Below are 922,746 nucleotides of genomic sequence, written 5' to 3'. Positions count from 1 at the left end.
GCGTTTAGCTCGATGTACTGTTCCTGACCCGCAGGCACTTCATCTTCGGAATAAATGGCTTCAGCAGGGCACTCTGGCTCACACAGAGCGCAGTCAATGCACTCGTCTGGGTGAATTACCAGAAAGTTTGGGCCTTCGTAGAAACAATCTACCGGGCAGACTTCAACACAATCAGTATATTTGCATTTAACACAGTTATCGGTAACCACAAACGCCATGCGTTTAGTCTCCTAATCAGCGGTTCAGGACGCCCGGTGCTGACGTCGCATTATTGTACTTAACCCAATCGGTCAGTTTGGCGCAATTCTAGGTAGCTGCCCACCGTTCGGCAAGTCATGTGCTAGACACTTGGGTTATAGATTTATTACCCCAAGTACCTAAGCTTTCATTTTTTATAACAAAGACTTTAACTTATACAGGGTCTCTAACGCCTGTCTGGGAGTGAGTTCATCGGGATCACACCGCTGTAACGCTTCTTCCGCTGCTGATGGTAAGTGAGCAAACAGATCGCTTTGCAGCGGTGAGTTGTTTGCTGCTGCGGGCAGCGGTGACGCGCTGGTGTCGCTTTGCTCCAGCAGTTTTAGTTTATTGCGGGCTTGGGCAATAACATCCACTGGTACACCGGCCAGCTGCGCGACTTGCAGGCCATAGCTTTGCGATGCTGGGCCCGCTTCAACCGCATGCAGAAAAATAATGCGGTCGTCGTGCTCAGTGGCCTTTAAGTGCAAGTTGATGGTGTTGTCATAATGATCGGGCAAGGCCGTCATTTCAAAATAGTGGGTAGCAAACAGGGTGTAGGCTTTCACCTTCTCCGCTAGATACGCGGCACTGGCCCAGGCCAGCGACAGGCCATCAAAGGTGCTGGTACCGCGGCCCACTTCGTCCATTAATACCAGACTGTGTTCGGTGGCGTTATGCAAAATGTTGGCGGTTTCCGTCATTTCGACCATAAAGGTTGAGCGCCCGCCGGCAACATCATCCGCTGAACCCATACGGGTGAAAATACGATCAACGGGGCCGATACGACATTGATCCGCTGGCACGAAGCTGCCGATATGAGCCAGCAGAGTGATCAGAGCCACTTGGCGCATATAAGTCGACTTACCGCCCATGTTGGGGCCGGTGATAATTTGGATGCAGGCTTGATCGTTGAGTTGAGTGTCGTTGGCAACAAACGGATCGGTGAGCAGAGCCTCCACCACCGGATGGCGACCGCCTTGAATGTCGATCACTTTATCGGTTACCAGCTTTGGTGCTTGAAAACGCAGGGTTTCGGCGCGCTCTGCCAAATTGCTGAGTACATCCAATTCGGCCAAAGCGGCCGCACTGGTTTGTAGTTCAACCAAGTCTTCGGCCAGCTGGCCAATCAAGGTTTCGTATAACGCTTTTTCGCGACTTAACGAACGGCTTTTGGCGCTTAAGGCTTTATCTTCGAAGGTTTTCAGCTCCGGAGTGATAAAGCGCTCGGCATTTTTTAGCGTTTGCCGGCGAATGTATTCTGTGGGCGCTTGCTCTGCTTGGGATTTACTGATTTCGATGTAGTAACCATGTACGCGGTTATAGCCGACTTTTAGCGTGCTCAAGCCAGTGCGTTCGCGCTCGGATTGCTCCAGCTTGACCAGATAATCGCCAGCATTCTCGCTGAGACTGCGTAACTCATCCAGTTCAGCATCAAAGCCGGGTGCAATGACACCACCATCACGAATCACTACCGGTGGGTTGTCGATAATGGCCGCCGTCAGTGTTTCTACCCAATGGGGGAACTCTTGCACGCGCTGATGCAGTTGTGCTGCCAGTCCGCTATCCAGTGCATTCAGTTCCGTGCGAATGGCGGGCAATTGTGTCAGTGCATCACGCAGCCGTGCCAAATCCCGTGGCCGTGCTGAGCCCAGCGCAACACGCGATAAAATACGTTCGATGTCTCCAACTTGACGCAACAGATCGTGCACCGGCTGCCAGACGTACTGGCTAATAAGCTGAGCAATCAGCCCCTGGCGTTGTAACAGGGTTTGCTGCTGGCGTAGCGGTCGGTTAAGCCAGCGGCGTAACAATCGACTGCCCATCGCCGTAGCGGTTTTATCCATCACCCAGGCCAAGGTATGCTGGCCATCACCCTGCTGGTTGATATCGATTTCTAGATTTCGGCGCGATGCCGGGTCGATGACAATGGCATCATCTGGCTGCTCTACCATCAGCGAGCGAATATGGGGCAGCTGATTACGCTGAGTTTCGCGGGCATAGTGCAACAAAGCCCCTGCAGCGCAGATGGCTTGGGTCATAGCCTGACAACCAAAGCCACGCAAATCACGGGTCTTTAGCTGCTCGGTTAACAATCTTAGTGCCGTGTCGCTATCAAAATGCCAAGGCGCCAGGCTGCGACTGCCTGGTCGTTCGCTAATGGCGTCAGGGTAACTCTGGTCTTCTGGGTACAGTAACTCAGCCGGGCGCAATCGCTCGATTTCGGCCAGCAGCGCTGCTTCTCCGCTCACTTCTACCACACTAAAGCGCCCAGAGCTGAGCTCTAACACCGCCAGGCCATGATGTTGCTGAGCACTGCACACAGCGACCAGTAAATTGTCGCTACGCTCATCCAGGAAAGCTTCGTCTGTCAGGGTACCGGGCGTGACGACACGAACCACTTTGCGCTCAACAGGGCCCTTGCTGGCGGCGGGATCACCAATCTGTTCAGCAATGGCGACGGACACCCCGGCCTTAACCAGTCGTGCGATATAGTTATCGGCCGAGTGGTAAGGTATGCCGGCCATGGGAATCGGTTCGCCATTGCTTTGCCCACGCGCAGTGAGAGTAATGTCGAGCAACTGCGCCGATCGCTTGGCATCGTCATAGAAGAGTTCGTAAAAATCGCCCATGCGATAGAACAATAAAGTATCGGGAAAATCGGCCTTGATACGCAGGTATTGCTGCATCATGGGAGTATGCTGAGCTTTTGGCATCGCACGCGGATCCTTTCGTGGTAATCTGGCGCAAACAACGGGCGACGACTGCCAGTGATCAGGCGGTGCTATCGTCGCAAACGGCGGATTGTAAGTGGGATCGCTGGAGGATACAAAATGACGACTCGCACCGACAGCATTCTGGCCTTGGCGGAAATGCTAAAAAGCCGGGAATTACGTATGGTGACGGCAGAATCCTGCACCGGTGGTGGTGTTGCGACGGCGCTCACTGATGTACCTGGCAGCTCAAGCTGGTTTGAGTGTGGTTTTGTCACTTATTCCAATGAAGCCAAGGTGCGTTATCTGGATGTGCCCGTTAGCACACTGGAGCAATTTGGTGCGGTTAGCGAAGAGACGGTCAGGGCCATGGTGCGTGGTGCCGTCAACAACAGTTTGGGCGATATCGCGGTGGCTATTAGTGGCATAGCCGGTCCAAGCGGTGGCAGCCCGGACAAGCCAGTGGGTACGGTTTGGTTTGCCTGGGGCTCTGAATACGCTCAGATAACCGAGTGTCGGCAGTTCCGTGGCGACCGCGCAGAGGTGCGTGAGCAGGCGGTCACCGAGGCCATTCAAGGTCTTTGTCGCTGGCTGTCATCTTAGTAACTGTCTTTTTATACAGTATTTTGGGTTGGCCTCTTGGCGACCAGCAAACGCTGTGCTTAAATACTGGTTAAATTTACAGTGATGCCCATGGGCTTATCTATCTCAGTCAAAGGACTCCATCATGGATGCAAACAAGCAAAAGGCGCTTGATGCGGCGCTTGGCCAAATAGAGCGTCAGTTCGGCAAAGGCGCGATCATGAAAATGGGTGAGCAGCCGCGGGAAGCAATTCCAGCGATTTCTACCGGCTCGCTGGGATTGGATATTGCCTTGGGTATAGGCGGCTTGCCAGTTGGTCGAATTGTTGAAATTTACGGCCCGGAAAGCTCAGGTAAAACCACCATGTGTTTGTCGGTGATGGCACAAGCACAGAAAATGGGTAAAACCGTTGCCATTATCGATGCCGAGCATGCCCTCGACCCGCTGTACGCTGAAAAACTGGGCATTGATCTCGATAGCTTGCTGGTGTCTCAGCCTGATACCGGTGAGCAGGCACTGGAGATCTGTGACAGTCTGGTGCGCTCAAATGCTGTTGATGTCATCGTGGTTGACTCGGTGGCTGCGCTTACGCCAAAGGCCGAAATCGAAGGTGAAATGGGTGACAGTCATGTCGGTTTGCAAGCCCGTTTGATGTCACAAGCCCTGCGTAAAATTACCGGCAATGTCAAAAACGCTAACTGCCTGGTGATCTTTATTAACCAGATTCGCATGAAAATTGGTGTGATGTTTGGCAGCCCTGAAACCACAACGGGCGGTAATGCACTGAAGTTTTATTCTTCCGTGCGTTTGGATATTCGTAGAACAGGCTCGGTAAAACAGGGCGATGAAGTCATTGGCAATGAAACCCGGGTTAAGGTGGTGAAAAATAAAGTGTCACCGCCGTTTACTCAGGCTGAGTTCCAAATTATGTACGGGCGCGGCATTTATCATATGGGCGAAGTGATCGACCTGGGTGTTAAATGCGGTTTTGTCGATAAATCTGGCGCTTGGTATAGCTACAAGGGCGATAAAATCGGTCAAGGTAAAGCCAACGCTGCGGCCTTCTTGGAAGAGCATCCAGAGATGGCACAAGAGATCGAAAACTCCATTCGTGCCCAGTTGTTGAAAGTTCCTACCACCACAGCAGAAAGCACTCAGTCGGAAGATGCTGAAGCCGAAGCCTGAGCTGGCTGATCAGGCTAGCGTTTATAGCGCCGCTGTAGACTTGCTCTCGCGGCGCGATTATTCCCGCTGTGAATTGGAGCGCAAGCTCCTAAGCCGTTGTCCAGAACCTATACTGCTGCACCAGGTTCTGGATGATTTGGCTGATAAAGGCTGGCAGTCTGACGAGCGCTTTGCGCAGGTTTTTGCCCGCAGTCGCTGTCAGCGTGGCCATGGCCCGTTGCGTATTCGCCAGGATATGCGCCAAAAAGGCCTGTCTGACTCCGTGATTGAACATTGCTTATCTGCCTTGGATATTGACTGGTATGAGCTGGCGCTGGCCGCTGCGCAGAAAAAATACCAGTCGCTGTATAAAGATCCTCGCTGGCGAGAAAAACTGTATCGATTCCTCGGTTATCGAGGCTTTTGGGGCGATCAAATTCAGTATGCCCTTGAACAAGTCCAGGCGGAATCCTTGGGCTGAAATAACTGTCATAGCTGTCATTTATGACAAATCCTCCCATTGAAAGAGACTGTCGTCTCAATCCATTGACTCTCTGAGTTGCGCTATAGATGATCCTTGGTCAACTGAAGTCAGGCCTTAGATATGACGATATATGTCTTTGGCTTGTAGTGGCTAACAGAAGTATTAGGAAGACTCTGGGATTGCTATGGAACCATCGCAGTATGTGGATGCACAGCTCCTCAAGCATTTGCGGAAGTATTGTCTGCAAATTAACACCGATTTTTCTTTTAAGGACATCAACAGTGATCCCTCACCATCGCGCTGGGTTTATCGCGGAGAATTAAATGATCTCATTGTGTCTATTGGACAAAATCACGGCGCAGAGGCCTTAGTTAAAGGCGCAAGTTACCTGGCGAAGTGTCCGTTGCCCATGCAACGTTGCCTGCAGTTAGCTGAGCAGGCGCAATTAGGTCTAGAACAAGGGCTCGCTTTGCCAATATGGCTACCGTTGGAGACGGATTTTTGTTGGCAACAGTGTGACGATGGTGCTCAGCTCATGCTCGAGGCATCGCTTGCTGATGAGATAGCGGCTTTTTTTGTTGTCTGGCTTATTGAGTGTTATCACCACGCGATAACAGCAAACTCGCCAATCGAAGTATATTGCCCCGTATCCTGGCATAAAGCCTTGGGCAATTTGGCCATCGTATTGCGACCGAGTGAGCGATGGCAAATGAATTGGAGTAAAGAGCTACTCAGAGTGCGACCATCGAGTGGTAAAGAGTTACAGTATCAGGCCGCTGTGCGAAGCTGGCAACGTGAAACGGCAAAGTTGCGCCAGCATGTTGAGCTCTATCTGGATTTATCTGCCGCAGTCGCTGATAACCTGCAGATCAGGCCATTAAACCAGGAGCATTTAGCGCAGCAATTTGGTTTTACTGTACGGAATTTGCAGCGTCGGCTGCAGGCCTTGGGGACCAGTTATCAGTCGTTGGTAGATGACTGTCGCCGACGCTTAGCGCTGCGCTTAATTACCGAGCACCAACTTTCACTGCATGAGCTGGCATTTCGTATTGGCTATACCGAGCCCAGCGCGTTTTTTAAAGCATTTCGGCGTTGGACCGGGATGACACCAGGACGCTACCGACAGCAACAGCAGGCCAGCAAAGAAGCGCTGGCCTGCCAAACCGATGACGATTAGTGCAGTTTCAGGCGTGGACGTATGACCTTGTTAATATGTCCGACCAATGACAGCAGTAACGTATGCCAATACCCATGCAGTGCAATCTGATGCAGTCGATATAAGGACACATACACCAACCTGGCAATGCGTCCTTCGATCATCATGGAGCCCTGAGTCAAATTGCCCATTAAGCTGCCGACGGTGCTGTAGCGACTCAGGGATACCAGCGAGCCTTTATCCCGATACACAAATGACGGCAGCGGTTTACCTTGCTGGCGAGCTTTTAACACCTTAATCAAGTGTGAGGCTTGTTGATGGGCTGCCTGAGCGCGAGGTGGGACGGCGCTGCCATCCGCTTGGATTAAACAGGCGCAATCACCTAATGCAAAGATATTCTCATCGTCTGTTTGTAGATTAGCATTCACGATCAATTGATTGGCCCGGTTGGTTTCAAGGCCCAGCCCAGCCATAAATGAAGGCGCACGAACGCCTGCTGCCCATACTTTTAAGCGTGCCGGTATGCGTTCACCCGCTTTGGTGGCAAAGCCTTGCTCATCTGCTGCGGTGATTAAGGTATTGGTTTGTACTCGTACTCCTAGCTTTTCCAGCTCACGCTTGGCTGAATTAGATATACGCGGTGGCAAAGCGGGCAGAATACGCTCACCTGCTTCGATCAGCGTTACTTTAAGGTGATCGGGGGTGGCATGTTTGAGTCCGTAGCTGGCGAGTACTTCTGCTGTGTTGTAAAGCTCGGCAGACAGCTCCACGCCGGTCGCTCCGGCGCCAACAATGGCAATTTCTAAGTCACGCTGTTGGCCATCGTTTTCTATTGCAGCATTGATGCGCAGAAACTCATTTAGCAAGGTGCGATGAAAGCGCTCAGCTTGCTGGCGGCTGTCGAGAAATACACAATGTTCTTTCGCCCCCGGCGTGCCAAAATCATTGGTAATGCTACCGATAGCCAGCACCAGGGTGTCATAGCTCACGCAGCGTTCAGACAACACCTCATGGCCGTCGTCATCCAGCATGGGGGCGAGAACAATTTGCTTACTGTCTCTATTGAGACCGCTCATTCGCCCCAGTTGAAACTGAAAACCATGACGCTTTCCGTGGGCTCGATAGTTCAGCTCATCAATGCCTGAGTCCAGCGCACCAGTAGCGACTTCGTGCAGCAGTGGCTTCCACAGATGAGTAGGATTAGTGTCGATGAGCTCGATATCGGCCTTGCCCTTCTTGCCTAGACTGCGTCCCAGTTGTGTTGCCAGCTCCAGTCCCCCGGCGCCACCTCCAACAATAATAATACGGTGCATGATTAGTACTCTTAAAAAGGAATTTCAGGGCAGCCACTTGTTTAGCAAATCAAGCTGGCCTGAAACACCTTATCAGCTCGCATTATAGGCCCTATGAGACGAAAGAAGCGACCGGGAGATAGCTTGTTCCAAAGTGCTATGAAATACGGCTGTGTGATAGATAACCAATGTGACTGGTGTTAGACCGAGGGAGGTGATGGGCTTAACTAAGCGCAGAGCTTGTGTGAAGAACGGGGGCATAACATCACGTCCTGGAAGTACAGTTATGGCCAAGCGGAGTGCTTAATCGATGTTCAATACCGAAAATCAACCAAACAGGAGAGTGACGCACACAAAGAGGTTGTGATTTGAAAGTATTTGGTAACTGGACAAAGGAATAGTTCATGAATCGGTGCTGAACCGGGGAGGTCATTGCACATGCTTAATTGAAAAGCATTAGAACTATAGCGCCATATGATTGTAGTGTCACAAAATGATCTTTTTGTCATTAAATATTAATTTGTGACACAGTTAACAAAACCTTAGCCTACTTCCCGTAGTTTCGTATGGTGTTTGTTTTTTTTGCGCCAATTTAATTAATTGGCATGATTTCAATGGGTGGCGAGCAGGATAGTAATCAGGTACCGTCTGAGTGGTCAGTTTTTGTATAGATTCAACCTGAAAACAGGGACGTAGATTTGAGTGCCAGCGCGTTTATTCGTTATTTTTTAGTCACGCTTACATTGTCTGTGGCATCCCAGTGTAATGCTGAAGCTATCCTGGTTGATATGGTTGAACAGCATCTCGAGGATGCAAGACTGTATGCAGACTTTGATTCAACCAAGCCATTAGAGTATCAAGTTTCATATAAGTTTCCTGCCATCGAAGTGGTCAAAAAATACAGCTGGCTATCAAGGTCTAATACCAGTACATCTGAACAATTATCCCTGGCTCTAGAGCACTATGGGCTCGAGAATACAGGCAAAGAACTAATAAACTGCAACCCCGAACGGTGCGGAGTTAATGCCGGGCGACTCTTAATAGGTGGCCAGGGCTCTCGGATGTTGCAGCACAGCGACGACATCGATTACATGAGGGACTACCAGCTATCAACTTGGAGGAAGGTTGAAAATCAAATCGAAACATTCATCACCTTTCTGTCATACACCAGCAATGGTCACTTCTTCCTTATCCAGAGAGAATTAGTCGCGCCACAATATGCTTCCGTAGATTCTGTCGCTTATAAGCCGCTATGTGGTGAAGGTGCCATTGGGTTGAGCTATTCATTATTAGCAGTTGAGCCTAACTTTTCGACTGAATCTACCTTGTATTGCCTTGTGCAGAAAATAAAGAGACACCCAGAGAAGAGTTACGTTCTCGCTGTGCATTCTGATACATCTGGTAGTCATCAGTTGAATCAACAACTAACAGAAAAGAGAGCTCAATACCTTGGTTCTATTTTACGTCGGGATTTCTCATTACATGATGTTAAGTTGACTCTGTTACCTAAAGGTGAGAGCCAGCCAATGGCTGACTTAAATGGACAATCATCGCGACAACGTCGGATAGAGCTACTTACTGCTTCCGGAGATGTAGTATGGAACTGAAATCCGGACAGTTATTGTCAAGCTTTATAAAAACTTCGACAGCAAATCGGTTCAGTCAGAGAATAACGACATTGGGCATAAGGCTACTTTGTCTTATGGCTCCATTAACCGCATATCAAGCTTCGGCGGGCGATATTGTTCCGCCAAAAACCTCATTTTCCGCAGAAATGGTGGCTGAAGATCAGAGTGTTTTTAGAGTCATGAGAATTGACTATTCTCCGTGGGGAGTTCGTCTGACAGATGAACAGTTATTCCCCAGTAGTGCTGGTTATTATACTAGCAATTTTGACTTAAATATCCACCTTCTAGTAAGACCCGATTCTAAAGCATATGCCGAGTTGATAGATGATCAGCAAGGTTTTGATGGCACTATTGGCGGTGTTTTGTCGTCTAGCCCATGCTCTGGATCAGACGTCGTCGGCCGACTTTATATTGGCGATGAAGAATTAACTGGGCGTAATGTTCAGAAATGGCGCTGTCAGTATAACGGCGCTATCAGCTATGAACTGTATTCTGAGGATCTTCAGGTCGTTGTAAGAGAAGATTTCTTGGGTGGTGGCACCACCTATTTAAAAAGAATAAAAACACGCCAATATGAACCAGAGTTCTTCGAGCCGCCAGAGCATTATAATTTGGTGAGCTTGGAAGAAGTGTTTACCGGATCGGCACCATTAAAACCTTATATGTGACGATTCTTAACCACCCCAAAAGTAATAGAGAGGAAATCCTCATGAAAATGAAGATGTTAAATCGTAGCCGCGGTCAGGGTATGACTGAGTACATCATTATTGTTGGTGTTATCGCCATTGCAGCAATTGGTGTATTTGGCTTCTTTGGTGACGTAGTGAAAAATCAAACAGCAGGTATGGCAAGTGAGCTGGCTGGTGGTAGCGGTGCAGCTGCTCAAGGCACGGCTGCAACTCAGGCTGGCTCGGCTGTTACTCAGGCTGGTCAACATAATGGCCTGAATAACTATCAGAACAATGGTCAATCTGGTACGGCAAAAGGCGAATAAGTCTGGCGTAAACCCTAGGAAGGAGCGATGGTGTGAAGCAGATCAAAGCATATCGTGGTCAAGCACTGCCCCTGGGCATTGTTTTAATACTGGCCGGGATGTTGTTGTCGTATGTTATGTACGACAGTCGCGTCTTAACTAGTGATAAAACCCGCTTGGCTAATGCTGCCGATAGTGCAGCCTATAGTGGTTTGGTCTGGCAATCACGTGCATTGAACTTCCAGGCATATACAAACAGAGCGATGGTGGCTAATCAGGTCTCTATCGCTCAGTTTGTAACACTAAAATCATGGACAGACTACGGTCATCAGACAGCCTACAACGTAAATAATACCATCGGCTGGATACCTCCATTTAGACCATTTACCCAAGCAGCCGAAAGTGCGATGCAAACCGTTGACAATACGCTGGGTAAGCTCGCCGGTGGTGCTGTAAGCGTAATAGACGGATTCATAAGCGTATTAACTTTCGTGCAAGACGTAATGTACTACTCGGCTTTTTATGCAACGCCTGATATCGCTGCAAGCATTGTGAAAAAAGACGACGCACAGTTCGAAGTGGTGAGTAATTTTGCGGTTGCATCGATGGCCCAGAATATCTACCAATGGCGGGGGCTTCTGCACAAGGATAAGAAGTTAGACAGTTTGTACAGAAAACGCCAAGTGATTGATGATTCACGAGATAATTTTCTTAAAAAAAGAGACTGGAAGCTAGGCTATATCTACACATCCCCAGTTTCAAAACATAAGCTGGATAGGGAAGGTCGCACCAAGCTAGAGTATGATGTTCAAGATGATAAGTGGAATTGGACGGCTAAAGATACTTTCTCGCTGCATAACAAGTTTTTCCGCTGCTCATGGAGGGGATGTGGATGGAAACACCATGAAATACCAATAGGCTGGGGAAAGGCTGCTGCAGGGCAGGATTATGATTGCTCTAGAGATGGTGGTGGACGTTGCTATATGCCAGATAACCGCAGCGGCGAGAGAATGGCGAATAAGTTCATGGACGATGTAATTGATGGTTATAGTGGTCCTAGAGCATTTTATGAGCTAAAAGACTTATCCGCTAATAACAAAGATCCGAGGCTACTGCTTAGAGTTGAAGTCAGCAAAAAATCCGAGAAGATAAGAACCACCAATAATATGGATGGTTATGGGTCTGATGAAAAAAATGGTAGCCAAGTTGGCAGGAACGGAATCAATGGTAACGAGTTAGCAGTAAAAAATAAGGCCGCGGCTCACAACTTGTCATCGTTAAGTACCGCAGAGGTGTTCTTTCAGCATCCCAAAACCAGCAGTACTGCCAAGTCAATTAAAAAAGAATATGCCAATTTATTTAATCCCTACTGGCAAGTACGCTTGAAGAACACTTCTGAAATAGCAAATTTTGCCGCATGGGTGGCAAAGGATACATCGCTAGCAAATTTCGACGCATCAGCCATAAAAGAAGCTACTAAGCGCCAGTATGAACGCTCTAAAGATGAGCTAGATAGGCTCCAGAATTGGGATCTCTATCGAACGATATACTCCGAACAGTTAGCACAATATCTTGCCCAAATTAATATGGTTGAAGATGAAATATCCATATTGGATGACCAGATAAAAGCTGCTGAGAAGTATCTTGAAAATGCAAGTTCACATGGTGTTTCCCAAGCAGATATTGCAGCGAAGCAACAGGAGCTCAATGAGCTGAAAGATAAGCGCAACCAATCTACCGTTCGTTTATCTGAATTGCGTAATAAATACAACCAATTACAGTCGGCAGAAGGAAATTTAGTTGCTATTAGAGATGCACTAATACAGCAAGGGTTAGTTGATGCCGGCGTTGACGCAAGCGAAGTAGATGCATACTTAGATCGAATAAATACAGCAAAAGAATATTACGATTCGGTTGCAAACTTAGATAAAGCGCTTGCAAATCAGCTGAAAAGTATAGGTAAAAATATACTTAATGAGCAGAAGGATCGACTTGTTGAAGAATTTAAAGAAGAGATAAAAGATGCGGCCGTCAATATACTCAAAAATACTGCAATGTCTTATGTGCCGTCTGAGTACCGAGATGGTCTTAAAACAGTAGGAAACCAGGCAAAAGGATACTTAGAGACTACGCGGGATGAGCTGATTTCGATGCGCGGGCAAATCGAGGCGGAGATGGCCAATCTAAAGAATCGCCTGGGTGAGATTGAGCAAGAAGTTCAAAAGGCAGTGGATTCAGTTGATCAGCAGATCGAAGATATTAATGAAAAGATGCTGCAAGGCCCAGCAGAGCTTAAAGAAACACTAGAAGCGAACTTGGAAGACGCAAAACAAGATCTAGATAGTCTAATTGATAATAAATCAGAATATTCAGAGTTTGAATTCAATGAGCTAAAAGCGGAAATGGAAGAAGCAATAGCAGAAATTGAAGATAATATAACAACTGCCCCGCAAGAGCTAATGGAAAAATATGAAAGCAAGCTTGCTGAATTGAATGAAAACAAGCAGAAGATGCTCGATGGGGTTGAAGCTGAAAAACAAAACTTATTGAATCAGATTGATGAGCATCAGAAGGAGTTGGATAAAATTATTGATGCGCTTAACAAGGGGTTGGAATCAATATGAATAGGGTTGTTATGCTCCGTGGCTCTGCCATGACGGAAATGATTGTGTTATCTATGGTAATGATTCCTTTGTTTGCGGGAATTTCAAAAATTGGAAGCCAACAAGCCGAAACGAACAGCCATGACCAGCTAGCAAGGTATGCAGCCTGGGAGAGAACTGTATCGAATAACTACGATCTATCATCTGGCCTAGGGAAAACCATGAATCGTAGGTTTCTTTCTGATGATAATGGACTTATTTATAGTGGGCTCAATTCGACTTCTAATGCCGGTGAAAAATATAGCGCTAAGCTGGTGTGTGCAGGAGAACAGGATATTCCGTCTTTAAGTAGTGCTAAAGTAACGGACAAGGTAGCAAAAGGTCTAAAGAAATTCGGTGAGTTTGCTGACGATGCTTTCAGTCTATTTAATAGTAGTGCGAATATCGACTGGGTTACTAAGGGGCGTGGTGTATATCTCAATCAAGTAGCCATCACTGAAGAGCAGACTCAAGTAGGGTGTGGTGAATTCTATGGTAATGCCATCATGGTTGATGGTTGGGTAGTGAAGGACTCGAGGCAAGCAGAAGCTAGAGCTGCGACATTTGTACCGGCTGTCGTTTTTGCACCAGCTGCAGACTTGGTAGCAAATACGGTAGGTAGAGTTCCCATATTCAAAGAGCTTAGCGAAATGGATGGGGTCTTTGGAAATGTGGAAGGTGAAGTTATACCAACGGATAGGAAACCACAGTGAATAATCGAGTAAATATTTCCATATTTATAATGATGTTGTGTATGTCATCGGCTATCTACGCATATGAGGAGGAATCGATACTCTACCCTCTGCCCTATGACTTAAGTCTTTCAGTTGTTGCGGAGTCAATGATTCAGAATGGGATGCCTGTGAGTATCTATAGCATCGGATACATGGGGCAGCCTAAAGAAATTATTGAATACTATAAGTCCAAATGGGCTGGAGATATGGTCGATGACATTCCTCCATTTGTAGTGAATGAGGTGGCTGACTGGAAAATAATAAGCAAGATAGTTAATGGCAAAAACATTGTTGTTCAGGTGCGGGATAAAAGGCCATACGGGGTTGAAGGATACGTATCAATAGCCGACCTTGATAAAACCCGTGTACCAGATCTTAATGCACTGGCTCCGAAGGGAAGTCAGGTACAGTCGAGATCTCAATCAGTAGATGGACCTCTGCGCGCTGATACCATCATATTAACGAATAGAAGTAATGTGCAGTCTAATAGAGATTTCTATATTCGAGAGCTGAATAGGAATGGCTGGCAAGTACTGCATGAAGAAATACGTCAAGGGGCTCAGGTGATTGTTTTGTCAGGAACTCAAGGACGTTTAGAGGTAGCCATTGCTCCAGCGAATGGTGAGACCATGGTCGTTATGAATCAGTCATGGGGGGTATATGAAGATAATTAAGGGAAATACATTGACAGAATATGTTGTTGTAACCTTGATTGTTACGCTGGCTTTGTTCGCGCCTGTATTGCCCGGTAGTCAGTCGTTAGCTGGATACTTAATTGAGTCTATTAAAGATTACTCTAATAGCACTGCTTACTTGATTTCACTTCCATAAGGGTAGATGTATGAAACTGGTTCAAAAAAATGGGCCATCCCTGAAATATTTCTTTGTTCTTGTTATTTCTATTGCGCTCGGGGTTTTGGGCGTTTATATGAGTAAGAGGATAATTGATCAAGAGATAAACAGCTTTAAGGCTTCGATGGAAAAAACGGAGGTGATGTCTTCTGTTGTAGTACCATCAAGAAATCTGATGAAGGGAGAGATTATTTCTGCAACTGATTTGGCGGTGAGAGAGTTTCCTGCTGACTACGTGGATTCTAATTCTGTAAGCCCTAATAATTATAAGACTGCTTTAGGGCAAAAGGTTACTTTTAATGTCGATCAAGGCAAGCCATTGTTGTGGGCACACCTGGATGGTGGTGCTTCAAAAACGTTTTCAGGGCGAATTGATGACGGCAAGCGTGCTATGACCATGAGGGTCGATGAAATAAACTCAATATCAGGTTTTCTGCGTCCAAAAGATAATGTTGATCTACTCCTGACTTACAGTGATTCAGATGGAACAAAAACTTATCCATTTATGCAGAATCTCCACGTATTGGCTACTGGATCACAGACAGTTGTTGATAGTAACAACCCAGAAGCTGTATCAAGATTTAGCACCATTACTGTTCATGTAAATCCAGCGGATGCTAAGCGAATAACCCTGGCGCAGGAGCGAGGAAAGTTAACAGCGGTCCTGAGAAATCCAGAGGATGAAATTGAAATGTCATCTGCACCATTGGATTTTTCTGAGTTACTTCCAGTTCAGGAGGAAGTGGTGGTTGATCAAGGCCCAGGTATTGAATTTATTGTTGGTGGTATTTGACTGTGTTGTATCGTTTATTATCGTTTGCTGTATTTTTTCTTGTTTCAACCCAAGCGGTTGCGCAGCCTAATACCACAGAATATCTTGATATGTTCGTTGGTGAAGTCCGAGTATTTAATGCAATCAACGTTGAGCGGATTGCCTTAGGTCGAGGGAAACTCTTAAAAGTTGAGCCAAAGGACTCAGGCGAGTTGATATTGATTGCTCAAGATGTTGGCAGTACATCCTTAAGGGTTTGGTCAAAGGATGGGCAGCAGAGAAACTTTAATATTCGTATTTCTGAAAACGACCCAAAGAGACGTCTGAAGCTTGAAGATATTGTTCGAATAAAAGTTCGTATGATCGAGGTTAGGAAGAGCTCAACGGATAAGCTAGGAATTGATTGGTCAGAGTCAATAAACGGCCCTGCTTATAGTGCTGTTGGAGACTTTGCCAGTAATGGTATCTTTCGATCTCCGGGAGATAGTGGCATTACTGAAGTTTTACCGTTAAATACCGGACCTTTTGCTACGCACTTCGGTTTAGCTACTTCAATACAGTCAAAAATCAATATTCTAGCATCAAGTGGTGATGCAACTACGTTGGCAGAACCAACATTGAGTTGTGTGAATGGTGGTCAAGCCAGCTTTCTTGCTGGTGGTGAAATACCTTATCCAGTGACGGGAAGTAATGGCCAGACTTCAGTGGAATTTAAGGACTATGGAATAAAGCTCGATGTGTCGCCTATTGCCGATGATAGTGGCAAAATTTATACCAAGATAGCCACAGAAATCAGCCAGATAGATGCGTCTGTTACTGTTCTTGGTGCTCCAGGAATTCTAACCAGAAGGGCGGCAACAGAAATGAACGTACTATCTGGTCAAACAATTGTAATTGCGGGCCTGCTAAGTGCTGAGAGTAGTAATGATCAGGAGGGTATCCCATTTCTTAAGGATATTCCTGTTATCGGTTACCTATTTAGGTCGGATAGTTACATTAACAAGAAATCCGAGCTTATCGTTTTTGTTACTCCGGAGCTGGTAAATACTCGAGACGCGAAATTCAGCGAAAATGATAAGAGATTATATGAGCGAGGGAACTCCCATATTGAGTACGTAAATTCAGAACTTGGAATCATGGAGTAACTATGTTTAACGTGATTTACCAAGAGAAGGATGGGCGTAAAAAAAGTCTTGATTTTTATGGCAGGGTTCTAGAAATCGGGCGCGATAAAAAATCTGACTTCTATATTAAATCTATGCGTGTTTCTAAAAATCACGCAACAATTAGTTTTGAACCTGAAGTCGGTTGCGTAGTTAAAGACAATGGAAGTCGCACAGGAACCTGGGTAAACAGCAGTAAGATATCGGCACCTGTTACGATTACGGATGATGATGAAGTCATTGTTGGCGACATCCGCATCTGGATTCGTGCTGATAGCACAGCTAATTCCTCGGTATCAACTAGCTCTTATTATTCTCGTGAAGAAACTGTTGAAGCCAAAGAGTCGTCGGGGTCTAAGGCTACAGGTTTTGAGCCTGCGAATGAGGATTCTCGTGTACAGGACGAAGTGCGACCGGCTCAGGCCGAAACTGAGAAGAATGAAGAAATTATTTCCGAAGAATCAGAGCAGGACGACGATATCCATCGCTGGGGGGCGTTAGTTCACGAAAGACTGCTAAAGCAGATGGATCTTCGTAGAAAAGAAGTCCATAAAATGACAGATGTCGAGCTGCGAACCGAAACGGATGCGCTCGTCAGTGACATCATTGAGAAAATACGGAAAACATTACCTGACGAATTAGATATTGAGCAGTTAAAGCAGACGGTACTAAATGAAGCAGTAGGATTAGGTCCGTTAGAGAAGTTTCTTGCAGATGATTCGATTTCCGAGATCATGGTTAATAGTCATGATGAAGTATTTATCGAGAAAAGTGGTCGTTTAACTAAGAGTAAATATAGCTTCAGTAGCCCTGGTGCTGTTCTCTCGGTGATCGAACGAATTATTACTCCTATTGGTAGACGTATCGATGAGTCTAGCCCAATGGTTGATGCGAGGTTAAAAGATGGTTCGCGCGTCAATGCCGTAATACCTCCGTTGGCTCTTAAAGGACCATCGTTAACCATTCGTAAATTCTCCAAGAAAAGGCTCACATTTAGAGACTTGTATAAATTCGGTTCAGTCAGTGAAGATATGGTCAAGTTCCTTGAGCTTTGCGTCCATTATAAGAAGAATATCATTGTGTCCGGTGGTACAGGATCGGGTAAAACAACATTATTGAACGTTTTGTCAAATAATATCCCTGATAATGAACGAATTGTAACCATTGAGGATGCAGCTGAGCTTAAGCTTAATCAGCCAAACTTGGTTGCGCTTGAGGCAAAGCCACCAAACCTTGAAGGCAAGGGAGCAATTCCTATTCGAGATCTGGTTAAAAACTCGCTCCGCATGCGCCCTGATAGAATCGTGGTGGGAGAATGCCGTGGTGGTGAGGCATTGGATATGCTTCAGGCGATGAACACCGGCCATGATGGATCTCTCACTACCGCTCACGCTAACTCTCCAAGGGATATGTTGTCTCGGTTAGAAGTGATGGTTCTGATGTCTGGTATGAATCTTCCAACCAGTGCTATTCGAGAGCAGATTGCTTCTGCGGTTGATTTAATTGTTCAGCAGACCAGGTATCCCTGCGGTACTCGAAAGATAAGTCGAGTTAGTGAGGTGGTGGGTGTCGAAAGTGGAACCATACAGCTACAAGACATATTCATTTATAACCGTAAAGGTTATGGTGACGATGGAAGAGTCAGAGGTGATTTCGAACCGACTGGCTTTATACCGAGTTTTTATGAAGAGCTTGGAAGTTCAGGGGTAAAACTGGACTTATCAATATTTAAGAAAGCGGAAGTGCAGTATGACTGATATATATCTTGCGCTAGTTGCGGTATTCTTTGCGATATTTATCGCTGTATGGTTCTCTTCCCGTTACGTTCTTATTGGCTGGAAGAATTATCAAGATAAGTTCACTGATCAGGCTCAAAGTCGGCTCGACTCAATGTTCCTGTTTTTGGATACACAAAAAGTCTTTGTATCTAATGTGATCTTCATCGTTATTGCTCCGCTAGTGGTAGGATTGGCAACGGAGTCAGCATTCTATGTCACTGTAACGTTTGTTTCTGCATTAGTTGCCCCCAAGATTCTTGTTAAACTAATGGAAAAAAAGCGAAGGAAATCAATTGCTCTTGGGCTTCCTGATAGCCTTGCCCAAATAGCAGGCAGCATGCGTTCTGGGTCGACCTTCACTAATGCAATAGAAATTATGGTATCAGAAACTAAGGGCCCCATTGCTCAAGAGTTTAGTCTTCTTCTAAAAGAGCAAAAGATGGGGATCTCTCAGCAGGATGCTCTTCACAACCTCGCCGAAAGAATTGATAGTGAGGATGTGGATTTAGTAGTTACAGCTGCCCTTATTGCTAAGGATGTAGGGGGGAATCTAGCTGAAAGCCTTGAAAGGCTTTCGATGATGCTTCGCCAAAAGATCGAGATGGAATTAAAGATTGATGCGCTGACATCTCAAGGAAAGTTACAAGGTGTGGTTGTTGGACTTCTTCCATTTGCCATCATGTTGGCTCTTATGGAAATGGAGCCTGAAGCAATGGAACCATTATTTTCCAGTATTCTTGGTTGGGGGTTCTTATCGGCGATTATCGTTCTTGAGCTGATAGGAGCAGTTATGATTAAAAAAATTGTATCGATAGATGTTTGATATGGTCAGCCTAGTAGCGATTGTTATCGGCGTATTCGTATTTGGCGTTAGTTGGTCTATCTACAAGATAGTATCTGGACTTCCCGATGAAGACAGATCTTTTCTCGATCGGCCGCCAAGCGGTTTTCGGTTAGTATGGCCACTGGTTAACGTCATTGCACATTACTTTGGTGGTTTTTTAAGTCAAAACTACTTAATGAAGACGGTATTGAGGCTCCGTAGAGCTGGGGTTGAGTTCTCAGTTGGTCCTGAGCAGTTCTTTGCCGGAAAATTCATTTCTGCGACATTCTTTTCGTTGGCAGCCTTGCTCCTTCAGTCGATGTTAGAGAAAGACGGTTATTTATTTTTCTGTTTAGGGTTTCTTTTAGGCTTTATGTACCCAGAAATCTGGCTGAAAGAGACTATGGATAAGAGAAACAAAGAAATCTTTAAGGAGTTGCCTTTCTTTCTTGACGTTATCACTCTTGCAGTTGAATCAGGTACAAATCTTACTAATGGTATTCATCAGGCTGTACAGAAAGCACCTGATGGTCCTTTAAGGAACGAATTAGGTAGAGTCTTACGTGATATGAGGGCTGGTAAACGTCGTTCTGATGCGCTTCGTGATCTCGCTGATCGCGTTTCGACTGAAGGATTGAGTCAAGTTGTATCAAGCATGATTCAGGCAGAAAAAACTGGTGCTAGTTTAGGATCTGTTCTTCGGGCTCAGTCAGATCAGTTAAGGACTAGTCGATTTATGAAGGCTGAAAAAATGGCAATGGAAGCACCGGTTAAATTGCTTGGTCCATTGATAAGCTGCATTTTTCCAACAACATTTATAGTCATTGGTTTTGTTATTCTTAGCAAGGCAATATCTGAAGGCATTATAACATTTGAGCCACTGTTATGGGCGTACACGAATCCATGAAGGAGTTGATCATGCGTGATGGGATTTTATACATTTTTTTTATTGGCGTACTACTGAGTGGCTGCGGTGCTGACGATAATCAAGTTCCACCTGGTGCAGAAATTAGTATCAGTCCGGAATCTCGGGAATGGGAGATAATACCAAATGATGTAACCATTCCGGATACAGGCGAAGAGAAATGCGTCGTGTTGCCAGAACAGTATGTCGACTTTCCTGTGAAAATTTCTCTAACGGACTCCCAAGATCGGGCCGTCGATAAAGCAAATGTAGTGATAAGTTTGAGTGGGACGGAAGCTCTATCACCTAATTATATGCGGGTTATGGAGCTTTATGATGATGCTAATGGCGACTTTCATGCAGATCCTGAAGAGCTCGTATCTGGAGTTGGTGCAGGTTTCTATCGAACCCGGACTGATAAGTATTCTGGGACAATATCGTTAATTGTACGTGCATTTCTAAGCTGTCCATTTAAAGTTCAGCTGGAAGCAACTGCAGGTGCTGCATCAGCTATGTCTACATTTGAGGCAATTGATGTGAGTGAGGATGACGAGGAAGAAGAATAGTGACGTCACATTTCATCGATGTTGGAGGACGAAAGCTAGCTGTTGTGGTTTCAGACAGCTTCTTCTTAAGATTGCGAGGATTACTATTTCGGCCGGTTTTAGCTGCCGATCATGGGATGCTTATTAGTCCATGCAATCAGGTCCATACAATTGGAATGAAGTATTCAATCGATGTTGTTTTCTTGAGTAAAGAAGGCTGCGTTGTGAAGGTGTTTTATTCCGTTCCTCCTAATCGGGTAAGGAGATATCGCAGTTCAAGCAAAGTTCTTGAGCTGCTTGCTGGTTCCGCTGATTTATTTGGTATCAAAGTTGGTGATGTATTGAAAGAGGAGGTTAGAGTTGCGTAGTCAGTACCTAAAAATCCAATTGATTATAATGATTGCTACTTTTTTAAGTGCATGCAGTACTATTGGTGCATCTTCCTCTGAGACATTTGAGTGGATGGATAATGCTGATCAGGCCTATTCCCATGGGAGGTGGTTGGAAGCGGAGAAATGGTATCAAAGAATTGTCACTCAGGTTCCACGTGACCACTATACCTGGTTTCGTCTTGGTAATACGCAACTTCGGCAGGGGAACTTGGATGGTGCAATATATAGCTATGAAGAGTCAATAAAGTGGAATTCGAGGCATTCCAAAACTCATTATAACCTTGCTCTTGCGCATATGATGAAAGCTGAGAGAAGTTTAAATATGGCTAAAAAATCAATGCGTAAAAGTGATGATGCATACGGGACTGTTCTTCTAAAGCTTAAAGAAGTGACTCAGTATATTTCTTCACCGGTTAAAGAAACTGCTACGGATTGACTGTTATGAATTGTTCTGGGGGCAAGAAATGGTCGTCTGGTGTTGCAATGACCGAATTCGTCATCATTGCTCCGTTTCTTTTGTTGCTTGGCCTTGGTGCGATGCAGTTAGCATTGCTTTATCAAGCAAACAATATTGTATCATATGCAACGTTTGAAGCTGCAAGAAAAGGAGCGGTAAATCATGCAAATTTGGGCCCCATGCGTAGGGAGCTTGGTAAACGTATAGCACCTTTGTTTGGCGGTGATGGTTCCGCGAATAAAGCGCATGTATCTATTCTAAGAGGCATGGCAGAGGCCTTCGACCCTAGATACACTAGAATCACGGTTTTGAATCCAACTAAGGAAGCTTTTGCGACTTATGGTGTCGATAATGGAGAAGGAATTGTGGAGATTCCGAATACCTATTTGCAGTTTAAGCCACGAACTGTTGATTCTATAAGTAAGGTTTCTATACACGACGCTAACCTATTACGTATCCAAGTTACTTATGCATATCGATTAGATGTGCCGCTCGTTGGGCATATTATAACGGCTACTTTAGCCGCCTTAGATCCAAGTCAGGCTCGATATTATCTACTTGGGCGAGTTCCGCTGAAATCTATAGCAACGGTTCGTATGCAAACCCCTGCACGTGAAAATGGCAATAATGTTTCTTTGTCTGATTTTCAATAAATTAAAGGTAACTATATGAAACATATAAAGAAGTCAGGAAGATGATTATGTTTAAATACATTATATTAGCCTCGGTTGCTTCTGTTCTTGTGGGTTGCAATGACTCAAGTAGTAACTCAGGTGATGTTGAAAGTATTACGATGGAACTGCAAGCCCCCGATGTAGTAGAGGAAGGCAGTATTGTAACTATGAAGGCAACTACGAGTGAACAAAGTACTGATGGTGAAGTGAGCTATCAATGGCGAGTGTCAAACAGTGACTCGATTGTTTCTATCTCTGGAGATACGTCTTCAACTTTGACTCTTGAGCTTGGCCAGATTTTGGCGGATGAGATAGTTGATGTTAGCGTTACGGCTAGAAGCTATAAAGACAAAAAAGTAATATCTCACTCTGTTCTGGTTAAAAATGCAAGTAGCTATTCACTTCCACCTGATCCAGGCGTGCAAGCAAATGCAACGGTACTGGGAGTAGATAGTAATGCTAATAATGTGAGAGATGATGTTGAGCGTAAACTCCATAGTTACTTTGGTGATGATGCTCGAAAGTTCTCTGTGATGTTGCTTGGTGCTTCTGCATATCAAGCCAGTTTGATGGCTAGTACTTCTAGTAGCGTTGATGGGCAGAAATCGCTACAGCAAAGCAGTCGATTTGTTTCATGCTACGAGTCGATGCGAGAGAACTTTTCTGACAGCTTTAGCTTTAACAATAGCCTTGTTGAAATGTTAACCTTAAATACACCGGAGAGAATAGAAAGCCGAGAGAGTTTTCTTGCTTCTATAAACGGATTTACCATTGAATTAATGTCGGTTAGCGAATCAGATTGCATCATGGAGGGCTTTTAGATGAATAGGTACGTTTTATGTGTTTTGGCAATCTACTCTTCTGTCGCCTTTTCTGACGACCAGACTGGTTCAAACTTTTTCTGTTCAGTTGATAAGGGACCGTCTGTTGATAATATATCAAAGCTTTACTTCGCTAACGGTTTGCGCACCTCTCCGGAACAAGCTTTATCATACCTAAATAATGTTCGTTCAGAATTGAATACAAGCCTTACAGAGTTATCGACGAGTCATGTAGTAGAATATCACGTTGCTTATAACCATAATGCTTCGGTTATGGGGTTTTCAGATACCGCAGAAGCAGTGCTACAGAAGATTATTGAGCAAGGAGGAGTAGATACTGATGCGGATGCTAGCGTCCTTGCGCAACAGCTTACCTCCACTATAGAGAACAATCTAAGTAATGAAGAGATAAGGCGGTTGATTGAGATAACTCAGCCGGTTGACGCTAGTTTTGATGTTAATTCTCTAACCAATACAGCTCTTGATTCCTTTAGGCGTACCTATGTTGCTCATGCTAGTCAAGCTGTATCAGAGTTCAATAATAGTCGCAATGAGTATGTTGAGCAGTTTGAAGCTGATCTTATCTCAGGTAGTCGAGTAGTGGTTCTCGCTCATGGTCAGGCGGCTCTTTTCTCCAATCAAGCGATAGAAGATATAAAAGTCAGAAATCCATCTATGGTTGGCTCTATTAGTGCCGTGGCGGTTGGGAGCCTTGCTTCTAGTAACCCTCCAAAGGGAAAGCACATCACGGCAAATGATGACAGGGTCGTTTCAGCTTTTTCGTCCTATTCTTCAGTCCTACCCGGAAACGTTGAAAATGATCTTGGTTTATTGAATGACGATCGTACATCATCATTTCATCACTTTATTACTGACTATTATCGAACAGGTCTCAAGAGCAAAGAGATGATTAACGGTGCAGTCATTGATGTGATGTCTTCGCTTGAGTTTCCTGAAGCCATTGCCGGTACAGGGTCGTTACGCTTTGCTTTGTCTTGGGGGGATCAACCAGATGTTGACCTTCACGTGAGAGAGCCAAGTGGAAATAATGTTTATTACCTATTTCCGAATGGTGATGTCGGTAATCTTGATGTTGACGACGTAAACCAGTACGGACCTGAGAATTACTTTGTTGATGCTGATAATCTGCGTATTGGGCCCTATATCGCAGGTGTTAACTACTTTGAAGGGGATCAGCCCGAGGAAGTGACTCTTAAGGTTTTCACTCAGTTTGGCTCGGATCGTCAAATGTACAGTAGAAGAGTGACATTGACGGAGTCGCGTGGAGATTCCGGCTCTAGTGACCCTATTAACCTCTTTGTTGCTACCGTTTATCAGGATACCCATGGGCGCTGTCTGGTATCTGTCCAAGAAATGAACCAATAAGCTGAGATGGAATATTTTGAGGTTTGTATGGATAATTTAATAGTTAGATCAACTCGTCGATGCTTATCAGGGTTGCTTGTATTTTCTTTTGCTCTGTTAGCTGGGTGTGGTAGCTCCGATAGCGGCAATAACGATCAGTCTTCGGTAGATAAAGCTAATGAAGTTAAGCCGGATAAGGTAATGCTGTCTATTAGTCGGTTCGGTAAAGGGCTTATTTCCAATTCAGATAGTTCAATATCATGTGATCAAGCACTTTGCCAGCATGTGGTTTTAAATCAGCAAAAAATTTCTCTCACCGCCGAGCCGGAAGCAGGCTGGGAACTGTATGATTGGAAGGGATGCGATAAAGTAGTTGGGAATGTTTGTACTGTGACGGCATCTGAAGACACTTTGGTTGAACCAAGTTTTAAAACGATTGAGCCTGCTCAACTACGCTCAGACGTTTTTGTTATGCCAAAGCAAACCGTGGATAAGATGTTAGTTAAAGAAGATGATTATTTAATATTTTCTCCGACGGCTACTGAGATTTCTTCGCTTCCTATCGGCACAGTACTTCTTTCTCAATATGACGAAGGTTTCGCTGGGAGAATCACTAATATAGAAACTCAACCTGGATCCGCTATTGTAGTGTCTTATCGGATTGCAAGAATTTTTGAGGTTTATGGCGCGGGAACCTTGTTTAGCGAGTCTAAACAGTCGGTCACGATTCCCGTTAGATATCGTGCCAGAAGTTCCGATACCGATACAGACTCGGGATCGAGTGGCTTAGGGCTCACCACTGTTATTCTCGATGATGCATTTTTTGAATATCCAAAAGATAAAGATGACGATGTAAAGAGCGAGCCTGGGTTTAAGTTTAAGGTGGTAACTAAACTTGAGGTTACCCCTGATTATGCTATCAACATCGGTTGGGGTTCAGTTGAAGAGTTTAAGGTGGCTTACACATATGCCGCAAAAATTGACCCTGAGATTGGCCTAGAAATCCCAGCGCGTCCTGACGACCCTCAAAAGCTCGAACCATTTAAGTCACGAATGCCTACTCTTCGCCGACCTTTTATGGTTGGTTTGGTTCCCTTCCTAATGGAAGCAAAACCAGTTATTGAACTTACCTATAAATCAGGTGCTAAGCTGATGGCTGCCGTTAATACCCAGCTTAACTTTAGGATGGGTGTTCACTATTTGGAGACAACAGGGTTTAACGGCATAGGATCTTTTGATGGTATTTCTCTCACTCCCCATATAACCGCTGACTACGGGGGTGAAGCGCAAGCACTATTAGGCGGAACGATAGACCTAAAAGTCCTGGGTTTGGCTGGCCCCGAGGTGAAGGCGGGCTTGTACGTTAAAGGAACGGCGTCTGCCGGTTTGGTGCTTTCTCCAAATGACGGAACACCCGAGTGTTTTAATGTTTTAGGAACTTACGGTGGGAAAGTCACCAGTAAACTTGAGGCAGATCTACACATGTTTGGCGAATTTAGCTCAAAAGAACTAACCCTTGTTAATAAGTATAAAGTTTTCTATAAGAAGGTGATTGGGCAGGGTTGTCTTCCATCGATCCCCAAACAACCTAGTGACCTGATTGTCGAGGGCAAGACTTATAATAGTGTTCGCCTTTCATGGAAGGCTCCGGTTACTCATGAAACCATCAAACACTATGAAGTATATCGTGATGGCGTGCTTATCCCTACAAGCGTGGCCAATGGTAATAGCTTGGTATTCACCGATACAGGCTTACAAGGGAGTACCCGTTACTGTTACTACGTTAAAGCACGTACTACCGACGATTTTGTTACTAAAGAGAGTCAAGCTAAGTGTACTACCACTGGGAAAGCACCAGATGATGTAGCACCCTCTAAGCCTGGGCCAGTGAAGTTTGATCTAGTTACCAGTACCGCCGTGAAAGTTTCATGGGGGGCCTCTTCTGATAACCTAGGCAGCAAAATTAGTTACTTCTTGTATTTAGATACCGATAAAGATGTAAACGATCTTCAATCAGATCAACTATTGGCGGTTACACCAAAGTTAGATGCGGTTGTCGATAAGCTGCAGGCGGCGACAGAGTACTGTGTTTACGTCATTGCAGCCGACTCCGATGGTAACTTATCCGAGTTCAGTGACACCGTTTGTGAAAATACCAATGAACAAGGTGTATACCGATTGCAGATGAAGTGTGCCGTTCAGGATGAATATGCTGTTGACACTGCTCTTGATTTGAATACGGAACTGACTAATGAAGTCAACGCGATTGGTTCTTCACAGGACTATAACGGTTCGGATATTCAATTCGCATTGAATGGTTATTATTCAGATATCCACAATATGTTAGACGCAGAGGTCAGTTGGACCTTTAAAGGCGATGATTGCGTTCGCAAAGACAGCTTCACGTTGAATATGGGTACCAGGCTAGGACAAGATTTATTAATGGATCAGATCAATGTTTGTGGCTGTCGGGCTGAAGTGAACATTTCGAAGAATCCTGACCCAACGCCTCCAAATAATGTGAATCGTCGTACACATCGATCCCATATTAATGGTGGTAGTACCTTGTCTGGGCAGTAGCAATAGCAGTGCCAGTGTTAGCTGGCATTGTTTTTAAAAGGCGCTTAGCGCCTTTTTTATTACTGGTTGTGTTCAAACCATTGCAGCAACTTTTCTGTGATTTCATCTGGTTTATCATGTGCCAACCAGTGAGTAGCATCTGGGTAGGTGATCAGTTGACCTTGTTCACAGCGTTTGTGGCTTTCTGTCGCCATAACCAATGTTAATGCCAGGTCTTTTTCCCCCCACAGTATTTGCGTAGGCGCTGTTACCATAGCTTTGCCGGAGATTTTTGGGCGATGGCGCAGCATAGCGCGATAATAATTTAAGCAAGCGGTTAGGGCGCCGGGAATACGCCAATGTTCGTTCAACTGCTGCCAGTCTTGCGGTTGATAAGCACCAGGGGTGGAGGTATTTTTTATCGCATTGGCCAGCATGCGATAGTTACCCGCGCGAATAATCCATTCGGGCAGCCAGGGCAGTTGGAAAAAAAAGATATACCAGCTTTTTAACAGCTGACGAGGTGAGCGGCGCAGTTGTGATAAAAACGCCCGTGGATGCGGTGCGTTTAAAATGCTTAAGCTGAGTAATTCATCGCTGTAATGAATGCCAAACCACCAAGCTATGGCTCCGCCCCAATCATGACCGACCAAATGGCACTGACTATGGCCGGCATCACGCATTACAGCGCGAATATCGTCGCAGATAAGATCCATACGGTAATCGGCAATGCGTTTGGGTTTATCTGAGTGGCCATAGCCAATCATATTGGGTACCAGCACTCGATAGCCAGCGGCGACCAAGGGTTCTATTTGCTGACGCCAGGTCGCCCAGCATTCAGGAAAACCGTGCAATAAAATCACTAAAGGCGCATCCGTGTTGCCATAACAGCGAGTTTCTAACCGTCGCCCTGGGCGGCCCATTGGCTGAATGCTTGCAGGCTCAACTGCTGGCTGTTTGAGCGGCGTGGCCGTTTGCTCTGCGCTGGTCATGGCAAATCCTTATGGTGGTTAGCGAAATTGCACCAGCCCCAATAGTGTGGCCAGCGCTAGCAGCATAATGACCAAGGCTAAGCCTTGTAAGGTCAATCGCAGCCAGTGCGGCCAGCCAAGATAGCTTTGGTGCATAAATAGCCACTTCACATGGCCAAAGGGTCCTACCGCCAGGCGTACCATCCACACAATGGCAGCCAATACCAATGCGATTAATATCGCTGGTATGGCGACGCTACCGTCAAACCCGAGTGTAAACACGATTAATTCTCCACAGTGTTAAAGCTCTGGGCCATAGTCTGACAGTTTTGCTGATTTAGTGCTTCTTCAGCGCTGAATACTTCCAGCTGCAGGCACTGCTCGAGCAGCTGCTGCATGCGCGGGACTAAATCGCTGTCGTCCAAGCGCTGTAAGCCGCGGACAAATTCGTAATAAATAACCGGCAATGACGATTCTAACGTGAGCGCCTGCTCAAATGCCTCGATTGCACGACGGTCGGTTGAACCATAGGTAATGCGTCCTACAAAGGAGCCCACCCGCTCAACAATTCCGGCATGCAAGCCGCCTAATGTGGCCGGGTAAAGTGGCGAGGTGGGCGCTTCTTTTTGCAGTTGCAACAAGCGCTCGCGGCTGTCATCCAATAACCCGGATGAAGCAGCCTCGCTGGTGCTGAGCAGTTCTAGTGTTCGCGCCTGGGCGTAGGCTAAGCCAAAGCGGGCGAACCTGTGCTCAGGGGCCAGCGGCAGTAGCTGGCGTGAATGCTCACTTACCTGGCGAAACCCAGCCAGCTTGGCATCGGTATTGCTCTCGAGCAGCGTTAAGTACATTAAGCGTGAATACAGCGCCGGTATCGTACCGACCGGCCCAAGTTGTATGCCCAGCTCATACGCTGCCTGGAATTGGCCAGCAAAGTGCAAGCGCCACACCTGTTGCATGGCCTCCGCTAACGGCTTTGTATGTTGCCGGCTTAGGGCAGCCAGAGCGGGATGGGCCCCCGGTTCACTGGCCAAAGCCAGCATGCGCTGATTGAGTTTGGGGTAGGTCTGCAATAAGGCATCTATCGCTGTTGCTGACGGAAAGGCAATCGCACTGGCTTTGGTGAGCTGTGGCCAATAGTGCTGCAGGCGCTGGCCGGAGTAATCGAATGTGGCTAGAGAATCTGGATAGGGCTGCCAGCCCTGAGTTGGCTCGGCTTGTGCGCTGAATGCCATGCTTATAAACCACGTGGCTAGCGTGTTACGTCGCCATAACCGTGAGCGGTTTACGTGAGCCTGGCCGTTTCGACTCACGGTTCTGTGGTAGCAGGGTGCTACTCGCCAGTAAAGACAGCTAAGCATCATGTGTCTCGGTGTCATTGCGTGGCTGGCAGTATACCCAGAGCGCTGCTGACGCCGAGGTGAAATCTGGCCAGCTGCGCTATTGAAAGGCGTTGCCTAAAGGGATGCCCAGTTTCTTTAATACTATGGCTAACGGACAAAACCGAGTGATTGAAGCTTGCACTAGGTTAGCGCCAACAAACCCAGTGAATAAAAGCCAATAGGGGCTATGCAGTTGCGATAGCGCCAAGCTGAGCAAAATAAAGCTGCCAGCGATGGCCAGTACCCAGCGATCAATATTCATAAGACCCACCTCAATGATTGATAAAACCCGCAATACATTCTTAAATTCCAATGTAGTTATATTTCGGCCCTGTGTCTAGATCTAGCTGTTGTTATTTAACGGTTAAAGTGGTTATGCGGATGGCGGTAACAGGCATCGGCGACAGGAACCGGTTGAGAATCTTGATAGTCATCGGCTAAGCGATGGCTTGGCGCTTACCTTATGCCCAGCGAGCCTTGCGAAAGGGTCGGACTTCGCGTCACAAACCGCTATACTGCGCCCTTTGTTTTAATCAGTGATAGTGCAACCGCTATGAAAAGCTCAGAGATACGTCAGAAGTTTCTCGACTTCTTTGCCTCCAAAGGGCATGAAGTCGTGGCCTCCAGTCCCCTGGTTCCAGGAAATGACCCGACTTTGCTGTTCACCAATGCTGGCATGGTGCAGTTTAAAGACGTATTTCTCGGCGCCGACCAGCGCAGCTACACTCGCGCCACCAGCTCACAGCGCTGTGTGCGTGCCGGTGGTAAGCACAACGATTTGGAAAACGTCGGTTACACCGCACGCCACCATACCTTCTTTGAAATGCTGGGTAACTTCAGCTTTGGTGACTACTTCAAAGAAGACGCCATTAAGTTCGCCTGGGAGTGCTTAACCTCAGAGCAGTGGCTCAATCTGCCAGTCGAAAAGCTGCTGGTGACCGTCTACGCCGCCGACGACGAAGCCTACAACCTGTGGCACGACAAGATTGGTCTGCCAGCCGAAAAAATTATTCGCATCGGCGATAACAAGGGTAGTCGTTACGCGTCGGATAACTTCTGGCAAATGGGCGATACCGGCCCGTGTGGCCCGTGCAGCGAAATTTTCTACGACCACGGCGAGCACATCTGGGGCGGCCCTCCGGGTTCTGCCGAAGAAGACGGCGATCGCTTTATTGAAATCTGGAATATCGTTTTCATGCAGTTCGACCGCCAAGCCGACGGCGAAATGAAACTGCTGCCTAAGCCTTCGGTTGATACCGGTATGGGTCTAGAGCGTATTGCCGCCATTATGCAAGGCGTGCACAGCAACTATGAAATCGATATGTTTCAAGCGCTGTTGGCTGCCGCTGGCGAGCTGACCGGCTGCAAAGACAGCGAAAATAAATCGCTGCGAGTCATTGCCGACCATATTCGCTCCACCGGTTTTTTGATCATTGATGGCGTATTACCATCCAATGAAGGCCGTGGTTATGTTCTGCGTCGTATTATTCGCCGCGCTATTCGCCATGGTCATATGCTGGGCGCGCCATTGGGCTTTTTCCATAAGCTGGTGCCGGCGCTGGTTGCGCAAATGGGTGACGCCTACCCAGAGCTGGCCAATTTGCAGGAGCATGTGCAAAAAGTCCTGCGCCTGGAAGAAGAGCAATTTGCAAAAACCCTCGACCGTGGCATGGCCATCTTGAACGAAGCCATTGCTGAGCTGGATGGCGATACCATTCCTGGTGAAACCGCCTTTAAGTTGTACGATACCTATGGCTTCCCACTCGATTTGACCGCCGACGTAGCGCGTGAAAAAGAGCTAAAAGTCGACGAAGACGGCTTTAACGCCGCCATGGAAAAACAGCGCGAAACCGCTCGTGGTGCCAGTAACTTTGGCGCAGCGGCGAGCAAGGGTCTGACCATCGATGGCGAAACCCAGTTCCTGGGCTACAGCCAGCTGGAAAACCAGGGCCAGGTCAAAGCGCTGTTTAAAGATGGCGCTGCCGTTGACGATTTGAGCGCAGGCGACGAAGCCCTCTTGGTGTTGGACGAAACCGCCTTTTACGCCGAAAGCGGTGGTCAGGCGGGCGATAGCGGCTTCCTAAAAGCCGACGGTGTGGTATTCCAAGTTAAAGACACCCGCAAAGATGGCAAAAACCATTTGCACCAAGGTGTACTGGTCGAAGGCAGCGTAGCTTTGGGCGACACCTTAACGGCCTGTGTCGATGCCGATAAACGCCAATCGACCGCCTTGCATCATTCCGCCACCCATTTATTGCACGCTGCTTTACGCAAGGTATTGGGTGAGCATGTGGCGCAAAAAGGCTCGCTGGTGACCTACGACAAACTGCGTTTCGACTTTTCTCACCTTGAGGCTGTTAGCAGCGATGAGCTGCGCCAGATCGAAGACTTGGTTAACGCCCAGATTCGTGCCAATACTGAGGTGAGCACTCGTCTCATGAACATCGACGATGCTATGGCGTCCGGTGCTATGGCCCTGTTTGGTGAAAAGTACGATGACGAAGTGCGCGTCTTGTCGATGGGTAAGGATAACTTCTCCGTTGAGCTGTGTGGTGGTACCCATGCACAGCGTACCGGCGATATAGGTGTGCTAAAAATCAGTGCAGAAAGCGGTATTGCGGCAGGTATTCGTCGTATCGAAGCCGTGGTGGGCCAACACGCACTCGACTTTATTGCGACTGAAGAAGCCGCTTTGTCGAGTATTGCTGGCCAGCTGAAAGGCAGCCGCGACAATGCCGCTGAAAAAGTGAGTCAATTGCTCGGCCGTACGCGCCAGCTGGAAAAAGAGCTAGAAACCCTGAAAGCCAAGCTGGCTTCCAGCGCGGGTTCTGATTTGGCCGGCCAAGCCAAAGATGTGAACGGCGTGAAGGTGCTGGCAGCAGAGCTGGACGGTGCCGACGTACCGGCATTACGTAACACCATGGATCAGTTGAAAAACAAACTGGGCAGTGCAGCGATTATGTTGGCCGCCAATAGCGACGGCAAAGTGACCTTGCTGGCGGGCGTGACCAAAGACCTGATTGGCAAAGGCAAAGCCGGTGATGCGGTGAAAGCCTGTGCTCCACTGGTGGATGGCCGTGGTGGCGGTAAGCCAGAAATGGCCCAGGCGGGTGGTCAAAAACCAGAAGGCATTGCCGATGCCCTGGCAGCCTTTGAGCAATGGGCTAACGAGACCTTTTAAGCAAAGGTTCTCGGCTAAAAAAGGCGGTGTCAGCTTTGCTGGCCCGCCTTTTTCTTTTTAATATTGTTATCAACTCGATGCCAATGTGCCAACAGCCTGCCTTTAACGCCAACAAGTCAGGCCACGACTGGGCGCCCATCCTTCCTTGCTAGCGCCATTTGTTGTTTAATTAGCGACCTTTTTTCACCGTCGAATGGCATGGCAGCAGTATGGCGCTTTATGTACAGAAGTTTGGCGGCACATCAGTGGGCAGTATTGAGCGCATTGAGCACGTTGCCGACAAGGTAAAATCTTTTCACGATCAGGGTCATCAAATCGTGGTGGCGGTTTCAGCCATGAGTGGCGAGACCAATCGTCTGATCGGTCTAGCGCATGATATTTCCGAGCATCCAACACCGCGCGAAATGGATGTATTAGTGTCTACCGGCGAGCAGGTGACCATTGCACTGCTGGCCATGGCACTGCAAAAACGTGGCATTAACGCCCGTTCGTTTACCGGCTGGCAGGTGGGTATTAAAACCGACAGCTCGCATATGAAAGCCCGTATTGAAGATATTGATACCCGCTCCATGCGCGCCCAATTAGACGCCGGTGGCGTAGTGGTGGTGGCTGGCTTCCAGGGCATTGATGACGGCAATAACATCACCACCTTGGGCCGTGGCGGCTCTGACACCACAGGTGTGGCGCTGGCGGCGGCGTTAGGTGCGGATGAATGTCAGATCTATACCGACGTTGATGGTGTTTATACCACCGATCCTCGTGTGGTACCGGCCGCCCGCCGTATGGAAAAAGTGACCTTTGAAGAAATGCTGGAAATGGCCAGCCTAGGGTCAAAAGTGCTGCAAATTCGCTCGGTGGAATTTGCTGGCAAATACAAAGTACCGCTCCGTGTGCTGTCCAGCTTTAAGGACGGTGACGGCACCTTGATTACGATGGAGGAGAACAGCTCCGTGGAAAACCCTGTTATCTCTGGTATTGCGTTTAACCGCGACGAAGCCAAAGTCACCATTAAAGGCGTGCCTGATATTCCGGGCGTGGCGTCGAAAATTCTGGTTCCGGTAAGCGATGCCAATATCGAAGTGGATATGATCATTCAGAACGTATCGGCAGATGGCACGACGGACTTCACCTTTACCGTACACCGCAACGACTATCAAAAAGCGTTGGATATTCTGCGTGATACCGCCACAGAGCTGGAAGCGCGTGAAGTCACCGGAACCGACGACATCTGTAAGGTGTCTATGGTGGGCGTGGGCATGCGTTCCCATGCAGGTGTTGCCAGCAAAATGTTCAAAAGCCTGGCCGACGAGAACATCAACATCCTTGCGATTACCACCTCCGAGATCAAAATCTCAGTGGTCATCGAAGAGAAGTATCTGGAGCTGGCCGTTCGTGCTCTGCACACCGCATTTGGTTTGGATGCAGAAGAAGAAACGGCCTGATATCCGAAGTCTTATTAAAGCCTGGCCAGCGAAGGCCGGGTTTTAATAACCAAACGTTCTCAGAGTGCACAGGACATCGCTTTAAAACTGGCCGCACTGGTCAATACTGAAGCTGATACTCTGGGAACGGCACTAGCCAACAGCACCCTAGAAACACATCTAAATGTCAGGAGTAGACATATGCTTATTTTAACCCGTCGCGTCGGCGAAACCCTGATGGTCGGCGACGAAGTGACCGTCACCGTACTGGGCGTAAAAGGAAACCAGGTTCGCATTGGTGTCAATGCACCAAAAGAAGTGGCGGTTCACCGTGAAGAGATCTATCAGCGCATACAGCGCGAAAAAGAGGGTGATGAGCCAAGCGGCAACTACTGATCCTCATCTCTTATCGCCCGCAGCACCTCCCTGGCTGCGGGCCAATTCCTGCCAATCTCAGCTAACCACTTAATTTCTTTAAAATTTTCTCTTGGCAAATCCTAAAAACATGGTACTATGCGCGCCGTGTCTTGGAGAGATGGCCGAGTGGCTGAAGGCGCGCCCCTGCTAAGGGCGTATAGGTTTATACCCTATCGAGGGTTCGAATCCCTCTCTCTCCGCCACTTTTCTTTGCTGTGTTTCACAGCGAGAAGCGTAAAAATAGAATGTTGACAGCCTTGTTAATGTCTCTATAATACGCGCCCCACGATGATGCGCGCTCGTAGCTCAGCTGGATAGAGTACCTGGCTACGAACCAGGCGGTCGGAGGTTCGAATCCTCCCGAGCGCGCCATTTTCCTCTAGGAATTTACATCGTGACAATCTGATGCGCGCTCGTAGCTCAGCTGGATAGAGTACCTGGCTACGAACCAGGCGGTCGGAGGTTCGAATCCTCCCGAGCGCGCCATCTTTTCTATGCTTCTTCCGAAGCGATTGATTTCCAAATCTAAAGTTATTTTTCGTGAGCTGCCGTTGGCGCGACGGAGATTCGCATCTTCTTAGGCTCGATCAATGGCCGGGAGCCATTGAGTCCGCGTGAGCGCCCGCAGGGCTGACGGCAGGACTCATCGCTATGTACGAGCGCAGAGAGCGTCGGAGCATGCGACGACGGCCCGCAGGGCAAACCACCCTCCCGAGTTTTTCAGTGTTTTTAATCTAGCAGTGCAGGTTTCCTCTGAGAGCGTCTAGGCCTGTACGCCACCTTTTCCCTGATTGCTTCGAACCTTTTCGATACTCTACGTACGTTTATAAATCTGGCTACTCCCTATGCCCTCCTTGAGGGACCTTATCCCTCACGCCGGGCGGGCGAACTCCCTGCTTTGCGCTGCGCAGGCCGTTCATCCTTCGTTATCAATGCTGTGATCGCCGCAACGCCAACAGCCTGCATCCCGGCAGGATGTTGGCTGGTGCTGCCGTCCTGGCAGCCCCTGCAGGCACAGTCATTGTCAACGCAGGCGGCCTGCTAGGCGCGTGCGATTGATATCGCGAAACCGAGAGTTTATGAAGTGCTACTGCTCTTTTGGAGGGATCTTATTTCTTGAATTAGCCGGCAAACTCACTGTTGTCATTTCAGCCTTGCAGGCGCAGACATTGCTGATACTGGCGGCTTGCGAAGGTAAAGCCCAATTCTCCCAGTGGCTGGCCGAGAAGCTTGTTGTCCAAAAAAAGGCGAGAAAATTGAGTGCGACGCGCTGTGTGTTGGCAGAAAGATTACGCTGATTCTCCAGGTAGCTAGGAAACTGCATAACATGCGGTGCGCTAAGCTCTGGTGGATGCTGCAAGCGCTGAAAGCGGATATAGAATTGAATCCAGTACAGGTAGGTAAGCTCCGTGCGAATGCTGTAGTCTCGAAGCCGAATGTAGTGACGAATGTTTTGGATGAACTAGCTCTTGACCATCGCGCTCACCTGAATGCAAAGATATGCTGGCTAAATACGGCTCTTCACTGTACCTAGTGGGCCATAGACATATCGAGCTGTCCGTATCTGAACATAATCAGCGACTTGTACCTGTCTCGATTTCTGAAGCCATGGGCCAGTCTCGCAAGGTTCTTAACATTTTTGTTGACAGCTTCAGCACGAGCATTGGATGACTGATGCTTCATTGCAGTAAGAATACCTTTCAGGTGAGCTTTTATGGTCTCTGCGGCTAATTCCAGCGCTTTAATACCGCTGCTTTTGGCTAAGTAGAGCCATTGTGTCCAGCTGCGACGGTTTGAAGGCTCAATGCCCGTCCAAATATCACGAGCCTTTTCTTTTAGCATCCATACGTAAGCTGTTTTCGTCATAGAAGTCTGTTGTAGATTAAGCTCATTGCTTTGTTGCACTTTGAGGTTGTGCCGACTCCTTAGCCACAGGTAGCGTGTTTTGTGAGAGTGAAGTTTATCTAGAGACGGTTGCTCTTTAAGCTCAGAAAGTCGGGTGCTTGAAACGGCAGTGGTGAGTACTTTGGATACATGAAAGTGATCGATTGAAATCATTTTATTGGCTTTACTTCCAAAAAATCGCTTGGTGGCTTCGATGTATGCTGAGCTCATATCCATCGAGATCGTCCGCGTCTTTTGCAAGCATTGAATTGGAATTGTGCTCAGGCAGTTCAATAAACTGCTTCCACTACGACCGTCAGATATAGCGATCACTTGACCATTACGATTTGAAAGAATGGTAATAAAATCGCGTCCTTTTCCAATACAGGTCTCGTCGACAGACAGATGGGTGCAATCCACTTCCCAGCGCCGACTTAAACCTCTTTTTATTGCTTTTTGTATGATTCGATCGACTACCGACCAGCTTGTCTTGAATCGCCGGGTAATAGCTAGAATCGATACTTCCTGCGCCCACTTTAACACTTCATTCTCGAACTTGATTGAGTGGTGTGAGCTGCCATCAGCCCAGGGTACCTGAATCGTTAACACACCATGTTCAGGGCAGTTCACGCGAGGGACTGAAGCTTCGATGATGGTTTTATATTGACATGTGTCGAGATGTCGCCAACGACGTGATCGCTGGTCATACAGTGTGCATTGATTGCCACATACAGGACAGGCCACCCCCTGTGTTTGATCAAATGCAACCGTTACAACAACTTCCGATTCATCGTCTTTCAGATCAACAGAGGTTGCGTGCCAAGGTGGAGATAACTCCAAAATTCGATTGTACAGAGTGAGCTGATCCATCCATAGATACCCTTCCAGTGAAGGATCAGTGTATCTGGACCACCAAAGATGGTGAAGAGCCCTAAATACACAATATATCTGGATATTGGAGAGTATGTTGGCACACATTCTTGGCTAACTTGCCTGTATTTCCCTGGGGTGGTAGCTTAAACGCCCGAGAAATCAGTGAGTTAGTCTTAGAGCGCCAGAACTTTGAGGCGTGGATAGTAGGCGAGCACGTTTTCTCCGGAGGAAATGTGAGAAAAAACTGGATATCCAGCGTTAAATCAGTGAGTTGGAAGAGATACCTCGAATGGTTCTAGCTGGAAAAACAGGCGCGTACACTATTAAACTGTTATGTGTCCAAATAGAGTTTGAGAATGGAAATACCTTTCGACAATAATTCAGGTGAAAAGTACGTTTTAGATGTCGTGCCTTGTGATATTGAAACGGGAGACGGCGTAGTTCTCACCGTAAACAAAAAAGCGTGTGAGGCATTCGCTCAATTGTTTACCCAGCTTGCAAAGGAGCCAGACGGCACTCATATTCATTTGGGTTACGATGAATCGGAGCCCCAGGGCCCTGGGTTTAAGTTGGTGCGAAATGAAAACACATAACAAAACGCTCAACTATACTCCGGCCGCAAGCGGCCTCCGCCGGACAGCCAAAAGCGTGCTTCGCACTGGCTGCCGGTTAGCTCAGCGTTATAACTAGTAAGAGATTATGGAAGATAGGTATCACGAAGGGGAAATCACAGAAGAGGTCATACGAGAGTGGGCGTATGATGAATATATGTGGCTTAGCGAGCAAGACGAAGATTTAGTTTTCTACGATGAAAATCTATTACCAATTATTGTAGAGTTAGGCTCAGACCCGAATTGCCTAAAGGGTTCTGATATGCTCCTTTGGTTCACAGACTTCGTGCGTGAACAAAACAAGGAAAGAAGAGATCAGATTATAGAAGCTGCAATTGGTGAAGTTAAAAGATACAAATCTTCCAGATTGAGCAGATGGTTAAATGATCTTAAGATAATCAAAAGGTTATAACAATGCCATCAAAAATCGCGCTTCCAGCGCTGGACTCGCAACAAGTTGCTCGCCTTTTATGGTGGCGTTAGGCTTTAATTGAGGATGTATATGCAACGTTTCATCTGTTTGTTTTTTTTATTACTATTATAGGTGGTTGTGCAAGTACTGCTAATACACAGATATCACATGAAAATAAATATGATAAAAACTCTATAGAGAAAAGATTATTGATTTTAGTTAAGCATACTGACCAAGTAGGAAAATCTTCTAATCTAATTGTTAGTGAGATCATGAATGATCCAAAATTCGATTTAAGAACAAAAAGTAAGTTATGTAAGGCTACTGGTTCATTAATCTCGAAAAATATTATTGAGAATTTGCAGGCAATTGTTGCTTCCCTAGAAAAGGATCAACAATTAATGATTGAAGAGCAGAAGAGCAAGTACTTAATATATAAGTCTAAAGTTGATGAGATGCAGTTCGGGAAACCTTTGTGCCATTTTAAAACCTAACAATCAGTTGGTGTACGCACCTGCGGTGCTGGGACGGTTTTACTTCACTCGTTCCTCGCTACGTTTCACCGCCCCACAACAAAGCGTTATGTGTAAATCACGATGATCACGTTTCAAATAGAAGACGAAATACACGCAGAGCCTCAAGGCAATTACGATTCCTTCGGAGAGGCCGTTACGGAATTGACCCGTCGTGCAAAAATTGATTGGGACAAAGAGCCCAACAGATGTCCTTGCACGAGTTGGAAAACGTGCGGGAGAGATTATCAAATTCTTGAGTATGATTGCTCTACAAAGCCCTACTGGACACTCATTAAAGCTACTCCAGTGCTATCTATATCGGCCAAGGGGGTAATTTGGGAGAAGGGTTTTGGTGCGTAGAGCTACATCACATAACAAGTCAATAAACTTCGCGCCTACGGAGCCGGACGCGCTACCGCGCGCCGGTTATTGAGGCGTTATGCACCACGAGATATCGAATGCTTCAAGACATAAATAGCCCTGAATCAAAGATGCTTATAGAGGCGTGTGGATTAATCTCTGAAATACGAGGTTCCTTTACAGCGCTTACATCTATGAGCGATGAGCAACTAAAATCGCAGTATGGAGCTTATAGGGTAAAGCTTGGCCAGCTTGCTCTTATTGCAGAGAAGCTTCTTAGGCCAACCCAGAGAGAAAAAGCTGATAGGGCTATTCAGCTATTATACAAACCGTTGACCGGCCAGGTTAAGATTGCTGAATCTGATTTTGCAAAGATAAAAAGCTTTATAAATACATTGGAGTCTTCAGAGTGCTTCTTTTGTGGTTGCATATAAGGCATAACAAGCGCAAGCGCGCGGAACAATTTTCCGCTCCTTCGTCGCTCCAAATTGTCCGGTGTTGCGGACGTTAGCTTTCAAATAAACCTCTAGGATGGGTCGTGAAACTACTCAAATCAACCTTATTAATTACCAGCTTTCTTTTTGGCACTGTGAATGCCGAAGACCGTTATGAGTTTGTGGATAAGGAAGTTGCATTGTTTATGAAAAGCAATAATATACCTGCTGTCACTGTAGGAGTAATAGAAAACGGGGAGATACAAATTGAAAAATCTTATGGGACATACAGCAGAGAAAATATAAATCCGGTAACGACAGATAGTTTATTTCAGATAGGTTCTCAAACGAAGGTAATCACCAGTTTAATTGCATTAGCCGCAGTGGAAGACGGAATACTAAGGCTGGATGACAATTTAGATACTTTACTTCCGGATATGTTCTCATCTATAGAAAAAAATACCCTACAGAAAATAACAATTGATACGTTGCTAAGTCATCGCTCAGGCCTTCCTAACTATCCTAAAAATGTCACACGTATAGATGGCGACCCTATGGAGGGGGGTACAACGAATCTCAATTTCAGACGGCGCTTAAATCAACCATTTTAGATTTTGAACCCGGCAGCAAGTTTTCCTATTCGAATTTTAATTATGCAGTTATTGGGTATATTCTCAGTAAGAAAACAGGGAAAACATATGAAGCCCTAATTAATGAATATTTACGTAAACGACTTGGTGTCACCGAAGTTTATAGTCAGTTACCAACTGAAAAGTCTTCCCTTGTTGTTACGCCCTACAGGAAAGATAACCGGTTAATAAAAACTAAACCTTGGGAAATGGGACTTCTTACGCCTCATGGCGGTTTGTATGCCTCTAATAACGCTCTTTCGAAATTAATGGAGCAGCAAATTTCAGCGTACCAAGTTTTCTTTAAAAACAGAAAGGCTTCTCCTTTAGTTTCAACACAAACCAGTTATGAAACGGGACTTTATCCAGGGTTAAGCTATGGCTATGGCATGTTCGAAGCATCGGCTGAGTTAGGTTTATATCCTGAAACCGTTCTGTGGCACGGCGGCGATCTTGATGGCTTTGGAAGTGAGTATGTTTTTTCACCTAGCTCAAAAGTTGGTATTGTGCTTTTGACATCTAGCGGTGGTAGAGAGTTTGTGCTCCTTGGAAGGAAATTGATGAATAGCCTGCTGACTGAGAAAGCTAAAAAATAATCACGACACCAAATAATCAAGACATATATAGACGCTCACCCGGTGTCAAGGTAGAACCTGGCCTTGGCGCCTGAACACCCCTGATTAACTTCTTTTTTACTCATCCCCGGTCGTTATGATGAGCGGTGGTTCATGCGAGTTGGCGGTAGCGCTGACATATATTCGGCTTCTGATCAGGCCGTGACCTGGAGCCCTGATGAGATCCGCACCTTCCCACCTAAAAACACCCACTCGATCTGTTACGATCGTGTCCAGCCCAGGTTCTGGGAAGGGCGGATAACCCCGTTTATTTCATCACGCTAACGACTACCGGATGAGATAAATACATTTACGCCACACTTAGATTGGGTGTCTTATTAATTGCGCTGCTGTGTTGGTAGTTGAATCGGACGAGGATCTGTTGAAGGTGTTTGCCGACGTTTGTAACTCTAATTCTGAGATTCTTGGTGATCCGGTATATTCAGGTACCGGTAAACGAAAGTGCGAAACGTCACCGTCACCTAAAAATTATTTTGACGCCACCGATTCTGCACTCGACATTGCATGGTGGGATGCGTTTGGTGGTGAGGTAGCGTTGTTCCGTACGGGGCATGATGCGGATACACTTCAGTTCGTTGTTTTAGCGGTTTCTGATAATTGTGTCCGATAGTACTTTTAGGTTGGGTGTCTATTTAATTATACTAGCATGTCGACGTGCCGTGGAAATAACGGCTAGCCACTGTGCAAAAAGACGACTAAAATGATTATATCCTTGGATTTCTATCATTCATTCGCAGTGCTAGTATTTATTGTAAGGTTTCAATATTTTTGGCTGTTGATATTGGGAATGAGGTTTTTGAATATTTATGGGAAATTTAAAGGCAATGCTCATCGAATTAGAAGAGCATTTGTTTAAGGCTGAAACCAGGGCTTCATACAAAGAATTGGATCAACTAATTGCGGATGATTTCACTGAAATTGCTGGTTCTGGAGTTCGGTTTGGGAAAAGAGAAGCTCTAGAGCGTTTGCCAATAGAGGTTCCTCCGAAGATCTGTGCATCTGGATATGAGTTTAGACATTTGGCGCCAAATTGTGCCCAGTTACTTTACAAAGTTATAATGGTGAAAAGTGGTCATGCCACCCCGATTTATTCACTGCGATGTTCAATTTGGTCTCTGATAGATGGGAGGTGGCAAATGATCTTCCATCAAGGCACCTTATGTAATGAATTTTAGCACTAGCACTAGCCCTAACGGAGACATTATATTAATGGACGCAGGCGCTTTGGGAATAGATCTGGATGAAATGTTCAGTTTTTGCAAAGTAGGATTTTGGCGGTCTGCAGAAGTAAGGAAGATAATAGAACTCTGGTTCGGGATGGCTTTCATTGGTGCTCCAGGATAGCCTAAGAACGCGGAATGACTTTCAGTAAACATAAACTTTAGGATTATAATGAATAAGTTATTTGAAGAACTTCCACTTTCGATTCAAGAGTGTCTTGAAGAGATGGATGATTATGACGATCCTTGCTTTGTGCTGGTTTACTCTGATCAGGATATATCACCATTCGTTAAGACGATCGATTCGGTTGTTGACTCTGAGGAAGTGTATTCAAAGCTTAGCATTCAAGCTTCAGATAACGTAATTTTCATATCTATTGATTGCGATCATGAGGTTATAGCCAACATAGTTCGAAAGGTTCAAGAAGTCTTCTGTGAGTTAAGTATCAAATGTTATCTGTCAGCTTTTCGTCATAACTGTTTAGGTGAACCGGAGGAGACGTTTCTCTGGTGTTGTCAGCTTTTGGATGAGGTGCGTGACGAGTTTTCCGGTAGTGGTGGTTTTAAGATAAATGATTTTAAAGATCGTAAAAGTTGGCCGGGTATTAAAAAGTATATGAAATTGAAGTCATAATAAAGATTTTGGTTTTACTCGGAGTTATTAAGTTTCTTGAATTCTGGTCTGGTCGTAGTGATGCGGTGTTCAAATATGCCGTTTTGGTAATGCGCATAACACCACGATTGAGGGTCGTATTTAATGAGGTGTTTTGAAAGCTTTGTCAGTAGTTGCCCCTTGGGGAACAATGATCGCCAATGGAACAAAGTCGCTGGAAATTAGGTCTTGGAGTCCGGAGCTAATCCCAATGCTGAGTGTTGCTTTGGTCCAAAATAACACGCGGTTAACGAAAGAGGGTGACGAAGATCTCGAGGGCCAAGTTTTAGCTGTTGTTGATATTGTCTCATGTGATCCATGGAAAAAAGAGGACTGCAAACAGTCAGGCTGTCATGAATCAGAGTTTGAAGAGGGATGGCTGGCATGGAAGCTGACTAATATCAGGAAGCTTAATACTCCAGTGAATGCAATAGCAAAACGTAAATTCTACGACTTAACAGATGTTGAGGCTATTGCAGTCAAGCGTGGAATAGAAGCACAAAATAGCCCTTAAGAAGGATTTGGAAAGTTAATGGATCTAATAGGATATCGATCCAAAATTTTCGGATGTTGAAGAAACCAAGCACGCCTTCTTGTCTAGATTGCCAGTTTTTTCCATTGATGGTGATCACCAGTGATGAAATAGCATCTGAGCAGATAAATAATTCATTAGCGCTGTAAGTATTTACGGTGTTGGTGTTGGTGTTGGTGTTGAGAGTGCCCATGTATCATCTTAGTTGTAGAGCTAGTCTCATTTAGGCGGCACTGCGGTAGCAGTGCCGTGGTTGTACTTTCAAAGAAAACGTTGCTTTTTCAAGTATACCTAGCGATCGGTGATAAAGGTAAGGTTGAGTACATATCGTAGCATGTCGCCTAGGGAGCAAATGCCAGAGTTTCAACAGTCTTGATCACCACACAAATATCACTCGACTGGAAAGTTTGAAACAACGTACGTCACACCAAAATAATCAGCGAGTCGATTCATATTGGTAATACAGATCGATTTGCCATTAAAGAACTTCCAGATGTAACTACGGCTAACTCCAGATCCCTGTGCCAGTAAGGTATAGGTGCCTTTCATCGGCTTTGGTCCACCCATATGGATTTCTGTGTTCAAGTATCTGTCAATTCGGTCGCGAAGAATGTGCTCCAAATCCTTGATGCCAACGGCATCCGGCCGATAGCAGGCAGGAAGCTCCTGGAAATACTGTTTAAATTTCTCTGTTGAGTCCATGTTAAATCCGTTTACTGTTTAAACCATAAGTATGGCCAAGCTCGGCCTTTATCCTTAAACCCCAGATCCTGAACACTCTGTGCGGGAAAAGCAACAGTCCCAAAGAGTGTATCCCATAACGTAATGGGACTGTAGTTTTTGGCATGCAATCCACGCTGATGGTGTAAAAGATGCTGTTCAGGAGTCTGTATTAGGTATCCTAATGGCCGTATTCTTTTTTGTAAACGTATATTTGAATGATGAAAAGTCTCAAGACTACCTTCAATGGTCAGTGCCAAAGCGATGGCTTCAGGTGATACATTAAATAAGAGTTTTCCCGTCAAAATTAATACCAAAGAATTAGCTATTAGTTCCACCGGGTGCCGATAAAAGGCCACTCGACTTTCCATATGACTGGGTGAGTGGTGCATATAGTGCAAATACTTCCAAGCGAGATGCCAGGAATGCTTTAGTCTATGCGCCCAATAATTAACACATGAGTAGATCAGATAGTAAATAAAACCTTCCGCCACCCAATGGCCGGCCAGCATGGGTTGATCTGTTGTCCAGATAGACCAGCCGAACAGCAGTACCTGAGCCCACAGCCAAGCAAAGGCCAGTACTGTTGCCCAAGTTCGGTTAAAACCCCGATGTTTTGGCCGTGCTTGATGGGGCCAGCGACGCTCTGCCCACATAAAAAACAGTAATACTGACAATTGAGTGAAAAACAGGATAAGGAATTCCATTACTTTCTCCTTTTGTGAATGGAGACAGTAGATTAAGTCGAACTCATTAGTCTGATAAATGATGCAGGCCAGAGATTTTTTCTCCATAGCATGTTGAGAGATCTCTCCAGGGTGTTGGCTGCATATATATGGGCTTTAGACGGTTGCTGGTTGATTTGCGCACGGGATTAATGCAGTCTACTTAAATCCGTCCTTCATCCTAGTGGAGTCGAAGTATGATCAGCTAGGGATGTGGATGACATTCCAACATTACTTTGGATTTATATGAAAGTTGTCCAGGATCAGAAGCTATTTGACGAGAAGCAGGAGAAGTTTGCTATCGAGTTTGTTCGCACAATAAAGCAAACGCTTGCAGAATACGGGCTGGATGAGCAAATGATGTATGACCTCACGAGTGAGCTGAGCTTTAACCTTGCTGCTTTGTTGGATGGTACAGCCGTTAATGGGACAGTGTCTGATCCGGCTGTACTGTCTCTCGCCTTTCGAGAAAAAGAGCATTGTCTGGAATCTATTGTGGTCTCTCCAGCTGGTTCGTATTTGCATGAGCTGTCTGAAGGTTTGGTGGAAGAAGCGTTCGACTAATACCCCAGCAGGGGCAATCACTCGCTGTTGCAGGCGCTGTCATGTCCTATGGGCTGTCTATGGGGACTAGGCGTGTGACCGCCAGTTTTTTACAAGACAAACCTGGTCGGCCAGGTTAGCCTGCCATCATCCTGTGCGATGATACCTGTATGGAACAGATTCGTTATTACCGGCCGCAGCCTGATATCAGCCTAATCGATGCCAGCTATCAGGCGTTTGCCTTTCAGCGCCATTACCATCTCGACTTTCATATCGGCCTGATCACCGAGGGTGTGCAGCGCTTTCGCTATCGTGGCCAAAGCTATACCGCAGGCCCAGGAGAGCTGGTGCTGATGCCGCCCGATGAGCTACATGACGGCGAAGCCCAGCAAGAGCAGGGCTATCAGGTCAATGTGTTTGCCATGGAGCCGCACAGGTTTGCCCAGTTGGCAGACTTGCAGGGGCATGCGGAGTTGATTCACTTTGATCAACTGGTGGTAAAAGACCCTGTGGTGTTTGCTTTTTTGCGCCAGTTGCATCAGCTGTTGCGGCAAGCTCAGCTCAGTCAGCTGGCCCAGGATTGTTTGCCGTTAGAGGGTTTTAACTTACTGTTTGAGCGCTACGGGGCTCAGGCTCCACAGTCGGCCAAAACATTGGGCAAACAGACCATGTCCGAGCTTAAAGATTATTTGCTCGATCATATTGATCAGCCGGTAAGGTTGCAGTCGCTGGCAGAGTTGTGCGGTTTAACCCCGACTCAATTGCAGCGGCATTTTAAGTCCACTACTGGCCTGACTCCCTATGCTTGGTTTAGCCAGTTGCGTTTGGAGCAGGGCATGAAGCAACTGCAAGCGGGTGTTAGCCCGGTAATGGTTGCCCATGCGGTGGGCTATTACGATCAGGCGCATTTTTGCAAAGCCTTTAAACGTCAATACGGTGTTCCACCGTCGATGGTCTATAGCGCAAGGTAACTGCACTAGTGGTTGCTAATGAGCATCACAAGGTGCCTGGCTGCTAGGCTATGCTTGTAGGTCGATGAGGGCGTTATGGCATGAGTGCTCAGGAGTAAGGAAGGTTATATGAAGATTGCGCTAGCCATCGTTATCTTGCTGAGCTGTTGGGCGGTACTATTCACTAAACCGGCAGGCGCTGAAGAAACAATACGCCTCACCATTGGTGAATGGATGCCTTACCATTCAAAGAAGGCTGAGTATTACGGCGTGGGTTCGCGTATTGTCACCGAGGCCTTCGCGTTGCAGGGGGTCACGGTTGAATATGGCTGGTTTCCATGGTCTCGCGCTAAACATTTGGCGTCTGCTGGCGAGTGGGATGGCTGTGTGAGTTGGGCCCTAGTGCCAGAGTGGAAGAACATCTTTTATTTTAGCGATGAGCCTATCTACGAAGGTGCGGGTGTATTTTTTCACCTTAAAAGCTACCAATTTGATTGGCAAAATATCAGTGATCTATTTGGCATTCCTATGGGAGGAATACTGACCTATGCCTACCCTGGTATTCCAAAAGAGTATATGGAGTCTGGCCAAATTGAAATGGGAAGAGCACCGACCGAGCTGCAAAATTTTAAAATGTTGTTGAGTGGTCGAATAAAGCTCTTTCCTGAAAATATTGATGTTGGTTACCATATCTTGAAGCAGAACTTCCCTCCTGAGACAGTGGAGCGCTTTACTCACCACCCTAAACCACTTCAGCACTATACCTATCATATGATTTTGTCGAAAAAGGTCGAAGGAAATCAACGCATGATGGCCTTATTTAATAAAGGTCTGAAGCAATTAAAACAAAGTGGACGGTATGACGAGATTTTTAAAGAATCGGGAGTGAGGTGAAGCCCTTAAATCGTGATAATAATATCACCTTCTGTTTAGTGTCAGTTACCAGTGACGCTCTTCAACTAACTTACTGCCATGCTTGTCTTAATGTATGATGTATTTCCTATTGAGCTTATGCATACGGTATGAGGATTATAATGGTTGAGCCGGATATGGAAGTAACATTGCGCCCCGCAACAGAAGAAGATATTCCATTTTTATTGGAACTGCGGGTGATGACCATGAGCTCATATCTCAATGATAATGGTGTGCCATCTACTGAAGAAGAAAATCTATATCGCATTCGATATAACTTCGAAGATGCCCAAATAGTTGAAGTAAGAGGGCAGAGGGCAGGCTTATTTAAAGTAAGTCATTTGGCCGACTTGAATTGCTGGTATGTATTTCAAATACAGATACATCCAGAGTATCAAAATTTTAAAATAGGCAGCTATTTGCTCAAGTCGCTGATCAACAAAGCCAAAAGTGAGGCTAAAGGGGTACGGCTGGGAGTATTAAAAGGCAGTCCTGCTCTGAATCTTTATATTAAGCTCGGATTTACGGTCATTGAAGAAAATGAGCAAGAATATGAGCTGCTGCTACAGGGCTAGCCTGCTGGTGGTTTTTAACTTTGTTATGTCTTAGCGTTGCATCGCTAGGTTGAAGTTGACTGTAATGACAGGCCCTAGCACGGCAAGCACAGTTAGTTGAGTGCCAGGATTCTTTTGAACTGCGGATATTCTACAAGCCACTAGCCGTCCTGCTTTGCATACTGTTGATCCAATTATCGAGCAAAGCAGAACGAGATGTTATGAACGAACTCACCCTTTTATTGACCCTGGCAGTGGTGCATGTGGTGGCATTGATGAGCCCTGGGCCTGATTTTGCCTTAGTGGTGCAGAATGTCGCGCGCCATGGCCGTTATAGCGGGCTATGCATTGCATTGGGCCTGTCGCTCGGTATTTTGCTGCACACTGTGTTTAGCCTAACCGGTGTGAGTTACTTGATTCAGCAGCATGAGTCGGTGTTTGTTGTGTTGCAGCTGCTGGGCGGTAGTTATCTGCTGTATTTGGGGGTGAGCGCTCTGTGTGCCAGTTATCGCAGTTGGCGACAGCCGATCGCGGCATTTGAGTTGGTGCCGGCCGAGTCCCGACAATCGCCATTACAGGCGCTGCTGAAAGGGCTGGCGACTAACTTATTAAACCCCAAAGCGCTGGTGTTTTTTGTCAGCCTGATGTCGACCCTAGTTCCCCCAACCGTCAGCCTTGCGGTGAAAGGCTTAGCTGCGGCTATGTTGTTTGTGCTGTCGCTGCTGTGGTTCTCACTGCTGGCTTGGTGGCTGTCGTCGGCTGCAGTAGCACAGCGACTGGCACGTGCTGGCCGCTATATCGATGCCCTATGCGGTGCGCTATTCAGCCTGCTGGGTGGTGGCATAGTCATCGGAAATTTATAACCGGTGTGTGTACAAGCCGGTTCAGCCTGCTGGGTGGTGGCATAGTCATCGGAAATTTATAACCGGTATGCGTACAAGCCGGTTTAGCCTGCTGGGTGGTGGCATCGTCATCGGGAATCTATAGCCGTGCGTACGTACGGCCGAGTTAGCCAGCCGTACTAACACTATTTTAATTCATCATTCAGCAAGTCCAGCGGCAGCTCTGTAGTGTATTTCAGCTGGGTTATAGCGACACTGCTGTGCACTTCGCGTACCGCGGGCATTTGCGATAAATGATCACGAAAGAAGCGCTCATAACCCTGAATATCTTTCACCACGATGCGCAAGTGAAAGTCCATGCTGCCGGTCATGGTGTAACACTCGGTTACTTCGGGGAAAGCGCAAATGGCTTCTTCAAACTCCCTCAAAGACTGATCGGCATGGCCACTTAAGCGAACGTTAACAAACACCACCACTCCCAGGCCCAACTTGGGTGCGTCCAATAGCGCCACTCGCCTGCGTATCAGGCCGGCTTGCTCTAAGCGGTTTATCCGACGCCAGCAGGGCGACTGTGACAACCCAACCTGATTGGCCACTTCGGCGACCGAAAGGGTGGCGTCCTGTTGCAATATTTTGAGAATTTTCTTGTCAATTTTGGTCCATTTTTCCTGGGATAAATCTTCCATGTTGCTGCTCATGCTGGGATAAATATTTCTATAAAGTATCCATAAGGGCATGTTTTAGCAAATTTTATGTTATTTGTTGGAAGCTCTAGCTCAACTCATCCAGCCGTGATAACTCTGTAATAACACTGACCGCAACGCAGGCTGGTTTCGAACGCCTGTTTGAAATGTCAGGGAATTGACCAACAAAAATAACAATGCGCAGGAGCTCAACCATGAGACTGCAATCCGTAACGCTGGATGATAAGTACACCCGCACCGATGGCCCGGTTTACATGACGGGCATTCAAGCCCTGGTGCGCCTGCCGATGATTCAGGCACAGCGAGATCAGGCGGCCGGTTTGAATACCGCAGGTTATATCTCGGGTTACCGTGGTTCGCCCCTAGGTGGGTTGGACGCTGCTTTGTGGAGCGCGCAGAAATACCTTAAGCCCCATAACATCAAGTTTCAGCCAGCCATCAACGAAGACATGGGCGCGACTGCCGTGTGGGGCAGTCAGCAAGCCAATATGTACCCGGATGCCAAATACGACGGTGTATTTGCCATGTGGTATGGCAAGGGGCCGGGTGTCGATCGCTCCATGGATGTGCTGAAACATGCCAACGCCGCAGGCACCTCCAAACACGGCGGTGTGCTATTGGTGGCAGGGGATGATCACGCTTCCAAATCGTCGACCTTGCCGCACCAAAGCGAGCACATGATGATCGGCGCCAGCATTCCGGTATTAAATCCCGCTGGTGTGCAAGAAGTATTGGATTACGGAATTTATGGTTGGGAATTGTCCCGTTACAGCGGCTTATGGGTGTGCCTGAAGGCCATTACCGAAGTCATGGACAGCTCTCAGGTGGTTGATATCAATCACCACAGCATTGCAATAAATACCCCTACGGATTTTGAGCTGCCAGCCGATGGCATGCACATTCGCTGGCCGGACTCTCCCCAGGCACAAGAAGAGCGCTTAAACCGTTACAAAATCTACAGCGCCATTGCTTTTGCTCGCGCCAATGGTCTGAATAAAATTGTGGTCGATAGCAAAGAGCCGAAACTGGGCATTATTACCACGGGTAAGTCTTACCTGGATGTACGCCAAGCGTTGTCCGATCTGGGCATTGATGATCAGCTGGCCTGCGATATAGGCATTCGGGTATTTAAAGTGGGCATGAGCTGGCCACTAGATCCGGTATTGACCCACGAATTTGCCAAGGGTCTAGAAGAAGTGCTGGTGGTGGAGGAAAAACGCTCCATCTTGGAAGATCAGCTCACCGGCCAGCTGTATAACTGGCCAGTGGAAGAACGGCCACGCGTAGTGGGTGAATTTGACGAGCAGCGCAATGTACTGCTGCCCAACACCACCGAATTAACGCCGGCCATGATCGCCCGCGTGATTGCCGATCGCATTAAACAGTTTTACACCAGTGAGGTGGTGCAAGAGCGGCTGGAATTCTTAAATAAAAAAGAAGAGGCGTTGGCCAAGCCGCGTACTGGCATTGATCGGGTGCCGCATTATTGCTCTGGCTGTCCGCATAACAGCTCGACCAAGGTGCCTGAGGGCAGCCGTGCATTAGGGGGTATTGGCTGTCACTACATGGTGAACTGGATGGATCGCTCCACCTCGACCTTTACCCAAATGGGTGGCGAGGGGGTCACCTGGGTTGGTCAGGCGCCCTTTGTTGGCGATAAACACGTATTTCAAAACCTAGGTGACGGCACCTATTTCCACTCCGGCAGCTTGGCCATTCGTCAGGCAATCGCTTCCGGTGCCAATATTACTTATAAGATTTTGTATAACGATGCCGTTGCCATGACTGGCGGTCAGCCGATCGATGGCACCATGAGTGTTATGCAATTAACTCATCAACTGTATGGTGAAGGGGTTAAGCATATTTATTTGGTGAGTGACGATTTATCGAAGTTTACCAATAAATACGAGTTTGCCGACGGCACTAAGTTTTTTGATCGCAGCGAACTTGAGTTTGTGCAAAAAACCATGCGCGAATTGCCGGGTGTCTCTGTGCTGATCTACGAGCAAACCTGTGCTGCGGAAAAACGTCGCCGTCGTAAGCGCGGTAAAATGCCAGATCCACAAAAACGTGTGGTGATTAACCAGGAAGTGTGCGAAGGCTGTGGTGATTGCGGCGTGCAGTCTAATTGCTTATCGGTGGTGCCGAAAGAAACGGAACTGGGCCGTAAACGCAGCATTGATCAAGATGCCTGTAATAAAGACTTTAGCTGTTTAGATGGCTTTTGCCCAAGCTTTGTTACGGTCGAAGGGGGCAGCCTTAAAAAACACATTCCCGATGCCAATGTGGTGAATCAGGCGCCGTCACTGCTTAATTTGCCGGAGCCTAAACTGGCCGATGCCAGCGAGACCTGGAATATGGTGCTGACCGGCGTTGGCGGTACCGGTGTGGTTACCACCGCGGCGGTGATTGGTATGGCGGCTCATATTCAGGGGCTGGGTGTGTCGGTGCTGGATATGACAGGGCTAGCGCAAAAGTTTGGTGCGGTCATCAGTCATGTGCGTTTCGCCAATACACCAAACGATATTAACGCGGTGCGTATTCCGGCCGGTGAGGCCAATTTGCTACTGGGCTGTGATCTGGTGGTAAGCGCCAGTGACGAAGCCATGGCCAAGGTCAACGATAAACTCAGCTACGGCATTATTAATGATCATCAGGCCATTACTGCTGAATTTACTCGTAATGCCGATGCACAATTCCCTGCTGATGCAATGAAAGACACCATTCGTGATGGCGTTGGGGCTGATAAAACTCGTTTTGTTAATGCCACCCGTTTGGCCAAAGCCCTGTTGGGCGATGCCATGGCCACCAATATGTTTATGGTGGGCTATGCCATGCAACAGGGTTTATTGCCAATTTCGCCAGCGGCACTGGATCAAGCCATTGAACTCAATGGTGCAGCGGTCGAGGCTAATAAACAGGCAGTATTGTGGGGCCGTCGTGCGGCTCACGATCAGCTGGCGGTAGAAACCATCGTTAACCAGTTGCCAGGCACACCTAAACCATTCCAGCCACTAGAAAAGCTGGAAGATATCATTGCCGATCGTATTCAGCGCCTGACGGAATATCAGGATGCGGCGTATGCCCGTCAATATGAGCAATTGCTACAACAGGTACAGCAGGCGGAGCAGGAAAAATGTTCCGGCAGCACGCGCCTTACTAAGTTAGTGGCGCGTAACCTGTACAAGGTCATGGCCTATAAAGACGAATACGAAGTGGCACGCATGATGGCCGATGACAAATTTATGCACAGTGTACAGCAGCAATTCGAAGGTGATTTTAAGCTCAACTTCCACCTAGCGCCGCCATTGCTCGCAAAAATTAATCCAGGCACAGGCCGGCCCATTAAGCGCCAATTTGGTCCTTGGATGATGAAAGCCTTTGCGCTGTTGCGCCACATGAAATCATTGCGTGGCACTCAGCTGGATGTGTTTGGTTATACCGAAGAGCGCCGCGAAGAGCGTGCTCTGGTGCAGCGCTATCAGCAAACGCTGCGCGATATGTTGAAGCAACTGTCAGCCAGCAATATCACAGTGGCCATGCAGTACGCTCAGCTGCCTAACGAGATACGAGGATTTGGGCCGGTCAAAATGGCTAGCCTGGAAAAAGCAAAACAACAAGAACAGGCATTACTGGAGCAGTTTTTTGGTAGTCCAGTAAAGACCTTCCAACCGGCCAGTCAGAGGTAAGTTATGTCCGTTTTTTCTCATAAAGATTTTGATCACCATGAAGATGTGCACTTTCACCACGATCCGAAAACCGGGTTAAAAGCGATTGTGGCGGTACACAATACCAGTCGTGGACCGGCCTTAGGTGGTTGTCGCATGTTTGCTTATGCATCTGATGAAGAGGCATTAAGTGACGTACTGCGCTTGTCGCGTGGTATGAGCTATAAATCGGCCATGGCAAATCTGCCATTAGGCGGTGGTAAGTCGGTTATTATCGGCAACCCGGCTACACAAAAAACACCGGCGTTATTGCAGGCCATGGGTAAATTTGTGCACTCGCTGGGCGGTCAATATATTGCTGCCGAAGACTCAGGTACCAGTGTGCCCGATATCGAGCAGATGGGCAGTATGACCCCCCATGTCGCCGGTATTCAGAGCAAGATGGACGTCGATGGCAATCCTGTATCGGGCGATCCGTCACCATCTACCGCCTATGGTGTGTTTGTCGGTATTAAAGCGGCGGTTAAACATAAACTTGGCGGTGATTTACAGGGTGTACGTGTTGCTATTCAAGGCTTGGGTAATGTTGGCATGTATCTGGCGCAATATCTGGTGGATGCCGGTGCGGTATTAACCGTGTGTGATATTCATGAAGAAAAACTCAATATGGCCAAGCTGCGCTGGAATGCCACCATTGTGAGTGTCGATGATATCTTTAGCGCCGATGTTGATGTGTTTGCTCCATGCGCTATGGGCGGTGCCATTAACGACACTACCCTGCCGCAGATCAAAGCCAAAGTGATTGCCGGTGCTGCCAATAACCAGCTGGCCGAAAAACATCACGATAAAGCAGTGATGGAATGTGGCATCTTGTATGCGCCAGACTATGTCATTAATGCTGGCGGCATTATCGATGTTTCGTATGAAGGCCCGCAGTATTCGGCGCAGAAAGCCCGTGCCCATATCGATGGCATTGGCGCCACCTTAATGGAAATTTTTGAACGCTCAGACCTAACGGGTCAGCCAACTGAGCTGTTGGCAAACCAGATAGCCGAAGAGCGACTCCAGCTTAGAACCGCAGAGCATAGCCTCTGATCTCCCTTTGGCAGCCCTTTGGGCTGCCTTTTTTATTCAAAGGCAGTGCATGTTGCACTGCCTTGCTAGGTCCTGTTAACGTGATTTTGATCACGCTGTTATGAGCTGAAAACCCCTCAATCAAGGCGCGAAGATGGATGTTTAACCCGTTAAGCCACGTTCCTCATGCCTGACTCAAGAAAATCTAACTTCCAGCAGCAAAGAGCCAAATAGTGTTAATAGCCCCCAAATATTTATTGAAGCACTGGCTTGGCTGTTAAATAGATTCTTGCTGATAATACTGCTTAGGATATATATTTATTAACTATATCTAATCTTTCTTCCACCGATAGATCACCTTCAAGTCTGACAAGCTGGCAGTCTCGTTTTGATAGCCATTGGTTGTGCTGGAACAGGAGGCGCCAGTAATCAGCACTCTCATTGTTAACTTGATATGATGCTTGAATACTACCTCGCTTTTGAGCTGCTTTCACACAGAGTTATAACGGCGTGATACCATCGGTAAATCTAAAAACGCAAGAGGTAAAGGAATGACCACTATATATACCAAGCTGGCCGAGCAGTTTTCAATGGCTGAGTTGCAGGCTATTCCAGAAGTGACCTTGCTTAACCAACAACGTTTGCCCAGCTGGTTTAATGTCAGTGACTTAGTCAGTTCAACTATGTCTTTGGCCTGGGGAACCTTGCATCGTTATGCTCAGGTTGTTAATACCGGTGTTTTAGATATGCGTCTGGCTAATTTATGGTTTGGCTTTACTCTAAAACCACAGGGCTGGGAGATCGAAAGTGCCTGGGATAATATCGCCGGAGACTATCAAGCCCAAGACGGCTGGATTCGTTTGCACACCAATGCGCCACATCATAAAGCTGTAGTTCTGCAGGTGCTGGGTTGTGACTCCAATAAAGAGGCGGTACAACGAGCGGTCAGTCAGTACAGTGCCCGTGAGCTTGAAACACAGGTGGTTAAGCAGGGTGGCTGTGCAGCCGCTATGAACTCGATGGAGCAGTGGCGTAGTCACCCGGTAGGAAATTCGCTACAGAATGAACCTCAATTGCATTGGACCATTCAGCAGCATAGCAGTCAGGTGCCGTCGTCTATTTGTGCTAAAGGTCGAGAAGCTAATAGTGCAAAAGATCCAGCCAAACCCTTGGCTGGTATCAAGGTGCTGGATTTAACTCGAGTATTAGCAGGGCCAGTGGCTACGCGTTTTTTGGCGGCATTTGGTGCCGACGTATTGCGTATTGATCCTATGGGGTGGCAAGAGCCTAGTATTGAGCAAGAAGTCACTTTAGGTAAGCGCTGTGCGCGGCTTGATTTGACCAGTCAGCATGGCAGAGAGATATTTGATTCCTTGTTAAGCCAAGCCGATATTTTGGTGCATGGCTATCGCAGTGATGCATTACCGGGCTTGGGCTATTCATTAGAAAAACTGCAGAGACTTAATCCTGGGCTGATTAACGTCTGTCTAAATGCTTACGGTTGGAATAACGATTGGGTTGAACGTAGAGGTTTTGACAGTTTAGTGCAAATGAGCAGCGGTATTGCTCACTACGGTATGGAGCAATCTGGTAATAGTCGCCCTGTGCCTTTACCCGTGCAGGCGCTGGATCATGCAACGGGATACATTATGGCGGCTGCGGCCATACAGGCGCTGGAATTAAAGCGTGATCATGGCGTTATTAGTCAGGTTAAAACCTCACTAGCCTCGGTTGCTGAGCTATTGCTTTGCGACCCTTTACGCTCCCTGACTGGCACTATGGAAGATAAACAAGATGCTGACTTTAGCGACCAGGTTGAAGCAACCAGTTGGGGCGATGCCAATAGAATTAAATTCCCGTTTTCGGGCTCAGTGATTCAGCCAAGCTGGCCAAATGGTGCGGTTAAGTTGGGCACATCTCAGCCGCTATGGCAGTAGCACTATTTAGTGGCGTTAAAGCTTTGCTGAAAGTGCAGAAGCCCTAAACACAATTTCAGTTTTGTCTTTAAAGGCGCTTAATTGTTGAGTGAGGCGCCTTACATGCCTGACGTCGTGAGAAGTCACAGTGCCTATAGGTTCCGCCAGGACGGCAGAACCAGAAAACGGCCCACATGGTTGAAACCGGTGCGGCGACCACAGTACGGTGAACTTAGGAGGTTAGGCATGTATCGCGCAAAGTGGGGAGGTCGCCGTATAGATAAACGGATCTGAATTGAGCAATGCTTGCCTAAAGGTAAGTTATAGGTCAGCTTAGAATATTCCCTGTTTTTTGAGAGATCAGCATGATGACGATAGTATGCCGAAGAGTCTCGCCCAGCCATGTTGATTTCCCACTTTTGGTGAATGAGTTAAACGCTGTGTTGGCGAGTATTACTGACGATTCAGGTGAAAGCTCTTTTGCGGCTGATGACTTCGATCTTAGTCGAGATGGCTGTGTGCTGGTGTATGCCACATCCATCCCTGTAGCTTGTGGTGTGTTTCGCTATCATGCAGATCAAGCATGTGAGTTAAAGCGTATGTATTCAAAGCAGGCGGGTATGGGCTCGGTTTTGCTGGACGAGTTAGAGCGCTATGCCAAAGAAAGGCATTACAGTAAAGCTGTACTGTCGACCCGTGGTATAAATCATGTGGCAATCAACTTTTATCAGCGACATGGTTATCAGCAAATTGAAGCCTATGGTAAGTTCCGGGCATCATCGAAGTCGATCTGTATGGGCAAGTCACTGGTTTAAATTGTGCAATTGCCCACATAGGACAATCATCGTAAAAAAGTGTTTGCCCGGTACATGGTCCCAGCAGTTAATTTGTTTTATTGTTGACAAGCTGCTAATGGAGCACAGAGATGAACCTTTGTTTATTGATCGCAGGCGGTTTGAGTTCCCTAGCAGTTATTATGCACTTGGGCTGTATCTACTTTGGGGCGCCTTGGTATCGCTTTTTGGGCGCTGGCGAACAGATGGCTCAACTTGCTGAACAAGGCAGTATTCGACCTACCTTGATTACCGGTGGTATCTCTCTAGTACTGAGTATTTGGGCCCTTTATGCTTTCTCTGCTGCAGGATGGCTTCCTAAACTTCCTATGATGCGTCTACTTTTGATTGCCATCACCTTAGTGTATTTAGGACGTGGTTTACTGGGCTTTTTCTTTATCAGTCAGCCGATGGGGAGAAGCCCTGAATTCTGGATATGGAGCTCAACCATCTGCCTGGTCATTGGTCTAGTGCATATGCTGGGGGTAGTTCAGCAGTGGGAATACCTGTGACACTATTGGCAAGGCAATCATATGGAACAAAGATAAATAATCATGCGATTTAAGTCTTTCACTAATCCTATGTTGGTCTAGCAGGCATTCTGGCCTGAGATTTTCAGCAGGCGGTTGAGGGGCTGCGGCCATATTTCCTGCTACTGCCCAGTTAGAGCATATTGGCCGCACTGTGGTACCTGGTTCAGTCGCCCAGTACTAAGTTGATCTGTTGTGTATCTTTCCAGCGACAGGGCTACATGATTTTTTACCGCGGCGAAATAAAGAGCTGGGGCGTTAGACGCTTTGGAGTCTTTGCGCTACTCCTGCAACAGCGAGCGTATTAAAACGCCCACTGCAGTGCCAGGCTGTGTTGCTGCACACCCGGTTGCCACTGCCAGCGCCACTCTAGATGATGCAACAACACTATGCCGGCGTGTAAGGCATTACCCGATCGGTGATTTATTGGTGTGCCAATAAAGGCGGTGGAATAACTACCCGGTATAGGGATGACCCAGTCCAGCTGCAGCTGCCAGCGCTGGCCGTTAAAGTCAGCTTGGCTGCGCCAGAAAAAATCCGGGTCTTCGTTATGGTAGCCAAATCGCACACCACCGGGGCTATCATCATCAAGGCCGTGATAGCCCTGTAGCAACCACTGGGCGTGTGTGCTGGTGCTCAGCAGACATATCAGCAGCAGCCAATAACGCATCGTTATTCCCCTAAATACTCCAACAGCTCATTGAAGCTATTAGGTCCAAAGCAGGCAATGCCGTTGTCGCTTAACAAGGCGGCGGTTAACCCCTGGCCCTGAATTAATTGGCCGGAAAATTCACCGTTGTATATTTCACGACTGCCACAAGAAGGCGAACGGTCGGCCAGTAGCGCAGCAGATACTTGATGTTGCTGCGCCAGTGTTAATGCTTTGCGTGCCCCGGATTCAAATGCGCTGGTAAAATCCTCTCCACTTTGGGCAATAACACGCTGCTTGGATATTTCAGCCGCGGGCCTGGGAGTGGGCAAGCCTCCGGCGACCTCGGGACAAATGATCACTAACCGTTCTTGTGCCTGCCAGCGGTCAATATGGCGCTGCCAGCTTGTGAGTTTGTCTTGATTGCCACGGCCGTCGTAGCGTACCGGTTGGCCTAACAGACAAGCGCTGATGAGTATTTTATTGCTCATACTTAGCCTTGCTTTTTACATAAAAAATGCACGTAGCGCCCCAGGCGTCGATAAGGTTCTTGCAAGCCGAATTCTAGATCCGCTTGGTTTACCTTATCTTGGCCGATACGTTGGCGAATTTTCTGATGCATATGATCATGAATGCAGCGAATGCCGCGCCAGCGCTCGATACTAAAACCCAAGTCTTGCAAAGCCTGGGCAATGGCATCGGCATCCAGAGGATGTTGCGGTGCATTGCCTTGATGGCGCAAGCGTTCGGTGGCGGCGCTGGGTGCATGGGTGCGGCCATTCATCAGTTGACGCCACTGATGGCCATGTAAGTTATAAAACATCAACGATAGCCAGCCGCCTGGTTGCACCTTGGAGGCCAGCAGCGGTAACGCCTGCAGCGGCTGTTCCAGCCATTCCAATACCGCGTGGTTGAGTACCAGTGGATAACTGTGCGGGAAAAAATCATTCACTTGTTGCAGGCTGCCGAGCTGAGCGGTGAGCGGCAGCTGGGCCGCAGCAAACTGATCACGCGCCAGTGCTAACATTTCCTCAGACACATCTAATAACGACACTTGGGCGCCTTGTTGTGCCAGCTGCAAGCTGAACTGGCCTTGGCCGCCGCCAATATCGAGCAGCGGCTGGGCACTGTCTATGTTGCAATCGCTAAAATCCTGCGCCAGTGCCAGCAACCTTAGCTGCCCTCTAGGAGTCGCGTAAATGGTGCGACTGAAACGTTGGGCCAGGTCGTCAAAGTTGCGATCTGGGTGGCTAAGACGGGTGTCTGCGGTGGTCGGACGCGTGGTCATTGAGTATCGCTGTGGTTAAGGCCGTTAGGGCTATTGTACGTCAGTTGTTGAGGCAGCGGTGCCATGTCGATATGTCTATACTAAGCACTTGTCTGATGTATGGATGAAGTATTATGCCAGAGGGCAATGCCCTGCCGTGTAGTCATGGGGGAAATGGAGGAAGCAAAGCAGAAGGAACGACACCTTGCTGCCCGCTAGGTGAAGCCAGCTGTGACATCATTACCGAGCTGATGCAGCTGCGCCAGCAGGTGCTTACTGATCCACTCACGGGTTTATACAATGTGCGCCATTTTGTGGTGGCGTTAGAGCAAGAGTTGGAGCGTACTCAGCGTACCGGTATATCCACCGCTTTGATGATGATCGACCTGGATCATTTTAAGCGCATCAATGACCAATGGGGCCATGAGGTTGGCAACCGGGTATTGCGTGGCACCGCCAACTGTATTCGCGAGAATACTCGCAAACTTGATATTCAATGTCGTTATGGCGGAGAAGAATTTGCGGTGATTCTGCCCTCCACAGAACGTCGTTTAGCGCTGCAGGTCGCCGAGCGAGTTAGGGCAGCGCTGCAAGATACGCTGTTTTATATTGCCGACGATAGCGATCAAACCATCGCGGTAACGGCTTCTATTGGTTTGGCTTGGCATGGCACCGGGCAATGGCACAGCCAGCAATCTCTGGTGGAAGAAGCCGATCGCTACCTCTATCAAGCCAAGCAGCAAGGGCGAAATCAAGTCTGTTATGGCACGGAAGAGGCCACCGATGTCAGCGTCAGCAGTGGTGAAAAAGAGCTGCTGCACGATCTGTTTGCTAGCAGCAGCAATGACGATGATGACGAAGATTTCAGCGCTGCCGATGGCTGGGATGAAGACGATTAATGCGTCGCTTGTACCCAGTTCAGTAGTTCTTCAGCCGTTAAGCCAGCGGCGCGCTGACCACGTTCCACCTGCCACATTAATTGCGTCAGTGCCTGGTTAACCGGGGCATTGATGCCTTCTCGCTGGCCTTCGCTGACAACGGCACCGTTTAAAAACAAAACCTCTGTGGGGCGTTGATGCTGCAGGTCTTCCCACATGGATGAGCGTGCCAGTGGGTCAATGGCCAGCATGCGTTTGGCTAGGCGTTTAAATAACCAGTCTGGCAAGGTCATTAAGGCGGGCAGCCAAGTTGCGGGTAGTGGCGTTAAGCGAGCCAAGTGAACGTTTTTAGCTGCAGCGACTTCTAGTAGCTCTTGCATGGCCATGGCCAGCACTCGGCGGTAGCCACGTTGCTCTAATTGGGTTTTTAACGGCAGATCCGATAAGGCATTAATCACATTGTTTAAATTGAGCTGCAACTTGGCCCAACTGATAGCATCAAAATTCTGATCTAACTGGCAGTTCAGTCCTTGCTGTTGCCAGGCGGTTTGCAGTTGCACTAGGGCAGCGTCGTATTCGATGTGTATGTCGCCTTCGGTGCCGCGATGGAAATGCGCGCCTTGAGTGACAACATTAAAGCCAATAATGCCGCGCAGAATTTTGGCATCTGGACATTGCTGGCGTACAACGGCATCGCTGCCTAAGCCATTTTGCAAGCAAACGATACGACAGCCTGGGCGACAAAACCGGGCCAATTGCTCGGCGGCTTGTTCCATGGCTAAACATTTGAGTGTTACTAAAACGGTATCGGCTTTGGCGAGCACGCCAGGGTCTGTGCTGTAGGGTACATCTGTTAGCGTTTGCTGCTGACCCAGGTAGTCGCTGATTTTAATGCCGCCGGCGCTGCGAATTTGCTCGCTCAAACGTTCCCGCCCCAACAAGGTCACTGTTTGGCCAGCGGCGTGTAGGCTGGCTCCCAGGTAGCAGCCAATGGACCCTGCGCCGTAAATAACGGTATTCATAAAGGCTCCCGCATACATAGAAAGCGCAGTGTTGCGGATTTTTTCAGCCGCGACAAGCATGGCCCGAGTGACAAAAAGTTACAGTCGAGTCTATTGTGTTGCTCAGACCTAATTCGTACTGTGACCCTATAACAATAACTATCGAGGCAGAAAAATGATGTTAGGCCAAATGATGGACCGCCCGCTGTTGATCTCCAGTTTATTGGAACATGCCGAGTCGACCCATCCCAACACAGAGATCGTCAGTCGCCGCTGCGAAGGTGATATTCATCGCTATCAAATGCGTGACGCCGCACAACGTGCGCGCCAGTTAGCCAATGCATTGCAAAGTTTGGGGGTGCAGCAGGGCGATCGCATCGCCACACTGGCCTGGAATAGCTATCGACATTTTGAATTGTATTATGGCGTGTCGGGATACGGTGCCGTTTTACATACCATTAATCCGCGTCTGTTTTCTGAGCAGCTGGTTTATATTATTAACCACGCCGAAGACAGCTATATTTTTGTCGATTTAACCTTTGTGCCACTGTTAGAGGCCATTCAATCGCAGTTGAACTCAGTAAAAGGCTACGTGATTCTCGCAGATAAAGAGCATATGCCAGAGACTTCATTGGCCAATGTTCTGTGTTATGAAACCTTGTTAGCTGAGCAATCCAGTGAGTTTCAATGGCCGGAATTTGATGAACGCAGCGCTGCGAGTATGTGTTACACCTCTGGCACCACAGGACACCCAAAAGGCGTGTTGTACAGTCACCGATCAACGGTTATTCACGCCATGGCTTCTATTGGCGAAGAGGCATTGGGCTTAGCATCTACCTCTTGCTTTTTGCCTGTGGTGCCCATGTTTCATGTCAATGCCTGGGGCACACCTTATTCTGCTGCTATCACCGGCGCTAAACAGGTATTTCCAGGCCCCGGTATGGATGGTGAATCCTTATGGCAATTAATTGATGCAGAAAAGCCCGATTTATTATTGGGTGTGCCAACGGTCTGGTTAATGCTGCTTAACCATATGGATGCCATTGGTAAAAAACTGCAGTCGGTTAACAACGTAGTGGTTGGCGGTGCCGCAGCTCCTTTATCCATGATTAAAGCCTTTCAGGAAAAGCACGATGCCTTCTTGATTCACGCCTGGGGCATGACCGAAATGAGCCCTATCGGTACCGTTAATGCCCACAATATCCATATGGAATCCATGCCATTAGAGCAACGCTATCAACTGCAACTAAAGCAGGGGCGGCCTATTTATGGTGTGGAAATGAAGATTGTTGATGATGCTGGTCAAACCCTAACCAATGATGGCGTGGCTTATGGTCGGTTATTGGTCCGTGGCCCATGGATTGTTAGTGGGTATTATAAACATGATGATCAAAGCAGCTTTATTGATGGCTGGTTTGATACCGGTGATGTCGCTACCATCGATGAAAACAACTATCTACATATTGTTGATCGCAGTAAAGACGTTATTAAATCGGGTGGCGAATGGATCAGCTCAATAGATCTTGAAAATGCTGCGGTAGGCCATCCGGAGCTGGTAGAGTGCTGCGTGATCGGGGTGCGCCATGAAAAATGGGATGAAAGACCTTTGCTGTTGGCGGTACGCAAGCCGGGCAGTCAGGTCTGTGCCGATGACATTAAAGAGTTCTTGCAGGATAAAATTGCCAAGTGGTGGTTGCCTGATGCCGTGGTGTTTGTTGATGAGCTACCTCATACCGCAACCGGCAAGTTGTTAAAAATCAATCTTAGACAGCAGTACCAGGATTATCTGCTGGAACCGGCTTGATTCGTTTTCAATCTGATCTTTGCGGCCCTCCAAACCGAGGGCCGATTACTGGCTCTGCCAGTCCTTTATGAAAAATACCACGTTGACAGCCAGTGCTTAACAGGCCCTAGTTTTGTGCATCACAATGCATGCCACCGCCAAACTCCAGGGCTCCTTGTTGAAACTCACTGTGCTCAACCAACTTACCAAAACGATACAGCTGCACATCAATTTGGGCATTCATGGTTTTAGCCGAAGGGAACTCGGCATTAAATACCTGCATGGATGGCAAGGTTGAATCCTCAAAGTCTTCAGGGTTGGCGCTGGCATGAATACGCAATTCTTTGCCTAAACCTTTTAGCGAAATATCTAACACTCCTTCACAGGGTGATAAGGTTCTTTCTACCGTAAGACCTGCAATGGAGGGCATAAAGGTCATGCTATTGGAGTCGGAGCGATAGCGGCCGGCCCACATTTCTATGGCAAACCCTTCATCTGAGCCACCTGCTAACATCAGTTGGCGATCTGCTCGGGTCGCCATCACAAAAGCATAATTGGTGGCTTGGCTGGTACTCCAGCCTTTGTCGATATAGGTCGAGGCGATGCCTTGGTGTTGTGCGTAGTCTGCACTAAAAGCATATTGGGCTGGTGTTGCTAGGCTGAATACAAACCAACGGTTGGCCACATTGGGCAAGGATGTGAGCAAACTATAGGGGCTGGCGCCTTTATTTAACCGCCAGTAATGCTGGTGTGGCCCGCTCAGGTCTGATGAAAAGGAAAACTCAGCGGTATTAATGCGAATGTGGCTTTCGCTCATCTCGGCCACGCCAGGGATAACAAACGAAAATCCGTATTGGCTGTCTTCTTTGCTCACCACGTCAACCTGATCATATAAATAGTCGTAGCTGCGGATCTTGCCATTCACTGGGGTGTAGACCAGATGTAAATATCCTCGTAACTTGGATTCTGGATCATCGGCATAAATAAAGGTTTGAAGGCTGATTTTAAAATAGCCCACACCCGGATCGTTAAAATAATAGAACCATTGCTCGTTCCAGGGTTGGTCAGATGGACTATGAGGCTTGAGATCTGCCAGCTTGGTGGCTAATACTGGAAGACTGATAAGCAGTATCAATAAGGCTAAAAAACGGGCGGATAGTGTCATCTTTAATACTCTATGCAGTGGTGATGGATATAAAAAAGGGCCGTATTAACGGCCCTGACTGCCTATCAAATTGCTATTTGCACACCCTGGCATCGGTGAAAAAACCACCACTTTGACAACTAGTGCCTTCTTCACAGTGACTGTCATCGGTGCAGTAGCATTCACCGCGAAGATTACAGCCGGGAGTGAGGTAGTTGCTTAATGGGTCTTCTCCAGTCGCACGCTGCCAGAAGGGGTTGGTAAAGACATTGTATGGATCAACCTCTTGTTTAAATGCCAGGAAGTCATTCCATTTCGGGAATCTGGATGGCATATCTTCAAAGATGGCGACGGAATTTTTGCCCCAGTGTGGTCGAGCACCATACTTGCGCAACGACATTTGCTCGATTTCTAGGTTAACAAAGTAGTTTTTCGGCACCGCAGCACCTTCTTGACGTAAGGTATATTCGATGCCGGCAAAAGCGCTATCACGGCCGGCACTCATACCCAGGTAGCTATCTGATGCTTTACCAAAACGGAAATAGATACCGTTGAGTGGGAAGCAGGTACGAGGGTTGTTATCGAGAATCTTACGCACGTCAGCAATCCAGTTGGGTAACTGTTCAAATGGAATCGCCACTTCCTGCAGGGCAATGGGCAGTTTGTCCCACACACATTTGTCAGGGTCTTTGCACTGGAAGTACTGCATACGGTCGGAATAGCCGACAGGCTTATAGCTCTTAAACCCGGTGTCTAGATTACGGAAGTAGGAGCCATCACGGGCACCGTAACGTACCGCCGCAGCAAAACACTGCAAGCTTGAGTTTTTGGTCTCATGCAATGCATCAAACAGCAAGCCAAAAAAGTATTCTTGAATATCAGAAACATCGGCCTGGGCATTGTAATCATTGCCTTTGGTGCTGAGTGGAACCTCATTGTACAAGGTGGTGGTATAGCGGCCTAAACCAGGGAACCAAGCTACATTGGCCGAGTAGTTATTGCGAGCAATGTCGAGAATAACATCTTCTAAATCGCTGTCATTGCGATAGCCTTTGACATCGGCTTTCACTTTAAAGGCTGGCTCTAATTGCACGGTGGCTTCGACCACAACACCCAGTACACCCAGGTTAACGCGGGCTGCATTAAGGTCTTCACCGGTTAATACTCTGACATCACCTAAGCCATCTACAATTTTCATAGAGGTAACATAGTCGGCGATCATGTTGCTTTTTTTCTGGAAGGTCGAGCCATGGGTGCCACTGCCCAACATGCCACCAATGGTAAAGGTACCCAACTCAGTGACCATATTTACGGCTAGGCCTTTATCACGCAGAAAATCATTAAATTGATTAAAACGCATGCCTGCTTCTACGGTGATGGTCATGGCATCAGGATCAAAGTCGACCACATCTGTCATATTTTCCAAGGTGATCTGTACCTGACCATCCTGGGTACAGGCGGCATCAATCTGGCTGGCAAACTTACGATTGCCGGTCATGATGGTATTACCATTGACCAGTGCATCTCGCACTATGTCTTGCACTTGTTCGATGCTACTGGGGCTATGAATAATGCTGGGTGAGCATTCATAGGTGCCCTGGTAGTTTTTTAACTTTTCATTTTCGTCGGAATACAAAGAATACGACGTGCCGAGAATGGTGCTGGCGGCCAGTAGCGGCAGCCATAGTTTTTTTAGTTGCATTGAGCGTCTCCTTGCGACGTGGTTTATCCAAACTGGGGCAATAGGTGGCTATCAATGAGGTCGCGCACTTTGCGACTGTGCTGGGGCTGCTTGGCGCGTAAAAAGTCGCCGTAATTGGCCTTGTAAATGCCAGTGGGTCTTGGGCCAATGGCGTCGACCCAAAGAGCATGATTAGTGGTGGCAAAATTCAACTGCTGGCTGGCGAGCTTGCAAATCGGGCCTGCGGCCAGATCTTTCGCATCGAAGAACCAGTATTCTTTGCCATTTGATTGTGCCGTGGACGGTTGATTACGCACCACGGCGGTGAATAAATAGCCATCGTCTTGGGCACTGGAACCTTTTCGTGCCATAAATTGCGGTGTGCGCACGACACAGTCTTGCGGGAAGGTATAGGAGTCGGTGATGCGCATTTGTTGACAGTCCATGTGCACGATGGACGATGGAATGGCTTGCCTAGGCAGGCTGTCGTTGTCGTACAGTCTGCCAGGATAATCTTCATAGGCCCGGGCGACTCGACGAGGTAAATGCTCAGGGCGATAACCAATGGCGGACCAGTAGATATGCTCAAATTTTTCCGGGAACTGGAAATGGCCACGATAGGCAGGATCGTTCATGTCCCATAACAGGTTTTCATCACGTATCACACGAAAGTCTTGTTTAATTTCTTCAGCGTGATGATCACTGACCCACAAGCGTGCCCGCACTAAGCCACCCACATCGACCGGCGCTACGGGGTAGCCAGATAGCTCTCGATCTACCCGGCCGCCGAAGTACAGTCGCTCCCAATTAAACAATTGTTCAGACTTATCCATGGCACCCAAGTACTGGCCATATAGCGTGATTTCTCCCCCGGTATCGTCAAAGTCACACATAATGTCTGAGGTATCAAAATCTAGCTCAACATAATCAGCAACTACCTGCTGCTGATTATTGATCAGATCGCGCTTGCGAATTATCCACACAGGGGTTTTATGTTGTTGCGGTGTAACGATTGTGGTTCCCAGGATGCGCGTCGCTTCAACACGTGCTGCCGTCTGAAATATCAAAATATGATGGCGTGTGACACCTAAGGAATGTGATGTGGTTTCCAACCAAGCGTTATTACCGTCACGATCAACGACGGTCCAACGTTGTAGTGGCCCGTTGAGGTCCCAATGAATCAAGTGTAAAAAGGCATCGTTCCGCCCCATAGTACCTACATTGCCACCATAATTGATGGTGAAACATTCTTGGCTTTCTAGGTCAAAAAACGGATGGCCTGTAGTTCTGATTTGTGGGAATAGGTGCTTTTGGGGTGTTAACGCATCAATAAAGGGTGGCAGGCTGGATTTCCACTCCGTTGGCAATCCGATTGGGGTAATCAAATCTAGCGTGGTAGCATCGAACTCAAACGGCATGCCACCTTCGTAGCTAAATGCAAAACGGTTGTTGCCCATATAGTTGGGTGCCGTATTGCAGTAATTCATATAACCCAAAGTTAAACTTTGATAAATGGTGCCACCCATCAGATTAAACTTGTCCAGCCCATGGGTGATATGGGTTTGTAAAATGGCAGACGGGGTATCGATCATTTTGCGAGTGAACTGGATATCGTTATCACCGATATCCAGTCGTGTCACGGCGCCGCGACCATTGGGGCTTAAGTGATTTTTCTCTAGCGGAATGCCTTCGGCTATAAATACATGGCCATACATATCATTGGGAATATAGCCTTCCAGTAGGTCTAGTGTACCGCTGCTGGCTTCTAAGCTGCCGTGCATGATGGAAATAGGAAAACTCGAATCTTCTAGTGCCGATTGAGCCATTGCGGTGGAAGGGAGTAGCGGGGTTGCTGCCGCTACTTTAAGAAATTCACGTCGTTTCATCGCCAGATCCGGTTATTATTAATGAGTTTTCATAGACAAAAGTCAGCCTGTATCACTAGCATGGTGAAAAAACGGCACCTACGTAGCGCCGATAAAAACTAGACTTAAGTATGATGAGGCGACGTGTTCGGACGTATGCTGGCGTTCAATACCTGCCCGCTACATTTAGGGAGTTTCTGAATTATTCAGGGGTTCCTTGCCTGTGATTCGGAAAGTTACGTTCGATGAGCTGACCAGCATGGCCCGTTTATGCATCTCATTCGGTTAGGCAATAGGGGCGACTTCACGTGGGTAAAAAGTTGCGACCCACAGCCTGAGCTGGTAACGTCGCCAAGCTTTACTTCTGTTTTATTACTATGGAGCAAGCTGTCAGGTTTAGCGTTTCTCTTTAGCGCTGCCAGGGCAGGCCAAATATTTATGTCATCTGTTGTGTTTCAGGTTGTAGTTGCTGGCGTTCAGCCACCTGCAGCCGTTGTGGCTTAACACTAAGCCGTTTTCATCCCGCTGCTCTCGCTTGAGTGTGAACTGTAACTAAGGTTGCAGCGGGCTCGCTCGTTTCAACAGATGAGATATGTATGCATAGTTTATTTCTGCGTGCGCCTTGGGCGCCCATGGCACTGTTTGTTCTTTTGTGGGGCAGTGCTGCCATCTTTATTCGTGTCGGATTAGACCACAGCTCTCCACTGGCTTTGCTGGTTATGCGATTTGCCTTGGCGTTGCTGGCTTTGCTGGTATTAACGACCTCATGGCGTCGTTTCTGGCCAGATAAACACCAGCGTGGGCGGGTGGCGCTGGCCGGTTTATTAATGATTGGCCTGTATTCCATTTGCTACTTCCAAGCCATGTTTCATGGCGTGACACCTGGGTTGCTCGCAACCGTGTTGGGGGTGCAGCCGATCCTTACGTTACTGCTTACGGAGCGGCGTTATTCCTGGCTTAGATTATGTGGCTTAACACTGTCTTTGTTTGGCCTGACGCTGGTGGTCTGGCAAAGCCTAGTGCAAACACAGCTATCGCTACTTGGGATAGGTTATGCCCTGGCGGCACTGGTATGTATTACCACAGGCGCCATCGTGCAAAAGGGCATCCAGCAGTCACCGCTGCAAACGTTACCGCTGCAATATGTCATTACCTTGTTGGTATTGGCACTGTGGGCACCGAGTCAGCCATTTGAATGGCAGCCGGATTGGGGCTTTTGGATACCACTGCTGTGGATGGGGCTGGTGATTTCTGTCGCCGCTCAATTGCTGTTTTATCAGCTCATTCAAGGTGGCAATCTGGTCAATGTCACCAGCCTGTTTTATTTGGTCCCCATTGTGACTGTGGTGCTGGATTTTCTGGTGCTGGGTAATCGTATGCCGATTCTAGCATTATTGGGCATGCTTACCATTTTATCCGGGCTGGCGCTGGCGTTCAGGCAATCGTAAATTTTCAAACCAGCGTAAATCCTCTGGCTGATCGATGTCGGCAATAATGCCGACGTCGTCAGTTAGCAGTAAAAACGGTTGCTGTTGTTTTATTATTTGCCGTGCACCCTGGTCGCCCTGGCACTGCAATAGCTGCTGGCGAAAGCCGGCGCTGAATCCCACCGGATGACCACGGCGTCCATCGGCTAGTTGCGGTACCACTATGTCATGTTGCTGTAACTGGCTGGCTACAGCATTAAAAGTGTTGGCACGAATAAAAGGCATATCAGCCAAAGCAATCAGCCAGCCCGATGCTTTAATGGTGGATTCAATACCGAAAGCCAAGCTATGGCCCATGCCGAGGTGCGCATTGGGGCAGTAAGCCCAATCAATGCCAGCAGCCGAGAGTTCATCAGCAATGTCTTCATCACCTGAAGCTAACACCACAAATAAGGGTAAGGATGTGGTTTGAATTGTGTCGATACTGGCTTGTAATAGGGTTTTATGATGGTCCAGTTTGGCTTTGCGTTTATCGCTGCCAAAACGGCGGGCACTGCCAGCGGCTAATAATACGACGGTAGGGCTCATAACAGCTCAGCAAAAGTGCCAGTGTATCAGCAAAGCGAATAAATGCCTGGATAAGATAAAAGAAGGCCTGTGAATCACACAGGCCAAGATATTTATAGATAGCGTTCGGTAATGGTTTGCATGGTCGCACTGTCGGCTTTTACCGCATCAATGGCTTGTTGCAATTGTTTCACCATGGCGCGATCGACATCTTTACTGAGACTAAAATACAGTTGACCTTCTTTTAGCACCCCGGCCACTTCAAAATCGTCATTATTTAAACTGGCTTGTCGAATAAACCAGCGGCCAACGTTTTCTTCATAGGCCCAAGCATCAATGCGGCCTTTATCCAACATGCGAGCTAACGACTCAGCATTGGGCACATAGCGAATATTGGCATCCACTGCACCTCGTTCGCGCGCCATCTGTTCACCGATGTCATCGCGAATGACGCCAATCACGAGACCTTTTAAGCTGCCATCGGCGGGAATGGTGACGTTCTTGTCCTTCCGTGCCAGCAGTACAATGCGAGTGTCGGCAATGGGGCCGACCCACTGAAACATGGATTCACGTTCTTCGGTGCGAGTGGTAGAAAACAGCACCACATTAGGCCCGTCTTGAGCTTGGCGGTAAGCCCGTGGCCAAGGTTGCAATTTAATATTTCCGCGGGTTACCGGACTGCCTAAGCGCTCGGTAGCGGTGACTAATAGATCCACGGCTAAGCCACGTATTTCGCCCCCTTCATGCATGTTGTAGGGCGGGTAGGATTCCGTTAAATAAGTAAGCTTGCTCAGATCAGCCTGGGCCAGGCTGGCCACACCGGCGATTAAGGTGGTGATTAATAGGCGTAACATCGCGAATCTCCATGGCGGTCGTTAACACCTAGAGCGTAGGCCAGCGGTGAGCAGGATGTGTAGAAAAAACGTCAGTGCCACACGTGACAGTCTGTTACCCCCTAAATGCCCGGTTTGCTCGCTGTTATTGTGTTGTCGCGGTCAGCGCCGCAGCGGCCTTTGCTGCAATAAGTGGGCAATGATGGAAATGGCAATCTGGTAGGGCGTGGTACTGGCAATGGGCAGGCCGATTGGGGCATGCAGCCGTTGCAATTGCTGCTCGCTGACGCCCAATTCAAACAAGCGCTGGCGTCGCGCTTGGGAAGTGCGCATCGAGCCCATGGCTCCAACGTAAAATGCACGACTGTTAAGTGCTTCCCAAACCGCCAAATCATCAACCTTAGGGTCGTGTGCCAGGGCAACTACGGCGCTGTACTCGTCATCAAAATACTGTGTTACTAATTGATCTGGCATAGCACGGCGCACGCTGGCGTAAGGACTGTCAAAGCCGTGCAAAAACTCATCGCGAAAATCGCAAATGTGTACGTCAAAACCGGCAGGTCTGGCCAGTTTGGCAAGCTCTAACGCCACGTCGGTGGCACCGCTAATCAAGAGTTGATAATCGGGCTTAAATAGCTGTTGCCAGGTTGCGCCTTGAAAGCCGGTTTGCTGGCCTTGATCGTTTGTTAAGGCAAGGCTGCCATCGGGCTTAACCTGGCGCACACAAGGTTGGCGCTCTTGCAGCTTTGATACCAGCTCGGTTAGGTGCGGCAAAGCACTGTGATCGAGGGCTTCGAGCAGGATATCCAAATGACCACCACAGGGCAGGCGATAGCGTTGGCGCTCATCTTGATCGACCCCATAGCGTTGACGCACAACCGCAGGGGTGCGAGGCATATTCGCCAGCTGAGCCAATAAGCTTTGCTCAACACAGCCCCCTGATAAAGAACCGATACGACCATGCTGTGGGCACCAGGCCATTAGCGAGCCGACCGGACGCGGACTACTGCCATAGGTGGCAGTGACGCTGGCCAACCACACGGGTTGCTGTTGTTTGAGCCAGCCAAGCAGGGTTTGCAGTATCTCGAGTTGTGCGTCAATCATGTTGCTAAGCGCAGCGGCAGCGAGCGTAAACGCTGGCCGCTGGCACGGAACACAGCATTGCTGACGGCGGCTGCCAGAGGTGGTACCCCAGGCTCACCGACCCCAGTCGGCGACTCCTCTGATGGCATTATTAGCACATCGATTTCAGGCTGCTCGTTGATCCGACAGAGTCCATAGTCGTGAAAGTTACTTTGCTGCACTTCGCCATTTTGCAGAGTAATATCGCCGTACAGGGCGGCGGTTAGGGCAAAGATAATGCCGCCTTCCATTTGTGCTTTGACGGTATCTGGATTCACCGCCAAGCCACAGTGCACGCCACAGACCACTCGTTCGACCCGAATTTGGCCGCCTTCTAACAGCCGCACATCGGCGATTTGCGCTACCCAGCTGCCAAAGCTTTTATGGATCGCCACGCCTTGCTGACAGCCGGCCAAGGGCTGGCCCCATTGCGCTCGTGCGGCAACAGCCTTCAGCAGGGCAATGGCATGGGGATGCTGCTTTAGGTAATGCAAACGAAAATCGAGTGGATCTTGTTTAGCCAAGTGGGCCAGTTCATCCACAAAGCTTTCAGTCACAAAGCCATTGTGAGAATGACCCACGCTGCGCCAATAACCCACCGGCACGCCGGGATCTGAATGCACAAAGTCGACCTTGATGGCGTTAAAATCATAAGGCAGATCACTGGCGCCTTCATAAGCGGAGGTATCGCTCGGTGCTATGATGCCTTCGCCGGCTTTGCCGGCGGCGATCAAGGCTGGAAACATAAACTTGGGTAAAAATGGATATTGCGCTGGAGCTGCGTCGTCGGCAAACCAGTCAAACACCTTAGGGTGAGCCATTCTATGCTGCCAGGCGCTGACGTTGCCTGAATCGTCGATCGCCGCTTGTAATTGATGCACGCTGGCGGGTCGATAGAAATCGTGGCGGGTATCTTCTTCACGACTCCAAATGAGCTTTACCGGCCGCTGCAATCGATCGGCAATAGCGGCACATTCAGCAACATAATCCTGCATAATGCGCCGGCCAAATCCCCCGCCGATCCAGCTGCTGTGGACCTGGATATCATCCAGGCTGTAACGACTGTGACGCGCTGCTGCCACGCGCGCCATGCTAGGAGATTGGGTCGGGGCCCAGATTTCCATGCCGGCCTCATGGGCATTGACTACACAATTTTGCGGCTCCAGCGTGGCGTGGGCCAAATGGGGCAACTGATATTCGACCTGCAATGATTGCGACGCGGCTTCTAGGGCTTGATCTACGTGGCCGTGCTCACGCACGGTATCGCCTTGCTGTTGCTCTAGCGCTTGTTGATGCAGAGCGATAATGTCGTCGCTGGACGGCGCATTGGCAGGTGTCTGCCAAGTCAGTACCAGCTTTTGCTGGGCTTTGCGTGCTTGCCAATACTGCTGAGCAACCACAGCCACGCCTTGGCGGCCAGCGGCATTGATGGTGAAGACGTCAATGACGCCGTTGGATTGTTGCGCAGCGCTAATATCAGACGCTTTAAGCTCCGCTCCCCAGGCTGGTGCTCGGGTGACCACGGCATACAGCATATTGGACAGCTCAATATCAATGCCGTAATTGGCTTGGCCGGTGACTTTAGCACGGGCATCTAAGCGCTGTTCGCCGTGGCCGATGCGTTTGAATTCACTGGCGGATTTAAGCCGCACTTCTGGCACGGGCTGTATAGCGGCTAGGCTGGCCAGCTCGCCATAGCTCAGTGAGCTGTCGTTATCTTGCGCACGGATTCTGCCGTCGCTGGCACTGAGCTGATTAACGGGTAACTGCCAGACCAGGGCAGCGGCCAGTAACAGCATTTCGCGAGCACTGGCACCGGCCGTGCGGATGCGCTCAAAGCTGCTGGCCATGCTGGTCGAGCCACCGGTAATTTGCAGTTTATAAATCGGATTATCATAGGCGCTGTCGACCCCTGCAAAGCTCACTTCAACCTGAGCGGGGTCAACTTCTAGCTCTTCAGCCAGCAAGGTCAGCAGTCCTGTGTAAGTGCCTTGGCCCATTTCAACCCGATCCAATACAAACTCGATACGGTTATCGCTGTGAATATGCAACCAGGCATTAGCCTGCCAAGCTTGTTTTGAATCGTTAGACGTTTGTGTGCTAGCGCAACCAGGCAGAGCAATGGACATTAACAGGCCGCCCGATGTGCTGGCCGATACCTGTAAAAACTGGCGGCGATTTAACTCAGTCATGGGCTTTATCCTGCTGGCGTAGCTCAACATACAGCGGGTGCTGGGCCGCTTGGTGAATGGCGGCTCGAATGCGTGGATAAGTGCCGCAGCGACACAGGTTGCCACTCATGGCTTGATCAATATCGGCATCGGATGGGCTGGGGTTATTGGCCAATAACGCACTCGCCGACATCAGTTGGCCAGACTGGCAATAACCGCACTGCGGCACATTTAAATCCACCCAGGCTTGTTGCAGCGGGTTAAGGCCGTCGCTGGGGGTAATACCTTCAATGGTGGTGACTTCTTTTCCTGCGGCCATGCTGACCGGCGTAATACAGCTGCGAATTGGCGAGCCATCAAGGTGCATAGTACAAGCACCGCATAATCCGGCTCCGCAACCAAATTTACTGCCTTTTAAACCAATCGCATCACGCACCGCCCAGAGCAGTGGCGTATCGTCGTCGATATCAAGCGGATAGTGCTGTCCATTCACCGTTAGAGTGATCATGCAGGTGCCTTATTTTCTAAGTGACCCAAGGTTACCAACGCCTCAGCGGTGCGCCAAGTGGTTTTTAAGCAATAGCCGTCTATTCGCGCCACAGCATTGCAGGCAATCACGGATGTCGCTAAAACCAACGTACCGAAATGGCAATGGTGAAGATTAAATTCACTATTAAGGTAGACAAGGATGGCCGCTAGGGCCTGTTAACACGATTTAGATCTTTGCTGCTGGAGGCCGTTTTTTCTTGAGCGAGGTAGAGGAGCGCCGTTTAACTCGTTAAACATCTCTCTCGCTACTTAGTTTAGAAATTTTCGCTCATAACAGCATGGTCGACATAGTGTTAACAGGCCCAAGCACACTGATATAACAACAATTAAGGTGTAATTATGAAATCCGCAATCTCCCTGCGTGGCCAATGGGGCCGTCAATGTTTTAACGCCAGCGTTGCTCTGATGGTGAGTTTATCGGCGACTCAGGCATTGGCCATGAGTTCAACGCCAGATACTGACCCATTAGAGGAGTTTAATAGCAGCTGGGCCGGAACAGCCCTAGCGTTACAACGTGGCTTGGACGACGATGCGCCGTTGGCAAACAATAATATTATCGGCACCCACAACAGCTATAACTCCGAAGCCTATCGCAACGCCACGCGTTACCTGGACCCACAGCAAAAACATAGCATTGAAGAGCAGTTGCGATTAGGTGCACGTTTTATTGAGTTAGATGTGCACTGGACGGCCCATACCCATGGCTGGCCATGGCAGTGGGGAACCGATTTATTATTGTGTCATTCTGGCATTGGTCAGGAGTGGGGAGATTTGCATGTTGGTTGCAGTCTGACAGACCGACGAGTCAGTGAAGGCTTGGCGGAAGTGAAAAACTGGCTGAATGATAATCCCCAAGAAGTCATTATTTTATATTTTGAAGATCACTCCGATGGCCATCACCAGCAGTTGATGGATCTTTTAAATAATAGCCTTGGCGATAAAATTTATGCCAGCGGCGGTTGCCGCAACATCCCTAATACATTGACTGAAAATCAGGTGCGCCAAGCTGGAAAACAGGTCATATTTTGGAAAGACGGCGGCTGTTCTGATAACAGTGCGATGAAGCAGTTGGCATTTACCGGCTTAGGCGAGATTGATCGTGCCTGGGAAGACAGAACGGGTGTCGGCGCTATTGGTGCGATTTTTACCGGTGGTAAGGTCAAGCGTATTGAGGCGGCTGATGTTCGCCAGTTGTTTAAAAATGGTGGCAATATCGTCAACTTGGATGACATGGATCATAACGACGATCGTTTAACCGCGGCGATTTGGTCCTGGGATGTGAATGAGCCCAATAATGCCAATGGCAACCAAGACTGTGCTGTGCAATGGCAGAATGGTCGTTGGGACGATAGCGAATGTAGCCAACAACACTTTTTTGCTTGTGTCGATGGCAATAATCAATGGCAAGTGAGTAGTTGGCAGGGCAGTTGGAATCAAGGCCAGCAGGCTTGTCAGCAACTCGGACAAGGCTACCGCTTTGCTGCACCGACCAACAGTAAAGATAACCAGGCGCTGATCGAAGCACGTGGTGGTATTACCCATGTGTGGCTGAATGCTCATGATCAAAGCAGCGAAGGGAGCTGGCAGGTCAATCAGTAATAAACGCGAGGGAGCATCTGAGTAATTCGCTGCCTACTTTGGATCGTGCAGGGCTGTGTAGAATTATTCAGAGGTTCACTATTGGCATTAGGGCATGCTGATAACGCCAGCTTGCCCTGATTCCATCTTTAGGTAACTCATCACAGCGATGCATTTTAAGTATTGTCCTTTCACTAGGTCACATTGCCCAAGCTCATAGACTCTGGTTTATACTCAGATATTGTGCGGTATCAATATGAGTGGGGCTATGCCTACGGTATCAGAGCGTTTATTGCTGGCGGCGTGTGAACTGTTTCTTGAACAAGATTTTCATCACGTCAGTATTCGTGCCATTGCCGACCGGGCGCAAACGACCAGCGCCATGATCAAATACTACTTTAATAATAAACAGGGCCTATTTGAGGCTATGATACGGCAGGAATACAGTCGTATTTTGGATATCCTGCACGACATTATTGCCCAGCAGGGCTTATTAAATTTCACTGACGTGATCAACCGGGTTATGGCTGTTTATGAAGAAAACCCGAATATGCCAAAGTTCATCATTCGAACCTATATGCTCAGGCAAGGCCCTGGAAGTCGTTTTATGGAAAGTACTTTTGAGTACGAGCGGAAAATGGTGCAGCAATGGGTTGATAAAGTTATTCAACAAGGCAAGGTGGACGCAGCCACCGATGCCGAAGTGGTGCGTATTGCCTTTATGTCGTTAACCTTATTGCCTTGCCTGATGCAGCCGCTATTGCTAGATAGCTATGGTCATGATGAGTATCAAAGGTTTCGCCAACAATATGCCGAATTTAGCGGTGCTATGCTGCTGGCGGCGGTTAAGCCACCAAAATAGATCGAGTACTCAAGATAATTAATTCCTTCGCTTGCTGTAAGTGCTGTTTTAGCACCAACCGACTGCAATAGCGTAAATCGATAGCGAGTGAGGTCAGGCAGGCCCTCTATGAGGCTGTTAATCAAATTATTGAATTTGATTAACAGCATTGCTTGGTGATGGGCATCGAAGTGGGCGACCATGGTCATATCAGGCTTCAGCCAATATGAGTGACGTTATGCAGGCCATTGTTCAAACACGCTGTGGAAAACCCGAAGTACTAACGCTGACAGAATGTCCGGCGCCGACCATTAGAGCACATGAAGTGCTGGTACAAAATCTGGCAACCAGTGTAAATCCAAGAGATTGCCTTATTCGTGCGGGGCGCTATCAACTGCAATTTCTGCTGCCCAAAACTCCCTTTATTCCCGGCAGTGACTGTTATGGTCGAGTTCTTGAATGCGGCCCTGCAGTATCGGGGTTATGTCCTGGAGACTTGGTGTTTGGGTTAAAAAATCCTAGTCATGGTCTGGGGTGTTATGCCCAGCAAGTGGCCATTTCGGCGAACCAATTGGTCAAAGCACCGAGCAATTTATCAGCCGAGCAGGTGGCCGGTGTGCCCTTATGTGCGCTAACTGCCTGGCAGGCATTGGTGGAACTTAGCAACATTCAGGCTGGCCAGCGTATCTTGATTATTGGTGCCAGCGGTGGTGTTGGTCATCTTGCGGTACAAATTGCCCGTCATAAAGGCGCTGTGGTTGAAGCCACGTGCAGTGAAAAAAACGCTACAGTGGTACAATCGTTGGGAGCACAAACCGTCTATGACTACCACCATCAGACGCTGTCTTCATTGCAACCTCAATACGATGTGATATTCGATACCATAGGCCAAAGCCAGCCTCAGCAGGCGATCAGAAAGCTAACGCCTCAGGGCACTTTTGTCACCACTGTGCCATCGATGCAGGCGTTGGTGAAAACCGTGTTAAGTCGTGTGTTAACCGTGATGAAGATTCCACACCGCCGCTGTCGCGTGGTTATGGTAAAGCCATCGAAGTCGCAACTGGCTGAGATCAGTCGGCTGTTAACAATAGGTGCTATTACGCCTGTGGTGGATTCTGTGTATGCCATGGCCGATATAGCCCAGGCGCATCTGCGCAGTCAGAGTCGGCGTGCGGTTGGCAAAATCATTATTCGCACCGAATAAGCCCATGCAAGAATCTTTCGAATCTAAGTTGTGGCGTTGGGGCGGGAATTTATTCCCTGCTTACCGTCGCAGTGGCGCTCGTATCACCTTTGTTTCAGCCTGCTTTCATCGGGTCGATATTGCGTTGCCCTGTAACTGGCGAACCAAAAATCATATGCGGATTACCTGGGGAGGCAGTCTATATGCTGCCGTTGATCCAATATACGCGGTTATGTTGTACCGGATACTCGGCAGACGATATCGTGTTATCGACCGTCAGGCAGATATTCAGTTTATTAAACCCAGCCGCGAAACCTTGTTTGGCTACTTTCGTTTATCACATCAACAAGTGCAAAATATCCAACAACAGCTGAATGATTCTAAGCGCGCCCGCATTGGCCTTGTTATTGAATTGGTAAATCAACAAGGCCTGGTTCATATGCGTTGCATAAAAGAGCTACAGGTTGATTCTGGTGAAAACCATCAGCAGTCGGGAATAGTGAAGCCATTAACATAGTCACCCCGGCCAGATTATTCTGGCCGGGTGCGTATCGCTGAGCTATTGCTGCAGGCGGTTTTCCAGGGTTAAGCGCACGTTGCTGACACGGTCTTCCCAGTCGTAGTTTTGCTCATCCACTTTTTTCAGCACAGTGCCACCGACATTCCTAACGAGGCTACGTTTTTGCCGTAGGTTAGACGACTGACTAAGCTCATCATCTGTCAGCGGAATCGCAGGCCCTGCGGTGATGTGATACTGGCTAGCATCGACTGTGGTGAATTTTCCGGTCATGGGGACTACGTGGCGACGTTTAGTGCTGCTGCCTAGGGCCCAGCGTAATGAATCGGCACCATGCTCCTGGATCATCCAATCCCAGTCCCAGGGACCATAGCCATTAATGTGTTTATGCAGGTATTGGTCGAGCATGTCTTCTGCTGCGTTGAGTTGGTTGCGACCACCAAAGGTATACTTTTCCCAGGGACGATCTGTGGGGTGATCGGTTCTGGCATTGCCGCCCCAGCGCAAAAAGTTTTCAAACGTGAGGTGGTAGTCCATATACATATTGGCTTGATACGGAATATCGGCTTTTTGTTTAAAGAAGGTAATGGTGATTTCCCGCTGACTGCGGGCAGGGACAATGGCGCGATATTGAGCACTTTGAGAGACGGTATCGCTGTTGCCATTGGTTTCGCTCCAGCCTTGGCTGGCACTGAACTCTGCTTTTATTTCAGTTTTTCCGCCGAAGAGTTTGAGGCCAAATTCGTAGCTGTTGGTAATGCCGATGGTTTCAGTAAAAGAAAAGTTATCCTGTTTTGACCAGCTTTCCGTTTCGTTATAGGTTAAGGTAGCAACCTTGGTATCGTCGGTATTTCCCTCATTTCTTACAATATAGGTGACGGTTTTAATCGGCTCTCTGTCGTAAACCTGAGCCTCACCTAACTGCAGCTCGCCTGGGTTAGTGATAAACCGAATATTTGAAACTTCCATCTTCAGTCGCTCACTGGCGCGGTAGCCACTGGCATTGGCATCGTTGGCGTTGTATCTGGCTTGTAAGGTGTATAAATCGGAGTTGTTTTGCGTGATGCTGAAGTCTTCTCCAACATACTGAGAACCGGTGCCTCCACACCAGGCAAAGCCCATAAAATGCGCCATATAAGCCAATGGCCGATGGAATTCTGGATCGGAAATAATGCTGTATTTTAGATTGGCGGCGTCCTGTTGTGCATAGAGTTTATCGCCATAATTTGGGATATCGTCTGAAGTTGCGGCCAAAGAAATAGAGGAAAGAGTGATGGCCGACACGGCGACGGCCAGTTTGCAGTGATTAATAAACATGCTGAGTACCTTAATTATTATTGGAGCATGCATTCACTAACTTGGGTACTTCCTGATCACCAAAGTCTGAGAAAGCACAGGCATGGTGGAACAGTCGATGCTGTAAGCGCAATTAGTAATGGCGCAAGTGGTGTACGACTATGATCTAGCTTAGCTTTGGTACTTTGTCATGATTGCTGGGTTGCAATGCCTGAACTGACGTTCTTCTGATAAAAAAGTCAATATTTATGGGTATTTTTGTTGGCTCGTAAAACTGTGAACAGATCGATGTCGTTATATGTTTTTTATCAATTATTTATGGGCAAATTGATTGGTCTTAACCACTAAATAAATGTGGGTATTTGGGGCGGTTTAAGGAAAATGGAAAGCCAGGCCCAGTTGATTCTGGGCCAAGATGTCACCTCGATAGAGCCGGTTAATATTATTTGATAATATTGTTACTAACTGGCTGGGCTGACTCCAACCACTAAAAAGTATAACAAGCTCTAGGCTATTGCTTTTCGCCCATTTGGCGTTGAAGGCGGGCCATAAACACGGGTTGCAGTACCGCCAACACCGCGGCTAATACTGAAAGGGCCGCAATATTTTGCAAAGCGCCGTGCTCATCTTGGCTAAGAATCCAAGTTGACACTATGCCACCCATGGCCGTTGCCGCATGTTGTACCGCTGTTTTTAACGACATAAAGGCGGCTCTTTGCTCAGGAGGCGGCACCCAACTTAACTGCGTATTGACGGCGACGCTTAAACTGGTACGAATGAGCATAAAACTAACAAACATCACCATCACTGGCAGCCACCATTGGGTATGGATAAAAGTGACCCATAACACGATTAAATAACCGACCGTGACGACCCAAGACACTTTAACCGGGCCGAAATAATCGCTACAGCGTCCGGCCAAACGCATACTGAAAAAGCTCAAAATGCCGCCGACTAAATACAGCATGCCAATATCTTCACGCGGATAACTCATATTGATCTGATAAAAGGTCGACAGATGCGGAATGAGTAAAAAGCCGGACATCACAGAAATTGCCAACATCACTAGTCCCAGACGCGCTGGGCCTGGCCGATACAGTAATGGCCAAGACGGCGGTGGATTAACACTGTGCTGTGCCTGCTGCTTGGGCAACATCATGGCGGCTACCAGGGTTAACAGCAGTGTCAGCCCGCCTATTACCCAAAACGGTGTATGCCAAGTGCCAAGGCGTGCGAGTTCTAATCCCACTGGTACACCTAACACTGATGCTAAGGAAAAGGCTCCGGCTACTTGTCCCATGGCCCGGCCCCTGCGTTCGGCGGGAATGGCATCAATTAAAATCGCCATGGCCAATGCCATGGCAGGGCCACCAAAAGCTCCGGCTGCGGCGCGTGCCAGTAATAGGGAAAGGGTATCAAAAGACAGGGCAGCCGCTGTGGTGCTGATCGCTAAGCCAAATAAGCAAAACACCATGGCACTTCGTCTGGCAAAGCGATCAAGCCAGGTTGAGGCGATTAATGAACTGATGGTGCCGCCGACGGCATAGACGCCGGTGACAATGCCCATCTGTGACGTGGCTATTCCCAGCCCAGCAGACAGGTCTGGCCCAAGGGGCGCGACCATCATGAAATCGACGATGTTAATAAACTGGACGGCCGCAATCAGCACAACCAGCCAGCGTTCACTAAAGGCAGGAGAGGGTGACATACACATACAATGGCGGTAGTTGGGCACATACCTTAGGGGTTGCCAGCCCGTTGTGGCAAGCGCCTGCGGCAGAATGCACTGTTGCAAATCCTAAAGTGCAGTTGCAACTGTACTGGTCAGTATTTGCACCACTGATTCTGTTGCCTTATCGCCGACAAGCTACTCTGTAGCGCTGTTCTACTTGTTGGTGAAATGCTTTATGAAAACCATTGGCCTGATCGGCGGAATGAGCTGGGAATCCACGTTGACCTATTACCAGATGATCAATCGCGGCGTGCAGCAACGCCTGGGTGGTCTGCACTCGGCCTCACTGCTGATGTCCAGCTTGGACTTTGCTATGGTCGCTCAATGGCAGGCCGATGGCCATTGGGATCGGTTAACACAACTGTTATGCGACCATGCGCAAAAGCTGCAGCAAGCCGGTGCTGATGCGGTCATGATTTGTACCAATACCATGCACAAGCTGGCTGGGCAGGTTGAAGAGGCGGTTAATATTCCATTACTGCATATTGCTGATGCCACCGCTGCTGCGTTACAGCAGCAAGGCATCACTGAGGCTGGCTTGTTGGGCACACGCTTTACCATGGAGCAGGGGTTTTATGCGGATCGTCTTAGCCGCTTTGCTATCGATACATTAATCCCAACGCCAGAGCAGCGTGACATCGTACACAAGGTGATTTACGAAGAGCTGTGCCGTGGCCAGATAAGGGATGAATCCCGGCAGCAGTACTGCGCCATTATCAACGACTTACAGCAGCGCGGTGCGGGTGCAGTGATTTTGGGTTGTACCGAGATTGGTTTGCTGGTGCAGCCCGAACACAGCCAAACCTTGTTGGTCGATACCTGTCAGGTACATGCTGAAGCTGCGGTAGAGTGGATGTTAACCGACCATTAAGTTTTTGCGTCGTTGCAATATGGCCAAGAGCTTGCCCAGGTTCTGCCTGGGCCGGTTTTACCACGGTTTATTGGCAGATTTAGTTTCGTTTAAAAGCACCAAGCTCAAACCGATAAGGGTTAGGTTGGTCGTCACTGGATTGAAAGCTTCCATCAACAGCTGGGGTTGCAAGGCAGCGACAAAGCCTAACAAGCCCATGAGTGCCATGATATTGAGTACTACAACCGCCGTTGATCGGTAGAATATAAAAAACACCACGGCAAACAGTAATTCCGAGATTCCCGCCACCTTAGTAATCACATAAGAGATATCATCGGCAAAACCAAAACTTGCCGTCATCAGCTTTTCTAATGGAGCGACGTGCAGCAGTTTTGGAACTAGGCCATGGTAGAGCCAGCTAAAGCTGATCAGATAACGGGCGATCTGTGCAGACGACATTGAGTGTTCCTCATTCAGCGATTGAAAAGCAGATATGTTTAAACAAGGATGTTAAAAAATCAGCCAGATTGTACACCTTTAACATACGATCAGGGCTCACTTAAATGGTGAGCCTGTTTGGGGTGGTTATCGGCACCGTTTAATGGCCCAATAGGAACAGGAGTCATGATTCCTTTAATTCCTTTGCCGACATTCTGAATCGGCCAACTTCAATAAGGTAGGTATCCTGTGCTGGCCATGCATGGTTTGAATGCACTGCTTGGCATCGACAAGCTCAATCCCTAAGCAAGTAATAAACAGTGGTTTTTTACTCGCTCCACGCAACAGCGCGCACTGATCAGGTGTGTTGGTAAAACGATTTTTAGCAACACCTATAATGGGGATTTTCCCTTTTAAATGTTTAAATAGATGTGCGCCTAAGCCTGGTTTTTCCTCTTCACCGAGGGTGACGTAGCCATCAATAATGATCATCTCTACGTCTTCTGATATCTGCTGCAGTAAAGCAAGAATGCAAGGCAGTTCGCGCTTGTAAAAGCTTCCTGGTTCATAGGGTTCAATATCGCTCACCTGAATGCAGACTTTTTTATGGAAGTCAGGGCTGTGCCAGTCATTGAATAATATGCCTGCTACCCAGGCGCTGTCGTCTTGGTAATGAACGTCAATAGCAAGTTTCATGTGAGAGGATAAGGCCATGCTAAGGGGAGTGATAGTTGGAGCGCTAAGGGTTTAACGCAGCTAATTGTATAGCTTGCTGTATTAAACACAAGCAAAGTGGTTTTGGGGTTGCTTTGATTCCTTCACTGAAACCTTGACAGCAAATGCAGCATATAAAACTTAGCAATGAGATCAATATGGCCCTTGGCGGGGAACCTATAAAGGGCTTAACGGCGAGTCAATTTAGGACTCACCTAAGATAGATACTGCGATTACCCAAGGACCACTTCCACGGAAAACCGACCCCAAATCAGCACAAATGTGAATTTACAGTGGCATAATAGGAATGCAAATATCGCACTCAAACTGTCCGCTGTTTTTATCGTAATCTGCACCGGGCCGGTAATACTCGAAGCAAGGGCGGTTGTCGAGCTGATAACCGCTACTGGGAAGCCAGGTTTTAAGCAGCTCAGCCCAGCTGCTAGCAAGCTTATCAACCTGGTCATAGAAGGTATGAACGGCATATAAACCACCGGGTAAAGTCGTTTTTATCGCATCGCCCTGGATAACAAAGTCGTCAGCTACTTCTGCGCAGGCATCATAACGACAATGCTCTGGGGCAGTGATACTCGGGTCGTCATGGCCTATGCCGTATCTGGCATGGTCGTCAGGTAGTTGATTGAGTTGTGCCCAGGGCATATAGACCTCGCTCCAGAAGCGTGATACTGACTGGCCATACGGCCCTTGGTGTCGCAGATAAGCAATGGTCACAGGCGCACGTTCGATCAATGATACTTTCATGCTGCATTCTCCTGGCTGTAGGTTTGAAATAGCAGCATAAGACTTAGTTGATACCAAAACCTGATCGATATTGCTGTCTGTGTTATTGGGTTGTTTTTTTCGCCAGCGGCTGGGAGAGCATAAGAAGTGGCGAGCAAAGGCACGACTAAACGCCTCTCCCGAGGTAAAGCCAACGGCTAACGCAATATCCAATACCCGACTTTTAGGTTGAGATAACAGTCGAACGGCAGCGATCTCTAACCGACGTCGGCTGAGATAGTCACCGAGTGTATAGCCCGTTAGGGCAGCGAACAGTCTATGAAAGTGATACGGAGAAAAATGCGCCACCTGTGCCAGGGTTACCAGCGTTAGTGGCTGGTCGATATGCTGATCAATATAGGCCAGTACTCGATGCATACGAACCCTATACTGCTGTGTTGATTTCTCTGTATCGGGCGCTAGGGTGGGTTTCATCTTGCCTATTTCTTCAATACCGACGCTTAGCTATATATTGGGAGTATCATATATCTATCATTGATTAGAGTGAATGCTGACTTCCATACGGCTTAGATGTCTACTTTTTCGTCATAAAACATTATCAAGTATAGATATCGATTTTTACTTAATACGAAAGTATTATTTGACAGTTCTTGACCTTGGGATGGTTAAAAAATAGATTGCGCCTCCCCTTAACTCGTCAACAAGGAAAGGCGATGAATCTAGCAAGAAGCTTGTATTCAAAAATAAAAGTATCAAGTCTGATAGTTAAATTGACACTTTTGTCAGTTTTTTCATCTCAGGCCGTAGAAATGACTGACTGGCAGACTATAACAGGCCTATCGGATTTTAAAAAACAGACAGGTACAAAACAAGTTCAGGTCTGTATCGTTGACTCTGGTGTGGACAGCAACCACCCAGATTTATCTGGCAGTGTAATTAGTGGCGACAATATATCCGGATTGCCATATTGGTATGATGATAAGTTTGGTCATGGTAGTCATATTGCTGGTATTGTTGCCAATCTGTCGAATGGATATGACCTTAATATTCATTCGCAGAATGTTGCTGCCATCAACATAGATGGTGTCCCTATTGTGAAAGATGCGGATCTTGTTCGGGCTATCGAGAATTGCATTACAGCGCAAGCTAATATAATAAATTTATCACTTACTGGCCTAACCCCTTCAGCTGAAGTTAGGAATGTAATCGATCGTGCTGTGTACGAAAACTCAGCTATTGTCGTAGCTGCAGCTGGGAATCATCATGGCAGTTCATCATATGATCAAGACTATATTACTTTTCCCGCAGGCTATTTTAACGTTATCTCCGTCGGTGCAGTAGAAGCAGATCAAAGTCTTGCGAGCTTTAGTGCTCGCAACCAGGGGGTCGACTTAGTTGCTCCTGGCGTCAACGTTTATTCATCTTTTACCACTCAGCGTTTTATTGTTGATGAAATTGTCGACCCAAGCGGCTTGTCTTTGAAGGCAGTCCAGTTAGATTATGGCCAGTGGCAGTATCCTCATCAACTATCAAGTAACGCTGACTGTTATACCCAGCTAAATAACGATATTGTTGCACAGCAATTTTTAACAGGTTCTTTAACTCAGGCCCAGCATGACTTTTTGCAGAGTGCTTCACAGCAGTGCAAAGGCTCTGGGGGGCAGTTGCAAGTTTTATATTACGATCCAGTAAAGCTGGATATGGTCATAGACCGTCTTAATTATCCGATCGATCAGCCCACCTTATTGGTATCGACATCGCTCAGTAGTGATGAATTGGCAGCAAGGCAGTGGCAGATTAACCAGCAGCAGTCCCCTAGCTTAATGTTATCAGGAACGTCACAGGCTGCCGCAATTGTATCGGCTGGTATAGCCAAGCTCTGGTCATTGAACCCTGACGCCAGTCGTAACGACTTGCTACAAGCTGTACGAATGACATTGGCTAAAGAAAGCCAAGAACTGGGATACGGTGATGGTTTAGTGCAGTTTGATAAAGCGCATCGTGTTTTGAACAGTGAGAGTGTCGATTCAGATCTGGCATCTCAGTGTGATCAAGGCTGGTATATCAATGCACCTTATTATGCTGGTGATCGGGTGACTTATGATGGCGAGCAGTATTTGGCATTGACAGATAACCACGGGATATTGCCGTCTGAATCATCCAGTTGGCGTTGGTTAGCAAGTTGCAATGAGTCAGCACGACCACGCTTGGGTTACATTGCGGTGGGCGACAATGGCTATCAATTAGAGGGCGAAAAGAGAAAGTATAACTCACTGTGCAGTAGTTATCTGGCTAGTTGTGGTGGTTTGGGTCACTCTGGGTTTGGTAACCTGCCGGTTGTTTATGCTGAGGTGCCCAGTAGTATGGGCGGGAACTGGTCTTCTTTGCAGCCGGTCGACTTTGTGAATATCAATCCATTCTATAACGAGGGGGGAGGTAGAGTCGGTGGCGGAGCTTTTCGTGGTAGTATAACTGGAGGAGGCGGGCCAACTGCTTCGCAAGGGCTTGCAGGGTTATCGTTCAGTCAAATGAAGATAGCTCTTAAATCTGCCCAGATTGCAAAAAAAGGTTCTACAGTTATAGGCCATGCTCTCTCAAAACATGCCGGTCGTAAACCTGAAATTTGGGGCAAGATGACAGGGTCAATGAAAACTTGGAATGATCAGGCTTTGAAACATTTTAGAGCAGTTGTTAATGGGCCAGGTGAATTTAAAACGGTCCTGAGTAATGGTAGAAACTTCCTTGAGAAGAGACTGGATGACGGTAGAGGTGTCCGATTAAATATGGATTTTACTTTTAAGACTTTCGTAGATTGAGGCTTGTTGTGGGCGAAGTTTGTGAAGTTGTTTTTGAGTGTGATGAAAGTACTGATATCTTTCAGCTGATATGTTCTTTGAAAGATAGATCAAAAGGGATGTCAAATTTTCAGTGTAGTGAAAATTTTGACTTTATGGCTGGCCTAGAGTTCTCGGAAGCGACCATTGGGCAGATCGTTGACTTCGACGGTAGTCTGACAATGCTATTTCATTTGAAAGAACTCAACTTTGATGGGGCCTTGGTTGATTTCGTCCAATTTCGATTGGTCAAGTATGATACTAGGTTTGATGTGGAGTTGAGCTTTGACATCTGTGACCTTGATCTGTCCTTTGATAAACAATTTGTTGATTGTCTACACAACTTTTCAGAGAATTTGGCTTTGACGTTTGGTATCTCATGCTTTTACGCTGGTATGGAACCGGCCTGTGATTCGGATACCAGATTGTTTACTAACGATAGGTTGGGGCCTATATGTCTAAATTAAATTTTAAAGGCTTTATGGAATTTCTAGGTTTTTCAATTGTTGATGTCCTTTTTATGAATTAATTTGGTTCTTGATATTTTGGAATTTATTCTTTAAATCCTCATGAGCGGTTAGGGGAGTATCCCTGGCCGCTAGTATAAGTTTCTTGAATGAACTGCTCTTGGATATGGGTCATGTTGCAAATATGAAAGTCTAAGAATGCTTAGTATTTGGATGATGATAGTCTAAGGTTAAGTGCTAGAACTGTTTGGTATATGCTCTATTTATACGGCTATTGATATCGCTAAAGCCGCCGGGATCCGATGTTGGACCCCAGTGGTTGGTTGTTGAGGTGATTTTATGTGTTTGGCTCTACGGTTTTTAGGAGACTGAGATAATGATCAATCAGGTCTGGCGAGTTAATGGCCTCGTCGTGGCCTGCAATGATGGTTTTGATATCGAGGTTCAGGTCTTTTAGTTTTTGTAATGTCTTAGGGTACTCTTCAACATTAGCGTCAGAAAGATTGCCTAACTTTGTTTTAAGAATGCAACTGGCGTACAGAACTTTCTCTTCTGGCATGTATACCATAATGCCATCGGATGTGTGTGATTCGCCAAGATATAGGGTCTGAATAGCTCCTGCTAAGAGTTCATCATTGTCTTTGATGATTTTGTTCGGCAGAGCTAAAGGTATATCCGGGTAGCCATCTAACATGGTTTTCATCTTGTCTGCCATAGAGGCAAATGACCGCTTCATCAGGTCGTAGGTCTTTTGGGTGGCGTATATGTCGATGCCTTGTTGGCGCCAATAAGCGTTGCCGCCCGCTCTATCTGGGTGGTAATTGGTGTTAATAACCGCTGTGACTGGCTTGTCAAAGCGCGATTGCAACTCTTGGTGCAGTAAACTCGCTGTTTTGGGGCTCCAGGTGGCGCCAAGTAGGATGATTTCTTCTTCTCCAATATAGGCGGCCGAGTTCTCCAAGTAATAGAAGCTGTCTTTGATAACGAATACTCGTTCATTGTCTGCAAGTGCCTCTATAGAAATACTCTCTTTGGCTATTGATGTTATTGATAATATTAGTAGTGTTAGTGCAATAAGTGGCTTAAAGGTCATTGTCTTGGTCATTTTGCTGGTGTTTGATTCGGGTTTGTTAAGTGTTTTGCTTGCTAGTCGGTTGTGATTGCTAATGCTTGCTCTGTAGTGATATAGCGATTGATTGGGTTAGCATACAGAGGGTTAACAGATCTGGTAACTAGACAATGGTAAAGGTTTGCTAGCTGTCTTTGGCTATGTCTGATTGGCTGAGTGTCGCGGAGCAGAATCCGTGTTTATCAACGATTTAAAAAGCTTTGGATTATGCATGAAACTTTTAAATCTAAACTGGTTTGACTAATGTAATGCCTAAGCCGGTACCAATAAAGGTCATGCCCGATCCAGTATTGAAGACTTTAACAGTACCTGGTTTGTGCTTTAACCAGCTTGATAGCTTAGTCGCCGAAATACCCATTAAGCCAAATCCAATGCTGGTGAGCAGCGCAAACCATATTCCATACATCAGCATTTGTGTTGTCACTGATGCTGCTTGAGGGTCGATAAACTGTGGGATAAAGGCCAGCACAAATAAACCAGGCTTGGGGTTAAGGGCGGCAGACAAAAAGCTGGTCATAAATAGCCTGGCGAATGTCTTACTGGGCTGGGTTTCTAGCGAAAACAGAGCGTCGGACTTTAGTGCTTTTATACCGAGCCAGATTAAATAGCTGGCTCCAACTATCTTCACCAGCAAAAACACCTGCTCTGAGCTGTGAATCAGCAGGGTGAGGCCTAAGGTGGCGGTTAATACATGAAATAAAATTCCCGCTCCCGATGCTAACGCCGATAGGCAAGCAGCCCGTTTTCCCTGGCTGAGTCCACGCGCCATGGCTAATAAATTATCTGGGCCCGGGGTAAATACCAGTAACAGGCAGGCCAGTGTATAGGGAAAAAATACCTCAGCAGCGAACATGGTGGCTCCGGTGTTAGTAGCCCGCTGATAGAAAATTTAGCGGGCTAGAGCAAACTATAGCGCTGAGGTTTTATCAGGTTTAGAACAAAATTGCTGAGTTGCTCGAAGCGTCCAGCAATGGGCGCTTCGAGCAGGCTGGGGGCGAGGATTAGCTTGCGGTGTAGAGGCGGAATACCCGGGTAACTTCGGTAAACTGCTCGCGGAAACGTCCACGTACCGTGGCTGTTAGGGTGACGGTTTGGCGACCAAACTGGCTACTGACTGCGCCGGTTTTGGCATCTATCGCAGCCGAGTTACTGTGCCAGCTGACACTGGCATTACCCAGTTGGCTGGGCAAATACAAATCCTGGCTAACCTCGTTAGGGTCGCTGTTGGCGCCTAGTATGCGCTCTAACGTCAGCGCTTGCAGGGCGTTGGCCATGGCATTGCCAAAGCGCTGGCCATAGCTGAGGCTGCGAATAACTCGGCCATTTTCTCCCAGCATTAACAGTTGATCCTGTTGCAACGCCAGTTTTTTAGTCGACGCCAGCGGCTGTAACCGTTCAATCAGCTCCACGTCAGGCAAGCGGTATAAAAACAGCTGGTGATCCTGGGTCAGTACCGCTAAATGATCACGTTGTGGACTGATATCCATATCCAGAACTTGGGCATTTAACCGAATGCGTTGCTCGGTTGTTGGTTGCGCTAAATTGCCGGCGTATAAAATCACCAGCTCGTGGCCAGTTTCTTCCACCAACGCGATGCGTTGTTGCTGGTCAAATAAAAATGCTTTTTTGACCGCCGCTAGGTTGCTCTCTTGTGACCAACCGATCTGCTGCAAACTATTGACCGACACTATGCTCAGCCCTTGAGGCTCATTGGTGCTGACCAGGGCTAGGCTGCCATCGGCGCTAGCGCTGATATGGTTAATACTGGCAGCGCGGTTATAGGGGGCGTAATAGCCGCCGATCTGGCTAAGATCATCAAGATCGAGGCGGAATAGGCGTTGATCGGTGGCTGCCAATAACACCTGCTCGTTATCCGATATGGCCAGCTGTTTAAAGGCGGTATTGGCGCAAAAGGCATCGCTGTTATTGCTTACACCACCATTGTCGGGCTGACTTGGCTCACTCGGCTGGCTGGGCTCGGTTGTTATTGTGGTGGCAGAGGCCATCACATCATATTGCGGCTCTGGCATGCGCTTTTCGCCTGCAGCCACGCTGACCTGGGCGCTACCAGCGGTATTGCCATTATCTGTTGTATTGCCACTGTTGTCGGAGCCGGACCCGGTGCCTGTGTTGTTGCCAGTATTGGTGCCGCTGTTATTGCCGTTGTTCGTGGTGCCGCCGTTTTGATTGCTTGTGCTCGCGTCCGTGGCATTGAGGGAGATCTTGTGCACACCGGCGTTACTGCCACTGTCGTCCGGGCAGGCAATATTGCGACTGCTGCCAGCGCTTAGCGATCCGCCATTAATCAAATAAATGGATTCATTGCTGCTGGCCGGTTGGATGACTTGGATATTACTTAAGGCACGATCGCCAATATCCAGGTCATCAACGGGTAGGGTGACGCCACCATCCACCACGGTAGCGCCACTGTGGCCATCGTGATCGTCATCATCATCGTCGTCATCCAGAATCTGATGCATCGATTGGCTGCTTACCGTTTGGCTGCCAATCGTGTTGTTGCTGTTATTGCTCTGGCTGGTTTCACTTTGCTGACCATTATTCCAAATAACCAGGCGCTCGTCGGCACTGGCAGCAACCACAAAATCGCCAATAGGGGCACGACCCAAGGTGCTGTATTGATCACCCATCTGGCTGTTAAGTCGGCCGAGTACTAGCTGCGGTTGCTGGCACTGGGAGATGACGCTGTCTAATTCAACACTGACATCAAAGCGGCGTTGTAACACCATTTCATCCACCACGGCTGCGACAACACAATAAGGGTTGTGCTCGCTATAGCTCGCCACGGCTTGATTGATGCTGTCTTGGATCTGCAGGCTTTCTGCTTCAGGGCCAGGCTGATACAGGGCATTGCTAAACGACAGTTGTGGAAATAATCCTTCTAAATAGCGCGCCGCCTGTAATGCACGCACTTCCGAGGTGGTATCGGAAGCGCTGCTCAGGGTCGGGTTAAACAGCATTTCATTGTTAATTAAAGTGGTGAAGGCGGTAATGACCTGGGCGCCGTCCGGGGCGCTAAGAAATTCTTTGCCGTGGGCGCGGCGAATATAGGGCCCACCTAACGAACCATCGAGCTTTAACTCTGCCTCGCCTTCGCTGTCATTGCATTGGCCATCCAGGTTCCAGTCAGCGCATTCTCGCTGGCTGCTCGTTTGGGTTAGCTTGTCATCATCGTCGTGCTGCTTATCACTGACCTGACAGGCGCTCAAACTCAGGCCCAAAGTCACAGAAATGACAGATTTACTTATCAATAAATGCCGGTCAGACCGGAAGCGCAGTAACGGGCTGAAACACCCCATGGTGGCGTCCTTGTAGCAGTAAGGCTGAGTTACATTAGATAAATCAATAACTTACCTAGGTAATTCAGGATCGGGAGGAATGGTTATGGGCGCCGATATTAGTAAAGTAATGTAGCAATTGCAAACCACTATCATTTGCACTACCATCCGCGCCCATTACCTGATAGTGCTGAATGCCTCGTCTGACACAGCGCTTTTGAATCACTTTAAAGCCCACAGGAAGCACCCATGCGCAGCGGATTTTGGCTTTCGACACTGCTACTACTCGGTCTAACTGGCTGTGGGGAAGATCAGTCCCAGCCAAGCAGTGCCACCAGTCAACCCGATCCCAATCCTGGTCATGGCGATAATGGCTCTGTTCAGCCCAATAACGGTTACGACGGCAGTGATCAGCGCCGCTTAGTTGGCGTGGCGATGGACGGCTATTTGTACCGCGCACGGGTATGTCTTGATAGCAATGACAATGCGCTCTGTGACGGCGACGAATACCGCACAGAAACCGACCGTCAGGGACGCTATGTACTGTTGGTGCCAGCCGATAGCGATGCTAGCCAAGTGCTGGTGGAAGTACAGCCAGGTATTACCGTCGATATGGACGAGCCACAGCAGCCACTGAGTCAGTCGGTTTGGCTGCGTCCGCTGGTATCGGCCAGCGGCGAGCAGCTGGTCACGCCTCTGACTACCTTGATTCGACAGCGTGCCCAGCAGCTGGGTATCGACGAGCAGCAAGCTCAGCAGCAGTTGGCGAGTGAATGGTTGGTGCCAGCAGGCAGTTTGTCGGGCAACTATTTGCAAGACGTCGATGGCGCTATGGATGGCGTGATCCATGATATTGCCCAAGTCGTGTTTGACGATTGGCAGCATCAGTTGCAAGTCAGCCAGGACAATAACCCAGGGGCTTCCTGGAGCCATGTGTCGGCGCAGGCTATGGAACAGTGGCACAGCAGCAGCGGTCAAAAACAACTGCTGAAAAAAGTGCAAGCACGCGATATGGCGGCTGCGCCTGAACTGGTGGTCAATGACGATCAGGACTGGCTGAGCTGGCATTGGGTGGACGACTTTAGCACCGCTGAGGCCTATGAATACTCCATCGATGGCGGTCAGAATTGGGTCGTTGCAACGCAAAAACCGATAGTGATTGGCAATCGCAACCTGGCCGCCGGTCAAGTGCAGCTGCGTGTGCGTGCCGGCAAGGATGGAGGTGCAGGGCGCATTGGCCGCAGCCCTCAAGCTTTTAGCGCTCGGTTAAGTGATATTGCCGCACCAACCGAGCTGCAGTTAAACGACATCGATGACGAGTTTTCTTGGAGCTGGGTGGCGGGTTTTGAGCGTGCCGAGGACTATGAAATTTCCCTCGATGGCGGTGCCAGCTGGACCCCAGCAACGGTCAATCCAAGCCCCTATCATGATCTCGACTTAGCCCCTGGCCAGCTACAAGTGCGGGTCAGTGCCAGTGCTGAGCGTTTGGCCGGTGCGGCGGTCGTTAGTAGTCGCGCTTTTACCCAGCTAAAAACCAATATCGCAGCGCCCACTCAGTTAAGCGTCGATGATGTTAACAATACCCTGGGCTGGCGTGCTGTGTCTGGCTATCGCCGCGCCAACCTATACGAGCTGAGTGTCGATGGCGGTTATAGCTGGCAAGCCGTAAGCGCCAATCCGGCCGACGTCGGCGATATCGATGTGGCGGTCGGTCAGGCGCAGTTGCGGGTGGCGGCCAAAGCCGGCGTTTATGCCGCCGGTGCCGTAGCGACTAATAGCGAGGCGTTTCATGCGTTGCTGAGCAATATTGCCGCCCCCTCTCAGCTGCTCGTGGATGACAGAGCCAATTTATTGGATTGGACTCTCGTGTCTGGTTTTACCAACCTGGACGATTATCAGGTCAGCCTGGATGGTGGCCTAAGCTGGCAGCGTCCCAGTCGTAAGCCTCTGCCGGTGGGTGATCGTTACCTGCCCGCAGGCCAAGTGCAAGTGCGAGTCGCGGCTATCGAAGGGCAGCGCTTGCCAGGCCAGGCAGCCTATAACCAAAGTGATTTTCAGGCCTCTTTGAGCAGTATTGAGGCACCAACCCAGTTAAGCGTTGATGACGATAACGACACTCTGAATTGGCAGCCGGTGGCTGGTTACCCCAGCGCTAGCCATTACGAGTGGCGCATTCAAGGCGAGCAAGGCTGGCGCCGGGTCGGCAGCCGCCCTTTGCTGGTGGGTGACATTGCCATTGCAAAAGGCCAATTACAGTTGCGTGTGGCTGCCAATAACAGCCATCGCAGTGGTGAACTGGCGCTTTCCCCTGCGGCCTTTACCGCATTGCCGAGCAATATTGCCGCACCGAGTATGCTCAGCGTTGATGATGTGCAAAACCGTTTGAGCTGGCGTTGGGTCAGTGGTTTTGAGCAAGCCAATTTTTACGAATACCACTTAGGCGATGGCCAATGGCAGACCGCCTTTAGTAATCCGTTAGAGGTGGGCGATATTGATCTGCCGATGGGCGCTTTACATTTGCGCGTGGCAGCACAAAGTGGTCAGCATCGTGCTGGCGCATCGGCCAGCTCACCGGCGGCCTTTACTCAGTTGCAGCGCTTAATCCCAGCGCCAACCGGATTGCTGGCCGATGATGTGGCAGACAGTCTCAACTGGCAATGGGTCGACGATTACCAGCAGGCCAGCGACTATGAGTGGAGTCTGGATGGCGGTCAAAGTTGGTCAGTGGTTACCAGCAAGCCGCTGTTGGTGGGGGATCGTGACATTGCCGCCAATCAGCTACAGCTGCGAGTAAAAGCCATACTCGGTCTGCGTGAAAGCGGCGCCATTGCCACCAGCCCTGATGATTTCAATGCTCAGCAAAGCAATATTGCTGCACCAACCCAGATTAAAGCCGACGATAACGCCAATCAGCTGAGCTGGCACTGGGTCGAAGGTTACGATCAGGAAACAGATTATCAATACAGCATCAATGGCGGCATTAGCTGGCTGCCTATCACCCACATGCCACAGCCGGTAGGGGATATTGAGGCCACGGCACAACAGGTCAGGTTGCGAGTCAAAGCTTTGGCCGGTATTCGCGCTGCCGGCCGCAGTGGTTCACCGGAGCAAGGTTTCAGTCGCCAAGCTGGCACCCCGGCGGCACCGACGGCATTACAGGTGAACGACAGCGCCGACACCCTGGATTGGGCTTGGGTCAACGGCTACAGCGATGCCAGCGACTATGAATATCAGTGGCCTGGCAGTCAGGGCTGGCAGCCAGTGCAACAAAAACCGTTATCCCTTGGCAATGTCAGCATTGCATCTGGACAGTTACTACTGAGGGTAGCGGCCAAAGGGGCTCAAGCTCCGGGTGCCATCAGCGTCAACGGTGAGCCATTCACGATTGCAGCGGCCAGCTTGCCGGCGCCGGCTAACTTGGTGGTCGATGACGATAACGACACCCTCAATTGGGACTTTGTCGCTGGCTACGATCAAGCCCAAGATTATCAGCTGCGCTTAGCCACCGATGGCGAGTGGCAGATGGTGACTAGTAAGCCTGTGCAATTAAGCGACACCTTTGATGGTGTGGTCAGTGTGCGCATTGCCATTGATGGTGCTCCACTGGCCACAACTGCGGCTGGCGCTTACAGCATTAGCGCTTTTGCCAAGTTCGATCAGCAAGGTCAGCGTCTGGCCAATGATGCCTCCGACTGGGTGTGTGTAAAAGACAATCGCTACAGCGGTGGCTTGTATTGGCTGCAAAGCACCAGTGACTCACTGTACTGGCAAGGCGGCAGTGACAACGTATTAACACGATTGGAGAGTGCCAAGCAGCAAGCACTGTGCGGTTTTTCAGACTGGCAGGTGGCTGGCATTGAGCAACTCTTGCATCTGAAAGATGAGCAGGTATGGGGCCAGGCGCCGTTTTTTGCTCAGCTGTCGTCGAATCGTTACCAGTATTACTGGAGCTCGGATGAGGGCGATAATGCGGAGGAAAGGAGAGTCCTGTCGGGTGGCGATAGTCGCCAAACCTACAGCCAATCTACCCGTCCGCAATACGATCGTGCTTATGTGCAGCTCAATCGACTGCGGGTTGATCCGCTATTTTATTTGGCGCAAATCAAACAGCAGCTGGCCACGGCAGTGACATTAACGCAACAGGTCACCACCTGGAATAACGATGCTCAAAGCAGTGGAACACAGCGCCAGCAAGAATTTGAAAGCGCCAGTAGCATTGACGATATTCAACTGCTGCAGGCAAAACTGCTCGACTCCATTAAAAAGCAGCAGGATCGTTATGGGCTATTACCGGATTTATTGCAGCAACAACAGCAAGCATTAGCCTTGGCCCAAGGCCGTGGTCAGCGCCTAATCGATGACCCGGATCATACTGTCAGCGACGCTCAGCGTTTGGATTACCAACAAGAGCTGCAAAGCTTGGCATTACAAGTTGAGCAGTTACAGCAAGCGGTCTCGGCCGTGGATGGTATCGCTGCGGTGTTGGCGGATATGCAAACCTTGCTGGCCAGCTTAAAAATGCTTACCGATGAGCTCGATCGTTGGCAGCAAATAAAAACCTTGCAGCAACAAGCCACTAGTCAGCTGGAAGATGCTCAGTCTCAGGCCGATCACATGGCGCAGGCACTGCAGGCTTTGCAACAAGCCGGAATGGACAGCGAAAAAGCCATGGCGTTGTATTTAGCGGCGCGTCAGTCGATGGCCGATATGGCCAGCAGCGTCGATTATCAAACCCAGCTGCAGCAGCAACATGATTGGCTCAGCGAGTGGCACGCCCAGCTCAGCAACGCTGCTTTGCCGAGTGCGGTACTGAACGATCTGCAACAGCAAATTCTTGCCATTAAACAGCTCATGAGCGAGCAGCAAGGTTTCCGCCAAAGCCAACAGCCAGCCAGCGATGCCGCGTTAGACGCAGCGTATGCCGGTGGTCTGGTGATCAGCGCCGAGCAAGCCAGTATCGACAGTGCCGGTTTTAGCTTTATTAAGCTCGATCACAAAGGCCGCTACATGCTCAGCACCGAGACCTTGGCTCAGGGCTGGCGCTGCGTGCAGGATCAACGTTTTGCCGACCGTGTCTGGTTGTTATTGCAAGACGGCCAAGCCGGTAGCTTGGATGATATGAATTATCCACAAGCGCAGGCTCAAACTGAGCAGGCCAATCAACAGCAGCTGTGCGGTCGAAATGACTGGCAAATACCCAGCATTCAACAGCTAAAAACGTTAAAACTGGTGGATATTGGTGCTTATCAGCCTGCGATCGATGTCAGTGTTTTTCCGCGTCACCGCGGCGCAGATGAAGGTTATCAATCGTCTGATTTACTGCAGCGCTATTTTTATTGGAGTCGCGATAACGCCGACCCCGGACAACGTTATGGTTACAGTTTTTCCAGCTTTTACGACTATCAGCGCGTCAGTGAATTACAGCAAGGTCTGGACGCCAGTGAGGCCTTAGATAGCAGTTATCAAACCATGCTGCGGTTGGTGGCCGATGACGGCAGCCAAGATAGCTTCGACAAGCTGGCGGTTGATGGTCAAGTGACTAGTGATGACAGCGAGTGGGTATGTTCACAACAAAAAAGCAGCGGTTTAATTTGGCTTCGCACTGGCTTTGTTCCTCAGCCTGGTGAAGCTCGTGATTTAAATCAACAGCAAATGGAAGTGGCTCGGGTGACGGTATGTGGCAGCCAGGATTGGCGTTTGCCGACGTTGGCCGAACTGCAAACTCTGCTGCCATACCAGAGCGGTGAGCTAGGTCAGATTGAATTGGCCAATAATCGTTATTACGCCACCAGCTCCACCATCGCCAATCAATACGGCAGCTTATACCCAGCTGGATTCACCTTTGAAGCCGGGTTGGCACAGCGTTTAAGTAGCTCGGCCGATACCTATTCTTTATGGGTCAGCGATCAGCAAGACGGTGCTGCCAAGGCACTGGATGACGGTTTCACTGGCTTGGATAACAATGGCGAGCCGACCCTGTCGGGTGTGCATTATTGTGTGCGCGACGATAATAGCGGTGCTCGCTGGACCACACATCTCGCCAGTGGCGACAGCCAAAATGATTATCGATCGCCATCCTCCTATTGTGGCGTAGCGCGCGCTCAATGGCGCTACCCCAGCTTTCAAGAATTAAAACAAGCGCTATTGCCTGGCAATAAAAATAACCTGCTGTCTGATTGGATTAATGGCGGTGATTATTGGTTGGCTCGCCCAGGTGCCAGTTGTCAGGACACGCAATGGGCAGTGATGGATAGTAATGGCATTGAGCGCTGTATCGACGGCACCAGCTGGTCCAATTCGCCGAAAGAATCCAATTATTCTCGATTTATTTCTACCCCCTGAGGACTTAATCATGAAACAAGCTATTGGTCGTGCAGGTTTGCATCGTCAACGTGGTGTAACCGCCATTGAATACGCCATTTTAGCGGCGGCACTGGCTGCGACGTTGTTTTTTGTTGCTGGTGATGAAGGGCCGTTGCGCAAAGCCATCGATTCGGCCTTTGGTCGGGTAGAAACCACCATCGCTGAAGGCGGTGAATAAACCGTGGCCATGCAACGCAACTGGTTAATTTATGCAGGTCTAGCGTCGTCTGTGTTGGGGTTGGCATTAACCTTTGGTAGCGCACCCACTGCGGCGACGTTGCAGCCCACACGTCAGATACTAACCTCCAATTCTGCGCTGGCGGCGGGGGATTTGCTGAATACTCGACATTTGCAGTGGCAAAACGTCAATGACGAGCAATGGCGCCAGCTTAAATTGTCTGGGAGCATTATCAGTGCCAGCAATGAGCAGGAACGCCAGCAATGGCTGCAGAAAATTGCCGGTGCCGCGTTACGACAGCCATTAGATGGTCAGCAGCCGTTATACCAGTCGCAGCTAGTCAGTGCTGGTGAAAGTGGCTTTTTAGCGCTAGCTGTGGCACCGGGTAAACGTGCGGTATCGGTGCGGATGAAACCTTCGGCCATCAGCGATGGGCTTATTTCACCAGGTGATCATGTCGATTTAATTGTCACCACTCAGGCCCAGCAGTGGCGCCAGTCGGTGGATTCTAACCCCAGTAAACGCGATTTTCGTACTTGGCGCTCATCCGTGGTCGCCAGCGATATTCGGGTATTGGCCATTAATCAATTTGCTTTGTCAGATCATTACAGCAGCGCGCAATTAACCGAAGGCAAACGGCCTCGTCATGTCACCGTGACCTTCGAAACGACGGCTGAGCAAGCCGTGCGTATTCCATTGGCCGAGCAAATGTCAGGCAGTGCCGGGGTATTGAGCGTTAGTTTGCGTCATCCTGAGGATCGTACTCAGGGCATGGCGGCTAGCAAGGCCAGTGATTTATTCCCGGAAACCAAGCAAGACGGGCTGGAACACAATACCTATTTATTGCGTGGCGAGCAGCGCGAAGTATCGGGCGGCCTGTAACGGTCGTGATTCCCAGTAAATTTAATGATTCAGGCGATGTCGTCTGTTGTTCACCCAGGTGAGAGTCATAGTGTTGTTGCGAAATAAAATAATTGCGGCGCTGGTGCTGTTGGTAACCTGCGCTCAGAGCTGGGCTAACGCATTAGAGTTGGCGGTCGGTAAAGGTCAGCTCGTGCACTTACCGGCAGATGCCAAAACCGTTTTTGTGGCTAACCCGGAAACCGCCAATTACCAGTTGCCGGCCAGTCGCTCGTTATTTGTTTATGGCAAATCCCACGGTGATACCGATATTTATGTGCTCGATGGCCAGCAGGGCACCATTTATCGTGCTGCCATTCAGGTGCGCAGTAATCTAAAACAGCTGCAGCAAGATATTCAGCAGCAATTTCCCGATGCCACAGTTGAAGTGATTGCGCAGGGGAAAAAAATTGTTTTACGCGGCCAATGCCCATCAGCCACCGATATTGAATCTATGATCGCCATGGCCCAAGGCTATGTTGCCGAGACGGAAGATGTGGTCAACGATGTGCGCTTGGATATTCCTCACCAGGTCAATATCCGCTTGCGTATCGCCGAGGTAAAACGAGAAGTCAGCAATCAGCTGGGGATTAAATGGGGTACCTTGGCTAATGGCCAGATCGACTTTTTTAAACGCCCGGTGGAGCTGGATTTGTTTGGCATTACTGCTTTCGATAATCCATTAACGGGGGTTCTCGATGCGCTGGCGGAAGAGGGGCTGGCCAAGGTATTGGCGGAACCTAATCTCACCGCACTGAGTGGTGAAGACGCAACCTTTCACGCCGGTGGTAGCTTTCCCTATACCATTCCGGATCCGGATTTAAACACCTACACGGTTGATTTTCGTGATTACGGTGTGCGCTTGGATATGCGTCCTACGGTATTAGAGGGCAACCGTATTCGCTTAAAGGTACGGCCGGAAGTCTCGAATTTGAGCACCGAAGTGAATCTTGGCAGTACTGGCCTGTTGGCGCCGTCATTGCAGGTGCGTAGCGCTGAAACCACCATAGAACTGGCGTCGGGCGAGAGTTTTGCGTTGGCCGGTTTAATTCAGGCCAACGATGTCAGCAATATCAGCAAACTGCCATTTTTAGGCGACATTCCTATTTTAGGCGCTTTGTTTCGCAGTGAAGATTTTCGTCGTGAAGAAACTGAGCTGGTGATTATCGTTACGGCTTATGCCGTTGAGCCTAGTCAACAAGATAACTTCCAATGGCCGGGGCAGGATTTACAGTTGAATTCTCAATTTGAACGCTTGCTGTGGGGCGAAACCTATCATCAGCAGCCCAGCAAGCCCGACACTATTTCTGGTCGCCCGGACTTTATTTATTAGGATATGTTTATGCGATTTATCAGCCTGATCTGTTTGGCATGGATATCCCTTGTCCAAGCGCAGCCACAGTTAAAGGTGCAGCAGCAGCGTCTGGTATTAGCCGATGACCACGCTCCATTGCGCGAATTTCTACTCAGCCAGCAACAGTTGCAGGATTTTAGCATTGCTCTTATTGGTCAACACGACAGCCATTTGCAGCGTGTCGTTCACACCTTGCAAGGACTGGGTGTCAGTGATGAGCGTATACAAATACGTCACGATTTGCGTAAACGCATAAAAGCGGATGAGCAAGACAAGGTCATTGCCATTGTCGAATGGTTTCAACCGCAGCAGTTGAATTGTGCAGAAGAGTTTGGCTGCGCTAATCGCAGTAATTTATTACAAATGTTGGCCCAGCCTCGTCATGGCTATCGTGGCGAGCGCTCGGCCAGCGGTATACATGGTCGTGATGCCGTCGAGGCGGCGCAGTATCAGCGCAATAATCGCGATTTACCCGGTGACAGACGCACCTCGTTGACCATGGAGGGCAGTTAAATGCAGAGCTGTCATGCTTATGTTGCCAGCGCAGAAAGCCAGGCTCTGTTAGAGCAGGTGTTGGTCGCCCAGCCGCAACTCAGTTATCAGGTGCAGCAGCAGGGATTAGCCCAGGCTCGCCAGCGCTATCAACATGAGACCTCTCCGGATCTGTTGATTCTGGATTTATCTGCTGCCAAGGATGCCGATGAGGCATTGCAACAGTTGTTGGCGTTAGCCGATGTGTGTGCTGCCGGTACCCAGGTATTGGCCTTAGGGCTGATACAGCACGTGGCGTTTTTTAAACAATTATTGGCCATGGGCGTGCGCGATTATGTGCCTTTGCCGGTGAGCGTCACGGAATTACAGGCCCATATTGTCCCCTTATTAAAAGGCGATGCGGTTGCTCAAACGAGCAGTTTGCATACCCGCCAGATGGTAGTGGCGGGTTTAACTGGTGGAGTGGGTAGCAGCACGGTGGCGGCGCAGCTGGCAAGGCTATTAAGTGAGGAGCTGGGCATGCATTTAGGGCTGGTGGATTTAAATCCACTGGCCGGTGCGCTGGATTTGTATCTTGGCCAACAGGCCAATAGCGGCTTTGCCCAGCTGCTATCGGCCAACCAAGCGGTGGATCAATTATTGATTGAACGCGCTGGGCAAAAACTGTCTGAGCGACTGACGCTGTTTAAAACCGTCAGCCATGATGGCTGGCTTGATCAGGCTGCCATAGAGCGGGCGTTGCAGCGGTTATCTCCTTGGTTTAGTGCGCTGTTATGGGATTTGCCCAGTCATCAATGTTATGAGCCCGCCGGGCAGACATTGTTGCGACAGGCCGATGATGTACTGTGGGTAGGCAGCGCCAGTGTCGCTGGGGTGCGCGATATCCAGCGCAGTCTGAGCTTGCTGGGCGAGGGAGCCGGTAACTGTCATTGGCTGATTAATGCCGCGCGTGGCCCTGGCAGTGTGTTGCCAGAAGAGCTATTGCGCCATACCGGCTTGAGTGTTGAGCAGGTCAGTTGGCTGGCCTTTGATAAGGGCTTACATCAGGCCCAAGAGTTGGGCAAGGTGCCGCCCGCTGGGCGCTTTATGCGTAGTTTGCGCCAGGCGGTGCAAGCTTGGTCAGGGCAGCCGTTAAAAGGGCGGTTTGATTTTCTGCGTCGCGCTAAGGTAGCACGCTAATGTTTGGTCGCCGCCCTTCTGATAATTCAGCTGTGCCTGCCGTTGACGCTGCGGTTAACACTGCGCCGTCAGTTCAGCTCTCAACCCAGATTCCAAATCAGATCAGGCCGGATGCTGCTTCCGTTGGCTCACCAGCTACCGCTGCCGGAACAGCTCAAGTATCGAGCCCATTAAACGAGGCCATGCGACGGGTACGTCATACCTTGCTGGAGCGGCTCGATGCCAGTGCCGCGTTGCAGCTGGGACGCACGGCGTTACGGGCGCAATTGCTGGCTGAGGCTACCAAGCTGGCGAGTGAGTTAAAACTGCCATTAAGCGGCCAGGATCAGCAGCGGCTGGCAGATATTCTGCTCGACGATATGTTGGGCTTTGGCCCGCTACAGCCGCTATTAGACGACGATCAAATCAGTGATGTGTTGGTGAATGGCGCAGGCCAGGTGTATGTCGAGCGTTTTGGTCGACTGACGTTGACCGAGGTGCAGTTCTTTGATGAAACTCATGTCCGCCAGGTTGCCCGACGCATTGCTGCGGCGGTGGGGCGGCGCATTGATGACAGCCAGCCGATGGTCGATGCTCGGCTGGAAGACGGTAGCCGGGTCAATATTGTTATTCCACCACTGGCCCTCGATGGCACCACCATTTCTATTCGTAAATTTAACCGTCATGGCTTTAACCTTGAGCGTTTAGTACAGCTGCAAGCGTTAACTGCGCCAATGGCAGAGCTGCTGCGCATTGCCACCCGCTGTCGTGCCAATATCTTGATATCTGGTGGTACCGGCGCCGGTAAAACCTCGCTGCTCAATGCCATGTCACAAAATATTGATGCCGGCGAGCGCATTGTCACCATTGAGGATGCGGCCGAATTATCACTGCAACAGCCCCACGTGGTGCGTTTGGAAACCCGCCCAGCCAGTGCCGAAGGCACCCCCGCCATTAGCCAGCAAGAGTTGCTGGTTAATGCCCTGCGGATGCGACCAGATCGAATCGTTTTAGGTGAGGTTCGCTCCTTAGAAGCGTTTGACATGATGCAGGCGATGAATACCGGCCATGATGGTTCGATGTCGACCCTGCACGCCAACAGCCCCAGCGATGCTCTGACGCGTTTGGAAAACCTGCTGTTGATGAGCCAAAGCACGATTCCTTTGGTGGCCATTCGTCGGCAAATGGTCAGTGCCTTGGACATGGTGGTACAGGTCAATCGCGGTCGTGATGGTCAGCGCCGTATTACTTCTATCAGTGAAGTGTGTGGCATGGAAGGCGATACCATTCAGCTGCAGCCGTTATTCAGTTACCAACTGCTGGACGATGGTTTGGCAGGTGAGTTTGTTGCTCATCCTGTACGTCCACAACTGCTGGAACGAGCCCGTGGTTGGGGCCTGTCGGCACAGCTGTTGAGCTGCACCAGCGGAGGCCAGCAATGAGCCAAACTTTGCTGATCGTCGGGGCTGTGTTGTTGGCTTTAGGGCTGATACAGCAGCTGCGTCGAGCCCCTTGGCAGCGGCGCTTACAGTCACTGCAGCCTGAGAGTGCCGCCTCGGCTCAGCCACTATTTCGCGCTGATTATGGTTGGCAAGGGTGGTTGCAGCAGCGGGGCGTATGGCCTAGTGAGACGCTGTGGCCACGTTGTCGCCGGTTGCTGTTATGGCTGAATGGCGGCTTGTTTTTGGCATTGTTGCTAGTCGGTGCTGTGCATGGATATTCCCTGTGGGTATGGATGGCTTGGCCGTTACTGGCGCTGTTGTTGAGCGCTTTTTTGCTGTGGTGGCAGCAAACGCAGTGGTTGGCACAATGTCAGCAACAGTTGCCGCAAGCACTCGAGCAGCTGGCGCGAGCGACGGCAGCAGGTTTAGGTTTGCAGCAGGCGTTGGCGCAAATATGTGAGCAGTTACCGCCACCACTGCAGGCTCAGTTCGCGTGGATTCAAGAGCGCATGCGCATTGGTGACCCCATTGACCAGGTCATGGAACAGGCGGCGCAGCGCTTACCAATACCTGCGTTTCGTTTTTTTTGCTTAGCCGTGGTGCTTAATCAGGAAACCGGCGGTCGCCTAAGTCAGGTATTGGACAGTCAAAGTAAGCAACTCAAAGCGCAGCAGCATGCCCAGCAAAAGCTGCGTACCTTAACCAGTGAACCGCGCATGGCGGCCAATGTGGTGGCTTTAATTCCGGTATTAATGTTTGTTGCTTTGTTCTGGCTTAGTCCGCGTCATGTTGAGTTTTTATTGCACGACAGCACTGGCCAAAGCCTATTGGGCTACGCCGTAGCCAGTGTTATTGCCGGGTTAATCAGCATTCGCTGGCTATTGATCAGGGCAGCAGGATGAATCTGGCCATCACGTTATCTTGTACCGGCTTGGCGCTACTGCTTCTGGCGCTTTGGCAGCAATGGCGACGAAAGCCAATCGTTCAGCGTCTGGCGACGTCAGTCGAGGCGCCGACTCGTCGCCAGTGGTGGCATTGGCCGCTGCCGCATGCCATGCAACAGCATGCCCGCATTGCAGCGTTGCAAAGCCCATGGCTAGGCACTGTGTTTTGGCTCAGTAAAGGGGCGCTGGCAGTTGGCGCACTAGTGTTGGCTTGGCCTGCTGATGGCGATCCGGCGGGAAAACTATTGAGCCTGGTGGCTGCCATGCTGATGCAAATGCTGCCCGATGCTTGGCTGCGCCAGCAAGCACAGCGCACTTTACGTCGCAGTCGTGAGCAATTGCCCGAACTGTTGCAGCTGCTGGCGCTGTGTTTAGAAGCCGGACTGACACTGGATAGAGCACTGCCACGTTTGGGAAGCGATTTGCAGGGTTTAAATCCAGCACTGAGTAATCATTTACAACGCCTAAGCGATGATTTGCGTGTGGTCAGTGAACGTCGCCAGGCCTTTGCCCGTTTGGCCGATCGTATTCCACTCGATGATTTTCGCCAGCTGTGCTGGTTAATCACCCAGGCCGATGATTATGGCACGCCGCTGGCGGCGGGACTTAGAGACCTAGCTCAGCACAGTCGCAGCGTGTATTTGCTCGAGGTAGAAGAACGTATGGCACGAGTGCCAGGGCAAATGGCCATGCCGCTGATGATCTTCATCATTATGCCTTTGGTGGTGCTGTTGGCAGGCCCGGCGCTGGTGATGCTGTTGCGCCAGCTTGGAGGTGAAGCATGAAATACTATGGCGGTTGGCTAGTTTGTTTGCTGTGGCTGCTACTGAGTGGCTGTGCCGTGAGCCCTGCTAGCTCCCAGCATGACGCTGTGGTTGAGCAGGACCATTTGCAACGCTTGGCCCGGCGCGCCGAGCAGCAAGGCAATAGTGGTTTGGCGATTCGTTTGTATCGTCAGTCATTGGCTGCTGAGGGCGATGCCAACAGTCGCCAGGCACTGTTTTGGCTCTATCGTCGTGCTGGCCATCACAGCCAAGCGGAAGAGTTGCTGCAGCAACAGCCATGGCCACGCCAAGGGCTGGTTTGTGCTCAGGCTGCTGTTGCTATGGATGAGCAGCAGTGGCAGCAGGCTGAGCAGTTGCTGCAAGGCATTGCTGTTGATCAGCACTGGCCTGAATGTCTAGCGATGCAAGCCAGGCTGGCACTGCAACAGCATAACTACAGCCAAGCGACAGCAGCATTTGAGCAGTTGCGCCAATGGCAGCCGCAGCATTGGCGTCATAGTTATAACCTGGCGTTGGTGGCGCATTTACAGCACCAGCCCGAATTAGCCATACGCCAATTGCGCAGCGTTTGCAGTCAGGCGAATGCTTGTCCGGCGGCGGTCACTGAGTTAATGGCCATGAGTTTGGTCTTTGCCGGGCAGTCGCAGCAAGCCAGGCAGTGGTTATTGCAAGCTGGCCTGAGCCAAAGCGATTGCGACGCTCAGCTGCAGTATTTTCAGGCCCTGAGTGCTACGCCGGAGTCGCTATCTTGAAAGCCCGGCAAACAGGCTCTGGTGCCATAGGTTTTATGGTATTGCTGCCAGTGATGCTAATCGTCGTCATGCTGACGTTGGAAGTCGGCCGGGTGGTGTTGATTCGTGCGTTATTACTGGAGGGGGTGTCCGACAGTGCGCGCATGGTGCAACTGGCTGATGAGCCGGTGCAGCTGCCAGAGTTACAGCAACGCTGGCAGCAATGGGCAGACAGCATGCCGCTGTTGCAGAGCGTGGTACTGAGCAGTGTTGAGCGCCAAGCTTTTAGCAGCTCAGCTCAGTTATTTGCCGGTGTGGATGCTGAGGCCGATGATTATGGTATTTCTCTGACTTGGCACTTTGATTTACCGCTACTCACACGCCAAAGCCTAGCATTTTCATTTACTCGCCATGTGTTGTGGGAGCGGCGGGAATGAAGCCAATCAAAATAAACGCAGTGAATTCGCGCAGCAACAGGCGTTTCAACAAACAAGCCGGTGTTGCCGAAATTGAATTTGCCATTTTGCTACCGCTGGCCTTGCTGCTGTGGTGGTTGATCAGTGATTTATCGCTGTGGTTGCAACAGCAGCAAAGGCTACAACAGCTGAGCCATGATTGGGTGATGTTATTGGCATCTTTGCCGGAACAACCGCCGGAGCAGAATATCGATGCATCATGGCAGGCTTGGCTGAGTGAACAGTGGCAGGCAAACGAGCAGGGGGCACCTGATTACACCGTATTGCGCTGGTCATTAGAGCAACAACAACGTTGGCGTAGCGGCGACTGTGCCGATCAGCGTCAACAGGCGCAGCTGCAATCTCTGTTGCAAACCACCGTCGATGATGAAGAGCAGGCAGCCTTTTGGCTGGTAAGTTTATGTGCCCCATTGCCTGGATACCTTATTCGGCACTTTATTCCCAGTCGTGAGCCCACTGTGTTGCGCGCAAACAGTATTTCGGTGGCACGATGAAATACCAGCAAGGGCAGGCAGCGATTTTATTATGCTTGTGCACGGCTTTGGTCTGCACCCTAGGATTAGGCGCATCGGATGTCAGTCTGTGGCTGCAGCAACGACAAAAATTAGCTGAGCTAACACGCCAGGGCAGTATACTGCTGGCGGCGCGGGTCCAGCGTGACGGTGATTTATTGCAGGGGCAAGAGAGTTTAGACGCACTGGCGAGTTTTTATTTTGCTCAAGCCGAGTTGCCCCCCAATATGCATTTTGCCCATGACCAGCAAAATGGCAGGGTGGAAGTACAGGCTGATATGGCACTGGAGGCGTTTTTTCTTGATGATTTAATTCGCCGCTTTCAACCCATCGACATTTCCTATCGGGCGACAGCGGAATATCAACACCAAGGCGGCAATATGGATGTGTCTTTGGTGGTGGATGTTTCCAGCTCTATGGGCCAATCATTAGCCGGTGGTGGCAGTGACTCCAGTTTGGCTCAGCTACAAAGCACGGTATTAGATTTACTGCAGCAGTTACCAGCCAGTGCCTCGGTCGGTTTAGTGCCCTACCACGAAGGGGTATCTCTTAATGGTGCCTTATGGCTGCCGCGCTCGTACGGACAAAAACTCTGTATTGATGCCTTTTCTGACTTGGACCCGGTCATTGATGCCGCCGATGTGGTCGAGCAAACCTTTTACAATGATCGCTTATTAAATGTCACGACCACCCCGCAACATGGCAATGACTCGCTGGCAGAAAACTGCCCCTCAGCGCCACTATTCCCGCCAACGCTAGACCGGCTATTAATTGAACAAACCATTCGCCAGCTGCCCAATGCTGAAGGTGGTGGTACCCGCAGCGCTCCTGGAGTTATCTGGGGAATACGTACCCTTTTGCCCAATTGGCAGGGACGCTGGACATTGGAAAATCTGCCGCGTGAAAACAGCGAAAAAACCCTAGTATTGCTCACCGATGGCAGTGATACCCAAGCCTCTGAAATGTCGGCGCTGGTGGACGCAGGGCTGTGCGATCGGGCACGAGACGCGGGTATTAATTTGTGGTTTGTTGGCTTTGATATCGATAACAGCGTGATGGCCGACGATCATTATTTTCGCCGCTGCTTTGGCGAGCAAATGCGCAGTGCCAGAAATGCAGGCGATCTGGCTGATATTTTAAATGACATTATCGCCGCATCCGGTCAGCGCCGGGTACGGCTTATTCGCAACGACACTTTATAAGGAAGCATTATGAAGTCTATCTGGATTGCCTTGTTGGCAGTGTTTATATCATGTCCACAAGCTTCGGCATTGACGGTGGGAGATTCGCTACCGACAGAACTCACCGAAGAAATATTCCCCCAGCAAGATGTGGTGTATGTGGTGGATTTTTTTGCTCAGTGGTGTGTGTCTTGTCGCATTGAACTGCCTGAGGTCAACGCTCTGTATCACGAGCTAAAAAACAATGCTCAGGTGCAGTTTGTTGGCGTTGATGTCGACGAAGATGTTGAAGTGGCGAAAGCTTTTCAACAGTCTTTGGGGTTGAACTTTCCTATTGTCAATGATCCTTCTGGTCGAGTTATTGGCAGCTTTGAACCGATGGGCATGCCGGCTTTGTATTATGTCATTAATGGTGAGGTAAAAGGCCAGCGTTTGGGGGCTTTGCCGCATATTGATGATGTTATTCGCCAGGATTTACAGCAACTGGGAGTGGCGCTGTGAAACCTGTGTTAGCTGCCACGATATTGCTATTGCTGGCATCGACAGCACAAGCGGAGATTAAAGTGGTGTATATGACGCCAGTAGATAATCAGGCATTCGAGCAGGCTGTGCCAGCGAAACTGCAGCCATCGTCGATGGGGCTTAAGCAAGCTGCGCAACTGCCCGGGCCTTCGAGTTGGTCTGAGTATGAATTATTGCTTGGCATAGAGCCGGTTAAACCCTGGCAAAAAGCAGTTTTTGCTGAGCCAGAAATGAAACCAGCGGGACGTTTGCCTGCGGTGGCGAAATTCAACCAGAAAGTCTTTTCATCAAAAGAGAATACTCGCGGTGGCACCGGTATAGGTGGAGGTGGCTGTGGCTGCAATTAGGTCGAAGAGTATCGTTTTAACGGCACGTTTGCTGTTGTTGAGTTTGTTGTTACAAACTTTGACGGTAGGGGCTGGCGAATGGTCATATCATGCTTTGTATTATGCAGAAAGCGATGATCGTGTAACGGTTGAAGATCATGTCGCCAGCCTAAAGCATTCTTTTGGTGTGGATTATGATTTAAAAGTCGATTTAGGCTACGACGCTATTTCTGGTGCGTCGCCCACACTGCGTTCAAATACCCAGGTATTGACCCAGCAAGATGCTCAAGCTCGGGCTGAAGTCGTGGCGTTAGCGGATGAAAAGTCTGACAAGCTGATATTAGGCTATGACCCTAATGGTGATTACCAACGCCAGAACGTTGAGCTGGAAGATATTCGCCGCTCGGTTAACGCTTCACTGCTGATGCGTGATGAATTACGCAACGAAACCACCATAGGGGTTAGCTACTCCAAAGAAGAAGATTACACCAGCTCCAGTGCCAGTGTGTCGGGTTTATGGTGGGCAGACCGGCGCAAAAATCGCTCCTACAGTGCCGGGTTGTCGGTGATTTATAACGAGTCCTATGTGTTTACTGATGGTTATGCCGATCAATATATTGACGATAATCTCATGTGGGATGTTGAAGTGGGGGTGAACCAGGTGCTATCGGATAAGGCCCATATCTCACTGTCAGCTTATATGAATCATGACCTTGGCTATTTAAGCAATCACTATCAAACTATCGTACGTGGTATTGATCTCAATAATGATCAGAAAATTACTCGCAGCGAGTGGCTTCTAGCGGCAGAAGAAAGGCCGGACAGCCGTACTGGTGGTGGCATTGGTGCTTTGCACGTTTGGCAATGGGACAGTGGCATTACGAGCCAGCTGAACTACCGCTACTTTGATGATGATTGGGGCATTGCCAGCCATACCCTTAACTGGGCGCTGGATATACCCATTAATGAAGAGCTAACACTGCTACCCGTTGTGCGTTTGTATCAGCAACAAGCGGCATTCTTTTATCGTGATGCAGACAGCAACGACAAGGTCTTTAACGGCAAAGAATATGGCAGCAGTGATCAGCGTTTAGGTGACTATACGGCATGGCACGCTCAAATTGGTGCTCAGTGGCGGCCGGTGGATAAATGGCGCTTTGATGGCAGCGCGGCCTTTTACCAACAGAGCAGTGACTTCGATGCTTATTGGTTGATGCTGGGAGTGAGCCGGGAATACTAGTTATCGGTGTTGCTAGCGTATGAAGGCGGTTTGCGATGCATCTGTGGCATTTGCACGGATGTGTCAGACTGAGGTGGGCAATCCAATAGTGTGTGCCTAACAAATGGAAGAACCTCTCTCCAAGTCAGTCAATATGGCGATCAAGTACAAAAGTTGGTGTGATCAAGTCGCCAGTTGCTGTTTTTTTACGCCAAATGACTTGAATTTGGCCGGCTAAGAGCTTACTTTCCTTGACACTGACGCAGGGATGCATAGCACTAGCGTCATTAACTGACCTTTTTAATTTATGGAGATCATTATGAGCTGGTATATCAAGGCTTTAAAAAACTACTTTACATTTTCCGGTCGAGCGCGTCGCAAAGAGTACTGGATGTTTGTTCTGTTCTATATAATCTTTGCTATTGTTGCAGGGGTTGTTGATGCCTTACTGGGAACTCAGGGTATCGTTAGCGCCATCTATATTTTAGCAATGGTGATTCCTTCCATCTCCGCTGCTGTTCGTCGGCTGCACGATACCAATCGTAGTGGTTGGTGGTTCTTGATCAGCTTTGTGCCTGTGATCGGCATTATCTTGCTGGTATTTCTGGTGCAAGATAGCCGTGATGAAGACAACCGCTTTGGTGATTCGCCTAAGTTGGAAGCAGCCTAATAACCGTTTTGTACTAACGCAGAGTAGTTCCTGAAAGCGGCCAGTCGGCCGCTTTTTCTATATAAGGACGAGTGATGTCAGAGCCTCAAGTCGTTTATAAACGCAATTCGGTATGGTGGATTGCTACTTGCTATTTATTGGGCACGTTATTTTTATTGTTGGCCGCTATTGGCGGCCTAGTTAATGCTGGTATTGGCGGCGTGAAAGCACTAAAAGAGATGTCGGATGAACAAGAAGCACAGCGCTACCTAGCAGGCACACTGAGTGATCAGGTTAAGATCAGTGGTTTTCGTGTAACTTCCGGTCAGCAGGTGCCTGTATTGTCAGCGGCTATTGATAATAACAGTCGGCATACGATCAGCAAGATTCATCTGGAGATTTCATTGCTTGATGATACCGGTATCGCTATCGTCAGTGAAACCAAGTGGTTATCAGATTTGAACAGTATTTTTCCCGGAGATCGTGCTCAAGTACAGTTACCTTTGCCGCAAAGCATGGCAGGTCTGTTAGGAGAGTATCAGGTGCGTATTGCGTCCTTTACCGTGCTTGATAACGCCAGCTTGAAGGTGATGTGCGATAACATTCCAAACTCCTAGATAAGAGATACGCACGTGAATTGGTATATCAACGCTTTAAAAAACTACTTTAATTTTTCTGGGCGCGCGCGGCGGAAAGAGTTTTGGATGTTCATGCTGTTCTACACGATATTTGCCCTTTTTGTAGCTTTTCTGGATACGGTTTTGGGGTATGCTCAGTCAATGGAAGAAGCAATTGATTTGAAGAGCTTTTTAAGCATTCTCTATGCTTTGTTTATGCTCATTCCTTCTATTTCGGTGACAGTCAGGCGTTTGCACGACACCGACCGTAGTGGTTGGTGGATACTGATTAGCCTAGTTCCTGTTGTTGGTATCTTTATTCTGCTGTTTATCATGGTGTTGAACAGTGATGAGGGTGTTAATCGATTTGGTGGAACTCCTAAGTTTGAGCCTGTGCTTGAGTAAGGGTTGCTTCGCGCTAGATGGGCAGAGTCGTTTAAAGAGTAAGTTGTGCATAAAAGTATAGCGAATGAAATGATCGTTTTATGGCTGTCTCTGCTGGTGGTAGCAATCCTGGTAGTAGCAGTAGGTTATTTAGCCATGTGGTTACTATCTTTAGTCGGAATAGTAAAGAATGATCAGCCTGACGGTGTAGTCGAGCGTTATTATCATTTTAAGCGGCGCTTTTTATTTAGAGCCTTGCTGGGCACTGTACTATGCTGGCCTGGGCTGCAATGGGCTTATGACCAGCTTGAACGAATGTAAACTCAGTTCATCACGCCTCTAGCTGGCGTCGTTGCCAAAAATCATAATCAGGCCAGCGCCGCTCTTTTTGGTACTGCTGCCACCACTCAGACATATAGCGCTTTATTGAGCGATTCATGCGCTCAGCGTAAGTTTGGGCGGGGGCCAAATCCCCTTTTGTCAACCAGGCTAAAATAGCCTCTCGAGCGGCCAGAGCATCACCTAATGCATTGGATATTCCCGATGATGTTAACGGATCAAACGAAGCTAGGGCATCACCAACGGCAATCCAGCCGGGGCCGGCTGCCTGTTTGATAAAGCCAGCATGGGCGGCAAAAGCAATAGGCTGAATGTTTGTATCTTCTCTGAATGGCAGCCAGTGCGAAAGTTGAGAGCTTTGTCGCCACCACTTGCGCAAGCATTGTGGCTCTTTCAAAGACTGCATTAAATCAGCGTCGGACATTAAGCTCACCAGTGCTTTGCCATCGGGCAAACAAGTGGCGTACCACCAACCATGCGGCATGGATTCAACTAAAGTTCTACCGCGCAGTGCACTTCCGTCCGGCAGTGTCCAGGCCAGTGCCATTAAATTATCAAGACGTTCTCGTTTGACGTGCAAATGTTTGGTGACGGCATTGCTGCGGCCACTGGCATCGACGAGGTAACGGCAGTTAAGCATTGAAGTCTGGTCACCTTGCTTGAGCTGTAGCTGCCAGCTGCCGGAACAGTTGTTGATTGAATGAACCTTAGCAGGCTGAATTAATTCAGCGCCGTGTTCCACGGCTTGCTGCATTAATTGCTGATCAAAGCGCTGTCGATCCAGGTGCCAGCCTTGGCCAGCTAAGCGATGTAAAAAGTCATCGGTTTGATGAATACCTCCCCAACAAGAGACATTGGCATGATAAGGGCTGTGTCCTTGTTGACTAAGCTGCGCATTAAAGCCGAGTTGCTGCAACTTGGACACCACATCGGGCGCGCAGGATTCACCAATGCTAAAAGGTCTGTTTTTCGGCTGATCAATCAACGCAACACGACCAACGCCGGCACGCACTAGCGCCAGCGCAGTAGCAGACCCCGCGGGGCCTGCTCCTATAACCGCTACATCAATCATCGGCTGAAAATGGCCGCGGTAGTGTACGAGCTACTTCGACAAAGCGTTCTTCGCCATCGATGTCTTTGCCCATAATAAAGCCGAGTCTTGACCAGTACTTCACCATCTGGGTATCGTCGGCAAATGCAATAAAGTCATCGCGAGTCTGATCAAAGCCTGTGCCTACCCAAGGGTATTGGTTAGGCGTTTGCTGATCAGGCACGGGAATGTCTGATGGGTTGCCACTCGCCAAAGCCATAAAGGCGGCACTGCTGGCCTTAGGTTCGTGCTCTAGATACACAAACTCTGGCCGCTGGGCTGGCCACCACCACAACACCCGATCGCCGATCGGTTGTGATGAGCACTCATTAAAGTCTGCCTGCCAGGGAATGGCCATATAGCGAGTCATGTCTCCTGGCTGCATGGCGCTGGGGGTAAACTCCAAGCTGAGTGGGCCATTAGTTGGCTCACAGGCGTTAATGCGCAGAGGATCATCAGACTGATAAATTGCACGATCACGTGAAATCCAGGTCAGTTCAATACCGGGCGAAAAAGCACCACCGACGCAGTTATCTAAGACATTGCGGGTTAAGGCGAGAGGGCCAGATGTTTGTTCAGGTTCGTTAATAAAAAAGCCATCTGCCCACTGCTGCATAAAGAAATATTGCGTATCGGTTAAGCGCAAATAATTCGATGTTAAGGTGCCGTCAATTAGACAGTTGTCACCGGCCAGATAGGGCATCATGGTAGAGCCACGTTCCGATATCAAAGTGTTTTCATTATTAGGCGGCCGCAGAACATCGAGAATCCAACGACGAAGGCCCAAGTACTCGTCATGATGTCCATCTGGCACTGTGCCTAATGCCTCCATATCAAAACTATGTGCTTTCGGTGGAATGGCAGCGACCCAGGTATAAGTGGCGGCTCGTTCGATTAATGGCTTAATTTCGCTTTGGAAATTAGGTTTATAGCCATCTTTACCGCCTTGCCAGATACTACCGTTGCAGATGTGTGGGTAGTGCCCTTGTCGAACGGCACCATCAAAGATGGTATCCCACAGAGTGACCAGGTTGGCGATTTCTGGTGCATACGATGGTGGTGCTACTGATGCCCAGGCTGCTTCCACCTGATCAACTCGGCCATCTTCCCACTGAATTTCAGCCCAAACCGGTCCATCGCTGGTGTCATCCCACCAACCATCATTATTGGCGTATTGTTGAATCGTCGCTTTAGGGTCATGGGTACCAGATATTCCTAGACCACCCAGCACCAATAAGCGTCCTTCGCCATCGGTGCGTAGCTCGCCTAGCGTCGTTATATAGTCCTGATTTGGATACAGCATGTCTTCAGGAAAATGAGCACCTTGATAACCGGATGGCACCGAGTTTTTGTCCATTGCTACCGGACCAGCTGCAGCGCCGCTGATGCTACGTGGGCCTGGGTCGATCATGAGTTTCAAACGATCGTGGCCGCAAACCGATGCATTTCTAAGTGGATGATTACTGCTATAGCCGCGTTCGCCTTCGTTGGTCGCAAACTCGTACCAGCTGGCCTTTTTATTGGCCATATGTACTGTCCAATTAATGGACTTTACGCCTTTGGTATTTAGGGTGATTTCTTGATCATTGTCGTCATAAATACGAAAGCGTGCTGCCTGGCGGCACATACGCCCCTCGCTATCACGAAACCCGTCTTCAGTAATAGCTTTGCCATCCAGTGTGGTAGGTAGTCCACGATACTCTTCTGGGCCGATATAGAAGTCGTCCGGTGCATTGCCAACACGTGCGATATTAATGGGCGGATAAATTTTGTAATTGGCCATAATGAATTCCCTTTAAAAATGGTCCAGTCCGAGTTCGACTATGGTGCTCTTCATTTCAAGTGTTTTTTCCAACGCATATTGAAGCAAAGATTTCACCGTTATTAGATCTCTAGAGTTGGGAATATTTTTTAATATCCATGTCAGCTCGTCTATTAACTGCTGCGGTGTGAGGTCATCTCCTTCTATGCAGATCCAAGACGGAGCTGCGTTTGGTCCTACGGAAGGATCTCCATCCTTTAGGGCAGGTGTTTGCATCAATGCTCTGGCCAAGTTTGGCAGCACATCGTGCATCAGATTCAATACAATACTGAAATATGGGTCAGCCGCCTTTGCCTGAAAGGACTGCTCGAACGCATGCAGCATTAGGGTGTAGCTCATATCAAAAGCAATCGACAAATGTTTTGCAACTTCGTTGGTATAATCGTCTGCAATTGGATTTGAGATGATGGGGTAGGTGGCTGGAAACTCTTCAGGTTTCATGGCGACACTGCGGAACTTCATAAAATGACTGAGTTCGTATGGTGTGCCAATGATAGGGCCATAGGTGCCATCAGTACGCTTGCCATAGTGGTTGTAGCTGCCGTACTGCTCAATTGGCTTCAATGGTGCTTGTGGGGGTACCGTTCCTTCGCCTTGTTCAACGATTTCCTGAACGGCTTGTTTGAAGCTGGCCATGTTTTTTACCGGCTCAACATTACCACCAAATTTCCCTAGATAAATATTGGTGCGCTGACGTCCAGGACCATCATTGTTAAATGGGTTACCTCCTGCAATATCGGCTCTTTCCACGGCATCTACTAAAGCAGCATACAGTTGGGCGATACTGTCGTAATTATCGCCTTGTGGCGGCGTTCCAAAGGCAGCAGGTGTTTCTATTGCTTCGTAAACATTACTGAATACATCTGGGCTGGCGCGATATAGGCCAAGATAGGGTGTGGTTTCTGGGTTGGCTTGAGGCAAATAGCCAGGGTATTTTGGCGTGGCATCGCCGGTAAACTTAGGCAGCCCACCGAGTGCGACCAGGATATTCGCCGCCTGATTAACATGGAACATTTCTTCCATAACCACACTACGCAGCGTTTGGTAGGCGTAGCTGCTGGTATCACTGATCGAATACAGGCCATTTAAGTACGTTGGAATGGTCGTAAATTCGACCTGTAGGGCCAATTGTGCGGCAGCTTGTAGGTCTTGTTGGTCTGGTGTGCTGCTGTATTGCAGCCGGCTAAATAATCCGGTGCGGACGTCAGTGTTTGTGCAGGTTTCCATGATGGCATCTCCTTGTGCATCAATAGATGGAATCAGGCTTTTTTTCTGAGGGTATTGACCTGAATATGGGGCCAACGAGTGGTGCCACCGTCGGTGCCAAATTGAAATTCAAAAAACTGAATTTGCTCGTATTGCAATTGCAGAATGTCTTCACCATTTTCTTCAATGGTTTCTATCCACAGACGAAACTGCATTTCATGGATAGGGGTAAAACGTTGCACAAAGGGGGTATTGAGTACACCACCTTGTGGGCCTCCTGTTTCGCGAGTTTGCATATCGAGCAAGGTATAACTTTTCACCTTTTGCTCGCGCAAAACGTCACGAAGCTTCAAATCGGGGCGTACTGAATATGGGTATAGTTCGTGGGCCAGTATGCGCTGGGTATAGGTACGATTACCGCTGGGGTCACGATCTGGCAAACTTTGGTCATGTACCCAATCGGGTGCAGGCTGGTCCAGGTTGATAGGATTTGCCAACGATGCGCCAGCACCGCCCATACTGGGTGAAATAGCTAGGTGATCGGGCTGCCAGGTAGCGTCGCCATTGGGAAACGGCGGTGCGCCAGTATGGCTTGAATCTTTGCCAAATAGCATAATGGTACTGCCGTGGGGAATAACGCCGCTGCGTGAGACCTGATAGGCAGGCACGTACTGGGGGCCATTTGAACCGTCACCAGACGACAGCTCTGGATAGCCAATATCCGTCATAATGGATTGGTCATCAGCAGGATGGTTATAGACATCATTCATCCATAAATACATTCCATTTTCGGCGTGCAGTAAATTACCCTTCAAATCATGTATATGCTGAGAGTATTCGACTGCGCCGTTAAACTGCTCGTTGGCACCACCGCGATTACGAACACCGCCCGGAACTAGAGTAAAGGTCAGCTCTTCGGTGTAGTTCTCGCACAAAAAATGGAACTTTCCTGGAATTGTTTCTGAGTTGGACCCAGGCGAGGGCATACAGGTGGTATGAATTCCCCAGCCTTGTATAGTATTACCTGGATTGTAATTCACCCAGGTGCCATGCAGCTGTTCTAGCACGCCATAATCGGCGGGCTTTTCCAGCACCTCTGGTGTATATCTTGGATAGTTGTCGGGCATGACGTCTCTCCTTGTCGCTAATGGTTGCCGACAGCCTGTGTCGGCTGGTTGCAATACATCATTGTTGTTGTTTTAGGGCTTGTTCACACTAATGAAACAAGCCTGTTATTGGCCCAAGAGCTCTCAAGCAAGACGCTGAGAGTGTGGCCTAATGGGTTAAGCGAATGAACAGCAACACATTTGAGTTTTATTGGGCCATAACCCTTCGGGCTGAGGACCGTTTCCCTCAGGAGCTATGTCACTCGTCACTCATTTAACCCACTAATACCAATCCTCCTTCCTTGCTCTGAGCAAAACGGGTTCTCAGCAGAAATAATTTACTTAGTGTGAACCGGCCCTAGCGACATTCAGTCTTTGCGCACAAAACCAGCAGATTGAAGGAGAGAACGGCATTTCTAATGCGTTGGAATTAGATAACCGTGTGACATCAATGTAACAGGTGGGAAGCAGCCAGTAGATTGGCTGCAGTGCCGACGGTATTTTTCGAAAATGAACGGGATAAGTAATATTGATTCTTATTTGTAATATCCGCTTAGGCCACTTTCCAAGGTGGGTTTAAGCGATTTTCACCAGCCCAGTAGAGCTTGATCTTATTGCCAGAGGGGTCTTTTAAAATAGCTTCTCTCCATAAGTAGCGCTGGTCTGTCGGTAGCTGGTCAAAATGAATGCCTTGCGCTATCAAAGAGTCAACCAGGCTATCTAACTGCTCGCACTCGAAGTAGATAACACTATCGTTTTGGATGGGGCTATCTTGCTTTAATAGAGAAAATGTAGCCTCACCCTGGGGGCAGGAAAAGCGAAGGTAGTGCGGGGTATCGACAATCAGAGTGAACCCTAGAATCTGGTAAAATTTTTTTGATTCTTCTATATCCTGTGTTGCCAGGGTTACTTGGTTTAAGTTCATATTAAGCTCCATGCCAAGTGGTCTTTGTCGGCCTAAATTCGCTCGAGGTGGAATTCTCGATACCTTACGACTGAGGGAAGAAGGCCTATGTAGTAGCGATGCTGTGTCTACTATGTTACTCCAATCCGTCCGTCGCTTGTCTCTGTGCTATGAGTCCTAAACTAACGCGTTTTTCATTAAACTTTCCACACTAATGGTGGGTAAGTGACTATTTTGTCATCAAAAATATGCCAGTCATGCAACATATCCTCACCATGGAACGATGAGTCCTTGCTGCTAGGCGAAATCCGACCGTATGATGATGCCGTGTTGATATCAAAGGAAAGCATTACGATGAAGCGTCTTTTAAAATGGACGGGTACGGTCAGCCTGTCGGCACTGGTATTGGCCGTAGGGTTTGCAAGCCATGAATGGTATGCAGAAAAGCCGGTTTACTTGAATAACTATCTTAACCGAGAGTTACTGAAAGAAGCCCTCAAAGAGCCTCAGCAGCTAACCTCGCTGGGCTTTCTCGAAACCGTCGGTATTGATGGCCATAATGCCAAACTGAACGACTTGAGCCCTGAACGCTACGAAGAGCTTCACCAGCGCTTGTTGAAGGGACGAGAGGTGTTGCTGCAGTACGATGACGCGCAGTTGACTGAACAGGAAAAGTTGTCAAAAGCAGTGGCACTGTACTTGGTTGATCAAGAAATCGACGGCTATCGTTTCCGTTTTCATAATTATCCTGTGAACCAGCTGTTTGGCGTGCAAAGTTGGTTTCCTAGTTTTATGGACTCGCAGCATCAGATTACTGACTATGAGTCTGTAGAGCACTATTTATCACGTCTTGCTGCGGTTGATAGCCAGTTCCAGCAGTTATTATTGGGCTTAAAGGAGCGAGAAAAGCGTGGAGTACTTCCACCGCGTTTTGTCGTTGATCGGGTGCTGGATGAAATGTCTGGGTTTGTCGATACTCAACCAAAAGACAATATTTTATACACCTCTTTAGCTAAACGCTTATCCGAATCTGAGGTGGATACGAAAAAACATCAGGCTCTTCTGGCAGCGACCGAGCAAGCTATTCAGTCTCAGGTATATCCTGCTTATCAACGTCTAATTGATTATTTCAGCTCAGTACGCCCTCAAACCACCACCGACGATGGCGTGTGGAAATTGCCTGATGGTGATGAGTACTATCGTTATCAACTAAAAAGTCAAACAACAACAGAGCTGTCACCAGAGCGCATTCATGATATCGGATTGACAGAGGTTGCACGAATTCAGTCGCAAATCATCACTATATTGCAGCAACAAGGCATCAGTGATAGCAATGATTTTTCAACCGCAATCAAAGCATTAGCTGCTCAAGAAGATCAGTACTATCCGGATACTGATGAAGGGCGTGCCAAAATATTGCAGGAATACCGCGATATCATCACTGAAGTTGAATCTAATATGACGGGTGTATTTGGTCGCTTACCTGAAGCCGGGGTTGAGGTCCGTCGGATCCCTGAATTTAAGGAAAAAACGGCTCCAGGTGCTTATTATATGCATCCTTCTATTGATGGTAGTCGTCCGGGACGCTTTTTCGCAAACTTATATGATATTAAAGCAACGCCTAAATATGGCATGCGTACTTTGGCATATCATGAAGCCGTACCGGGCCATCATTTTCAAATAGCTTTGGCAATGGAGGCAGAAGGTATTCCTTTTATTCGCCGTGCGTCACCTTTTACGGCCTTTACTGAAGGTTGGGCTCTATATGCTGAGTATTTGGCTTGGGAAATGGGGATGCAGGAGCAGCCGCTGGATAACGTTGGTCGCTTACAAGCAGAGCTTTTCCGCGCTGTGCGTTTAGTCGTGGATACTGGACTGCATGAGAAGCGTTGGACACGCGAACAGGCCATCGACTATATGGCCGCTAATACAGGCACAGCAATGTCGGATGTGGTGTCTGAAATCGAGCGTTATATTGTTAACCCTGGCCAGGCGACGGCTTATAAAGTCGGTATGATGAAGATTCTAGAACTCAGAGAACGTAGCCGTAAGGCGCTGGGTGATCGGTTTGACTTGGCAGATTTTCACGATGAAATGCTACGCAATGGTGCATTGCCGATGGCGTTGTTAGAAAAAAGTGTAGATCGCTATATAGCTCAGAATTTGCCTGAAAGTCAGCAGCATATCGCTAGCCAAGAGTAAGGAGTAGGGCTCCTTTTCCTACAAAGGAGCCCTTTTATTCGGTCTGAAAATCTATTCTTCTCTAACAGGAGGGTCGTACTTCCCTGCAGAAAAGTCGTCGAAATACTGTTGATACTTACCTGAAGATCGAAATTCAGCTAAGCCTTGGTTGAACTCTTTTAGCAACACTTGACTATTCACAGTACCACGAGGAAAAAGTACATAGCTTTGATTGATTGATACAGGCTTAGGGTGGTGTCTGATAATTCCCTGTAAATGTGAAAGTTGGCGCAGGTTGAAATACCCTACACTTCGCTCCTCTGCAAAGGCGTCAATGTAACCTGCTGCTAGACGCTTTATATTTTGTTCGGTGGTTGAAACGCGTTGCAGAAAAATCGTGCCCTGAGCAATGGCTTTATCCATTTCTTCGCCATAACTGTAAGACAATCCACCGCCCAATTTTTTTTGTGACAGATCTGAATAGGATTGCCAATCGAACGTATCACGTGAGCGATGGAAAAATACAAACACCTCATCCATGACAGCGTCGCTATAGAGGAAATCGAGTTTACGTTCTTGTTTCTCCATCCATACTGCAGTGGCGTCGTGTTTTCCCGCAGCGGCTTCGCGGTAGGCTCTCTCCCAGGGCATAAATTGAAAGCTGACAATGTAGCCACGGGATTGAAAGACATCTTTGATGAGGTGCGCAACATGCCCGTTGTGCTGTTGAGTTTGGGCCAGAAAGGGCGGCCAAGACCCTACTGCAATGCTTAGCTGTTTATCTTCAGCGTGGCTGGGGGCGGCGAGGGCCAGGCTCAGCCATAGCGAGCCAAGGATGGCCCGCCAGGAAAGACATCTGGCGTTAAGCCAGTAACAAATCTTTGGCAATACGACGTGCAGTATCATCATCAGTCACCGCGGCTACAACCCGTAGGGCGAACACCATAGCGGTAGCTGGTCCACGGCTGGTAATGAAGTGGCCGTCTACAATGATGGGCTCGCTGACACACATAGTAGCAGACTCCAGTAGCTGCTCTTCAAAACCAGGATAGCAGGTGGCACGGCGGCCTTGTAACAACCGTTGTGATGCCAACACCACAGCAGGGGACGCGCAAATAGCGGCAATCCACTTTTGCTCGCTGTGCTGTTGGGCCAATATGGCTGCAACCGCCGAATCGTCGGCCAAGTTTTGGGCGCCTGGCATGCCCCCCGGCAGCACCACGGCGTCCCAGGATTGATCGCGACAGTCTTTACTCAGGGCGTCGGCTCTGATGCTGACCCCATGGGCTGCAGTTATTTCGAGATTGTCTCCTACCGCAGCCACCGTGGTATCGACCCCAGCACGACGCAGTACATCAATGCAGCTTAACGCTTCAATTTCTTCACTACCATTGGCGACAAAAACCACCACCTTGGCCATTAAATTCTCCTATTTATTTGCGTGATTGAATTGGCTGTACTCTAGCATTTGCATGCAAGATAGGGAATGAACCGGCGGCGAGTGCCGCCGGCGAGTCGATCAGTTGTGAGTCATGACCAAACTTAGACCAGAGACATTGCGATAGGCATTGATGCCAACATAATAAACTCGGCTAGCAGGTGCTGCTTCGCTGCATTGTTCATTGTTGCCACTGGTATAAGGACGACAGTCGAAATTATCATTATCAGGCTGCTCATCTGCTCGTAAATACAAGTCAGCGTCGCCATAGCCACCGTAGATTTTTACGCTCAGATCCGTTGCACCGCGTGGCAGTTCAACCTTATACATCAGCCATTCACCGCGGCTCATAGACAGGCCTGAGATGGTCTTGCCCGGAACCAGCACAGGAATACCATCACCATCAAGCACCTCGATATTTTTGCGAATGCTATCGGTTAAACCATCATTATCGGTAACCGTTAATGTGACGCTGTAAGTGCCTGCCTTAGCGTAGGTATGGCTAGGGTTGGCATTTTTTGCACTATTACCATCACCAAAGTCCCACTGATAGCTTTCAATAGTACCATCGCGATCGGTACTTAAGTTATTGAAGGTAACACTCAGGGCAGAGATGCTGGTTGAGAAGTCAGCCGTCGGTGCTTTTTGGCCACCATCGCCGCCGTCATTGTCAGGAATGCCATCGAAATAGCTGCTGATTTTGGGCCAGATTTTATCAATTAAAACGCCCTGATTAGGACAGCCGCCAAAGTGGTGCAAGGCAATAACTTTATTGCTGGAGTCAGCTAAAACGGGTGAACCAGAGCTGCCACCAATGGTGTCACACATATAGCCAGTGTCTGTATCTGTTCCACGGCCACCGGTGACGGCAACATCAATTTCACATTGGCCAGAGCTGTTTTGATCAGACTCAATTGATAACTCTTTAGGGTTGCCAGCGCCGTGCTGCGGAATAAAGATACCTTCACCGACCACAGGTTCACGCACGTCTAATCCGTAGTGACCAAATGACTGGATTTGATCAAAGTTATTGACGGTAAACAGGGTAAAATCCAGATCGTAGTCCGTTGCCAGAAGTTCTGCGCCGGTTACTTTGGTGACGGTAGCTACGGTTGTACCATCACAGCTGGTATTTTGATAATTAAACCAAACCTCAGCATTGGCAACTTCAGCAGCAGTGGCAATACAGTGGTTGTTAGTCATAACACGGTTGTCAGCACCAACACGCCAGGCTGTACAGGCACCGCCGCCAAACAATAACTTAGCTGTCGGACGAGTGCGTTCGAACTCGGTTGGATTGGTGTCAGCCCAGCACATCACGTCTCGACGTTCCATTTCACCGCAGGTTGACATTATCGACATGTCGGGGCCACTGGCTAATTCTGCTTCAGAAAATCCCTGCTGAATTTTATCAATGCTGATTTTTACATTGGCATTCCCGACCGGTGTTCCTTCAACTTTAACCAGTACTCGATCGGCACTGATGGACATGGCTGAAAAAGATTGCTCAGTGATGTGAGTAGCCATACTCATCGAGGACGGTTGACTGCCGGAGTAGCGATATAGCTCAGTACCATTACTGTTGCTTATTACCAGAGTCATTCCCTGTGGTAATTGAAACTGATCGAAATGCAGTTTTACAAAGCTGGCACCAGGACGTGTTATTTCCAGCGTGTGCGAACCGTCATTATTCCACCCCGATTGCCAATCATACTGTGCGCTGAATTGGTGATCTTCAGCGACCTTTACCCATTGGGTGTGCAACTCATTGAGTGATTCTGCTTGTACGTTGTTGCCAAGACCTAAAGCCAATACTACTGCGCTTATCCAGGTTGTTTTTTTCATCATTATTCCCTGTATGGTTATACCCCACTTCGATATCCAACAGCTGTATCAGAGGCGTTACGGTTTAAGCTGCCTCACCGGGTAGGTGAGGCAAAAGTCGGTACGGGTGATGTACCTATTGGCCTACCAGTAGCCAAGCATCTTGCCAGGCTCGACCAACTCCGGGGGCATAAGCTGGGTCAGATTTATTGTAAATCCGGCACCACCCAGCGTATGGATAAGGTTTGCATTGATAGATGCGACCGTCTTGCGCTAATACCCGCATACCGGCCGTATAGTCAGAGACCTGATTCGGGTAGACAGAGTCATAGCCGCTACTGTCTGATGTCAGAGTAAATCGATAACTGAATTGTTTGCTGATATTTTCTCTACGCGCGACGACAATTAATTCGTAATCGCCAGGAAGCGGTGAATCTAGCGCGATAGGCAGCTGTAATTGCTGCATTAGACTGCCGCTGCTGCGTGCTACCAGTTGTTGCTGCTGATACAGGCTGATATCCAGATTCAGAGTTTGCTGACTGGTGAAGTCCAGATCCAATGTGAACTGGTTGCCATCAACGCGATAGCTGTCTTGCAAGTTGTTCAGCGTAAGCTCGATCGGAATGGGCTGCTGAGTCTCAAAGCTGATTTCGGCGCGCTTAAAAGTGCTATCAGATGTCACTAAAATATCGTTGTGGCCATCAATCGGAACAATACTGCCAGCAGTGTTTAGGACGCCAGCTTGGACACCGATAGTGCGCTGATTGATCCACTCCGCAAAGCTTTTATTCCAGTTCCCTTGGCCGTTGTATTGCCAGGTAATAGCGTTAACCTGTTGTTGCTGGTCAAACAGGTGCAGCGTTGCTTTGTCTCCGGCCATTAACTGGCGCGCTGGTGAAATATCGCCAATGTCTAGCCACTTAGGTTGATTGTCTTGGATAATATTTACATCAACCACTTGATAAAATGAGTTGACCGTATCACCGACATCCCATACACCTAATAACACATGGTAGCCATGGAGGTTGGCCGGTAAATAACAGTTATGCTGCAGCGGGTTAGCTGGTTTTTGCTGGCGGCCATCATGAGTACAGAATGGGTCGCTGCTAAAACTGGAACGTGTTAGTGGCTCATTCGGGTTCCAGTCTGGCTTAGTAATGAAATAACGAAAGTCCCGGCTCACATGGGGTGCAGTAAATGTCCACTCGATGTTTATTGGACCGCCAGTAATGGCGGTTTTGCTCCAACGGCTGCTGGTCTGAACATCGAGTGGAGAGAATGCAGCGTTTCCGGCACTAGCAATCTTACCATCGTCTGGCCCTGACAAAGGATATCTGTCCGGCCCTTCGACACTTTGAGGTTCCCATTGAATAGCACCACAGTTGTTATTAACACCCGTAGCACACATCTTGCTGCGAGAGGCGGGTTCGGAAATATACCCGTGAGCCTGGGCCAGCGCAGGACTTAAGGTAGAAAAAATGACAGCGCTCACGGCTGCAGTTGATGATAGCCAATGGCGGGATCTAGCCGACATATGTGGCCTCCTTTCCTTGAAGCAAGTTGCTTTGAATTAACCAGCATTGTGTGCTGGGACTGCTTCAGCATATTCAGGTGTTTTTCCTGAACCTAAACAATGAAGGTAAACATTGTTAAAACTGAGAACAGTATCTACAACCAGTGTGTCAGATGCATCCCTCTGACAGGGTATGACCGAACATAGCAGACAATTTCAGACGTTTTTGATTTTTTATGCGTATTTTTTGTAATGGCCTATGTCGCCGCTAGGATTTTTATTTGTCATTTTTTCTGTTAGTTAATATTTCCTAATTTTCAGCCTGTAGTTGATTTCTCTCTTCCATTTATTAATAAATTTTGGCAGCTCAATCGAACTAATGATAATGACGTATGATTCATGTCTGTCAGGAGTGGTCCATGTAGTACTGAGAGATACGAACGTCAGTTATGCCGGTCACTGCGTTGGAGATGATTTGATTAGACCGGACTCTGAAGATTGTTCAGCTGGGTAGGGTTGGGTTGAGTATTGTTCTTCGTAGGCTGGAGACGATCTTTACTACGAACTTTGTTATTAATGATTTTTTGCGTGAACTAGCTCTCGCTCTCATTACGAAGCTTTACACTTGGTTGAATCCCGTCACAGTTTGAAACATTGGCACTACCCATTGAAAGCTAACTGAAAATAATGAGCCTCCCCTTAATTATTCGACGTTAGCCGGAGATGTAGATGTCCAGATTACTCGCGTTGGCGGTCAGCGCCGCCATGCTCAGTGCATGTGGTGGTAGTAGTGATGGCGGTGGCCGTGGTGGTGACAATCCTGGCATCGATACACCTACTCCTGAAACGGGAGATGGTGGCGGTAACCGTCCACCCAAGATGTTGAACAATGACTGGTCTGTTGCTTTGGATGAAAACCTGAGCGTGCAGTTGCCAGCCCAAGACCCAGATGGCGATAAGCTTAAGTTTCGTATTGTTCAGGGCCCTAGTCGTGGCACAGCATCATTAACCGAAGATGGCCAATTGCAGTATCAGCCAAGTGCGACATCTGCTGGTACAGATATCATTATTATCGCCATTTCGGATGGTCAGCTGGAAATCGAAACCAGTATTACTTTTGAATTACAACCCGCGATTGTAGCTCCGCCAATGCCGGAGCCAGAGCCTATTCCAACACCAGAACCAACGCCTGAGCCAAAGCCTGAGCCAAAGCCTGAGCCAAAGCCTGAGCCAAAGCCTGAGCCAAAGCCTGAGCCAAAGCCTGAGCCAAAGCCTGAGCCAAAGCCAGAACCAAAGCCAGAACCAAAGCCTGAGCCAAAGCCAGAACCAAAGCCTGAGCCAAAGCCAGAACCAAAGCCTGAGCCAAAGCCAGAACCTCGCTTTACTGCGATTAATGCCGAAGCGAATGAAGACAATGCCATTCGTCTTAATCTGAACAGTACGGGTCTGACGGCACGTTCTTTTGTAGTGGCCACTGCGCCCAAGAATGGCCAAGCGAATCTGGAAGGCGAGCAATGGCAATACACGCCGGAAGAGAACTTCTTCGGCAGCGATAGCTTCGTATTGGCTGCGCGGGTTGATGGCTCCATCGTACAGCAGCGTATTAACGTCAATATTAAACCGGTTAACGATGTTCCACGCTTGATCAGTCCAAAGAAATCATTGGAAGTGGAATCCAAACGCGTCGTTCGATTGACATTAACAGCGGTTGATGTCGAGAGAAGTGAGCTGACATACAGCCTCAAAACGCCAGCACGTCTTGGTAAAGCGGTGATGGAGCGCAATCAACTGCTATACACAGCGGGCGATAAGGCGGGTAGTGAAGGCCTTACCATTATTGTTAGCGATGGTACTGATCAAGTCGAGCACACACTGACTATTACCGTTAGTGAGCCGGATACAAAAGCTCTGCCACTGCAATTAGTGACGGTTAAGGCGAATACCCGCGAAGATGAAAGCCTGCAGCAACAGCTGCAGACCAGTGGTGGGCTAGAAGAAAAACTGCGCTTTAAGCTACTGACTCAAGGTGCTCATGGTAAAACTGTTTCATTATCTCCAGCGGGTCTACTGCAGTATCAGCCAGAGCAGGATTTTAACGGCGAAGATCAATTGCAGGTTGAAGTGTCCGATGGCGATCAGACGGTACGTGAATGGGTCAGCATTAACGTAAGCTCGGTAAATGATGCGCCTAAACTGGCAGTTGAACGTTTGCAGCTAAACTTAGAAGCAGGTAGCCAAGTTGAACGTACCGTTCAAGTGACGGACGTCGATGGCGACGCTCTGACTCTAGCGCAAGGACAAGCACCGCAAAAAGGTAGCTTAACGATTCAGCCTAACAGTCTCGACTGGAGTTATAAGGCCAATCAAGATGCCAGCGGTGAAGATCGATTTACCTTGCGAGTCAGTGATGGCGTTGCTGTAACCGAAATGCAGGTGAGCCTGTCAATCGAAACGGCGACCTTGCCGGATATTCGCTTCCAGACCTTGAGTGTGAATGAAGATGGCCTGTTAGATGCCATCTTGCAGCCGCAAGGCTCTGGCCTGCCAACTTTAAGCTATGAGATGTTAAGCAATGCCAGTCATGGTGTGGCGCAGTTAACAGCTAATGGTCAGTTGCGCTATCGGCCTGAAGCTAATTTCAACGGTACTGACTCCATCAATGTCACCGTGTCGGCAGTAGGTTACGCCGATAAGGTTGTGGCTGTGCCTGTGCAGGTGGTCGCAGTTAACGACGCTCCGGTATTTAATCTGGCAACTCGCAGTTATGAGGTGAATGCCGGTGAGACGGTACGAGTGAACTTAGTCGCAGCAGATGCCGATGGTGATGCGTTGCAATTTAGCACCCGCAGTCGTGCCAGTTTTGGTCAGATCCGAATTAATAATGATGTCTTGCTCTATACCGCTAATGCAAATGCTGTAGGCGAAGATGTGATTCAGGTTACTGTCAATGATGGTCAAGCCAGCGACCAAGTTGAACTGCGCTTTGATGTTCAGCCAGTATCTGGTTTGCCAGCAGGTGACGACCCGCTATATTCGCAGCAATGGCATATTAACAACACAGGGCAAAATGCCTATGCCTGGACATCCGGTACTGCAGGGCACGACGTGCGCGCTGAACCTGTGCATCGGTTAGGTTTACTGGGTGAAGGTATCAAGGTTGCTGTGGTCGATAGCGGCATGGAAATCAACCATCCGGACCTGCGTGACAACGTTGTCGCCGGACGTTCTTACGACTTTGTGAATAATGACTCCGACCCAACCCCACCTCTGAACGCGGCAAACCCATCGGGGGGAGATCACGGCACTTCGGTCGCGGGCCTGATTGCTGCGCGCGGCTTTAATGGTATTGGTGGTCGTGGTGTGGCTCCTTACGCAGAGCTGCTGGGCTTCAATTACCTGAAACATCAAGGCTGGGACTCTTGGAAAGAAGTTCATGGTGGTATTAGAACCGACGATGTGCTGGTCATTAATATGAGCTACGGCTCCGATGATATCCGTGCAGGCCAGGGTCCTTACTTTGGCTATGAGGCTCGGCGCAGACAGGTTACCACCAACAACAATGGTGGCCGTGGTGTAGCCTTTATTAAATCCGCTGGTAACTCCTTTAAAGATATTCGAGTAAGCGGATATAACTTTAATGGGCGTGAGGCTGTTTCGATAACGGGTACTAACCCTAACTTGACCGACCATGTGGCGAATACCAGTGGTGATAACTCAAGTTTTTATTACACCGTCGTGTCGGCGCTGGCGGCTGATGCTGATACACCGTTATCGTCTTACTCGTCCGTTGGTTCATCTATTTGGGTATCCTCACCGGGCGGTGAATATGGTTTCCGTGCTCCGGCAATGATCACCACGGATATCTCTGGATGTACTCATGGTTACTCGCGTAATCAAGGTTTTAACGGCCAAGCCTCCGCAGATAACTCAAACTGTGACTACACCTCAACCTTCAATGGTACTTCGTCTGCTGCGCCGGTAACGTCGGGAGTAGCAGCGTTGATTTTCGAAGCTAATGATCAGCTGACCTGGCGTGATGTAAAACATATCATGGCCGTGACTGCACGTAAGATCGACGATGACTTTGTTCCAGTCGAAGTGGATCTGGGCAATGGCAGTCGCTTTGTGGCTGAGCCTGGTTGGGTGCAAAACGCTGCTGGCCATTGGTTCCATAACTGGTATGGCTTTGGCATGGTAAATGCGCAAGCCGCGGTTAACCTTGCACGTTCGGTAGACTATGAGCTGCTGCCGGATTACCAAATTATTGACTTTGTTGATAGCGCGAATACAACGTCCGAAGACATTCCAGACGGAAGTGCCGTTGGCAGAGAAAAGACCATTGTGATCAATGACGATATTACGGTAGAAGCCATTCAAGTGCGTTTTTCGGCAACTTATGGGCGGGATGCTGACTTGGCCGTCATTGTACGTTCGCCAAGTGGCACAGAGTCCATGGTGTTGCAGCCACGCAGTATGCTGGTGGCAGATCAGAGCAGCAATGTGGCAGCGGACTTCAACAACACGGTATTACTGAGCAATGCATTTTATGGTGAATCGGCACAAGGGCAATGGACAGTGCGACTGGTAGACACCAATAGTGGTGACTTCCGCTTCCAGGCTGAACTGCTGAATAACACAGGTACAGATACTGACAGTGTGGTGCTGACTGCTAGTAATCCAACCAAGTTGGCTACGTTTGATAAAGCAGCCATCAAAATATACGGCCATTAAGGAGTGAGTATGAAAGCGATCATCGCTGGGTTTATTGGCTTGACTTTATTTGGCCAAGCAACAGCCACTGAAATTGAAAATCAGGGCTGGGTATTTGAGTTACCCAAAGAAGACGTGCAGCAATCAGACAAGCCCGCTGCGCGCAGTCATCAATCCGGCAAGCGCAGTGCGCCGGTATTGTTACCGGGTACCAAGGTGGTTGAAAAGCAGCGTGGCCAAACTGGTACCATAGGTAATAGCCTGATGCTGAAAGTAAACGGTGATATCAGTGCTCACTTGGGTCGGGATGTTGAGGTTTCTGACTTTGGTGAAGGTGTGATGATGCTGACTTACCCGGATGACACGGATATGTGGGCGGAAAAGCAACGACTAGAGCGTTTGGAAAATGTTTTAATCGTGGAAATCGATGTGATTACCGAGCGCTACAAAGCTCAATAATCCATCCAAGGGGCCATATTGGCCCCTTTTTTGTTGTGCCTCAGTCTGTAATTTCAGTGTCACTGCTGGACAAGTCTTGTTGTTTTATCACTTTATGCTCATCTTCGCTGCGGCCTTGCTTCCAATAACTGCTGAGGTAGGTTTGATGGCGTGGCAACTGCAATTGCTGGCGTACAAACTGACGTATGGCGCGCATCTGATCAAACTCACAAGCGACCCAAACCGCTAGATCCTGTGTCAATTCAAGGCTTTGAATCTTAGTGAGCAAATCTGCCTTATCGTGCAACCAATGCAGCGTGATACTCGCTGGGTGGCGCAGTGGCAGCTGGTCTGCTGTCTCGGGTACTGCAATCACCGCATGCCCTTGAGCATCATCGGGTAAGTTCTCTAGATGTGCACTGATGGCGGGTAAGGCGGTCATGTCTCCGGCCAGTAAATAGCCGCTCGCGGCTGCAGGAGATTTAGCAGGCCCAGGGCCTGCAATCATGATGTGGCTACCAACTTCAGCCTGGGCTGCCCAGCGGCTGGCGGGTCCACTGTGTTGTTGATCGCCATGCAGCATAACATCAACGTCGAGTTGCTGTTGTTGCGGTCGCAGTCGGCGAATAGTGTAGGTGCGCATTAGTGGACGTATACCATCCTCTGGTAACTGCTGTAACGCCTGCCCATCAGCACTAAAACACAACTTAAAATAGCCGCCGTCGCTATTGTTGGGCCAATGCTGCAGTACCTCTCCCGCCAGTGTCAGGCGTCGCATGCTGGGGCTTAGTAAGCGGTTCTCCACCACACTTAGTAAATGGAATTTTGGGGCTTTACTCATTATGGTTCCTGCTGCTAATGCAATCGAGAATCATTATCGTATCTGGGTTGCTGTTTGTGAACCCGTGCGGTTGGAACACTATGTTGTCAGTTATCAGCAGCCTGGCACCGAGCTATGGTTCAATAAGAAATCGGCAAAGGTGCGGTTGGCTCGCGACAGGTAGCCTTCTTTGCGCCAGGCCAGCGATAAATGCAGCCATACCGGTTCGGCAAAGGGACGAGTAATCAGCCCATCGTTGTCAGCGATTACCATAGGCAGCAAGGTGGAAACACCAAAACCTTGTCGAACCATGGTTTTGATCAAGGTGATCAAGTTGGTTTCAACACTGATCTTGGGCTGAAAGCCACCGTCCTTGGCCATACGCTCAACCACTTTGCGATGAAAGAACCCTTCTTTAAACAGCAGCAAATCCTGAGCAAAAAAGTCTTCAGAAGCGATACTTTGCTGACGTGAAAACGGGTGATCCTGAGCACAAGTCACCAGCATCTGTTCACTGAGGAATCGCTCTGCGTGTAAAGCCGGTGGGCAGTGTTCATCGACAATCACTGCCAAATCTAGCTCGCCCTGAATTAACAGCTGGCGTAAGCGATCAGTACCGGCATCGATGACCGATAGGCTGAGTTGGGGGTAACGATGGCGAAATGCCATAAATATCGGCGGGAAATAATAGGAGCCCAGCATGCTGGACACGCCAACCCGCACCTGCCCCTGCTGCAGCCCCTTCAGTTCTGCCATCTCTAGCAGCGCATCTTCACTGGCCTGAAGGATGCGCTCAGCATGGGCGTAGAGGTGTCTGCCTTCGTCGGTCAGGGTAACGCGACGCTCTCGGCGATGTAGCAAGATGAGTTCAAGTTCATCTTCTAACTTGCGTATTGCCATGCTTAAGGCCGGCTGAGCCAGATGTAATTGCTGTGCGGCCCGGGTAAAGCTACCGGCATCGGCCACGGCTTTAAAATAGCGCAGACTGCGTACATCCATAAGAAATCTTTATGGTTATTGTAATTAGTATATATTTAACTGATTTTACCTGAATTGCTACTATTACCGCTCTCAGGAGTATGTGATATGAGCAGTTCACCCGCTTGCCATCGACACAGCCCTAACGTGGGCATGTCTAGCCAAAGTTTCTGGCCAGCCACTCTGGCGCTAGGACTGGGTTCATTTGTTGTATTTGCCAATCTATATCTGACACAGCCAATGTTGCCGTATTTAGTGCAGCATTTTGGCATATCGCCGCTACTGGCCGGGCAGACGTTCACGATCACAACCGCGACACTGGCACTGTCACTGTTATTCTTTGGTCCATTATCGGACGCCGTTGGTCGGCGTTGGCTGATGTTATCGACCGCTGCGCTGGCTATCGTATGTACGCTGGCGTTGAGCTGGGTCGAATCACTGTCGTCAATGTTGGCTTGGCGTGCGTTACAAGGGATTTGTCTGGCAGGGTTGCCGGCGATTGCCTTAGCGTATATGCGCGAGGAGTTGGATCCCAGTGCTTTTCGCATTGCCGTTGGAGTTTATATCAGTGCCAACTCATTGGGCGGTATTGGCGGGCGTTTAATGGGTGGTTTTTTTATTGAACATTTTTCGCTGCATGAATCTTTTGCACTGATGGCCAGTGTTAGTGTCATTTTATTGTTGCCCGTTGTGTACTTTTTGCCTTCTTCTGAGCATTTTAAACGCCAGCCTTTTCGCCCAAAGAAAATGCTTGTGGATATCGCTGGCCATTTACGTAATCGTCAGTTACTGCTGGCTTATCTGGTAGGTGGACTGAATTTCTTTATTTTTGTTAATCAATTCAGTTACGCCACGTTTCGCTTGTCAGAAGAACCTTACTCTCTTCCACCTTCGGCGTTGGGTATGCTGTTTCTGACCTATCTGTCTGGCACGGTTGCAGCCGCGTTCAGCGGGCGTTTGTTCCGACGTATGTCTCCACCTCAAGTAATGGTTATGGGTATCGTTCTGTTAATGTTGGGCTCGCTGATAACTCTTAGCCATTCTCTATGGTGGATTGTCGCTGGTTTTTTGATCAATGCTCTGGGGTTTTTCATTGCTCACACCAATGCTAGCGCTTGGGTCAGTCGGCAAGCTGAAAGGGCGCCAGCGACAGCTTCTTCCGTCTATTTGGTTTGTTATTATCTCGGAGCCAGTAGCGGGGGTTATTATTTGGATCCTTTCTGGCACTGGGCTGGCTGGTCTGGAGTCGTGATGGCGTCGCTACTTATTTTGTTTGTCAGTCTTTTTCTGGCCCTGCGTTTAGGGCATAACAGTGCTGAGCCTGTCAGTTGAGTCATTGCATGTACGTCGATTGAAGTTAAAAAAGGATGTTGTTGAACATCGGATTAGGATAGTGTGCTGATCTTGAATACTAATTAGATGATCAGCATGAGTTTGCCTGACCTTTCTCGCCTACAAACTAGCTTACTAGAGGCTGCTTACATTCCATCTGCTTGGCAGCAATTTGCTGAATTGATGGTAGAAGAATTTCAATTACATGTATGCCATTTATTCATTATCAATAAGCGTAGTTTTGCTATTCGTTTCCACGTCGATGGCGGTAATCGCATTCCTACTGCGTTGGCAGAACAATATGTACAGCAAAATATTCACAATGATTACTTGCTGAGCCGACTGATGCATGGTGAGCGAGATCGCTTTCATAGTATTAGTCAGGCACCAGATCGTGATCTGTTTTTTTCTAGTCAGCACTATCAGCAATGGGTTGCACCCCAGGGGCTACGTGATTCTGCGGGGGCGTGTATTTATCAATCGGAGGACTGGCTAGGAATAATCATGTGTAATAGGCATGAGCGCCATGGGGATTTTACTGTTTCTCAATTGGCAGCATTTAATCAGCTACTTCCCCAGTTGAAAAAATCGGCTGAGCGCGCCTTTGGAGAGCAGGAAAACGCAGACATTCGCTTAGCAGCTTTGGTACATACATTTAGAATCCCCGTCTGTATATTGACCGAAACGGGTAAAATCTGTGCGAAAAATCGGCCGATGCAAGACTTTATTGAGCAGCAGTCAGCATTGCACTGTGAGCAGGGGTGTTTAAGGGTGGCCGATCGTCGCCAGGAGCATTTGCTGTATATAGGGTTGATGCAGGCGGCAAAACGCTGTGAAGGATACCATTTAAATATTGAAGCCGCAGAACAAATTGAACTGATACCAGGGATCACTGCAGCTTATCAGCCTTTATTGCTGCCAAATAGTGATCAAGCTGTGGGGATCATGCTATACCTGCTTGGGCCTACGCTAATTCGTCCACTGCCAACAGGGCGCCTCATGGCACTGTTTTCGTTAAGTGCTAAAGAAGCCTCGATTAGTCAACGCTTGGCTATGGGGGTCAGTGTCAAAGAAGTTGCTGACAATGATTGCATATCGATCAATACGGTGAAGTTTCACATTAAAAATATATTTAGAAAAACAGGCTGCAGCAGTCAGATGGCTCTGGTTAACTTACTTAATAGTGTGCCTTATAGCGAATCTTGGTTTGAATGATGTCGTGGGTTGGCTCGTTATGAAAATTTCAACTGTGCTCTAATTAATTTGTCGAACTGTTCTGGCTCGCAACGTGATATATGAGTATATTTGCAGGCTATTTTATACAGAAGAAAGTTTGATAGTAGCAGCATAGTCCTATGCATTCTGACTACTTGATTCGCTGGAGTTATTGTGAATTACCAAGATCAAAGCCTTTGCCGTGTACGCACTGTGACCACTTTTATTAATTTGACCCGGGACAAAACCTTGTGGCTCGATGAAATAATGAAAGCGGCACGATTTTGCGCGCAAGCGACTCAAGCACTACAGCAAAGTGGTTATGACGTGCAATCGGTTCGTGTTGTCACCAATGCCTTTGGTGAATATCTCGATACCAGTAGTTTGCTGTCTGCGCAGCAGGATATGGCCCAGCTACAGCAGCTGTTAACCCGCTTAGATACGGGTGGGGTGCGTTTGCGCTTTGCCATCGGTGAAGCGAAAACCGCTAGCGAGATCGCTATGTTACCAGAGCTGATCCAACAGTTCGGCGATTTGTGCAATGTCTGCGTTAACGTTGCGGCTGATGAGCTGGGCCTACTCGACGATGAGTGCATTCAGCAGTGTGCGGAATCTGTTATTCGGATCAGTGAGTTAACGGAGCAGGGTGAAGGTAATTTTAACTTCACCGTTAACTTTAATTGCAAGCCCCTGATCCCTTACTTTCCTGCCAGTTATCATCAGTCATCATTGGGGCGACAATACGTTATCGGACTGGAAACCCCGGACCTTTTGCTGGCGGTACTTGAGCAGTACAACCAACAGCCACAAGGTAGCTATCAGCAGCAGATGCAAGGACGCTTTGACGTTATGCGACAGGCACTGCAGTACCATGTGGATGCGATTCATGGTTGCTTGCTTGATGCTCAGCTGGATAGCGATTTCCATTGTGCTGGTTTCGACAGCTCTGCAGCGCCGTCGAAAAATTGTGCCAGCATGGCCAGTTTGTATGAGCAGCTGGGGGTGGAGTATTTTGGCGCAGCTGGCAGTGTTGAGGCATCGGCGCTATTGACGCGTGTGTTTAAGTCGATATCGGGTGTTGATCTGGTTGGTTTTTCCGGTTTAATGCTGGCGCTGACAGAAGACTTGGGGCTGGCGCAAGGTTCCATCGCCGATCATTTTGATATTCGTGCCTTGCTGTCTTATAGCGCTGTGTGCGGGATTGGTCTTGATACTGTGCCCATTCCGGGCGATACCCCGGCGGGTAAAATAGCCGCGTTAATGCGTGATACCGGTACCTTGGCATTTAGGCTGAATAAGCCATTAACCGTCAGAGTATTCCCCGTTCCCGGATTAACAGCAGGTGATATGACGCAATTTAGTAGTGATGATCTGTGTAACTGCGCGGTGTTGGCGGTACCTTGAGTGCTTAAAAGCTCTAAGACAGCAGCCGTAACACATCCGAGGCATTGGCGTTAGCTTGGGATTGGCTGCTGATTTGAGCCTGTTGCAGTATTTGCTCACGTACCCGTTGTGATGCAGCATTGGCCAAGTCGGCATCCTCAATACGGCTGCGTGCCGCCTGTGCACTCTCATTTTGCTGGCGAAGGTTTTCAAGGCTTGAATCAATGCGGTTGCTGACAGCACCCAGTTCGCTTCGACGATCGTTGATGGTTTGCTGCAGGGCGCTCAGGTTGGTGAGGTTGTTACTGCTATCTGAGCTACTAAAGTCCAATTCAGCCAGCTGCTGTTCGATGGCCTCTGCGTCATTGTTGGCCTTCAGGTAGATCGCATCACCCGCTTGGTCACCGAGTTGAAAGCTTAATTCGCTGCTTTCCTGCTGGCGCTGAAACAGCGGCCGACCGTTAAACTGGCTTTGCTGCAAGGTATCTTGAATTTGTGCACTGACTTGCTCTGCTTCACGCGCCAGCGCTTGGCGATCAGAGTCGTTTAATATGCCGTTGCCTTGTTGTAAGGCCAGTTCTTGTAAGCGCTGAATATTGTCACTGATGCCACTTAGTGCGCCATCTTCGGTTTGTATAAACGACTGTGCATCTAAGCCGTTTCTTAGCGCCTGTTGAGTGGCGTTGATATCGCTGCTAAACCGGGTAGCGATGGCTAAACCGGCAGCGTCATCTGCAGCACTGTTGATACGTTTGCCGGAAGCGATTTGCTGTAGGCTGCGACTGTTGCGGTTGTCGGCCGTCACCAGTGATGATGTGGAAGATCCAGGCAAGATAGAGGTCATGATCTGCTCCCATGCAGGCTACTCGTATAGGTTAACGACAGCTGAGCTTGGCTGTCACGAGTTGTGGAAAAAAGGCAGGTATCACTCTGTAAAGCAGCGCTATGGGTGGCGCTACGATCACAGGCTGTCATACCAAGGGCGTTACCTAGTTTTGATAAGGCAGTTGAAAGATGTTGGATGCACAAATACTCGCTACTTGCTTGCAGGACGAAACGATCGAGCTGTTACCACCGTCAAAGGCCTGGCTGGAGCCATTGTGGCAAGCAGTGGAAGAGAGTCGCAGCGAACTGGGTGAGTTTCTCGACTGGGTGCCTTTAATGCGTGATCCTGCGCAGTTGGCCCAAAACATGACGCGAGCGGAACAGAATTTTGCCGAGCAAAAAGAAGAACTTCGTTATTTGATTATCAGCAAGTCCAGTCAGGAATTTCTCGGTTTAATCGGGCTGCATATTCGGGATATTCAGGTACCCTATTACGAGATGGGATATTGGCTTAGAGCCTCGGCAACTGGGCAGGGGATCATGACAAGGGCGGTATCGTTACTCAGTGAATTTGCCCTGCAAAGGTTGAAAGCGAGCCGGTTGGAAATTCGCACAGCAGCCAGCAATCGTCGCAGTGCTGATGTTGCATTGCGCTGCGGATATAAATTAGAGGCCAGATTAAGCCAGCATAGACGGCTGCCGAATGGTCAGTTAGACGACACCTTGATTTTTATTAAGTCATTCGGCCAAGGCTGAAGAAAATGCGCTCGAGAGCACTTAAATCTGTATGATTTACCCAGCGAGAAAATGTTGATGTGAGTGTATGAATTTAGTGTCGTTTGACGCTGCATTGATATTGGTATGGGGTTAAACCATAAACCAGTTTAAAACGCCGGTTTAGGTGGCTTTGATCACTAAAGCCAAATAAGCTGGCAGTTTCATCAATTGGCATGCCCAAGGCTAATGCGTGACGTGCACGATTAACTCGAGTATTAATAATGTATTGATGGGGCGTCATGCCCATTTGGCGACGAAATAAACGGATAAAATGATATTTAGAAACATGGACCTGGTTGGCTATATCATCAAGTGACAACGATGCTGTTAGGTTGTCATGAATATAATCTTGGGCAATGGTTAAAATGTGATCGACCCGGCGGGTACGGGTGTCTGGCTGATAAACCCCGTAGCGTTGCGCAATGCCGGCAGCTAAGCGATACAGGCTGTGCTCTATGTGCAAGGTTTGCTGCATTGGCTGCATCAACTGCTGGGATAAATCCATGACCAGTCTTTGCATCATGTTGTCGTGGATCAGGGTTTCTGTCATACGAAAATGTTGTGCATGCTCAACACCCGCTGCAGCTAACATAGGTCTGAACTGCTCAGGGTGAATATACAGCATGTTATACAGGAGCGCCTGGTCGACTGGGGCTTCACCATCGTGCACCTGCTCAGGGTTGAAGAGCATAATATTTCCTGGCTGGCTGCGATTAAATGTGCCAGCAGAAAAGTACTCTTGCTGCCCTGCCAAAGTAACGCCAATGGCAAACTCTTCATGAGCATGGCGGCCATAGCTAAAACCATGCATCTCCACTTGCATCACAGTGACATTGGGTAGCTCTTTAGAGCTGTGAAACTGAAAGCGGTTTTCCTGTTGGCTTGAAGACGTCATGACGTCCCCCTGAGCATAAGTCACTGGGTCAGCTTAACGTAACATGCCGTTTCTTGCTTGAACAAAGTTGCGCTATTGCATCCGTACAGCCGGTAAACTCATCCATCGAGTGTAATCCTATGGTAGGTAACGCACTGTCTTGCCATCAGGTGATGGCTATTCAGTCATATTTCCCTGCAGTACGGCTATTCTGGTTGAATCGACACTTGGGAAATCAGGGTCGACATAAATATACATTCTACTAATTAACTCATCTTTAAATTCGAAAACGCTGCAAAACCTGCCTTGTGACACTTTATTATCAGGCCATACCGTACCATCCGCCATAGTGCCGCCTTCCTGACCTTCAACTACTAAGGTTTGCCCTGACACTATGATATTGAAGTTGTCGATATCGTGCCAAATGCTGGTGAGTGAGGAGCCAATTCGTTCACCAAATCTAACCAGTGCGTCTTTGCCTGTTGCTGTACCAAACTTAGGAAAGAAGAAATCAATGCTGTCGTCAAACAGCTCCAGGTAACTGCCATCACCTGAGTCCACTTTGCGAAAATATGAAAGAACCGTGTTGACCTTATGATCGCGAGTGTCTGCTGTCTGCATAGGGCTATCCTTAAAAGTGTTTAGTCGATGTCGCTGTTAGTAGCTTGGCAGCCGAACGTGCTGGCTTGCGGTATGATGGCTGCTTGACTCTAGGTTGTCGCATTATGCAGCCACAATCGTCGGTTGGAAGTTCTGCTGTTAGAACAGTCTATTTTTATTCTTGTTAATAGAGGCGAGTGGCTGTGACTATGCTGGCTGACGGTTTGTTGTACTCTAGAGAAAATTTCGACAAGGGAAGTAACCATGTCTTGGCGTGACTGGTTGGATGAATTTGGGCGTATTGGACAGCGTTTGAAAGACAATGCTGCATTCTTTATGTCCATGATGGCAGGAACTGCAATAGCGGGCTTTTGGGATAACTATCCTGATCGCGGTTATTCTTTAATGCAGGGGTTAGTCATGGCTTGGCTGTTAACTGCCATTATTGGTCTTAGTTTGAGGCGAGAACGGGATGAAAATCGGCCAGATCAGTGAAATGACGGGCTTAAGTACCCATACCATTCGCTACTATGAAAAGCAGGGGCTGATTAAGGCCGCAGCCAAAGACAGCAGTGGCCATCGAGATTATCGGCAGCAGGATATTGAGCTGCTTAATTGGGTCGATTGCTTAAAGAACTCTGGCATGAGTTTAACGCTGATTCGACGTTACTCAGAGGCGGTAAACAATGGCGATCAGCCCACCCAGCAACAGATACTCAGCCTGCACTTGCAACAGCTACGGGTCAAGCAACAAAACATTGCTCATTACATCGAAGTGACGGAAAAAAAACTGCGCCGATTCGACCCTTGACTTAGAGCATACTCTAACTTGTTAGGCTCCTGATCGATGTTATTAAACGATTTGGAGTAACGGTTATGAATGTTGACGTGGCAGTGCTGCAGGCGTTGGTTGATCCGGCAAGTTTGCAAGGGGGCGGCAATCCAGCTGGAGTGGTAGTGGATGCCGATGTTTTATCGATCGAGCAAAAGCAGGCCATTGCGGCTCAGGTGGGGTTATCGGAAACGGCCTTTGTATCGCGCTCTGAGCAAGCCGATTTCACCTTAGAGTTTTTTACCCCAACGCAGCAAATCGCTCATTGTGGCCATGCTACGGTGGCCGCGTTTTCCTGGCTGCAGCAGCAAGGGCGACTGTCCTCGTCTCGCAGCAGTAAAGAAACCATTGATGGCGTGCGCGATATCTGGCTCGATCATGACCGTGTGTATATGCAGCAGCAAGCCCCTGTGTATCAATCCTTACAGTCGTACCAACCGCAACTGGCTGCCATTCTGCAAGGGACAAGCTGGTGTAGTGAGCCGCAGCTGGTTAATACCGGCAATGGGTTTGCTTTGCTTGAGTTGGAAAACTTGCAACAGCTGCAGGCATTGACGGTGGATCAGTCACTGCTGCTACAGCTATCCGAGCAGCTGGATTTAGTCGGCTTGTATGTTTATGTGCTGGACGCCAGTCGCCCAGGCCGCGACGCCAGTAGTCGTATGTTTGCGCCACGTTATGGCATCAGTGAAGAAGCCGCGACAGGGATGGCGGCAGGGCCTTTGGCGTGTTTGTTACAGCAGCGCAGCGATCGGCCGAAGGCCCGTTGGTGGATTGAACAAGGACATGCCATGGCTCAGCCTTCGCCCAGTTTGATTGAGGTTAAGTTGCAACTGGCAAGCAATGAAATCGAGTCTTTGATGGCGGGTGGTGTTGCCAGCTTTGCTCGCACTTTGGTTGTTTCTGTGTAGTTGCCAGGGATTCAACTCCAGGCACGGCCAAGCGGCCAAGCACGCGCAGAAAACGCTACTGTGACTGTGCTTGGTGAGGGCCAAACTTGCTCGGGTTTATATTCCACTTGCGATAAATGTCGTAAATCTCGCCTGAGGTCACCAGCTTATTCATGCCGGCATCAAATTGCTGCGCCCATAACCTGGCTTGCTCAGATTTGTGAAATGCCAAGTACAGTTTTTTGCCGGGAGCCAAAATGTGGATCTGATAGCCAGTATCGAGCTTAATCGATTGCTCGGCGGCGGCTTGGCGAATAAAGGTTTCGTAATCGATCATAAAATCCGCTCGTCCGCTGGCGACCAAACGCACGGCTTGGGTTCGCTGTGATACTTCAACGGGCTCTACGGCAATGTTTTGCAGCAGCGTGCGGTCGAAGTCGTATCCTCGAATCCAACTGATGCGCCGTCCGGCCAGCTGTTCCAAGCTGAGCGGTAAGGTGAGTTGTGCAGTGGGCGCGGCTAATAAGGCCACCGGGTCTTCAATGCTGATATGCCAGTGAGGAATGGTGTAACGGCTGGGCTCGTAATAGACCCCGGCAATGGCATCGACATCGCCATTAATGACCAACATCTCGGCCCTTTTCCACGGCATGGTTAAAAACTGAGGGCGAAACTCACTGTCGGCCAATGCTGAGCGGATAATGTCCCAATACAAGCCACTGCCGTCTTCATTGGTGTAGCCGTTCCACTCCTCCGACACAATTTTTAGACTATCGGCCAGAAGCGGCGAGCAAAGGCAAAAGCTCAGCAAGCAGCAGACAAGCATTCGCACCGTGATTTCTCCACAAGCATCCCTTAGGGCCTGTTAATACTATTTCGATCACGCTGTTATGAGCGGAACTTCCTCAATCAAGGCGCAAAGATGAATGTTTAACGAGTTAAATGAAGGATGAGCAACACGGATTGAGGGATTTTCAGCCATAGCCTGTAGGGCTGGAGTGCGTTTTCCCTGAGTAGCGTTATTCGTTGCTTATTTAACCCGTTAAACCACGCTCCTCATGCCTCAAAAAGCTGACTGTCAGCAGAAAAGAGCCAATTAGTGTTAACAGGCCTTAGCCAGTATTGGTAAGCAATCTTGCTCTGTAAAGTGAGCGGAGCATGTTTTTTGGCTCAGCCAGCTGCGAATACAGCTGACTGGCAGTCGATGATTAGAACTGATAACCAATGGCCAAATAGCTGTGCTGTTTGCCGTCCTCTTTGTCGAAGCCCACAGCATGACCAAGGCGAACCGGGAACTGGAAACCATACATCAGCAGTACTTCGGTCATCACCTCAATGCCGGCGCCGGTGAGATAGTCGGGTGATTGCTGCTCTGACCAGGCTGCACCTGAATCGACAAATACGGTGCCATGAATACCACCCAGACCGATGGGCCAAATGCCGATACCACGCTCGACATTGGTGATGGGGAAACGGTATTCGACGCTGTTGACCTGCAAGCGGTTGCCCCTTTGCACGCTGCTGTCGTAGCCACGCAGAAACCAGCGATCGCGGCCAAACAAGGACTGCAGTGCAGGCGATTCTTGACCACCCAAGCGAAAGGCTGTGGCATCACGATCACCTCGGGCAGCAGCGCTGTGCAGGGCGAGGATGTGGTTACCTGGCAAGTCAACATAATGACTGGCCGAAGCCGTTAAGCGTTTGCCTTGGAAATCATTGTCAAAGACATCATGACTTTCCCACACTAGGCTGAATTCGGTGCCGTAGCTGATGCCAATGGATTGGCTAAAGCTGTCCAGATCATTCACATCCAGACGTAATCCCGCCACAGCGTTCTGACGTCGACTGTGTTCTAGTTGCAGGCCTTCTTGTTCTAGGTCGTATTCCAATGAGCGATTGATGCCGGCGGTCACTTGCCACTGTGCAAAACTTATTCGTCTGGCCAGTTCGACCGTATCGATGCGGCCAATGCTTTCCAATGAAGAGTCTTTATTCTCATTGTTGTCAAAACGATAATCGTGCTCACGATTTAGCAGTAAGTGCCAGCGTGAATCGAATTGGTACAGTAATCCGCCTTGCAGCAAATCATGTTCGCTGTCGTAGGCGAGTTGAACGTCGTAGTTGTGGCGATTGAGTGCATCGGCACCACTAGTGCCAAGACCAAGCAGCGTAACATCGTCACTAAGTAGCGCTTGTGGATACCAATGACGCGGACGCAGGCTACTCCAGGGCGAGTAATCGCTCACTTCGATGTGCTCATCAGCCAGTAAATAGTCGGCTGGGTAGTCGTATTGGCCAGTTAATGGGGCTGTCTCAATGGCTTGCGGCTCTGTACTAATCAGTACGTGGTCATAGCCGCTTGCGCTGTAGTGCTGGGCGATCAGTTGTCCACCGACCTTTACCGGTTTAAATAAACCACTGTCGGTGTTGGCTAAGCGCTGAATTGCACCGTTGTGCAGGCTTAGCTGATAGACGTTGATGGTTTGACCGTCATAGTTAGCGCTAAATACTAGGGTATCGTTATCGATAAAACTCGGCGCCGATTCGCGCGCCAAGGTGTTGGTCAATGGCTGCCAGGAAGAGTTCTGCTGTTGTAACGACAATCGTTCTAGATTCCAGCCTTGTTGCTTGCGTTTAATGCTTGCTACCAGAGTGTGGCCATCGCCAGAGACGCTGAAGTCCCCCAGAACATCGTCGATGCTGCCTTGCCACAGGGTGCGGATAGTTTGGCCGTGGCGGTCAAGTAAATCGAGCTGGCTGATGCCGGCCACGATTTTCTTGGCCAGTATTTGCAAACCATTCTCTGAGTTCAGCCAGCGTACCTGACGATAGCGGCTCTGCTGGGTCAGTCGTTGCAGCTCGCCGTCGTGCAAGCGGTATAGATCAGCCCAGTAACGACCGGAGTAGCCTCTGGGGATCTTGCTAACGATAATGTCGCCATCCTTGGATACATCAAAATCCAGTAGATTGTCGCTTGATACTAGCGTTGTGCTTTGCAGGTTTTCAGGGTCCAGTCGTAGCAACTGGCGTCTGTCTTCGCCATTGTCAGAGAAAAAGTAGTAATAACGGCCGTCACTGGCACTGCTTTCTAAGCTTTGACCATCCTGGCTGAGAGCATGCAGTGGGCTCAAGGGCAACGCATCAATGGCTTGTATTTGGCTATCAAAGCGTTGTTGTAACCAGTACTGAAAATCTGGCCACAACTGCTCATGACTCTTGCCGAAGATACGTCTGGCATCGTGATTGAGCCAGAAAAACGGCACAATGTTTCTGGCGTAGTAGCTTAGGTAATCACGTATGGCTTGTTCGCCATAGGTGTCGGCAATAAATTGCCAATAGTAATAACCATATAAATAGTGCTTGCCAAATGGCCAGTCGCGCTGAGCTGCGGTCAGCTCACCCAGGCTATCGCTGCCGCGGCGTACTTCGCTGCGCATCATCATCTCGTACAGTACGTCCTGGCCACGACCATACCCGGCTTGGGCATTGGTTTCTTCGTATACCGCCAAGCCTTCGAGCAAAAATCCTGGCGTGTAGGCATGGGGGAAGGTCCAGCTGTTTCTTCCTAGCACTGCACGTACTTTGGCAGGAAAGCCATGCACCATATCGACATGCAGAATGTGTGTCAGCTCATGGGTAATCAGCAGATGCAGCCAATCGTCCGCCACTTCAAGTGTGGTGTGGCCATCGGGTGGACTCAGAAATAAGCGAATTTGATTAAAGGGCTCCACATGGGCCCAGCCGTTGGGGCCATCGTGATCATCGGTTAACACCATTTCAATACGTTCCGCCGGTGTCCAGTTCAGGCGCTGGGTCAGGCGCTGCCAAGCATGTTCGGCAATGGTGGCGGCCCGCTGCGCTGCTAACTCATGCGGCTGCAAATAATGGATATTAAAGTGCTCAGTTTGCAGGCTTTGCCAGTGTTCACCGTTTTGCTCCCAGGCAACAGCCATGGACGGATCTGCATGCCCTTGGGCGGGCCATAGCAGCCAGGGCAGGCTGGCAATGATTAAAGTACTGAGTGTTTTTACAATCATAGGGCTCTCCTGTGAGGGCGCGATTGTAAGGTCAGTAACTGAACAGGCACTGAATTGAGCAGTGTTCGTCACTGTTTTAAAGCAACTCGGCTCTTTTTCTAATATGTGAATTGTCAGTATTGACCTGTGCTGCCAATGCCGTATAAAGCCCATGTTTTCCAGCCCTGCGTTAGGGCGAAGTAATGGCGAGTTGGATGTTTAGTTCAGAAATACCCGAGTTTTCCCCTGGCGATCTGGTTGTGTTGGTGCATGGTGCTTTGGCCGATGCGCGTATGTGGCAGCCGCACCTGTCTTTGCTTAAGCAACCCGCTTATGCCTTAACGCAGCGTCATTTTGGACGCCAGGGGGAGAGTCACAGTGGGGAATTTGGCATCAATCGCCATAGTCAGGACTTATTGGAATGGTTGCGGGCCTTGCCAAGTGATGTTCATGCTCACTTAGTAGGGTGGTCTTACGGTGCAGATGTGGTGCTGGCAGCGCTGACCCACAACCCCCATCAGGTGCGATCGGCATGGCTGTATGACCCGGGCTATCCCGGCTATTTGAATAAAGAGGCCATGGCGGACTTTATGCAAGACGCCAGCGACATGTTTGATCCAGTGCTGCCTTGCCTCGAACGTGGTGATTTGCACTCAGCTGTTGCTGCCCTAATCGACGGCTCTGGCCAGTCCGCTGGCTACTTCCAATGCCAGTCTGAGTCGCTGAAACAGCAGCAGCTGGATAACGCTCATACCCTAGTGCAACAAATGCAGCAGGCACCGGCCAGTGACCTGACTGCCGCTCAGGTAGCTGCCATCGAGATCCCGGTGTCTGTGGTGACAGGGCATCACAGCCGTATCTTGTTTCAACAGGTGGCGGCAGCAGCTGCGGAGTTATTGGGGGGTCGACCATTGCAGCGAGTCGAAGGCAATCATATGTGGCCGCTGGAGCAACCTGGTGAGATGGCGATGTGTCTTCAACGCCACCTCAATGAGTTTTCAGTAGCGGTACAACAGTCCCAACGACATGAGTTGGTAGTTGACGAGTGACGGCGCCTCTTTGGCGTCCTGGCCAGCAGGCCCCCACTGTTCACGACTTTCGTACTGTGCCCAGTCAATCGAGAGGGTGAAGGATTGCAGTAATAAATCCAGCCCCAGTCCCAGTGTCAGCGCACCATAGGCCGATAGACGGCTGTCGCTACTTTGAAAGCTGCCCTCGCGGCTGGCGGCCAGCGAATAAAACTCGGCTTCACTTTGCTGATAGGCGCGCAGTGATCCGCGCCAACGCACATGTTGAGTCAGGTCTTGTAGCCAGCGTGCTTCAAGGGTATGGGACGCCACTTGCCAATCGTCTTTGTAATAGCGGTAATCCCAATGCATGGCTGCGTCGAGGGGCGACAGGTACCAGCGATACAGCACACTTATGCTGCTGCCAAGGCGTTCATCTGGACGAACATCCAAACTGCGATAAGGGTCGGACAAATATCCTTGCTGGTAACGCTGTGCTAGGGTCAGTTGAATCACTTCATAGCGATTTATTATTTGGCTGACGCCAAAATACAAATCGCGGCTTTTCTTGCTTTTACCGTCTGCAGCTTCACGCTGGCTAATACCGGTGGCATCGCTGGGATTTAAACGATCGTTGGACAGACTGTAACCAACACTTAATACCGTATGGGCTTGATTCAGTTCAAGCTCACCACTGACATTCAGTGCTCGGGCTCGGTAATCATTTTCCTGGCTGTGATATATGCCAGCCTTAATCGTGCCCTCGGAAAAATAGCGGCCAAGGCCTAATCGAACATCGCGGCGACTTTCATCAATGCTCGCGCCGCTCATTATTACTTCACTTTGTCCGGCATCATTGGCGTAGGTTTGCAGCGCCGAGGCGCCCGTCATCGATTCCAGGCTGGCATCAGCCTGAAGTTGCCAGCTGTCGGCTAGGGTTTGCCGCCAGTGCAACTGTTGAATGCTGATGTCGTAGCGTTTGCTACTGCCACTGGCTACTCGGTTGGCAGGGGCATCGGCTTCTTGATATTGACTAAAACGATAACCCAGTTGATTGTCGCCGGGCACCGCTGCCATCGTCGGGCAGGCAGACGCCAGGGCCAGTAGACTGGACAGCGATGCTCGCTGATGGGCCATATAACGCTCCGTTACTCTGAAGTAGATTGAGATCCTGATGACGCCTTGAGTTGCTGCAGCAATTCTTGTTCCGCAACTGGTTTACTGAACAGGAAACCTTGCAAAATTTCGCATTTGGCCGCCGTTAAAAACTGACTTTGCTCCTCGGTTTCAACTCCTTCAGCGATTACCCGCATGCCTAGGTTATGAGCCATGGCAATGATGGTACGGGTTATCTGCGCGTCGTTTTTATTGTCGGGTAAATTCTGAATAAAACTGCGGTCGATTTTTAAACTATCTACTGGGAACTGTTTTAAATAATTGAGCGATGAGTAGCCTGTGCCGAAGTCATCGATCGCCGTGTTGACACCTAAGTCTTTTAAACCTCGCAATACCGTTAGAGTGTGTTCGAGGTCGTCAATCAATACACTTTCGGTCAGCTCTAGCTCTAGCTGCTGTGGTTGTATGCCGCTGTTGGAGAGGATCTCCTTGACCATGTCAACAAAGTCGGTTTGTCTAAATTGGCGGGCGGATACGTTAACGGCCATATGTTGCAATTGAGCTTGGTTTTGCGATTGCCAGCGTGCAAAGGCATTACAGGCTTGGCTCATGACCCAGCGGCCGATGGGAATGATCATGCCAGTATCTTCCATAATTGGAATAAACAGCCCAGGAGATACCGTGCCTTTGACTGGGTGGTGCCAGCGTAACAAGGCTTCCACACCGATGACCTGGCTATTGTTACTGCTTAATTGTGGTTGAAAATATAGCTCTAGTTCATCCCTCTCCATGGCCTGGCGTAAGTCATTTTCCAGTTCCAATAACTCCACCGCCTTATGGTTCATTTGCTCGTCATAAAACTGCACGTTGTCGCGGCCCAAGTCCTTAGCGTGGTACATGGCCAAGTCTGCATTTTTTAACAGCTCGATCACGCTATTGCCGTCGTGTGGATAAATTGAAATACCTATACTAGCGCTGATAAATACTTCCCTTTGATCTAAGCGATAAGGTTGGTTGAGTGCGTGTAGAATCCTTTCTCCTACTTTGATGGCTGTGTCGGCAGCACGATTGCTATCGCTTTGCTGGCCAAGTGCTACCGTAAACTCGTCGCCACCCATACGAGCGATTAAATCGTGTTTTTTAACGCAATTCTTGAGTCGTTCGGCCACTTGTTTTAAAACTCGGTCGCCGGCGGGGTGACCCATGGAGTCATTGATGGGTTTAAAGCGATCGAGGTCGATAAACAACAACGCAGCAGACTGTTGCTGCTGGTGGCAGAGAGCGAGCAGCTGTTCAAGAAATTCATGCATTTGGCTTCTATTAGGCAGACCTGTTAAAGGGTCGTAGTAAGCCAGTCGATGAATGCGCTCTTCCGCAACCTTGCGCTCGGTAACATCAGACATAATAATAATCAGACTTTGTACCTGATGGTCTTGATCGCGAATCGCACTAACTCCGGCCCAACCAATACGTTGTTCATCATTGCTTCGCTGGTAAGTGATTTCTCCTTGCCAGTAGCCATCAATGATCAGTGCATCACCAATTTGCTCATAAAATGTTTCGCTGTGATGATCGGAAGACATCAAGAAATCAGGTTTTTTACCTATCACTTGTTTAGGTTGGTAGCCAGTGATATCAGTGAAGGCCTGATTGATGTTGGCGATTTTCATTTTTTGGTCGGTAATTAAAATCGCCTCGTTGCTATTTTTAAAGACTTCTGCGGCCAGCTGCAGTTCCTGTTCTATTTTTCGGGCCTCGGTGACATCGCGACACAACCCCATAAATCCTTGAACGTCGCCGTGATCATTCCATAGCAAGCTAATGTTGAGTTCTAGTAGCAGCTCATTACCTTGTTTGCTGGTGGCGGTTAAGTCTCGACTAATACGAATATTGCGTTGACGACAGGCAGCAGGGTCGGTCAGGGCAATGTTGAGGTGGTTTTTTAACGTTTGTAGTAAGTCGCGTAATTCGCGTTTGGTGAATACGGCGCCAACACCTTCGCGCATCAGTTCATCTGGCTGATAGCCTAATGTTTTTTCAACGGAAGAACTGATAAAACTCATGTTTAAGTCGGCATCGGTTGCCCAGATAATGTCGCTCATATTTTCAGCTAGCAGGCGATAGCGTCGCTCGCTGTCAACAATGTGCTCTTGCTTTTCTACCTCTTCAGTGACATCGCGCGCTGTGCCGATATAGCGAGTGACACAACCGTCTTGATTAATTAAAAACGGTGTGTCGGTAAATTGCAGCACCCGGATGCGGCCATCGAAATGACGAAAACGTGCACTGCGAGAGCGGGTTTCTCCCATCGGCAATTGACGCAATGTAGCTAAGTCATCCAACAAATGACTAAGGTCTGCTTGATAAGCATAAGCTTGCCAATGAGTTACTTCATGATTGGCTGGGTAGCCTAACAGCTCTCCCATGGTACGATTTTTAAATACAATGTGCTGCTCTAAAGTATCGCTTAAATCTATCACATAGACTAGATCTGGTAGGGCTGCCATCACTTTCGCCCAGAACGCCTCACGTTCTTTTATTTCTTCGTGCGCGCGCCGACGTTCGGTGACATCAATAAAGGTCAGCAGTGCTTGGCCGTCAGCACCAGAGCGGAAGCTGAGGTTAGCCCATAAATCGAGCCGCTGACCGGCGAAGTCGAACATTTGCATTTCAAATTCAGTGGTCGCCAAGTTAAGGGCTTGTGCTCGCGTTAATGAGTGCTCTAACTCTTTAACGTTTTGATGCAATAGTTGTTCATAATATTGCAGTAACTGCGACTTATCCTGTGCCGAAAACAACTGCACCGCAGCCTCATTGACACCGACTAGGCGGACACTGCTGAGTTCGCCATTAAAGCGGCTGATGTCGAGTAGGCAATGTGCAACTCCAGCTTCTTCGAATAGGGTTTTGTAACGGCTGCGGCTGTCTTCCAGCGCTTTTCTCGCTTCCACCTGAGAGGATATATCTCTAAGCAACCACACCGCGCCACTAATGTTGTTACCGTCGTATAACAAACTGATGTTTTGATCGTAGATGCGCCACTCACTGCCGCTGCGCACTTTCAATGTTGGTTGCTGTGCTTCGATGGTTTCCAGCTGCTCTAGGCTATGGCCTTGATTCCATAGTGCCTCTGGATCTGGCCACAACTGCGTTAACGTTGCTCCCATGCTGTCGTGTTGGCCAAGGCTAATTAACAGACGTTCTGCTTTGGGGTTGAGATAATCGATTTGACCTTGTTGATTGGTGGATATCAGTGCTTCATCAATCGCCATTAACGCGCGTTCTGCGCGTATTTCAGATTCTCGGTGTTTTAGTTCTTGCTGTTGTACGTGTTGTTGCTGATGGCGTAAATAGCGCCATAAAAAATAAGAAAGCAGCGCAAATAACAGCAATAGCACCAGTGCTCCTTGCATGCGTTGCCACAGTTGTTGACGCAGCTGACTGGGCACCGGTAAAGCTGCAATATCCCAAGGTGTATAAGGTAACGATACCTGGCTAATCAGTTGTTGTTGCTCTCGATTCGTGAGCACAGGTTGCTGGTTGCTGCTGGCATAATAGTGCTCGCGAATAGCAATGCTGTTATGACGACGATCTATTAACAGCAGCTCGTATCCGTCAAAGCCGCCGTCGTAGATGATTTCTGATAGCTTGCTGTAGGTGCGGCGAACAACAAAATGATATTGCTGCTGCTGATAAGTGAAGGGGGTGTAAATGTAATAGCCACCACTTTGGCCGTAACGCAGCAGGAATATGCCTGCTTTTTGATTGAGATGCAGCAGCTCAGAGGTGATGTCAGCTAACTCTTGCTGATGTAACGGATTGCCAAGCCTGGCCATAAGGTTGAGTTGGCGATCCAGCAGTAAAAATCCGGTGTAATTGAACATGGCTTGCTGTAACCGTTGTTCCAATGCCAACGCGTTGTCAGGGTTCGGCTGGTTGGTATAGGCCAGCATCAACTCCATATAGCTGCCAATAAACAGGTCATTGGTGTGCAAGCTGGCTTTAGCGAGTAGCCCGGCTTGCTGTGAATAGTTAGTTAATGTGCGCTCAACGTCATGCTCAAAGTGCAGCTGATCGGCCTGCCATTGTTGATAGCCGTTAATCATCAGCACCGCCGCTAAGAAGAAAAAACTCAGCAGAAAAACGGGGGCGCTGGAAAAGGGTTTGCCGCGGCTGTGCCGACCGGCACTGGTGGCTTTTGGATGGCGCATCATGATCAGCTGTTGTCACTATTCTGTCAGTATAGTCAGCCTCAACAGGGACAGCGAATGACCCAGCCCATCCCTATAGATGACACAGGGATGCACTGAGTTTGCTTCTTACTGCGCTTTTCAGTAGCTTTGCCGCCATCGACACAGAGGTAACTGAGTATGGCTCAATACGTATTCACAATGAACCGCCTGGGCAAAGTAGTCCCACCCAAGCGACAAATCCTGCGCGACATTTCGTTGTCCTTCTTTCCTGGCGCCAAAATTGGTGTGTTGGGCTTGAACGGTGCAGGTAAATCGACCCTTTTGCGCATCATGGCTGGAGTAGACACCGAGTTTGTTGGTGAAGCGCGTCCGCAGCCAGATTTGAACATTGGCTATTTGCCACAAGAACCAGAGCTAGATCCGAACAAAGACGTCAAAGGTAACGTGGAAGACGGCCTGGCGGAGCTGATGAACGCTAAAGCCGAATTGGATCAGGTGTACGCAGCTTACGCCGAGCCAGATGCCGATTTTGATGCCCTGGCAAAAAAACAGGGTCAGTTGGAAGTACTTATCGAAACGGCGGGTGGCCACGACGTTGAACGGCAAATGGAAATCGCCGCCGACGCGCTGCGTCTACCGCCGTGGGATGCCGACGTGACCAAATTGTCGGGTGGTGAGCGTCGTCGTGTGGCCTTGTGCCGGCTGTTGATGTCCAAGCCAGATATGCTGTTGCTGGATGAGCCTACCAACCATTTGGATGCTGAATCTGTTGGCTGGCTGGAGAAATTCCTAGAAGAGTACCCAGGCACTGTAGTGGCTATCACTCACGACCGTTATTTCCTTGATAACTGTGCCGAGTGGATTCTGGAGTTGGACCGTGGCCATGGTATTCCGTACCAAGGTAACTACACCAATTGGCTGGAACAGAAAGAAAAGCGCTTAGAGCAAGAAAAGAAAGAACAGGAAGCACATACCAAGGCCATTAAGCATGAGCTGGAGTGGGTGCGTCAGGGGGCTAAAGGTCGCCAAAGTAAGAGCAAGGCGCGTTTGGCCCGCTTTGAAGAAATGAATTCACGCGAGTTCCAAAGCCGTAACGAAACCAACGAGATCTATATTCCACCTGGTCCACGCTTAGGCGATAAAGTCATCGAATTCCATAACGTCAGTAAGTCGTTCGGCGATCGGGTACTGATTGATGACCTCAGCTTTAATGTGCCAGCGGGCGCTATTGTCGGCATTATCGGTGGTAACGGCGCAGGTAAATCGACCTTATTCCGTATGATTGCTGGTACTGAGCAACCGGATTCCGGTGAAGTGGTGCTGGGCGAAACCGTCAAAATGGCCTTTGTCGAGCAGCTGCGCGAAGAGTTGGACGACAGCAAAACTGTTTGGGAAGCGATTTCCGATGGCCTCGATATGCTGAATATCAATGGCAAAGAATACCCGAGCCGCGCTTATATCGGCCGCTTCAACTTCAAAGGTGGCGATCAGCAGAAGCGCGTCGGTGAGTTGTCTGGTGGTGAGCGTGGCCGTTTGCAGTTGGCTTACACCTTAAAGCAAGGTGCTAACGTATTGTTGCTGGACGAACCGTCCAACGACCTGGATGTTGAAACCTTACGGGCGTTGGAAGAAGCTGTTGATGCCTTCCCGGGTACTGTCATGGTGGTGTCCCACGATCGCTGGTTCCTGGATCGTATTGCGACGCATATTCTGGCGTACGAAGGTGAATCGAAAGTGACCTTCTTTGAAGGTAACTACACCGAATACGAAGCCGATCGTAAAAAACGTTTGGGTGCTGATGCAGCGCCAAAACGTATGAAATACAAACGACTGGCCTAAGTCGTGTTGCCAACCCACTGTTCTGGTGGGTTGGTTGTTTATTTTCTGCTTTTAATGATGTTGGCTTAGTCGTTACTTGCCAGTTGTTATCCGCTCCTCTCTCAGTCGTAGTTAACCCCAATGAAACGGCACGAATTCAGTGCTGAGCACCGCAGTGTTTGCAGTTTCAGCTATGCTGTGTCAAAGCTTGCACGGCGGAGTAACTATGGAAAAGCGGCATTTTCAGCGGGTAAACTTTCTGCAGCCAGTTCAAGTACGGCACGGAGAAAGTGTTACCGAAACTCATTGCCTGGATATCAGCTTAAAGGGCATTTTGTTGGCGTGTCCGGACGGTTGTGATTGGCACAAGGGCGATGAGCTGTGCATTACTTTGGTATTGTCAGAGCTGGAGAGTATCGACATGCATTGTACCTTAGTGCACAGCCATGATGGCGTTATCGGCTGCGAATGCACCACGCTGGATCTCGACAGCATGACGGCTCTGCGGCGCCTGCTGGAGCTGAATCTGCAAGATCCAGAAGAGGTACACCGTGAGCTGGCTGAGCTGGTCAAAGCCGATTGAACGGATCGTGCACCGATCACCAACGGTTTTAAACCTGTAGATGCTGTTTCTTCAAAAAAAAGATATAACCAATACCGGCAAGTGACATATCGATGTTCCTTGATATATCTGGCACCTGATTAAGCAGGAGAAGGCCGGCGTTTTAACAGTGACCGCACAAGCGGCGTTAAGGAGAAGTTGATGCATTATGCGCAGCTGGATGGACAGCCGTTCGCGCATCCAGTCGGTAAAATAGTCTGTGTTGGACGCAACTATGCGGACCACGCAGCTGAACTAAATAACCCCATTCCAACGACCCCATTATTGTTTATTAAACCCGCCAGCTGTATTGCACCGATTGAGCCGACAATATCGATACCGGCAGGCCAGGGGGCGGTTCATCATGAGCTGGAAATAGCGCTGCTTGTGGGTCAACCTTTGGTGCGCGCATCTAGCGATCAAGCTTTGCAAGCCATTGCCGGGGTTGGCTTGGCCATAGATTTGACTTTGCGTGACGTGCAGGATGAACTAAAGGCTAAAGGCCACCCTTGGGAGAGAGCCAAGTCTTTTTCCGGTGCCTGCCCGTTAAGCGAATTTATTGGCTGTGATCGCGTCGATCATTGGCAAGAGTTGCAGCTCACGCTGTGGCGTAATCAGCAGATGCAACAGCAAGGCAGCAGTTCCGACATGCTGTTTTCTCTGGCTGAGCTGTTGAGTAGCGCCAGCCATGCCTTTGGCTTGGAGCCTGGAGATGTGGTGCTAACGGGCACTCCGGCAGGCGTAGGCCCTCTACAATCAGGAGATGAGTTAAACATGCAATTAAATGATTGGCTGACTCTAAACGCCCAGGTTGAGGCTGAGCATGGGGCTGTGTGACCAACCTGGGTTGGTGCCATTACATGAGGCGCTGGCCTATTTGCAGCAGCGTATTCAACCCATTCGCGAGCTAGAAGCCGTAGCACTGGCCGAGCTGGATGGTCGAGTGCTGGCTGCAGCCGTGGCCAGTCCTCAAGATCTGCCAGCATGCGATAACTCGGCTATGGATGGCTATGCCTTGTGCGGTGATGGTGAGCGCTGGCAAGTCTGTGGCAGTGCGATGGCGGGGCATCCTTATCAGGGAACTGAGCTGCAGCCAGGTCAGTGCATTCGCATTATGACCGGCGCCGATGTGCCTGCAGGGGCCGATCGTGTAGTGATGCAAGAGCAGTGTCAGCTTGATGGCGATACGTTGACCGTGACCACCACCGTGGCAGCGGGTGACAATATTCGCCGCCAGGGCAGTGATGTACGTTGCGGTGATGAAATCCTCTTGCCAGGTACTCGTTTAGGGCCAGCCCAGCTAGGGCAGTTGGCAAGCTTGGGCATTGATCGCATTGCTGTTCGTCGTCGCCCTGTGGTGGCGGTATTTGCGACCGGTGATGAACTGGTGCTGCCCGGCCAGCCACGTTCAAGTGGGCAAATATACGATGCTAACAGCACCTTGATGGTGGCAATGTTGCAGCGGTTGGGCTGCGAGGTGTTGTATATGGGCTGTGTCGCCGACGATGAATCCCATTTGCAGCATGCACTGGCAGAAGCGGATCTGAAGGCCGATCTTGTCGTGACCTCAGGCGGAGTGTCTGTCGGTGAAGCGGACTACAGTCGCCAGGTAGTCGAGTCGATGGGAGAGTTGGAAGTATGGCGCTTGGCGATAAAACCTGGAAAACCGTTCGCTTTTGGGCGTTTGCCTAACAGTTGGTATATGGGCTTGCCGGGCAATCCGGTATCGGCTTTGGTGACTTTGCATCAACTCGGCGCAGCCATTGTACGTTTGTTGAATGGCGAACCGTTACGGTCCAGGCACCGCTGTTTGGCCACGGCCAGTAACTCAATGAAAAAGGACCCTGGTCGGCTTGATTTTCAACGTGGAGTTTATGAACTCGGTGATAAAGGCATCGAGGTGCGTGCCCTGGCAAAGCAAAACTCGGCCCAGTTGAGCGCAGTGAGTGATGCTAACTGCTTTATCGTGTTAGAGCAGCAGCGGGGTGATGTCTCGCAAGGTGAGCAGGTGTGGATAGAGCCATTTGATGGCTTATTAATGAGTTGAGCGGCAGTTTGTGAGGTTAAGAGGAGCAAATGCTCCTCTTACGGATTAGCCTGGCTCAGTGACGGCTATCAAAACGGTAAGTGATACCTTGTTGGTTCCTTGTCTGATAGCTCTAATCATAACTCGATGATAAACAATAGGTTGTGGTGAGGATTTCAGGAAGCTCACTTTAAATGTAAACTATTTTGTAAGATTTAATGCTGTGGGCGCTGAAAAATTTACAAAATGCCTTTTGGGCGGACTCAATAGCAAGCCCCGTTGTGAGGCCTATGTCGTCACAATGGGCTTTTGTTGATATGGCTGGAAACCCTCTCCAGTCATAACCTCTTATGCCGTCCAGCTATTCGACAGTGCTTCAGCCTGTTTTAACACCAGCTCAACGGCCTCTGCTGCCTGGTCTGGTGGGTAGCGGTAACGTTGCAGAGTACGGCGTACCAGAATCCTTAGCCGTGAACGAACGCTCTCGCGTACTTGCCAGTCGATCGTGGTGGACTTGCGCAGCTTGTCGGTAATCTCGACGGCAATTTTCTTCAGGATTTCATCGCCCAGTTCTCTCACTGCGCTCTCGTTATTGGCGAGTGCATCGTAGAAGGCGACTTCATCCGGGTTTAATCCGAGTGCTGCTTCCCGAGCCAGTTCTTCCTGAAACTGCTTGGCCATGGCAATCAGCTCTTCGATTACCTGAGCGGTCTCGATGGCTCGGTTGTTGTACTTGCGCAGGGTCTCCTGCAAGCGATCAGAGTACTTTTTCTCTTGCACAACGTTGTTGCTGGTCTTTGCTTTAATATCGTCTTTAAGCAGTTTTTCCAGCAACTCGACCGCGAGGTTACGATAGGGCATCTGCCGCACATCTTCGAGAAACTCATCAGACAGCAAGCCAATGTTGGGCTTGTCGAGGCCACACAGCGCAAACACGTCATCGACGCCTTCAGCGACGATGGCGTTATCCAGAATCTGTTTTAACGCTGAGTTCTTTTCCTGCTGCGTCAGCTTGCGGTCGACACTGGTGCTTTTGGTGATTGCGGTTTTCACAGCCGAAAGGAAGGCGATCTCTTTTTGCAGTTCTCTTGCTTCGTCCAAAGTGCTGCACAGGGTGTAGGCCTTGGTCATCGCCAACACAGTATCGAGGAATCGTTTCTTGCCATCAGGCAGACCGAGAATATGGTTCGCGGCTCCAATTAGCAGCTGCTGGGGCTTGGTTTCGAATTCGCTGTAATCAAACTCATCAGACTGCGGACCTTTGGCGAATAAGCCGTGAATGATATCCAGCTTCTCCAGCAAAATAGCGAAGGCTTCTTCGGCGCTGTGAGTGGGTTCGCCTTTGCCCTTGGAGTCGGTATAGGTCTTCAGAGCCTGTTTAAGCTCATTGGCGATACCGATGTAGTCCACAACCAGGCCGCCCGGCTTATCCTTGAACACCCGGTTTACACGGGCGATCGCCTGCATCAGGTTGTGGCCCTTCATCGGTTTATCGACGTACATGGTGTGGCAGCAGGGGGCATCAAAGCCGGTCAGCCACATGTCGCGCACGATCACCAGCTTGAGCGGATCGTTTACGTCCTTGAAACGCTTTTCCAGCCGTTTCTTGGTTTGCTTGTTGTAGATATGCGGTTGCAACAGCGGTTTGTCCGACGCTGAGCCTGTCATCACGATTTTGATGGCGCCCTTCTCTGGATCGGGGTCGTGCCATTCAGGGCGGAGTTTTACTATCTCGTTATACAACTGAGCGCAGATGTCGCGGCTCATCGCGACAATCATTCCCTTACCGTCGATGGTGGCGGTACGTGCTTCGAAGTGAGCGACCAGATCTGTTGCAACCTGTTCCAGCCGTGGCTCTGCTCCAACCAGCTTCTCCAGGCGGCTCCATTCGCCCTTGGTGCGCTCACGGGCGCTGACATCCTCTTCGTCCTCGACAACTTCTTCGACCTGATCTGACAAATCCTCAATCAAGTCACGATTGATATCGAGTTTAGCCAGTCGGGATTCGTAGTAAATCGGAACGGTCGAGCCATCTTCTACCGCATCCTGAATGTCATAGATCGATACATAGTCGCCAAAGACGGCGCGAGTGTCCTTGTCTTCACTGCTGATTGGCGTGCCGGTGAAGCCAATAAAAGAGGCGTTCGGCAATGCATCGCGCAAGTGCTTGGCATAACCAAATTTATAGCTTCCGTCCTGTTTCAGTGTTGCCTTCAAGCCGTATTGGCTGCGATGCGCCTCATCAGAAATCACCACGATATTGTGGCGATCGTTAAGGATCGGGTGACTGGATTCGTCGTCGAGCAGCGCGAACTTCTGCACTGTGGTGAAGATAATGCCGCCGGACTCCCGTTCTGCCAGTAACTGGCGCAAGGTATCGCGGTCTTCCGCCTGTACCGGGGTTTGTTTCAGCAGCTCCTTCGCCACGCTGAAGGTGGTGAATAGCTGGCCATCCAGATCATTACGGTCGGTGACGACGATCAACGTCGGGTTATTCATCTGTGGTTGTTGTAGCAACTTGCCAGCGTAGCAGCACATGGAAATGCTTTTGCCTGACCCTTGCGTATGCCAAACAACCCCGGCCTTTTTACTGCCTGGTACAACACGCTCGGCATAATTTGCCCGGTATTCGCCAACACCTTCCACATGCTCGGCAGCGATGACTGTTGCCTTGACAGCTTCTCGTACTGCATGGAACTGGTGATAACCGGCGATCTTCTTGATCAGGCGCTCTGAATCGGTCTCGAACAATACGAAGAAACGAATGTAGTCCAGCAGCAGCTCACGGTCGAAGAACCCCCGAACCAGAGTTTCCAGATGCAGCTCCAGTAGCGGTTTATCATCTTCGTTCTTGAGGGTGCGCCACGGCAGAAAGCGTTCTGGATCAGCCGTAAGGGAGCCAACTCGTGCCGTCCAGCCATCGCTAATGACCAAGGCCTCGTTGAAGATAAACAGATCCGGGATCTCATCCTTGTAGGTCTGGATCTGATTAAAAGCATCCCATACATCGGCGTTTTCACTGCTGGGGCTTTTCAGCTCTAATACCGCAATGGGCAGACCATTGATAAAGCAGATAACGTCCGGACGGCGCAGCTGTTTACTGCCCTGAATCGTAAACTGGTTAATACAGCGAAAGCGGTTTTGTTGGAGTGACTCGAAGTCAATCAACAGGGCGTGGTCATGCACAACACGGTCGTCCTGCTTGTACTCCACCGGAACGCCTTCCAGCAGTAAGCGGTGAAAATCGCGGTTGCTGACGACCAGGTCCAGGCTATCGGGCTTACTGACCTGTGCGATGGCTTGTTCAATCGCCGATTCAGGCAGGTGTGGGTTGATGCGGCGTAGAGCTGCTTCCAGATCTGCCAGAAGTAGGACCTGACGGTAGTCCGAGCGCTCAGGATTTGGGCCATCATGGGATATATCTGGCCCATAGGCGACCTCCCAGCCGTTATCGGCAAACCATTCCAGGCAGAGCTGTTCCAGCTGGTCTTCGTTCATTTGTAATCCTTTAACAATGTTCTTATCGGTCTGAGCTTGATATCGGTTTGTTGCCCTTAAGGCTGCTGCTCTGTCTCTGACTGCTCATGTAACAGCTCAATCACTGCATTGATAGCAAGGTCTCTGTGTTCTTCTGGGTAGCCGAGCTTGCGAAGGGTGATGCGCGTCGATGAACGCATTTGCTCCAATACGGACTCTCGGGTTGACCAATCCACGACCATTAATTTACTCAACTGCCTCGCGATGGCTGTAGCCATGTACTCGACTTTTTCTTTTTCAATTGAGTGGTTGCAAAAGCGGCCAAGCTGGACGGCAATCGCTCCGGCATCAAGGGCATCCTGGTGCGGAACATCGTATATCGGCTCTGAGAGGGCTGCTTGGGCAGCGGATTCTAAGGTCGCGACTTCTGACGTTGAGGCTGGCTGCTCTGCTGGTGAGGTTGGTTTTAAAGCGCCAATCTCGTGCATTCGTTGCTGCTCAGCGATGACCAGATTGCAATATTCAGATGCGCCGATAAGGTCTGGAAACAGGCTGGCATGATGTACATTCATGCGCCTCAGATGCCTTACACAGCCGTCCCGATCTTCATTCTTGATGTAAATTTTGCAGATGTAGCTTGCCAGGATTCCCGGCTGATCCTCTTCAGAGGCCGTCCGCAGTTTGTCATCGTCAAAGTCTTCACTGGAAAGCGTATCGCTTAGCGTATTCTCGATGGTTGAACCGAACGAAGAAAACGTAAACAGCCCGGCCTGATTCACCAAACGGCCGTGATCATCTTTGCGTGGCTCAAACACCCGTATGTCGGGGCACAGTTCTTCATCGGCCACAAAACTCTTGTTCAGCACGTAAATAGTGCGATACGGATTATCGGTTTCTTCGGTGGAGTCTTCGCGATGAAATGCGAAGAACAGAGCGACATAGGGGGAGTAAGTCCAATCCAGCAGCGGTGTCATTAAGCCATAGTGCTGGCCTACGGCCCAAAGTTCGTCATCGTCTTCTACGAGACTGCGGTCGGATACCCGTCCTCTCACCGCACGCCTGAAATAGTCCAGCTGCTCATTAGCCAATGATGCTTCGATGATGCCGTTCTGGGTGACCCGCGCCAGCGTTGGCATCAGCCCCCAGTCATAACGACGGTGCCCACGAAAAATGTATTGGGTTTGAGGCTGGTTGAAAAAAGGGCTTTCCAGCAAATCACTCAGATCCTGCCAGCGTTCAATGCGAGTAACAGGAATACGTCCATTGGCGCTGTCCGACATTATTTCAAAACTTTGCTCAGGTGTTTCTGAATTCCAAACAGGAATTTTTTCAAAACTGACGATGTCTCCCATCGTTACTGCTCATCCTTTAAAAATACAGCTGAATTATCCTTAATTGGATTACTGGCGGTCTTTATAACTCGCCCGGTTTCTGACGCTAACTCAGACATGGGGGTGATCCTGAATACTATCGGTTTCAGGTAGAGTCAGTTCGCCGGATAGGAGTTTGGGGAGGAGGCTATCTCGCAGACTGCAAAGAGATTGGTTCTGCTGCTCATTACGATAAGTGAGCGTCATCATGTTGAATACGTGCTGGCCAAACCGATCTGTAAGAGAGCCGTTGGGGATCACGATCTCTTTAATAACAAAGTCTGGCCAGTGCCCTTTGTACTCGACAAACTTCTGTTTCCCAAGAGTGGCGAAGTAAAGCCAATGCACGTTAACGTCTAAGCCCTTGAATGGGAGTACGTTCTGAATCGTGCTGAAGTCGTGAGTGATTATACGCATGTAACAGGTATGGTTTGCGAATACGATGACTGGGTCGTCAGTGCTGGCTTTTACACCAGGTTTATCATTGTGGTAACCGATGATACCCGACTTCCCTTGATCTAAAACTGGAACACTACCTGAATCAGAGACTGTCTTCTGGGAGTACTTTTTCCCGACGCTCAGTCGCTGAATGACATCATCAATTCGCCGGACTTCCCACCCCTCGGGTATTTCCCCGAGTTCACACTCTTGCATGCCAGATGGAAACAGCTCTGCTGTGGCACGCAGTTCGGCGTACTTTTCCGGCTGCTCGCTGGCCATTTGTTGTAACTGATCTGAGTCTTTGCCGCTAATAGCCTGCATAGCGGCCAGCTCGGCATCGGCGGCGCTTCCGCTTGCTTCCAGTGCGGCGATCTTGGCTTTGACCGGTTCGAAGTCGACAAACCAGCTCTTGAAGATCGCCTGCGCCATCTGTTCGAGGGTTTGGTTGATCTGTTGGTTGATCTGGATTTTGTCGTTTAGGTCACCGGCCTGTTCTGCAATAGAGTTCTGAAAATCTATAGGAGGAACAATAATGGGGAGTTTCAGTTGCCCTGTGATTCCAAGGTAAGCTCGGGTGGAACCAGAACCAGCCCATTGACCTAAGACGGTTTGAAACAATGTGGAGTCAAAGTAAGCCTTAAGATAAACAGCATTCAACTGACTGATATCAGATACACGGTAATACGTCACCTGAGGTGTCAACACTATAAACGGGTGATCTGAGTCCTGAACAATGGCAGTACGGCCTATAGTCGCCTTGTGCGAAAGCAGTACATCCCCAGCCTTGGCAAAGCCTTTTCGCAAACCTCTAGCTTGCTCCTCTGTAATGAACTTGCAGCCGGTTAGATCAACTCTTCCACCATCAAGGTCAGATGCCATGACGAAAGGCACGCCACTTTCCACGTAGTCATCAGCTTTTGGATGGATGCCTCCATGATTGCCATCGAGTGGTTTTTCTATCACTCCGTCGGCTACCAGTTGAGCAACTGTTAGTTGGCGCCAGCCTGTTGGGAGTGTGTTCAACTCATCAAAGCTCATACCCCAGCCCCCTCAGATTGCGCTTAATTGCCGCTTCCAGTCGATCGCTCTCTTCAAACTGTGCCTTCAGCTGCTCAGTCAGTCGTGCCATTTTCTCGGCAAAAGGTTCTCCGTCGTCTTCCTGGTCTGGTACGCCGACGTAGCGGCCCGGAGTCAGTACAAACTCGTGTTTCTTGATCTTCTCGAAATCGACGGTAGCGCAGTACCCGGCATCATCTTCGTAATTTTTACCGCTCTGCCACGCGTGGAAGGTGTCGGCGACCTTGCTGATATCGTCAGCGGTAAAGTCGCGCAAGACGCGATCCTTCATATAGCCAAGGTTGCGGGCGTCGATAAACAACACTTCATTGCGACGGTCACGTTTTTTGCCGTCTTTGCCACTTTTATCTTTGGTCAGCAGCCAGATACAGGCCGGGATCTGGGTGTTGGTGAACAGTTGGCCCGGCAGGGCGACCATGCATTCGACTAGATCTTCTTCGATCAGGCGCTTGCGGATTTCACCTTCGTTATTGGTGTTGGAACTCATGGAGCCATTGGCCAGCAGCAGCGCCATGCTGCCTGTCGGCGCCAGGTGATGAAGCATATGCTGCATCCAGGCAAAGTTGGCGTTGCCGTTGGGTGGGGTGCCGTATTTCCAGCGGGCATCGTCGGCCAGGGTCTCGCTCCACCAGTCCTTCATATTGAATGGCGGGTTGGCCATGACAAAGTCGGCGCGCAGATCCGGGTGCTGGTCATCAAGGAAGGTATCAGCGTTCTTTTTGCCAAAGTTAAAGTCAATACCTCGGATCGCCATATTCATGGCCGCTAGCTTCCAGGTAGTGGGGTTGGACTCCTGTCCATAGACGGATATGTGTTTTCTTTGCTCAGCAGCGTTGTAGTGCTGCTCGCGGGCGTGCCCCTCAATGAACTTGTCACTGGAAACGAAGAAGCCACCGGAGCCCATGGCCGGGTCGTAGACGCGACCGGAGTATGGCTCCAGCATTTCGATGATCAGGGTCACGATGCTTTTTGGGGTGTAATACTGGCCGCCTTGTTTGCCCTCTGACAGTGCGAACTGGCCGAGGAAGTATTCGTAGACATGACCGAGTATGTCTTTGCTGTGCAGGTTGAGCTTCTCGCCGTTGTACAGCGGTTTGGTGAAGGAGCTGTCGGAGAAGGTGTTGATCAGGCCCAGCAGCTTGTCGTTGTCGAGCTGGTACTGGCCGATGCGGTTCAGGATGCCTTTGAGCTTGGCGTTGCTCCTCTCGATCTCGTCCAGCGCGTTGTCGACCAGCCAGGAAACGGAGCGAAGTTTTACATCAGTACCTGCGTCGTCTTGCCAAAGCACAGAGCCGATGGGCAGCACGGCTTTCTCTTGCAATGTTTTCCAACGGGCGGCTTTGGGGACCCAGAACACATTGTCTTCGCGGTAGTAGTCGAGTATCTCCAGCTCGTCTTTGAGGGCTTGCTGGTAGTCAGCGTCGCTGTCGAAATCGTCACGAGGCAGGTAGTAGATATTGTCGTCGTTATCGGTCTGGAATAGCTCCAGCAAGGCATCCTGACGCTCTTCGAACGCATCAGAGACGTACTTGAGGAAGATCAGGCCTAACACCACGTGTTTGTAATTGGCGGCGTCGAGATTAGAGCGCAGTTTGTCGGCGGCTTTCCAGAGCTTGTTGTCGAGATCGTTAAGAAATTGCTGTTCGGTGTTATTCATCCGTTCCTCTGGGATTTTCCTTATTCAGGGGAGGCCTGTCTTTGGCTCGGTATCAGTTAACTGACCTCATCCCTATTCAAAATTTGATGGTTACTTTCGCTCTGACGAATCGCGGTCAATGGCCGGTAGATCGGCATCGAGCTTTTCTTTGGATAAACCATGTTTGTATGCGTTGTACTGCCATTTCAGGAATTGCTCAAGCAGGTTGGCATTCTCGGCTTTCAAACGGCTGTTTTCACTCTCAAGGCGTCGGATTCTTTGTTCCGCAATGCTCAGGCTTTGCGGTCTTTTGGTCGAGACAAAACCATTCTTCAGCTGTTCTTTTTTATGGCTGAAGGCGGATTTGATTCGCTCATGCGCATTGAGTGTCTGGCGTGTTGGCCGGGTTCCGGTCAGGGGCTCAGAGGCATCACATATAGCCTCCCATGATAACTTGCCATCCCAACCATCGATAAGGCTTATAATTGAATCAATGTCTTTTGGGGTCAGATGTTTGGCCATGGTTAACCTCCGAGCAACGAGCGCAGCTCGTCCATATCTTGATCTGGCGAGGGAATGGATGGTGTGGTCTGAGCAGTGTGTGAAGCCAGTGCCCGATTCAGCGGACTGAACTCCTGATCATTACTCAGTTTGATGATTGCTCCGTCTTCCAGGTCCGGAGATTCCAGCAGCTGAATGAGCTTTTCAGCCCGCTCCAGTGTCTGCAGCTGATGTTGGCTCCAGCGGTCTGCACCGTAGACTCCGTCTTTAGACGCTTGCTGCGCCTTGTTGAGCTGCAAGCGGATGCCATCGCGTTGTTTCTTAAGGCGACCCAGTTTTTCATCATCCCCCTTGATACAAACCTGTTCCGTGCAATTCAGGCAGTCACGATGTTTTTGGCATGGCAGCATGGAAAAGTCATGCACACAAAAGCCATATTCCGTGACGTGAGCAATGCCTTCGCCTATGGCTTCAAGATCCGAGAAGGTGACGGGGGTATGAGTCCTTATTTTCTCAAGGACGCCACCAAAGCCAGCTTGTCGGGCCAAAGCAACGTAATCGTCGTCGGTCATGTGGTTGTAGGTGGCGTTCTGGTGAATATTGGCGCGGCCAGACCATTTTGCGATATCGAGCTGACCGAGATCGCCCTTCTGGGCAATGGTATTCAAGAAATGCCTTAGTTGATGGGACGTCATGGATATTTCGGTCCCGTCGGTATTGCTGTAACCGTGGCGTCGCCAAATATTGCTTTCCTGGCCTGATATGTAATTGAGGTCGTTGGTGAACGTGGTTTTGCCAGGAGTCCAAAGCAGGACAGGGCTTGGTTTTCTGCTTTGATGAAATTCGTGGTTTCGAAAGCAACAGAGCGACTGTGAATAGGTAATGTGCCGTTCCTTGTTTTTCCATGGCCAGCCAGCAGGCAGTACAGTGCGAACAAATTCATTCAGGAAGGCGAGGGTGAGAGGGGCGTCTTTGGCCTTGAGTTCTTTGTATGGGGCGTAGTCTTTAAAATACTGCGAGATAGTTTGACGGCCTTCCAACAGCCCAAGCGCCCTGCATACCTGCTGGTTAGTCAGTGGATCATGCTCCCCAACATCCGGACAGTTGTCATGGCGATAGAAGTTGTCGGGATGATTCTCGTACCAGATCGCCAGTTTACGGCCTTCTTCGGACAGCTCGGTCAGACGACGAACCGCTTCGATAGCAATATCCTTGAGAGCGGTTGGAATCCACTTGATGTCGGACCCATAACCCTTTCCGGCATAGAAACGCAGACCAAGGCGTTCGATCCCCTTGCTGTCGGTTTCTCTGTGCAGGCAGTTCACCGGGAGATCCTGAACTTCGCTGATTCTGGACGGTGCGCACATCAATAGCGCAAATATCGATGTGGTGAATCTATCCCGTGAGCCTTGTGGGTTATTGGCAAACAGCTCGGCCATAAATCCGAGGTGACGCTGGTCAGGCATTTTTTCGGATCGTTTCTTTTTCCCTTCAGCGTCTGTTCGGTTGATCTCTTTAGGCTTGGAGATCGGGTTCTTCCAGGTGAGCGGGGCTGGAATGATTTTGCTTTCGTTGAGGAATTCAACGAGGGTTACCAGGCTGTTACCCGCCTGGTAGGCAGAGGCTTTGTATTCTCTTGCTACCTGTGCAGCGACATCCATCACCTGTACGTCTGTTTGGGTGATGTCAGCTTTGCCTTTTACCAACAGAAGCGCTTTTTCAATGCAGCGGATGGCCTTGAACTCATTCTTGAGCTTTGTGGGTTTGTGGCCCTGTTGGTAACGCACATAGGCTTTTGCGAAAGGAATAATGCCGGGGTTGAGTCGTTGTTCGTTCGAAAACCCTCTGGACGGAGCTCCAATGACGGTAAAGTTGCCAACACCAGTCCAGGTATCGCTATCCCAATCCAGATCAGCTCCAAACACAGTCAGGCGATGACGACACATTGCGACGAAGTCGCGCAGGTTGGCCTCGGCATTCAGCTGATGCTTTGGAGTGAATAGAAGAATATCAGCCATCAATCACTCCGTTTTTCATCGCATTACAACGGTTAACGACATCACCTACGGCCAGGATCAAGCGGTCATTCACCGCAGCAATTTTGTTATCGCTGGTATGCTCTAACACGCTATCTCGCTCACTGATCAACCTTTCCAGAACGGCTTCGTGTGGCCCGTCGAGCCAGGGCTGGAAATGATTGCAGGTGTAACAAGCCACTGGAGCTAAGGCGCTGCAGAAACCGCAACTGCCGCAGGTGCCAAGGTTAGCGGTGCCGTTGGAAATCCTGCTGCTCCTATCGTCGCCACGTTTGGCGTCATTTTCGGATACAACCAATACGCCCTGAAATGCTTGTGCTATCGGAGCCAATTGCAGAGCTACGGCTTTGTCTATGCGTTCGACGATTTCTGGAATGTTTCGTACATAGACGCCAGCGTTTTGGGTGTCGGAGTGGTCGAGCGCCTCGGCAATAACGTATTCGCCTTTGCCTTCACGGGCGAGATTGGTTCCCAGTGTGTATCGAAAACGAGTCGGGTTGAGACGCACCGGCTCACCGGTTCTTTCGCTGATAACCTTTATCGTTTTTTCAACTCGAAACATGGCTCTTCTTACCGAGTCACTTGGAGCATGCAGGCGGTCGCTTATGAGTTGTTCTTTTAAATCTGATATAGAGTTGGCTGTTTCGAGGGCGGGAAATAACGGCAGCTCGGGAATGAGATTCGGGGCGATGTCTGCGCCTAAGACGGTGCTGAACTGTTGGCGAACGGCCTCAGCTTGCTGCTGCAAAACGATCCATAGGTCTTCGACTACTGCAAATTGATTAAACGATTGGCGCCATGCCTGGCTGCGCTGTTTGGCGCGAGGAAACCTGATGAAGTACTTATCGGACTGCTGAACCAAATCCATCAGTTTCAACGCTGTAATTTGTGTCGGGCGACGCCCTGTCATCGCAAGAATCAGCGCATAACAGGTATCGGCAAGTGTTAAACGTTTTTCTCCGAATGCTGTGATGACTGCACCGATAACGGCTTCCATTTCGATATCCGATAACGGACCACTGTCAGGACACATGGACTGAACGGCAAAGCCTTTCTCGTTGCCTTTGATCGTCCATTTATTCAAAAGCTTGATGGTCTCATGAGGTACACCGCTGTATCCCAGTTCAGACCACTTTCTGATGAATCCGCGAAGAGCCCCTAGGTACCATTCAGTATGTTTATCGAGCATTGAGCGATACGAAATTAGCGATTCAACACTGAAGAGCGGCTGGCCAGTTGTTGATTCCAGGTATAACTTGAAGCGATAAAACAAATTATGTACGTGTGCCGGAGAGTTGGATATCGAGTAAAAGGCCAGCACATGCAGTGCAGACAGGTACATATCCTGACTTAACAGCCTTTTAAGTGCGTTAACTGGAATTTCGACGTCCTTGCTAAGTTGCCAGCGTTCGCTGGAGAATTTGACTTGATATTCAGCTCTGGAATAAAAGTCGCGGCTATCAATCTTATGTGACGCAGGAATGCTCATTCTTCACATCCCTCCGACTTTTTACTTATGTGCTTATTTTGAATTTCAAGAGCAGCACTGTTCGCTTGCTCCTTGATATGCCTGCGATTGTAAGTCGCGGCTGTTCCTGAGGTTTCACTCCAGCCCATCAGATATGAACGAATTTTCTCCTCTCGTTCTGGTGTTACGCCTTTGCTTTCACAGGCTTTTGAAAAAGAATAGTTCCAATGATGGCGTAGGGCGTGAGCATGAATTCCATCGTGGTTGTCTGCGATCCGTTTCAAGTCAGCCATGAACTTTCCGAACGCAGCATTTGATATTGGCTGACCCAGTGACGTCCCCTCTTTGTGAGTTACGAACAGATAACCATGCTTCTTTGCACCCGAAGTTTTATTTCGGTGTTCGAGCACGTATTCATAGATGCGATTGATGAGTTCGGGAATCAGTGGAATGGTGCGCTCTCGTGTTTTTGCAACAGGCTGGAATGCACGTACGTCATCCTTGGAGTCCGGTCGCCTGACAACTTTCAGAGTGTTTTTGGCAAAGTCGATGTCTTCAACCTTCAGGTTAAGCAATTCACCACGTCGAAGACCCGTGACCCGCAGTATCGAGAACATCAAAGCATTACGAACCTGGACTGCATATTCCTTGGCTGGATTGTTCTCAGCTCCCGGTTTTAATGCCTTTTCAAGGGAATCCAGAACCGCATCATCCAAATGCTTTTCATCTCTATTTGGACTGGATTTTGTTGGCTTCTTGGGACGGTTGGCTTTTATCTGCGAAACCATTCGCTCTACATGATCATGATCGCGTTTCGAAGATGGTTGCAGCTGTTTTGCAAGGAAGCCCAGGTAATCAGCAAGTACAGACAAACGAGCATACTGATTGCTCGTACTAACAAGGTTACGACGTTCTGAAATAGAGACAACCTTAGCTTGTCCTTTCCGGACCAATGGCTTCTGCATGAAATCGCGTAAAGCATGTATCTCATTTGGGCGAAGAAAGTCGCCTTGAGAAAATCGTGATTCGAGATCCAAATCGTAATAGGTCTGCCATGCGTACAAAGCCTTAATCGCGTTGAGTGAGTTCTCAACCGTATTTACAGCGAGTGAACGTCCACGCATGTAAACAGTGACGTACAGTGATGGATAGAAAAGTGGAACACCACTTTCATCGACGAGCATGGCTGATCGCTCACCATCTGAGAGTTTCAACCTGCGCACTGATAACTTCATGACAGTCTCTGTTTTTTACATTTTTTCAATGTATCAAACTGCAAATATAGGCTCAACAGAAAATTTACATCAATAAAAACTAAAAACCCCCAATTTACGGGGGTTGTAGGACAAAACTTTACTTTTTTATCTATGGTATTTCCTAGAACGGGATATCATCGTCGAAATCGTCAAAGCTGTTGCTCGGCTGAGGTGCCTGTTGTTGCGGTGCTTGCTGATAACCACCCGGTTGCTGCTGTGGCGCAGCTTGTTGGTGTTGTGGCTGCGGTGGCTGTTGCTGTTGCATAGGAGCCGCTTGTTGGTAGCCGTGTTGCGGTGCCTGTGTCATCGGTTGCTGGGCCGGCTGAGGTGCAGGTTGAGCCGCATAGCCAGCTGGATTATTCATTGGCTGGGCCATGCTCTGGTTGTTCATACCCGCATTGTTCATGCCGCCCATCGGTGCATTCATTGATGGGTTAGAGAAGCCACCGGCATTGTCACCACGGCTATCCAGCATCATCATGTCATTGGCAATGATTTCAGTGGTGTAGCGTTTTACGCCATCTTTTTCCCACTCGCGAGTGCGCAATTTGCCCTCAAAATAAGCACGTGAGCCCTTTTTCAGATACTGCTGAACGATTTCAGCCAGTTTTCCGTAAATGGTGATGCGATGCCACTCTGTTTGCTCAACCTTCTGACCGGTTTGCTTGTCGTTATAGCTTTCGTCTGTTGCCAGGCTGAGGTTGGCAACAGCGTTGCCATTCGGCATGTAACGAACCTCTGGGTCACGCCCCAGGGTTCCAATTAATGTCACTTTATTTACGCTGCGACCCATGATTGGCTCCTGTTAATTCGCTAGGCCGTTGCCTGAGCGGGATTGATAATGGATTGTGCCTTTGAACGATCAAATTCATCGGCACTGATTTTTAAATAAATGGCTTGCTCGTCGACCAGCCAGGTGACGTCAGCAACACCTGCCAAAGCTTGTAGTTGCTGCAGCACAGAATCATTGAGCGGCTGCTGGCAGGTTAAGCGCAAACTGGTCAAATGTTTCGGCGCCTGAGTGCGCGCTATGATTAGAGTCCAGACTAACACTGCCAGTCCTAGCAGTGCGAACAAATGGCCATAGCCATATTGAGCCATGACCATACCGCCCAAGCTACCACCGATAAACGCCCCGAGAAATTGCATGCTGGAATAGATACCCATGGCGCTGCCTTTGGCGCCAGCAGGGGCGACCTTGCTTAGCCAAGATGGCAAGCTGGCTTCCATCAGGTTAAAACCCCAAAAGTACAGCAGCAACAATACCGACCAGTGCCACAGCTCAGTGGCCATGGTCATCAGCCATAAACTGGCGGTCAGCACCAGCGCACCTGTGATAACCACGCTTTTCATTTGCCGACGTTTTTCGGCCACAATGATGAAGGGCACCATCAGCACAAAGGCCAGCACCAGTACAGGGAGGTAAAGCCAAGAGTGCTGAGCACTGCTAAGCCCGGCCTCTACCAACTGCAGCGGAATGGCGACAAAGATCGCCACCATCAGGGCATGCAAGATGAAAATACCAATGTTAAGGGGCCACAATTGGCGGTTTTTTAGCTGCTTTACCACCTCGGGCAGTACTGCGGTGGCATCGCGGTGAATTTTGGCAGGTGGCGATGGCACCAGCCATAAGGTGACCAATATGCCTACGATGGCCAGCGCTGCCGTCAGAGCAAAGATGGCAGCCAACCCACCGAGCGAGGCTAGCCACGGGCCGGCCACTAACGCCAGTGAAAATGACAGTCCAATGCTGGCACCGATAGAGGCCATGGCCTTCATGCGATGCTCTTCGCGGGTTAGATCCGTTACCAGCGCCATAATAGCGCTGGCAATGGCTCCCGCTCCCTGCAGTGCACGGCCAGCAATAACGCCGTAGACAGAGTCAGCGCTAGCAGCGATTAAACTGCCAATGGCAAACAGCACAAGACCGCCGATGATGATGGGTTTGCGCCCCCAATGATCCGACAGAGCACCGGCGGGAATCTGCAGCAATGCTTGGGTGAGGCCATAGACCCCCATGGCGAGGCCAAGCAAAGCAGGGGTAGCGCCGTCCAGTCGTTGCCCTTCAACCATCATGACGGGCAGAACCATAAACAAACCGAGCATACGCGTAGCGTACAAAGACGCCAAAGAGGCGACGGCTCGTCGTTCGTTGTGCGGTAGTCTGTTGGATGGTGACACGTGCGTTGGTCCGGCGCTCAGAAAAAGGCGGCAAGTGTACCAGTAATCCGTGCTCCGGATGAACCATAGGTGAGTATTCCTAGGTCCTGACAGGAAGGCGTTAAATGTCATCAATGGTCGGTTGTGTCTCTGGTACGTAAGGATTAATACTAGCTAGACTCGTTTTCTCGGTCGCTGGCGCAAGGTGCGTTTGTGCCAATATCGGGGCTGTCCTGATAAGACCATAGTATTTTCGCTACCGTGACATAGACTCAGATTTCCGGCGGATTGACCGCTACTGGTTTACGCTTTTTCCGGCGCATTGAGGAATGGACACAGGCTTTCGGGCTGTCGAGCACAAAGGAGCAACGAATGGACATGTCAACGCGTCTTCCCGGTCGCAGAATCATTCTGTTTGGCCAGCAAAATCTTCAAAATTCCATCCTGATTGGGTTTATCCACCAGAGGACAAACATTGACTGCCAATTGGTCAATCGTTTGCACTGGGATCAGCAATGGAACGAGTACCCCTGCAAGACTCTGGCATTGATTGATGGTGATGCCGGGCGTCTTGAGCGCATCCAGGATTTGCTTGAGCAAATCCACGAACAGCCCATGGATATGCAGGTGGCACTGTTTAACGTGCCACATGACGATCCACTGGAGCGCATGATTGCATGGCCAAATATTAATGGTCTGTTTTATCGTGATACCTCTCAGCAGCAGTTGTCGAAAGGCATTGTTGGGGTATTCAGTGGTGAATGCTGGTTGCCTCGTCAGTTGATGGCGAGTTATCTGGCACGGCACAGACACAAGCCTAAGCGCATGAGTCCTTGTGCCAGTAAACTGACTAAACGCGAAAAGCAGATTCTGCAATTGACGGCTACCGGTGCGACCAATACCGAGATTGCTGATCAGCTGAATGTCAGTATGCATACAGTGAAAACCCATATCTACAATCTGTTTAAGAAGATTGGCGCCAGCAACCGCATTCAGGCGGTGAACTGGGCGCAGGAAAATATGGACGAACTGTTGCGAGATCGGGCTTGATAGAAGACTTGTAGATGCGGGGCACTGCCCTACAATGGTCAGCCTTATCTTTAAGGCTGATCAGCATCTATGAAAAGCATTCAGGTACGTGGTGCCCGTACACATAATCTTAAAAATATCGACATCGATATTCCCCGCGACCAGTTGGTCGTGATCACCGGACTCAGTGGTTCAGGAAAATCGTCGCTGGCATTTGATACCCTGTACGCCGAAGGGCAACGCCGCTACGTAGAATCGCTATCGACCTATGCCCGTCAGTTTTTATCCATGATGGAAAAGCCCGATGTGGATTTGATCGAAGGCTTATCGCCGGCGATTTCCATCGAGCAAAAATCTACCTCGCATAATCCTCGCTCTACCGTCGGAACTGTCACTGAAATTTACGACTACCTGAGGTTATTGTTCGCCCGTGTTGGTACACCACGCTGTCCTGATCATGATGTTGCGTTGGAAGCGCAAACCGTCAGTCAGATGGTTGATACCATCATGGATTTGCCGCTCGATGGCCGTTATATGATTCTGGCGCCTGTGGTCCGTGATCGTAAAGGTGAGCATTTGCACGTGTTCGATAGCTTGCGCTCACAGGGCTTTATCCGCGTTCGAATCGATGGCTTGGTGTGTGACCTGGATGATATCCCAGAGCTGGATAAGCGCCGCAAGCACAGCGTCGAAGTGGTGGTTGATCGCTTCCGGTTAAAAGAAGGCATTGAACAACGTTTGTCAGAGTCGCTAGAAACGTGCCTTGATTTAAGTTCGGGCTTGGCGTTGGTGGCTTCCATGGATGACGAAAAAGCTGAGCCGCTGCTGTTTTCATCTCAGTTCAGTTGTCCGCATTGTGGCTACAGTCTGTCTGAGCTGGAGCCCCGATTGTTTTCCTTTAACAATCCGGCGGGGGCTTGTCAGAGTTGTGACGGCCTTGGTGTTAAGCAGTTTTTTGACCCTGATCGTGTGGTCCAGGACTCGTCACTGACTCTGGCCGAAGGTGCCGTGCGTGGCTGGGATCGCCGCAGTGTGTATTATTTTCAGATGCTGACCTCTGTAGCTGAACATTATGGTTTCTCCATTGATAAGCCGTTTGGCAAGTTAACGAAAAAGCAACAGCAACGCTTGCTACAGGGCAGTGGGGATGATGTCGTCACCTTTAGCTATGTGAATTCTCGCGGCGACACCATCCATAAAAAACATCCATTTGAAGGCGTGTTACCGAATCTGGAACGTCGCTACCGAGAAACTGACTCGCAAGCCGTACGTGAGGAGCTGTCGAAGTATTTGAGTGTGCAGCCATGTCCATCCTGTGAAGGCTCTCGCTTGCGCACGGAAGCTAGGAATGTGTTTGTTGGTGATAAAACCATTCATGCTTGTACTGCCATGCCAGTTGAAGAAGCGTTTGCTTATTTTGGTGATCTACATTTGAGCGGTCACCGCGGTGAAATTGCTGAAAAAATCCTTAAGGAAATTCGTGATCGGCTGCGTTTTTTAGTTAATGTGGGCCTTGAATATCTAACACTTAATCGCAGCTCGGATACTTTATCGGGTGGTGAGGCGCAGCGTATTCGTCTTGCCTCGCAAATTGGTGCGGGGTTGGTGGGAGTGATGTACATCCTCGATGAACCCTCCATTGGTTTGCACCAAAGAGATAATGATAGGCTGCTAAAAACCCTGTTTGATTTGCGTGATTTAGGCAATACCGTGCTGGTGGTTGAGCACGATGAAGACGCCATTCGCCACGCTGATTATCTGATTGATATTGGCCCAGGTGCGGGTGTTCATGGCGGTGAAATTGTTGCCCACGGTACGCCAAAGCAAGTGATGAAAAACAAGCAGTCGGTCACCGGGCAATATTTGTCGGGTAAAAAAGCCATTGCCGTGCCAAAGCAGCGCACACCCATTGATCCTGAGCGTATGCTCAAGGTGAGTGGCGCCAGTGGCAATAACCTCAATGATGTGAATTTGGATATTCCCCTTGGTTTGATGACGTGCGTTACAGGGGTGTCTGGTTCGGGTAAATCGACCTTGATTAACCGAACCTTGTATCCACTGGCAGCGACGGCATTGAATGGAGCAACGACGTTAAAAGCCTCTCCGCATCAACACTGTGATGGCTTGCAGCACTTAGATAAAGTTGTCGATATTGATCAAAGTCCGATTGGACGCACACCTCGCTCAAACCCAGCAACTTATACCGGCATTTTCACCCCGATTCGTGAGTTGTTTGCTGGTACACAAGAGTCTCGATCGCGTGGTTACAAAGCCGGACGTTTTTCTTTTAACGTCAAAGGTGGACGCTGCGAGGCCTGTCAGGGTGATGGTGTTATTAAAGTGGAAATGCACTTTCTAGCGGATATTTATGTGCCTTGTGACGTTTGCAAAGGCAAACGCTATAACCGGGAAACACTGGATATTCGCTACAAGGGTCGCAATATCCACGAAGTGCTGGACATGACGGTGGAAGATGCGCGGCAGTTTTTTGATGCCATTCCCGCTGTTGCCCGTAAGCTGCAAACTCTGATGGATGTTGGCTTAAGCTATATCAAGTTGGGCCAGGCAGCGACTACCTTATCGGGAGGCGAAGCGCAGCGCGTGAAGCTAGCCAAAGAGCTGTCTAAGCGTGATACCGGTAATACCCTGTATATTCTTGATGAGCCGACCACGGGTCTACATTTTCAAGACATTGAGCTGCTGTTGTCTGTATTGCATCGCTTGCGTGATCACGGCAATACCGTAGTGGTAATTGAGCATAATCTGGACGTCGTTAAAACCGCCGATTGGATCGTCGATTTAGGTCCGGAGGGTGGCTCCAAGGGCGGTGATATTATCGCAACGGGGACGCCAGAGGAGATCGCAGCCTTGGCTCACAGTCATACCGGACGTTTCTTAAAACCTATGTTGTCATGAGTGTAAGGCAACGCTGCAATAACTGTTTGCGGCCGATGACGGTGTGCTTATGCAGCGCTATACATCGCTGTCAGTCGTCACGGCCGTTAACGATATTGCAGGACCCGACTGAGGCTAAGCATCCGCTGTCGACGGCACCGTTATTGAAGCTGAGCATTGAACCCAGTCGCTTGCTAGTGGGTGAGGTGTTTTCTGCTGAAGATCTGTTCCCTTATGGACTGCAGCAGGTGGCCTTGCTTTATCCATTGCCAGAGGCCGAACCGCTAACCTTGCCACAAGCACAGGCGATGGAGCAGTTAATTATATTGGATGGCACTTGGCGAAAAGTACGGCGTTTGCTGCATTTAAACCCCTGGTTGCGGACTTTACCGTGTATTGCCTTGCAACCTCAGCAAGCCAGTCAGTATCGAGTGCGTAAATCGCCGCGTGATGATGGCTTATCAACCTTGGAGGCGAGTGCACAGTGTTTGTCCTGGATTGATCAAGACCCTGGTTATCTCGATATATTGTCGGTGCAGGATCGCATGGTGACGTTGCAAGAAGCGTATCAGGTTAAAGGGCATAAATAACGGGCTTCTGGTTAGAAGCCCGGACGGTGTAGCGGTGATTAAGTACAGAGTTAAGGGAAACGAAATACCACTTTGACAGAGCTGTCTAGCTGGCTGCTGTCGATATAACCCACCAAGTTTGGGTTGTTGGCAATCAGCTTTTTGACATCGGTATCGCTGCCTGATTCCTGTGGTGGTGTGCCTTTGCCGGTAAATATCAAACGAGACCAATAGGCTTTTAGTTGGCTGGCACTTTTTTCTAGCACATGGCTATTGAATGCTTCACGGCTAGCAGAGCCTTCGCTTTGGTCGACGGGAATGGCTTTGCTGCCATCTGGAAAGCTGCTGGCCTTACCGAGAAAAATACGTGTAATGGCTGTTTTATCGAGACTGGCATTGGCATTGCCGGTGCTCACTATCACTGCGTATTCGGCCTGGGCTGTGGTCGCTAACAGGCTCAGTAACAGTATCCATGGATGAATAAAGTGTCTTATTTTCATTGCCTTACTCCTTAGAACACCAGACTCATACCAAGGTTATACAGTATGCCTGAGTCGCCGTCCTGGCCATTGACCAGCTCCTCATCGTTGTACTGAACATCCACTTTAAATGCGGCACTGCTGTCGTAGTCATAGCGGACGCCAACGATGATGCTCGACTGCTTATACTCAGCTAACGATTGCAGTGCGCCAACGGTGCCTGACTCAGGGTCGTCTTCTGCTTGGGTATAGGTCAGGTGTACCGTGGTTTCTCCCAGCCGTTGTGCGGCACTGATCAAATAGGCGCTGTCGTCGAGCAGTGAGGCTGTATCTTGGTCGAGGGCCGTCCATTCGGCAATCAACGAGGTGCTGCCATTGTCGTAATTGATAGAGGCTTGGTAAAACTTGGCCTTGGCATCGTCGGCCAAGAATTCTTCACCCACACCCATTAGCGCCGCTTGTCCTGCCAAGTTATCCAAAACGCGGCCATTCACTCCGGCTTGCGTGGGGTCTATGTCCAAGCTCACATCGGCTTGGTGGTAGCTGGCTCGAGCGCCAAAGTCTCCTTGGGTAAAACTGGCCACGATACCAAAAGCCCTCCTTAGCTCTATGGTGTAGGAGGAGTCGCTTACTCCGATGTCATCTTTGTAGCGCCCGCTGTAGATTTGAATAACACCATCCGTTTGGCCGAAGGCAAAACGGTGGCTGATATCAATGCCGTTAATGGACGAGAAGGCATCTAGGCGATACACCAGTGAGGGCGGACGTACCCAGTTATAGGCGTAACCCACTTCGAGAAAATCAGAATAATGAAAATAAGGTGTACGCAGTCTGCCAAGGCGAATATCGGTGTCGTCATTGACAGCGTAGGTCACATAGACCCAGGCAGCTTCGGTATTGAAGTCCTCTCGGCCACGGGAAATTAGCTGAGCCGTGGCCGAGGTGGAATCGTTGACTTGCTGTGCTAGTTGCACGCCAACCAAGGTATCCTGATCAAACATAACGCCGTCATCGTAGCCATCCTGGCTAATGTCTTCAGTGGATAAATGACCGGCGGTAACGTTCATAAAGCCATTGATACGAAGATCGTTGGCATTGGCAGATAAGCTGATTAAAAGCGCAGCCATCATGGCTGGGGTGAATCGAGCACTCATCGAGTTTCCCTCCTGGATCGCTATGTTTAAAAACTAGCCCAGTCGTCAGGAAGCTCAAATTGGCCGGTAAGTCAGCCGTTAAGTTGATAACAATTCATTAGATATCATTAGGCGTTAGTGGTCAGCGCTGTTATGTGTTTGATTTGCCGCTGGATCAATGAGCGGGTTTTTTCTGGCAATTGCTGCAACCAATAGCTGCATTGCTCGCGGCCATGCAAATCGGAAATCATCGGTCCTTCACGCCAATCAATATCATCATCCAAATGCTTCACCAGCTCACAGCTGGCTAACACGCCACGTTCTTCTGCGCTTGAGGCAAGTTGGGCGGCCCAGTGTAGGGTGTCGCCGATCAGATTGCCGTGTAGTTGGCCTTCGCCCTGAAGTGGGGTCATCAGCACTGGCCCCCAGTGCACTGCAATGCGAAATTCTAATGGATAGATGCTGTGATCGTGTTCATGCACCTGGCTCACTAAACCCTGAAACAGCTGTGCTGCACAAAGACTGTGCATCGCCGATTGTTGATCGGCACTAGGCACGCCAAAAATCATCACCACACCATCACCAAGAAAACGATCGAGGCGGCCGTTGTAAAGTTTGGCGGCATGGGACAGCAGTCGGTAATAGTGGCTGAGAGTCAGGCTCAGTTCCTCAGCACTGAGTCGACTTTGCAGCACATCGAGTTCCTGAATTTCTAAATACATCAGCGCACAGTCAAAATACTGCAGGCTTTTGTGTTCTGTTTTTGGAGCGATAAAACGTCCCAGCGCCTGCTCCAGCGCATGCTGCTGCTGCTGGCGCTGGGCAATATGCTGCAGCTCTTGTTGCATCTCTCTAAATTCAGGCAAGGTCGCTGTGGGTGGCGTTAGTTCGATGTCCTGGCCCTGGCGAAAGCGTCTGAGGGCATGGATGATGGAGCGGAACTGCCCAAAGCTGCGTTCGGTGAGTTGATAGGTGACAAAAGCCGCTAGCATGGCCATCAGCCCAGTCGCCATCAGTGCCAGTGCCAAATACCGGCGAGCAATGCGCTGAGTCGCGACATCACTGATTGAGGCTCGCACGGCACCTAAGGCACGACTGTCTTGGGTGATCGGCCGAGTGACGACCTGTCTTGAATGACTGGTACCGCTGCTGGCCAGTAGCTGCTGATCCGTGGTGAGGATTTCTAGCCCCTGAATTACAGGCCCCCGTTGCCAATCGTCTAACAGCACATTAAGAGTGACGCGGTCCTGTTGTAACAGCGCAGGAGCGGCGGCCACGGCTAAGCGCTGCAACTGGCGTTCAACATCGTCTTGCTGCTGTGCCAACAGCTGTTGCTGCAGGTGGGTGTAGGTGAGTAGGCTCAGCAACAATCCGGTGAGCAACATCAGTACCGCCACCAACAGGCTGTTTAATTGACTTGTATTCAGTTTATGGCGAATACGGTGGGGTAACGACATGGCGAGACTCAATCGAACACAGATTTCCTGATTAGTAGTGGTATTATATGCGCCGCTTGGGTGAACGCCAGCGAATAGCCAGCGACTCAAGCAGATTGTGACCATAAACCCATGATGGTCAAAAGAACGGACCGACATTGAATACTGAAGTGGCGCTGGCGGTGTTGCTTCAGTCACTGACAACTTGAGGTAAGAGCATGAGCGACGTGAAGCAGTCACTGCAAGACAAGTTAGAGCAACTGGAAAAGGGCCTGTTTCTGATGAGCCTGGATCGTAAGCGGGCCTTGTCTGTGCATGAAACCGTTGAGCTGATCGAAGAGCTGCGCGGCGTCGTGGCTGGTGCCAAGGCCGACGCCAACAAACTTTAAGCAGGACTGCCTACTGTGACTGAATTGGTACTGATCCGTGTGAGTGGTACGGACAAACCTGGGCTGACGTCCAACATCAGTGCCATTCTGGCACAGTATGACGTCGCTATTCTGGACATTGGTCAGGCTGAGATCCATGACACCTTGTCGTTGGGGATCTTAGCTGCCATCCCATCCACGGCAGAGTCTGCGCCGGTATTGAAGGACGTGCTGTTTAAGGCTCATGAGCTGGGCCTGTCGGTAAGTTTTACTCCGGTCACTGCTGAAAGCTACCAGCATTGGGTTGAAGGGCAGGGCAAAGATCGTCACATCGTTACCCTGTTGGCTCGGTGTATAGAGGCTGAAGCCATCGCACAAGTGACCTCCATCGTTGCCCAGCACGATCTCAATATTGATCAAATCAATCGTTTGTCAGGCCGGGTGCCATTAGAGCATCATGACCAGCAGACTCGTGCCTGCGTTGAGTTTTCCGTGCGCGGTGTGGCTGATCAGGCCGCCTTGCGGGCTGATTTTTTGCAGGTGGCCAACAACCTAGGGGTGGACATCGCGTTTCAACGCGACGACGTGTTTCGTCGCAATCGCCGTTTAGTCGCCTTTGATATGGACTCAACACTGATTGAGACAGAAGTAATTGATGAACTGGCTCATGCCGCTGGTGTGGGTGAGCAGGTGTCTGAAATTACCGAGCGGGCGATGCAAGGTGAGCTCGATTTTAGCGAGTCCTTTGCCCAGCGTGTTGCTTTGTTAAAAGGTCTGGATGGCCAAGTGCTGGAAGAGATCGCGGCCCGTCTGCCGATCACGGAAGGAGCCGAGCGGCTGATCTCTAACTTAAAGGCCTTTGGTTATAAAACAGCGATTTTGTCCGGTGGTTTCACTTACTTCGGTCGTTATTTGCAACAAAAACTGGGCATTGATTACGTCTATGCCAATGAGTTGGAAATGGAAAACGGCGTGGTTACTGGTCGTGTAACCGGCACAGTAGTCGACGGTCAACGTAAGGCGGAACTGCTGCGAGAGCTGGCTGCGCGTGAGCATATTCGCCTTGAGCAAACCATTGCTGTTGGTGACGGTGCTAATGACCTACCGATGTTGAGCATTGCTGGTTTAGGCATTGCTTTTCGTGCAAAGCCTTTGGTGCGCGAGAACGCCGAACATGCCATTTCAACCTTGGGGCTGGATGGTATTCTTTATCTGTTGGGTTATCGCGATCGAGACATCTTGTAGCAATAAAAAAAGCGGCTTAGGCCGCTTTTTTTATTCGTCGGTAAAGGTGTATAGCATGCCGGCCTGGGGCGCTTGCACATAATAACCCTGGATAAAGTGCACACCCATTTGCCACAAGCTGGCAACGGCGTTGGCGCTCTCTACCAAAGGCACAATGGTGCGCTTTTCTTCTTCGTGCAGTTGTCCGAGTAACTCCTGCAGATGCTTTTGTGCATCCGGACTTTGCCCCAATTCTTGGGTAAATGAACCATCCACTTTAACGTAGGTGGTCTCCAGGTGTTTTAAGTTCTGGAACGGATTCAGTGCACAGCCGAAGCGGCTAATAGACGTTGGAATACCCCGTTCCAGCAGCGCATGGGTAAAGTCATGGCATTGTTTCAGCATCTTGCTGGCGTCTTCTTCATTAAACTGGAAGATCACGCAGCCCTTTGGCAGCTTGGCGGCATTAATCGCTACACCGATCCAATTGGCCAGTGATTCGTCCGCCAAAGATGCCGCCGATAAGTTGACGAACATGCGGGTGTTATGACCCTTGGTACGATGTTCACTGAGCAGCTTGGTGGTGTGTAATATTACCCAGCGATCGATCTTACGTTTGATGTCATCGCTAATGGCGGTGTTTTCGAAAAACTCAGCAGCCGATAATTCATCACCGCCATCAACGGGCAGGCGCAGCAGGGCTTCATAGTGTTCTACTTCTTCACCGCGAAGGTTAATGAGAGGCTGGAATAATAAACGGAAGCCATTGCCCTTGATGGCATTCACCAGGGTTTGCTCTAGATCTTGCTGTTCGTCATCTTTGGCTTGCTCTGGCGGCTGGAACAGATTAACGCCATTACCGTGCTCATGATTTTCTAACTTGCGCACGCCATCGGCGGCCTGATGCGCTTGTTGTAAAATATCGAGCGGCTTAGAGCTATTCTCATTGATCAGAGCCACGCCAATGCTACTGGTTACTGTAACCGTCCTGTTGGCCACTTCGATCAGCAGATGTTCGATGGTGTCGCGTAGCTTTTCGGCTGCAGCCAGAGCTTGCTCGGCGTCGCGTCCCATCATAATGCAGGCGAAAATGTCCTCGCCGATGCGCGAGGTGACTTGTCGCTCGGACAGCTGCTCTTTTAGCGTGGCTGCAATCTGCGACAGCACGGTATCTGTGTGGGCGATGCCAATATCACTTTTCAGTCGACCAAAATTGTCCAGGTTGACGTAGACCACGGCGCCTTTGGCGCTGTTCATCACGGCTTGGTCTACGGCTTCTTCTAACCGGCTGAGGAAATAAGGCTTGTTGTACAGCCCTGTTAGCAAGTCACGGCTGCGCACTTCTTCCAGTTTGGCTTCCAGTTCGGCGCTGTCTTCGCGCATGCGGATCACGACTTGGGTGCAGCGTTCATCAGAGTAGGTAGCAGGCGCAAAGTCCATAGTCATAGGAAAGGCTTTACCTTCGCCATCCATGCCGACAGTAGCTAACTTACTGGTCTGACCTGGCTGTTGCCCGTAGCTTTTAAGGAAGGCTTTAAACTCCTTTTGCGCACCGGCATCGATCATATCCATGATCGGCATGCCTTCTAGTTCATCTGGCGATGAATAGCCAAACAAATCGAGATACGCATTGTTGGCGAAAATATGCATGCCATCGTGCACATACGCGACCGCATCTTTGGAGCTTTGCAACAGCCCTTGGCAGCGTTTTTCCGATTCTCTCAGGCTGACTTCCAGCTTGCGATTCGCACGGCGACTGCGTAAATGCCCCAGCTCGCGCTGGATGACAAGAAGCATCAAATTACTTTCGTCGAGGGGTACTAGGCTAACAGCACCATCACGCAGGGCGGCTTCCATTTGCATGGGCTCGACGTCGTCATGGGTGATCAGTATCAGCGGTAGGTCTTTATTTAGGCGGCGAATCTGGCGCAGCAGATCATTGTATTCAACGCCATGGCAGGACGGCTCTGCTAACAGTAGGTCCCAGGTTTTTTCCTGCAGCTGTTCACTGAAGTCATCCAGGGACGTTACTAAATGTACCCGGGTGGCGCTGCCAGAGTTGCGCAAAAGACTGACAATTCCTTCAGCCTCATTTTCAGTTCGGCACAACAACAACAGATGCAAGGTTTCGCGGGATGCCAAAATGTCAGCCTCTGATTGATAAAATCGTGATTATAGAGAGGATCATTTAAAAATAAATCGCTGCTTTGGACATAGATGGGCGGAATGTGCAAAAAACTGTCATATGCAAAACCATGTCTAGACGCTTTACGTCAGTTAGAGCTTATTCCAGATAGAATCAAAGTCGTCATCCGGCAGCAGGGTCGGACTGGGCTCTGCACTGGTGTGACGTTTTGCTGGTCCGGCACTGCGGAACTGAAACTGACTGAAACTACTGGTGGATGTCAGGCGCTTGGTCAACTGGTAGCGGCCTTGCTCTTCTTCAAATAACAATTCCACCTTGTTACCCGTGCGAAATGGCATGCGTGGCAATAGTAAGGTAGCAGGTTGAGCAATGGCCTTAATCGCGGGCAGCAGCAAGGCTCGCATCATCGGCCCGTTGTCGCCGGTTTTTTGTAATAAGCGAGCTGCGCCCACCTGCGCCTTAGGCGCTAATAACTCGATACCGAGCTGGGTACCTTGGTCGCGCATATGGCGAATCCAGCGAATCACTCCGATCGACCAGTGGCGAATGCCATGCTCTTGAATGCCTATTAGCTCACCTGCTTGGATGGATGGTGGCAGGTTGCCACTCCAGTGCAAACAGTAGCCGCCAGGGCTTGAGTTAATCATTTTGACTTCGTGCGACGGGTACTTGAGCTCCTGATCTGGCGTTTCGTGTTCGGCCTTGTGCTTGTTAATAAACTCAATAGCATCAAGATCAATCTGGGTGTTTTCAGCTAATGCCGGTCGGTTGGCATCAAAAGCGTCACCCCAAACGTCTTCAGTCGATTGCTTGCCGATATCGACTTTGGGGCTACGGTCGGGACCGTCTACTGCTTTGGGTCTTAGCTCGCCAAGTAAGCGCTCAAATTCTCGATTACCGCCACTGAAGTAATGGGTAGCAGAAAGCCCTATGCATAAAGCCAGCTGTCCTTCGGATGGCGTGCGGCGGAAGGAGCGTTGCCAATGAATGCCCCAAGATTGAATGGCGTGGGACAAAATGTTGTCGCTTAACTTGCCTGGCACTGTAATGTCGTGGTGGCCAGCGGGGTTGGCGGCCCATTGCCTTAGGGCATGCACCAGCCTTTGGGTGTTGAGGCTGCGAAACTCAGGCTGCTGCGCCTCTCGTAAGTGCTGTCTGTATTGGCCTGGGCGATCACGGTGCAGGTTAATAATAAACAAACCGTCTTCGTCATCAGCGGCAGTGATGTCCGTGAAACTAGCCCACAGTTCACTGGCGTCAAACAGCTGGGTCAGGTCTTGTTGGCGCAGATTGTTGGGCTTGGCGGTACCTAGCAAGTGCAAGCGGGCAAAGATGTCTTTGACGGTTGAACTCGACAAAAATCGTGTTTGCCGATCGTTGACCTCAATATCATGCAAGCCGTGCATTTCAGCGAGCAGGTACAGTTGGTTGCTTTCAAGCCAAGAAAATTCAGGAGGCTGACAATAAAGTTGAAACGCTCTGAGTATGGTTTGCGCGGTATCGGTAATGGCCCGATGAATGGCGATGGTGACGATCTTTGAGGCTTTATCATGCTTGCCCAGCTGGCTCATGCTATGGCCGACGACCATTTTGTAACCCGTGGCCAGGTGGCTTTGCAAGGCCTGACTGAGATTGGCAACTTTTAGCTGTTTTTCGTTGAGTGAAATTGAAGATTGCAGAAAGTGTTTGTTGAGCAAGGTGCAGATGGAGTAGATATACGGCCGCACGACTTCCAGGACTTTGAAGCGCAATACGGGGTCGGCGTCCCACTGATTAAATTCACGAATGGCCGTGTACAACTGACGTGCAGACTCGCCAGTGTTGGCCATTGGTAACGACTTAGCCCACTCAGTCACTCCTTCAACGGTATCAGGACAGACGCTGAGAGAAGTGAGCGGCGTTGCCGGTATATGTAGTTTGATCGCGACTCGTTGGCTGTCCATGCATTCCTGCTGCATATTCATTGATGGATACCCCATGCCTTGCAAATGGCAGGGCTGTACTGATTATAGATCAGTGACTTAAGCACGCTTGCCAACGGCACGGTTTACCCATCTGCCAGCCGCTTCGGTACGTACTTCTCCCTACCCGTTATAGTCGCCAGCCCTGCGGCTGTCGAGGTTGATCAGTGTTTTACTGGGCTCTCCTGGGATCTCTCGAACCAGCTTGGGTACTAGGTATCCAGGCAACAAAGCTTGCATTTGCTGATGCAATTGACCAGCTATCTGATCATCTATGTCAAAGTGCGCAGCGCCGCTGACCGGGTCCAATGTATGAAGGTAATAGGGTAAAACCCCAGCTGTAAACAACTGCTCACTTAGGTCTAATAAAGCTGGTAGGTTGTCATTAACACCACGTAGCAAAACACTTTGATTGAGTAACGTAATTCCCTGCGATCGCCAGTAATTCAATGCGTCGGCATGTTGCGCTGCCAATTCGTTAGCATGATTGATGTGCAACACCAAGGTGCACTGCAAGCGACTGTGGGCCAGGCGTTGGGCCAGCAGCTGAGTCAGGCGCTGAGGTATGACCACCGGTAGGCGTGAATGAATACGCAGTCGTTTTACATGGCTTATAGCTTCCAGTTCATCAACTAGCGAGCCTAGATGAGCATCGTCCAGCATTAAAGGGTCGCCGCCGCTCAGTATCACTTCGCTGATGCTGGAGCGTTGTTTAATGTACTCGAGGGTGCTGCGCCATTGCCGCCTGGCAATACGATTGTCGGCATAGGGAAAATGGCGTCTAAAGCAATAACGGCAATTAACCGCGCAGCCTGAAGCTAGCATCAGCAGTACACGGCCATGGTATTTGTGAATGATGCCAGGCTCGGTATTGCTGCTGCTCTCTGCCAGCGGGTCGCTCACAAAACCACTGACTTCTACTCGTTCCTGCTGAATCGGCAGGACCTGTCGAAGCAAGGGATCATTGATGTCGCCTGGCTGCATCTGTGCAGCAAAGGGCCGCGGCACCAATAATGGAAAGGCAGGCTGCAGATCTATGTCGAAGTCAGAGGCACTGAGCTTTAGATAGTCGAGCAGTTCATCTGCACGGCGAAAAGCGCCTGCCAACTCGTTCTGCCACGTGCTTGGCTCTACACCAGCGTCAGTTCGCGTTATGATACGCACCTTTATTTCTCGCGATTGATTGGATTGTAAAATGGCCAACTATTCTACCAACGAATTTAAATCGGGTCTTAAGGTGATGCTGGACAACGAACCTTGCTCGATTATGGAGAACGAATACGTTAAGCCGGGCAAGGGCCAGGCGTTTAACCGGGTGAAACTGCGCAACCTGCGCAACGGTCGAGTCATTGAAAAGACCTTCAAGTCAGGTGAAAGTCTGGAAGGTGCAGACGTGATCGAGCTGGACATGGAATACCTCTACACCGACGGTGAGTTCTGGCACTTTATGGCCACTGACGGCTCCTTTGAGCAGCACGGTGCGTCTCAGGAAGCCGTGGGTGAAACCATTAAGTGGTTAAAAGAGCAGGACGTTTATACCGTAACCTTATTCAATGGGGCAGTGCTGACGATTGCACCTCCTAACTTTGTTGAGTTGGAAGTGACCGAAACTGACCCTGGCCTGAAAGGCGATACTGCTCAGGGCGGCTCTAAGCCTGCAACCCTCACCACGGGTGCTGTGGTGAAGGTACCACTGTTTATCAACATCGGTGATGTACTGAAAATTGATACTCGCACCGGTGATTATGTCAGCCGCGCCTGATCATTTTCTTGTTTGATGAAAGGAGCCATCAGGCTCCTTTTTTTGTGGAACCGTTATGACTTGGCAACCGTCAGCATCTTTATCGCTGTTACAGCAACGGGCGCAGTTGAATCAGCGCATTCGTCAGCATTTTGAGCGTTATCCTGCCCTTGAGGTTGAGACCCCGATACTGTCTCAAGCGGCAGTCAGTGACCCCAATATTGAACCCATGCAGAGCAGCGATCAGCGCTGGCTGCAAACCTCGCCTGAATATCCGATGAAACGACTGCTGTGCGCCGGGGTTGGAGACATTTATCAAATAGCGCGGGTGTTCCGTCGTGGTGAGGCGGGACGTCGACATAACCCTGAGTTCAGCATGTTGGAGTGGTATCGCTTAGACGTTAGTCTGCAGCAGCTGATGGATGAAGTCGCTTTGCTGAGCCAAACCTTGCTTCAATCGCGTTGGCCACAGCTGCCGGTTGTTCATCTTAGCTACGCCGAGGCATTTGAACGTTTTGCTGGCTTGGCGGTGCATCAGGCGTCGGATGCGGATTTAGCTAGCCATGGCATGGCCTTAGCGGGACAAGATTTGCATCTGTCGCGCGATGGTTGGCTGGATATCATTATGAGTCATCAGATAGAACCGGCCTTGCCAGCCGAGACTCTGGTGTTTATCCGAGATTTCCCGGCCTCACAAGCTGCTCTGGCTCGGGTGGAGCTGCAGGGAGAGCAGCCTGTCGCCAGACGTTTTGAACTGTTCTTCGATGGTAATGAGCTGGCCAATGGTTACCATGAGCTGAATGATGCGACAGAGCAGCGTCAGCGCTTTATTCAGGAAGCCGACGGGCGTCCCATCGATGAAGCGTTATTGGCGGCATTAGAACATGGCTTGCCGGATTGTTGCGGCGTTGCTATGGGATTGGATCGATTGCTGATGTTAGCGAGTGACAGTCACAGTATCGCCGAGGTGCTGGCGTTTGATTGGCAGCGCGCATAACGCGCTGCCAGGGTTGCATGCAGTAAGCTTATGATGCCGCCGTGGCGATGGCTTCGCCCATGCGCAGTGGCGAATCGGCCTGCAGTTGATCCAGCCATTGAGTTTGCCCTTTGCCAAAGCACAAAACGACGGTGGAGCCCAACAGGAAGCGGCCCATCTCTTCGCCTTTTTTCAGGCTGACCTCTTGTGCCAGTGGGTATTGAGTGACCTGGCGCTGACGCAAAGGCGGGGTGATGCGTCCGGCCCAAACGGTCTCGATGGCTGCCACTATCATGGCGCCGACCAGCACCATGGCCATGGGGCCACATTCGGTATCAAAAATAGCGACTAAGCGCTCATTGCGGGCGAACAGGCGCGGCACATTTTCTGCTGTGGTTTTATTGACGGAAAACAAATCGCCCGGCACATACACCATTTCGCGTAAGGTGCCATCAACCGGCATATGCACTCTATGGTAATCTCGTGGTGATAGATAAATGGTGGCGAACTGGCCATCGATAAAAGGCTCGGCCCGTTCACGCTCACCACCTAATAACTCAGTAAGGGAAAAATCTTGCCCTTTGGCCTGGAAAATACGGCCGTGTTCTATCTTGCCTAACTGCGAAATTGCGCCGTCAGCAGGTGATACCAGTTGTTTTGGATTAGCGGCTATGGGCCTGGCATCTGGCTCTAGCTCACGGGTGAAAAAGTCATTAAAACTGCGAAATTCATCGGCTGTTTTGCGTTGCGCGTCGCTCATGTCGATATTGAACTGACGCTGAAACCCTTTAATCAGCGGGTTTTTAATCCACTCCGCTTCGCTCGCGGCTAGGCGACCAATCAGGCGTGATAAGGCGTGATGGGGAACCAGATGCTGACTGGCAATAAATAACTGATCTTTAACGCTCATAGTGTCTCTCAGGATGGTTGTACGGTGCTGATGGGGGTATTTGGATCATTGCCCCATTGTGACCAGGAGCCTGGGTACGCTTGCACCGATAGCCCCAGTAATTTGGCAACTAAATAAGTCAGGCCTGATCTGTGATGAGATTGGCAGTGGGTCACCACTTGCTTGCTGTCGTCGATGCCCAGCTGTTGCAACCGCGAGCGCAAGGTAGCCAATGGTAATAAGCGCAGGCCACGGTCACGATCCATGGTCTGCGTCCATTCCAGATTGACTGCGCCTGGTATATGGCCACCACGCTTCGAAAACGCCTTTTCGCCGCTGTACTCGGCCGCAGATCGGGCATCCCAAATGGCCAGGTCTGGGCTGTCCAGGCGCTCGAGTAGTTGCTGTTGGCTAATGCTGACGCTCTGCTGATGGCTTGTGTCTGCCTGGTATTGGCTTGGTTGTGGCCTAGCGATGCCGCTCTCAACGGCCAGCCCGGCTTGCAGCCAAGCCGTGAGGCCGCCGTTGAGGTAGGAATAATGTTGGTGGCCAAGACAATCGAGTATCCATATCAGCCGACCGGCCCAGCCACCACCTTCGTGATCAGAGCAAATAACATGGGTTTCGGGGGTCAATCCTAGAGCACCAAGTACTTGACTGAGTTGCTGTGCACTCGGCAGTTCACCTGGAGCTGCCGGCGCAGTCGCCTGCAACTGCTTGAAGTCGAGGTGCACTGAACCAGGGATATGGTGCTGCAAAAACGTATCAAGGGGGGCTTGCTCAATGATCAGTAACGCTGGCCCATCTGACGCAGGCAAAGCCGCCGCCAGTGCTTCGGGTTCGAGTAACAGCGGAAACTCTGCCATGGTGAACATCCGGTAAAAGGCTGAGTGTACCCCAGTCCTATGAGCTCTGTCAGGAGCGCTGCTGGCGGGTATTGTGGCGCAGCATTGCCAGACTTTGACTGGTCGTTTGGCAGAGCTGCTTAAACAGGCGGTACTCTTCGGCGCTGATGGCCAGAGTGCCACTGTCATCAAATGCCATGATGATGCCGATGGCATTATGGCCAGCATCGATGGCCATCAATAATAAATGGTCGGGCAATACCTGGGTGACCTTATCAGGCAGGCCTTTCAAAAATGTGTCGCGGTTGGCCGGGGTTAATAGCAGGCTGGCCTTCTTTTCCAATATCTTGCCGAATAGATTGGCAGTGCGTAGATCAACCTGCAGTTTGGCCATGTCCATGGTTGGAGTCATGCCATCGGTGTATGCCACTTTTAGCGTCGTGTGCTGTTTGTTTAGTAACGCAGCGCAAGCATGAGGCACACCAAGGCCGTGGGTCACGCCTTTTAACGTGCTACGCAACAGAAAATGCCAATCACCAAAGCGATCTGGCTCTTGCTGCAGTTGACGTAATAGTTTCTTCAAATAGCTGGCATCCGTTGCACGTTGCGCTTCTTGTTGTTGGGCAGGCTGTAGTGAGCTGGCGGCCTGTGTTGTTTCTGGCGCTGCTGGCTCGGCGACAGGTGCATGCTTATTTGATGTTGTTTGATCGTTGGCGAGCTCGTTGTTGATAGGCTCACTGACGCTATCTTCGCTTTCAGGAACAGGGTAATAAGGCTCATAAGGATGATAAGTGGCGCTGGGACTGGCCAACCATTGCAAGCCGCACGCAAGTCCATCCTGTTGCTGATGACTGACCCGCACCTGTAACTGCCTGGCATCGTGCCAAACCATAGATTCGTGTTTGCCTAACCAATGGCTTGCCAGTATCAACCAGCGCCGGCTGCGCTTGCTAAGCGGTGCAATATGCCAATGCCAAGCTAGGCCATTGGCTAACAGGCAGCTAAAGGCTGGTTTTTGGCCGTGATGTAGCAAGGCTCGCTGACCGTCAACGTCTCTCGGGTCGTGATGGCGCAGTAAGCGCCATAGCTCAGGCTTTGGCCAGATATCTTGTTGATACAGCTCATGGGCCGCAGAAGGCAAATGCAATTGGCGCGCGAGTTGATCCCACTGCCGATTGGATGTTGATTTAAAGGTCGATGCCACCGCCTGCAACAAATCTTGCCCTTGGCTTAAGTAATACAGCCAGTTGGCGCTGCGTGGCTCATGTAACAGCCAGGCCCACAGTGGAGCATTGGCCAGCATGGCACTCCAGCGTACGTATTCAGGGCTGCCGCTGCCTTTCTGGCTGCACCAGTAGGCCGCCAATTCGCCAGCAAAGTGGGCGGTATGGAGGCAGCGCCGATACAGGCGCATTTGAGGGTCTTCATCGTCGGCACTGACAATGGGTAGGTGTTTTACGATTCGTACCAGCTCCTGCATGCCCAGCAGCGACAAACAGCTGGCGGCACCGGCAATTTGTTGCTCACAGTCAGCATTCTGTTCGATGGTGGTATGCAGCAAATGCAAACAAAGGGCAGGGTCGGCTTCAACGACAACGGCCAAGTCCTGGTAGGTCGCACGACTGCTCTGCATTTGCTGACGGATGCGCCGACGGCTTTCGGCAAGAATGGGAAACTCGCCACCGTTGGGCAAACCCTGCCATTGTTGCTTCGATATCGGCTCTGGTGGCTGTTGTGTCATGTCTCAGTTTGTGTGGCGCCGTTTTGTGACCTTTAATTACTATAGTCATTAACGGTCTGTATCACAGTTCAACTTGCCTTTTATCGCTGTTGGATCGGGCCGGATGTGCCAGCCAACTTCCATGGAGCGTACCAGGACCCGTATTCATGCTGTTTTTTATCGGCTTATTTATTGTTTTCGGCAGCGTTCTTTACGGCTACGTAATGTCCCATGGCGAGTTATTGGCGCTGTGGCAACCTTTTGAGATTCTGATTATTGTCGGCTCGGCCTTTGGCGCCTTTCTGCTGTCCAACCCCTGGCATACAGTGACCCAATGTTTCAAATTGATGCCCCAGGTGATGTTTGGCGGCAAGGTGAATACTGCCATGTATATGGATGTGCTGGGCCTGATCTATGACATTCTCAACAAAGCCCGGCGTGAGGGCATCATGTCGATTGAGGGCGATGTCGACAGTCCACAGTCCAGTGCCTTATTTGCCCGTTATCCAGGCATTCAGGCCAACATGGAATTGGCCGAGTTTATTGCCGATTACTTCCGCATCATTGCCGCAGGCAATCTTACCTCGTTTGAATTAGAAGCCCTGATGGATCAGGAAATTGAAGCACGCTTGCACGAGCTAGAGGCACCCAGTGAAGCCGTCGGTAAGGTCGCTGATGCCTTACCTGGCTTTGGTATCGTAGCGGCGGTACTGGGAATTGTGATTACCATGGGCGCCATTGACGGTGAGATATCGGAAATTGGCCAACATGTGGCGGCGGCTTTAGTGGGAACCTTTAGCGGTGTGTTTTTGGCCTATGGCATGGTGGGGCCGGTCAGTTCAAAAATGCATCATTTAGCCAGCGACGAAATCAAATTGTATGAGTCGGTCAAAGCCTGTGTGATTGCCTCGCTGAATGGCTTGCCGCCGCAGTTGGCGGTGGAGTTTGGGCGCAAATCTCTGTTTACCCATGGCCGTCCAAGCTTTAACGAGCTTGAAAGTAAGGTGCGTGGCCGCTAATGGAAAATCTTGGCCAAAATCAGAACATCATTGTTCGACGTTATAAAAAAGGCCGTCATGGACGACACGGTGGTGCCTGGAAAGTCGCCATGGCGGATTTTGCCTTAGCCATGATGGCGTTATTTTTGGTGCTGTGGGTTATTAACTCGTCCAATGAAGAACAGCGAGAAGCCATTTCTGGTTACTTTCAGGACCCTCAGGCGTGGGAAGAAGGCAATAAAGTGCCATCGCGTTATGTCATTGATTTGGGCGGCTCGCCTTCCCAAGCCGACAATATTGCCGAATCCGAGCAGCTCGACCCAGAAAAAATACTGCAGGCTGAAGAGATTGAAAGTTTATCTGAAGCCATTGAGCGCGAGCGTATGGAGCAGGAAAAGGCGCAAATAGAAGCCAGTATCGATGCCAGTCCTACGCTCAGTCCGTTTAAAAATCAACTGTTGCTGGATATCACCACGGAAGGTTTGCGCTTGCAGATCGTTGATCAAGTAAAACGGCCGATGTTTGCACCGGGCAGTGCAGAATTAAAATACTATACCGAAGACATCTTGTGGGAGCTGGCCCCTGTTCTGGCGACCATTGATCATCGTTTATCGATTGTTGGTCATACCGATGCTTCGCGCACACAAAGCCGAGATTCCGATGAAGTGAATTGGCGCTTATCGGCGCTGCGGGCCGATGCGGCTCGTCGCGCGTTAATGGAAGCCGGGGTGCCCAAAGAGCAAATAGGCCAAGTGATAGGTATGGGAGATACCGCTCCTTTGAAACAGGACGATCCCTATGATCCGGTCAACCGTCGCATCTCTGTAACTTTATTGAATAAACGAGCGGCACAAGGGGTGGCCGATCGTACCGGTCAGCCTGGGGACGAAGAAGACCAGAGCGCTGAGGACGCGCAGCCGGATGATGCCCGCAAACCCGTGATCAATCAGGCCGGTTCTCTGCTGCAAGAACTGCGTGATGAGCGTGAAGCGGAAGATAATTCCTACGATAACCCGCCCAATAAGGAAGAGATTTTCTGGTAGCCACCGTAAGCGGGGATACTGTGGGCACATCGTATCTTGCTGCCCACAGATGATTTATCCGCAGCGCTACAGTTCTGTCAGAGTATCAACAATACGTTGATAGCTAGAGAAACGTTGCTCCGACACTTCGCCTTGCTCAACCGCCTCTATAATGGCGCAGCCCGGTTCTTGCTCATGATGGCAATCACGAAAACGACATTGGCCAGCCAGCGGGCGCAGTTCACAAAAACCATACAGCACTTCGTCGGCGCTCATATGCCATAAACCAAACTCACGAATTCCAGGTGAGTCGATCAAATCGCCGCCAGCAGGAAAGTGGTAGAGACGTGCGGTCGTGGTGGTGTGGCGACCTTTGCGGGTGTTTTCTGACAGAGCTCCGACTTTCAGCTCTTCGTCGGGTAACAAGGTGCTGATCAGCGAAGACTTACCTACGCCAGACTGTCCAACAAACACGCTGACCTTGCCGTTAAGAAACTCTTTCAGTTCGCCTAGGCTACTTTCATCATGACTGCAGACGGTCAGTATGTGATAACCAAGCTCCTGGTACTGAGCTAGCAAGTACAAATAATGATCGCGATTGTCATCGTTAATCAGGTCGGTTTTGTTAAACAGTATGACCGGCTCAATATGGCAATTTTCAGCGGCTACTAGGTAGCGGTCAATCAAGTTACGATGTGCCTCTGGCTCGGGGGCAATCACCAATACGATGACATCAATATTGGCGGCAACGGGTTTGATTTCATTGTAGGGGTTGGGCCTGGATAGCTCGTTGTCGCGCTCTAAAACCGTTTCCACCACGCCGGTCAATACGCCATTTTCTTCCGGCCCTGGACGGAACACGACTTTATCGCCGGTCACCAGTGAGCCTAAGTTGGCGCGCAAAAAACAGCGGTAACGACGGCCAAAGCGTTCTGCTTCGACTTCTACCTGGCTGCCAAAGTGCGCCATGATTTGGCCAGTACTTTCGCCGCCAAGCTCGCCAGCATTTAACTGCTGGTGAATGTGCTGCTCTTTGTGGCGCGCACGTTTAGCTTTTTCCTGCTGGATCTTTTCAATGCGCCAGGTTTGGCGTTTATTCAGTTTGCGTTTGCTCATAATGCTGTGCTGGCTGTCGGGGTGGTCATTGTCCGGTGGTGCGGCTGAAGGTGCAAGGCGCATGTTGGACCGTTACACTATTGCCTTGCTGCTATATGAACTAGAGAGACAAACATGAGCCGAAGTGATGCCCTGGTATGGATGGATCTGGAAATGACAGGGTTGCTGCCTGAGCGCGACGTTATCATTGAGATTGCCACCATAGTGACCGATGGTGATCTCAATATTATTGCCGAAGGGCCGGTGTTGGCCATTCATCAGCCTGATGTTCTGCTGGACGCCATGGATGAGTGGAATACCAAGACCCACGGCAACTCAGGGCTGACCGAGCGTGTGCGCCAGAGCCAGATCGATATGCGCGAAGCGGAGCGCCAAACGTTGGCCTTTTTGCAGCAGCATGTTAAGCCGGGCACGTCGCCTCTGTGCGGTAACAGCATTCATCAAGACCGTCGGTTTTTGGTGAAATATATGCCTGAGTTGGAAGCCCATATGCATTACCGCAATCTTGATGTCAGTACGGTTAAGGAGCTAGCCAAGCGTTGGAAGCCATCCAGCCTGGACGGCTTTGACAAAAAAGGCGCGCATTTGGCACTGGACGATATTCGTGAGTCCATCGCCGAACTACGCCATTTACGCCAGCATTTCATTCAAGCTTAACGGCCGCTTTTGCCTGTCAGCTGCTGCAGCGCCCAGTCGATGTGCTCTTGCACTAGGGCGTTGCTGATGCTTCTGCGCTCAAGTAGGGCTTGCTCCACTTCCAAGCTGTAAGGCCCATTTCCCAGTGCTACGGCAATGTTGCGTTGCCAATTGATATAGCCAGTGCGGCGGATGGGCATGCCTTCGGTATTGCTCAAGAAGGTCTTTTCATCCCACTGAAACAGCTGTAGCAGGGTCGCTTTATCGAGCTGATGTCGGGGTGTGAAGTCGACTTCCTGGCTGGCATTGCTGAAGCGGTTCCAAGGGCAGCCAATTTGGCAGTCGTCACAGCCAAAAATACGATTGCCCATCCCAGGTCTTAACTCCTCTGGAATCGGGCCATCCAGCTCAATGGTCAGGTAGGAAATGCAGCGCCTGGCGTCGAGCAAATAAGGGCCGACAAAAGCCTGGGTTGGGCATATATCCAGGCATGACTGACAACGGCCGCAATGTTCTTTGTCGTAGGCGGGATCGATGGGCATTGGCAGATCAGTAAGAATCTCGCCTAAGAAAAAATAGGAGCCGGCGCTGCGATTGATCAGCATGGTGTTTTTGCCGATCCAGCCAAGACCAGCCTTATTGGCCAGCGCGCGTTCCATCACTGGGGCACTGTCGACAAAGGCTCGAAAGCCCATTTCTCCGGCGGCTTGCTGCAGCTGTTTGCCCAAGGTGGTAAGGCGCTTGCGAATCAATTTGTGATAATCACGCCCTAGGGCATAGCGTGATACATAGGCCAGACGTTTATCTTGTAGCTGTTCGCTAATGCTGATATCGGGCGCCAGGTAGTCCATACGAGCCGAGATGACTCGCACTGTGCCCGGCTGCAATTCATTCGGCCGCGAGCGCATATTGCCGTGATCCGCCATAAAGCCCATTTCGCCGTGATAGCCCTGCTCTAGCCAGGTCTTCAGATGCTGCTCATGTTGTGCAAGGTCGGTGTCTGTCACGCCGATTTGTTGAAAGCCCAGTTCGCGCCCCCAAACATCTAACTGTTGGCGCAGTGATGCCAGTGCCTCTTGAGTGGCGGATGGCGGCGGAGAATTCGAACAAGAGTCAGACATAGCAAGTAAAGCTCGCGGCGGTTGGCGGTGTTGCAGAAACAAACGAACCATTATACTGGCGCCAAACTCACGACGACAGCAAGGTAGCTGGCATGACTCGCCCTTACACCGCCAGGGATCATTTGCCCACCACGTTATTGACGGCAGCCCAGGTACGACAATTGGATCAACTGGCCATCGAGCAGCTCGGCGGCAATGGCTTTGAGCTAATGTGTCGCGCCGCAGAAGCCGCCTTTGCCAGTTTGCTGCAACACTGGCCGCAGTGCGACAGTGTGGTGGTATTGGCCGGACCAGGTAATAACGGCGGGGATGGTTACGTGTTGGCCGCACTGGCGGCTTATCACGGCATGCGAGTGCAAGTGTTAACTTTGGGTGACCATCAAAGGCTCAGCGACAGCGCCACGCGTGCACGTGAAATGGCTCAACAAGCAGGGGTGGATATCGCGCCGTGGCAAGCATTGCCGCCAGGCTGCGACTTGTTAGTCGACGCAATTTTTGGCATTGGCCTTAATAGCGTTGTGGACGGTGACTATGCCGCAGCCATTGAGGCGATTAATCAACATCCAGCTGACGTCATGGCATTGGATATCGCGTCAGGCCTGCATGCCGATAGTGGCGCGGTATTGGGATGTGCGGTGCAGGCCGACGTTACCGTCACCTTTATTGGTGTAAAACGCGGTTTACTGACCTGTGATGGCCCGGATGTCAGCGGTGATCTGGCCTATGCATCGCTGTCGGTCAGCGGCGAGTTGCTGGACAATGCACCAGCCGAATGTCAGCGCATTAGCTGGTATTTATTGCAGCAGCAGCAAGTCTTGCCCGGTGCAAGACGTGGCAATAGCCATAAGGGCGAGCATGGCCACGCTTTGCTGGTGGGTGGCAATGAGGGGATGGCCGGTGCCATTAGCTTGGCTGCTGAAGCGGGCTATCGCACGGGGGCTGGTTTGGTGAGTGTTGCCACTGTCGCTGGCCATGGTCAGCTGTTGCTGATGCGTCGGCCGGAAGTGATGGTCAGTGAGGTTCACTCCGGCTTGTGCTTGCCGCCAATGATTGCGCGGGCCACGGCGCTGGGCTGTGGCCCTGGTTTGGGGCAAGACAGCTGGGCGCAACTGATGTTGCAGGTGGTGCTGGAATCCGATGTGCCGCTGGTGCTCGATGCCGATGCCTTAAACCTCTTGGCGCAGCCTCAATGGCAGCAGGACTTTTGTGGTCGTGAAGTGGTTCTGACGCCACACCCAGGTGAAGCCGCACGTTTACTGGGGCAGTCCATCGAGAGCATTCAAGCGGATCGCTTTGGTAGCGCTTTGGCGTTGGCGAAAAAATATCAGGCGGTGGTGGTGCTAAAAGGCCAAGGCACAGTGATTGCCCATGCTGATGGGCGTTCGCGTTTATGTACCGATGGCAATCCGGGCATGGCCTGTGGCGGCATGGGGGATGTACTGACGGGGGTTATCAGTGCGTTTTTGGCACAAGGACACGATGCTTGGCTGGCGGCCCAACTGGGCGTTTGTGTGCACAGCGCCGCCGCTGATTTAGAAGCTCAGGCCAATGGCAGTCGCGGACTGTTGGCGTCTGATCTGATGCAATCCATTCGATCTTTGGTAAATGTATGACTTGGCAATTGGCCGATGAACAAGCCACTCTGGCAGCGGCTCGGGTGTTCGCCGACGTTATTGATGGCGGCGGACTGATTTTTTTGCAAGGCACCTTGGGGGCGGGTAAAACCACCTTTTGTCGAGGCTTTATTCAAGCGCTGGGGCATCAGGGCGCGGTACGCAGTCCGACCTACACCTTGGTGGAGGAATATGCCCTGACGCAGCGGCGTATCTGCCATTTTGATTTGTATCGCTTAGGTGATCCAGAAGAACTGGAATTTATGGGTATTCGCGACTATCTCAATGATGACAGCCTGTGTTTGATCGAGTGGCCGCAGCGTGGTCTGGGCTTATTGCCCGAAGCTGACTTAACCATTCTGCTGGCCGATAGTGGTGCTGGTCGTGAGCTGCAGCTGGAGGCAGGCACAGCACGTGGACTTGAGTGGCTGCAGCAGCTGCGGCAACATCCACAGTTATTGCCTTTGATGAATTGAGATTGAAACTGGCGAGTATGATAACCACAAAGCCTGTTTGGGCCGTGATCAAATCCCTATTGTTGTGTGGCAGCGCTCTGCTGAGCTCACTGGCAATGGCGGATGTCAAAGATATTCGGGTGTGGCAGTCGCCAGACAATACACGCCTGGTATTCGATTTATCAGGCCCGCACGAGCATAAAATATTTCAGCTCAGCAACCCTGAGCGGGTGGTCATCGATCTGCCCAATGCTCGCTTGTTAACGCCTGCCACCGATATTGATGTAGCGTCGACCTGGGTGGATAGCATTCGCAGTGGCCAACGCGGCAGCTCGGATTTGCGCATTGTTTTAGACATGAAGCAGCGCTTAACACCGCGCAGCTTTCCGCTGCCGCCAAATAAAAAATACCCTTATCACCGGCTAGTGGTGGACTTAGAGCGCGCCAAGGTCAGTAAAGCGGTGGTTGAGCCGATAAAACGCAGCGATACGGTATCGAATAAGGCGCGTGACATTATTGTTGCTATTGATGCTGGCCACGGTGGTGAAGATCCAGGTGCCATTGGCCCGCGGCGCACTTATGAAAAGCATGTGGTGCTGAAAATCGCCAAAGAGCTGGAACAGCTGCTGAAGCAGGCTCCTGGTTTTACCCCCTTTATGGTGCGCACGGGTGACTATTACATTGCCCACCGGGAGCGTACGCAAAAAGCACGTGAGGCCAATGCCGACTTTTTTGTCTCCATTCATGCCGATGCCTTTAAACACCCCAGTGCCAGTGGCAGCTCAGTGTTTGTGTTGTCGGAGCGAGGAGCAACCAGTGAAACGGCTCGCTGGTTGGCCGATAAAGAAAATGACTCGGATCTAATTGGTGGCGTTAGCCTGGATGGACGGGAAGATCATTTAGCCATGACCTTGTTAGATTTATCCATGACCGCGCAGCGTGAATCCAGTGTGCAAATTGGCAGTAAAATTCTTTCTCATATGAAACAGATATCCAAGTTGCACAAGCGCCGGGTAGAAGAAGCCAACTTTCTGGTATTGAAAGCCCCCGATATGCCGGCTTTGTTGGTAGAAACCGGATTTATCTCCAATCCGGGTGAGGAGAAAAAACTCAACTCATCGTCGTATCGTAAAAAAATGGCGCACGCTATTTTTAGTGGCCTGAAAGACTATTTTCAGCTTCATCCACCGCGCGGCACTACGCTGGCGGCGCGCCAGGTGGATAACAGCATTTATCATACTTACACCATTCGCCGCGGTGATACTTTGTCTGCCATTGCTCTGCGTAACGGGGTGGCATTGGCCGAGTTGCGCCGCGCTAATAATTTAGAAAATGACCAGATTCATATTGGTCAAACCCTCAAAATTCCCAAAAGCTGATTTATGAAACGCATACAGCGCCTGTCCCCCCGGCTTGCGAACCAAATCGCCGCCGGCGAAGTAGTTGAACGACCTGCCAATATTGTTAAAGAGCTGGTGGAAAATGCCCTCGATGCAGGCTCCACTCGCATCGATATTGATGCCGAGCAGGGTGGGGTAAAACTGCTGCGTATTCGTGACGATGGTCATGGCATCGACAAAGACGATCTCGCGTTGGCATTAAGTCGTCACGCCACCAGTAAAATCATTACGCTGGACGATTTAGAAGCTGTCGCTTCGCTCGGTTTTCGCGGTGAAGCCTTGGCCAGTATCAGTTCTGTGTCGCGCTTGGCGCTGACATCACGCACGCCAGAGGCGGAGCAGGCCTGGCAGGTAACGGCAGAAGGTCGGGATATGGAGGCGCAGCTGGCGCCTGCTGCGCACCCGGCTGGCACCACAGTCGAAGTGCGGGATTTGTTTTTTAATACGCCCGCTCGGCGTAAGTTTTTGCGCACCGAAAAAACAGAATTTTCTCATTTAGAAGAAGCCTTTAAGCGCTTAGCGCTCAGTCGCTATGACATAGGGTTTAGCCTGCGCCATAACGGTCGAGTGGTGCATCAGTTGCGTCCGGCGCAGCGCACGGTTGATCGTGAAAAACGCGTCGCTAGCTTGCTCAATCCGCAGTTCATTGACAGTGCGGTGCACCTGGATACCGAAGCGGCTGGCTTGAGTTTGCAGGGTTGGGTTGGGCTGCCAACCTTCTCTCGCTCGCAGGCGGATATGCAGTATTTTTTCGTGAATGGCCGGGTCGTGCGAGATAAGCTGGTGGCTCACGCTATTAAGCAAGCCTATCGCGACGTGTTGTACCACGGTCGCCATCCGGCCTTTGTGCTGTATTTGTGGCTCGATGCCAAGCTGGTCGATGTGAATGTTCATCCCACCAAGCATGAAGTGCGTTTTCGAGATGGTCGCTTGGTGCATGATTTTTTATTCCGCTCTTTACACCGGGCGCTGGCCGATGTGCGCCCAGATGATCAACTGCCGTCTGCCTCGACAGAAAGTTTGCAGGCGCCGCCAGCAGTTGTTAGTGGCGTGCAGGCTGGAGAATTTCGTGAACAAACGCGACTTGATTGGCGCGCTGATACGAATAAACCCAGCGTGCAGCAGGTTAATGAGCAAATGGCAGCCTATCAAACGATGGCGCAGCCACTGCAAGTACCGGCATCGGCGCCAAGCAATCAAATGGCGTTGGCATCTGCTGCAGTGGCAAGCTTGCAGGATATTGATCACGACCCAGATATGCCGCCTTTGGGCTATGCCGTGGCACAGTTGCATGGCATTTATATTCTGGCGCAAAACCAGCAGGGCATGGTGGTGGTCGATATGCACGCGGCCCACGAACGCATCACTTATGAGCGGTTAAAAACCGCCATTGATGCAGAGCAGGTGGCCAGTCAGCCCTTGTTGGTGCCAGAAACCTTGGCATTAAGTGAGCGTGAGGCCGACGTTGCCGAACAGTATGCGCAAGAATTTCGAGCTTTGGGAGTGGAGCTGGCACGTGTTGGCCCTGAGGCCATTATGGTGCGACAAATCCCGGTGTTGCTGCAGCAGGCGAATGTGGCTCAATTGGTCACAGATATGCTCTCTGAGCTGATGGAGCATGGGCATTCCGATCGCATTACCGCCAAGCGCAATGAAATCTTGTCGACCATGGCTTGCCATGGCTCGGTGCGTGCCAATCGCAAGCTGACCATTGCTGAAATGAATGCCCTGCTGCGCGATATGGAGGCCACCGAACGCAGTGGTCAATGTAACCATGGGCGTCCAACTTGGACCCAGCTCACCTTACACGAGCTGGATAAACTGTTTTTGCGGGGACGCTAATGACTGAACTTCCTCCAGCCATATTTTTAATGGGGCCGACGGCGGCTGGTAAAACAGCGCTGGCGATGACCCTGGCTGAACAGCATCAATGTGAAATTATCAGTGTCGATTCGGCGCTGGTGTATCGTGATATGAACATAGGCACGGCTAAGCCCGACGCCGATATGCTGGCGCGTGCGCCGCACCGACTGATTGATATGCTCGACCCGTCAGAGCCATATTCTGCGGCGCGCTTTCGAGAAGATGCACTGGCTGAAATGGCAGAGATCACAGCTGCTGGTAAGGTGCCCTTATTGGTGGGCGGGACCATGATGTACTTCAAGTTTTTGCGTGACGGAGCAGCGGATCTGCCGCAAGCGGATGACGCGGTTAGGGCGGCTTTGCTAGAGCAAGCGCAGCAACAAGGTTGGCCAGCCATGCATCAGCGTCTTGCAGAAATTGACCCAGAATCGGCCCGCCGCTTAAAGCCTATGGATTCTCAGCGTATTCAGCGCGCGTTGGAAGTGTACCAGGTGAGTGGTAAAACCCTGACCCAGCATTGGCAGGAGCAGCAGAGTGAACCCTTGCCCTATCATGTGGTGAATTTGGCCGTCTGTCCGCAAGAACGAAAGCAGTTGCATCAACGGATTGCCGAGCGCTTTCGGATAATGCTGAACGAAGGTTTTATTGACGAAGTGCAGCAGTTATACCAGCGCGGTGATCTTGATACCTCGATGCCGTCGGTGCGTGCGGTGGGTTATCGCCAAGCATGGGACTATTTAGCAGGTGAATGTGATTACGACGAAATGGTCGAGCGCGGCATTATTGCCACCCGTCAATTAGCCAAACGTCAAATCACGTGGCTGCGCAGTTGGCCAGATTTGCACTGGTTGGATACCAATGATCCGAATCTTGTTAATAGTGCCTTGAAAATCCTTGAGGCCAACGCCATATTTAGCCCATCGTCCTGACTCCCCTGCTTGAACGCGAAAGTTTGCGGCTCCGGACGACCTGGGGCTTAGAGCGCTCAACGACTGAGTGCTCAACATTTTATTTTTTTACCGTCCCCACATTGGACGGCCACCTTATTTAAGGAGATAACCATGTCAAAAGGGCACTCGCTACAAGACCCTTATTTGAACCAATTACGAAAAGAGCGTATTCCGGTTTCTATATTTCTGGTCAATGGCATTAAGTTGCAGGGGCAGATTGAGTCATTCGATCAGTTTGTCATTTTGTTAAAAAATACCGTCAGCCAAATGGTGTATAAGCACGCCATTTCTACGGTGGTTCCGTCGCGCAATGTGCGTTTAGCTCCTCCTGCCGAAGCCGGTGAAGGTGCTGAAGAGCAGGCTTGAGCGATATCCTGAAGTAATACTAAAACCCGGTTTGCATTCTCAGGCCGGGTTTTTGGAGTGTGTCTTTGTTCTTTGAACGTCCTGAAGGCGCTCAGCGCCAAGGTGCTGGCGGTGGCGAACGTGCCGTGCTGGTACACGTCGATTTTCCCGAAGGGGCCAATCGTGAAGATGTGACCGAGTTCTACGAGCTGGTCACTTCGGCTGGAGCCGATCCAGTAGAGTTGGTCACCACCAAGCGCGATGCGCCTGATCCGAAATCCTTTATTGGTCGCGGTAAGGTGGAAGAAATTTCTGACCTGCTGCATTTGCACGATACCCAGCTGGTGATTTTTAACCATGCCCTGTCGCCGAGCCAGGAACGTAACCTGGAACGGGCACTGCAGTGTCGGGTATTAGATCGCACTGGGCTGATTCTCGATATCTTTGCCCAACGTGCCCGTACTCATGAGGGTAAGCTGCAGGTAGAGCTGGCTCAGTTACAGTATCAGTCAACCCGGTTGGTCCGAGGCTGGACCCACCTAGAACGGCAAAAAGGTGGTATTGGCCTGCGTGGTCCGGGTGAAACACAGCTCGAAACTGACCGGCGCTTATTGCGTGAGCGGGTGAAAAATATTCACGCGCGGTTAGAAAAGGTGCGCTCCCAACGCGAGCAAGGGCGGCGTTCGCGTAAGCGCTCTTCTGTACCGACGGTGGCGCTGGTGGGATATACCAATGCCGGTAAATCAACACTGTTTAATGCCTTAACGGAAGCCGACGTCTACGCCGCAGATCAGTTATTTGCCACCCTGGACCCTACCTTGCGCCGTTATGGTGTGGACGATATTGGTGAAGTGGTGCTGGCGGATACCGTTGGCTTTATTCGCCACCTGCCGCACAAATTGGTGGAGGCGTTTCAGGCCACCTTGCAAGAAGCAGCAGAGGCCGATTTGCTGTTGCACGTCATTGATTGTGCCACCAGTGAGCGCGATGCCAATGTCGCTGCCGTGGAAGGGGTGTTGGAAGAAATTCATGCCGATGAAGTGCTCACTTTGCGGGTGTACAACAAAATAGATTTGCTTGAGCATGGCGAAGCGCGTATCGATCGTGACGACAGTGGTAAAGCCGTTGCCGTGTGGTTATCGGCGCAGCAAAACATCGGTTTTGAGTTGCTGAATCAAGCCATGGCTGAGTTGCTGGGCAATGAGTTGTTTGAGCAGGAAATCTGCTTAGCCCCGACGGATGCCAGGTTGCGGGCGATTCTTTACGAATTGGGCGGTGTGCGCAGCGAGCGCTTCGGCGACAATGGCGAAATTTTGCTGCAAATTCGTATGCAGCAAGATGATTTTCGTATGGCATTGGCGCGAGCCAATGTCGATGAGCAACGCTTTTTTCAGCGCGAACGGGAACACTGGGAGCGCTGATTAGGGTGACACTGACTAAGCTGACTGGCTATCATTGGCAACCATTCGATCTGTCTTCCTGACTGGAGAAAACTATGGCCTGGAATGAGCCCGGCGGAAAGGGCAATCCCAACGATCCATGGGGTAACAACAACCGCGGCAATAATAATCGCGGCGGCAACCAACCGCCGGACCTGGACGAAGCGCTGAAGCAGCTGATGGACAAGCTTAATGGCTTGTTTGGTGGCGGTGGCAATCGCGGTAATAACAATCGCTCCAGTGGTGGCGGTGGCTTATTTGGCATCGCCATTGTTGCGCTGCTGGTGATGCTGGGCTTTCAATCGGTGTATACCTTGGACGAGACGCAACAGGGCGTTGTTATGCGTTTGGGTAAATACCTGAAAACCGAGAATGCTGGTTTGCGCTTTAAAATCCCGCTGGTGGATGAAGTGATTCCGGTTAATACCACCCAGGTTCGTAACGCTGAAATTAAAGAGCGCATGCTGACCGAAGACGAAAACATCGTCGAAGTTGAATTGAACGTTCAGTATCGGGTAACCGACCCAGTGGCTTATGCCTTGCGTGTTGAGCAGCCTGAACGCACCTTGCTGTCGGCAGCGGAAAGTGCGCTGCGCCACGAGGTTGGTTCTACAGCAATGGACCCAATCTTAACGGTTGGTCGTGCAGTATTGGCCGATCAAGTACAGGTACGCTTGCAGAATTATCTGGAACGTTATCAAACCGGTATGGTGATCAGTCAAATCAACATTAAAGATGCACGCCCACCTGGTGAGGTGAAAGCGGCCTTTGATGATGTGCAAAAAGCCAAGCAGGACAAAGAACGTTTGATTAACGAGTCCGAAGCTTACGCGAATTCGATTGTGCCGGAAGCGCGTGGTCGTGCCCAGCGTCAGTTGGAAGAAGCGGCGGCATATAAAGCTCGCATCGTGGCGCGCGCCGAAGGTGAGGCCGAGCGTTTTGAAAACCTGTATAGCGAATACCGCAAAGCGCCTAAGGTGACACGCGAGCGTTTGTACATTGAAGCCGTGACCAATGTGTATAACAACGCCAGCAAAGTCCTGGTTGATGTTGATGGGGGCAATAACATGATGTATTTGCCGCTGGATCAACTCGTTAAAAACATGCCAAAGCCGACGGCAATGCAGGACATTATGTCTAATGCCGATATTTCACGTTTGACCGATCAGGTATTGCGTGAAGTGCGAGCGCGTCAAGGAAACTCAACCAGCAGTCGTCGGGAGGGTCGTTAATGTCTCCTAAAGCCATGATCGGCATTATCGTTGCCGGTGTTCTGTTGCTGATTGCCAGCCAGGGCTTGTATGTCGTCAATGAAAAAGAGCGTGCCATCAAGCTGCAATTTGGTGAGGTGGTGGGTGATGATATTCAGCCTGGCCTGCATTGGAAAACGCCATTCGTACAGAATGTGAAGAAGTTTGATGCGCGTGTGTTGACGTTAGATACCAATCCATCTCGCTATCTGACATCGGGCAAAAAATACGTCATCGTCGACTCGTTCGCCAAGTGGCGGATTAAAGACGTTAAAGCTTATTACCGTGCGACATCGGGTAATCGTTTTGAAGCGTCTAACTTGCTGTCTAACCTGCTGAATAAAGGTTTGCGTGATGAGTTTGCTTCTCGGACCTTGCACGAAGTGGTGTCAGGTGAGCGTGACGAGCTGATGACCAAGATGACTCAGCTGCTGAACCAAAACACTCAAGATGAATTGGGTGTGGAGGTATTAGATGTGCGTGTTAAGGCTATCGACTTGCCAGATGATCTGAGTAATTCGGTATATAACCGTATGTCTGCAGAGCGTGAGCGTGAAGCACGTGAGCAGCGTTCGCAAGGTAAAGAGCTGGCCGAAGGTATTCAGGCCGATGCCGATCGTCAGAAGACGGTGATCGAAGCGGAAGCGTATCGTGACGCCGAGCGCACTCGTGGTGAAGGCGATGCTGAGGCGGCACGTATTTATGCCGCTGCTTACAGCAAAGATCCAGAGTTTTATTCCTTTACCCGTAGCCTGAAAGCTTATCAGGAGACGTTTAAAGAGAATGATGTGATTCTGCTCAAGCCTGATAGCGATTTCTTCCGCTACCTTAAAGACAGCAAGGGTCAGTAAGATGAAGAGCCTGCTCGCAGGCTCAGGTATCTTAACCCCAGAGCTTCTGTTAGAATCCTGCAACCGGGCCCCATGGCCCGGTTTTTTGTGCGTTCAAGAAAGAGACAGGCGGTATTCAGCATGGATATGTGGCAACAGTTGATGTTGGCTCTGGGCTTGTTTCTGGTGTTTGAAGGTCTGTTACCTTTTGCCAATCCTGGCCAGTGGCGTCGGTTGGTAATGCAGGTAGCGCAAAGTGATGATCGCACCATTCGACTGACTGGCCTGATCAGTATGTTGCTGGGTCTGGCTGTGCTCTATATCACCAACCATTAAGGCCGATCCATGACAAGTGCAGATCGTTGGCTGTTACCTGATGGTATCGAAGAAATCCTGCCGCCGCAGGCGCGCCAGATTGAAAGTCTGCGGCGCCAGCTGTTGGATGTATTGGATGGCTGGGGCTATGACGTGGTCATGCCGCCAGCGCTGGAATATTTAGACTCATTGCTGACCGGTGTTGGCAAAGACCTCGACCTGCGTACCTTTAAGGTTACTGATCAGTTGTCAGGCCGATTGATGGGGTTATCGGCAGATACCACGCCGCAAGTGGCACGTATTGATGCCCATAGTTTTGCCCCGGAAGGTGTCGGGCGTTTTTGTTATTGCCGCACGGTATTTCATGCCAAAGCCAGTTCCTTACTGGCCAGTCGTACCCCGACCCAAATCGGTGCTGAGTTGTACGGCGAAGCAGGCATGGCAGCGGATGTAGAAATCATCAGCTTGATGATCGACCTGCTCCGTCAGGCCGGAGTTCAGCAGCTGCACCTGGATTTGGGCAACGTAGCGGTGTTTAGGGCGTTGGCCGATGCGGCGCAACTAAGCACAGAGCAGCAGCAAGCACTGTTTGCCCTGCTGCGTTTCAAATGCGTCACCGACCTAGATCAGTGGGCGCGCGATAATCTCAGTGATGCCACCTTGGTCGCAGCGTTTGCTCAGGCATTTCGTCTGCAGGGTGATGTTGATGCGCTGGCGCCGGTTATTGCTGAGTTGTCAGCATCAGTGCCGGCGGCGGCTTCTGCTTTGCAGCATACGCTCGATGTCGCGCGCCAGCTGAGCATGCGCTTCCCTGAGTTACCGTTGTATTTTGATTTTACTGAACTGCGCGGCTATGACTATCACACCGGTTTGGTGTTTGCGGCTTACGTGCCGGGTTATGGCGACGCCGTGATGCAAGGCGGGCGCTATGATGAGACTGGAGCCGTGTTTGGCCGTGCGCGTCCGGCGACCGGTTTTAGTGGCGATTTAAAAGTGTTGGCACGATTTGGCTCAGTAGCGGTAACGCGGCGTGAGACGGTGCTGGCACCCAAGGATACGGATGCACAATTGTGGCAGCAGATACAGCTGCTACGAGAGCAGGGTAAGCGAGTAGTGACACAGCTGAATGGTGAGGCGGTGGTGGCTGATTACCAGCTGCAACAGCAGGATGGCCAATGGCAGCTGGTAAAGATTAACTGATTGAGTGAAGACATTGGCAATGGGTAAAAGTGTTGTTGTTTTAGGCACCCAGTGGGGTGACGAAGGTAAAGGCAAGATTGTTGATTTGCTGACTGAAAAAGCCGCCGCTGTGGTGCGTTTTCAGGGCGGACACAATGCCGGTCATACCTTGGTGATCAATGGCGAAAAAACCGCCTTGCATTTGATTCCATCTGGCATCTTGCGCGATGGCGTACAGTGCATCATCGGCAATGGCGTGGTGTTAGCGCCAGATGCCTTGCTGCGTGAAATGAATGCCTTGATTGAGCGCGGTGTTCCGGTTAAAGAGCGGTTGCGCATCTCCCATGCGTGTCCGCTGATTTTGCCGTATCACGTCGCACTGGATCAGGCGCGTGAAATCAAGCGTGGCAACGCCAAAATTGGTACTACTGGGCGTGGTATTGGTCCAGCGTATGAAGATAAAGTGTCGCGTCGTGGTTTGCGCGTCGATGACATGTACCAGCCAGAGTTTGCCGACAAGCTGAAAGAAGTGATGGAATTCCATAACTTCTCGTTGCGCGAATACTACGGTGTTGATGAAGTTAGCTACGAAGACACGCTGGCTGCCTGCATGGAGTGGGCTGCTGCAATCAAAGACATCGTTGTTGACGCGGTAGATTTGGTGCACACGGTACGTGAGCAGGGTGGCGACATAATGTTTGAAGGTGCCCAAGGCACACTGCTGGATATCGACCATGGTACGTATCCGTTTGTGACCTCGTCTAATACCACGGCTGGCGGTGTGGCGACGGGCTCTGGTGTGGGACCTTTGTACCTGGATCAGATTCTGGGCATTACCAAGGCTTACACCACTCGTGTTGGTTCAGGTCCTTTCCCAACGGAATTGTTTGATGACGTTGGCAAGCACCTAGCAGATGTGGGTAAAGAAAAAGGCACCACCACGGGTCGTGATCGTCGTTGTGGTTGGTTTGATGCCATGCTGGTTAAGCATGCCATTCGCGTTAACTCGATTAACACCATCTGTTTGACCAAGCTGGATGTGCTGGATGGTCTGGATACCATCAAGGTCTGTATCGGTTATCAGGACGAAAATGGCAATGCGTTAAAAGTACCGGCATCGGCTGATCAATTCGAGAAAGTCACGCCTGTGTACAAGGAGTTGCCAGGCTGGACCGAGTCGACCTTTGGTGCCAAGAGCATTGATGATTTACCGGAAAATGCCCGCGCTTATATTCGCTTTGTTGAAGAAGCGATTGGTGCGCCGATTGATATTATTTCAACCGGCCCAGACCGGGTTGAGACCATTGTGCTCAGACACAGCTTCGAGCTGTAACTGGCGCCAATAAAAAAAGCCCCTCATTGAGGGGCTTTTTTTATGCTTGTTTTAGCATAGTGTAGAGGTCGTCTTTTAAATGTAGGCGCTTTAGCTTGAGCTCTTCTAAGCGCTCGTCTGAGGCCGCTTCCACCTGCTCTTCAATCTTGCGCACTTCGCGATCCACATCGTGGTACTCGTCAAACAAACGCGCGAAATGACGATCATTCATTTTTAAGTCGCGGATCTGTGCAGTCATGTCCGGGAACTCGTGGTGCAGATCGTGGTGTTCAATGCTCATAGTTATTCTCCCTTGTTGGTTTAGGGTCAGAATAAGCTGATGGGCGGCAAAGATATTGATGTGTATCAGGCTGTCGTGGTGGGCCATTAAATTAACTGGCAATGCTTGAGCTAGCGCAATTAATGACGGCTTGTAGGCGGTGGGTAAGCTATGTGTTGCCCGAATGGTTGGTCAGGCTGCCGACCCATGTGCGCAATCGGCAGTCGCTTATGCTGTGGAGAGATAGTCTGGCTTTGGCTGCGGGGCCCTGAGCTTGGGTGCAGGGCCTTATTTGGCAACGACTTAACTTACATCGCTGCCAGGTTTTGCTGTACCCACTGCTGCAGCTGGGCTGCTGGTAACGCACCGGCCAGTCGCTGCACTTCTTGACCTTTATGAAACAAAATCAATGTCGGAATGCTGCGAATCGCGTACTGCTGGCTGACGGCTGCAGCGTGTTCCGTGTTGACCTTGGCGAAGCGTAATTGGCTTTGCATCTGTTGGCACAAGCGCTCAAATACCGGTGCCATCATTTTGCAGGGGCCGCACCAGCTGGCCCAAAAATCCACCAATACGGGTAGATCATTTTTGTTGATAAAGCGCTGGAAGCTCTGATCGTTAAGCTCGACTGGCTGGCCGTTAAAGAGCGTTTGTTGGCAGCGGCCGCAACGTGATTGCAGGTGCTGTTCGTGGCTTTTATCGACAGGGATGCGATTGATACCACCGCAGTGGCCGCAGGTGTAGTGCATGTTGAGATCTCTTGGGCTTTACCTTAGATATAAGGTTTGGCGCGAGAAAAACAAGCCCGGCATAGCCGGGCGATTGTTTATAGGGCTGGGCGTAAACGCTGTTCAATATGCTGGATAAAACCGGCTTTATCGGCTTCGCCAGGCAGTCGAGCAGAGGCTAATTCTTGCCCTTGGTTAAAAAACAGCACAGTCGGTGGACCAAAGACTCCGTAGCGCTGCATAAATTCGATGTGCTCGTCAGTATTGTCGGTCACATCCAGTTGCAGCCACAGGGTGTCGCTGAGCAGCTGTTGCACGTCAGCTTGTTCAAAAACTTCCTTTTCCATCACTTTACAGCTGATGCACCAGTCAGCGTACAAATCGACCATCACTGGGCCGCTACTGCTGGCAATCAGCTGGTCAATCTCGGCTACCGATGCGGTGCGTTGAAAAGGTGATGAGTGCTGGCTGTCTGTTGTGCTGACATTGCTGTGGCTTGAGCTCAGCGGCTGTAGCGGGTTGTTATTGCCTTGCAGTGCGCCTATCCAGGCGCTGGCGCCGTAAAGGGTGAAAATCAAGGCGATGCCTCTCACGACCCGGCTGCCGCCGTTGTTGGCAGGTTCCAGGGCGCCCAAATAGATGCCGTACATCAGGGCCAATGTGCCCCACAATGCCAGTTCAATGGCGGCTGGCAGAATGCGCGATAGCAACCAGATGGCGACGCCCAGCAGCAGTACACCAAATACCGCCTTGATTTGGTTCATCCACATGCCGGCTTTAGGCAGGATGGAGGCGCCTGTGGTGCCTAAAACAATCAGTGGTGCGCCCATGCCCATGCCCAGGGCCAATAAAGCGCTGCCGCCCAGCCAAGCGTCACCGGTGGCGCCCAGGTAAACCAAGGCGCCGGCTAGCGGTGCTGATACGCATGGCGATACCACCAGAGCCGATAACACGCCCATGATAAAGACGCTGACCAGCTGACCACCTTGCTGGCGCTGATTGATATCGTTGAGGCGGTTGCGCAGTCCTGCGGGCAATTGCAGTTCGTACAGGCCGAACATGGCCAGGGCTAAGGCGGCGAATAAGGCGGCAAATACCATAAGCACCCAGGGCGTTTGCATCCAGGCTTGGATATTGGCTCCCGCGCCCAGTAGGCCAACGGTCAAGCCGGCGGCAGCGTAGGTAAGGGCCATGCCCAACACATAAAGGCTAGATAACACAAAGCCACGAGAGGGGGAGTGATTGCCTTGTCCCAATACCACGCTGGTTAGAATGGGCACCATGGGCAGTACGCAGGGCGTAAAGGTCAGTCCTAGCCCTAATAGGAAAAACAAGCCCACTACGGCGCCCCAGGAGCGACCGCTAAACCAGTCGTCGCTGTTGGGCTCGGTGGTTGGTGAGGTTTTGTCGATGCTGCTTTGTGGTTGTGGCGACGATGCATTGGCTGCGACGCTACCGTCCCAGCTCAGTTGCAGCTTTTGCGGTGGGTAGCACAAACCAGCATCGGCACAGCCTTGGTGGTGCAGCGCGTAGGTGCCCGGTTGTAGTGTGGATAAATCAAAGCTGGCCGTGAGTGGGCCATAAAATGCCGTCACCTGGCCAAAGGCTTCATCTTGCTTTTGCTTGCCGCTTTGTGACCAAGCGTTGGCCTCAATGCGCTGTCCGTTCTGCGAAACGTAGATACGGCTTTTGTACAGGTAGTAGCCGTCGCTGGAGTTCCAGTGTGCGCTTAGGGTGGCACCTTCTTGCTCAGTGGTGAGCGGGAAGGCCAGCTCTACCGGCAAAAACTCTGGTTCATTGTTCAGCGAGTCGAGCAGGCTGGCGTGACTGATCGAGGTGGTCAGGCTGATCAGCAGTAACATCCACTTGATCACAAGGGTTCCTTTCATGGTGCGGACAGCCTGGGGCTGTCGGATTAATGGGTGCGCATCACGGCTATATCGGCTAGTGCTGCCAGTGCAAGTTTGGCCTCGCTGGCTGGCAAAAGTTCTAATTGTTGTTTGGCGGTCGCGGCGCAAGCTTGAGCTTGTTGACGCGTATATTCTAATGAGCCCAGTTTTTGTACGATGCGAACCACGTCATCCATTTGCTCGAGGCCGCCACGGCGAATTGCTTGGCGCAGTAGTTGGCGCTCATCGTCACTGCCATGGGCCATGGCGTGAATCAGTGGCAAGGTGGTTTTGCCTTCAGCCAAATCATCGCCAACGTTTTTACCCAGCTCACTGGCGTCGCCGCTGTAATCAAGTACATCGTCAATCAATTGAAACGCCATGCCCAGCTCGGTGCCATAGCGTTTCAGGGCCATTGCAACGTTTTCTGGTGTCTGGTGCAAGACGGCAGCGGCATGAGTTGAAGCCTCAAATAGCATGGCGGTTTTGCCGTGGATGACGTCGCGATACTGAGATTCGGTCAGATCTGGATTTTTGACGTTGGTCAGTTGCAGTACTTCACCTTCGGCAATGACACAGGTGGCATTCGATAAAATGCTCATGACCGGCAATGAGCCCAGCTCAACCATCATTTGAAAGGCGCGGCTGTAGAGAAAGTCGCCCACCAGTACGCTGGGGGCATTGCCCCATTTAGCGTTGGCGGTTGGGTTGCCACGGCGCATATCCGAGGTGTCGACCACGTCGTCATGCAGCAGGGTGGCAGTATGCAGAAACTCAATCACGGTTGCTAAAGTGACGGCTTTGTCGCTTTGTTGCTGCAGTGCCTGGCTGGTGAGCAGTACCAGCAATGGACGAATGCGCTTGCCGCCACTTGAGACGATGTAGTCGGCGATTTTCTCCACCAGCGGTACGCGTGATGACAGTTGTTGATGGATAAGGCGATCGACAGCCTGAAACTCGGATTGAACGACGGAAAGAATGTCTGAAATCTGCATGGCCGTAGCGCGATCGCCTGAAAGAATGCTAAGAAAGCGCAAATGCTAGGGAGGCACCGTCTGAGTGTCAAGAAACACCTGGGCCCAACTTGCGCCTTGGCCGTAGCTGCGGTATAGTCTCGCGCCCCGAATTTCTGCTCCCTGCCATATGGAAACCAGAGTGTTGCCAATAGAAGCAGGACGTAGCTGGCAGACAGCTCGAGTAAGTAGCAGTGGTTATGCCGGGTTCATTATGTGTAACGCGGAGAACGTACTATGTACGCAGTAGTGGTAACTGGCGGTAAGCAATACCGTGTCGAAGAAGGCCAGACGCTGAAAGTTGAAAAGCTGGAAGTTGAAACCGGTGCAGCGGTTGAGCTGGAAAAAGTTCTGCTGATCGGCAATGGCGACGACGTTAAAATCGGTGCGCCTGTTGTTGATGGTGCCAAAGTGACTGCTGAAGTGGTTGGCCACGGTCGTCACAAGAAGGTTAAGATCCTGAAGTTCAAGCGTCGTAAGCACCACATGAAGCAAATGGGCCACCGTCAGTGGTTCACCGAGCTGAAAATCACCAGCATTGCTGGCTAATAATCTGAACTGAATTCCTGGGTCCGTGTCAGGTAGCCAAACCGGCCGCATCCGCAGCGTTGCAGCGACCCAATAACGAGGAGCAAGATCATGGCACACAAGAAGGCTGGTGGTAGCACCAAGAACGGTCGCGATTCCGAAAGTAAACGCTTAGGCGTCAAAATGTTCGGTGGTCAAGCGGCCAAAGCAGGTAACATCATCGTTCGTCAGCGCGGCACTCGCTTCCACGCTGGTGACAACGTACGTGTTGGTCGTGACCACACTTTGTTCGCAACTGCTGACGGCGAAGTGAAATTCGAAGTCAAAGGTAAGAACAACCGTAAGACTGTTAGCATCGTTCCAGCGGCGTAAGTTCGCTTGACATGATGGCTCGACGCCCTGCAGCTATGAGCTGGCGGGGCGTTTTTGTATCTAATCATCCTTGAGGGTCCAGTATGAAGTTCGTTGATGAAGCGACCGTATCCGTTGAAGCCGGCAAAGGGGGCAATGGCTGTCTGAGCTTTCGTCGCGAAAAGTTTATCCCCAAGGGTGGTCCTGACGGTGGCGACGGCGGTGATGGTGGCTCGGTGTTCTTAGAAGCCGATGAGTCCATCAATACCCTGATCGACTACCGCTACACCCGCCGCTTTAAGGCGCAAAATGGTGAGCCGGGTGCCTCACGCAACTGTACCGGTGCTAAAGGCAGTGACTTGGTGATGAAGGTGCCGGTCGGTACCACGGCTATTGACGCTGATACCGGCGAAACCCTGGGTGATTTGACCTATGTGGGTGAGCGTCTGATGGTCGCTCGCGGTGGTTATCATGGTCTTGGTAATACTCGTTATAAGTCGAGCACCAATCAGGCTCCGAGACAAACCAAGCCAGGCCAGGAAGGTGAGTCTCGCAACCTGAAGCTGGAGCTGAAGGTACTGGCCGATGTTGGCTTGCTGGGTATGCCGAATGCTGGCAAGTCGACCTTTATCCGTGCGGTGTCCGCCGCCAAGCCTAAAGTTGCTGATTATCCCTTTACCACCTTGGTACCGAACCTGGGTGTGGTCTCGCTGGAGCAGCATCGCAGCTTTGTGATTGCCGATATCCCAGGTTTGATCGAAGGTGCTTCAGAAGGCGCTGGTTTAGGTACGCGTTTCCTTAAGCATCTGGTGCGCACTCATATTCTGCTGCATATCGTTGATATGGCGCCGTTTGATGAATCTGATCCGGCCGACAAGGTTGAGGCGATTTCGCGCGAGTTGGAACAGTTCTCGCCGGGTTTGGCGGCGCGTGAGCGCTGGCTGGTGATGAATAAGCTCGACTTGATTCCAGAAGACGAGCGTGAGCAGCGTTGCCAGGAACTGCTCGACAAGCTCAACTGGGAAGGTCCGGTATATCGCATTGCTGCCATTAGTCAGCAGGGCACCCGGGAGCTGGTTGGCGATATCATGAGCTTTATTGAAGAGCGCCAGCAGCGAGCCCAGGAAGATGAAGATTTTGCTGATGCCTTGATTGCCGAGCGTGAGCAGGTGGAAGAAGAGGCGCGTGAACACATGGAGATGTTGGCAGAGCGTCGTCGCCAGGAGCGTGCTGCTCGCAAAGCCGCTAAGCAGGATGATGACGACGATGATGATTACGATGTCGAAGTGGTGTTTACCAACGAATAACGCCTAAGGAAAAGACATGAGCGAAGCGGTGCAAGATTATCAAGCGGGTCGGGCGCAGTTATCGCAGCGCAAGCGCTGGGTTATTAAAATCGGCAGCGCTTTGCTGACCAATGACGGTCGAGGCCTTGACCGGGAGCGCATTGGTGAATGGGTCAAGCAGATGGCCGCATTGAAGCAGGCCGGCCATGAAGTGGTGTTGGTGTCTTCGGGCTCAGTGGCCGAGGGCATGAAACGTCTGGGCTGGCAGCGCCGCCCGGAGCAGTTACATCAACTGCAAGCCGCTGCGGCTGTCGGGCAAATGGGCCTGATTCAGGCCTATGAAAGCGCGTTTGCCCAGCATCAATTCCATACCGCGCAAATCCTACTGACCCACGATGATCTCAGTGATCGTCGCCGCTATTTGAATGCCCGCACGACACTACGCACCTTGCTGGATATGGGTGTCGTTCCCATTGTTAATGAAAACGACACTGTGGTGACAGACGAAATCTGCTTTGGCGATAACGACACCTTAGGTGCTTTGGTCGCCAATTTGATTGAAGCGGATTTGCTGGTGCTGCTGACCGACCAGGATGGTCTGTATACCGCTGATCCGCGTACCCATGCCGAGGCTTCACTGATTTATGAGGGCTGTGCTTCAGACCCCGCCTTTAAGGCCATGGCCGGTGGCGGCGGTGCATTGGGGCGCGGCGGTATGGCGACTAAGGTGCGTGCTGCCACCTTGGCTGCGCGTTCTGGTGCCGATACGGTTATTGTCGGTGGTCGCTTGCCTATGGTGCTTGAGCGCCTGCAGCAAGGTGAAGTGATTGGCACGTTGCTGCGTGCGGATGCCGAGAAGCTGGTGGCACGCAAGCAGTGGATTGCTGGTCATTTACAGACCTGCGGTGAGCTGGTGCTGGATGTCGGAGCCGTTGATGCGGTGCAGAGCCAGGGCCGCAGTTTGCTGCCCATAGGTGTGGCTGCGGTGCAGGGACAATTTGAACGTGGGCAGGTGGTTGCCTGTCTGAATGAGCAGGGTCAGCTGGTGGCCAAAGGTTTGGTCAATTTCAGCTCTGATGAAGCGCGGCTTATTGTGCGCACACCAACACGTGAGTTGGTGAATGTGTTAGGCGTGGTCAGTGACCCGGAAATGATACACAGAGACAACCTAGTTGTTTTGTAACCGAAACAGGAAACAATCATCATGATTCAGTCGGTTGATGTCGCCGGTTTGCAAGTGCGCAATGATGCGCCTTTCACCTTGTTTGGTGGTATGAATGTGCTAGAAAGCCGTGATTTGGCACTGCGCATTTGTGAGCACTATGTGCAAGTCACAGAAAAACTCGGCATTCCTTATGTCTTTAAGGCGTCGTTTGATAAGGCCAATCGCTCGTCGATTAACTCCTATCGTGGCCCTGGCATGGAAGAAGGGCTGAAGATCTTTGCTGATATCAAGGCACAGTTTAATGTGCCCATCATCACCGATGTGCATGAGCCCTATCAGGCTGCGCCGGTGGCTGAAGTGGTTGATGTTATTCAGTTGCCTGCGTTTTTGGCGCGCCAGACCGATTTGGTGGTGGCCATGGCCAAAACGGGTTCGGCGATTAATGTTAAAAAACCACAGTTTCTGGCACCCCATGAAATGCGCCACATCATCAGCAAGTTTGCCGAAGCTGGTAACGAGCGGGTGATGCTGTGTGAGCGTGGCTCAAGCTTTGGTTACAACAACCTGGTGGTCGACATGCTGGGTATGGACGATATGAAGCAGCAAGCGCCGGTGGTGTTTGATGCGACCCATGCGCTGCAGCGCCCAGGTGGCCGTGCTGATTCGGCCGATGGTCGTCGTGCCCAGGCATTTGAGTTGGCTCGCTCGGGCATGGCTTTGGGTTTAGCTGGGTTGTTTATTGAAGCGCATCCTAATCCTGCAGAAGCTAAATGTGATGGCCCGTGTGCGCTGCCATTGGACAAACTGGAACCTTATCTGGCGCAAATGAAGGCCGTTGATGAGCTGGTTAAGTCGTTTGACGCGATCGTTATCGACTGACTGTTGACAGTGGCCGGGTGAGTCTGGATAATTCCGGCCCTCTATTATGGAGCCTGAGCCTTGGCTTAGCTCCGAATTAACCGAAATAACCAATTTTGAGGAGCCGACTGTGGCAAATTCTGCTGGTTCTCGTAAACGCGCCCGTCAGGCTATCAAGCGTCGTGCTCGTACCGTAGCCCTGCGTTCAATGGTTCGTACTTACATCAAGAAAGTAAATGCTGCTGTTGCAACGGGTGACTATGAGCAAGCTCAAGCTGCGTTTACTAAGTCTCAACCTTACATCGACAAGATGGTAAACAAAGGTATCATGCACAAGAACACTGCTGCACGTACCAAGAGCCGTCTGAATGCTAAGGTATTCGCACTGAAAGGCTAATCGCCGCTCAGTTCGAAAAACCCGCTTTAGGCGGGTTTTTTTATGTCTGGCGTAAGCCCAAAGGTGGGAACAGGATGTCGGATCAAGCGGCGCAGTCATCCAGTCTGCTGCGCTCCTCAACCATTGTTAGTTTGATGACCTTGCTCAGCCGAGTGCTGGGGCTGGTACGTGATGTGGTGGTGGCGCAGTACTTTGGTGCCCGTGCCGATGCTTTTTTTGTCGCCTTTAAAATTCCTAATTTCTTCCGACGCTTGTTTGCCGAAGGCGCATTTTCCGTTGCCTTTGTACCGGTTCTGAGTCAATACCGTACTCAGCGCAGCCTCGATGAGGTGCGCTTGTTTGTGGCGCGCATGTCAGGTTCACTCGGCTTAGTACTGCTGCTGGTCACAGTGCTGGCGCTGTTGTTTGCTGACTATTTGCCCTGGCTATTTGCCCCCGGCTTTCGCTCTGACCCGGAGAAATTTGCGTTAACAGGCGACTTGCTGCGGCTAACCTTTCCTTATTTGCTGTTTATTTCACTGGCGGCCTTTACCAGCAGTATCTTGAACGCTTATGGCCGTTTTGCCATTCCGGCCTTTACCCCGGTGATTTTGAATCTGACCTTGATTGCCTCGGTGTGGTTGCTGACACCCTACCTTGAAGAGCCCTTGTACGCCTTGGCGCTAGGCGTATTGATGGCTGGCGCGCTGCAGTGGCTGTTTCAACTTCCCTTTTTGCTTCAGCAGCGCCTGCTGGTGCTGCCCAAACCTAACTTTCGTGATGAGGGGGTGAAGCGCGTGGGGGGCTTGATGGTGCCGGCGCTGTTCGGTGTTTCCGTCAGTCAGATCAATATGCTGCTCGACACCTTGTTGGCGTCTTTTCTGGAAAGTGGCAGCGTCAGCTGGCTGTATTATGCCGATCGGCTTAATAACTTGCCGTTAGGGGTATTCGCCATTGCCATTGGAGTGGTAGTGCTGCCGAGTTTGTCGGCTAATCATGCCAATGATGATCGGCAAAAATTCTCCGCCACCCTGGACTGGGCGCTGCGAATGGTGTTGATGCTGGCGCTGCCAGCGGCGCTGGCGCTGGTGTTGTTGGCGACGCCGCTAATGGCGACCATTTTTTACCACGGTGAAATGACCGCTTACGACATTGGCAAAATGGCCTTGGCGCTGCAGGCATACGGCAGCGGCTTGCTGGCGTTTATGCTGATTAAGGTATTGGCGCCAGGCTATTACGCTCGCCAAGATACCAAAACGCCAGTGCGCATTGGCATTCAAGCTATGGTGCTGAATATGGTGCTCAATCTGGTATTGGTGATCCCGCTGCAACACGTTGGCCTTGCCTTGGCGACGGCTTTGTCGTCTTACTTTAACGCCTTAATGCTGTATTTGGGGCTGCGCCGCAGCGGCATGCTGGTTGTGAGCTCGGGCTGGTGGCGTTTTCTATTTAAGCTGTCGTTAGCGCTATTGGCGTTGGCAGCCCTGGTGCTGTGGTTAATGGGCCCGGTGCAGCCTTGGTTGCAGTGGGGTGCCAGTATGCGAGCCTGGCAAATGGGCATCATTGTGGTTGCCGGTGTACTGCTGTATTTCTTGGTGTTGTTGGCCTTAGGGCTGCGCCCTCGTCATTTGCGTGGTGCCCGCTTTGAGTGAGCCAGATGCCAGCTGTTCTGAGGCGTCTCAGTTGGCTATAATCCGGGCTTCGTTTTTTTAGGGTGATCTGCATGCAATTGGTGCGTGGGCTGTACAATTTGCCATCCGGTTTTGCCGGTTGTGTTGCCACGATTGGCAACTTTGATGGCGTGCACCTGGGGCATCAAGAGTTGCTTCGCTCCCTTGAACTGCAGGCCCAGCAGTATCAGCTACCCACGCTGGTGTTGTTGTTTGAGCCGCAACCCAAAGAGTTTTTTGCCCCTGAGCACGCACCGGCTCGATTGGCAAGTCTGCGCGACAAATTGCGGGATTTATCAGGCAATCGCCAGTATCCGGGCGTTGATTACGTCTTGTGCTTGCCGTTTAACCAATCTTTACGCTCTATGTCGGCACAGCAATTTATTCAGCAAGTATTGGTTGATGGCTTAAAAGTCCGTCACCTGATTGTCGGCGACGATTTTCGTTTTGGCTGTGATCGCAGTGGCGATTACCAAGCCCTGCAGCAGGCTGGAGATAAATTTGGCTTTGCCGTGCAAGATACCCCAACGCTGGAGCTCGATGACGAACGTATCTCCAGTACCCGTGTCAGAACCGAGCTGATGAGCAATAATCTGGTGGCGGTAGCAAGGCTGCTGGGGCGCCCCTATTGCATGTCAGGACGAGTGGGTTATGGTCGTCAGCTTGGGCGCACCATAGGTGCTCCCACGGCCAATGTGCTGATACAACGTCAAAAGTTGCCTATGACCGGCGTCTTTGCTGTGCAGGTTCGTGACCAAGAGTCTGGTGAAGAGTATTTGGGTGTGGCCAATCTGGGCGTTAAGCCAACCGTGGCAGGCCAGCCAGAGCCATCGCTGGAAGTGCATTTATTTGCCTGCAATCAAAACCTCTATGGACACCATTTAACGGTGGCTTTTTTACACAAGGTTCGGGATGAAAAGAAATTTCCGGATCTCGATGCATTAAAGCAGGCTATCGCCTGCGACTTTGATGCCGCTAAACTTTATTTCGCTGCCATGCCAGGCGCATTTCGTGGTCATCTGACCACTGAATTTAGCTTTTAAAACTAAGTGACCAAACTATGAACGATAAAGTGGAAAGCCAGTACAAGTCGACCCTGAACCTGCCGGATACCGAATTCCCTATGCGCGGTAACCTGGCCAAGCGTGAGCCTGAATTATTGGCGCGTTGGGAGCAAATCGGACTGTACCAGCAGATTCGTGAGGCGCGTGCCGGTCGCGACCGCTTTATTTTGCATGATGGCCCTCCGTACGCAAACGGCACGATTCACGCAGGTCACGCCGTGAATAAAGTGCTGAAAGACATCATTATCAAGTCACAAACCTTGAGCGGTAAGGATGCGCCTTATGTTCCAGGTTGGGACTGTCATGGTTTGCCGATCGAATTAAAAGTGGAAGAAAAAGTTGGCAAGGTGGGTGAAAAGCTCAGTGCCAGCGAATTTCGTAAACATTGTCGCGAATATGCGGCCGAGCAGGTTGACGGACAGCGTACTGACTTTAAGCGTTTAATGGTGCTGGGCGATTGGGATAATCCTTATCTGACCATGGACTTCAAATTCGAAGCCGACATCATTCGCACCTTAGGTCGTATCATCGACAATGGCCATTTGCACAAAGGATTTAAGCCCGTTAACTGGTGTAGTGATTGTGGCTCTGCTTTGGCCGAAGCCGAGGTGGAATATCAGGATAAAAAATCTCTCGCCATCGACGTGAAATTTGCCTTTGCTGAGCCAGCCAAGTTAGCACAAGCGTTTGGTGTTGAGAGCACGTTGCCAGCCAGCTTAGTGATCTGGACCACCACACCTTGGACCTTGCCGTCCAACGAAGCGGTATCGGTGCATCCGCACATTGAATATTCTTTGGTGCAATTAAACGAGCAGCAGGAATTACTGGTATTGGCCTCGGACTTGGTCGAATCAGCGCTGCAGCGTTATGGCATCAGCGATTATCAGGTATTAGCAACGGCTGATGGTCAGGCTTTTGGTCAGCTGCCAGAGCAAAGCGACGCCCCCTTTATGCTGCTGCATCCATTTATTCCCGCTGCTGATGGCCAAGCAAAAGCAGTACCTGTGATTACCGGTGGCCACGTGACCGCTGACTCAGGTACCGGTGCGGTGCACACTGCCCCCATGCACGGTGCCGACGACTATGTAGTGTGCAATCAATTTGGTATTAGCTCTGAGCGTATGCTGGTTGATGATGCGGGTAATTTTGTTGTCACCCCGGTACTGGAAGCGTTGGAGTTGGCCGGCTTAAGCACGGCTGATAAAGGTAATTTTCGTGTACTAGGCTTGTTGGCAGAAAAAAATGCGCTGCTGAAGAAAGAAAAAATCGAGCACAGCTACCCGCATTGCTGGCGTCATAAAAGCCCGATCATTTTCCGTGCGACACCGCAGTGGTTTATCAGCATGAACCAAGCAGGTTTGCTGGATAAAGCCATGCATGAAGCCGACGAGAACGTTAGCTGGCGTCCGAGCTGGGGTAAAGCGCGCATTGAAAGTATGATGGGCAATCGTCCGGATTGGTGTATTTCTCGCCAGCGTACTTGGGGTGTGCCGATTGCTTTGTTCACCCATAAGCAAACCAGTGAATTACATCCAAATACTGCAGCACTGATCGAGCAGGTAGCTGCTTTGGTGGAGCACCAAGGTATTGATGCTTGGTTTGAACTGGATGCGAAAGAGTTACTGGGCGAAGAGGCCGAACACTACAACAAAGTAACCGATACGCTCGACGTTTGGTTTGATTCAGGCGTTACCCATACCGCTGTATGTTTACAGCGTGAAGAATTACAACTGCCAGCCGACTTGTATTTGGAAGGCTCGGATCAACATCGTGGTTGGTTCCAGAGCTCATTATTAACGAGTGTTGCGGCATACGGTCATGCGCCTTATAAAACTGCGTTGACGCACGGCTTTGTGGTTGATGGTCAAGGTCGAAAAATGTCTAAGTCACTGGGCAATATTGTTGAGCCAAAAGCGGTGATGAATAAGCTGGGCGGTGATATTTTGCGCTGGTGGGTGGCAGATGCTGACTACAGTGGTGAAATGAACTTATCGGATGAAATTCTCAAGCGTACTGCTGATGCTTATCGCCGTGTTCGCAATACCAGTCGTTTTATGTTGGCCAATATCAATGGCTTTAACCCAGCGACGGACATGGTGGAGGGTGATGAACTGCTGCCATTAGATGCCTGGATTATTGCTTACAGTCGTGAACTGCAAGACACCTTGATCGCTTATTACAACGATTATGACTTTAAAGCCCTCACCAAAGCGTTGATGAATTTCTGCGTAAGTGAGTTAGGTGCTTTTTACCTGGATGTAATTAAGGATCGTCAGTACACCTGTAAAGCCGATAGCCTACCGCGCCGCAGTGCACAAACGGCGCTGTATCATATTCTCGAGGCCATGAGTCGCTGGATTGCTCCAGTGTTGTCCTTTACGGCGGAAGAAATTTGGGAAAATCTGCCAGGTGATCGCTCTGCGTCTGTGATGCTGACCGAGTGGTATCAGGACTTCCCTACGGTGAGCGATGACACCTTGGGTGACGCTTACTGGCGCCGTATCCTGGAAGTAAAACAAGCGGTTAACGGCGTATTGGAAAAAGCTCGCACCGATAAAACCATTGGCGCCAGCTTAAGTGCAGAGCTCGATTTGTACGTGAGTGACGAGTTAAAAGCCGAACTGGAAAAACTCGGAGATGAGCTTCGTTTTGTACTGCTGACCTCTGCGGTACGTGTGCATGCTTTGGCTGAACAGGGCGACGAGACCGAACTGAAAGGTTTGCGCGTTTCTGTACAGGCGTCTGATAAAGAAAAATGTGATCGCTGCTGGCATCACAGTGATTCGGTAGGCAGTCATGCTGAGCACCCACTATTGTGTGGCCGCTGTGTTGAAAATGTGGAGGGCGATGGTGAACACCGTCGCTATGCTTAATGTCGGTATTTAAATGTACAGCACTGTGGTGGTGGTGGCTGGCAGCACTTGTATTTGTGTTGGATATTGTCACCAAACAGGTGGCTGAACAGGTATTGGTGTTTGCTCAGCCTGTGTATGTTTTGCCGGTACTGGATTTTACCTTGCTGTACAACAAGGGGGCGGCGTTTAGCTTTTTGGCTAACGAAGAAGGCTGGCAGCGTTGGTTTTTTACCGGCATTGCCGTGGCGGTGAGTGTCATGTTGATTAGCTGGCTTAAAAAGTTGCCGCGCGAACACACTTGGTTGCCGGTGGCGCTAACGCTGATTTTAGGCGGAGCGCTGGGCAATTTATTTGATCGGCTGATGTTTGGTCATGTAATCGATTTTATTTCAGTGCATTGGCAGGATTCCTATTTTCCTGCCTTTAATCTGGCTGATTCGGCGATCACCATTGGTGCCATTATGATGGCGCTGGATGTAATGCGGGAAATGAAAGAAGAGCGGCGTAATAAAGCGGAGAACAATGAATGACTAATATTATTGGCTCCGACAGCCGCGTCACACTGCACTTTGCGTTGAAAATGGCCGATGGCCAGCTGGTGGACTCAACCTTTGATCGTTCTCCTGCACAGCTGACCATAGGTGATGGCAATCTCTTGCCTGGTTTTGAGCAATGCTTGCATGGTTTAACAGCAGGTGATCATCAGACCTTTGATATAGCGCCTGAAAATGGTTTTGGCCAGCCTAATCCACAAAATGTGCAACGCATGAAACGTAGCGATTTTGCCGTTGATATGCCGATCTCTGCTGGCCTAATGGTGTCTTTTGCTGATGCGCAGGGCGCCGAGTTGCCTGGTGTAATTAAAGAAATCCAAGGTGATACGGTTTGGGTTGATTTTAATCATCCTCTGGCAGGTAAAGCGTTGCAGTTTGAAGTGCAAATCATCGAGGTAAGCGATGCAGATTAAACTGGCCAACCCACGCGGCTTTTGTGCTGGAGTGGATCGTGCCATCGATATCGTTAATCGGGCCTTAGAGCTGTTTGAGCCGCCTATTTATGTGCGCCATGAAGTGGTGCACAACAAATTTGTGGTGAATGATTTACGCAACCGTGGTGCTATTTTTGTCGACGAGCTGCATGAAGTGCCCGACGATGCTATCGTCATTTTTTCTGCCCATGGGGTGTCTCAGGCCGTGCGTCAAGAAGCCCAGGCGCGTGGCTTAAAAGTATTTGATGCCACGTGTCCGTTGGTTACCAAGGTCCATTTAGAAGTAAGCCGCTATAGTGCCGAAGGCAGTGAGTGCGTACTGATCGGCCATAAGGGGCACCCAGAGGTTGAGGGCACCATGGGTCAGTACGATCACGCTGCGGGTGGAGATATTTATCTGGTCGAAGATGAAAAAGATGTCGCAGCACTAACTGTACGTCATCCAGAAAAACTCTCTTATGTGACCCAAACCACCTTGTCTATGGATGATACGGCACGGGTTATCGATGCGCTGCGCGCCAAGTTTCCTCATATCCAAGGACCGCGTAAGGACGATATTTGTTACGCCACACAAAACCGTCAGGATGCCGTGAAAAAACTGGCTGCCGAATGTGATCTGTTGTTGGTGGTGGGATCGGTTAATAGCTCAAATTCAAATCGTTTACGTGAATTGGGTGAGCGCATGGGTGCCAAAGCCTTTTTGATCGATAACGCTAATGAGGTCGTGGCTGACTGGTTTGATGATGTAAAAAAAGTGGGTATTACCGCAGGGGCTTCTGCGCCAGAAGTGCTGGTGCGAGCCGTGATTGAGCGGTTAAAGCAGCTGGGTGGGGAAGAGCCGGAAGAACTCCAAGGGCAACCAGAAAACGTGGTGTTTTCGCTGCCCAAAGAGTTAAGGATGAAAGCGCTCTAAAGGGACTTTAGAGCGGCTGGCCATTCACGGTTCGTGTGCCCGTGGTGTCGAACACTAGGTTGCCGTCTGGTACTTGCTCACCTCGTGCGGTTGCTGTTACCTGCACGCACTGTGCCAAAGTGCCTGCTGCGCAACTTTGGGCGGCGACTGAATACAGTCCTGTTCTCGTGATGAGTGGGTTACTAGAAAAGCCAAGTTGTGTGATGTTAGTCGTGTACTGAGAATTGGCTGCATAAAAACGTTCTTGTGCGTCGAGAATATCCGATATAGCAGATATTCCTTCGCTGCGATTAGCAACCAGTACATACTCTCTGTATGCAGGAAGAGCCGTAGTAAACAGTATTCCAATAATGACGACTACTACCAAAAGCTCGATTATAGTCATGCCTTGGTATGTTTTTAACCCTTTACGCATTGGAAGGCTCCTAGGTATTTTATTGCTCGGTATTTGGAAACCAAACGGTGCTGATTTGTACAAAACGCGAAAATGAATCGTTATATTGTACTGGATTGGAATCTAACAGTAAGTATGCTCTTGCAGCATCGTCAAATGTTCCATCTTCGAATGATCTAGCCAGTAAACCTATTCGCACGGCCGTGACTCGCTCAAAGTCTAATGGGGACAAATCGTCTAGCGAAACGAAGCGCGTCATTTGGTCAGTGCCGCTGGATAAACCATACAGTACCTGTAAAGACTCGACCCCATTGGCGATGGTTTGTGCGCTGTCGATGACATTGCCTGCATTATCATAGGTTACGCAGCGGAAGCTATAGTCATTGATAGGATCGGCGTCTCCAGTATTGGGTTCAATCCAAAAGACGTCGGTTACAATGGGGTTTGCACTGCCTATAACAGCGGCAGGAATGGCAGCTCCTGCGCAGGTTTGTGAATCACGCGCTGGTGATCCAGCATCGTTGTAGACTTTTCGTTGAATGGCTAAGCGATCCCCACCAGTACCGTTATTATCCGTCTCGAAGCTGCAGTTAGCACCCACCGCTGGTGGCGCTACGCCGCCTGCGCAAGCCGCTGCGATGGGAGCAAAAACATCCATTTCGTATTGAAACCCACCGCGCCGGACTTCTTCCTGAAGCCAGGCTGAAACCAGTCTGGCCGTTTCTTGCGATTGGGAAATGCCTTCTGATGTAGTCGACGTGCTGGCACTGGTGATCATAATGTTCATGATAAACAATGATACGACTATACCGAGAGCAGAGGCGATTAAGAGCTCAACGAGACTCAGCCCTTGTTGCTTAAAATTCATAATTGAACCTCACGGCTAAGGCTGGACGTAAGCGTAACACCTGAATTCGACGCAGTGTATACATCTGCCCCCCCACTTTGCCCGGAACTACGAGTGCTCCAAGTTACTGTCACCGTGGCACGTTCATTCGCTGCGTTTACTTGAATAGCCATGGTCGGATTGGCGAGATAATCTGCTGGGCGAGCCCAGGTGGTCGCACCAGCTACGGTATAGTTGGAAGGGCAACCGACACTCCATAAGTCATATGCAGCGACCTGAGCCGCAGTGCAGTTGGCCGCATTGACCGTTCCATTGCCTTGGTTAGCGGCCTCGCATATAGTTGGAGGGTTGGCACAATTTACCGCGGCTGTTGAGTAGCTAGCTAGACTCGATTTATTCAACGCCATGCGATTTTCAATATCTTCTATCATCGATAGTGCTAAAGACTTAGAACCAGAGTCCTGAGTGGCTCGACTAGATTGAAGCTGAAGTGTACTGATTCCCAATAGTCCAATCGTGGTAATAGCCACTGTGATCATGACCTCAAACAAAGTGAACGCTTGGTTGTGCTTCAATTGCATGTGAGACCTCCTCTGTTGATGACCTGACCAATTCGATTCACAACCAACTGTTGTGTGCAGTTAGCAATGGTCAACGTGATGTTGGCCGTACCATTCATCATACCATTAGCATTAAATGTGTATGGTCCCGCTGCAGTGGTAATCTTTGATCCGTCATTGTTGAAGGCCTTACGTCGTAGGGTTGTGCCTCCTTGCACAACCGTCCAACCTAGTCCACCTGCGGTGATGCTCAGTGTTGTTGGGGTTTGCTCAGTAACAGCAGAGCTTCTCGCAAAACGAAAGTCTGTTGCTAGCTCGCCAACCATTTGCTCACCCGATCTGCCGCTTATTAACGACTGCAAGCTTGGTACTCCAACAGCAGCCAATATTCCAATAATGAAAACCGTAATCATTAATTCGATGATAGTTAGGCCTTTGGAAAACGACATTGCCTACAACTCCCGCCAAAAGAGATGTTTGAATTGTTCTTCTTCATTCAGCGTATCAACAATCTGCTTATTCACGATGACACGTCCAGGTTCGCCACTGTCCAATGCAGGGATATAGGTAGTAGGCTCTGGAGGAATACCGCCTTGATCAAGATCCGTTTCTTCGACTGTAGGTTTACCTTCGTCATCTAATTCTGGCCTTAAAATAATCACACGGGCTTGTCCGACGTCGGGTTCGCAGCCAATTTTAGTTCCCCCCTCAGATGGTCTGAAGCTGGTGACATAAATGGTGTCTGCAACAGTCAAACTTGATGACAGCACTTTTTCACCGCTTGACCTTAAGTCATAGTAAAAACCATTTCTGCGCTTAGATGCATCTTCTTTGCCGTAGTTTTGATAGTCGGCCAATGAAGACTTAGACAACGTGGTGTAGCTGCTTGGCTCATCGGTCACGTTGAAATCATTAATAACGAAGATATGGTCCTCGGTTCCTGTGTCTAAAGGTCCTGGGCGGAAACCAGAGCCAATAGCTATCTGGTAGCGGCCTTCTTTTTTCTTGATGACTTTAGTCGCATCTGTAGGATCTGGGTATTCCACTTCTCCATGATTGGTATACACCACGTCTGGCTGAGTAAAGAAGCGAATATTGTCACTTGCACTACCGCCGTTAAAGTCAGCAATCATGCCTCCTTTAGCGTTCTTGGCACTGTCAGATACAAAGTCAATTCGCCAGATTCTGCCACCTACGTCACTGGCATAGATTAGGTCTGTGTTTCCATCGCCTGTCTTATCAACAGGTGTTACATCACTGGCAATACTTGAGGTCATTCCAGAAAGACTTAAATTACCACTACCTGCAGATGGAGACGCTTTCCAGAGAAGATCGAATGCTTTGCCTGTGGCCTGAGTATCGGCCGCAACCATGTAAATGGCGTTACCTTTACTGCTGGATGAGCGAGTTGTTTTATTATCCTCACCAGTGTCGTAACCGCCTCCAAAGAAAAAGACAGGCACAGATTTTCCATTCCATTTTGCGTAGGCGAGCTCCATTTTTGACCAGGTCTGCCCCAACTCTGAAAAACCAGATGTAGTGTCGTCAATGGATGCTACAAGCTTAGGTGCACTTTTATTACTGATATCAATGAGGTAATAAGCGCTGCCTCCGCGGCGCATGCCAACAGCGATGTAGGCTTTTTCGCCATTATCAATAGAATTGTTTTGGTTTTTATCTTGATGGAACAGTGTGATCGGGCCATCTAAACCATAAGTTTTTTCTGCATCGGAAACGCCAGTTTTGTAGGCAGTCAAATTCGGTAAAAGGCGTTTAGGGATAAATGCCCATAATTCTTTTGGTGCACTCTGGCTGGTATCAAAGGCATGTAAATACCCAGCATTGGTGCCCATATAGAGTACATCGGTGACACTGCTGCCTGAGCCATACGAAACCAGTGTTGGATTGGTATGCAGAGGGTCTCCTATAAATTGGGTTTCGTTACCACTATCATCAATACCGCGTGCCCAACGTAAAACACTTTCCCTTGCATCTGAGCTACTCACGCCAAGCATGCTGGCAGTGATGCTTGTATTGGTTTCAGTGACAAGGTTATTTGAGCTAATAATGACTGCGTTAGTGCTGCCACTTAAATTTGAATAGACTTTACGCGTTTCTAACCGTTTTGCCATGCCGCCAGCTGAGACCGATGCTCCATCGGGTGCAGTTGACGTGGTCCAGAAGCTTTTAGCAGTATCTTTGAACGCACCGGTATCAGGATCAACGGCTACAGAGCCATTAGCATCAATTATCTGCCCTTGAGCATTAATCTTGTAGCGTTTGAGATTTCCAATCCAACCAGGGTTAGCGCTAGGCTCAAACAGTGAGTAGTAAACTTGATCTCTGTGTTCGAGGTTATTAAAGGTGCTGACAGCCAGAGTTGGGCTGGTAAAGCTGGATGCCTTGTTAGCAATGCTCGTAGAAATATCAACCAGAGCCTGTGCCAGGGTATCACTAGAGTCAACAAAATATGGGTCAGTACCGCTAGCCCTGGCCATATTGCCCATCAAGTTTTTTGCATAGCCCGCTAGATTGAAGCCAACGGTATGGAGAACAATTGGCTGCTTCTTCTCGCGAGTGTTACTGCTGTCTAAATCTGGATCAACTTCCTTATCCACAAAGTGGTCGGTGTTGTTTAGCCAGTAGGCTAACTCTTCGCCGCAACTGTTTTTACCACTTTCATATTTGCAATTGCTGGTGACACCGGCAACGCCACTGGGAACTCCAATACCAGACAGTAACGATCTGACAGCGGAGTCGGAATCTGAGTCAACACTTGGTTGGCCATCAGAAAACAGCACGATATGGTTTTCTTGGCAAGTGTCTGTCATTGGTGACTTGTACGTGTAAGAGCCCGAGCTACCTTCGATGGTGTCTAGGTGTGCTCCGCCATAACCCCATGCTTCTCTTCGAGAGTATCTAAGGTTCAAGTCCGAGTCGATATAAACATGATAAGGATATCGGTCACGCCCCGACTTTTTGGTGCCGTGATAGAAAGGATTCCCATAATTAACGGCATCACCGCGAATAAAACGAGCACCTTCGTGCAAGCTTTCCACTAATGGAGTACCGCCGCCCGCTTGCAGATTATTGATGGCACCTTCTAGGGCAGTTATATTGGCGGCTTCACGGGTATTCATGAAAGGTGATACCGGGTAACCACCTTTGGCAGTTGTGCTAGTACTCGAACCACTGGGTTCATTGGTAAAGCGCATGATGGAGATGTTAGCGTGTTTATCTTCAGTCGTTGCTGCTATCTGCTTGATGGCTTTTTTGGCAGCATCTTTTACCGCCTGAATTCGGGTGTCTGCAAAGCTTGATGTTTTATAATTACCTTGAGCGGAATACACCATACTGCCCGAAGTGTCGAAGATGAAAAGAATATTGGGGTCTATTCGTTCACCTTGCGCTTTATATATTTCGACGTCGTCGGCGTACGCAATTTGGTTTGTTAATAAACCAAAAGCAGTGATGGATAGCCAATAGAGTTTCATAATTTTTTGTCTCCAATAATTATCGGCCGATCGGGCTGATTTTAATCAGGCCGACTTCTTGTGAGGCAGTAGCATTACCATTACGCCCAGTCACCAGCGTCGAGGCAGCAATCTTCATCACGCTGCATGACGAATTACAGCCTGGCTTGCCGCGTAAAAAACGTTCACTTCCGGGAGGAGATGGAATAAGGCGTGCTTGATTTACCGGTGCTGTAGATGAGCTCAACGATTTGTATGAAAAGCTTGGCGCGGTTAAATTGGCATGGGCATCGAATGGGTTTACGCGTGCGCTACCTTCGGCTGCACCGCCAGAAATCGCCGCGGTTTCTGCAGTTTGGACTTGGTTTAGGACAGAATAACGAATGGCCCGATCACCACGCATGCCATACCACAAAACCTCTAACGTGCCTTGGGCAACACTGTCCAATTCTTGTTGATGCTGCAAATTAGACACCATTCGTATTTGCACGGTTGATCGTTGCATGCCGACTAACGCACTTAAGGTGATGGCGGTCAGAATGACAAGGCCCACCAACAGTGCTGATCCTTGTTGATTTGCTCTCATTAAGGTACTCCTACGGAATTCTGAGGCTATATTACTTAAGCTCAGTTGCACGCAGGAGAATGATTGATAAACGGTTCAACTAGCAGAGTAAGTGGTTCTTGGGTGCCTCAGGGGCAAGGAACATCCTTGCCTGAAGCATTTTCGACAATACCGTTGCCATTCGTATCAATACCTGCGCGGATTCGGCCCACTCGCGAAACGACCCATGCGGAAGAGGTTGGTGGAGAGGTATCGGCACAGTAGGTGAGTGATCCAGTAGTTCCTTGGGCGAACCCCCTTGGGTTAAAGATGATTCGCTTTCTTGGGTAGCTGATACGTTGCCAATCTGTTTGTTGGTTTAGAAACTTCGACACAACAATGTCTTGGCTATCTCCCTTACTGTTTGAATTGCTGTCAAACAGAACTTTCAGCCCTTTATTCCAGTCTGAACCACAAGGTTGTTGAGCCGAGTATGGGCAGATGATAACTGGTCGTTTGGATGTCACTGCTAGGGACTTGGCTGACCTGACAAGCATTTGTATTTCAGAACTGTTGTTCATTGCTTTGGAAGCGTGAATAACGCTTTCTAGGCTGGGGACTGCAACCCCCAGTAATAGTGACATGATGGTTAGAGTTGATAGCAGCTCAACCAGACTGAAGCCTTGACGTGTCATGTTGCGCGCCTCCGTGCGTCGCTTTGCATACAGTCTGGTGGTGACAGGGAGCTTCTAACTATACGTAGACTGGCTGAAATATGAGCGGTTTGTACTCGTTCTAATCAATACCAAGCTTTTTACATCGATACCTCAATGCCCTGAAACTAATGCCTAGCTTCTCGGCTGCTGCTGTTTTATTCCAGCGGGTTTCTTCAAGTGCCTGGGTTATGGCTCTTCGCTCGATGTTCTCTAGATATTGCTCGAGGTTGTTGGTAATGATGGTGCTTTCATCTGATAGGCTGGCTTCCGCCGTTGAAGTTTTAGAAGCGGGTGAGGAGGGGAGATTGAGGTCATCCAGGCAAATGCTGTCATTTTCAGCCATGGTAAACGCACGCTGTAGTATGTTCTCCAGCTCTCGTACGTTACCCGGAAAGTGATACTGGCATAGGGCTGCCATCGCTTTATCGCTAAGTTCGGCATTAGGCATACCCCACTCCCGAGCGTATTTACTGACAAAGTGCTGTGCCAATTCAGGCACATCTTCTGCACGCTCAGCAAGGCGCGGAACTTCCAGGTGAATGACGTTTAGACGGAAAAATAGATCCTGCCTGAACTTCTGCTGCTCGACACGCTGGCTGAGATCATGATGGCTGGCGCTGACGATGCGCACATCGATGGGTTGTTCATGTTCTTCACCTACTTTGCGTACAGCCTTCTCTTGGATGACTCGCAGTAGCTTTGCCTGCATTTCTAATGGTAGGTCTGCGACTTCATCAAGAAACAGTGTGCCACCATCGGCCGCCTTAAAAAGACCTGGTTTATCATGGCTAGCGCCGGTAAAACTGCCTTTAACATGGCCAAAAAACTCACTTTCCATTAAGTCTGCAGGAATGGCGCCGCAGTTCACTGCGATAAAAGGCCCCTGTGAACGTGGGCTGAGGTGATGGATTAGCCTAGCGACCAGCTCCTTGCCGGTTCCTGATTCTCCATGAATAAATACCGGTGCCTGGGTACGAGCAACCTTGCGAATGGAGTCCTTTAGTTCGGCCATTCTCTGTGAGCTGCCTAGCAGAGAATCGTCCGGGGTGTTCTGGTGAATGACGACCTGGGTCAGCTTTAACGCCGCTTTGACCAATTCACGCAAGCGCTGCGTGTCGATGGGTTTGGCAACGAAGTCAAAGGCACCGGCTTTTAGTGCATCAATGGCCAGTTCCATATTGCCGTGAGCTGTAATCATGGCCACTGGCATATCTGGGTAACGGGAGTTGCAAAGTTGGATCAGTTCCATGCCATTGCCATCGGGCAGTTTCATATCGGTGATGCAGAAATGATAAGGCCGTTGCTGTAAAGCTTCGACCGCTTCACTGACGCTGCCAGCTTGAAAACAGTCCAGTTCCATGCGCTCCAGAGTTAAGGCAATCAGCTCGCGAATATCTGGTTCGTCATCAATGATCAAGGCGGAGTATTGGTTCATAAGTAGCTCGGTTTGGTAACTTGCAGGCTGAGACGGAAGCAGCTGCCGTCCGCCAGTGGCAAATATTGGATAGTAGCGTGGTTGGTTTCACACAACTCGCGGCATAAATACAGGCCTAACCCCGTTCCATTGTGCTCAGTCGTATAGAAGGGTTCAAACAAATGCTGTCGTTGCTCATCGGCGACGCCGCCGCCATTGTCGATAACGTCTAGCTCTACCCGATCGCCCACACGGCAGGCGTTAAGTTGCAGTTGTGGCTCGCTTTGGTATTGCTCTGCCCTTTGTATTGCATAGCGTATGCCGTTGGCGCATAGATTATGCAGTATTTGCTGTAAATGATTAGGGTCGAAGGCTATCAGTAAGTCCTTATCGCAGCTTAGACGCAAGTCACAGCGTTGTGTGTCAGGGACTTCGGAAAACTGCTGCTTAAAGTGCTCAAGCCAAGGCCTTAAACGTAATTCTTCAACCGCCGGAGCGCGTCTGCGCGACAGCTCTAAAATATCCTCTACGGTACGATTTATACGCATGCAGTGCTGCTCAATGATGTCTGTCAGCTTGACTTCCGTCGGCTTCAAATAGGGGGTTTCTGCTAATAGTTGGGCGGCCTGACGCATTGCGCTTAGCGGGTTGCGAACCTCATGGGCGATACTGGCTGTGAGGCGGCCTAATGAGGCCAGCTTGACCTGCTGTGCTTCGGCGATAATGCGCCGTGAATCTTCCAAAATAAGTAAGCTATCGCCGGTATCTTGAATCGGAAATCTGCGCACCCGAAGAGTTTGCTCATCTCTCAGTAGCTCGCTGCCATCGGGAGCTTGCTGTAGCTGTTCTGGTAATCGATCATCTCGGCGTAGTGGCCACCAGCGACTGGCTGCGTCATTAAAGAACAGTACTTGTTGCTGGCTATCACAAGCAATCACTCCATCGGGAAGGCTGAGCAAAGCTTGCTGACTGAGCTTTTGTAATCGTCTTATGCGTTGTGCCTGATTGGTGGCTAAATCCAATGCGCTGTTTAGGCGAGACGATAGGGCTTGGGTAATGGTTGCCAGCAAGAAGCACATAAAGCCGTATATGCCTGATTCAACCAGCAATGAGGCGCTGTAGTTTTGCGGCCACACATGTTGAAAAAAAAGAATCGCTAGGGTTGTCCAGGCAGCCACGGCGTAACCAAATATGCCAGGCACCAGTAGGTTTGCAATCACCACCGCGATGAGTATCAGGCTGGAGAAACCACCACTTAAAGTACCGCTACTGTGCATCAATAGGGCTAGTATGGCGGTTTCGATAAAGACATAGGCCGTAGCTATTTGAATATCTGGGCCGCGGTTAGCAATCACTACAAAAATACTGGCAACCATGACATAGGCAGAGACGGTGATCAGAAACACGTCTGGCATCAAGCGGCCGACAATAGCATTTTCGACATCTAGGCTGCTTGCAATGGTCAGTAATAGGGCCAGAAATAACGAATAGTAACTGTACAGGCGCAGCAGCCGGTTTCCCCGGACCACCATTTCCGGAGACAGTGACAAGCGTTGCAGTACGGAGGTCAGCATGCAGGTTTCCTTGACAATCGTTTGCGCCGGCCGGCGAATTTCCAGACAATACGCGTTTATTTTCTGCTAGATCAGAGGTTAACTCGTCGACATGCCACAGTCACTTTCCATTCAGATGGCGCAAATAAACTTTCACGTTGGCGATATTGATGGCAACACCGATCGCATCTTGGCTGAGGTCCACACGGCAAGCAAGCAGGGGGCGGATGTGTTGGTATGCAGTGAACTTGCATTAACTGGCTATCCACCTGAAGATCTGCTGCTTCGCCCCAGTCTGCAAAGGCGGATTGAGCAGGCGTTGCAGCGTATTGCTGAAGCCAGCCATAACATTGCGGTTGTGATTGGTTATCCGTGGCGCGAAGAGCAGCAGCTTTACAATGCCGCAGGAGTATTTTGGCAAGGTCAATGTGTTGCACGTTATTACAAGCAGCAGTTGCCAAATTATCAGGTGTTTGATGAAAAGCGCTATTTTGCTACTGGTTGCGAGCCTTGTGTTGTCGAATTGAAAGGCCACCGCTTAGGTTTAACGGTGTGTGAAGATATCTGGCATGAAGGCCCGATTGACGACTGCGTCGCGGCTGGAGCAGAGTTGATTTTGAATCTTAATGCGTCGCCGTTCCATCAAAACAAGCGTGGTCAAAGACAGTCTTTGGTGGCCGATCACTGTCGCCGTCATAAGGTGCCTGTGCTGTATGTGAACCAGGTTGGTGGCCAGGATGAATTGGTATTCGATGGGCACTCGTTTGCAATGGATGGAACTGGCGAGCGAATTGTTCAGATGCCTGGCTGGAAAGAAGCCACCGCTCAGGTGTGTTGGGATGGTGGTCAGCTAAAGGCCGACGGAACTGCGCTGGTAGCCGATGACACCGAACTCAGTGAGCTTTACAGCGCGCTAGTCTTAGGGGTGCGTGATTATGTCAATAAGAATCGCTTTCCAGGAGTGGTGTTGGGTTTGTCTGGTGGTATTGATTCCGCTCTAACCTTAGCCATCGCCGTCGATGCCCTGGGGCCGGAGCGGGTAAAAGCGGTGATGATGCCTTTTACTTATACCTCCGATATGAGTAAAAACGACGCTGAACAGCAAGCCATTGCCATGGGGGTAGAGTACGACTCTATCTCTATTGAGCCCATGTACCGCGAGTTTATGCATGCTCTGGTACCGTCGTTTACAGGTCGCTCTATTGATACTACGGAAGAGAATTTGCAGTCGCGTTGTCGTGGCGTACTGCTGATGGCGCTGTCGAATAAGACGGGTGCCATGGTGCTAACCACTGGCAATAAAAGTGAGATGGCTGTCGGTTACGCGACTTTGTACGGTGACATGGCAGGGGGATACGGTGCGCTAAAAGATGTTTACAAAACTAAAGTGTTTGAGCTGGCCCATTACCGCAACCAATTGAGTCCTGTCATTCCTGAGCGGGTGATTACTAGGCCGCCATCAGCAGAATTAGCGCCCGATCAAAAGGATGAAGACAGCTTGCCACCTTATCCGGTGTTAGACGATATCTTGCACCGCTACATCGAGTTGGATCGCAGCGCAGACGACATCATAGCCGCAGGCTTTGAACCTGCCGTGGTACAGCGAATTGTGCGTTTGGTCGATGTCAATGAATACAAGCGTCGCCAAGCACCGATAGGTGTACGTGTTTCTCAACGAGGCTTCGGTCGGGATCGACGTTATCCGGTCACTAATGGTTGGCGCGCTGGAATTTGATGCGCTAATGCTTGTTGTTTGTCAGGTAAATGGCCAGTCGCATGACGTGCTGTCGTAATAGTAGCAATACGACAAATGCCACTGGCCAGGCGACAACATAGCTGCCTATCCAGCGGCCCAGATAACCGTTGCTCATACCTGAGGTAACGGCAGTAACGATGGCCGAGACCAGTCCTGCCATGAGCATCGACATCAGGGCAGAAAACACCACCGCTGTTTGATATTTCTCTTTCACGGTTGCATGCCAACACTGTGGATAAGGCCACAGTGTAGCAAGTGCGATGGGTCTTATTAAGGCAGGGAACGGTCGCTGCGCTGCTTACTTGCCAGATTGACAGGGTTAATCCAGCAAGCCAAAAGACAGTACATTCAGTACCGACCCGCGATCGGCCTTGGCCAGTCCGCTACTAACAAACTTGCCCTGTTGCAGTTGCGGGTGGTCGGGATGATTTAGCTTTAACAATGCCAGTGCATCTTGTTGCTCTTGTCTCATATTCAGTGAGTCGTAAGCTTCCACCATAATGGCGAGAGCGTCTGCCACTGCTGGTGTGTTGGGGTAGCCCAGTAACACTTCCTGGCAACGGTTAGCGGCTGCAACAAAGGCATGTCGCTTCATATAATAGCGAGCGACTTCAACCTGGTAGGAGGCCAGGCGCTGGCGCAGAAACTCCATGCGTGCTCTGGCATCGGCGGTGTAAGGGCTGTCCGGAAAGCGAATCAGCAGTTCAGAAAACTGGCCAAAAGCGTCGCGTAGCGGTGTTGGATCTCGTCGTGAAATGTCGTCAGACAGGTAGCGCTCAACATAAGTAAAACCCAGCTCGTAAGTGGCTAGTCCTCGCATATAGTAGGCGTAGTCGGCCTGCGGGTGTAGCGGATGCAGACGAATAAAGCGCTCGCTGGCAGTCAGTACCGACTCCATGTTGGAGGTCATAAAATGCGCGTACATCATGTCCAGCTGACCTTGCTCGGCATATCGGCCAAAGGGGTAGCGCGAATCTAGCTGTTTTAAACGTTCCATCGCGATCAGGAAGTTGTCGTTGTCCAACGCTTCGCGCGCCTCTTCATAATATTGGCGCTCGGTTTTGTCGTCTTGCTTGGAAGGGGCATTGGAGCAGGCGCTAACAACAAGGGCCAGGGCAATAATGAGCCAACGGGCATTCATGGAGTGATTTCCTGATAGTCGGTATACTAGACAGTTGCGTATTTAACCACAGTCACTGGGTCCTCCCCAACTACAGCAAGCCTTTTGCGGCAGAGTCGAACAATCAATATGTCCCAACACGTTTCAGAACAAATCGAAGTGCCCAGCGAATGGGGAAACAAGCGCTTGGACCAGGCCGCTGCGGCACTGTTCCCTGAATACTCACGTTCCAGATTACAGCAATGGATCAAAAGTGGAGCGTTAACGGTAGACGGGCAGCAGTGGCGAGGCCGTGACAAGTTGATCGGTGGTGAAATCCTGGCGTTGCAAGCAGAGTTGGAAGCTGAAGGCGATTGGCAACCGGAAGCTATGGAGCTAGACATTGTCTTTGAGGACGATGACATCCTGGTTCTTAACAAGCCGGTTGGGCTGGTGGTGCACCCGGCAGCTGGCAATCATACCGGCACTTTGCTCAACGGTTTATTACATCACTGTCCATCGTTGATTAACATTCCGCGAGCTGGAATTGTTCATCGCCTAGATAAAGATACCAGTGGCTTGATGGTGGTAGCGAAAACTCTCAATGCGCAAAATCAACTGGTGGCACAGCTGCAGGATCGCAGTATGGGGCGTGAATATGAGGCCGTGGTGCAAGGCCAGATGACTGGTGGTGGTACCGTTGATGAGCCTATTGGTCGTCATGGTAATCAGCGCACCAAAATGACCGTCAGCCCGACTGGTAAAGAAGCGGTGACTCATTATCGGGTGCTGCACAAGTTTCCTTCTCATACCTATATTCGTTGCAAACTGGAAACGGGGCGCACCCACCAAATCCGCGTGCATATGGCTTATATCGGACATGCGCTGGTAGGCGATGCCACCTATGCCGCACGAACGCGTTTAGCCAAAGGGGTGGGGCCTGAGTTGAGGGAGCTGTTAGCAACCTTCCCGCGTCAGGCGCTTCATGCTAAGCAGCTGGGACTGATTCATCCGGTCAGTGGAGATTACATGGAGTGGCAAACTGAACTGCCAGACGATTTTGAACATCTGCTGACGGTTTTGGATGACGATGCTCAGACCCGTTGATGGGCTGATTTGGCCGGATTGGCAAGCACCAGCTGGAGTCATGGCTTGTGTGACGACACGAGACGCCAGCTGGGGCGTGTCTCAGGGAAGTTACGGGCGCTTAAACCTAGCTTCTCATGTGGGCGACGATATCAATGCGGTTAACAACAATCGGCGTGCGCTGTTGCAACGTATGCCCGGTGCAACTGGCATTCAATGGTTGCAGCAAACTCACAGCAGTGAGGTTAGAAAAGCCTGTGGTGGCCAAGTGATATTGCCAGGTGATGCTGTCGTGAGTAGCACGCCGGGTTTAGCCTGTGCGGTATTAACGGCGGATTGTCTACCGGTGTTGATGACGGATGGCGAGCAAGTGGCGGCAGTTCATGCTGGTTGGCGTGGATTGGTCGCAGGCATACTGGAGAAAACACTGCAACATTTTGCATCTCCACATCAGGTGTGCGTCTATCTCGGCCCGGCAATTGGCCCGCAAGCGTTTGAGGTTGGCCCTGACGTAGTCGATCAGCTCGGAGAGAAGGCTCAGCGGTTTATTAAACCAGGTCAGGGTGATCGTAGTTTTGCGGACCTTTATGGCCTGGCGCGCCAGCGTTTGCAGGGTGTTGCATCAATAAGTGGTGGGCAGCACTGCAGTGTCGAAGAAGCACGATTCTATTCCTATCGTCGCCAAGCCGTGACTGGTCGGATGGCGAGCTTGATTTGGCTTACTGGCAGTACTCTTTGATACGCTTGTCGGCTTCGGCCATTTTACTGGCTCGTTCATCGTCAGTCAGTGGGCGGTAGCTGCCGTCGTCTTGTTTAAAGCGTCGACTGAAGTTGGTTGATAGTACTTCCTTTACTTCTTTGGCATTGTCGCAGAGTTCTTTTGCTCGCGTTTCCCGTTGTTGAGCAATGTCTGAGCTTTCTTGCTCAGCTGGCTGCTCATTTTTTTCTATTACGGGTTTAGGTGGTGGTGGCGCGACCCGATCCAACTGAACGCGATATTTGTCTTCATCCACACCACGACGGGGTTGCGAGCTGAAATGTACCCGGCCGTTTTCATCAACCCAGCGATAGACTTTATCCGCCAGAGCGTTGCTCGCGGCGAAAGAGCCGGCCAATAACAAGACTGTGCTGAAGAATGTGGTGGATAACTTGGTCATGTTGCGTCCTTGGATGTGAGTGGCACATACCGTGGCTAACAAAAGGGCTTAAGCCCACTGTCGCTGGCTACTTTCGCTCGCCAGAGTCGTATTTTCTGGTGATCTTCGAGATTCCGCAAAACCTCATGTGTTGTCAAGGTGTTACGCCCGATTGAAGGTAGACACAGCATAGCGTAATGATAAACTTGTGTGGCCTTTGTTTACTGGTTCACATCTCGACACCCTGAGATAACAGTAACGCAATGACGGCCTCTGGTGCGGTTATCCTCCGACCCAGTTCAGTCCCGGTGTCTAGACCAGAGCCGGGGTCTGATGAGCAACTAAAAGTTAATCATCCAGCCCTGAGCTTCGTTGTACATGGCTCAAATCGTTTAGTTATTAATTGAGTGCTCCCAGGCGGAGCATGTTAAAGAGGATAGTACGGTGGAATTACTTTCCGGCGGAGAAATGTTGGTTCGCGCTCTGCACGACTCGGGCGTTGAGTACATCTATGGATACCCAGGCGGCTCATTGCTGCATGTGTACGATGCCGTCTACAAACAAAGTGCCGTCAAACACGTACTGGTCCGTCACGAGCAAGCCGCTGCTCATATGGCTGATGGTTATGCCCGTGCGACGGGAAAACCAGGCGTGGTGATGGTGACGTCTGGGCCTGGTGCCACCAATACCGTAACAGGTATTGCTACCGCATTTACGGATTCTATTCCTATGGTGGTTATCTCCGGTCAGGTGATGAGCCATCTGGTAGGGGATGATGCGTTTCAGGAAACTGACATGCTGGGAGTATCACGACCGATCGTAAAGCACAGCTTCTCGGTTAGACGCCCAGAAGACATCCCAGAGCTGGTTGCCAAGGCATTTTATATTGCCAGTACTGGCCGTCCGGGCCCCGTGGTCATTGATATTCCAAAAGACATGACCATGCCCAACGAACGCTTTGAATATAAATTTCCTAAGAAAATCAAACTGCGTTCCTACACCCCGCCACAGCGTGGCCACTCAGGTCAGATTAAAAAGGCCGTGGATCTGTTGTTGGCCGCTAAGCGCCCGATTATTTATGGTGGTGGTGGTGTCATTATCGATGGCAGTTCCGATAAGTTACGCGCGCTGGTTGATCGCCTAAATGCCCCTTGTACCAATACCTTGATGGGCTTGGGCGCTTATCCAGGTACGGCCGATCGTTTTGTTGGCATGCTGGGGATGCATGGCACCTATGAGGCCAACATGGCAATGCACCATGCCGACGTTATTCTAGCAGTGGGCGCGCGCTTTGATGATAGGGTGACCAACGCTACTGACAAGTTCTGCCCGGATGCCAAGATTATTCATATTGATGTAGATCCATCCTCTATCTCAAAAACCATTGTCGTTGACGTACCTATCGTCGGCCCGGTTGGCAGCGTGTTGGATGAGATGATGAGCTTGCTCGACGAAGCGGCCAACGGTCCGGATGACGCTGCGATGGAGTCTTGGTGGAAGCAAATCAATGAGTGGCGCCAGCGCCATGGCATGCGTTACCAGATCAACGAAAATGGCAAAATGAAGCCGCAGGAAGTGGTTGAGGCCATGTGGCAGGCGACCAAAGGCGATGCTTATGTCACTTCAGACGTTGGTCAGCATCAGATGTTTGCTGCCCAATACTACAAGTTTGACAAGCCCAATCGTTGGATCAACTCGGGTGGCCTTGGCACCATGGGTTTCGGTTTTCCAGCGGCCATGGGCGTTAAGCTCAACTTCCCCAATGATATGGTGGTGTGCGTTACCGGTGAAGGCTCCATTCAGATGAATATTCAGGAGCTATCGACCTGCTTGCAGTACGGCATTCCGGTGAAGATTTTGTGCCTGAATAATGGCTCATTGGGCATGGTACGCCAATGGCAAGACATGAACTACGAAGGCCGCCACTCGCATTCCTATATGGAATCCTTGCCTGACTTCGTTAAATTGGTCGAAGCCTATGGCCATGTTGGTATTCAGGTAAAAGATCGCAGCGAATTGCCGCAAGCGCTGGCCGACACATTTGGCAAATACAACGACCGTCTGGTGTTCCTCGATGTCGCCGTCGATGAAGAAGAACACGTATACCCAATGCAGGTGCCCATGGGCTCCATGCGTGACATGTGGTTGAGCAAGACGGAGCGTACCTGATCATGAGACATATCATTTCTATTTTGATGGAAAACGAGCCCGGTGCTTTGTCGCGGGTTGTGGGCTTATTTGCCCAGCGCGGCTACAACATTGAAACCTTAACGGTGGCGCCAACCGAAGATGAGTCTTTGTCGCGCTTGACCATGACCACCACAGGTGATGATCGTAAGATCGAGCAGATTACCAAGCAGCTGAACAAGTTGATTGAAGTGGTGAAGTTGGTGGACTTGTCGGAAGGGGCTCACATTGAACGTGAGCTAATGCTGATTAAAGTGAAAGCCGTAGGTGCTCAGCGTGCTGAAATTAAGCGTACTGTTGATATCTTCCGTGGTCAGATTGTTGATGTGACTGCCAGCGTTTATACCATTCAGCTGACGGGCGCTACCGATAAGATCGAAGCCTTTATCGACTCTATCGGTGAAGGCTGTGTACTGGAAACAGTCCGGTCCGGTGTATCCGGTATCGCGCGCGGTGAAAAAGTGCTTAGTCTCTAACGCCTGTTTGATGCTATTTAAAAGCCGGCCTTTGAGCCGGCTTTTTTGTATCAATAGCTAGCGGTCATATTCTAAAAATGCCAATGACATAAAAGCAGCAAAAGCAGAGATAATGATCACCGCTGCCAGATTACCTGTCAGTAACATGGTTAGGCCGGCAATAATCCATCCGGTTTTGACCTGTTCAACCCGGCGCCGGTAAGTGCGACTGCGAAGCCACTGATACTCTGGCTGGTGTTCAGGGATACGATAAAAGCGACGTACCCTGTCGATCCAATTACGTTGACGCTGAGACATGGGCTACACCCCGGCACACTATGCGCTTTTTAGCCTAACGCGAATTAGATCATCCTGCTGTGTACAGCAGAAATCTATCTAGCCTTAAGGTGGAATATGCAGGACGGTTCTGAGCCACATTGGTGCAGATTACTGCACCAATGTGGATTATCTTACAGGCGATAGGTGGCCTTGGTCATGATTTTGGATAATCCCGTCATGGCCACTTTTACTGGCAAAGGAAAACGGGCACCGCCGGCATCCAGCGCCGTGGTGGCATGCTTGGCTTCGTCTTCCAGCATCTGCAGCAACACGGCTTTGCTCTTTTCATCCTGCACCGGAAGAGAAGTCATGTGCGAGGTCAGGTGTTTGCATACCTGCTCTTCGGTGGCGGCGACAAACCCTAGACTCACTTTGTCGCTAATCTTGCCAGCCAAAGCGCCGATGCCAAATGACAGTCCATAAAACAATGGGTTCAGTCGGCTGGTGTGGCTGCCCAGCTCATTGATACGTTGCTCACACCAGACCAAGTGATCAACTTCTTCTTTGGCTGCCTCTTCCATGGCTTCACGGACTTGTGGCAATTGTGCCGTCAATGCTTGGCCCTGATAGAGCGCCTGAGCACAGACTTCTCCGGTGTGGTTAATGCGCATAAGGCCGGCAGCATGTTGCTTTTCTTGCTCCGACAGCTCGCTAGCTGGGCGCTGCTGTGCCGGTGATGGACGATAGGCAGTCGCAGCGCCAGGTACTAAGGTGCGCAGTGCCTGGTCGGCGTTGCTGATCAGTTTATCCAGCATCGTCAGGCGACGCGGTGATGCACTGTGGCTCATGATGGGCCTCCACAAAAGTTTTATGCCCGCTATTTTACGGCATCAGTCGTCACTCTGCATGATATGTATCAGGTATAGTGGGGGCTCGATAACCGGCCAAGCGAGTGACCCTATGCAGGAAATTCGGGATTTAGGACTGATGTTGGATCGCCAGCTGCCGCTGTTGGTGATTGAAACCTATGAAGAATCACGGGCGCTGGAAATACTTACCCGACTGGCTATTCAACGAGGCCTTGGCCTACAGCAGTGGACGCTCACAGATGGTTTGAGACGTCTTGGCTTTGGTGAAGATATGAGCGCAGGGGATGATACCGAACAGCCCGATGCGGCGTTAAAAGCCATCAAAGAGCGTGAGCAAGGTGGTCTGTATGTGATGTGCGATTTACATCCTTACTTGCACGAAGCGCTAGTGGTGCGGCTATTGAAAGATATCGCTTTACAACATAAGCGCTTTGGCAAAACCCTGGTGTTACTCAGCCATCAAGTCAGTCTGCCCGATGAGCTAAAACGCATGGCGGCTTTCTTTTCGTTACAGCTGCCGGATGAGGAACAACTGTTAGCCTTGATTCGTGAAGAAGCGCGGCTATATGCCCGACAACACGGACGTAAGGTGAAAGCCGATCCAGAAATTCTCAACTTACTGGTGGCCAACTTACGTGGTTTGACACTATCGGATGCTCGTCATCTGGTGCGCGGTGCCATCATTGATGACGGAGCTTTGTCAGAGGAAGATGTGCCCGCCATCAGTAAGGCTAAGCTGGAGTTGATGGATATGGACGGTGTCATGCAGTTTGAGTTTGATACTGCTCGTTTTGCTGAAGTGGCAGGTTTAAGTCGCTTGAAGCAGTGGCTGGAGCAGCGGCAGAAAGCATTTTTCGAAGCCAACGATGACCTCAGACCGAAAGGCATGATGCTGTTTGGTATCCAGGGGGGAGGAAAAAGCTTGGCTGCCAAGGCTGTAGCGGGCAGCTGGGGAGTGCCACTGCTAAGACTGGACTTTGGCACCCTGTACAATAAATTTATTGGTGAAACTGAGCGCCAGCTGCGGGCCTCGCTGCAGCTGGCGGAGGCCATGTCACCCAGCGTGGTGTGGGTGGATGAAATAGAAAAGGGCCTTGGCCAAGACGGCAACGACGGTGGTGTTAGTCAGCGGGTGTTGGGTACCTTACTGACCTGGCTGTCGGAGCATAAGTCGCGGGTGTTTGTTGTCGCCACCGCCAACAATATTCATTCTTTACCGCCCGAGCTGGTGCGCAAAGGCCGCTTAGATGAGTTGTTTTTTGTCGATTTGCCCAGTCTGGCTGTGCGCGAACATATATTGTCGATTCATTTAGCCAAGCGCGGCTTGGATAGCCAGCAATTCGACCTGAGCGCCTTGGCCACCATGAGTGAGGGCTTCTCCGGCGCGGAATTGGAACAGGCAGTAGTGTCAGCATGGCATGCTAATGAAGGTCAGCGCATCAGCACCGACACTTTAATGGGAGAGATTATGCGTACTCAGCCTCTCTCGGTGACCATGGCCGAGCCATTGCACCAGCTGCGTTCCTGGGCCAAAGATCGTGCGGTTATGGCGGACTGAGCGGTGACATGAGTTCTGCCAGGCTGCGACGCAGTTTGTCGGCAGTAATGGGTTTGGCTATGACGTGGCGTATGCCCAAATTTAGAGCTTGGCGGCGTAGTTCTGCGTTAGCCATGCCGGTCAGCATCATCAGTTTGGGTTTAGGCTCAATCTCACTATCCGATTGAATGCGCTGTGCCAGTTGTAGTCCGGTCATGGCTGGCATGTCTTGGTCGGTAATAACTGTGTCGATAGGCTCATTTTGAGAGGCCTGGCTGCGCAGCTGAGCCAAGGCTTCTGAGCCGCTATGACTGATCCACACCTGTGCATCCCAGCGCTGCAAATGTTTTTCCAGTACCGTGCGTAAGGTGGCATTGTCATCAACAATGAGTACTCGCTGTCCTTGGATAAAGGATCTATTGATGCCTTGGCGGGGCTCGGCGTGATGCTCACTCGCCATTGGCAAATACAGGTCTACACCGGCGCCTTGCTGATCAATGCTCTCAACCGTCAAGCGGGCATTCATGTGCAGTAACAGGTGACGACTCACCAACAAATCCCAGTGTCGTCCGGCAAGCTCAGCGTCTGAGCCACGTTGCGGTTGCAGCAGACGTAGTACTCGGCGAAATTCTTCGTGTTTGATTAAATGCCCGCTGAGCAGCAGCTGCAGATGTAGACCCGACTGTTGGCCATACTGATAAGTGCTTGCTCGCAAGGTGATGTCACCAAACTCGGCGTAATCGAGGGTGTGTTTCAGCAGAGAATAGAGCACTGCCGCGATACGTTGCTGATCACCAATGTAACGTGCGGGCAGGTCGGTATGAATATCCAGCATTAATTCAACTTGTTTTTGCAGCGACTGCTGCTGGAAGTAGCCCATGCTCTGCTCTAGCAATGGCTGAACATCAAATGCTTTGCTATCCAGTTCAATGCGATGCTGGTAGATGCGTGCCAGATCGCTGAGCTGGTGAGCGATATGAATAAGATCCTGCCCTGCCATTAAAATGGTATCTAAGTTGGCCCGTTGACTGGTGCTGAGTGGTGAATCACTCAATAGCTCGCTCATGCCCGTGACGCCGTTAATCGGGCTGCGCAGCTCATGGCTAAGCTGGCTTAACAGTGCCGGTGGAATGTCGGCTAATGGAATTTGTGGGTCGTCTTGGCGTGGTTCATTAAGACGCATGCTGGCGATCACAAAGCTGACCACCACCACCATAGGTAGGAGTAGGGTGGCCCAATCGGTAAACATATCGAGCTGTAGCAGGTTCATATCGCTCAGCATGGACACCAACAAACCTAGACCTGCTATGCCAGCACCCCATTGCAGTGGTTGTTGTGCTTTGCGTTTATTGCAATGGCGGAATAACAGCCAGACCGCCAACCATAGATAATTAGCCGTGACCGCCAGTGTTACCACCAGATCGCCATAACCACTGCTGAACAGTGCCAGTAGCATGGCGCTGAGTTGGATCAAGGATAATGCATGCAACCAGCGGCGACGGCGGCCGGGTGACCATGGCAGACTGGCCAGTGCCTGGTTAAATGCGATGGCTGCCATGGGTAGGCACAGCAGTGTCAGCGCTTCGCGTAGTTGCGGTGATATCGGGTGCAAAGACGCCCCCAGACTGCTCCAGGCGAGAAGGTAGCCAGCCATTGCTAAGCAGTACAACAGGCCCCACCAGGCCATGGCTTGGCGCTGAGCAATGCCTACATGAGCAAAATAGGCTAGGGTCGCAAGTATCCAGCCAAGTACCAGACCTAGGGTCCAAAACTGTGCCTGTTCATTAATCAAAAAGTGATCGAGGCTGCTGAGGTGGATGCTGGAGTTGAATAATGAGTCGGAGCTTAGCCGTATCAAATAGCTGTGGGTGGTTTGCGGTTTGAGCTCCAGTCGGAAGGGATAGGCTTGGTGGAAGCCACCGCGCAGTTGTCCGGCCTGTTGCTGTTGCAACACGGTGCGCAGATCGCTGTCGCTGATATCAAACAAACGCACCTGATCTAAACGGCTGTTAGACAGGCTAAGTACGGCTTGTTTACTGCTGCTGTAGGGATTGGTAATGCTAAGGCGGAGCCAGAATACCGACTCAGAAATGCCAAATTTCAAAGTCTGACTATGGCTCGGAGAAAAGCGCAGCTGTTGCTCGCGAGTCAGCATGCGCTCGATGCCTAATGTCGCTGTTTTGTCTTCATAGACAGAGACATACTGCGTGATAGGCAAGTCGTAGGAGCCATCTGGCAGCAGTACCGGGCTAAACGCCCGGCAAGTCAGAGAGAGCAGTGGCAGCAGGCACAACAATAGGCATCTGATCCACTTCATCCCTGACGGCTCCTTCATTTACCTCATTGTGATGAGGTTATTATGACTGCTCACGAGCAACAGCGCGATAGCCAATATCACGGCGATAAAAGGCATCCTGCCAATCGATTTGCTGGGCCAATTGGTAGGCTTGTTGCTGTGCATCAGCGACGCTGTTTCCCAGCGCTGTGGCGCACAATACGCGTCCACCTGCCGTGACAACCTCGTCGTTGGCATTCAGTGCCGTGCCGGCATGGAAGGTCTTGCGGTCTTGGCCGTCTTGTTCTGGCAAACGAATTACATCGCCTTTGCGATAGCTGTTGGGATAGCCGCCAGCCGCCAATACCACGCCTAAGGCGGCACGACTGTCCCATTGGGTTTGCTCGCTATCGAGTTTGCCTTCTAAAGCCGCTAGGCAATGGGCTACCAGATCTGACTGCATGCGCAGCATGATGGGCTGAGTTTCAGGATCGCCAAAGCGACAGTTGTATTCGATGACCTTAGGTGCGCCGCTGGCATCAATCATCAAGCCGGCATAGAGAAAACCAGTGTAGTCGTTGCCCTCGGCAGCCATGCCTTGAACTGTCGGTTCGATCACTTCACGCATGATGCGATCATGAATATCGCTGGTGACTACCGGTGCTGGGGAGTAAGCGCCCATGCCGCCGGTGTTAGGGCCACTATCGCCATCGCCGACGCGCTTGTGATCTTGGCTGGTCGCCATCGGTAAAATGTTTTTGCCATCGACCATAACGATGAAGGAGGCTTCTTCGCCGCTAAGAAACTCTTCGATGACCACCCGACAACCCGCGTCACCAAAGGCATTGCCAGACAGCATATCTTTGACGGCATCTTCAGCTTGTTGCAGGGTTTCGGCAACGATCACGCCTTTACCGGCAGCCAGGCCGTCGGCTTTAACGACAATCGGTGCGCCTTTTTGCTGCAAGTAGGCCAGTGCTGGCTCGACTTCGGTAAAGTTCTGATATTCAGCGGTAGGAATGTTATGACGTGCTAGGAAGTCTTTGGTAAAGGCCTTGGAACCTTCTAGCTGTGCGGCACCTTGGGATGGGCCAAAGATCTTCAGGCCGGCTTGCTGGAAACGATCGACCAGACCTTCGACCAACGGTGCTTCTGGGCCGACTATGGTCAGGCCAATGTTGTTAGTCTCAGCAAACTGTTGCAGTGCAGCAAAGTCCATGACATCAATAGCCACGTTTTGCATGCCCGCTTCTCGTGCTGTGCCAGCGTTACCCGGTGCAACGAATACTTGCTCAACCAAGGGTGACTGCAGAGATTTCCAGGCTAGCGCATGCTCACGACCGCCAGAACCAATAATCAATACATTCATATCAAACTCCTGTGGTGGGTCTAAAAGCCCTGTCACGGCCTAAACAACCATCATTCGGGTTGGCCGCAATATCCAGGTCTTTGTACTCACTTTTTATCGAATAGCTGTTAGGGAAAATCGCTCCGTAGAGCGATTTTGCTCTTGGCTCAGTGGCGGAAATGACGCATACCGGTGAAGACCATGGCAATGCCAGCCTCATCGGCGGCGGCAATCACTTCGTCGTCACGGATCGAGCCACCCGGCTGAATAATGGCCTTGATGCCCGCTTGGGCGGCATTGTCGATGCCATCGCGGAATGGGAAAAACGCATCGGATGCCATGACTGCTCCCTCTACCGCCAGACCAGCATGCTCCGCTTTAATGGCTGCGATGCGTGCCGAGTTGACGCGGCTCATTTGACCCGCCCCAACACCTATGGTCTGTCGCTGTTTGGCATAGACGATGGCGTTCGATTTAACGAACTTGGCTACTTTCCAGGCAAACACTAAATCGTTGATTTCATCTTCCGAAGGAGCACGCTGGGTCACTACTTTCAGATCGCTGACATCGATCATGCCATTGTCACGATCTTGTACCAGCAGGCCACCATTGACGCGCTTGTAGTCCAGACCGGCAGGGCGGTTGAGGTCCCATTGACCGGACGCCAGCAAGCGAACATTCTTCTTCGCTTCGACAATGGCCGCCGCTTCGCTGCTTACCTTGGGCGCAATAATCACTTCAACAAACTGGCGATCAACGATGGCTTTAGCCGTTGCTGCATCTAATTCGCGGTTAAAGGCAATAATGCCACCAAACGCCGATTCGCTGTCGGTGGCAAAGGCCATTTCATAAGCTTTGAGAATGCCACCGTCTTCCTCTGGCACTACAGCCACTCCGCAAGGGTTGGCGTGTTTAACGATGACACAAGCCGGTTTGCTAAAGGACTTAACACATTCCAGTGCGGCATCGGTATCGGCGACATTGTTGTACGACAGCTCTTTGCCCTGCAATTGTACCGCTGTGGCGATGGAGGCTTCTTGCGGGTTGGCTTCAACGTAAAAGGCCGCCTGCTGATGCGGATTCTCACCGTAGCGCATGTCCTGAGCCTTGATGAATTGGCTGTTGAAAGTGCGAGGGAAGGCCAAGCGTTGCTCGACGCTGAGCTGTTCAGCGTTTTGGTCGATGGTGCCGAGGTAATTAGCAATCATGCCGTCGTAAGCCGCGGTGTGCTCAAATGCTTTTAAGGCCAAATCAAAGCGTGTTTTAGTGCTTAAGCCTTGCTGTTCACGCAGCTCATCTAGAACCAACGAATAGTCGGCTGAGTTAACAACAATGCCGACGTGGGCATGGTTTTTCGCCGCTGAGCGCACCATGGTTGGGCCGCCGATGTCAATGTTTTCGATCGCCATGGCCAGGTCACAGTCGTCACGGGCAACGGTAGCGGCAAAGGGGTAGAGGTTGACCACCACCAAGTCGATGGGCTGGATGCCATGTTCGTTCATGATGGCATCGTCTTGTCCACGTCGACCCAAAACGCCGCCATGGATTTTTGGATGCAAGGTTTTTACCCGGCCATCCATCATTTCCGGAAAGCCGGTGTAATCGGAAACTTCGATAGCTGGCACCTGATTATCCAGCAGCAGCTGGTAGGTGCCACCGGTGGATAGAATTTCTACGCCCAATTGTTGCAGGGCCTGGGCAAATTCAACGATGCCGGTTTTATCAGAAACGCTGATCAATGCGCGACGAACGGGAGTCTGTGTGGTCATCTTGGTCATTCAGTCAGTTTTTTGAAGGCTAAAAAACGAAAAAGCGGCCATCGGCCGCTGAGTGGGATCTTAGGATTACAGCATTCCGTACTGCTTTAACTTCTTGCGCAGGGTGCCGCGGTTCAGCCCCAGCACCACAGAGGCCTTGGTCTGATTATCGCGGGTATACTTCATCACCGTCTCCAACAGGGGAGCCTCCACCTCAGATAAAACCATGTCGTACAGATCAACAACAGGTTGCCCATCTAGGTGGTCAAAGTAGTTCTGCAAAGCTTTTTCTACGCTATCGCGCAGAGTGTGTGTGGGCTCCAGAGGAGCACGCAGATGATTTTTCATATCTGCTGAGTCGGTCACGGTGTCAACCTTCCTTTCAATAGATTCGGTGTTCATGCTGCCATCCCCTTTCGTCTTACTGTGTCCCTGAAAAAAGACGCGACTGCAGCCAGCTGCTGTTCGCTACTTTCCAGCTGATTGAAGGCTTTGCGAAAGGCATTGCCATCGTCGTGTTGCTGCAAGTACCAACCAACATGCTTGCGCGCGATGCGTACGCCCAGATAGTCGCCATAAAACTCATACAAATCGACCATATGAGCGAGCAGAATACGTTCAATTTCGGCCAGCTCAGGTGTCGGCAGTAACTCACCTGTTGCCAGAAAATGGGCTACTTCACGGAAGATCCATGGCCGTCCCTGAGCTGCACGACCAATCAGTACACCATCCGCTTGGGTGTAAGCCATTACCTCTGCCGCTTTGCGAGCATCCGTAATGTCGCCATTGGCAAACACCGGAATGTCTACCGCCTGCTTTACCGTGCGAATGGTGTCGTACTCTACCGTGTTCTTATAGCCACAAGCCCGCGTACGTCCGTGCACCGCCAAGGAAACGATACCAGCTGCTTGTGCCAGCTCTGCAATGCGTGGTGCATTGCGATGTTCTGGCGACCAGCCGGTACGAATCTTCAGCGACACTGGTACATCTACCGCTTCCACCACGGCCTGTAAGATATCCTTAACCAGGACTTCATCTTTCAGTAACGCCGAACCAGCAGCCTTATTGCAGACCTTTTTGGCCGGGCAGCCCATATTGATATCGATAATCTGGGCACCGTTGCTGGCGTTAAAGCGTGCACTGTTGGCCAGCATTTGCGGGTCTCCGCCAACGATCTGAACCGCAATAGGCTCAGGCTCGCCGGTGTGGTCCAGTCGCAACTGGGACTTGCGGGTATTGCGCAAGCTGGGGTCGGCGGACACCATTTCGCCCACCACCAGACCTGCTCCTAGACGGCGGCAGAGCTGGCGAAACGGGCGATCCGTGACACCTGCCATGGGGGCCAGAATCACGGGATTGGGCAACGTGTACGGGCCAATACTGGGCATACGTGCAGACTACGCTTGATCAAAAAATGTGCGACGAAAAAGTCGCGACATGATACTCACAACCCCTCGGTGAATAAAGGGGTAATTGCTGGTTTTTTGTCCAAAAAAAGCTTGACTCAGCGACCTTGATTCGGCAGCAACTCAATCGCATAGCTGACCGCTTTGGAGCCTGGATCCACAATCTCTAGCGAAATATGAATAGGGGTCCGTACCGGCATGTCGTGCCGACCTGCCAGTTCACCTGAAAGGTATTCCTGTGGTGTGAAAGAGCGACTGGCAACCAAGTTGTCGTTTAGATCACGGAATACCAATGCGAGGTCCGGAAAGGGCTGGGAATAGTCTGCCAGATTGTTAATCAGGGTATCCACCACCAAGGCGTTTTGCAGTGTTGGGTGAGCGCGCACCACTAAATGTTGGGTGGCGACTTTGGCAACATTTTGAATGGCCGGCAGTGTGCAGCCAATGGCTTCGCAGGCTTTGGCATACCAAGGGCGCCACTGAGATTGGCGTGACCAATCATCGAAGCGGAAGTAGGCGACTTGTCCCAATGCTAATATCACCATGGCGCAACTGGCGAGTAGCCAGCCCCAGGCAATGTTACGGCGTTTGGGTTGAACGAAACGCAATGGCTCGTCATTTATGCGAAGCTGCCTGGCTGGCGGGACTAGCTCCAGCGTTTCAGTTGCTAAGTCGTCGCGGCCTAGCGTTAGCCCTTCGTTACGATCTGCGCGCAGTGTGCTGTCATCGCTGTCGCCGGCATCGCTGAACATCGGTTTACTGAATTCATCGCCGCGACTCAGGTCCTCGAGGGTTATTTCTTCTTCTTCGATTAATAGCTCACTGGTCCAGGACTCTTCTTCCTTGATGGCGAGCTGGTCTTCATCGACGGGTGCATCAAAGTTCATAAAATGATCATCGACAATGAGTGCACTGCGTTGAACCGTCTTTTTCTTTTTACTGCTGTCCTCTCGGATGCCAAGGTCGGACATGGGGTCATCTTCGATCTGGTCCGGAATTGAGTCGTCTTCTTCCTCTTCCAGATCCATATCGTCGTGAATCAGGCCAAAGTCATCGTCTCCATCGTCATTGGATGACCCTTTATTGTCCATATCGTCATGGATCAAGCCAAAGTCGTCATCCTTGGTCTGGTCGACCTTAGCGGGTGCCGTTGGCGCTGGCCGGGTCGCCAATGGTGTGTCATCGGCGACAAAATAATCGGGTGCTTTAAATACTTGCAAGCACGAACCACAGCGCACGGCGCCATTGGCAATCTTCAGGTGCTCATCCCGCACCCGAAACGTAGTATGACAATGGGGGCAGCGTGTTACGTGCACAGCCATTCTCAGCTCTCCTGACGTTTGCGACCACTGAGCAAAGCCCAGTCATCTAAAAACTGTGGTTCATCCATATCGAACCAGACTTGGTAACATTGACGCACCTGCTCCGCCTGCTCTGCCAGAATGCCTGATAAGGCTAACTGTCCACCTGTTTTGGTCAGTGCTGCGATATTCGGTGCCAACTGTTGTAGCGGTCCTGCCAAGATATTGGCAACGGTAATGTCGGCTTGAATCTCAGGCGTATGTTCAGGCAAAAACACCTCATAGCAGTGTTTATCGATGCCATTGCGTTTGGCGTTTTCAGTTGTGGCTTCCAGCGCTTGCGGGTCGATATCGGTGCCGGTCATATGGGATGCCCCCAGTAATAGGGCTGCCATGCCGAGAATGCCACTACCACAACCGAAGTCGAGCACATGCTCACCTCCCGTTACGGTGGCATCCAAGTAGCGCAAGCATAGTGCGGTGGTAGGGTGCGTGCCGGTGCCAAACGCCAGGCCCGGATCTAACATCAGGTTAACTGCATCGGGCTCAGGAGGTTGTTGCCAACTGGGGCAAACCCACAGTCGTTCGCCAAATGGCATGGCTTGATACTCGTCCATCCAGGCTCGAACCCAGTCTTTGTCTTCCAATATTTCAATCTTGCACGCAGGCAACTGCTCGCCGCCTTCAGCCTGGTAAGCTTGCTGCAACAGTACTGGCAGTTGCTCTGCATCAGTATTGGCGTCGTACAAGCCCAGCAGCAAGGTCTGATCCCATAACGGAGTGGTGCCCAGTTCAGGCTCCAAAATAGGCTGATCGGCGTCGTCCATTAGCGTGACCGACAGGGCACCGGTGGCTAATAGGGCGTTTTCTAGGGCATCGACTTGCTCTTTACGGGCATGCAGTCGGGCTTGGATCCAGGGCATATTAACGATTACTCAATTGCTGTAGGGCGGCAGACAGGGCCAGTTCATATCCTTGCACACCCAGACCACATATCACGCCGACCGCGATGTCGGACAAATAAGAATGCTGCCGAAACGGCTCACGTGCGTGTACGTTTGAAATATGGACTTCAATAAACGGAATGCCAACGCCGGCCAAGGCATCGCGTAGCGCCACACTGGTGTGGGTGAAGGCTGCAGGGTTTATGATGATAAAGTCGGTTCCGTCAGCTTGAGCAGAATGAATTCGATCAATCAGTACATGCTCGGCATTGCTTTGCAGATGCTCAAGCTGATGGCCTTGTGTCTGAGCCTGCTGCTTTAATTGACGCTCTATATCCGTCAAAGTAGTGGTGCCGTATATACCGGGCTCACGGCTGCCGAGCAGGTTTAGATTGGGACCCTGCAGTACCAGAATGTTGGCCATGCCATCGTCCATTGTTGAAGAAGTGCGCAAAAACGGCGAGTTTGCCGTAAAGCCTGCTCAGCGTCCAGCCAGCGCACAGGAATTGGGATCTTCTTAACAGATCGTCCTCAATCCTGCGTTTCTTCAGGTGACCAGATGCTGACTTGATTTCGTCCACCACGCTTGGCGACATAGAGTGCCTGATCGGCACGTTCCACTAAGGTCGCTGCGCAGTCGTCGCGCCATTGAGCGACGCCGCAAGAAAAAGTCACTTTCAAGTCCTTGAGCCCGGCATGGATGAGATTGGCGAAGTTCATCCGAACCTTATCCATCACGGTAAACGCTTGTTTTTCGTTAGCATCCAGCAGCAATACAGCAAACTCTTCACCGCCGTAGCGCCCAATAGGATCGCTTTTACGCAGATTTTGCCGCAAAAATAGCGCTAGATTCTTAATGACCACGTCACCAATCGGATGGCCATGGGTGTCATTGATGTTTTTAAAGTGATCAATATCCACCATAACAAAGCAAATAGGCTGACTGGGCTTGCGGTTAATCTGATCTTGCAGGGTTTCTAGCATATGGGTGTGATTGAGTAGCCCGGTTAGGCTATCGCGCGAGATGAGGCGGTAGAGTTGCCTAGCTCGTTCAACGCGAGTGCGTATGGTGGTTAGCAGATGCCCGGGCTCGACCGGCTTGGTCAGGAAATCATCGCCCCCTTCGGCCATGGCCTCCAGTTGCCGCTCACGATCGTCTTCGCCGGACAAATAGATAATTGGCAGGTTCAGATGTTCCTTTTGCTGACGGATGACCCGCGCCAGTTCCATGCCATTACATTCCGGCATATACATATCCATCAGCACTAAATCTGGGTTGAAGCTGGCCAGTGCGTCCAGCACTTGCAAAGGATCGTTACTGATCTGACTGAGCATGCCGGCTTTGTTCAGAATATTGGCGGCATGCATCGATTGAGCCTTGGAGTCATCGACGATAAGAATCTTGTAGGGTGGTTGCGGTGCATGGTCGAGCAAGGCTTCCAGGTGGCCGATGACGGATTGCACTTCGGTGTCTGGATACATGCCCACGCCACCGTGGCGCATGGCGTTGAGGCGCTCGACTATGGTGGGCGCGCTCTGGCGATAGGTGAATAAGATGGGGAGCGTGATGTCACGGCTTTGCTGAACCTTGTCGGCTAAGTCTATGCCTGCTCCGGCACCGCCAAAATCGATGTCGATCACAATGGCTGCCGGATGGCGTAACTGCAGCGAATCGACAAAGTCTTGGGTGGTGCTCTTAAGCTCAGGCAGTAAACCAAAATACTGCATTTGCTCTGCCATGGTGAGCGCATTATCGGTATCTGCCAGGGCAATATAAACCGGCTTTTTGCTAGGAATCAGGCTTTCTGGATTGTCATCATCGTTGTGACGCAGAGCAGTTTGGCTGAGCAGTAATACGTGATGGTTCAGCTGCTCTAGCTGGGTGGTGTTAGGAGAGCGGCCGGGTTTGATCTGTTGCAATATGATTAACATATCGCGGGCGATGCTCTCATGGCGTTCGGCTTCAAAACGCTGGGCAAAGCGAGCCAGTTTTTCAGTGGCGAGAATAAAATCATTCATCGCCTCTTTTGACCACTGTCTCTCCGGCAGGCGCCGCCAGATATCGAGCAATTGCCGAACCTGATTAATAACCCGGCTGGAAAAGTGCTGTCGCAGGCGAGCGGCAGGAGTGAGCGTAGTGGTCATGTTGTGTACAGCTATCTCGCCGAATCGCTAATTGAACTCTAAGAATAGCAGGGTCTGCCGAGCTCAGCTTAGCGCCGCTGCGCTTTTCTTTGCTGGCATAGCCTCGGCCACGGCTAGCCACTAAGATGAAGATATCTGCACCAGGATCTACTGAATTCTTCATGTCCTCTGTTGTTCTGAAGTTACACAAGGCGTGTTCTTGGCGTGTCCTGATAGTGTTGGGGCTATCGGCTGTTGTTGCTGTGCTACTGGCTGACGCCAGTCGTTGGGTCCCCGATAAAACCATTGAGCTTGCGCGTGAGCAGTTTGACCCGTCGGCCGCAGATCGGCTCGTTCGTTGGCGACAGCAGTTGCAACTGCTGAGTGGATCACCGCTGTTGGAGCAGTTGCAGGGTGTCAATCGCTTTATCAATACCGAGTTACCCTTCGTCAGTGATCTGCAGCATTGGCAGCAAGAAGACTTCTGGGCCACGCCGTATGAGTCTTTGGCCAGTGCTGGCGGTGATTGCGAAGACTATGTGATTGCCAAGTATTATTCACTGGTGAAACTCGGTGTACCTAGCGACAAGCTCCGTATTACCTATGTGCAAGCGCTGAAACTCAATCAGGCCCATATGGTATTGGCGTATTTTCCCTCACCAGACAGCGTGCCATTGGTGTTAGATAACCTTGTTGATGCCATCCTTCCTGCTGGCCAGCGTCCTGACCTGGAGCCTGTTTACAGCTTTAACGCTGAGGGCTTATGGCTGGAGAAAATGAAAGGGCGTGGCATCTTGATGGGCAACCCCAATAAGCTGGACCGTTGGACTGGTCTGCGCATTCGCCTGAATCAACAGGGCATGGATTTATAAGGACACACCGTGACGCTCAGACAACAGTTTTCCTTACTGACCACTTTGCTGGTGTTGGTGTTATTGCTCGGCAGTCTTTGGCTTACCTGGCATAACGGGCGGATGTTTTTTCAGCAGCAACTGGATGCCAGGGCTTACGATGCCGCCTCAGCACTGGCGCTAGGCATGTCAGCGAATGGCGATGATGCAGTGCGACAGCGGCAAATGGATGCCATGTTCGATCGAGGCTTTTTTTCTCGTATCACTCTGACGCTCGTGTCGGGTGATCGTTATGAGCGCCAAGCAGACGAGGCGTTGCTAAAACCGGTACCGGATTGGTTTCGCCGGTTAATGCCATTGCACAGCGATGCTGCCAAGGCAGAGGTTATTCAGGGCTGGCAGCAACTAGGAACGGTCACTGTGCAGAGTCATACTGACTTTGCCTATCGCGATTTATGGCATATGGCCAAGCAAGAAACTGCCTGGTTTGCTGGAGTTGCGGCTTTGGCATTGTTGTTGTTACAAGGAGTCTTGAACTGGCTGCTAAAGCCTTTGCAGCAGGTAGAGCAGCAAGCTGTGGCGCTCAGTGAACGACGCTGGCAGGTACAGCATACTTTGCCTCGTAGCCGTGAGCTACGTCGGGTGGTGGACGCCATGAATACCTCGGTAACGACATTAAAAGGGATTTTTTCGGATCAATCGGCCCAGGCCCAGCGTTGGCATCGTCAAGCCTTTGAAGATGAACTGACTGGACTGTTAAACCGTCGTGGCTTTGATCAGCAGTTGCAGCACAGTCTCAGTCAGGAGGGGGGCTACAGTGGCTTGTTGATACTGCTGCAGCTGCAAAGCTTTGCTGAGCATAACCAGCGACTGGGACGTCAATGGGGCGATGATCTGTTGGTATCCGTCGGCCAACGTTTGTTGCAGATTTTGCCGGCCGATAGTTTGTGTGGACGGCGCAGCGGTGCTGACTTTGCCATGTTTTTGCCCTGCGGTGATGACGCTGATGCGAGGTACTGGCTGCAATATTGCTTTGATCAGTTGGTTGCTAGTACCTTGAGCCCGCGGCAGGTTCTGAACTTTCATTTAGGTGGGTTGTGGCTACAGGGTCAGCAAGGCACCGTGAGCCCGGTACTAAGTGGCGCCGATGAGGCGCTGCGACAAGCCCAGCGCCAGCCCCTTTCGGCGTGTTGCTTGTTGAGCAATGTCTCCGCGCCATCGCGTTGGACGGCCAGTCAATGGCGCCAGTTGTTACAGCAAGCGCTGCAAGCACAAGCGATTGAGTTACATTATCTACCCGTGGTCGCGGCTAAGGATGTTAATCATCGGCTGCAATTTGAGGTGGTGAGCCGCTTACAATGTGGTGATCAGTGGCTAGCGGGCGCACGTTTTTGGCCGATGTTAGAGCAGCATCAGTTGGCGTCTCAGTGCGATCTGCTTATTGTTGAGCAGGTGTTGCTCGCGCTGACAGAGCTGCAGCAGAGTGTTCAGATGTGTGTGAATATTTCACCCGCCACCTTGGCCGAAGATCGCAGCCGGCTACAACTGTTGGCGTTGTTTAAGCGTTATCCCGAGCAGGCAGCAAAGCTTGCTATCGAGCTGCCCGAATTCTCCCTGCATGCTATTGAGCCCGCTGTTCAAACAATGCTAGTTGAGCTTAAAAGCAGTGGTGTTGCTTTGGCCGTTGATCAGGTCGGCAGAGGTCATCTGACGTTGGCCTATTTGCAGCGCTTACCACTGGATTATTTACGCATTGCTGGGCATATCAACCGAGGCATTCATCAGGCGGATGATCAGCGTTTTTATCTTGAAGCTATGGTGCAGGCGGCGCATAGCCGAGGTGTGTCGGTCATGGCTGAAGGCATCGAGACAGAACAGGATGCCAATGTCTTGATTGAAGCCGGGGTCGACGGCGTGAGTGGTTATTACTTTTCTGCCCCACTATCGACTCCAGGCTGATGTGACCAAAGGTCGCACTGGCTGGGGCAATCGGTGAACTTCAGGTATGGTGCCCATTTTTGTAGGGAAAAATTATGCGCACTTATTTGCTGGCAACCGTGTTTATGAGTCAGGCGCTGTTAGCGTGTGAGGTGGAAGTGTCAGATGCCGTGGTGCGTGAGCCGATTGCTGGTAGAACCATGACCGCGGGTTTTATGACGTTAAATAATCACAGCGATAAAGACGCTGCTTTAGTGTCGGCCAAAGCACCTTGGGCGGGTGCTATCGAGTTGCATGCCCACCTACATGAAGACGGTGTGATGCGCATGCGCGAGGTGGATTCGGTGCCTGTAGCAGCAGGTGCTAGTCAGCGCTTGCAGTCGGGTGGTTATCATCTGATGCTGATGGATCTGACTCTGCCTTTGCCTGCTAACCCGAGTATGACCCTGTGCTTTGATAACGGTCACTGTGTCGAGCAAACCTTTGTCGTTGAAGCGATGCGTTAACGTAACACAGTGCGACCATGGGCTGGCGGTCAGCGTTGACCGCCCAATAGTTTGCCCATCAAGGCAGGTGATCTCAGTGAGGCTTATTGAGTTGCTCTGCCAGCTGCTCTGACATCATCTCTTGCTCCAGAGAAGGGCCTGGTATGGCATGGCCTTCGCTAGCCCACTCGCCTAAATCAATCAGTTTACAGCGCTCGCTGCAAAAGGGCCTGAACTTGCTGTCTGGGCTCCAAACGACTTCTTTTTGGCAAGTAGGGCAGTTAACTTTGCTGGGCACGATTGAGCTCCAAATAATGACGGTGGCACTGATCCAGTTGTTGATACAGTTGCTGTAGAGAACCTTGGTTGCTAACGACGCGGTCAGCGAGTCGACAACGTTCTGCTCTGGGTAATTGTGCCGCTATGATACGACGGATTTGCTCTTCATTGGCATGATCTCGCTGGCAGGCACGTTCTAGTTGGGTGGCTTCCTCGACGTCAATGACCAAAGTTTGCTGCACTAAGGTGTGCTGATCGGTTTCAAACAGTAAGGGTGTTTCTAGGATGACGTAAGGTGAGGTCGCCTGGTGCAAGCGTTCGATGGTGAGCGTCCGAATGCGCGGATGAGTTTGCTGCTCTAGCCACTGGCGTTCGTTGTCGTCGCTAAATACCCGCTGTCTTAACCAAGCGCGATTGAGTGTTTGGTCATCCAACAACACGTCATGTCCGTAGCGTTGCTGAATGGCTTGCCAGGCGGAAGTGTGTGGCTCGACGACTTCTCGGGCTAGCTGGTCGGCGTCGATTACCGTGATGCCTTGCTGGCGAAAGTAGTTTGCAGCGGCACTTTTACCGCTGCCGATACCGCCGGTTAGGCCAATCACAAGGGGGGAGGTCATAGTCTTTACATGCAAGATCAAAAACTTGCAGTGTAAAGACCAATAACAACCTTGGCTAGGTTACAGAGCTAGAGCGACGACAGATACCATTGGGTGATATCAGTGCCCCAGATGGCCGCTATCCACCCGGCTGCTGCTAAGTAGGGGCCAAACGGAATGGGCAAGTTTTTATCTCTACCTATAATCATAATGCCTGCCAAACCGACAACAGCGCCTACCATAGAAGACAGCAAAATAATCAAAGGAATTGCCCCCAGGCCAAGCCAGGCGCCGAGTGCAGCCAGCAGCTTGAAGTCACCGTATCCCATGCCTTCTTTGCCGGTGACCAGCTTAAACAGCCAATAAACCGACCAGAGGGACAGATAACCTGCTGCTGCTCCCATAACGGCGGATTCAAGAGGTACAAACATGGCCTGTGTATTTAGCAGTAGCCCGAGCCACATCAAGCCTAGCGTCATGTCATCGGGCAAAATCTGATGATCGATATCAATCACCGACATGGCGACCAGTAGCCAAGTGAACACTAACATTGCTGCTAGTGGCCAGCCCCAAGGAAAGTAAACAGCGACGGCTACGCTAAATAAGGCCGTAGCTATCTCAACGGCAGGGTAGCGCCAGCCAATCTTGGTGCCGCAATTGGCGCATTGTCCGCGTAACAGCAAAAAACTGACGACGGGAATATTCTGCCAGGGCTTGATTGGCACATGGCAGTTGCGGCAGTGGGAATCTGGCTTAACCAAGTTGTAAGGCTTGTCCAAATCATCCAAAGCAGGGTGTTGCGGTAAGTTGTCGTCAAGCTCGCTGCATTCTCGTTTCCAGTCACGGAACAGCATAATCGGGAAACGCAAGATAACGACGTTTAGAAAGCTGCCAATCAGCAAGCTAAATAACAAAATCAGCCCAATTAGGGCTGATGGTGACGTTTGGATATAGTCAATAAGTTGCATTACATGGCGCTTCCCATTTGGAAAATGGGCATGTACATAGCCACCAAGAAGCCGCCAACGACAACACCGAGAAAAGCCATGATGAGTGGTTCAATCAGTGCTGTCATATTGTCAACTGCATCGTCGACTTCACTTTCGTAATAGTGAGCGGCTTTATCTAGCATGGCATCTAGCGCACCAGATTCTTCGCCAATACTGGTCATCTGGATCACCATGTTGGGGAACACTTCTGTTTGCTTCATGGCAAAATGCATTTGCTGCCCTTGGGCAACTTCGGTACGAATTTCGAGAACGGCATCACGGTACACTGCGTTACCTACAGCCCCGGCAACAGAGTTTAAAGCGTCGACCAAAGGCACACCGGCGGCAAAGGTGGTTGAAAGTACACGGGCATAGCGAGCGATGGCTGCCTTTTTTATTAACTCGCCAAATAGGGGGAGCTTCAAAGTCAATCGTTCCCACTTGTCTCGAACGGCAGGAGAGCGCTTAAGGGCTTGGGAAAACACAATCCCCAATACAAACATGCCAATAAGAGCTTGCACGTAGTAAGCAATAACGAAATCTGAGACCGTCACAACTATTTGTGTGGGTGCCGGCAAATCTGCTCCAAATGACTGAAACATTTCTTCAAATACAGGCACTACTTTGATGAGTAAGATTGCACAGACAATGACCGCTACGACCATAACGGCTATGGGATAGGTTAAGGCTTTTTTAATTTTTGCTTTTAAGGCTTCAGTCTTTTCTTTATAAACAGCAACTTTATCCAGCATGGCCTCTAATGCACCGGCTTGTTCACCTGACTCAATCAGATTGCAGGTGAGCTCATCAAAATACATAGGATGCTGCTTTAGGGCTGAGGCGAAATCATTACCTGCTGCCACGCTGTCACGTAAATCAGTAATTAGCGCTTTCATAGCTTTATTATCAATACCGTCACCAACGATATCGAAAGACTGTACCAAAGGCACGCCTGCTTTAATCATGGTGGCCAGCTGACGAATAAAGAAGGTGACATCACTGGATGTCACCTTTGCCTTGCCACCAAGGCCACCAAGGCCAAATGGAGCCTCCGATGCGCGTTTGATCTTGCCAGGTGTAATGCCTTGCTTGCGCAATTGGGCTTTAACGATAGCCGGGTTCTGACCTTTGAGTTCGCCTTTAACCTTTTGTCCGCGTCTATTGGTTCCTTCCCATGTAAACGAAACATCTTTCTTTTGCGTTGCCATAACTTATCCGAGTCTGCTTGCTGAAGCCGTTATACCTGATTGTAGCGGCAAATCAACGTAAGCATTAGTCGGTTGTGACACGGTTCGCCTCCTCCAGGCTAGTAACCCCTTGGGCAACCTTTTGCAAAGCAGAGGTTCTTAGATCGTTAAAGCCTTCTTTGCGTGCAGTGTCGGATATCTGAATGGAGTTGCCGTTTTCCATAATGATGCGTGAAATTGCATCGGTGATCTTCACCACTTCATATATACCCACACGGCCTTTGTAGCCGTCGCTGCATTCGCTGCAGCCCACTGGTTGGTGAATCTCGGCCTCTTTTAATAGTTCATCCGTAAAGCCTGCTTCTGTCAGCGCCTCTTTGGGGATGTCAGCTGGTTTTTTGCAACTGCTACATAAACGTCTGGCTAGACGTTGGGCAATAATCAAGCTAACGGATGTTGCGATGTTGAAGGCCGGTACGCCCATATTGGCTAAGCGAGTCAAGGTCTCTGCTGCACTGTTAGTGTGCAAGGTAGACAGCACTAAGTGCCCTGTTTGTGCTGCCTTGATGGCGATCGAGGCTGTTTCCAGGTCTCGAATCTCACCCACCATAACGATATCTGGGTCTTGGCGTAGAAAAGAGCGTAGGGCTGCGGCAAAGTCTAAGCCCACTTTGGCGTTGACATTGACCTGGTTAATGCCTTCCAGGTTGATTTCGACCGGGTCTTCGGCGGTGGAGATATTGGTGCCTTCGACGTTTAGAATATTAAGGCCGGTATACAGAGATACAGTTTTGCCTGAGCCAGTGGGCCCTGTGACCAGAATCATGCCTTGAGGTTTCTTAAGGGTCTCTAGGTAGAGCTGTTTTTGATCTTCTTCGTAGCCAAGCGCGTCAATGCCCAGTTTGGCTGAGGAGGGGTCAAGTATCCGTAAGACAATCTTCTCACCGAACAGAGTTGGCAGAGTATTGACCCGAAAATCAATGGCACGATTTTTGGATATTTTCATCTTGATACGGCCATCTTGCGGAATGCGCCGCTCAGATATGTCCATTTGCGACATTACTTTAAGTCTTGCAGCGATTTTACCGGCTAGGTTGACAGGCGGGCTAGACACTTCGTGCAAGACGCCATCTGTGCGGTAACGTACTCGATAGCGTTTTTCATAGGGCTCAAAATGTAAATCTGAGGAGCCCATCTTTACTGCATCTAACAGCATCTTGTTGATGAACTTAACAATAGGAGCATCTTCGTCACCAGAGCTTTCTTGCTTATCGTCTTTTCCTGCTTCACCTTCTTCCAGTTCTAGGTCGCCCATATCGTCTGACAAGTCGCCAAAACCAGAGTCGTTGTCTGATAAAAATTGGTCAACGGCTTTTGTGAGCTTGTCTTGCTCTACTAACACTGCCTCAACACTCATGCCGGTGTTGAACTTGATATCGTCAATGGCAGCAATGCCAGATGGGTCGCTTTGGGCGACAAATAAGCGGTTGCCACGTTTGAATAGCGGCAGAACACGATGTTTATCGATCAGATCTTTGCTAACTAACTCGGCTTCGATCAGTTCTCTGTCAAGCGCTGCCAAATCGAGTAGCGGAAGGCCAAACTCTTCCGAAGCGATCTGCGCGATATCGCTGCTATTGGCGGCTTTGCTGTTTACCACGAGTTCAATAAAATTCTTGCCCGGCTGTTTCTGTGCCTCGCTCAAAAATTGCTGAGCAATGTTGTCGTCGATCAGTCCTTGGTCGACTAAACGTTTGGGTAGGCCGGTGAGTGTCATTACGAAATCCTATAAATGCGAACAACAAGAATATAGATTATAAGCAAAAAAAAGCCCTGCCAAGGCAGGGCTTCTGAAGCGGAGGGGCAGCCTCCACTAGGTGCTGTTCAGATTAGTCTAAGTTAGCGCCTTTTTTGCACTGGGCATCAGTTGCTTTGGCTGAGGAGCCTGTCGCTGCTGCAACTGCTTTAATTTCATATTTTACAGCGCCATTTGCAGAAATGGTTGCTGTCAGCTCACAGCCATCATTCTTCCAAACCAGCTTGCCTTCAGTTGCTTCTTTGAACGTGGTAGGATCGAGTGTCAAGTCAGGAGCATCACCTGCGTCAGTTGTTAAAGTATCACAGCCGATACCTGTGCCGATACATGCTTGCCCCTTGCTTAAGAAGCTCCCAACACCTTTCATCGCGGCACCGCCGTAAGAGGTCGCTACGTATTCACGGTAAGCCGGGATACCAGTCGCTGCCAGAATACCGATGATCGCAACCACGATCATCAATTCAATCAAGGTAAAACCTTTTTGCATTTGTGCTTTCATTGTCTTCTCCACTCATGAGAAAGGTCAGACTGGCTGTGTTGGCACGAATACCATAGCGGTTGTCTGACGTTGCTTTTAAAACCGCCCCGCAGTGGAGCGTGTCATACATCATATGACTAGCGATAAGTGTGCCAACTCTGAAGCTGCCCCACAAGGCCATTTTTCGTGCACTGGTTGGCAGATTTGCCAGCCCTTGACCAAGCTCAGTTTTTGTCGCTGTTTAACCTCGGCACATAGTGACAAACTTTGTCACTTGAGCCTTGATGGTCCGCCGCTTTGTTACGGTTTGTTGCCAGGTGTCTGGGTGGCGAGTCGCATCGACAAATCCACTGCCTGGCAGTCTTTGGTCAATGCACCGATAGAAATATAGTCCACGCCGGTGAGGGCGTAGCTGCGTAGCGTGGATCGGGTAATGCCGCCCGACGCTTCTAGCATAGGGCGGGTGCCGCCGGCCTGGTGTACCTGGGCGACAGCCTGTTGCATCTGTGCTGGGCTGAAGTTATCCAACATGATGATGTCGGCGCCAGCGGCTAGCGCTTCTGTCAGCTGAGCAAAGGTCTCAACTTCGACTTCAACGGGCTTGTTCGGTTCCAGTTGTCTAGCTGCGGTAACGGCTTGGCAGATGCCGCCACACGCGGCGATGTGGTTCTCTTTGATTAAAAACGCATCAAATAAACCGATGCGATGGTTATAGCAGCCGCCCACGCTGACAGCGTATTTTTGTGCGATGCGAAGGCCAGGCAGAGTTTTACGGGTATCGAGTAGCTTCACGCCGGTGCCTTGCACGCTGTTGGCGTAGTGGCGGCATAAGGTTGCAGTGCCTGCCAGACTTTGCACAAAGTTCAGAGCGCTTCGCTCGCCGGTGAGTAATGAGCGCGCACTGCCCGATAGTTCAAATAGCACCTGATCTGGGCGCACCCAGTCGCCATCATGTACCCGCCAAATGATCTGTACGCTGGGGTCCAGCTGGCGAAACACTTCATCCACCCAGGCGCGACCGGCCATGACAGCGCGCTCGCGCGAGATAACCCTGGCATGGGCTTGCTGGTGGACAGGAATCAATTGAGCAGTGATATCGCCACTGGCGACGTCTTCGGCCAGAGCGGCACGAACGTTGTCGACAATGGTGTGCTGGTAACGAGTCAGATCCATGGGCTATTCACAGTGTGCGTATTGCTAATAAAGGAGGCGCATTCTAGCGCTGTGGGGCTTTGCTCGAAAGGGCAGGCTGTTGGCCCGCAATAAAAAAGAGCCGCTAAGCGGCTCTTAACTGACATTAGCTGTTATTTATTTTGCTCGGGCTGTGCTAAAAACTCCCGCGTTAGGCGGAACACTACTGGCGATAGCAGCAGCAGAGCGATCAGGTTAGGCAGAGCCATTAACGCGTTCAATGTATCGGCCACCAACCAAGCCAAATCCAGCTCGCGGGTCGCACCGATCGGAATGGCGATAATCCAGATAACCCGATACACAGGCACAGATTTGGCACCAAACAGATACTCAGTGCATTTTTCACCATAAAACGACCAGCCCATAATAGTAGTAAAGGCAAATACAGCTAAGCCAATGGTCACTATGTACTGGCCAATATCAGGCAGTCCGGCATTAAAGGCTGCAGCTGTGAGATTGGCACCCGATTCACCCGACTGCCAGGCACCGGAAGCAACGATCACTAAACCTGTGATGGTACAAATGATTAGGGTGTCGATAAAGGTGCCCAGCATGGCGATGCTGCCTTGCTGCACTGGACTATTGGTTTGAGCTGCAGCATGGGCAATAGGAGCACTACCCAAGCCTGCTTCGTTAGAGAAAACACCACGAGCGACACCAAAACGAATAGCAGCCCACACGGTTGCACCGGCAAAGCCGCCAACGGCAGAGACTGGGGTAAAGGCGTGGGTCAGAATCAGGCTAATGGCATCGGGAATACGATCGGCATAGATAACCAGCAACACCAGACCTGCCAATACGTAAGCAATGGCCATAAAGGGTACTAACTTACCTGCAACCTCGGCAATACGACGAATGCCGCCCAGCAATACCAGAGCAACGAGCACCATGAGTACCGCACCGGTAGCCCATTCTGGCACACCAAAACCCGAGTGCATGGCGTCTGCCACTGAGTTGGATTGCACGCCATTGCCGATACCAAAGCCTGCAATCATGCCAAAGAAGGCAAAGGCGGCTGCCAGCCACTTAAAGTTAGCGCCAAGGCCGTTGCGAATGTAGTACATAGGGCCACCAACGTAGTTGCCCTCGTCGTTCTTTTCGCGAAACTGCACGGCCAGTACCGCTTCGGCAAACTTAGTGGCCATGCCGACTAGGGCAATCAGCCACATCCAAAACAATGCTCCAGGGCCACCGGCAGCAATGGCGGTGGCTACGCCGGCGATATTACCTGTACCTATGGTGGCTGACAGGGAGGTCATCAGGGCGTTAAAACCAGAAATATCGCCGCTGCCTTCACCGTGGCGCCCCTGCCAGAGATTGCGAAAACCGCGGCCAATATTGCGTAGAGGAAAGGCCTTCAGGCCAATAGTCAGAAAAAGGCCGGTTAAGGCAATCAACAGCAGCATGGGCGGCCCCCAAGCCCAGCCATTGATGGTTTTGATCAGTGTCACGATCGAAAATTCTTGTTCTGGTGTCATCCATCTTCTCCTTGTGGCCGGCTCACAGGATGTTCGGCGCGGCCTGTTATTGGCATTCGGGCAGGCCTGTGGCCATGGGATGTCTTGGCTCGATCGCCGTAACTCGGTTGGCACAACAGGGGTATTTGGCTGCCTTGTGGGAGCATTGCCCGGCTGCGACTATATCCATGATGGCGATGTATGCCAAACTTCGAGCTGTGATTGAGTTGAGAAATCAGAGGCTTAGGCGTGAAAATTGTTGACCATAGGTTACAGGATGCGACCTGGTGCTCATCGCCAAACTTCGGGCCGAGGCCGGACCCAGAGGATATTTCTTTATTGGTGCTGCACAACATCAGCTTGCCGCCTGGCCAGTTTGGCGGTGGATATGTACAGAAGTTCTTTCAGAATGGCTTGTCGCCTAGTGAGCACCCATATTTTGCCACCATCAGTTCGCTTCAGGTGTCGGCTCATGTGCTGATTGAGCGTGATGGCCAGATCACTCAGTTTGTCGCCTTCGATCAGCGTGCCTGGCATGCCGGTGTGTCAGAGTTTGCCGGGCGTAGTGATTGCAATGACTTTTCTATAGGTATCGAGCTGGAGGGTTGTGATCATCTGCCTTACAGTGATGCTCAGTATCAGCAGTTGGTAGAGCTGGCGACGGTACTGCAGCAAAGGTACCCCATCGCTCATCGAATAACAGGCCATGAGCACATTGCGCCCGGGCGTAAGACCGATCCGGGCCGCGCATTTGACTGGCGACGTCTAGCTGATGAATTGTCAGTTGCAGCGTTGCCGGCCACGGACTGGGAGGTTGTGTGAAGTTCTTAATTATTTTTCTGGCGTTGCTGGCGAAGAACCAGCTGCCACTGGCGACTCGCTCAACTCGTAGTCGCAGTTTTCGCTGGTGGCTGCAGCAGTGGCAGCGAACTGGCTGGTTTTCGCGCAGCTCGAGGCACCTTAAATATGCCTTGGTGGTGCTGTTGCCGGGCGCTATATTGGCCGGTGCTTTTTATTACAGTCAGTCCTGGGTTTGGGGCTTGCCTACGGCGCTGGCGGAGGTGGTATTGTTGGTGTATGTGCTGTCCCACATTGGTATTCGACAGCATCTCGATGAATATTGCCACGACTTGGCCCATGGTGATATTCAAGGCGCCTATCACTGCGCTGAGCGGCATTTGGCAGTGCCAGAAGTGGCCTTGAGTGATGATGCCGACAGTATGAATGAGCAGGTCATTCGCAGTTTGTTGCAGCGTTGGTTTGAATACTTCTTTTTAATGGTGTTCTGGTACCTGATAGCTGACGTCGCCGGTATTTTGTTAGCTTGGTTCAGTGTTCAATATGCCAGGGTGAGTGATTGTGACGAGCGCAGCTGGCGCTATTTACACTGGTTGGAATGGGTGCCGGTACGCCTTTTGGGGCTGACTTATGGCCTGGCGGGTAACTTTGTGCATGCCTTGCCGGTGTGGCAGCAGCACGTCTGGAAGCTCAATAATCACAGCGCCGATGTGCTATTTGATGTGGCCCATAGTGCCTTGCAGCACCATCGAACTGAAGAGCCTCAACCACTGGCCAGAGAAGGGCAGGAAGCGGTAGAGCAGTTAGAAGATTGGCACCAGTTGCATGTGCGCTGTTTGTCGATCTGGATGGTGGTGATTGCTCTAGCCACTATTGCCGGCGTGTTATTGTGAAGTGAAAGGCTGACCACCCAGCCAGGCAGCGCCACGGACGCCACTGGAGTCACCATGTTGGGCTTGCAGCAGTGGCGTCACCACCTGATCTGAGAAAACATAGTCTGACCACTGAGTGGGTATAGTGTCGTACAGAGACGCTATGTTTGATAGCCCACCACCTAAAACGATGGCGGCCGGGTCCATTATATTGACGATGCTCGCCAACGCTCTGGCTAGGCAACGTTGATAATAAGTCATTACCTTGAGCGCTTCGGCATCGCCCGTCAGCGCGAGTTGGTGCCAGTGTTCGGCACTGTGTTTTTGTCCGCTTATGCGCTCAGCGTGCTGGCTCATGCCTGGGCCTGAAACATAGGTTTCGATACAGCCCAATTTGCCACAGTAGCAGGGCAGCGGCTGATCGTTGGCATCGCTCCAAGGTAAAGGATTGTGCCCCCATTCTCCGGCAATGGCATTGGGGCCGCTGTGCAATTTTTGTTGGATGGCCCAGCCCCCACCGCAGCCGGTGCCAATAATCACGGCGAATACGCTGTTATAGCCCTCGCCTGCGCCGTCGCAGGCTTCGGACAGTGCCAAGCAATCGGCGTCGTTGGCGATACGCACCGGGGTTTTTGGCTTCAGCTTGTTATCCAAGTCTGACTGCAAACTCTGCCCGATTAAGCAAGTGGTATTAGCATTTTTGACTAAGCCGGTTTGTGGGCTAATGGCGCCTGGAATACCTAACCCCAACGAATAGCTTTCAGCACCTAGCAGCTCGCAAACCTGGTTTACCAATGAGGTAATGGCATCGACTATGGCGTCATAGTCATTATTTGGAGTGGCGATACGCTGTCTAAGGCGTTGTTGTCCGTGGCTATCGAGAGCGATGATTTCAGTTTTTGTGCCGCCTAGGTCGATGCCTAGGCGAATATGGTCGTGCATAGCTTGGCATTCAGCTCCGATAACTGTCGATCATGGTGTGTAGCATGTCATCGGGCTGGTGGATTTTGCAACCAGTGCCATACAGGCTGGGCGATATCTTGTCGCTCCAGACGACTTCGACTTCGCAATGGCCAGTGCGTCGACTGTCGACTTGTGGAGGGATATCGATGAGGTCCAGCTGAATACGTGTACCAGCAGGAAGTGCATCGTAGGTTGAGATCATCATGCCATCACTGGAACAGTCGACCATCAGGCCCAGGTATTCTTTGCTGTGATGTTCAAACACACTGACATTACTGTGCGGTACCCATCTGGGCTGCATGCGTTTATCGGCTGCTGCTGGTTTCATGGTGTACTCTCCGGCTGGGCTGAAGGCTAACTGCGGTTGTGATTATCAGAATAGCGCGAAGGTACTAGGGTGGGCGTAAAGCGACAGGATAGCCAGTTGGCGCTTCCTTGCGCCAAAGCATTGTGTTTTAAGCCTGGCCGTCAATACATGCTCTTGATCATATCGATACTGGGAGTCAGTGTGGAGCGCCAGACTTGTTCCAATTGAGCATCAAACTGCGGGTCATATTTGTGCAAGGTTTCAATCAGTGCATCCAGCCAGAAGCCATAATAGGACGGATGAATATTAAGCTTCTCGCGGCTGTGGCTTTCACCCAATGCACGAATCTTACTGTCGGACATGCCGCGAGAGTGCATCACCAGCCACATGATGCCGCCACGCAGTAAGCTGCGCTGGGAGGCCATGTCGGTATTGACGAACATTTCTCGGATGGCGTCGGACTTGCCCATAAAAGTGGCATAAAAGTCTTCAAAGAAGGCTGGGTTATTACAGCTACGGCCATAGCTTTGAAACACCTGATCTGGATCGACCATATTGGAATTCCTGCTGAGTTGATAAGGACGAGACTCGGAGGTCTTGTTATGGCCGAGGGCGCTCCGCCTCCTGAGCGGCGCGCAGGTTAATGTGGCTATCAGAAAAATGCAATGCCGACGGCGATAGAGGGCTGCGTCGGCCGCCTGTATCATTAAACAGTCCGAAACTGTCTCATGCTGTGGCGGTATTTGAATCTTTGCTGCGATACACTAACACCCGTTCGTCGAATTTTGGTGTGTGTACTGCAACGTTGAATTGTATGAGTTGATATGTATTACGAGTGCTTTGTGTCATGGAGGATGTTTATGCCCTGGAGAGTAATACTGCTGTGGTGCTTGAGTACTCAATGTGTGCTTTCTCTATCTATGATCGATGATCAAGGACAAGTGTTTGAGTTTGGCCGTCCAGCACAACGAATCGTCAGTTTGATGCCGCACGGCACTGAGTTGCTGTTTGAGTTGGGGGCAGGAGATCGCTTAGTGGGGGTGGTTGAATACTCAGACTTTCCTGAAGCGGCAAGGCAAATCCCTCGTGTTGGTAGTGCCTCTGGGCTAAATGTTGAGCGTATCGTGGCACTGCAGCCAGATGTTGTCTTGGCATGGCCGCAAGACAATAGTCATCGAGATCTGTTACGCCTGCAGCAATTGGAACTGCCCGTGTTTCAACTGCAGTCCAATAGCTATGAGGATATAGCACGCAACCTGCAAATGCTGGGCGAGTTGGTTGGGAAGGCAAGTGCGGGGCAGGCTATGGCGCAGCAGTTTCGCCAACAAGTGGCAGAGTTACGCCAGCACTATCAGTCACGCCCGGCTGTTAGCGTGTTCTATCAAGTATGGAATGCCCCTTTGATGACTCAAAATGGTGACACCTTTATATCACGCGCGATCGAACTATGTGGGGGGCGCAATGTATTTGCCAAGCTGCCATTGCAGGCGCCTCAGATAAGCATTGAAGCGGTGTTGGAGGTCGACCCTGAGGCGATAGTTGCTTCCGCGACAGTCGCTGGAAGGCCTCAATGGTTGGATGAATGGCAGCGCTTTTCCTCTCTGGCAGCGGTACAATCTCAAAGTCTGTACCATATTCCCCCAGATTTGTTTAACCGCCCGACACTACGGTTTCTGCAGGGGACACGACAATTGTGTCAGCAGCTGGAGAAAACTCGGCAGTGGCGGGCAACCCGTCTGCGCTGAGCGTAGACTCAGCAGTTGCAGTGCTGGTTATGTATGGTCGAAGAAAGCGAGTTGGTATGAAGTGGATGGTAGCGACTCTGGTGATATTACTGTTAGCGGGCTGTGGTAGTGGCTCCCGCTCGGATAGCAGCAGAGATGATAACGACAAAGGACAGCAGCCTGGTCAGCATGACAACGGTTCTGGCACTGGTGGTGATGGGCAATCAGGTGACGGCGACTCTGTTGTGGAAACTCCGGATGATCGTCAAATTAGCCCAGTTTATGCTGGTATTGAAAGTGAGCAGCAGACCTTGCTGGAGCAGTCGTTGGATAGCGGGGTGTTAGTCGAAGGCGTTGAGTTTAAGCAGCTGCTACAAGTCGCTTTGAATCAACTCGAACTTGATCAGCACAAGTTTGAAGCCATGCAAAAAGCTCTGCAGATTGATGGAATTAGTTGGCAGCTTCCTACCACCGCTGCGCGTCTAGGTACGCGCTTTGGCCACAGTGCACCTGTGCTGGTGAGTAACCGAAGCCAAAGTAGCGAAGAGGCTGGTAATAATCAGCATTCCGTTTTTGCTGCTGTGAGTGGTCGGGACACTCATCGACAGTTGGTGTTGGGTGCCAATCCGTTGGCATCGGTAGGACAAGACTTTAATGCTGCATTAAACAAGTGGTTGCGTAGTAGCTTGGTCTGGCTGGCTAAGCGCGATCCTGCCGACAGAGCCCCTTTAAATATTGTGCTGGCCCATCTTGATGAGAACGAAGACTTCGCGACTCGTACCTGGTTATCGAGCTACTTCGATGGCAGTACTTACAACGTAGCCAAGCAATGTGACGGTGAGCAGCTTGCTGCCTGCATAACTCCCGGTGTTGACGTGCTGGTACTGTCCCAGCATGGCGGGGCCAGGGAGGCAGCGCATGTGTTGGCCGCGATTAAGCAAGCGCAGCAGCAAGGAACTGGCGTCCTATATCTGCAGCAAGGTGTGCCGAACGTCATCGGTGCTGCTGTTCTGGATGTATTGCAGGTGGACTACGCCGGTAACAATGAGGATGGTAGCTATCGCATCGAAGATCTGGATATGACTCCCTTGATAGGTGCCTTGCCAGTTGCTGAAGCGAGTATTCAGCAGATGGTGCAAACCCTGCTTAACGATAGTGCTGAGTTTGATTTCAGCCGTTGTAAAGAAGGCGATTGTATCGGTGTGCCAGGTTTCTACGATCAGTTCTGGAGAGGTGCTCAGACTTTGCGCGCTCAGTTGAATCAAAGTGATGCCGACAATCATTTTATATTTGAAAATGACGTTAGTGGCTGGCTCCCTTGGTTGGTATTGGCTGGGGATGCAGCCCGGCAAGCCGTTAGATATCCGATGGACAGAGTCGATACAGCAGCGCAAGACTTCTTGCGTGCCATGTTTGCTGATGTCAGTGTGTACTACTCACGAATGCAAGCAGCTGCCGCACCAGATCTTGGCGTGTTTAGTCGCAGCGATTTTTCTCACATTACACCAACCAGTCTGTCACTAGAATTCGCCAGCAGACAGCCGTTCAGAGCCGCAGGCGTGTATGTTTTACCGGGACAGCGTGTGTCCATAACGCGTGTTGATCAAAGTCCAACAGTGGTAACGGCATTCGTTAACAGTGTGAATGACGCAGCCACGCGTTGGTGGTACGGACGAAACCAATATAATCGCCCGCGTTTCTTACAGTCGGCGGAGATACGCCTTGAACCTCGTAAAACAGTACAGTTGATTTCACCCTACGGTGGTCCATTGCAGCTGGGGTTTAGTGACAATGGTAGTCAGGTGAAGGTACTGGTAGAAAATATAGGTCAGCACCCATTTTGGAGTAGCAAAGAAGACAGCTCGACTTTTTTCGGTGCTTTATTAGATGATAATTACGATTGGGCAGAGCTATCGACCCCTTACTTTGAAATACATTCAAGACGAAGCAATATGCAATCGTCTGTCAAAGACTGGTCTTTTGTTCCCCATGATCTGGCAGAAGCTGCTAGTCGTTACAGTGATCGTATGCCATATCTGTTGGCGGGGTATCAGGGTGAGGGTATTGAGGAGCGCGAGGAGGTCCTTAGCTTTGCGTTACAACTTGGCATTGATCTGCCCACTCGGCGGTATGTTCAACACATGAATGCTGACCAGGCTAGTTGTGGCTGGGGCTGTCCTGGTAACCCTTATGATGCTAATTGGCACTTTTCGCCCATTGGCCATGGCGATTTGCATCAACTTGGTCGTGCTTTAACGTCACCCCGTTTTCGTTTTGATGGCTGGGGAGAGCATATGGCGACCAACTTATACTCTTACTACAGCAAATATCGTTACTTCCTGGATAGCGGTAAAGAGCCAGAATGTCAGGCATTGCCTTTTCGAGATTTTTTTAATGCCATCGTTGCTGCTCAGCGGACGGACGATCCAATAGCTGCTATTCAACAACAGCAGCTTACTCGTTGGACGCATGGTGCGGCAGTATACTTACAGCTAATGATGGCTGCTCAATCACAAGGTGCCATGCTAGATGGCTGGATGTTGTTGCCACGATTACATTTGTTAGAGCAGCAATATGCTCATGCGATTAGTAGCAATCGTCGTTGGTTGGAGCAGCGTGCAGCCTTGGGTTTTGGTTCTGTTCCGTGGTCCATCGTGCAGAGCATCAGTGCGACCGATTGGTTGATCGTGTCCATGTCATTGGCACTGGAGCGAGACGTTCGTTCTTTTTTGGCAATGTATGGTATTTCATCAACAAACGAACTAGTGCAACGCAGTATCAGTGCTATGACGTTACCGCCTTTGCAGTTGCGCGTTTATGCATCAGGGTCTCAAGACTACTGTAAAGGCTTACAGCACGAAGCATTGGCGGTTGATGGTAGTGCTAATTGGCCAACCGACTGACAGTATGCTTTAACGAGACCACTGTATTGATGTAAGTGGTGTTTTTTCGCCAATCTACTGATGCACAGTGGTTTGCTACAGGCGCTTATATTTCACCGTTCAATGGTGCAGCGTAAAAAGCCAGTGATAAAACTGGCTTTTTACTGGCTACTGTCCTAACCAAGTTGTAGCGTCGACAGTGTTCTCTGGCGGGTTGATTTCAGCAGCTCAGCATCGTCTACCAGTGAATGACCATAGGATGGGATCATTTGCTGCAAGCGCTCAGTCCAACCATTTTGCAGTTGCTCAGCAAAACAGCGCTCTAATACTTCTAGCATGGCTTTCACGGCCACCGAAGCACCTGGCGATGCACCTAACAATGCAGCGATGCTGCCATCTTTGGAAGCCACCAGCTCGGTGCCAAATTCGAGTTTGCCGCGCCCTTGAGTGTCGCGCTTAATGATTTGCACCCGTTGACCGGCATCCGCCAGGGTCCAATCGCTGTCTTTGCACTCCGGGAAGTAGTTTCTCAGCGAGGCACAACGTTCGTCGTGGGATTGCATCACTTCACTGATCAGATATTTGGTCAGGTCCATGTTGTTCATGCCCACCGACATCATCGGAATCATGTTGCTAATGGATACCGACTTTAACAGATCCAGCTTGGAGCCTTTTTTCAGGAACTTGGTGGTAAAACCAGCAAAGGGGCCAAACAGCAGCGCAGGTTCACCGTTGATGATGCGGGTATCGAGATGGGGAACCGACATAGGCGGCGCGCCAATCGCAGCCTTGCCATACACCTTGGCATGATGGCGTTTGACTATGTCCTGGTCTTTACACACTAGCCATTGGCCAGACACGGGAAAGCCGCCATAGCCATTCGCTTCTTCAACGCCAGAGGCTTGCAGTAGAGGCAGGGCGCCACCGCCAGCACCAAGGAACACAAAGCGCGCGTTGACCATTTTGTTTTTACCGCTGACTCTGTCTTCCAGCTCAACATTCCAACTGCCGTCGGTTTGTTTACTGAAGTCTTCAACCTGATGGCTTAACAGCAGCTCAAATTGTTCGCTGTTTTGCAGTTGCGCCACCATGTTACGTGTCAGGGAGCCAAAGTCGACATCGGCACCGTAGGCAACGCGGGTGGCAGCAACCGGCTCAGAGGTATTACGGCCAGCCATGACCAGTGGCATCCACTCGGCTAAAACTGCAGGGTCTTCACTGTATTCCATATCGGCAAACAGGTGATGGGCAGACAGCAAACGATGGCGCTCACGCAGGAAGGCAACGTTGTCTTCACCCCAAACAAAGCTCAGATGTGGAGTCGTATTAATGAAATTTTTAGGCTCAGGCAGGCCACCGTTTTCAACCAGATGACTCCACAGCTGCAGTGAAACCTCAAAGTTCGCATTGATGGTCAATGCCCGATCAATAGCAACGCTGCCGTCGTCATTTTGTGGTGTGTAGTTGAGCTCACAGTAACCGGCGTGGCCTGTACCGGCATTGTTCCAGCCATCGGTGCTTTCATGAGCAACATGATCCAGTCGCTCCACCATGGCCAATTTTAACGTTGGGTCCAGACGGCTTAGCAGGGTACCTAACGTGGCGCTCATTACGCCGCCGCCGACCAGGAGCACATCGACTGATTGTGTAGTCATCGCGATTTCGCCTTTGTTAAATCAAAATCTGGTGCGTTTCGTTACGTAGTTTCGCTAGCAACTTGTGGTTGCCAGCAAGATGGTTGCGCAAGACCATGCATCTAACTCGACAAGCCACTTAAAAGCGGTAGCCTCGGTGTTGTTACTGTGAGGCAGTTACCATCAACGCAGTGTAGCTGGCTGAGATCGGGTCTGATGCTTGTCCGTCATCGCCCTATGGCGGGCTTTGATTGACAAAACGCGAATTCAGTTCGCACCTGAAACTGCTGCTTGGGTGGCCGTCCGTCGGCCAGGGAATGTGCGGGTAGGTGATTCTATGCACCGACCCAAGCATTCATCAGGATGCGATAAATGCCGGGAAATTAACGGAAAAGTGCTAGAGGGTCAATTGCCGATCAGGCAATGTCCTGACTGTTGGCGGTGATTGCTGAGTGGCAGCTACCTAGTGGTGAGGGCTTGTAAAAAGGCCACCGCGCTGCGTGCACTCATACGATAGGGGTTAAAGTCATCATTATCGGAGAAACGAAACGACAATGTCTGGATCAGCTTGGAGTCCGGTATGTACTTCATCGCCCACTGATCAAACAGGCGCATATCTACCTCGGTGTATTCCACCAGCGTACAGTGGCGATGACGTGTATCGGCAGCGATGGTGTTGTACATCATATTCACTTGCTCGCGCGGCCCTTCCAGGCATTGCAAAAAAAACTTGCGGTTAAAACACAGAACACCACTAAGCCCTAATTTAGGGTTGTTGTGGTGAGCGGCAGCCATCATGGCTTCAATGTCGCTATCCGAGCACTCGTCTGTTTTACTGCTGGCATAAATCAATCGCGTCAGGTACATAGCACACCTCCCTTGTTTTCCTGACGATAGCCCAATCCTGTGGCGACTCAAGTCAAAGCCATAATTCGCCTACGGGTGTGTGGTCGCGATATTGATACGCCAGTTGCGCCAGCAATAGCTCGGCAGTGGCTATGGCGTCACTTAAGGCGCGATGGGGTGGATAATACGGCAGCGAATAGCGTTGGCGGCAGTCTCCCAGACGCACTGAACCCAGTGGCCGGCGTAGTACTCGTCCGAGCAAACCCTGGCGGGCCCTTAGAGCGCGAAGCTCAAGCTCCATGGTGTCGATCACCGGGAACTGTATGTCCTCTTGCAGCCGGGTTAACAGTGCGTGGCTGAAAAAACTGCGCTCGATATGGCGGTGATGCACCACCACCACTTTACCGGCCAAGGCATCGAGCACGGGCTCAAGAATACGCTCCAGATCCGGTGCCGAACGCACTTTGCTATGGGTAATGCCGTGAATAATAACCGACTCTTCTTCCAGCGGTTGATCAGGCTTTACCAGCCACTCGTGGGCATCGCGTAAAAAAATACGCTGCACGGAAAAGGGCACTAAGCCGATGCTAACAATGGCGTCGTGCTGGGCATCTAAGCCGGTGGTTTCAAAATCCAACGCCACCAGAGGCACTTCGTCAATAGCGGTATCGGCACTAACGCAGCCATGGCTGTAATAACGCTGCAAGCGAATATCACGAGCTTGCGCTTCCAGTTGCTGAAAGTGCTCACACCAGTTGAGGCTCATCGAATGGCGCCTTTATTGCTGGCGTGATAACGAAACTTCAAAAATGCCTGGGCCCGATCCAATACTTGAAAGGCTTCTTTTAAATTGCGTCGCTCAAAGGCTGACAGTGACTCTGGCTCGATATTGTTATCCGGACTTTGATCGTTCTCAATGTCTTGAGCCTGATAGCGAATGCGCACCATGGCAATGTATTCCAGTGCGTCACTTAAATCCTGGCCTTTTTCCGGTGGCAAGATTTTAGCGCGAATAATATCTTCTAAGCGTTCAAACGAATTCTGTGCACGCGAACCAATGGCCAGGGCGTGTACTCGGATAACATCCGATAGTGGAGCTGTACCGCGACGTTTTAAATTAATAGACGGCCGATGCTGGCCATCTTGCTCCATCACAAAACCTTTAAAAAAGCCGAGCGGTGGAGTGCGACTTAACGCATTGCGCGCCAAGTAATTAAGAAATCGTGTATTATTTTTTGCAGTTTTTGCAATAAAGCCTTGTAGATCACGCGCCCATTTGGTTTTTCCCCAAACACCGTCTAAGTCGAAGAAAATCGAACTGTGTAGCAGCGCCTGCGGAGATGGATTTTCGATCCAATCAGCAAACCGTTGCTGCCACTGTGAGCGCGTGAGACGCCACTCAGCGTTAGTCGCCATAATGTCGCCATCACAATAGCTATAACCGCAGGCATTAAGGCCATCACAGACATAATGAGCAAGTTGCGTAAAATAATCGCTGTGCAGACTGTCGTCATAACGATCATCTAAAATAATGGCGTTGTCTTGGTCGGTAACGATGAGCTGTTCGTCGCGGGCCATGGAACCGAGTGCCAAAAAGCAATAAGGCACAGGCGGAGGGCCAAGCTCACTCTCTGCCATTTCTAGCAACTTTTGTTTAAAAGAACGGCCGATCACGGCCATGGCGGAGCCAATCATGTGTGAGTTGGCATCTTCCTTCACCATACGCACGAATACCGCAGGCAGCTGTTTGGCCAGCTGAGTCAGCTCATCGAGACTCTGCTGGGCAAAAATACTGCGTACCAGCAGCAAACTGCTTTGCGATTCGTGCTGCACCAGATCAGACATAGCAATAACACCGATCGGACGCCGCCGGTGCACCACTGGCAAGTGATGCAGATTATGGCGCAGCATAGTAAGCATGGCTTCAAACACATAGGCATTGTCGTCGATCAGCACCATATCAGTGGACATGACTTCACCCACCACGGTTGAGGGCGGTCGTTGTTCAGCCAGTACTCGCATGCGTAAATCGCGGTCCGTGAGTATGCCGACTACTTGACCATCATCGTCGTCTGGATCGCTACTGATGGGCTGGTCAGGATCGGTTACTAATACCGACGACACCTGGTGCTCGGTCATTAATTGCGCTGCTTCAGTCACGCTGGCATGACGTTCTAGAGTGACGGCTTCACGTTGAATTAAGGCACTGATTTTAACCGTGGTCAGATCATTATTATCAGCCTGGCTAGACAAGGTATTTCTGAGTATTGAGCTACCTTCGGCCTCAAAAAACTCGGAAAAATCTTCAAAACGATCACAAAAGCTGGCGAATAACTCGGCTGGTATGCAATACAGCAAGGTGTCTTCTAACGTTCGAGCAGGAAAACGCACCCGTCGGTTCATCATCAAGCCCATTTGGCCAAAGACATCGCCTTCTGACAGTCGGTTGTATAGCTCACCATTACGACGATAGGTTTCAACCGCACCGCTGCGAATCACATAGAGATCCTGAATGGGGTCGCCGTATTTGAGAATGTCTTGCTGGCTGCGGAAATAGGAAATTTCCGTCTCCTGGGCCAGTTCGGCCAGTGCCTCTTCTGGCAGATCGTCAAACGGGGAAAAGCGCTGGAAAAAGTGGACAATGTCCTGAAGTTCGGCCTGCATAACAATGGCTGCGTATCGCGTAGGTTACCGGCAGGCTAGCATGGCCAGCGATGAATTTCACGGCTGGCCGTTGTGCTTATTGCGGTTGTGGTGTGGTTAATGCCTTTTTGTCGACAGGTTGGCTGTATTCTAAGTTGGGGTCATCTAAGTTGGCTAACTTGAGCAGCAGCATATCGAGAAAGTAGTTTTGATACAGTTTCCAAGGGCGCACTGATCCTTGTTTCGGCAGCTGCTCTTTTACTCGGGCAATATAGCCTGATTGCATATCGATAAACGGCCTACGTGTGACGGATGACAATCGATTGCGTGGTACCACTAGGCGCATGCCCTTGGCATCCATATGCCGAATAAGGCGGCAGACATAGTTAGAAATCAGGTCGGCTTTTAATGTCCAGGAGGCATTGGTGTAACCAAAGACCATGGCCATATTGGGTAGGTTTTCGAACATGACGCCGCGATAGCTCATGCTGTCGCTGGGAATAAATGCTTCACCATCAATGCTCACATCCATATTGCCGAGCATCTGAATATTGAGTCCGGTGGCGGTAATAATAATATCGGCAGCTATTTCTTGGCCCGATACTAGACGAATACCGGTTTCGGTAAAGCAATCAATGCTATCGGTGACGACCGAGGCTTTTTGCTGTTCAATGGCTTTAAATAAATCGCCATCGGGCACGGCGCACAGTCGTTCATCCCAAGGCGCATATTTAGGCGTGAAATTATGCATGTCGTAGTCGTTGGGCAGCTGTTTGCGTACCGTCCATTGTAAAAAGCGCCTGGCTGCCTGAGGAAAACGTTTGCAGAAGCGATAAATGGCTAAGGTGATCGAGATATTGCGGCCGCGAATCAGTTTATACGCCCAAGTATCAGGCAGACATTTCCGCAGCAGTGTCACCATGGCGTCTTGCTGCGGCACTGTGATGACATATGACGGTGAACGTTGCAGCATAGTGACGTGCGCGGCGTGCTGCGCCATGGCCGGTACTAAAGTGACCGCCGTTGCTCCACTGCCGATCACCACGACTTTTTTACCGTTATAGTCGTAATTTTCTGGCCAATGCTGCGGATGGATAATGTCGCCTTTAAATGCATGTTGGCCATTAAACTTGGGAGTAAAGCCCTGTTGGTAATTGTAATAACCGGTACAACCGAGTAAAAATTGGCAGCGCAAGGTGCGAACGGAGCCATTGGCTTGGGATACTTCAAGGGTCCAACAAGCGCTATTGCTACAGAAATTGGCCGCTGTTACCCGCTGTTGATACTGAATGTGTGGCTCTATATCGTGCTCAGATGCGGCTTCTTTGATGTATTCACGAATATCTTCGCCATCGGCGATGCCTTTTTTATTTTTCCAAGGTTTAAAGCTATAACCCAGAGTGAACATGTCGGAATCTGAGCGAATACCTGGGTAGCGAAACAAGTCCCAGGTGCCGCCGATGGCTTGTCTACTTTCCAAAATGGTGAAGGTTTTGTTGGCGCACTGCTGTTTTAGGTGGCAGGCAGCCCCAATGCCAGACAAGCCGGCGCCAATAATAATAATGTCGAAGTATTCAGAAGCCATAACCAGCCGCTCCATAGGTGGAATGCTCGCACTGTGACGTAATTTAGCACCGTACAACAGGTGCGAGTCTGACAGTTTGTGAACCTATCACGTTTGGTTTATCAGCCGGATAACATCATCTTGCTCATCGCGTGGACTGCCATCGACAGTAATAACACCGAGTAGCCTTGAGGTGTTCAGGCATAGGGCTATTGGCTACTAACACGGCGATTCGCTCGGTCTATTTAACATTGATCGCTTTTCAGCGGGTGATTCAGCGCCAAGTGTGCGTCAATTTGGCCATTGGTAGCGTGCTAAGCGAATTCGCAGCTGCCGTACTTCAACGCCATCTAAACGCAATCGCTCGGCTTGCTCACGAGCTTTGTCCGAATGCTCTGGAAAGCTGATGCGACCGCTGGCGTTGATCACTCTATGCCATGGCAGGCGTGTATCAGCCGGTAATTGCTTGAGCATTTGCCCTACCCAACGTGCCTGGCGCGGCCAACCACACAGTCGGGCCAGCTGGCCGTAGGTCACGACGTAGCCTGCTGGAATACTGGCCAGAGCTGTATATAGGCGCTGTTGAGGAGAGATGTCGTCCATTGTGCGTTGCTATCACTGAGTTGGTACGAAAGCTGCGTTAATCGCTAAATAAGTCGAACAAGGTTACCAGCTTCACAGTCACAGGACGACGCTTATGCAGCTTAAAGATACCTCACAGTTAATGGTTTCAGCGCTTAAGCCATTGGTGCAAGCGCAGCAGCCTAATAAAACAGCTAGCTCTAGCGGTGATTCTTTGCCTGCTAGTGGCGATTCAGTGTCTGTGCAGCGGCCATCCGTTGCCACCGATATAGAGCGCACGGCCAAACTGGCCTTGCCTGAACTCAAGTTGCCAAGCCAAGCTGATGTCGACACCTTCCAGCAGGATTTTCAGCGTGCTATGACCAAAGCCAATATCGACTGGTCTGGAAAAATTGAGCTGACCATGAATGCTGAGGGCAAAGTGACGGTTAAAGGCGACCATCCGGATAAGGCTCGTATTGAGGCCCTGTTTGAGCAGAATTCTGATTTGCAGCAAGGGTTTGTTAAAGCCGACATGGTGCAAAGCTTTCGCAAGATTCAACAGATTCATGATCAGCGTCAGCAAATGCTTAACAATGGTGCTAGTGAAGAGGCCGCCAATCAATGGTTGGTTGATCAAGTGATGCGCATTACCTCCAAACCGGCCTCGCTCACCATGGTGGATGGCAAGGTACGTCATTCGGACTCTCAGCAACAGGATGGGTTGGCAGCCATGGAGCGTTTGCAGATTAAATACGGCAGCGCCTGAACGGGTGTTAACCACCAGGCGTACGACATGAAAGGCAGAGGCAAGGCATCCAGGTCAAAGCTTATAGGCGCCTCAATTGAGCCAAAGAATGTTGTTTTAATGGCGTCGTTATTATTGGATTGATCAGACGCATACAGTGCATCGCAGCTATCGGGTCGTTAATAAATACCAGGGCTTTGCATCAACAAAGCCCTGCATGCCAGCACTACAAACGCAGGCCGCCATCAACTTCGATCACCCGACCAGAGACATAGTCATTTTCCAGCAAATAAGCCACTGTGTGGGCAATTTCATCAGGTTGGCCCATACGTTTTGCAGGAATGCCTGCGGTCATTTTCTCCAACGCTTCAGGTTTCATGCCGGCGGTCATATCTGTGGCGATAAACCCTGGAGCAATGGCGTTGGCTCGAATACCGTAACGTGATAGTTCCTTCGACCAAACAACCGCTAAGCTAGCAACGCCCGCTTTGGCCGCAGAATAATTGCTCTGGCCCATATTGCCGGCGCGTGAGATCGACGAAATATTAATAATGCAGCCACCTTGCTGACCTTCGATCATGCGAATGGCAGCTTCACGCCCGCATAAAAATACCCCAGTTAGGTTTACATCAATGACCGCTTGCCACTGCGCCAAGCTTAATTTGGTAATGTCACCATCTTTGGCTTTAACCATTAAACCATCACGCAAAATACCGGCGTTATTGATTAACCCATGCAGGCCACCTAATTGCTGGCTAATGGCACTGAAGGTTTCTTCAACTTGAGCTTCATCGGTGACGTTGCAAACGAAACTGGCCGCTTCTGAGCCGGCTTCGGCAGTCAGACGGCAGGTTTCATTGAGCTGATCTTGGTCGAGGTCGATCAGTGCCAGCTTGGCTCCTTGAGCGGCTAAATAAACCGCCATGGCCCGGCCAAGCCCCTGGCCACCGCCGGTAATTGCGATGACTTTGCCTGGTATTTTCATAGTGATCTCCTTTGGAGGTTAAGCAATCGATAACTCTGCTGGGCCTCAAACAGCGCGGGCGCACAGCAGGATAGGGCAGACGATGTTGCTGGGGCCAAAACCACGAAACACTATTGGCCTTGTCTGCGGTGCTCCTTGCGACGCTCTGATTATAGGGCAATTCGAGACAGGCTGGTTGAGTCACGACGTCGGTTCAGGAATGACAGGATTAATCTTTTTGTCATCTGCCGGTTTGCTTGCCGTAGCAATGTGCACATGATTGAGCAAATTGGCCAATGAAAATGCGCATTTCCCACCTTGTTAGCGGCGAGGGTGAGCGGTAGCGTCAGTCTCTTTTAATGATCAAGAGGTGTGGCATGTTACCGCTTACTGGAGTCACCGTGGTGGACCTGTCGCGACTGTTGCCCGGGCCGCTGTGCACCATGTTTTTAAGAGATATGGGAGCACGGGTTATTAAAGTAGAAGACACAGCGGGTGGTGATTATCTGCGCCATTTAGGCATGCCCAGCGGCCAAGTGAACCCAGTGTTCGATATTCTTAATGCCAATAAAGAATCCATTAGCTTGGATTTAGCTCAATCACAGGGGAGGCAATTGCTGAAGCAGTTGCTGCAGCAAGCCGATGTCTTACTAGAGAGTTTTCGCCCCGGTGTTATGCAGCGTTTGGGGTTGGATTATTCATCATTAACGAACATCAACCCGCAGTTAGTGATGTGCTCGCTGAGTGGTTATGGCCAAACAGGCCCTTGGGCCCAGCTGGCAGGTCACGATATGAATTATTGTGCCACGGCCGGTGTGTTAGATCAGTGTGGCCGTAAAGACTCTGAGCCGGCGTTGGCAAATTTTCAAATGGCCGACATTGCAGGAGGTGCTCAAAGCGCTGCCATGGCTATTTTGGCGGCTTTGTTTGCCCGCTTGCAGCGCCAGCATAACGGCCAGCCAGCAACAGGAGAGTATTTGGATATCTCCATGACCGACTGCCTGTTTAATGCTCATGTTATACCGTTATCCATGTGCAATCTTACTGGCGACAGCGCCGCTCGCGGTGATGACATGTTGACCGGCCAGTGCCCCAACTACGATGTGTATGCCACCCGCGATGGCCGCTACATGGCCATGGCAGCGTTAGAGAAGAAATTCTGGCAACGCTTTTGCCAAGCTATTGACCAGCCCAGCTGGGTAGAGCGTTATGGCCAAACAGGGCAAGCCGCGCAAATACTGCGTGATGATCTAAGGCAATTATTTGCCAGCGAAACCCAGCAATACTGGGCGCAAAAGTTATTGTCGGCAGATTGTTGCGTCACCCCAATTCTCAGCGTCAGTGACGCATTTGAGCAGCCGCAGCTGATGGCACGAGACATGTTGCACACTCTGACCAATGCCCAAGGTCAAACATGGCGATGCGCAGCGCCGGCCTGGTCTTTTTCTGGCCAGCGCTTTTGTCCCTCTGGTGGCGGTCCTGCCCAAGGGCAGCATAGCCAATCGATTTTGGAGCAACTGGGGCATGGAGCAGACGTTGTTAATCAATGGGCAGAACAGAAAATTATTCGAATCACACAATAACAAGGACAAAATATGATTCCTCGTCAGGTTTTTAGTGAAGAACATCAGCTATTTCGCGACTCGGTGAAAAAATTTATGCAGCGCGAAATCGAGCCATTTCATCACCAGTGGGAAAAGCAAGGGCACATATCCCGCGACGCTTGGAAAAAAGCCGGTGATGCCGGTCTGCTATGTACTCATTTGCCGGAGCAATATGGCGGCTGTGCGGTGGACTTTCGTTATTCGGCCATCGTTATTGAAGAGCAGAGCTATGCCTTCGCCTCGGGTCCTGGGTTCTCGCTGCATTCAGATATCGTGGCTCCTTATATTTTGCATTACGGTAGTGAACAGCAAAAACAGCGCTGGTTGCCGAAAATGGCCAGTGGAGAGACAGTGACCGCGATTGCCATGACCGAACCTGGCGCCGGATCAGATCTGGCCGGAGTGCGTACCAGCGCCATCAGGGACGGTGATCATTATCTGCTTAATGGCTCGAAAACCTTTATTACCAATGGTCAGCTGGCGGATTTAATCATTGTGGTTGCCAAAACCGACAGCACGGCGGGTGCCAAGGGCGTCAGTTTATTTTTGCTGGAGGCTGACCGTGCAGGCTTTCAGCGCGGTCAGAATCTCGAAAAGGTCGGTATGAAGGCCCAAGATACCTCAGAGCTATTTTTCGATAATGTGCGTTTGCCCACAGAGAATCTGCTCGGTGAAGAAAATAGCGGCTTTAAGTATTTAATGCAGGAGCTGCCACAAGAGCGGTTAACCGTCGCCATCACGGCAGCAGCGGCAGCACGTGCTTGTTATAACGCCACCGTTGAATATGTTAAGGAGCGCAAAGCATTTGGCCAGCCCATCGCCGCCCTACAGCATACTCGTTTTAAACTGGCGGAGATGTTGACCGAGCTGGAAGTCACGCAAACCTACGTGGATCGCTGTCTTGAGTTACATTGTCAGGGACAACTGTCAGTCGAAGCCGCAGCGTCCGTTAAATTGTGGGCCACGGAGGCTCAGTGTCGGATTATTGATGATTGTGTCCAGCTGCACGGTGGCTATGGCTATATGTGGGAATATCCGGTGGCTCGCGCCTATGCCGATGCACGGGTTCAGCGTATTTATGCTGGCACCTCAGAAATCATGAAAGAAATTATTTCGCGCAGTATTTAAGGAAAAATAATGACGGATGCATATATTTTTGATGCCGTACGTAGTGTGCGTGGTCGTGGCAAAAGTACAGGCAGTTTACATCAGCTAACCCCCGTTAACCTGATGGCTGGCTTGTTGCAGCAACTGCAGCAGCGTCACCAGCTAGATACCTCGCAACTGGACGATGTGGTGCTGGGCTGTGTAGAGCCAGTGATGGAACAAGGCGCTGATATTGCCCGTACTGCAGTGTTAATGGCGGGCTATCATCAGCAAGTCGCCGGAACCGTAGTGAGTCGCTTCTGCGCCTCGGGCTTGGAAGCGGTAAACATGGCGGCAGCAAAAGTAAAGGCAGGCGAAGCCATGCTGACCATTGGCGGAGGTGTTGAGTGCATGTCGCGGGTGCCGATGGGCGCCAGTGGTGGTGCTTATTACAGCGATCCCAGTGTGACCCATCAATTGTCTTTTGTGCCACAGGGTATCTCGGCAGATCTTATTGCCAGTTTATATGGTTTTAGTCGTGAAGATGTTGATCGCTATGCATTGGAATCACAGCGGCGTGCCCATCATGCCTGGCAGCAAGGGTATTTCTCTCACTCCGTGATGCCTGTGTATGATCGCCTTGGCCAGTTAGTGCTCGATCACGATGAACATATGCGCCCCAATGCCACCCTGGAGCAGCTGGCTCAGTTAGCACCGTCATTTACCGCGCCGGGGGATCTAGGCTTTGATGCTATTGCTCTGCAATGTTACCCCCAATTAGAGAAAATTCACCATGTCCATCACGCCGGTAATTCATCGGGCATCGTCGATGGCGCTGCAGCGGTGCTAATAGGCAATAAAGAAGCCGGCCAGGCGCTGGGATTAACGCCAAGGGCGCGTATTCGCAGTGCTGCCTCCGTTGGCTCAGAGCCAACCATTATGTTAACGGGCCCTGCGCCCAGTGCACAAAAAGCACTTAAAAATGCTGCTATGGATAAATCTGATATTGATCTTTGGGAATTAAACGAAGCCTTTGCATCCGTGGTGTTGTTATTTATGCAGCAGATGAATATCGATCACAGTGACATTAATGTTAACGGCGGTGCTATTGCGATGGGCCACCCACTCGGTGCCACCGGAGCCATGATTTTAGGTACGGTGCTGGATGAGTTGGAACGTCGCGATCAGCAAACGGCGCTGGTTACCCTATGTGTTGGTGGTGGTATGGGAACGGCCACCATTATTGAGCGGGTTTAGGAGGTGGTTATGACGGCGAATATTATGCAGTATCACATCGATAGTGACGGCATTGCCACACTCACTTGGGATGATAACAGTGCTCCGGTCAACACTATGTCACAACAGGCCATAAACGCCTTAACGGAGGCCGTTGAAGCATTGGTGAATGACCCTCAGGTGACCGGCGTGATAGTAACGTCTGGAAAATCTGAGTTTGTGGTCGGAGCCAACTTAAAAGAAATTCTTACTTTAAAAACTGGCGATAGACAGCAAGATATCCAACAGATATCGGCTTTTATTGGCGATGTTCATCGTTTAATGCGGTTGATGGAAATCAGCGGAAAACCATTTGTGGCAGCGCTTAATGGCAGTGCTTTAGGCGGTGGTTTGGAGCTGGCGCTGGCCTGTCACCATCGTATTGCTGCTCGCCAAACCAGTGCTCGATTTGGTTTTCCTGAAGTGAATCTAGGGTTGTTGCCCGGTGCAGGAGGGACACAGCGACTGGCGCGCCTGTTAGGCATTGAAAAGGCATTACCTTGGCTGATGCAGGGGTTGCAGCTTGATCCGGATAAAGCCCATGCTGCTGGTGTGATTGATGAGGTTATTGAGGCGGAGCAATTATTACCGGCTGCGCGCCAATGGTTATTGGATAATCCTCAGCCGTTGCAGCCTTGGGATATGGCCTTAAAAAATAAAAGACATCAATTTCGCTTGCCAGGTGGTGAGGTGCAGTCGGCCAAGGTCGCACAGACCTTTATGGCGGCAGAGGCCATGTTGCGAAAGAAGACCTATGGCAATTTCATGGCACCACAGGAAATTCTGCAAGTGGTGTATGAAGGCTGTCAGTTGCCAATAGAGCAGGCGTTAACGGTAGAAATGCGCGCGTTTGTCGAGCTACTGTTGTCAGATCAGGCTACGGCCATGATTCGAACCTATTTTACCGGATTGCAGCAGCTAAATAAGCTGTCACATCGCCCTAGAGATTGTGCGAAACGGCAGTTTAAGAAAGTCGGCATTTTAGGTGCGGGTATGATGGGGGCCGGCATTGCTTATAGTACTTCATTAAAGGGTTTAGACGTTGTGTTGCTCGATAGTGAGCAGCAACGTGCGCAGCAGGGTAAAGCGTACAGCGAGCAGCTACTGAAGAAACGTGTTGAGGCTGGGAAAATCAGCCAAAAAAATGCGGATAAACAACTGGCACGCATTTTACCCACTACGGATTACGAGAATTTAAGCGACTGTGATCTCGTTATTGAAGCGGTGTTTGAAGATCGCAGCATTAAGGCTGATGTAATAGCCCAGGCTGAGGCGGTGGTGGGCAAAGATACCTTGCTGGCATCAAATACATCGACCTTGCCTATTAGTGGACTGGCCACGGCTTGCCAGCGTGAGCAGCAATTTATTGGTCTGCACTTTTTTTCGCCGGTCGATAAAATGCCCTTGGTTGAAATCATTGTCGGTGAAAAAACGTCTGAGCAAAGTCTGGCCTGGGCACTGGATTTTGTGCAACAGCTGGGCAAAACCGCCATCGTCGTCAATGACAGTCGCGGCTTTTACACCTCGCGTGTGTTTAAAACCTATGTGCTGGAAGGTATGGCACTGTTAAACGAAGGCGTGGCCCCGGCTTTGATTGAAAATGCCGGCAAAATGGCCGGTATGCCGCTAGGTCCTCTGGCATTGAGTGATGAAGTGTCGTTGCAGCTGATGGACCGCATTGCTCGCCAAACCCAGGCCGATCTGGGCGATGCGTATACCCCTCACCCAGCCGATGTCGTGGTGGATTACATGGTGCACCATGTCGATCGCATTGGTAAAAAAGTCGGCCGTGGATTTTATGATTATCTTGATGGTGCTAAGCAGCTGTGGTCAGGGCTGGACGATGAGTTTCCAGTAGCGGCAGAGCAGCCCGATGTGGATATGGTCAAGCAACGCTTACTCTATGCTCAGGCCGTTGAGGCCTTGCATTGCTTATCTGAGGGAGTGATCAGTGACCCACACCAGGTTGATATTGGCTCTATTTTCGGTTGGGGCTTTGCACCTTATACCGGTGGTGTGTTGGCTTTTGTTGAGACCATTGAAGGCTTTGAGCGGTTTATTGCCAATGCTGATGCCTTGGTTGAACGCTGCGGCGATCGTTTTCGTATACCGCATCAATTACGCGAGCTGGCGCAAACCGGGGGCAGTTATTACTCATTGGTATAAACAGTATCTGCTTGTGATTTAGTTCCCTGCGAGTCGGCCATTAGCTGGCGCCAAAGTCAGCTATGGTCTGCTTGTCTACACCGGCAGGCCATTTGCAGGCTGCTAGACTGAGCACAGTTCGATCGTCATCGGGCTTATTCAGTCAGACCCTGCGCAGCTAGCTTGTAGGTAGCCAATGAGTTCAGACAACCACGAAAGCCAGCGCCTTGCGGCCTTGCACCGCTTGCACATACTGGACACAGCGCCAGATCCAGACTTTGATAATTTGACCAAGCTGGCCCGAGATTGTCTGCAAGTGCCGATTGCATTGGTATCTCTTATTGACTTAGAACGTCAGTGGTTTAAATCCAAAGTTGGCTTAGATGTTGATCAAACGCCGCGCTGTATCTCCTTTTGCACCCATGCTGTTAGTGCCAGACAGCCTTTAATTATTGAAGATGCTAAAGCCGACTCTCGTTTCGCCGACAATCCTTTGGTGGTTGGTGATCCCCATATCCGCTTCTACGCTGGTATTCCTGTGCACGATGAAGACGGCTTTGTGCTCGGTACCTTTTGCGTCATTGACCGACAACCCCGCATGCTGGACGACTCACAGCTAAAGATTCTTAAACGCTTGGCCGGGCAGGCCCAGCAGCTAATTCAGCTCAAATTCAACAGTCGGTTATTGCAGCGTGAACGGGCACGTTACCAAGCCATTGTTCAGGGGGCAGCAGCGGGGATCTTACGCATTGATCAGTCTGGCAAAATGCTCGAAGCCAATGACTACACCTTAAGTCTATTAGGTTACCGTGCTGAGGATGTGATCGGCAACAATGTCAGCATGTTAATGCCCGAGCGCTGGGCGCAGCATCATGACAGTTATGTGCAAAGTTATCTGAGCAGTGGCGAAGGAAAGGTGATTGGAATTGGCCGTGAAGTGGAGGCCTTACACCACGATGGCCACGCGATTCCAGTTCATTTGGCGGTCAGTGCTGTCAAAGTGAGCGGCCAGCAAGAGCAGGAATTTATTGGAATTTTGTCGGATTTATCGCAGGTGCATCAAGCTAGGCATAGAGAGCGCCAAGAAAAGCTGTTGTTAAAGGTGTTACATCGTGGCCTGACGGATTACCACGCTTTGATTTCAGAAAATCAGCTGTGGGTCTTTTTGCAAGAAGCGCTGTGTGAGTTAACGGGTAGCGAATACAGCTTGATCGGTGAAGTTTGTGAGGGTAGTGGTTCTCCTGCCCTTAAAGTTCATGCCATGACCGATCTCTCCTGGAGTGCTGAGTCGCAAGCTCTAATGCAGCAATTTATTGCCGGTAACATGACCATTACTGACCCAGATACCATGTTGGGTCGGGTATTTGCTGGTGGTGAAGTGGTGCTGAGTAATCATATGAGTATCGATGAGCGCGCCGGGCATTTGCCCACCGGTCACCCCGAGCTGCATCGCTATCTTGGTGTGCCCATTTTTGATCGTGGTGAAGTGATAGGTATGTTTGCGATTGCCAATGCCGAGCAAGATTACAGCGAAGAGATCATTCGTTGGCTGCAGCCATTTAATTCTACCTGTGCGCTATTAATTAATCTTTATCGACAGTTAAATCATCAGCAACGGCTGGCCCAGCAGTTACAAGATGCAAGAGATCAAGCAGAGCGAGCGAATCGGGCAAAAACCGAATTTTTATCGTCCATGAGTCATGAGCTGAGAACGCCGTTGAACTCCATTTTAGGCTTTGCTCAGTTACTGCATAACAGTGATCCAGATCTAACTGAGCGACAGCAGAGGCAGGCGGGTCAGATTATCAGCAGTGGTCGGCATTTGCTTAATCTTATTAATGAAGTGTTGGATTTGGCCCGTATCGAATCGGGCAATATGCAGGTGTCGTTAGAGGCAATTTCGTTGACTGAGGTGATGGATGATGTGATTGAGGTTATGCGCCCAATTGCTGCTCAGTATCATATTCATCTGGAGTCGGTTGATAACATTGATCACTGGTCCGTAATCGCTGATTTTACCCGGCTAAAGCAAGTGCTACTGAACTTGTTAAATAACGCCGTTAAATACAATCGTGAAAACGGCAAGGTATGGATGAGTTTTGAAACTCTACCTGAGCAACGGCTGAGAATAAAAGTGCATGATACCGGCTGTGGCATCAGTGCCTATAAAAAGTCTCAGTTGTTTCAACCATTTAACCGGTTAGGCGCTGAGTCATCAGCCATTGAAGGGACTGGCGTGGGGCTAGCGCTGACTAAAAAATTAGTGGAGCTGATGAATGGCGAAATAGGCGTAGACTCTGAGCAAGATGAAGGCAGTTGCTTTTGGTTTGAGTTGCCCATGTCGGTGCAGTCCCATAACTTATCGCGCTGGAATCCTACTTGTTACATTGCTGACGAGGCCCCGGGAGCCGAGTTCAACGTATTGTATATCGAAGATAATCCCGCCAATCAAAGATTGATGCAAGAAGTGTTTGACGGTATCAAGAATTGTCATTTGGCGATGGAGAGCAGTGCAGAAACAGGTTTGGAACATGCGTTTTCCCATCCACCAGATTTGATTTTAATGGATATTGATTTATCTGGCATGAATGGCTTTGAGGCCCAAGAGAGATTGCAAGATCACCCGGCGACCCGAGATATTCCCGTGTTTGCTATTACCGCCGGGGCATCGAGCAGTCAACGGTTGAGGGCCTTTGAACAAGGGTTTCGTATGTTTATCACTAAACCATTTGATGTCAACGAACTGGTTAAAAATATCTTGCAGTTGCGTAATGAGCTAAAGGGGTAACACGGAATGTCTCAGATTTATAAAGAGGCACATGTTGTTATTGTGGACGATAATCCCATCAACGTGGCCATGTTGCAGATGCTGTTGGAGGACAACGGCTACCGCAATACGGTGGGTGTGACAGATCCAAGACAACTGTTAGGTCTAATTCAGCAGCAGCCTGCCGACTTGTTATTGCTTGATTTTCGCATGCCATATTTAAATGGTCAGCAAGTGGTGGAGCTATTGCAGAAGGAAATGGAAAATCTACCAGGAATCATTGTTCTGACTGCAGAAACGGATCGAGACACTCGCCAGGCATTATTGTCATTAGGTGTTGATGATTTTCTGGTGAAGCCTTTTGATCATGATGAAGTGCTGCAGCGTATTCATAATACCCTGGAGCTACACACGCAGCTGCAAACTGAGCGCCATCAAAGTCACTCGTTGGCAGCGTTGGTGGACGATCGTACCGCACAGTTAGAGCGACTTTCCCGTCAGGACCCGGTAACTGAGCTACCCAATCGACGCGCATTATTGGAGGAGCTGGAATATCGCTCTTTGTCGTCTGGACAAATGACGGTATTTTATTTGGCATTGGATGGCATTGCTGAGTTCTCTGCGTTGCATGGTTATCAGGCTGCTGATCAATTACTGCGGCAAGTAGCCGAGCGTTTATTAAAACTGATTCCGCGTTCTAACAAGCTAGCGGTGTGGAACAGCACCGAATGGATCGTCACCTATCCCAGGCGCAGTGAGCCCCAACAGTTGGCAGCGTTCGCTCAGCGCCTAGTGGAAACGGTGGAAGAGCCGCTGGATTATGACGGCGGTAAATATAATGTGCAGTTACGTGTTGGTGCATGCAGCAGCGATCAATCATTGCCGTCAGAGCAATTAATTCGCAGAGCCGCTTTGGCCACGCCTTTGTCTGCCAGCTGTTTTCGCGTGTTTGATCAATCGTTGGAGGATGAACTGGCACGCCAGCAACGGCTGCGTCATGCCCTTCGCCATGCCGTCACCAATCAAGAGCTAGAGCTTTATTATCAGCCTAAGTTATGTCTACAAAGCGGTCGCATGATTGGTGCAGAAGCGTTACTGCGCTGGAACAGTGCTGAATTTGGTCCAGTTTCACCGGCTGAGTTTATTCCCATCGCTGAAGCCAGCGGTGACATTGTTGCCATCGGCGAGTGGGTGTTGGAGCAAGGCCTTGAACGCAGGTTAAAATGGCAACAGCAGCAGCATATTGGTGAAGATTGGGTTTTGGCCATTAATGTCGCCGCAGCACAGCTAAGCGACAGTGAATTTGGTAAACGTCTAATCCAGCGTGTGAAGGAGCAAGGGCTCTCTCCGCGGGTGCTGGAAATAGAAGTAACCGAGTCCGGTTTGATGCAAGATATGGGACTGGCTATGGCTCAGCTGCGTATGCTTAATCGTGCCGGTATTCGTGTCGCTATCGATGATTTTGGCACCGGTTATTCATCATTAGCCTATTTAAAACAGTTGCCTGTGTCGGTGTTAAAAATTGATATCGCCTTTATTCGAGAATTACATACCAGCGAACAAGACCGGCGCATGACCCAAGCGGTGATTGATATGGCTAAGAACTTTCGCTGCGCCACCGTGGCGGAAGGCATAGAAGAGCCCGCTCAACTGGCCTTGCTTCAATCGATGGGCTGTGATCGTGGCCAGGGCTATCTCTTTGCGCCACCGTTGAACGAAGCCGGGTTATTAGATTTGTGCTCAATCGATACCCCGTTCGACCATCTGTTTAAACCCGTCTAATCGCGTTTTTATTCGATTCCTGGCCTGCCTCGACTGACAGCCATGCTGGCGTTCACTGCTTGCCCTGATTTACCATACCGGCTCTAGTTAATGAGAAGCCTTGTGTCCCATCCTCTGACTCAACACCAGCAAGCCGTGGTTGCCCATTGCTCAGGCCATGCCAAAGTGATGGCAGTCGCCGGTTCCGGTAAAACCACCACGCTGACGCACTTTATTGCTGCCCGCTTAGCTGAAGGTGCAGACCCCAGACGTCTGTTGGTGTTGATGTATAACAAGGCCGCTCAAAAAGAGTTTGCCGAGAGATTGCAACAGCTGTTGCCAGGGCAGCCGGTGCCGGAAGTACGTACCTTTCATGCCTTGGGGTTGCGTTTGTATCAGCGCTTGATTGCTCTGGGGGCTTTGCCGGCTTATGTCGGCAAGCCATTATCAGCGTCTGAGTGTGAAGCTGTGGTGTGGCGCCTGCTACAGCAGCTGGCCGATGAAGACACCCGCCAGGATATTCTGTCGCAGCGAAAAAAGTGGGTAGAACCAGCGCTGGCGTTTATCGATCGAGTGAAGGCTGGCTTGGATCAGCCCGAGCTGGTATTTGAACAGCTTGAGCTGCCGAGCCAATGCCGGCTGTTTATTGAGCTGTTTTCTGAGTTTGAACGCTGGCGTAAGCAACAGCAGCGTATTTCATTTGCCGATATGCTGTATGACCCTGTGCTGGCATTGCAGCACTCACCCGAGCTGCAAGCGCATTTTGGTGGCCATATGCATTGGATCTTGGTAGATGAATATCAAGATATCAATGCCATACAGCAGCGTTTATTGGAAATCCTGCACGGTGGTCGTGGCTGGCTAATGGTGATCGGTGACCCGGATCAAACCATTTATGAATTTCGTGGCTCCAGGCCAGAGTTTATTGTCAGTGAATTTGATCAACGTCTGCAGGGTGAAGTGCATCATTATCAACTGCCCGATACCTTTCGTTATGGCCATCAGTTGGCATTAATGGCCAATCATTTAATTCGCCATAATCAACAGCGTGAGGATGTATTGTGCTTGGCTCACAGCAGTACCCCTCGAACCCAAGCACGCTTGCATTTGGCGCGATCAGAGCCGGCGCTGTTGTTAGCCTTAATTAAGGAAGAAGCCAAGCAGCGCCGGCTAAGTGATATGGCCATTATTCATAGAGTGTGGGCACTGTGTGCACCGATTGAATTGGCCCTGTTGCAAGCAGAGATTCCTTATCAGTTACAGCACTCCCAATCCGTTTTAGATCGTTGGGAGCTGCAGATATTTTGGCAGCTATTTGAACTGGCAGATGGACGTTTTTTTCAACGCAGTCAACAGCAACGCCAGCAAGCAATATTGGCTTGGTTGACCACGCCTTTTCCAAAAGTTAAACGCCTGCATTTAGAAACATTAGCCAAGCAATTATCTCTGTGCGACGGCGATCTTGGAGAAGCGTTGCAGCACGCTATGCCAAAAGAGCTCAATAAATGGCAAGCCCAGCAACTGCAGCGACGAGCCGAGGTATTGAGCAGCGCCGAGCATGTTCAGGTCAAGGCGCATCAGCTGGTGCAGCAATATATTGATGCCAGTGATTTGTATCAGGGCCTAGCAGACAGCGCATTCTCGGCGCAGCAAATTGAAGATCGAACCTATACCATTCGCGCCTTTGTGCGCTTTTTACGCGATGCCAATATTCAAGCCGATGAAGCATTTGATTATTTACAGCAACTTCGCCAGCAGCGCTTGCAGCAATCAAATGAAGATGCCATTCAGCTGACATCGGCACATAAAAGTAAAGGGCTGGAATGGGATGTGGTGTTTATTCCTGGATTAAATGCCCATTATTTTCCGTATCAGCCCGATGGTGAATTTATGACACCGGCCAGCGTGGAAAGCGAGCGGCGTTTGTTTTACGTGGCCATGACCCGGGCGCGTCACTGTTTGCATTTATTGGCTCCAGCATTGCAAAGTGGCAGTGAGCAAGACAAACGCCCCAGTCGTTTTCAGCAGGAAATGCGCTTTTGTCACAGCCGTGCCCTGGCGCAAGCCGTATATTCAGCTGGCAGTGCCAAGCTGGTGGTGCACGAGGGGCCTCCTGCCAATTGGTGGCCGCGTTATTTTGCGGCAGCGGGCCATACGCCAGAATTGCAACTAGACACTGACACTGTGCCTGAATTTGCCGCAGATACTATAGTGGCGCAAAAAGCTCGGCCACAGCCGCAGGGCAAGCGTGTACAACATGCCCAACTAGGGTCTGGCAACTTGGTGAGTGAAGATGACAGCTATTTGCGTATCCGCTTTGATGGCGAAAATAAAGATCGCTTATTTAAAAAGCCCCAAGCGTTGGCACAGCTGGAGGTGGAAACATGAAAAAGCTGTTATTGAGCATTATCAACGGCTTGTTGTTAAGCGCTGTCTGTCTGCTGGCGTTGGAGCTTTTTTGGTTTACCAGTAGCGTTGAGCAGCGCAGTAGTTATGTGCAAAGGCTGCAGCTTAGAGTGGATGCTGAGCAGGTGCCGCTGATACCGCAATTGTTATGGCCCGGCTTAAACCCCGCGTCAGCGCCATCCAGTTCTCAGCCGGGCGAGCCGGTTATGACCATTACCGAGCGCTTACGCCAAGTGGTGCGAGCGCCAACCGATTTAGCGCAAGACCGCGATGTGTGCATTAAACCAGCCACTCAGCCGTTGCAGGCCGCTGAGAAACCTGCTGTGTATCGCTGGGTGGATACCGACGGTAAGGTTCATTTTGGTGATCAGCCAGCAGGTCAAAGCAATGCGCAAGACCTGAGTGATCGTTATCAGCAGCAGGGCAAAGGCGTTAAGGTCAGCTTCGATTATCCAGGCTGGCAAGGCGATGCCGAGCTAACCCACCAGCTGCGCAAACAAGCGGAACTCTTGTATCGGGTATTAACGCGTTACATCGACGAGACTTATTGGCGCCAGATCAATTTGAATCTGGTGGTGTTTCAAAGTCAGCAGGCGTTTGAACAGTATCGCAATCAGCAGGGGCACAATGCTGGTTGGGCAGCGTATTACGATGGTCGGGAGAATCGAGCCTTTCTGGCGCTACAGTCGGGCCCTGAAGGCATGCACAATACCCTGCAAATTGCCCGTCATGAAATGACCCATGCCATGATGATGGGCATGTTAGGTACCACGCCAATTTGGTTGTCAGAAGGCATGGCGCAGTATTTGGAAGGCTTGCAATGGCAGCTCAGCTCGGCGCGCATAGAGCCGCCGCAGGCATCGCTGCAACAGCAGCGTCAGGCTGATGCCGATTTCTCTGCTTTGTTAGACGTCAGTCACCATGCCTTTAATGGCGAAGGTCAGGACGAGAACTACCAGCAAAGCGCCGCCATGACCTTCTTTTTGTTAGATCATGACAACGGTCGTCAGTGGCTCAAGCAGACACTAACGGCATTTGCCCAGCAACCCTGTCGGTCTTTGCCAGCAGATCAGGCGTTTGCTCAATACCCAGGTGGCCTGGAGGCTATCCGACAGAATTATCGCAATTGGTTGCAAACTGCACGCTTTACCAGCCATTACTACTGAGCGGTTTAACTCGTGGTTTTTCCATTGTTATACTGGCCACTCGTAGAGTCAGGCCGCTGTACCTTCATGTCGTCTTTGCGTGTAAATCCACCTGTCCCATGATGGGATAACGAACGAATGGACCAAACGATATGACCATTGCCCAGCACAAAGTTGTAACTATTCACTACAAGGTAGTGGACGTTGATAGCGGCGAGACCATTGACTCTTCTGAAGGCGGCGAGCCGATGACGTACCTGCACGGTGCGCAGAATATTATTCCTGGCCTGGAAAACGCTCTGGAAGGCAAAAACATCGGTGATGAATTTGAAGTGACCGTTGAAGCGGCTGACGCTTATGGCGAGCGTAGTGATGATCGTATCCAGCAAGTGCCACTGGAAGCGTTTGAAGGCGTTGAGCAAGTTGAGCCAGGCATGGCCTTTACTGCTCAAACTGAGCAAGGTCCGGTGAATCTGGTAGTGACTGAAGTTGACGAAAGCACAGTGACCGTTGACGCGAACCACCCTCTGGCTGGTAAGGCTCTGTCTTTCAGCGTTAAAGTCGAAGCGATCCGCGACGCCAGCGACGAAGAAAAAGATCACGGCCACGTACATTAATGGCTGTTCCCGGCGCGCAGGCGCCGGGATTTTTTCACATGTCTGCCCACCTTCCTGAGCTGCCCAGCACTTATTATCACCGCAATTTCCAGCAGCTGATCGATCAGGCCCAATGCCTCTATATCGATTTGCTCGACCGACAACAGCAGCAGTGGTTGCACCGTTACCAAACCTTGCCCGGGTCGGCCCAATGTTTGTATGTGCGCTTGTTGTCGCGAAAAGGTGAATGGTTTCGCAGTGAAAAGCTGCACTATGCAGAAATTCCGGATATTAAAAACGCAGCACAAGCGCTGCATCAGGCCCGGCTTATTGATATCTATTCAGCTGATCAATTGAGCGATCAGCACAGCGATGCTTTGGCCTGTTTTACCAAAGCCGAACTGGGGCCTTGCCTACAGTTAAAAGGCTGGCGCTCATTAACGCGTGAGCAGCTGCTGCTAAATGTCTGTGAGACGCTGCCAGAAGCTTGGTCGACTTTGTTATCTGCTGATCTATATCGGGTGAACAGCCAAGACTTTCTGGAGCTTCTGCAGCTGTTATTTTTTGGCGATTTACAACACAGTCTGACGGACTTTGTGCTGTCAGATTTGGGTATTTATCGTTATGAGAGTTATTCACTCGACAGTGAGCAACGATTTTTTCAAACCACGGCACAGCTGTATGCACACTGGCATTTCGAACGCTGGCGCCTTCAGCTGCCTGAATTAAAAACACTGGCCAGTGCAGATTTGATCCGTTTGTTGCAGCAACTGCCTGAGCCTATTGATGCCGTTATGGCCAGACGAGTAGAGCGCCTGCGATTAGCCATGGCCAGGCAACTGGAGCGGCTGGGCGAACTGGACTTAGCATTAAATCATTATCAAATGTGCCAGCAACCGCCAGCACGTGAGCGGCGGTTAAGAATTTTACATAAGCAGGCTGATCAGCAGCGAATAACGCTGGCAACCGAAATACTGCAAGACCCAAGATCTGAAGAAGAGCGGCAATTTATCCAGCGCTTTGCTGCCCGTATGAAAGTGCCAGAATTAGCGCCTTGGTTAGTCGCCGAGCAGGTCATTGAGCAGCAATGCTGGCAGGTTGATGAGCAAGGTCTGCAGGTATGGCAACAGCACGGGGTCGAGCAAGCCGCTTTGTATAGCTGGCAGCAACGGCACTCGGGCGAGGGCTTTTACGTCGAAAATACCTTGTTATGCTCGGTCTTTGCGTTGACCTTCTGGCCGGTCTTGTATGCGCCGCTGGCGGGTGCTTTTTTCCATCCTTTTCAGCCTCGCCCTGCAGACTTGTACGAGGCTGATTTTTTAGCAAAGCGCCAGCAGGTTTGGCGTCAGTGCCAGCACGATTGGCAACAAGCCGATTGGCTGCAGCAGTTGCAGCAACGCGGCGAAGAAAAATGGGGAATCGTGAATGTATTGCTGCATTGGCCAGCCATGGAAAGCTGGTGGCAAGCAGGGCTGCCATTGGCGTTAGAACGTATTCCTAAAGCTCATTGGCAGCTAATGTTTGATTATTTATGGCAAGATTTACGCCGCCATCGCAGTGGTATGCCAGATTTAATTGTCTTTCCTGAGCAAGGCGGCTATCAGTGGCTGGAGGTCAAAGGTCCGGGCGATACCTTACAGGCTAACCAGCGGGCTTGGTTTGACTATTTTGGCCGTCACCAGATGCCCGCCCAAGTGATTCAGTTACGCTCATCCTGATCGTGATCGACGTGCACTTGTGTGCCTGCCGCAATGCTTGCTAACAAGCCGACATCATCCAGTGCATCTCCCCAAATATTACATTGGCTGGCCAGGCGAATTTCCCCATAGCGAGAAATCGGTGTTGGGCCGTAGCCAATGGCTATACAGCTGCCATCGGCCCAAAACGCCATATCGCCGGGTTTTACCACATTGACGGCGTTATCCTCCTGATTGGCTCGAATGGGGCAATCAAACATGACTTCCTGTCCCCAGGTTTGCACCGTAGCAGAGAACGGCAGTGCTCGTAAGATGGCATCAGCGGTGGGGGTTCGACGCAGGGCAACGCGAATTTGATGGGGCTGATTCTGGCCTTGCGGATCGCGGCTATGAAACTTCAGGCGGATCATGGTCATGGGCGGGGCTCCGACAGGAAGGTGGCCGATATAAATTAGCAGTCCTAGCGCCGGCAAAAAGCACCTTTGCACTGCCCTGAAACTGTCAATGAGTACCCGCTAAATAGTGCTTCAGTCAGGCCGCTGGCTGGCGGCGAAGTGGGGCCTTTAATGGTCGATATGATTTTTTTCACTAAGGTAATGGGCAAACAGAAAAGCCGGCCATAACGGCCGGCTGATCATTATCTATTGACCGCCTGATTAACGGCGCGCAATATCGCTTGCAGTGACGCTGCTAGGGTGTCTTGATCCTTGGCCACGCCGCACGCTCGGGTGCCGCGCACACTGACTTGCACCATGGCGATGGCGGCGGCATCTGAGCCTGTTTCAGTGGCTTGCTCATCAAACTGAAGCACCTGAATATCAATGCCTGTAGCCTTGTGGATGGCATCGGCAAAGGCACTGATGGCGCCACTGCCCTGACCATGCACCAGCAACATGTCGTTATGATCGCTAACCGACGCCTGAATATGGTGCTGACTGCCTTGGCGATCGACTTGATAACCTGCCAAGTGGAAGCGACCATCGCGTGGCATAAAGTGCTCGCGGAACAAGTTCAGCACCTGGTTGGCCTCTAACTCGCCTTGTTGACGCTCGGCCAGCTGTTGTACCGGTGCTGCCAGTTCCACTTGCAGCCAGCGCGGCAATTCGATGCCCAGCTGTTGCTCCAATAAGTAGGCAGCGCCGCCTTTGCCCGACTGGCTGTTAACACGAATCACAGATTGGTAAGTGCGGCCTAAATCCTGTGGGTCGATGGGCAAATAGGCAACATCCCAAGGTTCGTCGTCTTCTTGTTGGGCCAAGCACTTGCGAATGGCGTCCTGGTGGCTGCCAGAGAATGCGGTATACACCAGCTCGCCCACCCAAGGATGGCGCGGATGGGTTTTTATGCGAGTACAAGCTTCTACCGTGGCGATAATGTCGTCCGGGGCATGCAGGTCGAGCTGTGGATCTATGCCTTGGCTGTACAGGTTCATGGCCATGGTGACTATGTCCATATTGCCGGTACGCTCGCCGTTGCCTAATAAGGTACCTTCTATGCGGTCTGCCCCAGCCAATAACGCCATTTCAGCTGCCGCCACGGCACAGCCTCGATCATTATGGGTGTGAATGCTGATGGTCAGGCTGTCGCGTTGAATCACGCGCTCACAAAACCATTCCACCATATCGGCAAAGGCATTGGGCAAGCAGGCTTCGACGGTGGCGGGCAGGTTAATAATGACTTTGTTATCGGGTTTGGGTTGCCAGATGTCGATCACTTGGTTGCAGACGTCAACGGCAAACTCCACCTCAGTGGTTGAAAAGCTTTCCGGCGAGTACTGAAACACCCATTCCGTCGTTGGATAGCGTTGCGCCTCGGCTTTTACCTTGCGCGCACCTTTGGTGGCGATATCGATAATACCGTCTTTATCAAGACCAAATACGCGCTGACGCTGCACCGGTGAGGTGGAGTTGTATAAGTGCACGATGGCGCGACGGGCACCTTGCAAGGATTCAAAGGTGCGCTCAATCAGTTCATCACGCGCTTGCACCAATACTTGAATGGTGACGTCTTCGGGAATCTGATTAGCCTCAATCAGCCAGCGGACAAAATCGTAGTCGGGCTGAGAGGCGGCCGGAAATCCAACTTCAATCTGTTTAAACCCCAGGTCCAGTAGCAAGTGCCACAGCTGCTGCTTTTGCTCAACCGTCATCGGCTCGATCAGAGCCTGGTTGCCATCTCGCAGATCCACCGAGCACCACTGAGGTGCGATTTCAATCTGCTGGTTGGGCCAGCGGCGGTCAGTTTTTTCAATCGCGGCGAAGCGCTGATAGCGGCGATGATCAAAACGCGCGGCACTGGATTGTGGCCGGGTCACCTGGGTGTTCATGTCTATGTCCTTGATGGTGGCAGTTTCATGGTGTTAATGACCGGATAAGTCATGGCTGCGATGAGCTCGGGTAGAGCGTTTCACCCGGCAGCGGCGGGTAGGGCGACCTTGTGAGTCAGTATGGATACTGTAGCGAAACGGCTGCGCTATTAGTTTGCCAATTCACCAGCAATGTGGTGTCGATGTGGTGATCTGTGCTCAATATTCTATTAATGTTGAAATTATTGACCTTCGTCGTGTTCTGCTGTGCAACCTTTGCTATGGTTGCTGCCCAGATCACTCAGGATGTTAACGTTATGGCCAAGCTGGCTGAGTTGCCCAAATTGGATCGTACCGATCGCCGCATTCTCGACTGTCTACAACAGGACGGCAGTCTGACCAACTTACAGCTGGCGGATCGCATTGGTTTGTCACCGTCGCCCTGTTCTCGGCGGGTTAAAGCGCTGCAAGACTGTGGCCTGATTGAGGGCTATCGTGCGCATTTAAATGCCCGGTTATTGGGCCTGGATCTCATGGCGCTGGTGCATATCAGCATGGACCGCCACACCCCGGAGCGGTTTGAGCAGTTTGAGCAAACCGTGACGCGCTGCGCCAATGTGCTGGAGTGTTACCTGATTACCGGGCAATCGGCCGACTATGTGCTCAAGGTATTGGTGGCAGATATGGACGCCTATCAAGAGCTATTGTTGGGCACTTTGACGCGCATCGAGGGCGTGAGCGGCGTGCATTCGAGTTTTGTTATGCGCCGCATCCTTGATCGCTCAGCATTACCGCTTTAAGGAGGTGCTATGTCGGTGGTATTCAATCTGCGGTTATTGCGGCTGGCACTTTGATCGCTCTGCATTGCCGCTTTGAGGAGGTGCTATGTCGGTATTGTTTGGACAGTGTGGTTATTGCCGTCGTCTCTTCCTTGATCGCTCTGGACTGCCGCTATAGAAGGAGAAACTATGTCGGTGATATTCAATCTGCGGTTACTGCGGCTGGTGGGACCGTCTTGCATTGGCCCTATTAAGGATAAGTTATGTCGGTGTTGTTTAGTCTGCGGTTATTTCGGCTTGCTGGATCGTCCTGCATTGCTGCTATAAGGAGAAGCTATGTCGGTGTTGTTTAGTCAGTGGCTGTTGCCGCTGGCACTGGCCAGCATGATGTTGATTATGGGCTTGTCGCTGACACCTAAGCATTTTGTCCAGCTGATGCATCGCCCTTTGCAAGTGGTGTTGGGGCTGGCATTGCAATGGCTGTTATTGCCGTTGTTGGCCGTAGCCTGGATTAGCTGGCTAGCGTTGCCGCCCAGCCTGGCTTTGGGGTTAATCTTGTTGGCGGCCTGCCCGGGTGGGGCGACCTCGAACATTATCAGTCACCTAAGCGGCGGAGATGGAGCTTTGTCCGTCACCCTCACCGGCATTGTAAGCCTGTTGGCGCCCATCACTATTCCACTGTCTGTGGCAGCACAGTTAGCGCTACTCGATCAGTCAGGTGTAGTTCTACAGCTGTCGTGGTGGCACACCGCTGGCCAGTTATTATTAATCACCGCCTTGCCGCTGGTGCTAGGAATGTGGATGGCGCATCGCTCGCCGATGAGAGTAAGTCGCCATCTCGCGGCTCTCAATCGCGGCGCATTGCTACTGTTTATGTTGCTGGTGCTTGCCATGACTTTGGCCAACCTATCGCGTTTACCCGAGCTGTGGTCGCAAATAACCTTGGCCTGTTTGGGCTTGTGTATCTCGGCCATGCTGCTGACCCGCATCTTATGTCAGCCTTGCTCTGCCAGCACCCGCACAACCCTGATGATCGAGGTGGGCATCCAAAATGCTGGAACGGCTATGGTACTGGCGCTGACATTATTACAGCGTCCCGAGCTGGCGTTAGTGGCCTTGTTTTATGGAATCCTAATGAATGCCCCGGCGCTGCTGATGATTGCGCGTCAGCAGTGGCAGCAGGCTAGCTATACTCATGTATCAACCGGCACGGAGAAAGGCTTTTGAGTACGCGTGTACGCTCCATTGAGAAACGTCTGACTCTCTATGTGATTCTGTTCAGCGTCTCTTTTGGCCTGATTTTCAGCGCTGTGCAAATCAGCTACGACTATCTATCTGAAAGTGAGCGTTTTGAGCAGGCCACCAATGAGGTACTCAAACGCCAAAGCGGGCCTTCGGCGTTGGGGCTCTACAACTACGACAGTGGTGCCCTGCAAAGCCTGATTTCGGCCTTGCTGCTTAACCAGGGCATAGTGGCCGCGTCTGTGGTTGAGGCTGATACCCAGTTTCAGGTTCGTGCTGGATTGGCCGCCGATGAGCTGGTCGCACAAAAGCAGCATATGCAATCTTATATTCTGGAGTTGCATGCACCGGAAGTCTTTTCCTCATCTGAACAAGTGATTGGCTATCTTACTGTGTGGGTCGACCAGCGTTTGATGCATCAGGGCTTTAACGCGCGGGCATCTCTAACCTTGTTGCTCGATTTGCTGCGCAATATTGTTTTGGCGGCGGTGCTGATTTTGGTGTTCCGTCAGCGTTTGACCGGGCCCATTCGGCGGTTGGCAGCGCGTATCATCGATATTGACCCTCAGGCACCGGTCACCGTGCCGCTGGCGGTAGAAGAACCACTGGAGCACAGTGAACTGGATGACCTGGTCGGCAAAATGAATCATCTGCTGGCGGCCATGGATGAAGAAATTCACCAGCGGCTGCAGGCAGAAACTCGGGTCCGCCAGTTAAACGAACAGTTGGAAGAAAAGGTTCGCGCCCGCACTCAGGCGCTGCACGATTCCAACAGCCAGCTGCGAACCAGCCTGGATGAACTGCAGCGCACTCAAGATTTATTGTTGCAGGCCCAGCGCATGGCATCTCTCGGTCATTTGGCGGCCGGTATGGCCCATGAAATTAACAACCCCGTCGCTGTGGTGTACAGCAATATCGCCACCCTAAGTGAATATCTGACTGAATTAATTAGCTTGGCTGATCAATATCAAAAAGCAGAGGGTGATATCACCAATCAGGTGATACGTGGTGCGTTACAAACCCTGCGCGACAATATTGATTTGGATTTTGTTCGCGAAGATGCACCCGATTTAATTCGTACCTCAAAACACAGCCTTGATCGGGTGCGCAATATTGTTAGCGAATTGAAGACCTTTGCTGCCAACGACAGCGGTGATAAGCACACCGAAGTGCTGGCCACCTTGGTGGATAATGCCCTCGATGATGTGCAGGTCGAGCATAAGGAGCTGGTACGTGTTATTCATCAACAGCACGGTGCTCCGGCGGTGCAGTGTTATCCCGATCAGTTGCGCATGGCCATCGCCAAAGTACTAATGAACGCCTATGAGGCTATGCCCGCTGGCGGTACCTTGGAAGTTGCTTATGATGTCGACGATCGATTTGCTAGCATAGTGGTGCACGACTCGGGTGTCGGCATGAGCAGTGAAGACATTAGCTGTGCAGTGAATCCATTTTTTACTCGTAAAGAGGTCGGCCAGGGTACAGGTATGGGCTTAACCGTGGCGTTTAATGTAATGAATAACCACGGTGGTGAGCTGGAAATTGATAGTACCCCAGGCAAGGGCACCAGTGTAACTTTAAGGTTGCCTAGGGCGGGGTAGTGTTGTTCCCTGGTGAGAATTTGGCCAGTCCGTAGTCATCGTCGGTTAGCTCATAGTGATAAAAATCCAGTTTAACAGGCGGTTTTTATTGTCACTATCCTGTCGGTAGATGCTTGATTTTAGAAGCATTGAGTCATTGCCAGTATTTGCTGGCATGTATCTCGGTTGTATTATCTGTATAAATGGTTTCTACGAGAAAAAATGATGGATTCTATAAAACTGACCAGAGAAGAAGCCTTTTGGGCTATGTATTCGTTCCTGGAAAGCTATTATTCTCAAACAAAATCTGACGATATTGGGGCTTTGTTAGGCAGTCTTTCTATGCTTGCTGATGGTGTCTGTGCCGATTCTGCTATGCAGGGCGATTGGAATAAGGCTGTCGAAAAAGCAATATCTGGTGGTGTTGATGCCAATTTTTTGGTGGTAAAGAGATAAAAAATGTATATGAGTTTCCAGCTAATATTGGTGTGATAGTGTTGTTGAAAGAGGTCTTTTGTGGGTGTTGTTAGCTGATGAAACTTATTTTTTTGCCGGGTATGGATGGTACCGGACTACTGTTTCAAGGACTCTTGCAACATATCCCAAAAACAATTGAAACTGACGTTATCTGCCTTAATGACACCCCTGGCATTAGCTACCGCGAGCAGGCCGAGCATATTGCAAGTGCTCTTGGGGACTCCAGCGTAGTGTTGGTGGCAGAGTCCTATTCTGGCAGGCTGGCTTATGAAGTTTGCCATATTCTTGGTTGTCAGATTCTGAAGGTGATTTATATCGCTAGCTTTGTATCCTGTCCTAGTCGACTGGCAAAGGGAGGTTCTATCTTGCCGGAAGTTCTTCTGAATCCGACGATGCTTCCGAATTGGTTGATACAGTTGTTATGTTTCTCGGGCGGCGCGACGGATGTTCAGCTGAAAAAGGTCCGTGATATTGTTGCAGGAGTGAACCCTGGTATTTTAAAGCAGCGGTTGAAAAACATTGCAGGCCTCCGCGAACCACAGTGTTGTCAGAATACAACGGCGGTATATATCCGACCTGCAGATGATCGTTTAGTCGGCATAGAAGCTGTTCATGTGCTGGAGAGAGTTTATCAGGACTTTACTGTTGAGCAGATTGAAGGTGGACACTTTATTGCCCAGACTGATCCCAAATCCTGTGCCAAAGTCATACTCAAAACCATTAGTACTAACCATTAGTACTTAGCGGGCCATCATTTGAGAAGACATTAACTATTACTCCTTGATGGCCCTTGTTCGGTTAGAATCCAATCGCTAAGCCCTTGGCGCTGTCAAATTTTAGGTGGATTATGGATGAAAATGAACTGGTTCTGCAGGTCGTTGTTGCTTTTGTTTCGATCCCATATTTATTGAAACACTGGTTTTCTATTGAGAAGGTCGCGACGGCAATGTTTGCTGTAGTCTTTTTTGTATTGCTATTACTCTTGTTTGTTGGCGCTGCTTTGGGAAGTGGAGGGGCGATTCCCGTTTCGTATCGAGAAGAACTTCCCGTTCTTTTCTATGTGGTGTTAAAATCAACAGCAGTGTGTTTTTGTATATTGCTCTTGGTTCGTGCTCGTGCCGATGAGCAGCAATTTGATCAGGAGGAAAACGCAGATTAATCCGTAAACTGGTGTGGGTTCTAACTTATGATGGATACCGTACTTTCGAGTATTCGCTTTAGAATATGTCTTGCCGTTTGATTGTATGAGATTTCCGATATCTTCTCCGATTCTAGAGCGATGTAACCCTCTGGGCAGTTTGAGTAGCATGCTTAAAGAGGGAAGTTTGAGAGCATTAGCGCCCTTTTCCGACATAATCGCCAGTCAACAAGCAAACCGCGAAAGCTAGATACTGGCAAGCTGTGCGATTACCGATGCTGAATGTGGTGACAGCTCATGGTAGTAAGCGGCTAACGCAAAGCGGCTTAGGTTCCGTGTACAAGGTATTGGTCGCCGATATACTGGCACTAGCAGCCTGTGCTGCGGTACTCATATCACCGAATATTGCGCATTTATCCTGAATCCAGTAGTTTTGCCGCGAATCACAGATAAGGCTTAAACCATGGCAAAAAAATCTTTATCGGGCGGACTGGTATACTCCACCGAATTTGGTCGAGCCTGCCCTGGCTGCCAGCAGCCCGTTGATCAATGCCAGTGTCAGGAGGACAGTGCGCCTGAAGGGGATGGCATCGTGCGTTTGCATCGTGAAAGCAAGGGTCGCGGTGGCAAGGTCATGACCTTGGTGACTGGTGTGCCTTTGGTAGGGGCAGAACTTAAAACCCTGGCCAAAGAGCTGAAAAAGAAGTGCGGCGTAGGCGGTGCCCTGAAAGACGGGGTGATCGAAATTCAGGGCGATCAACGCGATTTGTTACTGGCAGAGCTGAGCAAGCGTGGCTTTACCGTAAAAAAAGCGGGCGGCTAAGCAGTGCTTATGCCGGGCGTAGATGCTCGCTGAGCTGCTGGCGAATGGTATCGGACAGCGCCTTAGAAGCTTTTTTGTCGTGGTCATAATGCACCATAACAGCATGGCCACGTGCGCCTAACTTGTTATTCTGCCAAGCCTCTTGATAGATCACGAAGGACGTATTGCCGATCTTTTCAATCCAGGTACGAACTTCAATTTCGCTGCCGTAAAACAACTCTCCAACAAACTCGACATCAATCTTGGCAATAATGAGATGCCAGTTGTTGGGGTTAAGATCAGGGGTGAAGAAGCGAAAGATCGGGGTTCTAGCTTGCTCAAACCATACCGGCAGCACGGTATTGTTGATGTGTCCCAGAGCGTCGGTTTCGGCAAATCTGGGTTCTATGGTCTGGCTCCACATGGAATCTTCTCTCATGATTTAGTCTGAGTGCATAATGGCATACTGTCGCGATCTGGCAAACCTGGGCACAGCCCGCATGATGGTTAGACTATTTGCTAGCGGCAATGCACTGGGGCTGACATCATGTCTAGTGCAGGTTGCAGCGCTCGAGCTCAATAGATGGATGATGGTGGGGTTGAAGCCGCCTGATGTTAGGAGAAATACGTGAACGACCCGCAAATCAAGGCCACAGCTACTTATGAAACCTATATGCAGGCCGCCTTGGCACAGGCGCAACTGGCCTTTGATGCTGGTGAAGTGCCCGTCGGCGCCGTGGTGGTGATAGATGGCCAGATTGTTGGCCGTGGTTACAATCAGCCGATTACTAGCCTTGATCCCAGTGCTCATGCCGAAATGCAGGCGTTAAGAGACGCTGCTGGCAATATTGGCAATTATCGTCTGCCTGGCGCCACTTTATACGTCACGGTTGAACCTTGCACCATGTGCACTGGGCTTCTGATTCATAGCCGTATTAATCGTTTAGTGTACGGCGCCCGCGAGCCCAAGGCCGGCGCTATCGACAGTGCCCTGCAGTTACTTCAGCAGCCTTGTTACAACCATCAAATCGAAGTAGTGGGTGGTGTCTTGGCCGATGATTGCTCGACCATTATGAGCGAGTTTTTTCAGTTGCGTCGCGAAGCGAAGAAGCGGCTTAAAAAGAGTTGAATCTGAATCCCGCAGGATACTTGTAGATAACTTTGTCCTGTCAGTTGCCTTTCGTTTTATTCCGACAATTCCTTGTCTTTATCCCTTTGAGTGCCGTCGTTCAGGGCTAGTCTTTTGTGCTTTTGAGAGAAAGATTGTTTCCGCACGATCAAGCTCGTATCGAGACGATTAATAAGCGTTAGTACCTTGTTACCAGTACCCTTGGGTTAGTGCATGGCGCTCAATGACTAATTCGATATTATTATTTTATTAACGGCATCATTGATGTTATTAAGCTTTCTATTAATATGCTCGACCATTCTTGCAGGAAGCGGGATTCAAAGATGAAATGAATAAAACCATCAAGGATGAACAGTGGTTAATATGAGAATTCTGTTGCTGATGCAGCAAGGCATCAATTGATCTTTCTTCTCCATTATCGTTTGCAAAATGCCATCTTTCCAATATGGACGTTGCCAAGGATGTAGAGCTTTTACACGGCGTTGTGGAATGTTCTTTTAATATTCCAGAGTCCCTCCAGTGGACTCACGGTCAAAGCAACGAAGCCAGTTATTTACTCTATTTACTGGTTAAAGAAGTAACTATAAACCAATCGACTTTCCGATCAAGAACAGATTTTCGGTTTTATAGCCGACATTAATTTTTTCGATCTTCTAATATAAGGACAAGGAGAAGTTATGCGCGCGCCTTATAGATCTAAACTCAGTGGTATTTCGCTGTTTTTAGCTCTAACCCAATTTTTTACGACACAGCAAGCGATGGCAGCTTGTGATTTTAGCAACCTCACAGCATCGCCTGATGAGGGCTATGCCCTTTGCTGGCTTAATTGCCGAGCACAAATTCCAGCGTCGATGAGCTGTCACTCGACCTATACCGATAACGTGTTTTGTCCAACTCACTGCGCAGATGCCAAGCAACCGTCATGCGATGATGACGGCAACACCGACTCGGCGGTAGGCAACCCCATCGACCTATCGACTGGTGCCAAAATCCACTCGGAAATGGACTATCAAGGACCAGGCGAATACCCGCTTGAAATTAAGCGCTATTACAGCAGTCACCGAAATATGCCATCCAGCAATATGGGTGAAAAATGGCAAGGGCTGTCGTCCTATAATATCAAGAGCATTAATAACAAGCTATCCGGTGACGTTTACACCGTAATCCGACCGAGTGGTGAACGACTACAGTATACCTGGACGCCCAATGGTGGCGGAAAAACCACACCGCTTAAGTCCTCAACAACCGCAACCTTAACTCTGTATACCTACAATGTTGATGGCATACCACATATCTGGTCGTTGGCGTTCAAGGATGGCTCGGAAGAGGTCTATGAGTTTGATTTAAACAAGTTTGCGTCTGACAAAAACTACAGTTCAAAAATACTGTGGCGCAGATCATCCATCGGGCTTCGTCACTTCTATTCATATGACGATCAGGGTCGATTGAATACCATCAAAGACGACGCAAACCGTATGCTTACTTACACATACTATGAGGATGGTTCTGATCGAATTCGATCTATTGAAGTACCGGGCAATAGACTCTACCAATATGGATACGACGCAGCTGGCAATCTCAGTTCGGTCACTTTCCCTGATAAAACAGTTAAAACCTACCATTATGAAGATGTTAACTACCCGAATCATTTAACAGGAATCAGTGACGAAAACAGCGAACGTTATGCTATCTATGCCTACGATAGTGAAGGTCGTGCTGTATCCACCGAACATGCTGGTGGAGTGGGTAAGGTAGAGGTGGTTAGTTACGGCAACGATGTACGCGTCAAAAATGCTGCTGGCAAAGAATCCGTGTACCACTTCAAAAACGTCGGCAAAAAAGACAGCCTTATGCGCTTGCTGACCGGTGTTGACGGCGAGTCTAGCAGCAACTGCGTTGCCTCAAATACCACTGTAAGCTATGAAAATGGTCGTAAGGATATCGTCAAAGACGGACGAGATCTGTATACCGACTACGACCGTGATGCTAAAGGTCGGGTCGTTAAAAAGACTGAAGCTTTAAAAATGTTCAATGGCTCTTTGGTGGCTACGGAAGATACCCGTGTTACAGAGATCAAGTGGACATCGGTTGGCCGAGTGAAAGAAATCAAGGTGCCTGGAAAAACGACCATCTTTACTTATGAAAATAAACGAATAAAAACGAAAACCGATGTAGATACCAGTACGTTCACAGAGCCTTATAGCACACAAGGAACTTCCCGAACCTGGACGTTTGATTATACTTTCCATGGTACCGGTAATAAGCTGTTGAAGACCTTAACCATCGACGGACCGCGTTCCGTAAACGACATCACACAACAGCATTTTGATACCAACGGGTATCTGGTGAAAACGACCAGCTGGGTAAATGAAACCGACAAGCTGGAAACTAGCTACAGCAATCATACGGCGGATGGACTGCCACAAACCATCGTTGACCCCAATGGTGTTGTGACTAAGTTAACCTACACCGTTAGAGGTTGGCTTGATACTAAAACAGTTCAAACAGCCCAAGGCGATGCACGTACCGACTATGATTACGATGATGTTGGTCAAGTAACTAAGATTACCTTGCCAAATGGCGTTGAAATTAACTACGACTATGACTCTGCACATCGTTTAACAGACATTTTCACCAGTACGGGCGAGCGGACAACCTATGAGCTAGATGCCTTCGGCAACCAGACCGTAGTGCGTGTTATTAACAGCTCCAATGAAGTACGCCGCTTACAGAACCAACAGTTTGATGATTTGGGCCGCTTATGGAAAGTCATTGGCCTAGACGCGCAAGAGCTCCAGGTAAACGGTTACGATGAAAACGGCAATTTAACCACCATAACCAATCAAAAACTCAAGAATGTGGTTCAGGCATTTGATGGCTTAAACCGACTAGAAAAAATCACCGACCGTGAACAAGGGATTGTTGAGTTCACTTATGACGGTCAGGACAATTTGATATCCGTCAAAGACCAAAAAAATCTGATCACAAACTATGTGGTCGATGGTTTTGGTCGACGAATTCAAACGAACAGCCCTGATACTGGAATTACGCAATATCGTTATGATTTAGCCGATAACTTGGAGCAGGAAGTCGATGCGCGCAATGTCGTCATTGGCTACAGCTACGATGCGCTGAGTCGCGTTAAGACGGTATCCTACCCAGCCAACCCCGAACTGAATGTGACCTATCACTATGACGAACAAAATTCTGATGGTATTGCCAGTTATGGTAAGGGACAGCTCACCAGCATTATAGAGGCTAGCGGCACTCGTTTAACATTCGTGTATAACGAATTGGGCTTAGTGGTGCGCGATACTCGGACTATCAGCGGTCAAACCTACACCACCGCTTATCAGCATGATCTGGCAGGGGCCTTGACGGGCATGACCTATCCCAGTGGTCGAGAAGTGAGTTACCTGCTTAATGAACAGGGCTTGATCGAAACGCTACGTACAAGAAAATCAAATAGCGAATCTTGGACCAATTTGGTCAGTAATGTCGTCTATGAACCCTTTGGACCAATTAAATCGTTTACCTATGGTAACGGCTTGACCCAAACCAACGAGTACAATTTGCATTACCGTCCAGATACCCTGCTGGCAAAAGATGGTACAACACCCATCCACGGCATTGACCTTGGATTTGGTCTAAATGGCGATATTGAATCTCTGAATAATCTGGTCAATCCATCCTTAAATCAAACGTTCGTGTATGACGATAACCAACGTTTGGACTTGGCAAGCGGAGGTTATGGTCAATTGGACTATGAATACGATGGCGTGGGCAATCGAACGGATCGTATGGTCAGTGGTGCTGGTGACCATTTCAGCGAAACCTATGCTTACCCAAGTACAAGCCATCGTTTGCAGAGTGTCAATGCTAGTGGCCACAGTGGCCAGAACAGGGCATTTAGCTACAGTGATGCGGGCAATATGACCAGCGATGGAAAACACACCTTTATCTATAACGAACAGAATCGTCTTGTTCGTATTGAGCAAGGTTCTGAAAGGATTGCCTCGTTTGTTTATAACCCGCTAGGCCAGCGCATTCAGAAATCAACGGCAAACAATATTACTCACTTTCATTATGACAAAGATAATCTGCTGTTAGCTGAGAGCAAGGGCGATGGAAGCCCAATTAGAGATTACATTTATCTCAACAATCAACTGATTGCCATGATCGATGTTGAACCAGCGACCACAGAGTCTCAAGACCAGCCACCCAGAGTGAATAGCCGGCGTATTGGCAGCAATCTCGACGATAAAGCGGTCGTTAATTGATCAAGGGAGTTTAAAGGCAATGAGATTGAAGAATATATTTAAAAAGCTAGCGGCTACTAGTGCATTGTTAGTGGCCGTTGTATCAGGCAGTGCAATCGCGGAAGAGGTGTATTACGTTCATTCCGATCACCTAAATGCACCTATGGTGGTCACAGACCAAGCCAAGCGGGTTGTTTGGCAGGGAAATCGCCAACCTTTTGGCAAAACTGAAGTCGTAGTTAATACTGTATCGCAGCCCATCCGTTTCCCGGGGCAATACGAAGATGTTGAAACAGGCTTGCATTATAATTTGATGCGAGACTATGACCCCAATACCGGACGGTATCTGCAGAGTGATCCGCTAGGTGTGTACGATGGACCAAATACGTACACTTACGTGTACGGTAACCCGCTGTCCTACACAGACCCGACTGGTGAATTTGGTGTTCCTGGTGCAGTTGGCGGTGGTGCGTTCAACTTTTTATTACAGCTATCAACGAATCTTTATTTGACTAATGGTGATATAGGTAGGTCGTTTCGGTGTATAAATTTAACAGATGTTTTGGTGTCAGCTGCAGTGGGGGCTGTTGCACCGTCGCTATTCTCTAATGTGATTTTAGGTAAGGCAGGGCCAGCTGGTTTGACGCGAGGTCAAAATGCATACATATATCTAACCAAAGCTGTTCCAGTCGGGTTTTCCTTGAAAAAAGGGGCACCTGATGTTCGACCTTCTGATTTTGTCGGTGATGGTTGTGGAGATGGCGATAACGATGACTGTAGCAATTTAAAACTTACGAATACACTAAGTAAGATTATTCAGTGATGAGTGTTGTGCTGATATGAGAAGTCTAATAGTGTTGTGCATAGCATTGAATATCTTAGGTGTTTTTTTCAGCGCATTTTATTGGAAAAGGAATCCAAGATTACGTCCATTGCCTATTATCTTTACTACTGTTTCTGGTTTTATCTATGCTGTATCAAATCCTGCAGTAGTTGGTTTTCTGGAGATTGTAAAAATTATTGGAATTTCTATACTAATTGGAATTGGCTTTTATTTTTCCGTCTGGATTCAATGCAAAGACTAGGTGTATAGTAGGCTATACGGTAGGTCTGGTGTTATTTGTATTGCCTGTAGGGGCGTGGATTACCGAACACGTAGGTGTAAGTGTTCGGTCCACCTTAAATCTCATTGGGACCACTTTGAATATACCTTCCTGTACTCGGGTCGGTATGTTCAACCCATTACGATCCCCACCGTTCTTTTTAAAAATCAGACATTCATCGAACCTAAGCTGTCACGCTTGTGGCAGCCCGCTTCGCAGCGGCTAGGCTGATATCAATCGCTGCAGTGCAGGAGTACCGTTCTGCCCAAGCCCAGAAAAAAGACTAATACAGACAGGTCATAAGAAGAAAGTTTTTTAAATTATGGTTTTGGTGGAATTGGTATCTTTGATAAGGTGGGTATTGCTGGGAGTTCAGTCAGATGAGCCTATCTCTAGTGTTGCCGCTACAGGTATTGTGGCTGACGGAAACTTTGGTAAGGACCTTGCGGGTGGGGTGTCAGCAGCTACTAAGGGTGCAAATGTCTTGAAGATAGAAGACTGGCCGAAGCCTATGCAAGTATGGACGAAACCATAGTGCTCAGAGTAGGACCTGGTTTTGGGTTACCCTGAAATTGATAAATCCAACAAATTCCCATGTTTTAGAGTTTTGAAATCTAATGCTAATATCAAGAACTCCATGACTGGGAAAGTCCATTTTTTGAAAATCAAACACCAAAGTGGTTGCCCCTGATGATATGGTTAAGGAATTTATGGGGTAAAAGGAACTTAAAGAGTAGTGCTTAATGGTAATTGTTGAATTTGTCTATTGGGTTCTGTTGGTGGTTTTGTTATTTAAGTTGGTATCTAATTTATTGATACCGGTGGCTCTATGGAATAAGAAAGTTATTGATCCTATTACGGGAGAAACAGGAGGGGTTTCCTTCTCTCCTATCATCGAAATTTTCATAACTCTGCTTGCATTGTTGGTGGTTTATTTTATAGATGGTGAAGGTACTTTTTATTCTATAGAGGTTACTTTATATATCTTTGTTGGTGGCACTTTACTTTCTTATATGGTGGCTCTTATTGGCGTCATGTTGGTAGGTTGGCTGCGCTCGAATAAGATTGATTAATAGTGCCGGTAAATCCATAAAACGGAAACCCGACCATGGTTGTCACACTCGTGGCAGCCTGCTTCGCAGCGGCTAGGCTGATAACAGTCGCTGCAGAGCAGGAGTGTCATTCTGCCCAAGCCAAGATCTAGCTTCGATCGATGCTACATCGCATTATCACTGCGTAGTACGCTGTGTACGGTGCGCTTTCTGTGTCGCACTGATTATATGAACGGCCAATGGCATGAACACCGTTGTGTCTGGATAGAAGGCAATTTGCTATCTTTGCCGTAAGTGTTTGCCGGTGACGTAGTAGTCATACCACTGGTGATCTCGATTCCAGCCAATATCGAGATTAGGCCGTCAGTTTATTTATTAATTGGCGGTACGCAACCATTGTGAGTCCTATGTTCGTTCACTTGCCTACATCCCTGCGGTATAGCCTGGTTGCCAACCCAGGAAGCCTGTTAAGGCGCGGAAAACCTAGGCGCAAGACCGCGCTTAGAGCAGAAGGTGGATGGCTCGTTTGTGTTCGTTTGTGTTCGTTTGATCGGGTCCGTGTTCGAGAGGCTTTTAAAGGCATACCTGCATTTTGCCTGACAAACCCTATATCCTAAAAATCTTCAGAAATGCAGGCTTTGGAAAAAATAAGGTCCAAATAGAGCCTAGAGCATGGAGGTTGACGATTTTTCGACTTTCTAGTTGGATACGGCGAGTTCAGGTAAAAGTCAGAGGTGCCCTAACACCTAAAGCATGGGCGGAAAAACCAGAGCGAAGCGGCGGTTTTTGAGTCCAATGCCTTTACTTGTTAGCAGTGGGATACAGGAAGTGCTTTGCATCTCGCGCTACACACTCCAGTTGCCCTGCCTCTATTATCATTGCCACTTCTGAACTCCAGAATGGCTCCCAGTTACCCGACCTCACTTTTATTGTGAGAGTGACATGGCCAGTGCTGTCAGATTTTGCCGACATCATGTATTCACCTTCGAGGGCAATCCATTCCTTTTCACCCTCCCAGCCTTTCCAATAACTAGCTAGCAATGAGAAAAATTCGGATGGGCTTTCACCATAGGGTGAATTGCAGACACGGATGGTTGCTTTCATAGCCCTGCCAGATAGAGACAGAGAGTAATACTCAAGCCAGCCCTCAAAATTTAGCTCTGGTGAATGAAACTCTACTGATATTTCTTTATCGCTACTGATCTTCATCTCTAGTGTCTTCTGGTGCAGCTTGTTATGTGAATTATGCATTAAATTTAAAATCTTCTGCTTCAATTGCAATTTCATCGCCAGATTGTATTTCAATGCTGTATCTTTTTGGAGTCGTGAGTTTTGTCCCGTTTATGCTGGATGAAGTACCCCATTTTTCTTGGTGTGGAATAGAAACACAAGTTACAGCATTAAAGCTTAGGGTGAAATCAACAAGCCCATCTATTTTTTCACTGTAACATTTGCCATTTATGGTCAGTGTTTTATCTTCCCATAAATAAGAAATTGCTTTTATTGTGGCATCGTGCAGGCCTAAATCTTCAAATTTCATATGGTGCTAATTTCTTCATATAACGGTTTAATAGTGTGCGTGCTTGTTTTTCTAGCTGGGATCATTAGAGGTGTCTATGCCAATCCATTGATTTACAACTGGATAGTTTCCTTTCTTCCACAATTCCTCCCGAAAGAATGTGCTTGCCTACTATCCAGGTGGCTTCAAAGCTCAGACGCGCAAATACTAACCGATTGATTTGTCATTTAAGCTATCACCCTGCGGAAATACAGACAAGCCGACTGGTAATGTGCGTCACTGTTTGTCGCCAATAAACACGACTACGAGCACAAGCAAGACATCATCTGTATGTTTTGAGCACGGTCTCGCGCCTAGGTCTTCCGCGCCTTGGCAGGCAGCCTGAGTTGACAATGGCTGTGCCCGCAGGGGCTGCCTGGGCGGCAGCACCAGCCAACATCCTGCCGGGATGCAGGCTGTTGGCGTTGCGGCGACCACAACATTGGTAACGAAGGAAATACGGCCTGCGCAGCGCAAAGCAGGGAGTTCGCCGGCTTTGCGTGAGGGATAACCTCAAGGAGGGCATAGGGCTTGGCGGAAAAGAAAATATAACCACGAGGACAGAGCTTCAGCTCTGACCACAGTTCAAACCGGTACCAACTAAATGCCAGCGCCGCATTCTTTGACGACACTCTCGCACTTACACCTTGGCAGGCTACCACCTTTACTACCATTCCCGCCCCCCAGTAAAGTAAGCCCCCACACTTTGGGGAAATAACAATAATGACATCTCCTAGCATGACCACGCTGGCGTTAAAAACGCTACTGGCTTTCAGTCTGTTGCTCATCGCAGGCTGTATGCCAATAAAAGAGCAATTGTTTGATTGGGGTCTAGCAGGCGAGCGGGCGCTATCGAATTTAACGCTGAAACATGTTCAAGTTGGTGAGCAGCGCTGGGCCTATTTAGATTCTGGCCAAACTGGTGATAGCCGACCGGTTGTACTTTTGCTGCACGGTTTTGCCGTCGATAAAGATAACTGGCTGCGTTTTGCGCGCCATTTGCCAGAGTATCGAGTGATTGCGCCGGATTTGCCTGGCCATGGCAGCAGCAGTTTTGATCCCAATGCCATCTACAGTTTTAGTCAGCAAAGTGCCTGGCTGGCACAGTTTATTGAGCGACTGGCGTTACCACCGCTGCATTTGGTGGGCAACTCGATGGGTGGTGGCATTGCATTGCTATTGGCCGAGCAGCGGCCAGAGGGGTTGCTGAGTCTGACATTAATGGATGCCGCTGGCGTTTTTCCACCTGAGCGCAGTGAGTTTCAGCGTTTATTAGAAGATGACGGTGACAATCCACTGGTGATTCGCTCAGCGCAAGACTTTGCCCAATTACAGGCGCTGGCGCTAGAAAAGCCACCATTTTTGCCCTGGCCGGCAGCTGAGGTATTAGCCAGTCGGGCGATGGCACGTAGCGATATCAATCATAAAATATTCGTCGATATTCACACCGAGGCTGAAGGTTTGCGTGGCACGGATGAAAATCTTAAGCGCTTACAGCGAATTAATCTGCCAGTATTGATTATTTGGGGGCAGCAGGATCGCATATTGGACGTCAGTAGCGTAGCCGTGTTTCGCCAGTATCTGAGTGATAGTGAAGCGCATATTCTCCCCGGTGTAGGGCACGCGCCCATGTTAGAAGTGCCTCAGCTGAGTGCGACGTTATTAAAACGGTTTATTGAACGTAGCTGAATTACAGTAGGGGCGGCACTTCTTTGGTTAGCGCGGTGAGCATTTGCTCGTCGGTGGTGATGGTTTGCGGCTGCTGGTCGTTCCATACCAGCACGTCGTAATAGCGGCGAATATTTTGCACGTACTCGACCGGTTCATTACCACGGGCATAACCATGACGGGTATTGCGGTAGTAGCGTTTTTGACTGAGCAAGGGCAGGGCGTCTTTAACGTCCATCCAGCTATTGGGATTGCCACCCATTTCGCGGGCGATTTTACGTGCATCGCTTAAATGACCATAGCCAACGTTATAGGCAGCCAGTGCCATCCAAGTACGGTCCGGCTCGTTAACGCCATTTAAGCGCTTGCGCAATTGCGCCAAATAACGACTGCCGCCTTCAATACTTTGCTTTGGGTCGAGGCGGTTTTTTACACCCAGCTCTTTGGCGGTGGTGCGGGTCAGCATCATCAGGCCGCGTACACCTGTATAGCTGCGGGCATTGGCGCGCCAATGACTTTCTTGATACCCCACGGCTGCCAATAAACGCCAGTCAAACTCATGTTGCTGGGCGGCCGTTTCAAAGTGCGGTTTGTATTTGTTCAGCTTTTTATCGGCTTGATTCAAAAAGTGAATGGCGCCGACATAGTCTAACGATTCTAGGTGGCCATAATAGCGCTCTGCCAGTCGCGCCAAGCGAACTTGGGTGGTGTGTTGGCGAAAGAACTCATCGGCAGCTTTATGTAGGCTGTCATCGCGGCTATGGGGAAATGCCCAAGCAATGGGCTGCGGCGAAATCAGCTCAAAACCTACAGCCAAATTAGGAAAATACGCCTGCAACAATTCAAATTCGTTGGAATCGACCACGGTATAGTCGACCTGTCCCGACTCGACCAGGTGCAATAAATCGGTCACGCCAAGCTCATCGGTTTCGCGCCAGCTGAGCGAGGGTGCTTGCTCACGCTGCAGTTGGCGCAGGCGCAGCGCATGGCTGGAACCAGCATTGACTACTAGGGTGCCCGTTGATAGGGCGTCTAGATTTTTTGGTTTGCCACTGCCACGGCGATAAATCACCTGCTCAGAGACATACATATAAGGCTCTGCAAAACGTACCCAGCGCTGGCGCTCGGCAGTAATGGTGAGTCCGGCTGCAGCCAGCGAAGCCTGGCCCGATTCTAATGTGGCGAACACATCGTGAAGATTGTCAGCCACCACCATACGCAGGTTAACCCCCAGATGGTCGGCAAAGGCTTTGGCCAGTTCGTACTCGTAGCCCACCTCACCACTGCGATCTTGAAAATAGGTGGTAGGGCTGTTGCGTGTCACCACCACCAGCTCACCACGCGCCTGGATGCTATCCAGTTGCGAGGGGCGAATGCTACCGGTCAGTGCCATCAGGCACAGGATTGCTAGCATTGATCTGATGATTAGACCGAAAGAGCCAAATCGCATAAAAAGCCTTAAATTCTGCACCAAAATGGTGCATAAGTGCAGTTGGGCGACCATTCTAGCGTGTGATTTGCTTACAGAACAACCACAAACGCTGTAAATATGACCAGCGGTAGCTGTCAGTCTTTCAACTCTGTGCGCTAAGTCATTGAAATGCTTTGAATTTTGTATTGACAAATTTTATGTTGCTAGATTAACAACAATACACGCGGTTCTGCTCTAAAAGTGATCGTTTTTTGATCAAATTGGCGCTGCAATTCATGCTTAAGTTGACCAAATGGTTGGCTTTTTTTGGCGTTGAGGCCAGTACTGGTGCTTGCTAGCGGGTGTTGCATGGCTGGAGAAAACAGGGTCAATCCAGTATGATTCGCGTCTTTCCGAACCACTGCTCCCAACCCTCTGGAGTTCACACCATGCTGACACTGCGTGGCGCACCGGCGCTTTCCGACTTTCGTCAAAACAAGATTCTGAGCAAGTTGCAGCAGGCCGATGCCGCTGTTACCTCGGTTTATGCTGAGTTTGTTCATTTTGCCGATCTCTCTGCTGCGCTGGCAGATAATGAGCTGCAGGTATTGGAGCGTATTTTGCGCTATGGCCCCAAAGCCGAGGTGCAGCAGGGGCAAGGTGAAGCCTTTTTGGTGGTGCCGCGTTTTGGCACCATTTCTCCTTGGTCATCCAAAGCCACCGACATCGCTCATAACTGTGGCCTGGAAAAAGTCCTGCGCTTGGAGCGCGGTATCCTTTATTACGTTGACGGTGTGACTGCTGGCAACCGCGACGCCATTGCCAGTGCCCTGCATGATCGCATGGTGGAAGTGGTGTTGGCCGAAGCCAGTCAGGCCGAAGCGCTGTTTTCTCACGCTGAGCCTGCGCCGCTGGAAAGCATCGACATTTTGGCCGGTGGCCGTGATGCCTTAGTAGCCGCCGATCAGCATTTGGGCTTGGCACTGGCCGATGATGAAATCGACTATTTAGTTGAGAGCTTTATCAAGCTTGATCGCAACCCTACCGATGTTGAGCTGATGATGTTTGCCCAGGCAAACTCAGAGCACTGTCGCCACAAAATCTTTAATGCCAGCTGGACCATCGATGGCGAACAGCAAGATAAATCGCTGTTCCAGATGATTAAAAACACCTACGAGTGTTACAGCGACAATATTTTATCGGCCTATAAAGATAATGCCTCTGTGATCAGCGGCCATAAAGCCGGGCGCTTTTTCCCAAATCCAGATAATAGAGGCTATGCGTATCACCAAGAAGATATGCATATTTTAATGAAGGTCGAAACCCACAACCACCCGACCGCCATTGCCCCGCACTCGGGTGCCGCCACTGGCAGCGGGGGTGAAATTCGCGACGAAGGTGCCACTGGCCGTGGCTCTAAACCCAAAGCAGGTTTGACTGGCTTTACCGTCTCCGACCTTAAAATTCCAGGTTTTGAACAGCCGTGGGAAAGCCAGTACGGCAAACCAGAGCGCATTGTCTCGGCCCTCGATATTATGCTGGAAGGCCCGATTGGTGGTGCTGCCTTTAATAACGAATTTGGCCGCCCGAATTTGAACGGCTATTTCCGTACCTTTGAACTGCAGCACGACGGCGAGGTTCGTGGTTATCACAAGCCCATTATGATTGCGGGTGGCTACGGCAATATTCGCGGCGAGCATGTGCAAAAAGGTGAGATTCCCGTTGGCGCACGCCTGATTGCCCTTGGTGGCCCAGCCATGCAAATCGGCCTCGGTGGTGGTGCGGCATCCAGTATGTCGTCGGGTCAGTCTAATGCGGATTTGGACTTTGCTTCGGTACAGCGCGAAAACCCAGAAATGGAGCGCCGCTGCCAGGAAGTGATCGACCGCTGCTGGCAGTTGGGCGATGACAACCCCATTGCCTTTATTCACGACGTCGGTGCCGGTGGTTTGTCCAATGCCTTTCCTGAGCTGGTCTCCGACGGCGGTCGCGGTGGTCAGTTTGAGCTGCGCAATGTGCCTAACGACGAGCCTGGCATGAGCCCGCTGGCGATCTGGTGTAACGAATCCCAGGAACGCTATGTGATGGCCGTGGCCGAAGCCGATATGGAGCGCTTCGATGCTATCTGCGCACGCGAGCGTTGCCCGTATGCGGTGGTTGGTATTGCTACTGAAGAAGAGCATTTAACCGTTAGCGACAGCCACTTCGATAACAAGCCCGTTGATATGCCGCTGCAGGTATTGCTGGGTAAACCGCCACGTATGCACCGTGATGCCACTTCACGTGAGGTAAAAGCCGAGGCCTTCAATAGCAGCAGTATTGATTTGGCCGAAGCGGCTAAGCGCGTACTGACGTTGCCCACGGTGGCGTCGAAAAGCTTCCTGATTACCATTGGCGACCGTTCTATTACTGGTACTGTGGCGCGCGATCAATTTGTTGGCCCTTGGCAGGTGCCAGTGGCCGATGTGGCGGTGACGACCTCCTCTTATGACACCTATGCCGGTGAAGCCATGGCGATGGGTGAACGTACCCCGGTGGCACTGCTGGATTCGCCGGCGTCGGGTCGTTTGGCGGTGGCCGAAGCCATTACCAACTTGGCGGCAGCGCCGATTGCCAAATTAGCGGACATTAAAATGTCAGCTAACTGGATGTGCGCCGCTGGTCACGACGGTGAAGACCAAAAACTGTACGACACGGTCAAGGCTGTGGGCATGGAGCTGTGTCCTGAATTGCAGGTGACCATTCCCGTGGGTAAAGACTCGATGTCGATGAAAACTCGCTGGCAAGAAGCTGGTGAAAAAGGTGAGATCGAAAAAGCGGTAACGGCGCCAATGTCGCTGATTATTACCGGTTTTGCGCCCGTCACTGATGCACGCAAAGTGCTGACGCCACAATTGCGCGCTGACCAAGGCGAAACTGACCTGTTGTTAATTGACTTGGGCCGTGGCCAAAATCGTTTGGGCGCTTCTTGTTTGGCTCAGGTATATGGCCAGGTGGGCAGTGTACCGGCCGACTTAGATGATGCTGAAGATTTAAAAGCCTTTTTTGCCGTTATGCAGGGGCTCAACCTGGATGGCAAACTGTTAGCCTATCACGACCGCTCCGATGGTGGTTTATTCGCCACCCTAACGGAAATGGCCTTTGCCGGTCACTTAGGGTTGGATATTAAGATGGACCTGCTGGCCGACAGCGAAGACGAGCTGGCAGCAGCGTTATTTGCTGAAGAGCTGGGCGGCGTCATTCAAGTACGCCGCGACGATCTAGAAGAAGTGTTAGCGCAATTTGAAGCGGCCGGTCTCGGTGATTGCACTCAGGTGATTGGTAGCATTAACGATGACGACCAAATTACCTTTAGCTTCCAGGACGAAGAATTCCTTAGTGAATCGCGCGTTAACTGGCAGCGTTTATGGTCACAAACCAGCTATGAAATGCAGGCCCTGCGTGATAATGCTGATTGTGCCAAGCAAGAGTTTGATGCGTTGTTAGATGCTGATGATCCAGGTTTAACGGCGGAATTATCTTTCGATATTAACGAAGACCCGGTGAAAGAATTATTAGCCTCTAATTCTTCTGCTTCCGAGGCGCCAAAAGTAGCGATTCTGCGAGAGCAGGGTGTGAACGGCCAAATCGAAATGGCTGCTGCTTTTGATCGCGCCGGCTTTACCGCCATCGACGTGCATATGAGCGATATTCTCTCCGGTAGCGTTACCTTGGATCAGTTCCGTGGCTTAGTGGCCTGTGGCGGCTTCTCTTACGGTGACGTATTAGGCGCGGGCGAAGGCTGGGCCAAGTCGATTCTGTTTAACGAACAGGCGCGTGAGCAATTTAAAGCCTTTTTTGAGCGTGGCGATACCTTTGCACTCGGTGTGTGCAACGGCTGTCAGATGCTGTCGAACTTGCATGAGCTGATTCCAGGTGCCGAGCACTGGCCGCACTTTGTTCGCAATATGAGCGAGCAATTTGAAGCCCGTGTGGCCATGGTGGAAGTGCAAGAATCCGACTCTGTCTTCCTGGCAGGCATGGCCGGTTCACATATCCCGATTGCCATCGCTCATGGCGAAGGACGAGCTGAATTTGCAAACGAGTCAGACATTGACGAGCTGGCCGGTCAAATCGCTCTTCGCTACGTCAATAATTATGGCGAGGTAACCGAGCAATACCCAGCCAACCCGAATGGCTCACCTCAAGGCATTACCGGCCTGACCGCTAACGACGGTCGCGTTACTATTATGATGCCGCACCCAGAGCGGGTATTCCGCACCATTCAAAATAGCTGGGCACCGGATCATTGGGATGAAGATGGCGCTTGGATGCGTATGTTCCGTAACGCCCGAGTATGGTGTGAGGAAAACTAACGGAGTGTTTCTGTAGGTGTAAAAACGGCCGCTATCGCGGCCGTTTTTGTTGTTGCGGGTTCATTGCACTTTATAACTAAAATGTAGCTTAAATATGATTGCTGCAGAACAGCAGGCCCAAGTGAAAATATGCCGGCTTCAACTTGTTTTAAGTGCGCCATGATATGGTTGCCCGAGTAATGTGGTCTGGGTCGCGCGTTTTATTCATGCAGGGCCTTCTGCGCTTAGGTTGCGAGAAGACTTTTTTGGTTGCTGTTATTTTTGGGGAGATTACCGTTTCAGATACCTGATCTGACGGCATCAGGTCTCTATGGTTGAACAGAGGGTTCTATAAATCTAGTCACCCAAATGGATGCGTTAGTGTAAGATCTCGGTACAAATGGAGTTGATATTTGCCAATGTTTTGGAGGAATCCTGCCAAATGAGATTTACACTGCTAGCACTTTCGGCTGCTGCGTCCATTATATCGGGCTGCGGTGGCTCAGGCTCGTCATCTGATCCGGTAGCTGTTGATCCCGATCCAGTCACTGTTGAACCTGATCCTATTCCGCCTGCTGACAACACGCCAACCGAGAATAGCTCTATTTATAGAGAGCTAATAGGCGGCGGTGCCCATATGTGCGGCATAACAACAGACGATGCACTCTATTGTTGGGGCGAGGATGCGGTTGGTGAAACAGGCATCGCACAAAACGTAGAAAAGCGTTCACTCAGCCCCACTAAAGTTCCTGACTTGCCACCGGTAAAGCAAGCCGTCGGCGACTACGGACGTACCTGCGCCCTTGATGAGGCGAACCTGGTTTGGTGCATGGGGATCGGGCGAAATGGGTGGGGTAATGAAGCCGGTGAACGCGATATCCCACTGCAGCCATATCAAATGTTCGAATTGGCACAAATCGACAGATTAGCAATAAGTCAGGATGCCGTTTGTGCACAACAACTGGGTGCAAATATGTATTGTTGGGGAAAAAATGCCAACAACAGCCTTAATGTTGCCAGTGATTCAACCTATGTCATATTCCCGAGTGAGTTTGTATGGGGTAATTTAGACAAAAGTAGCTCAGTGGCCATGGCGTCGGGAAGTACTTGTCTATTGCCTGAAAGCGGAATCCCATACTGCTTTGGATACAACCCAGATGGAAGCTTAGGAATCGGTAGCAATAGTAATAATGTTGTCACCCCTGAGCCCGTGGTTATGCCAGATAATGTTCGATTTTCAGATATTGTTGCAGGCTTTGGTTATTTTTGTGGTGTGAGTCAAGATAAAGAGGTTTATTGTTGGGGCTATTATGGTGAATCCAGCGATAACGAAGTTGAACGTATCAAGACGCCAAAAAAAGTTGATGCTGTTAATAATGTTGAGTCACTGACTGCTGGGTATAATGGAGGCTGTGCATTGACATTAAGCGGTCAGGTAAAATGTTTTGGTGGCAATGAAACTGGCCAATTGCTGCATGGGAACTCATCGTCAGGCTGGATAAATGAGGCTGTAACGATTTCATTACCCGGAAAAGCAGTGGCAGTGGCATCTTCTGAATACTTTAATTGTGCGATTGGTGATGAAGCATTTGATGGCGATGTTATTTGCTGGGGTGATATTGCTTCTGAAAACTATCTAAACCAAGATCCTGCTGTTGATAGAATGAGCTTTGGCACAATTCGATTAGAGAAGGAAGTCCAGCCTTAGTTTGATTGGATTTGTGGTGGCCGGTTAACGCCGATCGCCACAAAATTAGCCATCGATTTTATTGCTGCTAGTATCGTGTTTATTTTATATATTTATGGCTGATTTAGCATTACTTCCCGTGTTGGAAGATATGCTAACTAAGTCTGTGTGAGCTGTTCTCGATTTGTCAATATGGCAGCAATATTCCAGGGTGCCAAGATGCTTGGCCTTCGACCAATAGAAGGTCTCAGTGGTAGGCATCTCGGGAGAGGCGTTTTAGTTTTATACGCCTGTGTCGAATTTAATTTTTTGGTGCGTCACACCGAAAGCTTCTTTACTGAAATTATCAGCATTAGAAAACAATCCTTCATAACCAAATGGCTTGTTATTCTTGTAATGGATACACAAACAAGCCATCAGTTTTTTCAGTGAAAAACGCCTGTCTTAACTGACCAAACTGCCATCACCTCTCGCTCTTTTTTCTGATAGCCGCTTTGGTAAGTCCAAAGGTGCCGCAAGGTAGACAATACCTATCATAAGCGTTTAAATCATAACCATGTGATCTAAGTCGCCACAAAATGATGACCCGGACGGAATGACCCTTCCGACCTCACAATTGTTGATGATCGCCACAAGCGAACGTCGCCGACTTTACAAAAAATGCCTGTAACTTCTATTGGGTAACAGGCGCATAATATAGTCATGGACGCATAGGGTTTACCCATCCTGAGCGTTGAGGGTGTTAACTATGGGCAGTACTGCACACAATATCGTTATAGAAGCCGTCCCCGGCTCCAAATACACGGCCAAAGAGCCTGATGAAAACGGCCTGATCCGCTATTCCGCCGACGAGGATGCGGTCTGGAAAGACCTAATTGAACGCCAGCAAACTGCCGTTCAGGGCGTTGCCTGCCAGGAATTTGTCCATGGCATGGAGCTTCTTGAATTACCGCAAGATCGTATTCCTCAGCTGGCTGAAGTGTCTGAGCCACTTGCTCATGCCACGGGTTGGAGCGCAGCGGCGGTCCCCGCGCTGATTCCTTTTACCACCTTTTGTAATTTACTCGCCAATAAGCGTTTTCCGTGCGCTACCTTTATTCGCACCCGGGACGAGTTAAATTATCTCGAAGAGCCGGATATTTTTCATGAAGTGTTTGGTCATTGCACCATGCTGACCAATCCTAGCTTTGCTGCCTTTACCGAAGCCTACGGCCAGCTTGGATTGGGAGCTAATGACGCACAAAGAACATTCCTGGAACGACTGTATTGGTTTACCGTCGAGTTTGGGCTGCTAAAGACCCCTGAGGGCATTCGCGTTTATGGCGGAGGCATTTTGTCATCCATCGGCGAAACTCAGTACGCCTGCAGTAATACACCGGATCTGCGTCCGTTCAATGTGTTGGATGTGTTAAGAACGCCTTATCGCATTGATATTATGCAGCCCATTTATTATGTGTTGGAAAGTATCGAAGACCTGTTCAAAATTGCGCATATGGACCTGTTTTCTGAGATGAAGAAGGCCGAGCAGTTGGGTATGTTCGAACCAGAGTTTCCTCCCAAAGCCTAATCGTTATAGGCTGCTCCAGTTAGCTTCTACAGCCAATAAATGCCAAGCAAGCCTTGGCATTTATTGTGCGAAATCGCGTTGCATTTACAGTGCCTGTAGAGGCGCTGGTTGCATACTGCGGGCGCTTGACCTAGCTCAGGCCCGTCACTGGTATCAGAGCGCCATGTAGCGCCTTGGCCGCATCAGACGCCAGAAAGCCAATCACATTGGCCAAATCGTCCGGTGCTACCCAGCTGTTATGGTCTGCATCTGGCATGGCGCTGCGGTTATCGGGCGTGTCGATGATGGTCGGCAAGAGCGCATTCACGTTGACCCCTTTGCTGCGCACTTCCATGGCCAGAGCCTCTGTAAAACGCATCAGGGCGGATTTACTGGCGCAATAGCTGCCCATCTGCGCTATGCCTTGGTGGGCCGCAGTGGCACCCACTGTGATCACTTTGCCAGTTTTCTGCTCCAGCATGATCGGCACGACCTGTCGGACCACGTTAAGGACGGTCTTCACGTTCAGGTCATTCATCTGCTCCCATTGCTCCATGGGGGTGTCGTATACGCTATTGCCCATGGCAAAACCACCGGCGACGCAGACCAGAATATCAATTCGACCTTTTTCCGCGATGATATTTTGAATGCATTGTTTAACGTCTTCTGCATTCACTAGGTCACAGGTTTTTTGGCTTATGTTGTGGTCAGAAAAGCGGGTGGTTAACGACTCTTTTGATCGGCCTAATGCCACCACCTGTGCGCCCTGATGATGAAAGTGATGTACGACCGCAGGGCCTAAACCTCCGGTTGCACCGGTTACCAAAACAACTTTTTCAGCAAAACTCATCGTGCTTCCTTTAGGGTTCTATTGTTGAGATATGTTATCCATGGCAACAGCCAGATTAATATCATTTTCAGTAAGGCCGCCGGTATCGTGGGTGGTCAGCGTGGTTTCTACTCGGTTATACACGTTGAGCCATTCTGGATGATGGTTGGCGGCTTCTGCCTCAAAAGACACACGCAGCATAAAGCTCATGGCATCGCGGAAATCGGCAAATTTAAAGACTTTGTGAATGGATTTTTTGTCTTCGGCTAGCTGCCAGCCGCTGGTTAATAGTGCTTCGGGAATGTCGGTAAGATTCGTCATTTAAATCTTCCTGTTCATTATTTTTGATGTGCTTATTGATCCGTCTGTGAACCAGTTGAGCTGGTCACTCGTGTTTTTACTATGGAGTAATTCACGGTGAAATGTCTATGGCAGAATCATCGTCGCCAACTAGCCAGCGCCTCTGCCTAGAAGCAGACACAATGTCTGCGCTGGCACTCGACTGGGTATTTTCAATGCTGTCAGCATGCCTTTGTATAGTGGCTGTTGCAGCTATGCATCAGCCTTCAAATTGCTGAAATGCTTTGCCGACCAGTTCAGCAATAATTCCGCCGGCTTTTCCCAGTCGTGGCTCATTGCGATAAACCAGCATGGGCGTAAATGAAACCCGTGATCCAGCCCGGTAATTAAGCTCGATCAGGCTGCCTTCGGCCAGTTCCTTTGATACCTGGAACACCGGCATCCAGCCAAATCCGAGGCCCATCTCAATTGCCGTTTTCTTGGCCGAAAAGCTGTGCATATAAAACACCCGATCGCCACCAAACTGCATGGAATCCGACCGTGAAGATGCGTGCTCGCTGGTATCGTTGATGGTCAGTTCAACATGGTCGTGCAGCTGATCCAGCGCTATGTTTTTCTTCCCGGCTAGAGGGTGATGGCTGGCTGCTACCAATACCAAGCTAACGGGCGTTAGCGGGACAGCGGTGAGGGAGGGATGTGGGGAATAGTCCTTGGCCAGCATGATGTCGGCGTTGTCCTTTTCAAAGCGCATCTGCACGCCGCCCAATGCCTCCACTTTGACTTGAATGCGTGTCGGAATATCCCGATCAGCCAGGGACTTAAGCGCGCCCATAATAGGCACCATGGGTAGTGCGCCGTCGATCACCAGCTCGAGTCGGGGTTCCCAGCCTTCGGTATAGCGCTCGGCAAGGTTTTCAATGCGCTCGGCCAGCTGCAGCATGCGTTGAGCTTCCGCCCAAAGAGCCTGGCCCTTGGGTGTGAGGGTGGCGCGGTAGTGACTGCGATCAAAAATCTCAATATTCAGTTGCTGCTCCAGTTTACGAATTTGGTAGCTCACCGCTGACTGGGCCTTATGCAGTTTGTTGGCGGCTTTGGCGAAACTGCCTTGTTGAATGATGGTGTCTAAGACCCTGAGGGCTTCCATATCCACTTTCATTGGCGTACCTGTCAATTTCCATGAGAATCAATCTATATCTAACTAATAGATCAAGATGATGCAAATATTATTCTTTTTTTAGTTCGTCAACGACACACAATGGAGACATCGATCAGATTTCGGACGAGGCTGTACGCATGCCGTTTTATGTCAAACAAGGCGAGTTGCCTGCTAAGCACCACGTAACCTTTTATAAGGATGCCCAGCACCCAGGTGTTCAGGCTGGACAGCAAGACGAACTGTACCGCGAAGAGTTGGTGTCGACTCATGGCTTTGCCAGCCTGTACAGCACCAAGTATCACCACAATATGCCCACCAAAAGCCCGGCGGTTGAGCGGCTGCATATTGAGCACGGTGCGCTGTGGCAAGACAGTTTGGTACAAAATTATAAACTGGATAGCCGAAAAACGGATCGTCAGGGCAATTTCTATAACGCTCGTAATCGTCTGTTTTTCAATCAAGATCTTTCAATTCACACGGCGCGTGTGACAGAGCCCACCGATCAGTTTTATCGCAACGCCTACGCTGATGAGATTATTTTTGTACATGAGGGCGAAGGTGAATTGCTGTCGGAATACGGTCGCCTGGAAGTACGCCAGTGGGACTATCTGGTGATTCCGCGTGGCACCATCTATCAGCTTCACTTTAATAATTACGATAATGTCCGTTTGTTTATTGTCGAGGCGAACTCCATGGTGGAGATTCCCAAACATTATCGCAATGAATATGGCCAGTTGCTGGAAACGGCGCCCTACTGTGAACGGGATGTTCGAGCGCCACAGCTGACCGACCCGATCGTGCAGCAAGGCAACTTCCAAGTGATTAGCAAATATCGCGATCAATACCAAGCGCATCAGTTGCAGTGGCATCCATTTGATCTGGTGGGCTGGGACGGTTATCTCTACCCTTGGGCATTTAATATCAAGGATTTCCAGCCCATCGTTGGCAAAATCCATCTGCCGCCTAGCATTCATCAGGTATTTGGCGGTCGGGGATTCGTACTCTGTAATTTTGTTCCTCGTCTGTACGACTTCCATCCTGAGGCCATCCCCGCGCCTTATTATCACTCCAATGTTGATAGCGACGAGGTGCTGTATTACGTCGATGGCGACTTTATGAGCCGCACCGGTATCGATGCTGGATACATCACTTTGCACCAAGGCGGCGTTCCTCACGGGCCTCAGCCTGGTAAAACAGAAGCGTCCATCGGCGCCAAGGAAACTCAAGAATATGCCGTAATGGTGGATACCTTTGCACCATTACAGCTCACAGAAAACGTCAAAAATACCATGGCCGGTGATTATCACCAGTCATGGCTCGAATCTGAATAGACAACTGAAGCTAAAAAATAACAAAGATAGCAAGCGAGGTAGCACCATGAATACTCAGTTCACTACAGAGCACCAAGCAGACGATACACAGAGCAACCCTTTAGGGCTTCGCGGTATCGAATTTACCGAATTTGCCACACCAGACAGTGACTTTATGGAAAAGGTGTTTTTGGACTTTGGTTTGTCAAAGCTAAAAACCTTCAAAGGCAAGGATATTCTGTATTTTAATCAGAACGATATTCACTTTCTGATGAACAACGAACGCAAAGGCTTTTCTAAAGGCTTTGCTGAACGTCACGGGCCTGCGATTTGTTCTATGGGCTGGCGCGTTGATGATGCTGACTTTGCTTATGAGCAGGCAGTAGAGCGTGGTGCAAAACCGGCTAACGATATCGATAAAGATCTTCCTTATCCGGCTATCTATGGTATTGGTGACAGTCTGATCTATTTTATCGATCTGTTTGGCGATAAAGGTTCCATCTATGAGGTGGATTTTGAAGACCTTGAGAAGCCGGTCAAGGTGCCTGAAAAAGGCTTTATGAATGTCGATCACCTGACCAATAATGTGTACAAAGGCACCATGGATAAATGGGCCAGTTTTTATAAAGACATTTTTGGTTTTACTGATGTTCGTTACTTTGATATTCGTGGCAAAAAAACCGCATTGATCTCTAATGCACTGAAATCGCCCGATGGCAGTTTCTGTATTCCGATTAATGAAGGCAAAGACGACAAAAATAACCAGATCGATGAATATCTGGACGAATACCATGGCCCTGGTGTTCAGCATCTGGCCTTTGCTTCTAGAGATTTGCTGTCGTCGCTGGATGCTATGGAAGGAACCAGTATCCAGACGCTAGATATCAATGATGATTATTATGACGAGGTGTTCGACCGAGTGCCCAATGTAACCGAAGACCCAGCGCGCATTCAAAAACACCAAGTGTTGGTGGATGGCGATGAAAAAGGTTATTTGCTGCAGATCTTTACTAAAAACCTGTTTGGCCCAATTTTTATTGAGCTAATTCAGCGCAAAGAACATCATGGCTTTGGTGAAGGTAATTTCCAGGCGCTGTTTGAGTCTATTGAGCGGGATCAGCAAGCCCGCGGTGTCATCTAAGGGGTTTGTAATGAAACTTGCCAGTCTTAAACAAGGGCGTGACGGTCGATTGATCGTTGTCTCTCGTGATCTCAATTCTGCTGTTGAAGTGCCGCATATTGCTGGCACTATGCAGGATGCTTTGGATCGCTGGGCGGAAGTCGAGCCTGAGCTGCAAAGCGTTTATCAACAGCTGAACCATCAATCATCTGACTTAGCGGGCGTATTTGAATTTCGTCCGCAGGATTGTGCCTCGCCGCTACCACGTGCTTATCAGTGGGCCGATGGCAGTGCATACGTCAATCACGTAGAGCTGGTACGCAAAGCGCGTAACAGCGAAATGCCCGACAGCTTCTGGACTGATCCGCTTATGTATCAAGGTGGATCAGACAGTTTTATAGGCCCTTGTGATGATATTCCTTTGGGCTCAGAAGAGTGGGGTATCGATTTTGAAGCAGAAATTGCTGTTGTGACCGATGATGTGCCGATGGGCGTGTCTGAAGCGCAAGCAGCAAGCCATATTCAGTTATTGATGCTGGTGAATGACGTTTCTCTGCGAGGTTTGATTCCTGCAGAGCTGGCTAAAGGCTTTGGCTTTTTTCAGTCTAAACCTTCCAGCAGCTTTTCTCCGGTTGCCGTCACGCCTGATGAGTTAGGGCCTGCGTGGGAAAACAGCAAAGTGCATTTGCCACTCAATGTAGACTATAACCGTCAAGCGTTTGGTCGTGCTAATGCCGGTCAAGATATGACCTTTAGTTTTGCTCGTTTAATTTCTCATGCAGCGAGCACCCGCCCGCTGTCTGCTGGTGCCATTATAGGTTCGGGCACTGTCTCTAATAAGCAAGACACTGAACATGGGTCGGCCATTAGTGATGGTGGTGTTGGTTATTCCTGTATTGCCGAAGTACGGATGATTGAAACCATCAACACAGGATCTGCGAAAACCAGCTTTATGCACTTTGGTGACCAGGTTCGTATTGAAATGCTAGACAGTGATGGTCAGTCTATTTTTGGTGCCATCGATCAAACCGTCGTTGAGTACCAAGGCCATAAGCCATGATGATTCTGTATGACTATTGGCGCTCATCTGCAGCCTACCGGGTGCGGATAGCGCTGAATCTGAAAGGCGTGACCTACGGACAAATACCAGTTGATCTGCGACTGGGTGAGCAAAGTCAGCAGGCTCACCTCAGTCGACAGCCTCAAGGGCTGGTTCCCGCGCTGCAGATTAATGACGATGATTGCTTGACTCAATCCCTTGCGATTATGGAATGGTTGGAGGAAGAGTATCCTGAGCCAGCCCTGTTGCCTGGCGATGCGATCATGCGCGCCAAAACACGCAGTCTGATGAATCAGATCGCGGCGGATATTCATCCTTTAAATAACTTGAGGGTGCTGAAATATCTGGTGAATGAGTTGGGGCTATCCGAAGAGAAGAAAACCCAGTGGTACCATCATTGGATCAGTGTTGGTTTTTCAGCTCTGGAAAAGCAGCTGGACGATGGGCCTTACTGCATGGGTGATATGCTGACCTATGCCGACGTCTGTTTGGTTCCTCAGGTGTATAATGCCTATCGCTTTGAGGTTCCCATGGATGAGTTCCCCAAAATCCGGGTGGTATATGAGCATTGCATAGCTTTGTCAGCATTTGCTGATGCAGCTCCCGAACAGCAGGCTGGTGGCTGAACTAGGGTTGTCGTTAGATGTGGTGCTTAATGGCGCGCTAGTGCCTTCTTAGTCGAGGAGGTACTTCTTTTATTAGTGCTCGTTCTTAGTCGCTGCGGTTCCAGCTTATAGCTGTAAACTGGATTACTTCACTGACTGGTTTTTACAATGACTACGAGACTTGCAACCCGAGTATTTTAACTCGGGTTGCGATTAGGTCTTTTTATAGTATCTCTGGTGGCTGTTTTATGATGTAAAGGCTGGTCTTTTACTTGCATTCACTGTCTTTTTTCACATTAATCAGCGATGAAAATAAACGCTGTTTATCATTTTCTGATAGGTGCTTAATATCTAGTTGTGAGTGAAATTTCTGAAAGAACTCATGCCCCAATTGGCCGTGATTGCTGAGGTGTAAGGATAAGCTTTCTAGTATCTTTGTCCCGAGGCTGTTTAATGATTGACGCAACGAAGTTAAGTCAGTGCTCTGCTTTGGAGTGCCTTCAGATAGCCACTGAGCTCTATATCGATATTGAATCGCCTTGGCAGCATCCATTTGTGCCTGAAAAAACTCGGAGACACTGGTTGCATCCAGGCATTGCTGTTTGGCTGAATCCAGTGATTTCTTAAGTACCAGCTTTTCTCTTTCAAGATCTTCTACAGCACGATGTTGTTGAGCTTTGAATAGTGCGACGGCTTTCATATGGCTTAAGCGATCATTTATCAGAGAAAAGAGCTCAGTGGCCGACTGTCGTCTGGTTTGAATCAGCGCATTTGCTTTATCTACAAGGTCTGTAAGTTCTGCTCTGGCCTGTTCAGTGCTGATTCGTTGTTTGCGTTTAGCCATATGCATTAAAGCAAATAATGTTCGATTGTCGGCATTGTTCTGTATGCCTTTATCAACGAGCTCTAGTTGAGGGTAAACCTTCTTAAGAGCGCAGCTTCCAACCGCCACTGCGCCGGGTTTTAGCTGATCAGTTGCCAATAATCGTGCGGCTTCATTGGTGCCTTTTGGCTCAGGAATTGGTGTAATGTTATTGGCTTTCAGCCAATTTCTGATCTGTTTAAGTGCTGCTGGGTGAGAGGCGGCCTGCGTTATTTTCTGGTCTTTTTCTTTAGCAAATACACACATTTCGATGGGCATGCGGACTGCGGTCTTGAGGTCTGTGATTTGGTAGTCACGCATGGCTTCGACAATAGCAGGTACCAAGTGACCTTCAATGGTTGAGTTTTCTATTGCGCTGAACGCCCATGTGCCATGTTGGACTGCTTGTGCATATGTATTGCTTGGCGTGCCTGAATAATGGCGTTGATAGCTTTCTTGCCCTGCGAGCAGGTCAAACGCCGCATGATTGAAGCTACCTTGTCCGGCCTGAATGTACACTTCATTGGCGTGGCTAGGCAGTGATGCAAAAATTGTAGCTAAAGTGAAAGTAAAAGATCGAGTTAAGGATTTCAAAAGGGTTCCAAAGGTTCATTAGCGCAGGTTGATTACACTATCAAAGTTGGAGCATTCTGTCTTGCCGAGGACTGTTATGCAGGCAGTTGAGACCATATGAATATCCACCCAAACGTGACAGCCTAGTGTAACAACTTAGGAGTAAGTACTTATTGTGGTCTATTCATTCAGATCAGAAATTAAATGACATACTTGATATGAATAGATTGGCCAATAAAGTATCCGTGCATCTTTGCTGCTAGTACTATCGCTATCCCGTCAGACAGAGTGGTGATGGAAAATGATCAAACGTTTGGAGCCATATTGAAGGGTATGATGCGGCTTATATTACAGGGCAATGATATGATTGTTTTTTGGTGGTGAAAAAAGCTTGCTCTCGAAGTACTCAGTGGAATAGGACTGGCCATCGATATTGAGTTGATGTTCGTTCGACTTGGGCGTAGTGCTCAGCAGGCTTTCGGCGACGGGTAAGCTGGAGGCTAGGAACAGATAAGTATCTACTCCTATCTCTTACCACCAATGCGTTAAGGCGTTAAGGCGTTAAGGCGTTAAGGCGTTAAGGCGTTAAGGCGTTAAGGCGTTAAGGCGTTAAGGCGTTAAGGTAAAGTAACCTGGTACTTATCTTTCAATGCTTTTACAGTGAACTCGTTGTTTGTTAACCAGTCGTTAAATTGCTTAATCACTTCTGGATGTTTAATGCTAGACAATAAAAAATGATCTCTTGAGTGTGGTAGGTCATTCTTAAACTCTAATAAATCTGGATTCTTAAGCGTATTATTTAGATAGTATCTAGACACAATGACATTAAAGTAAGCGCCTTGAATACGCCCTGATTCCACCATGGATACTAACGCTTTCATATCTGTCGACTCTGAAAGCTTCATAGTACCTTTGCTGATGTCATCCATATAGGTCCAGGGAGTAAAGCCGCGTAAGGTGCCTATATTCTTAAAATTATCGATATTCAAATTGTTATTGCTTTTGAGGGCCATAATGCCGTCAATAAACTCGACTGTACTATCACTGTAAGTGATGTTTTGCCCTTGCTTCATATTAGAAGCCCACTTGGGGTTGTCAGGGTACTTAAAATCCAGATTACCAGTGAGGAACTCACTAAATAGGCGTTTAATGGGTAAAGCCTTGTAGGTAAAGGTATGGCCTGCAGAGGCAGCGAAGGAGTCTAACAACTCTCGTGCATAACCTTCGTAGCTGGATCCTTTGCCTTGGTACAGTGGGTAGTACTCCAACGCCTCTACACCGATTACATAGTTGTCTGCTTGGGTATTACTGCCAAAACTGATTAGCGCCACTAGTATGCCGATGGTGAAAATTTTCATGATTGGCGTCTCCGGTTCAGGTGTGCTTATCGAAAAACAGAGATTCTTATTTCGTTGCAGTCCCTGTTGTCAGCTTGAGTCTAGGAAAGCTTGTGGTTAAAGCAATGGACTCATGAAGCCAACATCAGAAGTTCGGCTGATGTTTGTTGTCGGTGTGATCTGCTAGGCTCGCCGCGAAAATTTTGGGAGGTGACACTGCGGCTTGGGCGTGAACTCGTCGATGCAATAATACCGATTTTTGCTGTGGCAGAATTTGGACAGCAAGTCGAATTTTGTCTACAGCGAGCACCGGGCTATTCAACGATATCTTAGCCTTAATGGTGTGGCATTGGGTGATTATATTTTGATTGTTCAAATAATGGATTGTCTCAGGCCGGTGTTGGGTTGACTCCCAGTGATGCAGATAATTAATCCGAGCTATCGGTTTTTAAAGGAGTTAATATGCCATTATCTTTTGAAGACTCTCAAAGATTGAAAGAGTTGTACAATGTTTGCCAAGAGAATCAGCATCAGATGCTGGGTTATCCGGTATCATCAGATTTTGATTATCAGGAGTTATGGCCATTTTTGCAGTTTTCTATTAATAACGTTGGTGATTGGGCCGAGGTGTCGAATTACCCGTTAAATAGCTGCGCGTTTGAACGAGATGTGATTGAGTACTTTTGCCAGCTATTTCACACTACTATGGATCGCTGTTGGGGGTATGTTACCAATGGTGGTACCGAAGGCAATATGTACGGCTGTTATCTGGCCCGTGAACGTTTTCCCGATGGTGTGGTGTATTTTTCCAGAGATACTCATTATTCAGTGATGAAGATCGTACGTTTCCTGAATATTGAGTATTGTGAGATAGCATCGCAAGGGAACGGCGAGCTAGATTATGATGCTTTAGAAGATGCTCTGAACGCTAATCCTAACAAATCCCCCATTATTTTTGCCAATCTTGGCACCACTATGTTAGGTGCGATAGACGACTTGGAACAGATTCAGCAGCGTTTGCATCGGGCTGGCTTTGGGCGTGATGACTATTACCTGCACGCCGATGCGGCGTTTCATGGTTTGATTATTCCTTATGTCAATAATCCTCCTAAGTATTCTTTTGCCGATGGCATTGATTCTATTTCTGTCTCCGGGCATAAGATGCTGGGTTCTCCTATTCCTTGCGGTATTGTACTGGCATTGAAGCAGCATGTTGATCGAGTTAGTCACGTCATTGAATATATTGCTACCGCCGATAAAACTCTGACCGGTTCACGCAATGGTTTGACGCCACTATTTTTATGGCATTTTATTCGCAGTAGCAACGAACAAGAGAAGAAGCAGCGCATACAAGACTGTTTAGCCTTGGCCGAGAAGACGGTCCAAGTGTTGAATAGACATAATGTTCCGGCTTGGCGCAATCTTAATTCTAATATCGTTGTTGTGCCTAAACCGTCTGAGGATATCTGGCGTAAGCATCATCTTGCCGTGGAAAACGAGGTCGCCCATATCATTATTGCTCCGCAGACCGTCAGTGATGAAACTAGGCTACATCAAGTGATGGATGATTTGATTAGTGATAATGCCAGCGAAGAAATAGCCAGTTAAAGCAAGCAGAGTGAGTTGTCGCTTTAGTGCCGTTAAACCTGTGGCATACAGGTTTAACGGTGTTGTTACAGGCTGGTAATGTTATGGAACATCGACTCTCAGCCAATTACTCGCTTCGCCATTGCCACATGAGTTGCTGGCATAAACGCGGTAATAATGTGTTGAGCGTGCGGCGCTGAGGTTGATAGACGTTGATCGACTTTGCTGATGATCTTGCCATTGCCAACCGCTCCATTTTTGCACGGTATACGAGCTGGCGTCTTTGGCGGCGCTCCAGCTGAGAGTAAAGCTACCGTTCGATGGCGTTGTGGCCGTTGGTGTGCCCGGTACCCCAGGAGCTTGCGTACAATCACCGTCACCACTCAACTCTATGGTGATGTAATCTGATGGCTCTGAATCCCCACAGCTGTTTTGTGCGGCGACTCGTACCCATTGTGAACTGCCGGCCGTCAGATCCGTTGCGCTAGCGCTGGTGTCTGGGGTGGTTGTTAAGGTATCCCAGCGCGAGGCTGATTCGTTCCAAAGTTCAACGCGATAGCTATTGGCGCTATTGGCGCTGTTCCAGGCAATCGCAAAGAAGGTATCACCCACGTCGGTGCTGCGCAGCCCGGTAGGCGTAGATGGAGCCTTGTCGCAGTCTGAGCCGGAGTCACCGAGTTTGACCGTCCAGCTGTGCTGGGCTTGCAGTAATTGATTTGGATCTTTTTTTACCCGTGTGGTTTTATCAGCAGCCATGGCCTTAACGCGGTAAACCCCTTGCTGATATTGACTGCCGTCAAAGGTAAATCGACTACTATCACTGACTTTTTGATCGTTCACGTACCATTGATTGTTCACGCTAGACGATAGTGTATTCACCAGGGTGACATTAAATGCTTGCGATTCTTTAGGATTCAAATTGATGGTTGTTTGGCTAGGCATAACGGCATCAATAACATCGACATAACCATACAGGCGGCGAATAATTTCACTTTCGTTGACGGCAAAAAACGGCTGCCCCAGCTCCTTCATCATGGAATTACTGCTGGGACGATACATGCCTTGTGCACAGTACATGGCGCCCTCATAGACGCCAATATTGGCATCGACGTCCGACCAATGGCGCCATTTGGCACCGGATGAATCTGCTGTCGCATTGGCATGGTCGGGTTCATACACATTGCAATTACCATAAGTGTATTCGTCCGCCAATTTGGCAAAGCTATGTGCTAGCTCATGCAGTGCTAAATCTATAGTTTGCGACGCTAACGACATGGTGGCGACCTGACCGCCTGCACCGCCATATTTTTCTGTGTTGACCACCACCAAGACTTTATCCATGGCATTGGCAGGCATAACCGATCTTAGATAGCTAAGTACTTTATCTTCATTGACGCAGAGTAAGCGTTCAATGTTGTAGCAATTAAAGTAGGCTCCAAATTTTGTATCGATGGGAGAACCATTGCCTGCTCCACTTTGATTGCTAGCGACTTCTACTCGCCAGACGTTAAAGTGGTTTTTATATTCTTTATAAATGTCTTCTTCAAAATAGCCATCGACGATGCCTTGTACATCGCTCTCAAACTTCTTGAGATCACTGCTGGTATAGCCCTCAGACAGTACCACCAGATCAGCTCGGTTGGCAGAATCGCCGGTTTTGAACACGCTGAAAACACCATTGGCCGCAAGCGCTGACTGGGGTGCAGTGGTGTTCGTGGCATCCAGTTGACTGGTTTTTAGCTCAATATTGTGCCATGGCTGAAAATGGTAACCATCGGATTTTTTACTGATGGTATTGATTTCGAGTGTGTGAATCGCACTTTTCGATGGGATATTAATACGTAGGGTTGCTGATTTTTTGTGTATTGTTTTCGCTGTTTCTATTTTTCCACTTTCTGGATCAAACGACTCAGCATGCAGCAGCAGAGGGTTGTCCGCTACCTGTCGGTATACCTGGTTACCATCGACATCTTTACCAATAATCATCAGTTGGTCGCTAGAAGTGACGGTATCGTCTTGGAAGTACTTCGCCTGTTTCTCCACGACATTGACAATGCTAGCAGGCGTAATAGCCATCGTTTCTGTGGGATTAATGCCATGAGCATCTTGGTGTTGCAGTTTGATGTGGACTTCGGTTATCGGTTCGGCTGTGGTAGCCGCTGCTCCGCACAGCAGTAATGCTAGTAATACGCTGTTAAATGACTTCATTCTCTGCCTCCTATCAGGCAAAAAAGCATGGACGTCATTGGCATCAGTGCTTACTGATGGCTGGGGCTTACTCTCACTAGGGCCTGTTACCACTGTTTCGATCATGCTGCTATGAACTGAAAATCCCTCAATTAAGGCGCGAAGAGTGATGTTTAACGAGTTAAACCACGCTCCTCATGCCTCACCCAAGAAGAAGCTGACGTCCAGCAGCAACGCGCTAAATAGTGTTCACAGGCCCTAACAGCCCTTAGTACAACATCCATGTCTGGTTTGGATGAGCCCGGGCGAAACACCTCCACTGCATCGGGTGAACATCAGTTAAGCAGAATGAGAAGCGGTTTTAATACGAAGGGTGGCGGATTGATGATAGTGTTGTGATGCAAGGTCTTTTTATAACCTGAGGGTGTGTTGTGAGTATGGGGAATTGCCTTGCTGAGAAGTGGCTCAACAACACATCAAAACAACACAGCACAACACGCCGTCGCGGATGACGGTGGGCTTTTGATTAGTCAGCGCAGCCTAAAATTGTGAGCGGCAATAAAAAACCGGGCACTGCCCGGTTTTTTATTGACTGCGCTTAAGAGAACTTAAGCCCTTTAATTTTTAGCCAAGGCAGCTGATAGGAACCATAATCGGTGACCTCGCGGCTGATGGCGACTATGTCTTGCAACATTTGCGCAACGTTGCCTGTGATCATAGTTTCCGACAATGCTGTGGTACGTTCGCCGTTTTCCAGCAAAAAGCTGTTTTTGATCACACCAGAAAAATCACCATTTGCCGCCGGGCTACCCATCGACAAGCGGCCAACTAAGGCGCCTTTGCTGGTATTGGTAACCATGTCTGTGCGGCTGCTATCGCCACCTTCAATGGCCCAGCCTGAGCTGGTTGGCGTATGTGGCAAATCCAGTTTACGGCTGCCGTAGAAGCTTGGCAGCAGGCAATTTAACTGACCCTTATCGACTAAGGTCAGTGGCTCTGCTACGAAACCTTCGCCATTAAACGGCTCGACGCCAGCGCCTTGTAATTGTTGCCGCACGGTGAGCAGTGGGCTGGCAATCGAGCTGCCAACGGCGTTCTGATAAACAGAGGTGCCGCTAATCAAGGCATAGTCCCCCACCTGCTGCAGCAACCAGCCGATTAAGTCCATTACCGCCATCGGCATTAATACAACATCGCCGACAAATTTCTCGCCCAGCAAGCGGCTTTGTGTTTCTTGCACGCTGTTGGCCATTAAATTGTCGAGCTCAAAATGCTGCAGCAGCTGCTCAGGCAAGGCATCGATGGCACCACCGCTGTAGTTAAACGAGCTGGTGCCATGTTGGTCTTTGCTGGAACCCATCAGGGATACGTCATAACTGCCAATACTGGATTGCAGCTCAGTACCTTTGGAGGTAAGCAAAAGGGTGTGGTCGAGGGTGTGTTTGACCGCCGCTTCTTCAATTTGGAAGGTGGGGTAGTGTTGTTCACGTTCGGCCAATAATTGCTGTGCCGTGCTCGCCAGTGCCTCGCGGTCTACTTGCTGTGGACCTTTTTGGAACTGGCCACTTTGATGCTCGGAGACGGCATTGGCGCTGTCTTGCGGCGCAGTTTTTACGTCGCGCACCATATCCTCAACGACCTGGGCAATGGCGTCATCGTTCAGGCTGGAGACGCTGGCCGTCACCTTGCGCTGATCTTTGATGCCCAATAGCGCCATGGTTTGATTGCTAGTGCTACGCATTAAGCTGGCATGGTTATGCGCCATATTCAGCTCATGGGCCTGGCTCTCATTGATGGTCACACGGGCGTCATCAAAGCCAGCTTGCAGCAACTTAGCGAGTGTTTCTTTAGCCAGAGTGTGCATTATTCACCTCCCAGTTGTGCTTTGGCGCGAATGGCAGGTCCACCCAGTGATACCACCATGGGCTGTTTTTTGCCGCAGTAGCCATTGCACTCCCAATGCATATCGTCGGATACCGCATCCACGGTTTGTAGCATCTTGATGGCAGAGCCAGACATGGTGGTGTCTTTAATGGCTCGGCCCAGTTGGCCATTTTTAATTTCATAGCCGAGGGTGACACCAAACATGAACTCGGTAGTGGTATCGGCTTGGCCATTGCCTGTTTTCATCAGGTAATAGCCGTCTTCGACGTCGGCCAGCATATCTTCAAGCTTACTGTTGCCGGGCAGAATAGCGGTATTGCGCATACGAATCAGCGGCTCGTCGTCCGGTGCATAAGCGCGAGCGTTGCCCGTAGCACGGTTGTTAAACTGAGCGGCGGTTTCTCGGTTGTGCATAAAGTCTTGCAGTATGCCCTGGTTAATTAGGGTGACGTCTTCGGCCGGGGTGCCTTCATCGTCTGCATATACCGGTACCAGCAGCTCCTGGCCGTTATAGCTGTGAGCAAAGTCGACCATGGTAATCAGATCGCTGGCTATGCGCTCACCACGTAAGTCGCCGGTGACTGAGCCGCCCAGCACCAGGTCTGCTTCACACGGATGGCCCATGGCTTCGTGGGCCAGCATACCGGCCAGATCTGCTGCCAATACGATGGTCTGTAAGCCGCCTTTGGCGTGCACAGCTTCACGTTTGGCCATCAAGTGCTCATAAAGCGCGTCCAGGCGCTGCTCAACGGTGGCCAAAGACAGATCCATGTCGGCAAAGCTGCCTTTACCGCTAAAGGCTTCCATTAGCTCCACCGGCTTATCGTCTTTGTCTTTGACGGTCAGTGATACATAACACTGGCCACGGACAATTTCATTAAAAGCACGGGCGCCCTGGCTGTTTTGCACAAACTTGTCGTGACGTTCGTCCATCGAGGCGATGGTGACGGAGGCGACTTCTGAGTAGCGGCGTTTAATCAGCTCGTTAACGGCTTGCTGCCATTCGATAACTTGCTCGCTACTCCAGCGTGGCTGGCAATGAAAGCGATGTTCGCCTTGGTATGCCGCTGTAGGTAACAAGCGATGCTGTCCACCAAAGACCTGCATGGCTTTGGCATTGGCCAACGCGATATTGCTGAGCTCTGCACCAGCCGTGGGTTGGCTGGATGAGGCAAAGCCCCAGTATCCCTGTTGAAAGACACGGGCTGATTGGCCGACGCTATGAGTGCTGTCATTGGCGACCAGATTGCCGTCAACCATGACCAACCGGCGCTTACGCAGCTCGTGGGAGCGGGTTTCGTTGTAGTCGCCCGCTTGGGAGAAATCAGTGAAAGACATACGGTGTTCCTTGCACTAATGCATGAAAGCACAGGGGCTTGCCCGGGCAATTGGCCTGGCATCCGCTGCGCCCTGTTCGTTACCCGGCTATTAAACCAGAGAACTGGGTCACAATGTCAGGGTTCTGAGACGGGTTTTATAGACATAGGCCTGACTACCGTGTCTAGCGTAAGCCCGGGCCTTGTTTTGGTTGCCCTAAAGACCTTGCGCTACAGGCGCACTGTGACTGGCGATGACCCGTGGGGATTGTCTGACAAGGCAATGACCTGTGTTGTTTGCTTATTTCGGTTAACGATCGAGGTCGTGTCATATTGGTCTAGGGAAAAGGAATGAATCGCTTCCATGGGTAGCCATGTCCTTGTCTGCGCACATTTCTGACGCACTTGGCTGACGCGCTTGTCTGATAGCTACCGAGATGCTTATTAGAGTCCAAAGATAAGCCATATATCGGGCTATGCCTGCCGATGCTTGCTGGCTACACTCAGGCGGCCAAATTCCCATGGACTTATGCAAAGGAACTGACCCATGAAAACAGTGTTATTAACGGCGGCAGTGCTGGCCAGTAGCCAAGCGATGGCAGCACCTTATTCCATTACCTATATCGCAAACTCAGCAAAAGTTTCTGCCAATGGCGATAACCCCGACGGCTTACGCGATCAGGTAACGCTCAGTGGCGACACGGCGGGGCAAGACTTTAGCAGCGGGCTCTACACCCATGCAGCAGACGCCGGTGCAGCTGCTCGGGTGGAAGCTTCACTGATCAGTGACTTTGATGGTCGTTATACCGGCACCGTTAGCGCGACGTGCCAGCGCAAATATGATCGCCCCCTTGATGGCCGTCATAACGGTCAGTTGTCGTGTTATGGACGCTGGGAGCACAAGATAAGAAACACAGGACCAGGTAGCATTTCTGTGGCTATGGATGGCAGCTCGGATAAATCATCAGCGGCTAATGACGCCTGGCGAGTGGCTTATCTTGGCGCCAATCTTTCCGTCAATGGGGCTGAGGATGATGTCGTACGTCATGTTAAGGGGGAGTTTGAAGAGGGTAGGAGCTCGATTTTTGTACCGGCGCACCCTGATTACAACTCCATTATTTTCACTTATGGCAACAGCACCAGTGGCGGTATACCCGCGCAAACTCAGGATGCACAGTTTTCATTTCGTTGGACAGTTGATGCAGGCAGCTATCGACTGAACGCTGAATCGGATTCCGACCGTTTACCCGGTGTCGAGCACGTGATTGATGGCAGTAATACGGTGTACCAAATTGAAGGCCGTAAAAAAGTAACATCGGATTTTCTACCGGTAGACATCACTAAAAACTATCAGTTATCGGGTCGGTTTAAGTCGCTAGATGATGACCTGTCGTTTGTTTATTTTGGCATCGAGAGTTACGACGAAAATCTGCAGTTAATCGAATCTTATATGGTCAATCGCTATGGTCGTGATCATCGGGTCTCTTCAGTGAGTGCTGGGGAGATTATCGTGGCTGGCAACATTGATGATTGGGCTGCCAGTGATGCTCCCGCTCATCAGCGGGCGATTGGTATTTACCTTGATGGTGATACCAGCAAGCGCCCTGATCATTATGTAATGTACGATCTCGATCAAACCTACAGTACGGACCCCAGTGCCGGTGCCTATGGTCATGTTGATGGCGGAACAATTAGCCTAAATCATGCGTTGCCCGCAGAGGTTATGGCTGCCATTGTGCCTGGTGTCAGTGTGGTGAAAAATCACCGCCAAAGCAGTACGCATATTTATTTGCATGGCGCTGATGTCGCTCAGCAGTGGACAGCAGTCGAAGGTCAGTTAAGTGGTACAGCATGGACTAATCGTCACGATGCATTTCGTCCACAAACGCGTTATGTGAAAATTTATGTGGCGGGTAACTGGCAGGGCGGCGCTACAGAAGCCTTATTGTTTGATGATTTGCTGCTTGAACAAAGCCAGTGATTAAGGTGTTGCCGGGCAATATGCCTTGCCCGGCAGCTGCTGTAGTGCCACTGAATAAGCCAAGTTACTGGCGCCTGCCCGTTGCTTCACAGGGGCTGCCAGCGGGTAAACGATATTCGTTATCCAAGATCAGAGTTTGCTCTAATGACTGGTTGTCATAACCGGCTGCTTGCCATTGGCTCAGTGACATTTTTGCACCTTTATTGCCAAAGGTATCGGAGCTGAAATAATCGATCAGAAAATCTGCATTAGAGTTGTCGAAGCAATTGTCATATGACGTTAGGTGAATGCCTTCATCATATTGCTGGTTACTGCCGTATACCCATATATGGTAAGCGCTGTTTTTAATCAAGTTGTTGTGTACTTTGGCATATTTTGCCCCCAGGCCGAAGGCATCAAAATAACTGCCGTCGTTGGAACCCTGGTTTAATACAATGGCGCTATTGACCAGGGTATTGTGGTGAATATGCACGTCCTGGGTAAAGGGTGGGCGAGTACCGTCTTCTTGATGCACCGCAATGCCACCGTTATTGGTGAACAAATTGTCGTATATTTCGCTGCGGTTTTGATTGGTGTAAACCCCTTGTTTACTGAGCTGGTCAAAGTGGTTGTTATAAATACGAGTGTAGCCACCACGCCCGGTTTGCGATTCGCCATGTTTATAATACATACCGCCGCCTTCACCATAAAAATGATTGTGGCGTACGGTTGTATCAATGGCTTGGAACATTTTCAGGTAATAACCTGTTTGGCCGTTGCTTTTAGGCAAATAGTCGTGAAAAGTGGAGTTCTCGATAATCACATTTTTGTAACTTTGAATATAAACAAAGCCAGAGTTGTCATGATAGTGAATCTGGCGAAAGGTCATTCCATCTAGGGTGATGTTTTCTTCTGGTACATCCCAGCCGATACGCATACCCTCGTTAAAGCAGTTTTCGACGGTTAAATCTCGAAATTCCAAATGTGATTGACCATCAACCAAGATACAACGGCGCTCATCATCACCGCGAATAATGGCGTTATGCCCCGGATAGCCTTGAATGCGGATGGGTTTTTCTACACTGGGCTCAGAAGCAAAACGGAAATATTTATTCAAGCTGAGAATAAAGGCATCGGCATCGCTGGATGGGTACTGCTGATAGACGCCCTCGGTCAAATACAGCGTATCACCGGCGTGCAATTGCGGCAGCAGTGCGGTCAGTGAGCCTGGGTTGTTTGCGCTTCCATCACCAGTGCCCTGGGGTGCGGCATAAAAACAGCGAGAGCCGCTGCTGGCATTGCAAGTGTTGGCACTAATGGCGGGTGTTTCGACATCACAGCTGGAGTCATCAGAACTGGAATCGTCAGAGCTGGAGTCGTCAGAACTGGAGTCGTCAGAGCTGGAATCGTCAGAGCTGGAATCATCAGAGCCAGGATTGTCTGAAACAGAGCTGTCCGAGTCACTGCCTGTATCATCATTGACTGGGTTGGTAACGCTATCGCTGTTGCCACCTTCGTCACCATTGCTGCCTTGACTGCCGCAAGCGGCCAATGCCAGTGAGATTGAGAAGGCGAGGAGCGATCGATTTAGTATTGATGGAGAGATCGAGCGAAAGGCGTCCATGTCTGACTCCTGCTAGGCCGGCGGGTGAATGTGATCTGGCCATTTAAACCTTAGGTGCTGGTTGTTTTCTGAGCGCTTGCTCACACAATAGTCATTGCCTGTCTCTTCTTGAAGCGAGACGTGGCCGGTAAAAACTGGATAATAGCGCTCCAATGGGCTGGCTGTGTCAGCAAAGTGTTCTGCAAATCCGGGTGTTAGCATGCAAATCAAGGTCAACTTTCTCGACAATCTTCGACTGGAAGCCAAGTTTGACGACTTTACCGTTGTCACCGACCAGCCGATTCGATACAAGGGAGACGGCACGGCGCCCAGTCCGTTTGACTACTTTCTGGCATCGTCAGCCTTGTGTGCTGCTTACTTTGTGAAGGTATATTGCGTCGCCCGTGATATTCCCACCGAAAATATTCGGTTATCGCAAAACAATATTGTTGATCCGGAAGACCGCTACAACCAGATTTTTAAAATCCAGGTCGAACTGCCCGATGATATCTCCGATAAAGACCGTCAGGGCATCTTGCGCTCAATTGAGCGTTGCACGGTTAAAAAAGTAGTGCAAACCGGCCCTGAGTTTGTCATCGAAGTGGTCGAGAACTTAGATGAAGATGCGCAGGCTTTGTTGATGGGGGCGCCAGATGCGCAGCAGCAAACCTTTATTGCCGGTAAAGATAAACCGCTAGAGCAGACCATTGCCCAAATGACCTCCTTGCTGGCGGGCCTTGGCATGAAAATCGAGATCGGCTCCTGGCGCAATATTGTGCCGAATGTGTGGTCGTTGCATATTCGTGATGCCGATTCGCAAATGTGCTTTACCAATGGTAAAGGTGCCAGCAAAGAAAGTGCGTTGGCGTCGGCTTTGGGCGAATTTATGGAGCGCCTTAGCTGTAACTTCTTTTATAACGATCAGTATTTTGGTGAAGAAATCGCCAATGCTGAGTTTGTGCATTACCCCAATGAGCGATGGTTTAAGCTTCCAGAAGACGACTCTCTGCCTTCGGGGTTATTAGATGAACACTGCCTAGCAATTTATAACCCAGACGGTGAGTTGCAAGCGTCTCATTTAATCGATACTAACTCAGGTAATGTTGAGCGTGGCATTTGTGCGCTGCCTTATCAGCGCCAGTCCGATGGCGAAACGGTCTATATTCCGTCCAACCTGATTGAAAACCTGTTTTTAAGCAACGGTATGAGTGCCGGTAATACTTTGGCAGAAGCTCAGGTGCAGTGCTTGTCAGAGATTTTCGAACGCGCCGTTAAGCGCCAGATTCTGGAGCAGGAACTGGCGTTGCCGGATGTGCCTGAGTCTGTGCTTGAGCGTTATCCTCATATCGTTGAAGGCATTCAAGGGCTGGAGCAGCAGGGCTTTCCGGTATTGGTAAAAGATGCATCGCTGGGCGGTCAGTTCCCGGTGATGTGTGTGACCTTGATGAATCCGCGCACCGGTGGCGTATTTGCTTCCTTTGGTGCTCATCCCAATTTTGAAGTCGCACTAGAGCGCAGTTTGACGGAATTATTGCAAGGTCGCAGCTTTGAAGGCTTAAACGATATTCCGGCGCCGACCTTTGAAAGTCTGGCGGTGACCGAGCCCAATAATTTTGTCGAGCATTTTATCGATTCTACCGGTGTGGTGTCGTGGCGATTTTTCAGCAGTCAGGCTGATGTCGACTTTGTTGATTGGGATTTCACCAATGGCGGTACGGCCACTAATGAGCAAGAGGCTAGCGCGTTGTTCGCTATTTTGGCGGACATGGGCAAGGAAGTGTATATGGCCACTTACCATGAGTTAGGTGTGCCGGCGTGTCGAATCTTGGTGCCTGATTATTCTGAAGTATATCCGGTGGATGATTTGATTTGGGATAACACCAACAAGGCACTGTACTTTCGCGACGATATTTTAAACTTACATCAGCTTGATAATGATCAGCTTCAAGCCTTGGTGGAGCGCTTAGAAGACAGCGAGCTGGATGATTACACCGATATTATCACCCTGATCGGCGTTGAATTTGATGACAACACGGTATGGGGAGACTTGACGGTATTAGAGCTGAAATTGCTGATTTATCTGGCGCTGGGTCAGCTCGATTTGGCGCAGGAATGCGTCGAAGCCTATTTGCAGTACAACGACAATACCGTCGAGCGCAAATTGTTTTATCAAGCGATGCAGGCGGCGCTCATGGTAGAGCTGGATGACGAGCTAGAGCGCGAGCACTACCAGCACAACTTTATTCGCATGTACGGTGAGTCGCGCATGCAAGCGGTGTTCGGCAGTATTGATGGCGACGTGCGTTTCCATGGCTTAACGCCCACTAACAATAAGCTCGAAGGCATCGATAAACATCAGCGTTTATTGGCTAGTTATAAAAAGCTGCATGCCGCCAGGGCCGCTGCTTACTTTGCAAAGAACTAAGCGGTCTAAGTGAACCTCTGAATTTTTCAGAGGTTCGCAGTGTTGATTACGCTTTTTTTAACGCTGATACCTAAACGGCTCGCCAGTCTGCATAAGTTGGCTCGATCGACTTGCAGGCTGCGTGCTGTTGCAGCCCAATTGCCCTGGTGCTGCTGTAAGGCTTGTAAAATCATTTGTCGCTGAAAGTCTTCGGTAGATTTTTTTAACCCCAGGTCTGCAACGGTGACCTCGGTTGTGTTGGCTGGCGGTGTGGATATTGTTGGCTGGCTTTGCTCAGGTAGCAAGGCGTCCAAGTCCTTTGGCTGAATAATGGTCATGGCGCCGTGCGCACGGCCGCGAGCGCGTAGGGCGGCGCGGCTGATGCAATGTTCCAATTCTCTGACATTGCCTGGCCAGTGGTAATGATTGAGTTGTTGCTGTGCTGTTGCGGCCAGCTTGAGTTGCTGTAATCCTAACTTTCGGCGCATACGCTCAATAAAATAACCGCTTAATAAGGTGATATCGTTTTCCCTTTGACGTAACGGCGGTACCGCAATCGGGTAGACGCTCAGTCGATGATATAAGTCGGCGCGAAAATTTCCTTGCTGTACTTCGTGCTGCAAATCCCGGTTGGTGGCGGCAATAATGCGTACATCAACCTGTATGGTGGCATCTTCGCCCAGCGGTTGAATTTCATGATTTTGCAGCGCACGCAATAAGGTACTTTGCACACTTAATGGCAGCTCGCCGACTTCATCTAAAAATAACGTACCACCACTGGCCATGGCGAACTTGCCCGCGCGTGATTGATGGGCGCCGGTAAAGGCTCCTTTACGATGACCAAACAATTCACTTTCTATTAGGTTTTCTGGCAACGCGGCGCAGTTGACATGCACCAAAGGACCATCGGCACGGGACGACTGTTGGTGCAGCGTGCGCGCAACCAGCTCTTTGCCAGTGCCGGTCTCGCCGATAATCAAGGTGGTCATATCGGTATTGGCAACCAGGGTGATTTCTTGTTGCAGTTGCTGCATCGCTGGGCTGTCGCCAATTAATTCGCCGCCGTCCTTGGTCAGCGCCTCTTGGGTGAGTTCGCCGACCACGGCATGAGCATGGTGGGCGCGCTGCTGCCAGTGTTGCAGTAACAGGGTGTTATGTACGAATGCACTGATCATGGTGCTGATCAGCTCCAGCGTGCGCTGACTCAAATGTTCAAATTGGCCAGGTGTCAGGCTATCTAGAGTTAATAGGCCGATCAGCCCGTCATCGGTCAGCAACGGCAGTCCCATGCAAGAGTGCACAGGAAGATCGTCTTCGGTTGCGATTAACAGGCCATCGTATGGGTCTGGCAGTGGGCTATCTTGAGCAAAACGCACAGGTTTACCTGCTTGGCAGATGGCGTCAAATCTAGGCTGCTCAGCGATGACAAAGCGCCTTCCCAAGGTATCTTGACTCAGTCCTTGCATGGCGACAGGTTTGAGCTCGTCCCCTTGGCGTAACAGCAGCACAATGGCATCGCACTGAATCAGCGCGCGGATATGGCTGACAAGGGAGTTAAATCCGTCTTCCAGTGGCTGCTGGCGGCTTAACGTCAGAGCCAGATCCAGTAAGGCTGTGGTGCTTGGCATGGCGAGTCTCGGCTGCGTGCTGGGTATTGGGTTGGATAAAGTGAGTGTATCTCGACACTGGGTTGGATAGAAATCATTGAGTCAAAGCGACTTTTTAAGGGAAGAGTCAAAATGACATCATTGATGTTGCTATTTCCTGCTAAGCTATTGAAATATATTTTCTATGTAACTCTGGCCAAACACTGTAGACGCTTTTGCTTTCAATTAGCTGGCGGGTTTTGTTCAAAGGTCAATACGATGAGTAAAAGGGCTGTGCCAGTGCTGTTGTCAGAGGGGATATTGTCAACAATACTCTCAAAGAGCCTGGCCAGAAAACGATCTGTGATGAAGTTAGCTGCCGTAATGACATCTGCCGATGAGGAAGGCAGCGATCGCTTGTTTCGAACCCTGATGAAGCAGGTGGCTGTGGTGGCTGGCCTTACCCACGTGGCCTTTGGCTGTTTGTTTTACTGGCACAATGTTCCTTGGTTGGCCCTGGTCAACGTCTTTAGCGTAGCCCTCTATGGGCTGGTATTTGCGTTAATGCGAAGTGATCGCAATACCTTTTTTGCCTGGAGCTTAGTGGTGGTTGAAATCATTGCCCATGCTCTGCTGGCAGTATTTGGGGTGGGCTGGAACAGTGGTTTTCACTTCTATTTAATGCTGATCCCTCCCGTTATGATGGTGAGTCCGTTAAATGATGCCCGCACCAAGATGCCAGCTGTGGTGGCGATGGTGGCGTGTTATGTATTGATGGACTATTTCCTGCGCCAAGCGGACGCCACTTTTTATATGCCCGCCGCAGTACTGGATAGCTTGTATTATTTTAATCTGGTCGCTGTGCTGGTGATTATGGCGTTTCTGGCTTGGCTGTATTATCGCCTGGTGGTTCACAATGAACGACAGTTGAAACACTTAGCCACGACGGATCCGCTAACGGGTTTGCATAACCGGCGCAGCTTAAGTGCTCTGGCGCACACGGAAATAGAGCACATGCAGAACCTGCAAAAACCTATGGCTGCTTTATTGTGTGATTTGGATCATTTCAAACAGATCAACGACAGTTATGGCCACCAGGCCGGAGATGATGTACTGAAAGCCTTTGCGCAGTTGCTGTTGCAATCGAGTCGCCACGCAGATCTGGTGTCGCGCTGGGGCGGGGAAGAATTTTTGCTGTTATTGCCGGGCACGGCAGCGAGTGAAGCCAAAGTGGTGGCGGAACGTATTCGTCAACGCCTGCTAGAGATGGAGGTGGATACCAATGGGCAGCCACTGAAGGTCAGTACAACCATAGGAATTGCTGAACTCAGAGCCGGCGACAGTTTGGAAAAACTGCTGGCTCGGGCAGATGAAGCCTTGTATCGAGGCAAGGCTGGCGGTCGCAATCAGGTCGCTACGGCGTCCGCCGAGGCTCCTTAGCGGAGCCTTATAAAAGTCGGTCGTTAATCCTTAACGGGGGCGGCCGAAATTCTGCACCCAATAGGTCGGATAATCAGCCGTGCTGGTCTTTACCAAGGCTGCGCCTATTTCGGTGTAGGTGGCGCTCATGATATTGCGACAGTGGCCGGGGCTATTCATCCAACCGTCCATCACGCTGCTGACATTTGCATAACCGGCGGCGATATTTTCTCCTATGCCTGACCACTGATAGCCCGCAGCATCGATACGGTCTCGCATGCTCAGGCCATTGCTGCCGGTATGGGAAAAGAAGTTATTGTCGGCCATATCATCAGCATGGGCTTGTGAACTCGTGGTCAGTTGGCACTGCCAGCTGAGTGGGCCGACGGCAGGCATAGTGTCATCTCCACACTGGCGAGTCTGACTGCGGTACTGGTTGAGACTGTCGAGCATTTCCTGCCCCCATTCTGGCAGGCAGGCTATCGAAGGATTGTTAGTATTGCTGTCGTCAGATCCACCAGAGTTCGAATCGCCGGAGTCGGTATTGTCGCCTGAGCCTGAGTTGTCGCTTGAACCTGAGTTGTCGTCAGTGCCATCAGAGTTAGAGTCAGTATCACCGGAGTCTGGGGTGTCGTTAGAGCCACCGGAGTTTGTATCGCCGGAATCGGTATTGTCGCTTGAACCTGAGTTGTCGTCAGAGCCATCAGAGTTAGAGTCAGCATCTCCAGATCCTGAGCTATCGCCGCTATTGGAGTCATTGCCCGTACTGTCTTCAGCAGGCGGTGTCTGGCTGTCGTCGTGCCCACCGCTGCCACCACTGGATGATCCACCGCAAGCGGATAGGGCCAGACTTAATAGGACGATTTGAGGTATATATAAAATCTTCATACTCACAAGAGTACTGCAGTTAGCCGTGCTCGACTGGTAAAACGCTCACATTTTATTCAAGGAATGGTATGACAAGCGTTACTTCCTCCCTTTCTGTATCACAGCGCTATGGCTTGATGTTGCTTGCCCTGTTTCAAGGTGTTTTGTTATATGGGTTGCAACAGTCTCTCGAAGCCAAGGCTTGGCCTGCAACGCACCATCCTGTTTTATATGCCGCTTACGCGATCTGTGTGGTCGCTCCACTCTTTATCACTTTATTGTTTGGCACTATTCACAAACGAGCCTTATTGAGCTGGAGTACGGCCTTACTATTGCTAGTGACTGCCATCAGTGCCTACACCGGCTCTCAATTACAGCCAGTGGAGCAAGTACGAGATGGCGGTGCCACGGCGCAACTGGTGTTGAGCGTAATGCTGCTTTCTTTTATCGCCCTTGTCTTGGCTCAGACGGGCTGGCGAACCGACTTGTCTGTTAATCGGCAGCGTGTTAGCAGCAGTTGGCACTATGCTTTATTGCTCGGCTGTGCCGGTCTATTTGTACTGGCGGTGGTGGCGCTGTTGTTACTGTGGGCGGCATTGTTTGAAGCAATTGGTATCGATTTTTTTGAAAATCTATTTAGTGAAAGCTGGTTTCTTTATCCGGCTTTGGCATTAGCCAATACAGTGGCTATTTTACTGCTGCGCGAGCGTGAATCGGTATTTACGGCGTTAGGGCACTTGCACACCTCGTTAATGCGTTTGTTGCTGATATTAGTGTCGGTTATCACCATTTTATTCGCCGTTTCGCTGCCTTTTACCGGTCTGGAGGCTTTATGGAATAAAGGTGGAAGTACGTTAATTTTGTGCTTGCAGGCATTGGTGTTGTTTTTGCTCAATAGTGTGTATTTAAGTCACATATCTCAGCCCTATAGTCGCCGTATACAGGCTGTGGTTGTGGTGGCGTTGTTAATTATGCCGGTGTACAGCCTGATTAGTGTGTATGGCTTGTCTGAGCGCATTAGTCAGTACGGATTAACGGTGACTCGGCAATGGGGGCTCATCATTTGGGCTATGTTGGCGTTATTGGCGGTGGGCTATGCATTGAGCTGGCTGCGTTGGCGCCAGCACTGGGTAGAGCACATTGGCCGTATTAATTTGTTGGTCGCGCTGTTGCTTATGTTGATCCTGGTATTGGCTAACAGCCCTTTGCTGGATCTACGCCAGCAGGCTGTTAACAGTCAACTGGCCCGCTGGCAGAGCGGCAGTATAGAGGCAGTTGAATTGGATCTCGATTATTTGGAATACGATCTAGCACGGCCCGGATTTTTGGCACTGCAGCAATTGCAACAGGAGCTAAAACAAAGGCATCCAGCCATGGCGTTAAGCATTTATCAGCGACTACACCGAACTGAGGATAAAGCCAGCCCCGAGCTGGTACAGCAAGCCATCAATGGCTCTGAGCAGGCACCGGCTGAACTGCTTGACAAACTTCAGCAAGATTTGTCGGGCGACCAGTGGCGCCAACAGGCAACCGCCTGGCGATTACAGCCATTGGATGCCAATGCAGACGGTCAGCAGGAATTCTTATTGCTCGGGCATCATGCTCATGGTCAGCAGTTAACCCTGTATTATTCTGACAATGGGCAGTGGCACAGTCATGATGTGCAGGTGCATAACTACGAGCCGCAAGCGAAGCCGGTGCGACCAGAAGACGAAATTCAGGTGATCAAACCAGACTGGATGGACATTCAAATGGGCGGCCAGCGCTTTAGGGTGATGGACTAATTGATAAGCGGGTGCCTCGTGCTGAGGCACCTTGTTAGACCGCTTTAACACCCTATGATTAAGGCGCTTTGGCTGGTGTGAATATATCCAGAGAGGTGATGAGCAATATAAGGCTTTTGTTCGAGCATTACTTTTAGCTCAATAAATGTTGCTCAAGTTCAGAGCTGATATCGAAGCAACGCTCTGTTGGCAGTAAACGCTCGGCTTTTATTCGCTCACCCTTAAGTACATGCTGGTGGATTGTCATTGATAACTCGGTGACATCTTCTATGTGTTGGGTCCAATCATGCACATAACGCTCAACGGCATCGCCGCTAAGGCCAATTTGAATGGCTCGATAGGGCAGTGGTTGTAACTCAAGGTCACGTTCTGGATCCCACTGAATGCGCACTGGCGTATTTTGCTTGAGCTGTTGCCAAGTGTGCTGGCACTGGAAATGTTTTGCTTGGTGGCTCAGCAAGCTGTGTTTCAGTGCCCAAAGAAATCCCTCAATTGAAATGTCTATTGCTAAAATTCGGCACTGATTGTCGTCTTTTTTTGCCCAGCCTGAACGGTACATGGTCCATAAGAACGATGGTTTAATCCAGGTCATGCGCTCCATTTTAAATGGCGGCGATTGAAATTTCCCATGTTCAAGTGCTGAGTCGGCTATGGCTTGGTTAAATGCCTGATACACTCGAATTGTCTTGCTGTTGTAATGGGCTCGTATTTGTTTTTCGGGGATAAGATTGTTGTTAATCATAGGGTGGTGATGATAAGTCATCGCCTTATTGTTAACAGACAGGAATGTGTAAATATTATTTGATTGCCCGATAACTGCTGTTGCTCAGTTTACGACGCTTGCGAGCAGGCAACTCAATCTTGATCCCAGCTGCGGGGGCGTTTTCGCTTACGACTTGTTATTGCCAGTGGGCTTTGATGGCAGAGCCAAAAATGGGCTCCCGTAGGAGCCTTGCCTTTATGCCGCTTTTTTCAGCTTTTTCTTCAGTTTCTTCAGCTTGCCTTCGTGTTTGGCAATTTTTTCTTTACGCGCCTTGATGGCTTTTTTCAGGGTTACCACTTTCTTATCGGCTTTCTTCTTCTTCGACATGACTGTCTCCTTGCTGTCATTGAAATGGTGGGCCTTCGATCCTGCTCAACAAGGGCAGGCAAGCCATCACCCGGGATCTCGGCAAAGGGGGCGCTAAGCGTCTCACGCCTTCGCCGCGGCGCGAACAGCAGCTCATGTTGATTGCTGAGCTGCTGTAGCCCGATAGTACAAGCTATCTTGCTGTTGGCGTTTATACAAGGTATTGGCAGCATTCTCCGCAATGTCATGGCCCTAGTGTGTGGGGCGTGGGTTTGGCGATGGGGTTTGGCGATGGTAGGTGCTGGGCCTATCCAAACGAGCGGACAGCTTTCCTGTCATATGCGACATTTATGCGAATCAGGCGGCTCAGAACAGCCATCCAGTCGCGCCAAGATGGCGTAAACATTTACTCGGCGGCCGTTTACGCATACAATTCGCCACCCTTTTTAGGCCTTTTCTCAGTGTTTATGGGCGTAAGCCGCATGAATACTGGGGAGAGATGTTGAACGGTGGGCGATATTAAAACCCGCCACCGGGATGTTCGGACACCTTCATTGCTGGCAATGTCGGTCTGATGTTCCCGCTTGATAAAACGATCGGAGTAGATCTTTTTTATGGTAGTTATTCGTTTGGCCCGTGGTGGCTCTAAAAAACGTCCTTTTTACAGCATCAATGTAGCGGACTCTCGTAACCCTCGTGACGGTCGCTTTATCGAGCGTGTGGGTTTCTTCAACCCGGTTGCTCGTGGCCAAGAAGAGCGTCTGCGTGTTGATTTGGAACGTGTTGAGTACTGGATGGGCAAAGGTGCTCAGCCAACTGATCGCGTCGCTAAGCTGCTTAAAGACGCTAAGAAAGCACAGGCGTAAGTCGGGCTTTCTGTTTAAGAGGTAAATCATGTCGACAGCGCATGCGGCGGCACAGGACCTGACCGTTCTGGGAAAAATTACCACCGCATTTGGGGTGAAAGGCTGGGTTAAGGTGTATTCCTACACTGACCCCATGGCCAGTATTTTTGATTACCCCAGTTGGTTTGTGAACATTGATGGCCAGTGGCACACGATAAAAGTGCGTGAAGGCAAACCTCAGGGCAAAGGCTTGGTAGCGGCACTGGAAGGTGTCAACGATCGGGATGCAGCGCTGGCGCTGTCCCAGGTCGAGATTGCCGTTCCTACCGCAGATCTGCCTGAGCTCGATGAAGATGAACATTATTGGTTCCAGTTGCAGGGCCTTAAGGTGTTTCACACCGATGGTCAGTTGCTGGGGCAGGTGAAAGAACTGTTTGATTCCGGCGGTGGTAACCAGGTCATGGTTATCAGCAGCACCACTGACAGCATTGATAGTCGTCAGCGTATGGTGCCTTTTGTCGGAGCGATTGTTCTTGAGGTCGATCTGGAGCAAGGTCAAATCCAGGTGGACTGGGATCCGGATTTTTAAACGGTGTGGTTTGGTGTTGTTAGCCTGTTTCCCGACATGTTCCGTGCTCTGACTGAGCATGGTGTCAGTGGTCGGGCAGTGAAGCAGGGCAAGGTCAGTGTGACCTGCTGGAATCCCAGAGATTACGCTTACGACAACTATCAAACCGTTGATGATCGACCCTATGGTGGTGGGCCAGGCATGTTGATGAAAATTCAGCCCCTGGAAGAAGCCATAGTGGCAGCCCGACAAGCGGCAGATCAGCAACCAGGAAAACCCGCTAAGGTGATTTATCTATCACCACAGGGGCGCAAGCTGGATCAGCAAGGCGCTTTGGAGCTGGTGCAACAGGATAAGCTGATTTTGGTCGCTGGGCGCTATGAAGGCATTGATGAACGCCTCATTGAGAGCGAGATCGATGAAGAGTGGTCGATTGGAGACTTTGTATTAAGTGGCGGTGAAATGGCAGCCATGACCTTGATGGATACTGTCATTCGCCTGGTGCCTGATGTGTTAGGTCACCATCAATCCGCTGAGCAGGACTCCTTTATGGATGGGCTGCTGGATTGTCCACATTACACCCGCCCTGAGCAGTATCAGGGACGTGTGGTGCCAGAGGTGTTACTCAGTGGCAACCACGAAAAAATCCGGCGCTGGCGATTAAAGCAATCGCTGGGACGCACCTGGGAGCGGCGACCAGATTTACTCGACGCACTGGAACTGAACAACGAGCAACAAACGTTATTGACAGAGTATCTGAGCGAGCGCGAGCAAGCCTCTTCAGACTGTTAAGGAGCATACAAATGAGCAACAAGAACTCAATCATTCAGCAGATTGAAAACGCACAGCTGAAAAGCGACGTGCCAGCGTTCGGCCCGGGTGACACCGTTGTCGTACAGGTTAAAGTAAAAGAAGGTAACCGTGAGCGTCTGCAGGCGTTCGAAGGCGTGGTGATCGGTAAGCGTAACCGTGGCCTGAACTCAGCATTCACTGTGCGTAAGATCTCTCACGGTGTTGGCGTTGAGCGTACTTTCCAAACTCACAGCCCGTTGGTTGACAGCATCGCTGTTAAGCGTCGTGGTGACGTACGTCAGGCGAAACTGTACTACCTGCGTGAGCGTAGCGGTAAATCTGCACGTATCAAAGAAAAGGTATAAGCCTTTTTGCTTTGATGTTTGCTGTGAAAAAGCGGGCCCTTGGGTCCGCTTTTTTTATGTCTGACGATTTCTATAGGTCTCGCTTGTGCGGAACTTCTCTGTTTGGTGCTGCTCTAACTGTTTGGCTCGTGATTGTCGCTATAGATGTGCATAATGACGGTGAACTCTATGCCTGTCTTTTAAGGTTAAAAGGTACTTCATGAAAAAAACAATTCTGGCTGCCGTAATGGGTTTAACGCTCAGCACCGCGGCATGGGCAGCAGAAACTAAGGTTTCTACGCAGGAGCAACAAAAGTCTCAGATAGAGCAGCGCCTAGTCAATGCATTTGGTCCTAGGTTACAAGTCAAGGAAGTCGCCCCGGTCGCCGTTGGCCAGATGCTGGAAGTAATCCTGGTCGATGGTTCAACCATACATATGACCCCGGATATGAGCTTCTTTATTTATCGTGATGAGCTCTATCAATTGGCCGAGTCTGGCCCGGTGAACATCACCCAAAGTCGCTTAAACCCTCGTCGTGCTGAGCAATTGGCGGCTGTGAGTAATGATAAAACTGTGTTCTTTGCTGCTGAAGGTGAGCAAAAGGGTCTGATTAACGTCTTTACCGACATCGACTGTGGCTATTGTCAAAAGCTGCATCAGGAAATACCGCGTTTGAACGAGCTGGGTATCAGTGTGCGCTACTTGGCTTATCCACGTGCCGGCGTTAAAAACCCGCAAACGGGCGCATTGACGGATTCTTATCGTAAGATCAACTATGTCTGGTGCCAGGATGACCGTAAAGAAGCCATGACGGTTATGAAGAGCACGCAGCGTGAGCTGGGAATGCTGGCTCAACGTATGCGTAGCGGTGATGCTAAGCCGCAGCAGAAATTTGATGATATGCGCCAGCAAATGGAATCTATGTTGGCGTCTAGCAAAGATTGCGGTGCTCCGGTAGCAGCGCAGTATGAACTGGGGCAAGGGCTTGGTGTAAATGGTACGCCTGCCATTATTACCGAAGATGGGCGTTTATTCCCGGGTTATATGCCTGCTGATCAGTTAGCACAGCGATTGTTTAACTGATTCTCTTCGCGCTGGTTTTACGGTTGTAGGTCGGTTAGCTCAATGATTGTTTAATCGATTTCCTCTGGGCTGGTGGTTTACCAGCCCGCTTCCCTTTCCTTGTATCACCGCTGTAAAGGCTCCTTGTTGATTTGGTGGTGGTGTCAGTCATGGTGCGAAGGCAAACGCACAGCGTGTTATAGCGTCGTATGAAATAGCTGATCAATAATCAACCTATTGATTTTTAAGGATTTTTTGTCTGAAAAACAGACAAACTGAGTCTAGGCCAGTGTTTATGCGGGCTAGATCAGGTTTTAAAGAAAACTTGCACAGTTTTATCCACAGAATCGGTGGATTAGTTGCACAACAATGGCGCGCAAGGTGCCGAAAAAAGCCCGCTTTTGAGGCGTAAAAGACTTGACCTTGGCCTCTTTATGCACAAATGGCCTGACGCTATTCAGTTTCCAGCTGTTCTTCTATAAAACCTCTTAATGCTTCTTTGGTGTCTGCTATCTCTTTGAAAAATATAGATTTTCTCAATTGGTTAAAAAACAACCAATCTGTGAAGGGGCCTTGATTCATGGGCATTCGATCCATCTTCCGACAGAATATCCAAAGAATTATCCACAGAATCTGTGGGAAACTGTCAGTTTATTTACACGGGACGTGGAACAGCAGGTAAGTCAAGTTTCAATCTAGGCGTTTTGCGCCTTTTAGAGCGTAAATTTGGCGTTATTCACATGCAATCTATTGTTTAGGCTTGTTATAGAGGGTTAGTACGACACTCCTGATGTACTGCAGAAGCATCTCTAACCCTTTGAATTGGCGAATGATTTAGCCTTCAGTTAAGGCGGTGACAGAATTGTGTGGAAAAACGATGACGAACAATTGGCGTTGGCTGGAAAAGCATGCACCGTGTTATTCACAACTCTCCATAGTTGCAGCCATTAATGTCGCTGCTGGCAGGCTTTGCTGCCAGTTAAAACGGCGAATCAACCCTTGCCAGCACTCATCTAGGGGCGCTTCTAGGACTATGTTCTGCTGGCTGATTGGATGTTGAAAACTTAGCTGCCAGGCATGCAGTAGCAACCTGCCGGCATCGAAATGGTCGCGGAAGTAGCGGCTATGGCGACCTTTACCGTATCTGGCATCACCAATAATTGGGTGGCTTAAGTGCTTTAAATGCCGGCGTATCTGATGTTTGCGTCCGGTGTGGGGCAGAGCTTCAACCAGGGAGTAGCGTGATTGTGGATATTTATCGATAGCAATGGGCAGTTCGATGGTATCCAAGCAGTAAAAGTCGGTGCGGGCTTCTTGTGCCGGTTTAATGCGTTCATGGCGGGCGTACTTGTCCACCGGCGGTACCAAGGCTTTATCCAGCTCAGTCACGGCAGGCATATAGCCACGAACAATGGCTAGATAGTGCTTATTGACGCTCTGTTGGCGCCATTGCTCAACCATAAGGCTGGCAATATCTGACGAGCGGGCAAAGAGCAATACACCTGATGTGGGTTTATCCAGACGATGCACCGGGTATACGCGCTGCCCGAGGTGATTACGTACCAACTGCAGCGCAAACTGAGTTTCGTGGCGATCAATCTCACTACGGTGAACGAGCAAGCCACTGGGCTTGTTGATGGCGATCAGATGATCGTCCTGATAGATAACCTCGACGGACATAGTCATACCGCTAGACAAAAAAGAGGCGACATCATAGCCAAAGTTATGCGCTGGACAAGCCGATGACAAAGGCCTGTGTCCAGAGTGACTGTCAGGCATCAAATAACAGGTAGGTATCTCCGCCGGTTGGGCAGTCTAACATAGACAGTGCGGCAGCGATTTGTCCGCGACAATGGCTATGGTGGTCAAACAGAAACTGCAATACACGATCCAATCCCAGGCTGTTCTCGAGTTCTTTGCCGTAACTGACAATAGCTTTGGCGTCATCCAGGCGTAATAAATCACACCAGCGAATCAGCAGATCATCGAGCTGTTGTCTGGCTGGCTGCAACCTTGCCAGCTCACTGTATGGGTGTTGCTTGGGTAGCAGGTCGACGCCACTATCGCCATTGTCTGCTAGTGTTGGCCAGTCGTGCAGTTCTTCCAATATCGGGTAAACAGGCATCAATCGTCTCAACCAGAGTAAATCGATACAGATAAGGTGGTTCCAGCTGCCAAGTAGAGAGTCAAACGGCAGTTGCAGTGATTTGCTGTGCAGCGGCTGTTCTAATGTCAGACACTGCGCGAGAAATTGTTGATTAATTTGCAGGTTGTGCCGTGCATAGCGACGATGATGATCCGACCAGGGCATGGCAACCTCCAACTTCAGATAGCTACCTATACTCTAGCAGCAACTTAACCTGACCTTGAATCGTTTAGACAAGGGATGGTGTAGCAGACAAATGTGGCGCTTGATCGTATGATCGAGAGCACCTTTATCTTGATTCAGGGATGTCATGCGCCTCTTTCTTTGTTTCTGTTTAGTGCTTATTAGCTGCCATAGCCACGCTCAGTCGGTGGCATGGGATACGGATGGTGAGCAGTGGTTGAGCAGCGGCTCTGAACATTTTGAGGTGCATTATTTATCACGTCATCAAGGTCTGGCTCAGCGGGCATTGACCATTGCAGAACAAGTGCATAGCGAGTTGTTGCCTTTTTTTAATGCCGCTCCAGAGCAACGCACACATATGGTCATTGTTGATGACTATGACTTTTCCAATGGCTGGGCAACACCACTGCCGTTTGCCCAAATACGCCTATTTGCTTCCCCTCCGCAGCAGGTGACGTCGCTCGAGCATAATGACGATTGGCTGCAAAGCCTGATTCGCCACGAATATGTGCATGTATTGCATATGGAGTTAGAGGCAGGCGTGGTCGCCAAAGGACGCGATCTATTTGGTCGTGTGGGTCTTTGGCCTATACCTCCTTTGTCATTCTTTCCCCATGCATTTACGCCATCCATGCTGCTAGAAGGCTTGGCTGTGTATTTGGAAACCCATGAGGAACAGGGCTTTGGTCGGCTGCAAGGCAGTTACTACAGCATGCAGATGCGTGCTGAGGTTATGTCAGGCGAACTGGATGATATGAACTCAGTGATCGTCGCCCAACGTCAGCGGCCAAGTAATCGCGCCTATTTATACGGCGCGTATTTTATTGAGTATCTGGTGGAAACATATGGTGAGCAAGCGGTGCAAAATTATTTGCATGGCTATTCTCGCCAGCTGTTGCAATATTTTTTATTAGATCGAACGTTACGCACCTACTTTGGGCAGCCGTTGCAGGGCATATGGGACGACTTTAAGCCTTGGCTGCAACAGCGCTTTGCCGACGAAATTGAGCAGCTGAAGTCACAGCAAAGCCCGTCTAAACAGTGGCCATTTGCCAGCGATCGTCGCCAGCCTATGGCCAGTGCCGGTGATCGTTTGTGGTATGTCGAAGATAATGGTGAAGATCGACCGGCGGTTATGCTGAGGGAGAATGAGCAAACGCCAAAGTTTATTGCATGGGCAAAAGGCATTCGCCAACTTGCACTGACGGACCAGCAGCAGCTGGCAGCCATTCGTATGCTCAGTTACGCCGACGGTCGTAGCTGGAATGATTTATTTGTACTGCGCGATGGCCAGTGGCAAAGGCTGACCTGGCGCCAGCGTTTGCGTTCTTTGCAATGGCATCGCCAGCAGCAGCGTTGGCTGGCGACGCGAGCGGTGGAGGGTCGCAGTGAGTTGGTGGCTATCGACGTGGACGGTGAGGTTAGTTTGCTATGGCGCGGCAAAGATGGTGATGTGCTAGGTGAGCTGGCCGTCAGTGGGGCAGGCGAGATAGTGGCCGCTTACAAACCTCGTGGCCAGGGTTGGGACTTGGCGAAGTTTATTGGCCATTGGCAACCGCTGACTCACAGTCTGGCAGTAGAAAATAGCCCATCCTTTTTGGCCGATGGACGACTCGTCTTTAGCGCTGATTATGACGGTGTGTTTGACATCTGGGCGTTAAACTTAGCTGAGGATGCGCTGCCACTGGAGCGACTAAGCCAAGTATCGACTGGTGCGTTTGCACCGTTGCAGTGGCGCAAACAAGTGCTGTGGCAACAGTATTCGGCGCAAGGATTTGAGCTGCACTCAGCGCCAATAGAATCCTTGGAAGCCTATTCATTGCAGCAATGGCAGGGCCAGTATGACTACCATTGGATCGAGCCAAAACAGTACGCCAGTGAGCCTTACCAGCCCTGGAGTACCTTACGACCTAGGTATTGGCTGCCATTTTGGTTTATCAATGACGAGCACAGCTATGTTGGTATCACCACCAGTGGCCAGGATGCCCTGGCGCGCCATCGTTACAACGCCCGAATGGCCTTCGATACCAAGCAGCAGCAAGTAGACTGGAGTGCCAGTTATGGGCTGGATAATCGCTGGTTATTGAGCTGGCAGCGTCAGCATCAGCTAGATGACGTTGGCATTGCAGAGCTGACTCGGCGTGAAGATCAGTTGGTATTGGCTCGGCAAAACTTGTTTGCACAAAACGAAGACCAGTGGCGTTGGCATCTGGCGTTAACCCATGAATATGAGCGTTATATCAGTGCAGAGGGACCAGTGCGCATTTTTCGCGGTGGCATTCGTGAAAGTCTGCTAGGGCTGGCGACGACATTTGATAACCGCCAATATTATTTGAATGTTCCCGGCACGGGTTGGGGCAGTTATGGTGCTGCTGTGGTGGAAAGCAATGATGTGATACGCAGTGATTACGACGGTCATCGCTATCAGTTAGAGGGGCGCCATACGTTTGATTTGCCGGGGCGGCAAACGTTAACGGTCGCTGCGCTGGCGGGCTATGCCGATGATGGTGCGCAACCCTTCCGTCTGGGAGGCAGCAGTTTAGTTGCCGAGCAAGCATTGTTCGGCCGAGATGATTTTAGTTTGCGCGGATACGATAGCAACGCCGCCGTTGGGTACAATATTTATCGAACTCAGCTCACTTATGCGCGCTGGTTAGGGCGGCTGGAGCGTAACTGGGATACATGGCCGTTAGGTCTGGCAGACTGGTATGGCAATGTGTTTGTTGAGCAAGGCAGCGCCTGGAATGATGGACAGTCACAGCCGCAACTGACGTCGGTAGGCGCTGAGCTAAGTGCTGAGTTGATTCTGGGTTATCGCTTATTATTGCCGCTAACAACGGGTGCAGCCTACGGGTTTAATGACAACCGAAGTGGTGATCTGCACTGGTATTTGCGTACCTCTTTAGCATTTTAAACTGCCGGCTATATATCGTGTCAGGTGCATTAGGCCTGCGTCTTTCTTCTCTGAGTTTGAGGTGAATCTTGATTTACACGGAGCTTCCTGCAGCCGTAACCCTTTATTGAGGCTTCCCTGGTAATTGAGAGCTTCCCACTCTGCGCCTTCTATTGGGCGAAGTATTGATGCAGAAGCTCTCTTCAGTTCTATCTTTTGAGGTGAGCGGATGAAAGGAGGCTGAGATTTAGGAGCACCATTCGGTTTCAGCCTTTATCTTGAACTCTTGTGATGTCGTTATATGTCGGATAATAGAGGGTTTTCTCCAACCATAACCGTCGTCCATTTGTTCTATGTAATAAACAAATACGCTTTTCTCTGGATTTTTCTGAAACGCACCTCGGTATAGTCTCATGACGAGCTCATCCTCATAGGCGCTTCTTCCTTGTATTAGGGATATCATTGACATCTGATAGTTGAACTCATCTGAATTGGCGAAGCCTGAAACTACTTTTCGAAGTGTTTCTGCACTACATCCATGTGCATCTATGTAGTTAACCCAGTCATTCCAGCCCTGTTCGTCGGGCGATCTTTTTAAGAATTCCTTGTAATAACTTTTAACGAGCGTTCTTTTGTCGGAATAGTCAGTTGCTAGTTTCTTGATGGCTTTGTCATACTTTCTTTCAATCTCAGCTCTCCGTTCTATGGTTTCATTTGAAAAGGCATTGGCTGTGAAAAAAAGTGCAGATAACGCTGTTATTAGTATGGGAGTTTTAATTAATAGTTTCACTGTGATTCCTTGTGATTGTTGCTTATTTCGTTTGGTTTTGGTTTGTTGCCAGTTTTTATGGTGATCTAAGTGGTGCTTGTCTCTTATTGGCTTTATCAGGCATGCGCTATGGCTGTGTTGGGGGCGAGGTTAGGAAGGGGGCGCTGCGTTAAAACAGCTGTTATACCAGTTGCTTCGACAAAGGGGTGATGGGAAAGAAGTTCCTGCCAAAACGCCCTTACTTAAAAGGGCGGTTAAGCAGGAACCAAATCGCCAGCAGGGTAACTTTCTGTGGTATTTGAATTTACTCTGCTGGCTGGTTATGTCTTAAGAACACCACTCGGTTTGAACCTTGGCATTAAATTCATCGGAGTGAATGACACTTTTGATGAACTTGGCTCTGCTCCAGTTGTGTGGGTAGTCAAGTTTCTTCATGTAATAAATAAAGGTGCTTTTGCTAGGTTCTCTATGTAGAGCGCCTTTAAATACTCTCATTACGAGTTCAGAATCATGCGCTTTGATGCCCTTGATGACCTCAATCTCGTCCATTTTTTCTTCGAATTCTGCTGAACGTGTAAATCCTTTCACGACTTTTCTGAAGGTGTCGATATTGCAACCATTGACATGAATGTAGTTGACCCAAGTGTTCCAGCCATCGCCATCAGGTGTGCGTTGCAAGAATTCCTTATAGAATTTCTCGACCAGTACTTTCTTGTCAGAATAATTTGGCTGCGATTGGCTTAAGACCATTTCGTATTGCTTTTCTAGTTCTGCGTTGATTGCAGTATCATCGTTGGCAAAAGAGCTGGTTGCGTGTAAAGCAGCAGAAGAAGCTAGCGCTACAACGGCTAGTTTTTTGAAAAACGTCACTATAAATCCTTATATTTCCTTGTGTTGACAAGGTTATTAAAACACTTTGGGTTTATATATTTCAATTAAAAATCAATAACTTAGACTGATTTTTCGTTAGACGATGGTCTTATTCTTAGTCCTTAATGACTAGATGTGATCACTATTTATTCTTTATTGATCGGGGGATAGCTCAACTTTTAGTCGATGATTGGATGGCAGTCAGGTGTTTCTGTTATTCGACGAGTTCACTAGAGGGTGAGGGAGGATCGGAGGCATTACTGAGCTGGGTAAATTAAAGACTCTGCTGGCAATATGTCCATATCATCTAAGGCGTGTACTTCTGCTGCTGTTAGCTGGCGGGTCAAAGACAGGGCAACATCAAAAACCAGAACCGGGTTGCTGCAAAAAAGCCAATTCTTCGACGCTGGATGGGCGATTCAGCAGGTCGTTGCGGTGTGGGAAACGGCCAAAGCGGTCGATAATATCTTTATGGCGCTGACCAAAGTCGAGAAAGCCCTCTGCCGTGGCGCGAAAGCTGGCGGGTGCATCGTCACACAATTGTTGCAACTTATTCATGCACAGTTGCTGCATAGCATCGCTTTCGGCATGCTCCAGCGGCAAATAATAAAATAGCCGCTGAATGGGGCGTACGGCCTTGTCGTCGCCCTGGCGAATACCTTGCAGCGCCCATTCCAATGACAAGGCATCCTGGGTAAAGGCCATGGCGGTATCACGATACATGTTACGACTGAACTGATCTAACACCAGGATCGCAGCCAAGCGTCCATCAGCACTATCCAGCCATTGACGGTATTCACCGCGCAGCAGTGCTTTGAGTGTGGGCTCAAAGCGCTCGCGAATCAGTTGGTCGGTGGCCGGATTTTTTTGCCACCACAGAGCGGCCTGGCGTTGACTTATCTCATGGTCCGATGCATCAGAGCCAAACCAGAATTCAATTACGTCGTTTTTGTCCATGTTATGTCTGCCGTCGCTGCCAGTGCTGAGATACCATAGCGAGCGTTTAGGCAGTCTGCAATTGGCAAGAGTGGAGTAGCGATGGATTTTTTGTGGATAGTGGTGGCTTTCGGTGGTGGCTTTGCGATGAAGCAAATTGGCATGCCGCCGTTAGTGGGCTTTTTGTTGGCAGGCTTTGGTCTACATGCTTTTGGAGTTGAGCCCGCTGCTAATCTGCAAACCTTGGCTGACTTAGGCATTACCCTAATGCTGTTTACCATCGGCTTAAAACTGGATGTTCGTGCATTGATTCGTCCTGAAGTGTGGGCCACCACGAGCATCAATACCGCGGTATGGACCGTGCTCCTTATTGCCGCGCTGATGTTGGCGGCCTGGCTCGGCGTTAGTCACTATTACGACGTGGCGCTGGGTACCCAAGCGTTAATTGGCTTTGCTCTGAGTTTTTCCTCGACCGTCTGTGTCGTCAAAATGCTGGAAGAATCATCGGAATTAAAGGCCAAGCATGGTCGGTTAGCGCTGGGTATTTTGATTATTCAGGATATCTTAGCGGTGCTGTTTCTGGTGGCATCGACCGGCAAACTTCCATCAGTTTGGGCCCTGGCGTTGCTGCTACTGTGGCTCGCCAGACCTTTATTGAATCGTTTAGTAGCCTCTGCAGGGCATGGTGAGTTGCTGCCGCTGCTCGGTTTTTTCCTGGCATTGGGCGGCTCTGAGCTATTTTATGCCGTCGAGTTAAAAGGCGATTTAGGCGCTTTGGTCATTGGTATGATGTTGGCCCGCCACCCCAAAGGCTCAGAACTGTACAAAGCGCTGATGGGATTTAAAGACCTGTTCCTGATTGGCTTCTTTTTGTCGATAGGATTTACCGCGCTGCCAAGCTTAGATATGGCCATTAGTGCGGCCATGTTGTTATTGGCGCTGGTGGGCAAGTTTGCTTTGTTCTTTTATTTGCTGACACGCTTTTCGGTTTCTGGTCGGGCGTCTTATTTAACCGCGCTGGCCCTCACCAACTACAGCGAGTTTGGCTTAATCGTCGCTCACTTAAGTGTTAAAAACGGCTGGATGTCGGAAGATTGGCTGGTGATCATTGCTTTGGTGATGTCGGTATCTTTTATCCTTAGCAGCTTTTTGTATCGTCGCGCCCACTACATTTATGCCCGTAATAAGAGCGTTATTAATCGTTTTGAACGCCGTGGTGTGCATCCTACCTTTGAGCGGCCGGCGAATGCTGAGATTTTGATTTTAGGTATGGGCCGGGTCGGTAAGGGTGCTTATCAGGCCATTACCCCCGACTATCCTGAACAGGTATGGGGTATTGAGTCGGACAGTGATCGGGTCAATAAGCTCAAAAACGAAGGTATTTGTGTGGCGCTTGGAGATTCTGACGATCTGGAATTTTGGCAGCAGGCATTAAAGCCCAATACCAGTGGTCGACGGGTGAAGCTGGTTATGCTGGCGCTGCCATCTCAAGTCGAAATGCTAAGCACGTTAGAGATGTTAAAACTGGCAGGCTTTGATGGCCGTGTTGCTGCGGTAGCGCGCTATGAAGATGAACGTCAGCAGCTGCTGGCCTTGGGTGTTGATGTTGTCTTTAACTACTACGCAGAAGTTGGTGCAGGCTTTGCCGCTGAAACCCGACCACTGTTGGCGAATGGCCCTCAAGCCTGAGCATCCTAAGCGTTAGCAGCTGTTTACATTAGTGGGCCAATAACCGGCGTAGTTGACTTGCGTGAATAGGCTCGGTGTTGGCTAGCCATGCCAGCACTGGGCGACATCTTTGTTGCTATTGGCTGATTGCCAGTCTAGTCATTTTTGTCTATTTCCAGTGTGATGCCACTTATACCACAGTGCTCTGTCAGCCTTGGAGCATTAGCGGAAGTGGCAATATGGTGGCAAAAGCACTCGCTCTAGTCAGCACGCCTAGGCTACGCTGCGAAAAATACCTGACTGAAGGTCGGAGGTGTACCATGGCTAAAATGGCCTTTCGTTTTACCACTGAGGTAGAAGTTGAGCTTCGTGGCGACAGCTATGAAGAAATATACCTGCAGCTCAAAGACATGATGCGTGGACTGCGGCCGATCAGCAGTCAGTCAAATGTGATGGTCTATCCACCAGAACAGGCAGGCATGTTCTTTCGCATGGAAGGCGAGCGAGAGCTGCATGAAATCCCTATGTTTAAAGGGGATTTTAAGCAGGATATTCTCGAACACTGATTGATATTGGTTGTGACTGTCCAGTTGGGGCTTGCCATGGCCCCAATTGGTAGTAATGTTTTAAAACAGATTTAGCACTAAGGCAGCCGGTTCACAGTGGTTGCGTTCTTTTAAGTCATTTTTCTGCCGAGATTGCTCTGATTTGATCCAGGTATAACTGGATGCAGAGCCTTTGCAGATAGTCAGGCCCAAGACATTATTTTTTGAGCGGACAAACAGGTTCATATTGATCTGGCCACGTGTGCGGGCGCGCAAATGAATCTTTTTGGGTGAAATAGTATAAGAGCGCAGACCATCTTTGGCAGACACGTTCATGGTTTCGCCGGCCGGTGCATTGACGAACTCAGCGTCGTCGCGAATTTCAATGCTGGTCCAGTTAGAGTCGGTCTCGAACTCCAGCTGGTAGATTTTGTCCTCGGCCTGGGCGGTGCCAGCCAGCAGTAACAGAACAGCCAGTGCTCTCATAATCGGCCTTCCCTGCGCGGTTGCAATGGGTGGATGGATGGGTTGAAAAAATGAGCAATGCGGCGTTGCCGCATTGCTCGCTACCAGTTATATAGTCCAGGATTTTTATATCGTCAAAGATGGGTTTCAGCATATTCGGCCAGCGCCGAGCGTGGTGAGCCCTGCAAATGGACCGTGCCACCCTGAGGAAAATGCTTAAACCGTTCGATTAAGTAGGTCAGACCAGAGCTGACCGGATTGAGGTAGGGTGTATCGATTTGCGCCAAATTGCCTAGGCAAACTACCTTACTGCCTTCACCGGCACGGGTGATGATGGTTTTCATCTGGTGTGGCGTTAGATTCTGGCATTCGTCAATAAGAATGAGGCTGTGCTGAAAGCTGCGGCCACGAATATAGTTCAGCGATTTAAACTGCAGTGGCACTTTTTGCAGTATGTAGTCGACACTGCTGTGAGCGTGCTCATCATCCTTGTGCAGTGCTTCCAGGTTGTCGGTGATGGCGCCCAGCCAGGGTTCCATTTTTTCAGCTTCAGTGCCTGGTAAATAGCCAATGTCTTCATCTAAGCCCCGGGTGCTGCGCGTAGCAATAATGCGTCTGAATTGATTAGTGGCGACGGTCATCTCAATGGCGGCGGCCAGGGCCAAGATAGTTTTGCCCGAGCCCGCCTGACCACTTAAGGTCACCAGGTGCACATCGGGGTCGAGCAGCAGATGCAGAGCGATGGCTTGCGCTGTATCACGCGGCTGAAGCCCCCAAGCCGATTGCTGTAGTAATTGCTCCGAGGGCAAGTCCTGCAGCGTGACTTCTTCTTCGCTAATGGCGCTGACACGGCCAATAAAGCCCTTGTCATCGAGAATAAAGCGATTAACGTACAAGTCGTCAGGCAGGTCATCACGCGGAATGCGGTGATAAGTGCCGGTTTCATCGTGAAAGCTTTGTACTTGCTGCTGGCTGTCCCAGAATGAGCCTTCGTAGCTGTGATAGCCGGTTTCCAGCAGGGAGACGTCTGATACCAGCTGATCGTTTTGATAATCCTGAGCACCGAGGCCGCAACCACGGGCTTTAAGCCGCATATTGATGTCTTTGGTAATCAAGATAACGTCACGTCGTGGATACTTCTCTTGCAACGTCACCAAGCTATTGATGATCTTGTTGTCGTTCAGATCGTGGGGTAATGCCCGTTTAGGGTGATCGAAGTTATCCAATAAAATAGAGAAATGGCCATGCAGGCTGTCGTCGGCGCGGCGAATCGGCACGCCTTTGGCGATTTCAGTGGGGCTAGCATCGCCAATAATACGATCAATCTGGCGAATGGCTTCGCGGCAATCCGTGGCAATAGATGCTTTACCCATTTTCAGCTTATCCAGTTCCTCCAGCACCGTCATCGGAATCACCACTTGGTGTTCCTCGAAGTTCAGTATTGCCACCGGATCGTGGATCAATACGTTGGTGTCCAGAACATACAGCTTGGTGTCGGACTTGCGTGCTGCCATAGTTGCAGTCTCCTGTGCATCCAGAGCGAGGGTATGGGGAATAGAGGCAAGGTCTGTGCCTGTGCCAGAGGGCAGTCATATGTGCAGGCGTTAGTGCGAGGTTGGGCAGAGAGCGAAAGCGCCACCCAAGGAAGTGAGCATGAAACCGGGCAGGATGGTTTCGGATCGTCAATGACCTCTCCTGTTATCTTGGCACCGGTTGGTCGGTACCCAATTATGCCTCTGAACCCATCATGCAGACTTGTTTGGCACTTGCCAAGCGTTAGGTTTCATGAACATAAGTTCATTATCGGGTGCTGTCTTTGGCGCTTGTTAACCTGTTGTGGGCTAAGCATTGGCCGTAACGTCAGTGGGTTAGGTTAGCCAGGCCAATGTGACTGGCATTGTCAGCACTAGACTGGCAAGGTAGCAACAGCGCCGCTGCTTATTACCTGCTAGCTAGATGAGCGCGGCCATCACAATAACAATAATCACGCTCACCTCTGGAGGCTCTATGTCTTCTTATGTTGCATCGTTGGCTCGGCTCAGTGCCGCAGCCTTAACGGCTATGTTGATGTCAGGCTGCAGTACTGTGTATCAAACCACGGGTTGGTTTGCCTACGATTACACCGAAAGTTATGCCATTCCCTTTACCATGCGCAGCGACGATCCAAACATGGTGTGCGATCAGTCACAGGCTCTGGCTGAGACCTTGTTATCTTTCTCCGACGTCACTTACGAAGCCCACTTACCGGCCATTTCTTTGTACATGATGTCGGGTAATTGCGCTGAGGCCGATGCCCATGAACACGCTTTGGCTTATCAGCGGGCATTTAATGCTCAGCAGAGCGCGCTGGCCAAAGATGCCCGAATTCTGGAAAAACGTGGTTATGCTCTGGCAGCCAAACGCCAGTTTAAAGCCTACCAGCATATGGTGGCCGAGTTTGGTGCGCCGGGCGCAGACTGCCCTGAACTGAGCGACGACGAAGAGCTGTATTGGGTGCTGGGATTATTGGCTGGCGTGCAAGCGGTGATGAGCGACCTGCGTGCCGAAGGCAGCGTTATGGTGCCAAAAGATATTGCTATGAAGTCGGTGCGCGGTATGCAGTGTGTCGATAATCAGCGCTGGTGGGGTTTGCCGCAGGCCGTGCAAGCCTCGGTGTGGGTGATGTTGCCGGATAATGCCCCGGATGGCGTAGATCCTTGGCAGCAATTAAAGCAGGCCAGCGTTCTGGCGGCTGACGCTGGAGTACGTATGGCGCACGCGGTTGAGGTCACCATTGCCGACAGTCGCGGTGAGCAAACACGCTTGCGCGAAGCGATTCAGCGTCATGCTCAATCGCTTAAACAACAGCCGGCTAACCCGCAATACCAGCTTATGGATATCATGGCGCAACGGCAGATCTTGGCAGTATCGGACCGGCTTTGGACCGAGGCTACCGGTTCTCGCACGCCTTTTGCGCAGCTCGGCACTTTTTGGGATGAACAACCTAGCATCTCTACCGACTTCGATATTGACGAGCTGTTGGGGGCGGAATAATGCGAGGATTATTACTGTGGTTGTGCATCTGCTGCAGCCCGGCGTTGGCTGAACTGCCGCAACGGGTATTGTGTGTATTTGATCCTTTGGGAGCACAAGGTGGTTTGTTTGGCCTGGCCAAAGACTATCGCACCCAGGCCCTCGACTGGGGTGTAGATTTACAGCTGCGCGCTTACAGCGACGAAAAAATTGCCTCAGATGATTTTAAAGCAGGTCAGTGTGATGCGGTGGTCTTAACCGGCGCTCGGGCGCGCCCATTTAATCGTTTTACCGCCAGCGTCGAAGCGATTGGTGCGGTACCGTCAGAGCAGGTGATGCAGCAGCTGGTGCAATTGGTGTCTAGCCCAAAAGCGGCAAAATATATGGTCGAAGGTCGTTATGAAGTAATGGGTATTCTGCCCGCCGGGCCTATTTATCTATTTGTTCGTGATCGTCAGCTGGATTCCGTCGAAGCGCTGTCAGGCAAACGTATCGCCACCATTGATTATGATCAGCCATCTAAGCGTCTGGTCAATCATGTGGGGGCCTCAGTGGTGCCAGCCAACTCGGCTAATTTCTCCGGTATGTTTAATAACGGCAATGTCGATGCCGCCTACGCACCGGCTTTAGCGTATAAACCGTTGGAGCTGTACAAGGGTTTAGGGGATAAAGGCGGTATTATTCGCTTTAATTTGGCCTATCTGGATTTTCAGCTAGTGGCCCACAAAGAGCGTTTTCCTGCAGGCTTCGGTGATCAGTCTAGGCGCTCCCTTGCTGCCCAATTTGACCGAGTCGCACGTACCATTGCTGCTGATACCGCAGCCATTGATGAACATTATTGGATCGATTTAAGTGCTGAGGCAGAGCAAGAATATCAAACCATGTTACGCCAGATACGCATGCAGCTTCGTGATGAAGGGGTGTACCACGCTAGCATGCTAACGCTGATGAGGAAACTGCGTTGTAGGCAACAGCCTGCTGCCGCTGAGTGTGTCGATAAGCTCGAATAAGCGCACAGAAAATAACAATAACAAGGCGCACTGTTAGCGTCAGAGGTAGTTCAGATGGAACAGGCAGCACGTTTTGCTAATCGCAGTGCCTATGAGTGGCTGGCGGCCTTGCCGGCATTTTTGGTACTGGTATTGGTTGTGGTTATTAACACCAGTCATACCTTTCATGCTCAGCTATTAACACTGGGAGAAAATACCTGGGATGGCTATTTTAAACTGCGCCACGATCCACAGCAGCCGTCCTGCAATGGCAATATAGATATTGACGCTAGGCTGCAGCAGTTAATTGCAGAAAGCCAGCAGTCGGACGACGAGTGGGATTTGCTCGCCGCCGACCCCGTGGATCCTCAGGTTATGCGCCAATCGCTGTTGGCGGCACAAAGTCAGTGCCAAGCTCGGCATCAAGAGTATGAGCACATACAGCAGCGCATCACTCCAGCGGTGCAGGCATTTCGCACATTAGAGCTAGCCGTTGCCAGCTTTGGCGAGTTAGGCATGCAAGCTCAGAGAATTATGCTGGCGGTGTTGGTATTGATATGCGGTTTAACGGCGGTGTTTCGGCGTCATCATATTGCGCTGCGGCCAATGGAAACCGTGATGGATTATCGTGTTGCCGCAGCAGCACAGTTAGTGTCCAGCAGTATTTTGTTTTATTCCGTTTATAGTTTTCGCGACGTGGCGTTAGGGGCGGGTGTCGCCGTTAGCCAAGAGCATTTGATATTGCATCATCTTTGGATATACGGCTTTGCTTTTATTTTGCTACTCAGTCTGTATCAATTTCTATTTATCCCTAGCGATGCCAAACAAGGCGGTAGTTTTTTAAAAGCGCAGCTATCGATACCTTTGTATTCCACTATGTGCATGATTTCGGGCGGCTACTTCATTGTTAGTGGGCACAGTGCCGGTATTGGTATTTATTTAAACCAGATGATGGAGCTGTCGCAGCTGTTTTTAAATGTCGGTTTGTACGTTTGGATTGGTATGTTATTCAAACGTACCAGGCTGGCACAGCGCGTATTTGACGTTTTTAAAGTATTTAATCTGCCAGCAGAGATGTTGGCTGTGGCCGTGGTGGCCTTGGCGGCTATTCCAACGGCTTACACCGGGGCGTCAGGCATCTTTGTCATTGCCGTGGGTGGTTTGATTTATTCTGAGTTACGTCGTGCTGGCGCTCGCCGTCAGTTGGCATTGGCGGCAACTGCCATGTCGGGCTCTATGGGAGTGGTATTACGCCCGTGTTTGTTGGTGGTGATTATTGCTGCTCTTAATAATGAAGTGACCACAGACCAGCTGTTTGGTTGGGGCGTAAAGGTCTTTTTTCTCACCGCCACGCTATTTGCCGCGCTAGCCATGCTGACACGGCAGGATAAAACGCCGTTGCAGCTGCCAGATGATGTTGGGCAACGGCTGCAAAGCGCACTTAAGCCGTTAATTCCTTACGCCATCTTGATAGCCGTAGTATTGCTGGCGTACGCCATATTATTGGATGCCTATTTGGATGAATTTTCAGCACCCATTATTTTACCGGTGCTATTGCTGTCGATACTGGCGTTTGAGCGCATCAGTGAAGAGCGTGCTGTGCTTAGGCGAGAAAATCTCAATATTCAGTTTATCGAGCAAAGAGCCGAAGCATCTTGGCAGGGCTTATGTGAGGGGCGCGATTCGTTAGAGAAAAAACTGCGTGAGGCGACGACGGAAACCACTGGCCATATTGGTGCCTTGTTAATGCTGATGGGGTTATCTGTCAGTATTGGTGGTGTCGTTGAGCGCGCCGAGCTGATGGCTTTAGTGCCTGCCAGTTTCGATTCAGTGTGGCTGGCAATGGCGTTAATGGTCGCGCTGTTGGTGTTTATTGGCATGGTTATCGACCCTTATGGCGCGGTGATTCTGGTCAGCGCAACCATTGCCAGCATTGCTTACGACAGTGGCATTCATCCGGTGCATTTTTGGATGGTCACTTTAGTTGCATTTGAGCTGGGCTATTTAACCCCGCCGGTGGCGCTCAACCATTTGTTAACTAGGCAAGTGGTGGGTGAAGAAGAAGTGCGACTGGCCAGTCTTGAAGGGCATAACTTCTGGTATCGACATGAAAAGATTTTATTGCCACTGACGACGATGGCCATTGCTTTAGCCTTGGTGGCGTTTGTTCCCCTGGCCTTAGGATATGGCTAATAAACACCATGGCAGCGGCCCGCTGATATCAGTGCGCCTTAAGGTGGTCGCAACTGTCGCTGCGTGGGTCGATTGCCAGACCAGTAAGGGCCGTGGGCCTTAAGGACGAACGCTGATATTGACTGTGGTACCGGCACCAAAGGATATATTGCGAATGGTCACATCGCCCATATGGGCCTGGCTCATACCTTGTACCCGCACATTTCTAAAAGCGATTTGATCGATCTGAGTGGGCAGTTTGACCTGCAATGAACCATCGCTATTGATCACAGTGCGAGGGCCGTCGTCATAATGCACACCGCTGATTTCCATCTCGGCATCAAGCAGATTGGATATCGGCAGTGACGTATTGAGCAGCGTTTCTAACGTGGTGCTGGCAATATCTTCATCACTGGCATTGGGATCTGCGGCTAGGTCTTGCAAGTGATCTAGGTTGGCAAGAATGTCGGTGGCAGCTTGTGCCGACACGGCACCCATCTCGGCATCGGACAACGCTTGCATACTGGCACCCGATTTCAGTGCCGGCGGCTCTACCTGCTGCTCAGCGATACTGCTGCCATCTTCAATGGCGGCATTGGCGCTGCTGATAAAGGGCTGGAAGGGGCCTAACAGCATGGCCGAGATGGCGGCGACCAAACGATAGTTCGACTGTTTACGCAGTGCCCGCTGCAGTTGACGCTCAGTTAACACACCTTGTGCTACTAGAATTTCGCCCAGACGAGTGCCACTGCTGGCTTGTTGCTGCAGCGCCTGGTCCAGCTGCGGCCTGCTGATCAAGCCTTTGTGCAGCAGCAGAGTACCTAATCGTGACTTCTGCTCAATCTGTTGACGCTTGTGCATGTGCTTACCCTTTGTCGTGGCTTATTGTTATGGGTGTCTGGATCAGACTGTTGCCAAGAACGGACACGGAACAAAGATGGTGCCGTATCTGACCAGTAGCGACAATGTCGATCTTCTGTCGCTATTGCTTGGCTTCTTGCCTATGACTTCTAAGTCGTTGTTTCATATAAAGAAATTGGATGAATTTCGACTGCTGTTGGAGACTCTGAAGCTGTTTGAGTTTAGCAGTAGGTGTTCAATTAGCTGCACTGACTGGCGTGATAGGTAACCTTGATAGACAGATAAGTAATATTCATTTAACACTCCCGAGCATTTGGCGATAAGCTAGCGCCTTTATCTGAAAACGCCGACAACGACATGGTGTCATTGTCAGGCCGAGATTGTGGAGATACTCATGAGCGAACCTCGTCACGTTAAACTTTTGATTCTGGGCTCTGGCCCAGCGGGCTACACCGCGGCAGTGTATGCGGCGCGTGCCAACCTCAATCCAGTCATGGTGACAGGCTTGCAGATGGGTGGTCAGCTGACCACCACCACCGACGTTGATAACTGGCCAGGTGACGCCGATGGCGTGCAGGGTCCCGAGCTGATGGAGCGTATGAAAGCGCATGCTGAACGCTTTGATACCGAAGTGATTATTGACCACATCAATAGTGTGAATCTGCAGCAGCGTCCCTTCCATCTGAAAGGTGACAGTGCCGAATACACTTGTGATGCATTGATTATTGCCACTGGTGCCAGCGCCAAATATTTGGGTCTGGACAGTGAAGAAGCCTTTAAAGGCAAGGGTGTTTCGGCCTGTGCGACGTGTGATGGTTTCTTCTATCGCAACAAGCGTGTGGCAGTTATTGGTGGCGGTAACACCGCCGTTGAAGAAGCGCTGTATCTGGCCAACATCGCCAAAGAAGTGGTGGTGGTGCACCGTCGCGATAGCTTCCGCAGCGAAAAAATCCTGGCGGATAAGCTGCTCGACAAAGCAGCTAACGGCAACGTGACCATTAAGTGGAACAACGAGCTGGACGAAGTGCTGGGTGACGACATGGGTGTGACCGGCATGCGCATCAAAAACCGCGAGACGGGCGAGACCGAAGAGATCGAGCTGGAAGGTATCTTTGTTGCCATTGGTCACCACCCCAATACCAGCATCTTTGAAGGTCAGCTGGAGATGGAAAATGGCTACATCAAGGTACAAAGCGGCTTGGAAGGCAATGCCACGCAAACCAGTGTGCCAGGCGTTTATGCCGCTGGCGATGTGATGGACCACATTTATCGCCAAGCCATTACGTCGGCTGGTACTGGCTGTATGGCGGCGCTGGATGCCGAGCGTTTCTTAGACGATGTAAAACCTGCCTAAGGTGATTGGCAGAGCCGTTTACGGCTCTGCCTTAGGGCCTGTTAACAGGCCCTCGCAATCTGGCTGTTGTTTTTCCACTGCTGCCATCCTAGCCAAGCTACCCAAACTGCGATCAGCAGTGAGACTGAAATCCCTGCTGCGGTACTGATCCAAAAACCAGTGATGATCAGAGCCAGCGTCATCAGTACCCAAGCTAAATCCCCCAAACTAAAAAATACCACCAAGGCCTTTGGCACAGTGGCCAGCATTGACGCCGATATCAGCAAAGCTCCGTTGGCGAGCAACAGCCCCCCAAGCAGACTGAGCAGCCATGTTGGTGCACCGTCGTTAGCCAAAAACTGCGCCACAGCAGCCGGTATGGTGACCAGCAGTGCCCCAAACAGAATGCAGCTAGCAGCATTGAGTCGCAATGCAAGTTTTAGGTTCAGCATAAAACCTCCGCTATGTATACTTGGTTGACATACAATGGGTTGAAAGTGCTTTTATGTCAACAAGGTTTACACGATCTGGCGTAGCCATGGTGGATTCCCAGCTACTATTGCTGGCGCAAGCCAGTCAGCGCTTGCAGGAGGCAGTCGCACACTACCTTAGCGAACAGTTATCGCTGTTGGGTTATAGCGATATCAGTCCGGTGTTGCTGGGGTTTTTAGGGCAATTGGATTGCGGTATTAATCATGCGTCGGACATTGCCAGGCAGATGCGAGTATCGCGACAGATGGTGGCAAAATATGTGCGTGAGCTGTGCCAGCTGGGCTACCTACGTCAGGAGCAGGGCCATGGTAAGCAAAAAAATATTCTCTTCACTATCCGTGGTGAGCAACTGATGGCCGAGGCACGCCAGTTACTGGCTACCGCAGATAGCCAGCTGCTGCAAAGCAGAGATGCATCGCAACTCGCCCAAATCACACAGCAGTTAACCAACTTGGCAGAGGCGATGGCCCCGCACGGCAAGACCGAATGAGAGTGTTTGCCGCGTTAGGGCTGAGCGATCTGTGTGAGTGCAGGAGGCAGGGGCGTCAGCTTGCCAGACTCAATGCTCGCCTGAATGTTGCTGATCCGCTCACTGGTGAGTGGGTGGGTCTGCAGGAACTGCTGCCAGTGGCTTTCATCTTGCTCTAACACATGCTGAAAGAACTCATCAGCGCCCTGACTATGACCATAAGTGGCCTGCAGTCGTTGCAGGGCATAGGCATCAGCGCTGCGTTCCATATCGCGGCTAAAAGCCAATAGGGTCAGCATTGACGAGTGCTGGCCGACCAAACCACCGACATCTGCGCCACCAGCGAGTCCAAACAGCACGCTAAACGACAGTTGCTCGAGCAACAGAATCATCGGATGACGTTGCTGCACGTGGGCATATTCATGGGCCAGCACCATGGCCAGGCCATTTTCCGACTGTACTGCCTCGATCAGCCCGCGGGTAACAAAGATATGGCCGCCTAAGGTGGCAAAGGCATTGGGCGTGCTTTCATCGGCCAAATAATGCACTTGCACCGGCAAACTCGTCTCTGGACCGAGCAGTTTATCCAGCAGCTGCTGCAGTTGAACTTCTACCCTGTGTTGCTCGCTGGAGGATTGCACCAAGGCTTGCGGTGCAAACCAGCCGCTTTCCCAGGAAAAGGGAACCTTGGGAGCCAGCCAGGAAGCGCTGGAGGCCAACATCCAGGTCAGCATGACCATGACGAATGCAACGCCCAGCAGCAGGATCATAAAATCCTTCAGCGGGTGTTCATGGGCGTTGTTGATGTGATCCGGCAGTTGCGGATTTTCTTTCGGTTGCTGCGACATCAGACGCTCTGGCTGGCCTTGGCAATGCGTTGCTCGCGCATCTCTGCTGTTGGAATCAGCGCGGTTCCATATGCCAGTACTTCTACGGAACCGAGGGATTTGCCAGCATTTTGGCCGATGCGTGAGGTTTCAAACTTTAAATTGTAAATGGCATCTGCGCCTATGTTTTTGGCATCTTCTTGCATGCGCAATATTGCTTCTCGCCGGGCTCTATCTAACAAGCTTTCGTAGGCACCGACTCGACCACCAAATAAACTTCTTAACGCGGCTGCAACGGTTTTGAAATAGTCCACCGAAATCACCACGCTGCCAGTGACTAAGGTGCTTTTATGGCGGGCATATTCGATGGGTGGCATGCGCTCTGGCATCACTAATAAGCGCCGGTAAGCCTGTTCGCGACGGCGAATGCTTTTATAGTGGCGTGACTCTGCCATGCGACCAAAAAAGAACCCCAGCGCCAGTAGCACCAGGAAGATGATGAGATCCATTAGCGATCCTCCACCACCACCGCTGTGCCGTAAACAAAAATCTCAGATGCGCCAGCGGCGATCGATGAGGTGGAAAAGCGCACGTTGATCACAGCATTGGCGCCCAGCACTTTGGCCTGCTGACACAAGCGTTCGACCGCTTCGTCACGCGATTCACTCAGCAGCTCGGTGTAGCCTTTTAGCTCGCCGCCAAAGATGTTTTTTAGTCCAGCCATAATATCTCGGCCGGCATGTTTAGCGCGTACGGTACTGCCTTGCACCAGCCCTAGGTGTTGAACGATTTTTTTGCCGGGTACCACTTCCATATTGCTGATCAACATGGGTTTTTCTCCATAATTCTTAGGACTTCAACATACCAGCGCAGGATGCTCTGGCCAATAGTCCAGGTCACAAAACAGACCATCTGAGCAGGCATAAAAAAGCCCCCTCAGGCATGGCCAGAGAGGGCTTTTGCAGGGCACCGATTAGTCTTCGGTTACTGCTTCGCCAGCATCGGCTTTAGGCTTGCGCCGGCTGGTCTTTTTGGCGGGGGCGTCGTGTTTGACGGCAACTGGGCCAAAATGCTCGAGCGGGAAGTCGTCGACATTGATCATATCGAGCACATCCTTTTCAAACGCCAGCATAAAGTCGGCTTCTTCCTGGCTCAATACGCCCAAGGCAACGCCGTCGTGAATGCGGCCTTCAATGGTGAGGTTGGATTCGTCGTATTTACCGGCTTTTAAAGCATCACCAATCTTTTTGTAGATAGGTTCTGCCTGATCGGCACGAGCCAATAGCGAATCGTATTTGGCCAATGGGTTTTTGCCGTTATCACCACGGTAAATGCCTTCGATCAGGCGCTCACGGGTGTCCGTTGCGGCAATGGTCAGGTCAACCACTTTGCCAATTACGCGATCCGATGGCTGCTGCGCACGACGGCCTAACGGCAAGGTCAGCAACTTCAGTGCCCAGCCAACCGGGCGCATCGGCAGGTTCTTGGCAACGCCATCTTGCGCCGCTTCGAATTCCGAGAACAGCTTGGCCATGGCGTATTCCACCAGTACCAGATCATCACGATTACGGCCTTGGTCTTCCCAATGCTTCAGCGTCAATGAGGCGAGATACAGCTTCGACAGCATGTCGGCCAAACGCGCTGAAATCAGCTCGCGGAACTTAAGCTCACCACCGAGTGAGAACATGCACAGATCGACGGTCAGGGCAAAGTTGGCCGCATAGCGGTTGATTTGCTGATAGTACTTTCTGGTTGGGCCAGACGCCGGCACCGAAGTAAAGGCAGCATTGCTCAGACTCAGCAGCAGTGAACGCGACAGGTTAGTGAAGATAAAGCCAAAGTGAGAGAACAGCGCTTTGTCAAAGGCTTGCAGGTCGTTGTCGGCCGCGGCTTCCATTTCTGGCAATACATACGGATGACAGCGAATAGCGCCCTGACCAAAGGTGATCATAGAGCGGGTTAGGATATTGGCGCCTTCCACGGTAATGGCCACGGGTACCGACGAATAACCACTTTCGATGTAGTTACCTGGGCCTCGAATAACGGCCTTGCCGCCATGGATGTCCATGCTGTCGAGGGCCATTTCACGCGCCGCTTCGGTCAGGTTGTATTTCAAAATGGCCGATGGCACCGACGGCTTTTCACCCTGGTCGATGGCAATGGCAGTAATGCGCGATGCCGCCGCTGAAATATAGGCGTTACCGGCGATGCGGGCGAGGGAGTCTTGCACGCCTTCAAGCTTGGCAATAGGCACACCAAATTGACGACGCACGCGGGCGTATGCACCAGCTGCAGCAATGCCGTATTTGCCGCCACCAGCACCCGACGATGGCAAGGTAATACAGCGACCGACCGACAAGCACTCAACCAGCATACGCCAGCCTTTACCAGCGCTGTCAGCACCACCAATAATAAAGTCGAGAGGAATAAAGACATCTTTACCGATAATCGGGCCGTTCATAAACGGAGAGCCAATGGGCAGATGACGGTTGCCGATCTCCATGCCTTTCAGCTGGCGTGGCAATAAGGCAACGGTAATGCCGATGTCATAGTCATCACCGATCAACTTGTCTGGGTCAAACATGCGAAAGGCCAGGCCTACCACAGTCGCCACGGGAGCCAAGGTGATGTAACGCTTGGAGAAGTTGAGCTTAATGCCCACCACTTCTTTGCCTTCCCACTCACCTTTGCAGACCACACCGGTATCTGGCAGAGAAGTGGCATCTGAGCCCGCGCGTGGGCCGGTCAGACCAAAACATGGAATTTCGCGGCCATCGGCCAAGCGCGGCAGGTAATGGTCTTTTTGCTCTTGAGTACCGTACTTCAGCAATAACTCGCCTGGGCCTAACGAATTTGGCACGCCAACGGTTGAAAACACGGCGCTGGATAGGCCGGAGATTTTCTGCAACACCGCTGCTTGTGCTTGGGCGGAGAAGCCCAAACCGCCATATTCTTTCGGAATGATCATGGCAAAGAAGCGTTCATTTCTAATGTAATCCCACACTTCTTTTGACATATCGCCGTTGTTGCTGATTTCCCACTCATCCACCATGGAGCACAGGGTCTCAACCTGATTGTCGAGGAAAGCCTGCTCCTCAGGTGCCAGGGTTGGGTTGGGGTGGTTAATCAGCTTTTGCCAATCGGGCTTGCCAGAAAACAGCTCGCCATCCCACCAAACCGTGCCTGCTTCCAGCGCAGTTTTTTCGGTGTCCGACATTTGCGGCAGCAATTTTTTATAAATCGCAAAAATAGGACGGGTAATGGTATTGGCGCGAAATGCCTCCAGGCTCAGTACTGCAAAGCCCGCTGCCAGCACCACACTCAGCAGTTTAATCAGGCCAGCGGCGCCGCCAATAAAGCTCAGCACAGTAAAGACGGCCATCCCTATGGCCGCAGTTTTTAACCCACTGCGTTTGTAGGCCAGCCCCAGTAGGGTGCCTAGCAACAGCAGAATCCAGATACCGGTCGACATAGGTGAGTACCTCAATTGCGTATGAATGTTATTAGTCCGGTCAGTGAGGTCGATGTTCACTCACGGACATCACTGAGTGTGAATTGTAAACGGGCGTTTGAAATTGGCGCAAATGCCATCTTCGTGGGTCATTCCATGCATTGAATCGCTTTGGGAAAGGGCGGGGCTATCAAGCGGTGGATTGCTGAGAAACTTTCACTGCTATTGAGGATTGATTCGCACCGCCAAGGCTACGTATGCTGACTGTCAGGCCATTGCTGCAGGCTTATAGCTAAACCTGCGAATAGCTCAAGATGCACTAGAATTGTTAGGAATAAATGCGGTGGGAATACAGATATGACAGCCCAATTCTCGGCTTGGACCCTTGGCTTGATGGCGCTGATTACTGTTTTAACGGTCTACTTTCATACCTTTCGCTACTCCAGTCGCACCGCCGAGGTGGCGCCTAATATTCTTACCAGCATCGGTATATTTGGTACTTTTTTAGGGGTTGCACTGGGCCTTTGGCATTTCGACAGCGCCGATATTCAAGGCAGTGTGCCAAAACTGATGGACGGCTTAAAGACGGCGTTTTGGTCGTCCATCGTCGGGTTATTGGGGGCGTTGACACTCAAGATTCGCCACGTACTCAGCCAAACCAGCCGAGGTAAACAAGAAGCCAAACGTCTGGCCAGCATCGATGACCTGGATGCATCGCTTAAATACCTGGCGCAGCAGTTTGATGGTGATGATGCCTTGCCACAGCAATTGCATCGTCAGCACTCGGCCTTACTCTCACAGCTCGATCGCATTGCCACTAGCCTAGAAAGCTATCAAGAGCGCATGGCCGAAGCCAACGCCAAAGCGCTGATAAACGCCATCGAAACCGTGATGCGCGAGTTCAATACCAAAATTAACGAGCAATACGGCGATAACTTTAAGCGTTTGAACGAATCCGTGTTGTCGATGCTGAATTGGCAAAAGCAATACAAGCAACAACTGAATGAGCTGATTGGTGAGCAGGAGCGCACCGCCGCCAGCATGCGCGAAGCCAGCGAAGCGTTTGAATACATGGTGCGCCACGCCAATGCCTTTAATGGCATTTCTGAATCACTACAGGATCTGCTTAACGGCCTAGAAGCGCAGCGCGAAAACTTGCAGTCGCAGCTGGGCTCATTGGCAGATCTGGTCAACAGCGCTACTGACGGCTTGCCGAAACTGGAAGAGCGAGTACTGGCGCTTACTAAAGGCATGGCCGATGCCTTGCAAGCACAGCAGCGCTGGGCAGTAGAAGAGTTAAGTAAAATGCAGCGCCATGTTGAAACTCAACTGCAGCAACAGCTCAGCGGCAGTCAGGAGCAATTACAACTGCAACAGCAGCAAAGTCTGCAGCATTTGCAAAGGCTGGGAGAGCGCGTTGAGCGGCAAATGACCACCCTTGATGAAGGCATGGAAGAAGAGCTGAATCGTGCGCTGAAGTCCTTTGGAATGCAGCTCACTGCTTTATCGGAGAAGTTTGTGAGTGACTACACACCGCTCACCAAACGCTTACAGCAACTGGTGAAACTGGCAGAGCAGGTGGATGAATAACAGCGAGCTGGAGCGAGCACCGGAGCAAGAAGGGCATTGGGTTGCGGTATCCGACCTGATGGCCGGGCTGATGATGGTGTTTATGCTGATTTCGATCGTCTTTATGATCAATGTTGAAGTTGAGCGTAATAAAGTGCGTGATGTGGCGATCTTGTACGATCGTTTGCGTACCCAGTTGTATCAAGACTTGGAGCGTGAATTTGCCCCCGATATGGCCCGTTGGGGGGCCGAGCTAGATGAGGACCTAGCGTTTCGCTTTAACAACAGCGATGTGTTATTTGATCGCGGTGAGGCGGAGTTAAAGCCCGAGTTTCGAGATATTTTGGCCGATTTTTTCCCTCGTTACGTGCGTATCATCACCCAGGCTCAATATCGCGATGACATTCTTGAGGTGCGTATAGAAGGCCACACCTCCAGTGCTTGGTTTGGTGCCAGCACGGATGACGAGGCTTATATCCGCAATATGAATCTATCGCAGCAGCGCACTCGCTCGACGCTGGCGTTTCTGCTGGGGTTAGCCCCCGTTGCCGATGATAAGCCATGGCTGATTCAGCATCTTACCGCCAATGGCTTATCGTCAGCCAAAGTGATTCGTGATGCTGAAGGCCATGAAAATGAACAGCGCTCAAGGCGGGTGGAGTTTAGAGTGCGCACCGATGCCGAAGGTCGCATTGCCACCATTTTGGATGAGGTGTTGTAAATGAAGTTGCTGGATTTCTTCTCAGATCCACAGCTGAACGCCTTGCGCCGCCAGATGGGTACCGACGACTACGGTGACTTTCAGCTGTTTGATCCGCAGAGGCAGCTGACCTATGCCGAGCGAGAAGCACTCGAGCAAGGTGGGCTGGAGGTGGCGGCCAGTGTCACCCGGGCACTGCGAGATAAAACTCTGGCGTTTAAAAACTCGCGGGTGTGGATGCTCGCCGAGCAGCGTTTGCACCTGGCGCATTGTGAAAAGGTGCAGCACGTTCGCCACCTTGGACAAGCAGTACAGTGTGGCACTCATCATTGGCACGCCTCAACCGAGCTTTGCCTCGATTGTTTAGCGTTGCTGAATTACCAAGGGTTGGATGCTCGACGAGCACGGCGGCCGGAATTTTTTGAACCGATTCTAGAGCAATTTGATTTGCAGGAATTTCAACGTTTGTATCCGTTTTATCCATTGTTATAAGGCGTTCATTCGCTTGACTAGGTAGCACTCGTTGCAATGTGTACCGGCGTTTCAATTGTTATCGGCACGAGATCTTTTCCTGTATTTTTTTACCTGGCATTGGCTGTTGGCCGCTCTTTGTCGTAGTATTTCACGCCTTTGCGAAAATTACGTCTGTAAAACGATCAGTTTGCTGTGGATGCTCGTCACTTTGATGCGGGTTCTTTGGCATTAAATATTGCGATTGTTGCAGGTTTCCCGCTGATATAACTGCGCAATTCTGCTTTGCTGGCAGGATGCTTATGTCGGTTGTTGGTATTTTCTCGGTATTTTCGCAAAGGTGTTAGGTATTTTTCGGTTGGTTTGTTGCGTATAACCAGCAGAGATTAACAACGACTAATAATAATTAGGAGAAGCTATGCCGCTTACGCATCGCATATTAATTGCCATGATACTGGCCGTGGTATTGGGAAGTCTGGCGCAGTGGATGAACACCATGGCACTGCCTGAAACCATTGACTGGGTATTAAATACCTTACTGGTCGGTGGTGTATTTGCTTGGATGGGCAAGGTTTTTGTTGCTGGCCTTAAATTGCTGGTCGTGCCTCTGGTATTTGTTTCTCTGGTCTGCGGTGTTGGTGCATTGCGCGATCAGAACAGCCTTGGCCGTTTAAGCTTTAAAACCATTGTGCTGTATCTGGTCACCACAGGTATCGCTATTTCTATCGCCTTAACCATGGCGACCTTGATCGGCCCAGGTAAAGGCATCGATCTGCAGAGCATCGACACCTTTACGCCACCCGCAGCATCGTCCTTGCTGGATGTGTTTGTTGGCCTGGTACCAACCAATGGTATCGCCGCCATGGCCAACGCCAATATGTTGCAGGTGATTGTCTTTGCCATCCTGGTGGGTACTGCCATTGGCCGCGCTGGTGAGCCAGGCAAACGTTTGGCTGCGCAGTTCGAAGATTGGAATGAAGCCATGATGAAGCTGGTAGAAATCATCATGCACTTCGCACCTTATGGTGTGTTTGCCTTGCTGTTTAACCTGTTTGCTAACGAAGGTTTGGGCACGGTTGGCCAGCTGCTGCTGTACATGTTCACCGTGATCCTGGTGCTGGCAATGCACATGACCATCGTTTACCCATTGATGCTGCGTGGTTTAACTGGCTTATCGCCAATGCGCTTTTTATCAAAAATGCGCGGTGTGCAGATGTTTGCTTTCAGTACCGCATCCAGTGGCGCCACCATTCCGGTTACCTTGCGTACCGTTGAAGAGCGCTTGGGCGTAGACAATAAAGTAGCGTCCTTTGCCGTACCTATGGGGGCCACCATCAATATGGACGGCACCGCCATTATGCAAGGTGTTGCGACTGTGTTTATTGCCCAGGCGTTTGCCCAAGATCTGACCATGATGGATTATTTGCTGGTGGTATTGACCGCTATGCTGGCCTCTATCGGTACCGCTGGTGTACCGGGCGTGGGTCTGGTCACTCTGGCCATGGTACTCGGCCAGGTTGGCTTGCCAGCCGAGGGTATCGCTTTGATCATTGGCGTTGACCGTTTGCTCGATATGTTGCGTACAGCGGTGAACGTAACGGGGGATGCGGCGGTGTCGACCATCGTTGCCCACAGCGAAGGCGCATTGGACGAGCGTTGCTTTAACGATCCTAAAGCCGGTGAAGTGCGCGATTAGCGCGACTGGCTGAATAAAAAAACCGCCTGATGGCGGTTTTTTTATGTCGTCACTTTTTCAGTTTGAAGCTTTAAAGCGAGATATCTTTTTGTTTGTGAATACTGAAAGGCTGTGGCTTCCAGGCCGGTAAATCTGGTTGAATATCCATATTGCCCAGCAGTTCAAAGGTGACTGGCCCCTTACTGCGCAAGGCTTTCAGCAAGCTGCTGCCCAGCTCTGATAATTTTAGTGAAAAGGGCACAGTCACAGTCTTGCTGCTGCTGGCTTTTAGCGACACGGCATCCAGCTGGCTTGTGCCAATGGTCTTGCCGGCAGCGTTCATTTGGTAATTAAACTGATTTAAATCCAGATCAAAGCTGTTGGGGTTTTTTAACTGCAGCTGTGCTTCCAACTCGACACCACTGAAACTGAACTGCTTAATGCGTACGTCTTGAATATCGACCTGTGGCCACTTTGGGATGGGCAGTTCACCTTGGTATTTTAGCGGTAAGGTCAGTACGCCAAGTACTGGCAGCTTAAAGCCCAGCTCACCATTAATACCGTATTGCAGGTTGTCTTGATCGGCCAAACTGCCGGCCAGTTGGCGCAGTTCGTCAAAGGTTAAGGTGAGTGGCAAGGTTAACTGACTATTGCCTTTAGCCGCGATGCTTTGGCGATACTGCGAGCGTTGCAAGCTGGCTAATGAATGCTGGTTAACGGTTAAGTCGAGCAATAGCGATTCGGTATTGAGTGCCACAGGGTTGGGGTTGTAGACGTCCAGTTGCACGTCCAGGGTCACCTGTTTAACCGAGACATCAGCGATTTTGACGCCACTGACGCTGGCTTTGGGTTTTTGCACCACCTCGTTCAAGGTGGCGCATGAAGCCAGCATCAAACTGGCGATAACAGCGGCAGCGAAGCGTGCCAACAAGCGGCTAGTGGGCATGATCAACTCCTTGAAAAGCCATGATCATAGCAGCCTGTTGGCAGCGAGTCTGCGTTCGCTGTCGGCCACAGTTATCCGCCGTTGGACGGACTGGCAAAACGCAATGACCAGCGCTGCACCATCGGCCCAAATACAAATGAAATGGTCGCTGCTGCTGGCCAGGCGCAGATAAAGGCGTGCCCCCAGCGTTGCAGAAAATCAGGCACCAGACCTAGGTTGAGGTAAGTGACCCAGCACGACATCAATACCGACAAGGTCAGCGACATGGCAAAGGTAAAGGCAAGGCGTTGTTTCATAAGGCTCACATGCAGCAAAGGAATGGATTATTGAGATAGTTTATGAGACGGTTCTTTTGAGATTAATAGCCAAATAAGAGAGCTATATTTTCATTTATGGAATCATCAATGGATGACCTGCTGCTGTTTGTGCAGCTGGTAAGAGCCGGTAGTCTGGTGTCTTTGTCGGAGCGTCAGGGCGTGCCGGTAGCCACCATCAGTCGGCGGCTAAAACGACTGGAGCAGTCTTTGGGGGTAACCTTGTTGTATCGTTCGGCACGGCGCTTTCAGCTCAGTCAGGCAGGAGAGGCGTACTTTCAGGCCTTTGCCGAGCGCGCTGACGACTGGCTATATGCGCTCGAGCAACTGCAGCAACAAAGCCACGACCTAAGCGGACCGTTAACCTTAAGTGCGTCCAGTACCTTGTCGATTGGGCCATTGCGGCCGGTATTAAGGGATTTTGTTAAGGCTTATCCCGATATTGAACTCAATATGGTACTCACTAATGAAATTGTCGATCTGCAAGCCAAGCGGGTAGATTTAGCAATACGCATCGGCCCTCAGCCGGACTCCGAGCTGATGCAGCAACGCTTGGGCCAGGTGGCCACCGGCTTGTTTATTGGCACCGGATTGGCTCAGCAACTGCGTTGGCAAGCGCAATTGCCTTGTCATCCACGCCAGCTGCACCAGCAACGACTGATTGTGTTTGAACATATTTCTACTTGGCGCCTCAGTGATGGCCAGCAACGTTTGGAGCTGCGTCCCAAAGCCGCGACCCGGGTTAGCAATATTGTGATGGCCAGTGAACTGGTGGCCAGCGATATGGGCATAGCGCTGCTGCCTTTTAGCGAAATGGGGCCGGCATTGGCTGCAGGTAAAGTAGAGTTATTGTTGCCGAGCTGGCGTGGCCCCATGCGCGATATTTTTGCGGTATGGCCGGATGGCAAGCTGCTATCGGCTAGGGCGCGTTGTTTACGGGATTTTTTGCGTGAGCGTATGGCGGTAATGCCTGAGCTGCAGGGGGAAATGCCGGTGGTGGAAGGTAATTAAATAGCGCACAGTGCTTTTTAATGCCAAACCCTAAGCCCTCCTTGAGGGATCTTATCCCTCACGCCGGGCGTGCGAACTCCCTGCTTTGCGCTACGCAGGCCGTTTATCCTTCGTTGCCAATGCTGTGGTCGCCGCAACGCCAACAGCCTGCATCCCGGCAGGATGTTGGCTGGTGCTGCCATCCGGGCAGCCCCTGCGGACACAGCCATTAACAACTCAGGCGGCCTGCTAAGGCGCGGAAAACCAATACGCGAGAGCGAGCAATCAGCTAAGAAATGGCTAGAGACTCAATGTAAAGGGATGCTGTCTATGCAAGGCTCTTCACTGTACCTAGTGGGTCATTGACATATCGAGCTGTCCGTACCTGAACATAATCAGCGACTTGTACCTGTCTCGATTTCTAAAGCCATGGGCCAGCCTCGCAAGGTTCTTAACATTTTTGTTGACGGCTTCAGCACGAGCATTGTATGACTGATGCTTCATTGCAGTAAGAATACCTTTCAGGTGAGCTCTTATGGTCTCTGCGGCTAATTCCAGCGCTTTAATACCGCTGCTTTTGGCTAAGTAGAGCCATTGTGTCCAGCTGCGACGGCTTGAAGGCTCAATGCCCGTCCAAATATCACGAGCCTTTTCTTTTAGCATCCATACGTAAGCTGTTTTCGTCATAGAAGTCTGTTGTAGATTAAGCTCATTGCTTTGTTGCACTTTGAGGTTGTGCCGGTTCCTTAGCCACAGGTAGCGTGTTTTATGAGAGTGAAGTTTATCTAGAGACGGCTGCTCTTTAAGCTCTGAAAGTCGGGTGCTTGAAACGGCAGTGGTGAGTACTTTGGATACATGAAAGTGATCTATTGAAATCATTTTATTGGCTTTATTACCAAAAAATCGTTTGGTCGCTTCGATGTATGCTGAGCTCATATCCATCGAGATCGTCCGCGTTTTTTGCAAGCACTGAATTGGAATTGTGCTCAGGCAGTTCAATAAACTGCTTCCACTACGACCGTCAGATATTGCGATTACTTGACCATTACGATTTGAAAGAATGGTAATAAAATCGCGTCCTTTTCCAATGCAGGTCTCGTCGACAGACAGATGGGTACAATCCACTTCCCAGCGCCGACTCAAGCCTCGTTTTATTGCTTTTTGTATGATTCGATCGACTACCGACCAGCTTGTCTTGAGTCGCCGGGTAATAGCTAGAATCGATACTTCCTGTACCCACTTTAACACCTCATTCTCGAACTTGATTGAGTGGTGTGAGCTGCCATCAGCCCAGGGAACCTGAACCGTTAACACACCATGTTCAGGGCAGTTCACGCGAGGGACTGAAGCTTCGATGATGGTTTTATATTGGCATGTGTCGAGATGTCGCCAACGACGTGATCGCCGGTCATACAGTGTGCATTGATTGCCACATACAGGACAGGCCACCCCCTGTGTTTGATCAAATGCAACCGTTACAACAACTTCCGATTCATCGTCTTTCAGATCAACAGAGGTTGCGTGCCAAGGTGGAGATAACTCTAAAATTCGATTGTACAGAGTGAGCTGATCCATCCATAGATACCCTTTCAGTGAAGGATCAGTGTATCTGGACCACCAAAAATGGTGAAGAGCCCTATGCAACCAGTATATTTCTTGGAATAACAAAAAGCTGGCACGCTTTTCAGGTCGGCTTGCCTGTATTTTCCCAGAGTGGTAGCTTAAACATTAAAAAAATCAGTGCGTTAGCCTTTGAGCAACAGAACTTTGAGGCGTGGATAGTAGGCAAGCACGTTTTTCCAGGAGGGAATGTGAAAGAAAGGAAGATATCCAGTTGTAAATCAATAGGTTGGCAGAGATAGATCGAATGGTTCTAGCTGGAAAAACAGGCACGCACACTATTAAGCTGTTACATTTCACGGTGAAGAATGGCAGTACTAGTACACATCACAAGTATTGATAATGAGAATAGCATCAAGAGGGCTGGTATTAAACCTGGTCCAAGCGATGTTGTTTTCTTTATGCCGCACATGAAGGAATTTTTAATATCGCACCAGTGGGCTAGAGAGCTTAAACGAGCTGGTATCAAAAACTTTGCAGCTGTAGATTTTAAAATTCCAAACGATGAATTGGTGTGGTTTGGGAAATATAACTTCCAACATGAGCAGGTAGAACTAGGCACTGCTATTTCAAAGCTCATGGAAACTGAGGATAAGCTAGGGTACGAGTTTTTCATCGAGAGAAAGATTGAACCTAAAGAGATCCTAAAATTCAGAAAAATAGCTAAGCCAATGGGGTGGAGGTATGAACCAGATGCTCATGGTAAAAAACCATGCCCTTGCCCAATGTGCCTTCAACCGGGTGGTTATAAGACTAGTAACCTCAAGGAAGTATATAGCGAGCAAATGAGCCGATCTGAAGCAAAGGAAATCATTGGCTCCAGCGATGATGAAGATGAGCTGTGGGAGGCTGTTCGACGCCTTCAAGGCAAATGGAAAAAGGATTCACCCCAATATCTCGCTAGGCTACTCAGTTTTAAAGATGAGTTCCTGCTTTGTGACATAGTTGAGTTGTTGTCTGAATATAGGCATCCTTTAGCAAAAGAATATCTTGAGGTATTAGCTAAATCTGAAAGTGAGGATGTGTCCGAACTTGCTAGTGAATACCTCGCAAAAAATGTAACAAGTGGTTCAAAGTGACGCCTGGCGGCGCACTTTACCCAGGCGTTAATTGTCAAAGGAGATATCGTGGAAATATTTGGAATAAAAGTAGAAGCTATAACAAAGGTTCTGCGAGAGCTGGCAATTGCGGCAATAGCAGTCATTGTTGCTTATAAGTTATTAAATGCTAACCCGTCGTTTGACTTTACCAAGCTAAGCGCGACAGATCTTGTCGCGCTTATTTTAGCTGTCTTTGCCGTCGGGCTTTCGGCTGCATTTTATTTTGCCGCTTCCAATAGTAGCTCTAAGTTCTATGGCAATATGCACAAATTTACAAAGGATACATCAGTTATCCTTGGCCAACTTACAGAGCAATTAAAGGGGTTGGATAGAAGACAGCAAGAAGTTAAAGAAACTTTTGAAAGGCAATATGCTAATACCAGTAGTGCAGACAAAGAGTCAGAGGTAAAGGTTCAGGCCAAAGAGCTGAAAGTAAACGAAGTCAGGGAAGACCTGAAAAATAGCGTAGAAGGGTGGCTTGAAAAGTTCCAAATAAATGCTGATGAAAAGGAAAAAATTAAGAAAGAACTGGCTGAAAAAGAGGAGCTTTTAAGTGATGCGGTTGCGCAGCTTTCAAACTTCAAGGCAGAGGTTCGCGAAGAAACTGCCAGAAAAGTGAGGATGCATATTCATTACAAAATGAGAAAAGCTAGAGATAGAAATTTGGAGGGCTTTGATGATGTAGTTGAATTTGTTCTTCGAGGCGGCCCGGAGGGCAAGTTTAAGATTGATTTAGAACGAGCTGGCTTTATCAGCTCTCCTGATGCTGAAAATGTGGAAGGCCTTACAGAAGAGGGGATTTCCATGTTTGCCAAGATGTATGATCGAGTGTTTGACAATTAACAATCGCGTCAATTAGGACGCTCACAAGCTCGCGCCTATTACGCTGGCGTTACGACAACAAACCAGATCCCCACCCCAACTGCTAGACCAACTCACTAAACTCTCGGTTTCGCGTACAGATTTTATGCGCCTTAGCAGACCGCCTGAGTTGGCAATGGCTGTGCCCGCAGGGGCTGCCCGGATGGCAGCACCAGCCAACATCCTGCCGGGATGCAGGCTGTTGGCGTTGCGGCGACCACAGCATTGGCAACGAAGGATAAACGGCCTGTGCAGCGCAAAGCAGGGAGTTCGCCTGCCCGGCGTGAGGGATAAGATCCCTCAAGGAGGGCATAGGGTTTTGCGCTAAAAGCACCTTGTACGCAAGTCCGATCAAAATGCTCACTTCCTGCAAGTAAGCTGCGCTTTTTTATTACTTTTCGCCTGGCAGAAACTGCCTCGATGTGCTCTTTCTATTGCTAGCCCGCCTGGCGTGAGGGATAACCTCAGGGAGGGCATAGGAACCAAAGTTTGCTCAATCGGGTCAAAATCAACCCACCACGCTCTCTGTATTGTCAGCTGTTTGCTTGATGTTTCGTGGCACTTAGATTGCTTGGTTAATAGCCTGTATCCATCACAGTGAGCGGGAAAACGGTATGTCGCAACACAACAAGAGACAATGGTTTAGTGTTCAAGGCAAGGTGCATAAAAACCCCTATGACAAAACCACAGAAAGTAACAAGTATCATGCTTATGAAGTTCACTACAATGCGACCAAAACGGTAGGCAATAGATTCCAGAGCTTTTTCTCATCGACCAAGCAGCAGGAGAGAGAGCAGTCGGTATTTGAAGCCGTTGAAAAAAACTATAGCCAAAAGACCGCCAACTTTGGCCGCAAAGAGCAGGGTTTGTATCAAGATCAAAATATGATCGGTTTTACTGGCACGGTGAAGCCCTCGTCTACCGAAAGGCGCAAGCTATCAATCGACTTTGGTGTGCAACCACCCAGTGTGTATTTCGAGTCTCAGTCCGACTTGCAAAAACGTACCAATACCAAAACTGTTGGTCATCTTACCCAAACCCACGGCATGGTTGGCAATATTGGTTATGAGGCTGCTTTGGATAAACGCGGATACAAGATGGAGAATGTTCGCATCGGAGATAAGGTCCAGCTACAAGAAAGCTATCAGCGAATTAACAGTCGGGGAAAGCTCGTTAAGCAGGTTTTTCATACCTCCAGAAACCAGTTTCGAAGCCTTTCTCAGCTAAGCCAGCGCAGTCGTGATCAGCTCAGTCAGCAGGTTCGTTCCAATCAGCGGGTGGTTAAACCGGTCGCTACCGGGCGTATGTCGAATGATTGATCGATGACTAATGGATACAGGCAAATAGCGCTGTCAGCGAGTGTTGAGCTTGTTATTGCCATGACTCATACTGGGCCATGGTCGCCGATAGCTTTATCAAGTGAGGCCTTATTATGGGTCTCATGCTAGGCTAGTTAGCGGTATATTTTATACACATCTTTAATAGACCCATGAATCGGTAGATTCCTTCGGCATTGGTGTATTGCCTTTACTCAACAGTGCTGAATGCATGCGACGCACTCGGTATGTAAACATTCGACGAGGATGCTCATCACTGAATGTTAGTGGTGAGCTAGCAAACTAGAAGGAGAGTTATTTAAAGGCCGTCAAGGGCCACACTTACCTTTTCTTCAAGCTCTTCAATTAGCTCTGGGTCCATATATTGATACTCGTCTGGAATGTCTAATATATAAATTGTTTTATGCTCTAGAAGCCGTGTAAATTGGGCGATAAGTCTGTTTTTGTGCTTCTTTTCCATAACAAAAATGATGTCAGCCCAGCGGATGTCCGCTGAACTGATGGTTCGTTTGGCTTTTGGGCTGGTGCCTGCCGATTTCACCTGAAAGCCAGGCGCCTTTCTCCAGATTTGTTCCGCTGTTGGGCTACGCCATTGGTTGCGACTACAAATAAACAGAAGATTTTTTGGCCTAGTCATATAGTTGAAACTCTTTATCAAATAACGGTCGAGCGCGATTTTAGCGTATATACGCTCCTTAAAGCATCGGCACCACAGACAGCAGCAATAACCCGCCCATGGCACCATTAAACCAGCGCACATAACTCGGATGATTGATCCAATCGCTGAGTTGCTTGCCTGCGGCAGTCCAAACACTGACCGAGGGTACATTCACTAAAGCAAATACCAGTGCAATTAAACCTAGTTGCAGCCAGCTGGCTTCAGGGTTAAACACACTGACGGCGGTTAATGCCATTGACCAAGCTTTTGGATTGAGCCACTGGAACAGCGCCGCTGCCATAAATGACATCGGCTGATATTCTTGGCTGTTTTGCGATGGTCGGCTAAGTGCGATCTTGATCGCCAGATACACCAAATACAAGCAGCAGAGAATTTGCAGACCTTGCTGGATGATGGGGTAGTGCAGAAACAGCTCCGTTAAGCCCATGCCAACCAGTAGCACCATCACGCTGAAGCCAAAGGTAATACCGAGCATGTGCGGAATCGTGCGCAGAAAGCCGACATTGGCGCCTGATGTCATCAGCATGATGTTGTTGGGGCCCGGTGAAAAGGTAGAAACAAAGGCAAATGCCAGAAGCGACCCGAATACAGTGAAATCCATGGGGTTTTCTCGATAGGTAGTGAATGCAGAAATATTAATCGTAATCGGGCACAATTTTGTGTTTATATGGATTGGATCTGACTCGATGGCACAATAATATGTAGTTATGGATAAATTTAGCGGAAGAATATTGCAAGAGCTTCAAGCCGATGGTCGTATCTCCAATGTGGAGCTGGCCGAGCGTGTAGGGTTGTCACCTTCGGCAACCTTGCGCCGGGTGCAGGACTTAGAGCACAAGAAGATCATCAAAGGCTATCGCGCTGTGCTGGATAAAACCCAGCTAGACGTGGGCTTTATAGCTTATGTGGCCATTGGCTTAAACAGCCATACCAAGCAGTCGCAGCTCAGTTTTGAACAGCATGTGCAGTTTGCCAATGAGGTGGTGGAGTGCCACAACATCACAGGTATGAATGAATACTTGCTGCGTGTGGAAACCAAAGATCTGGTGGCCTACAAGCGCTTTCATGCAGATGTGCTGGGCGAATGTGCGGTGGTGCAGTCCATTACCACTATGGTGGTGATGGGTTCGCCCAAAGATGAGCGGCCGTAAAGCAGCCTTGGAATCAATGGCCTGGCTGCTATGCCAGGCCTTCATCGTATTTGTTGCAATAGGTCGTCGGTTAGAGTGAATCTGCTAAGGTGCAGTGGGCTGCGCACGGGCTTGATTGCCAAGGCTGCTCGCCTCGGGGAGAGGTTGTCCCCGAGGCGATCCTGCCCCAGGCCAAGCTGGCGTAGCGAGACTGGTAACTCGTTTGACGACCGGCGGCGCGCAAGCAGGGCGATTCCCGCGTTCGGTTTGCTTGGCCAGCATCCCTGCTGTCCAGCCTGATCGCATGCACCGGTGGCGGTGCTATCTCATGCCGATATAGGGTAGTGGGAGTGGTTTTGATTGCTAGAGGCTCGACGTCCAGAGTGAGGGGTGGTTTTCTCGATAGGGCTGTCCGGGGTGTTCCTCTTGTCGATCGATATTAATGGTAATAAATGTTTAATGGTGTTTGCCTGTATTGACCATGATCTCATGGTATTAATAATGCCAACGAGATGGCAGCGATGACTAGGGTCGATATTTATATGTTGGTTACAATCTAGTCTTTAGAATACACATGTCTTATGCCTGAGCAGTTAAAGCCTACTGATTTGCAATTTTTACTGCTGGTGCTATTTGGCATTACATCAGTTAATAACACCTGAACACCTAAGGAAATGGCATCTTCTATTCGGGCTCGAAGTAACGCCGTCTGGCATCCCTTGTAGCGATGGCTCTCTTGGGTATATGCATTGGCTAAAATTGCATGATCATTATGCAGGTAGCTGGTAGCCCAGGCACAAGGCTTTCCGTCTATTGATGCAATATAGCCGCGGAATGTGTCGGTACAATACAATGATCGTTTATCGTTCCAGATATCGTCTGTACATTCTAAGCCTGATGTTTTGAGCAACGCTAAAAATTCATCAGCCTTGCTATGATCCCAGCACTCAATTGAGACTGACTCTGAAATGCTCGCTGAGGGCTGATAGTTTGAGGTCTGCAGTTCCAAAAATTCATGGTCATAAGCTGGTGAAAAACCACGGTTTGACAGCCAGGTTTGTATCTCAGGGGTGTTGGCTTGAGGCTCAATGGCGATTTCTGGCCAGCAGCTACTATGAAATAATCCCAAATGCTCTTCTAGCTTTTCAGGTATGCAGGCGTTATGGATCACTATCTGATTGTCGTACTTACGTGTTTTGTCGACAAAGATAGAGCACTCTTCGGTTTCAGTGATTGAGAGTTCGCTGGGTGATCTAGTTGATAAGGTTCTCTGATTGTTAAAGATAAAATATGATTTATATGCTTCTTTTGCTGATTCTTTTTGCATTGATAACTCGATGGTGGCAGATGTTTTGCGCCGCTCTAGGGCATCTAGGTCTTTCGGTGCTATACATTCTGATAGGGTTATTAGCATTGAGATTATACTAGTAGTCGCTTATATTCCACCGAAAATTGATCAGTCGTATAAGCACTTTAACGCAGGTGTCGAGCTTTTAATCCATTGAGTAATACGTTCGACCATAAGTGAGCGGTCGTTAAGCAGCCAGGGATTCAATGCTTAGGCTTCTATGAATGTATACAGAAAACTTATTGAATTGGTTTTCGGTTTGAATGTAACCATAAGGTTTAACACCATGACCACAGGCATTGAACTGGTGGATGTCTCCAGTTTGGAGCACTCTTTAGGTATAAGCTTTAAGTCGATCCGTTAAATCCAATAGCTCTGTATCTGAGATATTCCCTTTAAACGCTTTGACTCTAATTGGATGGCCAGGTTGGTGTTGAACCTTTGCAGGGTTGTCGTCAATGATCAGTATTTGTTAGGCCAGATAATATAAAATCGATCAAAAATCAAATCTCAGACGTCAATAAGTATGGATGGCAGCTGTTCTTGGGATACTGCTTTCGTCTTATTAACGTTGGTTTCGTAGTAATGCTAAAGATTGATTTCTAACGATAAAAATCAACTAAATTGGCGCTGATATTTACATTGTTGCGCGCCAGAGCTACCACTTGAACGCGTAGAGAGACAAGACAAATAGTCCGTCACTCTGATCGAATGATAATGCAGTAAAAAACCACTGGCTCAACACTGTCAATCTTCGTTGATTTACAACAAATGGAAGAATAGATGAATAAGATGCTGATCGCTTCAACACTACTTTTTGTGAATGCTTTTGCTTTGGCGGAGGTTGATAATATCGTTAAATATTACTTTGAAGACGATACCTGGTACAACCGTGGTTCACAGTACGGAAAAACAGGCAAAGGTAGTGATTTTGATCTCTGTGATAGCTATTTCAACACCAAACAGCCGGGCGATAAAATCACCGCGATCACCGCTTACTCTAGCAATGTTGAGTATATCAAAGGCTTGAAAATCGAATACTTGTATGCACCAACAGAAGAGATTGGAAATACCAATGGCAGCGGTAAGCGCCTAACGCTGGAAGGTGACGAGTTTATTAACAAGTATCGCTTTTACAAAAAAAATGAAGGTTCAATATCACGTATTCGGTTGTGGACCAACACCGGATCCGAGCTGTACTTTGGCTCATCAAATGGCTGGGACAAGTGGCAAGAAGTGACCATCGCCAATCGCCATGCGGTCACCGGACTGTTTGGTACTTATTCAACCTCTTCAGGCAAGGTATGGAGTTTAGGTGCTTGCGGCGCGCGCCCGTCCAAACTGGATTTTGTCGATCTGACCTTTGACACCTCACAAGCGACGGTGAAAAACAGCGATCAGTTTTTCTATGCCGAAGCGCTGGCCAAGAACTATACGCCAACCACCCAAAGCGCTTCGGTGAATGTTGGCTACTGGCGCGGTGAGTCAAACACAGATACCTGGAGTGAAACACGCGGCGTTTCTGCCACCATGGGCGTTAAAATCACCCAGGGCATTAAAGTAGGCGAGGCGGTGCAAGCCTCCAGCTCAGTGGAATGGAGTTTGTCAGAAACCATCAGTTTTTCCGAAACCGTTGGCGGCAGTGCCTCTGAAAACACCACCCAAAGAGTGGACTATAACGCCGCGGTTAATGTGCCTGGTTATACGGTTTATGCATTGAGGGCTAAGGTTAATCACGGTGAAGCGGACTTCCCCTATACCGCAACCTTTAATAACCCTTATGACAGCAAAACTTTTACTTTCAAAGGCATACTCAAAGACAGCAATTACTCTGGGGCTGAACTGGAGTGGTTGTATGTGGGTGACATCGTCAATGGCAATATCGTGATCAAAGATGAATATTTAGATTTGGTTGATGATCAGTACCCGAGTACAAACTTGTCGCTGGCCAGCACGCACAAGGCAGACTTTACCGTTGTCACCAGTGGTGAGTTAGGTCTGGATGAAGCTGAGCCAGATGAAGAATTAACCTTTAGTGATTTAAACATCGCCGATGATGATAGCCGCTGGCAGTCTGCTCAGCAGTAAGATTATGCTCTGTGTTAGCCTGCCTGGCATTCTAGGTGGGCTAGCCGCTAAGTCTCCCGGCCAAGATGGCGTAGTGAGGCCATCAACCGGTTTGATGGCTGACTAGCTCAGATGGTTGTCTTGCTTACTCACTTTCGGCTTATTCCAACCGAAGTGGCTTTTAACGCTAAATCCTATGCCCTCCTTGAGGGATCTTATCCCTCACGCCGGGCGGGCGAGCTCCCTGCTTTGCGCTACGCAGGCCGTGATTCCTGAGTTGCCAATGCTGTGGTCGCCGCAACGCCAACAGCCTGCATCCCGGCAGGATGTTGGCTGGTGCTGCCGTCCGGGCAGCCCCTGCGGGCACAGTCATTGCCCACTCAGGCGGCCTGCTAAGGCGCGAAAACCTAGCTGCGAAACCGAGAGCTGAGCGACTTGCCCTAGGAGCTGGGAGGGTGGCTGGTTTGTTGTACCCTTTTGTTTGTTAACTGTTTGGCTTTGGCCAGCAAAACATACCCTCTGGTGAAGAAGCTGCCTCAATGGCCAGTTCAGCATCATACAGTTTTTTATCTAAAACCAGTTCCCAGAGTTCGCTACCACCCTTGGCCTCGGTTGGTATAATGTAACTCTCTGGCCTCTCCGTAGTGAAAAAATAAATGTCATCGGAGTATATATAGTCAGTTGCTTCAAAACAGATTCGTTCGATATCCGCCCACTTGAACTTGTCATTCCAAGCTTCCTTTCCGGGAGGAGACACACTTCTATAGATATACTCTGCATCCCAAGTGACGGAAAACCAGTTCTCTAATTTTTTGCTTTCTTCTCTGGCCTTGAACCAGTTTGCGATTCTCTTAAACATGACGACAGTTAACGCCTGCCAGCAGGGGCGCACAGAGTGCATCCAAACTGGCTGGCTTTGTTAGTGGTATTTCTTATAGAGCTTTGAAATTTCATCATGCTCAAGTAGCTGACTATTAGGGTTAACCAAGGACAGTGGGTAATACAACATATTAAAGAGGTCACCATTTTCTTTATACATGAAAAGTTGGCCTGTAAGCCTTCCAGATCCCGAAGGCAAAACCCATGCAGATAAGACCATCTTCTCAGACTCAGAAGCTTGGATTTCAATGTATCCATCTCGAAATACAACATTCTCTTTCTGGAACGATCTCGTGATAGGGTCATGGCCGAGGGAGCGGGTTAGCTCTCCAGACCAGTCTTCATTGATCTGGAGAAAATAGTAATAATCATCCGATGCCAGATTCTCGTGATAAACAGCCCAGCTTCCTTGTACAACTTTAGGTTCAAAGGAAAAACTGAATACACTATATGCCAGAAGAATTGTTCCGATAATAATCTTCATTTTATATGCCACTAACATCTATGGACACCCCTCATTATTCAAGCAAAAAATCAGTCTTTGGTGTAGTGCGGCCATCTATTCGGATTCTGTTTTGGCCCGATGGTCACATCCTTGATGAACTCCGCCAATCTGGTTCTTATCAGTTTACCGTTCTCGAAGAACGTAGTTAGGCACAGAGCGCTCAGATTGTGGTTTTACCTTTTTGACATCATTTATTAATAACGCAATTACCGTAGTGCCGTCAGATATCATATACTTTTGTTCTCCGCAGAGCGCAGCCCAAGCAGTTCTTGCCGGCTTGTTTGCCAATTCCATGATCACTACATTACGGCGCGGACGTGTCATCAAGATTACTAGTCATTCTACCAGGGGCTAGCAGGACATCCACTCCAAGCCTCTTTTTAGCTCCAACTCCTATGCCCTCCTTGAGGTTATCCCTCACGCCGGGCGGGCGAGCGGCTGAAAGCGTACATTGAGGCAGTTTCTGCTAGGCAAAAAGCAAGCGGAAGTGTCCTCGACAAGCGCAGCTTACTCGCAGTAAGTGAGCATGGCGAGGTGCTTTTTAACGCAGCAGAAACAACGTAGATAGCTTTCAGCCTACTTTGTGTTGCGCAGGCCGTTTTCCCTCGGCACCAATGCTGTGGTCACCGCATCACCAACAGCCTGCATCCCGGCAGGATGTTGTCTGGTGCTGCCGTCCGGGCAGCCCCTGCGGGCACAGTCATTGCCCACTCAGGCGGCCTGCTAAGGCGCGAAAACCTAGCTGCGAAACCGAGAGCTGAGCGACTTGCCCTAGGAGCTGGAATGGGTGTCTGGCTTGTTCCTGTTTGTTATTCATTTTAGTGGTTTACCCACTGGGCCTTGGCAAGTCTAACTAGGTTTTCAGGCTCTAATACAAAGCCAAATTCAACAGAATGATCGAAGCACACTTGGCTGATTACTCTGTGTCCGATTTTGCCTTCCAAAGCAATGTGCCCAACTCCATCATATGAATAAACCCTTAGATAAAGCTCATTAGGTGACATAGACGTTAGAACCGCCTCACCCTTTCGGGTTTTCTCAAGCTCTTGAATCGACTCTGCAAACGAATCGAGTTCCTGTTTAGCAACCCAAACTTGGCTCTTTCCTGAGTAACCATTACTTGACACCTCTACTTCAATAAGGGCATCACAATAATTCGGTAGAGTACTATCGTTCTCTAAATGAATTTCAAGTTCAATATAGTTTTCGTTGCTTTCGATTCTCATATTATAACTGCGTATAACACCCACCAATGCGGCCCAGAATTAACGCCAATCAGTTTTTAGTCCAAAGCCCGGTGAGGACTGTTCGCTGGCAATTGTTATCGGTCAATGTTGACTTCTGTTAGGATCAGTTTACCTTCTTTGAATTGATATTTAAGAATTGTTTGATAAACATTGTCATCTGAGCAATTACCGATCGGAGTAAAGCTCGCAGGTGCTTTACAAGTGAACCTGTAGCTCACATATAAGGCTCCACCCTTTGCTTCAGTCTCAGGTTTATGAAGGCTGTATACATTACCTTCGTGTTTGATCTCTTGAGGAATTGGCAGGTTTTCTTGCGAAAGTTCGAATTCGTCATTGCTTTTTTGAATCAGAACTGAGCCGTAGTGAGTGTTTGAAATATTGAAGGTTATATAGTTTACGAGTAATAGCTCTGTCCCATTTGAGTTACCAAGGGTAAAGATACCGTTATTTGGCATTTCCAAGTTTACTAGAGAATAATCTCCCTTGATATTATTCCTATTTAATATTTTGGTGATCTCTGGATACTCACTCATACTGTACTCAAAGCTGCCTTCAATATCTGAAAGCGCTATTTTCGAAAGTGACGAGAGTATACAAAGGGTTAAAATCTTATTCATTAATAATCCTGCGTAATTTTTTAAAATATTAATCTGCGTCAGGGTCAAAGGTATGCTCCGGGTAGTAGCGCAGGACCTTATACATTTTAGGAGTTCCTCTCACCGTCTCAACCTCAACATCAACCACATAAGCGAGTTCATGCCAGGGCTTACCAAGCTTTGGTTCAGCATGCAGAATCTCGTCCTTTACGGCATTATTTTCGAAAATAACTTTTAAAGCAGATTTCGAAAGGTCGTCGATGACTGCTCGATTACCTGTGTCTGAGTTCGGGTCAAATTTTGTCTGGTACCAATACATCACCTTTCGTGTATGTATGTTGCCTTCGGGTGTGTCCATATCGGTTATCAAGTTTTCGATTCGGTTCTGCATGGCATTTGCTTCGGTAGAATTTATGATGAATTGCTGGATTACTTTGCCATTATCAGAAACGTTTATGTTCATTTGGGAGCCATTATCCTTCGCCACAGGCTCAACAAACTTGTTCCATTGTTGAAGATCCTGCTTTGTTAGCTCTTTGGGAGGTCTTTCTACTTTACCCAATAGCCAGTCACAAACCTCCTCTGCGACTTTGGACCACTGCGCCAATGAACCACCTTCCCACAGTAAAGGAACTATTGGTACAGTATGGGAAATTAACTCGACAATGATTGACCCACTACGAACCTCTTTAATCAGCAATTCGGAGCCTATATCCGTTTCCCGATTGGTCTCGGACTCGACAAACTTCTGAAATTGATGGTTAAAAGCCAGCAAAGAGAGCGATAGATCTTCTAGACCGACAGGATTCTTGTTCTTGATTTTTATCTCAAGTCGTTTGCTGAGATCAATCTCCATTATGTTGTTCATATATCTTCCTGATATTTAATCGGCATATCGAATTCACTCCCTGAGGCTGCTAGCTTGATAATTGCTTCCAAAATGGTTTTAAAATCAGCGGCTTAGACTGCTTGATGAAACGGACGCTCTCCTATTTGTTCCTGCGTCAAAAGCGCTAAAGATTAGTCAACAAAAGCTTAACAAATGAGGGGCGTTCGCTTGGGCAAGGGTAATACAGTTGTGGTTGATTTGGCAAAGTCTGTCTTTCAGGTATGCATCCTGTCGTAGCACAATCAGGACATCATAGCCTGCGTCTCAGTCGGCGAAGCCCAAAAACAAGCTAGACACCCATGCCAACTCTTAGAGCAAGTCGCTCAGCTCTCGGGCTTGGGCCTAGGCTCTCCGCGCCTTAGCAGGCCGCTGGAGTTGCTAATGGCTGTGCCCGCAGGGGCTGCCCGGACGGCAGCACCAACAAAAGGCCTATAAGGACGTAGGCTTTTTGTGATGCGGTGATCACAGCATTGGCAACGAGGGAGAAACGGCCTGCGCAGCGCAAAGCAGGCTGAAAGCTATCTGTGTTGTTTCTGCTGCGTTGAAAAGCGCCAAAAAGTGCTCACTTACTGCAAGTAAGCTGCGCTTCTTCGTTTACTTTTCGCCTGGCAGAAACTGCCTCGATGTACACTTTCAGTCGCTCGCGCGCCCGGCGTGAGGGATAAGATCCCCCAACGAGGGCATAGGGTTTGGCGGCAAAAAATGCTTCTAGGAAGAGATGGTGGTTGTAGCGAAGGGAATCTTAATAAACACGTCTGACGACATATCGCACAACGACCAAGGCTAATGCAGTCAGCGCTTATCTTCTGGAAGATCTAAAAAACTAGGGGTCTAAATCTTTAAGAAAGATGTCGGACGACTGGGCGGCATCCCGCGGACTCGTCGTGATTTCAAAATAAGAAAGAGTAGGGGGGCTAAATCTTTAAAAAAAGATGGCGGACGACTGGGCGGCATTCCGCGGACTCGTCGTGATTTCAAAATAAGAAAAAGTAGGGGTCTAAATCTTTAAGAAAGATGGCGGACGACTGGGCGGCATTCCGCGGACTCGTCGTGATTTCAAAATAAGAAGGAGTAGGGGTCTAAATCTTTAAGAAAAGATGGCGGACTGGACGGGACTCGAACCCGCGACCCCCGGCGTGACAGGCCGGTATTCTAACCAACTGAACTACCAGTCCGCATTGTGTGATGCTTTGCCAGAAAACATCAAAGTTTTGGTGGGTGGTGACGGGATCGAACCGCCGACCCTCTGCTTGTAAGGCAGATGCTCTCCCAGCTGAGCTAACCACCCATTTTCGATTCAGTAAACGATGCTTTACAAACTGTATCGCATGCGTTTATCGAGTCGACAAACGGTGTCTTGCATTGATTAAGACTTGTCTTAATCAAGATCAAGGCTAACAGTATTAGCTCAAGATCTAGTGTTGCGGACTTAATGGGACCCGACTGGGCCGACATTTCGGACCGCGATCAAGGCTAATAGCATCAGCGCAAGATCAAAAAATGGCGGACTGGACGGGACTCGAACCCGCGACCCCCGGCGTGACAGGCCGGTATTCTAACCAACTGAACTACCAGTCCACATTGTCTTGATGAGTTGCTGTCACACAAAACATCAACAAGTTTTGGTGGGTGGTGACGGGATCGAACCGCCGACCCTCTGCTTGTAAGGCAGATGCTCTCCCAGCTGAGCTAACCACCCATTTTCGATTCAGTAAACGACGTGTTACCACATTCGTTTAACGAGTCGATAAACGGTTTTGGAATTGGCGGACTGGACGGGACTCGAACCCGCGACCCCCGGCGTGACAGGCCGGTATTCTAACCAACTGAACTACCAGTCCAATTCCAAATTTTCTGCTTCGGTGGTGGGTGGTGACGGGATCGAACCGCCGACCCTCTGCTTGTAAGGCAGATGCTCTCCCAGCTGAGCTAACCACCCTCTCCGAAAGCAGGTGGGCATTCTACTCACAGCAGCGCCGATGTCAAACGAATTTCTAAAAAAAATTTAAATTAATTCAGTTACTTGCAAATTTTGGGCGGAACCGGTCAGGGTTTAACCAGTTCCGCTCAAATATCATGCAGCGGCCATTTTTAACTGTCGTGACTTTTTACGATCGCCCAACACCAACAGGCAAGGCGTCAGGATCAAGGTCAGTAGGGTGGCAAAGGCCAAACCACCGGCGATGGCGGTCGAAAGCTGTGTCCACCACTGCGAGCTGGGTGCGCCGACGGTAAAGTGCTGATTCAGCAAGTCGATGTTCCATTGCATCACCATCGGCATCAAACCCAAGATGGTGGTGATGGCGGTCAGCAATACTGGCCGCATACGCTGTGCTCCGGTACGCAGTGCCGCTTCCATCGGATCAAGACCGCCATCGACCAGACGTTTATAGGTGTCGATCAAGACGATGTTGTTGTTGACCACAATGCCGGCCAGGGCAATCACACCCACGCCACTCATAACGATGCCAAACGGCTCACCCCGTATCAGCAGCCCCATCAGTACACCAACAATGGACAATATGATGGCACTCATAATCAGCCCAGATTGATAGAAGCTGTTGAACTGAGTCACCAGAATGGTAGCCATCACAAACAGTGCGATGCCAAACGCCGACATTAAGAAGCTGCCGGTTTCTTCCATTTGCTCAGCATTACCCCGAAAACGTGGCTCAACACCGGCATCGAGCCAGTCGAACTGCTGCAGTTGCTCGGCTAACTGGCGGGTCTTCTGGTCGGCATTGATGCCATCTTTGACATTGGCAGTCAGGCGATAGCGGCGTTTGCCGTCGATACGCACCAGATCACCGGACAGCGGTACTGCTTGACGCTGCATAAAGTTGCTTAACGGCACCAATCCCATTGGCGTTGAGATATTGACCTGTTCAAACTGGTCGATGCTGCGCGTCGCTGCGGGGTAGCGCAGCATAATTTCGACTTCGTCATCGCTGTAGTCAGGCTGGAACTCTCCTACCTGTTGGCCGCCGGTGATCATACGAATCAAGGCGCCAGTGCTGGCAATGTCGGTGCCGTAGCGGGTGGCTTCTTCACGGTTGATATTAAATTGCCACTCGATGCCATCTAACGGTCTGTCATCGCGCACGTCTTTGAGTTCAGGGTCCTGTTCAAACAGTGCTCTGACTTTATCCAGCATGGTGGAAATGGCTTCGGCGTCGTTACCTGTCAGCTGCAGCTGAATATCCATGCCTGACGGTGGCCCACCTTCTTTTTTGCGTGTTTCAATAATCAAGCCGGGTAGGTCGGCGGTGCGGGCTTCGATATCGGCCAGAATGTCGTTGGCGCTGCGTCTGTGTTCCCAGTTGACCAATTCAATTTGAATACGGCCAATCACGTCCTTAGCACTTTCATTGGGCGCGGTTACAAAACTGGCGGTGTAGATGGACTGAATTTCAGCCATATCGAAGATACGTGATTCCACCTGTTGCACCAGCTGCTCACGCTCTTTTAGCGACAAGTTGCCACGGGCGCGGATATCGACCAATCCGACATCGGCATCGACATCGGGGAAAAACTCGACCCCATGGCCAAGCTGGCCATAAATCACAAAGGAGCCAAACAGCGCTGCGATGGCCATGCCCAATACTAATAGAGGGCGCTGCAAGGCTTTACGCAACAGGCGAATATACCCCCCGGTAAAGCCTTTGATGTCGTCAAAGCGTCCTTGTTCGGCCGCCTGAATGGATTTCAGTGCTTCGATTTTATGGTGTGAGGTACCGCCCACTAAAGCACCGACCGTGGGTACCACGATCAATGCCATCACCAAGGATGCCGATAGGGTAAACAGCAAGGTGAGCGGCAAAAAGCCCATAAACTCACCGGTCACGCCGGGCCAGAACAACAACGGGAAGAACACCGCTAAGGTGGTGGCGGTTGAGGCGATAATCGGCCAGGCCATGCGTTTGGCGGCTTCGGCATAGGCTTGGCGTGAGCTGGTGCCTTCTGCAAGGCGGCGATCGGCGTATTCGGTCACCACGATGGCGCCATCGACCAGCATGCCGACCGACAAAATCAGTGAAAACAGCACCACCATATTGAGGGTGTAGCCCATGATGCTAAGGACAATCAGCGCCATCAAAAAGGCGCCAGGAATGGCCATGCCAACCATAAAAGAACTGCGCACGCCTAAGCTGCCAAGCACCAGAATCATCACCAATAAGGTGGCTACCAGGACGTTGTTGAACAGGTCGTTGAGCATTTCGCGAATGTAGCGCGATTCGTCTTGGGTAATGCCAACTTCAATACCCGCCGGCCACAGTGGTTTCAGCTGCTCTATGGTGGCTTTGGTCTGTTCGATGGTCTCAATAATATTGCTACCAATGCGCTTTTTGATTTCCAGCGTCACTGCCTGACGGCCGTTAACACGAGCGGCGTTTTTGCGATCTTTATAAGACAGCCGGCCAACGGCAATATCGCGAAACAGCACCACGTCATCGCCATGGGCTTTGACCGGCAAATCGAGAATATCGGGAATGCTTTCGACGCGTCCTGGCACCTTGATGCCGAAGCGGCCGGCACCGGTATCTAGGTCTTCACTGGCGACCAGCTGGGTATTGCCACTGAGCAGCTTGCCAAGATCGTTCAGAGATAGGCCATAGTTATCCATGCGCGCCGGATCGACGATGATTTCGGCAATTTCTTCGCGTTTGCCACGAATGGTGGCTTCCAGTACACCGGGCAGGGCTTCCAGTCGTTCCTGTAAATCTTCCGCCACCAGATACAAGGTACTTTCGCTGATATCTCCGGCCAGGGTCACCACCATTACTGGGAACAGCGCGACGTTAATTTCCATCACCCGTGGTTCTTTACTGTCCGTAGGCAGCTCGCCCTTGGCGTCGTCGACCTTCTGGCGCACATCGAGCAGTGCTTGGTCAATGTCGACATCTGTCAAAAATTCGATCTGAATCGATAAATGGCCGCGGGTGGCAGTAGAAGTCATTTCCTTAACGCCATCCAAACCGCGCAGCTCTTTTTCTAGCGGCTTATAGATCAGTGCATCGGCATCTTCGGGCGAAATGCCATCGTGGGTGACCGACACATAAACAATGGGCACGGTAATATCTGGGTTACTTTCTTTGGGAATGGTCACTAGGGTGATCAGCCCCACCAGCATTACCAGACTGAACAGCATCAGTACGGTACGAGTGCGTGCCAACGAGGCGTCTATCAGGCTGTGCATGATATTACCCCGCCGTCAGTGCGGTTTGTGAATTGTCTTGCTCGGGCGCTTGCTCGCCGATCTGGCCTGCCGGCGTGCCCTGGTAAAATACCGGCTCCACTTGCTCGCCGTAATCTACAAAGCCTTGGCCTACGGTGATAATGTCGGCACGCTCGCCTAAGCCATAGACCCAGATGCCGTTGTTATCGGCTTTTAATAACTGGATGGGCTGAAAAATGACCTCATGCTGCTGGTTAATGCCTTTCAGTCCTAAGCGACCATCGTCATCCAAAATCAGCAGTGCCGGAGACACGTAATAGGCGTGGGTTTGTGGCTGAGGGACGTGCAACTTGGCGGTTAGACCACTGGTCATCTGGCCCGATGGATTATCGACTTGCATTTCGATGGCAAAAGTCCGGGTGTTCGGATCAGCTTCGGCAGCAATAAACCGAATATGGCCTTCTACTCGATCACCATTGACCAGCTCGGCATGGGCAGGATCACCAATCTTGATGTAGCCCGCTTCTGTTTCTGCTACTTGGCCTTTGATCAAATAAGGTGAAAAATCGAGCACAGTAACCAGGGCGTTGCCGTCTTGCACAAAGTCACCGACTTCGACCATGCGCTGATCGACAATGCCGTCAAAGGGGGCGCGAATCTGACTGGCTTGCAGCTGCAGTTTGGCATTGGTCAGCTCAGCTTCGGCGTTGGCCAGTTGGGTTTGCGCTTTGGCCAGTTCGGCGGCATTGGCCAAGCCTTGTTTATTCAGTTTGCGCGCACTTTGTGCTTCCAGTTGGCGCTGTTTTAGCGCCGCTTCCGCTTGTTTAACCCGGGCCGGCCAATCACGTGCATCGAGCTCCAAAATTAACTCGCCTTGGGCCACACGCTCACCCTTATGGCGGTGAATGGCAATCACCTTAGCGCGCACTTCGCTGCGAATATCGACCCGTCGATTGGCCGCGGTACGGGCTGATACGCTAATGCTGCGCCCCATCTCCTGGCCTTGCATGCGCTCCACCTGGACTCGGGTCAGGCCCTGATCCAGCACCAGTGGTCGTGGATTATGAAACTCGGGCTGTGGTTTTAAAGCCCCCAACAGCATCCACACGATCATGGCAAGCAACAATGCCAGCGCTGCGAGGTGACCTTTGTTCAGTCTTATCGTCATTATTAGTGTCCATTCAGCGGTCAAAAGAGGAGAGGTGGCCTGCCATGATAGCGGCTATCAGATGCTATATCAGACCGAATCGGCGCCTCAGTAAACAACAGACCGTTGCATTTTCCAATGTTAAATGCTGCCGTTCGCGCACCCGATCTCACTGGCGTATACTGCCGCGCTTCTCATATGTAAAACAGATGTCAAAAGTCATGATGTTGCTGCAGCTTAAGGACGTTGAACTGGCCTTTGGGGACCATGTTCTATTGGACCGAGTCACCCTTGAAATTCACAGCGGTGAGCGGGTCTGTGTGGTGGGCCGTAACGGTGCCGGTAAATCGACCTTATTAAAGATGCTGCAAGGCGAGGTATTGCCCGACGACGGTGTGGTGCAGCGCCGTGATCTGCTGCGCATCGCCACCCTACAACAAGAGCTGCCACAAGCCCATGACACCCCTGTGTACGATGTGGTGGCCCAGGGCTTGGGCGATGTTGGTGAGCTGATTGCCGCCTATCACGATGAAACGGCGCTGGGCGATCAGGCCGATCTGGGCAAGTTAGAAAAGCTCCAGGGCCAGATTGAAGCCGCTGACGGTTGGAGCTGGCAGCAGAAAGTTGATGCCATTATTGACCGCTTGAAGTTGCCGGCCGATACCTCCTTTGCGCAGTTGTCAGGCGGCTGGCAGCGTCGAGTGATGTTAGCTCGAGCGTTGGTGGTCGAGCCCGAACTACTGATTCTCGATGAGCCGACCAACCATATGGATGTTGCCACCATCGAGTGGTTGGAAGAGCAGCTCAAGCAATTTAATGGCACCTTGGTATTTATCAGTCACGACCGGGCGTTTGTGCAGCACTTGGCGACTCGTATTATCGATTTGGATCGCGGCCACATTTATAGCTGGGATGGTGATTACCAGAGCTTTCTCGACTATCGCGAAAAACGCCTGGAAGACGAGGCCATGCAAAATGCCTTGTTTGATAAGCGTTTGGCGGAAGAAGAAAAATGGATTCGTCAGGGCATTAAAGCACGTCGCACCCGTAACGAAGGCCGCGTTGCACGGTTGAAGGAATTACGCGTTGAGCGCAAAGCGCGCCGTGAGGTGCAAGGCAGTGCCAATCTTAGCCTCAACAGTGCCGATGCCTCAGGCAAACTGGTATTTGAGCTCGAGGATGTGAGCTTTGCATGGGATGAAGCGCAACCGCAGGTGGCCGGCTTTACCACCAATGTCATACGTGGTGATCGTATTGGCCTGGTTGGCCCCAATGGCGTAGGTAAGAGTACCTTGCTCAAGCTGCTGCTGGGCAATCTACAAGCCCAGTCTGGGCGCTTGAAAGTGGGTACGCGCTTGGAAGTGGCGTATTTTGATCAAGCCAGGCACCAACTGGATGAAGATAAATCCATCGCCGATAACGTTGCCGATGGCAAAGACCACGTTATCGTCAATGGCAACAGCCGCCATATTATTGGTTATCTGGGAGACTTCCTGTTCTCTGGTGAGCGTGCACGTACCCCCGTGCGGGCATTGTCTGGCGGTGAACGTAACCGGGTATTACTGGCCAAGCTGTTTTTAAAACCCTGCAACCTGTTGGTGATGGACGAGCCGACCAACGATCTGGACGTAGAAACGCTGGAGCTGTTGGAAGAAAAACTGGCTGAATACGACGGCACCTTGTTGCTGGTCAGTCACGACCGTGCCTTTATCGACAATGTGGTGACTCACCTATGGGTGTTTAGTGAAGGCGGCCATATTGACGAACATGTGGGCGGTTATAGCGACTGGTTTGAACGTACCCGCGAGCAGCGAGCGCAACTGCAAAAGCAAACACAGAAAAAGGCTGCACCAGCAAAAACGGCCGAGCCCGCTGCGCCTGCCAAGGGTAAAAAGCTATCGTATAAATTGCAGCGCGAACTGGATGGCTTGCCGGATCAAATTGCTGCGGCAGAAGAGCAGCGCGATGCGCTAGTGGCCGTTACCTCAGCGCCGGATTTTTACAGCCAGGACGGCAGTTATGTGCAGCAACAACTGGCACAGCTGGCGCAAGCTGAAGAATTGGTTAACCAGCTGGAGGAGCGTTGGCTGGAGCTGGAGGAGATGAGCTCGTGACGGTTTGGCTGATTCCGTTAATTATTTTGGTGGTGGTCGGCTCCTTTATGTGGATACGGCCCAGTCCTCGCGATCGTCGCCTGGCTGCACTGCGGCTCGATGCTATTAAGTTGGGCTTGCAGGTACGCCAGCACACCCACAAACCTCAGTCGGAAAAAAACGGCGTGCGCGATAACATCACCGCCACCTCCTATACCTTGCTGAGTCGCGAAACGCCAAAGGACAACGCTCTGCAATATCGTTTGGTAAACCAAGCAGCCTGGGATAATGATGGTTTGCCCGAGGGTTATTGGTGGGATAGCGCGCCCAATGAGGCCAATAAGGCTGCTCTGCTTGAGGCCTTGCAGCAGCACTTGCCGACCTTGCAGGATGAGCTTTTGCTGTTGGAGGCGGATCAGCGCCGTGTAACCATGATGGTGGCTGAGCGACCTTCGGCATCGGCGCAAAATTACCACAGCTTTTTGCAGGCGTTATTGCCAGGCAAAAGCGGAAACGGTTAACAAAGCCGGGCTTTTTTCGCCGTTAGCGCCTCCGCCTCAGTTCCTCCTGCCTATACTGTAAATCGGCCGCAAAGGCCGACACGGTATCAATGGGCAGGTAAGCAGGGGGAAACATGGCAAATCCACTCGACCCGAAAGGTGCTGGCGATAACGACAACGGCTACAGCTCGGGCGTGACTAACTACAGTACTGGCTTATCCGGAACCAGTGCTCCTACCCCAACAGCGCCGACCTCAACCGCGCCTACTAATAACAGTCAAGCCAGCGATGCTGATAGCAAAGCCAATCGCGCTGATGTGTCTGTGGTCGGTAAAAAAATCAGTATTCGTGGTGAGCTGGTGGGCAGCGAAGACTTGCACATAGAAGGCTCAGTGGAAGGCACCATTCGCATGAGCGGGCAAAACCTGTCTATCGGTCGTGAAGGCAAGGTCAACGCCAATGTCCATGTGCAGAATATTGTGATTGATGGCGCCCTGACCGGTGACGTGTTGGCCGAAGAGCTGATCAATATCTGCAGCACCGCGGTGGTAAAAGGCAATTTAATTGCTCCGCGCATTCAACTGGATGACGGTGGTAAGTTCCGTGGCTCGATGGATATGGTGGACAGCAATGAAGAGCTGAAAGAACGTCGTGGCAGCTTTCAAGATAAGTTGGTACATCCGCACTTGCCGCCAACGGATCAAAAAATGTCTGAGCCTAAGTCGCAGCCTAAGGTTGAAAAGCATCACGCTAAAAGTCACGATAAACCCGCCGACAAGCCACCTGAAAATAACCCATCAAATGCCGGTAAGCTGCCGCCAGGCAAAGGTTAAATCGGCGCGTAACAGGGTTTGTTATGCAACATTATTCACCAGAGCTGGCTGCTCTGGTGCAACATCATTTACAGCCCGGTGCCCGGGTCTTGGATCTGGGGCCCTCAACCACCGGGACGACACAGGCGTTACTGACACACCAAGGCCGCTGTTTTGTTGAAGATCTGCTGGATTTTGTGCAGCAAGGTGTGCCCTTGGAGCAAAGCCTGCAGGCTTTAGATCAGCATTTAATCAATAAACCCGCCGATATGAGTTTTGACCTGGTATTGTGCTGGGATTTGCTGAGTTACTTGCCCGCTGAACTGATCAGTCATTTATTTCAGCGCTTACAGCCCCATTGCCACGCTGGCACTCGCCTGCACATTATTCAGCCCAAGGGCCAGCCATCGCCACAGCCGTTGTCATTTCGCTGGTGTCAGGACTTTCATTTTGATTGCATCGAGCAGGGCAGTGAGCCATTGCCCTGCTGGCGTCACACCACGTTGACGCTGCAACGCTGTTTGCATCCTTTTACCCTAGTGGAGTCGGCGTTGCAGGCCCAGGGCATGAGCCAGCAACTGGCGGAATACGTGCTGGAGTTTGATGCCAATGCCTGCGATAAGCGCTTACGCTCGGTGGCTTCTCAGCATACGTCGCTGCGCCGGTCTGAGCAGCAACAGGACATTGCTTTGCCACTGTTACAAGAGTTGCTGCAAGCGCTGCCACAGCAGGCTGGCATACTTGATGGCGGGCGTAAAACCGGTCGTCAACTACAAGGACTGCACGAATACGCCGGCAATGTATTTGTTGAGGATATATTGGCCTCTATTGCCTGGCAGCATCATTTGCATCCGCAATCGCAACAGCTGGATTTCAGTCAGGCGCTGCTGCAATATCGCGCCGGTGTGCAAGTGCATGGCGCGTTGTTATGGGATATTCCTAACTATTTGCCAGCCGCGCAAATGACTCAGCTACAAACCCTATTGCAAAAAATACTCGCTCCGGGCGCAGCTATTTATTGTCTGTCGTTTAATCGCACGGGTTTGCCGAAAACGCCCATTGCCATCGATGTGTTGGAGCATGGTGTCTGCCGTTTAAGCGGCGAGGTGGTGGGGGATACACCAGCACAGCCGGTGTCGACCATCGCTCTGCTCAAGCAATGGTCGGACTTTACCCTGCGCCGCCACCAGCTAGGGCGGCTAGAAAACGGGCAGAGCTTTCAAGAATACTGGTTTGTATGGCTTGGTTAGTTCGCCGCGACTGGGCCCAGTTCCACCATTAAATCGTCAGATAACGCCTCCACCGTGGTTTGCACATCATCCAGCTCCATGCCGTTTGGAATACGCAGCAGTGCCTGGGCATGGAACAGTGGCACGGCCGACATCTCGGCGCTGTCACGGTTGGAGGTAAATTCCAACACGTTGACATGAATGCCCGCCAGTGCCTTGGAGACTTCACGCACTATGCCAGCACGGTCGTTGCCAACTAAGGTCAGTTGCAGATCTTGCGTGGTACGCTCGTGGCTGTTGTCGTCGCCCTCGTGGCTGGACTCGGCGTTGACCTGAATGCCGCGCTCACGCAGCTCGGCCAGGGCCGAAATCAGTGCCACGCTATCGTTTTCGCTGACACCTACCCGAACAATACCGGCGAACTTGCCCGCCATATGGGCCATGCGGCTTTCTAGCCAGTTGCCTTGATGGTCACTGATGACGGCAGCTACCTGTTCAACAATGCCTGGCTGATCATCGGCAATAACGGTCAGAACCAACGAAATGGTCATAGTGTTTTCCTTCTCCATAATTGTGCTTAGCGCGCTTCGCTGAAGGTAACATATTTCCGTGGCAAAGAAATTCCAACGGCCGTCATTGCCGCTGGGCGTTGTCATGGCCACGGGAATCTGTGGTACATTGCGGCTCCGACAGCCTGTCAATATTGGCTGTGGAAGAACAATTATTATTGAGGAGACGCGACGTTGAAACCGGTAAAAGTAGGTATCTGTGGTCTTGGTACTGTGGGTGGTGGAACCTTTGATGTTCTGACCCGGAACGCACAAAACATTACCCGCCGGGCAGGTCGCGACATTATTGTTGAGCAAATTGCAGCCCGTCGTCCCAATCCTGAACACGATACCAGTGGCTATGCCGTCACCGACGATGTGTTTGCGGTAGCGAAAAACCCAGACATCGATATTCTGGTGGAGCTGATTGGCGGTTACGATGTGGCGAAAAAGCTGGTATTGACCGCGATTGAGCATGGCAAGCATGTGGTGACGGCCAATAAGGCCTTGATCGCCGAGCACGGCAGTGAAATCTTTGCCGCCGCTGAGGCCAAGGGCGTATCTGTGATGTACGAAGCCGCCATCGCGGGTGGTATTCCCATTGTCAAAGCGATTCGTGAAGGGCTGGCGGCCAACCGTATTAACTGGCTGGCGGGCATCATTAATGGCACCGGTAACTTTATTCTGACGGAAATGCGCGATAAAGGTCGCGACTTTGCCGACGTGCTGCAAGAAGCGCAGCAGTTAGGCTACGCCGAAGCCGATCCGACCTTTGACGTTGAAGGCATCGATGCGGCTCACAAGCTCACCATATTAGCGTCCATCGCTTATGGTATTCCGTTGCAATTTGATCGTTGTTACACCGAAGGCATCAGCACCATTACTACCGAAGACGTGCAGTACGCCGAAGAGCTGGGCTATCGCATCAAGCACCTGGGCATCAGTTGTCAGACCGAGCAAGGCATTGATCTGCGTGTGCACCCAACCATGGTGCCGGCGTCTCGTCCCATCGCCAATGTGGATGGGGTACTCAATGCGGTGATGGTCAATGGCAATGCCGTTGGCGATACCATGTACGTCGGCGCAGGCGCGGGTGCTGGACCGACGGCTTCTGCCGTAGTCGCAGACGTGATTGATCTGGCGCGGGCGATGGATGCTGGCAGCGATGCCCGTGTCAGTCATTTGGCCTTTAATAGCATCGACGATCAAAGCGTATTGCCGATCGAAGACATTGAAACGGCCTATTATTTGCGCATTCAGGCCGTCGACAAAGCCGGTGTATTGGCCAGCGTAGCGACCTTGCTGTCTGAGCGTGGCATCAGCATTGAAGCCATTATTCAGCGCGAACCCGCGCCGGGTGAAGAGCTGGCACAGATTATTCTGCTGACCCACAAGGTGCAGGAGAAGATTATGAACGATGCCATGATCGCCATTGAAGGCCTGAGCAGTGTGGTCGGGCAGTTAACCCGCATCCGGGTAGAACACCTGTAACCTTAAAGGCTCATATAAGCGGGCTATGCCCGCTTTTTTTATGTCTGGAGAACAGTATGGATGCCTTGCCATTGTCCTGGGCACAGATCGTATTGGCCAATATCGCGATCGCAGCGGGGGCGTTATTACAGGGAGTCGCGGGCTATGGCATCGGTACCTTGTCGGCGCCATTGCTGTTTTTGATCAGTCCCTTATTACTGCCAGCGCCTTTGACCATGAATGCCATGGTGTTAACGGTCTTGATGCTGTTGCGCAGCCGTACCAGCTTGGCTTTTGCTCCGGTGCGCCATGCCATGATGGGAGCAGCGCTGGGCACCTTATTGGCGGTGGTCGCCATGAAGCTGATGTCATCCGCGGGCTTTGGGCTGGTGTTTGGAGTGCTGATTTTATTCGCAGTCGTGTTGAGTGTGTCTGGTTTACAGCCGGCATTGAATCGGCGTAACAGTCTTTGTGCCGGCGGTTTATCGGGTTTTATGGGCACCATCACCGCAGTGGGTGGGCCGCCAATAGCGCTGTTATATCAGCGCCAGCCGCCGGAGCAGATTCGGGCTAATCTGTCGGCGTTTTTCTTGTTTGGCAGCCTGTCGGCCTTTGCTGGTTTAGCTTTTTCCGGTTTTGTTCACACGTTAGAGATCAGCTTGTTTGCCTTGACCTTGCCTGGTGTGTTGGCTGGATTCTGGCTGTCTGGGCACTGTATGCACAAGGTGCCAGCGGCGGCGCTGCGACCACTGATTTTATCGATCGCCGCGCTGTCAGGCAGTGCGGCGATTATTCGAGAGGTCATTTAAACGATCGCCACCTAGGTCTGACATCCTGCATTAGCGCACGGCTATGCGGGATGTTGGTGCTAGCGCTTTATTTGCTCTGGACGCAGTAAGTCGGCAACAAAGGGTTTGTGCTGCTGGATTTCTTCCAGGCTCAAGCCCTGAAGCTCATAAGGAAACACCAGCCAGTCATTGGTGTCGTGCAGGCAAAAGTCCGGGCTGATATCTGTGCGATTATGACTGGAACGCTGATATAACGTGGCGACCTTGACCTGCTTTGGCATATTACGCTTGAGCTTGCCTTGCAGGCGGTTTATCACGGCGCGGATGTTATAGCCGGTGCTGAAAACGTCATCAACGATTAACAGGCCGTCGTCCTGATTGAGATTTTCCACCAGATATTGAGTGCCGTGCACACGGATTTCTTGTGGTTGCTCAACCATGCTCTGATAGGCGGGCAAGCCGCGGTAGGAGGTGCGCAGCGAAATATGGTCGGTTTTGACGCCCAGCGTTTGCAAGCACTCTTGCACATAAATACCAACCGAGCTGCCGCCGCGCCACAAGCCGACGATAAAGGTTGGCCTGAAACCACTTTCGAAAATCGAAACGGCAAGGCGGAAGGAGTCCTGAATCAGGGTTTCTTCATCCAGAAAGCGTTTTTGCATGTGCGCTACCAGTGGGATCAAAGTTGTGAACCGGTTATCATACACCACTGACCAAGCGGTCAGCTAATCGCAATGCCGGAGATTGTATATGAGCGAAAAACTCTACCTGACGGCCCAGGGCCTGTTAGAGGATTCCTACCGTTTGGCGGCCAAGGTGCTGGACAGTGGTTTTAAGCCGACCTTTATTATTGCTGTATGGCGGGGCGGCGCGCCGATTGGCATTGCAGTACAAGAGTATCTTGACTATCACGGCATTGAAACCGACAACATTGCCATTCGTACCTCGTCCTATTACCCAGATATCGACAAGCAGGCCAAAGAAGTGCAGGTGTTTGGCCTCAACTACCTGGTCAAAAATGTAACCCATGAAGATCGCTTATTGATTGTTGATGATGTGTTTGACAGTGGCCGCTCCATCGAGGCCATCGTCAATGAGTTGCAGCGCCGCGCACGCTTGAACACGCCGCACGACATTCGTGTCGCTGTGCCTTATTACAAGCCCGAACGCAACAAGACCGAGCGTGTGCCGGATTATTACCTGCATGAGACCAAGGCTTGGTTGAAGTATCCGCACTCGTTAGAGGGCTTGAGCGCGGCAGAAATTGAAGCCGGTCGTCCTGAGCTGTATGACATCATCAAAGATCATCTGCCTGCATAAATTTAGGTGATAGTCACTATCGCCTTGGTGAATGGCGCCTGATCAGGGATAATGGCGCCCCGATCGGAGGCGCTGTATGAATATTGATCGTATTGACTTAAATTTGCTGGTGTACCTGGACGTGCTGCTGCGCGAGCGCAGTGTGACCAAGGCGGCTCAGCTACTGGGCATTACCCAGCCGGCCATGAGCAATGGTTTGCGACGTTTGCGTGAGCTGTTTGGTGACCCAATTTTGGTCCGTACCTCTGAAGGCATGACGCCCACCGAGCGCGCACAAGAGCTACAGCCAGTGATACGCAAAGCACTGGGTGAACTGGAAGCTGCTTTGCAGCCGTTAGAAGAGTTTGATGCCAGCTCCAGCCACCGGGTGTTTCGCATCATGGTCAGCGATTATGCCGAGTCGACACTGGTGCCTGAGTTGGTTAAACGACTGCGCATCGAAGCACCAGACATTATTCTCGATGTGCTGACTCCCTCGGATGTGACCTTTAAAGACGTCGAAGCGGGCCGGGTTGATATGGCGATTAACCGCTTTGATGAAATGCCGCAGTCGTTTCATCAGATGACCTTATGGGAAGACGGCTTTGTGTGTCTGGTCAATCCAGATCACCCGTCAGTTGATCACTTTGATCTGCAGGCCTATGTTGCTAGCAAGCATATCTGGGTGAGCAAAACCGGCATGGGCGCTGGCGTCGGTATCGATCCAGAAAAAGTCATTCGTCTTGGTTGGGTCGATAATGCCTTATCTCAGTTAGGCTACAAGCGCAAAATATCCGTCTTTACCCGGCATTATCAAATGCCAGCGCTATTGGCGCTGAACAATGATCTGGTGGCGACCTTGCCGCGTAAAGTGGCAGAGATGCAGGCCCGCTCAACCTCGCTGCTGGTTAAAGAGCCGCCGTTTCAGATTCCACCATTTGAACTGAAGATGGCGTGGTCACCCTTGTTACAGCATCATCACGCCCATCGTTGGCTGCGCCGAACCATTGTTGATGTGGCTCGCGCCTGCTAATACGCCATCCTAGCTGTGCTCTGTGGCGTTATGCGGCAGAGCGGCGATGGCGCTTCAGCCAGTTCACCGCGTGACGATCAAAATGATCAATGTGCTGGACGATGGCGTTGGGCAGCTGATCACTCAAGATATCGAGCACTTGCGCCAAATCTGTGCTGCAACAGGCCTGCTGAATCAGCGCCAATAAATCCTCATGATCTTGCTGATGGGCGTGCAGCTGCGGCATGGCATAGCGCTGCATAAGGGTTTCCTCGTCGGAAAAATGCTGCAGCATAAAGCGCTGCAGTTGGCTCAGCTCAGTCATGGCGGGCCGGCCCATCATGACCTCAAGCTCGGCCTGATTAATTAAATCCACTAATGCATCGTGCTCACGGTTGATGCTGTCAGATGCCAGCACCGGACACTCGTTGTATTCCATCGCCGCGACTCACTGTGAATGTCAGTGGCGGCAGTATAGTGCTTTATGTTGAGGTTTAAATTGCCTGAGATCAGCTTATCGTGAGCTGCAGGCAATGCTGCTGACCTGGCGCTAATACCAGATGATCAAAGGCTGCATTGGCGCTTTCTATGCATACCATGCGTTGCCAGGCTTGCGGGTCAAACTGGCTAAGACGACGGCTTTTATTGATCCAAGGGTTCCATACTACTGCACTGCAGCTATTGCTGTGCAGGTGCCGTGTTTGTCCTGAATGGTGCAGCACCAGCTGCGATGGTGAGCGATAGATACGATCGGTTTCTGCGCTGAAGGTCACCGGCCCTTGCTGTGTTTTACTGCTCCAGTTATCCACTGCGTCGATATAATCACAACCGTGCAAGCCGCTAATCGAGGCGTTTTGAATCGCGTCGACGGGCAGGTAGGTGTGCAATGCTTGACTGATATGCACGCTGTGCTGGCCAAGATTGCGATTGATCAGGGCGATGGTGAAAGACTGGGCTCGCAACGTCAGCTGCAGCTCCAGCGAGATATCTAACGCCAGTGTTTGAATCACCTTTGTCGGTAACTTGAGGGTTAGCTGAACCTGATCGACAGCCTCATATAGATGGCTCAGCTGCCAGTCGGCGCTGCGAGCAATACCGTGTGCCTGGTTGCTCAGTGCTTGGTTACGTTGTGCAAACGGCAGACTGTCCTGAACCTGTGTGGGGTTGCGTTTCAGATCACCAAACCAAGGCCAGCAAATGGGAATGCCGCCACGCACCGATTGTCCTCTAAGGTACTCTGCTCGATCACTGAGCCACAGCCAGTTGCGCTGCTGCCGAGGTTGAAATAGCAGCAACTGTGCCCCTTGTAAGGCAATTTCAGCACTAAACAGCGGATGCTGAATGCGCACCAGTTCTAATTGCTGGCGGATCAGGCGCTGGCAAAACGCACTGCGCTGAAGATTCATAGCGGGACTCCATAGTGGGCGCGATATAATGCCAGCGTCGAGCATCAGTATCGAGCTGCCAAGGCGTGGGACAAAGCGTGAACAAAGACAGTTTAAAACAACTATTAATAACCAGCCTGGATGACGAGTTGAATGCAGCCATCGCGGCTGCTCAACAGGCTCAGCAAGCCGCCGCCCATGAAGATAATAAGCCGGAAAACCAGTATGACACCCTCAGCCTGGAAGCGGCTTATTTAGCCCATGGTCAGTCAGAGCGCATTCTAGAGCTGCAACAGCAACGCATCCGCTTGAGCAAATGGAGTGTGCCCGTGTTTGCTGAAGACGATGACATCGCTACCGGCGCCTTGCTGTGTTTGCACCATGCTCAGTTTGATCCTCAGTGGTTGTGGCTGACCATTTGGGGAGGCGGGCGCACTTTAGATTGGCAGCAGCGCTCGGTGTTGCTGTTGAGTCCGCAAGCCCCCTTAGCTCAGCAGCTGAGTGGCAAAGGTGTTGATGACGAAGTCAGCTGGCAGGGGCACGCAGGCTGGCACATCACCGCAGTTTATTAACCATATAAATATTGTGGTTAAGAGCGCAGTTCGGCTAGACTGAGTATCGTAATGACAGTCCTGTTATTTTCATGGAAGGTGACTATGACGCTTTTGGATGTTCGCCAACTCAGTGCTCAGGGCCAGAATGTGATGGCTGTTTTAGAGCAGTGTTGCCAGCAACACGCCTGTCGTTTGCCACAGGCCATCAACCAGTTAGCTTGTCAGGTAGCGCAACAGCTAATGTCGCAATCGCTGAGCTACGCCGAAGGGCTGCAAACCATGCAAGGATTGCTGGCGGTGATGATCAGCAGCGCTGCCGCTGAGCAGCTACAGGGCAAGATGCCAGAACCCGCGGCGTCGATTTATCTCGCCTTTGAAGCAGGTAGTTTTCAGCATGTCGGTGATGACAGTCACATGGATTCAGCACAGCAACATACTTTGCCGCTATTGCAGGATGTATTGGCAGCCCATGCGGCGGTATAAGCAAAAGAGTCAGCAACCTCAGCCAGGGTAAGTCGACAAAGGGCTAACACAGGTCGGCGACTTCCGTTACATTACGCACTTTTGGTTAAGCAAAAAGGCGTAATTATGCTGTTTACCCAAGCCCGTGTTGGGCTGTTGCTGTTGTCATCGGCGCTACCTTCGGTGGCTCTGGCCATGTCTCAAGTGCCCTCTGAGCCTTTGCAAACTCGCATTGTGGTGACCAACAGCACTCTGTTGCCAATGACCGTCAGCTCGGTTACCGATCAGACCGTCGAGATGCAAATTCCACCCCTGGCTACCCGGGATGTGTTGTTGTTAGAGCGCGATGGCAGCGAGCAAAGTCACCACAGTCTGACACTGAGCACCGATAACTACCGTGTGCAGCTCACGCAGCAAATTGACGGCACCGAGCTGAGCTATTCAGCGGCCGGTAACGATTGGCAGTGGCCACAGCTGAGCGGCGAAAATATTTACCGTCAGCAGGTATCATTGGCCCAGCGTAGCGTTGAAATGGCGGTCAAAGCCGACGACCTGGAGCAGGGCGGGCAGCTGCATTACGTGATTCAACCGCAAGATAACAAACCTGCACTGGCCGATGCTGGCTCATTTAATGTGCTGAGCTATAACATTTGGGCCACCACGGTATACGGTTCTAAAAAAGTCGGCACGCGGCTGGCGTTAATGCCAGAGGTTATGGCGGGTTACGACGCTTTGGTGCTGACCGAGGTGTTTGATCCTATCGCCACGTCAACCTTATTAAATGCTCTGCGAGCAGAATATCCTTATCAGAGTGGCGAAATATTTAAGCTTGGCAAGGTAATGGGATCCGGTGTGCGAATTGTTTCGCGCTGGCCTTTTGAGTTAGAAGACGCGCATAAATATGCCGCTTGTGATGGTCTGCAGTGTGCCGCCACACGTGGCGTGATTTACGCCAAGATCAACAAACAAGGCAAAGCCTATCACCTGTTTGCCACCCATACCCAGTCGTCCGACGATGATGCCAATCGTAATGCACGTAAGGCTCAGTTGCAGGAGATGGGAGAATATATTCAAGGCTTGAATATTCCAGCCTCAGAGCCTGTGATTATGGCCGGCGACTTTAACGTCAATAAAGGTGGTTTGCCCCAGGACCGTGACTATATGGAAGCGGTATTAAATGCCTACGAGCCAGAAAACACTGGGCATAACGTCACTTACGATGCCAATACCAACCACTGGGCTGAGCAGCCTTATGTGGAATATCTGGATTACACCTTGGTCAGTGGTAACCATCAGCCAGCACTATCTGCCCAGCAACAGGCTTTTGCACCACGCAGCACTCATAATGACTTGTGGGGCCAGTGGGATTTATCCGATCATTACCCGGTACGTGGCTTGTTCCAGTTTGATGCCAGTCAGGTACAGCGCCAGCCATTCCCGTATTTAGGTGAGCCAGTGCACTTGCGCACTCATAACGGTCATTATGTTCGGGCTATGAGCGGCGGTGATAGTTTTATTTCCGCAGGCTCTGATCAAATGGGCACTTGGGAAACCTTTGTGATCGAACAGCAAGCTGACAATAAAGTTGCGATTCGTGCGCGTGGCGGCCAATACATAGGGTTAGACTCGTACCTGTTTGGCACTTTAAAAGCGTCTTATCAGCAGCCGGAAGCTGCAGCGCAGTTTGAGCTGGAAAGACTATCGGACCACGTTATTGCGCTGAAAGCCGACAATGGTAAATATGTGCGCGCTGATTTTGGTGGTGGTGTTGGACTGAGTGCAAATGGCAAATCAGCTCGTTCTTATGAGCAGTTTATTTTGATTCGGCCATAAACATCACTCTTCGCGCTTAATTGAGAGGTTTTCAGCTCATAACAGCGTGTTAACAGGCCCCAGCTATAAAAAAGGCGCAAACTCTGCGCCTTTTTTATTGGATTATTGTTCGAGAAAATCCCGCCACTCGATCAATAAATCTTTAAAGTCATCCAGGCCACAACTGGCCCTGGATTCGGCATCATAAAAATCCATATCGTCTTCGTTAAGCTCGTCCAATGAGTGTTGTTGCAATAATTCATGGGCGATGACGTCGGCTTCATCGCCGGTTAAGCGCAGCATAAAATCGTGTCCGCGCCATTCGTATTCTTGCAAGCTGCCATCTAGCAGGGCGTCGACGGTTTCTAGCAAGCTGGCCAACACCGTCTGGTTGTCGCCTAAATCATCGCTGAGCCAAAAGCCAAAGGCTTCGTGGTCCATTGATAGGCGGGCACAGGGCAGCTGACGCTCATTATAAAAAAAACGAAAATCCATGGTGTTTAGTCGCAGTCTTCAGTGGTTGTCAGTGGCCAGCCACCCAGATCTTGGTAGCGGTTGACGATGTAACAGAACAATTCCGCTGTTTTTTGCGTGTCGTATGCGGCGCTGTGAGCTTCACTGTTGTCAAACTCGATGCCTGCCATTTTACAGCTCTTTGCCAGTACCGTATGGCCTAAGGCGATGGCTGCAATGGAAGCGGTATCAAAGGACGAAAACGGATGAAACGGGTCGCGCTTAATGTCGTTACGAGCAACGGCTTCGCGTAAGAATCCGTGATCAAAATGAGCGTTATGGCCCACTAACACGGCGCGGTTACAGCCATAGTGTTTGACTTCGCGGCGCACGGTTTGAAACATGCGACTTAACACGTCTATTTCAAACTCGGCATCGCGCTCAGGGTCAAAGGGGTCAATGCCGGTGAAATCTAATGCTTCCTGTTCCAGGTTGGCGCCATCAAATGGATGCACCAACGCTGACAGGGTTTCTTTCGGGAATAAATAGCCATCGTCGTCCATGCCCAACGTGACCATGGCGATTTCCAGCAGTGCGTCGGTACGGGCATTAAAACCGCCGGTTTCGACATCGACGACAACGGGCAGAAAACCACGAAAGCGTTGCGCCATCATTGATTTGTCTTGCGAATCACTCATGCCTAGCCTTAATAAAAAATTGAATGGCAGTCAGATGGCTCTGACTTAGTAGTCCAGCTTCCAGCGCAGGGTCTCACCCGCTCTTAGCGGTACAATCACATCGTCACCAAAGGTCATCTCCTGCGGTACCTGCCAGCTTTCACGAACCAGGGTGATGCTGTCCTGGTTACGCGGTAGGCGGTAGAAATCAGGGCCATAGAAACTGGCAAACCCTTCGAGCTTATCCAATGCGCCTAAGTCTTCAAAGATTTCAGCGTACAGCTCGATGGCGGCGTAGGCGGTGTAACAACCGGCACAACCACAAGCGCTTTCTTTTGCCCCTTTGGCGTGGGGTGCACTGTCGGTACCTAAAAAGAACTGTTGACTGCCGCTAATCGCCGCTTCTTGCAGTACTTGCTGATGGCGTCCGCGCTTTAAAATCGGCAAGCAATAGTAGTGAGGTTTGATGCCGCCGACCAGCATGTGATTGCGGTTATAAGCGAGATGTTGAACGGTAATGGTGGCACCGACATGTTCACCTTGAGAGCGCACAAAGTCGACCGCATCGGCGGTGGTGATGTGCTCTACGACTAAGCGCAAGGTTGGATGACGGCTGACTAACGGCGCCAGAATCTCGTCGAGGAAGCGTTTTTCTCGATCAAAAATATCGATCTCAGAGTGCGTCACCTCTCCATGCACCAGCAACGGCATATCATGTTCAGCTAAGGCGGCGGCAATGTCGTCGAGCTTACTGAGATCCGTGACGCCTGAGTCTGAGTTGGTGGTAGCGCCGGCGGGATACAGTTTGACCGCCACCACATGACCAGACTCCTTGGCCTCGCGAATCATATCTGGAGTCGTGTTATCAGTGAGATACAACACCATTAACGGATTGAAACTGAGTCCTTGCGGAACTTTTGACACAATACGGTTGCGGTAGTCGAGTGCTTGCTCAGCATTCATCACCGGCGGTTGCAGATTGGGCATCACAATAGCCCGGCCCATGACCCGTGCCGTGGCGGGAACCGTGTGCTGCAACACATGGCCATCACGCAGGTGCAGATGCCAGTCATCAGGGCGGGTGAGAGTAATGCGATCAATCATGAGCCAACCTCGAGCAGGGTAAATAGGACGCAGGCGCGCATTGTACCGGAAGCTAGGGCATTGCCACAAAAAAGCTCAACTTTGTTTTGTGTTGGCCGATAACCTAGAGCAGACCGGGAAACCGCTGTGCTTCACCGATGTGACTGACTGCTGTAGTTCTCAGCTAGTGCACAGACCTAGTTCAGCAAATGGGCGAAACATGACGACGACAGATTGATATGAATGGGCAGATTGTGAGCAAAGCCGGCCTGATTTGGCTGCTGAGCCTGTGCTTGCCATCAGCAACACTGGCGCTCGACTATGGCGGCTCAGTCGAAACCACGGAATGGTCGCTGAGTGGCTCCATCTTCGAATGTGTGTTTGAACAACGCATTCCTGGCTACGGTCGTGCTCAGTTTTACCATCAAGCGGGTGAAGACGTGGAGTTTCGCTTGCTGACTCACCGCAACTTGATGGCGTATAGCAATGCCCAGGTGAGTATCTTGCCACCGCCCTGGCGTCCCAGCGACCGCAGCGAAGCCTTAGGCACCAGTAAAATCATCAATGATGAACCTAACTTGGTATTGGATAACCGCCGTACCAATCAGTTTTTGCATGCCTTGTTGGAAGGTAAATGGCCGACCATTGCTCATCGTACCTATTACGATGGTGGTCGGGCGGTGAAGGTCCATATCTCCGCAGTAATGTTTAAAGAGTACTATCAGGATTATCTGAAATGTGTTGATCAGCTGCTGCCGCTGAACTTTAACCAGGTGGCACGCTCGAAAATTCACTTTAAATCCGGCGAGAAGGGGCTAGATCAGGAAGACATGCAGCTGCTGGATCGGATTATTTATTACGCACAGCGCGACCCACGAGTATTTGCCATTTACCTTGATGGTCATTCTGATCGCCAGGGGCGGCGCTATGACAACCGCCAGGTGTCTAAAGCCAGGGTAGAGGCGGTGGAGCGTTACTTTATTCTCAAAGGCGTGGACCCTGAAAAGATCACCACGCGTTTCCACGGTGGTCGCTATCCGGTCGCCAGTAACTCCACTGCCGCAGGCCGGGCAGAGAACCGTCGAGTCACGGTGCGCTTGGAACAGCGTCAGGATATGGAGATACCTGCCGAGTTGCTGTTTCAGCTTCCTGCTAGGCAGGGGTTTACCAGCGCCAGCAGGTGAATAATATTCGGCAATTAACTGCTATAGCCAAATATAATTTCAAGCAGTACAATGCATCCCCTACATTAGCCCGCTGACCGCGCAGCTGCGCATGGCTACAATAGCGGGCATCCTTAAGCTGGAGATGCAATACATGTCGGACATCAAGAAAGTGGTGTTGGCCTACTCCGGCGGTCTCGATACCTCTGTGATCGCTAAGTGGCTAAAAGAAGAATATCAATGTGAAGTGGTTACCTTTACCGCTGATCTGGGGCAGGGCGAAGAGGTTGAACCCGCTCGCGCCAAAGCTGAAGCATTGGGTATTAAAGAAATCTATATTGATGACCTGCGTGAAGAGTTTGCACGTGATTTCGTTTTCCCTATGTTTCGCGCTAATACCGTCTATGAAGGCGAGTATCTGTTAGGCACTTCGATTGCTCGTCCTCTGATTGCCAAGCGTTTGATTGAAATTGCCAATGAAACGGGTGCTGATGCCATCGCCCATGGCGCCACTGGTAAAGGCAATGACCAAGTGCGCTTTGAGCTGGGTGCTTATGCCTTGAAGCCAGGTGTTAAAGTCATTGCACCTTGGCGTGAGTGGGATCTGAACTCGCGTGAAAAACTGATGGCTTATTGTGATGAGCACGATATCCATGTCGAGAAAAAGCCGGGCAAAAAGTCACCCTATTCGATGGATGCCAACCTGCTGCATATTTCCTATGAAGGCGATTTGATCGAAGACCCTTGGGCCGAGCCAGAAGAAGATATGTGGCTGTGGTCGGTGTCGCCAGAGAAAGCGCCGGATGAAGCGACTTATCTGACCATCAGCTTCCGCCAGGGAGATCCAGTGGCAATAGATGGGGTGGAGAAATCACCCGCCACTATTATGGAAGAGCTGAATAAGATTGCTGGGGCCAACGGTATCGGTCGTCTGGATATTGTAGAAAACCGTTATGTCGGCATGAAGGCCCGCGGTTGTTATGAAACGCCGGCCGGCACTGTGTTGCTGAAAGCGCATCGCGCCATTGAGTCCATCACATTAGATCGCGAAGCCATGCATTTAAAAGATGAGCTGATGCCACGTTACGCCAAGCTTATTTATAACGGCTACTGGTGGAGTCCTGAGCGGCAAATGCTGCAGGCCGCCATCGACGATACACAAAAAATGGTCAATGGTGAGGTTCGGTTAAAGCTGTATAAGGGCAATGTGATTGTCGTAGGACGTCAATCCGAGCAATCACTGTTCTGTGAAATGACCGCGACCTTTGAAGACGACGAAGGTGCATACGACCAAAAAGATGCTGAAGGTTTCATTAAGCTAAATGCCTTGCGTTTGCGCACGGCGGCAAAAAAAGGCCGTTCACCGCTGTAACGGAAAACCTTCTAAGAAACCCGCTTAGGCGGGTTTTTTTATGGGGTGTCACTGTCGACTTTGGCGACAGGTTTGGGGTTTTTGACCACTCCTTTTTGTAGCATCAGTGAGTTAGGGTAGGTAATCAGCTCGCCATCGCGGCGAATCAGCACATGAAATAAGGTGATCTCTTCAATCACTCCTGAGATGTCATCGTCTTTGTCCATCACTTTGATACGATCACCAACCCGGTAAGGAAAACCAAAAAAGATAATTAGGCTGGCGGTGATGTTGCTAAGAATTGACCACTGGGCGAACAAGGCCACACCGATCACAGCAAACACCGATGATAAGAAAATCGCAATCTGCGAGTACTCGATGCCCAGCAGTGATACCAGAGCAATGCCAAAAAACACCAGAAGGGCTAGGTTGATGGTCTTGGTAATATATTTGATGCGATATACGCTGACCGCTTTCTTTTCGCCGAGGCGCGAAATAGACGCTTGCGCGAGACGGCTACTGACGTACAGGCCAATCAGTAAAATGATGATCAAAAACAAAATCATAGCGCTGAGATCTTAGCTAATTAATAGGACGGCTAATATCGCACAAGCGCTGCAGTGGATTAAGTGTTTGCTGCTAAAAAGCAACAAAGTGTTGCTGTATTCGAAACTTTTCAGTGCCTCATCTGATCTATACTCTACGTGAAACCCAACGACGGGAGCGGCCGATGATGCAGTGGCTGTTCACATTCTGTTTGATGATGAGTGCTGCCCTGCTGACTGAAGCCAGCAGTGGGCCAGATATTCATCCGTTATTGGCGTCGTTGGAAACTCAAGACCTGAGCAGTGACGATGGCAACTGTGACAGCAGTGATGGCGACCTTGGACTGGTGTCGTCCGCCGCTTGTATTGTTGATTGTCCGCTGGTCTCCCTTGTTTCACCGCACCCTAAAAGTCTGTTATCCACGCGTTTGGGTTCGTCCGAGTCCATTCGCGCCCCGCCTTTCTCTTCCAGCACAGTAATGTCGTGATTGCACCTAGCGTGCTGTGTTAAATCGGCTGAAGTATCAGCCAGAGGAGAACTACAATGAATAAACTGACTTTGTACCCAGTGCAGACCTGCGATGAATTGGTTCAGCCTGAACAGTGGGTGGCTTTGAGCCTTGATAGCAGTGCCATGGCCTTTTTCACCGACTTTCTTCACAACGAACCTTTAGTCATCAGTGCTGATGTATCTGCGGCCACTGCCAGGGAGATGATGTTATCTACCCATGTTCGATTGAAGTTAGTCGTTGATGCCGACGGGCATTTTGTTGGCGTGATTAGCGCTCAAGATTTGTCTGAACAAGCGATTGTTCGCCATATCGGAGAACGACGGGTGAAGCGTCAGGATATCTCTGTGACGGAACTGATGACTCGGAAAAAAGATCTGTTGGCATTGGATATCAGCGAAGTGGAAGGTGCCAGTATTGGCGATGTTGTCAGCTTTTTGAAAGACAATCATCAGCAGCATTGTCTGGTTGTGGACGAAACTCAGCACCAGATTCGAGGCATCTTCTCTGCCAGCGATATTTCTAGACGTTTGCGATTACCGGTCAATATTCAGGATCAATCGAGTTTCTATCGAGTGTTTGCCCAGGTAGAGCGAAAACGTCCAGTGTTGCAGGCGTAGCCGCTAAACAGCGGGTCATGCCCGCTGTTTTTTAGCTAACTTAGTCGTTAATGGTGACCACCAGTGCGGGATTCATTCCCATGCGCTTTAGTAGTTCAGCCAGGCTACCGTCAGTAGTGACTTGTTTTAACAGTGCGTTGAGAAAGTCGATGCTCAGTGGGCTGTCTGGTCGCAGCAAGGCGGTATGATGATATTCTTGATCGGCTATCTGACTGATAAGAAACAGCCGGGCACGCTCAGGGTGCAGGTGTAAATAGCGGTCCAAGTAGGATTGATTAACGATCAAAACGTCACCGTGACGCTCAAGTAACAGATCGAAATTGCGTCTATGATCCCAGCTCAAAATGATGTTGTAGTGCTGCCTTAGTTCGTGCTCATTGCTGTTAAAGCCAGCAAAGCCATAGTGATAGCCGAGAATTCCAATCAGACGCTTGTGTTTTAATTCAGAGAAAAATGTTTGGTCGCGACCCGCATCGGCCAGGGCGACATAAAGTTCGCGGCCACGTTGATAAACCTGTGATGACTGCACTTCAATATTTTGCCAGCCCCATTTTTTGTTTTCATACAGCAGCATATCGTAGTCACCGGCTTCAAAGGCCTGATAACGACGCTTAGGAGAGATAGCAACGGCGCTAAAGTGAAACTGCTGCTGTTTTTGATTTAACAGTTTTATCAGTTCTAGCGTGACGCCTTGATAGTCATCGCCCACGGACTCAACAAAGGGTGCAAACGGATAAACGCCAACACGCACTGTGTGCCGTTCAGCAAAGCTACTCACGGGCAGGCAGCCGAGCAACATGGTTAACCATAGGGTCGCGCGGATCATAATTATTCCGGCAGTCGATAGTATTCCAGCATAGCGCTATTCACTCGCTCTGGCTGTCGCATGTTGACGACACAGTTGCAGCCAAGCCTGAATACCAGCCGTTTGGAACTTCTGGCGATGAATAGCCAAATAAAGAGTGCGTTCTAGGTTTAACTGCGGCAACTGCAGTTGTACCAGCCGCCCTCTATCAAAAGCATCTTGCAGCGTGATGCGTGACAAACAGCCAATGCCCATTTGTGCTTCCACCGCGCGCTTAATGGCTTCAGTGTGTTGCAGCTCCAGCAAAATATGTAAATCGGGTAAATGACCGTGAAACACTCGCTCAAACGCCTGGCGGGTGCCAGAGCCCTGTTCGCGGACAATCCAAGGCTGAGCAATGACATCATCCAGGCTGATGCCGTGTGCTTGAGCTTGCAGTTGCGCCAATGGATGGCTGGGATGACAAAACACCGCCAGCTCATCGGCCATCCAGGTTTCGACTTGCAGCTGTGGGTGGTTAATCTCGCCTTCAATTAAGCCAATATCGAGCTGAAAATCGAGCAGCTCAGACACGATTTGGCGTGTGTTGGCGACATCCAGTGATACCTGAGTGCCTGGATGTTGAGTCATAAACTCCGCCATGAGTGGCACCGCCAGATAGTTGCCAATCGACAGTGTTGCGCCAACCTTAATGCTGCCGATCGCGCTGTGCAGGCTAAGTTGCTGCTGCAGTTCTTGCGCTTGGGCGAGTAGCGATTCGGCTTTTGGCAACAATAGCCGGCCTTGGTCATTGAGCTGCAAGCGCTTACCGTTGCGATCGAACAGGGTGACATCAAATTGCTGCTCCAGGTCTTTCAGTGCGCTACTGGCCGCACTTTGCGACATGGCTAAGGCCTGGGCCGCACGGGTTAGGTGGTTGTGCTGGGCGATGGCGATAAACACTTCAAGCTGACGTAGGGTAAAGCGCATTATTAGTAAAACCGAATAACTTTATTAGATTTTATTGTTTTACCGATAATAGCCCAGTCACTACTATGTCGCCATCTGCTATCTGACTTGAGAGCCATCATGAGCAACCTGATCCGTGAAACGGTCACCAGTGTGCACCACTGGAACGAAACCTTGTTCAGTTTTACCACCACCCGTAATCAGGGGCTGAGGTTTAAAAACGGTCACTTCACTATGATCGGGTTGGAGATCGAGAATAAGCCGTTGTTGCGTGCCTACAGCATTGCCAGCGCTAACTATGAAGAAGAGATGGAGTTTTTCTCTATCAAGGTGCCCGATGGCCCATTGACGTCGCATTTGCAAAAGCTGTCCGTGGGGGATGAAATCCTGGTGGGTACTAAGCCGGTGGGCACCTTAGTGGCCGATAACCTGTTGCCGGGTAAAAACCTGTACCTGCTCAGCACCGGAACAGGTCTGGCGCCATTTTTAAGCATTATCAAAGATTTTGAAATCTACGAGCAATTTGACAAGGTCGTGTTAACACACGGGGTGCGTTACGTTTCCGAGCTGGCATATCAGGAGCGCATTCAAAGCGAATTGCCTAACAACGAATACTTCGGTGATATGGTCAGTCAGCAGTTGATTTATTACCCCACGGTGACCCGCGAAGCGTTTCGCAATCAGGGCCGGCTGACGGACTTGATCACCTCTGGTAAGCTGACCAAAGACATTGGTTTGGCCGATTTAAACCCAGAGCATGATCGTTTCATGCTGTGTGGCAGCCCGGCGATGCTGTCAGATTTGACCACGATATTGGATGACATGGGCTTTAAAGAAGCGCGCGGTGGTCAGCCTGGCCACTATGTGATTGAACGGGCTTTTGTCGAGAAATAAACTATTTACAGCCGTCTAAAACGACCGGTCGAAGCACAGTGATGCGCTTCGGCCGGTTTTTTGTTTGGTCTTCTGGCAGCGTTTTAGAGAGCGGCGTTAGAAGACAACCGCCAACCGCGTTAGTCGGTAAATTGCCAAGCTGCCGCTCTAGGAGCTTGGTTTAGGGCCATAGTTTAGGATCCTTGGTTTTCTAACTGAATCAGCCACTGGCGCAATAGTTCGTCCAGCTGCGCCAGCTGCTCCGGCGGCAGCTGTGCAATTATTTGACGCTCGTTATCGACGTGGGCTTCGAATGCCTTGTTAATCAATGCCAACCCTTCTTCTGTCAGTTCGACCATCAGGCTGCGACGATCTTGCGGATCCGGCAAGCGGCGAATATGGCCAGCTTGCTCTAAGCGATTCAGACGATTGGTCATGGCTCCCGACGATAGCATAGCCGACTGAAACAACGCTGTTGGTGTTAATCGATAGGGGGCGCCACTGCGGCGAAGGGTTGCTAGCACGTCGAATTCACCGCTGTTTAGGCCCAAGCTTTTGTGATGGGCGGTGATGTTTTGCGATACATACTGATGCACGCGTGACAGCCGTCCCAGAGGGCCAACGGGTGAGCAGTCAATATCTGGCCGCTCTCGCTGCCACTGCGCCAATATGCCGTCTACATGATCAGGCATGCATTTCTCTCCTTGCTGATTGGGTTGGATCATATCTTCACATAAAGATAGTTGCGTGTCGCTAGCTTTTGATTTATCTTCACGTCAAGAATCAATAGATAAAGGTAACTGGAGGCCTCTATGTCATCTGGCTCGTATGTTTACAGCGCTTTACTGGCACCATTAATGTGGGGAACCACGTACGCCGTGACTCAGCGCTGGCTGCCTGATGTCGAGCCAATGTGGTTGGCGGCGCTACGGATTCTGATCCCGGGTTTGCTACTGCTGCCCTTGGTGCCTGTCTGGGTTTGGCGGCGGCGTTGGTTCGATGTGTCGATTCTGAGTGTATTGAACTTAGGCCTGTTTACCTTTTTGCTGTTTACCGCCATTCAGCGTTTGCCAGGTGGCATGGCCGCCACTCTGGTATCGACGGTGCCGTTGCAGGTATTGTTGCTAAAGTGGCTGCGTGGGCACTTTCCGGGCGCCGCACGTTTATTGGCGGCGATGGTGGGCACCTTGGGTGTGGCTCTTTTGGTTTGGCAGGCGCCCCAGCAACTCGATTGGCTGGGGGTGATGGCAGCCCTTTTGGCCGCGCACAGCATGGCCTGGGGAATATTGCTGGTGCCAGTGCTTGGCCGTGATATTGCTGCTTTACCTTTGACGGCTGCTCAGCTGGTTATCTCTGGCGTGCTGTTGCTGATATTGGCCTTGGTTGTGGGCTTGCCTGTGCCACAGCTGAGTTGGCAAGGTAGCTTGGCGCTGCTGTGGTTGGGTCCCATTAGCGTGGGTGTCGGCTATTTTGTTTGGTTTCGGGCGATGGGCCATATTGCGGTGGAAAAGCTGGCATTTCTTGGTCTGGTCAATCCACTGATTGCCGTCGCTGCCGGCGTGGGTTTAATGGGCGAACAGCTGGCCCTCATTCAATGGCTGGGGATGGCGTTGGTGTTGATCAGTGTGCTGCTCGCCCAAAAGCTACCAGCGACGAGCACAGCACCGGCGGCATTAAAGCCTGCTTAAAATCTCTCATTAGCGCTAGCTCTGAGCCTGGCTAGCGTTTTCTCCTTAACAGAATGTCTTTTAAATGCTGAGGCCAAACACTAGCTGGCTGGCCTCTTTTTTGCTGACATCTTCTGTGTGATGCAATCGTCGGAGCATTGATAGGTTTTTCCGTCATTAACATGACGAAAACTATGTCAGTGCCAAGTTTTGACTTTCTTGTCGTCAGATTATTGTCAGAGGGGAAATTTATGGCATCCATTGGCAGTGTAGCTGCGGTATTGCGCAGCCTTCAAAGTGCGCAAGACGTGGGTAAGACCATCCGCGAAGCGGGGTATGTTCTCAATAAAGAAGACATGCGGCGCCAGCTAGCAGATTTGTCTGGCTCAGTGTCGGAAGCCAAATTACAGCTGACTTTGCTGAAAGAAGCGCTGGATAGCAAGGACGAAGAACTGCGCAAGTTGCAGCGCACGTTGAGTTTTAAACAAATATTGCGCCGTCGTGGTGACGGCTATTACAAGACCTTGGATGGTCGTCCATATGGTCAGCCTTATTGCTCTTATTGCTGGGAATCGGAGCATCAGGCAATTCACTTGCACAGTAAGATTTTTAGCAAAGACGTGCGCCAGTGTCCGCACTGTAAAAATGAATACCAGGCCGGTCGCACGCCCTATCTGGAGGCTGATCCGCTGGCGGTTTAAGGGCCCCGATATTGTCTAATGAGCCAGTTAATGGCGGTAAGAATGTTGAGGTGTGCTGAGGTTTTGGTGGCTGTCGATGTTGGTGTGCGGATACAGTACAAACAATGTCATTGCGTCAGGCTTTGTCTGCCAGAGTGGACATGGCCAGGCAGGGCATTAGTATGAAGAGCGATTCCCTCATTTATGAGATAGCTAATGAAGTTTTGTGCTCCGCTGCTGTTGCTGGCAGCCGTGAATGTCTGCGCCAATCCTAGCGATAATGACAGCTTGTTGCCGACAGAACCCGTTAAAACCCGACCAGAAGTGGTGGAAGTTATTGATGAGGAAGAGCTGGCAGACAGCGTTAGACAGCTGCCAACTTTGGTGCGAAAGATTCAGGTAGAACGCGCCGCTGCCGATAATCCTTACGTACTGTTGCCCCATCGTCCTAATTATGTGATGCCGTTTACCTACCAACGGCGGCCCAACAATCGTGAAGTAAAACGTTTATTGGATAATGCCGGCGGCGAAAGCCCGCTGAAGGAAGAAAGGTTTGATCATGTTGAAGCGGTATTTCAACTCAGTATTAAATACATGTTGGCAGAAGGGCTACTGGGCAAGCTGAGTACGATTGAAGTTGGCTACACCAATCGTTCTTTCTGGCAAGCATATAATGCAGGCATATCTAGACCCTTTCGTGAAACTAACCACGAACCTGAACTGATGTTCACCTGGCAGCTGCAAGATGCTTGGCTGGAACATATTGGCGTGTCTTTTAATCATCAATCTAATGGCCAAACCAGCTCACTGTCACGTAGCTGGAATCGTGTTATTTTTGATGCCGCATCTATTTCGGGTCGCAATATCTGGTATGCACGGGCTTGGTGGCGGGTGCCAGAAGAAAGCTCAGGAGACCCGTTTGACCCCACTGATAACGATAATCCCGATATAGACGACTACATGGGCAATGGTGAACTGTATTTTTTAAGACCCATGAAAAACCATATGTTTAGTGTGATGCTAAGAAACAATTTTAACTGGGATGAAAATCGTGGTGCTGTTGAAATTAATTACAGCTTTCCATTAACGCCAAGAATTAAAGGATTTGTTCAGTATTTTAACGGCTATGGCGAAAGCCTAATTGATTATAATGTTTACCAAGAACGCATTGGTTTTGGGATTAAATTGAGCGACTGGTTGTAATGCTGACGATAGGATTAATTATAAATCCCTTGGCTGGGATTGGTGGTGCTGTTGCACTCAAGGGCAGTGATGGCGCTGCAATTGTTGCCGAAGCTTTGGCTCGGGGAGCAAATAAAAAAGCGGTCGACCGGACCCGCTTGGCATTAGAGCCCTTATTGCCGTTTGTTAATGATTGCCACTGGTTAGCGGCACAGGGTGAAATGGGGGGCGAATTACTGACGGAATTAGGTTTTCACACCACCTTGCTGGATGACTATCAGCCTTCTGCACCGAGTTGTGCTGAAGACAGTAAAGCGCTGGCGTCACTTATGTTAGAGCGAGGAGTGGACTTACTTGTCTTTGCTGGCGGTGATGGTACGGCGCGGGATATTTGCAGCGTGGTGGAAGAGCGTATTCCCGTGTTGGGCATACCGGCTGGCGTTAAAATTCACTCGGGAGTGTACGGCATTACGCCCAGGGCCTGCAGCGAAGTACTGATTCGCTTTCTTAGCGGAAAACTGGTCGATATTCGTGCTGCCGAAGTGCGTGATCTGGATGAAGATGGCTATCGTGCGCAACAGGTAAAAGCCAAGCATTTTGGCGATATGCGTGTGCTGCAAGTCGGTCATTTTGTACAAGCGGTTAAGCAAGGTGGCATTGAAAGCGAAGAATTAGTGCTGGCGGATATGGCAGCCTATTACGTTCAATCCATGGAAGACGATGTACTGTATCTATTAGGCTCAGGAAAAACTACCAAGGCAGTCAAGCAAGAGCTGGGTTTTGACGGCACCTTGCTCGGTGTTGATGCTGTGTTTAATGGCTGCGTAATTCAGCAAGATTTAACCGAACAGCAAATACTTGAGCTGCTGCAACAGTATCCCAGGCGGCGAGCTTTAATTAGCGCCATGGGAGGGCAGGGCCATATTTTTGGACGTGGTAACCAACAGTTCAGTGCTCAGGTAATCGATCAAATCGGCAAAGCGCAGTTTGATATTATGGCGACCAAAACCAAACTCACCAGTTTGCAAGGTCGCCCTTTGATTGTTGATAGCAGCGATCCGCATCTGGATCGAGCTTGGAATGGCAGTATTGAGGTTATCACCGGCTATCAGGATCGGGTTATTTACCCGGTAGGCTGATTACACTCTAAACTTATCCACCGCATGGCCCAGTTGGCGCGCCAGATCGGATAATTCATCACCGGCTTGGGAAGCTTGCTGGGCTTCCTGAGTCAGTGTGCTAGCCAACTCATCGACGCGCTGAACATTGCGGCTAATCTCTTCTGTGGCGTAGCTTTGCTGCTCTGCGGCGGTGGCTACCTGAGCATTTAAGTCGCTGATATTGCTCATGTTGGTGTAAATTGTATCGAGAATTTGACTGGATTGCTGTGCTTTTTCAATAACGGTTTGGCTACGTTCGCGTGAGGTCTCAACGGTGCTGACCACTTGCTCCGTGCCGGAGCGGAACTCTGATAAAGTGCCGCGAATGCTTTCGGTCGATTCTTGTGTTCTTCCTGCCAGACTGCGTACCTCATCGGCCACCACGGCAAAGCCACGCCCTTGCTCTCCCGCTCGCGCAGCTTCGATGGCGGCATTGAGTGCCAGCAGATTGGTTTGCTCGGCAATGGCACTGATCTCAGCCAAAATGCTGCCGATCGATTCACTGTCGGTGCGTAATTTATGAATGGCCTCGGTGGCAGCACCAATATCCTCGCTCAGCTGTTGAATCTCGCCACTGGTTAAGCTGGCGATGGATTTGCCCTCGGAGATGTCAGAATGCACTTCGGTAACGGCGCGCGACGCTTCGTTGGCATTGCTGGCAATATTTTGAATGGTACTGGTCATTTCGCTCATGGCCGTGACGGCTTGGCCAATCTCATTTTGCTGCTGCTGAGTTGCACTGCCCACCGATGAGGTGACCGAAGCCATATGTTCCGATGCTTGGTTCATGGTAACGGCGCTGTCTTTTACTTGTTGCACTGTGTCTCTAAGTGAATGAATAAGGGCATCGAATGACTCCGACAATACGCCAATTTCATCGCCAGATTGGTGGTTAATTAATTGTGTAAGATCGAGATCTTTGGCTATGTGCTGCACCCGACTGGTGAGATACGAAATAGGCCGGTGAATCGCTCTCGATACAATTAATGTTAGGCCACTTATTAGCACTATGATAACGATCACTGCGATCAGCAAACGTTGGTGAATCTGGTTTTCTTGCTGCTCGGCAATCTCACTTAAGCGCTCGCCAAGGCTGTCGAACAGCTGTTCCGTTTTTTGTACTTCGGTACGCATTTTACCTCTAAGGCCGTCATTTTCCGTTAAGCCAATGGCGACCTCTTCTTGTACCAGTTGGGAAAATTGTTGCTGATAGCGTTTTAGGCCAGTGCGAATCTGATCTTCTTGTAGGCTAAAACTTTGTGCCAGTGCTTGATCAAATGACGCGACTTGCTTGTCAAAGCGATCCATATATTTTGAATCGCGGCGCAACATAAAGTCTTTTTCGTGACGGCGCAGCATCAGCATGTGATACAGCAGTTCGTACTGACCTTCGTCTTTCGCCAATGTTTCTACACCATGCACCGCTTGGCGCAGGCTGCCATACAAACCATCCTCGGAATGCAGACCTATGGTTTGCTGCTTTTTATGCAAAGCGGAAAATGCCTCGCTATAGCGTTTGAGCTGTTGCTGCAGCTGCGCGACTTCAGGAAGCGAGAAGCTCGATTGTTTGAGTTGCTGTTGCAGTTCAGTAAGCGCTTCGCTCGCCGTACCGGCAGCTTGTTCAAAGCGTTGCACGTACTGCATATCTTTGCGGCTGAGAAAATCCTTTTCGTGTCGGCGCAGCGCCATCATATCAGTGGCAATGCTTTGCTGTTGTTCAAGCAGCTGACTGAGATAGGCGACTTGGCGCAGACCGCTGGCGGCTAGGGCAGCAATCAGAACCAGACCGCCGGTGACCAAAATGGCGATCAGGGTATGTTTGGTACGAATACTGTAACGATTGAGCAGCTGAGACATGATCAGGCCTTTCATTGGTGCTTCTGCTAACAGAGTAGCAGTGATCTGTCGTTCAGCGAGGTGGCTGGATGCGCGGCGTTAACTGAGCGGCGTGATCAGTCAAATGGCAGTTGTGTCTGGTGCGGTTACAAAACGCTGTAAAAGGTGAGCTGAATTTACACTGAGACGAGCGTACCATTCTCGCGATTTTTTAGGAGGCGTGACTTTGAACTGCTGTTTTTGCTCGCAGCCAGTATTGCTGCAACAACCCATTACGGTATCTGGATTAGGGCCGGCGCATCGGCCATGTTATCAGCAATACTTGATCGATCAGCGTCAGTTTATGGGAATCAACCTGCGTATTCTCAATGATGATCAATTAGGCGAACTGCGCGAGCTGGTGATGATGGAGCACAATGAACGGCAGCGCAGCAATGCCGATGTAGAGCTCTGGTAACACAGCTCAATCGCTGGTTTTGTCTTTAAACTCGCACAGATCTTCAATTAAGCAGGCGGAGCACTTGGGTTTGCGTGCGACACAGACATAGCGGCCGTGCAAGATCAGCCAATGATGGGCGTCCATTAAGAACTCTTTAGGCACCAGTCGCATGAGCTTTTGCTCAACTTCATCCACATTTTTGCCAGGTGCGATCTTGGTGCGGTTAGAGACTCTGAATATATGAGTGTCGACGGCCATGGCCGGCTGTCGAAAGGCAGTATTTAACACCACGTTGGCGGTCTTGCGTCCAACCCCCGGTAAGGCCACTAACTCTTCACGGGTTTGCGGGACTTCTCCCTGGTGGCGCTCCAGTAATAACTGGCACATCTTGATGACGTTGCTGGCCTTACTGTTAAACAAGCCGATGGTTTTGATGTAGTTCTTTAGCCCATCTTCACCCAGAGCCAAAATAGCCGCAGGTGTATTGGCAACCGGGAATAACTTGCGTGTCGCTTTGTTGACACTGACGTCCGTGGCTTGTGCCGACAGTGCGACCGCCACCAGCAGTTCAAACGGCGTGCTGTATTCAAGCTCGGTTTTCGGCTCTGGATTGTCGGCGCGTAGGCGGCTAAAGATTTCAGTACGTTTGGTTTTGTTCATAGTGGCACTAGCAAATCAGGAGTTCGAGGTTATACGGATTTACCATCCCATCATCAAGTTTACTTAGCGCTCAGCCACTTGTTTTGCCCCTGGCATCATCGGCCGCCACCAAGCGGCAAAGCGCTGTGGCTGATTTAAATACACAGGTTCACCAATCTGCGGTGTTAACAGTTCTACCTTGTGTTGCTCAGCTGCTTGGCTGACTTGCTCTAGCGGTTCAAACCAGGGATGCATGGCCAAATCAAAGGTGCTGTTATGAATAGGCAGCATGCGCTTTCCACGTAAATCTAAGTGAGCCTGTACGCTTTGCTTGGGGAACATATGCACGTAGCGCCAGCGCTCGTTATAGGCACCGTTTTCCAACATGGTCAAATCAAAAGGCCCATAGCGCTCCCCAATCTCCTTAAAACCGTCAAAGTAGCCGCCATCACCACTGAAAAAATAGCGTTGCTGGCCATGAATCAATACCCAGGATGCCCACAAGGTTTGGTCGCGATCTCCCAAACCACGTCCCGAAAAATGTTGTGCTGGTGTGGCCACCAAAGTGACGTCGCCGCTCTGACTTTGCTGCCACCAGTCGTATTCGCTGTATTGGCCATTGCTTGCCCCCCAATCTTTAAGGTATTGGCCCAGTCCTAACGGCACATAAAAGTGCTCGGTTTTGGCCACTAGCTGCTCAACGCTGCCTTGATCGAGATGGTCATAATGATTGTGAGAAATAATGACGCCCTTAATGTTGGGCAAGTCGGCGATAGTCAGTGGCGTATCATGAAAGCGTTCCGGCCCGGCCCATTGCACCGGTGACGCACGGCGAGAAAACATCGGATCAAATAGCCAGATGTCTCCGCCCAGCGACATTAAGATGCTGGAATGCCCGAGCCTTACCACCACATCTTCGTCGTCTGGCAGCTGCTCAAACCACTCACGGCTAAGAGGCTGGAGGGGGATCGGGGAGTCGGGCACCGGCATCACTTCATCGGCCGTTAATACGTGCCAAAAAATACTCACTACATCGCTGATTGAGCGCTGGGTTTCTTGAATGGCATTTTGGAACTGGCCGTCTCGATAGTGTGGTGACTGAGTCACGTCCTGCTGCGCTGGCAGGCTGGTACAGCTATACAGCGTTACCAATCCAGCCAGCAATGCCAGTGCGGCGAACCAGCGATATTTGCGAACAACCTTACCCATAGAACAACCCATACAATATCTATGACGACAGCAAAGCATGTGTTCACTGCCCGGTGCTTAAGTGTACAGGGTCGAGGTCGCCAAAGGTCAGCTTAATTGCCTTGGCTGGCCAGCAACACAGCAAACTTGTGTGGCAACAATCTTTTTTGTGGTGTTGGCGGCCATGCAGTGCCGCTACCACACAGGTCAGGACCAGCCTCGCTGGGGCAATACAGCCGTGCCAGAATGCCGGCCAGTGCGGTGCGAAAGGCACCAATACGGTTGGCGCTGACGTCGGCTAAAGCTTTTTCGGTAGCGGCCACACTCAAGTAGATGAACATCACGGCGACTAACGCCTGTAAGGTCATGGCGGAAGAAAATGGCGTCGACATTGCAGCTCCTGCAGTAATGAATGCCCCATAGCATGGCTTTTGGTTGGCCTTGGCATCAGAATCAGGCATCGCACAAGTGATCAATACAGTCTCTGTATCGTGTAAACTGTATTGCTGGTTTGTACTGTGACTGTATTGGGTCTGATGTCGTCGTTGGCAGTACTATGACGTGCGCTGGAGGGAGAAAAATATGCTGAATCGTCAATTAGATACGCCATTATACGAACAAATCGCTGAGCAGCTGATAGAGGATATTGGCTCCGGTGTGTACGACGTCGGCCAAAAGGTGCCCAGTGTTCGTCATATGAGCCGATTGATGGGGGTCAGCATATCGACGGTGACCCAGGCCTATGCCTGGCTGGAAGATCAGGGCTGGCTTCGAGCGCGGCCGCAATCTGGCTATTACGTGCGTGCCCGGTCACTGGCATCACCAGAAAAGCCGCAACACAGTTTACCGCTGTCGCGTGGTGATGAGCCGAGGGCGTTCAGTAAATCTGAGCGCATCAATAATATGCTGCAACGCTTAAGTGAGCCGCGCCAGATTAACCTGGGTGCTGCCATCCCTGATCCGGCTATTTTGCCGTTGCGTCAGCTGCAGACCCATATTAATAAAGTTAGCCGCTTTAATACCCGCCAGATTGTCGCCTATCAGTTTGCTCCAGGGCTGGAAGGCCTGCGCCAGCAAATAGCCATCCGTATGCGCGACGTCGGCGTGCGCTGCCACCAGGATGACGTCGTCATTACCAACGGCTGCGCCGAAGCCGTTACCCTGTGTCTGCGTGCGGTAACCAAACCTGGCGATGTGATGGCGGTGGAATCGCCGTGTTATTACGGTTTTTTGCAAATCGCAGGCATGTTGGGATTAAAAATTATCGAAATTCCTACCGATCCATCGACGGGCATCAGCCTGGATGCCTTGCAACTGGCATTGCAGCAGTGGCCCATCAAGCTGATTGCATTAACGGCGCGCTATGCCAACCCAACCGGGTCAACCATTCCGGTCGACAAGCAGCAGCGATTAGTTGAGTTAGCCAAACAGCACGATGTGCCGATTGTTGAAGACGATATTTATGGTGAGCTGGGTTTTCCGGTGCATCGCGATGAAGCGCCGTTGATGTCGGTGCTGAAATCCTTTGATGATGACGGTCGGATTTTGTATTGCTCGTCGTTTTCTAAAACCTTGGCGGCGGGTTTGCGGGTTGGCTGGTGCTTGCCTGGACGCTGGTATCAAACCGTAATTGAAAGTCAGACCTTTACCACATTCTCTGCCAGCAGCTTGTCGCAACATGCGCTGTATTCGTATTTGCAAAATGGCCAATACGATCGACATTTACGCCAGCTGAGAGTGCGACTGGCGGACAACAGTCAGCGTTTTATCGATGCTATTCATCGCTATTTTCCACCACATACTCATGTGTCTCAGCCCCAGGGTGGATTTATCTTATGGGTGAGTTTGCCCGCAGGAGTGCGTGCCATTGAGCTGTATCAGCGTGCCAGTGAGCACTCTATCAGCATTGTGCCCGGTGATCTGTTTTCCAACACCGATCATTTTGATCACTGCATGCGGCTCAATTGCGCCGTTAACTGGAGTGCTCAGGTCGAGCAGGCGCTGGCGACGGTGGGGCGATTGGCGGCGGAGCTGAGCACGGGAAGATAATTCGAAAACGGCTGCCTTTGCCGGGTTGGGACATGACCGCAATACGCCCGTTATGTCGCTCAACCAGTTCGCGACATTCACTGAGCCCAAGAGCTGGGGTTTTTCCGCTGGCTTTGGTGCTGAAGTCGGCTTCAAATAACCTCGGTAAATCATGGCTGTCGATGCCACTGCCGGTATCGATAACGTCAATAAATACCCAGTCGTCTTCACGCTGGGTGACTAGCCGTAAAATTCCCTCACGGGTCATGGCATCCGTGGCATTGCTGATCAGGCCGATTAGAATCTGGCTTAGCTGCCCCAGGTTGGCATTGACCCACAGTGGCACGGCGCTGAGCTCTTGGGTGACATGGACGTGGGCAGGGATCAGTGAGCGTGTGAGAGCCAAAGCCTGGTCTACGGCGTTATGAACATCAAAGCAGGCGTCTTCTGTGCTGGCCACTTGGGGCTGAACAGATACATAGGGAGCCACCCGGCGCAACTGTTGAATTTCTTGCTGTGAGTCTTCAATGATGGCATGCAGGTCATCACTGAGCTTGTGCTGGCTTTGTTGTTGTAGCAGTTGCTCTATCTCTATCAATATTTGAGCTGCACGCCGCGGTTGTTGTTGGGCATCGACAAAGGCGCGAATTTTTTCTGCCATAAGGGCTAAGGCGTCATCTGGCTTCTCCATCGTGTCTATCTTACTGGCCAGCTGGCCGAGGGGCTGCTCGCTTTCCTCATTATCAGTCGTTGCAGTTTGTTCGCTACTGGTCTCGAATACCGTGTCGCTATCTTGGCTTTGATGTTGCAAATCTAACACCTGATCGATTAGCTCTGCTGCGATGCCGTGGCGATGTTGATCGAGGCCATCTAATTCCTGTTGCTGGTCTACCCTTAGCGGCATGCGCTTATTAACCAAGTAGAGCAAACACCAGGCAGATGCCAAAGCCCAGCCACAAATAATCATGGCGCCCATCACTTGAATAGCAATCTGTTGCGAGCGACTGAGAGCAGTGCCCAAAAGCTCAAGGTCGGCAAACAGACCAACCGCCAGAGTGCCCCAAAAACCGGCCACTAGGTGTGTGGGAACCGCTCCAATAACATCGTCCACGCCTTTGTTTTCTAGCCATTGGGCGGCGTAGATCGCCAGCACAGTACCGGCGGTGGCAATGAGCAAGGATTGTGGCACGGTCACGGCATGAGCTGACGCCGTGATGGCCACCAAGCCCGCAATAATGCCATTACAGGCCCAGCCCATATGAACATAACCCTGCTTTAACTGACTGATGAGTGATGCGGTCAAAAAGCCTGCCGCTCCCGCCATCAGTGTATTGAGCACTACTGCATAAGTGGCGACACTTTTATCCAGTACAGCGCTGGTGTTAAACCCCAACCATCCAACCCAAAGCAGCACGGTGCCAGCCACCGACATCAGCGGATGGCTGGGCAATGGCGCCGTTTGAGAATCAAAACGACCCAGTCTGGGGCCAATAATGATCACGGCAGCCAGGGCAATCGCGCCGCCAACACTATGCACCACGCTGGCGCCAGCTAGATCGCGAAAGCCCAATTGATACAACCAGCCGGCGCCAGGCACATCGCTGCGCCCCCACACCAGTAACGCCGCCAGTGGATAGATCAGCAGGCCACTGAGCAGCACAATGGTGACATAGCCGCGCAAGGAGCCACGTTCGGCGATGGCACCTGATACGATGGTGGCAGCGGTGGCACAAAAAAGCGCTTGCAGCAGTAAGTGCAGTGACTCTGCCCCGGAAAGCTGGGTAGCGATCAGCTGTCCCCAAAGCGGTTCACCGAGTTGCCAGCCAAATACCAAGCCATAGCCAACAAACCAAAACAGCGGCACGCTGATGGCCAGATCAAACAGATTCTTGTAGGCAACGTTAAGACTGTTTTTGGCTCGAACCTGCCCTGCCTCTAGCGATAAAAACCCTAGTTGCATTAGCAATATGGCGAGGCAGCAGATAAACAGTAAGGTGGAATCCATACGAGCGCGGCACCTGTGGCGGTAATGTCCTGAAACCTTTCCTGTTACAGGTGTAGCTGTTGCGCGCTTGGGCTGCCAGTGAGAAGACGGCAGGCCCTTTGGGGGACCTGCCGTTGAGAAGTGAGCTAGCTGTTTAGGCTAGACGCAACGAGGGTACCCTTAATTGTTGGCGTGCAGCTCGTTATTGAGCTCAATGGCGGTTTTGTTGGTCACGCACTGTACCGCGCCAGTGATTGAGTCGCGGCGGAACAACAAATCGGATTTACCAGCCAGTTCACGCGCTTTAACGGTTTCTACCACATCGCGGTGATCGTCCAGTACTTGCACCTTAGTGCCGGCGGTAATATATAAGCCCGCTTCGACGGTGCAACGATCGCCCAGCGGAATACCGATACCGGCATTGGCGCCCAGCAAGCATTTTTCGCCTACCGAAATGATTATGTTGCCGCCACCAGACAGCGTCCCCATAGTGGAACAGCCACCGCCCAGGTCTGAGCCGTCACCGACGATAACGCCAGCAGAAATACGCCCTTCGACCATAGACGTCCCCAAGGTGCCAGCATTGAAGTTAACAAAACCTTCATGCATGACGGTGGTGCCTTCGCCAATATATGCGCCCAAACGTACACGAGCAGTGTGGGCGATGCGCACGCCGCTGGGTACCACGTAGTCGGTCATGCGCGGGAATTTGTCGACGCTATTAACGCTGAGCAGTTCGCCATTTAAGCGTGCTTGCAACTGTGCCTGTGGCAAGTCGTCCAGATCAATGGCGCCTTGGTTGGTCCAGGCGACGTTAGGCAATAGGCCAAAAATACCGCTCAGGTTAACACCGTGTGGCTTCACTAGACGGTGTGACAGCAAGTGCAGCTTGAGGTAAACCTCTGGTGTTGAGCTGGCTTGCTCATCGCTGGCCAAGATGCAAATCACCACTGGCTTTTGACTTTCGGTGCAGGCGCGTGCCAGGGCTGCTTGCTCTGGGTAGGCCGCTTCAATGGCATCGGCAAAGGCCAACAGCTCGCCGCCGTCGGCTTCTAGCGCTTCATTGCCCCCTTGATACTCCAACGCACTTTTGGCTGCAGTGATTAAATCGTCCGCTGGGTGCAGTAACGGCTGCTGATAAAAGACCTCCAGCCAGTCGCCGTTAGAGTTTTTGCTGCCGACGCCAATGGCCAGGGCAAATGCAGTCATAGTGGTGTCCCTTACAGGTTAAACAAGTTAAAGGTTAAAAATTTGCTGATAATGCTCGGCTTTAAAGCCCAAGTATTTGCCATCGCCCGTGTCTAACAAGGGGCGTTTAATAATGGAGGGATTTTCCAACATCACGGCGCGGGCTTGGCTTTCATCCATGCTGTCACGCAACGGTTCTGGTAGTTTGCGCCAGGTCGTGCCACGACGGTTGATCAAATCCTGCCAAGGCAGCTGTTGCAGCCATTGATCGAGTAAGGCTTCGGGCAGGCCGTCTTTTTTATAGTCGTGAAACGCAAATTCGATATTGTGCGTTTCCAACCAGGTACGCGCTTTTTTCATGGTATCGCAGCTTTTAATGCCATACAGAGTAACCATGAGTGTCTCCTGTGTGCGTTGAAAACGGCGAGCAAGAATAGCAGAAAGGTGCTTAGGCGTCAGGGCGTGGCCCGGAGCTTACGCCAGTCGCTGTGCCAGCCATTCGCTCAAATCTTTTATTTGTCGCAGACTAATTTCGTGCCCTTGTTGATAGCTCTGATAGCACATCTCAATACCTTGTTGCTGACACCAGTCGGCGCTATTGCGACCCAGATGTTCGGGCACGACTTCATCGATGGTGCCATGCATCGCCAATAGCGGCGTATCGAGGCGAATAGCATCGGGTTTCTGGGCCAAGTAGGTCGACAGACAAACCAGTCCAGCCAGCCCAGTGGCGTGAGTCAGCGCTGCTTGATAGGCCACTGCACCGCCTTGAGAAAACCCGGCGACAATAACGCGCTCGGGCGGCAGGCCAGTGTTTTTGATCAGGGCTTGAATCTGTTGCGCGGTATGCCGCAGGTGCTCTGGGTTAATGACTCGCTCGGGGTTGGCAGCGACAATGTCGTACCAAGCGGGCATAGCCATACCGCCATTAATAGTCACTTGGCGCGTGGGTGCCTGGGGCAAAATACCGCGCAGCCCTTCAAGGCCGGGCTGGCGCCTCAGTATTGGCAGCAAGGGTTGCAAATCGTATGGACTGGCCCCTAAGCCGTGCAGCCAGATAATGGCACTGTCACAGCTGTGTTGCGGCTCATCTTCAAGATAGGCTAACGACATTAGGTGCCTCGCAAAAAAGACACCCATGGTAAAGCCTGCAGCGCTGCAGGCAAAGTCGTGATACTGCTATGGCATCAATGCCGATGCTTATAGTAAAGCGCGGGTCGCGTAGGCCACAGCAATGCCGAGATAGTTGCCAATGGCATAACCTAGAATGGCGGCGGCAAAGCCTGGCAAGATGATGTCACGATTTTTCAGTGCACCGGCAATCACTGGAATAAACGGCACCGACATAATGGCCGCCGATGAGGTGATCAAAAACGTGTCGGTATCAATATTTAGCCAGCGGCACATCAAGGCCTGCAGCAGCATGGAGCCAATCAGGATAAAGGCGATGTAGCCAAACAGGTCTACATTCAGCTGAGTAATGATGCTGGTATCCGTCATGCTGCCCATGGTGAAGCAAAACACCAAAATCAAAAACATCCCTAGTTGAAAGCTATTGGCCAGTGCTCGCACATAAGGGATAAAAGACGCGGCTATTCCTAGCGAAGTAATGCTAATAATGGTGGCAGTGGATTGCATCGATGTAGGCAATAAGCTCGCTAGCCCGACCGCCAGACCCACAATCACTGCCGCCAGTAATAAGGCTTGCACTGTTTGTCCAAGTGTTTTGATGTTCACTAGCGATCGATAGGCGTTGGCGGTCTCGTCGGCCATATGAGAAAAGGCGCTGTCGTCCTGATAAGCATGTTGACCATGGCTGTCGAACGGGCGCAAAAATTTAGAAAAAATCGGCTTGGCTAATGTCATCACGAATAATAAAAACAGCGATGACATCAAAATGTCGTAGGTGGTCATGGTCACAAAAATGCGTTCATCGGCCTCAATGGCAGTTTTGATTGCCGCCATATTAGGGCCGCCGCCGGTGTAGGCTCCCACCGACATGCCGGCTACTTGCCAAATCTGCTCTAAATGGCCAGCAAACAGTAAGGCGCCAATGGCACTGGTAAGCATGACTGCCACTAACGCAATGGCCATGCTTTTGCCCGTGTCTCCGGCCATGGTCAGTGAGGCTTTGACATCAATGGAAAACAGTAACAGTGGCAGCGCTAGGGCGATGGCAATTTCAGATACCTGGGACTGCAGCGCCAGCAGTTCGCCAGCAGCCAACCATTGGGCTGGCTGCAATAAGGCGGCCGCGGCAATGCCACCAGCAAACGACAACACCACCACACCGGCTTTGTCGAGTAAAGGGAAACGCTGGCATAACAAAATGAGCACGGCAGGAACAATAATTAACGCAGCAGCAATAACAAAACTCACGGCATTATCCTTTTTCTGTGGCCGGTTGGGCGTAACGGGGGGCAGGAGCAGGGTGCTCGGCTTTGGGGTAATCCAGTACCGGCCACCATTGGCAAATACTGTGGCCATCAAAGACCGCCAATTCGCCAAATTGCAGCAGTACAGCCTCACTTTGGCTGGGGCGGAAATAGAAAAAATCGTCCACATCTAAGGTGCAATCGTGGCTTAGCTCGTACATTTCCTGGTTGCTGGAGTGGCCCAGGACAAACGAGCGTTTAGCATCAGCCGGATAACACGGGCTGGCCAGCCAGTTGCCGCCATAAATAAAACAGGCTTGGCGTTTAATCAGCCCCACAGCCCGTAATAGCGACGACAGCTTGCCGGCCATGGGTATTTCTGGCTGGGAAAAACGTTTCAGTACCGGCGTGGCAATAAAGGCCGCTGGCAGATGCTGTTCCAACGTGGTGAGATCAAAATCGGTAGGTTTAAGCAGGGCCGACGCCACCGATAATTCATTTTGAGGTCCGGCTTGGTCATACAAACTATAGGTCGTGCTACCGCCGGTATTGAGGCACAAATCGTCCAGCGCTTGAGGGCCGAACTCAGCGATGAGTTGCTCACAAAAATCTTGGTAGCTGCCTTGAGTGGCTGCCAGCGCTTTTTCCATACCGCCAAGCCAACCAGGGATTTTACTGATATGCGCTTCATAGCCCATCAGCCCGGCCAGAATCAGTTGCTCACTGTGATGAATCTGTTGCAGCGTCTGTTGAAACGCTTGGTCACATTGAAAGCCGCCTCGATGCAGGCCGACGTCTATTTCCAGGCTGACGCGTAGGCGAATATTGAGCCGCTGTGCCAGCGCTTGGTATTGCTGTAGCCGCTCTGGTGTATCGATAAGCCATTGCAGTTGCAGCTCAGGATCAAAACACAGAAACTCGGCGTGGTCCTGATACCAGCGATAAAAGCGCTCGGTGGCTGCCACTGGCATGGGCTTGCCCAATAAAATATCGGCTGCCGGGAAATGCTCAACCAGTTGCATCATAAAAGGCAGGTGAAAGCACATTAACCGGTTGCTGCCGGTGCGACGCATCAGATAATCGAGCAAAGGGACCGACGGCAGCGACTTCGCCACGATGCGATAGGCAAAACCGCGATTCAAAATATCTAACATCTGATCGATATTGTGATCCAGGCGCTGCTTATCGATCACCAGCGTTGGCCGAGCGACGTCGGCTTGCTGTAGCGCAGCACTTAGGGCAGAGAAATAGGCTTGTTCGGACATAAGAGTATCCAGCAAGGCGTTATTATTCTTAAGTTGTACTTTTGTACCACAAATACCGACGGCAAACACCTGTATTAGGGCCTGTTAACCCTATTTCGCTCTTTGCGCTGTAAGTCAGTTGTTTCTTGAGTGGGGCATGAATCGTGTGGTTTAACGGGTTAAATAAGCAACGAATAACGCGACTCAGGGGAACGGGGCAGTTTAAAGGCGGGTTAGTCCGTTTCCGGCCAGCCGTACTGCCTTTGTAGCTGGCGCAACTTGCCATTGGCCTTTAGTACCTGCATTCCTCGATCAAAGGCGTCACGTAGTTGTCTACCACGAGGGCTGAACTGAAATCCAAGGTGCAATGGCAAAGTCGCCAGAGGCTTTATTTCCAGCCCTTGCAGCTGGATATCACCTTGCTGTTGCAGCGGCACAACGATGGCTTCAACATCAATATGGCCGGTTAAACCGTGGCCGCGCAGCAGCATATCAATCGCCTGCTGGCGATCGTTTACCAGGTAACCTGGTTTGGCAATGGGCAGGTAGCGATCAAACTGATATCCGCGCATCCAACTGAATTGGCCGTGCTTGAGATCAATCACAGTTGCTGGCGCAGCAATCACCACCACCTGATCCTGATCGATGGCTTGCTGAGAATATTCAATATTTTCCACTTCGTTTAAATAGGCACCGACCCAGGCATCTGCCTGCCAGTTTTGTACCTGATACACACCGCGCTGATACGGCATGCTGTCGGTAACCAGTTGAACATTTTGGCTGGCGAAGGCTTGGCGGATTAGGTCCCAATAAAAACCCCGGCCATTTTCTTCGGTGGCATCTGGCCACACTTCGCTCACCACCACGGCCACTTCTTGCCCATGGGACTGGGGCAGCCACAACATTATTGCAAGGGCCCAAGCTCGAAACTTCATAGTATGATCTGCTGCGATGATGCAAGTAACTATAGCGCCGGAGCGCCAGATGTCGTGTTACCTGGTGTTGGACGGTCAAGGAAAATAGGCAATGAATAAATGGATAGCCTTATTGGGGTTATATCTGGCGCAGGGGCTGCCGCACGGTTTTTTTGGTCAGGCGATGCCGGCTCTAATGCGTGAGCAAGGCATGGATCTGACGCTGATCGGTCTGCTGTCGTTGGTAGCAATACCCTGGGCATTAAAGTTTTTATGGGCGCCATGGTTGGATCGCTACAGTCTGTGGCGCAGTGAGTACCGGCGTAGCTGGATTCTGGCCATGAACTACGGCGCGGTGGCGTTGTTATTGGTTGTTGCCAGTCAGCCGCTGTCGTTTTGGATAGGCGATGGCCTGCTGTGGATGGTCGTTATCCTGTTACTGGTGAACGCCTGTATTGCCAGTCAGGATATTGCCACGGATGCGCTGGCGGTAGAAAACATCAACTATAACCAGCGTGGTCTGGGTAACTCGGTGCAGGTAGCTGGCTATCGCATTGGCATGGTGATCGCCGGAGGCGGATTGGTGCTGGCATTAAGCCATTGGGGCTGGCAAGCGACGGTGTTGCTGTTGGCCCTGCTGTTGGCTGCCGCGACCCTTCCATTATGGCGATTTCAGCCGGCGGCACATCAGCCGGCCACGGAACCCGTCATTAAACAGTGGCAACAGCTGTTAACGCGGCCAGGTATTGCACTGTGGCTGTTGATGGTGTTGGCGTACAAGTTTGGCGATGCCTTTGGTACTCAGATGGTGCGACCCTTGTTGGTCGATAGCGGACTGAGTTTGCAGGATCTTGGTTGGCTGATGGGCACTTATGGTTTTAGTGCTGGCCTTGTGGGAGCGGTATTAGGTGGTTGGTCGGTGCGCTATCTGGGGCGACAGACAGCGCTGTTGGCATTTTTGGCGTTAGAGGCCGTCGCGCTGCTGAGTTATCTCGGTATTAGCGGCCATGCTGAGCCACCCTGGCCTCAGATCCTGCTGGCTGTTGGCCTTGAACATGTCGCTGGCGGCATGGCAACGGCGGCGTTATTTACCGTGATGATGGATTATTGCCGCGCCTCACATGAAGCATCCGACTATGCCTTGCAAAGCTGTTTGGTGATCGTGGCCAGTTTGGTGGCGTCGGCGTTGTCGGGGTTTAGCGCCAATCATCTCGGTTACGATGGTCATTTTGCCCTGGCAGCGGTGTTATCCGTGCTGGCCTTGGTGCCGGTGTGGGGTGTGATTCGCCAAGGGCAGATTGCTGCCCGAGTGATGCCCTAAATGCTGAGTTTTATGCGCCGGCCACTGAGCACAGGCCAAGCATGATGGTGGGCGGTATAATCAGCTCAAACCCAGTGTAAGAAGGAGGTGTTATGAGCGATGTGGAAATGCACCAGGCAGATGTTCAACTCGACAGTCGTGGGCTGTTTTGCCCTGAGCCTGTGATGATGCTGCACAATCAGATCAATGATTTGCAGATTGGCCAGCTGGTGGCCATGGTGGCCACGGATCCATCGACATTAAGAGATGTGGTGAAGTTCTGCTCGTTTCTGGGACACGAATTGTTGCTCAGCGAAGAAGTAGACGGCGAATACCATTTTCTTATTCGCAAAGGTGAAGAGGAAGACTGAGCTATCAGTCTTCTCCAAATAGCGCGCAGTCGATCAAGTCACATAAGCAATGAATGACTAGCAAATGCACTTCTTGAATGCGGGCCGTGACATCAGCTGGCACCCGAATTTCAACATCGGCACCGGTCAACAAAGACGACATATGGCCGCCATCTTTGCCGCTTAAGGCCACCACGATCATTTCGCGCTCGTGGGCAGCCTGAATGGCTTGTACCACATTGGCTGAGTTACCACTGGTACTGATCGCCAGCAAAATATCGCCCGGGTTGCCAAGGGCGCGGATTTGCTTGGAGAACACCTCGTTATAACTGTAATCGTTAGCGATCGAGGTCAGGGTCGAGGTATCTGTGGTGAGTGCTATGGCTGGCAGTGATGGCCGCTCGCGTTCGAAGCGGTTAAGCAGCTCAGAAGAGAAATGCTGGCTGTCACCTGCAGAGCCACCGTTGCCGCAGCTTAATATCTTGCCACCGCTGAGCAGGGCATCCACCATCAGTTGAGCAGCCTGTTCTATATACGGCGGCAGCTCCTCTGCAGACAGAGTTTTGGTTTCGATGCTGGCGCCAAAATGGCCAATGATGCGATCTTGCAAGAGAGGCTCCTGAAGTCTGCCCGGATAAAGAAAAGCGCTATGTTAAATAAAAAGCTGCTGCGCAGAAAGCTCTGCAGCGTTTGCCAGTATACGTTGCTAATGCAGGAATGGACGTGATCGGGTTTTAAAAAGCGTTTTGCAGCCAGTCAAATACCACCGGATCGCCGCTGGCGGAGATGACATCAAAACGACAATCAGGCACCTGACTGCCGTAATGGTGCTGCAGAAAATGCTCGGCCGTGCGGCGCAAGCGCTGCATTTTGGCGACCGTGATGCTGTCGGCGCCTGAGCCATGGCTCGATTGTTTACGATAACGGACTTCGACAAACACCAGCACCTTGCCATCTTGCATGATCAAATCCAACTCGCCACCACGAATCTGGTAGTTGCGTTGCAGCGCTTTTAAGCCTTGCTGACACAAATATTGCTCGGCCAGCTGCTCCACTCGTTGACCTTTGGCATGCATAGAGAACAGGCCTTTGTTAGGCCAGGACCACATAATGACCTCCTTGTCTTATGTGCACAGTATTGCCGAATCAGCGGGCTTTGCTGACTATTTTGAGGCCGAGGTCAGGGCGACGTGGCCAGTCTATCGGGTCGCCCGCTTCGAAAGCGTGTGCACAGGGTCTGGCGATGCACACGCCGTTGCTGATCCAAACTCAGAGCCCCGGTACTGGCAAATAATTGGCTGGCAGGGAAGGCCTCTAGCTGGCGCAGTCTTGGCACTAGGCGAAAGGCATCAACACCGAGGGCATACAGCCTAGCGTAGGCACCTTGACCGCCGCGAACGCCATTTTCAACGCTTTGATACAGGCTGGAGTCTTCTAGCAACCAGGGAATGTCACAAAAGCGAATGCCATTTAAATCACGGTCCTTGCTCGGCTGTTGCTGGCCTGAATAGACATGGGAGGTGGCATAAATGGGCAAATCGCCGGCAAAGTTAAACGCCAGGGTCGGTTTGATTTGTCTGGCTTGCTGCGGCAGTGCCACCATAAAGACCCAATCAACATCTTGGCGTCGGCGAGGCTCAAATTCAGCCGGTCGACGTAACAGTCGGCGCATGGTCTTAAATCGCTCTTGGCTATCATCGACGTTTAACAAGGCGCGGATTTCTGGATTGTAATCCTTAAGCCGTGGATAAAAGCGCTTTTCACCGATGCTGCCGCCCAGCGATAACCAGTGTTGTTCAAACGCATCAAGGATGCGCTGGCCCCAATTGCCTTCTGGCACCAACACCAGCGCTCGACGACGGCCGTCTTGCCAGGCCAGTTCGGCGATTTGGCGCGCTTCATCTTCAGGGGCCAGACCAAACTGATACAAACCCGCGGGCTGATTGCCAGCTTCTCGTTCGCCGTAGTTCAATGCCAATGTTGGCAGCGGCAGTTGCGGCCGTTGCTGCAGGTCTTGCACCGTGGCTTTGTTAAATGGGCCGACCAGCAACTGCGACCCTTGCAATAAGGCGTGCTGATAGGCCTGATCCATAGTGCCGACGGTTTCACTGTCGAGCAGCTCCACAATGGGGGTAGTGAAGCCTTTATTGAGCGACTGATAATAGGAGGCCATAAAGCCATCGCGTATCGCCTCACCGGATTTTGCCAGTGGCCCACTCAGCGGCAGCAGTAACGTGACTTTTTTTGGACGGTTGGCGGCCAGATCGGCCAGCACTGCCAGGCTGCCGGGCAATAGCGTGGCGGCAGGATGGCCAGGATAGCGAAGCTGCCACTGCTCCACTTGATAGAGGTGTTCATCGAGGGTGAGCTGCGAGTTTTTACTAATGGCAGCTAATTGCAGCCATTGGCCAAAGCGACTATCGGGAAACTTCTCTGCCCAGGCCAGTAACTCTAGCTCGCTCAGTTGCAGTAGGTTTTGCCACAAAGCTTGATGATTGTCCGACCAGTAGCGCTCGCTGAGAGTGCCACTGATAAAATCACGTTCACGGGCGGCAGCAAAATATTGACCTTGCAGCTCATACCACTGGGCCTTTAATAGCCCCATGCGGTGCATCTGATCGTCATCGAGTTCAAGGCTATGGCTAGTTAAAAAACTCAGATGCTGCTCAGCTTTGGCGCTGTCTTGGCGCTTGAGAGCGTATTCGGCAGACAGCAAATGCCAGCGCAGCCATTGCGACGGCGACAGTTCGGCGCTGTGCAACAGTTGCAATTGCACGGCGGCATTGCCAAACTCGCCGCTGCTGAGTGCCTCAGCGACCATATCGAGTTGCTGTTCTGGCGTAGGTTCGCTGTCGAGTACAGGCTGGCTGGGTGTCATGTCAGGTGCGGTTGCACAGCCAGGCAGCAGCAGAGCCGCTGGCAGTAACGCCAATAGCAGCACACGGCGCATCGTTGACCAACCGATCCACACCGGGTTAGACCCGATTAAAAGAGAGTTTCCTCGCATGTCTTCCGCTCAAGTAATTTCTGCTGGCACCTTGTACGTGGTGGCCACTCCGATTGGCAATTTAGCCGACCTCAGCGAGCGCGCGCAAAGTGTGCTGGCGGGGGTCGATATCATTGCTTGCGAGGATACCAGACACACTCAGAAATTACTGCAGCACCTCGGCCTTCGAAAAGTGCTGCTGTCGGTGCACGATCACAATGAAAGTGAACGCATTGCGCAGATCAGTGAGCATCTGCAACAGGGACGCTCGATGGCGTTGGTGTCTGATGCGGGTACACCATTGATTTCAGATCCAGGCTTTCGACTGGTGCAGGCACTGACTGAGCAGGGCTTTCAAGTTGCACCGATACCGGGTGCGTGCGCCATTATCGCGGCCTTGAGTGCAGCAGGCTTGCCTACCGATCGTTTTACCTTTGAGGGTTTTTTGCCGCACAAACGAGGTGCCCGCGAGGAAAAAATTCGGGCGCTGCTGCATGAGCCGCGCACCTTGGTGTTTTACGAATCCAAACATCGCATCCTTGAGACACTCGAGGTCATGACGGCGGAATTTGGCGGTGATCGTCCCGCCGTTGTGGCGCGTGAGCTAACCAAAACCTTTGAAAGCTTTTACCGTGGCACCCTAGCCAGTGTTGCCGAGGCGATTCAGCAAGATGCGGATCAGCAAAAAGGCGAATTTGTGGTTATGGTGGCTGGCCACGACAATCCGCCCAAGGCGGGTGACATAGATACCGAGACACTGTTTCGCTTGCTGCTGGCCGAGCTGCCGCCCAAAAAAGCCGCTGCCATCGTTGCTCAGCTCAGTGGTGAGAACAAAAAAGCTTTGTACCAAAAAGCACTGGAACTGCAAGGCAAGGCCTGATACAAGTCCGGCGTTTTCTTCAGCTCGGCAGCTGTCGCCGGGCTTTCTTTGTTGAGGTTGTTATGAATCATCATCCGCTGCGCTTTCATCTGGTGCTGTTGTTTGCCATGGCTATTTGGGGCAGCAGCTTTGTTGCTATGAAAGTAGTGGTGACAGAACTGTCGCCCATGGTGGCGGTGTTTTTACGCATGTGTATTGGTTTGCTGGCCTTTACCTTGATGGCTCGCTGGGTAATGCGTGGTTTTAAGTATCAAGCTGGCGATTGGAAGTACCTGGGGGCGATGGCATTGATGGAACCCTGCTTGTACTTCATTTGTGAATCGTTAGCGCTGCAATATACCAGTGCCAGTCAGGCTGGAATGGTCACGGCGTTGCTGCCATTAATGGTGGCGTTGTCGGCATGGGCGTTATTTGCAGAAACTGTCGTGCCGCGGCAGTGGGCAGGGTTTATCTTGGCCTTGATGGGTGTGATTTGGATGACGGTGGGTGGCGAGCAAAACGAGCAGGCACCCAATCCATTGCTGGGCAATTTCCTCGAGCTGTTGGCCATGCTGACTGCCACGGCGTACACCTTGTTGATTAAACATCTGGTGAGCCGTTACTCGGCGCTGTTTTTAACGGCCATGCAATCGGCCATTGGCTGCGTGTTTTTTCTGCCGTTGGCGCTACTGTCGCCTTGGCCAGAGAGCATCAGTATGCCGGTATGGTCAACGCTATTGTATCTGGGAGTGATCGTCACCTTAGGTGGCTACGGCCTTTATAACTACTCCTTGAGCCATGTTAAGACCACAATAGCAGCTGGCTACGTCAACTTGATTCCGGCCTTTGGCGTTATCTTTGCGGTGTTATTGCTCGGTGATCAGCTCAATGCTGGCCAGTGGGCGGGTGTGGCGTTGATCTTTGTCGGTGTTTATCTCAGCCGTGAGCAACGGGTTGCTCCTGAGCCAACGGCCGATCTTGACCCGCCTGCGGTGACACCAGGCTGATCGTGCATGGACTCTGGCCATCAATGCCGGTATAGTCCGCCGCCGGAGTCGGCCAGACAATCGCTGCCTGCTTAGCAGGGGGAGGAAAGTCCGGGCTTCATAGGGTAAGGTGCCAGGTAACGCCTGGGGGGCGCGAGCCTACGGAAAGTGCAGCAGAGAGTAGACCGCCGATGGCCTCGCATTGTTTCAATGCGTGGCACAGGTAAGGGTGAAAGGGTGCGGTAAGAGCGCACCGCGCGACTGGTAACAGTTCGTGGCACGGTAAACCCCACCCGAAGCAAGACCAAATAGGTTCCCTATAGGCGTGGCCCGCGCTGGGAACGGGTAGGTTGCTTGAGCCTGTGAGTGATTGCAGGCCTAGACGAATGATTGTCCACGACAGAACCCGGCTTATCGGCCGACTCCACCACTTACCTGATAGCGCTGCAGTATCTGCTGATATTGCGGCGTTTGTTTAAAGGCCTTTAGCGCCTGATCAAAGGCCATTGCCAGTTGCTCTGCCTGGGGGTGTTGGCGAGAAAACGCCATATGGTCATGGCCAATATCGACCGCCGGTTCAATAAAGCGAAAGCGATCGGTTAGGTTCATGGCTTTGGCATGAAACAGCAAGGTGGCTTTATTGCCCAGGCCAACAAATGGCCGCACATCTAATAGCCGCTGCAGCAACGCCTGCTCATTATTTACTTCCACTTTGCGCAGATAGTCGGCATCGGCGTACGCTTGGCCATGAAAGTAGCCACGCACGCTAACAAACACCGACGACGACCAATCGTTAAAGTTGCCGCTGAAGGTCGTTGGAAAGTCGGGCTGCTCTTTATTAACCAGAAGATAACTGGCTTCAATTAGGTGGGGTTCTTGCACATACACGGCGTATTTTTCACGCTCGGGGGTGCGAAAGAACAACACCACCATATCCAGCGCCCCAGACGCAAGCTCGTGTTGTACCCGAGCAAATGGCATGCGCTGATACTCCAATGTGTGGCCCAGCTGCTGCGCCAATGCTTCCGCAATATCGATGGCAGCACCGGTGATTTGTTGATCCTGATAATAAAAGGGCGGGTAGTCGAGATTGCCTAAGCCCACTTTTAACGTCTCGCCATGGGCGATATGGCTGATGATGAGCAGTAGCAGGCAGCGAATAAGCATAGCGACTCCAATCGTCCACGACTCTGTGAGTATAGTGCTCAGCTTAGTTGTTAATGGCAGAGTTATTGTTGATCCGCGCGCTGATAGGCTTTGGTTTGTTATGCCTTTAAGTTCTCAAGAGGTTTGGCAGCGCTGTGATGGGTGATCTGGTGATAGGTTGTAGAAGCAGGGGGGGGGCTAGGGTTTGACTGACTCGTGGCTATTCTTCAGTCAATGGTGGCTCGCCATTGAGTTGACGAAAATAATTAATTAAATGTTTCACATCACGTGGTGTGTCTACGATGCCAATGCCTGTTAGAACAATATCAAGGCCCTACTCGGTGAGTTCCTCATTGAGTGCTGGCCATGACACTGTTACCCCATCGACAGATGACGTCTGTTCGGAATCGCTCTCAGTCAACAGCAATAGTAGCTTTGCAAGCGTACGATATGACTCTTTGGTACCAACTAGAAAGGCTTCACTTGGATCTGTGTGCCAACAAACGGCTGTTTTTGGCCAATGTTTTTCCATGTTCTGTCCTCCGTTGACGACTAAAGCTCGATGGTATTACCCATGCTAGGCTAACCTCCCTTCGATGGCTGTTAGCTGAGAAACTGCGGAACTCTGTTTTTAAATATAGCGATAAGTTCTGGCTGCATATATTCGTAGTTATCTGGAATACCCAGACAGATCAGTCGCTGCTGTTTTAAGCTAGCTTTGAATTTCTTGCGCAGTTTGCTTTTGTGAACTGTCTACATCACAAAAATAATGTCTGCCCAGTCGATGTCTTCTTTGCTTACCGGAACTTCGGCATCGTGATTCAATCCAGCAGATCTTGCATCAATCCCAGGTTCGTGGAAAAAAAAACGGCTTCCGCGGTTGGAGAGCGCAGTTTATTCTGACTGCAGATGAACAGAATCTTCTTCATGGTTTTTAGTGGTCTTTTTCTTCGGGAGTAAAGGTTAGTATCCTGTGGGTCTGGATCATATCTATATTTGCCTGCTTATTCTGCTTAGTTGATAGGGGTTTTTCTCGAATTTAACAAGCAGCTGGAATATTGCGGATATCTGTTAGTGAGTCGGGTGTTGGATAACCTTTTGTTGGGGTAAAATCGACCTTCCACAGATCCAGTTCATACAGTCTATCCTCGTCGTCGAAATTCAAGCTAATCGAAATCTCGATCGCTTCGTAGCTATCGATAGCCATGGCTTCAATGCGCGAACCGAGGGTGCGTTTGCTTTCAGGCGTTGGTGAGGTGAATTTTATACTCCCCATGCCACCATCCTTCATGTCTTGTACCCAGTACTCATGCAGAGGTTTGCTGCCTTCCCCTTTGTTGGCCGCATTGAGAATTGATTCTATGAGTAGTTGTTCGTGAGCTTTTAACTTTCGGGTCACAGTTGCCTCCTAGTTATTTTGAGTATGGATGAAGCTGGCCGACTGCAATCCTGCTGGCAAAGCTGGATAATTATCGCCAGACTATTTGGCCAACGTGCTGTGAGCTGAATCCCTTGTCAGGATGGGCCTTGAACCAGTGTCCTTCAGCATCTTTTTGAACGGTAAGCTGCGCTTATTGTTTTCAAAATAAGCTGCCATTTCACTTTCATTTAAGATCTTTGCTAGATCAGCGGGAGTATCTCCATTGTCATTTTTCAGGTCGGCGTTGGCCCCTTTCTCTAGCAGTACTTTAAGTATATGAAGGTGCCCTTGCTCTACTGCATTGTGCAGCGGACGATAGCCATGTTCACCTTGCGAGTTTATGTCCGCCCCGTGGGTAATTAGCATGTTCAACTCTGCTTCACTCCCCCTGGTTGCTGCAATGTTAATGGGATAATCGTTAAAGTGACTTTGGGTATTGACATCAATATCCCCCATGCCTAAGTACTCAAGTAGTTGAGAATACTCTTCTAATAGCTTTGTTAGCGTTTGATTGAACTGATTGCTCACGCTATGCATCATTAACTATCCGATTGAGTCGCTTTGATATGGGGAAAGTAGTTTAGAAATTTCTGCTTTTTTTTCTTCGCTCGCGAAACTGGCGACTGTGTCTTCGTAGTCGTTGACGATACTGGGGTCTGCACCGTTCTCAAGAAGAAGTCGAAGCACGCTAACGTGCCCCTGCATGGAAGCATAATGGAGTGGTGTATTACCAATATCACCACGTACATTAATATCGACACCTGTTTGCAGCATGATTTTTAGCTTTTCAACTTCGCCACTGTAAGCAGCTATATGGAGTGGCGTATCCTCATCATAGCAGCTGCTTTGGTCAAAACGCTCTGGCGTGACTTCAAAAAAACCGTTCATTTCCCCGTACTCAGCTAGCAGATCCTGCTCTTTGATTTTTAGCAAGTCGCTCTCATTTACACTCGTCATTGCACATCTCCTTTAGCTTCTTTTCTCAGTTCTGGATGCTGCCTCTAATATTACTGGTTTCTGCAGTATGCCTTTCATTTCGAAATTTTGAATGAGGCCAGTTTTTGTCACAAGGCTCTTTCATGTTTGCGCGCAATTCACGATGCTTTTGTATGTCTTGGTTTTTCATCATGAATGGGGGAGACATCCTCACCTTGCAACGGATCTTGGGTCATAGCGATCTGAAACTGACCATGCGCTATAGCCACTTGTCACCAGATCATTTGGCCAAAGTACTGGAGCTGAATCCCTTGTCAGGACTGGCGTTGCGGGGAAGGTAGGGCTGCAAACACGGCTGCAAACGAAAAAAGGGTTAGCAGATACTCACCTGCCAACCCTTTTTAGAATCTGGTAGCTATGACTGGACTTGAACCAGTGACCCCAGCATTATGAATGCTGTGCTCTAACCAACTGAGCTACATAGCCAAATTGTGACTTGCTAGGCTGTGCCTCTCAAGTGGCGCGTATTATGCGTACGACGGTTTTGGCTGTCAATACCTTTTTTGATGTTTTTCAACGGTTTAGCAGAGCAGAGCAGATCAGCAGCCTAGGGCTGCTGATCACGTTGCGCGGTCAGTTTGCTTTGGTTAATGCGAATGTAGTCCACCAGAATGCGTCCGGCTTCATCCAGTAGCGCATCTTCAACAGCGTGTTCTTTCGCCGCTGGAGTTGTGTTGTCATCCGCTTTGTCGCTGTCTTTTACTGTGGCCTGAGCTTCAGGGGGGGCACCGCTGGCTTCAACACTGGCTGTGGGCTCTTCTTCATCCAGTTCGTCTAAGCTGGCCAAAAGCTTCATGCCTTTGGCTTTGCGGCGTTCGTTCTCCAAATCAAGTTGGCGCTGTTCAATGTCGTCTTGTTCCTGCTTGCGTTTCTTTTCATTCAACACCAGCAAAGTTTGCTCAGCCAGCTCTTCACGCAGCGCCTTTTGCTGGCGCAGATAGCGGAAATCAGGGTTGTCCTGGATACGCTGCTGGTGTTGTTTGCGCAGGGCTGGCAGAGCATCCGTGAAATTACCGGCACGAGCATGATCGGCAGGGCGAATGGCATCCCACGGTAAAGCCTCTTCCAGGGCGCTTTCACCTATTTTTTCTTTATCAAACAAAGATGGGAACAAGATGTCAGGGATAACGCCTTGATGTTGAGTGCTATCACCAGATATGCGGTAGAACTTAGCTTGGGTGATTTTTAGTTGGCCATGGCCCAATGAGCGCAGCGACTGTACGGTGCCCTTGCCAAAGGTTTGGCCGCCTACGACTAATCCTCGACCATAATCCTGAATGGCCCCAGCAAAGATCTCTGATGCCGAGGCACTCAGGCGGTTGACTAAGACGGTGAGTGGACCTGAGTAAAAGAGTTCCGGATCGGAATCGGGCAGCACTTCAATACGCCCGCTGTTGCTGCGAACCTGCACCACAGGGCCTTGCTCGATGAACAGTCCGGTAAGACTGACGGCTTCTTCTAGCGATCCGCCACCGTTGTTGCGCAAGTCAATAATAAGACCGTCCACGCCTTCTTTTTGCAGTTCACTGATCAGTCTGCGTACGTCTCGAGTGGTGCTGCGATAGTCTGGCTTATTTTCCATCCGGCCTTTGAAGTCGATATAAAAGGTTGGGATATCTATGACACCCAATTTAACTAGATTGCCATTGGCGTCCGGTACTTCAATGATATCTTTTTGAGCTGACTGCTCTTCCAGTTTGACCTCGTCACGGACAATGGAGATGACTTTAGGGTGTTGGCTACCGTCGGCGGGAATGATTTGAAGGCGCACGGTGGTGCCTTTGGGGCCACGAATCAGATCAACCACTTCATCTAAACGCCAGCCAATGACATCAACGATAGAGCCTTTGTCGCTCTGCCCGACGCCGATAATTCTGTCGGTTGGCTTGAGGTTGCCGGTTTTGTCGGCAGGGCCTGCGGGCACCAATTTAACCACCTTGGTGTATTCATCTTCGCTTTGCAGTACCGCACCAATGCCCTGCAATGACAGCGACATATTGATATTGAAGTTTTCAGTGTTGCGTGGCGAAAAATACTGAGTATGTGGGTCGTATGCGTGGGTGACGGCATTCATAAACAGCTGGTAGCCATCTTCGGCGGTGTTTTGGTGAATGCGATTCAATTGATTCTGATAACGCTTTTGCAGCAGCTCCAATATTTCTTTTTTCTCCTTGCCAGCTAGCTTCAGGTTTAGCATGGAGTTTTGCAGGCGTTTTCGCCATAGGGCATCCAACTCTTCCTTGCTGGTTGCCCAGGGGGCGTTTTCACGATCCCGCTCGAGGGTTTCGTCGCCGTCAAAACGATATTGATCGGCGTTTTGCTGTAGCTCTAGCAATAAAAAGGAGAGGCGCTCTGATACCCGCTGTTGCAAACGGTTATACATAAAGAAGGCCGGTCTTAAGTCGCTGCGCTCGAGAGCGTCATCCAAACTGTGCTGGTAGCGTCGAAACGAAGTGACATCCGAGGCCAGCAGATAACTTCTAGCTGGGTCCATTTGGTCCAGCAATATGTTCATAACGCGTTCAGACAAACGATCATCTAGTCGTTGGTGGTCGTAATGACTGCGCAGCAGGTGAGTCATGATGGTTTGGGTCACTCGGGAATGCTGGCGCGTTGGCTCAACTGGCTCAAACTCAGTGCCAGGAGCGACATCGGGAATCAGTGCCTGGGCGCAGAAACCAACGCCCAATAGCAAGGTGGTAACAATCGATCTAAATACAAAATGCATAATGGTCGCCAGGTCCTTATTGTTTGTGCTGACTGCGGTGCATCGTTATTATGCCAGCCCCTGATGCTACGGGATCTGCCTTGGCCTGTCATCCTGGCTACTGGCTGTGGCACAGCCGGTCTGGCTTTTGTTCATATTACCGCCATCCTTCTATGACACCATAGCTGGTTAACAATTCCGTTGCCGCACAATGACCATCTTTGCTACCGAACAGACAGGAGCTTGTTTTGCCTCGAGTCGACCTCCAATTGCCCGATGAAGCCTTTATCTACACCACCGAGCTGGACGTACGCGTCTCGGACATCAACTATGGCAATCATGTCGGTAACGATCGAATGGTGTCGCTGCTGCACGAAGCCAGGTTGCGTTTTTTACGTCAGCACGACTTCGGTGAGTTCAACATTGCTGGCTTGGGGCTCATCGTCACTGACCTGGTGGTGTCTTTTAAAGCGGAATCATTTGTCGGTGAGTTGCTGACTTTTCACCTGGGGCTCAGTGACTTTAACAAGTACGGCTGTGACTTCATCTACCGGGTAGAGAATCAGGCGGACGAACGTGTGGTGGCGCTGGCCAAAATAGGCGTGGTCTTTTTTGACTATGACGAACGCAAGATTGCGCGCATTCCGCCGGTGTTTATGGAGCGCTGCGCGCCCCATATCCGCTTGCCGGACGATCAATAACAGGCGCTTTAGTCTGCTTGCTGAGCGTCAAAGTAAGCGGTAATAAAGTCGAGAAAGGCTCGGCTTTTATTGGCCAGATAGCGGTTTTGCGGAAACACCACCTTGATAGTACGCACCGGAATCTCTACTTCATCAAACAGGGAGACCAGCTCGCCGTTTTGCAGATGCTTCTCGGCGATATAGGTCGGCAGTGCGGTAATGCCCATGCCGGCTAAGCAGGCTTCGTAGACCAGATCGATATCATTGACAGTGAGTTTGCGCTCGATGGTCGATAATGAAAAACCATGATCCTTTTCGAACTGACGTAACCAGTTAATGCGAGCGTATTCTGCGTTGGCCACCACCAAGATGCGGTGCTGCTGCAGATCTTCTAGGTTAGCCGGCTTGCCCCATTGCTCCAAATAGCCAGGCGATGCGCAAACGGCGATCTTTTGCTCGGCAACGGGCTTGGCGATCAGTCGCGAATCTTCCAAACTGCCAATGCGCAGTGCAAAGTCATAACCTTCTTTGACTATGTCGACCGGACGATCGGAAATGTGCAGTTCAAAACTGATGTCTGGGTAGCGTTCAGAAAAGTCACCAAAGATGCGCGCTAGCTCGCGGCGGCCAAAGTTGGACATGGCCGTGATGCGCAGCCGTCCACGTGGTGTGACATCAAAGTCAGTGACCAGCTTTTCCGCTTCCGTGATCGACTCAAGAATATTTTCACAGTGCTGATAAAACAGCTGTCCGGCTTCGGTGGGGCTGACGGAGCGGGTGGTACGGTTGAGCAAACGCACGCCCAAGCGCTCTTCTAAGCCGCTGATTTGTTTGCTGACCGCCGATGGGGTGACCCCCAATGCATCGGCAGCGTTAGTGAAGTTGCGAGAACGCACTACGGCGACAAAGGTCTGCAGAGAGTCAATGCGGGACATTTGTGAATAGAACCTGATGAAACAAAAAGAAGTATCAGTATATTTAAGTTTTAGGAAATAATAACCCGAAACCTGCTCATCTTAGACTTTGGTCTCACGCGTTTTGCGCTGCATCGTGACCTGTGTCTCAACGGGCAGTGGCCGCTTTGCCAGGCTGCAGGTTAATGATACCAGCACTAATAATGAGTGCTGCGCCGGCCCAAGTTGTCCAGAATGGAATCTCCCCCCAGATCAGCCATCCCATCAAGGCACCGTAAATAACCGCGCTGTAGGCATAAACGCCGACTTTGCCAGTGGGAGCGAGGCGGTAGGCTTTGGTCAGTGCCAGTTGCCCTGCGCTGGCCACCAAGCCGAGCAGGGCAATCAGTCCCCATTGAGCCGCTGTGACAGGCTGCCAGTTCAATATTGCACCGGGAGTTGATACCAGTGAGGCAATGACCGCGAAGTAAAACACAATTCGTGCGCTGGGCTCGGTTGAGGACATGCGGCGGATGGTGACCTTGGCCAAAGCAGCCAACAACGCGCCCAGCAGGCCAATCAGAGCGATGGCGGTAAATTCGGTGTCAGCGCCAGGGCGTAGAATCAGGGCGACGCCAGAGAAGCCGACGATCAGGGCTAACACGCTGCGGCGTCCTGCCGGTTCAGACAGCCACAGCCAAGCGAGCAGGGGCATAAACAAGGGACTCGACAGTTTGACCAAAAAGGCTTCGGTCAGAGGCATATGGGCCAATGCCCAGAAGTAACAGTACATCGCACTGACACCCACCAGGCCGCGCATTAGATGCCAGTGCCAGCAATCGGTGCGCAGTAGCTGCCCGCCTTGACGCAACATCAGCGGAATCATCACCAAAAGGCCAGCAGCATTGCGAAAGAACAACAATTGCTCTGTGCTTAAATCCTGTGACAGATATTTGATCAGTGCCGCCATCAGTGCCAGCAGGGCTTCGCCGCCGAGCAAATAAAGGGCTCCAAGGCGGAGTGATTGCTGCAGCATGGGTTGTGTCACGAAGCTTCCTTACGATAAACGGCGATTGTTTGGTGGTGCTACTTGCGACAATGTCAGTCTGTCCCCATAACCGCTACAGGTCTTGATGTGAATCAGTGTGAGCCTGAACGGAGCGCGATTGTATGTCAGTGTGAACTTGGTTAGCCAGGGTACTGCTATTAAATTTTCGGTATTTCTATCTTCTTTGGTTGAAATAAATTCATACGGACGCATATCTCAGGTAATGAGCAAATTTGACAGGAGACATCCTTATGCGAATGGATCGACTGACCACCAGCTTGCAAAATGCATTGGCAGAAAGCCAAAGCTTGGCATTGGGTCATGACCACAATCAGATAGATACCGTGCATGTACTGCTGGCGTTATTGGAGCAGCCGAGCAGCTCTGTCAAAGATGTACTGCGTCGTGCCGGAGCCCAGGTACCTGCACTGGAGCGCTCACTGCGCCAGGCACTCAGTGATTTACCGCGTGTTACATCGCCCGATGGCAATATTCAATTGGCACAAGAGCTGGGCCGTATACTGAATTTGGCCGATAAAGAGTCACAAAAACTGGGCGACCAATACGTATCCAGCGAAGTGTTTTTGTTGGTCGCACTGCAAGACAAAGGCGCGGCGGGCAAAGCGTTAAAAGATGTGGGGCTGGACCCTGACAAACTGGGTGCGGCGATAAAAGACATGCGTGGCGGCGAAAGCGTTAGCGATGCTAATGCTGAAGATAATCGGCAGTCATTGGATAAATATTGCATCGATTTAACCGAGCGGGCCGAAGCCGGCAAGCTTGATCCGGTGATTGGTCGTGATGATGAAATCCGTCGTACGGTGCAGGTATTGCAACGGCGTACCAAAAATAATCCGGTATTAATCGGACCTCCTGGTGTCGGTAAAACCGCCGTGGTGGAAGGCTTAGCGCAGCGTATCGTCGACGGCGAAGTGCCGGAGAATCTGAAGAATAAACGCATTCTTGCACTTGATATGGGCGCGTTGGTGGCGGGCGCTAAATATCGAGGTGAGTTTGAAGAGCGGCTGAAGGCGGTATTAAAAGACGTCTCTAAAGAAGAAGGCCGTATCGTTTTATTTATCGATGAAATGCATACCATGGTCGGTGCTGGTAAGTCCGATGGCGCTATGGACGCGGGCAATATGTTAAAGCCAGCGTTGGCTCGTGGAGAACTGCATTGTGTCGGCGCCACCACCTTGGATGAATATCGCGAGTTTGTTGAAAAAGATGCCGCATTGGAGCGTCGTTTTCAAAAAGTGCTGGTGGATGAACCCAGTGTCGAAGACACCATCGCTATTTTACGCGGTTTAAAAGAGCGTTATGAAGTGCACCACGGTGTGCAGATTACCGACAGTGCGATTATTGCCGCCTCTAAATTATCGCAGCGTTACATCAGTGATCGTCGCTTGCCAGACAAGGCCATTGACTTGGTTGATGAAGCAGCGTCTGTTATTCGTATGGAAATCGATTCCAAACCGCAAGACATGGATAAACTCGAGCGACGTTTGATTCAACTTAAAATCGAACGTGAAGCCTTGCGTAAAGAAAAAGACGATGCGGCTAAAAAACGCCTCAGCGATTTAAATGAAGAGATTAATAAAGCTGGCACCGCTTATGTTGAGCTGGAAGAGGTGTGGAAAAAAGAAAAAGCTTTGCTAGAAGGGGCTTCTCAAGCCAAAGAACAGTTAGAGCAAGCAAAATTAGAATTAGAAGCGGCGCGTCGTGCGGGTGATCTGCAAAAAATGTCAGAGCTTCAGTATGGCCGTATTCCAGAACTGGAAAAGCAGCTCGCATCAGCCAATGAAGCAGAAACCGCAGGCACCCAGGAGTTTACCTTATTACGCAACAAGGTGACGGAAGATGAAATTGCCGAAGTGGTGTCCAAGTGGACCGGTGTTCCCGTCAGTAAAATGCTCGAAGGTGAGCGGGAAAAACTGTTAAAAATGGAAGATTCGCTGCACCGGGCGGTGGTGGGCCAGCAGCAGGCTATCAGTGCGGTATCCAATGCCGTGAGGCGCTCGCGTGCTGGGCTGAGTGATCCTAATCGGCCCAACGGTTCATTTTTATTTTTAGGCCCGACTGGCGTCGGCAAAACCGAACTATGTAAGGCGTTGGCTGCTTTCTTGTTTGATAGCAAAGATGCCATGGTGCGCATCGATATGTCGGAATATATGGAGAAACACTCCGTCGCTCGTCTGATTGGTGCGCCTCCGGGTTATGTGGGCTATGAAGAGGGGGGCTATCTGACCGAAGCGGTACGACGTAAGCCTTATTCTGTTATTTTGCTCGATGAGGTCGAAAAAGCTCACCCAGATGTGTTTAATATTTTGCTGCAGGTGCTGGATGACGGTCAGCTGACTGACGGCCAGGGCCGGCGAGTAGATTTTAAAAACACGGTTTTGGTGATGACGTCGAATCTAGGCTCGGATGTAATCCAAACCATGTTCACCGATAAGCCTTACGAAGAAATGCGTGATGCGGTGATGGAGATCGTCGGCAGTCATTTCCGTCCTGAGTTTATTAACCGGGTAGATGAAGCGGTGGTATTCCATCCATTGCAAAAAGAGCAAATTCGCGGCATTGCCGACATTCAGCTGCAGTTATTGCGGGGACGTTTGGCAGAACGCGAACTGACCTTGGAGTTGAGCGATGCAGCCCTGAGTCAATTGGTGGAAGTGGGTTACGATCCCGTATTTGGTGCTAGGCCGCTCAAACGTGCTATTCAACGCAGCATAGAAAACCCCTTGGCCCAGGCCATATTGTCGGGTGAGTTTGCGCCGGGCAGTCATATTGAGGCGGATATGCGCGACGGTGAGCTGGTATTCACTGCAGGCTAAGCCTTAGCGACAGCGGCGTGGCCGCTGTCGCTGCTCTAGTTGTTGGCTGTGATTTAGATTTGCTGACTAAGCGCTGGTCGCTTGTGATCAGCGAGGCCCAATGATTCATGAACTATCTCAGTTTCGCGGTTTGCACGAATTGGTGTGAACCCGTGCTGCTGTTATTCTTAGCCCTAGTGTCCTGAGTCAGAAGTTCGTATATTTTCAGAGCGAATGGAAAACGCGAGTACAAGGCGCTGTTCGCAGGAAATATCGGGATATTTTCAAGAGTAGCAACGTCGTAATGGGGCTTTCCATTCGTTCCCCTAGGGCGTGCCCTTCAAGCCCTCTGGCTTCGTTCTGCCTCTTGCCAATGGAACCACCATTGCCGGCGAAACACGCCTAGTCAGAGAACTTGGATGGCCCGCTGAAAGCATGCGAACTTCTGACTCAGGACACTACTTATCGCTTTGTTATTAACGACAGCGATGACAGTGTGTCTTATCAGACTTGGGGTGTTGAATGCTGGAAGCCTATTGGGGGGCCTTACTGGCCGTTATTTCGATTTCCATCGTTATGGTGGTTAGTCCGGGCCAAGATTTTGCGATGATTACCCGCAATTCCATTTTATATTCTCGCCGTGCGGGCTTGCTCGGGGCTGTGGGGATTAGCTTGGCCATCTGGCTGCATGTCATGTACTCGTTGGCGGGTATTGCGGTGATTATTTCGCAAAGTGAATGGCTATTTTCTTTGATTAAATACGTCGGGGCGTCTTATTTGGCCTATTTGGGTATTCGCGCCTTAATGTATCGTCGTAGCTCAGATACGAGCGCTGCTATTGGCGGTAGTGACAAGCGCATCTCTGACTTTGATGCCTTCAAGGCTGGCTTTATTTCCAATGCTCTTAATCCTAAAACGACGCTGTTTTTTCTTAGTATCTTTACCCAGGTCGTGACACCAGAAACCCCAGTACTGATTCAGTTGCTGTATGGCGCCATTATCAGCGTTGCTCATTTAATCTGGTTTGTGCTGGTGGCCATGGTGTTGTCATCTCGTGCCATTATTTCCAAGGTTGATCAGTTTAAACTCTGGATCGAGCGGGTGATGGGAACTGTGCTGTGCTTGCTGGCAGGCAAGTTGTTACTGTCGGAATAAGGCCAGTCGACTCTGACTGTCGGCTTTGCTTCTCGTATACTGCATGGCATCGATGAAAAGACAGGAGTCTGCATGTTTCGCATTTTTTTGCCGCTGTTAGCCGCTGCTCTGACCGCTTGTGCCACGGCCCCTGTGGATGCCGTTCGTTTGCCCATGAGCCAGACTAATCACTGCGCCGCACCGGCAGGGGTGACGGTAAAGCAGCGGGCATTAACGATTTCACTGGGCCAGCGGCCCACGTCTGGTTATGCCATTGACGTGGTTGCCCAAGAAGGCAGTGAGCATTCACTAACGCTGACCTTTCGTGAAACGACGCCGGCAGCTGGCATGATGGTGGCTCAGGTGATGACGTCGCCGTGTTTGGAGGTCATGCTGCCCCAGGGTTGGCAAGAGGTTACGGTGAAGCGCTCGGGAACCGTGCAGCAATGGCATTTTAACGCCGCTGAGCAGGCTAAGCGGATGGCCAACTAGGTGATCATCTTGGGCATTGATCCGGGCTCTCGCGTGACCGGCTTTGGAGTTATTAACGCCGTCGGCCATCAGTTGGACTATATCGGCAGTGGCTGTGTCAGGCTGGGCGAAGGGCCTATGCCGGAGCGGTTAGATAAGCTGTTTAGCAGCATTACTGAATTGATCGAGCAGTATTGTCCGCAGCAGTTTGCTATTGAGCAGGCCTTTATGGGGCGCAATGCCGACTCAGCCCTCAAGCTGGGACAGGCACGCGGTGTGGCGATTGTGGCAGCAGTACGGCAACAGTTAGAAATTGCTGAATATGCTCCGCGTACAGTAAAGCAAGCGGTGGTGGGTAAGGGCAGTGCTGCCAAGGAGCAGGTGCAAATCATGGTGCGACAACTATTAAAGTTGCCAGGCACGCCGCAAGCCGATGCCGCTGATGCTTTGGCCATTGCGATTTGTCATGCCCACAGTCGCAATAGTTTGGTGCATCAGGCGGGGATGCGCAGTTTTGCCCGCGGTCGGCTGCGTTAGATCACAACTCACAATCCGCGTGTCGATGCACGCAAACCTGGCAAGCCACGGCTTATCCAGGCGAAGAGGGGATGCTCTGTTGATTATCAGGATACTCGTTCGAATGTTACGTTTGGCTGCTTGTTTACGTGCGATGGCGCTGTTCAGTGTCATGCTGAGCTTGCCTGCTTGGGCGGATTTGGCGGCCTTTCCTGAGGCGCGCTTAAGTGATGAAAAGAAAACCCAGGAAAGCCACTATCGTTTGATTTTATCGGAACTTAAGCGCTCCCAAGCCACGACGTTTGGCGAGCGCGAGGTACGTATTTCTGGCCAGTTGCAACGCCGTGTGTGGACATTACCGTCCGGCATTGAATTGGCAGAGGTGGTGAGTCATTACCAGCATCAGTTGGACGGCATGCAAGTGCTGTATCAATGCCAAGGGTTAGATTGTGGCAGCAGCCATTTTTGGGCCAATGAGGTGTTTGCTAATGGCCGACTGGTGGGGCGTGAAAAAGACCAATCAATACTGGTCGCCGTTGCTGAGCGGGACGATGGTCGGCGTGATGTTTGGGTGGTGTATATGGTGCAGCGGGCGACCCGCCAGGTCATGGTCAATGTCGACTATCTGCTTACCGCCGATGCCGTCGCTGGCGACGATTTACAACGCAGTCGCATTGAACAGGTATTGGCTGACAGTCAAGGCTGGCTGCCGGGTTTTGTGATTAGCGATAAACGCCTGGATGAACAGCGCAGTCAGGTATTGATAAGCACGCTAAAGGCCCTGGCTCCGGGGGTGAAACAGAGGCTGCATTTAGTGGTGCATTGTTATCAGCACACGGACATGAGCAAAAACATGCAGTGTTCAGAACGTTTGGCACAGCAGCTGCGAGCGGCGGTGTTTGATGGTGAATACGACTTCAGTGTGACCGGTTTGGGCGCATTGACGCTGCCCCCGAGCGCCAGTTTACAGCCGGCGCTGCGCTTTGTGTTTTGGCCGGAGAGGCGTTGATGGCAAATAAAACGGTGGCCTTAGCGTTAGGCAGTGGCGGTGCTAGAGGGTATGCCCATATTGGTCTGATCGATGAGCTGGAGCATCGCGGCTATAACATAGTGGCGGTATCGGGTTCTTCGATGGGGGCCATTGTTGGCGGTTTTTATTGTGCTGGCAAGCTGGAGCAATTTCGTCAATGGGTCTGTGATTTAAGCTACTTAGATGTTCTGCGGCTGGTGGATTTATCACTGCTGTCGATGGGGGCGGTGCGCGGTGATCGGGTGTTTAAGCGTTTGGGCGAAATGCTCGACGGTGTGCGTATTGAAGACATGGCGTTGCCTTTTACCGCTGTGGCTACGGATATTACTCGCAAAAAAGAAGTCTGGTTTCAGCGGGGGGATCTGACCCAGGCGATTAGAGCCTCGGCGGCTATCCCGAGCATCATCGCTCCAGTGCCGTTTGACAGCGGCAATGGCAAAACCAGCTTGCTGGTTGATGGTGGTGTACTTAACCCCTTGCCGATTATTCCTTGTGTCTCGGCTCACGCTGATCTAATTATCGGCGTTGATCTCAATGCCACGACACCGATTCCAGCTGAGTTTCATGCCAGTCAGCAACCCAGCGCGGAGCAAAAACAAGACTGGCTGGAAAGCGTGGTGAATAAGGCCAGCCAGTGGTTCGACAGTCGCAGTGATGAGCGTGCCAGTGAAAACCTCAGTAAGCTGGAGATCATCAACCAGATGTTCGAGATGATGCAGTCATCCCTTAGCCAATTTAAAATTGCTGGTTATCCACCGGACTTGCTGGTCTCTATGCCGTCAGAAGCCTGCGAAATGTATGAGTTTTACCGCGGTGAAGAGATGATCCGCATGGGCCGGATTGTCGCTTCCGATGCACTCGATGCGTTGGAGGCAGGCACGACCAGTTTGTATGGCAAGCGCCCGGGGTGAAGCCTGGCGCTGAAAGGTTTACACTAGGCGACCTTTTATTAGCCGTTACTTTTCATGATTACCGACAGTCAGCTTCAGTCTGCCGTTGCCGAGCTGCGCACCATGCAGGACTTTATTCGCTGGGGCGCCAGCCGCTTGGCCGACAGCCATTCCTATTTTGGCCATGGCACCGATAATCCATGGGACGAAGCCTTGCTGCTGGTCGCCCATGGGCTGCATTTGCCTTGGGATATGCCGACCGATTGGCGCACTGCACGCCTGACCACAGAAGAGCGGACCCAGGTGGTAAGCTTGCTGCAGCGTCGCATCAACGACAGTATTCCGACTCCCTATTTAACCGGCGAAGCCTGGTTCTGTGGCCAGCCTTATTGGGTCGATGAGCGGGTGCTGATTCCGCGCTCGCCAATTGGCGAAATGATCGAGCAGCGTTTTTCTCCTTATTGGCCAAGCAGTCATGAACCTGAGCGTATTCTGGATTTATGCACCGGCAGCGGCTGCATCGGCATTGCTTGCGCTTATGCCTTCCCTGAGGCGCAGGTTGAACTGCTGGATTTGTCTTTAGATGCATTGCAGGTAGCGGAAAGTAATATTGAGCGCCACCAAATGCAGGACCGAGTGTTGGCATTACAGTCCGATTTATTCACCGCTGCCGATGGGCGCTATGACCTGATTGTGTCCAACCCGCCGTATGTTGATGCCGATGATATGGCGTGCTTGCCGCGTGAGTATCAACACGAGCCGGAGCTGGCATTGGCAGCCGGTGACGATGGCCTCGATCTGGTGCGCATCATGCTGCGTCAGGCGCGCCAGTATTTGACCGACGACGGTGTGTTGGTGGTGGAGGTCGGCAATAGCTGGCCAGCATTAGCGGCGGCCTATCCCGATGTTGAATTTGACTGGGTTAACTTTACACGTGGCGGCCATGGCGTTTTTGTCCTGCACGCCCGACAGCTGGATGCTTTGTGCGCCGGCGCTAACTGAATGAACTAACGAGCGACCTTATGTCCGGAAATACCTTTGGCAAAAGTTTTACTGTGACCACCTTTGGTGAAAGTCACGGTCTGGCACTCGGCGCCATCGTAGATGGCTGCCCGCCCGGCATTGAGTTAACGGAAGCTGATCTGCAGGCCGACCTAGATCGTCGCAAGCCTGGCACGTCGCGCTACACCACCCAGCGACGTGAGCCGGATCAGGTGAAGATTCTGTCGGGCGTATTTGAGGGCAAAACCACCGGCACGCCGATTGGTTTGCTGATTGAAAACACTGATCAGCGTTCCAAGGATTATTCCAATATTGCCGATACTTTTAGGCCTGCCCACGCCGACTATGCCTATAACCATAAATACGGTTTTCGCGATTATCGTGGCGGTGGTCGCTCATCGGCACGGGAAACGGCGATGCGTGTCGCGGCAGGTGCCATTGCCAAGAAAGTGCTGGCGGCGAAAGGCATCCAGGTACGCGGTTATTTATCACAATTAGGGCCGATTAAAATCGAGCAGTTTGATTGGCAAGAAGTGCACAATAATCCGTTTTTCTGCCCTGATGCCAGCAAGGTTGAGGCGATGGAAAACTATATGACCGACTTGCGTAAAGAAGGCAATTCGGTCGGTGCGCGCATCTCTGTGGTGGCCTCGGGCATGTTCCCGGGGCTTGGAGAGCCTATTTTTGATCGTCTTGATGCTGATCTGGCCCATGCGTTGATGAGCATTAACGCGGTTAAAGGGGTCGAAATTGGCGATGGTTTTGATGTGGTCGAGCAAAAAGGCACGGAACATCGCGATGAAATGACCCCGGAAGGTTTTTTGAGTAATCACGCCGGTGGTGTGCTGGGTGGCATCAGCACGGGTCAGGATTTGATTGCGCACATTGCCCTTAAGCCGACCTCGAGTCTGGTGATTCCTGGACGCTCAATTGATGCCTCGGGTCAGCCTATCGAGGTGGTCACCAAAGGCCGTCACGATCCTTGTGTGGGCATTCGCGCCACACCGATTGCAGAAGCCATGATGGCCATCGTATTGGCTGATCATTGGCTGCGTCATCGTGGACAAAATGCAGATGTTCACTGCGCGACACCGGTGCTGGCGGCCACAGCCCCTGTTGCAGAGTGACCCCGTCTGCTTCCACTACGGCAGTGTCAGCGCTGCCGTTTAAACGTTTATCGCTGTTCTACGCCTTGTATTTTGCCCTGTTGGGCTGCATTGCTCCTTATTGGGGGCTGTTTCTCGCACACCGCGGTTTTGATGCCAATGATATTGGCTCATTGATGGCGTTGTTTGGTTTGGTACGTATCTTGGCGCCTAACGCTTGGGCTTATTTAGGCCGTCGCCATCACTCGCCATTGCCGATGATACGCTGGGCCGGAATGCTCACCTTGGTATGTTTCAGCGCCGTCGCCTGGGCTGATAGCTTTGCTGTGATGGCTGCCGTAATGCTGGGCTATGGCTTCTTCTGGGCGGCGATGTTGCCGCAATACGAAGCGCTGACCTTGCAAGCCGTGGCCAGTCGCATGGAGTTATATGGCCAGATCCGAGTGTGGGGATCGGTCGGTTTTATTGTTGCGGTCGTGGCTTTGGGCGCCTTATTGCAGCATTTGTCGATGGACTGGCTGCCGTTGATGATGTGGCTGTTTATGCTGATTATTTGGCTGAATGCCTGGTGCTTGCCTGCCAGCGCATCGGCGCCCTCTGAGCAGCGAGAAGTGCAGGGCGTGCGCGCGATTTTATCGCAGCGACCAGTCTGGTTATTTTTGCTGATGACGGTGTTGCTGCAAATCAGCTTTGGGCCTTATTACACCTTTTTCTCCATTTATCTCGAGCAAGCCGGTTATCAACGTATTCCGGTGGGCTTGCTGTGGGGGTTGGGCGTGTTGGCGGAAGTGGTCTTTTTTTGGCAGTTCCATCGCTTTATGAATCGCTTTAGCTGGCGCAGCTGGTTTGCTCTGGCATTGACATTGACGGCCCTGCGTTGGCTGGGCATTGCTTTGCAGGTACAGTCATTGCCGTGGATGATACTGATGCAACTGCTGCATGCGTTTAGTTTTGCTGCTATGCACGCGGTATCTATGCGCTATTTGCAGCATTATTTTCCGCCGTCGTTGCTGGCTTCTGGCCAGGCGCTGTATTCCAGTATTGGTTTTGGTTTAGGTGGTGCCATTGGTGCTTGGTGCAGTGGCTTATGGTGGGACGAGCTGGGGGGTGTTTGGGTATTCACTGGCGCCGCACTGGTGTGTTTTGCTGCCGCAGCTGTTGCTTGGGTTACTTTGCCTAAGCAGATAGAACCTAAGCCTTAGACCCACTTCATTCGACGATGGAACTCGTCAGGACAAATCGATTGTTGTTGACGGGCATCGGCTGGCGCTGATGTCCGTCATTGCTTTTGGTAAAAAAATCCCTGTATCTTGGCAGCAGCACAAAACAGTGAATGGATCTGGCCGCGAGCTTTTGTTTGCAATGCACCTTATATAGAAGCAATACTGCCTTTATTCTAATGAGGGATTAATATGAAAATTAATATAACTTTTGATATGACGCCGGAAGAATTACGTCGTGCAATGGGTTTGCCCGATGTTGCAGAGTTTCAGCGCGAGCTGTTTGAGCAAATGCTTAAACGTATGCATTCCGGGGAGGACGGTTATGACCCCATGTCTTTATATCAACCGATGATGAAAGAAGGCATGAATACCATGAATCAATTTCAAAATATGATGTTCAATATGATGTCAGGTTCTAACGGAAGTAAAACAGAAGAATAAAGTTGTCTATAAAATACGGCAATTGAGGACATATCCAGCTGACATTGTTACGTATCTTCCCGGTTGATTTTTAACGGTAGTAAGAAAGCATGATTTTGGTCAAGCTGTCGTTACTTTCGGTGGCGGGCGTCATCGAACTGTAAGATATACTCAGCTACCATCGGTTCACCGATTTCGGCAATACAACCTTTGAAGGAGCGAGACCATGCAAGAGAACATCTTGAACGCATTCGCGGAGCAGGCAAAAACCATGTATGCCCCTATGAGCAAGTTCAATACTTTGTTTGTTGATAACATGGAGAAGATGACGGATTTTCAATTGGGTGCCATTAAAGCCTACGCTGAAATGGGCCTTGATCAGATGAAAAAAGCAGCCGATATCAAAGATACGGACAGCCTGCGTGCTTACACTGCTTCTCAAGCAGAAGCGGCTACTGCACTGAACAAAAAAATTATGGAAGATGCCAAAGCTATGTCTGACATGGCAATGGATTTCAAAACTCAAGTAGAAAGCATTATGGAAGAAGCGCGCAGCACTGCGTCTGCCACTGCGACTTCTGCTACTAAGGCTTCAGCGGCGAAGTCAAAGTCTGCTGCCTAATTGCAGGTGGTAGGTGCTAAGCGAGTAAAGCGGTTTCCCCAAATGCCAATTTCTCGCTGCACGAAAGGCCACCTTTGGGTGGCCTTTTTTATTGCTGACTAAATCAGGGTGATGTATGAACGCAGTGCAAAAGGAAAAAGTAGATACCGCGATTAAAGATTTTTATGACATGGCGCTTCGTGCAACGGAGCAGTACACCAATGTCATGGGAAAAGTTATTAATCAACCAACCTCGGCCGATGATCCAGCCGCCTCGGTGATGACCGACTTTAATGAAGCTTTTAGAGAGCTCAGTGAAGCCATGATGGCCAATCCGCAAAAGATCATGGCGGATCAGTTGGACCTGATGAAGCAGCAGCAGCAGCTTTTTCAAACAACATTGTTGCGTTTTATGGGAAAAGATCCCGAGCCTGTGGTGGTGCCTGAGCGTGGTGATCGTCGCTTTAATGACGAGCAATGGCAGGAAAATCCGGTTTTTGATTTTCTTAAGCAGCTGTATTTGCTGCAATCAAAAACCATTATGAAAATGGTGCATGAGGCTGATGGGCTGAGTGATCATGCGCGCCAGAAGGTTGAGTATTTCACCCGTCAGTACGTTAATGCCGTATCTCCCACCAATTTTGCTGCGCTGAACCCTGAAGTTATTCGTAAGGCGATTGAGACCGGTGGCGGTAGTTTGCTGCAAGGCATGGAGCAGTTGCACGAAGATATGGAAGCCAGTGTCAAAGGCGCATTAAATGTTGCCATGACTGACACCAGTGCTTTCCAGGTCGGTCGAAACCTTGCGACGACGCCAGGCAAGGTGGTTTACCAAAATGACCTGATGCAGCTGATACAGTACACACCCTCAACCAGTAAGGTGTATCAGCGGCCATTGTTGATTGTTCCGCCTTTCATTAATAAGTTTTACATTCTTGATCTGCGTGAGAAAAATTCCTTTATCAAATGGTTGGTCGATCAGGGGCATACGGTATTTGTTATTTCCTGGATAAATCCTGGTCCTGCCTTACGTGATAAAGACTTCACGGCCTATATGCAAGAAGGACCTCTGGATGCCATTAAGGCTATTGAAAAGGCAACGGGTGAAAAAGAGGTCAATGCCGTTGGTTATTGCTTAGGTGGTACCTTGCTGGCTGCTACGCTGGCTTATCTTAAGAAGAAAAAGCTGGAGCCGATTAAAGCCGCCACTTTTATGGCGACGCTGACCGATTTCTCTCGGCCGGGCGAGATTGGTGTGTTTATTAACGAAACCGCCATCGCGTCACTAGAAAAACAGATGAATGCCCTAGGCTATTATGACGGTCGGCAAATGGCCTTTAGCTTTAATACGCTGAGGGAAAACGATCTATTCTGGTCATTCTTTATCAATAATTACTTAAAAGGCGAGCGACCAGCAGCCTTCGATTTGCTGTATTGGAATACGGACAGTACAAATTTGCCGGCAGCGATGCATTCGTTTTATCTGCGCAACATGTATCTGAATAATTTATTGGTCGAAAAAGATGCCATTGAATTAGATGGAGTCAAGTTGGATTTGCGTCAGATTAAGGTGCCTACCTACTTTATCTCGACAGCTCAAGATCATATTGCCTTATGGCAAGCGACTTATACCGGTGCTCAGTTAATGGGTGGTAAAAATCGCTTTGTGCTGGGTGGTTCTGGTCATATAGCGGGTATTGTGAATCCGCCGGAAGCAAATAAATACGGTTACTGGACCAATGAGGATATTGCGGCAACGCCGGATGAGTGGTACCAAGGTGCTAGCAGTCATGAAGGTTCTTGGTGGCTCGATTGGCAGCAATGGATATTGCAGCAAGGCGGCATGGAGCAAGTCGCTGCTCGCGTGCCAGGTGACGGTGAATTAAAGCCGATCGAAGATGCGCCTGGGCGTTATGTCAAACAGCGTATTTTTGATGTGCTGGCCAAATAAAATTAGCCCCGCCTAGCGGGGCTTTTTTTGCAGTGTTTTTTCTGTTTGTGTTATTAACAACGCTGTACAGCAGTTTGCCGGTTGTCGGTATTCCGTTATGATGCGGCCATCTGCATGGTCGATGGCATGGTTATTCCATGTTGGTAGTAACGCGACAAGCGGGTGCTGGTTTGGCCCGAATAAGGAAAACATGTGTCGAAATTTGATCAGGAATCCGTGGTCTACGGCGTGATCCGTAATATTCCGAGCGGTGACGACTTTACTGCTCGCCTTCAGCGACGCATCAACTGGCGGGCAGTTCAATCTCTGCCGTTGGGTGTGGATGATGAATGGACCTTATTGTGCCGGGAAATGTTCTCTATGCCCGGTGATGACTTGTTCAGTGGCACTTACCACTCTCAACTGATCCACTTTGCGGCGTCGTATAAAGCGGTTGAATACGAATGGGAACACTGGCTGGGCCAGTTTGAAAGCCTGTTAAAAGGTATGTACTGGTATTCAGCGACGGTGCATCTGGAGACCGAGTTGGCTGGTAAACACACTTTTAGCTGGGCGGTAGACAGTGGCCATGAGCCATCCGATGCTGAACTTCGCATGAGCTGTGAATGGGAAAGGGAGGCAGGTTTTGCCGTTTGATGACAGTCCTGATCATGGTGTGATTGAAGTGCCGTATCAGCGCCTTAGCAGTGACGCGCTGGATGCCATTTTGGCGGAATTTGTTGGCCGCGAAGGCACGGATTATGGCGATTATGAGGTGTCTTTTGAGCAAAAGAAGGAACAAGTACTGCAACAGCTGAAGACAGGTCAGGCGTTGTTATTATTTGACCCCATCGCCGAGAGCTGTCACATTGAAATGACCGAAGTCGTGCGCCAGCACGGTTTACGGCCAGACTGAACTCGCCATTGGCGATGGAGGGCGTATGAGGCCAATCAGTGAGATTGAACAGCGACGGCTCAGAAATCGCGTGCATGAGGCCATTGCTGACATTGATGCCATGAAGGCTCAGTTGGCTGAGATTCGTCAATGTTGTCAGGAGTTGTCGCAAGTAATGCGTGAAATCCGTGAGCAAGGACAGCAAGCGCGCGAAGAAATGCGCCGTCGCCAGCGCATCAAGCGAGTTATCTAACCTGTCCTAGGCGCTGATCATATCTAAGCTTTTGCGCGCGGCTTTACGTTTAATCATGTTCCGCCTCACAAAGCGACTGGAAGACAGCGTATCAAGCGAGTTACTGACCCTTCTTAAACCTTAGGCGTGACCTTGCGCCTGATCATGTCGCGCAGCAGAAAGCGGTTAGGTGACAGCGCATCGGCCACTCGGGTCGATGTTGGTAAGCCATCGCCGTCCATCTGCGCAGCAATCAGCTCACCACACAAGGCCGCTGAGGCCAGTCCCCGAGAGCCATGACCTATGTTTAGCCACAAGCCTGGCAAATAAGGCATGTCGACTTGCGGTACCTGCTTGGCATTTTTCACCATGGGCGCAAAGTCTTGCAAGAAGGCTTGTTGGTCGACCACCGGGCCTGCCATGGGCAGGTAGTCAGGCGTGGTACAACGAAAGCCAACCCGGCCATCCAGGATTTGATTGTCATCGGCTTGCAAGCCAAAGTCTTGCAGATGAGCCAAATTCTGCAGGTGATCGCCGCTGCGAACCTCAGACTCTGGATCGTTCAAATGATAGGTCGCGCCTAAGCACACTTGCTGCTGATGAGCAGGTGGCATATAGCTGCGCGCGCACAGCACCACCCGTGGGCTTTGCAGGCCCTTGCTGTCGAGCAGGCTCAACTGGCCGCGAATCGATTTGACCGGCAGGTAGGCGTCTGGCAGCAAGTGTTTAGCGTCATGGGCGGTGGCAATGACGACTTGCTCTGCTTGCCAGCTATGGCCGCTTGCATGGATGGTCCAGCCTTGATCGTAACTGATCTGCGATACCTGAACCTGCTTGAACTCGATATTGGGGAGAGAAGCCAGAGCACGGCAATAGTCACCAGGGCTAACCCAGCCTGCCTGAGGGTAAAACAGCCCGCCAGTTGGTAGATTGAGGCCGGCCAGCTCGCTCGCCTGGTTCTGATCAAGCGCGTATACCAGCTCCTTGCTGGGCTGCTGGCGTTCGATAAAGCGCTGTTGGCGTTGTTGCTCACTATCGTTGTAGGCCAATTGCAAAACACCGCATTGGCGCCAGTGAGGATTGTTGCATGAGGGGCCTAACTGTTGTTTAACGCTGCTTAGCGCCAACAGATAGGCTGAGCGATAAAATTCACTGTGCACGGCATTGTCGTCCGCCGCCAGCTTGATATAGAGCCCGCCCTGTGGATTTCCTGATGCGCCACTGGCGATGCCTTTGCCGTCGATCAAGGTTACTTGATAGCCGCGCTCGGCTAACGCGTGGGCACTGGCGCAGCCGGCTAGGCCTGCACCGATCACCGTCACGCAGCGGTTTGACGTTGGAGTGGGACGGCGTTGCCAGGGTTTTAACCACCAGCCCGAGCGACGTTCTGGCCCGCAGCTGAGATTAAAGCTGGCGGCGAGCATGTCGCGCTTGCGGCCAAAGCCGGGTACCTTGCGCACGCTGAAACCGGCGCCACGCAGTGCTCGTTTGACGAAACCAGCGGCGGTAAAGGTCGCCAGGCTGCTACCGGGTTGGCTTAGACGGCGTAGCTGCTGGAATAGGGCATCATTCCACATTTGCGGATTTTTTGCTGGGGCAAAGCCATCCAGATACCAGGCGTGCACCGGTCCTTGCAGCTCCGGCAGGGCATCGGCGATGTCAGCAAAGATCAGCGTCAGGCGAACATTGTGCTCGGGCCAATGCAAATGATGCACCCCTTCCACCAAGGGTGGATATTTCTCTAATAGCTGCTCGGCGAAGGGGGCCAGTTCAGGCCACAATGCCAATGCTTGCTGCAGCTGTTGGCGATCCAGGGGGAATTTTTCCACGCTGGTGAAGTGCAAATAGCCCTGGCCGTGCTCGGCAAACGCTTGCCAGCTGGCAAGAAAGTTAAGGCCGGTACCAAAGCCGGTTTCAACGATGCGAAAGTTGGCTGGACAGTCGGCCGCGGCAAAGCGTTCAGGTAAACCGTTGTGCTGTAAAAACACATGGCGAGTTTCACTCAGGCCGTCATCGACGGAAAAGTAGGTGTCGTCAAACTGGCTGGCGACGGGTTGGCCGTCTTCGCGCCAATCGAGTTTGGCACGTTGAATTATGGGAGTGGTTTGTTCGATGCTCACAGCGGGATCTATTGGTTGTCATTCGCCATTAGTTTACACCGAGCACAATTGAGCAGACAGAGGCGCCGTGGCACTTTAGAATGCCGCCATGCTGTACGACATCTTTTCTATTATGGCGCCGGTGTTAGCCTGCGCGGCTATCGGCTTTTTCTGGGCGCGCAGTGGCCATGGCTTTGATCCGGATTTTATTTCCCGTCTGGTGCTGAATATTGGCGCCCCCTGTTTGATGTTATCGGTCATGTCATCGGTACAGCTGGATAAAGAAGCCTTCCAGCGCACGGCGCTGGCCTGTGTGCTGGTAACCGCGCTCATGGCTTTGGCTGGCAGTCAGATTCCTAAGCTGTTAGGGCATGATAGGCGAGCCTTTTTACCTTCTTTTATGTTTCCTAATGTCGGCAATATGGGCTTGCCAGTGTGTTTTCTTGCATTTGGTGAAGAAGGCCTGGCGTTGGCGCTGGCATTTTTTATGGTGCTGTCACTGGCGCACTTTCCGGTCGGTATTTTATTGGCGGGAGGGCGCCAGGCGGGTGGGCTCAAAGGCCTGTTGCGAATGCCCATCCTGTATGCCGTACTGCTGGCTTTGAGTCTGCTGTGGTTTGACTGGCAGTTGCCTGCACCGATCTTTAATTCGGTGCAGTTAATTGGCGGTATGGCCATTCCATTAATGCTGATTACCCTAGGCGTGTCGCTACAGCGATTGCATGTGCGCCAGTGGCGCCAAGCGCTGCTGTACAGTGTGCTGCGAATCGGTGGTGGCTTATGTGTTGGATTGGCGGTGGTGGCGCTGCTGGGGCTGCAAGGCAGTGAGCGAGGCGTGGTATTACTACAGGCTTCAATGCCGGTGGCGGTGTTTAATTATTTGTTTGCTGAGCGCTTCCAGCGTGAGCCGCAAGCCGTGGCTGGTATGGTGGTGATGTCGACCCTACTGTCGTTTATTACTGTGCCCTTGCTATTGTTGTGGCTGCTATAACAGCTGCGCGGCGGTAAACCGAATGGCGGCCTGATGGTCTAGGCCGCCTTATTGCCGAACTATTTTTCTTCAACGACGACCACGTCGTTGATCACAATATTGTCGACGGGTTTATCGCCTGGTCCAGTTTCAGTGGCGGCAATGGCATCGACGACCTCCATGCCAGATACGACTTTACCGAATACGGCATAACCAAAGTCGCGCACGCCATGATCTAAAAACTGGTTGTTTTTAACGTTAATGAAAAATTGGCTAGTAGCGCTGTCGACCACTGCCGTACGCGCCATGGATATGGTGCCGCGCTGATTTAATAGGCCGTTATCAGCCTCATTTTTGATACTCGGTAAGGTGGCTTTTTGAGTCATGCTCTGGTCGTAGCCGCCGCCTTGAATCATAAAGTCGCTGATAACACGATGAAATATGGTGCCATCATAGTGATCGGCATCGATGTAGGTCAGGAAATTATCAACCGTAATAGGGGCTTTAGTACGGTCCAGCTCTAGCGTGATGTTTCCTGCTGAAGTCTGCATTTCGACAATGACGGTATCTTGCTCAGCAGCGTTAGCGCTAGCGAAAGTGCTGGCGGCTAATAAAAAGCTTGCTGCGATATACTGACGCATAAGTTTCCTCCGGAGAGTTTGAATGAAGCAAACGGTTACTATCGTATTTTGTGAAGGCTGTCGCTGGGCATTGCGCTCTGGCTGGTACGCTCAGGAATTGTTCAGCACCTTCCATGGTCAACTGGCTGGCGTGCATTTGCAACCAGGCGAACAGGGTCAATTTCAGGTATTTTTGGGCGAGCAGCTCATTTGGTGTAGAAAACGCGATGGCGGTTTTCCCGAGGCTGCTGATCTAAAGCGCCGCATTCGTGATGCTGGCGCAATAAATCAGTCGCTGGGCCACTGTGAGCTGCCGGACAAATAACCTTATACCCAGCCGCTGCTGCGTTTATTGCGCAGTGCCGGCAAAATAAGACCTGCCAATATGCCAATGATGACTAAGCCGCCGCCATAGATTAAATAACTGTAGCGATTGTCGGCTTTGAGTTGATCATTTTCTGCTGTTAGAGCTTCTACTTGAATCTCCAACTCCTGATTGCGCAGAGTTAGGCGCTTGGCTTTCTCATCTAATGCCAGGGCGTTGTCGGAGATGGCGGTGATGCGCGTCAGCTCTTGCTGTAGTTGTTCATTTTTTTGTTGCAAACTGTCGCTGCTATCGCTGGCGCTGCTGACTTGCTGCTGCAGGGCATCACGTTGCTGTTGGGCTTCGGTTAACTGAGTTTTTAGCTGTTGTAACTCGCGCTGGGCCAGTATCAACTTTTCTTTGGCCACAGGTTCGCTATCCAGAAAGCGTGTTAATACATAACCTTCATCGCCTTTGTCTGTTTTTACTTTGGTAAATTCAGAGTCTGGTAGATCTTCGATAAAGATGAGATGTTCACCACTTTGCAGTGATTTTATAATGCGGTATTCCTGTCCTGGGCCGGTTCTCAGTGGCAGCCACAGCTCGTCTTTTACATAACGCTTCTCAACTGCCCAGATGGCAGTGCTGAGTAACGATAACAGCGTAAAACTGATCAGGTATTTCACGATACGCTCCTTTGTTCGGGCTTATGGCAGTACTTTTTTAAAGGGCTTAACCACGACGTTGTGGTACACGCCGGCAGCGACATACGGATCTTCATCGGCCCATTGTTGCGCACTATTGAGGTTGTCGAATTCGGCCACCACCAAGCTGCCGCTAAAACCTGCCTCACCTGGGTCATCGCTGTCAATGGCGGGATGTGGCCCGGCCAGCAGCAGTCGTCCTTGCTGTTTTAATTGCTCCAAGCGCTGAAGGTGCGCAGGGCGGGCGCTCTGGCGTTTGGAAAGACTATCGCTGACGTCTTCGCTGATGATGGCGTACCACATACTGTTGTTCCTTTATTTAAGCCTTAGCATGGCGCGGTGAGTCGAGCGTCGCCATAGCAATAACGAAGCAATATTCACGCTCGCCTGAGTGGCGCTCAGGATATACTATGGATTTCTATATTGCTAAATCAGGAAGTGTCAGTATTGGCTTCTGTAGTTGATCTTCATTGTCACTCGACGGCATCGGATGGCAAATTGCCACCGGCGCAACTGGTCGAACGAGCGGCGGCTCAGGGCGTAGAAATTCTCGCCTTGACCGACCACGACACGTTAGCGGGCCAGCTAGAAGCGAGTCAGGCGGCTGCGCAACATGGTATCTGCTTTATTCCTGGCATCGAGCTGTCGTGTGTCTGGTGCGGCACCACGATTCATATTGTTGGCTTAGATATGCAACTTGATAGTGTGGCAATGCAAGCGGCTGAACAGGCCCAATTGCAGGCACGTAAGCAGCGAGCGCATGTAATTGCCGAGCGGTTAAGCAAACGTTTGCAGGTTGAGATTCCATTGGCCGAGATTCAGCGCCTAGCCGGTGGTGAACTGGTCGGGCGTCCGCATTTTGCCCAATATCTGCTGGATCAAGGTTTAGTGCCGTCGATGGCGGTGGCGTTTAAAAAATTTTTAGGTGCAGGCAAGCCCGGTGATGTTAAAGCCAATTGGCCAGCGTTGTCGCAGGTAGTGCAATGGATTGTCGATGGTGGCGGTATTGCGGTATTAGCTCATGCCCATCTATATAAAATGACGCGCACCAAATTGCGCGCCTGCGTTAACGATTTTATTGATGCCGGTGGTCGCGCGCTCGAAGTCAGTTACGGCAATATGGACGCTGATCAGCAACGGCGTATGGTGTCACTGGCGATGGAGCATGAACTGCTCGGTTCCTGTGGCAGTGATTTTCATGGGCCAAATCGATTTGGCTTGGATTTGGGTGTGATGCCCGATTTTCCATCAGAAATAGAACCTGTCTGGCAACATTTTCGTGCTGTCAGGCAGCACAGGAGTAACCCTTGAGTCAGTTTTTTCAAATCCATCCGGATAACCCCCAGCCGCGTCTGATTAAACAGGCGGCTGAAATTTTACGCCAGGGAGGGCTGGCGGTGATTCCTACGGATTGTGCTTATGCGCTGGCGTGTCGTATCGGTGACAAGCAAGCTACTGAGCGAGTGCAGCGCTTGCGACAGCTCGGCGCCAAGCATAATTTTACCCTGCTGTGCCGTGATTTGTCTGAATTGTCGTACTTCGCCAAAGTCGATAACAGTCAGTACCGTTTATTGAAGGCGCATACCCCAGGTGCTTTTACTTTTATCCTGCCGGCTACTCGTGAAGTACCGCGTTTGCTGATGCATCCAAAAAAACGCACCATTGGTATCCGGGTGCCGGACAATGCCATCGCTATGGAGCTTCTGGCAGAAATGAACGAACCTTTGATGACCACTTCGTTGATCATGCCAGGTGACGAATTGCCCTTGTCTGACCCTTATGACATTCGCCAAACCTTAGAACACCAGCTGGAGTTGGTGGTCGATGGTGGCTACTGCGGTTTTGAGGCCACTACTGTGGTTGATATGACAGAAGAAGCAGCGGTTGTCATACGTCAGGGCGCAGGCGACGCTTCAGCATTTCTCTAAACCCTGCCATCCGGTATCATGCCCTGCTTTATCCACAGCAAGGCATGCTACCACCATGACTAAGAAACGGGTTCTTACCGGTATCACCACCACAGGGACACCCCACCTGGGTAATTACGTCGGTGCTATTCGTCCGGCAATCGCGTCCAGTAAAAGCGGTGAGACAGAATCCTTCTTCTTCCTGGCCGACTTTCACGCGCTGATTAAGTGCCAGGATCCGAAGGCAGTGCATCAATCGACCAGCGAAATTGCCGCTACCTGGCTGGCATTGGGTCTGGATCCTGAACAGGCTACTTTTTACCGCCAATCGGATATTCATGAAATCCCAGAGTTAAACTGGATTCTTAGCTGTGTCTGCGCCAAGGGTCTGATGAACCGTGCCCATGCCTACAAAGCCGCCGTGGATGCCAACATCGCCGAAGGTGAAGACGCCGATAAAGCCATTACCATGGGCTTGTTTAACTACCCGGTGTTAATGGCGGCGGATATTCTGATGTTCAATGCTGATCAGGTGCCAGTGGGCAAAGACCAGATCCAGCATATCGAAATGGCGCGCGATATGGCGCAGCGTTTCAACCATTTGTTTGCCAGTAAAAAACAGCCGCTGTTGACCTTGCCCAACTATCTGGTGGACGAGCATGTGGCGGTATTGCAAGGCCTAGATGGCCGCAAGATGAGTAAGAGCTACGGCAATACCATCCCGCTGTTTTTGACAGAAAAACAACTGCGCAAACACATCAATAAGATCAAAACCAACCTGCTTGAGCCGGGTGAAGCCAAAGATCCGAATGATTCCACCGTGTTTCAAATTTGGCAGGCCTTTGCCAATGCTGAGCAAACGGCTGAGATGCGCCAGGCCTTTGCGGATGGTATTGGTTGGGGGGATGCTAAGGCCAAGTTGTTTGAGCTGGTTAATGCCGAATTGGCTGAAGCGCGTGAGCGCTATAACGACCTGATGTCGCGTCCACAAGAAGTTGAAGCCATTTTGCAGATGGGTGCCACTAAGGCTCGCGCTATCAGCCAGCCTTTGCTGCAACAGCTACGTGAAGCGGTGGGCATTCACCCTTTGGGTCGCAGCTAAAGTCTTGACGCTCTAGAGCGGTTTGCGGGAGGGATGAGCATGACAGTAAAAACACCAGGCCAGACAGCGGCGCAGCAGGAAATGCCGTTTGCCTTGGTGCAAGGGCAGCCGATGACGCAGTTGCCTTTAGACCTGTACATTCCGCCTGACGCGCTAGAGGTCATTCTCGAGCAGTTCGAGGGGCCGCTGGATTTATTGCTGTATCTGATCCGCAAGCAAAACCTCGATATTTTGGAGATTCATGTTGCCGATATTGTTGATCAATATCTGACCTATATCGACATGATGAAGGCGCTACAACTGGAGTTGGCGGCCGAATACTTGGTGATGGCGGCCATGCTGGCGGAAATTAAAAGCCGAGTGCTATTGCCACGCCAGCAAAGCGCCGATGGCGAAGAAGAAGAGGACCCAAGGGCCGAGCTGATTCGTCGTTTGCAAGATTATGAACGCTTTAAAACCGCCGCCGAAGATCTGGATGCGTTGCCCCGGTTGGAGCGCGATACCTATCTTGCCCAAGTCGACGGCCCTGATCGAATTCAAGAGCGTTTGCATCCGGAAGTGGATATGCGCGAAATGATGCTGGCTTTTGCCTCTGTGTTGCGTCGAGCTGAGCGCTCTGAGCACCACGAAGTACAGCGCGAACAATTATCGACCCGGGAGCGTATGTCTCAGGTGCTAGAGCAACTGCAAGGCGGCCATTTTGTTGCCTTTCGCAGCCTGTTTGCGGTGGAAGAAGGGAAATTGGGCGTGGTGGTCACGTTTCTGGCATTACTGGAGCTGGTGAAGGAATCGCTGGTGGAGCTGGTGCAGCAGGAAACCTTAGGGCCCATCTATGTTCGTGCCCGCATGGTGGCAGCGGAAAACGATGAGGAGTACAGCCAATATGAGTTATGATCAGCCGCCGCTGGCCAGTATTCTCGAAGCCATGCTGGCTGCCGCTGGTGGTCCGGTGTCGTTGGAGCGCATGCAGTCGGTATTTGAAGAGCACGAGATGCCCTCCGCCGCGGATTTGCGTGAAGCACTGTCGGCGCTGCGTCAGCAGCTACAAGTGCGCGGTCTTGAGTTGGTCGAAGTGGCTTCTGGCTATCGTTTGCAGGTGCGCGCCAGTGTGGCTCCTTGGGTGGCGCGTTTGTGGGAAGAAAGACCGCAGCGCTATTCCAGAGCCTTGTTGGAAACCCTGGCCTTGATTGCCTATCGTCAACCCATCACTCGCGGAGACATCGAAGATGTGCGTGGTGTGGTGGTGAGTTCCAGTATTATGAAAACCTTGCTGGAGCGTGAATGGGTGCGGGTGGTCGGTCATCGTGATGTACCCGGTCGCCCTGCCATGTATGCCACCACGCGGCAGTTTCTCGACTATTTTGGCCTTAAGAGCTTGGATGATATGCCGAGCTTGCAGGAAATCCGTGAACTGGATGACGCTAATCGTAAGTTGCAGCTGGGCGATGATGCCGATGTACGGCAGGAGACACCGGGGGCCTATGACTTTTCTTCCTCCGAGGATGTTGAGCAGCGCGGTGCCGACGTATTGGCCGATACTGAACATGACCTCAACCAAGCGGCAGCGCTGGTGGCCAAAGTAGAAGCAGGGGTGTTTCAGCGTGATGAGCAAGATGAGGTAGCTGATCAGCGTATCGATGGCCCGCGAGATTCAGAGGCTCAGCCTGTTTCAGAAGGTCAACAGAAGCTCGATGGCCCGCACGAACAAGACGGCCATCAGGATCAAGAAGCTCAGCAAGATCAAGACGGCCAGCAGGATCAAGAAGCTCAGCAGGATCAAAACGGTCTGCATGATGAAGAAGCTCAGCAGGATCAAGACGGTCAGCAGGATCAAGACGGTCAGCAGGATCAAGAAGCTCAGCAAGATCAAGAAGCTCAGCAAGATCAAGAAGCTCAGCAAGATCAAGACGGTTTGTATGATCAAGACGGCCAGCAGGATCACGACGGTCTGCATGATCAAGTAGATCAACACGGCCAGGATAACGAGTCTTTAGAACAACCCGCGCCAACCTCGGAGCAGCAGGTGCTGCAGCAGGCATTAGCGCGCTTGCAGGCACTGGATGAGTCGCCTGCGGCAGATAACAGCGTGGATGGGGATGACCACGGTGGCAGCCCATCCGCCACTAACCACGATGAGTAATACATGAACGAACGTATACAGAAGCTACTGGCGGATGCTGGTGTGGCTTCCCGCCGGGAGGCGGAACGCTGGATAGCCGAAGGCCGGGTCACGGTCAATGGTGTGAAAGCACAGCTGGGCGATCGCGCCGGCAGAGAAGATGTGGTGCGGGTAGATGGTCGCACCATCAAGCTGGCTGATGCTGGCCGCACGCGGCGAGTGTTGGCGTATAACAAGCCGGTGGGTGAGGTGTGTACTCGCACTGACCCAGACGGTCGGCCAACGGTATTCGACCATTTGCCAGCCACGCGCGGTGAGCGTTGGATCAATGTTGGTCGTCTGGATATCAATACTTCAGGTTTGTTGCTGTTCACCACTGATGGTGAACTGGCCAATAAACTGATGCACCCTTCGACAGGCGTTGACCGTGAGTATGCCGTTAGGGTGCGCGGTGATGTCGACGAGGCCATGATCGCGCGGCTGAAGGAAGGGGTATTGCTGGACGATGGACTGGCACGTTTTACCGATGTGCGGTTCTTTGATGGCGAAGGGCAGAATAAGTGGTTTCACGTGGTGCTGATGGAAGGCAAAAATCGTGAAGTTAGGCGCTTATGGGAAAGCCAGGGTGTTGAGGTCAGCCGCCTGAAGCGGGTGCGTTATGGCTGTATCTTTATGCCTGCCAACGTGCCGGTGGGTACCTGGGTTGAGCTGCAGCAGCGCGAAGTGAATGATCTGGCTGATCTAGTGGGTCTGGAGCGCAAGGCTCGTCGCCGTTTGGTGGGCAAAGAGAAAGAGCGCTTCCAGCGCGTGGCAAAGCGTCAGAAAGTTCGTCAAACAGCCACCAAGCGCCGGCGCACAAACAAAAACTAATCGGCGCTGATGGTGTTTTGAGTGTGTGCTGTTTGTGCAGCACACACGACACGATTACGGCCACTGCTCTTGGCCTCGTAGAGGGCTTCGTCGGTACGGTGCAGCAAGCCGTCTTTATCATCATCTGAATGCAAGGTCGCACAGCCGATGCTGGCGGTTAGTCGAATCTCTCCCTGACTGCCTTGCACTCGGATGTCGGCAATACTGCTGCGAATGCGCTCAGCAATGCGTTTGGCGTCACTCTGCGCAGCGCCAGACAGCAAAATAATAAATTCCTCGCCGCCGTAGCGAAAACACATGTCGGTTCGACGCACGCAGTCAGCGATGCAGTTGACGGTTTGCTTGAGTACTTTGTCGCCACAGCTATGGCCATGTCTGTCGTTGATTTGCTTAAACCAATCAAGGTCCAGCATTAACAATGACACCGGCTGTTGATGGCGTTTGGCCAGCTCAATTTCTCGTTGTAAGGTACGGTCGAGGGCAGCACGATTGCCGGCGCCCGTTAGTGGGTCTTTGAAAGCCGCGGCAATGGCGGCGTGATAGCGCAGAGCGTTGCGTACCGGATAGACCAAGGTGGTAATCAGGCCTTCGATATTGGCCAGTTCATGTTCGCGAAAGCGGGTGCTGCGATGAAAGCTCAGCTCACCCATATAATCGCCTTGGGTTTGCAGTCGGTAACTGACGCTGTGCTGGCTTTGTTTGCCCTGTTTTAGCCGTAAGTCTTGGCTATCGTGTTGAAACTGCAGGCCGTCGACCAGTAGAGCATCTTGTATTTCGGTAAAAAAGATCTCCAGCAACTGCTCAATCTCCAGCGTGGTTTGCAGTTTACCGGTCAGGCGCAGTAGCAGCTCTGGATGTAGGTCTGGTCGCGGGGCCAGTTCGCCGAAACTGGTAACTATCTTGTCGTCGCGCAGTTCCGCTTGGCCGTTGCTGTGTAATGGACTCACCATGAGCCACCTCATACTGATCGGGGTCTGATCAGTGCTAAGCGATAACTGTGCCATGTTTTTCGCCGAAAGAAATGCCTTTTAAATCAATAGGATGTGATTTCATACGAGCCCTTGCGGCAAAAACTCGTCTTTTTTTGACGCGGCCTTGCATTGTGCTTGTGTCAAAATGGCGGCGAATAAAACTAAGGTTTTTCGGCAATAGAATGGCGCTGTCTGTCATAGTAAGGCGGCGTAGGAGGGAGCCTTCGTGGCGAGAGCTAGCCTTTGCCGCCGGCGGCAAAGAATACCCGCTGCGTACGCTAATGCCGGCGCAGCTGTGCAGCATGCGCCGGATTTTATGGCAGGGTTCAGCCCTTGCTGGGTGCCCGTTTGGGCTGTGCATCCAGACTCTGGCCGTGGGTGCCGATGGAGTCCGGTGACATGAGATGCAAATAAAGTGGCATTATTTCGTCGGCCGTCACGAGGGTGGACGGATCCTCTGCAGGAAATGCCGCAGCGCGCATGCTGGTGCGGGTGGCACCTGGGTTGATGCAGTTAACACGAATCTGGCTGGTGTTCTCCAGCTCTTGTGCCAATACCTGCATTAAGCCTTCGGTAGCAAATTTAGAAACGCTGTAGGCGCCCCAATAAGCGCGGCCTTCACGTCCGACTGAGCTGGTGGTAAGAATAATCGAAGCATCCGCTGGTGCTTGGCGCAGTAGCGGCAGTAAGTGTTTCAATAGTGCAAACTGACCACTGACATTGACCTGCATAACCCGTTGAAAGGTATTCCAGTCGTAGTTTTCTAAAGGTGCCCGCTGACCCAGCACGCCAGCGTTCATCAACACGCCATCGAGATGATTAAAATGCTGCTCGATCAAGTTGGCCAATTCACGAAAGGCCTCTTCGTCGGTAGTTTCTAAATCAAATGGCAACACCGCTGCTTGTGGCAGTCCCTGTTGCTCAATTAAATCATAGGTGTCATTGAGTGCGTCTTGGGTGCGTCCCAGCAGCAGAACCGTGGCACCCGCGCGAGCATACGTCAGGGCGGCTTCGCGGCCGATACCGTAGCCAGCACCGGTAACTAAGATGGTTCGTCCCTGTAAAGATTGAGTTGCAGTCATGGTGATTTCTTAGTGGTCGTTAAATAGCAAGCGGGAAAGGTCGAGGGCAGTATCCAGCACCGCATCGGCCCCCCATTGATCGGCTTCGGCGGGCTCGGCTAGATAGCCAAATCGACAGCCGAGGGTAAACATGCCGGCAGCTTGTCCTGCGTCTATATCGCGTTGGTGATCGCCGACGTACCAGCACTGGCTGGCACTCACCTCGAGCTGTGATGCAGCCAATAGCAGCGGCTCTGGGTCGGGCTTAGCGCGGCTAACATCATCCGGGCAGACTACGATAGGGCAGTCTAGGGGCAAGCGTTCAAGCAGCAGTTCGGTATAGCGTCTGGGTTTGTTGGTGACTATGCCCCAGTGAATGCCCGCTGCTTGTAGGTCATTCAATACCTGCTCAAAACCAGGGAACAGTGCACTGGCGCTGCCAATATGCTGCTCGTAACGTGTCAGTAGCTGCTGGCGGTAATGATCGAATTCAGGGTGGTCGAGTTCGATCTGCCAAGTGAGACGGGTCAGGGCGCTGCCGCCGTTACTGACCTGCTGTCGAATACTCGAGTTGGCGATGTGGGGCAAATCGCTTTCCTGGCGCAGATCGTTGACCACGGCAAAAAAATCTGGGGCGGTATCCACTAAGGTGCCGTCGAGGTCAAACAGCACCGCGCTGGGCATGGCTCGTTTCATGTATTCGGCCGCTGTGTCGCCATCAGATAGTTCACACTGACGTCACTGTCATCAAGCTTGTAGTGTTTGCTGATGGGGTTGTAGGTCATGCCGGTCATGTGCATCACATCCAATTGCGCCGCCCGACACCAGCCAGCCAGTTCGCTGGGTTTGATGAACTTGTCATAGTCGTGGGTGCCAGCGGGCAGCATTCGCAACACATATTCAGCGCCGATAATGGCAAACAAATAGGATTTTGGATTGCGGTTGATGGTGGAGAAAAACACCATGCCGCCCGGTTTGACCAGGGTAAAACAAGCACGCACCACAGATGCTGGATCGGGAACGTGCTCAAGCATTTCCAGGCAAGTGACAACATCGAAACTGGCCGGTTGTTGCTGGGCCAGGGTTTCGACGGCGATACGCTGATAATCGACGCTAACACCCGACTCTAAGGCGTGCAGTTTAGCGACATTTAAGGGCGCTTCGCCTAAATCAATGCCGGTCACAGTCGCGCCGCGTTGGGCCATGCTTTCCGATAAGATGCCGCCGCCACAGCCCACATCCAATACGGTTTTGCCGGCTAGGTTGGCGTGCTCATCGATGTAATTGGCGCGCAACGGGTTGATGTCGTGCAGCGGTTTAAATTCGCTTTCGGTATCCCACCAGCGGCTCGCCAAGGCCTCAAATTTGGCGATTTCGCCGGCATCGACGTTGGTGTTGCTGTTATTCATGCGGTTCTCCACAAATCACTGACCTGTTTGTGTGCTGGTTATTGACGTTGAATGCGCTGTTGCCAGCTGCTGGCGAGGGTACACAGCTGCTGCTCATCGGTGTAACTCAGCTGGCCATCACGGACTTTACTGCGGCCCTGTACCCAAACATGGCTGAGGTAGCGGCTGGCATCTGTGTACACCAGCTGCGAAATAGGATCAAACAGCGGCTGTTGTGGTAAGGCTGACAGCGATACGGCTTGAATATCGGCGCGCTTGCCGACGCTCAATGAGCCGGTGATCTGTTCGATCCCCAGCGCCTTAGCACTGCCCAAAGTTGCATTGTATACCGCTCGCCAAGCTGGCAAGGCCGCAGCGTCTTGGGCCACGGCTTTGGCCAGCATGGCAGCGGTTTTCATCTCGCCCTGCAGGTTCAAGTCGTTGTTACTGGCAGCGCCGTCAGTGCCTAGGCCTACGTTTATTCCAGCGTCTAGTAAACGCTGCACTGGACAAAAGCCGCTGGCCAGCTTGAGGTTCGACTCAGGGCAATGCACCACCGACGCACCACTGTGGCGTAACAGCTCTATATCACTGTCGTCGATTTGCGTCATATGCACACAGCTCACGCGCTCGGTTAAAAAGCCCAAATCCGCCAAGCGTTGGCTGGGTCTGCAGCCATGCAGTTCAAGACCTTGCTGAACTTCAACGGCGGTTTCATGCAAATGAATCTGCACAGGTAAATCCAGCTGATCGGCCACTGTGGTGATTTGCTGCAATGGTTCATTTGAGACTGTGTAGGGTGCGTGTGGACCCAAACCAAAGGTCAATAGCGGCTGATGGCGATACCTATCATGGGCCGCCAGGGCTTTGCGAATGTACTCATCGGCGTTTTGAGCAAAGTTGGTCGGAAAGTCGATGATGGGGGTAAATATCACCGCGCCTATACCCGCTTCCAGCGCGGCTTCGGCACTGGCTTCTGGATAAAAATACATATCGGCATAGGTGGTGGTGCCAGATAGCAGCATTTCTGCAATCGCCAAGCGGGTGCCATCGCGTACAAATTCATGATCGACCCAGCGCGCTTCGGCAGGCCAAATATGATCCTGTAACCAAGTCATTAATGGCTGATCGTCGGCCATGCCACGAAACAGGCTCATGGCCGCATGGCCGTGGGCATTAATAAATCCTGGCAGTAGCAGGTGTTCATCGAGTTGCTCAACCTGTGTCGCTTGCCACTGGCACTGTTGGCTGTCTTCGATGGCGACAATAATCCCATCTTTAATAACGATGGCTTGTTGCTGAGCCAGTTGGCCGTCCGCGCTTTCCATGCTGGCAAGCCAGCGTGCATGGATGATCAAATCTGCCTGCATGTGTCTTTTCGCTGTCATTGACTGAGCGCACAGTATACCCATCAGCCAGGGCTAACGCAGCGCCTTTGCTGTGATTTGCGTGGGCCGAGTTTGGTTTATATCGCTGCTTGTATGAGATCAAAACCCGGCTTAGGCCATTGCCTTAGTTGCAATCGAGGCCTGGTTTGCAATGCTGTCGTTAGTCGCCGTTGTGGCTAGGGCCAGCTCCGCAGTATTTGTCTGCTCTTTGTGGGTTCCTTGCTTCCCTAGGTATCTCATTGATTTGTGGTATGATTCCGGGCTTCATTTGCACAAGCCTTAGGCCCGCATATGCGCGCCCAAGGCATCAACATGGACCGTATCACCACCGCATCGACAGCCCGGTGATTCGCACAGACAGGCCGAAAACGTATGGGTGACATAGCCAAAGAAGTTCTGCCAATTAATATTGAGGACGAGCTGCAACAGTCGTACCTCGATTACGCCATGAGCGTAATCGTTGGGCGAGCTTTACCAGACGTTCGGGATGGTCTGAAACCGGTTCACCGCCGGGTTCTGCATGCCATGAACGTCCTCGGCAACGATTGGAATAAACCGTACAAGAAATCTGCCCGTGTGGTGGGTGATGTTATTGGTAAATACCACCCTCACGGCGACTCAGCGGTGTACGACACCATAGTGCGGATGGCGCAGGACTTTTCCATGCGTTATCGCATGGTCGATGGTCAGGGTAACTTTGGCTCGATCGACGGCGATTCTGCGGCGGCGATGCGTTATACCGAAGTGCGCATGGCAAAAATCAGCCATGAAATGTTGGCCGATATCGACAAAGAAACCGTCGATTGGGTGCCCAACTATGATGGCACTGAGCAAATTCCTGAAGTATTGCCGACCCGAGTACCGAACCTGCTGGTGAATGGCTCTTCTGGTATTGCCGTGGGTATGGCGACCAATATTCCGCCACATAACCTTAATGAGGTGATGTCGGGCTGTTTGGCGCTGATAGATAATCCGGAGCTGGATATTGACCAGCTGATGGAATATATCCCTGGCCCTGATTTTCCAACCGGTGCCTTTATTAATGGTCGCGACGGCATTGTTGAAGCCTATCGCACCGGCCGTGGCCGTATTTATATGCGTGCCCGTCACCAGTTTGAAGAAAACGAAAACAGCGGCAAAGTCAGCATCGTTTTCACTGAAATTCCATACATGGTGAATAAGGCACGGTTGATTGAAAAAATTGCCGAGCTGGTAAAAGACAAAAAACTGGAAGGCATTACCGAACTGCGTGATGAGTCGGATAAAGACGGCATGCGTGTGGTGGTAGAGCTGCGTCGCGGCGAAATGCCAGAAGTGGTGCTGAATAACCTTTTTGCCCAGACCCAGCTGCAAACGGTATTTGGTATCAACACTGTGGCCCTGGTCGACGGTCAGCCGAAAACGTTGAACCTGAAGCAGTTGCTGGAAGCCTTCGTTAAGCACCGCCGTGAGGTGGTCACTCGCCGTACCATTTATGAACTGCGCAAAGCGCGCGAGCGCGGCCATATTCTTGAAGGTCTGGCATTGGCGCTGGCCAATATCGATCCGGTGATTGAACTGATTAAACGCTCACCGACGGCGGCAGAAGCGAAAGAAGCGCTGATCAATACCCCATGGGCGCCAGGTGATGTGCTCGATATGCTGGAGCGTGCCGGCGAAGATGCATGCCGCCCCGATGATCTGCCGGAGCAATATGGCTTCCGCAATGGTCAGTATCATTTATCACCGGTTCAGGCCCAGGCCATTCTTGATCTGCGCTTGCAAAAACTGACCGGCCTCGAGCATGAAAAGCTGATCGAAGAGTATCAGGTGAAGCTGGCAGAGATTGCCGAGTACCTGGAAATTCTTGCCAGCTCTGAACGTTTGATGCAGGTCATTCGCGAGGAATTAGAAGCGGTACGTGCTGAGTACGGCGATGAGCGTCGCACCGAAATTATTGCGGTGAAACGTGATTTGACCATGGCCGACCTGATTCCAGAGGAAGATCTGGTATTGACTCTGTCGCACAGCGGTTACGCCAAAACTCAGCCATTGTCGGCTTACCAGGCCCAGCGTCGTGGTGGTAAAGGCCGCTCTGCTACCTCGGTGAAAGAAGAAGACTTTGTTGAGCACCTGTTAGTGGTGAACAGCCATGAAACCGTCTTGTGTTTCTCCGATGCCGGTAAGGTCTATTGGTTGACTGTGTACGACATTCCTCAAGCCAGTCGTGCGGCCAAAGGTCGGCCGATTGTGAACTTGCTGAATCTGTCTGAAGGCGAGCGCATCACTGCTATTTTGCCGGTACCTGAATACAGCGCCGATCGTTATGTGTTTATGGCCACGGCCAAAGGTACGGTGAAGAAAACCACCCTGGATCAATTCTCGCGTCGTCGTTCTAGCGGCCTGATTGCTTGTGAATTGGACGAAGGTGATCACTTGGTTGGTGTGGCCATTACCGATGGTAGCCAGGACGTGCTGATTCTCAGTGATGCTGGCAAAGCTGTGCGCTTTAAAGAATCTGATGTGCGCGCCATGGGCCGTACCGCTCGTGGTGTGCGCGGTATTCGTATGGGCGATGGTCACAGTGTGATCTCGCTGATCATTCCACAGCCGGGCGGTTCAGTACTGACAGCTTCCGAGCGTGGCTTTGGTAAACGCACCGATGTTGAAGAGTTCCCGACCAAAGGCCGTGGCACTCAAGGTGTGATCGCCATGTCGTGCAGTGAGCGCAATGGTGCCTTGGTCGGTGCCGTACAGGTGTTCAGTGGCGATGAAGTTATGCTGGTGAGCGATCAGGGCACGTTAGTGCGTACCAGCACCGACGGTGTGTCGCAATTGGGTCGTAATACCCAAGGCGTGACTCTGATTCGCATCGCCGATGGCGAGAAGCTGATCGGAGTTGAACGTATTTGTGAAGCCGATGACGGTGACGACGACATCGACCAGGAGTTGATCGACGGCGCTGAGGCTCAGGCTCAGGCTGAGCAGCCGATTGAACAGCCAGATGACTCTGACGGCGAATAATTAAGCGGAGCAGTCGCATTATGACGCGTGCATACAATTTTTGTGCTGGCCCTGCGGCGTTGCCGGGCGAAGTATTAGAGCAAGCTCGAGAGGAAATGGCCGACTGGCACGAAAAAGGCCTGTCGATCATGGAAATGAGCCATCGCAGCAAAGAATTTGTTGCCGTGGCCGAGCAAGCTGAGCAGGATCTGCGTGATTTAATGCAGATCCCGAAGCAATATAAAGTGCTCTTTATGCAAGGCGGTGCCAGTAGCCAGTTCAGTATGGTGCCGATGAACTTGCTGCGTGGTCGTGCCTGTGCTGATTACATAGTGACGGGGCAGTGGTCGAAAAAGGCCACCGCTGAAGCTAAGCGTTACTGTGACGTTAATGTCGCGGCCAGTTCTGACTTTGCCTCGGCGCCTGCTCAGGCTGAGCTACAACTCAGTGACAAGGCGGCTTATGTGCATTACTGCCCCAATGAAACCATTGGTGGCGTGCGCTTTGACTACATTCCAGCCACCGGCGACGTGCCCTTGGTGGCCGACTATTCGTCTGCCATCTTGTCGGAGACGCTGGATGTGAGCCGCTTTGGCATGATCTACGCCGGTGCGCAGAAAAACATTGGTCCGGCGGGTTTGTGTGTGGTGATAGTACGTGACGACCTGCTGGGCGAGGCGTTGGCTGATACGCCGGCCATGTTCGATTACCAAACCGCAGCCGATAATGGCTCTATGTACAACACGCCACCCACCTATAGCTGGTATCTGGCTGGGCTGGTGTTTCAGTGGTTAAAACGCCAGGGCGGTGTTGAAGCCATTGGCGAGATTAATCGGCGCAAAGCCGCCAAGTTGTATGCCTTTATTGATGGCAATGATTTTTATGCAAACCCAGTCGCCCTGGCCAATCGTTCCATTATGAATGTGCCGTTCACCTTGGCCGATGACAGCTTGGATGCGGCCTTTTTGCAGCAAAGCGAGCAAGCGGGTCTGTTGAATCTGGCTGGCCATCGCAGCGTCGGTGGTATGCGCGCCAGCATCTATAACGCGGTGCCCGAGGCGGCAGTGGATGCATTGATCGACTTTATGGGCGATTTTGCTCGCCGTCATGGGTAATTCAGTATGAGCGAAGCAGAAGAGTTAGGCGCACTGCGTGACCAGATTGATGCCATTGATCAGCAAATCCAGCAGCTGATCAATGAACGTGCGCGCTGTGCGCAGCAAGTGGCCGAAGTAAAGCAAAAGTACTGCTCCCCTGGCGACAGTGTGATGTTTTATCGTCCTGAACGTGAAGCGCAAGTGCTGCGTAAAATCATGGCACGCAATCAGGGGCCGCTGGGCGATGAGTCCATGGCCCGGTTGTTTCGTGAAGTGATGTCACAATGCTTGGCGTTGGAAGAGCCGCTAACCGTGGCTTATCTGGGGCCTGAAGGTACTTTTACGCAGCAAGCAGCGGTAAAGCACTTTGGTCACGCGGTCAGTTGTGTCGGCCAAATTTCTATCGCCGATGTATTTCGCGAAGTGGAAAGTGGCGCAGCTCATTTTGGTGTAGTGCCAGTGGAAAACTCGACCGAAGGTGTGGTGACCCATACCCTCGATAGTTTTGTGGCGTCCAACCTGCTGATTTGCGGTGAAGTCACATTGCGCATTCACCATCATTTGCTGACCTTAGACCCGCAAGCAACGATCACGCGTATCTACTCCCATGCTCAGTCGTTAGCGCAATGTCGTTTGTGGCTGGATCAGAATTACCCCAATGTTGAGCGCATTGCGGTGGCCTCTAATGCTGAAGCAGCACGCCGTGCCAGTCAGGAACAAGGTGCTGCTGCCATTGCCAGTGAGGCCGCCGCTGAGCTGTACGCCCTTAAGCCTGTGCATGCCAATATTGAAGATCAGCCGGATAACACCACGCGCTTTCTGATTGTTGGCCAGCAGGCGACTCAGTCCAGTGGTGACGATATCACCTCCATCCTGGTGGCCAGTCGCAACGAGCCCGGTGCGCTCTATCATGTGTTAGAGCCTTTCCATCGTGATGGCATCAGTCTGACTCGGATCGAGACCCGGCCGTCACGCAGTGGTACCTGGAGCTACGTATTCTTTATCGACTTTGAGGGCCATCGCGACGATGAGCGCATTGTTCCTCTTATGACTGAAATTCAGAGCAAGGCCATCGATTTTAAATGGCTGGGCTCCTATCCAAAGGCGGTATTGTGACGACTCTGACTGATCTGCTGACCCCAGGGGCGACCGCCCTGCATCCTTACCAGCCGGGCAAGCCCGTGTCTGAGTTGGCACGTGAAATGGGCTTAGAGCCGGCCTCTATCGTTAAATTGGCCAGCAATGAAAACCCCCTCGGCCCAAGTCCTATGGCGATGGCTGCTGTGCATCAGCTGGATGCATTGAGCCGCTATCCTGATGGCGCTGGTTTTGAGTTGCGCCAGACCTTAGCTGAGCATTTGCAAGTTGATGCCGCGCAAGTGACTTTGGGCAATGGCTCGAGTGATTTGCTCGATTTTGTCACCCGTATTTTTGTTCAGCCGGGCGACAATATTGTTGTCTCTGAGCACGCCTTTTCGCTGTATGGCTTAAACGCCACTGCGGTGTCTGCCGAGGTGCGTGAAGCACCAGCGAAAGACTTTGGCCATGACCTAGATGCCATGGCTGCCCTGGTGGATGAGCGTACACGCTTGGTATTTATCACCAATCCCAATAACCCCACCGGTACCTGGTTGACGGAGCAGCAAATACGCCGCTTTTTAGCCGCCTTGCCTGAGCATGTGATGGCTGTGTTGGATGAGGCGTACTTTGAGTATGTCGATGAAGCTGGTTATGCAAATGGCATTGATTTGCTGGCTGATTTTCCTCGCTTGTTGGTCACACGGACCTTCTCGAAAGCTTACGGTTTAGCGGCGCTGCGTGTCGGTTATGGCGTTAGCAGTGTCGAGTTGGCTGAGCTGTTAAACCGAGTGCGACCTCCTTTTAACGTCAATGCGGCAGCCCAAGCGGCGGCGGTGGCGGCGGTCAAAGATCAGGCTCATGTACAGCGCAGCATCACCGCCAATCGTCTTGGCATGAAACAACTGATAGGCGCGTTCGAGCAGCTTGGCTTGGATTATTTGCCGTCGGTTGGCAATTTCATTTGCGTGCAGCTAGATGATGCCAGTGACGTCAATAAAGCCTTGCTGCAGCGCGGCGTTATTGTACGGGCGTTAGCGGGTTACGGTATGCCAGAGTACTTGCGCATCTCGATTGGCACTGAGGCGGAAAACAAGCGCTTTATTGATGTGCTGACCCAAGTATTGCAGCAAGGTGTGGCGGCGTGACAATACAGTTAGGGCAGGTGGCTGTTATTGGTCTGGGGCTGATTGGCTGCTCTTGGGTTAAAGCGTTACGTCAGGCAGGCTGCGTCAGTACCGTAAGCGGATTTGATCGCAATCTGGATTCCATGCAGCAGGCGCGGAATCTGGGCATGATTGATCACTTTAGCGAGCAGCTGAGTGACGTGGTCGCGGACGCCGATTTTATTATCGTATCTGTGCCCATCAAGGCGGTTCGATCGGTACTCGAAGAAATCGCGCCAGTGCTTAAAAGCAGCGCTATTTTAACCGATGTCGGCTCTGTTAAAGGCTCCGTTGCTGAAGATGTAGCAGCCGTATTAGGAGCTGATTTTTCGCGTTTTGTGTTAGGGCATCCAATCGCTGGCTCCGAGCGCAGTGGTGTGGCCGCTGCCGATGCTGAGTTGTATCGCCGCCATAAAGTGATTATTACGCCACAGCCGCATACCGACCCTTATGCGTTGCAGCAGGTGGTTGCAGCCTGGCAGCTGGCGGGTGCCGATATTGAACAAATGGACGTTGAGCATCACGATGAAGTGCTGGCAGCGACCAGTCATTTGCCGCACTTATTGTCCTACACCCTGGTCGATACTCTGGCCAGTCGGCACGAAAATAAAGAAATCTTTCATTATGCGGCGGGTGGATTTCGTGATTTTACCCGCATCGCAGCCAGCAGTCCGGTGATGTGGCGCGACATTTTTTCCGCTAACCGTGAGCAAATACTGGCGGTGCTGAATATGTTTCAGCAGGACCTGTCGCAGTTGCAGCGCAGCATTGAAGCCGACGACGTGACTCAGGTGATGGGGGTATTGACCCGCGCCAAAGCCGCACGCGATCACTTTTCTAAAATACTGGCCCGCAGGGCCTATGTTGAGCCTATGAAAACAGCCACTATTTCTTATCTTGCTGGTCCCGGTCGGGCATTAAGCGGGCAGTTCCGTGTGCCTGGTGACAAATCCATTTCTCATCGCTCCATTATGCTGGGCTCACTGGCCAAGGGTGTCACTGAGGTCAGTGGCTTTCTGGAAGGTGAAGACAGTCTGGCGACCTTGCAGGCGTTTCGCGATATGGGTGTCGTCATTGAAGGTCCGCACCGTGGCCGAGTCACTATTCATGGCGTAGGTATGCATGGTTTGCAGCCACCTCCAGGGCCTTTGTATCTGGGCAACTCAGGAACCTCGATGCGTCTGCTGGCAGGTTTAATGGCAGGCCAACAATTTAGTGTCGAGATGACTGGCGATGAGTCATTGAGCAAACGTCCTATGGGGCGTGTGGCCGATCCTTTAGCCTTAATGGGGGCAACGGTGGATACTGCTGATGGCGGTCGGCCGCCCATGCGTATTCGGGCCGGTGGGGCATTGCGTGGGATTCACTATGATTTGCCAATGGCCAGTGCTCAGGTGAAAAGCTGTTTATTACTGGCAGGCCTGTATGCCGACGGCGACACCTCAGTAACCGAACCTGCGCCGACCCGCGATCATACTGAGCGCATGCTGAAAGGCTTTGGCTATGACGTGCAGGTAGACGGTGCGACTGCCACAGTCACCGGTGGCGGGGAACTGACGGCCTGTGATATCGACGTGCCGGCGGATATCTCCTCTGCGGCCTTCTTTATGGTGGCGGCAAGCATTATGCCTGGGTCTGATATTACCCTCGAGCATGTTGGCATTAACCCAACCCGTATCGGCGTAATCAATATCCTTAAAGCCATGGGCGGCAATATTGAGCTGCTGAACGAACGCGAAGTAGGTGGTGAGCCAGTGGCGGATATCCGCGTTCGCAGCGCCCAGTTAAAAGGTATTCATATTCCTGAAGATCAGGTGCCGCTGGCGATTGATGAGTTCCCAGCGCTGTTCGTGGCTGCGTCATGTGCCGAGGGTGAGACTATTTTGACTGGCGCAGAAGAGTTACGGGTCAAAGAAAGTGACCGTATTCAGGCCATGGTGGATGGTCTAGTAACTCTGGGTGTTGATGCTAAAGGCACAGACGACGGTGCTGTTATTCAGGGCATGGGCAGTGACGGGCAGTTTGGTGGTGGCGATATCGTGACCTACCACGACCATCGTATTGCCATGAGCTTTGCGGTGGCATCGCTGCGTACAGGTGGATCGATTCGAATCCTGGATTGTGCCAACGTAGCCACCTCTTTCCCCAATTTTGTTGAGCTGGCTAACCACTGCGGAATGAATATCGAAGTGGTCGAAGAAGGTGCTACCGCATGAGTGTCATCACTATCGATGGCCCCTCTGGTGCTGGTAAGGGCACGGTGTGCGCGCGCCTAGCGGCACAGCTGGGCTGGCATTTGCTCGATAGCGGCGCTTTGTACCGTATTACTGGATTGGCAGCACAGCGCAAAGGCATCGCCATGGATGATGAGCCGCAATTGGCAATGGTCGCTGCTACCCTTGAAGTAACCTTTGAGCCGTGCAGTGATGGTGTGGCCGTGGTGTTGGAAGGTGAAGACGTCACCACCACCATTCGTACCGAAGAGGTGGGCAGTTTGGCATCACAAGTGGCCGCATTACCCGCGGTTCGTGAGGCGTTATTGCAACGTCAGCGTGACTTTGCCAAGGCGCCAGGTTTGATTGCCGATGGCCGTGATATGGGCACTGTGGTGTTTCCGCAAGCTGACATTAAAGTCTTTTTAACTGCCAGTGCCGAAGAACGAGCGCAACGGCGTTTTCGCCAATTGACTGAGAAGGGAATAAATGCTAGTTTGCCCGCCCTTATCGAAGACATCCGAGCTCGCGATGAGCGTGACAGCAGTCGTGCTGTAGCGCCATTGAAACCTGCCCAAGATGCCATCGTCATCGACAGTACCTCTCTTAGCATTGACGAGGTCTGCGATCAGGTAATGGCGTTGGTGCACCAGGCCCGACTGATCTGAGGTAAATGGCTGTGCTAGTCAGCACCGTGAGTACAGTCAGTTTAATTATTAACTAACTCCAAATGACTGACCATTTGGACAGCGCGCAGGGCACTGACCTGTGCACGCAATGAGACAGGAATTATCCATGAGCGAAAGCTTTGCTGAACTATTTGAAGAATCCTTAAAAGAACTGGACATGCAGCCAGGTTCTATCGTTACTGGTACCGTTGTTGACATCGACAGCGACTGGGTAACGGTGAACTCAGGCCTGAAATCGGAAGCAGTGATTCCGCGCAGCCAGTTCCTGAACGAAAATGGTGAACTGGAAGTAGCCATTGGCGATGAAACTCAGGTATCTCTGGAAGCTGTTGAAGATGGCTTCGGTGAAACCAAACTGTCTCGTGAAAAAGCCAAGCGCGCAGAAAGCTGGAAAGAGCTGGAAAAAGCCTTCGAAGCTGATGAAATGGTTACCGGTATCATCAACGGTAAAGTTAAAGGCGGCTTCACGGTTGATCTGAAAAACATCCGTGCCTTCCTGCCAGGTTCTCTGGTTGACGTACGTCCAGTGCGCGACACTGCACACCTGGAAGGTAAAGAGCTGGAATTCAAAGTTATCAAGCTGGACGCTAAGCGTAACAACGTTGTTGTTTCTCGTCGTGCAGTTCTGGAAGCAGCTAACTCACAAGAGCGTGAAGAGTTGCTGGCTAGCTTGCAAGAAGGTCAGTCTATCAAGGGTATCGTTAAGAACCTGACTGACTACGGTGCCTTCGTTGATCTGGGCGGCGTTGATGGCCTGCTGCACATCACCGACATGGCGTGGAAGCGTATCAAGCACCCAAGCGAAATCGTTGCTGTTGGTGACGAAATCGACGTTAAAGTGCTGAAGTTCGACCGTGAGCGCAACCGCGTATCTCTGGGTCTGAAGCAACTGGGTGATGATCCATGGGTCAACATCACTGAGCGTTACCCAGAAAACGCACGTGTTAAAGCTCGTGTCACTAACCTGACTGACTACGGCTGCTTCGCTGAGCTGGAAGAAGGTGTTGAAGGTCTGGTTCACGTGTCTGAAATGGACTGGACCAACAAGAACATTCACCCAAGCAAAGTCGTTCAAGTAGGCGACGAAGTGGAAGTGATGATCCTGGACATCGACGAAGAGCGTCGTCGTATTTCTCTGGGTATCAAGCAGTGCACCACTAACCCTTGGGAAGACTTCGGTACCAAGTTCAACAAAGGCGACAAGATCAGCGGTAAGATCAAGTCGATCACTGACTTCGGTATCTTTATCGGTCTGGACGGTGGCATCGACGGTCTGGTTCACCTGTCTGACATCAGCTGGAACGACAACGGTGAAGAAGCGGTTCGCAACTTCAAGAAAGGCGATGAGCTGGAAACCGTTATCCTGTCTATCGACCCAGAGCGTGAGCGTATCTCACTGGGCGTGAAGCAGCTGGAAAGCGATCCGTTCTCTGAGTACGTAGCAGAAAACGACAAGGGCGCTCTGGTAACTGGTAAAGTGATCGCAGTTGACGCGAAAGCAGCTACCATTGAACTGATCGCCGGTGTTGAAGCCACTCTGCGTGCTTCTGACATCAGCCGTGACAAGGTTGAAGACGCTCGCAACGTGCTGAACGAAGGCGAAGAAGTCGAAGCTCTGATCACTGCTGTTGATCGTAAGAACCGCACTATCAGCCTGTCTGTGAAAGCGAAAGACAGCGCTGAAGACCGTGCCGCTCTGAAAGAGCAGCGCGCTAAAGCAGAGCAAGAAGTGACTGGTCCTACCACCATTGGTGACCTGATCAAAGAACAGCTGAATCAGCAATAAGTTCTTGATGCTCTGAAAAACCCGCTTCGGCGGGTTTTTTTGTGCCTGTCGTTTGCTCTTGGCGTTACAGTCAGGTCGACCAATCGACGTTTTTGCGTTAGAAAATGGTGTGAAAACCGCATGAAATCGGCCCTGGAGGCGATTTGTTGATTTTTTAGACACTGTTTACTTGCAAAACTCAAAAGCTAACTGCATGATTTAGTTGGATTTATTCTTAAACTATGGCCACTTGGAGGGATATCCAGTGACTAAATCGGAATTAATCGAACGAATTGTGTCCAGACAGCCGCAGCTGTCCAGCAAAGATGTTGAGCTGGCAGTGAAGGCCATGTTGGACCATATGTCGCAGACTTTGTCCTCCGGCGACCGCATTGAAATCCGTGGTTTTGGCAGCTTTTCGCTGCACTATCGAGCGCCGCGTATTGGTCGAAATCCGAAGACGGGTGAAACGGTGGAGTTGAAGGGCAAGTTTGTACCGCACTTCAAACCGGGCAAAGAGTTGCGAGATCAGGTCAATCACACCATGGAAATGGAAGCCTGAAGAGAGAGTTATGAAACAACTGAAAGTGCTCATCAGCCTAGTGCTGTTTGTACTCGTGCTGGCATATGCCGTGGCCTTTTCGGCCAATAACAGTGCGCCGGTGACGGTTGATCTGCTAACCGGAACTCAGTTGCAGGGGCCTTTGTCTCTGTGGTTAGGCGCCATGTTGTTCGCGGGTGGCATTGCTGGTTACATGCTGTCGTCACTGGGGAAAGCACGTCGCTTGTTTGAATTGCGCCGTTTGCGACGGGAACTGAAACTTCAGCAAGAGCGAGCCAGCAAGCCTGGACTATGATGGACTCCGCATTGGTGTACCTGTTGCTGCTGGCAGGCGTTGCCATCGGCTGGGGCTTCGGCTTTCGTTTTGCTCGCCAGAGCAGGGCTGCTGAGCCCGATTGGATTCCAAATGTAGAACTGTTGTTGGCAGAGGCCAATGACGTCGCGTTAGAGCGCTTTCTCAGCGTTCCTCATATTGATGATGATGCGCTCGATTTGCTGTTAAAGCTGGGTCGCAGCTTGCGTGAAAAAGGCGAAGCCGATCGCGCTATTCATTTGCACCAATCTTTATTTGCCCGCACTGATTTACCTAAGCACTCCATGCAGGCGTTGGAGCTTGAGCTAGCGGTAGATTACGCCCACGCTGGCCTATTGGATCGAGCTGAGCGATTGTTTGTCGAGTTATTGGATAGCAAGGGGCGAATACAAGAGAAAGCCGCTTTTGCTCTGGTTGAGCTGTATGAAGAAGAGGGTGACTGGCCGCAGATTTTGCAGCTGTATCAACGCAAACAACTGCCCAATGATGAAGGTTTGGCACGCCGGGTGGCCCATGCCGCGTGTGAAATGGCGGAGCGAGCACGTCATCAGGGCGACTTCTTAGAGCTTTCTAAGCTGTGCAAGCAAGCGCTTAAAGTGGACCCCAGTTGTGCTCGGGCGTTTGTGGTGCAAGGTGACCTTGCCCACAGTCAGGGCGAGTTGCGTGAGGCCATTCGTTGTTATCTGCGCGCCGTTGAGGTTGATGGTCAGGCTATTATTCATATCCTTGAGCCTATGATCGATAGCTTTAAACAGTTAGGCGATGTCGATGGGCTTAGTCGCTATCTAGGGCAACACTGGCGTGCGAGTCAGTATGTGCCAGCCCTCATTGCTCAATTGGAATGCGATGCTGAGCAAGGCGATGCCAGCGAATCGATCAGCCACTTGCTGCGAGAACTCACTACCCAGCCGTCGAATCAGGGCTTTTTTGCGTTAGTGGAGCTGGTGATGCGCCATCGTCAGCAGTTGGACAAATCGCAGCTGATGGTGGTCTATGGTATCCTGCGCCGCATTGTAGAGAGCGAACCTAGGTTCGTATGTAATCACTGCGGCTTCAAAGCGACAGAAGCCTATTGGCGCTGCCCTAGCTGCAAAAGCTGGTCGACGCTGGGGGCTTTTGTACCGCAGCCGCCTGTTGCTAGGTTAAAACTATGACAGCACCTTCCTGCGATTCCCCAGTCGTAGTCGCCCTTGATTTCTCCACCGCCGATCAGGCTTTGTCCCTTGCTAAACAGCTGAATCCTCAGTACTGCCGCGTTAAGGTCGGCAAAGAGCTGTTTACCAGTGCTGGCCCCTCGGTGGTTGAAGCGCTGCAAACATTGGGCTTTGACGTATTTTTGGATTTGAAGTTTCACGATATACCCAACACGTGTGCCAAGGCCGTCGCAGCAGCGGCCGATTTAGGTGTGTGGATGGTGAATGTGCATGCATCGGGTGGTCTTCGCATGATGACGGCAGCACGTGAGGCGTTGGAAAAAAAATCACATCAGCCGCTACTGATTGGCGTCACTGTGCTGACGTCCATGGAGCAATCTGATTTAGCCGATATTGGCTTGGACATTGAGCCGTTAACCCAGGTTGAGCGTCTGGCGCGCTTAACACAAACCGCGGGCCTGGATGGCGTGGTGTGCTCGGCACAAGAAGTGGGCTTGATTGGTGACGCTTGTGGTGCTGATTTCTTAACGGTAACCCCCGGCATTCGCCCGGCTGGTAGTGAGCAAGGTGATCAGCGTCGGGTACTGACGCCGCGGCAGGCGATACAGCAAGGCGTCAGCTATATGGTCATCGGACGTCCTATTACTCAGGCCCAAGACCCAGCAACCGCCTGTGCGGATATCGTCAGCTCATTAGTGTAAGACTGTTTCAGCACCTGCTTAGTAACAGCAGGTGCTTTGTTAATAGCAGCAGGTGCTGATCGCATCGGCCTACACTAGCTGATCGATGACATTGGCCAGGCTGTCGACACTGCGCTCAATATTGTGCAGTTTATCTAAGCCAAATAAACCAATGCGGAACGAACGATAATCGTCTCCTTCATCGCACATCAAAGGCACGCCGGCCGCGGCTTGCATGCCAAGTGCTGCAAACTTGCTGCCGTTTTGCATGGCAGGGTCGTCGGTGTAACTCACCACCACGCCCGGTGCTTTAAAGCCCTCGGCAGCAACGCTGCTAAAACCTTTGCTTTCCAGCATGTCACGTACCGCTTTACCCAGTGCCAGTTGCTCTTCGCGCACTTTATCAAAGCCGTATTGTTTGGTTTCCAGCATGGTGTCGCGGAACTTCAGTAAGGCGTCCGTGGGCATAGTGGCATGGTAAGCATGGCCGCCATTTTCATACGCTTGCATGATCATATGCCACTGTTTGAGGTTGCAGGCAAAGCTGCTGCTTTGGCGCTCTTCCATCACCGCCAGAGCATCTTCGCTCAGCATCACCAATGCAGAGCAAGGAGAGGCGCTCCAGCCTTTTTGCGGCGCACTGATCAGTACATCCACGCCGATGGCTTTCATATCGATCCACAGCGTGCCTGAAGCCACGCAGTCGAGCACAAATAGACCACCAACCTTGTGCACGGCGTCGGCTACGGCTTTGAGGTAATCGTCCGGCAGGATAATGCCAGACGCGGTTTCTACATGAGGAGCAAATACCAGCTGTGGCCGCTGGCTTTCAATGGCTGCCACGACCTCCTCAATCGGAGCGGGTGCGAAGGCAGCATTGGGCTGGTCATCGATACGTCGTGCTTTCATTACCTCGCAAGACGCCGGAATGTCGCCCATTTCAAAGATCTGGCTCCAGCGATAGCTAAACCAGCCGTTGCGTATCACCATGCAGTCTTGCTGATGGGCAAATTGCCTGGCCACCGCTTCCATGCCATAGGTACCACCGCCAGGTACGACCACCACAGCATCAGCCTGGTACACCTCTTTTAAGGTGGCAGAGATATCGCGCATAACTTGCTGAAATTGCTGCGACATATGGTTTAACGAGCGGTCAGTAAAGACCACGGAATATTCCAGTAAGCCGTTGGGGTCGAGGTCGGGTAGCAGGCCAGCCATGGGCACTCCTATTCAATGATGAAATTAAGTTAATAAACAAACCATCATTAGATAAGAAAAGTTTGGTACGGTAAAGCGTAGCGGAGTTGGCAGTAGTGAGGGGGCGTCAGCTAGAGAGCCTCAAAATGGTCCTGAATCGCTCTATCGGAGCTCAGAACAAAGCGTGACAGCCTTTTTATGCTGTCTGATGCACGTATTCTGTGGGAATAGCCCTGTGACTCAGGTTCGGTGTGGGCGATATTTGCCGCCGCAGACTAAAGCGGCAAATCATGATGGTGATTAGCTGGCTTGGAATGATTCAAAACTCGAACTGGCGAATTTGCTGTCGGATATCTGTAACAACCAAATCCAGCTGATCAGCCGAGTTTTGCACCGCTGTCGTGGCATCGATAATGTTGTCAGACAGGTCCTTAACCAGCGTCATGTTGCGATCAATCTCACTGGTCACGCTGCTTTGTTGCTCTGCCGCGGTGGCAATTTGTGTGCTCATTTCTTCAACCTGATCAACCAGAGTTGATATTTCAGACATCTGCTCGGCTGTCTTAGTGACTTTTTGCAAGCTTTGGTCTGTGCCTTGTTGCGAGCGTTCGATCGCTCCATGAACCGATGTCACCTGGCTTTGTAGTGCTTGTATTTTTTCTCGTATCTCTTCCGTGCTGTCCCCAGTGCGTGCCGCCAATGAACGTACTTCATCGGCAACCACTGCAAATCCACGCCCCTGCTCACCAGCCCTGGCTGCCTCGATGGCGGCATTCAGGGCCAACAAATTGGTTTGCTCGGCAATGTTTTGAATAACATCCAATACGGCGCCGATACTGGCACTTTCTTTTTGTAGCAGCGTCATTTCGTCGGTTGCCTTGACCATGTCTTGATGTAAAGACTGGATCGTTTGGCGGGTGTCTTGTGACAGCGTCATACTGTCGCTGACGTAGTCGCGAGTTTTGCGCATGGCGTCGGCGGTTTGCTCGGCATGACCGGCTACCTCTGAAATTGAAGCAGTTACCTCAGTCGTCGCTGTGGCAGCCGAACCAATTTCTTCGTTCTGTTTGTTCACTTGGATACGGTTATCTTTGGTCACATTTCTTAGTAGCTCGGATTGCTCATTGAGCAGATTTGAAGCTCGTTCAACCTGTGAGAAAAACTGCCGCAATTGATCAAACAGTTCAGTTAATGCTATGCCTAGCTGGCCAAACTCATTATTGCTACGGGTATCAAACTGAGGATTTAGTGAACGCTGCTGTGCTGTCGTACGAATCAAGTGAATAAAGCGCTCAATCGGGGCCACCACTTTACGCCCTAACAGCCAGCCGGCAATCAGTAACAGAAAAAGTATGCTAACGGCGCTTACGCTTGCAATGGTTAATAATCGGTCGTTCATAGCGGCAATGGTGGCATAGGCTTCGGCTTCATCCTGCTCGCTAATGATCGCCCAACGTACCCCTTGAAAGTCTAAATAACTGTACGCAGCAAGGGCTTGAGTATTGCGATAGCTGCTGACACTAGCAATACCACTATTACCCTGTAAGGCCTGCTGGATTGCGGAATTATTGAGAGGGTGAAAGCCAATGGCTGTTTGCTTAGCTTCGATCGTGTCACGAATTTTGCGATCCACCTCGGCAGCTTGTAACTGCTGCATGTAGTCGTCTGGCTTTTGCAGCAGTAAACGAGGCTGGGATCTAAATAGACCATCAGAGCCGATCAAATAGCTTTCACCCGTGTTGCCAAAGCCAATGTTGCTCCAGTCTGCTTGGCTGGTCATGATGTCGTTAACGCCATCGACGGGCATCTGAAAGGCAAGCACAGCAATGGTGCTGCCATCTTTTATTACCGGCGTTGCAATAAATGATGCCGCTGCGTGATAAGACGGTAAATAAGGCTTAAAGTCGGAAAACGCGACCTCACCTTGCCCCATATTTTTTGCTTGTCTGAATACATCGGCCAAACCGCTGCTTTTATAGGGGCCGGTTGACAGCGACGTGGCAAAATCTAGTTCCTTAAAGACTGAATATACGATATGCCCTTGGTTCGGTTCGATAACAAAAATATCGTAATAACCAAAGCGTTGCTGAAACTCTCGTAAATACGGATGTACTTGTTTGTGCAGCTGGTCATAAGCGTTATCGCTGTTTGCCGTGAGCAAACCGTCTTTTTGCCCTAAAGGATGTGAGTTGTTGCTTATGTATGCACTTTGCAGTTGTTTCGACGTTGGGCTGAGCTGGCCCAGTAAGGTGTTGGTTGATACGCTCTCGCCAGCATTAAGTGATCGGTATTGGTCGGAGAAGGTAGCATTATAGAAACGGTTTAGTGACCCGGTATCAGAGTATTGGTAGCTAAAGAAAAACTCTGCCAATGGCTGTGCATTATTGAGCAATAATGGATTTTTGGCTTGGGTGATAATCTGATGCTCTATGGTCAGTAGATATTGTTCTATACGTTGGCGAGTTTGCTCTCGTTGGCTGGTCAGTGTTTGCTGCACCAACTTGTGTGCATTGTCAGTAGCAATATCAACCGCCGATATCAGTTGAATACTACTTATGATGACGACAGTAAAAATCGCCGTTGCGGCGATGGCTGCCGTGATCTGGGTTCTGATTTTCATGTAGTGACTCGAAATCCGCCTACGAAAATATTAGTACAAATAGCGTTATTCGCCAGTTTGGGTCGTTACTGGCAGCAAGCAGGACAGCAGCTGGCCATCAGAGTACAATCGGCGGCGTGAATAGACTGAGAGCCCTAAAGATGGAAAAAACCGAACGCGATTTTTATGCCCGTGAAGCCGAAGACCAGCAAGCCTTCTTAAGTCAAACTTGGTGTAACCAGTGCATGCAAGCCGACTTGGGCATGAAAGAACCGCATGAGTACGAAGTCGATGGTGTGGTGTATATCGAAGGCAAGTGCGTTAAATGCGGCGAAGCTGTGGTGACGGAAATCGCCGATGATGATACCGATGGTGATTGGGACGACGAAGCAGAATAACGGGTTGTCCTATATCAAGTGGGCAGCAGTGAGCTGCCCACTTTGCCTTACGAGCGTATATCAACGCTTTTAGCCTTAGGCAAAACCTACTTTTTACTGATCGCGGTGAATGTATTTCAGTATTTCCACCACCTGTGCTGGGGTTTCGCATACTGCATGGGCAGCGGCGTCCACTTCTTTGAGGGGGGGGGTCAGCGATGCGTCGTGTTGAATGATCAAGGACTTGCCCAATGCCGCGGCGTAACCGGCATCAAAGGCCGCGTTCCATTGCTTGTATTGCTCACCAAATCGAACCACCACAATGTCGGCATCAGCGATTAGCTTGCGAGTGCGCAGGGCATTGATCTTGGCGGCCTTATGGTCTTTCCAAAAGTTGGATGCCTCTGCACTGAGAATCACCTCGCCACAATCATCGCTGGCGCCATGATTAGTATTAGGGCCAGTGATAATAACGTTCAATCCCGCTTCTTTGACACCGGCGGCAATTTCGTCGCGCCAGTTCGAGTGGATCTCACCAGATAAATACACAGTTAGCTGCATGGTATATCTCTTATTCGTTGCTGATCGGAGGAATGTTTGCTTCGGCTTTGGCCCAACGGGTAAATAGCATGCTGCTCAAAAACAGTGCCAGTGACGCAATCACCATGACAGGGTTCGCGCCTAAGCCAACAATGATGGCAAACGCCAATATCGCCACATACGACAACCAGGCGCTGGCTTTATGGGAGCGCAGCCACAGGCCAGGAATAAACAACAGCAGGGGTGAAATCTTGATCAGCCACCAGAGTACGCCGATGGCATAGTCTGCCGGTTGATTGCTCATGGCGGGTGGGTGGCTTAACGTGCTGTACAGTGGATACAGCAGCATGATGGCAAAAGAAACAATCATGGCCCGATAAGCCCAGCGGCTGTGCTCGCTCATGACTGCTCTCCCAGCCTTAATGCTAAGCCCGCGATGCGTTTGCCCAGAGCCTGACACAGGCGGATTTCTGCCTCGGTCAGTGGCCGTTCACCATCAGCGCCAGACCAGTGGCTAGCGCCATAGGGTGTGCCTCCGGCGTCGGTCGTGAGTAACTCCGCTTCGCTGTATGGCAGGCCGGCGAACACCATGCCGTGATGCAGCAGCGGCATGGCCATGGTGAGCAAGGTGCTCTCCTGGCCGCCATGTAAGGACGAGGTGGAGGTAAACACAGCAGCGGGTTTATCGATCAATGCGCCGGTTAGCCATAAGCTACTGGTGCTATCGAGAAAGTACTTCAGTGGCGCTGCCATATTGCCAAAGCGTGTTGGGCTGCCCATCACCAAACCATGACAATGTTTGAGATCGTCCAAGCTGCAGTAAACGGCACCGCTGTCGGGCACCGGCGCTTCACTGGCTTCGCAGTTGCTGGACACCTCTGGTACTGAGCGTATGCGCGCTTCAAAGCCACTGGCTTGTTCAATGCCGCGAGCAATGTGCTGGGCCATGGTCGCTGTTTTGCCGTGCCGGCTATAGTAGAGCACCAGCACATAAGGGCTGCTCATTCAGAGGATCTCCAACACATCTTCAGGAGGACGGCCGATACGTGCCGCGTTGCCCTTGATCACAATCGGTCGCTCAATCAGCTTGGGATATTGCACCATAGCGGCAATGATGGCGTCGTCGCTGAGGCTGTCATCGTCCAGGCCAGCTTGTTCATATTCGGCTTCTTTGCTGCGCAGTAGCTGTCTGGGGGTGATGCCCAGTTTTTTGATGACGCTAGCCAGTTCGCTGGCCGATGGCGGGGTTTTCAGATATTCCACCACCTCAGGTTCGATGCCTTGTTGTTGCAGTAACGTCAGAGTCTGACGAGACTTGCTGCAACGAGGATTGTGATACATCTGGATTTCGCTCATGCTTCTTCCTGCTGTTGGCAAATGGGTGCCCTAGTTTAACAAGGAATGACATGAAAGACGTGTCTCGCTGGCTGGCTCAGTTCCGCCATATTGTGTTGTCTACTATTCAGCGCTTCGAAGCCATGGAACGCCGCCGTGATGCCGGTGCTCTGACCTACACCACCTTGTTTGCGTTGGTGCCGGTCATTACCGTGAGCTATTCCATTTTGAGCGCCATTCCTGCGCTGCAAACCTGGGGAGAGCAGGCCAATCAGCAGCTGCTGGCCTATGTGATGCCGGAGGGCAGTGATGTTATTTCGGGTTATTTGCAGCAGTTCAGCAGCCAGGCGCGCAAACTGACCTGGGTGGGGGCGTTGTTTTTGTTTGTCACCGCCTTGATGCTGCTGCGCACCATAGAGCTGCAATTTAATCGCATCTGGCAGGTAGAACGGCCGCGCACTGGTATGAATACCTTCTTTCGCTATTGGGCGGTTTTAACTCTAGGGCCGCTGCTCTTTGGTGCCGCCTTTGCTGCCAGTTCGTTTCTTGCATCGCTGCCGCTGTGGGCCGATGAGGTGGGTGGCTGGTTAAGCTTGGCGTCGTATTTGCCTTGGTTATTGAGCAGCGCAGCCATCGCCAGTTTGTACGTACTGGTGCCAAATTGTCGTGTGCCATTAGGTGCGGCCAGTATATCGGCATTGCTGGTCGCATCAGTGTTTGAGCTGGGCAAATATTTATTTGCCCAAATTATGGGGCAGTTCCCGTCATACCAACTTATTTATGGGGCATTTGCCGCCGTACCTTTATTTCTTTTGTGGATGTATTTGTCCTGGAGCTTAATTTTATTTGGCGCAGAGCTAACTTACGCCCTGGCTAATAATGCTGCTAAGCCGGTTAAAAAAGTGCGCGGTGGGCGTTTGGCGATTCGTATTCAGGTGCTGCAGCAGCTGGCACAGGCACAAAACCAGCACAAGATTGCCGCCGAAGACGATGTGCGCTTTGCCCAACCTGAGTTAAAGCGATTGCAGCAGTTTGCTCTGGTCGGGCGGCAACAGGATCAGGGCTGGGTACTGTTGCCCGATTTATCCCATGTGCCGATGCAACTGTTGTGTCAGGATTTATCGTTAACCGAGTTACAGCAGCCAGTGGCAGAGCTGGCTGGCTGGCAACAGCAGTTGTGGCAGCAGGGAGAAGACGCGCTGGCGATGTCGCTACAGGAGGCATTAGCGTTGTCATCGGACGATACGCCATCAACTTAACGTCAGGTTGCAGCAGGAGGCATTATGCGGGCTTTAAAACATTTGCTGTTGTTGCTGTTAGTGGCGGTGCTGACAGCAGGTCCGCTGCTGTATCTGAGTCTCGGTCGTACCGTGGTGGCGGGTTATGCTGCCAAAGCCTTGTGCTCTGGTCTTTGGGTGTCACGTTTGCCGGCATCTTGGCTGCAACAGCAGGCCATTGCACCCGCGTTAGAGCCGTTATCGGATTGGATTGATTACCACATTGATGAATCTGCCCATCGCGTCCGTGCCGAGGTGCTTGGTTATCAGCAACAGGCGCAGTATATGGCAGGGCGCGGCTGTACTCTGCTAGTGGCCGATAGCGGCACTAAGGCGTTGGCTCAGCAGCCGGCTGCAACGCTATTAACACCGACACCTTTAGTACCATTGTGGCGCCATGAACCTCAGCCAGCGCCAGACTGGTTGCAAAATTTATTAGACGATGCTTTTGCCGAGCACGGCGATGACAAACGCCATACCCTGGCCTTGGCGATTGCCTATCAGGGGCAACTATTGGCTGAAGGTTATCGTGCGCCGGTAACGGCAGCGACGCCTTTGCTCGGCTGGTCGATCAACAAAAGCCTGTTAACCAGCTGGGTTGGGGTGCAGGTAAAGCGTGGCGAGCTGCATCCGGATATGCCTGCTCATCATGCTTTTGCTCAGTTATCGCCAGAGCTGACCTTGCGTCACTTACTGCAAATGACCAGTGGGCTTGATTTTCGCGAGTGGTATCAGCCCGGGGATGACGTTACCAATATGCTTTATCACCAGGCTGATATGGCAGCCTTTGTTGCCAGTCGGCCACAAGCGCACCGGCCTGGTTTTCATTGGTCTTATTCCAGTGGTGATAGCAACCTGGCGATGGCCATGTTGCAACAGTCATTGCGTCAGCCATTAGACAGTTGGTTGCAACAGCAGATTTGGCAACCGTTGGGTATTGACGGTGCCGTGATGGAGCGCGATAGCCATGGCACGCTGGTGGCATCGTCTTACGGTTATATGACGGCTAGGCAATGGCTGCGAGTCGGGCAATGGTGGCTAGATGGCTGGCATGATAGGGCCAACAACTTGCCAGTCGCCTGGATGCGTCAGGCCACCACGCCGGTCGCCAGTAATCCCGATCAGCACTATGGCATGGGCTTTTGGCTCAATAGCATTCAGGCGGACGGCAATCGGCGCTTTAACCAGCTACCAGCCGAGGCGTTTTGGGCGCGCGGGCATGATGGCCAGTATCTGTTAATTCTGCCTGAACAGGAGCTCGTCATCGCGCGCTTTGGTTTAACACCGGGCGACAACGACGGTCTGGAAGTATTAGCCGCTGGACTTATTCGTCAGCTGGAGGCAGAAACGCTGCCTTAAATTCGGCTGGCATGCGTGCTGGTTTCTGGCTTTTTAAGTTGATGCATATCCAGCGCGTCAGGCCGCTGGCCAGCAGTTTGCCGTCGCTGGCGCGTCGAATCTCATAATGACGGGTCATGCTTAAACGGCCATCGCTGTCACCAATCCAAGTCGCTACCAGCAAGTGCTCATGCTCCATCGCCGGTGATAAATAATCCACCTCTGTATGGCGTGCTACCCAGGCGTAACCCAGTTGCTGCCAGCGCTCAAATGGCAGACCAAGTTCATGGCAATGACCCCAGGCTGCGGCTTCCATCCATTTCGGATATTCACAATTATTGGCATGGCCAAGCACGTCGATGTGCTCGGCGCTGACGGTTAACGAATGCACATGGGCGGGTGGCTGTGACCAGGGCAGTGGCATGGTTTTCGGGCTCTTAAATTCGACCCTGCTATTGCGCCAGTTTGTTTGCCGCCGCTCAAGGGTTTGCATGTATATGCTGTTGTGCCGCGGTCGCAACAACTTGGCGTCGCCGCGCTGTGCTGGATAGAATGCCTGCTCACCCGAATAGGATGCCAGCATGAACGAAGCGTTACTGGAAAAGTCCCCTGACATTGCCGCACCAGCGGTGTCGTTAAAGGTTCACCCTTGGCGTTCGTCGTTGTACGAAGAGCTGCACAATCGGCCCTCGCCGATTATCGAGCAAAACTGCCAGGTCGCTCACTTTACTGTGCTGCTGGAAGATAATCGTGATGCCTTGCATGCCCATGTGGTCGATCTGTGTCGGCGCTTCAGCGTGCCCGTCCCTGGACCCGAATCGTCCTGTTTGTATCAGGACTTTGGTGGCTTTGAGCTGCGTTGGGAAAGGCACTTGGAGTTCGCTAACTTCACCTTTATCTGTCATAAAGTTGAGCCCTTTGCTCAGGATGCGCTGAGTTTTATTCCCAAAGACTGGCTGGCGGCGATGCCGGGTGAACTGTTGGTGGCGGTCAACCTGGCGGTGATTGACGAGGTGCCAAATGAGCAGCAGTTGCATCATTGGTTTGAAGGTCAGCGGGTGTCGGGTGCCTATGTGGCCGATGGTCTGGCCCAGGTGTGGACGGCGTTTCGTTTACACAGTGATGGTTTTGGCCGTATGGTGGCGCACCGTGGTCAGCTGACGGCGTATCAGTCTGGGCGTTTGCTGCAGCGTCTGTTTGAGCTGGAGACCTATCGTTTGATGTCGCTGGTAGCCTTGCCTATTGCTCGGCGTATGGGTCATGAATTGAGCCCGATTGAAGCCCAGCTGGCGGAACTGAATCAGCAAATATCCGATATCGATGCCCACCGTGATGAGCGAGAGCTGTTGCAGGAACTGTCACTGTTGGCCGCAAAAGTTGAGCAGCATCGCAGCGATACCAACTTTCGTTTTGCTGCTGCTTTGGCCTATCACGATCTGGTACTGGATCGGCTAACCCAGCTGAAAGAGCTGCCGATTGACGGCATGCAAGGCCTGCGAGAATTTCTTGAGCGACGTTTAACGCCGGGCATTAAAACCTGTACCTCGGTGCGTGATCGGCTGGAAGATCTGTCGCGGCGCATTAACCGTACCACCAGCTTGCTGCGAACCCGTGTTGACCTATCGATTCAGCAGCAAAACCAGCACTTGTTGTCTTCGATGAACCGTCGCAGCCAGCTGCAATTACGGCTGCAGCAAACGGTGGAAGGTTTGTCTGTGGTGGCGATTGGCTATTACATGCTGTCGCTGCTGGGCATTGGCTATGACGGCCTCAAGGCCTATGGTTTGGACGTTAACACCACCTTGTTGAAAGGGTTATCGTTGCCTGTGGTGTTGGCATTGGTTTATTGGGGCGTGCGCAGCGTGCGCCGTCATATCCATCGAGATGAGGGCCGCGAGCGGTAACGCCTTACCGCTGTTTGCCAGCCATTGCCGCCAAATGAGTGCTGCTGATCAGAACCCGTCGCAAAATCAGGGCAGATCAAGACCGAGCGGTAAGGCTGGCTCATCTTTTGCTGGGCTTTGTTTGATTGAGCAAACGAGGTCATCTCATGGACGTGAATAACAGCCTGGCTAGCACTGCCGTTACCAACCCCGCTACGACGTCAACACAGTCGGTAAACGCTAGTAATAGTGACTCGGACTCTTCTGCTACCGAAGCAATCGAGCAGGCAAAGGCAGCCTGGTCGAACGAACGTTATGTTGATCGTTTGCCACGCAGTTATGCCGATCAGGTGTCCCTGTCTTATAAGAGCCAGCAATTGAGCGACATCAGCGCTGAGTTTTTTACTGGCACCATTACTAGTGATCAGATCCCGGCACTGACCCAGCGGTTGTATGAAGGTGGCCTGATCAACGCCGCCGAGTATCAATCATTGGGCGGTGTGGAGCAGAAGATTTCCGCCGTTAGTGAAGCCCAGAGTTTTTTAAATCAGCAGCTGATGAGTGTTGTCGTGCAAAGCGATGCTGAGCTGCAAGCTGGCTTTACCAATGTGGTGCAGGTGCTGCGCAATATGGATAGCACAGCCACGCCACAGCAAAGAGAAGCCGAGCAGCAAGCGCTGAGTTTTATTAGTGAATACCGTGAGCAGCAGCAATTGGCCGGTGCAGATTCGTCCATATTGGACGGATTGGATCAGGTGATGGATGTCCTGACGGCGCTAGAAAAGGTACGGAACAATGAGCAAGCAACGGGAGCGCTGGCCAGTTATAACAGCGTCCAGGAAGCCTATGATGAAGCTAATCAGTAGTCTAGTTAGTGTTAAATCTCTCTTTCTTGTGCTGTTGAGTGTGCTGCCAGGCTTAGCCTGGGGGCAGGGACTGCACTGGTTAAATGAATCCGATGGTAAGCCCAGCAGCGGCAGTGGTACCGGCTTTGGTAGCAGTACCATCAGTTTGACCTTGCCGATTGAATTTGGAGAGCAGGGCCAAGAGCAGGTGACAACGGCCTTTCATCTGGATCGTACTGAGTTTCGCTGGGATGGCGTAAGTGCCGCCGATAAAGAGTACTACTGGATCTCTGTGCCGATTCGTTATCAGCAAAAGCGCGGCGGCGGCACTTCATTTGTGGTGCGATTTGAGCCGGGCGTGATGACGGACCTAGATGGCATTGACTCCGATCACTTAGGCGCCAATCTGGACTTGTTGGGGCGGATTGAACATCGCTTGGGGTTTTGGCAGTTAGGTCTGACGGTAGATCGCGCTTTTGGCAATGTGAATCCGCGCCCTGTGGTAGGGGTGGCGATAAAGGCCAGTCGTAGCACAGAGATGTTGCTCGGGTTTCCGCAGACGCGCATTCATACTCGCTGGGGAAAGGACTTTTCGACCTACTTTCACGCTCGTCCTGGTGGCGGTGTTTGGCGTGAGCAGCACGATGCGCTACCAGATGAAAGCTTTGATGTGCAGTACACCAATTGGCGCTTGGGGGTGGGGGCAGAGTTTCACTGGCGTGATCGTTTGTGGTTAAACGCCGAGCTAGGAACCCTGCGCAATCGGCGCATTGAGGCCACTGACAGTAGTGGTGGCACCGCCGTTGAAATCACGGCGACACCGGGTGATGACACCTACTGGATGGTGGGTGTCAATATTCGGCTGTAAGCCGTTGCTGCAAAACATCCAGCGGCTGCAGCCCTTGGCTCAGCAGCTGCGGTAACCAACTCGATGAATTGGCTTTTTGTGCCAGTCGTTGCCAGCCTTGCAATCCCGCCAAGGCGGCAATTGCCCGTCCTGGTTGATCTTGAATCGCCAATATCCATTGCTGCTGTTGTTGCTCAGACAAGTTGCATTGCTGTGCTAACAACTGCTGCGCTTGCTGTGGGCTCCACCCCAATGCATGCAGACCGGTATCGACTGCGGCCAGGCAGGCATCGTTCAGCTCAGCCAATACGACCCCACGTCGCCAGCTTGGGTCGCGATACAGCAGTAAACGTGCGACATAGGCTTGCCAGCCTTGCTGACTGGCCGGTGACGCGAGCAGAGTGCTGTCAGCGGCTGACGTGGCGGCGAAGGTCAGCCAGTGTTGGGCCAGGCCTTGGCGCACTGTTAACGCACTGAGTTGAGCTTCAGTTAGCTGCTGCAGCTGCGCTGGGTTAATGCTGAGCTGACCAGGCTGGTAGCTGAGCAGATCGCTCCACGGCTGTGCTGTGGTGGATAAGGCGGTCACCGCCAATGGAGGTAGTGGGCGGTCGATACGCAGCGCCAGCTGCTGGGCGGCCCGTTGCAGTTGCTGACGTTGTTGATCGATGGCGTCATCGGTTAATGTCAGCCTGGGCTGTGCCGGCAATATGCTGCTAAAGGATTGGCCTTCCACCAGGCTGGCACCGGCTAACCATTCCTGCTGACGCAGCTGTATCACTTGCTGTGCCTTATTGTGCCAGTACTGAGCGTCGCGGTGGCCATCGCTGTAGTGGCTGAGCAGTAGCTGATAGTAATGCAGCCCTTGCGGGTGTTGGCTCAGGGCTGGGGCGTCTTTGGCGTGCTCGGCAGTTTGCTGCAGCTGGCTGGCTAACGCGCTGAAGGCAGTGTAGAAATCTCCCGTGAGGGCTTGCTGGGTTCGTTGCAATAAGACGCGCTGCGAGCTGGGGTAAAGTTCTAGGGCGATAATTTTGCCGCGAATATCCGCCCACAATGGCGAAAGCTGTTGGCTGTTGGCATCAAACGGAAAGCCTGTCAGTAACTCGTTAATATCCTTGATGGCCTGATCAAACTGAGCTCGTGGCGGTAAGAATCCGTTGTCGGCCTGTTGCCACTGCTCGCGCCAACGATTAAGCAACTCGGCTGCGCCTTGCAAACGATCGATGTAATCATACACATCGCTGATGCTCTGTATTGGATGCTGTGTCATCAGCGTTTGGGCGATGCGGCGTTGCCATGCGTCGGCGCCGCTGAGGTCGAGCGCCAGCGGCGCAAAAGGGGCTAGCACCAGTCGCTGTTCTAGGTCGCTGAGCAGAGTGTCGTAGCGCCACTGCTGTTGTGGGGTGAGGGCTGCTTGCTCGATGGCGCTGAGTTGTTGGCGCAACGTTTGCCAGTCTTGTAGCTGCTGTTGTTGTGCTTCGGCTGAGATATCAGGCCAGTCGACGGCGTCGGTTGTATTGCTTAGCTGGCGTTGTTGAGGGTCTTGTTGCCATCTCAGGGTCTGATACTGCTGCCAGATCAGAGAAAACTCTTGTTCGGCTTGTTGCTGCTCAGCGGAGGAAAATTGTGGCTGTTCCAAACCGGACGGCTGGGTGTTAGTAATGGCGCAGCTGCTGACAGCAAATGCAGCAAGGACAAAAATAGGAAATCTGAGCACAAACAACTCCTGCAAATTACACCGGCGGCAGTGTAGCAGGGCTGAGGCTACAAACAATAACTAACAGATTGAAATATAAGAAGAAAAAAGAAGTGGCTCCCCGAGCTGGACTTGAACCAGCGACCAATAGATTAACAGTCTACTGCTCTACCAACTGAGCTATCGGGGAACTTCGTTGGAACGGGGCGCATTATGTTTATTGGCCCCGATGCTGTCAACACTTTTTGCTAAAAAAAATTTCTAACTTGTTGATGTTGTTGGAATTTTATACAAGTTGCTGGTTTATTGATCAATCTTTGGCGATACGGCTAAAGACGGCGCCTTGCTGGCCACGGTATTTGGCATCAACACGCTTGTTGTAGGGGCGCACAGCCGGGCTGGTGAGGGTTTCAAACGACATGGCACAAATCACCATGCCAGGGCGCAACGCCAGCGGCAGCTTACCATTGTTGTAAAATTCCAATACGATTTGTCCTTCCCAGCCTGGATCAATACGTCCGGCAGTGACGTGGACCATCAGGCCGAGGCGGGCCAATGAACTGCGACCGTCGAGCCAGCCGACCAGATCATCCGGGATTTGCACCGATTCCAGCGTTGCCCCCAACACCAGCTCACCGGGGTGGATAAACAGCGCGTCTTGCTCGGCTATTTCAATTTCCTTGCTCATGATGCGATCGATATCGCGCTCCAGCTGATCACGATCACCGGACAAATCTAGGTGAGTCACTGAGTTGTTGCTGAATACTCGAAAACGATGGTCGAGGCGTAAATCAACACTGATGCCAGCAATGGCCTGTGGTTCTGGCTGCGGGCTGATGGCAATGCTGCCGTCGATCAGTCGCTGTTCTATATCGCGGTCGCTGAGTCGCATGCGTGGGTCCTATGGCAAGTCTGTGCGGTGGCGCAGTGTACCCGAGGGCTGTGATTACGTCAGCTGGACTGTGTGGCTTTTTGCCCAGCTGGGACAAATATCTTAGCGCGTGTTAACCGGCCCTAATTCTTTTACAACCATCTTTGCGCCTGAACTGCGCCATGGACACAGCGTAAAAATAGAGCTAACAAGCCTTAGGGAGTATTGGCAGTAGATGGGGTTGTCGGCGTTTCAGGCTCAGGCATCTGCATCTCAATATCTTGCAGATCAATTTGATAGCGCTTTTTGCCGTCTTTTTTATCCACCAAGCGCACCAGGGTGTAATTGTGCTGTTTAGAGAACCAGGCATATATCTGGCGTTTATTGCTGCGCCTTAACTGCTGCACCTTGATGGTGTCGACCGGACCGATGGCGGTTTGCAGGGTTTCTTCGCCAACCACGGCAAAGCGAAACGGCTTGCTTTTGTTCTTTTCAAACACCGCATAGCCAAACTGCTGGTTACCGGCAGCCAAATCGATGGCCGCTTGCTGCATATAGGTGAGATTGTCATGGGGGGCGAGAATCGGGCCTTCGTCATCGAGGCTTATCCAGCCGCTGTCGTACACCTGATCCTCTTGTTCTAAGTCAGTGACACGCTGTTGCTCTCGGTCAAAATCGAGTGAGCGGTCGTTTTCGTTAAATAAGCCGCTGGCCCGATAACGATACTCTAATGGCCATAAACGATCGTCCTGCCAACGAGCGACGGAGGTTTCCGTCAGAGCTGCAGCACCAGTCTCAGCGCGGAAGGTGAGCTGCCAATCGCCATTGTCGAGCTGTTTTAGCGAGCGTTGAGCATCGATGTCGATGGTAAACCAGCCGACCGTCCACTCGGTGCTGTAGTCTGCTTGATAGGGAATAAGCGGTTGAGCGCACAGTGTAGTGCTCGATGTGATTGCCAACATAGCAAGCCAGAAACGGGTCATGGTGGGCACCTCCTTGGATGTGCCCACTATAGCCGCGTCATTGGCCGTTGGCGATGGCCTCAGTGGTTGAGTACTAGGCCAGTTGAGGGAAGCTGAGTTCCATCTAACAGCGCTGCTTTGCCATCTGTGGTGAGCCGGCCTTGGACAAACCATTTGACGGCAATGGGGTAAATAACGTGCTCTTGCTTTTGCACTCGCGATCGCAAGCTGTCGACGTCATCGCCGTCGTATATGGCCACCTCGGCCTGAATGGCGTTGGGGCCGCCATCCAACTCTTCGGTGACAAAATGTACGGTTACACCATGTTTGGCGTCACCTGCCTCAAGGGCTCGCTGGTGGGTATTTAAGCCCTGATATTTAGGCAACAGCGACGGGTGGATATTGAGCATGCGGCCTTGGTAGCGACGCACAAAGTCGGCGGTCAAAATGCGCATAAAGCCCGCCAATACCACCAGATCCGGTTGGTATTCGTCGATCATGCGCATCAATGCGGCATCAAACTCGTCACGGCTGGCAAACTGGGTATGATCCACCACCTGTGTTTCCAGATCGCGGTCTTTGGCTTTTTGTAAACCGGCCACTTCCGGGCGATTGCTGATCACTGCGGCAATGTCGGCGTCAATGTCGCCTTTCAGTACCTGATCGGCAATGGCTTCCATATTGCTGCCGCTGCCGGAGATCAGAATCACGATGCGAGGCTTTTCTTCCTGTTCGGCGCTGCGTTCTTCCATCATGCACGTTGACCTGTGAATTCAACGGGGTCATCACCTTCCGCGCGGGATGCCAGTTCGCCAATGATCCAGGATTGTTCACCTTCAGCGTTGAGCAGGGCGACGGCGGCATCGGCTTTGTCTTCTGGAACGGCGATGATCATGCCAACGCCACAGTTAAAGGTGCGGAACATCTCCATGGTGTCGACATTGCCTTGCTGTTGCAGCCAATTGAACACGGCCGGCCACTGCCAGCTGTTGGTATCAATGATGGCTTTGCAACCGTCTGGCAGAACACGGGGAATGTTTTCCTGGAAGCCACCGCCGGTGATGTGTGACAGCGCATGCACATCGCTGGCATTAATCAGTTTCAGCACGGAGCGCACGTAAATGCGAGTCGGAGCCATCAAGGCATCAGCGATGCTATGGCCATCGAGGTCGGCGCTGAGATCAGCATCAGCCACGTCGATGATTTTACGAATCAGCGAATAGCCGTTGGAGTGGGGCCCGCTTGAGGCCAGGGCGATCAGTTTGTCGCCAGCCTGTACCTTGCTGCCATCAATCAGCTGATCTTTTTCTGCGATGCCAACACAGAAACCGGCCAAATCGTAGTCTTCGCCTTCGTACATGCCAGGCATTTCTGCGGTTTCACCGCCGACCAGAGAGGCTCCAGCCTGTTCACAGCCAACACCGATGCCGTCGACTACCGCAGCGGCAACGTCAACATTGAGCTGGCCGGTAGCGTAATAATCGAGGAAAAACAGTGGCTCAGCACCCGCGACCACTAGGTCGTTAACGCACATGGCCACCAGATCGATACCAATGGTGTCGTGCTTGTTTAGATCCATAGCCAGGCGCAGCTTAGTGCCGACGCCATCGGTGCCCGATACCAGCACAGGTTGGCGATAGCCCTGCGGTAACTCGAACAGGGCGCCAAAGCCGCCCAGGCCTGCCAGTACTTCTGGCCGGCGGGTGCGTTTGGCAACACCTTTAATACGCTCAACCAGCGCATTGCCAGCATCGATATCAACGCCAGCGTCTTTGTAACTGAGGGACGGTTTTTCGCTCATGTAGAAGTACTCGTAGTTCGGCCTGGTTAGGGGCCCGATTAACCGGAGCAGCGCCATTGCAGCCATGCAACAGGGCCAAAATTGGCGCGTATTCTAACGATTTGTCCTCGTCGCTGCACCCCAGCTGGCAGGATTCGTCGCTGAGAATGGTGCATTAGGCGATCTAGATCCGAATTGGTGATCAAAAAGCCAACAAAGCTGATTTGCTGGTCAACAAATGTGCGGGTGGAACGGAAGGGATGTGAGAAAGATACTGGTTAAATTTACACGGCGTGGCAAAATAGCCGCTCAAATTTTTGAGCAGCTGGGAGCAGATGCGTGCGAATCGCAGCGCTACTCACATTTTGGGTCACTCTGTGCTGGGCTTGGATTGCGCCGGTCCAGGCGGTGACGGTGACGGATCTGTATCAGGTCAGTGTCATGGTCGACGACCAAACGGAAGGCAGTCGTCAGCAGGGCCTGGCGCAAGCATTGCAGCAGGTTCTGATTAAGGTCTCTGGTAGCACTAATGTGGCTGCCCAGCCTGCATTGCAGTCAACTTTGGCACAGCCGCAACGGTTGTTAGAGAGCTTTAGCTATCGCCGCGACCCCGTTGATAATGCACTGTTACTGCAGGTTCGCTTTGCCAGTCATCTCATAGATCAGCTTTTAGTCGACGCACAACTGCCCGTGTGGGGCCGTAGCCGGCCGTTATTATTGGTGTGGCAGGCGGTAGAAGAAGGTCCGCTACGCTTATTGTTGGGTCAGGACGCTAATCTATGGAGGGTGCAGACAGATCGAGCCATGTCTGATCGTGGCCTTCCAGTGCTGTGGCCAACGCTGGATTTGCAAGACGAAATGGCACTGCCGGTGGAATCTGTGTGGGGACAGTTTAATGATCGCATACTGGCTGCCAGTGAACGCTACCAAAGTGATGCTATCTTAGCCGGGCGTTTGGCGCAGACCGGTAATGGGCAGTGGCGCTACAGTGGCCAAGTTTGGCATCAGCAACGTTGGCAAGGTGTAAATGCCGTGGCCTCTGATCCGGTGGTGGTGATGGAGCAGGTGGCGGATACCATTGCCAGGCGCTTTGCTCAACAGTACGCCGTAGTAAGGCAAGGCAGTGGCGACAGTGGATTTACTTTGCATGTGACCGGTGTGCAGCGTTTTGCCGATTACCAACAGCTGCTGTCGTATTTGCAGGCCAATGTTGCCATCGATAGCGCCCAGGTCAGTGCGGTCGAGGGTGAACGTATACGCTTGCAGTTGCAGCTGGCGGCACCTTGGCAACAAGTCTGGGCAGTATTGTCGTTGGATAATCGCTTACAACAAACCGACCAGCCAGGGGTAGTGAAATGGCTAAGTCAGTAACTCATCATCAGCAGCTGACGTTGTCTGTTTCGTTACGAGACGATGCCCGCTTCGCCAACTTTTATGACGGCCCAAATGCTCAAGTGGTGCAATCGCTACAACAGCAATGGACCATGCAAGGCGAGCCCTACTTATATTTGTGGGGCAGTCAGGGCAGTGGCTGCAGTCATTTGCTGCAAGCCTCTTGTCATTATGCCGAGGGCCTTGGCCATCAAAGTGTGTATTTGCCTCTTGATGAGCTGGTGGAATACAGCCCTGAAGTTCTCGATGGCCTAGATCAGTTACCGCTAGTCGCGTTGGATAATGTGCAGGCGATTGCGGGTCGCAGTGATTGGGAAGAAGCGCTGTTTCATTTGTTTAATCGTATTCGTGACCGCCAAAGCCATTTGTTAATTGCTGCCGATGCTGCTCCTACCTGGGTGGGCGTGGTGCTGCCCGATCTGTCGTCGCGATTAAGCTGGGGCATGGTGTATCAGGTAGAGCCGTTGGAGCAAAATGATTTGGTGCAGGCGGTATTGCTGCGTGCCCATCGTCGTGGTTTGAATGTCACCGAAGAAGTGGCGCGTTTTCTGGTGACCCGTGGTCCGCAAGATACCCAGGGTCTGTTTGATGCTCTGGATAAATTGGACCAGGCGTCGCTGTCGGCTCAGCGCCGGTTAACCATTCCCTTTATTAAAGAAACCCTCGATTGGTGAGGGTGTTTAACGCAGAGGAATAAAAAAGCCGATGTATGCATCGGCTTTTTTGTTGCGCTTATGCCAGGCTGGCTAGCTAAGTGCTTTGCTCAGGCGAGCAATAGCTTTTTCTAGCACCTCCATTGAGGTGGCATAGGAGAGGCGCATATGGCCTGGCGTGCCAAATGCAGAGCCTGGCACCAAGGCGACTTCAGCTTCATTTAGCAGTTTTTCAGCAAAATCAACATCGCTGTCGATACCTGCCGCTTGCATGGCGCCTTTAAAGCTTGGGAAAGCGTAAAAGGTGCCATCGCTATTGATGCATTCGACGCCGGGCAGCTCATTCAGCGCCGCCACCACATAGTCATGGCGTTGCTTAAAGGCCTTCAGCATATCGGCGACACATTGTTGATCACCGTTCAAGGCGGCAGTGGCAGCTACCTGGGCGATGGACGTTGGGTTTGAAGTGCTTTGCGATTGAATTTTCTTCATCGCGCCGACCAGCTTGGCAGGTCCTCCAACGTAGCCAATGCGCCAACCGGTCATGCTGTACGCTTTGGAAACACCGTTCATCACCAGGGTACGATCGTACAGCTCAGGGCAGACCGTTAAAATATTATGAAAGCCACCTTCGGCCCATAAAATATGCTCGTACATATCATCGGTTGCGACGATCACGTGCGGGTGGCGCAACAAAACCTCGGCCAATTGCTTCAGTTCTTGCTCGGTATACGCCACACCAGACGGGTTTGATGGGCTGTTTAATACTACCAGGCGGGTTTTGCTGGTAATGGCGGCATCCAGCTGTTGTGCGGTAATTTTAAAGCGGTTTTCCTGGCTGGTCTCTATCACCACAGGCACGCCTTCGGCGATTTTGACCATGTCAGGGTATGACACCCAGTAAGGAGCTGGAATAACCACTTCGTCGCCGGGATTTAGCAGCGCCAATGCCAAGTTAAAAAAGCTTTGCTTACCGCCACAAGACACCAGAATCTGGTTGGCTTGGTAGTCTAGGCCCTGATCGCGCTTAAATTTTGCAATAATGGCGTCTTTCAGTGCCGGTGTACCGTCCACCGCTGTGTATTTGGTGAAGCCATTATTAATTGCGTCAATTGCCGCCTGCTTGATGTGCTCGGGGGTATCGAAATCAGGCTCGCCGGCCCCCAGGCCAATAATGTCTTTGCCCGCCGCACGCAGTTCGGCAGCCCGGTTGGTAACCGCCAGGGTGGGGGAAGGCTTGATCTGTTGAACGCGATCAGACAATTGCAGGTCCAAAGTATTATCCTCAGTGACGCAGTGAGTGAGACAGCCACAGCCTTGGCAAACAATGAGCGTCTAATCAATTGTCTGCAGCGGCCGCAGTTAGGGTCAATATGACCTCTCGGCTGCCAGCAAAAAAACCGTATAATCTTAAACCAAATTCTGTACTACTGGAATCCTGATGAGCAAAGCATTTGAGCTGTCTTCCAAGTATGCGCCAGCCGGTGATCAACCGACTGCCATCGAGCAACTGGTCAAGGGTGTGGAAGCCGGGCTGTTGAAGCAGACCTTGCTGGGGGTAACGGGCTCTGGCAAAACGTACACTATGGCCAATGTCATTCAACGTTGCGGCCGGCCTGCTATTGTCATGGCGCACAATAAAACCCTGGCAGCACAATTGTATGGTGAATTTAAGGAGTTCTTTCCCAACAATTCCGTTGAGTACTTTGTTTCTTACTACGACTATTACCAGCCAGAAGCCTATGTGCCCTCATCTGATACCTTTATCGATAAAGATGCTTCGGTGAATGAGCATATTGAGCAAATGCGTTTGTCTGCCACCAAGGCACTGATGGAACGTCGTGACGCCATTATCGTAGCGACGGTGTCGGCCATTTATGGTTTGGGGGATCCGGATTCCTATTTAAAAATGATGCTGCACCTGGTACGTGGTGATCAGGTAGATCAGCGCAGTATCTTACGCCGCTTGGCAGAGCTGCAATACACTCGCAACGATATGGACTTTCATCGTGGCACTTACCGGGTACGCGGTGAAGTCATTGATGTGTTTCCAGCGGAATCCGACGACGAAGCCATTCGCATCGAATTATTTGATGATGAAGTTGAGCAGCTGTCTAGTTTTGATCCGCTTACTGGTGAGATCAGAAATCGCCTAGCCAGAGTTACTATTTACCCCAAAACTCACTATGTCACACCGCGTCAGCGTATTTTAGATGCGATTGATGGCATTAAAGTTGAGCTCGATGAACGGCTGCAGTATTACCGCGATAATAATTTATTGGTTGAGGCGCAGCGGCTGGAGCAGCGCACCAAATACGATATAGAAATGATGCAGGAGCTGGGCTATTGCTCGGGCATCGAAAACTACTCGCGCTATTTGTCTGGTCGTGAACAGGGTGAAGCGCCGCCTACCTTATTTGATTATATTCCTGATGATGCGCTGGTTTTTGTTGATGAGTCCCATGTTACTGTGCCGCAAATCGGTGCCATGTATCGTGGTGACCGCTCGCGCAAAGAAACTTTGGTGCAATTTGGTTTTCGATTGCCGTCAGCGTTAGATAACCGCCCCATGCGTTTTGAGGAATGGGAGTCCATCGTTCCGCAATGCATTTTCGTTTCAGCCACGCCAGGCCAGTATGAACAGGATCATCAGGATCAAGTAGTGGAGCAAGTAGTAAGGCCAACTGGGCTAATTGATCCACAAATTGATGTGCGACCAGCGACCGGGCAAGTGGACGATGTGTTGCACGAAGTGCACGAGCGTGTGGCCAAAGGTGAGCGGATTTTAATCACCGTATTGACCAAGCGTATGGCCGAGGATTTAACCGAATTCCTGCATGAGCAAAATGTGCGTGTGCGTTACTTGCACTCGGATATCGATACTGTTGAGCGGGTCGAAATTATTCGCGACTTACGCTTGGGCGAGTTTGATGTGCTGGTGGGTATTAACTTGCTAAGAGAAGGCCTGGATATTCCTGAAGTGTCGTTAGTTGCTATTTTTGATGCCGATAAAGAAGGTTTTTTGCGTTCTGAACGTTCTTTGATCCAAACCATTGGTCGGGCGGCTCGGAATCTAAACGGTAAGGCGATTTTGTATGCCGACCGCATGACGGATGCCATGAAAAAAGCCATGGATGAAACGGATCGTCGTCGCGAGAAACAGCAGCGCTTTAATGAAGAGCACGGTATCACTCCACAAGGTGTCAAGAAATCCGTCGAGGATATTCTCGAAGCGGCGCCACCACCTGGCAAAAAAGGCAAGGGTCGTGGTAAAGGTAAGGGGCGTAAAGTCGCCGAAGAGCAAGCAGCTTATGGTCAGGATGATTGGCGCAGTCTGAATGCAGCCGCCTTAGTGAAACGTATCAGTGAAGTAGAAGACAAAATGTTTGCCGCTGCCAAAGAGTTGGACTTTGAAGAAGCTGCGCGTTTGCGAGACTTGCTGCACGATATGAAACAAGGGGTTATCGCCAATAGTTAAGCTTTGATAGTTTGCTGCCCGCTGTGGATTGCCAGCGGGCCTCGAATGCCTCGTTCGTTTATTACTTTTGCCTATTTGTCGCTCTGATTCATTTGTTGTTCGAGTCCGTATTGATTGCAGTGTCTTTACGAAGGTGTTTTGACTTGATTCAGGGTGTACGCTGCTGGCGCCTCCAGGCGGCTGGTGTGCTGCCATGCTGTTTCTTAAATTGACGAATAAAATGCGTAACGTCTTTCCAGCCCAGTTCAGCGGCGATGGTTTCGACATTTTTATCGGTATTGCGTAACCGCTCACAAGCCAAGGTCAGGCGTTGTTTATTAATCCAGTCGCCGACGCTATAGCCGGTGGTCGTTTTCATTTTGGTGGCTAAATGTGCAGGGCTTAAATGAACGGCCTGAGCAACATCCTTTAGAGAAATCCCTTCATGGCTGTGCAGCTCGATATAGCGCAGCGCTTTGCCGATACGAGTTTCTAGCCCTAGGTGTTTATCATTCAACACGCTGGCACCACGGGCTTCATGTAAGATCAAAATAATCAGACTTTTTATAATTTCGCTAGGGCTATGGTTTTCAATGGCTGCTTGTAACTGCTCAAAGAGTTGTGTCAGCCATGGTAGCCGCTGGTCTTGCAGTTTAACAATGGGCAGTGCCCCTTGGCGCACGCTGGCAAAGGGTTGCATCACGGCTTGTTGTTCATCCAGACCAAAGCTGGCGCCATGAAAACTGAGAAAGTAGACCTGCATGTCTTTTCCCTGCAGCAGCGCATGTGGCGTACCAGGAGGTACTAGGGTCAGCATGCCAGGTGTGATTTGCACAGGCTGAGGGCCATCAAAGGTCACATAGCCTGCCAGCATTAAGGTCAGTACATAGTCTTCGTGAGCGTGGTGTTGCTCATTGTGCAATTGCTCGATACGGGCAAAACCGCAATGGATGGCTGGGTGCATGGTGGATTCTTAAGCGAAAAATAAGCCGATTTAACCATAAGCTTAGCACTATTGGGTGGTTAGAGGCTGTTGCATACTGGCCCCATCACTATCGCATGAGGTAAGCAGCGTGACACATTGGACCGATCAACACGCCCATGACTACGACGATCGTTGGGGTGCGCTTGATTTTCACCGCCAAATCCCAGTGCTTGCTGGTATACAGCCAGGCTTTCAGGTAGCTGAGTTGGGCTGTGGCGGCGGCTTTTTGAGTGTTTGTTTGGCACTCAGTCATGAGGGGGTACAAGTACAGGCACTGGATCCCAGTGACGTTATGATACAACGTGCCAATGAGCGAAAACAAAAAGCCGATTTGTCAGATGAACGGTTGACCCTGTTATGTGCCGGAGCCGAGCAATGGACGCCCCAAGCGTCTTCACTGGATGTGGTTGTGGCGGCTTTTTCATTGCACCACTGGCAGCAGCCAGAAACGGTTATGGAGACCATTAGCAAGGCACTTAAACCAGGCGGGAAATTCTGGTTGTGTGAAGATCTAAATACCCCCAGCTTTGGTGACTTGGATGTACATAATGATTTAAAAGCGTTGGCCGGGATTAAAAAACTATTAGAGACGTTTGGATTTTCAGCGATTCAGCACCAGCGTCAATGTACGGATGAAGGTGATTTTCTAATGGTTGAAGGCATTAATGCAAGGCAGGCCGTGTAATGAGTATCCAAGTGGTATTACTGGTGTGGTCGTGCCATATGTTGTTATGGGAAAAGCTGCCCGAATGGGGTAGCTGGTTTAATAATATCATCGCCAGGTTACCCGCATCATTGGCGTACCTGTATCAAGCCTGGCACTGTCCTTATTGTTTTGGTTTTTGGGCGGCCTTATCGGTGCATTTGATTACCGGAGAGTCAACCTTCAGCTGGGCCATGGCAGAGCAGAACAGTGTCTTACTGTTAATACTGGCATGGGTATGTGATGCGCTAGTCACTGCTGTGCTAGTGATGCTGATCAGTGTGGTTTACAGTGCACTGTCCGGGCCTGCAGTTCGTGGATTTCAATTGACCCAGGAATTTAAGGCATCTATGAAGCATCAGGAGTAATCGCTTTGGCAGGCAGCAGTCGGAAGGCTTGCCTGCCTAGCGCTATTCACATGACTGAATTTTTTTTGACTACGACACGTTTAACCTTACGTGATATGCGTGTCAGTGATGAAGACGATTTTGTTGCACTATCGCAACAGCCCGGCTATCAGACCTATTATGACGAGGCTGATGGTCAACCAGAGCACTATCGTTATTTAACTCGGTTATTTATTGAGCAAGCGGCGCAATGCCCTCGTTTAGCTTATCAATTGGCCGTGATCGACAATGAGTCTGGCAATTTTATCGGCATTGCCTGTTTGCGCATGGAGCAGCGGTGGCGTGCTGCCATTGGTTTTGGTTTGCATCCACATTGGCAAGGTCAAGGACTGATGCGAGAAGCCATGCAGGCGTTGATCAATTTTGCTGTAAAAGAATACGGCCTTGATTATATTTATGCCGAAACGTTGCAAGAAAATAGTGCTGCCGTGGCGTTGTGCCGAGCATTAGGACTCTCTCCTTGTGCTGGTCTTGCCGGGCAGCGATATTTTAAAGGCCGCAGTTGGCAGACGCTGACGCTGGAAAAGAGAATGGCTGATGATGCTTAACCGCGTGTTGCAGCGGCTTTTTTGTGTGCTATTGCTGCTGATTAATCAGAGCAGTTATGGCGATACACCCGATCAACTGCAACAGCAGGCAGAAAATATTTATCAAGCTGATCAAGCCTTGCGCCAAAAAATACAACGAGCCCTGTTGCAACAGCCCAGAAACCAACAGCTATTGGCAGAGCTGGTTGCTCAACAGCAGAAGCTGGATAACAAAAATAGAGACTGGGCTATCAAAGTGCTAGACGAATATGGCTGGCCCAGTGAACCCGAATTCACCAGCAATAAAGTCGCCAATACCCTTTTTCTAGTGATTCAACACGGTGGTTTAGCGCTGCAACAGCGCTATTATCCGCTATTGCAACAAGCTGTGGCGAATGCTGAGTTGGAGGCAGCGGCATTAGCCTATTTGACGGATAGGATGTTAGTCAGTCAGGACAAGCCGCAGCGCTACGGCACTCAGATCAACATTGAAGGCAATCAGCCGGCGCGGTTATACCCTATTGAAGAGCCTGAAAGCGTTAATAAGCGCCGGGCGCAAGTAGGGCTTTCACCGTTGGAGGAGTATGTCGCCACTTTTGGAATAATCTGGCCGACGGCTGCTGATCTTGTCGATGAATAATGCGCTGTGTGGCAATACTGAGCGCTATCCGCCAGTGATCGCGGCTGATCGATGATAATGCTGAGCGTGGCATAGCGCTTGGCATAACATCTGGTATAGACAGTTGCACCCAATAGCAAAGTGTTACGTTGACTCCAACCCCTGGAGCGAGGTTTAGTATTTGCTGCGCTACCCAACCAGGAGTCACCATGAGTCGAGTATTGATTATCAACGGTAACCCCAAGAGCCACAGCTTGTGTCACTCATTGGCCGAGCGCTACTGTCAGGTTGCAGAAACGCAGCATGAGGTACAAGTGTTACACGTGGGTGAGCTAAATTTTGAGTTGGACCTAAAACAAGGGTTTGATGAAGTTCAGCCTCTAGAGCCGGACCTTAAAATGGCTCAGCAACAGCTGACCTGGGCCGAGCATATAGTGCTGGTCACTCCAGTGTGGTGGGGCAGCATGCCTGCGCGGTTAAAGGGATTATTCGACCGTATTCTATTGCCTGGTTATGCCTTTAAGTACATCGAAGGAAAAACCTGGCCAGAACAGTTATTGATCGGTCGTACTTCAGAGTTAGTGGTGACACTGGATACGCCGGTATGGTGGCACAAATGGTTCCAGGGTAACCCCATGGTCAAGCAGCTTAAGCACACCATATTGGAGTTTGTCGGCATTAAAGTGCGGTCTGTTCGTTTCTTTGGGCCCACCATGAGCGCAAATACTGAGCAAATACAGAAGTGGATCAACAGTGTTGATCGACTGGCAGTGAAGTTGCCTGCCAGTTCCGTATCGACCGCCAGTGGTGCATCGGGCTCAAGCTCTTAATCACTGGTCGGACAGAGAGGAGGGGAGCCAGTGAGGCCTATGCCTAGCGAGCGTTTGCTAACTTGCTGATTTAAAAAGAGATTCGAGTACCAGCTGAAATGAGGTCGTAGTAAAAAAACTGCCACAAAGGGGTTGCATGGGGCCAGCAGGATAGCTAATATACGCGCCATCTTCAGGACTATAGCTCAGTTGGTTAGAGCGCTACCTTGACATGGTAGAGGTCCCCAGTTCGAATCTGGGTAGTCCTACCAAGAATTCCTTACAAAACAGGCACTTACAGGTGCCTGTTTTTGTATCTGAAATCCTGTAAGAAAAAAATACGAAAATCGTAAGAATCTACAGTAGCTTCACAAGCCCAGTTCAGCAGCACATTCTGTCCACTGTTGATGCTGATCTGTGTACGCTTCGGTCATCTTCTGGGTCGTGTGTCCCATCAATAGATTCACGTATTCTTTGCTGTAACCCTGCTGCAAATACAGAGCTCCACCCAATCCTCGTATCTCATGAAACGTCGGTCGTTTTTCAATTGGCATTGATTGAAATTCAGGCAGCTGGTCACGCACTTTTTGAAATTTCTTTTGCAGCAAATCACCCCATACATGGCCGCGATGTTTATGGTCTTTGGCAAGTTAACTATGAGGTGCTTAAGTGGCCATTAGAAAGTGACTGCAATGCATTTCTTCAGAGGTAATTATTCTATCTGACTAGGTAGCAGTTTCTCGTTAAATTAATGTTGTATACGACTGTTGGAGAAAAGAACGGGCTATGCAGGCGCTATTATTGAATAGGTTTGATATCTTGGTGCAATTCGGTAGCCTGATCTAAATCTATTTATAACGTATATGTTGCTTGTTACGCTCAGAAAGGCAAAGCTATTAGGCTTATTGGGTTGAGTGTGTGTATTTGGAAAATGATAAGAGATTGATTTTTCGTCTGAAATTATTTTGGAGGATATTTTTCGGTAGTAGAGGCTGTTTTTTGTATTGTTATTGGCTTGGGTTGTCAGTGCGGTGTTTTCGGTCAGTAGGTTTTAAAAGTGAAGGTATTGATTTTTCATAAGTGATGATGGGTTTTGCGTTGCAAGTGTGGAATTTGTGTTTTTAGTCAGCGAGCAATAGATATGGCTGCTCGCTGTGTGAGTTATGCGAAATTAAAGTGATTGCTTATTTTTCGCAGTAAACTCTGCTTTGATGTGTCTGAGATACAGCGGCGGGAAAAAAGAAAGATCTCGATACATTGTATGTCAGCTTTGGCGTTTAGCCTGAATTCATCGGTTATTTGCTGTAGAAATGCGATCATTTCATGTCCGCAGTGTTTGTTTATTTTATCGGCGTCAGCTTCTGTGGGGTTGTCTTCTTTATTCTTTCGAATTTCATCCCAGCGATAGTGCTCGGCATAGAGCAATTGTGGTGTGATTTGCATCGCCTGTACTCTTTCCTTGTTGTAGATGGCGGTCTGGCCAATTGAGACTATAGTCGGTATCAATCTTCGTTGGCAGTCGGCGGGCTAATTCAAACATCGCGACTGATTAACGCGGGGTTGTTTTTTAACATAGGTATGTCGCTGGAGTCGAATATGTTGCTATGAAATACTGTGTTCACGTCACAATTTTAATGTTAGTTATATTTTAAATGAGCTATTAGTCGCAATATCTTCGCTATACAACATGATTAATGATTATTATTATCACTCTTTTCGTTTGCTTGCTGATTCATCAATTTTACTGATAGGTGTCCAACTATTGTCTTAAATGTACCTGTAACTAACTCGTTGCGCTAGGTACGGGAAGGTGGATGCCAAGGGGATGATGTTTGCTGGCGTCGGCGTTGAAGTGTTTGTCCGTAAATGGACACTGTGCTATCCGCTAGGGTGGGAGATGTCTCTATTCTGGCGCTGCCAAGAAATTGATAGTTAGGATCTGATCGGAAAAGAAAGCCGACTTCGCATTCAATGCTATGACGAATAGGAGAGTAGAGGATGTCCAGTGCCATTACGGTATTGGGTTTGAGTTCATTTAGTATGTTGTACTGAATGCTAGCGCGAACCACTTTGTTGGATTTCTCATCTAGGGAGCTAACATTGACTTGAACCTGGATTACAAGTCGGTCGGCTTTTTTCAGCATCTTTGGAAAGGGGGCGGGTTCAGTCTCTGCGTTGACCAATGTTATTAACTTTCCGCTATGGCAGCTGGAAAGGCGCCAGTCGTAGCTGGTGTAGTTGTTCAAAATGACGGTTGCCGAAAGCTCGGTCATACTTTACTCCAACTGCTGCAGGTCAATGGCCCAAGGTTGTTTGCATAAACATCTTGTTGCCTAAATCAAGGGCCGTAGGTATGACAGTAGTCAATTGCCGCTATGGCATTGATCTTTAACGTCGTACATAGGCCTTCTGCGCAGTGTGCCAACCGTGGTTCATCGATTGCGCGTCCTGTCGTAATATGCCATAAAATCTTCAGGATTGTTATGGATAGGTAGGTCAATAGCGTTACTGCTAGATCTAACTAGGTAATTCTGTTGGTTTAGTGCTTGGACAGGTGAATAAAATGCTGCCGGAGGCTCCGTGTGGCATGGTCCAACATGTATCAGATATTGGTATGGCCATTGGTTTTCGTTGCTGTTTAGAGAGAAGTCATCAACCTGAACGCTCAGGTTGATGACAAAATGGGTTTAGAAAAGACCAGCATTCATGACTTTGTTCCAGGCTCGAACAAAGTCATGCACAAATTTCTCCTTATTATCATCTTGAGCATACACCTCGGCATAGGCTCTGAGGATTGAATTAGACCCAAATACCAGATCTACCCGTGTGGCTGTCCAGCGGGTGGCGCCACTTTGGCGATCTATGATGTCATATTCATTATTGCCCGTAGGTTTCCACTGGTAGCGCATATCAGTGAGATTGACGAAAAAGTCCGTAGTTAATGTGCCAACCTTGTCGGTAAATACGCCATGTGAACTGTTGCCATAATTGGCCCCCAAGACGCGCATACCTCCCACCAGCGCTGTCATCTCTGGAGCGGTTAAACCCAGTAGCTGAGTTTGATCCAGCATCAGCTCTTCGGGTTGGGCACTGAACTCTTGTTTTAGCCAGTTGCGATAGCCATCGTGTACGGGTTCCAGCGGTGCAAATGACTCAGCATCAGTCATATCGTCGCTGGCGTCGCCGCGCCCTGAGGTGACGGGCACTGTTACTGTCACTCCGGCATCGTCGGCAGCTTTTTCCACGGCAGCTGCGCCTGCCAATACAATTAAGTCGGCCATGCTGACATTGCCAGAAAATTGTTGCTGAACACCCTGCAATGCCTGCAGCACTGTGTTCAATCGGTCAGGTTCATTTCCGGCCCAGTCTTTTTGTGGTGCCAGTCGAATACGTGCGCCATTGGCACCGCCACGATAGTCAGATTGCCTAAAGGTACGGGCGCTGTCCCAAGCAGTGGCTACCAGGTCGGATACGCTAATGCCAGTAGCGAGTATATCGGCTTTTAATTTGGATACCTCTGCGTCACTGAGCTGATGGCCGGCACTGGGGACTGGATCTTGCCAAATTAAATCTTCAGCAGGGACTTCAGGGCCAAGATAACGGTTTTTAGGGCCTAAATCCCGGTGTGTTAGTTTGAACCAGGCGCGTGCAAATACATCAGAAAAATAATCTGGGTCGTTATAAAAACGCTCTGATATTTTGCGATAGTCGGGGTCCATTTTCATCGCCATGTCGGCGTCTGTCATGATGGGGTTGTGGCGTACACTGGGGTTTTCTGGGTCGACTGGTTTGTCTTCCTCTTTAATATTGACAGGTTCCCACTGCCAGGCACCGGCAGGGCTCTTTTTCAATTCCCAGTCGTAATTTAACAGCAATTGGAAATAGCCGTTGTCCCACTGTGTTGGGTGAGTGGTCCAGGCACCTTCAATGCCGCTGGTCACTGCCTGATTGCCAATGCCACGTTGTTGATGATTGTTCCAGCCCAGGCCTTGCTCAAAAATATCCGCCGCTTCCGGCTCAGGTCCTAACTGTGAAGCATCACCATTACCGTGGGCTTTGCCCACGGTGTGACCGCCAGCGGTTAAGGCAACGGTTTCTTCATCATTCATGGCCATGCGGGCAAAGGTCTCGCGTACATCTTTTGCGGTTTTTAATGGATCAGGCTGGCCATCAACTCCCTCAGGGTTAACGTAAATGAGGCCCATCATCACAGCGGCCAGTGGGTTGCTTAAGTCTCGCTCGCCAGAGTAGCGGCTATGTTCGTTATCACTGGTGGCAAGCCATTCTTTTTCTGCACCCCAATAAATATCTTTTTCGGGGTGCCAAATGTCTTCCCGTCCGCCGCCAAAGCCAAAGGTTTTTAACCCCATAGACTCATAAGCGACATTGCCGGCCAGGATCATGAGATCAGCCCAAGAAATGCCATTGCCATATTTCTTTTTAATGGGCCAGAGTAAACGCCTGGCTTTATCGAGATTGGTATTGTCGGGCCAGCTGTTTAACGGTGCAAAACGCTGATTGCCGGTATTGGCGCCACCTCGGCCATCGGCGATACGATAGGAGCCCGCTGCGTGCCATGCCATGCGAATCATTAAGCCACCATAGTGCCCCCAATCGGCGGGCCACCAGTCCTGACTTTGGGTCATGAGGTCGGTGAGGTCTTTCTTTAAAGCTTGGTAATCGATGCGGTTAAAGGCGTCGGCGTAGTTAAAGTCCTCACCATATGGACTGGTTTTGCTGTCATGCTGGTGAAGAATGTCGAGGTTTAATGAATTTGGCCACCATTCGGTGGGCGTTTGCTGAGCTGCGGTATTTGCGCCGTGGGCAAAAGGGCACTGACCGCCGGCAGAAGATGAAGTGTCCATCGCGAATTCTCCCATCACTTAGGTGTTGTTCCAGCATAGATGGCAGTAGAAAAAGTGACAGTTAATTGCACTGATCAGCATGATTGCCGCAGGCTATTGAATCTAAGGCTTATAGCGTAGCGACAACAGTGGGGAAGCTTTTGCTTTGCAGTTCCATGGCAGGCAGTCTGTGTTAGTCGTTACAATAACGGCCGTGTCTTGTTTTACTGGAGTGCTTGCCATTATGGCTAACACAATTGTGATTACGGGTGCCGGTCGGCGCATGGGTAAGCAGTTGGCGCAGCATTGGCTGGCCAAAGGTTGGCATGTCGTGGCGCATTATAATAGTCGGTGTGAGTTAGATGCCCATGAGCGACTAACTAGGCTGCAGGCTGATTTATCTGACCCCGATGCTATTCAGGCGTTGGCTCACGAGTTGGCGCAAATAGGGCCGGTACGAGCCTTTATCCATAATGCTAGCTGCTTTCAACCCGATACTGATCAGGCCGATGTAGAGCATTTTCAGCGCCATTTTAATGTGCATGTATTGGCGCCAGAGCTGCTGACGCATTCGTTGTCCTGGACCGATGATGCTGCCATGGTGAGCATTAGCGACATTTATGCCGAGATCCCTAATCAGCGTTTTGCCGTTTATTGTGCGTCAAAGGCGGCATTGCAAAACTGGTCGCTGAGTATGGCGCAGCGCTGGGCCGGGCAAGTGCGGGTTAATGTGATTCAGCCCGGCCCTATTCAGTTTTTACCTGAACACGATGAGGCTTATCGGCAGAAGGTGTTGTCTCAATCGCTCATTAAAAAGGAGCTGGGTTATCAGGCCGTTATCGACGGCTGTGATTTTTTAATCAGTAATTCAGCCATGAGTGGCACCGTCATGCGCATTGACGGTGGCCGTTTTATTACCAACCGTTATGAGCAGACGTTTTCTAACCACTGATGTTGGACCTGTTGATAATAGCCGTCAGTTAACGGCAGCTGGCGGCATTGCTCTACGCTGTTAGCCTTGCCGAGAATATCAAGGTCAATGGTCCGATCTTTGTGTTTTCTTGCTGGCGACTTCGGCTCTCGCCCTAATGCCACTTCGATACGCTGCAGCTTTTGCTTCAATAACGTTGGTGGTAGCGAACACTCAAGCACCAGCAGTTGATTGCAAAACGTGCCGCTAAAACTATCGCCCTCGGCTTGGGTTTGTATGATGGCTGAGTGCTCGACAATACTGCCCAGTTCAGCCAGCGCCGGCCTTGCCTGTTGCAAGTAACGATACGGATCAATGTTGCTTCCCAGTCCTAATAAGTAATACGACATGACGGCTTTCATTCCTATGGCTGAAATCGGGACAACTCAGTGGCATCAATGCTCGTCCATTGTTTGAGTAAATAGGTAGGCAGGTCAAGGAGGACGATACATGGACGTTATCATCATGATCATGCTGTTGCTCGCACTGGGCGGCCTCAGCATGCCGGTTTGGGCCAACCATGCACCGCCACTTATGCTGGCCAAGTTGTACCAGCAGGGGGTGGATTTATCTCAGTATTTAGTCAGCGAAAAGCTGGATGGCGTTCGAGCCTACTGGGATGGCAAACAGTTGCTAACCCGCAGCGGGCGGGTGATTAAAGCGCCATTGTGGTTTACCGCAGCGCTCCCTATGCAGGCTTTAGACGGTGAGCTGTGGTTAGGGCGTGGCCGCTTTGCCGAGATTAGCGGCTTGGTTCGCCGCCATCAGCCAGACGATCAAGCCTGGCAGCACGTACGTTTTATGCTGTTTGATATGCCAGATATGCAAGCTGGGTTTGAGCAGCGTCTGTGGGTGCTGAATACCTGGGTGGAGCAAGCCAGCCGGGCCTGGCTAGAAGTGGTCGCCCATCAGCAAGTCAGTAGCGAGGCAGCGTTGCAGCAGCGTTTGCAGCAACTGGTCGCTGACGGAGGCGAAGGTTTAATACTGCGCCGTAAAGATGCTCTGTATCAAGCTCAGCGCTCCGATGACATGTTGAAGATGAAATTAGATCAGGATGGCGAAGCGCACGTCGTTGCTTATCTGCCTGGTAACGGCAAATTCGACGGCATGTTGGGCGCTTTGGTGGTGGAAACCCAAGACGGCCGGCGTTTTAATATAGGCACTGGCTTTAGCGATGAGCAGCGTCGCAATCCTCCGCCTCTGGGGTCGCGTATCACTTTTGAATACAATGGTGAGACCGTGACTGGCCTGCCGCGTTTTGCTCGTTTCTTACGCGTGCGGCCCCCAGAATAAGTTTTATCAAGATGCAAATAGTTCAGCGACCGGCTCGCGCGCCCGCGTTACAGGGCTTACACCCAGTGTTTGCCCGAGTATTGGCGGCACGAAATATTCAACATGCCGATGAGCTTGAAAACCGGCTAGCGCAATTACTGCCGCCCGATCAGCTAAAAGGGCTTGAAGCGGCTGTGACTTGTTTGCTGCCGGTCGTGACCGCGCAGAAAACCTTATTGGTGGTGGGCGATTTTGATGTTGATGGCGCCACCAGTACTGCGCTGGTATTGCGAGCTTTGCGAGCCTTGGGAGCCAATAATGTTCACTATTTAGTGCCCAACCGCTTTGAGCATGGCTATGGCTTATCCCCTGAGTTAGTGACCCTAGCGCAAGCCTATCAGCCCGATGTCATTCTCACCGTCGACAATGGCATTGCTGCCGTGGAAGGCGTTGCCGCCGCCAAGGCAGCTGGCATAGCTGTGGTAGTGACAGATCATCACTTGCCTGGGGCACAGTTGCCAGCGGCGGATGCCATCGTTAATCCGAATCAGCCTGGCTGTACTTTTGCTAGCAAAGCGGCTTGTGGCTGTACCGTGGTGTTTTATGTATTGATGGCGCTGAGGCAGCGGCTGCAGCAACTTGGCTGGCAGCGAGACGTCAAGCTCGCTCAGTGGCTGGACTTAGTGGCGTTGGCAACGGTGGCGGATGTGGTGCCGCTGGATCGCAATAATCGCATTTTGGTGGAGCAAGGACTCAGGCGTATTCGCAGTGGCCATGTACAGCCGGGAATAGCTGCCTTGTTGGCGGTGGCGGGGCGAGAACCTCAAAGGCTGGCGTCTGCCGATCTAGGATTTGTATTGGGCCCGAGAATCAACGCTGCTGGTCGTTTGGACGATATTTCCATCGGCATTGAATGTCTGCTCACCGATGATCCAGCCCGTGCTTTGCAATTAGCGCGTCAGTTGGATGAAATGAATCGCAGCCGCCGCGATATCGAACAAGGCATGCAACGTGAGGCGGAACATTATTTGCGAAAGCTAGATGCTGAATTAGAGACCTTGCCTGCGGGCTTGTGTTTATATCAGCCCGACTGGCACCAGGGTGTGATTGGTATTCTGGCTTCACGTATTAAAGAGAAAACTCATCGCCCCGTGATTGCTCTGGCCGATGACGGTGACGGCCGACTAAAAGGCTCAGCTCGCTCGTTACCGGGTTTGCATATGCGCGATGTATTGGATGAATTAGACAAACGTTGGCCAGGCATCTTGATAAAGTTTGGCGGCCACGCCATGGCGGCGGGCATGACCTTGCATGCGGATCAACTGCCCAGGTTTCGCCAAGCCTTCACCACGTTGTGTGAGCAGCACCTTAGCCAGGAGGCGTTAGAGCGGGTATGGGAGTCCGATGGTCAGCTAGACAATGCGGACTTTACTCTGGAGCTGGCCCAGCAATTACGTTGGGGCATGCCTTGGGGACAATGTTTTCCTGAACCACTGTTTGATGGCGAATTTACCTTGCTGCAGCAGCGCGTTGTGGGTGAAAAGCATTTAAAGATGGTGCTGTGTCCAATGGGTTCTGATCTGGCGATGGACGCAATCTGGTTTAACTTTGACGCCAATAATCGACCTAAGGATGGTCGGGTAAGGCTGGTGTTTTCATTGGATATTAATGAATGGCGGGGGCAGCGACAATTACAGTTGTTGGTGCGAGAGCTGCAAAGCTTACCTTAAAGACTGACTAATATCGGCACGGAGGCTGATATGAACAAAATACTGTTGGGGTCTGTGCTGTTGGCAACAAGCGCCAGCGCCGAGCTATACCGTTGGGTTGATGACGAGGGTCGGGTGCAGTTTTCTGATCGAGCGCCGCCATCACAAAACGCAGAGCCTGTTACCTTACGTCAAGGTAATCATTATCAGCCGCGAGAGATCGACTCAACGCTGCTGGCACCGACTGAGAGACAATCGACGTCACGCAGTAAAAAGAGAAGCAAATCCAAGACTAAGGTCGTGGCCTGGTCGGACAACCAATGTCGCACGGCGAAACTCAGAGCCAGAAAAATGGCCCTTAAAAAGAGCCAAGGTGACATGCAGACGGTGCTAGAGCGGCGCGAAAAGCTGCGTCAGTTGCGCCAGAAAATTCGCCAGCGTTGTTAGGATTGTGTTGCGTGGCAACAAGGTCTTGGCTGGCCAGATCAATATCCGGCCAGGCTGGTATCTAAAATATCTTCGCGAAAAGCATCGCTCACGGGTTTGTCACCGATCCAGATTGCCAGCAATGCATCGTTCAAGTCTTTACCTGGGACTGTGCCTTTGACCTCGTCATTAATAACGATGCGCGTTGCCTGCTGCTGCGGTAACCATTCAATATAACCGACCGTGCCCTGGGTGAATTTATGATCAAACAGTGCTACCAGCTGTTGCACCCGTGACTTCAATTGCACGTTTTGCTGTTCGGTTAAATTCAATGCCAAACCTTCTTCAATCGCGCTGGTAAAGCGTCTGGCGCTAACCCGCGAGCTAATCACGTGAAACATCATACGCCTGGCCTGATCGACAGCCAGAATGTCATCGGCGTTTTTCATGGTGTTCTCTAGGTAGAGAGCGCCGACATAGGTATCAACAAAACCATACACCTGTCGGATGGCGATGCCCTGCAGTTGCATAGCGGGGATATCATTGTGTGCTGGCAGAGATGTTTCGATATTAAATCCTTCCACATCTAAAGCCTGAAGGCTGGTTGCGTGAAGTGTCAGTAGTGCTATAGCGCATAGGTACTTGAACATGGTGAGGCTCGCTTTGTTGTTGCGCTTCAGCATGGCTGAAGTGCGTTATTATCATGAGTGCGATGCTTAATAGTGATCGCTGCTGTGCTTCCGCCCGGCAGGATTCTGTACTATGGTGGCTACGCCACCCAGTCTGGATAGATTTATCATGCTCAATCTCCTGGCACAATTGCTGAAAGCGCTAAATTCTGAGTCGGCACCGGGCCAAATTGGCTTGGCGGTCGCATTTGCCCTATGGGTGGCCATTACCCCCATGTGGACACTGAACAATTTACTGATTTTTACTCTGGTCTTAGTGCTGCGAGTCAATCTCAGCGCCTTTTTTTCGGCATTAGCCGCATTTTCCATCTTGGCGTTAGCATTGGATCCGATATCCGAACGTTTGGGTGCGTCTTTATTACAGATGTCATCCTTGCAGCCGTTATGGACATCCTTATATCAGCAGGGGATTTGGCGGGTATTGCAGTTTAATAACACCTTAATGCTGGGTGGCACTGTGTTGGCTTTATTGGCCTTTTTACCCGTATCTCTGCTGACGCGAATGTTGGTGGTGCAATATCGGGCTCGACTGTTGGTTTGGATTCAAAAGTTCAAAGTAGTACAGGCGTTGAAGGCCAGTAAGTTTTATCAGTGGTATCGGGCAGCAGCGGAGTAAAACAAGATGCGATGGATTCGTTGGTGGGGGTTGGGGGCTGTTGTCGCTGTTATCGCGGCGCTGGCGGCATTTTTTGTTTTGTTGGCAGGCCCGTTAAGCAAACGTGCTATTGAAAGCGTCGCTACGCGCATCAATGGTGCTGTGGTTGAAGTGCAGTCGGTGGATTTTAATTTTAGCCCGTTGGGTGTTGATCTCCGCGGAATTGCCGTCACCGATGCACGGCACCCAATGGAAAACTCGGTAGAAATTGGTCTTGCTCGTGCACATCTCGAATGGCTGCCGTTATTGGCTGGCCATATCATTATTTCCGATTTAAGGCTCACTGATGTGGCTTTTGATACCGAACGTTCAGTGTCGGGTGCCATTGAAAGGCCCGCTGCTGATAGCAGTGACAAGGATGAAAAAGATGCACAGGCATCCGTAGGCGAGCAGATGATTGCTTCAGTGCCTTCGTTGGACGAGGTGTTACAGCGACAACCGTTGGCCACGGACAGTGCTGGCCGCCAGTTGCAACAGGTCATTGAACAGCGAAAGCCAGAGGTTAAACAGAGCTTGGCTGCATTGCCGGATGAACAGCAGCTGCAATCGTATGAGCAACAAATAAATGCCTTGGTCAACGAGGAGCTCAAGTCCGTTGAAGATTTTCAGCGTAAAAAGCGCCAGTTGGATGAGCTAAAACAGCAACTAAAAGCCGATAAAAAAGCCGTATTGGCGGCACGTGATGTTATTCGTATCAGTCGTGATGAATTGACCCAGTCTCTGCAGGCGTTGCAAAAAGCACCTGCCGCTGATTTAGCCATGCTGAAAGAGCAGTACTCACTTGATGGTCAGGGTGCGGTTAACATCAGCCGTCTATTATGGGGTGACGAGATCGCCCATTGGGCTAATGAAGCCCTGTACTGGTATAACAAAGCCAGACCTTATTTAGGCGATGCTGGGCGTCTTTTGGCATCCAACACGGATGACAAAGAGCCATCAGAGCCATCGGCCGATGAGCCACCAGCACGATTATTAGGCAAAAAGGTGCATTTCCCGACTGCTGACCCCTGGCCGGATTTTCTCATCCGATCGTTGTCACTAAGTGCAGCGCTAGAGCCAGGGATGTTAATTGGCGCAGCACAAAATTTGACCCATCAGCCGCAATTGATGCCAGTGCCTGCCCAGATTACGTTGGAAACCCAAGAGCTACCCGGAGTCAAGCAACTGACAGCGGCATTAGTATTGGATCACAGACGTACGCCTGCCAAAGACCGATTAACGTTAACGGCACGACAAGTTCAGCTGCAGCCTTGGCCGTTGGGATCGCAGCTAGCGTTGCAATCGGCATTGGTGGACGTAGATGCCTTGGTGATGGTTGAAAATAATGCTCTCAGTGCCCAAGCGGATGCACAGTTTAAACAGTCACAGTTTAGCGGTGAGTTTGACAACCGAGCCGGACGCGAGCTGATGGCGGTGCTGGCAAGTGTTAATGAATTTAATATGAACGCCGGAGTCGGCGGCTCTTTGTCAAAACCCTCGGTCTCTTTGGGGTCTGATCTCGATCGGCGTCTGCAACAAGCCTTGGGCCAGCGCTTAAAACAGCAGCAACAGAAATTGCAGCAGCGCTTTAATACCTATCTAAACGAGCGGCTGAGCCAATATACCCAAGGTATGGCAGAGGAAATTGATTTCTTTAATCAGCAAGATGGTCAGCTGGCTAAGCTGAGTGATCAGCTGCAGGAATTAGCGCAGCAACAGCTCACTAGTTACACCGAGCAAAAGAAACAACAGGCAAAAGAGAAAAGCAAAGAAAAGCGGGATGAGTTGAAAGATAAAGCTAAAGACAAACTAAAGTCACTGTTCAACTAATTGATAGCTGGCCTATCCCTTGCCCTAACGAGGTCTGCTTTCTAATTAGGAGGCTGCTGACGGGCAGTAGGGCAAGGGCAAATTAACTCGCCATCAAATGGCCTGAGACGGAGCGCCATCAGGCCATTTGATAGTCGTTAAGTCAAAATGCCGCTTGATGGTTGCGATCTACATCGGACAACAATGACCAGCCTTCGACTTTGCCACCTTGGGCAAACAACAACCTGTTGTGCGCTTTATTGGGGCTAAAGTGTTGCTGATAAAGTGCCAGCATATCTTGCTTGCTGATGTTCTCGACTTGCTTAGCAATGGCGCTATTCGTATCGAATGTACGGCGATCGATCAGTAATTCAGACCAGTAGCGGCCAGCCTTTTCAGCCATGTTTTTTGGCTGTTGCAGCAGCTGGCTAATCAGACCTTGCTTGTGGTTGTTGAACTCCTCATCGGACATGTCTGCCAGTGTTTTATCAAACTGGGCAAAAAATATCTGACTGTGATCAACCAGTTGCTGTGGCGGCGTTTCCGGTGATTGAACAACAAAGATCAAACCAGGAACGGTTTGCTGCGGATAAGGTGCCGCTGCGACGATATAACCCAGTTGTTGCTCGGTGCGCATATATTGGTAATAGGGCGCGCGGATTATCTGACCTAACAGCGCATAACGGGCGCGGCTGGTATCACTGCTGTCTGGGCCTTGCACATACATAGTAATGGCATTGTCCGGATGCTCGAGTGCTAAGCTTTGCTGCCATTGGCCTTCAGGCACTCGCACAACTTGGCGCAGACCGATACTGTGATGGTTTGCTGGCAGGTACTGCTCAATAACGGCGGCAAGAGTTTCCGCACGTGCTTGATTAATGCCACCGTGTACCAGTAAACGGCTGTACAGTTGCTGTGGGAATTGCTGCATAAATTCGCGCAAATCATCGGCAGTTATCGCTGGTAAAGCAGTTAACAGCTGTTCTTCACTGAATGAAGGACGATATAGCCACTGTTTCAGCTCAGCCAGGGTTCGCTCATAGGGCTTGTTTTTCAGCTGATTTTGCAGTGATCGCTGTAATGACGCCTTGTAGCGCTCAAAGGCTTCATCATTAATATCCAGCTGTGTCATGGTTTGCAGTACTTGCTCTAGCAGCACAGGCTGCTTATCGCTGTAGCCACCAATCATTAACCGCAGGCCCTGGTCGTTGGCGCTCAGGTCGTAGCTTAGGCCGGCCAAATGGGCGGGATAACTGTAGGTGTTTAATGCTTCATTGACGCTGCGCGCGTAAAGATGAGCCAGTAAGCGCTGCTCAGCCGACTGGCGAGCATTGGCCAGTTCAAGCTGCAGAAAAACTCGAGACTTGGGCTGCTTAAATTCCTGCTCGGGATAGAACCATACTTCGCGCTGCGGCGATGCCAGAATCTGCGCAGGCACATCCAGAGTCTGCTCAGCGGATGACGTCAAGTCATCGGCAATAAAAGGGTTGGCTTCAGGTAAATGCAAACCGCTGAGGTCTTGCTGTACCAATGGCTGCTGACCAAAGTCACTGGGGCGAATGCGCATGGCCGTGCCGTACAGTGGATCGGTCATGTCAGTGTCGACATTAGGCGCAATCAAAGTGCGCAGCATATTGGTAGCATCGAGGGCATCGATAAAGGGCTGCAATTTTTCCTGGCTAATGGCATCCCAGCGGTAGTTGCCATAAATGCTGTCTTCCGGTGCGTAGCGCAATAGATTGCCGCTTAGCTGTACGGCGTAATCTGACAAGCGACTTTGCTCCTGGAAACGAAAGGCCATTTCGCCTAATTGATGCTGCTCTTGCAGTAAATATTCGGGTAACGGCCCGGCCTTCATCAGCTCAATATAATGCAGCAAAGCCGCCGTGACTTCTTCGCTATGGGCCAGGCCTAAGCGAGTCAGTTGAATCTGCACCACTAAAGTCGAGTCGTATTCCGTGCTGAGGGATTGCCCGGCGCTTAGGCCTTCTGCCCAGCCTTGCTGTTTTAAGTAAGCTAATAGTGAGCCTTCGCCTTCGTGACCAATCAGATTCGATAGCACTTGAATGGGCTTGTATTGGTAAAGAGGGAGGGCCGCAGGCATTGGGAAAGTAAACTGTAGCCGGCGTATTTCTTTCACCGGTTGAATGTTCATGTCCAGCGGTAACTGTTCTTTCACAAATAAAGATGGTGTCGGCTCACTGGGCTGAGTTGCCCGCTTGGGCACTGCACTGAATTTTTCCACGGCCCAGGCTTGCAGCTGATCGAGAGAATAATGCCCCGCCAGTACTAGGGTCATGCGATCGGCGGAATAGTGACGTTGATAAAATTCAATCAGCTCGTCACGAATTTTACTATCAGCCCGGTCAGCTAAGGTGTCGAGGTTGCCAGTTGAAAACGATGAATAAGGATGATCTGGATTCATCGCTTGTTTTTCAGCAGAAAAAATACGGCGGAAGTCGTCCTTTAATTTGGACTTAAACTCGGCGTGCACGGCATTCTTTTCCCGATCGACATACTGCTCGTCAAAGCGCGGCGAGATAAAAAACGGTGCAAATCGGTCTAACGCGTCTGCAAGGGCGCTGTTATCCAATTCAAAAAAGTAGGTCGTTTGGGTATGAGCAGTAAAGGCATTGTGGCTACCGCCGTTACGGCTTATAAACGCCTGGTATTCACCCGACTCCGGGTAGGGGTCGGTGCCGAGAAATAGCATGTGCTCAAGAAAGTGCGCCAGTCCAGCACGATCGGCAGGGTCATCGCCGCTACCTACGTTGACCGATACCGCTGCCGCAGCTTTATCTTCGGCTGCTGTGGCAACCAACAATACCTTCATACCGTTGTCGAGCTGTAAATAACGGTATTGATTGGGGTCTGATGGACTGGTGATCAAAGTGTCATGGTCAACTTGTCGGTACATAGAAAAGGCGATAGCAGCTAATACAATGAGCAAAAATGTCCAGTAGCGGGGCGATAACATGCCAACTCCTTACTGACGGTCAATGAGCGGTTTCGTTGGGTTTGGCAATGGCCTGAGCATCAGCCAGGGTGTGCTGTTTGGGGTCGAGCTGTGAGATCAGCTGCAGGCGCTGGCGATGCTGCTCCAACTCTTCGGCCAACAGCCCCAGTTGCGACTGAAAGGCTTCATCGATGGCCTGATACAGGGAGCTGATACGATCGTCAGATTCTCCCGCCGGGGTTTCTCGTAGGGTTTTCAGGCACGCCAGAGCGATCTGGTGATAGGCTTGGTCTTTATTCACAGGCAAACTCCAAACAGAATGCGCCCATCATACCTGCCTGAATGCGGATGTTAATCCCCGTTTGCAAACCATTGCAGTTGGCCGACATCCACCTCTTGCGATAACAGCTGGCCGCTGAGCCAGTCGGCGTGGTGGTGGTGTGCTGCAGCAAGGGCTTCGGGCTCATCAATACCGGGTGCATATAACAACAAGTCGTTTTCTTGCAGTCGTTGTAATAAGCGCCTGCTTTGACTCATGGATTTGTGGGTGCGCATATGGGCCAAGTACTCAGGGGCCAGACATAAGCCACTGACTGGCAGTGATAACAATTGGCGCGAATTTAAGAAGTGGCGGCCGAAGTCAGCCACCAGTAGCTGACATTTTTGAGAAATCAGCAGTTGTCGCAGTTGCACATGCTGCGGCTCATCACTGAGCAACTGCTCTTCGTTGACAATGGCATAGCAGTTGAGGTTCTTCTTAGCAAAACACGGTGCTTGCTCAGCCGACATGCCAGGTTTCTCGGCCAAGTTAATCAGTACTGGAATCGGCTTAGCAAACAATTGCTGGCATAACTCTGCCACCGTTTCCAGCCAAGGCTGCCAGTGTTCTACGCGTCTTGGCGCTTGCAATGCTACTAATTCGCCTTGTTGGTTAAATACCGGAATCACTTGCTGGCCTTGCAACTGTGAAGGCGCAGACGGTGCATCTGAAGTTGACGGAGATGATTGGATGCCGAGCCGTTCGCGCAGCCATATGCGCCAATCATGCTGTTCGGCTGGGCATTGTTCGATGCGCATTAAGCGCCGTAAGCGAACCGACTTGTCATCAATTGGCAGAGGATTGCGTAAATCAGCGCTGAGGTCCTCCTGCAGTTGTTCAATTTCTCCTTGGCTGACGTCGGCTGGAATCAATATGCGCAATAAATGTTCCTCTGGGGCGTACAGTTCATATAGATCACCAATGCTTTGCTGAACCCGGTCAAAACAATGTTGCGCTAGCTGTTGTTCGCGAATTTGATCGGCATCAAAGTCAATCAAGAGCAATGATGGAGCAGCTTGGGGTTGCTCTAGTTCCAGTGTTGTTCCAGGGTCACTCACTGGCGGAGCTGGCATCGGCATATGTTCCGACATGCGCTGGGCAATGCATAAACGAAATGGGCCTAAAGTACTGATGGTCATCCAACTGGGAATGGCTTGCTGAATGTGGTTAATAAAGGAAAACAGTCCCAGCCACACTTGCTGTGCTTCGGTTTGGCGAGTGATTTCGGTTTCTAGGGTGACGGGAGCATCGCATAGAGTTGGTGCAAACAAGTTGGTACCTTGCAGCCTGTCTTGTGGTAATTGCAGCAACTCGCACATGGCCTCATTGGCGAGGCGAATAATCCAGTTGGCGTCGGTGAGCAATAAAGGTTGTGAAGCGTTGATAGCTTGCTGAATGGCTTCGGTCTGTTGCAGCAAATCGTGCTGTCGCAGCCCCTCGCGAATATCCATGGTCAGCAGCAGATTGTCCCAGGGCTTGGCAACAAATCTATGGATATCACCACTGCGCCAAGCTGCGCGTAGAGAGTTGTAATCGACCTGGCCTGATAACAGCAATCGGTAGGTGGTTGGTGAGTGCTGGCGGGCAAACTGACAAACCTCGATACCGCTCATGCCCGGCATATTGAAATCTGTAATGAGCATGTCGACCGGCTGTTGCAGCAATAATTCACACGCTTGCTGACCGCTGTGGGCTTCCAGTATTTGCCAGGGTTCTGAGCGCAGCATGCGACGCAAAGCCTGCAAAATGCCCGATTCGTCATCCACGATCAGCAACTGATACGCCATGGTCCATCTCCCTTAATGACTGCTGTCACTGTAGCATTGAGCCGCTTCTACTGCTGCTCATACGGCAGGGGAACAATTCCCTTGCATTCTGCCAATGCTATCTATACTGAAGCGAAGGCAACAACTATTGAGTGGATGCAGTGAGGGAAAAACAAGCTCTGACAACAGGCGAAGTCGCCAAATTCTGTGGGGTGAACTTTCGTACCGTGATCCGCTGGATTGAACGCGGCCATTTGCAGGCATATAAATTGCCAGGTCGTGGCGACAATCGCATACCGGTCAGTGGTTTCGTTGAGTTCCTTAAAGACAATCACATGCCGGTACCCGATGAGTTGTTGCTGGGCGGTAAAACGCTGGTGATGCTATCGGATGACAGTCCTGTATGCGCTGAAATCGCCTCTTTAGTGCGACGCAGTGGCTGGGAAGTACTGATGACCAGCGATGAAATCCAGTTTGGTTTCTTGATCAGCGATCGCCAGCCCGCGGCGGTAGCTGTTAGTCGAGCGGACGCTCAGCATTCAGTAGAACGCTTGCTGCGTGATCAAGATGGGCGTGAAACCTTATTGGTATTCGTTGATAAAGGCCAAAGCAATGAGGGTTTATCTGATAACCCTGCCTGGGCACATATTGCTTGGCCAAGACAGTCCAGTACGTTATCTGCGTTACTGACAGGTGAGGCCAGCGGCGAGCGCCAATAATAGGCGCTGAAGCGTTTGGCGAGTGAGGTCACGGATGGCTGCAATGACGTTGGTAGTACTACTCGCCGCCATAGCCCTGATCGTTGCCGGCCTGGTGGTGTTAATGTTGTATTGCGTTTATCAGCAGCAACGCGCTTTGCTTCGACATGAGCAACAGATTGCTCAACTACTCCCACAAGTAGAATTCAGTCCGGGCTGGTCTTTGTTGTTAGATCACCACGGGCGTACCGTTGGGCAAAATAAGCCCTGTCCTGAAAGCTGGTCGCAGATTTCACTGTTTTTGGGGGCACCGTTTGAGCCCTCTTGCCTAGCGCGTTGGCTGGCGGAAATGAAGGCGAAAAAATATTGTGTTTTCTGGATTTGCGACGCGACGGGCAAAGGACAGCGTTGGCGTTGTACGTTGACGCCGATTGAGGCATCACCCTATTGGCTAATGCAGGTTGAAGAAGTCAGTGCGCGACTTGCTTTGCAAGCGTCAGCAAAACAGCGGTATCAAGCCTTGCAGCAGCAGTCGGAAGCCAGAAGTCGTTTCTTAGCATCCATGAGTCATGAAATACGTACCCCCATGACCGGGTTATTGGGCACCGTCTCGTTATTAGAGCAAACGTCGCTCGATTCTGAGCAACAGCAGTTGCTAGTGACCTTGCAACACAGCGCTGAGCATTTGTTAACCATCATTAACGACATTCTAGATTTATCAAAAATTGAAGCCGGTAAGCTGCCCATTAGCCAGCACCCCTTTGACCCGCGTGAAATGCTGCAGGAACTGATGACGTCGCTTCAAGGGTACGGATCTGGTTCGGTGACCATGAGCATGTCGGTTGCCCCTAGCATCGCGCAGCGGTTAACCGGAGATGCCGTTCGAATTCGTCAAATCATCATGAATTTTTTGACCAATGCCATCAAGTTCACCCGTGATGGCAGTATTGAAATAGAGCTTAAACCGATTGCCGAAAACAGTAATACCCTGGTATTCAGCGTAAAAGATACGGGGGATGGCATTGATGCCACCCAAGCGATGCAGCTGTTTGAAGAATACTCTCAGGGCCAGCAGTTGGCTAATTTAACGTCCGGCACCGGCTTAGGCCTGCATATCTGTAAGCGATTGGCGACCTTGATGGGTGGACGTGTGGGTGTGATTAGCATGCCGGGCGAAGGCGCTTGCTTCTGGCTGGAGTTAACCCTGCTACCTGCGCAAGAGGTGCCGGTAAATAAAATTGAAAAGGATGCTAGTACACAGGCCAGCGACAGTGAGTTAGAGGGGTTAAGAGTGCTGTTAGCGGAGGACAACTTAGTCAATCAAAAGGTCGCCATTCAAATGCTGGAGCGACTGGGTTGTCATGTAGTACTGGCTGCCAATGGCGAAGAGGCGGTGAATTACTGGCAGCAGCAGCCGGTGGATTTGGTATTGATGGACTGCCATATGCCGGTGATGGATGGCATTGAAGCAACACGTCGTATACGTGCGTTAGAACAGGATGGCCACACACCTATAGTGGCGTTGTCGGCGGATGTGATGGGTGAACAAAGGCGTGCTTGTGAAGAGGCTGGCATGGATGGCTATTTATCCAAGCCGGTACGTCTACAGGAGTTACGCAAACAATTACCGGCTTTTATTCGCTGTGCTGCCAAGGCATCGTAACCCTGTTAAAGCACCTTACCATTAGGAATGTAGCGATTGCGGGTGAGCGCCTTAATCGCTCGAATCGTCTCTTTGTCGGGCCGGCGCTGCAGTTGCTTCAACCGACGAAACACCCAGATAGCAGGATTTTTCGCACCGGATTCCCAGCCACTCAGCTCCTCTTCAGCACGTACATACCAGTACGCAATGGCCATTAGCTGAGGGTCGCTTAGCTCGGCCAGGGCCGTCTGCCACTGTGCTTCTGGCACTTGGATCCACTGTTTGAGCTGACTGTACTCTGTCGCTGTGAGCAGATCTTGCTTCAGCTCACCCGACGCATGGGGCTCACTAGCTAGTTTCTTAAGCAGTTGTGTATCAATAGAAACGCTGTTGCCTGGTTGCCACTGCTCGATCATGGCAGCTCCTAAGTAATGACCTTGGGCAGGCATTGTAAGGCATGCCACACCATTGACGAAATACACTGAACTCTGTGGCAAATGTGCATTCCCTCGCCATCATAGGTGAAGGCAAATGCTATCATCGCAGCAAGATACTCATCTGTGGCTGTAATCGAATGGAGAACTGCCGATCAATGCCTGATTTGAACGACCCTTTTGCTGACATCCGCCCCTATCACGATGAGGAAGTCAGCGACGTATTAAGGCGTTTAATGCGTTCACCACGACTGACCGATGCGGTTGTTAACTACCATTTGCGCGCCAGCAATGCTTGGCCTTTGTTCTTATGGAGGCCTCTGGTGCGTAGGCGTTTGCAGCAGCAAATGCAGTCTATTAACACGATTTCGCAGTTTCAGCAGTGGTTGGAGCCACAAATTGAACGTTTGCTGTTAACCACCACCCAAGAGGTTGAGGTTCGTGGTCTGGAGCAATTGCAGCCTGGTCGCCCTTATTGCTGGATATCTAACCATCGTGACATTGCGATGGATCCGACAGTCGTGAATTTTTGTTTGCACCGTGCGGGTTGGCCAACCAGTCGGATCGCCATTGGCGACAACCTGCTGGCTGATCAAGAGATCGCCGATGTGATGCGCTTGAATAAAAGCTTTGTTGTTAAACGCAGCATCAGTGGACGACGTGAAAAGTTGCAAGAGCTAACACGCTTGTCGCAATTTATTGCCGAGTCACAGCAGCAAGGCCACAGCATATGGATTGCCCAGCGTGAGGGGCGGGCGAAGGATAACCGCGATATCACCGATACCGCTGTGTTAAAGATGCTGTCGTTATACGGGCGTGCCGATAAACTGCCGTTTACTGATGCCGTAGCGGCACTGAACCCTGTGCCTGTGTGCATTCATTACGAATGGGACCCGTGTGATGTATTAAAGGCGCGTGAGCTGGTGGCCTTGTCTGAGCACGGCGAATATCAGAAAAGCGATCAAGAAGACATCGATAGTATTATTCGTGGTTTAACCGGTTTTAAAGGCCGCGTGTGCGTGACCTTTGGTCAGCCTTTAACCAGTCAGGACATGGCCTCCGCGGATTATATGGCCGAAGCCATTGATCGCCAGATGCTCGATATGATGCCAGTGACAGAGGTGCAAAAAGCGGCAGCGGCACTGCTCGATAGAAATCCAGGAACGCCGGCCAGTACCGAAGGTCAGATGTTATTGGCTCGGGTGGAGCAAGAGCCCGAGGCTGTGCAGCGGCGGGTATGGCAAAGCTACGCAGCACCATTGCTGAACGTGTAAATCGCCGGGTATAGTGCGCGGCAAAAATCATTGGGAGGATGCCACTGTGTGGTCAAAACTGGGCGTATTGGCGCTGTTGGCGTTAATACTGCAAGGATGTCAGCTAGGGCGTCAATGGAGCGACAAAGAAGAAACATTGTATGTCGACTTTTATAAAAGTATTTGTGATGAAGACGAATCACGTTTGTGCTTTCGAAGCCGGGAGCTGGAAAAAAATGATTGGCGAGATGATGCGCCAGAACTGATCGATTTTGATAGCTATGAATGGGGTTATCGCTATCAGTTAAAAGTAGAAACTTCGTTCGACAGTAGTGGCGATGCAAAACGTTACCGTTTTCTAAGTGTGGTGGAAAAAGAGGCAGTAAATAGCGCAGACAGCGCATTTGCGTTAAAGGTTGATACTAGCACAGGAATTATTTCTCAATCCGGGGTGCAATGGTATCTGGACGATAAAGCATTTGATTGCACCAGCGACTGCAGTGCATTAACCGGCATTATCAACAATAGTCATCAGACCAACCTTGAGTTTAAAGCCGCCGACAACGTACTCACCTTAAATACCATTAAATGCAGCTCAGGTGATGACAATTACGATGAGCAATGTGGTGGAAAATCCGAAGCCGACTGGGAAATTGCTCATTTTAAAAGCGACTGTGGCAATGCCGATGGTGAGCTGTGCTTGTTATATCGTCTGAACAGCTCAGATGATTGGGAGCTATTGCCGGTCGAAATTGAGGGTTTTGAGCACAGTTGGGGCAAAGAATATGAAATTGAAGTGGAAATTACCCGCTCATCAGCAGATGTCATAACCGCAGCTAAACTAAAACAAAACGATGCCGCTCCGCGTGATCGTACGGGCTCTGCCAATGACTTTCACTTAGTGCTACAGGGTCGGCTACTGAAAGAAAGCAGCGGTGGTTTGGTATCACTGTACGATGGCAATACCATCAAACTGAATTGTGGCAACGACTGTAATCAACTGGACGATTACATTGATGATGATGACTGGCTATTGCTGAAAGCGCATATTAACAATGAGCAGTTGGTGTTGGATGACCTGGCGTGTCATGCCGAAACACTGAACTTGTTGCGCCAGTGTGACGAAAAAGTAGATTGGGATTTTTGACGGCGATCAGCCGCGTTAAGCCGCCGCGATAGCGGCCGAACGCGGTTGTCATTATTGCCCGCTATGCAGCAGCAAATACAATTCGATCACGGCAGCAGGAATGTTGCCGCACATGCGATCTGACAGCTCAACATCTTCGTCGATATCTGCCATCTCCGGCTCATCCATAAATAAACCCGAAGCGTACATAATAGGGAACAGCCCCTGAGCAACAGCATCTTCATGCTGGGCATACCAGCTGTGCTCTTGTAGCAATACTGCTGTCATAAAGCCCATGGCCCAGCTTTCCAGAGGTGGTTCGTCCTCTTCATCGAGCAAGGTCAGCTCAGCCGGAACTGGAAAGTCCAGGCCTGAATCGAGCCAGGCCTGAATCTCGGCGGCCATCAGTTTGAGCAGACCTTTTAACGTCTCCTGCTCTTGCTGATCAAGGCTGAGGGCTTGGTCAAAGGCACTGCTCCAGACCTCGTCAATAGACAAAGGTTCAGGGCTGACGGCAAAGGCGGTCAGCAAGCCGTGCATGGCAAAAAAGTCAAAGCTATCTTGGCGTTCGGCTTCTTGCTCCAGCAACAGGCCTAAGGTTTCCAGCTGCTCTTCAGACAAAGCTGGGATGCTGTTTAAGTCGGTCATACAATACTCCTGCAATTGCCGCCAATGCTAACACAGCCACTGGGAAGACCGTCATAAAATGGCCCGTCGCTATCAACAAACTCTGTCGATACAGTTACAACACGAAACCGTTGCCGTACAGGTGCAGGCCTCACAACGCAAAAGCATGCGCCTGAGTGTGACAGAAACTGGCGACATCGATTTGCGCATTCCACTGCGAGCCAGTCGGCGGGAGGTGTTGGCCTTTTTACAGCAGCATCAGCCTTGGTTGGAGCAGCGACGCCAGCAACAAGTGATGCAGCTGGATCGCTGGCAACAGGAGATTCCGGTGCTGGGGCGACTGATGCCTGTGGTAGTGAGCTCAGCCGATGAATTTCTGATGGGCCATGATCGAATTTGGGTGCCTGCTAGCTGGCAGGCGGGCGATGTCGCCAAAGCGATGGATGGCTGGTATCGGCAGCAGGCTAAATGGGAATATCAGCGCTTGATTGAACAGTGGTGGCCTAACTTTAGCCACTATGGTGAAAAGCCAGTATTGCGAGTTAAAAAGATGCGAACTCGCTGGGGCAGTTTATCCAAGCGGGGTTATATCAATCTTAACTTGGCCTTGATGCAATGCCCGCCAGAGCTGATTGAGCTGGTGGTAGTGCATGAGTTATGTCATCTGGCCCATTTTGATCACGGCATAGGTTTTCAGCGGCTGATGGATGCACAGCTGCCTGATTGGCGTGAGCGTGAAAAGGCATTGCAGCAGCAACAATCGCTATTGTTATAGCAGGCTGTTGCCACCGCGTTGTCAGCAGCCCTTTGGCATTATGTTTTGGCCCGTTGAGGCAATGAGCAAATATCAAAGGAGAGAAGCGATGGCGGTGTTAGAAATAGTCCAGTTTAAAAGTCAGGCGGCGTTGCAGGATATATTGCATTATCAACGTCAGATCCAAAGCTTTGCCCAACGCCAGCCAGGTTTTGTTCGTCGTGAAGTAGCCAGCGATGGTGAACACTGGACCGACCTGGTGGTATGGAAAGACCAAGCCAGTGCAGACGCGGCAGGTGAGCAGTTTATGCAGCAAGCATTCGCCAAGCCCTTTATTGCACTAACAGAAGAAGGCAGCGTGGTGATGCGTAAACAGCAGTTACACAGCGTATCGTCGGCAGCAGGAATCGAGGTGACCTTGTGCGCAAGGCTGAGCGACTGTTTCAGTTATTAACGTTATTCCAGGGCCGGCGACGGCCCGTTACCGGCGAATTTATCAGCCAGCAGCTGGAAGTCAGTAAACGGACTGTGTATCGCGATATTGCCGCGCTGCAGCAGTCTGGCATTCCGATTGAGGGCGAAGCGGGGGTGGGCTATGTGTTGGATCGACACTTTTTGATGGCGCCGCTGATGTTTAATACCGATGAGCTGGTGGCCATTCGTTTGGGTATGAGCTTGATTCGTGCCAGTGGTGATGATGCCCTACGCATGGCTGCAGAGCAGGTATTGCATAAGGTGGCGGCTATTTTGCCGGATACCGAGAAAGATCCTTTTTCGCGTTCGGCGTTGGTGGTACCGAATCTGAACCTTAGCGCCGAAAACAGTGCCAGACTGACCCAGCTGCGCCAGGCAATACGGCAGCAGTGCTGCGTGCAATTGCATTATTGTGATGAGCAAGGACGTTTGTCGGAGAGACTGATTGAACCTTTGGGCATCATGTGTTTTGTCCGTCATTGGACCTTAATTGCCTATTGTCAGCTGCGCCAAGACTACCGTTCGTTTCGTCTTGATCGTATGCAATCGTTAACCTGTCTGGAACAGCACTTCACCACAGATGAACACAAATCTCTGCCGCATTATTTAGAAAGTATGCAGCAGCAATACAATATTTCTTGGTTTTTCTGATGCCCGAAGCCTTTAAAGAAAAGTTTAACTCCAATGCCGTTAATTATCTGGCAGCACAGCTTAAGCGCGCCTGGCCAAAATTTGACGCAGATGCTTTTACAAAGCAGATTATTGCGGTGTTACCAGAATTAGAACTTAAGCAGCGCAGTGATGCGATTAAGCAGGCCTTACGTCAGTATTTGCCCGACAATTTTGTGCACAGCGCGGATATTATTGCCAACAGCTTGGCGGGCAAAGCACAGCTTGGTTGGCAACAAAGCGATAGCGAGGGTGTGAGTGGTTGGATGATCATGCCACTGGCGGACTACGTTGCCGATTACGGTCATGAGCATTTTGAACGTTCGATGGTGTTATTAAAGCAAATGACCTCACGTTTTAGCAGCGAATTTGCCATTCGGCCATTTATTCAGCATCAGCCAACACGCACGTTTGCAGTACTGGCCAGCTGGGTCAATGATGACGACGAGCATGTGCGCCGATTAGTCAGTGAAGGCACGCGGCCGCGTTTGCCATGGGGCATACGATTGCAGGCATTGGTGCGCGACCCCAGTGCAAGTTTGCCGTTATTGCAGCAGCTGAAAGACGATCCTAGTGAATATGTACGCCGCTCGGTGGCCAATCATTTAAACGACATTGCCAAAGACCATCCTGACCTGGTGGCCGATATCGCCATGAATTGGATGAAAGATGCAGATGTACAGCGCCGACGATTATTGCGCCATGCGTGTCGAACGCTGATCAAACAAGGCCATAAACCAACCTTGGCTGTGTTTGGTTATGGCCCTGTGAAGGTCCAGTCACTAAACTTTGCTGTTAGCCAAGATGAAATCAGCTTAGGCCAGTCGCTGCAGTTACAGGCCAGTTTTAAGGTGGCTAGTGAGCAGTCATTAATCATCGATTATGCAGTGCATCATCAGCGTGCTAATGGCTCTGTCAGTGCCAAGGTTTTTAAAGGCCGAACATTGACAGCAGCGGCCGGAGAACAGGTGCAGTTTTCTAAATCCCATGCGATAAAAGCCATTACCACTCGACGTTATTACCCAGGGTGGCACCAGGTAGATTTGTTAATTAATGGCGAATGTGTGGCCAGCAGTGGATTTGAACTATTGGCCAATGATGAGAGTTATCTAGGGTGAATAGCCGGGTTTATCCACACCTGTGAATGCCAATAAAACCAGCCTGGTTTTTGTTGGCTGGGCGCCGTGCAATTGTAGCGAAAACGGCCACGGTTAATGGCCGAGGCTGCTGTCGCTTCGACCTGCCAAAGATCCGCCTTACGATCATTGTGGGTAGATATGGCACCTTGGCCGCTGGCGAAGCATTGGAACTCAGAAGCATCGACAGCATCTTTATCAATGGCTAAACGAATGGTCGGTGGGTTGTCTGTTAATAACGGTGATGGCAATGCAGCTTGCTTAAGTGTAACGGGCAAGGTGCGTAATTTATTGGCCAGTGTTTCTGGGTTTGCATAAATCCCTGAAGCGGGAAAACGCGGCAGCAGCTGTGGCTGAGAAAAACGTCCGATAGGACCTGATTGTTGACCAAAAGATTTATACCCTTGCTGCTGCAACCAATCGCTAATGGCTACATCAAATTCTCCATAAGGGTAAGCAAATAGCTTTGACGTCGCCCCGGTTTCTTGCTCTAAGCGCTGCTGCGCCTGGGTAATTTGCTGCTCCAGCCACTGCGTTAAAGAGGTATTGCTAGGGCGTTCAATTAAATAGGGGTGATCGACGCTGTGATTTGCCAAGGTGGCACCACGACGCTTTAAATCTCGCAGCTGCTGCCAGCTCATTACTCCTTGATGTTGCTGGTCGACGGCACCGGTATTCACAAATACCACAAAGGGCCAGCGGCGTTTTTCTAAGGCCGGTAGCGCATGCTGATAAATCGATAAATAAGCATCATCAAAGCTGATGGCGACAGCCCCCTCTGGCAGTGTTTGGCCCTTGTCCAGTTGTTGCAAAGCGCTGACTAAATCCACTACGGGCAGTTGTAGCTGTTCAATCAGTTGCAGGTGCTGTTCAAATTGCGCTGGCGTCACACTGGTCACGGGGGGTGTATCTGCACTGACATGATGATATTGCAACACCACCAATTGTGCCTGAACCGGCAAACTAAGGAGCAAGCAGACCGTTAATAACCACAGCGATTTTATTCGGGACATAGGTCATCCAAACCGGATTTTTAGTCGTTCAAAAGCCTGAGTAATGGCCCTGAATTGTACAGGGTCACCACCGCGGTCGGGATGATAACGCATCGCTAAACGCTTGTATTGCAAACGAACTTGTTGCTGGCTGGCATTGTCTGGCAGTTCTAATAACGCCAAGTCAGCCTGGACTTGCGGCGCGGCGACAAAACGTTGCCAAAAGCCATTAAGCATTTGCTCAATGTCGGCACGCTCGGTCTGTAAATTGTTTAAATCTAAGTAATACTCAGCCAGAGGGTCGTGGCTGTGCAGCGCTTGGCTGGTGTGTGCTGCTGCTTGCCAGGGCTGTTTTTGGATCTGTAGTGGGCTGATGTGCAAATCGGCCTGTTGCTGGCTGCGCCAATGCTGTTGCAGCTGATACAGACAGTGCATCACGACAAAATGACAGCGAAACAAACCCAGCGAATCTCGCAGTGATCCTGGTGCCAGTACCTCTTGTTGTTGCAGCTGGCGGATTAGTTCATGCTCACTGTAGGCTTGGCCATCGTCGAGCTGTTGCTCAATGCATTGTCGCAGCGCTGTCAGGCTGGAGTGAAGATCAAAGTCCATGTGCAGACCATAGCAGTTGTTATGGTGTAGGTCAGTGATTGTTAGTGCTTTTGCTCGGGGTCGGTTTCATCCAACAGTGGGCGAGCGAACTGAGGTAGATAGCGCCGCGTGCGTTGTACCTGATCTGAGCATTTGGGATATCGTTGGCGCAAGCTGCGTAACTGATGTTTTAGCTGTGGCAATACGCTGATCAAAACGGATAAGCCTATGATGATGAGTATCAATCCAAATGGAATTGGCATGGGCATAATGATCAGGCCGGAGACCACCAGAATGAATCCCAGCATCAATCGCACACTGCGTTGAATCATAAAAGGCTAACCACTGGCTGCTGACAGACTTGCTCTCTATTGAGCTAAGTCGTTAAATCTTGATTATCAACCCAATTGATTGCGAATACATGACTCGATTATGAGCACCAAGCCACTGCCCAAGCGGGCACATCTGATCACACCGGAAGGTGAGCAAGCGTTAAAAGATGAACATGACTTTCTTTGGCGGGTGGAACGGCCGCGGGTGACGCAGCAAGTATCCGATGCTGCCAAGCTTGGAGATCGCTCTGAAAATGCCGAATACATCTATGGTAAAAAACGTTTGCGCCAGATCGATAGCCGAGTGCGCTTCTTGCGCAAACGGCTTGAACAAGTGAGCGTGGTCGAACGTCAGCCCAGTGACGTCAGTAAGGTGTATTTTGGCGCCTGGATTGAGCTAGAAGATGATGACGGAGAGCTATTGCGTTATCGCATTGTCGGCGAAGATGAGCTAGATCTGGCTCGTGGCTATATCAGTGTTGATGCTCCATTGGCGCGTGGCTTGCTTGGCAAACAACAAGGTGATGACGTTGAGCTGACCTTGCCCAAGGGACGGATGGAGTATTACATCAAAACCGTGCTCTACAGCATGCCTGAGTGGGACCCTGGCAGACAAAGCCAGAGTCGCTGGGTCGAAGATTAGGGAGAGACTATGAGGTTGCGCACTGTATTGCTTAGCATGTTATTGAGCGTGAACGCGATGGCGCAGCCGCAGCCTGGAGATGAGCAACTAAAAGCTCTGTATAAGTTGCCGGTATGGATTGCCGAAAGTCAGCGCGTTTGCCCTTGGAAAACCGAAGCGGCAGAGGGCTATGTGCGCATTATTCGTACCGAGCAATTAGGGCAGCACAGGTTATTTTTGCAATGGATTCGCAAAGGCATCGCAGGCGGCCCGACAGAAGCTGTATCTACCGTGGCCGTCAGCCAATTGGAAAGTCAGTTTCAGGTGCGTACTCAGCTGCCAAAGCCGAACAAGCCGGGCAGCTGTGAGTTGTATGCGCTAGCAGAAGACATTCATAGCGAGCGACGCTACGAAATGTTTTACCAGCTGAGCCAGAGTCAACCGGGCCACTATCAGTTAGATGTGGTTCATAAGCTGCGCACTGGCAGCTGATCAGTCCAGATTCACCACGTCTAAGCGAGTAAACAGGTGGGTTTTATCCTGCTTTTGTTGCAGCTGCTCAAAATCAAACAGTTGTCTATCGCCCAGTTGTGACGGGGCAACGTTACAAACAGCGGCAAAAATATTTTCGCTGCGCCCCGGTTGCTGACGCTCCCAATCCTGCAGCATTTGTTTGATGTTTTGACGCTGTAAATTCTCTTGTGAGCCACACAGGTTGCAAGGAATGATGGGAAATTCTTTGGCTTGGGCAAAGGCTTCGATGTCTTTTTCTTTGCAGTAGGCCAACGGGCGAATCAGCACATGCTTTTGATCGTCGCTTAACAGCTTAGGAGGCATGGCTTTCAGTTTGCCGCCGTGGAACATATTCAAAAACAGGGTTTCGATAATGTCGTCTCTGTGATGGCCAAGGGCGATCTTATTGGCACCAATGCTTTCTGCAAAGCCATAGAGGGTACCACGGCGTAGGCGTGAGCACAGACCGCAGGTGGTTTTGCCCTCTGGCACCACTTCTTTAACGATGCTGTAGGTGTCTTTTTCGACGATGTAATAAGGCACACCTAGCTGTTCTAAGTACTCGGGCAGAATGTGCTCAGGAAAACCAGGCTGCTTTTGGTCCATATTGACCGCGACCAGTTCAAACGACACCGGTGCACTTTTTTGCAGACTCAGCAAAATATCCAGCATGGTGTACGAATCTTTGCCGCCGGAGAGGCAAACCATCACCTTATCGCCTTCTTCGATCATGCAATAATCGTCGATGGCTTTGCCAACGTTACGGCGCAGGCGTTTTTGCAGTTTGTTGAATTCGGTGCGGGCTTTGCGTTCAGCGGCGTCAATAGTCATGGAGCACTTGGATTAGAAAGTGAACAGGGCGCGCATTCTATCTAAGTTCGCTGCAGTCGTCAGCAGCGCCGTGATTAAGCGGCGTGCTGACCGGCTTGCAATACCGATAGATATTGATGGGCAAAGGCGTCAAGACTGACTTGGCTGCCACGATGATAAAAGCGCTTCCAAGCCCGTGCTAGGGCAGTAGGGGAAGGGCTGTCTTCCAATTGAAATCTATGATTTCGCAAGTAGATCAGCGCAGCTATCGCCGTTGCATACGACAAGTTGGTGGTTAGCTCAGCATGGGGATGACGCAGAAAATCATGCTGACTGGCCAAACCACGCACTGTGCTGGCCAGTTCCGGATGGTGAACCAGATAGCGATCCCATACGTTACGATGGGTGCGACTACTGATTTGATAGATGCCGAGACCGCGTTGATGTGTCGCGTGAATATGTTGTCCCATATCAGATTCTTGCGCTGCTGTTGCTAATAACAGTTGCTCCAGCGGTGCAGACCAACAATCCATTGTCTTTAACGTTGGCTCAATCACCCAACGTCTCAGCTCGTTGGCACAAATACCCATTGTTTACCTCCCGGCCACTACAATGTCGCCGCACACCAAACATAGATCAGGTAAGCGTGTCTTTCCTGCGAACTGACGCAAATAATGCGTCAAAACAGGAAACACTTAGCCAAGAAACAGCAGGTTTTGTGCCACAGTGCACACAATGGTTAGTACTTTAGGGCCTGTTAACGCTATTTAGCTCTTTGCTAAAGCAAGTCAGTTTTTTGAGGCATGAGAGGCATGGTTTAACGGGTTAAATAAGCAACGAATAACGCGAGTCAGGGAAAAACGAACGCCAGCCCTTCGGGGTATGGCTGAAAATCCCTCAATCTGTGTTGCTCATCCTTCATTTAACTCGTTAAACATCAGTCTTCGCGCCTTGATTGAGGGCTTTTCAGTTCATAACAGCGTGATCGCCATAGTGTTAAACCGGCCCTAGTTGTGCTCGCAGGGTTCGCTGTCGTCGATTCCCGCCAGTTCGTTCAAGGTGGTCTGATCTTGCAGGATCACTTCTTTGCCCTGGGTTTCGATCAGGCCATTTTTCTGGAAGCGGGTAAATACCCGGCTGATGGTTTCCACCGCCAAGCCTAGATAGTTACTGATATCCACCCGTGACATGGGCAGACGGAAGTGGGTCGCGGAAAAACCACGGCGGGCATAGCGCTGAGAGATATCGAGCAAAAATGACGCAACACGCTCTTCAGCATTTTTCTTACTGAGCAGCAGCATCATGTTTTGATCGTGGCGAATTTCTGTGCCCATGGTGCGCATCAGCTGACGGCGTAAGTCGGGCAGTTCATCGGCCAACGATTCCAGCTGCGTCAGTGGAATTTCACAGACGGTTGTGGTTTCTAGCGCTTTGGCCGTTAGTGGGTACTCACCATTGTCGTAGCCCGCCAAGCCAATCAGCTCAGAAGCCAGATGGAAACCGGTAATTTGCTCTTCACCATTGCTGGCCAGCGAGTAGGTTTTTAATGCGCCGGTGCGAACGGCAAAAACGGATTGAAACGGCTCACCTTGTTGAAACAACAGCTGCCCTTTTTGAATCGGGCGTCCGCGGCGAATAATGTCGTCCAAGCGTTCCATGTCGGTATCACTGAGTGACAGCGGCAAGCACAGTGCATTCAACGAACAAGTTTGACAATGGGGCTGACTGCCGCGCAGCGGCGTGTTGGAGATCGCGGATGGTTTCATCGGTGAGGCCTCGGAAAAGCGCTCAATCCCATGGGATTGACTAATGATAATGCTGCCAATGGTCGGCCTGAGCACTGCATCTGTCAAGTCATGGCATGGATAATTTCTGCCATGCCCATGGCTGCTAAAGGTTTTCCAACAGGCTCAATTATCTGGTGCCTAGTGATGGCCAAGCCAGACAGACACCAGGGTCCAGCCGCCGTACAGTATTAACAGGGAGCCCGAAGCACGCCGCAGCCAGGTTTGTTGAATTAGTTGCATCAACGCGGATGCAGCTAGGGTGCCGGTCAGCATGGCTGGCAGGGTGCCGATGCCAAAGGCCAACATCGCCAGGGCGCCATTCAGTGGATCGGCATTGGCTGCAACCCAGCTTAAGGTGCTGTAAATCAGTCCGCAGGGCAGCCAGCCCCACAACATGCCTAATAACCAGCGGTCGATCAGTTCGTGGCTGCCGATTAACGAGCGAGTGAGTGGTTGCAGATGTCGCCACAGTCCTTGTCCGAGCTGCTCTAGTCGCTTTAGCCATAAAGCCCAGCGAGCGATATAGAGCCCCATCAGAATAAGCAATACCCCCGCCAGGCTGCGCAGCGCGATCATGAGCCACTGGTGCTGACTTTGCAGCCACAGACCGGCAGCACTGACTAACGCACCCGCCACAGCATAACTGCAGATTCGCCCGGCATTAAACACCAGCGCGCCGCTGAAACGCTGTTGTTGCATACGGCTTCCCATGGAGGCAGCGATGCCACCACACATGACTAAACAATGGCTGGCACCAAACAGCCCCAGCAACAGGGCAGTGATCAGCGATAATGGCTCAATCACTGTCCTTTTCCTGCTTTATTGGCTGGCCTGGCTTACGCTCTGGCTCGTCATCGTCAAACAGGATCTTGTGTGCGGGGGATTCCATATCATCGAACTGACCGCTGCGGACCGCCCAGAAGAAAATGGCGATAGCACCGCCCAGTAACACCAGCGACAAGGGCACCAGTACGTAAATGATGTCCATAGTTATCCTCTGTTGTGGCGCACCAGCCGCAATGCATTGGTAACGACCAGTAGCGAGCTAAATGACATGCCGATGGCCGCCGCCCAGGGAGGCACCAATCCAGCAGCGGCCACGGGCAGGGCAATCAGGTTATAGCCCAAGGCCCAGCCAATGTTTTGGCGAATGATGCGACGAGTCAGATGGGCTCGGTTCAGTGCTTGTAGAATAATGTTCAGGTTGCCATTGGTCAGCATGCAGTCGGCATTGGTTTTCGCCAAATCACTGGCATCATTGACGGCTAACGATAAATCCGCGCCAGCCAGCACGGGCACGTCATTGATGCCATCACCGACCATGAGCACATGCTCACCTTGCTGCTGCCAGCGGCGAACCGCCTGCAACTTATCGTCCGGTGACTGGCCAATGGCAACATCGTCGATGCCCAGGCTGCTTGCCAGTTGCAAGCCGCTGGGGCTCGGATCACCCGTTAATAAGGCTACGTTCAGCCCTTGTTGCTGTAGGCCTTGAATTAATGGTTGGGCTGATTTTCTGACGCTGTCATTTAATAACACCCAGGCTTGAGGCACCCAGTCACAGCTTAATAACAGCCACTGGCCGTCATCTTCACTGGGCGTGGGTAATGCCTGCCGGCTGGCAAACTGGCTGTGACCAAAGCGCCAGCAGTGACCGTTCAATGATCCTTGAATGCCTTCGCCAGCAGTTTGCTCAACATCTTTGACCTCGGTTGCCTTGAGGTGCTTAAAGGCGTGGGCAATGGGATGGGTGGAGTGGCGCTCTAAGCCGGCAATAATGGCTAAGCAGGTATCAGCGTCTCGCTCGGTTAGCGGCTGGCACTGTGCTAAGGTCAAACGCCCCAGTGTCAGGGTGCCGGTTTTATCAAATACCAAGCGCGTAATGTGGGTCATGCTCTCTAATGCATGGCCCTTACTGATTAATAAGCCTGATTCGCGTAGTGCTGCCGTCGCGGCAGTCAGTGCTGTCGGTGTCGCCAGCGACAGTGCACAAGGGCAGGTGACGACCAATACCGACAAGGCAATAAAGAAGGCGTGTGGATTGCCTTGCCACCACCAGTAGCCCGCCACACTGGCCGAGATCAGCAATACGGCCACCACAAAGTAGCTGGCGACACGATCGGCCAACAACGCAATGGCGGGTTTTTCTTGTTGCGCTCGATCCATCAAGCGCATGATGGTGGATAGCTGAGCTTCTGCCCCCGTAGCCCGAACGCGCATAGTGAGTGGACTTTCGACGTTAAACGTACCGCCGATAACCGCATCACCGGGTTGTTTTTTTACCGGCAGATATTCGCCGGTCAGTGCCGCTTCGTCGACTGAGCTGCGACCGTCCAGCACCACGCCATCGGCGGGAATCGCCTGGCCGGGTTTTAGTAGTAGCTCATCGCCGAGTTGAATATCCTGCGTAGCAACCACCTCTTCTTGGCCATCACGTAGACGAATGGCGACGGTCGGTAACAGCGTCATCAGATTGTTGCCGGCTTGCCCCATGCGATGACGGGCACGCATTTCCAAAAAGCGCCCCAACAGCAAGAAAAAAGTGAACATGCAAACCGAATCAAAGTACACCTCGACGCCTTGATTCAGGGTGCTCCAAATACTGGCGCTAAAGGCCAGGATTATGGCCAGCGATACCGGCACATCCATGGTCAAGTGGCGGCTGCGAAGGTCTCGCAGGGCGGCGTCAAAAAAGGGCCTGGCGCTAAACAGTACCACTGGCAGGGTGAGCAGCAGTGCAGCAATGCGCATAAAGTTTTCGTATTGCAGCTCCATGCCGACATACATAGGCACTGAGATCATCATAACCTGCATCATGCCAATACCAGCCACGGCGAGACGACGAATGGCCTGACGGCTTTCTCGTTTGCGCTGGGCTTCTTGTTCGGTGGCCGAGAAAGGGGCTGGCTGATAGCCAAGACGAGCAATGGCTTCCATCAGTTGTGACAGCTGTTGCTGCTGCGATTGCCAGCGCAGGTTTAATCTATGGTTGGACAGATTTAAGCTGACGGCATCAACGCCATCGAGCTGTTTTAATCTGTGTTCAATCAGCCAGCCACAGGCGGCGCAGCTGATGCCTTCAATGATCAGTGTGGCTTCGAGTTGCTCTCCGTGTTGCACCACAAATTGCTGCTGCATGGCACTGGAGTCATAAATTTGCAGCGCTTCGCGGGCGGCAAGGTCACCGTTGTCCTGTTGAGAAGGCGACAACTCGGGCAAGTCGGTGCGGTGTTTGTAATAGTCTTTCAGGCCGCTGGCAACAATGGTCTCGGCCACGGCTTTGCAGCCAGGACAGCACATCGGCTGCAGCTGGCCGTCGATCACTGTGGCCCAGCGCTGGCCATCGTCGGTGTGCTCGCCGCAATGGTAGCAGCATAGCTGTGTGTCAGCTTGGCTCATTGGTAGCTTAGCGAGATGACCTGTTTAGGCTCAATTAAGGCCGTATGGCGAATCTGCCAGCCTTGCTCTGGGCTACTGAGCCACATACGTCGGCGCTCAGCTACAGCCAGTTCGTTAACACCGGCGTAGTTGCCGTCTGGCATGCGCTGCAGAAACACAGTCAGATCGCGCTCTTCCAGCGTGGGATGGATCAGTTGCAGCTGCAACGTATTGGGGTATTCATCGAAGTAGCCATGCAGTTCGAGGCGAACTTCATCTTTGTCAAAACGCACCTCGGCAGTGACCTGTAAGCGTTTGGCTGCCTCAAAGGCATGTTGGTTTTCGGTGTAGCTCACGCCATCTTTGTAGTAGCTATCGCTGACCAGCGAGTCCTTGCTTTTTAACGCCAAGGTCAACATGACGCCGCCCCAGGCAACGGCCACCAGTGGGATGCCAACGATCAGCAGCATCATGGGTTCTTTGTACCAACGGCTGGGTGAGGACTGTGATTCGGGTTTCATACTGAACTCAGCAACATCTGACGGGAATTTGGGCTTTAAAAAGCCGCACAAGTGTAATCATTTGCACGGCCAGGCTCCAGCAACAATATGTCAGCGAGGGTGGATCACTGACGGGGGGCAATAAAGCGGCTTTTTTCGCGTGCGACTTCCTCGCCCGTGGCTTTGTCGACCACCACAAACTCGATCAAGGTTTTGCTGCCATCGAGCTGGGCGGCTTTCGGGTCTACTTCCAGCGTTAATGACAACTCTTGCACCCGGTTAACCGGAATCAAGTATTCAGTGTCGACATCCATATGGATGCCCTCAATGCCCTCCACCGACAGCAAATACGTCTGCGGTTGCTGGGTCATGTTCATCAGTTTCACGGTGTAATAATTTTCCACCGTGTCATTTGGGGTGACTTGATACAGGCTGCCGCGGTCTCGTTCAATGTCGAGTTCAAATGGCGTGCGAGTCAGCATGGCATAGAAAAATCCGCCAATCATCAACGCCAATAAAGAGGCATAGCCAATCAAACGCGGACGAATAAAGTGAGTGGTTTGTCCTTCAAGCTCATTTTCAGTGGTATAGCGAATCAAGCCTTTGGGCTGATTGAGCTTTTCCATAATGGAGTCGCAGGCATCGATACATAACGCACAGCCAATGCATTGGTATTGCAAACCATCGCGAATATCAATGCCGGTTGGGCATACCTGCACGCACAAGGAGCAATCAACACAGGAACCTAGCGTTGCTTGCTGTTCTGCATCGCTGGCTTTTTTGCTGCGCTTACCTCGTGGCTCACCGCGGTTGAAGTCGTATGATACGGCCAGGGTGTCGCGGTCATACATCACTGATTGAAAGCGCGCATACGGGCACATATAAATGCACACTTGCTCGCGCATCCAGCCAGCATTGATGTAGGTAGCGGCGGTGAAAAAGAAGATCCAGAATGCAGCCCAGCCACTGATGTTGAGGGCAAAAATATCGGGCACCAGTTCACGAATGGGGGCGAAGTAACCAACAAAGGTGACACCAGTCCATACAGCCACCACCAGCCAAGCCAGATGTTTAATGGCTTTTTTGCGAAACTTGCTGGCACTCATGGGCTCTTTATCCAGCTTTATGCGCTGGTTACGTGAGCCTTCGGCACGCTCTTCGATCCACATAAATAAAAATGACCAGGCCGACTGTGGGCAGGTATAACCACACCAGACCCGGCCAGCCATATTGGTAATGGTGAACAGTCCGTAGGCACAAATGATGAGTAGGGTCGACAACAAGATAAAGTCTTGTGGCCAGAAGGTGGCGCCAAAAATGTGAAACTGCCGTGCTGGCAGATCAAAGAGCACCGCTTGGCGACCGCCCCAGCTGATCCAAGCGGTGCCGTAATAAGCCAACATCAATGCCCACAAGGAATAGGTGCGGATTTTCTGAAACAGCCCGTGTACCTCGCGTACATATATCTTTTCGCGCTTCTGGTACATGGACTGGGGTTCAGGAGTCACGTTTTTGACCGGGATGTGATCACTCATAGCTGCAAACCACCTTGTGTCGGCTGTGATGCGTGTACGGCGTTTCTGAAGGTCGAAAGGACGGCTAACGCTGTGAATATAACGCGTTGATTATATAGTCTTATCTGGTGCGAAATAATGAAAAAAGCGGCTAAAAAGCCGCTTTTTTCATCTTTGTTGTCATAGCTCAACAGATAACTCAGTTGAGCTGAGGCCGTTTATTTCTTTTGTGACAAAGAATAAACGTAGGCCGAAACAACATGGATTTTCTGCTCGGTATTGGTATCCCAAATGTCACCGAATGCTGGCATGCGACCATTACGACCGTTTTTCAGCGTGAAGGTGATGTCTTTGGTCGAACCACCATACAGCCAAACGTCATCGGTCAAGTTCGGTGCACCAACCATCTGGTTGCCTTTACCGTCAGCGCCGTGGCAAGCCATGCACAGCATTTGATACTTAGGCGCTGCACGATCAGCTGCGGCATTGTCATGATCCAAACCAGACAAGCTGCGTACGTATTGGGTCATGTCGGCCACGCCGTCATCTCCCAGGGCGCTATGCCAAGCGGGCATGGCTGCTTGGCGACCATGGGTAATGGTTTGCACAATGTTTTCCGGTGCGCCGCCGTACAACCAGTCGCCGTCGGTCAAGTTCGGGAAGCCACGTGCGCCTTTGGCCGTGGTACCGTGGCAGACAGAACAATTGCTCTTGAACAGACGCTGACCCGTTTGCATGGCTTCTTCGTTATGAATCAGCTCGGCAATGGGAGTTTCTGCGTACTCGTTATACAGTGGTGCGATTTTCTCTTCGAGGCTTTGTACTTCGGCCTTCCACTGGTTTTGAGAACTCCAGGCGACTTCCTGACCATCAACTTTTACTGTCAGCACGCCTTTGATATTACCAAAGCCATACACCACCAAGTAGGCGAGGGCAAACACGATGGTGGCCCAGAACATCATCACCCACCAACGTGGCAGTGGATTGTCCAGTTCTTGAATGCCATCGTAGGCGTGACCAGTGGTCTCATCGGTTTCTTCTTTGCGTTGGCCGCGGCTGGTGTACTGAATCAGTAACCCGCAGCCAGCGATGGAACCCAGTGTGATCACCATGATCCATATTTGCCAGAATGAATCTAACATAACTTATTTACTCCGATCGTTATCGTCGTGCGCTGGCATTTCGTCGTTGTCGAGAAATGGAATTTCAGCATCGTCTTCAAAGCGCTTTCTGCGGCTTGAGCCATACGCCCACCAGAAAATTCCGGCAAAAGCGATCAGAGCAAAGATGGAGCCGAGGCCGCGCACGTCGTTAATGTCCATAGGGTTACCGTTTAGTAATCACTGTGCCCAGCTGCTGTAGGTAAGCAACCAGAGCCTCGATTTCAGGCTTGCCGTCAACGGCTTCCTTCGCACCTTCGATGTCCTCTTCGGTGTAAGGAACGCCGACCATGCGCAGTGCCTTCATCTTCTTCGGTGTATCACGACCATCGACTGTGTTCTCAAACAGCCACGGATACGATGGCATGATGGACTCAGGTACTACGTCGCGCGGGTTGTACATGTGAGCACGATGCCATTCATCTGAATAGCGACCACCCAAGCGCGCCAGGTCAGGACCGGTACGCTTTGAGCCCCACAGGAATGGGTGCTCATAAACAGATTCGCCCGATACGGAGTAAGGACCGTAGCGTTCTGTTTCTGCGCGGAAAGGACGCACCATTTGTGTGTGACACACGTGGCAGCCTTCACGAATATAGATGTCACGGCCTTCCAGCTGCAGCGCATTTAAAGGCTTCAGGCCTTCAGCGGGCTCAGTGGTGTCGTCGTGGAAAAACAGTGGAACAATTTCCACCATACCGCCCCAGCTCAGTGCGATGACAATCATCACCACCATCAGCGGCAAACTGCGTTCAATATCGTCGTGCTTAATCATTGTCTGCTACTCCTTACGCCTGAGCCGGTACCGCGTGCGCGGCTTCTTTATTGGCGGTACGTACAGTCATGTAGACGTTATAGGCCATGATCAACATGCCCAGTAGGAACAGAGCCCCGCCGATAACACGCACGACATAACCACCGTGAGAAGCTTCTACTGATTCAACAAAGCTGTAAGTCAAGGTGCCGTCGGCATTGACTGCGCGCCACATCAGACCTTGCATTATGCCGTTTACCCACATCGCAGCGATGTACAGTACGGTACCAATGGTAGATAACCAGAAGTGCACGTTAATCAGAGAGTTGGAGTACATTTCACCGGCTTTGCGGCCAAACATAACTGGGATTAGGTGATACAGAGCACCAATAGAAACCATGGCAACCCAGCCCAATGCGCCTGAGTGAACGTGACCAATGGTCCAGTCGGTGTTGTGCGACAAGGCATTGACCGTCTTGATTGACATCATCGGACCTTCAAAGGTCGACATGCCATAGAACGACAGAGAAACCACCAGGAAGCGCAAGATAGGATCGTTGCGCAGTTTATGCCAAGCACCCGACAGCGTCATCATACCGTTGATCATGCCACCCCAGCTGGGTGCTAACAGGATCAAAGACATTACCATACCCGCAGTTTGTGCCCAGTCTGGTAGTGCGGAATAGTGCAAGTGGTGACCACCCGCCCATACATAGATAGAAATCAGTGCCCAGAAGTGCACGATCGACAGACGGTAAGAATACACCGGACGACCCGCTTGCTTGGGTACAAAATAATACATGATGCCGAGGAAGCCTGCGGTCAGGAAGAAACCAACGGCGTTATGGCCCCACCACCACTGCACCATGGCGTCGACGGTACCGGCGTAAACCGAATACGCTTTAAACATGGATACCGGTACAGCCAGGTTGTTACCAATGTACAAAATGGCAACCATGATCATGAAGGCAGCAAAGAACCAGTTAGCAACATAGATGTGGGCTTCTTTGCGTTTGGCGACGGTGCCGAGGAAGTTGATCACATAAGACACCCAGACCAGCGCTACAGCAATATCGATGGGCCATTCCAGCTCAGCGTATTCTTTGGCCGAGGTGAAGCCCATCGGCAAAGTGATCGCTGCTGCGACAATGATGGCGTTCCACCCCCAGAAGGTAAATGAAGCCAGCGTGTCCGAGAACAGGCGAGTACGGCAGGTTCGCTGCACAATATAGTAGGAGGTGGCGAACAAGGCGCTACCGCCAAATGCGAAAATAACCGCGTTGGTGTGCAGCGGACGTAAACGTCCAAAAGACAACCAAGGGGTATCAAAGTTCAGTGCAGGCCAGGCCAGCTGAGCGGCGATTAAAACACCAACCGCCATACCGACTATGCCCCAAACTACAGTCATGACGGCAAATTGTCTTACCACCTTGTAGTTGTACTCGGGATGGTCAAATGCTGTGCTCATGATCAGATTCCATTTAACAGCGAGGATTGAGGGTTAAAAAACGGTGCGACATTATCCCGGCAGGGCCCGCTATTTGCAACGCCATGCCAGCCAAACACCTTAAATAACATGGGGTTAACCTATGTTATTGAAGGCACTACAGGTTCTTTTTCAGAGTCTCTGGGGTTTTCAGGGATTCTTTGCTCGCCTTTGGCACCTTCTACCCATTGCCGGCGGCTGCAAATGCTGGCAATGGATAGATGCATCATAGTAGCCGCGTCATGCAAGATATTGATGCAGAGCAAGAACACGGTGCTTGGGTCTTTCTGAGACATTGGAATGAGCTCTGAGTGTATGATGTGCGGCGACATCGCCACTCAAACATCGCGCTTGCACATCAACTCAACGGACAGCTATGACAGACTCTCGTATTATTCTTGGCCCAGACAATGGCCCTTTGCTTATCCTGGCCCATGGCGCCGGGGCCGACAGTCGTAGCGATTTTATGCAGTATATGGCTGAGCACCTTGCTGGCCAGGGCATACAAGTATGGCGCTTTGACTTTCCTTACATGCAAAAGCGCCAACTAGATGGCAAAAAGCGCCCACCGGATCGTGCCGACAAGTTGCTGCAGGCTATGTCTCGGCAAATAGAACAAGCCGGCAGGCCTTGCATCATTGCTGGCAAATCTATGGGAGGGCGTATTGCTTCCATGCTGGCGCATACTCCGCCTTTACAGCCCGCTGTTAAAGGTTGTGTCTGTCTGGGATATCCGTTTCACCCGCTGGGTAAACCCGAGCGTTTGCGCATAGACCATCTGCAATCGTTGCAGGTGCCACAATTCATTATCCAGGGTGAGCGCGACCCGATGGGTAATCAAACGGAAGTGGCTGGTTATTCGCTCGCCTCAGGAGTGCAGTGGTTGTGGCTGGCCGATGGGGATCACGATTTTAAACCACGTAAAGCCAGTGGTCTAACTCAGCAACAACACTGGATAACTGCGGCCGAGGCAGTAGGTGCTTTTGTTAAGCAGCAATTGGATGGATAAGAATCGGTTGGCTTAACGCCAACCATGAAAAAAAACGTTGAGCCAGTGCTCTGCGGGTGTGAGTTCGTCGTCTTCGCTGTCGTGCTTGTCCTTTTGACGCTGACGCAATTCCTCGCTGCGCTCATGACTAAGCTGTTGCGAAGCTAATAACGAGTGCATGGCGTCGACAGGCGGTTGACGGGTTGGAGACAGTTTCATAAATACCTCCCACTGATACAGTCATTTATGCCAACTCAGGGAGAATTGACCGGGTGCGTACTCTTTATCTTAGACGCTTTTTGTCCACCATTGCTGTCTGTTTTTGGAAAAGACCGCTTTGTCGACATTACCAGGGCAGTGTGCTGCCATCCCAAAATAGCAATTTGCCATGCTGTTGAGCGCTTAACTGCTCCATTAACGCAGTTAATCGCTGTGCGGTTTGCTTTGAACTGTACAGCTTTTGCGCAGGAATATTGCGCTGAAATGGCCTTGATAGCTGAGTGTCGGTTGTGCCCGGGTGAACGGCGGTAACAATGCTTTCGGGGCTTTTTCGGCTCCATTCGATGGCCAGGTTTTTGATTAGCATATTGAGCGCCGCTTTGCTCATGCGATAGCTATACCAGCCGCCTAAACCATTATCTCCAATGCTGCCGACTTTGGCTGATAACGACATCCATCGCAACGGTCGACTGGCCGATACCTTGGCATCCAGGGCCTGGGCCAGGTGAACGTGTGTGAGAACATTAATATCGATGCTGTGTAGCAACCAATCGCGATGTAATGAGCGCAACGACTTTTCGGGTTGCTGCTGTTCACTGTGCAATACGCCTGTACAAGCGAACACCTGTGCTATGCGGTAGGGCGCCAGTGCTTGTTCCAGCGTGCTGACACAACTCGGCTCGCTCAGGTCGATTTGAATATGCTGCCAGGGGTGCTCTGGTTGGTAATCGAGGCTTGGCCGCGGTTGTCGAGACAAACTGATTACCGGGCCACATTGTAGTTGCTGGTGCAGCAACGCCTGACCAATGCCGCCTGCTGTCGCACTGATAAGGGTGTAAGCCGATGGGCTATTCATGGCCAAAGACTCCTTCTCTTATTCCATTTGTTCATCAACATTGGTTATGCTCAGTGCATAAGGTATCAATCGTGCACAGCTAAAGGACTCACTATGATCAAGGTGATTATTGAACGTCAAATCGCTACCGGTATGGAAAGCACCTATGACGCGGCCATTAAAGATACTCTGCGTGCCATGCTCGAGGCCCAAGGTTATGTGTCAGGCGCGACGTATAAAGACGCTATGGATTCTAACCATCGAATCATTATCACCAATTGGAAAAACCAAGAAGCTTGGAATCTGTGGTTTAAGTCGGAAGACCGACGCAATGCTCTGGCCTCGATTCAGCCCATTTTGCAGCAGGAAGAAAAAGTCACCATGCTGACGGCCTGAGCCTTGATGTAACTCGACTATCGGGTTGTCTGTCCAACGGTTTAGGGATTGGCTTGGGTGTTTAGGCCATTGGTGTGCGATGTTATGATCGCTTTTTTAATTTGCTGGTTTGGGACGTTGCATGTCTAAAAGTTTTGAAGCACAAGGAATCATTCACTCCATCGATCAGACGCGAGAGTATGGTCAAAACGGCTTTACCAAACGCGAGTTTGTGATCAAGTTGTCAGGGGAGGGTGAGAATCCAGACTACCCCAATTACGTGGCGCTGGAGCTGATTAAAGATAAATGTGCACTGATGGACAGCTATCAGGTTGGTGACGAAGTTCAAGTGACGTTTAACTTGTCGGGTCGTCTTTGGAATGCACCGGGCAAACCTGAAAAGTGCTTCACTAGCTTGCAGGCTTGGAAAGTGGAGCGTGCCGGTGATGCTCAGCCGGCTGGCGGGTTTGCTGCCGACTTTGCTCCTCCTGCCTTCGACGACGACGTGCCGTTTTAACACCCCAGTTCTTTATTAGCCGAGCGTGCGCAGCCTCGCTCGGTGGCTGTATGCCTGTTGGCACCCGCTTGTTCAGATTGATGGCATCTTTGGTTACTTTCTTCGCTGTCTTCCAAGGCAAACTGGTCTAGGGTTGTGGAGAGCGAAGGAAGCATCAGGACGCGCCATGTTGACCTTGGATCAAGACTATCTAGAAGGACTTAAACACTCATTTTTTGTCCCTTCTCCGCCCGAATTATTAACGCGTGCCCAGGCAGAGTGTCGCGCAGATGAGCCGGACTTGTCTGTATTGGCGGAGCTGATCAGCAAGGATTTGGGACTTTCATCTGCGGTACTGAAAACCATTAATTCGCCCATGTTTGGCATGGGACGGGTTGTCAGTGATACGCGCCAGGCGGTTATGATGCTGGGATTGGATGCGACCACTACCTTGTTGGCTGCGGTGATGCTGCGACAAGCGTTTCATGGTAAGTCAGCCATCAGTTTTGAGCGATTGTGGGATGAGGCCACGGAAGTGGCGGAAGCCATGGTTTATATAGGCGGGCGTATTAAGGACAAGATCCCACAGGAAAACCTGTATACCACTGGGTTGTTTCATGACTGCGGTATTGCAGCGATGGCGATGAAGTTTCACGACACCTATTTAGACTGCATTAAGGCGGCTAATAGTGATGAAAATGAATCACTGGCTGTGTATGAAGATCAGTTTTATAACACCAGCCATCCCATTGTAGGATTTATCATTGCCAATACCTGGAATTTGCCGACGGATATCTGTCACGTAATACTGAACCATCACAATGTTGACTACCTCGGCTACAACGATGATTACAACGAAAATATGCTGCTAGCGGTGCTGAAAATTGCTGACAACATTCAAATGCAAATCAAGCAAGCCAAAAATGATCATCAATGGGAGCAATATCAACAGCAATACTTTGAGCAAATCGGCATCGATGATCATGAATATCTGGATATTCTGGAAGAAATCACAGATATGCGTTCTCAAGTGTAGCGGTCAGCTCCCTTAGGGCTTGGCTGGGATATTGTTGCTGATAGTCTGTTAGATAAAGATAGGTTTGCTCGCGTACCTTGATAAAGTGGTAATGCAGGTATCGCTCTAGCGGCAGCGGAACCGAATACGGTGCCAGGCGAAGCAGCAAACGATAACAGGCTGGCGTTAAAACTCCCTGAAATAATATTTTTTGCCACCAGGTTAGTGGTTGTAACTGAGGTAACAATTGCGACTGAGCACAAGCGAGTTGCTTGAGCAGATGCGGCTGCTGGCGCAAAATGTTGAATTGCCAGTGTGCTTGCTCCAGTGCAGCCAGAAAGGTCATTAAAAATGCCGATGGCAGCTTTGATGCGGCAACAGCAGAAGGGCTGGCCGTTGCGGCAATTCCGCTGTGTTTAAACAGCTGAATAACATTGTCTCGCAGATCTTTTTTGCCCGAAACCGGCATTGCGATGGGCGGCAAATAATATTCTATGTGATCCATGCAGGGCGTCTGTAGCGGCGCTTGATAAGCGATGAGGCTAATCAGCCCTTGCACGATTTGCTGGGGATTAAAGTGCTGCTCAAGTAACGACAAGTCGGCGCTGCTGGGTTGTAGCATGAGAATAGGCGTGTTCCCGAGTTGCCGTGTTACCTCAGGCCAATCCAGTTGTCTTAGTGCTGGAGATGAAATGGCCAAAACCACAAGCTCATAGTCACCCTGCCAGTCATAACGCAGTGCAACTGGCTCTACCTGAGAACGTGGCTGGCGAAATGGCTGTAGGCGGGTGAGGCGAACACCTGAGTGAAAGCTCGCGGCATATTTCTTTTTAGTCAGGTACTGCACCTGATGGCCAGCACGGGCAAAGTGCTGCCCATACACTAGCCCAACGGCACCGGCACCGACGATTAATATCTTCATAGTCTCTCTTCGATGGGTTTCGAATTGATTGTAATCACGCCAGATATTTCGATACTTGTCAAATTATTAACCTATTGCTTCGGATGACTGAATGACAGATCAACAGCTCAGCCAGATATTTAAGGCGTTGGCCAATCCCAATCGGCTGCAAATTTACCGTGCTGTAATCGCCAGTGCCGAGCAAGGCATCAGTGCGCCAGAGGCCGGTTGCGGAGTGGCGGATTTGATACACAAGTTAAAAGTGGGGGCGCCGACGGTGTCACATCATGTCCATGCGTTGCAGGATGCCGGGCTGATTCGTGTTGAGCGCCGTGGTAAATACGTTCATTGTTATCCGAATATGGATTTAGCTACCGATGTGGGCCGTTTTTGGCAGCAGTTGCTGCCTTGATTGTTTTTATAGGTGCGGCATAGGGACCATGACCTAAGCGGTGACGACATCGGCAAGGTATATGTGCGACACAGCGGATAGCGTGTGTGCTGTGAGTTGGTATTCTTCAGCACTTTGCCCTACACCTATAAAGCAGATATCGCACTCTGTTATCTGCTACTTAGCTGTTTGGCCACTAAGGGCTTAGGGTGTGCGTCGAAACTTTCCGGTGACTCAAGTCGATCATCCGATGGGCGATCGTCAAAGCATTGTCTCTGCAACTGATGCACGCGGTGTCATTAAAACCGTGAATCAGGATTTTCTCGATATTTCAGGTTATGGAGAATCTGAGCTGATCGGTCAGGCACACAATATAATCCGCCATCCCGATATGCCACAGGCGGCGTTTGAGCTGATGTGGAAGCACTTAAAAGATGGCAATCACTGGGTTGGCATTGTCAAAAACCGCTGTAAAAACGGCGATCACTATTGGGTCAATGCCCATGTCACACCTATTTATGACCATGGCAAAATCTGCGGCTATGAGTCCGTTCGTGTAAAGCCCAGTGCCAGCCAGGTAGCGCGGGCAGAATCAGTATATGCCCGGCTTAATGCGGGCAAGGCGCCTTTTGCTTGGTGGCAGAGGGTGATTCCACGAGTGCGAAGAATGATGCCGATGTGGTTGTTGTTAGCACTGCCGGGAGCGATATTCGCCGCTTGGTCAGCGCATATCACATTGGCGCTGGGCTTATTGCTGGCCACTGCGGCGCTGGCGGTGTTACTTGATCGCTGGCTGCAAACCTGGTTAATGCCGGTGGATCAGTGCCGCACGCCGATCAGCCATGATGCATTAACTCAATATATTTTCAGTGGCGAGGTGAGCAATCTGGCTTGTTACCGGCTGCAGCAAATTATCGATCAATCCGCGGTACGCACCATCACCGGCATGGTTAAACACAGCAGCCAGTCGGTGGTGGATAAGTCACGCCAGGTAGCCGACAACGCACGCCACAGCAGTCATGCGATGCAGCAGTTAACCTCCGAAACCGATCAGATCGCCGTCGCAACGGAAGAAATGAGCGCCAGTATCGATGAAATCAGTCAATCGGTGACTAAGGTCTCAGGCGATGCCGATGCGTCTCGCAGGCTGGGGGAGCAAGGTCGCAATGTGCTGGCCGATGTGGTGAAACTGATAAGCGAACAGCACGATCACTTGGTAAAAGACGCCGAGCAAGCGCAGCAGCTCGATCAATTAGTGGCGGAAATTGGCACCATCGCCAGCTCCATTGATGCCATTGCCGAAAAAACCAACCTGCTGGCCCTCAATGCGGCCATTGAAGCGGCACGTGCGGGTGAGGCTGGGCGTGGTTTTGCTGTGGTAGCGGATGAAGTTCGCAGTCTGGCTGGTGACACCCAGCGTTCGACTGAGCGTATTCAACAAGCGCTGACGCAAATCCAGCAGCAGGTTGCAGGTTTGGTATTGCGAATGAAAGAAGGGAGAGACGGCGCCGGCGAAACTCAGCAGCGCATGCAAGATGTAGCCACGCAATTAGCCGAGCTGCTGCAAGCCGTTGATGCTATCGCTATCAGTGCTCAGGAAATGGCGGCCGGGGCTGAGCAGCAATCAAAAGTGTCGACCGATATTGCTAGGCGAATATCTCAAATCCGTGACAGCAGTGCGGAAACGGCTGAATTAATCGATGCTGACGCTAAGTTGAGTCAACAAATGGACGAAGCGGCAGCAGCACAGCTTGAACTGGTGAGTCGCTTTAATCGCTAGTCTGGCTTCACGCTTTAGCACTTCAAGGGTCGTTTGATCTTGTTGTTATTCTGCTCTAAGGGCCTCTATGGGGTGCAGCTGTGCCGCTTGCCAAGCAGGAACGATACCGGCCAGTAAGCCAATCAGAGCAGAAAATAACAGTGACATAATCAGATAAAACGGACTTAAAAAAACAGGAAAATCGGGCAGTAAGATCACACCGAAAGCAATCAAACTGACCGTTACCAGAATACCAGCCACGCCTCCCAGCAGCGATAACATCATGGCTTCGGCCAGAAACAGCAACAACAGGTCGCGCTTTGCCATGCCAATGGCGCGTAATAAACCGATTTCAGCGGTGCGTTCGCGAACATTGGTGGTCATGATGGTAAAGATGCCAATGCCTCCCACCAGCAGGGATATGGACCCTAATGCAGCAACTCCCAGCGTTAATACATGCAATATGCTGTTCAGACTGGACAGCATTTCATCCTGAGTGATGATGGTAAAGTCTTCTTGGCCGTGGCGGCGAATGAGCAGATCGGTCACCCGCTGACTCACCGTAGCGGCTGTGGTAGAGGCTGAAAAAACCACATCGATTTCCATTAATCCGGCGCGGTTAAACAGCGTCAAGGCACGATCGTCGGGGATATACACCATATCATCGAGATCAAACCCCAGCATGCTGCCTTTGGGTTGCATCACACCAATAACACGAAAGCGTTGACCGCCGATGCGAATAAATTGGCCCAAGGCACTGTGCTGGCGGAACAGTTCGGTTTTAACTTTATGCCCAAGTACGGCGAATGGCGGACTGTTGCTGTCGGACTTGGGCAAGAAGCGGCCGCTGGCTAAAGAGAATGACCAAGCAGCGGCGAAGTCGGCGTTAGTGCCCAATATCTCAGTGTGTCGTTGGCGCTGCTGAAAGCGCACCGCACCACTGCCTTGTACATTGCTCACCACGTAGTCGACGCCGCTGAGCTGTTGTAATGCTCGGGCATCGCTGACCGTTAGCAATCGGACAGAACTGAGCAGCCCTCCCATGCCAGCAGTTTCACTCTTGCCGGGTGATATCGCCAGAATACGGGTGCCGAACTGGGTGAAATTGCTCATCGCATAGTGGCGTACGCCTTCACCGAGGGACGTCAACAAGGTAACCGCGGTAATACCGATGGCAATGCCCAGAGCCGTTAATGCGCTTTTTTTCGGGGTAAAACGCAGTGACGATAACACCAGCTTAAAACCATCGGCGGCACGCATGTTATTTCCCCATCTGCTGTTGCAGCGCTTGCACGGGCGCCATGCCAGCGGCGCGACTGGCCGGTGACCAGGAAAACACCAGGCTGCTGCCCAGAGCAACGAGTAGAGCCAGGGCACTGGCCCACCAGGGCGCAATAAAACTGATGCCTAGGCGTTGGCTAGCGGCCCACAGCAAAGCTTCGGCGCTGGCAATGCCAAGGCTGGCCCCAGCTAAGGTAAGTAACAGCGCTTCACCAATAAACAGCCGGCGAATTTCTACAGCTGAGCTGCCAAGTGCCTTCAATAAACCAATTTCTGCGGTCCGCTGACTGACGCTAATCAGAGTCATGTTCATGATTAATACCCCGGCAACACATAAGCTGATGCCGCCAATGGCAGCGACAGCCATGGTGATAACCGCCAAAATGCTGTCAAACGCAGCCAGTAGTGAATCAGGTGTGATCAAGGTGACGTCGAGCTGTCCATCGTGCTGCTGTTGCATTCGCTGCTCCAGTGACCGCACGGTGACTGGTAAGTTGTGCAGGGTGCGCAACTGGATCATTAACCGAAACAGGCCATGGGCATTAAATATTTGCTGTGTGCTGGCGACTGGCATCAGCACAGCATGGCTCATATCCATCCCCAAGCCCGTGCCAGTGTCGGCCAATACGCCAATGACACGGCAACGATGGCCAGCCACGCCTAGCCACTGCCCCAGCACGGGTCGATGAGCAAACAAAGCTTGTTTGAGTTTTGCACCAATAACGCAGACTGGCTGAGCAATGTGTAATTCGATGGCTGGCAGTGCTTGACCCTGTTGCAGTGATAACTGACGCATGGCAAAAAAATCACGGTTGGTGCCAATCACCAGGGATTCTCGCGAGCGCCCATAAGCACTGATGTCACCACTGGCGGCAATAATGGGAGCCACGGCACTCACCTGTCTGTGCCGTAAAACGGCCTGAGCGTCTTGCAGGGTAATGTCGCGTGTGCCCTCTCCGGTCAAAGGTGGCAGTCCGCCAGTCGTTTCTTTGCGGCCTGGCAACATAATCAGAACGTCTTTGCCGAGCAGGGAAAACTCGTTAATAACATAGCGTCGACCGCCTTCGCCCAGACCCGTTAACAGCACCACAGCGAACACACCAATGGCCATCGCCAATAATTGCATCAGGGTGCGAAAGCGCTGGCGCAGCAGAGCTTTAAGGTTAAAGCGCAGCTGATCGTGCCAACGAATCACAGCGCCTCCGCTGGACCATCGTAGGTAATATGGCCATCAACCAAGGTCAAAGTGCGCTGCGCGCGGCGGCCGAGGTCGTGATCATGGGTCACCATGATCAAGGTGATACCACCGCTGTTGAGTTCTTCTAATGTGGCCATCACATCTTGACCAGTGCGACTGTCTAAATTACCGGTCGGTTCATCGGCCAGCAGCAGAGCGGGTTTCATAATAATGGCGCGAGCGATAGCGACACGCTGGCGTTGGCCACCTGACAATTGATGGGGCAGATGGCCGGCACGTTTGCTTAGCCCCAAGCGCTCAATCACGGGTATCAACCGACGTTGGCGCTCGGCAGGAGTGATGCCTGCCAGAATCATCGGTAGTTCAATATTTTCACTGGCGCTGAGTCTAGGAATTAAATGGTAAGACTGAAACACAAAACCAATGTGCTGGCGTCGATAACGAGCCCTTTGTTCCTCGCTCATCTGCACGGTATTGCTGCCGTTGAGCCAATACTCTCCCTGGCCCTGATCTGCAGTGTCTAACAGCCCGAGTAGGTTTAACAGAGTCGATTTTCCTGAGCCAGATGGGCCCATGATGGACAGGTATTCTCCCGCTGCCACCTCCAGTTTGATATCTGTGAGGGCATGCACGGGCTGATCGCCAAGGACAAAGGTTTTGTCGATGTGCTGCAGTTTAATCATCGGCATTGTTGATCTCGACCAGGCTTCCTTCGCTGATATCAGCATGATCGAGGGTCATCAGGATATGATCGCCACTGTCCAGCCCTTGCTGTACTTCGGTCCAAGTCCAGTTGCTGAGACCTATATCGATGGCTTGTGAGACTAGCCGTCCATCGCGAATCACAAAGACCTTTTGACCATCGAGCAGTGCTTCCGTTGGAATGCGCAGGTGATTGTCGTGCTGATCTGTGATGATCTCCAGATCGGCCGAATAGCCGATCAGCAGGTGCACATCGTCCGCCAATGGATCCAGCTGTACGTCGATATCAACGGTCCGTGCCTGGGCTTCGTAGTCTTGCACATAAGGTGCTATACGGCTGACCTGGCCGGTAAAGGTTCTGTCTCGAAAGGCATCCAGGCTGATGCGTGCAGCCATGCCGATGGTGATGGCAGCGGCTTCGGCTTCATCGATGGGGGCTCTGACATAAATGCAGTGGGTGTTGATCAGATCAATGGCCGGTGGTGTGGCGACCCCGGGTGGGGAGGGGGTTGCATATTCACCAATCTCGCCATTAACCTCGGCTACGACGCCATCAAATGGAGCAAATAGTTGTGTTTGAGCCAAGCGAGCTTGCTGTAGCTTTAAGCTTGCCTGGGCGCGGTTAACTTGAGCTTGCTGTTGCTGACAAGCAAAGCGGCTGATCTGGGCTTTGGTTGTGGCTCTATCAGCAGCTTCTTCTGAAGCCAGATTACGGGTGCGTAAATCCATAATGCGCTGGCTTTCGCGTTGATCAAGCTTGGCTTGCTGACAGCTAGCTTGTAACTGCAATTTCGCCAGTTGCAGTTCCGCTTGCGCTTGTTGTTGGGCCGCTTGGAGATCATCGTTCCACAGTTCTAATAATGGCTGGCCGGCGCTAACTAGGTCACCTTGCTGAACATACAGTTTGGCTACCTGACCACCTTGAGACAGGGATAACTTGGAGCGTTGACAAGCTTCTACGGTGCCAGAACGGGTATTGGCCACCAGCTGTTCTACCCGTCCAGCGCTGACCTGATGACTTTGCACTGGGATGGCGGGCGCGGGCTTAAACCACCAAGCGGTGGCCAGCGTCGCGATAACGGCAGTGCTGAACAGTATCTTTTTCAATGGCATCTCCCTTCCGTTTATTGAGCTTGCCAGTACGTTGCTATCAGGTCATTGACCCGGATCATGGCGGTGTGCCCAGACGCTAGCGATACAGCAAGGAGAGATAAGCTGGAGAGAGGGTATAGCTAGTGAGGGTATAGCTTGAGAGAGGTATAGCAGGCGGCGATTATCGAACAATCTTGAAAGGATCAGCCCACCAGTATTGGCTCGATGGGCTGAATGGCGTTACCACATCAGATCGTCAGGAATCTGGTAGGCAGCGTAAGGATCGTCTTCATCTAACTGATCAGCACTGGAATCGGCGATATAGATAAAGATGTCGCTATCACGCTGGCGGATCTTGTCTGTAACCGGAACTGGAATCACCGCAAAGCTGCTATCAAGCTCCATGATGGCCAACTGACCGCGACTTAAACGGTCAAAAATAGCCTGGTCAACGTGGATCGGTTTTACTTTGTTATCCGGGCCAACAAATTGATAACGCACGTCAGCTTTGTCACTGCTGATGGCATTGCTGGCAATCAGCTGACGGATTTGCGCGGCAATGGCTTTTTTCTGTGCCTGTTCGTCGCGCTGGCGGTTGAGTTCGCGGTCGCGTTCAGCCTTGGCTTTACGGGCTTGCTCGGCGCCTACTTTGGCTTCGTCAACCACGTCTTCTTTACCGGTGCGCTGCAAATGCTGCTGGCGCTTTTTTTCCCGTTGGTTTTGCTTGGCTTTTTTATTGTTTACCAAGCCAGCAGCTAATAGTTGCTCCTGTAACGACTTAGCCATGGTTTACCTCTGTGGCCAGGTGGGCGCCGGCAATACGGCGTGCAGTTGATCGATAATGGCATCGCGCTCGGCATTGCTGTCAGCCGTGATGGTGATGTGGCCAAGTTTGCGTTGCGGACGTGCTTGTTTGCCATAACTGTGGCGATGGGCATTGCTGAGGGAGTCGGCCAGCAAGGCAGGCTGTTCATCACCGATCACATTGAGCATGGCCACGCTGTTGTGTTTGGCGTTGGGTTGTCCCAGTGCTTTGCCGCTGATGGCCAGCATATGATTACGAAACTGGCTGGTGGCAGCGCCTTCAATGGACCAGTGTCCGGAGTTGTGGACACGAGGCGCCACCTCATTGGCTACCAGGCCATCGGCAGTATCAAACAGTTCCAGTGTCAGCGTGCCGACATAGTCGAGACTGTCGGCGAGTTGGCGAACGTATTGCTCTGCTTGGGCTTGCTTATCACTGGTCAACGCTGGAGCCGGATATAGGGAGTAGCGCAAAATGCCGTCATGGTGCACATTTTCTGTCATTGGCCAGACCACCATATTGCCATCTTGGTCGCGACTGGCGATGACCGAAGTTTCACGCTCAAAGGTTACAAACGCCTCGGCAATCAACTCTCGCTGACCAATGCTGTCCCAGGCTTGCTGTGCCTGGTCTGCTTGTTTAATGACAAATTGCCCCTTGCCATCGTAGCCTTCGGTGGTGGTTTTTAGTACCAACGGCAGGCCCAGTTGGTCGATAGCCTGATGTAGATCCGCCAGGCTGTTAACGGCCCAAAACTCAGCGGTGTCGATACCAGCAGCACGCAAAGCACGTTTTTCTAGCAGGCGATTTTGAAACGTTTTTAGCGCCTCAAGGCTAGGAAATAGCTTGTCGGCATATTCTTCGAGCTGATTAACAACGTCGGCACTGATGTTTTCTGTTTCGTAGCTGATGCGATCTGCTGCTTGCAGGAAAGCGTTCAGTGCTTCTGCGCTGTGCGCCCGTAGGTCGTACAGGCTGACTTCAATATCGGCAAGGTCGTGGATGCTGTCTGCCAGCATTTGACCGAGCTGACCATTGCCAAGAATACCAATCTTCATAACCAATAAAACGTCCGTATGACTTAGTCGGCGTTGCGTGGATCGGGCAGTTCGAGCACATCTTCAGTTTGCTCCTGACGGAACTGCTCAACTCTGTGTTGCAGGTCGATATCGTGTGTACCCAGAATTTGCGCTGCCAACAAGCCAGCATTTTTGGCACCGGCATCGCCAATGGCTAGGGTACCGACTGCTACGCCGCCAGGCATTTGCACAATCGAAAGCAACGAATCGAGGCCGTTCAGTGCGCGTGACTTAACGGGCACACCTAATACTGGCAATGCCGTTTGTGACGCCACCATGCCTGGTAAGTGGGCAGCGCCACCAGCGCCAGCAATGATGACTTTGAGGCCGCGGGTGTGCGCATTTTTGGCGTAGTCGAACAACAGATCTGGGGTTCTGTGGGCAGATACGACTTTTACTTCGTACTCCACTTGCAGTTTATCGAGCATCTCCGCAGCGAACTGCATGGTGGGCCAGTCGCTCTTGGAGCCCATGATAATGCCAACGGTGGCTGCCATGGTGTGCACCTCAATTTGTTGAGAAAGCGGCGCATTCTAGCACAGGCAGAATTGCACAACAGTCTGTCGTTGCGCACTGTTCCTGGCTTGGCGCTGACTGAGTGGTCAAGATTAGTGAGAAATAGACTCAGCCTATCCGGTCAGTGTCTAGCTTAGTACAGGTAACGAAGCTTCCCGGGTGAGGTGCGTTAGGCTGCCGCTTGCTGGCGTCGTTGGATCAGCATGACTTCGGTCTGGCTTTGCCGAGCGGCTTGTTCGAGTTGCTGGCGCTGCAGGGCGCTTAGTTTGCCTTGCCACTCGATCATCAGATGGCTGTTACCGGCCGCAATCACTTGTAAGCACAGCTGCAGCTGATTGTCTGGGCGGCAATCTAGCTGGATGACGGCTGCATGGTGTAAGCCTAAACTTTGCAGCCATTGTTTATTCATTTTTGGATGTGGGCTGAGCCACATTAACCAGCGCTGTCCCTGGTTGCATTGGGATAATAATGGCAACAGCTGCATCGGATTGATAGCGCTGCCATCACTGATAATCATTTCAGTCAAACTACCGACCTGGGTGGTTTTTAACCACACGGGCGCATCAGACATGGCAAGGGACAGCTGTTGCATAGTGCCTCCGTATATTACTGACGGCGAATCACACCGACATACAATCCTTCGATTGCAAACTCGCTGGTTTTTAAATCCACTTCAATGGGCTGGTACGCTGCGTTTTCGGCATGCAAAAAGATTTTGCTGCGTTTTTTCTCATAGCGTTTGACGGTTACTTCGTTATCGACCCGCGCCACGATGATTTCGCCGTTACGAGCAGTTTCTCGTTTATTCACAGCGATATAGTCGCCATCCATAATGCCAATGTCCTGCATACTGTCGCCGTGCACTTCCAGCAAAAAATCGGCTGCTGGTTTAAAAAAGCTGGCAGGAATATCGCAGTAATCTTCAACGTGTTCTTCTGCCAGTATTGGGTTACCGGCGGCAACGCGACCTATGATAGGCAGGCCAGGCTGTTCTTCCTCAACAATGCGAATGCCGCGTGATGCGCCTGGCATAATTTCAATGGCTCCTTTGCGCGCCAGCGCTTTTAAGTGTTCTTCGGCGGCATTGGCTGAGCGGAAGCCGAGCTGACGGGCGATTTCTGCCCGGGTGGGTGGGAAGCCAGTCGCTTCCAGTGCTGAGCGAACAAAGTCCAGCACTTGTTGTTGCCTTTGGGTCAGCTTGGTCATGCGTGCGTCCATCTGGTGATTTATACAGTGTCTGTAAATATATACAGTATGTTGGGGGCTGTAAACCTGAGTCACAAATTGTGCATTTTCTTGTTCTCAGCGATGCTTGGAACGTGCAGGAGACTTGCGTCAAGGATGTTTTAAACGTATGTTTGAAACAATCGTTTACAGAGATGCTGGTATGGCTCAGAAAGACACTGCCAAAGCTATTTTGAATGCTGCTGAAGAATTGTTCTCCGAGCGTGGTTTTGCCGAAACCTCGCTGCGTAACATCACCACCAAGGCGGGGGTGAATTTGGCGGCGGTGAATTATCACTTTGGCTCCAAGAAATCTCTGATTCAGGCGGTGTTTGCGCGCTTTTTAGCGCCCTTTAGTGAAGGGCTAGAACAAGATCTGAACGACTATCGACAGCGCTTGCAAGGCGAGCCACCCAAGCTCGGTGAGTTGCTGCGGCTGTTGTCGTCGGCATCCATGCGCAGTGGCGGCAGCAATCCCCATCGATTGGGCATTTTTATGCGTTTGTTAGGGCTGGCTTACACTCAAGGCCAGGGCCATTTACGCAAGTTTTTGCGGGCAGAATACGGCACCTTGTTTCGCGACTATATGGAGTTAATTACCGCAGCGACGCCGGATTTGTCGAACGAAGAACGCTTTTGGCGCATTCACTTTATGCTGGGTGCCACGGTATTTACCTTGTCGGGTGCCGATGCACTGACGGCTATGGCGGAGCATGACCTTGGTAGCCGTGCTGATATTGCGCAAGTTGTCGATAAGCTGGTACCTTTCCTCGCGGCAGGAATGACAGCGTAGCTGTTGTGACAAAATCGCCATCGGGGCGGTTTTCCTGTTTGACCAGGGACTTCTAGATGTTGGAATCCAGTGATCTTCCTCTGATTGAGATCTCTATTGCCGATCAGGCGTTGCGTTTGTCGACGTCCGAGTCTTGTCATTTATACCCAGTATCAACCGCCGCCAATGGCGTCGGAGAGCGCGATGGCAGCGGGCAAACCCCTCGAGGCTGGCACCGCGTTCGCGCCTGTATCGGCAGTGGTGCGGAAAAAGGCAGTGTGTTTGTCGGGCGCCGCGCAACTGGGGAAATTTATAATCATCGGCTGGCACAGCAGCACCCGCAACGCGATTGGATTTTGTCGCGCATCCTCTGGCTTCAAGGCTTAGAAGTGGGATTTAACCGCGGTAATGGTGTTGATAGCATGCGTCGTTACATTTATATCCACGGTACTCCAGATTCTGAGCCTATGGGCGAGCCACGTTCCCATGGCTGTATTCGCATGCGCTGCGCCGACGTTATCGATTTATATGAACGCGTCACTGCAGGCACCTTGGTGTGGATTCAGCCCCACAGTTTTCGCATTATCCCTTGTCGGAATATCGCTTAATGAATCATCAAACCGTTGGCGTTATTGCCGATGTCAGTGGGCCTGAGCTTGGCCCCTCTGACGATGAACTGTTGCAGCATGACGCTTTGGTGGGTGTCATTCTATTCGCTCGTCATTACCAAAGCCCGCAGCAGTTATTGGCACTGACCGACAGCATCCGTAGCGTTAGGCCGGAGCTGTTAATTTGCATTGATCAAGAAGGTGGTCGGGTACAGCGTTGTCGGCAGGGGTTTACTCGTTTGCCGGCGATGCTGAGCTTTGAAGCCCTATGGCAGCAAGATGCTGATGCGACCTTGTCATTGGTCAAAGATGCAGGCTGGCTGATGGCCACGGAGCTGATTGCGTGTGGCGTTGATCTCAGCTTTGCGCCAGTGTTGGACATTGAATATGGCTGTTCACAGGTAATTGGTGATCGTGCGTTTGGACACAGCGCTGAGCCGGTAGTGGCTTTGGCGGGTGCCTGGATCGACGGGATGCAACAGGCTGGTATGGCAGCAACCGCAAAGCATTTTCCTGGCCATGGCGCAGTGGTGGCGGATTCCCATGTAGAGCTGCCTATTGATTCGCGCCCCATTGCGCAGCTGCAACAGGATATGACTCCCTTTGTAGAGTTAATCAGGGCTCAAAAACTGGCGGCAGTGATGCCTGCTCATGTGATTTATAGTGCCGTTGACCCTGATTACACTGCGGGTTTTTCACGTCAGTGGTTGCAGGATATATTGCGTGCTGAATTGGGTTTCGATGGCATTATTTTTAGTGACGACTTGTCTATGCAAGGCGCGGCCGAAGTGGGGGGGTATGCCAGCCGGACCCAGCTCGCTGTGCAGGCTGGTGCTCAGGCACTGCTGGCCTGCAATAATCGAGACGGAGCCTTACAGGTACTGCATGCTGTGCAATCGCTGGCGCTGCCGCGCTTGAATCTACAGCCACTGCAAGCAACGGCACTCAGGCGCCAACAAGCGAGTGCTGACTGCGACAGTGAACGCGCTCAGCACACTCGTGCTCGACTTCAGCCGCTGACTGCTTAAACTCTGCATCCTTTGTGTTGGATTCTCAGGACGTTTCATGTCTCAGCAAATAACGGCCATTATTGGCGGCACTGGCTTAACCGAAATTGACGGGCCAGAACAGTGGCAGGCAGCTCCCATTACTACTGAACTGGGAGCTCCTTCGTCGGTACCGCAACGCGGAGAATGGCAGCAACAGCCAGTTATTTTTCTGTCGCGCCACGGTCAGCCACACTCGATCGCGCCGCATTTGATTAACTATCGGGCCAATTTGTTGGCGTTAAAAGAGCTGGGTGCCGAACGTATTATTGCCGTTAATGCCGTGGGGGGGATTCATCCGGATATGGGCAGTGGCGCCATCGTCATACCGCACCAGTTGGTGGATTACACTTGGGGCCGTGAAGCCACCTTTTTTGATGGCACTTACCGTCCGCTCGATCATATCGACTTCAGTCACCCTTACGATGAGCCACTACGCCAAAGCCTATTGGTGGCAGCAAAGGCCGCTAATATTACTGTGTTAGACCGCGGAGTTTATGCTGCGACGCAGGGCCCTCGGCTAGAAACCATCGCAGAAGTACAACGGTTAGAGAATGACGGCTGTGATCTTGTCGGTATGACCGGCATGCCTGAGGCTGCCTTGGCTCGTGAACTTGGCATTCCTTACGCCAGCGTGTGTCTAGTGGTGAACCCTGCTGCCGGTAAGTCGGATGATCTCATTACCATGGAGCATATTCGTCAGACACTGAAAGACGGCATGCATCAGGTGGTAACCATCATCGATACCTGGTTGGCGAGTCACTAAGACTGAATCTATGTTGAGAGTGGCAGTAAGTCACGATTGGGAGTAAACACAAGGCTTACAATCGTGACAGGCTGTCACCTTGCCTGAGAAGCCGATCACAACCCGCTACATTGAACAGTGGCACACTTCGCCCCTGATGTTCACTGACGAATAGAGGTTGTGATATGCGGATATGGTGGATGGCGTTATGGTTCGTGGCAGCCTTTTCCCATGCTGAGTGCAAGTCGGTCAGTTTTGGCTTGGTCGATTGGAGTGATTTACGAGCCACCACGGCGGTGACCAGTGAGCTGTTAAAGGAGCTGGGTTATCAACCCAAGCAACTTGAGCTGGATGAGAACGATATCTATGCCAAGCTGGCTTCTGGCGAGCTAGACGCCTTTTTAGGTCTTTGGCTGCCATCGAGCCAAGAGCAAATAGATCCGTATTTGTCGCGCCGGCAGGTAGAAATCATTGGTAAGAATATCCCCCAAGCACGCTATGCATTGGCGGTTCCAGATTATGTGTATGAAGCGGGTGTTCGCTCCATTGCTGATATTGGCAAACACCGGCAACAGTTTGCTGGTCGAGTACACGGTTTAGAGCAGGGCAACAGCGCTAATCAATACCTGCGCGGCTTGATTGATAAAAACACCCACCAGCTAGGCGGCTTTAGCCTAATTGAACTGCCCGAGCGGTTGATGTTACGCCAAGTGAAGCGCTATCACAAAGACAAGCAGTGGGTGGCGTTTTTAGCCTGGGAGCCGCATCCCATGAATGAGGCCTATAACGTGCGTTACCTGCAAGGAGGCGATGATCATTTTGGTCCAGATATGGGGCTGTCGTCGGTCAATACCCTAACGCGAGCAAAGTTCAGCCAAGATTGCGCTAATGCCACAAAACTGCTGGCACAGTTACAGCTGCCCGCTGATCAGGTCGCCGGCATTATGGATATGATAGTGAACCAGTTTGTGCCAGCCGATCGTGCAGCGCGTCATTGGATGTATACTCATCCTCATCTGGTTACCGATTGGCTGCAGGGCATCACCATGCAAAATGGCAAGGCGGTCAATGTTGATGCGGTGTTAGCCAGTATGAAGTTGCGTATCAGTAATTAGTGAAGCATGTCCCTGACAGCATTAGATACACAGTGTGTCTATTGCTGTTTAACCTTATGAGTTGCGCTGCTTCAATCATCCTCTTCTGTTACGGTTTAGCTGCCTGTCGCTCGCTGCTAGGCGGCTAAATTGACTGGTAAATCAATAGTTGACTTTTTACTCATTGTCTTAAATTGGTCCTTTTTCTATAGCCATAATCTGGTTACGATCGCCGCCGAACCATGGGGGACTTTATGAAAATATTGATCGTCGCTTTATCCTTGTTACTACCAGTATTTAGTTGGGCGCAGTGCCAGCAGGTTCGGTTTGCGCAGGTAAATTGGACCGATGTACAGGCAACGACCAGCGTGGCATCTGAGCTGCTTAAGCGTTTAGGTTATCAGGTCAAGGTCGATGAAATGTCGGTGCCGGAAGTGTATCAAGCCCTAGCCAATGCTGAGGCGGATGTGTTCCTTGGCAATTGGATGCCTAGTATGGAGCCAGTGGTGGCACCTTATGTGCAAAAAGGCCAGGTGCATACTCTGACAACCAATCTCGATGGTGCGAAATACACTCTGGCTGTGCCTAGTTATGTTTATAAAGCCGGTGTGCGTAGCTTTGCTGATTTGGCTAAGTTTAAACAGCGTTTTAATGGTCGTTTATACGGGCTAGAAAAGGGCAATGACGGCAATGCTCTACTGCTGGATATGATGGCCAAAAATGAATTTGGTTTGTCAGGTTTTTCATTGATGGAATTACCTGAGAGCTTAATGCTGCGCCAGGTCGAGCGTCATATTCGCGACCAGCAGTGGATCGCTTTTTTAGCTTGGGCGCCGCACCCGATGAATAATCAATTTGATATTCAGTATTTATCAGGCGGAGATGATTATTTCGGGCCTAATTATGGTGGTGCCAGTGTGCATACGAACGTACGTAGCGGTTTTGCTGCGGATTGCCCAAATGTTGCTCGCTTCCTCAATAACCTGACCTTTGACCTCGCCATGGAAGGGCAAATGATGGATATGATCTTAAATCAGTTTGTGCCCGCCGATCGTGCGGTGCGCGATTGGATGCACAACAATCCACAGGCCGTTGCGCATTGGTTAAAAGGCGTTACCACTCGGTCTGGTCAGCCCGCCGACGCCAAGCAATTATCGGCGGCGATGAAATTAACCCTCGATCACTGACGGTTAATCAGTGTGGTAATGCGTTTGCTGGCTTGTGACGCAAGCTCGGTATTGGGGAATTCCTGAGTGATTTTGCGGAAATAAGCCAGCGCTTTATCATTGTTGCCGTGGCGGTTGTAAGGGCTCATATAAATTAGCCCGAGCTGATACAGCGCCTTTGCTCTCATGGTTTCAGACGACGCTTTATTGTCGTATAAAATCAGATAGACACTTTCGGCGTCGGCCACGCGCTCTTGGGTAATGGCGCGTTCACTCATGGGGGTGAGCTGAGCGTCGAAGGGAATATCTTCATGTTTTAGCAGCTGCGCACGGTCCACACGTTTTAGTAATTGTTTAGCGCTTAAATCGACAGGGTCGTTGCTGCGTTTGTCGAGAATGGCTAAGCGTTTTTCAATTCGCGGCTGCAATCTGGACTGTGGAAATTCGATACGGTGCTGTTGCAGATAAGCCCGCGCTTTATCATCATCGCGTTGATCATTAAAACGGTTCATATACAGCAGGGCGACTTGATACAAGGCCAGTGACTTCATGTTTTGGCTGTAATCAGGTGCGCTATAACCTTTCATATAAGTCGCAACGGCATTTTCTGTTTTGCCACGAACAATGGCATCGACGGAATAGGTCAGTAAATCCGGTTCTTCCTTTAATGCCGCCGCTGCTCGCACTTTGCGGTCTTCATCTTTGCGTGCGATTTGGTGGCCGCCAGCTTCAGCGACCAGCAGCGGTGTGGTCGCCGCACAGCCAGACAAAACAATGGCTGCAGCAATAATAACAACTCTGATCATGCGGTATCCCTGATCTGATGATGGTCGTAGTGAGATGTATGGCCAGATAATTGGCTTCTTGTATGCTGGCCTGAGTGAGCACTCAGGCCAGTGAGCCAGTCTACTGAGACACGCTGGCTAAAGGAAGGTATAGACAGGCCATCCTGGTGGCTAGTGGGCACCAGTCGACTCTGTCTTGATACTGATCAAGCTAATAAATGCAGAGCAACAGCGACCAGGCTGCCAATGGTTGCGCCGCCAATGAGGGCAATAATGGTTGCACGCTTGATCGCTTGTTGATGTTGCTGATCAAGTTGCTGCAATGCTTTTTGTTGCTTGTCTTGCAGTTGCTTGAGTTGTAACAGCAAGCGCTCTGACTGCTTGTCGTCGAGCTGTTTGGCAACGCCAACGGCCAAACGTTGCTGCAGTGGCTTAATGGTGTCAAACAGTGCTTTGGCGTTGAGCGCGTCTTTCAGCTGGGCTGTCAGTTGCTGCTGCATATCACTTTGCAACTGTTTTAACTGATGACTTTGTGCTTGTTGCAGCTGTTGGGTAGTACTGTCGAGACCGGCGGCAATTTCGCTTTTAGCCTCGGTCAAAGCGCGTTTAAGGTGGCGTTGTACCAGACGGTCTACCTCAGCCAAAGCAATGTTGCTGGCAGCAGGTTTTTCATCGTTAGCGGCTGGAGCATCGAGGCTTTCCATTACTGCCATAATGGCTTCTTGGTTGGCCGGCTTGGGCAGCACACCATGGGCGCCGTGTGAACGTGCTTGGGCTATGTAGTCATCACCTTCTTTTGAGGTGTACATAATGGTTGGGATGGCCGCCGTTTTGGGATTGGACTTGATCAGCTGAGTAGCTTCTAGACCGTCCATGCCGGGCATCATATGATCCATAAAAATAACGTCTGGCGAGCGCGTTTCGAGAAACTCCAGCGCCGCTTCGGCACTGTCAACGAGATCGACCTGAACGTCCATACGGCTTAAAAGACGTTGTAACATCAGACGGGCCGACTTCGAATCATCGACAACCAGAGCATTTTTAACCGGCATAATAACCTTCCTTTTTATCCGGGCGCTAATATGGGCAGTCCGTGTCATCAGGTCAATAGTCAAGGGGCGGTGAATTCCGCATAATGACCTGTCTCAACTACAAGGAGCCAGTGTGGACCGACGTGAACGCCTGATTAAGAGTGCTGCAACCGCGTCATTGCTGGTGGCGATGGTATTACTGCTGAGTAAACTACTGGCTTGGTGGGTCAGTGATTCCGTCAGTGTGTTGTCATCATTGTTGGACTCCTTGATGGACATCGTCGCTTCTTTGGTTAACTTTCTGGCCATTCGCTATGCGCTGACACCGGCCGATGACGATCATCCCTTTGGTCATAGCAAAGCGGAAGGCTTAGCGGCATTAGTGCAGTCAGCCTTTGTGCTGGGTTCCGCTTGTGTGCTGCTGCTACAGGTGGTGGACCGGCTGATCAGTCCGCAACCGGTGCATGCGGTAACTCTGAGTATGGTAGTGATGGTGATGTCACTGCTGCTGACGCTGTCTTTGGTGGCTTATCAGCGCTGGGTGGTGGCGCAGACACAATCTCTGGCGGTGCGGGCAGATTCCACCCACTATGTCAGTGACATTCTCGCCAATGTGGCAGTGATCGTTGCCTTGATCGCGACCCAGTTTGGCAATTTTTGGCTCGATCCTGTTGTCGCTTTGGTGATTGTTGTGCTGTTACTTTATAGCGTCTACGGCATTGTTCGGGCAGCGCTGACGGTATTAATGGATAAAGCACTGCCGGAGCAAGATGAGCAACGGCTGCACGATATTATTGTCGCTGTCGACGGTGTGCATGGGTACCATCAGCTCAGAACACGCCAAGCGGGCACGGTGCAGTTTATTCAGTTACATCTGGATCTTGACGGCCGCCAGCCATTGTTTCAGGCACACGCAATTGGAGATGAAGTGGAGCGTCAAATTCGTATCGCATTTCCCACGGCTGAGGTGTTAATTCACCACGATCCGGTATGACGAGATTTGCCTTTGCGGCGATACTCTTGTGTATGCAGCTGCCAGCGCTAGCGCTGTTGCCACAGCCGTATTATTACAATCCGGTCGATGCTGAATTGCCAGCTAAAAACGACACTGACGATCCTCAGCAAACTCCGATTACGCCGGATATGGTGTCGCGTTCACGTGATTGGTTAGCGGATTATTTGGATTCTTTATCCGGCAATATTGACGGTTTTTTTGTCGATACCTTTTTCAGTGACACGGTCACTGACGATGATGTTGAAGGCAGTCGGGCGAGGTTATCTTGGTTTACCCGGCGTGAGCTGGGTGATCCCGTTGATTATCGGTTTGGCTTGAGCGTCAAGTTGGTATTACCCAATACCAATGAACGCTTAAACCTGCTACTGGAATCCGATGAAGACGAGGATAACCGTGAAGCTGATCCGATTGAGTCATTAGAAAACCCAGAATATACCGCTGCCTTGCGTTTTATCTTGGATGAAACGGAAGAATGGAAAACCAATATTGATGCCGGTGTACGCTGGGGCATTCCCCCGGATCCTTTTATTCGCTTGCGGGCAAGGCGTTACGTCTATTTGCCCGAGTGGGAAATGCGTTTTACCCAGCAGTTTTACTATCGCACTCAAGATGGCTGGGGAGAAGAAACTCAGGTCCGTTTTGATCATCCTATTAATGTTGAAAAACTGTTTCGCATTGAGGCAAAGGCTGAGTACCAGCTGAATCAGGATTATCTGGATTTAAGTTACAGTGCTGGATTATTTCATCAGTTCAGTCGCCACTCGGCTTTGGCTTATACCTTTGGGGCTAGCGGCGACACTCAGCAACACGCCACCTTTTATCAATACAGTGCTCGTGTGCGCTACCGGCAAAGCTTGTATCAAGACTGGGTGTTTGGTGAAGTGGCGCAGGAGTTGGTGTGGGAGCGCGATAAAGACTATGAGACCACCCCCGTCATCATGTTTCGTATTGAAGCCTTGATTGGTCAGTGATTAGAAGCATGAACCTGGCGAAAGGTCAGGTTGATACGTGGCTCGTTGATGCCGGTACGCCTTGGCAAACTGTGCTGCCACTGGCATTGAAACTCTGGCTGCATAATTAATACGCTGCCGTGCTGCAACGCCAATTTGCTGTGCATACGCTGGTTGCCTCTGTGGCGAATAGCGAAGTCGCGTTGGGCGCCCAAACTGATGGATACAATGGGCATGGCAGCCAGTTCTGGCTCATCATCGCTGTGCCAGCCCATGCAGTCCTGGCCATGGCGATACAGATTGCAGAGCACGCTGTTGCAGTTTGATAAGCCAAATTCAGCCACTTGCTCACGCAGCTGCAGTAGTTCAGGCGTCCAAGGCTCAGGCGTCAGCAGCTGACCTGAGTATCGATAGTGTGTCAGCGGGTCACCATGCCAGGATTGCAGCCGTGGAATGGCATGCTGCTTGCCGTATACCTGAACGTGCGGCTGTTGCCATGGTAGAGATTGCAATAACCGATCAAACAGCTCATCAGCCTCTGTAATGGCTTGTGGTATGTATACCAGCAAGCCGTCACAGAAGCTTTCGCGATGGCTGAACAGCACTTTATTGATCTTCGAACATACCGGCAAATAACGGTGAGGTCAGATAGCGCTCACCTGAGTCCGGTAAGATCACAACAATGACTTTATCTTGATTGTCGGGCTCTGCTGCTAGCCTGAGTGCCGCTTGCATGGCGGCACCGCAAGAAATACCGGCCAATATGCCTTCTTTAGACATCAGCTGGTGGGCCATGCCCATGGCTTCTTCGTTGCTGACGGTCTCGACCCGGTCAATGATATCCAAATCGAGGTTGTCAGGAATAAAGTTGGCACCAATGCCCTGAATCTTGTGAGGGGCTGGTGTAATGGTCTCGCCGCGCAAACGCTGTCCAATAATGGCTGAATCGGCGGGTTCAACGGCGACTGAGGTAATGGCTTTGTGCTGCTTCAAGTAGCGCGACACACCACTGATGGTGCCGCCGGTTCCTACGCCTGCAACAAAAATATCGACCTTGCCGTCGGTATCTTGCCAAATCTCTGGGCCGGTGGTTTTCTCGTGAATGGCAGGGTTAGCAGGATTGCTGAACTGTTGCAGCATGATGCGCTGCTCCGGTGCTTCGGCCAGCAGTTGCTCGGCTTTTTCAACGGCTCCCTTCATGCCTTTGGGGCCTTCGGTCAATACCAGCTTGGCGCCTAGGGCTTGCATCACTTTACGGCGTTCCATGCTCATGGTTTCTGGCATGGTCAGGGTCACTTGGTAACCGCGTGCGGCGCCCACAAATGCCAAAGCAATGCCGGTATTGCCGCTGGTCGGCTCGACGATTTCCATGCCCGGTTTCAGCAGTCCATCTTGCTCGGCTTGCCAGATCATATTGGCGCCGATGCGACACTTAACCGAGTGCGCTGGATTGCGATTTTCCAGCTTAGCGTACACATGGGGGTGACCTGTCAGATGGCGAATACGAACCAGGGGCGTGTTGCCAATGGACTGACTGATGTCGTCATATACCTTCATGGAATCCTCGGTGATAATCTATTCAATGAACAACTGATAAATGCACAGCACTTGCTGTGTGACCGCCGCCACCGCCGAATACTGATATTCAGGAGCTGTCTTTGTTAGCACCAGTGGCTGTTACAGGCCAGGATACCTTACGGTCAGTCGAACAACAGATCAACCAGCTGCATGCATTGAAGTTAAGTCAGCGTGGTTGGCGGCCATTTCCTATGGACTGGGAGCAGTCCTATCTGCAGCATCGACAGCAGCGCTTTATGCAGCTGGATCTGGCCATGCTGGCAGTAGGGCTGGTGTTGTATCTGGCTTTTGCTTGGGCAGACGGGTTGTTTGGTGGTCAGCAGGCCTTGTTAATGGTGTGTGTGCGCATGCTGCTGGGGCTGAGTATGGCCGTGGTGCTGTGGTACAGGGCGAAGCGCTGCCCAGATAAGCCGCTACTAAGTGTGGTGGCGCTGGGCATTGCCCTGGTGGGTATATCGATTGTGGCTTTTACCACCCTGCTCGAGAGCAGCATTCGCTTTGCTTACCATGTTGGGCTGATTCCGGTACAGGTGTTTGCCATGGTGGTGCTGCGCTCCAGTATCAGAGCCTTTTTGGCGTGCTCGTTGAGCATGCTGATAAGCTACTTGCTGGCTTCTCTTTGGTCTGCCGAAGCGGCGAATAGTCAGGTTGAGTCGGCCTTATTGGCACTGCGTCCGCTGTTTTTATTGTTTTGGTGTCTGATGATTTTGCTGGGGGCCTATCTCGCGCTGACCATGGAGCGAATCTCGCGCCATGAATTTATTCAGCAACGTTTGCTGGAACTGGAAGCCCAACGACAACAGCAATTAGTACAGCAGTTACACCAGTTATCGATTACCGATGGCCTGACCGGTTTGTACAATCGTCGTTATTTTGAGCAAGTTTTGCAGGATGAGTGGCAGCGAGCTCGGCGCTACCAGCAACCAATAGCGCTGTTGATGATTGATGTCGATGACTTTAAAGCTTTTAACGATTGCCTTGGCCACCCTGCCGGTGATGCTGCTTTGCAACGCGTGGCAAGCCAGATGACGGCCGTGTGTCGGCGTAGCGCCGACTTGTGTGCACGTTACGGTGGCGAAGAGTTTATTATGCTGCTGGCCGATACCGATCAGCAGGCAGCGCAGTGTTTAGCGGAAAAGCTACGCCAGCATGTTTATGACTTGGCGCTGGCCCATCCAGCATCGTCGCAGCGACGATTGACTGTCAGTATTGGCGTTGCCAGCACTCTAGTGACAACAGAATCGGGCGCTGAAGCCTTGCTACAGCGCGCCGATCAAGCCTTATATCAGGCCAAACACCTGGGCCGTAATCAGGTCTGTTGTGATAGGGTGCTGAGCAGCTGATCTTTTTCTTGCCAGAGCTGTTGCACCCATTGCTGAAAACGTTGACGGTAGTCATCGTCATTTTCATAGTCGCCCTGGCGTAGATCTTGAGGAATCTGCTTCTCCTCGACATGCACCACACAGCGCTTCATTTTACCCTGTAGAAACTCCCAAAACGTCGGAGCCCCATCGGGGTAATGAATGGTGACATCGACAATAGAACGAAACTGATCACCCATGGCATTCATAGCGAACGCCATACCGCCGGCTTTAGGCTTTAATAGATGCGAAAATGGCGATTGCTGACGGGCGTATTTTTCTGGCGATATACGGGTGCCTTCCAGAAAATTCATCACCGAGGTCGGCATGTCTTTGAATTTTTCACAGGCGCGGCGGGTGGTCTCGATATCCTGACCACGTTTTTCCGGGTGCTTCTCCAAATACGCTTTGCTGTAGCGTTTCATAAAGGGAAAATCCAGTGCCCACCAGGCTGCGCCCATCACCGGGACCTTAATCAGCTCTTGCTTTAGGAAGAACTTTAAAAACGGTACCTGGCCATTCAGGCTGTGTTGCAGCACCAGAATATCGACCCAAGACTGGTGATTGCAGATGACAAAATACCAGCCGTCCTGGCTGAGGCTCGCGGGCAGTTGAATATCCCAATCCATGCGCTGAGTCAGTCGCATCCACAGCGAGTTGCCTGATACCCAAAGGCTGGCAATGGCGACCAGCAAAGGGTTCAGGGCTTTGCGTGCGGCATTAAATGGCAGTAATAATTTTATCAATGTTAGAGCGAACAGAATTCCACTGCAGAACAACGTGTTCACGACCAGCAGCAGGCTGGCCACGACACCGGTAAGCAATGCCATGATAAGACCTTTCCTTATTTATTGGTGTTGTTGGGCCTGTATCGCGGTGAGAGCGATGGTGTAAATAATGTCCTCAACCAGGGCGCCACGCGACAAATCGTTGACCGGCTTGGCCAGGCCTTGCAGCATAGGACCAATGCTGATGACGTTGGCACTGCGCTGCACCGCCTTGTAGGTGGTGTTGCCTGTATTAAGGTCGGGGAAGACTAGCACAGTGGCTTGTCCGGCTACAGCACTGTCCGGTGCTTTGCTTTGAGCAACGCTGGCGGTGGTGGCGGCATCGTACTGCAGTGGACCGTCGACGATCAAATCGGGTCGCCGCTGGCGCACTAATGCGGTAGCAGCGCGAACTTTTTCGACATCAGAGCCTGAGCCCGAAGCGCCGGTGCTGTAACTGATCATGGCGATTTTGGGCTCTATGCCCATGGCTTTGGCGGATTCGGCGCTCTGAATGGCAATATCCGCCAGCTCTTCACTGTTAGGATCTGGGTTAACGGCGCAGTCGCCGTACACCAGCACTTGATCTGGCAGGCCCATGAAAAACACCGACGATACCAAGCGCGCATCGGGCGCGGTTTTTATTAATTGCAGCGCCGGACGTATGGTGTTGGCAGTGGTGTGCACGGCACCGCTGACCAAGCCGTCGACTTCATTTTCGGCCAGCATCATAGTGCCCAACACGACGTTATCCTCGAGTAGAGCCAACGCCATATCGGCTGTCAGTTGCTTATGTTTGCGGCGTTCAACTAGAGGTTCGACGTAGCGCTGGCGGATGTCTTCTGGCTGTAAAATTTGCAATTCTTCAGGGAGTTCGATTTCCTGTGCTTCGGCCACTTGGCGAATGCGATGACGATTGCCCAACAATACACAGTGGGCAATGCCGCGTTGTTGGCAGGCCACGGCGGCCTGGATGGTGCGGGGCTCATCACCTTCTGGCAGTACAATGCGTTTGGCGGCGATGCGAGCACGGCTGACGATTTGATGGCGAAAGGCGGCTGGTGACATGCGTGATGCATGAGGAGCGCCGAGGCGCTGCTTCAGCAGCTCGATATTCAGATGCTCAGCGACAACGGACATGATGTCGTTAACGCGATCGACATCGTCGATGGGCACGCGGGTATTCATATTGGCCAGTACTCGCGCGGTCGCGAAGGTATCGCGGCGAGTTTGTAACACGGGCACGCCGGTATCTAAGGCGCTGCGGCACAAATGGATTAAGTTCTGCGACGGCGTAAAGCCACCTGTGAGCAGCAAGCCAGCCAAAGGGGTGCCGTTATTGGCCGCCATGGCGGCTGCTAATACGATGTCGTCACGATCGCCGGGGGTGACCACTAGGGTGCCCGGCCGTAAGGTATCGAGCATATTGTTGAGGGTACGGGCACACAGGCTGATGCGCAGTACCCGACGTCTGGCCAGTTCACCAGCGTGCAATATGTCGGCATTTAGGGCGCGTGCGACATCCAAGGTACGTGGACTGATCAACTCGGCATTCCAGGGAATGACTCCCAGCACCGGACACTGATCGAGCTGTAAATCCCAGGCTTGTTGTTGCGTGCATTGGCCAGCTAAATAGCGCTCACTGGCAATTTCATCGGCAGGCAGCCCCGCCTCGCTGGCTGGGCCGCCGACTTTATTGATCAAACAGCCCATCAAATTCAGACGCTGGCTGCTAAACAGGCCCGTTTGCAGGCGCAAATCCGATTGAATGCGCTCTACGGTACGTGCTTGACCATCCGCCACGAGCAGCACGTCGGCATTTAGGGCTTTGGCCATTTCGGCGTTTAGCTTGGCGGTGTAGGGTTCGCTTCGATCCGGCACTAAGCCTTCAATCAACACCACATCGCAATCGGCGGCGACCATATCGTGCAGCGCCACCACTTCTTCTAACACATGATCGAGTTTGCCTTGGCTGATGCGTTGCTGAATGGCACCCAGGCGCAGTGGGTCAGGCATGCTTAAGCCCAGTACCTGGCGCACCAAATGGGTCGAGCGTTCGCTATCGGCGTAGTTGGGAGCAATGGGTTTGACGAAGCCGACCTTGAGGCCTTGGGCATCCAGTGCACGTATTAATCCAAGGCTAATGGTCGTCAGGCCGGTATTGAGGCTGGTGGGGGCAATCAATAAATTAATCATGCTTAATACACTCGTAAGTATCCGCGGCGATCATGCGTTCTTCATCGGTGGCAATGACGAATACAGTGTGGCTGTGAGGGCGGCTGATGCAGCTATCTAGTAGATTAATCACGCTTAATACACTCGTAAGTATCCGCGGCGATCATGCGTTCTTCATCGGTGGCAATGACGAACACGGCGGGGCTGCCAGGGCGGCTGATGCGGCCATCTTGGCCGCCATGGCGCTGGTTTAATTCGTCATCCAGCTCAACTGGCAGGCTTTTCCAGGCATCGATGATACGCTGGCGAATGGCTGCAGCATGTTCACCAATGCCGCCGGTAAATACTAAGGCATCGATATGGCTAAGGGAGGCACTTAGGGCGGCCAGCTGGCGTGCGACACGAAAGCAAAACACCTCGATGGCTCTGTGGGCGCGCTCATCGCCTTGCTGCTCTGCTTGCAGCAAGCTGCGCATATCGTTGCTCAATCCTTCAGACAATCCCATTAAACCGCTGTGTTTATTCAGCGCCTCTACCATGTCCGTTGATCGGTAGCCACGCCGGCGTGCCATATGGTCAAACACACCGGCATCAAGGTCGCCACTGCGGGTGCCCATGACCAAACCTTCCAGCGGCGTCAGCCCCATGGTGGTATCGACGGACTGGCCATCGGCAATGGCACAGGCGCTGCAACCATTGCCCAGGTGGGCAATCAGTAATTGGCATTGTGTGAGGGGGCGAGCCAAACGCTGCGCCGCCACCTGGCTAACATAGCGATAACTGGTGCCATGAAAACCATAACGTCGTACGCCATCTTGCTGGTACCAGTCATAAGGCACGGCATAGAGGTAAGCTTGCTCGGGTAAGGTTTGGTGAAAGGCGGTATCAAACACCGCTACCTGATCGACGTCTGGTAACAGCTGCGCCAGGGTCTCTATGCCTAGCAGGTTGACCGGGTTGTGCAGTGGGGCTAGATCGGACAGTTGCTTTAATTGCTGCAACACGGCCTCGGTTATGCGTGTGCTGGTATTGAACTGTTCGCCACCGTGTACCACTCGATGACCGATACCGAGCAAGTGCGGCAGCTGTGGCTGTAACTGAGATAACAGCAAGCGCAGGGCTGCTTGGTGATCATAGGGGGCGGGAATGGCTAGCTCTGTCTTAGATACAGTGTTGCTTTCTATACCGTCGTGAACAATTAATCTGGCACTGCTATCGCCTAAGCGCTCGGCTAACGCCGTGAGCTCGGGCTGGGCCGCAAGTCCTGAGGCGTACAGGGCTGATTTGATGGAAGAACTTCCACAGTTGATCACCAGAACTTTCTGGCGCGGGCTTTGATCCGTCACAGGATACTCCAAACACAATTCAGGCGGTGCTCTTAAGGCTCATTTGTAAGTGCAGCAGCACGGTGTCGACGGCCTGGCGAGCAGGATGAGATAAATGATCAAACTGAAAGCGCACGGCGCATAAATAATTGTCACCCGCCGGCTCGCAGCGCAGCAGTTCGGCAGGCAGCCGCTGCAATCTGTGATCGGCGCTTTCTAGTGTTAACAGTAAAACGGTGCCCGGCCTAAAGCGCTTCGGGCTGAGCATGGCCATGCCGCTGTGACTAAAATCTCGGCTACGGGCGCTATAGTTACGGCCATTGACACCAAACCAATATTTGCGGCACAACGTGAGTTTTAATGGTGCAGCTTGCTGGCGCTGCTTGGCTCGACGCTCGTTCACGGTTATCCCTGCGGTGACGACGTCTGTACGTCGGGCTGATCAAACTGACTTAAGCGGTTGTAGCTGATCATATTGCGAATTTCCTGCACATACTCTTCCCGTCTTTCCGAATAGCCCAGCAATCCAGCTGCTAAGGTGGTGCCATAGGCATAGCCTTGCTGTTGCCACTGCTCAGCTCGCAGCTTTCTCAGCAGTTGATACTGTGGATGCGAATTAAGGTTGCGCACATAACTGCGTACAGAATCGAGCGGTGAATCAAACACTGCCACTTCGTGCTGATCCCCTTCGGGTCTGTCTTGCGGCACTAAGCCGCAGCCACTACGAAAGCACCACTGGCCAAACAGATTATTGCCTTCAATGGCAAAGCGCGAGGTACCCCAGGCCGATTCATTGGCTGCCTGTGCCAGCACCAGTGATGGTGGAATAGGCAGCAGCCGTGTTAACAGCTTTTGCTGTTGAACGTGTGGATCACTTGAGCGAACCCGATAGCGCTTCGCCAGTTGCGCTAACTGTTGCTGTTGTTGTTGGTTAAATGGGGCTTGCATGGCCTCTACACTGTGCCGCTCCACCAAAACTTCATCATTGACCTGATCAATCATCGGCATCAGGTAATCAAAGAAGGCTTGCTTCTTGTCATCTACGTTGTGGTGCAAGGAAAAATCCGGTATCGGCTCTATCTTGGCGTCGGGCGCTTGGCTGATAGGAGTACTGGTTCTTTGTTCACAACCGGTCAACAGACTCAGGCACAAGGTCAGGCTGGCAACTGTTCGCATGCAATATCCGAGTAACGAAAGGTTGTCGCGATTGTACCGTGAAATCGGCAGGTAGCCAGAGCTACCCACCGAGCTATTGATCGGCGGGTGTCACCATAGAGCTGAACTGGCTGAGGAAACGACGCAGCCGCTGCTGGGTCCGTAAGCGGTGAGGGTAGTCGCTGGTGAAACGCTGATATTCAGCCAGCGCTTGAATCATGGCGTCCTGACTGGTCGAAATGACCTCGTACTCATAGTGATGATCCTGCACACTGACTTTCAGCAGTTCCATATACTCAGCGTTTAACACCCGCAGCATGTTGAAGGTGCTGTCTTTATCGCGGCAGGAGGATGCTTCCCAATAAGCATCCTCCAGAGCCTCCAGCAGCTCCCAGATCAATTCACTGGCCTGGCTAATGGTCACGCTGCTCATAGTCACCTCGCTTTGATATCTGCTTTAAGCCTAGCAGAGTTAGCATCATCTAGGCTGATGCACGTCAGCCTTTGCGGCGGATATAAAGGGTCTTTTGCACTTTTGCTACTAACTCGCCGTCGGCATCAACAATGGCAACATCGTAACTGGGCAAATACTTGTTGCCAGAGGCGGTGTGCTGATGAATATCAGCCAGCATCTCATCGCTGACGATGAAGTGTGCTGTAACTTTTCCGCGGCCAGGTTTTACAAACACAATCTCGGCACTGGCATCCCAAACGATGTAGTCGCGACCAAGCACGTTCATCAGCATTAACATGTAAAAAGGGTCGACCATGCTAAACAAGCTGCCGCCAAAGTGGGTGCCGACGTAGTTGCGGTTAAACCAGCGCAGCTTCATGCTCACCTGGGCCTCTCTGTAGTCGTGGGCAAGGTAGTCAACCCGCACGCCAGCGCCTAGGTAGGGACCATAAATATTCAAAATACGACGCAGTCCAGAGGAGGAGTTGATCCAGCTCTGCAGTCGCTGTTTGATGCTCATAGGCTGCTCTTTGTTAGAGATGAGAGGTACAGCGTCGTCCGTGTCGCCAAGGGCGTCAATGTTTGTAGTGGTGTGGCCGGCGGGCGGCCACGATATGAGGTGGCGTTAGCCTTCGGTGCGAGCAAAGTGGCGCAGGTAGCGCTGATTAATGTCGTCCTTGCCGAGCAGAATCAACACATCGGCGACATTAAAGTCTTTGTCGTGGAAGGGCTCACCGCAGGCTTTAACCCCAATGCGCAGGTAGGCTTTTAACAGCGGTGGTAGCAGTTTGCGGCCATCCAGATCGACTTCAGTGCGCGGCAAATGCACGCGCGGTTCGGCGCGCATAGAGGCCGGGGTAAAGTGCTTTTCACGCAGATGGTCGACGATGGCGATGGCTTTAGAGACTCCATCGGCCAGGGAAATACTGGCGCAACCCATCAGGTAATCGATATCGTGCGCCGCCATAAACTGAGCAATGCCTGACCACAGCATGCCGATGACAGCACCACTGCGATAATCCGGATCAACGCAGGTGCGACCGATTTCCATATAGCATTTGCCTGGCTGGACAATTTGCGACAAATCAAACTCGCTGGCGGAATAAAAACCACCTGCGGCAATAGCGCTGTCATTGGTTAGGATTCGGCTGTAACCAACCACCTGATCATTATCGACATCTTTTACAATTAAATGCAGGCAGTGTTGATCGTAGTCATCCTGGTCAATGCCTTGAGCGGCAGAGGGAACCCGTGCTCCCATGCCCTCAACAAAGACCTTGTAGCGTAGCTGCAGAGCCTGTTGTATCTCGGTGGCATCCTGAGTGATGCGGGCCACCAGAGGTGACTCGCTACCGGCAAGGCTGTGACTGGCGGTCGCTTGCTGCATGATGAAACCTATCGTTATGTTTGTCGTGACACTAATGCCGTCATATGACAGTTGGGTGACAAGTCCGACATTCGTCGAAACGCGTATCCTAAGGGACGATGTAAAAAGATGAAACCAACGATTGTTACACTTTTATTACTGATGTTCACACAAAGCAACCTGGTTCAGGCCCAACCGGCTTTGTCTGAGCAACAAGCTGCGACCGTCATTGACCAAGCGTTAAAGAATGAGCCACTGATATGGCTGCCGTTTCCATTGCCCTATGATGTGGATCGAGCCAGTCGTGACAAAGACGCCCTGTTGCTGGCGGCTTTGTTTGACCACGACTTGGTGGTGCGTGAGAAAACCATGGACATGGTCACCGTTGATGGCCCCAATGGCAGTCGGCGTCAGGTGAGGGTGGGTTGGCGCTATAACTACAACGAGCAGTCGCAGCAATCTGCCACGGCGGAAGGTTTTTATTACGGTCGCGGACGGTTAAAGAACATATTGGAGCTGTCTCCCCCTTATTTGATCGACCAGTACTATTACGCTGAGGCGTATGTGCAATGGTATGTCGAGGATTTACAGGCCTGGGTGAGTGATCCTGTTTTTCAGCGGGCGCGCACCCTGAGACGCAGTTTGGAATCATTCGAAAAGCCGTTCGAAAAGCGCGTCTTTTTGATGCATGACGGCACTAGTTGGGGATTCTGGCAGGGCCAGCCTGGAGCCTTGTAATAAGCCACACCTATAACTGAGTGCGTAACCACAACCCGGGCGGTGTACTCAGGCCGCGATCACGGTGACGTATCTGGCCGTCGGCGCCGATCACGTAATAACTGGGATAAGCACTGAGTTTAAGCTGTGAGAACAGCTTATCTGTGCCTAAGAAAACATCGCCCGAATAGTTAATGTCACGCAAAAACTGGCTTACTTGCTGAGGATGATCGTAATCAAAGGCGATGGCCAGCACGCGCACTTGTTGCTGATCCAATAACGATAAGCTTGGCATGCTGATGCGACAGACGCCGCACCAAGGCGCAAAGGCATACAGCAGCGTCGTTTGCTGTTGCCAATCTATGAGTGTTTGCTCGCCCGTCAGACTTTGCAGCTGAAGCGTTGGTAGCTGTTCGCCTGTGCTGACCATAGAGCGGGTTTGCCAATGGCTGATGCCGGCAAACAACAGCGCCGCTGTTAACAGCGACAGGCAGGCATGGGCTAAGCGTTTAAATCGCCTTAGAAAAACGCTGCTGGGCATGTTGTGGTAGATATCGATCAAAAGCCATGCAGGCGTTACGCACTAATAAACGTCCTCGTTCGGTAATGCTTACGCCGTGCTTGTCGCACTCCACTAGCCCATCGGCTTGCATCGGCGCCAAGGCAGCGACACTGTCGGCTAACTGCTGGCGGCTGTCGATCTGAAAACGTTGGTCGAGTTCGGCGTAACTCACCTTTAAATGGCACAGCAACTCAGCAATAACATAGCGGCGCATATGATCATCGGCATCGGTATGTCGATATTTCATGGTGGGCAGTTGCTGTTGTTGCACGGCTTTTTCATAGTCTGCTAAAGATACCTGGTTTTGCAGGTAGTAGTCGCCAATCTGACTAATAGACGATACGCCAAAGCCAATCAGGTCGCAGTCGCCGTGGGTGGTGTAGCCCTGGAAGTTGCGGTGCAGCTGTCCTTGGGCCTGGGCTTTGGCCAACTCATCGTCAGGCAGTGCGAAATGGTCCATGCCGACATAGTGGTAGCCCGCGGCGGTTAGGGTCTGAATGCAATGACCGAGGATATTGAGTTTTTCATCGGCAGCTGGCAGATCTTCATTGTTGATGCGGCGCTGCGGTTTAAAGCGCTCGGGTAAGTGAGCGTAATTAAATACCGATAAGCGTTGTGGCCGCAGCTCGATAATGGTGCTTAACGTCTCGGCAAACGACTCCAGCGTCTGGTGCGGCAAGCCATAAATCAGATCCAGGTTAATCGAACGAAAGCCCAGCTCTCGTGCTTCGCTCATTACGGCACGAATCATCGCCTCTGGCTGTACCCGGTTGACGGCGATCTGTACCTGCTTATTTAAATCCTGCACGCCAAAGCTAATGCGATTGAAACCTTGCTGGCGCAGCAGCTTAAGAGTGTCGGGCCTTAGCTCGCGCGGGTCAATTTCTATCGAATAGTCGGCGCTGTCCGCATCGCTAAAGGTGAACTGCTGTTTTAAAAACTGCATCAGCTCGAGCAGCTGTTGATCGGATAAAAACGTCGGTGTGCCGCCGCCAAAATGCAGCTGTTCAACTACGCCTGGCCCGAGCAAGGCACGCTTTTGAGCAATCTCTTGCTTGAGTAATTGCAGGTACGGTTCTGCCTGCTCGCGACGCTTGGTGACTATCTTATTGCAGCCGCAGTAGTAACACACATGAGCACAAAACGGGATATGGATGTATAGCGACAGCGCTTTGCTGTTGTCGCGTTGGGCAAAGGCGGCGCGTTCCTGGCCATCGTCAGCACAGGGCAGAAACTCTACCGCCGTAGGGTAGGAGGTGTAGCGTGGGCCCGGGCGATTGTAGCGCTGGATCAGGAGTGGATCCCATTGCAATGAAGCGTGCATAACGAAAGCCGATCTCATTCAAAAGCAGCAGTGTAGCGACATCAGCAAACAGTCGTATTGCCTTGCGTCAAGGCGGTGCGGCCTTGCTGCGACAGTTTTTTGGCTGAAGTGTGTCATACAGCATGAGAAAGTTCCGAATGTCTTGATTTTGCAAAGAAACAATCGTTCTATAACTTTTAGCCTGGTGAACTACCTTGGCGCTGTTGCTCAAGTCATAACGGTTTTGGCCGTTGATACATAACAATAAAGACAAGCTCAGACCATATCAGAGGTGAGGGGATGCCCAAGAAGCCATTTACGCAGGAAGAGGTGAACGCTCAACGCGAGCGAATTATGGACAGTGCTTCACAGGTGATGGCCGACGTCGGCTTTCACCATTTGTCGATGCGCAAGCTAGCGGCACAGCTGGGCATGACGGCCAGCAATATCTATAACTACTTCCCCAATAAAGAAGTGCTGTTTTTGCAAACCCGCAAACGCGGTTTTGATTTGATCTTTGGTGCCATTCAGCAGCAAATGGCCGATACCCATACCGCTACACAAGCCCTCTATGCCTTTACAGGTCAATGGATTGAGTTCGCTCAGCGCTACCCTGGTTACTACCAGTTGATGTTTCAGCCGCCATTATTGCGCTTAACCGACGGTGATTTGAGTGATCAGCAGCTGCAACTGCAGGTACAAAGCCAAGTGGATGAGTGGCAGCGGCATGTCTTATCGCTGCTGCAGGACGCCATTCCGGCTTATACCCGCCAGTCTCAGGTGCAGCAAAAGCGGTTAGCGCTGTTTTTTGTCGCATCAGTGCATGGTTTGGTTGATACCTATCGCTATCAGGCTTTTGGTGAGCTATTGGCGGGGGTTGAGCTGATTCCTCATGATGTTATTTTCCAGCACATCAGCTGGTTGCTGTCGTTGGTGGAAAGCCAAACGGCGGTCAAGGCCTGATCAGTCAGTCCCGGCATGGGTGTCGGGACGCTTTCCCTCCAGGGCGTAAACAAACGCTAATATCTCCGCCATCACCTGGTACAGCACTTCGGGTATTTCTTCGTGCAGTTCTAGCTGAGATAGCCAACGTACCAGGCTGGCGTTTTCATAAATGGGCACTTCATGCTGCAGCGCTAGCTGAATAATGGCTTGCGCCAACTCATCGTCGCCCTGGGCACTAACGAAGGGTGCCTTGCCGGACTCTGGCTGATAGGTCACGGCAACGGCTTGATTGGCCTGCAACAGTGAATTTGGAATGGCATCTTTAATAGTGCCCATGATGCAGTCCTCTTATGTGTGTCAGCCCATCAGGCGGATGTGCTCCGATTGCACCCTGGGTGGGCTTTGGGGCCATGGTCAACGTGGCTATCATGTGTGTAAGTCCACTAGCCGAGTGCGTATCTGGTTGTGCTCTTTGGCTGGCTTTTGGCCATGACGAGCGTGCAATACATCTACCTCAACACCCAGTGCTTCGAGCGTGTGACGCAGGGGCGGCAGTTGTTGCTGCAACTGTTGCAGGGTATTCGCCTGTTGTGACCAAAAGGTCGCTGATACTGTGTCTTGGCTAAGCTCAATTTCTACATCCAACGGCCCTAATTGCTGCAGTTCAAAATGCAACACTATATGCCAGCCGGTTTTTCCATCTAGACCGTCAGCTGCATTGGCTGACTCTAACTCCATCTCAATGGCACGCAGTTGCTCGCCTTGGCGCAAAAACAGTGGCAGCGACATAGGCTGCTGACCATCTTGATCGCTGCGTAAGTGTTGAAACTGCTCAACCTCTAGACTGGCAAGGGTGGATTGCAGTAACCGAAAACCATCTGGTCCATCGCTATTCATGGTGTACGACAGCGGCAGCGGTGCCGGGCGGCTGCTGTCGTTCTTAGGCGAGTTGCTGGAGTGAATCAGCTGGTGCCATACCTGATAGGCTCGAGCTAATGAGCCTTTTAAATCCACCGTGCTGAGCTGGACTGGGGTGAGCAGTGCAGCCAATCGCTGTTCTGCTGGCGCTGGATCATCGGCAGAGGCGTCATCTGTCGTTTTTTGCAATTGGCTCAGGGCTTGTTGCGCTTGCTGATTGATTCTTTGTGCCAGCTGCGCCAGTTTTTCACCAATGCTGGTGTTGTCTGGCTTGGCTTCTGCAGCACCGAGAGCGGTGTTATTGGTTGCCGGCCGGTTGGCTGACAATAGTGACGATAATAATGATTGTGTTGACGAGGTAGGGGCGCCAGCGGCCGGTGCTGGAGTGGCGCTGTCCGATGATGGTGCGGCATTCACCTGAGTGCTGGCATTGGCTGACCCTGGTACTAAGGCGGTTGAAGCAAGAGGTGCTGCTGATGTGCCCGGGTGCGTTGAACTGTTTGCCGTTGAGCTGGCATTGGGCGTTTGCATGGTGGCTGAAAGCCGTTGCCACAAGGTTTGAGTGAGTTGCGAGGACAGCTTGTCATGTTGACCGCCAAGCAGTGATACCAGTCTCGCTTCATAAAATACCCCAGCGTCTGCAACGGCTTGGCGCATCGATAAGCTGTTCCCTGTGGCTGGGCTACTAGTGCTTTGGCTGTTGTTGAGGCTGTTAGTCCCCTGGATAGGTGACATGGGCGCCGCTGTTTGTGGCTGCTGCGGAGGCGTTGCAGAACTGAGTGTGAAGGCGCTGCCTGGCTTTAGGTTAACCGTCGCCTGTATCACTGCCGACGACAGCGGTGGCAAAGGCCCCGTAATACTTGGGCGTTGCAATACCGAAACAGCCGTTAGAGCGTTTGCCGTAGGCGGCAACTGAGCTGCTGTTGGGTTAATGGCTGGATGGCCACGGTTGGGCATCGCGGGCCTGAGTTGTAAAAACTGTTGCAGCACCTGTTTGACATCAGTCGGTGTACTGGCTTGTTGAGTCAGCTGTAGCAGGGTATCCAGTATTTGTGCCGGGCGGCTGTTTTGCGTGAGCGGTAAGCGACTGGCGAGCCATTGACTGAGCAGCTTATCCAGAGCTTGCTGTTCTTCTGGTGGTTGAACCGCGACAATGCTGACCGTCGGTGGCTGACTGTTGCTGGCGGTCAGTATCAGCTTGCTGCCGGTTGCCAATAGCTGATCGCTGTGCAGCTCGAGTTGTTGTTGGCCGGCTTGCACGGTAACGACATAACGCCCTGGCGTTTCTGTGTTGCTGACAGCCACCACTTCCGCCCTAAATGCGTTAGTCGCAGGGCTTAGGCCAGCTTGCTGTAAGCTGCGTTCACTGATGAGAGGAGCGGATGGAATGCGCATACTATTGATGTCGGCCAAGGTTTACTCATCTTTACCCATGATAATTCCCACGCCAAACTCGCAGAAGTTCCTTTTTGTATATAATGCGCCGGCTTTATTCACTTTGGCAGCAAATACTGCCGTTACCAAGGTCGATGCATGGTCAGTAATGCTGCGTTTGAGCTGCAAGCCAGAAATCTTTCCTGCGAGCGCGATGACAGAGTGCTGTTTCAGCAGTTTGATCTGACGCTCAGCTCAGGCTCCATGGTGCAGTTAGCGGGCCCCAATGGTGCCGGCAAGACCACCTTACTGCGAATTCTGGCCGGCTTGAACCACGACTTTGACGGTGACGTCTGCTTTGCCGGGCAGCCCTTGGCGCAGGTATATAGCGAGTACGCAGCACAGCGCTTGTATATGGGGCACTTGGCGGCGGTAAAAAAAAGTCTGACAGCGTTAGAGAACCTACGCTGGCTAACAGCACAATGGCAGCTGGACGACGATCAGCTACTCTACGCCCTCGATGCCGTCGAACTGGCGGGCTATGAAGACACACCCGCGATGCAACTGTCTGCAGGTCAGCAGCGGCGCATTAGCTTAGCGCGGTTAGTGGTGGTGCCTGCTCCCTTATGGATTTTGGATGAGCCTTTTACCGCACTCGATAAACAAGGTGTTAGTTGGCTGGAGCAGCGTTTATGCCAGCATGTGGCCAACGCAGGTTCCGTGGTGATCACCAGTCATCATGCCCTAACGGCCGTGCCGGATTTACGCGTATTGGATGTCTCGCACTGGGCGGGGGCATCGTTATGAGCCTGGTGATGGCAACGTTGAAGCGCGATTTATTGTTAGCGGCGCGCAACCCGGGTGAATGGCTCAATCCGCTGATGTTCTTCTTGATGGTGGCGGCCTTGTTTCCTATGGCCGTTGATCCCGATCCTAAGTTTTTAAGCAAAATCGCTGGCGGTGTCATCTGGGTGGCGGCATTGCTGTCGACCTTATTATCACTGGATGCACTCTACAAAGCCGACGTTGACGACGGTACCTTGGAGCAATGGCTGGCATCTGGAGAATCTCTTTATGCTTTGGCCTTGGTAAAAGCCTTGGTGCATTGGTGCATCAGCGGCTTACCACTGACGCTGATGGCACCTGTGTTGGGCTTGATGTTGGCTCTGCCCGACGATGCTTACGGGGCATTGCTGCTGAGTCTAGCGGTGGGCACGCCGGTGTTGAGCTTATTAGGCGCGGTAGGGGCAGCACTGACGGCGGGCGTGCGTAGCGGTGGCTTGTTGCTGAGCCTGCTGATTTTGCCTTTGTACGTGCCGGTACTGATCTTTGCTGCCAGTGCGGTGTATCACGCCGGTATTGGTATGGCTTATAACGGTCAGATTGGCTTTCTGGGTGCGCTGCTGGCGCTGTCGGCTTGTCTGACGCCGTTTGCTTCTGCAGCGGCTCTTAAAATTAATTTATCGCGGTAATGTACGTATGTGGCAATGGCTAAAAACCTTGTATCACCGTTTGGGCTCACCCAAATGGTTTTATGATATCACCAACCGCTGGATACCCTGGATGGTGGCGCTGGCGGCGTTGGGCTGTGTGGTTGGCCTGGTGTTGGGCTTGGCGTTTGCTCCAGCGGATTATCAGCAAGGCAATAGCTTTCGCATTATTTATATTCACGTGCCTGCGGCCATTGTCAGCCAGAGTGCTTACGTAATGATGGCCGTTGCTGGTGCGGTGTTTTTAATCTGGCGTATGAAAATGGCGGCCTGGGTGGCCAAAGTCATCGCGCCTATCGGTGCCAGTTTTTGCTTGATCGCGCTGCTTACAGGTGCCATCTGGGGTAAGCCTACTTGGGGAACCTGGTGGGTGTGGGATGCTCGCTTGACCTCCATGCTGTTGTTGTTGTTTTTGTTTTTTGGGGTAATGGCGCTGCAGCAGGCGATGGAAACGGATGAGGGTGGCTATAAAGCCAGCGCGATTTTGGCGCTTGTTGGTTTGGTGAATATACCGATTATTAAATACTCCGTTGAGTGGTGGAATACCCTGCATCAGCCTGCCACCTTAACACTGACAGAAAAGCCCAGCATGCATCCTGATATGTTGGTGCCATTGTTAATTATGATCGCCACCGCTTATGTCTTTTTTGCTCTGCTGGTGATTTTACGCACCCGCAATGAAATTCTTTGGCATGAACGCAAGCGTAGTTGGGTTAAACAACTTCTGGAGAACTAATGGAATTCAGTAGTGTGAGTGAATTTTTAGCCATGGGGCGGCACGGTTTTTATGTGTGGCTGTCCTATGGTCTGACGGCAGTTATCGTCGTTATTAATATTGTTCAACCCATTGTACGTAAGCGACAGTTGATCAAGCAGCATATTCAACGTTTACGACGGGAGAAAAAACATGCGCCCACAACGTAAAAAGCGCCTGACTCTGATTTTGTTTTTAGTAGCGGGCGTTAGCGTGGCCGTTGGCTTGTTGATGTATTCACTGTCACAAAATATTAATTTGTTTCAAACACCGAGCCAAATTGCCAATGGCGAGGTACCAGTGGGGCGAACTATTCGCGCTGGCGGATTAGTCGTGGCAGGCAGTGTTGAACGTGATGATGAAGGCTTGGGTGTGATATTTAAAGTCACGGACGGCGCCGCCGAAGTCAGCATTCAATACGAGGGTATCCTGCCGGATTTATTCCGTGAAGGGCAGGGCATAGTGGCCCTTGGCCAACTGGATGAGCAAGGGGTACTGCAGGCGTCGGAAGTGCTGGCTAAGCACGATGAAAATTATATGCCGCCTGAAGTGCAAGAGGCACTGGATCAAGCCCATAAAGATGGCAAAGCGAAACTAGAAGCGGCGGACTATTAAGCATGAGCACAGAGCTGGCGGTGATGATTCCTGAGTTTGGTCAGCTGGCGCTGATACTCGCTTTAATTTTGGCTGGGTTGCAAGTGTTGGTTCCCTTGGTGGGGGTGCAAACCCGGCGTGATTGGCTGATGGCCTATGCCAGGCCACTGGCGGCTGCCCAGGCTCTGTTCTTGTTGGTCTCGCTGTTAGTGCTGACTTATTCATTTGTGGTTGATGATTTTTCCGTTGCCTATGTGGCCGCCAACAGTAATAGCCAATTGCCGACACCCTATAAAATCAGCGCGGTATGGGGTGCCCACGAAGGATCGCTGTTGTTATGGGTCACTATGCTGGGCGGCTGGGGATTAGCGGTCGCACTGTTTAGTCGCTCGCTGCCATTGGATATGGTGGCTCGAGTGCTGGCTATTATGGGCATGGTATCCGTAGGCTTTATTTTATTTACCCTGCAAACATCGAACCCGTTTGAACGCCATCTGCCATCTGCACCGATGGATGGCGCTGACTTAAATCCGTTGCTGCAAGATTTTGGTTTGATCGTGCACCCACCGACCTTGTATATGGGCTACGTCGGTTTGTCTGTGGCCTTTGCTTTTGCTTTGGCGGCGCTTATGGGCGGGCGCTTAGACGCTGCTTGGGCACGTTGGTCGCGCCCTTGGACCACCGCCGCGTGGATCTTTTTGACCCTGGGCATTGCATTGGGCAGCTGGTGGGCATATTACGAATTAGGCTGGGGCGGCTGGTGGTTTTGGGACCCCGTAGAAAATGCCTCGTTAATGCCCTGGCTGGTGGCAACGGCGTTAATACACTCGTTAGCGGTGACAGAAAAACGCGGCTTGTTTAAAAGTTGGACCGTACTGCTGGCTATTTTTGCCTTTTCCTTAAGCTTGCTCGGTACCTTCCTGGTGCGCTCCGGCGTATTGACGTCGGTGCATGCCTTTGCATCAGACCCGTCTCGGGGTGTGTTTATTTTGGCCTTGCTGGGGATTTGTGTTGGTGGCTCGCTGTTGTTATATGCCATCAAGGCACCGACGGTGGCCTCTGTAGGGCGTTATGAGTGGGTGTCGCGCGAGAGCATGTTGCTGGTTAATAATTTGATGTTATTGGTCGCCGCTTTTGCCATTTTGCTGGGTACGTTATACCCGCTGATTATCGATTTTATGGGACTTGGCAAGCTGTCCGTTGGCGCCGCTTGGTTTAATACCATGTTTGTGCCGCTGTCCGTCATGTTGGCTATGGTCATCGGTATAGGCTCGTTATCACGTTGGAAAGCCGATGCAGTTAGCCGTTTATCCGCCGAATTAAAGTGGGCGTTATTAGCAGCCTTGCTACTGGCGGCTGCGGCGCCTTTATTGGCTTCAGGTGAGTGGAAGTGGCAGGTGATGATGGGCTTAGGCGTGAGTTTCTGGTTGGTGGCTGCCACCTGGGTTGATGTTTGGAAAAAATCACGTCGTCAGCTGAGTCGTATTCCGTCTTTAGGTTGGAGTTATCTGGGCATGGTTATCGCTCACATCGGGGTAGCCGTCACTATTATTGGTGTCACCATGGTATCCAATTACAGCCAGGAAACGGCGGTAAAAATGGCGCCGGGAGAGTCGGCGGTATTGGGCGACTATCGTTTTGAATTTGCCGATGCTGGTCATATTGAAGGGCCTAACTTTGTGTCTGATGCGGTGCGCTTTAATGTTTGGCGCGGCGATCAGCGCGTTGAAGTTTTAACCACAGAAAAACGTCGTTACAACGTTAGCCGTCAGGTGATGACGGAAGCAGCCATTGATGTAAGCCTGTGGCGAGATTTGTATGTCTCAATGGGCGAGCCATTAGATGGCGGCGCCTGGGGCATGCGTTTGCAGATTAAACCCTTTATGCGCTGGGTTTGGCTGGGCGCCATCTTTATGTGCTTGGGCGGCGTGATGGCGGCGATGGATAAACGTTATCGTGCTCGGCAAACCGCTAAGCAAAGCATCGCTCAGGAGGCCATGGCATGAAGCGCTGGTTGCTGTTTATTCCGCTGATCATTGCCGTGGCTATGGGAGTATTGTTCTGGATTGGCCTTGGCAAAGAAAATAAAGATGCATTGCCATCCCCTTTAGTAGGGCAGGCTTTTCCTGAGTTTTCTGCCACGCGCTTGCTGGATGAAGAAAATATCGATCGATCGGCTTTGCCAGCACAGCCAGTGCTGGTCAATGTGTGGGCGACCTGGTGTCCGACCTGCAAAGCCGAACATGAATTTCTTAATCAGCTGGCAACGCTTGGCATCACCATCGTCGGTATTAATTACAAGGACGATGATGCCAAAGCCCGCACCTGGCTTGATGCTTACGGCAATCCTTATGCGTTTAATATTACTGACCCAGACGGCAAGTTAGGGCTAGAACTGGGTGTGTATGGCGCACCTGAAACCTTCTTGGTCGATAGTCAGGGCATTATTCGCGGCAAACATGTAGGCGATTTAAATGCCCGTGTATGGCAACAGCTGCAAGTTCAGTTTGAGGCGATGAAATGATTAAACGTGCATGCTTGCTGATACTCTTGTGTCTGCCTTTTGCTGCGGTGGCCATTATCGATGGCCATAAATACCAGTTTGAAGATGAGCAAAAGGCGCAGCGCTTTCGCCAGCTGGCAGAAGATCTGCGCTGCCCCAAATGTCAAAATCAAAATCTGGCCGATTCTAATGCACCGGTAGCCGTTGATCTGCGTGATAAGGTCTATGAATTACTGCAGCAAGACAAAACAGACGAGCAAATCGTTGACTATTTAGTGGCTCGTTACGGCGATTTTGTGCGTTATAACCCGCCGTTCCGATTAGATACTTTGCTGCTGTGGTTGGGACCACTACTGGCCATGGGTTTTGGTGTTGTTTTACTGGTGGTGATTCGTCGCGGCCAGAATCGTGCTCCCGCGCCGTTAACGGATGCTGAAAAAGCCCGCCTCGAACAATTGAAAAAGGCAAATCGCTCATGATATTAGCGCTGTTGTTATTGGCCATTCCCTTGACCATGTTGCTGCTAAAACCGATTTGGTATCGCGCGTCGCAACAGGTGGTCAGTCAGAGTGAAGAAAATCTGCGCCTTTATAAAGAACGCAGTGACGAAGTGGCTGGCAGTGATGTGAGCGATGACGAAAAAGCACTGTTGCAATTAGAGTTGGATCGTGAATTTTTGGCCTCTGCCGACGACGCACCAGCGCTGTCGTCTGGCTCGTCGGTGCGTGATCGCATTCCGCTGGCAATTGCCTTAATCGTGCTGACCTTAACCGGCACTGTATTGCTGTATCAGCAATGGGGTGCGAACAATGAGCTGCGGGCGACGCAATTGTTAGAGTTGGCTGCCAATAGCCGACTGAGTGAGCTAGAGCGTCAAGAGCTAATGCAACGTCTGGCCAAAGCCGAGCAGCGCCAGCCAGATAATATTGAATGGTCGTATTTGCGCGGCCGGATTTTATCGGCCGAACAGCGCTACGACGAGGCCGCTACGGCATTTGCTGCCATGTTGCAGCGTTTGCCTGAGCAAGCCCATGGTGATCGTGCAGAGGCCATGAGCATGTTGGCTCAAGCGCGCTTTTTTGCCGCCGAGCAAAAAGCGGATCCGGCCATTTATTCCTTGCTGCAACAGGCCTTGCAGTTGGCGCCAGAGCATCGCCAGGCATTGGGCATGGCGGGTATTTTAGCGTTTGAATTAGAGCAATACGCTGATGCTATCAACCACTGGCGCGCGTTATGGCAGCGTATGCCCAATGGCCCTGAAGCCGCTCAATTAGAGCAAGGCATTCGCCGCGCCGCAGAGCACTTACAGCAACAAGGTGACGCCATAGACCTTGATTGGCTGCAGCGGGCCGAATTAAAAGTGTTGGTGTCGTTATCGCCGCAAGCCAAGCAGCAAGCCAACCCGGATGATACCGTCTTTGTTCTGGCCAAAGCATTTGATGGCCCGGCGATGCCGCTGGCGGTGCAAAAATTAACGGTGGCGCAATTGCCTCAGGTGATTACCTTAAGCGATGCCCAGGCCATGGCTCCGGGCATGACGCTCAGTTCATTTAAACAGGTGACCTTAGTAGCGCGTATTTCTCGCTCTGGTCAGCCCACTGCCCAAGCGGGTGACTGGCAAGGACTGATAGAGCCCGTCGCCAATCGTGCTGAGCAGGTATTGCAGCTGACCATAGACCAACAAGTCGCAGCGGGCGGTTAATCTGTCCGTGTCGCGCTGCTTGTCAGCCAGTACCGTGCTTGATCAAAACGGTCAGGCACGGCCTGTTACCATTTGGCGTAATGGTCTTCCGTAAAGCCCCAATCACCATTTAAGCTAAGCGTTTCATCGGCTAAACGAATTTCACCGTAATAGCGGCCAAAATGCTGGGTAAAATTCGACGCTGCAATAATGGCATTGAGCTTTTCTCGGCGTTGCCCTTGGGGCTCAAAATGCAGTCGAATTTTGCCGTCATTGGAATGCAGCTCCCAGGCGTGGCTTTTCTGATAGCGGTCAAAACGAAAGTCGACCATATCAACTTTAATGCGCTTGCCATCCAGCCACAGTGCATTTTCGGTAAAGCCGGTTTCATTGACTCCTGCCGCCAGGTTAAATCCTAAGCGGCGGCCGTCGGCTAAACGACAGGATAAACTGCCCCAATTCCAGAAGGTTTCACGGCGCATATAGCCGCCGGTCCAGTCAACGCTGGCCAATGCTCCTAGCTCGTGCAGGTCCATCTCGCGACCACGCCAATGCACGCTGCCATTGCACACCAGGGCGGTGCTTTTTTGGGTAAATACCCAGCCTTGATATCCGGCGCGGGTACAAACCGACAATGGCTGATAGGCGGTAGACTCATCTATGGTGGTATCAATACTGAGCTTGCCCGGCAATTCAACCTGCACACGTCGTACCCCGGGCACTCGGGTAGCGCGCATGGAGAAACTGGCTTTATTACAGCGAAAAACGGCTTCGCCATCATTGGGGCGTGGATCGATATGGGTATGACGGGCCAGCGGTTGAATAAAACTAAATTCGTCAAAATCACCGGTTTCTGGGTCGTAAAGATAAACGAAGGCATTGCTGGCTATTTTTAAATCGACAATGGCAATGCCAACAATCAGCCTGGGGCAAAGCAGTCCAACAAACTGAAACTGATTGAACTTAAAGCGTTTGGCCCATTGGCTCAGGCGGCGATCCATGGGTGAGCGTAGATCGTAGTCGAGATAATTGATGTGTTGCACACCATCATTGAATAAGCCGAATGCGGGCTGTCCATGACGGTCGATGAGTTGTTGTTTTATCGACATGGGAAGCTATCTATGGTGAATGATGAAAGCTTGCGGCTGTGCACATGTTGCGGCAATGTTGTTACACAGGGCGAACCTTCATTGTTACCAGCGAAAGTAGCTGGGTCAATGTTGTTATTTGATCAAACGATTCATCAATGCCCTGAGAGCCGCTGGTCGCATGGGTTTGCGTAAAAAATAAAAGCCCAATTGTTTAGCTTGCTGTTCTACTTCAGGCCTGGGGTCTGCCGTAATCAGGACACCAGGGATGCTATCGTCATTAAACTGCTGGCGTAGCATCTGCATCACTTCAAGACCAGTCTCGTCATTGTCGAGCTGATAATCTGCTAGCATAATTTGCGGTTTAGTCGGGAGTGATTGGGCTTGCAGTTGATTGCTACAGCTGAATACCTGGCATTGCCAGCTCTGCAATAGGGCAGTCATGGCAGTGAGCACTTCTTGGTCGTTATCAATGCAAAACGTTTCTAGTCCGGCTAACGAGCCACTGCTGCGCCGCTTGAGTACCGGTGCGGGTGGTTCTGGTAAGGCGTCACATAAGCTCATGCTGACGGCAAAGCGTGTGCCTTGACCCACCCAGGAGTCGACACTGACACTATGGCCTAAACGGCCGGCCATGCGATCAACGATGGCCAAGCCAAGGCCCAGTCCTTTATCGTTACCACCGGCCTGCAAACGTTTAAATTCACCAAAAATTTCTGACAGTTTGGAACTTGGTATACCAGGCCCTGTGTCCCATACCTGCACCACTAATGATTCACCACGGCGCCGACAGCCGACCAGCACACCGCCGGACTGGGTGTAGTGCACCGCGTTACTGATAAGGTTTTGAATGATACGCCTGAGCCAATGAGCGTCGCTGATGACCCAATCGGGACAATCGCGCACAGTGAGGCTAACGCCTTTTTGTTGGGCGATGGCGGTAAATTCATCGCGCAGAGGGCGTAAAATATCGCTGACCTTGACAGGCCTGAGATCAGGCTCCAGTGCGCCAGCATCAATTTTGGAAATTTCGACCAGCACCGACAATACGTCTTCAGCCGATTGCAGCGCGCCTTCTACATGGCTGACAAGCTGCTGTTGCTGATCATTCAGGGATTGCTGTGCCAGGGTGGAAGCAAATAGCTTTGCGGCATTGAGCGGCTGCATTAAATCGTGACCGGTGGCCGCCAGAAAGCGCGTTTTACTGGCATTGGCTTCGATCAGCTTAGATGTTAGGTGCTCCAGCTCCTGAGTTCTTTTTTCGACCCTTTGCTCCAAGGTAATGTTGGCTTGTTGCAGTGCCTGTTCGGCCCGCCGATGAGCGGTAATGTCGGTAAAACTGGTGACAAAACCGCCATCCGGCATAGGGTGCCCTTGCATTGATAATACCGTGCCGCTAGGCAGTTCGCGCTCAAAGTGATGGGCAGACCCATGGCGCAGGAAATTCATTCTTCGTGTCACCATAGTTTCGATGTCACCTTGGCCGCAGTAACCGCGAGCGACATTGTAGCGAATGATTTCCTCCACCGATTTACCCACGTGAATGAACCCAGCGGGGTAGTCAAACAGCTCTAAGTAACGATGGTTCCAGGCTACCAGGTTCAGCTGACGGTCAATCACACTGACACCTTGATGCAGATTTTCCAGCGCTGCTTGCAATTGTTCACGACTTAAGGCGAAGGCTTGGCTTGCTTCACTGGCAATAAAGGCCAGGTCACGAATCTGGACCTGCTCTCCCCCTAGCAAGGTAGAAAAAATAACCCTTGCCGATGAGGAGCCAACCACTGAGGCCAGTAGTTTTTCCGCTTCGTGCAGTAAGGTACTGGACGCCATGGCATGGTCAAACTGCACGCCGTGACGGGATTGGTAGTCGCTGAAAAATACCTCACATTTACGTGAGCCTAAGATTCGCTCCAGTACCACTCGTACATCGTCGACTTTGCAGTCAAAACTGGGTGCTACCTTGTTATTGCTGAGTGGCGATTTAGTGCTGGTGTAATCTGAGGCTAACATGCGCTCGCGTACAGAGGCATGGGTGGCCAGGGAAAAGGCGATAAAAAAGCCAATATTCACACTTAAGCTGGCGATTACCCCAACACTGAAGTCATCCAGCCCCACACCAATAAAACGATCTGATGCACCACCTTGTCCGCTGACGGTTTGTGTTAACAGCGGCAGTAATAAGGTGTAAAACCAAATAAAGGTACCACTGAGCAATCCCGCCATGGCACCTTGGCGGTTAGCCCGCTGCCAGATCAGGCCGCCAATTAACGCTGGAGCAAATTGGGCTACGGCGGCAAAGGATAACAGGCCAATGGCGGCCAAGGATTCAAATTCACCAACGCTGCGGTAAAACAAATACGACAGCAGCATCATGGCGATGATAACCAGCCGCCTAACCGTTAATACCAGAGATCGCACGCTGCGCGACTGTTGCAGCTCTGCTTGATGTTGTGCGCGGCGAAAAAATACCGGCAGTACCAACTCGTTTGACACCATGGTACTGATGGCCACGGTGGCGACGATAATCATGCCGGTGGCGGCGCTGCCACCGCCAATAAAGGCCATGACCGCCAGTACATCATTGCCAAAGGTCACCGGCAGGCTGAGCACATAGGTATCGGCAACAAACCCAAGTGGTTTTAGAAACAGGTCGCCACTTAAAGCAATGGGCATGACAAACAGCATTAATAACATCAGATACAGAGGGAATAGCCACCGGGCGGTACGTAAGTGGCGGCTGGACTCGTTTTCAATAATGCCGACTTGAAACTGGCGTGGAAGGCACAGCATGGCAAAGCCCGCAAGCAGTGTTTGCAGCAAAAAACTTAAAGAAATAATGTCGCTATTAAATAATATGTGTTCAGCAGCCAGCTGCTCACTCAAGGTGATAATATCCAGAGGGTTATCGTAGAGGCTGAGCATGACCCAGATGCCAACGGCAACAAAAGCCAGCAGCTTAACCATAGACTCAAACGCGACGGCGGTAATCATGCCTGGGTGCTGTTCACTGGCATCAATGTCGCGGGTACCAAAGATAATGACAAACACCGCCATGGCGCAGCTAATATAAAACGCCGTATCCGACCACATACTGACTTGGGTCTGATGGGAGCCCAAAGGTTGAGTGACTAACTCAAAACCAGTCGCGATCGCCTTGAGTTGCAGAGCAATGTAAGGAATAACACCTAATACCGCCACCAAAGTCACCAAAATAGCCAACGCATGATCGCGGCCGTAACGGGTTGCAATGAAGTCGGCGATGGAGGTCAAACGCTTTTCTTTTGCAATGCGAATGATTTTTCCCATCATGCGCCAGAACAACAAGATAAAGAGCGTTGGCCCTAAATAGACGGATAGAAAGGTCCAGCCACTGGTCGACGCTTGACCGACAGCGCCATAAAAGGTCCATGAGGTACAGTAAACGGCGAGTGATAAGCTGTAGATGATGCCGCTGCGATGTATCGGTTTGCCTTCATGGGCACGTTTATCGCCATACCAGGCGATGGCGAATAACGTGCCAATGTATACAACAGAAATAGCAATCAGCTGCCAGGAAGGAACCATATCACTCGCCACTTGTTATTATTTGCTAAAAGCCCAGATTACAGCGGGTCCATCATTGTGACAGAGCGGCATGGGCTTTTGCTTGAATCCTTGCCGGCACTATAGCATGGCCCTTGATCTATCGGCAGATAAGCGCTGCGACCAAGGTCGACTGTGCAGCATGACGGCGCCAATTAGACTGTTATGGCGTAGCTGCTTTACTGTGGTTTTATCATCAAACGGTAAGAGTCATAGTGATTTATGCTGTTAGTGGTAGTGCGTTGCCGATGGAGAACGCCGTATGACGGTACAAATTGATCTGAATCAGCCTCCTTTTAGTTTTCTATCGCCTCAACAACGTGATTGGTTGGTGCAGCGTCTTGATCTGGTGTTTTTCGCGGCGGGGCAAGTCATTGTCGATTATGGTCAGGTTGCAGCTGGTTTATACATAATTTTTAAAGGCGTGGTGGAAGAAAGCGATGATCAGCAGCAACTGGTTTCGCATTACGGCCACGAAGACATTTTTGATGTGCGTGCGCTACTGTCCGCAAAGGGTAAGCACCGATTTACTGCGCGTGAAGAAACCCTGTGTTATCTACTGCCTGCGGCTGATTTTATTCAGCTCATAAAAGAGTCGGACGACTTCTCGGTATTCTTTCATACGGATTTGGGAACTCAGGCATCGTTAGTGGAGCAGCGAGATACCGGGGTGTCCGAATTTATTATGGCTCGGGTGGATGAGCAGGCCATACGCCCTGCTGTGTACGTAAATGGGCAAACGTCACTGGCCAGGGTGGCCGCGTTAATGCGTGAGCAAAAAAGTGATTCTGTCTTGGTGCGCTCGGCCAAAGGCGTGGGTATTGTTACTGGCACGGATTTATTACATGCCACCTTGTTGGGTGATCATGGCAAGCAGAGCAAAGTACTGGAAATTGCTCAATATCAGTTGATACGCGTGGAATATGGCGACTTTCTATTTTCTGCGTTATTAAAGATGACCCAGTATCAGATCGAACGTGTGGTGGTCGAAAAGGACGGGGATATCGTTGGGGTGTTAGAGCTGATGGACATGCTCAGCCTGTTTTCCACTCACTCCCACGTTATTGCTATGCGTATTGAACAATCGCGTAGCCTCAATGAGTTGACGGTGGCCGCCCAGCGGTTGGATGTATTGATTCGGTCTTTATCTGGTCAAGGTGTTAATACCGTTGCCATCATGGAGTTGATCACTACGCTCAATCGACGTCTGTTGCAGCGCGCCTTTGATATTATTTTCCCTGAACGATTACGCCATCGCGTGTGTATCTTGGTGCTTGGTAGTGAAGGGCGCGGTGAGCAAATACTGAAAACAGATCAGGATAATGCCGTTATCCTTAACGCTGAGCACGAGCGCGAAGCCGTCATGCCGTTATTAAATCAACTGCATCAGGCACTCTTGGGGTTTGGTTACCCGCCCTGTCCAGGTGGTGTGATGTTTATAAACGATGGCTGGATTCACACCGTTGATGGTTGGCAGGGCAGGGTCAATCGCTGGTTAAGATCAGGTTCACCCGAAGCCATGATGAATATGGCCATATTGATGGATGGCGAGGCCATTTGCGGCGACACAACACTATTTGCCCAAGTACGCTCGCGCTGGCAACAAGCGGATTTGCGTTCCAGCATGATTTCTGCTTGGTTTGCAAAACCTGCTCTGCAGTTTGAAACACCACTGACCTTGTTGGGCAATATTCGTGAGGATCATGGCAAAATTGATATTAAAAAAGGCGGAATTTTTCCTTTGGTGCATGGCGTACGAGCGCTGGCATTTGAGTTTGCGCTAGAAGAGACCAACACACTAAAACGCCTTGACTGGCTGCAGCAGCATCAGATTCTTGATGAAGAGGTGGTGCAAGGGCTAAAAGATGCCTTGTTATTGTTTATTCGTATTCGTTTGCGCCAGCAATTACAGAGTGCCAGTGATAACCCAGGGTTAAGCCAGCAGTTAAACCTAAAAGCGTTACGCAGCGTCGATCGCAGTTTACTGCGCCATGCCTTGCGGCGAGTAAAAAAGTTTAAGCAATTGCTGGTGAATCACTTTCACCTAGAGAGCTTTTAGTGCGCTATTGGTTGCGGCGGCAGCTGCCGGGTTTTTTACCGCCACAAGGGCGCTGGCGTCATTTGGCAGATCTGTATGATGGCGATGAAGTGGTGGTGTTGGATTGCGAAACGAGTGTGTTTGATAAACATAAGGGGGAATTGCTGAGTGTGGCCGCTGTTGTGGTTAAGGGCCAAGAAATCCTGCTGTCACACGCGCTAGACTTGACCATTCGCTCAGATGCCAAAACTGATAAGAATGCTGTGCGGGTGCATCATTTAACAAAAGAAGACCGTAGCACTGGCGTCAGTGTGGCAGAAGCTATCGAAAGGCTGCTCGACTTTATTGGCAACCGACCAATATGCGGTTTTTATATTGAATACGATAGAGCCATTCTGAATCGCTATATTAAGCAGTTGTACAACTTTAAGTTGCCCAATCGCTTTATTGAAGTATCTGAAATATACGTCAGTCAAAAACGTCGCTATATACCAGAAGTTCAGCTCGACCTTACCTTTGAAGGCCTAGCTAATGATTTAAACGTCCCTGTTATTGAGCGTCACACCGCCATTGGTGATGTGATCTCTACTGCACTGATGTATATAAAACTCACTCAGTTTCAGCGTTAGTCTTAGTGGCTCGGTGTCTTGTGTGCTTACTAAGGATCGATCATAATCCGCGCTTTTATAGTGCTTTGGTGCTGGTTTTTGTGTGGATTCGACAGGATTGAAAGTGATGTATAAAACCCTTATTTGCCCACTATTGATAGGTGCATCGAGTGTCTCGATGGCAGCTGATTTCTATACTGGAGTCGGCGGTGCTATTGGATTCGGCCAGGAAACCTATGAGATCGAACAGAACTCTTATTATTATTCAGTCGACGCTGGTAAAACCGACGCGAATCTGTACAGCCTAAATCAACGTTTAATGTTTGGCACCGCCCATTCTGGTGGGCATCGTATGGAATACAGCCTAAATCGTATTGGTATCAATTACACGTCTAATGCGTTAGACGGCTATGAGCACGAAGAGTTTGATACCGCCACCTATTATGGCTTCGATATTGACTGGAAGAAATCGTTTGAAGGTGGAGAGGTGCAGCCTTATATCGGCTTAGGGGTGGGGCTGTATAGTTGGAACGACAATGAACACATCACTGTTGATGGACAGGAACGGGAAACTGGTTGGATGTTGGCAGTGGGTGCAGGTAGGACTCAGAAATTGTCAGAGGAGATTACTTTAGATTTAGGGTTAAAGTACCGACGTTTCATCTGGTATGACTTCAGTGCTTACAATGAAGACTACTCTGGATGGGGAGGAATCACAATCAAGCCCCGTACCAATTTGCTAACCCTCGATCTCACCTTCTTATTTGGTTTGGAATAACAGAAGGCGGATGCTGGGCATCCGCTTATCTCTGCTCGCTTCCTGCCGATACTGCAATACTGAAGGTCGGCAGCTGCCAATGCCAGCGTAAAGCACACATGCGCAGCAACAGGCCAAGACTAAAGGCCGATAATAACGTGCTGTCTTCGTTCACTCCAAAATGGCGTAGCTGCAAATACACCAGGGCAACAATAAAGGATACGCTGGCATATAGCTCACGATGCAGCACTTCGGGTTCGCGCTGGCACAATAGATCGCGCAAAATGCCACCAAAAATACCGGTGATAATACCCGCCATCACAACCACTGGCAGAGAATAGCCCAGCTCTAGCCCTACGTTGCAACCAATCAAGGTAAAGGCAACCAAGCCAATAGCATCCAGCACCAAAAACAGCTGATGCAGTTTGTGCACCCAGCGAACAATAAACAGGGTGGATAAGCCTGCGCCAATGGTGAGGTAAATATATTCCGGGTGGCGGGTCCAGTTAACGGGAAAGTTACCTAATAGTATATCTCGAACCGTGCCACCACCTAAGGCGGTTAAAAAGGCGATCATAGACACACCAAACAAATCCATTTGGCGACGGCCAGCGGCCAGGGCGCCGGTCATGGCTTCGGCGGTAATAGCGAACAAATAGGCGAGCGTAAGCATGCAGTCGTCCTGCAGTATAACTGTGCCTCTCCCCCTGTCCGGTTACCTGAGAGTTTAGCAATGACTACCCAGACATTGCTTGCCCCGTCGGTGGGTTGCTGCTGCAACCTCTCTCCAGTTGGCGTTTTAGATACCGCAGTCCGTGTGCCTGAGCGTTTATGGGAGTTTGCGCCTTCGGCGAGGCCTGTGCCTGCTCTCCTGCGGGCTGCGCATGGTAAAGATATGACGGTCAATTGGCAACGATGGATGTTTTGGAGTGCGTGTCATTTGTTACGTTACGCCTTTTAGATGTCTCTGACCGTCATTGCGCAGGTTTGTGAGTATTTACTTTCTCTAATGGCTGAAGGTGTGATTGATCTTGGCGAGGCAGGCTCTAGAATGGCGCCGGTTATTATTCTGTGAGTACATCTTATGCAATCTTCGCCGTGGGTTTTAATCGCACTAGTTTTGTTCAGTCTAGGTTGCTTGGCCAATCCAACCGAGCCAGTTGAAACTCAGCAGGGTGGGGTGAACAAGGCAGAGCTAACCCGTCAGATACAGTCGCTGGAAAATCAATTAAAGGCTCGTATGGGGGCTGTGGTGCTGTCGGCTGAGGGCGACACTGTGTGGCAGCATCAAGCAGATCAACGCTTTGCCTTGACTAGTACCTTTAAAACCCTGCTGTGTGCTCAATTATTAAATACTCCAGGGGCGGCAGACAAAACCGTGACCATGGCGAACGACGATCTAGTGTCGTATGCGCCGGTGATGGAAAAGCGCATAGGGGATACGGTAACGGGTGCAGAGCTGTGTGCTATTACCTTGGCTAGCAGTGACAATAGTGCAGCCAATCTGCTGCTGAAACTGCTTGGTGGGCCCGATCAGTTAACGGCTTTTTTGCGCCAGCAAGGCGATAACATCACACGTTTAGACCGTATGGAAACTGAGCTAAATTCGGCCATTCCAGGCGATCGGCGTGATACCACCACCCCGTATGCCATGGCTCGCACCCTACAGCATTTATTACTGGGTCAAGGATTATCAAAACCAGCGCAACAACAGCTGCGTCAGTGGATGATAAATAACCAGGTGGCTGATGGATTATTGCGCTCCGTATTGCCTGATGGCTGGGGCATTGCCGATCGCAGTGGTGCAGGCGGTAACGGTGCACGTGCTATTACAGCGCTGGTATGGCCCAAAGAACAAGCGGCCAGACCTTGGATTATTGCTATTTTTATCGCAGAAACGGATGCTGAGTTTGCTGAGCGCAATCAGGCCATTGCCGATTTGGGGCAACATATCTTTAAACAGTTGCAGGGAAAATAAAAAAGCCGGCTTAGCCGGCTTTTTTAAGAGGATTAATCCTCGTAGTTATCGATGGCTGGGCAGGAGCAAATCAAATTGCGATCGCCGTAGACATCGTCAATGCGACCCACACTTGGCCAGAATTTATGTGCACCAAGATTACGGGTCGGATAGGCCGCCAGTTCACGGCTGTATTTGTGTGACCAGTTTCCAGCGACGGCTTCTGCCGTGTGAGGAGCGTGTTTCAGCGGGTTATCTTCGCTGTCCAACTCGCCACTGGCGACGGCGTCTATTTCACCTTTAATGGCGATCATGGCGTCGGCAAAGCGATCAATTTCAGCCAAGCTTTCCGATTCCGTTGGCTCGATCATAAAGGTACCTGCCACTGGGAATGACATGGTTGGCGCATGGAAGCCGTAGTCCATCAGGCGTTTGGCAATATCCACTTCTGTGATGCCGGTTTCTGCCTTAATTGGGCGTAAATCAACAATACATTCGTGGGCAACGCGGCCATTTTCACCGGTGTACAGAATGGGGTAATGGGCACTTAAGCGCTTGGCCAGATAGTTGGCTTTTAGCAAAGCGGTTTGTGTTGCTTTGCGCAGGCCGTTGCCGCCCATCAGGGTAATGTACATCCAGCTAATGGGTAAGATGCTGGATGAGCCATAAGGTGCGGATGACACCGGGCCATTGCCTTTGGCAGCATTTTCAATGGGGCGCTGCAAGTGGTTAGCCACAAATGGCGCTAAGTGATCGGCCACGCCAATCGGGCCCATGCCCGGACCACCGCCGCCATGTGGAATGGCGAAGGTTTTATGTAGATTCATATGGGTCACGTCGGCACCAATAAACCCTGGCTGAGTCAGACCGACTTGAGCGTTTAAGTTGGCGCCATCCATATAGACCTGGCCGCCGTGTTGATGAATCAGGTCGCAAATTTCTTTAACGCCTTTTTCATACACGCCATGGGTTGATGGATAAGTCAGCATCAAACAAGACAGTTGCTCACTTAATTCTTCCGCTTTGGCCTTAAGGTCATTGAAATCAACGTTGCCATTTTCATCGCATTCGGTCACCACAACACGCATGGACGCCATTTGTGCCGATGCGGGGTTGGTGCCATGGGCCGAGCGCGGAATCAGGCAGACATTGCGATGACCTTCGCCGCGACTTTCGTGATATTTTTTAATCGCCAGAAGACCTGCGTATTCGCCTTGAGCGCCTGAATTAGGCTGCATGCAAATGGTGTTGAAGCCGGTAATGGTCTTTAAATAATCATCCAGTTCGCCAATCATTTTTTCATAGCCCACGGTTTGCTCGCGAGGAGCAAAGGGATGAATATTGGCAAATTCTGGCCAGGTGACTGGAATCATTTCGGTGGTGGCGTTTAGCTTCATGGTGCACGAACCCAGCGTAATCATACTGTGGTTCATGGCCAGATCTTTAGCTTCCAGGCGCTTCATATAGCGCAGCATGTCATGCTCGGTGTGGTAGCTGTTAAAGGTGGCATGTTGCAAAAACGGTGTGGTACGAATCACGGCTTGCGGCAAGCTGTTTTGTGCCATCACGTCAGCGTCTAAGGCGTAAACATCGAGCCCGTGACCAGCGCCGAGAATAATATCAAACAGCTGTGCAACATCGCCGGCAGTGACTTTTTCATGCAAGCTAATACCGAGGGTATCGCCATCATCCAGGCGCAAGTTAACCCCTTGCTGTTGTGCCCGGGCAATAATGGCATCTTTATCAGCCGGTTGAATGGTCAGGGTATCAAACCAATGCTGATTCAGCGGCACGACGCCTTTGCTGGTTAACCCGAGAGCTAAGATGTCGGTTAGGCGATGTATGCGCTGAGCAATGGTTTTAAGGCCGTTAGGACCATGGTAAACAGCATAAAATGACGACAAATTCGCCAGCAGTACCTGAGCGGTACAAATATTAGAATTGGCTTTTTCGCGGCGGATATGTTGCTCGCGTGTTTGCAACGCCATGCGCAGTGCAGGTTGTCCGTTGGCATCGATAGAAACGCCAATAATGCGGCCAGGGATTGAGCGCTTGAAAGCATCGCGCGTAGCAAAGAAGGCGGCATGAGGGCCACCAAAGCCCATCGGCACACCAAAGTGCTGGGCGTTACCCAGTACAATATCAGCGCCCATCTCGCCCGGTGCTTTCAGCATCACCAGTGCCATTAAATCGGTGGCCACGGCTGCCAGTGCGTGTTTTTCGTGCAGAGCTGCAATCACATCGGTAAAGTCTTGCACCGCACCGTCTTTGCCTGGGTATTGGAACAGCGCACCAAATACGTCGTGCTCAGCAGCGCAGTCTGCCGGTCCGACTAAAATATCCCAGCCAAAGGCTTCTGCTCGGGTTTTGACTACGTCGATGGTTTGCGGCAGGCAGTTTTCATCGATATAAAAGGTGTTCGACTTGTTTTTCTTTACAGAGCGCTTGGCCATAGCCATCGCTTCAGCCGCTGCCGTGCCTTCATCCAGCAAGGAGGCATTCGCCAATTCCATGCCGGTAAAATCTATCACCATTTGCTGGAAATTCAGCAAGGCTTCCAATCGACCTTGGGCGATTTCTGGCTGGTAAGGCGTGTAAGCCGTGTACCAGCCTGGATTTTCCAATACGTTGCGCAGAATAACGTTAGGAATAATGGTGTCGTGATAGCCCATGCCAATATAGCTTTTACACACCTGATTTTGTGCTGCCAGTTGGCGTAAATAATTCAGGGCTTCGGCTTCGCTGCGGCTGTCGGCGATGTCAAGGAAGGCTTCACGCAAAATATCGGATGGCACAATTTCTGCGGTCAGGCTGTCGAGGGAATCGGCCTGAATGGCTGCCAGCATCTGATTTTGTTCGCGATCATCGGGACCGGCGCCGTTGCTACCAATATGACGGCCGACAAAGCTGTCGTGCTGTTCCAGTTGTTTCAAAGACAGTGTGGTCATGGGCTTGCTCGTACAAAAAAAACGGGGAGGGGCCGGGCTAGTGCGCCCGGCGGGGAAGGGCGGTGATTATTCGCACTCAGCGGCGTAGTCGTCAGCGCTCAACAGTTCGTTCAGGTCGTCGGCATTGGCCAGTTCCATACGGAAGAACCAGGCTTCACCATAGGGGTCTTCGTTTACTTTCTCTGGCGCATCGACCAGAGCGTCGTTGACGGCAACAATTTTGCCTGGCAGCGGCGCATAAATATCAGAGGCTGCTTTGACGGATTCCACCACGGCGATGTCGTCGCCTTCACCTACTTCGGTGTCAACTTCTGGCAATTCCACAAAGACAACGTCACCCAATTGTTGCTGGGCGTAGTCAGTTACGCCGACAGTGACACTGCCATCGTCTTCTACGCGGATCCATTCATGGGATTTAACGTACTTCAGTTCAGCAGGAATATTGCTCATCGTTTTTCTCCTTTGATTGCGGTGTCACCGCATCGTGCAACGACACCCTGAGGTGTCGCTGTGTCATTATTTGCAGATAATTTCGCCGTTACGAACAAACGGCAATTTAACCACTTGAGCGGGCACCAATTTACCACGCACTTCGACCTGGCAGCTATCGCCCGTGGCACGAGGAACACGAGCCATGGCGATAGATTGCTGCATGGTCGGTGAGAAAGTACCAGAGGTGATTTCGCCTTCGCCAATGCCTTCGACCACCACTTTCTGGTGGGCACGCATAATGCCGCGACCTTCCAATATCAGGCCGACCAGTTTAGGGCTATCACCGGCTTCTTTTTCTGCAGCCAGAGGTGCGCGGCCATTAAAATCACGCTCGGCAGGTTCCCAGGCGATGGTCCAGCCCATGCCCGCTTGCAGTGGACTGATGCTGTCGTCCATGTCGTTGCCATACAGATTCATACCGGCTTCCAGGCGCAGGGTGTCACGTGCTCCTAAGCCTGCAGGCTGAACACCCTGTTGCAGCAGGGCTTGCCAGAAATCAGCCGCTTGTTCAGCAGGAATCATGATTTCCAGGCCATCTTCACCTGTGTAACCGGTACGGGCAATAAACCAGCCATCAACTGGTAGACCCTGAAATACATTCAGTGATTGCACCAGCTCAGCCATATGAGCGCGTTGTGAGGAGGCAAAAATATCACTCACCAGGGCAATGGCTTTAGGGCCTTGCACGGCCAGCATGGCCAGTTCTGGACGCTCGGTCAGAGTGACATCGAACCCTGCGCGCTGCTGTTCCATCCACGCTAGGTCTTTTTCGCGGGTGGCGCAGTTGACCACAGTGCGATAACCATCGTCGGTTAAATACACGATTAAATCGTCGATAACGCCGCCTTGTTCATTCAGCATGCCGCTGTATAAGGCTTTACCAGGGGTTTTGAGTTTATCGACGTTATTGGCCAGTAAGCGCTGCAGGTAAGCTTTGGCGTCACTGCCGTGAATATCGACGATGGTCATGTGTGAGACATCGAATACGCCGGCGGCTTCGCGCACGGCATTATGTTCCTGAATTTGCGAGCCGTAATGGATGGGCATATCCCAGCCACCAAAGTCCACCATCTTGCCACCTGCTGCCAGGTGTTGTTCGTACAGTGCGGTCTGTTTACCCATATTGCGCTGCCTTACTGCAATGTGTGAAAGGGCGGCAGTATAGCGCTTTGGCTGGCGGCGAACACCCCTACAAAAGCCAAAAGCGGTACCATGGTTTTGTTTTGTCTCTTAGGTTGATTTGTCTGTTTGGTCAGGATTGTCCATGGGTGCCCGGATTTCGCAGGATAGCGCGGGTTGCCAGGCTCAGCATATTGTTGATCAATTGGTCATTGTCAATTTGCAGGCACTGGCGTTGGTAGAAGCCATCAATGGCTAGTGAGGCAAATCCGTGAATGGTCGACCAGCTGGTATTGGCCAATAAACGCGCATCCTGATCAATTAATGAGCCATCAGCAATGCCTTGCTCAATTAATTGCAACAATACGGCAAAGGAATTCATACCGGCTTCAAGTAAATCGGGGTAGTCATCACGCTGCTCAATGCTTTGGCCAAAGGTCAGCTTGTAGCGCTCAGGATTATCGATCGCAAAGTGCAAGTAAGCCATGGCGCAGCGATGAATATTATCCGCAGTACTGACATTTGGGTTCAGTGCTAGGCGGCAATGTTCAGACAGCTCGTGGAAGGTTTGCTTGGCGATTTCCACCAGTAGCTGGTTTTTATCAGCAAAATGCCGATATGGCGCCGTTTGCGAGACGCCAACATCACGGGCAATGGCACGCAGGCTCAGCTGTTCTATGCCTTGGCTGCGAATCAGGTTGAGAGCGGCATCCAACAATGCTTGGCGAAGGTTGCCATGGTGATAGGAGTTTGCGGACATAACAAGCTGCATAAAAACGTGTGGTGCTATTAAAGCAAGGGTGTAATCGCTGTCAACATGTGGCGTGAGTTGGCCTTATTCGCTGAGGTTCCGAGAACGTGCAGAAAGGAGGCCATTGACAACAGTGTGAAAGGACTTAGTGGAGGTTTAGGGGGATGAAGATAGGTTCCGTTGATGCGGAATAATTGCCGTGACGGGCCACGGAAGTATAAAAAGCCGAATGCAATGCGCCCTGCCACTAAGGTGGCAGGGCAAGCTATTTATTGCGCGTTTTCTAACGGCGAACGCGGTGCTGCGGCCAGCAACTGCTGGGTATAAGGATGCTGAGGGGATTGCATCACTTGCTCGGTCGGCCCTTGCTCAACGATTTGGCCATTTTTCATCACTGCAACGCGGTGGGCGAGGTGAGGAATAATGGACAGATCGTGGGTAATAAACAAATAAGACACGCCAAGTTCGTCTTGCAGTTCGCGCAGCAAATCGAGTACCTGGCCACGAATCGACACGTCCAGTGCCGACGTCGGCTCATCACAAATAATCAGCTTCGGATTTACTGCCAGCGCGCGGGCAATGGCGATGCGCTGGCGTTGGCCGCCTGAGAATTCATGTGGGTAGCGATTTAGATGCTCTGGTGCCATACCAACGCGATCGAGTAGTCGGCACATGGTGGCTTCGCGTTCTTCTTCGTTTTGGCCCACGCCTAGGCTGAGCATGCCTTCTTCGATAATTTCGCGAATGCTCATCCGCGGGTTCATCGAGGAAAACGGGTCCTGGAAAATAATCTGGATATCGCGTCGTAATGGCATAAATTCGCCGCGATTGAGGTCGGTAATTTCCTGATTGTTAAAGCGAATGGAGCCGCCATAAATCTCATTCAGGCGCAAAATGGCTTTGCCTGTGGTGGTTTTACCTGAACCAGATTCACCCACCAATGCCAGGGTTTCTTGCTTACCCACCGAGAAAGAAACGTCGTCAACGGCTTTGGTGTGGCCGACGGTACGTTGCAGTAAACCCTGTTTTTTCGGGAACCAGATTTTTAGGCCATCGACGGTCAGTAGGTTTTCCTGACTTTGTGCCGCCAAGTAGTGACTCATGCTAGGCAGTGAGTTAATCAGTCGGCGGCTGTATTCGTGCTGTGGATTGCCAAAGAAGGTATCACGATCGGCTTGTTCTAGAATTTCACCAAATTGCATCACTGCTACGCGGTCAGCCATTTCGGCCACGACACCCATATCATGGGTAATCAACAACACGCTCAGATTGCGATCGCGACGTAGCTTGTCAAGCAGCTCCAGAATTTGGCGCTGAATGGTCACATCCAGCGCCGTGGTGGGCTCATCGGCAATCAATAATTCTGGCTCGCAAGCCAGTGCCATGGCGATCATAATGCGCTGCTTTTGGCCACCTGACAGCTGGTGGGGGTACCACTTTAACCGTGCCGCAGGATCTGGAATGCCGACCTCTTCCAGCAGCGATACCATTTTGGCATTCATATCACTGGCAGCAACATTTTGATGCAGCTGAATGACTTCACGCAGCTGCTCACCAATGGTTTGTACCGGATTTAATGAACTTTGCGGCTCTTGGAAAATCATCGCAATACGCTTGCCGCGCACGTCGTTCATCTGTGCTTCGGTCATGCGGAATAAATGGGTATCACCTAAGACGATGCTACCGCCCGACACCTGTAAGGCGCCGGGCAATAAACGCATGATCGACAGCGAGGTAAGGGATTTGCCCGAACCCGATTCACCCACCAGGGCAAATATTTCACCACGATCAATATGAAAGCTGATGCCTTTGACCAGTTCGTTGCCGCGCTGGCCAATGCGTACTTTGAGGTCTTTGACCTGCAATACGGTATCGTTAGTCATCAGTTACCCTCCTTAACAGTCCGCGGGTCAAAGGCGTTACGTACTTCGTCTGAGAACAGGTTGGCGGCTAGCACCAAGGTAAACATCAGTATGAAGGCTGAAATTACCGGCCACCAGACAAAAGGATCGCGGGACAGTTCAGAGCGGGCAGTGTTAATCATATTGCCCCAGCTGTGCATGGTGGGATCTACACCAACGCCAATATAGGACAATATCGCTTCAGCCAAAACAAATGTGCTGAAGTCGAGAACCAGGGCAATCAAAATAATATGCGTGACGTTAGGGAGAATATGGCGCGAGATAATGTTGCTATGGCTAACACCAAAGGCATGGGCTGCCTGCACATATTCTAATTGACTAACCTTCAAGGTTTCTGCACGCAGCAAGCGGCACAAGGTAGTCCAGCTGGTCAGACCCAAAATGGCACATAAAGCTAAAAACTTAAAATCCGAGCGTAAAATGGTGAGGTTAAAGTCTGCAGCGTGTGTCTCGATATAGACATCGATTAACAGCACAGATGCAGCAATTAATAGGATGCTGGGGATAGAGCTCAACGTGGTGTAAACGTACTGAACAACATCGTCTACTAAGCCTTTAAAGTAACCAGCGCTGATGCCAAGAATAATGGCAAATGGCAGGGTTACCATGGTCGCTAGGGTACCAATTAATACACCGGTACGAATGGCTTTAATACTGCTGTACATCACATCGGCACCCACTTTGCTTGTGCCCATTACGTGGTAGACGTCACTCAGCTGTATGATCCAGCAAGACATTATGCTCAACACCGTTAAGGTAATATAAGCAGCCTTCCAGGGCATATCATTATCCTGGCTGTTGCGGATCATCCACTTATGCAGGGCAATCAAGATACCGGCAATGGCCAAGCCAGTTAGTATGGCAACTAACGAGCGCCAGAATATATCGAAGCCACGCTCGGAAATATCGTCAAGATGTTGGCCGGCATGCTCCAGGCGTGGATAGTCGCGGTAAATGCTGCCGTCTTCTTTTTCCAAATTTTCTTTGGCAAAAGAATAAAGAGCAAATGGCGCTGAATAAGTTTTTTCGTTGCTCTCATGCAGGTTATGCAGCACTAGGTCGAGTACTGATTGAACCTCGTTGCTGTACGCCGTGGCCTGCTCGCCATGGTCGCCATTTTCAGGCAGGGCCTCACGGAAATGGATCGAATCCAATAAGGCCACCAACACATAAAAAACAATCACCACAAAGCTGACCATGCCAACTTTACTGGTGAATACCGAGCGCCAACGCTCACGGATTTGTGGGCGCTTACGCAGTTGAAAAATAAAGACAATGACGCTAATGACCAATAGGTAAATCAGCACGTCACTCCAGAGAATAAGAGGCTTCATGACAACTTCACCCTCGGGTCAACCAGTGTATAAGAAATGTCGGTTAGCAACAGACCAATGATGTATAGGACGGAACCGAGGAAAACCATAGAGCGCACAATGGCAAAATCTTGCGCCTTAATAGCGTCCAAGGTGTAGCTGCCAAGGCCTGGAATACCAAAGAAGGATTCCACTAGCAGGCTGCCCATAAACAAGGTTGGAATAATGATGACCACACTGGTTAAAACCGGGATCATGCCGTTTCTCAGTAAGTGGCGGAACAAAACCGTCAATTCAGGTACACCTTTGGCGCGAGCGGTACGAATATAGTCTTTATTGGCCTCTTCAATAAACACGGTGCGGTATAAGCGGGTACTTGAACCGATGCCATAAGCCACGCCAACAATGACGGGCAAAATCACAAAGCGCCAGGGCTCTTCGGCCAGGTAGCCAGAAATAGGCACTAAAGACCAGAGCTTGGCAAAGAAGAACTGACCGCCGATGACGTAAAATACCGGTGATATCGACAGTAGCATCACACATAAAGCCATGGCGGCGACTTCAAAGCTGGTGGCTCGGAACATCACCACCAGCAGAGCAATACTGATATTCACCAGAATACCGATAATAAAGGTCGGAATCGACACCGCCAATGATGGCCACATGCGCTCGACGATATCGCCACTGATAGAGCGGCCTTCGTCAGATTTGCCAAACTCAAAGGCCAGTAGTTTGATTGATTTATCAAAAAAGATCGTATCAGTAACCACGTCAATGCCATTAGCATCGCTATTAACAAACAGTGGCTTGTTATAGCCGCGTTCGGCTTTCCATTGCTCAATGTCGGCTTCGGTAACGTGTTTTTCACCTAGCTGTACTCGCGCCATTTGGTCTGGGGTGTTGACCATAAAAAACAGCGCAAAGGTGAGCAGGTTTACGCCAATCAAAATTGGAATGGCGTAGATCAAACGCCGAATAATATAAGTAAGCATGATTTCTACTCTCCAATCGTCTGTTTCTGGCGACGCTGGTACACCAGGATGGCTGGAACAACAAGGGCGGCCAGAATCAGTAGCACCAGAATAAGCGGTAGCAAGTTAGGCTTATTCCATTCACTTTGTTTTTGGCGGCGCAGTTCTGGATCGATGCGAATGTATTTCAGTGTTGCTTTAGAAATACCGTGCAGCTTGCTGTTGCTGACCCAAGCGTTGTTAAGCATGTAATCATGGCTGTGGTACATGGAGGTCCATGGGGCTTCGGTTCGTATAATGGTGATCATTTCACGAATAACGTCCATGCGTTCAGGGCCGTTGGGCAGTATTTTCATCTGCTCAAATAGCTCATCGTAACGGGCATTTTTAAAGTTGGTGGCGTTTACACCAGACTTCGAATCCACCTGGGCGTTTGGTCCATAGTGCAGGAATAGGAAGTTCTCAGGATCTGGGTAGTCGGCTAGCCAGCCAAAGAAGAAGACCTGGGCGTTACCGGTTTCCAGTTTTTCTTTAAAGCGGTTGTAATCAGTGGCGCGAATATTTAGCTGCAAATCCAGCTTTTTAAACTGCTTTTGCATCCACGCTAGACGAGCTTTGGTGCTTGATGTTGATGGTATATCTAGGTTAAGTACCAAGGGTTCGCCGGTTTTTGCATCGCGGCCGTCTGGGTAACCGGCTTCCGCTAACAGCTTCTTGGCTTCCTCTATTGACTTGCGCTTTGGTTTGCCGTCAACCCAGTCATATACCAGCGGGTTAATGCCTTCTTCACCAACTTGATGGCCATAGATGCCCGGAGGCACAGAGCTCATGCCCGGCTCACCGCGACCGTTAGCAAAAATCTGAATAAACTCTTCGGTGTCGTAAGCAATGGCAATAGCCTGGCGCAGTTTGCGTGCGCGCTCTGAATCACCACCGACAATAGGGTCGAGCATATTCATGCCCAAATAGAAGGTTGAGGGGCGTGTGGCCTTATCCAGGTGTACGCCTTTCTCCAGCATTTCATCGCTTAGATTAATGCCGTCTGAACTCATATTAACGGCCTGGTCAAAGCTATCGTTACTGATGCCAGCACGGTCGTAGTAGCCCTGCATAAACTTGGTCCAGATCGGAATAGCTTCTTTTTCCAAGCGATACACGGCGCGATCGATAAAGGGTACGGGCTTGCCCGCATCGGCTAACAGACCGTTATGCTGATCTTCTGGCATACCTTCTGATGGGTACAATTCTTTGCGGAAGTTCGGGTTACGTTGCAAAACAATCTGCGAGTTTGGATTGTTTTCTACCATCATAAAGGCGCCGGTGCCAACCGGGTGCCAGTCCAGAGTAATGTTTCGCTCTGGCAATCCAGGCATATGATAAAAACGATCCACTTCCCAGGGCACAGGAGCAAAAAAGTGAAATGCTAACCAGTATTGGAACTGCGGATAAACCCCTTTCAGCTTGATCCGAAAACGGTAGTCGTCGATCTTTTCCAGGCCTTCCATTTCCATGTTGCGAAGATCCAGCCAGTCATTACTGCCCATGCTTTCACGACGTTTGGCGGCTTCTTCGCTAAACTCTTTCATACCTACAATGTATTGGCTAAGAAGGCCGCGTAACGGTGCCAAACGTTTAGGATCTGCCAAGCGTTTAATTTGGTAAATGTAGTCATCAGCGGTCAGCTCATGACTGCCCATTTCGGTAAAATCATGCAGACTTTGATAAGGAGCACTTTCTTCAGTATTGGCAAAATCGTAATAAAAACTGCCGTCATCCTTCATGGCGAAAGCTGGATGGGGTTGGTATTTAATACCGGGGATCAGCGTTAAATCGTAAACGCTGTAAGCAGGGTTTTCTGCGTCATCGGGTAAGCGTTGTCCCTGTTCATCCAGATAATAAAGCTCAGGCATTTTGGTTAATGTTGCCGGCTCTAATTCATAGGGGCGTTTCAGGTAATGATACTGCAGCGGTGGCTCATAGACTTGATCGATGAAATTGGATTCATCTGAGCTGTAAGAGCGTGCGGGGTCTAAATGTTTAGGCCGCTCACTGAAGTTAGAGTACAGCACCACTTGGTCTTTATCGGTGCTGGGGTGAGGATCATTCCATATGGCATCACTACAGCCGCTGGCCGCAAGGGCGAGGGCAAATAATGCACTAAGTCGTTGAACAGGGTTCATGATGGTTACTCGGACTCGGTTACTGTGACAGCTTGTGGCCGAAACACAGCCAGTTCGGTTGATTTATCAAGTGCCTAATGGGCAGCGTTGCATCCCTAAGCATAAAACAAGCCAGCAGTGCTCCACTGCTGACAAAGTCGGCAAATGTACGGCTTTGATGGGTCGCTGGCAAGTCATGCAGGCAGATTGGCGAGCACCAAGCTAGTGCTAATACTGCCGTTATAGTACGCACTATGTCTCTCTGTAACCCATGGCTGCTGGCATCGTGGCGGGTTGCTAGTCGTTACCCGTCTAGGTAGTCAAAAACATTAAGAATCAATGGCTTGCTGTGGCAGCTTCGGCTTTGGGGAGAGGCTGCTGGATCGCTCGATACAGTGATTGTACGAACAAAGGGCTACGAAACGTTACAAATGCACCAAACTGTTACGTTTGGGATCGTCACTGCCTCACTCTGGTGCAGTTTTACCAATAGCGGTCGGTAACTATCACTAGGCAAATATGTGGCCAGTTAGGCCAGAGTTAATAATTAAGCCCTAGCCGATCTAGCTTTGAGCCGCATGAATTCGGCGCTATTTATTTGCTGAATGGCGATAGTGTTTAGAATTTATGGAACTGAATGCCAAATGTTTATGAACTATCTGTTACATTGGCCCGTGTTCTGCTAATGCTAGCGGCGAACCCTCGAATAAGAGCGGTCTGTTAGAACAGACGATTATTTGAACTGGAGAGAGACGAATGAGAAAAAACCTCCTTGCTCGTGCAGTGGCAGGTGCTTTTGGCACTGCCGCACTGGCAGCAACACCTTTAATGGTAGTTGCCGAAGAACAGGCTGCACAGGAAGTTGTTGAAGAAGTGCTGGTAACGGGCTCCAGCATTCAACGTAAAGACTTGGAAGGATCGCTTCCAATTCAACAATTTGATGCAGCGCAATTAGAAGCAACTGGCGCAGTGGATGCAGCGGATTTGATGGCAAAATTGCCATCCATGCAAAACTTCGTGACCGCATCTGATAGTGTTGGTGGATCTGGTGGTGGTTTGGCCACAGCCAACGTGCACGGTTTGGGTCCACAATATACGCTGGTACTGGTTAATGGTCGCCGTGTTGCGCCATCAACCTCTGACGGTCAGGTTGATATTAGCCACATTCCAACAGCCATGATTGAACGCGTGGAAATCCTAACGGATGGTGCTAGTGCATTATATGGCTCAGATGCGATTGCGGGTGTTGTAAACTTTATTCTGAAAAAGAATGTTGATCGCACCACTATATCGGCGCGAACCAGCCGCCCAACCAATGGTGGCGGTGAAACGCAGCGTTACGATTTGACCACAGGTTTTGGTGACTTGTTCGAAAATGGCTACGAAGTGGTCTTTGGCGCCAGTCGCGTAGAGCAAGAACAGCTTGCCGGTGTGGATCGTGATTTTGCAGACACAGGTTTTATTACTTTCCAACCTCAGGGCTCTGATCGTAAAGCATTTTTCTTTAACGGTTCACCTAATGCCATCCCTGGTAATGCCAAGTTGCTGGACAGCTCTGGCCGTACGGTACGTACGTTAAACCCTTACCGGTTGTCTAATAATGGTGAGTGTGCTGAAAACAACACACCATCGGGCGATGCCTGTCAGTTCGACTACACCTCGACTCTGGAAATCATGCCAGAAAAGACTACTGACTCTGTATTTGCCGGCATTAATGTTCAGGTTACAGATACCATTACCGCCTTCGGTGATGTCAACTGGTCGAGCCGTGAACTGGTGTCTCGTATTGCTCCGTACCCAACAGGCGATGTACCTATTGCGCTGGACTCCGCAGCTTATACTGAGAGTTTGGCCCCTCACTTGACCGATGACGAGCGTGCCAAGGTTGAGTCTGGAGAGCTAACTGCAGTGGGCAACTGGCGTGCTCTGCCAGCGGGCAATCGCACCACAGAATATAAGTCTGAATCACTCAACTTTACTCTGGGTGCTGAAGGTTACGTTGGCGACGTAGATTTCAGTACGGCGTTTGTTTACTCCAAAATTCAGCAAGACGAATATTACCCAGAGGGTTGGTTGTTGCGGGAGGAGTTTGTTGAAGCCGTTTCTCGTGGTGATTTCAACATTTTTGTCCCTGGGTCAGAGTTGACCGCAGAGGAGCAGTCAGCGCTAGATAGCACTATCTATAAAGGTACTTGGACAGAAACCGATACCCAAATGACGGGCTTTAATGCCAATGCATCTATGCCTATCTTTGCCATGGCAGGTGGCGATGTACAGTTAGCGGTCGGTATTGATTATTACAACAACAAGTACGAAGACAAGCCGTCGCAAGATAACTTAGATCGTAAGATCTTGTTCTTGTCATCTGAAAGTCCGTTCGATTTGGAACGCTCTCAGTACGGTGCCTTTACTGAAATGTTGGTGCCGTTTGCAGAGGGTGGTGAGGTGTCTCTGTCGGCTCGCTACGACTCCATTGGTGGCGTCAAGAGCGAAGGTGATAAAATCAGTGATAGCCTGAGCGATACCACGTACAAGCTGAGCGCCAAATACGACCTGTTGGATAGTGTGACTGTCCGAGGTGCTTATGGTACTGGCTTTAAAGCGCCAAGCTTGTTAGCGATTGGTATTCCTGTGCGTGAATTCGGTGTGACTTCGGGTACTTTTGACTGCCCATTTGATGCATCTGATGATCGTTCAGCCTGGTGTATCCAGCAGTCTGCAGGGCCAAGCCAGGCACACGTATTCCAAGGCGGTAACACTGAGCTGAAGCCAGAACAGTCAACCCAGTGGACAGCAGGCTTTGTATTGCGTCCAGGTGACGACACCAACGTTACTGTTGACTACTGGAACGTAAAAATTGAAGACCAAATCGATGTACTGACCGAGCAGCAGATTTTTGGTAATCCTGATGCGTACAGTGCTAACTTCATGACCAAAACCAATGCCGCTACTGGCTTTGAAGAACTGGCAATTTTGCAAGAGTACTTCAATATCGCAGAGTCGCAGAGCGCTGGTATTGACTATCGTTTTGAGCAGAATCTGTACCCAGAATTTGGCTTTGTCAGCCTAGCGCTGAGCGGTACTCATATGATTAAGTCTTGGAGTTCTTCTTACGGTTCGAACATCGATCAGTTTGGCTCTAACGATGAAGTCACCTTCAGTAACAAGTTGAAGTTAGAAACTACCGTTACTGTGGGGCAGTTTAATCATCATGTAACCGTCAACTATCAAGGCGGCTATCGCGATCAAACTCAAGAAATTGAGTTCTTGAATGCAGATGGCAGCTTGAGTGGTGAGTTTGTGGACTACACAGGACGTGTTCCAGCCTATCACACAGTTGATTACCAAGGTCAGTTCCTTGCATATGACGATGCGCTGAAGTTGACGTTGGGCATCAGCAATATTGCTGACAAAGAGCCGCCACTATCTCTGAGAACAAGTGGAGCAGGTCACCAAGTTGGTTTCGACCCACGTTACTTTGATGTAGCTGGTCGTACTTGGTACGCCGGTGTTGCCTACAGCTTTTAAGCTATAGCTGGCACTAAATAAAAAAGCCGGGGGCGTTTGCTCCCGGCTTTTTTATGGCTGCGGTTTGCAATCTTATTACATGAAAGAGAATGCGCTGGATATTGAGCTTTGTTCCAGTGGTGGCCATTCCGACTCATTATCGGTTGTTGTCTCTTTTCCCCAATGGCTTGGTGCGCAACCAGCCCATTTTTTAAATGCTTTAGAAAAATTGGCCACATTGGCATAGCCAAGTCGGTTAGCTATATCGCTGATATTGTCAGGGCCGTGCTGTAGCCATAAACACGCTTGTCGAAGCTTTAATTCTACCAGTATGGATTGATAAGACTGTCCACATGCTTGCAGTCGGCGCTTAAAGGTGCGTTCAGATTGCAGCAGTTGCTCAGCAATATGTTGCTGTGACGGTGGGCTGCTTAGGTTTGCATAGAGGAAATTGCAGGTTTTTTCGCGAATAATCCGTTCCTGGCTGGTGTTGTTGGACTCGTGTATTTGCTGCCAGTTTAGTAAATGTTGCCATTGGCGCTGACTGCAAACAACTCCTCCACAGTCGGCATTAAACTTCATGTTAATGGGCACATAGTAAGGATACAGGCCGGCATGTTCGGGTTTGGGAAAAGGCAGCTCAATGTGCATAGCATCAATTTGGCCTATGTGGGTTAGCGGTAAGCGAGCATGGGTATAGGCCAGTAACATTTCCCACAACCCTGCTGAAACATGGGTGCGTTGATTGAACTCAATGCGCACGCCACTGCCGCTGCGTTTTACCCTTGGTGTTAATTGCAATGCAGTTAGCAGTGACGCGTCGCCTAGCACTTGTGGCTGCGAGTGGCCATGTTGCATTCCTAGCACCAAACCAAATTCTAGGAATAGAGACTTTTGGCCACTAAAACTGGCGGCACTGTCGAGTAATCTTAGTAATGCCGGCAGGGAGGGCATCGATGTCTGTAGCGGTGATGAGATAAAGGGCGGTAATTGCTGAAATGGTTGGCGCAGGCCATGGCGGGCCAGCACGGTAAGGGCGACGTGTAAGGCTTCGCGTGGACAAAAATCTGGCAGCATAAAACACCTCCTTGAGCCTTCACTCTAACCTATTCGTATGTTGGTACCCTGTGATAAGCGGCGAAATTTCACCCAATAACGGCGTAATTGAACCGGCCTCTCAAAGGAACGCATTGTTGTTGTCAGCGATTTTTTATTTTTATTGACCATACTCTGCAAATGATTAGTATGTTTTCGCTGTAAACATTGATCTTGAACGCCTTTCGACTGAGGATCGCCATCATGAACTGGCCGACGTTTTTACTGAGCTTTCTGGGTCTTGTGCCTCTATTGTCCCAGGCTCAGCCTGCGGTGGTGGTAGAGGTGCAAGGTTTTACTGAGCAAACCTATGTGCAACCGGTTGCCATTAGCGGTGTGCTGGAAAATAAATCCGAACAAACCCTGGCGTTTAAGGTAGGTGGTCTGGTTAGCCGGGTAGAAATTGATGAAGGCAGTCAAGTATCGCAGGGGCAGGTGCTGGCAGCGTTAAATCTAGAAGAAATCGATGCTCAGGTAGCCAAAGCCGAATCGGTGTTGGCCAATGCTGAACGACAGCTGCAGCGTTTTCGCTCGCTGCAAGGCAGCAATGCCTTGTCGATAGACAGGCTGCAGCAAGCAGAAACGGAGGTGGCGGTAGCACGCTCTGATTTAACGGTTGCTCGTTTTAATCAAAGGCATGCGGTTATTCGTGCACCTGCGGATGGCAGGGTGCTAAAACGCTATATCGAACCGAACGAAATGGCTGCGGTGGGCAGTCCAATGTTTGCCTTTGCCGCGGATACTGATGGCTGGGTGCTATCGGCAGGGGTGACGGATCGTGATGTAGTGCGTTTACGGCTAGGTGATGAAGCGGAGGTGAAGTTTGACGCTTTTCCGGGCCAGACTCTCAAGGCAGAAATCAGTGAAATGGCCGGTCGGACTGATGCTTCTCACACATTTCGTGTCGAATTGCGCTTAATCGATGCACCCACTGCTTTACTGGCCGGTTTAGTCGGTCATGCGGAAATTCAACCCGCGCAGCAGCAGCAAGCAACGGCGTTACCATTAACCGCCATGGTGCGTGGGCACCACGGTGAAGTCGATGTTTTTGTGGTTGATGGTGAACAGGCCAAGCGTCTGACTCTGGCGCTGTTAAGCCTGGCCGACGAGCAGATGTGGGTTGCGGGTTTGCCTGCCGATGCCCAGGTCATTATTCGCGGTGCTCAATACCTCTCCGATGGCGCAGCCATTCGCTTTTCGCATTAAGGTGGCATGATGCAGTTACCAGAGCTTGCCGTTCGTAATCACCAGTTCACCTGGGTGATGTTTATTCTTCTGTTATTGCTTGGCGTGGTGTCATTTTTCACTATGCCCCGGTCTGAAGACCCTCAGTTTGATTTTTCCGCCGCGGTGATCAAGGTGGTTAATCCGGGGACCACACCATTAGATATGGAAAAACTGGTTGCCGATCCTATTGAGCAGGCGATTAATGAGCTGGATGATCTGCGGGTCATGAAAACCAGCATCGAAGATGGTCTGGTGGTGATACGGGTTGAATTTTTATATGGTACCGACCCAGACGACAAATTTGACGATGTGGTCGCGGCGGTCGGCCGTGTGCGCGCCCAGCTGCCAGCCAGTATCGTCGATTTAGATATCGATAAAATTTCGCCCGCCGATGTCAGTATTTTACAGCTGGCTCTGACTTCAGATAGTGCCAGTTATCGTGACTTACAGCGTCATGCCGATGCACTGGAGCAGCGTCTTGAGCGTGTTGCAGGAGTAAAGCGTGTCGACATAGCGGCATTGCCGCAGTTAGAAGTACAAATTCAGGCAGACCAACGCAGTTTAAATGCTATAGGCATCAGTGTGGATGAAATATTCCTGGCCGTTAGCCGGGCGGCATCCAATACTCCTGGTGGCCATGTTAATGCTGGTGCTCGCCGTTTTACCGTGAGAACCAGTGGTGATTTCGAATCACTGCAGCAAATTCGCGACACGCCTTTGCGGGCAAGCGATGGTCGAGTTATTTATCTGCGCGACTTAGCGCGAGTCCAGTTAATCGAAGGGCTGCCCAGTTATCGGGCAAAGCTAAACGGAGAAAAAGCCGTATTTTTATCCCTGGTGCAGCGCAAGGGCAGTCAGGTGTTTGACGTGATGAAGGGTATTGATTCAGTACTGGATGAGTATCGTCCACGGTTAGCACAAGACATTCAGCTGCAGCGAGTCATGGATCAAAGTGTCAGTGTTGAGCATCAAATCAGTGGCTTTTTTAATAACTTAAATCAGGGCTTAGTACTGGTTGCTGTGCTGGCGTTGCTGGTATTGGGCTGGCGTCCTGCTTTGGTCGTCGTAACGGCCATTCCGCTGTCCATTTTTATTGCTATTGGCTGGGTAGACTTTAGTGGTTTTGGGTTGCAGCAGATGTCTATTGTCGGTTTGGTCATCGCCTTGGGTTTGCTGGTCGATAACGCTATTGTTGTGGTGGAAAATGTATCTCGCCATTTACGCGATGGTGATTCTCCGACGGCTGCCGCCGTTGAAGGTAGCCGTCAGGTAGCTTGGGCCGTGACCAGCGGCACCTTGACCACAGTGCTGGCTTTTTTGCCCATGTTAATGCTGCAAAACGGTTCAGGTACCTTTATGCGTGCCATGCCGGTTACGGTGACACTGACGCTATTTGCTTCACTATTGATAGCGCTCATGCTCACGCCTTTACTGGCCAGTAAGTTAGCACGTGCATCAACGCCGATGCCAAAGGCACAAAAGCTGCTCGAGAGCTTTGCCGCTGGTACGTATCAAACGTGGCTGCAACGTGCATTAGCACACCCAGGAAAAGTCATGCTGGTGTCGATTGCGCTGTTGATGGGTAGCTTAAGTTTATTCCCAGCTATTGGTGTGAGCTTGTTCCCGAAAGCAGAAAAACCCATGATTCTGGTTAATATTGATATGCCCGAAGGCACGAGCTTTGCCGAGACTCAGCGCGTCGCTGATGAAGTTGAATATCAGGTCAGGCAGCATCCTCTGGTGGTGGATATAGCGCAAAATGTCGGGCGTGGTAATCCTCGTATTTATTACAATATTTTTCCGAGTCGGCAAACGGTGAACTTTGCTCAGCTATTTGTTACGTTAGAGAGCGGCAGTCTGGAACAGGTCGAGCCGCTGGTAGAGCGTTTACGTGAGCAATTAAGTACTCGCGCAGGCGCACATATACTGGTGAAGGAATTTTTGCAGGGCCCGCCGATTGAGGCACCGGTTTCCATTCGGGTTATTGGTGAAGATTTAGTGCAGTTGCAACAGGTATCGCGAGACATTGCCGATATTATGGATAGTACTCCAGGCATAGTTGGCGTGGACAATCCGGTGGGCAAAGATAAGGTCGATATTCACGTTGATATTAATCGTGATAAAGCTGCCATGTTAGGAATTGCTTTGGATGCCATCGATCGAACCATTCGTACTGCCTTGGTGGGGGCGCAAATGGGACAGTATCGCGATGAAGAGGGCGAAGAGTTCCCGCTGACATTGCGTTTTGCCGAGTTCCCAACGCCACAATTGGAAACCTTTGATGATATCTATCTTACCAGCGTCAAGGGCGAGCTGGTTCCTTTAAAACAAATTGCCAGTATTGAGTTGCAAACTGGGATCGCCCGTTTTCAGCATTACAATACCGAACGTATGGCCAGAGTCACGGCAGATGTATTGCCAGGTCATACCACCGAAGCAGTGACCAATGCCGTAGTCGAACGCTTGCAGCAATACAATTGGCCTGCTGGTATGCGCTTTTCTGTTGGTGGTGAGCAGGAAAATCGGAAAGAAGCGTTTGGTGGTATGGCCCAGGCATTGTTACTAACGGTGTTTGGCATCTTTGCCATATTAGTGTTGCAGTTTCACAGTTTTTTGCAGCCATTGATTGTTTTTGCAGCCATTCCTTTTGCCTTGATAGGCGCGTTGTTGGCACTTTTTATTACTGGCTACACCTTTAGCTTTACCGCCTTTATTGGACTAACGTCGCTAGTCGGTATCGTGGTGAATAATTCTATTATTTTGGTTGATTACGCTAACCAAATGCGCAAACAAGGTATGCAAAAATTGGATGCCATCAGTGCGGCGGCGCGAACGCGTTTTGTCCCAATTGTATTAACCACATTAACCACCATTGGCGGCTTATTACCACTGACGTTGGCGGGTTCCAGTATGTGGTCACCCATGGGATGGGCCATTATTGGCGGTCTACTGGTATCAACCTTATTGACGCTGATTGTCGTGCCGGTCCTATATCAATATCTGGGACGAATGAACCAAGATGAAGTACAATAGTTGATCAAATCTGACCGTTTGGTCATGCTTGGCCGGTTGGGCATATCTGACTGGCTATACCTTATTAGGCCAATAATATGGGCCTTAACAATAATAAGAGACAGTTATGCGTACTTCTTTATATGGGCCGCTCGCTTTAATTTTGCTGGGGTTAACAGGCTGTGGTGGCTCATCAGGCTCATCATCAACACAGGACAGTCCGGTGGCTGGCCAGCCAGATGTTCCGACGACAGACACGCCAGATTCAGGCCGCGACTCGGTATCAGCAGCGGGGCGTCGTTTACCTGCCGGACCAGAGACTCTATTGCAAGTGCCTGTGGTCATTCATCTGGTTCATAACGACTTTATGGATGACGTTAGCGATGAAAAACTACGCTCGCAAATTGCCGTTACCAATCAGCATTTACGTGGTCAAAATAGTGCTGAACTAGATACTGTGCCGCAAGCGTATTGGCCCTATATTGCCGATGCTGGCATTGAGCTGGTATTGGCAAGTCAAGACCCGGACGGAAACCCCACTACAGGTATTGTGCGTACCGAATTAGATGAATCCTTATATGGGGGGATGAACTGCGCATATTGTTACGAAGGTACTTCTCAGCAGTGGGATCCCGAGCGCTACGTTAATATTTGGGTGGCAGAGAGTAGCAAGCATGATGGCAGTATGGCTGGGCTGGGTTACAGTAGCTCCGGCAATAAGCCACAAAAAACCTGGGGCATACACATTGAGTATCGGGGGTTTGGTACGTTAGCTCCCGTCAATCCCGAGTATGGCCAGGGCAAAACGCTGACCCATGAGCTCGGCCACTATTTAGGCTTGCCCGGCCATATTTTGGAATACGACGGTGCTGATGCTCATCGTTTTTTAAGTTGCGATGGCCAGCCTGACACCAGCTGCTCTAACAGCGAACTCACTATGAGCTTTATGCACACCATGGTGCCAGATAACCAGTTAAAAATGTTTTCCATCAGTCAGGCCGAACGTATGCGTGAATTTTTGAAAACTGGGTTGTTAAAAGATGCGATTACCGAGCGCGAAATAGCTAACTAACACTTTTAAGCTGTTTTCTGACGTCGGGGTGGTGCCAATCGCGCTTGCACTTTTTCAGGTTTTCTATACCGCGTTAACCGTGGAAACTGCCGCTAAAGAGGATCCCTAGGCGGCAGTTTTAACGGTTACTGCACGACTAAATCAAACGATGTATCCAGTGTGTCTAACTCAGACTGAACATTGTCGATAATGAACTGATAGTTCTGGTGGCGCATATAAAGGTTTTGTGTAAAAGGAATGCGCAAAGCAATGCGCGATGTGTCGGCATAGCTATCTACCGCCCAGAAAGACGCATCTGCTTTTAGTTGTAAGGCGTCACTGCTAGTGGCCAATGAGTCCATGCGCATTTTTCCGTGTTGGTGGCGCAGGTAGTAGCCGCGATGGCTTACTGATTCAAACGAGATTTTATTGTCACTATCTAACAGACCAGCATGAATCTCAAACTTAAAGTCATCGTTATTGGCGTCACAAGGGCGTAAATACATAGAGAAGTTCTCATGCTTTAAGCACATGTTAGGGTAATTTTGTGAGCGGATAGAAACAATCTGGCCGACTGGTACATCATCCCGAATGTGCGATGGAATTGGGCGTGGCGCGTATTCACCCCGGCATAACCATGCATTTGAGCAACTGTCACGCAGTTTGAGTACCTCAGGCAAGCTGTTGTTGCCTAAAATATTACAAAAGTAAAAATGCTGGCCGTGACTGAATGTATACTCTTTAGCGTGCTCTTTTGGCGAAGTGACTGGCCACATTCGTAACTTACAGCTGTTGGATCGCGGAGCGCAATCGAGGCGATTTTGATCACCAGTTGACATTTTTGCTTTCTGGTAAGGGACCCACATGGCACGGTCATTGCCATTAAAGACTTCAATGTTAACATCAACATCAATACCGTTGCAGTGATCAACATATACCTGACCAGACCACGCGCTAGCACAGGAGAGTAGCAGTGCAGAGGCCAGTAATAAATGCTTCTTCATAATAATGTTTCCTATTATCAACGAGTCGCTGTTTGTCAGCGCTGGCGATAATATCGGCTGTTTTTCTAGGGTCATTTAAAGACGATAGAAGTATTTGGTTTATAATGATTATGTATTAATTTTCTTGAAGGAATACGTGAGGCTAAGGTCGAATTTTAGCCTATAAGCACCCCATCGAACTGTTTAATCTTGTTGATCTTGCTGGCCAATCAAAATGGCTTAGCGTCGCTCGGTGATTGATGATTATTAGCGTGCGATATCGGGGATATTAAGCTGGGATGGGAGTTACAATCGAATGGCTGTATATTGTTTTTTGTATGGCTTTCAGGACCGCTTTAGTAATTTAAGTCGGCCCTGATCGTGACGCCTAAAAAGCGCTACTGTGTGAGCTTAATAATCAGTTAAACTGAAGACGGACAGATATTCCTCGCTCACAGATATTTTCTCGACCATTGCAGCTCAGCATATGAAGTTTCATTTCGGCAGGGATGGCACTTTCATGTTTACTAACATCCATTTTGATGCCTCCGCAGGTAATATTACTCAGGCTTTTATAGCGGCACTTAGCGCGCATGTCCTGAGTGATGCCGATTTGGTCAAGATCGCCAAATACCACACCTGCATAAATGGTAGCGTCACCGTTCAACACATCCTGGGTGCTGACGTTGTCATTGGTTAATATCAGTCGTAGTTCAGCGTCTTCGTCTGCAAATGGACCGTATTGAGCCGCGGTAATAACGTCAAACCTGCCATCGTCCATATTGGCGTGGATTTGTGCAGTGCTGCCGATTTTATCGCTGTTTCCTTCCACTTCGACCCGGTTCAATATCACAGTGTTTGAGGAAGCGTTGTCTACCTTGTAGCTGGTAGCCGATGATACTGTTTTGTTTATCTGTGCTGGAGTGTCGCTGGAGCTGCCGGCGCCGCCGCAAGCCGTTAACATTGCCGTGACAGCTAGAGTAAAGATAGGTTTGCTCATCAAATGGCACCTCTGTAAGTTGAGTAACGCTACCCACGGGCAGCAAGGCGGGCGCTATTCTAGTTATCCATGTATGGAAGGAAAGCGCTTTGATGATCGAAAACTGATCGTTGTGACTGGCGTCGTATTTTGCTGCGACGGAAAGCGTCATGTTGGCTCTGTCTGGTTGTTTGTTAACCACTCCCTTATGTAACGACAATTCGTCGTGCTAGATCTCATCAGTAACCACCATCTCGCACAAGGGTATGGTTTAGATTAAGCCCTACGATCACCTATCTCGTTATCCATGGTTTGCCGTCGCCCATGGCATTCCACTGCTACATTCTATAGAGATATCGCTGGTGGTCGCTTAGCTAACTTCGCCAGCTTGGTAAGAGTCATCGGCGATCTGGTCTTGTGGCGTGTATTTAGTTAAGACGAATGCGGACACAGTACCGGCAAAGCAGTAATATGCGCGCCTTATTTTGAGGGTAATCGATCTATGTTTGCAGAATTTTTCTCCACATATTTAAGCAGCACCGTGCGCTTTGTCTTTTTGTTGGCGCCATTTTTTGTAGTGACCATGTTTCTGGCGTTGACCCGGGGTCAGCCAACCGTTGAGAAAAACTCCATCATTCGCCGTTCAACCTTGGCGGCTCTGGTGTTGGGGTTGATTCTGTTTTTCGCAGGCCCAGTACTGTTTAATGCCGTTGGCATCACCTTGAACTCGTTTCGAATTGGTGCAGGCTCGTTGCTGTTTCTGACGGCGATCAGCTTGGTCAATAATGGTACCCGTAATCATGCCACTGGTTTGCCACAAGAAGATCGTGACGATATTGCCGTGGTACCGATGGCCATTCCAGTCATCATTGGCCCGGCGACCATAGGTGCCATTTTGGTGTACGGAGCTGAGCTGAAGTCGTTACCGGAAGTCATAGGTGGTGTGTTGGGCTTGGTTACAGGACTACTGCTGTTAGCACTACTGTTGTATCTGTCTGGATATCTGGAGCGCATTTTGGGCAAGACTGGCCTAAATATCCTGTCTAAGGTCAGCGGATTAATCCTCTCAGCTATGGCTGCGGAGATCGTACTGACTGGGATCGCAGGCTTTATTAAATCCGCTGGGTTAGCATAGCCCGATGGTTAACATCAGATTGATCGAGCTGGTAGCCTTTTCCTGTGAAATATTCTGCGCCTATTTGGGTTCGGGTATTCATTTCATTCGTTAAACACCCAGCTTTGTATTTTAACTGGGGTAATTCCAGTGCATAACGGCGCAATCGAAATGATGTTAATGGGCTCTAGTGCCGATACTTTCTTCAATGCCAAGCGGTTTGCCAGAATGAAAGGACTGAACTGGTAGGGCGGTTAAATGCGGATCTTCTTCTGGATTCGACAGCAATTGCTGAATCTCAGTCGGAATATCAGTATCGGTTGACAGCCAGGCTTGTAAGACGTCTTTGCTGTTAGGGAGCAGCAGTGGCTGGGCTTTGGCATGAAAGCGTGAGAAGGCCAGTGAAGGAGGCTGGGTAATGATGGCGCAACAATAATCACCGTTATCCAATGGCTTTATCAACGCTCCCAGTAACAGTGGCTGTTCACCATAAATAAGATGATGCATGCGTTTCCCATCAATGACTTCCGATTCACCAATGGCATGAGCAATAACGACACCACGCTGATGGCGAACGGCATGAGCCCAAAAAACTGAATTCAGATTTCTGGCATTAAAAGTGGTGCGCTCACCGATAATGGTGTCACCTTTGTTGGTATTGCAGTCAAACCACCACACAGGATCAACTTTCTGAAGTCGTCCTTGGATGCAGAAAAAGGCGTTGATGAGTCGTTTGGGAGCCCTGCCAAACGAGGGGTAAGCGTGATGGGTACCCTTGCTGGGCTTGGATGAAGCATCTTCGACCGTTAGACCAAACAGTTCGCTGATGAGCTCTTCTTCCAAGCTCATCTGCTGGACGTATCCGCACATAAGCCTGTACCTCTGAGTAACAGATTGTAGGCTTTGTTAACTGGCGGTCTGGTTACAATTTGTACGAACACGTTGGCTATTTGTAATTCTGCGATGGGCGTCAGAGCAAACCCCTGCGGTAGGGACGACCAATCAGGGTTTCTTACTCTGGCATTGATTAACGTGGCGCGTTGTTACTCCTGTAGCACTTCTGGTGGCCAGAAGAAAGACACACCATGGGAGCTAGTAATCAAGCGAGCACCGATGTTTTTTCCGGCATTGGTTAGGATGAACATGCCTTCATATTCAGTCAGATAGCCCTTGTTTAGCAGCTTGGCGATCACTTCTGCGCTGCTTAAGCCTTGCTCGTGGGCTATTTGAGGGATGGTCAGTAGTTCTTTTTCTTCGGCGTAGTCGCTGACCAGCTCTTGCTTAGAGATGATGTGGTCACCTTCGCGCAATATTCGGCCCACTTCTTTGATGGCATTTTTATATAAGTCAGGATCGTCGTCCATGGTCGCCAATACTCCCATTTCGGTGGTATGGCTGCGTTCCATATCATCTAAGCCCAAACTGGTAATGATGGCCATATTGTCATTGATATAACACTTGGCATGCAGATGAGGTACGTGGCGCAGCTGCACCGCAGGGTGTTTTTTAAACCACTGATGATCATCAGGGCTAAGGCTTTTATCGCCGCAAACAATGCGAATGGCGACTTGCATCTTCGACTTCTGTGCCAAAAGCTCGCGCAAATGCTCGTTCAGTCGCACCACATCGGTCACCAGTACCAAGTGTTTTTGACTGCGATCAATCAGGGTTTGTAATGCTTCAATTAGTGCCGGAGTGGAGAGAAATTTAGCCATAGTCATCCCTGCAAAGTGACCAGGCCATGGTGGGCGCTGGTTGGGCCACTGGCTGCGCGGCGCTGCGCACAAGCTCCTTTTACTCTCTAGTGTATCTTGAAATTCGATGTGCGCCTATGTTTGCGCGAGTTGGCACGATTTTTATCGGCAAGCAAACAGGTTTTTACTGAATTGGGTCGGCTAGGTACGTGAGTTAAAACGGTGGCAGCTCATCCAAGCCATCTCGTGCGTGAAGGTCCAGATCGGTTTTGACGAAGCGCTCACCGTGAATACCAATACTGACGATCTTATGCAGCAACTGAACTTCATCGTGCTGGGCTGTCGCTGCGTAAATTAAGTCCCCTCGGCGCAGTGCCTGGATTAGTTCTTCTCGGCGAATGGTATAACCACTGCCTATGTCGTCGCTGTTCCAGGCATGCAAACGTACATGACTGATACGTTCATCCTGGCGGCGAATGGCGGTGACGATAAAGTCTGGCGTCAGACTGGCATGAGTTTGATGAGCCATCATAGGGGAACGCCTGTGATCACGCTTTATAAACATGTTAGTGCCTGATATAGGAAGATAGTGCGAACCAGCTCAATTCCTGACAAGGTGGCATCAATGTATGCCGCCTAGATGACAAGGTTATTATAACCGATTGCTATAACGCAGGCACTAGTAGGGAGGTGATGGATTGGGCCATGCGAGTAGTGGCCCAATTCAAAAGCATCAGACCTGCTGGGACAGGTTGGGGATCATTTCTTGGCTTAGGGAGAGGTATTCGCTGCCTTTATTGCTCAACCACCAAACGGTGCCATCCACCATGTGCAAATGATAGGCTTCCTGTTTGAGTTCGACCTTACGGTACTTAAAGGTTCCGGTGATGTTTTCCTGGGCAATTAAGCGGATAAACACGGGGATGGCATAGGGCGGCAGTTTTTCTTGCAAATGACGAGTTAAGCGTTGCCAATCAAAAGTCTCTGCCTGGGTGTTTAAGGTCAGTGCTGCCATGCCCGCACGGCCGTCACAATGAGCGATTTCAACGCCGTAGACCACGGCATGTTCGATGCCTGGGAACTCCATTAATATGGATTCGACTTCTGTGGTGGCAACGTTTTCGCCTTTCCAGCGAAAGGTATCACCGGTGCGATCGGCAAAAGCGATATGGCGAAAACCCTGATCGATGACTAGGTCGCCAGTATTGAACCAGCAATCGCCATGTTTAAATACATTGCGCAGCAGCTTCTTTTCCGTTGCCTTGGCATCTGTGTATCCTTCGAAGGGTTGTTTGTCGTTGACCTCGGTGATTAACAATCCAACCTCTTTTCTCGCGACTTTGCGCATAAAGCCATCAGCATTACGGATTGGCTCATCAGCTTCGACATCAAAATCCACAACGCTGTAGGGCAGTGGGCAAACGCCTGTGGTTTTATCCAGATTAAAGGCGTTGGTAAATACTAAATTGCACTCACTGGCGCCATAAAACTCATTGATATGCTCGATGCCAAAACGTTGTTTAAAAGCCATCCAAATATCAGGGCGTAAACCATTGCCAACAATCACTCGAACCGGATGTTCGCGATCCGAGTCTTGGCTGGGTTGATTTAATAGGTAGCGGCACAACTCGCCAATGTAGCAAAAGGCGGTGGCCTGGTGATGGCGAATATCCTGCCAAAATCGACTAGCGCTGAACTTACGGGCGATGGCAATGCAGCCTCCTGCGCCCAATGCTGCCGCCAATGAGACGGTTAATGCATTATTGTGATACAAGGGCAGGCTGACATAGAGGGTATCTTTTTTGGTCAGTTTCATCGATGCCAGCCCCATGCCAGCCATAGATTTGTGCCAGCGATAGTGGCTCATCACCGACGCTTTAGGTAGGCCTGTCGTGCCCGAGGTAAAGATATAATAACAAGGCTGATGCATTTTAATCTGCCCTGTGCTGGTTGGGTTATGCTCTGGCTGGGTGCCAGTGCTCGTATCAATATCGATATAATGGGCTGGTTTTTCTTGCCGCCCTTGATCGCGCCAAAAATACAATTGGGTGGCCAGCTCGACCGGCAATTGGCTTTCAACGGTACTTAAGTGCTCTAGCACCTCCTCACCGCAGATAATCAGCTTGGGTTGCACCAAATTAATGCTGTGTAGCAGTACTTCGCCGCGTTGTGAGGTATTAAACATGGCCGCAATGGCGCCGAGTTTTACCGTGGCGAGCACAGCAATGAGAGTTTCTGGTCGATTTTCTAGCAATATACCGACGGCATCACCTGAGTTAATTTGCTGGCTGATTAAATAGTGTGCCAGCTGGTTTACTCGCTTATTTAACTTGCCATAGCTGTAGCTAACATTTTCAAATCGAACCGCAATATGATCGGGCTGTCTGGCTGCTTGCTGTTCCAATAACAGACCAATGGAGCGCAGTCGTTCTGGTTTGGCTTTAATCAGTTCACCTAGGCCTTTAAGGGTCGTAGGGAGCTGTGGTAACTGGCGAATCGCTTGCTTGACGATATTGCCCAGGCTGACCTCCCTGGGCACTAACGTTACTGCTGTGGTGCCGTTGCTGGCGTCAGTATTGGCTGAAGAGCTTAGGCTAGAGCTGGTATTCATAGCGGCCTCGTTGCGTAATTATTGTTATTTAAGTTCGGCTGAGGTTTTGCCCAGTAGTCGGCGGGCAATAATTAACTGTTGAATTTGCTGTGTGCCCTCAAAAATGTCGAGTATTTTTGAGTCGCGCGCCCATTTTTCCAGTAGTTCATCCTCGCAGTAGCCCAGGCTACCCAGCAACTCGACGCAGCCTAAGGTAATCGCATTGGCGCTGCGGCCAGCTTTGGCTTTGGCCATCGAGGCTTCTTTTGAATTCGGCAAGCCATTATCTGCCATCCAGGCGGCCTTAAGAGTTAACAGTCGTGCCGCTTCCCACTCGGCTTCATAGCGATACAGCTGGTTTTCAATATGATGGCTGTTTTTTAAGCTGCGCTTGTAGTCAGCGCGAATACCCACATTGGCCAGTAGTTCGCGGCTGCGATCCAGGGCGGCTTTGGCCAGACCTACGGCCATGGCAGCGACCACCGGGCGGGTATTATCAAAGGTCTGCATGACACCAGCAAAACCCTGCTCGGTATTCACCTCGGGTGACCCTAATAAATTGGCCGCCGGTACACGGCAATCGGTAAAGGTGATGGCGGCGGTATCGGATGCCTTAATGCCCAGTTTTTTCTCCAGTCGTACCACTTCCATGCCGGGCGTGCCTTTTTCCACCACAAAGGATTTGATCGCTGCACGGCCAAGGTTACGATCGACGCTGGCCCAAACGACCACGGCATCGGCACGCTCCCCCGAGGTGACGTAGATTTTTTCGCCGTTAATGATGTAATCATCGCCGTCACGAATAGCGCTGGTGCGAATGGCGGCGGAATCAGAGCCGGCGCCGGGTTCGGTAATCGCCATGGCCGCCCAGCAATGGCCAAAGCGTTGTAGTTGCTCGTCATTGGCGACCGCGGCAATGGCGGCATTGCCCAGCCCCTGGCGTGGCAATGTAAGGGCCAGACCGACATCGCCCCAGCACAGTTCTTGCAAGCCCAGTACTGTGGTCATATTGCTGCCATTAACATTGCCAGCTTGGTGTCCACGCTGTTGCTTGAGTTGACCGGCACCGGCGCTGTTCCCCTGGCCCGTTTCGGCAACGGCGTCGTTCATGCCATCCATAATGGCGGCTAGCATATCCAGCTCTACTGGGTAAGCGTGCTCGGCACGATCGTATTTGCGTGAAATGGGCCTAAATACCTGCTCGGCGACTTGGCGAGCCTGATGGATCAGCGGCCGTAATTTTTTCGGTGTTTCTAAATGAATCATGGCACTTATCCTTATAAATGCAGGCCACTGGTTTGGCAGGCAAGGGCGCGTAAATCTCGATACCAACGTTCGGCTGGATGCTCTTTGGTAAAACCATGGCCGCCCAGTAGTTGCACAGCTTGAGTGCCAATTTGCATGGCTTTTTCGGCACATAGGGTATGGGCCAGGTAGGCCTCACGATGAAAACTCATGCCGGCATCGGCGCGTGCGCAAGCACGCCAAGTTAATAAGCGCATGGATTCCAGTTCAATGGCGATATCAGCCAGCATAAAGGCAACAGATTGACGATGACTGATGGGTTCACCAAAGGCTTGGCGCTCATTGCAGTAGGGCACCAGGTAATCCAGTGCGGCTTGGGCGCAGCCTATTGCCAGGGCGCACCAATGTAGCTGGCCTAGATCGATAAAGGCTTGATAATCAAATGCCTGGCCGCGCCCGAGCAGGTGATTGTCGGGTACCATGACGTTCTTGAGCGTTAAGGTGCCGGTGGTCGCACAGCGCAACCCCATAGCTGGACTGTTGTTAAAGCTCAGCCCTGGGCTGTCGGCGGGGACGATAAAAACACGCGCTTTGCCGCTCAGACGCGCAGCGACTAAATACAGCTCGGCATCACCGCCCAGTGGCACCAGGTTTTTTTTGCCGTTTAAACGAAACCCGCGGCGAGTTTTTCGCGCTGTGCAGCTGAGCTTGTGTGCTTCAAACAGTGGATGGGGTTCTTGTACTGCAATTGCGGCTTTATAGGGGCTAGGTTGCAACCACATGGGTAGCCATTGTTGTTGCTGCTCGGCGCTCCCCCAACGGCGAATGGCGCTGGCAACTGAAGCGGGGGCCAGTGCGGCATAAGCGAGGGATAAATCGCCATAGGAAAGTGACTCGGCCAGGATGGCGCTGGTCGTTACACCTTGGCCATCGTCGCAGGCAGCGCCGCCAAAAGATTCCGGAATCGCTAGCTGACTGATGCCGAGATCGTGGCATTGCTGGAAAAACTCGTCGTCAGCGGCCAGTAATTCATCAGCCGCCAATGCACTGGGCCTGAGTATCTCTTCAGCAACGTTGCGCATGCTGTCTTGAATCATCTTTTGTTCATCAGACAAGCTCAGATCGAACTGCTGGCGTTGCTTGGGTGCCTCCAATAACGGTGTTTTGCTGTTGCGTTTGGCCAGCCACTGACCGGCCCATTTAAAGCCGTGGCGGGTCGAATGGTAGGCAAAACGCTCGGCAGGTTTCGCTAATCCGTATTTTTGTGCCCAGTGGCTGCCAGCAAAGCGACTGGCTAGGCCAAGTCCAAGCCCTTGAATGTCTTTCGCCATAACGTTCACCTGGTTGCAAAATTGCCATCAGTGTTACTGGCTCGGCAAACGGATTCATTGGCACAGGTGTCGAACGGTAGTGGCGGCAGTGTCAGTGGCATATCCATGCGCACAGTGCTGGTATACACTATTGGCCGTTTTTTGAGCAGTACTAAGCGGAGATGCTGTGGTAAGTCGGGCCTTTACCCTGATCGAACTGGTGTTAGTGTTGGTGTTGATTGGCATACTGGCAGTGTTTGCGTTGCCACGCTTTGCTGATTTAGAGCGCCAAGCGCGCATTGCAACACTCAATGGTATTGCTGGCAGCATGCGTTCGACCATTGCCATTGTGCAAGGCAAGGCCCGTGCTCAGGGCTTGTCGCCAGCGGCGTCGAATCCGGTGGCCGGGGCCAATCAAGCCAGCTATTTGGTGACCACGGAGGCGGGCACTTCCGAGGTGGATTGGCGCAACCTGTGCCCGGAAAGCCAAGCTGAGTTAGCCGATACCTTGGCGATGCCAGACCATATTGGCTTGGCGCAAGCGTCTGGTTTGCAGCAGCGGGTCACCAATCAAAGCACCTGGGTCGGCTACGATCTGGCCAATTGCACCGTGATATACGATTCCTTTGCTTGCACTGTGACCGTTATTGACGCTGGCTGTTAACCCTATCTCGCTCAGTTAGTCACAGCGATCTTTGACAGCGCAATCATCTCGGGCTGCTGTCGGTTTAGTGTCTTCGCTAGGCCTTTTAAACTGCACGATGATAATCCTATCAACGATCCTGTCTGTCATGCGATAGACCTTTATGGTGCCGATAGCCGGAATTGATTTGGGCCAAGCTGCTGTGGTCGTTATCATGCAAATTGACGACAAACAGGAAGCTGTTCCATGTTAACCCTTTTATCACCCGCTAAAACGCTGGATTTTGAAACCCCAGCGACCACCGCTGAGTTTTCCCAGCCGCGTTTTCTCGACGCTTCGGCCGAGTTGATTGACGAACTCAAGCAATGCTCACCCGATGATATCGCTCAGTTAATGAAGCTCAGTCCCAAATTGGCTGAGTTAAATGCTCAGCGCTTTGCTGACTGGCGTTTGCCCTTTACGCCCGACAACGCCAAGGCTGCCATATTGGCATTTAAGGGCGATGTTTACACTGGCCTGGAGGCACACACTTTTAACGAGTCGCAGCTGGCATTTGCCCAGCAGCATGTGCGCATGTTGAGTGGTTTGTATGGTGTGTTGCGGCCATTGGATTTGATGCAGCCCTATCGACTGGAGATGGGAACTAAGTTTGCCAATCCCGCAGGTAAGGATTTGTACCAATTTTGGGGAGATCGCATTACTCGCTCACTGAATGAAGAATTGGCGCAACATGACAATTCTGTGGTGGTGAATTTGGCTTCTAATGAGTACTTTAAAGCGGTGCAACCTAACGCTTTGCAAGCTGAATTGGTGACGCCGGTGTTTAAAGATGAAAAAAATGGCCAGTTCAAAATCATCAGCTTTTACGCAAAGAAAGCACGCGGCATGATGGCGGCTTATATTGTCCGCCAGGGCATTGATGATGCTCAGCAATTAAAGCAATTTGATAGTGCAGGATATCACTACAGTGAGGAAGACAGTCGTGGCAACGAATGGGTATTTAAACGTTATGAAAAAGACGTTCCACGCTAGTGCTCTGGCAACGATTGCCAGTGTGGCGTTGACTGGTTGTGTGCTGGCGCCGCAAACCATTGAACTAAATGACGGCCCTGAGGTGATGGCTGGGCAGGCACCTAATCGTGATGCCTTGGTGCGTGTCGTTGATAAGCGCTCAAAATCACCCGATTGGATTGGCCATCGTGGCGGCCGGGCACCGGAAAATTCACCGCTGCTGGTGAATGAGCGACTGGATGTGTTGCTAACTCGTAAATTACAGGCCTCGCTGCGTCAGTTGGGTTTTGGTCAGGGCGCATTGCCCGCGATTAAAGTTCAGATGGATATTGAGCAGTTTCTGTACCAGTGCAATGAAGGTGTGATTGTTAATGAGTGTGGACTGGAAATTGAGCTGGCGGTAACTGTGCTGAAAGAAGAGGGACGTTTTGCTAAGCCGTTTCGCTTGCGCCAGTCTCGTGAACTGGCGGTGTCGCCTGTGCAGGATTACAACCAACAGTGGGTCAACGAAGCCCTCGACTCATTGTGGCAGCATATATTTACCGACGCAGAACTGCGCCGCGCCCTTGGCATATAGCCTTGCTGTGTCGTCTGCCCGTCAATTGACGGGCTCACCATTGAGATCATCGGCATTTTCAATGGGAATCACCTTGACCACCGCGCCCAATAACGGGTGATCGATATAGTGCAGCTCGCCTGAGCGCATGCGTCGACTTTGTTTGACGTGAGCAGCGCGCAGTGGCAACTGTGCTTCAACGTACGGGACCAGCTGGCGTTGATAAAGATGGCTGAGCAAATCCGTTGGTGTGGCAGGGCTGACGTCCATTGCCGACGGCATCAGTAAGCTTGGGTTGGGTTTGTAGTGTTGCACAATGAGATCGGTATTGAAGTGCAAGTAGCGGCTAATATGCACCGAAAAGGTTCCACGGATATCCATGCTCAGTGCACCACTGAGGTGTAAATTGAGCGGATGCTGAATGGCCTTGCCTTGCTCTTGAATGGGCTCAATCCAGGCTTTGTGAAACACCAATTGCATATCATCACGCCAGCGCACTCGATCGGCAGGATCACGCAGCTCCAACACACTTTGCTCTGTAAACGCTGCTGGCCAGTTGGCGTTAGGTACATCGCTGAAGCCAAAGCGTGCCAACAGTGCACTGTTGGCATTGTGATCGCCCTTGGGTGTAAGCCACCAGTTAACGTCGGCCGGGTCTTTTTTTAATGCCAGTGGTGGCGGACTGTCGAGGGCCACGGGCCATTGCTCGGAGCCATCGCTTTCCGGTTGGGTATAGGCGACCAGCATCAACTCGATGCGATACCAAGGCGCGGCCAGCGAGGTGGCGGGTAGCAAGATAGCCAGTAGCAGGGCTAAGGAAGTTAACCAATTCACGCGTTAGGGTCCTTTTGTAACTCAGTCAGCACCTGATCGATGACATTGAAGCGGGCGTCGATACTGCTCATGTTAAAAAAGAAACGCAAGCTGTGGCCGCCTTCCAATTTGAAACGCTGTGGCTGAGTTTGCACTAATCGCACCAGTACAAACGGATCCACCTGGGTGTCACCGGCAAACTCAATGCGACCGGCGTCGTTGCCGGCGTCTAATTTGCTGATGCCCAGTGGCTGCAGCTTCAGTTTTAGGCTGGTTTGGCGGAACAAATTCTTGACCGCATCCGGCAGTAGGCCAAAGCGATCGATCATTTCAATTTGCAGCTCTTTTAACTCGGTGTCGTCCTGAGCGCTGGCGATACGCTTGTACAGGGTCAAACGGCCGTTGACGTCGGGCAGGTAATCTTCCGGAATCAGTGCCTGCAGATGCAAGTTCACTTCGGCGCCGCTGTTCAGGCTAAGGTCGGCCGATGGCGTTTTGCCCGATTTCATCGCTTTGACGGCTTGCTCTAGCATTTCCATATATAAGGTAAAGCCGATGGTCTCTATCTGGCCACTTTGCTCTTCGCCCAATAGCTCACCGGCTCCACGAATTTCCAAGTCGTGGGTTGCCAGCATAAAGCCAGCTCCCAGGTCTTGAGCGGCACTGATGGCGTCGAGGCGCTTTTCTGCATCTGTGGTGAGCTTTTTATCTGGCGTCAATAAATAGGCATAGGCTTGGTGGTGGGAGCGGCCCACTCGGCCACGCAATTGATGTAATTGCGCTAAGCCAAATTTATCCGCGCGTTCAATAATAATGGTATTGGCGGAAGGAACGTCGATGCCGGTTTCTATGATGGTGGTGCACACCAGTACGTTAAAGCGTTTGTGATAAAAATCGCTCATCACGCTTTCTAGTTCACGCTCGGACATTTGCCCATGGGCCACGCCCACGCGTGCTTCTGGAATGGCTTCGCTCAATTCGCGTGCGGTTTTATCAATGCTTTTGACTTCGTTGTGCAGATAGTACACCTGACCACCGCGCAATATCTCTCGCAAAATGGCTTCTTTAATGGTCGGGCCATCGTGCTGGCGCACAAAGGTTTTAACGCTTAAGCGCTTGGCTGGCGGTGTGGCGATAATGGATAAGTCGCGAATCGACGCCATCGACATATTCAACGTACGCGGAATAGGCGTAGCGGTTAGGGTCAAAATATCGACCTCAGCGCGCAGGGATTTAATGCGCTCTTTTTGCTGCACGCCAAAGCGGTGCTCTTCATCAATGATCAATAAACCCAGGTGGTCAAATTTGACATCTTTTTGCAATAGTTTATGGGTGCCAACCACAATGTCGGTTTTGCCTTCCAGCATGCGATCGAGGGCTGCTTGGGTGTCTTTAGCCGATTTAAAGCGCGACAGCACGTCGACTTTGACGGGCCACTCGGCAAAGCGATCAACAAAGTTTTCATAGTGCTGCTGGGCCAGTAGCGTGGTTGGCACTAATACCGCGACCTGCTTGCCACTTTGCACGGCCATAAAAGCAGCACGCATGGCGACTTCGGTTTTACCAAAGCCAACGTCACCACACACCAAGCGATCCATTGGGCGAGCTGAGCACATATCATTAATAACAGCTTCGATGGCCGTGGCTTGATCTGGGGTTTCTTCAAATGGAAAACCTGCGGCAAAACGTTGGTAATCCTGATCCGGGGCATCAAAGGCAAACCCTTTGCGTGCTTCACGGCGGGCATAAATATCCAGCAGCTCGGCGGCGGTATCGCGAATTTTTTCTGCCGCTTTGCGTTTTGCCTGGGCCCACTTTTCACTACCCAGCTTATTCAATGGCGCCTGACTGCCGTCGCCGCCGCCATAACGAGAAATTAGGTGCAGTGACGACACCGGTACATATAAATTGGCACCGCCGGAATACTCGAGTTTTAGAAACTCATTGACCTCACCGCCGGCTTCTAAGGTTTCTAGTCCTAGATAGCGACCAACGCCATGATCCAAATGCACTACGGGGGTGCCGGGTTGCAGCTCGGATAGATCGCGCACGATCATTTCCGAATCGCTGCGCTGCTTTTGCCGACGTCGACGTTGCTGAATGCGCTGGCCAAACAGCTGGTTTTCGGTCAGCAGTACCAGTGGCGGCGTTCCTTCGATGACGACGCTGTGCTCCAGCGGTGCAATAACAACACCGAGTGACGCTGGACTGCTGGCGGCCTGTTGCCAGTTGTCAAATTCGTCGGGTATCAGCTTGGCGCGACGCAACACATCTTTGAGCGCTTCGCGACGGCCAGCTGATTCGACACAGAAGCGTACGCGCCTGGGCTCTTCTTGCAGCCAGTTAAGCAAGCGCTGCAGCGGTTGCTCTAAGCGACTGTCGGTACTGACATCGGCGAGCGGTTGGGTGGCAAACGCTGTGGCGCCCGCTCGTTCAGGCAATTGCTGCTGATGCCATTGAATGCGCGGGTGCTGATTGAGCTGCGTGAATAGCTGGTCGGTGGCCAAAAACAATTCCGCTGGTGGCAGAATCGGGCGCTGAATATCGTAGCGGCGGCTTTCATAGCGCTGCTCCACTTCCTGGCGAAACTGCTGTGCAGCGGTTTCCAACTCGGCGTCGTGAATGATCAATGTTTTAGCTGGCAAATGATCAAATAAGCTGCCCAGAGGGTCGGCAAAAAACAGCGGCAAATAGTACTCCACGCCGGGAGGTGCGATGCCGTTAGCAATGTCGGTAAAAACGCTGGTGGACTTTGGGTCTTGCTCAAAAAAATCAAACCAGCGGCTTTTGAAGATGCGCAGGGCGGTTTTATCGAGAGGAAACTCTCGCGCTGGCAAAATACGAATGCTGTTGACTTTATCTATGGTGCGCTGACTGTCCGGATCGAAGTTGCGCAGGCTGTCAATTTCGTCGTCAAACAGCTCGATACGAAACGGCTGGCTTTGCCCCATCGGGAAGATATCCATGATGGCGCCACGCACGGCGTATTCACCGTGCTCGTATACGGTGTCAACGGCATGATAGCCGGCGGCTTCCAATTGTAAGCGAGTCTTGTCGACGTCAAAGTGGGCACCGACATCGAGGGCAAAACTTTGGCCTTGGTAAAAGCTGGCGGGTGGTAAACGATGCAGCAAGGTGCTGATCGGCAAAATCAATACGCCGGTACGGGTGTCTTGCAGCTGTGCCAGGGTCGCCAGGCGTTGAGAAATAATGTCCTGATGCGGCGAAAACACATCGTAGGGCAAAATCTCCCAATCGGGAAAGTGCAGTACCGGCAAGTGGGCGGCAAAAAACCGCAGCTCATCTTCCAGTCGCATGGCGCTGCTGGTGTCTGTGCTGATGACTAGGGTCAGGCCATTATGCTGGCTGGCTGCTTCGGCAATGGCCAGTGCCTGACTGGCGCCATGCAGCTGCCCCCAAAAGCGCCTCTCCCCGGCACGTTGAGGTAATTCCGGGTTCAGTAACAAGCAAGATTGAGCTGACACCACGCGAGCTGGCTCCTTAGCGATAACGATGCATTGGTATAGGCGGCGCTCAGTGTACCCAAAGGTATGGCTGATCGGTAGCGATGCGAGCGCCAGCTTGCGGCAACACACAATTGTGAATCATCGATGACACGGGCATAATGTGCGCCCCAAATTTGCCATTCATTTGTTTGTAATCGGAAGGTGTGCCGTGAGCCAAGACATGCGTGAGGCCTGTTTAAAGGATTGGATGGAGCGTGAATCCATCGCTGAGTCCATGATTCCTCTGATCGGTGGTTTGTACCGTCAAAACAACGTGGTGACCGCCCTCTATGGTCGTCCGGTAATCAACCGTTCTGTGATTGAGCTGATCAAAGCGCACCGCTTTGTTCGCCACATGGAAAACGAAGAGCTGTCGGTGCACGACACCTATCCGGTACTGAAGGCCATGAGCGAACTGAATATCGCCCGTGCCCACGTTGATATCGGTAAGCTGGCGGTTAAATTCCGCAAAGAAGGCAGCGGCCAGGACGTTAAAGACTTCGTTGCTGAAGAGCTGAAAGACACCATTGGTCAGTCACCTGCAGACGGTGAAGATCGTGATGTGGTGCTGTACGGCTTTGGTCGTATCGGTCGTTTGCTGGCCCGTATCCTGATTGAAAAATCAGGCGGTGATAACGGTCTGCGTCTGCGTGCGATCGTTGTGCGTCGTGGCAAAGGCGACGATCTGGTCAAGCGTGCCAGCTTGCTGCGTCGTGACTCTGTGCATGGCACTTTCCGAGGCACCTTGAGCATTGATGAAGAAAATGAAGCCATCATTGCCAACGGTAACTACATCAAGGTGATTTACGCCAACAGCCCGGCGGATATCGATTACACCCAGTACGGCATTAACAATGCGCTGGTGATTGATAATACCGGTGTATGGCGTGACGAAGATGGTCTAGCGCAGCACCTGCAAGCTAAAGGCACTGCACGCGTATTGCTGACGGCTCCTGGCAAAGGCGATTTGAAAAACATCGTTTATGGCATTAACCACGGCGATATCGAACAAGGCGACAAGATTTTGTCGGCCGCTTCTTGTACCACGAACGCCATCACGCCAGTGTTAAAAGTGATGAACGATGCTTATGGCATCAATAGTGGTCACGTTGAAACCGTGCATTCTTACACCAACGACCAAAACCTGATCGACAATTACCATAAAGGTGATCGTCGTGGCCGTAGTGCGCCATTGAACATGGTGATTACCGAAACGGGCGCGGCCAAGGCGGTTTCTAAAGCTCTGCCTGAGCTGAAAGGAAAGCTGACGGGTAACGCGATTCGTGTGCCAACGCCAAATGTGTCGATGGCCATTTTGTCGCTGAATCTGAGCAAAGAGGTCAGCGTTGAGGAAGTGAATGACTTCCTGCGTGAGCAGTCGTTGCACTCTGAGCTGCAAAAGCAAATTGATTGGGTCAACTCGCCAGAAGTGGTGTCTACCGACTTTGTGGGTAACAGCCATGCAGGTATTGTTGATGCTCAAGCTACCATTGTGAATGGTCAGCACGTTAATTTGTACGTGTGGTATGACAATGAATACGGCTACAGCCGTCAGGTGGTGCGCATTGCGCAGCAGGTATGTGGGGTGAACTACGCCACATATCCGGCTCGCTAAGCCGCTGAAGCCAAAAAAGCCGTTGCCTGTGCAGCGGCTTTTTTTTGTCTAAGCTTCGGGCAGTTTCATTTCAGATGGCATGCGCCAAATGTGTTAGGCCAAAGGCCCGTTGCGCGGTGGATTCTTGGCACAGCCATCTTTATAATTAGCGCGAATTTTTAACTTGGGAAATGAGTCCAAGTGCTTGTTTCCAGTGCAAAAACACGGTTTGCATCGTGACGTACCGCGAACTTCCTGAATCAGGGGGAGTCTGCTGTGCGCTTTTTTTGTACGTGGGAGATCAGCATCTTGAGGCAATTGTGATTAGGCGAGGCATATGATCAACATCAAGAAAGGTCTCGACTTGCCCATCACCGGTAGCCCTGAACAAGCCATATATGATGGACCAGCCATCAGCGAAGTTGCTGTAGTTGGCCCAGATTACGTCGGTATGAAACCGACGATGGAAGTTCAGGTCGGTGATCGGGTCAAGAAGGGCCAGGTGTTATTCACCGATAAAAAAACAGAAGGCGTGCAATACACCGCACCAGCGGCGGGTGTGATCAAAGCCGTTCACCGTGGTGAACGCCGACGCTTCCTCTCCGTTGTTATTGGTTGTGAAGGTGACGAAGAAATCACTTTTAACCGTTACAGCGAAGAGCAGTTGGCGTCATTAACGGCGGAGCAGGTAGCAGAAAACCTGATTCAATCAGGATTATGGACCGCGTTGCGTACCCGTCCATTCTCACGTGTGCCGGAGCCCGGTAGCCGTCCGCAAGCTATTTTCGTTAATGCCATGGATACCAATCCATTGGCGGCGGATCCTGCGTTGATCATTGCTGAGCAACCGCAAGCCTTTAGACAAGGTGTGACCGTGTTGAAGGCGCTGACGGAAGGCACCTTGTATGTGTGTAAAGCACCGGGTGCGGACATTCCTAGCGCTGGTGTTGAGCAAACCGAAGAGTTTGCCGGTCCACATCCGGCAGGCCTCAGTGGTACTCATGTTCATTTCCTGCACCCTGTCAGTGACAAGCGCACGGTATGGACCATCGGCTATCAGGACGTGATTGCCATCGGACAATTGTTCACCTCGGGGCAGCTGAATAGTCAGCGCGTGGTGTCTTTGGCCGGTCCACAGGTGAAAACCCCGCGTTTACTGCGGACTCAAGTGGGTGCCAACCTGAACGAGCTGACCGCCGGTGAGCTGCTGGAAGACGAGAACCGCATTATTTCCGGTTCTGTGTTTGGTGGTCGCACTGCCGCCGGTGAAGAGGCCTATTTGGGTCGGTTCCACAATCAGGTGTCGGTGCTGCGCGAAGGTCGTGATCGCCCACTGCTGCATTATATCCGTGCCGGTAATGACCGTTTCTCTGTGATGCCTATTTATCTTTCCAAATTGATGAATAAGTTGTTCCCGTTCAGCACCAGCACCAACGGCAGTGAGCGTGCCATGGTACCGGTTGGTGCTTACGAGAAGATTATGCCCCTCGATATGTTGCCGACTCAGTTGTTGCGCGCGCTGATTGTCGAAGATATGGACACGGCAATTGCCTTGGGAGCGCTGGAGTTGGACGAAGACGATTTGGCGCTCTGTAGCTTCGTTTGTCCGGGTAAATACGAATACGGCCCAATCCTGCGTAAAAATCTAACTCGAATTGAGGCGGAGGGTTGATCATGGGACTGCGAACGACACTCGATAAAATGGCGCCGCACTTTGAAAAAGGCGGCAAATATCAAAAGCTGTATCCACTGTATGAAGCAGTAGATACCGCTCTGTTCCATCCACCTAATGTGACCAATAACACGTCTCATGTGCGTGACGGTATCGACCTTAAGCGCATTATGATCACGGTGTGGATCTGTACCTTCCCGGCCATGTTCTTTGGCATGTACAACATTGGCTTGCAGGCCAATGAAGCCATTGCTGCGGGCGCTGGAACAGCCATTGAAGGCTGGCGTGAAATGCTGATCGCTCTGTTGGGCGGCGGTGGCCATAACCCGGCCAGTTTCTGGGATAACTTCGCCTTTGGTGCGGCCTACTTCCTGCCGGTATACGCGGTGACTTTTGCCGTGGGTGGCTTCTGGGAAGTGCTGTTTGCCATCGTGCGCAAGCATGAAGTGAACGAAGGCTTTTTTGTTACCTCCATTTTGTTTGCCTTGATCTTACCGCCGAGCATTCCGCTGTGGCAGGTCGCCCTGGGCATTAGCTTTGGTGTGGTGATTGGCAAAGAAATCTTTGGTGGTACCGGTAAAAACTTCCTGAACCCGGCGCTGACGGGTCGTGCCTTCCTGTTCTTTGCTTATCCGGCCGATTTGTCGGGTAACTCGGTGTGGACGGCCGTGGATGGTTTCTCAGGCGCGACGCCTCTGAGTAACGCCCAAGAAGGTGGTGTGCAAGCCATTTTGGATGGCGGTGTAACCTGGTTTGATGCCTTCTTTGGCACCATTCAAGGTTCGATGGGTGAAACCAGTACGCTGGCGATTTTGCTGGGCGGCGCAGTGTTGCTGACCATGGGCATCGCTAGCTGGCGTATTGTGTTGGGTGTGTTGTTAGGCATGGTGGCTACCTCCATGTTGTTTAACGCCATTGGCTCAGACACCAACGCGCTGTTTGCCTTGCCTTGGTACTGGCACCTGGTGCTGGGTGGTTTTGCCTTCGGCATGATTTTTATGGCCACCGATCCTGTGTCTGCGTCTATGACCAACACTGGCAAATTCTACTTTGGTGCCTTGATTGGTTTGATGGTGGTGATGATTCGGGTCGCTAACCCGGCGTATCCAGAAGGCATGATGCTGGCCATTTTATTTGCCAACCTATTTGCCCCTCTGATTGACCACTTTGTGGTGCAGTCGAATGTTAAGCGGAGGATCGCTCGTGTCAGCTAACAACGATACCATCCAAAAAACTCTATTGGTGGCGGTACTTTTGTGCTTGGTGTGTTCGGTGATCGTGGCGGGCGCTGCGGTATCACTGAAGCCACTGCAACAGGCCAATAAATCTGAGGATATGAAGAAAAATATCCTCGCTGCCGCTGGTCTGTTGGACAGCAGCAAGGGCATTACCGAGCAGTTTGAACAGGTAACGACACGCATCGTTAACCTGGATGAAGGCCGCTTTGCTAACGAAGATGAGCTGGCTGAAATCAAGCAGTTGATGGGCATTCAGGACATCGCCAAGTTTGATCAGCGCAAAGCTGCGCAAATGCCAGAGTTGTCCGACAAGCTGGCTGGCAGTGAAGATCCCGCCAGCATTAAGCGTCGCGCCAAGTTTGCTGCTGTTTACCTGGTGAAAAAAGGCGACTCTTTGGACAAGCTGATTTTGCCAGTACACGGCTATGGCTTGTGGTCGACCTTATACGGCTTTATCGCTTTAAAAGGTGATTTGGAAACCGTCGAAGGTTTGGGCTTCTATTCCCATGGTGAAACACCAGGACTGGGCGGTGAAGTCGACAATCCATTGTGGAAAGCAAAATGGGTTGGCAAACAGCTGTATAACGACCAGGGCCAATTGGCCATTGAAGTGATCAAAGGCGAAGCGCCACGCGATTCAACCAATAAGGTAGATGGCTTAAGTGGCGCTACCCTGACCAGTCGTGGTGTTAACAACCTGGTGCGTTACTGGGTCGGTGAGCAGGCCTTTGGCAAACTGCTGAATCAAATGAAATCACAGGGGGCTTAAGGTGTCTGAGATTAAAAACGTTCTGACCGAACCCTTATTTAATAAAAACCCCATTGCTTTGCAGATTCTTGGAATCTGCTCGGCGTTGGCGGTCACTACCAGCTTGCAAGTAACGCTGGTGATGTGTTTGGCGGTGACAGCGGTAACGGCGTTTTCAAATGTTGGCGTATCGTTAATCCGTAACCAAATTCCGAATAACATTCGGATTATTGTGCAGATGATTATTATTGCCTCGCTGGTGATCGTGGTCGACCAGATCCTCAAGGCCTTTGCTTATGAAATCAGTAAGCAGCTGTCGGTATTTGTGGGTTTGATTATTACCAACTGTATCGTCATGGGTCGTTCTGAAGCTTTTGCCATGAAAAATGGCCCGGTGCTGAGCTTCTTTGACGGTGTGGGCAATGGCTTGGGTTACTCGGTCGTTTTGATTGTGGTGGCGACCGTGCGTGAGTTGTTTGGCGCCGGTAAGTTGCTGGGCTTTGAGATCCTGCCGTTGGTGACCGATGGCGGTTGGTATCAGTCTAACGGCTTGTTGCTACTGCCACCGTCGGCCTTCTTTATTATTGGTCTGTTCATCTGGGCATTGCGCAGCTTGAAAAAAGATCAGGTGGAAGAGGCTGAATTCAAGATCCTGCCAAATACTGAACATTCAGGAGGCCACTAATGGAACATTATTTAAGCCTGCTGGTTAAAGCGGTTTTTGTTGAAAACATGGCGTTGGCCTTTTTCTTGGGAATGTGTACCTTTTTGGCCATCTCCAAGAAAATTCAAACGGCCATTGGCCTAGGTATCGCGGTTATCTTGGTACTGGCGATTACCGTACCCGTCAACAACATCATTTATACCGGTCTGTTGAAAGAAGGTGCATTGACCTGGATTAGCGATGATTTCGCTACCGTCGATCTGAGCTTCTTGGGCTTGCTGACCTACATCGGCGTGATCGCTGCCATGGTACAGATTTTGGAAATGGTGCTGGATAAGTACGTTCCTTCTTTGTACAACGCACTGGGTGTGTTTTTGCCGCTGATTACCGTGAACTGCGCCATCATGGGTGCTTCTTTGTTCATGGTTGAGCGTGACTACAACCTGGGTGAAAGCGTGGTCTACGGTGTGGGTGCGGGTCTTGGCTGGGCATTGGCCATCGCTGCATTGGCGGGTATTCGCGAGAAAATGAAATACAGCGATGTGCCTGCTGGTCTGCAGGGCCTGGGCATTACCTTTATGACCGTTGGTCTGATGTCTCTCGGCTTCATGTCCTTCTCTGGCGTATCACTGTAAGGAATTAGGTAATGGATATCGAGATTATCTTAGGTGTGGTGATGTTCACCGTGATTGTATTATCACTGGTGGCCGTCATCCTGAGCGCTCGTGCCAAACTGGTGAGCTCTGGCAACGTTAAGATTCTGATTAACGGTGAGCGCGAGATTGAAACCGAAGCGGGCGGCAAGCTGCTGGGCACCCTGGCGGCCAATGGTGTATTCCTGTCATCCGCGTGTGGTGGTGGTGGTACCTGTGCACAGTGTAAATGTCGCATTACCGAAGGTGGCGGTTCCATGCTGCCGACGGAAGAGTCGCACTTTACCAAAGGTGAAGCCCGTGAAGGCTGGCGTCTGTCTTGTCAGGCACCGGTGAAACAAGACATGCACGTGGAAGTGCCGGAAGAAGTCTTTGGCGTTAAAAAATGGGAAACCACCGTTGTGTCAAATCCCAACGTGGCGACCTTTATTAAAGAGCTGACGCTGAAGCTGCCAGAAGGTGAAAACGTTGACTTCCGTGCTGGCGGTTATGTGCAGCTGGAATGTCCTCCGTACGAAATCAACTTCTCTGACTTTGATATTCAGGAAGAGTACCGCGGCGACTGGGAGCGCTTTGGTTTCTTTGACCTGAAAACCGTCAACAAAGAAGATGTGATTCGTGCCTACTCCATGGCCAACTATCCAGAAGAAAAAGGTCTGGTGAAGTTCAATATTCGTATTGCAACGCCACCTCCTGGCTCCAAGGATATTCCACCAGGCATTATGTCGAGCTATGTGTTTAACCTGAAGCCAGGTGATAAGGTCACTGTTTACGGTCCATTTGGTGAGTTCTTTGCCAAAGATACCGATGCAGAAATGGTCTTTATTGGTGGTGGTGCTGGCATGGCGCCGATGCGTTCACACATCTTTGACCAGCTGAAGCGTTTGAATTCTAAGCGCAAGATTAGCTTCTGGTACGGTGCACGTTCATTGCGTGAGCTGTTCTATCAGGATGAATATGATCAGCTGGCTGCTGAGAATGACAATTTTGAATGGCACGTGGCCATGTCGGATCCTCAGCCAGAAGATAATTGGACCGGTCTGACCGGCTTTATCCACAATGTATTGTACGAACAGTACCTGAAGGACCATCCGGCGCCTGAAGACTGTGAGTTCTATATGTGTGGGCCGCCGATCATGAACCAATCTGTTATCCAGATGTTGGAAAATATGGGTGTTGAGCCTGAAAACATCATGTTGGATGACTTTGGCGGATAAGCCATCAAAGCCCGGTACCTGCCGGGCTTTTTTATTCTCTTTTTCCACATGAGCAAAAGTCACACAAGCCAGTTAGATCGCAGTCTGTATCTTGATCTGACGCAAATGACTTGCCTGCGTCCCTTGTGGCCGTAGAGTCACCTGCTGGCTTCCGCTATCATGAATTCGATAGCCTTCTCGCCGAGATTTTTTATGTCCGAACAAACAACTTTTGAGAACGCACCGATCAACTGGGTTCCAGCGATCATGTTCTCAGCCACGGCTTTGGTGGCGCTTACATTGGTGCCTTGGTACGGCCTAAGTTACGGCTATAGCCTGGCGGCTGTGGTGTCGTATATTGTGCTGACGTCGTTGACTGAATTGGCAATTACGGCGGGTTACCACCGCTTGTGGGCGCACAATGCTTATGAAGCACACTGGAGTGTTCGGCTGCTGTTTGCCTTGTTTGGCGCTATGGCGCTGCAAAATACGATTTTGCATTGGAGCTCTGGCCATCGAGTGCATCACCGCCATGTTGATGAGGTCGATATCGACCCCTATTCGGCCAAGCGCGGTTTATGGTTTTCCCATATGGGCTGGATGTTGCGTCACTACCCAAGTGGTGAAGTGAATTTCGACAATGTCAAAAACCTGATGAAAGACCCAATCGTCATGTGGCAATACAAATATTATGTGCCCATTGCCGTGGCGATGAACTTTATTATTCCAATTGGCCTTGGCGTTATCTTCTCTGATCTATGGGGCATGATTTTATTGGCAGGCTTTTTACGTATAGTAACGACCCACCATTTTACCTTCTTTATTAATTCCATCGCCCATAAGTGGGGCTCTCAGCCTTACACTGATGAAAATACGGCGCGCGACAATCACTTTTTTGCCTTTTTAACCTTCGGTGAAGGCTATCACAATTACCATCATATCTTTCAGAACGACTATCGGAATGGCATTAAGTGGTGGCAGTGGGATCCAACCAAATGGTTGATCAAAGGTTGTGAGATGTTGGGCTTGGCACGTAATTTAAGAGTCGTACCTGATATAAAGATTCAGCGTGCTCGTCTGGATATGCAATTTAAACGCGCACAAGAGAAGCTGGCTGCCAGCAGTAATCGTGAGCAATGGTCAGCCTTGCTGGAAAAAGAGTACGAGCAGTTCAAAGTCATGTTGGCGGAATGGAAAGAGCTGCAGGCCGGGCGCTATCAAGAAACACGGCGCCACTTGCAGCAAAAGTGGGAAACTGCGACCTTGCGTACCCGCTATCAGGAGTTGGAATACTCGCTCAAGATGCAGCAAAAACGCTTAAAAATCATGATGGCACAATTTGCCACCAGCTGAGCAAAGCCCCGTCAGGGGCTTTTTTATTGCTTCGTTTTCTAGTAGTTGATCATCGGACGCAAATAAGCGGTTGAAAAGCGAACGATCGATACCGGTTGATTGAGAAAGCCGGAGTGGGTGAGGTCGAGTGTGTGACGAGAGGCGCTCTGGCTGTAGGCGTCACGGCGGGTTAGTATGGGCGCTGATTGAAATGGGAGATTCTTATGGCCAATATCGTCATAACCGGTGCTAATCGTGGCATTGGCCTGGCCTTGGCGCAGCAATTTGCTGAGCGCGGTGATTCTGTTACCGCCGTTTGCCGCAGCAGTAGCGATGAGCTGGAAGCCGTGTGTGATCAGATTGTCACTGGCATCGACGTTACCGATGAAGCCAGCTTGGCAGGTTTACCTACTGTGCTGGCAGAAATGCTGGCTGGTTCAGTTGACGTGCTGATTAATAATGCTGGCTTATTTCATAACGAAAGCCTGGAGGATATGGATGCCAATGCCATTCGCCAGCAATTTGAAGTGAATGCGCTAGCACCTATTGCCCTCACTGCGCAGTTAAAGCCGTTACTGGTTTCAGGCAGTAAGGTGATTAATATCACCAGTCGCATGGGTTCCATCGCCGATAATAGCTCGGGTCAATACTATGGCTACCGAGCGTCTAAAGCGGCGCTGAATGCGATGAGCAAAAGCTTGGCGCTGGATCTAAAACCAGAAGGCATTGCGGTTGCCGTGTTGCATCCTGGTTTTGTTCAAACCCGTATGGTCGGCTTTAATGGCGACGTATCCCCTGAGCAATCGGCGGCTGGCTTAATAGCTCGCATTGATGAGCTGACATTAAGCAATACCGGCTCTTTCTGGCATGCCAATGGCGAGCCACTACCCTGGTAACACAAAGGAATTTTCATGACTTCGCGTAAACCCCGTTTAGAAAAAAAGCTACATACTCGTTACCAGGCTGATTTCTTGTTTGAATGCAGCCAAGATCCTGTGTGGGCTGAAAAGCTTAAAAATCTTGAAGATGGTCAGGCGCTGGAAAGTGCTATGGATGGCCTGCCGCAAGACTTTGTTGCTTTGTTTCCTGAAACAGAAGAGATGCTGCTGAATTATTGCATCGAGCGAGTGGAGCTGGCTGATGTGCCGCGCCATGCTTCCTGCTGGTGGCCGATTGAAGAGGGCACCCAGTTCTTTTTATGTTATCCCGCGCAGTTTCCACAAGCCGCGCTGTATTTAGCGGTAGATTTTGACGATCACGATCACGATCACGATCACGATCACGATCACGATCACGATCACGATCATTAAAATAATAAGGGCGCTATAGGCGCCCTTATTGTTAGCTGATATCGGCCAAGGCTTAACTGACAGCTATAACACCGATTGCTACTACTTTATGCGCATTGCGCATCAGCTTCGATCTTTGCCGGTTGTGCTTCCATCAGTTCAAAGCTCAGCCCGGCGTGTTTTTCTAATCGCTCAATAAAGCGCTGATCAAAAATAGCAGCCGGCGTCCAAAAGCCTCCAGCCTTGCCGACTTTCTTACCTTGTTGGTGATAATCCAGGGCTAAGCTGGCTGCTGCTTGGCCTAGCATTTTTCCAGTGCTGCCATAGCCTGGGTCTTTATCACCGCTGACTTTGACTAATAAATGTTCACCGTCTTGGGTTTGGCCGCGAAAGCGTATGTCAAAAAAACCGTCCTGTTGTTGCTGTGGTGTTGGCCCTTCTCCTGGCTTAGGCAATAGCGTTTTTTCTAACAGCCAGCGGCTCGGTTTAAAGGCTGCCCCTGCCATAAAGGCAGCCAGCGCTGTTACAATCGCTGTTGCCATCATGCGGCCTTTGCCGCCGCGGCCAGTGAGCATGGCTTCATCATAGAGAAAATCGTCGCCGTAGAGGTTATCTCGCAACGCATTGCTGCGATGTACAATGCGTGTATTGATGGCGGCCATAATAAATGGCGTACTCCAGGCGGAAAAATCGGCATCAAATTTTGCCCCTTTCAGGTTTATCTGACGAGCATTGAAACCGTGCTCGGTAGGGCACAAGGCATAGGGATTAGCCAATTGTTTTCTCAGTGCCGGGTTAGCAACGGCTTCTTTTGTTAGATTAACGATGCTGGCGACGGTGCCTCCCGACATGCCCCCTTTGGCTGCTTTTACGCGCATTTTTATCTGCTGTGCGGGTTTGCCATACAGGTCGATAGCCTGCTGTTGCAGGAAATAAACCCCCATATCCGATGGAATCGAGTCAAAACCGCAGCAGTGAACAATGCGAGCGCCACTGTCTTTGGCAACAGGTTCGTATTTATCGATCATGGCGCGTATCCATTGTGGCTCACCGGTGAGGTCACAATAATCTGTGCCGTTATGGGCGCAGGTTTTCACCAGTGTTTCGCCATACAGGGCATAAGGTCCAACGGTAGAAACCACTACGTTAGTGGATTCACACAGTTGGCTCAGTGCGGCCTCATCGCTAGCGTCCGCCACAATAATTGGCAGCTGTTTGGCGTCGTCGCCCAATAGGTCCACTAAGCTGCCGCGCAGTGTTTGTAACTTACGCTCACTGCGCCCGGCTATGGCCCAGCGTAGAGTACCATTGAGTGAAAATTGCTGTGCCAGATAGCGTGTCAGAATTTGGCCGACAAAACTGCTGGCCCCAAAAACCACCAGATCGTACTGTGTTGTCATAAGCGCCTCGAATAAGTGAGTTGATGGCCAACTTAGCAGTGTTTTTGGCGTTATATAAGGGTGATTAAAGTCATTGGCCGCGGATCGGGAGTCGTGATGGAATCCAAATACCTAGAAACCTTTGTCGCTGTTATGGAACTAGGATCGCTGTCGGCAGCGGCGCGCCGATTAGGTCGTAGCCAGTCGCAACTGAGTCAATGGATGGCCGAGTTGGAGGTGGACACCGGGCTGTGCTTGTTTGAGCGCAGCGGAAATCGGGCGCTGCCAACGACTCAGGCGCAGCAGTGGTTGCCATGGGCCAGGCAGGCGTTGCTGCAGCTGCATACGCTGCAACGGCGAACCCAGGCGTTAGCCGGCAGTCAATGTTGGCAGCTCACAATCGCGGTGGAAGAGTGTTTGTCACTGCAAATAATGGCGCCGGCGCTCAGTGCTTGGCAGCAGTGCTGGCCTGGACGTTTGTTAACGATTGGCCAATACGAGCACGGTGAGCTCATGCACCAACTTGAACAGCAGCAGCTGCAGTTAGCGTTGGCATTTGAGCATCAGGATCATTTGCCAGGATTTAATTATCGCCGTCTAGGTTATATGGATGAAGTTTTTGTTGCTTCTTCTGCGTGGGTCAAAGCCTGCAGTTTGAAGCCAACTGCGCAGCAGCTGTGTCAGCAGCTGGAGTTGGTATGGGCAGGGCAAGCCGCCGAAGAATTGAAGCAAACGCCTGCTTCAGCTAATGAAGCCTTAAATCCAGATCACTGGCTGCTCAGTGATATTGGTTTACTTAAACAATTGCTGATTCGCGGTTGTGGCTATGCCTTATTACCAAGGCTTGAAGTGCAGGCTGAGATCGATGCGGGGCAACTTATGGTATTGCAGCCAGACTTTGAAACGGCCCATATTGATCGACGCATTCAACTATTGTGGGCCCCCGGCTTAGAGCAGCAGGCGGAAGTGGGTTCTTTAATTGAGCTGCTGGCGCAATCATTAGAGCCAACATCTGCCCCGCAATGATGTCAGGGCAGGGTAACGGATTGAACTTAAAATTCTTCTGATTGGTAGGTAATGCGGCCATTCATCATGGTCAGTAGCACCTTGGTCTGTTGGATGTCACCAGTCGGAACTTTTTGTGGATTTTGGTCTATCACAATTAAGTCTGCCAGTTTGCCCATTTCTAATGTGCCGGTGCGCCGTTCACTGCGTAGCGCGTAAGCAGCATTACGAGTGTACGCCGCAAGTACTTGCTGTACGCTGATGCTTTGCGCGCCACGATTAACGGCATTATGAATACCGATAAAGGGGTTTAGACTGCTGACTGTCCAGTCGCTGCTAAGCACTACATGTGCACCAGAATCTGTTAAATCCTTTAAGCGATAGGCCTGTTCGATGCGCTCACCAATATAAGGGCGTTGCCAATGATGATTGTGCGGTAGGGTGAAATCGCCAGCCACCTGCATATCGGCAATTACCCCCAGTTGTGCAAAGCGTGGCAGATCGTCATTATCGATCATCTCTACATGAGTGAGACGATGACGAGCTTGGCTTCGGGGCTGGGCGGCAATGGCATTTAATGCTTCGTGTATGCCTCGATCGCCAATTGTGTGAATATGAAAGTCGTATCCCACACCTTGCAGCTGGTTTATGTAGTGGCTTAAACGTTGTTGACTAAAATAATTTAAACCGGTTGGTGGTACGCCGGGCAAGCTTTGCTGGTAGGGCTGTTTTAGAGCGGCGGTGGTGTTGTGGATAATGCCGTCACTGTAAATTTTAATTTGATTGATTTGCAGTAGGCGCTTTGCATCGAAACGAAAGTGCTTTTTCAGATAATCGATTTGCTCTTTATCGTTGGCCAAGGGGTACGCCCATAAACCCAAATTGACGCGGGTTTTTAATACGCCGTCTTGTTCCGCCTGCTTCCATACGTCCAACCAGCCTCGTTGCCAATAAACTCGGGCATCGGCGATAGAAGTAATACCGTAGCGGGCCATTTCATCCATGGCCCACACTAAACCATCGTAATAGATGTCAAAACTTTGCTCGGTCGGTTGGTAAGCCAGATCAAAGGCTGCCTCGGCAGCGGTTTCTAATAAAATACCATTGGGCTCGCCGTCGTCATTTTTGACAATGACGCCACCACTGGGATTGTCGCTGTCAGCACTGTAGCCAAGCTCTGCTAATGCTTTGGAGTTAACCCAAGCCGAATGTGAGCTTTGTTCCATGATTGCCACCGGCCGGTCACTGATCCATTGGTCCAACAAAGCTTTGGGATTGTCGTGCTCCAGCAACCAATGTAAATCGTGGCCATAGGCGGTGAGCCAATGTGAACCTGCTTGCTGTTGGCGACAGTCGAGTAACGGCTGACGCAATCCGTAAATATCGTCTGCTTCTAGCCAGCAATTGCCGCCCACCTCAGCACCGCCTTCCAATGCATGCACGTGGCTGTCATGAATGCCTGGCATGATGGTAAGGCCTTCGAGGTCGATGACCTTGGCGTGATCACCGGCACTCTGCAAGGCCAGCTGCTGTTCACCGATAAACTCGATGGTGTCGCCACGCACCACTAACGAATCGCCTGCTTGGGTTTGCTCCGACAGCGTCAGCAGATCGGCATTGATAAATACGGTGACGTCACTGTTGGCTGAAGAGCTGGCCTGGCAGCCCAGTAGTGCCATACTGGTTAACATAATAGAAAGCGGTTTCATGGTAATCTCGCCGTGTTTGAAAGGGGCATGCCGGGCAAGGCTCGGCGGCTTATGTACATGGTAGAAAAGGGCTGGCGTAGACCCAAAAGAGTGACTATCTGGAAGCCAGATAGTCACTCTGGCGCTATGCAAAGGTTGGTGCGATCCAAATTTTTACCCATTGAAGAAGATTGAGGTGTGAATGGATAGTTTTATCAGCTGGCAGGACTGGGGAGCATTGGCCTGGTTTCTGGTGTGCTGGGTGGTTTATTCCTTGTTTGCCAAGCGGCGAGCGAAAACTACGGCGTCGCTATCATCTGTGTTGCATGTACATCGAATAAACTGGATGCGGCGATTATTGCAACGTGAAATCCGTGTTAGTGATGCCGCGTTGTTGTCGAATTTGGAGCGCAACGTCACTTTTTTTGCATCCTCCTGCGTGCTGGTGCTGGCGGGTTTGTTAACGGCGTTAACCGCAACGCAGCAAATTCATGATGTGATTGCTGATATTTCCTTTGCCGCACAAAGTTCGATTTTACTGGTTGAGTTAAAAATACTGGCATTAATCGGCATTTATATTTATGCGTTTTTTACCTTTACCTGGTCGATGCGACAGTTTGGGTTTGCGTCGGTACTGGTAGGTGCGGCACCAGCGCCAGAAGACGAAGGCGTTACCGCCAACGAACGGCGTAATTTTGCCATTTATGCTGCTAAGGTGATCGACCAGGCCAGTCATAGTTATAACTATGGATTGCGGGCTTTTTATTATTCGCTGGCGGCGGTGAGTTGGTTTTTGGGACCTTGGTATTTTATTGTGGCGTCCACCACTGTGGTGGGGGTTTTGTTTCAACGGGAATTCCGCTCTTCATCATTGAAGGCGTTAAAACAAGTAGAGAATGTCGGTGAGCGTTTGTTTCATGATGACAAAGATCTGTACCGACGCTCGTTAAAGAAACCAGACGAGCATCATGCCTCACCCCATTAGTTCTAGCGGAGTGAATAGCGCCAGCAGCTGGTTAATCGAATTGACCGGTAGATGTTATTATGCCTCGACAGACATTCTCAGGAGTTAAATGATGTCGTTGGATGTGGGTGACTTGCTGGTCGTCTTTTGTGCCCTAGTGCTGTTGTTTTATGGAATCCGGGTTGCTAGACAAAAAGGTGAAGCCTGGCAACAAAATCGTCAGGCAGGTGAGGCCTATTGGCACCAGAAGCAACAGCAGGATGGGGTGCAGCAAGTCGGCGACGGCGTGTTAGTCGAATACTTGCAGCGCGGTGATGGTGATGTGTCGCCAACGTTAAAGCAGCCGATTGTTGTGCATTACACCGGCACCTTAATTGACGGTACGGTTTTTGACTGCTCTCGTCGTCGAGGCGAACCACTGAAGTTCAGCCTCAATCAGGTCATTGCAGGCTGGCAGCAAGGCATGCAGCAGCTGGTCGTTGGTGACCGTGTGCGGCTGACGATACCACAACAGCTGGCCTATGGACGCAGACAGGCAGGCACTATTCCACCGTACTCGACCTTGATATTTGATGTTGAGTTGCTTTCCATCGAGTCTTAACCGCGAGCGGCTGCTAATGTCGGCGGCCCTGCTCATCCACGGATATTGGTATTGCTAGTTGGCATATAGAGCTGCTTTTTATAGGCGTATTGAACGCCTATAAAATACGACGCTATTAAAGACCACTCACTCGTTATTTGTCTTTTTAGTCATATCTGGACTATTTCTTAACTATCCTGTGCCCGTCAGAATAGGCTGGCGAGTATCATTAAAACAGGCGATTCACTCGGTGTAGCCAAAAGCTATCGGCCGGGTGTTAGACATCGGCCATAAGCCGGAGGAATAGCCATGTTTGATTCCATACTTGATCATCGCTGTGAGGCGGTGCATAGCTTCGCTCATTGTCCTACCAGCAACCCTCAAGCTCCTTGGCGAGCCTTGATAGCCATTCATTCCACCCGCAGAGGCCCTGCCCTCGGTGGCTGTCGTTTTGTCCCTTATCAAAGTGACCAAGATGCACTGCAGGATGCGCTACGATTGGCTCAAGGCATGAGCAGAAAAGCGGCGTTAGCTGGATTAAATCTAGGCGGCGGTAAGGCCGTTATTATGATGCCTGAAGGCATATTTGATCGTCAGGCCTTGTTTCGCTGGTTTGGCCAATGTGTCGAACGCCTGTACGGGCAATACATCACCGCTATGGATGCCGGCACTCAGGTGGCGGATATGGACGACATCTTTAAGCAAACTCGCCATGTTGCCAGTCATAGTCAAATTGGTGACCCGTCTCCTCACACGGCACGCGGCGTTTATCAGGCGTTAGAGCATGTGATGACGTCGGTACTGGGGCAGCCTTTGCAACATAGCAAGGTAGCTATTCAGGGCTTGGGCCATGTGGGCATGGCGTTAACGCAACGCCTAACGGAAGCCGGCGCCCAAGTTTGGGTAAGCGATCTCAATGCTGAGCTGTGCCAGCAGGCGCAGCAATTGGGTGCTAGTGTGGTAGAGCCTGGGCGTATTCTGCAGCAGCCTGTGGATATTCTGGCGCCCTGTGCTTTGGGTGGTGTGATCTCAGAATCGTCTTTGCCACAGCTGCAATGTCAGGCCATTGTTGGGGCTGCCAACAACCAGTTGGCTAGCCCACACATAGGCAATGAGCTTTTGCAGCGTGGGATACTGTTTGCACCAGACTATCTGGTCAATGCTGGTGGACTGATGTTTGCCGCCGGTCGTTACCACGGCTGGTCTGAAGAACGTATTGCAGATCACATCGATACCATTACTCAGCGCCTTGCCGAAGTATTTCATATGGCAGAGCAGCGCCAGCAGGCGGTGAATCTGGTGGCTGATGAGGTGGCCGATGAGGCCATTGCTGAGGGCCAGTATCAACCTGGTCAGCAAGAGATTGAAAGGGAGGCGCTATGGAATCTGTAGCGGGTATGGTGCGTTATCTAGATGCCAGTGGACAGGTCTGCTCAGAATTGCCGCTGTGGGCCCATGACATGGAGCCGCTGTTGGACAGCTATCGTTGGATGGTGCTTACACGACAGTTTGACCAAAAGGCCATTGCATTGCAGCGTACTGGCCAGTTGGGAACTTATCCGTCGAGCTTGGGGCAGGAAGCCATTGCCGTGAGCTTGGGATTGTCGATGGAGCCTGACGATGTGTTTGTGCCTTATTACCGCGATCACGGCACCCAGTTACTGCGTGGCTACAATATGCAGGATGTGTTGCAGTATTGGGGAGGGGACGAACGCGGTAGTTTGGCCGGGCCGACGCAAGACTTCCCTATCTGTATTCCTATTGCAACTCAGTGCGGACATGCCGTCGGCGCTGCGCGTGCGTTGCAGTTGCAAAAAAAGCCCCAGGCCGTGGTGTGCACCTTGGGCGATGGCGCGTCATCGAAAGGCGATTTTTTAGAAGCTTTGAACTTGGCCGGCGTGTGGAAGCTGCCTGTGGTGTTTGTGTTGAACAACAATCAGTGGGCTATCTCGGTGTCGCGGCAAATTCAATGCGGCGCTTCGGCGCTGGCGCTGAAAGGCATTGGCGCTGGCGTCTTGTCTCGTCAGGTTGATGGCAACGATGTCATTGCCATGACAGATGAAGTGTCTCAGGCGTTAGAGCGTGCCCGCGCAGGCGATGGGCCAACGCTAATAGAGGCCATCAGCTATCGCCTGTCTGATCATACGACGGCGGATGATGCCAGTCGTTACCGCGATGATGCTGAACTTCAGCAAGCTTGGCAGCGTGAACCTGTGATGCGACTGCGCCAGTTTCTACTGCAGCAAGGCGCTTGGAGCGAGGCTCTGGAGCAGCAGTGGTTGGAACATTGCCAGAAGACAGTCGCCCATGCCGTGGACAGCTATTTGCAAATCGAGCCGCAAACACCGGAATCCATGTTTGACCATGTATTTGAGGACTGGCCGGCGGTTTTGGATGAGCAATTACAGATGTTCGCCGAGCGACGCCAGCGTCGCCTGGGAGAGTGATGATGGACGACAGAACTCTGGTAGAAGCGGTTAACTTGGCCTTGCATCATGCCATGGCCGCCGATGAGCGGGTGGTGTGCTTAGGCGAAGACATTGGCGTTAATGGCGGTGTGTTCCGAGCCACCGTCGATTTACAGCAACGCTTTGGTGAGCAGCGGGTGATGGATACTCCGTTAGCTGAAACGCTGATTGCGGGTACTGCCGTCGGTATGGCGGCATTGGGATTGCGCCCAGTGATGGAAATTCAGTTTCTGGGTTTTATTTTTCCGGCCTTTGAGCAGCTGATTACCCACGCCGCCAGGCTTAGAAACCGTACCCGTGGACGTATGAGCTGCCCCTTGGTGGTGCGTGCTCCCTTTGGTGGTGGCATACATGCACCCGAGCATCACTCGGAAAGTACCGAAGCGTTGCTGGCGCACATACCGGGTATTCGGGTGGTTATACCGTCGTCACCGAGACGGGCATACGGATTGTTGCTCAGTGCTATTGATGACCCGGACCCCGTGCTGTTTTTGGAGCCAAAGCGTTTGTACCGCTTGCAGAAGCAACCGCTGCCAGATGATGGTGAGCGCTTGCCGTTGGATTCCTGTTTTACCCTACGCCAGGGTGATGACCTCACTCTGATCAGTTGGGGAGCGAGTGTGCATGAAACGCTGATTGCTGCCGATCGCTTGCACGAGCAAGGCGTTAGTTGTGATGTGATTGATGTCGCTACTGTGTCTCCGCTCGATATGGCTACCCTATGTCAGTCGGTGGAAAAAACCGGGCGCTGTTTGATTGTGCATGAGGCCTGTCGCAGTGGCGGCATCGGAGCAGATATTGCCGCACAGCTCAGTGAGCAAGCATTTGATTGTCTGCATGCTCCCATTGCCAGGGTGACTGGATTTGATACCCCGATGCCATATTTTCGCCAGGAGCAATGGTACTTGGCGGATGCCGATGACATTGTCAGCGCTGCTATGAAAGTAGTGCGTTACCAATAGGGATACAGCGTATGCGTTATTTTGCATTGCCAGATTTAGGTGAAGGGCTGCAGGAAGCAGAAATTGTTGAATGGTATGTCAATGAAGGCGATGAGGTGAAGGTCGATCAGCCACTGTTGGCGGTAGAAACCGATAAGGCCATTGTTGATGTGCCCAGCCCCCAGGCTGGTGTCATTGGCCAACGCTTTGCTGCCCAAGGCGACAGCGTCAATGTCGGCGAGCCGTTGGTGGAGTTTGTCGGCGAGCAAGGGGCTGAAGCGCCCCAGCAAGATGGCGCGACCGTAGTCGGTCAATTGCCGCAGGAGGCCGGGGCCAGTGCCGACACTTTCATCATCGGCAGTGCCGGGGGAGCGACCTCAGCTGTACGAGCATCGCCCAGCGTGCGCGCCTTGGCCAAGCGTCTTGGCGTCGATATTCACAGTGTGAGTGGCAGCGGTGACAATGGTCGTATCAGCGCTGACGATGTCGAGCGCGCCAGTCGTGTGAATGCCAGCCATGGGCCGGCAGAGGCCCTTAGCGGGGTGCGCAAATCCATGGCGAAAAATATGGCCCGTGCCCATGAGTCGGTAGTGCCCGTCACTTTGTTTGATGAAGCCGATGTGACCGAATGGCAACTAGGGGAGGACATCACTGTTCGCTTGCTGCAAGCCATGGCCGTGGCATGCCAGGCCGAGCCCAACCTTAATGCCTGGTTTGATGATAATCAGCTGCGTTTATTGCAAACCATTGATGTCGGCATTGCCGTCGATACTGAGCAAGGCCTGTTTGTGCCGGTATTGCGCGATGTTGGTAATCGTTGCGCCGACGATTTGCGCGTTGGCCTTGGCAATCTGCGGCAAGATGTCAAAGCGCGCAGCATCCCTCCACAAGAGCTAAAGGGCGCGACCATCACCTTATCGAACTACGGTTCTTTGGCGCGCAACGGTCAGGGCGCGGGCATTTATGGAACGCCGATTGTGGTGCCGCCGACCGTTGCCATTGTCGGTGCTGGCCGCATTCAGGATAAGGCGCTGGTGCATATGGGGGAGCTGTTTGCCGGGCGGGTATTACCGCTGTCTTTAACCTTTGACCATAGGGTGGTCACCGGTGGTGAGGCATCACGCTTCCTCGGCGCTATGATCGCCGATTTGCAGCGTGAGCCTGAAGTGATTGATCACTAATCTCGCCGTTGGGTCTATCGCCCGCCGGCTTGGCTGGGATTTAGGCTCACTCGTTGTGGTCTTGCTCAGCAACACTAAAACCATCCATGCCATGTTCGTCTGCCCAAGCTTGCAGCATGGCATGCACACGTTCATCGCACGTCTTTTGACTCAATTCTGCAGCGACTTCTAGTGCGTCCAATTCTATGCTCAGGTCTCTTTGGCAGGCATCGTAAATGCGCTCAAGCATCAGTTCGCAGTGCTCGATATCATCGCTTTGCAAACGGCTGGATTGCAGATCGTTTTCCAGCTCACGAATGACCGACCAGCAGGTTTCACCGCGCTGATACAGGGTGTCTTGATTGATGCCATGAATGTCTTCGAGGGCGTAGTCCCAATCGTCCCAGTCGTCTTCAGGTTGGATTAACGTGGTTTTAATGCGACCGTCAGCCAGGCTCCAAGCGATGGCAATTGGATGGGCTCGCTCTTCCCATGAGCTGGCATCAATGGCAACAAATTGTGGAGCGTTCATAGGGCCTCCCCAAAAACCGCCAGTGTGCGACTGACTTTGAAGATGGTCAACCACTAACCGCCTTAGGGCCTGTTCTCACTATTTCGATCGCGCTGTTATCAGATGAAAACCCCTCAATTAGGGCGCGAAGACTGATGTTTAACGAGTTAAATGAAGGATGAGCAACACAGATTGAGGGGTTCTCAGCCATACCCCGAAGGGCTGGGGTCCGTTTTTCTCTGAGTCGCGTTATTCGTTGCTTATTCAGTTAAACCACACGGCTCATGCCTCACTCAAGAAAAAACAGACGTCCAGCAGCAAAGCGCTAAATAGTGTGAACAGGCCCTAAGATGGACGGATGTCGGCTTCTTTACGCAATAAGCTATCGAGGGTGTCGACGGCTTCTGCCCAGTCAGAATCCTGCTCGATGGATTCACGCAGAAAAGCACGTTGTGCATCGCTGAAAAACTCCAGCCCAAGAATAGATTGCTGGCGGGTAATGGGTTTGTGCTGTTCAATAAAGCGCTCAATGGCCTGAGCGCTGTTATCCAGGCCAAGCTGCGCAAACAACGCCGGCAAGTCATGTGGTGAGGTGTCCATGATGAACTCCTGTCGGTGCACTATTGGCAGTTTAGTGGCTGAGGTCCGCACTGCAACGTGGCCAGCGAAGCTCGCTGGCGAACTCTTAGTCGCTCGTCGTTGGGCAAGCCTACTGCCCTGGCACAGAGCTGCACAGAATGGCCTAGGGGTTTCCGAGCTGTTTTAGGTGGCGGTAATGGCCCTTAATGGCATCAAACAAGGTGTTATAACGGCGCACAGTTAATGTGCCTGCCGACTCGCATTGAAGTAATAGCTGATGGATATGCGGATAATGCACATGGGAAATGCGCGGAAAAAGATGGTGCTCTAGCTGAAAGTTGAGCCCACCCAGTGTCCAGCTCAAAAAGCGGCTATTGGTTGCGAAGTCGACGGTGGTTTTCAGTTGATGATGGGCCCAGTCATCGGCCAGCATGCCGTTCGCGTCGGCCTTGGGAAAGTCCGCTTTATCAACCACATGCGCCAGTTGAAACACCAAAGCAAACAAGCTACCAAGCACAAAATGCATCAGTAAAAAGCCGCTGATGGCTTGCGGCCAACCCAGTAGGGTGGCAGGCAGGGCGATGTACAATAGCAAATAGAGTATTTTCGATAGCCAAAACTCAACATGATCTTTGAAGACCATGGTTTGCGAATAACACCGCTGGGCAATTTTCTGACGCCAATAGGCTTTGTAATCCAACACAAAAAACCAGAATAAACTGGTGAACGGATACAACAGCCAAACATACCAGTGCTGCCAGCGATGGAAAAAATAATGCCCTTGCGCTGGGCTCATGCGTATCAGTCCAAACGCGTCAATATCTTCATCAATACCTGCAACATTAGTGTAGCTATGATGGCTTCGGTTATGTTTTTGTGCCCAGTAATAGCGATGGCTGCCAATTAAATTAAAGCTCGACGCAGCGATGCGATTCATGAGCTTATGGCGACTGAATGATGCATGAGCGCCATCGTGCATGATATTAAAGCCCACCAGCGCAGTGGCTAAACCATGCAAAAGCCAGAACAGGCTATTTACGGCACTAGGAAGCAGCAGCAAGCCATAACTGCTGATAAAAAAGACGCTGATAATGACGGCTTTTATCCATAGCTGGCGGTTGCCGCTTTTACTTTGTCCGTGGGCGTCGAGCAGTTGTTGTACTTGCTGCGATAACTGTTGATAAAACCGGCGATCGGTGGCAGCGAACTGAATGTGAGACATAGTTATTTTGTTGTAGTTTTGGCGCTATCTTACTCAGTCTGGGCAGGCGCGACAAAGACAAATTTGCAGCAGCCTGCTGGCGGTCGCTAAATCAAACTGTAGAGGGTTTGAGTCAAACAAAGCGTTAATGCTTTAACCTGTAGAAGGTTGTGACTGGCGAAAACGCCTGGGAGACAGTCCTAGCCAGCGACGAAAGGCACGGCCAAAATTGGAGGCATCCTGATAACCTAACTGGTCTGCAATGTCATCGATACTGAGTGGGCTGGTGAGCAAATACTGTATGGCTAATTGACGGCGTGCGCTTTCCAATAGCTCTTGGTAGCTGGTGTTGAGTTCTGCCATATGCCGATTGATGGTGCGGGCACTGACATTGAGCTGCTCGGCTATTTGTGCAAGATTCGGAAACTGGCGTTGCTGTAGCAGCTGGCAGCGGATACGGGTCGCCAAGTCTAGCTGCTGTGGCATGCTGGCTATTTGCTGTTCACATTCGACTTCTGCCTGGCGCCGAGCAGGCAGGCTCAGGCTGGCCATGGGTATCTTAAGCACACTGGTTGGCAGGCATAGTGCGTTATGGTTTTGGTTAAACTGCACTGGAAACAGTAACGGCTCTTCATAACGTAAACCAGGACCCACCGGCGAACCACACAGGCGCACAACACCCGTTAGAGGGTCACTTTGTGACGTCAAATAGTGCAGCAGTGTGCTAACGGCTGCGAGTAGAGAATGCTGGCTGAAATTGGCCAGGGTAGCGCTGTTGCAGTTGGATACGGCTTCAATGCTGATCAGCTGGTGCTGCTGTCGCAAGCGTAGCTGCGCCAGCAGGTTGTCATTATTTAAGTAACGTATCAGCCACGACAGGGCATCAGAGAAGCTTGCTGCGGCCAAATAGACTTGACTCGCAAAGCTGCGCATTGTTAGCGGCAGCCTAGCGCCATGGAGCAGTCCCAGTAACGGCTCATCGGTGTTGGCAACGGCATGAGCAACGGCGCACTGCAGCATCATTGGCGTGACTGCCGTGCTGTTATGCAAACCACGGTTCAGGCCGCAATGGCGTAACACGGACGTGGTTTCAAATCCTTGCTGTTGCAGGCTATCTAACAGCCGTTGTAGATGCTGTCTGGCCAGTTGTGATGGTTGCTGCGAGTGAGCCATCATCGTATCGGTCAGCATGGCAATGCCTTTCCATGACGTGATATGACAGAAAGTGTGTCATCATCTGCTCTTTCACTCAATGCGCCTTTCGTTCATAGTGCGCGTTAAACAAAAACAACAATGAACCATGGGAGATCTAGTGGTGGATGCTTCATTTTGGGACGGTAAACGAGCTCCAGGGGTGGCAGATCAAGTTGATCTGAATGAATTTGATGCAGTGGTAGAAGTGATCGAAGGCGCGATGAAGCGTTATGCGCAGCGGCCAGCGTTCACCAGTATTGGCTATACCCTCACTTACGGGCAAATTGATGAATACAGTGCTGCTTTCGCAGCTTATCTGCAACATCATACCAGTCTGAAACCAGGCGATCGTATCGCCATTCAAATGCCAAACGTGCTGCAGTTTCCCATTGCCATGTACGGTGCACTGCGTGCAGGTTTAATCGTTGTAAATACCAATCCGCTTTATACCGAGCGGGAGATGCTGCACCAATTTAATGACTCGGGTGCCAAAGCCCTAGTGTGCATGGATGTGTTTGCGCGCTCAGTGCAGAACATTAAAGCTGAAACTGGATTGCAGCATGTAATTGTTACCAGTCTGGCGGATATGTTGCCCCTGGTTAAACGGACGGTTATTAATGCTGCGGCGAAGTACGTGAAGAAAATGGTGCCTGCCTATTCGCTGCCTGACGCTGTACCTTTCCGTAAGGCGCTGTCATTAGGAGCTAAGGCCGGGGCACATAAAGCCGATTATATACGTGACCCTAACGCTACCATTATTTTGCAATATACCGGCGGTACCACCGGTGTGGCTAAAGGTGCTGAACTCACCAATCGCAATTTGATTGCCAACATGTTGCAGTCCAAAGCGCAGTTATCGCAGCATGACGCTAACGGCGAGCCGATAAAGCCAGAAGGCGGTGTGAAAATTGTTGCACCTTTGCCTCTGTATCATATTTATTCGTTTACCGTGCATTTAATGGCACTGTTTAACATGGGCGATCACAGCATATTAATTGCCAATCCGCGTGATACCGATATGTTTGTGCGCATGATTAAACCGCACCAGCTCACCGGCTTTATTGGGCTTAATACGCTGTTTGTTTCCTTGTTGCAGCACCCGGAATTTGCTCAGTGTGATTTTTCTAAGTTAAAACTGACGCTATCGGGTGGCACTGCGTTAATGGATGATACGGCGCAACGCTGGAAAGATATGACAGGCTGTGGCATCTCAGAAGCGTATGGCCTGACGGAGTGTTCGCCTGCGGTGACTATGAACCCGGGCAACGGCCTGGAGCGTATGGGAACGGTGGGGCAAGCGGTTGCAGGCACGGCGTTGAAATGCATCGATGATCAAGGTAACGAAGTCGCTGTCGGTGAACGTGGCGAGTTGTGTGTGTGTGGCCCACAGGTGATGAAGGGCTATTGGAATCGTCCAGAAGCCACCGCTGACAGCTTTACCGAAGATGGTCGCTGGTTAAAAACGGGTGATGTCGCCATTATCGATGAAGACGGTTTTGTCCGCATCGTCGACCGCATAAAAGATATGATTTTAGTTTCTGGCTTCAATGTTTACCCTAACGAGATTGAAGACGTCGTGGCCAAACACCCGGCGGTTGAAAACTGCGCAGTGATTGGGGTTCCCGATGACAAGACTGGCGAAGCGGTCAAACTGTTTGTGGTGGCCAGCGACGCTAATGTGACGGTGGAAGAACTTCGCCAGTATTGCCGGGAAAATCTAACCGCTTACAAGGTGCCGCGTCAGGTGGAGTTCCGCGACGAGTTACCGATGACACCAGTCGGCAAGATATTGCGTCGTGAGCTCAAAGACCAAGAAGATGCTAAGCGAGCAGCTGAAGCGGCTTAAACCCGAACAGTTGGAGCCCGTTTTTCTCTAAGCTGTGTTATTCGCAGCTTATTTAATGGCTTAAACGGTGCTCCTGATGTTTTGCTGAGGAAGAAACCGACTTTCGGCAGTAAAAGTCTAATGTTAGTTGCCCTATTTCTAGGGCAACTTTTCTTCGTTTCCTGATACGGTTAATCGTTGCTTTGAGCCAAGCTAAAAGTTAAATCCATTTCTAGATACTGCCCTTGCCATTGTTGACTCAGGCTGCCTTGCAATCGGTCTTCGACAATATAACAAGCCAAGGCAAAGCCTCGGGAATCCACAACGTTGTGTGACATCTGCTGCTGTAATTGAATATGCCCTTGTAAGCCATTGGTATCCAATGTCAAAGTTAATTGCTGCGTCTTTTCCATGGAGGCAGGTGGTACGATCAGCCCCATTACAAAGTCGAACAGCGCTGCATTTTCTTCTAATACCAGTGACAGCGGTAGGTGCAGAGTTTTTTTATCGTCGGGCAGGGGCAGAGATGTCATCCATTGCATGAGCTGTTTTGACAAATCAATGGTCTTGCGCGAGTCATCAATGCTGATGTGCAAATAGTCTTGGAATATCTTTAAGTGGGCTTGCGGCTCATGATTGTGGTGGGCTTGCAGTTCCTCGAGCAGCAGCCGGTTAAAGACGCTGTGTTTTTGGCTGCGTAGGGTGGCCTGGCAGCGATCCAGCTGCTGCGACATGCGTTGCAAGGCAACTTTGGCGCGCATTTGCTCGTTGTAGAGTTCCTCCGTGCGCTTGGCGACCTTGTTTTCCATATTAATTGCCAGCTCTTGTGCCTGTTGGCTGGCGCTATGCTCACGCGTTTTATCCACGATACAAATGAGTATGCTGGCTGGGCGATTATCATGGTAAGCCGTGATTTGGAAGGTAATATCAAATATGCAAGGGTCCTGCCGTTGATTCACGATGTGGTAAGTGTCAGATACCCTAGGAATGCGGCCATAGAAAAGTTGGTTCAAGCGTTCACGTTGCTCTGTGGCTTGTGGCCCTCGAATCGAAGATAACAGCATTTCCATTGGATGTTGCAGATGCTCAAGCTCGGTGCGGGTTAACCCCAGCTGGGTAGCAAAATGGCTGTTGGCATCACAGCGATCGCTGTCAGCGGAGTATTCGCAAAAGCCTAGTGCCGCATTATCGATGGCAATGGCTAAGCGCTCTTTAGTGAGTTGCAATTCTTGGACCGCAGCCTGTTCGCGCACCACGTCTTGTTGCAAGGTATGACGCATCTGATTAATGGCATCGGCAACATCATTGAGCTCATCAGCATCGCCTGTGGCAGGCAGCTGTAATGGTTGATCGAGGCGCTTAAGTGAAAATTGAGACGCCCACTGTGACATGCGTTCCAGGCGGCGGGTCAGCAAACGATTGACGATAAACAGGATAAATATTGAAACCGAAAAGGTTTTAAGAAACTGAGTGACGAGAATATTGATGGCTTTGCTTCGTAGCTCAGAATATAAGTTGGCGTAATCAAGGTCGATGTGCAGTATGCCTAAAGAGTACTCTCTGCCACTGCTTTCATAACGTAACTCAATGTCATTACGGGTATCTGAGCCCTGCATCACATCACCTGCGGAAAACACCGTGCCATCGGTAGACTCAATAAATACGTAGGCAACCCCTGGAAAGTTAAGAATGCCCGCCAGCTGCGACTCTAATTGTGGAACATCGAAATTCCAAAGGCTGTAACTGATACTGTCGAGATAACTACTGCGAATCTGATCGATACTTTGATCATAACTGCTGAGGCCGCGCTTATAGTCGCTAAATAAAATAAAGGCAGTGGTCAGTAGAGTGACGAGAAAGCTGAAGGCCAGAATGTAAGACAGCAGGCGTCGACCAATACGCGATCCAACTCTCTGTTTTGGCTGTGTGCTGGCTTGTATTTGTTCTGATTGCTGTGCTGCCACTGCGTGATTGACCACCTTAGCTGGTTGATAAACACAGATCGCACATTGCAGATGAGCTGTGCAGAGTCGAAAGAAGCAAAGACACCTTTGATAACACTATAGCTTTATTCCCTTGATCGGCCAGTTATACCATTTGGCACGAAAAAATCGTGCCAACTATGCGTGGTATTCCTATGGCTATCTTACAAAGTTGATCTGACACAACAAAGTACTCGGCACAAATTTGGCCACTTGGACAGCTTGATCTGCATCAAAACTGCCCGAAACTCCGGCGTTATTCTGAGCCCATCTTGATTGAGCACGGAACTGAGGAGTGCGAAATGAAAATGCTGAAAACTTTGGTTGCGAGTGCCATTGTTGCTGCGGTTAGCCCTGTCATGGCGTATGAAGCGGGCGATATTATTGTTAAAGCTGGCGTTGTGCACGTTATGCCGAAGGATAACAACGCCGATGCTAGCGCTGTGGTACCGGATACCAAACTGGACGTAGAAAATGATACTCAATTGGGACTGACAGCCACCTATATGGTCGCGCCAATGTTCGGTGTCGAAGTACTGGCCGCTACTCCGTTTGAGCATGAAGTAAAAGCAGACGGTGGTGCTTTAGATGGTGCAACGATTGCGACCACCAAGCATCTTCCACCGACGGTATCAGCACAGTTTTATCCGCTGGCAGGCGATTCGGCCATTCAGCCATACATAGGCCTGGGCATTAACCATACCTTCTTCTTTGATGAAAAGGATGACGCTGCTATTGGTACCAAGGGTTTGAAAGCAAGCTGGGGTCTAAGTTACTCAGCGGGTGTGGACTATGTCATTAATAACCAGTGGGTCGTCAATGCTGCTTTGTGGAAAATGGATATCGACACTGAGATTCGCGGCGGCGCTGCGGATGGTTTAGAGGTTGAGATCGACCCGCTGGTGGTCATGGTTGGCGGCGGTATGAAATTTTAATTCTGTCAAAACAACAAAAAAGCGCCTTTGGGGCGCTTTTTTGTTGCTGGTTTCAAAGCAACGGTGCCAGCAAGCGCGCCAGACGCGCCAGTAGTTGATGCCACCAGCGGCTGTCGACCTGTGCTGCCGTCGCGTTAAGAAAGTCCTGCTGCAACATGCTTTCAACTTGCTGAGCCAGTTCTTTGTCTTGCACTAAGGCATTCATTTCAAAGTTGATGCGTAAGGAACGATTATCGAGGTTGGCGCTGCCAATGGATACCAGCTCTTGATCGATAAGAATCACTTTCTGGTGCAAAAAGCCCGCACGGTAGGTTGAGAATCGTATGCCAGCCTGGCTGAGCTCTTCGATGTAACGTGTCATTGCCAGTTGTACTAGGCGGTTATCGGTCTTTTCTGGCAGAAGAACGCGCACGTCCACACCGCGCAGCACCGCCAATTGCAGATGACTAATGAGGGCTTGATCTGGCACAAAATACGGACTGACCAGCCAGCAGCGCTGTTGAGCGCTTTGAATCAATTGACACACAAACAAGCTGGCTGACTCCCAGTGATCGGCAGGTCCGGGATTGATGCACATAACGGCTTGTTGGCCCATCGCCGGCGCCGGTTGCCAGTGCAACTCCGGCAGTTGTCCCGTGGCCCATTGCCAGTCTTCACTGAAGCCGAGCTGAAAGCTGAGCGCTGCTGGTCCCTTAATCAGTAGGTGGGTATCGCGCCAGTCGGCGCGTAAGTATTCATCGCCAATATTGTAACCACCGACAAATGCGGTGTGCTCATCCACCACCACCAGTTTGCGGTGGTTACGAAAGTTCAGTTGCACGCGATTGCGAAAGTGAATGGGATTAAAGCGTGAAAACTGGATGTTGGCTGCCTTAAGTTGCTGCCGATAACGGCGGCTCAGCCCGTGGCTGCCAATTTCATCAAATAACACATACACCTTTACACCGGCTTTGGCACGTTGGCACAAAAGATCCAGCAGTGCCTGGCCAATGTGGTCATCGCGAATAATATAGGACTGCAGACAGATGCTCAGTTGCGCACGAGACAAGTGCTCAAACAGGCAGGTAAAGGTTTGCTCGCCCGAGGTCAGCAGCTGAGTCTGATTGCCGCCCAGTAGTGGACTTCTAAATAGCGCCAGTAAAGGGCGTACAGCGGCGATGGGTGGACGGCGAAAGGGCAGTAAAGTGTGTTCCAGCCGTTCGGCTATATGGCTGAGGCTGTCATCGGTACGTTGGCGTGCACGGCGATAGCCTTTAAGGCGGCGACTGCCGAATAGCAAGTAAGCTGGCAAACTAATCTGCGGCAGGGCCAGCAGCGCCAGCATCCAGGCGATGGTTCCCTGTGCTGTGCGGCCACTCCACAAAGCATCGATAGCTGCCAGTATTCCTAGGGGGTAAAACAACAGTGTCCAGGTAAGCCAGTCCTGCGCTGCCATAGGGTCTCCTGCTGTTGCGCGTGACAATCATGGCACACCTTGAAGCCAGCTGGAATCGTGTGCCGCCATGTCATCAGACTGTCTGGAGTCTTGCGGCCTGCTCGCTGTGGCTCGCAGGCCTTCGAGAAGAGGCGTTAAGCTTTGTCGATCAGGCTCATAAATTCCTGGCGAGTAGCCGGATCTTCGCGGAAAGCGCCTTTCATGACCGAGGTGCGCATCATTGAATTTTGCTTTTGCACACCACGCATCATCATGCACATATGTTGAGCTTCGACAATCACACCAACACCACGACAGCCGGTCACTTCGACCACGGCGTCAGCGATTTGCTTGGTCATGTTCTCCTGAATTTGCAGGCGTCTGGCAAACACATCAACGATGCGAGCAAACTTCGATAGCCCCAGTACTTGACCGTTTGGCAGGTAGCCAATGTGACAGCGCCCAAGGAAAGGCAGGGTGTGATGCTCACACAGGGAATAAAACTCGATGCCCTGTACCACCACCATTTCATCGTTGTCGCTATTAAAAACGGCGCCATTCACGACTTCATTGATATCCATGTCATAGCCGCTGGTGAGGAACTGCATGGCTTTAGCAGCTCGCTTAGGGGTATCCAGCAGGCCTTCGCGCTCAACGTCCTCGCCCAGTTCGGTGAGAATCTGTTGGTAAAGGGATTCCAGTTTCGACATCTTATAACCCTGATTGTGGGGTGAATACCTGAGTAGTTTACTCAAAATTAAAAGCTATACAAATACTGTTACTTGTATAAGTCTGGTTCCAGTGGCTGACAGCTGATGGGGCGTTGCCAAGCACCTAAAAATCGCTGCAGTGCCGGGTAATCTGGTGCCGGCCCATCCCAGCTGAGGCACAACCGTGCTGCGGCTCCAGTTACCTTGTCGTCAAGCAATGAGGCCACCCGTCTGGCAATCGCAGCGCCTGAATCTATCCAGTCAATGTCCGGAAAATGTTCCAGCAATTGCTGTCTTAATAACGGAAAATGCGTGCACCCTAGAACCACATGGCGGATCTGGTGTGCAGTAACCCAAGGCTGCAGCAATTCAACCAGTTGCTCACAGCGCTTTCCTTCATACACCCATTGCTCTGCCCACTGTACCAGTTCGGTACTGCCGAGGCGGTAAACTGGGCAGCCAGCGGCGTGATCGGCTATTAGATCATCAAGATAGCGCCGCTGTACCGTCGCGGGTGTTGCTAATACGCCGATGGCACCGGTTTGCGCTAGGGTGGCGGCCACTTTAACTGCCGGCACCACACCGACCACAGGGATGTTCAGGGCCTGTCGTAACGCTGGCAAAGCGACGGTGCTGGCGGTGTTACAGGCAATGACCAACAGCTCGATAGGCCATTGTTTGATGGCGCGTTGGCATAACTCCAGTACGCGCTGGCACAGGTAGTCATCAGACAACTGGCCGTAGGGGAAATCCTGGCGGTCCATTAAATACACCATAGGGTGGCCTGGCAGCGCTTTAGCAATGTGCTCTGCCACACTCAAACCGCCAACGCCGGAGTCGAACACCAAGATGTTTGCTGTCATTTTGCCTGTTTTGACCTGAACAAAGCGCGCGATTTTAGCAGCTCTACTGGCTGAATGCTTGCCTAAGCCATGGCCTGGTGTTAAACACGAGAGGTGTCTGTCGCGTCACAGGAGTTGTTGTGGATCTGGAGGAACTGCTAAGCAACGCCCGTCGCAATGAAGCTCTGCTGCAGCGATTGCAGGAATATGAGCTGCAGTTATTGTCCTGTCAGAGTTGGTACGATCTGCTGCATACCTTAGTTGAAGGCTTACCGCAGCAGTTTGAGTTGGATGCGATTTCGCTGCAGCTATGTGATCCGGATGAGCAGCTGTCAATGTCGGTGCAGCAATCGCTGGATATCGATCATGGCTGGCTGTTACAAACGGTTGATTTCAGTGCCCGGGTCGAAGCTTGTGAAGCCAGCACGATCGATGCGCCCAATCCTTATTGCACTGGCCTGACACTGCCATTGCGGCGCAATCTCGAATACTTGGGTCAGCTGACCTTGTTCTCTCATCATTCCGATCGCTTTAAAGCCGGGATGGCCACGGACTTTATGCAGCACTTGGCCGCAGTCATCGCAGCCTGCATTGTACTGGTGCAAAAAACCGAAGCGCAGGCGCGGCTAGCGTTGACGGATCCTTTAACCAGTGCTGAAAACCGTCGTGGTTTTGAACGCGCGTATCAGCGTGAATGGGCGCGTGGGCAGCGGCAGTACCATGTATTTTCCGTTATTTTGTTAGACCTTGATCATTTTAAGCGTATCAATGATGAGCACGGACATGGCTGTGGTGATCGGGTGCTAGTAGCCTTATGTCAGACGTTAATGATGACCTTGCGGCCTACCGATCACGTTGGCCGACTCGGCGGTGAAGAGTTTGCCCTACTATTGCCTGGCTGCGGCAAAGAGCAGTTGCCAGCGTTGGTGGTGCGTTTGCAGCAAGCCTTAAAAGACATGATGGTGTTGACCGATGACGGTGAGCGGTTAGTGGTCACCGCATCCGGTAGCTACATCACGCTGACACCCAGGGCTCACCAGGATATGTCACTAACGTCGGTTATTCACTATCTTGATCAGTGGCTGTACCGTGCCAAACATGCCGGCCGTAATTGTTTCCTGGCGGCCGATCAAGGTTAACGCCTGATCTGTGTCAGTTCGTTTGCCTTGGGTCTGATCTATGGTGGAAGTAACACTATGATTGGAGAACCCATGAACGAATTGTCTGCTCATTTGCAAGCCGCTGGACTGTTAGACCAAGGCAAGACCCCGCACTTGCCTTATGGCGAGCGTATGTCGCGGCGCGACTACGAAAGTCAAAAGCAGCAGCTGCAAATTGAATTGCTGAAAATGCAGGGCTGGGTAAAAGACACAGGCCAAAAGGTGGTCATCGTTTTTGAAGGACGCGATGCGGCGGGCAAGGGTGGTGCGATTAAACGCTTTATGGAGCACTTAAACCCTCGTGGTGCCCGTGTCGTAGCACTGGAAAAACCCACCGAGCGTGAACAAACTCAGTGGTATTTTCAGCGTTATATCAAACACCTGCCGTGTGATGGTGAGATCGTGCTGTTTGACCGCTCCTGGTACAACCGGGCGGGAGTGGAGCGGGTCATGGGCTTTTGTGACAATCGTCAATACATGGAATTTATGCGCGAAGTGCCAGAATTGGAGCGCATGTTTGTGCGCTCAGGCATTCACTTGTTTAAATTTTGGTTTTCCGTCAGTCGACAAGAGCAGCTTCGGCGTTTTCAAAAACGTCAGGTCGATCCATTAAAGCAATGGAAGCTCAGTCCGGTGGATTTGGCGTCTCTCGATAAGTGGGATGATTACACCGACGCCAAGGAAGCCATGTTTTATTATTCCAATCATATGGATGCCCCTTGGACGGTGGTGCGCTCCGACGATAAAAAAAGGGCACGTTTGAACGCTATGCGCCATGTGCTGCATGGGTTGGATTACAACAACAAAGGCAGCTTGGAAACACTCACACCAGACCCTTTGATTATTCAGCCGGCTGCCCGGGCATTAGACAGTTAATGCTGACAGCGGCCTGCAGACCGCTGTGCTCAGCGTTATTGCAGCGCGCTGTGTGTTGTTAATCTTCGGCTTTGCTGGTGTTGGCAAAATTCAGCGTGAAATGTACCGGCACGACTTCGGCGATGCTGTCGAGTTTAGCGATGTCACGCAGTTGGCGAATACCGGCGGTCAAGGCAAAACCATCGGCATGAATCATCACCGGCGCCAAGCTGGATACGACCACTTGGCCATTCAGGCTCGGAGTGACCAATACCGGCACCTTGAAGGCTTCACTTTCACCATGCAGCTCCAAATTACCTTGCAGTTCAAACCGGGTTGGCTGCTGGCTGCTCAAAATGCTTTGTGGCAGTGTTGTGCTAATGCGGGCATTGGCAAACTCACTGACGTTAAACAACAGGTTTTGCATGCGCTCATCACGCACAGGAATGCGTGAGTCTATGCTCGCCAGGTCAATATTAATGCTGGCTTCACCTTGAGCATTGACTTGGCCACTCAAACGATTGAAACGATGGTGTTCAGCCAAATGGGTATTTTTAAAGGTCACAAAGCTGACTTCTGACGGTGTCGTCAGTTGCCAGTCGGCCATGGCTGGCAGAGCAGCCAATAGTAGGCACGCGCTGAGGTAGGTTTTCATTGTTGTTCTCTAACTGGTTTAGATATTAAGGGTCGAGTCTAATGTAATAAGGTGACGTTAGGAAAACCATAATTCACCAGCCATTGCAGTTCGGTTTCAATCGCAGCGTGATTGTCGCTCTCAAGTTGCCAGCGTTGTTTATCCAGCTTAAATTGCTCGCGCTTATTGAGTTGTTTATACGCTTCTAAAATGGGCATATCAGCGACAGCCTGGTAGTGGCGGCGTACGGCAGACAACTCCTGCATGGGCCATACTTCTGGGTCCAATGACTGAATAAGATGGTGCAGTCGTAATACGCCTTCGGTTAGTTCGCACTGCTGTGCCAGCATGGCGCGGGAGACAAAGTGAATATCACTGACCAATTCGAACTGTTTGCTTCGCAGTGCTTCGGCAGCAGCGATTTGTTCTTGCTGCTGACGATCTTCTGCGGCTTTGACTTGGCGGGTGAGGTGCCAAGCATACAGAGCTAATGCTGCCACGATAACGATGGCCAGTATGGTGAGTGCGATTGTCATGAAGAAAAACCACTGCTGTTTAGATGGCGGCATGATACCGACGCCCAAGACGACAGGCTAGGGCGATGTTTTATCAGCAAATGCAGGCTAACTTAGACAATGGGGGGGTGGTAAAACGACAGCACTGGCATTTCCGTGGATATTCGTTAGTCTGAATAGTTATGACAACAGCGGGATATAAACCATGTTGGTAAACAATCTCTGGGTTCGGGCTTCGGGCGATCTGAACGGCGTGCCTATTAGCATTCAGTTTCGCAAAGAGTGGGCGTTAGCTAAAGATGCGGGTGACTATCGGCAATGTGTGCAGATTGCCTGGAACGCCAGCACTCGCGACGACAGCAGCGGATTCCCTGGTGCTAAGGAGCAGGCACAGATCGTGATATTTCACGAAACCCTGCAAGCCATGTTAGAGCCAAGTGAAAACGCCGTCGTGGTGATGATGATTACTCACTCCGGCGTGAATCAGTGGATTATTTACTGCAAGGATCTGGCTCAGTTTGAACAGGATCTAAATCGCATCCCCACCGAAAAAGGTCTGTACCCCATCGAAGTGGTTGCGGATGAAGATGTCGACTGGCAGACCTTTACTCAGGTTCATTCGGCAATTCAGCCATAGCGGCCTGCAGAGCTTCCAGTTCGGCCAGCTCCTGTTCTACCAGTTGCGGACTTTCCAGTGATATCAGGCCGATCTTCCCGGCGCGCAGCTCGTGTAAGCAAACTTCTGCCCCTTTGTGCAAATCGAACACGCCACCTGGACGCAGTCCGCCGCGTTTGCGGCTGATATCCTCCAGCGCCAGTTCAGGTGTGGCTGGTAATTGTTTTAACTTAAAGCGTTGCTGCAGTGCCTGTGGGTAGTGGCCCAACAAATACTGCAGAGCGAATAACGCCACGTCCTGATATTCAATGGCCGTGTCTTTAACGGCACCACTGGCGGCAAGGCGATAGCCGCAACTTTCGGGCTCTAGTTTTGGCCACAAGATTCCCGGTGTATCGGATAGCACTAGGCCATTTTTTAAGTCAATCATCTGGTTGGCTTTGGTGACAGCGGGCTCGTTGCCAGTCTTAGCCACTTGGCGCCCGGCCAGCGCATTAATCAGCGTGGATTTGCCGACATTGGGAATACCCATAATCATGATGCGAACCGGACGTTTTTTCTCCAACCGATGCTGGCCCAACTGTTTGCACAGTTGTACCACGCGTTTGACCTGATTTTTCTGCTCAGCCACCATGGGCAAGGCACGCACTTGGTGCTGTTGCTCAAAGTATGCAACCCACGCCTTGGTGGTGGCAGGGTCTGCCAGGTCTGATTTATTCAACAGCTTGATGCAGGGTTTGTCGCCGCGTAGTTCATCAACTAACGGGTTGGTGCTGGAAAACGGCAATCGCGCGTCAAGTACTTCAATCACCAGATCGATCTCGGGCATGGCTTCGGCAATCTTCTTGCGCGCTTTGTTCATATGTCCCGGGAACCACTGGATCGCCATGTACTTTGCTCTCAATCTGTAAAAAGCGCCATTGTAAAGCAGTCGCGGGTGTCAGCAAGCCAATGATGCGGTTATTTGTCAGGTAAGTTTTATCGTATTTTGGTCTATAGATGACCTTTTCCTGTCACACGGCGGCATTATGATAGAGAGACAGGTTTGGGTCGCGACTTCCCGCTCAAACTGACGGGAGCGACTTAAGCCACAGGGCTGTGATAGTGGATGGGGAGGTCTGCATGGACGTCGTACCAGACGATTTAGCTCGTTCCGTTAAAAAACAAGGTCGCCAGGCATCAGCAACGGTCGGTGGCCGCCGTCGTAGTGGCTTTCTGGTCGGTAATCGCTTTGTGTTTTCCGATCAGCTGGAGCTGTTGTGGATGCAAGCCGGTCCTGGAGAGTTCCGGGAGCTGAGGATATGGCGTAAATAGCGCCAATAATATTGTTAGCGCTAGCCTGGCATAAGCGGCGCAGCTTTTCAGCTTGCGCTGCGGCCAGTGTGCATCAGGAGGTCACACTGGCGCGAGAAAGCTCGTGCTCTAGGCCAACGAACAGTTAGTCAGCAAATACTGACTCGGCGCTGTCGGTCATTTCATTGGTGGTATTGTCACGCAGTTCGGTATTGGTCGTAGCAGTTTCTGCGGCTGGAGCTTCTGTGCTGCTCGGCGCTTCGCTGACGTCCATTGTGTCGCTGGATTGAATTTCTGCCGCTTTGCTATCTTGTGTTTCGTTATTAGCGGTTGTGCCTTTGCTGTTGTTCTCGGCCAGGCGGGCGCGTTTGCGCTCTTGTTTGACTATCTGGCGTTCATGATTGGCCCACACGCCGGGTTTAAAATCAATGCTGTGGACGCCATTTTCTTCGGCAATTTCATCCGCCAGTTGGCGAGCTGCTTCGTCGCAATCCCGTGCTAGCAACTTGCGCTCACCAGCTTCCAGGCGCGAGAAAATATCCAGCAAAGCAGACGACAGCAGTTCACCCGCCACTTCATCTTTGGTTTTTTGAAAACGTTTGGCGATTCCACCCAGCATGGCAAGATCGCTAGCATCCAGGCGCACCTGCACGCTGGCCAGGCTCAATTCACGCTCTCTGCGTGCTTTTTCTTCCTCGTAATATCGGTCAAGTAGGGATTGGGTCATACTGATTTCCTGGGTCATAGCAAGCTCCTGATCAAAGGCGCTACTTTACTGCTGGCGGGCATTGAATGGCAAACCTGTTGTCATAACTAGGATGTTGATATTCTTGATCTTTTCGACCGTGGAAAAGCACATGATTGCAGATCAAATGGCCGCCAAGCTGGCCGCATTGGAACCCGATATTCTAGATATAGTGAACGAAAGCCATATGCACTCAGGGCCTGCGACTGAGTCTCACTTTAAGCTGGTGATTGTGAGTGAGGTGTTTGCTGGTATGCGTGCAGTGGCTCGCCATCAGCATATCTATCGTTTATTGGCCGACGAGTTGGAAGGACCTGTGCATGCTCTGAGCTTGCACACCTATGCGCCAGATGAGTTTGACCCTGAGCAAGTACCGCTGTCGCCCAATTGTCGTGGTGGTAGTAAAACGGCTTGAATGTCAATGGCACACAGTGCGGCTGGATGACCTCTATAGCCATCGCTGATGGACTGCCACACTGACACACTGGTTCACAACAGTTAATCAATGAAGGTGGTGTCATGATTCGTTGGATGGTGTTAGTACTGTGTTGGCCATTGCTGGCATTGGCTGACAACGACTGGCAGCAGGTGGTGGAGGATCAGACAGATAATATTCAGGTCTATGTGCGAACGGTACCTGGTTCTGATCTAAAGGCATTTAAAGGCATCACTCGCGTTAAAAGCCGTCTAACGGCGGCGGTTGCGCTGTTGGAAGACTATTCCGTGGCGCCGCAGTGGATGTACAACTGCAAGGCCATTGATGTTATCGAACGCCGGTCGTCTACCCAGTTGCTGTCTTATATGGTGAGTGAGGCGCCTTGGCCAGTGAGTGAGCGTGATGTGGTGGTCGAAAGTCAGTTGCAGCAATCAAGCGATGGTACAGTGACCATTAATTTGCGAAGCCGTGATGATGTGTTTCCTGTAAGTGAAGGTCTGGTGCGTATGTCGGCACTGACCGGCTATTGGCGTTTTACTCCGCAGGCGGATGGTTGGCTCGCTGTTGAATATCAGGTCCATGCCGAACCAGGTGGCTCTTTACCGTCATGGTTGGCTAACTCAGTGGTGCAGGATACGCCTTTTTATACTCTGCAAGGCTTTCGCCAATGGATCGTTAAACCCCATTACCAGGCTGCGCAGCGAGATTTTATTGCAGAGCGCTGAGGTGCTGAGGCCTAAGTTTAAAAACAACGTCGTGATGCATCGCTGAATAGTTGGTCTCGCTGCGACATCGGCTAATAATGTCTAATGTCATCTTCTTGTCACCTTAGTCCTTTAAGCTGCCGCCAAATTTTATGGCGAACGGATGGATGGCAGCAGTCATGCGCGCAGTATTTCTTTTTTTTATTGGTCTTTTTTCACTATCGGGTTGGGCTGAAGGGTTAGAAGAATTTTCGTTACCGGCGGTTCAGCAGCAGTCGTTACTGTTTACTATGCAAGGCTCAAATACCATTGGCGCGCACTTAGGGCCAAGTTTAGTGTCAGCTTATTTGGCAGCAAAAGGCGCAAGCGACATAACGGTTATTGCAGCCGGTAACGACAATGAAGTGTGGGTGCAAGGGAGCTATCAACAAACACAGGTTCGCGTGCGCATCGATGCACACGGGTCTGGCACTGGTTTTAAAGGCTTAGCAACCGCCCGGGCCGATATTGCCGCCGCATCGCGGCCAATCAAAGATAAAGAGGCAGCGCTATTAAAGCATATTGCTGATATGCGCAGTGCGAAGTCTGAGCACATTGTTGGCATCGACGGGCTGGCGATTGTTGTGCATCCAGATAATCCTATTAATGACCTGAGTGTCGCTCAATTGGCCGATGTGTTTTCCGGCAAAATTACGGACTGGTCGGAGCTCAACGGTCCTGCTGGCCCGATACATATTTATGCACGAGACAACCAGTCTGGTACTTGGGACAGTTTTCGCAGCATGGTGTTGGGTAAACAGCACCAATTGCTCGCTTCTGCCCAGCGCTTTGAATCAAATGACGCATTGTCTGATAGCGTGGCTGTTGATCCTTTAGGCATCGGCTTTGTGGCTTTATCGTCGGTGCGTCAGAGTAAACTATTGGCCGTTTCCGATGGCAGTGCCAAACCACTGCAGCCCAATAAATTGACCGTGGCCACTGAAGATTATGCCTTATCTCGACGTCTATACCTGTATACCGACGACGATTCAAACAACACGCACGTTGGCGAATTTATCGCTTTTGCTCAAAGCGATGCCGGCCAAAAAATTGTAGCCAGCAGCGGTTTTGTTTCACAAGAACCACAGGCTTTATTACCCGAGTTTTATGCTGAGTTACCGCAGGATTTTCGCCAGTTGACCGCAGGTGCAAAGCGCTTAACCATTAATTTCCGTTTCCATCAGGGCAGTGCAACACTAGACAACAAAGCCATGGCTGACTTGTCTCGGTTAGTGGATTTTCTGCAAGGGAAAGACGGTTCTGAGGTGATATTGATTGGCTTTAGCGATGAAAAAAGAACCGAGGAGCGCTCTGAGCTGTTGTCTAAATTGCGGGCTATGGCAGTACGACGTGAATTGGTAAAGCTTGGTGGAATTTATCCTCATAACAGTGTCGGTTATGGAGTCGCGTTGCCAGTGGCCTCTGGCAACCGAAAAGAAGGGCAGATTAAAAATCGCCGCGTCGAAGTATGGCTGCGCGAACCGACTGAGCTGGCAGATTCAAATTAGCCATTAAAGCATTTAAGGCCGTCTGGCTATTTATGTGACGGCCTTTTTAGGCGTTTTAAGCACAGATCACTGGCTAGCCAACACTTGGCATATTGCCATTTTTGCCACTGACGTTTTGCTGGTGGCTTGGTCATAGGCCTGCTTTTCGAGCCAATGTATTGCTAGCCAGTAAACCGGATAATTCCGCTGACAGGGTTGACTCTTTCGCACCTAGCGCGTGGTGGTACCTGCTTTTATTGCCAGCCCTGTCCAATTCCTCTGCAATACCCACTCCTTCTGTATTAACGCTTACAATACCAACTCTTACAGCACCGAGCCTGCAAGGTCTGGCTTCTATTTGCTTGGCTTTCATAACAAGTGCTCGCTGAAGGCGTTCATAGACATCTTTTAGATATTTTCTTTTGTGGCGGGTCGGATTACCGTTTTGGTCGTGCTGGCTGTTAGCCTAGCCTGAATAGGTACTGGCCAATGCTCGACAGCTGGCCTTAATCGTCAGTTGGGATGCTGGTATCTCGGCGGTGACTGTGTTTGTCTAGGGGAGCTGATGTTGGCCCGGAATAGACCATTGTCTAATTTCGATATAGGTGGTTAGACCACCAAACTGGATCGTAACAATAACAAAGGATGTCCTGTGGTTTTTACTGATACCAGACGAGCCGCAGGCAAACGTTGATTCACGTACAGAGGAAACGCTATGAGTGAGCATAAGGTGTATCCGATTAAGCAGGAATTTGCCGATTCTGCCTGGATTAATAATGATCAGTACCAGCAGATGTACCAGCAATCCATCATTAATCCGGATGGCTTCTGGCGTGAACAGGCGCAGCAGCGTATTGATTGGATGCGGCCATTTACTAAGGTGCGCAATGTTTCCTTTGATGATCACAATGTTGATATTCGCTGGTTTGAAGACGGTACCTTAAATGCATCGGCGAATTGTCTGGATCGTCATTTAGAAAGCCGCGGTGAGCAAACGGCCATTATCTGGGAAGGCGACGAGCCGGATCAGCATAAACACATCAGTTATCGTGAACTGCACGAACAAGTCTGTCGTTTTGCCAATGCTTTGCGTGGTCAGGGCGTGCGACGCGGGGATGTGGTGTGTATTTATATGCCGATGATTCCCGAGGCGGCGGTTGCCATGCTGGCCTGTACCCGTATTGGCGCTATTCACTCTGTGGTGTTTGGTGGCTTCTCTCCCGATGCCTTAGCCGGGCGGATAGAAGACAGCAATGCCAAGATTGTGATTACTGCTGATGAAGGCGTGCGCGGCGGTAAGCGGGTGGCACTAAAAGCCAATGTTGATGAAGCGCTGACCCATCCGAGCATTCGCTCGCTAGAAAAGGTGATCGTGGTTAAACGTACCGGCGCCGATGTTGCTTGGCACAGTGCTCGTGATGTCTGGTATGAAGAATTGGTGGCACTGGCGTCACCTAATTGCCCGGCCGAAGAAATGAACGCTGAAGATCCCTTATTCATTCTTTACACCTCAGGTTCTACTGGCAAGCCTAAGGGTGTATTGCATACCACTGGCGGCTATATGGTGTGGGCCGCGATCACCCATCAATACGTATTTGATTATCACGACGGTGATATTTATTGGTGCACGGCTGATGTTGGTTGGATCACTGGCCACACGTATTTGCTCTATGGGCCATTGGCCAATGGTGGCACAACCGTTATGTGTGAAGGTGTGCCCAATTACCCCGACGTAAATCGCGTTTCCCAAATTGTTGATAAGCACCAGGTTAATATTCTTTATACCGCCCCCACGGCTATTCGTTCGTTAATGGCCGAAGGATCGGCTGCGGTAGAGCAAACCCATCGTGAGTCGCTGCGCTTATTGGGCTCAGTGGGCGAGCCCATTAATCCTGAAGCCTGGGAATGGTACTACCGAGTGGTTGGCGAACAGCGTTGCCCCATCGTCGATACTTGGTGGCAAACAGAAACCGGCGGCATCATGATTACCCCCTTGCCTGGTGCAACGGCATTAAAACCAGGTTCTGCCACGCGGCCATTTTTTGGTGTACAGCCAGCCTTAGTGGACAACGCCGGCATGCTGTTAGAGGGAGCAACGGAAGGTAATCTGGTGATGATCGATAGCTGGCCCGGTCAAGCGCGCAGCGTTTATGGTGACCATGATCGTTTTGTGCAAACCTATTTCTCCACCTTCCGCGGTATGTATTTCACCGGTGATGGCGCTCGTCGTGACGAAGATGGCTATTTCTGGATCACAGGTCGAGTGGATGATGTGATCAATGTCTCTGGCCACCGTATGGGTACTGCCGAAGTCGAAAGTGCGTTAGTGGCCCATGAAAAAGTCGCTGAAGCAGCGGTTGTGGGCTATCCGCATGATATCAAAGGGCAGGGTATCTATGTTTACGTGACCCTAAACTCCGGCCTGCAAGCCACCGATGAACTGGCAAAAGAGTTGCGTGATTGGGTGCGAGCGGAAATTGGCCCGGTAGCAACACCGGATTTGATCCAGATAACGCCAGGGCTACCCAAAACGCGCTCGGGCAAAATCATGCGGCGTATCCTGCGAAAAATTGCCGCCAACGAGCATGATGCGTTGGGCGATACCTCTACCTTGGCCGATCCATCCGTGGTGGACACCCTGATCGAGCAGCGTCTGAACCGTTAACGCGAAAAAATAGAGGAAAAATCAAGGCTGTGCGTAGAAACCTGCGGACAGCCTTTTACGTTTACGAGACAATAATGACAGGTTAAAGATGACCGAACGAAGACAATAACAACAGCTGGCCGCCGTGTTACAGTGACGTCATGAGCGGCGCGTAGAGGAATAACAATGCAGCTTGCCAATAAAATTCTGATTGCCGATGACCACCCTTTATTCCGCACCGCCATGCAGCAAGCGGTTAAGCAATTAGTGCCGGATGTGAGCATTGCTCAAGCGGAGTCGTTGCCAGAATTGCAGGCCACCATGGAAGACCATAAGGATGCCGATCTGGTGCTGTTGGATTTGCAAATGCCAGGCGCCCATGGCTTTTCTGGCTTGGTCTATTTGCGCTCACACTATCCAGAAATTCCGGTCATCGTGGTATCAGCGTGTGAAGAGCCTGCGGTGATGTGCCAGGCGCTGGATCATGGGGCATCGGGCTATATCGCCAAATCGTCGCCACTAGAAGCCATTTCTGAGGCCATAGGCAAGGTATTGGAAGGCGATGTGTATTTACCCGATGTGGCCCGTCGCCATCAGCATCAGCCTGACGAGCAAGCGCTGGATTTGGCTGAGCGATTGGCCAGTTTAACGCCGCAGCAGTTTCGTGTGCTGACCATGATGGCGGAAGGTATGTTGAATAAGCAGATTGCTTATGATTTGGATGTCAGTGAGGCGACCATTAAGGCCCATGTCACCGCTATTTTCAGAAAAATTGGAGTGCGCACCCGGACTCAGGCTGTGATTGCGGTGCAAAGTCTCGATATTGAAAAGCCCGAGACGTTAATGACGAACGCCCCGGAATAAAGGCAAGGGCATCAAATGATGCCCTGCTCCTGCAGATCGGCGATCAGGCTATCAATGGATTCCTGATCGGCAGCCAAGCTAAAGTCCGCACCATCGGCGCCACCCGCGACCAATGCCACCAGGCCCGCTGCTTTTAGCGTGTCTGCCTGTTGTGCTTCACACACGGCGGCGACGCGTCCCATTTCAAACAAACGACGATCCAGCTGCTGTGCGATTTCCGCCGGGTTTACCGCATTAATCGCAACAATGGCTGGGCGCTGGTTAAAGCGACGGGCTTTTTGCTCGGCGCTGACAGGCTCGTTGGTATTGGACCCAGCTTGAGCATCCCCCACCACCATGCCGGCACCAATGGTGACGTTGCTGAGGCGATCGATGACGATAAAGGCACCGGTACCTGGAATCTTGCTGTAGCAATCGAATGGAACGGCTTTATCCAGAGTGAGCTCAACCAGGGCAATTTCGTTTAATTGCACTTGCTCGGCTTGGCTTTGCTCCATGGTATTGACATCCACCAGGTGATGAATGCGACTAAAGCTGCCCGACGTGCTGCTGGAGGCAAACTTAATGTCGTAGGGGCGACCAGGGACTAACGGGCTTTCTGTCATCCACACCACGTCAGCATTTAAACGCTGGCTGACCTGCGGCTGATCATCCGGCTTGACGATGATGTCACCACGGCTGATATCAATTTCATCGGCCAAGGTCAGGGTCACGGCTTGACCGGCAAAACCTTCGTCCAAGTCGCCATCAAAGGTGACAATGCGCTCAACGGTGCTGGTCTTTTGTGATGGTAGCGCCATCACAGTATCGCCCGGACGCACGGTGCCGGCGGCTATGGTGCCGCAAAAACCGCGAAAATCTAGGTTGGGGCGGTTAACGTATTGCACGGGTAGACGGAAATTGTCGAGGTTTTTATCCTTCGCTACTTCCACGGTTTCTAAAATTTCCATCAGGGTTTGGCCCTGATACCAGTCGGAGCGCTGGCTGCGTTCCACCACGTTGTCGCCGTCTAATGCCGAAATCGGCACGCAGTGAATATCTTGCAGGCGTAAGTTTTCCGCGAACTTCAAATAGTCGTCGCGAATGTCATTAAAACGCTGTTCACTGAAGTCCATCAGGTCCATTTTATTAATGGCGACCACCACATGCTTAATGCCTAATAACGAGGCAATAAAGCTGTGACGCTTGGTTTGAGTTTGCACACCGTGGCGGGCATCAATCAAAATAATGGCCAGCTGACAGGTCGAAGCACCCGTTGCCATATTGCGCGTATATTGTTCGTGCCCAGGGGTGTCAGCAATAATGAATTTGCGCTTGGCGGTGCTGAAATAACGATAGGCGACGTCAATGGTAATGCCTTGCTCACGCTCGGCTTGCAAGCCATCCACCAGCAAGGCTAAATCAATTTTTTCACCCGTAGTGCCCACTTTGGCGCTGTCTTTTTCAATGGCAGCCAGCTGATCTTCATAGATCATTTTGGAGTCGTGCAGTAGCCGTCCAATTAATGTGGACTTGCCATCGTCGACATTGCCGCAGGTTAAAAAGCGCAGTAGCTCTTTGTTTTCATGCTGCTGCAAGTATTCCAGAATATCGGCCGCGATCAGGTCGGATTGGTGTGACATCAGAAATACCCCTCTTGCTTTTTCTTCTCCATCGAGCCCGATGAATCGTGGTCAATGGCTCTGCCCTGACGCTCCGATGTGGTGGTCAGTAGCATTTCTTGAATAATGTCTGGCAAGGTGTCGGCTTCTGATTCCACCGCGCCCGTTAATGGATAACATCCTAACGTACGGAAGCGTACCGATTTCATTTCTGGCACTTCGCCTTCCGCCAGTGGCATACGCTCGTCATCGACCATCACCAGCATGCCATCGCGCTCAACCACCGGGCGCTTAGCGGAGTAGTACAAAGGCACAATCGGGATTTGCTCTAGATAGATGTACTGCCAGATGTCCAACTCAGTCCAGTTGGATAACGGAAAGACGCGAATGCTTTCGCCTTTATTGACCTTGCCGTTATAAATTTCCCACAGTTCCGGGCGCTGATTTTTGGGGTCCCAGCGGTGCTTGCTGTCGCGGAACGAATAAACACGCTCTTTAGCACGCGACTTTTCTTCGTCACGTCGAGCACCACCAAACGCAGCATCAAAACCATATTTGTCCAGCGCCTGCTTCAGCGACTGGGTTTTCATGATGTCGGTGTGCTTGGATGAACCATGATCAAATGGGTTGATGCCTTGCTCAACCCCTTCCTGGTTAATGTGCACCAGCAGTTCCATGCCGACTTCTTTGGCCATGTGATCACGAAACTCGATCATCTCGCGAAACTTCCAGGTGGTGTCCACGTGCATCAGTGGAAACGGTGGTTTACCTGGATAGAATGCCTTGCGGGCAAGGTGCAACATCACCGATGAATCTTTACCGATGGAGTACAGCATCACCGGATTGTCGAATTCTGCGGCCACTTCGCGGATGATATGAATGCTTTCCGCTTCAAGCTGTTTCAGGTGCGTCAGGTTATAATCGGTCATGTTTTTCGCTTCCGGGTGTGGAATTCGCCTGAGGTTATATGGCGGCAATATATCAAGATGCCTGATATATAAGAAGGTAATACTGATAACATTTGGCTATATGGATATAGGCATTCCAGGCCAGGCTAGGGCGTTACCAGCGCTTTGCTGGCAGGTGTTTTTTGACGGGGTTTTGAGGGGTTATGGCAACAGAGCAAGCAATCACGATAGCAGGTCCGGCCGGCTTGCTGGAAGGACGAACTAGTGTCGGTGAAGGGCAGGCAGGCTTTTTGATGTGCCATCCGCATCCGCTGTTTGATGGCACCATGAACAATAAAGTCGTCACTAGCATGGTGCGAACGGCCAGTCGTTTGGGCCTGTCGACGCTGCGCTTTAACTTTCGTGGTGTTGGTAGCAGCGACGGCGAGCACGATCAAGGCCAGGGTGAGCAGCAAGATGTGCTATCCGCAATACGCTATGCCCGTGACACCTTAGGCTGGCAGCAGCTGTACCTGGGCGGTTTTTCTTTTGGTGCCGGCATGGCGTGCTTGGCAGCTCAGGCACAGCCTGATGACATCAGTGGACTATTTTTGATTGCCCCTGCCGTGCATCACTTTGATGCGCCCTCGGCGCTGCCGATGCAGTTCGAGACCTTTGTCTATATGGGCGACGACGACGAGGTCGTGCCCTTTGATGAGGTGGACGACTGGGTGGCACGGTTGGTGCCGCAGCCTCATTGGGAGGTGTTTGAGCAGGGTGGGCACTTCTTTCATGGCCGGCTGACGGATCTACAGGCCAGTGCTAAGCGCGACTTGCAAATGTTGCTGGGTTGAGTGAGCGGATCAGCAGCAATAGGCTGACAAATCCGTCATCTGCGCCGTCGCTGTCTTGTGGCATTTGCACTTTGCTCGGCGGTTGGATAAATTGCGGCCCCATTTTTGTTCGTCCCAGGAGACATGCTGTGTCTACTCCCATGGAGCTGTATCAGGCCGATTTGCAACGCGATGACTTTTCCTATGACCCGGCACAGGAAATGGCGGTCAAGCATTTGCAGCGCTTGTACGAGGATTTGGTGGCGGCAGAACAAGCCAGTGCGCGCCAGGGGGCCGTGTCTCGTTGGTGGGCGAGCGTGAGAAATACTCCTCGTCGACCGCAGCAAGGACTGTACTTCTGGGGCGGAGTTGGGCGTGGTAAAACGTATTTGGTCGATACCTTTTACGACGCCTTGCCGTTTAAGCGCAAAATGCGCACGCACTTTCACCGTTTTATGCAGCGGGTGCATAAGCAGCTGACAGAGCTAACTGGCGCCAAAAATCCACTCAAAACCGTCGCCGATAGCATTGCCGACGAAGCATTGGTGATTTGCTTTGATGAGTTTTTTGTCTCAGATATTGGTGATGCCATGATTCTGGGCGGCTTGATGCAAGAGTTATTTGATCGTGGTGTGACGCTGGTGGCGACCTCTAATATTGTGCCTGATGGCCTGTATAAAGACGGTTTGCAGCGAGATCGTTTTTTACCCGCTATCCGCTTATTAAACCAGTTTACCGATGTGGTGAATGTCGATAGTGGGGTGGATTACCGCTTGCGCACCCTTGAACAAGCTGAGTTGTACCATTATCCGCTCGATTCCGGAGCCAATGCTTCCTTACGTCAGAGCTTTGATAGCCTAGTACCCGATGCGCGCCATAGTTGCAAAGGCGAGCAAGTTGAAATTCTCGGGCGTCACATTCCCGCCATTGAAGTGTGTGAGGACGTTGCTTGGTTTGATTTTTATGCGCTGTGTGATGGGCCGCGTTCGCAAAACGATTACATCGAACTGGGCAAGCTGTTTCATGCCATTATCATTTCCAATGTGCCGGTGATGGGGGCGAAAAACGACGATTTGGCGCGCCGCTTTATTAATCTGATTGACGAGTTCTATGATCGTGGTGTGAAGGTGATTATGTCGGCTGAGGCGGCTATCCCCGATATTTATGGTCAGGGGAAGTTGGAGTTTGAATTTCAGCGGACCACCTCGCGCATGCTGGAAATGCAATCGCACGATTATTTGGCACGTGAGCATCGCGCTGACTAGCTGCTGGTAATAGACCGCCTAAGTGCAAGACTTGGGCGGTAAGGTAAATCTTCGACCATTCGCGCCACTGCCTTTGCTATTCCTAAATACCGCCTTGCGCTAAATCAGGGCTGATCATTTTTTGTTCCTATAGGTAATAATTTCGACGATCAGTGCTTGGCACCTTCTGACTAAATGGGTACTTTGCTGCCACACGAGCTACTCACCAGGCTCGCAGATAATAAATCAGAAGGAGAAGCTATGTTCCGTTCAACCCCTTTGGCGCTGGCGATTGCCATGGCAGCACCCGCTGCAAATGCGATCGAAATGCCAGAGTTTTACGGCTACGTCGATATTGGTATTGAGTCCTATTCGGAATCATCAGATCTGAATATTGTGGATGAATCCGGGCGGGTAATGTACCCAGGATCTGATGCGCCAGTGCGTAACACCGATGGCAAAGAATTTTCGCTGACCAATGGTTCGCAGTCACGTCTGGGACTGAAGGGGCAAGAAGATCTGGCCGACGGCTGGATTGGTAAATATCGCATGGAGGTGCGTGCTAATGTGCTGCAGGATGGCGGCAATGCGTTTCGCACTCGTTTAGGTTGGTTTGGTCTTTCTAAAGATAAGCATCACTTTAAAGTCGGTGCGCAATGGTCGCCATTTTTTGAATACAGCGGCTGGAATACCAATCGCGCTGAGGTTCATGGTGTCGGTTCTTATTTTTACATTACTAACCTGATGGTGGGTTCCACCCAATACGGCTATCGCAATGATGCCACGGTGTCTTACACCTATGGCGATGGTGGTTTTAGTACAAATCCATTTACCGCCACCGTGGCTTTACATGTCAATGAAGACGATCGCGAAACGGCTGATGGTGAGCTGCTCAATGATAGCGGTATTACCGCGGTGACGTTAGGTGCTGCGGCTACCTTCGGGCAGTTGACGCTAAACGGTGCCTATATCGGTTCTGTGGTTAAAGAAAGCGAAGCGGCGGATGCCATCAATGCGGACGTTGCTGCGCCATTTATTTATAGTTTGGGTGCCAAGTTTCAAGCTTCTGACGTGTTAGATTTTGGTTTGGCTTACCGCGCCGCCGATCGTGACACTGGTGAAGACAGCAAGCGTCGGTCTACGTCGGTATCGGTGCAGTACCGTCCGCAGCCAGATGTGAGTGTGCATCTGGGTTATGCCGTGGGCAGTGACGACGATGACAGTCAGCTGCAGCTGGAGAGTAACATCTACGGTATGTTGCAATATGAGTTATCTGGTCACCGTCATTTGCGCTTTGAATTTGAGCAAGTGGCTTATGAAGACAACGGCGAGATGAAGGTCGGTCTGTTCAGTTTGCGCCAGGCATTCTAATACCCCAGCAGTGCGGCCCCTGGGTCGCGCTGCTCCTGTCTCGGTTATTTAGTCACCTAGTTGCAGTCTCTTTCGATGTGTAACTATTTTCCACTGTTTCGCTTCTCTTTCTATGGTCGGAATTGGTCTTTTTAGCTCAGCTTGTGTCAGCCCAAAGAATCTGTTTTGATCAAAAAACAATCTAACGCTTTTCTTTTTCTGGCCTCTAACTGGGACCTATCTGTTAGACATCTATGTGATTTTTCTGTCAGGGGAATCTTTCTCTAGGCCGCGTGGGTGCTGAAATAAGGCGGTTTTTTGCCTTGCTTTGGCCTGTGTTGGGGTTTTTTCAGGGGTTGATACTTACAGATCTAAACTTTAGACTGAATTTAATTGAACGTTCAATTAAAGAAAAATGCCTAAAGTTGGAATCGAACCGATACGTCGCAAACAGTTGATCGAAGCCACCTTGAAGTCGATAGAAGACAATGGACTTCAAGGCACCACGATCAACACCATCAGTCGCCAGGCAGGGATGTCATCGGGCATCATCAGTCATTATTTTGGTGGCAAGCAGGGGGTGATTGAGGCGGCCATTCGGCACATGTTGGAGCAGCTCAAGCAAGGCCTGTTGGTACAGCTGCGAGAAGCGCAGCGGCAGCGAGTGACCCCCAGACAGCGCCTGCGCATGATTGTCGAAACTAACTTTACTGGCTTTCAACGTTCTTCTTCCACCACAGTCACCTGGCTGTCCTTTTGGGCAAAAGCAGTGCACGACCCGCAGCTATCGCGCTTGCAGGCCGTTAACGCCAGTCGTCTCTACAGCAACTTGTTGTATTCATTGAAACAGATGATCGCTTGCGAGCAGCAGGCGCGTGATGCTGCTGCATCTATGGCAGCCATGATTGACGGAATGTGGTTACGCAGTGTGCTCAGTCAGGACCCTGAGGCATCTTTTGCTGAGGCAGAAAGACTGTGCAAAGACTACATCGATATCATTGTGCGCGGAGTAACTCAGCAATGCGTCTAACGAACTTTATTCACGGTCAGCCATTGGCCAATACCTCAGCAGAGACCTTCGACGTCACCAATCCAGCGACGGGTGAGGTTATTTATCAGGTTGAAGTGGCCGATGAGAGTATACGCCAAGCTGCCATTGCCAGTGCGCAGCAGGGCTTTGCCGAGTGGTCGGCTATGCCGGCGATCGAGCGCAGTCGAATTTTGCTCAAAGCCGTAGCGCTGCTGAGGCAGCGTAATGATGAGCTGGCGCGCATTGAAGTGCTCGACACCGGCAAGCCCTGGCAAGAAGCATCCGTCGTTGATGTGGTCACCGGTGCGGATTCAATCGAGTTTTTTGCTGGCCTAGCCCCTGCGATTGAAGGCAATCAGCAAGATTTGGGCGGCGATTTTTATTACACCCGCCGAGAGCCCATAGGGATCTGTGCAGGCATTGGTGCTTGGAACTACCCGCTGCAAATTGCTTGCTGGAAGTCTGCCCCGGCCCTGGCCTGTGGCAATGTGATGATCTTTAAGCCATCAGAAGAAACACCGCATGGCGCGGTGAAGTTGGCAGAAATTTTTATTGAAGCCGGTATGCCTGCTGGTGTGTTTAACGTGGTACACGGCGCCGCTGAGGTCGGGCAGTGGCTGACGCACCATGAAGATATCGCCAAGGTGTCCTTCACCGGTGAAGTTGGTACTGGCAAAAAAGTGATGCAAGCCGCGGCCAGTACACTTAAAGAAGTCACCATGGAGCTGGGCGGTAAGTCGCCTTTGATCGTATTTAATGATGCCGATATCGATGATGCCGTATCGGCCGCCATGTTAGGCAATTTTTACACTCAGGGTGAAATTTGCACCAATGGCACTCGGGTATTCCTCCAAGCTGATATTAAAGATGAATTTCTGGCGCGGCTGAAGCAGCGCACCGAAGGTAATATCGTTGCCGGCGACCCGTTAGATCCGGCGGTTAACTTTGGTGCATTAATTTCGGCCAAGCATCACAAATTAGTGCTGGATTACATCGAAAAAGGCAAGGCAGAGGGAGCCACCCTGTTAACGGGTGGCCAAGCGCTGCGGCCGGCTTCAGCAGAAAATGGCTACTTTGTCGAACCAACCATCTTTGTCGATTGCAACGACGACATGAGCATTGTTAAAGAGGAAATCTTTGGCCCGGTTATGTCGGTACTGACCTTTGATAATGAAGATGAGGTCATTGCTCGTGCGAATAACACCCACCTGGGCTTGGCAGCGGGCGTCTTTACTCGCGATATTCGCCGAGCACATCGGGTGATTCATCAACTTGAAGCAGGCATTTGCTGGATTAATAGCTTTGGTGCTTCGCCTGCGGAGATGCCAGTGGGTGGCTACAAGCAATCGGGCATTGGTCGCGAAAATGGCCTAGTGACTTTGCAGCAGTATACCCAGCTTAAGTCTGTTTACGTTGGCATGCAGCCACTTGAAAGTCCGTTCTGAGGTGACACATGGCGACTTATGATTACATCATTGTAGGGGCGGGTTCCGCGGGTTGTGTGCTCGCCAACCGGTTAACCGAAAACCCGGATAATCAGGTATTGCTGATTGAAACCGGCGGCAGTGATCGCAGCATTTTTATTCAAATGCCAACGGCGTTGTCGATTCCTATGAATACTAAAAAGTATGCCTGGCAGTTCCATACTGAGCCTGAGCCGTATTTGGATAATCGTCGTATGCATTGTCCGCGTGGCAAGGTATTGGGTGGTTCTTCTTCTATTAACGGCATGGTTTATGTTCGTGGTCATGCACGGGATTTTGATGAGTGGGCCGAGCAGGGTGCCGAAAATTGGGATTACGCCCACTGTCTGCCGTATTTTCAAAAAGCGGAAACCTGGGCCTTTGGCGGCGATGATTACCGTGGAGATCAAGGGCCGTTAGGCGTTAATAACGGCAATAATATGCAAAACCCTCTGTATAAAGCCTTTATCCAGGCGGGGCAGGAGGCTGGCTATCCCTTTACCCAGGACTATAACGGTAAGCAGCAAGAAGGCTTTGGTGCCATGCATATGACGGTCAAAAATGGCCTGCGTTGGTCGACCGCAAATGCCTATTTACGCCCTGCCATGAAGCGCAGCAATCTGACTCTGGTTACCCATGCCCAGGTTGAAAAGGTGCTGTTGGAAGATAAAGTAGCGACGGGCGTGCGCTTTATAAAAGGTGGTCAAGTGCAGCAGGCCATGGCTCGTAAGGATGTGATTCTGTCCGCGGGACCAATTGGCTCGCCGCATATCTTGCAGCTGTCCGGTATTGGCAATGCGGATGTGCTTAAGCAAGCAGGCATTGAAGTTCAGCATGAGTTGCCTGGCGTTGGCGAAAATCTGCAAGATCATCTGGAGTTCTATTTCCAGTTTCGCTGTAAGCAGCCGATTACCCTTAATGGCGAGTTAAGCTTGTGGCGTAAGTTTTTAATTGGCACGCGCTGGATTTTGACCCGCCAGGGCCTGGGTGCCACCAATCACTTTGAATCTTGTGGTTTTATTCGCTCTAAAGCCGGAGTGGAATGGCCAGATTTGCAGTATCACTTCTTGCCGGCAGCAATGCGCTACGACGGTCGTGCGGCCTTCGATGGTCATGGCTTTCAGGTGCATATTGGTCACAATAAGCCCAGTAGTCGCGGTCGGGTTCATGCATTGAGCGCAAACCCGACGGATCATCCTTCAATCCTGTTTAATTACTTGCAGAGCGAGCGTGATCGCGAAGGTTTTCGCGACTGTGTGCGTTTGACGCGGGAAATCATTAATCAACCGGCCATGGATCCTTATCGTGACGGCGAGATTCAGCCGGGCGAGCAGATTCAAACTGACGCTGATATTGATGCGTTTGTTCGCGCTAATGTTGAAAGTGCCTACCACCCGTCGTGCAGTAATAAGATGGGCAATGACGATATGGCGGTGGTCGATCATAAAACCCAGGTGCACGGCATTCAGGGGTTGCGCGTGGTGGACTCGTCCATTTTCCCAACCATTCCCAATGGCAACCTCAATGCTCCCACTATTATGGTGGCCGAGCGCGCTGCTGATTTGATTTTACAACGAGATCCTCTGGCACCCAGCCGGGCGGAAGTTGGCATGGAAGCCGACTGGAAGAATAAGCAACGGAGTCAATCCCCAAACAGAGTTTTACAACACTGACAAGGAGAAGCACAGAATGAAAATGAAATCCCTAGTTCTCAGCGCTGCCATATTACTGCCGATGGCGGCCCAGGCTGAGCCAGAGCAATGCAGTACCGTTCGTTTTTCTGATGTTGGCTGGACCGACATTACCGCCACTACCGCCATCGCCTCGGTGGTATTGGAATCTATTGGTTATCAAGCGGAAACCCAGATGCTGTCGGTGCCAGTGACCTACAAATCGCTGGAAAACAACGACATTGACGTTTTCCTCGGCAATTGGATGCCGACTATGGAAGGTGATATCAAAAAGTATCGTGACGCAGGTACTGTTGATACCGTGGTGAAAAACTTGGAAGGCGCCAAATATACCTTGGCTGTACCTAAGTACGTGTATGACGCGGGTGTAAAAACCTTTGCTGATATCGCCAAGCACGCAGATAAGTTTGACCATCGCATTTATGGTATCGAGCCAGGTAACGACGGCAATCGTTTAATTCAGCAGATGATTGATCAAAACGCCTTTGGTTTAAAAGGCTTTGAAGTCAAAGAATCCAGTGAAGCCGGCATGCTGTCTCAGGTGAAACGTAATACTCGCCGCGATAAGTGGATCGTTTTCCTGGGCTGGGAGCCACACCCAATGAACAGCAACTTTGAACTGGCTTATTTAGAGGGCGGTGATGAGTTCTTTGGTCCTAACTTGGGCGGCGCTAGTGTTTTTACCAATACTCGCCAAGGGTATGTTGAAAAATGTCCGAATGTGGGGCGTTTGCTGAGCAATATGACCTTTACTCTGGAAATGGAAAATGAGGTCATGGGCGCCATTCTGGATGGTGGCAAAAAACCTCAACAAGCGGCGCGCGACTGGCTGGCTGCCAATACCGACGTGTTAAATGCTTGGCTTGACGGAGTAAACACTCTTGATGGCAAGCCTGCTTTGAATGCAGCCGTTGCTGCGCTCGATTGATATTTCCCCTTTGTCTGACTAACTACCAGCCTTGGCAACAAGGCTGGCTGATTTCTTATGAATGAATATAAATTGCCGTTGGGCGATTACATAGAGCTGTTTTTCGACTGGCTGATTGATAATGCCTCCGGCTTTTTTGATGTCATTGCCGAGAGCCTGGAGTGGATTCTACTGGTGTCGACCGAAGGATTAACTTGGATACATCCTTTGGTATTCACTTTGGCTATCACGGCGTTGGCCTACTGGCGTCAACGCTCACTCTCGTTAAGTATTTTTACAGCGGCTTCGCTGCTATTGATTTGGAATCTTGATTATTGGCATGAAACCATGGAGACCCTGTCACTGGTGCTCTATGCCACAGTGTTGTGCGTTCTTATTGGTGTGCCTTTAGGTATTTATGCGGCGCATCAGCCAAGATTTTACGCAGTGCTTCGACCTGTGTTGGATTTGATGCAAACTGTGCCGCCTTTTGTCTATCTGATTCCAACTCTGACCTTGTTTGGTTTGGGGGTCGTCCCTGGATTGATTTCTACCATTGTTTTTGCCATTGCTGCCCCTGTGCGTCTGACGTATCTCGGTATTTCTGAAGTACCCAAAGAAATGTTGGAAGCTGGCGAGAGTTTTGGTGCTACACGTTCTCAGCTTTTATGGCGAATTGAGCTGCCCGCAGCGGCCTCGAGTATTGCCGCCGGCATCACTCAGTGCATTATGTTGTCTTTGTCGATGGTGGTCATTGCTGCCTTGGTTGGGGCTGATGGTCTGGGTAAGCCTGTCGTTCGGGCTTTGAATACCGTAGACATTGCCAGCGGTTTTGAAGCGGGTTTGGCCATCGTGTTGATGGCAATTTTGCTTGATCGTTTGTGCAAACCGCGTCCTCAGGAGGCTTGATTATGATTCGTATAAACTCTTTGGATGTGGTATTTGGCGATAAGCCGGAACCTGCTTTGCCGCTGATTGACGCCGGCAAAGACAGAGAACAAATTCGCAATGAAACCGGGCTCGTGCTCGGTGTTCGTCAGGTCAATTTGGAAGTCGCCAGAGGCGAAATTTGTGTCTTAATGGGGCTTTCTGGCTCGGGAAAATCCAGTTTGCTGCGTTGTGTTAATGGCCTAAACCCTGTAACACGCGGCAGTGTTGAAATACAAGTGGGTGATGAGTGGGTGGATTTTGTTAAAGCCAGTCCACAACAGCAACGTGATATTCGCCGCCAAAGTATTTCCATGGTGTTTCAGAAATTTGCCCTGATGCCTTGGCTTACTGTGGCGCAAAATGTAGCAATGCCGCTTGAGCTGCAGGGTATGGATAAGGCAGAAGTAAAGCGTCGCGTGCAACAGCAACTGGAGTTGGTTGGATTGGCCGAGTGGGCCGATCACAAACCCGCGAGTTTGTCGGGCGGGATGCAGCAGCGTGTTGGTCTGGCGCGTGCGCTGGCGACTGAATCGGAAATATTACTCATGGATGAGCCGTTTTCAGCGCTGGACCCTTTGATTCGCACGCAGTTGCAAGACGAATTATTGCAACTGCAAGAACGCCTTAAAAAAACTATCATCTTTGTCAGTCACGATCTGGATGAAGCGTTAAAGCTAGGAACACACATCGCTATAATGAAAGATGCTGAAATCGTACAGCATGGGCGCCCAGAAGATATTGTATTAAAGCCCGCTAACGATTATGTTCAGAGCTTTGTGGCCCACACCAATCCACTAAATGTATTGAAAGCAGCCTCTGTTATGCAGCCAATTAGTGAAATAATTGCATCAGAAACTGGATATTCTTTGCGAGATGACCAAGACTATTGGCTGTCTGCGGACTGTAAAGCCATTATTCATGGCGACAAGTCCAGCCAAGTGTTGGATTTTGACCCGGAAATGAATATTGAAACATTGGCACAACAGCCATTCGCAGTGCCTGGGCATCTTCCTGTTCGGCAAGTTATGGAAATCTGCTTAAAGACAGGGCATGCTGTGATGGTTAAAGAATCGGGAGTCGTAACTGGGGTGATCGGTGAACAACAGCTGTACCACACCATGTTGGGGCGACTGACGTCAGAAGCGGCATAGCATCTGGCTAATAAAAATGCGTAAGCATGGCTCACGAGAGCTCTTAAACTAAGAGAGAGGAAGGAAAGACTATGTTCAAGAAATCATCCCTCGCACTGGCGGTAGCAGGTTTTGCGTTCGCGGGCAGTGCTATGGCAGCGCCTAGCGTTGATTTGTACGGACGTATTGACCTCGGCGTTGAATACTACTCCGACGAAGATGGCGTAGGTGCGGATATTTATGCCGGTCAGAACTCTAAAGTGGATAACACTGATGAGCGTGACTTTACCATGTCTAATGGTAATAACTCTCGCCTGGGTGTTAAAGGTAGCGAAACACTTGATAGCGGTTTAACGCTGGCTTACCAATATGAATTACGTGCGCAAGTATTGGGTGGTGGCATGTCACCTTCTACTCGTCACGGTTGGTTGAGTCTGTCTAAAGATGGACACACCTTAAAAGTAGGTACTCAAGATAACTACCTGCTGCTGTACGGCGGTTTGAACGGCCAAATCAGTGAAGTGCACGGCTTCGGTGCTTACTACTACACCACAGAAGTCATGCCTGGTTCAATGAACCAGACTTTCCGTACGGATAGTACCGTTGCTTATACCTTTGGTGGTGGCGCATTTAGCGGTGATACATTTACTGCAACTGTTGCTGCTCATGTTGCAGAAGACAGCCGTGACGAAAACGTTTCTGGTATCACTGGTCTGACCGCGGGTGCTGAAGTTAACCTTGGTCAACTGGCTCTGACAGGTGCCTATCAGACTTCTGTTGTATCTGAAGCAGAAGATTTTGATGGTGATCTGGCAGCTCCTTCTATCATGAGCGTTGGTGCTCGCTATGCAGTCATGGATGGCATGAACGTTGGCTTCAACTATCAATTGGCAGACCGTGATATTGATGGTGATAGCAACAAAACTGCTTTCGTCGTTGGCGGTGATTACCAAGTGACTGAAAAACTGCATGTACACGCAGGTTTTGGTATGGGTGAAGACGATATCGAAACTGAGCGTCAGTTGGACAGCAACCTGTTCGCTCAATTCATCTACGCAACTTCTGATAGCAGCCACATCCGTTTAGAGCTGGAACAAGTATCTTACAGCTCTGATGATGATGCTAAAGAAGGTGATGCTATGATTGCTCTGGTATCGCTGCGTCAAAACTTCTAATAGAAGTTTGATGGCATTAAACACCCGCTTCGGCGGGTGTTTTTGTTTGTCGGTAATGGTTTTATCGTTGTAAGCCAAATTTCCGCAGCAATAGCCCGTCGCGAATAGAGAGTGGTAGCCAGCGCTGCATCCAGGGTAATAAACGACTGCCACGGCCTAGGCGAATAATTGCCTTGGGTTGATTAAATAACTGCGCTACTAGCTCACGAGCTAAGTCATCGGCCTTGGTTGGATTATTTTGTGATGCTGTGGCTCTGGCTTCGATATGTGGTTTTACACTGGCATAATCGGAATCATCAGCGACTAAACCAGCCAAACTGGATAACGAATTGTCGCCGAAACTGGATTGAATGGCCCCTGGCTGTACTGTAATGACATCGATGCTAAAGGGCGCTAATTCCAATCGTAGGGCATCGCTTAGTGCATGTAATGCCGCTTTACTGGCGCAATAAGCACCAGCGAAAGGTGTGCTCATGATTCCGCTGACGGAACCAATATTCACCACCTTGGCCTGTTTTGATGCTTTTAGCAGCGGCAGAGCTGCTTGCGTCAACAATATTGGGGCAAAACAATTGGTAGCAAACTGCTGCTGCAATTTCTGTTGTGACAACTCCATTAATGGCCCCATAGCCGCGAAGCCTGCATTATTGACCAGCATATCCAGCTGGCCGAACTCTTGTTTTATGCTGTTTATGCATTGCTCAATGTCATTGGTGTTATTGACGTCAAGTTTAACCGGACGTAATTGAGGGTGCTTAGTGTCGTTTAAAGCATCCAGTGAGCGTACACCAGCAAATACGGTGCAGCCTTGTTTAAGAAACTCCAGCATCAAGGCCTTGCCTATGCCGCTGGAGCAGCCGCTTATCAAAACGATGTGTGCAGAACCCATTAATTGTTCCCCGTTAATGTTGGGCGTTTATCAAACCAGGGGCTGGCGCTTTCTAATTGACTGGCCAGTTGCAATAACGTTGCTTCATCGCCCATGGGTGCCATAAATTGCACACCCAACGGTAAACCAGAGGTGCTCCAATATAATGGGACCGACATGGCAGGCGCTCCGGTTAAATTGGCCAGCTGGGTAAATGGCAGCTTTTCCATCGCCTGCATGGCCATGTTTTTTACCTGGCCAGTTTTTATTAGTAAGCGGTGCAACCCTAGGCCATTAACGATTTGCATGCCGATGCGCTCCAGTAATGGCGGTTCAAAAGCACCAATAGTCACAGGTTCTGCCCCTAAAGTGGGGGTCAGCAGCAGATCATAACGCTGATGAAACATATGCATGGTTTGCGCAAACTGATTCCAGCGGCGTTTGGCGATCACAAAATCACCGGCACTGATGCATTTCCCTATCATGCCGACGGTGCGAGTGGTGAGCTCAACATCTAAATTGCTGACGCGGCTATTAATGAGTTGCGCAACATGATCCAGATCGGCCGCGACATGGCCAAAATACATGGTCAGGTAAGAATCGACTATAGCGTCGGCGTCGAGTTGAATATCCACTTCTTCGACCTGATGGCCTAAGTCCTTCAGCAGGGTGGCGCTGTGTTCAACGGCTTTAATGGCCTCCACATCTACCGAGCGGCCAACAAATGAACGACTACTGAAGCCTATTTTTAATGGCCGTACTGGCTCTTGGCTGAGCTGTAAAAAGTCATTGCGAGCTGAAACTGGGTAGGGAGTGGAGCCGTCCGGTCCGGCAATAGCATCAAGCATGGCAGCACTGTCACGAACACTTCGCGTCAGTACGTGTTCAACTGCAGCGCCATCCCAGAATTCACTGTAATAAGGACCCGTTGGGGTGCGTCCGCGGCTGGGTTTTAGACCAAATAAACCGCAGCAAGCTGCTGGAATACGAATCGAGCCGCCACCGTCGCCACCGGATGCCATCGGCACTATGCCAGCAGCGATAGCCGCTGCCGAGCCGCCGCTGGAGCCTCCAGGAGTGTGTTCAAGATTCCAAGGATTACGCGTTGGCCCAAAAGCCTTGGGTTCGGTAACGCCCATTAGGCCAAATTCAGGCGTATTGGTCTTGCCGAATATCACCACGCCACTGCGTTTATAGCGTTGGGTCAGTTCGCTGTCGGCACTCGATCGATAATGTGCCAACGCCTTGCTGCCGCTTTGCAAGGCCGTGCCAGCCAGTTCAGTAATTAAATCTTTCATCAAAAATGGCACGCCGGTAAAAGGACCATCAGGCAACCCGTTGGCTATTTGCTGACGGCCATAGTCATACAGAGGGGTAATAATGGCGTTTAGGCTGGGGTTGAGGCGCTCAGCCAAGCTGATGGCATGCTCGAGTAATTGCTCTGCGCTCACCTCGCCCTGTTTGATCAGTTGGGCAAGGCCTAGGGCGTCGTGTTGTTGATACTGGCTAGCCAGCGACGTGATGGAGGGGGCGTAATCCGTGACCGACATGTGAGGACCCTATCATTGTTATTTGCAGCCTATGCTAGCGATTTGTGGCGCCAGCGTCAGCCGTTATGTCGGTGATGGCTGAGATCGGGGCGAATGGCTAAAAACTGCACGCTTTGCTGTTTGAGCCAAGTCAGTCCTTCAGCCTGTTGCAGCATGGCCAGAGTGGCGAGGGAGCCGGCCAGCAAACAGCTGGGGGCGATGACCGATACTGACGCCCAATAATGCACTGGCATGCCTGTCAGAGGGTTGAGTAGATGGCAATAACGTTTGCCCTGGTGCTCAAAGTAGCGTTCGTAGTCGCCACTGGTGGCCATGCCGCCTTGGTAGACTGGCAGTTGAGCAAAGGCTTGCTGTGGCTGTCTGGGGTGGCGTACACCGATTTGCCAGGGGCCTTGCTGTTTTGGGCCTAGCACATGTAAGTCGCCGCCCAGATCGATGACACCGCTATTGATGCCTAGGTTTAAACATTGTTGAGCAGCACGGTCGGCAGCGTATTCTTTGCCGATACCGCCCAGATCGAGTTCCATGCTGCTGGGCAGTTGCAGATGCTCTTCTGTCAGTTGCGCTCGTTGCCAGCCAATGCGTTGCAGTAGCGGTTGCAACTGTTTGTCTGATGGCACCTTGCCGCCGCGAAAGTCCCACACCTGGCGCAATATGCCAGCGCTGATATCAAACAGGCCGTGAGATTGCTGCCAGCACACATCGGCATAGTGAAGCAGTTGGAAGGTTTCTGGATCGATGTCGGTTTTGCGACCGGCCTGGCGATTAATGCGACTGAGTTCGCTGTCGTCGCGGTAGCGGCTGTATTTGGCTTCAATACGCCGCACTTCCGCTTCCGCCGCTAAGGCTGCGGCTTCACATGCTGGGCTAGGGCCATCCAAGGTGATGACACAAGGACTGGCCATGGCGGTAAATTGATGGCGAAACATCCGTGTTCTCTAGTGGTTAATGGCGATACGCCAATCCTAAGCTGATGGCGGTAAAGTCGACCAGTCCAGGAGTTTCATCGTCGGTGCTTTGTATCAGTGTCAGTGATTCATCCGACTGATAGTTTTGCCAATCCAGGCTAACGCTCCATTGTTTCCAGCTGAGGGATTGCTCTAAGCCGATGGTGATGGCGCCAAAGCTCGATAGGCGAGCATCGGAGCTGGCGTAATCATCGGCGGGTGGCAACTCCTCCAGGCTGTAAAAGTCGGCTTCAGTCTGGCGATAGTAGCGCAGCATGGGAGTGGCCACATAACGCCAGTTGCCGAGCTGCCAAGCTTGTGCCCAGCGCCCTGTCATGGTGTGGGAGCTGATGCCCCAGTCGTCGCTATAAAGTCGATAGTCGACATGCAGGCCTGCGCCACCCCACCAGTCGAAGTGATGTCGGTACTGTACGTCGATGGTGAATTGATCGCGCTCATCGGGGCGGCTGTCGTCCAGTTTATAAGGGTCTGACAGATAGCCCGATTGATGGGTATAGCCAATGCCGGCATTGACCACGCGGCGAGCGTCGATGACCTGGCTGACGCCATGGTATAGGGATGTGGTGCGTTTGCTACTGCCATCGGCGGCTTTGCGGCCGCCGCCATACTGATCGGCGTCGGTGGGCGAGAGGCTATCAAAAGAGGTGCTGATGGCCATGCTCAAGGTGGTGTGCTTATCGAACAGCTCCAGGCTGCCGTCGGCGCCTAATGATAACGATTGATAGTCATTTTCCGTCGACATACCGAGTTGCCCGCCGACAATGGCGTCATCGAAGTAGCGCTGCGCTTTGCCGCTAATATCGATACGGGTTTCGTCAATGCCTTCGCCGCTGGCGCCGCTCATAATGAGCACACTTTGACCTTGGTTGTTCTGGTAGGTCTTCCTAGGGGATGCCCCCGATAGGGTCTCGTATTGGAAATCACCGCTGACATACCAGTCGTCTGCTAATGGTCTGGCGTGGCGCAACTGGTGAACATCGATACTGTAGCGTTCGGTGTCGCCAGCAAATACTCGACTGGCTGGAGCGTCGTCTTCACGATACTGGCTGTAGCGATATTGGCTGACGGTATCGGTGGGCACGCTAGCGCTATGGCTGACCAGTGGAGCGGCGGCACTGCTTAGTGCCGCTAACGCGGATAATGATTTTTTCATTTAGTTACATCCACAACCGCCGCCAGCGGCCTGGCCGCCGCCGGATGAGCCTTCTTTGCTGAAATAGATATGTCGATCAAGGCTGCTTTTCATCGGGTCAGGCTCCCATGCCATCACGTCCTGAGATAGTTGTCCTCGTTCCCAGGGCTGTACCTGAGTGCAGGCGGTTAGCATGAATAACAGTCCGAGTAGAAGTAAGCGCATGCTGGATTCTCACTGCAATTGTTGAAGGACTTGCTGGCGGATCTTTTCCATATCTGAGGGCTTAAATCCCTCGTGTGTAGCGACCAAGTTACCCTGGCGATCAATCAGATACGAAGTTGGCATGCCGCGTAAGCCAAAGCGTTGTGGTGTATCTCCCTGACTGTCATGCAGGGTTGGATATTGAACCGGGAATCGCTCAAGAAATCGCAGGCCATCGGCAGCGTCATCATCCAAATTGATGGCCAGTACTTCAAAGCCTTTGCCATGCAGCTCCTGGCGTAACTCGTTTAATAGCGGTAAGGATTTACGACAGGGGCCGCACCAAGAAGCCCAGAAATCGACGTAAACGACCTGGCCTCGATACTGCTCCAGACTCATTTTTCCTGAGCCGTCGAGGGTAGGTAAGGTAAAAGCTGGGGCTGGCTGGCCAGCTAGGGTTTGGCCCGCAAGAAACAGGCAAAACAGCAATACAACGCGCATAAAGTCTCCTTGTTATCACAATGGCTGCTAGCTGCTCTAGCTAAACAACCTAAAGCCACCATCACTGAGTGGATAGGGGGCTAACTGAGCATGATCCTTGATGCCAATGAAGTCACGCAAGGCGGCGTTGACGTGGCCCGGTGTCAGTACTTTGCCGCCAACATCTGCGCGACCGGTGCGGGTATTGACGGGCTGAGCACGGAAATCACTCGTGCTGGCACCAAAAACCCGGCCGCCACTGAGGCGTGAATCTAATACCAGCATGCTGGTGACCGGCCAGTGGTCCTTGCCGTTGCCTGAATTGTAGTAAGGCGTGCGGCCAAAGTCCGAGCCAATCACCACGGTGGTGCGATCGGCGATGCCGGTGTACTCCAGGGTTTGCATTAGAAAATGCACACCCTCAAGTAGATCGCCCAGTCTTGGGTAGGCGTTAGCATCGTGATTACCATGGGTATCAAAGCCGCCGGTACTTAGGTTGGCGCTGGCAGCGAGTTGGCCACGGAAGGCAGCGGCGACGACTTCGGCCTGGCTTTTCAGTGAGTTGGCGCGGTTTTCATTCCAGTTTTGGTCGCGATTGACGTTGGCGCGAATATCGGCCAGGTGCAGGCTCAATGCTTCGAGGTTGTTGTCGCTGCTGCGCACGGTAAACAGCTGGCTTAGTTGGCGCCGGGTGAGAGGCAAGGCGGCTTGATTTTGTTGCCGCTGCAAGCGCTGCTGTTGGGCTTGCATCACCAGGTTGTAGTGATCGACGCTGCCGTTGCTGCTGCGATAGAGAAAGCCTTTGTCTTCGCCATAGCGATTGGGATCGGCGATTTCGTTTACAAAGTTGGCACTGCTGGCTCGGGCTCTGGCCACTAGCGAGTCGGTGAAGTCGTAGCCACCGTTGCTGATGTAAGCCATCGGCAGTTGTGGGCCACTGGCAGCGGCAAAGAGGGCAGCCAGGCTCGGGTAGCCATCGTCGAGCTGGCCCGACCAAACGGCGCGATTGCCGGTATCGTGATTGTTGGTGCCTGTGTCTATGCCGTTGATAACACGCAGGCGATCACCGTATTGGGTAAAGAAACGATCAAACTGGCTGTTAATGCGCTGGCGCACATCGGCGTTATTGGAAGCGTCTTCAGGTATCGCACTCCATTGAATGTCGCCATAGCGCTTGCTGGCATCAAGTGCGACTGAGTTGGTCGAGCCTTCGTGGCGATCGCTGTTATCGCGGTAGGCGCGGTTGAGCCCCTTAGGGTCGCACAGAGAAGTGGGGTCCCAGCCACCGCCGGCATTGACCACCACCAAAAAGCGTTGCAGCTCCGCGGCGTGGGCCTGACGACTGGTTAGAGGTAACTGACCGACCATGCCGGTGGCGGCCAATAGCTGAAGAAAATGGCGTCTTTGCATGGCTCGGTCCTATTCGTAAATAAAGCGGTAATCAGACAACAAGTAGGTCAGTACACCTTGCCAGGCGTGCAGGCTGTAGCTGTCGTCTTTTTCAATACGTTGCTCTTCCGCCAGCTCTTCGCCGCGACGGCCATCTGGGTGCCACTGCCAGCGTCCGCGACACTCCCATTGCAACCAGGACGACGGCTTGGGATCGTATTGCTCGGCATTGGCTAAAAGGCTTTGGCCATTGCTCTGAATCTGCTGATACAAGCTCAAGCTGGCTTGTATTTCTTCGCTGTCATCGGTGAGGCGCTCGCCCAGGATATGCCAATGCAAGTGCTTTAAGGTGTTGATGATGCGCTGGCGCGAGGCGGTGTCTTGACCGCTGTCACCGAGCTGCGCTTCCGTGAACAGCAAGGGTTTCTCACGGGTGAAGTCTAAGGCGGTGGCGCGGCAGGCCATTTCCGTTGCCAGCCGTTGCTGGATGGCAATCATCAAGCCGCTCGGTTCACGAATGCGTTCAGTCACGCTGTCGGAGTCCATACCGCCGAGCATGATGCGGTTATTTTCGTGGCGCAGTTCGTCCCAGCCAAAGCCTAAGGTGGCGTTCAGTTTGCGCTGCAGTTGATCGGGGCTTAAGAATTGACGTGCGCCCAATTGCTTGTGTCGCTCTGGTGCATCTGAAGCCACTGCGCGAAAGTACGGGCTCATAATCAGCGCTTTGACGGCGGTTTTGATACGCCAGCCGTCGCTGACCATGGCTTGGCCGATGTGATTCAGCACCGCGCGCTGTTCATTGAAAGCGGCGGTATCAGTGCTGCTGGCGTTATCGCCGGGTGTGCGCAGCGGCTCCTGGCCAATCAAGCCTTTAAATAGGGTGCGAACGGTGGCGCGCACAAAGCGTGGGTCGTCGGCAATTTCCTGTCCTAGCCATTGCAGCATGTTGCGAAAGTAACCGTCAGCGCCAGACAGCGGCAGGGTTTTACCCGCAAGGCCAGCAGGCTCGATATCTGAGCTGTCCCAGCGGTTACGTGAGCTGTTGCCTGTGACTATGTAGCGGCCACGATCGGTCCAGTGTTGAAAGGCAGAGGATACTGGGTCCATAACCTGGTGGCAGCCGTAACAAGCCGGGTCTAGCAGAGTCGGGTTGGCTTTTTCCTCGCCGATGCCGTCACCGGGGCGGTCGCCGTCAATGCGCAGGATGTCGGTATCGAGAAAATAGTCGAACACCTTGTAAGCGCGGTGGCGATTGCGGTTGGTTTGGGTGGTCGGGTAGCGGTTGAGGAACATGGCTGAGGTCAGCATGCCCGCATGGGGGATGCCGCCGATTTCATATTCTGTTGGGTTAACAATGCGTGCCGGACGGAAGTCGGTCGGATCGTAATACAATGTTTGGCCATTGCCTTCGCATACCGGCTGCTTTAAACGGCGGAAGTCATCGCTACCAATCACCTGGGCGTCATAAACCTTTTGGCTGTACCAGTTCACCATCATGTAGTCGGCGTTAACAAACAAGGTATGCGGCAGATTGTTGCGCGCCGCATGACGAATCAGCTCAAGTCCCTCGCGCGCCACGGCGTCATTGGCCTGTGTGCGAACGCAGCGACGAAAATCGTTGTTGTCATCGCCTGGGTAGGCGTCGTTGTACCATTTGCGATTGGGGTAGTCGTCCGGGTCAAGCAGGTTGATGCCGCCCTCGTTGAGGTTGCGGGTCAGGTACTTATCGGTCAGGAATTGTTCGTTGAAGATTTCCATTAAGCGCTGATAGAAGGCTTCTTCTTTCATGACTTCATCGAGCACATTTTCCAGACCATTGTCTCCTTTTTGTGCGACGTGGGACTCTTCCTGCTCACTGGGCAGTCTGCCTGCGAGTGTGAGGGTGGCGCGGCGCAACGTAGCAATGGCTTCTTCATTGCTAGCGTCGGCTATTTCACTGGCAACTTGGGCATTGCTGCGGCCATTAAAGGCGTAAAGGATGTACTCGGCGGTATCGGCAGCACAGTCGTCGATGCATGCGTCGACCTTGGCGATCGGCATGGTGCGAGCGATCTCATCCGCCAGTACGCTAGCAGAGGTGCAGGTGGCACAGCCGACTAACGAACTGCCGGCGCTGGTGCCGTTGCCGTTGACGCCATGGCAGCTAGCACACAGCTGGTCATATAGACGTTTGCCTTCTGGGTTGGCCGGGTTGTATTGATGGCCATTGTCGCCGGCGGAATTGCCACCAACATCGCCAGAATAGTCGCTTTGACAGGCACTGAGGGCCAGTACCAGTAGCAGTGCACAACTTCGCCAGCTGAGCATAATGTCTCTCCCAAACTATGGCCTGTTTTGGCCTTGTTATGGCGAGACAATATCAAAAGGTGTTTAAGCGGACTGTGATCTGATCGGGGTTACCACTTTTAACTGAGGTTTGAGTGTTGGCCAGACGGGCGTCGCTGAACGTATTCTAGGGGTACATTACCAAGCACAAACAGTATGGTTGCTGTGATTCAGCTAAATGTTGAGTGGTTAAGGGGGATGATAAGGAGAAAAGTATGGTGCCGAAGGAGAGACTCGAACTCTCACGAGCGTAAGCTCACTGCGACCTGAACACAGCGTGTCTACCAATTCCACCACTTCGGCGGCACCAATTTGTTGCTAACAGAGTGTTAGCATTGCACCAATCTAATGAGGGTTATTAGGTTGGTGCCCAGGGAGAGACTCGAACTCTCACGAGCGTAAGCTCACTGCGACCTGAACACAGCGTGTCTACCAATTCCACCACCTGGGCTTACCGTTGCCGGTCATATCAAGCTGCCTGTAATGGTACCAGAGGCCGGACTCGAACCGGCACACCCGTTAAGGCGGGGGATTTTGAATCCCCTGCGTCTACCAATTTCGCCACTCTGGCATCACGGCATCGCTTGATGGCCGCGTATATTAGCGGCGAAATTTTCTGTGTCAAACATTATTTTAGAAAAATCCTTAAATATCGACGACTTAGGGCTTTTCGGAGGTACCGGCAGGTGCCGTTCAAGTAGATCTCTAGCAATGCACCGGGTGTTGCTGCTGAACAAATGCCGGCTTTGCTCATTAAAGAGGCGAGATGGCAGCTGTTAACTGGCATTTATGCCGAACAGTCTTAACAAGGGCCCATTGCTCAGGTAGCCTTGCCGCGATTTTTGATAACCCTGCATCAGGGGATGGTTCGGCCTGTTTCGCCGTTATCCAAGGACTAGTCATGAAAACCCGAGATTTTAGCTTCGATCTTCCCAATGAGCTGATCGCCAGCGAGCCTATGGCAGAGCGCAGTGGCTCGCGCTTATTGTGCCTCGATGGCCGCGATGGTGGGCTACAGCATCGTCAATTCACCGATATCGAAGCCTTGTTAGAGCCAGGAGATTTACTGGTGTTTAACAATACCCGTGTGATTCCGGCACGTTTGTATGGTGAAAAAGCCAGTGGCGGCAAATTAGAAGCGCTGATTGAGCGCATCTTGCCTGAGCAAGAAGTTTTGGCGCATGTACGCAGCTCGCGCTCTCCTAAAGCCGGCCAGCAGATTCAACTGGGCGGTGCTCAAGTTGAGGTGTTGGGGCGCCAGGACAGCTTGTTTCATTTGCGTTTTTTAACCGATGAGCCGGTGTTGGCGTTACTGGAGCGAGTCGGGCACATTCCGTTGCCGCACTATATGGAGCGTGAGGACAACCAGCTCGACCGTGAACGTTATCAAACGGTATATGCGCAAAAGCCTGGTGCTGTCGCTGCACCAACGGCGGGCCTGCATTTTGATGAGGCGCTGCTTGAGCGTTTGGCACAGCGTGGAGTGCGCTTTGCTTATGTGACTTTGCATGTTGGTGCCGGCACGTTTCAGCCAGTTAAGGTCGATGATATTAACGAGCACCGCATGCATTCGGAGTACATTGAAGTGGGCGCCGATGTGGTGGCGGCGGTTGAGCAAACCCGGGCGGCCGGCAAGCGGGTCGTGGCGGTAGGCACAACGTCTATTCGCAGCCTGGAAAGTGCCAGTCACAGTGGCCAGTTGCAGCCCTTTGCCGGTGACAGTGACATCTTCATTTACCCGGGCTACCAGTTTCGCAGTGTTGATGCTGTCATCACCAATTTTCACTTACCCGAATCCACGCTGATTATGTTGGTATCGGCTTTTGCTGGCCGCGAACATACGCTTAATGCCTATCGCGTGGCTGTTGAAGAGAGATATCGCTTCTTCAGTTATGGCGATGCCATGTTTTTATCGCACCCACAGGCGGGTGCATGCATTCAAGGAGTCTCTGATGACGCGTAAATGCCATATGAAATTTACTTTGCTGGGGCAAGACGAAGGCAGCTTTGCGCGTCGTGGTACCTTGTCGTTTCCGCGCGGCGATGTGCAAACACCGGCTTTTATGCCAGTGGGCACCTATGGCACGGTCAAAGGTGTGACTACAGATCAGGTCGAAGAGCTGGGGGCGGAGATTATTCTGGGCAACACTTTTCATCTGATGTTGCGTCCGGGTACGGAAATCATTCGTGAACACGGCGATTTGCATGACTTTATTGGCTGGGATAAGCCGATTCTGACCGATTCGGGTGGTTTCCAGGTGTTTAGTTTGGGTGACATGCGCAAAATCACCGAACAAGGCGTCACCTTTCGCTCGCCAGTGAACGGTGAAAAAGTATTGATGACACCAGAAAGTTCAATGCAGGTGCAGCGCGATCTGGGCTCAGACATCGTGATGATTTTTGACGAATGCACACCGTATCCGGCGACGGAAAAAGAAGCCGCCGATTCCATGCGTATGTCGCTTCGCTGGGCCCAGCGCAGTAAAGAGGCGCATGGCGACAGTGAAGCGGCGCTGTTTGGCATCATTCAAGGTGGCATGTACGAGGAACTGCGGGATGAATCGCTCGAGGGACTGACCGATATCGGTTTTGACGGTTATGCCGTAGGAGGCCTAAGCGTCGGTGAACCTAAGCCTGACATGATGCGTGTGTTGCGCCATACCGCTCCGAAAATGCCAGCCGATAAACCGCGTTATTTGATGGGCGTTGGCAAACCTGAAGATCTGGTCGAAGGCGTGCGCCGCGGTATCGACATGTTTGATTGTGTCATGCCTACACGCAATGCACGTAACTCACATTTGTTTACTTCGACCGGCGTATTGAAGATTCGCAATGCGGTCAATCGCACCCATACCGGGCCAGTGGACAGCGAATGTGATTGTTACACTTGTAAAAATTACAGTCGGGCTTATTTACATCATCTGGATCGTTGCAAAGAGATTCTCGGCGCGACGTTAAATTCCATTCACAATTTGCACTATTACCAGACCCTAATGGCCGGTTTGCGCCGGGCATTGGAAGAAGGTACATTTGCCGACTTTGTGGACGATTTCTACGCCAAACGTGGGCTTGAAACGCCGCCACTGGATACTCCAGAAGCGCCGTAACAGCGTACTTTGGTGATTTTTACATGTTGGGAGAAGGTTAAATGAAATTAGTAATGGCCATTGCGGCTTTGATGATGTCGGCATCTGCCTTGGCCGAAGCGGGTGCTGCGCCTGAGCCTATGGGCGTTACCGGGCAGCTGATCTTCTTGGGCGGCTTTTTGGTGATTTTTTACTTTTTGCTGTGGCGTCCACAGTCAAAACGCCAAAAGGAGCACAAAGAATTGATCGGTGGTCTCGATCGTGGTGACGAAGTGGTGACAGCGGGTGGCATGCTCGGCAAAATTGTTAAAGTGACCGATGATTTTGTTGTCATCGAAGTAGCTGACAATGTGCAAATGCCTATTCAAAAAATTGCGGTTACCGCTTCATTGCCGAAAGGCACGATCAAAGAAGTGAAAGCGTAAGCAGTGAGCGGCACCTAGGGTGCCGCTTTTGTATATAGGCTTACCCTCGCCAGATAACAGGAATTATGGCACCCCATGCTGAATAAGTACCCCTTGTGGAAGAATCTACTCATAGCCATGGTCGTCGTGATAGCGGCCATTTATGCGGCTCCCAATCTGTATCCACCCGATCCCGCCATTCAGGTCACCCCTGCACAAGCCGGTGCGGAAATGTCAGAGGCGACGTTGCAGCGTATTCGCACTGCCCTGAGCGACGCCCAGTTGGAGTTTTTTGGTGAGCAGGTAGTGGAAGGCACCGCCTTGTATCGCTTGAAGCACACCAGTGAGCAGTTGCCAGCCAAAGCCGCCATTCAGCGCGCCTTGGGTGACGAGTTCGTGGTGGCGTTGAATTTAGCGCCAACGACGCCCGATTGGTTATTGAACTTGGGCGCAGGCCCTATGACCTTAGGTCTTGATCTGAGCGGTGGTGTTCACTTCTTGATGGAAGTGGACATGGAAGAATACATGGCAGGCAAGATCGACAATTATCATCAGGAGCTGCGTACGCGTCTGCGTCAGGAAAATCTTCGTTATCGCCGCATTCAGGTTGAAGAGGGTGTTTTGCGCATCAGCTTTGAAGATCAGCAAACACGCGATGAAGCATCGGGCTTTTTTGGCCGTGAGTTCAGCGAGTTCAGCCGCGAAAGCGAAGACAATCGCGATTTCTTTGATCTCAAATTACGCCTGACGGAACAGCAGATTAAAACCTTTGAAGACTACGCCGTTAAGCAAAACCTCAGTACCTTGCGTAACCGGGTGAACGAGCTGGGCGTGGCTGAGCCTTTGGTGCAGCGCCAGGGCCGTAACCGTATTGTGGTCGAGCTGCCAGGGGTGCAAGACACCGCTGAAGCGAAAAAAATCCTTGGTAAGGCAGCCAACCTAGAGTTCCGTTTGGAAGCCAAACCTGATGCCAATCGTTTTGCCACCGAGGAATATCCTTTCCGCAGCGATGAGTATCGTACGGCACGATTGGAAAAGATGGTGATCACCACAGGCGATAGTGTCACTAACGCTCGTTCGGCCTTTGACGAAAATGGCATGCCACAGGTTAACATCGACCTCGACGCCAAAGGCGGCGCGCGTATGACCCAGGTGACCCGTAAAGCGGTTCAACGTCGTATGGCAGTGTTGTTTGTTGAGCGCAAACCACGCACCAGCTATGAAATGGTCGATGGCAAAGAAGTCACCAAAACGGTTCAGGTGACAGAAAAATCCATTATCAGCTTGGCTACCATTCAGACCACCCTGGGCAATAGCTTCCGTATTACCGGTTTAGAGTCGGCCGAAGCCAGCGAATTGGCACTGCTATTACGCTCCGGTGCATTAGCGGCACCTATGTACTTTGTTGAAGAGCGCACCGTTGGCCCTAGCCTGGGTAAAGAAAACATCGAAATGGGAGTGCAATCAGTCATCGTCGGTCTGGCGCTGGTATTGGTGGCCATGTTGGTGTTCTATCGGGTGTTCGGTTTAATGGCCAATCTGGCGTTGCTGGTGAACATTGTGATGCTGGTGGCCTTGATGTCGATAGTCGGTGCAACACTGACCTTGCCGGGCATCGCCGGTATTGTGTTGACCGTCGGTATGGCGGTGGATGCCAACGTGCTGATTTTTGCTCGTATTCGTGAAGAGCTCAAGAATGGCCGCTCACCTCAACAGGCCATCCATGAAGGCTATAGCCGTGCCTTTGTCACTATCTTCGACGCGAACCTCACCACCTTACTGGTTGCTGTGATTCTGTTTGCCGCAGGTACTGGGCCGGTAAAAGGTTTTGCTGTGACTCTGTCGTTTGGCATTCTGACTTCCATGTTCACTGCCATTGTATTAACCCGTGCCATGGTCAACATGTTGTACGGTGGTCGCCGCGTTGAGTCTATTGCTATCGGAGGTGGTGTATGAGAACTCTGGACTTTATGAAGGCCAAGGGCATCGCCTTGGCATTGTCCACTGTGCTGGTGCTGGGCTCGATTGCTTCCATTGCAGTGCAGGGTTTGAATCTGGGGTTGGATTTTACCGGTGGTACTTTGCTGGAAGTGAAATACAGTGAAGCGGCGTCTCTGAACGAGATCACCGATACCTTAGAGCAGGCCGGTTACCGTGATGTCACTGTGCAAAACTTTGGTTCTGAAACCGATGTCTTGGTTCGTATGTCGGAAGCCTTCCGCGACGATCTCGGCCGTGAGGTGTTGGAAGTACTGCAAAAGGCTTCAACGGACAGCGATATTCGTCTTGAACGCAGCGAATTTGTCGGTTCGCAAGTGGGTGAAGAGCTGCGCGATGAAGGGGGTATCGCACTGTTGATGGCGCTGGCCGTGGTGATGATTTACGTTGCTGTGCGCTTTCAGCTGAAGTTTTCGGTGGGTGCCGTGGCGGCCTTGTTTCACGACGTTATCATTGTGGTGGGTCTGTTTTCGCTGTTTCAGTGGGAGTTTGACCTCAATGTCTTGGCGGCCTTGCTGGCGGTGATCGGTTATTCGCTGAACGATACCATTGTGGTATCGGATCGCATTCGTGAAAACTTCCGCATCATGCGTCGTGGTGGAGCAATTGAGGTCATCAATGAGTCTCTCAACCAGACGCTAGGCCGTACCCTGATGACTTCATTAACCACGGCTTTGGTACTGTTTGCACTCATGTTCTTTGGCGGTGAAATGATTCATGGTTTTGCCGTTGCCTTGATGATTGGGGTGGTGGTAGGTACCTATTCCTCTATCTATGTGGCCGCGAATATCTTGCTGATGATGAACATCAGTCGCGAAGATTTGCTACCGCCTGAATTAGAAGAAGTCGACGATCGTCCATAACCTCACAACACCCCGCCATCGCGGGGTGTTTTCTTTTGTCATCCTGTCTTTTGTATTGGTTTTGCGCCCAAGCTGTTGGCTGTTCAAACGGGCAAACAACCGTTACACAATCACCACAGTGTGAGCTGTACAAATCGGGTTTTATAGCCGCACCTTGCGCCATGCCGGCCCGCCATCCAGACTCAATGCTGAAGCACTGGCGATCAAAGCCGATACAGTGAGCGACAAAGTGCTGTTTTTCTTTCAGGAAGGCAGTCACTGTCAGTAACAGGCATCGCAATAATAACAACCGATGAGGTAATGCCGACCATGTTGAAAGCCCTGATGTGGCCTGCCATCAAATTTATGGGCCGGCTCAGTTACGCCGCCAAATTTGCGCTGATCAGTTTTTTGTTTATGGTGCCGCTGGTGCTACTCAGTGCGCAGGTGTTTTTAACGGCGATGGAGTCGGTTAAAAAAACCGAGCAATCGCTATCGGCGGTCGATTCGGTACAGGCGCTTTTGCAATTTGCTCATCAGCTAGAGAAATTCCGTGATTTGGCGGCGGTGCTGCCTTTTCAGAGCAATGATGATTTGAAGCGTGTGGTTGATGCCCAGTTGCAGGACCTCAGCCAGGGTTTTGAGCAGCTTAGCGCCTCAACCAGCGACGACGCTTTGCAGCCAGCGTTGCAACAATGGCAGCAGCAATACCTTCAGCGTTTGAGCTATCAAGGCGACCATCGCCAGCCCACCCATGTTGACCAGTTTAAATACTATCAGTTGGCCATCGATGAAATTTATTTGGTGGTACGCCAATACGCTCAGACATCTGGCCTGGCGTTAGATTCGGATCGTCAGATCCAGCGTCTGAATACCATGTTGCTGACGGAGTTACCGCTGCTGTCGACGACGATGGGCATGGCGCACTCATCCGCGACGTTTGCCTTTGTTGAACAATACCTGCAGTCTGCCACCTATGACAAAATGAACCGTGTGTACGATCAACTGTTAGAAGCCGAGCCATCGGCACAGTTGTTGGTATCGGCGGCTGAAGGGGTCGGTATACCAGGGCTGATCAGTAGTGCTCAGCAAACCCGACAGGCGTTAGAGACTCTGCGCCAGAAAATCGATGATGAAGTCATTGCCGCGGTCAGTGTCACCATGACCTGGCAGGCGTTTCATGAGTTTTATCAGCAACAGCGTCAAGGTGCTGAGCAACTGGAACAGCAGGCCTTTCCTGTGATGGAGCAGAGATTGCAGCAACGCCTGGCGCTGCAACAGGACAAAATTGTGATCTTACTGGCGGTGTTGTTGGCAGCATTGAGCATTATTGTTTATCTCTACTTAGCCTTTTTTATGTCCATTCGCTTTACCATTCAGCGCTTTAGTCAGGGGGCAGGTGCCATTGCCCAAGGGGACTTTACCCAGGTCATTCGCTTTAAAGGGCAGGATGAAATGGGGCGTTTACGCGATGCCTTTAATGATATGAGCAGCAATATGCGGGCAACGCTGACGGCGGTAAAAGAATCGGCCAGCTCGGTTAGCAGTAACGTCAATGATGTTGAAAATATTGCTAACCAGTCGCGTCAAGCGGTTCGTCGTCAGCTGGAGCAAACCCAGCAGGTATCTGATATGTTGTCTGCCATGGCCGACAAGGCGGCAGGTATGGCCAGTCTGGCTGAGCAAGCCCAGCAAGCCGCCACTTTGGGACAGCAAAAGTCGGATCAAGCGGGGCAGGTGGTATTGAATGTGATGGAAGAAGTGCAACGCTTGTCTGCTGAGATGCAAAACTCAATGGCCGCGGTGAACCGCTTGGCGGACAACTCCAGCAGTATTTCTACCATTTTGGGCACCATTAAAGGCATTGCTGAGCAAACCAATTTACTGGCGTTAAACGCTGCCATTGAGGCGGCGCGTGCCGGTGAGCAAGGTCGGGGCTTTGCCGTAGTGGCCGATGAAGTGCGCACTCTGGCCAGTCGCACCCAAGGATCGGCCCAGGAAATAGAAGAACTGATCCAAGAAGTGCAGCAGAATATTTTACATGCCGTGGATACCATGCAGGTCAATCGCGATATGGTGGAGTCTACCGTGTCACGTTCGGAGCAGGTGGGCAGCACCTTGGATGAAATCCAGCTGAGCATGGGTGATATTCAACAGCAAACCAATGTGATTGTGAGTACCGCCATGGAGCAAAAAGACATGGCATCTGGCCTGGAAGACAACCTCAGTGAAATTCGCCATGGTGGTGAAGAAACCGCCCACAACGCCGAAGGCACAGTGCAGGCGGTGCAGCGGACTCAGGCCATTGCTGAGTCGCTGTCTTCGAGGGTGGGGCAGTTTAAAGTCGATTAACCAACGTAGTGTTCTAAGTCAGGACACTCGTTGACGTTAATCCGTTTTGCGTTGATAACGGTTACGCCACAGCACTTCCTGGCCGCCATCCCGGCGCGCCAGGGTTCTGGCACAAACAAACAGTAAATCAGACAAGCGATTTAAATACTGCAGTGCCAGCGGGTTGATCGCTTGTGACTGTTGCAATGCCACCAACGAGCGCTCCGCTCGACGACAGACAGCACGAGCCATATGGCAGTGCGCGCTGGCGCGACAACCACCCGGAAGGATGAAATCCTTTAGCGCGGGCAACTCAGCGTTAAGTCGATCCAGTTCTGCTTCAAGATCTGCAATCAGTGCCTCACTGAGGGCGTTGAAGCCTGGTACCGCCAGCTCGCCCCCCAGATCAAACAGATCGTGTTGGATCTGATCCAGCAAGGTTTGCATCGCATCGGATGCGGGCAGTTCAGCCCGCAGTAAGCCCATCCAGCTGTTCAGCTCATCAACGTCACCAATCGCGCAAATGCGCTCACTGTGCTTATCAACCCGCGAGCCGTCACCTAGGCCAGTTTGGCCGTTGTCTCCGGTTTTGGTGGCAATTTTCGACAAACGATTACCCATAGTGGCCTCGTTATTCGCTCAGAAATTCAATCTGGCTGGCAGGCATATCGAGTTCGATCAGCTCACCATTGAGAGTATGGGTGTCGCTATCGATCACGGCGATGGAGGGAGCCTGCGCATTATTGATAGTGACCCATAAGCGAGATTCGGGTCCAACATTGATGTCGCCCAATTGTTGGCCATTCAGTGCTGGTAAGGTGCTACTGATGCTATCAGCAAAGGTCGCAGTTGATGGATCAAACGGCAGTAACTGATCTTCGATACCCTGGTAGCCTTGCTCCTGACTCAGCACTAGGTAGGCTTGTTGATCACTGACGACGGCCACATCCTGGAAGTGATAAATCACGTTATTGCTGGCGTCGTCATCATCAAGGTTACGATGGTATTGCGGAAAGCTATCACCATCCGCCAACGTCGTGCGGGCGAAAGTGGTGGTGTCGATGGCTTCCAGCGTACCGCTGTTGCTGGCAAAGTCGCCGCGGTTGGTGATCAGAATACGGCCATTGTGCAATACCATGGTTGCTGGGTTGATGCCCTCTAGGGCGATGCCCGCTAGGCCATCGGTTTGCGGATCGGTGTCAATTTCTTCGCCGCTGGCGAGATCAATGACCGCCACATAGGCGGTTTGCGCCTGCCAGTTGGCATCCAATCGTTGCATAGATACAAACAAACGATCACCAGCAATCAGCGCGCTATTCATTTTCGGTGTATCTGCACCCTCGGCGATGTAGGCCGATAAGTCGATACTAGCCACCACAAACTGCTCTGGACTGCTGGCGGTTGGGTTGACCTTGAGGATCAATGGGCTGTCGTAGCGTATTAGATACGCGACGGTGTCACTGTATTGCACCAGCTGGTAGGTGTTAGATGAATTTTCCTCGGCTTGGCGAGTGCTGTATTGCCATATCTGGGTATTCAGATCCGTGCCTTGATAACGGCTGACCGTGTCGATCTGGTATCGGCCCAGCTGATACAGGGTATTGCCATAGGTGCTAAGGCTGTAATCTGATTTGGCTTGTATTAATAAGCCCTGAGTGGCGCTGCGATCGCCATTTATAGCGCCACTGGCCACTTGGCTGCTGCTGTAGTCTTGAGCGTACAGCTGAGCGACGTAACGTGCTGTGGCAACGGGCTGAGTATCCTTGTTGGGGGAGCTGTTGCTGTCACTGCCACAGGCGCCAAGGGTGGCAGCGATGGACAGTATCAAAAGGTGCTTTTGCATGGGTGATTCTCCTGCTAATAGTGCAACGTCACATAGGCCAGCCAATCGCGTGGGCGGGCGGGGCGGTTGCTGAAATCCCGATAACGAGCGTCGCTGAGGTTATTGATCCTCAGTCCGGCCTGCCAGGACGGTGTGTGGAAACGGTAGTGTGCGTGCCATAGGCGACGAGGGTCGCCAGCGACTAAGTTGGCGCGATCCAGATACAAATCGTCGGCTAGCTCATAGCTGAGCTGCAGTTGCTGTGATGGGCCTTGCAGGCTCACTTGAGCTTGCAACTGTTGATGATAGATGCCGGCCAGTTGCTGCTGCTCGAAGGCTTTAATATCACTTTGGGTTTGGCTGCGGTAATGACTGATGCTCAGTTGTGCTGTCAGCTGCCAATGTCCTAAAGACCAGGGTGATGATTGCCACTGACCTTCCAGCCCCTGCATGCGGGCTGCCTGGGTGTTTTCATAACGGCCAATGCCGCGGGCGTCATACACAGGCACAATGGCGTCTTGCAGCCAGCGCTGGAATAGGTCCAGCCGCCAGGTTTGCTGGGCCAGTGTCAGCTGGCCATGCCAGTGCACACTGTGGGCGAGCTCTGCTTTTAGGTTGGCATTGGCGCGTAATAAGCCACGATTACCAAAACGTTCAAACAAACTGGCAAAGCGTATGCTGCGCTTGCCACTGAGTTGGCTTGACCAATAGCTGCCGCTGCTGTGCCAGCTGATGGCGCCGTCCTGCCATTGTTGCTGATCCTGATAACCTTGCTGACTGCGAGTGACGCTGCTGTCAGACCAATGGCGGTGACGTAGATAGGTCACCCAGCGCTGCTGGTTAAGTTGAAACTGGTGTTGTGCCGCCAGGCTGAATAACTGGCGCTCACTGTTGAGATCACAGGCTGACCTAAGGTCGCTGCAGTCGTTATTGGCACTCAGTTTGTGGCGACTGCTATAGCGTTGCTGCTGGGCTTCCAGTTGCAGCTGCAGATGATGCTGTTGCAGCTGACGCTCGATTTGCCACTGGCCCGTGAGCTGGTGGCCAAAATAGCGATTGTCTTGCCGGCCTAGGCCAATGCTGCCATCACGATTCAGATAACGATCGTCATAGCGGCGCCAGTACAGCTGCCAATGTTGCGCTTGCTGGCCGTCCAGCTCTCCGCTCACCAGCAAACTGCTGGCTTGTTGCAGGTAACGACTCTGTTGTGGCCGGTTGCTGAAATAATCTGGGTAATCTTTATGGGCTTTATGGTGGCCAATTTTCACCTCCACTGGTTGCCAGCGCTGTTGCAAGCTCAGATCGTAGCGCCGGTATCCGGCATTGTTTAACGCTTGCTCCAAGCCAGGTTGATCGGGGTACTGCAGTGGGCTGGGGACCGGGTAGTCAAAATCGTTGCGACTGGCAAGATGATGCAGTTGCAATGAGCCCTGCTCATTTGTGGGCTGCTGCCAATTGATGCGCCGCCAACCGTAGGCACCCAATGAGGACGATACGGTGGGTGTTAATTGGCGTTTAGTGCGAATGTCGAGGGTGCCGCCAATGGCGTTATCGCCGGCGCCGACGGGCGATAGTTCGATGGATTCAATTTGGTGAATAGGCACCAGAGTCAGATCGTAGCCACCAAATAAGTCTCGCGGCGCTTCAATACCGTCGATACGCACCTGAGTCTGACGTGGGCTCGCCCCTTGCACGCTGATCATCACTGGATCGCCAATGGCTGCTTGTGACTGCACTTGCACGCCTGACAGAGTCTGCAGTGCGCCAGCTAGATCGCTATAACCCTGGGATAAATCACTCTGGTGCAATTGTTGAGCAGCACTGTCGCCGGGCGTTGCGGTAACGGTGACGGGTGTTAGCTCATTGGCCGTTGCGATGCTGGCTAATGACAGCAAGGCAGCAAGGGACAGTCGGTTTAGCAGGGGCAAAGGCGAATAACGCACACCGGGCCTCAGGTCGAGAGCATCGATGAGCACGGCTTGCCCTGATCTAAATCGATCACAACAATACCGCTACTGCCCACCGCAATTGCTGGTTAAAGGGATCAGGCCGGTATCCGGGCTTATGACCTGAGCAAAGCTCAACCAAGGCCCCTTCCCATGCTGCAATGGCACAGTGGTGATGGCGATGGTTATGGTCAGTTACCGTTGCGGGGGCAGCGCTGGTTTTTCACCAGACTTCCCGTTTACCCTGCTAGTGTCCTGAGTCAGGAGTTCGCATGCTTTCAGTGGGCCATCCAAGTTCTCTGGCTAGGCGTGTCTCGCTGGCAATGGTGGTTCCATTGGCAAGCGGCAGAACGAAGCCAGAGGGCTTGAAGGGCACGCCCTACGGGAACGAATGGAAAGTCCCATTACGGCGTTGCTGCTCTTGAAAAGATCCCGATATTTCCTGTGAACAGCGACTTGTACTCGCGCTTTCCATTCGCTCTGAAAAATATACGAACTTCTGACTCAGGACACTGGAGCCTGTTAACACTATTTCGAACACGCTGTGATGAGCTGAAAACCTCTCAATCAAGGCGCGAGGATGGATGTTTAACTAATTAAATGAAGGATGAGCAACACGGATTGAGGGATGTTCAGCCATACCCCGAAGGGCTGGAGTTCGTTTTCCCTGAGTCGCGTTATTCGTTGCTTATTTCACCCGTTAAACCACGTCCCTCATGCCTCAAAAAACTGACTTGCAGTAGCAAAGCTAAATAGTGTTAACAGGCCCTAATACAGGCACCTGAGGCGCGACAGACTAGCGGTGTCAGCGCGTCAGGTCAATTTACGCGGTCATTTTCGATGGTGCTTAGCAGCGTCTGCTGCAGCGGCAGAGACAGTTTATGGCGCCGTGCTTGGGCCAGAATATGGCCTGTGATGTAGGCCAGTTCTGTTGGGCGCCCGGCCGCAATATCCTGCAAGCTGGATGAGCGATTGTTGGCGGTGGCGCTGGCGACCTGGATGATGGTTTGCCACAAAGGCTGAGGGCAGGGCCAGTTGAATTGTGCAAAGGCTGCTTCTACTTCATGGCATAAAGCTTCCGCTTGGGCGCGAAAAGGCTCTGTCAGCAACTCACCATTTTTGCAGTGATGCTGAGCCGTCAACGGGTTGATCACGGCATTCACCGCCAGCTTGTGGTAGAGGCGAGTACGAATATCTGGGATGCGTTGCCAGGTCGGCGGCAATGGTGCGTCGTCATCGTCATCTGACCAAGGCCCGGCCAGAGTTTCACCGATACCGGCATAGACCACTGTGTTTTGGTCGCGCCGGTAGGCGCCTTCGGTGGTGCTGGCAACCCATAAGCTCGGTGCTTGATCGATTGTGTTCAGCCAGTTTTTAAGCTGTTGCTGCTGGCCCATGCCATTTTGCAATAACACCAGGCGCTCGACATGAGGCAATTGTGTTTGGTAAGGCGCGAGGGCATCGAGGGTGGCGCCGGCCTTGGTACACACCACCAGCCAATTCAGCGTTTCACCGCGCCAGCGCGGGATGTTGAATGTATGCTCGCCTTGATGCTCAATGCGCCGCTCACAGCCATGATCGTGAATCAGTGCGAACAGCTGCATTTGGCGCCAGTGATAAGCCATCAAGGTGCCCATGGCTCCCAGGCCTAAAATTCCAATTTTCATCATGGCGCCAGTATATCGATGCCCTTAGGCCTCGGCAAAATCTGGGTTAAATACCGGTTCCATCGGCGACCAACGCTGCATGATACGCTGTAATAACGCCTGTTCGTGATCGGCGGCCAGATTGCGTAGCCACCACTGCAAGCGCTCTTCGTCTTCGCCCACTAAGCGGGAAATATCATCAAAATGCAGTCCTCGCTCGCGCAATAACCACACCACGATGGGCATCAGACGGTTAAAGTTGCGGCGGTTCTGTGGGTCGGTCATTTGCTCTACGGCAATGCCCAGGCTGTCACTGACCAAGGCGCAAGCGTTGTCGTAAAGGTCGCGTATCTCTTGGTTGGATCGTGCGGCCTGTGATAAAGCTTCTTTTTTCAAGAAGCGCTGAATAAAACCATCACGTGCCAACGCCTGATACATGGGGTGATTGCCTGATAATAGGTTAAGGGTGGCGCGGGCGGGCTGTTGCATGACGGCAGCATAGTGCTGGGCCTGGTTGCGACGGCCGTGGCTGAGCCAATTTAGCATGCGCCAACTATCGAGCCAGTCTGGGGCGTTGGGCAGGCGGTAATAACGGTCACTGCTCCAGGGGTAAAGCTCTGCCGTAGCCACCAGCTGTTGCAGTACTGGCCATCGATGTAGCTGCAACACCAAATCGGCTAAATAGGCACTGTCATCCACCAGCAGTACCGTACTTTGATCGGACAATACTTGGTGGCGCCTTTGCCAACACTGCTCGTGCATATGATCAAAGGCACGGTGCAAGGTGTCTATCACTTCGGTCCAGTCACGCTGACAGTGCAATACACATTGAATTTCATAGGGGTTAAAGACGTAGGCGATGAGGCGGGCATTGGGCAAGTGCGACAGGATGTGTTCAGCGTATCCATATTCAAAGACTGAATAAAAAATGGGCTGCTCTTTGGCGCCAGTAACGGAAAAATAGTAGGTGCCCGGGCCGTGCAGCGTCATTTTGGTTTCCATATCCATCCTGTTCCCCCAGCTTGCCAGACGGTGCGTTTTGCATTTGTCTATCTCGAAGAGTATATATGCCAACCAATTATTTAGCGGAGATTCTTCATGCCATCTTTTGACGTTGTATCGGAAATCGACAAACACGAAGCCCTCAATGCCGTTGATCAGGCCAATCGTGAGCTGGAGCGGCGTTACGACTTTAAAGGCGCCAACGCAAGCTTTGCCCTGCAGGATTGGGCTGTCACTCTGACGGCTGCAGATGAGTTTCAGGTCGAGCAAATGAAACCCATGCTGGAAGGTGCCTTGATTAAACGCAATATCAAAATCACTTGCCTGGAGTACAGCGACCCGCAAGGTGCGGGTAAGCAGGTAAAAGTCACCGCGACCTTGCGCCAGGGCATCGATAAAGACCTGGGCAGAAAAATGCTGAAGCTAATAAAAGACAGCAAAATTAAGGTGCAGGCAGCGATTCAGGGTGAAATGGTGCGCGTAACGGGCAAAAAGCGCGATGACTTACAGCAGGTCATGGCGCTGTTAAAAGCCGAAGACAGCATCACCTTGCCGTTAATGTTTAAAAACTTCAAAGACTGATGATGGATTTCCTGCGGCAGTTGCGTGATACCTATGGCCATAAGCCCGTTGCGGTTTTAGGCGCATTGGGGTTTGCCGCAGGCCTGCCTTTTTTACTGGTTTTCTCGACCTTAACCGCCTGGCTGACTGAAGCTGGTATCGAGCGCAGCACCATAGGTTTTTTTGCCTGGGTTGGCATGACCTATTCGGTCAAGGTGTTCTGGGCTCCGGCCATTGATCGGCTGCGCTTGCCTGGCTTAACTCGTTGGCTAGGCAAACGGCGTAGCTGGATTTTGGTAGGGCAAGCCGGTGTGGCGACAGGGCTTGCCTGTATGAGCCAGCTTGATCCTGCCACCAGTATCGCTGCCGTGGCGGTGCTGGCGGTGTTGGTGGCGTTTTCATCGGCTACCCAAGATATCGCTATTGACGCTTATCGCATTGAAATTGCCGATGAGCGTTGGCAGGGTGCGCTATCGGCTGCCTATTACTTTGGCTATCGGGTGGCCTTGCTGGTATCGGGTGCCGGCGCCTTATATCTGGCGGAATGGGGCAGTTGGTCATCGGCTTATGTACTGATGGCGTTGTTGGCAGCGGCCATGATGTTGGTGACGTTATGGGCCGATGCCAGCCAAGAAGATGACACTCAAGAACGTCAGTCGCAGGAATATCAGTTAGTTAATGACGTATTCGGGCGCGATATGCAGCTGGCGCAAAGGCCTGCTTGGCAGCGCTGGTGGTTAGGCGCTGTGGTGTGCCCGTTTTTGGAATTCTTCCGTCGAAACGGCTGGTTGGCGTTGACCATATTGGCCTTTATTGGTGTATTTAGGCTCAGTGACTTGGCCATGGGAGCGATGGCCAATCCGTTTTATTTGGATCTAGGTTACAGCAAGTCGGATATCGCATCGGTGGCTAAGCTGTTTGGCTTTTTTATGACCATTGCTGGTTCCGCGCTGTGTGGCTTGTTGGTGATACGCTTGGGTATTTATCGGCCTTTGTTGCTCGGGGCGATACTGGTGGCCAGTACGAACTTGCTGTTTGCCTGGCTGGCTTGGCTTGGCATCAATGAGACGCCATCGCTGATGTGGCTGGCGTTGGTGATCAGTGCTGATAATTTAAGTGGCGGCATTGCTGGCACTGCCTTCATTGCTTACCTCTCGAGCCTGACTAATCGTCACTACACCGCCACTCAATATGCCTTATTCAGCTCGCTGATGACTTTGCCAGGGAAGTTTATCAGTGGTTTTTCTGGCGTGGTCGTTGATCACTACGGTTATATTGAGTTCTTTGTTATTGCAGCCGCATTAGGCATACCTGCTATTGCTTTGGTGCTGTATCTATCGCGCTGCGTGATGCCGCCCATTGGCGACCAAAAACCTGCTGCTTAGCCCTAGGCGCATCGGATTTCTGATAAGTGGCTGGCGGTTGCTGTTGGTGCTCGTCAGGGCGGAAATTCACGTCTCGTTATTCCCTAAATGCCTGATAGTGAGGGCATTTTTTCGCTAAAAACTTGAGTTTTGGGTAGTATTTCCTTTAGTGTACTAATGAAATTCACTGTCTGGAAACCTTATGAGTAGCCACCACGATAAGTACAGTATTGAAAATACTGACTACACCGTTGGTCAGGATAACGTTCAAAAATGGGGCTTTGACGTCCACAACCCCGTCTTCGGCATCAGTGCAGGCTTGATATTGCTGTTTCTGGTGGCGGTGCTGGTGGCTGATCCCGCCACGGCCAAAGGGGCTTTAGACGGTATCAAGTGGGACATCATTGGCACCTTCGACGCGTTATTTATCTGGTCAGGCAATATATTCGTAGTCTTTTGTTTAGCGTTATTGGTATCGCCCTATGGCAAGATCCGCATCGGTGGGGCCAGTGCCAAGCCAGCGCATTCTATGGTGTCTTGGCTAGCCATGTTGTTTGCTGCCGGTATGGGCATTGGCCTGATGTTCTGGGCAGTGGCTGAGCCGGTGGCTTATTTGACCGGCTGGTACAAAACTCCGCTGGGAGTCGAGGCCAATACACCGGAAGCCGCGCGTATGGCCATGGCGGCGACCATGTATCACTGGGGTCTTCATCCCTGGGCGATTTATGGCGTAGTGGCCTTATCGTTGGCCTTCTTTGCCTATAACAAGGGGCTGCCATTATCGATCCGTTCTATCTTTTACCCCATCTTGGGTGATCGTACCTGGGGCTGGCCAGGGCACATCATCGACATCTTGGCGGTATTGGCCACTTTGTTTGGTCTGGCCACTTCCCTCGGTTTGGGCGCTCAGCAGGCGGCAAGTGGTATTGATCACGTGTTTGGCATTGAAAGTGGCATCGGCACCCAGGTGTTGGTCATCGTGGTAGTAACGGCGTTAGCCATTATTTCTGTGGTGCGCGGTTTAGAAGGCGGTGTCAAAGTCTTGAGTAACATCAATATGCTGATCGCCATTGCTTTAATGGCATTTGTCGCCTTGGTTGGTTTTGCCGTTGCTATGGGGACCATTCCCACCACGATCGGTGCGTATTTAGAAAATATTATTCCGCTCAGTAATCCACATGGGCGTGAAGATGAAGCCTGGTTCCAGGGCTGGACGGTATTCTACTGGGCTTGGTGGATTTCTTGGTCGCCATTTGTCGGCATGTTTATCGCGCGCGTGTCTGAAGGGCGCACCATTCGTGAGTTTATCGCTGGTGTTCTTATCGTGCCGACCTTAGTGACTGTATTATGGATGTCGGTATTTGGTGGCATTGCCATTGATCAAGTGATGTCTGGAGTCGGGGCGCTGGGTACCAATGGACTCACGGATGTGCCACTGGCCATGTTCCAGATGCTGGATGAATTGCCCATGGGCGATATCTTGTCGGTGATCGCTATTGTGTTGGTGTTGGTGTTTTTTATCACCTCATCGGACTCAGGCTCCTTAGTGATCGATAGCATTACCGCTGGCGGTAAGATCGATGCGCCTGTGCCACAGCGTATTTTCTGGGCCAGCATTGAAGGCGCCATCGCTGCGGCATTGTTATGGATAGGCGGCACCGAGGCCATTCAGGCGTTACAAGCTGGCGCCATTTCGACCGGATTGCCCTTTACCATTGTACTGCTGATTATGTGTGTCAGTTTGATGATGGGATTACGCACGGAGCGGCGTTGATCGCGTCCGGATAAAAAAGAGTCAGCCTAGGCTGACTCTTTTTTTGTGTCTTATTCAGGCTTTTTTAATGCCATGGGTGAGGGAGTACATCACGGGAACCACACCCAGCGTCAATACCGTGGCAAAACCCAAACCAAAGCAAATCACCACTGCCATGGCGCTAAAGAAGGGATCGGCCAGTAGCGGTAATAGACCTAAAATGGTGGTTAATGCGGCCATGGTCACTGGCCGCAAACGGCTAACGGAAGCTTCGAAGATAGCATCGTAGCCGTTTTTGCCTTGCTCCAGTTCAAACCGAATTTGATCGACTAAAACAATGCCGTTTTTAACAATCATGCCGGACAGGCTCAAAAACCCGAGCAGCGCCATAAAGCCAAACTCTGCTTGCAATAACAGCATACCGGCAGTAACGCCAATAATAGCCAGCGGCACACAAGACCAAATCACCAGAGCGCTTCTGGCCTCGTTAAACAGCAATACGGTAATAATAAACATAATCAGATAGCCGAGTGGCAGCGAGGCAAACACACTGGCTTGAGCATCTTTGGATGATTCATATTCACCGCCCCATTCCAGCTGATAGCCAGCCGGTAGCTCGATATTTTCAATGTCAGGGCGCACTTGCTTAAACAAGGCATTGGCATTGAGTGGCGAGTGTGCCGCTGGGTCTGCGTAGACCTCAATCGTGCGCTTGCGATCACGTCTGGCGATAATGGGGTCTTCAAATACCACATCAAAGCGTTCCACTATTTGCTGAATGGGGATGTAGCGTTTAAACACCGGACTCCAAATTTGCAGGTCCATTAAGCCGTCAACGTCCAAACGCTCTTGCTCGGGCGGGCGAATAACAATCGGTTTAAGGGTGGTGCCTTCGCGGTATAGACCTACGGTCTTGCCGGATACACTCAACTGCAGCAAATCATCCAGGTCTTGCTTGGAAATACCCGCGCGGCGCGCATTATCTTCATTAAACAGGGGGCGAATAACCTTAACCCGTTGGCGCCAGTCATAGCGGATATTGGCGGCAAATTGATGGTCTTGCAAAATCCCCGTCGCCTGCTCCGCCAGCTGTCTTAATACCATTTGATCGGGCCCGGAAAAACGCGCTTCGATTTTAGCGTTACTGCCGGGGCCAATTTCCAATCGTTTAAATTTAACAAATACCCCGGGCATTTCTTCTGCGACCCAGGATCGCGCGGCTTCGATCATGGCTGGGATTTGCTCTAACGATTCCGTTCGCACCATAACCTGAGCGTAAGCTGGGTATTGTTTTTCCGTGGCATAGGTCAGCATAAACCGTTGCTCACCTTGGCCGACGGTGGAAGAGGTAAATTGCACGCTGTCCTGGTCGAGGAAATACTGTTCCAATTGTTGAGCTTTTTGCTGGGTGGCGCGAATATCTGAGCCTTCTGGCATCCAGATGTTGATCAAAAACATCGGTGTATTAGAAGGTGGGAAAAAGCTTTGCTTCACCATACCAAATCCGACAATAGCCACTATCATGGCAATGACCATAGAGATCATAGTGACAGCGCGGTACTGCAGCATGCGTGTTAACGCGGTGCGATAAATGTCGTACAGCAGGCCCTTGTAAGTATCACCAGCCTGGGCGGAATGAGCTTCAGGGCTGCCATCACGGAACAAAAGTCCACACAAAAAGGGCGTTAATGTCAGTGCGGTTAGCCAGCTAAAGAACAGCGATATCAACAATACATAAAATAGCGAGCCCACAAACTCACCGGTGGAGTCTGGTGACAAACCTATGGGAGCGAAGGCGGTGATGGCAATCACAGTGGCGCCCAGCAGTGGCCATTGAGTCTGTTGTACAATTTGATAGGCGGCTTGCTTGCGACTGAGGCCTCGCTGAATACCGACCATAATGCCTTCGGTAATGACCAGCGCATTATCTACCAGCATGCCCAGGGCAATAATCAGTGCGCCGAGAGAAATGCGGTGCAGCTGAATATCGACGACATCCATGACAATAAAGGTGCCTAATACGGTCAGAAATAAAATACTGCCGATGATTAAACCAGCACGCATGCCCATAAACACCAGCAACACCAAAATCACGATAACAATGGCGGCCAATAAATTGAGCACAAATCCCATCGACGACTGGTCCACCTCGGCGGGTTGGTCGTATAGGGTATGCAATTCGATGCCGAGAGGACGGCTGTTTTCTAAACTGTCGATGCGTTGACGTAAGCGCTCACCAACCTCAACAACATTGACTCCGGTATTAAAGGAAATACCAATACGCAGCGAAGCTTCACCACGATAGTTGGTTAAGTGGGTCGGTACTTCGGCAATGCCATCAGAAATACGGGCAATATCGCGCAGATAAATTAATTTATCAGAGCCTGGCTCACTGACCAGCAAGTCTCCCAGTTCTTGTACTGAATGAAATTCCCCGGTTGGGTGAATACGTACATACTCGTCGCCAATGCGAATGTGTCCGGCATCATTGACCACATTTTGAGTATTGAGCAAGCTATACAAGCGAGAAATCGGAATGCCCAGGTTGGTCATGCGCTCGCGTGAAATATCAATAAATACCTGTTCAGTCTGTGTGCCAGTGATGTCGACTTTGGCAACGCCATCGATGGTGGTCAGCTCGCGCTTGAGGTAGTCGGCATAATCTGACAGATCTTCATAGCTAAATTCGTCGCCGGTCAGTGCCAGCAAGACGCCAAATACGTCGCCAAAATCGTCCATCACTATTGGGGTTTTAACGCCCGGAGGAAGGCGTCCTTGGCGATCACGAATTTTGCGGCGCAATTCATCCCAAATCTGAGGCAGCTGCTCTGATTTGTATTCCGGTTTAATCACCAAGTGAATTTGCGAAGAACCAGCTTTGGAGACTGAATCGACATAATCAATATAGGCCAGTGACTGGATCGCATTTTCCAGTGGCGCGGTTACTTCTTCTTCTACTTGCAAGGCGCTGGCGCCGGGGTAGTAGGTAATCACCATCGCTTCTTTAATGGTGAATTGCGGATCTTCCAACCGACCTAAATTCAGGTAGCTTAAAATGCCGCCCAGCAGCAGGATTAACAGCATCATCCAGCTGGTGGTGGCGTGGCGCATAAAATAAGTGGCGGTATTCTCTGCCGACATGTTACAGACCCCGCTCACGTACCCATGGGCGCACGCGCATACCGACTTTGGCTTGATGGACTCCGGCGGCCAAAATGGTTTCTCCGGCTTGCAAGCCCGAGGCGATTTCTATGCCTTGTGAAGTAATGCGGCCAATGCTAACGCTGCGGCGCTCAAGGGTCATATCCGCTGCGACGACCCAAACACTGGCTTCGCTGCTGCCTTCTTGTTGCTCAGCGGCTTGCAAGACACTGGCAGACGGCACCATTAATAAGGTCGGTTGATCGGCCAATACCTGTTTTAAGTCGACATAAACACTGGCCGACATACCGGGCAATACATTAAGGCCAGGAGGGCGGGGCAGGGTCAGTGTGGTGGTGAAGCTGCCGGTGGCAGGATCTGCTTGGGCGGTATGCTCTTTATAGGTGGCGATAAAGCGCTGACCGGCTAACGCTTCAAACTCCACTTCAGGGTGATAGTGGGCGCTGCGGTCGGATTTAGCGATGCGTGCCATCAGGTTTTCTGGTACCTGAATTTTTATCTCCAACTGGTCTCTGGCCTGCAGCATAATCACGGTGCGACCCGCAGCGACAGGCTGATGATTGTCGGTGTAAACCTCGGCAATCTCACCTTTAAAGGGGGCTTTTAAAATGGTGTACGACAGGTCGGTTTCTGCTGCTTGCAGAGCAGCAGCGCTGATATCTAGCTCAGCTTTAGCTTGGTCGAACTGCGACTGCGATACTTGTTGTTGGCGAAATAAGCCTTCAATTCGCTCAAACTGGGCTTTGGCCAGTTGATAGCGAGCGCGACGATCGTCCACCTTGATGCGGTAATCAGAGGGATCAAGGCGAGCCAACACATCGCCGGTTTCTACTTCCTGGCCCGCTTGGGCGGGTAACGACTGCAGCTCTCCAGCCACCCGAAATGCCAGTGCGGCTTGCTCCGCGGCCTGTACTTTCGCCGGGAAGCGGCGCAATAACTGCTCCTCCGGATTAGGCACATGATACAGCTTGGCGGGTCTGGCAATGTCTGTTGTTGTTTCATTTTCCGTGGCTTTCTGACAACCGCTTAGAGCGATGGCTGTCACCGCCATGACGATAAAGGATCGCATGTTGGGTACTCTGTCTGGGAGAATTGCGGCAAAGTTTAGGCCAATCTGGCGGGGTGATATAAGAGGCGAGAGCGATAACCGGTTGTCCTATTATTGCAACAATGGTGTAGGTCAATGCCCAGCCAATTAACCGCCAGTCATGCTTTAAGGTTTTGCCTGTTGCGCCAGCAGTTGCTGTAAATACTTCGGCAGCTCAATGCCTGCCTGGCCATGATGGTGCTCGGCGAAAGCTCCTTTGCCGTGTGATGGCTCTAGGTTAATTTCCACACTGTGGGCACCGGCCTCGTTAGCGATCTCAACAAAACCAGCAGCGGGATAGACCTGGCCTGAGGTGCCGATGCTCATAAACAGATCACACTGGCTGAGTGCCGAATAAATGCTGTCCATCTGTAGTGGTATCTCACCAAACCAAACAATATGTGGACGAAGTTGTGTTTGCTGGCAATGCCGGCAAGCGCTAGTAGTATCGATATCCGTTAGCCAGGGTTGTACCTGCTGGCAGTGCAGGCAGCGGGCTTTTTTCAGTTCACCATGCATATGAATCAGCTGTTGACTGCCTGCTCGTTCATGCAGATCGTCAACGTTTTGCGTGACCAATAAAAAATCGCCGCCAAAGTTTCTTTCGAACTCAGCCAAAGCGAGGTGGGCGGCATTGGGCTGTACTGAGTTTAACTGCGCTCGTCTAGCATTGTAGAAACCTTGCACAAGCGCAGGATCGCGCTCAAAGGCTTGGGGAGTGGCCACGTCTTCAAGGCGGTGGTTTTCCCACAAGCCATCACCATCGCGAAAGGTTTTAATGCCACTTTCTGCCGATATGCCAGCACCGGTTAATACGACAACGCGTTGAATCATGTTGAGGCCTCAACAAAATGATCGGAAAAAAACGCTTGAATTTCATCGCCGCGTTGCATGGCGTCGTCGTAGCCGAGCTGAATCAAGGCACGGCAAAAACCTGCTGAAAACAGTAAATAGCTCAAAATACCTGAGCCGTTGCGTTCGGCATTGCCGCTGCTGCCCAGTGCCAGACGTAACGCGCGCGGCATTTCATCAACGTGCTGGCCGGCAATATCATCCAGAGATTGGCTGGGGCTGATTTCCAATAAATCGATATGGCGCAGCTCCATTGCTTGTTTGGCGCGTATTTTGGCCGGAATCAGATCGACGGTACGGTTGATGCGTTGCAAACGTTCTATGTCGGTTTCCATGCTATCGAGAAAAGCGGCATTGAGCATATGGCCCATCATATTGGCTGGTGTCGGAAATTGGTCTGCGGCAGCGGTTAACGTGTTGGGTTTATGGGCGGCACCACTAACGCCGATCACAAGGATTTTTTCGGCCCCTAAATGCAGCGCGGGGCTCATGGGCGCCAGCTGGCGAACGGCGCCATCGGCGTAAAACTGGTCACGAATATGTACAGGAGGAAAAATCAACGGAATGGCTGACGAGGCCATTAAATGATCTAGGGTTAATTCCACCCGCTTGCCTACACGTCTTTGCCGTTGCCAGTTAGTGATGCTGTAGTGCCCTTGGAAAAAAGCCACGGACTCACCGCTACTGAGGCCTGAACAATTCACTGCCAGGGCGTGCAGGTTTTGATTATTAATGGCGTCTTGGATGGCATCAAAGCGAATAACGTCGCTGAGCAGTTCTCTGAGTGGGTGGTTATCGAGTAGGGATACGGTTTCTACTTGGCGGCGGGCGCCCATAAACACGCCGCGCGTGAGACCAAGCAATGAGCGTGAAATGCCCACCACGTCGGTACGATAAATCTGGTCACAGCTGAAATGGCTCCAGATGCGCTCTAAGTGGCGGATACCTAAGCGATAATTATCGGCAAAACTGGCCAGCGCAATGCCGTTGATAGCGCCGGCGGAGGTGCCTGAAATAATATCAAACGGATTGTAATGGCCCTTCGGCAGTTGACGGTGAATCGCTTTTAGCACCCCCACCTGATAGGCGGCTCGTGCTCCTCCGCCGGATAAAATCAGTCCGGTTTTTTTCATCGTTCGCTGACCTTAGTCGCTCCGTACTGGCAGCGGCGTTATTAACCCTACAGCGCTGACTGTGCCAGCGTGACACTGTTAGTGATTCTGCTCTAGGCGCTGCAAGTATTGAATAATATCCATGGATTCATATAACCAAGATACCTGGCCTTGCTCATCCTCGATGCGCAGACAAGGCACTGTGGTACGTCCCGTGGCTTGATGCTGCTCTTGTCGATACTGTGGCTGGCTCAAAACGTCGCGCAGTTGTACCTCCGCCTTGATGTTGGGTAATACACGCAGCACCATCTGGCAAAAAGGGCAGGCAGAATAATAATGCAGAGCCAATGTCATGGCGTTTTTATCCTCGGTCATGTCAGCCTGGAGTATACGTGCCAGGCCGTTGCTCTGCATCAGGAGGGTTTATTGCTGCTGGCCACCCGGCTGCTAGGATGCTCGGTGACATTATTGGTGTTATCCGGCAAGCGGGCACTCCAACGGCCGATCATCAAACGTAATTGCTGCATATTAATTGGTTTGCTCATGTAGTCGTTCATGCCAGCTTCCAGGCAGCGCTGGCGATCGCCTGGTAGCGCGTGGGCGGTAACGGCGACAATCGGACAAATACTTTCTGGCCAATGGCTTTCACGGATGCGCCGGGTGGCGGTGTAACCATCCATGCCGGGCATTTCGCAGTCCATAAAAATCAGCTGATAGCGCTGGCCATTGTTATTGCTTAAACGCTCTAGCGCGCGCTCACCATTGTCAGCGAGATCAACATCAAACTGTAAACGTTCCAACATGGTTTTAATCACGCGCTGATTGATGGTGTTGTCTTCAACCACCAGGATGCGACCACGCTGACCGGGAGCGAGAGTCGCCACCTGAGTGTTGTGTGTGAGCGTGTCGAGCTCAGTATCTGCTGTGCGTGTTGCCGCCATGGCAGGGAAGGTCAGGCTCACTGACAGGCCTTTGGCTCGGCTTTCGACTAAAAAATCACCGCGAAGGCTGTAGCAGGCCGCTTTTACTAACGCTAAACCCATGCCAGGCGGTGCCTGCAGATCTTGGTAGGCAGGTGTGCCCTGGGCTTGGTGAAAGTACTCCTGCCAGCGTTGCAGTTCAGTTTGATTTAAACCTGGACCTTCATCTTCTAAGGTTAGTTGCAGGCCGCTTTCACCACGAATCGCACAAGGCCTGGCCTTCAGCCAAATACGACCGTGCTGGGTCAGGCGTAAAGCATTGTCGGCCAGTGCTCGCAGGGCTTGGCGGATACAGGGCGCATCCAGTCGCATACGCTCTGGTAACTCTTGGCTGATGTCGACGATCAGTTCCAGGCCTTTGCGATCGCAGCCGCTTTGTAATTGTTGCTGAATAGGTTCAAGTAGCGACTGTAGCGAAATATCGTCGAGAATCAGCGGGTGATAACCGGACTCCAGCTCGGTATGGGTCAGAATTTGATTGACTAAGTCGAGCACTTCTTCGGCGCTGCAGCGAGCATCGAGCAGCTCTTCCCGGCGTTGATGACTGGGCTGACTGAGGGCGTTTTCGATGGAACCCAGAATGCCGTTCAAAGGCCCGCGAAATTCATGACTGATGGTGGCGAGAAAGTGGTTCTGTGATTGATTGATCAGTCGCAGGCGCTCAATTTCATCGCGCAGTTTTATGTGTCGGGCATTGCTGCGCTGTTGTTGGGTTTTAAAACGTATGTAGGCCTGGGTGACATGGCTAGCCATAATCAGCGCAAAGCTGATGACTAAAGTGCTGGCGAGTATTAGCGTTGGCCACAGCGATAGCGCTTGAGTAACCAACAGGCTGGCTTGCCAGGCCAAAATCCCTGTGACCAATAAACAGGCAGCACAGAGGACCAGTCGGGCACTGCTATGACGCTGCGGCTTTAGTTGTAACCACCACAATAAGGTGAACATGGCCATGGTGGCGGTAATGCCAACTTGTCGTGCCAGTGCAGGCAGAATGGGCAGCACCAGAGCCAGCATCAAGCAGGCACACAAAGGCAGTAGCAAGAACGCCAGTGAACGGCTGTCTTGATGACTGAGGCCATGAACGATGCCGTGCACACTGGCCAGTAGTAGCATTAAGCTGGCAAACGGTAGCCAATGTAGGCCGCCGATAATACCCGTGGTATTCACCAACAAGGCAGCACTGCTGGTGACGGCAGCGGCGCATAGCCAAGCACTGTTGCTGTGACGACGCTCAAACCAGGTTAGGGCTGCGGTCAGAGTCAATATCAGCAACAAAGTGATGGCGGTGGTCACAACAACGGTTTGCCAGTGGTCAAACTGGCCCAGCTCTGTGCTGCTCACGATGGCGAGCGGTGCACTGCCCCAGCTGCTGCTTTGTAAACGTAGCAGTAACGCTGATTGGTGGTGGGGGGGTAATGTCAGTCGGCTAATGGGACCTTGGCTTTCACTGCTGTCGGCAATCAGGCGATAGTGGCCTTGCTCGCTGGCGCCATACAAAGTGATGCGGTCCAGCAGGGGCTGTCGCACCACCAGCTGATCGCCACGTTGCTGCTGAGAAAACGCCTGTAATTGGAGCCATAATACGTCGCCGCTGCGCCCCAGCCATGGCTGTCCTGGTAGTTTGCGAAATTCATCCAGATGGCGCTGCACGTACTCCACCGACAAACTGCCGGTGGGATCTTGCAGCTGCTGTATTTGCAAGGGTGTCTGGGCCATGGCTGGCGTCATTAGCACCCACAGTAACAACGGCCAGAGTCTTCCTTGACGAGTGAGAAAAGCGAGCATGATCCGCATCCCTGATGGCAGTCGGTAATGCTGTAAGTATCGGCAGAGCTGCGCCGGGATGCCAAATGTAGAGGCGGTATTTTCTGACAGGTGGCACGCAAGCAGGTTGGCTGGCTGCGTTAGTGGAGGAAAGGAAGTAACAAGGCCAGTAGCGATGCTACTGGCCAAGTGAGTGGGTTACAGGCTGGCCATCAAAGCGTTGATGAAGCGTTGCAGCTGCTTCGCATCTGGGCGGGTGGCAAGCCACTGGTGCACCAGTTGTAAGCGTTCTGCGTCCCGGTCCAGGCCTTTGCCTAAGCCGTCGGCAAGACGCTGAATCTGTATTTCCATGCGTCGGGACTGGTCTTGCGCTGGGCTGTCGACATTGGCCAGCAGCTCCATGCGCAGACACAGCTCGGCAGCTTCGTACTGGCATTCCAGTGTCGCCGCCCAAGCTTGTTCAAATAGCTTGCTATCGCACTCCGTCGGCAGTTGCGCCGCCTGCCAGCGTTGTTGATCATCCTCATGCAGAGCGTGCAGCTTATCGCTCAGGCCGTGCCAGCGAGCTTGACGTTCAGCCTGCTGTTGCTGTTGCTGGGCCTGTTGCAGGCGTTGTTCAGCTTGCTTAAACGCTGACAGCAAACGCTGATGGGCGCTGCGAGGCAGGTCGATGGCATTAAACTGCTGTTGCAACGAGCGCAAGCTGTCTGTGCTATCGGCACCTTCAGCAGCCTGGGCTAATGCTTCAGCGGCTTGCACGGCTTGCTCAATGTCCTGCTGACGGCTTTGGCGTTGCTCAGATAAACGAGCGAACAGCGCATCGCAATGCTGGCGAAAGCGCTTCCATAGTTTCTGATCGTCACGTCTTGGCGTTGCACCGATGCGCTTCCACTGCTGTTGCAACTGCTTGGCTTGCTCGATCGCGGCGGCCAAATCATCCTGGCTAAGCAGTTGCTCGGCCTGATCTACCAATGCCTGTTTGCTGGCCAAGTTGTCCTGGTAGTGTTGGTGTAGCGGTTGCTGGATGGCGTCGCAGGCCTGGCGAAACTGCTGTTGCGTGCTCTTGTGGGCAGCACGGTCAACGGGGGAGTACTGCTGGAAGGTGGCGCGGGCCACATCCAGGGTTTTTTGCACTGCTTTCCAGTCTGCCTGGCTCCAGTCCATCTGCTCGGCATAATGCTTTAGCTCAGCTATCAGGGCGTGACGAGCGGCGACAAACTGTTCTCGCTGCTGGGCGCGCTCAGCAAAAAAAGCGCGGCAGGGTTCAAATGCCTGATCGCCGGCTGCCTGGAAGCGCTCCCATAAGGCCTGATCAGACTGGCCACCTGTTAGAGCCTTCCACTGTTGCTGCAGGTCGTGAATCTTGTCGGCCAGCAGTTCTGCAGGCAGTTCACTGCCCACTAAGGCTTCCATATCGGCCACCAGGGCCTCTTTTTTCGGCGCCGTGGCAAAACCTTGCCAATCACGCATATCGTGCAGCTGCTGGGTCAGGGCTTTTAATTGACGCTGATGCTCAGGCTGACAGCCGTGCTTGCACAACTGTTGCAGCTTTGATTGCAAGCGATTGGCTTCTTTGCTCATGCCTTGCTCTAGCTGCTGGCGGAACTGAGTCAGCAGTTGCTCGATCTCGCGCCAGCGCTGCTGCTGTTGCTGTTGGTTTTGCTGCAGCTGTTGTTGCAGTTGCTGTATTTGCTGTTCTATCGCTTGCCACCAGTCAGGCTTGTCGTCCAGTGGCCAGCTCAGTTGTTGCAGCCAGCGTTGGCCTTGCTGTAATTGCTGCTTGAGCGCATCGCTGCGCTTGGATGTCTTGGCGTTAAGCCAGTGAGCAATGTCAGCGTGCAGCTGTTCATACTGCTCCAGCGTGGTCAGTATGGTGAGAATGTGCTGCTGAGTATTTTCAAATTGACGAATACTCGCCGTATCTGGCTTGTGCTGGACAAAGCTGTCATGCCATTGCTGCTGCAGCTGCTTCAATTGCGCCGCCATGGCTTGCGGATCATCACTAAGCGGGCACTGGTGCTGCAGCTCGGCCAGTTGTTGGAGTAGCTGTTGCTGCTGCTGTGCTGCTTGTTGCTGCTGTTGCAGCTCTTGCTGGCGCTGATGCTCTTGCTGTTGATGAGCATCGAGCAGCTGTTGCGCCTGCTCAAAGGCGGCATTAATTTGCTGCAGGTCCGTCGCTGAGGCATGTGGCTGCAGTGCTTGCCAGTCCTTGCTCAGTACTTGTAAACGAGCATAAAAGTCGGGCTGATAGCCCAAACGATTCAGATAGTTGAGCTGTTGTTGCAAGGTTTGCAACTGTTGTTGCAACGCCTGCTCTTGCTCTTGCGCTTCGCGTGCAGCGGCGAGGCGCTCTTTGCAAAGACGGTACACTGCTTTGTCCTTGCCTTGGGCATGCTGTTGCAGCTGCAGCAGTTTGTCGGCATCACTAACACCCTCGGCAGCGGCTAGTCGGACTTTGGCGGCGGGGTGATTGAGTGCCAGCTGTAAGCGCTGTTGTTGATCACTAATGCGCTCGATGGCGGCAATACGCAGCGCTTGATCGTCGGTCAGGCTGGCAATTTGAACCAACTGGTCGTCATTGCTGACACTGTCGATGCCTTGTGCTGGCAGCAGATATTGCAGCCATTGCTGGCGAGCATGCTGGCGAACATCGGCTTGTTGGTGCTGGCTGAGTTGTTCCAGTAAGGCTGCGCTGGTGATTTTCTTCACCGCCTGCAGTCTGAGCTCGGCCTGGCTTTCACGCTCGATAAAGGTCAACAGCGTGGATTCATCTTGCAAGTCGCTGAGTGCCTGGCGGCGAACCTCCGGGTTGTCGTGTTGCCATTTGGGTTTAAAAAACTTCTTAAGTAATGCCATTGGCTTGTTCCACTGTCCCAATTGATGTGCGTAACGAGGTGCCGGCCATAAGGCCGCCGAGCTTCGCATGATGGTTGATGGCCGTTCTCGCTAGCCAACCGTCAAGCGGGCGCCCATTTTAACCAGCCACCGCCAAAGGGGAAGTGAATATGATAATCTGCGCGCCTTATGACAATAACAAAGAGATTCACCATGTTACTCCGACTGGTACTGATTTTGGGGCTGCTAGGCTTGGCTGGCTGCGGTTCCATGGGCATATCGGATCAGCCGCTGCATGAGTTACAGCAGCGCTACGGCAATGAACAATCACGCTATATGCAACTGGGCAGTTTGACACTGCATTACCGCGATGAGGGCAATCGTGATGGGCCAGCGCTGTTGTTGCTACATGGTGTGGCGTCGTCGCTGCATACCTGGGATGGCTGGGTCGCCGAGTTGGCACCCCATTACCGACTGATTCGACTGGATTTGCCGGCCCACGGTTTAACCGGTCCCGATCTCGGGCGTGAGCGTTACGACATTGATTATATGGTCGATGTACTGGCTCAATTCACCCAGCGGCTGCAGTTAACGCAGTTTGCATTAGCGGGCAATTCATTGGGCGGTTATATCAGTTGGAATTACGCTCTGGCTCATCCACAGCAGGTGAGCAAGCTGATCTTGCTGGATGCCGCAGGCTATCCGCAAGACATGCCTTTTATTATGTCGCTGGCGGCTTGGCCGTTGGTCGGAGAAATGAGCCAGTGGATGATGCCGCGTTTTATTGTGGCCGCCAATATTCGTGCCGCCTATGGCGATAGCGATAAAGTCACCGACCAGCTAGTGCAGCGTTACCATGAGCTGACCTTACGCCCCGGCAATCGCAGTGGCTTAGTGGCGGTGTTTCGCACCATGAAAGAGCAGAGCGCTAAGCCGACCTTGGGCCAGCGCGTTGCCGAAGTGGAGGTGCCTACCTTGCTGATGTGGGGCGACCGCGATGAATGGGTGCCGTTGTCTATTATGCAGCGTTTTGCCAACGACTTGCCCCATTCGCAGCAGCGGGTTTACTCGGGTGTCGGCCATATGCCAATGGAGGAACTGCCGAAGCAAACCGCCGCTGATGCCCATCGCTTTTTGCAAACGTCATTTTTAGCCGCCCCCGAGGTGGCGCTGGATAACACTAAGGACACTGAGTGAACAGCATTGTCTGGTACGACTATGAAACCTTTGGCGCGTCGCCAGCCTGGGATAGGCCGGCGCAGTTTGCCGCCATTCGCACCGATGAAGATCTGAACGAAATTGAGCCGCCGGTGGAGCTGTTTTGCCGCCAAGCCGACGACTATTTGCCTCATCCTCAGGCCGTTGCCATCACCGGCATAACGCCTCAACAGTGCAATCAGCGCGGCATAGCTGAGAGCGAATTTATTGCTCGTATTAATCAGATGTTGTCGCAGCCGGGCAGTTGCAGTGCTGGCTACAACAGTATTCGGTTTGATGATGAGGTGACGCGCTACACCCTCTATCGCAATTTTCTCGACCCTTACGCCAGGGAATGGCAGGGAGGAAATTCGCGTTGGGATCTGCTCGATGCCATGCGCTGTGCCTATGCGCTGCGCCCAGACGGTATCGTTTGGCCCAAACACGACGATGGTCGGCCCAGTTTTAAGCTTGAACACCTAACCATAGCCAATGATCTTGATCATGGTAAGGCCCATGATGCGGTATCCGATGTGCGTGCCACCATCGCGCTAGCACGGCTTTTGAAAGACAAACAACCCAAGTTATACCGTTATCTTTATGGTCTTCGACATAAAAGTGAAGTGGCAGCCTTAGTGGATGTGCATCAACATCGGCCACTGGTGCATATCTCTGGTATGTACCCGGCAGAGCGAGGATGTATGGCCATTGTTGCGCCTTTATGTTGGCATCCGAGTAATAAAAACTCCTTTATCGCTGTCGATTTAAGTCAGGATCCAACGCCGTTATTTGATCTCACAGCAGAGCAAATTGCCGAACGGGTATTTACCCGTCAGGCGGATTTGCCAGAAGGGGTCGAACGGTTAGCGTTAAAAGAAGTGCATATCAACAAAGCCCCGGTATTGGCGCCAGCAAAAACCTTGACCCCAGATCGCGCGCAGCACTGGCAGATCGACGGTGAGACGCTGCGCCAGCATCTGGCCAGCATTCAGCAATATGAGCAGCAGCACGGCAGCTTGAGTCAGAAATTGCATCAGGTGTACGGGCAGCGCGACTTTGCTGCTAGCAGAGACGTTGATGGTCGTTTGTATGATGGGTTCTTTTCCCGCAACGACAAGCAGGCAATGGAAGACTTACATCGTTTGAGTGGTTGGGATTTAGTTGATTGGCCTTCGCCGTTTGCTGATGAGCGTGGCGAAGAGATGTTGTTTCGATATCGCGCACGTAATTACCCGGAAACACTAGAAAGCGATGAGCGCCAGCGTTGGGAGGCATTTCGTCGTCAGCGTTTACTGCACGGCATAGAAGGCAGCCCAGTGCTGACCTTTGAGCGCTTTGCCATCGAATTACAGCAGTTGGCGCAGCAGCTGATGGAAGCGGGTGATGAAAAACGACTGATGTGGCTGCAAGAGCTGCAGTTTTATGCCGAATCTCTTTACCCAATGGACGATTGATCACTGTGTTAACGGTTGACAGTAACAACGGTGTTGTTACTGTGCCGCCACATCGGGGAGCCTTGCTCCCTTTGAATCGCATAGAGAGATGACGATGAAAATAGCCGTTGCCGGAACCGGATACGTCGGTTTGTCCAATGCCATGTTGTTAGCGCAGCACAATCAAGTGGTCGCGTTGGATATTGATGCGCACAAAGTTGAGTTATTGAACCAACGCCAATCGCCGATTGTTGATGCCGAAATTGAAGCGTTTCTAACGCGTAACGATATTGACTTTACTGCGACGTTGGATAAAAACGAGGCCTATCATCAGGCTGAATTCGTCATTATTGCCACCCCCACCGACTATGATGTTGCTACTAACTTCTTTAATACCAACAGTGTGGAAGCCGTCATTAGAGATGTAAAAAGCATTAATCCTGATGCCGTTATGGTGGTCAAATCGACCGTGCCGGTGGGCTTTACCCATCGAATTCGTCAAGAATTCGATTGTGATAATATTGTGTTTTCGCCGGAGTTTCTGCGTGAAGGGCGTGCTCTGTACGATAACCTCTATCCGTCTCGCATTATCGTTGGTGAAGACAGCGAACGTGCAAGGACGTTTGCTTCTTTGCTGGCACAAGGGGCGTTAAAAGAAGATATCCCGCAGCTATTTATCGACTCTACCGAAGCCGAGGCGGTGAAGCTGTTTTCCAACACGTATCTGGCCATGCGAGTGGCGTATTTTAATGAGCTCGATAGCTATGCCCAGGTGCATGGCCTAAACACTCGCCAAATTATTGAAGGCGTGGGTCTGGATCCACGAATTGGTAGTCATTACAACAATCCATCATTTGGTTATGGTGGTTATTGTTTGCCAAAAGATACCAAACAATTATTGGCGAATTTTGAAGATGTGCCCAATAACATGGTGCGCGCCATTGTTGATGCCAACCGCACGCGCAAGGATTTTATTGCCGACTCCATTATTGCGCGCCAGCCTGAGGTCGTGGGTATTTATCGGCTGGTAATGAAATCAGGCTCAGATAACTTCCGCGCTTCTGCGGTGCAGGGCATCATGAAGCGTATTAAGGCAAAGGGCATTGAAGTGGTGGTATACGAGCCTGTATTGGAAGAGGAGCATTTTTTCCACTCGCGCGTGATCAGAGATCTGAATGAGTTCCGAAATCTTTCCGATGTTATTGTCGCTAATCGTTTGTCGGATGAACTTCAACCGGTAAAAGACAAGGTCTATACACGCGACTTGTTTGGTCACGATTAAGTGTTAACGTCACTTTAAAGTAAAGTGTACTGGCTTAGCGGCTAGTACACTGATACTATCGCCCCCTCTTTATTAACTGGCCGGAGGATTTTGATGATTGTTTTAACTCCCGGCCGGGCCTGCTGATTTTTACAGCACCGTAGCCCGGCATTCGCCGGGGCGTTTCTGCCCCTGATTTTATTGCTGCTTACAGCAATCTATGACGCTTTGCGTCAGGGGTTATCATGTCTAATTATTCTCTGCTCAACTTGGGTTGGCACTCTTTTTTTCAACAACAACTGTCACTGCAGGAATGTACTGACACGCAACCGATGCGGTTAATGCATCAGCATCGTGATCGCTGGCATCTGTGCGGCGAAGCGGGTGGGCTGAGCGTTAGTGCTATGCCTGATTGGCATGTGTGTGTCGGTGACTGGCTGCTGCTTAAAGACGGGCTGCCATTACGTATACTCGAGCGTCAGTCTTTGTTTCAACGACGTCGTGCCGGCAAGGAATCGGTCGCGCAGCTCATCGCCGTCAATGTGGATACGGTATTGATCGTTATGGCGTTGAACCACGACTTTAATCTTAATCGTCTGGAGCGTTATTTGGCGGTTATTAAAGAAGCTGGGGCTGAATCGGTTGTGGTGCTGACGCGAGCCGACGAATGCGATGAGGTTGAATCGTTCGTTGCACAGGTTCAGGCGGTGGACAACCTGCTGCCTGTGCTAGCAGTCAATGCTCTTGATGAGATCGATGTGCGCCAACAGCTGAGTGGTTGGTGTCGTGCGGGTCGAACATTGGCGTTAATGGGATCGTCTGGTGTCGGTAAGTCGACTCTCAGTAACTCTCTATTGGGGGCGGAGCAGCAGCTGACGGGGGGTATTCGTACCGACGACAGCAAGGGGCGTCATACCACTACTGGCAGATCGCTATTGCTGCTCGACAATGGTTCTTTACTGATGGATATGCCTGGCATGCGTGAGTTGCAGCTCACCCAGTGTCAGCAAGGGTTGGAGCTGGCATTTGCTGATATTAGCGAGCTGGCATCCGCCTGTCGCTTTAGCGATTGTCAGCATCAACAAGAGCCCGGCTGCGCGGTTCGTACAGCCATAGAGGAAGGCCATCTAGATCCAAGGCGTTGGCACAACTTCATGAAGTTACAGCGAGAAGAGGCGCGCAACAGTTCCACTTTGGCGGAAAGGCGCCAAGCTGAGCGACGTTTTGCATCTGAGGCGAGATCAATCGTGGCGCAAAAGAAGTGGCTCCGCCAAGATGGTTGATGTTTAGCTGACAGCGCGCCGCTGCCCAAATGTTATGGGGTAGTGGCGCGGCTTAAAAATTCTGTCTCTCGATTAAATCAAACTAAGGCGTTGGCTGATGGCGCTGTCTTGTGGGTAGCGTTGCTGTAGGCGCGTTAGCAGTCGGCGAGCCCGTTCTGTTTGGCCGTAAGCAATCATGACGTCGATATCTTTTAACTGCTGACGTACTTCCTGGCTGTTGGGCTGCTCATGGCGCATCAAACGCTGCCAAGTAACCCAGGCCAGCGCGGTAATGCCTAAGGCAATACTCAGCAGCGGAAGCTTGCTGAGGGGCACAACAAACAATATGGCAATGACCGTAATGGCCGAAAGCGTCATTAACACTAGGGTTCGAGTACTAGGCATAGCGTCTTTGCCTTGCTGACTTGTTTCGCTGAACATGTCATCAGCTTAGGCTGTTTGAGCGGAAAAAGGGCGGCATTGGGTCACAAAGTGACGTTCTGCGACCATCACTGCAGCGATTATTATGTAGCAGCTGACTATCTCGTCGCTGCTGGCGCATCTCGGCTAATCAAAGCAGAGCTTGGCCAATTGGCTACGCTGTCAGCAGAGAATACAGGGAGGTGTCTATGGGCTTTCTTTCGCGTCTGCCGGTTCGTTCAAAATTCCTACTGTTGGTCAGTATACCGGTTGCGGCCTTGTTCTTGCTGGAGGTGCAAAATACTTGGAAGCAATGGCAGTCGCTGGACGAGATAACGACGGCTGAAGCCTTGGTCACCTTATCGGCTGCAAACAGTGTCTTGGCCCATGAGTTACAAAAAGAACGTGGTATGTCAGCAGGCTTCCTGGGCAGTGGTGGCAAAGCCTTTGCTCAGCAACTGCAGCAGCAAAGGCAAGGCACTTCTCAAGCTGTCGAGCGTTGGCAAGCGGTGCTGGCAGCTTATTCTCATTTGCCGACAGCAAGGGAGTTATCGACGGTGCAAAGCGCCCTGGGAGCGTTATCGACACGCCGCCAAGGTGTCGATAGCTTGCAAGTATCGTTGCCAGATACTTTAGCCTTTTATACCGGTGTTATTGGTCAGCTGCTGGCTATGCCTGCTAAGGCCAGTGAGCGGGTGACGGACGGCGAACTATCCCGTTTGCTGCAAGCCTATTACAACTATTTGCAGGGTAAAGAACGTGCTGGTATTGAGCGCGCGGTGCTCAGTAATGCGTTTGCTGCCGATGGTTTTTCAGCTGGTTTGTATCAAAAATTTGTACGTTTGGTGTCTGAACAGGACGCCTTCTTTAATAATTACATGCTGTTTACGGCTCAGTCTCAGCGGCAATTATTTGAGCAATTTTTGCAGTCTTCAGAGCAACAAGCGGTTGCCGAATTTCGTCAAGTGGCCCATGCCAAATCTGATTCCGGAGGCTTTCAGCGTTCGGCTGAGCAGTGGTTTGCAGCATCCACGCAGCGCATAAATCGACTGAAACAAATAGAAGATGCATTTGCTGCTTTTATTATTGATGCAGTTCAGCAGCGTCATGGTGCCATTTTGACTTACTTGCTGTATAGCTTGGTGGTCAGTGCGCTGGGCATTGCGCTGGCCATTGCACTTGCTAGTTGGATTGCCAAGTTGATGTTGCAACAGATACACAGCTTGTACCAGGGGTTTGGGCGTGCAGGTCAGCAGCTGGATTTGACTACCCGGATTGATGTGCTGTTAGACGACGAGTTGGGACAAACAGCACAGTCTTTTAATCAGATGATGCACTCTTTCGAAGACTTGATTTGTAAGCTGGAGCGCGTGGCGCGCCAGTTAATGCTGACCTCTATGCAAAATCATTGCACCATTTCTTTAAGCAGTAAGGGCGTGGCGCTGCAAAATGATGAAACGGAACAGGTGGTCGAAGGTGTGGTGCAATTAGAGCAGGCCACCCGGGAAATTGCTGAAAGTATTCAGGCACTGGTCGAACACTCGGAAGCTGCCGTTAATACGACCCAAAAAGGTGCTGAAGTGGTGCAGGCATCGGCGGTCAATACGCGTACATTAAAATCGGTGATGAACGACGTGTCCGAGGTGATTCATGGTCTGCATGAAAATAGTAACGCCATTGGTCGGGTGTTAAGTGAGATTCAATCGATTGCAGAGCAAACCAATTTATTGGCATTAAATGCGGCCATCGAAGCCGCCCGAGCAGGCGAGCAGGGGCGTGGATTTGCTGTGGTTGCTGATGAGGTGCGCTCTTTAGCGCAGCGAACTCACGACTCAACGACGGAAATTGGCACCATAGTGACCGACTTTCAAAACAGTGCTGAGCAAGCCTATCAGACCATGCAGGAATCTCAGCAGTCGATGGAGGCATCGTTTCAGGATGCCGAACAGTTAGCAGCGGCGCTTGATTCAATAATGTCAGCCATTGACGGCATTCGAAATATGTCTGATCAAATTGCAGCGGCTACAGAAGAGCAAGTGCATACCAACAACAGTGTGGCTGAAACCGTGCGCAGCATTCATAAAATTGCTGCGCATACCGGTGCCAGTACGCAATTTATGGCCAAAACAGCGCGAGAGCAAAAGGATTTATCCAATGAATTAAGCCGCCAAACCGAGCGCTTTAGCGTGACTGCGCAAGCGAATCACTAAAAGCCGCTGTGCTGGTAATTGTACTGTTGCCACTGTGGGTTGGCTTCGGCGTCGCTGATGGCTTGCTGTAGGCAAGCAAAAAATGACAACCGCTCGCGCTCGCGCTTAACGGCTTTAAATACCGTTGCAATGGCGTCGGATTGCATGGAAAAGTAGTGCAGCCACTGTTTTAGGCGATCCGTCAGTGCTTTGTCAGATAGATGTTCGAGCTGTGTAGCCAGCTGCGCTAACAAGGCCAATCGTTGTTGCCAGTTTTGGCCAACAAAATCGTCACTATGGCCATGCTTAATGCGCTGCGCCAGATCCGGTACCGCCACCAATCCACGGCCAATCATTAATAGCTGACAGCCGCTCACTTCCAGGCAGCGCTTGGCATCGTCACGGTTCCAGATTTCGCCGTTGGCCAGTACCGGGATGTGCAGCTGCTGGCGAATCTGTTTTAGAAAGTGCCAGTGTGCGGGCGGTTTATAGCCTTCGGTTTTGGTGCGGGCATGTACCGTGAGCCATTGAATGCCGGCCTCTTGCAGTGCAATCGCGTTATCAAGGGCGAGGGATTTATCGGTAAAACCAAGGCGCATTTTGGCACTGACGGGGATGTGGCTTGGTACTGCACTGCGCACGGCTTTGCTGATGGCATGCAGTTTTTCTGGCCATTGCAGCAATACGGCGCCGCCCTGGCTTTTATTTACTGTTTTGGCTGGGCAGCCAAAATTCAAATCGATGGCGGGTGCGCCCATGCGCGCCACTTTTTCTGCATTGGCGGCCATCATTTCAACATTTGAGCCCAGTAGTTGCACGTGTACTGGAGTGCCGCTGGCAGTTTTGCCTTGGTTGTCGAGCTCTGGGCAGAAGCGCTTGAATACGCGTTCTGGCAGGCGCTGGTCGGTAATGCGAATAAACTCGGTCACACAATGGTCGATGCCACCTTGGGCAGTGAGAATGGCGCGCAGGTTAAAGTCCATCAAACCTTCCATGGGCGCCAAGGCGATATAGGGTGACGCAGGCGCGGTCAGAGGCAAGGTGCCAGAAAATGTCATACCAGAGGACCAGAGCAAAAGGCGGCGCAGTATAGCGATTGGTCGAAATTTGCACCACTCTGAGAAAAATTCGTACGTATGAATACGTATGGTGATTTCATTCGGGAATTTGCTTAACCCCAGTCTTTTAGCTGCTTTCATGCGGCCTAGAAGGGGGTGCTGGTGGAAATCCCTGATAAATCTGACTAATCAGCCTGGCCATCCTTATTGCCTAGATTTAGCTATTTCAGTAATCTAGCGCGGCTCATTGTCGTATGACTCTTATGGCATTGTTGCCGAAAGTCGCGCAATGGCTACAGATACATCCAGAAAAGGAGTGCCTGCATGACTGAGCCCAGTCTCGTGTCACAAGGCTTGGAGCTGATGGTGTTTGGTATGGGCGTGGTATTTGTCTTTCTGACAATGCTGGTGTTCGTAACCACCCTGATGTCCAAGTTGGTAAACAAGTTCGCACCAGAACCTGAAGCAGTGGCCGCCCCGGCGCCGGCTGTGGCAGCGCCCGGTGTCGATCCTCAGTTGCTGAAAGTGTTATCAGCGGCTGTCAAAGAACATCGCGCACGCCAAAAGTAGCCGCGATTTGGGATAACAAACGTTATTAACGTTAACGGAAGAGAAAAGGCCATCACCCATGACCGATTCTAAAAAACCTTTAGGTATTACCGACGTCGTCCTGCGTGACGCGCACCAGTCCATTCTGGCGACGCGCATGCGTATTGATGACATGCTCCCCATTGCGGCCAAACTGGATCAGGTTGGTTACTGGTCAACCGAATCTTGGGGCGGCGCGACGTTCGACTCCTGCATTCGCTATTTGGGCGAAGATCCTTGGGATCGTATTCGTGAATTTAAAAAGGCCATGCCAAACACCAAGCAGCAAATGCTGCTGCGTGGTCAGAATTTGCTCGGCTATCGTCATTACGCAGATGATGTGGTGGAAAAATTCGTCGAACGGGCCGCCACCAATGGCGTCGACGTTTTCCGCGTATTTGATGCGATGAATGATCCGCGCAATCTGGAAACAGCGCTAAAAGCGGTGAAAAAACAAGGCAAGCATGCCCAGGGCACGCTGTCTTATACCACCTCTCCGGTTCACACCATGGATTCTTGGGTCACTTTGGCCAAGCAAATCGAAGACATGGGTGCCGATTCTATCGCCATTAAAGATATGGCGGGCGTATTAACCCCTTACGACGCCTTTGAATTGATCGGCAAATTAAAAGCGCAAACAGATTTGGAAGTTCAGCTGCACGCCCACGCCACCTCAGGCTTGTCAGACATGACCTACCTAAAAGCGATTGAGGCGGGTGTTGATCGGGTTGATACCGCTATTTCGTCTATGTCGATGACCTATGGTCATACCGCGACAGAATCGATTGTGGCATCTTTGGCTGGTACCGAACGTGATACCGGCATCGACTTGCTGCTGCTGGAAGAAATTGCTGCCTACTTCCGTGAAGTGCGGAAAAAGTACGCCAAATTCGAAGGCGCGCTGCGCGGTACTGATAGCCGTATTTTGGTGGCACAAGTACCTGGTGGCATGCTCACCAATATGGAAAATCAACTGCGTGAGCAGGGTGCGTCGGACAAGTTTGATGAGGTGCTGAAAGAAATCCCTCGTGTGCGCGAAGACCTGGGTTATATCCCACTGGTCACGCCAACCTCACAAATCGTCGGTACCCAAGCGGTATTGAACGTATTGACGGGCGAGCGTTACAAGTCCATTTCAAAAGAAACCCAGGGCATCTTAAAAGGCGAATATGGCGCCGCTCCTGCACCATACAACAGCGAGCTGCAGCAGCGGGTGTTGGATGGTAAAGAAGCCATTACCTGTCGCCCTGGTGATCTGTTGGAAAATGAGCTGGATAAAATCGTTGGCGATGTTGAAAAACTGGCCGCGGATAAAGGCTTTAAGCTGGCGGCAGACAAAATTGATGATGCTTTGACCTTCGCATTGTTCCCGCAAATTGCGCCTAAGTTCCTTGAAAATCGTGGCAATCCCGACGCCTTTGAACCAGCGCCTAAAGGCGCTGATGAAGACACCTTTACTGTCACCGTTGATGGCAACGAATACGTGGTCAAGGTAGACGATGGTGGTGACGTTAAAGAGCTAGCGCCGGTTAATGGCGCGCCGTTGAACCTGGGCGGTGGCACCGCATCGACTGCTGCAGCGCCAGCGGCTGTGGGCGGCGGTGAGCCCGTTCCAGCTCCTCTGGCGGGTAATGTTTGGAAAGTGCTAGTGCAGCCTGGGCAGCAAATAGCAGAGGGTGACGTGGTACTGATTCTGGAAGCCATGAAAATGGAAACAGAAATTCGTGCTCCACGTGCGGGTACCGTGGGTAGCGTGAGCGCTGCAGAAGGCACCGCCGTCAAGGTTGGCGATACCCTGTACACGCTGGCCTAAGGAGGTTGATAAATGCAAAGTTTAATCAACCTATGGCACGACACCGGGCTGTATAACATCGAGCTAGGCCAGGCCATTATGATGCTGGTTGGCTTCGGTATGTTGTATCTGGCCATTAAAAAAGGCTTTGAGCCTTTGCTGTTGTTACCTATTGCCGTGGGCACCTTATTGGTGAATATTCCCAGCGCGGGTTTAGGCTGGTCGGCAGCCGAGGCAGCAATTCGCAGTGGTGATGTGGCGCTGTTGGCGCAGTTTCGTGAGCTGTTTAGCCTAGCGGCCGATGCGGGTGTGCAGGAAGTATTGCACGCCTATCACAATGCTGAAGTGGTGCTGTACAAAAAGGCGCTGCTGCTGGGTTCAGCGGCCGGTTTTGAAAACGGCATGCTGTATACCTTTTACAGTGTCACCATTGCTAGTGGTGTTGCGCCTTTGCTGATCTTTATGGGGGTGGGTGCCATGACGGACTTTGGTCCGCTATTGGCCAATCCTAAGACCTTGCTGCTGGGCGCAGCGGCGCAGTTTGGTATCTTTGGTACCGTGGCTGGTGCTGTGCTGCTAACGGATGCAGGCTTGATGGATTTCACCATGCAGCAAGCGGCCGCCATCGGCATTATTGGTGGAGCAGACGGTCCAACTTCGATCTTTATCGCCTCAAAGCTAGCGCCTGAGCTGTTAGGTGCCATTGCTGTGGCGGCTTATTCTTATATGGCTCTGGTGCCAATGATTCAGCCGCCCATTATGAAAGCTCTGACCACTGAGCAAGAGCGCAAGATTCAGATGAGTCAGCTGCGTTCTGTATCGAAGGGCGAAAAGATTGTGTTCCCTGTCGCTGTGCTGGTATTGGTGGCTTTACTCTTGCCTTCGGCAGCACCGCTGCTGGGGATGTTCTGTTTCGGTAACCTGATGAAAGAGTCGGGTGTGGTCGAGCGTTTAAGCGATACCGCGCAAAATGCTTTGATTAATACCGTTACTATCTTCCTGGGCTTGTCGGTGGGCTACAAAATGAGCTCAGATGCCTTCTTAAATGGCAGCACTTTGGCCATTATTGTGCTGGGTCTGGTGGCCTTTGGTGTCGGCACCGTTGCTGGTGTGTTGATGGCTAAGCTGATGAATAAGCTCAGCAAAGATCCTATCAACCCGCTGATTGGCTCTGCTGGTGTATCGGCAGTGCCTATGGCAGCACGGGTGTCAAATAAGGTGGGCCTGGAAGCCAATCCGCAAAACTTCCTGCTGATGCATGCCATGGGGCCCAATGTGGCTGGTGTGATTGGTTCAGCGGTCGCAGCCGGTGTCATGATCAGTTTCTTTAACTGATACTTGTCCGGTTATAGAAAGCCGCCTTCGGGCGGCTTTTTTGTGCCTTTAGCCTGCTGAATATGTCAGGCTGAGACGGTGCCATTAAATAACACCAAGTGATCAATGTTAGGCTCAATGCCAATGGTTTCGCCTAACTGATGGTTATGGTGCGATGATGCGTGGCAGTACACCTGTTCGCCATCGGCCAGTTCGACTGTGTATAAAAAATGTGAGCCGCGAAAGCGTTTGCGCACTATGGTGGCACGCTGCAAGGCATCGTCATTATGCAGCACATCGTCCGGGCGCAGCATTAAATCGACGGTTTGGCCGCTGTTAAAGGCAATGGCGTGTTCGGATACCAGGCTGCCTAACGAGCATTCCACCTGGTGCTCGTTAATCACACGTGCGGGTATCAGGGTACTTTGACCAATAAAGCTGGCGACAAAGCGGGTGGCAGGGCGGTGGTAGAGATTAAAGGCGCTATCAAATTGCTGCAGCTCTCCACCTTGCATAACCGCAACTCGGTCGGCCATGGCAAAGGCTTCCAGCTGATCGTGGGTGACCATTAAGGCACTGATGTTTTCGGCCTTTAAAATATCGCGAATCTGTTCGGCTAAATCTTCGCGCAGCTCGGCATCCAGGCTGGAAAAGGGTTCGTCCAATAATAACAGCCTAGGTTTTGGCGCAATGGCCCTGGCAACCGCTACACGTTGTTGCTGGCCGCCGGATAATTCGTGCGGATAACGTTTGCCCATCTCGGGTAGGGCAATTAAATGCAGCAGCTGTTCGATGCGTTGCTGGCGTTGCGGCCCCTTTAAGTGGCTCAGGCCAAAGGCCAGGTTGTCTTCTATGGTCATGTGCGGAAACAGCGCTAACTCCTGAAACACCATCACCACAGGACGTTTTTCTGGTGCTGTCATCAGGCTGTTGCTGGAAACCAGGGTGCCGTCAATGTGGATGCGGCCGCTGCGCAAGGGCTCAAAGCCACAAATTGCGCGCAATAGCGTTGATTTTCCACAGCCAGAAGGCCCCAGTAAGCAGCCTATTTCACCGGCTTGCAGTTGCAGTGAAACATCTTTAACGACCAGGCGCTGATCGTAGCCAAGGCTGACCTGTTCCAGGGTAAGAGCGGCGGAGGTGTTCATGGGGCTTCCGTTACTGAGGTGAAGGCGATTGTTGTAATTTGCGGCTAAGTAGAATAACCGGCAATAAGCCGACCAGTACTATGGTCAAGGCCACTGGGCCAGCATCGAGTAAACGCTCGTCGGCCGCCAGCTCGTGGGCTTTGACCGCCAGGGTGTCGAAGTTAAAAGGGCGTAAAATCAAGGTGGCTGGCAGCTCTTTTAAGACATCGACAAATACCAGTAATACAGCGGTCAGCAAGTTGGTAGTGAGCAATGGCAGATGAATACGACGCATCACGGACCAGCGGCCGTGTCCCAAGCTTCTGGCCGAACGATCCAGGCTGGTTGAGATCTGACTCATGCCAGATTGCACACTATTGAGTGCCACGGCTAAAAAACGCACCGCATAAGCAAACAGCAATGCCACCACAGTGCCTGAAAAGATTAAGCCCGGCTGCCAGTCAAACAGATGTGATAGCAAATTGTTAAGGCTGCGATCGAGGGCGGCCAGCGGTACCAAGATGCCAATCGCAATAACAGTGCCGGGCACGGCATAACCGAGGCTAGCACTGGCAACGGCTGGCTTGATCCAGGGAGCCGCATAAAAACGTCGCAGCCAAGCCAGCATAACCGCCAGCGTCAGGGTAATCAGTGCCGCGGCGATAGCCAGCAGCATGCTGTGGCTAATTAAATCAAAAAACTTATTATCCAGCGTGGGCGGCTTATGCCACAGCCAGGAGAGGATCATGGCCACCGGCACGATAAAACCCAGCAGCAATGGCAAAGTACACCAGCCAGTCGCTAGTGCTGCACGCCAGCCACGTAACTGGGGTGGTGATGTTGGTGGCTGGTGTTGCAGTTGGTCAATACGCTGATGGCGGCGAGAATAGCGCTCTAGCGTTAATAAAATGACCACCACGGCCAATAACAAAGAAGCCAATTGCATGGCACCATTCATATCGCCTAGGCCGTGCCAGGTACGAAAAATGCCGGCGCTAAAGCTGCTGACACCGAAATAACTGACCGTGCCGTAATCGGCCAAGGTTTCCATCAGTGCCAGGCTGGTGCCAGCAACAATGGCAGGGCGCGCGAGTGGCAAATCGATGCGCCAGAAAATTCGCCAGCGAGAGGCGCCTAATGAGCGTGCGGCATCGGCGCTGAGGCCAGACTGAGTAATAAAGGATGCACGGCTGAGCATAAATACATAGGGATAGAGCACCAGGGTTAACATCAATGCTGCGCCGCCTAGGCTGCGAATAGGCGGAAACCAATAATCGCGATAGCCCCAACCGGTCCAGTCGCGCAAGGCGGTTTGCAGCGGGCCGGCAAAATCGAGCAGGTCGGTGTAGGTGTAAGCGATGATGTAGGCCGGAAAAGCCAGCGGCAATAACAGCGCCCAGCTTAAAAAACGACTGCCGGGAAAGCGATAGCGACTGGTGAGCCAGCCGCAGCTGATGCCCAGAGTTAACACCCCGATAGCCACCCAAAAACACAGCCACAAGGATTGCCAGATGTAGTCGCTCAGTACCGTTTCGGCCAGGTGTTGCCAGCTGCTGCTGTCGGCAAACAAGGCATGCCACAGCACCGACAGCACCGGAATGGTCAATAGCAGCGTTATACCTAGAGTGGCTATGGCGACACCGCCATCGCGGCGCTGGCTGTTAATCAGCATACGCTGTTGGTTAGTGGCAGGTAGGGATGTAGAGGTGGAGTTCACGTCGGTGAAAATCTGTGGCCCGGATCAGGGCCACAGTGTAACGATTTTAACGCCAGCCAGCACGGTCCATGATCTTAACCGCTTGCTGGTTATTGCTACCAAGGGTGCTGAGGTCAACATCGTCGGCTTTAAATGAGCCCCAGGCTGCGACGACTGGGTCTAATTGCACGCCTTCGACCACTGGGAATTCGTTGTTCACCTCGGCGTACCATTGCTGCGCCGGTTCTGACACTAAAAATTCCAGCAGCTTGATAGCAGCGGCTTTGTTTTTGGCGGATTGCGTCACGCCAGCGCCAGATACGTTGATGTGAGCGCCACGGCCTTGTTGGTTGGGCCAGAATAAAGCGACTTGCTCGGCAGCGGCCTTTTCTTCGCCAGCGGATTTCAGCATGCGGCCATAATAATAAGTGTTAGCCACAGCCAGATCGCATTGGCCAGCAGCCAGGGCGCTAATCTGATCGCGGTCGCCACCGGCGGGTGGGCGGGCGAAGGTGTTTACAAAGTTGTTCGCCCACTGTTGCGTGCGCTCAGCACCGAGATCGGCCAGCATGGCCGCGACTAGGGACTGATTGTAAACATTGCTGGAAGAGCGAATGCAAACCCGGCCCTGCCATTGTTTGTCGGCCAGTGCTTCATAGCTCGACAGCTGCTCAGGTTTAACGGTTTTGGGGTTGTAAAAAATCACCCGGGCACGCTTGGATAAGCCAAACCATTGATTGTCATTGTCGCGAAGATGAGCTGGCACTCGCTGTGTCAGCACATCGCTGTCAATCGCTTGAAATAAGCCGGCATCTTTGGCGCGTTGCAGTCTGGCTACATCGGCGGTAATCAGCATATCGGCAGGGCTGAGCTTGCCTTCTGATTTCAATCGTTGCAGCAGAGCGTCATCCTTACCGGTCACTAGGTTCACCTTGATGCCAGTCTGTGCGGTGAACTTGTCTAACAGGGGTTCGATCAGTTCAGTTTTGCGCGCTGAATAGAGGTTGAGTTCATCCGCCTGGCTGGACCAGGGCAGAACCGCAGACAATGCCAGTAGGGGCAGCGTAATCCATTTCATGGGATAGGCTCCAAAGTTGAAACTGAGAATGGTTCTCGATAAGGCCGCAGACTTTACCGTAAATACAGGCCTGACAGCAAGCATCATCAGTATTCTCACCGCCACAGATTGGGTCAGGGAATGTATAGACTGGTCACCAGATTGCTTGGCCTCAATTGAGCCTCTGTGGTCATACTGGTAGTCTTACGCGACATTGACCTACCTGCGGAACCGCACTTGCCATGATTGGCCGATTACAAGGAATCATCGTTGAAAAACAGGCGCCGGAGCTATTGCTCGACGTCCAGGGCGTGGGCTATGAGATTCAAGCGCCCATATCTACTTTTGCCAGCCTGGGCTCCATTGGACAAGCGGCGACGTTATACACCCATTTGGCCATTCGAGAGGATGCCCATCAGTTATATGGTTTTAGCGACCGAGAGCAGCGCACCTTATTTCGCACTTTGATCAAAGTCAGTGGTGTTGGGCCTAAATTAGCGTTAGCCATATTGTCAGGTATGGACGTTAACGCCTTTGCCCATTGCGTGCACAGTGAGGACATTGCTGCTCTGACTAAGCTGCCAGGTGTTGGCAAAAAGACCGCCGAACGTCTGATCGTTGAAATGCGTGACCGCCTGAAAGAATGGCAAGCGCCAGCGCCTTTGTGGGCCGCGGCCGAGCAAGCGGAAAAAGACCAGCATCAACACACCTTGGCAGAAGCGGAAACGGCCCTGGTGGCCCTCGGCTACAAACCACAAGATGCCGCTAAGATGCTGAATAAAGTAGCAGCAGACGGTCTTAGCTCGGAAGAACTGATCCGACAGGCGCTGCGTAACACCTTAAGCGGCGGACGGTAGAGCAGCGTTATGATAGAAAGCGATCGCTTTGTCAGTGCCCAGCCGATGCCAATGGAAGAGCGGCAAGATCGAGCCATTCGCCCGACTTCGCTGGCGGATTATATTGGTCAGCCGGTGGTGCGCGAGCAGATGGAAATCTTTATAGATGCGGCCAAATCTCGCCAAGAAGCCCTCGACCATACCTTAGTGTTTGGTCCGCCGGGGCTCGGTAAAACGACCTTGGCCAATATTATCGCCACGGAAATGGGCGTGACACTGAAATCTACCTCTGGCCCTGTGTTGGAAAAAGCCGGTGATTTGGCCGCCATGCTGACCAGTTTGGAAGAGGGCGATGTGCTGTTTATCGATGAAATACATCGACTAAATCCGGCGGTAGAAGAAGTTTTGTATCCGGCGATGGAAGATTATCAGCTCGATATTATGGTGGGCGAAGGCCCGGCGGCGCGTTCGATTAAAATAGACTTGCCGCCATTTACCTTAGTCGGTGCTACCACGCGAGCCGGATTATTAACCTCACCACTGCGCGATCGTTTTGGCATCGTACAGCGCCTAGAGTTTTATTCGGTGCCCGATTTGGCTCACATCGTCGCTCGTTCGGGACGTTTAATGGAAGTGCCGATTGATTTGGATGGCGCCAGTGAGATTGCTCGTCGCTCGCGTGGTACTCCACGTATCGCCAATCGTTTATTGCGTCGGGTGCGTGATTACGCCCAGGTAAAAGCTGATGGTGCTGTTGATAAAGCCTGTGCCGATGCGGCCTTGAATATGCTGAGTGTCGATGCCCAGGGCTTTGATCATATGGACCGTCGCTTGCTATTAACCTTAATGGAAAAGTACGACGGCGGGCCAGCTGGGGTGGAGTCGTTGGCCGCTTCTATTGGTGAAGAGCGCGATACCATTGAAGACGTGTTGGAACCGTATTTAATGCAGCAAGGTTATATTGCCCGTACGCCTCGTGGCCGAGTGGCCACACGATTGGCGTATTTGCATTTTAATCTGCCACTGCCGTCGAGATTGGCCGTCGAAGGAGACAATGGCAGTGTTTGAGTGGCCGATTCGAGTCTATATCGAAGACACAGACCTGGGCGGTATCGTTTATTACGCCAACTACCTCAAATTTATGGAACGTGGGCGCACAGAATGGTTGCGTCAATTGGGTTTTTCGCAGGAAATACTGCGCCAGCAAAATTGTTTGTTTGTCGTGCAGTCGCTGCAGTTGGATTATAAACACAGCGCGCGCCTCGATGATGAGCTCTTGGTGAGTGTTGAAATTTCCCAATTGGGCAGAGCCAGTATGACCATCACGCAACAGGTGGGTCGTCAGGGACATTGTTTATGCCAGGGCAGTGTACGCATCGCCTGTATTCAAACCGATGGCAAGTTGCGTAGCTTGCCCGATGACATTCGCAGCGCCGTGTTGGCGTTTATGGATGGCAATCAAACCGTTAAGGAGACGATGTGAACGAATCACTATCGATCATGCACCTGATTATAAATGCCAGCTTGGTAGTGCAGCTGGTGATGTTGCTGTTATTGCTGGCGTCACTGGCCAGTTGGGTCATTATTTTTCAGCGTGGCCGTATGCTAAGCACTGCCAAGCAAAACATGACCCGTTTTGAAGACAGATTTTGGTCTGGCATTGATTTAAATGAGCTGTATCGTGAGTGCCAGTCGAATGTTTATCATTCGCCAACGGAAACCGTGTTTATGGCCGGCTTAAAAGAATTCAGCAAGCTGCGCCAGCACCACACAACGGATCCCGATGCGCTGATGGCCGGTGTGCAGCGTGCCATGCGTATTGCCATTACTCGCGAGGTGGACTCCCTCGAACACCATATTCCTTTATTGGCAACGGTCGGTTCGACCAGTCCTTATATCGGCTTATTTGGTACCGTATGGGGCATTATGCACTCTTTCCAAGGATTGGCGGCGGTTAAGCAAGCCACCATTGCCACCGTAGCACCGGGTATTTCTGAGGCCCTAGTCGCTACGGCGATGGGACTTTTGGCGGCCATCCCAGCGGTGATTTTTTATAACCGTTACGCCAACCGTGTCGATCAGCTGTCGACCATGATGTACACCTTTGCCGATGAGTTTTCATCCTTGTTGTACCGTCAGGCACAAAAAGCGCAACACAACGGAAAGGCCGCGTAAATGGAACCTATGGCCGGCTATGCGCCGAAGCGTCGTCCCGTAGCAGAAATTAACGTTGTGCCTTACATTGACGTGATGCTGGTGCTGTTAATTATTTTTATGGTGACTGCACCTATGTTGGTGCAAACCGTGCCAGTGGACCTTCCCGACGTGGATGCCAAACCCACGGAAATTGACCCGGATGATCACACCCTGATTATTGCCATTAATCAGCAAGGGCAATTGTTTATCGAGCGCGGTGAAGACGATCCCCAGTCTATGTCGCTGGCAAAGGTTCAGGATTACGCCGCTAAAGTGGTGGCACAAACACCTGCCACTCGGATTTTAGTGCGTGGTGATGAGCGTGTGCCGTATGGCCAGGTGGTGGCATTAATGGGCGCTTTGCAGGCCGCCGATATCAATAATATCGGGTTGGTCACCGAGGCACCGGACCCACAGGCAAAATGATGCAAGCTAGGCGTGATGGTTACGGTGTGCCGATATTGCTGGCGCTGGTGCTGCATGCGCTGGTGATGGCCGCGTTTGTGGTGCAGTGGAATCAAACCGATCATAAGCGGCCAGAGCCTGTGCCTAGGCATATGGTCGCGAGCATTATTCAAGAAGAAAATAAAGCGGTTAAACAGCGTCAGCAACAAGCCAAGCGCCAAGCTGTGGAGCGGCAAAAACAACAAGCTGCAAAGGCCAAAGAGCAGCAGCGTAAGCAAGCAGAACAAAAGCGCAAGGCGCAAGAAAAAGCCAAACGAGAGCAGCGTGAGAAAGAAGCTCAGCAGCAGCGCGAAGCCCTGGCGCTAAAAAAACGCCAGCAAGAAGCTAAACGTCAGGCGCAGCAACAGCAGGCTCGCCAGGAAGAACAGCGGCGTCAGCAGCAATTAGCGGAAGAGCAAGCGTTGCTGGAGCGTCGGCTGCGCGAGCAAGCACTGGAGCAGCAATTGCAAGCTGAAGCGGCGGCTGCCGAGGCAGCTAAAACGGCGGCCACCCATATTGATATGATTCGGGCACAGATTGAATCTGCCTGGCGCTATCCACCGGCGGTGCAAAAAGATCAGCAGGTGTCAGTGCGACTGACGTTGGTACCGACTGGTGAGGTGGTGCAGGTAGAAGTCGTTAAAAGCAGTGGCAACCGCGCGCTGGATCGCTCGGTAGAACAAGCAGTAAAGCGGGCATCGCCGTTGCCGGTGCCACAAGATATTCGAGTTTTTGAACAGCAGTTTCGTAGTTTTACCATGAATTTCAGACCGGAGAATGCAGTGTGGTAGTTCGAATTTTACAGCTTTGTTTATTGCTGGTTTGCGGCGTTGCGCGCGCTGATCTAGTCATTGAAATTACCCAAGGCAAACAGTCAGCCATTCCTATTGCTGTGGTGCCGTTTGCTTGGCAAGGCGAGCAGGCCCTGCCGGAAGATGTGTCGTCCATTATTACCAGTGACCTGGAACACAGTGGCTATTTTCGAACCTTGCCGGCGGTAGGCATGATTTCTCAGCCCAGCACTTTGGAGCAGGTTAACTACAGCGATTGGCGGGCGCTGCAGCAGGATTACGTGGTGTTGGGCCGAATTTGGCCTAATGGTGCTGAGTATCTGGCCGAGTTCCATGTGGTGGATGTGCACCAAGGTATTGAACTGTTACGTCATCGTGTGCGCGGACAGCCGGGCCAGTTGCGCGATATGGCGCATTACATCAGTGACTTTATCTTTGAGCGCTTAACCGGAGTGCCGGGGGTATTTTCGACTAAGTTGGTGTATGTCACCACTAATCGTGAGCGCACGCGCTTTAATTTGAACTACGCTGACGCTGATGGTGCGCGAGAGCAGGTCGTATTCAGTTCAAAGCATCCTATTATTTCACCGGCTTGGTCACCTGATGGTCGCAGTGTCGCCTATGTGTCGTTTGAAAGTGGTAAAAGCGAAATCTATATTCAGGAACTGGCGTCCGGTAAGCGAGATAAGGTAGCGGCGTATCGGGGGTCGAACAGTGCGCCGGCGTTTTCTCCGGATGGCAAAAAACTGGCATTTGTTCGTTCGCAATTGGCCAATCCGGATGTTTATGTGTTGGACCTTGAGAGTCGAGAACTGACCCGCTTGACCCGACACTATGGCATTGATACCGAACCGCAGTGGATGCCAAATGGACGGGATATTGTGTTTACCTCGAGCCGAGCGGGTGGGCCACAAATTTACAAGATTAATACCGTGGACAAGAGCATTGAACGAGTGACGTTTGAAGGGAATTACAATGCTCGGGCTCGCGTGACTGCCGATGGGCGCAAAATGGTGTATGTGCATCAGGCCAATAACCGTTTTCACATCGCTGCACAGGACTTAGAAAGTGGCCTGGTTCATATTCTGACATCAGAGACGGAGCTGGATGAATCGCCTAGTGTTGCACCTAACGGAAGTATGGTAGTTTATGCCGCAAGTGAAGCGGATCGCAGTATTCTTGCGGCGGTATCGGTGGATGGTGAGGTGAAATTTCGCCTTCCATCCAAGTTCGGCGACGTTAGAGAACCTGCTTGGTCACCCATTTTTAAATAAAACACACCAACCTTAACTGGGAAGACGGTTATGCAAAAAACTGCACTTTACAAGGCGTTAGGATTGACCCTGAGCGCTATCCTGATTTCAGCCTGTTCAAGCACGGGCGAAGTGAGCGAAGGTGACAGCAGCACTGAGCCTACAGCAACGGAAACTGGCACAACGGTTGTTGACACCAATACAGTCAGCGGCGAAGACATGGCAGCCGAAAATGAAGCGGCAGCACTGCGTGAGCAGACCGTGTTCTACTTTGACTTTGACCAAAGCTCGCTGAAAGCAGACGGTAAGCCTTCGCTGATGGCTCACGCTGCTTACCTGAAAAACAATCCAGCGACTCGCGTTGTACTGGAAGGTCATGCCGATGAGCGTGGTACCGTTGAATACAACCTGGCTCTGGGTGAGCGTCGTGCTATGACTGTTCGTCGTTTCCTGATGGCTAACGGTGCGGCTGCTGAGCAACTGGAAGTGGTGAGCTTTGGCGAAGAGCGTCCAGCGGTCATGGGCCACAACGAAACCAGCTATGCCAAAAATCGTCGCGTTGAAGTGAAATATCAGCGCTAATGACGATGCAGTATCTGCTATTGTCCGTGGCTTTGCACAGCCCTATTGCGCTGGCAAACGAATGGGTCTCCGTAGGTGAGCAGGTACCAACTGCACCGGTGGTAAAGCCGGTGCAGGCCACTCAAGTGGAATCATCGTCTCAACCGACCGGCAGTCAGTCGGGTTTATTAACCGAATTGATTACCCAGGTTGAGCAGATGCAGCAAGAAATTGCTTATCTACGCAGTCAGGTAGAAACGCAACAGCGCGAGATTAGTGCTTTGCAACAATCTGGGCAGCAGCGTTATCTGGATGTGGACCGTCGCTTGTCGTTGCTGATGCAACAACCAGGCGCCGCCGTACCGACAACTGAAACAACTCCTCCTTTATCCTCATCTCCAGTGGCAGCAGAGCCAACCGTTCCGGCGGCCGATGCTTATAAGCAAGCGATGACGCTGGTACGTAATAAGCAATTTGTCGAAGCGCAGCAGGCGTTTGATGAATTTGCACAAAACTATCCAGGGGGTGAGTTGGTGGCCAATGCCTGGTACTGGTCAGGAGAGGTTGCCTTGGTGCAAGGCCAGCATGACTTGGCTTTGACTCAGTTTAAGAAAGTCATTGATCAGTATCCTGAGCATGGCAAAACCCCTGATGCCAGCTACAAGTACGCGGTGACTCTGCACAAGCAGGGGCGTATTGATGAAGCACGTCAATGGCTGCAAAAAGTCATTAATACCTACGCTGGCAAAGCTGATGCCACGGTGCAGCTCGCGCGTTCTTACCTGAAAACTTTGTGATCTCTATCGCCTAGCGTGGCGGCGTCGCGCTGGGTTTTCATTTCCTCCCTTTTTGCTAAATACTCCGCTGGTCTTTGATGTTGATCGAGTTTTGCTCGACCACGTGTCGTGATTGATTAAAAAGCGTACTGAAAAGCGCTAAGTGCATAAAAAGTTTAATTTTTTTTGGAAAAGGGGTTGTGCTCCAACAATATCTGAGTATTATACGCACCTCCTCTGGGGGTCGTTAGCTCAGTTGGTAGAGCAGTTGGCTTTTAACCAATTGGTCGCTGGTTCGAATCCAGCACGACCCACCACCAACTACCAGAGGTAAGTTGTTGAAAAGCTTGACTTTTTCTAAAAGATGGCTAAAATGATCAACAACTGAGGGTCGTTAGCTCAGTTGGTAGAGCAGTTGGCTTTTAACCAATTGGTCGCTGGTTCGAATCCAGCACGACCCACCACTTATTCCTAAAAGGGGAGAAAGGTAACTTTCTCCCCTTTTTTTATGCCTAAAAAAATAGCCATGAAGGTGGCCGCAGCAAAAAACGGCTGCTGTGATAGAATGCCGCCAGCTGATGTGAGAGGCGTGAGTATGTCGTCTAGCCCCCAACAAGAACGTTCAAGAGAAATTATCCGCGAGCATTGGTCGTCGCCATCGCCGGTGATGACCGCAGAGCAGCAACAGCAGCTTGAGCAGGAAATTAAGCAGCTGTTACAGCAGCAAGATGCCGCCATTGTTGCCCACTATTACACTGCACCAGAAATTCAGGCCTTGGCTGAAGCCACGGGTGGTTGTGTTTCCGATTCATTGGAAATGGCGCGCTTTGGTCGCGATCATAAAGCCAGTACCTTATTGGTGGCTGGCGTTCGCTTTATGGGCGAAACTGCCAAAATCCTGAGCCCTGAAAAGCGCATTTTAATGCCCACCCTGGAGGCCACCTGTTCGCTGGATCTGGGCTGTCCTATCGATGAGTTTTCTGCTTTTTGTGATCAGCACCCTGAGCGCACTGTGGTGGTGTACGCCAATACCTCGGCTGCTGTTAAGGCTCGAGCGGACTGGGTGGTGACGTCCAGTATTGCCTTGGATGTGGTTCGCCATTTAAAACAACAAGGGCAGTCCATAATCTGGGCGCCAGATCGTCATTTGGGCAACTACATTCAGCGTGAAATTGGCGCCGATATGATCCTGTGGGACAGTGAGTGCATCGTTCATGATGAATTTAAGGCCAAGGCGCTGACAGACCTTAAACAAGTGCATCCCCATGCCGCTATTCTGGTGCACCCAGAAAGTCCGCAGGCGGTGGTAGAGATGGCGGATGTGGTCGGCTCGACCAGTCAGTTGATTGCGGCGGCGGAGCGTCTGGAGACAGATACGTTGATCGTTGCTACTGATAAAGCCATTTTCTATAAGATGCAACAGGCGGCTCCAGATAAGCTGCTGATTGAAGCGCCAACGGCTGGCAATGGTGCCACCTGTCGCAGTTGCGCTCATTGTCCTTGGATGGCGATGAACGAGCTGGTCAATATTCGCGATGCGCTGGTATCTGGTGCACCAGAGGTGTTAGTTGACGAAAGCATTCGTCAACAGGCCGAGGTGAGTCTTGGTCGTATGCTGGCGTTTAAGCGCTAAGTCGTAATAGCCCAGGCTTCGCCTGGGCATGCAATAGGCTCTCTATAGCTGGGTGCCAGCCATTTTTATTGTAGTTCTTGGCTGGCGCTGGCCATGGTGCGCATGCGGCTCTCCAGGGCTGCCTGGCGTTGGAAATCGTCATGTTCTCGCGCGCTGCGAATGGCGAGCTCCATCTGCCTCAAGGCGCGCGGGTAATCTCCTGTCAAAAAAAACTTTTCTGCGCCGGCGTAAAGAGCGCCAGTGCTGTCCTTTTGTGCGGACGCGGCTTGTTGTAGGCCGGTCCAGTTGTCTGGATCATTGGGCCAGCGCTCGGTCAGTTGGCGCCAGGCGGTAGTGGCGGCTTGGTGGTTGCCGGCTCGTTGCTGCTGTTGTGCCAGTGCGGTCATTAGTACTCGGTTGTCTGTTTGCAGTTCTAAAGCTTGCTGAATGCGCTCAATGGCCTCGTTGGCGCTAATCAGTGGCGCTTGCAGGGCAATCAGGGCTGCATGGTGTAGATAGTCATTAAGTTCTTCAAAAGCCTCTCTTGCGGCATTCAGGTCGCCTTGGTTGGTCAGCGTTTTAACCAGTTGCGCTTGCAGTGCTGCGCGCCAGTCGCCTTTGCTGCTTTGTTTGATAGCACGGCGCAGCTGCTCGGTTTTTTGTAGAGTGCTGTGCTGATAGCGCCACTCAGCATCGGCTTTCAACAATAAGAAATCAAAACTTTGGCTGCGCGGTTGAGTTGGATAGCGGTCTGCTCTGCCAGCAGCATCTGATATGCGAAATTCGGTTATTGGATGAGTGAGCAGGAACTCAGGGGGTCTTTGGCTGAAGCGGCTGGCGCGCTGCATCTGCTCAAACATGCTGGGCATGGCTTGCGGATCGAGGCCAGCGGCCGCCAGGGTTTTGATGCCTAAGCGGTCGGCTTCACGTTCCCAGTCGCGGCTGTAGGCCAGTTGTTCTTGAATGCTGGCTGCCTGGCTAGACATTAGTCCTGCGAAGCCGGCATCTGGATTGTTGCTGGCAATGAGCAGAATGCTGGCGAGGATGGCTGCCATGGCAATGGGTTGCTGCTTTTGTGATTGTTCGATGCGCCTTGCAAAGTGCCGCTGGCTAAGGTGGGCAAGTTCGTGTGCTAACACGGCGGCCAGTTCGTCTTCGTCGCGAGCATGCATCAGCAGTCCGTAGTTGATGCCGATGATGCCGCCCGGTACGGCAAAGGCATTGAGGGTGGCCTGATCAACAATGACGAACTCCAGCTCACTGTAGTTAAGGTCGCTGTAGGGCACGAGCTGAAACACCAGATCTTCCAGAAACTGTTTGGCATGTGGGCTGTCTACCAAAACAGCCTGGCTGCGTAGCTGCCGCAGCCAGGTCCGGCCCAGTTGTTGCTCTTGTTGTAAGGAGACGATGCCTGATGTGCTGTCGCCTAAATTAGGCAAGTCGTTGCTGGCAGCCTGGGCGGGCAGATACAGACACAGGCAGTTCAGCAGAGTAATGAGTTGGAGCCTAAGGCGTAACAAGATGATGTCCTATGCTATTGGTCTTGGTTTGAGCTTCGCAGGCATTGTGGGTTCCCACGAGTGGCGGTGACGGCCGATAGCGAACGCGCTGCGCATCCGTATAATGGCTCACCGGAGCAATGCTAAGTTGGTGTTGTAAATTGTTCGTGTGTCGGGCGCAGTGTCGCAAAAGGTAACAAACGTGTCGAATTCCCACTCCTATGATCAGCGCCTGCAAGCCGATGGTCTTGCCTGTCCTATGCCGTTGTTGAAGGCCAAGCTGGCGTTGAAAGGCATGGGCTGTGGCCAAGTGTTGTGGTTGTCGGCTACGGATGCCGGTTCCTGGCGAGATATGCATACCCTGACCGAGCTGACAAATCACCAGATGTTAGCAGCAGAGCAACGTGATGATGTTTATCACTACTGGATTCAAAAAGGAGAATAACGATTTGTTTAATGTGGTGCGAGGTTGGATTGATCGCTATTTCTCCAATGAAGAGGCGTTATTGCTATTGGTGCTGATCGGCACTTTGCTGCTGGTGGTGGTGTCATTTGGGCAGGTGTTGGCGCCGTTTTTTACCGCCCTAATCATTGCTTATTTGCTGCAGGGGGCAATGCAGATCTGTAAGCGCAGAGGGCTTAGTCATCTAGTGTCGACAATATTGGTATTTTCTTTGTTTGCGGGCAGCTTGGTGGGGTTCTTGTTCTTTTTGCTGCCGGCGGTGTGGCAGCAAATGTCGCAGTTTTTTTATGAGCTGCCGCGAATGGCAAAAGAGGGTCAGGCGTTGCTGTTGCACTTGCCTGAGCGATTTCCTGAGGTGGTGACAGAAGAGCAGGTTCGTCAGTGGACCAAGCAGATTGGTGATGAGTTGGCACAGCTAGGCCAGTGGGCGGTTAGCTTTTCTATTTCAGGAATCACGGGTGTGATGGCGGTGCTGATATATTGCGTATTGGTACCCATATTGGTGTTTTTTTTACTAAAAGATTCCAGTCAGATTGTTCATTGGATGACGTCCTTTTTACCGCAGCAACGTACCTTGCTGGATCGGGTTTGGGCTGAAATGGATCAGCAAATCGCCAACTATATTCGCGGCAAGGCGTTAGAAATTGTCATTGTCGGGGCGGCAACCTACGCAGCCTTTGTATGGCTTGGTTTGAATTACGCTGCCCTGCTGGCGTTGGCGGTGGGTTTTTCGGTGTTGGTGCCCTATATCGGCGCTGCGGTGGTGACGGTGCCTGTGGCCTTGGTGGGCTATTTTCAGTTTGGACTAAGCAACGACTTTTTATGGTTAATGGTGATGTATGGCGTGATTCAAGCATTGGACGGCAATGTGCTGGTGCCGCTGTTGTTTTCCGAAGTGGTTAACCTACACCCGGTGGCTATTATTTTGGCCGTGCTGGTGTTTGGCGGCTTGTGGGGGTTTTGGGGCGTGTTTTTCGCCATACCGCTGGCGACATTATTTAACGCCGTTGTGCAGGCATGGCCGGATCAACAATTGCAAGTCGATGACGGTGACGGCAAATGAAATCAGCGGCAGGGGTTACCTCTCTTGTCAGTGCCGTAGCGCACCAGTAGACTTGCGCCTTTATTCTGTCGTGGCGGCAACGGCCTGCCTGGCGCGACATTCTTTTTCAGGAGTAGCAGTTAAATGATTACCGGCAGTATTGTTGCGCTGGTGACTCCGATGCACCCGGATGGCCGGGTGGATTGGGAGAGCCTCGATCAGTTGGTGGAATTTCATATCAAGCAGGGCACCGATGCTATCGTTGCCATGGGCACCACTGGCGAGCCGGCAACCCTGAGTACTCAGGAACACTGTGATGTGGTTGAACGTGTCGTCAAGCAGGTAGGCGGTCGCCGTCCTGTTATTGCTGGTACTGGCTCTAACTCCACCAGCGAAGCCATCGAGCTGACCCAAGAAGCCAAGCGCGTGGGAGCAGATGCTTGTTTGCTGGTCTCGCCTTATTACAATCGCCCGCCACAACGTGGCATTATCCGCCATCATGAAGCGGTGGCAGCGGCAGCGGATATTCCACAAATTTTGTATAACGTGCCAGGTCGAACTGCCAGCGATATTGCGGTGGAAACTGTAGTCGCCCTGGCAGATGTCGAACAGATTGTTGGCATCAAGGATGCCACGGGTGACTTGCAGCGCGGCAAAGAATTAATCGACAAGGTCGGTGATCGCTTGGCGGTATATTCCGGTGAGGATTCAAACGCTTATGAGCTGATTCTATTGGGCGGTAAAGGCAATATTTCCGTCACGGCCAATGTTGCACCGGCGTTGGTGCATGAATTGTGCATGCTGGCATTGGATGGTCGCGCCGAAGAAGCCAAGGCGCTCAATGATAGATTGATGCCATTGCATCGCGCATTGTTCTTAGAAGCCAATCCTGTGCCGGTGAAGTGGGCGATGAAGCGGCTGGGTAAGCTGTCCTCTGGAATTCGCTTGCCCTTGATGGAGCTGGATGAGCGCTATCAGCCAAAGCTGGAATTGGCGATGGCTAATTTGGAGTTGTTGTAACCGCATGCGAGCGCTTCTTTATACTACGCTGCTGTGTCTTTCTGGCTGCAGCACCTTGTTTGGCGACACTTTCAGTGATCGCAGTGAAGACTATTTACAGGTGCGTCCAACGCCTGATACCCAAGTGCCAGATGGGGCTAAGCCGTTAGCGGTGCAAGACACTATGCCGATCCCTGAGCTGGCGGTGGTGCCTGCCGCGCCGGCGCACTTCGAGGTGCCCCGTCCTGCCCCCTTATTGGATGAGGATGATAGCGACTCGGACAGTGCTAGCTTGACGCAGTACCAATCAGAGGCTTTGAATCCACGTCTTGATCAGGATGGCGCCGGTACTCAGATCTTGCGCCTTGATAGTGGCTATGCGCAGTCCTGGGCGCGAGTAACGGAAGCCATTGCGGCCACCAATTTGACCCTGACAGATTTGAACCGTAGCACTGGCACCTTCTTTTTAGAGCTAGAGGTTGCGGGTAAAGAGTCTGAGCAGGGATTTTGGGCGTCGTTATTTAACCGTCGTGCCGAAAACGAGATCAAAGTGTACTTGCTGAAAATGAACCGGGCTCACAGTGGGGTTTATCTGTCATTGTTAACTGACAGTGACAATCTGGCTGACGCCGAGGTGACCAATAACGTCTTGTCTGAGATTCTTCGTCAGCTGCAGTCGTGAGATATTGCTCGTTAGGTAGTGGTAGCCGTGGCAATGCCACCTTGGTGCAGTCGGCGAATAACGCGTTAATGATTGATTGCGGCTTTAGCCGTAAAAGTACGCTAGAGCGGCTGCAGCGCAGTGGTCAGGCCCCGGAGCAGCTGCAAGCGGTGTTGGTAACTCATGAGCACAGCGATCATGCTAAAGGTGTGCAGTCGTTGTGTGAGGCGTTGGATATACCGTTTTACAGCTCTCACGGTACGGCGCGTAAGATGCAGTGGCAGCAACACGAGTTATGGCGTTGTTTGCATGCCGATGAGCCTGTATCGGTGGCCGGTATGCAGGTGATGCCCGTGGTGGTGCCACATGACGCACAAGAGCCGCTGCAGTTTGTCGTGCGCAGTCGTGATGATTATGTCGTTGGCGTGTTATCTGATTTGGGTAGCCTCACTCCCCACGTTTTGCGCCAGTATCGTCACTGTCACGGTTTGCAGGTGGAAGCCAATCATGACCCTGGCATGCTGCAGCGAGGCCCGTATCCGCCTAGCTTGCGCGCCCGGGTGGCGGGCCAGTACGGCCATTTAAGCAACCAACAATGTGCCGAATTGATTCGCCTGGTGGCTTGGTCTGGTTTGCAGTCGGTGACTGCCGGCCATATCAGCGAAAAAAACAACGACGAGCAGTTGGTGAGACAAACGCTGGCTGAGGTGCTGGCGTGTCAGCCCAGTGAAGTGCAGTTGTTACAGCAAGATGAAGTGTCTGCCTGGCAGCAATTGCGCTAGGCACTACGAATAGTTAAAACGATCTTTGGAGATCCCCATGGAAAAGCGTGAACTGCTGTACTCTGGCAAGGCCAAGTCAGTTTATACCACCGATGACAATGACTACATGGTGCTGGAGTTTCGCAATGATACCTCAGCCTTTGATGGTAAAAAAGTTGAGCAGTTAGACAACAAAGGTCTGGTTAATAATAAGTTCAACGCCTTTATTATGCAGGCTTTGTCTGATGCTGGCATTCCAACTCACTTTGAGCGCTTGTTGTCGGACAATGAGTCGTTGGTGAAGCGCCTTGATATGATTCCGTTGGAGTGTGTTGTACGTAACATCGCAGCAGGTAGTCTTTGTCGTCGTTTGGGGGTCGAAGAAGGTATTGAGCTGACGCCACCGACCTTTGAGTTGTTCTTAAAAAATGACGAGCTGGGCGACCCTATGGTCAACGAGTTTCACGCGCGATCATTTGGTTGGGCAGAAGAGGCACACCTGGATCGGATGAAAGAGCTCACCTTCCAAGTAAATAGCGTGTTGAAGGACGTTTTTGCTCAGGGTGGTTTATTGCTGGTTGATTACAAACTGGAGTTCGGCTTATTCCGTGGTGAGGTGGTGTTGGGAGATGAGTTCTCGCCCGACGGCTGTCGTTTATGGGATGCCGATACACGTGAGAAGCTGGATAAAGACCGTTTCCGCCAAGGTCTTGGCAGTGTGGTTGAATCCTATATGGAAGTGGGACGCCGAATTGGCGTAACATTCTGATGCAGCGCCGGCACCCGCCGGCGTTTTCATATCTGCAATCATCGGGAAGATAGTATGCAATTTCGTACTCAATGGATGGCCGCGATGGCGGTGGCGCTGTGTTGCAGTAGCCAAGCACAGGCGGATTTGCTGTTCACCTTAGGAGCAAAGGCCAGTGTTTGGAATGCTGCGCCAGCAGGGGATTTGGATCGCGACTTGTCGGTAGAAGGCGACGGGTTAGATTTAGAAGACAATACCGGTAATCAATTGACCTTGTTCTTTGAGCATCCGCTGCCGTTTGTGCCGAATGTTGAGCTGAAGCGCACCGCCTTGGATGTCAGCGGTGAAGGGCAGGTGACGGGCGAGTTTGCTGGTCAAGAATTTAATGGTCAGACGGATACCCGTTTTGATCTAACTCATCAGGATCTGACCTTGTACTGGGGCTTGCCTTTGCCTGTCCCTTTTGTGGATGTGAATTTTGGGGCCACGGTCCGTCAGTTTGACGGTTTGGCCGAGGTGACTGGCAGTTATGATGGCAGTAGTGTTACCGAGCAGGTGGATTTGGATCTGACTTTGCCGTTGGCTTATGGTGCGGTGAAGGTCAATAGTCCTTTTGGCCTCTATGGTCACGCTGATATCCGTTACATTGGCTTAGGTGATAACCAGTTGACCGACATGAGCTATGGCTTGGGGTACGATTTGCCGATTCCTGTGGTGGATGTGGGTGTTGAGGCGGGTTACCGCCGGTTAGCATTGCAAACCGATCCAGATGATGTTGATATCGAGGCAGACGTCGACGTATCGGGTGTGTATGTGGGAGCATCGCTCTCGCTGGGTTTCTAATCTCGGCTTAAGTCATGGATGGAGTAGCGATGAAGAGGCATCTGTTGTTGGTGCTATTACTGCTTGCGGGTTGCGGTGATGGGCAGTTTTCCAGTATGTCTGATAAAGAGCTGCGTCAGCGTGACTATCGCTGCAAAATGATGGCAAACCCCTCAACGGCTGAAATTCAAGTCTGTAAAAACATTCGCCGGGAATGTAAGCGTCGTGCCGACAGCGGCAATTATGCGTGTTAATAGCGATTTATAGTAAACAGCAAGGAAAAATTATGACTTTTAAAACCACTGCGCCAGCATTAATTCTGGGCGCTGCGTTATTGGTCGGTTGTGGCCAGGAGGAAAAAGCGGTAGTGAAAATTGAAAATCACATTGATCAAGCGAGTTATGGTGTTGGCTTGAACTTTGGCCGTCAGTTGGCCGGTGAAAACCTGGAATTGAATGAAGAGGCATTGATTGCTGGCTTTCGTGATGCCATGGGCGATGCAGAGCCGCGCGTAGATGATGAAACCATTCAGGCAGCGTTTGCGCAAATGCGTGACGATCATGCTCGCAAGCAAGAAGCGTTAAATGACGAAATTGCCAAAAAGAGCGAGGAGTTCCTGAAAGAAAACGCCTCTCGTGACGGTGTGGTTGTTTTGGAATCTGGTCTGCAATACGAAGTGATGGCGTCAGCAGAAGGTGGTGAGTCACCATCTGCGACGGATACCGTCAGTGTTCACTACCATGGCACTTTGACCGACGGCAGTGTATTTGATAGCTCAGTCGATCGTGGTGAGCCAGCTCAGTTCCCTGTAAATATGGTTATTAAAGGTTGGACTGAAGCACTGCAGCTGATGAAGCCAGGCGACAAGTGGAAGCTGTTTATCCCAGCGGATTTGGCTTATGGTGCTCGCAGCCCAAGCCCTAAAATTCCTGCGAACTCTGCCTTAGTATTCGAAGTAGAGTTGTTGGAAGTGGTTGCTGAGCAAGGCTGATCGCCGTTGCCAGAGAAGGGCGTCTGAATTTTCAGGCGCTTTTTTTTGTGCAAGTTACACAGCAGAAAACGACGTTGTTTTGAACTTGCTTGTATTTTAAGGAATTTAGTTGGCTGAAACGCCTAAAAGAAGTGGTCGGGGTAGAGAGATTCGAACTCCCGACATCCTGGTCCCAAACCAGGCGCGCTACCAGACTGCGCTATACCCCGAAGGTTGAGTGGCTCCCCGAGCTGGACTTGAACCAGCGACCAATAGATTAACAGTCTACTGCTCTACCGACTGAGCTATCGGGGAATGTCTCTCAACAACGAGACGTATAGTACGCCTCGCCCCTATTGTCGTCAACACTTTTTTTCAAAAAAGTGAGAAAAAACAATTGGCTAGTCCGCCATCAGCTCCAGTAGATAACGTGTTTGCTGCTCCATTAGCGCGACATCACCACGGCTCTCGACGTTTAAGCGTACCACCGGCTCTGTATTGGAGGCGCGCAGGTTAAAGCGCCACTGCTCAAAGTCCATGCTCAAACCGTCGGTACGATCAATGCTTAGTGCCTGATCGGCAAAGTGCTGCTCGACTTTTTGCAGTGTGGCGCTGGCGTCTTGCAGGCGCGAGTTGATTTCGCCGCTGCAAGGGAAGCGGGCAGTGCGTTCGGCCACTAGTTGAGCCAGGCTTTTACCGCTGACAGCAATGAGCTCAGCCACTAATAGCCAGGGGATCATGCCGCTGTCGCAGTAAGCAAAATCTCTAAAGTAGTGGTGGGCGCTCATCTCGCCGCCATACACCGCATCTTCTTTGCGCATCCGTTCTTTGATAAAGGCATGGCCGGTTTTGCTTTGAATGGCGCTGCCACCCATGGATTCCACTAGTTCGACTGTGTTCCACACCAGCCTGGGGTCGTGAACCACATTTTCACCAGGGTTTTTATTGAGAAACGCTTCGGCCAGCAAACCAACGATGTAGTAGCCCTCAATAAACTGTCCCTGATGATCAAAAAAGAAACAGCGATCAAAGTCGCCATCCCAGGCGATACCCAGGTCGGCTTTGTGCGCTTGAATGGCTTCAATGGTCGGGGCGCGATTTTCTTCTAACAACGGGTTCGGCACACCGTTGGGAAAATCGCCATTGGCGTTGTGATGCACCTTGATCCATTCGATCGGTAAGTGCGATTCGATGGCATCGATCACGGCTCCTGCGCCACCATTGCCGGCATTGCAGACAATTTTTAATGGCGTCAGTTGGCTGACATCGACATAGCTCAGCAAATGCTGGATGTAGGCCGGGCGAGTGTCTTGCTGGCGGTAACTGCCTTGGCGAGGACTGTCTTTCCAGCTGCGTTGGTGGGCAATGCGCTCTATATCTTTCAGTCCGGTATCGCCACTGATGGGCTTAGACTGCTCGCGCACAAACTTCATGCCGTTGTAGTCTTTGGGGTTATGGCTGGCGGTGACGCAAATACCACCGTCGACCTCGAGATGCGACGTGGCAAAGTACACTTCTTCGGTACCGCATTGGCCAATGTCGATGACGTCAGCGCCGCCGTCTTGCAAGCCCTTGCTTAATGCTTGCGACAGGGTTTGGCTGGTCAGGCGGATATCATAGCCAACCACGACTTGCTGCGGCTGCAAATAATCGGCATAGGCGCGACCAATGGCGTAAGCAATATCTTCGTTTAATTCATCAGGAATGCGGCCACGAATATCGTATGCTTTAAATGCCGCGAGAAATTCACCCATGATTTAGCCTTGTTTAAATACGTGTTCATAAACATAGTTAGTGGCTTCTACGAAGCCGTCGATGCTACCGCAGTCAAAACGCTTGCCGCGGAATTTATAAGCTAATACGCAGCCTTCCTGCGCTTGTTTTAGTAGGGCATCGGTAATTTGTACTTCACCATTTTTGCCGGGTTCCGTGGCTTCAATTTTGTCAAAAATATCGGGTGTTAAAATATAACGGCCTATGATGGCCAAGTTGCTAGGTGCGTCTTCCTTATTGGGTTTTTCCACCATATCGGTGATGCGATAGAGGCCATCCTTCATGGGTTCACCGGCTATCACGCCGTACTTGTGCACTTCATCTTCAGGGACTTCTTGAATGGCGACAATGGAACAACGGAACTGTTGGTAGAGCTTTACCATCTGCGCCAGTACACCTTCGTCGCCTGGCTCAGGCATGCACAAGTCATCGGCCAATACCACGGCAAAAGGGTCATCCCCCATCAGGTTGCGGCCCGACAAAATCGCGTGACCTAGCCCCATCATGTGGTTTTGGCGGGTGAATGCAAAATCGTTGTCGTCGATTAAGGTGCGAATTGAATCCAGCAGCTCTTCCTTGCCAGAGCCGGCAATTTGGTGCTCCAGCTCGTAGCTGATATCAAAATGATCGGCAATCGCACGTTTGCCTCTGCCTGTAACAAAACCGACGGTATGCAAACCCGCTTCATGTGCTTCTTCCACGCCATATTGCACCAATGGCTTGTTCACGATCGGCAACATTTCTTTGGGCATAGCTTTGGTGGCGGGCAAAAACCGTGTGCCGTAGCCAGCAACGGGGAACAAGCACTTATGAATCATAGGGGGTCAATCCTTAGCAATGAAGTCGTTTAACCGAAGCGAGATTATGTCAGATTTGTTGCGTTATTGCGTCAATCCTCCCGTCAGACGTGGATCTCGGTAGAAAACATCAGCTGATAACAGTACTAGTACGCCAGCAAAAACAATGCCGTAACTGCGGCTCGATAGCCTGCGCGCTCTGGACTCAAAACACCGGCTCGGCGGTCGCCGCTATCAAGATGCTGCAAAGCGACGCCCGCTAGGATAACGATGTGCAAGGATCGCCAGGGTGAATATTAAGCTTGGAAAAATGGCCTTTGTTAACAGATTGGCGCAGTGATTGCCTGATATGACATATTCTCGTCAGGATTGTCAGCCATACTTAGGAAGCTTCTGAATAATTCTGCACTGCTCTACGGGGGACGCCAGAGAACGCTAGCTCGGTGTCGCCGTTCTTCGAGAGCGGTAACTGGCTTGTCATCTTGAGCCCTCCTGCCATCCTGAGCGAGCATGGAATTATTCACAGGTTCCTTAAGGTACCGCGGACTACGTAAGGAGTGTGCATGCAGATACATGGCCCTTTTGATCTGGTGCTGTTTGGCGGCTTAGGAGACTTGGCTCGGCGTAAGTTGCTGCCAGCGCTGTATATGCTGGATCTGGATGAACGCCTGCCTGCTGGCCATATCGTATTGATTTCCAGGCAATCCCTGGAGAGCGAGCAGCTGCGAGAACAGTTGCGAACCCAAGTGCAGCCTCATCTGTCAGCCACGGCATTTGATGCAGATTGCTGGCAGCGCTTTAGTAACAGAATTAGGCTCTATACCCTCGACGTTGCCGATCAGGATGCCTATGCCGGCCTGGAAAAACTGCTGTCAGGTGGTGCTAATAGGGTGTTCTATCTGGCCACTGGCTCAAATTTATACACTGATATTTGCCAGGGGCTGGATACGGCCGATCTGATCACGGAAGACAGCAAGGTCGTATTAGAAAAACCCATTGGGCACGATTTCTCTTCAGCTCAGGCCATCAATGAGGCGGTGGCACATTTTTTTCACGAAGCACAAATCTATCGTATTGATCACTATTTGGGCAAAGAAACAGTGCAAAACCTGATGGTCTTGCGATTTGCCAATTCTTTGTTTGAACATCAGTGGAATCATAAATACATCGACCATATCCAGATCAGTATTACCGAATCGCTGGGTGTGGAAAGCCGTGCCGGTTTTTATGATCAGGTCGGCGCGACCCGGGATATGTTTCAAAACCACTTGTTACAACTGCTGTGTATTACCGCGATGGAACCGCCAGCGCGGTTAGAGCCTGATGCCGTTAGGGATGAAAAAGTCAAAGTGTTAAGGGCGTTAAGAGCGGTAACCGCCAGCGCCATCGATGAGCATGTGGTGCGCGGCCAATACGATGCGGGTGTATCCGATGGCAAGCCAGTGCCGGGTTATCGCGAGGAGCCGGGAATTGCCCATCATAGCTATACCGAGACCTTTGTTGCCGCCAAGGTGCATATCGATAACTGGCGCTGGGCGGGCGTACCGTTTTATTTACGTACCGGCAAGCGTTTGGCCGAACGTGCCTGCGAAATTGTGGTGCACTTTAAGGAAATTCCACACTCTATATTTCCATTGCAACATAAAAACACCATGGCCAATAAACTGGTGTTTCGACTGCAGCCTGATGAGGGCATTCGATTGATGTTATGCGAAAAGAAAGTGGGCCCTGGCATGAGCGTACGACCGATGAATCTCAGCTTAAATCCCGCCAATTTAAAGCAAACTCGAGTGCCTGAAGCGTACGAGCGTTTGTTGTTTGATGTGTTAAGCGGCAATGCGACCTTGTTTTTGCGCAACGATGAGCTGATGGAGGCGTGGCGCTGGATTGACCCGATCTTAACCGGCTGGAAAGAATTGGAGCAGCGGCCAGAGCCTTATACCTCTGGAACCTGGGGGCCAGCAGCAGCGACCTTGTTGCTGGCCAAAGATGGGCGTTTGTGGGATGAGAGCAGCTAATGATTACCGATAATCGTTTTGAACGCAGTGAAGACCTGGCGCTGCAATTAGCCCGCGGTGTCGCCAGGCGCTTACAGCAAGCCATCGATGAGCGTGGACGAGCTTGTCTGGCGGTGAGTGGTGGCCAGACACCAAGGCTGTTTTTTGAGCAGCTGGCGCAGCAGTCCGTCGACTGGAATAAGGTGCTGATTACCCTGGTTGATGAGCGCTGGGTGGATGAAAACCATGGGCAAAGCAATGCCGCTCTGGTGCGCCGCTTGTTGTTGCAACAGCAGGCCGAAGAGGCGTTTTTTCTGCCGCTATACAATGGCGCTAGCAGTCCCGAAGATGGCTATATGGAATGCGAAAACCAGTTGCACGAGCTGATCGACCAGCTGGATGTAGCCGTGATGGGCATGGGCTTGGATGGCCATACGGCGTCCTGGTTTCCGCACTCGCCCGCACTGAATCACCTGTTAGATGAGCAAGGTGGTGCTTGGTGTTATCCGGTGATGGAGCAAACGCCAGCACGAATGAGCCTCACCTGGGGGCTCATCGCTCGCTGTGCCCACGTGTATTTGCATTTTGAAGGTGACGATAAAAACAGCACCTATGAGCAGGCTTGCGCTGAAACGCAGCAACAGGATTTGCATGTTATGCCGGTTCGGACCTTGCTGTTTCAATCTCAGGTGCCTACCAGTATTTATCGGAGCAGTTAAATGCACCCTGTGTTAGAGCAAGTCACCCAACGTATCCGTGATCGCAGTACAGCGAGCCGCCAGGCCTACCTTGAGCAAATGGCGCAGGCGCAACGTCAAGGGCCGTTGCGCCATCAACTGAGTTGCACCAACCAAGCGCACGATTTTGCTGCCGCCAGTGACGATGAAAAGCTGATTCTTAAAGCCAGTCACGGTGCCGCTAATATCGCTATTATCAGCGCGTACAACGATGTGTTATCGGCCCATGCGCCGTACGCTCATTACCCCATGCAGCTAAAAACAGCTCTGGCTCAACACGGGCACATAGGACAAATGGCCGGTGGTGTGCCGGCCATGTGCGATGGAGTGACCCAAGGGCAAGATGGCATGGAGCTGTCTCTGTTTAGTCGCGATACCATTGCGCTGGCAACAGCGGTGGCTTTGTCGCATCAGGTGTTTGATGGTGTGCTATTGCTCGGTATCTGCGACAAAATTGTGCCAGGACTATTAATGGCGGCGTTGCGCTTTGGCCATTTACCGGCTGTTTTTGTGCCGGCTGGCCCTATGCCATCGGGCATCAGCAATGCCGATAAAGCCAAAACCCGCCAACAGTTTGCCGCCGGTGAAGTGGATGAAACGGCACTGCTTGATAGCGAATTGCGATCTTACCACTCAGCAGGTACCTGCACTTTTTATGGTACGGCGAACTCCAATCAAATGCTGGTGGAGATGATGGGGCTGCAGCTACCTGGCTCTTCCTTTATTAACCCGGACGATCCATTAAGAGAACATCTCACCGCTGAGGCGGCTCGTACCGTTGCTAATCACACCGCCCTAAGCGGCGACTATTTGCCCATTAGTCAGATCGTCGATGAACGAAGCTTGGTGAATGCCATGGTGGGCTTGTTAGCGACGGGCGGCTCGACCAACCACAGCATTCATTTGCTCGCCATTGCCCATATGGCTGGCATTGTTTTGAGCTGGCAGGATTTGGCCGATTTGTCGTCGGTGGTGCCGCTGCTAACGCGTATTTATCCCAATGGCGATGCGGATATTAATGCCTTTCAAGCCTGTGGTGGCATGCCGTTGTTGATGAAAGAACTGGCCTCGGCGGGCTTATTACATACCGATGTTAATACCATTTTAGGCCGTGGCTTAACGCCTTATTTCCAAGAGCCTTATGTCAATGGCCAGGCTTTGGGCTGGCGTCCGGCAGTGAGCGAAAGTCTTGACTTGTCGGTGCAGGCGCCTGTGCACGCTCCGTTTATGCGTGAAGGCGGTTTAAAACGCCTCACTGGGCAATTGGGCGAGGCGATTATGAAGGTCTCTGCGGTGCCGGCGGATCGCTGGGTCATTGAAGCACCGGCGCGGGTATTTGATAGTCAACAACAGGTGTTAGCGGCTTACCAACAGGGTGAGCTGAATACCGATGTGGTGGTGGTGCTGCGATACCAGGGGCCAAGGGCTAATGGTATGCCCGAGTTGCATCAGTTGACGCCGGCATTAAGCAATGTGCAGCAAGCCGGACACCAGGTCGCTCTGGTCACCGATGGTCGCTTATCAGGTGCATCTGGTAAGGTGCCGGCAGCCATTCATTTGTCACCAGAGGCCTTACTTGGCGGCGCGCTGGCGTGTGTACGTGATGGCGATGTCATTCGTTTGGATGGCCATCGAGGTACCTTAGAGGTGCTGGCTGACGATTTTGATCAACGTACGCCAGATCCCGCGCCAAAGCTTATCCAGCAAGGCGTTGGGCGGGAGTTATTTGCAGTATTTCGTGAGCGTTGCAGCGCTGCCAATCAAGGTGCTATCAGCATTGCATGGAGGGATGAGTATGAGTCATGAACGCAGTATGTGGGACTTGTGGCTGCAGCGCGCCAAGGCGGTGATGCCAGTGATTGTAATTGATGAGGCGGACAATGCCGTGCCGTTGGCTCAAGCTTTGGTCGCTGGAGGCGTCAGGCTGTTAGAAATCACCTTGCGCACCGAATTAGGTTTGCAGGCCATCAGTCAAATTAAGCGTGCCGTGCCAGAAGCGATCGTCGGGGTCGGAACGGTTACCAGCGCCCGCCAGTTTGAGGAGGCAGTACATCGTGGTGCCGAGTTTGCAGTAAGTCCCGGTTGCAGTGCAGAGCTTATCGAATTTGCCCAGCAATGGGGCGGCCCTTATCTGCCTGGCGTGGCAACACCGTCAGAGGTAATGCGAGCGCGTGAGGCGGGTTTTCGTTATCAGAAGTTTTTTCCAGCGACGGCTGCGGGTGGTACAGCCATGCTAAAGGCCTTGGCGGGACCTTTTGCTGATGTGGCATTTTGTCCAACCGGTGGTATCAACGCCGATAATTATCAAGAATTTTTGGCCCTCGATAACGTGTTTGCCGTAGGCGGTAGCTGGCTCACGCCCAAAACGGCGATAACGGCACAAAACTGGCAAGCACTGACGTCACTGGCCATTGCCGTATAGCTGAGGTCTTCACCCACCAAAACGGAGGCCATCATGGCAGGGACGGTAGTTGAGCGATTGACACGGCGATTAGGCAGTATTTATTCCCATCTCGATAGCGATCAGTGCGAACAGATTGCCGCACAGGTTGAGCGTTTATTGCAGTCGTTTACTCGACCTGAACATGGTGCGAGAACCAATCGCTGGGATGAAAAAGACGTCATTCTGATCAGCTATGGCAATAGTATTCAAACGGCAGGAGAAGCGCCGCTGCAAACCTTGGGCAGATTTTTTCGCCAGCATTTACGCGGTGTTATTAATGCGGTGCACTTATTGCCGTTTTTTCCCTACAGTTCAGACGATGGTTTTGCTGTTATTGATTACCTGCAAGTGAACCCTGATTGGGGCGATTGGTCGGACATTGCGAGCATTGCCGAAGACTTTGATTTAATGATGGATCTGGTGATCAATCATTGCTCCCGAGAGCACTTGTGGTTTATTGATTACATCAGCAATCGTGAGCCTTACACCGACTATTTTATTGAAGTTGATCCCAGCCAGGATGTATCGGCAGTAACGCGGCCCAGGAATACGCCGTTATTAAGTCCGGTTTATACCCATCGCGGCAGGCGCCATGTGTGGGCGACCTTTAGCGACGATCAAATCGATCTGAACTTTGCTAATCCTGCTGTGTTGCTGGAGTTTGTACAGATTTTGCTGTTTTACATCGAAAAAGGTGCTCGTTTTATTCGCCTCGATGCCATTGCATTTTTATGGAAGCAGCTGGGCAGCAACTGCTTACACTTACCGCAAACCCATGCGCTGGTAAAACTGCTGCGTGATATTGTTGAATTGTGTGCGCCTGATGTGGTGATCATTACCGAAACAAATGTTCCGGTGGCAGAAAACCTCAGCTACTTTGGTCAGTCCGACGAAGCGCATATGGTGTATCAATTTGGTTTGCCGCCGCTGTTGCTGCACGCATTAAATCGTGGCAATTCAGATTTTCTCAGTCGTTGGGCGGCAGACATACCACCGCTGCCAATAGGGTGCAGTTATTTGAATTTTAGTGCCAGTCACGATGGCATTGGTGTGCGTCCAGTAGAAGGCATTTTGCCAGAGCGGGAAGTGCAGGACCTCATTGACTGTATGCATAGATTTGGCGGCTTTGTCAGTACCAAAACCAATGCTGATGGCAGTGAAAGCCCCTACGAAATCAATATCTCGTTATTTGATGCCTGCATGGGGACACGTCGTGGTGTCGATCATTATCAGGTGCCCAGGTTTTTATGTGCGCAAACCATCATGTTGAGCATGCAGGGCATTCCTGCTCTGTATTTGCACAGTTTGACAGCTACCCCCAACGATATTGCCCATGTTGAAGCCACTGGACGTACGCGTTCTATTAACCGCAAACAGTGGCAACTGGCAGAGCTAGAGTGCTTGCTAGAAAACCCAGTCACTCCACAAGCTGAAGTGTTTATTGCACTTAAGCGCTTGGTGCGGATTCGAACGCAACAGCCGGCTTTTCATCCTGACGCACAGCAGTCGGTCATTCATATTAATTCCGACCTGTTTATCATTAAGCGCCGTTGTGAGCAGCAAACGCTGTTTATGATCGCCAATGTCACAGAGCGCATTCTCGAGTTGCCCTTGGCGGTGCTGGGTTTTTTGCCGCAGGCCGTGTGTGATCTGCTGGCAGATCCGGACGTGCGTTTGCAGCAGCACTTGAATTTGGCACCTTATCAAGTGATGTGGCTAACTCAGCAGGCATTCTGAGCAGAAGTGTTATTAGTCGGTTGTAGATATATCGATTATCGCTATCCATTCGATCTTTTCCGCTGGACTGCTATCTTCCACAGCGTGAGTCGTGCACAGAAGTCTAGCAGCCGTTAGACACAAAGCTGAGCAGTCGCTTATTGTTAGATCAGGCGTCCGTGTCATCAGTGCAAGGCTTTAACTTCATAACAGTCAGGTTGGGAGCAAGATCATGACACTGAGCGAATTAAAAAAGCAGGTTCATCAAGCCGCTACCGAAGTGCGAGTGTTGGCCAATGAAGGCGATTTGTATTTGGTACAGGTGGTGCACGATGGACAAGAGTCATTATTGATGGAAAAGGATCACCCTAAGCGCTTTCGCAGCCTGGCTGAGTGCTCTGAAACTCTGGCAAAAGCCGGTGTTGAACGAGGCTATATGGTTACACCTATGCCTTGCGATGAAATGATTAACACCATTGATGATGAGCCACATCGCGACTTTCTGCCGATGAACTTTCACTAGGGCTGTTAACACTATTTAGCGCTTCGCTGCTGGAGTCAGTTGTTTCTCTGTCAGGGCTCAATGGCCCTGGCAAGACAGCGACTAGCGCAGCAGTTCGTCCTGATCGGCCTCAACAGCTTCGTACAGTTTTTCTAAAATATCTGGAATGGCGCTAATGACTCGGCTCCAGCTGGGGATAAAGGGCGTTTCCATTGGGTTGGCCAAAAAATGTTCGCCAGCGCGCATGATATTCTCGGCAAACAGCTCCACCGCTTGTTCTTCACAATGCCGATCTAATACTAAGCCGTTCATGCGGGCATCGTTGTCATAGGTCTCAATAAAATCGAGGGCGATACGATAATAGGTGGCTTTGATGGTACGGAAGGCTTCGGTAGTGAGAACTTCGCCTTGGGTTGCGAGCTTTCGAAAAATGGCTTTGCAAATGTCTGTGCTCATCTTGGACAGGCCAGCAGCGCTGTCGTCTTCCGACAATGGCTGATGTTTATGATCATAGCAATCAGCAATATCTACCTGGCATAAGCGATTGGTGGAATAATTCCGTTTCATTTCGGACAGTACACCGATTTCCAGCCCCCAATCACTGGGAATGCGAATATCGTTTAACACATCGACGCGCATAGAAAACTCGCCCGATAACGGATAGCGAAAACTATCGAGGTATTCGAGAAAGTCGAGGGCGCCAAAGGTTTTTTTTAATGCCCGAAGCAACGGTGTGACCAGCAGTCGACTGACGCGGCCATTCATCTTTTGTTGGGCGATACGGGCATAATAGCCCTTGGCAAATTCATAGTTAAAAGCAGGGTTGGCAACCGGATAAATAAGCCTAGCCAATAAGCTGCGATCGTAGGTGACGATATCGCAATCATGCAAGGCGACTGCTTCTGCGCGGCCAGAGGCCAATACGTAGCCGTAGCAGTACCAGACATTACGTCCCTTGCCCATTTCCTTTGGCGCCAAACCCTGCTGCTCGAGTAAGGTATCAAGCTTTTTCAGTCGCGGCCCGTCGTTCCATAGAATCCGGTGGTGTTGTGGCAAAACCGAAAAGAACTCGCGTGCATGGCGATATTGCTGTTGATCAGCGCGATCTAAACCAACAACAATTTCACTTAAATAGGGCACATCGCGAAGCTGTTCGACGATTTTCCCCAATGCCGGCCCTTGCAGCTCGGAGTACAGTGATGGCAACACCAGTGACATGGGCCTAACCCGCGCAAAGCTGCAAAGCTCTCGCTCCAGTGCTTCAACGGGCCGGTCAACCAAATTGTGTAAGTTGGTGATGATGCCATTTTGATAAAAATCCGCCACAGGTGCTCCTTGCTATTAGTGTTTGGTCGCCTGGTCTGGTAATGCATGCAGCCAGTCGAGAATGGCATAATTCCAGCCTTTACTGGCTCCATCGATGCAATAGCGACTATTGGGGTTGTTCAGACTCAGCGCCGGTTCATGGCCAGGTAATACAATGGCCAAATCCGCTGCCTCCAACATGGGAATATCGTTATCGCTATCACCTAGTGCGACGACTTTTATCGGCCGTTGCCACAGCTGCTGGTAATAGTTACTAAAAAACTCCAGCGCATCGGCTTTATCGCTTTGGCCCATAACGTGCCAGAAGCGCCCGCCAGCAACCATTTGCAGTCCATGCTGCTGCAGTTGCTGCTGAAACTGCAGACGTCGTTCTGCGCTGTCTTGCCAAACCAGAGGCTCTGTGCCGGAGCGCTGTTTGGCCCGGCTGGCACTGTCAACGTCCAGCCCGGTCAGTGAGCTCACTTCGAGTGCGGTCATGTCGTTAAAACCACGAAAGATAAAGCCCTGTTGACGCAGCTGATGAAGCACCTTAAGAATGCTGGCGTAACTGCTGCCAAGGATTTCGGCGTTGTAGTCATGGCTGGAATAGCCACTGTGGCCGTTTTTAGGCACGAACAACGCGGCGCCATTTTCACAGGCAAAGCCACTATCTAAATGCAGTTGGGCACGCAGCTGTACCATCTCGCTAAAGGTTTTGCTGCTGTTCATTAGGCAGGGAATATGCTTTTCCCGCAGTGCTGCCAACGCTGGCAGTGCTGCTGTGGCATCGTACCTCTGAGGGTCGAGTAAGGTGCCATCCAAGTCGGTCATTACAATCCAGGCAGGGTGAGTCATACAGCCTCCGGGGTTAATTGTATGTGCTGAACTTGATGTGCGTGGTTGAGCTGTAGCACCAAATCGGCATGCTCTGGCATGGTGTGCGCGGCGTGCTGGGTCAGGCGCTGGTAATGCTGAATAAACCGTTGCAGTTGTTTTTCATTTAATGAGCGGTCACATGGGGTGTGCGACTGTTGGCGATTTTGCTGCTCTTGCTGCCAACGCCATTGATACACCGCCTTCATGTCGGGTACTTGTAAACTGATTAAATAATCTAATTGCTGGAAGCACTGCTGGTAGTGGCCGTCGAGCTGCTGATTGACCCATTGGCGCCAGCGGCCATCGCTGTCTTCTTGTTGCTCTAACTCGTTTACCGCAGGCTGTAGTTGGCTCGCTGATTGCGCAGGGCAACCGACGCACCAGCCTTCGAATAGCACCATATCGATTGGTCCAGTAAAGGTATGCCAGGCACTGGGTGGCAGCAAGTCGTCACTGATTTTGTCGAACGCTGGGCCATGTATTGACTCACCTTTGGCCAAGCTTGGCAGTTGTTGCAACAGGCGAAAGCCAGTGTGCATATCATGAGTGCCAGGCACACCGCGGGTAGCCAATAGCGGGTGGATGTCATGTGCCAGTTTTTGACGTTGTTGATGCGATAAGTACAAGTCATCAAGGGACAGTACTGCCAGGTTCCAATCGAATGCACGTCGAAACCAATGAGCCAGGGCCTGACTCAGAGTCGATTTGCCAGATCCCTGACCACCTTGAATACCAACAATAATCGGTCTTTGTGCCTGTATCCGCAAACTGGCTAGCCAGCAAGCAAGCGGCAGCCAGACGCTTTCTAGCTGCGCCAGCCAGGTGTTAGGAAGGTCCATTTCCGGTGGCAGATGGGCCAGTTGTGTCAGCAGGTGTTGATCCTGCTCGATTGGCCAAAGAGACTCACTCATGAATACCCCTGTGTCTTATCAAGACCAGCTATAAGGAGTGATGTGCAGACACCGTGCCAGCCACGAAATATCGGCGTATCATGGCCGCAACAGCGATGATGTGCCCACTTCAGGTGCTGGCGTGTTAATAGTGAGTATAGTTGCACCGGGCTGGTGCGCATTGAACAGTAGGAGATTATCGATGGTCGATACCGTGGCCTATCAAGGTACGCGTGGTGCGTATTCTCATTTGGCCTGTTGCCATGTTTTTCCCGCAGCCGAGGCATTGGCCTGCGATGATTTTCATGCCGCCCTGGCCATGGTGGAAGACGGCCAGGCGGATCGCGCCATGATCCCACTGGAAAACTCCACCGCTGGGCGGGTAGAAGAAATTTACCGGTTATTGCCAAATACCTCGTTGTCGATTATCGCCGAGCATTTTGAGCCGGTAAATCATTGTTTATTGGCCCCGGCAGGGGCACGCATTGAAGACATTCGTCAGGTCGCTTCTCACCCGCAAGCGCTGGCACAATGTCAGCAGCGATTGCGCAATTTGGGCATGCAAGCGGTGGCTGCAGTCGACACTGCCATCTCAGCTCGCCAGTTAAGTGAAGGTGCCCAGCCAGGTCAGGCTGCCATTGCATCTAGCTTGGCAGCAGAATTGTATGGGTTGGATATTCTGCAGCAGAATTTTCAGGACGTATCTGGCAACACTACGCGCTTTTTGGTGTTTGCCAGAGAGCAAGCCCATCAGCATTACCAGCCTGAAGAGCACTATATTACGAGCCTGTTGTTTACCGTGCGCAACATTCCTGCAGCTTTATATAAAGCTCTGGGTGGTTTTGCCACCAATGGCGTCAACCTGATTAAATTGGAAAGCTATATGGATGGCGGCACCATGGAAGCCAGCCATTTTCATGTGGATATGTATGGCCACCCTCAGCAGCCGGCGATGCAGCATGCGCTGGAAGAACTACGCTATTTTGCTCGCGAACTGAGAATATTAGGAACTTACCCAGCTCATCGATATCGCCGTCGGGCCGAATTTGTCTGACGCATTAATTGGCCAGCCAGCGTTGAAGCATGTCTTGCAATTGCTGGCGGTTAACCGGCTTGGCTAAAAAATCATTCATACCCGATTGTTGCGCCTGCTGTTGATATTCGTCCAATGCGTGGGCACTGAGAGCGATGATAGGCAGTGTCTGATTGAACTGGCGGATGGTTTTGGTGGCTTCAAACCCGTCCAGATAGGGCATTTCACAATCCATTAAAATCAGCGCAGGTTCTTGGCCGGGAATTAAGGCATCGACCAGACTTTGGCCATCGGCAAATAGCCGCTGGTTATAGCCTAAATAACGCAGCATGCCGGATACCACTTTTTGATTGACCGGGTTGTCTTCAGCAACCCAGATGATGCCGTCGTGTTGCAATCTCGGTTGATCTTCGCTGACATTGCTTTTGTGATGACCGACACAGCCGCTGTCTAACTCCAATATTGATCGCAACAATTGCATGGTTGTGATGGGAGTCGACAGAGTTATTTGCTGCTGTGCGATTAGCCGAAGTTGCTGCGAAGAAATAGCCTCAATGCGCATTTCTGACGATGTGCTGGTGCTGATGTTGGCAAGCTGTAAGGTGTCTTGTACCAGGGCGTGTAAGGGATGCGTTGCTGCCACTTTATTAGTGAGCTGTATTGTTTTAAAGGACTCCAGTGGCATCGGATCGCTGGTAATACAGTCTGGTAAATGCAAACGAAATACCGAACCCTGGCCAGGCTGGCTGCTGACTTCAATCTTGCCTCCGAGTAGCTTGGCCAACTGCTGGCAGATACTGAGCCCTAATCCGGTACCACCATAGTGGCGCGACGTGGAGCGGTCAGCCTGACTGAAATGGTCGAACAGTTGGCCTAGATAGCTGTCTTCGATGCCAATGCCTGTATCGATAACATCAATGCTCAGTCCTTGATCTGGATAGTGTAAACGGATCTCAACATGGCCCTGTTGGGTGAATTTTATGGCGTTGCTTACCAGGTTGGTAATGATCTGCCTGAGCCTGGATGGGTCGGTATAACACAAACGCAGCAATGGTTTATCAAAGCGGGCAAATAGGGTTAGACCCTTTTCACTGGCGGTGTGCTGATACAGCATTAAGCAATCGCTGATAAGCTGCTCTAAATCTGTTTCTTCTTGCTGCAGCTCAAGTTTTCCAGATTTTATTTTCGATAAATCCAGGATGTCATTTAATACCGTCATTAATGAGCGGCCTGAGCTGCTAATGGTATCTGTTAGCCGGCGTTGATCTTCTGACAGTGGCGTATCTTGCAGTAATTGTGTCATGCCTAAAACGCCGTTGAGAGGGGTGCGAATCTCGTGTGACATCATGGCTAAAAACTGACTTTGTGCTTGCTGCTCGGCTTCGCTTTGGCGCCGCTTTAATTCGGCTTCCTGGGCATGGAAACGGGTTCGGAGTGCTTCACGTTGTGCACTGAGTAGCTGTTGCTCGGTTTGCAAAAAACGCAGGCGTTGCTGATGGAAACGCAAGGCAATGGCCAGTCCATGCACCAGCATCAAAAGCACAAAACCAACGTGGGAGGCATGAATGATCCAGAAATGCAGGGGCAGCCAGCCCTGGCGGGCAATAACGTGAACAATAACGCCGGCAAATAACACTAACCAGCCGCAGGTGTACATGATGGCCGAATAGTGCTTTTGCAAACTGGCAGTAATGCCAATGACCAAAGCGCTGATGCAAATTCCAATCACCACCAGCATGACCCATTGTACGGCACTGGAAAAGGGCAGTAAAAAACAGGCCAATACGGCCGACCAGGCAAACATTAGGGTGATTTTTTGTAGTCGAAATAAGGTGTGGGTGTAGCGTTGTTTTAGTTCCAAAAAATGGTTGGCAAATAAACAACTAAAGACAGCGGCAAACGACATGCCAGTCAGGGTGGCCCGCTGCTGCCACCATATTTGCTGCGACCACAGATACTGAAAACCAAAGCCTTCAATGGCAATATAAAACAGCCCATAAGCGCAGACAAAACCAATGTAATACAGGGCATAGCGCTCTCGGTTGACTAAATAAATAAACAGGTTATAGAGCAACACTGCAGCGATAAAACCAATGTAAGCACCGGCGCCGGCATATAGGTTACCTTGCATGGTTTGCAAGTCTTGCTGGCGCCACAGCTCTAGTGGAAACTGCAATGTACCTTCTGTATCGACGTAAAAATAAAACTGATAATGACCCGGTTGATGCAGATTAAGTGGTACCTGAAACCACTGACTTGCAATGGGCCTTTGTGCAAACGGATGTTTATCGCCGAGTACCCAGATGCCTTGCAACTGACCGTCACGCAAAGCGTAAACCGTGACGTTATCGAGAATCGGGTTGTCTATCACTAGGTTCCAGCCGCTGGCGGGCATGTCGACATCCAGTTGCAAGCGAAACCAGATAGGGTGCTGTCTGAGGCCAAAGTTGGCCGTGGCAGAGTTTACTGTTTGCCAAATGGCCTCTTTGGGCAGAGCTTGCAGGGATGGTGTTTGCTCACTGGGCTGCCAGTAGGCCAAGCGTGATGATAACAGCTGCCCCGACAGCTCATCAGACAGCACTAGTCGCTCGCCGCTAGCGTGCGAGAGACAGATCTGGCTCAGCAGTATCAGAGCCCATAACAAGCGAATTTTGATGGCGATAATCACCTGGCGTCATCCCCTGCCATTTTCTAAAAGCCCGGTGAAAAGTGCTGGCTTCGGTGTAACCCAGTTTGGACGCGATGGTCTGAATACTGATGTCTTGGTGGCGCAGCAGGGTACATGCTTCTTCCTGGCGACGTTCATCTTTCAGTTGTTGGTAGGAGCTTTGCTCATCATGTAGACGCCTACGAAGTGTAGCACTGGACAGCTGTAGCGCTTTGGCGGCTAGATTTAAACAGGGCAGCTCATCAATGGGTTGCTGGCGGAATAAGCGTCGCAGGCGCCCGGTGGTGCTTTGGTGAGGATTGGGCCTGGCGAGAAAATCAGCCGGGGAGTGGTGCAAAAATGCCTGCAAAGATACCGCGGTCTGGGTAATCGGCAGTGACAAGCTAGCAGTTGGAATGTGCAGGCAGGTGTGTGGCTGGTTAAAGTCAACGGGGGTAGCGAATAACGACTGATACAGCTCAGCATGACGTGGTGCTGCATAGCTACAGCTTACGCGTAGCAAGGGGATGCCCTGATCCACCAACCAGCTGGCCAGACGATGCCAGATGGCCAATAAGGACTCGGCTAAAAAGTGGTCTGGATCATACTCATGCGCCATCTCGATCATCAGCTTGGATACCTGTGGCCCTTTCACTAGATGCACATTGGGTGCTTGTGGAAACAGAGCGTAAAAGCGCTGCGCGCGGCTTAAGGCATGTTCGAGTGACGAGCAACTAATAATCGCTTTGCACATCATACTGAAGGTGCCAAAACGACTACTCACAGGCGCAAGTCCCATAAATTCATCGTCGGTCTCATGCCACACCGTCGCCATAAAGTGGGCGTATTGGCTGTTGTTCAGGCTGAGTTTTTCAGAGCAGTGCAGGGCTTCGGGCAACCCCGCGTGTTGCCAAATCTCTCGGCTATTAATACCGCGGCGCTCTAAAGCTCTAAGAGGCGCATCAACAAAGGGGCGTGGAATCACAATTGGCTACCCGAACGGTAGCCATGCTTAGTGATGCTGAAAAACCGTTGTGCGATTGCGGCCGGTTTCCTTGGCATGATTAAGGGCCTTCTGTGCTGCTTGCTGCCATAGGGCAGGTGAATCAAAAGGCGGCTGGCTGCAGGCAACGCCGATACTGACTGTGATGGATATTTCATGGCCAGGAACTGTGATGGTCATGTTTTCAACATCCTTGCGGATGCGCTCGGCAAAATGGACGGCTTGTTGCTCGTCGGTATCAATCAGCATAACGGCGAAGGTTTCGCCGGTAAAGCGACAAGCACTGTCGGTTTGCCGCAGGGTTTGCCGTAACGTGGCTGCCAAGGTACGCAGCACCTCATCCCCCGCTTGATGGCCATATTCGCTGTTGATATGGCGAAAATCATCGACATCAACCAGAACCAAGCTGGATGACTGGTGGCTTCGTTCGTTGCGTTTATGTTCATCCGCAAATTTAGGCTCCCAATGGGGCCGATTGAGCAGTTCAGTCAGGTGGTCAAACTGATGCAATTCGCGCAGTGACTGGTTGGCATGAATGGCGTCTTCGCGGTTGATGGCGATATCGGTAACGTCGTAAACGATGAGGCAGATATGATCAACACTGCGATCGATGGACTCCAATGGAATCATGCTGGTGTTTTGGTACATGGTCGCCGCACGACCTGTAATTGGGCGATAATTTTTGAATTTAAATAGATACGGCCGTTGTTCCCAAATGGTAAAGGTACGCGTTTTTAGCTGAAACACTGGCTCAGCTTTTTGCATAAACCAGTCACGGGGAATTTCGTCAAACAGGTCGAACAACACTTCTTCTTTAGCGTGTTGTGGGCTGATACCGCTGTGGCTTTCCATAAAGCCGTTCCACAACTGAATGCGGTAGTCTTTGTCGAGCACCACCAAGCCGACATCAATGTTTTGCAAAATGTCCATTAACCAGTGGATGTCGCCAAATTCTATGTTCGGATCTTTCATGGGTTAATCCAGCAAGTAATCGATGACTTTGTTTAGCTTGAGTACCGAATCTTCTGTAAACAACAGCAGCAAATCACAATCTATATTGACGTGCTCTAAGGTGTAGTGAATTTCAATGGCCAGAGTTTTGGTCCACTGATGGTTGCCACTGCGCAAAATATCTTCGGCCATGCAGTGCTGTCCTAGCACCACGGGGTGGCCTTGGTTGAAATGAATTTCTAGTTGCTCACCAATACCATGAACACAGGCGCCAATAAGCACAGAGCTGACATCCATTAATAGCTCCAGCTCACCATACCGATTTAACGGGCCTTGATAATTCATTAAGGCGGCCAAATCTTGAAAGCTAGTGTCCTTAAACAGCAACAGCGCTTCACCGGCGATGCCAGAGCCAATAAAGCCCTGACAAACGGCGGATACCGCGGTATCTTGCTCAGCATCCTGAATTGCCATGCTGAGTTCACTTGACTCAATCATGTTCACTTTGGGAATGGGCAGTACGACGTAGGCATCCAACAACCTGGCCAAGCGGTCTGCAGCCTGGCCCATCGCGACATTGCTCAACTCCTGATAGCAATCACGTTGGTCTTCCGTGATGTTGATATCAGTCATACTAAGCTCCGGTCATGATGCCGTATTCAGTCAGGACGGCGCGGGCCTTTTCCTGATCGATGGGTTTTTTAATAAATGCCATGGCGCCGAGTTTGCGTACCCGCTCTTGGGCGTCAGGTTGAATGTCGCCAGACACCACAATCACCATGGCAGGCAAATCTTCGCGGCGGATGGTCTCCAGTACCCCATAACCGTCTAGGTTGGGCATGGTGAGGTCCAAAAACACCACTTCTCCTTTGCCTTGACGAATGGCTTCTACGCCCTCAACACCGTCACAGGCGAAGTGCACTTCGATGTCCCAGCCGTCAGGCAGGGCGCGTTTCATCTGTTTGCGCGCGAAGCTGGAATCGTCACAGATCAATACATTGGTAGCCATAACAGGGACAGTTCACTTCCGAATTTCCTGTTACAGGTGTAGATGCTGAGGCTGGCTTCAGCAACCCAACGAAGGAATAAAGTGGCCACTGATGGCCACTTATAACATCCATCAGCTGCGTTGATCGTATACCGCCACCAGTTGGCGACTGAGGGCCAATAGGGTGCCGTCAGAGCGGGCGATGCGGGCCTCGGTATGGCCGTAGCCGTGATGGGCTTGGCGAATATCAACGTCGTAATAGAGCCATTCATCACCCGCGATATCGTCTAGTAGCTCAAGTGGAGCAATGATTTCTAAATTCCAGCTGATACTGGCACAGGGCGCAGGTTGTTTCAGCTTTTGCAGCAATGCTGGCGGCCAAGCGTCTATTAAGGCCACCAGTTGAGGTGTATCTATACGTGCGGCTGGATCTTTCAAGCGCATCCAGCCACGCAGATGATTGTGCGGACTGTTGCTAAAGGGAAAACCACCATCGACATAAGTGAAGTCGATGTGTTGTACAAATTCCGGGGTCAGCCCCTGAATGTAGGGCATGGCCTGCCCGGCGCCAGCCTCGCCGACGTCCAAGGTGGGAGCACTGATGTCCACTTCTGAGCTGCGTTCCTGGCCAAAGCAGGCATTGACCCGGGTAGCGACTTCACCATCTTGATACAGCTCGGCTTCCCAGTGGCTGACGCTACGACCTGAGCGCAGATCGCGAACGTCCAATCGACACGGCTGATTGCACAACAGGGGGCCGCAGAATTGTACTGCCAGGGCGCGTAACGGCACCGCTTCTGGTAATTGAGACAGGATGCGCTGCAACAGCAATGCCGCTGACATGCCGCCAAATGTGGTACGTCCTTGGCCCCAGCTGGCGTCAATGCAAAGTTCGTCTTGTTGAGTGGCCAGCGTCAGATAATCTGGCAATGACATAGGCTGTGTCATAAATATCGGTAGTCTGTGAAAAGCCTCTATCATACGTGTGCTAAAGCGGGTCTGTCGTTTCCTCAGCCGGGACAGTCTGTTGCGTTGTTAGGCAAGGGTATTTGGTCAAAGGTGCAGGCAGATGACATTGCATCATTACAGCTACGAAAAAATCCGGTATAACGCCTGCTTTTCATACAGGAGAAACGTATGTCACTGTCGCTAACGTTACGCGCTGAACGCTTTGTCGCCACGCTGCGGCATTGCCAGGTGTTGGGGCTGACGGTTGAACAGGCCGATGAGGCCAGCCTGATCATGCGCTTGCCTTATGATCAACGCATTGTCGGTAATCCAGCGACCGGTGTTGTTCACGGTGGCAGTTTGACCACCTTGATGGATACCGCCTGCGGCACTGCCGTATTTGCTACTTTGCCCGGCTTTGAGCTGTGTCCGACGTTGGATTTGCGCATGGATTATATGAAGGCGGCGACACCCGATGTGGATTTGCTGGCCGAAGCTCGTGTGACCCGAGTGGCGTCGAGTGTGGTGTTTACCGAATGTGAGGTGGTGCAATGGCTCGACGGCGAACGTGATTTAATCGCTCGCTGTGCTGCCACTTTTATGCGCATTGGTGAAAATATGACGCCACCTGAGTTTCGCGCCCGCATTGAACAAGGAGGGGCGGCATGAGCTTTGAACAGATTTTAAAACAGGCTCGTGACGATGGTGATTTTCAGCCCTTGGTTGACGCCATTCCTTATGCTGGCCTGATTGGCCTGCAGTTTCAGCGCTTTGGTAAAGACGTATTATTTCAACTGCCAAAAAATGACGACAATATTGGCAACCCTATTTTACCCGCCATTCACGGTGGTGTGATTGGTGGTTTTATGGAGCTGTCGGCATCGCTGCATTTGTTAATGACCATGGAAACACTGGCTATGCCGAAAATGATCGATTTTTCTCTCGATTATCTGCGTGCTGGCCGTCATCAAGACACCTTTGCTGAATGCCAAGTCTGGCGCCAAGGCAGCCGGGTAGCGAACGTCGCTATTACCGCCTGGCAGGCTGAGCGGGTGACGCCGATTGCCACCGCCAGAGCGCATTTTTTGCTGACCCGCTGAGCGCTATCAGTCGATTGTCTTAGGTCATGTAAAAACACTATGGCCTAGCCTGCAAAGGGCTGGCCAGTGTCAGCGCTTTACGTTACTCTGCTGTCGATTCTGTCGGGGTGCCCTAAATGAGGGGCTGAGATCGCAATTGCGGATCCCGTTGAACCTGATCTGGTTAGCGCCAGCGTAGGGAACAGAAACGACGGTTGTTGACAGACAGTTCTGTCGTTCGCTTCGATGACCGCACACTTTCTGCTGCTTTTCCTTCGCTGCCTGCCATTTGTTTTTCTGACAAATATGAGCACGGCAATGACTAAAAAAACAACGTCTTTAGCACAACTGCAAGTTGATGCCTTATCAACCCAGCCTTTTCCTGCGTCGCAAAAAATTCACCTGCCAGGTGAGCTACATGACATTGCTGTAGCAATGCGTCGCATTGATTTATCGCCAACACAAACAGCCAATGGCACAGAAGAAAATGCACCAATTCGGGTGTATGACACCTCGGGTCCTTATACCGACCCTACACAGAATATTGATGTACGCCAAGGGCTCAATAATAAACGCCAGGCTTGGATAGACGCACGCAAGGATTGCGAACAGCTGGATCAATTCTCGTCGAGCTATGCCAGTGTGCGCGATCAAAACATCGCCTTGGAAGCGGTTAAATTCCAACACAAACGCAAGCCTCTGCGTGCCAAAGCAGGTCACAATGTGTCGCAGTTGCATTACGCTAGACAAGGTATTATTACACCGGAAATGGAATATGTGGCGATTCGCGAAAACCTCGGCTTAAACCGCGAGCAGCTCGCCCGCTACCATACCAGTCAGCACCCAGGGCAGAGTTTTGGGGCCAATATTCCAGATTACGTCACCGCAGAATTTGTGCGTGATGAAATTGCTCGCGGACGAGCAGTGATTCCCAATAATATCAATCACCCTGAAAGTGAACCGATGATTATTGGCCGTAACTTTCGCACTAAGGTAAATGCCAATATTGGCAATTCGGCGGTGACGTCATCGATCGAAGAAGAAGTGGAAAAAATGGTATGGGCGACACGCTGGGGTGCCGATACTGTGATGGACTTGTCTACTGGCGATAATATTCACGAAACACGCGAATGGATTATTCGCAATTCACCGGTTCCGATTGGTACAGTGCCTTTATATCAGGCCCTGGAAAAATGCGGTGGCGTAGCTGAGGATTTAACCTGGGAGCTGTATCGCGATACGCTCATCGAGCAAGCGGAGCAGGGTGTGGATTATTTCACCATTCACGCTGGTGTGCGTTTGCATTTTATTCCGATGACGGCGAATCGCGTTACCGGCATCGTCAGTCGCGGCGGATCTATCATGGCCAAATGGTGTTTGGCGCACCATCAAGAAAGCTTTCTCTACACCCACTTTGAAGATATCTGCGACATCATGAAAGCCTACGATGTTTGCTTCTCTTTGGGCGATGGGTTACGTCCTGGTTCAATTGCCGATGCCAATGACGAAGCACAAATGGCGGAATTACGGACCTTAGGCGAGCTGACCAAAATTGCTTGGCAGCACGACGTGCAAACCTTTATTGAAGGGCCGGGCCATGTGCCCATGCACCTGATTAAAGAAAATATGGATGAGCAGCTAAAGCACTGCGGAGAAGCGCCATTTTATACCTTAGGGCCGCTGACGACGGATATTGCCCCTGGTTACGATCATATTACCTCGGGTATAGGGGCGGCGATGATTGGCTGGTATGGCTGCGCCATGCTGTGTTATGTCACACCGAAAGAGCATTTGGGTTTGCCCAATAAAGATGACGTTAAAACCGGGCTAATTACCTACAAAATTGCCGCCCATGCGGCGGATTTGGCAAAAGGCATTGCTGCAGCTCAATGGCACGATGACGTGATGTCAAAGGCGCGCTTTGAGTTTCGCTGGCAAGATCAGTTTAACCTCGCTCTCGACCCGGATACCGCACGCGCGTTTCACGATGAAACCCTGCCCAAAGAAGGCCATAAGCAAGCGCATTTTTGCTCCATGTGTGGGCCTAAATTCTGCTCTATGAAAATTTCCCAGGAAGTGCGTGAGGCCGCCGCAAATGGTGAGCTAGAGCAGGGCATGGCGGAGATGGCCGACAGCTTTCGACAACAAGGCAGTGAGCTGTATCAACCGGCAGCAACGTCAGAGGTGTGACCATGCAGGTTGCTATATTAGGCGCTGGTTTGATGGGGCGTCTGCTGGCGTGGCGCTGGGCCAAAAGCGGCGCTGAGGTGACGGTTTATGAGCGTGCAAGTGAGCATAAACCTGACAGTGCTGCGCACACGGCTGCGGCCATGGTGGCACCCATCAGTGAGTGTGGCGTCGCTGCCGATCAGGTTTATCAACGCGGTTTGCGCTCGTTAGAACTGTGGCCGCAGTTGGTAAGGGAGCTCAGCCAAGAAACTGGCCTGCAGGTCGCCATAGGCCGGTCGGGCACTGTGTTGCTGGCCCATGAACTGGACGCTGCGCTGATGAATCAATGGCGGCAGACATTGCAGCACCATCAGATTGGTTCAGATCAGGTGCGTTGGCTGGATGAGCCAGCCATTGCTCAGCTAGAGCCTGCCTTGGCGGGGCGCTTTCGCCAAGGCTGTTATGTGCCAACTGAACTGCATCTGGATAACCGCACCTTGCTGACGGCACTGCAACAAGCGGCCGCGGCTTATGGCGCAGACTTTTGTTTTGAAACCCCCATACACCAGGCGGATGGCCATTATTGGTGCGCTGATCAGCAGCTTAAAGCAGATCTGCTGGTCGATTGTCGCGGCATAGGAGCGCGGGATCTGGTAACTGGGGAGAAGCCTAGAGCGGTGCGCGGTGAAGTGTGCTGGATCGAAACCACACAGGTGCGATTGAGCCGCCCGGTGCGCTTGCTGCATCCGCGTTACAGCTTGTACTTGGTGCCCAAGCCGTCGCCGATGGGGCGCTTTCGCTACATTCTTGGCGCCACGGAAATTGAAAGCGAGGATAACAGTCCGGTCAGTGTGCGCTCGGCACTGGAGATGCTCAGTGCGCTCTACAGTATCAATCCGGCCTTGGCGGAAGCGCGCATATTGGAACTCGATGCCAACCTCAGGCCAGCCTACGCCGATCACATTGCGCGCTTTGAGCAAAGCGGCAACTGCGTATGCATTAATGGGCTGTTTCGTCACGGCTTTTTGCAGGCACCGGCGCTGTTACAAGAGTTGCAGGAGCAATTGAACTGGCCGTTACAACTGCCATTCGCCGATGGCGGCAAGCCAGTCAATCCAGAGCTTATGTTGGAGGGCAGAGCATGAAGGTAACCGTCAACGGTCAAACACAGTCGCTCACCGTGACTACCCTAGCTGAGCTGCTGCAACAGCTGGGTTATCAGTCGCAGCAGCGCTGTGTCATTGCTTTAAACCAGCGCATTGTGCCTTGGAATCAAGCGGCCGATACCGCTGTGGACGACGGGGATCAGGTCGATATTTTAGGAGCAATTACCGGTGGTTAAGGAAAATACTTTGACGGTGGCGAAGCAATCGATAGCTAGCCGTTTGTGGTTGGGCAGTTCTTTGTATCCGTCGCCCAGCATTATGGCCCAGGCCATTGCCGCCGCTGAGCCGGGTATGGTGACCGTGTCACTGAGACGGCAAACGGCACAGCAGCTAGCGGACAACGATCATTGGCACTATCTGCGCCAGCATCTGCAGCACAGCCAATGTCGCTTGCTGCCCAATACCGCTGGCTGCCACAGCGCTGATGAGGCAGTATTGCTGGCGCATATGGCGCGGGAGTTATTTGCAACCTCCTGGATCAAGCTCGAAGTCATTGGTGATGACTATAACTTGCAGCCCCATCCCGTCGAACTGCTCAAGGCGGCTGAGCGCTTGCTCAGCGATGGTTTTAGCGTACTGCCTTATTGCACCGATGATCTGGTGTTGTGTCGCGAACTGCACCAGCTTGGCTGCGCTGCCGTGATGCCATGGGGAGCGCCCATTGGCACTGGACGAGGCCTGCAACATCGCCATCAGTTACAGCAGCTGAGAGAACGGCTGCCGGAGGCTGTTCTGGTTATTGACGCCGGTATCGGTCGACCTTCCCAGGCGATGGCAGCGATGGAAATGGGCTTTGATGCGGTATTGCTCAATACTGCAGTGGCCAAAGCTCAGGACCCGGTGATGATGGCTCAGGCCTTCGCCAGCGCCGTTGCTGCCGGCCGCCAGGCGTATTTGGCAGGCCCTATGGTGGAGCAAAATCAGGCGTCAGCATCGACGCCTACGTTGGGAATGCCGTTTTGGCATCAGGTGGCGGCTGATGACTAACCCGCGAGTCACTTCGTCAGAGATTACACCGCGTCCGCGATTATTAACCATTGCCGCCAGTGACAGCAGTGGCGGAGCCGGTCTGCATGCCGATGCACAGGTCGCTGCACTGATGGCCGTCGATGCGACGGTATTGGTGAGCGCGGTCACGGCGCAAAGCAGCTATGGCGTGCGCGCTGTTGAGCCGCTGCCGTTGAGCTTTGCTGAGCAGCAATGGCAGGCGCTGTTATTAGACGGGCCGGCCGATGCCGTGCGGGTCGGCTGGCTGGCTGACCTACGGCAATGGCTGCCCTGGCTGACGCAAAAGCTGCACGGCTCTGTGGTGGTGTGGGACCCGGTGCTAAGCGCTAGTCAGGGAGGGCTAAGTAGCACGGCGCCTAGTCGAGCCGAGTTGTCTGCTTGGCTGGCATGCTGTCGGGTGGTGACGCCCAATCGACTTGAGCTGGCGGAACTGGCTGCTTGGCTTGGTATTCGCGGTGATGAGTCTGAGCAGGCGCAGGCGTTATTGTGCTGCGGCTGTCATGCCGTGGTGGTCACCGGCGGCGATGAAGAATCAGACTCGATGGCAGCTGATGAGCTCATCAGCCGGGTATATGCCAGAGCGTGTGAGGGCTTTCCTGAGCAAGCGGCTGTGCCTATGTTTCAGCTGCAACAGCGGCGCCAGCCTTTTTCGGTGCATGGCAGTGGCTGTCATTTCAGTGCTGTGTTGGCGGCAGCTTTGGCCCAAGGGCAACGGTTGTATGATGCCGTGATTCAGGCGGCTGTATGTATGCAGCAGTGGTTGCAACAGCCCAGTCAACGCGACAGTGGCTATCACCATATTGGCGCAGATCGCAGCTGGCACTGGTATCAACTGCCTGCAGCGGCTTGGCCAACCATACGCACGACAAGCTGCCCCAGTGTTGAGTTTGCCAAACAGCCCACCAGTTTGGGCTTGTATGGTCTAGTGGATAATCTGGAATGGTTACAGCAGCTGCTGTCGTTGGGCGTCGATACCTTGCAGTGGCGAGTAAAACAGCCAGGACCGGCTCATCGGCAGCAGATGCAGCAAGCCATTGAGTGCTGCCAGCAAGCGGCGGTGCCCCTGTATATCAACGATGATTGGCAAGCCGCTATAGAACTGGGGGCGTATGGAGTGCACTTGGGGCAAGAAGATCTTGCCAGTGCTGATTTATCGGCCATTGCTAAGGCTGGATTGCGTCTTGGTATTAGCACTCATACCGATTTTGAAGTACTTAGGGCCTGGCAACTTAGGCCCAGTTACATCGCTTTTGGCCCTGTGCACCCGCCACTTTCTAAGCAGCTGAAGTACCCACCGCTGGGGTATTCGAGTCTGACTCGGTGGTGGCAGGCGTTGCGGCCCCATTTACCGCTGACCTGTATTGGCGGCATTACGGAAGACAATATCTCTGATGTGCTGGCGTGCGGTGTGGACTCTTGTGCCATCGTCACAGCACTGAGCCCGGATGCCGGTCTGGTCGAACGTCATGCCAGCTTTCGAGCATTATGGTCGAGAGTCACAGCCTAAGCCCTTGAAATTGTTTGAACCGACCCCACCTTTGCATTCACTAGAGAATGCAGCCTTGGTGGCTGCAGCGTTTTTTTGATTGAGCCGTAGATTGAGGAGAGCGAAACCCATGACCGCAGCCAGTAAAGAGACTCTGGGGTTTAAAACGGAAGTCAAACAGCTTCTGCACTTGATGATTCACTCGCTGTACTCCAATAAGGAGATTTTTCTGCGCGAGTTAGTCTCAAACGCGTCCGATGCCTGCGATAAGTTGCGTTTTGAAGCCTTAAAAAACGATAGCCTGTATGAAGGCGACAGTGATCTGGCGGTGCACATTGATTTTGATGCTGACGCCGGCACTGTGGTGATTGAAGACAACGGCATTGGCATGAACCGCGATGACGTCATCAATCATCTAGGTACCATTGCAAAGTCTGGTACCGCTGAGTTTTTGAGCCAACTCAGCGGCGACGATAAAAAAGATTCGCAGTTGATCGGCCAATTTGGTGTGGGCTTTTATTCTGCCTTTATCGTTGCTGATGAAGTGACGGTAGAAACACGTCGTGCGGGAACCGATGCAGCCAGTGGTGTGCGTTGGCAGTCTCGTGGTGAAGGTGAATTTAGCCTCGAAGACATAGAAAAAGAGCGCCGTGGTACCCGTATTACCTTGCACCTAAAAGAAGACGAAAAAGAATTTGCCGATTCCTTCCGTCTGCGCAGTCTGATTAAAAAATATTCAGACCATATTGCTGTGCCGGTATTTTTGCCGCAAGAAGTTAACAGTGATGATGAAGACGGCGACAAAAAAGCACTGCCAGAAGCGGTAAACCAGGCCCAGGCCATGTGGACCCGCAGTAAGTCTGATTTGTCAGATGAAGACTATAAAGAGTTTTATAAGCACGTCTCTCATGACTGGAACGAACCACTGACCTGGATGCACAACCGAGTTGAAGGGAAACTGGATTACACCAGTCTGCTGTATATTCCAGCCAAAGCACCGTTTGATATGTGGAATCGCGAAGCCGCACGCGGTCTGAAGCTGTACGTGCAGCGCGTCTTTATTATGGACGACGCCGAGCAGTTCTTACCGCTGTATTTGCGTTTTGTTAAAGGTGTGCTGGATTCAAATGATTTGTCGCTCAATGTGTCGCGTGAAATCTTGCAGCAAGATCGCCAGGTAGAAAGCATGCGCAGCGCGCTGGTGAAGCGTGTACTCGATACCCTGAGCAAAATGGCGAAAAATGATGCCGAGCAATATCAGCAATTCTGGAATGAATTCGGCGAAGTATTAAAAGAAGGCCCAGCAGAAGATTTTGCTAACAAAGAAAAGATTGCTGCTTTGTTCCGCTTTGCCAGCACCAAAGGTGATGGTGATAAAGAAGTGGTGGCATTGGATGACTACATTTCGCGTATGCGCGAAGGTCAGAGCAAAATCTACTTTATTACCGGCGACAGCTATGAGTCTTTGATCAGCAGTCCACACCTGGAGTACTTCAAAACCAAAGGTATCGAAGTACTGCTGCTGACGGACCGTGTTGATGAATGGATGGTCAGCCACTTAAGCGAGTATGCCGGTAAGAACTTCCAGGACGTTACCAAAGGTGAGCTGGACCTGGACGAACTGGCCGATGACAGCGAAAAAGAGCAGCAAAAAGAGCTAGAAGAAACTCACAAGGATCTGGTTGAGCGTCTGCAAACGGCATTAGAAGGTGAGGTGAAGCATGTTCGGGTAAGCACGCGTTTGACCGATTCACCGGCCTGTATGGTCGTGGGTCAGTTCGATATGGGTGGCCACCTGCGTCGTATGCTGGAAGCCGCCGGTCAGGATGTACCTGAGCCCGATACCACACTGGAAGTGAATCCGTCTCATCCGCTGATCGAGCGCCTGGATGCGGAGCAAGATGAGCAGCGTTTTGCTGATCTGGCACGCATTATTCACGCTCAAGCGCAGCTGGCAGAAGGCAGCCAGCTGAAACAGCCGGCCGAGTATGTTGCCAAACTGAACGCTCTGTTGCTGGAGCTGATGAAGTAATATTGGCTCCTTCTGGCCGCCTGTTTATTGGCAGGCGGCCAAGCTTTGTCACAATCTCTAAAAACCTTGTGGCATTTGCCTAATGGAAGGGGACTGAGGCGGGCATGGCAATGTGATGGGCCTCTGGTTATGATGCGGCCAGTCGTATTTGTAATCGGAGCCTGTCTTTAATGACTTTTCCTCTCGTTTCATTCTGTCGCCGTGCCGCTTGTTTGGTACTGCTGGCGCCAGCCCTCGCCCAAGCCGGTGGCTCTTTGGACTTGAGCCTGTCCGACCATACTGCTCGTTTAGCTTATGATGCCACCCGGTTGGGATCTGGTTTGCACATCAGTGCGGCTTATCAGCACGATTCCGACGATGGCAATATGGTCAATCTAGGGCTGCATGCCGTGGATGTGCGCAACAACAATAGTGACTTGTATATTGGCCTGGGTATCAACGCCTACTTGTATGATGGTCGCAAGGACGACGGCGGTGCCTTAGGGATGGGCGGTTTTTTCCGTTATCGTTTTCCATCTCTGCCGGACGTGAGTGTGGCTGGCTATGGCTATTATGCGCCGCCGGTGGTGTCTTTCTCAGAAACCAAGAATCTGCTCGATGGCGACGTGCGGCTGCAATATGCACTGATTCCTACCGCCCGCGTTTATGCTGGCTATCGCTATACCGGCATTCGAATAGAAGATCGTGATGATAGGCTTAAGCTGGGTGAAGGCTTTCATCTTGGCTTTAAATTCGATTTTTAGCGGAGGCGTTTATGTCGTTATGGCTCGGTTTCACTAATCATAAGCTGTACCAGGCGCGTTTGCTGATGCAGCAAATAGAACAGGCTCAGCCCGAGGCCTTGGCCCAGGCATTAGAAACGTCAGCGCTGTATCACCTGCGCGATGCCTATGTGTGTTACCTCAATGAGCTAGCCGAAGCCGTACAGCATCCGGCGCGGGTCGACAGCTTATCTGGGTTATTGCAACAAGTTTCGCTGGCAACGGGTGAAATGACAGAGCTTAAGGCATTAGAGCAGGATAACTTTTCCTGGCTGAGCACCTTTTTGCAGGCTGTCGATGATCGCTTGCAGGCAGCTGTGTCAGCAAACCTGCCAGTCAGCGACGTCGCGCGTGATGCTAGCTTGATTGCTGTTCGCCAGCAGTCGGGAGGCGAGGTTTTTCAGTGGTATCAGCAGCTTGTTGATGTCATTGAGCGCCAGCGGGAAAACCGTCAGGAGTCTTGACGGCTGTCAGGTGTTGCGAGCTTGGCGTCAGGCTGGGCGAGTGTGGTAAACTCGCGCGCCCAACCTAGAGAGGCGGATATGGCACGCTTTTTTGAGATAGTCGAACTTTCCAATGGTGATTTTGCGTTGCGTCGTGCCGACGAGCAGGACGGAGATGCCTTGGTCAGTATTCATTTTTCTGATGACGCCAAGGCGAGTCTGGAAGCGCATCATGTTGATGTGGCGCGGGCCATGATCGAAGCCGGGGTGCGCAAAGTAGGGGAGTTGTCCGGTATGGATGTCGAGCGAGATGATTTTGAGGTGCATGCTCAGGCTACCCACTTGCATTAATAGCGACAGGCGATAATGAAGCCCTGCCTAATTTGCAGGGCTTTTTTTTGCCTGCACGAAACTACGGTTTTTACACTGGGGTAGTTGGCCGGATTGCTTTTTATTATCCATTGAAACTACTTAAGTAATACTAATTAATTGGCTATGTGTGCCACGTTAGTCTGATAAAAAATACCGGTTTATTCGTTATTTTCGGGTATGACTCTTGCGCTCCTTTGGGTATTATCCGCGCCTTCCTGTGATTCGGCCGTGGGCGAAATGTCGCCTTCTGGCTAAATAACTGTGTTCAGGAAAAAGCAAACATTACTGTTGCAGGTAATTGATTTTTATCAATTTTCAGTTATGAGTGACGCTTGCTTTTTGCTGATCCGGACGCTTCCCAACCTGATTTTTTGGGTTGGTAAAACATGCATTTAACCGAGAAGTGAAGCGAGCTATGGATACACTGATTCAAGCATTTCAGTCATTTTTAAATGTTGGCAACGGCCTGTTGTGGGACTATGTGCTGATATTTTTATTATTAGGTGCCGGGGCATTATTCACCCTGGTTAGCCGCGGTGTGCAGGTGCGCGCTTTTGGCCATATGTTCCAGCTAGTGATGGGCAGTCGTGATGGTGCAAACGGTGGTATTACCTCGTTTCAGGCATTAACTACCAGCCTGGCGGCTCGTGTTGGTACCGGCAACATGGCTGGTGTTGCCATGGCCTTATACATTGGTGGCCCTGGTGCGATTTTCTGGATGTGGATGACGGCCATTGTTGGTATGGCTACCAGCTTCGTTGAATCGACTCTGGCACAGACTTACAAGGTCTCTCACCATGATAAAACTTTCCGCGGTGGTCCGGCCTATTACATTGAAAAAGGTTTAGGCCAGCGCTGGTTAGGCATTGTATTTGCCATCTGTTTGATGATCGCGTTTGGTCTGGCCTTTAACGGTGCCCAAGCCAACACCATTAGTGGCGCAATGCACACCGCGTTTGGCATTGATACCTGGGTGGTTGGTCTGGTGCTGGTCGCCATCAGTGCGCCGGTGATTTTTGGTGGTTTGCGCTCTGTGGCGCGCACCGCAGAAGTCTTGGTACCCGTGATGGCGCTGCTGTATCTGGCGGTCGCTTTGGTGGTGGTAGTGATGAACTTTGATCAGCTGCCGGACGTATTCTCAGCGATTTTCTCGCAAGCTTTTGCTGCTCAGCAAGTGGCTGGTGGTGTCGCAGGTTATGCCGTTGCCGAAGCCATGAAAAGTGGTATTCAGCGTGGTCTGTTCTCTAACGAAGCCGGTATGGGTTCAGCGCCGAATGCGGCGGCGACGGCTACCACAGAGCCAAACCATCCAGCGGCCCAAGGTTATGTGCAAATGTTGGGTGTCTTTATTGATACTCTGGTTATCTGTACCGCAACGGCTGCCATTATTTTGGTATCTGGCATGTTGCAACCGGGCAGTGAGCTTAAAGGCATCGAGCTGACTCAGGCAGCGCTGGTTAGCAGTGTTGGTGAGTGGGGTGCAGAGTTTATCGCTGTTACCATCTTCCTGTTTGCCTTTACCTCGCTGATTGCCAACTATTCCTACGGCGAAGCCAACCTGGAATACATCACTGGCAACCGTGTTGGGTTATTGTTGTTCCGCTTGTTGGTGCTGGGCATGATCATGGCTGGTGCGGTGGCTGATTTGGACTTGATCTGGAGCTTTGCTAACTTGTCGATGGGCATGATGGCGCTGATTAACCTGATCGCCATTATTCTGCTGATGCCTATCGCTATGATGTTGTTGAAAGACTACGAGTCTCAGCGCAAGGCTGGAAAACTGCCCGAGTTTGATCGTCATAAGTTCCCTAAACTGAAAGACAAGCTCGATCCAGAAGCCTGGAAGTAAATGACCCTCTGGCTGCAACAGCCTGTTGCAGCCATTTATCCCGTCTTTAGCCTAAGCTGACACGATGCGTCTACGCTATCGGCGCTAGACATAGTATCCTTTTGCCCCTTTTTCTTTCCGCTTAAGCACCTACCCGCCGATGGCTACTGGTTAAAGCTTCTTAGGTGTGTTGAGCGCGGACGTTGGCGCAAACGGAGTTTGGTGTGTCAGTTTTTCTGAAATTATTGTGGTTTTTTAAACAGGAATGGCGGCGCTACGGTATTGCCGTTGTTGCGCTTATTTTTGTTGGCCTGCTGTCGATGGTGTCCCCCTGGCTGATCGGGGTGGTGGTGGATCTAATCAGCAACGGTGAGCTGACAGAAGCCTTGCTGTGGAAATACTTGGGGATCATGGCTGCGGCGGCCACTGTTGAGTACATCTTGCGTGTGGTGTGGCGTATCGCCTTATTTGGTGCCAGTTTTAAGTTGGCAAATCAACTACGGCAGTCGGTATTTGAGCACCTTACTCGTCAGGCGCCTGGTTTCTTTCAGCGGCTTAAAACCGGCGACTTGATGGCTCGTTCTACCAATGACATCCAAGCGCTGGAAATGACCGCTGGCGAAGCCGTGTTGGCGCTGTTTGATGGTGCGCTGACGGGCATTATTGTGCTGGTGGTCATGACGGTGTTTATTTCCTGGCCGCTGACGCTGCTAGCATTGATTCCTTGGCCTATCGTTGGCTTTTTTATGTGGCGTTTTGGCAATGAATTGCATGATTCGTTTCGCGATGCTCAGGCGCGCTTCAGCGATTTGAATGACGATGTGCAAGAGAGTATTTCGGCATTACGTTTAACGCGTGCATTTGGTCGTGAAGACGTTGAAGAGCAACAGTTTAATGACATTGCAACGGCAGCCAATCGCGCCAACCAGGCGGTAGCAAAAACCGACAGCAAATACGACCCGGTGATTCAGCTGGGTGTTGGTTTCTCCTTTTTTCTAAGCGTCGCTGGTGGTGCTTGGCTCATTCACCAAGGTGAGTTAACCGTTGGCCAGTTGCTGTCATTTACCTTGTATCTTGGTTTTATGATTTGGCCGATGTTCGCGGTGGGTTGGCTGTTAAATTTAGTAGAGCGGGGCAGTGCCGCCTACGCCCGCATTGAGCAACTGCTAAATATGAAGCCTGAAATCGAAGATAACGGCAGTATTTCTCATCGGCTACCGCCGAGTTTGGATATGGCCATTTCATCATTTGCTTATAAAGATGGCACCCAGGCACTGGAAAATATTCATTTGCAGCTGCCGGCCGGGCAATTATTAGGCATTGTTGGTCCGGTTGGCGCGGGTAAAACTACTCTACTGAATCTGTTATTACGCAGTGAAGAGGCTGAGGGTGTTGATATTCGTATTGGTGGTCATGGCATTGAGACGCTGAGTTTGCATAATTTACGCTCTCATATCGCTACGGTACCGCAAAATGCTTTTTTGTTTTCTGCCACCATTGGCGAAAATATTGCGTTGGCTAAGCCCGATGCCAGCCAGGAAGAGATCGAAGCGGTGGCAAAAGTGGCGCAAGTGCATGACGATATTTTACGTTTTTCTGATGGCTATCAAACCGAGGTGGGTGAACGCGGTGTGACCTTATCAGGTGGGCAGAAACAACGTATCTCCATTGCCCGTGCGCTGTTGTTGGATGCTCCCATTTTGATTTTGGACGATGCCTTATCGGCCGTGGATGTGCGCACCGAGCAGCAAATATTGTCTCATTTGGCCGAGGCACGTGCCGGCAAAACCACCTTGATTGTCTGCCATCGCCTCAGTGCAGTAGAAGAAGCTGATCAGATCATCGTGTTGGATAAAGGCCAGCTGCGGGAGTCGGGAAACCATCAACAATTGCTGCAGCAAGCAGGTTGGTATCGGCAAACGTACGACTACCAGCAGTTGGAACAGGCGGTGGAGGAAGGCCGATGAAACAAACGTTTTTTGCCCTGTTGCGCTACGCCATGGCCTATAAGCCGTTGCTGGTGCAGGCATTTTTTTTATTGTTGTTGGCAACCACGGCCAGTGTCGCAGGACCTTATTTGATCAAAGTATTTATTGATGAATATGTAACGCCTGGAGTATGGACGGTAGGCCCTATTGCCACGTTGGCGGTGGTGTATATTGTGGCGCAGTTAATTGGCGCGGCTACTTTCTATTGGCAGGCGTTGCGCTTTAATCATATTGCTTTAAATGTGGTGCAAACCATCCGTGAACAAGTGTTTGCTCACGTAATGAAACTACCAATGGCATACTTCGATCGTAGCTCGACTGGCAGTTTGATCAGTCGTATTACCAATGATACCGAAGCGATCAAAGACTTGTATGTCAATGTGATTTCCACATTTGTGCAAAACACAGTGCGCATTATTGGTATCTTGGTAGCGATGGCGGTGCTGGATGTGCGCTTAATGTGGATTGGCGCTATTTTGGTGCCGACAGTCATCATGATCATGGTGATTTATCAGCGCTTGTCGACGCCCATTTTTATGCGTGTGCGGTCATTGCTGAGCGATATCAATGCGCGTCTGAATGAAGGCATTCAGGGCATGAGCGTGATTCAGTTGACCAATCAGCAGCAGACATTTGCGCGTGCTTTTCAGCAGACCAGTACCGATCATTACAAGGCCAAAGTGAAAAACGTTACCATTGATGGCTTTTTGCTACGCGCGTTGATCGACTTTATTTATACCTTGTTATTGGCAGTATTATTGTTTGGCTTTGGCATTATTGAGTTGTCGTCTCAAGGCGCCGTTGAAGTGGGTGTTATTTACGCTTTTGTTAATTACATGGGGCAGGTAACCGAGCCTTTGGTTGATATGACCTCTCGTTTGAATATGGCTCAGCAGGCACTGGTGTCAGCGTCGCGTGTATTTGAGCTGTTGCGTGAGCCTTATGATGAGTTGCAAGAGCAGTATCAGCCACTGAGTGATAGCCAGATTGACTTTGCTATTGAGCGCTTTAGTTATGACGGTAAGCAAGATGTGTTAAGCGATATTCACTTGCAGGTGAAGCCCGGTGAGTTTGTCGGTTTGGTGGGCCACACGGGGTCTGGTAAAAGTACACTGATGTCGTTATTGATGGGTTTTTACCCACTGCAGCATGGCCATATTCGCATTGGCGGCAGCGACTTAATGGCGCTGGGCAAACAGCAGCGGGCCGAGCTAATTGGTTTTGTGCAACAGGACCCCTTTATTTTCTCCGGCACCGTGGCAGACAATATTCGCCTAGATTTAACCTTAACTGATAGTGAGGTTGAGCAGGCGGCGCGGCAGGCGCATTTGCATGATGCCATTATGGCCATGCCACAGGGTTATCAAACCCAACTCACAGAACGCGGCGGCAATTTAAGTACCGGCCAGCGCCAGCTATTAAGTCTGGCTCGCACCCTGGCGCGCCAGCCTAGTATTCTTATTCTGGATGAAGCCACCGCGAATATTGACAGCCACACTGAAGCTTTGATTCAGCAAACCTTGATGGAGCTGCGTGGCCAAGTCACGCTCATCGTGATTGCCCATAGGCTAAGTACCGTCAAGGATGCAGATTGTCTGTATGTATTGCACCAGGGACGAGTTCAGCAGCAGGGCAGCCACATAGACTTGATGGCTGCTGAAGGTTTGTACAAACACATGTATGAGCTGCAACAACGACGCGACCCGATGCAGGCAATAGATAGCAGCGAAGAGAAAACAACAGGACTTACTTGACCGTGTCTTAGCTCACGCAGGCCACCGCAGTGGCGGCCTCTATACTCAAAACACTGTACTGGGTATGGAGGCGCGCCATGCGCTATTGGATTGCTTGTTTTAGTGTTTGGCTGAGTATCGCTTCTGCTCAGCCGGTAGTGCCCGTGACTACCTTGCCAGACTATGCACCGTTTTGCTTTCTATACGAAGGAACCGGCTATGGCGTCATTGAAACCCTAGCGCCTGGCGAGCATTCTCAAGTTTTGCGCGGTTTTAGCTGGGATGTGGTTCGTGAAAGCTTGCATTCTCAGGGTTATCAGCTGCAGCTTACGGTTCAGCCTTGGGCCAGGGCGTTTCGCCAGGCCAGTAGCGAATCGGGCATTGCCATCTTTCCTTTGGCACACACAGAGGAACGCCTAAAAACCTTTTCTTTTTCAAAATCGCCGGTGAATCAGGCCCGCTATCTGGTCTACGTGCCACGAGATTCTGCCATTACTTGGCAGAGTTGGAACAGCTTCGATGGCAAGCGTCTGGCGTTGATGCGTGGTTATAATTACGGTGTTGACTGGCAACAGTGGCCGGGTATAGAGCTCATGGAAGTAGATTCCATGGTGCAGGGTTTTGAGTTGTTATTATTGGGAAGGGTGTCTGGCTTTGCTGGTTACGAGGTTACTTGGGACCATCATTTGCGCCAACGGCCGCACTTAATTGACAAAGTCCGTAAGTTGCCTGCGTACGCCACCAGTAAAGAGTATTTAGCGATTCGCTCCGATACGCCCAATGTTGACAGTATCTTGCAAGCATTTGAGCGTGGTTACGCTGAACTGCGAGACAGTGGCCGCTTATCGACCTTAAAAATACGGTACGGCTTACCTGACTAGGCCCTTGTTGAGGCTTGCTTACACTCGTATCATGCGCTCAGTAAATAGGAGAGTCGTTCATGATACGGAGTGTTTTACTGGCGTCTTGCATGCTGGTGATGTCAGTTCAAGCAGAAGTATACCGTTGGACCGATGAAGACGGACGTGTTCATTTCGGCGATCGTCCGCCGAGCGCCAGTCAGTCGACGGAAAAAGTTAAAATTCAGGTTCCTACGGCACCAACGGAAGGCATGAGCTTTGAGCGCCGTCAGCGCCAGCAGGAAATGCTAGAGAGTTGGAACACTGAGCGTCAAGAGCGTAATGAAAAACGCCAAGCCGCTCGTGAAGACAAAAAAAAGAAAGATGCGCTATGTCAACAGTTATTGGGTGAAAAACGTGAAGCCGAGCGATCGACCCATGTTTACTCCCTAGATGAAAATGGCGAACGCGTTTATTACGATGAAAAAAAAGCAGAAGAGTATCTTAAGAATATCGTAAAACGTTACAAGGAAACCTGTCAATAAAGCCGGCGCTTGTCTTTTTCGACCACATGTTTGACCACACCATGGGTGATTTTCCCCATAATACCGTGGCCAGACATGTGCTCTGACAACGCTTTGGCAAACGGTGTTAACTCTGGGTGGTGAGCGTTGGCTGCAAGTTTCTGCAGCTCTGGCAAATATTGGCAGTTTGTTCTGCCCCGTCGTTGTACCGCTAAACGCCAGCCCAGAGTGGGTGTTCTGCCATTGACAGCAAAGCTTTGCCATTCCTCTCCCGCTGTTAAACGAACACTGCCTTGCCACCAACGTAACTCAGTTTGTCCTGGGTGTAGCAGTGCCAGGATAATTTGAGGCTGATTTAAGGCGTTGCGCATCGACACGGCTACCCGGTTTCCTGGCCGTTCTGGCCACAATAATTCTTGCCCTTGAAGGCGAAAGCCCCCAGAGACTTCTCCGCGAGGAGACAGCTGACTTAAACCGTTTTCATCTTGGCTTACAATGAATCCATAGCGCGCTTGCTCGATCCATTGCTGATCGCACAGCTTGGATGCATCGATGTCGTCTGTTTGCCACCAATCTGCCCGCATTGCTGCCCGACCACAGTGTAAATACACCTGTGCAATATCAATACAGCTGTGTGATGGCTGCTGCCAGCCATTAATACGAAGGCCGTGGTCGATGGCCGGAATCCAAAAAAACAGGCTCACGGGGCCAGCGTGAGAAGTCAACGTCGGCAGTTGCAGCTGCCTTGAGGTGGGGCTGTGCCATTGTTCTTTATTTATTATCTGAAATGGCTGTTCAATATGTTCCGGTTGAGCAATCAGGGCATGACTACTGTGGTCGAGGTAGTTGTAGCAGTGCTTATCCAATGTGGTTAACAGCCGTTTATCCAAGCGCGGAGAGTGGGCTGGCACATGTTGGCGTAAGGTGGTTTCGTTTTGGATATGCATAGCTTGCCTCGGTATTAAAAGAAAAACCCAGTGTGTGCGATGGCCTTGCTATCGGTGAGGAAAATCCTTTCAATGCAGTGGACATTGGTTGCGGATTAACAGGATGGCGGCAGCATTTGTTGTGATGGTCGATCTGGCGCGGCAGCTGCGCCAGCGCCAGTGGGTGGACGACAGTGCTTTGGTGGCCATTGATCGTCATCTACCTACCTGGATCGAGCAGTTATCGAACCAGGGGGTAGTGCGGCAATGGTTTTACCAGACGGTGTCAGACGACTGTTTGCTGGCTCTTTGGGAATTGGCGGTACAGGCCCAGCAGCCGTGTTTGGGGTTAGAGCTGGGAGCTGAAGTGAATAGTGATGCTCAAGGGATGCTGTCGTATTGGATTGAGCGCAATGCCACCTTGGGTGACGCTTTACAGGTGTTCAGCCTGCATCATAAGTTGATGAATGCCAGCGAATATTGGCAGGTGCAGGCGACTGCCGATCATCATAGCGAAGTCTGTTTGACTTTAATATGCCCGCCAGGGTATCCCTTAATGGCCCAAGAACGTGCGCTGATTGCGCTGTTAGCTTGGGCAAGAAAACAACTGAATCGCCAGCTGGAACCTCTCGCTTGGAAGGTTCCTTGGCACTCGACAGACAGTGAAAAGTTGGCTTGGTTGAAGGCTTATAGCCAGGCACGCATAGAGCAAGATAATGGCTTTGGCATGGTTTTGCCGGTAGAGCTGTTGTCTGAAGCACTGCCGAAAGCCGACGATTACCTTGCCGATGTACTGGCCCGAGAAGCAAAGAGTTTGATCCGTAAGCGGTCGACAACACGCTCGTTAGCTGAGCCAACCATCAGGCAACACGTTGAATCGTTACTGGCCGCCGACCTACCGCGCTTTCATCGCATAGAGTCGGTGGCCAGGGAGTTGGCGCTGAGTCGTACGAGTCTGTATCGGCGCTTAAAGGCAGAGCAATGCCAATTTCAGCAATTGCTGGAAGCTGAGCGCCGGCGCTGTTGGCAGCGCTGGCGTCATCACTTAGATGCTTGCACGCTGGCAGAGCAGTTAGGATTTTCTGACGTCAGCGGTTTATACAAGGCGCAAAAACGCTGGCAGCACAATCACAGCTCAATAGCGTGATTCCAGCCAGGAATAACAATACGTTCGTCGCTGATTTGTAATTGCTCGGGCTCGACTACACCTTGGCCAAACTGATAACGCGGTTGGCAAAGCCCGGCCGTTGCATCCTGGTCATATTGCAGTGCTTGTTGTTTTACTGGCTCATTGCTGTGTTGATACTGGTTCCAGTATTTTTTGCCATGTTTTTGCTGCAGCATTTGCTCGGTTTGCTGCGGCGATAAAATAAAGGCTGAGGCATTATTGCCACCAAAACCTTTGGCATTAATAAAGGCCAGTGGCATCTGCTGTGAGTCAATCGAATGATGTTTTAACAGCAAATTGAGCCCTTGCTGGTGAACGTCGTCGGCGATCGCTTCTGTGGTAATAATGCCGGGCAACCAACCGTCACTCCAGGCTCCCAAGGTAAACAGCAGCTGATCCGCTGAAGCGGCGCCAATGGAATGGCCAACGTAGGCTTTTACCGCGGTGATGGGCCAGTTCTGAATGTTAAAGGCGTGCGCCAGCTCGGAATAAATATGGGATTCTGTGGTGCGGTTTTGTGGTGTGCTGCTGCCGTGGGCTTGAACAAAACTGCCGTGACGCAGGGCGTCCTCTCCCAGCCAACGTCGGGCTTCGGCCATGGCTTTGCCCATGGTGATATAGTTGCCGATGCCAGGGCCCGAGATCGATTTTTTCGGACCGTCGGCGTGGATAAACACCTCGCCAATGGCACCGTGCACGCTCAGACCTAGCTCCATTGCCAGTTCATCGTCCGTTAATACAAAAAATTGCGCCGACTCGCCCAGAGTAAAACCACAATTATTGCCAAATGGGCGACTGGCGCGGCGAAAATCAGCATCTTCAACATCATCCAGTTTTTTTAGGTTCTGCTCGGTGGCCAGGGCTGTCATAGCGCTGTAGCCTTCGATAATCTCAGGCGTAAGCGGGGCTTCACTGTTGCCGACAATGACCAAGCGGCGACGTCCAGAGCGAATATCGTCGCAGGCCAATTTAAGATTGTATAGGAAGGTGGCACAGGCGCCGACCATGCTACCTGTGCTGCCAGCACTGCCGAGCACATAAGCATTGATAAAATCGGCGGGCATTTCGCTCAACCCGAGCGCGCATTGTTTAGAGCTGGTACGTTTGCCTTTTAATGCACTTTGCAGCATGCCGCCATGGCCATTGTCGTCCAGCTGCCCCATGGCAGAACCGGCGTATACCGCAATCTGATCGGGCGGTAGATGTTGGCGAATCTGTTCCCAATCGATGCCCAGACAGCCCAGCGCATCAGAGGCGCCGTAAACCGCCATTTGCAGTCCGCGCGGGTGATGACGGGATGGATACAGGCTGGCAGGATCAAAGCCGCGTGGTAGCTGCCCGCCGCTTTGTACTGCTAAACGCTTATGTTCAATACGCAGGCATTGCTGTCCCTGCTCATCGTTAAAAGGCGTGTGCACCGGCACGCGATCGGCATCAAAGGCGACATTATCCCAGCGCCGAATCAGAGTGCTGTCGAGCAGGCTGTTGGCGGTGTCGTCAGGATTATGCTGCCAATGGTCAGTCTGCTGGCACAGCTGTGCCAGGCTAGCCAGCATGTCACGGCGCTGCTGCTGTGGCAGTACGTCACTGATTAAACGTCGAAATGCCTGGTGACCGGAACTGCGTCCAGCAGCATTGATGCCGCCAAAGCCGGTAATTACCGCCAGTTTTTGCATGGGGTGTCCTGTTAACGCTGTGATTATCTAAGGATGTCGATGGCGCTTAGTCTAGCCAGCTAGGGCGGTGTGAGATAACATGAAAGCGACATCTTACGGCACAAAAACGACGCGGTTGTGTCCTTGGTGGAAAGGAAATAATGACCGAATTCAACCCGCTCAGACACGTTAGCCTGCTGGCGCTGCCGCACATGCTCAGTTCCAGTATCGCCATCCCGATGGAAATGCTGGAAGCGGCGCGGGCACGTTTACGGTCACAGCGACGGCCGGGTGGTGACTACCGTATTGAACTGATCGCCCGCCAGCGTGAGCCACTGACGGTACTTGGCGGTTTTCCATTGCAGCCCCATCGCGCTTGCCATGAAGTTGAACAGACCGATCTGATTGTGGTGCCAGCGCTATGGCGTAACCCACGGCCGATCATGGCGATGGAGCAGCAAACCATCGACTGGCTGCGTCGCCGCTATCGACAGGGTGCCAGTATTGTTGCGGTGGGCACTGGTGTGTGTTTGGTGGCCGCTGCCGGTCTATTGGATGGCCAAGTGGCGACCACTCATTGGCATTATCTCGATGCTTTTGCGGCAGACTATCCAGCGGTCAAATTGCAGCGGGATCATTTATTGACCCAGGCGGGGCGTATTTATTGTGCCGGCAGTGTGAATTCTGGCGCCGATATGATGGTGCACTTGCTGGCCATCTTATATGGTCGAGAACTGGCGTTGGCCATTGAGCAGCAGTTTTCGCCAGAAGTGCGCAACCCGCTGGATAAAGGCGTTTTTCGCGAGGCGCCTAATAGCCAGCACGGCGATGAGGTGGTGGCTCATGCCCAAGGTTGGCTGCAGCAACATATGGTGAAGCCGCTGCAGTTATCGCTATTAGCGGCCCAGGTGGGTCTCAGTGAACGCCAGCTTGAACGACGCTTTAAACAGGTGTGTGCTTATACGCCGAATCAGTATTTGCAGCGTTTGCGTTGCGATCAGGCGTGTGAATTATTGCAGCACAGTAATTTGAGCATTGCTGATATTGCTCAGGCCACGGGCTTTAATGACAGTAGCCACTTCGGTCGGGTATTTCGTCGCTGGTTGCAGCAAACTCCCGGAGAATTTCGGCAAAAAGTACGTGTAAAGTTATTTAGCGGTTAGAATACGGGTCTTTGCAGCATGGAGCTTATATCATGAATGAAGTTTTTGCCTTTGCACTGATTGCCACCTTGTTGGTGATGTCTCCCGGGCCCAATGGGGTTTTGATCGTTAAAACCGCCTCCTCCCAGGGCAAATCGGCGTCTATGTTGAATATTGCTGGCTTATTTGTGGCCACCTTTGCCCATGGCGCACTATCCATTTTTGGCTTGTCGGCACTGGTACTGCAGTCTGCCGAGTTGTTTATGCTGGTGAAAATACTCGGTGCTGCTTACTTGTTTTATATTGGCGCTAAAGCCATCTGGCAATCATTGCAATCGCAAAAGGCAGCCAAAACACTAGAAGCACAAGAGCAACGTCCACACTCAAAGCTGTACTTTTTTAGTGAAGGCTTTTTAACTCAGTTGCTGAATCCCAAGGTGTCGGTGTTTTATTTGGCGGCATTTCCACAGTTTATCGACCCAGCGACCTTTACTTATACTGCGGCATTTTCTTTAGTGGCGCTGCATGCATCCATTATTTTTAGCTGGTTCAGTGTCATGACATTGGCCATTGGTAAGGTGAAGCAGTTCTCCCAGCAGTCGTCCTTAGGTGCCTGGGTGCAGCGTGTGTCTGGTTCAGTGATGATTTATTTCAGTGCTTTGGTGTTGACTCAGCGCAGCTAGGGCCTGTTAACGCTATTTCGATCGCGCTGTTATGAACTGAACCCCCCAACCAAGGAGCGAAGAAGGATGTTTAACGAGTTAAATCAAGGATGAGCAACACAGATTGAGGGATTTTCAGCCACCGAAGGGCTGGAGTCCGTTTTTCCTTGAGTCGCGTTATTCGTTGCTTATTCCGTTAAACCACACGCCTCATGCCTCACTCAAGAAAAAACTGAGTTCCAGCAGCAAAGGACGAAGTAGTGTTAATAGGCCCTAGGCCTTAACCCTCCGCTGCTTTTAGCAGCTGATTAAATAGGCCTTCATCACCCAGTATGTTGCGTTTATAGCGCCGCCAGGAAGGGTGTTGATGGCCATATTGGCTACGCCAGCGTTTTTTGAGCACTTCATCTAGGTAGTGACTGCCAACGCCCATTTTTTTAAACCGCTGCTCGGCGGTGAGGTGGGCCTGACGTGCAGCTTTAGGCTGCAATCGACGAATCTCTTCGGCCACCGTCGTCATGACGCCTTTTAACTCATCGGGCAGGGATGCCAGCCATTGCTGACTAAGCACGGCCATCCAGCCGTCGTGCACCGATTGCACATGAGTGATATGGGCAATCTGCTGGCGTAGATGATCCGGGCCGCTGTACAGCGACGATATTGACGGGTCGATCACATCGACTTGCTGCTGGCGCAATGACTCTGCCACATCCCCCCAGGGAACACGCCGGGTGCGGGCACCAACCAAGGTATAAAAATGGCGTAATAGATCACTGCTGGGAACCCGCACTAGGGTATTGGCAAGATGCTCGGGCGTTAATATGGCTTCTGCTTTGTGGTGGCCGGTGGCTAAGGTGCGTGGGCCGACTACATAAGGAAACCAGATATGAATAGCGCCAGCAGCATGTACCCGGTCAACGACTAAGTCCTGCCATACGGCGGAATTCACTAGATTTTCATAGGCCTGATTATCTGCCGACCAGAACGGGATGTTGAGCACATCCAGTGCCGGTGCAATGGGGCTTAAGTTGGACGCCGAGATAATGGCTCCGTCTACCAGGCCGCGCGATACCTTAGCCATCAGATCCGGGCCTATGCCAGCTTGACCAGAATCCAGTACTTCTACCCTGATACGCCCTTTGGATGCCTGTTCGACCAGGGATTTGATCTCGGCGTGCATATGTGGGCTGGTATCGGCTTCTTCGTTGGCGTAAGGCGAGGCAAAGCGCAGCGTAAACTCACTGGCATCGTTGGCCAACAGAGGCCGGTGCCAAGCATAGGCGACGGCCACAGACGCAGCGATAAAACGACGGCGAGTAAGAGGCATGGCAATTCAGATTTGCTGGGTTCTCTTTAGTATATGTCCAAATGCTGAAGTTGCTGTCTAATGCGACCGATCAAGGCTGTCACTGTTGTTCGGGTGTTGTTCAGCTAATCGTGGCACTATCTCTAAGTCTTTCTCTTGGCAGGGTTGCAACAATAGGCGGGATATGGATAAGCAGCTTTTTATTGAGCAAGTGGAGCAGCGGCTATTGCAGCTGTTTCGAGCATCTAAACAGGGTCTAAAGACGCCAGCGGCAGAGCGTCACGGGCTAGAGGGTTTTATGCAAGCCGGGGTGTTTTGCAGCTGGTTAGCCGCGATGAGTTGGCGCAACGTATGGAACAGCTGCATCGCTTGGTGTTTGCCCAAAGTATTGCTGAGCGCTGTAAGCAGCAAGCCAACACCTGGCAACATGAGGTGCTCGATTACAGTGAATATGACGCCCCGGCCTTTGAGCGTTATCCTGCCGGCCAGGACGCTTGTATCGTGAAAGTTGTCGTTGAGTGTGACGATACGAGTGCCATGGATGCAGAAGGGCGTGATCGATGACCACTAACGAGCCTGTCAATAGCAGCCCGCACACAATCAGCATCTTGGTGGTTGAGGATGACCATAGTCTTAATCGTATGATCAGTGAGGCGTTGGTGTCCCAGGGCTACCGGGTCAATAGCGCTACCAGCGGAATTCAGGGGCTGAAACTGTTGCGCGAGTGGCAGCCAGATATTTTGCTGCTGGACATGATGTTGCCCAATTTTAACGGTCTTGAGCTTTTGCGTCAGGCATCGCCTGAATATCAAGGCATCGTATTAATGATCACCGCCAGTGATCGTCCGCAGTTAGAAGAGCAAGCCTTTGATCTGGGTGTGCACGATTTTATTCAAAAGCCACTACGCCCCCACATTCTGTTTGCCAAGCTTAAGGCCTTGCTGCGTTTGGCTCAGGGGCATACGGCAGCAGATTTGGCACATCATTACCAAGTGCAAAATTTGTCGTTAGACCCAGCGTCGCGGCAGTTTTACATTGATGGCGAGCGGGTGATGCTCACCGACGCTGAATTCTCCATTGCCGAATACCTTATGGCCAAACCGGGCGTGGTATTGGCTCGCAGTGATATTGTCGCAGCCTTGCGCGGCATTGAATATGATGGCTTGGATCGTGCCATTGATATGCGTATTTCTAGTTTAAGAAAAAAAATGCACGACAGTGTACCGCCGTATAAATACATTAAAACGGTACGTGGTCGCGGTTATATGTTGGCGCAAGGATGACATTTTTTAGCCGATTATTTGTGTATTTTTCGCTGGCTTTATTAGTGGGAGTGCTGGTCGCTGTCGTCTTACTGGATCAGCATTATGTATCCGCCGTGAAAGATGAAGAGCGAATGCGCACTCAAGGCATACAACAGCTATTACAGCTGCAAGTCGACGCAACAGTGTCGCGCTTACATGGGGCACAGTTGCAGTCAGTGCTGGAGCCGTGGCTGGATCAGTGGCAAGATAAATTTGGTTATCACTTATCCTTATTATCACTAGCGGATGTGCCCCTAGCTTCACACCAACAAAGACGGTTGCGCCAGCAGGGTCTATGGATAGCAGCGAGCAGTGGCTGGGTAACGGATGAGGTGACGCTCTTTTATTATTATCCCGACTGTGACTGCGTATTGGTGCTGGAGAAGCTGTATCACGATACCTTGGCCTATCAGCATTATGGCAATGCCTTGGTGTTGGTCGTGTTTTTGGTGTTAGGCCTGTTTGTTGGGCTATACGTGCGGGTCAACCAACGTCATGTTCGCCGCTTATGTGATAGTTATCAGGCCTACGGCCACGGTGATTTCAGTCAGCGCGCTGATATTCAGTTGCCCCATCCTTATTCAGTGTTGGCTCGCCAGTTCAACCATATGGCTGAGCGCATCGAAACCTTGATGAGTGAGCATCAGCTTATGCTGAATGGCGTATCCCATGACTTAAAAACGCCACTGGCACGCTTGCGCTTTGCACTCGATATGACTCGCGACTGTCAAACTCTAGATGAATACCGCGAGAAAATGCAGCAGATGGACATGTGTTTGGATGATCTCAGTGAGTTGTTAGACGACTGGTTGCTGTTGGCCAAGCTAAATGGTCAAACTTATCCAATGAATTTAGCATCTCACAATTTAGCCGAGGTTATTGGCATGGTTGTATGCCGTTTGCAGCCATTGCATGAGGATATTGAGCTCACCCAGGAACTGGCTCAGGTCGAGGTCAGTATTGATATTGGCATGTTCCGCCGGGCACTGGAAAACCTGCTGATAAATGGCTTTAAGTATGCCAACAGTCAGCTACGCATTTGCTTACGTTCAGAAGTTGGCAAGGACTTTGTGTTGGTCATCGAAGATGATGGCCCGGGCATAGCTGATGCTTATAAAGAACGGGTATTGCAGCCCTTCACCCGCTTAGATGAAAGTCGTAGCAGCCAAGGAGGAGGTCTAGGCTTGGCGATAGTCGCGAATCTACTAGAGAAACATGGTTTTGACTTACAGTTGCAAGACAGTGAGCTGGGCGGTGCTGCTTTTGTGGTGCAAGGTGGCCTACGTTAGTGGGCCGAAGCGCTAATCCAAAAACTACATCAAAGCAGCTTATACTCAAATAATCGCTTAAATGCAGGCATTCGCACGCATAATCGTCACCGGAATGCCTTTTGAATCAACCTAATGCAAATGTTCAAAACCAAACTGACGGTATAAACCACCGGATAGGTCTTCGGTTTGTAAATGCAGCTGTTTAATGCCAAAACTCCGGGGGCCTGTTAACACTATTTAGCTCTTTGCTGCTGGAAGACTGTTTTTTCCTGAGTGAGGCATGAGGAGCGTGGTTTAACGGGTTAAATAAGCAACGAATAACGCGACTCAGGGAAAAACGGACGCCAGCCCTTCGGGGTATGGCTGAAAATCCCTCAATCTGTGTTGCTCATCCTTCATTTAACTCGTTAAACATCCATCTTCGCGCCTTGATTGAGGGGTTTTCATCTCATACCAGCGTGATCAAAATAGTGTTAACAGGCCCTGGCAAGGTCGATCACCCTGGAAACCAGATCAGACGCGATACCCTTGCCACGGTAACTAGGCGCAACGTACACACCGCCCAGCCAGAACGCATAGTCTGGAAATGCATCCATTTCCCGTACTTTTAGCTCGGCGGCTGCTACCAGGGCGTTGCCGCTTTTGGCCAGTACAATAACGGGAGCCGTGTGGCGATTGATGGCTGTTGAAACATTCTGTTGTACTGCCTCTAGTGTGGATCGCCTGGAAGTAAACTTGGGTTCGAACCAGTTAATGAGTGAGACAAGAAATTGTAAATCGATCTTAAATTGTGATTTAAAATGTTCGAACCGTTAATCAAGTTGTCATGGAGTAGGCGTTGCCTGATGGCAGGCCTTATAATTACTAATTGGATATCACAGGCGATAGCTCGCCGATAGCATGGTATTCCAACGCACTGTTCGATCAACAATGGGGCTATTTCGAATACCTTGGCCCAGTTGAGTGATGCTGGTTTCAGATTGCAGACGCCAGCGGGAACTGAGTCGATAGCGAAGCTCTAAACTGCTGCCGATATTGGTGGTGGATTGCCCTTGGTAGGCAGGGCGTTCCGTTCGGGCCTCCGATGTTCGAATGCCATAATAGTAGTCAACCAGATTTTCGCTCATCTGGTTGATAAACACGCTGGGCGTAATGCTCAGTCTTGGGCCTTCTAGTGGCAGTGCCGCTATCAGAGACAGCTCATGGCCTTTATGTTGTTGGCTAATATCGTGCACCCATTCCAACCCGATATAGCCAAAGGAATCGTCAACAGTGTGAAGACCAAAGCCTGAATCTAGGCTTTCATTGCGTGTTTCCATGCCCTTGGTCGCTGTGCTGGTGTCATTATCGACGGTTTGTAGTCTTAACGACACCAGGGCACTGATCCAGCTTTGTTGACTGAGCGGCAAATACACCTCGGCCCGGTCGATATTGATGCTCATTAAGTCACTTTGATACTGAATCACGGGCAAAGCATAAACACTGTCTTGGCTATCTTTATATTCGGATGACGTATTGGCCATGCCTGCGCCGAGGTGAAATTCACTAGCGTTGCTCGGCATAGATAAAGTATTTAACGTTATCACAGTTACAAACGATGATAAGCGGTACAGCGGACGACTTGCCATAGGAAATTCCTTTTTGATATTGTTTGATGGCGTCTCGGTTAAGAAGCCGTTATGTGATTATTGTTTGCTAAATTGGAATGGGTGTTTATGCCCAGCCAGGTCGCTATATCGCTACATATCAACAATATGATTGGAATTAGCAATAAGCTGATAACGGTGGCAAATAGCAGTCCATATGCCATCGATACCGCAGCGGGTATCAGATATTGGGCCTGCTCTGAGGTCTCACTTAATAGCGGGTACAGGCCAGCAAAGGTGGTTACTGAAGTAAGGATAATGGCGCGAAAGCGGCTCAGGCAGGACTCTATTGCGGCTTTATCCGGATCTAAACCCTGATCACGATAGTCATTAAAACGATTTACAATTAATAGGCTGTCGTTGACGACTACGCCGGATAACGCCAGCATGCCAAGCCAGGAGTAAAGGCTGATGGTTAACCCCAGTACAATATGGCCAATAATAGCACCGACCAAACCAATAGGAATGGCGGCCATAATAATCAGTGGTTGAAAATAGCGCTGCAAGGGAATGGCCAGCAAGACATAAATGCCTAATAAGGCCAGGGAAAAGGCCGTTACTAAGCCTTTTTGTGATTCTGATATTTCTTCCAACTCACCTGCGGGTAAAACACCCAAGCGTGGATACTGCTGGCGAATATCTGGCAATAACGATGTCTTTAGTCGCTGATATATCAGGCTTGGACTGGTAACTGATTTGTCGATATCGACGACTAAGCTTCTGCTTAAAACGCCGTTGTAGCGATAAAACAGATTGTTGGCCTGAGTTGTTTCAATGGTGGCGATGGAGGTGAGAGGAAAGCGTTGGCCGTCGTTATTGAATATATAAAAATCTGCTAGGTCCGCTCGACTGTCTCGTGCTTCTGGATCCAGTGTTAGATACATTTTTACGCGCGACTGGCCTCTAAAAAAACGATCGACTTCCAGGCCACCAAACCCTGCTGCCAGTTGCTCGGCTAACATGCGGTGACTAATGCCATAGAGCTGCGCTTCGGGTTTTAACCTAAATGATAACTGTGGCATGCTCTCCGCGTGGCTATCCTTTACTGAACGTACTCCAGGCTGTGATAACAGCCAGGTTTTGATCGCCTCGTTTTGTGTCGTTAGGGTATCCATATCTGGGTGCTGGACAATGATCTGATTGCCAACGCCTGAACCTTCAACCGAGACCGCCATATCTATATTAGCGACGCCTTCCAAATGCTGTAGCGATGTTTTCCATTGCTGTGCCAGGGTGTCCAAGTCAATGGAGCCGCGCAGCTCACGTTTGAGTGGCTCAGCAAAGACCAGAATTTGCCCTTGTTCTAAGGTGATGGTCATACTTTTTTCAATCACATCGGCTTCAATGCCGTACTGCTTACGATAATGCTGGTTCATGCTTTGGCGCTGACGTTTTACCTCTCTGCTGGCTTTTTTTAGCAAGGCTAATGGCGTATTGGCTTCCATATCTATTTGCATCATCATTAAATCTCCCGCTACCTGGGGAAACATCACACTGCGTATCTTGCCCGATGCTAGGTATCCAAATACCAACAAACACAGTGCTAAGCTGGTCAGCAGTACGCCATAGCGATAACGCAACGACCAGCGTAGTAGTGGCAGATACAGCTGGTTCCGGCAACGGTCTAATAAGACTTGTGGGATATTGCGAAGTTGGTTGATTCGAGAGTTTTCAGAGCGTACCTGGATATGACGCAGATGGGCGGGCAAAATTAACTTGGATTCCAACAGCGAGAACAACAGTGCCACAATAATGACCCAAGCGAATCCCGCAAATAATCTGCCTGTTTCTGATGGAAATTGTGTCATCGGCAGCAGGGCAACAACCGTCGTTAACACACCAAAGGTGGTTGGCATTGCCACTTTTTTGGCGCCAGTAATGGCCGCCTCAATTGAAGATTGGCATGTATTTCCCCTAAGCTGCTGCTTGTGGCTGTAGATGCTTTCACCTACCACGACGGCATCATCGACCAAGATGCCCAGTACCAGAATAAAGCCAAAGGTAGTGACTTCATTAATGGTGTAGTGAAAGCCAAACTCACCCAAGACAATTAGGCTTCCGGCGATGGCGACGGGCAAGCCCATGGCAACCCAAAATGCCAACCGTAATTGCAAAAATAATCCAAGAATAATAAATACCAGGATGAATCCCGTCACTGCATTGTTGCTAAGCAAGGTCAAGCGGGATTCGACATAGTCGGCGGCATTGAACCAAACAGTGAGATGCAAGTTGTCTGGTAGCTGTTGTCTAAGCTCTGATACCAGAAGGTTGACCTCTCTAGATATCTCCAACACATCACTTTCAGCCGACATCTTGACTGCAAAGGCCATGCTCGGTTGCTGATTAAAGCTCAGTTCAGAGTGGTGTTCTAAAAAGCCATCATGAATACGGGCTACGTCGGATAGGCGCACCAGTTGCCCTTGCTCACTCACACGTACTACCAGTGTGCTGAGTTGCTGCAATGACTCGACGCTGTGCTGCCCTTGCAGTAAAAATTGACCGTTGTCGGTTTTGAGTAATCCAGATCGACTGCGAACGGATTGTTGATGTAAGGCATCTGCGACCTCAGCAAATGACAACTGATATAGCTGCATTCTTTCTGGCTGCAGATACACATATATGCCGTACTCCAGTATGCCGTGTTGTTCTACTTTGTGCACTGCTGGGTTGGCTAATAAAGCCTGCTTTACCTGGGTAGCAGCAGCCAACATGCTGGCATCATCGCTATGGCCATGCAGTTGTACCATTAAGGCATCAAAGGTCATATCAGCCAGGCTGATGTCGGCCTTTTCAGCCTGCTCTGGCCAGTCGTAAATGCCTTCAATATGGGTCTTTACATCGCTTAGCAGTTTATTAATATCGTAATCCAATTGCTTTTTTACGGTAGCCTGCAGCAGGTTTTGCTGACTGGCCAGTGTCACAGATTTAATGCCACTCAAACCTTCTAAGGCGTGTATGATTTTTAGACCCAGCTGCTGATCAATTTGCTCTGCGCTGCGGCCTTCGTAATAGGCGCTAATCACGATTTCGCTGGCGGGGAGCTTGGGCAGGACTTCTTTTCGCATGTGGCTGGCCGATATCCAGCCACCTAGCAATAAGCTCAGCATTAGCAAGTTGGCGGCCACTGGGTGGCGGGTAAACCAGGCGATCATAGTGATGCCTCCTGCCAAGAACTTGTTGGTGAGCTGTGGCTGCTGGCTGTGTGGACTTGAGCGGGTTCTTTCATGAGCGTTTGGGGTTTGATACGCATACCTTGAGCCAGCGCATCGCTTGGGTAGGCAAGTACACTGGCTTTTTTGTCGATCGCTGTTGGCCAATGAAAAAACACTCGATTGTTGTGAAGAACAAACTCAGATAATGCAAAACGCTGGACTTTATTGACTCTATCTAGCCACCAGATTTCGTGCTGGGCCGTTAGGCTGCTTTCGGGAAGCGAATGTATGCTTTGCCAGGGGGTTAATGGCAACTCTACGTACACCGGCTTGCCACTCACCAGTGGTGAGCCTTGACTGGGGGTTAAATACAGTTGACGCTGCAATTGTGAACTGTATTGGCTGATCCCGCGAACGCTCGCCTGGCCGATAATTTTATTATCTAAATTTCGAATAACGGCCATTTGGCGCTCAAGGGGTTGTTGCAACAGCGCAAATTGCTGTTCGCTGAGGGCGACACGAATATCTTGCCCCTGACGTGGCAGTACGGTAGCTATGCTCTGGCCAACAGCGATGTGTTCGCCGACGTGCGCTTTTATTGCGATCAACTCGCCAGCAAAAGGCAGAGAAATTCGGGTTTGATCAAGGTTTTGCTGTGCTTGTTTGGCCAGTAATTGATAATGCTGTTGCTGTGCTTTGGCGGTTTCCACCATCAGGCTGTCATGTGCGTATTGTGCATGGGCATTTTTGAGCGCCATATTGGCGTTCATCAGAGCTACTTTTGCTTCGGCGACGGCGGCTTGATAGGGCAGAGGGTCTAACTGCAGCAGCCATTGTGATGGGACAAGGGCGGTGCCGCGTTTAAACTCTGCTGAAGCGCCAATGACGCGCCCGTCGACGTTACTGGTCAGTTCAACCAGTTTGCTGCTTTCTACCTGGCCCAATACCGTAAGGGTTGGCATTCGAGCCTCTATTTGGGGCTGAACAACGGTGGCAATTCTATGTTTGGCAGTAGGGTTGCTTTGAGGTGGGGGCGTGTCTGTGTTTTCTAGCTCGTCCACGACCCATAACAATAAGAACAATCCCAAGCCTGCTGCCAGTGATTGTCGCAAATGAACGGACGACAGCCATGATTTCATTAGATAACACTCTATTGCAGGTTAATAAACACTTGCCCAACTTGGCTTTGAAAACCAAATTTGCTTTGTGCAAAAGACGGGCTGCTATTGCTGGCCAGATCAATGGCACTGATGGCCAGTTTCTCCGTGGGAGCTCCTAGAAAGTTTTCATCAAGTTTGTGATTGTCGTTTTCATCGTGAAAGGCAAATACGGCATAGTCGCCATGACTCAGATCGGCGAAGGTGCAGCTAGCTTTTTTTTCAACAATTATTTGCCGACAATTTAGCTCCGCGGTTACGTCTCCGCTAAATTGCTGCTCGTTTGCTAGCAGGCTGATATCTATGTAGCCATCGTTGTTGGTCGCAGCGTTAACCTGAACGATCAACGTGCCTTGCTTAGGTCGTTGTACTACGTCGGTTGTTTGCTCTGCTTGTGATATCGCGCTGGTAAAGCTGGCGGCAGTGACAAAGGACAGCATGACTATGTTCATATCATCATCTCGTTTGATGGTTGTGATTAATCTTGATTGGCCCAGTGTAGGGAGGCCTCAGCTGAGCTTCAGTAAGCCTTTGTAAGAGATGGCACTAGGGTGAGCCGATGCATTTGAGCCACGCTCTTTTTTGCCTCTACCATGGCAAAAACGGTAGGAGGTTATTTATGAAGGTATTTTACTCACTGGTGTTGCTGCTATTGGTGTTGGCGCTGCTCGTACAGGATGAACCCAGTTATCACTCAGAAGAGATTAGATTTGAGGCAGCAGGTCAGTCTTTGTCGGGTTCATTACTGGTACCGCTAAATAAAAATAAACCTGTGCCTGTGGCGGTGTTTGTGCATGGTGACGGTGCGATGGATCGAGACAGTTCGGGCTATTATCAGCCCTATTTTGATGCCTTGCTGGCACAGGGCGTGGCGGTTTTTAGTTGGGATAAACCAGGCGTTGGTGCCTCCCAAGGCGACTGGCTGCAGCAGAGTATGAATGATCGAAGCCAAGAAGTGCTTGAAGCGCTGGCATATTTGCGTAGTCGAGAGGATGTCGATACTGCCAATATTGGTCTTGTTGGATTCTCTCAAGCCGGTTGGGTGATGCCAAAGGTATTATCGCAGGATTCTAGAGTGGCCTATGCCGTATTTATTTCAACGGCCATTAATTGGCGCCAGCAAGGCCAGTTTCTTACTCAACAGCGTTTATTGTCGCTCGAATTAACCGAGGAGCAGTTTCAAGCTGGAATCGCCTATAACCAAGCCATGGATCAGCGTCTGGCGAGCGGGATATCGTACGAGGACTATCTGAATTATCGCCGACAACATCAACCCGAGTTTTTTCAGGGCACGGCTATGTCGCAGCCGCGCTTTGAGTTTGTAATCAACAATATTCATGCAGATGTTGAACATGAGTTGTCGGCGATTAGCCAGCCTGTGATGGCGGTGTTTGCCGACTCGGATCAGCAAGTCGATGTGGAGCACTCTCTGGCGGTATATCTTGAACAGATCGAATCAAGATTTAGCCATCATATTTATCCCGATGCCGACCATGGGTTGTTTAAACAGCGCTATTTTAAAGGCCAAAGCAAAGATAGTCTGTGGTTTTGGCTAAAGATGGTTGTTTTGGGCAAGGACGGCTTGGCGGAAGGTGTCACCACGGACATTGCCCGCTGGGTGGTACAGCAGGTGGGTGATGGGCCATATACGGAGCAGCAGGATACTGATGATTGAATAAATCATTAGACGCTTTATTTCTGACTGAATCTTCAGCCGTTTGCTAGTTGGTCGTTCAAAGGCTGTGAAAGCACCCTGGATTCCCGGCAAGGTGTCGGTGGATCTCGCTTGGAGCTTATTCAATTGGCCAGATGTGGGCTGAGAAACTAGGAAAGCGTTCGATGTTGAGTACGGCTGATTTGCAGATGTTGGCACTCTGATAGCCGATATGGAGCAAGCTGAGTGTTGAGCAGCAGGGCTGCTGCGTCGGTTTATCGGCCAGAAAATTAATATTGTGCAGAACTAAAACATACTATACGGTATGGTATGTTTCTCTCAAGTGGATACGGAGTGCCTGTGATGTGGTATCGATACTCAGGTTGGCTGCTAGTCGCCATCGGTTGTTTGCATAATTTGGTGGGGCTGGTGTTGGGCTGGGATATTCTCGCGGCCATGGCGGCAGAAGGGTGGTGGAATACTGTTGAAGCCGATGGTGTGTTAAACGCAGAGCGTAATGGTTTGCTGTGGTTTCTATTGTTGGGCGGCTTTTGGTGGATACTGGGCGCCCTAATGCAGGCTTGGCTAGCTCGCTGGCAGGTGCTGCCCCGATGGTTGGGCTGTGCCTTTTTCGCGGCGGGTGGCATCACGGTATTGGTATTGCCACAATCCGGAGCTTGGCTGTTTTTCCCCTTGGCGTTGCTGCTATTGATGGGCACGGATGCGGATCAAATACAGGGAGCTGCATTATGAAAATGCAGCGACAAGACTGGTTAAGTTTGGGCCTAAAAGTATTAACGCAGCACGGCATCGTAGCGGTAAAAATCGATGCTTTGTGTCACGCGGCTGGCGCCAGTAAAGGCTCCTTTTATCATCATTTTAAGCACCGTGATGATTATTTGGCTGCGTTGCTGGACTATTGGCAGTTTTATTACAGTCGCTATTTAATTGAGCAGGTTGAAAACTTGCCAGACTGGCAGCAGCGCCAGGTTCAGTTAAATGAATTGCTCGATGATGAAGCGCTGGCGATTGAGGCGGCCATTCGTCATTGGGCCTGGCAAGATGGCTCTGTGCAGGCGGTCGTCGAGCAAGCTGATCAGCAACGCTTACAGTATTTAACCCGCCAATGCCAAGCGTTATTGGGAGAGCATAACAATGCGGAGGTTTTGGCCAATCTGGTGTATTGGCACTTTATTGGCTGTGTTCAGGCCGGGAGCAGCATTAGCCAGGCGTTACGACAATCGATGGATCAGTTGCTAATCGACATGGCTCTGTCTTATGGAGAAAAACAAGATGGATAATCGTTTGAGGTTTTCTGCTGAGTTACCCCCTGGCTCTGGCCTTACCGAGTTGTCTGTGGGTAAAGGCTATGAAGATGCCTTTTATTTTTCAGCCACTACTCCAGCCCATAGCGCACAAGCTGTATATGTAGCGGTTTTTGGTCATTTGCCTGTTGGTGTTCAACGCTTATTGCGTTGGCGAAATAAGCTGGTAGGTGTGCTGGGTTTTGAAACCAGTGACCTTGCTATGGTAGTGACTTTGGAACAAATCCAACATCAATCTCATATTGGAAAAATGCAGATTATTAAATCAACGACTAACGAGGTGATTGTCGGTAATCGCGAAAAACATATGGATGTGTGGTTATCGGCACAGCGTGTAGGCGGCGATAATTATTCAATAGCCACACGCGTTAACCTACATACTAATATTGGCCGCGGATATATGGCATTGATTAAACCGTTTCACAAGCGAGTGGCGTCGTACAGTATTAGCTCAGCAATTCAACAGGGCAGGTTATGAAAGTCAATGTTTTCTAAGTAAACAAAATTAGGACGTATTGTTCACTGGGTGTTGCTATTGTAAGTGTGAGCGAATTGTCTATGATGCGCGGCCACTTATGAAAAAGGACGCTCATAATGCAGCTTCATAAGATAGTGCTCGTCTTAAGTATTACGTTTTTAACGGCATGTGGTGGCTCGTCAGCAAGCTCATCCAGTACTCCAAGCAAAACTGTACCCACCACTCAGCCAGAAACCGGTACTGAACCAGAAACCGGGACTGAATCAGAAACCGGCACTGAACCAGAAACCGGCACTGAACCAGAAACCGGCACTGAACCAGAAACCGGCACTGAACCAGAAACCGGCACTGAATCAGAAACCGGTAGTGAATCAGAAACCGGTAGTGAATCAGAAACCGGTAGTGAATCAGAAACCGGTAGTGAATCAGAAACCGGTAGTGAATCAGAAACCGGCACTGAACCAGAAACTGACACTGAACCAGAGACTGGCACTGAACCAGAGACTGGCACTGAGCCAGAAACCAGTACTGATCCAGAAACTGGAGCAGATCCTGACTCTGGGAATAACAACGACAATGTGAGCAATCAAGGCGGGGATTTTTTCCAGCGCTATGAATCCTGGTTACAGCAACGGGCGGCCGGCCTATTAGATGCAGACTTACATTATCGCTACTTTTCATCCATGGGTGGCACCTTTGTTGGTTATGTGGACCTTGTGAGTGCAGAGTCTGGCCTGACGCCTACCGGTGCTGTTGAATTCGACGCTAATTTGGAAGCACTTAGGTATGGTGCAGATGTTATTGGTGATGATTACTATTGCACGTACCAAATGGATGGCGTTGTCAGCCTTTGCATGGCTATTAAGCAAAACCTATTGTTTTCTGTGACAGAATCGAGTTTGGGCTCAGCTTCTATTTCCGTTACCTCTCTGCGACCGGGTCAAGGTGTGGCGACAATTTCGCTGGCGATGGTGGATGGCCATTCGTTAGAGAATGGCGTTGCTATGATTGCCGCTGCGGATTTGGGAGAGCAGCAGGTTATCACCCCTCAATTAAGCGGTGATTGGAATATTCAATTTATCCGTCTTCCTCTTCGTTTTGATGCTCATCGTATTACTGTGTCTTCTGAACGTCTCAGTTGTTCAGAATCTGCGTGCCGACTTGCTTCCGGTAAAGAAGTACTGACTGGCTTAGTCTCCCAAGCCAATGGCTATGCCATGTCGCAGGAATCTCTATCGTCATGGGTTGATGCTGTCAGCACATCACCATCAAACAATATGATTGCGGCGGTGCATTACCCCAAGAGCGAAGGTGATATCACCTTGTTGATTGGAGTGCGTCAATAAACCATCCTGTATTTATGCCCGGCAGTTGTCGGGCAACATTTATACTCCTTTGGCACACTCCTGCGGGCTAAGGCCAAAGTAGCGTTTAAATTCACGGCTAAATTGGGTTGGGCTGTCATAGCCTACCTGATTGGCTGCTTGTTTTACCTTGATGCCCTGATCCGTTAGTAGTTGTCTGGCTCGGGTTAAACGAATCTTCTTCATATATTGAATAGGTGAGGTTGATGTCATTTGTCGAAAATTACGGTGAAAGCTCGATGGGCTCATGTTGGCCAGCTGTGCCAGTTGCTCAACATCCAGTTTTTGCTGGTAGTGTTCGTTGAGGTACTTTAATGCCCGTTCAAGCCTGGCAAGGTGAGTGTTGTGTGATGCCAGGGCGAATAGTGAGGCAGCTTGTGGCCCTTGCAATAAATGAAACAATATTTCTCTGACCAACCCCTTGCCAAGGGCGGCACTGTGTAGCGGTGAGCACAGGCAATCACTGAGCCTTTCAACAACACATTTTAGCTCGTCACCAAAATGGCTAACAAATAGCCCTTTATTATCGTCGGATTCGTTGGCCTTGGGCGCTAAGTGATGCTCATCATATAGACGCACCAGCTCGCTTAGCATGGCGCTGTCGAAATCAATCACCATAGACAGCAAGGGTTCACCTTGCTTAACGATGGTTTCGCATTCGGCCGGCAATGGCAGTGTGAGGGCCAAATAGTGATCCGGGTTGTAGTTGTACACCTGATCGCCCAAATACACCCGTTTTTGCCCCTGCGCCATTAGGATCACACCTTGGTTGTAGCATAACGGCACCCGGCCACTCGACTCGCTGGCTTTGAATACGCCTACACCTGGTAGGCGGGTTGGGTTAAAGCCGTCATTGGGGGCTAAAGCCAACAAGTTGTGAATCAGTTCGGTCATAAGGTATGGCTCTCAAAGTGATGCTTTAGTCTATTGCTAGACTGGCTGCATGTCTGCCTATTTTCTCTTTAGTGATAGGAATAGGCATGTTTTCGAGCGGATAGCCCATTCTAAACTGTCTTGGTGGCGGTATTCTGTATGCATTCGGAATGAGCAAATAGAGACCATAAGCATGCAAAACTTTGATTATCACAATCCCACCCACATCGTATTTGGACAGGATCGCTTAGCTGAGCTTGATCGTCTGGTGCCACAGCAGGCTAGGGTGCTGGTGTTGTATGGTGGCGGCAGTGTTGAGCGTTTTGGAACCTTAGCCAAGGTGTTGGAACAATTGGGCTCGCGCTCAGTGACCACCTTTGCTGGTATTGAGCCCAACCCACAGTTTGACACCTTAATGAAAGCCGTTGATATCGTGCGTGAGCAAAATATCGATTTTCTGTTGGCATTGGGCGGTGGCTCAGTCATGGACGGCACTAAGTTTGTTGCCGCAGCGGCACCTTTTGATGGTGATGCAGAAAGTTTATTGAACCACGGTTTTGCGCCATTACCGATTGAGCGTTCGATTCCTTTAGCCGTGGTCGCGACATTGCCAGCCACAGGATCAGAAATGAATATGGGGGCAGTGATTTCTCATAATGGGGGGAAATTCCCTGTAATGAGCCCACTTAATTTTCCTAAGTTTTCTATTTTGGATCCTAGCCTGACCTTTACCTTGCCGCGAAAACAAGTGGCTAACGGTGTTGTGGATGCTTTTGTACATATTCTTGAGCAATATGTTACTTACCCTGTAAATGCACCGGTTCAAGATCGTACCGCAGAAGGCTTGCTGCAGACCCTAATTGAAGTGGGCCCAGTTACGCTGGAGCAACCAGAAAACTATGACGCCAGAGCATCCTTGGTGTGGTCAGCCACGTGGGCTCTGAATGGGTTTATTGGTGCGGGTGTACCTCAGGATTGGAGCACCCATATGATAGGTCATGAATTAACGGCATTATTTGGCATTGATCATGCGCAAACCTTGGCCATTGTACAGCCATCTTTGTGGAAAGTTCGCAAGCAACAAAAGCGCGAAAAACTGCTGCAGTACGCTGAACGAGTGTGGAATATTAGCGATGGCACGGATGATGAGCGCATTGATGCTGCCATCGATAAAACTCGTGAATTTTTCCAGTCGCTGGGTGTGGCCACACGTTTGTCGGATTATGGTGTAGCGCGCGAGGGCATTGATGAGGTGATTAATGCCTTGCAAGCCCATGGTATGACGGCATTGTCTGAAACCGGTGATCTAGATCTTTCGATCAGTCGGCAGATTTTGCAAGACGCCTATTCTGCTTGATAGGCAAAGCATAACGGCGGTAAAGAGTGCCGCCGTTATGCTAAAACGACCAGCGTCTAGCCACTCCCAAGCTGAGTTCTTTGGCAGAAAAATGGTAATGGTCGTAAGAGTGTGTTTGGTTGTAAATAGCAACGGCAAGTTCCCAGCGCCAATATTGCTGCTCAAGCTCCAAAAACACCAAGGCACCTAGGGTAGTGCTGTTGCTGGCGTAGCGTACGCGTTCACAATGACTTCGAATGTCGAGCTTGTTAGTGCTATTGGGCGTATTAACATAGCGGCCTGCGGCGGCGTAGCAATCCTCATCAGCCTTGTATTCTGTTTGATAGGCGCTGCCGCGCACCTTGCTGTAGCCTAAGGTGGTGCCCAGGCCAGCTTTTATGGCGTGTTTTGGCGTTACGTCAAAACGATAAAACAGTGCGGGCTTCAGACCGTACACTTCGGTGCGACTGCGTGTGCCCAAGCGTGTTGATCTTTCTTCGCCATCACGCTCCATATGTTGTTGATTGGAGTGGTCAATATAATAACTCACTCCGAGGGTATAGCCCCAGCGGGAATTGCCAAAATACTCATCACCAAAGTTGAGCCCTAGCCAGGGTCTGGGTTTATTGCCGCCATCCATGGTGAACGCCGCTTGTGTTGAGTCTTCGTGCTCGAAGGCCGTCATGCGCTGATATAAGGTGAGGCCGGTATTTAGTTCTGGCCAGTCCGCTCTGGCATGACTGCAAGCCAGCCAAAAACAGAGCAGCAGGAGCAAGGAGTAGGGCACAGCGAATCTCGATTATATGGGGGCTTTAGTCGATAGCGGCTATTGCAGCACAACTGGCTGAACCTTGGCTTAACTGGGTGTTCGACGTGATCAAACGTTGGCGTTTTCGTGTGCCATAGGTTCTCGCCGGGCTTGTGGTTGCAGTTGCATTACGTTGGTTGTTTAGATTACGACGAGCAATTGATGCATTAATGCTGGTTGATTATTTATCTAGCGGCATGTTCTAGTTCAATTGTGTCGGTATATTGTGATCGAAAGCTTTTTGCCATAGCTGGACTCAAGCCTATGAGTATCGTGGCGCTACTGTCCCAGCACGCTATTTCAAATAGAGCGTTATCTAGTTGAGGTTTTGGATTGGATGAATTCCAGTAATTTGGGTTGTCTTCAACCGTTGGTGGATTGTTAACCTCAAATCGAGTTCCTAGCGAGAATGCACTAAATACCGCCCAAATGAACTGAATGTTCTGCTGCTGTAACGACCTGTTCAAAGCTGCGCCAGTATGCCAGCCTTCTGTTATTGGGTAACCGTTGGTCTCAAGGTCTCTGATAAACCAATCGTAGTCGCTGCATGAAATATTCATCGCCGAAAAGACTTCTTTCATATTGGTGAAGAACGTCACTTGATCAGTTTTTTCCAGAATAAGATTTATAGCCATTCCTGTTACCAAATTATCTATTTGTTTTAGTATAGGACCGCCGGGAAGAATGCTGGTAATCAAAATTAAGAGTGCGGCAAAGACGTGTGGCAGATGGTGTGATTGTATCCTTCTAATGAAAATCATGGGATCTGCTGGCCAAGTTATTGAGCAAATGGCTTAAGTCGATCAACTTATAGGCAATAACATTCACAATGCCGCTGTTTTGATCTTTTTCAATGCGGCCATACACCTGCAATATGCGCGCGCTGACCAGAGTTTTTAACTGCTTTTGGGCGGTGCTGAGCCAGACCACCACATTGCTGCTGCCGCTTTCGTCTTCTAGGGTCACAAAGGTAACACCGGCAGACGTCCCTGGGCGCTGGCGACAGGTGACCAAACCGGCGACAAAACCTTCGCTGTCATGGGGCCTTTGCAGCAGTTCGCAGGCCTTCAGGCTATTGCCCAACTTGCCTTGCTCACGTAATAACTCCAATGGGTGTCGCCCTAGGGTGACGCCTAAGCTGTGATAGTCCTCCAGCAGATTTTCCACTTCATTAGGGGCTTGCAAGGGCCAGCTGGGCACCGGCTGAATATGACTGAATAAATCGTCTTGTATTGGCTCGGCCACTTGCCAGCGCGCCTGATAGCGATGTTGTGCCAAATCGGCAAAGGCATTGGCCGACGCCAGTGCTTGGCGTTGCTGACTGTCGAGTTGATTGAGCTGCAAACACTGCGCAATGCTGCGGTAGCCGTCTGCTGGCCTTTGCGCGAGTAATTGTTGGGCCACGCTTTTTTGCAAACCATTGACTAATCGCAGGCCAAGACGCAAGGCTGGTGCTCCATGGCCAGTTTCTAAGCTGTGCTCCCAGTCGCTGTGATTAATGTCGACGGGCTTGACGGTGACACCATGACGTTTGGCGTCGTTAATCAGTTGCGCTGGGCTATAAAACCCCATCGGCTGGCTATTCAATAAGGCACAGCAAAATTCGGCCGGATAATGACACTTTAACCAGGAACTGGCGTAGGCCAATAATGCAAAACTGGCGGAATGGGATTCAGGAAAACCGTATTCACCAAACCCCTGCAGCTGGCGCTGAATTCGCTCGATATACTCCAGGGTAAAGCCATTATTTAACATATTGTCGTGCAGCCGTTGCTGCAGTGTGTGCATATGGCCCTTTTTTTTCCAACTGGCCATGGCACGGCGTAGTTGATCGGCTTCCGCGGCGGTGAAATCGGCAGCCACCATGGCAAAGGCAATGACTTGTTCTTGAAACAGCGGAATGCCTTTGGTGCGTTTTAATATCGGCTTTAACGACTCCAGTGGGTATTCTTCGGCCTCTTCGCCATGGCGGCGTTTTAAATAAGGGTGAACCATATCACCATGAATAGGTCCGGGGCGGACAATGGCAATTTGTATCACCAAATCATAATAATTTTCTGGTTTTAGCCTAGGTAGCATATTCATTTGTGCCCGGCTTTCGATTTGAAAGACACCGACGGTATCGGCCTTTTGAATCATGGCGTAGGTGGCGGGGTCATCTCTGGGAATATCGGCCAATGTCATGGCTTGCTTAGCTGGGCTGATATAAGCCAAACAGCGGCGCAGGGCACTGAGCATGCCTAGGCTTAAAATATCGACCTTCATCAAGCCGAGGGATTCTAGGTCGTCTTTATCCCATTGAATAACACTGCGCTCTGGCATAGCGGCATTTTCGGTGGGAACCAGGGCATTAAGAGGCCCGCGACTGATCACAAAGCCGCCCACATGCTGAGATAAATGGCGTGGAAAACCTATGATGTCGGAGACCAGTTGCTGAAAACGCTGACGAGTGAGTGGTTCAACAGAGGCCGAAAATAACTCATCAAATGAGTTTTTATCACGATAGCGCCAGCCAAAATTATTCATCGCCCGCTCTAATAACAGTAAATCCAGCCCCAGCGCTTTGCCGATATCGCGAATGGCGCTTTTGCGTCGGTAGCTTATAACTGTTGCGGCCAGAGCGGCGCGACTACGACCGTAGGTGCGGTAAATATATTGAATGACTTCTTCACGCCGTTGGCTTTCAAAATCAACGTCAATATCGGGTGGTTCGTGGCGTTCTTCAGATATGAATCGCTCGAATAATAACTGTACTTCTTCTGGGTTGACCTCGGTAATGCCGAGGCAATAACAGACCACCGAATTGGCAGCGGAGCCGCGCCCTTGGCATAAAATATTTTGCTGACGGGCAAAGCGGACAATGTCGTAAATGGTTAAAAAATAGTGCTCATATTTTTTTAGCGCAATCAGTTTTAACTCTTTTTCGATAGTCTCTAAGGTGCTGTGTTTGGCGCCTTCTGGAAAGCGCTGCTCAATGCCTTGCTGTACCAGCTGGCGTAGGTAGGCGCCGGCTTCGATACCGTCTGGTAGGCTGTCGGTGGGGTACTGGTAGGCCAGCTCATCAAGGCTAAAGTGACAGCGGTTGGCGATTTCAATGGTGCTGTTAAGTAGCGCTGGCGGATATAAATGCTGTAATTTTTTTAGTGAGCGTAAATGGCGCTCAGCATTGGCGAATAAATACTGGCGGCAGTCGGCCACACTGAGGTTATGACGCAGGGCAGTCAGGCAGTCTTGCAATGGTTGGCGCTGTGGGTGATGCATATGCACGTCATTGGCACAGGTAAGAGGCAGCTGCCACTGCTGAGCCCAATCGAGGATGCGTTGATAACGCAGCGGGTCGTGCTCATCTAATAAACGTTCTGCTAACAGCCATAAACGGCCAGCAAAATGTTGCTGCAGAGCTTGGCGAAGGGTGTCATCCACATTATGCGGCTGCCATAACAGCAATAATTGCTCACTGTTGAGTAAATCGCGCCAATGAAATTGATAGTCGCCTTTATTGGCCTGCATGCGGCAGTGGCTTATCAGCTGGCACAGTTCCTGGTAGGCGGCATGGTTAGGTGCCAGCACAATAAAACGCTGCTTAGGGGTATAAAAGCTGCTGCCAATAATTAACTTGATCGGCAATTGCAGATCTTTAATAGCTTGATGGGCGCGTACCACACCGGCCACCGAGCACTCATCGGTTAGAGCTAAAGCTTGGTAACCTAAGTCGCTAGCACGTTGCACCAGCTCTTGAGGATGTGACGCACCGGTTAAAAAAGTGAAATTACTGCAGCAATGCAGTTCGGCAAAGGCAGCGCTGCTATCAGCCAAAGTAGCCATGCAGATACCAGTGTTGCTGATCGTCACGAAACACCCAGACATAACTTTGCCCTAACCAGGCGCGATAATAATCGCGGCGTACCGCCTGATGTTGCCACCAGCCCGCGCTGATGCGCTCTGGTCCGGGTTCGCACTGTTGTGGTGTGTCGCAGGGTTGCGGTTGTGGCAATAGCCACAGTGGTCGCACGCTATGGCGATAGTGGCTGGGTTCAGTCTTTTGACGGGATTTTGGCTGTTTGTTTTTTTGCGGGACGTTCTTTAAGCCTGATTTTTTTAGCTTGCTGTGCTGATGATTGCTGTTCTGGCTGTTGCTGGGCTGATCGTTGCTGTGTGGATAGTCGCTGTGTTGCGGCCAGCAGCTGGCGTATTCTGGCCTAGCGTCACCATCGGGGTGTAAACGCCGTAATTGCTCAGGTGCCAGTTTGGCTTGTAAGCGATTAAGCAGTGTTTGCCGGCCTTGCTGCGTTAATTCTGCTGGCAACTCGTTGCTAAGGCCCGTGTTGTTATCTGTTAATGATTGACCTGTGAGGGATATTTGTTGGCGCTGCTGGGCAACAAATTCGTCCACCTGCAATGTCAGCTGGGTGACCGGGGCGGGCAGATGCTGTTGCTCTAACTGATGTCTACACAAAAACAACAGCTCCTCTTGGCGATATTCGCTATGGGCAAATTGTATGCGCCAATGGCTGGTTGGCTGATGTCGATGACTGAGTTGCAGATTCAGGCGATGAGTGGCCAATTGCCGGCGCCATAAAAAACCGGCCAAACTTGCTAGCATACGGGTGAGGGGAAACAACAAACCATTTCTATGCTCCACTTCAGAGATAAACAGGCAGTCATCCTGAAATATTAACGGCGGTTTAAAGGCAGCCAGGGGCTGCTTTTGTTGCCCTTGTAGCTGTTGTAAAAACAACAGCAGCTGCGCTGATAACCGACTGGCAATATCGGCACTGGGTAGCTGTAACAGCTGTGCCAGGGTGCGAATGCCCAGTCGTTGTAATTGCAGTTGCTGCGCCTGGGGGAGTAGCAGTTCATCAATAGAAGCTTGCAGGCAGCGCTGCCAAACATTGTGCTCGGCGACGGGCTGTTCAAACCAATGATGGTAAGCCGCCAGTTTGGCTTGCATGGGCGTGGCGGCTAAGCCGGTTTGCAGTGGCCAATGCATGGCTTGAGCGGCTTGGGTCAGTTGCTGCCACAATGCCGGTACACTGCCAAATAGTTTGGCCATGCTGGCCACTTCCAACCAGAGGCCGTTGGGCAGATCGAGGCTGACATGGGCAGAAAAGCGATACGCCCACAGTGCTCTTTGCTGTAACCAGCGTTGTTGTTGCTCGAGCTGTAATCGCTGTACTTGCAGCTCTGGGCACAAACACCAGGCGCTGGCCAGTGGCATGCCTACCTCTATGCCGTGCTGTTGGGCACAGTCATTGATATCGAGCAGGTGTTCACCACGGTTGTCGAGTAGTGCCTGTGGCTGTTGTGGATCGGCCCCGCTGGCATGCAAATACAGCTGGGGAAAATACAGGTACAGCCAACGCATCAATGCACCTGGGGCAAATCAATATAAAAAGGCGGCAGAGGCCAGCCGCCGCGGCGCTTAAAGCACTCGATTTGCAGTTGCTGGGCTTGCTGGCGACGAACCCCGAGGCGTATGGCGGCGGGCGAGCCGCTGGCATCAAAGGGTGTTTGTGGCCATAACCAGCACAGTGAGTTGTGTTCGGCGGCGGCGGTTTGCAGACGCCGGATATGGGACTTGTGAAACTCTTGCGGCCAGCCCAATACGGCGCTGCAATGCGGACTGCGCAGGGCTTCTTCCATGCTCCAGATGGCTTGCTGATAGTTTTTGGGATGCACCAATAACAAACGTTCGCAGTTAATGCCTGCCATGCTCAGGGCGGTGGCATTTGGCAACAGCGGCGGTGCCACCCAGACAATCCAACGAGGCTGTTGGCTGAGTTGAGCCAGGGCTGGTAGCAATATGCTGAGCTCGCCTTGGCCGGGGCCAGTATGATACAGCTCATGTACGGCGCCGAGGTTCCAACCTCCACCGGGCAGCGCGTTATTCAATGCATCGTAGCCGGAGCTTAAGGTGGCGGCAGATTGCGGACGTTGCGCTTGCCAGACCTGACCTTGTTGCAGCATATGCTCGAGTGTCTTCATACTCGCACCTGTTTATTTGTACAGTGTGTGTTTTTATACAGTATTGCTGCTGGGCTGAAAAGTGCTGGCTGAGCCAAGGTTAAGAATGACAGCTACCTTTGCGTGCTGTGTGCTGTGTGCTGTGTGCTGTGTGCTGTGTGCTGTGTGCTGTGTGCTGTGTGCGGGGCAGCTTGCTTAGTCGGCGTCGTTCTCATGCGTTGACTTCTGCCGATGGGCCGCCGGAAAGACACTGTGCCGATCATGACCCTGTTTGGCTTAGAGAGGTTGGCAGTTGCTTCTCTAGGGCCTGTTAACACTATTTCGATCACGCTGTTATGAGATCAAAACCCTTCAATCAAGGCGCGAAGATGAATGTTTAACGAGTTAAATGAAGAATGAGAAAAACGAATTGAGGGATTTTCAGCCATATATCGAAGGGCTGGAGCCTATTTTCCCTGAGTCGCGTTATTCGTTGCTTATTTAACCCGTTAAATCACGCTCCTCATCCCTTATCTCAAGAAAAAGCTGACTTAAAGGTGAGGGATGGTCTGCTGGAATATTTTTGTACGCTGTGTGGTTTGATATACACTGCCGCCTCCATTTAATAAGGAGATGGAAATGGAATATCAAATAGTTTGTTTGGACAGCTCAAAAAAACTCGAGCCCTATGCAAAAGATCTGATTCATAGATCTGAGCAATTAATGGCGCAGCTGGTTGAAGTACTGCCGTTGGCAGATATTGATCTCACTTTGTGCATAGCAGGGCGTGATGAGGTAATACCCCATGGTATTGGTGGTTATACTCTATCAGAACATAGGGTCGAAATCTTTTTTGATACCCAGCGAGCAGATTTGCAAGACTGTATCGAACGAGATTATGCGTCTGTGTTGGTGCATGAAATGCACCATGCCGCGCGACTTCATGTGCAAGCGGCTACTGGCTCTAATCTTGCCAGTGCGGTGGTAAGAGAGGGATTGGCTTGTCACTTTGAGCAGACCATGACAGGCGTTGTCCCGTCACTGTTTAATCAACTGCTTGATCAAGACTGGCGCGAACTTTATGTGCGCATGCAGCCAGATTTGTATAGCCCATCGTTTGATCTGGATTATTACCTGCTGGGCAGTCGGCCAGAAGAGATGCCCCGCTATGCGGCCTATTGGGTCGGCTATAACATTGTGCTGGCGTATTTACAGCCGAATCAGCTCAGTGAATTGCAGTTAGTGGGTGTGGATGACGACCTACTGATTCATTTTGCTAACGAGCTGCTGTAATTATATCGGCCAGTGTAACGCTATTGATCATCAATAAGTCTTTTAGGAGTGAGTCCAGTGTGAGTTTTAATATGAATGTATTCTGTCGTATAGGGTGTTAAATTACATCATGCCATACGAACTTCAATAGCGCAGAGCGAATGGAATACGCCGTCCAGGCAAGATCCGTATAGAAACTTGCCTAGAAACAATAGGTGTAGAGCAAGTCGTACCGCTAGAGGGTGGTTGTATAACAGCTTTTTTTTTGAGATCTGTATCGTCCCTCTCATTGTCTGAGCATTTTTATTTAATAAATCTATGTAATAACTGCGCCCATGGTGTATCTTGTCGCGTTGTTTTAACTATTCAAATGCTTCTTTCCGGGTTTAAGATAACTAGGGCCAATCTAGCTTGAGGGTAACCGCTATGCCGTTCACTCCCATTCATATGGGGCCGGGTATTTTAATTAAGAGCTTACTGCGTGGCAGTTTTAGTTTAATGGTCTTTGGCTGGACCCAAATTGTGATGGATATTCAGCCTCTGCTGGTGATGTTAACGGGAGAAGGCCACTTGCACGGTTTCTCTCATACTTATCTGGGTGCTTCGTTATTAGCGGTCATAGCGGCTTTGTCGGGCAAATATTTGTCACAGTTGGGATTATGGCTGTTAAGACTAGAATCTTCCTGGCGCCAACCGATCCCCTGGTGGGTGGTTTTTATCAGTGCATTTATCGGCAGTTACAGTCATGTACTGCTCGATAGCATTATGCATGCAGATGTTGAGCCTTTTTTCCCTTGGAGCCTTGATAATGCGCTGTGGCGCTGGATATCGGTGGAACAGCTGCATCGTTTTTGTTTATACGCGGGTGTGCTGGGGGCCGCTGTTTTTTATGCTGTCAGTTTTTATCAGCGCTGCATACATCACCGCCGTTAAGAGGCTGTATCGGGCCTGTTAACATTTGCTGCTGCAAGTCAGTTTTTTGAGGCATGTAACGGGTTAAACATCACTCTTCGCGCCTTAATTGAAGGATTTTCAGCTCAAACAGCCAAATAGTGTTAACAGGCCCTAAGTAGGCCCTGTAATGCTGCTTTAAGGGTACTGGCGGCCTGACCATTAGCGGTCTGGGGTACCGTGCTGGCGAGCTGGTAAGCGCCTTCGATGCTGGCTATGGCGAAAGTGGCCAGGTGTTGAGCCCGTTCGTTTGCCAAGTTGTGGCCGGCTTCTTTTGCTGTTTCCTGCACGAGCTTTTGTAGCGTCATTAGTTGCTGAGCGATGACCGCTTGGTACGCTTGTCGAACGTCATCGTTGGCAACGGCTTGTGCGCCGATTAACACCCACACCGCCACGCTGCTGGTGCTGCTGTCTTTACCTAAGGCTAAGGCGGCATCTATGTAGGCTTCTAAGCGTTCACTGGCGGTGTTGGCCTGCTCGGCTCGTTGCTGAAAGCGCTGTAACAGCTGAGCGCTAAGTCTTTCTGTTAGTGATAATAAAATCTCCAGTTTATTGCTGAAGTGGTAATGAATGAGCCCGGGGGACAAGCCGGCTGCTTTGGCGATGCTATTGATTGAGGCTTTGTCATAGCCATGGTTAGCCATTGCCATCATCAGGCCCTGCACGATTTGCTGGCGGCGGTCGTCGCTGTTGGAGGGTCTTGCCATATTGGGTATCCGCTGCAGTAATTTGGTCATTTAACCAAATTACTTGACGAGCTAGAAGCGTCGGGTGTAGTTTGACAATAAGTTGGTTGACCAACCAATAAATGATGAAGGTTGATCTGCGCTGCTACGGTGCCCTGGTCAGATGGGTCTGATTGCAGGGGTTCTGATGCGCTGAAGGACGCTTCTAAGGTCACTGAACAGATCAATCCAACAAACCAGCGATCGGTTTGGTCGTGAAATAGAGATGTGGAAATGAAACAAGCAGATCTGACCCCTGGGGTAACGAGATTGCAGGTTGAACAATTTAACCATGCTGCGTTAACAGCCATGCGTCGGCAATGGTATGACACGGCCGCTCAATGGCAGGCCGATAGCAGTGCCCTTGATGAGACGTGGCAATTGTTGTTAACGAGTTACAGTCGCAGCGAGCGTCATTACCATGGTTTACAGCATATTCATCAGTTACTGACTTTGGCGCAACAATATCACGCTCATATAAAAGACTGGCCCAGTTTTTATTTTGCGATTTGGTTTCACGATTTAGTCCAGCAGGCAGGCACGGATAGTGAAGGCCTCAGCGCCGAATTGGCGCGGGAATATTTACAGCGTTTACAAGTGCCAAATCGGGTTATTGAAGGGTGTGAGCAGCTGATACTGGCAACACGAGACCACCATTATCAGGGCGATACGGATGTGCAGTTATTTGTCGATATGGATTTGTCCATTTTGGCGGTGGATCGGCCGCGCTACCAATCTTATGCCCATCAGTGTCGCCAGGAATACTATGTGCCGGACTTTGTATATCGCTGTGGTCGTCGACGATTTTTGCGCCACTTGCTGGCCCGTGATGCCATTTTTAGCAGCGATATTTTTCACCAGAACTTTGAACAATCGGCCAGAAATAACTTGCAGTGGGAACTCGATGAGTGGCTATCGCGTTGACTAGCGTGGCTTATGCCACGGCAAGTCAACGCCAAATCGATGTGTTACAAACGGTGTTCATTGCTCAGTTTGCTCACAACCCAATCGAGTGCAGCGTCAGTGGGGCCGAGGTAATCATCGATGCTGCGTTCAATCAGTACATCCGGATAGAGGGCATCTTGGTCATTGTTTTTAAAGCGGTACAGGCGTTTGGAGTAGGAGACCTGCCAGTTAGAATGGGGCAGAGTAAACATCCCCATGTCCTGATAACCACTAGGACGCGCGCCGGTAGGCTCGCCGACCAGCTGCGCATTTAATATTTGCTGAAACTGAGTGGCATTGCTCATGGCGGCAGAGTAAGTAACGTTGTCGGTGAGAACAAAAACGCCATGTTTCCAATCAATAGAATCGGCCAGCACTAATTGTTGTGCCAACATCAGGCCCACAAAAAAGTCACCGCCATAATTGTCGCGTAAATCAATGATGAGCTGGCGAGATTGCTGCTCATTAATGAACTCGAGTAGTTCTTCAGCAAAATCAGTCATCTCATCAGCGTCTGGGTAACGGTGAAAGCGAATATAAACCGAATTGTTGCTGCTGGAGGCGCCAAACCACAGGTGCTCATTGACCGTTTCTTTAGCAATAAAATCGCTGCTATTGAAGAAACTTAGCTCGTACTCGCGTCCGGCTTTGGTATTTTCTGCAGTGAGATCGACTGAAATGCCCTTATCACCTTGTTGCAGCTGGAACCTAGCCTGTTGGTTGCTAATGATCCCCAGCCCACTTAAAACATCTGCGACGCTCAAGTATTGTGCAACTCGGTGGCGTGTTGAATAGGGGTTATCGGCAAAGGGCACAATCGGTGCCAGTTTGGCTGCTAGCTGCTGTGCTGAAACACCTTCTATGGCAACCAATTGGCTGCCTAATAAGTGCTGGTAGGCTTCGGAGCTGGACGTTACATAGAACTGTTGACCGATGGCACTGAAGCGAACGGGAAAGCTGTTAATACTGGAACCTCCCCATAGTGGGAAGGCGGTATGGCTATCTTGCAATGCACTGGTTAAGCGCATGAGTCCAACCAGTACTTGAGTGTGGCTAAGCTCTGGTAGTTGCTGTTTGAGTAACTGCAATTGCTGTTGGAAGTAGTATTTGGGCAGTGAATGGTGCAAGTCGATATGCTGTTGTTGCAGTTGGTCGGCGTAATAATCCAAATCATGCTGCCACTGTTTCACTTCTTGTTCTGGCAGGGCTAATGACAATTGGCTGGATAACCATAAAAAAATCAGTAGCGCAGTGCGCATGACCTTCCCCATTTCTGTATTGTGATAAATAGAGGCTAGCGACCTTAGCTTGAATATCTCTGATACTCAATGGCCGTGGGCATAGGGCTATTGTTCGCTGTTGTAGAACTCAGTTTGCTCTGAAAAAATGGCAAAAGCCTGGCGGTTTGCCGTATTAACCCGTTGCTTGAACTGTCGGTATTGCAAACCAGCGAGTTAATGGCAGAGTAGCAATCCCTTGACCTGCTGGATGAAGTGGCAGCGCCGTTTGCTCCACATAAGCGCCAACCGTTCACGCCAGCGCTGGGTCAATGATATTCGGCGGCGCTATCAATGGGCGCCGCCGCTGGCACTACAGGGCTAGTTGGCTGGTGTTACCGTGTCGATAAAGGCAAAGCTCAGCTCATCACTGCTTTGCTGGAAAGAGTCCAGAATAGCATCAGCCATGAGCGGCACCAGAGTTTTAATCAGCTCTGACTGCTGCTGACTAAATCCCGCCTCCTGGCGTGTGCTAAACAGCAAAATAAACTGTTTGTGCTGTGGACAACGAAACGGATAGCCAACAACTTCAGTCGCTAGAGTATTTTTATGCAGCTCTCGCAAAAAACGTTCATCATGGCGACTAATCGCAAGTTGGCGAATGTTTGTCAGTGAAAACCACTGTTGATTGAAGCTATTGATTAGCTCCTGGCCCAACGCCTTATGGGGTGAAATGCTGCGGTGATGCCAGTCCAGGTCGAGGGCGGCTGGAGCCGAGTGGCTTAGCTTAATGCCGTGTGGCTCAACCGCGACCAGTCCTAACCAGTTAATTCCCAAAGCCGAGCGACCACTGTCAAACAGCTGGGCAAGTTTGCTGTGGGTGTCGGCTGGCTGGTGAATATTTTTTACCAGGTCGAGCATCAACTTTGCGCGCGCTGATAACTGGTTAAATGCCTGTTGCAATTGACGCGTTTCGGCGCTGCCGTCTTCTTTTATTTGCAGACCATAGTGGCCCAAAGCAACCTGCTCGCACGCCTTAGCAGTGCGTACTATAGGGCGCACAACACGCCATGACAGCAGCGCTAATAGGATTAATACCAGCCCCACCAAAATACCGACTACTAGGGTCTGTCCATGGTCTTGTTGTTGCGCCAATTCAGTCGTAGCAGTCTTTATGCCTTGTTGTAGCATCCGGCTTTGCTCAAGCAGTGAGTTGCTGTGTTTTAGCACCTGTTCTGCGGCCCACTCTAAGCGTGGCTCTTTAGGGTCACCTAACGACTCAGCGAAGGTCTGCTGGAACTGCTGCCACTGTTGCTGCCAGTTGTGTGCCAGCGTTTTTGCGTCGTTTGGATCGCTTATCAAAGGTAAGCCTAGCAACGCACTGTCTGCGCTTGGTTGCAAGGATTGCTGAGTTTTTGCAGCGTCATCGAGGCCCTGTATGGCCTGTAAAAATTGTTGGTAAAACACCAACACGTCGCGGTTGTAGCTGTCGTAATCGCGCGGTGCATTGGCTTTGTAATGACTGGCCAACTGCTCCAATGTCTGGATTTGGCGTTCTAGTTCCAAGCTGCTGTTATACCAAGCTGCGAGATTCTGCTGCTGTTGGCTAGCTTGCTGTAGTGCTAGGCCTGCCAGCAGTACCACGCTGATTATGGCGGCGGCTGCCAAGGTAAATATGGGCATTAAACGGGGTTGGATGAGCACTCGGTTCTCCTGCAACAAGGTTGTGATGGCGACTTAGTCGTTGCCGCTGTGGATGTCTTACAACGCCCTATATTTTTTTATTAGCCGTACGTTTGTTGCGGAATAGAGGAAGTGTTTACGTGATCAAAGAGGGGCGTCAAAGGCTATCAGTGGATAGTGGGATTTACGGTTTGTTAACCCATCAATCGGTGCGCAAGTATTAGACGCCTATCGCAGCCGATTTGTCAGGATGGCATGGTAAATCGCCGTTGAGAACAATGTGGAATGACGTGCAAATGCAGTTTTTAAGCGGTCTAGGCTGGCACTTGTACCTATCGGAGCAAGGAGCCTCCTCGATGAAACACTCTGCAAATCCTTTCAATCATAATAATCAAGCAAATAATGTTATCGGCCGTTTCGGAGCGACTGCGCTGCTGTTGTCGGCATTACTGGGTTGCCCGCTGCACTCTGCTCAGGCGAAAGAACTTGAGCCTGCCCATAGCTGGGATCGCACTGTAACATCAGATAGAGCGCCACAGCCTGCCACGACCTTGCCACCATTACTGGAGCAAGATAACGCCAATTGTTCCTTGCAAGAACTGGCAGCTATGCCTCAGGCGTCACTGATAGACGCCATTCGTGCGGCCAACAGTAGTTGCTTGAATTCGTTGTTCTCTGCCTCAGGACAGACGGCGCAGGGGCTGTTCAATGAGGATAACATGGTGGCGCTGGCACAAGCGTTAGAGCAAGATGCTCGGCAATATAGCGGTACTCCGCAGCAGGGCTCTCGTGGCTTAGTGCTGTTTTTGCGTGCCGGGTATTACGTGCAGTTTTATGGAGGCAATATACCCGATTACACCGAGCGATTATCAGCTCGGGTAAACAGTGCAGTCGCTCTATTTACGAATAAATCAGAGTTCTATCAACTCAGTGAAAGCAATGCCGAGCTGGTGAGTGAAGTGGTCACCCTGATTGATAGTGCCGAGTTAAATTTTGACTATTTGCCGAAACTTACTCAGCTTTTCTCTGCGCTGAGTGAGAGGCAAGCGGATGGTTACTGGGCACCTCTGGCCGTTAATAATGTGCTGACGGTGTTTTTCCGCGCACACTACCTTGATAATGCACAGGACTGGTTTGCAGCCCATACCGACGTTATTGATGATTTGGCGGCCATGGCGGCACGCCAGGATTTAATCGCTAGCGGTGCTGAATATGTTGTGGCCAACGCTGCAGCTGAAACAGCACGTTTTTATCAGTATGGCGATGCGTTCAATAAGCACATTGATGCCATATTGAAAGACATACTGAAGCGTTATAGCTTTCAAGGTAACGGTGCCAAAGTTTGGCTGGCCGCTGCTGATATGATCGATTATTTTCTGCCACAGCAATGTCAGGAATTTGGCTTGTGTGGTTTTGTAGATGATATCGAAAAAACCATTCTTAGTATCAACCACCAGTGTTCTGATCAGTTTACGATTAGAGCGCAAAGCCTAACATCTGAGCAACGTGGTTCTGTCTGTGCGGACTTGGCGACATTGCAATCCCGCTTTCATCAATTATTTAATACCGCCGGGATGCCAGTGGATGACGACTATAACGAACACCTAGAAGTTGTTATTTTTGCTTCGTCTGATCAATACCAGCTGTATGGCGGTGTGCTGTTTGGTATCAGTACCAATAACGGTGGTATTTATTTGGAGGGCGATCCTTCCGATATCAACAACCAAGCACGCTTTATCGCTTACGTAGCCGAGTGGAAATCAGAGTTTGAAGTGTGGAACCTGATGCATGAGGCGGTGCACTACCTGGATGGCCGTTTCAATATGAAAGGCGACTTTAACGATACCATGTCAGCTGATACTGTGTGGTGGGTTGAAGGCATTGCCGAATACGTATCCAAGCTTGAAGATAATGCCGATGCCATTGATGTTGGACAGCAAAAAAGCTGGAATTTAAGCCAGCTGTTCTACACCACCTATAATGATTCCTCTAGCCGAATCTACGATTGGGGATATTTAGCGTCGCGTTATATGTTTAGCAATCAGCGCGAAACCGTCGATGATTTACTGATGCTTACTCGGGCAGGCGATTACAGCAGTTATCAGACCACCCTGGATGCCATCGGTAATCGCCATGATGGTAACTTCAATGGCTGGCTAGACTGTTTAGCCGCTGGCAGTGATGACTGTGATGATGGCAGCGATCCTGTTGGTGAGACGCTGTTGTCGGAAAGTAATATCGCTAGCAACTATTCACTCTGGCGTTATGTCTGGGTACCAGAAGGATATGATCGAGTTATGGTGACTAGCGTCGGTGGTGAAGGTGATCTGGATATATTCGTCAAGTATGATGGCTGGCCTTCAACGTCAGATTACGACGCTAAGTCGACACAAGCTGGCAATAATGAGCAGCTAGATCTATCAGCCCGCAGCGGTAATTACTTGCATATCTTATTGCAGGTGAACGAGGCTATCTCGGATGTCAGTATCCGGGTCACGGCAACACCCAGTGCACAGTAGTCATCGGTAGTCGAAAAAAGGCTCCATTTTCTGGGGCCTTTTTTCTTAGGTCGGTTCTCTCTAATTTGATCACGCTATCATGAGCGGACCATTTCTGAATTAAGGTACGAAGAGCAATGTTTAACAGAACAAACATCGCTCTTCATGTCTAACAAAAACTAACGCCAGCAGCAATGGCACTACATAGCGCTTATCGGCCGAAGCAGCTCAGGCGGAAAAAACAATCATGTGAAGCGCTGATATCATTCACTTGCCTGATCGCCCAGTCGATAATCACAGACTCCATCTGGAAAGGTCGACTCCAATTGAGCTTTAAACGGGCGGGCATCCATGGGGTAATAAAGCCCAGATTCAATGGCTTCAGACACTGGCCGTAAATGACAGAACAAAGTGCTGGCTCTGGCATCGTCGCCTGCTACCTGGCGACTACTTTGAAAAAATGGAAATTGCTGTGTGCAGCGCCCGTCAGGCTGGCGATTCCAGTCGCCATTCCATACATCAGGGCCGCTGGCGATAAGTTCGCCTTCAGCGTCCAAACAGCGATCATCGGCATAATCTGGTATCTGCTCTGGTGTTTGATGAAAGCGTGTATCCAGCCAGCGCTCCATCGCCTGTAACGCATCCCAGCGGGCGTCATAGGATGGGTCTGTTATCCATATGCTCTGGAACTGACGATGATTATCGTTGGCTTTTTGGATGCGCGCTCTGGCAGAAATAGCTGACCAGCTATGATGAATATCGAGTTGTGGGTCACGGTAAGGCCGCACATCTATGATGGGAATATCGAGCTGGCCGATAAACACATTACCGCTATTGTAAGCCGCTTGAGCGGCTGTCAGGCTGCCTTGACGACGAGGAGCCAGATTCATCGCCTCACCATTGTGAGTCATATTCATTTCGCCATAGGGGGAGTAGCGCTGCAGTGAATCATCGCCTGATACCAGCCATAAACGTTCTAGTTGCATGTCGGCTTGTGCTTTCCAACTGCCAATTTTTTGGTTGATATCAAAAAAGTGGTCGGCACTGATCAGCCCCTCAACCCAGGCCGTGAGCCCGTATTGAACGCCGACGTTGCTGGACGGAACCGGGGCTCTGCCATCACTGTCGGTACCATACACATCGCGGTTATCCTGCCAATGAGTCCAAAATGTGGTGTCATTAACGGCTTTGGCATAACGCGAATAATGACTGTTAAATTTAGGATTGTTGATAAGCGCTGTTGAACCACGCCAAGCATAATTGCATTCAGTGGCGCCAATAGGGCGTGGAGGAAACTCTAGCCGCATACTGCTGGCGATGGTGTTGAGGTACTCTACTCTGGGCTGCAGCTGATCATTGTATGCTAGGCCTTGTACATAATGGCGATGTTTTGCTGAGCGCCAAAAATCTTTGTCATTGGCTAAATGATCAAAGTAGTACTCCATTAATTCGCAATCGAGGCCATAACTAATTTGAGTGACCATGTCGGGGTAGGCGATGATAGCAACGCCGCCATCAATTAATCCCGGCCGATTTTGGCCGAGAAGGTATTGCTGTAAACCGCCGCCAGAGTCGCCAAAACCTATGGTGTATAATGGCTCACCAAAACGTCCAATAAACTGGCGCTTAACCCTGAGAGCTGTGTCCTCTTGCAAAGTGATATTGTATAAATTATCGGTCTCGGTTCCGGTTGAAAACAAGATAGCGTAGCCTTTTTCTAGCGCCGGTCGCATGTCGCGCAATAATCTTCTTAGTCGCGTTCTTCCTTGTTGAAAACCAATGCCAATGGCGCCTTTAAAATGATAAATAGCCCGACCATTCCATTGACTGAGGTCGGCTGCTTCTGGGCGATCAAGCTCTGTAGTCGGCATCAAGAGGGCATACACAAAGCGGTTAATGGTGCCTGTTTCTACTCGCACCAGCAGATCAGCGTCTATCGGCTGGGCATGTTGTTGAAACTTGCGTGGCTGGTTGTTGTTGCTGGAGTAATACCGCAGCTGAGTGGGCAGTCCACAATCCTTGCTGTAACCAACAATAGGATCTTGCAGCATGCCCAAATCATTTTCTGCAAATACTGGTGTGCCAAGCCCTTGCTGATTGTCGATGACGGGTTGTCCCAGGCCAGACTCATAGGTCTGGCATAAAAAAGGATACTGTTTACTGCCAGCAAACAATGCCTCAGCAGGGCCCACTTCGCCCCATGCAATTGGAAAGGCTACGATTTCTTTTGGGCGTTCAATTGCTCTGGGATGTAATCCAGAATAGGGCGGTAGATTAGCTTTGTGGTAACTGGGATCTGTGGCAACGACCTTAGGCCAGTCTTGATCTAGCTTTAGCTGACTGATCAGCTGCTGCTTGATCCATAAATAACCGGTGGTTAAGACGGTAATGGAGATGAGTAACAAGATAATCAAACTATTGCGAAGAATAACGGGCATAGGCACTCCTTGGCGGGGTAGTTTAAGCAACCATGTCTGTCCAGCGCTTACAACAAATTATGGCCCTGATTTCGTTAGCACATTGCCGGCTACGAATAACCTTATCGAGAAGCAGGTAGCGGCAGAATGGGGCTCTTTACACTGATAAAACGGCTCATTATAAAGGTGTGGTTGGCCATCGAAAGCTTGTCAAGAAATCGTGCCATGGGACAGATATCTGGCTGATCACACGATCACTGAATAGAAGTTGCTATGCTGTGATGATCACCACCTTGGCCTGAGCGTATGACTGATCTGTGCCTGTTTCCTATTCCTAATTGTGTGACTTTCCCGGGCACTGTCTTTCCGCTGCATGTCTTTGAGCCACGCTATCGCCAGATGATTGACCACTGCTTATCCGAGCGTATGCCAGTGGCCATTTGTCATACCAAAGCCTTGCTGCACGAAGCCCCTGAAGCAGACACGCTAGAGCAGGCATTGAGCAGTAATCAGGCTACCTACCGGCCTTATGAGGTGGTCAGTGCCGGACAGTGCGAGTTGCTGCAGCGCACTAAAGATGGGCGTATGTATTTGCGCGTGTACATAGATCAGCGCTATCGCATCGAGCAGGTAAAACAGTGGCTGCCTTACCAGGTATATAGCGCCCATGTGTTAGCCGATGAGGCTATCAGCGATGCCGAACATTCAGAAAACTTGCTGCTAAAAGACAAAATCATCCATCGTCTGGCTGCCTTGGCCCACGACGTGGACAGCGTGCAAAGGTTACTTAATTCAGCCGATTGGCAGCAAAAAACGCCGCAACAATTTAGTTTTGAAGTTTTTGGCGTGGTTCGCTTTGATGCCGATATTCTACAGTCCATCCTTGAAATGACCCGGGCCAGCGATCGTCTGCAGTTTATCCTGGATCTGCTAAATGACGTTTAATTGGGTGCTGATACCCGCTCTAACAACGAATCGGGCAAGGCCTTATCCGGTTGGCTATAGTCGCACACTCCGTTTGGAAATATTTGTTGTAAACGCTGTTTGAACGGCTGCATATCAATGGGGCCGTACATGCCTTGCTCTATGGCCTGATCGATGCTGATGAGGCTGCATTGAAACGTCATGCCGGCGATATTTTCCCCCGCCACCTGGCGCGACCCTTGATGGAAAGGCATTTCTTGGCTGCAGCGGCCCTCGGGTTTGCGATTCCAATCACCGTCCCAGACATCATCGCCGGCGGCGATGGTGCCTCCTTCACCGTCAAAACAACGATCATTGGCCAATTCTGGACGCGCTGTTTGCCAATCTTTAGTGGTTTGATAATTGCTCAACCATTGATCCATCACGGTGATGGCATCCCACATTGGGTTATAGGGTTTATGGCTGATCCAGATAGGCTGCATGGTGATGTCTGAACTGGCATCGAGAATGCGTTGGCGGCTTGAAAGCGCGGCCCAGGTGTGATGAATATCAAGCCTGTGGTCCAAATACATGCGCACATCCATAACCGGAAAATTCAGTTTGCCTAAAAATACATTGCCCGATTGATAGGCCGCCCGGGCGGCTGGCAGATTTCCTTGATAGCGGGGGGCTATGTCAACTGCCAAGCCGTTATGGCTCATATTGTGCTCACCGTAGGGGCTGAATCGATACAAACGAGGGTCACCGCTAATATGCCAAAATCGTGCATTGGTCATTTCTTCGGCGGGTTTCCAGCTACCAATGCGGGCGTTGATTTCAACAAATTGTTCACGATTGATATCACCCTGGCGCAGGGCCGAAAGGCCATACTGTACACCGTCATTGCTCCACACCGACGGCGAACGACCGGTATTGTCAGTGCCATAAATATCACGGTTATCCTGCCAATGAGTCCAAAACATATGCTCTCGCACGGAGCGACTGAAACGGAAATAATCACTGTGAAATTTAGGGTTGTTGACTAGCGGCACTGAGCCACGCCAACCTTTATTACATTCAGAGGCGGGCGGCTGAGAATCAGGCCAGTGACCTTTGAGTAAGGAGGCTGCATCGGTCAGCCAGGACAGTCTGGGGCGGTAGTCGTTACTGACGGTGAGTCCCATCACTGCCTGGCGTTTTTCTGGCTGGCGCCAGAACTGACGGTCGCTGGCTAAATGATCAAAATAATACTCCAGCAACTCGCAGTCTAAGGTGTATTGGATTTGCGTCACCATGTCAGGGTAAGCAATTAAAGCGACGCCGCCATCAATAATTCCTGGTTGATTTTGAGCGTATAAATACTGCTGCAGGCCACCACCAGAACCTCCGATACCAATGACATACTTAGGCGCGCCAAAACGAGCGCTGAATTGGCGTTTTACACGCAGTGCGGTGTCTTCTTGCAAGCGAATATTGTAGGTATTGTCCGTTTCGGTTGCGGTGGAATAAAGGATGGCATAACCCTGATATAAGGCCTCTTTCATGTCGCGGGTGAGGCGGCGAATGTCGGTTCTTCCTTGTTGAAATCCAATGCTGATGCCACCGCGGAAATAATAAATGGCTTTACCATTCCAGCGTGATAAGTCGGGTTTTTCGCGTTGGTCTTGTTTGCTGCTGGGCATTAACAAAACATAAATATGGCGGTGAATGGTGCCAGTCTCTGCACGTATGATCCATTGTGCATCGTCGGGAATACTGTCATTCGAACCATCGACACGCAAAGGAAGTTTTCTATCCGATCGGCCAGCCGGTTGGTATAAATAATGATGCCGCGTGGGTAGTTGGCAATCTTTACTGTACCCAATAATTAATTCAGAGCGTTTGCCTTCTGCGTTTTCTGCAAATACTGGTACCCCCCAGCCTTGCTGATTATCGACCATAGGCTGGCCCAATTTAGATTCTTCGCTCTGACAGGCAAAAGGATACTGAAGTGGGCCGGCGAATAGCGGTTCTAGTGGACCAAAAGCCCCAAATTCAATGGGGTAGGTGAAATTGTCGGCAGGTCGTGAGCTGGTTGCTGGGTGTGGGCCGTTATAAGGTGGAAGATTTTTTACCAGGCTGCCAGGTGGTGTTGCTAATACCTGAGGGTAACCTCGATCCAGGCCGATTTGGCGGCGAAGATCGAGATAATACTGGTAGCCAAACCCGCTGCCTGCGGCGATGCACAGTAACAACAGTAACACCAGCTTGCGGCCCATAGCCCACCTCCTGAGTCTGTTCCTGACATCAGTCTAGTGCGAGACAACATCATTGCTGCGCCGACATTCTGACGGCGAGCGACCACTCACAAGGTAGGAGCCGTATCATGGTCGGTGTCGCCATTTAAAGCGGCAAAAAAGTTTTAAAGAATTTTCGGGCCAACCCATACTTGTTGTGTATTCACAAACTCTAAAATGCCGTGGGGGCCTAGCTCGCGGCCAATGCCAGAACGTTTGATGCCGCCGCTGGGTAAACGAGGATCGGTTTTAACGATGCCATTAATAGCCACTTGGCCGACTTCTAACTGACGTGCCATGGCTTCACCACGTTCCGGCTGAGTCCAGATGGCTGCCGCTAAACCGTATTGGCTGTTATTGGCCAGGGCAAGGGCGTGTTCCGGGTTGTCGGCTTTTAATACCGCAGCGACCGGGCCAAAGGTTTCTTCTTGGCAAACTGACATATCGTTGCTGACATCGCTTAACAGAGTGACGGGATAAAAAAATCCATCCCCCGGAAGTGGCTCACCTCCGAGCAGGCAACGTGCGCCCGCAGCAATGCTGCGATCGACCTGATTAGCGAGTTGCTCGCGTAGATCGGCTCTGGCAATCGGGCCGATGCGATTGGCAGGGTCACGAGGATTGCCGACCGGCAGTGTTTCCAACTCACGGGCTAAGCGCTCAACGACCTCATCGTACACGCCAGCTTCAACAATAATGCGTTTGGCGGCAATGCAGGACTGGCCGGCATTAATAATGCGCGATAGGGCAATGGTGGGAATGGCTTCATCCAGATGGGCATCGTTAAGCACAATGGCCGGGTCTGAGCCGCCTAGCTCAAGTACAAAGGGTTTTAGTTCACTGGCAGCAATGACGGCCACTTTGGCACCGGCAGCGCTAGAGCCGGTAAACGACACCGCCATCACATCCGGGTGGCGAATGGCGCTGGCGACATCGTCGTTTTTAAGTGGTAAGTTCAAAAAAATATTGGCTGGAGCACCGGCTTTATAAAAGGCCTCTTGCAAGGCTTCGCCGCAGCCCGGTACGTGCGGATCGGGCTTCATTAAGCAGGTATTGCCGGCCATGAGTGCCGGTGCACAAAATCGAAACGCCAGCCAAAAAGGCGCGTTCCATGGCAATACTCCCAATATTGGCCCAAGTGGTAGATGTTGCACATAGCTGTGACTGGCATCCGATGGCAGTGATTGAGGCGTTAAATACTGTTCGGCATGTTCGGCGTAGTGCTCGGCACACCAAGCGGCTTTTTCCACTTCGGCCAGAGCTTCATTAATGGGTTTGCCCATTTCATCGGTCATCAATAGAGCGTATTTTTCTTGATCGGTGCGCAACTCTGATGCCACTGCTTTTAATACCTGGGCTCGCTCTACAAAGCTGGTGTGTTTCCAGGATGCATAAGCGTCTTTGCTGCAGGTGATGCGATCATTTAATTCCTGCCCGGCAAGGGCGGCAAATTGATGTAGTGGTTGGCCTGTGGTTGGATTAATCACAGTCAGCATTGTGCGCTCCTTTAAATCGGGTGTGAGCGATCTTTAACGGCTAGGTCGTCGCTTTGGGTTTGTGACTTTTGAGTGGTAGTTGTCGCTTTATTTTTTTTCTTTTTGGGATTGCCGATATGGGACACACGATCATCGGTCAGCTTGGTATCCACGCCGTTGGGCTTGATGACGAAGTCTTGATCAACATCAGAGAAAAAGGAGTCGCAGCCATGTTCAGTGATGAAAAAGGTATCGGAGATGCCGCAGGTTTTATCGCCTTCTACACCCCACATCCAGGGAATGATATGAAAGGTCATGCCGGGTTTTAATACCGTAGAATCACCTTGTTTGAGACTGACGATATAACCTTCATCCCAGCTTGGTGGAAAGGCGATGCCGATGGAGTAGCCCGAGCGGGTGATGAGCTGAGCACCAACGTCGTTGTCGACAATAATCGTGCGCACTAAATTATCAGCATCAGAGACCGTCATACCGGGGCGCAGCTCTTCACGTACGCGGCGCAGGGCATATTTCATGGTTTCTTGAGCTTTAAACATGGCATCGGACAATTCGCCGCAAATCACCGTTCGCATCATGGCCGTATGGTAACGGCGGTAGCAGCCACCGACTTCTAAAAAAACATGCTCACCCGCTTTGACCTCGCGACCTTCCCAAGTGGCATGGCCTATCATGGTTCGTGGCCCAGAGGTGACGTAGGGCATGACCGCTGGTGGTTCTCCTCCGGCGCTGAACATGGCTTGACTGATGGCCGCACCGATGTCATTTTCCGTAACACCCGGGCGGGTGGCGTCAATGCCAGCCAACATGCCGGCCCGTGTGGCCACGGCGGCTTTACGCATCGCCTCCAGCTCGACCTCGGATTTCATCGCACGACCTTGCTCGACAATGCCAAAGCAATCCATCAAGCGGCCGTCGGTAAACGTGGTGTGGATTTGGTCTTGATGATAGGCCGGCAAAAAATAACTGTTGCGCTCGTAACCCAGGTTTTTGCCTTGCAAACCAAATTCACGCAATGCACCCACTAACATTTGCACCGCATCACCGGTGTCTGGATAAGGTCGAGTTATTTCCACCCAGGTGCGGGCGTGAATATTCGATTCTTCCAACTTGCGGGTGATCATAAAGGGTTCATCGTCGAGCGGTACCACCAGGGCTTGGAAGAAGGAATACCCCGTGGTCTGATAATCGGTTAAATACATCAGATTTTCTGGGTCGGAAATAATTACCGCATCCAGCAAGCGCTCGTGCATACGTTCACGCAGTTCACGAATACGTCGCTGGTATTCACTAAAAGGAAAGGTCATATCATCGCGTTCACGCATCACTAGCCCTCCTTGATCGCGCTGCTAATCGCGTTGGCCAAAATATCCAGGCCTTGCTGTAATTGCTCAGCTTCGATGGTCAGTGGTGGAATTAATTTCACCACGCGTCCACCCACGCCACAGGGGCCGATCAGCAGGCCACGTTCAAAACATAGGGTTTGCACGCGCTTGGCCAAGGCGCCATCCATTAAGTCAATGGCTTGCATCATGCCTTTACCGCGCACAGAAAAATCGTGATGCGGGTGATTATCGGCAATGGCTTGTAAAGCACTGGCCATAAGCTTGCCATTTTTGCGGGTTTGCGCCATCAAATCGTCATTTTCGAAATAGCTGAGCGCTACCTTACCCGCCACAAACGACAAATTTTGGCCACGAAAGGTGCCGGTATGTTCACCTGGGTTCCAGTGCTTATCGTGCTCTGGTTTTATCAGGTTAAGGGCCATGGGCGTGCCAAAACCACCAATGCCTTTGGCTAAGCAAACGATATCGGGATCAAGGCCCATATCATCAAAACTAAAATACGAGCCAGTGCGGCCACAGCCAGCCTGGATATCATCAATGATTAATAATGCACCAGTGTCTCGCGCCAGTTGTTGCAGCTCTCGCAGCCACTCTTGACTGGCGACGTTAACGCCGCCTTCGGCTTGAATGGCTTCGACCAAAAAAGCGGCCGGTTGCTCAAAACCGCTCGAGCTGTTTTCAAAACCTTCACGTAGCGTCTTTAGGCAACCCAGGCCGCAGCCTTGGGTATTCTCGAATGGCGCATGTTGAACATGGGTGAGTGGCACACCGGCGGCGCCGCGAAAATACTGGTTGGCCGTGCAAGCCAAAGCCCCTAGGGTCATGCCATGAAAACCTTGGGAAAAGGCAACAATGTTATGTCGGCCGGTGACGCGACGGGCTATTTTTAACGCTGCTTCAACGGCATTGGTGCCGGTGGGGCCCATAAACTGCAGCTTGTGTTGCATGCTTCGGGGTTTGAGTACTAGCTCAACAAAGCTTTCAATAAATTCGCGTTTGGCGGTGGTGTACATGTCCAGACTGTGAGCAACACCATCGGACTCGATATAGCGAATAATGGCTTCTTTCATACGGGCATTGTTGTGGCCAAAATTCAGCACTCCAGCGCCGGCAAAAAAATCGATATATTGTTTGCCATTCTCGTCGGTTTGCACGGCATTTTGGGCACTTTTAAATACCGTAGGGTAAGCCCGGCAATAGCCGCGAATATCCGATTCCCATTGCTCAAAAATGTGCATGTCACCCTCCTGCAGTTGTCGATTGTCAGCCTTGCTGATCGATACGTTTCCCGACTGCATGAGTCAGTGAGCGACTCAGCGAGCTGCTGTGACTTCCAGGTGGTTTTCGCCGGTGCATGGCGGAACCCACCCCCAAGGTAGTTGCAGGAGTCCTTGGCTGCAACCGACCGAATGAGCCCCGATTTATAGGGGCTAGTGATTTTTACTGAGGAATGGCTCGCCGTCCGGCGCGGCGAGCGGGTTGATACAGGGTGACATTTAGGCGTGATAGGGAAGTGGCGCCTGGCAAAGGCGGGCAAAACAGCGCACCACGGGCTCAATCAGGCGATCGTTAAACTGATAATGCGGACTGTGGCAAGGGTAATGGAACTGCTCGCTATCGTGCATGCCAATCAGCGCAAAGGCTCCGGGTATTTTCTTTAAATAATAACTGAAGTCTTCCGACGCCATGATGGGCACTGCCAGCTCGGTGCTGCGCCAGTTATCGCCCAGCTCTGCGGCTAAGGCCTGGCGAAATTCACCGGCTGCTTCGGCATGATTAATAGTAGCGTCGTAGCGGGCTTCGCAATGCACTTGGGCTTTTACGCCATAAGTGCGGGCCGTATCCTGACTGATTTGCCGGATAGCCTCATTGATGGTGTCTCTCAGGCTTGGGTCCGATAAACGAATACTGCCGCTTAATTTGGCGGTTTCGGGAATGACGGTACTGGCGCTGGGTGCTTCTATGGATGAAACGTTCACCACTGCAGCGGCCTGAGGCGGCAGCTTGCGAGATAAAATTTGCTGTAAGTTGAGAGTGATGGCCGCCGCCGCCAATACCGGGTCTTTGCACAGTTCTGGCTGGCTGGCATGGCCACCCTTGCCCAGTACCTCAATTTCAAAGGTGCCGTTACCCGACATCACTGCACTATCAGGGCATACAGCTTGGCCAAAAGGCATCGCCGGCCAATTATGCCAACCATAAATCACGTCCAGGCCGTCCAGGGCGCCATGTTTAATCATGGACTCGGCGCCATGGCCGCCTTCTTCTGCGGGCTGAAATAAAAAGCTGACCGGACCAGGCAGAGTATCTTCACAGTGCTTGAGCCAAGCGGCGGCGGCCCACAAGGCGGCGGTATGGCCATCGTGGCCACAGGCGTGCATCTTACCTGGCGATTGTGACTTAAAGGCCAGATCGCACGCTTCATGGATGGGCAGGGCATCGATATCGCCGCGCAGACCAACATGGCGGCCTGGCTGGCTTGCGGCAATGGTTGCGACTGTGCCGTGTTTACCGCATTCACGCCAGCTGATATTGAGCTGATCCAGCTGCTGGCGAATGTGTTGAGTGGTGAGTTCTTCCTGCCAGGTCAGCTCCGGCGATTGATGCAGCTGATGGCGAAAAGCGATGGCTTGATCGAGGATCTTAGCCCATATGGTGTGCTCGCTCATGGGTACTGGCTTGGTCATGGCAACCTCCTTTTAGCTGCCAGTGTAACGGCTCCAGAGGTCTCTTGCATGACTGTGAGCCCGCTGATACGGGCTCACACCACCATGGGCGTTAAACTGGGCTGGCCCACAGGTCGTAATCGTCGGCGTGCTCGATCTCAACCTCAACAAAATCGCCGGGCTGGCAATCGAAGAAATCATTGAGGTAGACCATGCCATCGATGTTAGGAGCGTCGGCGGCAGAACGCGCTACAGCCCCTTCTTCATCAACTTCATCAATCAGTACCGTCATGCGCTGACCAATTTTACGCTGCAGTTTGCGCGCACTGATTTCCTGGGCTTTGGCCATAAAGCGCTGCCAGCGGTCTTGCTGTACCTCTTCTGGGACATGGTCGGGCAGCTCGTTGGCCTTGGCACCATCGACCGGGCTGTATTTAAAGCAGCCGACGCGATCCAGCTCGGCCTCATCGAGCCAGTCGAGCAAAATCTGAAAGTCTTCTTCGGTTTCACCAGGGAAACCGACCACAAAAGTGGAGCGCAATACCAGCTCGGGTACTTGCTGGCGCCATTTTTTAATACGCTCTAGGGTGTTTTCGGCATGGGCCGGGCGCTTCATCAACTTGAGCACGCGTGGACTGGCGTGTTGGAACGGAATATCCAGATACGGCAGAATTTTACCCTCAGCCATCAATGGCATGATGTCATCGACGTGGGGGTAGGGGTAAACATAATGCAGGCGTACCCAGGCGCCTAAGTTGCCCAGCTCATTGCACAGGTCATACAAGCGGGTTTTAACCGGCTTGCCATCCCAAAAACCGGTGCGGAACTTCATATCGACACCATAAGCGGAGGTGTCTTGTGAAATCACCAGAAGCTCTTTGGTGCCGGCGGCAACCAGGCGCTTGGCTTCATCCAGCACATCGCCAATTGGGCGACTCACGTGCTTGCCACGCATCGCTGGGATAATGCAGAAGGTACAGTTGTGGTTACAGCCTTCAGAGATTTTTAAATACGAATAGTGCCGTGGCGTTAGCTTAACGCCTTGTGGCGGCAGCAGATCGGTAAAGGGGTCGTGGTCTTTTGCTACCGGTGGTACCCACTGGTGCACCGCTTCCATCACCTCTTCATAGGCCTGTGGACCTGTTACAGCCAGTACGTCGGGATTTTGCTCGCGAATCAGCTCAGCGTCTTTGCCTTTGCCCATACAGCCGGTGACAATCACCTTGCCATTTTCGTTCATGGCTTCGCGGATGGCATCCAGGGATTCTTGTTTGGCGTCGTCGATAAAACCACAGGTGTTGACCACCACGACATCGGCATCGTTGTAGCTGTTCACTACATCGTAATTGTCCATGCGAAGCTGCGTCAGAATGCGTTCTGAGTCGACCAAAGCCTTAGGGCAGCCGAGGGATACAAAGCCAACACGGCCACTGCTGGACTGGTCGGTAGGCGTTGGGTTGGAAGGTTGATTGTCTTTCATTGCAAGCCATCACGTTAATCGATGGCGGCGATTATACAGACACTAAGCCTAGCGACCAGTCAGAGGCGATAAAGGTCAGCTAGCCCGGCGCCTTTAGCGCCCCGTTTGGATAGGGGGCAGTATAAAAAGCGGCGGCATCGTCCTATCAAAGATGTGTACTAAGAGGCTCCGTTAGACCTGTTATCTGTAGCGGATAGACAGGTCTGAGGCGACTTGAGCGATGCGGCAGGAGTTGTGCTGGTTTGAGGTGGCAGGAGCAGAGTTTGCCAAACAAAACCATGGCTGTTGTTAGTGGAGAGATTCCCCCTCCATCGGTAGATACGTGATGTGCTAACCCCATAGATTTGCTCTTTTGCTGCTGGTAATGATTCGTGCACATGAAAACTCAGACGCTAAATCGATAAGTTCAGCGATGCATTGTGGCAAACCGATCAGCCACTGCTGGCCGTTATGCGAAAAGTCCGTGACTTAGAAGCCGAGAACAAAAAAGCTAAAGTTTGAGCGTGCTCGATTGCGCGAAAATTTGGGTGGTTTTACCTGTGTGGCTGGTGCTGAATCTGCGCTGCTGGCACTGAACTGTTAACGCGTTGGAAAGTGCTAGAGGCGGGCCTAGGGATCGTTGGACTAGCATGCGCGCATGGTGTTGCGTGAATTGGTGCATCGTATCTTCGAAAGAATCGACATCAATGTAAAAGGAATCGAAGCAGTGCAATCTCGGCTCGAGCCGCAGCTCAATATTTATCAAATCTTGACCCAATCGCTCGGTCGATAGATTTAGTATTGCGTTTCCGTAGTGGCAACGTGAGGGTAATGCACATGGATGCGATTACTAGAGAGTGGGTGGCGGAGCTCGATTTGTTGGATTAACTCGCAATGAAAAGTGGAAAACAGCGTAAAGCCGAGATTAAGAAAGCACGACTAGATCGAATGGCTAACAGAGACGGTCAGGTTGATCGGTTTAAGGGGCCAATGCCTGAATGGGCTGTTCCGGTTGACCCTGATGAAATCGTTTATCGCACAACGTATATCAAAATCCCCTTGTTCTACCTCGATAAGGAGTTTGCGTGTAAGGACTGCGGTGCAAAAGAGGTATGGACTGCCCGACAACAGAAGTGGTGGTATGAGGTAGCAAAGGGCAGCTTTGAGACGACCGCAGTGCGTTGTCGCTCTTGTCGCGATAAAAACAAGGCGAAAAAAGATGTCCAACGAAAGCATATGGAAGAGATGGCTAAGCGGCAGCCTCACCGCAACGAGGCGTTTTTCAAAAACAAATATTAAGCCGATCGCGCCTGCCTCTGAAAACACGTTATTCACCAAACTAGTTCGAATCATGCTGTTTAACGGTCCGATTGATCGAGGAATTTATGAAATTTAATCATGTTGGTATTCCTACCACAGAGAGGTTCGAGGGTGAAATAGACCTCCCTCACTTAAAAATGACGGTGTCAGACCATGAGAACAACCATTACGGTATTCAATGGCAACGTTATTGGGATGATGCTCCGTATCCTGAGTTGGTAAAAACTGTGCCCCACGTGGCGTTTGTTGTCGAAAATCTTGAAGAAGAGTTGCAGGGAAAAAAAGTAATTATCCAGCCAAACTCACCAAGTGAGGGCTTGGTGGTTGCATTTATAGAGGTAGATGGCGCACCGGTAGAGCTTATGCAATACGGGATCTAATGCCAGATTAAATGTGGCTGGCAACTCATAGGCGCCTGTGCTATCGCAGGCGCCGGGATGGCAATGTTGCTATTGACTTGTTGCTTTGGCATTTGGTGCTCGCTTAAATTATTTTGCACGCTTGCTGTTGCTTAGTATTTGTTGAATGCTGGCAACTATGTATGGGGCGCCAACGGCGTAAAATCGAGATGTTTATCCCAACCACAGTGCTAGAGCGTCCGTTTTATCTGCATTGCCGGTGTTCTTTGTGGCCTCATCAGAAAAAGACCGCCATCGTTCGGCAGCTGAGGCCAAACTTCTTCGAAAAACGCCTGATACAGCATGCATTGTGGGCAGCCAGCATCGGCTTTAGAAGGTACTATCTGTGCACTGGCTGAAGTCGATCGTCAATGACATCAGGCCAGACGGTTGCGGCCTGCTCACTGCCGGTGAAGTCTTTACTGTTTTGGTTGGTGGTGGACGGTTGCGATTGGCCGAACACGCCGCTGAGTCTGCGCTTGCAGATGCTGGCAAAGCGGCTGAGAGTGGCTGGTGTTGCTTGCTACGGACGGGCGCATCATCACGTTCTATGCCCAGTAGCCCGATAAACGGAAGTTTGATCAACATCGTAAAAAAGGAGGTCCGCTCCATGAGCACCCCGTCAGCAGAGCGGATAAAACAGCTCTTAGTCGAGTACTCGGGTCACGTTGAGTACTGGATGCCGGCCATGGGCGATAGCCACGAGATGCTGGCCTGCAGGGAATTGTTGTCAGAGGCTGTTTTGACTGCTGAACAAGCCAAGGAGCTGGCTGAGCTTGATGCAGGAGTTATGGCTCACGTTGAGCAGCTATCGCCGGTCGCCAAGGGCTGGGATGTCGAGATGCTGAAGAATACGGCCAAGCTGATACGGACGAATGAGAGTGGGGTTGTACAGTAAAATTATGCATCTCTAGGCTTTGATACCAAGTTTTACGCCAAAACCACTTTGCGCCAAAACTACTTCCTGGTCTTTTTTGGATAGTTTTCCCCTTTAAGTCCGGCGAGGAATCTATCTGGTGCTGGTTTAGAGGATTCGTTCTGATATGGCGATTTTTCGGGGAAAAACTAGGTCGCACTGAAAAGTTATGGAATGGCTTTTAGGGAATGCCATCCCCATCGGGCAGGACGCGACGGAATATTCGATCTGCTGTGCCGTTGGCCTGTAGTTTTTTTATGGCGGCATTAAAGTCATTTAACAGAGATTCTGACCTGGGAGATGAGCGGCTAATCCAATAGTGTATATGAATTGGTTCAACCCCCGGCAACCGTCGGTGAACAAAATCTGGGCTGGCTTTTAGTGTGTTGAAGGTGATGCCGCTATCAACCACTTCATAGGTGGTTAACATCACCTCGCACTGTTGGTTAGCTACCCTATCCATAACGCCTTGAACCGTCGTTGAAACCGCTGTGATTTCTGCCGTCAAGCCTGCTTCGATTATATCCTCATAGTTATAACCAAGAACGCCACAAATCAGCAGGCTATTCAGATCGGTGATGTTGCGTATGTTGTTAAACTTATTTATGTGATCGCGATGGAATGCATAACCGCGATGGACATTGTACACCGGAATGGTGTGGTGATATTTAATGACCCGCTCTTGGTTAGAGTAGCCATTGATAAACATCTCCATACCGGTCTGTGGGTAAGCATACACCTGCGCTAAACAGCGTTTCCAAGGCAGGATATGATAGTCAACGTGCAGGTTAAGCTCTTGTGCCAGAGCTTGTAGCAGCTCGTAACTGACGCCATCAGGGCGCGTCGTTCCAGCAACGCTGATTTGAAAGGTGTAGGGCGGCCAGGCGGCGTCATCACACACGTTCAGACTGGCAGCGTTGGTTGCCCAAGTGCTTTGGCAAGTCAGCCAGCCGATGACTAACGAGACGGCGAGAAGGCAGCATCGCTGAGTTTGCCCGCTGTTGGTCCGTGCAGTGGTGGCGGCCATACGTCATCCCGCTTATTGCAAGCTTGAGCCTAGGAACTATCAGTTTAGCCAATGACCGATAAAGGTGGGCATGCTTTCTTTGATTTGTAATCCCCCCATTTTCAACTGACGCTAAAAGTAGAAGTTAGGCTGCCATCAGCCTCCATTGGCCTTATGTGGCCGTTTGTGATTGTAAAACCACAACCAGTTCGTTGCATACTCCTGAACTTCCTCAATCGATTCAAACAGATGCTTACTGACCCAGCTGTATCGCATTGTACGGTTATGACGCTCGATATAGGCATTTTGCTGAGGCTTTCCAGGTTGAATGTATTCAATTCGAATACTATGTAGTCTGGCCCACTTAACAAACTCGTTACTGATAAACTCCGGCCCATTGTCACAGTGTATGGCGGTGGGTTTCGGTCGCCATTCCAGTAGCTGATTCAGTGCTCGAATAACCTTGGGGGCTGGCAACGAAAAATCCGCTTCGGTGCACAGTGCTTCACGCCGATAGTCGTCGATGACGTTAAATAGCCGATAGTGACGACCGTCAGCCAGTTGGTCATGCATAAAATCCATCGACCAAACCTGGTTGGGTTTAATGGGCTCCTTCAATGGCTCGGGGGCTTGTCTTTTTAAACGGCGCCGACGTCGAATACGTAGATTCAGTGCTTGTTCACAATAGATCCGATAAACACGCTTGTGGTTCCACGAGCGGCCCTCGACGCTGCGTAAGTAATCGAAGCACAGGTCAAAACCCCAGTCACTTTCTGCGTCGGTTAGCTTCACTAGAGACTGGGCAATCTCAGCATTTTCGTCACGGAGTTTGGGCCGATAGCGGTGACAGGTTTCGCTCACAGTGAATATCTGGCAGGCCAGACGAATACTGATGTTGCGCTCTGCGACAGATTGTTGAGCCAGCACACGCCGCGCCTGGGGGGGGTGATCATTGATAGCTTTGTTATTAGCTTGCGTGATAGTAATCTTTCTTCTTGTTGAGAAGGAAAGCCAACAGGCCATAAAGTACTAATGATATTGCTGCTACCACGATGAAGGAGGTCGGTGAAAACATCATTGAGAGTACTTCCTCTCTCACAGGCAACCCTCTGCTTTCTCTGCTAACTAAATATGCCTGCTTCATCCCTTCGATGTCTGATAGCCCAAGGCCAAAAGTTACAAGGTTGTAGATTGCTGCTGCTATCAGTGCTGAAAAAGCAACCTTAAGACCTATCAGTTTGGGTTTGATTAGAAAGAATAGGGTTCCTAGGTTTAGCAAAAGAATGGCAGTGACGAAGATAAAGAATAACGGGGTGACGCCTGCGTTACTAAAAGCATAATAATCGCTTGTTGTCTGATGACGATAAAGTAGCTCAAAACCTTTACTGGTAGTCCATATAAACCAAATAATCAAAGCCCAAATAGTCTTACCTTTCTTCACAAGTACTTCCTAATGCATAACCGATTAATAACGCGTCAGCCTGTTTTCCAGCTTGAGCCATTCGAGGTGTCTCTATCAGGCCATTGATTTGCTGTTGGATGTGTTTGTTTCTCTCACGCTTCTTCTTGGAAAGCGTGCTTGCCTATTATCCATTAAGTGCGATGAAGAACCATATACTTCCTGAACATTCTTACAATCAGGAGAGCGCTTTGGCCAACAGTTAATGCGCCCAAAGGCATTCTCCAAGATACACGGCTTGGTGAGCACCGGATGTGCACTAAGTACACCTGCTTCTAGCGGAATCAACTCTATATCGGCTTTTAACATCTGCAGCCCCGCATCAGAGCTTGGTTTACTGCGCGTTATGTTGTTTCTTGGCTATCTTGTCAATCAGTTCTACATCACCGCTAACGCAGTGCGTCTCACCCAATTTATCTACGCCATCCAAAACTCATTAGATCAGGATCCAATGGGCCGCCACTGGCATGGCAGATTCATCGGCGTCAATGCCCATTGGGTTGGCGAGTGGTTTGATTGCTGGGTGGCCAAGTACGGTGGTTTTGTTTTGTAATTATCAGGCTTCTAAAGGCAGCTGAGGGGAACAAAGCCAACACGTCCACTGCTGGGCTGGTCGGCAGGCTGGAAAGTGTGATGGTCTTTCACTGCAAGCCATCTCATCGATGGCACGATTATACAGACACTAAGCCTAGCGAGCAGCACAGGCGATAAAGGTCGGCTAGCCCGGCGCCTTTAACGTCTCGTTTAGATACGAATCAGGCTAAAAGCGGCGGCTTCGCCCTATATACGAGGTGTATTAACAGGCACCGTCAGTACCGTCGTGCGTAGCTTCTAGACAGGTCGGAAGGGTGACTTGAGCGATGCGGCAACAGAAACTAGGGTAAGTAGGTAGCATTGCTGTGGTTCACATCATGAAAGCCAAGCACTGGCCTTTACTGTTAGTACTGTGTTGCCTGTCCGGCGTATCCATTCCCATTCATGCCAACAGTAGCGTCTTGGACGAAAAAGACTTGGACGCCATGCTGACGGGTATCGGTGACAGTGCGCTAACGTCAGAGCAAATGCGTCAGGAGCTGCGCTGGTTTGAGGCGGCAGGACGACGGTTTGCCAACAAAACCATTACTGTTGTTAGTGAAGATATTCCCACCCACCGCTGGGAGCGTGACGTGCTGGCACCTCTGTTTACGGCCCTCACCGGTATTCGGGTGCAATACGACATATTGGGTGAGGGTGCTGTGGTTGAGGCCATGCTTAAGCAAATGAGCGAGGGCGTGCATTTATACGATATTTATGTCAATGACGCCGACCATATCGGCACCCATAGCCGTATCCAAGGCGTGGTAAATTTATCCGATTATATGGCCGGTGAAGGTAGCGCCTATACCAACCCTTATCTGGATCTGGATGATTTTATTAATTTAGAGTTTGGTCAGGACTACGATGGCAACCAGCTACAGCTGCCGGATCAGCAGTTCGCCAATTTGTATTGGTTTCGCTACGACTGGTTTAACCGCGCTGATATCAAGGCCCACTTTAAAGCCTTTAGCGAAAACAAATACGGTGCCGGTAAAGGTTACGATTTGGGGGTGCCGGTGAATTGGGCCGCCTATGAGGATATTGCCGAGTTTTTTAGTCAGACACCCATCGATGGCGTCAAAGTCTACGGCCATATGGATTTTGGTAAAAAATCTCCTAGCTTGGGCTGGCGTTTTACCGACGCTTGGTTATCGATTGCCGGGGCGGGTGATAAGGGCTTGCCCAATGGCTCTCCGGTCGATGAATGGGGCATCCGAGCGGTAGATCGCATTCCTCGCGGCTCCAGTGTTAGCCGTGGCGGTGCGACCAATAGCCCTGCGGCTATCTATGCCTTGCAAACCTATATCGATTGGCTAAAAAAATATTCCCCACCTGAAGCCAGAGCGGGCACGTTTCGTGATAATAACGTCACTGCCGCTGGCGGGCGCGTGGCTCAGCAGATCTTTCTTTACACCTTGTGGCTCAGCGAGCCGGCCTATCATCAAGCTGACATGTTGGCCGCTGATGGTCGTCCGGTTTGGCGTGTGGCGCCTACGCCCCATGGTCGTTATTGGCAACCGGGCATGAAAGTGGGTTACCAGGATGCCGGCAGCTGGACTTTGCCAAAGAGCACTAGGGGAGCGAAACGTGCTGCAGCCTGGTTGTGGGCCCAGTTCTGCGTCAGTAAAACCGTTGCCCTAGCAAAGTTTAAAGTGGGCGGTACACCGGTCCGCCACAGTACGTTAAAAACACCTTGGGTTCAGGCCAATAAACAGCGTTATGGCGGTCTGATCGAGTTTTATCAAAGTGATGCCGTAAAACAATGGACGGGAACTGGCCTAAACGTACCTCATTATCCATTAATGTTTCGTGCCTGGTGGCCCAATCTGGATAAAGCCATCGACGGCAAAATCACTGCGACAGATGCCATGAATAACATTGCTCAGGCACAGGATGACATCATGAGCCAACTGCAGGGAATTAAATATGCGCCTTTGCTTAATCCACAGCAAACGGAGGAATACTGGTTGCAGCAGCCGGGCGCTCCCAAGCCCAAGCGAAGCCGAGAGAGGCCGCAAACACAGCCTTATGAGGTGGTTGTGAAACAGTGGCGATCGACAGGTACTCGTTGATATGTGGCTGAGTCGTTACATCGGACGGCAGCTGATGGCGCTGATGGCCATCTTCTTTGTATTCTTCTCGATTGCTATTGCATGGCTGGTTGGAGACCAGTCAGGCAAGGATCTCAAAACGTTTCTGGTAGAGCGAACTCACAGTGCGGCGCAGCTGTTTAAGGCCGAATTTGAGGGGCAGGTGTATGCCGCGCACAGAGCGCTGGATGATATTGAATACAACTCAGCAGTCGCTGAGCAGCTGACACTGTTGGTGCAAAATGGTCCACTGTATGTGGAAGACACAGCCAACGTTGGCGTCGCCATTTCGGACGCTGAAACTAGCTATTACCTGCTCAGCCAAATCAAGCTGGTTAACCCACTAAGGGCTTTTATTGCACAGCATGCCATCGATCAGATCGCGGTGTACCATTTGGCACCTTTTGGGCAGTTTGACGGAAAGGTAAAGCTGCCATCATTGGTGGTTGATAAGCAATATGCGTGGTTCTTTCGCCATTTAAAGCGCTCAGATTACCCTGACTATAAAGTTTATAAGGTGAAAATATCGGCTCTGTCTAGCTATGAAAAAATATTTAATGTCAGCGCTATCTACCAAAAAAAAGCGGACTTCTTTTATCAGCAGATGGGGATTCAGCCGGCAGATGATTTGCCAGCGGAGTTTTTATCCTATTTGCCGGAAGACAAACGCGATTCGGGTACGTCGATTGATGCACTGAATGATGGCGTCGCGATTTCCATCTGGACGTCGGTGTTTTTACCTTTGTCTGATCCCAGTACTTGGCAGTTAAGCCATCGTCGAAGTGTTTTGATATTGGGGGTGATGCAACCAACCTCGGCATCTGTGCTGTCGATAAGCGATAAGGTCGGGGCTGATCTGGCGCTGTCGTCACAGCAATCTATCGTTGCGGCCAGTTTGTCGTTGACCGGTGTTAAACGCAAAGCAGACAGCCTAATAGTGCAAGGGCAAGAGCATCTCGTAGCCGAAGTTGACTTGGATATACCGAGCCTTTCAGAACAGCAATTTAAGGTAATGGCACTCAATTCTACCGAGCCCTTGACGCGCCATGCGATGAGCCTCGCTCGGGAGTTGACTGTGCTCTCTATCGCCACTTTTTTGCTGATGGCGCTGGCCATATATCATTTGATCTCTCGTGTTCTCAATAAACCCTTGAAACAGTTGCTGGCCGTTGTCAAAGGTGTTGAAGCCGGAGACTTCTCGCAGTTGGCAGAAGAGGGGAGAGATAACGAGTTGGGAGTGCTGTCTAGTGCGATTAATCGTATGGTGGCGTCATTAAAACAGTCGTCTGAAACAATGGCTGACTCGAATGAAGCGTTGGAATTACAGTTTAAGCAACGCACTATCGATTTGATTGAAGCTCAACAGCAGCTGATTGTGTCGGAAAAAATGGCCTCCTTGGGGCAAATGGTGGCCGGTGTGTCTCACGAAATCAGCACGCCGTTGGGTAATGCGGTAACGGCCATTAGCTTCTGTAAAGAGCATCATCAGACGATGCAGCAAAGCTTTCATTGCGGCGAAGTAACGTCACGGGATTTTTCTCGCTTTCTTGAACAAGTAGGTGAGTCGATCCATATCGCTAATCTGAATATTGAAAAAGCAACGGAGCTGGTATCGACATTAAAGCGCATATCGGTAGGTCAGTCGAAAGAGAGTGTCACAGACATTGTTCTAAAAAATCATATAGACGATGTGTTACTGACATTGCAGCCGAGTTTAAAAAACAGCCATGTCGTGGTAAACGTGGATATTGATGCTGGCATCATAATAAAGACTTTTACTGGGGCGCTATATCATGTCGTTAGTAATATGATCGTCAACGCAACTAAACATGCGTTTGCTGATGATGGTGGTCAGTTGAATATATCCGCAACGGCTGATCACGATATGCTGGCGTTAACCTTCGCCGATAACGGTGTTGGCATCGATGAAGACACACAGAAACGCATCTTTGATCCATTTTTCACCACGGCAGAAGCCACCGGCGGAACTGGGCTTGGGCTGTATATGGTGTACAACATTGTACGGCATAAGTTGGGTGGTGTTATCGAATTAACTAGCCAAGTGGGGCAAGGCTCTGAGTTTGTTGTTAGGGTTCCTTTGAGCCCGCCGCCAGCCAAAGAACACGAGGGCGATAGCTTTTCCATTTGACGGTCGGGGTTCTCGGTGTTGATGGCATTTACACCAGTTCACACCTATCGAATCTGAAATGTTAAGCGTTAGTCGGTACTAAGAATCGGAGTTAACACTTGGCATAATTGTTCAAATTCAACCGGTTTTTTAATGTAGCCTGTCATGCCCGCTTGCTCAGCTTGCTGGACATGCTCTGGCAGTGCATTGGCTGACATGGCATAAATCGGTAAGTGTTCATAGCCCATACTACGTATCAGCTGCGTCGCTTCCAGACCGCCCATAACCGGCATTTGTATGTCCATTAAGATCAGATCGAACGTGTGTAGATTGAGCATTAATATGGCCTCTTCACCGTTGTCGGCCACTTCATGTTGCAGTCCCAGTTCATCCAGCATACTGGTAGCCACCAGCTGATTGATTTTATTGTCATCGACCACCAGGACTTTACCACTAAAGGTCGGTGATGGTGATTGCGTGGGTGTTTGCGCTTCGATGAGCTTATCTTCGGTTTCAGATGTCAGCTCATCTTGATCGAGGCTCGCTAGCAGTGCTGATAGGCCTGCCGGTGAAAAGGGTTGAGTTAACACCTTAAGCGATTGTGCCGGTGGGGAAAGCTTATGCCACGGTTCTGCTAGCAATAATGCCAGCGGGGGATGGTTATCTGGTATGGCTCGTATCACCATTTCGTAATCATTACGTTGGCTGATGTACACCAGGGCCGACTGGGTGATAGCGATCGAGCTTAAGCTGTGCAAAGGTTGAATCTGTTCAATGCTAAAACCCTGCTGCAGCAGTTTGAGATTGGGCGCGTCGCTGATCAGTAGGATATTGCTGGGTGGACGAAAAATGGGCTGTGTCGACTGTGCCTTTAGTGGCAGCCAAACAATAAAGCAGCTGCCTTGCCCAGGCTCTGATTCCACTTCCAACCTGCCATGCTGCAAAGACACTAGTTGGCGAACGATGGATAACCCCAACCCCGTACCACCGTATTTACGGCTGGTGGAGCCATCGGCCTGGGTAAATGAATCAAATACTCGCTCAAGCTGCTGCGTGTCCATGCCAATGCCAGTGTCACGTACGCTTAGCTGGATAGTGTCCTGCTGACGTTCAAAGACTATGTCTACCTGTCCGCTATCGGTAAACTTAATGGCATTGCTTCCTAAGTTCAGCAGTATTTGGCTAAAGCGCAGTGGGTCGATAATAATCTGGCTAGGCAGGTCGGGATCAACGTCGATATGAAGGCTTAGGTGTTTTTCTGCCGCTTTAGGTTGTAGCGAGGCAATTAAGTTATCAATCAGTGCGTTCAGCTCGACCGTCGTCGGGCTAATATCCAGCTTGCCGGCTTCGATTTTTGAGAAGTCTAGAATATCGTTAATTACCCCCATCATTAGCTGGCTAGAATAAGCTGCTTTTTCAAGGTAGAAGCGCTGTTTTTCGTTTAGTTCTGTTTTTAACGTCAGATCAATTAAGCCAATGATGCCATTCATGGGGGTGCGAATTTCATGGCTCATATTGGCCAAAAACTCGCTTTTCATGGCGGTGGCTTTTTCAGCTTTTTGCTTTTCCTGTGCCAATTGTTGGTTAAGCTGTTCTTGTTGCGCATTGAGCTGCTGTGACTGTTCAAGCAGTTGCTGTGTTTGCTCGTTTTTTTGCTGGAATACTGTGGCTGCTCGTGCCAGGGCGCCGATCTCGTTGCCGAGTTTGCTTTCGGTCAACTCGACAATGGCTTCGCCTCGAGTGAGTTGATTAAACACATTGGTGAGCTTTCGAATCGGAGAAATAACCATGCGCAGCAGTAGTGCTGCTACCACTAAAGTCAGTGCGGTGCCCAGTATGGCAGCTAGCTGATTATTGCGCTTGGCTTGGTCGGAAGTCAGTTGTGCTTGCTCAGCGGCTTGTTGCTGCAGCTTGTTTGAATGCAGTCGTAATTGCCGTGTCAGATGCAGAAATTCGTTAGCCGAGCCCGTCATGACGACATTGGTGAGAAAAATATAACCCCGATTAATCTGCCTTAAACGGCGAAAATCAATACTCAATCGATTGAGTACTAAATCCAGTGATGGCTTTTGCAGTGTCTTTAAACGTTTGATTTCGGCATTAAATGCGTTGGCTGATTGTGGGTCTAGGCTAGATAAATACTCGTATAAGTGGTTCTTCAGCCGATAGGCTCCCGCATCCTTATTGCCTAAGGCCGATTGCAGGGCGGGCAGTGCCTGGTCAACGAGACGTGCGATGATATCGGATTGCTGTTGGCGGCCAGCCACGACGGAGCTGAAGTTTTCACCATAATCTTGTAAATGCTTTTGCATGCGCTCAAGATTTTCCAGGTCATCGGCAAAGCGAGGGCTGTTACGCATGGCCTTGATGCCGGAAAAAACATCTGCCAGCTGGCGCTGAAAACGTTGTTTGGCGCTATCACTGGCGGTTTGCTTATAAATGAGTACGTTGCGCTGTAGGTCGAGCACCTGCCGTTCTAAGGTGTAGACCTGCTCAGCGGCCACATAGGCATCCGTGGTCAGCTGATGGGCTTCTAACAGAGCTGTTTGGTTGTTGTGCGTCAACAGTATTTGCAGGCCCAAGCTGGCCATGATGGCAGTAAGCAGCAATAAAATCTGTTGCTTTAGCGACATGAAGAAACCCTAACTACTAATAAACTCATACCATTTTTGTAAACTGTAGTCGTAAGTGGGCATGACGGTATTCCAAACCGCAACATTGCTAAAGCGTTGCGTATAACTGCCACCGGTGCGCACATCGCCGGCTTTAACCGCAATGGTGCCATCGGTACCGGGCAGAGCGGTGGCTGCGGCTTTGCCGCCATACCAGTAATCCCATTCGTTTTGGCTGAGATACTGGCGCGAACGCTGAGGATTAGAGATGTAGTAGCCCTGGCGGGCAATAAAGGCGCCTGGCCAACCTGACAACCACCAATTCATATAATCGTAGGCGGCATCTTTGACCTTGCCCTCAGCAGCGGAAGACAAACACATCACACCATGCCAACCGCGATAGCCTTCTTTCGGTGCCGCATAGATCACGGGAATATTCTGCGCGTTAAGGCGGGAGACGGCGGGTGAGAACATGCTTTCAATGACCACGCGGCCAGAGCTCATAAAGTCGACCGACTCAGGCACAGAGGTCCAAAAACCGCTAAAGTGGCCATCGCGCTTGTAGGCAAATAGCAGGTTAAACAGGCTGTCGAGTTCTGCTCGGCTGATATTGCCGATATCATTAAATTCAACCATGCCATTGGCCTGAGCGGCCAGAGCTAGGTCAAATAGGCCAATGGTTGGCGCGTTGACGATGGCAACTTTGCCCCGGTACTGGTCCTGTAATAGCCAGCCCCAGCTTTCGGTTTCGTAGGGAATGCCCGGCTTAATAACCTGGGTGTTATAGCCAAAGGAATCGACGTTATGAACATAGGGCAAAAAACTGATGCGATCGGTATGTTCGGTGCCCAACTCGTCGTCGTCTTGCACGTGCAAAATACGATAGGGCGCATCACCGGCACCGAATTTGGCTTCGCTGCTGAGTTTGCCGGTTTTGCTCAGGTCATTGATTTCCTCCCAGTAGCGCAGGCGTTTTTTATCGATGGCCTGAATCGAACCGGAACGCCACAATACGCCAATGCTGTTCGACCATTGTTCGTATAAGTCGAAGGCTTCAGGTTGCATCGATGCTTTTTGCAGCACCGCTGCACTGCCTTTCGGTTCAAACACCAGCTCGATACCTAGGTCTTGCATGGCTCTTTGACGTAAGGCTTCTTGCAGCGTGACATGGGTGCCTAAAATGCGCAGTTTGGGTTTGCCAGCGCTGTGTACCCAGGGGGCCGATACGGCAGCAGCACCGGCTAACATTCCGCCCAGCAGTCGGCGGCGGTCAGGGCTTTCGATAGTAACGCTCATTCAGATATCTCCATATCAACGTCGGCCCGCACCAGCATTAAAAAATGCTGTAAATCTTGCTGTAGCTGTTGCAGCAAATGAGCCGCATCTTGGGCTTCTTGTAACTCTAGTGCTTGTTGTAATTGCTGCAGACGCTGCTGCAGGGTTTCGGCGCCAATATGAGCGCTGTCTTGCACCAAGGGTTCTAACGTTGATGCAATCGCTGCTAGGTTTTCTTCAGCCAAACTGATGTTGCTGAGTTGACGTGACGCCTTGTCGGCAAAGGTAGACACCACCCGCGCGAGCAGTTCGGTATCTTGTTGGCAATGCAGCAGTGCTGTGGATTTGTTCCAGTCCTGGCGGTCGCCACTATCGCGACGTCTGGATTCCGTCGTTGGTGCTACAGCGGTCATAATGGGCGAGTCGGAGCGTGGTAAGGCGCGCTGGCTATCCAGCCATTGACTGAGCATGGCGTGTAGTTGATCGATGGCCATGGGTTTGACCAAATAGTCGTTCATGCCGGCGCGAATACAGCGCTGTCTATCTTCTTGCTGAGCGGCGGCGGTAATGGCAATAACGGGGATCTGCTCATAACGTTGACCTGCCTCGCCTTGGCGGATGCGACGTGTGGCACTGTAGCCATCGACTAAGGGCATCTGGCAATCCATTAATACCAGTAAATAGGGATCAAACAGTTCACTGTGCAGTAATCGCTCGATGGCCGCTCCGCCGTGGTTGGCGCCATCGCAGCGCAATCCCATTTCTTCTAGCTGGCGGCTGATGACTTCCAGGTTGACCTCATCATCATCGACCACCAGTATTCGCTGGCGCTGGAACATACGCTCCTGGTTGAGTGCGCTACTGGCGGCCAAGATGGCATGGCTGCGATGATCGCCTTCCGCCTGAGCAAAGGCCAGGGCCAATGATTCCTGGGTAACGGGCAGGGTCAATTCGGTTAATGCCAGGCTGCCGGTCTGCGGTAATGCCTGACTCGACGGTGGCGTCAGCGCCATGATGTGGGGGCGTCCTTCATGTTGCAGCGCCTCGGCGTAATCTCCTAAATAGCGGGTTTCTGTCAAAATGACGCTGTAACTTTGCTCTTCTTGTTCGCTGCCAGCAATGATCACCTGACCGCCACGTTGGCGTATTTGTCGGGCCAGGGTTTCGACCAGCAATTCATCGTCGAGGCGCAAAAACCAGCTGCTGTCTTGGTAACCGCCGTCGTGGTACAACGGATGCTGGCTGTTTCCGGCCACGGGAGAGGCGATTATATGAAACTCAAAACAGCTGCCTTGCTGTTCATTGCTGCTCACGCGCAGTTCACCGCCCATCAATAAGCACAGTTGCTGGCTGAGTGCGACGCCCAGACCCGCGCCGCCCAAGCGCTCGCTGGTTTCATCGTCCATATTTTCAAAGGTGGTGAATAAATGCTGTTGCTGATGGGGGTCGAGTCCTATGCCCGTGTCTTTGACCCGCATTTGAAAACGAATGCCATAGTCGACGTCTTCTTCTGAACTCAGCTCGACCAAAATGTAACCAAAGCGGGTGAATTTCACTGCGTTGGAGACTAGGTTATCCACCACTTGACGCAGTCGGTTTGGGTCACTGCGCACCCGGTCATGGGCCAGTTCGGTGCTGTCGATTATTAGGCTTAAGCCTTTGCTGTAGGCCGCTTCGGCATAATGTTTTAGTACAGGGCTTAAAGTAGCGGTCAGGCTGAATTCAATATCTTCAAAAAACAGCTTGCCTGAGCGCAGATTGGAGTAATCCAATACATCGCTCATTAGCCGGCTGACGTTCTGCACGCTGCTGTAGGCCATGCCGAGGTATCGTTGCTGGCCTGGATCTGTGGCTTCTTTTGACAGTAAATTTAACACCCCTTGAATGCTATTCATGGGAGTGCGAATTTCATGGCTGATGGCTGCCAATAGTCGGTCTTTGCTTTTCACCAAGCGTTGGGTTTGCGTCAGCATTTGCTGTTGGCGTTGTTGCTGCTGTTGTTGTTCGTCCAAACGTTGCTGGTATTCATTACCCACTTGCTCAGCCAATAACGCCTGTTCGCTGCGATCTCGCAGGGTCAGTGAGCAGCCACTGTAGACGCCTTCATCGGTAACGATTGGCATCAGGCTAATCTCAATGGGGAAACGGCGTTCACCAAAGCAGCCTTCGCTATGGGCTTTCAGTGAACGACGCTCTCGGATCGCCGTTTGCAGCAGCTTAGGCGATAGCTCTTGATCGTCTACATCCAATAAGGTGCCGTGGGCAGGCTGCCCTATCAAGGTGGCTTGATGCTGACCAAACAACACTTCCGTGGCACGATTACAGCTTTGAATACGGCCGGCCAAATCAAGGGTCAGTATGGCATCGGCGGAGTTATCGACAATGGCTTCAAACTGAGCTCGCTCGGCCAGCCAGTGTAAGCGTGTGGAGACATATTGCTGATAGCCAGCTAACAGCATTAGCAGTAAGCCGACCAATAGTGCAAACACAATCAAGCTATCCCCGCGCCGCTGTCTGACTTCCTGTGCCAAGCCGGAATCAGGCAGAGTGGTGTACAGCACCAGTTTATGGTTCAGTTCAGGTGAACCCAGGGATACCTGATCGCTAAGCACGTAAAGGCCGCTGTCGTTAAAGCGAAAGTATTTCACCTGGCTGCTGTGCTCATCCGGAGCGCTGCCGTAAATCGATGCCCAGCTCGTCATTTGACCCAGCTCGTGGGAAAACTCCAGCGATTGTTTGGGGTGCAATAAAAACTGACCATGTTGATTGGTCACTATCAGCTCAAAGGGGGCCGCAATGCCGTCTCGTAAGTTGTCGAGCAATGGACTGGCATCAAAGGTAATGCTGAGATAACCAAATAACTGCTGTTGTTGAGTGAAAATCGGCACGGCAAAGGTGATGGCTGGCCACAGCGGGTATTCTATTTGCTGATTTTGTCGCGCCAATTGAATGCCTGATACGTACAGCTGGCCAGCCGATAACTCACCAAAAGGCTCTTTATCGGGTTGGGGGGCTGCTGATATTCCCACCGACAAGCGCTCACGTCGGCTGGCGGCGGCCAAGATATCCCCCTGGTTATCCTGATACTGAATGTTGCGAATATCGCTATGGTTGGCCATGTAGGCAGACAGTATCTGCTGTAACCGCTGTTGCCATTGCTGCAGGGTAGAACCGCTGTGCGGATCGATACCGCCATTGAGCTGAGTTCGCATCAAGGCGTCGATGGGGGGGGTTGCTTGAATAAAGCTGAGTGAGGCGTATTTACTTAGCAGGTAACGTTCGAGTCTTTGCTGGCTGTGGTCGTGTTCCACTTCGATGTCGGTCAGCAAGCTTTGGCGCACTTCGTATTGATTATATTGCTCTAATCCGAACAGCATCACACCGGCAGCGATGAGCAAAACCAGTATGCTTTGTGCATAGCGATAGCCTGTGCCCCTGTTAGTGACTGTGCTGGGGCTGTCGAAAGGTGGCATTGAGCTCATGAGTTCTCTCCCTGATAACTGTAAACTAGCAGCAAACCCCTAAGCTGCAAGCTTGCTCTATGGCTTATCGATACCGATGAAATCTGTTCTTTTGTTATCCGCTTATCGCAGTGACAGTCATGCTTATTGGAGCGATATGCTGCAACAAACGCTGGTGGCAGACTGGCGCTGTTATGAGCTGCCTGGTCGCTATTTTCGCTGGCGCATCCGTGGCAATCCTTTGTCTTGGCGACAGCCGTTGATGGAGCTTTTGCAGAGTTGGCAACCAGACCATATCTTGGCCACCAGCATGGTGGATTTGGCGACGCTGCGAGGGTTGGTACCGGCGTTGGCAACTGTGCCTGCCAGTTATTATTTTCACGAAAACCAATTTGCGTATCCGCTCAGTGCTCAGCAGCATGGGTCGGTAGATCCCATGATGGTGCAGCTGTACGGTGCGTTATCGGCTCAGCAGCTGTTGTTTAACTCACAGTACAACCGCGACAGCTTCTTTGCCGGCCTTGAAGCGTTATTGCAACGCTTGCCAGATCAGGTGCCCAAAGGAGTCGTGGCAGAGCTTCAGACGCGCAGTGCATGGTTACCTGTGCCAGTGAAACCTATCGTCGCTAACGCCGCTCAATCAAGAGCAGAGCACTCGGTGCCACTGCTGCTTTGGAATCATCGCTGGGAATATGACAAGCAACCGGAGCAGTTATTGCAGTTATTGCAGTTGTTACGTTCGCTCAGCCAGCCCGTTCGTTTGGCGTTATTAGGTGGCCGGCCGAATACAGTCCCCGATACCTTGCGCCACATACGGGCGGAGTTTGCAGATTGGATTGTGGTCGATGATTATCCGTCACGGGCAGAGTATGAAGCCTACCTGGCTCAAGCGGACGTGGTGTTCAGCAGCGCTCAGCATGAATTTCAGGGCATTTCAGTGCTCGAAGCGGTGAGTGCCGGGGCAAGGCCGCTGGTGCCTGACGATCTGTGTTATCGAGAGCAATACCCAGCAGCCAATCGTTATGCGCCGGGTGATATAAAAGCGGCGGCTGGTATGTTGGATAACTGGCAAAGTTTACCCCAGGTATCGGTGGCGCCATGGCTTGAGCCTCAAGCGTTGCAGCGCTGGCGACAGTGGTTGGCCCAGTTATGAGTTAATGGCGGCTTTGATAGTCGTACAGTGCTTCTAACACCTTGCCTAACGATTCGTCGATGATATCCAGTGCTTTGCTTTTGCTCTGCAACTGATCTGAGGTGCGATGGGCTAGGCTCATCAGTTTATGCTCTTGGTCATCATCCAGCCCCAAACTGAACAGCATGGATTCCAGCTCTTCCACCATGGCCAACACGTCTTGGTGAATGTTTTGTGTTTGCTGCCGCACTTCTTGACTTGCGTTGGTGATGGTTTCGTCGGTGAGTTGAATGATCTCTCCTAGCATGCGTTTACGCTGGGCGGCAAACATCTGCTCGGCTTCTAACAGCTGTACCTGGCCCGAGGCGATATCGGCCAAAATGGCCAAGTGATCTTTTAGCCGTCCATAGCGATTTTCATCGTGCAGCGGCATGTTTTTAATCAGTACCACCACCTGCGGGGTATGGATAATGGTGCGAATGCCGTGGTGGGTGATGCCCTTGTCAGAGTTGCGAAACTTATTCATCAGCTGCCCAGCCAGGTCACGTTTCTCGCAGCCAACCACAATCGGCTCAATTGTGTTTACTAAAACACAGGCATTGAGCTGAAAGGAGGCGGCACTGGCCAAAATGGCCGCTGCCAAGGATTCAACCGAGCGTATCTGCTGAGTCTGGCGTACAAATTCGATAATATTGCCCAGCTCTGAACTGTGGGTCATGGCCTCCATGGCGACCTGCATGGCCTGATCCGCTTGTTCTACGGCCTGTGAATGGTGCTCGGCATGATTCAATTCGGCGGCCACGGTATCCAGCAGGATTTGGCCATCAACGGGCTTGGTTATGTAACCATCAGCGCCGGCTTCAAACCCCTCGAGACGCTCTTGTACGGTATCCTTGGCACTGACAAAAACGATGGGGATGCGATGGGTGTTGGGTGATGATTTTAATGTGACACAAACGTCGTAGCCGGTTTTGCCGGGCATGACCACATCCAGCAGAATCAGATCGGGCTGTTGTGCCGCCACTTGCTCAAGACAAGCATCACCGCTATCGGCTTCTTCAACCTCGTACTGTGGCTCCAGAAGCTCTCTCAGTAGCATTCGATTGGCTTCGGTATCGTCAACCACCAGTATTCGTGCCATGGTATTCACTCCATCCTCAGCCTAATGGGCTAACGTCTTGATCATTGGATACACACCTGGTTTCTGCCCTGATCTTTGGCCTGATACAAAGCGTGATCTGCTCGTTTTAGCATAGTTGCTAATGTGTCTTCGTCGGTGATGGCAGTAGCGCCAATACTGACGGTGACTTTTACCTTGGCCGGCTCAAGTTCGGCAATGGCAAGCCGTAATTGTTCGGCTTTGGCCATAATTTGTGTCGCTGGACAAGGGTCCAGTATCACCAGAAACTCTTCTCCACCTAATCGTGCCACCATATCCTCAGTACGAAAAAAATCCTGCAAAAAATGTCCGAGTTCTTTTAATACCTGATCGCCTATTTGGTGGCCCAGATCGTCATTGATGCGTTTAAAGTAGTCGATATCCAACATCAAGGCCGCCATGTCATAGCCATGACGCTGACTGCGAGATAATCGTTGATCAATATGCTCCATTAGATAATGACGATTAAATAAGCCAGTTAGCTGATCACGCATGGCTAAATCGATTAATCGATCGTGCTGTTGCTTTAAGGTGACGTGGGTTTTTACCCGGGCTTTAACGATGGCAGGGCGGACGGGCTTGAATATGTAGTCAACGGCACCAATCTCTAATCCACGCTCTTCTGATTCTTGGCTGGTGTGACCAGAAACAAAAATAACCGGAATCGTTTTGGTATGCTCGTTGCTCTTTAATTGCTGGCAGACATCAAAGCCATTCATGTCCGGCATCTCTACATCTAATAAAATCAGGTCGGGTTGAAAACGACTGGCCAGTTCCAAACACTGGGTGCCATTGTTGGCCACTTTTAGTTGATACTCATCCCGCAAGCAGGCCGCCAGAGTTTGAATATTTTCAGCTGAGTCATCGACCAACAATACCGTGCTCATGGCCCGTATGCCTTGTTGGTGATGGGCGTTTGATGCTGGCGTGGCAAGTAGCAGCCCCCTGGCACTAGGCGGTTTCTGAAGATTCGAGTAACGCCTTAAGCCTAGCTTGTGCCGAGTCAGTATCAAGGTTGAGGATGTCTTTGCTGATATCAAACAGTTGCTGCGCGATTGGACCTTGGTTGGCCTGGCAGTCGAGCACGGGATACTCACTAATATCGATGTAGTTGGCCAGCTCCAGCTCTTTGTGCAGTTTGAGCAATTGTTCGCGCAGGCCGGTGGATAATTGGATATCCATGCTGTCGGTTGCAGCAGGAGTGCTGTCACTATCTGGGTCAATTGCACCCATAAAAGCGTCTGAGGCCTGTTGCAGTGATTGCCATAAAGCGTCTATATCCTTGCCATCAGGTGCTTTAGCGGCTTGCTCAAGCTCGCTGGCGGCCTGTTGCAATTGTGCTGCGCCTAAATTGCCGGCAGCGCCTTTTAGGGTATGAGACAAGGTGGCTAGCTCTGCCAATTGTTGTTGCTCTACTGCCTGCTGCATTTGTGTTAGGCGCTTGGGCTGTTCTCCTACAAATAAGGTGATCAGTTTTTTCAGCAGATTTTCATTGCCCATTAAACGCTTAAGCGCGTCATTTTTTTGCCAAACCGGCTGTTGGGCTTTGGCTGGCGTGGCGGTGGTGGGTGTCGATTGTTGTGGTTTTGCTTTAGCTGCAGGCGCGGGTTTATGGGCATAGCTCTGACCGAGCCAGTTTAATACCTTGTTTTGCAGTTCAGTGACATTAACTGGCTTGGATAAATAATCGTTCATGCCAGCATCCAAGCAGCTTTGTCGATCACCTTCCATGGCATTGGCTGTCATGGCAATGATTGGAACATCGCGATTGTTGTCACCGGCCTTGCCCTGGCGAATGCTGCGAGTGGTATCGTAGCCATCGAGTACGGGCATTTGGCAGTCCATTAATACCAGTTGTATCGGGTCGTCATCACAGCGATTCAGAATATCCAGCGCTTCTTGGCCATGGTTGGCAACACTGATGCGATACCCCAAAGCCCCCAGCAGCTCAGACGCGACCAGCTGGTTGACTTGATTGTCTTCAACCAACAGCAAATGCTGCCAACTGCCTTGGCCAATGGAGTTGTGCAATTGATGCTGATGCTTGCTGCTGTCTCCCAGCGCCCGTGCTAAATCCTGCTCAGTGGTGGGTATTGGGAACCACCAATCAATGCCCGCATGTTTGAGCGCTTCAGGTTCACTGTGAAAGCGCATGGGGGTCATCAATACCTGGCGTACGCCAAAGCGCTGCTTTAACTGAAGGCTGGCGACCTGACCAGAGGCATCTTCTTGCAACGCCAGTTCCGTGCTGATCAGCACGCAGTCGAATACTTGCTGTTCCAATAACTGGATGGCGTGTTTGATGTCCTTACAGGCACTGCTGCAAGCATTTAACCGTTTTAACATGGCGATGGTGGCGCGGTTTTGGCTCTCATGAGGGCTGATAATCAGCACGCTTTTTTGTGCTTGTTGGCCAAGTTCACGCGACCAGGCTTCTGGTGCCATCCAATGGGCTTTAAAGGTACTGCCTTGGCCAGGTTCGCTGTCGACCTCGATACCGCCATCCATCAAGGTCAGCAGTTGCTGCACGATTGCAAGCCCTAAGCCGGTGCCACCAAACTTACGGGTATTGGAGGCGTCAATTTGGCTAAAGGCTTCAAATAATGCTGCCTGATCGCTTGGCGCTATGCCAATGCCGGTATCGCGGACCTGTACATCGATGCGACAGGGTTGTTCATGGCTTTGGTGGGTCGCCAGTCGGACTTCGACTTCGCCTTCTTCGGTGAATTTAATCGCATTGCCTACTAGGTTGGTCAGCACCTGACGACAGCGGCCTTCATCGCCCATAATGTCGCGGCATTCGATGGCGGAGGTATCGAGTACGATTTCTAGGCCTTTGTCTTGAGCCAGTTGGGCTAGGCCTTCAACACAGTCGCTGGCCATGTCGACCAGATCAAAACGCTCGTTATGTATGGTGAGCTTTTGCGCCTCGATTTTTGAAAAGTCGAGAATGTCGTTAATCAGGTTAAGCAGTGCCTGGGCGCTGCTGCGCGCCAGGTTAATACGATGTTGCTGCTCTTCGGTTAATGGCGTATTGCGCAGCAGCTCCAACATGCCCAGTACACCGTTCATGGGCGTGCGAATCTCGTGACTCATAGATGCAAGGAACTGGCTCTTAGCGACCAAGGCAGCTTCGGCTTGCTGTCTGGCTTCCAGCAGGGCTTTTTGGTTGCGCTGCTGAGCGGTGATATCACGATAGTTCCATACTCGGCCAATGGCTCTATGATTCAGCAACATGGGCAGCGAAGAGCGCTCAAAAATGCGCCCATCGAGGCACTCAATGAGGTCAAAGGCGCCTTGTTCTGGGTTGGCGTACAGCTCCTGCATTTGCTGATCCACCCACTTGGTGTTGCGCAATTGCGGAACAATGAACTGCAACAGCCGTTGGTGGTTGACTGCTTTTATCTCCTCTGGCTGCAGTCGCCACATTTCGATAAAACGCTGATTCCAACGCACAATCTCACCTTCTATGGTGGTCACTAACACACCGTTATCGGTGGCCTCCATGCTGGCTTCGACCATGGATAAAGCCCGTTCGGAACGCTGCTGCTGAATACGTAAATCGGTGATGTCTAAGTTGGTGCCAATCACCCTAATGGGCTGGCCTTTGTCGTCATTAATCGTGTAAGCATTGGCTTTAATGTGTCGTAATCCATCGGGGTGACTGATAATGCGAAACTCGCTGGCAAAGGACGTGTGGTTTTCCAGGCAGGTTTTAAACTCTTCAGCAGCACGGTCACGATCGGCAGGATGCAAACGATCACGCCAATCGTTAACGCTGTGCTGGAATTCCTGCTCACTGATGCCATAGATATGGAACATACCTTCGTCCCAATCCAGCTGACCTGTGGTCAGGTCAAAGTCCCAGACGCCAAAGCCGGCTGCGTCACGGGCTAAAGACAAACGGTAGTTACTGTCTGCCAGCTGTTGCTCAGCGTATTTGCGTTCACTGATATCGAGATGGGTGCCTATCATACGCACCGGCTTGCCATCATCGTCCCATTCAACGACCTTGCCGGTATCGAGCACCCATATCCAATGGCCCTCTTTATGACGCATGCGGGCTTCACAGATGTATAGCTCGCTGTTTCCCTGCCAATGCTCGTTCAACAAGCGCTCTGACTCGGGCAGATCATCCGGGTGGGCCAGATTGAGCCAGGTGTTGATGTCGACCGGTTGCAGCTCATCCAATTGGTAGCCGACTATCTCTGCCCAACGATCATTAAATACCGTGGCTCCGGAGGGGATATGCCAGTCCCAAATACCGACGGCGGTGGATTTCAGCACTAAATCGTTGCGCTGTTTCTCCACCATGGTGTCGTTAACATCTTGGAATGAGCCGTATAAACGCACACATTGATCGCCATTAAACTCAGCCTGGCCACGCGCTTGTACCCACACTTCCTGACCGTCATGGGTAATGATTTGCAGGATTTCATTCCACGGCGTGCCATCTTTAATGGCGGTCTCAACGGCCACTTGAATACGCTCACGGCTGTGACCTGGCTTATAAAACTCAATACCTTCGTCTAGGCTGGGCTGAAAGTTGTCGGGTACACGATGAATCAGTCGCGTCATAGCCGACCAATACAGCTGGCCAGACGCAACGTCCAATTCCCAGCCACCGATGCGGGCTTGTTCACTGACTTGCTTCAACAATCGATCGTGACGCTGTAAGGTGATGCGTCCCTGGTCGCGACTGATTTCATTGCCGACCCATTGGGTGATCAGCTGCACCAGCTCCAAATCGGAATCGGTGAAGGGCCGCAACCGAGCGTCCGGACTGGAAAAATTGACGGTGCCATAACGCTGGCCTTGAACCAAAAGAGGACAGCCTAAATAAGCTTCCAGATGAAAGTTTTTATAGCAGGGGTGATCGGCGATTTCGCTGGCACCGGCGTGATGATACGCCTTAGGACTATTGGCGCTGAGGGTTAAGGAGCAATAGGTGTCACCGAGTTTAAAGGAATCGCCAATGCTAATTTGATGCTCAGGCACGTGCACGTAACGTACGGTATAAGTGTTGGCATTGATCTGGCTGACAATGCCGATGGGCAGTTCAAACATACGACAGCCAAGCTCGAGCATGGCATTGATGCGTTGGGTTAGCTCCAACGATGAATCGGACGTGATGTGGTGTAATTCGTTAAGCGTTTGTTGGGTGCGCTCTTGGCTGGTGATATCGGTGCAGACATACATGGTGCCCGCGTTGCGGCTTAATGGAATCACGGTGGCCTTGAGCCAGAAACTCTGGTGACGTCGGTCGTGGCCATGCACCACGCCATTCCATTTTTTACCTTGCTGGATCGCGCGTTCAATATGCCACTCTGTGGCGCCAAATGGCGACGGCGTAATATTGGCCAGCGGTTGATCGAGCAGTTCTTGCGGTGAATAACCGATGAGTTTGCAAAAATCCTGATTGGCATCACGGATCATGCCGTCACCATCCACAAACAACATGATGCAATGTTCGTTTAAAGCGGCTTTTTGGTCACTTAACGTGGCCAGATGACGGTGGGATTTCAACAGGCTGTCGCGGATCAGTTCGTCTTGCTGCTTATGCTCAATGGCGTTGGCATGCAGGGCTGCTTGCACCTGATCCAGCTCTTCGATACCGGTGCTGGCGAGATCGGCCGTGGCGACTTGGCGACTGGTGCTGATGTCACGTAATCGTTTGATAGGGGTGGATAAGTGGCGCGCCAATATGACCGCCGCCAGCACGGAAAACACCAGTGCCAGGAGCAAATACAACAGGGTATTTTGCAGCAAACGTGCGGTCGGCATGGCCAGCTGGCTGGCTGGCATTTCGGTTAATAAAAACCAGGCGTGGTCGCCGGCAATAATGGAACGTGTAATGCCGATGACGTCAACGCCATCAAACGACTGGTACTGATGCCAGCCTTCCGCTAAGGCTTGCTCGATGATGGTGCTGATTGATTGCGCATTATTGGGCTCGGATTCGAATGCTGGAAGGGGGGAGCGTAGCTGTCCGTCTTCGTTGATCAGAAGGCTACGCTGATGGCGGCCATCGGAGCGCAATAGACTGGTCAAACGACTGAAATCGAGTTGTAACGCCACTAACCCCGTATCTTGATCCAGCTCGGCGACATACCAGGTGGTGTATTTTAATTGTTCTCCGTCCATTTGCGGCGCAGTGTCGGCAAGATGATCAAGGCCATGATTGAAGACGGTTTCTACCGCGTGGCGCAATGACGGCGCCAGCGAGTCTGTGAGCACGTTTTTACCCAGTAACGGTGTGTCCTGGCTGGCAAACAGCACCGTACCGTCTTTGCCGATCAGTAATAAGTTATGAAACAGCTGATCATGTAAGGTCAGGGCGTTGGCGCGCTGTTGATAGGTTTGGTGGATGCGTTGCCACAACGGTGTGGCGATAAAGTCTTCGGCACTCAGATCACTTTTGGCCCAATGTTGCGCCAGTTGTTCAGTCAAGCTGCCTAAGCGTGCGCCGTGGGCATAGAGTTGCGCATCGGCCAGTCGCAGTGACAGCCAGTGCTGCAGTAAATCGGCTTGATGATCGGCCCTGGCTTCTAGTTGTGCACGGGCCTTCTCTTGCAATTGCTGGTGCGCCTGCCACAGGCTGACAAGGGCAACCAGCAGCATAGGGGTGAGCACTACCAGCAGCAAACGCCACAGAATAAAGCGTTGCAAACGGATGCCAGAAGGTGAGGTGTCCTTACCGGTTGGGTGCGACATTCATTACTGCCAGACAATAATGGGATATCTGACAAGACTAGCGCAGGCATCTGCGCCTGCCAGCTTTAGTTATTGGCTGGCGTGCCCGGTAAAAGGCTGTCTATGAAGGCCTCTGTATGATGACTAGCCAGCTGATCATTCGTTATCGTTTGATGTGCCCGACAAACGGCTATCTATGTAGGCCTCTGTTTGGAGACTATCCAACTGATCGTCCAGTTGTGGCTCTCGGTTGGCACGCAGTGCGACCCAGGCGGAGACGTCCTGCTGCCATTCTGGCATTGGTCGCAGCTCTGGGGCAGCCAACAGTTTGGCTTCGGTGCCCTTGTGGGCAAACACCAATAAATGACGAACGCGATAAGCGCGCATCGGTGGAATCTCTCTTGGCATGGGTACTCCTGCAGTTGAGCAGGCGTTATAGCAAACTGGCGTGACGGCGTACAGCCATCACGCCAGCCAAGGGTTAACGCGGTTGGCGTGGTTCAAACCAAGGATACAACACAGGCAACACGATCAGCGTCAACAGGGTGGAGCTGAGTAAGCCGCCGACGATCACCGTGGCCAGTGGCCGCTGGATTTCTGCCCCTATGCCCTGACTGAGCAACATAGGAATCAATCCCAATGCCGAGGTGAGCGCGGTCATTAATACTGGCCTTAGACGCGAGCTGGCCCCTGTGATGACGGCTTCACGTAGGGACTGCTGTTGGCGCTGCTGATTGATCTGCTCAACCATCACCACACCATTTAGCACTGCGACGCCAAACAGGGTAATAAAGCCGACTGAGCCTGGCACCGACAGGTACAAGCCACTGAGCCACAATGCCCAAATACCGCCCACCGCAGCGAGTGGGATATTCAGCAAAATCAACAGCGTTTGCTTTAAGTTGCCAAAGGCAAAAAACAGCAGTAATGCAATCAACCCCAGAGCTAATGGCACCACCAATAACAGTCGCTGTTGAGCGCGTTGCTGGCTTTCAAATTGACCGCCAATATCGACCGAATAACCTGGCGGCAAATCGATTTGCTCAGCAATACTGCGCTGAATATCGGCGACGACATTGCCCATATCACGACCTTCGACATTGGCCTGAATCACCACCCGGCGCTGAACATCGTCGCGGCGAATCTGTGGCGGTCCAGATTCAATACTGACGTCGGCTACATCCCCCAATCGTAACCAGGCGCCGGTCGGGCTTTTTAATTGCAGTTGGGCAATGGCGACTGGGTCTTGGCGGGCTGCGGCTTGCAGGCGTACATAAATGTCGTAGCGTTCATTGCCTTGAATAATTTGCCCGGCACTGCTTCCGCCTAGGCCATCTCGAACCACTTGCATGACATCGGCCACCGCCATGCCATAGCGCGATAGCGCCATACGATTGGGGCGAATTACCAACTGTTGCTCACCGGCAATGGGCTCTAGGGCAACGTCGCGGGTGCCATCAATGGTGCCGACCAGCTCGGCCAGCTGCTCACCATATTGCTGCAGTTGATCCAATTGAGGGCCAAACAACTTGATGGCCAGCTGGGCTTTGACGCCCGATAACAGCTCATCCACCCGGGTCGCAATGGGTTGAGAGAAGTTGAACAGCAAGCCCGGGTGCTGCTCCAAGCGCTGCTGGAATATCTGTTGCAGCTGCTGGCGGTTGTCGGCGCTTTGCCAGTCTTTGACCGGTTTTAATCCGATGTAGATTTCAATATTACTGACCGGCTCTGGATCGCCGCCAACTTCAGCGCGCCCGACCCGTGACATGGCGTAGGTCACTTCTGGGAATGCCAGCAACATAGCTTCCAGCTTGGGTGCTACCGCCAGGGCGGTGTCCAAACTGGCAGATGGCGCTACGGTGACGCGCAAGTTGATGGTGCCTTCTTCCAGCTCTGGCACAAACTCAGTTCCCAAACGCGGCGCCAGCAGTGCGGCACTGAGCAATAGGCCGATCGCCAACGAAATCACTAGCACGGGCTTTTGCATGGCACGCTCTAGCAGGGATTGGTAGCCTTGCTGCCAACGTTCGATCAAGGGATTGCGGCGGCTAGTGATGGGCGCTTGAAAGGCAAATGCAGCCAGAGCCGGAATCAGCACCAACGCGGTAAACAATGCTGCTATTAAGGCCAATAGAATGCTAACCGCCATCGGCTGAAATAACTTGGCCTCTACGCCTTCGAAGGTAAACAGCGGTAAAAACACCACCAAAATAATGCTGCTCGCAAAAAACACTGGCCTTGCCACCTGCTGACAGGCCTGAGAAATGGCATGGCGGCGATCGCTGATGGCGCCTTGCTGCAATTTGCGGGTCAAGTTTTCGACCATCACCACAGCACCGTCGACCAGCATGCCAATGGCGACGGCCAAGCCACCCAATGACATCAGATTGGCTGACATGCCCAGCAGTGACATCACCAACAGTGCCAAGCCAATCGATACCGGAATCGACAGCAATACCAGCAAGGTAGCGCGTACATTCATCAAGAAAAACGCCAGCACCACCACAATCAGCACAAAGGCGATCAGCAATGCATCAACGACGGTTTTGACGGCCTGGGAAATGAGCCCAGACTGATCATAAAACGGCTGCAGTGTGACACCGTCGGGCAGGGCTTGTTGAATACGCGGCAGGCGTTCTTTAATGGCATCAATGGTGGCTTTGGTATTGGCCCCCAT

827 protein-coding genes, 19 tRNA genes, 1 other RNA gene, 2 pseudogenes and 3 riboswitches (2 of these 852 only partly in view) are annotated in these 922,746 nt (G+C 50.8%); of the genes and pseudogenes, 452 read left to right on the top strand and 397 right to left on the bottom strand.

The features are described 5' to 3' along the window. Both fdxA and mutS read right to left on the bottom strand, forming a co-directional pair. Window positions 1-218 carry the 5' portion of a ferredoxin FdxA gene (fdxA, locus tag AC55FS_RS17245; RefSeq protein ID WP_496933528.1) on the bottom strand. 112 nt of this gene lie to the left of the window's left edge, so only the first 218 of its 330 coding nucleotides appear in the window; the start codon lies at window positions 216-218; the stop codon falls past the left edge of the window. Between the two features lie 174 nt (window positions 219-392). Beyond that, window positions 393-2,954: a DNA mismatch repair protein MutS gene (gene mutS, locus AC55FS_RS17240; RefSeq protein WP_496933526.1), complete on the bottom strand. Its 2,562-nt coding sequence runs from the start codon at window positions 2,952-2,954 to the stop codon at window positions 393-395. A 117-nt stretch (window positions 2,955-3,071) separates the two neighbouring features. Between mutS and AC55FS_RS17235 the strand changes: the two genes are divergently transcribed. From AC55FS_RS17235 to AC55FS_RS17220, 4 genes are all read left to right on the top strand, one after another. Beyond that, window positions 3,072-3,554 carry a CinA family protein gene (locus AC55FS_RS17235; protein ID WP_496933524.1) on the top strand — a complete coding sequence of 161 codons (483 nt, stop codon included), beginning with the start codon at window positions 3,072-3,074 and terminating at the stop codon, window positions 3,552-3,554. A 124-nt stretch (window positions 3,555-3,678) separates the two neighbouring features. Continuing rightward, window positions 3,679-4,719 carry a recombinase RecA gene (gene recA, locus AC55FS_RS17230; protein WP_496933522.1) on the top strand — a complete coding sequence of 347 codons (1,041 nt, stop codon included), beginning with the start codon at window positions 3,679-3,681 and terminating at the stop codon, window positions 4,717-4,719. After that, window positions 4,700-5,179 carry a regulatory protein RecX gene (locus AC55FS_RS17225; RefSeq protein WP_496933520.1) on the top strand — a complete coding sequence of 160 codons (480 nt, stop codon included), beginning with the start codon at window positions 4,700-4,702 and terminating at the stop codon, window positions 5,177-5,179. Before recA ends, AC55FS_RS17225 begins: the two co-directional genes overlap by 20 nt. Before the next feature lie 412 nt (window positions 5,180-5,591). Then, the gene (locus AC55FS_RS17220; RefSeq protein WP_496933518.1) at window positions 5,592-6,359 is read left to right on the top strand and encodes a helix-turn-helix transcriptional regulator; all 768 of its coding nucleotides are present in this window, start codon (window positions 5,592-5,594) and stop codon (window positions 6,357-6,359) included. Here AC55FS_RS17220 and AC55FS_RS17215 read toward each other — a convergent pair. Next, entirely contained in the window at window positions 6,356-7,651 is a 1,296-nt protein-coding gene (locus AC55FS_RS17215; protein WP_496933516.1) for an NAD(P)/FAD-dependent oxidoreductase, read from the bottom strand. The two genes, AC55FS_RS17220 and AC55FS_RS17215, sit on opposite strands and share 4 nt — an antisense overlap. 677 nt (window positions 7,652-8,328) lie before the next feature. On the opposite strand from AC55FS_RS17215, the gene AC55FS_RS17210 reads away from it, so the two are divergent. The 18 genes from AC55FS_RS17210 to AC55FS_RS17125 all read left to right on the top strand — a co-directional run bounded on the left by AC55FS_RS17210 (window position 8,329) and on the right by AC55FS_RS17125 (window position 26,733). After that, the gene (locus AC55FS_RS17210) at window positions 8,329-9,237 is read left to right on the top strand and encodes an OmpA family protein (RefSeq protein WP_496933514.1); all 909 of its coding nucleotides are present in this window, start codon (window positions 8,329-8,331) and stop codon (window positions 9,235-9,237) included. Then, the gene (locus tag AC55FS_RS17205; protein WP_496933513.1) at window positions 9,228-9,926 is read left to right on the top strand and encodes a hypothetical protein; all 699 of its coding nucleotides are present in this window, start codon (window positions 9,228-9,230) and stop codon (window positions 9,924-9,926) included. Before AC55FS_RS17210 ends, AC55FS_RS17205 begins: the two co-directional genes overlap by 10 nt. 41 nt (window positions 9,927-9,967) lie before the next feature. Further along, window positions 9,968-10,252, top strand: a complete 285-nt coding sequence (locus AC55FS_RS17200; RefSeq protein ID WP_496933511.1) for a pilus assembly protein — start codon at window positions 9,968-9,970, stop codon at window positions 10,250-10,252. Window positions 10,253-10,284: 32 nt separating this feature from the next. Continuing rightward, window positions 10,285-12,855, top strand: coding sequence for a Tad domain-containing protein (locus AC55FS_RS17195; RefSeq protein ID WP_496933510.1), 2,571 nt, complete (start codon window positions 10,285-10,287; stop codon window positions 12,853-12,855). After that, window positions 12,852-13,586, top strand: coding sequence for a hypothetical protein (locus AC55FS_RS17190; RefSeq protein ID WP_496933508.1), 735 nt, complete (start codon window positions 12,852-12,854; stop codon window positions 13,584-13,586). Before AC55FS_RS17195 ends, AC55FS_RS17190 begins: the two co-directional genes overlap by 4 nt. After that, on the top strand, window positions 13,583-14,281 hold the full coding sequence (locus tag AC55FS_RS17185) for a hypothetical protein (RefSeq protein ID WP_496933507.1): 699 nt from the start codon (window positions 13,583-13,585) through the stop codon (window positions 14,279-14,281). The genes AC55FS_RS17190 and AC55FS_RS17185 overlap by 4 nt, the downstream gene beginning before the upstream one ends. Window positions 14,282-14,448: 167 nt before the next feature. After that, window positions 14,449-15,252: a Flp pilus assembly protein CpaB gene (cpaB, locus tag AC55FS_RS17180; protein WP_496933505.1), complete on the top strand. Its 804-nt coding sequence runs from the start codon at window positions 14,449-14,451 to the stop codon at window positions 15,250-15,252. Between the two features lie 2 nt (window positions 15,253-15,254). After that, window positions 15,255-16,376 carry a type II and III secretion system protein family protein gene (locus AC55FS_RS17175; RefSeq protein ID WP_496933504.1) on the top strand — a complete coding sequence of 374 codons (1,122 nt, stop codon included), beginning with the start codon at window positions 15,255-15,257 and terminating at the stop codon, window positions 16,374-16,376. 2 nt (window positions 16,377-16,378) lie between these two features. Beyond that, window positions 16,379-18,151 (top strand): TadA family conjugal transfer-associated ATPase, encoded by a 1,773-nt coding sequence (locus tag AC55FS_RS17170; protein WP_496933502.1) that lies wholly within the window; start codon window positions 16,379-16,381, stop codon window positions 18,149-18,151. After that, window positions 18,144-18,995: a type II secretion system F family protein gene (locus AC55FS_RS17165; protein ID WP_496933501.1), complete on the top strand. Its 852-nt coding sequence runs from the start codon at window positions 18,144-18,146 to the stop codon at window positions 18,993-18,995. Before AC55FS_RS17170 ends, AC55FS_RS17165 begins: the two co-directional genes overlap by 8 nt. Further along, window positions 18,988-19,902 (top strand): type II secretion system F family protein, encoded by a 915-nt coding sequence (locus AC55FS_RS17160; protein ID WP_496933499.1) that lies wholly within the window; start codon window positions 18,988-18,990, stop codon window positions 19,900-19,902. The genes AC55FS_RS17165 and AC55FS_RS17160 overlap by 8 nt, the downstream gene beginning before the upstream one ends. 11 nt (window positions 19,903-19,913) lie before the next feature. After that, window positions 19,914-20,465: a hypothetical protein gene (locus AC55FS_RS17155; protein ID WP_496933498.1), complete on the top strand. Its 552-nt coding sequence runs from the start codon at window positions 19,914-19,916 to the stop codon at window positions 20,463-20,465. After that, the gene (locus tag AC55FS_RS17150) at window positions 20,465-20,812 is read left to right on the top strand and encodes a DUF192 domain-containing protein (RefSeq protein ID WP_496933497.1); all 348 of its coding nucleotides are present in this window, start codon (window positions 20,465-20,467) and stop codon (window positions 20,810-20,812) included. The genes AC55FS_RS17155 and AC55FS_RS17150 overlap by 1 nt, the downstream gene beginning before the upstream one ends. After that, window positions 20,805-21,272: a tetratricopeptide repeat protein gene (locus AC55FS_RS17145; protein ID WP_496933495.1), complete on the top strand. Its 468-nt coding sequence runs from the start codon at window positions 20,805-20,807 to the stop codon at window positions 21,270-21,272. The genes AC55FS_RS17150 and AC55FS_RS17145 overlap by 8 nt, the downstream gene beginning before the upstream one ends. Window positions 21,273-21,319: 47 nt before the next feature. Next, complete coding sequence (locus AC55FS_RS17140; protein ID WP_496933494.1) at window positions 21,320-21,946, top strand: TadE family protein; 627 nt, start codon at window positions 21,320-21,322, stop codon at window positions 21,944-21,946. Between the two features lie 47 nt (window positions 21,947-21,993). Continuing rightward, entirely contained in the window at window positions 21,994-22,788 is a 795-nt protein-coding gene (locus tag AC55FS_RS17135; RefSeq protein ID WP_496933492.1) for a hypothetical protein, read from the top strand. Then, a complete protein-coding gene (locus AC55FS_RS17130; RefSeq protein WP_496933491.1) occupies window positions 22,789-24,174 on the top strand; it encodes a YfaP family protein in 1,386 nt (461 codons plus the stop codon). Window positions 24,175-24,201: 27 nt separating this feature from the next. After that, window positions 24,202-26,733, top strand: coding sequence for a fibronectin type III domain-containing protein (locus tag AC55FS_RS17125; RefSeq protein WP_496933490.1), 2,532 nt, complete (start codon window positions 24,202-24,204; stop codon window positions 26,731-26,733). A gap of 59 nt (window positions 26,734-26,792) precedes the next feature. Here the strand turns inward: AC55FS_RS17125 and AC55FS_RS17120 are convergent, their stop codons facing one another. The 4 genes from AC55FS_RS17120 to AC55FS_RS17105 all read right to left on the bottom strand — a co-directional run bounded on the left by AC55FS_RS17120 (window position 26,793) and on the right by AC55FS_RS17105 (window position 29,324). After that, entirely contained in the window at window positions 26,793-27,704 is a 912-nt protein-coding gene (locus tag AC55FS_RS17120; RefSeq protein ID WP_496933488.1) for an alpha/beta fold hydrolase, read from the bottom strand. An 18-nt stretch (window positions 27,705-27,722) separates the two neighbouring features. Then, on the bottom strand, window positions 27,723-27,965 hold the full coding sequence (locus AC55FS_RS17115; RefSeq protein ID WP_496933487.1) for a hypothetical protein: 243 nt from the start codon (window positions 27,963-27,965) through the stop codon (window positions 27,723-27,725). 2 nt (window positions 27,966-27,967) lie between these two features. Beyond that, window positions 27,968-28,915: a hypothetical protein gene (locus AC55FS_RS17110; protein WP_496933486.1), complete on the bottom strand. Its 948-nt coding sequence runs from the start codon at window positions 28,913-28,915 to the stop codon at window positions 27,968-27,970. Between the two features lie 205 nt (window positions 28,916-29,120). Beyond that, a complete protein-coding gene (locus AC55FS_RS17105) occupies window positions 29,121-29,324 on the bottom strand; it encodes a YgaP family membrane protein (protein WP_496933485.1) in 204 nt (67 codons plus the stop codon). Between the two features lie 291 nt (window positions 29,325-29,615). Here AC55FS_RS17105 and alaS point away from each other — a divergent pair, with 291 nt between their 5' ends. From alaS to AC55FS_RS17075, 6 genes are all read left to right on the top strand, one after another. Further along, window positions 29,616-32,243, top strand: coding sequence for an alanine--tRNA ligase (gene alaS, locus AC55FS_RS17100; protein WP_496933484.1), 2,628 nt, complete (start codon window positions 29,616-29,618; stop codon window positions 32,241-32,243). Window positions 32,244-32,452: 209 nt separating this feature from the next. Then, entirely contained in the window at window positions 32,453-33,685 is a 1,233-nt protein-coding gene (locus tag AC55FS_RS17095) for an aspartate kinase (RefSeq protein ID WP_496933482.1), read from the top strand. Window positions 33,686-33,865: 180 nt separating this feature from the next. Beyond that, entirely contained in the window at window positions 33,866-34,060 is a 195-nt protein-coding gene (csrA, locus tag AC55FS_RS17090; protein WP_496933480.1) for a carbon storage regulator CsrA, read from the top strand. A gap of 133 nt (window positions 34,061-34,193) precedes the next feature. Further along, window positions 34,194-34,284: transfer RNA gene (locus AC55FS_RS17085), tRNA-Ser, on the top strand. Window positions 34,285-34,376: 92 nt separating this feature from the next. Continuing rightward, a tRNA-Arg gene (locus tag AC55FS_RS17080) sits at window positions 34,377-34,453 on the top strand. 37 nt (window positions 34,454-34,490) lie between these two features. Next, window positions 34,491-34,567: transfer RNA gene (locus tag AC55FS_RS17075), tRNA-Arg, on the top strand. Window positions 34,568-35,168: 601 nt separating this feature from the next. On the opposite strand, the gene AC55FS_RS17070 is transcribed toward AC55FS_RS17075, so the two are convergent. Continuing rightward, window positions 35,169-35,498, bottom strand: a complete 330-nt coding sequence (locus AC55FS_RS17070) for a phage integrase N-terminal SAM-like domain-containing protein (protein WP_496935986.1) — start codon at window positions 35,496-35,498, stop codon at window positions 35,169-35,171. 113 nt (window positions 35,499-35,611) lie between these two features. After that, window positions 35,612-36,835, bottom strand: coding sequence for an ISL3 family transposase (locus tag AC55FS_RS17065; RefSeq protein ID WP_496933479.1), 1,224 nt, complete (start codon window positions 36,833-36,835; stop codon window positions 35,612-35,614). A gap of 359 nt (window positions 36,836-37,194) precedes the next feature. Here AC55FS_RS17065 and AC55FS_RS17060 point away from each other — a divergent pair, with 359 nt between their 5' ends. The 9 genes from AC55FS_RS17060 to AC55FS_RS17020 all read left to right on the top strand — a co-directional run bounded on the left by AC55FS_RS17060 (window position 37,195) and on the right by AC55FS_RS17020 (window position 42,820). Next, the gene (locus tag AC55FS_RS17060; RefSeq protein ID WP_496933478.1) at window positions 37,195-37,431 is read left to right on the top strand and encodes a hypothetical protein; all 237 of its coding nucleotides are present in this window, start codon (window positions 37,195-37,197) and stop codon (window positions 37,429-37,431) included. A gap of 106 nt (window positions 37,432-37,537) precedes the next feature. After that, window positions 37,538-37,861, top strand: coding sequence for a hypothetical protein (locus AC55FS_RS17055; RefSeq protein ID WP_496933476.1), 324 nt, complete (start codon window positions 37,538-37,540; stop codon window positions 37,859-37,861). A 272-nt stretch (window positions 37,862-38,133) separates the two neighbouring features. Further along, a complete protein-coding gene (locus AC55FS_RS17050; RefSeq protein WP_496933475.1) occupies window positions 38,134-38,355 on the top strand; it encodes a hypothetical protein in 222 nt (73 codons plus the stop codon). 479 nt (window positions 38,356-38,834) lie between these two features. Next, window positions 38,835-39,170, top strand: coding sequence for a hypothetical protein (locus AC55FS_RS17045; protein WP_496933474.1), 336 nt, complete (start codon window positions 38,835-38,837; stop codon window positions 39,168-39,170). A 104-nt stretch (window positions 39,171-39,274) separates the two neighbouring features. Next, entirely contained in the window at window positions 39,275-39,781 is a 507-nt protein-coding gene (locus tag AC55FS_RS17040) for a serine hydrolase domain-containing protein (RefSeq protein WP_496933473.1), read from the top strand. After that, a complete protein-coding gene (locus tag AC55FS_RS17035; protein ID WP_496935984.1) occupies window positions 39,775-40,395 on the top strand; it encodes a serine hydrolase domain-containing protein in 621 nt (206 codons plus the stop codon). The genes AC55FS_RS17040 and AC55FS_RS17035 overlap by 7 nt, the downstream gene beginning before the upstream one ends. 845 nt (window positions 40,396-41,240) lie before the next feature. Continuing rightward, the gene (locus AC55FS_RS17030) at window positions 41,241-41,609 is read left to right on the top strand and encodes a nuclear transport factor 2 family protein (RefSeq protein ID WP_496933472.1); all 369 of its coding nucleotides are present in this window, start codon (window positions 41,241-41,243) and stop codon (window positions 41,607-41,609) included. 217 nt (window positions 41,610-41,826) lie between these two features. After that, entirely contained in the window at window positions 41,827-42,288 is a 462-nt protein-coding gene (locus AC55FS_RS17025; protein WP_496933471.1) for a hypothetical protein, read from the top strand. A gap of 133 nt (window positions 42,289-42,421) precedes the next feature. Then, entirely contained in the window at window positions 42,422-42,820 is a 399-nt protein-coding gene (locus tag AC55FS_RS17020; RefSeq protein ID WP_496933470.1) for an ASCH domain-containing protein, read from the top strand. 408 nt (window positions 42,821-43,228) lie between these two features. On the opposite strand, the gene AC55FS_RS17015 is transcribed toward AC55FS_RS17020, so the two are convergent. Both AC55FS_RS17015 and AC55FS_RS17010 read right to left on the bottom strand, forming a co-directional pair. Continuing rightward, window positions 43,229-43,540, bottom strand: coding sequence for a helix-turn-helix domain-containing protein (locus AC55FS_RS17015; RefSeq protein WP_496933469.1), 312 nt, complete (start codon window positions 43,538-43,540; stop codon window positions 43,229-43,231). Between the two features lie 11 nt (window positions 43,541-43,551). Beyond that, the gene (locus AC55FS_RS17010) at window positions 43,552-44,352 is read right to left on the bottom strand and encodes a sterol desaturase family protein (protein WP_496933468.1); all 801 of its coding nucleotides are present in this window, start codon (window positions 44,350-44,352) and stop codon (window positions 43,552-43,554) included. Between the two features lie 144 nt (window positions 44,353-44,496). On the opposite strand from AC55FS_RS17010, the gene AC55FS_RS17005 reads away from it, so the two are divergent. The 5 genes from AC55FS_RS17005 (at window position 44,497) to AC55FS_RS16985 (ending at window position 48,105) form a co-directional block, all read left to right on the top strand. Further along, window positions 44,497-44,847, top strand: a complete 351-nt coding sequence (locus AC55FS_RS17005; protein ID WP_496933467.1) for a hypothetical protein — start codon at window positions 44,497-44,499, stop codon at window positions 44,845-44,847. Between the two features lie 149 nt (window positions 44,848-44,996). Then, window positions 44,997-45,797: an AraC family transcriptional regulator gene (locus AC55FS_RS17000; RefSeq protein WP_496933466.1), complete on the top strand. Its 801-nt coding sequence runs from the start codon at window positions 44,997-44,999 to the stop codon at window positions 45,795-45,797. A gap of 108 nt (window positions 45,798-45,905) precedes the next feature. Continuing rightward, a complete protein-coding gene (locus AC55FS_RS16995; protein ID WP_496933465.1) occupies window positions 45,906-46,670 on the top strand; it encodes a substrate-binding periplasmic protein in 765 nt (254 codons plus the stop codon). Window positions 46,671-46,810: 140 nt separating this feature from the next. After that, a complete protein-coding gene (locus AC55FS_RS16990) occupies window positions 46,811-47,263 on the top strand; it encodes a GNAT family N-acetyltransferase (protein WP_496933464.1) in 453 nt (150 codons plus the stop codon). Window positions 47,264-47,463: 200 nt separating this feature from the next. After that, window positions 47,464-48,105, top strand: coding sequence for a LysE family translocator (locus tag AC55FS_RS16985; protein WP_496933462.1), 642 nt, complete (start codon window positions 47,464-47,466; stop codon window positions 48,103-48,105). A 164-nt stretch (window positions 48,106-48,269) separates the two neighbouring features. Here the strand turns inward: AC55FS_RS16985 and AC55FS_RS16980 are convergent, their stop codons facing one another. Further along, complete coding sequence (locus AC55FS_RS16980; protein ID WP_496933461.1) at window positions 48,270-48,770, bottom strand: Lrp/AsnC family transcriptional regulator; 501 nt, start codon at window positions 48,768-48,770, stop codon at window positions 48,270-48,272. A 212-nt stretch (window positions 48,771-48,982) separates the two neighbouring features. Here AC55FS_RS16980 and AC55FS_RS16975 point away from each other — a divergent pair, with 212 nt between their 5' ends. The 5 genes from AC55FS_RS16975 (at window position 48,983) to AC55FS_RS16955 (ending at window position 56,791) form a co-directional block, all read left to right on the top strand. Beyond that, entirely contained in the window at window positions 48,983-52,477 is a 3,495-nt protein-coding gene (locus AC55FS_RS16975; protein WP_496933460.1) for an indolepyruvate ferredoxin oxidoreductase family protein, read from the top strand. A 3-nt stretch (window positions 52,478-52,480) separates the two neighbouring features. Beyond that, window positions 52,481-53,551, top strand: coding sequence for a Glu/Leu/Phe/Val family dehydrogenase (locus AC55FS_RS16970; protein WP_496933459.1), 1,071 nt, complete (start codon window positions 52,481-52,483; stop codon window positions 53,549-53,551). Between the two features lie 530 nt (window positions 53,552-54,081). Then, window positions 54,082-55,467: a CoA transferase gene (locus tag AC55FS_RS16965; RefSeq protein ID WP_496933458.1), complete on the top strand. Its 1,386-nt coding sequence runs from the start codon at window positions 54,082-54,084 to the stop codon at window positions 55,465-55,467. A gap of 344 nt (window positions 55,468-55,811) precedes the next feature. Then, a complete protein-coding gene (locus tag AC55FS_RS16960; RefSeq protein ID WP_496933457.1) occupies window positions 55,812-56,261 on the top strand; it encodes a GNAT family N-acetyltransferase in 450 nt (149 codons plus the stop codon). Between the two features lie 224 nt (window positions 56,262-56,485). After that, window positions 56,486-56,791 carry a hypothetical protein gene (locus AC55FS_RS16955; RefSeq protein WP_496933456.1) on the top strand — a complete coding sequence of 102 codons (306 nt, stop codon included), beginning with the start codon at window positions 56,486-56,488 and terminating at the stop codon, window positions 56,789-56,791. A gap of 322 nt (window positions 56,792-57,113) precedes the next feature. Here AC55FS_RS16955 and AC55FS_RS16950 read toward each other — a convergent pair whose 3' ends face one another. Genes AC55FS_RS16950 through AC55FS_RS16940 form a run of 3 tightly spaced genes read right to left on the bottom strand, consistent with a single transcriptional unit; the run spans window position 57,114 to window position 58,746 of the window. Further along, entirely contained in the window at window positions 57,114-57,479 is a 366-nt protein-coding gene (locus AC55FS_RS16950) for a hypothetical protein (RefSeq protein WP_496933455.1), read from the bottom strand. Window positions 57,480-57,481: 2 nt separating this feature from the next. Beyond that, on the bottom strand, window positions 57,482-57,949 hold the full coding sequence (locus AC55FS_RS16945) for a 2-thiouracil desulfurase family protein (RefSeq protein ID WP_496933454.1): 468 nt from the start codon (window positions 57,947-57,949) through the stop codon (window positions 57,482-57,484). 2 nt (window positions 57,950-57,951) lie between these two features. Beyond that, on the bottom strand, window positions 57,952-58,746 hold the full coding sequence (locus AC55FS_RS16940; RefSeq protein WP_496933453.1) for a methyltransferase domain-containing protein: 795 nt from the start codon (window positions 58,744-58,746) through the stop codon (window positions 57,952-57,954). A 113-nt stretch (window positions 58,747-58,859) separates the two neighbouring features. Here AC55FS_RS16940 and AC55FS_RS16935 point away from each other — a divergent pair, with 113 nt between their 5' ends. Next, a complete protein-coding gene (locus AC55FS_RS16935) occupies window positions 58,860-59,624 on the top strand; it encodes a GGDEF domain-containing protein (RefSeq protein WP_496933452.1) in 765 nt (254 codons plus the stop codon). Here AC55FS_RS16935 and AC55FS_RS16930 read toward each other — a convergent pair. After that, window positions 59,621-60,625 carry a 2-dehydropantoate 2-reductase gene (locus AC55FS_RS16930; RefSeq protein WP_496933451.1) on the bottom strand — a complete coding sequence of 335 codons (1,005 nt, stop codon included), beginning with the start codon at window positions 60,623-60,625 and terminating at the stop codon, window positions 59,621-59,623. The two genes, AC55FS_RS16935 and AC55FS_RS16930, sit on opposite strands and share 4 nt — an antisense overlap. A 154-nt stretch (window positions 60,626-60,779) precedes the next feature. Here AC55FS_RS16930 and AC55FS_RS16925 point away from each other — a divergent pair, with 154 nt between their 5' ends. Continuing rightward, window positions 60,780-62,408 carry a 3-(methylthio)propionyl-CoA ligase gene (locus AC55FS_RS16925; protein ID WP_496933450.1) on the top strand — a complete coding sequence of 543 codons (1,629 nt, stop codon included), beginning with the start codon at window positions 60,780-60,782 and terminating at the stop codon, window positions 62,406-62,408. A gap of 106 nt (window positions 62,409-62,514) precedes the next feature. Here AC55FS_RS16925 and AC55FS_RS16920 read toward each other — a convergent pair whose 3' ends face one another. From AC55FS_RS16920 to AC55FS_RS16910, 3 genes are all read right to left on the bottom strand, one after another. Then, a complete protein-coding gene (locus tag AC55FS_RS16920) occupies window positions 62,515-63,552 on the bottom strand; it encodes a hypothetical protein (protein ID WP_496933449.1) in 1,038 nt (345 codons plus the stop codon). 73 nt (window positions 63,553-63,625) lie between these two features. Beyond that, window positions 63,626-65,233, bottom strand: coding sequence for a D-arabinono-1,4-lactone oxidase (locus tag AC55FS_RS16915; protein WP_496933448.1), 1,608 nt, complete (start codon window positions 65,231-65,233; stop codon window positions 63,626-63,628). A 23-nt stretch (window positions 65,234-65,256) separates the two neighbouring features. Then, window positions 65,257-67,098: a carotenoid oxygenase family protein gene (locus tag AC55FS_RS16910; RefSeq protein ID WP_496933447.1), complete on the bottom strand. Its 1,842-nt coding sequence runs from the start codon at window positions 67,096-67,098 to the stop codon at window positions 65,257-65,259. 575 nt (window positions 67,099-67,673) lie between these two features. Here AC55FS_RS16910 and AC55FS_RS16905 point away from each other — a divergent pair. Next, window positions 67,674-68,525, top strand: a complete 852-nt coding sequence (locus tag AC55FS_RS16905; RefSeq protein ID WP_496933446.1) for a DMT family transporter — start codon at window positions 67,674-67,676, stop codon at window positions 68,523-68,525. Here AC55FS_RS16905 and AC55FS_RS16900 read toward each other — a convergent pair. From AC55FS_RS16900 to AC55FS_RS16880, 5 genes are all read right to left on the bottom strand, one after another. Beyond that, on the bottom strand, window positions 68,490-69,092 hold the full coding sequence (locus AC55FS_RS16900) for a nucleotidyltransferase family protein (protein ID WP_496933445.1): 603 nt from the start codon (window positions 69,090-69,092) through the stop codon (window positions 68,490-68,492). The genes AC55FS_RS16905 and AC55FS_RS16900 overlap by 36 nt on opposite strands. A 92-nt stretch (window positions 69,093-69,184) precedes the next feature. Then, a complete protein-coding gene (locus AC55FS_RS16895) occupies window positions 69,185-69,925 on the bottom strand; it encodes a substrate-binding periplasmic protein (protein ID WP_496933444.1) in 741 nt (246 codons plus the stop codon). A 141-nt stretch (window positions 69,926-70,066) separates the two neighbouring features. After that, entirely contained in the window at window positions 70,067-71,008 is a 942-nt protein-coding gene (locus AC55FS_RS16890; RefSeq protein ID WP_496933442.1) for an XdhC family protein, read from the bottom strand. After that, entirely contained in the window at window positions 71,005-73,218 is a 2,214-nt protein-coding gene (locus AC55FS_RS16885) for a xanthine dehydrogenase family protein molybdopterin-binding subunit (RefSeq protein ID WP_496933441.1), read from the bottom strand. The genes AC55FS_RS16890 and AC55FS_RS16885 overlap by 4 nt, the downstream gene beginning before the upstream one ends. Further along, window positions 73,211-73,705: a (2Fe-2S)-binding protein gene (locus AC55FS_RS16880; protein WP_496933440.1), complete on the bottom strand. Its 495-nt coding sequence runs from the start codon at window positions 73,703-73,705 to the stop codon at window positions 73,211-73,213. Before AC55FS_RS16880 ends, AC55FS_RS16885 begins: the two co-directional genes overlap by 8 nt. 380 nt (window positions 73,706-74,085) lie before the next feature. Here AC55FS_RS16880 and AC55FS_RS16875 point away from each other — a divergent pair, with 380 nt between their 5' ends. The 4 genes from AC55FS_RS16875 to AC55FS_RS16860 all read left to right on the top strand — a co-directional run bounded on the left by AC55FS_RS16875 (window position 74,086) and on the right by AC55FS_RS16860 (window position 77,865). Continuing rightward, window positions 74,086-75,345 (top strand): phosphatidylinositol-specific phospholipase C domain-containing protein, encoded by a 1,260-nt coding sequence (locus AC55FS_RS16875; RefSeq protein WP_496933439.1) that lies wholly within the window; start codon window positions 74,086-74,088, stop codon window positions 75,343-75,345. A 247-nt stretch (window positions 75,346-75,592) separates the two neighbouring features. Next, window positions 75,593-76,186, top strand: a complete 594-nt coding sequence (locus AC55FS_RS16870) for a TetR/AcrR family transcriptional regulator (protein ID WP_496933438.1) — start codon at window positions 75,593-75,595, stop codon at window positions 76,184-76,186. Between the two features lie 205 nt (window positions 76,187-76,391). Continuing rightward, on the top strand, window positions 76,392-77,369 hold the full coding sequence (locus AC55FS_RS16865; protein ID WP_496933437.1) for an NAD(P)-dependent alcohol dehydrogenase: 978 nt from the start codon (window positions 76,392-76,394) through the stop codon (window positions 77,367-77,369). A gap of 4 nt (window positions 77,370-77,373) precedes the next feature. After that, window positions 77,374-77,865, top strand: a complete 492-nt coding sequence (locus AC55FS_RS16860) for a DUF4442 domain-containing protein (protein ID WP_496933436.1) — start codon at window positions 77,374-77,376, stop codon at window positions 77,863-77,865. 42 nt (window positions 77,866-77,907) lie between these two features. Here the strand turns inward: AC55FS_RS16860 and AC55FS_RS16855 are convergent, their stop codons facing one another. After that, window positions 77,908-79,182, bottom strand: coding sequence for an aerolysin family beta-barrel pore-forming toxin (locus AC55FS_RS16855; RefSeq protein WP_496933435.1), 1,275 nt, complete (start codon window positions 79,180-79,182; stop codon window positions 77,908-77,910). Window positions 79,183-79,672: 490 nt separating this feature from the next. Continuing rightward, on the bottom strand, window positions 79,673-80,869 hold the full coding sequence (locus AC55FS_RS16850; RefSeq protein WP_496933434.1) for an MFS transporter: 1,197 nt from the start codon (window positions 80,867-80,869) through the stop codon (window positions 79,673-79,675). Window positions 80,870-81,068: 199 nt separating this feature from the next. Between AC55FS_RS16850 and AC55FS_RS16845 the strand changes: the two genes are divergently transcribed. Next, window positions 81,069-81,764, top strand: coding sequence for an aspartate/glutamate racemase family protein (locus tag AC55FS_RS16845; RefSeq protein WP_496933432.1), 696 nt, complete (start codon window positions 81,069-81,071; stop codon window positions 81,762-81,764). 57 nt (window positions 81,765-81,821) lie between these two features. Here the strand turns inward: AC55FS_RS16845 and AC55FS_RS16840 are convergent, their stop codons facing one another. From AC55FS_RS16840 to AC55FS_RS16830, 3 genes are all read right to left on the bottom strand, one after another. Continuing rightward, window positions 81,822-82,202: a DoxX-like family protein gene (locus AC55FS_RS16840; RefSeq protein ID WP_496933431.1), complete on the bottom strand. Its 381-nt coding sequence runs from the start codon at window positions 82,200-82,202 to the stop codon at window positions 81,822-81,824. 174 nt (window positions 82,203-82,376) lie between these two features. Beyond that, window positions 82,377-82,877 carry an endonuclease V gene (locus AC55FS_RS16835; RefSeq protein ID WP_496933430.1) on the bottom strand — a complete coding sequence of 167 codons (501 nt, stop codon included), beginning with the start codon at window positions 82,875-82,877 and terminating at the stop codon, window positions 82,377-82,379. A gap of 306 nt (window positions 82,878-83,183) precedes the next feature. Further along, on the bottom strand, window positions 83,184-84,110 hold the full coding sequence (locus tag AC55FS_RS16830) for an AraC family transcriptional regulator (protein ID WP_496933429.1): 927 nt from the start codon (window positions 84,108-84,110) through the stop codon (window positions 83,184-83,186). A 239-nt stretch (window positions 84,111-84,349) separates the two neighbouring features. On the opposite strand from AC55FS_RS16830, the gene AC55FS_RS16825 reads away from it, so the two are divergent. Further along, window positions 84,350-86,452, top strand: a complete 2,103-nt coding sequence (locus tag AC55FS_RS16825) for a S8 family serine peptidase (RefSeq protein WP_496933428.1) — start codon at window positions 84,350-84,352, stop codon at window positions 86,450-86,452. A gap of 8 nt (window positions 86,453-86,460) precedes the next feature. Beyond that, complete coding sequence (locus AC55FS_RS16820; protein ID WP_496933427.1) at window positions 86,461-86,937, top strand: Cdi1I family immunity protein; 477 nt, start codon at window positions 86,461-86,463, stop codon at window positions 86,935-86,937. Window positions 86,938-87,274: 337 nt separating this feature from the next. On the opposite strand, the gene bla (AC55FS_RS16815) is transcribed toward AC55FS_RS16820, so the two are convergent. From bla (AC55FS_RS16815) to AC55FS_RS16805, 3 genes are all read right to left on the bottom strand, one after another. Beyond that, window positions 87,275-88,030 (bottom strand): subclass B2 metallo-beta-lactamase, encoded by a 756-nt coding sequence (gene bla / locus AC55FS_RS16815; RefSeq protein WP_496933426.1) that lies wholly within the window; start codon window positions 88,028-88,030, stop codon window positions 87,275-87,277. Between the two features lie 262 nt (window positions 88,031-88,292). After that, the gene (locus AC55FS_RS16810) at window positions 88,293-88,919 is read right to left on the bottom strand and encodes a LysE family translocator (RefSeq protein WP_496933425.1); all 627 of its coding nucleotides are present in this window, start codon (window positions 88,917-88,919) and stop codon (window positions 88,293-88,295) included. 148 nt (window positions 88,920-89,067) lie between these two features. Continuing rightward, window positions 89,068-91,293 carry an immunoglobulin-like domain-containing protein gene (locus tag AC55FS_RS16805; RefSeq protein WP_496933424.1) on the bottom strand — a complete coding sequence of 742 codons (2,226 nt, stop codon included), beginning with the start codon at window positions 91,291-91,293 and terminating at the stop codon, window positions 89,068-89,070. A 318-nt stretch (window positions 91,294-91,611) separates the two neighbouring features. On the opposite strand from AC55FS_RS16805, the gene AC55FS_RS16800 reads away from it, so the two are divergent. The 20 genes from AC55FS_RS16800 to AC55FS_RS16705 all read left to right on the top strand — a co-directional run bounded on the left by AC55FS_RS16800 (window position 91,612) and on the right by AC55FS_RS16705 (window position 111,916). Further along, window positions 91,612-97,704: an Lcl domain-containing protein gene (locus AC55FS_RS16800; protein WP_496933423.1), complete on the top strand. Its 6,093-nt coding sequence runs from the start codon at window positions 91,612-91,614 to the stop codon at window positions 97,702-97,704. Window positions 97,705-97,714: 10 nt separating this feature from the next. After that, window positions 97,715-97,903, top strand: a complete 189-nt coding sequence (locus AC55FS_RS16795) for a Flp family type IVb pilin (RefSeq protein WP_496933422.1) — start codon at window positions 97,715-97,717, stop codon at window positions 97,901-97,903. 9 nt (window positions 97,904-97,912) lie between these two features. Next, complete coding sequence (gene cpaB / locus AC55FS_RS16790; RefSeq protein WP_496935983.1) at window positions 97,913-98,785, top strand: Flp pilus assembly protein CpaB; 873 nt, start codon at window positions 97,913-97,915, stop codon at window positions 98,783-98,785. 70 nt (window positions 98,786-98,855) lie between these two features. Continuing rightward, window positions 98,856-100,136 (top strand): type II and III secretion system protein family protein, encoded by a 1,281-nt coding sequence (locus tag AC55FS_RS16785; protein WP_496933421.1) that lies wholly within the window; start codon window positions 98,856-98,858, stop codon window positions 100,134-100,136. Between the two features lie 9 nt (window positions 100,137-100,145). Continuing rightward, window positions 100,146-100,670, top strand: a complete 525-nt coding sequence (locus tag AC55FS_RS16780) for a hypothetical protein (RefSeq protein ID WP_496933420.1) — start codon at window positions 100,146-100,148, stop codon at window positions 100,668-100,670. Beyond that, complete coding sequence (locus AC55FS_RS16775; RefSeq protein ID WP_496933419.1) at window positions 100,671-101,828, top strand: CpaE/TadZ family protein; 1,158 nt, start codon at window positions 100,671-100,673, stop codon at window positions 101,826-101,828. Next, window positions 101,828-103,249 (top strand): TadA family conjugal transfer-associated ATPase, encoded by a 1,422-nt coding sequence (locus tag AC55FS_RS16770; protein WP_496933418.1) that lies wholly within the window; start codon window positions 101,828-101,830, stop codon window positions 103,247-103,249. The genes AC55FS_RS16775 and AC55FS_RS16770 overlap by 1 nt, the downstream gene beginning before the upstream one ends. Beyond that, window positions 103,246-104,151 carry a type II secretion system F family protein gene (locus AC55FS_RS16765; RefSeq protein WP_496933417.1) on the top strand — a complete coding sequence of 302 codons (906 nt, stop codon included), beginning with the start codon at window positions 103,246-103,248 and terminating at the stop codon, window positions 104,149-104,151. Before AC55FS_RS16770 ends, AC55FS_RS16765 begins: the two co-directional genes overlap by 4 nt. Further along, window positions 104,148-104,978 carry a type II secretion system F family protein gene (locus AC55FS_RS16760; protein ID WP_496933416.1) on the top strand — a complete coding sequence of 277 codons (831 nt, stop codon included), beginning with the start codon at window positions 104,148-104,150 and terminating at the stop codon, window positions 104,976-104,978. The genes AC55FS_RS16765 and AC55FS_RS16760 overlap by 4 nt, the downstream gene beginning before the upstream one ends. Continuing rightward, entirely contained in the window at window positions 104,975-105,730 is a 756-nt protein-coding gene (locus AC55FS_RS16755) for a tetratricopeptide repeat protein (protein ID WP_496933415.1), read from the top strand. The genes AC55FS_RS16760 and AC55FS_RS16755 overlap by 4 nt, the downstream gene beginning before the upstream one ends. After that, complete coding sequence (locus AC55FS_RS16750; protein ID WP_496933414.1) at window positions 105,727-106,146, top strand: TadE/TadG family type IV pilus assembly protein; 420 nt, start codon at window positions 105,727-105,729, stop codon at window positions 106,144-106,146. Before AC55FS_RS16755 ends, AC55FS_RS16750 begins: the two co-directional genes overlap by 4 nt. Then, entirely contained in the window at window positions 106,143-106,679 is a 537-nt protein-coding gene (locus AC55FS_RS16745) for a TadE/TadG family type IV pilus assembly protein (RefSeq protein ID WP_496933413.1), read from the top strand. The genes AC55FS_RS16750 and AC55FS_RS16745 overlap by 4 nt, the downstream gene beginning before the upstream one ends. Beyond that, a complete protein-coding gene (locus AC55FS_RS16740; RefSeq protein ID WP_496933412.1) occupies window positions 106,676-107,899 on the top strand; it encodes a vWA domain-containing protein in 1,224 nt (407 codons plus the stop codon). Before AC55FS_RS16745 ends, AC55FS_RS16740 begins: the two co-directional genes overlap by 4 nt. Window positions 107,900-107,908: 9 nt before the next feature. Beyond that, a complete protein-coding gene (locus tag AC55FS_RS16735; protein ID WP_496933411.1) occupies window positions 107,909-108,379 on the top strand; it encodes a TlpA family protein disulfide reductase in 471 nt (156 codons plus the stop codon). Then, on the top strand, window positions 108,376-108,747 hold the full coding sequence (locus tag AC55FS_RS16730) for a DUF4266 domain-containing protein (RefSeq protein WP_496933410.1): 372 nt from the start codon (window positions 108,376-108,378) through the stop codon (window positions 108,745-108,747). Before AC55FS_RS16735 ends, AC55FS_RS16730 begins: the two co-directional genes overlap by 4 nt. Beyond that, window positions 108,734-109,966 (top strand): DUF3570 domain-containing protein, encoded by a 1,233-nt coding sequence (locus AC55FS_RS16725; protein ID WP_496933409.1) that lies wholly within the window; start codon window positions 108,734-108,736, stop codon window positions 109,964-109,966. Before AC55FS_RS16730 ends, AC55FS_RS16725 begins: the two co-directional genes overlap by 14 nt. A gap of 298 nt (window positions 109,967-110,264) precedes the next feature. Further along, window positions 110,265-110,615: a DUF805 domain-containing protein gene (locus AC55FS_RS16720; RefSeq protein WP_496933408.1), complete on the top strand. Its 351-nt coding sequence runs from the start codon at window positions 110,265-110,267 to the stop codon at window positions 110,613-110,615. Window positions 110,616-110,689: 74 nt separating this feature from the next. Then, on the top strand, window positions 110,690-111,211 hold the full coding sequence (locus AC55FS_RS16715; RefSeq protein ID WP_496933407.1) for a hypothetical protein: 522 nt from the start codon (window positions 110,690-110,692) through the stop codon (window positions 111,209-111,211). 15 nt (window positions 111,212-111,226) lie between these two features. Then, complete coding sequence (locus tag AC55FS_RS16710; RefSeq protein ID WP_496933406.1) at window positions 111,227-111,616, top strand: DUF805 domain-containing protein; 390 nt, start codon at window positions 111,227-111,229, stop codon at window positions 111,614-111,616. A gap of 45 nt (window positions 111,617-111,661) precedes the next feature. Then, complete coding sequence (locus tag AC55FS_RS16705) at window positions 111,662-111,916, top strand: hypothetical protein (RefSeq protein WP_496933405.1); 255 nt, start codon at window positions 111,662-111,664, stop codon at window positions 111,914-111,916. A 10-nt stretch (window positions 111,917-111,926) separates the two neighbouring features. Here AC55FS_RS16705 and AC55FS_RS16700 read toward each other — a convergent pair whose 3' ends face one another. From AC55FS_RS16700 to AC55FS_RS16680, 5 genes are all read right to left on the bottom strand, one after another. Then, window positions 111,927-113,006 carry a tryptophan 7-halogenase gene (locus tag AC55FS_RS16700; protein WP_496933404.1) on the bottom strand — a complete coding sequence of 360 codons (1,080 nt, stop codon included), beginning with the start codon at window positions 113,004-113,006 and terminating at the stop codon, window positions 111,927-111,929. Then, entirely contained in the window at window positions 112,999-114,807 is a 1,809-nt protein-coding gene (locus tag AC55FS_RS16695; protein WP_496933403.1) for a LodA/GoxA family CTQ-dependent oxidase, read from the bottom strand. The genes AC55FS_RS16700 and AC55FS_RS16695 overlap by 8 nt, the downstream gene beginning before the upstream one ends. Window positions 114,808-114,819: 12 nt before the next feature. Further along, on the bottom strand, window positions 114,820-116,073 hold the full coding sequence (locus AC55FS_RS16690; RefSeq protein WP_496933402.1) for a ferritin-like domain-containing protein: 1,254 nt from the start codon (window positions 116,071-116,073) through the stop codon (window positions 114,820-114,822). A 32-nt stretch (window positions 116,074-116,105) separates the two neighbouring features. After that, window positions 116,106-117,179, bottom strand: a complete 1,074-nt coding sequence (locus AC55FS_RS16685; protein WP_496933401.1) for a peroxidase, FMP-type — start codon at window positions 117,177-117,179, stop codon at window positions 116,106-116,108. A 532-nt stretch (window positions 117,180-117,711) separates the two neighbouring features. After that, complete coding sequence (locus AC55FS_RS16680) at window positions 117,712-118,083, bottom strand: VOC family protein (RefSeq protein ID WP_496933400.1); 372 nt, start codon at window positions 118,081-118,083, stop codon at window positions 117,712-117,714. Between the two features lie 333 nt (window positions 118,084-118,416). Here AC55FS_RS16680 and AC55FS_RS16675 point away from each other — a divergent pair, with 333 nt between their 5' ends. Beyond that, window positions 118,417-120,264, top strand: a complete 1,848-nt coding sequence (locus AC55FS_RS16675; protein ID WP_496933399.1) for a DUF885 domain-containing protein — start codon at window positions 118,417-118,419, stop codon at window positions 120,262-120,264. A 51-nt stretch (window positions 120,265-120,315) separates the two neighbouring features. Here AC55FS_RS16675 and AC55FS_RS16670 read toward each other — a convergent pair whose 3' ends face one another. The 4 genes from AC55FS_RS16670 to gbpA form a co-directional block, all read right to left on the bottom strand. Next, entirely contained in the window at window positions 120,316-121,152 is an 837-nt protein-coding gene (locus tag AC55FS_RS16670; RefSeq protein WP_496933398.1) for a substrate-binding periplasmic protein, read from the bottom strand. Beyond that, window positions 121,106-121,663, bottom strand: a complete 558-nt coding sequence (locus AC55FS_RS16665; protein ID WP_496933397.1) for a DJ-1 family glyoxalase III — start codon at window positions 121,661-121,663, stop codon at window positions 121,106-121,108. The genes AC55FS_RS16670 and AC55FS_RS16665 overlap by 47 nt, the downstream gene beginning before the upstream one ends. Window positions 121,664-121,762: 99 nt before the next feature. Beyond that, entirely contained in the window at window positions 121,763-123,526 is a 1,764-nt protein-coding gene (locus tag AC55FS_RS16660) for a PKD domain-containing protein (RefSeq protein ID WP_496933396.1), read from the bottom strand. A 115-nt stretch (window positions 123,527-123,641) separates the two neighbouring features. Then, window positions 123,642-125,039 carry an N-acetylglucosamine-binding protein GbpA gene (gene gbpA, locus AC55FS_RS16655; RefSeq protein WP_496933395.1) on the bottom strand — a complete coding sequence of 466 codons (1,398 nt, stop codon included), beginning with the start codon at window positions 125,037-125,039 and terminating at the stop codon, window positions 123,642-123,644. 708 nt (window positions 125,040-125,747) lie between these two features. Between gbpA and AC55FS_RS16650 the strand changes: the two genes are divergently transcribed. Both AC55FS_RS16650 and AC55FS_RS16645 read left to right on the top strand, forming a co-directional pair. Further along, window positions 125,748-129,749, top strand: a complete 4,002-nt coding sequence (locus tag AC55FS_RS16650) for a tandem-95 repeat protein (protein ID WP_496933394.1) — start codon at window positions 125,748-125,750, stop codon at window positions 129,747-129,749. Window positions 129,750-129,758: 9 nt separating this feature from the next. Beyond that, complete coding sequence (locus AC55FS_RS16645; RefSeq protein ID WP_496933392.1) at window positions 129,759-130,187, top strand: hypothetical protein; 429 nt, start codon at window positions 129,759-129,761, stop codon at window positions 130,185-130,187. Between the two features lie 40 nt (window positions 130,188-130,227). Here AC55FS_RS16645 and AC55FS_RS16640 read toward each other — a convergent pair whose 3' ends face one another. Both AC55FS_RS16640 and AC55FS_RS16635 read right to left on the bottom strand, forming a co-directional pair. Further along, window positions 130,228-131,007, bottom strand: a complete 780-nt coding sequence (locus tag AC55FS_RS16640; RefSeq protein WP_496933390.1) for a siderophore-interacting protein — start codon at window positions 131,005-131,007, stop codon at window positions 130,228-130,230. Window positions 131,008-131,100: 93 nt separating this feature from the next. Continuing rightward, complete coding sequence (locus AC55FS_RS16635) at window positions 131,101-131,985, bottom strand: LysR family transcriptional regulator (RefSeq protein WP_496933389.1); 885 nt, start codon at window positions 131,983-131,985, stop codon at window positions 131,101-131,103. An 87-nt stretch (window positions 131,986-132,072) separates the two neighbouring features. On the opposite strand from AC55FS_RS16635, the gene AC55FS_RS16630 reads away from it, so the two are divergent. From AC55FS_RS16630 to AC55FS_RS16620, 3 genes are all read left to right on the top strand, one after another. Next, complete coding sequence (locus tag AC55FS_RS16630; protein ID WP_496933388.1) at window positions 132,073-133,296, top strand: MFS transporter; 1,224 nt, start codon at window positions 132,073-132,075, stop codon at window positions 133,294-133,296. Window positions 133,297-133,392: 96 nt separating this feature from the next. After that, window positions 133,393-134,511, top strand: coding sequence for a helix-turn-helix transcriptional regulator (locus tag AC55FS_RS16625; protein WP_496933387.1), 1,119 nt, complete (start codon window positions 133,393-133,395; stop codon window positions 134,509-134,511). A 174-nt stretch (window positions 134,512-134,685) separates the two neighbouring features. Beyond that, window positions 134,686-135,915: a DUF711 family protein gene (locus AC55FS_RS16620; protein WP_496933386.1), complete on the top strand. Its 1,230-nt coding sequence runs from the start codon at window positions 134,686-134,688 to the stop codon at window positions 135,913-135,915. Between the two features lie 13 nt (window positions 135,916-135,928). Here AC55FS_RS16620 and AC55FS_RS16615 read toward each other — a convergent pair whose 3' ends face one another. Beyond that, entirely contained in the window at window positions 135,929-136,738 is an 810-nt protein-coding gene (locus tag AC55FS_RS16615) for a flagellin (RefSeq protein ID WP_496933385.1), read from the bottom strand. Window positions 136,739-136,908: 170 nt separating this feature from the next. On the opposite strand from AC55FS_RS16615, the gene AC55FS_RS16610 reads away from it, so the two are divergent. Beyond that, window positions 136,909-137,475 carry a GNAT family N-acetyltransferase gene (locus AC55FS_RS16610; protein WP_496933384.1) on the top strand — a complete coding sequence of 189 codons (567 nt, stop codon included), beginning with the start codon at window positions 136,909-136,911 and terminating at the stop codon, window positions 137,473-137,475. A gap of 73 nt (window positions 137,476-137,548) precedes the next feature. Here the strand turns inward: AC55FS_RS16610 and AC55FS_RS16605 are convergent, their stop codons facing one another. Beyond that, window positions 137,549-138,391 (bottom strand): AraC family transcriptional regulator, encoded by an 843-nt coding sequence (locus AC55FS_RS16605; RefSeq protein ID WP_496933383.1) that lies wholly within the window; start codon window positions 138,389-138,391, stop codon window positions 137,549-137,551. Window positions 138,392-138,547: 156 nt separating this feature from the next. After that, window positions 138,548-138,991: a nuclear transport factor 2 family protein gene (locus AC55FS_RS16600; protein ID WP_496933381.1), complete on the bottom strand. Its 444-nt coding sequence runs from the start codon at window positions 138,989-138,991 to the stop codon at window positions 138,548-138,550. Between the two features lie 243 nt (window positions 138,992-139,234). Here AC55FS_RS16600 and AC55FS_RS16595 point away from each other — a divergent pair, with 243 nt between their 5' ends. From AC55FS_RS16595 to AC55FS_RS16585, 3 genes are all read left to right on the top strand, one after another. Next, window positions 139,235-139,465 (top strand): hypothetical protein, encoded by a 231-nt coding sequence (locus AC55FS_RS16595; RefSeq protein WP_496933379.1) that lies wholly within the window; start codon window positions 139,235-139,237, stop codon window positions 139,463-139,465. Continuing rightward, window positions 139,443-139,781, top strand: coding sequence for a MerR family transcriptional regulator (locus AC55FS_RS16590; protein ID WP_496933378.1), 339 nt, complete (start codon window positions 139,443-139,445; stop codon window positions 139,779-139,781). Before AC55FS_RS16595 ends, AC55FS_RS16590 begins: the two co-directional genes overlap by 23 nt. 65 nt (window positions 139,782-139,846) lie before the next feature. Further along, window positions 139,847-140,713, top strand: a complete 867-nt coding sequence (locus AC55FS_RS16585) for a PhzF family phenazine biosynthesis protein (RefSeq protein ID WP_496933377.1) — start codon at window positions 139,847-139,849, stop codon at window positions 140,711-140,713. 55 nt (window positions 140,714-140,768) lie between these two features. On the opposite strand, the gene AC55FS_RS16580 is transcribed toward AC55FS_RS16585, so the two are convergent. Then, entirely contained in the window at window positions 140,769-141,518 is a 750-nt protein-coding gene (locus tag AC55FS_RS16580) for a substrate-binding periplasmic protein (protein WP_496935982.1), read from the bottom strand. A gap of 382 nt (window positions 141,519-141,900) precedes the next feature. After that, complete coding sequence (locus AC55FS_RS16575) at window positions 141,901-144,729, bottom strand: hypothetical protein (protein WP_496933376.1); 2,829 nt, start codon at window positions 144,727-144,729, stop codon at window positions 141,901-141,903. 194 nt (window positions 144,730-144,923) lie between these two features. Here AC55FS_RS16575 and AC55FS_RS16570 point away from each other — a divergent pair, with 194 nt between their 5' ends. Beyond that, window positions 144,924-145,757, top strand: coding sequence for an alpha/beta fold hydrolase (locus AC55FS_RS16570; RefSeq protein ID WP_496933375.1), 834 nt, complete (start codon window positions 144,924-144,926; stop codon window positions 145,755-145,757). On the opposite strand, the gene AC55FS_RS16565 is transcribed toward AC55FS_RS16570, so the two are convergent. Both AC55FS_RS16565 and AC55FS_RS16560 read right to left on the bottom strand, forming a co-directional pair. Then, window positions 145,707-146,852: a DUF3570 domain-containing protein gene (locus AC55FS_RS16565; protein ID WP_496933374.1), complete on the bottom strand. Its 1,146-nt coding sequence runs from the start codon at window positions 146,850-146,852 to the stop codon at window positions 145,707-145,709. The two genes, AC55FS_RS16570 and AC55FS_RS16565, sit on opposite strands and share 51 nt — an antisense overlap. 11 nt (window positions 146,853-146,863) lie before the next feature. Then, complete coding sequence (locus AC55FS_RS16560) at window positions 146,864-151,045, bottom strand: sensor domain-containing protein (protein ID WP_496933373.1); 4,182 nt, start codon at window positions 151,043-151,045, stop codon at window positions 146,864-146,866. 156 nt (window positions 151,046-151,201) lie between these two features. Here AC55FS_RS16560 and ettA point away from each other — a divergent pair, with 156 nt between their 5' ends. The 4 genes from ettA (at window position 151,202) to moeA (ending at window position 155,490) form a co-directional block, all read left to right on the top strand. Next, window positions 151,202-152,863, top strand: a complete 1,662-nt coding sequence (gene ettA, locus AC55FS_RS16555; RefSeq protein WP_496933372.1) for an energy-dependent translational throttle protein EttA — start codon at window positions 151,202-151,204, stop codon at window positions 152,861-152,863. Between the two features lie 205 nt (window positions 152,864-153,068). Then, on the top strand, window positions 153,069-153,425 hold the full coding sequence (locus AC55FS_RS16550) for a PilZ domain-containing protein (protein WP_496933371.1): 357 nt from the start codon (window positions 153,069-153,071) through the stop codon (window positions 153,423-153,425). A gap of 180 nt (window positions 153,426-153,605) precedes the next feature. Continuing rightward, the gene (locus AC55FS_RS16545) at window positions 153,606-154,280 is read left to right on the top strand and encodes a fumarylacetoacetate hydrolase family protein (RefSeq protein WP_496933370.1); all 675 of its coding nucleotides are present in this window, start codon (window positions 153,606-153,608) and stop codon (window positions 154,278-154,280) included. After that, the gene (moeA, locus tag AC55FS_RS16540; protein WP_496933368.1) at window positions 154,267-155,490 is read left to right on the top strand and encodes a molybdopterin molybdotransferase MoeA; all 1,224 of its coding nucleotides are present in this window, start codon (window positions 154,267-154,269) and stop codon (window positions 155,488-155,490) included. Before AC55FS_RS16545 ends, moeA begins: the two co-directional genes overlap by 14 nt. A 327-nt stretch (window positions 155,491-155,817) precedes the next feature. Here moeA and AC55FS_RS16535 read toward each other — a convergent pair whose 3' ends face one another. From AC55FS_RS16535 to AC55FS_RS16490, 10 genes are all read right to left on the bottom strand, one after another. After that, window positions 155,818-158,967 (bottom strand): type I restriction endonuclease subunit R, encoded by a 3,150-nt coding sequence (locus AC55FS_RS16535; protein WP_496933367.1) that lies wholly within the window; start codon window positions 158,965-158,967, stop codon window positions 155,818-155,820. Window positions 158,968-159,023: 56 nt separating this feature from the next. Continuing rightward, window positions 159,024-160,298: an FRG domain-containing protein gene (locus AC55FS_RS16530; protein WP_496933366.1), complete on the bottom strand. Its 1,275-nt coding sequence runs from the start codon at window positions 160,296-160,298 to the stop codon at window positions 159,024-159,026. Between the two features lie 90 nt (window positions 160,299-160,388). Beyond that, window positions 160,389-161,795 carry a restriction endonuclease subunit S gene (locus tag AC55FS_RS16525; RefSeq protein WP_496933365.1) on the bottom strand — a complete coding sequence of 469 codons (1,407 nt, stop codon included), beginning with the start codon at window positions 161,793-161,795 and terminating at the stop codon, window positions 160,389-160,391. Next, entirely contained in the window at window positions 161,785-163,491 is a 1,707-nt protein-coding gene (locus AC55FS_RS16520) for a class I SAM-dependent DNA methyltransferase (RefSeq protein ID WP_496933364.1), read from the bottom strand. Before AC55FS_RS16520 ends, AC55FS_RS16525 begins: the two co-directional genes overlap by 11 nt. A gap of 90 nt (window positions 163,492-163,581) precedes the next feature. Continuing rightward, window positions 163,582-163,992, bottom strand: a complete 411-nt coding sequence (locus AC55FS_RS16515; RefSeq protein WP_496933362.1) for a hypothetical protein — start codon at window positions 163,990-163,992, stop codon at window positions 163,582-163,584. 2 nt (window positions 163,993-163,994) lie between these two features. Next, the gene (locus AC55FS_RS16510; protein WP_496933361.1) at window positions 163,995-165,989 is read right to left on the bottom strand and encodes a hypothetical protein; all 1,995 of its coding nucleotides are present in this window, start codon (window positions 165,987-165,989) and stop codon (window positions 163,995-163,997) included. Continuing rightward, a complete protein-coding gene (locus tag AC55FS_RS16505) occupies window positions 165,982-167,496 on the bottom strand; it encodes a site-specific integrase (RefSeq protein ID WP_496933360.1) in 1,515 nt (504 codons plus the stop codon). The genes AC55FS_RS16510 and AC55FS_RS16505 overlap by 8 nt, the downstream gene beginning before the upstream one ends. Beyond that, on the bottom strand, window positions 167,493-168,710 hold the full coding sequence (locus AC55FS_RS16500; RefSeq protein WP_496933359.1) for a tyrosine-type recombinase/integrase: 1,218 nt from the start codon (window positions 168,708-168,710) through the stop codon (window positions 167,493-167,495). Before AC55FS_RS16500 ends, AC55FS_RS16505 begins: the two co-directional genes overlap by 4 nt. A 142-nt stretch (window positions 168,711-168,852) precedes the next feature. Then, entirely contained in the window at window positions 168,853-169,524 is a 672-nt protein-coding gene (gene ssb / locus AC55FS_RS16495; protein WP_496933358.1) for a single-stranded DNA-binding protein, read from the bottom strand. Between the two features lie 20 nt (window positions 169,525-169,544). After that, window positions 169,545-170,912: an MFS transporter gene (locus AC55FS_RS16490; protein ID WP_496933357.1), complete on the bottom strand. Its 1,368-nt coding sequence runs from the start codon at window positions 170,910-170,912 to the stop codon at window positions 169,545-169,547. 351 nt (window positions 170,913-171,263) lie between these two features. Between AC55FS_RS16490 and AC55FS_RS16485 the strand changes: the two genes are divergently transcribed. The 3 genes from AC55FS_RS16485 to AC55FS_RS16475 all read left to right on the top strand — a co-directional run bounded on the left by AC55FS_RS16485 (window position 171,264) and on the right by AC55FS_RS16475 (window position 175,405). Then, the gene (locus tag AC55FS_RS16485) at window positions 171,264-171,941 is read left to right on the top strand and encodes a LuxR C-terminal-related transcriptional regulator (RefSeq protein WP_496933356.1); all 678 of its coding nucleotides are present in this window, start codon (window positions 171,264-171,266) and stop codon (window positions 171,939-171,941) included. 69 nt (window positions 171,942-172,010) lie between these two features. Beyond that, window positions 172,011-174,836: an excinuclease ABC subunit UvrA gene (gene uvrA / locus AC55FS_RS16480; RefSeq protein ID WP_496933355.1), complete on the top strand. Its 2,826-nt coding sequence runs from the start codon at window positions 172,011-172,013 to the stop codon at window positions 174,834-174,836. A 35-nt stretch (window positions 174,837-174,871) separates the two neighbouring features. Continuing rightward, entirely contained in the window at window positions 174,872-175,405 is a 534-nt protein-coding gene (locus AC55FS_RS16475; RefSeq protein ID WP_496933353.1) for a tRNA-uridine aminocarboxypropyltransferase, read from the top strand. Between the two features lie 50 nt (window positions 175,406-175,455). Here the strand turns inward: AC55FS_RS16475 and AC55FS_RS16470 are convergent, their stop codons facing one another. From AC55FS_RS16470 to AC55FS_RS16460, 3 genes are all read right to left on the bottom strand, one after another. Next, window positions 175,456-175,884, bottom strand: coding sequence for a type 2 periplasmic-binding domain-containing protein (locus tag AC55FS_RS16470; protein ID WP_496933352.1), 429 nt, complete (start codon window positions 175,882-175,884; stop codon window positions 175,456-175,458). An 11-nt stretch (window positions 175,885-175,895) separates the two neighbouring features. Then, window positions 175,896-177,017 (bottom strand): hypothetical protein, encoded by a 1,122-nt coding sequence (locus tag AC55FS_RS16465; protein ID WP_496933351.1) that lies wholly within the window; start codon window positions 177,015-177,017, stop codon window positions 175,896-175,898. Between the two features lie 107 nt (window positions 177,018-177,124). Continuing rightward, entirely contained in the window at window positions 177,125-178,453 is a 1,329-nt protein-coding gene (locus AC55FS_RS16460) for an adenylate/guanylate cyclase domain-containing protein (protein WP_496933350.1), read from the bottom strand. 197 nt (window positions 178,454-178,650) lie between these two features. On the opposite strand from AC55FS_RS16460, the gene AC55FS_RS16455 reads away from it, so the two are divergent. Together AC55FS_RS16455 and serB are read left to right on the top strand one after the other, a co-directional pair. After that, window positions 178,651-178,821: a hypothetical protein gene (locus AC55FS_RS16455; protein ID WP_496933349.1), complete on the top strand. Its 171-nt coding sequence runs from the start codon at window positions 178,651-178,653 to the stop codon at window positions 178,819-178,821. Between the two features lie 15 nt (window positions 178,822-178,836). Beyond that, entirely contained in the window at window positions 178,837-180,045 is a 1,209-nt protein-coding gene (gene serB / locus AC55FS_RS16450) for a phosphoserine phosphatase SerB (RefSeq protein ID WP_496933348.1), read from the top strand. 30 nt (window positions 180,046-180,075) lie between these two features. Here the strand turns inward: serB and AC55FS_RS16445 are convergent, their stop codons facing one another. The 3 genes from AC55FS_RS16445 to epmB form a co-directional block, all read right to left on the bottom strand. Further along, window positions 180,076-182,166 (bottom strand): EAL domain-containing response regulator, encoded by a 2,091-nt coding sequence (locus tag AC55FS_RS16445; RefSeq protein ID WP_496933347.1) that lies wholly within the window; start codon window positions 182,164-182,166, stop codon window positions 180,076-180,078. Window positions 182,167-182,301: 135 nt separating this feature from the next. Then, the gene (locus AC55FS_RS16440) at window positions 182,302-184,113 is read right to left on the bottom strand and encodes a cyclic-di-GMP receptor FimW-related protein (protein WP_496933346.1); all 1,812 of its coding nucleotides are present in this window, start codon (window positions 184,111-184,113) and stop codon (window positions 182,302-182,304) included. 141 nt (window positions 184,114-184,254) lie between these two features. Next, window positions 184,255-185,295: an EF-P beta-lysylation protein EpmB gene (epmB, locus tag AC55FS_RS16435; protein WP_496933345.1), complete on the bottom strand. Its 1,041-nt coding sequence runs from the start codon at window positions 185,293-185,295 to the stop codon at window positions 184,255-184,257. A 31-nt stretch (window positions 185,296-185,326) separates the two neighbouring features. Between epmB and efp the strand changes: the two genes are divergently transcribed. Both efp and epmA read left to right on the top strand, forming a co-directional pair. Beyond that, entirely contained in the window at window positions 185,327-185,893 is a 567-nt protein-coding gene (gene efp, locus AC55FS_RS16430; RefSeq protein WP_496933344.1) for an elongation factor P, read from the top strand. A gap of 55 nt (window positions 185,894-185,948) precedes the next feature. After that, window positions 185,949-186,869, top strand: coding sequence for an EF-P lysine aminoacylase EpmA (gene epmA, locus AC55FS_RS16425; protein ID WP_496933343.1), 921 nt, complete (start codon window positions 185,949-185,951; stop codon window positions 186,867-186,869). A 28-nt stretch (window positions 186,870-186,897) separates the two neighbouring features. Here the strand turns inward: epmA and asd are convergent, their stop codons facing one another. Genes asd through AC55FS_RS16410 form a run of 3 tightly spaced genes read right to left on the bottom strand, consistent with a single transcriptional unit; the run spans window position 186,898 to window position 190,323 of the window. Continuing rightward, window positions 186,898-187,758 (bottom strand): archaetidylserine decarboxylase, encoded by an 861-nt coding sequence (gene asd / locus AC55FS_RS16420; RefSeq protein ID WP_496933342.1) that lies wholly within the window; start codon window positions 187,756-187,758, stop codon window positions 186,898-186,900. An 8-nt stretch (window positions 187,759-187,766) separates the two neighbouring features. Then, window positions 187,767-188,603, bottom strand: a complete 837-nt coding sequence (locus AC55FS_RS16415; RefSeq protein ID WP_496933341.1) for a sulfurtransferase — start codon at window positions 188,601-188,603, stop codon at window positions 187,767-187,769. A gap of 49 nt (window positions 188,604-188,652) precedes the next feature. Continuing rightward, on the bottom strand, window positions 188,653-190,323 hold the full coding sequence (locus AC55FS_RS16410) for an HDOD domain-containing protein (RefSeq protein WP_496933340.1): 1,671 nt from the start codon (window positions 190,321-190,323) through the stop codon (window positions 188,653-188,655). Between the two features lie 146 nt (window positions 190,324-190,469). Here AC55FS_RS16410 and motA point away from each other — a divergent pair, with 146 nt between their 5' ends. Continuing rightward, a complete protein-coding gene (gene motA / locus AC55FS_RS16405) occupies window positions 190,470-191,321 on the top strand; it encodes a flagellar motor stator protein MotA (RefSeq protein ID WP_496933339.1) in 852 nt (283 codons plus the stop codon). Continuing rightward, on the top strand, window positions 191,321-192,343 hold the full coding sequence (motB, locus tag AC55FS_RS16400; RefSeq protein WP_496933338.1) for a flagellar motor protein MotB: 1,023 nt from the start codon (window positions 191,321-191,323) through the stop codon (window positions 192,341-192,343). The genes motA and motB overlap by 1 nt, the downstream gene beginning before the upstream one ends. A 66-nt stretch (window positions 192,344-192,409) precedes the next feature. On the opposite strand, the gene rsgA (AC55FS_RS16395) is transcribed toward motB, so the two are convergent. After that, the gene (gene rsgA / locus AC55FS_RS16395) at window positions 192,410-193,438 is read right to left on the bottom strand and encodes a small ribosomal subunit biogenesis GTPase RsgA (protein ID WP_496933337.1); all 1,029 of its coding nucleotides are present in this window, start codon (window positions 193,436-193,438) and stop codon (window positions 192,410-192,412) included. A 114-nt stretch (window positions 193,439-193,552) separates the two neighbouring features. Between rsgA (AC55FS_RS16395) and orn the strand changes: the two genes are divergently transcribed. After that, complete coding sequence (gene orn / locus AC55FS_RS16390) at window positions 193,553-194,095, top strand: oligoribonuclease (RefSeq protein WP_496933336.1); 543 nt, start codon at window positions 193,553-193,555, stop codon at window positions 194,093-194,095. Here orn and queG read toward each other — a convergent pair. Further along, entirely contained in the window at window positions 194,092-195,195 is a 1,104-nt protein-coding gene (queG, locus tag AC55FS_RS16385; RefSeq protein ID WP_496933335.1) for a tRNA epoxyqueuosine(34) reductase QueG, read from the bottom strand. The two genes, orn and queG, sit on opposite strands and share 4 nt — an antisense overlap. Window positions 195,196-195,287: 92 nt before the next feature. Between queG and AC55FS_RS16380 the strand changes: the two genes are divergently transcribed. The 12 genes from AC55FS_RS16380 to AC55FS_RS16325 all read left to right on the top strand — a co-directional run bounded on the left by AC55FS_RS16380 (window position 195,288) and on the right by AC55FS_RS16325 (window position 208,167). Then, window positions 195,288-196,808 carry an NAD(P)H-hydrate dehydratase gene (locus tag AC55FS_RS16380; RefSeq protein ID WP_496933334.1) on the top strand — a complete coding sequence of 507 codons (1,521 nt, stop codon included), beginning with the start codon at window positions 195,288-195,290 and terminating at the stop codon, window positions 196,806-196,808. Next, complete coding sequence (gene tsaE, locus AC55FS_RS16375) at window positions 196,805-197,284, top strand: tRNA (adenosine(37)-N6)-threonylcarbamoyltransferase complex ATPase subunit type 1 TsaE (protein WP_496933333.1); 480 nt, start codon at window positions 196,805-196,807, stop codon at window positions 197,282-197,284. The genes AC55FS_RS16380 and tsaE overlap by 4 nt, the downstream gene beginning before the upstream one ends. A gap of 17 nt (window positions 197,285-197,301) precedes the next feature. Continuing rightward, a complete protein-coding gene (locus tag AC55FS_RS16370) occupies window positions 197,302-198,642 on the top strand; it encodes an N-acetylmuramoyl-L-alanine amidase (RefSeq protein WP_496933332.1) in 1,341 nt (446 codons plus the stop codon). Between the two features lie 3 nt (window positions 198,643-198,645). Further along, the gene (gene mutL / locus AC55FS_RS16365) at window positions 198,646-200,505 is read left to right on the top strand and encodes a DNA mismatch repair endonuclease MutL (RefSeq protein WP_496933331.1); all 1,860 of its coding nucleotides are present in this window, start codon (window positions 198,646-198,648) and stop codon (window positions 200,503-200,505) included. Then, the gene (miaA, locus tag AC55FS_RS16360) at window positions 200,505-201,455 is read left to right on the top strand and encodes a tRNA (adenosine(37)-N6)-dimethylallyltransferase MiaA (protein ID WP_496933330.1); all 951 of its coding nucleotides are present in this window, start codon (window positions 200,505-200,507) and stop codon (window positions 201,453-201,455) included. The genes mutL and miaA overlap by 1 nt, the downstream gene beginning before the upstream one ends. A gap of 132 nt (window positions 201,456-201,587) precedes the next feature. After that, window positions 201,588-201,842, top strand: a complete 255-nt coding sequence (gene hfq, locus AC55FS_RS16355) for an RNA chaperone Hfq (RefSeq protein ID WP_496933329.1) — start codon at window positions 201,588-201,590, stop codon at window positions 201,840-201,842. A gap of 65 nt (window positions 201,843-201,907) precedes the next feature. Further along, window positions 201,908-203,242: a ribosome rescue GTPase HflX gene (gene hflX / locus AC55FS_RS16350; protein WP_496933328.1), complete on the top strand. Its 1,335-nt coding sequence runs from the start codon at window positions 201,908-201,910 to the stop codon at window positions 203,240-203,242. A 74-nt stretch (window positions 203,243-203,316) separates the two neighbouring features. Continuing rightward, window positions 203,317-204,492, top strand: coding sequence for an FtsH protease activity modulator HflK (hflK, locus tag AC55FS_RS16345; RefSeq protein ID WP_496933327.1), 1,176 nt, complete (start codon window positions 203,317-203,319; stop codon window positions 204,490-204,492). Continuing rightward, on the top strand, window positions 204,492-205,361 hold the full coding sequence (hflC, locus tag AC55FS_RS16340) for a protease modulator HflC (RefSeq protein ID WP_496933326.1): 870 nt from the start codon (window positions 204,492-204,494) through the stop codon (window positions 205,359-205,361). The genes hflK and hflC overlap by 1 nt, the downstream gene beginning before the upstream one ends. Before the next feature lie 120 nt (window positions 205,362-205,481). Next, a complete protein-coding gene (locus AC55FS_RS16335; RefSeq protein ID WP_496933325.1) occupies window positions 205,482-205,676 on the top strand; it encodes a DUF2065 domain-containing protein in 195 nt (64 codons plus the stop codon). Window positions 205,677-205,685: 9 nt separating this feature from the next. Then, on the top strand, window positions 205,686-206,855 hold the full coding sequence (locus AC55FS_RS16330; RefSeq protein WP_496933324.1) for an ATP phosphoribosyltransferase regulatory subunit: 1,170 nt from the start codon (window positions 205,686-205,688) through the stop codon (window positions 206,853-206,855). Window positions 206,856-206,874: 19 nt separating this feature from the next. Further along, window positions 206,875-208,167 (top strand): adenylosuccinate synthase, encoded by a 1,293-nt coding sequence (locus AC55FS_RS16325; RefSeq protein WP_496933323.1) that lies wholly within the window; start codon window positions 206,875-206,877, stop codon window positions 208,165-208,167. Window positions 208,168-208,207: 40 nt separating this feature from the next. Here AC55FS_RS16325 and AC55FS_RS16320 read toward each other — a convergent pair whose 3' ends face one another. The 4 genes from AC55FS_RS16320 to AC55FS_RS16305 form a co-directional block, all read right to left on the bottom strand. Beyond that, window positions 208,208-208,447: an HP1242/YdcH family protein gene (locus AC55FS_RS16320; protein ID WP_496933322.1), complete on the bottom strand. Its 240-nt coding sequence runs from the start codon at window positions 208,445-208,447 to the stop codon at window positions 208,208-208,210. Between the two features lie 287 nt (window positions 208,448-208,734). Further along, window positions 208,735-209,175, bottom strand: a complete 441-nt coding sequence (gene trxC, locus AC55FS_RS16315) for a thioredoxin TrxC (protein ID WP_496933321.1) — start codon at window positions 209,173-209,175, stop codon at window positions 208,735-208,737. 77 nt (window positions 209,176-209,252) lie between these two features. Beyond that, complete coding sequence (gene dsbD / locus AC55FS_RS16310; protein WP_496933320.1) at window positions 209,253-211,028, bottom strand: protein-disulfide reductase DsbD; 1,776 nt, start codon at window positions 211,026-211,028, stop codon at window positions 209,253-209,255. Window positions 211,029-211,069: 41 nt separating this feature from the next. Next, window positions 211,070-212,038, bottom strand: coding sequence for a polyprenyl synthetase family protein (locus AC55FS_RS16305; protein ID WP_496933319.1), 969 nt, complete (start codon window positions 212,036-212,038; stop codon window positions 211,070-211,072). Between the two features lie 255 nt (window positions 212,039-212,293). Between AC55FS_RS16305 and rplU the strand changes: the two genes are divergently transcribed. From rplU to ispH, 12 genes are all read left to right on the top strand, one after another. Further along, complete coding sequence (gene rplU / locus AC55FS_RS16300; protein ID WP_094060093.1) at window positions 212,294-212,605, top strand: 50S ribosomal protein L21; 312 nt, start codon at window positions 212,294-212,296, stop codon at window positions 212,603-212,605. Window positions 212,606-212,695: 90 nt separating this feature from the next. After that, window positions 212,696-212,956, top strand: a complete 261-nt coding sequence (gene rpmA / locus AC55FS_RS16295) for a 50S ribosomal protein L27 (protein ID WP_496933318.1) — start codon at window positions 212,696-212,698, stop codon at window positions 212,954-212,956. An 83-nt stretch (window positions 212,957-213,039) separates the two neighbouring features. Beyond that, window positions 213,040-214,242, top strand: a complete 1,203-nt coding sequence (cgtA, locus tag AC55FS_RS16290; RefSeq protein ID WP_496933317.1) for an Obg family GTPase CgtA — start codon at window positions 213,040-213,042, stop codon at window positions 214,240-214,242. Between the two features lie 16 nt (window positions 214,243-214,258). After that, a complete protein-coding gene (gene proB, locus AC55FS_RS16285; RefSeq protein ID WP_496933316.1) occupies window positions 214,259-215,404 on the top strand; it encodes a glutamate 5-kinase in 1,146 nt (381 codons plus the stop codon). Between the two features lie 21 nt (window positions 215,405-215,425). Continuing rightward, entirely contained in the window at window positions 215,426-216,265 is an 840-nt protein-coding gene (gene kdsA / locus AC55FS_RS16280; protein WP_496933315.1) for a 3-deoxy-8-phosphooctulonate synthase, read from the top strand. A 109-nt stretch (window positions 216,266-216,374) separates the two neighbouring features. Further along, window positions 216,375-216,641, top strand: a complete 267-nt coding sequence (rpsT, locus tag AC55FS_RS16275) for a 30S ribosomal protein S20 (protein WP_094062032.1) — start codon at window positions 216,375-216,377, stop codon at window positions 216,639-216,641. A 74-nt stretch (window positions 216,642-216,715) separates the two neighbouring features. Further along, on the top strand, window positions 216,716-218,272 hold the full coding sequence (gene murJ / locus AC55FS_RS16270; RefSeq protein WP_496933314.1) for a murein biosynthesis integral membrane protein MurJ: 1,557 nt from the start codon (window positions 216,716-216,718) through the stop codon (window positions 218,270-218,272). A 71-nt stretch (window positions 218,273-218,343) separates the two neighbouring features. After that, window positions 218,344-219,333: a bifunctional riboflavin kinase/FAD synthetase gene (gene ribF, locus AC55FS_RS16265; protein ID WP_496933313.1), complete on the top strand. Its 990-nt coding sequence runs from the start codon at window positions 218,344-218,346 to the stop codon at window positions 219,331-219,333. Between the two features lie 17 nt (window positions 219,334-219,350). Continuing rightward, complete coding sequence (ileS, locus tag AC55FS_RS16260) at window positions 219,351-222,227, top strand: isoleucine--tRNA ligase (RefSeq protein ID WP_496933312.1); 2,877 nt, start codon at window positions 219,351-219,353, stop codon at window positions 222,225-222,227. Continuing rightward, a complete protein-coding gene (gene lspA / locus AC55FS_RS16255) occupies window positions 222,227-222,739 on the top strand; it encodes a signal peptidase II (RefSeq protein WP_496933311.1) in 513 nt (170 codons plus the stop codon). The genes ileS and lspA overlap by 1 nt, the downstream gene beginning before the upstream one ends. Beyond that, window positions 222,736-223,176, top strand: coding sequence for an FKBP-type peptidyl-prolyl cis-trans isomerase (gene fkpB, locus AC55FS_RS16250; protein WP_496933310.1), 441 nt, complete (start codon window positions 222,736-222,738; stop codon window positions 223,174-223,176). Before lspA ends, fkpB begins: the two co-directional genes overlap by 4 nt. After that, on the top strand, window positions 223,166-224,110 hold the full coding sequence (gene ispH, locus AC55FS_RS16245) for a 4-hydroxy-3-methylbut-2-enyl diphosphate reductase (RefSeq protein WP_496933309.1): 945 nt from the start codon (window positions 223,166-223,168) through the stop codon (window positions 224,108-224,110). Before fkpB ends, ispH begins: the two co-directional genes overlap by 11 nt. A 7-nt stretch (window positions 224,111-224,117) precedes the next feature. Here the strand turns inward: ispH and AC55FS_RS16240 are convergent, their stop codons facing one another. The 9 genes from AC55FS_RS16240 to AC55FS_RS16200 all read right to left on the bottom strand — a co-directional run bounded on the left by AC55FS_RS16240 (window position 224,118) and on the right by AC55FS_RS16200 (window position 233,632). Beyond that, complete coding sequence (locus AC55FS_RS16240; protein ID WP_496933308.1) at window positions 224,118-224,525, bottom strand: type IV pilin protein; 408 nt, start codon at window positions 224,523-224,525, stop codon at window positions 224,118-224,120. A gap of 19 nt (window positions 224,526-224,544) precedes the next feature. Next, the gene (locus tag AC55FS_RS16235; protein ID WP_496933307.1) at window positions 224,545-225,291 is read right to left on the bottom strand and encodes a PilW family protein; all 747 of its coding nucleotides are present in this window, start codon (window positions 225,289-225,291) and stop codon (window positions 224,545-224,547) included. A 77-nt stretch (window positions 225,292-225,368) separates the two neighbouring features. Beyond that, complete coding sequence (locus AC55FS_RS16230) at window positions 225,369-225,932, bottom strand: prepilin-type N-terminal cleavage/methylation domain-containing protein (RefSeq protein ID WP_496933306.1); 564 nt, start codon at window positions 225,930-225,932, stop codon at window positions 225,369-225,371. After that, on the bottom strand, window positions 225,923-226,360 hold the full coding sequence (locus AC55FS_RS16225; RefSeq protein ID WP_496933305.1) for a GspH/FimT family pseudopilin: 438 nt from the start codon (window positions 226,358-226,360) through the stop codon (window positions 225,923-225,925). Before AC55FS_RS16225 ends, AC55FS_RS16230 begins: the two co-directional genes overlap by 10 nt. 3 nt (window positions 226,361-226,363) lie before the next feature. After that, entirely contained in the window at window positions 226,364-229,405 is a 3,042-nt protein-coding gene (locus AC55FS_RS16220; RefSeq protein ID WP_496933304.1) for a pilus assembly protein, read from the bottom strand. 19 nt (window positions 229,406-229,424) lie between these two features. Next, on the bottom strand, window positions 229,425-229,970 hold the full coding sequence (locus AC55FS_RS16215) for a hypothetical protein (protein WP_496933303.1): 546 nt from the start codon (window positions 229,968-229,970) through the stop codon (window positions 229,425-229,427). Window positions 229,971-230,077: 107 nt separating this feature from the next. After that, a complete protein-coding gene (locus AC55FS_RS16210; RefSeq protein WP_496933302.1) occupies window positions 230,078-230,623 on the bottom strand; it encodes a GspH/FimT family pseudopilin in 546 nt (181 codons plus the stop codon). Window positions 230,624-230,723: 100 nt separating this feature from the next. After that, on the bottom strand, window positions 230,724-232,079 hold the full coding sequence (locus AC55FS_RS16205; protein ID WP_496933301.1) for a sigma-54-dependent transcriptional regulator: 1,356 nt from the start codon (window positions 232,077-232,079) through the stop codon (window positions 230,724-230,726). After that, window positions 232,076-233,632, bottom strand: coding sequence for a sensor histidine kinase (locus tag AC55FS_RS16200; RefSeq protein ID WP_496933300.1), 1,557 nt, complete (start codon window positions 233,630-233,632; stop codon window positions 232,076-232,078). The genes AC55FS_RS16205 and AC55FS_RS16200 overlap by 4 nt, the downstream gene beginning before the upstream one ends. Window positions 233,633-233,723: 91 nt before the next feature. Here AC55FS_RS16200 and AC55FS_RS16195 point away from each other — a divergent pair, with 91 nt between their 5' ends. Further along, entirely contained in the window at window positions 233,724-235,346 is a 1,623-nt protein-coding gene (locus tag AC55FS_RS16195; RefSeq protein ID WP_496933299.1) for an NAD+ synthase, read from the top strand. A gap of 4 nt (window positions 235,347-235,350) precedes the next feature. On the opposite strand, the gene AC55FS_RS16190 is transcribed toward AC55FS_RS16195, so the two are convergent. Both AC55FS_RS16190 and AC55FS_RS16185 read right to left on the bottom strand, forming a co-directional pair. After that, entirely contained in the window at window positions 235,351-235,581 is a 231-nt protein-coding gene (locus AC55FS_RS16190) for a DUF2798 domain-containing protein (protein ID WP_496933298.1), read from the bottom strand. Window positions 235,582-235,686: 105 nt separating this feature from the next. Continuing rightward, window positions 235,687-236,508 carry an outer membrane protein assembly factor BamD gene (locus AC55FS_RS16185; RefSeq protein WP_496933297.1) on the bottom strand — a complete coding sequence of 274 codons (822 nt, stop codon included), beginning with the start codon at window positions 236,506-236,508 and terminating at the stop codon, window positions 235,687-235,689. Window positions 236,509-236,616: 108 nt separating this feature from the next. Here AC55FS_RS16185 and rluD point away from each other — a divergent pair, with 108 nt between their 5' ends. Next, window positions 236,617-237,573: a 23S rRNA pseudouridine(1911/1915/1917) synthase RluD gene (rluD, locus tag AC55FS_RS16180; protein ID WP_496933296.1), complete on the top strand. Its 957-nt coding sequence runs from the start codon at window positions 236,617-236,619 to the stop codon at window positions 237,571-237,573. 40 nt (window positions 237,574-237,613) lie between these two features. Beyond that, a complete protein-coding gene (gene pgeF, locus AC55FS_RS16175; RefSeq protein WP_496935981.1) occupies window positions 237,614-238,291 on the top strand; it encodes a peptidoglycan editing factor PgeF in 678 nt (225 codons plus the stop codon). Here pgeF and AC55FS_RS16170 read toward each other — a convergent pair. Further along, window positions 238,272-238,709, bottom strand: a complete 438-nt coding sequence (locus AC55FS_RS16170; RefSeq protein WP_496933295.1) for a DUF4124 domain-containing protein — start codon at window positions 238,707-238,709, stop codon at window positions 238,272-238,274. The genes pgeF and AC55FS_RS16170 overlap by 20 nt on opposite strands. A gap of 423 nt (window positions 238,710-239,132) precedes the next feature. Between AC55FS_RS16170 and AC55FS_RS16165 the strand changes: the two genes are divergently transcribed. Then, complete coding sequence (locus tag AC55FS_RS16165; RefSeq protein WP_496933294.1) at window positions 239,133-240,857, top strand: acetolactate synthase 3 large subunit; 1,725 nt, start codon at window positions 239,133-239,135, stop codon at window positions 240,855-240,857. Window positions 240,858-240,859: 2 nt separating this feature from the next. Then, on the top strand, window positions 240,860-241,351 hold the full coding sequence (gene ilvN / locus AC55FS_RS16160; protein WP_094060118.1) for an acetolactate synthase small subunit: 492 nt from the start codon (window positions 240,860-240,862) through the stop codon (window positions 241,349-241,351). A gap of 57 nt (window positions 241,352-241,408) precedes the next feature. Here ilvN and AC55FS_RS16155 read toward each other — a convergent pair whose 3' ends face one another. Further along, complete coding sequence (locus AC55FS_RS16155) at window positions 241,409-241,648, bottom strand: hypothetical protein (protein ID WP_496933293.1); 240 nt, start codon at window positions 241,646-241,648, stop codon at window positions 241,409-241,411. Between the two features lie 152 nt (window positions 241,649-241,800). Beyond that, window positions 241,801-242,457: a 2-polyprenyl-3-methyl-6-methoxy-1,4-benzoquinone monooxygenase gene (coq7, locus tag AC55FS_RS16150; RefSeq protein WP_496933292.1), complete on the bottom strand. Its 657-nt coding sequence runs from the start codon at window positions 242,455-242,457 to the stop codon at window positions 241,801-241,803. A 112-nt stretch (window positions 242,458-242,569) separates the two neighbouring features. Between coq7 and AC55FS_RS16145 the strand changes: the two genes are divergently transcribed. Continuing rightward, window positions 242,570-244,036, top strand: coding sequence for a Ycf46 family AAA ATPase (locus tag AC55FS_RS16145; protein ID WP_496933291.1), 1,467 nt, complete (start codon window positions 242,570-242,572; stop codon window positions 244,034-244,036). Here the strand turns inward: AC55FS_RS16145 and AC55FS_RS16140 are convergent. The 9 genes from AC55FS_RS16140 to AC55FS_RS16100 all read right to left on the bottom strand — a co-directional run bounded on the left by AC55FS_RS16140 (window position 244,023) and on the right by AC55FS_RS16100 (window position 255,191). Then, window positions 244,023-246,332: a 7TM-DISM domain-containing protein gene (locus AC55FS_RS16140; RefSeq protein ID WP_496933290.1), complete on the bottom strand. Its 2,310-nt coding sequence runs from the start codon at window positions 246,330-246,332 to the stop codon at window positions 244,023-244,025. The two genes, AC55FS_RS16145 and AC55FS_RS16140, sit on opposite strands and share 14 nt — an antisense overlap. A 40-nt stretch (window positions 246,333-246,372) precedes the next feature. Then, a complete protein-coding gene (purD, locus tag AC55FS_RS16135; RefSeq protein ID WP_496933289.1) occupies window positions 246,373-247,659 on the bottom strand; it encodes a phosphoribosylamine--glycine ligase in 1,287 nt (428 codons plus the stop codon). Between the two features lie 146 nt (window positions 247,660-247,805). Then, the gene (purH, locus tag AC55FS_RS16130; protein WP_496933288.1) at window positions 247,806-249,416 is read right to left on the bottom strand and encodes a bifunctional phosphoribosylaminoimidazolecarboxamide formyltransferase/IMP cyclohydrolase; all 1,611 of its coding nucleotides are present in this window, start codon (window positions 249,414-249,416) and stop codon (window positions 247,806-247,808) included. Between the two features lie 66 nt (window positions 249,417-249,482). Beyond that, on the bottom strand, window positions 249,483-249,743 hold the full coding sequence (fis, locus tag AC55FS_RS16125; protein ID WP_094062035.1) for a DNA-binding transcriptional regulator Fis: 261 nt from the start codon (window positions 249,741-249,743) through the stop codon (window positions 249,483-249,485). Window positions 249,744-249,793: 50 nt separating this feature from the next. Next, window positions 249,794-250,783 carry a tRNA dihydrouridine synthase DusB gene (dusB, locus tag AC55FS_RS16120; RefSeq protein WP_496933287.1) on the bottom strand — a complete coding sequence of 330 codons (990 nt, stop codon included), beginning with the start codon at window positions 250,781-250,783 and terminating at the stop codon, window positions 249,794-249,796. Window positions 250,784-250,899: 116 nt separating this feature from the next. Beyond that, window positions 250,900-252,123: a DUF3426 domain-containing protein gene (locus AC55FS_RS16115; RefSeq protein WP_496933286.1), complete on the bottom strand. Its 1,224-nt coding sequence runs from the start codon at window positions 252,121-252,123 to the stop codon at window positions 250,900-250,902. Between the two features lie 2 nt (window positions 252,124-252,125). Further along, window positions 252,126-253,025, bottom strand: a complete 900-nt coding sequence (prmA, locus tag AC55FS_RS16110) for a 50S ribosomal protein L11 methyltransferase (protein ID WP_496933285.1) — start codon at window positions 253,023-253,025, stop codon at window positions 252,126-252,128. Between the two features lies 1 nt (window position 253,026). Beyond that, window positions 253,027-253,470, bottom strand: a complete 444-nt coding sequence (gene aroQ / locus AC55FS_RS16105; protein ID WP_496933284.1) for a type II 3-dehydroquinate dehydratase — start codon at window positions 253,468-253,470, stop codon at window positions 253,027-253,029. A gap of 107 nt (window positions 253,471-253,577) precedes the next feature. Further along, complete coding sequence (locus AC55FS_RS16100) at window positions 253,578-255,191, bottom strand: GGDEF domain-containing response regulator (RefSeq protein ID WP_496933283.1); 1,614 nt, start codon at window positions 255,189-255,191, stop codon at window positions 253,578-253,580. Window positions 255,192-255,352: 161 nt separating this feature from the next. Here AC55FS_RS16100 and AC55FS_RS16095 point away from each other — a divergent pair, with 161 nt between their 5' ends. The 3 genes from AC55FS_RS16095 (at window position 255,353) to AC55FS_RS16085 (ending at window position 258,465) form a co-directional block, all read left to right on the top strand. Next, on the top strand, window positions 255,353-256,042 hold the full coding sequence (locus AC55FS_RS16095) for a transglutaminase-like cysteine peptidase (RefSeq protein ID WP_496933282.1): 690 nt from the start codon (window positions 255,353-255,355) through the stop codon (window positions 256,040-256,042). A gap of 9 nt (window positions 256,043-256,051) precedes the next feature. Next, on the top strand, window positions 256,052-257,980 hold the full coding sequence (locus AC55FS_RS16090) for an EAL domain-containing protein (RefSeq protein WP_496933281.1): 1,929 nt from the start codon (window positions 256,052-256,054) through the stop codon (window positions 257,978-257,980). A 74-nt stretch (window positions 257,981-258,054) separates the two neighbouring features. Continuing rightward, window positions 258,055-258,465: a copper chaperone PCu(A)C gene (locus AC55FS_RS16085; protein WP_496933280.1), complete on the top strand. Its 411-nt coding sequence runs from the start codon at window positions 258,055-258,057 to the stop codon at window positions 258,463-258,465. Between the two features lie 73 nt (window positions 258,466-258,538). Here the strand turns inward: AC55FS_RS16085 and yacG are convergent, their stop codons facing one another. From yacG to AC55FS_RS16045, 8 genes are all read right to left on the bottom strand, one after another. Continuing rightward, complete coding sequence (gene yacG / locus AC55FS_RS16080) at window positions 258,539-258,742, bottom strand: DNA gyrase inhibitor YacG (protein WP_496933279.1); 204 nt, start codon at window positions 258,740-258,742, stop codon at window positions 258,539-258,541. After that, complete coding sequence (gene coaE, locus AC55FS_RS16075) at window positions 258,726-259,340, bottom strand: dephospho-CoA kinase (RefSeq protein WP_496933278.1); 615 nt, start codon at window positions 259,338-259,340, stop codon at window positions 258,726-258,728. Before coaE ends, yacG begins: the two co-directional genes overlap by 17 nt. A 68-nt stretch (window positions 259,341-259,408) precedes the next feature. Then, window positions 259,409-260,287 carry a prepilin peptidase gene (locus AC55FS_RS16070; RefSeq protein ID WP_496933277.1) on the bottom strand — a complete coding sequence of 293 codons (879 nt, stop codon included), beginning with the start codon at window positions 260,285-260,287 and terminating at the stop codon, window positions 259,409-259,411. After that, a complete protein-coding gene (locus AC55FS_RS16065) occupies window positions 260,287-261,516 on the bottom strand; it encodes a type II secretion system F family protein (protein ID WP_496933276.1) in 1,230 nt (409 codons plus the stop codon). Before AC55FS_RS16065 ends, AC55FS_RS16070 begins: the two co-directional genes overlap by 1 nt. A gap of 64 nt (window positions 261,517-261,580) precedes the next feature. Continuing rightward, on the bottom strand, window positions 261,581-263,272 hold the full coding sequence (pilB, locus tag AC55FS_RS16060) for a type IV-A pilus assembly ATPase PilB (RefSeq protein WP_496933275.1): 1,692 nt from the start codon (window positions 263,270-263,272) through the stop codon (window positions 261,581-261,583). A 112-nt stretch (window positions 263,273-263,384) separates the two neighbouring features. Then, on the bottom strand, window positions 263,385-263,810 hold the full coding sequence (locus tag AC55FS_RS16055; RefSeq protein ID WP_496933274.1) for a pilin: 426 nt from the start codon (window positions 263,808-263,810) through the stop codon (window positions 263,385-263,387). 279 nt (window positions 263,811-264,089) lie between these two features. Beyond that, window positions 264,090-264,962, bottom strand: coding sequence for a carboxylating nicotinate-nucleotide diphosphorylase (gene nadC, locus AC55FS_RS16050; protein ID WP_496933273.1), 873 nt, complete (start codon window positions 264,960-264,962; stop codon window positions 264,090-264,092). 131 nt (window positions 264,963-265,093) lie between these two features. Beyond that, a complete protein-coding gene (locus AC55FS_RS16045) occupies window positions 265,094-266,458 on the bottom strand; it encodes an alanine/glycine:cation symporter family protein (RefSeq protein ID WP_496933272.1) in 1,365 nt (454 codons plus the stop codon). Window positions 266,459-266,686: 228 nt separating this feature from the next. Here AC55FS_RS16045 and ampD point away from each other — a divergent pair, with 228 nt between their 5' ends. Together ampD and ampE are read left to right on the top strand one after the other, a co-directional pair. Next, entirely contained in the window at window positions 266,687-267,259 is a 573-nt protein-coding gene (ampD, locus tag AC55FS_RS16040; RefSeq protein WP_496933271.1) for a 1,6-anhydro-N-acetylmuramyl-L-alanine amidase AmpD, read from the top strand. Then, window positions 267,256-268,128, top strand: a complete 873-nt coding sequence (gene ampE / locus AC55FS_RS16035) for a regulatory signaling modulator protein AmpE (protein ID WP_496933270.1) — start codon at window positions 267,256-267,258, stop codon at window positions 268,126-268,128. Before ampD ends, ampE begins: the two co-directional genes overlap by 4 nt. Here ampE and AC55FS_RS16030 read toward each other — a convergent pair. The 3 genes from AC55FS_RS16030 to AC55FS_RS16020 form a co-directional block, all read right to left on the bottom strand. After that, window positions 268,120-269,049, bottom strand: a complete 930-nt coding sequence (locus AC55FS_RS16030) for an ROK family protein (RefSeq protein ID WP_496933269.1) — start codon at window positions 269,047-269,049, stop codon at window positions 268,120-268,122. The genes ampE and AC55FS_RS16030 overlap by 9 nt on opposite strands. Before the next feature lie 10 nt (window positions 269,050-269,059). After that, window positions 269,060-269,398, bottom strand: coding sequence for a PilZ domain-containing protein (locus AC55FS_RS16025; protein ID WP_496933268.1), 339 nt, complete (start codon window positions 269,396-269,398; stop codon window positions 269,060-269,062). A gap of 140 nt (window positions 269,399-269,538) precedes the next feature. Further along, window positions 269,539-269,931 (bottom strand): globin, encoded by a 393-nt coding sequence (locus AC55FS_RS16020; RefSeq protein WP_496933267.1) that lies wholly within the window; start codon window positions 269,929-269,931, stop codon window positions 269,539-269,541. 306 nt (window positions 269,932-270,237) lie between these two features. Between AC55FS_RS16020 and AC55FS_RS16015 the strand changes: the two genes are divergently transcribed. Together AC55FS_RS16015 and AC55FS_RS16010 are read left to right on the top strand one after the other, a co-directional pair. Next, window positions 270,238-271,122: a cobalamin-binding protein gene (locus AC55FS_RS16015; protein ID WP_496933266.1), complete on the top strand. Its 885-nt coding sequence runs from the start codon at window positions 270,238-270,240 to the stop codon at window positions 271,120-271,122. 56 nt (window positions 271,123-271,178) lie between these two features. Then, window positions 271,179-274,004 carry an ImpA family metalloprotease gene (locus tag AC55FS_RS16010; RefSeq protein WP_496933265.1) on the top strand — a complete coding sequence of 942 codons (2,826 nt, stop codon included), beginning with the start codon at window positions 271,179-271,181 and terminating at the stop codon, window positions 274,002-274,004. 155 nt (window positions 274,005-274,159) lie between these two features. On the opposite strand, the gene mqo is transcribed toward AC55FS_RS16010, so the two are convergent. From mqo to AC55FS_RS15980, 6 genes are all read right to left on the bottom strand, one after another. Further along, window positions 274,160-275,638: a malate dehydrogenase (quinone) gene (mqo, locus tag AC55FS_RS16005; protein ID WP_496933263.1), complete on the bottom strand. Its 1,479-nt coding sequence runs from the start codon at window positions 275,636-275,638 to the stop codon at window positions 274,160-274,162. Between the two features lie 438 nt (window positions 275,639-276,076). Then, window positions 276,077-276,484, bottom strand: a complete 408-nt coding sequence (locus AC55FS_RS16000; protein ID WP_496933262.1) for a BLUF domain-containing protein — start codon at window positions 276,482-276,484, stop codon at window positions 276,077-276,079. 52 nt (window positions 276,485-276,536) lie between these two features. Continuing rightward, the gene (locus AC55FS_RS15995) at window positions 276,537-277,229 is read right to left on the bottom strand and encodes a 3'-5' exonuclease (RefSeq protein ID WP_496933261.1); all 693 of its coding nucleotides are present in this window, start codon (window positions 277,227-277,229) and stop codon (window positions 276,537-276,539) included. Continuing rightward, window positions 277,226-279,127 (bottom strand): DUF294 nucleotidyltransferase-like domain-containing protein, encoded by a 1,902-nt coding sequence (locus AC55FS_RS15990; RefSeq protein WP_496933260.1) that lies wholly within the window; start codon window positions 279,125-279,127, stop codon window positions 277,226-277,228. Before AC55FS_RS15990 ends, AC55FS_RS15995 begins: the two co-directional genes overlap by 4 nt. A 76-nt stretch (window positions 279,128-279,203) precedes the next feature. Then, window positions 279,204-280,691 carry a flavin-containing monooxygenase gene (locus tag AC55FS_RS15985; RefSeq protein ID WP_496933259.1) on the bottom strand — a complete coding sequence of 496 codons (1,488 nt, stop codon included), beginning with the start codon at window positions 280,689-280,691 and terminating at the stop codon, window positions 279,204-279,206. A gap of 270 nt (window positions 280,692-280,961) precedes the next feature. After that, window positions 280,962-281,273, bottom strand: coding sequence for an MGMT family protein (locus tag AC55FS_RS15980; protein WP_496933258.1), 312 nt, complete (start codon window positions 281,271-281,273; stop codon window positions 280,962-280,964). Window positions 281,274-281,367: 94 nt separating this feature from the next. Between AC55FS_RS15980 and AC55FS_RS15975 the strand changes: the two genes are divergently transcribed. After that, a complete protein-coding gene (locus AC55FS_RS15975; protein WP_496933257.1) occupies window positions 281,368-282,000 on the top strand; it encodes a hypothetical protein in 633 nt (210 codons plus the stop codon). 205 nt (window positions 282,001-282,205) lie between these two features. Here the strand turns inward: AC55FS_RS15975 and AC55FS_RS15970 are convergent, their stop codons facing one another. Further along, a complete protein-coding gene (locus AC55FS_RS15970; RefSeq protein WP_496933256.1) occupies window positions 282,206-282,964 on the bottom strand; it encodes an SDR family oxidoreductase in 759 nt (252 codons plus the stop codon). A 356-nt stretch (window positions 282,965-283,320) separates the two neighbouring features. On the opposite strand from AC55FS_RS15970, the gene AC55FS_RS15965 reads away from it, so the two are divergent. The 10 genes from AC55FS_RS15965 to AC55FS_RS15920 all read left to right on the top strand — a co-directional run bounded on the left by AC55FS_RS15965 (window position 283,321) and on the right by AC55FS_RS15920 (window position 299,446). Beyond that, window positions 283,321-284,526, top strand: coding sequence for a CaiB/BaiF CoA transferase family protein (locus AC55FS_RS15965; protein WP_496933255.1), 1,206 nt, complete (start codon window positions 283,321-283,323; stop codon window positions 284,524-284,526). Between the two features lie 12 nt (window positions 284,527-284,538). Continuing rightward, on the top strand, window positions 284,539-285,675 hold the full coding sequence (locus AC55FS_RS15960) for an acyl-CoA dehydrogenase family protein (RefSeq protein WP_496933254.1): 1,137 nt from the start codon (window positions 284,539-284,541) through the stop codon (window positions 285,673-285,675). 9 nt (window positions 285,676-285,684) lie between these two features. Next, window positions 285,685-286,890: an acetyl-CoA C-acetyltransferase gene (locus tag AC55FS_RS15955; protein WP_496933253.1), complete on the top strand. Its 1,206-nt coding sequence runs from the start codon at window positions 285,685-285,687 to the stop codon at window positions 286,888-286,890. 9 nt (window positions 286,891-286,899) lie between these two features. Next, window positions 286,900-289,074 (top strand): 3-hydroxyacyl-CoA dehydrogenase NAD-binding domain-containing protein, encoded by a 2,175-nt coding sequence (locus tag AC55FS_RS15950; RefSeq protein ID WP_496933252.1) that lies wholly within the window; start codon window positions 286,900-286,902, stop codon window positions 289,072-289,074. Between the two features lie 175 nt (window positions 289,075-289,249). Then, window positions 289,250-291,841 (top strand): ATP-binding protein, encoded by a 2,592-nt coding sequence (locus tag AC55FS_RS15945; protein ID WP_496933251.1) that lies wholly within the window; start codon window positions 289,250-289,252, stop codon window positions 291,839-291,841. 6 nt (window positions 291,842-291,847) lie between these two features. Beyond that, window positions 291,848-293,602: a putative bifunctional diguanylate cyclase/phosphodiesterase gene (locus tag AC55FS_RS15940; RefSeq protein WP_496933250.1), complete on the top strand. Its 1,755-nt coding sequence runs from the start codon at window positions 291,848-291,850 to the stop codon at window positions 293,600-293,602. 102 nt (window positions 293,603-293,704) lie between these two features. Then, on the top strand, window positions 293,705-295,969 hold the full coding sequence (locus AC55FS_RS15935) for an ATP-dependent helicase (protein ID WP_496933249.1): 2,265 nt from the start codon (window positions 293,705-293,707) through the stop codon (window positions 295,967-295,969). After that, window positions 295,966-297,153: a DUF4124 domain-containing protein gene (locus AC55FS_RS15930; RefSeq protein WP_496933248.1), complete on the top strand. Its 1,188-nt coding sequence runs from the start codon at window positions 295,966-295,968 to the stop codon at window positions 297,151-297,153. Before AC55FS_RS15935 ends, AC55FS_RS15930 begins: the two co-directional genes overlap by 4 nt. A 131-nt stretch (window positions 297,154-297,284) precedes the next feature. After that, window positions 297,285-297,749, top strand: coding sequence for an FKBP-type peptidyl-prolyl cis-trans isomerase (locus AC55FS_RS15925; protein WP_496933247.1), 465 nt, complete (start codon window positions 297,285-297,287; stop codon window positions 297,747-297,749). 38 nt (window positions 297,750-297,787) lie between these two features. Further along, a complete protein-coding gene (locus tag AC55FS_RS15920) occupies window positions 297,788-299,446 on the top strand; it encodes a VRR-NUC domain-containing protein (RefSeq protein ID WP_496933246.1) in 1,659 nt (552 codons plus the stop codon). Here AC55FS_RS15920 and AC55FS_RS15915 read toward each other — a convergent pair. Both AC55FS_RS15915 and AC55FS_RS15910 read right to left on the bottom strand, forming a co-directional pair. Beyond that, window positions 299,428-299,841, bottom strand: coding sequence for a cyclophilin-like fold protein (locus AC55FS_RS15915; RefSeq protein WP_496933245.1), 414 nt, complete (start codon window positions 299,839-299,841; stop codon window positions 299,428-299,430). The genes AC55FS_RS15920 and AC55FS_RS15915 overlap by 19 nt on opposite strands. A 221-nt stretch (window positions 299,842-300,062) precedes the next feature. Next, window positions 300,063-301,751: a 2-isopropylmalate synthase gene (locus tag AC55FS_RS15910; RefSeq protein WP_496933244.1), complete on the bottom strand. Its 1,689-nt coding sequence runs from the start codon at window positions 301,749-301,751 to the stop codon at window positions 300,063-300,065. A 296-nt stretch (window positions 301,752-302,047) separates the two neighbouring features. Between AC55FS_RS15910 and AC55FS_RS15905 the strand changes: the two genes are divergently transcribed. The 7 genes from AC55FS_RS15905 to AC55FS_RS15875 all read left to right on the top strand — a co-directional run bounded on the left by AC55FS_RS15905 (window position 302,048) and on the right by AC55FS_RS15875 (window position 307,769). Further along, entirely contained in the window at window positions 302,048-302,530 is a 483-nt protein-coding gene (locus AC55FS_RS15905; protein ID WP_496933243.1) for an Lrp/AsnC family transcriptional regulator, read from the top strand. A gap of 315 nt (window positions 302,531-302,845) precedes the next feature. Then, on the top strand, window positions 302,846-303,736 hold the full coding sequence (locus AC55FS_RS15900; RefSeq protein ID WP_496933242.1) for a bile acid:sodium symporter family protein: 891 nt from the start codon (window positions 302,846-302,848) through the stop codon (window positions 303,734-303,736). Next, complete coding sequence (locus AC55FS_RS15895; RefSeq protein WP_496933241.1) at window positions 303,733-305,352, top strand: sensor histidine kinase; 1,620 nt, start codon at window positions 303,733-303,735, stop codon at window positions 305,350-305,352. The genes AC55FS_RS15900 and AC55FS_RS15895 overlap by 4 nt, the downstream gene beginning before the upstream one ends. A gap of 201 nt (window positions 305,353-305,553) precedes the next feature. Further along, complete coding sequence (locus AC55FS_RS15890) at window positions 305,554-305,787, top strand: hypothetical protein (RefSeq protein WP_496933240.1); 234 nt, start codon at window positions 305,554-305,556, stop codon at window positions 305,785-305,787. Between the two features lie 77 nt (window positions 305,788-305,864). Next, window positions 305,865-306,545, top strand: a complete 681-nt coding sequence (locus tag AC55FS_RS15885) for an alpha/beta fold hydrolase (protein ID WP_496933239.1) — start codon at window positions 305,865-305,867, stop codon at window positions 306,543-306,545. A gap of 110 nt (window positions 306,546-306,655) precedes the next feature. Continuing rightward, window positions 306,656-306,967, top strand: a complete 312-nt coding sequence (locus tag AC55FS_RS15880) for a hypothetical protein (RefSeq protein WP_496933238.1) — start codon at window positions 306,656-306,658, stop codon at window positions 306,965-306,967. A 442-nt stretch (window positions 306,968-307,409) separates the two neighbouring features. After that, on the top strand, window positions 307,410-307,769 hold the full coding sequence (locus AC55FS_RS15875) for a translation initiation factor Sui1 (RefSeq protein WP_496933237.1): 360 nt from the start codon (window positions 307,410-307,412) through the stop codon (window positions 307,767-307,769). A 7-nt stretch (window positions 307,770-307,776) separates the two neighbouring features. Here AC55FS_RS15875 and AC55FS_RS15870 read toward each other — a convergent pair whose 3' ends face one another. Beyond that, window positions 307,777-308,187 carry an acyl-CoA thioesterase gene (locus AC55FS_RS15870; protein ID WP_496933236.1) on the bottom strand — a complete coding sequence of 137 codons (411 nt, stop codon included), beginning with the start codon at window positions 308,185-308,187 and terminating at the stop codon, window positions 307,777-307,779. A 234-nt stretch (window positions 308,188-308,421) separates the two neighbouring features. On the opposite strand from AC55FS_RS15870, the gene tadA reads away from it, so the two are divergent. The 4 genes from tadA (at window position 308,422) to AC55FS_RS15850 (ending at window position 315,312) form a co-directional block, all read left to right on the top strand. Next, entirely contained in the window at window positions 308,422-308,877 is a 456-nt protein-coding gene (gene tadA, locus AC55FS_RS15865) for a tRNA adenosine(34) deaminase TadA (protein ID WP_496935980.1), read from the top strand. Window positions 308,878-309,554: 677 nt separating this feature from the next. Next, the gene (locus AC55FS_RS15860; protein ID WP_496933235.1) at window positions 309,555-313,157 is read left to right on the top strand and encodes a DUF6531 domain-containing protein; all 3,603 of its coding nucleotides are present in this window, start codon (window positions 309,555-309,557) and stop codon (window positions 313,155-313,157) included. A 19-nt stretch (window positions 313,158-313,176) separates the two neighbouring features. Then, window positions 313,177-313,959 carry an RHS repeat-associated core domain-containing protein gene (locus AC55FS_RS15855; protein ID WP_496933234.1) on the top strand — a complete coding sequence of 261 codons (783 nt, stop codon included), beginning with the start codon at window positions 313,177-313,179 and terminating at the stop codon, window positions 313,957-313,959. 1,023 nt (window positions 313,960-314,982) lie between these two features. Continuing rightward, complete coding sequence (locus tag AC55FS_RS15850) at window positions 314,983-315,312, top strand: hypothetical protein (RefSeq protein WP_496933233.1); 330 nt, start codon at window positions 314,983-314,985, stop codon at window positions 315,310-315,312. 780 nt (window positions 315,313-316,092) lie between these two features. Here the strand turns inward: AC55FS_RS15850 and AC55FS_RS15845 are convergent. Continuing rightward, window positions 316,093-316,596 carry a DUF6228 family protein gene (locus tag AC55FS_RS15845; RefSeq protein WP_496933232.1) on the bottom strand — a complete coding sequence of 168 codons (504 nt, stop codon included), beginning with the start codon at window positions 316,594-316,596 and terminating at the stop codon, window positions 316,093-316,095. After that, window positions 316,535-316,831 carry a hypothetical protein gene (locus AC55FS_RS15840; RefSeq protein WP_496933231.1) on the bottom strand — a complete coding sequence of 99 codons (297 nt, stop codon included), beginning with the start codon at window positions 316,829-316,831 and terminating at the stop codon, window positions 316,535-316,537. The genes AC55FS_RS15845 and AC55FS_RS15840 overlap by 62 nt, the downstream gene beginning before the upstream one ends. A 741-nt stretch (window positions 316,832-317,572) precedes the next feature. On the opposite strand from AC55FS_RS15840, the gene AC55FS_RS15835 reads away from it, so the two are divergent. Next, window positions 317,573-318,538, top strand: a complete 966-nt coding sequence (locus AC55FS_RS15835) for an alpha/beta fold hydrolase (RefSeq protein ID WP_496933230.1) — start codon at window positions 317,573-317,575, stop codon at window positions 318,536-318,538. Between the two features lies 1 nt (window position 318,539). On the opposite strand, the gene mltF is transcribed toward AC55FS_RS15835, so the two are convergent. Beyond that, the gene (gene mltF / locus AC55FS_RS15830) at window positions 318,540-319,910 is read right to left on the bottom strand and encodes a membrane-bound lytic murein transglycosylase MltF (protein WP_496933229.1); all 1,371 of its coding nucleotides are present in this window, start codon (window positions 319,908-319,910) and stop codon (window positions 318,540-318,542) included. A 467-nt stretch (window positions 319,911-320,377) separates the two neighbouring features. Between mltF and purL the strand changes: the two genes are divergently transcribed. The 3 genes from purL (at window position 320,378) to phhA (ending at window position 327,516) form a co-directional block, all read left to right on the top strand. After that, the gene (purL, locus tag AC55FS_RS15825; RefSeq protein WP_496933228.1) at window positions 320,378-324,283 is read left to right on the top strand and encodes a phosphoribosylformylglycinamidine synthase; all 3,906 of its coding nucleotides are present in this window, start codon (window positions 320,378-320,380) and stop codon (window positions 324,281-324,283) included. A gap of 421 nt (window positions 324,284-324,704) precedes the next feature. After that, on the top strand, window positions 324,705-325,970 hold the full coding sequence (locus tag AC55FS_RS15820) for an RCC1 domain-containing protein (protein WP_496933227.1): 1,266 nt from the start codon (window positions 324,705-324,707) through the stop codon (window positions 325,968-325,970). Between the two features lie 727 nt (window positions 325,971-326,697). Continuing rightward, the gene (gene phhA / locus AC55FS_RS15815) at window positions 326,698-327,516 is read left to right on the top strand and encodes a phenylalanine 4-monooxygenase (protein WP_496933226.1); all 819 of its coding nucleotides are present in this window, start codon (window positions 326,698-326,700) and stop codon (window positions 327,514-327,516) included. A 130-nt stretch (window positions 327,517-327,646) separates the two neighbouring features. Here the strand turns inward: phhA and AC55FS_RS15810 are convergent, their stop codons facing one another. The 3 genes from AC55FS_RS15810 to AC55FS_RS15800 all read right to left on the bottom strand — a co-directional run bounded on the left by AC55FS_RS15810 (window position 327,647) and on the right by AC55FS_RS15800 (window position 329,780). Further along, the gene (locus AC55FS_RS15810; RefSeq protein ID WP_496933225.1) at window positions 327,647-328,345 is read right to left on the bottom strand and encodes an SDR family NAD(P)-dependent oxidoreductase; all 699 of its coding nucleotides are present in this window, start codon (window positions 328,343-328,345) and stop codon (window positions 327,647-327,649) included. Window positions 328,346-328,363: 18 nt separating this feature from the next. Then, window positions 328,364-328,645: a 4a-hydroxytetrahydrobiopterin dehydratase gene (locus tag AC55FS_RS15805; RefSeq protein WP_496933224.1), complete on the bottom strand. Its 282-nt coding sequence runs from the start codon at window positions 328,643-328,645 to the stop codon at window positions 328,364-328,366. Between the two features lie 238 nt (window positions 328,646-328,883). Continuing rightward, the gene (locus AC55FS_RS15800) at window positions 328,884-329,780 is read right to left on the bottom strand and encodes a LysR family transcriptional regulator (protein WP_496933223.1); all 897 of its coding nucleotides are present in this window, start codon (window positions 329,778-329,780) and stop codon (window positions 328,884-328,886) included. Between the two features lie 137 nt (window positions 329,781-329,917). Between AC55FS_RS15800 and AC55FS_RS15795 the strand changes: the two genes are divergently transcribed. The 4 genes from AC55FS_RS15795 to maiA are packed head-to-tail and all read left to right on the top strand — an operon-like array spanning window position 329,918 to window position 333,896. Beyond that, window positions 329,918-331,111, top strand: coding sequence for a homogentisate 1,2-dioxygenase (locus tag AC55FS_RS15795; protein WP_496933222.1), 1,194 nt, complete (start codon window positions 329,918-329,920; stop codon window positions 331,109-331,111). 46 nt (window positions 331,112-331,157) lie between these two features. Then, on the top strand, window positions 331,158-332,231 hold the full coding sequence (gene hppD / locus AC55FS_RS15790) for a 4-hydroxyphenylpyruvate dioxygenase (RefSeq protein WP_496933221.1): 1,074 nt from the start codon (window positions 331,158-331,160) through the stop codon (window positions 332,229-332,231). A 10-nt stretch (window positions 332,232-332,241) separates the two neighbouring features. Next, window positions 332,242-333,270, top strand: a complete 1,029-nt coding sequence (locus AC55FS_RS15785; RefSeq protein ID WP_496933220.1) for a fumarylacetoacetate hydrolase family protein — start codon at window positions 332,242-332,244, stop codon at window positions 333,268-333,270. Next, window positions 333,267-333,896: a maleylacetoacetate isomerase gene (maiA, locus tag AC55FS_RS15780; protein WP_496933219.1), complete on the top strand. Its 630-nt coding sequence runs from the start codon at window positions 333,267-333,269 to the stop codon at window positions 333,894-333,896. The genes AC55FS_RS15785 and maiA overlap by 4 nt, the downstream gene beginning before the upstream one ends. A gap of 247 nt (window positions 333,897-334,143) precedes the next feature. Here maiA and aroQ (AC55FS_RS15775) read toward each other — a convergent pair whose 3' ends face one another. Further along, a complete protein-coding gene (aroQ, locus tag AC55FS_RS15775) occupies window positions 334,144-335,331 on the bottom strand; it encodes a gamma subclass chorismate mutase AroQ (protein ID WP_496933218.1) in 1,188 nt (395 codons plus the stop codon). A 596-nt stretch (window positions 335,332-335,927) separates the two neighbouring features. Continuing rightward, window positions 335,928-336,668 (bottom strand): substrate-binding periplasmic protein, encoded by a 741-nt coding sequence (locus tag AC55FS_RS15770; protein ID WP_496933217.1) that lies wholly within the window; start codon window positions 336,666-336,668, stop codon window positions 335,928-335,930. 441 nt (window positions 336,669-337,109) lie between these two features. Between AC55FS_RS15770 and AC55FS_RS15765 the strand changes: the two genes are divergently transcribed. Continuing rightward, a complete protein-coding gene (locus tag AC55FS_RS15765) occupies window positions 337,110-338,255 on the top strand; it encodes a histidine decarboxylase (protein ID WP_496933216.1) in 1,146 nt (381 codons plus the stop codon). A gap of 81 nt (window positions 338,256-338,336) precedes the next feature. On the opposite strand, the gene AC55FS_RS15760 is transcribed toward AC55FS_RS15765, so the two are convergent. The 3 genes from AC55FS_RS15760 to AC55FS_RS15750 form a co-directional block, all read right to left on the bottom strand. Further along, entirely contained in the window at window positions 338,337-340,442 is a 2,106-nt protein-coding gene (locus AC55FS_RS15760; protein ID WP_496933215.1) for a M64 family metallopeptidase, read from the bottom strand. A 577-nt stretch (window positions 340,443-341,019) separates the two neighbouring features. Further along, window positions 341,020-342,285 carry a metallopeptidase TldD-related protein gene (locus AC55FS_RS15755; protein WP_496933214.1) on the bottom strand — a complete coding sequence of 422 codons (1,266 nt, stop codon included), beginning with the start codon at window positions 342,283-342,285 and terminating at the stop codon, window positions 341,020-341,022. Continuing rightward, window positions 342,285-343,643: a TldD/PmbA family protein gene (locus tag AC55FS_RS15750; RefSeq protein WP_496933213.1), complete on the bottom strand. Its 1,359-nt coding sequence runs from the start codon at window positions 343,641-343,643 to the stop codon at window positions 342,285-342,287. The genes AC55FS_RS15755 and AC55FS_RS15750 overlap by 1 nt, the downstream gene beginning before the upstream one ends. A 525-nt stretch (window positions 343,644-344,168) precedes the next feature. Here AC55FS_RS15750 and AC55FS_RS15745 point away from each other — a divergent pair. Continuing rightward, window positions 344,169-345,602, top strand: coding sequence for a hypothetical protein (locus tag AC55FS_RS15745; protein WP_496933212.1), 1,434 nt, complete (start codon window positions 344,169-344,171; stop codon window positions 345,600-345,602). A 64-nt stretch (window positions 345,603-345,666) separates the two neighbouring features. On the opposite strand, the gene AC55FS_RS15740 is transcribed toward AC55FS_RS15745, so the two are convergent. Continuing rightward, the gene (locus tag AC55FS_RS15740; RefSeq protein ID WP_496933211.1) at window positions 345,667-347,205 is read right to left on the bottom strand and encodes a right-handed parallel beta-helix repeat-containing protein; all 1,539 of its coding nucleotides are present in this window, start codon (window positions 347,203-347,205) and stop codon (window positions 345,667-345,669) included. A 199-nt stretch (window positions 347,206-347,404) separates the two neighbouring features. Here AC55FS_RS15740 and AC55FS_RS15735 point away from each other — a divergent pair, with 199 nt between their 5' ends. Then, entirely contained in the window at window positions 347,405-349,609 is a 2,205-nt protein-coding gene (locus tag AC55FS_RS15735) for an OsmC domain/YcaO domain-containing protein (RefSeq protein WP_496933210.1), read from the top strand. A gap of 26 nt (window positions 349,610-349,635) precedes the next feature. On the opposite strand, the gene norR is transcribed toward AC55FS_RS15735, so the two are convergent. Continuing rightward, the gene (gene norR, locus AC55FS_RS15730; protein ID WP_496933209.1) at window positions 349,636-351,216 is read right to left on the bottom strand and encodes a nitric oxide reductase transcriptional regulator NorR; all 1,581 of its coding nucleotides are present in this window, start codon (window positions 351,214-351,216) and stop codon (window positions 349,636-349,638) included. Between the two features lie 324 nt (window positions 351,217-351,540). Between norR and AC55FS_RS15725 the strand changes: the two genes are divergently transcribed. Further along, the gene (locus tag AC55FS_RS15725; RefSeq protein WP_496935979.1) at window positions 351,541-352,614 is read left to right on the top strand and encodes a GGDEF domain-containing protein; all 1,074 of its coding nucleotides are present in this window, start codon (window positions 351,541-351,543) and stop codon (window positions 352,612-352,614) included. 30 nt (window positions 352,615-352,644) lie between these two features. Here AC55FS_RS15725 and AC55FS_RS15720 read toward each other — a convergent pair whose 3' ends face one another. Beyond that, window positions 352,645-353,481: a CAP domain-containing protein gene (locus AC55FS_RS15720; RefSeq protein WP_496935978.1), complete on the bottom strand. Its 837-nt coding sequence runs from the start codon at window positions 353,479-353,481 to the stop codon at window positions 352,645-352,647. 68 nt (window positions 353,482-353,549) lie between these two features. On the opposite strand from AC55FS_RS15720, the gene AC55FS_RS15715 reads away from it, so the two are divergent. Continuing rightward, window positions 353,550-355,244 carry a DUF4153 domain-containing protein gene (locus AC55FS_RS15715; RefSeq protein WP_496933208.1) on the top strand — a complete coding sequence of 565 codons (1,695 nt, stop codon included), beginning with the start codon at window positions 353,550-353,552 and terminating at the stop codon, window positions 355,242-355,244. A gap of 133 nt (window positions 355,245-355,377) precedes the next feature. Here AC55FS_RS15715 and AC55FS_RS15710 read toward each other — a convergent pair whose 3' ends face one another. Beyond that, entirely contained in the window at window positions 355,378-356,007 is a 630-nt protein-coding gene (locus tag AC55FS_RS15710) for a DUF4291 domain-containing protein (RefSeq protein WP_496933207.1), read from the bottom strand. Window positions 356,008-356,202: 195 nt separating this feature from the next. Further along, window positions 356,203-356,334 carry a hypothetical protein gene (locus AC55FS_RS15705; RefSeq protein WP_496933206.1) on the bottom strand — a complete coding sequence of 44 codons (132 nt, stop codon included), beginning with the start codon at window positions 356,332-356,334 and terminating at the stop codon, window positions 356,203-356,205. 593 nt (window positions 356,335-356,927) lie between these two features. Between AC55FS_RS15705 and rpsP the strand changes: the two genes are divergently transcribed. From rpsP to AC55FS_RS15680, 5 genes are all read left to right on the top strand, one after another. After that, window positions 356,928-357,179, top strand: a complete 252-nt coding sequence (gene rpsP / locus AC55FS_RS15700; protein ID WP_094060205.1) for a 30S ribosomal protein S16 — start codon at window positions 356,928-356,930, stop codon at window positions 357,177-357,179. A gap of 28 nt (window positions 357,180-357,207) precedes the next feature. After that, a complete protein-coding gene (gene rimM, locus AC55FS_RS15695; protein ID WP_496933205.1) occupies window positions 357,208-357,747 on the top strand; it encodes a ribosome maturation factor RimM in 540 nt (179 codons plus the stop codon). 3 nt (window positions 357,748-357,750) lie between these two features. After that, window positions 357,751-358,518, top strand: a complete 768-nt coding sequence (gene trmD / locus AC55FS_RS15690) for a tRNA (guanosine(37)-N1)-methyltransferase TrmD (RefSeq protein WP_496933204.1) — start codon at window positions 357,751-357,753, stop codon at window positions 358,516-358,518. 11 nt (window positions 358,519-358,529) lie between these two features. After that, window positions 358,530-358,883, top strand: a complete 354-nt coding sequence (gene rplS, locus AC55FS_RS15685; protein ID WP_496933203.1) for a 50S ribosomal protein L19 — start codon at window positions 358,530-358,532, stop codon at window positions 358,881-358,883. Between the two features lie 199 nt (window positions 358,884-359,082). Then, a complete protein-coding gene (locus AC55FS_RS15680) occupies window positions 359,083-359,946 on the top strand; it encodes a DsbC family protein (RefSeq protein WP_496933202.1) in 864 nt (287 codons plus the stop codon). A 432-nt stretch (window positions 359,947-360,378) separates the two neighbouring features. Here AC55FS_RS15680 and AC55FS_RS15675 read toward each other — a convergent pair whose 3' ends face one another. The 3 genes from AC55FS_RS15675 to AC55FS_RS15665 all read right to left on the bottom strand — a co-directional run bounded on the left by AC55FS_RS15675 (window position 360,379) and on the right by AC55FS_RS15665 (window position 362,236). After that, a complete protein-coding gene (locus tag AC55FS_RS15675; RefSeq protein WP_496933201.1) occupies window positions 360,379-360,507 on the bottom strand; it encodes a hypothetical protein in 129 nt (42 codons plus the stop codon). Window positions 360,508-360,843: 336 nt separating this feature from the next. After that, the gene (locus tag AC55FS_RS15670; RefSeq protein WP_496933200.1) at window positions 360,844-361,605 is read right to left on the bottom strand and encodes a pseudouridine synthase; all 762 of its coding nucleotides are present in this window, start codon (window positions 361,603-361,605) and stop codon (window positions 360,844-360,846) included. A 91-nt stretch (window positions 361,606-361,696) separates the two neighbouring features. Then, entirely contained in the window at window positions 361,697-362,236 is a 540-nt protein-coding gene (locus AC55FS_RS15665; RefSeq protein ID WP_496933199.1) for a DinB family protein, read from the bottom strand. A gap of 205 nt (window positions 362,237-362,441) precedes the next feature. Here AC55FS_RS15665 and AC55FS_RS15660 point away from each other — a divergent pair, with 205 nt between their 5' ends. Beyond that, window positions 362,442-365,168 (top strand): TolB family protein, encoded by a 2,727-nt coding sequence (locus tag AC55FS_RS15660; protein WP_496933198.1) that lies wholly within the window; start codon window positions 362,442-362,444, stop codon window positions 365,166-365,168. A 226-nt stretch (window positions 365,169-365,394) separates the two neighbouring features. On the opposite strand, the gene AC55FS_RS15655 is transcribed toward AC55FS_RS15660, so the two are convergent. The 3 genes from AC55FS_RS15655 to AC55FS_RS15645 all read right to left on the bottom strand — a co-directional run bounded on the left by AC55FS_RS15655 (window position 365,395) and on the right by AC55FS_RS15645 (window position 367,743). Continuing rightward, the gene (locus AC55FS_RS15655; protein ID WP_496933197.1) at window positions 365,395-365,937 is read right to left on the bottom strand and encodes a DUF4214 domain-containing protein; all 543 of its coding nucleotides are present in this window, start codon (window positions 365,935-365,937) and stop codon (window positions 365,395-365,397) included. Window positions 365,938-366,243: 306 nt separating this feature from the next. After that, complete coding sequence (locus tag AC55FS_RS15650) at window positions 366,244-366,786, bottom strand: DUF4214 domain-containing protein (protein ID WP_496933196.1); 543 nt, start codon at window positions 366,784-366,786, stop codon at window positions 366,244-366,246. Window positions 366,787-367,146: 360 nt separating this feature from the next. Next, entirely contained in the window at window positions 367,147-367,743 is a 597-nt protein-coding gene (locus tag AC55FS_RS15645) for a DUF924 family protein (protein ID WP_496933195.1), read from the bottom strand. An 81-nt stretch (window positions 367,744-367,824) separates the two neighbouring features. Between AC55FS_RS15645 and AC55FS_RS15640 the strand changes: the two genes are divergently transcribed. Beyond that, window positions 367,825-369,411: a cation:proton antiporter domain-containing protein gene (locus AC55FS_RS15640; protein WP_496933194.1), complete on the top strand. Its 1,587-nt coding sequence runs from the start codon at window positions 367,825-367,827 to the stop codon at window positions 369,409-369,411. A gap of 299 nt (window positions 369,412-369,710) precedes the next feature. Further along, window positions 369,711-369,956 carry a hypothetical protein gene (locus tag AC55FS_RS15635; RefSeq protein WP_496933193.1) on the top strand — a complete coding sequence of 82 codons (246 nt, stop codon included), beginning with the start codon at window positions 369,711-369,713 and terminating at the stop codon, window positions 369,954-369,956. A gap of 60 nt (window positions 369,957-370,016) precedes the next feature. Here the strand turns inward: AC55FS_RS15635 and AC55FS_RS15630 are convergent, their stop codons facing one another. Next, the gene (locus tag AC55FS_RS15630) at window positions 370,017-370,421 is read right to left on the bottom strand and encodes a hypothetical protein (RefSeq protein WP_496933192.1); all 405 of its coding nucleotides are present in this window, start codon (window positions 370,419-370,421) and stop codon (window positions 370,017-370,019) included. Window positions 370,422-370,534: 113 nt separating this feature from the next. Continuing rightward, the gene (locus AC55FS_RS15625; RefSeq protein WP_496933191.1) at window positions 370,535-371,914 is read right to left on the bottom strand and encodes a PhoH family protein; all 1,380 of its coding nucleotides are present in this window, start codon (window positions 371,912-371,914) and stop codon (window positions 370,535-370,537) included. Between the two features lie 493 nt (window positions 371,915-372,407). On the opposite strand from AC55FS_RS15625, the gene AC55FS_RS15620 reads away from it, so the two are divergent. Genes AC55FS_RS15620 through AC55FS_RS15610 form a run of 3 tightly spaced genes read left to right on the top strand, consistent with a single transcriptional unit; the run spans window position 372,408 to window position 376,594 of the window. Beyond that, window positions 372,408-373,433, top strand: coding sequence for a hypothetical protein (locus tag AC55FS_RS15620; RefSeq protein ID WP_496933190.1), 1,026 nt, complete (start codon window positions 372,408-372,410; stop codon window positions 373,431-373,433). Beyond that, window positions 373,433-374,422 carry a putative solute-binding protein gene (locus AC55FS_RS15615; protein WP_496933189.1) on the top strand — a complete coding sequence of 330 codons (990 nt, stop codon included), beginning with the start codon at window positions 373,433-373,435 and terminating at the stop codon, window positions 374,420-374,422. The genes AC55FS_RS15620 and AC55FS_RS15615 overlap by 1 nt, the downstream gene beginning before the upstream one ends. Window positions 374,423-374,476: 54 nt before the next feature. After that, complete coding sequence (locus AC55FS_RS15610; protein ID WP_496933188.1) at window positions 374,477-376,594, top strand: TRAP transporter large permease subunit; 2,118 nt, start codon at window positions 374,477-374,479, stop codon at window positions 376,592-376,594. A gap of 99 nt (window positions 376,595-376,693) precedes the next feature. Here AC55FS_RS15610 and AC55FS_RS15605 read toward each other — a convergent pair whose 3' ends face one another. Next, window positions 376,694-377,434 (bottom strand): cyclic di-GMP-binding domain-containing protein, MshE-related, encoded by a 741-nt coding sequence (locus AC55FS_RS15605; protein WP_496933187.1) that lies wholly within the window; start codon window positions 377,432-377,434, stop codon window positions 376,694-376,696. Between the two features lie 394 nt (window positions 377,435-377,828). Between AC55FS_RS15605 and trxB the strand changes: the two genes are divergently transcribed. Next, a complete protein-coding gene (gene trxB / locus AC55FS_RS15600) occupies window positions 377,829-378,788 on the top strand; it encodes a thioredoxin-disulfide reductase (RefSeq protein WP_496933186.1) in 960 nt (319 codons plus the stop codon). 41 nt (window positions 378,789-378,829) lie between these two features. Here trxB and AC55FS_RS15595 read toward each other — a convergent pair whose 3' ends face one another. Continuing rightward, entirely contained in the window at window positions 378,830-379,219 is a 390-nt protein-coding gene (locus AC55FS_RS15595) for a hypothetical protein (RefSeq protein ID WP_496933184.1), read from the bottom strand. Between the two features lie 53 nt (window positions 379,220-379,272). Here AC55FS_RS15595 and AC55FS_RS15590 point away from each other — a divergent pair, with 53 nt between their 5' ends. Then, on the top strand, window positions 379,273-379,749 hold the full coding sequence (locus AC55FS_RS15590; protein WP_496933183.1) for a winged helix DNA-binding protein: 477 nt from the start codon (window positions 379,273-379,275) through the stop codon (window positions 379,747-379,749). Between the two features lie 14 nt (window positions 379,750-379,763). Here the strand turns inward: AC55FS_RS15590 and AC55FS_RS15585 are convergent, their stop codons facing one another. The 4 genes from AC55FS_RS15585 to AC55FS_RS15570 all read right to left on the bottom strand — a co-directional run bounded on the left by AC55FS_RS15585 (window position 379,764) and on the right by AC55FS_RS15570 (window position 384,027). Continuing rightward, complete coding sequence (locus AC55FS_RS15585) at window positions 379,764-380,576, bottom strand: M48 family metallopeptidase (RefSeq protein WP_496933182.1); 813 nt, start codon at window positions 380,574-380,576, stop codon at window positions 379,764-379,766. Further along, complete coding sequence (locus tag AC55FS_RS15580) at window positions 380,576-381,064, bottom strand: YbjQ family protein (RefSeq protein WP_496933181.1); 489 nt, start codon at window positions 381,062-381,064, stop codon at window positions 380,576-380,578. The genes AC55FS_RS15585 and AC55FS_RS15580 overlap by 1 nt, the downstream gene beginning before the upstream one ends. After that, window positions 381,064-381,384, bottom strand: a complete 321-nt coding sequence (locus AC55FS_RS15575) for a YbjQ family protein (RefSeq protein WP_496933180.1) — start codon at window positions 381,382-381,384, stop codon at window positions 381,064-381,066. The genes AC55FS_RS15580 and AC55FS_RS15575 overlap by 1 nt, the downstream gene beginning before the upstream one ends. Window positions 381,385-381,528: 144 nt before the next feature. After that, on the bottom strand, window positions 381,529-384,027 hold the full coding sequence (locus AC55FS_RS15570; RefSeq protein WP_496933179.1) for an acyl-CoA dehydrogenase: 2,499 nt from the start codon (window positions 384,025-384,027) through the stop codon (window positions 381,529-381,531). 336 nt (window positions 384,028-384,363) lie between these two features. Between AC55FS_RS15570 and AC55FS_RS15565 the strand changes: the two genes are divergently transcribed. The 4 genes from AC55FS_RS15565 (at window position 384,364) to AC55FS_RS15550 (ending at window position 388,442) form a co-directional block, all read left to right on the top strand. Further along, window positions 384,364-385,596 (top strand): hypothetical protein, encoded by a 1,233-nt coding sequence (locus AC55FS_RS15565; protein ID WP_496933178.1) that lies wholly within the window; start codon window positions 384,364-384,366, stop codon window positions 385,594-385,596. Continuing rightward, window positions 385,589-386,296: an OmpA/MotB family protein gene (locus tag AC55FS_RS15560; RefSeq protein WP_496933177.1), complete on the top strand. Its 708-nt coding sequence runs from the start codon at window positions 385,589-385,591 to the stop codon at window positions 386,294-386,296. Before AC55FS_RS15565 ends, AC55FS_RS15560 begins: the two co-directional genes overlap by 8 nt. Further along, entirely contained in the window at window positions 386,297-386,767 is a 471-nt protein-coding gene (locus tag AC55FS_RS15555) for a hypothetical protein (protein ID WP_496933176.1), read from the top strand. It abuts the gene before it with no gap. A gap of 397 nt (window positions 386,768-387,164) precedes the next feature. Continuing rightward, the gene (locus AC55FS_RS15550) at window positions 387,165-388,442 is read left to right on the top strand and encodes a dicarboxylate/amino acid:cation symporter (RefSeq protein WP_496933175.1); all 1,278 of its coding nucleotides are present in this window, start codon (window positions 387,165-387,167) and stop codon (window positions 388,440-388,442) included. 70 nt (window positions 388,443-388,512) lie between these two features. Here the strand turns inward: AC55FS_RS15550 and AC55FS_RS15545 are convergent, their stop codons facing one another. Both AC55FS_RS15545 and AC55FS_RS15540 read right to left on the bottom strand, forming a co-directional pair. Then, a complete protein-coding gene (locus AC55FS_RS15545) occupies window positions 388,513-389,367 on the bottom strand; it encodes an LEA/WHy family protein (protein ID WP_496933174.1) in 855 nt (284 codons plus the stop codon). A gap of 71 nt (window positions 389,368-389,438) precedes the next feature. Beyond that, window positions 389,439-389,663: a DUF2798 domain-containing protein gene (locus AC55FS_RS15540; RefSeq protein ID WP_496933173.1), complete on the bottom strand. Its 225-nt coding sequence runs from the start codon at window positions 389,661-389,663 to the stop codon at window positions 389,439-389,441. Between the two features lie 108 nt (window positions 389,664-389,771). Between AC55FS_RS15540 and AC55FS_RS15535 the strand changes: the two genes are divergently transcribed. Further along, window positions 389,772-390,692 (top strand): LysR family transcriptional regulator, encoded by a 921-nt coding sequence (locus tag AC55FS_RS15535; protein WP_496933172.1) that lies wholly within the window; start codon window positions 389,772-389,774, stop codon window positions 390,690-390,692. A 330-nt stretch (window positions 390,693-391,022) separates the two neighbouring features. Here AC55FS_RS15535 and AC55FS_RS15530 read toward each other — a convergent pair whose 3' ends face one another. Next, window positions 391,023-392,246 carry an ISL3 family transposase gene (locus tag AC55FS_RS15530; protein ID WP_496933171.1) on the bottom strand — a complete coding sequence of 408 codons (1,224 nt, stop codon included), beginning with the start codon at window positions 392,244-392,246 and terminating at the stop codon, window positions 391,023-391,025. A 353-nt stretch (window positions 392,247-392,599) separates the two neighbouring features. Here AC55FS_RS15530 and AC55FS_RS15525 point away from each other — a divergent pair, with 353 nt between their 5' ends. From AC55FS_RS15525 to AC55FS_RS15515, 3 genes are all read left to right on the top strand, one after another. Next, window positions 392,600-393,370 (top strand): hypothetical protein, encoded by a 771-nt coding sequence (locus AC55FS_RS15525; protein WP_496933170.1) that lies wholly within the window; start codon window positions 392,600-392,602, stop codon window positions 393,368-393,370. Window positions 393,371-393,418: 48 nt separating this feature from the next. After that, a complete protein-coding gene (locus tag AC55FS_RS15520; protein ID WP_496933169.1) occupies window positions 393,419-394,234 on the top strand; it encodes a hypothetical protein in 816 nt (271 codons plus the stop codon). A gap of 632 nt (window positions 394,235-394,866) precedes the next feature. Then, window positions 394,867-395,571: a hypothetical protein gene (locus tag AC55FS_RS15515; protein ID WP_496933168.1), complete on the top strand. Its 705-nt coding sequence runs from the start codon at window positions 394,867-394,869 to the stop codon at window positions 395,569-395,571. A gap of 316 nt (window positions 395,572-395,887) precedes the next feature. Here the strand turns inward: AC55FS_RS15515 and AC55FS_RS15510 are convergent, their stop codons facing one another. Together AC55FS_RS15510 and AC55FS_RS15505 are read right to left on the bottom strand one after the other, a co-directional pair. Continuing rightward, on the bottom strand, window positions 395,888-396,226 hold the full coding sequence (locus AC55FS_RS15510; protein WP_496933167.1) for a low molecular weight protein tyrosine phosphatase family protein: 339 nt from the start codon (window positions 396,224-396,226) through the stop codon (window positions 395,888-395,890). 58 nt (window positions 396,227-396,284) lie between these two features. Next, window positions 396,285-396,869 carry a LysE family translocator gene (locus AC55FS_RS15505; RefSeq protein WP_496933166.1) on the bottom strand — a complete coding sequence of 195 codons (585 nt, stop codon included), beginning with the start codon at window positions 396,867-396,869 and terminating at the stop codon, window positions 396,285-396,287. 106 nt (window positions 396,870-396,975) lie between these two features. On the opposite strand from AC55FS_RS15505, the gene AC55FS_RS15500 reads away from it, so the two are divergent. After that, entirely contained in the window at window positions 396,976-397,419 is a 444-nt protein-coding gene (locus AC55FS_RS15500) for an Lrp/AsnC family transcriptional regulator (RefSeq protein WP_496933165.1), read from the top strand. A 535-nt stretch (window positions 397,420-397,954) separates the two neighbouring features. Here AC55FS_RS15500 and AC55FS_RS15495 read toward each other — a convergent pair. Then, on the bottom strand, window positions 397,955-398,725 hold the full coding sequence (locus tag AC55FS_RS15495) for a GNAT family N-acetyltransferase (RefSeq protein WP_496933164.1): 771 nt from the start codon (window positions 398,723-398,725) through the stop codon (window positions 397,955-397,957). Window positions 398,726-399,080: 355 nt separating this feature from the next. Then, complete coding sequence (locus AC55FS_RS15490; protein ID WP_496935977.1) at window positions 399,081-399,161, bottom strand: hypothetical protein; 81 nt, start codon at window positions 399,159-399,161, stop codon at window positions 399,081-399,083. Between the two features lie 368 nt (window positions 399,162-399,529). On the opposite strand from AC55FS_RS15490, the gene AC55FS_RS15485 reads away from it, so the two are divergent. Next, on the top strand, window positions 399,530-400,834 hold the full coding sequence (locus AC55FS_RS15485; RefSeq protein WP_496933163.1) for an ETX/MTX2 family pore-forming toxin: 1,305 nt from the start codon (window positions 399,530-399,532) through the stop codon (window positions 400,832-400,834). Window positions 400,835-401,297: 463 nt separating this feature from the next. Here AC55FS_RS15485 and AC55FS_RS15480 read toward each other — a convergent pair whose 3' ends face one another. The 13 genes from AC55FS_RS15480 to AC55FS_RS15420 form a co-directional block, all read right to left on the bottom strand. After that, complete coding sequence (locus tag AC55FS_RS15480) at window positions 401,298-401,672, bottom strand: hypothetical protein (RefSeq protein WP_496933162.1); 375 nt, start codon at window positions 401,670-401,672, stop codon at window positions 401,298-401,300. 60 nt (window positions 401,673-401,732) lie between these two features. Then, window positions 401,733-402,176: a hypothetical protein gene (locus AC55FS_RS15475; protein WP_496933161.1), complete on the bottom strand. Its 444-nt coding sequence runs from the start codon at window positions 402,174-402,176 to the stop codon at window positions 401,733-401,735. A gap of 839 nt (window positions 402,177-403,015) precedes the next feature. Continuing rightward, entirely contained in the window at window positions 403,016-403,423 is a 408-nt protein-coding gene (locus tag AC55FS_RS15470; protein ID WP_496933160.1) for a WapI family immunity protein, read from the bottom strand. Between the two features lie 95 nt (window positions 403,424-403,518). Beyond that, window positions 403,519-404,061, bottom strand: coding sequence for a hypothetical protein (locus AC55FS_RS15465; protein WP_496933159.1), 543 nt, complete (start codon window positions 404,059-404,061; stop codon window positions 403,519-403,521). A gap of 28 nt (window positions 404,062-404,089) precedes the next feature. Continuing rightward, window positions 404,090-404,908: a hypothetical protein gene (locus AC55FS_RS15460; RefSeq protein ID WP_496933158.1), complete on the bottom strand. Its 819-nt coding sequence runs from the start codon at window positions 404,906-404,908 to the stop codon at window positions 404,090-404,092. 1,119 nt (window positions 404,909-406,027) lie between these two features. After that, window positions 406,028-406,104: transfer RNA gene (locus AC55FS_RS15455), tRNA-Asp, on the bottom strand. A 37-nt stretch (window positions 406,105-406,141) separates the two neighbouring features. Then, window positions 406,142-406,217: transfer RNA gene (locus AC55FS_RS15450), tRNA-Val, on the bottom strand. Window positions 406,218-406,430: 213 nt separating this feature from the next. Then, a tRNA-Asp gene (locus AC55FS_RS15445) sits at window positions 406,431-406,507 on the bottom strand. A 45-nt stretch (window positions 406,508-406,552) separates the two neighbouring features. Continuing rightward, window positions 406,553-406,628, bottom strand: a tRNA-Val gene (locus AC55FS_RS15440). Between the two features lie 65 nt (window positions 406,629-406,693). Continuing rightward, window positions 406,694-406,770: transfer RNA gene (locus AC55FS_RS15435), tRNA-Asp, on the bottom strand. Between the two features lie 22 nt (window positions 406,771-406,792). After that, window positions 406,793-406,868: transfer RNA gene (locus tag AC55FS_RS15430), tRNA-Val, on the bottom strand. Window positions 406,869-407,003: 135 nt separating this feature from the next. Next, window positions 407,004-410,126, bottom strand: coding sequence for an efflux RND transporter permease subunit (locus tag AC55FS_RS15425; RefSeq protein ID WP_496933156.1), 3,123 nt, complete (start codon window positions 410,124-410,126; stop codon window positions 407,004-407,006). A 4-nt stretch (window positions 410,127-410,130) separates the two neighbouring features. Then, on the bottom strand, window positions 410,131-411,273 hold the full coding sequence (locus AC55FS_RS15420; RefSeq protein ID WP_496933155.1) for an efflux RND transporter periplasmic adaptor subunit: 1,143 nt from the start codon (window positions 411,271-411,273) through the stop codon (window positions 410,131-410,133). Between the two features lie 188 nt (window positions 411,274-411,461). On the opposite strand from AC55FS_RS15420, the gene AC55FS_RS15415 reads away from it, so the two are divergent. The 4 genes from AC55FS_RS15415 (at window position 411,462) to AC55FS_RS15400 (ending at window position 415,907) form a co-directional block, all read left to right on the top strand. Further along, window positions 411,462-413,366, top strand: a complete 1,905-nt coding sequence (locus AC55FS_RS15415) for an ATP-binding cassette domain-containing protein (protein ID WP_496933154.1) — start codon at window positions 411,462-411,464, stop codon at window positions 413,364-413,366. After that, a complete protein-coding gene (locus tag AC55FS_RS15410) occupies window positions 413,363-413,866 on the top strand; it encodes a hypothetical protein (RefSeq protein WP_496933153.1) in 504 nt (167 codons plus the stop codon). Before AC55FS_RS15415 ends, AC55FS_RS15410 begins: the two co-directional genes overlap by 4 nt. A gap of 113 nt (window positions 413,867-413,979) precedes the next feature. Next, window positions 413,980-414,678 carry a bactofilin family protein gene (locus AC55FS_RS15405; protein ID WP_496933152.1) on the top strand — a complete coding sequence of 233 codons (699 nt, stop codon included), beginning with the start codon at window positions 413,980-413,982 and terminating at the stop codon, window positions 414,676-414,678. Between the two features lie 23 nt (window positions 414,679-414,701). Continuing rightward, window positions 414,702-415,907 (top strand): class I SAM-dependent methyltransferase, encoded by a 1,206-nt coding sequence (locus AC55FS_RS15400; RefSeq protein WP_496933151.1) that lies wholly within the window; start codon window positions 414,702-414,704, stop codon window positions 415,905-415,907. Here AC55FS_RS15400 and AC55FS_RS15395 read toward each other — a convergent pair. Next, entirely contained in the window at window positions 415,904-416,437 is a 534-nt protein-coding gene (locus AC55FS_RS15395) for a glycine cleavage system transcriptional repressor (RefSeq protein WP_496933150.1), read from the bottom strand. The two genes, AC55FS_RS15400 and AC55FS_RS15395, sit on opposite strands and share 4 nt — an antisense overlap. A gap of 192 nt (window positions 416,438-416,629) precedes the next feature. Between AC55FS_RS15395 and AC55FS_RS15390 the strand changes: the two genes are divergently transcribed. Together AC55FS_RS15390 and AC55FS_RS15385 are read left to right on the top strand one after the other, a co-directional pair. Further along, window positions 416,630-417,925 (top strand): homoserine dehydrogenase, encoded by a 1,296-nt coding sequence (locus AC55FS_RS15390; protein ID WP_496933149.1) that lies wholly within the window; start codon window positions 416,630-416,632, stop codon window positions 417,923-417,925. A 56-nt stretch (window positions 417,926-417,981) separates the two neighbouring features. Then, complete coding sequence (locus AC55FS_RS15385; protein ID WP_496933148.1) at window positions 417,982-418,713, top strand: sulfite exporter TauE/SafE family protein; 732 nt, start codon at window positions 417,982-417,984, stop codon at window positions 418,711-418,713. 59 nt (window positions 418,714-418,772) lie between these two features. Here AC55FS_RS15385 and AC55FS_RS15380 read toward each other — a convergent pair whose 3' ends face one another. Continuing rightward, window positions 418,773-419,354, bottom strand: a complete 582-nt coding sequence (locus AC55FS_RS15380; protein WP_496933147.1) for a phosphoribosyltransferase — start codon at window positions 419,352-419,354, stop codon at window positions 418,773-418,775. 88 nt (window positions 419,355-419,442) lie between these two features. On the opposite strand from AC55FS_RS15380, the gene AC55FS_RS15375 reads away from it, so the two are divergent. Next, a complete protein-coding gene (locus AC55FS_RS15375) occupies window positions 419,443-420,012 on the top strand; it encodes a phosphoribosyltransferase (protein ID WP_496933146.1) in 570 nt (189 codons plus the stop codon). 76 nt (window positions 420,013-420,088) lie between these two features. Next, a complete protein-coding gene (locus AC55FS_RS15370; protein WP_496933145.1) occupies window positions 420,089-421,024 on the top strand; it encodes a LysR family transcriptional regulator in 936 nt (311 codons plus the stop codon). Window positions 421,025-421,052: 28 nt separating this feature from the next. On the opposite strand, the gene AC55FS_RS15365 is transcribed toward AC55FS_RS15370, so the two are convergent. Together AC55FS_RS15365 and AC55FS_RS15360 are read right to left on the bottom strand one after the other, a co-directional pair. Continuing rightward, the gene (locus AC55FS_RS15365; RefSeq protein WP_496933144.1) at window positions 421,053-421,442 is read right to left on the bottom strand and encodes a bacteriohemerythrin; all 390 of its coding nucleotides are present in this window, start codon (window positions 421,440-421,442) and stop codon (window positions 421,053-421,055) included. A gap of 70 nt (window positions 421,443-421,512) precedes the next feature. Further along, window positions 421,513-422,409: a D-hexose-6-phosphate mutarotase gene (locus AC55FS_RS15360; RefSeq protein WP_496933143.1), complete on the bottom strand. Its 897-nt coding sequence runs from the start codon at window positions 422,407-422,409 to the stop codon at window positions 421,513-421,515. A gap of 77 nt (window positions 422,410-422,486) precedes the next feature. Here AC55FS_RS15360 and AC55FS_RS15355 point away from each other — a divergent pair, with 77 nt between their 5' ends. From AC55FS_RS15355 to AC55FS_RS15345, 3 genes are all read left to right on the top strand, one after another. After that, entirely contained in the window at window positions 422,487-422,960 is a 474-nt protein-coding gene (locus tag AC55FS_RS15355; RefSeq protein ID WP_496933142.1) for a hypothetical protein, read from the top strand. 84 nt (window positions 422,961-423,044) lie between these two features. Next, entirely contained in the window at window positions 423,045-423,425 is a 381-nt protein-coding gene (locus AC55FS_RS15350) for a hypothetical protein (protein ID WP_496933141.1), read from the top strand. Window positions 423,426-423,530: 105 nt separating this feature from the next. Continuing rightward, window positions 423,531-425,237 carry an endonuclease/exonuclease/phosphatase family protein gene (locus AC55FS_RS15345; RefSeq protein WP_496933140.1) on the top strand — a complete coding sequence of 569 codons (1,707 nt, stop codon included), beginning with the start codon at window positions 423,531-423,533 and terminating at the stop codon, window positions 425,235-425,237. Window positions 425,238-425,339: 102 nt separating this feature from the next. On the opposite strand, the gene AC55FS_RS15340 is transcribed toward AC55FS_RS15345, so the two are convergent. Genes AC55FS_RS15340 through pyrC form a run of 3 tightly spaced genes read right to left on the bottom strand, consistent with a single transcriptional unit; the run spans window position 425,340 to window position 427,450 of the window. Further along, window positions 425,340-425,711 (bottom strand): YacL family protein, encoded by a 372-nt coding sequence (locus AC55FS_RS15340; protein WP_496933139.1) that lies wholly within the window; start codon window positions 425,709-425,711, stop codon window positions 425,340-425,342. Window positions 425,712-425,716: 5 nt separating this feature from the next. Continuing rightward, complete coding sequence (rnt, locus tag AC55FS_RS15335; protein WP_496933138.1) at window positions 425,717-426,367, bottom strand: ribonuclease T; 651 nt, start codon at window positions 426,365-426,367, stop codon at window positions 425,717-425,719. Window positions 426,368-426,412: 45 nt separating this feature from the next. After that, the gene (gene pyrC, locus AC55FS_RS15330) at window positions 426,413-427,450 is read right to left on the bottom strand and encodes a dihydroorotase (RefSeq protein ID WP_496933137.1); all 1,038 of its coding nucleotides are present in this window, start codon (window positions 427,448-427,450) and stop codon (window positions 426,413-426,415) included. A 218-nt stretch (window positions 427,451-427,668) separates the two neighbouring features. Between pyrC and AC55FS_RS15325 the strand changes: the two genes are divergently transcribed. Further along, window positions 427,669-428,613, top strand: a complete 945-nt coding sequence (locus AC55FS_RS15325) for a flagellar protein MotY (RefSeq protein ID WP_496933136.1) — start codon at window positions 427,669-427,671, stop codon at window positions 428,611-428,613. A 133-nt stretch (window positions 428,614-428,746) separates the two neighbouring features. Further along, window positions 428,747-429,964 carry an argininosuccinate synthase gene (locus tag AC55FS_RS15320; protein WP_496933135.1) on the top strand — a complete coding sequence of 406 codons (1,218 nt, stop codon included), beginning with the start codon at window positions 428,747-428,749 and terminating at the stop codon, window positions 429,962-429,964. A 38-nt stretch (window positions 429,965-430,002) separates the two neighbouring features. Here the strand turns inward: AC55FS_RS15320 and AC55FS_RS15315 are convergent, their stop codons facing one another. Then, entirely contained in the window at window positions 430,003-430,497 is a 495-nt protein-coding gene (locus AC55FS_RS15315; RefSeq protein ID WP_496933134.1) for a mechanosensitive ion channel family protein, read from the bottom strand. A 176-nt stretch (window positions 430,498-430,673) separates the two neighbouring features. On the opposite strand from AC55FS_RS15315, the gene AC55FS_RS15310 reads away from it, so the two are divergent. Both AC55FS_RS15310 and AC55FS_RS15305 read left to right on the top strand, forming a co-directional pair. Beyond that, window positions 430,674-430,976, top strand: a complete 303-nt coding sequence (locus AC55FS_RS15310; protein WP_496933133.1) for a hypothetical protein — start codon at window positions 430,674-430,676, stop codon at window positions 430,974-430,976. Window positions 430,977-431,032: 56 nt separating this feature from the next. Beyond that, window positions 431,033-431,617 carry a CBS domain-containing protein gene (locus AC55FS_RS15305; protein ID WP_496933132.1) on the top strand — a complete coding sequence of 195 codons (585 nt, stop codon included), beginning with the start codon at window positions 431,033-431,035 and terminating at the stop codon, window positions 431,615-431,617. A 40-nt stretch (window positions 431,618-431,657) separates the two neighbouring features. On the opposite strand, the gene AC55FS_RS15300 is transcribed toward AC55FS_RS15305, so the two are convergent. Both AC55FS_RS15300 and AC55FS_RS15295 read right to left on the bottom strand, forming a co-directional pair. Further along, window positions 431,658-432,443, bottom strand: a complete 786-nt coding sequence (locus AC55FS_RS15300; protein WP_496933131.1) for a substrate-binding periplasmic protein — start codon at window positions 432,441-432,443, stop codon at window positions 431,658-431,660. A gap of 36 nt (window positions 432,444-432,479) precedes the next feature. Then, entirely contained in the window at window positions 432,480-433,391 is a 912-nt protein-coding gene (locus tag AC55FS_RS15295; RefSeq protein ID WP_496933130.1) for a LysR family transcriptional regulator, read from the bottom strand. Window positions 433,392-433,490: 99 nt separating this feature from the next. Here AC55FS_RS15295 and AC55FS_RS15290 point away from each other — a divergent pair, with 99 nt between their 5' ends. Continuing rightward, on the top strand, window positions 433,491-434,264 hold the full coding sequence (locus AC55FS_RS15290; RefSeq protein WP_496933129.1) for a ferredoxin--NADP reductase: 774 nt from the start codon (window positions 433,491-433,493) through the stop codon (window positions 434,262-434,264). A gap of 173 nt (window positions 434,265-434,437) precedes the next feature. Here AC55FS_RS15290 and AC55FS_RS15285 read toward each other — a convergent pair whose 3' ends face one another. Further along, window positions 434,438-434,935 carry a MarR family winged helix-turn-helix transcriptional regulator gene (locus tag AC55FS_RS15285; RefSeq protein WP_496933128.1) on the bottom strand — a complete coding sequence of 166 codons (498 nt, stop codon included), beginning with the start codon at window positions 434,933-434,935 and terminating at the stop codon, window positions 434,438-434,440. A 120-nt stretch (window positions 434,936-435,055) separates the two neighbouring features. On the opposite strand from AC55FS_RS15285, the gene AC55FS_RS15280 reads away from it, so the two are divergent. The 4 genes from AC55FS_RS15280 to AC55FS_RS15265 all read left to right on the top strand — a co-directional run bounded on the left by AC55FS_RS15280 (window position 435,056) and on the right by AC55FS_RS15265 (window position 438,911). Further along, the gene (locus AC55FS_RS15280; protein WP_496933126.1) at window positions 435,056-435,931 is read left to right on the top strand and encodes a DMT family transporter; all 876 of its coding nucleotides are present in this window, start codon (window positions 435,056-435,058) and stop codon (window positions 435,929-435,931) included. A 230-nt stretch (window positions 435,932-436,161) separates the two neighbouring features. Continuing rightward, window positions 436,162-436,611 carry a hypothetical protein gene (locus AC55FS_RS15275; RefSeq protein WP_496933125.1) on the top strand — a complete coding sequence of 150 codons (450 nt, stop codon included), beginning with the start codon at window positions 436,162-436,164 and terminating at the stop codon, window positions 436,609-436,611. A 195-nt stretch (window positions 436,612-436,806) separates the two neighbouring features. Then, window positions 436,807-437,793: a phospholipase A gene (locus tag AC55FS_RS15270; RefSeq protein ID WP_496933124.1), complete on the top strand. Its 987-nt coding sequence runs from the start codon at window positions 436,807-436,809 to the stop codon at window positions 437,791-437,793. Continuing rightward, window positions 437,793-438,911, top strand: coding sequence for an ATP-NAD kinase family protein (locus AC55FS_RS15265; protein ID WP_496933123.1), 1,119 nt, complete (start codon window positions 437,793-437,795; stop codon window positions 438,909-438,911). Before AC55FS_RS15270 ends, AC55FS_RS15265 begins: the two co-directional genes overlap by 1 nt. Here AC55FS_RS15265 and AC55FS_RS15260 read toward each other — a convergent pair whose 3' ends face one another. After that, entirely contained in the window at window positions 438,912-440,804 is a 1,893-nt protein-coding gene (locus AC55FS_RS15260) for a methyl-accepting chemotaxis protein (RefSeq protein WP_496933122.1), read from the bottom strand. Window positions 440,805-440,994: 190 nt separating this feature from the next. Between AC55FS_RS15260 and AC55FS_RS15255 the strand changes: the two genes are divergently transcribed. Beyond that, a complete protein-coding gene (locus AC55FS_RS15255) occupies window positions 440,995-441,225 on the top strand; it encodes a hypothetical protein (RefSeq protein ID WP_496933121.1) in 231 nt (76 codons plus the stop codon). Between the two features lie 6 nt (window positions 441,226-441,231). Here AC55FS_RS15255 and nth read toward each other — a convergent pair whose 3' ends face one another. From nth to AC55FS_RS15240, 3 genes are all read right to left on the bottom strand, one after another. Then, on the bottom strand, window positions 441,232-441,867 hold the full coding sequence (gene nth, locus AC55FS_RS15250; protein WP_496933120.1) for an endonuclease III: 636 nt from the start codon (window positions 441,865-441,867) through the stop codon (window positions 441,232-441,234). Window positions 441,868-441,930: 63 nt separating this feature from the next. Continuing rightward, window positions 441,931-443,055 carry an MBL fold metallo-hydrolase gene (locus AC55FS_RS15245; protein WP_496933119.1) on the bottom strand — a complete coding sequence of 375 codons (1,125 nt, stop codon included), beginning with the start codon at window positions 443,053-443,055 and terminating at the stop codon, window positions 441,931-441,933. Between the two features lie 92 nt (window positions 443,056-443,147). Then, window positions 443,148-443,426, bottom strand: a complete 279-nt coding sequence (locus AC55FS_RS15240; RefSeq protein ID WP_496933118.1) for a hypothetical protein — start codon at window positions 443,424-443,426, stop codon at window positions 443,148-443,150. A 190-nt stretch (window positions 443,427-443,616) separates the two neighbouring features. On the opposite strand from AC55FS_RS15240, the gene AC55FS_RS15235 reads away from it, so the two are divergent. Further along, entirely contained in the window at window positions 443,617-445,083 is a 1,467-nt protein-coding gene (locus AC55FS_RS15235) for an aminotransferase-like domain-containing protein (RefSeq protein ID WP_496933117.1), read from the top strand. On the opposite strand, the gene AC55FS_RS15230 is transcribed toward AC55FS_RS15235, so the two are convergent. The 7 genes from AC55FS_RS15230 to AC55FS_RS15200 form a co-directional block, all read right to left on the bottom strand. After that, entirely contained in the window at window positions 445,007-447,067 is a 2,061-nt protein-coding gene (locus AC55FS_RS15230; protein ID WP_496933116.1) for an ATP-binding protein, read from the bottom strand. The genes AC55FS_RS15235 and AC55FS_RS15230 overlap by 77 nt on opposite strands. Before the next feature lie 159 nt (window positions 447,068-447,226). Next, window positions 447,227-448,255 carry a 2,3,4,5-tetrahydropyridine-2,6-dicarboxylate N-succinyltransferase gene (gene dapD, locus AC55FS_RS15225; protein ID WP_496933115.1) on the bottom strand — a complete coding sequence of 343 codons (1,029 nt, stop codon included), beginning with the start codon at window positions 448,253-448,255 and terminating at the stop codon, window positions 447,227-447,229. Window positions 448,256-448,282: 27 nt separating this feature from the next. Next, complete coding sequence (locus tag AC55FS_RS15220; RefSeq protein ID WP_496933114.1) at window positions 448,283-448,630, bottom strand: ArsC family reductase; 348 nt, start codon at window positions 448,628-448,630, stop codon at window positions 448,283-448,285. 78 nt (window positions 448,631-448,708) lie between these two features. Beyond that, on the bottom strand, window positions 448,709-449,347 hold the full coding sequence (locus tag AC55FS_RS15215) for an alpha/beta hydrolase (protein WP_496933113.1): 639 nt from the start codon (window positions 449,345-449,347) through the stop codon (window positions 448,709-448,711). Between the two features lie 87 nt (window positions 449,348-449,434). Next, window positions 449,435-450,613, bottom strand: a complete 1,179-nt coding sequence (locus tag AC55FS_RS15210; RefSeq protein WP_496933112.1) for a DUF819 family protein — start codon at window positions 450,611-450,613, stop codon at window positions 449,435-449,437. Window positions 450,614-450,617: 4 nt separating this feature from the next. Next, the gene (locus AC55FS_RS15205; protein WP_496933111.1) at window positions 450,618-451,874 is read right to left on the bottom strand and encodes a DSD1 family PLP-dependent enzyme; all 1,257 of its coding nucleotides are present in this window, start codon (window positions 451,872-451,874) and stop codon (window positions 450,618-450,620) included. 212 nt (window positions 451,875-452,086) lie between these two features. After that, complete coding sequence (locus AC55FS_RS15200; protein WP_496933110.1) at window positions 452,087-452,788, bottom strand: transporter substrate-binding domain-containing protein; 702 nt, start codon at window positions 452,786-452,788, stop codon at window positions 452,087-452,089. A gap of 91 nt (window positions 452,789-452,879) precedes the next feature. On the opposite strand from AC55FS_RS15200, the gene AC55FS_RS15195 reads away from it, so the two are divergent. Next, a complete protein-coding gene (locus AC55FS_RS15195; protein ID WP_496933109.1) occupies window positions 452,880-454,088 on the top strand; it encodes an MFS transporter in 1,209 nt (402 codons plus the stop codon). 92 nt (window positions 454,089-454,180) lie between these two features. Next, entirely contained in the window at window positions 454,181-454,438 is a 258-nt protein-coding gene (gene tusA / locus AC55FS_RS15190) for a sulfurtransferase TusA (RefSeq protein ID WP_496933108.1), read from the top strand. 4 nt (window positions 454,439-454,442) lie between these two features. Here tusA and AC55FS_RS15185 read toward each other — a convergent pair whose 3' ends face one another. The 3 genes from AC55FS_RS15185 to AC55FS_RS15175 all read right to left on the bottom strand — a co-directional run bounded on the left by AC55FS_RS15185 (window position 454,443) and on the right by AC55FS_RS15175 (window position 457,367). Next, window positions 454,443-455,027 (bottom strand): phosphoheptose isomerase, encoded by a 585-nt coding sequence (locus tag AC55FS_RS15185; RefSeq protein ID WP_496933107.1) that lies wholly within the window; start codon window positions 455,025-455,027, stop codon window positions 454,443-454,445. 124 nt (window positions 455,028-455,151) lie between these two features. Next, window positions 455,152-455,526, bottom strand: coding sequence for a YraN family protein (locus tag AC55FS_RS15180; RefSeq protein WP_496933106.1), 375 nt, complete (start codon window positions 455,524-455,526; stop codon window positions 455,152-455,154). A 71-nt stretch (window positions 455,527-455,597) separates the two neighbouring features. Further along, a complete protein-coding gene (locus AC55FS_RS15175) occupies window positions 455,598-457,367 on the bottom strand; it encodes a penicillin-binding protein activator (protein WP_496933105.1) in 1,770 nt (589 codons plus the stop codon). 55 nt (window positions 457,368-457,422) lie between these two features. Between AC55FS_RS15175 and rsmI the strand changes: the two genes are divergently transcribed. The 3 genes from rsmI (at window position 457,423) to rnpB (ending at window position 459,678) form a co-directional block, all read left to right on the top strand. Then, entirely contained in the window at window positions 457,423-458,283 is an 861-nt protein-coding gene (gene rsmI / locus AC55FS_RS15170; RefSeq protein WP_496933104.1) for a 16S rRNA (cytidine(1402)-2'-O)-methyltransferase, read from the top strand. Window positions 458,284-458,345: 62 nt separating this feature from the next. Continuing rightward, entirely contained in the window at window positions 458,346-459,269 is a 924-nt protein-coding gene (locus tag AC55FS_RS15165; RefSeq protein WP_496933102.1) for a DMT family transporter, read from the top strand. Window positions 459,270-459,313: 44 nt separating this feature from the next. After that, an RNA gene (gene rnpB / locus AC55FS_RS15160) (RNase P RNA component class A) lies at window positions 459,314-459,678 on the top strand. A 68-nt stretch (window positions 459,679-459,746) separates the two neighbouring features. Here the strand turns inward: rnpB and AC55FS_RS15155 are convergent. From AC55FS_RS15155 to AC55FS_RS15140, 4 genes and pseudogenes are all read right to left on the bottom strand, one after another. Continuing rightward, window positions 459,747-460,415: pseudogene (locus AC55FS_RS15155) on the bottom strand (substrate-binding periplasmic protein); the annotation flags it as partial. 1,018 nt (window positions 460,416-461,433) lie between these two features. Then, the gene (locus tag AC55FS_RS15150) at window positions 461,434-461,793 is read right to left on the bottom strand and encodes a DUF6984 family protein (RefSeq protein ID WP_496933101.1); all 360 of its coding nucleotides are present in this window, start codon (window positions 461,791-461,793) and stop codon (window positions 461,434-461,436) included. A gap of 81 nt (window positions 461,794-461,874) precedes the next feature. Next, complete coding sequence (locus tag AC55FS_RS15145) at window positions 461,875-462,342, bottom strand: ankyrin repeat domain-containing protein (protein ID WP_496933100.1); 468 nt, start codon at window positions 462,340-462,342, stop codon at window positions 461,875-461,877. A gap of 15 nt (window positions 462,343-462,357) precedes the next feature. Then, complete coding sequence (locus AC55FS_RS15140; protein WP_496933099.1) at window positions 462,358-462,771, bottom strand: ankyrin repeat domain-containing protein; 414 nt, start codon at window positions 462,769-462,771, stop codon at window positions 462,358-462,360. 152 nt (window positions 462,772-462,923) lie between these two features. Here AC55FS_RS15140 and AC55FS_RS15135 point away from each other — a divergent pair, with 152 nt between their 5' ends. Next, a complete protein-coding gene (locus AC55FS_RS15135; RefSeq protein WP_496933098.1) occupies window positions 462,924-463,091 on the top strand; it encodes a hypothetical protein in 168 nt (55 codons plus the stop codon). 68 nt (window positions 463,092-463,159) lie between these two features. Here AC55FS_RS15135 and AC55FS_RS15130 read toward each other — a convergent pair. Next, window positions 463,160-463,236 (bottom strand) — tRNA-Met (locus AC55FS_RS15130). A 121-nt stretch (window positions 463,237-463,357) separates the two neighbouring features. After that, window positions 463,358-465,538: a carboxy terminal-processing peptidase gene (locus AC55FS_RS15125; RefSeq protein ID WP_496933097.1), complete on the bottom strand. Its 2,181-nt coding sequence runs from the start codon at window positions 465,536-465,538 to the stop codon at window positions 463,358-463,360. Window positions 465,539-465,765: 227 nt separating this feature from the next. Here AC55FS_RS15125 and AC55FS_RS15120 point away from each other — a divergent pair, with 227 nt between their 5' ends. Beyond that, window positions 465,766-466,218, top strand: a complete 453-nt coding sequence (locus AC55FS_RS15120) for an acyl-CoA thioesterase (RefSeq protein WP_496933096.1) — start codon at window positions 465,766-465,768, stop codon at window positions 466,216-466,218. Between the two features lie 8 nt (window positions 466,219-466,226). Here the strand turns inward: AC55FS_RS15120 and AC55FS_RS15115 are convergent, their stop codons facing one another. Continuing rightward, window positions 466,227-467,132, bottom strand: coding sequence for a LysR family transcriptional regulator (locus AC55FS_RS15115; RefSeq protein ID WP_496933095.1), 906 nt, complete (start codon window positions 467,130-467,132; stop codon window positions 466,227-466,229). 127 nt (window positions 467,133-467,259) lie between these two features. Beyond that, complete coding sequence (locus AC55FS_RS15110; RefSeq protein WP_496933094.1) at window positions 467,260-468,138, bottom strand: DMT family transporter; 879 nt, start codon at window positions 468,136-468,138, stop codon at window positions 467,260-467,262. A gap of 251 nt (window positions 468,139-468,389) precedes the next feature. On the opposite strand from AC55FS_RS15110, the gene clpB reads away from it, so the two are divergent. The 15 genes from clpB (at window position 468,390) to AC55FS_RS15035 (ending at window position 482,425) form a co-directional block, all read left to right on the top strand. Continuing rightward, on the top strand, window positions 468,390-470,975 hold the full coding sequence (gene clpB, locus AC55FS_RS15105) for an ATP-dependent chaperone ClpB (RefSeq protein WP_496933093.1): 2,586 nt from the start codon (window positions 468,390-468,392) through the stop codon (window positions 470,973-470,975). A gap of 501 nt (window positions 470,976-471,476) precedes the next feature. Continuing rightward, entirely contained in the window at window positions 471,477-472,109 is a 633-nt protein-coding gene (locus tag AC55FS_RS15100) for a LysE family translocator (protein WP_496933092.1), read from the top strand. 72 nt (window positions 472,110-472,181) lie between these two features. After that, a complete protein-coding gene (locus AC55FS_RS15095) occupies window positions 472,182-472,580 on the top strand; it encodes a protease complex subunit PrcB family protein (protein WP_496933091.1) in 399 nt (132 codons plus the stop codon). Beyond that, window positions 472,581-473,096 carry a crossover junction endodeoxyribonuclease RuvC gene (gene ruvC / locus AC55FS_RS15090; protein WP_496933090.1) on the top strand — a complete coding sequence of 172 codons (516 nt, stop codon included), beginning with the start codon at window positions 472,581-472,583 and terminating at the stop codon, window positions 473,094-473,096. Window positions 473,097-473,199: 103 nt separating this feature from the next. After that, window positions 473,200-474,084 (top strand): DUF4892 domain-containing protein, encoded by an 885-nt coding sequence (locus tag AC55FS_RS15085; RefSeq protein ID WP_496933089.1) that lies wholly within the window; start codon window positions 473,200-473,202, stop codon window positions 474,082-474,084. Next, window positions 474,084-475,016 (top strand): patatin-like phospholipase family protein, encoded by a 933-nt coding sequence (locus AC55FS_RS15080; RefSeq protein WP_496933088.1) that lies wholly within the window; start codon window positions 474,084-474,086, stop codon window positions 475,014-475,016. Before AC55FS_RS15085 ends, AC55FS_RS15080 begins: the two co-directional genes overlap by 1 nt. Before the next feature lie 54 nt (window positions 475,017-475,070). Further along, entirely contained in the window at window positions 475,071-475,997 is a 927-nt protein-coding gene (gene prmB / locus AC55FS_RS15075; RefSeq protein ID WP_496933087.1) for a 50S ribosomal protein L3 N(5)-glutamine methyltransferase, read from the top strand. 20 nt (window positions 475,998-476,017) lie between these two features. Next, window positions 476,018-477,124, top strand: a complete 1,107-nt coding sequence (aroC, locus tag AC55FS_RS15070; RefSeq protein ID WP_496933086.1) for a chorismate synthase — start codon at window positions 476,018-476,020, stop codon at window positions 477,122-477,124. Then, window positions 477,121-478,305, top strand: a complete 1,185-nt coding sequence (locus AC55FS_RS15065; RefSeq protein ID WP_496933085.1) for an MFS transporter — start codon at window positions 477,121-477,123, stop codon at window positions 478,303-478,305. Before aroC ends, AC55FS_RS15065 begins: the two co-directional genes overlap by 4 nt. A 210-nt stretch (window positions 478,306-478,515) precedes the next feature. Then, on the top strand, window positions 478,516-478,767 hold the full coding sequence (locus AC55FS_RS15060) for a DUF6489 family protein (RefSeq protein ID WP_496933084.1): 252 nt from the start codon (window positions 478,516-478,518) through the stop codon (window positions 478,765-478,767). Between the two features lie 205 nt (window positions 478,768-478,972). Next, window positions 478,973-479,368, top strand: coding sequence for a phasin family protein (locus tag AC55FS_RS15055; protein WP_496933083.1), 396 nt, complete (start codon window positions 478,973-478,975; stop codon window positions 479,366-479,368). 115 nt (window positions 479,369-479,483) lie between these two features. Then, window positions 479,484-481,298: a PHA/PHB synthase family protein gene (locus tag AC55FS_RS15050; protein WP_496933082.1), complete on the top strand. Its 1,815-nt coding sequence runs from the start codon at window positions 479,484-479,486 to the stop codon at window positions 481,296-481,298. 192 nt (window positions 481,299-481,490) lie between these two features. Further along, the gene (locus AC55FS_RS15045; RefSeq protein ID WP_496933081.1) at window positions 481,491-481,934 is read left to right on the top strand and encodes a hypothetical protein; all 444 of its coding nucleotides are present in this window, start codon (window positions 481,491-481,493) and stop codon (window positions 481,932-481,934) included. Further along, window positions 481,924-482,193 (top strand): YheU family protein, encoded by a 270-nt coding sequence (locus AC55FS_RS15040; protein ID WP_496933080.1) that lies wholly within the window; start codon window positions 481,924-481,926, stop codon window positions 482,191-482,193. The genes AC55FS_RS15045 and AC55FS_RS15040 overlap by 11 nt, the downstream gene beginning before the upstream one ends. Window positions 482,194-482,218: 25 nt before the next feature. After that, window positions 482,219-482,425, top strand: a complete 207-nt coding sequence (locus AC55FS_RS15035) for a hypothetical protein (RefSeq protein ID WP_496933079.1) — start codon at window positions 482,219-482,221, stop codon at window positions 482,423-482,425. Window positions 482,426-482,538: 113 nt separating this feature from the next. On the opposite strand, the gene mnmC is transcribed toward AC55FS_RS15035, so the two are convergent. Further along, on the bottom strand, window positions 482,539-484,524 hold the full coding sequence (gene mnmC / locus AC55FS_RS15030) for a bifunctional tRNA (5-methylaminomethyl-2-thiouridine)(34)-methyltransferase MnmC2/FAD-dependent 5-carboxymethylaminomethyl-2-thiouridine(34) oxidoreductase MnmC1 (protein WP_496933078.1): 1,986 nt from the start codon (window positions 484,522-484,524) through the stop codon (window positions 482,539-482,541). Between the two features lie 88 nt (window positions 484,525-484,612). Between mnmC and AC55FS_RS15025 the strand changes: the two genes are divergently transcribed. Next, window positions 484,613-485,494 carry an AEC family transporter gene (locus AC55FS_RS15025; RefSeq protein ID WP_496933077.1) on the top strand — a complete coding sequence of 294 codons (882 nt, stop codon included), beginning with the start codon at window positions 484,613-484,615 and terminating at the stop codon, window positions 485,492-485,494. A gap of 59 nt (window positions 485,495-485,553) precedes the next feature. Here the strand turns inward: AC55FS_RS15025 and AC55FS_RS15020 are convergent, their stop codons facing one another. Further along, the gene (locus AC55FS_RS15020; protein ID WP_496933076.1) at window positions 485,554-486,114 is read right to left on the bottom strand and encodes a peptidylprolyl isomerase; all 561 of its coding nucleotides are present in this window, start codon (window positions 486,112-486,114) and stop codon (window positions 485,554-485,556) included. A 22-nt stretch (window positions 486,115-486,136) separates the two neighbouring features. Between AC55FS_RS15020 and AC55FS_RS15015 the strand changes: the two genes are divergently transcribed. Further along, entirely contained in the window at window positions 486,137-486,418 is a 282-nt protein-coding gene (locus tag AC55FS_RS15015; protein ID WP_496933075.1) for an Rdx family protein, read from the top strand. A 2-nt stretch (window positions 486,419-486,420) separates the two neighbouring features. Here AC55FS_RS15015 and AC55FS_RS15010 read toward each other — a convergent pair whose 3' ends face one another. Then, entirely contained in the window at window positions 486,421-487,083 is a 663-nt protein-coding gene (locus AC55FS_RS15010) for a TIGR04211 family SH3 domain-containing protein (protein ID WP_496933074.1), read from the bottom strand. A 21-nt stretch (window positions 487,084-487,104) separates the two neighbouring features. Next, complete coding sequence (locus tag AC55FS_RS15005; protein WP_496933073.1) at window positions 487,105-487,404, bottom strand: YciI family protein; 300 nt, start codon at window positions 487,402-487,404, stop codon at window positions 487,105-487,107. 144 nt (window positions 487,405-487,548) lie between these two features. On the opposite strand from AC55FS_RS15005, the gene AC55FS_RS15000 reads away from it, so the two are divergent. From AC55FS_RS15000 to rluB, 6 genes are read left to right on the top strand one after another with little or no spacing between them, the layout of a single operon-like run. Beyond that, entirely contained in the window at window positions 487,549-488,412 is an 864-nt protein-coding gene (locus tag AC55FS_RS15000) for a PHP domain-containing protein (protein WP_496933072.1), read from the top strand. Beyond that, window positions 488,409-489,029, top strand: coding sequence for an L-threonylcarbamoyladenylate synthase (locus tag AC55FS_RS14995; protein WP_496933071.1), 621 nt, complete (start codon window positions 488,409-488,411; stop codon window positions 489,027-489,029). Before AC55FS_RS15000 ends, AC55FS_RS14995 begins: the two co-directional genes overlap by 4 nt. Before the next feature lie 55 nt (window positions 489,030-489,084). Next, window positions 489,085-490,110: a tryptophan--tRNA ligase gene (gene trpS, locus AC55FS_RS14990; RefSeq protein ID WP_496933070.1), complete on the top strand. Its 1,026-nt coding sequence runs from the start codon at window positions 489,085-489,087 to the stop codon at window positions 490,108-490,110. 39 nt (window positions 490,111-490,149) lie between these two features. Further along, window positions 490,150-491,004 carry a segregation and condensation protein A gene (locus AC55FS_RS14985; protein WP_496933069.1) on the top strand — a complete coding sequence of 285 codons (855 nt, stop codon included), beginning with the start codon at window positions 490,150-490,152 and terminating at the stop codon, window positions 491,002-491,004. Next, complete coding sequence (gene scpB / locus AC55FS_RS14980) at window positions 490,994-492,250, top strand: SMC-Scp complex subunit ScpB (RefSeq protein WP_496933068.1); 1,257 nt, start codon at window positions 490,994-490,996, stop codon at window positions 492,248-492,250. The genes AC55FS_RS14985 and scpB overlap by 11 nt, the downstream gene beginning before the upstream one ends. A gap of 3 nt (window positions 492,251-492,253) precedes the next feature. Further along, the gene (gene rluB, locus AC55FS_RS14975; RefSeq protein ID WP_496933067.1) at window positions 492,254-493,099 is read left to right on the top strand and encodes a 23S rRNA pseudouridine(2605) synthase RluB; all 846 of its coding nucleotides are present in this window, start codon (window positions 492,254-492,256) and stop codon (window positions 493,097-493,099) included. On the opposite strand, the gene AC55FS_RS14970 is transcribed toward rluB, so the two are convergent. The 6 genes from AC55FS_RS14970 to AC55FS_RS14945 all read right to left on the bottom strand — a co-directional run bounded on the left by AC55FS_RS14970 (window position 493,096) and on the right by AC55FS_RS14945 (window position 497,889). Continuing rightward, complete coding sequence (locus tag AC55FS_RS14970) at window positions 493,096-494,049, bottom strand: GGDEF domain-containing protein (protein WP_496933066.1); 954 nt, start codon at window positions 494,047-494,049, stop codon at window positions 493,096-493,098. The genes rluB and AC55FS_RS14970 overlap by 4 nt on opposite strands. Before the next feature lie 34 nt (window positions 494,050-494,083). Then, a complete protein-coding gene (locus AC55FS_RS14965; RefSeq protein WP_496933065.1) occupies window positions 494,084-494,269 on the bottom strand; it encodes a hypothetical protein in 186 nt (61 codons plus the stop codon). 127 nt (window positions 494,270-494,396) lie between these two features. Beyond that, complete coding sequence (locus AC55FS_RS14960) at window positions 494,397-495,152, bottom strand: YciK family oxidoreductase (protein ID WP_496933063.1); 756 nt, start codon at window positions 495,150-495,152, stop codon at window positions 494,397-494,399. Between the two features lie 9 nt (window positions 495,153-495,161). After that, window positions 495,162-495,827 carry an HAD family hydrolase gene (locus tag AC55FS_RS14955; RefSeq protein ID WP_496933062.1) on the bottom strand — a complete coding sequence of 222 codons (666 nt, stop codon included), beginning with the start codon at window positions 495,825-495,827 and terminating at the stop codon, window positions 495,162-495,164. Further along, on the bottom strand, window positions 495,824-496,540 hold the full coding sequence (gene ubiG / locus AC55FS_RS14950; RefSeq protein ID WP_496933061.1) for a bifunctional 2-polyprenyl-6-hydroxyphenol methylase/3-demethylubiquinol 3-O-methyltransferase UbiG: 717 nt from the start codon (window positions 496,538-496,540) through the stop codon (window positions 495,824-495,826). Before ubiG ends, AC55FS_RS14955 begins: the two co-directional genes overlap by 4 nt. A gap of 38 nt (window positions 496,541-496,578) precedes the next feature. Next, entirely contained in the window at window positions 496,579-497,889 is a 1,311-nt protein-coding gene (locus AC55FS_RS14945; protein ID WP_496933060.1) for a TRZ/ATZ family hydrolase, read from the bottom strand. Between the two features lie 390 nt (window positions 497,890-498,279). On the opposite strand from AC55FS_RS14945, the gene gyrA reads away from it, so the two are divergent. The 11 genes from gyrA (at window position 498,280) to pyrF (ending at window position 511,626) form a co-directional block, all read left to right on the top strand. After that, window positions 498,280-500,910 (top strand): DNA gyrase subunit A, encoded by a 2,631-nt coding sequence (gene gyrA / locus AC55FS_RS14940; RefSeq protein WP_496933059.1) that lies wholly within the window; start codon window positions 498,280-498,282, stop codon window positions 500,908-500,910. Window positions 500,911-500,930: 20 nt separating this feature from the next. Next, window positions 500,931-502,004 (top strand): 3-phosphoserine/phosphohydroxythreonine transaminase, encoded by a 1,074-nt coding sequence (gene serC / locus AC55FS_RS14935; protein WP_496933058.1) that lies wholly within the window; start codon window positions 500,931-500,933, stop codon window positions 502,002-502,004. A 6-nt stretch (window positions 502,005-502,010) separates the two neighbouring features. Further along, complete coding sequence (gene pheA / locus AC55FS_RS14930; RefSeq protein WP_496933057.1) at window positions 502,011-503,102, top strand: prephenate dehydratase; 1,092 nt, start codon at window positions 502,011-502,013, stop codon at window positions 503,100-503,102. Continuing rightward, window positions 503,099-504,211 carry a histidinol-phosphate transaminase gene (gene hisC, locus AC55FS_RS14925; protein ID WP_496933056.1) on the top strand — a complete coding sequence of 371 codons (1,113 nt, stop codon included), beginning with the start codon at window positions 503,099-503,101 and terminating at the stop codon, window positions 504,209-504,211. Before pheA ends, hisC begins: the two co-directional genes overlap by 4 nt. Further along, window positions 504,208-506,445 carry a bifunctional prephenate dehydrogenase/3-phosphoshikimate 1-carboxyvinyltransferase gene (locus AC55FS_RS14920; RefSeq protein WP_496933055.1) on the top strand — a complete coding sequence of 746 codons (2,238 nt, stop codon included), beginning with the start codon at window positions 504,208-504,210 and terminating at the stop codon, window positions 506,443-506,445. The genes hisC and AC55FS_RS14920 overlap by 4 nt, the downstream gene beginning before the upstream one ends. Further along, a complete protein-coding gene (gene cmk / locus AC55FS_RS14915; protein ID WP_496933054.1) occupies window positions 506,442-507,110 on the top strand; it encodes a (d)CMP kinase in 669 nt (222 codons plus the stop codon). Before AC55FS_RS14920 ends, cmk begins: the two co-directional genes overlap by 4 nt. Before the next feature lie 127 nt (window positions 507,111-507,237). Beyond that, the gene (gene rpsA / locus AC55FS_RS14910) at window positions 507,238-508,917 is read left to right on the top strand and encodes a 30S ribosomal protein S1 (RefSeq protein WP_496933053.1); all 1,680 of its coding nucleotides are present in this window, start codon (window positions 507,238-507,240) and stop codon (window positions 508,915-508,917) included. A 244-nt stretch (window positions 508,918-509,161) separates the two neighbouring features. Then, on the top strand, window positions 509,162-509,458 hold the full coding sequence (gene ihfB, locus AC55FS_RS14905; RefSeq protein ID WP_496933052.1) for an integration host factor subunit beta: 297 nt from the start codon (window positions 509,162-509,164) through the stop codon (window positions 509,456-509,458). Window positions 509,459-509,468: 10 nt separating this feature from the next. Beyond that, window positions 509,469-509,753 (top strand): lipopolysaccharide assembly protein LapA domain-containing protein, encoded by a 285-nt coding sequence (locus tag AC55FS_RS14900; protein ID WP_496933051.1) that lies wholly within the window; start codon window positions 509,469-509,471, stop codon window positions 509,751-509,753. Beyond that, the gene (locus AC55FS_RS14895; protein ID WP_496933050.1) at window positions 509,750-510,925 is read left to right on the top strand and encodes a hypothetical protein; all 1,176 of its coding nucleotides are present in this window, start codon (window positions 509,750-509,752) and stop codon (window positions 510,923-510,925) included. The genes AC55FS_RS14900 and AC55FS_RS14895 overlap by 4 nt, the downstream gene beginning before the upstream one ends. Then, entirely contained in the window at window positions 510,922-511,626 is a 705-nt protein-coding gene (gene pyrF, locus AC55FS_RS14890) for an orotidine-5'-phosphate decarboxylase (RefSeq protein WP_496933049.1), read from the top strand. The genes AC55FS_RS14895 and pyrF overlap by 4 nt, the downstream gene beginning before the upstream one ends. 69 nt (window positions 511,627-511,695) lie before the next feature. Here the strand turns inward: pyrF and AC55FS_RS14885 are convergent, their stop codons facing one another. Beyond that, complete coding sequence (locus AC55FS_RS14885; protein WP_496933048.1) at window positions 511,696-512,823, bottom strand: aminotransferase class V-fold PLP-dependent enzyme; 1,128 nt, start codon at window positions 512,821-512,823, stop codon at window positions 511,696-511,698. Window positions 512,824-513,121: 298 nt separating this feature from the next. After that, window positions 513,122-515,422 carry a methyl-accepting chemotaxis protein gene (locus AC55FS_RS14880; protein ID WP_496933047.1) on the bottom strand — a complete coding sequence of 767 codons (2,301 nt, stop codon included), beginning with the start codon at window positions 515,420-515,422 and terminating at the stop codon, window positions 513,122-513,124. Window positions 515,423-515,562: 140 nt separating this feature from the next. On the opposite strand from AC55FS_RS14880, the gene AC55FS_RS14875 reads away from it, so the two are divergent. Next, a complete protein-coding gene (locus tag AC55FS_RS14875; RefSeq protein WP_496933046.1) occupies window positions 515,563-515,799 on the top strand; it encodes a hypothetical protein in 237 nt (78 codons plus the stop codon). 93 nt (window positions 515,800-515,892) lie between these two features. On the opposite strand, the gene AC55FS_RS14870 is transcribed toward AC55FS_RS14875, so the two are convergent. Genes AC55FS_RS14870 through arsC form a run of 4 tightly spaced genes read right to left on the bottom strand, consistent with a single transcriptional unit; the run spans window position 515,893 to window position 517,674 of the window. Beyond that, a complete protein-coding gene (locus AC55FS_RS14870; protein WP_496933045.1) occupies window positions 515,893-516,339 on the bottom strand; it encodes a YtoQ family protein in 447 nt (148 codons plus the stop codon). A 10-nt stretch (window positions 516,340-516,349) separates the two neighbouring features. Beyond that, window positions 516,350-516,721, bottom strand: coding sequence for a DUF2069 domain-containing protein (locus tag AC55FS_RS14865; RefSeq protein ID WP_496933044.1), 372 nt, complete (start codon window positions 516,719-516,721; stop codon window positions 516,350-516,352). After that, on the bottom strand, window positions 516,718-517,323 hold the full coding sequence (gene wrbA, locus AC55FS_RS14860) for an NAD(P)H:quinone oxidoreductase (protein WP_496933043.1): 606 nt from the start codon (window positions 517,321-517,323) through the stop codon (window positions 516,718-516,720). Before wrbA ends, AC55FS_RS14865 begins: the two co-directional genes overlap by 4 nt. After that, window positions 517,324-517,674: an arsenate reductase (glutaredoxin) gene (gene arsC / locus AC55FS_RS14855; protein ID WP_496933042.1), complete on the bottom strand. Its 351-nt coding sequence runs from the start codon at window positions 517,672-517,674 to the stop codon at window positions 517,324-517,326. Window positions 517,675-517,724: 50 nt separating this feature from the next. Here arsC and AC55FS_RS14850 point away from each other — a divergent pair, with 50 nt between their 5' ends. After that, window positions 517,725-518,912 (top strand): YihY family inner membrane protein, encoded by a 1,188-nt coding sequence (locus tag AC55FS_RS14850; protein WP_496933041.1) that lies wholly within the window; start codon window positions 517,725-517,727, stop codon window positions 518,910-518,912. A 24-nt stretch (window positions 518,913-518,936) separates the two neighbouring features. Beyond that, complete coding sequence (locus AC55FS_RS14845) at window positions 518,937-520,289, top strand: serine hydrolase domain-containing protein (RefSeq protein WP_496933040.1); 1,353 nt, start codon at window positions 518,937-518,939, stop codon at window positions 520,287-520,289. Here the strand turns inward: AC55FS_RS14845 and AC55FS_RS14840 are convergent. Beyond that, on the bottom strand, window positions 520,255-520,851 hold the full coding sequence (locus AC55FS_RS14840; RefSeq protein WP_496933039.1) for an acyl-CoA thioesterase: 597 nt from the start codon (window positions 520,849-520,851) through the stop codon (window positions 520,255-520,257). The genes AC55FS_RS14845 and AC55FS_RS14840 overlap by 35 nt on opposite strands. Here AC55FS_RS14840 and AC55FS_RS14835 point away from each other — a divergent pair. From AC55FS_RS14835 to AC55FS_RS14825, 3 genes are all read left to right on the top strand, one after another. Then, the gene (locus AC55FS_RS14835) at window positions 520,850-522,172 is read left to right on the top strand and encodes a DUF3422 family protein (protein ID WP_496933038.1); all 1,323 of its coding nucleotides are present in this window, start codon (window positions 520,850-520,852) and stop codon (window positions 522,170-522,172) included. The two genes, AC55FS_RS14840 and AC55FS_RS14835, sit on opposite strands and share 2 nt — an antisense overlap. 146 nt (window positions 522,173-522,318) lie before the next feature. Continuing rightward, complete coding sequence (locus AC55FS_RS14830; protein ID WP_496933037.1) at window positions 522,319-523,017, top strand: hypothetical protein; 699 nt, start codon at window positions 522,319-522,321, stop codon at window positions 523,015-523,017. Beyond that, entirely contained in the window at window positions 522,998-523,864 is an 867-nt protein-coding gene (locus AC55FS_RS14825) for a hypothetical protein (protein ID WP_496933036.1), read from the top strand. The genes AC55FS_RS14830 and AC55FS_RS14825 overlap by 20 nt, the downstream gene beginning before the upstream one ends. On the opposite strand, the gene AC55FS_RS14820 is transcribed toward AC55FS_RS14825, so the two are convergent. From AC55FS_RS14820 to purM, 6 genes are all read right to left on the bottom strand, one after another. Next, complete coding sequence (locus AC55FS_RS14820; protein ID WP_496933035.1) at window positions 523,848-525,557, bottom strand: DUF885 family protein; 1,710 nt, start codon at window positions 525,555-525,557, stop codon at window positions 523,848-523,850. The two genes, AC55FS_RS14825 and AC55FS_RS14820, sit on opposite strands and share 17 nt — an antisense overlap. Before the next feature lie 93 nt (window positions 525,558-525,650). Continuing rightward, window positions 525,651-525,726 (bottom strand) — tRNA-Asn (locus AC55FS_RS14815). Between the two features lie 120 nt (window positions 525,727-525,846). Beyond that, window positions 525,847-526,428: a dCTP deaminase gene (gene dcd, locus AC55FS_RS14810; protein WP_496933034.1), complete on the bottom strand. Its 582-nt coding sequence runs from the start codon at window positions 526,426-526,428 to the stop codon at window positions 525,847-525,849. Window positions 526,429-526,622: 194 nt separating this feature from the next. Next, on the bottom strand, window positions 526,623-527,390 hold the full coding sequence (locus AC55FS_RS14805) for a DUF3108 domain-containing protein (protein WP_496933033.1): 768 nt from the start codon (window positions 527,388-527,390) through the stop codon (window positions 526,623-526,625). Between the two features lie 59 nt (window positions 527,391-527,449). After that, window positions 527,450-528,124 carry a phosphoribosylglycinamide formyltransferase gene (gene purN / locus AC55FS_RS14800; protein WP_496933032.1) on the bottom strand — a complete coding sequence of 225 codons (675 nt, stop codon included), beginning with the start codon at window positions 528,122-528,124 and terminating at the stop codon, window positions 527,450-527,452. Continuing rightward, complete coding sequence (gene purM / locus AC55FS_RS14795) at window positions 528,121-529,170, bottom strand: phosphoribosylformylglycinamidine cyclo-ligase (protein ID WP_496933031.1); 1,050 nt, start codon at window positions 529,168-529,170, stop codon at window positions 528,121-528,123. Before purM ends, purN begins: the two co-directional genes overlap by 4 nt. A gap of 318 nt (window positions 529,171-529,488) precedes the next feature. Here purM and AC55FS_RS14790 point away from each other — a divergent pair, with 318 nt between their 5' ends. Together AC55FS_RS14790 and hda are read left to right on the top strand one after the other, a co-directional pair. Then, window positions 529,489-530,520 carry a DUF2066 domain-containing protein gene (locus AC55FS_RS14790; protein ID WP_496933030.1) on the top strand — a complete coding sequence of 344 codons (1,032 nt, stop codon included), beginning with the start codon at window positions 529,489-529,491 and terminating at the stop codon, window positions 530,518-530,520. Beyond that, window positions 530,505-531,215, top strand: a complete 711-nt coding sequence (gene hda / locus AC55FS_RS14785) for a DnaA regulatory inactivator Hda (protein WP_496933029.1) — start codon at window positions 530,505-530,507, stop codon at window positions 531,213-531,215. The genes AC55FS_RS14790 and hda overlap by 16 nt, the downstream gene beginning before the upstream one ends. 72 nt (window positions 531,216-531,287) lie before the next feature. On the opposite strand, the gene AC55FS_RS14780 is transcribed toward hda, so the two are convergent. Further along, entirely contained in the window at window positions 531,288-532,469 is a 1,182-nt protein-coding gene (locus AC55FS_RS14780) for a pyridoxal phosphate-dependent aminotransferase (protein WP_496933028.1), read from the bottom strand. Between the two features lie 166 nt (window positions 532,470-532,635). Here AC55FS_RS14780 and uvrB point away from each other — a divergent pair, with 166 nt between their 5' ends. Then, window positions 532,636-534,672, top strand: coding sequence for an excinuclease ABC subunit UvrB (gene uvrB, locus AC55FS_RS14775; protein WP_496933027.1), 2,037 nt, complete (start codon window positions 532,636-532,638; stop codon window positions 534,670-534,672). 148 nt (window positions 534,673-534,820) lie between these two features. On the opposite strand, the gene AC55FS_RS14770 is transcribed toward uvrB, so the two are convergent. Continuing rightward, window positions 534,821-535,615, bottom strand: coding sequence for a helix-turn-helix domain-containing protein (locus AC55FS_RS14770; RefSeq protein ID WP_496933026.1), 795 nt, complete (start codon window positions 535,613-535,615; stop codon window positions 534,821-534,823). A 109-nt stretch (window positions 535,616-535,724) separates the two neighbouring features. On the opposite strand from AC55FS_RS14770, the gene AC55FS_RS14765 reads away from it, so the two are divergent. The 6 genes from AC55FS_RS14765 to AC55FS_RS14740 all read left to right on the top strand — a co-directional run bounded on the left by AC55FS_RS14765 (window position 535,725) and on the right by AC55FS_RS14740 (window position 538,973). Beyond that, window positions 535,725-536,321, top strand: a complete 597-nt coding sequence (locus AC55FS_RS14765; RefSeq protein ID WP_496933025.1) for a class I SAM-dependent methyltransferase — start codon at window positions 535,725-535,727, stop codon at window positions 536,319-536,321. Further along, window positions 536,321-536,707, top strand: a complete 387-nt coding sequence (locus tag AC55FS_RS14760) for a hypothetical protein (RefSeq protein ID WP_496933024.1) — start codon at window positions 536,321-536,323, stop codon at window positions 536,705-536,707. The genes AC55FS_RS14765 and AC55FS_RS14760 overlap by 1 nt, the downstream gene beginning before the upstream one ends. A gap of 50 nt (window positions 536,708-536,757) precedes the next feature. Continuing rightward, on the top strand, window positions 536,758-537,294 hold the full coding sequence (locus AC55FS_RS14755) for a GNAT family N-acetyltransferase (protein WP_496933023.1): 537 nt from the start codon (window positions 536,758-536,760) through the stop codon (window positions 537,292-537,294). Beyond that, window positions 537,284-537,913 carry a DUF6624 domain-containing protein gene (locus AC55FS_RS14750; protein ID WP_496933022.1) on the top strand — a complete coding sequence of 210 codons (630 nt, stop codon included), beginning with the start codon at window positions 537,284-537,286 and terminating at the stop codon, window positions 537,911-537,913. Before AC55FS_RS14755 ends, AC55FS_RS14750 begins: the two co-directional genes overlap by 11 nt. 188 nt (window positions 537,914-538,101) lie before the next feature. Further along, complete coding sequence (locus AC55FS_RS14745; protein WP_496933021.1) at window positions 538,102-538,722, top strand: NAD(P)H-dependent oxidoreductase; 621 nt, start codon at window positions 538,102-538,104, stop codon at window positions 538,720-538,722. 174 nt (window positions 538,723-538,896) lie between these two features. Further along, window positions 538,897-538,973: transfer RNA gene (locus AC55FS_RS14740), tRNA-Val, on the top strand. A gap of 96 nt (window positions 538,974-539,069) precedes the next feature. On the opposite strand, the gene AC55FS_RS14735 is transcribed toward AC55FS_RS14740, so the two are convergent. The 4 genes from AC55FS_RS14735 to katG form a co-directional block, all read right to left on the bottom strand. Then, a complete protein-coding gene (locus AC55FS_RS14735; RefSeq protein WP_496933020.1) occupies window positions 539,070-539,255 on the bottom strand; it encodes a hypothetical protein in 186 nt (61 codons plus the stop codon). Window positions 539,256-539,862: 607 nt separating this feature from the next. Next, window positions 539,863-540,144, bottom strand: coding sequence for a hypothetical protein (locus AC55FS_RS14730; RefSeq protein ID WP_496933019.1), 282 nt, complete (start codon window positions 540,142-540,144; stop codon window positions 539,863-539,865). A 353-nt stretch (window positions 540,145-540,497) separates the two neighbouring features. Beyond that, window positions 540,498-540,974: a hypothetical protein gene (locus AC55FS_RS14725; RefSeq protein ID WP_496933018.1), complete on the bottom strand. Its 477-nt coding sequence runs from the start codon at window positions 540,972-540,974 to the stop codon at window positions 540,498-540,500. A 414-nt stretch (window positions 540,975-541,388) separates the two neighbouring features. Further along, window positions 541,389-543,566: a catalase/peroxidase HPI gene (katG, locus tag AC55FS_RS14720; protein WP_496933017.1), complete on the bottom strand. Its 2,178-nt coding sequence runs from the start codon at window positions 543,564-543,566 to the stop codon at window positions 541,389-541,391. Window positions 543,567-543,789: 223 nt separating this feature from the next. Here katG and AC55FS_RS14715 point away from each other — a divergent pair, with 223 nt between their 5' ends. Beyond that, window positions 543,790-544,497 carry an SDR family NAD(P)-dependent oxidoreductase gene (locus AC55FS_RS14715; RefSeq protein ID WP_496933016.1) on the top strand — a complete coding sequence of 236 codons (708 nt, stop codon included), beginning with the start codon at window positions 543,790-543,792 and terminating at the stop codon, window positions 544,495-544,497. Here AC55FS_RS14715 and folK read toward each other — a convergent pair. Continuing rightward, window positions 544,470-544,865 carry a 2-amino-4-hydroxy-6-hydroxymethyldihydropteridine diphosphokinase gene (gene folK / locus AC55FS_RS14710; RefSeq protein ID WP_496933015.1) on the bottom strand — a complete coding sequence of 132 codons (396 nt, stop codon included), beginning with the start codon at window positions 544,863-544,865 and terminating at the stop codon, window positions 544,470-544,472. The two genes, AC55FS_RS14715 and folK, sit on opposite strands and share 28 nt — an antisense overlap. 100 nt (window positions 544,866-544,965) lie before the next feature. Here folK and AC55FS_RS14705 point away from each other — a divergent pair, with 100 nt between their 5' ends. The 3 genes from AC55FS_RS14705 to AC55FS_RS14695 are packed head-to-tail and all read left to right on the top strand — an operon-like array spanning window position 544,966 to window position 547,943. Further along, window positions 544,966-545,808: a DNA ligase gene (locus AC55FS_RS14705; protein WP_496933014.1), complete on the top strand. Its 843-nt coding sequence runs from the start codon at window positions 544,966-544,968 to the stop codon at window positions 545,806-545,808. Window positions 545,809-545,819: 11 nt separating this feature from the next. Next, window positions 545,820-547,517: a single-stranded-DNA-specific exonuclease RecJ gene (recJ, locus tag AC55FS_RS14700; protein WP_496933013.1), complete on the top strand. Its 1,698-nt coding sequence runs from the start codon at window positions 545,820-545,822 to the stop codon at window positions 547,515-547,517. Between the two features lie 30 nt (window positions 547,518-547,547). After that, window positions 547,548-547,943, top strand: a complete 396-nt coding sequence (locus AC55FS_RS14695) for a DUF4124 domain-containing protein (protein ID WP_496933012.1) — start codon at window positions 547,548-547,550, stop codon at window positions 547,941-547,943. A 38-nt stretch (window positions 547,944-547,981) separates the two neighbouring features. Here AC55FS_RS14695 and AC55FS_RS14690 read toward each other — a convergent pair whose 3' ends face one another. Then, complete coding sequence (locus tag AC55FS_RS14690; RefSeq protein ID WP_496933011.1) at window positions 547,982-548,506, bottom strand: chalcone isomerase family protein; 525 nt, start codon at window positions 548,504-548,506, stop codon at window positions 547,982-547,984. A gap of 214 nt (window positions 548,507-548,720) precedes the next feature. Here AC55FS_RS14690 and AC55FS_RS14685 point away from each other — a divergent pair, with 214 nt between their 5' ends. Beyond that, a complete protein-coding gene (locus tag AC55FS_RS14685; RefSeq protein ID WP_496933010.1) occupies window positions 548,721-549,227 on the top strand; it encodes a TIGR03546 family protein in 507 nt (168 codons plus the stop codon). Between the two features lie 6 nt (window positions 549,228-549,233). Further along, the gene (locus AC55FS_RS14680; RefSeq protein WP_496933009.1) at window positions 549,234-551,075 is read left to right on the top strand and encodes a TIGR03545 family protein; all 1,842 of its coding nucleotides are present in this window, start codon (window positions 549,234-549,236) and stop codon (window positions 551,073-551,075) included. Between the two features lie 142 nt (window positions 551,076-551,217). Here the strand turns inward: AC55FS_RS14680 and AC55FS_RS14675 are convergent, their stop codons facing one another. From AC55FS_RS14675 to AC55FS_RS14665, 3 genes are read right to left on the bottom strand one after another with little or no spacing between them, the layout of a single operon-like run. After that, on the bottom strand, window positions 551,218-554,031 hold the full coding sequence (locus AC55FS_RS14675) for an insulinase family protein (protein WP_496933008.1): 2,814 nt from the start codon (window positions 554,029-554,031) through the stop codon (window positions 551,218-551,220). Between the two features lie 19 nt (window positions 554,032-554,050). Further along, on the bottom strand, window positions 554,051-554,311 hold the full coding sequence (locus tag AC55FS_RS14670) for a hypothetical protein (protein ID WP_496933007.1): 261 nt from the start codon (window positions 554,309-554,311) through the stop codon (window positions 554,051-554,053). A 50-nt stretch (window positions 554,312-554,361) separates the two neighbouring features. Next, window positions 554,362-556,116 carry an EAL domain-containing response regulator gene (locus AC55FS_RS14665; RefSeq protein ID WP_496933006.1) on the bottom strand — a complete coding sequence of 585 codons (1,755 nt, stop codon included), beginning with the start codon at window positions 556,114-556,116 and terminating at the stop codon, window positions 554,362-554,364. A 140-nt stretch (window positions 556,117-556,256) separates the two neighbouring features. Here AC55FS_RS14665 and AC55FS_RS14660 point away from each other — a divergent pair, with 140 nt between their 5' ends. Together AC55FS_RS14660 and AC55FS_RS14655 are read left to right on the top strand one after the other, a co-directional pair. Next, a complete protein-coding gene (locus AC55FS_RS14660; RefSeq protein WP_496933005.1) occupies window positions 556,257-556,814 on the top strand; it encodes a helix-turn-helix domain-containing protein in 558 nt (185 codons plus the stop codon). A 43-nt stretch (window positions 556,815-556,857) separates the two neighbouring features. Further along, window positions 556,858-558,456 (top strand): response regulator, encoded by a 1,599-nt coding sequence (locus tag AC55FS_RS14655; protein ID WP_496933004.1) that lies wholly within the window; start codon window positions 556,858-556,860, stop codon window positions 558,454-558,456. Window positions 558,457-558,461: 5 nt separating this feature from the next. Here the strand turns inward: AC55FS_RS14655 and AC55FS_RS14650 are convergent, their stop codons facing one another. Then, a complete protein-coding gene (locus AC55FS_RS14650) occupies window positions 558,462-558,851 on the bottom strand; it encodes a hypothetical protein (RefSeq protein ID WP_496933003.1) in 390 nt (129 codons plus the stop codon). Window positions 558,852-559,027: 176 nt separating this feature from the next. Between AC55FS_RS14650 and AC55FS_RS14645 the strand changes: the two genes are divergently transcribed. Together AC55FS_RS14645 and AC55FS_RS14640 are read left to right on the top strand one after the other, a co-directional pair. After that, window positions 559,028-560,143, top strand: coding sequence for a 1-acyl-sn-glycerol-3-phosphate acyltransferase (locus tag AC55FS_RS14645; RefSeq protein WP_496933002.1), 1,116 nt, complete (start codon window positions 559,028-559,030; stop codon window positions 560,141-560,143). A 46-nt stretch (window positions 560,144-560,189) separates the two neighbouring features. After that, window positions 560,190-561,269 (top strand): DUF4377 domain-containing protein, encoded by a 1,080-nt coding sequence (locus AC55FS_RS14640; protein WP_496933001.1) that lies wholly within the window; start codon window positions 560,190-560,192, stop codon window positions 561,267-561,269. A gap of 51 nt (window positions 561,270-561,320) precedes the next feature. On the opposite strand, the gene AC55FS_RS14635 is transcribed toward AC55FS_RS14640, so the two are convergent. Together AC55FS_RS14635 and AC55FS_RS14630 are read right to left on the bottom strand one after the other, a co-directional pair. Next, window positions 561,321-561,896 (bottom strand): YecA/YgfB family protein, encoded by a 576-nt coding sequence (locus AC55FS_RS14635; protein ID WP_496932999.1) that lies wholly within the window; start codon window positions 561,894-561,896, stop codon window positions 561,321-561,323. Continuing rightward, window positions 561,862-561,951, bottom strand: a complete 90-nt coding sequence (locus tag AC55FS_RS14630; protein ID WP_496932998.1) for a hypothetical protein — start codon at window positions 561,949-561,951, stop codon at window positions 561,862-561,864. Before AC55FS_RS14630 ends, AC55FS_RS14635 begins: the two co-directional genes overlap by 35 nt. Before the next feature lie 3 nt (window positions 561,952-561,954). On the opposite strand from AC55FS_RS14630, the gene AC55FS_RS14625 reads away from it, so the two are divergent. The 4 genes from AC55FS_RS14625 (at window position 561,955) to AC55FS_RS14610 (ending at window position 564,890) form a co-directional block, all read left to right on the top strand. Beyond that, on the top strand, window positions 561,955-562,650 hold the full coding sequence (locus AC55FS_RS14625; RefSeq protein WP_496932997.1) for a M48 family metallopeptidase: 696 nt from the start codon (window positions 561,955-561,957) through the stop codon (window positions 562,648-562,650). A gap of 88 nt (window positions 562,651-562,738) precedes the next feature. Then, window positions 562,739-563,083, top strand: coding sequence for a hypothetical protein (locus AC55FS_RS14620; RefSeq protein ID WP_496932996.1), 345 nt, complete (start codon window positions 562,739-562,741; stop codon window positions 563,081-563,083). Next, a complete protein-coding gene (locus AC55FS_RS14615) occupies window positions 563,050-563,754 on the top strand; it encodes a helix-turn-helix transcriptional regulator (protein WP_496932995.1) in 705 nt (234 codons plus the stop codon). Before AC55FS_RS14620 ends, AC55FS_RS14615 begins: the two co-directional genes overlap by 34 nt. After that, window positions 563,754-564,890 (top strand): DNA alkylation repair protein, encoded by a 1,137-nt coding sequence (locus tag AC55FS_RS14610; protein WP_496932994.1) that lies wholly within the window; start codon window positions 563,754-563,756, stop codon window positions 564,888-564,890. The genes AC55FS_RS14615 and AC55FS_RS14610 overlap by 1 nt, the downstream gene beginning before the upstream one ends. On the opposite strand, the gene AC55FS_RS14605 is transcribed toward AC55FS_RS14610, so the two are convergent. From AC55FS_RS14605 to AC55FS_RS14595, 3 genes are read right to left on the bottom strand one after another with little or no spacing between them, the layout of a single operon-like run. Beyond that, window positions 564,878-565,921 carry a polysaccharide deacetylase family protein gene (locus AC55FS_RS14605; protein ID WP_496932993.1) on the bottom strand — a complete coding sequence of 348 codons (1,044 nt, stop codon included), beginning with the start codon at window positions 565,919-565,921 and terminating at the stop codon, window positions 564,878-564,880. The genes AC55FS_RS14610 and AC55FS_RS14605 overlap by 13 nt on opposite strands. 3 nt (window positions 565,922-565,924) lie before the next feature. Next, complete coding sequence (locus tag AC55FS_RS14600; RefSeq protein ID WP_496932992.1) at window positions 565,925-566,512, bottom strand: DNA-J related domain-containing protein; 588 nt, start codon at window positions 566,510-566,512, stop codon at window positions 565,925-565,927. A gap of 41 nt (window positions 566,513-566,553) precedes the next feature. Continuing rightward, the gene (locus AC55FS_RS14595; protein ID WP_496932991.1) at window positions 566,554-566,823 is read right to left on the bottom strand and encodes a PGPGW domain-containing protein; all 270 of its coding nucleotides are present in this window, start codon (window positions 566,821-566,823) and stop codon (window positions 566,554-566,556) included. Between the two features lie 100 nt (window positions 566,824-566,923). Between AC55FS_RS14595 and greB the strand changes: the two genes are divergently transcribed. After that, window positions 566,924-567,466: a transcription elongation factor GreB gene (gene greB, locus AC55FS_RS14590; RefSeq protein ID WP_496932990.1), complete on the top strand. Its 543-nt coding sequence runs from the start codon at window positions 566,924-566,926 to the stop codon at window positions 567,464-567,466. 9 nt (window positions 567,467-567,475) lie between these two features. Beyond that, a complete protein-coding gene (locus AC55FS_RS14585) occupies window positions 567,476-567,937 on the top strand; it encodes a hypothetical protein (RefSeq protein ID WP_496932989.1) in 462 nt (153 codons plus the stop codon). Here AC55FS_RS14585 and ttcA read toward each other — a convergent pair whose 3' ends face one another. The 12 genes from ttcA to ccoN all read right to left on the bottom strand — a co-directional run bounded on the left by ttcA (window position 567,938) and on the right by ccoN (window position 579,329). Further along, on the bottom strand, window positions 567,938-568,789 hold the full coding sequence (gene ttcA / locus AC55FS_RS14580; protein ID WP_496932988.1) for a tRNA 2-thiocytidine(32) synthetase TtcA: 852 nt from the start codon (window positions 568,787-568,789) through the stop codon (window positions 567,938-567,940). A 74-nt stretch (window positions 568,790-568,863) separates the two neighbouring features. Then, the gene (locus tag AC55FS_RS14575; protein WP_496932987.1) at window positions 568,864-569,358 is read right to left on the bottom strand and encodes a hypothetical protein; all 495 of its coding nucleotides are present in this window, start codon (window positions 569,356-569,358) and stop codon (window positions 568,864-568,866) included. Window positions 569,359-569,775: 417 nt separating this feature from the next. Next, window positions 569,776-570,534: a fumarate/nitrate reduction transcriptional regulator Fnr gene (fnr, locus tag AC55FS_RS14570; RefSeq protein ID WP_496932986.1), complete on the bottom strand. Its 759-nt coding sequence runs from the start codon at window positions 570,532-570,534 to the stop codon at window positions 569,776-569,778. A 159-nt stretch (window positions 570,535-570,693) separates the two neighbouring features. Next, on the bottom strand, window positions 570,694-571,359 hold the full coding sequence (locus AC55FS_RS14565; RefSeq protein WP_496932985.1) for a sulfite exporter TauE/SafE family protein: 666 nt from the start codon (window positions 571,357-571,359) through the stop codon (window positions 570,694-570,696). Further along, on the bottom strand, window positions 571,352-571,543 hold the full coding sequence (gene ccoS / locus AC55FS_RS14560; RefSeq protein WP_496932984.1) for a cbb3-type cytochrome oxidase assembly protein CcoS: 192 nt from the start codon (window positions 571,541-571,543) through the stop codon (window positions 571,352-571,354). Before ccoS ends, AC55FS_RS14565 begins: the two co-directional genes overlap by 8 nt. A gap of 2 nt (window positions 571,544-571,545) precedes the next feature. Further along, entirely contained in the window at window positions 571,546-573,954 is a 2,409-nt protein-coding gene (locus AC55FS_RS14555) for a heavy metal translocating P-type ATPase (protein ID WP_496932983.1), read from the bottom strand. Continuing rightward, window positions 573,951-574,454, bottom strand: coding sequence for a FixH family protein (locus AC55FS_RS14550; RefSeq protein ID WP_496932982.1), 504 nt, complete (start codon window positions 574,452-574,454; stop codon window positions 573,951-573,953). The genes AC55FS_RS14555 and AC55FS_RS14550 overlap by 4 nt, the downstream gene beginning before the upstream one ends. Window positions 574,455-574,558: 104 nt before the next feature. Further along, the gene (ccoG, locus tag AC55FS_RS14545; protein WP_496932981.1) at window positions 574,559-575,968 is read right to left on the bottom strand and encodes a cytochrome c oxidase accessory protein CcoG; all 1,410 of its coding nucleotides are present in this window, start codon (window positions 575,966-575,968) and stop codon (window positions 574,559-574,561) included. 197 nt (window positions 575,969-576,165) lie between these two features. Further along, entirely contained in the window at window positions 576,166-577,089 is a 924-nt protein-coding gene (gene ccoP / locus AC55FS_RS14540; protein WP_496932980.1) for a cytochrome-c oxidase, cbb3-type subunit III, read from the bottom strand. Window positions 577,090-577,092: 3 nt separating this feature from the next. Beyond that, window positions 577,093-577,269, bottom strand: a complete 177-nt coding sequence (locus AC55FS_RS14535; protein ID WP_496932979.1) for a cbb3-type cytochrome oxidase subunit 3 — start codon at window positions 577,267-577,269, stop codon at window positions 577,093-577,095. Window positions 577,270-577,273: 4 nt separating this feature from the next. Then, window positions 577,274-577,843 carry a cytochrome-c oxidase, cbb3-type subunit II gene (gene ccoO, locus AC55FS_RS14530; protein ID WP_496935976.1) on the bottom strand — a complete coding sequence of 190 codons (570 nt, stop codon included), beginning with the start codon at window positions 577,841-577,843 and terminating at the stop codon, window positions 577,274-577,276. Window positions 577,844-577,895: 52 nt separating this feature from the next. Next, window positions 577,896-579,329 carry a cytochrome-c oxidase, cbb3-type subunit I gene (ccoN, locus tag AC55FS_RS14525; protein ID WP_496932978.1) on the bottom strand — a complete coding sequence of 478 codons (1,434 nt, stop codon included), beginning with the start codon at window positions 579,327-579,329 and terminating at the stop codon, window positions 577,896-577,898. 394 nt (window positions 579,330-579,723) lie between these two features. On the opposite strand from ccoN, the gene AC55FS_RS14520 reads away from it, so the two are divergent. Beyond that, window positions 579,724-580,356 carry an alpha/beta fold hydrolase gene (locus tag AC55FS_RS14520; RefSeq protein WP_496932977.1) on the top strand — a complete coding sequence of 211 codons (633 nt, stop codon included), beginning with the start codon at window positions 579,724-579,726 and terminating at the stop codon, window positions 580,354-580,356. Between the two features lie 12 nt (window positions 580,357-580,368). Here the strand turns inward: AC55FS_RS14520 and AC55FS_RS14515 are convergent, their stop codons facing one another. Together AC55FS_RS14515 and AC55FS_RS14510 are read right to left on the bottom strand one after the other, a co-directional pair. Beyond that, window positions 580,369-580,554 carry a hypothetical protein gene (locus tag AC55FS_RS14515; RefSeq protein ID WP_496932976.1) on the bottom strand — a complete coding sequence of 62 codons (186 nt, stop codon included), beginning with the start codon at window positions 580,552-580,554 and terminating at the stop codon, window positions 580,369-580,371. Between the two features lie 127 nt (window positions 580,555-580,681). Continuing rightward, on the bottom strand, window positions 580,682-581,410 hold the full coding sequence (locus AC55FS_RS14510; RefSeq protein WP_496932975.1) for an SDR family NAD(P)-dependent oxidoreductase: 729 nt from the start codon (window positions 581,408-581,410) through the stop codon (window positions 580,682-580,684). A 93-nt stretch (window positions 581,411-581,503) separates the two neighbouring features. Here AC55FS_RS14510 and AC55FS_RS14505 point away from each other — a divergent pair, with 93 nt between their 5' ends. The 3 genes from AC55FS_RS14505 to AC55FS_RS14495 all read left to right on the top strand — a co-directional run bounded on the left by AC55FS_RS14505 (window position 581,504) and on the right by AC55FS_RS14495 (window position 583,296). Continuing rightward, the gene (locus AC55FS_RS14505; RefSeq protein ID WP_496932974.1) at window positions 581,504-581,785 is read left to right on the top strand and encodes an antibiotic biosynthesis monooxygenase family protein; all 282 of its coding nucleotides are present in this window, start codon (window positions 581,504-581,506) and stop codon (window positions 581,783-581,785) included. A gap of 121 nt (window positions 581,786-581,906) precedes the next feature. Further along, complete coding sequence (locus AC55FS_RS14500; protein ID WP_496932973.1) at window positions 581,907-582,281, top strand: DUF3127 domain-containing protein; 375 nt, start codon at window positions 581,907-581,909, stop codon at window positions 582,279-582,281. A gap of 166 nt (window positions 582,282-582,447) precedes the next feature. After that, entirely contained in the window at window positions 582,448-583,296 is an 849-nt protein-coding gene (locus tag AC55FS_RS14495) for an HDOD domain-containing protein (RefSeq protein ID WP_496932972.1), read from the top strand. Here the strand turns inward: AC55FS_RS14495 and AC55FS_RS14490 are convergent. Continuing rightward, complete coding sequence (locus tag AC55FS_RS14490; RefSeq protein WP_496932971.1) at window positions 583,271-584,197, bottom strand: ketopantoate reductase family protein; 927 nt, start codon at window positions 584,195-584,197, stop codon at window positions 583,271-583,273. The two genes, AC55FS_RS14495 and AC55FS_RS14490, sit on opposite strands and share 26 nt — an antisense overlap. Window positions 584,198-584,288: 91 nt before the next feature. On the opposite strand from AC55FS_RS14490, the gene AC55FS_RS14485 reads away from it, so the two are divergent. Together AC55FS_RS14485 and AC55FS_RS14480 are read left to right on the top strand one after the other, a co-directional pair. Then, on the top strand, window positions 584,289-584,588 hold the full coding sequence (locus AC55FS_RS14485; protein WP_496932970.1) for an ArsR/SmtB family transcription factor: 300 nt from the start codon (window positions 584,289-584,291) through the stop codon (window positions 584,586-584,588). Between the two features lie 190 nt (window positions 584,589-584,778). Next, a complete protein-coding gene (locus AC55FS_RS14480; protein ID WP_496932969.1) occupies window positions 584,779-586,347 on the top strand; it encodes a methyl-accepting chemotaxis protein in 1,569 nt (522 codons plus the stop codon). A gap of 45 nt (window positions 586,348-586,392) precedes the next feature. Here AC55FS_RS14480 and AC55FS_RS14475 read toward each other — a convergent pair whose 3' ends face one another. The 9 genes from AC55FS_RS14475 to lexA all read right to left on the bottom strand — a co-directional run bounded on the left by AC55FS_RS14475 (window position 586,393) and on the right by lexA (window position 594,205). Further along, window positions 586,393-587,586, bottom strand: coding sequence for an ABC transporter permease (locus tag AC55FS_RS14475; RefSeq protein WP_496932968.1), 1,194 nt, complete (start codon window positions 587,584-587,586; stop codon window positions 586,393-586,395). A 1-nt stretch (window position 587,587) separates the two neighbouring features. Then, complete coding sequence (locus AC55FS_RS14470; protein WP_496932967.1) at window positions 587,588-588,802, bottom strand: ABC transporter permease; 1,215 nt, start codon at window positions 588,800-588,802, stop codon at window positions 587,588-587,590. After that, the gene (locus tag AC55FS_RS14465) at window positions 588,799-589,494 is read right to left on the bottom strand and encodes an ABC transporter ATP-binding protein (RefSeq protein ID WP_496932966.1); all 696 of its coding nucleotides are present in this window, start codon (window positions 589,492-589,494) and stop codon (window positions 588,799-588,801) included. Before AC55FS_RS14465 ends, AC55FS_RS14470 begins: the two co-directional genes overlap by 4 nt. Then, window positions 589,481-590,614, bottom strand: a complete 1,134-nt coding sequence (locus AC55FS_RS14460; protein WP_496932965.1) for an efflux RND transporter periplasmic adaptor subunit — start codon at window positions 590,612-590,614, stop codon at window positions 589,481-589,483. Before AC55FS_RS14460 ends, AC55FS_RS14465 begins: the two co-directional genes overlap by 14 nt. A 225-nt stretch (window positions 590,615-590,839) precedes the next feature. Continuing rightward, the gene (locus AC55FS_RS14455; RefSeq protein WP_496932964.1) at window positions 590,840-591,385 is read right to left on the bottom strand and encodes a DUF2058 domain-containing protein; all 546 of its coding nucleotides are present in this window, start codon (window positions 591,383-591,385) and stop codon (window positions 590,840-590,842) included. 3 nt (window positions 591,386-591,388) lie between these two features. Beyond that, on the bottom strand, window positions 591,389-592,462 hold the full coding sequence (locus AC55FS_RS14450) for a 5-(carboxyamino)imidazole ribonucleotide synthase (protein ID WP_496932963.1): 1,074 nt from the start codon (window positions 592,460-592,462) through the stop codon (window positions 591,389-591,391). Between the two features lie 23 nt (window positions 592,463-592,485). Beyond that, a complete protein-coding gene (purE, locus tag AC55FS_RS14445; RefSeq protein WP_496932962.1) occupies window positions 592,486-592,980 on the bottom strand; it encodes a 5-(carboxyamino)imidazole ribonucleotide mutase in 495 nt (164 codons plus the stop codon). Between the two features lie 188 nt (window positions 592,981-593,168). Next, a complete protein-coding gene (locus AC55FS_RS14440) occupies window positions 593,169-593,591 on the bottom strand; it encodes a cell division inhibitor SulA (RefSeq protein WP_496932961.1) in 423 nt (140 codons plus the stop codon). Between the two features lie 14 nt (window positions 593,592-593,605). After that, the gene (lexA, locus tag AC55FS_RS14435; RefSeq protein WP_496932959.1) at window positions 593,606-594,205 is read right to left on the bottom strand and encodes a transcriptional repressor LexA; all 600 of its coding nucleotides are present in this window, start codon (window positions 594,203-594,205) and stop codon (window positions 593,606-593,608) included. Window positions 594,206-594,353: 148 nt separating this feature from the next. On the opposite strand from lexA, the gene AC55FS_RS14430 reads away from it, so the two are divergent. The 6 genes from AC55FS_RS14430 to choX all read left to right on the top strand — a co-directional run bounded on the left by AC55FS_RS14430 (window position 594,354) and on the right by choX (window position 599,675). Continuing rightward, window positions 594,354-595,016, top strand: a complete 663-nt coding sequence (locus tag AC55FS_RS14430; RefSeq protein WP_496932958.1) for a TetR/AcrR family transcriptional regulator — start codon at window positions 594,354-594,356, stop codon at window positions 595,014-595,016. A gap of 56 nt (window positions 595,017-595,072) precedes the next feature. Next, window positions 595,073-595,603 (top strand): L,D-transpeptidase family protein, encoded by a 531-nt coding sequence (locus tag AC55FS_RS14425; protein WP_496932957.1) that lies wholly within the window; start codon window positions 595,073-595,075, stop codon window positions 595,601-595,603. Continuing rightward, complete coding sequence (nagZ, locus tag AC55FS_RS14420; protein WP_496932956.1) at window positions 595,603-596,631, top strand: beta-N-acetylhexosaminidase; 1,029 nt, start codon at window positions 595,603-595,605, stop codon at window positions 596,629-596,631. The genes AC55FS_RS14425 and nagZ overlap by 1 nt, the downstream gene beginning before the upstream one ends. 37 nt (window positions 596,632-596,668) lie before the next feature. After that, the gene (locus tag AC55FS_RS14415; RefSeq protein ID WP_496932955.1) at window positions 596,669-597,415 is read left to right on the top strand and encodes an S-methyl-5'-thioinosine phosphorylase; all 747 of its coding nucleotides are present in this window, start codon (window positions 596,669-596,671) and stop codon (window positions 597,413-597,415) included. A 179-nt stretch (window positions 597,416-597,594) separates the two neighbouring features. Continuing rightward, window positions 597,595-598,509, top strand: coding sequence for a glycine betaine ABC transporter substrate-binding protein (locus tag AC55FS_RS14410; protein ID WP_496932954.1), 915 nt, complete (start codon window positions 597,595-597,597; stop codon window positions 598,507-598,509). 233 nt (window positions 598,510-598,742) lie between these two features. Further along, the gene (gene choX, locus AC55FS_RS14405) at window positions 598,743-599,675 is read left to right on the top strand and encodes a choline ABC transporter substrate-binding protein (RefSeq protein ID WP_496932953.1); all 933 of its coding nucleotides are present in this window, start codon (window positions 598,743-598,745) and stop codon (window positions 599,673-599,675) included. Here choX and AC55FS_RS14400 read toward each other — a convergent pair. Both AC55FS_RS14400 and AC55FS_RS14395 read right to left on the bottom strand, forming a co-directional pair. After that, window positions 599,669-600,460: a tetratricopeptide repeat protein gene (locus AC55FS_RS14400; RefSeq protein ID WP_496932952.1), complete on the bottom strand. Its 792-nt coding sequence runs from the start codon at window positions 600,458-600,460 to the stop codon at window positions 599,669-599,671. The genes choX and AC55FS_RS14400 overlap by 7 nt on opposite strands. 185 nt (window positions 600,461-600,645) lie before the next feature. Next, window positions 600,646-601,491 (bottom strand): response regulator, encoded by an 846-nt coding sequence (locus AC55FS_RS14395; protein WP_496932951.1) that lies wholly within the window; start codon window positions 601,489-601,491, stop codon window positions 600,646-600,648. A gap of 112 nt (window positions 601,492-601,603) precedes the next feature. On the opposite strand from AC55FS_RS14395, the gene AC55FS_RS14390 reads away from it, so the two are divergent. After that, window positions 601,604-602,464 (top strand): cation diffusion facilitator family transporter, encoded by an 861-nt coding sequence (locus AC55FS_RS14390; RefSeq protein WP_496932950.1) that lies wholly within the window; start codon window positions 601,604-601,606, stop codon window positions 602,462-602,464. Further along, complete coding sequence (locus AC55FS_RS14385; protein WP_496932949.1) at window positions 602,461-603,456, top strand: hypothetical protein; 996 nt, start codon at window positions 602,461-602,463, stop codon at window positions 603,454-603,456. Before AC55FS_RS14390 ends, AC55FS_RS14385 begins: the two co-directional genes overlap by 4 nt. On the opposite strand, the gene AC55FS_RS14380 is transcribed toward AC55FS_RS14385, so the two are convergent. Then, complete coding sequence (locus tag AC55FS_RS14380) at window positions 603,450-604,040, bottom strand: alpha-ketoglutarate-dependent dioxygenase AlkB family protein (protein WP_496932948.1); 591 nt, start codon at window positions 604,038-604,040, stop codon at window positions 603,450-603,452. The two genes, AC55FS_RS14385 and AC55FS_RS14380, sit on opposite strands and share 7 nt — an antisense overlap. 1 nt (window position 604,041) lies before the next feature. Further along, complete coding sequence (cysK, locus tag AC55FS_RS14375; protein WP_496932947.1) at window positions 604,042-604,992, bottom strand: cysteine synthase A; 951 nt, start codon at window positions 604,990-604,992, stop codon at window positions 604,042-604,044. A 101-nt stretch (window positions 604,993-605,093) separates the two neighbouring features. Between cysK and AC55FS_RS14370 the strand changes: the two genes are divergently transcribed. After that, window positions 605,094-606,356, top strand: a complete 1,263-nt coding sequence (locus AC55FS_RS14370; RefSeq protein WP_496932946.1) for a GGDEF domain-containing protein — start codon at window positions 605,094-605,096, stop codon at window positions 606,354-606,356. Here the strand turns inward: AC55FS_RS14370 and yihG are convergent. The 8 genes from yihG to AC55FS_RS14330 all read right to left on the bottom strand — a co-directional run bounded on the left by yihG (window position 606,323) and on the right by AC55FS_RS14330 (window position 613,637). Beyond that, window positions 606,323-607,204 (bottom strand): 1-acylglycerol-3-phosphate O-acyltransferase, YihG family, encoded by an 882-nt coding sequence (yihG, locus tag AC55FS_RS14365; protein WP_496932945.1) that lies wholly within the window; start codon window positions 607,202-607,204, stop codon window positions 606,323-606,325. The genes AC55FS_RS14370 and yihG overlap by 34 nt on opposite strands. An 18-nt stretch (window positions 607,205-607,222) precedes the next feature. After that, window positions 607,223-609,337: a phosphate acetyltransferase gene (gene pta, locus AC55FS_RS14360; protein ID WP_496932944.1), complete on the bottom strand. Its 2,115-nt coding sequence runs from the start codon at window positions 609,335-609,337 to the stop codon at window positions 607,223-607,225. Between the two features lie 104 nt (window positions 609,338-609,441). Further along, window positions 609,442-610,662, bottom strand: a complete 1,221-nt coding sequence (locus AC55FS_RS14355; RefSeq protein WP_496932943.1) for an acetate/propionate family kinase — start codon at window positions 610,660-610,662, stop codon at window positions 609,442-609,444. Between the two features lie 19 nt (window positions 610,663-610,681). Further along, window positions 610,682-611,044: a PilZ domain-containing protein gene (locus AC55FS_RS14350; protein WP_496932942.1), complete on the bottom strand. Its 363-nt coding sequence runs from the start codon at window positions 611,042-611,044 to the stop codon at window positions 610,682-610,684. A 2-nt stretch (window positions 611,045-611,046) separates the two neighbouring features. Next, window positions 611,047-611,817: a glucosaminidase domain-containing protein gene (locus tag AC55FS_RS14345; protein ID WP_496932941.1), complete on the bottom strand. Its 771-nt coding sequence runs from the start codon at window positions 611,815-611,817 to the stop codon at window positions 611,047-611,049. 73 nt (window positions 611,818-611,890) lie between these two features. Beyond that, window positions 611,891-612,229, bottom strand: a complete 339-nt coding sequence (locus tag AC55FS_RS14340; RefSeq protein ID WP_496932940.1) for a hypothetical protein — start codon at window positions 612,227-612,229, stop codon at window positions 611,891-611,893. Between the two features lie 64 nt (window positions 612,230-612,293). Beyond that, window positions 612,294-612,770: a DUF4442 domain-containing protein gene (locus AC55FS_RS14335; RefSeq protein WP_496932939.1), complete on the bottom strand. Its 477-nt coding sequence runs from the start codon at window positions 612,768-612,770 to the stop codon at window positions 612,294-612,296. Window positions 612,771-612,875: 105 nt separating this feature from the next. After that, the gene (locus AC55FS_RS14330) at window positions 612,876-613,637 is read right to left on the bottom strand and encodes a GNAT family N-acetyltransferase (protein ID WP_496932938.1); all 762 of its coding nucleotides are present in this window, start codon (window positions 613,635-613,637) and stop codon (window positions 612,876-612,878) included. 108 nt (window positions 613,638-613,745) lie between these two features. Between AC55FS_RS14330 and AC55FS_RS14325 the strand changes: the two genes are divergently transcribed. Then, window positions 613,746-614,354, top strand: coding sequence for a hypothetical protein (locus AC55FS_RS14325; RefSeq protein ID WP_496932937.1), 609 nt, complete (start codon window positions 613,746-613,748; stop codon window positions 614,352-614,354). A 10-nt stretch (window positions 614,355-614,364) separates the two neighbouring features. Here AC55FS_RS14325 and AC55FS_RS14320 read toward each other — a convergent pair whose 3' ends face one another. Next, window positions 614,365-614,874 carry a TlpA family protein disulfide reductase gene (locus tag AC55FS_RS14320; RefSeq protein ID WP_496932936.1) on the bottom strand — a complete coding sequence of 170 codons (510 nt, stop codon included), beginning with the start codon at window positions 614,872-614,874 and terminating at the stop codon, window positions 614,365-614,367. Further along, window positions 614,843-616,219, bottom strand: a complete 1,377-nt coding sequence (gene hemN / locus AC55FS_RS14315) for an oxygen-independent coproporphyrinogen III oxidase (RefSeq protein WP_496932935.1) — start codon at window positions 616,217-616,219, stop codon at window positions 614,843-614,845. The genes AC55FS_RS14320 and hemN overlap by 32 nt, the downstream gene beginning before the upstream one ends. A gap of 279 nt (window positions 616,220-616,498) precedes the next feature. Between hemN and AC55FS_RS14310 the strand changes: the two genes are divergently transcribed. Then, entirely contained in the window at window positions 616,499-617,161 is a 663-nt protein-coding gene (locus tag AC55FS_RS14310) for a TetR/AcrR family transcriptional regulator (protein WP_496932934.1), read from the top strand. Here AC55FS_RS14310 and AC55FS_RS14305 read toward each other — a convergent pair whose 3' ends face one another. Together AC55FS_RS14305 and fliK are read right to left on the bottom strand one after the other, a co-directional pair. Then, complete coding sequence (locus AC55FS_RS14305) at window positions 617,162-617,479, bottom strand: EscU/YscU/HrcU family type III secretion system export apparatus switch protein (RefSeq protein WP_496932933.1); 318 nt, start codon at window positions 617,477-617,479, stop codon at window positions 617,162-617,164. Window positions 617,480-617,569: 90 nt separating this feature from the next. Further along, entirely contained in the window at window positions 617,570-619,474 is a 1,905-nt protein-coding gene (gene fliK / locus AC55FS_RS14300; protein ID WP_496932932.1) for a flagellar hook-length control protein FliK, read from the bottom strand. A gap of 120 nt (window positions 619,475-619,594) precedes the next feature. On the opposite strand from fliK, the gene ccmA reads away from it, so the two are divergent. The 9 genes from ccmA to ccmI are packed head-to-tail and all read left to right on the top strand — an operon-like array spanning window position 619,595 to window position 626,478. Next, a complete protein-coding gene (ccmA, locus tag AC55FS_RS14295) occupies window positions 619,595-620,242 on the top strand; it encodes a cytochrome c biogenesis heme-transporting ATPase CcmA (protein WP_496932931.1) in 648 nt (215 codons plus the stop codon). Next, window positions 620,239-620,907 (top strand): heme exporter protein CcmB, encoded by a 669-nt coding sequence (ccmB, locus tag AC55FS_RS14290; RefSeq protein ID WP_496932930.1) that lies wholly within the window; start codon window positions 620,239-620,241, stop codon window positions 620,905-620,907. Before ccmA ends, ccmB begins: the two co-directional genes overlap by 4 nt. 7 nt (window positions 620,908-620,914) lie before the next feature. After that, window positions 620,915-621,661 (top strand): heme ABC transporter permease, encoded by a 747-nt coding sequence (locus AC55FS_RS14285; protein WP_496932929.1) that lies wholly within the window; start codon window positions 620,915-620,917, stop codon window positions 621,659-621,661. After that, on the top strand, window positions 621,661-621,849 hold the full coding sequence (gene ccmD / locus AC55FS_RS14280; protein WP_496932928.1) for a heme exporter protein CcmD: 189 nt from the start codon (window positions 621,661-621,663) through the stop codon (window positions 621,847-621,849). Before AC55FS_RS14285 ends, ccmD begins: the two co-directional genes overlap by 1 nt. Then, complete coding sequence (ccmE, locus tag AC55FS_RS14275) at window positions 621,833-622,294, top strand: cytochrome c maturation protein CcmE (RefSeq protein WP_496932927.1); 462 nt, start codon at window positions 621,833-621,835, stop codon at window positions 622,292-622,294. Before ccmD ends, ccmE begins: the two co-directional genes overlap by 17 nt. Window positions 622,295-622,317: 23 nt before the next feature. Next, on the top strand, window positions 622,318-624,279 hold the full coding sequence (locus tag AC55FS_RS14270; protein WP_496935975.1) for a heme lyase CcmF/NrfE family subunit: 1,962 nt from the start codon (window positions 622,318-622,320) through the stop codon (window positions 624,277-624,279). Next, window positions 624,276-624,797: a DsbE family thiol:disulfide interchange protein gene (locus AC55FS_RS14265; RefSeq protein ID WP_496932926.1), complete on the top strand. Its 522-nt coding sequence runs from the start codon at window positions 624,276-624,278 to the stop codon at window positions 624,795-624,797. Before AC55FS_RS14270 ends, AC55FS_RS14265 begins: the two co-directional genes overlap by 4 nt. After that, window positions 624,794-625,255, top strand: coding sequence for a cytochrome c-type biogenesis protein (locus AC55FS_RS14260; protein ID WP_496932925.1), 462 nt, complete (start codon window positions 624,794-624,796; stop codon window positions 625,253-625,255). Before AC55FS_RS14265 ends, AC55FS_RS14260 begins: the two co-directional genes overlap by 4 nt. Next, window positions 625,252-626,478 carry a c-type cytochrome biogenesis protein CcmI gene (gene ccmI / locus AC55FS_RS14255; RefSeq protein ID WP_496932924.1) on the top strand — a complete coding sequence of 409 codons (1,227 nt, stop codon included), beginning with the start codon at window positions 625,252-625,254 and terminating at the stop codon, window positions 626,476-626,478. Before AC55FS_RS14260 ends, ccmI begins: the two co-directional genes overlap by 4 nt. 65 nt (window positions 626,479-626,543) lie before the next feature. Here the strand turns inward: ccmI and AC55FS_RS14250 are convergent, their stop codons facing one another. After that, window positions 626,544-627,566, bottom strand: a complete 1,023-nt coding sequence (locus tag AC55FS_RS14250; RefSeq protein WP_496932923.1) for a DUF2804 domain-containing protein — start codon at window positions 627,564-627,566, stop codon at window positions 626,544-626,546. A gap of 114 nt (window positions 627,567-627,680) precedes the next feature. Then, window positions 627,681-631,112, bottom strand: coding sequence for a PAS domain-containing hybrid sensor histidine kinase/response regulator (locus AC55FS_RS14245; RefSeq protein ID WP_496932922.1), 3,432 nt, complete (start codon window positions 631,110-631,112; stop codon window positions 627,681-627,683). 280 nt (window positions 631,113-631,392) lie between these two features. Here AC55FS_RS14245 and AC55FS_RS14240 point away from each other — a divergent pair, with 280 nt between their 5' ends. From AC55FS_RS14240 to AC55FS_RS14230, 3 genes are all read left to right on the top strand, one after another. Next, entirely contained in the window at window positions 631,393-633,189 is a 1,797-nt protein-coding gene (locus AC55FS_RS14240) for a putative nucleotidyltransferase substrate binding domain-containing protein (RefSeq protein WP_496932920.1), read from the top strand. After that, a complete protein-coding gene (locus tag AC55FS_RS14235; protein ID WP_496932919.1) occupies window positions 633,189-633,797 on the top strand; it encodes a 3'-5' exonuclease in 609 nt (202 codons plus the stop codon). The genes AC55FS_RS14240 and AC55FS_RS14235 overlap by 1 nt, the downstream gene beginning before the upstream one ends. 103 nt (window positions 633,798-633,900) lie before the next feature. Beyond that, window positions 633,901-634,554 carry a hypothetical protein gene (locus tag AC55FS_RS14230; protein ID WP_496932918.1) on the top strand — a complete coding sequence of 218 codons (654 nt, stop codon included), beginning with the start codon at window positions 633,901-633,903 and terminating at the stop codon, window positions 634,552-634,554. Window positions 634,555-634,579: 25 nt separating this feature from the next. Here the strand turns inward: AC55FS_RS14230 and AC55FS_RS14225 are convergent, their stop codons facing one another. After that, window positions 634,580-635,206, bottom strand: a complete 627-nt coding sequence (locus AC55FS_RS14225) for a trimeric intracellular cation channel family protein (RefSeq protein ID WP_496932917.1) — start codon at window positions 635,204-635,206, stop codon at window positions 634,580-634,582. A gap of 126 nt (window positions 635,207-635,332) precedes the next feature. Continuing rightward, window positions 635,333-635,417, bottom strand: a riboswitch (glycine riboswitch). A 296-nt stretch (window positions 635,418-635,713) separates the two neighbouring features. On the opposite strand from AC55FS_RS14225, the gene bla (AC55FS_RS14220) reads away from it, so the two are divergent. Next, window positions 635,714-636,511, top strand: a complete 798-nt coding sequence (gene bla / locus AC55FS_RS14220; protein ID WP_496932916.1) for a class A beta-lactamase — start codon at window positions 635,714-635,716, stop codon at window positions 636,509-636,511. A 32-nt stretch (window positions 636,512-636,543) separates the two neighbouring features. Here the strand turns inward: bla (AC55FS_RS14220) and gcvP are convergent, their stop codons facing one another. From gcvP to AC55FS_RS14180, 8 genes are all read right to left on the bottom strand, one after another. Then, window positions 636,544-639,438 carry an aminomethyl-transferring glycine dehydrogenase gene (gene gcvP / locus AC55FS_RS14215; protein ID WP_496932915.1) on the bottom strand — a complete coding sequence of 965 codons (2,895 nt, stop codon included), beginning with the start codon at window positions 639,436-639,438 and terminating at the stop codon, window positions 636,544-636,546. A gap of 66 nt (window positions 639,439-639,504) precedes the next feature. After that, entirely contained in the window at window positions 639,505-639,888 is a 384-nt protein-coding gene (gene gcvH, locus AC55FS_RS14210; protein WP_496932914.1) for a glycine cleavage system protein GcvH, read from the bottom strand. A gap of 66 nt (window positions 639,889-639,954) precedes the next feature. Continuing rightward, complete coding sequence (gene gcvT / locus AC55FS_RS14205; RefSeq protein WP_496932913.1) at window positions 639,955-641,052, bottom strand: glycine cleavage system aminomethyltransferase GcvT; 1,098 nt, start codon at window positions 641,050-641,052, stop codon at window positions 639,955-639,957. 130 nt (window positions 641,053-641,182) lie between these two features. Next, window positions 641,183-641,809: a TetR/AcrR family transcriptional regulator gene (locus tag AC55FS_RS14200; protein WP_496932912.1), complete on the bottom strand. Its 627-nt coding sequence runs from the start codon at window positions 641,807-641,809 to the stop codon at window positions 641,183-641,185. Between the two features lie 260 nt (window positions 641,810-642,069). Beyond that, complete coding sequence (locus tag AC55FS_RS14195) at window positions 642,070-643,683, bottom strand: ABC transporter ATP-binding protein (RefSeq protein WP_496932911.1); 1,614 nt, start codon at window positions 643,681-643,683, stop codon at window positions 642,070-642,072. Continuing rightward, on the bottom strand, window positions 643,683-645,056 hold the full coding sequence (locus tag AC55FS_RS14190; protein ID WP_496932910.1) for an ABC transporter permease: 1,374 nt from the start codon (window positions 645,054-645,056) through the stop codon (window positions 643,683-643,685). The genes AC55FS_RS14195 and AC55FS_RS14190 overlap by 1 nt, the downstream gene beginning before the upstream one ends. Continuing rightward, on the bottom strand, window positions 645,053-646,027 hold the full coding sequence (locus tag AC55FS_RS14185; protein ID WP_496932909.1) for an ABC transporter permease: 975 nt from the start codon (window positions 646,025-646,027) through the stop codon (window positions 645,053-645,055). The genes AC55FS_RS14190 and AC55FS_RS14185 overlap by 4 nt, the downstream gene beginning before the upstream one ends. A 5-nt stretch (window positions 646,028-646,032) precedes the next feature. Beyond that, window positions 646,033-648,186, bottom strand: coding sequence for an ABC transporter substrate-binding protein (locus AC55FS_RS14180; protein ID WP_496932908.1), 2,154 nt, complete (start codon window positions 648,184-648,186; stop codon window positions 646,033-646,035). A 735-nt stretch (window positions 648,187-648,921) separates the two neighbouring features. On the opposite strand from AC55FS_RS14180, the gene AC55FS_RS14175 reads away from it, so the two are divergent. After that, window positions 648,922-651,693, top strand: a complete 2,772-nt coding sequence (locus tag AC55FS_RS14175) for a TonB-dependent receptor plug domain-containing protein (RefSeq protein WP_496932907.1) — start codon at window positions 648,922-648,924, stop codon at window positions 651,691-651,693. A 75-nt stretch (window positions 651,694-651,768) separates the two neighbouring features. Here AC55FS_RS14175 and AC55FS_RS14170 read toward each other — a convergent pair whose 3' ends face one another. Next, entirely contained in the window at window positions 651,769-652,749 is a 981-nt protein-coding gene (locus AC55FS_RS14170; RefSeq protein WP_496932906.1) for a helix-turn-helix transcriptional regulator, read from the bottom strand. Window positions 652,750-652,971: 222 nt separating this feature from the next. Between AC55FS_RS14170 and AC55FS_RS14165 the strand changes: the two genes are divergently transcribed. The 3 genes from AC55FS_RS14165 to AC55FS_RS14155 all read left to right on the top strand — a co-directional run bounded on the left by AC55FS_RS14165 (window position 652,972) and on the right by AC55FS_RS14155 (window position 658,078). Next, complete coding sequence (locus AC55FS_RS14165; RefSeq protein ID WP_496932905.1) at window positions 652,972-653,973, top strand: efflux RND transporter periplasmic adaptor subunit; 1,002 nt, start codon at window positions 652,972-652,974, stop codon at window positions 653,971-653,973. Between the two features lie 6 nt (window positions 653,974-653,979). Then, a complete protein-coding gene (locus tag AC55FS_RS14160; protein WP_496932904.1) occupies window positions 653,980-657,027 on the top strand; it encodes an efflux RND transporter permease subunit in 3,048 nt (1,015 codons plus the stop codon). Window positions 657,028-657,133: 106 nt separating this feature from the next. After that, window positions 657,134-658,078 (top strand): M43 family zinc metalloprotease, encoded by a 945-nt coding sequence (locus AC55FS_RS14155; protein WP_496932903.1) that lies wholly within the window; start codon window positions 657,134-657,136, stop codon window positions 658,076-658,078. A 125-nt stretch (window positions 658,079-658,203) separates the two neighbouring features. Here AC55FS_RS14155 and AC55FS_RS14150 read toward each other — a convergent pair whose 3' ends face one another. Continuing rightward, window positions 658,204-659,061, bottom strand: coding sequence for an AbfB domain-containing protein (locus AC55FS_RS14150; protein WP_496932902.1), 858 nt, complete (start codon window positions 659,059-659,061; stop codon window positions 658,204-658,206). A gap of 397 nt (window positions 659,062-659,458) precedes the next feature. Then, window positions 659,459-660,040: a hypothetical protein gene (locus AC55FS_RS14145; RefSeq protein ID WP_496932901.1), complete on the bottom strand. Its 582-nt coding sequence runs from the start codon at window positions 660,038-660,040 to the stop codon at window positions 659,459-659,461. A 481-nt stretch (window positions 660,041-660,521) separates the two neighbouring features. Here AC55FS_RS14145 and AC55FS_RS14140 point away from each other — a divergent pair, with 481 nt between their 5' ends. Continuing rightward, window positions 660,522-661,154, top strand: coding sequence for a MarC family protein (locus AC55FS_RS14140; RefSeq protein WP_496932900.1), 633 nt, complete (start codon window positions 660,522-660,524; stop codon window positions 661,152-661,154). Between the two features lie 156 nt (window positions 661,155-661,310). Here the strand turns inward: AC55FS_RS14140 and AC55FS_RS14135 are convergent, their stop codons facing one another. The 6 genes from AC55FS_RS14135 to AC55FS_RS14110 all read right to left on the bottom strand — a co-directional run bounded on the left by AC55FS_RS14135 (window position 661,311) and on the right by AC55FS_RS14110 (window position 667,993). Beyond that, a complete protein-coding gene (locus AC55FS_RS14135) occupies window positions 661,311-662,003 on the bottom strand; it encodes an SOS response-associated peptidase family protein (protein ID WP_496932899.1) in 693 nt (230 codons plus the stop codon). Window positions 662,004-662,176: 173 nt separating this feature from the next. Continuing rightward, entirely contained in the window at window positions 662,177-662,848 is a 672-nt protein-coding gene (locus AC55FS_RS14130; protein ID WP_496932898.1) for a phospholipase D-like domain-containing protein, read from the bottom strand. Window positions 662,849-663,041: 193 nt separating this feature from the next. Beyond that, complete coding sequence (locus tag AC55FS_RS14125; protein WP_496932897.1) at window positions 663,042-663,359, bottom strand: DUF3892 domain-containing protein; 318 nt, start codon at window positions 663,357-663,359, stop codon at window positions 663,042-663,044. 201 nt (window positions 663,360-663,560) lie between these two features. After that, entirely contained in the window at window positions 663,561-665,438 is a 1,878-nt protein-coding gene (locus tag AC55FS_RS14120) for a long-chain-acyl-CoA synthetase (protein WP_496932896.1), read from the bottom strand. Window positions 665,439-665,462: 24 nt separating this feature from the next. Continuing rightward, complete coding sequence (locus AC55FS_RS14115) at window positions 665,463-666,683, bottom strand: acyl-CoA dehydrogenase family protein (RefSeq protein ID WP_496932895.1); 1,221 nt, start codon at window positions 666,681-666,683, stop codon at window positions 665,463-665,465. 11 nt (window positions 666,684-666,694) lie between these two features. Further along, the gene (locus tag AC55FS_RS14110; protein WP_496932894.1) at window positions 666,695-667,993 is read right to left on the bottom strand and encodes an acyl-CoA dehydrogenase family protein; all 1,299 of its coding nucleotides are present in this window, start codon (window positions 667,991-667,993) and stop codon (window positions 666,695-666,697) included. A gap of 166 nt (window positions 667,994-668,159) precedes the next feature. Between AC55FS_RS14110 and AC55FS_RS14105 the strand changes: the two genes are divergently transcribed. The 3 genes from AC55FS_RS14105 (at window position 668,160) to AC55FS_RS14095 (ending at window position 670,203) form a co-directional block, all read left to right on the top strand. Further along, window positions 668,160-668,636, top strand: coding sequence for a prepilin-type N-terminal cleavage/methylation domain-containing protein (locus AC55FS_RS14105; RefSeq protein ID WP_496932893.1), 477 nt, complete (start codon window positions 668,160-668,162; stop codon window positions 668,634-668,636). Window positions 668,637-668,861: 225 nt separating this feature from the next. After that, window positions 668,862-669,647, top strand: a complete 786-nt coding sequence (gene yaaA, locus AC55FS_RS14100; RefSeq protein ID WP_496932892.1) for a peroxide stress protein YaaA — start codon at window positions 668,862-668,864, stop codon at window positions 669,645-669,647. Further along, a complete protein-coding gene (locus AC55FS_RS14095; RefSeq protein ID WP_496932891.1) occupies window positions 669,625-670,203 on the top strand; it encodes a YajG family lipoprotein in 579 nt (192 codons plus the stop codon). Before yaaA ends, AC55FS_RS14095 begins: the two co-directional genes overlap by 23 nt. A 21-nt stretch (window positions 670,204-670,224) precedes the next feature. On the opposite strand, the gene AC55FS_RS14090 is transcribed toward AC55FS_RS14095, so the two are convergent. Together AC55FS_RS14090 and mfd are read right to left on the bottom strand one after the other, a co-directional pair. After that, window positions 670,225-671,016, bottom strand: coding sequence for a CsiV family protein (locus tag AC55FS_RS14090; RefSeq protein ID WP_496932890.1), 792 nt, complete (start codon window positions 671,014-671,016; stop codon window positions 670,225-670,227). Further along, window positions 671,013-674,483 (bottom strand): transcription-repair coupling factor, encoded by a 3,471-nt coding sequence (gene mfd / locus AC55FS_RS14085; protein ID WP_496932889.1) that lies wholly within the window; start codon window positions 674,481-674,483, stop codon window positions 671,013-671,015. Before mfd ends, AC55FS_RS14090 begins: the two co-directional genes overlap by 4 nt. Before the next feature lie 187 nt (window positions 674,484-674,670). Here mfd and AC55FS_RS14080 point away from each other — a divergent pair, with 187 nt between their 5' ends. The 10 genes from AC55FS_RS14080 (at window position 674,671) to AC55FS_RS14035 (ending at window position 684,908) form a co-directional block, all read left to right on the top strand. Beyond that, a complete protein-coding gene (locus AC55FS_RS14080; RefSeq protein ID WP_496932888.1) occupies window positions 674,671-676,116 on the top strand; it encodes a glyceraldehyde-3-phosphate dehydrogenase in 1,446 nt (481 codons plus the stop codon). Between the two features lie 316 nt (window positions 676,117-676,432). Then, entirely contained in the window at window positions 676,433-677,767 is a 1,335-nt protein-coding gene (locus tag AC55FS_RS14075; protein WP_496932887.1) for a Na(+)-translocating NADH-quinone reductase subunit A, read from the top strand. A 2-nt stretch (window positions 677,768-677,769) separates the two neighbouring features. Continuing rightward, window positions 677,770-678,981, top strand: a complete 1,212-nt coding sequence (locus AC55FS_RS14070) for an NADH:ubiquinone reductase (Na(+)-transporting) subunit B (protein WP_496932886.1) — start codon at window positions 677,770-677,772, stop codon at window positions 678,979-678,981. Beyond that, the gene (locus AC55FS_RS14065) at window positions 678,971-679,774 is read left to right on the top strand and encodes a Na(+)-translocating NADH-quinone reductase subunit C (RefSeq protein WP_496932885.1); all 804 of its coding nucleotides are present in this window, start codon (window positions 678,971-678,973) and stop codon (window positions 679,772-679,774) included. The genes AC55FS_RS14070 and AC55FS_RS14065 overlap by 11 nt, the downstream gene beginning before the upstream one ends. A gap of 1 nt (window position 679,775) precedes the next feature. Further along, complete coding sequence (locus AC55FS_RS14060; RefSeq protein ID WP_496932884.1) at window positions 679,776-680,438, top strand: NADH:ubiquinone reductase (Na(+)-transporting) subunit D; 663 nt, start codon at window positions 679,776-679,778, stop codon at window positions 680,436-680,438. Continuing rightward, window positions 680,438-681,052: an NADH:ubiquinone reductase (Na(+)-transporting) subunit E gene (gene nqrE / locus AC55FS_RS14055; protein WP_496932883.1), complete on the top strand. Its 615-nt coding sequence runs from the start codon at window positions 680,438-680,440 to the stop codon at window positions 681,050-681,052. The genes AC55FS_RS14060 and nqrE overlap by 1 nt, the downstream gene beginning before the upstream one ends. A gap of 11 nt (window positions 681,053-681,063) precedes the next feature. Beyond that, entirely contained in the window at window positions 681,064-682,287 is a 1,224-nt protein-coding gene (nqrF, locus tag AC55FS_RS14050; RefSeq protein ID WP_496932882.1) for an NADH:ubiquinone reductase (Na(+)-transporting) subunit F, read from the top strand. Window positions 682,288-682,479: 192 nt separating this feature from the next. Continuing rightward, window positions 682,480-683,619 (top strand): acyl-CoA desaturase, encoded by a 1,140-nt coding sequence (locus AC55FS_RS14045; RefSeq protein ID WP_496932881.1) that lies wholly within the window; start codon window positions 682,480-682,482, stop codon window positions 683,617-683,619. 203 nt (window positions 683,620-683,822) lie between these two features. Continuing rightward, a complete protein-coding gene (locus AC55FS_RS14040; protein WP_496932880.1) occupies window positions 683,823-684,494 on the top strand; it encodes an SDR family oxidoreductase in 672 nt (223 codons plus the stop codon). A 15-nt stretch (window positions 684,495-684,509) separates the two neighbouring features. After that, a complete protein-coding gene (locus AC55FS_RS14035) occupies window positions 684,510-684,908 on the top strand; it encodes a hypothetical protein (RefSeq protein WP_496932879.1) in 399 nt (132 codons plus the stop codon). A gap of 86 nt (window positions 684,909-684,994) precedes the next feature. Here AC55FS_RS14035 and AC55FS_RS14030 read toward each other — a convergent pair whose 3' ends face one another. After that, a complete protein-coding gene (locus AC55FS_RS14030) occupies window positions 684,995-686,287 on the bottom strand; it encodes a saccharopine dehydrogenase family protein (RefSeq protein WP_496932878.1) in 1,293 nt (430 codons plus the stop codon). Between the two features lie 96 nt (window positions 686,288-686,383). On the opposite strand from AC55FS_RS14030, the gene AC55FS_RS14025 reads away from it, so the two are divergent. Further along, window positions 686,384-687,292: a LysR family transcriptional regulator gene (locus tag AC55FS_RS14025; protein ID WP_496932877.1), complete on the top strand. Its 909-nt coding sequence runs from the start codon at window positions 686,384-686,386 to the stop codon at window positions 687,290-687,292. A 26-nt stretch (window positions 687,293-687,318) separates the two neighbouring features. Here the strand turns inward: AC55FS_RS14025 and AC55FS_RS14020 are convergent, their stop codons facing one another. Beyond that, on the bottom strand, window positions 687,319-688,980 hold the full coding sequence (locus AC55FS_RS14020) for an amidohydrolase (RefSeq protein WP_496932876.1): 1,662 nt from the start codon (window positions 688,978-688,980) through the stop codon (window positions 687,319-687,321). Between the two features lie 181 nt (window positions 688,981-689,161). Between AC55FS_RS14020 and AC55FS_RS14015 the strand changes: the two genes are divergently transcribed. From AC55FS_RS14015 to AC55FS_RS13990, 6 genes are all read left to right on the top strand, one after another. Beyond that, window positions 689,162-689,944, top strand: a complete 783-nt coding sequence (locus AC55FS_RS14015) for a DUF599 domain-containing protein (protein WP_496932875.1) — start codon at window positions 689,162-689,164, stop codon at window positions 689,942-689,944. Window positions 689,945-690,032: 88 nt separating this feature from the next. Beyond that, a complete protein-coding gene (bamJ, locus tag AC55FS_RS14010) occupies window positions 690,033-690,524 on the top strand; it encodes a BamJ family beta-barrel-assembly machinery protein (RefSeq protein ID WP_496932874.1) in 492 nt (163 codons plus the stop codon). A 288-nt stretch (window positions 690,525-690,812) separates the two neighbouring features. After that, entirely contained in the window at window positions 690,813-691,895 is a 1,083-nt protein-coding gene (locus AC55FS_RS14005; RefSeq protein ID WP_496932873.1) for a Glu/Leu/Phe/Val family dehydrogenase, read from the top strand. Beyond that, window positions 691,883-692,950 (top strand): pyruvate dehydrogenase (acetyl-transferring) E1 component subunit alpha, encoded by a 1,068-nt coding sequence (gene pdhA / locus AC55FS_RS14000; protein WP_496932872.1) that lies wholly within the window; start codon window positions 691,883-691,885, stop codon window positions 692,948-692,950. The genes AC55FS_RS14005 and pdhA overlap by 13 nt, the downstream gene beginning before the upstream one ends. A 2-nt stretch (window positions 692,951-692,952) precedes the next feature. Continuing rightward, window positions 692,953-693,933, top strand: coding sequence for an alpha-ketoacid dehydrogenase subunit beta (locus AC55FS_RS13995; RefSeq protein WP_496932871.1), 981 nt, complete (start codon window positions 692,953-692,955; stop codon window positions 693,931-693,933). An 11-nt stretch (window positions 693,934-693,944) separates the two neighbouring features. Further along, window positions 693,945-695,093 carry a dihydrolipoamide acetyltransferase family protein gene (locus AC55FS_RS13990; protein WP_496932870.1) on the top strand — a complete coding sequence of 383 codons (1,149 nt, stop codon included), beginning with the start codon at window positions 693,945-693,947 and terminating at the stop codon, window positions 695,091-695,093. A gap of 46 nt (window positions 695,094-695,139) precedes the next feature. Here AC55FS_RS13990 and AC55FS_RS13985 read toward each other — a convergent pair whose 3' ends face one another. From AC55FS_RS13985 to AC55FS_RS13970, 4 genes are all read right to left on the bottom strand, one after another. Next, window positions 695,140-695,604 (bottom strand): hypothetical protein, encoded by a 465-nt coding sequence (locus AC55FS_RS13985; RefSeq protein ID WP_496932869.1) that lies wholly within the window; start codon window positions 695,602-695,604, stop codon window positions 695,140-695,142. A gap of 324 nt (window positions 695,605-695,928) precedes the next feature. Beyond that, the gene (locus tag AC55FS_RS13980; protein ID WP_496932868.1) at window positions 695,929-696,183 is read right to left on the bottom strand and encodes a DUF2789 family protein; all 255 of its coding nucleotides are present in this window, start codon (window positions 696,181-696,183) and stop codon (window positions 695,929-695,931) included. Window positions 696,184-696,325: 142 nt separating this feature from the next. Then, window positions 696,326-697,384 carry a fatty acid desaturase family protein gene (locus tag AC55FS_RS13975; protein WP_496932867.1) on the bottom strand — a complete coding sequence of 353 codons (1,059 nt, stop codon included), beginning with the start codon at window positions 697,382-697,384 and terminating at the stop codon, window positions 696,326-696,328. 132 nt (window positions 697,385-697,516) lie between these two features. After that, window positions 697,517-698,554: an AraC family transcriptional regulator gene (locus AC55FS_RS13970; protein ID WP_496932866.1), complete on the bottom strand. Its 1,038-nt coding sequence runs from the start codon at window positions 698,552-698,554 to the stop codon at window positions 697,517-697,519. A gap of 124 nt (window positions 698,555-698,678) precedes the next feature. Here AC55FS_RS13970 and AC55FS_RS13965 point away from each other — a divergent pair, with 124 nt between their 5' ends. Continuing rightward, window positions 698,679-700,403: an AMP-binding protein gene (locus AC55FS_RS13965; RefSeq protein ID WP_496932865.1), complete on the top strand. Its 1,725-nt coding sequence runs from the start codon at window positions 698,679-698,681 to the stop codon at window positions 700,401-700,403. 170 nt (window positions 700,404-700,573) lie between these two features. On the opposite strand, the gene AC55FS_RS13960 is transcribed toward AC55FS_RS13965, so the two are convergent. After that, the gene (locus AC55FS_RS13960; protein WP_496932864.1) at window positions 700,574-702,346 is read right to left on the bottom strand and encodes a HAMP domain-containing protein; all 1,773 of its coding nucleotides are present in this window, start codon (window positions 702,344-702,346) and stop codon (window positions 700,574-700,576) included. 320 nt (window positions 702,347-702,666) lie between these two features. Between AC55FS_RS13960 and AC55FS_RS13955 the strand changes: the two genes are divergently transcribed. Then, on the top strand, window positions 702,667-703,299 hold the full coding sequence (locus AC55FS_RS13955) for an OmpW/AlkL family protein (protein WP_496932863.1): 633 nt from the start codon (window positions 702,667-702,669) through the stop codon (window positions 703,297-703,299). 52 nt (window positions 703,300-703,351) lie between these two features. Here AC55FS_RS13955 and cls read toward each other — a convergent pair whose 3' ends face one another. The 3 genes from cls to murI form a co-directional block, all read right to left on the bottom strand. Next, window positions 703,352-704,734 (bottom strand): cardiolipin synthase, encoded by a 1,383-nt coding sequence (gene cls / locus AC55FS_RS13950; protein ID WP_496932862.1) that lies wholly within the window; start codon window positions 704,732-704,734, stop codon window positions 703,352-703,354. Between the two features lie 134 nt (window positions 704,735-704,868). Further along, complete coding sequence (folE, locus tag AC55FS_RS13945; RefSeq protein ID WP_496932861.1) at window positions 704,869-705,423, bottom strand: GTP cyclohydrolase I FolE; 555 nt, start codon at window positions 705,421-705,423, stop codon at window positions 704,869-704,871. 68 nt (window positions 705,424-705,491) lie between these two features. After that, window positions 705,492-706,286, bottom strand: coding sequence for a glutamate racemase (gene murI, locus AC55FS_RS13940; protein WP_496932860.1), 795 nt, complete (start codon window positions 706,284-706,286; stop codon window positions 705,492-705,494). 119 nt (window positions 706,287-706,405) lie between these two features. Between murI and AC55FS_RS13935 the strand changes: the two genes are divergently transcribed. Next, the gene (locus AC55FS_RS13935) at window positions 706,406-707,404 is read left to right on the top strand and encodes a DUF484 family protein (RefSeq protein WP_496932859.1); all 999 of its coding nucleotides are present in this window, start codon (window positions 706,406-706,408) and stop codon (window positions 707,402-707,404) included. Window positions 707,405-707,476: 72 nt separating this feature from the next. After that, a complete protein-coding gene (gene ppk2, locus AC55FS_RS13930; RefSeq protein WP_496932858.1) occupies window positions 707,477-708,301 on the top strand; it encodes a polyphosphate kinase 2 in 825 nt (274 codons plus the stop codon). Window positions 708,302-708,359: 58 nt separating this feature from the next. Here ppk2 and AC55FS_RS13925 read toward each other — a convergent pair whose 3' ends face one another. Further along, complete coding sequence (locus tag AC55FS_RS13925; RefSeq protein WP_496932857.1) at window positions 708,360-708,935, bottom strand: YceI family protein; 576 nt, start codon at window positions 708,933-708,935, stop codon at window positions 708,360-708,362. 38 nt (window positions 708,936-708,973) lie between these two features. After that, entirely contained in the window at window positions 708,974-709,450 is a 477-nt protein-coding gene (locus AC55FS_RS13920) for a DUF2489 domain-containing protein (protein WP_496932856.1), read from the bottom strand. A 184-nt stretch (window positions 709,451-709,634) separates the two neighbouring features. Here AC55FS_RS13920 and AC55FS_RS13915 point away from each other — a divergent pair, with 184 nt between their 5' ends. Then, window positions 709,635-710,066, top strand: coding sequence for a DUF695 domain-containing protein (locus AC55FS_RS13915; protein WP_496932855.1), 432 nt, complete (start codon window positions 709,635-709,637; stop codon window positions 710,064-710,066). On the opposite strand, the gene ylqF is transcribed toward AC55FS_RS13915, so the two are convergent. Then, on the bottom strand, window positions 710,035-710,934 hold the full coding sequence (ylqF, locus tag AC55FS_RS13910; RefSeq protein ID WP_496932854.1) for a ribosome biogenesis GTPase YlqF: 900 nt from the start codon (window positions 710,932-710,934) through the stop codon (window positions 710,035-710,037). The two genes, AC55FS_RS13915 and ylqF, sit on opposite strands and share 32 nt — an antisense overlap. Before the next feature lie 233 nt (window positions 710,935-711,167). Here ylqF and AC55FS_RS13905 point away from each other — a divergent pair, with 233 nt between their 5' ends. Next, window positions 711,168-711,359, top strand: coding sequence for a hypothetical protein (locus tag AC55FS_RS13905; RefSeq protein WP_496932853.1), 192 nt, complete (start codon window positions 711,168-711,170; stop codon window positions 711,357-711,359). Window positions 711,360-711,483: 124 nt separating this feature from the next. Here AC55FS_RS13905 and AC55FS_RS13900 read toward each other — a convergent pair whose 3' ends face one another. Next, window positions 711,484-712,083, bottom strand: coding sequence for a hypothetical protein (locus tag AC55FS_RS13900; RefSeq protein ID WP_496932852.1), 600 nt, complete (start codon window positions 712,081-712,083; stop codon window positions 711,484-711,486). Between the two features lie 112 nt (window positions 712,084-712,195). On the opposite strand from AC55FS_RS13900, the gene AC55FS_RS13895 reads away from it, so the two are divergent. The 5 genes from AC55FS_RS13895 to AC55FS_RS13875 all read left to right on the top strand — a co-directional run bounded on the left by AC55FS_RS13895 (window position 712,196) and on the right by AC55FS_RS13875 (window position 718,257). Next, window positions 712,196-712,498 carry a BolA family protein gene (locus AC55FS_RS13895; protein WP_496932851.1) on the top strand — a complete coding sequence of 101 codons (303 nt, stop codon included), beginning with the start codon at window positions 712,196-712,198 and terminating at the stop codon, window positions 712,496-712,498. A gap of 104 nt (window positions 712,499-712,602) precedes the next feature. Further along, window positions 712,603-713,244, top strand: coding sequence for an START domain-containing protein (locus AC55FS_RS13890; RefSeq protein ID WP_496932850.1), 642 nt, complete (start codon window positions 712,603-712,605; stop codon window positions 713,242-713,244). Window positions 713,245-713,402: 158 nt separating this feature from the next. After that, complete coding sequence (locus tag AC55FS_RS13885; RefSeq protein ID WP_496932849.1) at window positions 713,403-714,770, top strand: substrate-binding domain-containing protein; 1,368 nt, start codon at window positions 713,403-713,405, stop codon at window positions 714,768-714,770. Window positions 714,771-715,464: 694 nt separating this feature from the next. Next, the gene (gene acs, locus AC55FS_RS13880) at window positions 715,465-717,414 is read left to right on the top strand and encodes an acetate--CoA ligase (protein ID WP_496932848.1); all 1,950 of its coding nucleotides are present in this window, start codon (window positions 715,465-715,467) and stop codon (window positions 717,412-717,414) included. A 165-nt stretch (window positions 717,415-717,579) separates the two neighbouring features. Then, window positions 717,580-718,257 carry a response regulator gene (locus AC55FS_RS13875; RefSeq protein ID WP_496932847.1) on the top strand — a complete coding sequence of 226 codons (678 nt, stop codon included), beginning with the start codon at window positions 717,580-717,582 and terminating at the stop codon, window positions 718,255-718,257. Between the two features lie 11 nt (window positions 718,258-718,268). Here AC55FS_RS13875 and cysN read toward each other — a convergent pair whose 3' ends face one another. Next, window positions 718,269-719,879: a sulfate adenylyltransferase subunit CysN gene (gene cysN, locus AC55FS_RS13870; RefSeq protein WP_496932846.1), complete on the bottom strand. Its 1,611-nt coding sequence runs from the start codon at window positions 719,877-719,879 to the stop codon at window positions 718,269-718,271. Next, window positions 719,879-720,787, bottom strand: coding sequence for a sulfate adenylyltransferase subunit CysD (cysD, locus tag AC55FS_RS13865; protein ID WP_496932845.1), 909 nt, complete (start codon window positions 720,785-720,787; stop codon window positions 719,879-719,881). Before cysD ends, cysN begins: the two co-directional genes overlap by 1 nt. 182 nt (window positions 720,788-720,969) lie before the next feature. Here cysD and AC55FS_RS13860 point away from each other — a divergent pair, with 182 nt between their 5' ends. The 10 genes from AC55FS_RS13860 to AC55FS_RS13815 all read left to right on the top strand — a co-directional run bounded on the left by AC55FS_RS13860 (window position 720,970) and on the right by AC55FS_RS13815 (window position 732,498). Further along, entirely contained in the window at window positions 720,970-721,599 is a 630-nt protein-coding gene (locus AC55FS_RS13860) for an alpha/beta hydrolase (protein ID WP_496932844.1), read from the top strand. A 128-nt stretch (window positions 721,600-721,727) separates the two neighbouring features. Further along, window positions 721,728-722,843, top strand: a complete 1,116-nt coding sequence (zapE, locus tag AC55FS_RS13855; protein WP_496932843.1) for a cell division protein ZapE — start codon at window positions 721,728-721,730, stop codon at window positions 722,841-722,843. A 240-nt stretch (window positions 722,844-723,083) separates the two neighbouring features. Further along, on the top strand, window positions 723,084-724,193 hold the full coding sequence (locus AC55FS_RS13850; RefSeq protein ID WP_496932842.1) for a porin: 1,110 nt from the start codon (window positions 723,084-723,086) through the stop codon (window positions 724,191-724,193). 394 nt (window positions 724,194-724,587) lie between these two features. Further along, window positions 724,588-725,202: a transcriptional regulator BetI gene (gene betI, locus AC55FS_RS13845; protein WP_496932841.1), complete on the top strand. Its 615-nt coding sequence runs from the start codon at window positions 724,588-724,590 to the stop codon at window positions 725,200-725,202. After that, window positions 725,193-726,647 (top strand): betaine-aldehyde dehydrogenase, encoded by a 1,455-nt coding sequence (gene betB / locus AC55FS_RS13840; protein WP_496932840.1) that lies wholly within the window; start codon window positions 725,193-725,195, stop codon window positions 726,645-726,647. The genes betI and betB overlap by 10 nt, the downstream gene beginning before the upstream one ends. Window positions 726,648-726,655: 8 nt before the next feature. Then, window positions 726,656-728,338, top strand: coding sequence for a choline dehydrogenase (betA, locus tag AC55FS_RS13835; RefSeq protein WP_496932839.1), 1,683 nt, complete (start codon window positions 726,656-726,658; stop codon window positions 728,336-728,338). 61 nt (window positions 728,339-728,399) lie between these two features. Beyond that, window positions 728,400-729,284, top strand: coding sequence for a choline ABC transporter substrate-binding protein (locus AC55FS_RS13830; protein ID WP_496935974.1), 885 nt, complete (start codon window positions 728,400-728,402; stop codon window positions 729,282-729,284). Between the two features lie 57 nt (window positions 729,285-729,341). Next, a complete protein-coding gene (gene choW, locus AC55FS_RS13825; RefSeq protein WP_496932838.1) occupies window positions 729,342-730,172 on the top strand; it encodes a choline ABC transporter permease subunit in 831 nt (276 codons plus the stop codon). Window positions 730,173-730,174: 2 nt separating this feature from the next. Beyond that, window positions 730,175-731,344 carry a choline ABC transporter ATP-binding protein gene (choV, locus tag AC55FS_RS13820; RefSeq protein WP_496932837.1) on the top strand — a complete coding sequence of 390 codons (1,170 nt, stop codon included), beginning with the start codon at window positions 730,175-730,177 and terminating at the stop codon, window positions 731,342-731,344. Window positions 731,345-731,415: 71 nt separating this feature from the next. Then, on the top strand, window positions 731,416-732,498 hold the full coding sequence (locus AC55FS_RS13815; protein ID WP_496932836.1) for a porin: 1,083 nt from the start codon (window positions 731,416-731,418) through the stop codon (window positions 732,496-732,498). 61 nt (window positions 732,499-732,559) lie between these two features. On the opposite strand, the gene AC55FS_RS13810 is transcribed toward AC55FS_RS13815, so the two are convergent. From AC55FS_RS13810 to AC55FS_RS13760, 11 genes are all read right to left on the bottom strand, one after another. Further along, window positions 732,560-733,387: an SDR family oxidoreductase gene (locus AC55FS_RS13810; protein ID WP_496932835.1), complete on the bottom strand. Its 828-nt coding sequence runs from the start codon at window positions 733,385-733,387 to the stop codon at window positions 732,560-732,562. After that, window positions 733,387-734,916 carry an amidase gene (locus AC55FS_RS13805; protein WP_496932834.1) on the bottom strand — a complete coding sequence of 510 codons (1,530 nt, stop codon included), beginning with the start codon at window positions 734,914-734,916 and terminating at the stop codon, window positions 733,387-733,389. Before AC55FS_RS13805 ends, AC55FS_RS13810 begins: the two co-directional genes overlap by 1 nt. A 56-nt stretch (window positions 734,917-734,972) precedes the next feature. Continuing rightward, a complete protein-coding gene (locus AC55FS_RS13800; protein ID WP_496932833.1) occupies window positions 734,973-735,845 on the bottom strand; it encodes an FAD:protein FMN transferase in 873 nt (290 codons plus the stop codon). 16 nt (window positions 735,846-735,861) lie between these two features. After that, the gene (locus tag AC55FS_RS13795; RefSeq protein ID WP_496932832.1) at window positions 735,862-737,037 is read right to left on the bottom strand and encodes a DUF3570 domain-containing protein; all 1,176 of its coding nucleotides are present in this window, start codon (window positions 737,035-737,037) and stop codon (window positions 735,862-735,864) included. Next, window positions 737,038-737,130, bottom strand: coding sequence for a DUF4266 domain-containing protein (locus tag AC55FS_RS13790; protein WP_496932831.1), 93 nt, complete (start codon window positions 737,128-737,130; stop codon window positions 737,038-737,040). Window positions 737,131-737,250: 120 nt separating this feature from the next. Further along, window positions 737,251-737,721 carry a TlpA family protein disulfide reductase gene (locus AC55FS_RS13785; RefSeq protein WP_496932830.1) on the bottom strand — a complete coding sequence of 157 codons (471 nt, stop codon included), beginning with the start codon at window positions 737,719-737,721 and terminating at the stop codon, window positions 737,251-737,253. Window positions 737,722-737,757: 36 nt separating this feature from the next. Beyond that, window positions 737,758-739,110: a DUF1501 domain-containing protein gene (locus AC55FS_RS13780; RefSeq protein ID WP_496932829.1), complete on the bottom strand. Its 1,353-nt coding sequence runs from the start codon at window positions 739,108-739,110 to the stop codon at window positions 737,758-737,760. A 9-nt stretch (window positions 739,111-739,119) separates the two neighbouring features. Continuing rightward, entirely contained in the window at window positions 739,120-741,396 is a 2,277-nt protein-coding gene (locus AC55FS_RS13775; RefSeq protein ID WP_496932828.1) for a c-type cytochrome, read from the bottom strand. A 234-nt stretch (window positions 741,397-741,630) separates the two neighbouring features. Continuing rightward, a tRNA-Leu gene (locus AC55FS_RS13770) sits at window positions 741,631-741,717 on the bottom strand. 61 nt (window positions 741,718-741,778) lie between these two features. After that, window positions 741,779-741,865: transfer RNA gene (locus AC55FS_RS13765), tRNA-Leu, on the bottom strand. Window positions 741,866-741,898: 33 nt separating this feature from the next. Further along, a tRNA-Leu gene (locus AC55FS_RS13760) sits at window positions 741,899-741,985 on the bottom strand. Between the two features lie 330 nt (window positions 741,986-742,315). On the opposite strand from AC55FS_RS13760, the gene queA reads away from it, so the two are divergent. The 6 genes from queA to AC55FS_RS13730 all read left to right on the top strand — a co-directional run bounded on the left by queA (window position 742,316) and on the right by AC55FS_RS13730 (window position 750,096). Next, window positions 742,316-743,377 carry a tRNA preQ1(34) S-adenosylmethionine ribosyltransferase-isomerase QueA gene (queA, locus tag AC55FS_RS13755; RefSeq protein WP_496932827.1) on the top strand — a complete coding sequence of 354 codons (1,062 nt, stop codon included), beginning with the start codon at window positions 742,316-742,318 and terminating at the stop codon, window positions 743,375-743,377. Then, window positions 743,367-744,521 carry a tRNA guanosine(34) transglycosylase Tgt gene (gene tgt, locus AC55FS_RS13750; RefSeq protein WP_496932826.1) on the top strand — a complete coding sequence of 385 codons (1,155 nt, stop codon included), beginning with the start codon at window positions 743,367-743,369 and terminating at the stop codon, window positions 744,519-744,521. The genes queA and tgt overlap by 11 nt, the downstream gene beginning before the upstream one ends. Window positions 744,522-744,562: 41 nt before the next feature. After that, entirely contained in the window at window positions 744,563-744,925 is a 363-nt protein-coding gene (gene yajC, locus AC55FS_RS13745) for a preprotein translocase subunit YajC (RefSeq protein WP_496932825.1), read from the top strand. Between the two features lie 75 nt (window positions 744,926-745,000). After that, entirely contained in the window at window positions 745,001-746,860 is a 1,860-nt protein-coding gene (gene secD / locus AC55FS_RS13740; RefSeq protein WP_496932824.1) for a protein translocase subunit SecD, read from the top strand. Then, window positions 746,857-747,765 carry a protein translocase subunit SecF gene (gene secF, locus AC55FS_RS13735; RefSeq protein WP_496932823.1) on the top strand — a complete coding sequence of 303 codons (909 nt, stop codon included), beginning with the start codon at window positions 746,857-746,859 and terminating at the stop codon, window positions 747,763-747,765. Before secD ends, secF begins: the two co-directional genes overlap by 4 nt. Window positions 747,766-748,074: 309 nt before the next feature. After that, window positions 748,075-750,096, top strand: coding sequence for a methyl-accepting chemotaxis protein (locus AC55FS_RS13730; RefSeq protein ID WP_496932822.1), 2,022 nt, complete (start codon window positions 748,075-748,077; stop codon window positions 750,094-750,096). A gap of 36 nt (window positions 750,097-750,132) precedes the next feature. Here the strand turns inward: AC55FS_RS13730 and AC55FS_RS13725 are convergent, their stop codons facing one another. The 5 genes from AC55FS_RS13725 to AC55FS_RS13705 form a co-directional block, all read right to left on the bottom strand. Continuing rightward, window positions 750,133-750,696, bottom strand: coding sequence for a cob(I)yrinic acid a,c-diamide adenosyltransferase (locus AC55FS_RS13725; RefSeq protein ID WP_496932821.1), 564 nt, complete (start codon window positions 750,694-750,696; stop codon window positions 750,133-750,135). 10 nt (window positions 750,697-750,706) lie between these two features. Continuing rightward, window positions 750,707-751,918 (bottom strand): hypothetical protein, encoded by a 1,212-nt coding sequence (locus tag AC55FS_RS13720; RefSeq protein ID WP_496932820.1) that lies wholly within the window; start codon window positions 751,916-751,918, stop codon window positions 750,707-750,709. A gap of 14 nt (window positions 751,919-751,932) precedes the next feature. Further along, window positions 751,933-753,873: a TonB-dependent receptor plug domain-containing protein gene (locus tag AC55FS_RS13715; RefSeq protein WP_496932819.1), complete on the bottom strand. Its 1,941-nt coding sequence runs from the start codon at window positions 753,871-753,873 to the stop codon at window positions 751,933-751,935. Window positions 753,874-753,927: 54 nt separating this feature from the next. After that, window positions 753,928-754,130: riboswitch (cobalamin riboswitch) on the bottom strand. Window positions 754,131-754,661: 531 nt separating this feature from the next. Continuing rightward, window positions 754,662-755,510: a ketopantoate reductase family protein gene (locus tag AC55FS_RS13710; protein ID WP_496932818.1), complete on the bottom strand. Its 849-nt coding sequence runs from the start codon at window positions 755,508-755,510 to the stop codon at window positions 754,662-754,664. Between the two features lie 24 nt (window positions 755,511-755,534). Further along, window positions 755,535-756,497: a hypothetical protein gene (locus AC55FS_RS13705; protein WP_496932817.1), complete on the bottom strand. Its 963-nt coding sequence runs from the start codon at window positions 756,495-756,497 to the stop codon at window positions 755,535-755,537. Between the two features lie 90 nt (window positions 756,498-756,587). On the opposite strand from AC55FS_RS13705, the gene AC55FS_RS13700 reads away from it, so the two are divergent. The 3 genes from AC55FS_RS13700 to AC55FS_RS13690 all read left to right on the top strand — a co-directional run bounded on the left by AC55FS_RS13700 (window position 756,588) and on the right by AC55FS_RS13690 (window position 760,190). After that, window positions 756,588-757,073, top strand: coding sequence for a YajQ family cyclic di-GMP-binding protein (locus AC55FS_RS13700; RefSeq protein ID WP_496932816.1), 486 nt, complete (start codon window positions 756,588-756,590; stop codon window positions 757,071-757,073). After that, window positions 757,073-758,437, top strand: a complete 1,365-nt coding sequence (locus AC55FS_RS13695) for an AmpG family muropeptide MFS transporter (protein ID WP_496932815.1) — start codon at window positions 757,073-757,075, stop codon at window positions 758,435-758,437. The genes AC55FS_RS13700 and AC55FS_RS13695 overlap by 1 nt, the downstream gene beginning before the upstream one ends. A 181-nt stretch (window positions 758,438-758,618) precedes the next feature. Continuing rightward, window positions 758,619-760,190, top strand: coding sequence for a BCCT family transporter (locus tag AC55FS_RS13690; RefSeq protein WP_496932814.1), 1,572 nt, complete (start codon window positions 758,619-758,621; stop codon window positions 760,188-760,190). 54 nt (window positions 760,191-760,244) lie between these two features. Here AC55FS_RS13690 and AC55FS_RS13685 read toward each other — a convergent pair whose 3' ends face one another. From AC55FS_RS13685 to AC55FS_RS13655, 7 genes are all read right to left on the bottom strand, one after another. Further along, window positions 760,245-763,310: an efflux RND transporter permease subunit gene (locus AC55FS_RS13685; RefSeq protein ID WP_496932813.1), complete on the bottom strand. Its 3,066-nt coding sequence runs from the start codon at window positions 763,308-763,310 to the stop codon at window positions 760,245-760,247. A 1-nt stretch (window position 763,311) separates the two neighbouring features. Beyond that, a complete protein-coding gene (locus tag AC55FS_RS13680) occupies window positions 763,312-764,400 on the bottom strand; it encodes an efflux RND transporter periplasmic adaptor subunit (protein ID WP_496932812.1) in 1,089 nt (362 codons plus the stop codon). A 144-nt stretch (window positions 764,401-764,544) separates the two neighbouring features. Next, window positions 764,545-765,252, bottom strand: a complete 708-nt coding sequence (gene cobB / locus AC55FS_RS13675; RefSeq protein ID WP_496932811.1) for a Sir2 family NAD+-dependent deacetylase — start codon at window positions 765,250-765,252, stop codon at window positions 764,545-764,547. Further along, window positions 765,249-766,403 carry a patatin-like phospholipase family protein gene (locus AC55FS_RS13670; protein WP_496932810.1) on the bottom strand — a complete coding sequence of 385 codons (1,155 nt, stop codon included), beginning with the start codon at window positions 766,401-766,403 and terminating at the stop codon, window positions 765,249-765,251. The genes cobB and AC55FS_RS13670 overlap by 4 nt, the downstream gene beginning before the upstream one ends. Before the next feature lie 78 nt (window positions 766,404-766,481). Further along, window positions 766,482-766,757, bottom strand: coding sequence for a glutaredoxin family protein (locus tag AC55FS_RS13665; protein ID WP_496932809.1), 276 nt, complete (start codon window positions 766,755-766,757; stop codon window positions 766,482-766,484). Between the two features lie 38 nt (window positions 766,758-766,795). Beyond that, window positions 766,796-769,147: a response regulator gene (locus AC55FS_RS13660; RefSeq protein ID WP_496932808.1), complete on the bottom strand. Its 2,352-nt coding sequence runs from the start codon at window positions 769,145-769,147 to the stop codon at window positions 766,796-766,798. 177 nt (window positions 769,148-769,324) lie between these two features. After that, complete coding sequence (locus AC55FS_RS13655) at window positions 769,325-771,982, bottom strand: DUF349 domain-containing protein (protein WP_496932807.1); 2,658 nt, start codon at window positions 771,980-771,982, stop codon at window positions 769,325-769,327. Window positions 771,983-772,174: 192 nt separating this feature from the next. On the opposite strand from AC55FS_RS13655, the gene AC55FS_RS13650 reads away from it, so the two are divergent. The 4 genes from AC55FS_RS13650 (at window position 772,175) to rsgA (AC55FS_RS13635) (ending at window position 777,135) form a co-directional block, all read left to right on the top strand. After that, window positions 772,175-773,158 (top strand): alpha/beta fold hydrolase, encoded by a 984-nt coding sequence (locus AC55FS_RS13650; RefSeq protein ID WP_496932806.1) that lies wholly within the window; start codon window positions 772,175-772,177, stop codon window positions 773,156-773,158. After that, window positions 773,155-774,612, top strand: coding sequence for an exodeoxyribonuclease I (sbcB, locus tag AC55FS_RS13645; RefSeq protein ID WP_496932805.1), 1,458 nt, complete (start codon window positions 773,155-773,157; stop codon window positions 774,610-774,612). The genes AC55FS_RS13650 and sbcB overlap by 4 nt, the downstream gene beginning before the upstream one ends. Before the next feature lie 94 nt (window positions 774,613-774,706). After that, entirely contained in the window at window positions 774,707-775,873 is a 1,167-nt protein-coding gene (locus AC55FS_RS13640; protein WP_496932804.1) for a nucleotide sugar dehydrogenase, read from the top strand. 224 nt (window positions 775,874-776,097) lie between these two features. Then, complete coding sequence (gene rsgA / locus AC55FS_RS13635) at window positions 776,098-777,135, top strand: ribosome small subunit-dependent GTPase A (protein ID WP_496932803.1); 1,038 nt, start codon at window positions 776,098-776,100, stop codon at window positions 777,133-777,135. 72 nt (window positions 777,136-777,207) lie between these two features. Here the strand turns inward: rsgA (AC55FS_RS13635) and AC55FS_RS13630 are convergent, their stop codons facing one another. Further along, window positions 777,208-777,555: a hypothetical protein gene (locus AC55FS_RS13630; RefSeq protein WP_496932802.1), complete on the bottom strand. Its 348-nt coding sequence runs from the start codon at window positions 777,553-777,555 to the stop codon at window positions 777,208-777,210. A 188-nt stretch (window positions 777,556-777,743) separates the two neighbouring features. Here AC55FS_RS13630 and AC55FS_RS13625 point away from each other — a divergent pair, with 188 nt between their 5' ends. Then, the gene (locus tag AC55FS_RS13625) at window positions 777,744-779,744 is read left to right on the top strand and encodes a methyl-accepting chemotaxis protein (RefSeq protein ID WP_496932801.1); all 2,001 of its coding nucleotides are present in this window, start codon (window positions 777,744-777,746) and stop codon (window positions 779,742-779,744) included. Here AC55FS_RS13625 and AC55FS_RS13620 read toward each other — a convergent pair. Continuing rightward, entirely contained in the window at window positions 779,741-780,781 is a 1,041-nt protein-coding gene (locus tag AC55FS_RS13620) for a tRNA dihydrouridine synthase (RefSeq protein WP_496932800.1), read from the bottom strand. The two genes, AC55FS_RS13625 and AC55FS_RS13620, sit on opposite strands and share 4 nt — an antisense overlap. A 324-nt stretch (window positions 780,782-781,105) precedes the next feature. Between AC55FS_RS13620 and AC55FS_RS13615 the strand changes: the two genes are divergently transcribed. The 3 genes from AC55FS_RS13615 to AC55FS_RS13605 are packed head-to-tail and all read left to right on the top strand — an operon-like array spanning window position 781,106 to window position 784,496. Further along, on the top strand, window positions 781,106-781,351 hold the full coding sequence (locus tag AC55FS_RS13615) for an OadG family protein (protein ID WP_496932799.1): 246 nt from the start codon (window positions 781,106-781,108) through the stop codon (window positions 781,349-781,351). A 58-nt stretch (window positions 781,352-781,409) separates the two neighbouring features. Then, window positions 781,410-783,182 carry a sodium-extruding oxaloacetate decarboxylase subunit alpha gene (gene oadA / locus AC55FS_RS13610; RefSeq protein WP_496932798.1) on the top strand — a complete coding sequence of 591 codons (1,773 nt, stop codon included), beginning with the start codon at window positions 781,410-781,412 and terminating at the stop codon, window positions 783,180-783,182. A gap of 12 nt (window positions 783,183-783,194) precedes the next feature. Then, the gene (locus AC55FS_RS13605) at window positions 783,195-784,496 is read left to right on the top strand and encodes a sodium ion-translocating decarboxylase subunit beta (protein ID WP_496932797.1); all 1,302 of its coding nucleotides are present in this window, start codon (window positions 783,195-783,197) and stop codon (window positions 784,494-784,496) included. A gap of 65 nt (window positions 784,497-784,561) precedes the next feature. On the opposite strand, the gene AC55FS_RS13600 is transcribed toward AC55FS_RS13605, so the two are convergent. The 3 genes from AC55FS_RS13600 to AC55FS_RS13590 all read right to left on the bottom strand — a co-directional run bounded on the left by AC55FS_RS13600 (window position 784,562) and on the right by AC55FS_RS13590 (window position 788,376). Then, window positions 784,562-785,623: an ABC transporter ATP-binding protein gene (locus AC55FS_RS13600; protein WP_496932796.1), complete on the bottom strand. Its 1,062-nt coding sequence runs from the start codon at window positions 785,621-785,623 to the stop codon at window positions 784,562-784,564. Between the two features lie 10 nt (window positions 785,624-785,633). Continuing rightward, complete coding sequence (locus AC55FS_RS13595; protein WP_496932795.1) at window positions 785,634-787,274, bottom strand: ABC transporter permease; 1,641 nt, start codon at window positions 787,272-787,274, stop codon at window positions 785,634-785,636. Window positions 787,275-787,365: 91 nt separating this feature from the next. Further along, entirely contained in the window at window positions 787,366-788,376 is a 1,011-nt protein-coding gene (locus AC55FS_RS13590; protein ID WP_496932794.1) for a Fe(3+) ABC transporter substrate-binding protein, read from the bottom strand. A gap of 221 nt (window positions 788,377-788,597) precedes the next feature. Here AC55FS_RS13590 and ruvA point away from each other — a divergent pair, with 221 nt between their 5' ends. From ruvA to nadA, 12 genes are all read left to right on the top strand, one after another. Then, complete coding sequence (gene ruvA / locus AC55FS_RS13585; RefSeq protein ID WP_496932793.1) at window positions 788,598-789,212, top strand: Holliday junction branch migration protein RuvA; 615 nt, start codon at window positions 788,598-788,600, stop codon at window positions 789,210-789,212. Window positions 789,213-789,221: 9 nt separating this feature from the next. Continuing rightward, window positions 789,222-790,259, top strand: a complete 1,038-nt coding sequence (gene ruvB / locus AC55FS_RS13580; RefSeq protein WP_496932792.1) for a Holliday junction branch migration DNA helicase RuvB — start codon at window positions 789,222-789,224, stop codon at window positions 790,257-790,259. Continuing rightward, the gene (gene ybgC, locus AC55FS_RS13575) at window positions 790,246-790,674 is read left to right on the top strand and encodes a tol-pal system-associated acyl-CoA thioesterase (RefSeq protein WP_496932791.1); all 429 of its coding nucleotides are present in this window, start codon (window positions 790,246-790,248) and stop codon (window positions 790,672-790,674) included. Before ruvB ends, ybgC begins: the two co-directional genes overlap by 14 nt. Next, complete coding sequence (gene tolQ / locus AC55FS_RS13570; protein ID WP_496932790.1) at window positions 790,671-791,366, top strand: protein TolQ; 696 nt, start codon at window positions 790,671-790,673, stop codon at window positions 791,364-791,366. Before ybgC ends, tolQ begins: the two co-directional genes overlap by 4 nt. Further along, the gene (gene tolR / locus AC55FS_RS13565) at window positions 791,367-791,813 is read left to right on the top strand and encodes a protein TolR (RefSeq protein ID WP_496932789.1); all 447 of its coding nucleotides are present in this window, start codon (window positions 791,367-791,369) and stop codon (window positions 791,811-791,813) included. After that, window positions 791,810-792,622: a cell envelope integrity protein TolA gene (gene tolA, locus AC55FS_RS13560; RefSeq protein WP_496932788.1), complete on the top strand. Its 813-nt coding sequence runs from the start codon at window positions 791,810-791,812 to the stop codon at window positions 792,620-792,622. The genes tolR and tolA overlap by 4 nt, the downstream gene beginning before the upstream one ends. Next, entirely contained in the window at window positions 792,616-793,896 is a 1,281-nt protein-coding gene (tolB, locus tag AC55FS_RS13555) for a Tol-Pal system beta propeller repeat protein TolB (RefSeq protein WP_496932787.1), read from the top strand. Before tolA ends, tolB begins: the two co-directional genes overlap by 7 nt. Window positions 793,897-793,926: 30 nt before the next feature. Beyond that, window positions 793,927-794,457 carry a peptidoglycan-associated lipoprotein Pal gene (pal, locus tag AC55FS_RS13550; protein WP_496932786.1) on the top strand — a complete coding sequence of 177 codons (531 nt, stop codon included), beginning with the start codon at window positions 793,927-793,929 and terminating at the stop codon, window positions 794,455-794,457. Beyond that, window positions 794,457-795,233, top strand: coding sequence for a tol-pal system protein YbgF (gene ybgF, locus AC55FS_RS13545; RefSeq protein ID WP_496932785.1), 777 nt, complete (start codon window positions 794,457-794,459; stop codon window positions 795,231-795,233). Before pal ends, ybgF begins: the two co-directional genes overlap by 1 nt. A 220-nt stretch (window positions 795,234-795,453) precedes the next feature. Beyond that, window positions 795,454-795,529, top strand: a tRNA-Lys gene (locus AC55FS_RS13540). 71 nt (window positions 795,530-795,600) lie between these two features. Continuing rightward, a tRNA-Lys gene (locus tag AC55FS_RS13535) sits at window positions 795,601-795,676 on the top strand. Between the two features lie 131 nt (window positions 795,677-795,807). Beyond that, window positions 795,808-796,845 (top strand): quinolinate synthase NadA, encoded by a 1,038-nt coding sequence (gene nadA, locus AC55FS_RS13530; RefSeq protein ID WP_496932784.1) that lies wholly within the window; start codon window positions 795,808-795,810, stop codon window positions 796,843-796,845. 65 nt (window positions 796,846-796,910) lie between these two features. Here nadA and AC55FS_RS13525 read toward each other — a convergent pair whose 3' ends face one another. After that, window positions 796,911-798,344, bottom strand: a complete 1,434-nt coding sequence (locus AC55FS_RS13525) for a M48 family metalloprotease (RefSeq protein WP_496932783.1) — start codon at window positions 798,342-798,344, stop codon at window positions 796,911-796,913. Window positions 798,345-798,525: 181 nt separating this feature from the next. Here AC55FS_RS13525 and AC55FS_RS13520 point away from each other — a divergent pair, with 181 nt between their 5' ends. The 9 genes from AC55FS_RS13520 (at window position 798,526) to bamJ (AC55FS_RS13480) (ending at window position 804,810) form a co-directional block, all read left to right on the top strand. Continuing rightward, a complete protein-coding gene (locus tag AC55FS_RS13520) occupies window positions 798,526-798,768 on the top strand; it encodes a sulfurtransferase TusA family protein (protein WP_496932782.1) in 243 nt (80 codons plus the stop codon). Continuing rightward, complete coding sequence (locus AC55FS_RS13515) at window positions 798,731-799,849, top strand: AI-2E family transporter (RefSeq protein ID WP_496935973.1); 1,119 nt, start codon at window positions 798,731-798,733, stop codon at window positions 799,847-799,849. Before AC55FS_RS13520 ends, AC55FS_RS13515 begins: the two co-directional genes overlap by 38 nt. 123 nt (window positions 799,850-799,972) lie before the next feature. Continuing rightward, window positions 799,973-800,848 carry a 4-hydroxy-tetrahydrodipicolinate synthase gene (gene dapA, locus AC55FS_RS13510; protein ID WP_496932780.1) on the top strand — a complete coding sequence of 292 codons (876 nt, stop codon included), beginning with the start codon at window positions 799,973-799,975 and terminating at the stop codon, window positions 800,846-800,848. 4 nt (window positions 800,849-800,852) lie between these two features. Next, window positions 800,853-801,509: an NlpB/DapX family lipoprotein gene (gene bamC / locus AC55FS_RS13505; RefSeq protein ID WP_496932779.1), complete on the top strand. Its 657-nt coding sequence runs from the start codon at window positions 800,853-800,855 to the stop codon at window positions 801,507-801,509. Continuing rightward, entirely contained in the window at window positions 801,506-802,270 is a 765-nt protein-coding gene (locus AC55FS_RS13500) for an MBL fold metallo-hydrolase (protein WP_496932778.1), read from the top strand. The genes bamC and AC55FS_RS13500 overlap by 4 nt, the downstream gene beginning before the upstream one ends. A gap of 37 nt (window positions 802,271-802,307) precedes the next feature. Then, the gene (gene purC / locus AC55FS_RS13495) at window positions 802,308-803,018 is read left to right on the top strand and encodes a phosphoribosylaminoimidazolesuccinocarboxamide synthase (RefSeq protein ID WP_496932777.1); all 711 of its coding nucleotides are present in this window, start codon (window positions 802,308-802,310) and stop codon (window positions 803,016-803,018) included. 54 nt (window positions 803,019-803,072) lie between these two features. Further along, window positions 803,073-803,840, top strand: coding sequence for a TIGR04219 family outer membrane beta-barrel protein (locus tag AC55FS_RS13490; RefSeq protein ID WP_496932776.1), 768 nt, complete (start codon window positions 803,073-803,075; stop codon window positions 803,838-803,840). Between the two features lie 29 nt (window positions 803,841-803,869). After that, on the top strand, window positions 803,870-804,073 hold the full coding sequence (locus AC55FS_RS13485; protein ID WP_496932775.1) for a hypothetical protein: 204 nt from the start codon (window positions 803,870-803,872) through the stop codon (window positions 804,071-804,073). A gap of 32 nt (window positions 804,074-804,105) precedes the next feature. Beyond that, window positions 804,106-804,810, top strand: coding sequence for a BamJ family beta-barrel-assembly machinery protein (bamJ, locus tag AC55FS_RS13480; RefSeq protein ID WP_496932774.1), 705 nt, complete (start codon window positions 804,106-804,108; stop codon window positions 804,808-804,810). 132 nt (window positions 804,811-804,942) lie between these two features. On the opposite strand, the gene AC55FS_RS13475 is transcribed toward bamJ (AC55FS_RS13480), so the two are convergent. The 4 genes from AC55FS_RS13475 to galU all read right to left on the bottom strand — a co-directional run bounded on the left by AC55FS_RS13475 (window position 804,943) and on the right by galU (window position 807,380). Continuing rightward, window positions 804,943-805,019: transfer RNA gene (locus tag AC55FS_RS13475), tRNA-Pro, on the bottom strand. A gap of 9 nt (window positions 805,020-805,028) precedes the next feature. Then, window positions 805,029-805,104, bottom strand: a tRNA-Asn gene (locus AC55FS_RS13470). Window positions 805,105-805,190: 86 nt separating this feature from the next. Next, window positions 805,191-806,543, bottom strand: a complete 1,353-nt coding sequence (locus AC55FS_RS13465) for a phosphohexomutase domain-containing protein (RefSeq protein WP_496932773.1) — start codon at window positions 806,541-806,543, stop codon at window positions 805,191-805,193. Between the two features lie 3 nt (window positions 806,544-806,546). After that, a complete protein-coding gene (gene galU / locus AC55FS_RS13460) occupies window positions 806,547-807,380 on the bottom strand; it encodes a UTP--glucose-1-phosphate uridylyltransferase GalU (protein WP_496932772.1) in 834 nt (277 codons plus the stop codon). A 542-nt stretch (window positions 807,381-807,922) separates the two neighbouring features. Between galU and zwf the strand changes: the two genes are divergently transcribed. The 6 genes from zwf (at window position 807,923) to AC55FS_RS13430 (ending at window position 814,775) form a co-directional block, all read left to right on the top strand. Further along, entirely contained in the window at window positions 807,923-809,377 is a 1,455-nt protein-coding gene (gene zwf, locus AC55FS_RS13455; protein ID WP_496932771.1) for a glucose-6-phosphate dehydrogenase, read from the top strand. Then, the gene (gene pgl, locus AC55FS_RS13450; RefSeq protein WP_496932770.1) at window positions 809,377-810,075 is read left to right on the top strand and encodes a 6-phosphogluconolactonase; all 699 of its coding nucleotides are present in this window, start codon (window positions 809,377-809,379) and stop codon (window positions 810,073-810,075) included. Before zwf ends, pgl begins: the two co-directional genes overlap by 1 nt. Continuing rightward, window positions 810,076-811,899, top strand: coding sequence for a phosphogluconate dehydratase (edd, locus tag AC55FS_RS13445; RefSeq protein ID WP_496932769.1), 1,824 nt, complete (start codon window positions 810,076-810,078; stop codon window positions 811,897-811,899). Further along, the gene (gene eda / locus AC55FS_RS13440) at window positions 811,889-812,515 is read left to right on the top strand and encodes a bifunctional 4-hydroxy-2-oxoglutarate aldolase/2-dehydro-3-deoxy-phosphogluconate aldolase (protein ID WP_496932768.1); all 627 of its coding nucleotides are present in this window, start codon (window positions 811,889-811,891) and stop codon (window positions 812,513-812,515) included. Before edd ends, eda begins: the two co-directional genes overlap by 11 nt. A 33-nt stretch (window positions 812,516-812,548) precedes the next feature. Continuing rightward, window positions 812,549-814,273 carry a sugar phosphorylase gene (locus tag AC55FS_RS13435; protein WP_496932767.1) on the top strand — a complete coding sequence of 575 codons (1,725 nt, stop codon included), beginning with the start codon at window positions 812,549-812,551 and terminating at the stop codon, window positions 814,271-814,273. Window positions 814,274-814,484: 211 nt separating this feature from the next. Then, a complete protein-coding gene (locus tag AC55FS_RS13430; protein WP_496932766.1) occupies window positions 814,485-814,775 on the top strand; it encodes a DUF6482 family protein in 291 nt (96 codons plus the stop codon). Between the two features lie 81 nt (window positions 814,776-814,856). Here the strand turns inward: AC55FS_RS13430 and AC55FS_RS13425 are convergent, their stop codons facing one another. Genes AC55FS_RS13425 through AC55FS_RS13415 form a run of 3 tightly spaced genes read right to left on the bottom strand, consistent with a single transcriptional unit; the run spans window position 814,857 to window position 817,846 of the window. Continuing rightward, window positions 814,857-816,080 (bottom strand): glycosyltransferase family protein, encoded by a 1,224-nt coding sequence (locus tag AC55FS_RS13425; RefSeq protein WP_496932765.1) that lies wholly within the window; start codon window positions 816,078-816,080, stop codon window positions 814,857-814,859. A gap of 15 nt (window positions 816,081-816,095) precedes the next feature. Further along, window positions 816,096-816,914, bottom strand: coding sequence for an HAD-IIB family hydrolase (locus tag AC55FS_RS13420; protein WP_496932764.1), 819 nt, complete (start codon window positions 816,912-816,914; stop codon window positions 816,096-816,098). Beyond that, window positions 816,911-817,846 (bottom strand): hypothetical protein, encoded by a 936-nt coding sequence (locus AC55FS_RS13415; RefSeq protein ID WP_496932763.1) that lies wholly within the window; start codon window positions 817,844-817,846, stop codon window positions 816,911-816,913. Before AC55FS_RS13415 ends, AC55FS_RS13420 begins: the two co-directional genes overlap by 4 nt. A gap of 181 nt (window positions 817,847-818,027) precedes the next feature. On the opposite strand from AC55FS_RS13415, the gene AC55FS_RS13410 reads away from it, so the two are divergent. Further along, window positions 818,028-818,879, top strand: coding sequence for a prephenate dehydratase (locus tag AC55FS_RS13410; RefSeq protein ID WP_496932762.1), 852 nt, complete (start codon window positions 818,028-818,030; stop codon window positions 818,877-818,879). 4 nt (window positions 818,880-818,883) lie between these two features. Here the strand turns inward: AC55FS_RS13410 and AC55FS_RS13405 are convergent, their stop codons facing one another. The 6 genes from AC55FS_RS13405 to AC55FS_RS13380 all read right to left on the bottom strand — a co-directional run bounded on the left by AC55FS_RS13405 (window position 818,884) and on the right by AC55FS_RS13380 (window position 825,383). Continuing rightward, entirely contained in the window at window positions 818,884-821,526 is a 2,643-nt protein-coding gene (locus AC55FS_RS13405; RefSeq protein WP_496932761.1) for a hybrid sensor histidine kinase/response regulator family protein, read from the bottom strand. Further along, window positions 821,453-822,490, bottom strand: a complete 1,038-nt coding sequence (locus AC55FS_RS13400; RefSeq protein ID WP_496932760.1) for an AraC family transcriptional regulator — start codon at window positions 822,488-822,490, stop codon at window positions 821,453-821,455. The genes AC55FS_RS13405 and AC55FS_RS13400 overlap by 74 nt, the downstream gene beginning before the upstream one ends. A 27-nt stretch (window positions 822,491-822,517) precedes the next feature. Then, the gene (locus AC55FS_RS13395) at window positions 822,518-823,480 is read right to left on the bottom strand and encodes a GGDEF domain-containing protein (RefSeq protein WP_496932759.1); all 963 of its coding nucleotides are present in this window, start codon (window positions 823,478-823,480) and stop codon (window positions 822,518-822,520) included. 3 nt (window positions 823,481-823,483) lie between these two features. Further along, window positions 823,484-824,092 (bottom strand): histidine kinase, encoded by a 609-nt coding sequence (locus AC55FS_RS13390; protein WP_496932758.1) that lies wholly within the window; start codon window positions 824,090-824,092, stop codon window positions 823,484-823,486. 1 nt (window position 824,093) lies between these two features. Further along, window positions 824,094-824,468, bottom strand: coding sequence for a response regulator (locus tag AC55FS_RS13385; protein WP_496932757.1), 375 nt, complete (start codon window positions 824,466-824,468; stop codon window positions 824,094-824,096). Window positions 824,469-824,579: 111 nt separating this feature from the next. Next, the gene (locus AC55FS_RS13380) at window positions 824,580-825,383 is read right to left on the bottom strand and encodes an acyl-CoA thioesterase (protein WP_496932756.1); all 804 of its coding nucleotides are present in this window, start codon (window positions 825,381-825,383) and stop codon (window positions 824,580-824,582) included. Window positions 825,384-825,584: 201 nt separating this feature from the next. Here AC55FS_RS13380 and AC55FS_RS13375 point away from each other — a divergent pair, with 201 nt between their 5' ends. The 16 genes from AC55FS_RS13375 (at window position 825,585) to AC55FS_RS13300 (ending at window position 842,844) form a co-directional block, all read left to right on the top strand. After that, on the top strand, window positions 825,585-826,064 hold the full coding sequence (locus AC55FS_RS13375) for a PaaI family thioesterase (protein ID WP_496932755.1): 480 nt from the start codon (window positions 825,585-825,587) through the stop codon (window positions 826,062-826,064). Then, window positions 826,061-826,495, top strand: coding sequence for a PaaI family thioesterase (locus AC55FS_RS13370; RefSeq protein ID WP_496932754.1), 435 nt, complete (start codon window positions 826,061-826,063; stop codon window positions 826,493-826,495). The genes AC55FS_RS13375 and AC55FS_RS13370 overlap by 4 nt, the downstream gene beginning before the upstream one ends. Before the next feature lie 93 nt (window positions 826,496-826,588). After that, a riboswitch (TPP riboswitch) is annotated at window positions 826,589-826,693 on the top strand. A gap of 99 nt (window positions 826,694-826,792) precedes the next feature. Further along, window positions 826,793-828,664 (top strand): phosphomethylpyrimidine synthase ThiC, encoded by a 1,872-nt coding sequence (thiC, locus tag AC55FS_RS13365; protein ID WP_496932753.1) that lies wholly within the window; start codon window positions 826,793-826,795, stop codon window positions 828,662-828,664. Window positions 828,665-828,666: 2 nt separating this feature from the next. Then, entirely contained in the window at window positions 828,667-829,788 is a 1,122-nt protein-coding gene (locus AC55FS_RS13360; RefSeq protein WP_496932752.1) for an FAD-dependent oxidoreductase, read from the top strand. Then, window positions 829,785-829,985, top strand: coding sequence for a sulfur carrier protein ThiS (thiS, locus tag AC55FS_RS13355; protein ID WP_496932751.1), 201 nt, complete (start codon window positions 829,785-829,787; stop codon window positions 829,983-829,985). Before AC55FS_RS13360 ends, thiS begins: the two co-directional genes overlap by 4 nt. Further along, window positions 829,978-830,796 (top strand): thiazole synthase, encoded by an 819-nt coding sequence (locus AC55FS_RS13350; RefSeq protein WP_496932750.1) that lies wholly within the window; start codon window positions 829,978-829,980, stop codon window positions 830,794-830,796. Before thiS ends, AC55FS_RS13350 begins: the two co-directional genes overlap by 8 nt. Then, window positions 830,789-832,324, top strand: a complete 1,536-nt coding sequence (locus AC55FS_RS13345; RefSeq protein WP_496932749.1) for a thiamine phosphate synthase — start codon at window positions 830,789-830,791, stop codon at window positions 832,322-832,324. Before AC55FS_RS13350 ends, AC55FS_RS13345 begins: the two co-directional genes overlap by 8 nt. A 109-nt stretch (window positions 832,325-832,433) precedes the next feature. Further along, entirely contained in the window at window positions 832,434-834,335 is a 1,902-nt protein-coding gene (gene htpG, locus AC55FS_RS13340; protein ID WP_496932748.1) for a molecular chaperone HtpG, read from the top strand. A gap of 170 nt (window positions 834,336-834,505) precedes the next feature. Then, the gene (locus AC55FS_RS13335; protein ID WP_496932747.1) at window positions 834,506-835,078 is read left to right on the top strand and encodes a YfaZ family outer membrane protein; all 573 of its coding nucleotides are present in this window, start codon (window positions 834,506-834,508) and stop codon (window positions 835,076-835,078) included. 11 nt (window positions 835,079-835,089) lie between these two features. Further along, window positions 835,090-835,560 carry a DUF6586 family protein gene (locus AC55FS_RS13330; RefSeq protein ID WP_496932746.1) on the top strand — a complete coding sequence of 157 codons (471 nt, stop codon included), beginning with the start codon at window positions 835,090-835,092 and terminating at the stop codon, window positions 835,558-835,560. Window positions 835,561-835,638: 78 nt separating this feature from the next. Further along, window positions 835,639-835,890, top strand: coding sequence for a hypothetical protein (locus AC55FS_RS13325; RefSeq protein ID WP_496932745.1), 252 nt, complete (start codon window positions 835,639-835,641; stop codon window positions 835,888-835,890). Between the two features lie 436 nt (window positions 835,891-836,326). Beyond that, window positions 836,327-837,760 carry an alanine/glycine:cation symporter family protein gene (locus AC55FS_RS13320; protein WP_496932744.1) on the top strand — a complete coding sequence of 478 codons (1,434 nt, stop codon included), beginning with the start codon at window positions 836,327-836,329 and terminating at the stop codon, window positions 837,758-837,760. A gap of 203 nt (window positions 837,761-837,963) precedes the next feature. Beyond that, window positions 837,964-839,706, top strand: coding sequence for an ABC transporter transmembrane domain-containing protein (locus AC55FS_RS13315; RefSeq protein ID WP_496932743.1), 1,743 nt, complete (start codon window positions 837,964-837,966; stop codon window positions 839,704-839,706). Beyond that, on the top strand, window positions 839,703-841,481 hold the full coding sequence (locus tag AC55FS_RS13310) for an ABC transporter ATP-binding protein (protein ID WP_496932742.1): 1,779 nt from the start codon (window positions 839,703-839,705) through the stop codon (window positions 841,479-841,481). The genes AC55FS_RS13315 and AC55FS_RS13310 overlap by 4 nt, the downstream gene beginning before the upstream one ends. Before the next feature lie 77 nt (window positions 841,482-841,558). After that, window positions 841,559-842,341 carry a substrate-binding periplasmic protein gene (locus tag AC55FS_RS13305; RefSeq protein ID WP_496932741.1) on the top strand — a complete coding sequence of 261 codons (783 nt, stop codon included), beginning with the start codon at window positions 841,559-841,561 and terminating at the stop codon, window positions 842,339-842,341. A gap of 59 nt (window positions 842,342-842,400) precedes the next feature. Then, the gene (locus AC55FS_RS13300) at window positions 842,401-842,844 is read left to right on the top strand and encodes a DUF4124 domain-containing protein (RefSeq protein ID WP_496932740.1); all 444 of its coding nucleotides are present in this window, start codon (window positions 842,401-842,403) and stop codon (window positions 842,842-842,844) included. On the opposite strand, the gene AC55FS_RS13295 is transcribed toward AC55FS_RS13300, so the two are convergent. Then, window positions 842,838-843,770 (bottom strand): hypothetical protein, encoded by a 933-nt coding sequence (locus AC55FS_RS13295; RefSeq protein ID WP_496932739.1) that lies wholly within the window; start codon window positions 843,768-843,770, stop codon window positions 842,838-842,840. The two genes, AC55FS_RS13300 and AC55FS_RS13295, sit on opposite strands and share 7 nt — an antisense overlap. A 103-nt stretch (window positions 843,771-843,873) precedes the next feature. Here AC55FS_RS13295 and AC55FS_RS13290 point away from each other — a divergent pair, with 103 nt between their 5' ends. After that, a complete protein-coding gene (locus AC55FS_RS13290; protein WP_496932738.1) occupies window positions 843,874-844,896 on the top strand; it encodes an AraC family transcriptional regulator ligand-binding domain-containing protein in 1,023 nt (340 codons plus the stop codon). Here AC55FS_RS13290 and AC55FS_RS13285 read toward each other — a convergent pair. Continuing rightward, a complete protein-coding gene (locus AC55FS_RS13285; RefSeq protein WP_496932737.1) occupies window positions 844,878-846,593 on the bottom strand; it encodes a beta-ketoacyl synthase in 1,716 nt (571 codons plus the stop codon). The two genes, AC55FS_RS13290 and AC55FS_RS13285, sit on opposite strands and share 19 nt — an antisense overlap. Window positions 846,594-846,733: 140 nt before the next feature. Between AC55FS_RS13285 and AC55FS_RS13280 the strand changes: the two genes are divergently transcribed. Together AC55FS_RS13280 and AC55FS_RS13275 are read left to right on the top strand one after the other, a co-directional pair. Next, a complete protein-coding gene (locus tag AC55FS_RS13280; RefSeq protein ID WP_496932736.1) occupies window positions 846,734-847,735 on the top strand; it encodes a GlxA family transcriptional regulator in 1,002 nt (333 codons plus the stop codon). Window positions 847,736-847,767: 32 nt separating this feature from the next. After that, window positions 847,768-848,397, top strand: coding sequence for a LysE family translocator (locus tag AC55FS_RS13275; RefSeq protein ID WP_496932735.1), 630 nt, complete (start codon window positions 847,768-847,770; stop codon window positions 848,395-848,397). A 259-nt stretch (window positions 848,398-848,656) separates the two neighbouring features. Here the strand turns inward: AC55FS_RS13275 and AC55FS_RS13270 are convergent, their stop codons facing one another. After that, window positions 848,657-849,703: a TRAP transporter substrate-binding protein gene (locus AC55FS_RS13270; protein WP_496932734.1), complete on the bottom strand. Its 1,047-nt coding sequence runs from the start codon at window positions 849,701-849,703 to the stop codon at window positions 848,657-848,659. Between the two features lie 330 nt (window positions 849,704-850,033). Here AC55FS_RS13270 and AC55FS_RS13265 point away from each other — a divergent pair, with 330 nt between their 5' ends. Genes AC55FS_RS13265 through AC55FS_RS13255 form a run of 3 tightly spaced genes read left to right on the top strand, consistent with a single transcriptional unit; the run spans window position 850,034 to window position 852,275 of the window. Continuing rightward, entirely contained in the window at window positions 850,034-850,246 is a 213-nt protein-coding gene (locus AC55FS_RS13265) for a hypothetical protein (protein WP_496932733.1), read from the top strand. Next, window positions 850,243-850,965 carry a response regulator transcription factor gene (locus AC55FS_RS13260; protein ID WP_496932732.1) on the top strand — a complete coding sequence of 241 codons (723 nt, stop codon included), beginning with the start codon at window positions 850,243-850,245 and terminating at the stop codon, window positions 850,963-850,965. Before AC55FS_RS13265 ends, AC55FS_RS13260 begins: the two co-directional genes overlap by 4 nt. Beyond that, window positions 850,962-852,275 carry an ATP-binding protein gene (locus tag AC55FS_RS13255; RefSeq protein ID WP_496932731.1) on the top strand — a complete coding sequence of 438 codons (1,314 nt, stop codon included), beginning with the start codon at window positions 850,962-850,964 and terminating at the stop codon, window positions 852,273-852,275. The genes AC55FS_RS13260 and AC55FS_RS13255 overlap by 4 nt, the downstream gene beginning before the upstream one ends. A 455-nt stretch (window positions 852,276-852,730) precedes the next feature. On the opposite strand, the gene AC55FS_RS13250 is transcribed toward AC55FS_RS13255, so the two are convergent. From AC55FS_RS13250 to AC55FS_RS13230, 5 genes are all read right to left on the bottom strand, one after another. Then, window positions 852,731-853,012, bottom strand: a complete 282-nt coding sequence (locus tag AC55FS_RS13250) for a GNAT family N-acetyltransferase (RefSeq protein ID WP_496935972.1) — start codon at window positions 853,010-853,012, stop codon at window positions 852,731-852,733. Window positions 853,013-853,132: 120 nt separating this feature from the next. Next, window positions 853,133-853,885 carry a MipA/OmpV family protein gene (locus AC55FS_RS13245; protein ID WP_496932730.1) on the bottom strand — a complete coding sequence of 251 codons (753 nt, stop codon included), beginning with the start codon at window positions 853,883-853,885 and terminating at the stop codon, window positions 853,133-853,135. Window positions 853,886-853,923: 38 nt separating this feature from the next. Beyond that, on the bottom strand, window positions 853,924-857,055 hold the full coding sequence (locus tag AC55FS_RS13240; protein WP_496932729.1) for an efflux RND transporter permease subunit: 3,132 nt from the start codon (window positions 857,053-857,055) through the stop codon (window positions 853,924-853,926). Continuing rightward, window positions 857,052-858,017, bottom strand: a complete 966-nt coding sequence (locus AC55FS_RS13235; RefSeq protein WP_496932728.1) for an efflux RND transporter periplasmic adaptor subunit — start codon at window positions 858,015-858,017, stop codon at window positions 857,052-857,054. The genes AC55FS_RS13240 and AC55FS_RS13235 overlap by 4 nt, the downstream gene beginning before the upstream one ends. A gap of 188 nt (window positions 858,018-858,205) precedes the next feature. Beyond that, window positions 858,206-858,664, bottom strand: a complete 459-nt coding sequence (locus AC55FS_RS13230) for a DUF2141 domain-containing protein (protein WP_496932727.1) — start codon at window positions 858,662-858,664, stop codon at window positions 858,206-858,208. Between the two features lie 167 nt (window positions 858,665-858,831). Between AC55FS_RS13230 and AC55FS_RS13225 the strand changes: the two genes are divergently transcribed. From AC55FS_RS13225 to AC55FS_RS13205, 5 genes are all read left to right on the top strand, one after another. After that, window positions 858,832-859,887, top strand: a complete 1,056-nt coding sequence (locus AC55FS_RS13225) for an alpha/beta hydrolase family protein (protein ID WP_496932726.1) — start codon at window positions 858,832-858,834, stop codon at window positions 859,885-859,887. A gap of 342 nt (window positions 859,888-860,229) precedes the next feature. Next, a complete protein-coding gene (locus tag AC55FS_RS13220) occupies window positions 860,230-860,619 on the top strand; it encodes a DUF6463 family protein (RefSeq protein WP_496935971.1) in 390 nt (129 codons plus the stop codon). Further along, window positions 860,616-861,167: a TetR/AcrR family transcriptional regulator gene (locus AC55FS_RS13215; protein ID WP_496932725.1), complete on the top strand. Its 552-nt coding sequence runs from the start codon at window positions 860,616-860,618 to the stop codon at window positions 861,165-861,167. Before AC55FS_RS13220 ends, AC55FS_RS13215 begins: the two co-directional genes overlap by 4 nt. A gap of 55 nt (window positions 861,168-861,222) precedes the next feature. Further along, window positions 861,223-861,669 carry a DUF2867 domain-containing protein gene (locus AC55FS_RS13210; protein WP_496932724.1) on the top strand — a complete coding sequence of 149 codons (447 nt, stop codon included), beginning with the start codon at window positions 861,223-861,225 and terminating at the stop codon, window positions 861,667-861,669. A gap of 116 nt (window positions 861,670-861,785) precedes the next feature. After that, entirely contained in the window at window positions 861,786-863,015 is a 1,230-nt protein-coding gene (locus AC55FS_RS13205; RefSeq protein WP_496932723.1) for a hypothetical protein, read from the top strand. Between the two features lie 39 nt (window positions 863,016-863,054). Here AC55FS_RS13205 and AC55FS_RS13200 read toward each other — a convergent pair whose 3' ends face one another. Continuing rightward, a complete protein-coding gene (locus tag AC55FS_RS13200; RefSeq protein WP_496932722.1) occupies window positions 863,055-863,927 on the bottom strand; it encodes an AraC family transcriptional regulator in 873 nt (290 codons plus the stop codon). Window positions 863,928-864,099: 172 nt separating this feature from the next. Here AC55FS_RS13200 and AC55FS_RS13195 point away from each other — a divergent pair, with 172 nt between their 5' ends. Then, window positions 864,100-865,263: an iron-containing alcohol dehydrogenase gene (locus tag AC55FS_RS13195; RefSeq protein WP_496932721.1), complete on the top strand. Its 1,164-nt coding sequence runs from the start codon at window positions 864,100-864,102 to the stop codon at window positions 865,261-865,263. A gap of 40 nt (window positions 865,264-865,303) precedes the next feature. Here AC55FS_RS13195 and AC55FS_RS13190 read toward each other — a convergent pair whose 3' ends face one another. The 5 genes from AC55FS_RS13190 to imuA all read right to left on the bottom strand — a co-directional run bounded on the left by AC55FS_RS13190 (window position 865,304) and on the right by imuA (window position 872,035). Then, entirely contained in the window at window positions 865,304-866,029 is a 726-nt protein-coding gene (locus AC55FS_RS13190) for a hypothetical protein (protein WP_496932720.1), read from the bottom strand. Between the two features lie 206 nt (window positions 866,030-866,235). Continuing rightward, on the bottom strand, window positions 866,236-866,811 hold the full coding sequence (locus AC55FS_RS13185) for a hypothetical protein (RefSeq protein ID WP_496932718.1): 576 nt from the start codon (window positions 866,809-866,811) through the stop codon (window positions 866,236-866,238). Continuing rightward, on the bottom strand, window positions 866,798-869,875 hold the full coding sequence (locus AC55FS_RS13180; RefSeq protein ID WP_496932717.1) for an error-prone DNA polymerase: 3,078 nt from the start codon (window positions 869,873-869,875) through the stop codon (window positions 866,798-866,800). Before AC55FS_RS13180 ends, AC55FS_RS13185 begins: the two co-directional genes overlap by 14 nt. Further along, window positions 869,859-871,415 carry a Y-family DNA polymerase gene (locus AC55FS_RS13175; protein ID WP_496932716.1) on the bottom strand — a complete coding sequence of 519 codons (1,557 nt, stop codon included), beginning with the start codon at window positions 871,413-871,415 and terminating at the stop codon, window positions 869,859-869,861. The genes AC55FS_RS13180 and AC55FS_RS13175 overlap by 17 nt, the downstream gene beginning before the upstream one ends. Continuing rightward, window positions 871,415-872,035 (bottom strand): translesion DNA synthesis-associated protein ImuA, encoded by a 621-nt coding sequence (imuA, locus tag AC55FS_RS13170; protein WP_496932715.1) that lies wholly within the window; start codon window positions 872,033-872,035, stop codon window positions 871,415-871,417. The genes AC55FS_RS13175 and imuA overlap by 1 nt, the downstream gene beginning before the upstream one ends. Before the next feature lie 597 nt (window positions 872,036-872,632). Between imuA and AC55FS_RS13165 the strand changes: the two genes are divergently transcribed. Together AC55FS_RS13165 and AC55FS_RS13160 are read left to right on the top strand one after the other, a co-directional pair. Beyond that, window positions 872,633-873,286, top strand: coding sequence for a DUF2268 domain-containing putative Zn-dependent protease (locus tag AC55FS_RS13165; protein ID WP_496932714.1), 654 nt, complete (start codon window positions 872,633-872,635; stop codon window positions 873,284-873,286). A gap of 405 nt (window positions 873,287-873,691) precedes the next feature. After that, window positions 873,692-874,198 (top strand): metal-dependent hydrolase, encoded by a 507-nt coding sequence (locus tag AC55FS_RS13160; RefSeq protein WP_496932712.1) that lies wholly within the window; start codon window positions 873,692-873,694, stop codon window positions 874,196-874,198. A gap of 122 nt (window positions 874,199-874,320) precedes the next feature. Here AC55FS_RS13160 and AC55FS_RS13155 read toward each other — a convergent pair whose 3' ends face one another. Further along, window positions 874,321-874,923: a TetR/AcrR family transcriptional regulator gene (locus AC55FS_RS13155; protein WP_496932711.1), complete on the bottom strand. Its 603-nt coding sequence runs from the start codon at window positions 874,921-874,923 to the stop codon at window positions 874,321-874,323. A gap of 252 nt (window positions 874,924-875,175) precedes the next feature. Between AC55FS_RS13155 and AC55FS_RS13150 the strand changes: the two genes are divergently transcribed. After that, window positions 875,176-875,865 (top strand): HD domain-containing protein, encoded by a 690-nt coding sequence (locus tag AC55FS_RS13150; RefSeq protein WP_496932710.1) that lies wholly within the window; start codon window positions 875,176-875,178, stop codon window positions 875,863-875,865. A 44-nt stretch (window positions 875,866-875,909) separates the two neighbouring features. On the opposite strand, the gene AC55FS_RS13145 is transcribed toward AC55FS_RS13150, so the two are convergent. Continuing rightward, entirely contained in the window at window positions 875,910-877,145 is a 1,236-nt protein-coding gene (locus tag AC55FS_RS13145; RefSeq protein ID WP_496932709.1) for a S41 family peptidase, read from the bottom strand. Between the two features lie 339 nt (window positions 877,146-877,484). Further along, window positions 877,485-878,807, bottom strand: a complete 1,323-nt coding sequence (locus AC55FS_RS13140) for a HAMP domain-containing protein (protein ID WP_496932708.1) — start codon at window positions 878,805-878,807, stop codon at window positions 877,485-877,487. 335 nt (window positions 878,808-879,142) lie between these two features. Here AC55FS_RS13140 and AC55FS_RS13135 point away from each other — a divergent pair, with 335 nt between their 5' ends. Further along, a complete protein-coding gene (locus AC55FS_RS13135; RefSeq protein WP_496932707.1) occupies window positions 879,143-881,305 on the top strand; it encodes a M9 family metallopeptidase in 2,163 nt (720 codons plus the stop codon). 242 nt (window positions 881,306-881,547) lie between these two features. On the opposite strand, the gene AC55FS_RS13130 is transcribed toward AC55FS_RS13135, so the two are convergent. Beyond that, window positions 881,548-883,722, bottom strand: coding sequence for a DUF6351 family protein (locus AC55FS_RS13130; RefSeq protein ID WP_496932706.1), 2,175 nt, complete (start codon window positions 883,720-883,722; stop codon window positions 881,548-881,550). 285 nt (window positions 883,723-884,007) lie between these two features. Here AC55FS_RS13130 and AC55FS_RS13125 point away from each other — a divergent pair, with 285 nt between their 5' ends. Then, window positions 884,008-884,646 (top strand): LON peptidase substrate-binding domain-containing protein, encoded by a 639-nt coding sequence (locus tag AC55FS_RS13125; RefSeq protein ID WP_496932705.1) that lies wholly within the window; start codon window positions 884,008-884,010, stop codon window positions 884,644-884,646. On the opposite strand, the gene AC55FS_RS13120 is transcribed toward AC55FS_RS13125, so the two are convergent. From AC55FS_RS13120 to rimO, 6 genes are all read right to left on the bottom strand, one after another. Next, window positions 884,643-886,862 carry a DUF6351 family protein gene (locus AC55FS_RS13120; protein ID WP_496932704.1) on the bottom strand — a complete coding sequence of 740 codons (2,220 nt, stop codon included), beginning with the start codon at window positions 886,860-886,862 and terminating at the stop codon, window positions 884,643-884,645. The genes AC55FS_RS13125 and AC55FS_RS13120 overlap by 4 nt on opposite strands. 143 nt (window positions 886,863-887,005) lie before the next feature. Then, window positions 887,006-888,376, bottom strand: coding sequence for an NAD-dependent succinate-semialdehyde dehydrogenase (locus AC55FS_RS13115; protein ID WP_496932703.1), 1,371 nt, complete (start codon window positions 888,374-888,376; stop codon window positions 887,006-887,008). Window positions 888,377-888,387: 11 nt separating this feature from the next. Further along, window positions 888,388-889,698 carry an ectoine hydrolase gene (gene doeA / locus AC55FS_RS13110; RefSeq protein WP_496935970.1) on the bottom strand — a complete coding sequence of 437 codons (1,311 nt, stop codon included), beginning with the start codon at window positions 889,696-889,698 and terminating at the stop codon, window positions 888,388-888,390. A gap of 2 nt (window positions 889,699-889,700) precedes the next feature. Continuing rightward, the gene (locus AC55FS_RS13105) at window positions 889,701-890,957 is read right to left on the bottom strand and encodes an aspartate aminotransferase family protein (RefSeq protein ID WP_496932702.1); all 1,257 of its coding nucleotides are present in this window, start codon (window positions 890,955-890,957) and stop codon (window positions 889,701-889,703) included. A gap of 258 nt (window positions 890,958-891,215) precedes the next feature. Then, window positions 891,216-892,406 carry a N(2)-acetyl-L-2,4-diaminobutanoate deacetylase DoeB2 gene (gene doeB2 / locus AC55FS_RS13100; RefSeq protein ID WP_496932701.1) on the bottom strand — a complete coding sequence of 397 codons (1,191 nt, stop codon included), beginning with the start codon at window positions 892,404-892,406 and terminating at the stop codon, window positions 891,216-891,218. Window positions 892,407-892,497: 91 nt separating this feature from the next. Then, a complete protein-coding gene (rimO, locus tag AC55FS_RS13095; protein ID WP_496932700.1) occupies window positions 892,498-893,865 on the bottom strand; it encodes a 30S ribosomal protein S12 methylthiotransferase RimO in 1,368 nt (455 codons plus the stop codon). An 873-nt stretch (window positions 893,866-894,738) separates the two neighbouring features. Here rimO and AC55FS_RS13090 point away from each other — a divergent pair. From AC55FS_RS13090 to AC55FS_RS13080, 3 genes are all read left to right on the top strand, one after another. Further along, the gene (locus tag AC55FS_RS13090) at window positions 894,739-895,143 is read left to right on the top strand and encodes a zinc-ribbon domain-containing protein (protein ID WP_496932699.1); all 405 of its coding nucleotides are present in this window, start codon (window positions 894,739-894,741) and stop codon (window positions 895,141-895,143) included. 86 nt (window positions 895,144-895,229) lie between these two features. Then, window positions 895,230-895,544, top strand: a complete 315-nt coding sequence (locus AC55FS_RS13085) for a VOC family protein (protein WP_496932698.1) — start codon at window positions 895,230-895,232, stop codon at window positions 895,542-895,544. Window positions 895,545-895,908: 364 nt separating this feature from the next. Further along, window positions 895,909-896,460: a hypothetical protein gene (locus AC55FS_RS13080; protein WP_496932697.1), complete on the top strand. Its 552-nt coding sequence runs from the start codon at window positions 895,909-895,911 to the stop codon at window positions 896,458-896,460. A 199-nt stretch (window positions 896,461-896,659) separates the two neighbouring features. Here AC55FS_RS13080 and AC55FS_RS13075 read toward each other — a convergent pair whose 3' ends face one another. The 3 genes and pseudogenes from AC55FS_RS13075 to AC55FS_RS13065 all read right to left on the bottom strand — a co-directional run bounded on the left by AC55FS_RS13075 (window position 896,660) and on the right by AC55FS_RS13065 (window position 898,925). Continuing rightward, window positions 896,660-897,505, bottom strand: a complete 846-nt coding sequence (locus AC55FS_RS13075) for a substrate-binding periplasmic protein (protein ID WP_496932696.1) — start codon at window positions 897,503-897,505, stop codon at window positions 896,660-896,662. Window positions 897,506-897,640: 135 nt separating this feature from the next. Beyond that, window positions 897,641-898,426: pseudogene (locus AC55FS_RS13070) on the bottom strand (IS3 family transposase); the annotation flags it as partial. Window positions 898,427-898,451: 25 nt separating this feature from the next. Further along, complete coding sequence (locus tag AC55FS_RS13065; RefSeq protein WP_496932695.1) at window positions 898,452-898,925, bottom strand: hypothetical protein; 474 nt, start codon at window positions 898,923-898,925, stop codon at window positions 898,452-898,454. 364 nt (window positions 898,926-899,289) lie between these two features. Between AC55FS_RS13065 and AC55FS_RS13060 the strand changes: the two genes are divergently transcribed. From AC55FS_RS13060 to AC55FS_RS13050, 3 genes are all read left to right on the top strand, one after another. Next, window positions 899,290-899,496, top strand: coding sequence for a hypothetical protein (locus AC55FS_RS13060; protein ID WP_496932694.1), 207 nt, complete (start codon window positions 899,290-899,292; stop codon window positions 899,494-899,496). A gap of 358 nt (window positions 899,497-899,854) precedes the next feature. Beyond that, complete coding sequence (locus AC55FS_RS13055) at window positions 899,855-901,591, top strand: ABC transporter substrate-binding protein (protein WP_496932693.1); 1,737 nt, start codon at window positions 899,855-899,857, stop codon at window positions 901,589-901,591. A 1-nt stretch (window position 901,592) separates the two neighbouring features. Further along, a complete protein-coding gene (locus AC55FS_RS13050) occupies window positions 901,593-903,758 on the top strand; it encodes a sensor histidine kinase (protein WP_496932692.1) in 2,166 nt (721 codons plus the stop codon). 68 nt (window positions 903,759-903,826) lie between these two features. On the opposite strand, the gene AC55FS_RS13045 is transcribed toward AC55FS_RS13050, so the two are convergent. Genes AC55FS_RS13045 through AC55FS_RS13035 form a run of 3 tightly spaced genes read right to left on the bottom strand, consistent with a single transcriptional unit; the run spans window position 903,827 to window position 911,106 of the window. Then, window positions 903,827-906,370, bottom strand: a complete 2,544-nt coding sequence (locus AC55FS_RS13045; RefSeq protein WP_496932691.1) for a hybrid sensor histidine kinase/response regulator — start codon at window positions 906,368-906,370, stop codon at window positions 903,827-903,829. A gap of 9 nt (window positions 906,371-906,379) precedes the next feature. After that, complete coding sequence (locus tag AC55FS_RS13040; RefSeq protein WP_496932690.1) at window positions 906,380-907,645, bottom strand: ABC transporter substrate-binding protein; 1,266 nt, start codon at window positions 907,643-907,645, stop codon at window positions 906,380-906,382. Then, window positions 907,642-911,106 (bottom strand): response regulator, encoded by a 3,465-nt coding sequence (locus AC55FS_RS13035; protein WP_496932689.1) that lies wholly within the window; start codon window positions 911,104-911,106, stop codon window positions 907,642-907,644. The genes AC55FS_RS13040 and AC55FS_RS13035 overlap by 4 nt, the downstream gene beginning before the upstream one ends. 76 nt (window positions 911,107-911,182) lie before the next feature. Here AC55FS_RS13035 and AC55FS_RS13030 point away from each other — a divergent pair, with 76 nt between their 5' ends. Next, entirely contained in the window at window positions 911,183-912,238 is a 1,056-nt protein-coding gene (locus AC55FS_RS13030) for a tRNA-queuosine alpha-mannosyltransferase domain-containing protein (RefSeq protein WP_496932688.1), read from the top strand. Window position 912,239: 1 nt separating this feature from the next. On the opposite strand, the gene AC55FS_RS13025 is transcribed toward AC55FS_RS13030, so the two are convergent. The 5 genes from AC55FS_RS13025 to AC55FS_RS13005 all read right to left on the bottom strand — a co-directional run. Beyond that, a complete protein-coding gene (locus AC55FS_RS13025; protein WP_496932687.1) occupies window positions 912,240-913,358 on the bottom strand; it encodes a response regulator in 1,119 nt (372 codons plus the stop codon). A 41-nt stretch (window positions 913,359-913,399) separates the two neighbouring features. Then, window positions 913,400-914,263 carry a diguanylate cyclase gene (locus AC55FS_RS13020; protein ID WP_496932686.1) on the bottom strand — a complete coding sequence of 288 codons (864 nt, stop codon included), beginning with the start codon at window positions 914,261-914,263 and terminating at the stop codon, window positions 913,400-913,402. Window positions 914,264-914,327: 64 nt separating this feature from the next. Then, complete coding sequence (locus AC55FS_RS13015; RefSeq protein WP_496932685.1) at window positions 914,328-920,090, bottom strand: PAS domain-containing protein; 5,763 nt, start codon at window positions 920,088-920,090, stop codon at window positions 914,328-914,330. Window positions 920,091-920,225: 135 nt separating this feature from the next. Continuing rightward, complete coding sequence (locus tag AC55FS_RS13010) at window positions 920,226-920,477, bottom strand: hypothetical protein (protein ID WP_496932684.1); 252 nt, start codon at window positions 920,475-920,477, stop codon at window positions 920,226-920,228. A 73-nt stretch (window positions 920,478-920,550) separates the two neighbouring features. Continuing rightward, on the bottom strand, window positions 920,551-922,746 hold the 3' portion of the coding sequence (locus AC55FS_RS13005) for an efflux RND transporter permease subunit (protein ID WP_496932683.1). Its footprint extends 918 nt past the window's final position; 2,196 of the gene's 3,114 nt are visible here — the last part of the coding sequence; the start codon falls outside the window, past its right edge; the stop codon is at window positions 920,551-920,553.

The sequence above is a fragment of the Bacterioplanes sp. CLAM21 genome (assembly GCF_059641015.1).
This window is presented reverse-complemented; position numbering and strand designations above follow the sequence as displayed.

Bases quoted from the DNA above. Each gene is read 5' to 3' on its own strand.
- mutS (WP_496933526.1), bottom strand. From the start codon at position 2,954: ATGCCAAAAGCTCAGCATACTCCCATGATGCAGCAATACCTGCGTATC.
- AC55FS_RS17235 (WP_496933524.1), top strand. From the start codon at position 3,072: ATGACGACTCGCACCGACAGCATTCTGGCCTTGGCGGAAATGCTAAAA.
- recA (WP_496933522.1), top strand. From the start codon at position 3,679: ATGGATGCAAACAAGCAAAAGGCGCTTGATGCGGCGCTTGGCCAAATA.
- AC55FS_RS17225 (WP_496933520.1), top strand. From the start codon at position 4,700: ATGCTGAAGCCGAAGCCTGAGCTGGCTGATCAGGCTAGCGTTTATAGC.
- AC55FS_RS17220 (WP_496933518.1), top strand. From the start codon at position 5,592: ATGCAACGTTGCCTGCAGTTAGCTGAGCAGGCGCAATTAGGTCTAGAA.
- AC55FS_RS17215 (WP_496933516.1), bottom strand. From the start codon at position 7,651: ATGCACCGTATTATTATTGTTGGAGGTGGCGCCGGGGGACTGGAGCTG.
- AC55FS_RS17205 (WP_496933513.1), top strand. From the start codon at position 9,228: ATGGAACTGAAATCCGGACAGTTATTGTCAAGCTTTATAAAAACTTCG.
- AC55FS_RS17200 (WP_496933511.1), top strand. From the start codon at position 9,968: ATGAAAATGAAGATGTTAAATCGTAGCCGCGGTCAGGGTATGACTGAG.
- AC55FS_RS17190 (WP_496933508.1), top strand. From the start codon at position 12,852: ATGAATAGGGTTGTTATGCTCCGTGGCTCTGCCATGACGGAAATGATT.
- cpaB (WP_496933505.1), top strand. From the start codon at position 14,449: ATGAAACTGGTTCAAAAAAATGGGCCATCCCTGAAATATTTCTTTGTT.
- AC55FS_RS17170 (WP_496933502.1), top strand. From the start codon at position 16,379: ATGTTTAACGTGATTTACCAAGAGAAGGATGGGCGTAAAAAAAGTCTT.
- AC55FS_RS17165 (WP_496933501.1), top strand. From the start codon at position 18,144: ATGACTGATATATATCTTGCGCTAGTTGCGGTATTCTTTGCGATATTT.
- AC55FS_RS17160 (WP_496933499.1), top strand. From the start codon at position 18,988: ATGTTTGATATGGTCAGCCTAGTAGCGATTGTTATCGGCGTATTCGTA.
- AC55FS_RS17155 (WP_496933498.1), top strand. From the start codon at position 19,914: ATGCGTGATGGGATTTTATACATTTTTTTTATTGGCGTACTACTGAGT.
- AC55FS_RS17140 (WP_496933494.1), top strand. From the start codon at position 21,320: ATGACCGAATTCGTCATCATTGCTCCGTTTCTTTTGTTGCTTGGCCTT.
- AC55FS_RS17135 (WP_496933492.1), top strand. From the start codon at position 21,994: ATGTTTAAATACATTATATTAGCCTCGGTTGCTTCTGTTCTTGTGGGT.
- AC55FS_RS17130 (WP_496933491.1), top strand. From the start codon at position 22,789: ATGAATAGGTACGTTTTATGTGTTTTGGCAATCTACTCTTCTGTCGCC.
- AC55FS_RS17125 (WP_496933490.1), top strand. From the start codon at position 24,202: ATGGATAATTTAATAGTTAGATCAACTCGTCGATGCTTATCAGGGTTG.
- AC55FS_RS17120 (WP_496933488.1), bottom strand. From the start codon at position 27,704: ATGACCAGCGCAGAGCAAACGGCCACGCCGCTCAAACAGCCAGCAGTT.
- AC55FS_RS17110 (WP_496933486.1), bottom strand. From the start codon at position 28,915: ATGGCATTCAGCGCACAAGCCGAGCCAACTCAGGGCTGGCAGCCCTAT.
- AC55FS_RS17105 (WP_496933485.1), bottom strand. From the start codon at position 29,324: ATGAATATTGATCGCTGGGTACTGGCCATCGCTGGCAGCTTTATTTTG.
- alaS (WP_496933484.1), top strand. From the start codon at position 29,616: ATGAAAAGCTCAGAGATACGTCAGAAGTTTCTCGACTTCTTTGCCTCC.
- AC55FS_RS17095 (WP_496933482.1), top strand. From the start codon at position 32,453: ATGGCGCTTTATGTACAGAAGTTTGGCGGCACATCAGTGGGCAGTATT.
- csrA (WP_496933480.1), top strand. From the start codon at position 33,866: ATGCTTATTTTAACCCGTCGCGTCGGCGAAACCCTGATGGTCGGCGAC.
- AC55FS_RS17065 (WP_496933479.1), bottom strand. From the start codon at position 36,835: ATGGATCAGCTCACTCTGTACAATCGAATTTTGGAGTTATCTCCACCT.
- AC55FS_RS17060 (WP_496933478.1), top strand. From the start codon at position 37,195: ATGGAAATACCTTTCGACAATAATTCAGGTGAAAAGTACGTTTTAGAT.
- AC55FS_RS17055 (WP_496933476.1), top strand. From the start codon at position 37,538: ATGGAAGATAGGTATCACGAAGGGGAAATCACAGAAGAGGTCATACGA.
- AC55FS_RS17050 (WP_496933475.1), top strand. From the start codon at position 38,134: ATGAATGATCCAAAATTCGATTTAAGAACAAAAAGTAAGTTATGTAAG.
- AC55FS_RS17045 (WP_496933474.1), top strand. From the start codon at position 38,835: ATGCTTCAAGACATAAATAGCCCTGAATCAAAGATGCTTATAGAGGCG.
- AC55FS_RS17030 (WP_496933472.1), top strand. From the start codon at position 41,241: ATGGGAAATTTAAAGGCAATGCTCATCGAATTAGAAGAGCATTTGTTT.
- AC55FS_RS17025 (WP_496933471.1), top strand. From the start codon at position 41,827: ATGAATAAGTTATTTGAAGAACTTCCACTTTCGATTCAAGAGTGTCTT.
- AC55FS_RS17015 (WP_496933469.1), bottom strand. From the start codon at position 43,540: ATGGACTCAACAGAGAAATTTAAACAGTATTTCCAGGAGCTTCCTGCC.
- AC55FS_RS17010 (WP_496933468.1), bottom strand. From the start codon at position 44,352: ATGGAGAAAAAATCTCTGGCCTGCATCATTTATCAGACTAATGAGTTC.
- AC55FS_RS17000 (WP_496933466.1), top strand. From the start codon at position 44,997: ATGGAACAGATTCGTTATTACCGGCCGCAGCCTGATATCAGCCTAATC.
- AC55FS_RS16995 (WP_496933465.1), top strand. From the start codon at position 45,906: ATGAAGATTGCGCTAGCCATCGTTATCTTGCTGAGCTGTTGGGCGGTA.
- AC55FS_RS16990 (WP_496933464.1), top strand. From the start codon at position 46,811: ATGGTTGAGCCGGATATGGAAGTAACATTGCGCCCCGCAACAGAAGAA.
- AC55FS_RS16985 (WP_496933462.1), top strand. From the start codon at position 47,464: ATGAACGAACTCACCCTTTTATTGACCCTGGCAGTGGTGCATGTGGTG.
- AC55FS_RS16980 (WP_496933461.1), bottom strand. From the start codon at position 48,770: ATGGAAGATTTATCCCAGGAAAAATGGACCAAAATTGACAAGAAAATT.
- AC55FS_RS16975 (WP_496933460.1), top strand. From the start codon at position 48,983: ATGAGACTGCAATCCGTAACGCTGGATGATAAGTACACCCGCACCGAT.
- AC55FS_RS16970 (WP_496933459.1), top strand. From the start codon at position 52,481: ATGTCCGTTTTTTCTCATAAAGATTTTGATCACCATGAAGATGTGCAC.
- AC55FS_RS16965 (WP_496933458.1), top strand. From the start codon at position 54,082: ATGACCACTATATATACCAAGCTGGCCGAGCAGTTTTCAATGGCTGAG.
- AC55FS_RS16960 (WP_496933457.1), top strand. From the start codon at position 55,812: ATGATGACGATAGTATGCCGAAGAGTCTCGCCCAGCCATGTTGATTTC.
- AC55FS_RS16955 (WP_496933456.1), top strand. From the start codon at position 56,486: ATGGCTCAACTTGCTGAACAAGGCAGTATTCGACCTACCTTGATTACC.
- AC55FS_RS16950 (WP_496933455.1), bottom strand. From the start codon at position 57,479: ATGCGTTATTGGCTGCTGCTGATATGTCTGCTGAGCACCAGCACACAC.
- AC55FS_RS16945 (WP_496933454.1), bottom strand. From the start codon at position 57,949: ATGAGCAATAAAATACTCATCAGCGCTTGTCTGTTAGGCCAACCGGTA.
- AC55FS_RS16940 (WP_496933453.1), bottom strand. From the start codon at position 58,746: ATGACCACGCGTCCGACCACCGCAGACACCCGTCTTAGCCACCCAGAT.
- AC55FS_RS16935 (WP_496933452.1), top strand. From the start codon at position 58,860: ATGCCAGAGGGCAATGCCCTGCCGTGTAGTCATGGGGGAAATGGAGGA.
- AC55FS_RS16930 (WP_496933451.1), bottom strand. From the start codon at position 60,625: ATGAATACCGTTATTTACGGCGCAGGGTCCATTGGCTGCTACCTGGGA.
- AC55FS_RS16925 (WP_496933450.1), top strand. From the start codon at position 60,780: ATGATGTTAGGCCAAATGATGGACCGCCCGCTGTTGATCTCCAGTTTA.
- AC55FS_RS16920 (WP_496933449.1), bottom strand. From the start codon at position 63,552: ATGACACTATCCGCCCGTTTTTTAGCCTTATTGATACTGCTTATCAGT.
- AC55FS_RS16915 (WP_496933448.1), bottom strand. From the start codon at position 65,233: ATGCAACTAAAAAAACTATGGCTGCCGCTACTGGCCGCCAGCACCATT.
- AC55FS_RS16910 (WP_496933447.1), bottom strand. From the start codon at position 67,098: ATGAAACGACGTGAATTTCTTAAAGTAGCGGCAGCAACCCCGCTACTC.
- AC55FS_RS16905 (WP_496933446.1), top strand. From the start codon at position 67,674: ATGCATAGTTTATTTCTGCGTGCGCCTTGGGCGCCCATGGCACTGTTT.
- AC55FS_RS16900 (WP_496933445.1), bottom strand. From the start codon at position 69,092: ATGAGCCCTACCGTCGTATTATTAGCCGCTGGCAGTGCCCGCCGTTTT.
- AC55FS_RS16895 (WP_496933444.1), bottom strand. From the start codon at position 69,925: ATGTTACGCCTATTAATCACCACCTTAATCGCCGGTGTGGCCAGCCTG.
- AC55FS_RS16890 (WP_496933442.1), bottom strand. From the start codon at position 71,008: ATGATTGACGCACAACTCGAGATACTGCAAACCCTGCTTGGCTGGCTC.
- AC55FS_RS16885 (WP_496933441.1), bottom strand. From the start codon at position 73,218: ATGACTGAGTTAAATCGCCGCCAGTTTTTACAGGTATCGGCCAGCACA.
- AC55FS_RS16880 (WP_496933440.1), bottom strand. From the start codon at position 73,705: ATGATCACTCTAACGGTGAATGGACAGCACTATCCGCTTGATATCGAC.
- AC55FS_RS16875 (WP_496933439.1), top strand. From the start codon at position 74,086: ATGAAATCCGCAATCTCCCTGCGTGGCCAATGGGGCCGTCAATGTTTT.
- AC55FS_RS16870 (WP_496933438.1), top strand. From the start codon at position 75,593: ATGCCTACGGTATCAGAGCGTTTATTGCTGGCGGCGTGTGAACTGTTT.
- AC55FS_RS16865 (WP_496933437.1), top strand. From the start codon at position 76,392: ATGAGTGACGTTATGCAGGCCATTGTTCAAACACGCTGTGGAAAACCC.
- AC55FS_RS16860 (WP_496933436.1), top strand. From the start codon at position 77,374: ATGCAAGAATCTTTCGAATCTAAGTTGTGGCGTTGGGGCGGGAATTTA.
- AC55FS_RS16855 (WP_496933435.1), bottom strand. From the start codon at position 79,182: ATGTTTATTAATCACTGCAAACTGGCCGTCGCCGTGTCGGCCATCACT.
- AC55FS_RS16850 (WP_496933434.1), bottom strand. From the start codon at position 80,869: ATGTCACCCTCTCCTGCCTTTAGTGAACGCTGGCTGGTTGTGCTGATT.
- AC55FS_RS16845 (WP_496933432.1), top strand. From the start codon at position 81,069: ATGAAAACCATTGGCCTGATCGGCGGAATGAGCTGGGAATCCACGTTG.
- AC55FS_RS16840 (WP_496933431.1), bottom strand. From the start codon at position 82,202: ATGTCGTCTGCACAGATCGCCCGTTATCTGATCAGCTTTAGCTGGCTC.
- AC55FS_RS16835 (WP_496933430.1), bottom strand. From the start codon at position 82,877: ATGAAACTTGCTATTGACGTTCATTACCAAGACGACAGCGCCTGGGTA.
- AC55FS_RS16830 (WP_496933429.1), bottom strand. From the start codon at position 84,110: ATGAAACCCACCCTAGCGCCCGATACAGAGAAATCAACACAGCAGTAT.
- AC55FS_RS16825 (WP_496933428.1), top strand. From the start codon at position 84,350: ATGAATCTAGCAAGAAGCTTGTATTCAAAAATAAAAGTATCAAGTCTG.
- bla (WP_496933426.1), bottom strand. From the start codon at position 88,030: ATGACCTTTAAGCCACTTATTGCACTAACACTACTAATATTATCAATA.
- AC55FS_RS16810 (WP_496933425.1), bottom strand. From the start codon at position 88,919: ATGTTCGCTGCTGAGGTATTTTTTCCCTATACACTGGCCTGCCTGTTA.
- AC55FS_RS16800 (WP_496933423.1), top strand. From the start codon at position 91,612: ATGCGCAGCGGATTTTGGCTTTCGACACTGCTACTACTCGGTCTAACT.
- AC55FS_RS16795 (WP_496933422.1), top strand. From the start codon at position 97,715: ATGAAACAAGCTATTGGTCGTGCAGGTTTGCATCGTCAACGTGGTGTA.
- cpaB (WP_496935983.1), top strand. From the start codon at position 97,913: ATGCAACGCAACTGGTTAATTTATGCAGGTCTAGCGTCGTCTGTGTTG.
- AC55FS_RS16780 (WP_496933420.1), top strand. From the start codon at position 100,146: ATGCGATTTATCAGCCTGATCTGTTTGGCATGGATATCCCTTGTCCAA.
- AC55FS_RS16775 (WP_496933419.1), top strand. From the start codon at position 100,671: ATGCAGAGCTGTCATGCTTATGTTGCCAGCGCAGAAAGCCAGGCTCTG.
- AC55FS_RS16770 (WP_496933418.1), top strand. From the start codon at position 101,828: ATGTTTGGTCGCCGCCCTTCTGATAATTCAGCTGTGCCTGCCGTTGAC.
- AC55FS_RS16765 (WP_496933417.1), top strand. From the start codon at position 103,246: ATGAGCCAAACTTTGCTGATCGTCGGGGCTGTGTTGTTGGCTTTAGGG.
- AC55FS_RS16760 (WP_496933416.1), top strand. From the start codon at position 104,148: ATGAATCTGGCCATCACGTTATCTTGTACCGGCTTGGCGCTACTGCTT.
- AC55FS_RS16755 (WP_496933415.1), top strand. From the start codon at position 104,975: ATGAAATACTATGGCGGTTGGCTAGTTTGTTTGCTGTGGCTGCTACTG.
- AC55FS_RS16745 (WP_496933413.1), top strand. From the start codon at position 106,143: ATGAAGCCAATCAAAATAAACGCAGTGAATTCGCGCAGCAACAGGCGT.
- AC55FS_RS16740 (WP_496933412.1), top strand. From the start codon at position 106,676: ATGAAATACCAGCAAGGGCAGGCAGCGATTTTATTATGCTTGTGCACG.
- AC55FS_RS16735 (WP_496933411.1), top strand. From the start codon at position 107,909: ATGAAGTCTATCTGGATTGCCTTGTTGGCAGTGTTTATATCATGTCCA.
- AC55FS_RS16720 (WP_496933408.1), top strand. From the start codon at position 110,265: ATGAGCTGGTATATCAAGGCTTTAAAAAACTACTTTACATTTTCCGGT.
- AC55FS_RS16715 (WP_496933407.1), top strand. From the start codon at position 110,690: ATGTCAGAGCCTCAAGTCGTTTATAAACGCAATTCGGTATGGTGGATT.
- AC55FS_RS16700 (WP_496933404.1), bottom strand. From the start codon at position 113,006: ATGATTGATGTAGCGGTTATAGGAGCAGGCCCCGCGGGGTCTGCTACT.
- AC55FS_RS16695 (WP_496933403.1), bottom strand. From the start codon at position 114,807: ATGGCCAATTACAAAATTTATCCGCCCATTAATATCGCACGTGTTGGC.
- AC55FS_RS16690 (WP_496933402.1), bottom strand. From the start codon at position 116,073: ATGGAAACCTGCACAAACACTGACGTCCGCACCGGATTATTTAGCCGG.
- AC55FS_RS16685 (WP_496933401.1), bottom strand. From the start codon at position 117,179: ATGCCCGACAACTATCCAAGATATACACCAGAGGTGCTGGAAAAGCCC.
- AC55FS_RS16680 (WP_496933400.1), bottom strand. From the start codon at position 118,083: ATGAACTTAAACCAAGTAACCCTGGCAACACAGGATATAGAAGAATCA.
- AC55FS_RS16675 (WP_496933399.1), top strand. From the start codon at position 118,417: ATGAAGCGTCTTTTAAAATGGACGGGTACGGTCAGCCTGTCGGCACTG.
- AC55FS_RS16670 (WP_496933398.1), bottom strand. From the start codon at position 121,152: ATGATGATACTGCACGTCGTATTGCCAAAGATTTGTTACTGGCTTAAC.
- AC55FS_RS16665 (WP_496933397.1), bottom strand. From the start codon at position 121,663: ATGGCCAAGGTGGTGGTTTTTGTCGCCAATGGTAGTGAAGAAATTGAA.
- AC55FS_RS16660 (WP_496933396.1), bottom strand. From the start codon at position 123,526: ATGAAAAAAACAACCTGGATAAGCGCAGTAGTATTGGCTTTAGGTCTT.
- gbpA (WP_496933395.1), bottom strand. From the start codon at position 125,039: ATGTCGGCTAGATCCCGCCATTGGCTATCATCAACTGCAGCCGTGAGC.
- AC55FS_RS16650 (WP_496933394.1), top strand. From the start codon at position 125,748: ATGTCCAGATTACTCGCGTTGGCGGTCAGCGCCGCCATGCTCAGTGCA.
- AC55FS_RS16645 (WP_496933392.1), top strand. From the start codon at position 129,759: ATGAAAGCGATCATCGCTGGGTTTATTGGCTTGACTTTATTTGGCCAA.
- AC55FS_RS16640 (WP_496933390.1), bottom strand. From the start codon at position 131,007: ATGAGTAAAGCCCCAAAATTCCATTTACTAAGTGTGGTGGAGAACCGC.
- AC55FS_RS16635 (WP_496933389.1), bottom strand. From the start codon at position 131,985: ATGGATGTACGCAGTCTGCGCTATTTTAAAGCCGTGGCCGATGCCGGT.
- AC55FS_RS16630 (WP_496933388.1), top strand. From the start codon at position 132,073: ATGAGCAGTTCACCCGCTTGCCATCGACACAGCCCTAACGTGGGCATG.
- AC55FS_RS16625 (WP_496933387.1), top strand. From the start codon at position 133,393: ATGAGTTTGCCTGACCTTTCTCGCCTACAAACTAGCTTACTAGAGGCT.
- AC55FS_RS16615 (WP_496933385.1), bottom strand. From the start codon at position 136,738: ATGACCTCTATCTTGCCTGGATCTTCCACATCATCACTGGTGACGGCC.
- AC55FS_RS16610 (WP_496933384.1), top strand. From the start codon at position 136,909: ATGTTGGATGCACAAATACTCGCTACTTGCTTGCAGGACGAAACGATC.
- AC55FS_RS16605 (WP_496933383.1), bottom strand. From the start codon at position 138,391: ATGACGTCTTCAAGCCAACAGGAAAACCGCTTTCAGTTTCACAGCTCT.
- AC55FS_RS16600 (WP_496933381.1), bottom strand. From the start codon at position 138,991: ATGCAGACAGCAGACACTCGCGATCATAAGGTCAACACGGTTCTTTCA.
- AC55FS_RS16595 (WP_496933379.1), top strand. From the start codon at position 139,235: ATGTCTTGGCGTGACTGGTTGGATGAATTTGGGCGTATTGGACAGCGT.
- AC55FS_RS16590 (WP_496933378.1), top strand. From the start codon at position 139,443: ATGAAAATCGGCCAGATCAGTGAAATGACGGGCTTAAGTACCCATACC.
- AC55FS_RS16585 (WP_496933377.1), top strand. From the start codon at position 139,847: ATGAATGTTGACGTGGCAGTGCTGCAGGCGTTGGTTGATCCGGCAAGT.
- AC55FS_RS16580 (WP_496935982.1), bottom strand. From the start codon at position 141,518: ATGCTTGTCTGCTGCTTGCTGAGCTTTTGCCTTTGCTCGCCGCTTCTG.
- AC55FS_RS16575 (WP_496933376.1), bottom strand. From the start codon at position 144,729: ATGATTGTAAAAACACTCAGTACTTTAATCATTGCCAGCCTGCCCTGG.
- AC55FS_RS16570 (WP_496933375.1), top strand. From the start codon at position 144,924: ATGTTTAGTTCAGAAATACCCGAGTTTTCCCCTGGCGATCTGGTTGTG.
- AC55FS_RS16565 (WP_496933374.1), bottom strand. From the start codon at position 146,852: ATGGCCCATCAGCGAGCATCGCTGTCCAGTCTACTGGCCCTGGCGTCT.
- AC55FS_RS16560 (WP_496933373.1), bottom strand. From the start codon at position 151,045: ATGATGCGCCATCCAAAAGCCACCAGTGCCGGTCGGCACAGCCGCGGC.
- ettA (WP_496933372.1), top strand. From the start codon at position 151,202: ATGGCTCAATACGTATTCACAATGAACCGCCTGGGCAAAGTAGTCCCA.
- AC55FS_RS16550 (WP_496933371.1), top strand. From the start codon at position 153,069: ATGGAAAAGCGGCATTTTCAGCGGGTAAACTTTCTGCAGCCAGTTCAA.
- AC55FS_RS16545 (WP_496933370.1), top strand. From the start codon at position 153,606: ATGCATTATGCGCAGCTGGATGGACAGCCGTTCGCGCATCCAGTCGGT.
- moeA (WP_496933368.1), top strand. From the start codon at position 154,267: ATGGGGCTGTGTGACCAACCTGGGTTGGTGCCATTACATGAGGCGCTG.
- AC55FS_RS16535 (WP_496933367.1), bottom strand. From the start codon at position 158,967: ATGAACGAAGACCAGCTGGAACAGCTCTGCCTGGAATGGTTTGCCGAT.
- AC55FS_RS16530 (WP_496933366.1), bottom strand. From the start codon at position 160,298: ATGGGAGACATCGTCAGTTTTGAAAAAATTCCTGTTTGGAATTCAGAA.
- AC55FS_RS16525 (WP_496933365.1), bottom strand. From the start codon at position 161,795: ATGAGCTTTGATGAGTTGAACACACTCCCAACAGGCTGGCGCCAACTA.
- AC55FS_RS16520 (WP_496933364.1), bottom strand. From the start codon at position 163,491: ATGAATAACACCGAACAGCAATTTCTTAACGATCTCGACAACAAGCTC.
- AC55FS_RS16515 (WP_496933362.1), bottom strand. From the start codon at position 163,992: ATGGCCAAACATCTGACCCCAAAAGACATTGATTCAATTATAAGCCTT.
- AC55FS_RS16510 (WP_496933361.1), bottom strand. From the start codon at position 165,989: ATGGCTGATATTCTTCTATTCACTCCAAAGCATCAGCTGAATGCCGAG.
- AC55FS_RS16505 (WP_496933360.1), bottom strand. From the start codon at position 167,496: ATGAGCATTCCTGCGTCACATAAGATTGATAGCCGCGACTTTTATTCC.
- AC55FS_RS16500 (WP_496933359.1), bottom strand. From the start codon at position 168,710: ATGAAGTTATCAGTGCGCAGGTTGAAACTCTCAGATGGTGAGCGATCA.
- ssb (WP_496933358.1), bottom strand. From the start codon at position 169,524: ATGGGTCGCAGCGTAAATAAAGTGACATTAATTGGAACCCTGGGGCGT.
- AC55FS_RS16485 (WP_496933356.1), top strand. From the start codon at position 171,264: ATGGACATGTCAACGCGTCTTCCCGGTCGCAGAATCATTCTGTTTGGC.
- uvrA (WP_496933355.1), top strand. From the start codon at position 172,011: ATGAAAAGCATTCAGGTACGTGGTGCCCGTACACATAATCTTAAAAAT.
- AC55FS_RS16475 (WP_496933353.1), top strand. From the start codon at position 174,872: ATGACGGTGTGCTTATGCAGCGCTATACATCGCTGTCAGTCGTCACGG.
- AC55FS_RS16470 (WP_496933352.1), bottom strand. From the start codon at position 175,884: ATGAAAATAAGACACTTTATTCATCCATGGATACTGTTACTGAGCCTG.
- AC55FS_RS16465 (WP_496933351.1), bottom strand. From the start codon at position 177,017: ATGAGTGCTCGATTCACCCCAGCCATGATGGCTGCGCTTTTAATCAGC.
- AC55FS_RS16460 (WP_496933350.1), bottom strand. From the start codon at position 178,453: ATGTCGTTACCCCACCGTATTCGCCATAAACTGAATACAAGTCAATTA.
- AC55FS_RS16455 (WP_496933349.1), top strand. From the start codon at position 178,651: ATGAGCGACGTGAAGCAGTCACTGCAAGACAAGTTAGAGCAACTGGAA.
- AC55FS_RS16440 (WP_496933346.1), bottom strand. From the start codon at position 184,113: ATGGACAGCCAACGAGTCGCGATCAAACTACATATACCGGCAACGCCG.
- efp (WP_496933344.1), top strand. From the start codon at position 185,327: ATGGCCAACTATTCTACCAACGAATTTAAATCGGGTCTTAAGGTGATG.
- epmA (WP_496933343.1), top strand. From the start codon at position 185,949: ATGACTTGGCAACCGTCAGCATCTTTATCGCTGTTACAGCAACGGGCG.
- asd (WP_496933342.1), bottom strand. From the start codon at position 187,758: ATGAGCGTTAAAGATCAGTTATTTATTGCCAGTCAGCATCTGGTTCCC.
- AC55FS_RS16415 (WP_496933341.1), bottom strand. From the start codon at position 188,603: ATGGCAGAGTTTCCGCTGTTACTCGAACCCGAAGCACTGGCGGCGGCT.
- AC55FS_RS16410 (WP_496933340.1), bottom strand. From the start codon at position 190,323: ATGACACAACAGCCACCAGAGCCGATATCGAAGCAACAATGGCAGGGT.
- motA (WP_496933339.1), top strand. From the start codon at position 190,470: ATGCTGTTTTTTATCGGCTTATTTATTGTTTTCGGCAGCGTTCTTTAC.
- motB (WP_496933338.1), top strand. From the start codon at position 191,321: ATGGAAAATCTTGGCCAAAATCAGAACATCATTGTTCGACGTTATAAA.
- rsgA (WP_496933337.1), bottom strand. From the start codon at position 193,438: ATGAGCAAACGCAAACTGAATAAACGCCAAACCTGGCGCATTGAAAAG.
- orn (WP_496933336.1), top strand. From the start codon at position 193,553: ATGAGCCGAAGTGATGCCCTGGTATGGATGGATCTGGAAATGACAGGG.
- queG (WP_496933335.1), bottom strand. From the start codon at position 195,195: ATGTCTGACTCTTGTTCGAATTCTCCGCCGCCATCCGCCACTCAAGAG.
- AC55FS_RS16380 (WP_496933334.1), top strand. From the start codon at position 195,288: ATGACTCGCCCTTACACCGCCAGGGATCATTTGCCCACCACGTTATTG.
- tsaE (WP_496933333.1), top strand. From the start codon at position 196,805: ATGACTTGGCAATTGGCCGATGAACAAGCCACTCTGGCAGCGGCTCGG.
- AC55FS_RS16370 (WP_496933332.1), top strand. From the start codon at position 197,302: ATGATAACCACAAAGCCTGTTTGGGCCGTGATCAAATCCCTATTGTTG.
- mutL (WP_496933331.1), top strand. From the start codon at position 198,646: ATGAAACGCATACAGCGCCTGTCCCCCCGGCTTGCGAACCAAATCGCC.
- miaA (WP_496933330.1), top strand. From the start codon at position 200,505: ATGACTGAACTTCCTCCAGCCATATTTTTAATGGGGCCGACGGCGGCT.
- hfq (WP_496933329.1), top strand. From the start codon at position 201,588: ATGTCAAAAGGGCACTCGCTACAAGACCCTTATTTGAACCAATTACGA.
- hflK (WP_496933327.1), top strand. From the start codon at position 203,317: ATGGCCTGGAATGAGCCCGGCGGAAAGGGCAATCCCAACGATCCATGG.
- hflC (WP_496933326.1), top strand. From the start codon at position 204,492: ATGTCTCCTAAAGCCATGATCGGCATTATCGTTGCCGGTGTTCTGTTG.
- AC55FS_RS16335 (WP_496933325.1), top strand. From the start codon at position 205,482: ATGGATATGTGGCAACAGTTGATGTTGGCTCTGGGCTTGTTTCTGGTG.
- AC55FS_RS16330 (WP_496933324.1), top strand. From the start codon at position 205,686: ATGACAAGTGCAGATCGTTGGCTGTTACCTGATGGTATCGAAGAAATC.
- AC55FS_RS16325 (WP_496933323.1), top strand. From the start codon at position 206,875: ATGGGTAAAAGTGTTGTTGTTTTAGGCACCCAGTGGGGTGACGAAGGT.
- AC55FS_RS16320 (WP_496933322.1), bottom strand. From the start codon at position 208,447: ATGAGCATTGAACACCACGATCTGCACCACGAGTTCCCGGACATGACT.
- trxC (WP_496933321.1), bottom strand. From the start codon at position 209,175: ATGCACTACACCTGCGGCCACTGCGGTGGTATCAATCGCATCCCTGTC.
- AC55FS_RS16305 (WP_496933319.1), bottom strand. From the start codon at position 212,038: ATGCAGATTTCAGACATTCTTTCCGTCGTTCAATCCGAGTTTCAGGCT.
- rplU (WP_094060093.1), top strand. From the start codon at position 212,294: ATGTACGCAGTAGTGGTAACTGGCGGTAAGCAATACCGTGTCGAAGAA.
- rpmA (WP_496933318.1), top strand. From the start codon at position 212,696: ATGGCACACAAGAAGGCTGGTGGTAGCACCAAGAACGGTCGCGATTCC.
- cgtA (WP_496933317.1), top strand. From the start codon at position 213,040: ATGAAGTTCGTTGATGAAGCGACCGTATCCGTTGAAGCCGGCAAAGGG.
- proB (WP_496933316.1), top strand. From the start codon at position 214,259: ATGAGCGAAGCGGTGCAAGATTATCAAGCGGGTCGGGCGCAGTTATCG.
- kdsA (WP_496933315.1), top strand. From the start codon at position 215,426: ATGATTCAGTCGGTTGATGTCGCCGGTTTGCAAGTGCGCAATGATGCG.
- murJ (WP_496933314.1), top strand. From the start codon at position 216,716: ATGTCGGATCAAGCGGCGCAGTCATCCAGTCTGCTGCGCTCCTCAACC.
- ribF (WP_496933313.1), top strand. From the start codon at position 218,344: ATGCAATTGGTGCGTGGGCTGTACAATTTGCCATCCGGTTTTGCCGGT.
- ileS (WP_496933312.1), top strand. From the start codon at position 219,351: ATGAACGATAAAGTGGAAAGCCAGTACAAGTCGACCCTGAACCTGCCG.
- lspA (WP_496933311.1), top strand. From the start codon at position 222,227: ATGTCGGTATTTAAATGTACAGCACTGTGGTGGTGGTGGCTGGCAGCA.
- fkpB (WP_496933310.1), top strand. From the start codon at position 222,736: ATGACTAATATTATTGGCTCCGACAGCCGCGTCACACTGCACTTTGCG.
- ispH (WP_496933309.1), top strand. From the start codon at position 223,166: ATGCAGATTAAACTGGCCAACCCACGCGGCTTTTGTGCTGGAGTGGAT.
- AC55FS_RS16240 (WP_496933308.1), bottom strand. From the start codon at position 224,525: ATGCGTAAAGGGTTAAAAACATACCAAGGCATGACTATAATCGAGCTT.
- AC55FS_RS16235 (WP_496933307.1), bottom strand. From the start codon at position 225,291: ATGAACATTATGATCACCAGTGCCAGCACGTCGACTACATCAGAAGGC.
- AC55FS_RS16230 (WP_496933306.1), bottom strand. From the start codon at position 225,932: ATGCAATTGAAGCACAACCAAGCGTTCACTTTGTTTGAGGTCATGATC.
- AC55FS_RS16225 (WP_496933305.1), bottom strand. From the start codon at position 226,360: ATGTCGTTTTCCAAAGGCCTAACTATCATCGAATTAATGATTACGGTT.
- AC55FS_RS16220 (WP_496933304.1), bottom strand. From the start codon at position 229,405: ATGAAACTCTATTGGCTATCCATCACTGCTTTTGGTTTATTAACAAAC.
- AC55FS_RS16215 (WP_496933303.1), bottom strand. From the start codon at position 229,970: ATGAGAGCAAATCAACAAGGATCAGCACTGTTGGTGGGCCTTGTCATT.
- AC55FS_RS16210 (WP_496933302.1), bottom strand. From the start codon at position 230,623: ATGACACGTCAAGGCTTCAGTCTGGTTGAGCTGCTATCAACTCTAACC.
- AC55FS_RS16205 (WP_496933301.1), bottom strand. From the start codon at position 232,079: ATGAACCAATACTCCGCCTTGATCATTGATGACGAACCAGATATTCGC.
- AC55FS_RS16200 (WP_496933300.1), bottom strand. From the start codon at position 233,632: ATGCTGACCTCCGTACTGCAACGCTTGTCACTGTCTCCGGAAATGGTG.
- AC55FS_RS16195 (WP_496933299.1), top strand. From the start codon at position 233,724: ATGCCACAGTCACTTTCCATTCAGATGGCGCAAATAAACTTTCACGTT.
- AC55FS_RS16185 (WP_496933297.1), bottom strand. From the start codon at position 236,508: ATGAATGCCCGTTGGCTCATTATTGCCCTGGCCCTTGTTGTTAGCGCC.
- rluD (WP_496933296.1), top strand. From the start codon at position 236,617: ATGTCCCAACACGTTTCAGAACAAATCGAAGTGCCCAGCGAATGGGGA.
- pgeF (WP_496935981.1), top strand. From the start codon at position 237,614: ATGGCTTGTGTGACGACACGAGACGCCAGCTGGGGCGTGTCTCAGGGA.
- AC55FS_RS16170 (WP_496933295.1), bottom strand. From the start codon at position 238,709: ATGACCAAGTTATCCACCACATTCTTCAGCACAGTCTTGTTATTGGCC.
- ilvN (WP_094060118.1), top strand. From the start codon at position 240,860: ATGAGACATATCATTTCTATTTTGATGGAAAACGAGCCCGGTGCTTTG.
- AC55FS_RS16155 (WP_496933293.1), bottom strand. From the start codon at position 241,648: ATGTCTCAGCGTCAACGTAATTGGATCGACAGGGTACGTCGCTTTTAT.
- coq7 (WP_496933292.1), bottom strand. From the start codon at position 242,457: ATGAGCCACAGTGCATCACCGCGTCGCCTGACGATGCTGGATAAACTG.
- AC55FS_RS16145 (WP_496933291.1), top strand. From the start codon at position 242,570: ATGCAGGAAATTCGGGATTTAGGACTGATGTTGGATCGCCAGCTGCCG.
- AC55FS_RS16140 (WP_496933290.1), bottom strand. From the start codon at position 246,332: ATGAAGTGGATCAGATGCCTATTGTTGTGCCTGCTGCCACTGCTCTCT.
- purD (WP_496933289.1), bottom strand. From the start codon at position 247,659: ATGAATGTATTGATTATTGGTTCTGGCGGTCGTGAGCATGCGCTAGCC.
- purH (WP_496933288.1), bottom strand. From the start codon at position 249,416: ATGACCAAGATGACCACACAGACTCCCGTTCGTCGCGCATTGATCAGC.
- fis (WP_094062035.1), bottom strand. From the start codon at position 249,743: ATGAAAAATCATCTGCGTGCTCCTCTGGAGCCCACACACACTCTGCGC.
- dusB (WP_496933287.1), bottom strand. From the start codon at position 250,783: ATGCCCAGTATTGGCCCGTACACGTTGCCCAATCCCGTGATTCTGGCC.
- AC55FS_RS16115 (WP_496933286.1), bottom strand. From the start codon at position 252,123: ATGGCTGTGCACGTAACACGCTGCCCCCATTGTCATACTACGTTTCGG.
- prmA (WP_496933285.1), bottom strand. From the start codon at position 253,025: ATGCCCTGGATCCAAGCCCGACTGCATGCCCGTAAAGAGCAAGTCGAT.
- aroQ (WP_496933284.1), bottom strand. From the start codon at position 253,470: ATGGCCAACATTCTGGTACTGCAGGGTCCCAATCTAAACCTGCTCGGC.
- AC55FS_RS16100 (WP_496933283.1), bottom strand. From the start codon at position 255,191: ATGACCACTACGCTCACTCCTGCCGCTCGCCTGCGACAGCACTTTTCC.
- AC55FS_RS16095 (WP_496933282.1), top strand. From the start codon at position 255,353: ATGTCCTCTGTTGTTCTGAAGTTACACAAGGCGTGTTCTTGGCGTGTC.
- AC55FS_RS16085 (WP_496933280.1), top strand. From the start codon at position 258,055: ATGCGCACTTATTTGCTGGCAACCGTGTTTATGAGTCAGGCGCTGTTA.
- coaE (WP_496933278.1), bottom strand. From the start codon at position 259,340: ATGACCTCCCCCCTTGTGATTGGCCTAACCGGCGGTATCGGCAGCGGT.
- AC55FS_RS16070 (WP_496933277.1), bottom strand. From the start codon at position 260,287: ATGCAACTTATTGACTATATCCAAACGTCACCATCAGCCCTAATTGGG.
- AC55FS_RS16065 (WP_496933276.1), bottom strand. From the start codon at position 261,516: ATGGCAACGCAAAAGAAAGATGTTTCGTTTACATGGGAAGGAACCAAT.
- pilB (WP_496933275.1), bottom strand. From the start codon at position 263,272: ATGACACTCACCGGCCTACCCAAACGTTTAGTCGACCAAGGACTGATC.
- AC55FS_RS16055 (WP_496933274.1), bottom strand. From the start codon at position 263,810: ATGAAAGCACAAATGCAAAAAGGTTTTACCTTGATTGAATTGATGATC.
- nadC (WP_496933273.1), bottom strand. From the start codon at position 264,962: ATGGATCTGACTCGTTACCAGCACACCATTGTCGACAACGTTCGTGCC.
- AC55FS_RS16045 (WP_496933272.1), bottom strand. From the start codon at position 266,458: ATGACACCAGAACAAGAATTTTCGATCGTGACACTGATCAAAACCATC.
- AC55FS_RS16030 (WP_496933269.1), bottom strand. From the start codon at position 269,049: ATGCACGACCATATTCGCCTAGGCATCGACCTAGGCGGCACAAAAACT.
- AC55FS_RS16025 (WP_496933268.1), bottom strand. From the start codon at position 269,398: ATGAAACCAGCAGCAGCCGATAAACGCATGCAGCCCAGATGGGTACCG.
- AC55FS_RS16020 (WP_496933267.1), bottom strand. From the start codon at position 269,931: ATGGTCGATCCAGATCAGGTGTTTCAAAGCTATGGCCGTAGCTGTAAT.
- AC55FS_RS16015 (WP_496933266.1), top strand. From the start codon at position 270,238: ATGCCCTGGAGAGTAATACTGCTGTGGTGCTTGAGTACTCAATGTGTG.
- AC55FS_RS16010 (WP_496933265.1), top strand. From the start codon at position 271,179: ATGAAGTGGATGGTAGCGACTCTGGTGATATTACTGTTAGCGGGCTGT.
- mqo (WP_496933263.1), bottom strand. From the start codon at position 275,638: ATGACTACACAATCAGTCGATGTGCTCCTGGTCGGCGGCGGCGTAATG.
- AC55FS_RS16000 (WP_496933262.1), bottom strand. From the start codon at position 276,484: ATGTACCTGACGCGATTGATTTATGCCAGCAGTAAAACAGACGAGTGC.
- AC55FS_RS15995 (WP_496933261.1), bottom strand. From the start codon at position 277,229: ATGAGCCTCAACTGGTGTGAGCACTTTCAGCAACTGGAAGCGCAAGCT.
- AC55FS_RS15990 (WP_496933260.1), bottom strand. From the start codon at position 279,127: ATGCAGGCCGAACTTCAGGACATTGTCCACTTTTTCCAGCGCTTTTCC.
- AC55FS_RS15985 (WP_496933259.1), bottom strand. From the start codon at position 280,691: ATGGCTTCTGAATACTTCGACATTATTATTATTGGCGCCGGCTTGTCT.
- AC55FS_RS15980 (WP_496933258.1), bottom strand. From the start codon at position 281,273: ATGGACGACATCTCTCCTCAACAGCGCCTATATACAGCTCTGGCCAGT.
- AC55FS_RS15975 (WP_496933257.1), top strand. From the start codon at position 281,368: ATGCAGCTTAAAGATACCTCACAGTTAATGGTTTCAGCGCTTAAGCCA.
- AC55FS_RS15970 (WP_496933256.1), bottom strand. From the start codon at position 282,964: ATGAAAATACCAGGCAAAGTCATCGCAATTACCGGCGGTGGCCAGGGG.
- AC55FS_RS15965 (WP_496933255.1), top strand. From the start codon at position 283,321: ATGTTACCGCTTACTGGAGTCACCGTGGTGGACCTGTCGCGACTGTTG.
- AC55FS_RS15960 (WP_496933254.1), top strand. From the start codon at position 284,539: ATGATTCCTCGTCAGGTTTTTAGTGAAGAACATCAGCTATTTCGCGAC.
- AC55FS_RS15955 (WP_496933253.1), top strand. From the start codon at position 285,685: ATGACGGATGCATATATTTTTGATGCCGTACGTAGTGTGCGTGGTCGT.
- AC55FS_RS15950 (WP_496933252.1), top strand. From the start codon at position 286,900: ATGACGGCGAATATTATGCAGTATCACATCGATAGTGACGGCATTGCC.
- AC55FS_RS15945 (WP_496933251.1), top strand. From the start codon at position 289,250: ATGAGTTCAGACAACCACGAAAGCCAGCGCCTTGCGGCCTTGCACCGC.
- AC55FS_RS15940 (WP_496933250.1), top strand. From the start codon at position 291,848: ATGTCTCAGATTTATAAAGAGGCACATGTTGTTATTGTGGACGATAAT.
- AC55FS_RS15930 (WP_496933248.1), top strand. From the start codon at position 295,966: ATGAAAAAGCTGTTATTGAGCATTATCAACGGCTTGTTGTTAAGCGCT.
- AC55FS_RS15925 (WP_496933247.1), top strand. From the start codon at position 297,285: ATGACCATTGCCCAGCACAAAGTTGTAACTATTCACTACAAGGTAGTG.
- AC55FS_RS15920 (WP_496933246.1), top strand. From the start codon at position 297,788: ATGTCTGCCCACCTTCCTGAGCTGCCCAGCACTTATTATCACCGCAAT.
- AC55FS_RS15915 (WP_496933245.1), bottom strand. From the start codon at position 299,841: ATGACCATGATCCGCCTGAAGTTTCATAGCCGCGATCCGCAAGGCCAG.
- AC55FS_RS15910 (WP_496933244.1), bottom strand. From the start codon at position 301,751: ATGAACACCCAGGTGACCCGGCCACAATCCAGTGCCGCGCGTTTTGAT.
- AC55FS_RS15905 (WP_496933243.1), top strand. From the start codon at position 302,048: ATGGCCAAGCTGGCTGAGTTGCCCAAATTGGATCGTACCGATCGCCGC.
- AC55FS_RS15900 (WP_496933242.1), top strand. From the start codon at position 302,846: ATGTCGGTGTTGTTTAGTCAGTGGCTGTTGCCGCTGGCACTGGCCAGC.
- AC55FS_RS15890 (WP_496933240.1), top strand. From the start codon at position 305,554: ATGATGGATTCTATAAAACTGACCAGAGAAGAAGCCTTTTGGGCTATG.
- AC55FS_RS15885 (WP_496933239.1), top strand. From the start codon at position 305,865: ATGAAACTTATTTTTTTGCCGGGTATGGATGGTACCGGACTACTGTTT.
- AC55FS_RS15880 (WP_496933238.1), top strand. From the start codon at position 306,656: ATGGATGAAAATGAACTGGTTCTGCAGGTCGTTGTTGCTTTTGTTTCG.
- AC55FS_RS15875 (WP_496933237.1), top strand. From the start codon at position 307,410: ATGGCAAAAAAATCTTTATCGGGCGGACTGGTATACTCCACCGAATTT.
- AC55FS_RS15870 (WP_496933236.1), bottom strand. From the start codon at position 308,187: ATGAGAGAAGATTCCATGTGGAGCCAGACCATAGAACCCAGATTTGCC.
- tadA (WP_496935980.1), top strand. From the start codon at position 308,422: ATGCAGGCCGCCTTGGCACAGGCGCAACTGGCCTTTGATGCTGGTGAA.
- AC55FS_RS15860 (WP_496933235.1), top strand. From the start codon at position 309,555: ATGCGCGCGCCTTATAGATCTAAACTCAGTGGTATTTCGCTGTTTTTA.
- AC55FS_RS15855 (WP_496933234.1), top strand. From the start codon at position 313,177: ATGAGATTGAAGAATATATTTAAAAAGCTAGCGGCTACTAGTGCATTG.
- AC55FS_RS15850 (WP_496933233.1), top strand. From the start codon at position 314,983: ATGGTAATTGTTGAATTTGTCTATTGGGTTCTGTTGGTGGTTTTGTTA.
- AC55FS_RS15840 (WP_496933231.1), bottom strand. From the start codon at position 316,831: ATGAAATTTGAAGATTTAGGCCTGCACGATGCCACAATAAAAGCAATT.
- AC55FS_RS15835 (WP_496933230.1), top strand. From the start codon at position 317,573: ATGACATCTCCTAGCATGACCACGCTGGCGTTAAAAACGCTACTGGCT.
- mltF (WP_496933229.1), bottom strand. From the start codon at position 319,910: ATGGCACTGACCGGTAGCATTCGCCCCTCGCAACTGGATAGCATCCAG.
- purL (WP_496933228.1), top strand. From the start codon at position 320,378: ATGCTGACACTGCGTGGCGCACCGGCGCTTTCCGACTTTCGTCAAAAC.
- AC55FS_RS15820 (WP_496933227.1), top strand. From the start codon at position 324,705: ATGAGATTTACACTGCTAGCACTTTCGGCTGCTGCGTCCATTATATCG.
- phhA (WP_496933226.1), top strand. From the start codon at position 326,698: ATGGGCAGTACTGCACACAATATCGTTATAGAAGCCGTCCCCGGCTCC.
- AC55FS_RS15810 (WP_496933225.1), bottom strand. From the start codon at position 328,345: ATGAGTTTTGCTGAAAAAGTTGTTTTGGTAACCGGTGCAACCGGAGGT.
- AC55FS_RS15805 (WP_496933224.1), bottom strand. From the start codon at position 328,645: ATGACGAATCTTACCGACATTCCCGAAGCACTATTAACCAGCGGCTGG.
- AC55FS_RS15800 (WP_496933223.1), bottom strand. From the start codon at position 329,780: ATGAAAGTGGATATGGAAGCCCTCAGGGTCTTAGACACCATCATTCAA.
- AC55FS_RS15795 (WP_496933222.1), top strand. From the start codon at position 329,918: ATGCCGTTTTATGTCAAACAAGGCGAGTTGCCTGCTAAGCACCACGTA.
- hppD (WP_496933221.1), top strand. From the start codon at position 331,158: ATGAATACTCAGTTCACTACAGAGCACCAAGCAGACGATACACAGAGC.
- AC55FS_RS15785 (WP_496933220.1), top strand. From the start codon at position 332,242: ATGAAACTTGCCAGTCTTAAACAAGGGCGTGACGGTCGATTGATCGTT.
- maiA (WP_496933219.1), top strand. From the start codon at position 333,267: ATGATGATTCTGTATGACTATTGGCGCTCATCTGCAGCCTACCGGGTG.
- AC55FS_RS15770 (WP_496933217.1), bottom strand. From the start codon at position 336,668: ATGAAAATTTTCACCATCGGCATACTAGTGGCGCTAATCAGTTTTGGC.
- AC55FS_RS15765 (WP_496933216.1), top strand. From the start codon at position 337,110: ATGCCATTATCTTTTGAAGACTCTCAAAGATTGAAAGAGTTGTACAAT.
- AC55FS_RS15760 (WP_496933215.1), bottom strand. From the start codon at position 340,442: ATGAAGTCATTTAACAGCGTATTACTAGCATTACTGCTGTGCGGAGCA.
- AC55FS_RS15755 (WP_496933214.1), bottom strand. From the start codon at position 342,285: ATGCACACTCTGGCTAAAGAAACACTCGCTAAGTTGCTGCAAGCTGGC.
- AC55FS_RS15750 (WP_496933213.1), bottom strand. From the start codon at position 343,643: ATGTCTTTCACTGATTTCTCCCAAGCGGGCGACTACAACGAAACCCGC.
- AC55FS_RS15745 (WP_496933212.1), top strand. From the start codon at position 344,169: ATGAAAACAGTGTTATTAACGGCGGCAGTGCTGGCCAGTAGCCAAGCG.
- AC55FS_RS15740 (WP_496933211.1), bottom strand. From the start codon at position 347,205: ATGGACGCCTTTCGCTCGATCTCTCCATCAATACTAAATCGATCGCTC.
- AC55FS_RS15735 (WP_496933210.1), top strand. From the start codon at position 347,405: ATGCAAATCAAGGTCAACTTTCTCGACAATCTTCGACTGGAAGCCAAG.
- norR (WP_496933209.1), bottom strand. From the start codon at position 351,216: ATGCCAAGCACCACAGCCTTACTGGATCTGGCTCTGACGTTAAGCCGC.
- AC55FS_RS15725 (WP_496935979.1), top strand. From the start codon at position 351,541: ATGAAGTTAGCTGCCGTAATGACATCTGCCGATGAGGAAGGCAGCGAT.
- AC55FS_RS15720 (WP_496935978.1), bottom strand. From the start codon at position 353,481: ATGAAGATTTTATATATACCTCAAATCGTCCTATTAAGTCTGGCCCTA.
- AC55FS_RS15715 (WP_496933208.1), top strand. From the start codon at position 353,550: ATGACAAGCGTTACTTCCTCCCTTTCTGTATCACAGCGCTATGGCTTG.
- AC55FS_RS15710 (WP_496933207.1), bottom strand. From the start codon at position 356,007: ATGACTTATCATCACCACCCTATGATTAACAACAATCTTATCCCCGAA.
- AC55FS_RS15705 (WP_496933206.1), bottom strand. From the start codon at position 356,334: ATGTCGAAGAAGAAGAAAGCCGATAAGAAAGTGGTAACCCTGAAAAAA.
- rpsP (WP_094060205.1), top strand. From the start codon at position 356,928: ATGGTAGTTATTCGTTTGGCCCGTGGTGGCTCTAAAAAACGTCCTTTT.
- rimM (WP_496933205.1), top strand. From the start codon at position 357,208: ATGTCGACAGCGCATGCGGCGGCACAGGACCTGACCGTTCTGGGAAAA.
- rplS (WP_496933203.1), top strand. From the start codon at position 358,530: ATGAGCAACAAGAACTCAATCATTCAGCAGATTGAAAACGCACAGCTG.
- AC55FS_RS15680 (WP_496933202.1), top strand. From the start codon at position 359,083: ATGAAAAAAACAATTCTGGCTGCCGTAATGGGTTTAACGCTCAGCACC.
- AC55FS_RS15675 (WP_496933201.1), bottom strand. From the start codon at position 360,507: ATGAATCAAGGCCCCTTCACAGATTGGTTGTTTTTTAACCAATTGAGA.
- AC55FS_RS15670 (WP_496933200.1), bottom strand. From the start codon at position 361,605: ATGTCCGTCGAGGTTATCTATCAGGACGATCATCTGATCGCCATCAAC.
- AC55FS_RS15665 (WP_496933199.1), bottom strand. From the start codon at position 362,236: ATGCCCTGGTCGGATCATCATCGTCGCTATGCACGGCACAACCTGCAA.
- AC55FS_RS15645 (WP_496933195.1), bottom strand. From the start codon at position 367,743: ATGGACAAAAACGACGTAATTGAATTCTGGTTTGGCTCTGATGCATCG.
- AC55FS_RS15640 (WP_496933194.1), top strand. From the start codon at position 367,825: ATGGATTTTTTGTGGATAGTGGTGGCTTTCGGTGGTGGCTTTGCGATG.
- AC55FS_RS15635 (WP_496933193.1), top strand. From the start codon at position 369,711: ATGGCTAAAATGGCCTTTCGTTTTACCACTGAGGTAGAAGTTGAGCTT.
- AC55FS_RS15630 (WP_496933192.1), bottom strand. From the start codon at position 370,421: ATGAGAGCACTGGCTGTTCTGTTACTGCTGGCTGGCACCGCCCAGGCC.
- AC55FS_RS15625 (WP_496933191.1), bottom strand. From the start codon at position 371,914: ATGGCAGCACGCAAGTCCGACACCAAGCTGTATGTTCTGGACACCAAC.
- AC55FS_RS15620 (WP_496933190.1), top strand. From the start codon at position 372,408: ATGTCTTCTTATGTTGCATCGTTGGCTCGGCTCAGTGCCGCAGCCTTA.
- AC55FS_RS15615 (WP_496933189.1), top strand. From the start codon at position 373,433: ATGCGAGGATTATTACTGTGGTTGTGCATCTGCTGCAGCCCGGCGTTG.
- AC55FS_RS15610 (WP_496933188.1), top strand. From the start codon at position 374,477: ATGGAACAGGCAGCACGTTTTGCTAATCGCAGTGCCTATGAGTGGCTG.
- AC55FS_RS15605 (WP_496933187.1), bottom strand. From the start codon at position 377,434: ATGCACAAGCGTCAACAGATTGAGCAGAAGTCACGATTAGGTACTCTG.
- trxB (WP_496933186.1), top strand. From the start codon at position 377,829: ATGAGCGAACCTCGTCACGTTAAACTTTTGATTCTGGGCTCTGGCCCA.
- AC55FS_RS15595 (WP_496933184.1), bottom strand. From the start codon at position 379,219: ATGCTGAACCTAAAACTTGCATTGCGACTCAATGCTGCTAGCTGCATT.
- AC55FS_RS15590 (WP_496933183.1), top strand. From the start codon at position 379,273: ATGTCAACAAGGTTTACACGATCTGGCGTAGCCATGGTGGATTCCCAG.
- AC55FS_RS15585 (WP_496933182.1), bottom strand. From the start codon at position 380,576: ATGTCGCAGCAACCGAAAGAAAATCCGCAACTGCCGGATCACATCAAC.
- AC55FS_RS15580 (WP_496933181.1), bottom strand. From the start codon at position 381,064: ATGGATCTCATCATCTTCCTGGTGCTACTGGCGCTGGGGTTCTTTTTT.
- AC55FS_RS15575 (WP_496933180.1), bottom strand. From the start codon at position 381,384: ATGTTGATCAGCAATATGGAAGTGGTACCCGGCAAAAAAATCGTTCAA.
- AC55FS_RS15570 (WP_496933179.1), bottom strand. From the start codon at position 384,027: ATGTCGACCGGTATCTGGATTCTGCTGTTGCTAGGCACCCTACTGGGG.
- AC55FS_RS15565 (WP_496933178.1), top strand. From the start codon at position 384,364: ATGACAGCCCAATTCTCGGCTTGGACCCTTGGCTTGATGGCGCTGATT.
- AC55FS_RS15560 (WP_496933177.1), top strand. From the start codon at position 385,589: ATGAATAACAGCGAGCTGGAGCGAGCACCGGAGCAAGAAGGGCATTGG.
- AC55FS_RS15555 (WP_496933176.1), top strand. From the start codon at position 386,297: ATGAAGTTGCTGGATTTCTTCTCAGATCCACAGCTGAACGCCTTGCGC.
- AC55FS_RS15550 (WP_496933175.1), top strand. From the start codon at position 387,165: ATGCCGCTTACGCATCGCATATTAATTGCCATGATACTGGCCGTGGTA.
- AC55FS_RS15545 (WP_496933174.1), bottom strand. From the start codon at position 389,367: ATGCCCACTAGCCGCTTGTTGGCACGCTTCGCTGCCGCTGTTATCGCC.
- AC55FS_RS15540 (WP_496933173.1), bottom strand. From the start codon at position 389,663: ATGAAACAACGCCTTGCCTTTACCTTTGCCATGTCGCTGACCTTGTCG.
- AC55FS_RS15535 (WP_496933172.1), top strand. From the start codon at position 389,772: ATGGATGACCTGCTGCTGTTTGTGCAGCTGGTAAGAGCCGGTAGTCTG.
- AC55FS_RS15530 (WP_496933171.1), bottom strand. From the start codon at position 392,246: ATGGATCAGCTCACTCTGTACAATCGAATTTTAGAGTTATCTCCACCT.
- AC55FS_RS15525 (WP_496933170.1), top strand. From the start codon at position 392,600: ATGGCAGTACTAGTACACATCACAAGTATTGATAATGAGAATAGCATC.
- AC55FS_RS15515 (WP_496933168.1), top strand. From the start codon at position 394,867: ATGTCGCAACACAACAAGAGACAATGGTTTAGTGTTCAAGGCAAGGTG.
- AC55FS_RS15510 (WP_496933167.1), bottom strand. From the start codon at position 396,226: ATGACTAGGCCAAAAAATCTTCTGTTTATTTGTAGTCGCAACCAATGG.
- AC55FS_RS15505 (WP_496933166.1), bottom strand. From the start codon at position 396,869: ATGGATTTCACTGTATTCGGGTCGCTTCTGGCATTTGCCTTTGTTTCT.
- AC55FS_RS15500 (WP_496933165.1), top strand. From the start codon at position 396,976: ATGGATAAATTTAGCGGAAGAATATTGCAAGAGCTTCAAGCCGATGGT.
- AC55FS_RS15495 (WP_496933164.1), bottom strand. From the start codon at position 398,725: ATGCAAAAAGAATCAGCAAAAGAAGCATATAAATCATATTTTATCTTT.
- AC55FS_RS15485 (WP_496933163.1), top strand. From the start codon at position 399,530: ATGAATAAGATGCTGATCGCTTCAACACTACTTTTTGTGAATGCTTTT.
- AC55FS_RS15480 (WP_496933162.1), bottom strand. From the start codon at position 401,672: ATGTTTAAGAGAATCGCAAACTGGTTCAAGGCCAGAGAAGAAAGCAAA.
- AC55FS_RS15475 (WP_496933161.1), bottom strand. From the start codon at position 402,176: ATGAAGATTATTATCGGAACAATTCTTCTGGCATATAGTGTATTCAGT.
- AC55FS_RS15470 (WP_496933160.1), bottom strand. From the start codon at position 403,423: ATGAGAATCGAAAGCAACGAAAACTATATTGAACTTGAAATTCATTTA.
- AC55FS_RS15465 (WP_496933159.1), bottom strand. From the start codon at position 404,061: ATGAATAAGATTTTAACCCTTTGTATACTCTCGTCACTTTCGAAAATA.
- AC55FS_RS15460 (WP_496933158.1), bottom strand. From the start codon at position 404,908: ATGAACAACATAATGGAGATTGATCTCAGCAAACGACTTGAGATAAAA.
- AC55FS_RS15425 (WP_496933156.1), bottom strand. From the start codon at position 410,126: ATGCACAGCCTGATAGACGCCTCGTTGGCACGCACTCGTACCGTACTG.
- AC55FS_RS15420 (WP_496933155.1), bottom strand. From the start codon at position 411,273: ATGACGATAAGACTGAACAAAGGTCACCTCGCAGCGCTGGCATTGTTG.
- AC55FS_RS15415 (WP_496933154.1), top strand. From the start codon at position 411,462: ATGTCAAAAGTCATGATGTTGCTGCAGCTTAAGGACGTTGAACTGGCC.
- AC55FS_RS15405 (WP_496933152.1), top strand. From the start codon at position 413,980: ATGGCAAATCCACTCGACCCGAAAGGTGCTGGCGATAACGACAACGGC.
- AC55FS_RS15400 (WP_496933151.1), top strand. From the start codon at position 414,702: ATGCAACATTATTCACCAGAGCTGGCTGCTCTGGTGCAACATCATTTA.
- AC55FS_RS15395 (WP_496933150.1), bottom strand. From the start codon at position 416,437: ATGACCATTTCGTTGGTTCTGACCGTTATTGCCGATGATCAGCCAGGC.
- AC55FS_RS15385 (WP_496933148.1), top strand. From the start codon at position 417,982: ATGGATGCCTTGCCATTGTCCTGGGCACAGATCGTATTGGCCAATATC.
- AC55FS_RS15380 (WP_496933147.1), bottom strand. From the start codon at position 419,354: ATGCAAAAACGCTTTCTGGATGAAGAAACCCTGATTCAGGACTCCTTC.
- AC55FS_RS15375 (WP_496933146.1), top strand. From the start codon at position 419,443: ATGAGCGAAAAACTCTACCTGACGGCCCAGGGCCTGTTAGAGGATTCC.
- AC55FS_RS15370 (WP_496933145.1), top strand. From the start codon at position 420,089: ATGAATATTGATCGTATTGACTTAAATTTGCTGGTGTACCTGGACGTG.
- AC55FS_RS15365 (WP_496933144.1), bottom strand. From the start codon at position 421,442: ATGGAATACAACGAGTGTCCGGTGCTGGCATCTGACAGCATCAACCGT.
- AC55FS_RS15360 (WP_496933143.1), bottom strand. From the start codon at position 422,409: ATGAATCTTCAGCGCAGTGCGTTTTGCCAGCGCCTGATCCGCCAGCAA.
- AC55FS_RS15350 (WP_496933141.1), top strand. From the start codon at position 423,045: ATGACGCTTTTGGATGTTCGCCAACTCAGTGCTCAGGGCCAGAATGTG.
- AC55FS_RS15345 (WP_496933140.1), top strand. From the start codon at position 423,531: ATGCTGTTTACCCAAGCCCGTGTTGGGCTGTTGCTGTTGTCATCGGCG.
- AC55FS_RS15340 (WP_496933139.1), bottom strand. From the start codon at position 425,711: ATGGATTTTCGTTTTTTTTATAATGAGCGTCAGCTGCCCTGTGCCCGC.
- rnt (WP_496933138.1), bottom strand. From the start codon at position 426,367: ATGAGTGATTCGCAAGACAAATCAATGATGGCGCAACGCTTTCGTGGT.
- pyrC (WP_496933137.1), bottom strand. From the start codon at position 427,450: ATGATTGATCGCATTACTCTCACCCGCCCTGATGACTGGCATCTGCAC.
- AC55FS_RS15325 (WP_496933136.1), top strand. From the start codon at position 427,669: ATGAATGGGCAGATTGTGAGCAAAGCCGGCCTGATTTGGCTGCTGAGC.
- AC55FS_RS15320 (WP_496933135.1), top strand. From the start codon at position 428,747: ATGTCGGACATCAAGAAAGTGGTGTTGGCCTACTCCGGCGGTCTCGAT.
- AC55FS_RS15310 (WP_496933133.1), top strand. From the start codon at position 430,674: ATGATGCAGTGGCTGTTCACATTCTGTTTGATGATGAGTGCTGCCCTG.
- AC55FS_RS15305 (WP_496933132.1), top strand. From the start codon at position 431,033: ATGAATAAACTGACTTTGTACCCAGTGCAGACCTGCGATGAATTGGTT.
- AC55FS_RS15300 (WP_496933131.1), bottom strand. From the start codon at position 432,443: ATGATCCGCGCGACCCTATGGTTAACCATGTTGCTCGGCTGCCTGCCC.
- AC55FS_RS15295 (WP_496933130.1), bottom strand. From the start codon at position 433,391: ATGCGCTTTACCCTACGTCAGCTTGAAGTGTTTATCGCCATCGCCCAG.
- AC55FS_RS15290 (WP_496933129.1), top strand. From the start codon at position 433,491: ATGAGCAACCTGATCCGTGAAACGGTCACCAGTGTGCACCACTGGAAC.
- AC55FS_RS15285 (WP_496933128.1), bottom strand. From the start codon at position 434,935: ATGCCTGATCATGTAGACGGCATATTGGCGCAGTGGCAGCGAGAGCGG.
- AC55FS_RS15280 (WP_496933126.1), top strand. From the start codon at position 435,056: ATGTCATCTGGCTCGTATGTTTACAGCGCTTTACTGGCACCATTAATG.
- AC55FS_RS15275 (WP_496933125.1), top strand. From the start codon at position 436,162: ATGGCATCCATTGGCAGTGTAGCTGCGGTATTGCGCAGCCTTCAAAGT.
- AC55FS_RS15270 (WP_496933124.1), top strand. From the start codon at position 436,807: ATGAAGTTTTGTGCTCCGCTGCTGTTGCTGGCAGCCGTGAATGTCTGC.
- AC55FS_RS15265 (WP_496933123.1), top strand. From the start codon at position 437,793: ATGCTGACGATAGGATTAATTATAAATCCCTTGGCTGGGATTGGTGGT.
- AC55FS_RS15260 (WP_496933122.1), bottom strand. From the start codon at position 440,804: ATGAAAGGCCTGATCATGTCTCAGCTGCTCAATCGTTACAGTATTCGT.
- nth (WP_496933120.1), bottom strand. From the start codon at position 441,867: ATGAACAAAACCAAACGTACTGAAATCTTTAGCCGCCTACGCGCCGAC.
- AC55FS_RS15245 (WP_496933119.1), bottom strand. From the start codon at position 443,055: ATGGGTAAGGTTGTTCGCAAATATCGCTGGTTCGCCGCACTGGCATTG.
- AC55FS_RS15240 (WP_496933118.1), bottom strand. From the start codon at position 443,426: ATGTCGACGCCATTTTCTTCCGCCATGACCTTACAGGCGTTAGTCGCC.
- AC55FS_RS15235 (WP_496933117.1), top strand. From the start codon at position 443,617: ATGCTGAATCGTCAATTAGATACGCCATTATACGAACAAATCGCTGAG.
- AC55FS_RS15230 (WP_496933116.1), bottom strand. From the start codon at position 447,067: ATGGATTCCACCTTACTGTTTATCTGCTGCCTCGCCATATTGCTAATG.
- dapD (WP_496933115.1), bottom strand. From the start codon at position 448,255: ATGACTGCATTTGCCCTGGCCATTGGCGTCGGCAGCAAAAACTCTAAC.
- AC55FS_RS15220 (WP_496933114.1), bottom strand. From the start codon at position 448,630: ATGGTTACTCTGTATGGCATTAAAAGCTGCGATACCATGAAAAAAGCG.
- AC55FS_RS15215 (WP_496933113.1), bottom strand. From the start codon at position 449,347: ATGTCGTTAGCCTATCTTGAAGATGAGCCGCAACACAGCTGTGACAGT.
- AC55FS_RS15205 (WP_496933111.1), bottom strand. From the start codon at position 451,874: ATGTCCGAACAAGCCTATTTCTCTGCCCTAAGTGCTGCGCTACAGCAA.
- AC55FS_RS15200 (WP_496933110.1), bottom strand. From the start codon at position 452,788: ATGAAGTTTCGAGCTTGGGCCCTTGCAATAATGTTGTGGCTGCCCCAG.
- AC55FS_RS15195 (WP_496933109.1), top strand. From the start codon at position 452,880: ATGAATAAATGGATAGCCTTATTGGGGTTATATCTGGCGCAGGGGCTG.
- tusA (WP_496933108.1), top strand. From the start codon at position 454,181: ATGAGCGATGTGGAAATGCACCAGGCAGATGTTCAACTCGACAGTCGT.
- AC55FS_RS15180 (WP_496933106.1), bottom strand. From the start codon at position 455,526: ATGTGGTCCTGGCCTAACAAAGGCCTGTTCTCTATGCATGCCAAAGGT.
- AC55FS_RS15175 (WP_496933105.1), bottom strand. From the start codon at position 457,367: ATGCGCCGTGTGCTGCTATTGGCGTTACTGCCAGCGGCTCTGCTGCTG.
- rsmI (WP_496933104.1), top strand. From the start codon at position 457,423: ATGTCTTCCGCTCAAGTAATTTCTGCTGGCACCTTGTACGTGGTGGCC.
- AC55FS_RS15165 (WP_496933102.1), top strand. From the start codon at position 458,346: ATGAATCATCATCCGCTGCGCTTTCATCTGGTGCTGTTGTTTGCCATG.
- AC55FS_RS15140 (WP_496933099.1), bottom strand. From the start codon at position 462,771: ATGACGAGTGTAAATGAGAGCGACTTGCTAAAAATCAAAGAGCAGGAT.
- AC55FS_RS15135 (WP_496933098.1), top strand. From the start codon at position 462,924: ATGTCTTGGTTTTTCATCATGAATGGGGGAGACATCCTCACCTTGCAA.
- AC55FS_RS15125 (WP_496933097.1), bottom strand. From the start codon at position 465,538: ATGCATTTTGTATTTAGATCGATTGTTACCACCTTGCTATTGGGCGTT.
- AC55FS_RS15115 (WP_496933095.1), bottom strand. From the start codon at position 467,132: ATGTCCCGCATTGACTCTCTGCAGACCTTTGTCGCCGTAGTGCGTTCT.
- clpB (WP_496933093.1), top strand. From the start codon at position 468,390: ATGCGAATGGATCGACTGACCACCAGCTTGCAAAATGCATTGGCAGAA.
- AC55FS_RS15100 (WP_496933092.1), top strand. From the start codon at position 471,477: ATGCTGGAAGCCTATTGGGGGGCCTTACTGGCCGTTATTTCGATTTCC.
- AC55FS_RS15095 (WP_496933091.1), top strand. From the start codon at position 472,182: ATGTTTCGCATTTTTTTGCCGCTGTTAGCCGCTGCTCTGACCGCTTGT.
- AC55FS_RS15085 (WP_496933089.1), top strand. From the start codon at position 473,200: ATGTTACGTTTGGCTGCTTGTTTACGTGCGATGGCGCTGTTCAGTGTC.
- AC55FS_RS15080 (WP_496933088.1), top strand. From the start codon at position 474,084: ATGGCAAATAAAACGGTGGCCTTAGCGTTAGGCAGTGGCGGTGCTAGA.
- prmB (WP_496933087.1), top strand. From the start codon at position 475,071: ATGATTACCGACAGTCAGCTTCAGTCTGCCGTTGCCGAGCTGCGCACC.
- aroC (WP_496933086.1), top strand. From the start codon at position 476,018: ATGTCCGGAAATACCTTTGGCAAAAGTTTTACTGTGACCACCTTTGGT.
- AC55FS_RS15060 (WP_496933084.1), top strand. From the start codon at position 478,516: ATGAAAATTAATATAACTTTTGATATGACGCCGGAAGAATTACGTCGT.
- AC55FS_RS15055 (WP_496933083.1), top strand. From the start codon at position 478,973: ATGCAAGAGAACATCTTGAACGCATTCGCGGAGCAGGCAAAAACCATG.
- AC55FS_RS15050 (WP_496933082.1), top strand. From the start codon at position 479,484: ATGAACGCAGTGCAAAAGGAAAAAGTAGATACCGCGATTAAAGATTTT.
- AC55FS_RS15035 (WP_496933079.1), top strand. From the start codon at position 482,219: ATGAGGCCAATCAGTGAGATTGAACAGCGACGGCTCAGAAATCGCGTG.
- AC55FS_RS15025 (WP_496933077.1), top strand. From the start codon at position 484,613: ATGCTGTACGACATCTTTTCTATTATGGCGCCGGTGTTAGCCTGCGCG.
- AC55FS_RS15020 (WP_496933076.1), bottom strand. From the start codon at position 486,114: ATGCGTCAGTATATCGCAGCAAGCTTTTTATTAGCCGCCAGCACTTTC.
- AC55FS_RS15015 (WP_496933075.1), top strand. From the start codon at position 486,137: ATGAAGCAAACGGTTACTATCGTATTTTGTGAAGGCTGTCGCTGGGCA.
- AC55FS_RS15005 (WP_496933073.1), bottom strand. From the start codon at position 487,404: ATGTGGTACGCCATCATCAGCGAAGACGTCAGCGATAGTCTTTCCAAA.
- trpS (WP_496933070.1), top strand. From the start codon at position 489,085: ATGACTAAGAAACGGGTTCTTACCGGTATCACCACCACAGGGACACCC.
- AC55FS_RS14985 (WP_496933069.1), top strand. From the start codon at position 490,150: ATGACAGTAAAAACACCAGGCCAGACAGCGGCGCAGCAGGAAATGCCG.
- scpB (WP_496933068.1), top strand. From the start codon at position 490,994: ATGAGTTATGATCAGCCGCCGCTGGCCAGTATTCTCGAAGCCATGCTG.
- rluB (WP_496933067.1), top strand. From the start codon at position 492,254: ATGAACGAACGTATACAGAAGCTACTGGCGGATGCTGGTGTGGCTTCC.
- AC55FS_RS14970 (WP_496933066.1), bottom strand. From the start codon at position 494,049: ATGGTGAGTCCATTACACAGCAACGGCCAAGCGGAACTGCGCGACGAC.
- AC55FS_RS14965 (WP_496933065.1), bottom strand. From the start codon at position 494,269: ATGACAGACAGCGCCATTCTATTGCCGAAAAACCTTAGTTTTATTCGC.
- AC55FS_RS14960 (WP_496933063.1), bottom strand. From the start codon at position 495,152: ATGACTGCAACTCAATCTTTACAGGGACGAACCATCTTAGTTACCGGT.
- AC55FS_RS14955 (WP_496933062.1), bottom strand. From the start codon at position 495,827: ATGAAACGAGCCATGCCCAGCGCGGTGCTGTTTGACCTCGACGGCACC.
- ubiG (WP_496933061.1), bottom strand. From the start codon at position 496,540: ATGAATAACAGCAACACCAACGTCGATGCCGGCGAAATCGCCAAATTT.
- AC55FS_RS14945 (WP_496933060.1), bottom strand. From the start codon at position 497,889: ATGCAGGCAGATTTGATCATCCATGCACGCTGGCTTGCCAGCATGGAA.
- gyrA (WP_496933059.1), top strand. From the start codon at position 498,280: ATGGGTGACATAGCCAAAGAAGTTCTGCCAATTAATATTGAGGACGAG.
- serC (WP_496933058.1), top strand. From the start codon at position 500,931: ATGACGCGTGCATACAATTTTTGTGCTGGCCCTGCGGCGTTGCCGGGC.
- pheA (WP_496933057.1), top strand. From the start codon at position 502,011: ATGAGCGAAGCAGAAGAGTTAGGCGCACTGCGTGACCAGATTGATGCC.
- cmk (WP_496933054.1), top strand. From the start codon at position 506,442: ATGAGTGTCATCACTATCGATGGCCCCTCTGGTGCTGGTAAGGGCACG.
- rpsA (WP_496933053.1), top strand. From the start codon at position 507,238: ATGAGCGAAAGCTTTGCTGAACTATTTGAAGAATCCTTAAAAGAACTG.
- AC55FS_RS14900 (WP_496933051.1), top strand. From the start codon at position 509,469: ATGAAACAACTGAAAGTGCTCATCAGCCTAGTGCTGTTTGTACTCGTG.
- AC55FS_RS14895 (WP_496933050.1), top strand. From the start codon at position 509,750: ATGATGGACTCCGCATTGGTGTACCTGTTGCTGCTGGCAGGCGTTGCC.
- pyrF (WP_496933049.1), top strand. From the start codon at position 510,922: ATGACAGCACCTTCCTGCGATTCCCCAGTCGTAGTCGCCCTTGATTTC.
- AC55FS_RS14885 (WP_496933048.1), bottom strand. From the start codon at position 512,823: ATGGCTGGCCTGCTACCCGACCTCGACCCCAACGGCTTACTGGAATAT.
- AC55FS_RS14880 (WP_496933047.1), bottom strand. From the start codon at position 515,422: ATGAAAATCAGAACCCAGATCACGGCAGCCATCGCCGCAACGGCGATT.
- AC55FS_RS14875 (WP_496933046.1), top strand. From the start codon at position 515,563: ATGGAAAAAACCGAACGCGATTTTTATGCCCGTGAAGCCGAAGACCAG.
- AC55FS_RS14870 (WP_496933045.1), bottom strand. From the start codon at position 516,339: ATGCAGCTAACTGTGTATTTATCTGGTGAGATCCACTCGAACTGGCGC.
- AC55FS_RS14865 (WP_496933044.1), bottom strand. From the start codon at position 516,721: ATGAGCGAGCACAGCCGCTGGGCTTATCGGGCCATGATTGTTTCTTTT.
- wrbA (WP_496933043.1), bottom strand. From the start codon at position 517,323: ATGAGCAGCCCTTATGTGCTGGTGCTCTACTATAGCCGGCACGGCAAA.
- arsC (WP_496933042.1), bottom strand. From the start codon at position 517,674: ATGAGCGAAATCCAGATGTATCACAATCCTCGTTGCAGCAAGTCTCGT.
- AC55FS_RS14850 (WP_496933041.1), top strand. From the start codon at position 517,725: ATGAAAGACGTGTCTCGCTGGCTGGCTCAGTTCCGCCATATTGTGTTG.
- AC55FS_RS14845 (WP_496933040.1), top strand. From the start codon at position 518,937: ATGCGGGCTTTAAAACATTTGCTGTTGTTGCTGTTAGTGGCGGTGCTG.
- AC55FS_RS14835 (WP_496933038.1), top strand. From the start codon at position 520,850: ATGAACGAAGCGTTACTGGAAAAGTCCCCTGACATTGCCGCACCAGCG.
- AC55FS_RS14840 (WP_496933039.1), bottom strand. From the start codon at position 520,851: ATGCTGGCATCCTATTCGGGTGAGCAGGCATTCTATCCAGCACAGCGC.
- AC55FS_RS14830 (WP_496933037.1), top strand. From the start codon at position 522,319: ATGGACGTGAATAACAGCCTGGCTAGCACTGCCGTTACCAACCCCGCT.
- AC55FS_RS14825 (WP_496933036.1), top strand. From the start codon at position 522,998: ATGATGAAGCTAATCAGTAGTCTAGTTAGTGTTAAATCTCTCTTTCTT.
- dcd (WP_496933034.1), bottom strand. From the start codon at position 526,428: ATGCGACTCAGCGACCGCGATATAGAACAGCGACTGATCGACGGCAGC.
- AC55FS_RS14805 (WP_496933033.1), bottom strand. From the start codon at position 527,390: ATGACCCGTTTCTGGCTTGCTATGTTGGCAATCACATCGAGCACTACA.
- purN (WP_496933032.1), bottom strand. From the start codon at position 528,124: ATGATGGAAGAACGCAGCGCCGAACAGGAAGAAAAGCCTCGCATCGTG.
- purM (WP_496933031.1), bottom strand. From the start codon at position 529,170: ATGAGCGAAAAACCGTCCCTCAGTTACAAAGACGCTGGCGTTGATATC.
- hda (WP_496933029.1), top strand. From the start codon at position 530,505: ATGGCTAAGTCAGTAACTCATCATCAGCAGCTGACGTTGTCTGTTTCG.
- uvrB (WP_496933027.1), top strand. From the start codon at position 532,636: ATGAGCAAAGCATTTGAGCTGTCTTCCAAGTATGCGCCAGCCGGTGAT.
- AC55FS_RS14770 (WP_496933026.1), bottom strand. From the start codon at position 535,615: ATGCACCCAGCCATCCATTGCGGTTTTGCCCGTATCGAGCAATTGCAC.
- AC55FS_RS14760 (WP_496933024.1), top strand. From the start codon at position 536,321: ATGAGTATCCAAGTGGTATTACTGGTGTGGTCGTGCCATATGTTGTTA.
- AC55FS_RS14755 (WP_496933023.1), top strand. From the start codon at position 536,758: ATGACTGAATTTTTTTTGACTACGACACGTTTAACCTTACGTGATATG.
- AC55FS_RS14750 (WP_496933022.1), top strand. From the start codon at position 537,284: ATGATGCTTAACCGCGTGTTGCAGCGGCTTTTTTGTGTGCTATTGCTG.
- AC55FS_RS14745 (WP_496933021.1), top strand. From the start codon at position 538,102: ATGAGTCGAGTATTGATTATCAACGGTAACCCCAAGAGCCACAGCTTG.
- AC55FS_RS14735 (WP_496933020.1), bottom strand. From the start codon at position 539,255: ATGCCAATTGAAAAACGACCGACGTTTCATGAGATACGAGGATTGGGT.
- AC55FS_RS14730 (WP_496933019.1), bottom strand. From the start codon at position 540,144: ATGCAAATCACACCACAATTGCTCTATGCCGAGCACTATCGCTGGGAT.
- AC55FS_RS14725 (WP_496933018.1), bottom strand. From the start codon at position 540,974: ATGACCGAGCTTTCGGCAACCGTCATTTTGAACAACTACACCAGCTAC.
- katG (WP_496933017.1), bottom strand. From the start codon at position 543,566: ATGGACACTTCATCTTCTGCCGGCGGTCAGTGCCCTTTTGCCCACGGC.
- AC55FS_RS14715 (WP_496933016.1), top strand. From the start codon at position 543,790: ATGGCTAACACAATTGTGATTACGGGTGCCGGTCGGCGCATGGGTAAG.
- folK (WP_496933015.1), bottom strand. From the start codon at position 544,865: ATGTCGTATTACTTATTAGGACTGGGAAGCAACATTGATCCGTATCGT.
- AC55FS_RS14705 (WP_496933014.1), top strand. From the start codon at position 544,966: ATGGACGTTATCATCATGATCATGCTGTTGCTCGCACTGGGCGGCCTC.
- recJ (WP_496933013.1), top strand. From the start codon at position 545,820: ATGCAAATAGTTCAGCGACCGGCTCGCGCGCCCGCGTTACAGGGCTTA.
- AC55FS_RS14695 (WP_496933012.1), top strand. From the start codon at position 547,548: ATGAACAAAATACTGTTGGGGTCTGTGCTGTTGGCAACAAGCGCCAGC.
- AC55FS_RS14685 (WP_496933010.1), top strand. From the start codon at position 548,721: ATGCTCAATCTCCTGGCACAATTGCTGAAAGCGCTAAATTCTGAGTCG.
- AC55FS_RS14680 (WP_496933009.1), top strand. From the start codon at position 549,234: ATGCGATGGATTCGTTGGTGGGGGTTGGGGGCTGTTGTCGCTGTTATC.
- AC55FS_RS14675 (WP_496933008.1), bottom strand. From the start codon at position 554,031: ATGTTATCGCCCCGCTACTGGACATTTTTGCTCATTGTATTAGCTGCT.
- AC55FS_RS14665 (WP_496933006.1), bottom strand. From the start codon at position 556,116: ATGGCGTATCAGTTGCTGATCGTGGATGACGAATCGGGCATTTTGCAG.
- AC55FS_RS14655 (WP_496933004.1), top strand. From the start codon at position 556,858: ATGACGTTGGTAGTACTACTCGCCGCCATAGCCCTGATCGTTGCCGGC.
- AC55FS_RS14650 (WP_496933003.1), bottom strand. From the start codon at position 558,851: ATGATCGAGCAGTGGCAACCAGGCAACAGCGTTTCTATTGATACACAA.
- AC55FS_RS14645 (WP_496933002.1), top strand. From the start codon at position 559,028: ATGCCTGATTTGAACGACCCTTTTGCTGACATCCGCCCCTATCACGAT.
- AC55FS_RS14635 (WP_496932999.1), bottom strand. From the start codon at position 561,896: ATGACCGACTTAAACAGCATCCCAGCTTTGTCTGAAGAGCAGCTGGAA.
- AC55FS_RS14630 (WP_496932998.1), bottom strand. From the start codon at position 561,951: ATGACGGTCTTCCCAGTGGCTGTGTTAGCATTGGCGGCAATTGCAGGA.
- AC55FS_RS14625 (WP_496932997.1), top strand. From the start codon at position 561,955: ATGGCCCGTCGCTATCAACAAACTCTGTCGATACAGTTACAACACGAA.
- AC55FS_RS14620 (WP_496932996.1), top strand. From the start codon at position 562,739: ATGGCGGTGTTAGAAATAGTCCAGTTTAAAAGTCAGGCGGCGTTGCAG.
- AC55FS_RS14610 (WP_496932994.1), top strand. From the start codon at position 563,754: ATGCCCGAAGCCTTTAAAGAAAAGTTTAACTCCAATGCCGTTAATTAT.
- AC55FS_RS14605 (WP_496932993.1), bottom strand. From the start codon at position 565,921: ATGTCCCGAATAAAATCGCTGTGGTTATTAACGGTCTGCTTGCTCCTT.
- AC55FS_RS14600 (WP_496932992.1), bottom strand. From the start codon at position 566,512: ATGGACTTTGATCTTCACTCCAGCCTGACAGCGCTGCGACAATGCATT.
- AC55FS_RS14595 (WP_496932991.1), bottom strand. From the start codon at position 566,823: ATGATTCAACGCAGTGTGCGATTGATGCTGGGATTCATTCTGGTGGTC.
- greB (WP_496932990.1), top strand. From the start codon at position 566,924: ATGAGCACCAAGCCACTGCCCAAGCGGGCACATCTGATCACACCGGAA.
- AC55FS_RS14585 (WP_496932989.1), top strand. From the start codon at position 567,476: ATGAGGTTGCGCACTGTATTGCTTAGCATGTTATTGAGCGTGAACGCG.
- ttcA (WP_496932988.1), bottom strand. From the start codon at position 568,789: ATGACTATTGACGCCGCTGAACGCAAAGCCCGCACCGAATTCAACAAA.
- AC55FS_RS14575 (WP_496932987.1), bottom strand. From the start codon at position 569,358: ATGGGTATTTGTGCCAACGAGCTGAGACGTTGGGTGATTGAGCCAACG.
- fnr (WP_496932986.1), bottom strand. From the start codon at position 570,534: ATGAAACCATCCGCGATCTCCAACACGCCGCTGCGCGGCAGTCAGCCC.
- ccoS (WP_496932984.1), bottom strand. From the start codon at position 571,543: ATGGACATCATTTACGTACTGGTGCCCTTGTCGCTGGTGTTACTGGGC.
- AC55FS_RS14555 (WP_496932983.1), bottom strand. From the start codon at position 573,954: ATGAGCCAAGCTGACACACAGCTATGCTGCTACCATTGCGGCGAGCAC.
- AC55FS_RS14550 (WP_496932982.1), bottom strand. From the start codon at position 574,454: ATGAAACCCGAATCACAGTCCTCACCCAGCCGTTGGTACAAAGAACCC.
- ccoG (WP_496932981.1), bottom strand. From the start codon at position 575,968: ATGAGTGATCACATCCCGGTCAAAAACGTGACTCCTGAACCCCAGTCC.
- ccoP (WP_496932980.1), bottom strand. From the start codon at position 577,089: ATGTTAGATTCATTCTGGCAAATATGGATCATGGTGATCACACTGGGT.
- AC55FS_RS14535 (WP_496932979.1), bottom strand. From the start codon at position 577,269: ATGGACATTAACGACGTGCGCGGCCTCGGCTCCATCTTTGCTCTGATC.
- ccoO (WP_496935976.1), bottom strand. From the start codon at position 577,843: ATGGTGGTGATGATTGTCATCGCACTGAGCTGGGGCGGTATGGTGGAA.
- ccoN (WP_496932978.1), bottom strand. From the start codon at position 579,329: ATGAGCACAGCATTTGACCATCCCGAGTACAACTACAAGGTGGTAAGA.
- AC55FS_RS14520 (WP_496932977.1), top strand. From the start codon at position 579,724: ATGACAGACTCTCGTATTATTCTTGGCCCAGACAATGGCCCTTTGCTT.
- AC55FS_RS14515 (WP_496932976.1), bottom strand. From the start codon at position 580,554: ATGAAACTGTCTCCAACCCGTCAACCGCCTGTCGACGCCATGCACTCG.
- AC55FS_RS14510 (WP_496932975.1), bottom strand. From the start codon at position 581,410: ATGAATAGCCCATCGGCTTACACCCTTATCAGTGCGACAGCAGGCGGC.
- AC55FS_RS14505 (WP_496932974.1), top strand. From the start codon at position 581,504: ATGATCAAGGTGATTATTGAACGTCAAATCGCTACCGGTATGGAAAGC.
- AC55FS_RS14500 (WP_496932973.1), top strand. From the start codon at position 581,907: ATGTCTAAAAGTTTTGAAGCACAAGGAATCATTCACTCCATCGATCAG.
- AC55FS_RS14495 (WP_496932972.1), top strand. From the start codon at position 582,448: ATGTTGACCTTGGATCAAGACTATCTAGAAGGACTTAAACACTCATTT.
- AC55FS_RS14490 (WP_496932971.1), bottom strand. From the start codon at position 584,197: ATGAAGATATTAATCGTCGGTGCCGGTGCCGTTGGGCTAGTGTATGGG.
- AC55FS_RS14485 (WP_496932970.1), top strand. From the start codon at position 584,289: ATGACAGATCAACAGCTCAGCCAGATATTTAAGGCGTTGGCCAATCCC.
- AC55FS_RS14475 (WP_496932968.1), bottom strand. From the start codon at position 587,586: ATGCGTGCCGCCGATGGTTTTAAGCTGGTGTTATCGTCACTGCGTTTT.
- AC55FS_RS14465 (WP_496932966.1), bottom strand. From the start codon at position 589,494: ATGCCGATGATTAAACTGCAGCACATCGACAAAACCTTTGTCCTTGGC.
- AC55FS_RS14455 (WP_496932964.1), bottom strand. From the start codon at position 591,385: ATGGCTAAGTCGTTACAGGAGCAACTATTAGCTGCTGGCTTGGTAAAC.
- AC55FS_RS14450 (WP_496932963.1), bottom strand. From the start codon at position 592,462: ATGAAGATTGGTATTCTTGGCAATGGTCAGCTCGGTCAAATGCTGGCA.
- purE (WP_496932962.1), bottom strand. From the start codon at position 592,980: ATGGCAGCCACCGTTGGCATTATCATGGGCTCCAAGAGCGACTGGCCC.
- AC55FS_RS14440 (WP_496932961.1), bottom strand. From the start codon at position 593,591: ATGCAACAGCTGTCCCTTGCCATGTCTGATGCGCCCGTGTGGTTAAAA.
- lexA (WP_496932959.1), bottom strand. From the start codon at position 594,205: ATGACCAAGCTGACCCAAAGGCAACAACAAGTGCTGGACTTTGTTCGC.
- AC55FS_RS14430 (WP_496932958.1), top strand. From the start codon at position 594,354: ATGTTTGAAACAATCGTTTACAGAGATGCTGGTATGGCTCAGAAAGAC.
- AC55FS_RS14425 (WP_496932957.1), top strand. From the start codon at position 595,073: ATGTTGGAATCCAGTGATCTTCCTCTGATTGAGATCTCTATTGCCGAT.
- nagZ (WP_496932956.1), top strand. From the start codon at position 595,603: ATGAATCATCAAACCGTTGGCGTTATTGCCGATGTCAGTGGGCCTGAG.
- AC55FS_RS14415 (WP_496932955.1), top strand. From the start codon at position 596,669: ATGTCTCAGCAAATAACGGCCATTATTGGCGGCACTGGCTTAACCGAA.
- AC55FS_RS14410 (WP_496932954.1), top strand. From the start codon at position 597,595: ATGGCGTTATGGTTCGTGGCAGCCTTTTCCCATGCTGAGTGCAAGTCG.
- choX (WP_496932953.1), top strand. From the start codon at position 598,743: ATGAAAATATTGATCGTCGCTTTATCCTTGTTACTACCAGTATTTAGT.
- AC55FS_RS14400 (WP_496932952.1), bottom strand. From the start codon at position 600,460: ATGATCAGAGTTGTTATTATTGCTGCAGCCATTGTTTTGTCTGGCTGT.
- AC55FS_RS14395 (WP_496932951.1), bottom strand. From the start codon at position 601,491: ATGCCGGTTAAAAATGCTCTGGTTGTCGATGATTCGAAGTCGGCCCGT.
- AC55FS_RS14385 (WP_496932949.1), top strand. From the start codon at position 602,461: ATGACGAGATTTGCCTTTGCGGCGATACTCTTGTGTATGCAGCTGCCA.
- cysK (WP_496932947.1), bottom strand. From the start codon at position 604,992: ATGAAGGTATATGACGACATCAGTCAGTCCATTGGCAACACGCCCCTG.
- yihG (WP_496932945.1), bottom strand. From the start codon at position 607,204: ATGGCATTGCTTACCGGTGTCGTGGCCAGCCTGCTGCTGGTCGTGAAC.
- pta (WP_496932944.1), bottom strand. From the start codon at position 609,337: ATGATTAATTTATTGATTGCCCCCACCAGCCTCAATACCGGCCTGACG.
- AC55FS_RS14345 (WP_496932941.1), bottom strand. From the start codon at position 611,817: ATGCGAACAGTTGCCAGCCTGACCTTGTGCCTGAGTCTGTTGACCGGT.
- AC55FS_RS14340 (WP_496932940.1), bottom strand. From the start codon at position 612,229: ATGAGCAGCGTGACCATTAGCCAGGCCAGTGAATTGATCTGGGAGCTG.
- AC55FS_RS14335 (WP_496932939.1), bottom strand. From the start codon at position 612,770: ATGAGCATCAAACAGCGACTGCAGAGCTGGATCAACTCCTCCTCTGGA.
- AC55FS_RS14330 (WP_496932938.1), bottom strand. From the start codon at position 613,637: ATGCAGCAAGCGACCGCCAGTCACAGCCTTGCCGGTAGCGAGTCACCT.
- AC55FS_RS14325 (WP_496932937.1), top strand. From the start codon at position 613,746: ATGAAACCAACGATTGTTACACTTTTATTACTGATGTTCACACAAAGC.
- AC55FS_RS14320 (WP_496932936.1), bottom strand. From the start codon at position 614,874: ATGCCCAGCAGCGTTTTTCTAAGGCGATTTAAACGCTTAGCCCATGCC.
- hemN (WP_496932935.1), bottom strand. From the start codon at position 616,219: ATGCACGCTTCATTGCAATGGGATCCACTCCTGATCCAGCGCTACAAT.
- AC55FS_RS14310 (WP_496932934.1), top strand. From the start codon at position 616,499: ATGCCCAAGAAGCCATTTACGCAGGAAGAGGTGAACGCTCAACGCGAG.
- AC55FS_RS14305 (WP_496932933.1), bottom strand. From the start codon at position 617,479: ATGGGCACTATTAAAGATGCCATTCCAAATTCACTGTTGCAGGCCAAT.
- ccmA (WP_496932931.1), top strand. From the start codon at position 619,595: ATGGTCAGTAATGCTGCGTTTGAGCTGCAAGCCAGAAATCTTTCCTGC.
- ccmB (WP_496932930.1), top strand. From the start codon at position 620,239: ATGAGCCTGGTGATGGCAACGTTGAAGCGCGATTTATTGTTAGCGGCG.
- AC55FS_RS14285 (WP_496932929.1), top strand. From the start codon at position 620,915: ATGTGGCAATGGCTAAAAACCTTGTATCACCGTTTGGGCTCACCCAAA.
- ccmD (WP_496932928.1), top strand. From the start codon at position 621,661: ATGGAATTCAGTAGTGTGAGTGAATTTTTAGCCATGGGGCGGCACGGT.
- ccmE (WP_496932927.1), top strand. From the start codon at position 621,833: ATGCGCCCACAACGTAAAAAGCGCCTGACTCTGATTTTGTTTTTAGTA.
- AC55FS_RS14270 (WP_496935975.1), top strand. From the start codon at position 622,318: ATGATTCCTGAGTTTGGTCAGCTGGCGCTGATACTCGCTTTAATTTTG.
- AC55FS_RS14265 (WP_496932926.1), top strand. From the start codon at position 624,276: ATGAAGCGCTGGTTGCTGTTTATTCCGCTGATCATTGCCGTGGCTATG.
- AC55FS_RS14260 (WP_496932925.1), top strand. From the start codon at position 624,794: ATGATTAAACGTGCATGCTTGCTGATACTCTTGTGTCTGCCTTTTGCT.
- ccmI (WP_496932924.1), top strand. From the start codon at position 625,252: ATGATATTAGCGCTGTTGTTATTGGCCATTCCCTTGACCATGTTGCTG.
- AC55FS_RS14250 (WP_496932923.1), bottom strand. From the start codon at position 627,566: ATGTCGATAAAACAACAACTCATCGACCGTCATGGACAGCCCGCATTC.
- AC55FS_RS14245 (WP_496932922.1), bottom strand. From the start codon at position 631,112: ATGGTTCCTTCCTGGCAGCTGATTGCTATTTCTGTTGTATACATTGGC.
- AC55FS_RS14240 (WP_496932920.1), top strand. From the start codon at position 631,393: ATGACGGTACAAATTGATCTGAATCAGCCTCCTTTTAGTTTTCTATCG.
- AC55FS_RS14225 (WP_496932917.1), bottom strand. From the start codon at position 635,206: ATGCTTACGCTCGCCTATTTGTTCGCTATTACCGCCGAAGCCATGACC.
- gcvP (WP_496932915.1), bottom strand. From the start codon at position 639,438: ATGACCACACTGTCTTTGAAACAACTGGAACAGCACGACAGCTTTGTC.
- gcvH (WP_496932914.1), bottom strand. From the start codon at position 639,888: ATGAGCAATATTCCTGCTGAACTGAAGTACGTTAAATCCCATGAATGG.
- gcvT (WP_496932913.1), bottom strand. From the start codon at position 641,052: ATGGGTAAACAGACCGCACTGTACGAACAACACCTGGCAGCAGGTGGC.
- AC55FS_RS14200 (WP_496932912.1), bottom strand. From the start codon at position 641,809: ATGTCCGCAAACTCCTATCACCATGGCAACCTTCGCCAAGCATTGTTG.
- AC55FS_RS14195 (WP_496932911.1), bottom strand. From the start codon at position 643,683: ATGACTAACGATACCGTATTGCAGGTCAAAGACCTCAAAGTACGCATT.
- AC55FS_RS14190 (WP_496932910.1), bottom strand. From the start codon at position 645,056: ATGAAGCCTCTTATTCTCTGGAGTGACGTGCTGATTTACCTATTGGTC.
- AC55FS_RS14185 (WP_496932909.1), bottom strand. From the start codon at position 646,027: ATGCTTACTTATATTATTCGGCGTTTGATCTACGCCATTCCAATTTTG.
- AC55FS_RS14180 (WP_496932908.1), bottom strand. From the start codon at position 648,186: ATGAACCCTGTTCAACGACTTAGTGCATTATTTGCCCTCGCCCTTGCG.
- AC55FS_RS14175 (WP_496932907.1), top strand. From the start codon at position 648,922: ATGAGAAAAAACCTCCTTGCTCGTGCAGTGGCAGGTGCTTTTGGCACT.
- AC55FS_RS14170 (WP_496932906.1), bottom strand. From the start codon at position 652,749: ATGCTGCCAGATTTTTGTCCACGCGAAGCCTTACACGTCGCCCTTACC.
- AC55FS_RS14165 (WP_496932905.1), top strand. From the start codon at position 652,972: ATGAACTGGCCGACGTTTTTACTGAGCTTTCTGGGTCTTGTGCCTCTA.
- AC55FS_RS14160 (WP_496932904.1), top strand. From the start codon at position 653,980: ATGATGCAGTTACCAGAGCTTGCCGTTCGTAATCACCAGTTCACCTGG.
- AC55FS_RS14155 (WP_496932903.1), top strand. From the start codon at position 657,134: ATGCGTACTTCTTTATATGGGCCGCTCGCTTTAATTTTGCTGGGGTTA.
- AC55FS_RS14150 (WP_496932902.1), bottom strand. From the start codon at position 659,061: ATGAAGAAGCATTTATTACTGGCCTCTGCACTGCTACTCTCCTGTGCT.
- AC55FS_RS14145 (WP_496932901.1), bottom strand. From the start codon at position 660,040: ATGAGCAAACCTATCTTTACTCTAGCTGTCACGGCAATGTTAACGGCT.
- AC55FS_RS14140 (WP_496932900.1), top strand. From the start codon at position 660,522: ATGTTTGCAGAATTTTTCTCCACATATTTAAGCAGCACCGTGCGCTTT.
- AC55FS_RS14135 (WP_496932899.1), bottom strand. From the start codon at position 662,003: ATGTGCGGATACGTCCAGCAGATGAGCTTGGAAGAAGAGCTCATCAGC.
- AC55FS_RS14130 (WP_496932898.1), bottom strand. From the start codon at position 662,848: ATGGCTAAATTTCTCTCCACTCCGGCACTAATTGAAGCATTACAAACC.
- AC55FS_RS14125 (WP_496932897.1), bottom strand. From the start codon at position 663,359: ATGATGGCTCATCAAACTCATGCCAGTCTGACGCCAGACTTTATCGTC.
- AC55FS_RS14120 (WP_496932896.1), bottom strand. From the start codon at position 665,438: ATGAATACCAGCTCTAGCCTAAGCTCTTCAGCCAATACTGACGCCAGC.
- AC55FS_RS14115 (WP_496932895.1), bottom strand. From the start codon at position 666,683: ATGATTCATTTAGAAACACCGAAAAAATTACGGCCGCTGATCCATCAG.
- AC55FS_RS14110 (WP_496932894.1), bottom strand. From the start codon at position 667,993: ATGGCGAAAGACATTCAAGGGCTTGGACTTGGCCTAGCCAGTCGCTTT.
- yaaA (WP_496932892.1), top strand. From the start codon at position 668,862: ATGTTAACCCTTTTATCACCCGCTAAAACGCTGGATTTTGAAACCCCA.
- AC55FS_RS14095 (WP_496932891.1), top strand. From the start codon at position 669,625: ATGAAAAAGACGTTCCACGCTAGTGCTCTGGCAACGATTGCCAGTGTG.
- AC55FS_RS14075 (WP_496932887.1), top strand. From the start codon at position 676,433: ATGATCAACATCAAGAAAGGTCTCGACTTGCCCATCACCGGTAGCCCT.
- AC55FS_RS14070 (WP_496932886.1), top strand. From the start codon at position 677,770: ATGGGACTGCGAACGACACTCGATAAAATGGCGCCGCACTTTGAAAAA.
- nqrE (WP_496932883.1), top strand. From the start codon at position 680,438: ATGGAACATTATTTAAGCCTGCTGGTTAAAGCGGTTTTTGTTGAAAAC.
- nqrF (WP_496932882.1), top strand. From the start codon at position 681,064: ATGGATATCGAGATTATCTTAGGTGTGGTGATGTTCACCGTGATTGTA.
- AC55FS_RS14045 (WP_496932881.1), top strand. From the start codon at position 682,480: ATGTCCGAACAAACAACTTTTGAGAACGCACCGATCAACTGGGTTCCA.
- AC55FS_RS14040 (WP_496932880.1), top strand. From the start codon at position 683,823: ATGGCCAATATCGTCATAACCGGTGCTAATCGTGGCATTGGCCTGGCC.
- AC55FS_RS14035 (WP_496932879.1), top strand. From the start codon at position 684,510: ATGACTTCGCGTAAACCCCGTTTAGAAAAAAAGCTACATACTCGTTAC.
- AC55FS_RS14030 (WP_496932878.1), bottom strand. From the start codon at position 686,287: ATGACAACACAGTACGATCTGGTGGTTTTTGGGGCCAGCAGTTTTGTC.
- AC55FS_RS14025 (WP_496932877.1), top strand. From the start codon at position 686,384: ATGGAATCCAAATACCTAGAAACCTTTGTCGCTGTTATGGAACTAGGA.
- AC55FS_RS14020 (WP_496932876.1), bottom strand. From the start codon at position 688,980: ATGAAACCGCTTTCTATTATGTTAACCAGTATGGCACTACTGGGCTGC.
- AC55FS_RS14015 (WP_496932875.1), top strand. From the start codon at position 689,162: ATGGATAGTTTTATCAGCTGGCAGGACTGGGGAGCATTGGCCTGGTTT.
- bamJ (WP_496932874.1), top strand. From the start codon at position 690,033: ATGATGTCGTTGGATGTGGGTGACTTGCTGGTCGTCTTTTGTGCCCTA.
- AC55FS_RS14005 (WP_496932873.1), top strand. From the start codon at position 690,813: ATGTTTGATTCCATACTTGATCATCGCTGTGAGGCGGTGCATAGCTTC.
- pdhA (WP_496932872.1), top strand. From the start codon at position 691,883: ATGGAATCTGTAGCGGGTATGGTGCGTTATCTAGATGCCAGTGGACAG.
- AC55FS_RS13995 (WP_496932871.1), top strand. From the start codon at position 692,953: ATGGACGACAGAACTCTGGTAGAAGCGGTTAACTTGGCCTTGCATCAT.
- AC55FS_RS13990 (WP_496932870.1), top strand. From the start codon at position 693,945: ATGCGTTATTTTGCATTGCCAGATTTAGGTGAAGGGCTGCAGGAAGCA.
- AC55FS_RS13985 (WP_496932869.1), bottom strand. From the start codon at position 695,604: ATGAACGCTCCACAATTTGTTGCCATTGATGCCAGCTCATGGGAAGAG.
- AC55FS_RS13980 (WP_496932868.1), bottom strand. From the start codon at position 696,183: ATGGACACCTCACCACATGACTTGCCGGCGTTGTTTGCGCAGCTTGGC.
- AC55FS_RS13975 (WP_496932867.1), bottom strand. From the start codon at position 697,384: ATGTCTCACATTCAGTTCGCTGCCACCGATCGCCGGTTTTATCAACAG.
- AC55FS_RS13970 (WP_496932866.1), bottom strand. From the start codon at position 698,554: ATGCTGACCGATACGATGATGGCTCACTCGCAGCAACCATCACAACTG.
- AC55FS_RS13955 (WP_496932863.1), top strand. From the start codon at position 702,667: ATGAAAATGCTGAAAACTTTGGTTGCGAGTGCCATTGTTGCTGCGGTT.
- cls (WP_496932862.1), bottom strand. From the start codon at position 704,734: ATGGCAGCGCAGGACTGGCTTACCTGGACACTGTTGTTTTACCCCCTA.
- folE (WP_496932861.1), bottom strand. From the start codon at position 705,423: ATGTCGAAACTGGAATCCCTTTACCAACAGATTCTCACCGAACTGGGC.
- murI (WP_496932860.1), bottom strand. From the start codon at position 706,286: ATGACAGCAAACATCTTGGTGTTCGACTCCGGCGTTGGCGGTTTGAGT.
- ppk2 (WP_496932858.1), top strand. From the start codon at position 707,477: ATGAACGAATTGTCTGCTCATTTGCAAGCCGCTGGACTGTTAGACCAA.
- AC55FS_RS13925 (WP_496932857.1), bottom strand. From the start codon at position 708,935: ATGAAAACCTACCTCAGCGCGTGCCTACTATTGGCTGCTCTGCCAGCC.
- AC55FS_RS13920 (WP_496932856.1), bottom strand. From the start codon at position 709,450: ATGACAATCGCACTCACCATACTGGCCATCGTTATCGTGGCAGCATTA.
- AC55FS_RS13915 (WP_496932855.1), top strand. From the start codon at position 709,635: ATGTTGGTAAACAATCTCTGGGTTCGGGCTTCGGGCGATCTGAACGGC.
- ylqF (WP_496932854.1), bottom strand. From the start codon at position 710,934: ATGGCGATCCAGTGGTTCCCGGGACATATGAACAAAGCGCGCAAGAAG.
- AC55FS_RS13905 (WP_496932853.1), top strand. From the start codon at position 711,168: ATGGACGTCGTACCAGACGATTTAGCTCGTTCCGTTAAAAAACAAGGT.
- AC55FS_RS13900 (WP_496932852.1), bottom strand. From the start codon at position 712,083: ATGACCCAGGAAATCAGTATGACCCAATCCCTACTTGACCGATATTAC.
- AC55FS_RS13895 (WP_496932851.1), top strand. From the start codon at position 712,196: ATGATTGCAGATCAAATGGCCGCCAAGCTGGCCGCATTGGAACCCGAT.
- AC55FS_RS13890 (WP_496932850.1), top strand. From the start codon at position 712,603: ATGATTCGTTGGATGGTGTTAGTACTGTGTTGGCCATTGCTGGCATTG.
- AC55FS_RS13885 (WP_496932849.1), top strand. From the start codon at position 713,403: ATGCGCGCAGTATTTCTTTTTTTTATTGGTCTTTTTTCACTATCGGGT.
- acs (WP_496932848.1), top strand. From the start codon at position 715,465: ATGAGTGAGCATAAGGTGTATCCGATTAAGCAGGAATTTGCCGATTCT.
- AC55FS_RS13875 (WP_496932847.1), top strand. From the start codon at position 717,580: ATGCAGCTTGCCAATAAAATTCTGATTGCCGATGACCACCCTTTATTC.
- cysN (WP_496932846.1), bottom strand. From the start codon at position 719,879: ATGTCACACCAATCCGACCTGATCGCGGCCGATATTCTGGAATACTTG.
- cysD (WP_496932845.1), bottom strand. From the start codon at position 720,787: ATGACCGATTATAACCTGACGCACCTGAAACAGCTTGAAGCGGAAAGC.
- AC55FS_RS13860 (WP_496932844.1), top strand. From the start codon at position 720,970: ATGGCAACAGAGCAAGCAATCACGATAGCAGGTCCGGCCGGCTTGCTG.
- AC55FS_RS13850 (WP_496932842.1), top strand. From the start codon at position 723,084: ATGTTCCGTTCAACCCCTTTGGCGCTGGCGATTGCCATGGCAGCACCC.
- betI (WP_496932841.1), top strand. From the start codon at position 724,588: ATGCCTAAAGTTGGAATCGAACCGATACGTCGCAAACAGTTGATCGAA.
- betB (WP_496932840.1), top strand. From the start codon at position 725,193: ATGCGTCTAACGAACTTTATTCACGGTCAGCCATTGGCCAATACCTCA.
- betA (WP_496932839.1), top strand. From the start codon at position 726,656: ATGGCGACTTATGATTACATCATTGTAGGGGCGGGTTCCGCGGGTTGT.
- AC55FS_RS13830 (WP_496935974.1), top strand. From the start codon at position 728,400: ATGGCGGCCCAGGCTGAGCCAGAGCAATGCAGTACCGTTCGTTTTTCT.
- choW (WP_496932838.1), top strand. From the start codon at position 729,342: ATGAATGAATATAAATTGCCGTTGGGCGATTACATAGAGCTGTTTTTC.
- choV (WP_496932837.1), top strand. From the start codon at position 730,175: ATGATTCGTATAAACTCTTTGGATGTGGTATTTGGCGATAAGCCGGAA.
- AC55FS_RS13815 (WP_496932836.1), top strand. From the start codon at position 731,416: ATGTTCAAGAAATCATCCCTCGCACTGGCGGTAGCAGGTTTTGCGTTC.
- AC55FS_RS13810 (WP_496932835.1), bottom strand. From the start codon at position 733,387: ATGGGTTCTGCACACATCGTTTTGATAAGCGGCTGCTCCAGCGGCATA.
- AC55FS_RS13805 (WP_496932834.1), bottom strand. From the start codon at position 734,916: ATGTCGGTCACGGATTACGCCCCCTCCATCACGTCGCTGGCTAGCCAG.
- AC55FS_RS13800 (WP_496932833.1), bottom strand. From the start codon at position 735,845: ATGTTTCGCCATCAATTTACCGCCATGGCCAGTCCTTGTGTCATCACC.
- AC55FS_RS13795 (WP_496932832.1), bottom strand. From the start codon at position 737,037: ATGAAAAAATCATTATCCGCGTTAGCGGCACTAAGCAGTGCCGCCGCT.
- AC55FS_RS13790 (WP_496932831.1), bottom strand. From the start codon at position 737,130: ATGAAAAGCAGCCTTGATCGACATATCTATTTCAGCAAAGAAGGCTCA.
- AC55FS_RS13785 (WP_496932830.1), bottom strand. From the start codon at position 737,721: ATGCGCGTTGTATTGCTGTTTTGCCTGTTTCTTGCGGGCCAAACCCTA.
- AC55FS_RS13780 (WP_496932829.1), bottom strand. From the start codon at position 739,110: ATGCAAAGACGCCATTTTCTTCAGCTATTGGCCGCCACCGGCATGGTC.
- AC55FS_RS13775 (WP_496932828.1), bottom strand. From the start codon at position 741,396: ATGCTCAGCTGGCGAAGTTGTGCACTGCTACTGGTACTGGCCCTCAGT.
- queA (WP_496932827.1), top strand. From the start codon at position 742,316: ATGAAAACCCGAGATTTTAGCTTCGATCTTCCCAATGAGCTGATCGCC.
- tgt (WP_496932826.1), top strand. From the start codon at position 743,367: ATGACGCGTAAATGCCATATGAAATTTACTTTGCTGGGGCAAGACGAA.
- yajC (WP_496932825.1), top strand. From the start codon at position 744,563: ATGAAATTAGTAATGGCCATTGCGGCTTTGATGATGTCGGCATCTGCC.
- secD (WP_496932824.1), top strand. From the start codon at position 745,001: ATGCTGAATAAGTACCCCTTGTGGAAGAATCTACTCATAGCCATGGTC.
- secF (WP_496932823.1), top strand. From the start codon at position 746,857: ATGAGAACTCTGGACTTTATGAAGGCCAAGGGCATCGCCTTGGCATTG.
- AC55FS_RS13730 (WP_496932822.1), top strand. From the start codon at position 748,075: ATGTTGAAAGCCCTGATGTGGCCTGCCATCAAATTTATGGGCCGGCTC.
- AC55FS_RS13725 (WP_496932821.1), bottom strand. From the start codon at position 750,696: ATGGGTAATCGTTTGTCGAAAATTGCCACCAAAACCGGAGACAACGGC.
- AC55FS_RS13720 (WP_496932820.1), bottom strand. From the start codon at position 751,918: ATGCAAAAGCACCTTTTGATACTGTCCATCGCTGCCACCCTTGGCGCC.
- AC55FS_RS13710 (WP_496932818.1), bottom strand. From the start codon at position 755,510: ATGAAAATTGGAATTTTAGGCCTGGGAGCCATGGGCACCTTGATGGCT.
- AC55FS_RS13705 (WP_496932817.1), bottom strand. From the start codon at position 756,497: ATGGATATGGAAACCAAAATGACGCTGCACGGCCCGGGCACCTACTAT.
- AC55FS_RS13700 (WP_496932816.1), top strand. From the start codon at position 756,588: ATGCCATCTTTTGACGTTGTATCGGAAATCGACAAACACGAAGCCCTC.
- AC55FS_RS13695 (WP_496932815.1), top strand. From the start codon at position 757,073: ATGATGGATTTCCTGCGGCAGTTGCGTGATACCTATGGCCATAAGCCC.
- AC55FS_RS13690 (WP_496932814.1), top strand. From the start codon at position 758,619: ATGAGTAGCCACCACGATAAGTACAGTATTGAAAATACTGACTACACC.
- AC55FS_RS13685 (WP_496932813.1), bottom strand. From the start codon at position 763,310: ATGTCGGCAGAGAATACCGCCACTTATTTTATGCGCCACGCCACCACC.
- AC55FS_RS13680 (WP_496932812.1), bottom strand. From the start codon at position 764,400: ATGCGATCCTTTATCGTCATGGCGGTGACAGCCATCGCTCTAAGCGGT.
- cobB (WP_496932811.1), bottom strand. From the start codon at position 765,252: ATGATTCAACGCGTTGTCGTATTAACCGGTGCTGGCATATCGGCAGAA.
- AC55FS_RS13670 (WP_496932810.1), bottom strand. From the start codon at position 766,403: ATGAAAAAAACCGGACTGATTTTATCCGGCGGAGGAGCACGAGCCGCC.
- AC55FS_RS13665 (WP_496932809.1), bottom strand. From the start codon at position 766,757: ATGACCGAGGATAAAAACGCCATGACATTGGCTCTGCATTATTATTCT.
- AC55FS_RS13660 (WP_496932808.1), bottom strand. From the start codon at position 769,147: ATGCTCGCTTTTCTCACTCGTCAAGGAAGACTCTGGCCGTTGTTACTG.
- AC55FS_RS13655 (WP_496932807.1), bottom strand. From the start codon at position 771,982: ATGGCATTACTTAAGAAGTTTTTTAAACCCAAATGGCAACACGACAAC.
- AC55FS_RS13650 (WP_496932806.1), top strand. From the start codon at position 772,175: ATGTTACTCCGACTGGTACTGATTTTGGGGCTGCTAGGCTTGGCTGGC.
- AC55FS_RS13640 (WP_496932804.1), top strand. From the start codon at position 774,707: ATGAAAATAGCCGTTGCCGGAACCGGATACGTCGGTTTGTCCAATGCC.
- rsgA (WP_496932803.1), top strand. From the start codon at position 776,098: ATGTCTAATTATTCTCTGCTCAACTTGGGTTGGCACTCTTTTTTTCAA.
- AC55FS_RS13630 (WP_496932802.1), bottom strand. From the start codon at position 777,555: ATGTTCAGCGAAACAAGTCAGCAAGGCAAAGACGCTATGCCTAGTACT.
- AC55FS_RS13625 (WP_496932801.1), top strand. From the start codon at position 777,744: ATGGGCTTTCTTTCGCGTCTGCCGGTTCGTTCAAAATTCCTACTGTTG.
- AC55FS_RS13620 (WP_496932800.1), bottom strand. From the start codon at position 780,781: ATGACATTTTCTGGCACCTTGCCTCTGACCGCGCCTGCGTCACCCTAT.
- AC55FS_RS13615 (WP_496932799.1), top strand. From the start codon at position 781,106: ATGACTGAGCCCAGTCTCGTGTCACAAGGCTTGGAGCTGATGGTGTTT.
- oadA (WP_496932798.1), top strand. From the start codon at position 781,410: ATGACCGATTCTAAAAAACCTTTAGGTATTACCGACGTCGTCCTGCGT.
- AC55FS_RS13605 (WP_496932797.1), top strand. From the start codon at position 783,195: ATGCAAAGTTTAATCAACCTATGGCACGACACCGGGCTGTATAACATC.
- AC55FS_RS13600 (WP_496932796.1), bottom strand. From the start codon at position 785,623: ATGAACACCTCCGCCGCTCTTACCCTGGAACAGGTCAGCCTTGGCTAC.
- AC55FS_RS13595 (WP_496932795.1), bottom strand. From the start codon at position 787,274: ATGCTGATTAACAGCCAGCGCCGCGATGGCGGTGTCGCCATAGCCACT.
- AC55FS_RS13590 (WP_496932794.1), bottom strand. From the start codon at position 788,376: ATGAAATGGATTACGCTGCCCCTACTGGCATTGTCTGCGGTTCTGCCC.
- ruvA (WP_496932793.1), top strand. From the start codon at position 788,598: ATGATTGGCCGATTACAAGGAATCATCGTTGAAAAACAGGCGCCGGAG.
- ruvB (WP_496932792.1), top strand. From the start codon at position 789,222: ATGATAGAAAGCGATCGCTTTGTCAGTGCCCAGCCGATGCCAATGGAA.
- ybgC (WP_496932791.1), top strand. From the start codon at position 790,246: ATGGCAGTGTTTGAGTGGCCGATTCGAGTCTATATCGAAGACACAGAC.
- tolR (WP_496932789.1), top strand. From the start codon at position 791,367: ATGGAACCTATGGCCGGCTATGCGCCGAAGCGTCGTCCCGTAGCAGAA.
- tolA (WP_496932788.1), top strand. From the start codon at position 791,810: ATGATGCAAGCTAGGCGTGATGGTTACGGTGTGCCGATATTGCTGGCG.
- pal (WP_496932786.1), top strand. From the start codon at position 793,927: ATGCAAAAAACTGCACTTTACAAGGCGTTAGGATTGACCCTGAGCGCT.
- ybgF (WP_496932785.1), top strand. From the start codon at position 794,457: ATGACGATGCAGTATCTGCTATTGTCCGTGGCTTTGCACAGCCCTATT.
- nadA (WP_496932784.1), top strand. From the start codon at position 795,808: ATGTCGTCTAGCCCCCAACAAGAACGTTCAAGAGAAATTATCCGCGAG.
- AC55FS_RS13515 (WP_496935973.1), top strand. From the start codon at position 798,731: ATGATGTTTATCACTACTGGATTCAAAAAGGAGAATAACGATTTGTTT.
- dapA (WP_496932780.1), top strand. From the start codon at position 799,973: ATGATTACCGGCAGTATTGTTGCGCTGGTGACTCCGATGCACCCGGAT.
- bamC (WP_496932779.1), top strand. From the start codon at position 800,853: ATGCGAGCGCTTCTTTATACTACGCTGCTGTGTCTTTCTGGCTGCAGC.
- purC (WP_496932777.1), top strand. From the start codon at position 802,308: ATGGAAAAGCGTGAACTGCTGTACTCTGGCAAGGCCAAGTCAGTTTAT.
- AC55FS_RS13490 (WP_496932776.1), top strand. From the start codon at position 803,073: ATGCAATTTCGTACTCAATGGATGGCCGCGATGGCGGTGGCGCTGTGT.
- AC55FS_RS13485 (WP_496932775.1), top strand. From the start codon at position 803,870: ATGAAGAGGCATCTGTTGTTGGTGCTATTACTGCTTGCGGGTTGCGGT.
- bamJ (WP_496932774.1), top strand. From the start codon at position 804,106: ATGACTTTTAAAACCACTGCGCCAGCATTAATTCTGGGCGCTGCGTTA.
- AC55FS_RS13465 (WP_496932773.1), bottom strand. From the start codon at position 806,543: ATGGGTGAATTTCTCGCGGCATTTAAAGCATACGATATTCGTGGCCGC.
- galU (WP_496932772.1), bottom strand. From the start codon at position 807,380: ATGATTCATAAGTGCTTGTTCCCCGTTGCTGGCTACGGCACACGGTTT.
- zwf (WP_496932771.1), top strand. From the start codon at position 807,923: ATGCAGATACATGGCCCTTTTGATCTGGTGCTGTTTGGCGGCTTAGGA.
- pgl (WP_496932770.1), top strand. From the start codon at position 809,377: ATGATTACCGATAATCGTTTTGAACGCAGTGAAGACCTGGCGCTGCAA.
- edd (WP_496932769.1), top strand. From the start codon at position 810,076: ATGCACCCTGTGTTAGAGCAAGTCACCCAACGTATCCGTGATCGCAGT.
- eda (WP_496932768.1), top strand. From the start codon at position 811,889: ATGAGTCATGAACGCAGTATGTGGGACTTGTGGCTGCAGCGCGCCAAG.
- AC55FS_RS13435 (WP_496932767.1), top strand. From the start codon at position 812,549: ATGGCAGGGACGGTAGTTGAGCGATTGACACGGCGATTAGGCAGTATT.
- AC55FS_RS13430 (WP_496932766.1), top strand. From the start codon at position 814,485: ATGACACTGAGCGAATTAAAAAAGCAGGTTCATCAAGCCGCTACCGAA.
- AC55FS_RS13420 (WP_496932764.1), bottom strand. From the start codon at position 816,914: ATGACTCACCCTGCCTGGATTGTAATGACCGACTTGGATGGCACCTTA.
- AC55FS_RS13415 (WP_496932763.1), bottom strand. From the start codon at position 817,846: ATGAGTGAGTCTCTTTGGCCAATCGAGCAGGATCAACACCTGCTGACA.
- AC55FS_RS13410 (WP_496932762.1), top strand. From the start codon at position 818,028: ATGGTCGATACCGTGGCCTATCAAGGTACGCGTGGTGCGTATTCTCAT.
- AC55FS_RS13395 (WP_496932759.1), bottom strand. From the start codon at position 823,480: ATGAAAGATCCGAACATAGAATTTGGCGACATCCACTGGTTAATGGAC.
- AC55FS_RS13390 (WP_496932758.1), bottom strand. From the start codon at position 824,092: ATGACTGATATCAACATCACGGAAGACCAACGTGATTGCTATCAGGAG.
- AC55FS_RS13385 (WP_496932757.1), bottom strand. From the start codon at position 824,468: ATGGCTACCAATGTATTGATCTGTGACGATTCCAGCTTCGCGCGCAAA.
- AC55FS_RS13380 (WP_496932756.1), bottom strand. From the start codon at position 825,383: ATGTCATTGCCAGATTATCTGACGCTGGCCACTCAACAAGACGAACTT.
- AC55FS_RS13375 (WP_496932755.1), top strand. From the start codon at position 825,585: ATGTCACTGTCGCTAACGTTACGCGCTGAACGCTTTGTCGCCACGCTG.
- AC55FS_RS13370 (WP_496932754.1), top strand. From the start codon at position 826,061: ATGAGCTTTGAACAGATTTTAAAACAGGCTCGTGACGATGGTGATTTT.
- thiC (WP_496932753.1), top strand. From the start codon at position 826,793: ATGACTAAAAAAACAACGTCTTTAGCACAACTGCAAGTTGATGCCTTA.
- AC55FS_RS13360 (WP_496932752.1), top strand. From the start codon at position 828,667: ATGCAGGTTGCTATATTAGGCGCTGGTTTGATGGGGCGTCTGCTGGCG.
- thiS (WP_496932751.1), top strand. From the start codon at position 829,785: ATGAAGGTAACCGTCAACGGTCAAACACAGTCGCTCACCGTGACTACC.
- AC55FS_RS13345 (WP_496932749.1), top strand. From the start codon at position 830,789: ATGACTAACCCGCGAGTCACTTCGTCAGAGATTACACCGCGTCCGCGA.
- htpG (WP_496932748.1), top strand. From the start codon at position 832,434: ATGACCGCAGCCAGTAAAGAGACTCTGGGGTTTAAAACGGAAGTCAAA.
- AC55FS_RS13335 (WP_496932747.1), top strand. From the start codon at position 834,506: ATGACTTTTCCTCTCGTTTCATTCTGTCGCCGTGCCGCTTGTTTGGTA.
- AC55FS_RS13330 (WP_496932746.1), top strand. From the start codon at position 835,090: ATGTCGTTATGGCTCGGTTTCACTAATCATAAGCTGTACCAGGCGCGT.
- AC55FS_RS13325 (WP_496932745.1), top strand. From the start codon at position 835,639: ATGGCACGCTTTTTTGAGATAGTCGAACTTTCCAATGGTGATTTTGCG.
- AC55FS_RS13320 (WP_496932744.1), top strand. From the start codon at position 836,327: ATGGATACACTGATTCAAGCATTTCAGTCATTTTTAAATGTTGGCAAC.
- AC55FS_RS13310 (WP_496932742.1), top strand. From the start codon at position 839,703: ATGAAACAAACGTTTTTTGCCCTGTTGCGCTACGCCATGGCCTATAAG.
- AC55FS_RS13305 (WP_496932741.1), top strand. From the start codon at position 841,559: ATGCGCTATTGGATTGCTTGTTTTAGTGTTTGGCTGAGTATCGCTTCT.
- AC55FS_RS13300 (WP_496932740.1), top strand. From the start codon at position 842,401: ATGATACGGAGTGTTTTACTGGCGTCTTGCATGCTGGTGATGTCAGTT.
- AC55FS_RS13295 (WP_496932739.1), bottom strand. From the start codon at position 843,770: ATGCATATCCAAAACGAAACCACCTTACGCCAACATGTGCCAGCCCAC.
- AC55FS_RS13290 (WP_496932738.1), top strand. From the start codon at position 843,874: ATGGCGGCAGCATTTGTTGTGATGGTCGATCTGGCGCGGCAGCTGCGC.
- AC55FS_RS13285 (WP_496932737.1), bottom strand. From the start codon at position 846,593: ATGCAAAAACTGGCGGTAATTACCGGCTTTGGCGGCATCAATGCTGCT.
- AC55FS_RS13280 (WP_496932736.1), top strand. From the start codon at position 846,734: ATGACCGAATTCAACCCGCTCAGACACGTTAGCCTGCTGGCGCTGCCG.
- AC55FS_RS13275 (WP_496932735.1), top strand. From the start codon at position 847,768: ATGAATGAAGTTTTTGCCTTTGCACTGATTGCCACCTTGTTGGTGATG.
- AC55FS_RS13270 (WP_496932734.1), bottom strand. From the start codon at position 849,703: ATGCCTCTTACTCGCCGTCGTTTTATCGCTGCGTCTGTGGCCGTCGCC.
- AC55FS_RS13265 (WP_496932733.1), top strand. From the start codon at position 850,034: ATGGAACAGCTGCATCGCTTGGTGTTTGCCCAAAGTATTGCTGAGCGC.
- AC55FS_RS13260 (WP_496932732.1), top strand. From the start codon at position 850,243: ATGACCACTAACGAGCCTGTCAATAGCAGCCCGCACACAATCAGCATC.
- AC55FS_RS13255 (WP_496932731.1), top strand. From the start codon at position 850,962: ATGACATTTTTTAGCCGATTATTTGTGTATTTTTCGCTGGCTTTATTA.
- AC55FS_RS13245 (WP_496932730.1), bottom strand. From the start codon at position 853,885: ATGGCAAGTCGTCCGCTGTACCGCTTATCATCGTTTGTAACTGTGATA.
- AC55FS_RS13240 (WP_496932729.1), bottom strand. From the start codon at position 857,055: ATGATCGCCTGGTTTACCCGCCACCCAGTGGCCGCCAACTTGCTAATG.
- AC55FS_RS13235 (WP_496932728.1), bottom strand. From the start codon at position 858,017: ATGCCAACCCTTACGGTATTGGGCCAGGTAGAAAGCAGCAAACTGGTT.
- AC55FS_RS13230 (WP_496932727.1), bottom strand. From the start codon at position 858,664: ATGAACATAGTCATGCTGTCCTTTGTCACTGCCGCCAGCTTTACCAGC.
- AC55FS_RS13225 (WP_496932726.1), top strand. From the start codon at position 858,832: ATGAAGGTATTTTACTCACTGGTGTTGCTGCTATTGGTGTTGGCGCTG.
- AC55FS_RS13220 (WP_496935971.1), top strand. From the start codon at position 860,230: ATGTGGTATCGATACTCAGGTTGGCTGCTAGTCGCCATCGGTTGTTTG.
- AC55FS_RS13215 (WP_496932725.1), top strand. From the start codon at position 860,616: ATGAAAATGCAGCGACAAGACTGGTTAAGTTTGGGCCTAAAAGTATTA.
- AC55FS_RS13205 (WP_496932723.1), top strand. From the start codon at position 861,786: ATGCAGCTTCATAAGATAGTGCTCGTCTTAAGTATTACGTTTTTAACG.
- AC55FS_RS13200 (WP_496932722.1), bottom strand. From the start codon at position 863,927: ATGACCGAACTGATTCACAACTTGTTGGCTTTAGCCCCCAATGACGGC.
- AC55FS_RS13195 (WP_496932721.1), top strand. From the start codon at position 864,100: ATGCAAAACTTTGATTATCACAATCCCACCCACATCGTATTTGGACAG.
- AC55FS_RS13185 (WP_496932718.1), bottom strand. From the start codon at position 866,811: ATGATTTTCATTAGAAGGATACAATCACACCATCTGCCACACGTCTTT.
- AC55FS_RS13180 (WP_496932717.1), bottom strand. From the start codon at position 869,875: ATGGCTACTTTGGCTGATAGCAGCGCTGCCTTTGCCGAACTGCATTGC.
- AC55FS_RS13175 (WP_496932716.1), bottom strand. From the start codon at position 871,415: ATGCGTTGGCTGTACCTGTATTTTCCCCAGCTGTATTTGCATGCCAGC.
- imuA (WP_496932715.1), bottom strand. From the start codon at position 872,035: ATGAAGACACTCGAGCATATGCTGCAACAAGGTCAGGTCTGGCAAGCG.
- AC55FS_RS13165 (WP_496932714.1), top strand. From the start codon at position 872,633: ATGGAATATCAAATAGTTTGTTTGGACAGCTCAAAAAAACTCGAGCCC.
- AC55FS_RS13160 (WP_496932712.1), top strand. From the start codon at position 873,692: ATGCCGTTCACTCCCATTCATATGGGGCCGGGTATTTTAATTAAGAGC.
- AC55FS_RS13155 (WP_496932711.1), bottom strand. From the start codon at position 874,923: ATGGCAAGACCCTCCAACAGCGACGACCGCCGCCAGCAAATCGTGCAG.
- AC55FS_RS13150 (WP_496932710.1), top strand. From the start codon at position 875,176: ATGAAACAAGCAGATCTGACCCCTGGGGTAACGAGATTGCAGGTTGAA.
- AC55FS_RS13145 (WP_496932709.1), bottom strand. From the start codon at position 877,145: ATGCGCACTGCGCTACTGATTTTTTTATGGTTATCCAGCCAATTGTCA.
- AC55FS_RS13135 (WP_496932707.1), top strand. From the start codon at position 879,143: ATGAAACACTCTGCAAATCCTTTCAATCATAATAATCAAGCAAATAAT.
- AC55FS_RS13130 (WP_496932706.1), bottom strand. From the start codon at position 883,722: ATGCCCGTTATTCTTCGCAATAGTTTGATTATCTTGTTACTCATCTCC.
- AC55FS_RS13125 (WP_496932705.1), top strand. From the start codon at position 884,008: ATGACTGATCTGTGCCTGTTTCCTATTCCTAATTGTGTGACTTTCCCG.
- AC55FS_RS13120 (WP_496932704.1), bottom strand. From the start codon at position 886,862: ATGGGCCGCAAGCTGGTGTTACTGTTGTTACTGTGCATCGCCGCAGGC.
- AC55FS_RS13115 (WP_496932703.1), bottom strand. From the start codon at position 888,376: ATGCTGACTGTGATTAATCCAACCACAGGCCAACCACTACATCAATTT.
- doeA (WP_496935970.1), bottom strand. From the start codon at position 889,698: ATGCGTGAACGCGATGATATGACCTTTCCTTTTAGTGAATACCAGCGA.
- AC55FS_RS13105 (WP_496932702.1), bottom strand. From the start codon at position 890,957: ATGCACATTTTTGAGCAATGGGAATCGGATATTCGCGGCTATTGCCGG.
- doeB2 (WP_496932701.1), bottom strand. From the start codon at position 892,406: ATGACCAAGCCAGTACCCATGAGCGAGCACACCATATGGGCTAAGATC.
- rimO (WP_496932700.1), bottom strand. From the start codon at position 893,865: ATGAAAGACAATCAACCTTCCAACCCAACGCCTACCGACCAGTCCAGC.
- AC55FS_RS13090 (WP_496932699.1), top strand. From the start codon at position 894,739: ATGAAAAGTGGAAAACAGCGTAAAGCCGAGATTAAGAAAGCACGACTA.
- AC55FS_RS13085 (WP_496932698.1), top strand. From the start codon at position 895,230: ATGAAATTTAATCATGTTGGTATTCCTACCACAGAGAGGTTCGAGGGT.
- AC55FS_RS13075 (WP_496932696.1), bottom strand. From the start codon at position 897,505: ATGGCCGCCACCACTGCACGGACCAACAGCGGGCAAACTCAGCGATGC.
- AC55FS_RS13060 (WP_496932694.1), top strand. From the start codon at position 899,290: ATGTTGTTTCTTGGCTATCTTGTCAATCAGTTCTACATCACCGCTAAC.
- AC55FS_RS13055 (WP_496932693.1), top strand. From the start codon at position 899,855: ATGAAAGCCAAGCACTGGCCTTTACTGTTAGTACTGTGTTGCCTGTCC.
- AC55FS_RS13050 (WP_496932692.1), top strand. From the start codon at position 901,593: ATGTGGCTGAGTCGTTACATCGGACGGCAGCTGATGGCGCTGATGGCC.
- AC55FS_RS13045 (WP_496932691.1), bottom strand. From the start codon at position 906,370: ATGTCGCTAAAGCAACAGATTTTATTGCTGCTTACTGCCATCATGGCC.
- AC55FS_RS13040 (WP_496932690.1), bottom strand. From the start codon at position 907,645: ATGAGCGTTACTATCGAAAGCCCTGACCGCCGCCGACTGCTGGGCGGA.
- AC55FS_RS13035 (WP_496932689.1), bottom strand. From the start codon at position 911,106: ATGAGCTCAATGCCACCTTTCGACAGCCCCAGCACAGTCACTAACAGG.
- AC55FS_RS13030 (WP_496932688.1), top strand. From the start codon at position 911,183: ATGAAATCTGTTCTTTTGTTATCCGCTTATCGCAGTGACAGTCATGCT.
- AC55FS_RS13025 (WP_496932687.1), bottom strand. From the start codon at position 913,358: ATGGCACGAATACTGGTGGTTGACGATACCGAAGCCAATCGAATGCTA.
- AC55FS_RS13020 (WP_496932686.1), bottom strand. From the start codon at position 914,263: ATGAGCACGGTATTGTTGGTCGATGACTCAGCTGAAAATATTCAAACT.
- AC55FS_RS13015 (WP_496932685.1), bottom strand. From the start codon at position 920,090: ATGTCGCACCCAACCGGTAAGGACACCTCACCTTCTGGCATCCGTTTG.
- AC55FS_RS13010 (WP_496932684.1), bottom strand. From the start codon at position 920,477: ATGCCAAGAGAGATTCCACCGATGCGCGCTTATCGCGTTCGTCATTTA.